The 673320-nt window shown below is 71.5% G+C and carries 579 protein-coding genes, 1 tRNA gene, 8 pseudogenes and 2 riboswitches (1 of these 590 cut by a window edge); of the genes and pseudogenes, 271 read left to right on the plus strand and 317 right to left on the minus strand.

The genetic code is table 11. The features are described 5' to 3' along the window. A protein-coding gene (locus tag ACIBKY_RS10095; RefSeq protein WP_397096035.1) for a cytochrome P450 crosses the window boundary here: on the plus strand, positions 1-709 show its 3' portion. The gene continues 473 nt to the left of window position 1, outside the view; 709 of the gene's 1182 nt are visible here — the last part of the coding sequence; its start codon lies beyond the left edge, outside the window; the stop codon is at positions 707-709. On the opposite strand, the gene ACIBKY_RS10100 is transcribed toward ACIBKY_RS10095, so the two are convergent. After that, positions 710-2497, minus strand: a complete 1788-nt coding sequence (locus ACIBKY_RS10100; RefSeq protein ID WP_397096036.1) for a PQQ-dependent sugar dehydrogenase — start codon at positions 2495-2497, stop codon at positions 710-712. Between the two features lie 131 nt (positions 2498-2628). Next, on the minus strand, positions 2629-5517 hold the full coding sequence (locus ACIBKY_RS10105; protein WP_397096038.1) for a YbhB/YbcL family Raf kinase inhibitor-like protein: 2889 nt from the start codon (positions 5515-5517) through the stop codon (positions 2629-2631). Between the two features lie 179 nt (positions 5518-5696). Here ACIBKY_RS10105 and ACIBKY_RS10110 point away from each other — a divergent pair, with 179 nt between their 5' ends. After that, positions 5697-6356: a hypothetical protein gene (locus ACIBKY_RS10110; protein WP_397096039.1), complete on the plus strand. Its 660-nt coding sequence runs from the start codon at positions 5697-5699 to the stop codon at positions 6354-6356. A 357-nt stretch (positions 6357-6713) separates the two neighbouring features. Continuing rightward, positions 6714-7436: a VIT1/CCC1 transporter family protein gene (locus ACIBKY_RS10115; RefSeq protein WP_397096040.1), complete on the plus strand. Its 723-nt coding sequence runs from the start codon at positions 6714-6716 to the stop codon at positions 7434-7436. A gap of 213 nt (positions 7437-7649) precedes the next feature. Here the strand turns inward: ACIBKY_RS10115 and ACIBKY_RS10120 are convergent, their stop codons facing one another. Then, positions 7650-8834, minus strand: a complete 1185-nt coding sequence (locus ACIBKY_RS10120) for an MFS transporter (protein WP_397096042.1) — start codon at positions 8832-8834, stop codon at positions 7650-7652. A gap of 67 nt (positions 8835-8901) precedes the next feature. On the opposite strand from ACIBKY_RS10120, the gene ACIBKY_RS10125 reads away from it, so the two are divergent. Then, positions 8902-9504, plus strand: a complete 603-nt coding sequence (locus ACIBKY_RS10125) for an ArsR/SmtB family transcription factor (RefSeq protein ID WP_397096043.1) — start codon at positions 8902-8904, stop codon at positions 9502-9504. Here the strand turns inward: ACIBKY_RS10125 and ACIBKY_RS10130 are convergent. Then, positions 9494-10081: a DUF1989 domain-containing protein gene (locus ACIBKY_RS10130; RefSeq protein WP_397096045.1), complete on the minus strand. Its 588-nt coding sequence runs from the start codon at positions 10079-10081 to the stop codon at positions 9494-9496. The genes ACIBKY_RS10125 and ACIBKY_RS10130 overlap by 11 nt on opposite strands. A 43-nt stretch (positions 10082-10124) precedes the next feature. On the opposite strand from ACIBKY_RS10130, the gene ACIBKY_RS10135 reads away from it, so the two are divergent. Beyond that, complete coding sequence (locus ACIBKY_RS10135; protein WP_397096047.1) at positions 10125-10706, plus strand: TetR/AcrR family transcriptional regulator; 582 nt, start codon at positions 10125-10127, stop codon at positions 10704-10706. A gap of 1 nt (position 10707) precedes the next feature. On the opposite strand, the gene ACIBKY_RS10140 is transcribed toward ACIBKY_RS10135, so the two are convergent. The 4 genes from ACIBKY_RS10140 to ACIBKY_RS10155 form a co-directional block, all read right to left on the minus strand. Then, a complete protein-coding gene (locus tag ACIBKY_RS10140) occupies positions 10708-11232 on the minus strand; it encodes a hypothetical protein (RefSeq protein WP_397096048.1) in 525 nt (174 codons plus the stop codon). A 91-nt stretch (positions 11233-11323) separates the two neighbouring features. Continuing rightward, entirely contained in the window at positions 11324-12541 is a 1218-nt protein-coding gene (locus ACIBKY_RS10145; RefSeq protein WP_397096050.1) for an MFS transporter, read from the minus strand. A 44-nt stretch (positions 12542-12585) separates the two neighbouring features. Then, on the minus strand, positions 12586-14067 hold the full coding sequence (locus tag ACIBKY_RS10150) for an RCC1 domain-containing protein (RefSeq protein WP_397096051.1): 1482 nt from the start codon (positions 14065-14067) through the stop codon (positions 12586-12588). A 69-nt stretch (positions 14068-14136) separates the two neighbouring features. Beyond that, on the minus strand, positions 14137-14586 hold the full coding sequence (locus ACIBKY_RS10155) for a winged helix-turn-helix transcriptional regulator (protein WP_397096052.1): 450 nt from the start codon (positions 14584-14586) through the stop codon (positions 14137-14139). An 86-nt stretch (positions 14587-14672) separates the two neighbouring features. On the opposite strand from ACIBKY_RS10155, the gene ACIBKY_RS10160 reads away from it, so the two are divergent. Further along, positions 14673-15830 carry a thiolase family protein gene (locus tag ACIBKY_RS10160; protein ID WP_397096054.1) on the plus strand — a complete coding sequence of 386 codons (1158 nt, stop codon included), beginning with the start codon at positions 14673-14675 and terminating at the stop codon, positions 15828-15830. Here the strand turns inward: ACIBKY_RS10160 and ACIBKY_RS10165 are convergent. Beyond that, positions 15827-16126: an SH3 domain-containing protein gene (locus ACIBKY_RS10165; protein ID WP_397096056.1), complete on the minus strand. Its 300-nt coding sequence runs from the start codon at positions 16124-16126 to the stop codon at positions 15827-15829. The two genes, ACIBKY_RS10160 and ACIBKY_RS10165, sit on opposite strands and share 4 nt — an antisense overlap. A 67-nt stretch (positions 16127-16193) precedes the next feature. On the opposite strand from ACIBKY_RS10165, the gene ACIBKY_RS10170 reads away from it, so the two are divergent. From ACIBKY_RS10170 to ACIBKY_RS10185, 4 genes are all read left to right on the plus strand, one after another. Then, positions 16194-17888 (plus strand): IlvD/Edd family dehydratase, encoded by a 1695-nt coding sequence (locus tag ACIBKY_RS10170; RefSeq protein ID WP_397096057.1) that lies wholly within the window; start codon positions 16194-16196, stop codon positions 17886-17888. 97 nt (positions 17889-17985) lie between these two features. Next, the gene (gene pgi, locus ACIBKY_RS10175) at positions 17986-19620 is read left to right on the plus strand and encodes a glucose-6-phosphate isomerase (RefSeq protein ID WP_397096059.1); all 1635 of its coding nucleotides are present in this window, start codon (positions 17986-17988) and stop codon (positions 19618-19620) included. Between the two features lies 1 nt (position 19621). Next, entirely contained in the window at positions 19622-20974 is a 1353-nt protein-coding gene (gene zwf / locus ACIBKY_RS10180) for a glucose-6-phosphate dehydrogenase (RefSeq protein WP_397096061.1), read from the plus strand. A 30-nt stretch (positions 20975-21004) separates the two neighbouring features. Then, entirely contained in the window at positions 21005-21352 is a 348-nt protein-coding gene (locus ACIBKY_RS10185; RefSeq protein WP_397096063.1) for a spore germination protein GerW family protein, read from the plus strand. A gap of 50 nt (positions 21353-21402) precedes the next feature. Here ACIBKY_RS10185 and ACIBKY_RS10190 read toward each other — a convergent pair whose 3' ends face one another. Beyond that, a complete protein-coding gene (locus ACIBKY_RS10190; RefSeq protein WP_397096065.1) occupies positions 21403-22008 on the minus strand; it encodes a nitroreductase family protein in 606 nt (201 codons plus the stop codon). A 64-nt stretch (positions 22009-22072) separates the two neighbouring features. On the opposite strand from ACIBKY_RS10190, the gene ACIBKY_RS10195 reads away from it, so the two are divergent. Beyond that, positions 22073-22795 carry a carbon-nitrogen hydrolase family protein gene (locus tag ACIBKY_RS10195; protein ID WP_397096067.1) on the plus strand — a complete coding sequence of 241 codons (723 nt, stop codon included), beginning with the start codon at positions 22073-22075 and terminating at the stop codon, positions 22793-22795. Positions 22796-22858: 63 nt separating this feature from the next. Continuing rightward, positions 22859-24826, plus strand: coding sequence for a family 20 glycosylhydrolase (locus ACIBKY_RS10200; RefSeq protein WP_397096069.1), 1968 nt, complete (start codon positions 22859-22861; stop codon positions 24824-24826). Between the two features lie 543 nt (positions 24827-25369). Here the strand turns inward: ACIBKY_RS10200 and ACIBKY_RS10205 are convergent. Together ACIBKY_RS10205 and ACIBKY_RS10210 are read right to left on the minus strand one after the other, a co-directional pair. Further along, positions 25370-26050, minus strand: coding sequence for a cache domain-containing protein (locus tag ACIBKY_RS10205; RefSeq protein WP_397096070.1), 681 nt, complete (start codon positions 26048-26050; stop codon positions 25370-25372). Next, positions 26031-26798: an FCD domain-containing protein gene (locus ACIBKY_RS10210; RefSeq protein ID WP_312896444.1), complete on the minus strand. Its 768-nt coding sequence runs from the start codon at positions 26796-26798 to the stop codon at positions 26031-26033. Before ACIBKY_RS10210 ends, ACIBKY_RS10205 begins: the two co-directional genes overlap by 20 nt. A 75-nt stretch (positions 26799-26873) precedes the next feature. Between ACIBKY_RS10210 and ACIBKY_RS10215 the strand changes: the two genes are divergently transcribed. From ACIBKY_RS10215 to ACIBKY_RS10235, 5 genes are all read left to right on the plus strand, one after another. Continuing rightward, on the plus strand, positions 26874-28058 hold the full coding sequence (locus tag ACIBKY_RS10215; RefSeq protein ID WP_397096072.1) for a (Fe-S)-binding protein: 1185 nt from the start codon (positions 26874-26876) through the stop codon (positions 28056-28058). 82 nt (positions 28059-28140) lie between these two features. After that, complete coding sequence (locus ACIBKY_RS10220; protein ID WP_397096073.1) at positions 28141-29643, plus strand: FAD-binding oxidoreductase; 1503 nt, start codon at positions 28141-28143, stop codon at positions 29641-29643. After that, on the plus strand, positions 29640-29894 hold the full coding sequence (locus ACIBKY_RS10225) for a hypothetical protein (protein ID WP_379616762.1): 255 nt from the start codon (positions 29640-29642) through the stop codon (positions 29892-29894). Before ACIBKY_RS10220 ends, ACIBKY_RS10225 begins: the two co-directional genes overlap by 4 nt. Next, on the plus strand, positions 29878-31341 hold the full coding sequence (locus ACIBKY_RS10230) for an APC family permease (protein WP_397096074.1): 1464 nt from the start codon (positions 29878-29880) through the stop codon (positions 31339-31341). Before ACIBKY_RS10225 ends, ACIBKY_RS10230 begins: the two co-directional genes overlap by 17 nt. Then, positions 31338-32390 carry an LLM class flavin-dependent oxidoreductase gene (locus tag ACIBKY_RS10235; protein ID WP_397096076.1) on the plus strand — a complete coding sequence of 351 codons (1053 nt, stop codon included), beginning with the start codon at positions 31338-31340 and terminating at the stop codon, positions 32388-32390. Before ACIBKY_RS10230 ends, ACIBKY_RS10235 begins: the two co-directional genes overlap by 4 nt. A gap of 47 nt (positions 32391-32437) precedes the next feature. Here ACIBKY_RS10235 and ACIBKY_RS10240 read toward each other — a convergent pair whose 3' ends face one another. Beyond that, positions 32438-33025: a TetR/AcrR family transcriptional regulator gene (locus ACIBKY_RS10240; RefSeq protein ID WP_397096077.1), complete on the minus strand. Its 588-nt coding sequence runs from the start codon at positions 33023-33025 to the stop codon at positions 32438-32440. A 71-nt stretch (positions 33026-33096) separates the two neighbouring features. On the opposite strand from ACIBKY_RS10240, the gene ACIBKY_RS10245 reads away from it, so the two are divergent. Continuing rightward, a complete protein-coding gene (locus ACIBKY_RS10245; RefSeq protein ID WP_397096079.1) occupies positions 33097-33969 on the plus strand; it encodes an NAD(P)H-binding protein in 873 nt (290 codons plus the stop codon). Here the strand turns inward: ACIBKY_RS10245 and ACIBKY_RS10250 are convergent. Beyond that, the gene (locus ACIBKY_RS10250; RefSeq protein WP_397096080.1) at positions 33938-34459 is read right to left on the minus strand and encodes a GNAT family N-acetyltransferase; all 522 of its coding nucleotides are present in this window, start codon (positions 34457-34459) and stop codon (positions 33938-33940) included. The genes ACIBKY_RS10245 and ACIBKY_RS10250 overlap by 32 nt on opposite strands. Positions 34460-34504: 45 nt before the next feature. On the opposite strand from ACIBKY_RS10250, the gene fxlM reads away from it, so the two are divergent. Further along, positions 34505-35674, plus strand: a complete 1170-nt coding sequence (gene fxlM / locus ACIBKY_RS10255; protein ID WP_397096082.1) for a methyltransferase, FxLD system — start codon at positions 34505-34507, stop codon at positions 35672-35674. Between the two features lie 105 nt (positions 35675-35779). After that, a complete protein-coding gene (locus ACIBKY_RS10260) occupies positions 35780-36067 on the plus strand; it encodes an iron-sulfur cluster biosynthesis family protein (RefSeq protein WP_184963581.1) in 288 nt (95 codons plus the stop codon). Between the two features lie 36 nt (positions 36068-36103). Here the strand turns inward: ACIBKY_RS10260 and ACIBKY_RS10265 are convergent, their stop codons facing one another. Further along, positions 36104-37081, minus strand: a complete 978-nt coding sequence (locus ACIBKY_RS10265; RefSeq protein WP_397096083.1) for an acetylxylan esterase — start codon at positions 37079-37081, stop codon at positions 36104-36106. A gap of 109 nt (positions 37082-37190) precedes the next feature. Here ACIBKY_RS10265 and ACIBKY_RS10270 point away from each other — a divergent pair, with 109 nt between their 5' ends. From ACIBKY_RS10270 to ACIBKY_RS10300, 7 genes are all read left to right on the plus strand, one after another. After that, the gene (locus ACIBKY_RS10270; protein ID WP_397096085.1) at positions 37191-38408 is read left to right on the plus strand and encodes an alpha/beta fold hydrolase; all 1218 of its coding nucleotides are present in this window, start codon (positions 37191-37193) and stop codon (positions 38406-38408) included. Between the two features lie 33 nt (positions 38409-38441). Further along, on the plus strand, positions 38442-39032 hold the full coding sequence (locus tag ACIBKY_RS10275; RefSeq protein ID WP_397096086.1) for a DsbA family protein: 591 nt from the start codon (positions 38442-38444) through the stop codon (positions 39030-39032). A gap of 226 nt (positions 39033-39258) precedes the next feature. After that, positions 39259-39621: an ArsR/SmtB family transcription factor gene (locus ACIBKY_RS10280; protein WP_397096088.1), complete on the plus strand. Its 363-nt coding sequence runs from the start codon at positions 39259-39261 to the stop codon at positions 39619-39621. Further along, the gene (locus tag ACIBKY_RS10285; RefSeq protein WP_397096090.1) at positions 39618-40232 is read left to right on the plus strand and encodes an SRPBCC family protein; all 615 of its coding nucleotides are present in this window, start codon (positions 39618-39620) and stop codon (positions 40230-40232) included. The genes ACIBKY_RS10280 and ACIBKY_RS10285 overlap by 4 nt, the downstream gene beginning before the upstream one ends. Positions 40233-40346: 114 nt before the next feature. Then, complete coding sequence (locus ACIBKY_RS10290) at positions 40347-41456, plus strand: alkaline phosphatase PhoX (RefSeq protein WP_397096092.1); 1110 nt, start codon at positions 40347-40349, stop codon at positions 41454-41456. Between the two features lie 10 nt (positions 41457-41466). Then, entirely contained in the window at positions 41467-42312 is an 846-nt protein-coding gene (locus tag ACIBKY_RS10295; protein ID WP_397096094.1) for an SGNH/GDSL hydrolase family protein, read from the plus strand. Continuing rightward, a complete protein-coding gene (locus ACIBKY_RS10300) occupies positions 42309-43178 on the plus strand; it encodes a bile acid:sodium symporter family protein (protein WP_397096096.1) in 870 nt (289 codons plus the stop codon). The genes ACIBKY_RS10295 and ACIBKY_RS10300 overlap by 4 nt, the downstream gene beginning before the upstream one ends. Here the strand turns inward: ACIBKY_RS10300 and ACIBKY_RS10305 are convergent. Next, positions 43138-44346 (minus strand): PucR family transcriptional regulator, encoded by a 1209-nt coding sequence (locus tag ACIBKY_RS10305; RefSeq protein ID WP_397096097.1) that lies wholly within the window; start codon positions 44344-44346, stop codon positions 43138-43140. The genes ACIBKY_RS10300 and ACIBKY_RS10305 overlap by 41 nt on opposite strands. A gap of 60 nt (positions 44347-44406) precedes the next feature. Further along, positions 44407-48294 carry a hypothetical protein gene (locus ACIBKY_RS10310; protein ID WP_397096099.1) on the minus strand — a complete coding sequence of 1296 codons (3888 nt, stop codon included), beginning with the start codon at positions 48292-48294 and terminating at the stop codon, positions 44407-44409. Between the two features lie 186 nt (positions 48295-48480). Between ACIBKY_RS10310 and ACIBKY_RS10315 the strand changes: the two genes are divergently transcribed. Continuing rightward, complete coding sequence (locus ACIBKY_RS10315) at positions 48481-51519, plus strand: chondroitinase family polysaccharide lyase (RefSeq protein WP_397096101.1); 3039 nt, start codon at positions 48481-48483, stop codon at positions 51517-51519. Between the two features lie 4 nt (positions 51520-51523). Here ACIBKY_RS10315 and ACIBKY_RS10320 read toward each other — a convergent pair whose 3' ends face one another. Together ACIBKY_RS10320 and ACIBKY_RS10325 are read right to left on the minus strand one after the other, a co-directional pair. Next, positions 51524-52288: an SDR family NAD(P)-dependent oxidoreductase gene (locus tag ACIBKY_RS10320; RefSeq protein ID WP_397096102.1), complete on the minus strand. Its 765-nt coding sequence runs from the start codon at positions 52286-52288 to the stop codon at positions 51524-51526. A gap of 50 nt (positions 52289-52338) precedes the next feature. Continuing rightward, on the minus strand, positions 52339-52800 hold the full coding sequence (locus ACIBKY_RS10325) for a hypothetical protein (protein WP_397096104.1): 462 nt from the start codon (positions 52798-52800) through the stop codon (positions 52339-52341). A 102-nt stretch (positions 52801-52902) separates the two neighbouring features. Between ACIBKY_RS10325 and ACIBKY_RS10330 the strand changes: the two genes are divergently transcribed. After that, a complete protein-coding gene (locus tag ACIBKY_RS10330) occupies positions 52903-53316 on the plus strand; it encodes a peptidase inhibitor family I36 protein (RefSeq protein WP_397096106.1) in 414 nt (137 codons plus the stop codon). 58 nt (positions 53317-53374) lie between these two features. On the opposite strand, the gene ACIBKY_RS10335 is transcribed toward ACIBKY_RS10330, so the two are convergent. The 8 genes from ACIBKY_RS10335 to ACIBKY_RS10370 are packed head-to-tail and all read right to left on the minus strand — an operon-like array spanning position 53375 to position 61941. Continuing rightward, entirely contained in the window at positions 53375-54799 is a 1425-nt protein-coding gene (locus ACIBKY_RS10335; protein WP_397096108.1) for an aldehyde dehydrogenase family protein, read from the minus strand. After that, the gene (locus ACIBKY_RS10340; RefSeq protein WP_397096110.1) at positions 54796-55809 is read right to left on the minus strand and encodes a P1 family peptidase; all 1014 of its coding nucleotides are present in this window, start codon (positions 55807-55809) and stop codon (positions 54796-54798) included. The genes ACIBKY_RS10335 and ACIBKY_RS10340 overlap by 4 nt, the downstream gene beginning before the upstream one ends. A gap of 28 nt (positions 55810-55837) precedes the next feature. Then, positions 55838-57016, minus strand: a complete 1179-nt coding sequence (locus ACIBKY_RS10345; RefSeq protein ID WP_397096111.1) for a M20 family metallopeptidase — start codon at positions 57014-57016, stop codon at positions 55838-55840. Further along, complete coding sequence (locus tag ACIBKY_RS10350) at positions 57013-57807, minus strand: ATP-binding cassette domain-containing protein (protein ID WP_397096113.1); 795 nt, start codon at positions 57805-57807, stop codon at positions 57013-57015. Before ACIBKY_RS10350 ends, ACIBKY_RS10345 begins: the two co-directional genes overlap by 4 nt. After that, entirely contained in the window at positions 57776-58690 is a 915-nt protein-coding gene (locus ACIBKY_RS10355; RefSeq protein ID WP_397096115.1) for an ABC transporter ATP-binding protein, read from the minus strand. Before ACIBKY_RS10355 ends, ACIBKY_RS10350 begins: the two co-directional genes overlap by 32 nt. Continuing rightward, positions 58677-59510, minus strand: a complete 834-nt coding sequence (locus ACIBKY_RS10360) for an ABC transporter permease (RefSeq protein ID WP_397096117.1) — start codon at positions 59508-59510, stop codon at positions 58677-58679. The genes ACIBKY_RS10355 and ACIBKY_RS10360 overlap by 14 nt, the downstream gene beginning before the upstream one ends. Beyond that, the gene (locus tag ACIBKY_RS10365) at positions 59507-60454 is read right to left on the minus strand and encodes an ABC transporter permease (protein ID WP_397096119.1); all 948 of its coding nucleotides are present in this window, start codon (positions 60452-60454) and stop codon (positions 59507-59509) included. Before ACIBKY_RS10365 ends, ACIBKY_RS10360 begins: the two co-directional genes overlap by 4 nt. After that, entirely contained in the window at positions 60451-61941 is a 1491-nt protein-coding gene (locus tag ACIBKY_RS10370) for an ABC transporter substrate-binding protein (RefSeq protein WP_397096121.1), read from the minus strand. Before ACIBKY_RS10370 ends, ACIBKY_RS10365 begins: the two co-directional genes overlap by 4 nt. 90 nt (positions 61942-62031) lie before the next feature. Between ACIBKY_RS10370 and ACIBKY_RS10375 the strand changes: the two genes are divergently transcribed. Next, positions 62032-62784, plus strand: coding sequence for a FadR/GntR family transcriptional regulator (locus ACIBKY_RS10375; protein ID WP_397096123.1), 753 nt, complete (start codon positions 62032-62034; stop codon positions 62782-62784). A gap of 57 nt (positions 62785-62841) precedes the next feature. Beyond that, positions 62842-63795, plus strand: coding sequence for an adenylate/guanylate cyclase domain-containing protein (locus ACIBKY_RS10380; RefSeq protein ID WP_397096125.1), 954 nt, complete (start codon positions 62842-62844; stop codon positions 63793-63795). Here ACIBKY_RS10380 and ACIBKY_RS10385 read toward each other — a convergent pair. After that, complete coding sequence (locus ACIBKY_RS10385; protein WP_397096127.1) at positions 63779-64276, minus strand: SAM-dependent methyltransferase; 498 nt, start codon at positions 64274-64276, stop codon at positions 63779-63781. The two genes, ACIBKY_RS10380 and ACIBKY_RS10385, sit on opposite strands and share 17 nt — an antisense overlap. Before the next feature lie 84 nt (positions 64277-64360). Here ACIBKY_RS10385 and ACIBKY_RS10390 point away from each other — a divergent pair, with 84 nt between their 5' ends. The 3 genes from ACIBKY_RS10390 to ACIBKY_RS10400 are packed head-to-tail and all read left to right on the plus strand — an operon-like array spanning position 64361 to position 66841. Next, complete coding sequence (locus ACIBKY_RS10390) at positions 64361-64849, plus strand: SigE family RNA polymerase sigma factor (protein WP_397096129.1); 489 nt, start codon at positions 64361-64363, stop codon at positions 64847-64849. Next, entirely contained in the window at positions 64846-65838 is a 993-nt protein-coding gene (locus ACIBKY_RS10395) for a hypothetical protein (RefSeq protein WP_397096131.1), read from the plus strand. Before ACIBKY_RS10390 ends, ACIBKY_RS10395 begins: the two co-directional genes overlap by 4 nt. A gap of 34 nt (positions 65839-65872) precedes the next feature. Continuing rightward, entirely contained in the window at positions 65873-66841 is a 969-nt protein-coding gene (locus ACIBKY_RS10400; RefSeq protein WP_397096133.1) for an LLM class flavin-dependent oxidoreductase, read from the plus strand. Positions 66842-66887: 46 nt separating this feature from the next. Here ACIBKY_RS10400 and ACIBKY_RS10405 read toward each other — a convergent pair whose 3' ends face one another. Then, entirely contained in the window at positions 66888-67121 is a 234-nt protein-coding gene (locus ACIBKY_RS10405; RefSeq protein WP_397096135.1) for a hypothetical protein, read from the minus strand. A 347-nt stretch (positions 67122-67468) separates the two neighbouring features. Here ACIBKY_RS10405 and ACIBKY_RS10410 point away from each other — a divergent pair, with 347 nt between their 5' ends. The 5 genes from ACIBKY_RS10410 to ACIBKY_RS10430 all read left to right on the plus strand — a co-directional run bounded on the left by ACIBKY_RS10410 (position 67469) and on the right by ACIBKY_RS10430 (position 74046). After that, complete coding sequence (locus tag ACIBKY_RS10410; protein WP_397096137.1) at positions 67469-68542, plus strand: hypothetical protein; 1074 nt, start codon at positions 67469-67471, stop codon at positions 68540-68542. After that, entirely contained in the window at positions 68539-70227 is a 1689-nt protein-coding gene (locus ACIBKY_RS10415; protein WP_397096139.1) for a GNAT family N-acetyltransferase, read from the plus strand. Before ACIBKY_RS10410 ends, ACIBKY_RS10415 begins: the two co-directional genes overlap by 4 nt. A 27-nt stretch (positions 70228-70254) precedes the next feature. After that, a complete protein-coding gene (locus tag ACIBKY_RS10420; RefSeq protein WP_397096141.1) occupies positions 70255-71346 on the plus strand; it encodes a hypothetical protein in 1092 nt (363 codons plus the stop codon). A 109-nt stretch (positions 71347-71455) separates the two neighbouring features. Continuing rightward, positions 71456-72637, plus strand: coding sequence for a S8 family peptidase (locus tag ACIBKY_RS10425; RefSeq protein WP_397096143.1), 1182 nt, complete (start codon positions 71456-71458; stop codon positions 72635-72637). Positions 72638-72657: 20 nt separating this feature from the next. Next, the gene (locus ACIBKY_RS10430; protein ID WP_397096145.1) at positions 72658-74046 is read left to right on the plus strand and encodes a tetratricopeptide repeat protein; all 1389 of its coding nucleotides are present in this window, start codon (positions 72658-72660) and stop codon (positions 74044-74046) included. 2 nt (positions 74047-74048) lie between these two features. Here the strand turns inward: ACIBKY_RS10430 and ACIBKY_RS10435 are convergent, their stop codons facing one another. Genes ACIBKY_RS10435 through ACIBKY_RS10450 form a run of 4 tightly spaced genes read right to left on the minus strand, consistent with a single transcriptional unit; the run spans position 74049 to position 78313 of the window. After that, positions 74049-75389 carry an alpha-L-fucosidase gene (locus ACIBKY_RS10435; RefSeq protein WP_397096147.1) on the minus strand — a complete coding sequence of 447 codons (1341 nt, stop codon included), beginning with the start codon at positions 75387-75389 and terminating at the stop codon, positions 74049-74051. Positions 75390-75400: 11 nt separating this feature from the next. After that, a complete protein-coding gene (locus ACIBKY_RS10440; RefSeq protein WP_397096149.1) occupies positions 75401-76234 on the minus strand; it encodes a carbohydrate ABC transporter permease in 834 nt (277 codons plus the stop codon). Next, on the minus strand, positions 76224-77060 hold the full coding sequence (locus ACIBKY_RS10445) for a carbohydrate ABC transporter permease (protein ID WP_397096151.1): 837 nt from the start codon (positions 77058-77060) through the stop codon (positions 76224-76226). Before ACIBKY_RS10445 ends, ACIBKY_RS10440 begins: the two co-directional genes overlap by 11 nt. Then, positions 77057-78313: an ABC transporter substrate-binding protein gene (locus ACIBKY_RS10450; protein ID WP_397096153.1), complete on the minus strand. Its 1257-nt coding sequence runs from the start codon at positions 78311-78313 to the stop codon at positions 77057-77059. The genes ACIBKY_RS10445 and ACIBKY_RS10450 overlap by 4 nt, the downstream gene beginning before the upstream one ends. Positions 78314-78402: 89 nt before the next feature. Between ACIBKY_RS10450 and ACIBKY_RS10455 the strand changes: the two genes are divergently transcribed. The 3 genes from ACIBKY_RS10455 to ACIBKY_RS10465 all read left to right on the plus strand — a co-directional run bounded on the left by ACIBKY_RS10455 (position 78403) and on the right by ACIBKY_RS10465 (position 81074). Next, complete coding sequence (locus tag ACIBKY_RS10455; protein WP_397096155.1) at positions 78403-79518, plus strand: ROK family protein; 1116 nt, start codon at positions 78403-78405, stop codon at positions 79516-79518. 198 nt (positions 79519-79716) lie between these two features. Then, a complete protein-coding gene (locus tag ACIBKY_RS10460; protein WP_397096157.1) occupies positions 79717-80532 on the plus strand; it encodes a PIG-L family deacetylase in 816 nt (271 codons plus the stop codon). Beyond that, positions 80532-81074, plus strand: coding sequence for an RNA 2'-phosphotransferase (locus tag ACIBKY_RS10465; protein ID WP_397096159.1), 543 nt, complete (start codon positions 80532-80534; stop codon positions 81072-81074). The genes ACIBKY_RS10460 and ACIBKY_RS10465 overlap by 1 nt, the downstream gene beginning before the upstream one ends. A gap of 26 nt (positions 81075-81100) precedes the next feature. Here ACIBKY_RS10465 and ACIBKY_RS10470 read toward each other — a convergent pair whose 3' ends face one another. Beyond that, positions 81101-81916 carry an SDR family oxidoreductase gene (locus tag ACIBKY_RS10470; RefSeq protein WP_397096161.1) on the minus strand — a complete coding sequence of 272 codons (816 nt, stop codon included), beginning with the start codon at positions 81914-81916 and terminating at the stop codon, positions 81101-81103. Positions 81917-82043: 127 nt separating this feature from the next. After that, positions 82044-82952: an RNA polymerase sigma-70 factor gene (locus tag ACIBKY_RS10475; RefSeq protein WP_397096163.1), complete on the minus strand. Its 909-nt coding sequence runs from the start codon at positions 82950-82952 to the stop codon at positions 82044-82046. Positions 82953-83079: 127 nt separating this feature from the next. Here ACIBKY_RS10475 and ACIBKY_RS10480 point away from each other — a divergent pair, with 127 nt between their 5' ends. From ACIBKY_RS10480 to ACIBKY_RS10505, 6 genes and pseudogenes are all read left to right on the plus strand, one after another. Next, on the plus strand, positions 83080-84810 hold the full coding sequence (locus ACIBKY_RS10480) for an L-aspartate oxidase (protein WP_397096165.1): 1731 nt from the start codon (positions 83080-83082) through the stop codon (positions 84808-84810). 99 nt (positions 84811-84909) lie between these two features. After that, positions 84910-85656 carry an SDR family oxidoreductase gene (locus tag ACIBKY_RS10485; RefSeq protein WP_397096166.1) on the plus strand — a complete coding sequence of 249 codons (747 nt, stop codon included), beginning with the start codon at positions 84910-84912 and terminating at the stop codon, positions 85654-85656. A gap of 12 nt (positions 85657-85668) precedes the next feature. Beyond that, positions 85669-85929, plus strand: a complete 261-nt coding sequence (locus ACIBKY_RS10490) for a hypothetical protein (RefSeq protein WP_397096167.1) — start codon at positions 85669-85671, stop codon at positions 85927-85929. Positions 85930-86035: 106 nt separating this feature from the next. Further along, positions 86036-86296 (plus strand): annotated as a pseudogene (locus ACIBKY_RS10495) (hypothetical protein); the annotation flags it as partial. Positions 86297-86467: 171 nt separating this feature from the next. Then, complete coding sequence (locus ACIBKY_RS10500; RefSeq protein WP_397096866.1) at positions 86468-86920, plus strand: DUF485 domain-containing protein; 453 nt, start codon at positions 86468-86470, stop codon at positions 86918-86920. Next, complete coding sequence (locus ACIBKY_RS10505; protein WP_397096168.1) at positions 86917-88641, plus strand: cation acetate symporter; 1725 nt, start codon at positions 86917-86919, stop codon at positions 88639-88641. The genes ACIBKY_RS10500 and ACIBKY_RS10505 overlap by 4 nt, the downstream gene beginning before the upstream one ends. A 221-nt stretch (positions 88642-88862) precedes the next feature. Here ACIBKY_RS10505 and ACIBKY_RS10510 read toward each other — a convergent pair whose 3' ends face one another. After that, positions 88863-89990 (minus strand): methyltransferase, encoded by a 1128-nt coding sequence (locus ACIBKY_RS10510; protein WP_397096170.1) that lies wholly within the window; start codon positions 89988-89990, stop codon positions 88863-88865. Between the two features lie 47 nt (positions 89991-90037). Here ACIBKY_RS10510 and ACIBKY_RS10515 point away from each other — a divergent pair, with 47 nt between their 5' ends. Beyond that, positions 90038-91435, plus strand: coding sequence for a dihydrolipoyl dehydrogenase family protein (locus tag ACIBKY_RS10515; protein ID WP_397096171.1), 1398 nt, complete (start codon positions 90038-90040; stop codon positions 91433-91435). 260 nt (positions 91436-91695) lie between these two features. Next, positions 91696-92121: a hypothetical protein gene (locus ACIBKY_RS10520; protein ID WP_397096172.1), complete on the plus strand. Its 426-nt coding sequence runs from the start codon at positions 91696-91698 to the stop codon at positions 92119-92121. Here ACIBKY_RS10520 and ACIBKY_RS10525 read toward each other — a convergent pair. The 12 genes from ACIBKY_RS10525 to ACIBKY_RS10580 all read right to left on the minus strand — a co-directional run bounded on the left by ACIBKY_RS10525 (position 92118) and on the right by ACIBKY_RS10580 (position 124681). Then, entirely contained in the window at positions 92118-93122 is a 1005-nt protein-coding gene (locus ACIBKY_RS10525; RefSeq protein WP_397096174.1) for a T3SS effector HopA1 family protein, read from the minus strand. The two genes, ACIBKY_RS10520 and ACIBKY_RS10525, sit on opposite strands and share 4 nt — an antisense overlap. A 31-nt stretch (positions 93123-93153) precedes the next feature. Then, on the minus strand, positions 93154-105618 hold the full coding sequence (locus ACIBKY_RS10530; RefSeq protein WP_397096175.1) for a hemopexin repeat-containing protein: 12465 nt from the start codon (positions 105616-105618) through the stop codon (positions 93154-93156). Positions 105619-105694: 76 nt separating this feature from the next. Further along, complete coding sequence (locus ACIBKY_RS10535; RefSeq protein ID WP_397096177.1) at positions 105695-106357, minus strand: potassium channel family protein; 663 nt, start codon at positions 106355-106357, stop codon at positions 105695-105697. After that, positions 106350-107714, minus strand: a complete 1365-nt coding sequence (locus ACIBKY_RS10540; protein ID WP_397096178.1) for a TrkH family potassium uptake protein — start codon at positions 107712-107714, stop codon at positions 106350-106352. Before ACIBKY_RS10540 ends, ACIBKY_RS10535 begins: the two co-directional genes overlap by 8 nt. A gap of 97 nt (positions 107715-107811) precedes the next feature. Beyond that, positions 107812-109044 (minus strand): MFS transporter, encoded by a 1233-nt coding sequence (locus ACIBKY_RS10545; protein WP_397096180.1) that lies wholly within the window; start codon positions 109042-109044, stop codon positions 107812-107814. A 43-nt stretch (positions 109045-109087) separates the two neighbouring features. Next, the gene (locus tag ACIBKY_RS10550) at positions 109088-110314 is read right to left on the minus strand and encodes a hypothetical protein (protein ID WP_397096182.1); all 1227 of its coding nucleotides are present in this window, start codon (positions 110312-110314) and stop codon (positions 109088-109090) included. Continuing rightward, complete coding sequence (locus tag ACIBKY_RS10555) at positions 110311-111288, minus strand: methyltransferase (RefSeq protein WP_397096184.1); 978 nt, start codon at positions 111286-111288, stop codon at positions 110311-110313. Before ACIBKY_RS10555 ends, ACIBKY_RS10550 begins: the two co-directional genes overlap by 4 nt. Before the next feature lie 11 nt (positions 111289-111299). Further along, positions 111300-112031 carry a thioesterase II family protein gene (locus tag ACIBKY_RS10560; RefSeq protein ID WP_397096185.1) on the minus strand — a complete coding sequence of 244 codons (732 nt, stop codon included), beginning with the start codon at positions 112029-112031 and terminating at the stop codon, positions 111300-111302. Further along, positions 112028-113062 (minus strand): Gfo/Idh/MocA family oxidoreductase, encoded by a 1035-nt coding sequence (locus tag ACIBKY_RS10565; RefSeq protein WP_397096186.1) that lies wholly within the window; start codon positions 113060-113062, stop codon positions 112028-112030. The genes ACIBKY_RS10560 and ACIBKY_RS10565 overlap by 4 nt, the downstream gene beginning before the upstream one ends. Further along, positions 113059-114108 carry a saccharopine dehydrogenase NADP-binding domain-containing protein gene (locus ACIBKY_RS10570; RefSeq protein ID WP_397096188.1) on the minus strand — a complete coding sequence of 350 codons (1050 nt, stop codon included), beginning with the start codon at positions 114106-114108 and terminating at the stop codon, positions 113059-113061. Before ACIBKY_RS10570 ends, ACIBKY_RS10565 begins: the two co-directional genes overlap by 4 nt. Then, on the minus strand, positions 114105-119633 hold the full coding sequence (locus ACIBKY_RS10575; RefSeq protein ID WP_397096190.1) for an amino acid adenylation domain-containing protein: 5529 nt from the start codon (positions 119631-119633) through the stop codon (positions 114105-114107). Before ACIBKY_RS10575 ends, ACIBKY_RS10570 begins: the two co-directional genes overlap by 4 nt. A 140-nt stretch (positions 119634-119773) precedes the next feature. Continuing rightward, positions 119774-124681: an amino acid adenylation domain-containing protein gene (locus ACIBKY_RS10580; RefSeq protein ID WP_397096192.1), complete on the minus strand. Its 4908-nt coding sequence runs from the start codon at positions 124679-124681 to the stop codon at positions 119774-119776. A gap of 141 nt (positions 124682-124822) precedes the next feature. Here ACIBKY_RS10580 and ACIBKY_RS10585 point away from each other — a divergent pair, with 141 nt between their 5' ends. From ACIBKY_RS10585 to ACIBKY_RS10605, 5 genes are read left to right on the plus strand one after another with little or no spacing between them, the layout of a single operon-like run. Continuing rightward, positions 124823-126373 (plus strand): (2,3-dihydroxybenzoyl)adenylate synthase, encoded by a 1551-nt coding sequence (locus ACIBKY_RS10585; protein WP_397096194.1) that lies wholly within the window; start codon positions 124823-124825, stop codon positions 126371-126373. Then, entirely contained in the window at positions 126373-127734 is a 1362-nt protein-coding gene (locus ACIBKY_RS10590) for an isochorismate synthase MenF (protein WP_397096196.1), read from the plus strand. The genes ACIBKY_RS10585 and ACIBKY_RS10590 overlap by 1 nt, the downstream gene beginning before the upstream one ends. Further along, positions 127731-129491: an ABC transporter ATP-binding protein gene (locus tag ACIBKY_RS10595; RefSeq protein ID WP_397096197.1), complete on the plus strand. Its 1761-nt coding sequence runs from the start codon at positions 127731-127733 to the stop codon at positions 129489-129491. Before ACIBKY_RS10590 ends, ACIBKY_RS10595 begins: the two co-directional genes overlap by 4 nt. Next, positions 129488-131200, plus strand: coding sequence for an ABC transporter ATP-binding protein (locus ACIBKY_RS10600; protein ID WP_397096199.1), 1713 nt, complete (start codon positions 129488-129490; stop codon positions 131198-131200). Before ACIBKY_RS10595 ends, ACIBKY_RS10600 begins: the two co-directional genes overlap by 4 nt. Positions 131201-131241: 41 nt before the next feature. Then, positions 131242-131916, plus strand: coding sequence for a TetR/AcrR family transcriptional regulator (locus ACIBKY_RS10605; protein ID WP_397096201.1), 675 nt, complete (start codon positions 131242-131244; stop codon positions 131914-131916). 346 nt (positions 131917-132262) lie between these two features. Here ACIBKY_RS10605 and ACIBKY_RS10610 read toward each other — a convergent pair whose 3' ends face one another. Continuing rightward, a complete protein-coding gene (locus tag ACIBKY_RS10610) occupies positions 132263-132406 on the minus strand; it encodes a hypothetical protein (protein WP_397096203.1) in 144 nt (47 codons plus the stop codon). Between the two features lie 8 nt (positions 132407-132414). Further along, entirely contained in the window at positions 132415-132825 is a 411-nt protein-coding gene (locus ACIBKY_RS10615; protein WP_397096204.1) for a hypothetical protein, read from the minus strand. Positions 132826-133011: 186 nt separating this feature from the next. Between ACIBKY_RS10615 and ACIBKY_RS10620 the strand changes: the two genes are divergently transcribed. Beyond that, positions 133012-134223, plus strand: a complete 1212-nt coding sequence (locus tag ACIBKY_RS10620) for a helix-turn-helix domain-containing protein (RefSeq protein ID WP_397096206.1) — start codon at positions 133012-133014, stop codon at positions 134221-134223. A 182-nt stretch (positions 134224-134405) separates the two neighbouring features. On the opposite strand, the gene ACIBKY_RS10625 is transcribed toward ACIBKY_RS10620, so the two are convergent. Further along, the gene (locus ACIBKY_RS10625; RefSeq protein WP_397096208.1) at positions 134406-137465 is read right to left on the minus strand and encodes an amino acid adenylation domain-containing protein; all 3060 of its coding nucleotides are present in this window, start codon (positions 137463-137465) and stop codon (positions 134406-134408) included. Positions 137466-137575: 110 nt separating this feature from the next. Here ACIBKY_RS10625 and ACIBKY_RS10630 point away from each other — a divergent pair, with 110 nt between their 5' ends. Further along, positions 137576-140383, plus strand: a complete 2808-nt coding sequence (locus tag ACIBKY_RS10630) for a type I polyketide synthase (RefSeq protein WP_397096210.1) — start codon at positions 137576-137578, stop codon at positions 140381-140383. A gap of 530 nt (positions 140384-140913) precedes the next feature. On the opposite strand, the gene ACIBKY_RS10635 is transcribed toward ACIBKY_RS10630, so the two are convergent. The 3 genes from ACIBKY_RS10635 to ACIBKY_RS10645 form a co-directional block, all read right to left on the minus strand. Continuing rightward, positions 140914-141054, minus strand: coding sequence for a hypothetical protein (locus ACIBKY_RS10635; RefSeq protein ID WP_397096212.1), 141 nt, complete (start codon positions 141052-141054; stop codon positions 140914-140916). Between the two features lie 342 nt (positions 141055-141396). Continuing rightward, positions 141397-141546, minus strand: coding sequence for a hypothetical protein (locus ACIBKY_RS10640; protein ID WP_184963740.1), 150 nt, complete (start codon positions 141544-141546; stop codon positions 141397-141399). A gap of 262 nt (positions 141547-141808) precedes the next feature. Continuing rightward, positions 141809-143188: a MarR family transcriptional regulator gene (locus ACIBKY_RS10645; RefSeq protein ID WP_397096214.1), complete on the minus strand. Its 1380-nt coding sequence runs from the start codon at positions 143186-143188 to the stop codon at positions 141809-141811. A 634-nt stretch (positions 143189-143822) separates the two neighbouring features. On the opposite strand from ACIBKY_RS10645, the gene ACIBKY_RS10650 reads away from it, so the two are divergent. Then, the gene (locus ACIBKY_RS10650) at positions 143823-144779 is read left to right on the plus strand and encodes a helix-turn-helix domain-containing protein (RefSeq protein ID WP_397096216.1); all 957 of its coding nucleotides are present in this window, start codon (positions 143823-143825) and stop codon (positions 144777-144779) included. A 499-nt stretch (positions 144780-145278) separates the two neighbouring features. Here the strand turns inward: ACIBKY_RS10650 and ACIBKY_RS10655 are convergent, their stop codons facing one another. Next, positions 145279-146292, minus strand: coding sequence for a polysaccharide deacetylase family protein (locus tag ACIBKY_RS10655; RefSeq protein WP_397096218.1), 1014 nt, complete (start codon positions 146290-146292; stop codon positions 145279-145281). A gap of 431 nt (positions 146293-146723) precedes the next feature. Beyond that, entirely contained in the window at positions 146724-147383 is a 660-nt protein-coding gene (locus ACIBKY_RS10660; protein ID WP_397096220.1) for a phosphotransferase, read from the minus strand. A gap of 308 nt (positions 147384-147691) precedes the next feature. Here ACIBKY_RS10660 and ACIBKY_RS10665 point away from each other — a divergent pair, with 308 nt between their 5' ends. Together ACIBKY_RS10665 and ACIBKY_RS10670 are read left to right on the plus strand one after the other, a co-directional pair. Continuing rightward, positions 147692-147991 carry a hypothetical protein gene (locus ACIBKY_RS10665; protein ID WP_397096222.1) on the plus strand — a complete coding sequence of 100 codons (300 nt, stop codon included), beginning with the start codon at positions 147692-147694 and terminating at the stop codon, positions 147989-147991. Beyond that, entirely contained in the window at positions 147988-150114 is a 2127-nt protein-coding gene (locus ACIBKY_RS10670; RefSeq protein ID WP_397096224.1) for a carbon starvation CstA family protein, read from the plus strand. The genes ACIBKY_RS10665 and ACIBKY_RS10670 overlap by 4 nt, the downstream gene beginning before the upstream one ends. Here ACIBKY_RS10670 and ACIBKY_RS10675 read toward each other — a convergent pair. The 4 genes from ACIBKY_RS10675 to ACIBKY_RS10690 all read right to left on the minus strand — a co-directional run bounded on the left by ACIBKY_RS10675 (position 150094) and on the right by ACIBKY_RS10690 (position 155036). Continuing rightward, positions 150094-151620: a glycerol-3-phosphate dehydrogenase/oxidase gene (locus ACIBKY_RS10675; protein ID WP_397096226.1), complete on the minus strand. Its 1527-nt coding sequence runs from the start codon at positions 151618-151620 to the stop codon at positions 150094-150096. The genes ACIBKY_RS10670 and ACIBKY_RS10675 overlap by 21 nt on opposite strands. Beyond that, the gene (glpK, locus tag ACIBKY_RS10680) at positions 151617-153053 is read right to left on the minus strand and encodes a glycerol kinase GlpK (RefSeq protein ID WP_397096227.1); all 1437 of its coding nucleotides are present in this window, start codon (positions 153051-153053) and stop codon (positions 151617-151619) included. Before glpK ends, ACIBKY_RS10675 begins: the two co-directional genes overlap by 4 nt. Before the next feature lie 73 nt (positions 153054-153126). Continuing rightward, complete coding sequence (locus ACIBKY_RS10685; RefSeq protein WP_397096229.1) at positions 153127-153822, minus strand: IclR family transcriptional regulator; 696 nt, start codon at positions 153820-153822, stop codon at positions 153127-153129. 38 nt (positions 153823-153860) lie between these two features. After that, the gene (locus tag ACIBKY_RS10690) at positions 153861-155036 is read right to left on the minus strand and encodes an erythromycin esterase family protein (protein ID WP_397096231.1); all 1176 of its coding nucleotides are present in this window, start codon (positions 155034-155036) and stop codon (positions 153861-153863) included. Positions 155037-155114: 78 nt separating this feature from the next. Here ACIBKY_RS10690 and ACIBKY_RS10695 point away from each other — a divergent pair, with 78 nt between their 5' ends. Further along, positions 155115-155804, plus strand: a complete 690-nt coding sequence (locus ACIBKY_RS10695) for a TioE family transcriptional regulator (RefSeq protein ID WP_397096233.1) — start codon at positions 155115-155117, stop codon at positions 155802-155804. On the opposite strand, the gene ACIBKY_RS10700 is transcribed toward ACIBKY_RS10695, so the two are convergent. The 5 genes from ACIBKY_RS10700 to ACIBKY_RS10720 form a co-directional block, all read right to left on the minus strand. Then, on the minus strand, positions 155783-156424 hold the full coding sequence (locus ACIBKY_RS10700) for a hypothetical protein (RefSeq protein ID WP_397096235.1): 642 nt from the start codon (positions 156422-156424) through the stop codon (positions 155783-155785). The two genes, ACIBKY_RS10695 and ACIBKY_RS10700, sit on opposite strands and share 22 nt — an antisense overlap. Positions 156425-156489: 65 nt before the next feature. Further along, the gene (locus ACIBKY_RS10705; RefSeq protein WP_397096237.1) at positions 156490-157149 is read right to left on the minus strand and encodes an HD domain-containing protein; all 660 of its coding nucleotides are present in this window, start codon (positions 157147-157149) and stop codon (positions 156490-156492) included. Next, positions 157136-157405: a hypothetical protein gene (locus ACIBKY_RS10710; RefSeq protein WP_397096238.1), complete on the minus strand. Its 270-nt coding sequence runs from the start codon at positions 157403-157405 to the stop codon at positions 157136-157138. The genes ACIBKY_RS10705 and ACIBKY_RS10710 overlap by 14 nt, the downstream gene beginning before the upstream one ends. Continuing rightward, complete coding sequence (locus ACIBKY_RS10715; RefSeq protein WP_379617996.1) at positions 157402-157848, minus strand: hypothetical protein; 447 nt, start codon at positions 157846-157848, stop codon at positions 157402-157404. The genes ACIBKY_RS10710 and ACIBKY_RS10715 overlap by 4 nt, the downstream gene beginning before the upstream one ends. Before the next feature lie 116 nt (positions 157849-157964). Further along, the gene (locus ACIBKY_RS10720) at positions 157965-158438 is read right to left on the minus strand and encodes a MarR family winged helix-turn-helix transcriptional regulator (RefSeq protein ID WP_397096240.1); all 474 of its coding nucleotides are present in this window, start codon (positions 158436-158438) and stop codon (positions 157965-157967) included. Between the two features lie 287 nt (positions 158439-158725). Between ACIBKY_RS10720 and ACIBKY_RS10725 the strand changes: the two genes are divergently transcribed. The 8 genes and pseudogenes from ACIBKY_RS10725 (at position 158726) to ACIBKY_RS10760 (ending at position 169052) form a co-directional block, all read left to right on the plus strand. Continuing rightward, on the plus strand, positions 158726-160786 hold the full coding sequence (locus ACIBKY_RS10725) for a sacsin N-terminal ATP-binding-like domain-containing protein (RefSeq protein ID WP_397096242.1): 2061 nt from the start codon (positions 158726-158728) through the stop codon (positions 160784-160786). Positions 160787-165192: 4406 nt separating this feature from the next. Continuing rightward, positions 165193-165534: a transposase gene (locus ACIBKY_RS10730; RefSeq protein WP_397096867.1), complete on the plus strand. Its 342-nt coding sequence runs from the start codon at positions 165193-165195 to the stop codon at positions 165532-165534. 93 nt (positions 165535-165627) lie between these two features. After that, a pseudogene (locus ACIBKY_RS10735) lies at positions 165628-165708 on the plus strand (hypothetical protein); the annotation flags it as partial. A 271-nt stretch (positions 165709-165979) separates the two neighbouring features. Continuing rightward, on the plus strand, positions 165980-166420 hold the full coding sequence (locus ACIBKY_RS10740; RefSeq protein ID WP_397096868.1) for an IS30 family transposase: 441 nt from the start codon (positions 165980-165982) through the stop codon (positions 166418-166420). A gap of 105 nt (positions 166421-166525) precedes the next feature. Beyond that, a pseudogene (locus ACIBKY_RS10745) lies at positions 166526-166735 on the plus strand (IS3 family transposase); the annotation flags it as partial. 128 nt (positions 166736-166863) lie between these two features. After that, positions 166864-167022 (plus strand): annotated as a pseudogene (locus ACIBKY_RS10750) (DDE-type integrase/transposase/recombinase); the annotation flags it as partial. A 130-nt stretch (positions 167023-167152) separates the two neighbouring features. Next, positions 167153-168339: pseudogene (locus ACIBKY_RS10755) on the plus strand (IS30 family transposase); the annotation flags it as partial. Between the two features lie 437 nt (positions 168340-168776). Beyond that, positions 168777-169052 (plus strand): integrase core domain-containing protein, encoded by a 276-nt coding sequence (locus ACIBKY_RS10760; RefSeq protein WP_397096244.1) that lies wholly within the window; start codon positions 168777-168779, stop codon positions 169050-169052. A gap of 8 nt (positions 169053-169060) precedes the next feature. Here ACIBKY_RS10760 and ACIBKY_RS10765 read toward each other — a convergent pair whose 3' ends face one another. Next, the gene (locus ACIBKY_RS10765) at positions 169061-169612 is read right to left on the minus strand and encodes an endonuclease NucS domain-containing protein (RefSeq protein WP_397096246.1); all 552 of its coding nucleotides are present in this window, start codon (positions 169610-169612) and stop codon (positions 169061-169063) included. 335 nt (positions 169613-169947) lie between these two features. Here ACIBKY_RS10765 and ACIBKY_RS10770 point away from each other — a divergent pair, with 335 nt between their 5' ends. Continuing rightward, positions 169948-170910, plus strand: a complete 963-nt coding sequence (locus ACIBKY_RS10770; protein ID WP_397096247.1) for a hypothetical protein — start codon at positions 169948-169950, stop codon at positions 170908-170910. A 501-nt stretch (positions 170911-171411) separates the two neighbouring features. Here the strand turns inward: ACIBKY_RS10770 and ACIBKY_RS10775 are convergent. Further along, positions 171412-172623: an acyl-CoA dehydrogenase family protein gene (locus ACIBKY_RS10775; RefSeq protein WP_397096248.1), complete on the minus strand. Its 1212-nt coding sequence runs from the start codon at positions 172621-172623 to the stop codon at positions 171412-171414. A 229-nt stretch (positions 172624-172852) separates the two neighbouring features. Here ACIBKY_RS10775 and ACIBKY_RS10780 point away from each other — a divergent pair, with 229 nt between their 5' ends. Further along, complete coding sequence (locus tag ACIBKY_RS10780; RefSeq protein ID WP_397096250.1) at positions 172853-173983, plus strand: MCE family protein; 1131 nt, start codon at positions 172853-172855, stop codon at positions 173981-173983. Here ACIBKY_RS10780 and ACIBKY_RS10785 read toward each other — a convergent pair. Together ACIBKY_RS10785 and ACIBKY_RS10790 are read right to left on the minus strand one after the other, a co-directional pair. After that, a complete protein-coding gene (locus ACIBKY_RS10785; protein WP_397096251.1) occupies positions 173980-174420 on the minus strand; it encodes a DoxX family protein in 441 nt (146 codons plus the stop codon). The two genes, ACIBKY_RS10780 and ACIBKY_RS10785, sit on opposite strands and share 4 nt — an antisense overlap. Before the next feature lie 270 nt (positions 174421-174690). Beyond that, positions 174691-175893, minus strand: a complete 1203-nt coding sequence (locus ACIBKY_RS10790; protein WP_397096252.1) for an MFS transporter — start codon at positions 175891-175893, stop codon at positions 174691-174693. 69 nt (positions 175894-175962) lie between these two features. Here ACIBKY_RS10790 and ACIBKY_RS10795 point away from each other — a divergent pair, with 69 nt between their 5' ends. After that, a complete protein-coding gene (locus ACIBKY_RS10795; protein WP_397096254.1) occupies positions 175963-176556 on the plus strand; it encodes a TetR/AcrR family transcriptional regulator in 594 nt (197 codons plus the stop codon). On the opposite strand, the gene ACIBKY_RS10800 is transcribed toward ACIBKY_RS10795, so the two are convergent. The 3 genes from ACIBKY_RS10800 to ACIBKY_RS10810 form a co-directional block, all read right to left on the minus strand. After that, positions 176544-177479, minus strand: a complete 936-nt coding sequence (locus tag ACIBKY_RS10800) for a glucosyl-3-phosphoglycerate synthase (RefSeq protein WP_397096256.1) — start codon at positions 177477-177479, stop codon at positions 176544-176546. The genes ACIBKY_RS10795 and ACIBKY_RS10800 overlap by 13 nt on opposite strands. Before the next feature lie 81 nt (positions 177480-177560). Beyond that, positions 177561-177971 (minus strand): hypothetical protein, encoded by a 411-nt coding sequence (locus ACIBKY_RS10805; protein ID WP_397096257.1) that lies wholly within the window; start codon positions 177969-177971, stop codon positions 177561-177563. A gap of 64 nt (positions 177972-178035) precedes the next feature. Beyond that, the gene (locus ACIBKY_RS10810; protein WP_397096259.1) at positions 178036-179505 is read right to left on the minus strand and encodes a helix-turn-helix domain-containing protein; all 1470 of its coding nucleotides are present in this window, start codon (positions 179503-179505) and stop codon (positions 178036-178038) included. Between the two features lie 238 nt (positions 179506-179743). Between ACIBKY_RS10810 and aceA the strand changes: the two genes are divergently transcribed. After that, positions 179744-181033 carry an isocitrate lyase gene (aceA, locus tag ACIBKY_RS10815; RefSeq protein WP_397096260.1) on the plus strand — a complete coding sequence of 430 codons (1290 nt, stop codon included), beginning with the start codon at positions 179744-179746 and terminating at the stop codon, positions 181031-181033. Between the two features lie 854 nt (positions 181034-181887). After that, complete coding sequence (locus ACIBKY_RS10820; protein WP_397096262.1) at positions 181888-182250, plus strand: hypothetical protein; 363 nt, start codon at positions 181888-181890, stop codon at positions 182248-182250. A gap of 307 nt (positions 182251-182557) precedes the next feature. On the opposite strand, the gene ACIBKY_RS10825 is transcribed toward ACIBKY_RS10820, so the two are convergent. Together ACIBKY_RS10825 and ACIBKY_RS10830 are read right to left on the minus strand one after the other, a co-directional pair. Next, positions 182558-183016: a dihydrofolate reductase family protein gene (locus ACIBKY_RS10825; RefSeq protein ID WP_397096264.1), complete on the minus strand. Its 459-nt coding sequence runs from the start codon at positions 183014-183016 to the stop codon at positions 182558-182560. Between the two features lie 10 nt (positions 183017-183026). Continuing rightward, on the minus strand, positions 183027-183641 hold the full coding sequence (locus ACIBKY_RS10830) for a TetR/AcrR family transcriptional regulator (protein WP_397096266.1): 615 nt from the start codon (positions 183639-183641) through the stop codon (positions 183027-183029). Between the two features lie 170 nt (positions 183642-183811). On the opposite strand from ACIBKY_RS10830, the gene ACIBKY_RS10835 reads away from it, so the two are divergent. The 3 genes from ACIBKY_RS10835 (at position 183812) to ACIBKY_RS10845 (ending at position 187719) form a co-directional block, all read left to right on the plus strand. Beyond that, positions 183812-184585, plus strand: a complete 774-nt coding sequence (locus tag ACIBKY_RS10835; protein WP_397096268.1) for an ABC transporter ATP-binding protein — start codon at positions 183812-183814, stop codon at positions 184583-184585. Further along, positions 184585-187050 (plus strand): FtsX-like permease family protein, encoded by a 2466-nt coding sequence (locus ACIBKY_RS10840; RefSeq protein ID WP_397096270.1) that lies wholly within the window; start codon positions 184585-184587, stop codon positions 187048-187050. The genes ACIBKY_RS10835 and ACIBKY_RS10840 overlap by 1 nt, the downstream gene beginning before the upstream one ends. 396 nt (positions 187051-187446) lie before the next feature. Continuing rightward, a complete protein-coding gene (locus ACIBKY_RS10845) occupies positions 187447-187719 on the plus strand; it encodes a hypothetical protein (protein ID WP_397096272.1) in 273 nt (90 codons plus the stop codon). Between the two features lie 176 nt (positions 187720-187895). On the opposite strand, the gene ACIBKY_RS10850 is transcribed toward ACIBKY_RS10845, so the two are convergent. Continuing rightward, on the minus strand, positions 187896-188807 hold the full coding sequence (locus ACIBKY_RS10850) for a LysR family transcriptional regulator (protein ID WP_397096274.1): 912 nt from the start codon (positions 188805-188807) through the stop codon (positions 187896-187898). Between the two features lie 110 nt (positions 188808-188917). Between ACIBKY_RS10850 and ACIBKY_RS10855 the strand changes: the two genes are divergently transcribed. From ACIBKY_RS10855 to ACIBKY_RS10880, 6 genes are all read left to right on the plus strand, one after another. Continuing rightward, positions 188918-189640, plus strand: coding sequence for an aspartate/glutamate racemase family protein (locus tag ACIBKY_RS10855; protein ID WP_397096276.1), 723 nt, complete (start codon positions 188918-188920; stop codon positions 189638-189640). Positions 189641-189669: 29 nt separating this feature from the next. Further along, positions 189670-190146, plus strand: a complete 477-nt coding sequence (locus ACIBKY_RS10860; RefSeq protein WP_397096278.1) for a RidA family protein — start codon at positions 189670-189672, stop codon at positions 190144-190146. Positions 190147-190187: 41 nt separating this feature from the next. Then, positions 190188-191063 carry an acetaldehyde dehydrogenase (acetylating) gene (locus tag ACIBKY_RS10865; RefSeq protein ID WP_397096280.1) on the plus strand — a complete coding sequence of 292 codons (876 nt, stop codon included), beginning with the start codon at positions 190188-190190 and terminating at the stop codon, positions 191061-191063. Further along, positions 191060-192064, plus strand: coding sequence for a 4-hydroxy-2-oxovalerate aldolase (gene dmpG, locus ACIBKY_RS10870; protein ID WP_397096282.1), 1005 nt, complete (start codon positions 191060-191062; stop codon positions 192062-192064). Before ACIBKY_RS10865 ends, dmpG begins: the two co-directional genes overlap by 4 nt. 3 nt (positions 192065-192067) lie before the next feature. Beyond that, on the plus strand, positions 192068-192886 hold the full coding sequence (locus ACIBKY_RS10875; RefSeq protein ID WP_397096284.1) for a 2-keto-4-pentenoate hydratase: 819 nt from the start codon (positions 192068-192070) through the stop codon (positions 192884-192886). A gap of 299 nt (positions 192887-193185) precedes the next feature. Then, the gene (locus tag ACIBKY_RS10880) at positions 193186-193917 is read left to right on the plus strand and encodes a hypothetical protein (protein WP_397096286.1); all 732 of its coding nucleotides are present in this window, start codon (positions 193186-193188) and stop codon (positions 193915-193917) included. A 270-nt stretch (positions 193918-194187) separates the two neighbouring features. Here the strand turns inward: ACIBKY_RS10880 and ACIBKY_RS10885 are convergent, their stop codons facing one another. The 3 genes from ACIBKY_RS10885 to ACIBKY_RS10895 all read right to left on the minus strand — a co-directional run bounded on the left by ACIBKY_RS10885 (position 194188) and on the right by ACIBKY_RS10895 (position 197048). Next, positions 194188-194700 (minus strand): hypothetical protein, encoded by a 513-nt coding sequence (locus ACIBKY_RS10885; RefSeq protein WP_397096288.1) that lies wholly within the window; start codon positions 194698-194700, stop codon positions 194188-194190. A gap of 111 nt (positions 194701-194811) precedes the next feature. Next, complete coding sequence (locus tag ACIBKY_RS10890) at positions 194812-195555, minus strand: carbonic anhydrase family protein (protein ID WP_397096290.1); 744 nt, start codon at positions 195553-195555, stop codon at positions 194812-194814. Between the two features lie 296 nt (positions 195556-195851). Next, positions 195852-197048 (minus strand): DUF418 domain-containing protein, encoded by a 1197-nt coding sequence (locus tag ACIBKY_RS10895; protein ID WP_397096292.1) that lies wholly within the window; start codon positions 197046-197048, stop codon positions 195852-195854. Between the two features lie 403 nt (positions 197049-197451). Between ACIBKY_RS10895 and ACIBKY_RS10900 the strand changes: the two genes are divergently transcribed. Beyond that, positions 197452-197649 (plus strand): hypothetical protein, encoded by a 198-nt coding sequence (locus ACIBKY_RS10900; RefSeq protein ID WP_397096294.1) that lies wholly within the window; start codon positions 197452-197454, stop codon positions 197647-197649. 30 nt (positions 197650-197679) lie between these two features. Here the strand turns inward: ACIBKY_RS10900 and ACIBKY_RS10905 are convergent, their stop codons facing one another. Next, positions 197680-198267, minus strand: coding sequence for a TetR/AcrR family transcriptional regulator (locus tag ACIBKY_RS10905; RefSeq protein WP_397096295.1), 588 nt, complete (start codon positions 198265-198267; stop codon positions 197680-197682). Positions 198268-198372: 105 nt separating this feature from the next. Here ACIBKY_RS10905 and ACIBKY_RS10910 point away from each other — a divergent pair, with 105 nt between their 5' ends. Next, entirely contained in the window at positions 198373-198933 is a 561-nt protein-coding gene (locus ACIBKY_RS10910; RefSeq protein WP_397096297.1) for a dihydrofolate reductase family protein, read from the plus strand. Between the two features lie 33 nt (positions 198934-198966). On the opposite strand, the gene ACIBKY_RS10915 is transcribed toward ACIBKY_RS10910, so the two are convergent. The 12 genes from ACIBKY_RS10915 to ACIBKY_RS10970 all read right to left on the minus strand — a co-directional run bounded on the left by ACIBKY_RS10915 (position 198967) and on the right by ACIBKY_RS10970 (position 212017). After that, on the minus strand, positions 198967-199929 hold the full coding sequence (locus ACIBKY_RS10915; RefSeq protein ID WP_397096299.1) for an NAD(P)-dependent alcohol dehydrogenase: 963 nt from the start codon (positions 199927-199929) through the stop codon (positions 198967-198969). Positions 199930-200052: 123 nt separating this feature from the next. Beyond that, entirely contained in the window at positions 200053-200619 is a 567-nt protein-coding gene (locus ACIBKY_RS10920) for an RICIN domain-containing protein (RefSeq protein ID WP_397096301.1), read from the minus strand. Positions 200620-200934: 315 nt separating this feature from the next. Further along, positions 200935-201366 (minus strand): RidA family protein, encoded by a 432-nt coding sequence (locus tag ACIBKY_RS10925; protein ID WP_397096302.1) that lies wholly within the window; start codon positions 201364-201366, stop codon positions 200935-200937. Then, complete coding sequence (locus ACIBKY_RS10930; protein ID WP_397096304.1) at positions 201363-202955, minus strand: hypothetical protein; 1593 nt, start codon at positions 202953-202955, stop codon at positions 201363-201365. Before ACIBKY_RS10930 ends, ACIBKY_RS10925 begins: the two co-directional genes overlap by 4 nt. Positions 202956-202966: 11 nt before the next feature. Beyond that, positions 202967-204535, minus strand: a complete 1569-nt coding sequence (locus ACIBKY_RS10935; RefSeq protein WP_397096306.1) for a dipeptide ABC transporter ATP-binding protein — start codon at positions 204533-204535, stop codon at positions 202967-202969. Then, positions 204528-205475: an ABC transporter permease gene (locus tag ACIBKY_RS10940; protein WP_397096308.1), complete on the minus strand. Its 948-nt coding sequence runs from the start codon at positions 205473-205475 to the stop codon at positions 204528-204530. Before ACIBKY_RS10940 ends, ACIBKY_RS10935 begins: the two co-directional genes overlap by 8 nt. Beyond that, positions 205472-206269: an ABC transporter permease gene (locus tag ACIBKY_RS10945; RefSeq protein WP_397096310.1), complete on the minus strand. Its 798-nt coding sequence runs from the start codon at positions 206267-206269 to the stop codon at positions 205472-205474. Before ACIBKY_RS10945 ends, ACIBKY_RS10940 begins: the two co-directional genes overlap by 4 nt. Beyond that, positions 206266-207840 carry an ABC transporter family substrate-binding protein gene (locus ACIBKY_RS10950; protein WP_397096312.1) on the minus strand — a complete coding sequence of 525 codons (1575 nt, stop codon included), beginning with the start codon at positions 207838-207840 and terminating at the stop codon, positions 206266-206268. The genes ACIBKY_RS10945 and ACIBKY_RS10950 overlap by 4 nt, the downstream gene beginning before the upstream one ends. Then, entirely contained in the window at positions 207837-209036 is a 1200-nt protein-coding gene (locus ACIBKY_RS10955) for an amidohydrolase family protein (RefSeq protein ID WP_397096314.1), read from the minus strand. The genes ACIBKY_RS10950 and ACIBKY_RS10955 overlap by 4 nt, the downstream gene beginning before the upstream one ends. Then, positions 209033-210235 carry an amidohydrolase family protein gene (locus tag ACIBKY_RS10960; RefSeq protein WP_397096316.1) on the minus strand — a complete coding sequence of 401 codons (1203 nt, stop codon included), beginning with the start codon at positions 210233-210235 and terminating at the stop codon, positions 209033-209035. Before ACIBKY_RS10960 ends, ACIBKY_RS10955 begins: the two co-directional genes overlap by 4 nt. Before the next feature lie 122 nt (positions 210236-210357). Continuing rightward, positions 210358-211326 (minus strand): Lrp/AsnC family transcriptional regulator, encoded by a 969-nt coding sequence (locus tag ACIBKY_RS10965; RefSeq protein WP_397096318.1) that lies wholly within the window; start codon positions 211324-211326, stop codon positions 210358-210360. Between the two features lie 43 nt (positions 211327-211369). Next, on the minus strand, positions 211370-212017 hold the full coding sequence (locus tag ACIBKY_RS10970; RefSeq protein WP_397096320.1) for a TetR/AcrR family transcriptional regulator: 648 nt from the start codon (positions 212015-212017) through the stop codon (positions 211370-211372). Between the two features lie 84 nt (positions 212018-212101). On the opposite strand from ACIBKY_RS10970, the gene ACIBKY_RS10975 reads away from it, so the two are divergent. The 4 genes from ACIBKY_RS10975 (at position 212102) to ACIBKY_RS10990 (ending at position 216372) form a co-directional block, all read left to right on the plus strand. Then, positions 212102-213646, plus strand: coding sequence for a tannase/feruloyl esterase family alpha/beta hydrolase (locus ACIBKY_RS10975; RefSeq protein WP_397096322.1), 1545 nt, complete (start codon positions 212102-212104; stop codon positions 213644-213646). Positions 213647-213713: 67 nt separating this feature from the next. After that, complete coding sequence (locus ACIBKY_RS10980) at positions 213714-214763, plus strand: sensor histidine kinase (protein ID WP_397096324.1); 1050 nt, start codon at positions 213714-213716, stop codon at positions 214761-214763. Continuing rightward, positions 214760-215359 carry a response regulator transcription factor gene (locus ACIBKY_RS10985; protein ID WP_397096326.1) on the plus strand — a complete coding sequence of 200 codons (600 nt, stop codon included), beginning with the start codon at positions 214760-214762 and terminating at the stop codon, positions 215357-215359. Before ACIBKY_RS10980 ends, ACIBKY_RS10985 begins: the two co-directional genes overlap by 4 nt. A gap of 47 nt (positions 215360-215406) precedes the next feature. Further along, complete coding sequence (locus ACIBKY_RS10990; protein ID WP_397096328.1) at positions 215407-216372, plus strand: hypothetical protein; 966 nt, start codon at positions 215407-215409, stop codon at positions 216370-216372. Between the two features lies 1 nt (position 216373). On the opposite strand, the gene ACIBKY_RS10995 is transcribed toward ACIBKY_RS10990, so the two are convergent. Beyond that, positions 216374-217036: a TetR/AcrR family transcriptional regulator gene (locus tag ACIBKY_RS10995; protein ID WP_397096330.1), complete on the minus strand. Its 663-nt coding sequence runs from the start codon at positions 217034-217036 to the stop codon at positions 216374-216376. Between the two features lie 101 nt (positions 217037-217137). Between ACIBKY_RS10995 and ACIBKY_RS11000 the strand changes: the two genes are divergently transcribed. Continuing rightward, on the plus strand, positions 217138-218346 hold the full coding sequence (locus ACIBKY_RS11000) for a cytochrome P450 (protein ID WP_397096332.1): 1209 nt from the start codon (positions 217138-217140) through the stop codon (positions 218344-218346). Between the two features lie 86 nt (positions 218347-218432). Here the strand turns inward: ACIBKY_RS11000 and ACIBKY_RS11005 are convergent, their stop codons facing one another. Beyond that, complete coding sequence (locus tag ACIBKY_RS11005) at positions 218433-218879, minus strand: nitroreductase/quinone reductase family protein (RefSeq protein WP_397096334.1); 447 nt, start codon at positions 218877-218879, stop codon at positions 218433-218435. 132 nt (positions 218880-219011) lie between these two features. Beyond that, positions 219012-219692, minus strand: coding sequence for a DUF998 domain-containing protein (locus tag ACIBKY_RS11010; protein ID WP_397096336.1), 681 nt, complete (start codon positions 219690-219692; stop codon positions 219012-219014). A 1447-nt stretch (positions 219693-221139) separates the two neighbouring features. Between ACIBKY_RS11010 and ACIBKY_RS11015 the strand changes: the two genes are divergently transcribed. Beyond that, positions 221140-221601: an RICIN domain-containing protein gene (locus ACIBKY_RS11015; RefSeq protein ID WP_397096338.1), complete on the plus strand. Its 462-nt coding sequence runs from the start codon at positions 221140-221142 to the stop codon at positions 221599-221601. A 30-nt stretch (positions 221602-221631) separates the two neighbouring features. Here the strand turns inward: ACIBKY_RS11015 and ACIBKY_RS11020 are convergent, their stop codons facing one another. Continuing rightward, positions 221632-222129: an RICIN domain-containing protein gene (locus tag ACIBKY_RS11020; protein WP_397096339.1), complete on the minus strand. Its 498-nt coding sequence runs from the start codon at positions 222127-222129 to the stop codon at positions 221632-221634. Positions 222130-222302: 173 nt separating this feature from the next. Here ACIBKY_RS11020 and ACIBKY_RS11025 point away from each other — a divergent pair, with 173 nt between their 5' ends. Beyond that, complete coding sequence (locus ACIBKY_RS11025; protein ID WP_397096341.1) at positions 222303-223340, plus strand: response regulator transcription factor; 1038 nt, start codon at positions 222303-222305, stop codon at positions 223338-223340. Positions 223341-223508: 168 nt separating this feature from the next. Here the strand turns inward: ACIBKY_RS11025 and ACIBKY_RS11030 are convergent, their stop codons facing one another. The 5 genes from ACIBKY_RS11030 to ACIBKY_RS11050 form a co-directional block, all read right to left on the minus strand. Further along, a complete protein-coding gene (locus ACIBKY_RS11030) occupies positions 223509-224123 on the minus strand; it encodes a DNA-binding response regulator (RefSeq protein WP_397096342.1) in 615 nt (204 codons plus the stop codon). A 74-nt stretch (positions 224124-224197) separates the two neighbouring features. Continuing rightward, positions 224198-226483, minus strand: a complete 2286-nt coding sequence (locus tag ACIBKY_RS11035; protein WP_397096344.1) for a sensor histidine kinase — start codon at positions 226481-226483, stop codon at positions 224198-224200. Positions 226484-226569: 86 nt separating this feature from the next. Further along, complete coding sequence (locus ACIBKY_RS11040; RefSeq protein WP_397096346.1) at positions 226570-228093, minus strand: SagB family peptide dehydrogenase; 1524 nt, start codon at positions 228091-228093, stop codon at positions 226570-226572. Between the two features lie 17 nt (positions 228094-228110). Beyond that, positions 228111-230303 carry a TOMM precursor leader peptide-binding protein gene (locus ACIBKY_RS11045; protein WP_397096348.1) on the minus strand — a complete coding sequence of 731 codons (2193 nt, stop codon included), beginning with the start codon at positions 230301-230303 and terminating at the stop codon, positions 228111-228113. Positions 230304-230310: 7 nt separating this feature from the next. Next, positions 230311-230469 (minus strand): hypothetical protein, encoded by a 159-nt coding sequence (locus ACIBKY_RS11050; protein ID WP_397096350.1) that lies wholly within the window; start codon positions 230467-230469, stop codon positions 230311-230313. A 416-nt stretch (positions 230470-230885) separates the two neighbouring features. Between ACIBKY_RS11050 and ACIBKY_RS11055 the strand changes: the two genes are divergently transcribed. Together ACIBKY_RS11055 and ACIBKY_RS11060 are read left to right on the plus strand one after the other, a co-directional pair. Beyond that, positions 230886-231128: a hypothetical protein gene (locus ACIBKY_RS11055; protein WP_397096352.1), complete on the plus strand. Its 243-nt coding sequence runs from the start codon at positions 230886-230888 to the stop codon at positions 231126-231128. Continuing rightward, on the plus strand, positions 231125-231895 hold the full coding sequence (locus ACIBKY_RS11060) for an LmbU family transcriptional regulator (protein ID WP_397096353.1): 771 nt from the start codon (positions 231125-231127) through the stop codon (positions 231893-231895). The genes ACIBKY_RS11055 and ACIBKY_RS11060 overlap by 4 nt, the downstream gene beginning before the upstream one ends. Before the next feature lie 94 nt (positions 231896-231989). Here ACIBKY_RS11060 and ACIBKY_RS11065 read toward each other — a convergent pair whose 3' ends face one another. From ACIBKY_RS11065 to ACIBKY_RS11095, 7 genes are read right to left on the minus strand one after another with little or no spacing between them, the layout of a single operon-like run. After that, positions 231990-233177, minus strand: coding sequence for a cytochrome P450 (locus tag ACIBKY_RS11065; RefSeq protein WP_397096355.1), 1188 nt, complete (start codon positions 233175-233177; stop codon positions 231990-231992). A 2-nt stretch (positions 233178-233179) separates the two neighbouring features. Next, positions 233180-233911 (minus strand): thioesterase II family protein, encoded by a 732-nt coding sequence (locus ACIBKY_RS11070; protein WP_397096357.1) that lies wholly within the window; start codon positions 233909-233911, stop codon positions 233180-233182. Further along, positions 233908-235614: an amino acid adenylation domain-containing protein gene (locus tag ACIBKY_RS11075; RefSeq protein ID WP_397096359.1), complete on the minus strand. Its 1707-nt coding sequence runs from the start codon at positions 235612-235614 to the stop codon at positions 233908-233910. Before ACIBKY_RS11075 ends, ACIBKY_RS11070 begins: the two co-directional genes overlap by 4 nt. Next, positions 235611-236165, minus strand: coding sequence for a flavin reductase family protein (locus ACIBKY_RS11080; protein ID WP_397096360.1), 555 nt, complete (start codon positions 236163-236165; stop codon positions 235611-235613). The genes ACIBKY_RS11075 and ACIBKY_RS11080 overlap by 4 nt, the downstream gene beginning before the upstream one ends. Beyond that, entirely contained in the window at positions 236162-237763 is a 1602-nt protein-coding gene (locus tag ACIBKY_RS11085) for a tryptophan halogenase family protein (protein ID WP_397096362.1), read from the minus strand. The genes ACIBKY_RS11080 and ACIBKY_RS11085 overlap by 4 nt, the downstream gene beginning before the upstream one ends. Before the next feature lie 14 nt (positions 237764-237777). Further along, a complete protein-coding gene (locus ACIBKY_RS11090; RefSeq protein ID WP_397096363.1) occupies positions 237778-239259 on the minus strand; it encodes an aldehyde dehydrogenase family protein in 1482 nt (493 codons plus the stop codon). Positions 239260-239261: 2 nt separating this feature from the next. After that, positions 239262-240494 (minus strand): cytochrome P450, encoded by a 1233-nt coding sequence (locus tag ACIBKY_RS11095; RefSeq protein WP_397096365.1) that lies wholly within the window; start codon positions 240492-240494, stop codon positions 239262-239264. A 224-nt stretch (positions 240495-240718) separates the two neighbouring features. Between ACIBKY_RS11095 and ACIBKY_RS11100 the strand changes: the two genes are divergently transcribed. The 7 genes from ACIBKY_RS11100 to ACIBKY_RS11130 all read left to right on the plus strand — a co-directional run bounded on the left by ACIBKY_RS11100 (position 240719) and on the right by ACIBKY_RS11130 (position 247799). Next, a complete protein-coding gene (locus ACIBKY_RS11100; protein ID WP_397096366.1) occupies positions 240719-242023 on the plus strand; it encodes an MFS transporter in 1305 nt (434 codons plus the stop codon). A gap of 16 nt (positions 242024-242039) precedes the next feature. Then, positions 242040-243128 carry an LLM class flavin-dependent oxidoreductase gene (locus ACIBKY_RS11105; protein ID WP_397096368.1) on the plus strand — a complete coding sequence of 363 codons (1089 nt, stop codon included), beginning with the start codon at positions 242040-242042 and terminating at the stop codon, positions 243126-243128. Positions 243129-243132: 4 nt separating this feature from the next. After that, positions 243133-244968, plus strand: coding sequence for an asparagine synthase (glutamine-hydrolyzing) (asnB, locus tag ACIBKY_RS11110; protein ID WP_397096370.1), 1836 nt, complete (start codon positions 243133-243135; stop codon positions 244966-244968). A 91-nt stretch (positions 244969-245059) separates the two neighbouring features. Beyond that, entirely contained in the window at positions 245060-245254 is a 195-nt protein-coding gene (locus ACIBKY_RS11115; RefSeq protein ID WP_397096372.1) for an MbtH family protein, read from the plus strand. Between the two features lie 23 nt (positions 245255-245277). Next, a complete protein-coding gene (locus ACIBKY_RS11120; RefSeq protein WP_397096374.1) occupies positions 245278-245913 on the plus strand; it encodes a DUF2461 family protein in 636 nt (211 codons plus the stop codon). Between the two features lies 1 nt (position 245914). Beyond that, positions 245915-246739 carry a class I SAM-dependent methyltransferase gene (locus tag ACIBKY_RS11125; protein WP_397096375.1) on the plus strand — a complete coding sequence of 275 codons (825 nt, stop codon included), beginning with the start codon at positions 245915-245917 and terminating at the stop codon, positions 246737-246739. 73 nt (positions 246740-246812) lie between these two features. Beyond that, positions 246813-247799 carry a nitric oxide synthase oxygenase gene (locus tag ACIBKY_RS11130; RefSeq protein ID WP_397096377.1) on the plus strand — a complete coding sequence of 329 codons (987 nt, stop codon included), beginning with the start codon at positions 246813-246815 and terminating at the stop codon, positions 247797-247799. A 45-nt stretch (positions 247800-247844) separates the two neighbouring features. Here ACIBKY_RS11130 and ACIBKY_RS11135 read toward each other — a convergent pair whose 3' ends face one another. The 3 genes from ACIBKY_RS11135 to ACIBKY_RS11145 are packed head-to-tail and all read right to left on the minus strand — an operon-like array spanning position 247845 to position 252467. Next, positions 247845-249218: an FAD-dependent oxidoreductase gene (locus ACIBKY_RS11135; RefSeq protein ID WP_397096378.1), complete on the minus strand. Its 1374-nt coding sequence runs from the start codon at positions 249216-249218 to the stop codon at positions 247845-247847. Continuing rightward, positions 249166-251166 carry a molybdopterin oxidoreductase family protein gene (locus ACIBKY_RS11140; protein ID WP_397096380.1) on the minus strand — a complete coding sequence of 667 codons (2001 nt, stop codon included), beginning with the start codon at positions 251164-251166 and terminating at the stop codon, positions 249166-249168. Before ACIBKY_RS11140 ends, ACIBKY_RS11135 begins: the two co-directional genes overlap by 53 nt. Then, entirely contained in the window at positions 251163-252467 is a 1305-nt protein-coding gene (locus ACIBKY_RS11145) for an MFS transporter (RefSeq protein ID WP_397096381.1), read from the minus strand. The genes ACIBKY_RS11140 and ACIBKY_RS11145 overlap by 4 nt, the downstream gene beginning before the upstream one ends. Positions 252468-252474: 7 nt before the next feature. Between ACIBKY_RS11145 and ACIBKY_RS11150 the strand changes: the two genes are divergently transcribed. From ACIBKY_RS11150 to ACIBKY_RS11195, 10 genes are all read left to right on the plus strand, one after another. Next, positions 252475-253848, plus strand: coding sequence for a cation:proton antiporter (locus ACIBKY_RS11150; protein WP_397096382.1), 1374 nt, complete (start codon positions 252475-252477; stop codon positions 253846-253848). A 23-nt stretch (positions 253849-253871) separates the two neighbouring features. Continuing rightward, positions 253872-254888, plus strand: coding sequence for an LLM class flavin-dependent oxidoreductase (locus ACIBKY_RS11155; protein ID WP_397096384.1), 1017 nt, complete (start codon positions 253872-253874; stop codon positions 254886-254888). A gap of 21 nt (positions 254889-254909) precedes the next feature. Continuing rightward, positions 254910-255098, plus strand: a complete 189-nt coding sequence (locus ACIBKY_RS11160; RefSeq protein ID WP_397096385.1) for a 4-oxalocrotonate tautomerase family protein — start codon at positions 254910-254912, stop codon at positions 255096-255098. Positions 255099-255127: 29 nt separating this feature from the next. Continuing rightward, positions 255128-261322 carry an amino acid adenylation domain-containing protein gene (locus ACIBKY_RS11165; protein ID WP_397096387.1) on the plus strand — a complete coding sequence of 2065 codons (6195 nt, stop codon included), beginning with the start codon at positions 255128-255130 and terminating at the stop codon, positions 261320-261322. Next, positions 261319-263799 (plus strand): AMP-binding protein, encoded by a 2481-nt coding sequence (locus ACIBKY_RS11170; protein ID WP_397096389.1) that lies wholly within the window; start codon positions 261319-261321, stop codon positions 263797-263799. Before ACIBKY_RS11165 ends, ACIBKY_RS11170 begins: the two co-directional genes overlap by 4 nt. Beyond that, on the plus strand, positions 263796-264596 hold the full coding sequence (locus tag ACIBKY_RS11175; RefSeq protein ID WP_397096391.1) for an alpha/beta fold hydrolase: 801 nt from the start codon (positions 263796-263798) through the stop codon (positions 264594-264596). The genes ACIBKY_RS11170 and ACIBKY_RS11175 overlap by 4 nt, the downstream gene beginning before the upstream one ends. After that, a complete protein-coding gene (locus tag ACIBKY_RS11180) occupies positions 264577-264972 on the plus strand; it encodes a RidA family protein (RefSeq protein ID WP_397096392.1) in 396 nt (131 codons plus the stop codon). Before ACIBKY_RS11175 ends, ACIBKY_RS11180 begins: the two co-directional genes overlap by 20 nt. Next, positions 264969-266264, plus strand: coding sequence for a SagB family peptide dehydrogenase (locus ACIBKY_RS11185; RefSeq protein WP_397096394.1), 1296 nt, complete (start codon positions 264969-264971; stop codon positions 266262-266264). The genes ACIBKY_RS11180 and ACIBKY_RS11185 overlap by 4 nt, the downstream gene beginning before the upstream one ends. Then, positions 266264-267298: a zinc-binding dehydrogenase gene (locus ACIBKY_RS11190; RefSeq protein WP_397096396.1), complete on the plus strand. Its 1035-nt coding sequence runs from the start codon at positions 266264-266266 to the stop codon at positions 267296-267298. Before ACIBKY_RS11185 ends, ACIBKY_RS11190 begins: the two co-directional genes overlap by 1 nt. 104 nt (positions 267299-267402) lie before the next feature. Then, positions 267403-268875 carry a DHA2 family efflux MFS transporter permease subunit gene (locus ACIBKY_RS11195; protein ID WP_397096398.1) on the plus strand — a complete coding sequence of 491 codons (1473 nt, stop codon included), beginning with the start codon at positions 267403-267405 and terminating at the stop codon, positions 268873-268875. 42 nt (positions 268876-268917) lie between these two features. On the opposite strand, the gene ACIBKY_RS11200 is transcribed toward ACIBKY_RS11195, so the two are convergent. Further along, positions 268918-270075 carry a DUF711 family protein gene (locus ACIBKY_RS11200; protein WP_397096400.1) on the minus strand — a complete coding sequence of 386 codons (1158 nt, stop codon included), beginning with the start codon at positions 270073-270075 and terminating at the stop codon, positions 268918-268920. Between the two features lie 630 nt (positions 270076-270705). Here ACIBKY_RS11200 and ACIBKY_RS11205 point away from each other — a divergent pair. Then, the gene (locus ACIBKY_RS11205) at positions 270706-271122 is read left to right on the plus strand and encodes a hypothetical protein (protein ID WP_397096402.1); all 417 of its coding nucleotides are present in this window, start codon (positions 270706-270708) and stop codon (positions 271120-271122) included. A 435-nt stretch (positions 271123-271557) separates the two neighbouring features. On the opposite strand, the gene ACIBKY_RS11210 is transcribed toward ACIBKY_RS11205, so the two are convergent. The 3 genes from ACIBKY_RS11210 to ACIBKY_RS11220 form a co-directional block, all read right to left on the minus strand. Further along, a complete protein-coding gene (locus ACIBKY_RS11210) occupies positions 271558-273030 on the minus strand; it encodes a protein kinase (protein WP_397096404.1) in 1473 nt (490 codons plus the stop codon). A 187-nt stretch (positions 273031-273217) separates the two neighbouring features. Beyond that, complete coding sequence (locus tag ACIBKY_RS11215; RefSeq protein ID WP_397096406.1) at positions 273218-274033, minus strand: siderophore-interacting protein; 816 nt, start codon at positions 274031-274033, stop codon at positions 273218-273220. Between the two features lie 73 nt (positions 274034-274106). After that, complete coding sequence (locus ACIBKY_RS11220) at positions 274107-275075, minus strand: alpha/beta hydrolase (protein WP_397096408.1); 969 nt, start codon at positions 275073-275075, stop codon at positions 274107-274109. Positions 275076-275463: 388 nt separating this feature from the next. Here ACIBKY_RS11220 and ACIBKY_RS11225 point away from each other — a divergent pair, with 388 nt between their 5' ends. The 3 genes and pseudogenes from ACIBKY_RS11225 to ACIBKY_RS11235 all read left to right on the plus strand — a co-directional run. Beyond that, a complete protein-coding gene (locus ACIBKY_RS11225) occupies positions 275464-276249 on the plus strand; it encodes an ABC transporter permease (protein WP_397096410.1) in 786 nt (261 codons plus the stop codon). Then, on the plus strand, positions 276242-277030 hold the full coding sequence (locus tag ACIBKY_RS11230; RefSeq protein ID WP_397096412.1) for an ABC transporter permease: 789 nt from the start codon (positions 276242-276244) through the stop codon (positions 277028-277030). The genes ACIBKY_RS11225 and ACIBKY_RS11230 overlap by 8 nt, the downstream gene beginning before the upstream one ends. A 2-nt stretch (positions 277031-277032) precedes the next feature. After that, positions 277033-277713: pseudogene (locus tag ACIBKY_RS11235) on the plus strand (ATP-binding cassette domain-containing protein); the annotation flags it as partial. Between the two features lie 50 nt (positions 277714-277763). Here the strand turns inward: ACIBKY_RS11235 and ACIBKY_RS11240 are convergent. After that, the gene (locus ACIBKY_RS11240; RefSeq protein WP_379616363.1) at positions 277764-278237 is read right to left on the minus strand and encodes a hypothetical protein; all 474 of its coding nucleotides are present in this window, start codon (positions 278235-278237) and stop codon (positions 277764-277766) included. 121 nt (positions 278238-278358) lie between these two features. On the opposite strand from ACIBKY_RS11240, the gene ACIBKY_RS11245 reads away from it, so the two are divergent. Next, positions 278359-278898 (plus strand): MFS transporter, encoded by a 540-nt coding sequence (locus ACIBKY_RS11245; protein ID WP_397096414.1) that lies wholly within the window; start codon positions 278359-278361, stop codon positions 278896-278898. 50 nt (positions 278899-278948) lie between these two features. After that, positions 278949-279668: a YcnI family protein gene (locus tag ACIBKY_RS11250; RefSeq protein ID WP_397096415.1), complete on the plus strand. Its 720-nt coding sequence runs from the start codon at positions 278949-278951 to the stop codon at positions 279666-279668. 416 nt (positions 279669-280084) lie between these two features. Here the strand turns inward: ACIBKY_RS11250 and ACIBKY_RS11255 are convergent, their stop codons facing one another. The 3 genes from ACIBKY_RS11255 to ACIBKY_RS11265 are packed head-to-tail and all read right to left on the minus strand — an operon-like array spanning position 280085 to position 283060. Next, on the minus strand, positions 280085-281038 hold the full coding sequence (locus tag ACIBKY_RS11255; RefSeq protein WP_397096417.1) for an ABC transporter permease: 954 nt from the start codon (positions 281036-281038) through the stop codon (positions 280085-280087). Beyond that, positions 281025-281972 (minus strand): ABC transporter ATP-binding protein, encoded by a 948-nt coding sequence (locus ACIBKY_RS11260; RefSeq protein WP_397096419.1) that lies wholly within the window; start codon positions 281970-281972, stop codon positions 281025-281027. The genes ACIBKY_RS11255 and ACIBKY_RS11260 overlap by 14 nt, the downstream gene beginning before the upstream one ends. Then, positions 281969-283060 carry an outer membrane lipoprotein carrier protein LolA gene (locus ACIBKY_RS11265; protein ID WP_397096421.1) on the minus strand — a complete coding sequence of 364 codons (1092 nt, stop codon included), beginning with the start codon at positions 283058-283060 and terminating at the stop codon, positions 281969-281971. Before ACIBKY_RS11265 ends, ACIBKY_RS11260 begins: the two co-directional genes overlap by 4 nt. 437 nt (positions 283061-283497) lie before the next feature. Here ACIBKY_RS11265 and ACIBKY_RS11270 point away from each other — a divergent pair, with 437 nt between their 5' ends. The 3 genes from ACIBKY_RS11270 to ACIBKY_RS11280 all read left to right on the plus strand — a co-directional run bounded on the left by ACIBKY_RS11270 (position 283498) and on the right by ACIBKY_RS11280 (position 285791). After that, complete coding sequence (locus tag ACIBKY_RS11270; protein ID WP_379616375.1) at positions 283498-284172, plus strand: response regulator transcription factor; 675 nt, start codon at positions 283498-283500, stop codon at positions 284170-284172. Then, complete coding sequence (locus ACIBKY_RS11275) at positions 284165-285517, plus strand: sensor histidine kinase (RefSeq protein ID WP_397096423.1); 1353 nt, start codon at positions 284165-284167, stop codon at positions 285515-285517. Before ACIBKY_RS11270 ends, ACIBKY_RS11275 begins: the two co-directional genes overlap by 8 nt. Positions 285518-285617: 100 nt before the next feature. Further along, positions 285618-285791 carry a hypothetical protein gene (locus tag ACIBKY_RS11280; protein ID WP_397096425.1) on the plus strand — a complete coding sequence of 58 codons (174 nt, stop codon included), beginning with the start codon at positions 285618-285620 and terminating at the stop codon, positions 285789-285791. Positions 285792-285795: 4 nt separating this feature from the next. Here the strand turns inward: ACIBKY_RS11280 and ACIBKY_RS11285 are convergent, their stop codons facing one another. From ACIBKY_RS11285 to ACIBKY_RS11295, 3 genes are all read right to left on the minus strand, one after another. Further along, entirely contained in the window at positions 285796-288651 is a 2856-nt protein-coding gene (locus tag ACIBKY_RS11285) for a BTAD domain-containing putative transcriptional regulator (RefSeq protein WP_397096427.1), read from the minus strand. An 84-nt stretch (positions 288652-288735) separates the two neighbouring features. Continuing rightward, positions 288736-289569, minus strand: a complete 834-nt coding sequence (gene folP, locus ACIBKY_RS11290; protein WP_397096429.1) for a dihydropteroate synthase — start codon at positions 289567-289569, stop codon at positions 288736-288738. Between the two features lie 294 nt (positions 289570-289863). Further along, positions 289864-290733, minus strand: coding sequence for a LysR substrate-binding domain-containing protein (locus tag ACIBKY_RS11295; protein WP_379616385.1), 870 nt, complete (start codon positions 290731-290733; stop codon positions 289864-289866). 632 nt (positions 290734-291365) lie between these two features. Here ACIBKY_RS11295 and ACIBKY_RS11300 point away from each other — a divergent pair. Then, positions 291366-292379 carry a neutral zinc metallopeptidase gene (locus ACIBKY_RS11300; protein ID WP_397096432.1) on the plus strand — a complete coding sequence of 338 codons (1014 nt, stop codon included), beginning with the start codon at positions 291366-291368 and terminating at the stop codon, positions 292377-292379. A 131-nt stretch (positions 292380-292510) separates the two neighbouring features. Next, positions 292511-294064, plus strand: coding sequence for an LCP family protein (locus tag ACIBKY_RS11305; RefSeq protein WP_397096434.1), 1554 nt, complete (start codon positions 292511-292513; stop codon positions 294062-294064). Here the strand turns inward: ACIBKY_RS11305 and ACIBKY_RS11310 are convergent. Both ACIBKY_RS11310 and ACIBKY_RS11315 read right to left on the minus strand, forming a co-directional pair. Continuing rightward, positions 294061-294882 carry an ion transporter gene (locus tag ACIBKY_RS11310; protein ID WP_397096436.1) on the minus strand — a complete coding sequence of 274 codons (822 nt, stop codon included), beginning with the start codon at positions 294880-294882 and terminating at the stop codon, positions 294061-294063. The genes ACIBKY_RS11305 and ACIBKY_RS11310 overlap by 4 nt on opposite strands. A gap of 75 nt (positions 294883-294957) precedes the next feature. Beyond that, positions 294958-295419, minus strand: coding sequence for a nitroreductase family deazaflavin-dependent oxidoreductase (locus ACIBKY_RS11315; RefSeq protein ID WP_397096438.1), 462 nt, complete (start codon positions 295417-295419; stop codon positions 294958-294960). A 64-nt stretch (positions 295420-295483) separates the two neighbouring features. On the opposite strand from ACIBKY_RS11315, the gene ACIBKY_RS11320 reads away from it, so the two are divergent. Continuing rightward, positions 295484-295789 carry a DUF4190 domain-containing protein gene (locus ACIBKY_RS11320; RefSeq protein ID WP_397096440.1) on the plus strand — a complete coding sequence of 102 codons (306 nt, stop codon included), beginning with the start codon at positions 295484-295486 and terminating at the stop codon, positions 295787-295789. Here the strand turns inward: ACIBKY_RS11320 and ACIBKY_RS11325 are convergent. Then, a complete protein-coding gene (locus ACIBKY_RS11325) occupies positions 295779-296423 on the minus strand; it encodes a TetR/AcrR family transcriptional regulator (RefSeq protein WP_397096442.1) in 645 nt (214 codons plus the stop codon). The genes ACIBKY_RS11320 and ACIBKY_RS11325 overlap by 11 nt on opposite strands. 46 nt (positions 296424-296469) lie before the next feature. Between ACIBKY_RS11325 and ACIBKY_RS11330 the strand changes: the two genes are divergently transcribed. Further along, entirely contained in the window at positions 296470-297207 is a 738-nt protein-coding gene (locus ACIBKY_RS11330; protein ID WP_397096444.1) for an ABC transporter ATP-binding protein, read from the plus strand. Continuing rightward, the gene (locus ACIBKY_RS11335) at positions 297204-297941 is read left to right on the plus strand and encodes an ABC transporter permease (RefSeq protein ID WP_397096446.1); all 738 of its coding nucleotides are present in this window, start codon (positions 297204-297206) and stop codon (positions 297939-297941) included. Before ACIBKY_RS11330 ends, ACIBKY_RS11335 begins: the two co-directional genes overlap by 4 nt. Here ACIBKY_RS11335 and ACIBKY_RS11340 read toward each other — a convergent pair. Then, positions 297886-298152: a hypothetical protein gene (locus tag ACIBKY_RS11340; RefSeq protein ID WP_397096447.1), complete on the minus strand. Its 267-nt coding sequence runs from the start codon at positions 298150-298152 to the stop codon at positions 297886-297888. The two genes, ACIBKY_RS11335 and ACIBKY_RS11340, sit on opposite strands and share 56 nt — an antisense overlap. A 5-nt stretch (positions 298153-298157) precedes the next feature. Then, a complete protein-coding gene (locus ACIBKY_RS11345; protein WP_397096448.1) occupies positions 298158-299516 on the minus strand; it encodes a S8 family peptidase in 1359 nt (452 codons plus the stop codon). A gap of 183 nt (positions 299517-299699) precedes the next feature. Between ACIBKY_RS11345 and ACIBKY_RS11350 the strand changes: the two genes are divergently transcribed. Then, entirely contained in the window at positions 299700-301736 is a 2037-nt protein-coding gene (locus ACIBKY_RS11350) for a spermidine synthase (RefSeq protein ID WP_397096449.1), read from the plus strand. A 52-nt stretch (positions 301737-301788) separates the two neighbouring features. On the opposite strand, the gene ACIBKY_RS11355 is transcribed toward ACIBKY_RS11350, so the two are convergent. Next, positions 301789-303009, minus strand: coding sequence for a low temperature requirement protein A (locus tag ACIBKY_RS11355; protein WP_397096451.1), 1221 nt, complete (start codon positions 303007-303009; stop codon positions 301789-301791). A 2-nt stretch (positions 303010-303011) separates the two neighbouring features. Continuing rightward, the gene (gene rpsD / locus ACIBKY_RS11360; RefSeq protein ID WP_397096869.1) at positions 303012-303626 is read right to left on the minus strand and encodes a 30S ribosomal protein S4; all 615 of its coding nucleotides are present in this window, start codon (positions 303624-303626) and stop codon (positions 303012-303014) included. 78 nt (positions 303627-303704) lie between these two features. Here rpsD and ACIBKY_RS11365 point away from each other — a divergent pair, with 78 nt between their 5' ends. The 8 genes from ACIBKY_RS11365 (at position 303705) to ACIBKY_RS11400 (ending at position 311512) form a co-directional block, all read left to right on the plus strand. Then, positions 303705-304406 carry a DUF2470 domain-containing protein gene (locus ACIBKY_RS11365; protein WP_397096453.1) on the plus strand — a complete coding sequence of 234 codons (702 nt, stop codon included), beginning with the start codon at positions 303705-303707 and terminating at the stop codon, positions 304404-304406. 40 nt (positions 304407-304446) lie between these two features. Further along, positions 304447-305595, plus strand: coding sequence for a xylose isomerase (gene xylA / locus ACIBKY_RS11370; protein WP_397096455.1), 1149 nt, complete (start codon positions 304447-304449; stop codon positions 305593-305595). Next, on the plus strand, positions 305595-307004 hold the full coding sequence (locus ACIBKY_RS11375) for an FGGY family carbohydrate kinase (protein ID WP_397096457.1): 1410 nt from the start codon (positions 305595-305597) through the stop codon (positions 307002-307004). The genes xylA and ACIBKY_RS11375 overlap by 1 nt, the downstream gene beginning before the upstream one ends. A gap of 330 nt (positions 307005-307334) precedes the next feature. Beyond that, positions 307335-307889, plus strand: coding sequence for a hypothetical protein (locus tag ACIBKY_RS11380; protein WP_397096458.1), 555 nt, complete (start codon positions 307335-307337; stop codon positions 307887-307889). Positions 307890-308140: 251 nt separating this feature from the next. Next, the gene (locus tag ACIBKY_RS11385; RefSeq protein ID WP_397096460.1) at positions 308141-308686 is read left to right on the plus strand and encodes an MFS transporter; all 546 of its coding nucleotides are present in this window, start codon (positions 308141-308143) and stop codon (positions 308684-308686) included. 629 nt (positions 308687-309315) lie between these two features. Then, positions 309316-309897 carry a copper chaperone PCu(A)C gene (locus tag ACIBKY_RS11390; protein ID WP_397096461.1) on the plus strand — a complete coding sequence of 194 codons (582 nt, stop codon included), beginning with the start codon at positions 309316-309318 and terminating at the stop codon, positions 309895-309897. Continuing rightward, on the plus strand, positions 309890-311068 hold the full coding sequence (locus ACIBKY_RS11395) for a Dyp-type peroxidase (protein ID WP_397096463.1): 1179 nt from the start codon (positions 309890-309892) through the stop codon (positions 311066-311068). Before ACIBKY_RS11390 ends, ACIBKY_RS11395 begins: the two co-directional genes overlap by 8 nt. 87 nt (positions 311069-311155) lie before the next feature. Next, on the plus strand, positions 311156-311512 hold the full coding sequence (locus ACIBKY_RS11400; protein ID WP_397096464.1) for an arsenate reductase family protein: 357 nt from the start codon (positions 311156-311158) through the stop codon (positions 311510-311512). Between the two features lie 96 nt (positions 311513-311608). Here the strand turns inward: ACIBKY_RS11400 and ACIBKY_RS11405 are convergent, their stop codons facing one another. Continuing rightward, positions 311609-313165 carry an OmpA family protein gene (locus ACIBKY_RS11405; RefSeq protein ID WP_397096466.1) on the minus strand — a complete coding sequence of 519 codons (1557 nt, stop codon included), beginning with the start codon at positions 313163-313165 and terminating at the stop codon, positions 311609-311611. A gap of 38 nt (positions 313166-313203) precedes the next feature. Then, complete coding sequence (locus tag ACIBKY_RS11410) at positions 313204-314373, minus strand: ROK family transcriptional regulator (protein WP_184963984.1); 1170 nt, start codon at positions 314371-314373, stop codon at positions 313204-313206. 141 nt (positions 314374-314514) lie between these two features. Between ACIBKY_RS11410 and zwf (ACIBKY_RS11415) the strand changes: the two genes are divergently transcribed. Genes zwf (ACIBKY_RS11415) through eda form a run of 4 tightly spaced genes read left to right on the plus strand, consistent with a single transcriptional unit; the run spans position 314515 to position 319525 of the window. Continuing rightward, positions 314515-315999: a glucose-6-phosphate dehydrogenase gene (gene zwf, locus ACIBKY_RS11415; RefSeq protein ID WP_397096468.1), complete on the plus strand. Its 1485-nt coding sequence runs from the start codon at positions 314515-314517 to the stop codon at positions 315997-315999. Next, positions 315999-317960, plus strand: coding sequence for a phosphogluconate dehydratase (edd, locus tag ACIBKY_RS11420; protein ID WP_397096469.1), 1962 nt, complete (start codon positions 315999-316001; stop codon positions 317958-317960). The genes zwf (ACIBKY_RS11415) and edd overlap by 1 nt, the downstream gene beginning before the upstream one ends. Continuing rightward, positions 317953-318924 carry a glucokinase gene (gene glk, locus ACIBKY_RS11425; RefSeq protein ID WP_397096471.1) on the plus strand — a complete coding sequence of 324 codons (972 nt, stop codon included), beginning with the start codon at positions 317953-317955 and terminating at the stop codon, positions 318922-318924. The genes edd and glk overlap by 8 nt, the downstream gene beginning before the upstream one ends. After that, complete coding sequence (gene eda, locus ACIBKY_RS11430) at positions 318911-319525, plus strand: bifunctional 4-hydroxy-2-oxoglutarate aldolase/2-dehydro-3-deoxy-phosphogluconate aldolase (RefSeq protein WP_397096472.1); 615 nt, start codon at positions 318911-318913, stop codon at positions 319523-319525. Before glk ends, eda begins: the two co-directional genes overlap by 14 nt. 4 nt (positions 319526-319529) lie before the next feature. Here the strand turns inward: eda and ACIBKY_RS11435 are convergent, their stop codons facing one another. Then, the gene (locus tag ACIBKY_RS11435) at positions 319530-320312 is read right to left on the minus strand and encodes an IclR family transcriptional regulator (RefSeq protein WP_397096473.1); all 783 of its coding nucleotides are present in this window, start codon (positions 320310-320312) and stop codon (positions 319530-319532) included. A gap of 196 nt (positions 320313-320508) precedes the next feature. Between ACIBKY_RS11435 and ACIBKY_RS11440 the strand changes: the two genes are divergently transcribed. From ACIBKY_RS11440 to ACIBKY_RS11470, 7 genes are all read left to right on the plus strand, one after another. Then, positions 320509-321540 (plus strand): rod shape-determining protein, encoded by a 1032-nt coding sequence (locus ACIBKY_RS11440; protein ID WP_397096475.1) that lies wholly within the window; start codon positions 320509-320511, stop codon positions 321538-321540. Between the two features lie 54 nt (positions 321541-321594). Further along, positions 321595-322386, plus strand: coding sequence for a rod shape-determining protein MreC (gene mreC / locus ACIBKY_RS11445; protein ID WP_397096477.1), 792 nt, complete (start codon positions 321595-321597; stop codon positions 322384-322386). Then, complete coding sequence (gene mreD, locus ACIBKY_RS11450) at positions 322386-323015, plus strand: rod shape-determining protein MreD (RefSeq protein WP_397096870.1); 630 nt, start codon at positions 322386-322388, stop codon at positions 323013-323015. Before mreC ends, mreD begins: the two co-directional genes overlap by 1 nt. Beyond that, positions 322903-324768: a penicillin-binding protein 2 gene (gene mrdA, locus ACIBKY_RS11455; RefSeq protein WP_397096871.1), complete on the plus strand. Its 1866-nt coding sequence runs from the start codon at positions 322903-322905 to the stop codon at positions 324766-324768. Before mreD ends, mrdA begins: the two co-directional genes overlap by 113 nt. Next, entirely contained in the window at positions 324765-325877 is a 1113-nt protein-coding gene (gene rodA / locus ACIBKY_RS11460) for a rod shape-determining protein RodA (RefSeq protein WP_397096479.1), read from the plus strand. The genes mrdA and rodA overlap by 4 nt, the downstream gene beginning before the upstream one ends. A 106-nt stretch (positions 325878-325983) precedes the next feature. Continuing rightward, on the plus strand, positions 325984-327429 hold the full coding sequence (locus ACIBKY_RS11465; RefSeq protein WP_397096481.1) for a thiamine pyrophosphate-dependent enzyme: 1446 nt from the start codon (positions 325984-325986) through the stop codon (positions 327427-327429). Positions 327430-327869: 440 nt separating this feature from the next. Continuing rightward, a complete protein-coding gene (locus tag ACIBKY_RS11470; RefSeq protein ID WP_397096483.1) occupies positions 327870-329798 on the plus strand; it encodes a serine/threonine-protein kinase in 1929 nt (642 codons plus the stop codon). A gap of 123 nt (positions 329799-329921) precedes the next feature. On the opposite strand, the gene ACIBKY_RS11475 is transcribed toward ACIBKY_RS11470, so the two are convergent. Beyond that, positions 329922-330551: a response regulator gene (locus tag ACIBKY_RS11475; RefSeq protein WP_397096485.1), complete on the minus strand. Its 630-nt coding sequence runs from the start codon at positions 330549-330551 to the stop codon at positions 329922-329924. 37 nt (positions 330552-330588) lie between these two features. After that, complete coding sequence (locus ACIBKY_RS11480; protein WP_397096487.1) at positions 330589-331620, minus strand: sensor histidine kinase; 1032 nt, start codon at positions 331618-331620, stop codon at positions 330589-330591. A 129-nt stretch (positions 331621-331749) separates the two neighbouring features. Between ACIBKY_RS11480 and ACIBKY_RS11485 the strand changes: the two genes are divergently transcribed. Further along, the gene (locus ACIBKY_RS11485) at positions 331750-332850 is read left to right on the plus strand and encodes a hypothetical protein (RefSeq protein ID WP_397096489.1); all 1101 of its coding nucleotides are present in this window, start codon (positions 331750-331752) and stop codon (positions 332848-332850) included. Positions 332851-332935: 85 nt separating this feature from the next. Here the strand turns inward: ACIBKY_RS11485 and ACIBKY_RS11490 are convergent, their stop codons facing one another. Genes ACIBKY_RS11490 through ACIBKY_RS11500 form a run of 3 tightly spaced genes read right to left on the minus strand, consistent with a single transcriptional unit; the run spans position 332936 to position 336293 of the window. Then, complete coding sequence (locus ACIBKY_RS11490; RefSeq protein WP_397096491.1) at positions 332936-333802, minus strand: carbohydrate kinase family protein; 867 nt, start codon at positions 333800-333802, stop codon at positions 332936-332938. Beyond that, positions 333799-334824, minus strand: coding sequence for a LacI family DNA-binding transcriptional regulator (locus ACIBKY_RS11495; RefSeq protein ID WP_397096493.1), 1026 nt, complete (start codon positions 334822-334824; stop codon positions 333799-333801). Before ACIBKY_RS11495 ends, ACIBKY_RS11490 begins: the two co-directional genes overlap by 4 nt. Before the next feature lie 5 nt (positions 334825-334829). Beyond that, on the minus strand, positions 334830-336293 hold the full coding sequence (locus ACIBKY_RS11500) for an alpha-amylase family glycosyl hydrolase (RefSeq protein ID WP_397096495.1): 1464 nt from the start codon (positions 336291-336293) through the stop codon (positions 334830-334832). 298 nt (positions 336294-336591) lie between these two features. Between ACIBKY_RS11500 and ACIBKY_RS11505 the strand changes: the two genes are divergently transcribed. Beyond that, on the plus strand, positions 336592-337875 hold the full coding sequence (locus ACIBKY_RS11505; RefSeq protein WP_397096497.1) for an ABC transporter ATP-binding protein: 1284 nt from the start codon (positions 336592-336594) through the stop codon (positions 337873-337875). Between the two features lie 4 nt (positions 337876-337879). Here ACIBKY_RS11505 and ACIBKY_RS11510 read toward each other — a convergent pair whose 3' ends face one another. The 3 genes from ACIBKY_RS11510 to ACIBKY_RS11520 form a co-directional block, all read right to left on the minus strand. Beyond that, a complete protein-coding gene (locus ACIBKY_RS11510; RefSeq protein WP_397096499.1) occupies positions 337880-338587 on the minus strand; it encodes a FadR/GntR family transcriptional regulator in 708 nt (235 codons plus the stop codon). A 253-nt stretch (positions 338588-338840) separates the two neighbouring features. Beyond that, the gene (locus ACIBKY_RS11515) at positions 338841-339602 is read right to left on the minus strand and encodes an IclR family transcriptional regulator (protein WP_379626546.1); all 762 of its coding nucleotides are present in this window, start codon (positions 339600-339602) and stop codon (positions 338841-338843) included. A gap of 11 nt (positions 339603-339613) precedes the next feature. After that, positions 339614-339958, minus strand: coding sequence for a hypothetical protein (locus ACIBKY_RS11520; RefSeq protein ID WP_379626548.1), 345 nt, complete (start codon positions 339956-339958; stop codon positions 339614-339616). A gap of 51 nt (positions 339959-340009) precedes the next feature. On the opposite strand from ACIBKY_RS11520, the gene ACIBKY_RS11525 reads away from it, so the two are divergent. Next, positions 340010-340804, plus strand: coding sequence for a cyclase family protein (locus tag ACIBKY_RS11525; RefSeq protein ID WP_397096502.1), 795 nt, complete (start codon positions 340010-340012; stop codon positions 340802-340804). Beyond that, positions 340801-342198, plus strand: coding sequence for an MmgE/PrpD family protein (locus ACIBKY_RS11530; protein WP_397096503.1), 1398 nt, complete (start codon positions 340801-340803; stop codon positions 342196-342198). The genes ACIBKY_RS11525 and ACIBKY_RS11530 overlap by 4 nt, the downstream gene beginning before the upstream one ends. Before the next feature lie 5 nt (positions 342199-342203). On the opposite strand, the gene ACIBKY_RS11535 is transcribed toward ACIBKY_RS11530, so the two are convergent. Together ACIBKY_RS11535 and ACIBKY_RS11540 are read right to left on the minus strand one after the other, a co-directional pair. Continuing rightward, positions 342204-342677: an NUDIX hydrolase gene (locus ACIBKY_RS11535; protein ID WP_397096505.1), complete on the minus strand. Its 474-nt coding sequence runs from the start codon at positions 342675-342677 to the stop codon at positions 342204-342206. Positions 342678-342693: 16 nt separating this feature from the next. Next, complete coding sequence (locus tag ACIBKY_RS11540) at positions 342694-343272, minus strand: TetR/AcrR family transcriptional regulator (protein ID WP_397096507.1); 579 nt, start codon at positions 343270-343272, stop codon at positions 342694-342696. Between the two features lie 83 nt (positions 343273-343355). Between ACIBKY_RS11540 and ACIBKY_RS11545 the strand changes: the two genes are divergently transcribed. Further along, positions 343356-344381, plus strand: coding sequence for an FAD-dependent oxidoreductase (locus ACIBKY_RS11545; RefSeq protein WP_397096509.1), 1026 nt, complete (start codon positions 343356-343358; stop codon positions 344379-344381). Here the strand turns inward: ACIBKY_RS11545 and ACIBKY_RS11550 are convergent, their stop codons facing one another. The 12 genes from ACIBKY_RS11550 to ACIBKY_RS11605 all read right to left on the minus strand — a co-directional run bounded on the left by ACIBKY_RS11550 (position 344382) and on the right by ACIBKY_RS11605 (position 355714). Next, complete coding sequence (locus ACIBKY_RS11550) at positions 344382-345545, minus strand: acyl-CoA dehydrogenase family protein (RefSeq protein ID WP_397096510.1); 1164 nt, start codon at positions 345543-345545, stop codon at positions 344382-344384. A gap of 6 nt (positions 345546-345551) precedes the next feature. Continuing rightward, positions 345552-345866, minus strand: a complete 315-nt coding sequence (locus ACIBKY_RS11555) for a Zn-ribbon domain-containing OB-fold protein (RefSeq protein WP_397096512.1) — start codon at positions 345864-345866, stop codon at positions 345552-345554. Next, positions 345859-347001: an acetyl-CoA acetyltransferase gene (locus tag ACIBKY_RS11560; protein WP_397096514.1), complete on the minus strand. Its 1143-nt coding sequence runs from the start codon at positions 346999-347001 to the stop codon at positions 345859-345861. Before ACIBKY_RS11560 ends, ACIBKY_RS11555 begins: the two co-directional genes overlap by 8 nt. Further along, entirely contained in the window at positions 346998-347447 is a 450-nt protein-coding gene (locus ACIBKY_RS11565) for a MaoC/PaaZ C-terminal domain-containing protein (protein ID WP_397096515.1), read from the minus strand. The genes ACIBKY_RS11560 and ACIBKY_RS11565 overlap by 4 nt, the downstream gene beginning before the upstream one ends. Beyond that, on the minus strand, positions 347444-347890 hold the full coding sequence (locus ACIBKY_RS11570) for a MaoC family dehydratase N-terminal domain-containing protein (protein WP_397096517.1): 447 nt from the start codon (positions 347888-347890) through the stop codon (positions 347444-347446). Before ACIBKY_RS11570 ends, ACIBKY_RS11565 begins: the two co-directional genes overlap by 4 nt. Further along, a complete protein-coding gene (locus ACIBKY_RS11575; protein WP_397096519.1) occupies positions 347887-348891 on the minus strand; it encodes a RidA family protein in 1005 nt (334 codons plus the stop codon). The genes ACIBKY_RS11570 and ACIBKY_RS11575 overlap by 4 nt, the downstream gene beginning before the upstream one ends. 102 nt (positions 348892-348993) lie before the next feature. Next, complete coding sequence (locus ACIBKY_RS11580; protein ID WP_397096520.1) at positions 348994-350454, minus strand: MmgE/PrpD family protein; 1461 nt, start codon at positions 350452-350454, stop codon at positions 348994-348996. Continuing rightward, positions 350451-351650 (minus strand): CaiB/BaiF CoA transferase family protein, encoded by a 1200-nt coding sequence (locus tag ACIBKY_RS11585; RefSeq protein WP_397096522.1) that lies wholly within the window; start codon positions 351648-351650, stop codon positions 350451-350453. The genes ACIBKY_RS11580 and ACIBKY_RS11585 overlap by 4 nt, the downstream gene beginning before the upstream one ends. Continuing rightward, on the minus strand, positions 351647-352714 hold the full coding sequence (locus tag ACIBKY_RS11590) for an LLM class flavin-dependent oxidoreductase (protein WP_397096524.1): 1068 nt from the start codon (positions 352712-352714) through the stop codon (positions 351647-351649). Before ACIBKY_RS11590 ends, ACIBKY_RS11585 begins: the two co-directional genes overlap by 4 nt. Then, positions 352711-353229 carry a MaoC family dehydratase gene (locus ACIBKY_RS11595; RefSeq protein WP_397096526.1) on the minus strand — a complete coding sequence of 173 codons (519 nt, stop codon included), beginning with the start codon at positions 353227-353229 and terminating at the stop codon, positions 352711-352713. The genes ACIBKY_RS11590 and ACIBKY_RS11595 overlap by 4 nt, the downstream gene beginning before the upstream one ends. Positions 353230-353628: 399 nt before the next feature. Beyond that, a complete protein-coding gene (locus ACIBKY_RS11600) occupies positions 353629-354240 on the minus strand; it encodes an ACT domain-containing protein (protein WP_397096527.1) in 612 nt (203 codons plus the stop codon). A 91-nt stretch (positions 354241-354331) separates the two neighbouring features. After that, positions 354332-355714, minus strand: coding sequence for an ROK family protein (locus ACIBKY_RS11605; protein ID WP_397096529.1), 1383 nt, complete (start codon positions 355712-355714; stop codon positions 354332-354334). 58 nt (positions 355715-355772) lie between these two features. Between ACIBKY_RS11605 and ACIBKY_RS11610 the strand changes: the two genes are divergently transcribed. Then, on the plus strand, positions 355773-357452 hold the full coding sequence (locus tag ACIBKY_RS11610; protein ID WP_397096530.1) for a beta-N-acetylhexosaminidase: 1680 nt from the start codon (positions 355773-355775) through the stop codon (positions 357450-357452). A gap of 262 nt (positions 357453-357714) precedes the next feature. Here the strand turns inward: ACIBKY_RS11610 and ACIBKY_RS11615 are convergent, their stop codons facing one another. Genes ACIBKY_RS11615 through ACIBKY_RS11640 form a run of 6 tightly spaced genes read right to left on the minus strand, consistent with a single transcriptional unit; the run spans position 357715 to position 362692 of the window. After that, a complete protein-coding gene (locus ACIBKY_RS11615; RefSeq protein WP_397096532.1) occupies positions 357715-358188 on the minus strand; it encodes an SRPBCC domain-containing protein in 474 nt (157 codons plus the stop codon). Next, a complete protein-coding gene (locus tag ACIBKY_RS11620; protein WP_397096533.1) occupies positions 358185-358523 on the minus strand; it encodes an ArsR/SmtB family transcription factor in 339 nt (112 codons plus the stop codon). Before ACIBKY_RS11620 ends, ACIBKY_RS11615 begins: the two co-directional genes overlap by 4 nt. Before the next feature lie 37 nt (positions 358524-358560). Next, the gene (locus ACIBKY_RS11625) at positions 358561-359559 is read right to left on the minus strand and encodes a LacI family DNA-binding transcriptional regulator (protein WP_397096535.1); all 999 of its coding nucleotides are present in this window, start codon (positions 359557-359559) and stop codon (positions 358561-358563) included. After that, positions 359556-360404 carry a sugar ABC transporter permease gene (locus ACIBKY_RS11630; RefSeq protein ID WP_379625407.1) on the minus strand — a complete coding sequence of 283 codons (849 nt, stop codon included), beginning with the start codon at positions 360402-360404 and terminating at the stop codon, positions 359556-359558. The genes ACIBKY_RS11625 and ACIBKY_RS11630 overlap by 4 nt, the downstream gene beginning before the upstream one ends. After that, the gene (locus tag ACIBKY_RS11635; protein ID WP_397096537.1) at positions 360401-361399 is read right to left on the minus strand and encodes a carbohydrate ABC transporter permease; all 999 of its coding nucleotides are present in this window, start codon (positions 361397-361399) and stop codon (positions 360401-360403) included. The genes ACIBKY_RS11630 and ACIBKY_RS11635 overlap by 4 nt, the downstream gene beginning before the upstream one ends. 3 nt (positions 361400-361402) lie before the next feature. Then, positions 361403-362692, minus strand: coding sequence for an extracellular solute-binding protein (locus ACIBKY_RS11640; protein ID WP_397096539.1), 1290 nt, complete (start codon positions 362690-362692; stop codon positions 361403-361405). 206 nt (positions 362693-362898) lie between these two features. Between ACIBKY_RS11640 and pulA the strand changes: the two genes are divergently transcribed. Together pulA and ACIBKY_RS11650 are read left to right on the plus strand one after the other, a co-directional pair. Then, entirely contained in the window at positions 362899-368607 is a 5709-nt protein-coding gene (gene pulA, locus ACIBKY_RS11645; protein ID WP_397096541.1) for a pullulanase-type alpha-1,6-glucosidase, read from the plus strand. A 9-nt stretch (positions 368608-368616) separates the two neighbouring features. Further along, complete coding sequence (locus ACIBKY_RS11650; protein WP_397096543.1) at positions 368617-369177, plus strand: TetR/AcrR family transcriptional regulator; 561 nt, start codon at positions 368617-368619, stop codon at positions 369175-369177. Here ACIBKY_RS11650 and ACIBKY_RS11655 read toward each other — a convergent pair. From ACIBKY_RS11655 to ACIBKY_RS11710, 12 genes are all read right to left on the minus strand, one after another. Continuing rightward, positions 369137-369445: a hypothetical protein gene (locus ACIBKY_RS11655; RefSeq protein WP_397096545.1), complete on the minus strand. Its 309-nt coding sequence runs from the start codon at positions 369443-369445 to the stop codon at positions 369137-369139. The genes ACIBKY_RS11650 and ACIBKY_RS11655 overlap by 41 nt on opposite strands. A 113-nt stretch (positions 369446-369558) precedes the next feature. Continuing rightward, positions 369559-370251: a Crp/Fnr family transcriptional regulator gene (locus ACIBKY_RS11660; RefSeq protein ID WP_397096546.1), complete on the minus strand. Its 693-nt coding sequence runs from the start codon at positions 370249-370251 to the stop codon at positions 369559-369561. Continuing rightward, complete coding sequence (locus ACIBKY_RS11665; protein WP_397096548.1) at positions 370248-370667, minus strand: ester cyclase; 420 nt, start codon at positions 370665-370667, stop codon at positions 370248-370250. Before ACIBKY_RS11665 ends, ACIBKY_RS11660 begins: the two co-directional genes overlap by 4 nt. 39 nt (positions 370668-370706) lie before the next feature. After that, entirely contained in the window at positions 370707-371663 is a 957-nt protein-coding gene (locus ACIBKY_RS11670; protein WP_397096550.1) for an ABC transporter substrate-binding protein, read from the minus strand. A gap of 10 nt (positions 371664-371673) precedes the next feature. Next, a complete protein-coding gene (locus ACIBKY_RS11675) occupies positions 371674-372432 on the minus strand; it encodes an ABC transporter ATP-binding protein (protein ID WP_397096552.1) in 759 nt (252 codons plus the stop codon). After that, positions 372429-373241 (minus strand): ABC transporter permease, encoded by an 813-nt coding sequence (locus tag ACIBKY_RS11680; protein ID WP_397096554.1) that lies wholly within the window; start codon positions 373239-373241, stop codon positions 372429-372431. The genes ACIBKY_RS11675 and ACIBKY_RS11680 overlap by 4 nt, the downstream gene beginning before the upstream one ends. Next, positions 373238-374083: an ABC transporter permease gene (locus ACIBKY_RS11685; RefSeq protein WP_397096556.1), complete on the minus strand. Its 846-nt coding sequence runs from the start codon at positions 374081-374083 to the stop codon at positions 373238-373240. Before ACIBKY_RS11685 ends, ACIBKY_RS11680 begins: the two co-directional genes overlap by 4 nt. Further along, entirely contained in the window at positions 374080-374589 is a 510-nt protein-coding gene (locus ACIBKY_RS11690) for a DoxX family protein (RefSeq protein WP_397096558.1), read from the minus strand. Before ACIBKY_RS11690 ends, ACIBKY_RS11685 begins: the two co-directional genes overlap by 4 nt. A gap of 13 nt (positions 374590-374602) precedes the next feature. Continuing rightward, positions 374603-375661: an LLM class flavin-dependent oxidoreductase gene (locus ACIBKY_RS11695; RefSeq protein WP_397096560.1), complete on the minus strand. Its 1059-nt coding sequence runs from the start codon at positions 375659-375661 to the stop codon at positions 374603-374605. 22 nt (positions 375662-375683) lie between these two features. Further along, positions 375684-376187 carry a flavin reductase family protein gene (locus ACIBKY_RS11700; protein WP_397096562.1) on the minus strand — a complete coding sequence of 168 codons (504 nt, stop codon included), beginning with the start codon at positions 376185-376187 and terminating at the stop codon, positions 375684-375686. A gap of 65 nt (positions 376188-376252) precedes the next feature. Then, the gene (locus tag ACIBKY_RS11705) at positions 376253-377539 is read right to left on the minus strand and encodes a 2-oxo acid dehydrogenase subunit E2 (protein WP_397096564.1); all 1287 of its coding nucleotides are present in this window, start codon (positions 377537-377539) and stop codon (positions 376253-376255) included. Between the two features lie 5 nt (positions 377540-377544). After that, positions 377545-379716 carry a thiamine pyrophosphate-dependent enzyme gene (locus ACIBKY_RS11710; protein ID WP_397096566.1) on the minus strand — a complete coding sequence of 724 codons (2172 nt, stop codon included), beginning with the start codon at positions 379714-379716 and terminating at the stop codon, positions 377545-377547. Positions 379717-379760: 44 nt separating this feature from the next. Between ACIBKY_RS11710 and ACIBKY_RS11715 the strand changes: the two genes are divergently transcribed. Then, on the plus strand, positions 379761-380252 hold the full coding sequence (locus tag ACIBKY_RS11715) for a VOC family protein (protein ID WP_397096568.1): 492 nt from the start codon (positions 379761-379763) through the stop codon (positions 380250-380252). Here the strand turns inward: ACIBKY_RS11715 and ACIBKY_RS11720 are convergent. Genes ACIBKY_RS11720 through ACIBKY_RS11730 form a run of 3 tightly spaced genes read right to left on the minus strand, consistent with a single transcriptional unit; the run spans position 380242 to position 383814 of the window. Then, on the minus strand, positions 380242-381660 hold the full coding sequence (locus tag ACIBKY_RS11720; protein WP_397096570.1) for an NAD-dependent succinate-semialdehyde dehydrogenase: 1419 nt from the start codon (positions 381658-381660) through the stop codon (positions 380242-380244). The genes ACIBKY_RS11715 and ACIBKY_RS11720 overlap by 11 nt on opposite strands. Before the next feature lie 14 nt (positions 381661-381674). Further along, complete coding sequence (locus ACIBKY_RS11725) at positions 381675-382913, minus strand: M24 family metallopeptidase (RefSeq protein ID WP_397096571.1); 1239 nt, start codon at positions 382911-382913, stop codon at positions 381675-381677. After that, positions 382906-383814 carry an NAD(P)-dependent oxidoreductase gene (locus ACIBKY_RS11730; protein WP_397096572.1) on the minus strand — a complete coding sequence of 303 codons (909 nt, stop codon included), beginning with the start codon at positions 383812-383814 and terminating at the stop codon, positions 382906-382908. The genes ACIBKY_RS11725 and ACIBKY_RS11730 overlap by 8 nt, the downstream gene beginning before the upstream one ends. 63 nt (positions 383815-383877) lie before the next feature. Here ACIBKY_RS11730 and ACIBKY_RS11735 point away from each other — a divergent pair, with 63 nt between their 5' ends. From ACIBKY_RS11735 to ACIBKY_RS11755, 5 genes are all read left to right on the plus strand, one after another. Beyond that, positions 383878-384774 (plus strand): hypothetical protein, encoded by an 897-nt coding sequence (locus tag ACIBKY_RS11735; RefSeq protein WP_397096573.1) that lies wholly within the window; start codon positions 383878-383880, stop codon positions 384772-384774. Continuing rightward, complete coding sequence (locus ACIBKY_RS11740) at positions 384771-385931, plus strand: MFS transporter (RefSeq protein ID WP_397096575.1); 1161 nt, start codon at positions 384771-384773, stop codon at positions 385929-385931. The genes ACIBKY_RS11735 and ACIBKY_RS11740 overlap by 4 nt, the downstream gene beginning before the upstream one ends. Beyond that, a complete protein-coding gene (locus ACIBKY_RS11745; RefSeq protein ID WP_397096577.1) occupies positions 385928-386956 on the plus strand; it encodes a LacI family DNA-binding transcriptional regulator in 1029 nt (342 codons plus the stop codon). Before ACIBKY_RS11740 ends, ACIBKY_RS11745 begins: the two co-directional genes overlap by 4 nt. A gap of 81 nt (positions 386957-387037) precedes the next feature. After that, entirely contained in the window at positions 387038-388426 is a 1389-nt protein-coding gene (locus ACIBKY_RS11750) for a sensor histidine kinase (RefSeq protein ID WP_397096579.1), read from the plus strand. A gap of 32 nt (positions 388427-388458) precedes the next feature. Beyond that, positions 388459-389313, plus strand: a complete 855-nt coding sequence (locus tag ACIBKY_RS11755) for an SAM-dependent methyltransferase (protein ID WP_397096581.1) — start codon at positions 388459-388461, stop codon at positions 389311-389313. Positions 389314-389442: 129 nt separating this feature from the next. On the opposite strand, the gene ACIBKY_RS11760 is transcribed toward ACIBKY_RS11755, so the two are convergent. Continuing rightward, complete coding sequence (locus ACIBKY_RS11760; RefSeq protein ID WP_397096583.1) at positions 389443-390780, minus strand: cation:dicarboxylate symporter family transporter; 1338 nt, start codon at positions 390778-390780, stop codon at positions 389443-389445. A gap of 101 nt (positions 390781-390881) precedes the next feature. Here ACIBKY_RS11760 and ACIBKY_RS11765 point away from each other — a divergent pair, with 101 nt between their 5' ends. Genes ACIBKY_RS11765 through ACIBKY_RS11790 form a run of 6 tightly spaced genes read left to right on the plus strand, consistent with a single transcriptional unit; the run spans position 390882 to position 398309 of the window. Then, positions 390882-392333 (plus strand): ATP-binding protein, encoded by a 1452-nt coding sequence (locus ACIBKY_RS11765; protein ID WP_397096585.1) that lies wholly within the window; start codon positions 390882-390884, stop codon positions 392331-392333. Next, a complete protein-coding gene (locus ACIBKY_RS11770; protein WP_397096587.1) occupies positions 392330-392995 on the plus strand; it encodes a response regulator in 666 nt (221 codons plus the stop codon). The genes ACIBKY_RS11765 and ACIBKY_RS11770 overlap by 4 nt, the downstream gene beginning before the upstream one ends. Positions 392996-393055: 60 nt before the next feature. Further along, positions 393056-395104: an N-acetylneuraminate synthase family protein gene (locus ACIBKY_RS11775; protein ID WP_397096589.1), complete on the plus strand. Its 2049-nt coding sequence runs from the start codon at positions 393056-393058 to the stop codon at positions 395102-395104. After that, positions 395104-396081 (plus strand): glycosyltransferase family 2 protein, encoded by a 978-nt coding sequence (locus ACIBKY_RS11780; protein WP_397096591.1) that lies wholly within the window; start codon positions 395104-395106, stop codon positions 396079-396081. Before ACIBKY_RS11775 ends, ACIBKY_RS11780 begins: the two co-directional genes overlap by 1 nt. Continuing rightward, positions 396078-397319 carry a polysialyltransferase family glycosyltransferase gene (locus ACIBKY_RS11785; RefSeq protein WP_397096593.1) on the plus strand — a complete coding sequence of 414 codons (1242 nt, stop codon included), beginning with the start codon at positions 396078-396080 and terminating at the stop codon, positions 397317-397319. Before ACIBKY_RS11780 ends, ACIBKY_RS11785 begins: the two co-directional genes overlap by 4 nt. Positions 397320-397361: 42 nt before the next feature. Then, positions 397362-398309 carry an FkbM family methyltransferase gene (locus ACIBKY_RS11790; RefSeq protein WP_397096594.1) on the plus strand — a complete coding sequence of 316 codons (948 nt, stop codon included), beginning with the start codon at positions 397362-397364 and terminating at the stop codon, positions 398307-398309. A 155-nt stretch (positions 398310-398464) separates the two neighbouring features. Here the strand turns inward: ACIBKY_RS11790 and ACIBKY_RS11795 are convergent, their stop codons facing one another. Together ACIBKY_RS11795 and ACIBKY_RS11800 are read right to left on the minus strand one after the other, a co-directional pair. Beyond that, a complete protein-coding gene (locus ACIBKY_RS11795; protein WP_397096596.1) occupies positions 398465-399646 on the minus strand; it encodes a DUF6716 putative glycosyltransferase in 1182 nt (393 codons plus the stop codon). Further along, positions 399643-400563: a hypothetical protein gene (locus ACIBKY_RS11800; protein WP_397096598.1), complete on the minus strand. Its 921-nt coding sequence runs from the start codon at positions 400561-400563 to the stop codon at positions 399643-399645. The genes ACIBKY_RS11795 and ACIBKY_RS11800 overlap by 4 nt, the downstream gene beginning before the upstream one ends. An 84-nt stretch (positions 400564-400647) precedes the next feature. On the opposite strand from ACIBKY_RS11800, the gene ACIBKY_RS11805 reads away from it, so the two are divergent. From ACIBKY_RS11805 to ACIBKY_RS11850, 10 genes are all read left to right on the plus strand, one after another. Continuing rightward, complete coding sequence (locus ACIBKY_RS11805; RefSeq protein ID WP_397096600.1) at positions 400648-401472, plus strand: aldo/keto reductase; 825 nt, start codon at positions 400648-400650, stop codon at positions 401470-401472. Between the two features lie 152 nt (positions 401473-401624). Continuing rightward, a riboswitch (cyclic di-AMP (ydaO/yuaA leader) is annotated at positions 401625-401761 on the plus strand. Between the two features lie 13 nt (positions 401762-401774). Further along, positions 401775-402470 (plus strand): CHAP domain-containing protein, encoded by a 696-nt coding sequence (locus ACIBKY_RS11810; protein WP_397096602.1) that lies wholly within the window; start codon positions 401775-401777, stop codon positions 402468-402470. A 641-nt stretch (positions 402471-403111) separates the two neighbouring features. Continuing rightward, positions 403112-404041 (plus strand): oxidoreductase, encoded by a 930-nt coding sequence (locus tag ACIBKY_RS11815; RefSeq protein WP_397096604.1) that lies wholly within the window; start codon positions 403112-403114, stop codon positions 404039-404041. 581 nt (positions 404042-404622) lie between these two features. Beyond that, entirely contained in the window at positions 404623-405936 is a 1314-nt protein-coding gene (locus ACIBKY_RS11820) for an ABC transporter substrate-binding protein (protein WP_397096606.1), read from the plus strand. Between the two features lie 191 nt (positions 405937-406127). Next, complete coding sequence (locus tag ACIBKY_RS11825; RefSeq protein ID WP_397096608.1) at positions 406128-407033, plus strand: carbohydrate ABC transporter permease; 906 nt, start codon at positions 406128-406130, stop codon at positions 407031-407033. Further along, positions 407030-407854 (plus strand): carbohydrate ABC transporter permease, encoded by an 825-nt coding sequence (locus ACIBKY_RS11830; RefSeq protein WP_397096609.1) that lies wholly within the window; start codon positions 407030-407032, stop codon positions 407852-407854. The genes ACIBKY_RS11825 and ACIBKY_RS11830 overlap by 4 nt, the downstream gene beginning before the upstream one ends. Beyond that, the gene (locus ACIBKY_RS11835; RefSeq protein ID WP_397096611.1) at positions 407851-409248 is read left to right on the plus strand and encodes a GH1 family beta-glucosidase; all 1398 of its coding nucleotides are present in this window, start codon (positions 407851-407853) and stop codon (positions 409246-409248) included. The genes ACIBKY_RS11830 and ACIBKY_RS11835 overlap by 4 nt, the downstream gene beginning before the upstream one ends. Beyond that, positions 409220-410227 carry a LacI family DNA-binding transcriptional regulator gene (locus ACIBKY_RS11840; protein ID WP_397096613.1) on the plus strand — a complete coding sequence of 336 codons (1008 nt, stop codon included), beginning with the start codon at positions 409220-409222 and terminating at the stop codon, positions 410225-410227. The genes ACIBKY_RS11835 and ACIBKY_RS11840 overlap by 29 nt, the downstream gene beginning before the upstream one ends. Positions 410228-410274: 47 nt before the next feature. Next, a complete protein-coding gene (locus tag ACIBKY_RS11845; protein WP_397096615.1) occupies positions 410275-411123 on the plus strand; it encodes an aldose 1-epimerase family protein in 849 nt (282 codons plus the stop codon). 52 nt (positions 411124-411175) lie between these two features. Continuing rightward, a complete protein-coding gene (locus ACIBKY_RS11850; protein ID WP_397096617.1) occupies positions 411176-412141 on the plus strand; it encodes a phosphotransferase in 966 nt (321 codons plus the stop codon). 122 nt (positions 412142-412263) lie between these two features. Here the strand turns inward: ACIBKY_RS11850 and ACIBKY_RS11855 are convergent, their stop codons facing one another. Continuing rightward, positions 412264-413979, minus strand: a complete 1716-nt coding sequence (locus ACIBKY_RS11855) for an ABC transporter ATP-binding protein (RefSeq protein ID WP_397096872.1) — start codon at positions 413977-413979, stop codon at positions 412264-412266. 98 nt (positions 413980-414077) lie between these two features. Between ACIBKY_RS11855 and ACIBKY_RS11860 the strand changes: the two genes are divergently transcribed. Continuing rightward, the gene (locus tag ACIBKY_RS11860) at positions 414078-414644 is read left to right on the plus strand and encodes a TetR/AcrR family transcriptional regulator (RefSeq protein ID WP_397096619.1); all 567 of its coding nucleotides are present in this window, start codon (positions 414078-414080) and stop codon (positions 414642-414644) included. Here ACIBKY_RS11860 and ACIBKY_RS11865 read toward each other — a convergent pair. Then, complete coding sequence (locus ACIBKY_RS11865) at positions 414636-415649, minus strand: anti-sigma factor domain-containing protein (RefSeq protein WP_397096621.1); 1014 nt, start codon at positions 415647-415649, stop codon at positions 414636-414638. The genes ACIBKY_RS11860 and ACIBKY_RS11865 overlap by 9 nt on opposite strands. Before the next feature lie 179 nt (positions 415650-415828). Between ACIBKY_RS11865 and ACIBKY_RS11870 the strand changes: the two genes are divergently transcribed. After that, on the plus strand, positions 415829-417034 hold the full coding sequence (locus tag ACIBKY_RS11870) for an FAD-dependent oxidoreductase (protein ID WP_397096623.1): 1206 nt from the start codon (positions 415829-415831) through the stop codon (positions 417032-417034). Here ACIBKY_RS11870 and ACIBKY_RS11875 read toward each other — a convergent pair. Continuing rightward, complete coding sequence (locus ACIBKY_RS11875) at positions 417031-417666, minus strand: TetR/AcrR family transcriptional regulator (RefSeq protein ID WP_397096625.1); 636 nt, start codon at positions 417664-417666, stop codon at positions 417031-417033. The genes ACIBKY_RS11870 and ACIBKY_RS11875 overlap by 4 nt on opposite strands. 67 nt (positions 417667-417733) lie before the next feature. On the opposite strand from ACIBKY_RS11875, the gene ACIBKY_RS11880 reads away from it, so the two are divergent. Next, on the plus strand, positions 417734-418693 hold the full coding sequence (locus ACIBKY_RS11880; protein ID WP_397096873.1) for an NAD(P)-dependent alcohol dehydrogenase: 960 nt from the start codon (positions 417734-417736) through the stop codon (positions 418691-418693). 100 nt (positions 418694-418793) lie between these two features. Then, positions 418794-420131, plus strand: a complete 1338-nt coding sequence (locus ACIBKY_RS11885; protein ID WP_397096627.1) for a class II 3-deoxy-7-phosphoheptulonate synthase — start codon at positions 418794-418796, stop codon at positions 420129-420131. Positions 420132-420365: 234 nt separating this feature from the next. Here the strand turns inward: ACIBKY_RS11885 and ACIBKY_RS11890 are convergent, their stop codons facing one another. Beyond that, positions 420366-421748 (minus strand): pentapeptide repeat-containing protein, encoded by a 1383-nt coding sequence (locus ACIBKY_RS11890; RefSeq protein WP_397096628.1) that lies wholly within the window; start codon positions 421746-421748, stop codon positions 420366-420368. A 601-nt stretch (positions 421749-422349) separates the two neighbouring features. Here ACIBKY_RS11890 and ACIBKY_RS11895 point away from each other — a divergent pair. After that, positions 422350-422724, plus strand: coding sequence for a thioredoxin family protein (locus tag ACIBKY_RS11895; RefSeq protein WP_397096630.1), 375 nt, complete (start codon positions 422350-422352; stop codon positions 422722-422724). Positions 422725-423023: 299 nt separating this feature from the next. On the opposite strand, the gene ACIBKY_RS11900 is transcribed toward ACIBKY_RS11895, so the two are convergent. From ACIBKY_RS11900 to ACIBKY_RS11910, 3 genes are read right to left on the minus strand one after another with little or no spacing between them, the layout of a single operon-like run. After that, a complete protein-coding gene (locus tag ACIBKY_RS11900) occupies positions 423024-423464 on the minus strand; it encodes an SRPBCC domain-containing protein (protein ID WP_397096632.1) in 441 nt (146 codons plus the stop codon). Further along, positions 423454-423795 carry an ArsR/SmtB family transcription factor gene (locus ACIBKY_RS11905; protein WP_397096634.1) on the minus strand — a complete coding sequence of 114 codons (342 nt, stop codon included), beginning with the start codon at positions 423793-423795 and terminating at the stop codon, positions 423454-423456. The genes ACIBKY_RS11900 and ACIBKY_RS11905 overlap by 11 nt, the downstream gene beginning before the upstream one ends. Continuing rightward, positions 423795-424139, minus strand: coding sequence for a VOC family protein (locus tag ACIBKY_RS11910; RefSeq protein WP_397096636.1), 345 nt, complete (start codon positions 424137-424139; stop codon positions 423795-423797). The genes ACIBKY_RS11905 and ACIBKY_RS11910 overlap by 1 nt, the downstream gene beginning before the upstream one ends. Positions 424140-424229: 90 nt before the next feature. Between ACIBKY_RS11910 and ACIBKY_RS11915 the strand changes: the two genes are divergently transcribed. Further along, positions 424230-424901 carry a permease prefix domain 1-containing protein gene (locus ACIBKY_RS11915; RefSeq protein WP_397096638.1) on the plus strand — a complete coding sequence of 224 codons (672 nt, stop codon included), beginning with the start codon at positions 424230-424232 and terminating at the stop codon, positions 424899-424901. Here the strand turns inward: ACIBKY_RS11915 and ACIBKY_RS11920 are convergent. Then, on the minus strand, positions 424873-425196 hold the full coding sequence (locus tag ACIBKY_RS11920) for a helix-turn-helix transcriptional regulator (RefSeq protein WP_379626893.1): 324 nt from the start codon (positions 425194-425196) through the stop codon (positions 424873-424875). The genes ACIBKY_RS11915 and ACIBKY_RS11920 overlap by 29 nt on opposite strands. Positions 425197-425289: 93 nt before the next feature. Between ACIBKY_RS11920 and ACIBKY_RS11925 the strand changes: the two genes are divergently transcribed. The 8 genes from ACIBKY_RS11925 (at position 425290) to ACIBKY_RS11960 (ending at position 433234) form a co-directional block, all read left to right on the plus strand. Continuing rightward, complete coding sequence (locus ACIBKY_RS11925; RefSeq protein WP_397096640.1) at positions 425290-426453, plus strand: cytochrome ubiquinol oxidase subunit I; 1164 nt, start codon at positions 425290-425292, stop codon at positions 426451-426453. A gap of 10 nt (positions 426454-426463) precedes the next feature. Further along, a complete protein-coding gene (locus ACIBKY_RS11930; protein ID WP_397096642.1) occupies positions 426464-427195 on the plus strand; it encodes a cytochrome d ubiquinol oxidase subunit II in 732 nt (243 codons plus the stop codon). Positions 427196-427201: 6 nt separating this feature from the next. Continuing rightward, on the plus strand, positions 427202-428926 hold the full coding sequence (cydD, locus tag ACIBKY_RS11935) for a thiol reductant ABC exporter subunit CydD (RefSeq protein ID WP_397096644.1): 1725 nt from the start codon (positions 427202-427204) through the stop codon (positions 428924-428926). After that, positions 428923-430602 (plus strand): thiol reductant ABC exporter subunit CydC, encoded by a 1680-nt coding sequence (cydC, locus tag ACIBKY_RS11940; RefSeq protein WP_397096645.1) that lies wholly within the window; start codon positions 428923-428925, stop codon positions 430600-430602. Before cydD ends, cydC begins: the two co-directional genes overlap by 4 nt. A gap of 72 nt (positions 430603-430674) precedes the next feature. Continuing rightward, positions 430675-431301: a hypothetical protein gene (locus ACIBKY_RS11945; RefSeq protein WP_397096646.1), complete on the plus strand. Its 627-nt coding sequence runs from the start codon at positions 430675-430677 to the stop codon at positions 431299-431301. Further along, on the plus strand, positions 431298-431606 hold the full coding sequence (locus ACIBKY_RS11950; protein WP_397096647.1) for a winged helix-turn-helix domain-containing protein: 309 nt from the start codon (positions 431298-431300) through the stop codon (positions 431604-431606). Before ACIBKY_RS11945 ends, ACIBKY_RS11950 begins: the two co-directional genes overlap by 4 nt. Beyond that, entirely contained in the window at positions 431603-432484 is an 882-nt protein-coding gene (locus ACIBKY_RS11955) for an ABC transporter ATP-binding protein (protein WP_397096648.1), read from the plus strand. Before ACIBKY_RS11950 ends, ACIBKY_RS11955 begins: the two co-directional genes overlap by 4 nt. A 9-nt stretch (positions 432485-432493) precedes the next feature. Next, the gene (locus ACIBKY_RS11960; protein WP_397096649.1) at positions 432494-433234 is read left to right on the plus strand and encodes an ABC transporter permease; all 741 of its coding nucleotides are present in this window, start codon (positions 432494-432496) and stop codon (positions 433232-433234) included. 78 nt (positions 433235-433312) lie between these two features. Here the strand turns inward: ACIBKY_RS11960 and ACIBKY_RS11965 are convergent, their stop codons facing one another. The 8 genes from ACIBKY_RS11965 to lon form a co-directional block, all read right to left on the minus strand. Further along, positions 433313-434533, minus strand: coding sequence for a S1C family serine protease (locus ACIBKY_RS11965; RefSeq protein WP_397096650.1), 1221 nt, complete (start codon positions 434531-434533; stop codon positions 433313-433315). A gap of 150 nt (positions 434534-434683) precedes the next feature. Continuing rightward, entirely contained in the window at positions 434684-436207 is a 1524-nt protein-coding gene (locus tag ACIBKY_RS11970) for an acyl-CoA synthetase (protein WP_397096651.1), read from the minus strand. An 18-nt stretch (positions 436208-436225) separates the two neighbouring features. Further along, positions 436226-437242 (minus strand): C39 family peptidase, encoded by a 1017-nt coding sequence (locus ACIBKY_RS11975; RefSeq protein ID WP_397096652.1) that lies wholly within the window; start codon positions 437240-437242, stop codon positions 436226-436228. Positions 437243-437366: 124 nt separating this feature from the next. After that, positions 437367-437957, minus strand: coding sequence for a hypothetical protein (locus ACIBKY_RS11980; RefSeq protein ID WP_397096653.1), 591 nt, complete (start codon positions 437955-437957; stop codon positions 437367-437369). A 164-nt stretch (positions 437958-438121) separates the two neighbouring features. Further along, positions 438122-438955, minus strand: a complete 834-nt coding sequence (locus tag ACIBKY_RS11985; protein ID WP_397096654.1) for a MetQ/NlpA family ABC transporter substrate-binding protein — start codon at positions 438953-438955, stop codon at positions 438122-438124. A gap of 27 nt (positions 438956-438982) precedes the next feature. Then, positions 438983-439639 (minus strand): methionine ABC transporter permease, encoded by a 657-nt coding sequence (locus tag ACIBKY_RS11990; RefSeq protein WP_397096655.1) that lies wholly within the window; start codon positions 439637-439639, stop codon positions 438983-438985. A 658-nt stretch (positions 439640-440297) separates the two neighbouring features. After that, positions 440298-441242 (minus strand): methionine ABC transporter ATP-binding protein, encoded by a 945-nt coding sequence (locus tag ACIBKY_RS11995; RefSeq protein WP_397096656.1) that lies wholly within the window; start codon positions 441240-441242, stop codon positions 440298-440300. 415 nt (positions 441243-441657) lie between these two features. Then, positions 441658-444018, minus strand: a complete 2361-nt coding sequence (gene lon / locus ACIBKY_RS12000) for an endopeptidase La (protein WP_397096657.1) — start codon at positions 444016-444018, stop codon at positions 441658-441660. 153 nt (positions 444019-444171) lie between these two features. On the opposite strand from lon, the gene ACIBKY_RS12005 reads away from it, so the two are divergent. Beyond that, positions 444172-445434, plus strand: a complete 1263-nt coding sequence (locus ACIBKY_RS12005) for a sensor histidine kinase (protein WP_397096658.1) — start codon at positions 444172-444174, stop codon at positions 445432-445434. Next, on the plus strand, positions 445431-446090 hold the full coding sequence (locus tag ACIBKY_RS12010) for a response regulator (protein ID WP_397096659.1): 660 nt from the start codon (positions 445431-445433) through the stop codon (positions 446088-446090). Before ACIBKY_RS12005 ends, ACIBKY_RS12010 begins: the two co-directional genes overlap by 4 nt. Positions 446091-446111: 21 nt before the next feature. Here the strand turns inward: ACIBKY_RS12010 and ACIBKY_RS12015 are convergent, their stop codons facing one another. The 6 genes from ACIBKY_RS12015 to ACIBKY_RS12040 form a co-directional block, all read right to left on the minus strand. Continuing rightward, on the minus strand, positions 446112-448040 hold the full coding sequence (locus ACIBKY_RS12015; protein ID WP_397096660.1) for a CBM35 domain-containing protein: 1929 nt from the start codon (positions 448038-448040) through the stop codon (positions 446112-446114). A gap of 65 nt (positions 448041-448105) precedes the next feature. After that, entirely contained in the window at positions 448106-449098 is a 993-nt protein-coding gene (locus ACIBKY_RS12020) for a LacI family DNA-binding transcriptional regulator (protein ID WP_397096661.1), read from the minus strand. After that, positions 449095-450813, minus strand: coding sequence for a glycoside hydrolase family 36 protein (locus ACIBKY_RS12025; RefSeq protein ID WP_397096662.1), 1719 nt, complete (start codon positions 450811-450813; stop codon positions 449095-449097). Before ACIBKY_RS12025 ends, ACIBKY_RS12020 begins: the two co-directional genes overlap by 4 nt. Further along, the gene (locus ACIBKY_RS12030) at positions 450810-451619 is read right to left on the minus strand and encodes a carbohydrate ABC transporter permease (RefSeq protein ID WP_397096663.1); all 810 of its coding nucleotides are present in this window, start codon (positions 451617-451619) and stop codon (positions 450810-450812) included. The genes ACIBKY_RS12025 and ACIBKY_RS12030 overlap by 4 nt, the downstream gene beginning before the upstream one ends. Positions 451620-451629: 10 nt before the next feature. Further along, complete coding sequence (locus ACIBKY_RS12035; protein ID WP_397096664.1) at positions 451630-452505, minus strand: carbohydrate ABC transporter permease; 876 nt, start codon at positions 452503-452505, stop codon at positions 451630-451632. Next, positions 452502-453833, minus strand: a complete 1332-nt coding sequence (locus tag ACIBKY_RS12040; protein ID WP_397096665.1) for an ABC transporter substrate-binding protein — start codon at positions 453831-453833, stop codon at positions 452502-452504. Before ACIBKY_RS12040 ends, ACIBKY_RS12035 begins: the two co-directional genes overlap by 4 nt. 140 nt (positions 453834-453973) lie before the next feature. Here ACIBKY_RS12040 and ACIBKY_RS12045 point away from each other — a divergent pair, with 140 nt between their 5' ends. From ACIBKY_RS12045 to ACIBKY_RS12060, 4 genes are all read left to right on the plus strand, one after another. Further along, a complete protein-coding gene (locus ACIBKY_RS12045; protein ID WP_397096666.1) occupies positions 453974-455326 on the plus strand; it encodes a phenylacetate--CoA ligase family protein in 1353 nt (450 codons plus the stop codon). A 275-nt stretch (positions 455327-455601) separates the two neighbouring features. Continuing rightward, on the plus strand, positions 455602-456243 hold the full coding sequence (locus tag ACIBKY_RS12050; protein WP_397096667.1) for a heme oxygenase (biliverdin-producing): 642 nt from the start codon (positions 455602-455604) through the stop codon (positions 456241-456243). A gap of 27 nt (positions 456244-456270) precedes the next feature. Continuing rightward, on the plus strand, positions 456271-456855 hold the full coding sequence (locus tag ACIBKY_RS12055) for a TetR/AcrR family transcriptional regulator (RefSeq protein ID WP_397096668.1): 585 nt from the start codon (positions 456271-456273) through the stop codon (positions 456853-456855). A gap of 54 nt (positions 456856-456909) precedes the next feature. Further along, the gene (locus tag ACIBKY_RS12060; protein WP_397096669.1) at positions 456910-458319 is read left to right on the plus strand and encodes an MFS transporter; all 1410 of its coding nucleotides are present in this window, start codon (positions 456910-456912) and stop codon (positions 458317-458319) included. On the opposite strand, the gene ACIBKY_RS12065 is transcribed toward ACIBKY_RS12060, so the two are convergent. The 3 genes from ACIBKY_RS12065 to ACIBKY_RS12075 are packed head-to-tail and all read right to left on the minus strand — an operon-like array spanning position 458310 to position 463663. Then, the gene (locus ACIBKY_RS12065) at positions 458310-460628 is read right to left on the minus strand and encodes a hypothetical protein (RefSeq protein ID WP_397096670.1); all 2319 of its coding nucleotides are present in this window, start codon (positions 460626-460628) and stop codon (positions 458310-458312) included. The genes ACIBKY_RS12060 and ACIBKY_RS12065 overlap by 10 nt on opposite strands. After that, positions 460625-462391: an HSP90 family protein gene (locus ACIBKY_RS12070; RefSeq protein WP_397096671.1), complete on the minus strand. Its 1767-nt coding sequence runs from the start codon at positions 462389-462391 to the stop codon at positions 460625-460627. The genes ACIBKY_RS12065 and ACIBKY_RS12070 overlap by 4 nt, the downstream gene beginning before the upstream one ends. 42 nt (positions 462392-462433) lie before the next feature. Beyond that, positions 462434-463663, minus strand: coding sequence for a cytochrome P450 (locus tag ACIBKY_RS12075; protein WP_397096672.1), 1230 nt, complete (start codon positions 463661-463663; stop codon positions 462434-462436). A 67-nt stretch (positions 463664-463730) separates the two neighbouring features. Between ACIBKY_RS12075 and ACIBKY_RS12080 the strand changes: the two genes are divergently transcribed. Then, the gene (locus ACIBKY_RS12080) at positions 463731-465119 is read left to right on the plus strand and encodes an FG-GAP and VCBS repeat-containing protein (RefSeq protein ID WP_397096673.1); all 1389 of its coding nucleotides are present in this window, start codon (positions 463731-463733) and stop codon (positions 465117-465119) included. A gap of 28 nt (positions 465120-465147) precedes the next feature. Here ACIBKY_RS12080 and ACIBKY_RS12085 read toward each other — a convergent pair whose 3' ends face one another. The 4 genes from ACIBKY_RS12085 to ACIBKY_RS12100 all read right to left on the minus strand — a co-directional run bounded on the left by ACIBKY_RS12085 (position 465148) and on the right by ACIBKY_RS12100 (position 469696). Next, positions 465148-466653, minus strand: coding sequence for an alkaline phosphatase D family protein (locus ACIBKY_RS12085; protein WP_397096674.1), 1506 nt, complete (start codon positions 466651-466653; stop codon positions 465148-465150). A gap of 66 nt (positions 466654-466719) precedes the next feature. After that, the gene (locus ACIBKY_RS12090) at positions 466720-468222 is read right to left on the minus strand and encodes a hypothetical protein (protein ID WP_397096675.1); all 1503 of its coding nucleotides are present in this window, start codon (positions 468220-468222) and stop codon (positions 466720-466722) included. 71 nt (positions 468223-468293) lie between these two features. Continuing rightward, complete coding sequence (locus tag ACIBKY_RS12095) at positions 468294-468884, minus strand: HAD family hydrolase (RefSeq protein WP_397096676.1); 591 nt, start codon at positions 468882-468884, stop codon at positions 468294-468296. Continuing rightward, entirely contained in the window at positions 468881-469696 is an 816-nt protein-coding gene (locus ACIBKY_RS12100; protein ID WP_397096677.1) for a hypothetical protein, read from the minus strand. Before ACIBKY_RS12100 ends, ACIBKY_RS12095 begins: the two co-directional genes overlap by 4 nt. Before the next feature lie 138 nt (positions 469697-469834). On the opposite strand from ACIBKY_RS12100, the gene ACIBKY_RS12105 reads away from it, so the two are divergent. Next, positions 469835-470083, plus strand: coding sequence for a helix-turn-helix domain-containing protein (locus ACIBKY_RS12105; protein ID WP_397096678.1), 249 nt, complete (start codon positions 469835-469837; stop codon positions 470081-470083). On the opposite strand, the gene ACIBKY_RS12110 is transcribed toward ACIBKY_RS12105, so the two are convergent. The 3 genes from ACIBKY_RS12110 to ACIBKY_RS12120 form a co-directional block, all read right to left on the minus strand. Continuing rightward, entirely contained in the window at positions 470080-473511 is a 3432-nt protein-coding gene (locus tag ACIBKY_RS12110) for an NB-ARC domain-containing protein (RefSeq protein WP_397096679.1), read from the minus strand. The two genes, ACIBKY_RS12105 and ACIBKY_RS12110, sit on opposite strands and share 4 nt — an antisense overlap. Before the next feature lie 4 nt (positions 473512-473515). After that, the gene (locus tag ACIBKY_RS12115; RefSeq protein ID WP_397096680.1) at positions 473516-473908 is read right to left on the minus strand and encodes a hypothetical protein; all 393 of its coding nucleotides are present in this window, start codon (positions 473906-473908) and stop codon (positions 473516-473518) included. A gap of 65 nt (positions 473909-473973) precedes the next feature. Beyond that, positions 473974-474750, minus strand: a complete 777-nt coding sequence (locus tag ACIBKY_RS12120) for a hypothetical protein (RefSeq protein ID WP_397096681.1) — start codon at positions 474748-474750, stop codon at positions 473974-473976. A 134-nt stretch (positions 474751-474884) separates the two neighbouring features. On the opposite strand from ACIBKY_RS12120, the gene arfB reads away from it, so the two are divergent. Then, complete coding sequence (gene arfB, locus ACIBKY_RS12125) at positions 474885-475292, plus strand: alternative ribosome rescue aminoacyl-tRNA hydrolase ArfB (protein ID WP_397096682.1); 408 nt, start codon at positions 474885-474887, stop codon at positions 475290-475292. A gap of 174 nt (positions 475293-475466) precedes the next feature. On the opposite strand, the gene ACIBKY_RS12130 is transcribed toward arfB, so the two are convergent. The 6 genes from ACIBKY_RS12130 to ACIBKY_RS12155 all read right to left on the minus strand — a co-directional run bounded on the left by ACIBKY_RS12130 (position 475467) and on the right by ACIBKY_RS12155 (position 482259). Continuing rightward, the gene (locus ACIBKY_RS12130; RefSeq protein WP_397096683.1) at positions 475467-476273 is read right to left on the minus strand and encodes an SMP-30/gluconolactonase/LRE family protein; all 807 of its coding nucleotides are present in this window, start codon (positions 476271-476273) and stop codon (positions 475467-475469) included. Positions 476274-476741: 468 nt separating this feature from the next. Then, positions 476742-477776 (minus strand): S66 peptidase family protein, encoded by a 1035-nt coding sequence (locus ACIBKY_RS12135; RefSeq protein WP_397096684.1) that lies wholly within the window; start codon positions 477774-477776, stop codon positions 476742-476744. Between the two features lie 54 nt (positions 477777-477830). Beyond that, positions 477831-479792, minus strand: coding sequence for an ABC1 kinase family protein (locus tag ACIBKY_RS12140; RefSeq protein WP_397096685.1), 1962 nt, complete (start codon positions 479790-479792; stop codon positions 477831-477833). An 8-nt stretch (positions 479793-479800) separates the two neighbouring features. Continuing rightward, on the minus strand, positions 479801-480730 hold the full coding sequence (locus ACIBKY_RS12145) for an acyl-ACP desaturase (RefSeq protein ID WP_397096686.1): 930 nt from the start codon (positions 480728-480730) through the stop codon (positions 479801-479803). 86 nt (positions 480731-480816) lie between these two features. Then, the gene (locus tag ACIBKY_RS12150; RefSeq protein ID WP_397096687.1) at positions 480817-481464 is read right to left on the minus strand and encodes a hypothetical protein; all 648 of its coding nucleotides are present in this window, start codon (positions 481462-481464) and stop codon (positions 480817-480819) included. Between the two features lie 15 nt (positions 481465-481479). Continuing rightward, the gene (locus ACIBKY_RS12155; RefSeq protein WP_397096688.1) at positions 481480-482259 is read right to left on the minus strand and encodes an HAD-IIA family hydrolase; all 780 of its coding nucleotides are present in this window, start codon (positions 482257-482259) and stop codon (positions 481480-481482) included. A gap of 61 nt (positions 482260-482320) precedes the next feature. Between ACIBKY_RS12155 and ACIBKY_RS12160 the strand changes: the two genes are divergently transcribed. Both ACIBKY_RS12160 and ACIBKY_RS12165 read left to right on the plus strand, forming a co-directional pair. Beyond that, positions 482321-483517, plus strand: coding sequence for a M20 family metallopeptidase (locus ACIBKY_RS12160; protein ID WP_397096689.1), 1197 nt, complete (start codon positions 482321-482323; stop codon positions 483515-483517). A gap of 128 nt (positions 483518-483645) precedes the next feature. Further along, on the plus strand, positions 483646-485067 hold the full coding sequence (locus ACIBKY_RS12165) for a recombinase family protein (RefSeq protein ID WP_397096690.1): 1422 nt from the start codon (positions 483646-483648) through the stop codon (positions 485065-485067). Between the two features lie 69 nt (positions 485068-485136). On the opposite strand, the gene ACIBKY_RS12170 is transcribed toward ACIBKY_RS12165, so the two are convergent. From ACIBKY_RS12170 to ACIBKY_RS12200, 7 genes are all read right to left on the minus strand, one after another. Continuing rightward, positions 485137-485466: a hypothetical protein gene (locus ACIBKY_RS12170; protein WP_397096691.1), complete on the minus strand. Its 330-nt coding sequence runs from the start codon at positions 485464-485466 to the stop codon at positions 485137-485139. Between the two features lie 380 nt (positions 485467-485846). After that, complete coding sequence (locus ACIBKY_RS12175; RefSeq protein WP_397096692.1) at positions 485847-487673, minus strand: cell division protein FtsK; 1827 nt, start codon at positions 487671-487673, stop codon at positions 485847-485849. Beyond that, complete coding sequence (locus ACIBKY_RS12180; RefSeq protein WP_397096693.1) at positions 487670-488029, minus strand: hypothetical protein; 360 nt, start codon at positions 488027-488029, stop codon at positions 487670-487672. The genes ACIBKY_RS12175 and ACIBKY_RS12180 overlap by 4 nt, the downstream gene beginning before the upstream one ends. A 210-nt stretch (positions 488030-488239) precedes the next feature. Continuing rightward, a complete protein-coding gene (locus ACIBKY_RS12185) occupies positions 488240-488428 on the minus strand; it encodes a hypothetical protein (protein ID WP_397096694.1) in 189 nt (62 codons plus the stop codon). A 170-nt stretch (positions 488429-488598) separates the two neighbouring features. Then, complete coding sequence (locus ACIBKY_RS12190; protein WP_397096695.1) at positions 488599-488826, minus strand: hypothetical protein; 228 nt, start codon at positions 488824-488826, stop codon at positions 488599-488601. Continuing rightward, positions 488823-489170 carry a hypothetical protein gene (locus ACIBKY_RS12195; protein WP_397096696.1) on the minus strand — a complete coding sequence of 116 codons (348 nt, stop codon included), beginning with the start codon at positions 489168-489170 and terminating at the stop codon, positions 488823-488825. Before ACIBKY_RS12195 ends, ACIBKY_RS12190 begins: the two co-directional genes overlap by 4 nt. Positions 489171-489175: 5 nt before the next feature. Beyond that, entirely contained in the window at positions 489176-489367 is a 192-nt protein-coding gene (locus ACIBKY_RS12200; RefSeq protein WP_397096697.1) for a hypothetical protein, read from the minus strand. Positions 489368-489605: 238 nt separating this feature from the next. Here ACIBKY_RS12200 and ACIBKY_RS12205 point away from each other — a divergent pair, with 238 nt between their 5' ends. After that, positions 489606-490313, plus strand: a complete 708-nt coding sequence (locus ACIBKY_RS12205) for a UTRA domain-containing protein (protein ID WP_397096874.1) — start codon at positions 489606-489608, stop codon at positions 490311-490313. A 284-nt stretch (positions 490314-490597) separates the two neighbouring features. On the opposite strand, the gene ACIBKY_RS12210 is transcribed toward ACIBKY_RS12205, so the two are convergent. Beyond that, entirely contained in the window at positions 490598-491356 is a 759-nt protein-coding gene (locus ACIBKY_RS12210) for a GntR family transcriptional regulator (protein ID WP_397096698.1), read from the minus strand. A 2180-nt stretch (positions 491357-493536) separates the two neighbouring features. On the opposite strand from ACIBKY_RS12210, the gene ACIBKY_RS12215 reads away from it, so the two are divergent. The 8 genes from ACIBKY_RS12215 to ACIBKY_RS12250 all read left to right on the plus strand — a co-directional run bounded on the left by ACIBKY_RS12215 (position 493537) and on the right by ACIBKY_RS12250 (position 502045). Then, positions 493537-494319, plus strand: coding sequence for an aminotransferase class IV (locus ACIBKY_RS12215; RefSeq protein ID WP_397096699.1), 783 nt, complete (start codon positions 493537-493539; stop codon positions 494317-494319). Further along, positions 494295-495281, plus strand: a complete 987-nt coding sequence (locus ACIBKY_RS12220; RefSeq protein ID WP_397096700.1) for a zinc-dependent alcohol dehydrogenase family protein — start codon at positions 494295-494297, stop codon at positions 495279-495281. The genes ACIBKY_RS12215 and ACIBKY_RS12220 overlap by 25 nt, the downstream gene beginning before the upstream one ends. 131 nt (positions 495282-495412) lie before the next feature. Next, positions 495413-497245 (plus strand): ABC transporter substrate-binding protein, encoded by a 1833-nt coding sequence (locus tag ACIBKY_RS12225; RefSeq protein ID WP_397096701.1) that lies wholly within the window; start codon positions 495413-495415, stop codon positions 497243-497245. Positions 497246-497252: 7 nt separating this feature from the next. Further along, complete coding sequence (locus ACIBKY_RS12230) at positions 497253-498260, plus strand: ABC transporter permease (protein WP_397096702.1); 1008 nt, start codon at positions 497253-497255, stop codon at positions 498258-498260. Then, positions 498257-499156: an ABC transporter permease gene (locus ACIBKY_RS12235; RefSeq protein ID WP_397096703.1), complete on the plus strand. Its 900-nt coding sequence runs from the start codon at positions 498257-498259 to the stop codon at positions 499154-499156. The genes ACIBKY_RS12230 and ACIBKY_RS12235 overlap by 4 nt, the downstream gene beginning before the upstream one ends. 2 nt (positions 499157-499158) lie before the next feature. After that, the gene (locus tag ACIBKY_RS12240; RefSeq protein ID WP_397096704.1) at positions 499159-500169 is read left to right on the plus strand and encodes an ABC transporter ATP-binding protein; all 1011 of its coding nucleotides are present in this window, start codon (positions 499159-499161) and stop codon (positions 500167-500169) included. Next, positions 500166-501176: an ABC transporter ATP-binding protein gene (locus tag ACIBKY_RS12245; RefSeq protein ID WP_397096705.1), complete on the plus strand. Its 1011-nt coding sequence runs from the start codon at positions 500166-500168 to the stop codon at positions 501174-501176. The genes ACIBKY_RS12240 and ACIBKY_RS12245 overlap by 4 nt, the downstream gene beginning before the upstream one ends. A 5-nt stretch (positions 501177-501181) precedes the next feature. Then, positions 501182-502045, plus strand: coding sequence for a GNAT family N-acetyltransferase (locus tag ACIBKY_RS12250; RefSeq protein ID WP_397096706.1), 864 nt, complete (start codon positions 501182-501184; stop codon positions 502043-502045). Here ACIBKY_RS12250 and ACIBKY_RS12255 read toward each other — a convergent pair. Beyond that, positions 502024-503142 carry an exo-beta-N-acetylmuramidase NamZ domain-containing protein gene (locus tag ACIBKY_RS12255; protein WP_397096707.1) on the minus strand — a complete coding sequence of 373 codons (1119 nt, stop codon included), beginning with the start codon at positions 503140-503142 and terminating at the stop codon, positions 502024-502026. The two genes, ACIBKY_RS12250 and ACIBKY_RS12255, sit on opposite strands and share 22 nt — an antisense overlap. Positions 503143-503199: 57 nt before the next feature. Here ACIBKY_RS12255 and murQ point away from each other — a divergent pair, with 57 nt between their 5' ends. Then, positions 503200-504102 (plus strand): N-acetylmuramic acid 6-phosphate etherase, encoded by a 903-nt coding sequence (murQ, locus tag ACIBKY_RS12260; protein ID WP_397096708.1) that lies wholly within the window; start codon positions 503200-503202, stop codon positions 504100-504102. Next, complete coding sequence (locus tag ACIBKY_RS12265; RefSeq protein WP_397096709.1) at positions 504102-505154, plus strand: serine hydrolase domain-containing protein; 1053 nt, start codon at positions 504102-504104, stop codon at positions 505152-505154. Before murQ ends, ACIBKY_RS12265 begins: the two co-directional genes overlap by 1 nt. A gap of 81 nt (positions 505155-505235) precedes the next feature. Here ACIBKY_RS12265 and ACIBKY_RS12270 read toward each other — a convergent pair whose 3' ends face one another. Then, positions 505236-506126, minus strand: a complete 891-nt coding sequence (locus tag ACIBKY_RS12270) for a TIGR03619 family F420-dependent LLM class oxidoreductase (protein ID WP_397096710.1) — start codon at positions 506124-506126, stop codon at positions 505236-505238. 46 nt (positions 506127-506172) lie between these two features. Between ACIBKY_RS12270 and ACIBKY_RS12275 the strand changes: the two genes are divergently transcribed. Then, complete coding sequence (locus ACIBKY_RS12275) at positions 506173-507030, plus strand: phosphotransferase (RefSeq protein ID WP_397096711.1); 858 nt, start codon at positions 506173-506175, stop codon at positions 507028-507030. A 47-nt stretch (positions 507031-507077) separates the two neighbouring features. After that, complete coding sequence (locus ACIBKY_RS12280; protein WP_397096712.1) at positions 507078-507344, plus strand: zf-TFIIB domain-containing protein; 267 nt, start codon at positions 507078-507080, stop codon at positions 507342-507344. Positions 507345-507414: 70 nt separating this feature from the next. Here the strand turns inward: ACIBKY_RS12280 and ACIBKY_RS12285 are convergent, their stop codons facing one another. The 5 genes from ACIBKY_RS12285 to ACIBKY_RS12305 all read right to left on the minus strand — a co-directional run bounded on the left by ACIBKY_RS12285 (position 507415) and on the right by ACIBKY_RS12305 (position 513307). Beyond that, entirely contained in the window at positions 507415-508389 is a 975-nt protein-coding gene (locus ACIBKY_RS12285; RefSeq protein WP_397096713.1) for a hypothetical protein, read from the minus strand. A gap of 38 nt (positions 508390-508427) precedes the next feature. Then, positions 508428-510011, minus strand: coding sequence for an ABC-F family ATP-binding cassette domain-containing protein (locus tag ACIBKY_RS12290; RefSeq protein WP_397096714.1), 1584 nt, complete (start codon positions 510009-510011; stop codon positions 508428-508430). A gap of 228 nt (positions 510012-510239) precedes the next feature. Beyond that, positions 510240-511049, minus strand: a complete 810-nt coding sequence (locus tag ACIBKY_RS12295) for a carbohydrate ABC transporter permease (RefSeq protein ID WP_379619778.1) — start codon at positions 511047-511049, stop codon at positions 510240-510242. Positions 511050-511052: 3 nt separating this feature from the next. Then, positions 511053-511952 (minus strand): carbohydrate ABC transporter permease, encoded by a 900-nt coding sequence (locus tag ACIBKY_RS12300; protein ID WP_397096715.1) that lies wholly within the window; start codon positions 511950-511952, stop codon positions 511053-511055. After that, on the minus strand, positions 511949-513307 hold the full coding sequence (locus ACIBKY_RS12305) for an extracellular solute-binding protein (RefSeq protein ID WP_397096716.1): 1359 nt from the start codon (positions 513305-513307) through the stop codon (positions 511949-511951). Before ACIBKY_RS12305 ends, ACIBKY_RS12300 begins: the two co-directional genes overlap by 4 nt. An 86-nt stretch (positions 513308-513393) precedes the next feature. On the opposite strand from ACIBKY_RS12305, the gene ACIBKY_RS12310 reads away from it, so the two are divergent. Further along, complete coding sequence (locus ACIBKY_RS12310) at positions 513394-514602, plus strand: ROK family transcriptional regulator (protein WP_397096717.1); 1209 nt, start codon at positions 513394-513396, stop codon at positions 514600-514602. Here the strand turns inward: ACIBKY_RS12310 and ACIBKY_RS12315 are convergent. Continuing rightward, positions 514592-515113 carry a CGNR zinc finger domain-containing protein gene (locus tag ACIBKY_RS12315; RefSeq protein ID WP_397096718.1) on the minus strand — a complete coding sequence of 174 codons (522 nt, stop codon included), beginning with the start codon at positions 515111-515113 and terminating at the stop codon, positions 514592-514594. The genes ACIBKY_RS12310 and ACIBKY_RS12315 overlap by 11 nt on opposite strands. 25 nt (positions 515114-515138) lie before the next feature. Between ACIBKY_RS12315 and ACIBKY_RS12320 the strand changes: the two genes are divergently transcribed. Both ACIBKY_RS12320 and ACIBKY_RS12325 read left to right on the plus strand, forming a co-directional pair. Next, positions 515139-515297, plus strand: a complete 159-nt coding sequence (locus ACIBKY_RS12320) for a hypothetical protein (RefSeq protein ID WP_397096719.1) — start codon at positions 515139-515141, stop codon at positions 515295-515297. Positions 515298-515367: 70 nt separating this feature from the next. Beyond that, positions 515368-517122: an AMP-dependent synthetase/ligase gene (locus ACIBKY_RS12325; protein WP_397096720.1), complete on the plus strand. Its 1755-nt coding sequence runs from the start codon at positions 515368-515370 to the stop codon at positions 517120-517122. On the opposite strand, the gene ACIBKY_RS12330 is transcribed toward ACIBKY_RS12325, so the two are convergent. From ACIBKY_RS12330 to ACIBKY_RS12350, 5 genes are read right to left on the minus strand one after another with little or no spacing between them, the layout of a single operon-like run. After that, positions 517110-517715 (minus strand): phosphatase PAP2 family protein, encoded by a 606-nt coding sequence (locus ACIBKY_RS12330; protein ID WP_397096721.1) that lies wholly within the window; start codon positions 517713-517715, stop codon positions 517110-517112. The genes ACIBKY_RS12325 and ACIBKY_RS12330 overlap by 13 nt on opposite strands. Positions 517716-517772: 57 nt before the next feature. Next, positions 517773-518297 carry a hypothetical protein gene (locus ACIBKY_RS12335; protein WP_397096722.1) on the minus strand — a complete coding sequence of 175 codons (525 nt, stop codon included), beginning with the start codon at positions 518295-518297 and terminating at the stop codon, positions 517773-517775. Between the two features lie 40 nt (positions 518298-518337). Then, a complete protein-coding gene (locus tag ACIBKY_RS12340; protein WP_397096723.1) occupies positions 518338-519405 on the minus strand; it encodes an acyltransferase family protein in 1068 nt (355 codons plus the stop codon). Next, positions 519402-520013: a TetR/AcrR family transcriptional regulator gene (locus tag ACIBKY_RS12345; RefSeq protein WP_397096724.1), complete on the minus strand. Its 612-nt coding sequence runs from the start codon at positions 520011-520013 to the stop codon at positions 519402-519404. The genes ACIBKY_RS12340 and ACIBKY_RS12345 overlap by 4 nt, the downstream gene beginning before the upstream one ends. Before the next feature lie 9 nt (positions 520014-520022). After that, positions 520023-521501 (minus strand): MFS transporter, encoded by a 1479-nt coding sequence (locus tag ACIBKY_RS12350; protein WP_397096725.1) that lies wholly within the window; start codon positions 521499-521501, stop codon positions 520023-520025. A gap of 90 nt (positions 521502-521591) precedes the next feature. On the opposite strand from ACIBKY_RS12350, the gene ACIBKY_RS12355 reads away from it, so the two are divergent. Next, entirely contained in the window at positions 521592-522401 is an 810-nt protein-coding gene (locus ACIBKY_RS12355; protein WP_397096726.1) for a TetR/AcrR family transcriptional regulator C-terminal domain-containing protein, read from the plus strand. Here the strand turns inward: ACIBKY_RS12355 and ACIBKY_RS12360 are convergent. The 6 genes from ACIBKY_RS12360 to meaB all read right to left on the minus strand — a co-directional run bounded on the left by ACIBKY_RS12360 (position 522398) and on the right by meaB (position 528249). Next, entirely contained in the window at positions 522398-523342 is a 945-nt protein-coding gene (locus ACIBKY_RS12360; protein ID WP_397096727.1) for an acyltransferase domain-containing protein, read from the minus strand. The genes ACIBKY_RS12355 and ACIBKY_RS12360 overlap by 4 nt on opposite strands. 6 nt (positions 523343-523348) lie before the next feature. Further along, complete coding sequence (locus ACIBKY_RS12365; protein WP_397096728.1) at positions 523349-525400, minus strand: CehA/McbA family metallohydrolase; 2052 nt, start codon at positions 525398-525400, stop codon at positions 523349-523351. Positions 525401-525507: 107 nt separating this feature from the next. After that, a complete protein-coding gene (locus tag ACIBKY_RS12370) occupies positions 525508-525852 on the minus strand; it encodes a hypothetical protein (protein ID WP_397096729.1) in 345 nt (114 codons plus the stop codon). Continuing rightward, positions 525846-526274, minus strand: a complete 429-nt coding sequence (locus ACIBKY_RS12375) for an acyl-CoA thioesterase (RefSeq protein WP_397096730.1) — start codon at positions 526272-526274, stop codon at positions 525846-525848. Before ACIBKY_RS12375 ends, ACIBKY_RS12370 begins: the two co-directional genes overlap by 7 nt. 2 nt (positions 526275-526276) lie before the next feature. Further along, a complete protein-coding gene (locus tag ACIBKY_RS12380; RefSeq protein WP_397096731.1) occupies positions 526277-526906 on the minus strand; it encodes a TetR/AcrR family transcriptional regulator in 630 nt (209 codons plus the stop codon). 383 nt (positions 526907-527289) lie between these two features. After that, positions 527290-528249, minus strand: coding sequence for a methylmalonyl Co-A mutase-associated GTPase MeaB (meaB, locus tag ACIBKY_RS12385; protein WP_397096732.1), 960 nt, complete (start codon positions 528247-528249; stop codon positions 527290-527292). Positions 528250-528810: 561 nt separating this feature from the next. Here meaB and ACIBKY_RS12390 point away from each other — a divergent pair. The 5 genes from ACIBKY_RS12390 (at position 528811) to ACIBKY_RS12410 (ending at position 535406) form a co-directional block, all read left to right on the plus strand. Then, entirely contained in the window at positions 528811-530202 is a 1392-nt protein-coding gene (locus ACIBKY_RS12390) for a serine/threonine-protein kinase (RefSeq protein WP_397096733.1), read from the plus strand. Continuing rightward, positions 530203-531879 (plus strand): serine/threonine protein kinase, encoded by a 1677-nt coding sequence (locus ACIBKY_RS12395; protein ID WP_397096734.1) that lies wholly within the window; start codon positions 530203-530205, stop codon positions 531877-531879. Continuing rightward, positions 531879-533396: a serine/threonine protein kinase gene (locus tag ACIBKY_RS12400; RefSeq protein ID WP_397096735.1), complete on the plus strand. Its 1518-nt coding sequence runs from the start codon at positions 531879-531881 to the stop codon at positions 533394-533396. The genes ACIBKY_RS12395 and ACIBKY_RS12400 overlap by 1 nt, the downstream gene beginning before the upstream one ends. Then, positions 533397-534872 (plus strand): protein kinase, encoded by a 1476-nt coding sequence (locus tag ACIBKY_RS12405; protein ID WP_397096736.1) that lies wholly within the window; start codon positions 533397-533399, stop codon positions 534870-534872. A gap of 66 nt (positions 534873-534938) precedes the next feature. Then, positions 534939-535406 carry a GNAT family N-acetyltransferase gene (locus ACIBKY_RS12410; RefSeq protein WP_397096737.1) on the plus strand — a complete coding sequence of 156 codons (468 nt, stop codon included), beginning with the start codon at positions 534939-534941 and terminating at the stop codon, positions 535404-535406. 182 nt (positions 535407-535588) lie between these two features. Here ACIBKY_RS12410 and scpA read toward each other — a convergent pair whose 3' ends face one another. The 5 genes from scpA to ACIBKY_RS12435 form a co-directional block, all read right to left on the minus strand. Further along, complete coding sequence (scpA, locus tag ACIBKY_RS12415; protein ID WP_397096738.1) at positions 535589-537754, minus strand: methylmalonyl-CoA mutase; 2166 nt, start codon at positions 537752-537754, stop codon at positions 535589-535591. Beyond that, positions 537751-539433 (minus strand): methylmalonyl-CoA mutase family protein, encoded by a 1683-nt coding sequence (locus ACIBKY_RS12420; protein WP_397096739.1) that lies wholly within the window; start codon positions 539431-539433, stop codon positions 537751-537753. Before ACIBKY_RS12420 ends, scpA begins: the two co-directional genes overlap by 4 nt. 48 nt (positions 539434-539481) lie before the next feature. After that, entirely contained in the window at positions 539482-540255 is a 774-nt protein-coding gene (locus ACIBKY_RS12425; RefSeq protein ID WP_397096740.1) for an N-acetylmuramoyl-L-alanine amidase, read from the minus strand. Positions 540256-540368: 113 nt separating this feature from the next. Then, the gene (mtnA, locus tag ACIBKY_RS12430) at positions 540369-541298 is read right to left on the minus strand and encodes an S-methyl-5-thioribose-1-phosphate isomerase (RefSeq protein WP_397096741.1); all 930 of its coding nucleotides are present in this window, start codon (positions 541296-541298) and stop codon (positions 540369-540371) included. A 17-nt stretch (positions 541299-541315) separates the two neighbouring features. Continuing rightward, entirely contained in the window at positions 541316-543181 is a 1866-nt protein-coding gene (locus ACIBKY_RS12435; RefSeq protein WP_397096742.1) for a potassium transporter TrkA, read from the minus strand. 91 nt (positions 543182-543272) lie between these two features. Here ACIBKY_RS12435 and ACIBKY_RS12440 point away from each other — a divergent pair, with 91 nt between their 5' ends. Continuing rightward, complete coding sequence (locus ACIBKY_RS12440) at positions 543273-544904, plus strand: protein kinase (RefSeq protein ID WP_397096743.1); 1632 nt, start codon at positions 543273-543275, stop codon at positions 544902-544904. A gap of 39 nt (positions 544905-544943) precedes the next feature. Here the strand turns inward: ACIBKY_RS12440 and ACIBKY_RS12445 are convergent, their stop codons facing one another. Continuing rightward, the gene (locus tag ACIBKY_RS12445; protein ID WP_397096744.1) at positions 544944-546125 is read right to left on the minus strand and encodes an amidohydrolase; all 1182 of its coding nucleotides are present in this window, start codon (positions 546123-546125) and stop codon (positions 544944-544946) included. Positions 546126-546204: 79 nt separating this feature from the next. Here ACIBKY_RS12445 and ACIBKY_RS12450 point away from each other — a divergent pair, with 79 nt between their 5' ends. Then, positions 546205-547284, plus strand: a complete 1080-nt coding sequence (locus ACIBKY_RS12450; RefSeq protein ID WP_397096745.1) for a DUF5925 domain-containing protein — start codon at positions 546205-546207, stop codon at positions 547282-547284. A 367-nt stretch (positions 547285-547651) separates the two neighbouring features. After that, the gene (locus tag ACIBKY_RS12455; RefSeq protein WP_397096746.1) at positions 547652-548851 is read left to right on the plus strand and encodes an FxsB family cyclophane-forming radical SAM/SPASM peptide maturase; all 1200 of its coding nucleotides are present in this window, start codon (positions 547652-547654) and stop codon (positions 548849-548851) included. Between the two features lie 72 nt (positions 548852-548923). Here the strand turns inward: ACIBKY_RS12455 and fxsT are convergent, their stop codons facing one another. Continuing rightward, positions 548924-551431: an FxSxx-COOH system tetratricopeptide repeat protein gene (gene fxsT, locus ACIBKY_RS12460; protein ID WP_397096747.1), complete on the minus strand. Its 2508-nt coding sequence runs from the start codon at positions 551429-551431 to the stop codon at positions 548924-548926. A 729-nt stretch (positions 551432-552160) separates the two neighbouring features. Here fxsT and ACIBKY_RS12465 point away from each other — a divergent pair. Beyond that, complete coding sequence (locus ACIBKY_RS12465; protein ID WP_397096748.1) at positions 552161-554119, plus strand: hypothetical protein; 1959 nt, start codon at positions 552161-552163, stop codon at positions 554117-554119. Here ACIBKY_RS12465 and ACIBKY_RS12470 read toward each other — a convergent pair. Together ACIBKY_RS12470 and ACIBKY_RS12475 are read right to left on the minus strand one after the other, a co-directional pair. After that, the gene (locus ACIBKY_RS12470; RefSeq protein WP_397096749.1) at positions 554015-554656 is read right to left on the minus strand and encodes a hypothetical protein; all 642 of its coding nucleotides are present in this window, start codon (positions 554654-554656) and stop codon (positions 554015-554017) included. The genes ACIBKY_RS12465 and ACIBKY_RS12470 overlap by 105 nt on opposite strands. 249 nt (positions 554657-554905) lie before the next feature. Continuing rightward, the gene (locus tag ACIBKY_RS12475; RefSeq protein WP_397096750.1) at positions 554906-555433 is read right to left on the minus strand and encodes an SRPBCC family protein; all 528 of its coding nucleotides are present in this window, start codon (positions 555431-555433) and stop codon (positions 554906-554908) included. Between the two features lie 283 nt (positions 555434-555716). Here ACIBKY_RS12475 and ACIBKY_RS12480 point away from each other — a divergent pair, with 283 nt between their 5' ends. The 8 genes and pseudogenes from ACIBKY_RS12480 to ACIBKY_RS12515 all read left to right on the plus strand — a co-directional run bounded on the left by ACIBKY_RS12480 (position 555717) and on the right by ACIBKY_RS12515 (position 562111). Continuing rightward, positions 555717-556616 (plus strand): urea transporter, encoded by a 900-nt coding sequence (locus tag ACIBKY_RS12480; protein ID WP_397096751.1) that lies wholly within the window; start codon positions 555717-555719, stop codon positions 556614-556616. Between the two features lie 28 nt (positions 556617-556644). After that, positions 556645-556953, plus strand: a complete 309-nt coding sequence (locus tag ACIBKY_RS12485) for an urease subunit gamma (protein ID WP_379617326.1) — start codon at positions 556645-556647, stop codon at positions 556951-556953. Next, positions 556950-557669, plus strand: a complete 720-nt coding sequence (locus tag ACIBKY_RS12490) for a sirohydrochlorin chelatase (protein WP_397096752.1) — start codon at positions 556950-556952, stop codon at positions 557667-557669. Before ACIBKY_RS12485 ends, ACIBKY_RS12490 begins: the two co-directional genes overlap by 4 nt. After that, positions 557659-557955: pseudogene (ureB, locus tag ACIBKY_RS12495) on the plus strand (urease subunit beta); the annotation flags it as partial. The gene ACIBKY_RS12490 and the pseudogene ureB, both read left to right, overlap by 11 nt. 134 nt (positions 557956-558089) lie before the next feature. Further along, positions 558090-559808, plus strand: coding sequence for an urease subunit alpha (gene ureC / locus ACIBKY_RS12500; RefSeq protein WP_397096753.1), 1719 nt, complete (start codon positions 558090-558092; stop codon positions 559806-559808). Then, on the plus strand, positions 559805-560500 hold the full coding sequence (locus ACIBKY_RS12505) for an urease accessory protein UreF (RefSeq protein WP_397096754.1): 696 nt from the start codon (positions 559805-559807) through the stop codon (positions 560498-560500). The genes ureC and ACIBKY_RS12505 overlap by 4 nt, the downstream gene beginning before the upstream one ends. 25 nt (positions 560501-560525) lie before the next feature. After that, on the plus strand, positions 560526-561161 hold the full coding sequence (gene ureG / locus ACIBKY_RS12510; protein ID WP_397096755.1) for an urease accessory protein UreG: 636 nt from the start codon (positions 560526-560528) through the stop codon (positions 561159-561161). Further along, entirely contained in the window at positions 561143-562111 is a 969-nt protein-coding gene (locus ACIBKY_RS12515) for an urease accessory protein UreD (protein ID WP_397096756.1), read from the plus strand. Before ureG ends, ACIBKY_RS12515 begins: the two co-directional genes overlap by 19 nt. A 3-nt stretch (positions 562112-562114) precedes the next feature. Here the strand turns inward: ACIBKY_RS12515 and ACIBKY_RS12520 are convergent, their stop codons facing one another. The 3 genes from ACIBKY_RS12520 to ACIBKY_RS12530 all read right to left on the minus strand — a co-directional run bounded on the left by ACIBKY_RS12520 (position 562115) and on the right by ACIBKY_RS12530 (position 565065). Beyond that, a complete protein-coding gene (locus ACIBKY_RS12520; protein WP_397096757.1) occupies positions 562115-563329 on the minus strand; it encodes an ammonium transporter in 1215 nt (404 codons plus the stop codon). A gap of 94 nt (positions 563330-563423) precedes the next feature. Then, positions 563424-563822, minus strand: coding sequence for a hypothetical protein (locus ACIBKY_RS12525; protein WP_397096758.1), 399 nt, complete (start codon positions 563820-563822; stop codon positions 563424-563426). Further along, positions 563815-565065, minus strand: coding sequence for an FAD-dependent oxidoreductase (locus ACIBKY_RS12530; protein WP_397096759.1), 1251 nt, complete (start codon positions 565063-565065; stop codon positions 563815-563817). Before ACIBKY_RS12530 ends, ACIBKY_RS12525 begins: the two co-directional genes overlap by 8 nt. Before the next feature lie 89 nt (positions 565066-565154). Here ACIBKY_RS12530 and ACIBKY_RS12535 point away from each other — a divergent pair, with 89 nt between their 5' ends. Further along, positions 565155-565784: a TetR/AcrR family transcriptional regulator gene (locus ACIBKY_RS12535; RefSeq protein WP_397096760.1), complete on the plus strand. Its 630-nt coding sequence runs from the start codon at positions 565155-565157 to the stop codon at positions 565782-565784. 3 nt (positions 565785-565787) lie between these two features. On the opposite strand, the gene ACIBKY_RS12540 is transcribed toward ACIBKY_RS12535, so the two are convergent. From ACIBKY_RS12540 to ACIBKY_RS12565, 6 genes are all read right to left on the minus strand, one after another. After that, positions 565788-566006: a hypothetical protein gene (locus ACIBKY_RS12540; protein WP_397096761.1), complete on the minus strand. Its 219-nt coding sequence runs from the start codon at positions 566004-566006 to the stop codon at positions 565788-565790. Positions 566007-566134: 128 nt separating this feature from the next. After that, a complete protein-coding gene (locus tag ACIBKY_RS12545) occupies positions 566135-566878 on the minus strand; it encodes a lytic polysaccharide monooxygenase (protein WP_397096762.1) in 744 nt (247 codons plus the stop codon). A gap of 89 nt (positions 566879-566967) precedes the next feature. Further along, positions 566968-568236 carry a M20/M25/M40 family metallo-hydrolase gene (locus tag ACIBKY_RS12550; RefSeq protein ID WP_397096763.1) on the minus strand — a complete coding sequence of 423 codons (1269 nt, stop codon included), beginning with the start codon at positions 568234-568236 and terminating at the stop codon, positions 566968-566970. Continuing rightward, complete coding sequence (locus tag ACIBKY_RS12555) at positions 568233-570086, minus strand: S9 family peptidase (RefSeq protein WP_397096764.1); 1854 nt, start codon at positions 570084-570086, stop codon at positions 568233-568235. The genes ACIBKY_RS12550 and ACIBKY_RS12555 overlap by 4 nt, the downstream gene beginning before the upstream one ends. Positions 570087-570091: 5 nt before the next feature. Then, on the minus strand, positions 570092-571087 hold the full coding sequence (locus ACIBKY_RS12560) for a C39 family peptidase (RefSeq protein WP_397096765.1): 996 nt from the start codon (positions 571085-571087) through the stop codon (positions 570092-570094). A gap of 44 nt (positions 571088-571131) precedes the next feature. Next, the gene (locus ACIBKY_RS12565; protein WP_397096766.1) at positions 571132-571719 is read right to left on the minus strand and encodes a TetR/AcrR family transcriptional regulator; all 588 of its coding nucleotides are present in this window, start codon (positions 571717-571719) and stop codon (positions 571132-571134) included. A 77-nt stretch (positions 571720-571796) separates the two neighbouring features. Between ACIBKY_RS12565 and ACIBKY_RS12570 the strand changes: the two genes are divergently transcribed. Continuing rightward, positions 571797-573119: an MFS transporter gene (locus tag ACIBKY_RS12570; RefSeq protein ID WP_397096767.1), complete on the plus strand. Its 1323-nt coding sequence runs from the start codon at positions 571797-571799 to the stop codon at positions 573117-573119. 20 nt (positions 573120-573139) lie between these two features. On the opposite strand, the gene ACIBKY_RS12575 is transcribed toward ACIBKY_RS12570, so the two are convergent. Then, positions 573140-573904 (minus strand): IclR family transcriptional regulator, encoded by a 765-nt coding sequence (locus ACIBKY_RS12575; RefSeq protein ID WP_397096768.1) that lies wholly within the window; start codon positions 573902-573904, stop codon positions 573140-573142. 99 nt (positions 573905-574003) lie between these two features. On the opposite strand from ACIBKY_RS12575, the gene ACIBKY_RS12580 reads away from it, so the two are divergent. The 3 genes from ACIBKY_RS12580 to ACIBKY_RS12590 all read left to right on the plus strand — a co-directional run bounded on the left by ACIBKY_RS12580 (position 574004) and on the right by ACIBKY_RS12590 (position 577965). Then, complete coding sequence (locus tag ACIBKY_RS12580) at positions 574004-575155, plus strand: kynureninase (RefSeq protein WP_397096875.1); 1152 nt, start codon at positions 574004-574006, stop codon at positions 575153-575155. A gap of 100 nt (positions 575156-575255) precedes the next feature. Next, complete coding sequence (locus tag ACIBKY_RS12585; protein WP_397096769.1) at positions 575256-576971, plus strand: hypothetical protein; 1716 nt, start codon at positions 575256-575258, stop codon at positions 576969-576971. Positions 576972-576993: 22 nt separating this feature from the next. Next, the gene (locus ACIBKY_RS12590) at positions 576994-577965 is read left to right on the plus strand and encodes a magnesium transporter CorA family protein (RefSeq protein WP_397096770.1); all 972 of its coding nucleotides are present in this window, start codon (positions 576994-576996) and stop codon (positions 577963-577965) included. On the opposite strand, the gene ACIBKY_RS12595 is transcribed toward ACIBKY_RS12590, so the two are convergent. The 5 genes from ACIBKY_RS12595 to ACIBKY_RS12615 form a co-directional block, all read right to left on the minus strand. Further along, positions 577860-578282, minus strand: a complete 423-nt coding sequence (locus tag ACIBKY_RS12595) for a hypothetical protein (protein ID WP_397096771.1) — start codon at positions 578280-578282, stop codon at positions 577860-577862. The two genes, ACIBKY_RS12590 and ACIBKY_RS12595, sit on opposite strands and share 106 nt — an antisense overlap. A gap of 122 nt (positions 578283-578404) precedes the next feature. Further along, positions 578405-579349 (minus strand): TAXI family TRAP transporter solute-binding subunit, encoded by a 945-nt coding sequence (locus ACIBKY_RS12600; protein ID WP_397096772.1) that lies wholly within the window; start codon positions 579347-579349, stop codon positions 578405-578407. Beyond that, on the minus strand, positions 579346-581310 hold the full coding sequence (locus ACIBKY_RS12605) for a TRAP transporter permease (protein WP_397096773.1): 1965 nt from the start codon (positions 581308-581310) through the stop codon (positions 579346-579348). The genes ACIBKY_RS12600 and ACIBKY_RS12605 overlap by 4 nt, the downstream gene beginning before the upstream one ends. Positions 581311-581412: 102 nt before the next feature. Beyond that, positions 581413-582588, minus strand: coding sequence for a threonine--tRNA ligase (gene thrS / locus ACIBKY_RS12610; RefSeq protein WP_397096774.1), 1176 nt, complete (start codon positions 582586-582588; stop codon positions 581413-581415). A 141-nt stretch (positions 582589-582729) separates the two neighbouring features. Continuing rightward, positions 582730-583197: an adenylyltransferase/cytidyltransferase family protein gene (locus tag ACIBKY_RS12615; RefSeq protein ID WP_397096775.1), complete on the minus strand. Its 468-nt coding sequence runs from the start codon at positions 583195-583197 to the stop codon at positions 582730-582732. 161 nt (positions 583198-583358) lie between these two features. On the opposite strand from ACIBKY_RS12615, the gene ACIBKY_RS12620 reads away from it, so the two are divergent. Further along, positions 583359-583787 (plus strand): ATP-binding protein, encoded by a 429-nt coding sequence (locus ACIBKY_RS12620; protein ID WP_397096776.1) that lies wholly within the window; start codon positions 583359-583361, stop codon positions 583785-583787. Here the strand turns inward: ACIBKY_RS12620 and ACIBKY_RS12625 are convergent. Then, positions 583776-584735 (minus strand): response regulator transcription factor, encoded by a 960-nt coding sequence (locus ACIBKY_RS12625; RefSeq protein WP_397096777.1) that lies wholly within the window; start codon positions 584733-584735, stop codon positions 583776-583778. The genes ACIBKY_RS12620 and ACIBKY_RS12625 overlap by 12 nt on opposite strands. A 130-nt stretch (positions 584736-584865) precedes the next feature. On the opposite strand from ACIBKY_RS12625, the gene ACIBKY_RS12630 reads away from it, so the two are divergent. Together ACIBKY_RS12630 and ACIBKY_RS12635 are read left to right on the plus strand one after the other, a co-directional pair. Then, positions 584866-585450: a hypothetical protein gene (locus tag ACIBKY_RS12630; protein ID WP_397096778.1), complete on the plus strand. Its 585-nt coding sequence runs from the start codon at positions 584866-584868 to the stop codon at positions 585448-585450. A gap of 53 nt (positions 585451-585503) precedes the next feature. After that, positions 585504-586223, plus strand: a complete 720-nt coding sequence (locus tag ACIBKY_RS12635; protein ID WP_397096779.1) for a DUF427 domain-containing protein — start codon at positions 585504-585506, stop codon at positions 586221-586223. Here the strand turns inward: ACIBKY_RS12635 and ACIBKY_RS12640 are convergent. From ACIBKY_RS12640 to ACIBKY_RS12650, 3 genes are all read right to left on the minus strand, one after another. Further along, positions 586220-587134 carry a hypothetical protein gene (locus ACIBKY_RS12640; protein WP_397096780.1) on the minus strand — a complete coding sequence of 305 codons (915 nt, stop codon included), beginning with the start codon at positions 587132-587134 and terminating at the stop codon, positions 586220-586222. The genes ACIBKY_RS12635 and ACIBKY_RS12640 overlap by 4 nt on opposite strands. Further along, the gene (locus ACIBKY_RS12645) at positions 587131-587469 is read right to left on the minus strand and encodes a PadR family transcriptional regulator (RefSeq protein ID WP_397096781.1); all 339 of its coding nucleotides are present in this window, start codon (positions 587467-587469) and stop codon (positions 587131-587133) included. The genes ACIBKY_RS12640 and ACIBKY_RS12645 overlap by 4 nt, the downstream gene beginning before the upstream one ends. Positions 587470-587531: 62 nt before the next feature. After that, on the minus strand, positions 587532-588425 hold the full coding sequence (locus ACIBKY_RS12650) for a TIGR03620 family F420-dependent LLM class oxidoreductase (protein WP_397096782.1): 894 nt from the start codon (positions 588423-588425) through the stop codon (positions 587532-587534). Positions 588426-588515: 90 nt separating this feature from the next. Here ACIBKY_RS12650 and ACIBKY_RS12655 point away from each other — a divergent pair, with 90 nt between their 5' ends. Then, a complete protein-coding gene (locus ACIBKY_RS12655) occupies positions 588516-589079 on the plus strand; it encodes a TetR/AcrR family transcriptional regulator (protein ID WP_397096783.1) in 564 nt (187 codons plus the stop codon). Positions 589080-589321: 242 nt separating this feature from the next. Here the strand turns inward: ACIBKY_RS12655 and ACIBKY_RS12660 are convergent, their stop codons facing one another. The 3 genes from ACIBKY_RS12660 to ACIBKY_RS12670 form a co-directional block, all read right to left on the minus strand. Then, a complete protein-coding gene (locus tag ACIBKY_RS12660; protein ID WP_397096784.1) occupies positions 589322-590563 on the minus strand; it encodes a YibE/F family protein in 1242 nt (413 codons plus the stop codon). 63 nt (positions 590564-590626) lie between these two features. Further along, entirely contained in the window at positions 590627-591604 is a 978-nt protein-coding gene (locus ACIBKY_RS12665; protein WP_397096785.1) for an NAD(P)-dependent alcohol dehydrogenase, read from the minus strand. Between the two features lie 32 nt (positions 591605-591636). Next, positions 591637-592122, minus strand: a complete 486-nt coding sequence (locus tag ACIBKY_RS12670; protein ID WP_397096786.1) for an AAA family ATPase — start codon at positions 592120-592122, stop codon at positions 591637-591639. Between the two features lie 53 nt (positions 592123-592175). On the opposite strand from ACIBKY_RS12670, the gene ACIBKY_RS12675 reads away from it, so the two are divergent. After that, positions 592176-593009 carry a MerR family transcriptional regulator gene (locus ACIBKY_RS12675; protein ID WP_397096787.1) on the plus strand — a complete coding sequence of 278 codons (834 nt, stop codon included), beginning with the start codon at positions 592176-592178 and terminating at the stop codon, positions 593007-593009. A 71-nt stretch (positions 593010-593080) separates the two neighbouring features. Further along, positions 593081-593530: a hypothetical protein gene (locus ACIBKY_RS12680; RefSeq protein ID WP_397096788.1), complete on the plus strand. Its 450-nt coding sequence runs from the start codon at positions 593081-593083 to the stop codon at positions 593528-593530. A 63-nt stretch (positions 593531-593593) separates the two neighbouring features. Here ACIBKY_RS12680 and pruA read toward each other — a convergent pair whose 3' ends face one another. Then, positions 593594-595219 (minus strand): L-glutamate gamma-semialdehyde dehydrogenase, encoded by a 1626-nt coding sequence (pruA, locus tag ACIBKY_RS12685; RefSeq protein ID WP_397096789.1) that lies wholly within the window; start codon positions 595217-595219, stop codon positions 593594-593596. After that, the gene (locus ACIBKY_RS12690; RefSeq protein ID WP_397096790.1) at positions 595220-596137 is read right to left on the minus strand and encodes a proline dehydrogenase family protein; all 918 of its coding nucleotides are present in this window, start codon (positions 596135-596137) and stop codon (positions 595220-595222) included. 76 nt (positions 596138-596213) lie between these two features. Between ACIBKY_RS12690 and ACIBKY_RS12695 the strand changes: the two genes are divergently transcribed. Genes ACIBKY_RS12695 through ACIBKY_RS12705 form a run of 3 tightly spaced genes read left to right on the plus strand, consistent with a single transcriptional unit; the run spans position 596214 to position 599369 of the window. Then, positions 596214-597278 (plus strand): PucR family transcriptional regulator, encoded by a 1065-nt coding sequence (locus ACIBKY_RS12695; protein WP_397096791.1) that lies wholly within the window; start codon positions 596214-596216, stop codon positions 597276-597278. A gap of 22 nt (positions 597279-597300) precedes the next feature. Continuing rightward, positions 597301-598323, plus strand: coding sequence for a FecCD family ABC transporter permease (locus tag ACIBKY_RS12700; RefSeq protein WP_397096792.1), 1023 nt, complete (start codon positions 597301-597303; stop codon positions 598321-598323). Further along, the gene (locus ACIBKY_RS12705; RefSeq protein ID WP_397096793.1) at positions 598320-599369 is read left to right on the plus strand and encodes a FecCD family ABC transporter permease; all 1050 of its coding nucleotides are present in this window, start codon (positions 598320-598322) and stop codon (positions 599367-599369) included. Before ACIBKY_RS12700 ends, ACIBKY_RS12705 begins: the two co-directional genes overlap by 4 nt. 2 nt (positions 599370-599371) lie before the next feature. Here the strand turns inward: ACIBKY_RS12705 and ACIBKY_RS12710 are convergent, their stop codons facing one another. Further along, positions 599372-600400, minus strand: a complete 1029-nt coding sequence (locus ACIBKY_RS12710; RefSeq protein WP_397096794.1) for an ABC transporter substrate-binding protein — start codon at positions 600398-600400, stop codon at positions 599372-599374. Positions 600401-600481: 81 nt separating this feature from the next. Here ACIBKY_RS12710 and entS point away from each other — a divergent pair, with 81 nt between their 5' ends. Continuing rightward, positions 600482-601729 (plus strand): enterobactin transporter EntS, encoded by a 1248-nt coding sequence (gene entS / locus ACIBKY_RS12715; RefSeq protein ID WP_397096795.1) that lies wholly within the window; start codon positions 600482-600484, stop codon positions 601727-601729. Between the two features lie 36 nt (positions 601730-601765). Here the strand turns inward: entS and ACIBKY_RS12720 are convergent, their stop codons facing one another. The 7 genes from ACIBKY_RS12720 to ACIBKY_RS12750 form a co-directional block, all read right to left on the minus strand. After that, entirely contained in the window at positions 601766-601972 is a 207-nt protein-coding gene (locus tag ACIBKY_RS12720) for an MbtH family protein (protein ID WP_397096796.1), read from the minus strand. After that, the gene (locus ACIBKY_RS12725) at positions 601969-613581 is read right to left on the minus strand and encodes an amino acid adenylation domain-containing protein (protein WP_397096797.1); all 11613 of its coding nucleotides are present in this window, start codon (positions 613579-613581) and stop codon (positions 601969-601971) included. Before ACIBKY_RS12725 ends, ACIBKY_RS12720 begins: the two co-directional genes overlap by 4 nt. After that, on the minus strand, positions 613578-616541 hold the full coding sequence (locus ACIBKY_RS12730) for an amino acid adenylation domain-containing protein (RefSeq protein ID WP_397096798.1): 2964 nt from the start codon (positions 616539-616541) through the stop codon (positions 613578-613580). Before ACIBKY_RS12730 ends, ACIBKY_RS12725 begins: the two co-directional genes overlap by 4 nt. After that, positions 616538-617824 (minus strand): lysine N(6)-hydroxylase/L-ornithine N(5)-oxygenase family protein, encoded by a 1287-nt coding sequence (locus tag ACIBKY_RS12735; protein WP_397096799.1) that lies wholly within the window; start codon positions 617822-617824, stop codon positions 616538-616540. Before ACIBKY_RS12735 ends, ACIBKY_RS12730 begins: the two co-directional genes overlap by 4 nt. Next, positions 617818-618390, minus strand: a complete 573-nt coding sequence (locus tag ACIBKY_RS12740; protein ID WP_397096800.1) for a GNAT family N-acetyltransferase — start codon at positions 618388-618390, stop codon at positions 617818-617820. Before ACIBKY_RS12740 ends, ACIBKY_RS12735 begins: the two co-directional genes overlap by 7 nt. Before the next feature lie 242 nt (positions 618391-618632). Then, positions 618633-619742: a glycosyltransferase gene (locus tag ACIBKY_RS12745; RefSeq protein ID WP_397096801.1), complete on the minus strand. Its 1110-nt coding sequence runs from the start codon at positions 619740-619742 to the stop codon at positions 618633-618635. A gap of 96 nt (positions 619743-619838) precedes the next feature. Beyond that, on the minus strand, positions 619839-621668 hold the full coding sequence (locus ACIBKY_RS12750; RefSeq protein ID WP_397096802.1) for a SpoIIE family protein phosphatase: 1830 nt from the start codon (positions 621666-621668) through the stop codon (positions 619839-619841). A 60-nt stretch (positions 621669-621728) separates the two neighbouring features. On the opposite strand from ACIBKY_RS12750, the gene ACIBKY_RS12755 reads away from it, so the two are divergent. After that, positions 621729-622430, plus strand: coding sequence for an ANTAR domain-containing response regulator (locus ACIBKY_RS12755; RefSeq protein ID WP_397096803.1), 702 nt, complete (start codon positions 621729-621731; stop codon positions 622428-622430). Here the strand turns inward: ACIBKY_RS12755 and ACIBKY_RS12760 are convergent. Beyond that, entirely contained in the window at positions 622427-622756 is a 330-nt protein-coding gene (locus ACIBKY_RS12760) for an anti-sigma factor antagonist (RefSeq protein WP_397096804.1), read from the minus strand. The genes ACIBKY_RS12755 and ACIBKY_RS12760 overlap by 4 nt on opposite strands. Before the next feature lie 175 nt (positions 622757-622931). Here ACIBKY_RS12760 and ACIBKY_RS12765 point away from each other — a divergent pair, with 175 nt between their 5' ends. After that, positions 622932-623702 (plus strand): SigB/SigF/SigG family RNA polymerase sigma factor, encoded by a 771-nt coding sequence (locus ACIBKY_RS12765; RefSeq protein WP_397096805.1) that lies wholly within the window; start codon positions 622932-622934, stop codon positions 623700-623702. 15 nt (positions 623703-623717) lie between these two features. Then, positions 623718-624149: an ATP-binding protein gene (locus tag ACIBKY_RS12770; protein WP_397096806.1), complete on the plus strand. Its 432-nt coding sequence runs from the start codon at positions 623718-623720 to the stop codon at positions 624147-624149. Between the two features lie 53 nt (positions 624150-624202). Here the strand turns inward: ACIBKY_RS12770 and ACIBKY_RS12775 are convergent, their stop codons facing one another. From ACIBKY_RS12775 to ACIBKY_RS12805, 7 genes are all read right to left on the minus strand, one after another. Next, positions 624203-624400: a hypothetical protein gene (locus ACIBKY_RS12775; protein ID WP_397096807.1), complete on the minus strand. Its 198-nt coding sequence runs from the start codon at positions 624398-624400 to the stop codon at positions 624203-624205. 6 nt (positions 624401-624406) lie between these two features. Further along, a complete protein-coding gene (locus ACIBKY_RS12780) occupies positions 624407-625033 on the minus strand; it encodes a hypothetical protein (RefSeq protein ID WP_397096808.1) in 627 nt (208 codons plus the stop codon). Next, complete coding sequence (locus ACIBKY_RS12785; RefSeq protein ID WP_397096809.1) at positions 625026-625589, minus strand: hypothetical protein; 564 nt, start codon at positions 625587-625589, stop codon at positions 625026-625028. Before ACIBKY_RS12785 ends, ACIBKY_RS12780 begins: the two co-directional genes overlap by 8 nt. A 57-nt stretch (positions 625590-625646) precedes the next feature. Beyond that, positions 625647-626069 carry a hypothetical protein gene (locus tag ACIBKY_RS12790; protein ID WP_397096810.1) on the minus strand — a complete coding sequence of 141 codons (423 nt, stop codon included), beginning with the start codon at positions 626067-626069 and terminating at the stop codon, positions 625647-625649. Between the two features lie 461 nt (positions 626070-626530). Further along, positions 626531-628771 carry a PKD domain-containing protein gene (locus ACIBKY_RS12795; RefSeq protein WP_397096811.1) on the minus strand — a complete coding sequence of 747 codons (2241 nt, stop codon included), beginning with the start codon at positions 628769-628771 and terminating at the stop codon, positions 626531-626533. 4 nt (positions 628772-628775) lie between these two features. Beyond that, positions 628776-628985 carry a hypothetical protein gene (locus ACIBKY_RS12800; protein WP_184961307.1) on the minus strand — a complete coding sequence of 70 codons (210 nt, stop codon included), beginning with the start codon at positions 628983-628985 and terminating at the stop codon, positions 628776-628778. Positions 628986-629000: 15 nt separating this feature from the next. Then, positions 629001-630005 (minus strand): GTPase family protein, encoded by a 1005-nt coding sequence (locus ACIBKY_RS12805; protein WP_397096812.1) that lies wholly within the window; start codon positions 630003-630005, stop codon positions 629001-629003. A gap of 102 nt (positions 630006-630107) precedes the next feature. Here ACIBKY_RS12805 and ACIBKY_RS12810 point away from each other — a divergent pair, with 102 nt between their 5' ends. Beyond that, positions 630108-633539, plus strand: a complete 3432-nt coding sequence (locus ACIBKY_RS12810; protein ID WP_397096813.1) for an AAA family ATPase — start codon at positions 630108-630110, stop codon at positions 633537-633539. A 113-nt stretch (positions 633540-633652) separates the two neighbouring features. Here ACIBKY_RS12810 and ACIBKY_RS12815 read toward each other — a convergent pair whose 3' ends face one another. Then, positions 633653-633838 (minus strand): hypothetical protein, encoded by a 186-nt coding sequence (locus ACIBKY_RS12815; RefSeq protein WP_397096814.1) that lies wholly within the window; start codon positions 633836-633838, stop codon positions 633653-633655. 94 nt (positions 633839-633932) lie between these two features. Beyond that, a riboswitch (cobalamin riboswitch) is annotated at positions 633933-634078 on the minus strand. 81 nt (positions 634079-634159) lie between these two features. Here ACIBKY_RS12815 and ACIBKY_RS12820 point away from each other — a divergent pair. Beyond that, positions 634160-634777, plus strand: coding sequence for a PepSY domain-containing protein (locus ACIBKY_RS12820; protein WP_397096815.1), 618 nt, complete (start codon positions 634160-634162; stop codon positions 634775-634777). Positions 634778-634812: 35 nt separating this feature from the next. On the opposite strand, the gene ACIBKY_RS12825 is transcribed toward ACIBKY_RS12820, so the two are convergent. The 7 genes from ACIBKY_RS12825 to ACIBKY_RS12855 all read right to left on the minus strand — a co-directional run bounded on the left by ACIBKY_RS12825 (position 634813) and on the right by ACIBKY_RS12855 (position 641643). Then, entirely contained in the window at positions 634813-637464 is a 2652-nt protein-coding gene (locus ACIBKY_RS12825) for a fumarate reductase/succinate dehydrogenase flavoprotein subunit (protein ID WP_397096816.1), read from the minus strand. Next, complete coding sequence (locus ACIBKY_RS12830; protein WP_397096817.1) at positions 637465-638193, minus strand: ABC transporter ATP-binding protein; 729 nt, start codon at positions 638191-638193, stop codon at positions 637465-637467. After that, on the minus strand, positions 638190-638960 hold the full coding sequence (locus ACIBKY_RS12835; protein ID WP_397096818.1) for an ABC transporter permease: 771 nt from the start codon (positions 638958-638960) through the stop codon (positions 638190-638192). The genes ACIBKY_RS12830 and ACIBKY_RS12835 overlap by 4 nt, the downstream gene beginning before the upstream one ends. Then, entirely contained in the window at positions 638957-640324 is a 1368-nt protein-coding gene (locus ACIBKY_RS12840; protein WP_397096819.1) for an ABC transporter substrate-binding protein, read from the minus strand. The genes ACIBKY_RS12835 and ACIBKY_RS12840 overlap by 4 nt, the downstream gene beginning before the upstream one ends. Positions 640325-640340: 16 nt before the next feature. Continuing rightward, the gene (locus ACIBKY_RS12845; RefSeq protein ID WP_184961290.1) at positions 640341-640568 is read right to left on the minus strand and encodes a ferredoxin family protein; all 228 of its coding nucleotides are present in this window, start codon (positions 640566-640568) and stop codon (positions 640341-640343) included. Positions 640569-640570: 2 nt separating this feature from the next. Further along, the gene (locus ACIBKY_RS12850) at positions 640571-641290 is read right to left on the minus strand and encodes a GntR family transcriptional regulator (protein ID WP_397096820.1); all 720 of its coding nucleotides are present in this window, start codon (positions 641288-641290) and stop codon (positions 640571-640573) included. A 215-nt stretch (positions 641291-641505) separates the two neighbouring features. Further along, positions 641506-641643: a hypothetical protein gene (locus tag ACIBKY_RS12855; protein ID WP_397096821.1), complete on the minus strand. Its 138-nt coding sequence runs from the start codon at positions 641641-641643 to the stop codon at positions 641506-641508. Between the two features lie 127 nt (positions 641644-641770). On the opposite strand from ACIBKY_RS12855, the gene ACIBKY_RS12860 reads away from it, so the two are divergent. Next, positions 641771-642613, plus strand: coding sequence for a sulfotransferase family protein (locus tag ACIBKY_RS12860; RefSeq protein WP_397096822.1), 843 nt, complete (start codon positions 641771-641773; stop codon positions 642611-642613). Next, a complete protein-coding gene (locus ACIBKY_RS12865) occupies positions 642610-643782 on the plus strand; it encodes a glycosyltransferase family 4 protein (RefSeq protein WP_397096823.1) in 1173 nt (390 codons plus the stop codon). Before ACIBKY_RS12860 ends, ACIBKY_RS12865 begins: the two co-directional genes overlap by 4 nt. On the opposite strand, the gene ACIBKY_RS12870 is transcribed toward ACIBKY_RS12865, so the two are convergent. Next, a complete protein-coding gene (locus ACIBKY_RS12870; protein WP_397096824.1) occupies positions 643770-644633 on the minus strand; it encodes a LysR substrate-binding domain-containing protein in 864 nt (287 codons plus the stop codon). The two genes, ACIBKY_RS12865 and ACIBKY_RS12870, sit on opposite strands and share 13 nt — an antisense overlap. Positions 644634-644746: 113 nt before the next feature. Here ACIBKY_RS12870 and ACIBKY_RS12875 point away from each other — a divergent pair, with 113 nt between their 5' ends. From ACIBKY_RS12875 to ACIBKY_RS12900, 6 genes are all read left to right on the plus strand, one after another. Further along, positions 644747-645646: an MBL fold metallo-hydrolase gene (locus ACIBKY_RS12875; protein ID WP_397096825.1), complete on the plus strand. Its 900-nt coding sequence runs from the start codon at positions 644747-644749 to the stop codon at positions 645644-645646. A gap of 107 nt (positions 645647-645753) precedes the next feature. Further along, positions 645754-647427: an ABC transporter substrate-binding protein gene (locus tag ACIBKY_RS12880; RefSeq protein WP_397096826.1), complete on the plus strand. Its 1674-nt coding sequence runs from the start codon at positions 645754-645756 to the stop codon at positions 647425-647427. Then, entirely contained in the window at positions 647424-648344 is a 921-nt protein-coding gene (locus tag ACIBKY_RS12885) for an ABC transporter permease (RefSeq protein ID WP_397096827.1), read from the plus strand. The genes ACIBKY_RS12880 and ACIBKY_RS12885 overlap by 4 nt, the downstream gene beginning before the upstream one ends. Next, positions 648341-649324, plus strand: coding sequence for an ABC transporter permease (locus ACIBKY_RS12890; protein WP_397096828.1), 984 nt, complete (start codon positions 648341-648343; stop codon positions 649322-649324). The genes ACIBKY_RS12885 and ACIBKY_RS12890 overlap by 4 nt, the downstream gene beginning before the upstream one ends. Continuing rightward, the gene (locus tag ACIBKY_RS12895; protein ID WP_397096829.1) at positions 649321-650265 is read left to right on the plus strand and encodes an ABC transporter ATP-binding protein; all 945 of its coding nucleotides are present in this window, start codon (positions 649321-649323) and stop codon (positions 650263-650265) included. Before ACIBKY_RS12890 ends, ACIBKY_RS12895 begins: the two co-directional genes overlap by 4 nt. Further along, on the plus strand, positions 650262-651185 hold the full coding sequence (locus tag ACIBKY_RS12900) for an ABC transporter ATP-binding protein (RefSeq protein WP_397096830.1): 924 nt from the start codon (positions 650262-650264) through the stop codon (positions 651183-651185). The genes ACIBKY_RS12895 and ACIBKY_RS12900 overlap by 4 nt, the downstream gene beginning before the upstream one ends. A 22-nt stretch (positions 651186-651207) precedes the next feature. On the opposite strand, the gene ACIBKY_RS12905 is transcribed toward ACIBKY_RS12900, so the two are convergent. The 3 genes from ACIBKY_RS12905 to ACIBKY_RS12915 are packed head-to-tail and all read right to left on the minus strand — an operon-like array spanning position 651208 to position 652902. Beyond that, on the minus strand, positions 651208-651711 hold the full coding sequence (locus tag ACIBKY_RS12905; protein WP_397096831.1) for a 2'-5' RNA ligase family protein: 504 nt from the start codon (positions 651709-651711) through the stop codon (positions 651208-651210). Continuing rightward, complete coding sequence (locus tag ACIBKY_RS12910; protein WP_397096832.1) at positions 651708-652241, minus strand: TetR/AcrR family transcriptional regulator; 534 nt, start codon at positions 652239-652241, stop codon at positions 651708-651710. Before ACIBKY_RS12910 ends, ACIBKY_RS12905 begins: the two co-directional genes overlap by 4 nt. Positions 652242-652293: 52 nt before the next feature. Then, positions 652294-652902: a DUF2867 domain-containing protein gene (locus tag ACIBKY_RS12915; RefSeq protein ID WP_397096833.1), complete on the minus strand. Its 609-nt coding sequence runs from the start codon at positions 652900-652902 to the stop codon at positions 652294-652296. Positions 652903-652974: 72 nt separating this feature from the next. On the opposite strand from ACIBKY_RS12915, the gene ACIBKY_RS12920 reads away from it, so the two are divergent. Both ACIBKY_RS12920 and ACIBKY_RS12925 read left to right on the plus strand, forming a co-directional pair. After that, entirely contained in the window at positions 652975-653571 is a 597-nt protein-coding gene (locus ACIBKY_RS12920; protein WP_397096834.1) for a TetR/AcrR family transcriptional regulator, read from the plus strand. Positions 653572-653585: 14 nt separating this feature from the next. After that, positions 653586-654071, plus strand: a complete 486-nt coding sequence (locus ACIBKY_RS12925; protein WP_397096835.1) for a GNAT family N-acetyltransferase — start codon at positions 653586-653588, stop codon at positions 654069-654071. On the opposite strand, the gene ACIBKY_RS12930 is transcribed toward ACIBKY_RS12925, so the two are convergent. From ACIBKY_RS12930 to ACIBKY_RS12955, 6 genes are all read right to left on the minus strand, one after another. Beyond that, a complete protein-coding gene (locus tag ACIBKY_RS12930) occupies positions 654049-654531 on the minus strand; it encodes a hypothetical protein (RefSeq protein WP_397096836.1) in 483 nt (160 codons plus the stop codon). The two genes, ACIBKY_RS12925 and ACIBKY_RS12930, sit on opposite strands and share 23 nt — an antisense overlap. A 440-nt stretch (positions 654532-654971) precedes the next feature. Then, a complete protein-coding gene (locus ACIBKY_RS12935; RefSeq protein WP_397096837.1) occupies positions 654972-655703 on the minus strand; it encodes a hypothetical protein in 732 nt (243 codons plus the stop codon). 344 nt (positions 655704-656047) lie between these two features. After that, positions 656048-656182, minus strand: coding sequence for a hypothetical protein (locus ACIBKY_RS12940; RefSeq protein ID WP_397096838.1), 135 nt, complete (start codon positions 656180-656182; stop codon positions 656048-656050). A gap of 372 nt (positions 656183-656554) precedes the next feature. After that, complete coding sequence (locus ACIBKY_RS12945; protein WP_397096839.1) at positions 656555-656791, minus strand: hypothetical protein; 237 nt, start codon at positions 656789-656791, stop codon at positions 656555-656557. Positions 656792-656854: 63 nt separating this feature from the next. Then, positions 656855-658444, minus strand: a complete 1590-nt coding sequence (locus ACIBKY_RS12950) for a TROVE domain-containing protein (RefSeq protein WP_397096840.1) — start codon at positions 658442-658444, stop codon at positions 656855-656857. 1206 nt (positions 658445-659650) lie between these two features. After that, positions 659651-660427, minus strand: coding sequence for a hypothetical protein (locus ACIBKY_RS12955; RefSeq protein WP_397096841.1), 777 nt, complete (start codon positions 660425-660427; stop codon positions 659651-659653). A gap of 115 nt (positions 660428-660542) precedes the next feature. Between ACIBKY_RS12955 and ACIBKY_RS12960 the strand changes: the two genes are divergently transcribed. After that, the gene (locus ACIBKY_RS12960; RefSeq protein WP_397096842.1) at positions 660543-660806 is read left to right on the plus strand and encodes a hypothetical protein; all 264 of its coding nucleotides are present in this window, start codon (positions 660543-660545) and stop codon (positions 660804-660806) included. Between the two features lie 746 nt (positions 660807-661552). Here ACIBKY_RS12960 and ACIBKY_RS12965 read toward each other — a convergent pair. Continuing rightward, on the minus strand, positions 661553-662383 hold the full coding sequence (locus ACIBKY_RS12965) for a GntR family transcriptional regulator (RefSeq protein ID WP_397096843.1): 831 nt from the start codon (positions 662381-662383) through the stop codon (positions 661553-661555). A 116-nt stretch (positions 662384-662499) separates the two neighbouring features. Here ACIBKY_RS12965 and ACIBKY_RS12970 point away from each other — a divergent pair, with 116 nt between their 5' ends. The 3 genes from ACIBKY_RS12970 to ACIBKY_RS12980 are packed head-to-tail and all read left to right on the plus strand — an operon-like array spanning position 662500 to position 665332. Then, positions 662500-663993 carry a replication initiator gene (locus tag ACIBKY_RS12970; RefSeq protein ID WP_397096844.1) on the plus strand — a complete coding sequence of 498 codons (1494 nt, stop codon included), beginning with the start codon at positions 662500-662502 and terminating at the stop codon, positions 663991-663993. After that, positions 663990-664190, plus strand: coding sequence for a helix-turn-helix domain-containing protein (locus ACIBKY_RS12975; protein ID WP_397096845.1), 201 nt, complete (start codon positions 663990-663992; stop codon positions 664188-664190). The genes ACIBKY_RS12970 and ACIBKY_RS12975 overlap by 4 nt, the downstream gene beginning before the upstream one ends. Continuing rightward, the gene (locus ACIBKY_RS12980; protein ID WP_397096846.1) at positions 664187-665332 is read left to right on the plus strand and encodes a tyrosine-type recombinase/integrase; all 1146 of its coding nucleotides are present in this window, start codon (positions 664187-664189) and stop codon (positions 665330-665332) included. Before ACIBKY_RS12975 ends, ACIBKY_RS12980 begins: the two co-directional genes overlap by 4 nt. Before the next feature lie 75 nt (positions 665333-665407). On the opposite strand, the gene ACIBKY_RS12985 is transcribed toward ACIBKY_RS12980, so the two are convergent. Beyond that, positions 665408-665484 (minus strand) — tRNA-Pro (locus ACIBKY_RS12985). Positions 665485-665897: 413 nt separating this feature from the next. Here ACIBKY_RS12985 and ACIBKY_RS12990 point away from each other — a divergent pair. Then, a pseudogene (locus tag ACIBKY_RS12990) lies at positions 665898-666179 on the plus strand (alpha/beta hydrolase family protein); the annotation flags it as partial. Positions 666180-666206: 27 nt separating this feature from the next. After that, entirely contained in the window at positions 666207-666971 is a 765-nt protein-coding gene (locus ACIBKY_RS12995; protein WP_397096847.1) for a carbonic anhydrase family protein, read from the plus strand. Between the two features lie 36 nt (positions 666972-667007). Here ACIBKY_RS12995 and ACIBKY_RS13000 read toward each other — a convergent pair whose 3' ends face one another. From ACIBKY_RS13000 to ACIBKY_RS13015, 4 genes are read right to left on the minus strand one after another with little or no spacing between them, the layout of a single operon-like run. Beyond that, the gene (locus ACIBKY_RS13000; protein ID WP_397096848.1) at positions 667008-667628 is read right to left on the minus strand and encodes a DUF2461 domain-containing protein; all 621 of its coding nucleotides are present in this window, start codon (positions 667626-667628) and stop codon (positions 667008-667010) included. 16 nt (positions 667629-667644) lie between these two features. After that, on the minus strand, positions 667645-668784 hold the full coding sequence (locus tag ACIBKY_RS13005; protein WP_397096849.1) for a 3-deoxy-7-phosphoheptulonate synthase: 1140 nt from the start codon (positions 668782-668784) through the stop codon (positions 667645-667647). Beyond that, on the minus strand, positions 668781-670349 hold the full coding sequence (locus tag ACIBKY_RS13010; protein WP_397096850.1) for a (2,3-dihydroxybenzoyl)adenylate synthase: 1569 nt from the start codon (positions 670347-670349) through the stop codon (positions 668781-668783). Before ACIBKY_RS13010 ends, ACIBKY_RS13005 begins: the two co-directional genes overlap by 4 nt. Positions 670350-670359: 10 nt before the next feature. Then, on the minus strand, positions 670360-670920 hold the full coding sequence (locus ACIBKY_RS13015) for a pyridoxal 5'-phosphate synthase (protein ID WP_397096851.1): 561 nt from the start codon (positions 670918-670920) through the stop codon (positions 670360-670362). Positions 670921-670976: 56 nt separating this feature from the next. Here ACIBKY_RS13015 and ACIBKY_RS13020 point away from each other — a divergent pair, with 56 nt between their 5' ends. Beyond that, positions 670977-671636, plus strand: a complete 660-nt coding sequence (locus tag ACIBKY_RS13020; protein ID WP_397096852.1) for a methyltransferase — start codon at positions 670977-670979, stop codon at positions 671634-671636. Position 671637: 1 nt separating this feature from the next. On the opposite strand, the gene ACIBKY_RS13025 is transcribed toward ACIBKY_RS13020, so the two are convergent. Both ACIBKY_RS13025 and ACIBKY_RS13030 read right to left on the minus strand, forming a co-directional pair. After that, the gene (locus ACIBKY_RS13025) at positions 671638-672387 is read right to left on the minus strand and encodes an ABC transporter permease (protein WP_397096853.1); all 750 of its coding nucleotides are present in this window, start codon (positions 672385-672387) and stop codon (positions 671638-671640) included. Beyond that, positions 672384-673163, minus strand: coding sequence for an ABC transporter permease (locus tag ACIBKY_RS13030; RefSeq protein WP_397096854.1), 780 nt, complete (start codon positions 673161-673163; stop codon positions 672384-672386). The genes ACIBKY_RS13025 and ACIBKY_RS13030 overlap by 4 nt, the downstream gene beginning before the upstream one ends. Between the last annotated feature and the right edge of the window lie 157 nt (positions 673164-673320).

Below are 673320 nucleotides of genomic sequence, written 5' to 3' on the forward strand. Positions count from 1 at the left end.
CGAAGCCGGGAACCGGGCCGAGGACCTGCTGTTCCAGCCCATGACCGACGACGAGCAGGCCGCGGCGGCCCGCGACATCGTCCGGCTCCAGCACCTGCTCGACGACTACGCCCGCGCCCGCAGGAAGGAACCGCGCGACGACCTGACGACCGAGATGGTGCGGGCGCTGGCTCCCGGCACCGCCCTGCTGACCACCGAGGAACGCAACGAGATCGTCTCCAACCTGCAGAACCTCCTGCTGGCCGGGCACCTGACCACGACCGCGCTGATCGGCTCCGCCGTACACCATCTGCTGCGGGACCGCGCGCAGTGGGAGACGTTGTGCGCGCGCCCGGAGCTCATCCCGGCCGCGATCGAGGAGACCGCCCGCTTCGAGGCGCCCGTTCAGGGCTTCCGCCGTACGGTCACCCGCCCGCTGACCTTCGCCGGGACCGAGCTGAAGGCCGGAGACGCGGTCTTCGTCTCCTACGGCTCCGCGGGCCGCGACGGCACCGGAGGGTTCGACATCACCCGGCCGCCTACCCGCCACCTCGGCTTCGGCCACGGTGTGCACGGCTGCCCCGGCTCGCAACTGGCCCGCGAGCAGCTGCGGATCACGCTGGAGGAGCTGATGCGCAGGCTGCCCGGGATCCGGCTGGAGAACCCCGAGGTCACGATGGCGCCGACGTTGATCCACCGCGCCCCGGAGGCGCTCCATCTGGTCTGGTGATCAGCGGGTGCCGGTCACCTTCCAGATCTTGCCGTTGGCCTTGGACAGCACGAACAGGTCTCCCGCGCGGTCCATGCCGAAGCGCAGGTCCACGCGGGAACTGCCGGCCAGCGCCTGCATGGTGACCTGGTTGCCGGCGGCGTTGTAGATCTTGAGCTGGTGCAGCGGCGCGAGGTCGGTGCCGCCACGGGTCATCTCGGTCTCCTCGGTCGCGAAGATCCAGCCCTGCACGAGGTCGCCGAACAGGTACTTGCCCCGAAGGGCGGGCAGCGCGGCGCCGCGGTAGACGAAGCCGCCCGCAATGGCCCGGCCGAGGTCGCCGGTGCAGCCGGGCGGGCCGTTGTGATCGTAGGCGGCGACCGGGTAGGTGTAGCCGAACCGGCTGTCGTCGGCGGGCAGCGGGTAGAGGTAGCAGGGTTCGCTCCGGTCGAAGCGGAAGGCGCCCTCGCGCTCGCTCCAGCCGAAGTTGTCGCCGGCCCGCACGTCGTAGACGGCCTCGATGTCGTGCTCGCCGATGTGCCCGAGGAACATCCGGCCGCTGCCGCCGCGGTCCCAGCTGAAGCGGTGCGGGTCGCGCATGCCCAGGGCGTAGATCTCGCCGAGCGTGCCCGGCCGGCCGGTGAACGGGTTGCCGGCCGGGATGCCGTACCGGCCGTTGGCGCTGTCGCTCCCGCGCGGGTCGATGCGCAGGATCTTGCCGAACGGCTGGTCGCGGGCCTGCGGCACGGTACCGCTCGTGCCCCTGCCGCCGTCGCCGGCGGCCACGTAGAGCAGGCCGTGGTCGGGGCTGCCCGGCGCGGCGCTGGGGTTGAAGTCGATCTGCTGGATCCCGTGGATGTAGGTGCCGAAGCCGAGGCGGAGCAGCTGCCTGCGGGTGCCGCTGAAGACGGGCGCCGCCGGGTCGCTCGCGGTCCACTCCGTGACCACGCTCTGCACGACCGCGCCGGACTGCGTCCAGTCGGCGCGCTGGGTGCTCAATGCCTGGAACGCCTCGCTGTGCGCGGTGTAGAAGCGGCCGTTGGCCGCGAAGTCCGGATGGAAGGCGACGAAGCCGAACCCGCTGCCGAGGCCGCGGCCGGAGAAGAAGTTGCCGCCCACCGCCGCCCTGACGTCGAGGTACACGCTGGGCGTGCCTCCGCCGGCGGGCAGGGTGTAGAGCCTGCCGTTGAGGTCGGGGACGAACCTGCGGCCGTCGGCGAGCTGGCCCAGGTGGTTGATCCGGGCGTGGCGGCGCAGGCGGGAGTCGGTGGGCGAGGGTACGGGGTCGGTCTTGGGGAACTGGGCGTACTCGGTGAGGACCAGGCCGAGGCTGGACTGGATGGGGTTCTGCGGGATCGGGTCGGCGATGGGGCCGGTGGGTTGCGCGCCCTCGGTGAGGGCGTCGACGTTGGGCAGGCCGCCCGCGGTGGTGGCGGTGAGACGGACGGTGCTCGCGCCCTGGGCGAGATCGGCGGCGACCGTCTCGTTGTTCCACGTCGTCCACGCGCCGGTGCCGGCGAACTGGAGCGTCCCGGCGGTGGATCCGTTGATCGTGAGCGTGGCCGGGCGGGCGGCGGTCGTTCCGTTGGCGTACCTGAAGGCCAGGTTGGTGTCACCGGTGCCGGTCACGCTGAACTCCACGTACGCGCCCGCCGCGTTGGCGCTGTTGACGAAGCCGGTGCCGGAGAAACCCGCGTGGTTGCTCTCCACCACGCCGTTGCCGATGGCCGCGCTCTCGGCCTCGTAGACGATCGAGGCCGCGGACGCCGTCTGACCGGGCCAGACGAGCAGGCCGGCCACTAAGGTCATGGCCAGCGTCGTTCTGTGCATGGGGACCCTTTCCCGCGAAAGATGGGATCTCTTATGAGAGATCGCTTCCCACTCCTCCGATGTTTCGAGGGGCCGGAGGCGAGTGCCTCCGGCCCCTCCCGTCACCCGGGTCAGCGGGTGGACGCGTTCGAGTTGCCCGCCAGCTTGGTCGAAGCCAGGTCACGGGCCAGGATCGCGGTCTCCACCGCCGCCACCGACGAGCCGGAGGTCACGCCCGGCAGCGTCGCGGTGTCCAGCGCGTAGAGCGTGAACTCGTACTTGTGGGTCGAGCCGCCGGGGCAGGGCCCGAAGTACTGCAGCGACTTGTTGCCGCTGCTCATCGCCTTCTGCTTGGCCGGAGCCTGGTTCGGCACCTCGAAGCCGAGCCCGAGCCCCTCCGGCAGCGACGACTTGGCGGCGGGAATGTCCCAGATCGCCCAGTGCTTGCCGCCGTTGGCCGTGTCGATGAAGGTGATCGCGTAGCTCTGCGTACCGGCCGGGGGGCCGGACCAGGCCAGTTGCGGCGAGATGTCGTTGCCCGACACCCCGTCCTGCGCGCAGGTGTACCGCGCCGGGATGCTGCCGTTGTTCGCGAAGGCCGTGCTGGTCAGCGCGAACGGCGGGCCGGCGAACTTCAGCCTGACGATGTCGTTGTCGATGGTGGCGGGGGTGCCCCCGTTCTTGTCGTTGTTGGTCGAGGTCAGCCAGAGGCCGCCGTCGGGGGTCTTGACCACGGTGCGCAGCCGGCCCCAGTTGCCGTTGAAGAAGGCGCGCGGGGTGTCGGTCGTGTTGCCGGTGATCTTCATGACCCACAGGCGCGAGCCGCGTACGGCCGCCATGTAGATCCAGTCGTTGACGATCTCCAGGCCGCTCGGGGAGGCGCTGGAGACGCTCCACGTCCTGACCGGGTTGACGTACCGGCTGTCGCCGCAGGTGCCCTCACAGGTCGGCCAGCCGTAGTTCTTGCCCGCCTGGATGATGTTGAGCTCGTCCCAGGTGCCGTCGCCGAACTCCGACTCCCACAGCCTGCCCTGGGAGTCCCAGGCGATGCCCTGCGGGTTGCGGTGGCCGAGGCTGTAGACGCGAGGGGCGTTCGGGAACGGGTTGCCGGGAGCGCCGGCGCCGGTCGGCGTGACCCGGAGGATCTTGCCGTTGAGCGAGTTGAGGTCCTGCGCCCTGCTGCTCGTCTGGGCGTCGCCGGTGGTGATGTAGAGCATCCCGTCGGGGCCGAACCTGATCCGGCCGCCGTTGTGGAACTTGGCCTTGCTGATGCCGGTCACGACCGGCTCGCGGGCGCCGATGGCGTTGTTCTCGTACGTGAAGCGCACGACCCGGTTGTCGCCCGAGGCGGTGTGGTAGGCGTAGACGTAGTGGTCGGTGGCGAAGTTCGGCGACAGCGCGAGCCCGAGCAGGCCGCCCTCGCCGACGGTCCCGACCGCCTCGGTGATCTTGCCGACCACGGTCTTCTGGCCGGTGGCCGTGACCCGGACGATCTCGAACCGGTCGCGCTCGGCGACCAGCGCGCTGCCGTCGGGCAGGAACGCGATGCCCCACGGCAGGTCGAGCTGGGTGACGTCACGGTCGAAGACCGGGTCGCCGCCGGTCGCCTGCGTCGAGGTCCTGACGTTCAGCGCCGGACTCCTGGCCGAGATGTTGCCGTTGGCGTCGAAGGCCTCGGCCTGGAAGGAGTACTGCGTGTTCTGCGTGAGCCCGTCCGCGGTGGCGGTCAGGTCGGGCACGGTCGCGAACTTCGTGCCGTCGCGGTAGACGTTGTAGCCGGTGACCTCGACGTTGTCGGCCGAGGCGTCCCAGGCCAGCGTGACGCTGGTGGCGGCCACATTGGTGGCGCGCAGGTTGCCCGGCACCGTCGGCGCCTGGTGGTCGTCGCTCGGCGGGGTGGTGAAGGGGACGTTGTTGCTGGCGGGCGAGCCGTTTCCGGCCGCGTCGTAGGCCAGCACGCTCAGCACGTAGCCGGTGTTCGGCGTCAGGCCGGTGACCGTGGCCGTGGTCTGGTTGCCGCCCACGGTCTTGATCACGTTGCCGCCGTTGTAGATGACGTAGCTGGAGACGCCCACGTTGTCGGTGGAGGCGTCCCAGGCCAGGTCCACGGCGTTCGGCCGGACCTCGCCGACGATGCGGAGGTTGCCCGGCGCGGTCGGAGGCTGCGGGTCGGGCGGCACGGTGGTGCTGATCCGGTCGAGGTTCGGCCCGCCGTTCACGGTGGTGGCGGTGGCCCTGATCTTGTTGGCGCCCGCGATCAGCGAGGCGGTCACGGACTTCTCCACCCATGTGGTCCAGGCCCCGGTGCCGGAGAAGCTCACGTTCTGGGCGGCGCCGCCGTTGGCGGTGATGGCCATGGCCCGGTCGGCGGTGGTGCCGTTGGCGAAGCGGAACTTCACCTCGTAGTTGCCCGCGGTGGGCGCGTTGACCGTGAACTCCACGGAGGAGCCGACGACGTTGTCGTAGTTGACGAAGCCCGTGCCGGTGAACCCGGCGTGGTTCGACTCCACCACGCCCTGGACGATCGTGGCGTCCTCGGCCTGCAGGTCAGAGCTGGGCGCGGCCACCTCGACGTCGATGTAGTCCAGGTTGGGGTTGCCATTGGCCGTGGTGGAGGTGATCCGGATCTTGTTGGCGCCCGCGCTCACGGGTGCGGTGAGCGTGGAGGTCGCCCACGTGGACCACGCGCCGGTGCCGTTGAACGCGCGGGCGGCGGAGACCACGGTGCCGTTCACGGCGATGTCGGCCGCCCGGTTGACGGCGGTGCCGTTGGCGTAGCGGATGGCGATCTCGGCCTGGCCCGCGGCCGCGGCGTTGACGGTGAACTCGGTGTAGCTTCCTGCCACGTTGTCGCCGTTGACGAACCCGGCACCGGAGTAGCCCGCGTGGTTGGATTCCACGAGACCCTGAGAGATGGTGGCGTTCTCCGCTTCGTGGCGGGTGGGCGCGGCCGAGGCCGGCACGGCCGCCATCACGCTCATCAGTAACGCCGCCACAAGCGCGCCGGCTAACACGCGCATGGATCCTCCTCGATGGGGAGTGATAGTTAGGAAAACTTCCTAACTCGTATTGATGGGATCACTCCCCATCATCACTGTCAAGCGAGTTGACTCCGCTCCCAAGACCTCCCACCACTGGCATCTCGCGCGACAGGAGCGCAGACTGGAAAGACAGGCGAACGTGGAGTAGTGGAGCATCCGTGGACAACCACCTCGACCACATGCCGGTTCTGTCGCGAGGCAGGCACCGCAATCCGAAACGCGGCGCGTGCTTCATGGAACTGGCTTCCTACCTGGCAGGAGAACGCTGGAGCGACCATCCGGCCTGCACGCACCCGCTGCTGGCCGCGCTCGCCCGGCTCGTCAACGACAACACAGGCGACGAGAACCGCAACGGCCTCGCCGAACTCGTCCCGTCCATCATCGGGCTGTCCAGCGACGACCTGCGGGTCGACGCCACGATCGCCCTGCGCTGCGCGACCACCGCCCTGCCCGTGGCCGCCGCCGAACGCCAGCTCGCCCTGGCCGTCTCCGTCCTGGCCGCCGAGGAGATGCTCGCCCGGCTCGACGGGCGGCCGGCCGGGCAGTTGTCGGCCATGAGCCGGCAAGCCATGGACCAGGTCCCGCAGACGGCGCGCGAGGCGCGCAGGTTCAGCCGGGCGGCACGGATCACCGCCAAGGGCTTCCGCCGGTACGCGGCGCCGAACGCGGTGCAGTTGTCGGTGGTGGGGATCGTCCAGGCGTGCATCCCCCATCCCGACCAGGTACTGCGGACGTTGCTGGAGTCGGCCATCGCCGACTGCCGCCGCCTCATCCCCACCCCGGGCCCCCGCCCGCACGCCGTCCCCACCCCCGTCTGACCCCGTCCCCGGCCCGTCCTTGCCCTCATCCGCGTCTCGCGCGATGGGGGCAAACTCGTTTCCGGGCCCGGTAGCCTCCTCGCCGGGACGGCCCGCGGGCTGTGGCGGCTTCCCTCCCTGCGGCACGCGTGCCGATCGGCTGACGGCGCCTGCGCCGGGTGGCCAGGTCCCGGGGTGGCGACGCCCTGCCGTGATGGGCGGGTTTCTTCGCGACCTCGGCTGATTTTTCGGGAAGATGTTCGCATCATGGTGTCACCATCAGGTCTTCCCGCAGGTCAGGCTAGCCTCCCCTTCGTTGCGGATCTTCCTGAAATATGCCTAGATTTGGCGACAAGGTGTCATCATGTGGAGGAAATCATGACTGTCGAGCTGGCCGCGCCGTACACACCGGAGAGACATCGTCACCACCGCGATGTCACCGGCGGGTGGTTGCGACCGGCGGTGTTCGGGGCGATGGACGGGCTGGTGTCCAACTTCGCGTTGATCGCCGGAGTGGTCGGCGCGGCGGGGGCCGGGCGTGGGGCGGTGCTGGCCGGGTTCGCGGGTCTGGTCGCGGGGGCGTGCTCGATGGCGGCGGGCGAGTACACGTCGGTGAAGTCCCAGACCGAGCTGATGCGTGCCGAGATCGCCGTGGAGCGCCGTGAGCTGGCCCGCGACCCGGAGGGCGAGCAGGCCGAGCTCGCCGCCCTCTACCGTGCCCGCGGCCTCGAACCCGACCTGGCCGCCAAGGTGGCCGCCGGGCTGTCGGTCAACCCGGAGCAGGCCCTGCGCGTCCATGTTCGTGAGGAACTCGGCGTGGATCCTGACGACCTTCCCTCGCCGTACCTGGCCGCGGCCTCGTCGTTCGGCGCGTTCGCGGTGGGGGCGCTGGTACCGCTGGCGCCGTTCCTGTTCGGGGCTTCCGGAATGGTGGTGGCCGTGGTGCTGAGCCTGCTGGGGCTGTTCGGGTTCGGGGCGGTGGTGGCGCGGATGACGGCGCGCCCGTGGTGGCTCGGCGGCCTGCGCCAGCTCGCCCTGGGCGTCGCGGCCGCATCGGTCACGTTCGGACTCGGGCATCTGCTCGGCGTCACCGTCTCCTAGCCGGTACGGCTCCCGCCCAGTTCCCCCGGGGCATGGTGACCCCCATGCACCGTGTCCCGGGGATCACCTCCGTGGGCCAGGAAACCGTGGCGGGCGCCTGAGCGATGGAGCGCCCGTGCCGCCGGGGCACGTGGGCAGTGCCCGGCGCGACGGCGGCGAACGGGGTGGGACCGGTGGCATCGGCTCCCGGAGCCGGTGGCGAGGTCGCGGGGGTCACCCGGCCATGGCCGGGGTGCGGCGCAGGGTTGGGGACAGGGTGGCGATCGCGCAGCAGATGGCCAGGTAGCCGCTGATCACGATGATCGCGGTGACGGGCCCGCCGTACTGGGTGAGGACTCCCCCGGCCAGTGGGGCCAGCGGCGTGATGCCCATGGTGGCGACGTTGAGCAGCGACTGGACGCGGCCCTGCATGTGGTCGGGGACAGATCTGGCGACCTCGACCACCAGCGCGATGTTCAGGGCGGGCGCGACCAGGCCGGTGACGAACAGGACGCTCGCGGGCCAGTACCAGCCGAGCGGCAGCACCATCAGCGGCAGCGCGATCGTGAGGAACCAGCACCCGGCCAGCATGAGCGCTCCGGTGGGCAGCGCCCTGACGAGCCGGCCGGAGATCGCGGCGCCGATCAGGCCGCCGACGCCCAGGGCGGCCATGACGACGCCGGCCCGTTCCGGGGCGCCGACCAGGACGATCAGCGGGATCGTGGTCGCGTTGAACGCCAGGTTGACCGCCAGGACGAGGCCGCAGACGGCGCGCAGCAGGCGGCGGCCCCACATCCAGCGGACGGCTTCGGCGATCCCCTGGTACATGCTCTGGCGCGGTGCCGGCTCCTCCGGCCGCCGGGGTACGCGGACGAGCGCCACGCAGACGAAGGAGACCACGTACGTGAGCGCGTCGACGACGAAGGGCAACGCCCGCCCGAGGGCGAACAGCAGGCCGCCGAGCGGTGGCCCGGCCAGTTCGGCGGCGTGCTGGCGGGTCTGTTCCTGGGCGTAGGCGCCGGGAAGCTGCTCCTTGTGCACCAGGGTGCGCAGGGAGGCGGCGTGGGCGGGTTCGAAGATCGCGCCGGCGGCGCCGTTCACGATGGCCACCGCCACCAGGTGGGGCAGGACCAGGTGGTCGCTCACGGCGGCCAGCGCGACGCTCGCCATCGTGGCGGCGCGGACGAGGTCGGCGCCCAGCAGCACGCGGCGCCGGTCCCAGCGGTCCACCAGCACGCCCGCGGGCAGCGCGAAGAGCATCCCGCTCGCCAGGCTGACCGCGCTGATCAGCCCGGCCTGGCCCGGTGAGCCGGTCAGCGCCAGGACCAGCAGCGGGTAGGCCAGCAGGGTGAGGGTCGAGCCCAGTCCCGAGGCCGCCGAGCCCAGCCAGAACAGCTGGAAGCGGAGGTTCTTTCTCAACGGCTGCACAATCGACGACAATAGTTGTACAAGAATCCTTGTACAACCTCCCTAGTAAGGTGACCGCATGGAACAGGCTCGCCGCCATCTAGGCCCCAAGGACGCCGGCACGCTCAAGGCGCTCAGCCACCCCCTGCGGATGCGGCTGCTCCTGCTGGTGCACGAGGCGGGCCCGGCCACGGTGGGCATGCTCGCCGAGCGGCTGGCCCAGCCCGTGGGCGTGGTCAGCTACCACATGCGCCAGCTCGCGCTGCACGGGCTGGTGACGGAGGTGCCCGAGCTGGCCCGCGACCGGCGCGAGCGCTGGTGGCGGCTGGTGCCGACCGAGAGCGTGTCGATGACGCCCTCGGAGTTCGCCGGCGACCCGGTCGGCCGCGTCGCCTCGCGGGCCACGATGCTCCAGCTGATCGACGCCACGGCCGAGCGGATGCGGGAGTGGGTGAACGGCATGCACGCCTGGCCCCCGGAGTGGCAGGACGCCTCGACCCTCGCCCGCAAGGGCCCGATGCGGCTGACCGCGCGGGAGCTGAGCCGCTTCGACGAGGAGCTCGACGAGCTGGTGATGCGCTACCAGTCGCTGGGCGGGAACGCCGGGGACGATCCGGCCGAGCGCCGTCCGGTCGTCTTCTTCTGTTACACCGAGCCGATCGGGCCGCCGCTCAGCGAGTGACCCGTACGGCCAGCGGCGTGCAGGTGTAGTCGTTGGTCGGCCAGTTGTCCACCGAGCACGAGGTGAGCACGAACCACAGGTCCCGCAGCGCGCGGAAGGTGACGCTGTCTCCCGCCTTCGAGGCCGCCGTGCCGACGGGCAGCGTGCCATCGGGCCGCGGCGGGGAGTTCTGGAAGAGGTTGACCGGATCGGGCACGACCGGCAGCGACAGTCCCGCCGCCGACACCGCGCCCAGGAAGTTGTCGTGGCAGTTGGGATGCCCGAACAGGCCCTCGGCCTCGTACAACGAGGTGTTGCACGGCGGATAGAGCATGTCGTGCGGGCCCGGCGAGGTGTCGGCGACCAGGTCGAGTATGGGCTCGCCGGTCTGGTCCCTGAACGCCTCGCCGGTCTTCGGGAACAGGCGTTCCAGCCGGTCGCGGGTGTGTGCCGTGGACAGCCAGCGGTGCGGGGCGCCCCTGTCGATGGCCCACATGTCGCCCACCTGACGGCCTTGCAGGTCGATCACTTCGATCACGCTGCCGCGCGCCACCTCAAGGGCCTGACCGGTCTGCGGTTCAATGATCACGTTTTCCATGGGGGCCAGCCTACGGTATTTTGTTGTACGTACGTTCAATTTTATGGGCTTGGAGGCGGCATTGAGCGAGGCCGAGGCCGGCACGGACGGGCGTAAGGCCAGAGGAGAGCGGCGCCGGCGGGAGATCATCGAGGCCACGCTCCGGGTGATCGAGCGCGAGGGCGTCGCCGGGGTGACGCATCGCTCGGTCGCGGCCGAGGCGGGCGCGCCGCCGAGCCTGGCGCTCTACTACTTCGCCACGCTCGACGACCTGCTGGTCGCGGCGCTGACCGCGGCCTCCGGCGAGTACGCCCGCCAGCTGCGCGCCATCATCGACGAAGGCCGCGACGGCGTGGACGGCCTGGCCCAGCTCATATCCGACGCGGCGGGACCCGGCCGCGCCCGTGCGCTGGCCGAACGCGAGCTGACCATGCTGGCGACCCGGCGCCCGGCGCTGCGCCCCATCGCCGGGCACTGGCGCGCCACGGTCGCCGAGGTGGCCCGCCAGTACACCGACGACCCGATCCTCATCCGCTCCCTGGTCGCGGCGTCGGACGGCGTCTGCGCCGGGGTCCTGCTCGAGGAGAATCCGATCCCCTACTCCGAGATCCGCGCCCTCCTCCGCCACGCGCTGGGACTCAGGTAGATCACACGCGGACCAGCACCCGCCCCTCGGGCATGACGGCCGACAGCCGCCACGTCCACGTGCCCACCGTGACGACCTCCGCGCTCCCCGGCAACGGCACCGGCGTGTCCCGCAGCCACGACAGCGGCGAGAGCGCCAGCCCGCCCGGCGGGATGACCACGCTCTCCAGCGGCGTCCGCACCGTGGGCCCGTCGGCCTCGTCCAGAGCGCTCGGCACCCACGTGGGCGGAGCGGCGAAGTGCGCCAGCGCCAGCGCGCCGTCCGGGGCGGCGCAGTCGTGGCGGAGCGTGCCGGCGGGCAGCCAGGCATGGTGTCCGGGCAGGTAGGTGACGCCGGAGACGTGAAGGGCACCGGCCAGGATGACGAACTCCTCCCCCGCCAGATAGTGGCCGCGCCGGCGGCGTTCCCACCCGGCCGGGAAGCCGACCACGGACGTCGCGCCGTGCAGCCGGGCCAGGCGGACCGGCAGCGTGGAGTCAGGGATGTGGAACTCGGGCCCCGGCGCGGCCGTCAGCAGGTCGATCATCGTCCCAGTGTCTCGTACGCGCCGTCCTCGTCATTGAGCGGCCGCCATGGCGGGGCAGGGGAGCCTGGCCGCCATGGCGGGGCAGGGGAACTCACGTCTCCCGGGGAACGGCGGGCCGGGCCCGCAGGGCGGCGGGCAGGAACGCCGCGCAGGCGATCAGCAGCACGACCCCCGAGGCGACCAGCGATCCGGCCACCCCGAACACGCTCGCGGCGGGCCCGCCCAGCGCCACCCCGCCCAGCGTGAAGTTGACCATGACGGTGTTGAGCAGCCCGACGCCTCTGCCCCGCAGCTCCTCGGGCAGGTCGCGGAGCATGGTGTTGGCCAGCGGCACCTGGAAGAGGCTGGCGAAGAGGCCGACGACCAGGCACCAGCCGACGATCACGGCAAGACCGGGGCTGCCGCCGAGGAGGGCGGGGGTGAGCAGGGCCAGGCCGAACAGGGTGACGGTGGCCACCAGCATCCGGGGCGTCGAGCCGTGGCGGCGGATCAGGGCGGGGCCGAGGAGGGCTCCGGCGATCGAGCCGCCGGCGAACAGGGCCTGGGCGGTGCCGTACTCCACGGCTTGGAGGTCGAAGACGGTGAGGAGCTGGGCGTTGAAGCCGGTGGTGAACAGACCGGTCACGAGCGTGACGGGGACGAGGAAGGCGAGCAGGAAGCGCAGGGACGGGATGGCGAGCACGCCGCTGACCCCGGTTCGCAGCGCCCGCCAGTACGGCTCCGCCGCGGCCCGCGCCGCCGGCCCGTCGCGCAGCACGCCGAGGCTGCCCAGCAGCACGGCCGAGACCAGGAAGGTCGCGGCGTTGAGCCCCAGCACGACCGGCACGCTGCCCAGGGCGACGAGCAGGCCGCCGAGCGCGGGACCGACCATGTTGACCGTCTGGTTGGTGCTCTGGAACAACGCCACCGCCGAGGCGATGTCGTGACCCCCGACGACCTTCGGGATGGCGGTGATCCTGGCGGTCTCGAAGAACGCCTTGCCCACGCCTTCGAGCAGGATGAGCGCGAGCAGCAGCCCCATCGAGTCGAGCGCGGGGATCATGGCGAGCACGACAGGGACCCGGGCCAGGTCGGCGCCGATGAGCAGCGTCCGGGTGGGCAGCCGGTCGGCCAGCGGGCCGACGAAGGCGCCGAGCACCCCGGAGGGCAGCAGCTGGGACAGCACGACCAGCGAGATGACGACCGGGCTGTCGGTCAGCCGGCCGGCCAGGAAGATCAGCGTGACGCGGGTCATCGCGTCACCGAGGAAGGAGATGACCACCGCCAGCCAGTAGCGCAGGTAGGTGCCGTCCTTGAGGAGCTCGATCATGATGCGCTCGACGCTACTGGCGGGGCGGACGGCCGGGACAGGCGTTACGCCGGGCGCGGATCCGCCGTGAGCGTAGTGACGACGGTCAGCGTGAACAGGTCGAGCGCCAGGTCCTCGGTGGTCTGGGCGAGCACGGTCAGCCCGAACGGACGCTCGGAGGAGGTCGCGGTGGGATCGGCCGTGAGCGTGAGCCCGGCGGCCTCGCCCGCCACCACGTCCGGGGGGTCGAAGGTGGCGCTGACCCGCGGCGGCAGCCCGGTCACCGCCAGGTGCACGGGACCGGTGAAGCCGGCGACGGGCTCGGTCCGCACCCGCACGGTGATGGAGCCGCCGGGCGGCAGCTTGCCGTCGGCGGGGTCGAGGGCGATCACGATGCCGGGCTTGGCCGGGGGTACGGGCGTGCCGAGGTCGCGCAGGGCCAGGACGTGGCGCGAGGTCGCGGAGGCGGCGAAGGAGGTGAAGCCGGGCTGCGCGATCGCCTTCGGCAGCGTGCGCGTGGTGAGCGTGGCGTCGCCCGCCTCGCCCAGGCCGTTGGCGCCCCAGGCGAACGTGGTCCCCGCCGCGCTCTGGGCATAGCCCGACTGGCTGCCCGCGGCGATGCGCGCGATCCCGGTCAGGCCGGGCACCTGCTGCCTGAGCAGGCGCTTCTGCCGGGTGCCGTCACCGAGCTGGCCGGCCTCGTTGGCGCCCCACGCCCACACCCGGCCGAGGTCGTCGCGGGCCATGCTGTGCGCGCCGCCCGCGTCGACCGAGGTCACGCCGGCCATGCTGAGGGTGACCGGGGTCGTCCGCGTGACCTGGGTGTTGTCGCCGATCTGGCCGCTGTTGTTGTGGCCCCACGTGATCACGTTGCCGTTGGACAGCGCCGCCATGCCGTGCACGCCGCCGGCCGCGATGTCGGTGACGCCGCCGACGCCCGGCATCTGGATCGGCAGGGGGCGCGACACGATGGTGCCGTCGCCGAGCTGGCCCAGGTGGTTGGCGCCCCAGCCGTAGGCGTTGCCGGTGGCGCCCCTGGCCAGGCTGAAGGCGGCGCCGGCCTCCAGCTCCACGATGTCCTGCGGCGCGGCGACGCGGCGTGGGCCGAGCCGTTCCGTGGTGGTGCCGTCGCCGAGCTGGAAGGAGGAGTTGAGGCCCCAGGCCCAGACCAGGCCGCCGCTGTCGACGGCGAGGCTGAAGCGCTGGCCGGCGGCGACGTCCACGATGTTCGCCAGCCCCGGCACCCGGACCGGGGTCAGGCTGGGCAGGCGGGTGCCGGTGCCGAGCTGGCCGTTGGAGTTGTCTCCCCAGGCCCACACGGTGCCGTCCTCGGCGATGGCCAGGCTGTGCGTGAAGCCCGGCTCGACCTGCCGGAAGCGCGAGTCGCCGGCGGCGGCGACGGGCTGGTTGACCGCGACGCGGGCGTCGCCGAGGCCGAGCTGGCCGAATTGGTTCCACCCCCAGCCCCAGGTCTGGGCGGGCGCGAAGACCGCCGACGGGGCGAATGCGGTGACGGCGGCGGTGAGCGCCGCTGCGATGGTGTGCACGGGTCCGCCTCCCGGGTCTGGTCCCTCACGTAGAGGCGTTCCAACCCGTTCCAGCCCGTTCCGGCGCGGTCAGCGGGCGCCGGACGCGCCCCATCCGGGCACCCTGAAGTCGGCCGTCAGCGAGCCCGGCGCCACGCTCTCCCCGCAGCCGCGGCAGGTCACGACCGGGTCGAGCTCCTGCCCGCAGGTGTGCGAGAAGACGACCGGCGGGTTGCCGGGCAGGTGCCGGTCGCCCCACTGGCGCAGCAGGTGCAGCACGCCCTGCAGCTCCACCCCGGCGGCCGTCGGCCGGTACTCATGGCGCGGCGGGCGCTCGCTGTAGGCGACCTTCTCCAGCAGCCCGGCCTCGACCAGGCGTTTGAGCCGCGCGGTCAGGATGTCGCGGGGCGCGCCGATGTTGCGTGCCATCGCGTCGAAGCGGCGCACGCCGAAGAAGACCTCGCGCAGGATGAGCAGGGAGTACTTCTCGCCGACCACCGCGAGGGTGTCGGCGATCGTGCAGGGCCGTGCCATCGTCATCGTCCCAGGGTACGGCAGTGCGTTGGAAAACCGGACGAACCCGGTCTACAGTAAGTCCAGTTTTCCAACTAACAGCAGGAGGGCTCATGCGTGACGCCGTCATCGTGCAGGCCGTGCGCACCCCCATCGGCAAGGGCAAGCCCGACGGCGCCCTGGCCGGGGTCCATCCGGTCGAGTTGCTCGCCCACACGCTGCGTACCCTGGTGGAGCGTTCGGGAGTGGACCCCGCGCTGGTCGACGACGTGATCGGCGGGACCGTCGACCAGGTCGGCGAGCAGGCCATGAACACCACCCGCCACGCCTGGCTGTCGGCGGGTTTCCCCGACTCGGTTCCCGCCGTGACGGTGGACCGCCAGTGCGGCTCGTCCCAGCAGGCCGTGCATTTCGCCGCCCAGGGTGTCATCGCCGGCGCCTACGACCTGGTGGTGGCCTGCGGCGTGGAGTCGATGAGCCGGGTGCCGATGTGGTCGAACGTGCCGCCGGGCAAGGACCCGTTCGGCCCCGGCGTGGCCGGGCGTTTCCCGGGCGGCCTGGTCCCCCAGGGCGTCAGCGCCGAGCTGATCGCCGCCAAGTGGTCGCTCGGCCGCGAGCGGATGGACGCCTTCTCCGCCGCCTCCCACGCCAAGGCCGCCGCCGCCGACTTCACCGCGGAGCTCGCCCCGATCGCCGGCCTCGCCCACGACGAGTCGGTACGGCCCGCCACCACGACCGAGATCCTGGCCGGGCTGAAGCCGGCCTTCGCCGCCCCCGGCTACGCCGAGCGCTTCCCGCAGATCGACTGGTCGGTCACCGCCGGCAACTCCAGCCCGATCAACGACGGCGCCGCCGCCCTGCTCATCACCACGAGCGAGAACGCCGCCCGCCTGGGCCTGCGCCCGCTGGCGCGGCTGCACTCCTTCGCCGTGACCGGCTCCGACCCGCTGCTCATGCTCACGGGCGTCATCCCGGCCACCGGCAAGGTGCTGCGCAGGGCCGGGCTGCGCCTGGACGACATCGACCTGTTCGAGGTCAACGAGGCGTTCGCCGCGGTGGTGCTGGCCTGGCAGCAGGAGACCGGCGCCGACCCGGCCAAGGTCAACGTGAAGGGCGGCGCGATCGCGCTGGGCCACCCCCTCGGGGCCAGCGGAGCCCGCGTCATGACCACCCTGGTCGGGGCCATGCGCGAGCGCGGCGCCCGCTACGCCCTGCAGACGATGTGCGAGGCGGGCGGGCTGGCCAACGCGACGGTCCTGGAGGCGCTCTAGTAGTCGTACTCGACCGGCTCCAGGTACGGGCCGTAGGCCCAGCCTTCGGAGTCGCCGGTCCACACGCGCATCCAGGCGCGGCCGCCTCCGCAGGAGCCCTCGACGGTCTCGCCGTAGCCCACCGCGCCGACGCGGTCGTACTGCGTGCCCGGCCCCGACCTGATCCACAGGTTGGCCGGGTACGGCGGCGCCACCTCGTACACGCACGACGAGGCGGCGGACGCGGGCGCCGGGGCGAACAACCACAGCGGTACGGCGGCGGCCAGCGAAGCCACGAACAGGATGAACCGGCGCATCACATACCTCCCCTAAAGGGGGGATATGTCTTATATATCCCGATCATGTGGGCGCTAAGCTGCCGAGATGCCTCTCCGCAGTGCTCAGTGGTACTCAGGCGACGACAGAAACTCCTACATCCATCGCGCCTGGATGCGGCGCGGCACCCCGGCCGGCGCCTTCGAACGCCCCCAGATCGCCATCGCCAACACCGCCTCCGACCTCACCCCCTGCAACGCCCACTTCGACGAGGTGGCCAAGAGCGTCGCCGCCGGCGTCTGGGCGGCCGGAGGCGTACCGCTGAACCTGCCCGTCGTCTCGCTCGGCGAGACCAACGTCCGCCCCACCGCCATGCTCTGGCGCAACCTCGCCGCCATGGCCACCGAGGAGATGCTGCGCGCCAACCCCGTGGACGGCGTCGTGCTGCTCGGCGGCTGTGACAAGACGATCCCCTCGCTGCTCATGGCCGCCGCCTCCGTGGACCTGCCCGCGCTGGTCGTGCCCGGCGGGCCGATGCTGACCGGCCACTTCCAGGGCCTGCCGCTGGGCTGCGGCACCGACGTGTGGCGGCTCAGCGAGGAGGTACGGGCCGGAACGCTGACCCGCGCGTCGTTCCTGGAGTCCGAGTCCTCCATGATCCGCAGCCGCGGGCACTGCAACACCATGGGCACCGCCTCGACGATGGCCTGCGTGGCCGAGGCGCTCGGCATGACCATCCCCGGCACCGCCGGCACCCCCGCGGCCGACAGCCGCCTGCTCGAACGCGCCCACGCGAGCGGCGCGCTCGCGGTCGACCTGGTCCGGGAGGACCGGCGGCCCAGTGCGGTCATGACCCGCCCCTCCTTCCTCAACGCGATCGTCACGCTGGCCGCGGTCGGCGGCTCCACCAACGCGGTCGTGCACCTGCTGGCGATCGCCGGGCGGCTCGGCGTGGAGCTGAGCCTGGACGACTTCGACCGGACCGGCGCCGGGGTGCCGCTGCTGGCCGACCTGCAGCCGGCCGGGCGCCACCTCATGGACGACCTGTTCAGGGCGGGCGGGCTGCGGGCCGTACTCCATCAGGTGGAGGACCTCCTCGACCCCGCGGCGACCACCGTCACCGGACGCCCGCTCACCGAGTACCTCCGCGACGCGCCGATCTGGGACGCGGACGTGATCCGGCCGCGCACCGACCCGCTGCTGCCCGACGCGGGCATCGCCGTGCTGCGCGGCAACCTGGCCCCGGACGGCGCGGTGATCAAGCCCGCGGCCGCCTCGCCGGAACTGCTGCGCCACCGCGGCCGGGCGATCGTCTTCGACAGCGTCGAGGACCTGCACACGCGCCTGGACACCGTGGACGCCGACGAGGACTCCGTGCTGGTGCTGCGCGGCTGCGGCCCCAGGGGCTACCCGGGCATGCCGGAGGTCGGCAACCTGCCGCTGCCCGCGAAGCTGCTGGCCAAGGGGGTGCGCGACATGGTGCGCATCAGCGACGCGCGCATGAGCGGCACCGCCTACGGCACCGTCGTCCTCCACGTCGCGCCCGAGGCCGCCGCCGGCGGGCCGCTGGCCAGGGTCACGACCGGCGACCCGATCGTGCTCGACGTGCCCGGCAGGACGCTGCGGGTGGACGTGCCCGACGCCGTCCTGGCCGCCCGCGAGCCGGTCACGACCGGGTTCGCCCGCCCGGCCAGAGGCTGGGAGAAGCTCTACGTGGAGCACGTCCTGCAGGCCGACCGGGGCTGTGACCTGGACTTCCTCACCGGTTCGAGCGGCTCGTCCGTGGCCAGGGAGTCGCACTGAGCACGGCAAAGAGTCTTCTGCGCCATGCGCGGAAATGGTCAGGCTGGGTACGGCGTTACGGGACGATGTGATCGGTTTGACGGCCCGAGGAGGACACATGAACAGCGGCGACATCACCCAGAGCCAGGAGTGGACGGCACTGGCCAAGCACCACGAGGAGATCGCGGGCACCACCCTGCGCGAGCTGTTCGCGGCCGACCCGGGCCGGGCCGAGCGGCTGAGCGTGCGCGCGGGCGACCTCTACCTCGACTACTCCAAGCACCGTGCCACCGACGAGACCTTCGACCTCCTGCTGCGGCTGGCCGAGCGGGCCGGGCTGGGCGACCGGATCGAGGCGATGTTCCGCGGCGATCACATCAACGTGAGCGAGGACCGGGCGGTGCTGCACACGGCGCTGCGCCTGCCCGCGGACGCCGAACTGGTGGTCGACGGCCAGGACGTGGTGGCCGACGTGCACGCCGTCCTGGACAAGATGAGCGCCTTCGCCGGGCGGGTGCGCGCGAAGGAGTGGCGCGGCGCGACCGGGGAGCCCATCGCCACCGTGGTCAACATCGGCATCGGCGGCTCCGACCTGGGCCCGGCGATGGCCTACGAAGCGCTGAAGGACTACGCCGACGCCGGGATCACGGCCCGGTTCGTCTCCAACATCGACCCCGCCGACATCCACGGCAACCTGCGCGGCCTGGACCCGGCCACGACGCTGTTCGTGATCAGCTCGAAGACGTTCACGACGCTGGAGACGCTGACCAACGCCCGCGTGGCGCGCGACTGGCTGGTCTCGGCGCTGGGCGAGGGCGCGGTCGAAAAGCACTTCGTGGCGGTCTCCACCAACGCGGAGAAGGTGGCCGGGTTCGGCATCGACACCGCCAACATGTTCGGCTTCTGGGATTGGGTCGGCGGCCGTTACTCCTACGACGGCGCCATCGGCCTGTCGCTGATGATCGCGGTCGGGCCCGAGCGCTTCCGCGAGATGCTGGCCGGCTTCCACGCGATCGACGAGCACTTCCGCACCACGCCGTTCGAGCGGAACATGCCGGTGCTGATGGGGCTGCTCGGCATCTGGTACAACGACTTCTTCGGCGCCCAGACCCGGGCCGTGCTGCCCTACAGCCAGCGGCTGCACCGCTTCCCCGCCTACCTGCAGCAGCTGACGATGGAGTCCAACGGCAAGTCCGTGCGCGCCGACGGCACGCCGGTCACCACCGACACCGGCGAGATCTTCTGGGGCGAGCCGGGCACCAACGGCCAGCACGCCTTCTACCAGCTCCTGCACCAGGGCACCCGGCTCGTGCCCGCCGACTTCATCGGCTTCGCCGAGCCGTTCGAGGACGCCGCGGGCATGCACGACATCCTCACGGCCAACCTCCTGGCCCAGACCACCGCGCTGGCCTTCGGCAAGACCGCGGAGGAGATCGCCGCGGAGGGCACCGCGGCCGAGGTCGTGCCGCACAAGGTGATGCCGGGCAACCGGCCCACCTCGACGATCCTGGCGCCGAAGCTCACCCCGTACACCCTCGGCCAGCTCGTCGCCCTCTACGAGCACATCGTCTTCGTCGAGGGCGTCATCTGGGGTGTCGACTCCTTCGACCAGTGGGGCGTCGAGCTGGGCAAGAAGATGGCGCTCGGCCTGGAGCCGCTGCTGACCTCGGAGGAGCCGCCTGTGGCGTTCCCCGACGCCTCCACCGCCCAGCTGGTAAAGAAGTACCGGGAACTCAGAGGAAGGCGCATTTGACATGACGCGTGCGGGCGCGATGGTCCTGTTCGGGATCACCGGTGATCTGGCCTACAAGATGTTGCTGCCCGCGCTCTACCGGCTGACCGCCGACGGGGTGCTCGACCTGCCCATCGTCGGCGTCGCCAAGACCGACCTCGACCTGGCGGGCCTGCGCGAGCGGGCCCGCCAGGCCTGCGGCGGGGCGAGCGACGCGGCCTTCGAGAAGTTCGCGGGCAACCTGCGGCTGGTGGCGGGCGACTACCGCGAGGAGTCCACGTTCGCGGCCATCCGCGACGAGGTGGACGGCGCGGGTTTCCTCGTGCACTACCTGGCGGTGCCGCCCGCGCTGTTCGGCGCCGTCGCGCAGGGCCTGGCCGGCGTCGGGCTCCACCGCGACGCGCGGCTCGTGGTGGAGAAGCCGTTCGGCAACGACCAGTCCTCGGCCCGCGAGCTCAACGCCGAGCTGCTCAAGTACTTCGACGAGGACCACCTGCGCCGCGTCGACCACTTCCTCGGCAAGGAGCCGGTGGAGGACCTGCTCGTCTTCCGGCTCGGCAACATGCTGCTGGAGCCCATCTGGAACCGCAACTACGTGCGCAACGTCCAGATCACCATGGCCGAGAGCTTCGACGTCTCCGACCGCGGCGCCTTCTACGACGCCAACGGCACCATCCGCGACGTCGTCCAGAACCACCTGATGCAGCTGCTGGCCATCCTCGCGATGGACGCGCCGCCCTCGAAGGACGCCCGCGCGCTCATCGACGAGAAGTGGCGCGTGCTGCGCGCCGTGCAGGACATCCGGCCCGCCGACGTCGTACGCGGCCAGTACACCGGCTACCTCGGCACCGCGGGCGTGCGCCCAGGCTCCACCACCGAGACGTTCGTGGCCATGCGCGCCGCCATCGACAACTGGCGCTGGGCCGGCGTGCCCTTCTACATCCGCTCCGGCAAGGCGCTGCCCACCACCGACCTGGAGATCGTCGCCGAGCTGCGCATGCCGCCGGTCACGCTGTTCCACGGCGAGGTCAAGCCCAACCTGATCAGGTTCCGGCTGCAGCCCGACGCGGGCGTCACCTTCGACCTGCTGGCCAAGGAGCCGGGCCGCGACGCCACCCGGCAGGTGCCGGTGAGCGTCGACTTCACCAAGGTGCTCGGGCCCATGGAGGCCGCCTACCAGCGCATCCTCACCGACGCGGTGTCCGGTGATCCGCGGCGCTTCGTCCGCTTCGACCTGGCCGAGGAGTCGTGGCGGATCGTGCAGCCGGTGCTCGACCTGCCGCAGGCGCCGCTGCCGTACGAGAAGGGCACGTGGGGTCCCGCGGCGGCGGCCGACATGGTGCGCTGGCACGAGATCTCCACCACCTTCGATTGAACTTCCGCGACCGGGTGAGAGCCTGGGTGGATGGACATCATGGAACTGGTGGAGAAGACGAAGGACGCGGCGACCGTCAAGCGGGTCTTCGGCGAGCCGATCCGGCACGGCGATGTCACCGTCATCCCCGTCGCCAAGGTCGGCCAGGGCGGGGGCGGCGGATCCGGCACCTCCGAGGGCGGCGAGCACCCCGGCCAGGGCTCCGGCGGGGGCTTCGGCTTCGGGGCCGCCCCGGCGGGCGTCTTCGTGATCAAGGACGGCGAGGTGCGCTGGCAGCCGGTCGTCGACGTCAACCGCATCGTGTTCGGCGGCCAGATCGTGGCCGTCGTGCTGCTGCTGACCATCCGGGCCATCGTGAAGCGCCGCCGTAAGCGCTGAGCACTCGGGCGTCTTCCCCGGAGAGGGCGTTCCCGGGGAAGACGCGAGGGTCAGTGGCGGCCCCAGGCGCCGCGGTGCACCACCTCACCGGCGGGCTTGCGACCACGCTTCAGGGACGGCGAGGCCTTGTCCTGTGCCCGGTAGCCGACGCTGATCACACCGATCGGGGTGTACGCCTCGGGCACGCCGAACGACTCCTTCAGCAGCGCCGTCCGCTCACCCGGCGGGACCCCGAAGAAGCAGGCGCCGAGTCCCTCGTCCACGGCGGTCAGGAGCATGAGCAGGGAGGCCATGCCGGTGTCGATGTCCCAGTACGGCACCGGCCAGCGGTTCTCGTCCTTGTCCGTCCAGCCCTTGTCGGGGGCGGCGTAGCGGTCGAGGTAGGCCTGCTTGTGCGAGAGCGGGATGATCAGGAGCGGGGCGCGGCGCAGCCCCTTGCCCCAGTCGTCGGCCTCGTCGCCGGACAGCTTCCAGAACCGCTCGATGTCCTGCGGCTCCTCCAGCACCAGGAACGCCCAGCCCTGGCTGAATCCGGCGGACGGCGCGTGCAGCGCGTTGCCGAGGATGCGCTCGCGGATCCCGGCCGGAACGGGGCGGTCGGGGTCGTAGTTGCGGACCATGCGCCGGCGCCGTACCACTTCCTGAAATTCCGTCATGCGCCCAGCTTCCCAGACCCGACCCCGCGGCACCCGTGGCGTGGGTGGCTGCGACGATGACGGAATGAGGGTCTTAACGATCGCACCGGCCGCCTGGTCGCCCGACGGGCACGACAACTTCGACGCCGCGGGCGAACTGCTGGAGGAGAGCGATCTGGTGGTGCTGCCGGAACTGGCCGGGTCGCGGCTGCCGAGGGCGGAGTATCTGGAGCGGGTTCGCGCTCTGGCGCGGCGGGCGGGGGCGTACGTGGTGGGCGGGTCGCACTACGACGCCGTCGAGGGCGGGAGCGTCAACCGGGGCGTGGTGGCCGATCCGGCCGGCCGGATCGTGGCCGAGTACGAGAAGGCGCATCCCTATGGGGTCGAGCATCGTGCGGGGGTGCTGCCGGGGCGGCCGTCGCAGACGTTCGAGCTGGCGGGGCGGCGGGTGCGGGTGCTGGTGTGCGCGGACCTGTGGTACTCGGCCCGGCTGGCAGCGCCGGTGGACGCGGTGCTGGTGCAGGCCTTCTCGGTAACGCGGTGGGACTCGCCGGATCCCTCGCGGGCGCTGTGGCAGCACATGAGCGTGGCCAGGGCGTATGAGTTCATGACATACGTGGCGGTGAGCGACTGGCAGCACGGCGCCAGCTACCACGGGGCGCCGTGCGCGGGGGTGACCGGGTTCGCCGATCCGTATCCGGCGCGGCCGGCGGAGTACTACGTCCGGGGGGCCGGTGTGCGGGTCCTGGACTTCGAGCGTCTGGACGCGCTGCGGGCCGACCGGGCGGGGCGCGGGTTCGTGGCTTGACCGGACGACTCGGGGAAGTAAAGCTTACTAACCATTAACCGGGAGCATCCGCGGAGGACCGTCATGGGCCGTTCCAGGATCGGCACGCTCGCCACTCGCACGCTGCTGGCGGGGATTCTGCTGGCCGCGCTGGGGACGTTGCCGACCGGGGCCGCCGGCGCGGGCGGCCTGATCGCCTCGGCGAGCGCGGCCCGGGCGCTCGGGGACGTGATCCCTGCGCCGGTGTCGGTCCAGGCGGCGGCCACGCCGTACACGCTGGCCGCGGACGCGACGATCGCCAGCGACGACGCGGGCGTGGGCACCTACCTCGCGGGGCTGCTGCGGCCGTCCACGGGGTACGCGCTGCCGCTGCGCACCGGCGGCCAGGGCAGCGTGTCGCTGCTGCTGTCCGGCGCCGACCCGGGCCTCGGCGACCAGGGCTACCAGCTCGACGTCGCCACGAGCGGCGTCACGATCCGGGCCCGGACGGCGACGGGACTGTTCAACGGCGTGCAGACGCTCCGGCAGCTCCTGCCGCCCCAGGTGGAGAGCACGAGCGTGCGGCCGGGGCCGTGGACGGTGCCGGGCGGGCGCATCGTGGACCATCCCCGCTTCGCCTACCGGGGCACCATGCTCGACGTCGCCCGGCACTTCCACCCGGTCGCCACCGTCAAGCGGCACATCGACAGGATCGCGCTCTACAAGATCAACTATCTGCACCTGCACCTGTCCGACGACCAGGGCTGGCGCATCGTCGTCGACTCCTGGCCGCGCCTGGCGACGTACGGCGGCAGCACCCAGGTGGGCGGCGGGCCCGGCGGCTACTACACCAAGGCCCAGTACCGGGAGATCGTCGCCTACGCCGCCCAGCGGCACATCACGGTCGTGCCGGAGATCGACGTCCCCGGCCACACCAACGCCGCGCTGGCCTCCTACGCCGAGCTCAACTGCGACGGCGTCGCCCCGCCGCTGTACACCGGGACGGGCGTGGGCTTCAGCTCGCTGTGCGCCACGAAGGAGGTCACCTACACCTTCGTGGCCGACCTCGTCAGGGAGCTGGCCGAGATGACGCCGGGGCCGTACCTGCACATCGGGGGCGACGAGGCGGACGCGACGCCGGACGCGCAGTACGCGACGTTCATGAACCGGGTGCAGCCGATGGTGGCCGGGCGCGGCAAGGCGGTCGTGGGCTGGCACCAGATCGGCGCTCAGGCCGTGCGGCACTCGCCCGGCCGGGTGGCCCAGTACTGGGGGACGACGACGTCGGACTCCCTGATCACCAGCGCCGTGGCCAAGGGCGCCAAGGTGATCATGTCTCCGGCCAACAAGGCGTACCTGGACATGAAGTACACCGCCTCGACGCCGCTCGGGCAGGACTGGGCGGCGCTCATCGAGGTGAAGACCGCCTATGAGTGGAACCCCGGCAGCCACCTCAGCGGCGTGCCCGCCTCCGCCGTGCTCGGCGTCGAGGCGCCGCTGTGGACCGAGACGCTGGTCACCGAGGAGCACCTCGAGTACATGGCCTTCCCGCGCCTGCCCGCCATCGCCGAGCTGGGCTGGTCGCCCTGGTCGACGCACGACTGGACCGCCTTCCGCACCCGCCTGGGCGCGCAGGCGCCGCGCTGGGCGGTCCTGGACATCGGCTTCTACCGCTCGCCGCAGGTCTCGTGGGCGACGACCCCGCCGCAGGGCCGCCACGAGGCGGAGAACGCGGTGATCTCGCGCGGCGCGGTCGAGTCCAACCACGCCGGATACTCGGGCACGGGGTTCGTCAACTACGACAACGTCACGGGTGGCTACGTCGAGTTCACCGTCACCGCCGCCACGACGGGCCCGGCCACCGTCCGCCTGCGCTACGCCAACGGCACCACCGCCAACCGCCGCATGAACGTGGCCGGCACGGTGCACGACTTCCCCGGCACCGGCGCGTGGACCACCTGGCAGACGAAGACGCTCACGCTGCCCCTGAACGCGGGTTCCAACGTCATCCGGGCCACCGCCACCACGTCCGGCGGCGGCCCCAACCTCGACTACCTGGAAGTGGCGCCCTAGCCGCCGGTCCTGAGGCGGTCATGCGCCGCGGCGGATGCGGGTCCTCTTCCCGGAACCCGGTGGCGGAATTGTGGAGATATGCCGCGTTTAACTGCTTATCAAGGATATTGACGGCATTCACGGCGCCCATAAGAAAGTCGCTTTATTGGGGTGGATTAATCCTCACCCGAGAGGCATTCAAACCTGCCTAGATGGCATTACCATCTCCCTTGAGAGCGCTTGGCGGGTATTTGCACGCCTGTCACAGGCTCTTATCCCGAAAGGAGGTGGAAAATGGGACGTCACGGTCGCCCGTCGAGATTTAAGGACATTCTCGCCATCGGCCGGATCACCTGGTCTACTGCCCGAGCGGTTGTCTGGATCGTCTGGGTGATCAATTCCCTCTAGCGGTGGTCGGGCCTCCTGTCGGCCGAGCGGTGCACACGTCTGCAGGCAGGAGGCCCTTCCAACGGCAATGGTACGCAGCGGCGGTAAAACACGAAAACCGCTAACGTCTCTTTTTTATGTACTGGAGCGATAATCTCCCTCCGGGTGTAATCTTTGCTACCCCGCGTGCGTGGTCGTCTCCAGGGACATCAGCCGCCAGGGCAGGCTGGGCAGCGGGTCGCCGCCGGTCACCGGCAGCAGCGAGCCGGACGGGCGGCGCGGGGAGTTGGCGGCCACGACGCGGCCCTCCGCGTTGACCAGGGCCACCTCGGCCGAGCAGGCGCTCAGGACGCCGAGCAGGAGTTCCTCGAAGCGGGCCGCGCGCACGTCGGCGCCGACCACGCCGAGGAAGCGGCGCTCGACCTCGACGGGCGTGGTGAGCGTGAGCATGTAGGTGTCGGTGCCGCCGTAGTCGACGTACGGGCCGACGACGTGGCGGGTGCGGGTGCGCTCGGGCACCGCGAACCACTCGGCGGCGGTGTAGTCGTAGAAGTCGAGGCTGTCGGGGTTGAGGTCGACGTCGAGGAAGGTCGGGTCGGGCGCCTGCCACCACTCCAGCCAGCGCGGCCGGTCGGCCAGCACGCCGGGGGCCAGGATGAGCCCGGCGCCGGCCAGCACGTCCGGCGAACGGCGCAGGCAGCCGAAGATCTGCGGCCGGATCGCCACCAGGTCGGAGGTGGACAGCTCCGGCCGGTAGCAGGCGACGGCGGCCGTCCTGATCTCCTCCAGGGAGCTGAAGATGTCTTCGATGATCGTGTGAACCCGGTCGGCCACCCGGTCAACGCGTGGATCCTCCATCGTCACCTCCCGCTGTCGCGACGAGCCGCCAATGGAACTCCATCAGACGCTGGACGCCCTTGTCGATGTGCGCTTCGGTGAGGCGTCTGGCGCTCTCGGCGTCGCGGGCGGCGACGGCGTCGATGACCGCGGTGTGGCTGTGCACGACCTCGGCGGGGTCGACGGCCTCGCCGTACGGGAGCCAGAGCAGTTCGCCCGCCTCGGCCTGGATGTCGATCTCGGCGCGGGTGAGCCGGACGGACTGGGCGGCGGCGGCGAGTTCGATGTGGAAGCGGCCGTCGGCGCGGCGGCGCTCGCCCATCGTGGTGGCCTTCTCCAGCTTGGCGACGACCTGGCGCAGGCGCTGGACGTTCTCCCCCGAGGCGCGCAGCGCGGCCAGGCGGGCGGCGGTTCCGGCGATGGCGGCGCGGTAGTCGCCGATCTCGCGCAGCTCGGAACTGCTCAGCTCGCGCAGGCGCTGGCGCAGGCGGGCGGCGGACGGGTCGGCGGGGCCGCGGACGAACGTGCCGCCGCCCCTTCCCCGCCGTGTCTCGACCAGACCGCGCTCGCGCAGGGCGGCCAGGGCCGCGCGCAGGGTGACGGTGGAGACGTTGAGCGCTCCGGCCAGCTCCAGCTCCGACGGGAGCTGGTCGCCGTCGGCGACGAGGCCGAGGGCGATGGCCTCGGCCAGGCGGCGCACGACGACCTCCACGCGGCCCGAGCCGTCGTCGAGCGGGGCGAAGACAGCCGACACCGGCAGCTGGGTCACGGGGACCAGCATATTGCCTTTTGAAATATGAACTCATAGTTTTAAGCGCAACCCCGCATCGTTGGGAGGCCCCCCGTGCCCGACGCCGACAAGAAATTCGCCGAGGAGTGGCGCGACGCCGCCTACAACTGCTTCTCCTCCGGCCACAAGTTCTGCCGCGAGGTCTGCCCGGTCATGCAGGTCACGCGGAACGAGTCCTGGAGCCCCACCGCCTTCCACGCCAACGTGGTCGCGATGGAGAAGGGCGAGCTGGAGATCTCCGACGTGGCGGCGGACTACGTCAACTGCACCGGCTGCGGAGCCTGCGAGCTGCGCTGCCCCAACTCCCTGTTCACCGGCGACTTCTACCGCTTCCGCACCCGGACCGTCGACCTGGTCAAGGCGGCGCGAACGCTGGCCGTCTCACAGGACGTCCACCAGGACGCCTGGCGGCGCTGGAACGCCGAGACCGACGAGCGCTCCCACGAGCCCGTCACCGAGGCCGCCGGGCAGGAGCGCGTGCGCGACTGGGCCGAGGGCCTGGAACTGGCCATCGGCGGGGAGACGATCCTGTTCGTCGACTGCGAGGCCGCCTTCCACCGTACGAGCGTGCCGCGCGCCGTGGCCCGCATGCTCAACCTGGCCGGATACAAGTTCGGCCTGATGAACGAGCAGTGGTGCTGCGGCGGACCGGCCGCCGAGATGGGCTACGAGCAGCAGGCCAGGCGCTTCGCCCGGCACAACCTCGACGACTGGCGGGCCTCCGGCGTGCGGCGGGTGCTCGTCCTCGACCCGCACGACTACATCACCTTCACCGAGGACTATCCCCGGTACTTCGGCGACGGCTACGACATCGAGATCGTGCTGGTCGTGGAGCTGCTCGCGGAGCTGGTGCGCGAGGGACGGCTCACGCCGCACGTCCCCGTCGAACGCAGCGTCACCTACCACGACCCCTGCCGCCTCAACAAGCGCAAGGGCGTCTGGCGGGAGCCGCGCGAGCTGCTGCGCGCGATCCCCGGGCTGACCTTCACCGACGTGGACCGGGTCACCCAGTGGTCGTACTGCTCGGGCGCGGGCGGCGGGCTGCCGATCGAGAAGCCGGAACTGACCGCGCGCATCAGCGCGAGCCGCATCGACAAGGCCGCCGAGCTGGGGGTGGACACGCTGGTGAGCGCCTGCCCGTGGTCGGAGCGGCCGCTGTCGGAGGCGGGCAGGGCCCGCTCGATCGACGTGGTGGACCTGTTCGAGCTGCTGGCGCTCTCCCTGGGGGTGGCGCCGTGATCGCCCTCCTTCCGGCCCGCGTGATCACCCTCCTTCCGGCCCGCGTGATCACCCTTCCTCCGGTACGGCGGGCGGTGGCGTCATGACCGTCACCGCGCTCAGCGACCCCGTGCTCGGCGAGCTGCGCCAGATCCTCGGCGACGGGCACGTGCTCACCGGCAAGGCCGACCGGCTGAACCGGGCCCGCGTGCCCGCGCCGTTCCCCGTGCACCGCTGGGCGGAGCGGCTGCCCGACCTGGTCGTCCTGCCCGGCAGCACCGAGGAGGTGGCCGAGGTGCTCAAGCTGGCCAACCGCCTGCGGATCCCGGTGGTGCCGCGCGACGGCGGCACCGGGCTGACGGACGGGGCGGTGCCACTGCGGGGCGGCATCCTCGTGGACGTGAAGCGGATCAACCACATCAAGGATCTTGATCTGGACAACCGCACCTGCACGGTCGGCACCGGCATCAACGCCCTCAAGCTCAACGAACGGCTGGCCGTACACGATCTGATCTATCCGGACGACCCGGCCTCCTACCCGTGCTCGCTGGTCGGCGGCCGGATCGGCACGAGCGGCTGGTCGCTCATCGGCTCCCGCTACGGGCATACGCGCGACCTGGTCCTGAGCTTCGACCACGTGCTGCCGAGCGGGCAGGTCATCCACGTAGGGGATGGCATAGGCCGGAAAATCACGAAATCGTCCAGCGGCTACCAGCTCAAACACCTTTTCATGGGCCATCAGGGCACACTCGGCATCGCCACCGAGGCCACGCTCAAGCTCTTCCCCAAGCCGGAGGCCGAGTTCTCCCCCTTCTGGGCCTTCGCGGACTACGCCGACGCCTACCGCTGCGTCGGCCTGCTGGCCCGCGCGGGGGTGGCCACCTTCGCCGGGGCGGTGCTGTTCGACGAGTGGAAGGTCGCCTACCTGCGCCGCGACGACGAGGCCTACATCCCGCAGCCGTCGTCGGTGAAGGCCCTGGTCTGCGCCGCCCTGTACGGCTACGCCGACGAGGTGGAGGCGGGCGGCAGGCGGCTCATGCGCATCGCCCGCGACGCCGGCGCCCGCTACCTGGGCGACGAGATCTCCCAGGGAGACTGGGCGGCCCGCCACGACCGCTACGCCACCCCGCTGCACGGCCGCACGAAGTCCGGCCAGGTGGCGCCGATGAGCTGGCACTGCGAGGACGCCTCGATCAACTACACCAACCTCCCCCCGGTCCGCCTGGCCTGGCACGAGATCGCCGACCGGCTGCGGCGCGAGAGCGACGTCTTCGACGACTGGGGCATGTTCGCCTACACCAACGGCGCGACCGGCGCCGACTACCTGACCGAGATCGACATCGGCATCTGGGAGCAGCGCCTGGACGACCGGGCGTGGGCGGCCTGGGTACGCGCCAAGCGGGACCTCGCGGCGGTGGCGCTGGCGCACGGCGGGTCGATCAGCGCCTGCCACGGCTCGTGCCGCGAGGGCGAGGTGGACCTGGTACCGCGGGAGCTCGGCGGCGGCTTCGAGGTGATGCTCCAGATCAAGCGGGCGCTGGACCCCAACAACATCATGAACCCGGGCAAGTACCTGCTCGACCAGGCATACGGAGCACCATCATGAAATATCGCCGGTCGGATGAGATGTCGCCACCGCCTGCCGTACCTGTGACCGAGGTGGCGATCACCCGGTTCGAGCACGTCTACGAGGTCGCGCCGGAGCTGATGACCGAGCACGTCCTCCAGCAGGAGTTCCCCAACTGGGACACCCTGCGGCTGGTCCACTCCCGGGCCGGCCACCTGGCCTGGATGCACCGCCACTTCGCGCACACGGTGGTCTCGGGCGAGGAGCTGCTCCATGAGCTCGACGGATGACCGGCGCCTGGCCGACCTCGGCTACACCTCGGAGTTCCGCAGGGAGATGAGCCTGTGGGCGAACTTCTCGCTCGGGTTCACCTATCTCTCCCCCGTCGTCGGGATCTACACGCTCTTCGCCACGTCGCTGGCGGCGGGCGGGCCGCCGATGATCTGGAGCCTGGTGCTCGTGGGCGCCGGTCAGTTCCTCGTGGCGCTGGTCTTCGGGGAGATCGTCTCGCAGTACCCGCTGACCGGCGGCATCTATCCGTGGGCACGGCGGCTGTGGGGGCGGCGGTGGGCGTGGATGACCGGGTGGGTCTACCTCGTGGCGCTCCTGGTCACGATCGCCAGCGTGGCCTACGGGGCGGGGCCGTACCTGTCGGCGTTCCTCGGCATCGGGGTGAGCACCTGGAACACGATCCTGGGCGCGGTGGTGATCATCGGGGTGGCACTGGCGATCAACCTGGCCGGGACGCGGGCGCTGGCGGTCGCGGCGATCGTGGGATTCGCGGCGGAGCTGGCCGGGGCGCTGGCCGTGGGCGGCTGGCTGTTGCTGACGCAGCGCCATCACGGGCTGGGGGTGCTGTTCGACACATTCGGGGCGGGCAGCGGGTCCGGATACTTCACCGCCTTCCTGGCAGCCGGGCTGATCGGGATCTTCCAGTACTACGGATTCGAGGCCTGCGGCGACGTCGCGGAGGAGGTGCCCGACCCCACCCGGCGCATCCCCAAGGCCATGCGCATGACCATCTACGTCGGCGGCGCCGCGGCGACCTTCGTCTGCCTGGCGCTGTTGCTGGCCGTGCCGGACTTCGCCGCGGTGATCGGCGGCACGGACGGCGACCCGGTGACCGGCGTGCTCACCGCCGCGTTCGGCGAGGGCGGGCTGCGGGTGGTGCTCGGCGTGGTGCTGCTGTCGTTCCTGTCGTGCGCGCTCAGCCTGCAGGCCGCCGCCGGCCGCCTGCTGTACTCCTACGCGCGCGACGACATGATCGCCGGCAGCCGGATCTTCAAGCGCTTCTCCCCCGTGCGCCACATCCCGCCCTACGCGCTGCTGGTGGCGGCCGTCGTGCCCGCGCTCGTGGTGCTCGGCTCCGTCATCTCCGCGGACGCGCTGGTGAAGATCATCTCGTTCGCGGTCCTCGGCATCTACCTGGGCTTCCAGATGGTCGTCCTCGCCGCGTTGCGGGCGCGCCTGCGCGGCTGGCGTCCGTCCGGGCCCTTCACGCTGGGCGCCGCCGGGCTCGCGGTCAACATCGCGGCCCTGGTGTACGGCGTGCTGGCCATCGTCAACATGGTCTGGCCGCGCACGCCCGGCGCGCCCTGGTACGACGACTACCTCGTGCTGCTGTCCGGCGTGGCGGTCGTCGCCGCCGGGCTGGTCTATCTGGTGGCCGCCCGGCCGTACGAGCACGGCGCCGCCCCCGCCGGCGACGCCATCCCCCAGAAGGCAGGTTCCCCATGAAGTTCAGCTACGTGATGCTCCCCGACTACCCGCTGACCGACTCCCTGCGTTCGATCAAGCTCGCCGACGAGCTGGGCTTCCACGCCTGCTACGCGGCCGACGAGACCTGGCACAAGGACCTGTGGCTGCTGTTCGCCGCCGCCTCGCGGCAGACCTCGCGCATCCGGTTCGGCCCGAGCGTCTCCTCGGTCGTCCTGCGCGAGCCGTCCCTCATCGCCCAGGCCGCCGCCACGCTCGACGAGCTCAGCGACGGGCGCGCCGAAGTGGTGCTGAGCTGCGGCAACTTCGGGCTCCTCGCCCAGTACGGCATCGACTGGACCGTCTCCAAGCCCCTGTCGCGGGTCAAGGAGGCGGCCCATGTGGTCCGCACCCTGCTCGACACCGGCGCCATCACCCACCAGGGCGAGTTCTTCACCTACGATGGCCTGTTCACCTTCGCCCGGCCCGTGCAGGAGCGGGTGCCGGTCAAGTTCGGCGCCATGCGCGGCCCGCGCTCCTTCCAGGCGGCGGGCGAACTGTCCGACGGCGTCCACCACGCCCTCAGCTACACCCGCGAGGCCTACGACTACCTGGTCGAGCACTTCGGCGCCGGTGCCGCGAAGGCGGGCAAGGACCCGTCCACGCTGGACATCGGCGCCTGGGTCGTCTTCGCCACCGGCCCGGACTCGGCCGTCGCCAAGGAGGCCGCCCGCAGCATGGTCGGCCTGTACGCCTCGTCGATGCCGGCCGAGCAACTGGAGCGCAACGGCGTCAACCCCAACGCGATGAAGCCCGTGGTGGAGGCGCTCGGCGCCGGGGACCTGGCCCGCGCCATCGAGCTCACCACCCCGGAGATCGGCGAGCGCCTGTCCATCGCCGGCACGCCCGAGGAGTGCGTGGCCAAGATCAAGCGGGAGATCGAGCCGGCCGGGGTCAACCACATGATCCTCGCGGTGACCGACGCGACGCTGGTCAAGCAGTTCATGGGCCGTGACCTGCCGGACGTGGCGGACGTGGACACCCAGCTCCGGCTGATCCACGACCGGATCATGCCCGCCTTCGAGAGCTGAGGCGGCGCCCCGCCGTACCGTGGAGGGCAGGGTACGGCGGGGCCTGGCTACAAGGAGTCCAGCCAGGTCAGCAGGCGCGCGCCCTCGCGGTCCATGACGCCGGGTTCGCGCAGCGCGTTGGCCAGGAGCGACATGCCCTGGTAGCCGCCGACCAGGGTGAGGGCCAGGCCGTCAGGCTCGGGCAGGCCGAGCTCGCGGAACTGGCGCTCGGCCCAGCCGAGCAGCAGCCGGATCACCCGGCCAGCCTCGGCGTCGAGCCCGCCGTCGGCGCGCTTGTCGAGTTCGGCGGCGAGGGTGCCGGTGGGGCAGCCGTAGCGCGCGGCCACCTCGCGCTGGCTCACCCACGCCTCGACCAGCCCTTTGAGCCGGGCCCGGGGATCGGGCAGCTCGTCCAGGCGGGCGGTGAGCGTGCCCAGCCGCCGCTCGTGCTCCGACAGGGCGGCGGCGACGAGCTCGTCCTTGGTCTTGAAGTAGTAGTACACGTTGCCCACGGGGACGTCGGCGGCGCGGGCGATGTCGGCGATCGTGGTCCGCTCGGCGCCCTGCCGGTGCACGACCTCGGCGGCGGCGCTCATGAGCCGCTGCCGCTTGGCGCCGGCCGCCCGCACTCGCGCGGAACCCTTCGAGTCAGTCACCTGACTCACTATAGCGGCGAGCCTGTGCTACGGTTCTTTTCAGTCAGCCAGCTAACTAACTGGAGAACCTCATGTTCGTTGTCACGGGAGCCACCGGGAACGTCGGCCGCGCGCTGGTGCGCACGCTGCACGAGGCGGGTGCGCAGGTCACCGCCGTCGCCCGCCGGATCACCGCCGCCGACGCGCCCCAGGGTGTCCGCACGGTCGCCGCCGACCTGACCGACCCGGCCACGCTCGGCCCGGCGCTGCGGGGCGCGCGGGCGGCGTTCCTCCTGGTGCCGCCGGGGCTGGCTCCGGAGACCGACGCCGCGGTGATCGCGGCGGTCAAGGCGGCGGGCGTGGGCCGGATCGTGGTCCTGACCTCGCAGTCGGCCGCCACCCGGCCCGAGTCGCCCGGTCACGGGCTGCGGATGCGGCACTTCGAGGACCAGGCCATGGCCAGTGGCCTCGGCTGGACGGTGATCAGGCCCGGCGGCTTCGCCTCCAACGCCTACGCCTGGGCCGAGCCGGTGCGCGCGCGGCGGGAGGTCTTCGCGCCGTTCGCCGACGTGCCGCTGCCGGTCGTCCATCCGGACGACATCGCCGAGGTGGGGGCCGCCGCGCTGCGGAACCCGGCCCACGACGGGCGGACGTACGTGCTGACCGGGCCGGAGCTGATCACGCCCCGTCAGATGGCCGCGGCCCTGGGCGACGCGCTGGGTGAGGACCTGGCCTTCACCGCGCTGACCCGCGACGAGGCCAGGGCCCGCATGCTCGCGTTCATGCCCGAGGCGGTGGCCGACGGCACGCTGGACATCCTCGGCGAGCCGACGGCCGAGGAGCAGAAGGTCAGCCCGGACGTGGAACGGGTACTCGGCCGGGCGCCGCGCTCCTTCGCCGCCTGGGCCCGGCAGAACGCCGCCGCGTTCGGGCTCAGCGCAGTTCGCCCTCCAGCAGCCCCATGACGATCTGGTCGTGCCACTTTCCGTCGCGCCGGAACGACTCGCGCCGGCGCCCCTCTTCGACGAAGCCCACCTTCTCGTAGACGCGCCGGGCGGCGGCGTTCTCGGCGACGACGGTCAGGCCGATCCGGTGCAGGCGCATCTTCTGGAAGCCGTAGCGGCAGATCACCCGCATCGCGTCGGTCGCGTAACCCTGCCCCCAGGTGTCCTTCTCGCCCAGGTAGATGTCCAGGGTGGCGTCGCCGGTCTCGGGTTCGGCGCCCCGCAGGGCGCAGATGCCGATCGTCCGCCCGTCCAGGTCGTCGATCATCAGGGTGAGGCTGTCGTAGGAGTCGGGCTTGCGCTCCTCCAGTTGCCGGGTCAGCGCGGCCAGCGAGGGCGGGTACGGGTCCTCCAGCCAGCGCATCACCTCGGGATCGGTGTGCCAGCGCAGCAGGAAGACGGCATCCGACGGTTCGATGGCGCGCATGCGCACGCGGTCTCCGGTAAGCACGTGCGCATTCCTAGCAGAAGGGCGGACAGGCGTGATAATCAAGCCATGAGGCAGGCGCGGGAGGCCATGGTCCGGCAGTTGCTGCGGCACGGCGGGATGAGCGAGCGGGTGGCCGGGGCCCTGCGCACGGTGCCACGGCATCTGTTCCTGCCGGAGGTGGACCCGCGCGAGGCCTACCGCGACGAGCCCATCGTCACCAAGCGCGACGAGGACGGCCTGCCGATCAGCTCCTCCTCCCAGCCCGCCATCATGGCCACGATGCTCGACCAGCTCGGCGTGGAGCCCGGCCACCGGGTGCTGGAGATCGGCGCCGGCACCGGTTACAACGCCGCCCTGCTGTGGTCGCTGGCCGCGCCCGGCGGCCAGGTGATCACCGTCGACATCGACGGCGATCTGGTACGGCGGGCCCGCGACCACCTGGCCGGGGCCGGATTCCCCGAGGTCCGCGTGGAGTGCGCGGACGGGGCGGCCGGTTTCCCCGGCGGCGCGCCGTACGACCGGATCATCGCGACCGTCGGCGTCTGGGACCTCGCGCCCGCGTGGGCGGCGCAGCTCAAGCCGGACGGACGCCTGGTCGCCCCGCTCGACCTGCGCGGGGTGCAGGTCTCGGCGGCGTTCGAGCGCGCGCCGGGCCACTGGAGCAGCGTCTCGGTGGTGCCGGCCGGGTTCATGCGGATGCGCGGCGCCGCGGCGGGACCGGAGCGGCTGTGGCAGGTGGCCGACGGGCTCACGTTGTTCCTGCCCCAGCCGCGCGAGGTGGGCGACGTGGCGCGCACCCTGGCGGAGGACCCCGTCGCCGAGGTGAGCACCGGCGTGCGCGCCGGGATGGGCGAGGTCAGCGTCGGGCTGAGCCTCTGGCTGGCGATCCACGACCCCCGCTGGTGCACGCTCTACGGCGGCTCCAAGCTGCTGCCGCCCGCGCCGGTCGCCCACGGGGGCGTCAAGATGACCTCGGGCCTGGCCGATTCCGGCGGGCTGGCGGTGCTCACCGACGAGCTGGCCGCGCTCGGCTTCGGGCCACGCGGGCCCGAGCTCGCCGGCGGCCTGGCCGCGCACGTCGCCGCCTGGCAGGAGGCGGGCCGCCCCGCCGTGGACGGCCTGCGGATCGAGGCGTGGGACCTGCCTTCGCCCTCCGCGCCGCCCGCCGGCCGCCTGGTGATCGACAAGCGGGACACCCGGCTCCTGATCTCCTATGGGGCCGCTGAGCGGCCGTGATCCCGGATGTCACCACCGGCAAAGAAATTTCGTCAGGATGATTGGGGCGCGCGATAACGGGAAGGGCAGGCAACTCATGCACGCCGAGAACGAGGAGGAGCCGTCGTGCTCACCCTGACACCTACCGCAGCCCAGGCCATCCGGGATCTCACCGCGACCACGCCGGAGCCGGCGCAGAGCGGCGTCCGCATCTCGTCGAAGGGCGAGAGCGCGGGATCGCTGACCCTGACGCTGGCCTCGGCGCCCGAGCCGCTGGACGAGGTGGTCGAGACCGAGGGCGCCCGCGTCTACCTCGACCCGGTGGCCGCGAGCGTCCTGGAGGACAAGTCCCTGGACGCGGGCGCCGACGACCAGGGCGGCGTCTCCTTCGTCGTGATGGAGAAGCCCGCCTGATCCGCGGGCGGGGCCCCGCCGGGGCTCCGCCCGTCCTCAGGACGTGAAGAGCTTGAACAGGTAGCGCACCTGCTCCTCGCGCTGGAACCCGCCGCCGCCCTCGTGCTGGTTCCAGGGCCAGACGGTGATCTCCTTGGGGCCCTGCCAGTGGTTGTAGGCGGCGAAGACGGTGGACGGCGGGCAGACGTCGTCCATGAGCGCCACCGAGTACAGGGCCGGGGCGTTCCCACGCGCGGCGAAGTTGAGCCCGTCGAAGTAGGAGAGCGTGCGGAAGACCTGGTCGGCGTTGCCGCGCAGGCTGGCCAGATAACGGACGATCTCCTGGTACGGGTCGCGGCCGGTGATCTCCAGGGCGCGCCGGAAGTGGGTCAGGAACGGCACGTCGATCAGGGCCCCGGCCACGTCGTCGCGCAGCCCGGTGACCGCCTGCGCGATGCCGCCGCCCTGGCTGCCGCCGGAGGCCACGACGCGGGCGCCGTCCACGAGGGGGTGGGCGAGGGCCACGTCGACGGCGCGGACGGCGTCGGTGAAGACGCGCCGGTAGTAATAGTCGTCCGGGTCGAGGATGCCGCGGGTCATCATGCCGGGCGCCTGCGCGGAGGCGCCGCCACGCGGGTCGGGTGTGGCCCCGGGGCTGCCCACGCTGGCGCCGCCCTGGCCGCGCGTCTCCACGACGAACACCGCGTAGCCCGCGTTCGGCCACAGGAGATGGTCGTGGGGGAAGCCGCGCCCGCCGCTGTAGCCGATGTAGTGCATGACGCACGGCAGCGGCCCCCCGGCGCCGCGCGGCACGATGAACCAGCCGTTGATCCGGTCCCCGCCCCAGCCGGAGAACTGGACGTCGAACACCTCCACCCCCGCGAGCGGGAGGTCATAGGGCGTGTAGACGGGATCGGCGGGGAAGGCACGGGCCTCTTCCAGGGTCCGGGTCCAGAAGGCGGCGAAGTCGGCGGGCTCGTCGCGTTCGGGGCGGTAGTCGCGCAGGCGTTCCAGCGACAGGTCGAACAACGGCATGGGGGGATCACCAAACCTCTCGTAGAGTTCCCCGATATTTCACCGCATTCACCCCGGAAACCGCTATCCCACCCACCACAGAGGCCGCGAGTCGGTAGTTTCGGCCGGTGTGAGGCGCTTCCTACGCGTGGCGGGACGGCTGGTCTGCGGGCTGGCCGTGCTCCTGCTGTCACCGGTCCTCGGCCTGGCCACGCTGGCCGGGATGGCGACGGTGATGGCCGGGCCGGAGGTGTTCAGCGTCGCGGGCCTGGCCGTCTTCGCCTCGGTGTTCTACCTCGGGCTGCTGCTGTGCGTGCCGCGGCCGGCGGCCAGATGGGCGCGCTGGGCGCGGGCGGTGGCGCTGCTCGCGGTGGAGGCGGTGGTCGTCTGGCACGTCTGCGCGCAGGTGCTGACCGAGCCGCCGGGCACGCCGCCGCCCGCCGCCCGGCTGGAGGGCCAGCGGGAGTGGGAGCTGCCGACCGGCTCGCGGCTGGCGTACGTGCGGGTCGCGGCCGGCAAGGCGGGCGCGGCGCCGGTGGTCGTGCTGCAGGGACGCGGTGACCTGGCGGGGGACGCAGCGTTCTTCGGGCAGCTGGCGGGTGGCGGTCGCGAGGTCTACGTCTACGACGCGCTCGGCACCGGGCGCTCGGAGCGGCTGCGCGACCCTCGCGGGTACGGCCTGCCGCGCGACGTCTCCGACCTGGAGGCGATCCGCGAGGAGCTGGGCGCCGAGCGCCTCGTGCTGGTGGGCCACGGCGAGGGCGCCCGGCTGGCCGCGGCCTACCTGGGCGCCTTCCCCGCCCGGGTGGAGCGCGTGGTCTTCTCCTCCCCCGCCCCGCTGCGTCCCCCTCCGACCGTGCTGGGCTTCCCCGCCCCCGGCGAGTCGCTGCGGATGCCGGACGTCGACGCCCGCATGCTGGTCACCCACGCGCTGCTGCGCGTGGAGCCCAGGGCCGCGCTCTCCTTCGCGGGCGACGGCGAGCTGGACGCCCGCCTGGACCGCGCCCGCGCGCAGGCCGCGGCCTCCCATCACTGCCCCGGGGCCAAGCCGGCGACGCGGCCGCGCGGGTCGGGCGGGTACGCGAGCCTGGCGCCGCGCGACGTCGAGCCGCCTGGCGCGAGCGGCGTGCCGGTGCTGGTGGTCAAGGGGTCGTGCGACTTCCAGCCGTGGTCGTCGATCCGGGACTATCCGCCGGGCGGGCTGGTCTACGTCGAGGGCGCCGGGCACGCGGTCTACGCCGATCGGCCGGGGCCGTACCTGAAGGCGCTGCGTTCGTTCCTGGCCGGGCGGCGGACGGGTACGCCCGCCGGTGACCGGCCGCCGCCCGGCTACCTCGGCCCGGCTTGAACTCAACCGCACTTGAGGTTGCAGGATGCCGTCATGAAACTCGAGATCTACGCCGACATCCTTTGCCCTTGGTGCTACATCGGCAAGCGCCGCCTGTCCCGGGCGCTGGAGGGGCTGGCCGATCCGCCGGAGATCGTGTGGCGTAGCTTCGAGCTCGACCCCGGGGCGGGCCGTACCCCCGGGCCCACGGCCGAGGAGGCGATGCGGGAGTGGTGGGGCGAGCGTGCCCCGGCCCGCGCCGAGCTGATCAGGACGACCGGCGCGGCCGACGGGCTGGAGCTCAACCTGCGCCTGGCCAGGCCCGTGAGCACCTTCGACGCCCATCGGCTCTGGAAGCTCGGCCAGGATCACGGCAAGGGCGAGGAGATGGTGGAGCGCCTGCTGCGCGCGTACCACACCGAGGGCGCGAACATCGCCGATCCCGGGGTGCTGGACGCGCTGCGTGAGGAGGTGCTGCCCGGCGTGCCCCTGCCCGCCGGCGCCTACGCCGAGGAGGTGCGCGACGACGAGCGGCGGGCCGCGGCCCAGGGGGTGACCGGCGTGCCGTCCCTGGTGATCGATGGCGCCCGGCCGGTCTCCGGCGTGCAGCCGCCCGAGGCGATCAGGCGGCTGCTGACCGGCTGAACGGCAAGAGTGCCCGTCGCGGCGAAAGCCCACGGGCCCTGCCGGTCGAGCCGACGTGGATCGGCGACCGGGCAGCCATCGGACGGCGACGAGACACGGTTCCGTCCGGATCGGGTGGTAGGTGGGGAGGTGATCGACGGTACGCGGCGGGCGGGCGCGGCGCCACCGAATTAACCCACTTATATAAGCATTGACTAATATAAGCGGGTGCTGCCATAGTGGGGCCGTGCACGCATTCGACGTCCTCGGCGACCCGGTCAGGCGCCGGATTCTGGAGCTGCTCGCCGGCGGCGAGCAGACCTCCGGCTCGCTGACCGCCGCCATCCAGGCGGAGTTCGGCATCTCGCAGCCGGCGGTGTCCCAGCACCTCAGGGTCCTGCGGGAGTCGGGGTTCGCGACCGTGCGGGCAGAAGGCGTGCGGCGGCTCTACGCCGTCAACGCCGCCCCCCTGCAGGAGGTCGACGTGTGGTTGCAGCCGTTTCGCAGGTTCTGGGCCCAGCACCTCGACGCCCTGGCCACCGAACTCGCCCGCGGCAGGCGGGAGCGCCGCAAGACCGCGGAAGAAACCGACGAGAAGAGAGAATCATGATCGACATCGCCGCCCACATCAACGCCACCCGCCGCGACGTCACCCGCGACGAGGAGAGCGTGTCCGTCGTCATGAGCCGTACCTACGACGCCGCCGTGGACGACGTCTGGGAGGCCCTGACCGACCCCGACCGCATCAAGCGCTGGCTCATGCCCATCAGCGGCGACCTGCGCGTGGGCGGAACGTTCCAGCTGGAGGGCAACGCGGGGGGCGAGATCCTGGAGTGCGAGCCGCCCGCCCGCTACAAGGTCACCTTCGGCGACGCCACCAGCGTCATCGAGGTACGGCTCAGCCCCGCGGGCGACGAGCGCACCGACTTCGTCCTGGAGCACACCGTCCCGCTGGCCATGGCCCAGAGCGGCGCCGGCGCGTTCACCGTCGGTCCCGGCTGGGACGGCGCCCTGCTCGGCCTCGCCCTGTTCCTGGCCGGGGAGGTCAAGGAGAGCGACGACCCGGTCGAGGCGGCGAACTCCGAGGAGGCCCAGCGCTACTCCCTCGCGTCGGTGCTGGCCTGGGAGACGGCCATCACGGCGTCGGGCACGGCCACCCCGGAAGAGGTCGCGGCGGGCAAGGAGATGTCGATGGGGTTCTTCGCGCCCGGCGTCGACTGACCAGGCGGCCTTCACCGGCGTCAAGGGGCTTTGTGATGGGTCACAGGAAACCCGCCCCAGGTTTGCCGCCCCACCCAATTCACAGATCCGCGAGCCCGCCTCATGGTGTGTGCCATGCAGCGACGCACGTTCCTCCTCGCCGTCTCCGCCGCCGCCTTCTCCGGTTCACTCTGGCAGCAAGCCGCCCACGCCTCCGCGGGGCTGAGTCCTTACGGTCCGCTGGGCCCGCCCGACGCCAACGGCATGGCGCTGCCCGCCGGGTTCACCAGCCGGATCATCGCCCGCTCCGGCCAGACCGTCGGCGGCACCCGGTGGCATCCCGCGCCCGACGGCGGCGCCTGCTTCCCCGACGCCACCGGCTGGATCTACGTCTCCAACTCCGAGATCCCGCTGGCCGGCGGCGCCTCGGCCATCAAGTTCAGAGCCGACGGGTCGGTGGAGCGCGCCTACCGCATCCTGTCCGGCACCAACCTCAACTGCGCCGGCGGGGCCACGCCGTGGAACACGTGGCTGTCGTGTGAAGAGATCTTCCGCGGCAGGGTCTACGAGACCGACCCGTACGGCGTGCGCTCCGCCCAGCCGCGCAACGCCATGGGCCGCTTCAAGCACGAGGCGGCCGCCTGCGACCCCGACCACGGGGTCATCTACCTGACCGAAGACGAGTCGGACGGCTGCTTCTACCGGTTCGTCCCCAACACGTGGGGAGACCTGTCGAGTGGCCGTCTCGACGTGCTCTGCGCCGGGCCGGCCTGGAAGCGGGTGCCCGATCCCGGCCCCGCCGTACTGGAGCGTCAGACCAGGCACCAGGTGAGCGACGCCCTGCACTTCAACGGCGGCGAAGGCTGCCACTACGCGGGCGGCGTCTGCTACTTCACCGCCAAGGGCGACCGCAAGGTGTGGTTCTACGACGCCGGCCGCAACGTGCTCGGCACCGTCTACGAAGGCGGCGGCCCGCTCGACGGCGTCGACAACATCACCGGCACCAGCTCCGGAGACCTGTACGTCGCCGAGGACGGCGGCAACATGGAGATCAACGTCATCACGCCCGACCGGGTCGTGGCCCCGATCATGCGCCTGGACGGCCAGTCGCGCTCGGAGATCACCGGCCCCGCCTTTTCCCCCGACGGCAGCCGCCTGTACTTCTCCTCCCAGCGCGGCACCAGCGGCGAGACGGCGGGCACGGGCGGCATCACCTACGAAGTCACCGGTCCGTTCCGACGCTAGGGAGCGCACGATGATCCGTCGATTACTCACCCTGTGCACGGCCGCCGCCCTCGTCCTCACCGCGGCGCCGCCCGCGCACGCGGCCGCCGAGGTGTACGTGGCGCTCGGCGACTCGGCCGCCTCCGGGCCGCTCATCCCGAACCAGATCCTGCCCCAGCTCGGCTGCTTCCGCTCCGACCGCAACTACGCCCACCTGTCCTCGCGCGATCTCGGCGGCTCCCTGCGTGACGTCACGTGCTCCGGCGCCGATATCCAGGACATGTACGAGTCGCAGCGCACCGACCTGGGCAGCGTGCCGCCCCAGCTCGACGCCGTCGGCCCGGACGCCACGCTGGTCACGGTCCAGATCGGCGCCAACGACCTCGACCTGACCGGCTTCATCGAGGACTGCCTGAGCCTGCTGCCCGGCGATCCCTGCCACGACGAGTACCAGGACAACGGCCGCGACCGCTTCCGCGACGGCACCGACGCCCTGCGCCCCCGCCTCGACCAGCTGATCCGCGACATCCGCGCCCGCGCTCCCCAAGCCCGGATCTTCGTCGTAGGCTACGGCACCTACGCCCCCAGGAACGGCTGCTGGCCCCGGGTCCCGGTGCTCGCCGTCGACGCCAACTACATCCGCGCCACCATCGCCTACTTCAACCAGGCCCTCCGGGAGCAGGCGGCGGCACAGGGAGCCGGCTTCGTCGACTTCCAGACACCGAGTGAGGGCCACGATCCCTGCAAGTCCTCCAGCGTCCGCTGGATCGAGCCCTACGTCCCCGCGTCGGCGGCCACGCCGTTCCATCCGAACGCCCTCGGCATGCGGAACTTCGCGGCCATCGTCACCCGTACAGTCAGGACCCCGCTTCTATGAGCCTTGCCAGCGTCCTCCTGCCCATCGCCCTGGCCATCATCATGCTCGGCCTGGGGCTCGGCCTGACCGTGGCGGACTTCCGCCGCGTGCTGGCCTATCCGAAGGCGAGCGTGATCGCGCTCGTGTGCCAGATCCTCCTGCTCCCCGCACTGTGCCTCGGCCTGGTGCTGCTGTTCGACCTGCCGCCCGTGCTGGCGGTGGGCATGATGCTGCTGGCCGCTTCCCCCGGCGGGACGACCGCCAATCTCTACAGCCATCTGTTCGGCGGCGACGTCGCGCTCAACGTGACGCTGACCGCCATCAACTCGGTGCTCGCGGTGTTCACGATGCCGCTGGTGACGAACCTGGCCATCGGCTACTTCGGCGCGGAATCGGGCGCGCTGGGCCTGCAGTTCGACAAGAGCCTGCAGGTCTTCGCCCTTGTGCTGGTGCCGGTGGCGATCGGCATGCTCGTGCGGGCGCGGTTCGGCGCGTTCGCCGAGCGCATGCACAAGCCCGTCAAGATCGCCTCGGCGGTCATCCTCTTCCTGGTCGTCGTCGGCGTGGTCCTGCAGGAGCGCGCCAACATCGGCGGCTACATCCGCGACGTCGGGCTGATCACCCTGGTCTTCAGCGTGCTCAGCCTGGCGATCGGCTACTGGGCGCCGCGCCTGTTCAAGGTGGGGCGCGAGCAGGCGATCGCGTCCTGCATGGAGATCGGCATCCACAACGCCACCCTGTCGATCACGGTGGCGATGGGGCTGCTGGCCATCCCGCAGATGGCCGTCCCCTCGGCGACCTACGGCGTGATCATGTTCTTCACCGCGGCCGCGGCGGGCTTCCTGCTCAGGCGGCGGAGTCCGGCAGAGGTCCCGGCCGGTTCGTGACGCGGCGGGCGGCCAGCGCCGCCCCGATGCTCTGCAACTGCGCCGGGTCCACCGGGTCGAGACCGGTCAGGGTGACCGCCCGGCGCAGCCGGTAGTCGACGGTGTTGGGGTGCACGTGCAGCCGCTCGGCGGTGCGCCTGCGGTCCAGGCCGGTCTCCAGGTAGACGGTGAGCGTCTGCAGGAGATCGGGGTTGTCGGTGAGCGGGTCGAGCAGCGTGGCCAGCCCGCTCATCGCCTCGCTCGGCCGGGTCAGCTGGTATTCCAGCAGCACGTCGGCCAGCCGGTAGAGCCCGGCCGGGTGGTGGAAGAGGTGGACCACGTCGAGCACCTCCTGCGCCAGCCGCGCCGCCGCGGCCACGCCCTCCGGCGCGGCGACCTCCGCCGCCGCCCGCACCTCGACCCCGGCCGCCTCCGCCATCGCCGCGACCAGCGCCGCCGCGGCGCACCAGTCGAGGTCGGGCACCAGGATGAGCCCGCCGGCGGGTTCGAGCAGCGACAGCACCGGCTCGGACGCGTGCTTCTGGACGGCGTCGCGCACGCGGTGCAGCTTGCGCCGCCCGGCGACCGCGCCGAAACGCTCGTCGGGATGGGCACCGAGCGTCACCGCCAGCACCAGGTAGCGGGCGGCCAGCCGGATGCCGGCCCCGGCCTGGGTCTCGCCGCTGAGCAGCGCGGTGATGGCGGCGTGCCGGGCGTGCTGGTCCTGGCTCACCATGCTCTCGCGTTCCTGCTGGTAGGCGGCGCAGACGGCGGTGGTCACCGCCTCGGTGTAGCCGAGCATGATCCGGCCGGCGGCCAGCGCGTCGGACACCTCCTCCGGCCGCGCGTCCGTCGTCACCAGGTCCCAGATGCGACCGGCGCCCAGGTGGTACGCGGCCAGGATGGCCTCCAGCGGCACCCCTTCCTGGGCCCGGCGGGCGGCCGAGGCGCAGGACGGCTCCAGTTCCTCCGGCCTGGGCAGGCGCCGCTCGCGAAACAGCCTGGACACCAGGCGCAGGTTCGCCTCGGTGATGCGGAAGATGTCGTCGCTGAGCTCTTCGGCGGGTAACTCGCGGTAGAAGGGGATCTCGGCCACGAAGCCGGAGACGAGCTCGCGCGCCAGCCGTACCTTCTGCCTGTCCAGGAGCTCGTGCACGGCCCGTCCGGCCACGCGCAGCGGCTCGCCCATCGGTCAGCTCCCGCGACTCAGCGACACATCCCCCTCTAGTAAGTCAGATACCGGCATTCCTCAGCCACACTTCCCGGCTTTCACCCCGGCCACCTGCCAGTCCGCGCCCGGGAACGGGGACATGAAGTGGGTGAGCAGGTCCACCGCGTAGTCGGGGGCGCGGCCGCCGGGGTCGAGCAGGGAGATCATCTGCGGGCCGTCGGCGCCGCGCAGCGTGATGGCGTTGGCGCCGCCCGCGGCGAAGCCCGGCTTGGCGTCCAGGGTCAGGCAGGCCAGTTGCACCCCGGCGGTGCTGATGCGCTGCTTGGCGCCGATGCGGCGCATCCGCTGGTCGTAGCGGCGCAGCGCCAGCTCGCCGGTCGGGACGAGGCGCACGCTCTCCTTGAACAGGTCCTCGCCGATCTTCCGGCTCAGCTTGACGTCCAGCCGTACGTCCGGGCGCAGGTCCACGCCGTCGGCCCGCAGGTCCAGGCGGGTGTACCGGCCCTCGAAGCCCGGCGTCACGTACCCGAGGGCGGGCGGTGCCTTGAGCCCGAACGGGACCTTCCCCGGCCGGATCTTCAGCCACGACAGGCCCCTGATGCCCAGCGACAGGTCGTCGACCGTGCTGCGCCCCAGCCCGAAGGCGCCGCCCACGTGGTAGCTGAGGAACCCGGCCGCGTGCGGCACCTCCTTGCTGACGGCGATCCGCTGCGGCGCCACGGCCTCGACGGTGAGCCCGGCGCGCACCTGCAACAGCCCGGTCGGCTTCGGCCTCGACACCAGGTCCAGCGACTGGTCCGGGTTCAGCCGGACGGTCGTCTCCGCCGCCAGATCCCTGACCGACAGCGACACGTCACCCAGCTTCCCGCCCGGATCGGCCAGCCCGCGCTCCACCCCGATGAACCCGTCCAGCGTCCCCGCGTCCGCCTTGTAGGTGAGCGCGGGAACCTTCAGCCCGGCGGCCGAGGCGTCGGCGTCCACGGAGAAGGTCTTCGGCACGTCGCCCAGCCGCAGTTCGCCGCTGCCCCTGCCCTTGACCGTCACCTTGGCCGCGAGCCGCCGCACGGCCGCGGAGTTCTGCACGCGGACGCGGGTCTGCGCCCCATAGGTCCCCTGTACGGCCACCGCCGCGGGCACCGGATCGATCGACAGGCTCCCTCTGATGTCACCCGACTCGGCCCGCAGGTCGAGCGAGCCGAGCGTGGCCGCGGGCTCGATCCGGTAGGCCGCGTTGCCCGCCTCGAACGGGCCCAGGTCCAGCTTCGTGATCCGCTCCGGCAGGCCGCGCAGGGTGGCCGACGCCGTGACCTGTGCCAGGGCGGTGCTGTGGAGGTAGAGCCGGAGGGTGCGGCTCTTGGGGCGGTAGCCGGAGAAGGCGAACGTCTTGGCGGCGGTGTCCACGGTGACCTGCTCGGGCAGCCCGGTCAGGTCCAGATGCGCCCGCACCCCGAAACACCCCTTGCCCGCCACGCAGAACGGCCCGTCCCCGGTGGCCCCGGCGGTGGTCAGGGAAAGGCCGTTCTTGAGAACAGGTGCGGGGCGGAGGGCGCGGAGTGCGGCGGACTTGCCGAGCCAGACCTGGCCCTTCACGTCCAGGCGGGTGCCCGCGTAGGTGATCTTGCCGCCGCCCGCCGAGACCGCCAGGCGGCCGGGGAACGGGCCCACGGTGCCCAGGGCGCCGTAACGGAGGTCGGCCACGGACAGGTCGGCGTCCAGGGCCAGGGTCTGGGGCGCGCCGCGTACCTCGGCGGCGAAGCCCTCGCCCGAGGGGGCGAAGGTGGCCGTCCGCAGTCCCTTGATCCGCACGCTGGCGTCCAGGTCGCCGGTGGCCTGGTCGTAGTGGGCGGCCAGGTGGGGTCCCGCGGGCGCCTGGGCGCCGTCGTGGTTGGTGACCGCCAGGGCGGCCTCGCCGACGGGGCCGCCGGTGCCGTCGAAGCGGTAGCCGTCCGGGCCCCAGGACGCCTCGAACCGGGCGGGCACGTCCTTGATCTCGGCGGCGGCGCGGAAGTCCCGTCCGCCGGCCGCGGCCCTGGCGCTCGCGGCGACGGATCGGACGGAGGTGTCGGCGTCCCAGGTGAACGACGTGGGGCCGGTCGTCAGCGTCACCCGCTTGCGCAGCCCGGCGACCGCCGCGCGCAGTTCGGCTCCGCCCTTCGCGCTCTGGCCCGGGGACAGGGTCCTGGTGACGTGTGCCCGGTTGGCGTACAGGGAGATGTCGCGCAGGCTGGAGCCGGTGCTGACCTCGGCCCTTGAGCGTTCGCCCAGCTCCCACGTGGCCTTCACCCGGTCCTGGACGCCGCGCACGGTCCCCTCGACGGTCGGGCCGGTCTTCACGTTCGTGTACGCGGCCCGCAGCGTCTTGATGACGCCCTTCGCGGTGTACTCGGCGGTCCGCGCGGCGGGGTCGAGGGCGACGTCCACCTCGGCGGGCGTGTTGGAGATCTCCAGGCGGGCCACGTGGGTGCCGTCGATGCTGGCGGCGCCGGTGAAGGAGTTGCCGCCCGCTCCGGTCTTCAGGTGGGCGCGTGGCGCGGCGCCGTAGGTGACGTCGAAGCCGGACAGGCCGCTCATCAGGGCCGACACCCCGACGGCGGCGCCGTTCTTGATCATGGTGACGTGGCCGCCGCGCGGAGTGGCGATCGCGCCCTCGTTGCGCTGCAGCACGACCTCGAAGCGGCCGAGGGCCGAGCTGGAGGTGTGGGTGACGCGGTGGGCGGCGAGGTCGTGCTGGAGCGTAACGCTCGCGGGCAGCCCGCGCAGCGCCGCCTTCAGCACGGTCTTGTCGGCGGCGCGGTCGAAGTAGGTGATCGTCGCCGAGCGGGCCCGCGGCGCGCCGGAGTCGACGGACAGGCGCTGCTTGCCGTAGCGGGCGGTGAAGGTGGGCGGCACGCGGTCGACGGCGACCTCGGCCAGGCGGGCCAGGCGGCCGTCGCGGTAGGCGTAGGTGCGCAGTTCGGCGCGGCCGATGGCGGCGCCGGAGCGGAAGCGCGCCTCGGTGGCGGCGCCCCTGACGAGCTCGACGGTGGTACGGGCGCGCAGCTTGTCCAGGACCACCTGGGTGGTCTGGCCGCCGCTGACGGCGAGCGCCTCCAGCGTGGCCGGGGCCGAGCTGGTCACCTCCAGGCGCGGGCGGTCGAGCCGCGCGGTGGCGGTGAAACGGGTGGCGGCGGGCGTCTGGGTCAGGCGGACCGCGCTCTTGCCGGGCAGCCCGGCGATGGTGGCGAGGCGGCTCCCGGGTTCGGTGCGCCTGACGCTCGCCCTGACGCTCTTGCCGTCCAGGTCGACGCTGAACGTGCCCTGGTCGGCGCGCGAGAGGTCGCCGGAGAAGCCGATGGCCACGCGGCCGTCGTACTCGGCCCAGACCGTCGCCTCCAGCGGCTCCTCGCCGAGCCGCCGCGTCGTGAAGCCGAGCCCGACCGTGCCCTCGGCGCCGGCGGTGGGCACCAGGTTGGCGGCCAGGTCGGGCGCGCCGTCGCCGGTGACGTCGGCGACCACGGGCTTGACCAGCGGCTGCGTGGCCGAGCAGGCGACCTCACCGGTCTTCACGCACAGCCGGTAGGTGAGCAGCGGGACGCCCTTGAGCGGGTCGAGCCCGTCGAACAGCTTCGTGACCGAGGCGAGCGGGCGCGACAGCGCGAGCGTCCCGGCCTGGCGGGTGTCCGGGATCAGATCCGGTACGGCATGGCGGCGCCGGTCGGCGGCGGCGCCGAGCTCGTCGATGAGCGCGGGCCCGGCGGGTGTGGTCACCTCGGGCGCCGCCGGGCCCACGGGCCGTCCGGGAAGCGCCGCGACGGCCGGCGACGGCTGCCGCTTCACGGGATTCCCGCCCGTGTCCTGAGGCGGGACCACCGCGGGCACCGGCGTGATCACCGGTTTGACCTGCGCGGAAGCCGGAGTCGGAACCGGTACGACGACCAGCGCGCAGACGGTCAGGAACGCTGTGGTGGTGTGGACACGCCACGACATCGAAGAACTATCCCCCGGAAACGGTTCTCATCATCCCATCAGAAACATAAGTAACGAGCCGACCACAGGTCCCAACTCACCGTCAATTCGTCCCCGACTTGGGGTCCCAACTACCCGGCCAACCGGTGGCAGAATGTGCCGCCGACAGGGCTTTACGTGAAGAAAAATTTCGCATTGGATACGCGCATGGCACCCGAGATCACCCGCCGGTCCGCCATCGCGGCCGGTGCGGCAAGCGCCCTATTCCTCCCCCACCTCCCCGCCGCCGCCCGGACGGCCACCGGTCTCCAGGATCTGGAGCAGCGCGCCCTGGCCATGGACCCGCCGGTGTTCCTGCTGGAGACGGCGGTGCCGCCGCAGCTGTCCGGCGCCGGCCTCAGCCTGTCGGGCGAGGTGGCGGTCTGCGGCACGCGTTCCCTGCGATGGGAGCACGGCAGCCGGGACGTGATCACGGTCAGCGCCCCGCTGCGCTGGCGGCCCGACCCCTACCGGCTCGGCGACGACCAGGCCTGGCAGGGGCTCGTGGACGCCTTCTGCGTCTGGATCCACAACACGGAACCGGCCGACGACGTGGTGCGCTTCGAGTTCGGGCGGGGAGCGCGCACCGACGTCTGGTTCGAGTTCCGGCTCGGGTTCACCGGCTGGCGTACCGCCTGGCTGCGCCACGCCTACGACATGCGCGGCCGCCCGCACCCGGACATGGACACGCTGCGGATCATCGCGCCCCGGCGCAGCGGGGTGCTGCACCTCGACCAGCTCATGCTCAACGTGCCGCTGCGCCCGGACGCGCCCTGCCGCGACCACCAGCTGCCGGAGATCGCCCCCGAGGGCGACGAGTACGACAACCAGCACTGGCAGGCGCTCTATCGCTTCGACCAGTTACTTAAGACGAAAAAGCCGGACATGTCGCCGCCGTCCGCCGCCGAAACCGCCGACCTCCACGCCCTGCGCGCCCGCTACCTCGACGAGTACCTGATCAGCCCGGTCACCGTCGACGTGCCCGGCCTGACCGCCCAGGCCGCCGCCCTGCTCGGCCGCCCCGTCCACGCCTACCAGGCGCAGATCTACCCGGCCGAGATCGCCGCCGAGCTGAGGGCGTTCGTCAACCCGGCGACCCTGCGCGCCGTCACCGACCTGCTGCGCGCCGTCGCGCTGGCCCACCACGCCAGCCCGCCCGACCGCCCCGCCCTCGCCGCCCTGTACGTCAAGCTGCTGCGCCACCTGCGCGAACAGGGCTGGACCCGGGGCAGCTGCCAGGGCACCATCCACCACCTCGGCTACGACGTGCGCGGCTACTACGACTCCGCCTACCTCATGCGCGACGCCCTGCGTGAGGCCGGGCTGCTGGAGGAGATCCGCGCCGACCTCGACTGGCTGACCGGGCTCGGCCGGATGTTTCGCGGCTTCGGCTTCCGGATGGCCCGCGGCAGCATGATGGACCTCTACAACACCACCGTACGCGGCATGCTCGCCACCATCCTGCTGCGCGAGGGCGACACCGAGCAGGTCGCCTACCTCCGTGTCCTGCGCGACTGGCTCAGCGCCACCCTCCTGCCCACCGACGGCATCCAGGACGGCATCAAGGTCGACGGGACCGCCTTCCACCACGTCGGCTTCTTCCCCGACTACGTGCGCGACGGCTTCGCGGGCCTGGCGCCCATCGTCTACCTGCTGCACGGCGGCGGCTTCCGCCTGTCCGCGCGGGCGTACGGCTGGCTCAAGAAGGCCCTGCTGGCCCAGCGCGTCTACGCGGGCCGGACCCAGTGGCCCCTCTCGTGCAGCGGCCGCAACCCCAGCGGGCTGACGGGCCTGTCGGTGGTGCCCTTCCAGTGGCTGGCCCAGGTGGACGACGAGATCGGCGCCGCGTTCCTGCGGTTGCTGCCGGCCGTACCGACGCCGCAGCAGAAGGCGATCGCCGAACGGCTGGCCGCGCGCGGCGTCAAGCCCGAGGCGGCGCCCACGGGAACGTGGGCGCTCAACTACGCCGCGCTGGCCGTGCACCGGCGCGAGGACTGGCAGGTGACGGTGCGCGGCCACAACCGCTACCTGTGGAGCACCGAGATCTACGTCGGCGCGAACTGGTACGGCCGCTACAACACCTACGGCCAGATCCAGGTGGTGAACAAGGGCACCAACCTCGACAGCGGCTACGCGCACAACGGCTACGACTGGAACCGCCGCCCCGGCACCACCACGATCCACAAGTCCTGGGACGACCTCAAGGGCGACCTGACCGGCGCGATCGAGGAGATGCTGCTCACCGACGCCCGCTTCGCGGGGGCGCACAGCATCGACGACCGCGACGGGATGTTCGCGATGGACCTGCGCGAGCATCCGAAGTACGAGGGCTCGCACCGGGCCAGGAAGTCCGTCTTCCTGTTCGACGACCGGATCGTGGCGATCGGCACCGGCATCGGCAACGACGAGGCCCGCGACGAGACCGAGACCACGCTCTTCCAGACCACCCGCACCGCCGGCGCCCTGCTCATGGACGGGGCCGAGGTCCCCTGGGGCCACGACGCCCGCGACCTGTCGCCGCGCTGGCTGCTGGACGACAAGGGGGTCGGCTACTACCTCGCCCCCGGCCAGCGGGTCGCGCTCACCCGCACCACGCAGGCCTCCCGGCACAACGCCACCGAGGCGCCGACCGGCGGCGACTTCTCCACCGCCTGGATCAGGCACGGCACCGCGCCCAGGGGCGCACGTTACGAGTACGCGATGGTCGTCAACACCACCGCCGCGCGCATGGCCGCCTTCGCCGCCGAGATGGCCGATCCGACGCGCGCGCCGTACACCGTGCACCGGGCGGACGAGGGCGCCCACATCGTGACGGACCGCGCGAGCGGCATCACCGGGTACGCGTTGTTCGAGCGGCTGACGGACGGCCACGGGCCGGTGCGCGCGGTCGACACGCCGTCCATGCTGCTGACCAGGCAGGAGGCGGACGGCCTCGTGCTCGCCGTGTGCGACCCCGACCTGCGGCTGTACGGCGGCATCGACCCCGACCAGTACGAGCGGGGCCGCTACGTCGGCCACTACAGCCCGTGGTCGCGCCGCTGGCTGGACGATCCGAGCCATCCGCACCTGCTGCGGGTGACGCTGTCGGGCCGGTGGCGCGCCTCCGGCGGGCAGCCGTGCCGCGTGCGCCCGGCCGAAGCGCGCACGGTGGTCGAGTTCGAGACCGTGCACGGGCGGCCGCTGCAGGCCCGGCTGGAGCGGGCTTGAGAGGTCAGTTGGGTGGGTCGAAGCGGCCGTCGACGGCGGTCCAGCCACCGTCCACGTACAGGACGGAGCCGGTGACGAAGCTCGCGGCGTCACCGGCCAGGTAGACGACGGCGCCGGCCATCTCCTCGGGGCGGGCCCAGCGGCCCAGGGCCGACTTGGCGGCGTAGGCGTCGTACCAGGCCGGGTTCTCCTTGATCTGGCGGGTCAGCGGGGTCTCGACCACGCCGGGCGCGACCGCGTTGACCCGCACCCCCGAGGACCCGAACTCGGCCGCGGCGGTGCGCAGAAGCTGCACGAGCCCCGCCTTCGTGGCCGAGTACACGCCCTGGCCGGGTTCGGTCACCGCGGCGCGGATGGAGGCGAAGCCGATGATCGAGCCGCGCCCGCGCTCCACCATGCCGGCCCCGAAGGCCCGCACCACCTCGAAGGAGGCGCGCAGGTTGAGATCCACCACGCGGGCGAACTCCTCGCCGGAGTAGTCGAGCAGGCGCTTGCGCACGTTGGTGGCGGCGGTGAAGACGAGCACGTCGGCAGGCGCCTGGGCGGCCAGCGTCCACACGGCCGCGGCGTCGAGCACGTCCACCTCGTACGCGCTCGCGCCGCACAGGGCGGCCGTCCGCTCGGCCGCGGGCAGGTCCCGGTCCGCGCAGACCACCTCGGCGCCCTGGGCGGCCAGGGCCAGCGCCGACTCCCGCCCGATCCCGCTGCCGGCCCCGATCACGACCGCCCGCCGTCCGTCCAGGCGGAACAACCTCTCGTAGCTCGTCATGGTCAGCACTCTAGTGACTGGTCCGACCAGTGCACCAGGTGGCCCGTCCGCTAGTCCGTGGACCAGCGGACGACGACCCATTCGGCGGCGATGGTCGAGCACGGACCGGGGTAGACGTGGCCCTTGTAGTTGCCCGCCAGGCACTGGCCGTTCTTCCAGGAGATCCGCAGGTGCTCGCCGTCCATGCCCCGGCGGACGCGGGTGAAGACGAGCCGGTCGGCCCTGCCGCAGCGCCGTACCAGGACTCTGCGCTCGTCCTGGGGCCCGGTCGGCGAGGACAGGCAGGTCGTGCGGTTGGCGAGCTGGGAGCGGGCGGTGCGCTTCCACAGCGTGTACCTGGAGGAGGGGTCACAGCTGCCGGTGGCGGCGATCGTCCTGCCGGTCGAGACCTGGGTGCCCCAGGTCAGGCAGAGCCCGGAGTCGCGGTTGCGGAACAGGCGGGGGCCGAGCGCGGCGCCGGCGGGGACGAGGGTGGCCGTCAGGGCCACGGCTAAGACGGCGTGAGTGATCATGCGCCAGCCTAGACAGGAATTCCTTACCCGCCGCAAGATCCCCCTTCACCGCCAAGATCGCAGCCTGTAGGGTCGAAGGAAAGTTTCAGGTATGGAGGGACAGTGGGCAAGAAGCTTCACCTGTTGGCGCTCCCGATCGCGGCCGTGGCCATGGCCGCCCTGACCAGCACCCCCGCCCAGGCGGCCGACGGTTACGACCGCTGCCGCGACGGCTACTACTGCATGTTCTCCGGGCTCGACGGCACCGGCGACATCATCGAGATCCAGGGCGACACCCCCAGCCTCGCCGCTCTCGGCATGGGCAGCAGGGGCAAGTCCGACTGGAACCGTACCGACTCGTGGATCCACCTCTACTCCGAGGCCGGCTATGGCGGCTGCTCCGCGGTCACCCGGCCCCGCGACAAGGGGAACTTCTTCATCACCTTCCGCGACTTCTTCAACTCCGTCAGGTTCGACGGGCCCAACGGGCCCTCCTGCTTCGGCCTGGCCCGCTCCTCACCCGACTCCCACGGCTAGAACACGGCCGGAACACGGCGGGCGCCGTGCGGGCCGGGTTCTCCCCCGGCCCGCACGGCTAAGGGCGGATGATCGCCATCCGGGTGACGGTGAACTCCTCGATCGCGAAGCGCGGGCCCTCCCTGCCGATGCCGGAGTCCTTGACGCCGCCATAGGGCATGTTGTCCGCGCGGAAGCCCGGCACCTCGTTGACCACGACGCCGCCCGCCTCGATCCGGTCGATCGCGGCGAACGCCGTGGCCAGGGAGGTGGTGAACACGGAGGCGTGCAGGCCGTAGCGGGAGCGGTTGACGGTGGCGAAGGCCTCGTCCAGGTCCGCCACGGCGCGGACGCACACGACGGGGCCGAAGATCTCCTCGTCCCAGGCGGCCACACCGTCGGGGACGTCGGCCAGCAGCGTCGGCACGAGCTCCCGGCCCGCGCGCCGCCCGCCGGTCACCAGGCTCGCGCCCGCGTCCACGGCCGCCTCCACCCACTCCAGAACGCGCGCCGTCGAAGCCTCGTCGATCAGCGGCGCGACCCGCGTGCGCGGCTCGCGGGGGTCGCCGGTGACCACGTTCTTCATGCGTCCGGCCAGCAGGGGCAGGAACCGGTCCCTGACCCGCTCCTCGACGAGCACCCGCTGCACCGAGATGCACGCCTGCCCGGAGGCGTAGTAGCCGCCGCGCACCACCGCGTCGGCCGCCGCCTCCAGGTCGGCGTCGGCGGCGACCACCAGGGCGGCGTTGGAGCCGAGTTCGAGCACGACCTTGGTCGGGGCGGCGTTGCGGGCGATGGCGTGCCCGGCCGCGGCCGAGCCGGTGAAGGAGACCGCGCCGATCCTGCGGTCCTCGACGAGCGTACGGCCGACCTCGACGTCACCGGTGACCAGCTGAACCGCGGCCGAGGGCAGCGCGGCGGTCTCCCGCAGCAGGTGGACCAGCCAGAGCGTGGCCAGCGGGGTGGCGGGCGCCGGTTTGACGATCACCGGGCAGCCCGCCGCGACCGCCGGGGCGATCTTGTGGGCGGCCAGGAGCAGCGGGTAGTTGAAGCCGGTGATGCCCACCACGACGCCGATCGGCCGCCGGGTCCAGAACCCCGTGAGCCCCTCGCCGGAGGGCAGCAGGTCCAGCGGGACGGTCTCGCCGTGCAGCCTGGCCACCTCCTCGGCGGCGGTGGCCAGCGTGACGATCGTCCGCGCCACCTCGACCTCGCAGTCGACCAGCGGCTTGCCGGTCTCCAGGACGAGCAGCCGCTCGAACTCCGCGCGCCGCGCCACCAGCGCGTCGTGCGCGCCCATCAGCGCGGTACGGCGGGCGTGCGAGGGCACCCGGGCCATGGCGGGCGCCACGGCCAGCGCCTCCTCCACCGCGCGCGCGGCCAGTTCGGCCGTGCCCAGCGGCGCGGCGGCCACCACGCTGCCGTCATAGGGGAAGACGATCTCGGTGGTGTCCGGGACGGGCACCCAGCCCGCTCCCACCGGCAGTCCGCTCGGCCAGTTCATGCTCGTTCCTCCTGCGGGAGCCGGGCGCTGGGGAAGACGTCGAGGTAGGCGGGCGCCTCCGGGCGGCCGGTGGCGGCCAGGACGGCGTGGGCCACGGCGCGGCTGAAGACGTCGGCCCCGGCGGCCAGGACGTCCTGCAGTTCCGCGCTCGACGGCCCGGATCGGGTGGCGGTGGACAGGCCGAAGATGGTGTCGCCGTCGACCATGGTGTGGGCGGGGCGGATCGCGCGGGCCAGGCCGTCGTGGGCCACTCCGGCGAGCTTGCCGCACTGGGCCTTCGACAGCGCGGCGTCGGTGGCCACGACGCCGATGGTGGTGTTGAAGCTGGTGACCTTCGCGGGCCGCCAGGCCTCCGCCTCCCGCGCGGACGGCGGCCCGAGGCGGCCGAACTCGCCGGGCAGGCCATAGCGGGCGCCCGCCAGCAGGCCGCCGGAGGGGTCGAGGACCGATCCGGCGGCGTTCACCACGGCCAGGGCGGCCACGGTGACGCCGGAGCCCAGGACGGCGCTGGCGGTGCCGACGCCGCCGGCCAGCCCGCCCGCCACCGCGCCGGTGCCGGCGCCGATGGAGCCGTTGCGCGCCTCCTCCGCCGAGGCGGCGTCGTAGGCGGCGGCGCCCAGTTCGGCGGCGGGGGTGGCACGGAAGCGCCCGCCCCGGCCGAGGTCGTAGATGACGGCCGAGGGAACGATCGGGACGACGCCGCCCTCCACCGGAAAGCCGGTCCCGGCGTCGGCCAGGCGGTCCATGACGCCGCAGGCCGCGCTGAGCCCGTACGCGCTGCCGCCGGTCAGGACGACGGCGTGGACCCGCTCGACCAGGTTGCGGGGGTCGAGCAGCTCGGTCTCGCGGGTGCCGGGGGCGGCGCCGCGCACGTCCACCCCGGCCACCGCGCCCTCGCCCGGCGGCAGGATCACGGTGGTCCCGGTGCGATAGCCGCCGCCGACGCGCTGCGCGTGCCCGACCCGGATGCCCGGGACGTCGGTGAGCGCGTTGAGCGGCCCCGGCTTCATGCCACCCCCCGGGCGGGCGGTCCCGGCCTCATGCGGTTTCCCGGGTAAGGAAGCGGCGGGCGGCCTCGGCGAACACGCGGGCGCACCGGACGATCTCCGCCACCTCGACGAACTCGTCGGCCTGGTGGGCGATCCACTTGCCGCCGGGGCCGTACACCACCGAGGGGACGCCGCCCCAGTGGGTCAGCACGGTGCCGTCGGTGGAGCCGGGCACGCCGCCGTAGACCGGCTCCTGCCCGGTGACGGCGCGGTGGGCCGCGGCGAGGGCGGCCACGACGGGGTCGTCCACGGGGACCTCGACCGCGGGCCGGTCCACCAGGATGGCGACCTCCGCGGCGATCCCGGTGAACGCGGCCAGCTCACCGACCCGGGCGGCGATCTCGGCGTGCGCCATTCCCGGCAGGGTCCGTACGTCCACGAAGACCGAGGCCGCCACGGGGATGACGTTGACCTGTTCCTCGCTGCCCGCGCGGGCCACGGTGGGCGTGACGTACACCTGGCCGAGGTGCTCGTGCTCGGGAAAACGTTTCTGCAGCTCCTCCTGGTAGGCCCCGAGGGCGACGATGAGCGCGCCGGCGGCCGGGATCGGGTTGCGCCCGTGCTGGGGCATCGCGCCGTGCGCCATCTTGCCGGTGAAGTCCACCCGCAGGCGCAGCGCGCCCTTGGCCACGGCGCAGATCTCGCCCGCCTCGGGCTCGGCCACGATCGCCCCGTCCACGTCGGCGGCGAGACCGGAGTCCACGAAGTGGTGGGCGCCGATCATGAGTCCCTCCTCGTCGGCCAGCGCGCACACCTTCACCCGGCCCGGGAACGGTCCAGCAAGCTGCAGCGCGCGTACCGCGTAGAGGGTGGCGGCCAGGCCCGACTTCATGTCGGCGCTGCCGCGCCCCCACAGCCGGCCGTCGCGGATCTCGCCGCCGAACGGGTCGACGGTCCACTCGGCCAGGTCGCCCTCGGTCACCACGTCGGTGTGGCCCTCGAACATGAGCGTGGGTCCGGGCAGCCCGCCCTCGACCACGGCGACCACGTTGGGACGGCCGGGCGCGGCCTCGGAGATCTGCGGCTCCCAGCCCCACGAGCGCATCTTCGCGGCGACGAGTTCGGCGGCGGGCAGCTCGCTGCGCCCCCGCGCCGGGTCGTTGGTGCTGGGCACGCGTACCAGCGCCTGGGTGAACTCCACCACGCCCGCGGCGTCGATCTCGATCACAGAAGTCCCTCCAAGGTGGGTACGGCCTGCAACAACGTACGTGTGTAGGGGTGCTTGGGCCCGGCCCAGACCGCGTCCACGGCCCCGCTCTCCACGATCTCCCCCTCGCTCATCACCGCGACGCTCTCGCAGACGTGCCTGACCACGGACAGGTCGTGGGAGACGAAGACCAGCGTGAGGCCGTGCGCGTCGATGAGGTCGGCGAGCAGGTTGAGGATCTGGCCGCGTACCGAGACGTCGAGCGCGCTGACCGCCTCGTCGGCGACGAGCACCTTCGGGGCGGGCGCGAGCGCGCGGGCGATGGCGATGCGCTGGCGCTGGCCGCCGGAGAACTGGTGCGGGTAGCGCTCGGCCGCGGCGGCGGGCAGCCCGACCTCCTCCAGCAGTCCGGCGACCCGGGTGCCGACCGGCAGTCCCTGCGCGACCAGCGGCTCGGCGACGATGTCGCGTACCCGCATGCGGGGGTCGAGTGAGCTCATCGGGTCCTGGAAGACGATCTGCAGGTCGTTGCGCAGGAAGCGCAGGTCGCGGCGGCCCACGATCTCCTGCCCGGCGAACCTGATCGAGCCGCTGGTGGGCCGGTCGAGCCCGCACAGCAGCCGCAGGAGCGTCGACTTGCCGGAACCGGACTCGCCGACGATCCCGTAGCGCTCGCCGCGGGCGACGCTCAGCGAGACGCCCTTCAGCGCGTGCACGGCCTCCCCCGGCCTGGTGAGCGAGGTCCGCGGGCGGCGGTAGACGCGGGTGAGGTCGCGGGCCTCAATCACCGGGGTGCCAGCAGGCATAGCCATGGGCCTCTCCTGTCAACGCCGGTTCGGTCTCGCACTGGGGGCTGGCGTAGGGGCAGCGGTTGCGGAAGACACAGCCTTCGGGGAACGCCCCGGCCGACGGCACGCTGCCCTTGATCGTGGGCAGCCGGGTGCCGCGCGGGGTCAGGCGGGAGGCGTCGAGCAGGCCCTCGGTGTAGCGGTGTCGTGGGCGGGTGAAGACCTCGCGCATGGGGCCCGACTCGACGACGCGGCCGCCGTACATGACCAGGACGTGCTCGCACATCGCCGCCACCACCGCCAGGTCGTGGGTGATGAACAGCAGCGCCGGGGCCACCTCGGCGATCAGGTCCAGCATCTGCTTCTGCACCGTCACGTCCAGCGCGGTGGTCGGCTCGTCGCAGATGAGCAGGTCAGGCTCGTTGGCGAGGGCGATGGCCAGCATGACGCGCTGGCGCTGGCCGCCGGAGAGCTGGTGGGGGTAGGCGCGGGCGATCTGGGCGGGGTGCGGGAGCCGTACCCGGTCCAGGAGGTCGAGCGTGCGGGAGCGGGCGGCCGCGCGGTCGCGGCCGTGCAGCGTCATCACCTCCGACACCTGCGCGCCGACCCGCATCAGCGGGTTGAGCGCGGTCATCGGCTCCTGGAAGACCATCGACACGGTACGGCCGCGCAGCCCCTTGAGCCGCTTCTCCGGCACGCCGAGCAGCCGGTGCCCGTCCAGGACGGCGGTACCGGAGGCGCTGACGCCCTCGGGGAGCAGCCCCATGAGCGACAGCGCCGTGAGCGACTTGCCCGAGCCCGACTCGCCGATGAGCCCGACCCGCTCGCCCGGCGCGATGGAGAAGGAGACCTCCCGCACGAGTTCGAGCTCCCCGGCCCGCACGGACAGCCCGTCAACGCTGAGCACGGATCCTCCTCAGCTTGGGGTCGAGGAAGTCGCGCAGGCCGTCGCCGAGGAGGTTGAAGCCGAGGACGGCCAGCGCGATCGCCAGGCCGGGCCACAGGGCCAGGCGCGGCGTGGAGAAGAGCAGTTCCTGCGACTCCTGGAGCATGCGCCCCCACGACGGGGTCGGCGGGCGGGTGCCGAAGCCGAGGAACGACAGGGCCGCCTCGGCCAGGATCGCGATGGCGAACGACACCGACGCCTGGACGATGAGCATCGAGGCGATGTTCGGCAGCACGTGCCGCCCGGCGATCGCCATCCGGCCGCGCCCGGCGGCCCGCGCGGCCAGGATGTAGTCGGTGACCATGACCTGCATGGTCGCGGCGCGGGCGACGCGCGCGAAGGCGGGCACGGTGGCCACGCCGATGGCGATCATCGCGGTGAGCGTGCCGGCGCCGTAGACGGCGCCGAGCATGACCGCGAGCAGCAGCGCGGGGAAGGCGAAGACGAGGTCGTTGACCCGCATGACCAGCTCCGACAGCCAGCCGCGCGGGGTCATCCCGGCGACCATGCCGAGCGGGGTGCCGATCAGCGCGGCGATGCCGACGGCCACGATGCCGACGTACAGGGTGGTGCGGGCGCCGACCATGAGCTGGCTGAAGGTGTCGCGGCCGAACTTGTCGGCGCCGAGCAGGTATCCGCCGCCGGGTTCCCGGAGCTTCTTGGCGGCGTCGACCAGGGTCGGGTCGTGCGGCGTCCACACGAACGAGACGAGCGCGGCGGCCACCACGAGGGCGACCAGCGTGCCGCCGACGATCAGCCCGGCGTTCGCCCTGCCCCTCATCGCGCACCTCGCAGCCGGGGGTCGAGGACGGCGTAGGCCACGTCGACCACGAAGTTGATGAGCAGCACCGCGACCACGAGCACCATGACCACACCCTGGACGAGCAGGAGGTCGCGGCCGGCCACGCCGTTCAGGAGCAGGTCGCCGAGCCCGGGGATGACGAAGACGCGCTCGACGACCACGGCGCCGATGAGCAGCGTCGCCAGCTGGAGGCCGAGCACGGTGACGACGGGGATGGAGGCGTTGCGCAGGCCGTGCCGCCACAGGGCGCCCATGCGGCCGCGGCCCTTGGCGCGGGCGGTGCGCAGGTAGTCCTCGCGCATGACGTCGAGCACCGACGAGCGGACGTAGCGGGTCAGGACGGCGCCCTGCACCAGGCCCAGCGACAGCCATGGCAGCAGCAGGCCCAGCAGCCATTGCGCCGGGTCCTCGGCCATGGGCACGTAGCCGCCCGAGGGCAGCGCCTGCGCCTTCACCGCGAAGACGAACACCAGCAGGATTCCGGCCAGGAACGCCGGGATGGCGATGCCGACCTGGCTGAAGGCGCTGATCGCGGCGCCGAGCGGGTTGCGGTGGTGCACGGCGGCGAAGGTGCCGGCCGGGACCGCCACCAGCAGCGCGATGACCATGCCGCCGGTCACGAGCACCGCGGTGACCGCCAGCCGCTCGCCGATCTGCGGGCCGATGGGCGAGCTGGTCACGTAGGAGGTGCCGAAGTCGCCGGTGACCAGGCCGCCGAACCAGTCGAGGAACTGGGTGACGGGCGGCCGGTCGGTGCCGTACTGCTCGCGCAGCTGGGCCACGGCCTCCGGGGTGGCGTTGACGCCGAGCGCGATCTCGGCCGGGTCGCCCGGCAGCAGCGCCATGAAGGCGAAGACGACCACGCCGGCGACGGCGGTGCTCGCCAGGAGCACCGCCAGCCGCTTGACCAGGTAGACGATCACTGCTTGGCGAGTCCGGTGAAGTCGAAGGACTCGGCGATGGCGTTCTTCGGCAGGCCGGTGACGCCCTTCTTCGCGACGATGAGGTTGGGGAAGAGGAAGAGCCAGTCGGCGGCGGCGTCGTCGGACAGCAGTTTGGCCGCCTGCTTGAGCTTGTCGGTCTGCTCCTGCTCGGTGCCCTGGTCGGCCTCGGCGAGCAGCTTGCCGAACTCGGGGTTGTCGTAACGGAAGTAGTACGACTTGTCGGCGAAGATGCCCATGTCGCGGGGTTCGACGTGGTTGATGATGGACAGGTCATAGTCGCCCTGCTTGAACACCACGTCCAGCCAGCGGGCCGGGAACTCCAGCGGCTCGATGTCGGCGGTGATGCCCACCTGCGCGAGCTGCGACTTGACCACCTGGGCGGCGGCCACCGCGTACGGCAGGTTGGGGATGCGCATCTTGACGTTGTGGGTCTTGCCGCCGAGCAGTTGCCTGGCCTTGTTCACGTCGTGCGGGTAGTCGCCGGTGCGGTCCTCGTACCACGGGTCCGTGGGCGGGACCATGGTGCCGATGAGCTGGCCTCTTCCGGCCCAGGCGGTGTCCAGGAGCGCCTTGTGGTCGATGGCGTGGCGTACGGCCTGCCGTACCTTCTTGTCGTTGAACGGCGGGCGGCCGTTGTTGAGGGAGAGCACGACCTCCCCGTTGGTGGTGCCCTCGACCGTCTGGAACCGGTTGGGGTCGGCGAACTGCTGCAGCGACTCGGGGGCCTGGACGCTGGAGATGACGTCGATGCCGCCGGTCAGCAGCGCGTTGTTCATCGCCGTGGCGTCCTTGAAGTACTTCAGCGTGACGCCGGAGATGGCGGGCTTGGTGCCCCAGTACGTGCCGTTGGCGGTGAGCTGGATGGAGTCGCCGCGCTTCCAGCTCCCGAGCTGGTAGGGGCCGGTGCCGACGGGCTTGTTGGCGAGGTCGGCGACGCCCGTCTTGCTGAACATGGCGCCGAGGCGGGTGGCCAGCGCGTAGAGGAAGCCGTTGCTCGGCTGCTTGAGCGTGACGACGGCGGTGGTGTCGTCCTTCTTCTCCACCTTGGCGACGACGTCGAGCTGGGCCTTGATCTTCAGCTTCCAGTCGGACTTCACGCGGTCGAAGGAGAAGACGACGTCGTCGGCGGTGAAGGGGGCGCCGCTGGAGAAGGTGACGCCCTTGCGCAGGGTGAAGGTGTAGGTCTTGCGATCCTGGGAGATCTCCCACTTCTCCGCGAGGAGCGGGACGATCTTGCCGTCCTGGTCGAGCTTGACCAGGCCTTCGTAGACGTTGACCAGCAGGGCCTGCGGGATCGCGGCGCCCTCGGTCGCGGTGAAGTCGAGGTTGGCCGGTTCCGCCACGAACCCGACCGACAGCGACTCCTGCTTCGACGCCGTGTTCCCGCCCGTCTGCCCGCCGCCACCGCCGCAGGCAGTGGCCAGCAGGAGACCGCCGGCGGCGATCATGGTCCCGATTCGCCTCATGTTCAACAGCCTCCTGGCTAGTGCACTGGTCGGACCAGTAGGCTACGCACACTGCCAGTCCTCAACTGCTCGGGTCAAGGGGGCTCTTCCATGGGCGGACCGCGGTTTGAACCGGTGCGCACCGTCCGCGCGTACGAGCGCATCGTCGAGCAGATCGAGGAGGCCGTCGAGACCGGCACGCTCACCCCTGGACACCGGCTGCCCAGCGAGCGGGACCTGATGGCGCAGTTCTCCGTCAGCCGCTCGACCGTGCGCGAGGCGCTGCGCGTGCTACAGGCGCGCGGGCTGGTCCGCTCCCGGCCCGGGGACCCCAACGGGGCCGAGGTGCTGCCGTTCACCCCGGCCGCGCTCCACAAGTCGATGACCACGCTGGCGCGGGTGGACCAGCTGTCGCTGGGCGAGCTGGTCGGGTTCCGCATGACGCTCGACTCCGCGGCCAACCTGCTGGCCGCGCGGCTGCGTACCGAGGCGCAGCTGGCGGAGATGGACGCGGCGATCACCGCGATGCGCGCCGCCGCCGAGACCGGCTACGACGCGTTCAGCGCGGCCGACGTCGCCTTCCACGACGCCGTGGCCAGGGCCAGCGGCAACAAGCTCATCCAGATCTGCACCGACGTGGTGCGCTCGATCGTGCTGAACCTGATCGAGGAGAAGATCGCCGCCGCGCCCGACCAGGACGGGCTGATGCGGCAGAGCATCGGCCACCACGAGGAGGTCCTGGCCGCGGTGCGGGCCGGCGACGGACCGCTGGCGGCCCGGCTGTCGCGCCAGACCATGTACGACTACTACGTCGGCTATGTGCCCGCCGCGGAACGCGCCGCCCTGCGCGCCCTCCTGGACTGACCCGGCGGCCCGGCAGGGGTCGTCGCGGGCGGGCGGGCCGGGTGTTAGGTTGCAGCCGTGACGAGTGAGGACGGGCTGACGGAGGCGTTCCTCCGCGAGCACCGTCGTTACACCAGCCACCAGGTCGCCGAGATGGCCGGGGTGCCCGTCTACCGCGCGCGCAGGTTCTGGCGCGCGCTCGGCTTCGCCAACGTCGCCGACGACGCGGTCGAGTTCACCGACTCCGACGTCGAGGCCCTGCGCACGCTGCTCGGCATGGTGAGCCGGGGCCTGTACGACGAGGGTCACGTGCTGCTCATGGCCCGTTCGCTGGGCCGGGCGACCGCGCGGCTGGCCGAGTCGCAGGCCGAGCTGGGCGCCGAGGAGCTCGACCAGGCGGGCGTGCCGCTGGCCGACCGGCCGCGCGCGTGGACGCGCCGGGCCAGGCGGGTGGTGCCCGACCTGGAGAAACTGCTGGTCTACGCCTGGCGCAGGCAGCTCGCCGCCGCGGCCGGCCGCATGGCCGAGCAGGAGAAGACCGCGGTACGCCTGGCGGTGGGCTTCGCCGACCTCGTCGGGTTCACCCGGCTGAGCAGGCAGATCTCCGAGATCGAGCTGGCCGCGCTGGTCGACGAGTTCGAGGGCAGGTCGGCCGACGTGGTCACCTCGACCGGCGGCCGGGTGATCAAGACGCTGGGCGACTCGGTGCTGTTCGTCTCGGGCAAGGCGCACGACGCGGCGGAGATCGCGCTGCGGCTGCTGGCCGCCCACGCCAAGGTGCGCGGCATGCCGGAGCTGCGCGTGGGCCTGGCCGTGGGGCCGGTCATCGGCCGCATGGGCGACGTGTTCGGCACCACGGTCAACCTCGCCAGCAGGCTGACGGCCCTGGCGCACCCCGGGACGATCCTCGCCGACCCGGACCTCGCAGAGGAGCTGACCGGCGACCGCGCCTTCCGGCTGGTCCCGGTCGACCGGCTCACGGTGCGCGGGCTGGGCGAGCTGGTGCCGTTCACCGTCAAGCGGGCGCTGTGACCTCGCCCTTCACGCACAGCAGGTTGCCCTCGCGCACGGTCGTGACGTGGAAGCCGCCCGCGGCCAGCGCGCCGCCCACCTTCTCCGCCAGTTCCTCCACGCGTCCCGGCGGCTCGTAGAAGACGTAGAGCGCGCCCCGCCCGGTCAGGGCGCTCCTGATGAGGCCGAGTTCGCCCGCCGGTGAGCGGGTCCAGAAAAGGTTGACGTTGACCGCGAACACCTTGTCGTAGCCGCCGTCGCCGATGCCGTCCTCAAGCGCCCCGAGGCGGAAGACGGCCAGGCCGGCGTCGAGGTGGCGCCGGTTGCGCAGCTCGGCCGCCTTGATCGCGGTCGCGGAGCGGTCGAGCGCGGTCACCCGCGCGCCCCGGTCGCAGAGCAGCTCGGCGGCCACGCCGCGGCCGCACCCGATCTCGAGGATCCGCTCCCCCGCGCGCACGCCGAGGGTGTCCACCGCCCATGTCAGCCGTGCCGGGATCGCCATGAACTCCATCCTGCCCCAGGGCAACCGGGCCCGCCGCCCGATGCGTCAGTACGGTCGACAGCGACAACCCGAGAGGCCCATCAGGTGGCAGACAGATCGATATTTCATGATTTCGTGGCCGCGCGGTCGGACCACCTCCTCCGCACCGCCTACCTGCTGACCCACGACTGGGCACTGGCCGAGGACCTGCTGCAGGAGGCGCTGGCCAAGGCGTGGTTCGCCTGGCCGAGGGTGGAGGAGCCGGAGCCGTACGTGCGCCGGGTCATCGTCACCACCTTCACCTCCTGGTGGCGGCGGCGCTGGCGGCGCGAGCTGCCCAGCCACGACCTGCCCGACACCGCCCACCCCGACGCCACCGGCGGATTCGACGAGCACGACTCGCTGTGGCGGGCGATCGGACGGCTGCCGGCCAGGCAGCGGGCGGTGATCGTGCTGCGCTTCTACGAGGACCTGCCGGTCGCCGAGACGGCCCGCGCCCTCGGCTGCGAACCGGGCACGGTCAAGAGCCAGACGGCCAAGGCCCTGGCCAAGTTGCGGGTGGACGAATCGATCGTGAAGGAGTTGCAGCGATGACCGTGCAGGACCTGCGTGAGGTGCTGCGGGAGCGCGGCGCCACCGCGCCGCCGCCCAACCCGGCCCGCCGTACCCAGGTCGAGGCCCGCATCCGCCGCAGGCGGCTGCGCAGGAACGCGGTGGCGGGCGGCGCGATCGCGGCCGCCGTCGCGCTCGCGGCCACCCTTCTCCCGGGTACGGCGCAACCGCCCGACCAGACGGCGGCCACCAAGCCCACGTTGCCCGACACCTTCGTCGCCGCCGACGGCACCGAGTACCGCAAGGTGGCCGCCACGACCGTGGTCACCCCGGGCAAGAAGAAGGTCACCGTGACCGTCCCGCTGACCGGCAACCCCATCGACCTGGCCGCCAGTTGCACGGGCTCGGTCAGGGGGAGCATCACGCCCTCGGTCGCCGCCGCCGGCCTGCCCCCGCAGCACGACCTGGTGGCCTGCTCCAAGGAGATGCAGTTGCTCGGCCTCCAGGTCCCGAAGGGCACCGGCAAGGCCGAGGTCGTCATCGATCCCGTGGTCGCCGGCACGGGCTGCATCCAGACGAAGAAGAACGGGCCGTGTGACCAGCCGAAGATCGAGCGGAGCGTCTGGTCGCTCGCCTTCTACGAGTGGATCCCGCCCGCGCGTCAGGTGATCCCCGAAGAGCCGCGCGCCCTGCCCGGACGGCTGGGCGAGATGAAGCTGAGAAAGACCGAGTCGGGAACCTGGCCGGAGCAGGACACCGTCACCTTCCGCACGAGCGGCGCGATCGGCCTGGAGAAGATCTGCACCGGCGATCTGGCCCAGCGGCTGTCGTTCAAGGTCGCCGTCAACGGCAAGGACACCGGCGTCAGCGGCAGTTGCGCCGCCTGGAAGCAGGGTGACTTTCCCTGGGCGATGGGGTTGCACACCCTGCCGGAGGGCAAGACCTCGACCGTCACGCTCAAGCTGCGCATGGACGGCGGCGCCCACCCCAACCGGCCGGTCCGCTGGTCGGTGGGGCTGTACCGGAAGTAGGAAATCTTTCCGGCCGTCAGGTGTTACACCAGAGGTGACTCGTTACTCGATCCTCGACCGCTCGCTCGTCCGCGCCGGACAGGATCCGGCGCGGGCGCTGCGCGACACCGTCCGATTCGCCCGGCAGGCGGAGGAGCTGGGCTACCACCGCTTCTGGGTCTCCGAGCACCACAGCGTGCCCGGTGTGGCCGGCTCCGCGCCGACCGTGCTGGCCGCCGCCGTCGCGGCGGCGACCTCCCGCATCAGGGTCGGCACCGGCGGCGTCATGCTGCCCAACCACCGGCCGCTGGTGGTGGCCGAGCAGTTCGGCGTGCTGGAGTCCCTGTACCCGGGGCGGATCGACATGGGGCTCGGCCGTTCCGTGGGGTTCACCGGCGGCATCCGCAGGGCGCTGGGGCACGGGCCGGCCGACGCCGGCGAGTTCGGCGAACGGCTGGAGGAACTGCTCGGCTTCCTCACCGGCAAGCAGCAGGCCCATCCCGGTGTGCACGCGTATCCCGCGGAAGGGTTGCGGCCGGAGGTGTTCGTGCTGGCGATGGGGGCCGGCGCCGACATCGCCGCCGAGCACGGGCTGCCCATGGTGATCGGGAACGGCGCGCGGATGACGGAGGCGGCCGGGCGTTACCGGGCCGCGTTCCGGCCGTCGGAGTGGGCGGCGCGGCCGTACGTGATGGTGGCGGCGAACGTGGCGGTCGGCGAGACGGCGGCAGCGGCGGCGTACCTGCAGGTGCCGGAGGCCTGGGCGACGGCGGTGTCACGGACGCGCGGCGCGTTCCCGCCCCTGTCCCCGGCGGCGGAGATCCTCGCCTCGGAGATGAGCGAGCGGGAGAGGGGGTACCTGGAGGAGGCGCGGGCCGGGCAGATCCACGGGACGGCCGGGGAGGTGGCGCTGGCCCTCGACGACCTGGTGGAGCGGTCGGGGGCCGATGAGGTGCTGGTCACGATGAACACCTACGACCTGGACGAGCGCCTCGACTCCTATACGAGGCTGGCGCGCCTGTAGGCGTCACCCGAGATGGGCGCTGCGGGGTCGCGCCCATCTCCGCGGTTCACGGCCCGAGGGCCAGAGCGACCTGCGCGAGGAGCACCACGGCCAGCGCGCCCAGCGCGATGGCGGCGATCAGGACGAGAACGATGCGCAGGAGGAAGGAGACTGCCTTCGCCACCTGGCGGACGGCGAAGAGCATCGCCCATGCGGAGACTATCGCGAGGAGTGAGAGCAGACCGCGGGCCGCTGCCACTCCCTCTGGGCTGGCGGTGGTGAGGAGGATTACGGTTGTCATGGAGTTCCCCGGTGGTTGACGCGCCGATGGGGCCTTACGAGTGCGGGCACTCCTGGAGATCGTCTGCCCCGGCCCGGGAGTGCCTGCGTGATCGCAGGGGGTGCTGTGCCCGCGTCTGACGATGCGGGGCGGTCCACGTGATCCGTTCATGGTTAACCTTTACCTAATCTTCACTTCTTCTCCTGAAGTAAGAATTCCCCTGCTGACGGCACGAAAAACCTGCGCGCGCGGGGTCGATGGCTCTACGATGACGCGCACGTCAGTGAACTGGCCAAACGAACTACTCGCATCTGGACGCCAGTAGATGTTTACTTGGAGACTGAAGTTCAGATGAAGGGTGTTTCCTGATGGAACCGATGGACGACGCCGTCCGGGTTCTGGCGCAACGGCTGAGGTCGCTCCGCACCCGGCGCTGGCCGGAGGTGAAGATCACGCAGCCGATGCTGGGCGAGGCCCTGGCCAAGGGCGGCAGGCCGCTCAGCTCCGGCCTGATCAGCTCCTGGGAGTCGGGCACGACTCCGAAGACGCCGCCGCTGGCGCGCCTCGACGACTACGCCACCCTGTTCTGCACCCCGCGCTCGGTCAAGGACGGCACGCTGCGCCTGCTGCCGCTCTCCGAGCTGACCGCCGAGGAGCTCGCCGAGCGCGGGCGGATCCGGGCCGACCTGCTCAGCCTGCGCAACGACGCGGTGCACGTGCCCGCCGGCGCGACCGCCAACCCGTGGGACTTCCGCGACGAACGGCCGATCACCATCATCTGCGGCAGCCTGCCGGCCGACCTGACCGCGAGCCTGAGCAAGTACGTCGACCCCGACGACCCCGACTACATGGAGCTCTACACCTACGCCGACATCGACGCCCTCTTCGAGCTGCATGGCCACCTGCGCGCGCTCAACCCGGCCAGCACGATCCGCCGCCGCAGGGTCGACACCGTCTCGCCGACCGAGGACTTCGCCGGCCACGTCGTGCTGCTCGGCGGCGTCGACTTCAACCCGCGCACCGCCGACGTGCTGGCCGACCCCGCGATGCCGGTCAAGCAGGTGGCCGAGTGGGACGCCGGCCGCGTCTACTTCGAGGTCGGCGAGGAGCACTACCCGCCGACGCTGGAGCGGGGAGCCGACGGCCGGGAGATCCTGCTCGAGGACGTGGCCCACTTCTACCGCGGCCCCAACCCGCTCTACCAGAGCGGCACGCTGACCATGTGCAACGGCATGTTCGGGCGCGGCACCCTCGGCGCCGTGCGCGCGCTGACCGATCCGGCCCTGGCCGAGGCCAACAGCGAGTACCTCAACACCCGCTTCGCCGGGCAGGAGAGCTTCAGCCTGATCACCCGGGTCCTCGTCATGGGCGGCGCCGTGCTCACCCCCGACTGGCGCCTGTCCGGCAACGTGCTCCACGAATGGCCGGAGGACGCGGGGTGACCCGGAACCACCACGGCTCACACCGGCACCTCCTGGCGTCCGCCCCGCGGCCCGCCGGGACGGCGCGGGTCGATGCGATCATCGTGCCGACCGTGCGGCCGCCGGCGTACCTGCGGGACGCGGCGGCGGTGGCGGAGCGGCTCGGCTGCCCGCTGGTCACGTTGTCGAGCGGGCGTTACACCTCGGCGGCGCGGACCATGCGCGGGCTGGGCGAGCTGGGCGTGGAACTGATCGCCATCGAACTGTCGCGGCACAGGCCGCTGCCCTCGCCCTTCCACGGCCCGGAGTTCCCGCGCTCCACCCCGCTCGACTGCCGCGCCGACACCGCCGCCAAGCGCAACGCCGGCATGGCACTGGCCACCCTGACCGGCTGGGAGAACGTCGTCTTCCTGGACGACGACGTCGTGGTGCCCGATCCGGCCGACCTGTCCGTGGCGGCGGCGCTGCTGGGCTCCTACGACCGGGTGGCACTGACGCTCGGCGGCTTTCCCGACAACTCCGTGGTGTGCCACGCCTACCGCGACAACGGCGGCGCCGACCAGGCCTCCTTCGCCGGGGCGGGCGCGATGGCCGTGGCGGCGGCCAAGGCTCCGGCCTACTACCCGGCCGTCTACAACGAGGACTGGTTCGACCTGCTCGGCGACGACGGCATGCTCCGGCCCACCGCGAGCGTCGGCACCGCGCTGCAGCGGGAGTACGACCCCTACGGCACGCCGGAGCGGGCCAGGCGCGAGGAGTTCGGCGACGTGCTCGGCGAGGGCCTGATGTGGCTGCTCGACTCGGGCACCTCCTGGCAGGCGGCGGACGTGGACCACTGGCGGGAGGTGCTGCGGCGGCGCCGCAGGCTCGTCGAGGACCTCCTGCTCAGGGAGCGCAGGGCGGCGGCGCGGGCCGCGCTCCTGGCCGCCCGCGAGCAGCTCAAGCTCATCAAGGCGCGCGCGTGCCATCGCTTCGTGGAGGACTGGGCCGTCGCCAGGAAGAGCTGGCAGGCCCACCTCGACACGTTGCCGACCGGGCTGACGACGGCGCGGGCGTGCGGACGGTTGCGGGAACTCCACCCCGAGCTGACCGTGCACCACCACGAGCGGCGTACGGCCGCCTACACGCTCGGCGACCCGCCCGGTACGGCCGCGCCGTACGCGGTCCGCATCCCCCGTGCCGAGGGCGGGCTGGTCAGGTTCGAGCCGCTCACCGAGGCCGGTGTCGACGCCCTCGTGGCCTCCTTCGGGCAGCGGCCCTACTTCGTGCGCGCCCTGGCCAGGCAGGCGAGCGGCCACGGCATCCTGCTGATCGCCTGGGACCGCGAGCGGGCCGTGGGCACCGTCTACATCTGGCTGGACAAGGCGGAGGAGAAGCGGCTGCGGCGCCGGCTTCCGGGTACGCCCTTGCTCATGCACCTCGACCTGTTGCCCGAATACCGCGACACCGGGTTCGGCACCATGCTCGTCTACGTGGCCGAGCAGAAGCTCATCGAGCGCGGCCACTCCACCGTCGCGCTCGGCGTCGATCCGGACAACCGGCAGGCGTACCGGCTGTATCTGCGCCTGGGCTACCGCAAGTGGAAGCACTCCCCGCTCCCGACGACCGAAGAGATCCTCCACGAGGACGGGACAAGCGAGCGCAAACCAGACAGATGTCACATTCTCTTCAAGACTCTTTCTCCGTTCCCGTCATCATTGCGATGATGGGAGCTTCGTGGGAAAGAGGCTTCTTTGTCACCTGATCATCACGGCTCACATCGCAAGCTGCTCTCCTCCCGAACCGCTCCCGCGCGCACGGGGCGGATCGACGCCATCGTCATCCCGACGGCGCGCCCGCCCGCCTTCCTCGACCACGCCGCCGACCTGGCCCGCCGGCTCGGCTGTCCCGTGGTCGCCCTGTGCAGCGGACCCCGCACCGGTGCCGCCACGGTACGGCGCCGCCTGCCCTGGGTGATCGCCGCCGACTTCCCCGGGCCGGAGCAGCTCCGGTTACCCGGCTTCGCCACCTCCCGCGTCCTGCCCCACTCCTTCCAGCGCTCCGGCGACCTGGCGGCCAAGCGGAACGCGGGGCTGCTGCTGGCCAGGATGATGGGCTGGCGCAACCTCGCCTTCCTCGACGACGACATCGTCGTCTCCTCCCCCGGCGACCTGTGCTCGGCCGCCGCCCTGCTGGACGAGCACGGCGCGGTGGCTCTGTCGGTCTCCGGCTACCCGGACAACTCGGTCGTCTGCCACGCCTACCGCGACGTCGGCGGCGACCAGGACACCTTCGTCGGCAGCGGCGCGCTGGTCGTGGACACCGCGCAGGCGCGCTCCTTCTTTCCCGACGTGTACAACGAGGACTGGTTCTTCGTCCTCGAAGTGCCCCGGCTGGGGGTGACGGGCCAGATGTGGCAGGCGCCGTACGATCCTTACGAGAGCCCGGAGCGCGCCCGTGACGAGGAGTTCGGGGACGTGCTGGCCGAGGGCATCTTCTGGCTCCTGGACGACCGGCGTCCGGTGAGCGAGGCCAACCTGGAGCACTGGCGGACGTTCCTGCGCAGGCGCAGAAGCTTCATCGAGCACATCCACGCCCGCCTGCACCAGGCGGACGCGGCCAAGCGGGCGCCGATGGAGGAGTCGCTGCGCGCGGCACTCGGCCGGCTGGCCCGCATCACGCCGGAGCTGTGCGTGCGCTACCTGGACGCCTGGCGCGAGGACCTGCGGGTGTGGCACGACCACCTGCGGGATCTGCGTCCGGCCGGATCGGTGGAGGAGGCCCTCGGCTCCCTGGGCGTGACCAGCCTGGTCACCAACCTGAGCACCCGCGTCACGTCGAGGTAGGCGAGCGCGCGGACCGGGTGGAAGGGGGCGAGGGCTGAGTAGGGGCTACTCATGCCATTTCCGCCGCCCTCGCCCAGGCTGTGCCCATACCTTCGGAAAGGCGGAAGTGATGGGCGACAGATACACGGTGCTGCGCGACCTGACCAGGACGTTCACCGCGGGTCCGCTGGAGGCGCGGCGGACCGGTGGCGGGCCCGGTGAGCCGCATCTGGAGACGCTCGAGCTCAGCAGGCGGGAGGCCCGTGCGCTGGCGGCGGAACCGGATGTGGCGGCCCTGGCCCCGGCGATGCCGATCGGCCTGCCGATCGACGTGGACGGCGACGAGCCGCCCGCCCCCACCGATGTCACGTGGGGTGTCGCGGCGGTCGGGGCCCCGGGCTCCGGCAGGACCGGCGAGGGATCGCTGGTCGCGGTGCTGGACTCGGGCATCGACGCGGGGCACGCGGCGTTCGCGGGGATGGAGTTCGTGCAGAAGGACTTCACCGGCGACGGGAACGGCGACAAACGCGGCCACGGTACGCACGTGGCGGGCACCGTGTTCGGACGGCCGGTGGAGGGCATCAGGATCGGCGTCGCCCCGGGCATCGGGAAGGCGCTCATCGGGAAGGTCATCAGGGACTCCGGGGGCGGGACCACGGACGCGCTTCTCGAAGCGATTCTGTGGGCGGCGCGACAGGGCGCGGACGTGATCACGATGTCGGTGTCGTTCGCGTTCACCAAGGCCGTCGAGGAGGACGTGGCCGAGGGGCTGCCGGTCTTTCTGGCCACGGCGCGGGCGCTGGAGGCCTACCGGGCCAACCTGCGGTTGTTCGACTCGCTGATGCGGATGCTGGCCGAGCGTTCGGCCGTGGACAAGGGCACGCTGGTCATCGCGGCCACCGGCAACTCGAGCATGCGGGAGGTGAACCCGGCGTTCGAGGTGGGCGCCGAGCTGCCGTCGGCGGCCGACGGGGTGCTGGCCGTGGGCGCGCTGCAGCAGGTGGACGGCCTGCTGGACGTGACCCGGTTCTCCAACACCTTCGCCGACGTGTGCGCGCCGGGCAAGGACGTGTTCTCGGCCCGGCTGGGCGGCGGGCTGTCGGCCAAGAACGGGACCAGCATGGCGGCTCCGCACGTGGCGGGGGTCGCGGCGCTGTGGTGGGAGGAACTGCGCGACACGCTGCTGTCCGCCTCGGTCGCGCGCGCCTCGATGGTCACCAACCGGCTGCTGGCCGCGGCCACCGGCACGGGGTTCGTGCCGGACGCCGACCTCGCCGACATCGGCGCGGGCCTGGCACTCTGCCCGCCGTAATACCCACTAGTTTAGGGGATATGACCACGGATCAGCATGGACTGGCGACCACGGGCTCCGGCGCCGCCGTCCGGCACTACGACCGGGCCGTCGACGCGCTGCTCCACTTCAAGGTCGAGGTGGACGGGCACGCGGCGGCCGCCGTCGAGGCGGAGCCCGCGTTCGCGATGGGCCACGTGCTCCAGGCCTACCTCGGGCTGCTCACCACCGAGCCGGACGACGCCAGGGCGGCCCGCGAACGCTTCGCGTCCTTCCGCGCCCGCGCCGACGAGAGCCTGCTGCTCCCGAGGGAGCGGGCCCACGTGGAGGCGGTGCAGGCCCTGCTGGACGGCGACTTCCGCACCTGCGGGACCCGGCTGCAGGCGATCACCGAGGCGCACCCGCGCGACGCGCTCGCCCTGGCCGCCGGTCATCAGGTCGACTTCTTCACCGGCGACGCCCGCTCGCTGCGCGACCGGATCGGCGGCGCGCTGACCGGCTGGTCGGAGGACGACCGGCACTACGGGCACGTGCTGGGCATGTACGCCTTCGGGCTGGAGGAGGCGGGCCACTACGACCGCGCGGAGGAGGTGGGCCTGCGCGCGGTCGAGCTCAACGCCCGCGACGTCTGGGGCATCCACGCGGTCGTGCACACCTACGAGATGCAGGGCCGCTTCGGCCGGGGCGTGCGCTACCTGGACGCCCGGCTGGACGACTGGTCCACCGGTACGTTCTTCAACGTGCACACCTGGTGGCACTACTCCCTGTACGCGCTGGAGGCCGGGGACACCGGGCGGGCCCTGGAGATCTACGACGCCGTGCTCGCCGGCGGCCGGGGCGCGATGGAGCTGCTGGACGCGGCGGCGCTGCTGTGGCGGCTCTACCTCGAAGACGACGTACGGCACGAGCGCTGGCAGGCCCTCGCCGACGCCTGGGCGCCCAAGGCCGGCGAGGCCTTCTACGCCTTCAACGACATGCACGCCGTCATGGCCTTCACCGGCGCGGGCCGCCTCCGGGAGGCGGACAAGCTGATCGCCGACCGGGGGCGCTACCTCGCCGAGCCGCGCCCGGGGGTCACCAACCAGGAGATGACCGCCCGGGTGGGCCTGCCGGTCTGCCGGGCGATCGTCGCCTTCGGCCGTGGCGCGTACGAGACGGTGGTGGACCTGCTGTATCCGATCCGGCACCGGATCAACGAGTTCGGCGGCAGCCACGCGCAGCGCGACGCCGTGCAGAAGACACTGCTGGAGGCGGCGCTGCGCGGCGGCCGCACGGATGTGGCCAGGGTGCTGCTGAGCGAGCGCATCGGGGTGCGGCCGTGCAGCCCGTTCAACTGGCTCAAGCAGGGCGCGCTGGCCGAGCGGCTCGGCGAGCGCGCCGCCGCGGCCGCCGCCCGCCTCAAGGCCGGGCAGCTGGTACGGCAGGCCTGACGTCAGGGCGCCCGCACGGTGAGAACGGCCGCCGGCAACCCCCGCAGACCCTCAGGGATATCGATATTTCCGGATGAGTCAACCTTGACCGGCCCCTCCCCCCACGACCCCGTGGCCCGCGCCGTCTCCACCAGGTCCCCGGCCAGGGTGAGCACCCCGGCCCCCGGGTCCAGCACGATGACGTTGAGCGTGCCGTCGGGCCGCAGCGTGTAGCGCACCGGCCGACCGGCCGGTTCGGCATGCCGTACCCAGGGACGGGTGCCGTAGACCGCGCCGCCGAAGACCTTCAGCCACTCCCCCAGGAACCGCAGCCGCTCCACCTGATCCCCCGGCAGCGACCCGTCGGCGTGCGGCCCGATGTTGAGCAGCAGGTTGCCGTTCTTGGAGACGGTGTCCGCCAGCAGGTGCACGAGCTCCTCGCGCCCGAGCAGGTGCCGCTCGTCCTCGGCCCGGTTGTAGCCGAACGACTGGCCGAGCCCGCGCGTCGCCTCCCACACCCACGGCGAGGTGCGCGACTCCGACTGGTACTCGCGCGTACGGTAGCCGAGGTGCGCCACCCCCCACCGGTCGTTGACCACGCCGTCGGGCACGCGCGCGTAGTAGCGCTCGAAAAGCTCGCTCAGCCCGTACGGCCCGCCCGCCTTGGCCGAGTCCGGCCAGTCGATGTCGTTCCACAGCAGGTCGGGGGCATGCCGGTCGACCAGCTCCGCCACCTGCTCGAACGAGTGGCGGGCGAAGGCCTCGTCGTTGCGCCGCAGCGTGAACAGGTCGGTGAGCGAGCGGATCGGCGGGAAGTGCGAGACGTGCCAGTCGTGCGCGCCGGAGTAGTAGAAGCCGAGCCGCAGCCCGGCCGCCCTCGCCTGCTCGGCCATGGCGGCCATGAGGTCGCGGCGCGGGCCGCGGCGGACACTGTTGAACGGGGTGGTGGCGGTGTCCCAGAGGCAGAAGCCGTCGTGGTGCTTGGCCGTGGGCACGACGTAGCGGGCGCCGCACTCGGCGAACAGGCGCATCCATCCGGCCGGATCGAACGCCTCGGCGATCCACACGTCGGCGAGGTCCTCGTAGGAGACGCCCACGCCGTACCTGCGCTCGTGGAAGTCCTGCGCGGGCGAGCCGGGGATGCGGACGGTGTTGGCGTACCACTCGGCGTACTGGTGGTGGCTGTATTCGAGTTCCGCCGGCACGTTCTGCCCCGGCAGCCGGGGGCTGGCCCATCCGGGCACCGAGTACAGGCCCCAGTGGACGAACACCCCGAACTTGGCGTCCCTGAACCACGCGGGGACCTCCCGCGACGGGTAGGTGACGCCCAGGTCGGGCCCGACACGACGGTCGAACTGCAGCAAGACCGATCCTTTCAGCGGCCGGCCAGGCCGGCGGTGGCGATGCCCTTGACCAGGTGCTTCTGCAGGGCGATGAGCAGCAGCAGGGTCGGCAGGATGGAGACGATGGAGGCGGCCATGACCAGGTGCCACTGGTTGCCGTTCTGCCCGAAGAACAGCTGCAGGCCGAGCGGGACCGTGCCCCGCGCGCTCACGTCGTTGATCATGATGAGCGGCCACAGGAAGCTGTTCCAGTAGTTGATGAAGGTGAAGACGGCGAGCACGCCGAGCGCCGGCCGGGCCATCGGCAGCATGATCGAGGTGAAGATGCGCAGCTCTCCGGCGCTGTCGATGCGGGCGGCCTCCTGCATCTCGCGCGGCACCGAGCGGAAGAACTGGCGCAGCAGGAAGGTGCCGAACGCGGTGAACGCCCAGGGGAAGATCAGCGCCTGGTAGGTGTCCACCCAGCCGAGCGACTGCATGAGGATGAACATGGGCACGACCAGCACTTCCTGCGGCACCATCAGCGTGGCCAGGAAGATCAGGAAGACGCCGTCGCGCCCACGCCAGCGCAGCGCGGCGAAGGCGTAGGCCGACAGCGCCGAGGCGGTCAGCACCACGAGCGTGCCGACGCCGGCGACCAGCACCCCGTTGAGGATGTAGCGCTGGAAGGGCACGTAGGTGAAGACGTCGGCGAAGTTCTGCCAGCGGATCGAGGAGCCCACGAGCGAGCCGGGGTCGGAGAAGGTCTCCCCGGCCGGCTTCAGCGCGGTGGCGACGGCGAAGATCAGCGGGTAGAGGAAGGCCAGCGTGACCGCGGCCAGCAGAGCGTGGGAGACGGCACTCTTCAGGGGGCTCTTAGCTTTCATAGTGCACCCACCGCTTCTGGCCGAGGAACTGCACGAACGTGACGGCCAGGATGATCGCGAACAGCACCCACGCCGCCGCGGCGGCCAGGCCCAGGTCACGCGACTGGAAGCCGGCCTGGTAGACGTTCATGACAAGGGTCTCGGTGGCGTTGCCGGGACCGCCGGCCGTGAGGATGTACGGCTGCGTGAACACCTGCAGCGCGGTGATCACCGTCATCGTGGTGGCGAAGAACAGCGCGGGCGAGATCAGCGGCAGCTGCACGCTGACCAGGCGGCGCAGGCCGGTGGCGCCGTCCAGCGACGCCGCCTCCAGCACCGGCTTGGGCATCTCGTTGATCGCCGCCGAGAACACGATCATGTTGTAGCCGAAGCCCTGCCACACGCTCATCGCGACCACCGACAGCAGCGCCGTACGGCCGTCGGCCAGCAGGTTCGGCTCGGTGCCGACGAGCTGGAAGAGCAGCTTGAAGATGACCGCGTTGGCCACCATCGGGGTGATCGCCGGGATGAAGAACAGCACCCGCCACAGGTTCTGCCAGCGCGAGTTGCTGATCCAGAAGGCCAGGCCGAGCGCGAACAGGATGTTCAGCGGCACGTACAGGCCGGTGAAGACGAACGTGTTACGCAACGCGGCCAGGAAGTCGGGGTCCTCGCCGAACAGGTAGCGGAAGTTGTCGAGCCCGATGAACTCGCTGCCGCCCAGCATCGGCCAGTCGAAGAAGCTCATGACCACGGCCATGCCGACGGGGAACAGCGTGAACAGCCCGAGGCCGAGCACGCTCGGGGTGGCGAACCCGAGCGCGCTCCACGTCTCCCGAGTCCTCACTGGCCGCGTGCTCCCTGCTGCTGGATGGTGGTCAGGGCGTCCTTGGGCGCCTGGGCCCCGGTGTAGACCTGCAGGAAGTACTGGGCCATGAGCTTGTTGACGTTGTCCCAGTTCTTGGTGGTGAACAGCGGGGTGCCGCCGGCCAGCCCTTCCCTGACCGCGCCCATGGCCGCCTTGACGTCGGCGGCCTTGCCGGCGTCCTGCTTGACCAGGAACTCCTCGTAGCCGGCCTGCTGCTCGGTGCGGGAGGGGAAGCCGCGCCCGACGCCGGCGAGGTAGGCCTGGGCGTCCTTGCCGGTCAGCGTCTCGACCGCCTTGATCGCCTCGGCCTTGTAGGGGCAGCTCTTGGCCACGCCGAAGCCGGAGCCGGCGACGTAGGTCTTGGAGCCGCCCGGCCCGGCGGGCAACGGCGCGAGGCCGACGGCGAACTTGGCGTCCTTGATGTGGGAGCCGAGGTTCCAGGAGCCGTCCACGGCCATCATCGCGTTGCCGTTGACGAACTGCGTCTCGCCCCAGCCGCCTTCGGCCGAGGAGGCGGGCACGCTGCCGGCCTTGCTCTTGGCCAGACCCGCGTACCAGGTGAGGGCGTCGACCATGGCCTGGCTGTCCAGCTGCAGCTTGACGTCCTGGGTGACCGGCGCGGCCCCGTTGTAGGACAGCAGCAGCGACAGCGTGTGCAGGTCGGAGAACGACATGCCGAACCCGGCCTTGCCGCCGCTCGACAGGGTCTTCGCGGCCTTCTCGAAGTCGGCGACCGTCCAGCCCGCCTTCGGCTCGGGCAGCCCGGCCTTCGCGAAGGCGTCCTTGTTGTAGTAGACGAGCATCGAGGCCAGGTCGTACGGCAGGGCGAGCTGCTTGCCGTCCATCTTCAGCGCCTCCAGCGAGGCCGGCGCGAACCCGTCGGGGGCGGTCAGCGGCTCCATGAGGTCGGCGTAGGCGCCCAGGCGCAGGCTCTGCATGGAGACGATGCACGCCTGCTTGCCGGCGGCGAACTCGGTCTGGAGCTTGGTGAAGTAGTCGTTGAACGGCGCGGTGCGCAGCGCGATCTTGACCTTGGGGTTCTGCTGCGTGACGAGCTTGGCGAGGTGGTCCAGCTGGGCCTTCTCATCCTCGCTGCCCGCCCACATCTCCCAGTCGAGGGTGATCGTGCCGTCGTCCTGCTTGGCGCCGCCCGCCGTACCGGACGCACCGCCACCGCCACAGGCGGTGGCTCCGAGGACGAGCGCGAGCCCCGCTGCCAGAAAGCCCTTCATGTGCGGTTTCCTTAATTTCGGCGACGAAATTATTATGGTCGTGGACCCTAGGCTTGGTCGGCCGAGGACGTCAAGGGGCAGGAGGAACATTGCGTGAAGATCTGGTCAGGGCGGAGATCCTGGCCATGCTCGGGCGGGAGCCGCTCAACCGCTCGGAGATCGCGGCCCGCCTTGGGCTCGGTGCGGCCACCGTCACCGAGCACACGCGGAGGCTCATCGACCTAGGCTACCTGCGAGAACTCGCTCCACAGGTGAGCGGGCGCGGGCGGCCCCGGGTGCCGCTGGAGGTGCTGCCCGACGCCGCCTACACGCTCGGGCTGCGTGTGCACCACACCCACGTGGTGGGGGTGCTCATGCGGCTCAACGGCAGCGAGGTACGCCGCTTCACCCTGCCCTTCGACCCGCGCCACGAACCCGTGGAGCAGCTCGCCAAGATGTGCCTGGAGGTGCTCGGCGAGCCGGGCGCGGGTGAGCGCGTGCGCGGCGTCGGGCTCGCCGTGCCCGGCGTGATCGACCCCGCCAAGGGCGTGGTACGGCTCTCGCCCCACCTCGGCTGGTCGGACCTGGCACTGCGCCCCCGCCTGGCCGAACTGCTGCCGGTGCCCGTGCTGATCGACAACGACACGCGTGCCAGCACGACGGCGGAGCTGCTGTTCGGCACCGGGCGCGACCACGACGACTTCCTCGTGCTGGCCGTCGGCGGCGGCGTCGGCATGGGCATCGTGCTCGGCCGGCGCGTACACCGGGGACCGGACGGCGTGGCCGGGGAGTTCGGGCACGTGCCCGTCGACCCGTTCGGCCCGCCGTGCGTGTGCGGGCGGCGCGGCTGCGTGGAGACCTACGCCGCGGACTACGCGCTGGCCGCGCGGGCCCTGGAGCGGGGGCTGACCTCACGGGCGGTGGCCGTGGACGAACTGCACGCGCTCGCGCTGGCCGGCACGCCCGGCATCCGCGACCTGATGGCCGAGGCGGGAGCCACGCTGGGCAGGGCGGCGGCCGGGATAGTGAACGTGCTGGCGGTGCGGGCCCTCACGGTCATCGGTGAGAGCCATGTGCTGTGGCCCTATCTGGAGCCGGGATTCCGCCCCGCGGTGGAGGGCGGAGTCCTGTCGGGCCTGGAGATCTCGGTGCGGCCGTGGGACGACAGCGCCCACGCCATCGGCGCGGCCTGCCTGGTGCTCGCCGCCACGGTCGGCGCCCGCTGACCGCGGGAAGGCCGGGGGTCCCAGCGTCTCCATGGTCGCCTTCGTCCCGGACGGCCGCACCCCTCGCCACCTCGGGCAACGGCCGTTCGCTGCGCCTGTGGGACCTGGCCGATCGCCGCCGTCCCGTGGAGACGGCCTCGCTGCGCCGTGTGAGACCGGCGCGGGATTTGTCGGGCCTGCCGAGTAGGCTCCACCCTCATGGACCAACTGACGCTGATGGCCGTACACGCCCACCCCGACGACGAGGTCCTGAGCACCGGTGGCATCCTTGCGCGCTATGCCGACGAGGGCATTCGCACCGTCCTCGTGACCTGCACCAACGGGGAGCAGGGCGACGGCGTGGGCGGGGTGAAGCCGGGTCAGGACGGCCATGACGCCGCCGCCGTGGCCCAGCAGCGGCTGGCCGAGCTGCGCGAGTCGGCCGGGCATCTGGGCATCACCCACGTCGAACTGCTCGGCTACCAGGACTCCGGCATGGACGGCTGGGACGCCAACCATGACGCCTCCTCCTTCGCCAACGTGCCGGTCGAGGAGGCCGCCGCCAAGCTGAGCGCCCTGATCGAGCGGTACCGCCCGCAGGTCGTCGTCACCTACGACGAGAACGGCGGCTACGGCCACCCCGACCACATCCAGGCCCACCGCGTCGCGGTCGCCGCGGCCAAGAGCACGGGCATCCCGGCGAAGTTCTACTACACCGCCATCCCCCGGGCGCGGATGCGCGAGATGTTCGAGCAGATGAAGGCGGCCGGCGTCGACTTCGGCGAGGACTTCGACCCGGACGCCGACTTCGGCACCCCCGACGAGCTCATCACCTCAGTCGTGGACGCCTCCGCGGTGGTGGAGCGCAAGCTGAAGGCGCTGCGCGCGCACGCCAGCCAGGGCGACAGCATCTTCGTTCTGCAGATGCCCGACGAGGCGCAGAGGATGGCCTTCTCCCACGAGGCCTTCATCCGCGTCAGCTCCACGGTCGAGGCCCCCGACCACGAGGACGACCTGTTCGCCGGGCTGCGCTGATGGACGAGCGGCGGCTGGTGCGCGTCTCGAAGTACCTGTCCAAGCACCTGCGGCACGAGCCCGGCCGGATCGGCCTGGAGCTCGACCCCAACGGCTGGACGGACGTCGGCACGTTCCTGGCCGCCGCCGCGGCACACCACTTCCCGATCACCCGGCAGGAGCTCGACGAGGCCGTCGCCCGCAACGACAAGCGGCGCTTCACCGTCGAGGACGGCCGCATCCGTGCCAACCAGGGGCACTCGATCCCCGTCGATCTGGACCTGCCCGCCGCGGCGCCGCCCGAGGTCCTGTTCCACGGTACGGTGGCCCGGGTGCTGCCGGCCATCAGGGCCGAGGGCCTGCGCCCCATGAACCGCCACCACGTGCACCTCTCCCCCGACCGCGAGACCGCCCGGCGGGTGGGCGCCCGCCGTGGCCGGCCGGTCATCCTCGTCGTGGACGCCGCCACCATGCACGCCTCCGGTCATGACTTCCACCTGACCGCCAACGGGGTCTGGCTCGCCACGAGCGTGCCGCCGGTCTACATCCGCTTCCCGGACTGACCCGCGCGCCCTTCCCGCGGACTCCGTCAGCTCAAGAACTCCCGCGCACCCCGCAGCCGGGTCCGCAACCGCGCCCGCGTGACCCGGCAGTCCAGCCGCACGTCGAGCGGCCCGCCCAGGTCCGTGGCGGCGCGGCTGCCGGTCGGCAGACGGGCCGGATCGAGCCCGTCCCGCCGCGCGACCAGGCATCCCAGCTCGTACCGGCTCACCGCGTCCGCACCGGCGACATGGTGAACCCCTGCCGCGCCGGGACCCGTGAGCTCCAGGAGAGCCGCGGCGAGATCGCCGACGTGCACGGGGCAGCGCACGTCGTCGGTGAACAACACGCCCTCCCGCCCCGCCGCCAGCGCGTGGACGAACAACTCGTGCGGCGAACCGCCGTCCCCGATGATCAGGGACGTCCGCACGATCGCCGCCCCGGGGACGATCGCCCGAACGGCCACCTCCGCCGCCGCCTTCGCCGCCCCGTACGGGCTGATCGGGTCGGGGACGCTCGTCTCCGCGTAGACGACCTCCTTGCCGGAGAAGACGGCGTCGCTGGACACATGGACCAAACGCCCGCCGCTCCCGGACACCGCACCGGCCACATGAGCGGCGCCCACCGCCGTCGTCGCCCAGTCCGCCGGCCGGTAGGCGGCGTTGACCACCACGTCAGCGCCGAACGCGGCGATCCGGCCGGCGACGGCGGCGCGGTCGCGTACGTCGAGCTCCAGCCACTCGGCTCCCTCCGCCCGGCCGGGGCGGGTCAGATAGGTGGCGGCCACCTGATGGCCGCCGGCCACGGCCCGCCGGGCGAGTTCACTGCCGAGAAAGCCGCTGCCGCCGACGACGATGATTCTCATGGCTGGTCACCGTAGAGCCTCCCGCGGGCCGCCGTGACCGCATGCGCACGACATGTGTGCCGCGAGACTCCGTCCGCCGCGGTGACCGGGAAGAGGTTCGCCGATCGGACAGCACGAAGGGAAGCCCTCACCGGTGGGAAGCGCCGCGCCCTTCCGGCGAGGCCTGCGTCTTTGGCTTCACGCCGCGGAGCTTGGCGGGATTCATCATCCACAGCACCTGGTCGATGCCGTCCGGCGTGCCGTTGATCGTGAGGACCGTGAACACCTGGCCGTCGCGGGTCAGCATGGCCGAGGTCTGGCCGTTCGCGTTCGCCCATGCCACCTCCACCCCCACCCAGAAGTGGCCGGCGAACGCCTTGACGTACTTCGCCACCCGCACGGCGCCCTCCACCGGAAACCGGGACGCGCGCACGGCCCCGCCCCCGTCGGAATAGCTGGTCACATCGGCCGCGAGCAGTTCCTCCAGCGCCGCCAGTTCCCCGGATCGGGCGGCGGTGACGAATGCCTCCAGCAGGCGGCGCTGTTCCGCCACGGTGACGGCGGCCCGGCGCCCGGCCCGCAGGTGTTTGCGGGCGCGGCTGACGTGCTGGCGGACCGCCGCTTCGCTGAGCCCGACGATCTCGGCGATCTCCCGGTACGGGTAGCCGAACGCCTCGCGCAGCACGTAGGCGGCGCGCTCGGGCGGCGAGAGCCGTTCCAGCAGCAACAGGACCGCGAACTCCAGAGCCTCGCCCCGCTCGGCGCCCAGGTAGGGGTCGGCGGTGGTGTCGACGGGTTCGGGCAGCCAGGGGCCGAGGTAGGTCTCGCGGCGTACGCGGGCCGACTGGGCGGCGTTGATCGCCAGCCGCGTGGTGATCGTCGCCAGGAACCCGGCGGGGCTCTCCACCGTGGAGCGGTCGTAGGCCTGCCAGCGTAGCCAGACGTCCTGGACCAGGTCCTCGGCTTCGGTGACGCTGGCCAGCATCCGGTAGGCGATCCCGAACAGGCGCGGCCGCACACCGTCGAAGACCGCCACGGCCTCGTCGAGATCTTCCACTTTTCTCCCCTGCCTGGCACCGGTGGCCGGGTGTGACCGTTCTCACCAGCGCCAACGTCACAGATCACGCCGGCATCAAGTCATTAGATTAGGAACTGTTCTTCGCAGATGCGGTTAAAGGAGCGCCATGTATTCGCCAGAGAACCGGATCGCCACCTCAGTATTGGTCATCGGCACGGGAGGGGCCGGGTTGCGGGCCGCGATCGAGCTCGCCGAGCGCGGCGTGAGCGTTGTCGCGGTGGGCAAACGGCCGAAGGCGGACGCGCACACCTCGCTCGCGGCGGGCGGCATCAACGCGGCGCTGGCCACGATGGATCCCGAGGACAGCTGGCAGCAGCACGCCGCCGACACCCTCAAGGAGAGCTACCTTCTCGCCAACCCGCACACCGTCCGGATTGTCACGGAAGGGGCCGCGCGGGGCATCGAAGATCTTCAGCGGTACGGCATGCCGTTCGCCCGCGAGCAGGATGGACGCATCTCGCAGCGGTTCTTCGGCGCCCACACCTTCCGCCGCACCGCCTACGCCGGCGACTACACCGGGCTGGAGATCCAGCGCACCCTGATCAACCGGGCGGCGCAACTCGACATCCCCGTCCTCGACACCGCCTACATCACCCGCATCCTGGTCAAGGACAACGCTGTCTTCGGCGCGTACGGCTTCGACCTGAACGACGGCCGCCGCTACGTCATCCACGCCGACGCGGTCATCCTGGCGGCCGGCGGCCACACCCGCATCTGGCGGCGTACCTCCTCGCGCCGTGACGAGAACACCGGCGACTCCTTCCGCCTGGCCAGCCTCGCCGGCTGCCGTATCCGCGATCCCGAACTGGTGCAGTTCCACCCGTCCGGCCTCATCGCCCCCGAGAACGCCGCCGGCACCCTCGTCTCCGAAGCCGCCCGCGGAGAAGGCGGCATCCTGCGCAACCATCTCGGTGAGCGCTTCATGTCGCGCTACGACCCGGAACGCATGGAGTTGTCGACACGTGACCGGATCGCGCTGGCCGCGTACACCGAGATCAAGGAAGGGCGCGGCACCCCGGACGGCGGCGTCTGGCTGGACGTGTCGCACCTCCCCCGGCAGACGATCATGGAGCGGCTGCCGCGCGTCTACCAGACGCTCATGGAACTGCAGATGCTCGACATCACCAAGGACGCGATCGAGATCGCGCCCACCGCGCACTACTCGATGGGCGGCGTCTGGGTGCGGCCCGAAGATCACGGCACCGGGGTCGACGGCCTGTACGCGATCGGCGAGGCCGCCAGCGGGCTGCACGGCGCCAACCGCCTGGGCGGCAACTCGCTCATCGAGCTGCTCGTCTTCGGCCGCATCGTCGGCCGGGAGGCGGCCGCCTACTCCGCCGGCCTGGCCGCGCAGCGCCGTTCGGCCGAGGCGCTCGGCGAAGCGCGGACAGAGGTGGACGAACTCCTCGCCGCCGACGGGCCCGAGAACGTGCGGGCCCTGCAGCGCGCCCTGCGCGACATCATGACCGAGCACGCCGGCGTGGTCCGCGACGAGGCCGGGCTGCTGAAGGGCCTGGACGAACTCGCCGCGCTGGAGGCGCGCATCGGCGAGGTCGGCGTGCACCCGGACATCGCCGGTTTCCAGGATCTGGCCCACGCCTTCGACCTGAAGTCCGCCGCGCTCTCCGCCCGCGCGACGATCGAGACCGCGCTCGAACGCCGCGAGACCCGCGGCTGCCACAACCGCTCCGACTACCCGGAACTCGACCCCGACCTCCAGGTCAACCTCGTGTGGTCCGGCCCCGGATCGGTGGAAAGGGAGGCCATCCCCGCGATCCCCACGGAGATCGCCGCGCTCATGCGCGAGGTCTCCAGCGAGGGAAAGCTCGTCGAATAGAAGAAGGTTCTTCGCGGCGGCTGTCACAACGCCGGAGGCTGCCCGGTCTTAGCTGGCGACCGGGGCAACGGGTGCCTCCGGCGTACAGGAAGGCGTGCCATGAAGATCGTGGTGATCGGCGGGACCGGGTTGATCGGGTCCAAGGTCGTGACCAGGCTGACGGAGGACGGCCACGAGGCGGTGGCGGCGTCGCCGGACACCGGGGTCAACACGCTCACCGGGGAAGGGCTGGCCGAGGTGCTGGCCGGTGCGCGGGTGGTGGTCGACGTGTCGAACTCGCCGTCGTTCGAGCGGGCCGCGGTGATGGAGTTCTTCGAGACCTCCACCCGCAACCTTCTGGCGGCGGAGGCGGACGCGGGCGTCGGCCACCACGTCGCGGTGTCGGTGGTGGGCACCGAGCGGATGCCGGACAACGAGTACTTCGCCGCGAAGATCGCCCAGGAGCGGTTGATCGAGAACTCGTCGATCCCGTTCTCGCTGGTGCACGCGACGCAGTTCTTCGAGTTCGCCCGCAGCATCGCCGACGCCGCCACGGTGGACGGCACGGTGCACGTGGCGCCCGTGCGGTTCCAGCCGATCGCGGGCGACGAGGTCGCCCAGGCGGTGGGCCGGGTGGCGATCGGGCCGCCGCTGAACGGGCGGGTGGAGGTGGCCGGACCCGAACAGTCCCGGATGGATGAGTTCTTCCGCGATGCCCTGGCGGCCTGGGGCGACCCGCGCGAGGTGGTCACCGACCCGCGGGCGCGCTACTTCGGCAGCGTGCCCGGCGAACGCACGCTGGTGCCCGGCGACGGCGCCACCCTCGGCCGGATCCGCTACCGCGACTGGCTCGCGGCCCAGGCTTAGGAGAGGCCATGGGTGGCGACGCCGAGTTTTCTACGCGAACTCGAGATCGGGGTCGAGGCCGAGGCCGAGGCCGAGGCCGAACTGTCCGAGGCCGTGGCCGGCCGTCCGGAGGAGGAGTACGAGCTCCCGATCACCGAGCGGCTGTCCGACCCGACGGACGCCGAGCGCGAGCAGATCGGGCTGCGGGGCGTGCTCGACGCGATCGACGTACTGGAGCTTGAGAATCGGCCGGACGGCGACGTTGCCTGGACGCCCGACCTTCCACAGGGTTGAAACCCGGACACGCGGTCCTCGGCTGTGCCGCTCGTCCCGGCGATGGCGCCCCCAGGACCGCGCACGGGCGCCGGCAGTTGCCGGTTTCTCTACTTCCGGAACCGCATTGCTCCGGAGGCGTCAGGCACGGTCACCTCATGCCCGATGCGGGTGGCCAGGGACGCGAGCGCTGGACTCGTCGGCAGGTGCCGACAGGCCGAGCGGTCAACGAGGTGAGGGACACCATGCGGTTGAGTGCGCGCGTAACAGGATTCCGGCTCGGGTGACGGGGATCGCCAAAGGCGAGGCGACGGCGAATGGGGAGCTGAATGGCGGTGGTGTGCGGTTGATGGCGTCGATCACCGCGGAGGCGGTCGAGGAGCTCGGGTTGCGGCCGGGGCCGGAAACACGGCCTGAGGCCCTTGCGCGAAGCGCCAGCACGCGAAGACCACGCTCTTGGGCAATCCCGCCAATCGCCGGAATTACCAGCCTGGGGCCCCTATCGTTCGTATCACTGTGGAGTCAACTCGCCACAGAATGTCACAACCAGGTAGGAGTGATGGTGGGGGAGGCGCGGCATCGCAGCGCCGGGGCTCCGCGGGGGTGGTACGCGGGCCTGGCGCAAGACCGGAGGTTCCGGTTACTACGGACGAGGTTCTATCGGCTGGCCATCGGGATCGTCGCCTCGTTCCTGGGCTGGTACTTCCTCTACATCTGGCTGTCGGCCTTCGCCCGGGAGTTCATGGCCCGGCCGGTGGTCGGCAACATCAACGTGGCCCTGCTGCTGGGCGTGCTGCAGTTCGTGTCCACGTTCGCCCTGGCCTGGCGGTATTCACGCTATGCCCGCCGCATGCTCGACCCCCTGTCCGAGCAGCTCCGGGAAGAGGCCGACGCCATGGAAGCCGAGCGCGAGCACGCCGAACGGCTGGCGGCCGAGCGCCGGCGGATCGAGAGCTGGGCGCCGCCGCGCCGTACCGCCGCCCATCGCAGGACCCGGGGAGGCCGCCCATGATGGGCCCGGCGCTGACGTTCACACTGTTCGTCCTGTTCATCGCGATCACGCTGGTCATCACGTTCTGGGCCAGGGCCAACACCCGCGGCACCGACGACTACTACGCCGGGGGCAGAGCCTTCTCCGGCGCCCAGAACGGCCTCGCGCTGGCCGGCGACTACATGTCGGCCGCCTCCTTCCTCGGCATCGCGGGCATCATCGCGCTGTCGGGCTACGACGGCTTCCTGTACTCGATCGGCTTCCTCGTCGCCTGGCTGCTCACGCTCCTGCTGGTGGAGCTGATGCGCAACGCGGGCCGCTTCACCATGGCCGACGTCCTGTCCTATCGGGTACGGCGCCAGCCCCGCGTCAGAACGGCGGCCGTGGCCTCGACCGTCACTGTGTCCGTCTTCTACCTGCTCGCCCAGATGGTCGGCGCGGGCGCGCTCGTGTCCCTGCTGCTCGGCGTGTCCACCGACACCGCCAAGATCGTGACGATCGTCGCGGTCGGCGCCATGATGATCGTCTACGTCATGTTCGGCGGCATGAAGGGCACCACCTGGGTCCAGATCATCAAGGCGGTGCTCCTCATGGGCGGCACCACCGTGCTCACGGTCATGGTCCTGAGCCGGTTCGGCTTCAACCTGAGCGACATGCTCGGCGCCGCCGCCCGCAACAGCGGCCACGCCGGGTTCCTGCAGCCCGGCGGCCGGTTCGGCAAGGAGGTCGCCGGCGATCCGCTGCGGACGCTGGTCAACAAGCTCGACTTCATCAGCCTGGCGCTCGCGCTGGTGCTGGGCACCGCCGGGCTCCCCCACATCGTCAGCCGCTTCTTCACGGTGCCGGACGCGCGGGCGGCGCGTACCTCGGTGAACTGGGCGATCGGCCTGGTCGGCGTCTTCTACCTGATGACGCTGGCGCTGGGGTTCGGCGCGACCGCGCTGGTGGGACAGGACGCCATCGCCGCCCAGGACCCCGCGGGCAACGCCGCCGCGCTGCAGCTCGCGCGGGCGCTGGGCGGTGACGTGCTGCTGGCGTTCATCGGCGCGGTGGCCTTCGCGACGATCCTGGCGGTGGTGTCGGGGCTGGTGCTGGCCTCCTCGACCTCGCTGGCGCACGACTACTTCGGGCACGTGCTGATGTTCGGCCGGCCGAGGGAGTCGCAGGAGGTGGCGGTGGCCCGGTTCTCCTCGTGTGTGATCGGGCTGCTGGCGATCGGGCTGGCGGTGATCGCCCGGCACCAGAACGTGGCGTTCCTGGTGGCGCTGGCCTTCGCGATGGCCGCTTCGGCGAACCTGCCCGCGATCGTGTTGTCGCTGTTCTGGCGGCGGTTCAACTCGAGCGGGGTGGTGGCCGGGATCTACGGCGGGCTCGGGGCGTCGGTGCTCCTGGTCGTGCTGTCGCCGGTAGTCTCCGGCAAGGTGGACCCGGTGTCGGGACGGTCGCTGTCGCTGCTGCCCGCCGGGGTCGACTTCCACGTGTTCCCGCTGGAGAACCCGGGGCTGGTCTCGATCCCGTTCGGGTTCCTGTGCGCGGTGCTGGGGACGCTGCTCAGCGACGAGAAGGTCGATCCGGAGCGCTACCAGGAGCTGTCGGTACGCTCCCTGACCGGCACCGGCTCCCACCGCGCCCCCGCCCGGCGCAGCCGCAGGCGGCGGAGGGACGGCGGCCGGAAGTCGGTCACGGGGCTCCGCCATCCCGAAGGCACACAGACCGACACCCCTCAGGGGGACTCACCGTGACGTCGGCGCGGCCGTGCTCGTGTACGACCCCGGTGCCCACGCGACCGCCACCGCCACCGCCCGCGCACGGCGAGGCGGTGAGGCGGTGAGACGGCGAGGCGGTGAGACCGAGGCGTGGCCGGACCGCGTGCGGCTGGACCGCGCGCGGCTGGACCGCGCGTGGCCGGGCCGTTCGTGGCCGAGGTCCCCCGCCGGGATGTCCGTCGTGGCCGGGAAGATCCCTACGGCGGGCCCTTTCTCGCGCGCAGCACCACGAACTTCGGATCGCCCGCCACCACGTCGCAGTTGCCGAAGATCCGGCGCAGCTTGACGTGGTAGCCGAGGTGCCGGTTGCCGATCACCCACAGCTCTCCCCCGGGCCGCAGGGCCCGCCGCGCCCCGGTGAACATCCGCCAGGCGGTCGCGTCGCCGACGGCCTGGTGGGTGTGGAAGGGCGGATTGTTGAGTACGAGGTCGACCGACCCCGGGTCGACGCCGGTCAGGCCGTCGGCCAGCAGGAAGCGCGCGGCCCCCGGCGGGGCGTTGACCCGGGCCGACGCGATGGCCTGGTGTGACTCGTCGGCGTAGACGATCGTGGCTTCGGGGTTGTCCAGGGCCGCCGACATGCCGACGACGCCGTTGCCGCAGCCCAGGTCGGCGATGGTGACCGGGCCGGTGGTGCGGGGCAGGTGGGCGAGGAAGAAGCGGGTGCCGACGTCGAGCCGGTCGGCGCAGAAGACCCCGGCGTGGTTGAGCACGGTACGCCCGGAGGCGGGCCCGATGCCGCCCGGCAGGGCGTAGGACAGCGGCCACGGATTCGCGCCACCCGCCGGAGAGGAGGGCGTGCTGAAGATCAGCCGGGCCTTCTGCTCGGCCAGCGACGTCCGCGTGGGCCCGATGATGGTCTCGAACAGCCGCAGCGTCGAGGTGTGGATCTCCTTGACCATCCCGGCCCCCACGACGACCGTGTCCGGACGCAGCGACGGCGTCAGCCGGTGGAGCTGGTCCTCCAGCAGGCCCAGGCTCTTGGGCACCCGAACGAGCAGCGTGCCGACCCGCGGCGGCGGATCGTCGCGCGTGGACAGCAGCCGGACCGCGTCGGCGTCCACGCCGTTGCGTTTGAGGTTGGCGCGCGTGGCCTCCTGGGCGAGGTGGGAGTCGGAGATCTGCGCCGGACGGTGCGCCGCCAGCGCGGTCGCCAGGGCGCCCCACCGGTCGAAGGCGATCACGACCTGGCCCGGATCGGCCGGCTCGCCGAGGTGGCGCAGCAGGTAGGCGTCGGCGGCGTCCCACGCGCGCAGCGGGTCGCGAGGGTCCTCTGGGTGGCGGGTGAGCTCAAGCTCGCCACGTGACGTGGTCAAACGGTTCATCGTGCGTTTCAGGCTAGCGTGGGTGCCCGACGAGAGGGGAGACGCGCGTGGACGTGGACGTGGTGGTCATCGGCGCCGGACCGGCCGGGGAGAACGTGGCCGGTCGGGCGGTACGCGGCGGGCTGAGCGCCGCGGTCGTGGAGGAGCATCTGGCCGGAGGCGAATGCTCCTACTACGCCTGCATCCCGAGCAAGGCGCTGCTGCGCCCGATGGAGCTGGCGGCCGAGGTGTCGCGGGTGCCGGGCCTGAGCACCGGCCCGGTGGACGTCGCCGCGGTGCTCGCCCGGCGCGACGAGGCGATCTCCGGCCTGGACGACAGCGGCCAGGTGGAGTGGGTGGAGAAGCTTCCCGCCACGCTGGTGCGCGGCCGCGGGCGGCTGACCGGCCCGCGCGAGGTGGAGGTCACCGCGGCCGACGGTACGGTGACCCGCCTGCGTGCCCGGCACGCCGTGGTGCTGGCGACCGGGAGCGTCCCGGTCGTACCCGGCATCCCGGGCCTGGCGCAGGCGCGCCCGTGGTTCAACCGGGAGGCGACCACGGTGCGGCAGGTGCCCGGGCGCCTGGTCGTGCTGGGCGGCGGCGTCGTGGCCTGCGAGATGGCGCAGGCGCTGCACGCGCTGGGCGCGCGCGAGACGACACTCCTGGTACGCGGCGGGCTGCTGGGCCGCATGGAGCCGTTCGCCGGGGAACTGCTGGCCGATTCGCTGCGGAAGTCGGGCATCGACCTGCGTACCGGCGTCTCGGTGGAGCGGGTGGAACGGCCGGAGGACGGCGGGCCGGTCACCGTGCACCTGGCGGACGGCTCGGCGGTGGAGGCCGACGAGCTGCTGGTGGCGACCGGGCGCGAGGCGGCCGTCGGCGACGTGGGGCTGGAGAGCGTCGGCCTGGCGGCCGAGGGGCCCATCGAGGTGGACGACAGCATGCGGGTGCCGGGCTTCGACTGGCTCTACGCCGTCGGTGACGTCAACGGGCGCAACCTGCTCACCCACATGGGCAAGTACCAGGCGCGGGTGTGCGGTGACGTCATCGCGGCGCGCGCGGCGGGCGAGCCGGACGACGGCCCGGCGCTGCGCGACAGCGCGGACGGGCGCGGGGCGCCGCAGGTGGTCTTCACCGACCCGCAGGCCGCCTCGGTGGGCCTGACCGCGCAGGCGGCCCGGCGCCGGGGGATGGACGTGCGGGTGGTCGACTACGACATGGCCTCGGTGGCGGGGGCGTACCTGCTCGGCGACGGATACGCCGGGCGGGCCAGGATGGTCGTGGACGAGTCGCGCAAGGTGCCGGTCGGCGTGACGTTCGTCGGTCCCGGCGTGGGCGAACTGCTGCACGCGGCGACGATCGCGGTGACGGCCGAGGTGCCGCTGGAGACGCTGTGGCACGCGGTCCCGTCCTTCCCGGCGGTCAGCGAGGTGTGGCTGCGCCTGCTGGAGGAGTACGGGCTCTAGGAGAAGACCCTGCCTTGGAAACGCTTTCCCGGCCGGCACAAGGGCCTGCCGAGGAGTGGCTCTCCCCCGGCGTCGAACGGCTGACCCGGTGGACGCGGGCCGCGCGACCTCACCGGCGGCACGATCCTGCCCTCCGAAGGCAGGCCGCCCGGCGACACCCTCGGCCTCGCCTACGCCCTGGCCGTCGGCAACGGCGCGTGGGAACGCGAACGGATCGAGGAACACGTGAGCCGGGCGGCGCCGCCGCGCGTCTAAGGAGTATGAAGATCTGGCGCCTCATCCTCTTGCCGGTGCTGCTGCTGGGCCTGGTCGCCGGGCTCGGCCTGCCCGCGCAGGCAGTCGCCGTACAGCAGAAGAAGCTGCTCGTGGAGCTGCGCAGGGAGGGCGGCTTCGCGGGGTTCGACGACCGCGTGAGGGTCTACACCAACTCCTGCGTACGGCTCAGCCGCCGCACCGGCCCGACCGTCGACAAGTGCCTGACCAGGGCGGAGTGGCGCACGCTCAAGACCCACCTGAAGCGGCTGAAGCTGGGCAGGTCGCAGGCCCGCCCGCAGGGGGCCGACTTCCTGAAGTACACGCTGAGGTACCGCGGCCACCGCGTCGTCAAGTACCGGCTCACCACGACCTGGTCCCCGGTGGTCAGGGACCTGGAGAAGGTCCTGGAGAAGTACTGGGCGCCCGACTAACTGCCCTGGCGATGCGGCCGGCTCGGGTCGACCTTGGCGTTGAGCAGCGCGGCGTTGATCATGTCGTAGAACTCCTGCGCGGTCTTGACCTGCGGGTGGGCGAGCATGGCGTTGGCGATGACCTCCGAGCGCGCTTCGGTGAAGCTGGCGTTGCCCCTCCCCAGGCCCTTCAGGTAGCGGGAGGGCTCGTGCGACCAGCCGATGCCCGGGGCGATGCGGCGGTAGAAGGGCGCGAGCCGGTCGTCGAGGTCGTCGGGGCCGACGGAGTTCTCCAGCACCTCGACGATGCGGTCGCCGACGAGGTCGGTGGGCGCGTTGCTGCCGCGCATCGCGTAGTAGATGACGATCTTGTCGTGCTTGGTGGGGACGTCCTGCTGGTCCTTGCCGGAGACATACATCTTGAACTGGCGGAAGTACCGTGAGACCGCGGGGTCGGTGTAGAGCTGGGTGAGGTTGCGGGCGATGCGCAGCGCCGCGTCCTGGTTGTTGACGTTGACGACGATGCGCCGCGCCTTGCCGTCCAGGGTGGCGTCGTCGCGAGCGGCGTTGCGGTTCTCGACGCGGAAGTAGTTGCCGGTGGAATCGAGCTGGGCGTCGAAGTCGCCGCCGCCCTGGGGGGCGACTTCATAGACCCGGCCGCCGTCGGCCTTGAACCTGCGCATCGCGTCCTTGTCGACGCTCCGGTTCAGGTAGCCGTTGTCCGCCTCCGCGACGAACTTGTAGACCTTGGTCATGGTGACGCCGTCCTGCAGGGAAAGCTTGCGGTCCTGGCCCTGGTAGAAGCGGTTGTAGACGGCCCGCAGCGCCCGCTTGTCGGCGTCGGAGCTGAGCGTCTGGCGTTCGGTGTCGGTCCAGGCGGGCACCGAGGTGAGGCGCTTGGTCTTGGTCACGCCGCCGCCGCGTGGGCGGCGCAGGTTGGCGGCGGGCGTGGTCCGGGTGCCGCGGCCGCGGGTGCGCGAGTTGTTGTTCTGCCGGTTCCTGGCGTTGCCGTGGGCGGGCATGGCGTGCCTCCTTCTACGGTGCCCGGTGGATCTACAGTGCCCGGTAGGTCAGGACGAGGCCGAGGCCGGCGAGCGCGTTCTTGTCGCCCTCCAGCACCAGCGCCCAGGGGGCGCCGAGGCCGAGGCCCGGGGTGCGCACCGGTTTGCCGTGCTCCAGCGCGAACCGCGGGTCGCCGTTGACCAGGAAGCGGGCGGCGCCGCCGTCGAGGTCGTAGCGGGCGTAGACGCCGGTGATCTGGCGGCCGCTCATGCCGGGGAACAGCTCCGGCGTCAGCGGCAGCGTCAGCCCGCGCGTCTCCTCCCCGGACAGGAAGTCCTCCCACGCGGCGGGGAAGTCGGCGGGCACGTCGAAGAACCGGGCGGCCGGGTAGGGGCGCAGCATGCCCTTGACCGCGTTGGCGAAGACCTCCCCGCCGGGCAGGGCCGTGTAGCGCAGGGTGATCATGACGTCGGCGAGGCCGGCCGGACGCCGGCCGGACAGCTCCAGCCGCCAGGTGGACACCGCGCCACAGCCCTCGAAGGGCAGGTAGCGGTCGTCGTCGTAGCGCAGCTCGAACAGGCCGTTGTTCTCCATCCCCGCCTCCACGTGCGACAGCGCGACCTGCTGGCCGGGCCGCCAGTCCGCGCGCAGCGTGGCGGGAGGCGCGCCCTTGGGGTCGAGCAGGTACGCGACCGCCTTCGGGTCGGGCTCCTGCACGGTGCGCCCGGACAGCTGGGCGAGGGTGGCGTTGACCGGCTCCGCGGCGTCGAAGGCGAGCGCGATCGTGCGCACGCGCCGCCGGTAGTGGCCGGGGAAGTCGCGGTCGAACATCGCCTCGCCGAGCGAGAACTCGCACCTGCCGGTGTCGCGCAGGCTGAGCAGCGCGAGCGGGTCGAGGTCGAGCAGGGAGACCTGCCTGGTGATCTCCAGGTCGCGGCCGGCGCCGTCCAGGTAGGCCCTGCCGAGCCGGTCCAGGTCGAAGGCGAGGCCGTCGCCCGCCATCAGGCCGCCGCGCCGGCTGTCCCAGTAGACCGGCCGGATGTACGGCTCGCCCTCCCCGCCCCGCTCGTACCGGTAGGCGCGCTCGGCGGCGCGGGCCAGCTCGTGGGCCAGGTGGTAGGCCTGGAAGTACATGCCGGCCAGTTGCCCGGACATCCACTGGTACAGCTGCGCCCCGGCGAACTTCCCGGTGAGGAAGGAGGCCACGGCCCGCTGGTGGGCGAGGTCCTGTTCGAGGATCTCCAGCTCGCGCCGCGCGGCGCCGAGCCTGAGCTTCTCCGCGGCGATCTGGTGCCCGAGCTGGGTCAGGTCGCTCTTGGCCAGGCCGAGCTGCAGGCGCCAGTCGTCGCTGACGCTCTCGTGCTCGGCGCTGACCCCGAGCAGCTCGCCGACCACGCTGAGCCCCTCGCCCAGCGTCGTGGAGATCTCGGCGGTCTGCTCAAGCGCGCCGCCGAGCTGGTCGCCGCCGTACTCCACGCCCATGATGAACGGGCCCACGAGCGTCTGCGGCGCCCCGGAGACCAGCGCCGCGGCGATCTTCAGCCCGCTGCCGGCGAAGTGCATGGCCGCCGCCGCTGCCATGACGTCGAGCTGCGCCCGCTGCGTCGGCGTGAGCCCGGTGGTGAGCAGCCGCTCGTAGTGGGTGGCCCGGTCCTTGGCGGCGGCCCTGCTCGCCTCCAGCTCGTTCAGGGTCTCCGCGGCGATGCCGACCTCCGCCTCCTTGATCGCGCGGGTGAGGTCGAGGATCGTGCCCTGCTGCCGGTTCTGCAGCAGCGCCAGTTCCTCGGCGTCACGCCGCTCGAAGGCGCTGAGCAGGTCGGCGCCGAACTGGCGCAGCTTGTCGGCCAGCTCCTGCGCCTTCCTGAACACCACGGGGAAGCGGTGGTGCGGCACCGGCACCGTGAGCGCCGCCGCCCCGGCCCCGGCTGCCGCGCCGTTCGCGGCGGTGCCGCGCACCAGCGCCATGACATCGGCGGGCGGCTCGAACAGCGGCAGCGGCTGGGCGATCCCGTGGATGTTCAGCGACCGCCTGATGTTGCGCAGCCGCTCCTCCACCCGCGTCCAGTACGCGCCGAACTCGGCGTTCTCCGGCACGTGGAAGTACGGCTCCGCCACGCCCGCGTGCACCTCCCCCGCCTCCTTCAGCAGGCTGCCGCCGGCGGTGAGCTCGGCCGGCGTCGTACCGTTCCCGGCCACCGGCAGCCGCGCGTACGGCAGCGCCGGCGACAGCGTCTTCGGCCCGTAGCCGAAGTCGCGCTCGCCGAGCAGGTCGTGGGCGAAGACGTAGAGCATCCTGGCCTCGTCGACGCTCTCCGCCGTGTGCTGGCCGAACAGCAGGTCGCCCCAGTCGAGCAGGTTGTCGACGTAGGCCATCACGACCCATCGCCGGTAGGCGGAAGGGCGCAGCTCGGCGATCGCGTGAGGGTCGCGCGGGTCGTCCATGTAGGCCTTCATCAGCGCGCCCCGGTCGCCCATGAGCGCGTACTGGCGGCCGAGGCGGCCCAGCATGCCGATCCGCTCGCGCAGCCGCCGCGCCGCCTCACGGGTCTGCGGCGTGGTGCCCTCCGGTACGGCCGGCCGTACCGTGGAGAGGGTCGCGAGGAAGCCGAGCTCGCGGCCGTCGAGCTCGCGGTACTGCAGGAAGGCCTCGTGCAGCGGTTCCAGGCGGAGCAGGTGCGGCTCCAGCGCGGCGGCCACCGCGTCCGCGGGCGTGCCGAGTTCGCGCAGGTCGGCGCGGCAGCCGTCGACGAGCGCGCGCACGTCGGCGGCCAGGAACGGCACGAAGCGCCAGTGCCCGCCGGGCGCGGTGGGGTCGAAGACGTACTCGTACCAGCGGCGGGCCGCTTCGAAGTTCTGGGCGCCGTTGAGCGCCTGCGCGATGAGCATCGGCGCGTGGAAGAAGATCTCCCAGTAGTACAGGCCGTTGGCGCTCTGGAAGTCCAGGTGCGTACTGGCCGGCACGCCGGAGGGGAACATCTCGCCCTTGACCTTGATCGTGGTCGCGGTGGAGGCGTCGTCCGGGTCGGCGCTGAAGGCGGGCAGCTCGTCGATCTCCTGGGTCTCGGGGTCGAGCAGCGCCGGGACGCCGCCTACCAGCAGCCGCCGGTTGAGCTCGTAGGCGGTGCTGGAGGTCAGGCGGACGATCTCGTGCGGCAGCGCGGCCCACTCGTACGGGCGCGGGATCGGCACGCCCTTCGGGTAGGCGGCGTACGACTCACCGGTGAAGACGTAGAGCAGGTCCTCGGCGTCGAGCACGCCGGAGATCGGGCCGGCGGGCAGCGAGCGCCAGTTCTCGCTGACGGGCAGCAGGGGGCGGAGCGTGCCGAGGTCCTGGCCGGGGCGGAGCCTGCCGTAGTGGAGGCCGGAGAAGACGTAGCGGCGGAAGACGGCGTTGACCCGCGACGGGATCGGCTTGGGGTAGCCGGCGTCGACGTACTCGGGGACGCCGCCGCCCGCGGGCAGCGTGTAGCGGACGACCTCGAGCTGGGAGGTGAGGTAGAGGAAGTCGCCCTCGACGTAGGCCGACTCGACCGTGCCGCTCGAGTCGATGGCGGTCACGACGCGGCCGAGCTCGCGGGTCGGGCGGGTCCGGTCGCCGTCGGTGTAGGTGCCGGCCGCGTTGTCGAAGACGTACGTGCGGCCGCCGAAGGTGAACGCGACGCGGTCGTCGGCGTCGTCGCGGCCGCTGACCGCGCGCAGGAAGCGCTTCACCGGCGGTTCCGAGCGGCGGCCCGGCAACGGGATGAGCGTGCCGAGCGCGCCGGACCGGGCGTACCCGTCCTGCGACAGGAAGTGCTCGGTGTCGCCGGGGCCGCTGAAGGCGGCTTCGACCTTGCGCCACTGCGGGAGGTTCTCGGCGTTGCCCGCCAGCGGCAGGGGGTAGCGGGGGTCGAGGGTGCCGAACGTGCGGCCGGTGTAGCGGTAGTACTGGTCGCCGGAGAAGAGGAAGACCTGTTCGCCGCGCACCAGCACGGCGTCGACGACGCCGGTTCTGAGCAGGTTGGTGGCGACGACGCCCCACCGGCCGGACGTGGGCTCGGGGCTCGCCTCGCCGCTCCCGGACAGGACCGTGTAGCGCTTGGCGCCGTTGTCGAAGAAGTAGCGATCGCCCGAGGAGGTGACGAAGCCCGCGTCGATCCGGGTCCAGGCGGGCAGCTCGCCGGGGGCGGAGGTGATCGGCCGGAGCTGAGGCTCGTCGCCCGGTACGGCGGTGATCGGCCGGCACAGGAAGCTGCCGCCCTTGTGGTCGACGCTCAGCCACGGGCCGTCCTGCGAGCCGACGGGCATGCCGAACGGCACGACGCCCTCGGCGGCGACCGGCTCGTCGAAGATGGTCACCGGTTCGGCCGCCGTCGGGGACGGCGCGACCGGTACGGTGACGCGGCTGGCGTACAGCTCGGGCGTGAGCACGAACGACGAGCTCGTCGTCCCGCCCCCGGTCTGGTAGGAGCAGGTGATCACGATCGTGTCGTGCTCGCCCGCCGCCTGCCCCGGCACCGTACGCGAGGCCTGCACGGACAGGGTCACCCCGGTGACCGGCTCGTCCCGCAGTTCCTCGACCGGCAGTTCCTGGGCCGCGACCCATTCCTCGGTGAGGTTGGAGAAGGAGTAGCGGATCCTGATCCGGTAGGACGGCGGCGGCGCGCTCACCTCCCGCTTGCCGTCCTTCGGCTCCTCGGCGATGGTGGTCGTCGCGGTGACCGGCGGGGAGACGGTCTCGACGACCGGCCAGAAGACGAAGATCCGGCCGAAGGCGTGCACGGGGTAGACCTTCTCGACGTCGATCTGCACGCCGGCCTTCTGCCAGGGCTGCCAGGTGACCGACAACCGGTCGCGGTCCCTGAACTCCGCGGTCCGGCAGTAGTAGCGCATCGGCGCGGTCCTGGTGCGGCCGAACAGGACCAGCCGCCGCTCGCCGGGCAGCGCGCCGTCGGCGGTGTAGACGTAGCCGCCGGCGATGGCCAGCCGCGAGACCTCGGTGTACTCGTCCAGGTAGCGCTTGTAGGCGCGCCGTACCCCGTCGTCGGTGACCTCGCCCTGGAGCAGTTCGTCCTCCAGCGCGCGGAAGGCGGGGGTCTTGCCGCCGCGCAGCTCGGGCCGCAGGTAGTTCTCCGGGTGCAGGAAGACCTTGCGGTTGGCCTCCCAGAGCCGGTAGTTGCGCATCCAGGCCCACCACGTCCTGATCCGCCGCCTGACGGTCTCGGGCTCGCGCCCGGCGGGCAGGCTCACCCGCTCCAGGTCGAGCAGGTAGCGATGCAGGTAGAGCTGGGTGGCCGCGATCGCCTCACGCACGGGCGAGGTCCTGCCCGCCGCGCCCATCTCGACGTCGATGAGCAACCGCTCGAACAGCTCCTTCGGGGTACGGCCCGCCGCGACGCAGGCCAGGAGCGCGTCCCGCCTGAGCACGTTGAGCTCGTCGCGCACCGTCGCCGACAGCGTGGCCCATCCGGGCCGCCGGGCCAGCAGCCGTTCCAGCGCGTTGCCCGCGGTGCCGAGCCGTCCCGTGCGCAGCGGTTCCCAGACCTCGGCGTGCAGCCGCGACGGCGGCGTGCCCATGCGCCCGGCGACGGTGAACAGGGTGTCCAGGCGCAGCAGGAACTCGATCTCGAAGCGCGACTCCTCGGCCGTGACCGCGTGCAGGAGCGCGGGGTCGCGCCGCGCCCAGCGCACCTCGTCGAGGTCCCAGCCGAACAGGCCGGACAGGAACGTGTAGGGGTCGGCCGTGCCCTTCTCCAGGAAGTCCGCCAGGCCGGGCCGGGAGCCGGTCAGCCGGGCGAAGGCGGCGATCGTGTGCAGGTCGCTCAGCCGGTAGTCGGCGGCGTCGGCCCAGCGGTGGCGTATCTCCTGCGGGAACGTACGGTCGATCGCGGCGAAGCCGGGGCCGGAGTAGCGGACGAACCGGCCCTGGTGGAGCAGGTAGGTGCGCTCGTGGAAGGTGAAGGCGGCGTCGGGGCCGCGCTCGAACGTGCCCGGCAGGTCGCCCCAGTCGTCCTGGACCGTGCGCGGGTAGCCCGCCTCCACCTGGTCGAGCACGCCGGGACGGTAGCGGACGTACTGTCCGGCGCGGAAGGCGTAGATCTCGCCCGCCGGGGTGGCGAAGGCGGCGTCGATCGCGCCGCCGAAGGCGTTGCGCACCCGGCCCCACGTCCCGGCGACCGGGCGGACCCGGCCCTTGTCCAGGTAGTTCCTGCCCTTGAACAGGTAGACGCCGGTCGGGGTGGCGAAGGCGGCGTCGATTCCGTCCTGGAAGTCCGGCGGCAGGTCGCGCAGGCCGGGCAGCTCGCCGGGGAGCCCGGCGGCGATCGTGCGCGGGTGGCCGTCGTCCACGTGGGTGAAGGCGGTGCCGGTGTAGCGGACGTACTGGTCGCCGGAGAACAGGTAGGTGCGCCCGCCGCTGACCAGCGCCGCGTCCACCCGGCCCCGCTCGGCCAGGACGTTGCGGACCCGGCCGAGCTGCCCGAGGCCGTCGGCGGCCGTGGCCGTCCTGGCGGCCACGTGGCAGGAACCGCCGGCGAAGACGTAGACGTTGCGCGGGTTGGCCAGCACCGCGTCCACGCGCCCGGTGTCGTCGAAGGACTCGGGCAGGGCGGCGAAGGCCTCCTCCGCGCGCAGGTTCCCGGCGATCGGCCTGGGGTAGCCGGGGTCGGCGTAGCGGTACTCGGGGCCGGTGTAGCGGACGTAGCGGGGCCCGGAGAACAGGTACGTGTGGCGGCCGGTCACCACGGCGGCGTCGATCGTGCCGCCGTCGGCCACGAACGGGTTGCGCGACCTGCCCCACCGCTCGCGGATGGGGGCGGGTGGCTCGCCGTATCGGGTGTAGTGCTCCTTGAAGAAGAAGTACGTGGCGCCGTCGGCGGCGGTGAAGGCGGTGCGCAGGGCGTCGCCGGGTTCGAGGTCGCGGTCGTAGCCGGGCCAGATGCGTTCGACGGGGCGCGGGTAGGACCAGTGGGCGGCGCGCTCGTCGTACTGGACGCACTGCTCGCCGTACAGCAGGAGCATGGTCTGGCCCTGGAACAGGACGGCGTCGGGGATCGGGTGGCCCTCGACGTGGTAGTGGTCGGGGACGTCCCAGAAGCCGGAGTCGGCGGTGACCGGGTAGCCGAGGTGGGGTTCGTCGTAGCTCGTGCCCGAGTAGGCGAGGTAGCGGGTCTTGCCGCCCGGGTCGGGCTTCTCGAACAGGTAGGTGACGCCGTTCCTGACGTAGGCGAGGGCGACGCCGGTGAGGCCGCCCCAGTGGGCGGCGATGGGCCGCGGGTCGGTGTCGGTGACGGTGGCGGCGCCGGTGTAGGAGACGAACTGGTCGCCGCTGAAGAGGTACGTCTTCCCGTCCCGGCCGACGAAGGCCGCATCGACCGTGTTGTCGTGATAAATGCGGTTGTGGGGGTGTCCCCACTCCTCCGCCAGCGGGTACTCCTTGCCCAGCCGGACGTTGAGGCACGCGGTTCCCTTGAACAGGTATGTCGTGCCGTCGGCGCCGGTCAGCACCGCGTCGAGGCCGCCGCGGAAGGCGTCGGGCACCGTGCGCAGCGTCCTCGGGCGGGCGAGGTCCCCGTCCCCCGGCGGCCCCGCCTCGATCGCCGGGAGGTGGCGCCAGGCGCCGTCCCGCTCGGCCATGATCGCGCCGTCCTCCAGGAAGGCGCAGGTCACGGAGACGCCGTCGTAGCGGCGGTAAAGGGTGTCCGAGACGACGTGGCACCGGTCGCCGCGGAAGAGGTAGACGTTGCGCAGGTCGGCGAAGGCGGCGTCCAGGCCGTCGAGCGGCGTCCGCAGGCCGGACAGGCGCGGCTCGCCGGACAACGCCGACAGGGCACGCGGATAGCCGTCGTCCACGACGTCGAAGCGGTCGTCGGTGTAGCGGACGTACTGCCCGCCGGAGAACAGGTAGGTGTGGCGGCGCGGCGTCTCGACGTCGCCGGTCCGTTCGACGACCTGCGTGACCAGCGTCGCGTCCACCCGCCCGGTCCTGGCCAGGGTGCAGTCCACGTTGCCCCAGAAGGAGGCGACCGGCGCCGGGTAGCCGTCGTCGGCCTTGGTGTAGTCGGCGCTCGAATAGCGGACGTAGCCGCGCTCGCCGAAGACGTAGGTGCGGCCGTCCATGCCGACGAAGGCCGCGTCGACCTGGCCGAACGGCAGACTGTCCCAGTGCTCCCGCAGCTCGCGCGGCTCCGACCACCAGCGCCGCTTGTTGTCGTGGACCACGAACCGGCCGCCGGAGAACAGGTAGGTGAGGTTGTCACGGCCGGTGAACACCGCGTCCACCGCCATCGGCTGGGGCAGGTTCCACCAGTTGTCGGCCACCGGCTTGGGGAAGCCCTCGTCGGGGACGGTGTAGTCACGCCCGGAGTAGCGGACGTACCGGCCTTCGCCGAACAGGTAGGTCTTGCCGTCCAGGACGAACGCCGCGCCGACCCGCGTCAGCCCGCCCCAGTCGCCCGCGACCCGCCGCGGGTAGCCGAGGTCGACCGTGGTGTAGTCGGCGCCGGAGTAGCGGATGTACCGCTCGCCGCCGAACAGGTACGTCTTGCCGTCCAGGCCGACGAAGGCCGCGTCGACCTTGCCGTCGCGCAGCGCGGGCTCGATCACGCCCCATCTCTGGGCCGCCTGGACGGGCCGGTCGCCGCCCGAGACGGCCATGCCGTCCTTGAACCGGTGCAGGGTGCCGGAGGCGTCGGCGAAGGCCGCGTCGAACTGCTCCTCGGCGCGCCGCGGGTAGCCGTCGTCCACGTGGACGCCGTCGTTCTCGATGCTGTCGGTGTAGCGCACCACCTGGTCGCCGCGGAACAGGTAGACCTTGCCGCGGTCGGTGTAGGCGGCGTCGACGCGGGTGGCGCCGTCGAAGGCGTTGCGCACCCGGCCCCACGTCCCGGCCACCGGCGTGCCCTCGCCGTGCTCTTCCCCGCTCGCGGGCTCGGGGTCCTCGGTCGTGACGTGCCAGGTGCCGCCGGTGAAGGTGTAGGTACGGCCGTCGCCGCCGTAGAACTGGGCGTCGACGCCGGGCGCGGCGGCACGCGGGAAGCCCTCGTCGGCGAAGCCGTAGTCCTGGCCCGAGTAGCGCACCCGCTGGCCGCCCGCGATCAGGTGCACCCGTCCCGCCGCGTCCACGTGGGCGCTGTCGATCCTGGCCGGGTCGTCGAAGGCGTTCGCGACCTTGCCCCACTGCTGCTCTCTCGGCACCCAGCGGGTGCTGCCGCGCCGTCGGGTGAAGGAGCGGGAGACACGGTCGGGGCCGTGGGCGACGATCCACTCCTCGCCGTCCGGCAGCGCGAAGGCGGCGTCCACCGCGTCCAGCCCGGCGAAGCGGGGCGACAACTCGCTCAGCGGGTGCGTCACCTCGTCGGTCCTGGCCAGCGTGCCGGCGGAGTAGAGGAGGTAGTGGTCGCCGATGAAGACGTAGACGTGGCCGTCGGAGCTGTCCAGAAGCGCGTCGAAGCGCTCGGTGCCCGGTGGCAGCACCAGCGGCTCGGGGAACTTGCCGACCAGGTCCTGGTCGTGGAAGGCCACGGCCACCTCGGCCGGGTCCAGGCCGAGCTTGGCCGCCAGCAGCGCGAACCGCCTGACGCGCCGGTGCGTCAGCCGGAACCGGGTGTCGGCCGTGCCCTCCAGCGCCGGCGGGACCAGGATGTCGAGCGCCTCGTCCACGCCGCCCGCGACGGCCGCGCAGATCGCCCGCGCGGTGTCCGCCGGGACGCCGAGCGCGTCCTGGAGCACGTCCGCCAGCGCCGCCCGCTGCCGCCCCGCCTGCCTGGCCAGCGCCGCGCCGACCTCGGCCATCGCGGCCGACGTCTCCGTCGCCGCCGTGTGCAGCAGGAAGAACACGTCCTTGGCGTAGTCCTCCATGCCCTCGATCGTGAAGTCGAGCGCCGCGGCCACGTTGCCGAAGAAGTCCAGCCGCTCCAGCGGTACGGCCAGCCCGTCGTCCAGGTCGCCCCGCTCGACGAGCAGCCCGATCAGCCCGTCGCGCTCGCTTTCGTCGAACCCCAGCTCCGCCAGCGCGGCCGGATCGAGCCGGTAGGGCCGCTGCCCGGCCCGGATCTCCGCCAGCCGGGTCCCGGCCGTCGCCGCCTCGGCCGCGGTGAACCCCGCCGCGTGCCCCAGCGGCTGGTCCGCCGGAGCCGCGCCCTCGGCGTCCAGGACCCACAGGGGCAGGCCGTCTCCGGGGGCGGGAGGCTCGCGCAGAGCTCCGGTGAGGGCGTCGAGCACGCGCCGGGCGGCGGCCTCGTCGGCGACCTGGGCGAAGTCGTCGGCGGTGAAGGTGAACAGCTCCGTCCTGAACGCCGCGATCTGCCCCTGCACGGCGTCGAGGATGGCCCGCCGGTACGGGTAGAACTCCAGCGCCAGCGTGAAGTCCGCCGGCCGGAGCCGGGCCAGCGCCGCCTTGTCCACGTAGACGCCGTCCTCGTCCAGGTAGCCGTTGAAGCGCAGGCTCGGGAGGGGGTCCTGCCCGCCGTACAGGCCGAGTTCGGCGGCCAGCGGCTCGGCGGCGAACCGCTCGGCCCGCTCGCGCAGGACCCCGAGCACGGCCGTCTCCACGTCGCCGAGCCCGGCGTTGACCTCGACCGGCCCCAGCACGCTCCCGTCGGTGTCGACGACGCCGTTGAACAGCAGGTTGTCGTACAGCTCCGCCCGCTCCGCCTCGGACAGGCCGGGCAGGCCCGCCAGGTCCGACGGGTACAGCCGCCCCTCGCCCGCCTCGGCCAGCGCGGCGACGGCCTCGGCGTGCGCGCCGAAGTCGCGGGCCAGTGGCCGGTTCTCGACGGGGTCGGCCAGCAGGCCGCCGTCGGCCAGGCGGCCGGTCAGGACCAGGTTCGTGAAGATCTTCCCGGCCGTCCGCTCGCCCAGGCCGAGCCCGGTGAAGTCCTCCCTGGTGATCACCGCGAGGTCGTGCACGGCGTCGTAGGCGGCGGCGCGTACCGTGGCCGGATCGAGCTTGAGCAGACGGGGGTCGCGCCGGGAGACCACGCCGTCGTCGTAGGCGGCCAGCACGTCGTGCACGACCTGCGCGGCCCGCTCGCCGAAGCGCTCTCCGGCGAAGATCCCGGGCTCCAGCGCGACCCGTGCGAAGCGCTGGGCGAGCGCCCCGAGCAGGGCCTCCCGCTCGGCCGCCTCCTCCGGCGGCCCGTTGAGCACGGCCTTCAGCTCGCGGCCGCCGAACCCGGTCTCCCGCATCCAGGTCGCGAGCGCGTGGAGCGTCTCGGCCAGCCAGAGCGCGCCCGCGGGCGCGCCGCCCTCCAGGACGCGGTGGAGGTTCTGGGTGCCCGGACCCCGGCCGCTCAGCACGGGGAAGGCGGTGTGCCGGTCGAGGGCGGGGTCGCTTTCGAGGGCGTCCAGCAGGTCGAAGAGCTCGCTGACGGATACGCCCAGCGCACCGGCCAGCAGCCCCGCCCGGTGCGCCAGCGTCAGCGCCTGCCAGGTGTCCTGCGGCCGGTCGAAGGGGCTGGGATCGGCTTCGCCGTGGCGGGCGCGGTAGCGGGTGACGATCTCGGCGAGGTCGCTCTCCGGCAGGCCGGCGGCGTGCGCGAGGTCGTGCCGGTACTGCTTGTTGTGCGCGCCCAGCAGGTCGCCGGTCCACGCTCCGAGCCCGGCCAGCGCCGCGCCCGCGGCGTACTCCTCGCGGGGTTCCGTGCGGACGGCGGCGGGCGACACCAGCACGCAGAGTTCCTCGACGCCGAGCCCGAACGCCTCGCGCAGGCGGGCGAGCGCCGCGACGACGCGCACCGCCGCCGCGTCCACCCGCGCCTCGTTGCAGGTCCGCAGCGCCAGGCCGAGGTCCGTCAGCGTCCATCCGGTACGGCGGGCCAGCCGCACGAACCGGTTCACCAGATCCAGCCACTCGACCGGCAGAGCCCCCTCCGCCCCGTCCCACAGCAGCCGGGTCCGGGTGGCGTCGACCGAGACCCGCGTCCCGGGCAGCGCCAGCAGCTCTCCGAGTTCGGCGGTGCCCAGCCCGAGTGCGCGCCGGAAGCGCTCGGGCTCGTGCAGGTTCGCGACCGGCTCCCGGTTGCCCAGCCCGTACAGGCCCTTGACCCCGTTCGCGCCGGTGACCGGCGTGATGATGACCTCGACGTCCTCGGCGGACAGGCCGAGGTGGAGCCGGGCGGCCAGATCGTGGCCGGCGGCGCCGGTGAACAGCCGCGCGAACTCGACCGGGTCCACCCCGAGGTGGCGCAGGTGGTTCTTCACCCGCTCGTGGTCGATCGAGAACGGCAGCGCCAGGGGGTGGCGCCGGTCCACCAGTTCCTCGTACGGAGGCTTGCCCTCGACCAGGCGCTCCAGCACCCGGTTGACGATGTCGAGGTAGGGGACGGCGGTGAAGGTGCCGGCCGCGTCCAGCGGGATCTCGCCCAGGTCGGGCCGCCGGTCCAGGATCGGGACGCGGCCGAAGGCGCCTTCCATGAGCCGGAAGAGCTCCACCAGGTAGGCGGCGGGCGAGCTGACGGTCCGCGCCTCCTCCCCCTCCCGGAAGTCGAGCTGTCCGAAGAGCTGGGCATAACTGGGCAGCGATCCGTCTGCTCGCACGCGATCCCCCTACGTCTGACGCCCGGTAGTCGGCCGACTCATGTTCCGTCGCGGCAGCGGGGAGGGATACTGGCGTTTACGGTAGTTCGGCGAACCGTTCGACGTCCTCGGTGCGGCCCGACACCAGCACCACGTCGCTGTAGACGAGTTCGGTCTCGGCGGTGGCGTAGGTGAACTCCTCGTTCTCGCTCTTGACCGCGACGACGGTCACGCCGTACTTCTTGCGCAGGCTGGAGCGGCCGAGCGGGACGCCGGTGTACTCCTTGGGCGGCCTGCTCTTGATGAGCGCGAAGTTCTCGTCGACCTGCATGTAGTCGAGCATCCTGCCGCTGACCAGGTGGGCGACGCGCTCGCCCATGTCGTGCTCGGGGAAGACCACGTGGTGGGCGCCGATGCGGCGCAGGATCTGGCCGTGCTGCTCGCTGACGGCCTTGGCCCAGATGTCGTCGATCTCCAGCTCGGCCAGCAGCGAGGTGGTGAGGATGCTGGCCTCCAGGTCGCCGCCGATGGCCACGACCGCGCGGTAGAAGTCGGGGACGCCGAGCTGGTTCAGCGTCTCCATGTCGGTGGCGTCGGCGGTGGCGATGTGCGTGATGCGCCCGGCCAGCGACTGCCCGACCTTGGGCCGGTTGTCGATGGCCAGCACCTCGGTGCCGCGCCGGGTGAGTTCCAGCGCGATGGCGGTGCCGAAGCGGCCGAGACCGATCACCACCACCGGGTCGCTGTTCTTGTCAGCCAACGAGAACCCTCTCCTCCGGGAGTTCGTAGCGTCGGGTGCGCTCCTGCATGGCCAGGGCGGTCCCCAGGGTGAGCGTGCCCGTCCTGCCCATGAACATGAGCACGGTCAGGATGATCTGTCCGGCGGGCGAGAACTGCGCGGTGATGCCGGTGGACAGGCCCGTCGTGGTGAAGGCCGAGATCACCTCGAAGAGCACCTGGTCGAGGGCGAACGGGCTGATCACCAGCAGCACGTAGGTGGCGACCACGACGACGGCGACGCTGATCAGGCTGATGGCGATGGCCTGGCGCTGCACGGAGTCGGGGACCCTGCGGTGGCCGATGTTGACCCTCGGCTCGCCGCGCAGCTCGGCCCAGATGACGAACGCGAGCACGCCGAACGTGGTGACCCTGATGCCGCCCGCGGTGCTGGCGCTGGCGCCGCCGATGAACATGAGGACGTCGCTGACCAGCAGGCTGGAGGTCTCCATCTGGCCGATGTCGACCGAGTTGAGCCCGGCCGAGCGGGTCATGGTCGAGGCGAAGAAGGCGGCCAGCAGCTTGCCGCCGTCGTCCAGCGGGCCGAACGTCCTGGGGTTGTCCCACTCGGCCACGAGCAGGAACAGCGTGCCGATCGCCAGCAGCATCAGCGAGATCCAGACGGTCAGCCTGGTCATGATGGACCACGAGCCGGGACGCCGCCAGGTGCGCATGAGCTCGAAGACCACCGGGAAGCCGAGCCCGCCGACGATGACGGCGGACGAGGCGGTCAGGCTGATCCACGGGTCGGCGACGAACCTGGTCAGGCTGTCGGGCCACAGGGCGAACCCGGCGTGGTTGAAGGCCATGATGCTGTGGAAGACGCCGTAGTAGGTGGCCTGGCCGAACGGCTCGCCGTACCCGATCATCCAGCGCCCGGCCAGGACGGCGGCGAAGACCGCCTCGCAGGTGAGGCTGAAGACGACCACGCGGCGCGCGATCGCGCGCACGTCGGCGACGCTCAGCATGCTGGTCTCGGCCTGGGCCAGCAGCCGGAAGCGCAGGCCCACGCGGCGGCCGACGAGCACGGCGAACAGGGTCGCGAACGTCATGATGCCGAGGCCGCCCACCTGCACGAGCCCGGCGATGACCACCTCGCCGAAGACCGACCAGTGCGACTGGGTGTCCACGATGGCCAGGCCGGTGACGGTGACCGCCGAGGTGGCGGTGAACAGCGCCTCGACCACGGTGGCGTCGGCGCCGACGGTGGAGATCGGCTGCATGAGCAGGAACGTCCCGGCGAGCACGAGCAGGCCGAAGGAGGTCACCACGACCTGGGCCGGGTGATGGAAGCGGGAAAGGACGGCGGCCGTCCAGCGGGCACGCCTGCTGAACGCCATCACGGCCGGCTTCTCGCCCCGTGTACGCCCGGCCGGCCTCCCGTCGCCACCATGGCGCCGATCCTAGCCACCTCCGCGGCCGCCGGGGCCGCGCCCCCTACCGCTGGGTGAGGCTGTCCCGGGACTCTTCCACGCCCGCGCCGCCGCGGCGCAGCAGCCTGATCACGTACGGCCCGGCCAGCACCGCCAGCACGATCACCCCGGCGGCCCTGGCCAGCCCGGCGTACCCGAGCCACGACACGACCGTCCCGGCGGCCAGCGCCCCGGCGGCGGCGGTCAGCTGCATGAGGAAGTCGGAGGCGCCCTGGGCCATCGGGCGGCGCGGCACCGGGATGGCCGTGGTCAGCACGATCGACCCGGCGATGAACCCGGCCGACCAGCCCGCGCCCAGCAGCACGAGCCCGGTCCCGACGACGAACGGCCCGTCGCCCGACTGCAGCACGACGGCCGCGGCCACCTGCAGCAGCAGTCCCGCCACCAGCAGCCGCCGGGGCCCGATGCGGTCGGCCAGCAGGCCGGCCAGCGGCCCCGGCAGGAACATCGCGGCCACGTGGAAGCTCACGACGACGCCGATCACCTGGAGGGTGGCGCCGTGGTGGTGCAGGTGGATGCCGGCCATGTTCATGAGCGCGATCATGACGGCGTGCACGGTCACCATGCCCACCAGGCCGTGCCGGGCGGCCGGGATGGCGAGGACGGTGCGCACCGCGGTCCGCAGGGGGACCCGTTCGGGCGCGGCGACCAGGCTGAGCGGGTCAGGGCGCAGCCCCAGCGCGACGACCAGCGCACCGGCGAAGAGCAGCACGCCGGTCACGACGAACAACCCGGTCATCGGCGGCAGTCCCGGGATGATCCGGTCGGCGAGCGGGATGAGCAGCGGCCCGGCCACTCCCCCGGCCAGCGAGGCCCACTGCAGCAGTCCGAGCGCCTGGCCCGGCCGTTCCGCCAGGTCGGTGGCGGCGAAGCGGGCCTGCAGCCCGGCCGCGATGCCGCCGCCGGCCAGCAGGCAGCCGGCCAGGACCAGGGGGAAGGCGTCAAGGTGGTGGCCGGGCACGATCAGCAGCACCCCGGCCCCGCTCAGCAGGGAGCCGGTGGCGATGCCGGCGCGGCGGCCGTGCCGTACCGCGAGGGCGGCCAGCACGATCGTGAACACCATCGCCCCGGAGGTGATGAGGGCCTGCGAGAGTCCCGCGAGCGTCTGCGATCCGGTCATCTGCTCGGCGAGCAGGGGCAGGACGGGGCTGAGGACGCCCATGACGATGGTGCCGATGACCTGGGAGAAGAGCAGGACGACGAGGGTTCGCCGCTGGACGAGCCTGATGTCGGTCATGTCGTCCATGCTGGGGTGTGGCGTGCCTTGCGGTATAGGCGCCTTATGGGGTGACGGTGGTGAGCTCCTCCGCGGGCCGGCGCAGGCGGCGGAAGGCGGGGACGAGGACGGGCAGGAGCAGCAGCCCCAGCGCCCCGGCGATCATGAAGGTGGGCCCGAAGCCGAGCGCTCCCGCGATCGCCCCCGCCAGGCCGCCGGCCGCCGCGTTGCCGAAGGCCTCGGCGCAGTAGAGCAGCGTGTAGTCGGTCCCGGCCTGGCCCTGGTTGGACAGGGCCATGAACAGGGCGTACACAGTGACCGCGGCGGACGTCACGAACAGATAGCCGAGCGCCTGGGCGACGATCGGGACCACGATGCCGTCGCCGGCCAGCAGGAGCCACGCGCCGAGCCCCAGCCACACCACCGCCGACAGCGCCAGCGCGGTGAACAGGTACCGGTGGAAGCCGAGCTTCACCGTCAGCCTGGGCGCGACCACGGCTCCGGCGATCGAGACGGCCGTGACGGCGGTCGCCGCCGTGACCGAGATCGTGGTGTACGAGGCCCCCTGATGGACCAGGAGGCTGCTGACCAGCCCGTAGCCCATCATGAGCGGCAGCTTGTAGGCCGCCGACAGGGCCAGCAGCCCCCAGGAGCCCTTGCGGCGCAGGAAGCGGCGGATGGAGGCGCGCTCGGCGGCGGGCTCCCCCGCGTCGGCGCCGAAGTGGGCGCGCGACAACCACAGCGGCGCCAGCCCGGCCAGGAGCATCAGGACCAGGCAGGCGACCGTGCCGGGCCAGCCGAGCAGCGCGTAGGCCAGCAGGGTGCCGCTGCCGCCCGCCACCAGGCCGACGGAGAACGCGCCGCCCTGCACGGCGTTGGCGCTGAGCCAGCCACGTCCGGCCAGCCGGGTGACGGCGAGGGCGTCGGTGGCGATGTCCTGGGTGGCGAACAGGATGTTCAGCACGAACAGTACGGCCAGCAGCCAGGTGAAGTCGCGCACCGGGTCGACCGCGAGCAGGACGGCGGCGGCGGGGACGGCGGCCAGCTGGCAGGTCAGCACCCAGCCCGCCCGGCGGCCCGCGCCCAGCCGCACCGGCGGCGTCCGGTTGTCGATCTGTGGCGCCCACAGGAACTTCAGCGCCCACGGCATGATGAGTACGCCCAGCATGCCTAACTGGCCGAGCCCGACGCCGGCGCCGTACAGGATCGCGGGCAGGGCGACGAGGGAGAAGCCCACGGGCACGCCCTGGGCGAAGTAGAGGCCGGCCAGGACGGGCAGCAGTCGGTTCACGTGGTCTCCATGACGGCGTTCAGCAGGCTCATGCCCAGGGGCAGCTCGGTGACGTACTCGATGGTCAGCCCGGCCTGGCCGAGCAGGGCGCGGTATTCGGGCAGGGTGCGTTCGCGGCCGTCGGTCATGACCATCATGTGGAGGTCGAAGGCGGCGGGCAGCAGGGCGTCGGCGCCGGCCACGCGCTCGATGACGAGCAGCCGGGCGCCGGGGGGCATGGCCTTGGCACAATTCGCGAGGATGGCGGCGCACTGCTCGTCGTCCCAGTCGTGCAGAACGCGGGAGAGCATGTAGACGTCGCCGCCGTCGGGCACGGCGGCGAACAGGTCGCCGGCCACCAGTTCGCAGCGCTCCAGCAGGCCCTCCAGGTGCGGCCCGGCCGTGGCGATCACCTCGGGCACGTCGAACAGCACGCCGCGGGCCTGCGGTACGGCGCGCAGGACCTCGGCCAGCAGGGCGCCGGTGCCTCCCGCCAGGTCGACCACGGTGCGGGCGCCGGTGAAGTCGTGCTTCTCCGGGACGCGGCGGAAGTACAGGGTCCCGGCCGCCATGCCGGCGTTGAACTCGGCCGCCTTGTCCGGCTCGTCGGCCAGGTAGTCGAAGACGGGCCGGCCGTACACGTGGTGGAAGCCCTGCTCGCCGGTGACGACGTTGCTCTCCAGCGCGGCCCAGGACGCGGTGAAGTGGTCCGAGGCGTACAGGGCGGCCAGCGGGCCCAGCTGGTCACGGCGCAGCAGGGCGCCCATCTCGGTCAGCGCGAAGCGCTCGCCGCGCCCCTCCAGGATCCCTGCCGCCGCCAGCAGGCGCAGCAGCCGGGTGAGGGCACCTGGGTGCACCTCCAGGTCCTCGGCCAGGTCCGCGGCGGTGCGCGGGCCACCGGCCAGCGCGTCGGGGATGCCGAGCCTGGCCGCGACGTTGGTCGCCTGCGCCACCCACCCGCCGGTGAGAATGCGCATGAGCTCGTTCTCGATCATGGTGGTGCTCCTCAAGGAGTGGACGGCGGCGCGGCGGCGAGCACGGCCCGCATGACGTCCTCCCGCCGGTCCTGCAGGTAGAAGTGGTCGCCGGGCAGGGTGCGCAGGGTGAAGCCGCCGCTGGTCAGCTCGGCCCAGCGCGCGGCCTGCCCGGCGCTCACCTCGGGATCGTCCGCCCCGACGAGGGCGAGGACGGGGCAGTCGAGCGGGGTGTCGTGGCGGTGCCGGTAGGTCTCCTCCAGCCGGTAGTCGTTCCGTACGGCCGGCAACACCAGCTCCCTGATCACCGGATCCTCCAGCAGTTCCGGGTCGGAGCCGCCGAGCCTGCCCAGCTCGGCGGCCAGCTCGTCGTCGGAGCCCAGGTGGGCGCTGACGGCCACCCGTTCGTGGGCGGCGTGCCGTCCGGAGACGACGAGGGCGGCGACGCCGCGGCCGCGGGCGCGCAGCTCGTGGGCGCTCTCATAGGCGATGAGCGCGCCGAGGCTGTGCCCGAAGAGCACGGCGGGCCGGTCGAGCAGCGGTGTCATCGCCTCGGCGACCTGCTTGGCCAGCAGGGCGACGCTCTCGGCGAACGGCTCGCCGGACCGGTCGGCCCGGCCCGGGTACTGCACCGCGCGCACCTCGCTTCCGGGCGCGCCGCGATGCCAGAGGCGGAAGAAGGCGGCGCTGCCTCCGGCGTGCGGGAAGCAGAACACGCGCAGCGCGGCGCCGGGCCGGACCTCGTAGCAGTGGAAGGGGCTCATGCGATCTCCTCGGCGGCCAGCGGCCTGGGCGGTTCCTGCGTGAGCAGGTCGGGGCGGCCGATGGTCCTGGTCAGGTCGAGCCAGGCTCGGCCCAGCGCCAGGTGGTACTGGCCCTGGCTCAGGGGGTCGCCGTCGCCGGTGACGGCGTCGTGCAGGCCGGCCAGCGCCCGCCGTACGCCCTCGGGCCACAGGCGGGTGACGATCTCGCGGAAGGCGGGCGCCTCGGCCGGCCCGAGCACGGTGGCGCTGGGCAGCTCCAGGCCGGGGCCGCCGGTGGCGAAGCGGCCGTCGTCCTCGCGGCCGACGTACATGCGGGGGCTCCACACCAGCGGGCCGTGGGTGTTGACCAGCGTGAGGCTGCCGCCCTCGGCGCCGAGCGTGATGCGGTGCAGCAGGTGCAGGTGGGCGTCGGGGTCGTTGGGGGCGATCTGGTTCTGCACGCGCAGCGTGAGCGGCACGCCGCCGAAGCTGCCGCTCACGCTGGTGAACGGCGCGCCGGCCGCGGCCGCGGCGAACGACCAGGGGCGCGGCGAGCCGAGCGCCTGCCCGAGGATGTCGAGCAGGGCGTAGGCGACGTGGACGCTGCAGGCCGCGTCCACGTACAGCGGCCGCTGGAGGGCGCGCAGCCGGCGGGCGGCCTCGACGAAGCGGCGGACCGGCTCCAGGTGCGGGTAGAGGGTGTTGAGGTGGTGCACGACCCCGGCCGACCTGGCGGTGCGCAGCACGCGGGCCAGTTCGTCGGGGTGCACGGGATGCTCCTGGAGCACGTGCACGCCGTGCTCCAGCAGCGCCGCGGTCAGTTCCGTGCCGTCGCCGCCGACGACGCCCGAGCGCACGACGACGCAGGCGGCGTCGGCCACCTCGGGAACCTGGTCGGGGCGGGTCAGCAGCGGGACGCCGTGCTCGCGGGCGCGGGCGGCCGACCTGGCGCTGCCCTTGGCCAGGATGCCGGTCAGCTCGAACGGCCCCTCGCGCAGCGCGTCCAGGTAGACCTGGCCGAACGTGGTGCCGCAGACCACGATCCGCTTCACAGCTCGCCCTCCTCGATCGGCGGAGCGTGCGGGTCCAGGGGCGCGACCGTCGTGCTCAGCTCGGCCTGGGCCACGGGCGCGATCGCGCTGAGCACGGCCGCGGGATCGAGCACGTCTGCCGCGTAGTGCGTGCCCGGTCCCGGCCCGCTGGCCAGGACCGTGCGCGCCGCGTGTGCCGCGACGGCCGCGGTGAGCGCGGAGGTGTCCGTGGTGCGCAGGGCGAGAGTACGGATGCCCCCCTGAGCATCACTCCCTTGAAAAAGCATGACATAGTACGGCGTACGTCCCGCAAGTTCGAGAGCCGCGGCCCGCTCCAGGTCGGCGGCCGATCCCTGCGCGAGGGCCAGCACCCGCTCCCGCGAGGTCACGGTGTACCAGCGCGACTCCCCCACCCCGAGCCGGCGCGCCACCCGCTCCGCCTCGGTGGTCAGGTAGGGGTGCAGGTTCACCCGCTCGGGAAAGTACGGCAGCTCCACCTGCTCGGCCGGGCTCAGCGCCCGCGAGACCCGCACGCCGCCGCGCCAGGCGGCCAGCGCCTCCCCGTACCCGCCGGACAGCAGGACGTCCTCGGCCGCGGCCGGGGTGAGGCGGTCGCGGCCGCCGGTGAAGACGTCCAGGCGGGCGGCCGTGCCCGGCTCGGCCACCAGGCGCGGGAGCAGGCCGGACAGGCCGGGCAGCATCCCGGCGGAGACGATCGCGGTGCGGCCGGCCGTACCGGATCGGGTGAGCAGGTCGTGCAGCGGGTCGTCGCCGGCGGCGTCGACGTAGTCCGCGCCCGCGGCGAAGGCGGCCCGCGCGACGCGGTCGCCCAGCCGGTGCGAGGGGCCCGCGCAGTTGACCACGACGCGGCAGCCCGCGCAGAAGGCGGCCAGCGCGTCAGGGTCGTAGGCGTCGGTGCCGCCCGACCTGCTGCCCCGGCGCACCTCGTGCTCCTCCAGCGGCGCGGCGACCGTGTGCTCCTCCGGCAGGGCGGCGACCGTGTGCTCCTCCAGCAGGGCGGCGACCGTGCGGCCGACGGCGCCCGAGGCGCCCAGGACGCCGATCACCGGGTGATCCTGCGGGCGACGGCGGCGGCGTGGGCGGGGTCGAGGCAGGTGAAGTGGTCGCCGTCGACGTCCTCGACGGTCAGGCGGCCCAGGCACAGCTCGCGCCAGAAGGCGGTCATGTCGTCCTGCAGCGTCGGCACCAGGTTCGTGACGCCGCGCTGGCGCAGGAAGGTCAGGTCGCCCGCGTACGGCTCGGGGTCGTAGCGGGTGACCGCGGCGAAGCTCTGGCGGAAGACGCGCAGCGCGCCGTCCACGTCCGTGCCCGCCTCGCGGGACAGGGCGGCCACGCGCTCCTCGCGGGGCGTGGTGGCCAGGGCGGCGAAGGCGCGGCCGGTCTGTCCGTCCAGTCCGGCCAGCGCGCCCTGCCCGACCAGGCCGGGCGAGCCGGCCAGCACCTCGCGCAGGGCTCCGGCCAGGTCGAGTGGCGGATAGCCCAGGCGGGCCGGGTCGATGCCGCTGGCCTGCGCGAAGCCGTACTCGATCATGAGATCGTCCTCGACGCGGTAGGGGAAGCGGGAGCTGCTGATCACGGTGAGCCGCTCGACGCGCGCGCCGCTCTCGGTGAGGTGGCGGGCCAGCTCGGTGGCGATCAGGCCGCCCATGCAGTAGCCGATCACCTCGAAGCGGGTGGCGCCCTCCTTGAGCAGGTGGCGGGCGTAGGTGGCGGCGAGCGTCCCGACCGCGGTGGCCGGGTCCAGTTCCAGGTATCCGGCCAGGTCGGCGACGGCGAGACCGACGAGGGGCGCGCCGTCGCCGAGTTCGCGGATCAGCGCGCGGTAGGGGGCCAGCGTGCCGGAGCCGTCGTGGACCAGCACGCGGGTCGCGCCGCTCCCCTCGGCCAGCCTGACCAGCGGCGAGGCCGCCGTCGTGCCGCGCTCCCGATCCTCCTGCTCCTCCCTCAGGTGTACGGCGAGCGCCGCCACGGTCGGCTGGTTGATGAGCCGCCTGACCAGGCTGTCCCAGTAGAGGCCGGGCGCCAGCGTCTCCCTGATTCGCCCGGCCAGCTTGGTGACCAGCAGCGAGTCGCCGCCGAGCAGGAAGAAGTCCTGGTCGCGGCCGACCTCGGGCAGGCCGAGCACCTCCGCCCACAGGGTGGCGAGGCCGCGCTCCAGCTCGTCGCGCGGCGCCTCGCCCGCGGTGGCCGACGGCCCGGCGCGGCCGGGCACGAGAGCGGCCAGCGCGGCCCGGTCGAGCTTGCCGTTGCCGGTCAGCGGCAGCGTGTCCACGATCTGGACGCCGGCCGGGATCATGTACTCGGGCAGCCGCTCGGCGAGGAAGGCCCGCAGCTCCGCCAGGTCGACCACGGCGCGGTCGGCCGGGAAGCGGGCGGCGAACACGCACTGCCCGAGCGCCGCCAGCGGCTCGTCCGGGCCGGGCAGGCAGGCGTAGGTGGTGGCACCCGCCTCCCGGAGCAGTGCCAGCCACTCCTCGCGGGTGGTGAACGTCCTGGGCCGCTCGTGCGGGTCCATGAGGAACTCCATCGAGGCCATGATCTGCGCGTGGTCGCGCGTGGTCTCGATGAACACCAGCCAGCCGCCCGGCGTGAGCAGTTCGCGGAAGCGGGCCAGGACCGCCGCCCGGTCGTGCGCGTTGTGCAGGACGTTCGCCGCCACCACGACCTCGAACGCGTTCGGCGCCAGCCCCTGCGCGCGGTGGTCGGCGTTCAGGTCGAAGAGCCCGTAACGGACCCACGGGTGCCCGGCGAAGCGCTCGGCCGCCTCGTCCAGGAAGAAGCGGGACAGGTCGGTGAACAGGTAGTCCACCTCGTGTCCTGCCAGCTCCGGGATGAGCTCGGCGCTGGTGCCGCCCACGCCCGCGCCCACCTCGAGCACGCGCAGCGCTCCCCTCCCGCGCTGCGCGTGCTCGCCGGCGAGGTGGCCGAGGACATGCCTGGCCACGCCGTTGACGTAGCGGCTCAGGACGTTGTCGCGGTAGGCGCCCTCGGCGGTGCGGGTGGCGGCCTCGGGGAAGAGCAGGTCCCTGGCCTCCAGCTCGCCCCTCATCAGCTCGGGCAGGCGGGCGGTGCCCTGCCGGAGGAAGGCGATCAGCTCGTCGCCGTAGTCGAGGTCCTTGGTGAGCTCCTCGACCCGCCGCCAGGCCGCGTCCAGGGAGGGCCCTTCGCGCAGGCGGTGGTAGCGGCCGGTCACCGGGTCCAGGTCCAGGCGGCCGCGCTCGTGCAGCGCGGCCAGCCAGCGCCGGATCAGCCCGTAGTGGCGGGGCACGACCCCGGCCCGCTCCAGCACCTCCTGCACGTCGTGCCCCGCGCCCTGCCCGCCGGCGTCACGGCCCGAGCCCTGCACGCCCGTGTCATGGCCCGAGCCCTGCACGCCCGTGTCATGGCCCGAGCCCTGATCGCCCGTGTCGTGGCCTGGGCCCTGGTCGCCGAACAGGCCGGCCGCGCGCAGCGCGGTGGCCATCGCGGTCATGGCGATCTCCTCCAGCGTGGCGGCCACCTCGACCACCGCGCCGGTGTCCACGCGCTCGGCGGCGGGTGGGGCGGGCAGCGGCGCCTGCTCGTCGTCCTGCTTGCCCACGGCCTGCGCGAACCCCAGCAGGCGGCGCTCCATCGGCCCGTCGCCGTCGGCGATGACGGCCGCGGCGGCCAGCGACGGGTGCGCCAGCAGCGCCGCCTCCACCTCGGCCAGCTCGATGCGGTGGCCACGCACCTTGACCTGGAGGTCCTCGCGGCCCAGGAACTCGATGTTCCCGTCGGGCCGGTAGCGGCCCAGGTCGCCGGTCCGGTAGAGGCGCTCGCCGCCGTGATAGATGAACCGCTCGGCCGTTCTCGCCTCGTCGCCCCGGTAGCCGAGCGCGAGTCCGGCGCCGCCGATGTACAGCTCGCCCGGCACCCAGTCGGGGCACGGGCGCATCGCCGGGTCGAGCACGTGGAAGCTCTGGTTGGCCAGCGGCCTGCCGTACGGGACGCTGGGCCAGCCCGGCGGTTCGCCGTCGATCGGGTGGAAGATCGACCAGACGGCCGCCTCGGTGGCGCCGCCCAGGCTGACGAGGCGGAATCCGGGCAGCCTGCCGCGTACGAGGCCGGGCAGGGTGAGCGGGATCCAGTCGCCGGACAGCAGCCCGAGCCTCAGGGACGGCAGGTCGAGCGCGGGCTCGGCGTCCAGGTAGTGCTGGAGCATCTGGAGCTGGGCGGGCACCGAGTTCCACACGGTGACGCCGTGCTCGGCGACGCAGGCGGCCCAGTGCGCGGGGTCTCCCCTGCGGGCCGGGTCGGGCAGTACGAGGGCGGCGCCGGTGGCCAGCGTGCCGAAGACGTCGTAGACGGACAGGTCGAAGCCGAGGGCGGCCAGGCCCAGGACGCGGTCGTCCTCGTGGACGCCGAAGCGGGCGGTGATGTCGTCGAGGGTGTTGCGGGCGGCCCGGTGGCTGACCACGACGCCCTTGGGCGTGCCGGTGGAGCCGGAGGTGTAGATCACGTAGGCGGCGTCGTCGGGATCTCCCGGGATGTTCGCGACGGCGCCGGTGTCCGCGACAGCGCCGCTGTCCGCCGCGGCGCCGGTATCCGCGGTGACGCCGGTACTCGCAGTGACGCCCGTGTCCACAGTGACGCCGCTGTCCGCAGTGACGCCGCTGTCCGCGGTGGCGCCGGTGTTCGCGGGCGGGGCGGTGTTCGCGGGCGGGGCGGTGGGGAGCAGGACGAGGCGGGCTCCGGCGTCGGCGAGGATCCGGTCGCGGCGGGCCTGGGGCTGGGTGGTGTCGAGGGGCAGGTAGACGCCGCCCGCCAGGAGTGTGCCGATGACGGCGGCCACCTGCTCGACGCCCTTGTCCATGGCCACCGCGACGGTCTCGCCCGGTGTCAGGCCGCGTTCCCTCAGCGCCCCGGCCACCTCGGCGGCCCTGCGCAGCAGTTCACCATAGGTCACCCGCTCCGCCGGAGTGATCACGGCGATTCTGCCGGGCTCCCGGGCGGCCTGGCGGAGGAACGGCTCGTGGAGCAGGCCCTCGGGCAGCGGGGCGGCGGTGGCGTTCGCCTCGTCCCGCCGTCGGCGCTGGGCCGGGGGCAGGTCCACGGGCGAGTACGCCGCCCAGGTCTCCGGCTCGGCCAGCCGCGGCAGCAGGCCGGTGAACGCGGCGAACATGTCGTCCACCACCCCGTCCGGCAGGATCCCCTCACGGACGTCCCAGTTGACCAGCAGTTCGCCCCGGTGCTCCTTGACCTGGCAGTCGATCCACACCTGAGGCGTCTGGCTGATGCCGTAGCCGGGCCGCCCGCGCTCCGCCTCGTCCTGGCCGAGCCCGATGGCGCTGGTGAACACGACCGGCATGAGGCTGGCGGCCCGTCCCCGCCGCCTGGCCAGCTCCCTGATCACATCGATGCCGGTGTGCCGCCGGTGCTCCAGGTCGTCGAAGAGCTGCCGGCCGACGGCCCTGGCGCGCTCGCCGAACGCGGCGCCGGGCGTGGTGTCGACGGCCAGGAGGTTGAGCGAGGTGAAGTCGCCGACCACCCCGCCGATGCCGGGGTGCAGCTCGGGCCGGTCGAGCAGGGTGAGGTTGAGCGTGAAGCGCGGACGGCGGCTCCACCGGCCGACGACCTCGGCGTAGGCGGCCAGGACGGCCTGCGACGCCGTGACCCCCTGCCCGGAGGCCCGCTCCCGCACCGCCGCCCAGTCCTCGGCCCCGACCACGCTCTCCCACCGCCGGAACCGCCCGGGCGCACCGTTCAGCGCGGGCAGTTCGGGCGCGGCGGGCAGGTCGTCCAGCCGGGCCTGCCAGTAGGCGCGATCACGCTCGTAGCGGGTGCTCTCCCGCCGCGCCCGCAACGCCAGCACACAGTCACGGAAACTCACCGGTACGGCGGGCAGCGCCGCCTCCGGATCATCATGCAACCCCTGAAACTCCCTCAAGAGCACCTGAATGCTGACATAGTCCGAAATAAGAAGATCAATAGAGGCGTGCAGGACCGCGCCCTCATCCGTCAGCGTGATCCGCAGCTCGAACAGCGGCCACGCCCCCGCCGGGTAGACGGTGTGCCCCATCTCCTCGCGGATCGCCGCGATCGCCGCCCCGGGATCAACCCCGCGCAGATCCGTCACCCGGATCTCGTAGCCGGGCACCTCCGGCAGCACCTGCTGGTAGCCGTCGGCGTGCACCACGGCCCGCAGCATGTCGTGCCGCTCGATCAGTGCCCGCCACGCCGCCTGCGCCCGCACCGGGTCCAGCTCGGCGAAGGTGACCTCCACGTACCCGTGACAGGCGACCCCGCCGAACCCGAACGCGTCGTTGCGCCCCAGCAGGTAAGCCTGCTGCACGTCCGTCAGCGGGAACGGCTCGAAGCGTCCCGCCGGATCGGCCGTCAGCACCTCCGCCGCGGCCTCGCGCCGCAGGACCTCCAGGATCTCCCCCTTGACGGCCTGCACCGCCGCGCGCCGCTCGGGCGTCAGCGCGCCCTTCGGCGCGCGGAACCGCAGCCGCCCGTCGTCCTCCCACAGCCTGATCCCCGCCGTCTCCAGCTCCGTGATCAGCTCCTGTACGGCAGGCGCCCCGTTCCCGGCGTCCCCACCTCGCAATGCGTCTCCCCCGTTCCCGGCGTCCCCACCTCGCAAAGCGTCTCCCCCGTTCACGGCGTCCTCTCCTCTCACGGCGCCCCCACCTTTCACAGCGTCTCCCCCTCTCACGACGTCCCCTCCTCTCACGGCGTCCGCTCCTCTCACAGCGTCCCCTCCTCGATGTCGTCCATGGCCCGCGCGCACCCGGCGAGCGTCGGGTCGGCGAAGAAGCGCCGCAGCGGCACCTCCACGCCCAGCCGCTCGGCGGCGATCGCCGCCATCCGCGTGGCCAGCAGCGAGTCGCCGCCCAGCACGAAGAAGTTGTCCACGCGGTCCATGACGGGCGTGCCCAGCAGTTCCGCCCAGACGGCCGCCAGCTCCGCCTCCAGCCCGCCCCGCGGCACCCCCGCCTCGTGCCCGGCCGCCTCGTGCCCGGCCGCCTCGTGCCCGGCCGCCTCGTGCCCGGCCGGCGACGCCTCCGGCGGGGCGTCGCCGGCCGGACGGACATCCGCCGTGCCGGTGGCGTAGTGGGAGAGAGGGGCCGGTGCAGCGGCCCAGTCGGCGGTGGCCAGCCACTCCAGGACCCGCAGGTACGTGGTGAAGGCGGTGTCCAGGGCGCCGGGCGGGAAGAGGGACTCGACGGCGTCCCAGCGGACCAGGAGCTCGCCGTCCACCTCGCCCACCTGGCAGTCGAGCCACACCTGCGGCGTCTGCGAGACGCCCCACACCGGGCGGGCGAAGGACGGCCCGGAGGTCAGCGACGGGTCGGCGACGCCGAGCGTGCTGGTGAACACCACGGGCATGGTCATGGCCGCGGCGGCCGCCCGGCGGGCCAGTTCGCGCATGACCCACACGGCCGACACCTCGCCGTGCTCAAGCCCGCGCCACACCTCCTCCTGCAGCCCGCGCGCCCCCTCCAGCCAGCCGCCGCCCGCGCGGTGGGCGACCAGCATGAGCGAGGTGAAGTCGCCGAGGACCCGGTGGATGTGCGGGTGCGCCTCGCGCCGGTCGAACAGGGTCAGGTTCAGCGTCAGCTCGCGCTGCCCGCTCCACGCCCCCAGCACCTCGCCGAACGCCGCCGCCAGCACCGTGGACGGCGTCAGGTCGTGTCCCCGCGCCAGCCCGCCGACCAGCCGCCACAGCCGGGCGGGCAGCCGGGCCTCGCGGCGCGCGAACCTCGGCCGTTCCACTTCCTCCGGCCTACTCGCCAGCGGCAGGCGCGGCGCGGGCGGCAGGCCGGGCAGGCGGGCCGACCAGTAGTCCTTGGCCCGCTCGAAGACCTCGGGGTCGGGGTGCTGGGCGAGGAGGTAGTCGCGGAAGGTCACCTCGACCGGGGGCAGCTGGGCGCCGGGGTCGTGGTAGAGGCGGTCGAGCTCGCTGAGGAAGACCATGGTGCTGAGGGCGTCCATGGCGATGTTGTCGAAGCTGACGCCGAGCCGTACACCCTGCTCGTGGGTGACGGCGCGGGCGTCGAACAGCGGCCAGACGGCGGGGTCAAGGACCTGGTGGGACATGTGCTCGCGCAGCTCGTCCACGGAGTCCTCGCGCCTGATCGTGAAGCGCGGCACCTCGGGCAGGACACGCTGCAGGCCGTCGGCGTCGAAGACGACGCGCAGCATCGGGTGGCGGGCGATCAGGCGGTTCCAGGCCTCTTCCAGGCGGTCGAGGTCGATGTCGCCGTCGTACTCGGTGTAGAAGTGGCAGCCGACGCCGCCCAGGGTGAAGTGCCGCGCCCGGCCCAGCCAGTAGGCGCGCTGGACCTCGGTGGGCGGGAACGGGGTGTGGCGGTGCTCCTCGTCCGCGCGGATCTCGGGGGCGAGTGCCGCCGCGTCGCCGAGGGTGAGGGTGGCCGCGAAGGCGCTCAGGGTGGGGCGCTGGAACAGGACGCTGAGCTTGGCGTCGGCGATCCCGGCCGCGCGCAGGCGGGCGATCAGGCGGGTGGCCAGCAGGGAGTCGCCGCCCAGGGCGAAGAACCCGGAGTCCCTGTTCACCTCGGGCACCTCCAGGAGGTCGGCCCAGATCGCGGCGACCGTCTCCTCCACCTGACCTTCCGGAGCCCGCCCGCCGGCCTTCCCCTCCGGTGCCGGCCGGACCGCGAGGGCCGCCAGGGCTCCTCTGTCGACCTTGCCGTTGGCGGTCAGCGGGAGGCTCTCCACCACGGTGACGGCCGACGGGACGGAGTGGCCGGGCAGCAGTTGCGCCGCGTGGGCGCGCAGGTCCTCATCCGCCGGCGGGCTCCCGGCCGCCAGGGCGAAGGCGTGGAGGTGGCGGTGGGTGCGGGGGCCGGTGGCGACCGCGACGGCGCGGGCGACCCCCGGGTGCGACTCCAGGGCCGCCTCGACCTCGCCCAGCTCGATGCGGTGGCCGCGGATCTTGACCTGCTGGTCGGTCCGGCCCAGGAACTCCAGGGTGCCGTCGGGCCAGTAGCGGCCGAGGTCGCCGGTGCGGTACCAGCGTTCGCCGTCGTGTTCGACGAAGCGGGCGGCCGTGGTCTCGGGGTCGCCCCGGTAGGCGGTGGCCAGGCCCGCGCCGCCGATCCACAGCTCGCCTGGCACCCAGTCGGGGCGGTCGGCGCCGGTGGGGCCGGCGACGCGGTAGCGCTGGTTGCGCAGCGGCCGGCCGTACGGGATGGAGGTCCAGTGCGGCGGCACGTCGGTGACGTCGTGCGCGTTCGACCAGATGGCGGCCTCGGTGGCGCCGCCGAGGGCGACCAGGCGGCAGCGTCCGCCGCTCTGGGCGGCGAGGCGGCCGGGCAGGTCGAGGCCGACCCAGTCGCCGGAGACCAGCGCCAGGCGCAGCGACGGTGGGAGCTCGGGGGCGGTGACGAGCAGCATGTCCAGGAGGGTCGGCACGGTGTTCCAGAGGGTGACGCCGTGCTCGTCGCACAGGCGGGCCCAGGCCTGGGCGTCGCGGCGCTGGTCCTCCTCGACGAGCACGAGTGTGCCGCCCGCGCCGAGGACGCCGAACAGGTCGTAGACCGACAGGTCGAAGTCGAGGGCGGACAGGGCGAGCACCCGGTCGCCGGGGCCGACGCCGTAGCGCTCGCCGATGTCGGCGACGGTGTTCAGGGCCGCCCGGTGGGCGACCTCCACGCCCTTGGGCTCGCCGGTGGATCCGGAGGTGAAGATGACGTACGCGGACGACCCCGGATCCACCCGTACGGGCGCGGGCAGCGGGTCGGCGGGCGTGTGCGGCCAGGCGGCGTCGATGACGTGCGCGGCGGCCGACCGGGTGAGGATGCGCTCGCGGCGGGCGGGCGGCTGCTCGACGCCGACCGGCACGTACACGCCGCCCGCGGCCAGCACGCCGAGCACCGCCGCCACCTGCCCCGGCCCCTTGGGCAGGGTCACCGCCACCGCGTCGCCCGGCCGTACCCCCTGCGCGCGCAGCCGCCCGGCCACCAGCAGGGCGTCGGCGGCCAGCTCGCCGTAGGTGGCCGTGCCGAAGTCGCCGGCGAGGGCCGTGCGGGCGGGCTCGCGGGCGGCCCGCTCGAAGAACGCGTCGTGAAGCAGCCCCTCCGGTACGGCTCCCGCCGTGTCGTTGACCGCCCGCCGCACCCTCCGCTGGTCCTCCGGCAGCGGCAGGGGCGAAGGGACCGACCAGTCGGCCCGCGCCAGATGATCGAGCAACGCCCCATGGGCGCCGGACATGGCGTCGAGCACGCCGGGTGCGAACAGCTCCTCGACGGCGTCCCAGGCCAGGTGGAGCCCGTGGTCGTACTCGTTGATCTGGTGGTCCAGCCATACCTGCGGGGTCTGGGTGATCATCCAGCCGGGCTCGCCGAACGCCTCGCGCACCTCGGGCGCGATCAGCTCGGTGCCCAGGTTGCAGGCGAAGACGACGGGCGCCGCCGCCGGGCTGCCCCGCTTGGCCAGCTCGCGCAGCACGTCCACGCCGGAGTGCCCGGTGTGGCGGGCGTCGGCACGGAAGCGCCGCTGCAGGGCCCGCGCGCGGGCGGCGAACGACTCCCCTTCGGTGAGGTCGGCCTCCAGCAGGATGAGGTTGGTGAAGTCGGCCACCATGTGCGGCACGGACGGGTGCACGGTCTCGTCGCGGTCGAACAGCGGCACGTTCAGCAGGAAGCGCGGCTCGGCGCTCCATGCGGCCAGCACCTCGCTGTAGGCGGTGGCCAGGACCATGGCCGGGGTCAGGCCGTGCTCGCGTGCCTGCTCCTTGAGGAGTTTCCAGGTGTCGATGTCGAGCCAGCGTTCGCGGCGTACGAAGCGCGGCGCGGTGATCGCGGCCGGGTCGGTGGCGAGCGGGAGCTGGGGCGGGCCGGGCAGCTCGGCCAGGCGGGCTTGCCAGTAGAGGCGGTCGGGCTCCGGCGGCGCGGGCCTGGCGGCCAGGTAGCGGGGGAAGGAGCAGTCCAGGCCGGGCAGGTCGCGGCCGAGGTAGAGCCTGGCCAGGTCGCGCAGGAAGATCTGCAGGCCGAGCACGTCGGCGGCCAGGAAGTCGACCTCCACGTGGACCCGCGTGGCTCCGCCGGGCAGCAGCGACAGCCGTACGTCGAACAGCTCGCCGCGCGCGGCGTCGAAGCGGCGGTGCGACAGCTCCGCGCGCACGCTCGCGGCCCCGGAGGAGTAGACGGTCAGTCCCGGCCAGGCGCCGGTCTCGGTGATCTGCTGGGTGCCGTCGTCGTGGAAGACCGCGCGCAGCATCCCGTGGCGGCGCACGAGCGCGCGCACGGCCGCCTCCAGCCGCTCCGGCTCGACGTCACGGCCGTCGAACTCGAGGTAGGCGTGGCAGCCCACGCCGCCGAGCACCTGCCCGTCGGCCCGCCCGATCGCGTACGCGAGCTGGACGGGCGTCAGCGGGAACGGCGCGCCCTCGTCCACGGGCGGGGCGGCGGCGGCCGGCGGCGCGCTCAGGCGGGTGGAGACCAGGGCCCACCAGGCGGCCAGCGTGGTCTCCCCGGCCAGGTCGGCGAAGGCGATGCGGGCGCCGGCCCGCCGCCACCGGCCGGCCAGCCGCATGGCGCGCAACGAGTCCAGGCCGAGGCCGATCAGGTCGGCGTCGTCGGAGATGACGGAGGGGGAGATGTCGAGCTGCGCCGCGATGTCGGCACGCATGGACTCCAAAGACAGCACAGATTTCCCTTATCGGTCAGCTTGCCGGGCCACCGCGACAATAGTTAGGTAACCCTTGCCTAATCAAGACTCCCTGTAACAAAATCGGGAACCCCGTAGACATCGGGCGAGAGGACGGGTTCTGTGCTGGACGGGTGCGTGCCCTGGCCGGAGGAGTTCGCGGAGCGATACCGCGCCGCCGGGTACTGGAAAGACGAGACGCTGGGCGAGATGTTGCGCGCCCGGGCGCGCGAGCGCGGCGAGCGGCCCGCCCTGGTCGTGGGACAGGAGAGATACACCTACGCGGAGCTTGACGCCCGGGCCGACCGGGTCGCGGCCGGACTGCTCGCGCTGGGCATCGGACCGGGCGACCGGGTCGTGGTCCAGCTGCCCAACACCGCCGGCTTCGTCGCGCTGATCTTCGGGCTGTTCCGGCTCGGCGCGCTGCCGGTGTTCGCGCTGCCCGCCCATCGCTCCAGCGAGATCGGGTACTTCTGCGCGTTCACCGGCGCGGCCGCGTACGTCATCCCCGACGAGCCCGAGTACCGCGAGCTCGCCGAGGAGGTCCGCGCGGACCTGCCCGAGCTCAGGCACGTGCTGACCGCGATCCCGGAGGCCGACCCGGTCGAGCTGCCCCGGCCCGACCCGGCGGACGTGGCGCTGTTCCTGCTGTCGGGCGGCACCACGGGCGTGCCCAAGCTGGTCCCCCGCACCCACCAGGAGTGGGCCTACAGCGGGCGGGCCGTGGCCGAGGCCTGTGACTACGACGCGAGCACGGTTCACCTGGTGAGCCTGCCGCTGGGCCACAACTGGCCGCTGACCCACGGGCTGCTGGCCACCATCCACGCCGGCGGCACGCTCGTGCTGGCCTCCGGGCCGAGCCCCGACGAGACGTTCCCGCTGGTCGAGCGGGAGGGCGTGACCGAGACCGGGCTCGTGCCCGGCGTCGCGCTGCTCTGGATGGAGGCTGCCGAGTGGGGCGAGCACGACCTGTCGAGCCTGCGGCGGGTCACGATCGGCGGCTCCAAGCTGAGCGACGAGCTGGCCACCCGGGTCGAGCCCGCGCTCGGCTGCCGCCTGCAGCAGGCGTTCGGCATGGCCGAGGGGTTGTGCGGCTTCCACCGGCCCGCCGATCCGCCCGAGGTGGTGCTGGTCAGCCAGGGGCTGCCGGTCTCGCCGGCCGACGAGACGCGCGTGGTCGACGAGGATGACCGGGACGTGCCGCCGGGCGAGATCGGGCAGCTGCTGGCCCGCGGTCCCTACACGATCCGCGGCTACTACCGCTCCCCCGAGCACAACGCGCAGTCCTTCACCTCCGACGGCTTCTACCGCACCGGCGACCTGGTCCGCCTGCTGCCCACCGGCCACGTGGTCTTCGAGGGCCGGGTGAAGGACCAGATCAACCGCGGCGGCGACAAGATCGCGGCCGAGGAGGTCGAGAACCACCTGCTCGCCCACCCGAAGGTCCGCCAGGTCGCGCTGGTCGGCGTGCCCGACGAGGTGCTCGGCGAGCGCGGCTGCGCCTGCGTGGTGCCGCGCGGCGAACCGCCGACGCTGGCGGAGCTGGCCGCGTTCCTGCACGAGCGCGGGCTGGCCGCCTTCAAGGTGCCCGACCGGCTGTGGATCCTGGCGGAGTTCCCCCTCACCCCTCTCGGCAAGGTCAGCAAGAAGGCCCTGACCGCCATGGTCACCTGATGCACGCCGGATTCGAGGAGGTCTGCGCCAAGGCCGCGGCCGAGGCCAGGAACGCCGGGCACCCCGTCCTGGCGCTGTGGCGCGAGGAGATCGAGCGGGTGGAGCCGCTGCTGCCGTCCGCGCCGTCGCGCAGCACGTTCTTCTGGTCCTCGGGGGACCTCACGGTCCTGGCCATGGACCGCGCGATCGCCTTCCCCGCCGAGGGCCGGAACCGCTTCGCCGAGGTGCGCCAGGCGTGGGAGCGGGCCGCGCGCACGATGGTCAGCGGCGGCCCCGGCGATCGCGCCACGCCCGCGCTGGTGGGCGCGTTCTCCTTCGGCGAAGGCCCCGGCTCGCTGATGTGGGTGCCGCGCGTGCTGGTCGCGCAGCGCGCCCACGGCCCGGCCACGCTGTGCCTGGCCGCCCGCGCCGACCCGGTCCACGGCGTCGAGGACGATGCCGCCCGTACGGCCTGGCGCGCCGTCAGCTGGCTGGCCGGCACCGTCGTACGGCCCTGCCCGCCGCTCCCGGTCACCGGCGCCGCCATCGAGGAGCTGCCCACGGCCGAGGAGTGGAAGGCGATGGTGGCGCGGGCCGTCGGCCACATCGAGGCGGGCCGGTTCAGCAAGGTCGTGCTCGCCCGCCGGCTGCGGGTACGCCTGCCGTACCCGCCGGATCTGGGCGGGCTGCTGCACACGCTCGTCGGCGCCCAGCCCGGCACGACCGTCTTCGCGGCCGGGACCGGCACGCGGACCTTCGCCGGAGCCACCCCCGAGCGGCTGGTGGCGGTGCGCGGCGGGTGGGCGGAGACGATGAGCCTGGCCGCCACGCTGCCGCGCGGGAGCACCGGCGGCGACGACGCCCGGCTGCGCGCGGAGCTGCTCGGCGACGCCAAGTGCCGGCGCGAGCAGGCCATCGTCACCGACATGCTGCGCGGCGCGCTGTCGGAGGTGTGCCATGAGGTGGAGGCGCCGGACGAGCCGGAGGTGCTCGACCTGCCGCACGTACGGCACCTGCACAGCCGGGTGCGCGGCCGGATCGCCGACCCGGAGACGACCGGCGTGCTCGACCTCGTGGAGCGGCTGCATCCGACGCCCGCCGTCGGCGGCCACCCCCGCGCGGAGGCGCTCGGCTGGCTGCGCGCGGCCGAGCGGTTCGACCGGGGCTGGTACGCCGGCCCGATCGGCTGGGTGAACGCCGACCACGAGGGCGACTTCGCGGTCGCGCTCCGCTCGGCGCTGCTCGACGGCAGCGTCGCGACCCTCTTCGCCGGCTGCGGCATCGTCGCCGGATCCGACCCGGAGCGGGAGCTGGCCGAGACGTGGCTGAAGTTCCGGCCCATGCTGTCCGCTCTCCTCAACGACCAGGGAGGCCCCCGATGAGCGATCGCGCGGCGCTGATGGAGCTGATGGCGCCGATCCGCGGCCGGGTGGTGGTGGCGTCGGCGCTGCAGGTGGTGTACGCGGTGTCGGCGCTGGTGCCGTTCGTGTGCGTGGCGGAGCTGGCCAGGGAACTGCTGGCGCCGGGCCCGCCCGACGGCGCACGCGTCTGGGCCATCGCGGCGGTGGCGATCGGCGGCCTGCTGGTGCGCTTCCTCGCCTTCGGCGCGGCCGGCGCGATCATGCACTTCGCCGACGCCGACCTGCAGCTGCACCTGCGCAGGCGGATGGCCGCGCACCTGGCCAGGGTGCCGCTCGGCTGGTTCACCGACCGCAACTCCGGCCAGGTCAAGAAGGCCGTGCAGGACGATGTCAGGGAGATGCACCACCTGGTCGCGCACGCGCTGCTCGACCTGCTGGCGGCCGTGGTGACGCCGCTGGCGGCGCTGGCGTACCTGCTGACCGTGGACTGGCGGCTCACGCTGGTGACGCTGCTGCCGGTGCCGCTGTTCGCGGTGGCCTTCGCGGTGATGATGCGCGGGTTCGGCGAGCAGATGAGCCGCTGGGCGGAGGCGAACGAGCGGATCAACGCGGCGGTCGTCGAGTTCGTGCGCGGCATCGCGGTGATCAAGACGTTCGGGCAGACCCAGCGCTCCTACCGGCGCTTCGCCGAGGCGGTGGACGACTTCGCCGACTTCTTCGGTGCCTGGGTACGGCCGATGCTGCGGCTCAGCGGGCTCAGCATGGCGCTGATCTCGCCGCCGACGATGCTGCTCGTCGTGCTGGCCGGCGGCGCGCTGTTCGTCTCGCAGGGCTGGCTGGCCGCGCCGGACGTGCTGCCGTTCGCGCTGGTCGGCGTGGGGCTGACCGCGCCGTTCCTGACGCTCGACATGGGCTCGATGCGGCTGCGCAGAGCGGCGGAGTCGGCCGGGAAGGTCGCCGCGCTGCTGGACAGCCCGGTCCTGCCCGAGCCCGAGGAGCCGGTCGCGCCGCAGGGCCACCGGGTGGAGTTCCGCGGCGTGGGCTTCTCCTACGACGGCCAGACGCAGGTGCTGCGCGAGATCGACCTGGTCATGGAGCCGGGCACGGTCACCGCGCTGGTCGGCCCGTCGGGGTCGGGCAAGTCGACGCTGGCCAAGCTGCTGCCCCGCTTCCATGACGTCACCGAGGGCGCCGTCCTCATCGGCGGGCGGGACGTGCGGGCGATCGGCTCCGACCAGCTCTACCGGCACGTGGGCTTCGTCTTCCAGGAGGTGCAGTTGCTGCGCGCCCCCGTCGCCGCCAACATCGCGCTCGGCCGCCCCGGCGCGAGCGCGGAGGAGATCGAGCGGGCGGCCAGGGCGGCGCAGATCCACGATCGCGTCCTGGCCCTGCCGCGCGGCTACGACTCGGTGATCGGCGAGGACGCCCACCTGTCCGGCGGCGAGGCCCAGCGGGTCTCGATCGCCCGCGCGCTGCTGGCCGACGCGCCCATCCTGGTGCTCGACGAGGCCACCGCGTTCGCCGACCCCGAGTCGGAGTCGGCCATCCAGGACGCCCTGTCGACCCTGGTCGCCGGGCGCACGCTCCTGGTCATCGCGCACCGGCTGTCCACGATCACCGCGGCGGACCAGATCCTCGTGCTCGACGGCGGCGCCGTGGGCGAGCGCGGGACGCACGCGGACCTGCTGGCACGGGGCGGACCCTACGCCCGCCAATGGGCCGCCTACGCCCGCGCGAGCGAACGCGACTGGACCCACGACGAGGAGGTCGTCCGATGATCCGCAGCCTCACCGCCCTCCTGGGCGCGCGCTTCCGCCGGCAGCTCGCCATCACCGCCGTCTACGCCGTCCTGCAAGGGCTGACGTTCGCGCTGCTCGTACCGGTCCTGCGGGCGCTGCTCGGCGGGCAGTCCGCGACGGGCTGGCTGGCCGTCTTCGCCGCCGTCGTCGCCGCCACCGCCGTCGCGCACTACATCCAGTCACGGTACGGCTACGCCGTCGGTCTGTCGGCCATGCGCGGCCTGTTCCACCGCATCGGCGATCACGTGGCCACGCTGCCGGTCGGCTGGTTCAGCGGCGACCGCGTGGGCCGGCTCGGGCAACTGGCGGGCAAGGGCGTCATGGACGTCATGAGCGTGCCCGCCCACCTCATGCAGGTGCTGGTGACCGCGGTCGTCACGCCGGCGACCGTACTGGTCTGCATGCTCTTCTTCGACTGGCGGCTGGCCCTGGCCGCCCTGGCCACGGCGCCGCTGATCTGGCTGGCCTTCCGCTGGACGGCCGCGCTCGTGCAGCGCAACGACGCCGCCATGCACGACGCCGCCGCCGAGGCGGGGGACCGGGTCGTGGAGTTCGCCCAGCAGCAGGCTGTGCTGCGCGCCTTCGGCCGTACCAGCGAGGGCTTCGAACTGCTGGACCAGGCGCTGTCGCGGCAGCGCACCGCGCTGCGCAGGCTGCTCGGCACCGCGCTGCCCGGGCTCGGCGCGGTCGCGCTGTCGGTGCAGCTCGCCTTCACCGTCACGCTGATCGCCGGGTGCGCGCTCGCGCTCGGCGGCTCGGTGGACGTACCGGAACTGGCCGGGGTGCTCGTCCTCGCCGTGCGCTTCACCGAGCCGCTGCTGGCCGCGGCGGACGTGGGCGCCGAGCTGCGGCTGGCGCGGGGCAGCCTCGCGCGCGTCAACGAGCTCCTGGACACGCCCGCGCTGCCCGAGCCCGGCTCGCCGAAGGAGCCCGCCGTACCGTCGGTGGAGCTGGAGGACGTCGGCTTCTCCTACGGCGACGCGCCCGTCCTGCACGAGGTCTCCTTCACCGTGGCCCCCGGCACCATGACCGCGCTCGTCGGCCCGTCCGGCTCGGGCAAGACCACGCTCACCCGGCTCATCGCCCGCTTCTGGGACACCGGCTCCGGAACCGTGCGCGTCGGCGGCCAGGACGTGCGCGAGCTGTCCACCGAGCGGCTCATGGGCATGGTCTCCATGGTGTTCCAGGACGTCTACCTCTTCGAGGGCAGCGTCGAGGACAACATCCGCCTCGGCCGCCCCGCCGCCACCGACGAGGAAGTACGCGCGGCAGGGCGGGCGGCGCGCGTGGACGAGATCGTCGAGCGGCTGCCCGGCGGCTGGCAGACCCGGGTCGGCGAGGGCGGCGCCACCCTGTCGGGAGGCGAACGCCAGCGTGTCTCCATCGCCCGCGCCCTGCTCAAGGACGCCCCGATCGTGCTGCTCGACGAGGCCACCGCCGCGCTCGACCCCGAGAACGAGGCGGCGCTCGTCGACGCCCTGTCGGCGCTGGCCCGCGAGCGCACGCTGCTCGTCATCGCGCACCGGCTGCAGACGATCGCGCGCGCCGACCAGATCGTGGTCCTGGAGGCCGGGCGGGTGGCCGAACTCGGCACCCACGACGAACTGCTCGCGCGCGAGGGGCGCTACGCGGCGTTCTGGCGGGAACGGTCGCGGGCACAGGGGTGGAGGCTGGCCGGGCGGGCGTAGGGGTGGAGGCCGGCCGGGCGGGCGTAGGGGACAATGGGCCCATGGCCGAGGAACGACCCCAGTGGCGGGTACTCGGCCGCCCCCGCGGGCGGCCGCCCCGCATCACGCGCCCGGCCATCGCCGACGCCGCCCTGGCCGTCGGCTTCGACAACCTGACGCTGGCCACCGTGGGCGAGCGCCTGCACGTCAGCCACTCCGCCCTCTACCGGCACGTGACCGACCGGCAGGAGCTCGTCATCCTGGCCATCGACCGGGCCATGCAGCGCGCCGAATGGCCGCGGCCCACCGGCGACTGGCGGGCCGACCTGCGCGAGCAGGCGTGGGCGATCTGGCGGCTGCTCGACGCGCATCCGGGGCTCATCCAGGAGTTCCTGCGGCTGACGCGGTTCCCCTCGCAGATCATGCTGCGGTTCGGGGCGGCGGTGCGGCTGCTCGTCTCGTGCGGGTTCACGCCGGAGCGGGCGTTCCTCGCGGTGGACACGGTCTTCGACCTGACGGTGGACGTGTTCGGGCGGGGCCAGCAGATGGACCGGCCCGCGGCGGACGGGCCGGTGCGGGTGGCGACGGCGGACGCGTGGGCGGAGGGGGTGGGACCCGAGATCGAGGCCCTGATGCGCGCCGCGCTCAACGAACCGGCGGCGACCTGGTTCGACCGCAAGCTCACCCTCGTCCTGGACGGCATCACCGCCTCCCTCGCCCCCGAAACCCCCGCCTGATCCCCCTCACACCCTTCCGCCCCGGAGACCCGGACCCGGCGCCGGACCCTCGAAGGCCGCCGCCCTTCCTACGGCAGCTCACCGCGCGCTCGCTGCCGCCGCTGAGCCTGATCAGGACCGTGCCCGCCACGCCGCGGCACCCGCGCCTCCTGGAGCCGGTACGTGCCCGCCAGGCTGGACCTCGCACGCGAAGGGCGGGGCCGGCGGCAGCGCACCACCGGATACCTCTCACGTGACCTCCTTCTGAAGATCGTTCTGCGCGGCGAGCGCCTTGGCGGCCCATTCCCGGCTCGGGTGATACCTGACCGCGACGCTCGGCTTCAGGGCAGCCAATTGTCCATCCCTGTCATGCCAACTCCATTTCGCCCATGGCGGTGCACATCAGGTCGGCGTGCTTTCCGGCGAACGGGTGAACGGCCACAGTGCGCATTCCGGCGACCGAAATTCCCGGCGCCGAATCCTCGAAGACAACGATGTCTTCGGGGCGCAACCTCGGGACTATTTCGGCGAGGCACCCCATCGCCGTGATATATCCCTCCGGGTGTGGTTTTCCGTGCGTGTCAGCATGGTCGCGAACAGGTGGGTGAGTCCCGCGAGCCCCGGCACAGGCTCCACCTCGGCGCGCGGGCGCGGCGACGGGGCCGGCGGCAGGTGGACGGCGAGGCGCCGGATCAGGACGGCCGCGCCGGGCCGCGCCGGCGACACCGTGCGCGGGCGAGCCAGGTCACGCCCCAGGCGGGCTGGGCCCGGCAGGCCGAGCCCCGTGCCCGGCTCCACGGCGGCGGTTTCGGCGTGGGCGAGATATTGCGGTTCGCCGGCGATGGTGCCGTTAAAGTCGAAGGCGACCGCGCGTACTCCACAAAGACCGCCAATCGCCCGCGACGCCCCCGCTATCCCCGCGAGTGTCATGACTTACACATTTACCGGCATACCACCAACCCTGCAGCTTCTGTGTGCGGCAGCACGTGCCCATTGCAGCGTGTTGCCAAGGTCACATCCCGTCATCGATGACCGACATCACGTTGCCATTTCTGGCACAATGTGATTAGTTTCTGACACAATGCACACGCCTCATAATGTCTGCTGAGAGAAGGAATGCTCGCTCAACCAGCCTTCGGCCACCGCCTCAGGGCGCTCCGTCTCGAACGCGGGCTGTCCCAGGCCGCGCTCGCCGCCGGCGGGTTGTCCACCGGCTATCTCTCCCGGCTGGAGTCCGGCGCCCGCCCGCCCACCGCCCGCGTCGTCGAGCACCTGGCAGAGCGCCTCGGCGTCCCGGTGTCGGCCTTCGACGCCGCGCACGAACCGCAGTCGCTGGCCCAGGTGCTGGCCTCGGTGACCTCGGCGGAGGAGACCGGCGACCCGGGCGAGGCCCTGGCCGACGCCCTGCGCGCCGACGACCGTCTCAACCCGGCCCTGACCTGGCAGGCGATGTGGCTGCTCGCCCGCATCCGCGGCGGCCAGGGCCGCCACGACGAGGAGCGGGAGCTCCTGGGTGAACTGGTCGCGCTGAGCGACAGTCTGGGCTCGCCCGAACTGCGCGCCCGCTCGCGTACCGAGCTGTCGCGGTGTGTGCAGGCCCTCGGCGACAACACGCGGGCCCGCGACTACGCCCACGACGCCCACATGCTCTCCCCCGATCTGTCCACCGCCGACCGGGCCGGCGCGCTGCAGGCGCTGGTCTCGGCCGAGGCGGAGGCCGGCCGGCTGGCCGAGGCCAGGGCCCACGCCGACGAGTTGTGCGAGGTGACGGAGCAGGCCGGCGGCACGCTGTTCATCAAGGCGCTGTGGGCCACGGCCACCGTCCGCATCCGGCAGGGCGACTACTCCGGCGCCCTGGAGGCTCTGGAGCGCGCGTTGCACGGTCTCGACAGCCGGGGCGACCTGCAGCTGTGGATGCGGCTGCGGCTGGCCGCCGCCTCGCTCTACCTGCAGATCACCCCGCCGCTGACCGACCGGGCCGCGGCCAGACTGGACGAGGTCGGTCCGGTGCTCGGCCTGGTCGGCACCGACCTGCACCAGCAGCAGCTGCTCACGCTCCGCGCCCACCTGGCCTTCGAGGAGGGCCGGATCGAGCAGGCCCGCGAGCTGGTCGAACGGATCGGCGAGGCGGGCGAGCTGCTGTTGTCCTTCCGCGACCGGATCAGGTTCCAGGCGCTGCGCAGCCAGCTGCTCATCCTCGACGGCCAGGTCGAGGAGGGCAACACCGCGCTGCGTACCCTCGCCACGCAGGCGCAGGAGGCGCTCAACGTCGAGCTGGCGGCCGAGATCTGGAAGATCCTGGCCACCACGCTCTACAGCAAGGCCTGACCGTCGGCGCCGGTGTGGCGGGCCAGGCACCACTTCCGCAACACCCGCGACCGGCACCCCGTCCCCGCGGCCATGGAACGACAGCGCCGCCTACGCCCCGGCAGCAGGCTATGGGTGGACATCACGATGTCGTCTTGATCGTCAGGAAGCACGGCGGGGCGGCGGCCCGATCGTGGGTGCCGTCATGGCCGGGCTCCTGACGGAATGGTGTGGAGGCGGTCGGTGAAGCGTTTGGCGAACTCCTCGGCGGTGCTCTCCGCGACGGTCTGCGGCCGGTAGGAGACGACCATCCGCAGGCCGCCGTCCTCACGGGGCCACAGCTCCGTGTGCAGCTCAAGCGGCAGTTCCAGGTACGGCTGCCGCACGAACGCCGTCCTGAGCCCGCTCAGCGCGAGCCCGGCAGGCGCGTTGTCCTGCAGGGCGAAGAGCGTCTGGTAGATCGGCGGCCGGTCGGTGCGCGGCGGGTTCACCAGCCGCAGCACCTCGGGGAAGGGCACGTCCTGGGCGGCGAACGCTCTGGCGACGACGTTCCCGGTCTCCCTCACCGCGGCCGGGCCGCCGTCCAGCGCGCCGCCGCGCAGGCGGACGCCGAGCATGTTGACGTGGCAGCCGACGACCCGGTCGAGGGCCGGGCCGTACCTCTGGGCGATGGGAACGCCGACGGCGAAGTCGCGCTGGCCGGTCACCTCGGCGAGGCTGCTCGCGCACAGCGCGAGCAGCGCGGCGAAGCGCGTGACGCCGAGCCGGGCGGCCAGTTCGCCGACCCCGGCCACGACGGCGGGGGCCAGCGGGCTTTCCAGGTGGCGGGGGCCGCGGGCCAGCGGGTCCACCTCGTCGGCGGGCCAGCGCAGCTCGGGGACCGCGGTGAGCTCTTCGAGCAGGTAGTCGCGGTGCTCGGCGAGGTCGGCGGCGACCGGGTGGCGGCGCGGGCGCGGCGCGGGACCACAGTGGCCGTGGTTGTAGGCGTCGGCCAGGTCGGCCGCCAGGACGGACTCCGACCAGCCGTCGAAGGCGATGTGGTGGACGGCGACGCCGAAGACGGCCAGGTCCGGCGCCACGGGGACCAGCGCGGTGCGCCACACCTCGCCGCCGGTCAGCTCCAGCGGGCCGGCCAGGGCGGCGCGTAACTCGCGGACGGCGGCATCGACGTCCGGCCGCGCCGCGAGCACCTCCAGGGGCGGGGGCGGGATGTCGGGCGAGGTCCACGCGGCGGGCCTGGGGTCGGCCAGGTACACGGCGCGCAGCGGCTCGTGCCTGCGGTGCACGGCGGCCACGGCCGCCTCCAGGGCGGCGCGGTCCAGCTCGCCCTCGACGACCCAGGTGAGCAGGCAGTGGGCGGTGCGGTCACCGGGTGAGACCAGGTGCTTGGTCAGGTAACCGGCCTGCATGGGGGTCAGGGGGACGACGTCGCAGGCGGCCGGGGCGCCGTCCCGGCCGTCCCGGCCCTCGGTGGAGCGCAGCCAGGCGGCCAGGGCGGCGGCGGTGGGGTGGCGGTAGATGCGCGAGACGGGGACGGGCCGTTCCAGGCGGGCCGACAGCCGGGCGCAGACCCGCCCGGCGTCCAGCGAGTCACCGCCCAGCTCGACCAGGGGGACGTCGCGGGGGACGTCCCGCCTGCCGAGGACCTCGCGGAAGACGGCGGCCACGAGCTGCTCGACGGGATCGCCGGCGACCGCCTCGATGCCGGGTCCGGCCTGGGCCGCGGTGCCCGGCGCCATGGCCAGGAGGGCGGGTTCGTCGAGCTTGCCGCGTTCGGTCACCGGGAAGGCGGGCACGCTCACCACCGCGGCGGGGCGGTGGTAGGGGGCCAGGACCAGGTTCAGGGCGCCGAGTGCCGCGTCGAGCGGGTCCCCGGGGGTTTCCGGCACGCAGAACGCCACCAGGTCGCGGGCGTCGCCGCCGTCGCCGGGCCGGGGCAGTACGCGGCAGTGCCGTACGGCGGGGAGGAGGCGTTCGACCTGGCGCTCGATCTCGGCGGGCTCGATGCGGTGGCCGCGGATCTTGACCTGGCGGTCGGCGCGGCCGCGGAAGTGCAGCAGGCCGTCGGGGCTCCAGACGCCGAGGTCGCCGGTGCGGTAGACGCGGGTGCGGCGGCCGCCGACCCGCACGTGGGTGAACCTGGCGCGGGTGAGTTCCTCGTCGCCGAGGTAGCCGAGGGCCAGGCCCTCTCCGGCGATGCAGATCTCGCCGGTCTCGCCCACGGCGCAGGGGCGGACGCCGTCCAGGACGTGCACCTGGGTGCCGGGGACCGGACGGCCGAGCGGGATGCCGCCGGGGCGTTCGCAGTCGGCGGCGGTGACGCGATGGGTGGTGGCGAAGACGGTGCTCTCGACGGGGCCGTAGCCGTTGAGCAGCACGATCACCGGGTGCCTGCCGACGAACCTGGCCACGTGCCCGGCCGACAGCCGCTCGCCACCGATCATGACCTGGCGCAGGCCGTGGAAGGCGTCGACGTCCTCGTCGACGATCATGTTGAACAGGCTGCCGGTGAGCCAGATCGTGTCCGTGCCGTGGGTCTCGACGGCCGCGCGCAGGCAGCCCGCCGACAGGTAGGGCTCCTCGATGATCAGCGAGGTGCCGCCGTTCAGCAGCACCGACCACAGCTCAAGCGAGAAGGCGTCCCACGGGGCCGGCGCGGCCAGCGGCATCACCGTGTGGGCGCCGAAGCGGGCGAACCCGTCGTGCTGGAAGAGCCGGGCCGTGGCCCAGTGCGGGGTGAGCACGCCCTTGGGCCGCCCCGTCGTGCCGGAGGTGAAGAAGACGCACGCGGGGTCGCCGCCGCTGACGGCGGCCGGCCGGTACCCGTCCGGTACGGTGACCGGCCCGTCCGGCGGCGACCACACCGGCAGCCCGAGGTCGGGGCAACCGGCGTCCGGCCAGCACACCACCAGCCCGGCGGCCAGGTCCTCGGTCGCCTCGGTGAGGCGGCGCGCGGGCCAGGCCGGGTCGAGCAGCGCGTAGGCGGCCCCCGTCTTCAGTACGGCCAGCAGCGCGATCACCAGCTCGATGCTTCTCGGCAGCAGGATGGGCACGCGGGCGCCCCGGGTCACTCCGGCCTCCGCCAGCCGGGCCGCCCACGCGTCGGCGGTCCGGTTGAGCTCGCCGTACGTCACGGTGGTGTGTCCCGACACCAAGGCGGGCGCGTCCGGTCGTGCCAGTGCCGTCCGCGCGAGCACCTCGTGCAGGCCTTCGCTGAGCGAGGCGCATGGGCGCCCCGTCGTCCAGCTCGAATCTGGCTGCACGGTTTCCACTCCCCTCATGTGCCACCGCTTTCCCACATTATTGCCAAAAGATTGCCATACGGTTGGCAAATCCGGCAAGCTGTTGCCGACAGTTCCCGGGAGGTGCGCTCATGGCCCGCGACCGATCGTTCGACATCGCCGTGACGGGAATCTCCGCCAGGTTCCCCGGCTCGAAGGACCTCGACGCGTGGTGGGCCGCGCTGACGTCGGGGAAGGTGCTCACCACGCGCTACGACAGGGCGGCGCTGCTGGCCGCCGGAGTGCCGGCCGCGCTGGCCGACGACCCCGGCTACGTGCCCGTGCGCGGCCACCTCGACGGCGCCGACCGCTTCGACAACACGCTCTTCCGGGTCAGCGCCCGCGAGGCGCAGCTCATGGACCCGCAGCACCGCCTCATGCTGGAAGCGGCATGGGCGGCGCTGGAGGACGCCGGGGCCGGACGGCCCGGCGAGGGCTCCCGCACCGGCGTGTACGCCTCCGGCGGCGGCAGCGGCTATCTGCGCAGCCTGGTCACCGGCCGTACGCTCGACCCGGCCACGCTCGACCAGGTCATCCACGGCACCGAGCCCGACTTCATGGCCGGCCGCATCGCCTACAAGCTCGGCCTGACCGGGCCCGCCATGGCCGTGCAGACCGCCTGCTCGTCCTCGCTGGTCGGCGTCCACCTGGCCGTGCGGGCGCTGGGCGCCGGCGACTGCGACCAGGCCGTCGTCGTGGCGGCGGGGCTCGGCTTCCCGCAGGCCGGGTATCTGTGCGTGCCGGGCGGGATCCAGTCGGCCACCGGTTTCTGCCGGCCGTTCGACGCGCGGGCCGACGGCGTGGTCGCCGGGTCCGGGGTGGTCTGCGTGGTGCTGCGGCGGCTGGCCGACGCCTTGGAGGACGGGCCTTCGCCGTACGGGATCATCCTCGGCACGGCGATCAACAACGACGGCGCGGCCAAGGCCGGCTACCACGCCCCCTCCGTGACCGGGCAGGAGTCCGTGATCAGGTCCGCGATGGGCGCGGCGGGCGTCGGCGGCGAGTCCATCGGCTACCTGGAGGCGCACGCGACCGGCACCCGGGTCGGCGACCCCATCGAGTGGTCGGCGGCCTCGGCGGCGCTCAGGGGCATGGGCGCCCGGCCGGGGCAGGTGGCGGTGGGGGCGCTCAAGGCCAACATCGGCCACCTCGACGCGGCCGCCGGACTCGCCGCCCTGGTCAAGGCGTTGCTGGTGGTGCGCGAGGGCGTCGTGCCGCCGGTGGCCGGGTTCACCAGGATCAACCCGCTGCTGGAGACCGGCGACTCGCCCCTCCGGGTGCCGGAGGAACTCGCCGCCTGGACCGGGCCGCTGCCGCGCCGCGCGGGGGTCAGCGCCTTCGGCATCGGCGGCACCAACGCCCACGTCATCATCGAGCAACCCCCCGCCCGCCACGACGCCTTCTCCCCCTCCGGCGGCGCGGACGGAGCGCCTGCGCGCCTCGTGCTGGTGTCGGCGGCCGACCGTGAGGCGCTGGACCGGGCGGCGCGCCGGCTGGCGGGCCACCTGGCCACCCGTGAGCCCGATCTGGCCGACGTGTCCTTCACGCTGGCCGCCGGCCGGGCGGAGCTGCCGGAGCGGCTGGCGGTGTCGGGGCGCACGGCCGCCGAGGTCGCCGCGGCTCTGCCGGACGGCGCGGCCCGGGGGCGCCGCCCGGCGGACGGGCCCGCTCCGGTCGTCTTCCTCTTCCCCGGCCAGGGCAGCCAGCGTCCGGGGATGGCGGTGCCGTTCGCGCGGTCGCTGCCGGGCTTCCCCGCCGCGCTGGCCGCGTGCCTGGACTGCTTCTCACCGGAACTCGCCGAGCGGGTCGAGCGGGCGCTGCTCGATCCCGCCTTTCCCGCCGCCGGCCTGCGGGAGACCGAGCTCGCGCAGCCGTCGCTGTTCGCGCTGGAGCACGCCGCCGCCACCGCCCTCATGGCCTTGGGGGTACGGCCGGCGTCCCTGATCGGCCACAGCCTCGGCGAGATCACCGCCGCCTGCCTGGCCGGGGTGTTCACGCTGCCCGACGCGGCCCGGTTCGTGGCCGTGCGGGGCAGCGCGATGCAGGGCTGCCCGCCCGGAGCCATGATCGCGCTCGGCTGCCCGGAGGCGCGGGCCACGAAGCTGGCCGCCGAAGCCGGGGTGGACCTGGAACTGGCCGCGGTCAACTCGGCCGGCTCCTGCGTGCTGGGCGGCACCGTCGCCGCGGTCGAACGCTTCGAGCTGGCCCTGGGCGACAAGGTCTCCCATCGCAGGCTGTGTACTAGCCACGCCTTCCACACGCACCTGGTCCAGCCCGCGGTGCCGGAGTTGTCGATGGAGCTGACCGGCATCCGGCTGCGCCGGCCCGTACTGCCCTACGCGGCCAACAGCACCGGGCGGGTGATTCCCGCCGGAGTGGTGGTGAGCCCGGAGACGTTCATCGATCAGGCCCGCCACACCGTACGCTACGCCGAGGCCATGGCCTCCACCGCCCTGTCGCTGCCCGGCGCGGTCGCGATAGAGATCGGCCCCGGCACCACACTGTCGGCCCTGGCCGCGAACCTGGTCACGGTCCCGCTCTCCCCCGGCCATGCCTCTCCCCACCCGGCTTCCCACCCGGCATCTCTCTCGGCTTTCCACCCAGCTTCCCGCTCGGCTTCTCTCTCGGCTTCTCTCTCGGATTCCCGCTCGGCCGACGAGGTGCTGAACGCCCTGGGCCGGCTGTGGACCCTCGGGCAGCCGCTCGATCCGCGCGCCCTGTGCGGGGCCGGGCGGCGCGTACATCTGCCCACCTATCCGTTCGCGGGGCCCCGATGGGTGGCTCCGGAAGCCGCCGCCAAGGAACCCGACCTCGCCCCGCCCGTCGCCGAGGGGCCCTCCTGGGACGGCGTCCCGATGGATCGGGCCTCCGACGCGCCCGCGGTGCCGGCCGGGCTCTGAGCGGCCGCGACGGGCCCATGACAGGCGCTCCGGCATCCCCCGGCGCCCAGTCCTCACGTGGGAGACATCGCCCCGGCGCCCGGTCCAGTCGTGCGCCGGCCTTGCCAGGCTTGTGCCCATGACCTTGCCATGTGGGTCGCCTCCCGCTGGGCCTGGCCTTGCCATGTGGATGCCCTGTGGCCCGGTGGGTTGGCGGGGCAGTGGGTTGGCGGGGCGGCGGGTTGGCGGGGCGGGGTTTCGGTGGTCTTGGGCAAGACAGCGCCCGCGCGGCCTGGGGGTGGCGGCGCGGGCGCTGGGTGGATGGCTCCGCAGGGCTGCCTGCGCGAGCGCGTGGGCGGGTCAACGCGGGCGTGCGGCGTCGGCCTGCGAAAGCGATCCGGGTGTGGCGGTGATCCAGGTGTGACGACGATCCGGTGCGGCGGTGATCCCGGTGCGGTGATGATCCCGGTGTGGCGGTGGTCCCGGTGCGGTGATGATCCGCGAGTGGCGGTGACTCGTGGCCGGCCGGGGGGTACACGGCCGGGTCGGGCTTACGGCCAGTCGATCTCCACGCCTTCTGGCAGCGTGGCGGCGACCCGCGAGAGGTCGGGTTGTACGGCGGGCACCCTGGAGGCGCCCGGATCCCGCGACGGGTCGGCGTGCGTGTCGACGGGAGTGATCCTCGTCTTCATGTCCCTGCTCCCTCGGGCGAAGACTCCTGTGAGGAGCGCCATGAGGGCGGTGGCCATCGCGATACCAAAGTATCCCCCTGAGGACAGGCGATGCTCCCAGGTACGGCTACCTGCCGCGGCGGCGGGGAAGGCGCAGGGGTCCTGGACACGGATCCCGGTCGCGGAACGCGGCTCGTGCGGACCTTCCATCGGAACCCCCGAATGGCAACTGCACCCGAATTTCACAGGAAAAGTTCAGTTTTCTCGCGCCCCCGGCGCGCGGGCCCGGGATCCGATCAGCGAGGTGCATCGTCCCGGGCTTTTTCACGAATGCGACGGCGTTCCGCCGGCGATTCCGAAAGGTCAGCCCCAGCCATTCGTGTCCTTGTCGGCCGTGGTCGTGTTGGGCGGCGCCGCGGCATAGGCGGCGGAGGACACCGCGGCGACGGAAGAGAAGGCGGCGGCGCTGATGATGATCGGGAGGGCGATTCGCTTGGCCATCGTGCTGATCATTGTTCTTCCTCCTTCGTGCATTTCCTGAAGCCCTTGCTTCGCTTTTGATTCTCGGCCGCCGCAATGCCGAAATCGAGGTTTTCAGGTGTCAGCACCCTGCAATGGCAGGACCGTGTCAAAGGGTCCAAGAGACGGGCATGCGAATATCCCGGGCCAATTGAACGCGCACTTAACGCAAGGCGAAAGCGCGCCCAATGGCCCGGGAACGTCCTGCAACCCCGGCGGGCCGGACACCGGCGAACCGAATGGCGTTCGGAAACCGCTATCCGCGACCGAGGCCGTCGAGCATGGAATTCCACGCGAGGTCGAAGCCCTCGGCCAGGCACCCGTCCAGGACGGCCTCGCCCCGCCCCGTGCCGACCTCCATCTCGGGCGACATCCAGGCGGCCATGGCGGCCAGCTCGGCGCTCACCCGGCCGGGGAAGCCCGGCAGGCCGGCCAGCCTGCCGATGAACACCACCAGTTCCGGCCGGGTGATCGCCGAGACCGCGACGAGGAGCCTGGCGGTCAGCACCGCCATCTCCGCCACGATCCGCAACGCGTCCCCGTGCCCCCGCTCGGCGGCTCGCACCAGGTCGTCCAGCGACAGTTCGTCGAGGCCACGGGTGGTCAGGATGCGTTCCAGGTCGGTCTGGACCGGGCCGTCGGCCGGCCGTTCGCACACCCGCCGTTCGGCGGCGCCCGACATGCGGCCGGCGAGCGTCAGCGCCTCGGGGACGCAGACCGGCACGGGTGACGCCCGGAGCCGGCCGTCCACGATCAGGCCGATCTCGATGGAACGGCCGACCGCGACGTAGACCATGTCCCTGGCCTCACGCCGGTCGCTGACGCGGTACTTGTAGAGCATCTCCATCTCCACCGCCCGCCTGGCCAGGTAGTTCGGCCCGAACAGGCGGCCGAGCGCGCGGTCCACGGCGGCGTGGCAACTGGTGCCCTGCGGGCTGGGCGCCACCTCGCACGGCGGCGCGGAGAAGCCCGCCACCACCCACGTGAGGTCCTCGCGGGCGATGCCGGCCTGCTTGCAGACCAGGTCGACGGTGCGCATGAGGTCGTCGAAGCACTCGGCCTCGTTCTCGCCGCGCAGCGCGGAGACGCGGGTGACCCGCGTGTCGCCGTCCAGCCGGGAGACCGCCCACTTCGCGAGACCGTCGCGGACGTCGACACCCATGACCCAGCCGGCCTCGCGCCGTACGCGGAAGAGGGTGGCGGCCCGCCCGGGGCCGCCATCCTGCTTGCCGTAGCGCTCGACCAGGCCGTTGTTCTCCAGATTCATGACCGCCGAGGAGACCGTCGGCTTGGACAATCCGGACACCCTGGCCAGTTCGGCCCGAGAGACCCGGCCGAGGTGGCGGATCAGGTCGAGGACGTACCGCTCGTTCATCTGGCCGATCACGCGGGGACCGACACCGCGCACCCTGACCGAAGGAAGCTCCGTGGCACCCGTTTCAGGGAACTGCGGGACCGGCACCGCCGCCCAGTCGGAAATGATGATGTCCTCCGCCTGGTCGACGATCGTGGCCATGCACTGCGTTATGACCCAATCGCCGCGTCCGGCCATGTCAAGCGCCTGCTGGCAGATCTCGACGGCCTTGGCCTCCGCTTCCAGAAGCGTCGCCTGCAGGAGGAAAAAGACCACGTTCATGCCGTCTGGTTCTGCTCTTACGTGGAAATGCTCCAGGCCGCTCGCGCGGCCGACGAAGCTCCGCAGGGAGAGTTCGAACCGTTCTGCGTTGGCTCCAGGTGACCGCCCGCTCAATCGGGCCGTGACGATATACACTATTCATCAATCCCTGATTAAAACCGCAGCACTTTCTCCCGGTCGATCTCCACAAGTATATGGCGGCGCATATTCGAAGGGCAGCATGCTGCCGTGTCATGAAGCTGCGGTGGCAGGGTGCTGCCAGCCTCCCCGGCCCTGACCGGCCTGCCGTACTCGCACGAACACACTCTGTGAGGACGAGCGGGTAGAGGACGACGTCAGCACCTACGGCGAGCCCCGCGGGCCCGGCGCGAAGCGCGCCGGACGGGAGGTGGATCAACGGCTTACCAGCGCAAACGGAGCCCGCGGCGGCCGGCCTATCTGGACCTCCTATTTCTCACCGCGGTAAAGCACGAGCCGGGCTCGCCAAACTGGCGAAAAGTGGCCAAAGGAAAGGGCCATGTCAAGATTGCCAAAGTAGAATCCCCACGGGAGACTCAACGTCCAACGATGCCCGTTGGCAGCTTCGGGAGGCGGCGTGTTCGAGTCCATAGGTTTGGGCCCAGACGCAGCTACGTTGTACAGCGCAATCCTGGACAACCCTCAGTACGGAGTGAACGACCTGGCGAACCTCCTCGGCTGGCCGCCGAGACGAGTACGCCACATCCTCGACGAGCTGGCCGAGTTATCGCTGGTACGCCCGTCGTGGGAACATCCGGAAACCCTGCTGGCGGTGACCCCCGCGGTGGGGTTCTCCACTCTCCTGGCCCGCCAGGAGCAGGAGCTTCTCCAGCGCCAGCAGGAACTGGCCGCCAACCGGCGGGCGGTGATGGAGCTCATCGAGCAACATTCGAGACAGCGTGCGGCCCAGCACCCCGAGGTTGACCATTTGACCGGCCTCGACGAAATCCGCACCCGCATCGAAGAGCTCGCCAACACCTGCCAGACCGAGCTGATGGCCTTCGCGCCCCGCGGCGCGCAGACCAGGGAGGCCATGGAAGCCAGCCGCCCGCTCGATCAGGCCATCCTCGACCGCGGCGTCCTCATGCGGACGATCTACGTGCAGAGCATCTACAACGACAGCTTGACCCTCGAGTACGCCCACTGGCTGACCGAGGCCGGCGCGCTGGTGCGCACCTACGGGGCTCTCTCCCAGCGGCTGCTCATCTACGACAGGGAGAGCGCGCTGGTGCCGGTCAACCCGGAGGAAGAGACCATGGGAGCCGTCCTCATCAGGGGGACGGGGATCGTCAACGCGCTGTGCGAGCACTTCGAGTCGGTATGGGAGAACTCCGCCGAACTCGGGGCCGGGCAGCCGCGCCGCCAACGAGAGGAGCTGACCGCGCAACAGCTGGCCGTACTGCGCCTGCTGGCCGACGGCCACACCGACGAGACCATCGCCCGCCGCCTCGGCGTCTCCATCCGGACCACGCGCCGGATCACCGCCGAGCTCATGACGATCCTGGGGGCCCGAAGCCGCTTCCAGGCCGGCGTCCGCGCCACGGAACGCGGCGTCCTCCGCTCCGACCCCTGACCCTTCCCCACCGATCAGACGCCCGGCCCGCATCTCACGCCCGGCCGCGCCTCATACCCACCCGGAACCCCGCTCTCCCGGTCCTCGCCTCACCGGGTCGGCGGCGGATCCCCTTCTCACCGGGTCCTCGCCGCACACCGCGACCACCCCACCACCTCCGCCCCGCCCCGTGCCGCCGCACGCCCAAGGGGAAGCCCCTTCCACCATCCGAGCCCGCGACGGGCCCCACCGCCATGCCCAAGCCGCCCCACCGCCATGCCCGAAAGCCCTCAGCACCGCTATGCCCAAGCCGCCCCGCTATGCCCGAAAGCCCTCAGCACCGCTATGCCCGAGCCCTGGGCGCCGGGTGACCGCGCCCGGGGCCTCGGGGCGCACTGGCCGGAGGCGCCAAGGCAAGACCGGGAGGCAGGACATGCGGCAGGCGTCCGGGCAGGTCACGGTCATCCTGGAAGCCGGCATGGCGCTCCCGGCGCTCACCTCATTCCCCCGGTCGTGATGCTCAGGCCGGATTCTCCACGGTCTCGGTCTCGGTCACGGGCTGGGCCAGCTTGTCGACCGGCACGAAGCGGTGCCCGCGCTCCAGCAGGCCCTCGATCAGCGCCGGCAGCGCGGCCACGGTGTTCGAGCGGTCGCCGCCGCCGTCGTGCAACACGATGACCGAGCCGGGCCTGGTGCTCTTCAGCACGTCGGTGGCGATCTTCTCCGGCTCCGGCATCGCCCAGTCGGCGGCGGCGGCGTCCCACAGCACGGTGGTGACGCCGTGGTCGCCGAGCCAGCCGACGACCTCGGGGCTGCGCCCGCCGTACGGCGGGCGGAAGTAGCGGGTCGGGGTGCCGCCCGCGGCGTCGATCGCCTCGTTGGTGCGCTCGATCTGCTCTTCGAGCTGCGAGCGGGTGAGGTCGGGCAGGAAGGCGTGCGACCAGGTGTGGTTGCCGATCAGGTGGCCGGCCTCGGTCATGCGGGCGATCTCCTCGGGGTGCGCCCCGGCGTGCAGGCCGACGCAGAAGAAGGTCGCGGGCACGCCGTACCTGTCCAGGACGTCGAGGACGCCTCCGGTGTACGGCGGGTGCGGCCCGTCGTCGAAAGTCAGGGCGATGTCGGGGTGCTCGCGCGAGCCGTTGCCGAACAAGCGGCCGGCCCGCCTGAGCGGCCGCTCGGCGGCGACGCTGCGCGCGATGCCGGCCCGGAGTTCGTCCAGGCGGCCGGTGAGCGTGCCGTCGGCGATGCCGAGCCTGGTCAGCTGTGCCAGGTCGCGCCTGGCGGTGTCGGCGAGGGCGGACGCGGGCACCGAGGCGAGGATCGGCCGCCGGGCGAGCATCCAGGGGTCGGCGCGGTAGACCTCGACCCCGGCGGCCATGAGGCTGCCGTCGAGGACTCCGTTGGTGCTTTCCACGACGGCCACGAGGGGCTGCTCCGGTCCTCGGGCCAGGCGGCGGAGGTAGGCGACGATGCCGTCGCGCTCGTCCGCGGCGAACCTGGCCGGGGAGCGCGCCGCGCGCCCCGTCTGATCCATGACCTCGACTTCGTAGCCTGCGGAATTCCAGGAGACTCCGGCGTAGAGCATCACTTTCTTCCGTCCTCTGTGCTTGCCCGTCGTTGCCTAAATGTTGTCATGAGTTGCCAAGCCTGACAATAAAGTGTTCCGGCAGGACGACCCGGGAAGATGATCGAGCGGCGAGAACCGCCCGTGGCGGCGCACAAGCCGGTGGCCGGGTTCCCCCGCGGGTGACGGCGAGCACGACCGGCCCCCGCGGGTGGCGGTGAGCACGCTGCCCGTCCCGCACGCGCCGGGGATCCGGAGCCGCCCCAGACTCCGCGACCCCCGGCTACACCGCCACGAACCCTCTCCGCGGCCACCACGCCGTCACGGAGGGAGCGCCCCGCCCGGCGACAGGCCCACGGGCGGCTTCCACGACGACCGGGGACCGGCGCCCCGGTGGCGCGTCACAGCCGAAGCTCCTCCAGTTCCCTGACCGCCTGGTCCATGTCGTCGGCGACGCCCTGGCTGAGCAGCCGCCTGTACAGGGCCTCGCCGCCGGCGCCGAAGCGCCGGATCTCCCTGGCACGGGCGCTCATCCTGGCCCGGATCTCCTCGACGATCGGGCCCGCCTCCCCGGCCCAGCCGTACGACTCCAGGAACATCCGCAGCCGGTGCGGCCGCGCGGCGAAGTCGGTGAAGCCCTCCGAGGCGGCCACGCGGCGGGCGTGCAGCGGCACCCACCCCAGCGCCGTCCACGCCAGGTCCGACTGGACGGTGGTCGGGCCGGCGAAGTCCCAGTCGAAGAACCCGACCAGCCGTCCCGCCGACCAGGCGGCGTTGAACGAGCTCGCGTCGTTGTGCGCGATGATCATGCCGGGCGACCAGCGCACGCCCGTACGCCATTCGGCGTCAGGGGGCGGCACGAAGTCGGCGACGGCCTCGTGGTAGTCACGCAGCCACCAGGCGACCTGGCGCAGCGTGTCCTCGGTGCGCGTCCACTCGGGCCAGACCCGGCGCACGCCCATCGTCTCGCCTTCCAGATACGTGAGGACCTCGCGGCCCTCGGAGTCGATTCCCAGGACGCGCGGCGCCCCCTCGAATCCCTTGCCTTCCAGATGTCTCAACAGCGCGTGAACCGTCCGGGTCCAACGCCTGACCGTCCTGCGAACCGTGCCCCCCACACGAACAGCACCACCGTCATTGCCGCCCTCCAACAGACCTCCCCTCAGGAACACCCAGACGATTGTCCGTTCCGTCACCACGCGCGACAAGAGCAACGCGGCGCGCGTTCGCGCGGGTGATCGCCCAGGTGATCGCGGGCGGCCTTCAGGTGGCGGACCTGCGACGTCCGGCGCGCGAAGATCCGGCCGGTGCTTTACGTGAGGGTGCCAGGGGGCTAGCGTCGAAAATGATCCTGCAACAGGAGTGAGGGATGTTCTCGATCACACTCACCGCCGCGGCGCGAGACGCGCTGCGCCCGGATGAGGTGATCTTCTTCGAGTGGCACGGCATCGGCGTGTGCTGCGCGCACGACGGAGAGTTCTCGGCCCGGCCGGTACGCCGGGCCCGGCTCCCCCGCCGCGCACGGCAACTCGGCGACGATCCCGCCTTCGCTCTCCCCGTCGCCTGGATGCGTCTCGCCGGGCACGCGGTCACGATCGACTGCCACACGTGGGGGCGCTGGCGGCGCTTCACGACCGACCTCCCCTGCCTAGGAGGGACCGTCCGGTGAAACTGCGATCCATACTCATCTGGACAGCCGTCGCCGTCGTCGGCGCCGTCGGCTGGGCCGTCCTGGCCCTGTCGCGGGGCGAGAACGTCAACGCGATCTGGCTGCTGGCCGCGGCGCTGGGCTCCTACGCCATCGCCTACCGCTTCTACGCCCGCTTCATCCTGCGTCGCGTGCTCGGCGCCGACGCCCGGCGCGCCACGCCGGCCGAGCGGCTCAACAACGGCATCGACTACCACCCGACCGACCGGCGCATCCTGTTCGGCCACCACTTCGCCGCCATCGCCGGGGCCGGACCGCTGGTCGGGCCGGTGCTGGCCGCGCAGATGGGCTACCTGCCCGGCACGATCTGGATCGTCGCCGGCGTCATCTTCGCCGGCGCCGTCCAGGACATGGTGATCCTGTTCTTCTCCATGCGCCGCAACGGCAAGAGCCTCGGGCAGATGGCCCGCGACGAGATCGGCCCGATCGGCGGCGCCGCCGCGCTGATCGCGGTCTTCGCCATCATGATCATCCTGCTGGCGGTGCTCGCGCTGGTCGTCGTGGGCGCGCTGGCACGTTCGCCCTGGGGAACCTTCTCGATCGCGATGACCATCCCGATCGCCTTCTTCATGGGCTTCTACCTGCGCAAGCTACGGCCGGGCCGGGTCGTCGAGACGACGGTCATCGGCGTCGGCCTGCTGCTGCTGGCGATCGTCGCCGGCGGCTGGGTGCAGGAGTCGAGCTGGGCGGAGACGTTCACGCTCAGCCCGTCGGCGCTGTCGCTGTGGCTGATCGCCTACGGCTTCGTCGCCGCCGTGCTGCCGGTCTGGATGCTGCTCGCGCCCCGCGACTACCTGTCGACCTTCATGAAGATCGGCACGATCGTGCTGCTCGCGATCGGCGTCGCGATCACCATGCCGGTGATGCGGACGACGGCGTTCACCGACTTCGCCTTCAACGGCAAGGGCCCGGTCTTCGCCGGGTCGCTGTTCCCGTTCGTCTTCATCATCATCGCCTGCGGGGCGCTGTCGGGCTTCCACTCCCTGATCTCCTCGGGTACCACGCCCAAGATGATCCAGAAGGAGACCCAGGTCCGGATGATCGGCTACGGCTCCATGCTGATGGAGTCGTTCGTGGCGGTCATGGCCATCACCGCTGCCTGCATCCTGAGCCCCGGGCTGTACTTCGCCATGAACTCGCCCGCCGGGGTCGTCGGCGCCACGGTCCAGACGGCCGCCGAGGCGGTGTCGAACATGGGCTTCGTCATCACTCCCGAACAGCTCCAGGCGGCGGCGCAGGCCGTACAGGAAGAGACGCTCATCGCCCGGACGGGAGGTGCGCCGACGCTGGCGGTCGGCTTGTCGCAGATCTTCTCCGACTTCATCGGCGGGCCGGGGCTGCAGGCGTTCTGGTACCACTTCGCGATCATGTTCGAGGCGCTGTTCATCCTCACCACCGTCGACGCCGGGACCCGCGTCGGGCGCTTCATGCTGCAGGACACGCTCGGCAACGTGTGGAAGCCGATCGGCCGGGTCAGCTGGTGGCCCGGACTCGTCGGGACCAGCGCGGTGGTCGTGGCGGCCTGGGGCTACTTCCTCTACCAGGGCGTCAACGATCCGCTCGGCGGCATCAACCAGCTCTTCCCGCTGTTCGGCATCGCCAACCAGTTGCTGGCGGCGGTGGCGCTGACCGTGGCGACCACGCTGCTCATCAAGAGCGGCCGGCTGAAATGGGCGTGGGTGACCGGTGTGCCCCTCGCCTGGGACGTGGCGGTGACGCTGACGGCCAGCTACCAGAAGGTCTTCTCCGCCGATCCCGGGCTCGGCTTCTTCGCCCAGCGCAACCGCTTCCAGGCGGCGATCGACCAGGGGCAGGTCCTGGCCCCGGCCAAGACGCCCGAGGCCATGCGGCAGATCGTCGTCAACTCGACCGTCGACGGGATCCTGGCGGCGTTGTTCGCGGTGCTCATCATCATCGTGCTGCTGGACGCGATCCGCGTCTGGGTGCGGGCGATCAGGTCGCCCGAGCCGCTGCCGGACACCGAGGAGCCGTTCGTGGAGTCCAAGCTCGTCGAACCGGCCGGGCTGATCGCCACCCGCGAGGAGAAGGAACTGATGGCCGCCTCAGCCGCGGAGAAGGGCTGAGACCCGGTCGCGGATCCCGGGGGTGTCCAGGCCGCGGATCGTGAGGGTGGTGCGGCGCCGTACGACGTCGTCGACGGTCGCCGCCCACTCACGCTCGCGCGCGTAGACGACCTGCGCCCAGATGTCGGGCCCGTCCGGATGGATGCGCTCGCCCAGCACCGGGTCCTGCTGGATCAGCCGGGCCAGGTCGAAGGCGAGCGAGCCGTAGTGCGTGGCGAGGTGGCGGGCGATCAGCGGGTCCATCCGCGCGTCCGGCTCGCGGTCGGTGAACAACCGCATCGCGACCGCGTCGGGACTGGCCATCCCCGGCAGCGGTACGGCCGGCAGCACCTTGGCGTGGTCGCCGCCCAGCACCTTCGACAGGGTCTCGAACACGTGCCTGCCGATGTGCCGGTAGGTCGTCCACTTGCCGCCGGCCACCGACAGCATGCCGCCCCTGCCGTAGGTCAGGACGGTCTCCCGCTTGGCCGCCGTGACCCGGCCGGGCCCGCCGGGCAGCACGCGCAGCCCGGCGAAGGTGTAGGTGATGTCCTGCCTGGACAGCCCGGTGACCGCGTGGCCGGCCTCGTCGAGGATCTGGTCCACGTCGGCGTCGGTGGCGCGTACCTGCCCGGGGTCGCCGGTGTACTCCTCGTCGGTGGTGCCCAGCAGCAGGTGGTCCTCCCACGGGATGGCGAAGGACACGCGGTACTTGTCGATCGGCGTGGTCAGCGCGGCCTTCCAGGGCTCGCGCCGGCGCATGACCACGTGCGCGCCCTTGGACAGCCGGATGCTGGGCTCGGCGGCGGCGTCCTCCATCGCGCGCAGTTCGTCCACCCAGGGGCCGGTGGCGTTGAGCACCAGGTGGGCCTGGACGCCGAACTCCGTGCCGTCGAGCCGGTCGCGCAGCTCCGCCCCGCACACACTGCCCCGGCTGAAGCGCAGCCCGGCCACCTCGGCGTGGTTGAGCACGACCGCGCCCGCCTCCACCGCCGCGCGCACGGTCATCACCGCGACGCGGCTGTCGTTCATCTGGTGGTCGCCGTAGACGGCGGCGGCGCGCAGGCCGTCCATGCGCAGCTCCGGCACCAGTTCCTGGGCCTTGCGCGGGCCGACGATCCGGCCGAGCGCGGCCGACAGCGCCGAGTACAGGAACACGCCCGCGCCCAGCTTGGCCGCGCCGTGCGGCCCGCCCTTGTACACGGGTACGACGAAGTCGAGCGGCTTGACCAGGTGCGGGGCGATGTCGGCGGCCAGGGCGCGGCGTTCGCGATGGTTCTCGGCGACGAGCTTGAGGTTTCCCGTCTGCAGGTAGCGCAGGCCGCCGTGCACCAGCTTCGACGACGCGCTGGAGGTGGCGCCCGCGAAGTCGCCCGCGTCCACCATGGCCACGCGCAGCCCCGCCTGGGCGGCCATCCAGGTGACGGAGGTGCCCAGGATGCCGCCGCCGATGACGAGCAGGTCGAACACGGCCCTGGAGAGCTCCTCCCGCGTCTGCTCGCGGCCGGCTCCCGTGACGATCATCATGACTTCTCCACCCAGTCGAGCGTGCGGGCGACGGCCTTGTTCCAGTCGCGATATTCGCGCTCGCGCCGGCCGGGATCGATCCTTGGCCGCCACTCGGCCGCCTTGTGCCAGTTGGCGCGCAGGGTCGCGAGGCCGTCCCAGTAGCCGGTGGCCAGGCCCGCGGCGTAGGCGGCGCCGAGCGCGGTGGTCTCGGCGACCACCGGCCTGATGACCGGCACGTCGAGCACGTCGGCGAGGGTCTGCATGAGCAGGTTGTCGGCGGTCATGCCGCCGTCCACGCGCAGGCCGCTCAGCGCGAGCCCGGCGTCGGCGTTCATCGCCTCGACGACCTCACGGGTCTGGAAGGCCGTCGCCTCCAGTACGGCCCGCGCCAGGTGCCCCTTGTTGACGAACGCCGTCAGCCCGGCGATGACCCCGCGCGCGTCGCCGCGCCAGTGGGGCGCGAACAGGCCGGAGAAGGCGGGCACGAAGTAGCAGCCGCCGTTGTCGTCGACCGTCTTGGCGAGGGTCTCGATCTCGGCGGCGCTGGAGATCAGGCCGAGGTTGTCGCGCAGCCACTGCACGAGGGAGCCGGTGACGGCGATGGCGCCTTCGAGCGCGTAGGTGGCGGGGCCGTCGCCGAGCTGGTAGCCGACGGTGGTGAGCAGGCCGTGCCGGGAGACGACGGGCTTGGCGCCGGTGTTCATCAGCAGGAAGCTGCCCGAGCCGTAGGTGGACTTGGTCTCGCCCGGCTCGAAGCAGGTCTGCCCGAACAGGGCGGCCTGCTGGTCGCCGAGCGCGGCGGCGACCGGGATGCCACGGAAGTGCCCGTAGACCTCGGACGACGGCCGGATCTCGGGGAGGATCGCCCGGGGCACGCCGAGCGCGGCGAGCAGTTCGTCGTCCCAGGCCAGCGTGTGGATGTTCATCATCAGCGTACGGCTGGCGTTCGTCACGTCGGTGACGTGCCGGCCGGTCAGCTTCCAGATGAGCCAGCTGTCCACCGTCCCGAACAGGATCTCGCCCCGCTCGGCCCGCTCGCGCAGCCCCCGGTCGAGCATCCAGCGCACCTTGGGCCCGGAGAAGTACGTGGTCAGCGGCAGCCCCGCCCGCTCGCGGAAGATCTCGCCGTCCATCCCGGCGATGAGCTCGTCGGTGCGGGTGTCCTGCCAGACGATCGCCGGGCAGACCGGCTCGCCCGTCCGCCGGTCCCACAGCACGGCGGTCTCGCGCTGGTTGGTGATGCCGAGCGCGGCGATCTCCAGCCCGTCGACCGCCTCGGCCAGCACGCCCTGGACCGCCGCCCAGATCTCGGCGGCGTCGTGCTCCACCCAGCCGGGGCGGGGGAAGATCTGGCGGTGCTCGCGCTGGGCGACGGAGATGATGTTGCCGTCGTGGTCGAACACGATGCACCGGCTGGAGGTGGTGCCCTGGTCGATGGCGGCTGCGTACACGGGGAAGCCTCTTTCCACGATGTTCGACAATGCCGAACGCTCGGGGGAATCGTATGGGTTCCGGAGGGATGTTTCAACGGGCCAGATCGCGGGTGATGGCGCGGGCGGCGTCGCGCACGTAGGAGACGTAGCGCATGTCCAGCGCGCCGTCCCTGGTCAGACGCTCAACGGCGCCGCGGATGCCGATGGCCCCCACGACGACGCCGCTGGGATCCTTGATGGGCGCGGCGACGGAGACCTCGCCCTCCTCCAGCTCCTCCAGCTCGGCGGCCCAGCCCTGGGATCTGACCAGGTCGAGCTCGTCGTCGTCGGACTCCTCGTAGGGGTCGTGGGCCAGCAGGACCTTGCCGAGCGCGGTGGTGCGGGCCGGCAGGTACGCGCCCACCAGCAGCACCTGCATGCTGTCATCCGGCCGGAAGACGTGGTGGATCACCAGGACCTGGCCCTCGTGCAGGGTGCCGATCCACACGCTCTCCCTGCTGCGCCCGGCCAGGCCGTCGGCCCAGTTGAGCGAGCGGCCGCGCAGTTCGTTGACGTCGAGGTAGCTGCTGCCCAGGTGGAGCAGGGTCGCGCCGAGCCGGTACTTGCCGGTGGCGGCGTCCTGCTCGACGAAGCCGACGTGCACGAGGGTGCGCAGGATGCCGTGGAGGGTGCCCTTGGGCAGGGCCGTGGCCCTGGCCAGCTCGGCCACGCCCAGCTGGCGCGGCCCCGCGGCCAGGAGCCTGAGGATGGCCGCGGCCCGCTCGACCGACTGGATCGTCTCTCCCACGGTGCCGACGATAGCGCTTGTTCGGGATTGTCGAACAGCTAGCCCGCATTCTTGATGAAGACGATCCCCTCGGCATCGTGGTCCGGCTCCAGCGGGATGTAGCGGTGGTCGGTGCTGATCCGGGGCACCGGCTTCACGCCCGTCGCCGCCAGCGCCCTGGCGTCCACGACCAGGCGGTCCCCGGGCACGGCGGACAGGATGCCTTCGAGCGTGTCCGGCCCCGGCGGTTCCATACCCGGCCAGTGGCCGGCTCCGGTGGCGAGGAAGGCGTAGCCGCCGCCCAGCCGCGCCTGCGTGATCGCCCCCGCGCTCCACCACTCCACCGGAGTCTCACCCAGCCGCATGGTGCTGAGCTCGCGTTGCAGGTGCCGGTTGTGGGCGTAGACGAGCGTCGGGCCGCGGCGGGCCTCGTGCTCGGCGATCGCCAGCAGGTTGTCGGCCATCATGGCGTCGCGCAGCCCCGTCAGCCGCGGCAGCCGGTCGGGGGTGTCGTCGGCCATCGCCGCGTGGTAGCGCAGCAGGCCGGTCGCCGTCCTGCCGTACAGGCGGGCCCGCCACCAGTCCCGCCCGGACGCACGGGCCAGCCGGGGAGCCTCGGCGTCGAGGTAGCCGGTCAGGTCGCCGGCGAGCAGGCGCAGCCGTACCGCGTCGCCGGAACGCCCGATAGAGCGCGCGGGGTCCATCATCGCGTCCAGGTTGTCCCAGCGCTCGTCCGGCCCGAACAGCGCCGCGAAATCCGCCACGTCCCACGGCAGCCGCAGGTGGGCGGCCAGCGCCGCGTGCAGCCGCAGGAGCGCGTCGCGGGGACTGGCCGCGCCGCTCAGCTCCATCGGCGCGTCGAACCCGTGGAAGCGCAGCCGATCCTCCTCGCCGCGGCCGCGGTTGTAGTCCCGCATCCAGGCCACGAGCTCCCGCCCAGCGGCCGACCCGCCGAGCCCGTGGCTGAACCCCTCGCGCATGACCTCGTCGAGGTCGCCGTCGCCGCCCGCCACGTAGTCGTCCACGACCAGCCCCTTCAGGCAGTCGCTCTCGACGGTGACCGAGCGGTACCCGGCGTGCTCGACCAGATACCGGAACAGCTCGTTGCGCAGCCGGGGGAAGACCTCGACGCCGTGCGTGGGCTCCCCCAGGCCCAGCAGCCGTGTGCGCGTCCCGGCCAGCTTCAGCACGGCCGCGCCCAGGTCCCGCGCGTCCGCCCACGTGACATCTTCCATGCTTCAACGGTATCGTTGAACCTTCTGTTGAAGCTCTGGAGATTTCATCCGGTACGGCGAGGCCGTAACCTTCAACTCATGAGGCAGCTCCGCCCGATCGACCTGGCCCGCGAGCATGGCATCTCCTCGCAGGCCGTACGCAATTATGAAGAGGCGGGAATCCTCCCGCGGGCCGCGCGCACGCCGAGCGGGTACCGGGCCTATACCCCGCTGCACGCGCAGGCACTGCGCGCGTTCGTCGCCCTGGCCCCCGCGCACGGGCACCACACCGCCACCGCGGTCCTTCGCGCGATCAACGAGGACGCGCTGGAGGAGGCCCTGCGGCTCATCGACGAGAGCCACGCCCAGCTCCTGGAGGACCGCCGCACGCTGACCGCGGTCGAGAACGCGCTGCGGGACCTGGCCCCCACCCCGGCCGAGCACGGCGTCACCCACATCGGCCCGCTGGCCCGCAGGCTGGGCGTGCGCCCCGCCACGCTCCGCAAATGGGAACAAGCCGGCATCCTGCGCCCGGGTCGCGACCCGCGCACCGGCTACCGCGTCTACGCCTCCGCCGACGTGCGCGACGCCCAGTTCGCCCACCAGCTCAGACGCGGCGGCTACCTGCTGGAGCAGATCGCCCCCCTGCTCACCCAGGTCCGCGCGGCGGGCGGCATCGCCCCGCTGGAGGCCGCGCTGTCGGGCTGGCGCGAGCGGCTGTCGGCCCGGGGCCTGGCCATGCTCGGCGGCGCCGCCGCCTTGGACGCCTACCTGTCCGCCCGCGGCTGAGCCTCCTCGATCCAGCCGCGGTCGATGCCGGGGTTGTCGTCGTGCACGACGAACTCACGCTCGGCCTCCAGTACGGCGAAGCCGCCCGCGCCCAGCGCCCGTACCAGCGCGTCGAGCCGGTGCCCCGCCACGGACAGGCCGACGCCCCGGCACCGCTGGGTCACATACCGCTCGGCCGAGCCGTCTGGGCGTACCCGCCGGGCGTTGCGCGACAGGTGCGCGGAGTGCCGCTGGGCGATCTCGGCCAGTTTCTCCGTGCGCGCGGGGTCGATCACCGTGACGTGGTGCTCGAAGTAGCAGCCGTCGAGCTTCGCGGCCGCGGCGGCGGTCCAGGGCACGTCCCGGTTCCACGGCGCCGCCTCGATCTTCACCCTGACCACGCGGAACCCCGCCTCCCGCAGCCCCGCCGCGCACGTCGCGGCGGCGGCACGCTGCTCGGGCAGGGTGCCGCGGCCGGCGAGCGTCAGCGTCGGCTGGCAGGTGACGGCGCCGCGCGCCAGCACGACGTGGGTCAGGGTGGCCTGGTTGCCCGCCGCCCAGGCGTCCAGCCGTTCCACGTCGTCACCTGGCGCGACGGTCAGATGGATGTCGAATACCCCCGCGAAGTCCACGGAGGCCATGATCCACCACATCACGGTTTTTTCCGCTTTTTGTAGGAAATCGGGCCCGGAGGCCGTCGTATCTTCTAGGAGGTCGGGGCCGGGAGGCCGTCGTAGTCGCCCCAACCGGCCATCTCACGCCACGTGGGCCACGTCTGGCCGGTGGCCTGCCGTACCAGCTCACCGGGAAGGCTGAACGGCGGCGCCTTGCGCGGGTCGGCGAGCGCCTGGGCGAGGATCTCGTCGTGCAGGACGGCGGCGGCGCGCAGCCGCGGCAGCACCGCGTGGACGCGCTCGGCGTAGCCGGCGGGCAGCGGGGGGCCGTCCCCGCCGATGTCGTACCCGGCGCCGGCGGTCACCAGCGCGATCTCGGGGCGCTTGCGCAGGGCGATCGCGGGGCTGAGGTGCAGGGCGACGGCGTCCCAGACGACCTCGGCCCTGTCCTGCGGCACGCCGCGCCCGACGAGCCAGTTCGCGGCCAGGTCCGCGCCGTCGATCTCGAAGCTCCGCTGACCGTTGCCCGGCTCGCTGAGCCCCACGTCGTGCAGTACGCAGGCCAGGAAGAACAGCTCGTCATCGTAGTCGCGGCCCGGCAGCACGCCCTGCGTCTCGCCGGTGAAGCGGCCGTACAGGTAGGTGCGCATGCTGTGGTTGAAGATCGCCGGGCTCTCGATGGCACGGGCGTGGCGCACGGCCTCGATCGCGAGGGCACTCCCGGGGAACGGCAGGCCGTCATACGCTTCCATGCCGGATCCTCTCCGCACGCAGGTGGCGCAGGGCGAGCAGGCCGCCGACGCCGGGGACGAAGGCGCGCCACATGGTCCCTCGCAGGCCCGTGGACGGGGCGAGGGAGGCGGCGGCGATGACGGTCACGTAGGAGATGCCGTGCAGCGGGCCGCCGAACGTCGTGATGACCTTGGCGTGCACCGTGAACAGGTTCGTGAGCAGGACCGCCAGTGAGAGCAGCTCCACGGCCGAGGCGAACCGCAGGAGGCGCGTCACGCCGCCTGCCCGGAGCCGGGCCGTACGATCATCAGGACCACGACGATCGCCCACGCCAGGTTGTAGACGCCGGCGAACATCGACAGTTGCCGCAGCCGCGCCGGGTCGCCTTCGCCCTGGTCGGCCAGGGCGTCGCGCTGGCGCGGGTAGATCTGGGTGATGAGCAGCAGGGCCGCGGCGGCGGTCAGGACCATCGACACGATGATCCAGATCTCACCCATCCGGCCCTGGACTCCGGCCAGGATCATCCCGGCGAGCGGGACCACGAGGCCGAAGGCGGCGTACCCGCGGGTGACGCGGTGCAGCGCGACGGCCACCGACCGGCTGCGGCCCTCGCCCGCCGGGGCGGGCGCGTACCGGGGGAACAGGCTCGTCGCCACGGCCGATCCGCCGACGAACACGATGGCGGCCAGCACATGCACCGACAGCAGGACATGTTCCAGCATGTCTCCTCCTCCAACCTTCAGTGTGGCTGAAGCTTAGGGCATACTTCAGTCAGCCTGAAGGTTGGGGCCGGCTTGGTTGTGTCCTTCGATCTTTCGACCGGAAGATGTGCTCCTCAGCGCGGGAGGTCGGGTGCCCGAGCCGGGAAGTCGGGTGCGGCGGCCAGGAAGGCGGCGAGAACGGCCTGGCCGACGCGGCGCTGGACCGGATCGGCGTCCGGCCCGAACAGGCGCTCGTCCGCCTCGGCCACCGCCTTCCTAGCCGCGCGCAGCAGGTTCACACCATCCGGCGTCACCTCGATCGCCGAGGCCGAGCCCGCACGAGCCGTATGGTCGCGCACCAGCCCCGCCGCCTCCAGCGACTTCACCGCCGCGTGCACACTCTGCACGGTGACCCCCTGCATACGCGCCAGATCACTGAACGACGCCCCGGGCACCCCGGTGATGTGCCCCAGCAGCCCAAGCCGCCTGACCGTCAGATCGAGCGGGGCCAGAGCGGCCGTCAGCTCATTCTCGACCCGCCGCGCCAGGGTCAGCACGATGATGGAGGTGCTGGTCACGGGCGGGCCAAGGCGGTCGTCGTCACTCACCCCGCCAGTTTCCCACCACCCACCGCACGACGACCCGCCTGATGGCCTCAAGCACCATTGTCACCCTGTGCAATCACCCCGAGCCCAGCCGGGACGCGTGGCCTCCGAACGTCAAAAGGTGAGGCCGAGATGACCGGACTCACGTAATACACCCTGGTGCGAACAGCGCCCTTCGCGAGGACATCTCACCGCAGTTTCCGTGTCAACCGGCACGCGGGAAACCCAGAAACTGTCGGGATCACCAGTTAGCGTGTCGCCATCTCAGGACGAAACACGAGGGCGAAGAGATGACTTTGGCCATCACGACACCAGCTCCTGGCAAGGGTGCGCACACCGCCGAACTTCTCGAGTACGCGCGCTCGGTCCTTCAGGACTGGCAAAACAGCCGGATCGCCAACTTCGCTCAGCAACTCCGGAACGCGAGCCGGGCGACCGCGCGAGACTATCGTGCATGGTCACTGCTGGAGCTACTACAGAACGCGCACGACGCGCATCCAGGCGACCGTACCGACGGCCGCGTCCACATTCTGCTGGACGAGACGGACGGCGAGCACGGAACCCTGTTCGTGGCCAACGGCGGCACCCCGTTCACCCGGGATCGGGTCATGGCCGTCTGCAAGTTCGCAATGAGCGAGAAGAAGGTGGGCGAGGGGATCGGCAACAAGGGCGTCGGCTTCCGCAGCGTCCTTGAGCTCACCAACGCTCCTGAGATCTTCAGCTCCTCCCTGGGCCTGCTTGACGGCTACCGCTTCCGCTTCGCCACTCTCCCCGACCTCGTCGACCTGCTCGGAGACGCAGATCTCGGCGCACTCGCGCATGCTGAGCTGCCTGACTTCCAAGTGCCGTACCCGATCGCGGATCTCCCACTCCCTTGTGAAACGCTCGCCGAAGCGGGACATGTCACCATCATCCGGCTTCCGCTGAAGAGCGACGATGCCCGCGTGACAGCGCTGCGGCTGTGGGAAGAAATGGCCACGGCCGAAGTGCCCGTCATGCTCTTCCTCAACCGTCTGGAGAGTCTGACGCTTGAACTCCGCACCCGCGACGGTCGCGCCGATACGAAGAGGCTCTCCCGCCAGGAACGCCCTTTCGGCCACGTCACCGGAGCCCAGAAGGACGCGGATCTTCCCGAGGTGTCTATGGCAGAGGCCGACCTCGGCGAGTTCGGCCGCTACACCATGGTCCGCGGTGTGGTTCCCCCGGCTCAGCTGACCGACGTGGTCGACCGGGCCGTAGCCGCCGGAGATTTGGACGAGTCCTGGCAGGACTGGGCCGAGCCCGCCGTCGTGGAGATCGCGATTCCCGTCACCGCCGAGGCCGTCAGCGGACGCCTCTACACGTTCCTACCGCTCGGAGAGCATGCCGCCTCCCCGCTCCTGGGTCATCTGAACGCGCCGTTCTTCACCAAGGTGGATCGCACCGCGCTGGACGAGACACACCCTCTGAACAGGATGCTCCTGACCACCGTGGCGGAGACCTGCCTGCTCGCGGCGGTCCATCTGCGGCAGCAGCAGACCCCTCTGTCACGACGCGTGGCCATCGATCTGATCGCATGGCAGGGGGATCTTGCGGCGCTTGTCCGGGACAATGTGCAGCGGGTCCACGGGGCCTGCGTCGAGGACGTCCCTCTGGTGCCCATCCTTGATCGCCATTCGCACGGCCAGTCCTGGGGGACTCCGCACCAGACTATCCGGTGGCCGCGTAGTGATCTGCGAGTTCTGACAGCGGAAGCGGCCTGTGCCGTCGGCTCCTCCGTCGTGGATACGGCCTTGGGAGCGCGACGGCTGAACCGGCTTGTCCATTGCTTCGAGCTGAGGCTGGCGCCGTCCCCTGAGACTCTCGCCCACCATGCCGAGCAGATCGCCGCCCGCCTCCCCCGTCCACGGAACGGTGAGCAGCCCCTGCAGTGGGACGATCTTTACGTCGATCTCTATCATCTGTTCCACCAACATGAGGCCGGGCTCCTCAGGGGACGTCGCCTGCTGCTGTCCGAGGATGGCGAGCTGCGGCATTTCAACGGCACCGCGTCCGATGCGGCCGCTGATGCCTACCGCCATCAAGCCTTCTTCCATCCAACCTCCGCCGACCTGACCAACCTCGCTGGGGTCACCGTTCCGCGGACGCTGAAAAACGGCTGTTCTATACACATGAGAAGCTGCAGGTGGCCAACGGGCAAAGCGAGCCACACCACGAGGAAGCCCGTCGGTTCCTTCGCAAGAACGGGCTCGTGCACCAGTTCAATGTGCAGGGACTGCTCAGCCACGTCCGGCGTGAGCTTCAGAACAACTCGTCCGACGAGATACATCGTCAGGTGCTGCGCTTCGTCTTCCAGGTACACCGAAGCGTGAAGGGCAGCAACATCCCGGACGATCTCGTCCTCCATGTGCCCACCGCGTCCGGCCGTCTCGTCCCCGCCAGGACAGCATTCTTCGGCAAGGGGTGGCGGACGGAATGCGGTGACGATCTGGCCTCGGTCGTGACGGAGGGACATGATCTATGCGACGACCTGAAGTACATCCATGCCCGGTTCCTAGAGGAGCCCACGACGTTCGTGGGCCGCAACGGCGGTGCCCGCGACGAGTGGCAGCAGTTTCTGTCCGCGATCGGCGTTCGGGATGGGCTGGCCCCCCTCCATTCAAAAGTGAACCTCTGGCTCCATGCTCCGAGCAGCAGTAGCTTCATCCATTGGGCAGGATTGCCTGCCCAGGTAGCCAAGCAGTGGGAGCCAGATATTCGGCAGCGGTATCTCTCGCCAGGGCGTCCGCGTTCGTCATACCAGGGCACCCATGCCTACCGGATTCCGGGCCAGGGTGTGATCACGGAGTTCTCAGAAGCGAGCCGATACGCCTTCGCCCGTCTCCTTCTGCGGAGCCTCGCTCGCTGGAGGAACGAGCAGTTGGAGTGCAGATGGAGCAGCGGCTCGGGAAGCAGGGAGGATGTCATCAGCTTTCCGACTCCTGCCGCAGTATTCCTACGCGACTATCCGTGGCTTCCCGCACGCGGCCACGACCGGGCAATCACGTTCGCCCGCCCTGCTGATGTGTGGCTGATTCCCGAGGACTGGGAGAACGAACTCGTCCCGATCACCTCTCCTGACCTAAAACTCCGTGAGCTCCTGCGGAACCGGATGGTGCAATCTCGCCTCCGGGGATTCGGGATGCCCATCTGGGGCGACCGAGACGACAGCGTTCGCGCCCTCGTCGCTCTCGGGCGGCTCGTGGCGGCAGGAGGGCTCAACCCTCATGATCGAGGGGCGATCGAGCGTGCCAATCAGCGGTCATGGCGGCAACTGGTTGAGCGTTCGAATCAGCATGGTTTCACCGACGCGGTCCTGGACCCACTCCGCGACTCTCCGCTGATGGTCGAGCGCGGCGAATCGCTGGACACGGTCGTTCCGGCTGAGCTGACCGCAAGGGACGACCTGATCTATGTGAGTGAGGTGCGCGACAACCTCACCATCCGGTTCATCAGGAACATGGCCAGACCGCTGCTCGTCGTCCCCGGCGCAGCGCGCCTAGCAACCTTCCTGCTCGGCAAGATCGGCGGCAGTAGAGCCAAACAGGTGAGCACCACCGACCCCAAAGTACGGATAGACGGGCACAATCCAGAGCTGACCGCACTCGGTTTCCTTCTTCGCGACCATGCCCCCTGGTTCCCGTACGCGGTTGGCGTGCTGGCCGAGCAGCAACTGGTGAAGCCAACGGAGCAACAACTTATGGCGCTGGTCGCCGCCGCACGGCGGATCCGCCTGCACGGATACGAGTCTCTGGTCGTGACACTCGACGACGAGACCTGCTCGCTTCCCGAACGTATGGCGGGAGTCCTCCCGCTGCCCAGCGATGACCGCCCGCTCATCGCCGCACCCACCCACCTGACGGACAGTTTTGGCTGGGATGGCATGGCCAAACTCAGCTACGCCATCGCGTCCGTGCTGGACCGGCCGGATTTCCACCATCACCTCAAGTCCATGGCCTTGCAGCTCAAGGAGCTATCGGGTGATGTCAGCGAGGTCACTGACGAGGCCCTCGCCACCGCCCTTGACGTCGAACTCACTCAGTACGGAGAGACCGTCAATCGGATCAATGGCTCACTGGCCGGCATCATCGAGCGGCTCTACCCAATACTTGTGCACGTGCTGGGCACCGAGATCACCGAAGACCTGCTCATCCCTCGTCCCGTAGACGTCGCCGCACTCCAGGTCCTCCTCGCCGAGCACGACGACACCCTGCCCGCAAACTCCACTGACCTGATCCGGATCGCGCGTGCCGCCCGTGACATCAACGAACTACGTGAGCGCACGGGGCTCGGCTTCGCCGAGTTCAACGGGACTCTCTCTTCGCTCGGCCCTCGCTACCAGCCGATCAATCGTGGCGACGCGCATGAAGACGCCGTCAGGAATCGCGTTGACCAGCGGAAATCCGAGCTGGTCGACCGCCTGCGGCGGGCGTTCATGACAGACTTCGACGCTGGCCGACCGATAGCCGACTGGCGAGAACTCCGCTCCCTGCGCTGGATCACCGCCTCCACCATCTGGGCGCTGACCATCGAGGAGGCCGACGTCGCCCTGGTGGACGCCCACATCGACACCTGCATGACGAACCGGCTTCCCACCCCAGCCATGCTCGACGAACCGCTCCTCCCCCCACGTGATCGCCTCAACAGCGATAACGCCATGACTGTCCGAAACGTGCTTCCTGAGATCAGGGCGCTGATCGGCGCCGCCGGGCGTGCCGTACCGACAGCTCTGACCGGGGATACGGCGGAGCTACTGGACGACGCCGGCGTACTGGACTTCCGTCGCCTCACCAAGGACGACGTTGTGTCCTGGTTGGCTACCTTGGACTACTGGCCGCCGGGTGTACCCGCGTCCCTGGAGCCCGCCGCCCACGGAATGACGAATGAATACCTGAACGACCGACGTACTGAGGCGGACAAACTGCATCAGGAGTCACTCCGGCGGCGGCAGATGATCTCAGTCGCCGGAGAAGACATCAACGTTGCCTCCGGCGACTACTCAGGACTGCTCACCGCCCTCCAGGATGCGGTAGCCACGAACCCGGCGATCATCCGCAGCGGCCTTCACTTCGCGAACCTAGAACCGCCCGCCGCACACCGTGCTCGCGGTGGCGGACATGGCGGCGTCTACATCGGTGACCGGCAGGAGCTGTCCCAAGAGCAACGGAACGCGATCGGTCTCATGGGCGAGCTGTACGCGTATGAATGGCTCCGCCACAACTTCCAGGCGACAGAGGAGAGTTGGGTCTCGTCCAACCGGCGCCACCTCTTCGCCGGCAGCACCGGCGACGATAGCATTGGCTACGACTTCGTCGTCGGCTCAAGCAGCAAACCCCTCATGTTCGAGGTGAAGGCCACCCGGGGTGATGGTGGCCAGATCGAACTCGGCGAAAGCGAGGTCCGCGCAGCGCAGCAGTACGCGGGCAGCAACCGGTGGAGTATCCTGGCGATTCTTCGGGTCGAAGATCCACAACCTCGCATCCTGCGGCTAGCCAACCCATTCAGCCGCAAGGGCCGTGAAGCTTTCCGGACGGAGGGGGGCTCAATTCGGTTCTCCTACCGATTGAGCTGACAGGAGCCCCTCACGGTCTTCGCCGCCTTACAGGAGAGCAGGCGGTCGTTGCGATCTGGTGCAGAGGTCACTTCTGGCGGCTGTGTGACGGCCCGTGTCGGCCTTGGGCGAGACGTGCCCGCTCAAGGTCAACTACGGAAGAAATCTCTTGGACGGGACGGTCAATGCACCATAGAGTGACGAGCACTCAGCCTTGCTGCTGCGGGAACCCGAGAGAAAGACCCGCTGATGCCGGTCCAAATGGAGTCGGGTAGGCGCCTGTGGCTCAGCCTGAGCAACCACAACGAGTAGACGTGTGCGGCGGTCAGGGTTCGAGCAGCGCCATCTCCAGAATGGCAGGCTGGCTGTCGCCTGGGCTTAAGTAGATACGACGCGACGAACGGCCACCCCTCTACCGATCGTCGGCCTTTACTCGAGCCAAGGTCATGGCGGCCTCGTCGAGGTGTTGCCGTAGTGCTGGGTTCTCTTTGGCATGTGGTCGTTCTCGTCTTGGCTGGAACGATGCCTGTGTCGGCCGTCTGCCTGATGGTCGTCCGGCTCAAAACGCTCCGGCTAGTCAAGAGCGTGATCGACGATCATGGGCCGGAGGCGGTCAAGCACCTGTCCCCGATCCTCAAATGGGGTGAATTTCGAGCGCTCCCCATCCAACTGAGCAGTCCGGATGCGCCTAAGACGCAGTAACGGGCACCGGGCACCACCGTCCGCGGGCCTGCTATGGATCTCATCGCAGGCCCGTGGGCAGTTTCCGAACGGGCCCATCTGATGGGCCTGTTCCAGGACGCGCACCGGGGCTCGACGAACGCCGTGAGGTCGGGCCACGGCCATCAGGCAGACAGCGGCCAAATGCATCATTTCGGCGTTGATGAACTGCTAACACGGAGCATCGAGCCCCGGACGCTCCTGGCCTACGGCTGGGGGCTCACCTGCTTCGGCGGTCGGCACGAGATCGGGAGCACCGCGGACTCACCCGCTATGCCCTCCAGCGAGAACGGCGCGCAGCCGCATCAACGAGCTACTCTCCTGCGCCAGATGCGCCCCCTCCCTGGGCTTGATCCGGTTTGACGGACATCCGAGATCAGGGGTTCGTCCCCGGAAGGATGTCCATGATGGAGAGCATGGGGAAGAAGAAACCGCGCCCTCGCCGCTCGTTCACTCGGGAGTTCAAGGCTGAGATCGTCGAGTTGTGCCAGCGGTGGTGACCGCTCGGTCGGCCAGGTGGCCAAGGACTTCGATCTGACTGAGACCGCGGTGCGCGACTGGATCCGGCAGGCCGAGGTCAACACCGGTGCGCGTGATGGGCTCACCGGCAGCGAGCGTGAGCAACTGGCGGCCCTGCGGAGGGAGAACCGACGACTGCGCGAAGACGTCGACATCCTCAAGCGGGCCACCTTAGATTCAGACGATCAACGCAACGCTGCTGGTGGATGGGTGGATCGTGGCTCGGATGGGTCGGCCGGGAATGTCGGATGCGATGAAGGAGGACCTGTGGCGGCGGTGGCGCGCTGGTGAGTCCATCAGCGTGATCTCCCGGGCCCTGGCAAGCCCCCGGGGTCGGTGTTCACGGTGCTGAAGCACCATGGCAGCATCGCACCAGCCGAGCGGGTGCGCCGGGCCGACCGGTTGAGCGCCGAGGAGCGGGAATCGATCTCGCGCGGCCTGGAGGCTGGCGCCTCATTCCGTTCGTTCGCCGTGTCGATCGGCCGCCCGGCATCCACGGTGAGCCGGGAGGTAGCCCGCAACGGCGGCCGGGTGAAGTACCGTGCGGTCGCCGCCGAGCAACGCGCTCACGAGCAGGCACGCCGCCCCAAACCCTCTGCCCTGCAGGACAACCCGGTGCTGCGCCAGTTGGTGATCGACCTGCTCGACCACGAGTGGTCGCCGGAGCAGATCGTGGGACATCTGGGGCTGATGCACGCCGGCAACCCGCTCATGCGGATCAGCCAAGCTGGGCCATCTGGAAGGCGATCTCATCGTCGGAGCCAAGAACAGCCAGGTCGCGACGCTGGTCGACCGCAAGTCCCGCTACCTGACCATGGTCGCGCTCCCCAGCCGTCACACCACGACGGTCATCCCCGCCCTGCAGCAGGCGCTCTCACGGATGGATGCTCGCCTGCGCAGCACCCTGACCAGGGACCGCGGCATGGAACTCGCCGGCCACCGCCTGCTGACCGAAGCGACCGGCGTCGACGTCTTCTTCGCGGCACCGCGCAGCCCATGGCAGCGGGGCACCAACGAGAACACAAACAAACTGATCCGGCAATACCTACCGAAAGGCACCGACCTGAGCCTGTACAGCCAAGTCGACCTCGACGCCCTGGCCGCCCGACTGAACCACCGACCCCGCAAGTGCCTCGGCTACCGAACCCCGGCCCAATGTGTTGCCTTGACTCTTTGAATCTAAGTCGGCCTTCTTCGCGGCCGAGCTCGACCGGCCACACACGCACTCGTGACCTTCATCGACCAGCACGCCGACGTGTTCGGTGTCGAGCCGATCTGCCATGTGCTGACCGAGCACGGCCTTGCCATCTCACCCAGCACCTACTACGCCGCCAAGAACAGGCCGCCATCGGCCCGAGCGATCCGCGACGCCGAGCTGGACAACCACATCAGACGCATCCACACCACCAACTACGGCGTCTACGGCAGCCGCAAAGTCTGGCGGCAACCGCTGCGCGAGGGCCACCAGGTCACGCGGTGCACGGTCGAGCGACGGATGCGCACCCCGGGGCCTGCAAGGAGCCCGCCGGGGCAAGAAGATCCGCACCACCATGGCCGATCCCAGCCACCGGCGGGCAACCGACCTGGTCAAGCGGGACTTCACCACGCCCCCGGCCGAACACGGTCTGGGTCGCCGACTTCACCTACGTTCACGCCTGGTGCGCAATCGTCTACGTCGCCTTCGTCGTCGACGTGTGCTCCCGTGCCATCGTCGGCTGGACGTCCTCGCTGTCCAAGCGCGCCGACCTGGTGCTGGACGCCCTGGACATGGCGTTATGGCGCGAGCGCACCGAACGTCTCGCGGGCCCGGCCTGGTTCATCACTCGGACGCGGGCAGCCAAAGGCGGACTCAACTGGTCGTCGCAACACCTTGATCCGGAGGTGTTGCATGGGCAGACCAGCAGGGTGGATGACGACACGCACGGGGCGGCCGGCGATGCGGTCACCAGGACGGCCTCCGATCCGCAAGGACGTGGAGCGGGCGTTTTGGATGAAGATCGCCGAGGGGTTGACCAGCGAAGATGCCGCCCTGGCCTGCGGCGTGTCGGGGCCGGTCGGGTCTCGGTGGTTCCGCGAGGGTGGCGGCATGCCGTTGATCGAACTCAGTCCGCCATCAGGCAGGTACCTGTCGTTCGCCGAGCGGGAGGAGATCGCCCTGCTCAAGGCTCAGCACATGGGGGTTCGCGAGATCGCGCGATGTCTGGGCCGGTCGCCCTCGACCATCTCGCGTGAACTGCGGCGTAACGCCGCCACGCGAGGTGGCCGTCTGGAGTACCGGGCATCGATCGCGCAGTGGAAGGCCGAGCTGATGGCGCGGCGCCCCAAGACGCCGAAACTGGTAGCCACTGCTCGGCTCCGGGAGTATGTGCAGGACCGGCTGGCGGGTCAGCTCCAGGGTCCGGACGGCAAGCCGGTGGCAGGTCCGCGACCCTCGGCCTGGAAGGGCCGCAACAAGCCTCGGCATCAGGACCGCCGGTGGGCGCTGTCGTGGAGTCCTGAGCAGATCTCTAACCGGCTCCAGGTGGACTTCCCCGATGATGAGTCCATGCGTATCTCGCACGAGGCGATCTACCAGGCCCTGTTCGTCCAAGGCCGCGGAGCGCTCAACCGCGAGCTGGTCGCCTGCCTACGCACTGGGCGTGCGCTGCGGGTCCCGCGCGCCCGCAGCCAGCGTCGGGACCGCGGCCATGTCACCCCGGACGTGGCGATCAGTCAGCGGCCTGCCGAGGTGGAGGACCGCGCTGTTCCTGGCCATTGGGAGGGTGACCTCATCATCGGCACCGGCAGGTCGGCGGTCGGCACGCTGGTGGAGCGCACGACGCGGTTCACCCTGCTGTTGCACCTGCCCCGGATGGAGGGCTTCGGCATTCAGGAACGGGTGAAGAACGGCCCGGCGCTGGCCGGCCGTGGCGCCGAAGCCGTGCGGGACGCCATCACCAAAGAGATCACCGGGTTGCCCGAGCAGCTGCGCAGGTCGCTGACCTGGGACCGAGGGACAGAACTGGCCCAACATGCTCAACTGCGCATAGACACGGCGTGCAGGTCTACTTCGCAGACCCCCATAGCCCCTTGCAGCGCGGCACCAACGAGAACACCTATTGGGCACAGTGGGGTGCGCGGGGCTGGTCCGACGGGAGAGGCTCCGGTTGGACCGTTGAGTGACTCGGAGAACACGTGCCGCAAGGCTTTCCGTTGATCTGTCCACAACGGTCCACGGGGCGAGAGTCCTGGCTGGGAGTGACTTGATAGAAGCCTGCTGAGCCGTCAACTCGCAATAGGTCTGTCCCTCAGCCGGGCTCTCGCCTCTGTCCCGTTAGCCACGACAGCAGAGAACAGGACGACCTGTCACGATGGACGGCCGAGGAACTGGCTGCTGTCGCGTTCGCGCTCAACACCAGGCCCCGCAAGACCCTCGGATGGAGAACACCAGCTGAAGCTTTCAGCGAGCATCTAGACTTGCTGCTGAGCTGCGGTGTTGCGACGACCGGTTTGAACCTGAGCAATACACCTGTTTCCGCTTCACCGCCCACCTGATGATCGCCGGCATCGACGCCTCCATCGGCACGGTCGGCGACGCGCTCGACAACGCCCTGATGGAATCGCAGATCGGCCTCTCCAAGACCGAGCTGATCAAACCTCGCGGGCCCTGGCGCAGCTTGCCCGACGTGGAACTGGCCACCGCCGAATGGGTTGAATGGTTCAACACGACCCGCCTGCACTCCTCGATCGACGACATCCCGCCGAAGGAGTACGAAGCCCTCTACCACGCTCAACAGCAGCCCAACGACCTCGTTGGAATCAACCCCTGAGCTCTCCATCAAAGCCGGGGCGGTTCAGCCTCGGCGGCAAGTTTGATTGCTTTGTTCCAGCAGGGACCGCGGCGTGCTGGGTCTCGGAACAAGTAGATGACATGGACAGGTGTGATCTTTTGATCGAGTGGTTCGAGAAGAAGGTCGATGACTCGGGCATCGATCGGACACCCATCGTCGGTGATGTTCAGAACGTAGCCGCGCAGGTCGTGTTTCCGGTCCCGGGCGAAGTTGCTGATCGGCGCCAACAGCTCACGCCATTGGGGTTCGAGAGCCATCACCATGACGCGGATGCGGTCGACGGGCAGTCGCTTCTCTTGTCGGAGTAGTTCGACATACTTCGCGATCTCTTGTGTAGCTTCGCGCGCAGACTGATTTGAGCGCTTGAGCTCGATCACCACCCACATCTGGTGCCGGTCGCGGGCGAGGATGTCGATCCTTCCGCCCGTTCCCTGCGAGTTCGTGAGGGTGTACTCCTTCTTGACGAGGCGGAGTCCGGGCTCAAGAACGTGAAGGCGCTGCGCAAGGTAGTCCCGGACATGGTTCTCGCGGGGGATCACGACCCTAGGTTGACTCTCCTGGCAACTTACTGCGGGAGATCAACGGTAGATGTCGCAACTGACACTTTGGCCGCTATGGCGGTGTCGAGACATCCTCAACAGGTCATCAGCCATGGCCAGCCGGCTGTTGGTCGAGACGACGCACGCATCGCGTCCGGTCGCCCTCTCAAGCTTCTCACGTCGGTCTTCACTATGGGATCGCGGCTTCCAAGGAGTAGTCCATCGCTCGACAGCGCGGTCGCCGGAAGGACGGCTCTAACGACTACGCAACATCTGAGTTGACAGTAGGCCGAGCGGGCGGGGTAGGAAAGGAGACCGGACGGCTTGGGAGGGGCATGTCGCTAACCAACCAGATCGCGGATCCAACGAGTCGGCTATGCACCTTTCTCGACACGCACCTGCCCGAGCGTCATCTCATCAGCCAGCAGTGGCGTCACGAACTCCACGCAGCACCCTCGGCGGGGATAGCGATCGACACTTGGCGCAGCACCGTCGCACTGGCCATCGAGCTGCGCATCGGCCTGGATCTAGCTGACAAGCCCGGGCACAGAGATCTCCTCTCGTTTCTCCCTGCGGACGACTACGCCGCACTCTTGCGCGGCGCCGGCTTCCATCCCGTCACCTACGACCACCTGCCAGACAGCCACACCACAGACCCGCTCCTGATGGACTGGACACGACTCACGAACCCCGCTGAGGGCGACGACCTGCAACACGCTGCTTTAGACGCCTGCCTCAACGCGGCCCTGATGAACGACGTGGATCATGCCCTGGAAGGCAGCAGCGCCGCCCGGAGCCGCCGCGCATTCTTCATGCAGCTCCACAGCCAGCAACGACAAGATGAGCCAGCTCTCAACGGGTTAGCCCACCTCTGGGCCAACTACCTGCGCTACGGCCGTCGACCACTTTCCCAACTGGGGAAGCGCGTCGTTTTGGCCCCCGTACTCGCCCCCGGCTTCGCGAAGGCGGACATCGTCATCGGATGGACCCTGGTCGACATCAAAACCGTGCTTGACCCGTCAACCTACATGGACCGGTGGCTGGACCAACTGCTCGGCTACACCCTGCTCGACAGACTGAACGCGTTCTACCTCGAGCACGTGGCCCTCTACCTGAGCTGGCAGTCCCTCCTGCTTTCCGCACCGATCGCAGCGGTGCTCGCCACCGCAACCCGTGGGCCCACTCCAGAGCTCCACGCCCTGAGAAAGACATTCGACGAAGCACTCCGCCCAGACCTCGACGCCGCGGAAGCCCGCTACCTACATAAGCTCTATCCAGCTCCACAAGACGCCCCATGAACCAGCGCTCCAAGGACGAGCCCCAACGGATTATCGCCCACAACGTCCGATCCGACGCGTTGCCATGTCCGCGCACCATACGCCGCGAGTGGCCGGCTCGCTGCCGATCACGTGGTCCCCCAAGGCATATGCGAGCAGCCCCTACCATCGGTCATGGCGCCCCACGAGCCGCCGCATCACCCGCCCACGCACGGGCATCTCAAATCCACCCAAAAATGGACGGAATGGCAAGTCGGCCAGCAGAAACCCATCACCAAATCCGGACCGAAAAGGTGAGTTCGACCATCTAACAAACTCGCCATCAGCGCGTTCTCCATCGCCATACCACTACGGGGTATCGCAAAAACCGATCACAACCGAGCACCGGGCCCGGAAGCGACGGGGACGAACCAGGAATAACCGGCGAACGACGGCCGCGACGATAATCAGGGACACGCGACCCGGGCACCCGAAACGATCATCTCGATGATCGCCAGATATGGCCCTTGACGTGCCAAAACGTCATCGCACGGGCAGCCCGGTGACCGCCCGACCGATGATCAGGCGCTGGATTTCCGACGTGCCCTCGAAGATGGTGTAGATCTTGGCGTCGCGGTGGAAGCGCTCCACCGGGTGGTCGCGTGTGTACCCGGCCCCGCCCAGGATCTGGATGGCCTGCTCGGTCACCCACACCGCCGTCTCGCCCGCCACCAGCTTCGACATCGACCCCTCCGCCTGCTCGAACTGCCGCCCGTTGCGCGCCATCCAGGCCGCCCTCCAGGTGAGCAGCCTGGCCATGTCCACGCGGGTCGCCATGTCGGCGAGGAGGAAGGCGATCGCCTGGTTCTCGCCGATCTTGCGGCCGAACTGCTCGCGTTCCGTGGCGTAGTCGCGGGCGTACTCGTAGCCGGCGCGGGCGATGCCCACCGCCATCGCGGCCACGGACGGGCGGGTGGTCTCGAAGGTGCGCATCGCGGCCTGTTCGCCCGAGCGCTCGCCGTTGCGGACGCGGGCCAGGCGGGACTCCAGCTTCTCCTGCCCGCCGAGCAGGCAGGCGGCGGGCAGGCGTACCTGATCGAGGACCACCTCGGCGGTGTGCGAGGCGCGGATGCCGTGCTTCTTGAACTTCTGGCCCATGGACAGGCCTGGTGTTCCTGGCGGGATGACGAACGAGGCCTGGCCGCGGGTCCCCAGCGCCGGGTCCACGGAGGCGACGACGACGTGGACGTTGGCGATGCCGCCGTTGGTGGCCCAGGTTTTGACGCCGTTCAGGATCCAGTCGCCGGAGGGGTCGCGTTCGGCGCGGGTGCGGATGGCGCCGACGTCGGAGCCGGCGTCGGGCTCCGAGGCGCAGAAGGCGCCCAGCTTGACGTCGTTCTCGGTGCCGAACATCTGGGGCAGCCACTCCCCCATCTGCTCGGGTGTGCCGTTCGAGGAGAGCGCGGCGGCGGCCAGCCCGGTCCCGACGATCGACAGGCCGATCCCGGCATCGCCCCAGAAGATCTCCTCGAACGCGACCGGCAGCGCCAGCCCGCTCTCCTCGAACCATTGGGTGGCGAAGAAGTCCAGCGAGTACAGCCCGATCTTGGCGGCTTCCTGGATGACGGGCCACGGGGTTTCCTCGCGTTCGTCCCATTCGGCGCCGGCGGGGCGGATGACGTCGCGGGCGAAGGTCCGCACCCAATCCCGCACTTCGCGCACATCACCACTGAGCTCCGGACAAAAGCCGCTCATCTCGCTGCTCCCTGAGATTTCCCGGTACGGCGTAGCCGCATGGATGCCGAATGCCCGCATGTCCGGAACAGGCACGCGCACCCGCCCACGGATCCCCCAGGCCGAAAAGTTACCGCCGGTAACACCCTACCGGCCGGTAGCCAGCGCCGCCAGGCCGGAAAGCCCCCGCGAATGTCAGTCACCCTCGGTAGCCTTTCGCTCACCAACCCACCCCCGTCGAAAGCCCCCCATGAACCGCTGGCTCGCCGCCCTCCTGGCCGCCCTCCTGGGCGCGGCCGGCTTCCTGCTGCTCCAGCCCGCGTCCACCGTCCGGGTGAGTGTGCGCTTCGAGCGGGTCGTGGGCCTGTATCCCGGTTCCGACGTGCGGATCCTGGGCGTGAAGGTGGGCGAGGTGACGGCCGTGACGCCGGTCGGCGACCGGGTGCGGGTGGATCTGGCCTACGACGCCGGCCACAAGGTGCCCGCGGACGCGCAGGCCGCCATCGTGGCCAGGTCGGTGGTGGCCGATCGGTATGTCCAGCTGGCTCCGCCGTACACGGGAGGTGCGGTTCTGCGGGACGGCGCGACCCTCGCCGCGGGACGGACGCCCGTCGAGATCGACGAGGCGCTGCGCAGCTTCAACACGCTGACCAGGGCCCTCGGCCCCGACGGCGCGAACGCGGACGGCTCGCTGTCGCGTCTGCTGAAGGTCTCCGCCGACACCTTCGGCGGCCAGGGCGCGACCGTCGGGGCGAGCGTGCGCGGTCTGTCCGACGCCGCCGCGGCGCTGGCGGGCCATCGCGATGAGTTCTCCCAGACCATCCGCGACCTCGCCCTGATCACCGGCACTTTGGCCGAGGACGACGCGCACGTGCGCGCGTTCATGCGCGACCTGGCCGTCGCCTCGGGCCGGCTCAACGCCGAGCGCGACGAGCTGCGCGCCGTCTTCAAGGGCCTGTCCCGCACGCTCACCCAGGTCGCCGGCTTCGTCGACGACAACCGCGCCGAGATCACCGCGAACACCCGCGACCTCGCCCACATCACCAAGCTCCTGGTACGGCAGCGCGCCTCGATCGAGACGTTCCTCCAGACCGCCCCGCTGGCCGTGAACAACGCCAACCAGGCCTACGACCCGCGCTCGGGGACGTTCCGCGCCCGCATCGACCTCAACGGCCAGAGCGACGACCTGGCGATGTGGTTGTGCTCGCTGGCGTACTCGATGGGCACGCCCCCGGCCCAGTGCGAACCCCTCCTGAAGCCCCTGAACCCACTCGGCCGAGCGCTGAACCACGCCGGCCTGGACGCCTCCGCTCTCTTACCGGACGCCCGCGTCGAGCGCCCGGACGTCACCGTGGGCGGCCTGCTCCCCCGCCACCCTTAGGCCGCGGGGGCGCCCGGCCCGGCGGTCGTGGTGGTACGGCCCCGCTGCCACAGGCTGTCGAGGGCCAGCGCGCCGCCACCGGTGAAGCCGACGGCCAGGGCGCCGGCGGCCAGGGCCAGGACGAACTCGAAGCCGCCCTTGTCGACGAAGAAACCATTGGCGAAGTGCACGAACACCGCCGCGCCGAGCATGTCCAGCGCGAGGAGAACGCCCGCTATCGGCAGTCCGGCGCCGAGGATCAGCGCGGCGCCGCCCAATACCTCCACGACGGCGACCACGGGCGCGGCCAGTCCTGGCAGAGGTATGCCTATCTGTTCGAAGAAGGCGGTGGTGCCGCCTATGCCGCCGGTGAACTTGACCAACCCGTGGACGAGGAAGATCGCACCTATGGCTATGCGGGCGAGCAAGAGAACGATGGGACGGACCTGGTCGACCATGAATCCTCCTTCCCTCCTCTCTTGACAGTAGTTGTCCAATCACAAGCGCACAATGTTGGGCCCTTGAAGTCGACCTGGGCCGGGGCGCGGGACCAACGGAGCATGGGGTGCGGGGGGTGCGGGGGGTGCGGGGGGTGCCGGGGGTGCCGGGGGTGCCGGGGGTGCCGGGGGTGCCGGGGGTGCCGGGGGGGGTGCGGGGCCCTTGGGCGGTGTGGGAGGTGTCCGGGCAGGCGATCGGGGGCGGGCGCGGGGATCGGGGTGAGGGTGGGGTCAACCGGGGTGGGTGGTGCGGGTGGAGGCCACCACGGCCAGGGCGGCGAGGGTCATGGTGACGGCCACGCCGTACAGGAGAGGGGTGAAGGAAGGGAAGGCGGCGGCCATCTGGGGGCCGATGGCGCCGCCGGCCGCCAGGGCGAAGGAGAACAGGGCGAGGGCGCTGCCGCGGGCGGGGCCGGCGGCGGCGGAGATGGCTTCGTTCAGGCCGGGGAGGGCACCGGCGATCGCGGCCACGTACAGGGCCAGGAGGATGGCGAGCCAGGTGGAGGAGGGGGTGGTGACGGCCACCGCGGCAACCGACGCGGCGGCCGTCACCAGGAAGGTGACGGCTCGGGCCGGCGCGGGCACGCGGCTCAGCCAGGGCATGAGGATCGGGATCAGGACGATCGCGGGCAGGCCGGCGGCGCGCAGGGCGAGGAGTTCGGAGGGGGAGGTGGTGACGCCGTAGAGCTGGAGTGCGGTGTAGACGGCCACGAAGCCGATCATGAGGATGAGGGTGGCCAGGTAGCGCGGGAGCAGGGCGCGGTGGAACAGGAGGCCGGGCAGCGCTCGGTAGGCACCCAGGATGGAGGCCGCGGCGGGGCGTGGGGCGTCGGGGAGCATGATCGCGCGGATGACCGGCATGGACAGGGCCAGTCCGGCGGCGGAGACGAGGAAGGGGGCGCGCCAGCCGGTCAGGGGGACGAGGAGCTGGGCGCCGACCTGCAGGAGTACGGCGGAGACCAGGAAGGCGGCGGTCACCGCGGAGATCGCGATGGCCCGGCGTCTCGGGTCCACGCGTTCGGCCAGGTAGGCCAGGGCCGCCGGGGGGAAGGTGGCCACGGCTACGCCCTGGACGAGGCGCAGGGCCACGGCCGCCTCCGGGGAGGGGCTCAGGGTGACGGCGGCGGTGGCCAGGGCGGCGATCGGCAGGCCGTACAGGAGGAGCCTGCGGCGGCCGAGGCGGTCGGACAGCGGGCCGAACAGCAGGAAGCCGATGCCGTAGCCGATGGCGAAGGCGGTCACCAGCCAGGCCAGGGACGCGGTGGTGGTGCTCCAGGCGGTGGCCATGTCGTGGAGCAGGGGGATGACGATGTAGAGCTGGCCGCTGACCAGGATGGCGGCAAGGGTGAAGGCGGTCACGGTGGGGGCGAAGGGGGCGTAACGCCGGGGCGCGGGCTCGGCCGCCGCCTCCGGTGAGGTGCCGAGAAGAGTCATGGGACCGGACCGTAGCCAACCAACTAGTTGGATGTCAACCAACCAGTTGGATGTTGTAGGATGCCGGGCATGGCACCCAACGTCTCAACCACCGCCACCCGGGCCGCCCTGCTGGACGCGGCGCGGGAGGAGTTCGCGGCGTACGGCATCGCGGGGGCGCGCGTCGATCGCATCGCCGAGCGGGCCGGGGTCAACAAAGAGCGGATCTATGGGCATTTCGGGAACAAGGAGAAGCTCTTCGACGCCGTCATCACCGAGGCGCTCGACGAGCTGACCACCCAGATCGCCCTGCCCGGCGCGGACCCGGCCGCGTACGTGGACCGGCTGTCGGCCTACTACGCCGAACATCCCCAGCTCGTGCGGCTGCTGATGTGGGAGGCGCTCAACTACCGGGGGCAGGACCTGCTGGCCGGCCAGGAGGTCAGGGTCGAGCGGTGCGCGCGCAAGAACGCCTCCCTGGCCGAGGGCCTCGGACAGGCGCCCTCCACCGGCACGGCCAGGACGATGTTCCTGCTCACGGGGCTGGCGCTGCTGCCGGCCATGCTGCCGCAGCTGGCCCGGATCATGCTGGGCGAGGAGGCCTCGGCGCACAAGGACATGCGCGAGCACGTGGCCGCGTTCGTCGCCGCCGCCCTCCCCGGAGCCGGGACTCAGGGGCGGTAGCCGTCCACGGTGAGGATGGGCGGGCGTTCGGAGATGGTGACGTCGCGGTCGGCCGTGTGGTGGCCGGTGCGGGTGCGGCGGAACTGGGTCAGGCGGGTCGACGGCTCGTGCGCCGCCTGGATCTTGGACTCGCGTTCCAGTCGTGACCAGGCGGCGAGCATGATCTGGGAGGCCATCGCGCCCAGCGCCTCCGTCGACTGGTGGGAGTGCTCGCGGGCGCCGAGGTCCACCTGGGCGAGCGCGTCCAGACCGGCCAGCGACAGCAGGTCGATCAGCAGGCCCAGTTCCACGCCGTACCCGGTGATGAAGGGCACGCGTTCCAGCGCGCTCCTGCGCCCCGCGTACTCCCCGGCCAGCGGCTGCATGAACCCGGCCAGCTCCGGCCAGTGCAGGTTCAGCAGGGGGCGGGCGACGAGCTCGGTGACGCGCCCGCCGCCGGTCGGCGCGCCGCGCAGGGGGCGGTCGTAGCAGCCCTTCACGTACGCGAGGCCGGGGTGGGCGAGCAGCGGCCCGAGCAGCCCGGTGACCAGGGAGGACTGGAAGTTGCGGATGTCGGAGTCCACGAACGCGACGAGGTCGCCGGAGGTCACCGCCAGCGACTTCCACAGCGCCTCGCCCTTGCCGTCCAGCGGCTTGAGCGCCGGCAGAATCTCATCCTGCGCGTGTACGGCGGCGCCCGCCCGCGCGGCGACCACGGCGGTGTCGTCGGTGGAGCGCGAGTCGATCACCACCACCTCGTCCACCAGATCGGGCAGTTCGCGCAGCAGGACGCCGACGATCTCACCGACGGTCTCGCGCTCGTCGCGGGCCGGCAGGACGACGCTGATGGACGTGCCGCCCTTCGCCTCGATCAGGCGCCCCAGGGGCCAGTCGGACGCGGAGAAGGTACGGCGACGCCACCAGGACTCCACCTCAGGCAGCACGCGACCCCTCCCCCGTCGACCACACGCCTACCAGCTTAAGGCGCACGATTTCCGGCAAAGCCCCCCAGGGCGGCAGGCCCGTCAGACGTCGCAGCCCACGGTGTTGGCCGGCACCCACTGGACCTTGATCGGGTCGAGGGGGAAATCGAACCGGGTGATCCCGGCCGACACCTTGCGGGGCTCGGCGACGTGGACGCAGATCGTCTGCTCGCGCAGCTCGCCGTTCCAGGAGTAGCGGATCGTCAGGTTCACATGGTCGAAGCCGCCCATGGTCCCGTTGTTGAAGACCGCCCGGGTCGCGCCGTAGGTGCCGGAGCCCTCCCAGTTCCCCGTCTGCCCCGTCGAGATCTTCCTGGTCAGCCCCGCGTCCTCGTAGAAGCAGATGTCCCCGACCGCGCAGCCGTACCTGGGCCCTCCGGCGTCGGCCGTGGCGGGCGAGGAGGACACGAGACCGGCGGCGACCACGAGTCCGGCAAGAGCGACACGCTTCACGAAACACTCCATTCACGGCGAAACAGAACGGCGTGACGGTATCGGGGAGCGCTATCGATCGGCTTTACGGCGCGGCGTGCCGTTCCAGGAAAGTGAAGACGTCGGCCTCGTCCACGCCCGGGAACGAACCGGGCGGCAGCGCGGCCAGCACGTGGGAGTTGGCCCGAGCCGACGGCCAGGCGTAGCCCTCCCAGCGTTCGGCCAGCTCGGCGGGCGGGCGGCGGCAGCAGTCGCCGTTCGGGCAGTTGGACTTGGTGCGGCTGGTCGTCTCCCGGCCGCGGAACCAGCGCGACTCCCGGTACGGCACGCCGAGCGTGATGGCGAAGTCCCGCTCCCGCGAGGGATCCACGTGCGCGACGCAGAAGAAGGTCCCGGTCGGCGAGTCGGAGTACTGGTAGAAGACCGAGAAGCGGTCCGGCGACAGGAACACCTGCCGTCCCGACCACTGCTGGCACATGCGCTGCCCCTCGATGGCGCCCTGCTCGTCGGCGGGGAAGACGATGCCGTCGTTCTCGTAGGCCTTGTAGATGATGCCGCCGGCGTCGTTGCGGACGAAGTGGCAGACCAGGTCGAGGTGGTGGGTGGCCAGGTTGGTGAAGCGGTGGGCGGCCATCTCGTAGGAGACGGCGAACACGTCGCGCAGGTCCTCCACCGACAGGGCCCGGTCCTGCTTGGCCTCCAGCAGGAACGGCGCCGCCGCCCGCTCGGGGACCAGGACGGCGGCGGCGAAGTAGTTGGCCTCGGTGCGCTGGCGCAGGAAGTCGGCGAAGTCGCGCGGCTTGTCGTGACCCAGCGCGAGGTGGCCCAGGGTCTGCAGCAGGATCGTGCGCGGGCTGTGCATGCCGAGCTGCTCGTGTTTGACGTAGATGCGGCGGTTGCGGAGGTCGGTGATGGAGCGTACCGATCGGGGCAGGTCCTGGGCGGTGTGAACCGTGTAGCCGAGATGGGTGACGAGGGCCTGGATGAGCGACTGTGACAGGGCGCCGGTGCGGTACCCGACGGCCGACAGCGCCTCGGCCGCCGACTTCTCGATCTCGGGGAAGTAGTTGCCCAGCTCCCGCTGGCGGCGCCTGAGCTCGGCGTTGGCGGCTCGGGCCTCCTCCGGCGTCGCCGTGCCCCTCGCCTGGCGGGCGCGCAGCTCGCCGTACAGGCCGAGGAGGTGTTCGAGCACGTCATTGGGTACGCGCGCGGAGACCTTCAGCCGCGGCAGACCGAGACCGGCGTAGATGGGGTCGCGCTGCGCCTCCTCCAGCTGGATCTCCAGCTGGGCGCGCCGGTTGGGGGCCTGACGGCGCAGCAGTTCCTCGACGGGTACGCCGAGCGCGGCGGCCAGGGACTTGAGCAGCGACAGCTTGGGCTCGCGCTTGCCGTTCTCCAGCAGGGAGAGCTGGCTGGGGGCCCGGCTGACGCGCTCGCCGAGGTCGGAGAGCGTGAGGCCGCGTTGTTTGCGCAGGTGACGGAGCCGTTGCCCGAAAGCGAGGAGATCGAGCTCCTGAGTCAAAGACAGCGGTTCTTCGCGCACCAGCGAGGCCATGGGCTGAGCTTAGACAGAAAAACGCCCGTTCTTCTAGGGGTTCCCGCCCCGGATCCCGGCGCCCCGCGATTGGTCTAGGCCAAAGGAAAACTTCGCGAATTTTTCTGCATCGAATACGCCTCAGTATTTTCTCTATCAGAAATCTGTGCGTTCTTCGCTGAGAAAAACCTCTATGGAAGGGGTACGGCGGGGCACAGACTCAGCAGCAAGCACCCAGGGGACGACATAAGGAGCGAACATGAACGATCGCCTCAAGGGAGCGGCTGAGGAGCTGCGGCAGGACTGGGAGAACAACCCCCGCTGGGCGGGCGTCGAGCGCACCTACGGCGCCGACGACGTGATCCGGCTGCGCGGATCGGTCCAGGAGGAGCACACGCTGGCGCGGCTCGGCGCCGAGCGGCTGTGGAACCTGCTGCACTCCGAGGACTACGTCCACGCCCTCGGCGCGCTGACCGGCAACCAGGCCGTCCAGCAGGTGAAGGCCGGACTGCAGGCGATCTACCTGTCCGGCTGGCAGGTCGCCGCCGACGCCAACCTGGGCGGACAGACGTACCCCGACCAGTCGCTGTACCCGGCCAACTCCGTGCCCGCCGTCGTGCGCCGCATCAACAACGCGCTCCTGCGCGCCGACCAGATCACCTGGTCGGAGGGCATCGAGGCCCCGCACTGGCTGGCGCCGATCGTGGCCGACGCCGAGGCCGGCTTCGGTGGCGTGCTCAACGCCTTCGAGCTGATGAAGGGCATGATCGCCGCCGGCGCCGCGGGCGTGCACTGGGAGGACCAGCTCGCCTCCGAGAAGAAGTGCGGCCACCTGGGCGGCAAGGTGCTCATCCCCACCGGCCAGCACATCAAGACGCTCAACGCCGCGCGCCTGGCCGCCGACGTGGCCGGCGTCCCGTCCCTGATCATCGCGCGGACCGACGCACAGGCCGCGACGCTCCTGACCAGCGACGTGGACCCGCGCGACCAGCGGTTCACCACCGGGGACCGTACCGCGGAGGGCTTCTACCGGGTGCGCAACGGCGTGCAGGCCTGCATCGCCCGCGGCCTGGCCTACGCGCCCCACTCCGACCTGCTCTGGATGGAGACCGGCACGCCCGACCTCGACGTCGCCCGCGAGTTCGCCGAGGCGGTCAAGGCCGAGTACCCGGACCAGATGCTCGCCTACAACTGCTCGCCGTCCTTCAACTGGAAGAAGCACCTCGACGACTCCACGATCGCCAAGTTCCAGCGCGAGCTCGGGCACATGGGGTACAAGTTCCAGTTCATCACGCTGGCGGGCTTCCACTCGCTGAACTACAGCATGTTCGACCTCGCCCAGGGCTACGCGGCCGACGGCATGACGGCGTACGTGGAGCTGCAGGAGGCCGAGTTCGCGGCCGAGACCCGCGGCTACACCGCCACCCGCCATCAGCGCGAGGTCGGCACCGGCTACTTCGACCTGGTCAGCACCGCGATCGCGCCCGACTCCTCCACGACCGCCCTGAAGGGCTCCACCGAAGAGGAGCAGTTCGCCGCCGCCCACTGACCTCTCGTTTCGCCCTTGTCGTTACGGCAAGCCGCCCCAGCCCCATCCGCCGTACGGGGCTGGGGACATTCCAGGGACACGGTCGTCCACCTCACCGGCTCGCCGCCGTGACGACCGCACAGCTCGCCGGACGCCGCGGTAACGGGCGTTCACCGGCGAACAAAAGGGCCGTGCCGGGCCGCCACCGGGCACGGCCCTTTTTCTCTGGTCAGCGGCGCCCAAACGGCTCATGGGAGCCCGCAGGCGGGCAGAGTCCGGCTGAGGAGTTGGCCCGGCCACGGGCCCAGAACCAGCGGCCGCTGAAGGCAGAGAAGAAGGGCAGCTGAAGCGCGAGATCTTGCGTCGGGCAGCCGCCTCCATCGCTCGGAAGGTGAAGTGAGCCCCCCATCGGCAACCGCGCCACCTTCGGCGTGGAGCGGATCTGCCGGGTTCTCTGGGCGTCACCCGCGGGCGATGATCCGCCAGACCTTCTCAGGCCGGCTGGAAGCTCACGGTCATCGCCCACCGTGAGAAGAGCCCGCCGCCGGATCACCGGCCGGAGCGGCGAAACGTGCGTGTAGCACGGCCGGGACCGTTTTCGCCAAACCGAACCAGCCGTCCGCTCACCCCAGGGGGCCTCGGTGGAGGAGGGTGATCACGACGCCGAGCTGGTGAGCGCGCGGTGAGCGGGCGGTGAGCCGGGCCCGTAATGATCACGGCGATGGACCTGGTCACACCAGACCGGTGTGACCTCGGGATGGCCGCGGTGGGCTCGTGCCCGCCGTCGACGGCGTCCCGCGGGAGTCCTGTCGCGCCGACGGAGGCAAGGCCGGCCCGGTCCTGCCGAAATCGGCATGGGATCGAAGGAGATGTTCATGCAAGTCCCCCGCTCACTGTCCGCTCGCCACCGCAAGCTTCTTCCCAGGGCCGCCGCCGTCGCCGCCCTCGCCACGGTCCTGACCACCGGTTTCGGAGCCGGTGCCGGCGCCAGTACCAGGGACATCACGGCCGACCTGGCCTGCTGGGAAACCCCTCGTGCTTCCAGCACCCACGTCCGCGTCGCGGGCTGCGTGAACCAGCGCCCCGGTCAGACCCAGTGGCGGATCGTCGGTAAGTGGTGCGGCCCCGGCCACAACTGCGACACGGTCCATGGCAACTGGGCCCCGTCCGGCGGGACCTCGACTGCCTATCATCCTGGCGGAAAGAACTTCACCGACTACACCTTCAATACCCGCTAGAGCGCCGGCGGGGGGGGGGGGCGGGGGGGGCCGCCCCCCCCCCCGGGGGCGGGGGCCCCGAACCCACACCCCGCCCGAAATGGGGGCGCCGGGGGGCGGCCCCGCGCGGGTGGGCGCCCCCGCGCCCCAACCAGGGGTCGCTCAACACCCCCCCCCAACCCCACCCCCCCCCCCCCGGCGGCGGGGGGGGGGGGGGGGGGGGCCCCCCCCCCCCCCCCGCCGGGTGAGCGGCCCTGCCGTACCCGAGCCGCGGCATAAGGTCGGCCGCTTGGCGCGCCTGCCGCGCTGCGGGGCCGGACCTCGCGGTTCAGGCTCTGCTGACCGCAGCGGCCACCTGCAAGGTGCCGTCGCTCAGGTTGCGCGCCCGCAGCAGGCGGACGGGCGCGCCATCGGACGGCAGGAGGTTGAGCCGGACCTCATCCACCAGCCCCTCCTTCAGAAACGCGGCGTACGTCGCGGCGCCACCCGAAAGGAGCGCCGTGCCGTGCCCGCGGGCTTCGAGGTGGCGCAGCGCCTCGGCCGGGGAAGCGGCCACATGCGCTCCCTCGAGGTCCTGCCGCCGTCTCGACAGCACGACGACGTCGAGGCCGGCGAGCTCCTGCGGACCGGCCATGAGCGAGAAGGTCCCACGGCCCATGATGAGATTGCCCGCCTCGCGGGCCCCGGCCAGGAAATCCATGAGGATGGCGGGTGGAATGCGGTGGCCGCCTTCGGCGCGGTGAAGACGGCCGTCGGGGGTGATCGACGCGTAAAGGATCGTCCTCATGAGACGGAACCTACTCTAGTTGGAGAGAACTTCCAACTATCTGGATCGAGCGCCAGGCCAGCTCCGGCAGGACGGCCCGTGCCCAGCCGAGATCGTCCTCGCCGATGGCGAGCATCCGCCGGCACGCGTCGTGGCTCGGCCCGAACAGTACGGTTTGCAGCTGCTCCGGTGTCCATTCCGGCAGTTCCCCCGGCCCGGCGAGCCGTGCCAGGTGTGACATGACAGGTGCCAGCAACCGCTGCTTCACCTCGGCAAGCTCCGCGGCGTGATCCGCTGCCAGCTCCAGCGCCATGGCCTGGTACATGAAGCGAGCCTCCGCCCGGTTCGCGGCCACCCACGCCAGATGCGTGTCCACGAGCGCGCACACCGCGTCGTGCGCGGTGGCCGAGGCGAGGGCCTCCGTTCGCAGGCGGGCGCCGACCCGCTCGAATGTCCGAGTCAGCAGCGCCACCGTCAACCCACCGAGACCGCCGAAAAGGTGGTAGACGCTCGACGGGCTCGCGCCGGCGGCCCGGCGGATGTCCTCGATCCCTGTCGCCATCAGGCCCCGCTGGTCGAAGCAGCGCAACGCGGCGTCCAGAATCTCGTTGCGCCGCCGGATCCCATCGCTCCTGGTCACCCTCACGTGGCGAGGTTACCCCGGGGGGTTCACCCGTTCCGCCCTCGGCCGGCTTCCGCCTCGCCGCCGACCTACCGCGAGGTGGTGCTGCCCCTACCGGCCGGGTACCGCCAGCATGATCGTCGCGGGAATGCCCGCTCCCTACGCTCATTTCCAGGGCTAACAAAGGGGCAGAGATGGACGTGGGGAACGCGCCGGTGGCCGTCGGCTTGGGCGCCGTACGCAAGATCTACGGGCACGGAGGCGGCGGCGTGACCGCGCTCGACGGCGTCACCCTGGACTTCCGCAAGGGGACGTTCACCGCGGTCATGGGACCGTCGGGCTCGGGCAAGAGCACACTGCTGCACTGCGCGGCGGGGCTGGACCGGCCGACGGAAGGATCGGTCACCCTGGACGGCACCGACCTGACCACCCTGTCGGAGCGTGCGCTGACCGGTCTGCGGCGCGAGCGGATCGGCTTCGTCTTCCAGGCGTTCAACCTCTTACCGGCGCTGAACGTGGCGGAGAACATCACGCTGCCACTGAAGCTCGCGGGCAAGAAGGCCGATGGGGCGCTGGTCTCCGAGGTGGTACGCCGGGTCGGGCTCGCGGACCGGGTGGGCCACCGGCCCGCGGAACTGTCCGGCGGTCAGCAGCAGCGGGTGGCGATCGCGCGGGCGCTGGTCACCAGGCCCGCGGTGATCTTCGCCGACGAGCCGACCGGCGCCCTCGACACCAGGACGGCGCGGGAGGTGCTGGACCTGCTGCGGTCGGCGGTCGACCACAGCGGCCAGAGCATCATCATGGTCACCCATGACCCGGTGGCCGCGGCGTACGCCGACCAGGTCGTGTTCCTGGCCGACGGCAGGCTCGCCGGCTCGCTGGCCAGGCCGTCCGCCGACGCGGTGGCCGACCGGCTGACCCACCTCGGCGCGTGGGCCGCCGGGAACGCCGTGGCTGGGGGACGCTGATGTTCGGGATCGCGCTGCGCTCGCTGCGTCACCGCCGGGGCGCCTTCGTCGGAACGTTCGTCGCCATGTTCTTCGGCGCGGTCATCGTGTTCGCGACCGGGGCTCTGATGGAGACCGGGCTGCGGGCCACGGCTCCGCTACAGCGCCTGGCGGCCGCCGACATCCACGTCGTCGCCGGGCAGACCCTTGAGCTGCCGGGTGGCGACGACGCGGAGACGGCGCTCCTGCCCGAGCGGGTACGGGTCGCGCGCGGGCTCGCCGACCGGATCCGTGACCTGCCCGGGGTCGGCGCCGCCGTACCGGATGTCAGTGTTCCCGTCTCGCTGCGGGGCAGGCAGGTCAGCGGGCACGACTGGGCGACCAGCGTGCTCGCCCCGTACACGCTCGCCGACGGCGCGGCGCCGTCGCGGGGAGAGGTCGTCCTCGGCCGCGCGTACGGCGTGCGGACGGGTGACACGGTGGACCTCGTGGCCCGGGGGGAGGAAGGCCGGTACCGGGTCAGCGGCACGATCGCCGGCGACGGCGTCTACTTCGCCACCGCCGACGTGACGCGGCTGTCGGGCACCGGCGGGGCCGACCTGATCGGCGTCGTCGCGGCCCCGGGCGCCGACGTCGCCGACGTGTCGCGCCGGGTGACGGAGGCGGTCAAGGGGACGGGCGCGGTCCTGCTGTCCGGGAACGAGCGCGGCGTCTCGGAGTTCCCCGAGGTCGCGGCGGCGGGGACCATGCTGGTCATCCTCGCCGGCGTCACCGGCGGGCTCACCGTTCCCGTGGCGGTGTTCGTCATCGCCTCCACGCTCGTGCTCTCCATCCAGCAGCGCGAACGGGAGATGGCGCTGCTGCGCACGATCGGCACCACACCGGGCCAGCTGCGCGCCATGGTGCTGGGCGAGTCGATGCTGCTGGCCGCCGTAGCGTCGGCGCTGGGGTGCCTGCCCGGCGTCCAGCTCGCGAAGTGGCTGCTGAGCCTCATGACTGGCGCCGGCATGGCGCCGCCGCAACTGACCTACCAGCAGGGCGTGCTGCCGGTCCTCGTCGCGGTCGGGGTCGGCCTGCTCAGCGCCACCGGCGCGGCACTGATCGCCGCGCACCGGGCCGCCCGGATCCGGCCCACCCAGGCGCTGGCGGAGGCGGCGATCCAGCGGCGCTGGCTGACCCGGCCGCGGGCGATCCTGGCGTCCCTGACGTTCGCGGGCGGCATCGTGCTGATGGTCACGACCGTGACCTTGTTCGAGGGGCCAGTCGCGGCGTCCACGGCCGGTCCGACCTCGATGGTGTGGGCGATCGGGCTCGCGCTCATCGCGCCGGGCGTCACCACTGTGTGCGTACGCCTGCTGCGCGGGCCGTTGGGACTGGTCACCGGTGAGCCGGGCAGGCTGGCGATGATCAATGCCGGGGCATACACGGTCAAGGTGGCCGCCGCGGCAACGCCGATCATGCTCGCGACCGGGATCGCCACCGCCAACATCTTCCTGCAGTCCACGATGGCCGACGCGGCGCGGCTGGCGTACACCGAGAATCTGCGCGCGGACGCCGTGCTGTCGGCCACGGCGGGCGGGATCTCCCCCGCCATGGCCGACCGGGTCCGTGCGGTGCCCGGGGTGAGCGCGGTGTCCGAGGTGGTGTCGTCGTCGGTGTTCGTGATGGATCCGGCCGACGGCTCCGACGAGGGCAGGCCGGTCCAGGGCGTCAGCGCGGGCGCGGTGAGCGAGACGACGGGGTACACGGTGACCGCCGGATCGTTGTCCGCACTCGCCGGGGACACCGTCGCGCTGCCGTCCTCGCTGGCGCGGCGGTGGGGCGTGGGCGTGGGCGACACGGTCAAACTGCGGCTGGGCGACGGGTTCCCCCTGGCGGCGAACGTGGTCGCGACCGTCTCCGCCCGGCCCGGGTTCGAGACTCTGCTCATGCCGGTGCGGACGCTGGCGCCGCACACGTCCGCGGGGCTGCCGACGCAGCTCCTGGTGCGGTCCGCGGACGTGGGGGCGCTGCGGGACTTCGCGGCCGGCTGTCACGACGTCATCCTGGGCGACCGTACGGCACAGCTGCGCTCCTTCCAGGACCAGGCGGCGATCGGGGCGTGGGTGAACTACGCGCTGGTCGGGATGATCGCCGCCTACACCGTGATCGCGGTGGTGAACACCCAGGTCATGGCCACGCTCGCGCGACGGCGCGAGTTCGGCCTGCAGCGCCTCACCGGCTCGACCCGCGGGCAGGTACTGCGCATGGTCCTGGTCGAGGGCACGCTGGTGGCGATCATCGGCGTCATCCTGGGCGGCGTCGCCGCCGCCACCACCCTGGTCCCGTTCAGCCTGGTGGTGAAGGGGACGCCGCTGCCGTCCGGCTCTCCCCTGACGTTCCTGTCGATCGTCGCCGCCGCGGCGGCGCTCGCCCTGGTGTCCATGCTCGTCCCCGCCTGGCGAAGCACGCGCCGCCCGCCCATCGAGGCGGTGGCGACCGAGTGATGACGATCTCGACAGTGCGTCTCTGCGGTATCGGACACCGGCAAGAGCCACTTCACCGAGGCCCGCAACCGCATGACCGGCATCGGCGGCCTGCCCACCCGCCTCGGCTTCCGCCGCACCAACCACAACGCCGCGGTCCTGCCACCTTGTCGTTACGGCAAGCCGCCCCAGCCCCATCCGCCGTACGGGGCTGGGCACATTCCAGGGACACGGTCGTCCACCTCACCGGCTCGCCGCCGTAACGACCGCACAGCTCGCCGGACGCCGCGGTAACGGGCGTTCACCGGCGAACAAAAGGGCCGTGCCGGGCCGCCACCGGGCACGGCCCTTTCTCTCTGGTCAGCGGCGCCGGAAAGCCCGGTGCGTCGACGAACCGCCGGCCCCTAGCATGCGTGGGTGAACCTGTCGCAGCTCGGCGCGCCGATCGGGCAGATGATTCGCGTCCACGGCGGGTTCGCCAACCGGATGTACCGGCTCGACACCGACCAAGGTTCGTTCGCGGTGAAGGAGCTGAACCTCGCCGACCGCCGCTGGACCTATCGCGTCGAGGACGTGTTCAGGTTCGAGCGGGCGGCCTTCGCCGCCGTCATCCCGACGCCGGAGCCAACGGCTACGCCGCGGGAGGCGGAGCGTTGCCGCCGCCGGGTCCCAGCTGGTTCGTGTTCATGATCGGCGGCTGGCTGGGGCACACCAGGTGGAACATCCTCCGGTGCCTCGCCGGTGTCGAGGCACTGCTCGTATGACAGCGCCCCGCGCGCGGCATGTGACCCGCGGTTTCTCTGCCCAACCAGCCCGGTGAGAAGTACGGCCTCGTTCCCTCCTCGTGGAGGGATGTGGGCCCCGTCCTATTGCCCCACGATCGGCTGATCATAGGCCCGGTGCGCCATCGCGTTCAGGGCGGTCATGAAACGTGTGAGAAGCGGGCTCATGTCTCCGTCTCGCCAGACCAGGTGCAAGGTGGTGGCGGTGCCCGCGAGCCGCCGAGACGCCACGCCCTCCCGGTGCAGCACGCGATAGGAGTCGGCCATCACGCTCGCGCCGAAACCGGCGGCGACCAGCGCGAGGATCGTCTGGACGGTCCGGCCCCGCGCGCCGACGCGCGGCACGATCCCGGCGTGGTGGCACAACGAGGTGATCTCGTCATGCGCGTGAGGCGCGGATTCGCGTGGCCACAGCACCAGGGGGATCTCCCCGAGTACGGAGACGGGTGCCGGCTCACGGGTCGTGGCGAGTGGGTGCCCGGCCGGCAGGAAGAGGGTCAGCGGCTCGCGTGTCCAGACTTGTGTGGCGAGACGGGCGTCGCGAACCGGCAGCCGCTGCACCGCCACGTCGAGGCTTCCGTCCAGGATGCCGGCCGACATCTCGGCGTCGTCGAACAGCTCCACCAGGGACAGGTCGACGTCGGGGAGTTCCGCTCGCAGCCGTCCGAGGGCGTCTCCCAGCGCGCCGTTGATGCCCGATCCGGCGAACCCGACCGTCACCCGGCCGATCTTGCCCTCGGCGGCGAGCCGCACGTCGTTCAGGGTGGCTTCGGCGTCGGCCAGCATGCGCACGGCCCGCCGGAGCAGCGCCTCGCCGGCCGCGGTGGGAAGGAGGCCGCGGCCCGCTCGGGCGAACAGTTCGGCCCCCAGGCGTCGTTCCAGTTCACGCAGCTGCCGGCTCAGGGTGGGCTGGGTCAGCCGCAGGCGGCGAGCTGCTCCGCTGATGGACCCCTCTTCGGCGATCGCGACCACGTACCCGAGCAACCGCAGATCCATCCATGCCTCCACAGCATGGATGATATATCGATCGATGCCTTGTCATAGGCAGTTGGGGTTCGCCGGTGAAGAATGAAGCCGTCCCGATTTCTTGAAACGCCGGAGCCGTCGTGAAACACCTTGGAGTTCTCGCTCACAGCACGGGGGGAGCCGCCCTTTGCTTCCTCGCCTTCTGCGAGGAGGGATTCCGCAGGACCGGTCGCAACGAGCATCCCGACGTCACCCTGGACTACATCGCCTTCGGGTACAGCATGCCCGCCTGGGAGAGCGGAGATCACGCGACCGTCCGGGCGACCCTGGCGACCAGCGCGCAACGGCTGGCCCGGGCCGGCGCCGACTTCTTCGCCTGCCCGGACAACACCGCGCACCTGGCCCTGGAAGTGCGGGGACCGGACCTCCCCCTGCCGGGTCTCCACATCGCCGAGGTCGTCGCTGACCAGGCCGCGGCCGAAGGACACACCCGCGTCGGCGTGCTGGGCACCAGCTACACCATGGACGGCCCGCTCTACCCACGGGCGCTGGCCGCTCGCGGGATCGCCGCGGAGCTGCCGGACGCCAAGGACCGCGCCCTCGTCAACGAGGTCATCTTCAAGGAACTGGTGAACGGCGTGATCAGCGACACCTCACGCCAGGAGTATCTCCGCGTCATCGAACGGCTGGCCGACCGGGGGTGTGACGCGGTCGCGCTCGTCTGCACCGAGATCCCGTTGCTGATCACGCCCGACGTTTCCTGCCTGCCGACGTTGGATTCGACCCGTTTGCTGGCCCGCGCGGCCTACGACGTCGCCGTCGGCGAGCGGGCGATGCCCGAGTGGCACGGCGGCCCACGATGAACCCGGGACTCCGCGGAACGGAGCGGAGGATGTCACCTCCCGAACGGCGCCTCAAGGAGCTTGGGCTGACCTTGCCGCAGGCCGTCCCCCCGGTCGCGACCTACGTGCCCGCCGTACGCAGCGGTGACCACGTCCACGTCTCGGGCCAGGTGCCCCTGCGGGAGGGGCGGCTCATCGCGGCCGGCCGGCTCGGTGACACGGTCGGCGTGGACGTCGCCTACGCGTGCGCGCGCCAGTGCGCGCTGAACGCGCTGGCCGCGCTGAAGGCGGAGATCGGCGATCTGGCGGCGGTCTCCCGCGTGGTCAAGGCACTGGTGTTCGTCGCGTCGACGGCCGGCTTCACCGCACTCCCGCAGGTCGGCGACGGGGCCTCCGACCTGCTCCGCGAACTCTTCGGCGAGGCGGGACGGCATGCCCGCTCGGCGGTCGGGGTGTCGGCGCTGCCGTTGAACGCACCCGTCGAACTGGAACTTCTGGTCGAGATCCATCGGCCGGTACGCGGCTGAGCCCGCGTACCCCTGAAAACGGTCACAAGGAGGGCGTCAGCATGCCCGTGAAAGTCCCGGCGGCGATCGTCGGTTCCGGCAACATCGGAACGGATCTCCTCTACAAGTTGCGCCGATCCGAACTCATCGACCCACGTATCATGATCGGAATTGACCCGGACAGCGAGGGCCTGCGGCGGGCGGAGGACCTCGGCCTCGAAGTGTCCGCGGAGGGCGTCGACGGGCTGCTCAGCCGATCGGACCGGCCCCCGCTGGTATTCGAGGCGACCTCGGCGAAGGTGCACGCCGCGGCCGCGCCACGTTACGAGGCCGCGGGGATCACCGCGATCGACCTGACACCCGCGTCGGTCGGACGGTGGGTCGTCCCCGCGGTCAACCTCGACGATCACCTGCAGGCGCCGAACCTCAACATGGTCAGCTGCGCGGGACAGGCCACCATCCCCCTCCTGTACGCGATCGACCAGGTCGCCGACGTCTCGTATGGCGAGATCGTCGCCACCATCGCGAGCGCGAGTGCGGGTCCGGGCACCCGGTGGAACCTCAGCGAGTTCAGCGAGAAGACCGGACAAGCCCTGACCGCCGTCGCCGGAGCAGACGAGGCCAAGGCGTTCTCACTGATCAATCCGGCCGATCCGCCCATGGTCATGCGCGACACCGTGTACGCGAGGGTCCGCCGGAAGGACGCCGACCGCATCGAGCGCGCCGTGCGGGAGGTCGTCGCCAAGGTTCAGCAGTACGTGCCGGGTTACCGGCTGCGCTTCATGGAGGTCGACGGCAACCTGGTCACCGTCATGGTGCAGGTGGAGGGCGCCGGCGATTTCCTGCCCGCGTACGCGGGCAATCTCGACATCATCACCGCCGCCGCGACCGCCGTCGCCGAACGGATCGCGGAGAAGACCCTGGGAGCCACCCGATGATCACTCTCGTGGACACGAGCCTGCGTGACGGCATGAGCAGTGTCTCGCACCAGTTCACACCGGAACAGGTCGGCGCGGTGGCCGGCGGCCTCGACCGGGCGGGCGTCCGGGTCATCGAGGTCGCCCACGGCATCGGCATCGGCGCCTCCTCGATCCAGTACGGGTTCGCCGCCGCGACGGACGTCGAGTACGTTCAGGCCGCCGTCGCCGCGGTGGACAGAGCGGACATCGCCGTGTTGTACGTGCCGGGAATCTCGACGCTCGCGGCCTTGGACGCCGTCCGCGACGCCGGAGCGAATACGGTACGTGTCGCCACGCACTGCACCGAGGCCGACTGCGCCGAGCAGCCGATCCGTCATGCCCGCGACCACGGCATGCGCGTCATGAGCTTCCTGATGATGAGCCACAAGCTCGAACCCGCGGAACTCGCCGGGCAGGCGGCCAAACTGGACTCCTACGGCGCGCAGGTCATCTACGTGGTCGACTCTGCCGGGGCGCTCGTGCCCGGTTCGGCCGGAGCCCGCGTGGCCGCGCTGCGCGACGCGGTCCGCGCGGACGTCGGGTTCCACGCCCACAACAACCTGGGCGTGGGCATCGGCAACGCGCTCGCCGCGGTCGAGAACGGAGCGACCTACATCGACGGCTCGCTCCGAGGTCTGGGAGCCAGCGCCGGCAACGCCCAGACGGAGGCTCTCGCGGCGGCGCTGGAACGGTCGGGTCACCGCACGGGGGCCGACGTCCTCGCACTCGTCGAGGTCGCCGAACACCTCATCGTGCCTTTGATGACCGAACCGCAGATCATCGACGAGACCGCGCTCCTGCTCGGCTACGCCGGTCTCTACTCCACCTTCTTCCACCCGTCGAAGCGCGCGGCGGACAAGTACGGCGTACCCGTGCGTGAGCTCCTCCTGGAGCTGGGCCGGCGCGAGGTCATCGGAGGCCAGGAGGACATGATCATCGACGTGGCGGCGGAGCTTTCGAGCCGGACGCGAAGCGCGTAAGTGATGAGACCTTCAGAGGTCCGGGAGGCGGCCGCCGCGCTGCGCGGCGCCTACCGGTCGGGCACACCGATTCCTCCCCTGAGCATCACCTACCCCGGCGCGACGATCTCCGACGCCTACCGGATCCAGCAGGAGCAGGTGCGGTCCTGGACCGAGGCCGGAGACGAGGTACGCGGCCACAAGATCGGCCTGGTCTCGGCCGCGATTCGGCGCCAGATGGGCGTCCACGAGCCGGACTACGGCCATCTGACCGCAAGCATGTTCCACCCGGAGCACCAGCCGATCCCCGCCCGCGGGTTCATCCAGCCTCGGATCGAACCGGAGATCGCCTTCGTCCTGGACGCCCCTCTCCGGGGGCCCGGCGTCACCGTCGACGACGCCTGCGGGGCGGTGCGATACCTGCTGGCGGCACTGGAGATCGTCGACTCCCGGATCCGGGACTGGAAGATCTCGATCGTCGACACGATCGCCGACAACGCATCGTCCGGGGCGGCGATACTCGGAAGCACGCCGATCGACCCGGCGCACGTCGACCTGAGATCCGCGAACTGCGCGCTGACCAGGAACGGCGTGGTCACCGAAACCGGCACGGGAGCGGCGGTCCTCGGTACGCCGTTCAAAGCTCTGGCCTGGCTGGCGAACGCCATCGGCGCGCAGGGGGTGTCGCTGGAGCCAGGCCAGGTCGTGCTGTCCGGCTCCATCACCAGGGCCATAACGATCGCGCCGGGCGACAGCATCACGGCGGACTTCCCCGGGATCGGCCAGGTGACGGCGGTGCTGGCCGAGGAAGAGCCGGCGGATACGTCCGGCGCGGGGGCGTAGCGGCGGAACGGCGGCCGGCGGCGGGGCACGGCTTCGCCACCACTCGCCGTTCCGGGGCCGGGGTTGCCTGGCAGCCTGCGAATCTCCGGCGACGACGCCGCCGGAGACCTCGCCCCCGCCTGGTCCGGGCGACGCGTGGTCACACCGAGACAGCACCCAAGCGGTACGATGCGAACACCGAACCGGGCAGCTGACCGTACCAGCAGCACCAGCGGGCAGGACTTCTCCGTCAGGGGGCGTGGCCGTACCGCGCCCACCAGCGGTTTTCCACGTACCTCACGTTGTTGGAGAACCCGATCATGACCTCTGCCGTCCCTCGCGCCTTCCACTGTGAGCACACCCGCGCCAAGAGCAGGGTGTACGCCCTCGTCGAGCGCTCCGGCCAGCCCACGACCCTGCATGCCGTACTGACCTGTACCGATCCCGTCGTCGCCCAGCACGCCGCCCACCTTCTCTCCTCGGCGCTGGAGAACGGCCTGGGCCCCGCCGCCCGCGCTGCATCGGAGCGGATCGCGGCGGCCCTGCCCGACGCGCCCGCCGCCTCCTTCCGCCGTACGCTGGCCGATGCCGTGAACGGCACCTGGCACGACGCCCCCGAACTGGCCGCCACGTGGGAGTCCCTGCGGCGGGGCCGCGGCGAGTCGGCCGGCTTCGGTGACGACCTTGAGAGCCGCACGCCGGGCGACGCCCGCCTTGAGGCCTTCCCCGGGCCGGTCGTACGCACGATCAGCCTGCTGGAGGTACACGTCCACGACCCCGCTCGCCTTCTGGCGGCGGCCACCGCGACGGGCTGGAGGCCGTTCGACGCCGAGGATCTCGACGAGGACGACCGCCAGGATGTCGTCGGGGCCGTCATGCACTTCGTCAACGGCCCGGAGTTCCTGCCCGGCGCCGACCCGTTGATGGACGCGACGCAGGCGCGGCTGCTGCGCGCTGACAGGGGTGATGAGGTGAGCGACTGGAGCCCGGCGCCCGTGACGGCGAGGTTCGACACGGGAACGAGGTCCGGCCCCGACGAGTGGGCCGGCTGAGCGCTCCTCCGCGGGCACGTCGGCGCGGGGGCGGGCACCCCGGCAGGTTGCACGCGGCCGGCGAGAACTCGATCTCGACGGTCACGAGGACCGCAGCAGGATCACCGCCTGGGACCCGGTCGGGGGACCGGGCGCGCCCTCTTCGACGTGCCAGGACACGTGACCACGCCGGCCGCCGAGGGGAGCCTGGTGGTCACGGGCGGGGCCGACAACGCGCTGCGCTCTTTCGAGCTTGACACCGGGCGGACCGTCGCGGTCGCGCACGGTTCATCAGCCGACCGGATGACCAGGCTCGTTCCGGCCGGGCACCTCGCCGTCACGATTCGTGACGTGGGTGGGTGGCAGGTGGTCGACCCGGCGACCGGGGCGTCCGTCGGTGAGCCTGTCTCGCCGGACGTCGGTGTGCGGGCGATCGCCGCCGAAGCCACCACGGTGGTCACCGGCGGCGGCGCCTTCTCCCCGGTCGTCAGGGTCTGGGACCTGCGCACTCGCGGGGAACGCGGCAGGCCGCTGCACGGCTTCTCCCGCCAGGTCAGCCACGTGGTGCTCTCCGACGAGCTGATCATCGCGGCCGGGGACGGCGGCAAGCGCGGCACTCTGCAGTGCTGGGACCGGGCCGGGCGCGTCGCCCACCCAGCCCTCCGTCTGCCGGGCCGCCCGCGTGGTCTGGGCGTGGTACGCCCGCACGGCAAGCCGGTCGCCCTGGCCATGGGCCGCTCGGCGATCCCGGGTCATCGACCCGGCCACCGGCACGAGGACGGGCAGCCGTGTGACGGCCGCCAATCTGGACGCCAGTCCAGATCGGCGGCCCGCCCCGGGGGAACGAGGTGTCCTCGTACGGGGCGTCGCGCTTCGGGTGCGCTGATCAGCGGGCGGGCGGCGGCTACCTGTCGGTCAGGGGTTGCCGGGGTGGATCCTCGGCGCCACGTTCTGCCGGCCGCGGTTGTTGCCTGCCGCCCCGAAAGGTGCCTTCACCTGAGCGATGGTGCTGGCGGTGGCCTCGGCGTGGTCGTTGAAGACGACCCAGTGCACGGGCGTGTAGGGGGACGAGGTGAGCGAGCCGGAGTAGCGGAAGCTCGCCTTGCCGGCCGGGAGCATTCCGGCGAGGTTCACCGAGCCGATGCTCCAGCTTGCGCCCAGCGTGTCCGGCACGCCGTTGAGGGGGTGGTCGTGCGCGTCGGAAGCCGGAACGCCCACGCCGTCGATGAGGACGCCGAGCACCACGGTGTCGCCGGACGCGTCTTTGTGGACGAAGTGGGCCTCCGCGGGGGCCGCTGCCTGGCCCTGGAACTTGTGCTCGGCGTCGAAGTGGTAGTGAACCTCGGTGAGCTCGTACTTCGTGGTGCCGTACATGATGTGCGGGTCGCTGAGCTGGTCGGGGACGAAGGAGACGTCGTCGTGGTTGTCGACGACACCGTTGAGGTTCTTGTCGCGGAACTGCATCTGCCCGTCGGCGTAGCCGTAGCTGATGGTGATCGCCGGGGTGGCGGCGCCGCAGTTCTGGGAGCGGTCGATCTCCACGGGGCTCTGGACGTGGCCCGGGGCTCCGGTGCAGGACTGCTGAGCCTGCGCGGGTACTGCGATGAGTATCGTCGCTGTAGCGACGGCGGTCAGTAACTTGGCCAAACGAGACTGCATGTAGCACCTTTCGTTCGCGGATCATCCCGGACTCGGTGGTGGAACGCGTGCTCTGGCGAGACGGTTCTGCAGCGGGGTGTTTTCACGATAAATCGGGATTCGCGATCATTCGAGGCTTGTATTCTCCGGCGAAACCGTGGTCCCCGGGCCTCTCGCCGGCCGGACTCGTACACCACCGTCCACACACGGGCGCCGGCGAGTGCGTCGGGGATCGGCCGGAGGTGGGCCGTGACAATCCTGTGCGGTGTCAACGTGCCGTTGCGTCGCGTGATGGGTGACCGGACCCAGGTGGTGGGTCATCTTTCCTGCCGTGCCAGCCGGCGCAGCGCCACCTCGGCGGGTCCCGGCCGGCCGTGGCGCTCGAGGAGCCACGCTCCGGCCACGGTGATCAGCCATACGGCGACCGCGTACCCGGCGATGGCCGCGCTGTGCAGGTGAGCGCCGAGTCCGGCGCCCCACGCGGCCAGCACCGGGGCGCAGAGCACCGACTGGGCGAGGTAGCCCGACAGCGAGCGCCGGCCCAGGGCGGCGACGGCCAGGACGGCCGGCCCCCGCCTCGTGGTTCTGGTGAGCCGGTGTCCCAGGAGCGCGAAGGCAGCCGCGTAGCCGAGTCCCGCGGGCAGGCCGGTGGTCAGCTGGGTGAGCTCGAAGATGACCGTCGACTCCGGTGGCATCGCCCACCAGCCCATGACGACCAGGGCGTGGGGCAACCCGCCCAGCCACCCGATCGTGACGCCGACGGCGGCCACCCATCGCAGCAGCGGCAACCGGACGGACGGACGTTCCAGCACGTGCCGGCGCGCGGCCCACATGCCGAGCACGATGGCGACGGGCAGGGCCAGCGCGAGGAGGCCCTGACCGACCGTGACCACCGGCCAGAACGCCAAGCGGTCCAAGGCGGCGGCGAGCAGGTCGCCCTGCCCGCTGGCGGCCGTGCCCAGGCTCACGACCCCGGGCAGCTCGGACACGCCCGTGGTGAGGTACGCGGCCGCGACGCCGATCGACGTGACGACCACGAGCAGGCAGAAACCGATCACCGACCAGGTGAGCAACGTCCGGTCACCCCGGTGGAGGAACAGCGGGGCCAGCAGGAGCCCGGCCAGGCCGTACGCGCCGAGGATGTCGCCCTGCCACAGCAGCGCGGCATGGACGAGTCCGAACGCCAGCAGCCACAGGTGGCGGCGGCGCAGACGGGCCGGCGCGGCGTCTCCGGCCTGGCCCGCCGCCTGCCGCCGCCTGATCGCCTGCACCATGCCGTAACCGAACAGGAACGCGAACATCGGGTAGACGCGGAAGTCCACCGTGACGATGCTCAGCACCTGCACGATCCGGTCCAGGGCCGAGCCACCCGGCGGGTGGATCGTGCTGGGGCGCAGGGGTCTGTCCCACAGGTACCAGGGAGTGTTGGCGATGGCGATGAGCAGCAACATGCCGCCGCGGGCGAGATCGGGGGCAAGGGCCCGGCCGCCGGGGCGTGGTTCGGCGACGGTCATGCGGGGGTACCGCCGGAGCCCACAGGTTGGCTGACGTGTTCCGGCAGAGCGGCCGGGGCTTCGAGCTTCATGCCTTCGCGTCCGTTCATTCCACCTCATTCTTGTAGTGCCACTACAAGAATGTTTTTGTAGTGGCACTACAGTCAACCCAATGGGAGAAAGATCACAGAAGGTGGTGGTGAAAGCGTGAAACGGGGCCAAGGCGGCGAGCTGCCGCGTGGGGCCAACCGCCAATCACGGAAGAACGATCCATGCGGCGGACGCCTCCGTTCAGGTGGCCTTGCCGGACCGGGCGGGTCGCGGATCGCCGACACGATCGCGGCCATCCTCCTCGCGGCGGGCCTCGACGACCAGGCCGCCGCCCGGCACTACCTGATCTTCGTGGACTTCGTGTTCGGGACGGGTGCAGCGCGAGTCCCACGGCGACCCGACCGCGCCCGGACGCAACGCCGCGCTGTCGCTCACCGCGGAGGCGAGCCCGGAGGCGAGACGGCTGAAGGCCCTGCTGCCCGGCCTGCGCTCGCTGACGCCCGATCAGATCTTCGACGCGGAACCGGACATGATGATCGGCGCGATCCGCGAGGCCACCCACCCGAAGTGACGGCCGCCATCGCGCACTCTTGCCGACGGGTCAGCGCGTCAGTGACGCGAGCGCCGTGCGGACGACGTCGCCGAGCCGGTCCGGGTCGGACTCCGCGCGAGCCACCACATGAAGACCCTGCATGAGAACGACGAGAAGGCGGGCCTGGGCCGCGCAGTCGACGTCGTCCCTGATCTCGCCGGTTCGCCGCGCGGCGGTCAGGGCCCGCTCGATCGCGCCCTCCAGCGCGCCCAAAGCGCCGCGGACCACCCGGCCCGCGGCCTCGTCCCGCGGGAGCAACTCGGTGGCGGTGTTGCCGAGCATGCAGCCGCGCCCCGGTTCCGCGCGCGCGGCAGTCAAGATGTCACCGAGGAACTCGCCGACGCGCGGTAGCACCGGGCCGTCGGCCGCGATGGCCGCGGCGGCCCGGCGCGTGTCGTCGGCGTAGCGCTCCAGGGCCCGGAGGAACAGGGCGTGCTTGTCGCCGAAGGCGCCATAGAGGCTGCCCGGCAACAGGCCGACCTCATCCTTGAGCTCGCGCAGGGACGTCGCCGCGTACCCGCGTCGCCAGAAGACGTCTTTGGCGCCGTCGACGACCTGATCGTCGTCGAAGGAGCGCGGCCGGCCTGTTCGGGGCATGGTCACATCCTACGGACTTCTTGACAGGTGATTCAAGAAGTGTAGTGTTCCGACTTATTGGCCGTGCGATCAAAAAGTATCCGGCACCATCCACCAGGGGATCCGATGAGACGACTCTTCTTGCACGTCAACATGTCGCTGGACGGCTACATCAACGACACCGGCGGCGACATCGACTGGCACTTCGCCGACGAGGAGTTCCAGACCTACCTGGACCAGCTCCTCGAATCCATCGACGGCATGGTCTTCGGCCGGACGGCCTTCGAGGAACTCGCGGGTTACTGGCCCACGGCAGGCGGCGAAGCCTCGCCCGTCCAGGTCCGCAAGATGCACGAGCTGCCCAAGTACGTCCTGTCCCGAACCTTCGAGGACAGCGCCTGGCACAACTCCCACGGGCTCGGTGACGATCCCGCCGCCGCCATCGCCCGGCTCAAGCGGGAGGGCGGGCGCGACCTCGCGCTCTTCGCCGGCGCCGGCGCCGCCGTGGCCGCCATCGAGCTCGGGGTCCTGGACGAGCTTCGCATCGTCGTCAATCCCGTCCTGCTGGGCGGTGGTACGCGGCTGTTCGACGGCGCGTACCCGAGAGCCGAGCTTCGCCTGACGCACACGCGTCAGTTCACGTCCGGCGCCATGCTTCTCACCTACGAGACAGCCGCCGGCGCCTAGCGACCGAGAGCGAGCCCGCCGGTCCGGACCGGGTCACCACGGGATGGTGACCACCACGTTTCCGCGCTTGTGGCCGGTCTCGACATAGCGGTGGGCCTCTGCCAGCTGGTCAAAGGTATAGCGCCGGTCGATGACGACGCGTAGCTCCTCCGCCTCGATGAGGTTCTTGAGGAAGGGCAGGCTGTCGTTCTTGTCGATCGACATTCCGGTCACCACCTTTCTTCCCCGGGACATCGCCGTCGCGAGGGAAAGGAAGGTGCTGCGCAGCCCTGTGGTGGAGGCGTACCGGCCGTCGCGGGTGAGGGCGGGCCTGGCCTGGGAGAACGAGCTCTTGCCAAGGGTGTCGAAGACGATGTCGTAGAGTTCCCCGCGCCCGCCGTAGTCCTCCTTGGTGTAGTCGACCACCGCGTCGGCCCCCAGGCCGGTGACGAAGGCGGCGTTGGCGGGGCCGCACACCGCTGTGACGTGGGCTCCGAAGTGTTTGGCGAGCTGTACGGCGTAGGTGCCGATGCTGCCGGACGCGCCGTAGACCAGAACCTTGTGGCCGCGGCGGAGCCCGGATCTGCGGAGGAAGTACAGGGCGGTCGACGCACCGTCCACCGCGGCCGCCGCCTCCTCGAATCCGAGGTTCACCGGTTTGGGCGCGAGCGAGGCTCGCTGGGGCAGGCACACGTATTCGGCGTTGCCGCCGAGCCGGAAACCGGTGAAGGCGAAGACCTCGTCACCGGGGCGGAAGCGGGTGACCTTCGCGCCGACCCGCTCGATCTCCCCCGCCAGCTCCGTGCCCAGCGTGCGCATCCTCCTGCGCGGACGGCGGAATCCGAGGACGACCCTGCCCCACAACGGCTCGCCGCGGCGCATGGCGCACTCCGCGGAGGTAACGGTCATCGCGCGGACGCGGATCAGCACCTCGTCGTCCCGTGGTTCCGGCTTGGGCACCTGACGCAGCGTGAGGACCTCGGGCGGGCCGAATCGCGAGTAGACGGCTGCTCTCATGCGCGTGCTCCCGTCGTGGCGGGGTGGACAGGACCCTTGTGGCCAAGGATCGACGATGCGAGCTGTGGAGAAGCTGAGAGCTCGCGCCGGGGAAGGATGCCTTCCCCGGCGCGGGTGGGCCGGTCAGCCGAGGACCCGGTTCCAGGTCTGGAGGGCCGTTCCGTTGCTGGTCCAGATCTGGGCCTTGTTCGGATCGTCCCAACTGGGTTCCATCGCGACGGTCTTCGCTCGCGAATTCGACGCGTGAACGCTCAGGATCTTCTGACTGCCGTCATTGTTGCCGACGAAGTACCACTTCTGGGAATTGTGGTCGGAGCACGAGAACTGGTGGACTCTCGTGCCGCTCTCCGTCTTCCTGTCCGACAGGTCGACGCACTTGTCGGTCACCTTGCTGTGGATACGGTACGCGGCCACCGTCTCCCACCTGATGCAGAACCTGAACAGCCAGTCGTCCTCGACGCAGACCCTCTCGGAACCCACGTTCTCGACCCGCCATTTCTGGCCGTCCGACCCGTCGCACGGGTAGTGGCCGATCCAGGCCCTGTCGTGGGCCGCGGATCCCACGAGGGTCAGGCAGTTGCCGAGCGCGACGTTGCGGAACTGGAAGTAGTCAACCGCATGGGCGGGTGCGGAGGGCCATACCGCCATACCTCCGAGGAGGAGTGCCAGGACGGCGATGATGCGTTTCATGGCTTCCTTTCCGTTGATCGTGCGGGAATGCGCCGAAAGTATGTCCGGGGTGCCGGGGACCGGTAGATCAGTGGGACTCATCACCGATGCCGCCGTTCCGGTCCCGAATAACCTTTGACAGCGCCGCTCGACCGTGGGTGAACCCGGTGGCGCTCATGCGAAGCCGGGCGTGATCGCCTGCGCCGGGGCGAGGCGATTTTGCGCAGTGGCCGTCCTGTATACGGCGGCCGGCATGGCGAGCGCGAGGAGGAGGGCACGGCGGCCCCGATCGGCCGGGCTCGAAAGCAGCGGCCCGTTGGATGGCGTTGCCGGGGGCTAAGTGCCGGAGGTCCGGCCGCTGCCGCCGGTGTGCCCGGAGCCCACGATCGCGGTCGCCTGGATCTCGATCAGCGCGTGCAGCGGCATCAGCGTGCTGACTCCGATCAGGGCGCTGGCCGGGAAACGGTCCTTGAAGTACTCCTTCCTGATGCCGGTGAAGACACGTCCCATGCGGGTGTCGGTGATGAAGACCGTCATGGTGACGATGTCGTCCAGGGTGCCGCCGGCCGCTTCGACGCCGAGCCTGACGCGGTCGAGCGCCCGGCGGGCCTGGGCGGCGAAGTCGAGGGAGACGATCTCGTGGTCGGGCCCGAGACCGCACTGCCCGGCGAGGTAGACGAGCGGGCCGACGGTGACGCACTGGGAGTAGCCGAAGGCGGACGGGTCCTCAAGGCCGGGGACGGGGACGATGCGTTTGGGCGCGTTCACGGGGCGTCGAGAACGGGTTCGCCCAGCAGCGGGCTGGAGATCAGGTAGATGCCGTGGTTGCTGAAGGCCCAGATGAGCCGCCGGTCCCATTCGATGACCATGCTGCCCACCGGATTCGCAATGTCATCAGATATCGACAAATCACACATTTTCGGGACGAACCAGCCCGCGATGGAGACGTTCACCGGATCGCTCACGTCGAAGAACTGGATCCCGGCGTTGTAGAACACGTACGGCATGATGTGCGGATCCGGCGTTCCGGTGTCGCACAGGTAGTAGCCGGGACGCTTGGGACCGAACATGCCCCGCCGCTGCACCCAGTCGGTGAACGGCGCCTCCGGCGGCGGCACCGGCCGCGGCAGCGTCCCGGCCACGAACGGGCGCGTGGGGTCGCTCACGTCCACGGCGTAGATCTCCTTGTACGGCTCGAAGCCGTCCTGGTTGAGCGGGTAGCCGTTGACGTACACGATGCCGGTCTCCTCGGCACGGGCGACGACGACGGTGTCGCACTCGGTGCCGGGCACGCTGGGCGGAAGGTCCAGGTGCCCGATGGCCTCGATGTGTTCCGGATCCGCGACGTCCAGGACGTACATGCCGAAGCCGCCCATCGCGGCGTAGCCGTACCTGCTGCCTTCGTGCGGGATGAAGACCGGCATCCGGGCGCCCATCCACGACGTCTGGTTGCCGGCGCGCGGGTTGAGGTTGTAGACGTCCTCCTCCCCCGCGCGCGATCCCGGCGCCCACCACGTGTCGAGGAGCTTGGGGTGGCGCGGGTCGCGCAGGTCGTAGACGAGCTGGGCGCCGGCCCACAGCACGGTCTTGTACTCGTTGTTGCGGAAGCCGTCGTCGGGCGCGGCGGCGATGTAGAGGTGGTCGCCGCCGAAGTAGACGGGCACGTCGATCGCGCCCGACCCCTCCTGGGGGCGCTGGTCCGCGGTGCGGTGGGGGTCGGTGGTGACCTCGCTCAGCAGTTCCCACTCCTCGGGCAGCGGGCCGTGCATCTCGTAGACCTTGAAGCCGCGCAGCATGCAGTCGCCCCGGACGGTCGCCACCCCCTCGGGCTGGGTGTACTTGTCCTCCACCACGCCGAACCGCGGGATCTCCAGTGCCTGGATCATGATCTTCTTGCCGAGCCGCGGGTTGTCCTTGATGACGATCGGCCCGAAGCCGTCGACGTCGTCGTACTCCCGCTCCAGCAGGATCTCGGCCCTGTCCGGCAGGGTGATGTCGATGACGACGAGTTTGCGGCGGTAGTAGTGGTACATGACGCGCCGCCCGCCGAAGTCGGCCGGCGTGGCCCAGCTGTGCCGGGGCCACACCACGATGGGGTAGAACGCCTCGACCTTGGTGTTGCGCAGGTAGGCGTTCTCGTCGTGGTGATCCAGGCTCCACCGGCTCGGGTGCGGGCCCCAGGCCGGTTTCGCCGTCGCGGGATGCCTCCAGCGGCCGGTCTCGGGGTCGAGGCCGTAACTGCCCGGCGGCGGATCCTCGACCGGGCGGCGCGGCGCCCCGCTGACCGTGCTCTGCGCGGTGTAGACGAACGGCCCGACGCCGACGTCCTTGACCTCGACGGATCTTCCCTGGGACACGCGGTCTCCTCTCAAGGGCTGGGGTGGTCGCCGGACAGGGGCACGCGTGGCCCGGCGCGCTCCTTCAACGGGTCCGGCACGGGCGCGGCCGCGATCAGCGCCCGGGTGTAGGGATGAGCCGGGCGGCTCAGGACGTCCCCGGTCGGCCCATGCTCGACCACCCGGCCGAGGTACATGATCGCCGTCCGGTGCGCGACCTCGGCGACCAGGCCGAGGTCGTGGCTGATGAACAGGTAGGCCAGTCCCAGTTCCCGTTGCAGCCGGTCCAGGAGTGCCATGATCTCGGCCTGGACGACGGCGTCGAGCGCGGAGACCGGCTCATCCAATACGAGCACCCTCGGGCCGGCGGCCAGGGCCCGCGCGATCGCGACCCGCTGCCGCTGGCCACCGGACAGCTGGCCCGGATACCGGGTGGCGACGGTGGCCGGCAGGCTGACCTGCTCCAGCAGTTCGGCGACCCGCCCGGCGCTGTGGCCGCCGTGGATGCGCAGCGGCTCACCCACCAGCGCGCCCGCCGTCATCCTGGGGTTGAGCGCCGCGGTGGGATCCTGCATGACGAGTTGCACGCGCACCCCGTCGGCGACCTTCAGATGACCGGAGGTGGGCCGGTCCAGTCCGACGATCATGCGGCCGAGCGTGGACTTGCCCGAACCCGACTCGCCGACCAGCGCGAGCGTCTCGCCCGCCCGCAGTTCCAGCGAGACACCGCGCACCGCCCGCAGCGGACCGCCCCTGGCGGGATAGTGCCGCACCAGCTCACTGGCGCTCAGCAGCGGCTCCGCCCCGGATACGGCGGGCCGTCCGCCACCGCGCGGCAACGCTTCGAGCAGCCTCCGGGTGTACGGCATGCGCGGCCGCCCGAACACGTCCTCGGCGGTTCCGGTCTCCACCTGGGCCCCGCCGTTCATCACCATGACGCGATCGGCGTGCCGGGCCACGACCCCCAGGTCGTGGGTGATCAGCAGCAGCGCGCAGCCGGTGGCGCGGCGGGCCGCGTCCAGCGCCTCCAGCACCTGCGCCCGCACGGTCACGTCGAGCGCGCTGGTCGGCTCGTCGGCGACGATGAGGCCGGGCCGCCCCGCCATCGCCATCGCGATCACCACGCGCTGCCGCATGCCGCCGGACAGCTGATGCGGGTAGGCCGGCAGCACCTGACCCAGGCCGACGCTCGCGAGCAGGCCGGCGGCGGCGGACCGCGCCTGGCCGGCCTTCATCGGCCGGTGCGCGCGCAGGGCCTCGACGAGCTGGCGGCCGATCGGATGGACGGGGTTCAGCGAGCCGAGCGGGTTCTGCGGCACCAGCGCGATGCCCGAACCCCGCACCGCGCGCAGGCTCCGTTCGCCGAGGCCGACGAGTTCCCGGCCGCGAAAGCGGATCGAGCCGCTGACCTTGGCGTACCCGGGCAGCAGGCCGAGCAGGGCGCGGGCGAGCGTCGACTTGCCGGAGCCCGACTCGCCGACGACGGCGAAGGTCTCGTCCTGGGCCACGGTGAAGGCCAGGTTCCCGCACGCGGTCACCGCGCTGTCGCGGGCGGGCCACCGTACGGTCAGGTTCTCGACGGCCAGGAGCGGGTCAGCCATGGGTCACCTTCGGATCGAGCACGCCGTAGAGCAGGTCGGCGAGGAGGTTGAGCAGGGTGACCAGGACGGCCGAGACCAGGAGGAAGGCCAGCACGGTGTTGGTGTCCTGCTGTTTGACGCCTTCGACGAGCATCTCGCCGAGGCCGTGCCAGCCGAAGACGTTCTCGATCACCACCAGGCCGCCGACCAGCCACGGGATCTGCAGGGCGACCATCGTGACCAGGGGCGTCAGGGAGGTGCGCAGGGCGTGCATGAGCAGCACCCGTGGGCGGGACAGGCCCTTGGCCCTGGCCAGCAGCACGTAGTCGCTGTCGAGGACCTCGATCGTGGCGGCGCGCTGGTAGAGGGCCCACAGCGGGAAGGCCGTCAGGGCCAGGGTCAGGACGGGCAGCACGAGATGGGCGGCGGAGCCGGTGGCTCCGGGAGGGGCGTCGCCGAGGGTCGCCACGACCTCCGCGCCGGTCCAGCGGTTGAGGGTGATGCCGCCTTGTTTGAGTACGGTGGCGATCCAGAACTCCGGCAACGTGAGCAGGGCCACGACGGTGAAGCCGATCAGCCGGTCGGGCAGGCGGCCGCGCCGTACCGCCGCCCAGAAGCCGGTCGCGACGGCGAGCAGGATCGCCAGCGCCAGCGCGGGTACGGCCAGGCGCAGGGTGACCAGGCCACGCCGGCCAAGTTCCCCGGCCACGTTCTGCCCGTTGAGGTCGCGGCCCAGGTCACCGCGGACGGCGCCGCCGAGCCAGCTCGCGTACCGTTCCCAGATCGGGCGGTCCAGGCCGAGTTCTCGCGCGCGCAACCGCAGCGTCTCGGGCGCGATGTTCGGCTGGCGCAGGCTGGAGAGGGGATCGCCCGCGTAGCTGACGGCCAGGAAGACGAGCAGGGTCGACAGCAGGAGCATGGGCAGCGCCACCGCGATCCGGCGCAGCAGGTGAGCGGTCATCGTCGCCGGTCCGTGAGGTTGAGCCCGTCGCCCGCGACGTGCACCGCGCCCACGATGATCACGATCGTCAGGCTTGGCGCGTAGAACAGCCACGGCGCGGTGGACACGTACGGCGCGCCCTGGCCGACGAGCTGACCGAGCGAGGTGTCGGGGGGCTGCACGCCCAGGCCGAGGAAGGACAGCGCCGACTCCAGCGCGATCGCGGCGGCGACGTAGCCGGTGGCCGCGACGCTGATGTGCGGAACCAGGTGGGGCAGCAGGTGCCGCAGGAGGATGCGCGGCGTCGAGGCGCCGACCAGGCGCGCGGAGGCGATGAAGTCGCTGGTGCGCAGCGACAGCGTCACTCCGCGGATGACCCGGGCGATCGGCGCCCAGAAGAAGGCGGACACGGCCAGCGCGACGACCAGCCAGCCCGAGGTGCCGCCGCCCAGGCGTACGGCCAGCAGTCCGAGCACCGCGACCAGCGGGATGGTCGTGAGCAGGTCGATGGTCCGCATGACGAACGCGTCGGCCCACCCTCCGGTGTATCCGGCGAGCAGGCCGGCCATGGTCCCGGCCGTCGTGGACAGGATCGCCACCACGACCGCGATCGCCAGTGAGCGCCCCGTACCGGCCACGACCTGGGAGAGCAGGTCGTGGCCCAGCGGGCCGGTGCCCAGCGGGTGGGCGCCGGACGGCGGGACCAGCGCGGCGGCGGTGATGTCGGCGGGGCCGTACCGCCACCACCATGGGCCGGTCACGGCCGCCAGGATGACCAGGGCCAGGACGAGCCAGGCGAGCCGGCGCCCGCTCACGTCAGGCCCCAGGCGGCGGCTCCGGCCAGTTGCCACTCGCTCAGCGGGTGCGCCCGGAAGCCGGTCAGCCGCGTGCTGCGCGCGACGAGCGCGGGCACGGTGAACAGCGGCATCAGGGCGAGCGAATCCCACAGCCGGGCGTCGATCCCGTCGGCCAGGCGCAGCCGCCGGCTCTCGTCGGTGGACGCGATGGCCTCGGCGAACCGCTCGTCGACCCGCTTGTCGCAGAAGCGCTGGAAGTTGTAGCCGCCCTCGCAGCCGTACAACGCCAGTGACCACGACACCGGGTAGGCCGAGCCCGGGTATCGGAAGGAGAGCGTGTCGTAGTCGCCGGGAATCAGGACGCGGTCGAAGTAGACGCTGTCCGGGACCGTGACGACGACCAGCTTGATCCCGGCCGGTTTCAGCATCGCCTGGGCGAGCACGGCGATCTGGGTGTCGATGGCCGAGCCCGAGGCCACGGTGTGCCGCAGCTCCAGCGTCCTGCCGTTCTTGGCGAAGTAGCCGTTGGCGCCCCTGACGTAGCCGGCGGCCTCCAGGACGCGTGCCGCCCCCGCGGCGTCGCCCCGGCCGTAGCCGCCGGGCAGGTTGTCGGTGTAGCCGGGCGCGCCCCTGGCGATGACGTGGTTGGCCGACAGGAACGCGGCGGCCCCGGAGCCGAAGGTCTTCGCCGCGAGCTGCGAGATGTCCAGGGCGGTCGCGACGGCCTCGCGTACGGCCGGCGTCCCGGTGAGCGGGTGCCCGAACTGGAAGGCCATGAGCTGCAGGTCGGTCGAGGCGACCAGGTCGGCGCGGACGTACGGGACCGCCTTGAGCTGGCTCATCGTGCCCTGGCCCGGGTCCAGCGTGGCCAGGTCGAGCTCGCCGTTGGCCAGTGCCTGGACCGCGGCCTGCGTGTCCTTGACGTAGATCAGGTCCAGCCCGTCGAGCCGGGGCCGCGGGCCGTCCCAGTTCGGGTTGCGGCGCAGCCGCAGGTACTGCCCGGCCTGGTTGGAGGCGACGGTGAACGGCCCGGCGCCGGGCGGCACGGTGGTGGCCAGCCCGGTGTTCCAGTCCCGGCCGCGCATGAAGTGGGCGGGCAGCAACTGGGCGAACAGCGACCGCCACTCGCCGAACGGGCGGGAGAAGACGACCGTGACGCTCGCGCCCGCCTGCGAGGAGCGCACGTCGGCCACCGCGTCGTAACCGACGGCCGCGGCGAGCTGGGCGCCCTTGACCCGGCCGCTCATGTGCCGCCACAGGTAAATGAAGTCACCGGCGGTGATCGGCGTGCCGTCCGACCAGCGGGCGCCCCTCCTGATCTTGTAGACGACCGTCTGCGGGGAGGTCTCGGTGAGCTGCGCGCTGTCGAGCAGGTCACGGTTGAGCACGGGCCGCAGGTCGGTCCCGATCACGAACGGCGACGGGTAGATGAGGTTCCCGATCGCCAGGCCGATGGAGTTGCCCTGGTTGGGGGTGTGCGGGTTGAAGCCGGTCCAGGCCTGCAACGTCGCCGCCCGGACGAGGCTCTGCCCGTCGGGCACGCCGCAGGCGGTGAGCAGCAGCATGCCCGCGACCAGGAGGGCTCTCATGACTCCACCTGGCTGACGCCGTCCTTGTAGACGGCCCGGATGTTGTCCTTGAAGGCGCGGAAGTCGTACGGGTCGCCGTCCAGGACGACCAGGTCGGCGCGCTTGCCGGGCTCGATCGTGCCCAGCTCGGCCGCCAGCCCCATCATCTCGGCGGCGGCGGACGTGGCGCTGACCAGTACCTGTTCGGCGGGCATGCCCGCCTCGCGCATGACGACGAGCTGGACGAGGTTGGCGCCGCAGTCGTTGCCGTAGTCGGTGCCCATCGCGATCCGCACCCCGGCCTCGACGGCCGCGCGGAACGAGGCCACGTGCGCCTGGTCGAACTCCGCGGCCTTGTACAGGTCCGCGCCGAGATCCCGCTGCGCCTCCAGTACGGCCGGCATGTCCGCGGGTTCGGTGAACAGGGTCGGCACCAGCCAGGTGCCGCGCCCGGCCATCAGCCGGACCGCCTCCTCGTCGAGGTAGGCCCCGTGCTCGATCGACCGGACGCCCGCCCGGACCGCGTTCTTCACGCCCTCGGAGCCGATCGCGTGCGCGGCCACCGGGAGGCCGGCCGCCCGAGCCTCGGCCATCAGCACCGCCAGCTCCGCCTCGCCGAAATGGGTGCGGCGCGGATCGGTGGTCAGGCCGTCGGTGCACAACACCTTCACGAAGTCCGCCCCGGCCCTGATGGTCTGGCGGACCAGTTTGCGCACCGCTTCGGGACCGTCGGCGATCGACCCCGGGCGGCCGGGGTGCGGCAGGTAGTAGGGGTTGACGTACTCGCCGCTGGGCGTCCAGCCGTCCATGTGCCCGGCGGTCTGCGAGATCGCCGTGATGGAGATCCTCATCCGTGGTCCCCGGATGAGCCCGGTCTCCACGGCCCGCTTGACGCCGAGGTCGGCGCCGGCGCAGTCGCGGATCGTGGTGATGCCGCATTCCAGCAGCGAGCGCAGGTTCCGGATGGCGGCGTAGAACTGGTAGGAGAACGGCTCGGCCAGCCGTACCGGGAGCTGGGGCTCGACGCCGAGGACGTGCACGTGCGTGTCGAACAGGCCCGGCAGCAGGGTCCGCCCCCGCACGTCCACGATCTGCCCGCCGCGCAGGTCGCGGCCCATCGCGGCGAACCGGCCGTTCTCGACGGCGACGTCGGCGGCGTACGGGTCGGCGCCGGTCCCGTCGAAGACCAGGCCGCCCTTGAAGATCTGCCTGGTCATGATCCACTCACCCGGACGCCGTCCTGGTAGACGGCCTTGATGGCGCCCTTGAGCGCCCAGAAGTCGAACGGGTCGCCGTCCACGAGGACCAGGTCGGCGCGTTTGCCGGGCTCGATCGTGCCCAGGTCGTCGTCCCAGCCCATGAGCTGTGCCGCCGATCGGGTGCTCGCCTCCAGGACGGCTTGCGGCCGCATGCCGAACTTGTGCATGTACCCGAGTTCGTCGAGGAACTCGCCGCCGTGCATGTCGGTGCCCATCGCGATCCGCACGCCCGCCTCCAGCGCCAGGGCGAAGGACGCGGCGCTGGCGTCGGCGACCCGGCGGGCGTCGTCGATCATGGCCTGCGGGATCCTGGCCGCCACCTCCGGCCGGTCGAGCATGCCGTGGAAGCGCACCAGCGTCGGGACCAGCCAGGTGCCGCGCTCGGCCATCAGCTCGACGGCCTCCCGATCGAGGTAGGTGCCGTGCTCGATCGAGCGGACCTCGGCGCGCACCGCGCTCTTGACCCCCTCCGCGCCGCAGGCGTGCGACATGACCGGGACACGGGCGGCACGGGCCTCGGCCATGATGACGGCCAGTTCGTCGTCGCGGAAGTGCGGCGTCAGGTACTCCTCGCGGGGCCAGACGCCGCCGTCGGTCGTGCAGATCTTGATCACTTCGGCGCCGGCCCTGACCAGCGTGCGGACCAGCGCCCGCAGTTCGTCCGGGCCGTCGGCGACGGGGTGCGGACGGCCGGGATGCGGCACGTAGTACTCCGAGACGCACTCCCCCGACGGCGTCCAGCCGTCGATGTGGCCGCCGGTCTGGGAGATCGCGTTGATCGAGATCTGCAGCCGGGGGCCGCCGATCAGGCCGTCCTCCAGCGCCTTCTTCACCCCGAGGTCGGCGCCGGCGCAGTCGCGGGCGCTGGTGATCCCGCTGGCCAGCAGGTGATCGAGAATGGGCAGCGCCTGGTAGAACTGCAGCGAGAAGGGGGTCTTGAGCCGGGCCGTCGGATCGGGCAGGCAGCCGACGACGTGCACATGGCAGTTGAACAGTCCCGGCAGCAAGGTCAGGCCCGGCACGTGCACGATTTCGTCGCCCGTGAGGTCCGGCCCGACCGCCACGAACCTGCCATCCGCGATCGCGACGTCCGCCCGCCGTACGGCGGTGCCCGTGCCGTCGAAAACGCTTCCACCTCGGAAAACAACCCGATGCATAGTCCCTCCCTGTGAGCTGGTCACATGATGCGGACACAGGGGAGATCGAATCCACGATGCACACCAAAGCTGAACGAAAGCGGCGAAACACCGTGGATGGTGACGGAAAGCGGCACCGCCCCTCAGCGGCGGAGGACCCCGGAACGTTTGACCGTCCTGACGATGGGCGTGGTCTCGATCCGGTCCACCTCGGGCAGCCCGCCGACCACACCCACCAGGAAGTCGTAGAGCTGTGGCAGATCGCGGGCGCACACCGAGGCCACCAGGTTGACCGGGCCCGTCGTGGCCGCCGCGAAACGCACGTTCGGCTGTGCCGCCAGGGCGCGGCCGACGCGGTCGAGGGCGGCCGGCCGTACCGAGATCCACAGCATGACCTCGGCGTGGAAGCCCAGCAGCGACAGCTCGATCTCGGCGTGGAAGCCGACCGCGCGCTCCTCGACCAGCCCCAGGAAGCGGCGGCGCGCGGTGGACTCCGAGGCGTGGATCGCCGAGCCCAGTTCCCCGTAGCTCGCCCTGCCGTCGCGGGCGAGCACCGACAGCAGGGCCCGCTCGTCGGCGGAAAGGTCGCGGCCCGGCGGCGGCTCGCCCTGCGGGAGTCCCGCCCGCAGCGCCGCGTACTGCTCGTCGGTGAGATGGCCGCCGTGCCAGACCTCGGCGTCGCTGAAGTTGTGCAACATCGTGTACACCGACACGTCCGCCAGGTGGTCGATCCCGGGCAACTCCTTGAACAGGAACGCGTTGCGGCTCTCCCGGGACCCGGCGAACGTCACGAAACAGATGTCCAGCCCACCGACCAGGAGATCCACCCACAACGTGTCGTTGCGCCGCGCCAGGTTCCCCAGCACCGACGGCACCGCGCCCGCGGCGCAGCGGGCGCGGACGATGAGCGGCGTGGCGTAGCCGGCGAAGTACGGGCTGGCCACCCCGACGATCCGCAGGATTCCCGGCACGGTCAGGCGATGGAGCCGACGGGCTATGGTGCGCTCGGAGGTACCGAGGACGTCGGCCAGCCTGCCCCAGGTCGCCCTGGCGTCCACCTGCAGGGCGCAGACGATCGCGCGGTCGAGGTCATCCAGGCGAAGCCGTTCCATGGCCACAATGTACGGCCCGCTCCTCCCGGCGCCAGAGGCAAGATCAGCTCGACGAGCGGTCACCCGGCCGGGCACGGTCCTCAGACGGACGGGACAGACCATGCACGATCAGGTCGAACAGCTCCTGGAACGCCTCCGCGTTCGTCCGGCCGAGATGTTCGAGCACCTCTGGATCCTGCAGCCGGTCGAGGGAAGCGTAGATCACCTCCGCCACGAGGCGCGCGTCCGTTTCACGGAAGGTGCCGCCGTCCATCCCCTCCTGGATGAGAACGGCGGCGATGGACGTGGCGAACCGGTAGTGCTCCTGGAACAGCCGGCGGATTCCCGGCTGCCCGGCGACGTCGGCCGAGAACGCCCGGGCGGCGCGGGTCAGCGCCCTGCTCGCCGTGGACATGTAGGCGTGGACTCGCTGGAGCGGGTCGTCCAGCGCCCTCGCCCGGGCCATCGCCTGCCGGCCGATGCCCTGCAGGAGCCGGTCGACGACGAGGGCGACGAGTTCGTCCTTGCTGGGCGCCAGATCGTAGAGGGTACGCCGCGAGCAGCGCAGCCGGGCGGCGAGTTCCTGAATCGTCAGACGCCGGAACCCCTCCTGGAGAAAGATCTCCTCCAGCTCGGCGAGCACGCTTTCCTGCCGGCTGGTGAAGGAGCGCCCGCGTGAGAGGGCGACGGGCGGTCGAGGATATCCGGTCATGCCTGCACTTTCGGGATGCCAACCCACAGGGTACTTTCTACGGTACCAGGTACTCCAAAACAGTACCCACTCTGTGGAGGCGGAATGCGCCGATCCATCCGAACCCTTTCGTGCCTGCCGTTGGCCGCCGCCCTCGTCGTGGCCGGTGACCCCGCACGGGCGGACGCCGGCCGGTGCGCGGCCCTGACGCACGCGAACGTGCCCGACACGACGATCACCCAGGCCAAGACGGTCCCCGCCACCGCCTCGGTACCGGAACACTGCCTGGTCGACGCCCACGTCACCACGCCGGGTGACGCGACGGTGCCGGACAACCGGGTGAACTTCCGCCTGGGCCTGCCGGCCGCCTGGAACTCGGACTTCTACTTCCAGGGTGTGGGCGGGCTGGCCGGGCACATCGTGCCGTTCGACGAGGGACTGCGACGCGGTTACGCCTCGGCCGCCACCGACACCGGACATCAGGGCGCGAGCCCGCTGGGCCACCCCGAACTCGACGGACGGTGGGCGCTCGGCAACCGGCCCAAGCAGATCGACTACGCCTACCGGGGCGTCCACGTCAGCACGGTCGCGGCGAAGGCGATCACCGCGATCCACTACGGGCGCGCCGCGCGCAAGGCCATCTTCAACGGGTGTTCCAACGGGGGACGGCAGGGCCTGATGGAGGTCCAGCGCTACCCCGCGGACTATGACGGGGTGATCGCCGAGGCCCCCGCGTTCGCCGCGGGCGACACCCTCCTGCGCTGGATCTCGCAGGCACAGGCGCAACTGGCCACGCCCGGGTCCTGGCTGCCGCCCGAGACGCTGCCGATCCTCTCGGCGGAATCGCTGAAGCGGGGTGACGCCCGGGACGGGCTGACCGACGGCCTGGTCTCCGATCCGCGCAAGGCCGAGGTCCGCCCCGGCCGGCTCGTCGGCCCCGGCAGGCTGACCCGGGCCCAGGCAGCCGCCGCACGGACCATCTATCGTGGACCCCGGCGGCTCGGGGGACATCCCGCGGGACACGAGGAGATGTGGCGTTCCTACATCACCGGCTCGGCGGCCCCTCAGCCGGGACCCGACGGCAAGCTCGTCTTCCCCTTCAGCCGGGCCGCACCCCTGTCGTACACCTTCGCCAACGAGTTCCTGCGCTACTTCGTGTTCGGCGATCCGGGCTATGACCTCACCAGGTTCGACCTCGTCAGAGACCTGCCGGCCGTCGAGCGCGTACGTACGCTGCTTGACGCGGCCGATCCCGACCTGACGGCCTACAGGGCCAGAGGCGGCAAGCTCCTCATGGTGCACGGCTGGTCCGACCCCGCGTTGAGCGGTGCGACCCCGATCGACTACCACAGGAAGGTCGTCGCCGAGATGGGCGCGGCCCAGAGTGCCGGCTTCTTCCGCCTGTTCATGGCACCGGGGATGGGCCACTGCGCGGGCGGGCCAGGGCCCAACACGTTCGACGCGCTCACGGCGATGGAGCAGTGGATCAACCGGGGCACGGCTCCCGCCTCCATCGTCGCGACCAACCCGGCCACCGGCCGCAGCCGGCCCCTGTGCCCGCATCCTGCCGTCGCACGCTACGAAGGCTCCGGCAGCATCGAGGACGCGGCGAACTTCACCTGCGCATCCCGGGACATCCACCTCGGGTAGCTCGCGCGGGTGCGGCTGATGACATCCGTCACTGCGCGGCCCGCGCACGGGCGGCGACAATGGAGGGATGCGAGCCCGCTCCTGGACGAGCGTCTTCCTGATCTTCCTCCTGTGGCCCCTGCCCGATTTCCTGGAGCGTGGGCCCGGCGCGCCCACGACGGCTTTCGTCTTCGCGGGCATCGCCGCCTTCGCCGCGCTCTACCTGCGCACGGTCTGGTCCGCGCAGGCCGGCAGGACCCGCCCCTGGTGTCTGGCCGCCCTGTACGGCGTGGCCGTCGCCCTCACCCCCGCACTGGACGACCTGTGGATCTTCGCCGCGTTGTTCTTCCTCATCGCGGCCCTGTTCTGCACCTTCGCCCGGATCACGGCCCTGGTGCTCTGCGGGGTCACGATCGCGGCGGCGACGGCCGCCCTCTCAGCGGCCACCCTGTGGTGGATCCCTCTGCAGGCGGTCGTCTTCACCGGCGCGATGGACGCGTTCATCCGCCTTGAGGCCGCCAACCGGGCGCTCAAGGCGGCCAACGCCGAGACCGAACGGCTGGCGGTCGACAACGAGCGGCTGCGCTTCTCCCGCGACCTGCACGACATTCTCGGTCACGCGCTGTCGGCCATGACACTCAAGAGCCAGCTCGCCGGACGCCTGATCGGCCTCGACCCCGGCCGGGCCAGAAGCGAGATCGGCGAGGTCGAGGACCTGTCGCGGCGTGCCCTGGACGACGTCCGTGACGCCGTCGCGGGCTACCGGGCGCTGTGCCTGGATGATGAGCTCGCGACCGCCGGGCGTACCCTGTCGGCGGCGGGTGTGCTGTTGTCCGTCGCCCACGCGCCGATCCCGCCCGGCGCGGGCTCGCTGCTGGCGTGGGTGGTGCGCGAGGGCACGACCAATGTCGTACGGCACAGCCGCGCCCGCGCCTGCCTGATCCGGCTCGGCGTTTCCGGCGGGCACGCGTTCGTGGAGGTGACCGACGACGGCCACGCGGGCGAGCCGGGCCCGTGCGGCAGCGGGTTGCGCGGCCTGGCCGAACGTCTGGAGGCCGCCGGCGGCACCCTGCGGCGCGCCCACGGCGCGCACGGCTTCACGCTCAGGGCCGCGCTGCCCGTGGGGGCGCCCCGGTGATCCGCATCCTGCTGGCCGACGACCAGCACCTCGTCCGGCAGGCCATCGCCGCCCTGCTGAGCTTCGAGCCCGACCTCGAGGTCGTGGCCGAGGTGGACCGGGGCGACCTCGTGCTCGACGCCGTGGCCGCCACCCGTCCGGACGTCGTGCTCCTCGACATCGACATGCCCGGCCGCGACGGCCTGTCCGTGGCCGCCGAGCTCAACGGCCACCCGGCGCGGGTGGTGATCCTCACCACCTTCAGCCGCCCCGGATACCTGCGCCGCGCCCTGGCGGCGGGCGCCGCCGGATTCGTCGCCAAGAACGCCCGCGCCGAGGACCTGGCCGCCGCCGTACGCCGTGTGCACGGCGGCGCCACCGTCGTGGATCCCCACCTCGCCGCCGCCAGCCGCGCGCTCGGCGACAGCCCTCTCACCGACCGCGAGTGCGACGTACTGCGGGCGGCCGCCGAGGGCGGCACCATCGCCGACATCGCCCGGCGGCTTTTCCTGTCGGTGGGCACCGCCCGCAACTACCTGTCGTCGGCGATCGGCAAGACCGGCGCCCGCAACCGCGCGGAGGCCGGCCGGATCGCCGAGGACAGAGGCTGGCTGTAGGACGTTCGTCACTACTGGCGCTTCTCGCCGATCACCATGCTGGCTTCATGGTCAACCGATGGAAGCCCGCGCTCGGGCTGCTGCTTCTGGCTCCGCTGGTCGCGGAGTTCCTGCTCGGCAATCTCCCCGTCACGATGATGATCGCCCTGCTGTCCCTGATTCCCCTGTACGGCGGCGCCGCCCTGCTGATCCGCGAGCTGGCACGACGGCTGGGGCTCGGCTGGGGCGGCATGGCCGCGCTGGGCCTGGCCTTCGCGGTCGTCGAGGAGGCGTTCGTCACCGGGTCACTGTTCGACCCGAGCTATGCCGGGATCCCCATGGCCGGCTACGCCTACCTGCCCGCTCTGGGCATCAGCGCCTGGTGGACGGTGTTCGTCCTCGTGCTCCACGGCGCCTGGAGCATCTGCGTGCCGATCGCCGTGACCGAGGCGCTGTCCGGAACACGCGATCCCTGGCTGGGGCGCGCCGGACTGGCCGTGGCCGGGGTTCTCTTCGCCGCGGGGGCCGTCGCGGCGCGGGCGTTCACCCTCTCCCCGCACCCTCCCGCCACCGGCCCGCTCATCGGCGCCGCCGTCGCCGTGGGGGCCCTCGTCGGCGTGGCCTTCCTGTTCGGAAGGCGCCCCGCCTCCGCGACCGGCGCCACGGCCTCGCCCTGGGTGGTGTGCGCGTTCACGCTGACCGCCGGATCGCTGTTCTGGGGCGTGACCCTGGTGGCCGGTCCCGCGCTCGCCTGGCCGGCGGTGGCCGCGTACCTGCTGCTGGCCGCGATCACCGTCCACACTCTGCGGCGCTGGTCCGCCGGCCCCGGCTGGGGCCCGCGGCACCTGCTCGCCGCCGCCGCGGGCGGCCTTCTCACCTACGCCTGGCACGCCTTCCTCCAGCCGCCCGCCCTGCCCACGCCGCCCACCGCCGACCTGGTCGGCGACGCGCTGTTCGCCGCGGCCGCCGTCGCCCTGATCGCCACCGCCGCGGTACGGCTGCGCCGGCGTCCGGCGATCCCTGGCGAGGTGTGAGCTACTCCGTCGTCCCGAGATGGCGGTCGAGCTCGTCGAGCGTCAGCGGCTGTCGGCGCAGGGGCTCGGAGGCGTCCAGCGCCGTGGCGTGGAGGCTGCCGAGGAACAGTTCCAGTTGCCGAGCGGTGATCAGCTCGTTCAGTTCGGCGCCGATGACGGGCAGCGGGCGGGACAGCTTGATGACGCCGAGCCAGATGTCGATGGGGTTGACGCCTTGGCGGAGCCGTCCCTCCCGCTGGGCGGCCCGGGTGAGCCGCTCCATCTGCCCGAAGAGCTGGTCGCGCCGCGTCTTCAGCGTTCCCCCCTCGCCGCGTGCGTCCTCCTCCAGGCCGGGGAGCAGCATCGGCATGATGACGCTGATCCGCAGCTCGACCAGCCGGCGTACGAGCCGCGCCAGCGCGCCCCAGGCGTCGGGGTGCGCGGCCGTGGCGTGGTCCAGTTCCTCACCGACCAGGGTCAGGTTGTCCAGGGCGACCTGCAGGACGAGCGTGTGACGGTCGGGGAAGCGGCGGTAAAGGGTGGCGATGCCGACACCCGCGCGGCGGGCGACCTCCTCCAGCGGCGCGTGGATGCCCTGTTCGAGAAAGACCTCGCGGGCCGCGCTGATGATCTGCTCGCGGTTACGGCGGGCGTCCACCCGTAGCCGGGCCGTGCTCTCGGTCAACAGGTACCCATTCCTTCAGATGTGGAGGGAATCCCTTCGCTTGTGTTAGCTTACCCCCAAGGGAAAAGCGAAGGGTTTTCTTCCACTTATTGGAGAGGCTGATGTCCCAGACCACGACCTCTGACAACCGGAGCTTCCCGCTCCCGCGGCGGTGCCCGTTCGCCCCACCGCCGGAGTACGACCGGCTGCGCGCCGAGGAGCCCGTCTCCAAGGTGCGGCTGCCCACCGGCGGCACCGCCTGGCTGGTGACCCGTTATGAGGATGTCCGGACCGTGCTGAGCAGCCCGGTCTTCAGCGCCGACGGCACCCGGCCGGGCTTCCCCACGCTCCTGCCGGGGCAGGCACAGGTCCTGCGGCGTCCGCCGTTCATCCGGATGGACCCGCCACAACACACCTTCTACCGGCGCATGCTCATCCAGGAGTTCACCCTCAAGCGTGTCAAGACGATGCGCCCCGGCATCCAGGCCACGGTCGACCGGCTGCTCGACGGCATGCTCGCCCAATCCCCGCCGGTGGACCTGGTCGGGGAGTTCGCGCTCCCGGTGTCGTCGCTGGTGATCTGCCAGCTGCTCGGCGTGCCGTACGACGACCACGAGTTTTTCCAGAGCAGGAGCAAGGTCGGCGTGTCAGGGGCGAGCACCGCGGAGCAGTTCGCGACCGCGCTGGGTGAGCTGCGCGGCTATATGGACGGCTTGATCACTCGCAAGCAGGACGAGCCCGGCGACGACCTGCTGAGCAAGCTGGTCACCGAGCACCTGGAGCCCGCCGGCGAGCTCCGCCGGGACGAACTGCTCATGATGTGCCTGATGCTGCTCAACGCGGGTCACGAGACCACGGCGAACATGATCGCGCTGGGCACCGTGGCGCTGCTGGAACACCCCGGCCAGCTCGCCGCCCTGCGGGAGAACCCCGGGCTGCTCCCCGGCGGCGTCGAAGAGCTGCTGCGCTACCTCAGCATCGCCGACCTCGTCACCACCCGGATCGCGGCCGAGGACGCCCGGCTCGGCGGCATCCGCATCCACGCGGGCGACGGGGTCATCGCCCTGCTGGCCGCGGCGGACTGGGACCCCGCGGTGTTCCCCGAACCCGGACGCCTCGACCTTCACCGCGGCGACCGGCGCCACGTCGCCTTCGGCTACGGCGTGCACCAGTGCCTCGGGCAGAACCTCGCCAGGGCGGAACTGGAGATCGCGTTCGCCACCCTCTTCGCGCGCATCCCCACCCTGCGGGTCGCCGTGCCGGTGGGCGAACTGCCCTACAAGCACGGCAATCTCGCCTACGGGCTGCACGAACTGCCCGTCACCTGGTAGGCGAAGACTCCGCCCGGTGACGGCTCCGCCGGCGTTCACCCGGCGAACGGCCCGGACCCGCGGATCTCGCGGTCCGGGCGGGAGGCTCAGTAGGAGCGGGCGCGGGTGGGCGTCACGCGGATCACCGTGGAGAAGCCGGCGAAGGTCTCCTCCGGCGTCAATCCGGCCCAGCGCATCGACTCCAGGTGCTTGTCCAGGTAGGCGGAGATCTCACGCCCGCTGAGCGGCGCGGGCGCACCCGGAGGCGCCGGTGTCACCTCGGCCACACCCTCGATGGTCAGGACGCTGTGCTCCTCGGCCTCACGGTCGAGGTCCAGGTGGAGTGTGACCTTGGGGTTGTCACGCAGGTTACGGACCTTGGGCGTGCCGGGGTTGCTGAGGATCAGGAAGGTCGCCCCGTCCCAGACGTACCCGACGGGCGAGGTCTGAGGCTGGCCATCGGGGCTGACCGTCGTCAGCCAGATCACTGTTTGATCATGTAGACGCCGCTCGGCGGCCGCTTGGGCGGCACCGTCCAGATGGGGGAGCATCATCACCGCAGCCTACAACGCTCAAGATCGGCAGCCCCTCTGATCCATGGCTTCCTCCTCACGGACCGCGAACCAGGGCGATGGTCAGCGGGCGTAGTGGCATGCCGGTCCGCGACTCGAGGCCGTCGGCATGCGTCATGCCGGCGCCTTCCGGGGCGACCCCGAACGTTCGCGCGCGACCAGGCGTGACAGGTATACGGCCGCCAGCCAGGCCCAGCACCAGCCGAGCGGGATGACCAGGCGAGCCGGCACCCAGTCGATCGAGGAGTGCGGCATGATCAGTGTGCCGGTCAGCAGGACGCCGGGTGCGGCCACGGCGAAGCCGAGCAGGGCGAGCGCCCAGGGCCGGCCACCTGGTTTCCCGGCGAAGCGGCGGGCCAGCACGCAGCACGCGGCGCTCGCCATGAGGTAAAGCGTGAAGACCGACAGCGTGTGCAGCTGTTCGTGCCAGCTCGCCGGGAAGGTGACGTCGGGGAGGGCGTCCTGCGGGGTTCCGGGCGGGTAGCCCTTCTGGGGGTCGGTGACGAAGACGCCCGTGCAGATCATGGCGACGCCGTACGCCGCGATCAGCCCGGGACCCCATCGGGAGGCGGGCAGCACGCGGCGGACCCCGGCGGCGAAGGCGATCATCAGCAGCCCGGTGACGACGAAGTTGCCGATCTGCAGCCAGCCCCGGTCGCCGGTCATCAGCTGGCTCGGACCGTGCACCAGGACGTCGAACCCGCGACGGGTCAGCATGTCGGCGTGAAACAGGACGAGGAAGGCGGGCACCCCGAGGCTGCCGCAGCGAAGGAGGGAACGAGTGGAGAGGGGCATGCCACCGATTCGACCCGGAGCGCGCCATCGGCGGACAGCGCACAAAGAGCTGGGGCGGCCATACTTTGGTAGTGCCGCGCTCACGGCACGCAGATCCGCGCCGGCACCCTAGGGTGGCGTGGCATGAACCGTGGCAGGTGGGGATCATGGGCGCGGCTCGTCGTGATCGTGGTGGTGGCCGCGGCGGTCTCCACTCCGCCCGGTGCGGCCCCGGTGCCGCACCCCGAGGTGGCCGCGCCACCGGCCCCGGCGACGCCGCATCCCGGCTGGCGGGTAACGCCCGCCGCCGAGCCGACCTGTCGTGCCTGGCCGGAGGGCGGCCCCAGCATCGCCCACTTCAACGCCGTGGCCGCCTCGGGCCCCGACGACGCCTGGGCCGTCGGCCTGTGCCAGACCGCCGACCAGGGCTGTGGTCCCGAGGGCCGCGGCTGCGGCAACAAGAACCTCGACGCGCCCGATCTCGGCATCGTCCAGCATTGGGACGGGCGGAACTGGCACCAGGTCCCCGTACCGGACACCGAGGGTTTCGACTCGGTCGTCGCGTTCGCCGAAGACGACGTCTGGGTCGGCAGCAACGACGGCCCTCTCCACTGGAACGGACGGCGGTGGTCGAGCCGGGCCCAGGGGCTGACGGGCCGATGGGGGAAGAATCTCGGGCTGTCGGGCGGGCATCCAGGCAACCTGTGGGGATTCGACCGGGACGCGCGGCTGTACCGGTGGACGGGGCGGCGCTGGCAGCGGGTCCGGCTGCCCGCGGGGTGGCACGTCACGCCGGGCGCTTCGGAGATCACCGCCGGCGCGGCCACGGACCTGTGGGTGCGGGGCATGAGCACGGAGGTGGACGAATGGGCCGGAGCGGGCACATTCCGCGACGCGCACTATGACGGCCGCCGCTGGCGCTTACTCCCCAAGCCACCCCAAGGCCACACGGTGACCGAGATCGCCGTAGTCGGCCGGGACACGTGGGCGGCGCTGACCTCGGAGAACCCTTCCCGTACGACGCTGGCCCGCTGGAACGGCCACCAGTGGGCGCGACGCTCGGCCCCCGGCCGGATCGAGGGCCTGGAGGCCATGGCCGGCGACGGACAAGGCGGAATGTGGCTGCTGACCGCGCCGGGGCACATCCAGGAGATCTGGCACTGGAACCGCCGCACCTGGACCGCACTCGAACTGTCACGCGAACTGACGGCACGCACGGCGACGGTGCACGCCCTGGCCCACGTACCGGGCACGACCGCCGTCTGGGGCGTCGGCCAGGCCGGCACGAACAACGTGCGCGACGAACAGCCTTTCATCGAGACGACCGGCCACGAAGCTCCGCCCGGCCAGATCCCCCGCGGCACCTCGTCCTCCCCGCGGCGGCTTGGGCGCAATCCCCCGAATCTGGGGATTGGCCGCCGCCCCGGCGCCGGACGACCCTCATCTCATGAGCATTCATCGAACGGCGATGGCGGCAGTCGTCGTCCTGGCGAGCGTGTGGACGCTACCCGCGCAGGCGGCGTCCGCTCCGACGTTGAAGATCGTCACGTGGAGCGGGAAGTGCCTCGACGTCCCGGGCGGCAGTTCCGCCGATCGGACGCCGATCCAGCAATGGTGGTGCCATGGCGGGGCGAACCAGCGGTTCGACGTCGTGCACGTCGGCGGTGGCCTGCATGAGATCCGCACGTCGGCGGGCAAGTGCTTCGACGTGGAGGACTCAAGCCACGCCGACGGGGCGCGCATCGTCCAGTTCCAGTGCCATGGCGGGGCCAACCAGCGTTTCCGCCAATGGAAGCCCAGCGACAGACACTATGGATTCGTCACCTTCGTCCCCAGCAAGAGCATCACCATCACCGGTGGCCCCGCCGACGGAGCGCGCGTGGTTCAGGGCCCGTCCAACGTGACCGGCCACTTCCTTCTCAGCCCTTGAGCTTGTGAGCGGCCGGTCACGATCTCGGCTTCAGGCCGTGCGCCACTGCTGGTTGGGCGGGAGGGTGTTGTCGCAGTCGCGGATGATGAGCGCGGCACCCTTGTGCGGGTTGGCCTCGACGATGGTCAGGCATCGGTTGGACCTGGGGTTGCGTAGTTGCCTTCCGTTCCATGACCACTGCTGTGGCGCCCCGCCGTGGCAGGTCCACACGTTGACGCCGGCGCCGTTGTAGACGTTGCCGTCCTGGACGTCCAGGCACTTGCCGTTGAGGTCACTGACGAGGGTGAGGCCGACGAAACGCCAGCGTTGGTGGGGAGAGCCGACGCAGTCGGACATGTGGACGGCGGCGCCGTCGCCGGTGTTGGCGGCACGGATCTCCAGGCAGTAGGTGTTGAGGTTCTCCGTTCTGATCACAAAGCCGGACCGCTGGTGCCGTGCGTCGGCCGTCGCCCCCGAGGCGGCCGGCGCGCTGGCGACAGCAGCCGTGAGGGCCGCGGCGAGTACGGCGATGCTGCGTATTCTGCTCACGAGGTTCTCCGATTCGAGAAGACCGGTCAGATTTCCGGTTGCCGTGCGCTACGACTGTCACCCAGGCGCCGGAACCCGGCCATTCCCCGGATCCGGGGATTGCGCGGAAAACGCGTGGCCGGGCAGAGCGTGAACGCTCATGCTGGCCTCAACAGTGGTTTTCGGGGGGCGCGATGACCAAGAGCCTGAACCTGGCGCGGAGGTTGTCCGCACACGCGCGCCGGCACGCCACCGCCGGCGAAATGGGCGAGGCGATCTCGCACGCGATAGCGCCCGTCGTGGCCCATGACGCGCTCCGGATGGTGGGCACCAGCCCGACCTCCGGCGTGGGCTCGTTCAGCTTCTGGCACGGTGTCGAGCCCGGCCTCGGCCGACCGTGGCTGCTCAACTACCTGGCCGGCGCGGAACCCTTCCCGATGGAGCGCCTGGCCCGCTCGCCGATCCCGGCGGGGGTGATGGGCAGCGGCGGCGACCGGCCCTTCCACCCGGCCCGGCAACTGCTGGCCACCCACGGCGTGGGCGGCCAGCTCCGGCTGCTCCTGCGGGACGCGCGGGGCATCTGGGGCTCGCTGGACCTCCTGCGCGGCCAGGACCGTCCGCCCTTCGACGAGCGGGACGTACGGCGGGCCGCACACCTGACCCCGGCCCTGCTGGCGGCCATCCGCGGCTATGTCAGGGCGGGACCGCTGGCCCCGCGGTCCACGCCGCCCGCACCCGGTGTCCTCATCGTCGGCGGCGACGACGTGATCCGCACGGCCACGCCCGAGGCGCACACCTGGATGGACGCGCTCCGCGAGCGCCAGCCCAACCCGAGCTGGACCAGCGAGCCGTTCATGGCCGGTCTGGCGATCAAGGCGCGCGCACACGCCCGCGCCTCCCACACACCCCGCCCGCTGAGCATCGGCCCCTCCGCCGGTTACGGCCATTGGATCGTGTGCCAGGCCGCACCGCTGGACGACGGCAGCAAGGACGTGGCGATCATCATCCAGGCGGCTTCCGGCGAGCACCTGCTGACGTGCTTCAGCGACTGGTACGAACTCGCTCCGCGGGAGCGCCAGGTGCTCGCCCATCTACGCGACGGACTGTCGCGCAAGCAGATCGCGCACCGTCTGGACCTGTCGATGCACACCATCAGCGACTACCTGAAAGCCATTCACCGCAAAACCGGAGCCACCGGCCGTGACGAACTCCTCGCCGCCCTCATTCCCTGACCGCGCCTGGAGCCTCTGGGCGTTGTGCCTGGCCGTGCGATCCGGAGGAAGGCTGCGGCGTCCGGACGTGCGTGCGATGGTGACCAGCGGGGGTCGGCTGACCGAGGGCGGCCATCGTGTGCGACCGCATGGAGACGCCATGAGAAAGGACTGCCGCGAGCTTCGGGGTCAGGAGATCCAGCCCGCGTCGGTGGCGATCCGGATGGCATGGACCCGGTTACGGGCGTTCAACTTGGTGAGGATCTTCGTCAGATAGTTGCGGACCGTCCCCACCGACAGGTGGAGTGTGGCGGCGATCTCCTCGGGTGCCACGCCTTTGGCCGCCAGGTGCAGGATCTCGATCTCACGCGTGGACAGCGGGTTCTCTCCGATGTCCCAGGCCGACAGCGCCAGCTGGGGATCGACGATGCGCCGCCCTGCCGCCACCCCGCGGACGGCGGCGGCGAGCTGGTCGGCGGGGGCCTCCTTGAGGAGGAAGCCGGAGACCGACACCGCGAGCGCCCGCCTGAGTGTGCCCGGCCTGCCCATTCCGGTGACGATCAGGGTGCGGCAGGTGGGCAGTTGTTCGTGGAGGATCTGCGCGGCGGTCAGGCCGTCCATCTTCGGCATGTCGATGTCGATGACAGCCACATCGGGACCTGTTTTGAGCGCCACGGGCACGATCATGTCGCCGCTGTCGACCTCGGCCACCACCGTGAGGTCGGGCTCCAGCGAAAGAAGGGCGGCCAGTGCGCCCCGCACCATGTGCACGTCCTCGGCGATCAGCACTTTTAAGTGCAGCATTCACGCCCCCTCGCCCATTCCATTTCATGGAGCGTATAAGCATCAGCGTATACGGCAACCTGCCTGCGGCACTTTCACAGGAAGGCGGTCAGCTGGAACCATCCGTCCGCGACACCGGCCGTCATCCGCCCGCCGACGCCGTCCAGGCGCCGCGCCACGTCACCCAGCCCACGCTGGTCCTGCACCGCGGGCTGGCCCGATGACGGATCCACGCCGTCGTTCCTGATGGTGAGCGAGCCTTGCTCGCTGGTGATGACGCAGTGGCGGGCGGTGCTGTGCCGGAGGATGTTGGTGACGGCCTCGCGAAGCATGGTCGCCAGCACGGCGTCGGTCTTCTGATCGCTGGTCCGGCCGCGAAGGTCGATCGTGACCTCGATCCCGGCGGCGGCCAGGATGGCCCGGGAGGAGTCGAGTTCGCCGGTGAAGGAGAGGTTGCGATAGTCGCTGGCCACGTTGCGCACGTCGGCGAGCATGCGCCTGAGCAGTTCCAGGATCCCCTCGAGTTCCGCCGGCGCCCGCTCCGGGGCCACGTTCAGGAGGCGGCAGGCCAGTACGCCCCTGAGCGCCACCTGAGACAGGCCGTCCACGAGCACCTCGTTGAGCTCGCGTGCCATGCGCAGGCGTTCGCGTTCGACGGCCTCGTCCGTCAGCTCGGTACGCGCGGAGTGCGCCTCCCTCACCAGGGTCATCAGCCAGCTCACGCCGTACACGATGAGGCCGGTGAGCAGGGTGGAGATGGTCAGCCAGGCGACGCTGCCTCCGGTCAGCGCCGCCAGCGTCAGAACAACACCCCCCAGGGCGGTGTACAGCACCCACCGCAGCACCCCTCTCAGCTCCAGGAGTACGGCTCCCGCGACGAACCCGGCCATGCTGCCCCAGGGGGCGTGCAACCAGAGCAGCGGCAGGAAGGTGACGGCGGCCTGCCCGGCCATCGCGGCCCTGCGTGCCCAGGGCGTGCGCAGGAACCCGAAGGTGAGCAGCAGTTGCAGGGCCAGCATGGTCACCACGCACGCCGCGGCCCCCAGCGCGCCGGCCACGCTCGGCCCCGTCCAGACGATGTTGAGCACGATGGTGAGCGCGTAACCGGACAGCACCAGGAGAACGATGGCCGAGGCCGCCCTCGGCCCCCACCGCTCCGCGGGGCCGGCTCCGCGCGGCCAGCGCTCTCGCGGGGAAGTGTCCGGCTGGTGGCGGTCGGCGGCCGTGGCCTGCCCTCGCGCCGGGGCCTCGACCGTCAGGTGGAACCACTCGCCCTGGCTTCTGGTGGCCAGGCGCCCGCCGACCTCTGCCAGGCGGACGGCCAGATTGCCCAGGCCGCAGCCGCGGCCGGTCAGGTCCTCGGGCACGGTGTCCACTCCGTCGTTGGACATCCGGAGGCGGACCGTGTCGCCTTCGGCGACCAGTTCGACCTGGCACTGCTGCGCCTTGCTGTGGTGCAGCACGTTGGTGATGCCCTCGCGCAGGACGACCGCCATGACTTCGTCCAGGCGTCCGTCGAGCGTGATGTCGGGGACGCTGATCCTCGCCTCGATCTGGGCGCTCGACAGCGTGTCGAATGCGGCGCTCGTCTCCGTGGACAGTGAGATCCGGCCACGGCCCCCGGCGACGCCCTGGACTCCGGCCGTGGCCCGCCGTACGACATCCAGGACGTCGCGCAGTTCGGTCGCTGCCCGCGCGCGGGCAGCGGGCAGCAGGCGGTAGGCCAGTTCGTAGCGGAGGGTGATGGCGGAGAGGTCGTGCCCCACGAGGTCGTGCAGATCGCGCGCGACCCGCAGGCGCTCCTGGACGACCGCCATCCGCACCAGGTCGCCGCGGGAGGCGCTCACCTCGGCGACTATCCCCGACAGGGAGCCGACCGCGTACAGCATCAGGCCGGTCAGGAGCGTGAAGTGCACGGCGTAGGCGAGGTTGAGCGCCTGCCATCCCTGGTGCTGCAGGAGCGCCGCGACGAACACCCCCGCCGCCACCGCGGCATAGAGAACCCATCTCGCACGGCCGTGGATCACCAGCAGCATCGAGCCGGCGACGAAGCCCGCGGCGGCGCCGAACTGCGGCCCCACCCACGCGGCCGGCGCGAAGGTGGCGACCACCTGCGCCAGGAGCGTGACGGAGCGGACCCATCGTGGCCAGGCGAGCGCGCCGGGATGGGAATGGGCCAGTTGCAGGGTGACGACGACGCTCAGGCAGCCCAGGAACGCGAGCAGGACCATCCCGCGCAGGCCGCCGACCACAACGGTGACCAGCGAGTTGGTGGCGTAGCCGACCGCGACGACGGCGGTGACGACCCGTGCCGTGCGGCGCGCCCGCGGCTCCACAGGTTCGAGCCGCACACTCTCCCGATCGTGTAACAGCGCGCCCATCGCCATGCCCTCTCCGCGACCCGGCCGCATTCCTGACATGTACGCGGGGTTTAGCCAGGCGAGTCTATATTGTCACCATATGCCATTCAAGGTCCCTCATCGGGGTGTACCAATCGGCGTGCCAGATCCGCCCAGTGCGCGTCATTCACTTGATGCCAACCGATTGCCGTGGCGTCTTTCGCCGGCAGCTTTCTCCCGAGCACAAGGCCTCCCACGCTTGATTCGGCCCGCCAGTCGGCGCCCAATGCTTCCGCCCACAACTCGATGTCCAGGCTTTCCAGGGGATACGTCCCCAGTCCCAGCCCCGCTGCCACCAGCGACAGCGTCTGGCTGAGCATGCCGACGTTCTTCAGAACCGAGGCGTAACTGAGCCCGCTGTACTTCCAGGACACGCGACGGAAACGCGCGGTGATAATGACCAGAACGGGCGGCTGCCGATGCATTCCGGCCGCCAGCCGCGCATTCTCCAGAGCGGCTTCGACCCGATGTATTTCGCCCGCCAGCGCCCTTAGTCCGTGATTCAGCGGGTCGTAGTGATATATGCCCTCGTCAATTCCGGTACAGTCGCGCACCGCGACGTAAAGCTCCAGCTCATAGCCGGACCCGATGCTCAGATACGGACGGTCGCTGGTCTCCTCCGGGGAGTATGGAGAGCCACTCAGCGAGCGCACCCGGGCCACCCGGTAGAGCAGTTCGCCGAGTTCGCGCGCCGTGATCGGGCCGGCGCTCAAGTGCGCCTCGTCCACCGCCTCCACCGCCGCGCTGAGCGGCGGGTCGGCCGCCACCAGGGCCTCCCACGTGGGCCGATACAGCCCGACGAAACCGTTGTCACCGCGCGAGACGACCACGGGCTCGACGCCGGGCCGGTCTCCGCCCGGATAGGTCGCGCCGAAGTCGCGATCGTGCCTGCCCAGCGTGGAACGGCTGTGAAACAGCAGGTCGACGGGTGACCACGAGACCAGCATGTCGTCGGTGTCCTCGGCGAACTCCACCGGGCGGAACTCCTCGACGCGTTCCGCGCGCACGACCATCCCCGCCGCCGCCAGATAGGCGACGAAAGCATCAAAGTACGGCGAAGCCGCACGGATCGCGCTGGGCCTGGTCGGCCGCCGCAGATGGCCGACCAGGCCCATGGCATCCGCGCTGTGCAGGATCACCCGGTGCAGGGCCAGCGGCGATTCGAGCCGGTAGTCCCTGCCGTTGGTGCTGATGACGGCGAACCTGGACAGCCGGATCGGCACGTCGGCGGCGATCGGGGTCACATGGAAACGGGAATGGTGCGTGAGCGGCACCACGGACACCAGCGGCTGCTCCCGGTCCACGCTCAGGGAGCGGACCACGAGCGGTTCGAGGCGCTGCAGCAGGCGAAGGAGGTCGGCCATCTCGGCTTCGCCGCTGATCACGTTCTCCAGGTGCGTCGGCCCCAGGCTCATCCGCCGCAGCGCGTCGAACACCGCCTCGTCCGGCTGGACCACCTCGATGTCGCCCCATCGGCTGTGCACCAGCAGGGACCCGCTCTCGGCCGCGGCTTCGAGGTGGACGTCCTCACGGAGTGACCACAACACGTGGAGCTCCGAGGGTGTCGCCTCGTCCCCGAATCCGGCAGCCATGGTCGATGTCTCCTGGGTTAAAGGAACAGCGGGATGGGATTGAGCTCCGCGTAAGCGGTCGGACGGCCGAGGCGCCCGAGCCTCACGGGGACGTCGTACAGCCGGCCCGGGGCGAAGCGCGCCCAGAAGTGCCGCAGGCCGGGCACCACCACCTTGACGACCGGCATACCGACATCGGGCCTCGTCTGGTCGAGCACGAGGATGTCCAGGTCGCGGCGCTCGGCGACGGCGCGCATGCGGTCGAGGCCGGCGTTCAGGCTACCGTGCCCGGCCTCGCCGCCGCCGGTGAAGCGCCTGGACGGCTGGTCCGGGTCGGGCAGGAGATACGGCTGGTTCGCCGTGGTCGCCTCCTGCCACCAGCGCCGGATGTGCGCGTCGGTTCGCGGGTATCCGCTGCCGTCGGGCTTGGCGTCGATCACCGCGGACAGGAGCTGGCCGAGTTCCGTGAGCGCCCGCCGTACGGCGATGCGGAAGTCGAAGTGGGCGCCGAACCCGAGCATGATGTCCCGCGCGGGCTTGTCGGTCCGCTGCGAGATCGCCGCCACGACCGGAATCTCCAGGTCGGAGGTGAGGTCGAGGAGCCACACGGCGCGGTTGAGCCCGGCGTAGCCGTCGAAGACCTCGGCGATGAACGGGTCGTCCAGGGAGATCTGGTCGATCGCCGCCTGCCGTGTCCGGTTGTACCACCACAGTGCCACCGCGTCGCGCTCGACGAGTTCGAGGAAGCCCTGGACGGCCGCGTCCTCCAGGCTCGCGCCCGCGGCGTTGCCGTTGGAGGTCGCCCTGAGGGATGGAACGCCGCTTCCGCCGTTGAAGTAGAGCAGGTCCGTGGGCAGCAGCCGCTCTGCTCCCGTCATGATCGAGCGAACCGGGGTCCACTCGATGACCGCGCGCTCGTCGAAGGGTTCCGGGATCCGCTGGAACGGCATGGCGCGCGCGTTCCACCGGTCCCGGTCGGCGTACTGGCTCGGGTGGAAGAGCTGGCAGGTGTCGGGGTGAACGGCTTCGCCGCGCAGGTCGCCGAACGTGCCGAGGATGACGCGCTCGTCGCCGAGTCGTGTGCCGCAGTATCGCTCCACCGCCTCGCCAAGGGCACTGACCTGCGCCTCCAGGTCGGTGCGGCCCTTGCCGCCGCTCCACTGGCGCAGCCCGCCGCGCCCGTCGCCGGCGAGGGCGAGGTTTCTGCCCGACAGGTAGCTGTGGACGAACCGCGGGCAGCGCGGGTCGCGCCGGATGGGGTCGGTGATCCCGGTCACCGGGTCGGCGAGGTGGTGGTAGGCGTCCCACACGTCCTCGAGTGACATCGCGCGATGGCTGTTGCCGGGTGCGCTGCCCCCGGACCGGCCGGTGGTGGCGGCCACGCGCACGACGCTCGCGTCGTGCGCGCCGCACGCGCCGCACTGCGGGCGGCGCGTGATGGGATGGCGCGTCAAGCTCAGGTCCAGGGTGTCCAGCGTCCACATCCCGTCGCGCAGGCCGTTGGACGCTCCGGCGAGCCATTTGGTCAGCTCGTGTACCGACAGTTGCAGGCCGAGGGCGCGGGTCGGGGCCAGGGACGCCTCGGGCGGGCAGTGCGTGCCGGGACAGCGGTGCCTGCGCAGCCGCTCGGCCAGGCACTCCCAGCACGGGCCCGTTCCCGGCTCGAAGGCCGGGCCGATCCAGATGTCGGGGCCGCGGGTGGCGGCCAGCAGCCAGGGCCTGCCGTCGGCCAGCCGCATGGTGTTGACCTCGGCCAGCCTCGGATCGAGGTAGTCGGCGCACAACACCAGGAACGCGCCGGCGTGCTCGTCCGGCGCCACGGTCAGCCCGGCGGCCCGGCACGCCTCGGCGGCGGCCGGCGCCTCGCCACCGAGCGTGATCACCGCGACCGGCGTGGACGCGGCCTTGAGCCCCGCCCGGTCGAGGCCGGCGAGGTCCCAGTACGCGTCGGCCGCTGTCTTCGAGGCGCTCTGGAATCCCACGAGATTCGCCTGGGTGAGCTGGGCCAGCATGTGGCCGAGCCTGGGCGCGGAGGCCCAGGGCGCCATCGCCCGGCGGATCTCGGCCACGGTGCGGGTGCCGTCGAGCAGGGGCGCCAGCCTGTGGATCAAGGCTCCTTCCAGCGCGGTCGTGCCCCTCGCCGACGACACGTACACCGCCTCGCCCGGGACTACGTCCACCCGCAGGTGCCGTTTGAAGCCGAGGAGCGTCTGGTCCGCCTTGTCCGCCATGGCCGCCTCACTCGGTGAAGGTGGGCCATGCCGGGCGCACCGAGTTGACCAGGTCGTCGATGATGAGGTCCCCCGCCCATCCCGCGGGCACGTCCGGAGTGGCGAGCGCGGTGAGGTGGCAGTCTGCCCGCACGTCGGCGGTGGCGGGGACGGCAGAAGCGATCATGACTTCTCCTTGTCGAGGAGCTAATCCGAACAGCCAGATCATTAGTCACGAACGCCAGCATTCCTAGTTAATGCATCATTTGTCCGATATGAATATTTCACTCTGCACACGTGATCCATTGCGTCGATCCGTCGCCTTCAAAATTCTACTCTGTGCGAAGAATCACCAGAAATGGAGGGAAGGCGATGATCAGATCTCAGATGCGGAGACCGCCCCGAGTCCGCGTGGGCCGGCAGCTCGACCTGCGCACCCCCAGCGGCAGACCGCTCCCCTACTAGCGACCAGGCCGTTCGGCGCCCGGAGGCTGCCGTGACCACCCCCGGCCCGGCAGCCTCGCGCACCCCATTCAAACAAATAGGTAGCGCCCGTTTCCCGGTGCCGCCGATAACCATGTGAACACAAAGCTTAGGAAGGCCATGACGCAAATTCTGGATCCAGCCCACAAAGTGATCGGCAGCTACCTGGAATACGCCGTGATGTTCACCGACCAGCAGCACACCACCATCGAGGACTTCGGCATGGACAGGGAGGCGGCCGAGTGCGCGCACCGTGAGATGGCCGCCATGGGCGAGTCAGCGGCCCAGGTCGTCTCACGCGCCATCACCGTCGCCTACGGCCCCTGGGAGCCGTTGCCCGTCTCACACAGGAACGGCCCATGATGGAGACGACGCGCACACCGCGGCCCAGAGGCGCAGAGGTACCGGGCCGCAAACCGGAGGCCGCGCCCAGCAAGCTCGGCGTGGACGGCACCGCCCTCACCAAACGCGTCGGCCTGGTCCTTCCGCAGGCGATGCCGTTCTCCTCCTGGGAACGGCTGGGCAAGCAGATCGCGCTCATCACCGACTCGTCGACCTGGTGGCTCGGCGACTGGATCAACTACGGCGAGCGGGTCTACCCCGACCGGTACCAGCGGGCCGTCGCCGGCACGTCACTGAACTGCCAGACGCTGCGCAACTACGCCTGGGTGGCACGCCGCTTCCCGATGAACCGCCGCAGGGACAGGCTCAGCTTCCAGCACCACGCGGAGCTGGCCTCGCTGCCTCCCGAGGAGCAGGACGAGTGGCTGGACCTGGCGGAGCAGAACCGCTGGTCGCGTAACCAGCTCCGGCGGCAGCTGCGCAACCGGAGCGTGGGCGCCCGCGTGCGTCCGGCCGAGACCTCGGTGACGCTGCACATCGACCAGACCAGAGAGGAACGCTGGCAGCAGGCCGCCGGAGCGTCCCGGCACAACCTGCACGACTGGATGACCATGGTGCTGGACCAGATGGCCGATCTGCTGCTCCTGCCCGAGCGGCGCGCGAGCAAACTGGCCCTTCCGGCCGGTGACGGGATGATCGTGCTGACGCCCGCCCTATCCGATGACGCCGCTCCCGTCGCGGCAGGCGAGGTGCTCGTGATGTCAGGCGGCGAACGCCCCATGTCATGATCATCAGGGTCCGCCCCGCCATGAGCTCTCCGGAGACATGGCGGGGCCTCTTGCCGTACGCATGGGAAAGCGTCCGGGGGAGGCCCCCGGACGCTCACGGCAGCAGGCGCACGGGCAGGCTGCGCAGGCCCCAGGTGAAGTTGGAGGCGTTGAAGACCGGCTCACCGGCCGCCTCGACCCGGCCGACCCGGCCGATCAGCTCCTCGAAGAAGACCTTCAGCTCCAGGCGGGCCAGCCGCGCGCCCAGGCACAGGTGCCTGCCGGCGCCGAAGGTGATGTGCCGGTTGGGCGAGCGGCCGACGCGGAACTCATCGGCGTGCTCGAACACCGCCTCGTCCCTGTTGGCCGAGACGTTCCAGAGGGTCACCCGGTCCCCCACGGCGATGCGCACGTTGCCGATCTTGGTGGGCTTGACCGCGGTACGCAGCGCGTGCACGCCGGGCACCGTCCACCGCAGGACCTCCTCGACGGCGTCCGGCACCCCGGCCGGCCCCGCCGTACGCAGGAGCCGCCACTGGTCGGGACGCTCGATGAGCGCCAGCACGCCGCCGGCGGCCGAGTAGCGGGTGGTCTCGTTGGCGCCCGCCAGCACACCGTTGCAGTTGAAGACGATCTCCTCATCGGTGAGCGGCCGCTGCGCGCCCCGGCCCGTGCTCCTGCGCTCGGCGGCGATCCTGCTGACGAAGTCGGGGCCGGGATTCTTCCTGCGTTCTGCGAGGAGCTCGGTGAAGTACAGGAAGATCTCGCCGTGCGCGCCCGCGCGTGTCTCTTCGTCGTCTCCCTCGAACGCCTCGGTGGTCACCGTGCCCACCCAGTCCCATTCGCTGCGCGGGATGCCCATCAGCGCGCACACCACGTTGTTCGGGATCTGCTTGGCCACCTCCAGGAAGTCCATCTCGCCCTGGGCCACCGCCTCGCGCACGACCTCCCGCACGACCCGCTCGACCAGCGCGTGCAGGCGCGGCACCTCGGCGTGGCCGAACTCCTTGGCCAGCACGCTCTTCAGATGGGTGTGGTCGGGCGGATCGGAGACGATCAGCATGCGCTGCGCGACGGCGGCGACCGCCCCTGGGTCGCTGTCCAGGCGCATCCCGTAGCGGGAACTGTAGGACCTCTGGTCGGTGTAGACGCTCACGATGTCGTGGTAGCGGGTGACCGCCCAGAACCCCGGACCGTCGTCCTCCTCGTGCCAGTGCACCGGGTCGTTCTCCCGCAACCACGCCAGCACCGGCCAGAACGTGCCCCGGCTGAACAGGCCGGGGTCCTTGAGATTCACCTTCATGGTCAGCTCCAGTGCCGCCTCAGCCCGGCGACGACCTCGCCCGTCCGGTCGAGGCAGAAGTAGTGTCCGCCGGGGAACATCCGCTTGCGGAAGGCGGCCGCGGCGTAGGCGCCCCAGCCGTCGAGGTGCGCGGAGGTGACGGTGGCGTCGCTCTCGCCGCCCCACGCCTCCAGCGTGGAGGGGATGGCCGCGGCGTGATGGTCGTAGGTGAGCGACAGCCGCGCGTCCTGCCGCAGGACGTCGAGCATCAGCTCACGGCTGTCCTCGTCGAGGTCGTCCTCGTCCAGGGCGCGTACGTCGAGCAGCTTGGCCAGTTCGGCGCCGTCGTCGGCCAGGCCGCGACCGGCGCCCACCCACATGTGGGGCGGGCGGCAGCCGGCCACGACCAGAGCGCGGGGCCAGCGGTCGTACTCCAGGCCCAGCCTGCGGGTGATCTCATAGCCGAGCAGGCCGCCGAAGCTCTGGCCGAACACGACCAGCGAGCCGTCCGGCGGCAGCGTCGCCTTCAGCTCCTCAAGAACCGCGGTGACCGCCTGGGTCACGCCGATCGCCGGGGGTTCGGCCCAGCGCCTCTCCCGGCCGGGAAGCTGGACGCCGACGACGGAGACCTCCTCGCCGGCCACGGCCTGCCAGGAGCGGTACTGCCCGCAACCGGCCCCCGCGGGGGCCAGGCACAGCAGGGTCACCGGCCGCGGCGCTCCCTGGTGGAAGGGCACCAGCCAGGATCCGCTCACGACACCTCCTCCGCCGGGGCCGCGCCCAGCCGGTCCAGTTCGGCGGCCACGCCGGCCGCCGTCGGGCTGGCCAGCAACTGCTTGATCGTGAGCCGGACCCCGGTCGCCTTGCGCAGCGCCGCCACCGCGCGCGCGGCCAGCAGCGAGTGACCGCCAAGGTCGAAGAAGTCGGCGTCGACGTCACGCACCGGCTGCGGCAGCAGGGCGTCCCACGCCTCGACCACGACCCTCTCGCTCGGCGTGACCGGTGGCCTTCCGTGAGCCGCCCTGGCGGCGGTCATCAGGGCGAGGGCCGCGCGGTCCACCTTGCCCGCGGGGGTGGTGGGAAGCGCTTCGATCGCCGTCACCTGTGCGGGGACGACGGCCGCGGGCAGGCGGCCGGCGCAGGCCGTACGCACCGATTCCAGGCACTCCTCAGCGGACACCACCAGCGCGAGCCCGAGCGCGTCGCGGCCGGGCAGCACGTAGGCGGCCGCCCCGCGCACGCCGTCGGTCTCCACCGCGACCCGCTCCACCTCCGACAGCTCCACGCGGAAACCGCGGATCTTCACCTGCTCGTCACAGCGTCCGCGATACTCCAGCAGGCCGTCGGGCCGTCGCAGCGCGAGGTCGCCCGTGCGGTAGAGCCGGGCGCCGTCGGCGGTGAACGGGTCGGGGAGGAACCGCTCGGCGGTCAGGTCCGGACGGTGGCGGTAGCCGGACGCCACGGCGGGCCCGCCGATGAACAACTCCCCCGGGACGCCGGGCGCGACAGGGCGCAGATCGGCGTCCAGGAGGTGGACCGTGTAGCCGGGTAGCGGCCGTCCGATCGTCGTCACGTCGTCACCTCCGGCCGTGTCGGCGCAGGTGGCCGCGATGGTCGTCTCCGTCGGCCCATAGACGTTGAGCATCCTGCCGGTGAAGCGGGCGGCCAGCGCGGCGGGGAGCGGCTCGCCCGCCGCCACCACCACCTCGGCCGCGCTCACCTCCCCGGCGCAGGCCAGCAGGAGGGACGGCGTCAGGCACACCACGCCGGGCCGGGCGGTGGCGACCGTCTCGGCGGGGTCGTCGCCGGCGATCGTCATGCACTGGCCGTTGAGGAGATACAGCAGCGCGCACCACAACCAGCCGTCGAACGCCGGGGACACCGCGTTGACACCCGTCCCGCCCACGGGCAGGTCGAGCGTGGCCAGCGCGGCCACGAAGGCGGCAAGGCCCCGGTAGGGCACCTCAACCCCTTTCGGCCAGCCCGTCGTGCCCGAGGTGTAGATGATGTAAGCGGTGCCGGAGGGGTGCGGGCTGATCCGGCGCGGGGCCGGACCCGCGGCGGTCACGGCGCCGGAGGGCAGCACCTCGCACCGCTGCGGGATGACGCCCGCGGGGACGCGGTCGCCCAGCACCACCTGCGCGCCGGAGTCGCGCAGGACGAAACTGAGCCGGTCCGTCGGATGGCGTTCGTCCAGCGGTACGGCTGTCGCCCCCGTCCACCAGGTCGCCAGCAGCGCGGGCAGCGACAGGCGGCCACGGCCGAAGCACAGCCCCACCTGGCTGCCGGGTCCCACACCGTGGGCGGCCAGCGTTCCCGCGATCGCGTGGGTGTGCTCGGCGAGCTGCGCGAAGGTGATGCTCCCATCGGGCGCCCGGACCGCGGTGCCGGACGGGCGGATGGCCGCCCACCTGTCCATGGCGTCGAAAATCGGCGCCAGATCGGCGTAGACCGTCATGCGCTCATCTCCTCCACGTCCGCCGGGCCGGCCAGGAACGCCGGCCGCCACACCGAGTACGACCGCATGCCGTGCAGCAGCGGCGTTCCCGGCCTCATGACCACGCCCACCAGCCGTCCGAAGATCACCTCGTGGTCGCCGTGCCTGAGCACCCTGCTCACCTGGCACTCGGCCATCGCGAAGGCGTCGTCGGCCAGCCAGGGCAGCCCGGACTCCGATCGGGTCCAGCGCACCGCGCCGAACCGGTCGGGCGCGGGCCCGGAGAAGAGCTCCGCCGTGGCACGCGCCTCCGCGTGCAGCAGGTTCACGGCGAAGGCGCCGCTCTGACGCACGGCGCACTGCGTGGCGCTGCCCATGCGCAGGCACACCAGGATCGTCGGCGGGTGCAGCGTGACGCTGGTCACCGACGAGCACGTCATGCCCTGCGGAACACCGGCCGCGTCCAGCGCGGTGATCACGGCGACCCCGGTGGGGAACCTGCTCATCAGCGCGCGATGTTCGGCCGCCGACGCCACGGGCTCTTCGAAGACTCTCAGCTCGTTGCCGTTCATCGGCGCGCTCCGTGCATCTGCCGCAAGAACTCGTAGTTGGTGGGCAGGGCGGCGGCGAGCTCTGCCTGATGGCGCTTGACGTCGGCGAACAGGGCGTCGGCCGCTTCCGCCGCCTCGGGCTTGTAGGTCAGCGCGGGCAGCGGCTTGCCTGGCCGCAGTCCCAGGCCGGCGAAGATGCAGTAGTAGCTGCCGTTGGTCCAGAAGTTGCGGAACTCGGCCTCGAAGTTGCCGTAGTAGCCCCGCTCGTCGGTGATCGGCAGGTTGATCGGGAGTCCCGCCTTGAACATGGCGATCTTCCGCTTGATGCCGTCGGCCAGCTCCAGTTCCTTGGTCGCCCGCCAGAAGGGCGTGTCCGTGCGCGGCGAGAGGGAGAAGTGGGCCTGGAGGAAGTCCCGGGTGTCGTCGAACATCTCCTCGATCTCGCGGTTGAAGCAGTCGCTCAGCACGGGGTCGAACGTGCGGTCGGGGAAGTGCTTGGCGAGCTGGTGGATGGCCGCGTAGATGAAGTAGATCCCGGTGGACTCCAGCGGCTCCAGGAAGCAGGAGGCCAGCCCGATGCTGACGCAGTTGCGCACCCACGCGCGCCGGTTGCGCCCCACCCGGAAGCGGATGTGGTTCAGCTTGGTGTTCTCGGGGTCCAGGCCCCACAACCCGCAGAACTCCTCGGTCGCCTCGTCCCGTGTCGCGAACTTGCTGGAGTACACGTAGCCGGTGCCGAAGCGGGTCAGCATCGGGATCTTCCACGTCCATCCCGACGACATCGCGATCGAGGAGGTGTAGGGCTCGACGCCGTGGGCGGCGTCGTCATGCGGGATCGCGGTGGCCACGGCGCTGTCACACAGAAGGTGATCGTTCATGTCGATGAACGGCTCGCCCATCGCCTGGTTGATCAGCAGCCCGCGGAAACCCGAGCAGTCGATGAACAGGTCGCCCTCCAGCAGCCGTCCACCCGCGGTGCGCAGCGCCGTGATGAAGCCGCGCTCGTCGCGCAGCACCTCGGTCATCTCGTCCTCGACGTGCTCGGCGCCCTGCTTCTCCGTCGCGAACCTGCGCAGGAAGCCCGCGACGAGCTGGGCGTCGAAGTGCCAGGCGTAGTAGGTGGCCGGGCTGCCGTCCGTGTGGCGCGGCGCGAGGTTGCCGTCCATGATCGCCGTCTCTTTGAAGCAGGCGTAGTCGAACGGCTCGCGCGTCTCGCCCTTGAGCGTCTTGGCTGCCCAGAAGTGCGACAGCGGGATCTGGTCGGCCGACGGCAGGAGGCCGAAGGGGTGGAAGAACTGGTCGGTACGCCCGTCCAGCGGCTGCGGCGCCGGCGAGCTCGGCCCCGGCGTGCGCCAGTTGATGAACTTGACCGCCACCTTGAAGCTGGCGTTGCACTCGCGCATCCACTCGTCTTCCGGGATCCCCAGGTAGTTGAAGAAGGCGCGCTGCAGGTTGGGCACGGTGGCCTCACCCACGCCGATCCGCGGGATGGCGGGCGCCTCCAAAACGGTGATCTTGACGGTGCGCTGCAACGCCTTGCCCAGATAGGACGCGGTCATCCAGCCGGCTGTGCCACCACCGAGGATGACAACATTGCGCACCCGGTTGTCCTGGAACATGTTCACTGACTCCTTTAGATCGCGTGTGCGCGAAGCCGTGGTCCGACCGGCTCCGCCACTTCCAACGGCAGCTGGAGCGACTTGGTCTCGCAGAATTCCGCCAGTCCCTCCAGGCCGCATTCACGGCCGATGCCCGACTGCTTGACCCCGCCGAAGGGGGCGAGCACGTTGAACGGCCCGCCGTTGATGTCCACCTGACCGACCCGCATCCGCCTGGCGAAGGCCTGCGCCCTGCCCAGGTCGGCGGACCACACGGCCCCGTGCAGGCCGTACGCGGTGTTGTCGGCGATCCGGAGGGCCTCTTCCTCGTCCCGATACGGGATGATGGACAGCACCGGGCCGAAGATCTCTTCCTTGGCGATGGTCATGGTGTCCCGCACGCCGGAGAACACGGTCGGGCGCACGAAGAACCCGCGCTCGCATCCCTCGGGGGCGCCACCGCCTCCGGCCAGCAGCGTGGCGCCCTCCTCCACCCCGCTTCTGATGTAGCCGCGCACGCGCTCGCGCGCCTCGTCGGAGATGAGGGGCCCCAGGTCGGTGGAGGAGTCGCGCGGGTCGCCCACGCGATAGCTGCCGGCCAGGCCGGCCGCCAGTTCCGCGGCCTCGTCGTGGCGGCCGGCGGGCACCAGCAGCCTGCTCCACTGCAGGCAGGCCTGCCCGGAGTTGAAGCACATCTGATCCACGGTGGCGGCCACCGCGGGCCGCAGGTCTGCATCCTCCAGCACGACGCTGGCGTTCTTGCCGCCCAGCTCCAGATGGACGCGCTTGACCCGGCCGGCGGCCATCGAGGCCACCTGGCGGCCAGCGCGGACGGAACCCGTCAAGGAGACCAGGTCCACGTGCGGGCTGCGCACCAGGTCGGCGCCGGTGCCCTCGCCCGTGCCCACCACGACGTTGAAGACGCCGGGCGGCAGCCCGCACTCGGCGGTGATCTCCGCGAGCAGGTAGGCGTGTAAGGGCGTGAGCTCGCTGGGCTTGTGCACGACGGTGCAGCCGGCCAGCAGGGCGGGCACCACCTTCTGCAGGGCGAGCAGCAGCGGCACATTCCACGGGGTGATGGCGGCGACCACTCCCGCGGGCTCCTTCAGCACGAGGGAGTTGCCCACGCGCCGCTCGAAGGCGAACCCGGACGCCAGGCCGGCGAAGGACTCCGTCATGGCGATGGCGAGGCCGACCTGCGCCTGCCGTGCGACGGTGACGGGGGCGCCGACCTCGGCGGTGATGACCTCGGCCAGCTCGCCGGCGCGATCGGCCAGCCTGCCGGCCAGCCGCTCGACGAACGTGACCCGCTGCTTCAGCGGGGTCGCCCCCCATCGGGGCAGCGCCCCCCGTGCTGCTTGGGCGGCCCTGTGTGCGTCCCCCGGCGTACCGGCGGGGACGATGGCCAGCAGGCTCTCGTCACTCGGGTCGAGCACGTCGATGCCCTCGACCGCCTCGGAGAGCCGCCAGTCCCCGTCGATCCAGTGTGACTGAACGAGCTGCGCGGACCGCCCCATCGTTACCGCTCCTTCCGGACGGGGAACTCGGTCAGGCCACGGAACTGCGGCGTGTCGGCCTTCCACCGGTGCGGCCGGCCGGGCACGGGGCACAGGCCGGGAACACGCTGGGTGAGCGCCTTGAGCGCCGCGGCCGTGATCACCTGTGCCAGCCCCGCGCCGAGGCAGCGGTGGATGCCGACCCCGAAGCCGACGTGTCCAGAGTCGTGGCGGCGCAGGTTGATCCGGTCGGGGTCCGGCCACCGCTCGGGGTCGCGGTTGGCCGCGCCGCGGACCAGGTAGACGAGCTCGCCCGCGGCGATCGGCTGCCCGGCGATCTCCAGGTCGCGGGTCACCAGCCGGTGCGTGAGCTGCACGGAGGCGTCGTAGCGCAGCACCTCCTCCACGGCGGCGGGAATCAGCGCGGGCTCGGATCTGAGCAGGTTCCACTGGTCGCGCTGCTGGAGGAGGCCGAGGACCCCGTTGCCGATCAGGTCCATGGTGGTGCCGAAGGACGCCAGCGGCAGCAGCAGCAGGTGCGCGAACAACTCACGCTCGTCCAGTCGCAGCCCGTCCTCCGTGCCCTGCTCGCTGAGGGCGATCACCCGGGAGACCAGGTCCTCCTTCGGGCTGTTCCGCCGGTCGGCGATGATCTCGGCCAGATAGGGCGTCATCGCGCTGAACGCCTCGGCGACCGAGCTGCCCGAAGGCGCCACCTGAGTGGGGTCGGCGCCGAGGAAGACCCGCTGCATGTGCCGGATCTCGTACCACCAGTCGGTCAGGCGGATGCCCTCGGCGGGCGGCAGGCCGTACATCACCGCCAGGACGCGTCCGGGAAGCTGATACGCGAAGTCCTTGACCAGGTCGAACTCGCCCTTGGCGGCCGCCTGGTCGATGACCTCGGCGGCGATCTCCTCGATCCGGGGGCGCAGGGCACGGACGTCCCGCCCCCTGAACTCGCTGTTCATGATCCGGCGGACGCGGGTGTGGTCGGGCGGGTCGCGGAAGAGCATCCACTCGGGCGCGAGATCCATGAACTTCTTCATCTCGTCCGAGGAGGTGGGGCCGACCCGGTTGGAGACCATCGCGCCGAGGCGGTGGGAGGAGTACGTCTGGGGATCCAGATGGGCGGCGTACACATCGCTGTGCCGCGTGATCACCCACCCGTTCAGCCGATCGTCCCAGTGGGCGGGCTCCCCCTCCCTGAGCCTGGCGTAGGCGGGGTAGGGGTCGCTCAGGAATTCCTTCCCGAACATGTCGACCCGCACCTTCTGAGATCGAATTTCGGTGCCGACTGTCATCAGCGATCACTTCCTTTTCTAAGGCACACCGATGCCCGCGAAATAAAGAATGGGAAGCATGGGGATAGGCGCAACCCTGCGCACACTTGCGACAAAGGTCGGCCGATTCCCGGCATTTGTCAAGCGGCCGACCCAGCGCGCACGATGGTGAACGTCTCCGAGTTGAAAGGGGCCTGTCGGTGAAGACCGAGAACGCACTACACCACGCGGCGGCTGATAAGCCATCACGTGGAATCAGGGCAACCGTTTCGTCGACGATCGGATTTGCTCTTGACTTGTACGACCTTTATGTGATCGTTTTCGTGGCGCCCACCATCGCGGCGGTGTTCTTCCCGTTCGAGGACACCGCGCTGGCTCTGGCCGGCGCCTATGTGGCGCTGGCCGCCACTTTGATCATGCGGCCGATCGGAGCCGCGCTGATGGGTTCCGTCGCCGACCGCCACGGCCGCAAGCGGGCGATGGTCCTGGCGTTGCTGGGTGTCGGTTGCGTGACGGCGCTCATGGGCCTGCTGCCCGGAGCCCACGCCATCGGTGTCGCCGCGCCGTTGTTGCTGCTGGCCCTGCGCCTGGTCCAGGGCCTGTTCGTCGGCGGAGTCTTCGCCTCCACGCTGACCCTGGCGACGGAGTCGGCCCCGCCGCGCTGGCGTGGGCTCGTCTCGGGCCTGGTCGGCGGGGGCGGAACCGCCCTGGGCAGCCTCCTGGCCGCGCTGGCCCTGTTCGCCGCGACCAGGCTCTTCCCCGGCGACGCCTTCACCGAGTGGGGCTGGCGCGCGATGTTCCTGGCCGGGGGCCTGCCCGTGCTGGTCAGCGTGTTCGTGATGAAGCACGTGGAGGAGTCCCCCGTCTGGACCGCCAAGAAGACCCGCGACGCCAGCCCGCTGGCGCCGCTGCTGGCCCGCGGCCCGCACCGCCGGGCGCTGGTGGCCAACATCGCCGTGGTCTTCGGTGTCGGCACGTTCTTCCTGCTCACCCTGGGACTGCTGCCCAGCTTCCTGCAGGTGGTCAACGGGCTGAGCCTGGCCTCGGTCAGCGTCATCCTGCTGTGGGTCAACCTGCTCGCCTTCGCCTTCGCACCGCTCAGCGGCCATCTGAGCGAGCGGTACGGCAGGCGGCGCGTGCTCCTGTGCACGGCGACGGTCAACGCGGTCGCCCTGCCCGTGCTGTACCTGTGGCTGGCCGCCGTGGACTCCCCCGTCCTGGTCGTGTTGCCGGCGCTCCTGGTGTCGGGGCTGACCATCGCCGCGTTCGGGCCACTGCCCATCTTCCTGAACGAGCGTTTCCCCACCTCGATCCGCGCATCGGGGACGGCCCTGTCGATCAACGGGGGATTCGCCCTGGCCGGACTGGTCCCCGCGGTGGTCAACGCCTTGAGCGGCGGCCCCGCCCAGCTCCCCTATTTCGTCGCGGGCGCTCTGGCCCTGGCCGGCGCGGTCACCGTGACCACCCTTTCGCGCACGTCAGAGCCGAGGCGCGGGCTCACCTGATCGGAGAGGACGATTCATGACAACGCTTTCCGCGGTCCGGCCCTCAGGGGTCCAGATCGCCCCGTGGGTCCCTGCGGGCGAGATTCTCTCGGCCAGTTCGGTGCTGGGCGCCGCGTTCAGCACCATCTGGGTGCCCGACCAGATGCTCTCGCGCAACGCCCACATCCTGATGTCGGCGATCGCCGCGGGCCGCCAGGTGGGGGTGGCCAGTGGCGTGACGATCCCGCTGTCGCGCAACCCCATCGACATCGCCAGCGCGATGGCCACCGTCGCCGAGCTGGTCGCTCCGGACTGCTCGGTGCAGATGGGCGTCGGCACCGGCGGCTCGCTGGTGTCGAGCATGTTCTCCAAGCGCGCGGTGCTCGATCTGCTGCGTGAGTGCATCGGGCTCATCAGGCGGCTGTGGGCGGGCGAGATCGTGCTGCTGCGCGACTACCCGCTGCTGCGCGACCGGCTGGGCTGGCGCGAGGACGCCGTCGCGCAGCTGTCGTTCCCCGTCACCAAGCCGATCCCGATCCTGATGGCCGTGGGCGGACCCAAGACCAGGGACCTGGCCGAGGAGGTCGCCGACGGCATGATCTGCACCAGCACCTATCCGGCGGTGTCGTACACGGCCCTGGAGTCCGGCGATCACGCGATCGTGGGCGAGCTGGTCGCCCTGGTGCGGCGGCGGGCCGCGGCCGGCCGGCCGTTCCGCCTGCTCTATGGCTTGAACTGCTGCGTTTCCCAGGACGGAGAGGCGGCGCGGGAGTTCGCCCGCAGGCAGGCGGCGATCGTCGCCGGCAACCCGGTGTTGTGGCCCGATCTGTCGCGGGCCGGGTTCGACATGGACTCGTGCGCCAAGGTGCGTACGGCGCTGCGCGGTGGCGCCCCCCTGGCCGAGGCCGCGCGGGATGTGTCCGACGACCTGCTTGACGGGCTCCTCATCTCGGGGACGCCCGAGGAGTGCGCCGAGCGGATGAAGGCCGTGGAGCGGACCGCCAGGTCCGCCGGCTTCGGCGAGTTCTATCTCGGCGCGCCGCTGGGACCCGACATCGGCGAGGCGGCCCGGCTGCTGGTCGAGAAGGTGCTGCCCGCGGTCTGGCCGAACGACATGTGGAGGTAGAGGCATGTGTGGAATAGCCGGTTGGGTCGCCTTCGAGCGTGACCTGACCCTGGAGGTGCCGGCGGCCGAGGCGATGGCACGGACCATGGCCTGCCGCGGACCCGACGCGGAGGGCGTGTGGACATCGAGGCACGCCGCGCTGGGCCACCGCCGCCTGTCCATCATCGACCTGGAGGGCGGCGCCCAGCCGATGACCGCCCAGGTGCCTGGCGGTGAGGTCTGCCTGGTCTTCAGCGGCGAGGTCTACAACTTCACCGAACTGCGCGCCGAACTGGAGAACCTCGGTGAGCGGTTCAGGACCGCCAGCGACACCGAGGTCGTCCTGCGCGGCTACCTGCGCTGGGGCGACGGGGTGGCCGAGCGGCTGAACGGCATGTTCGCCCTGGCCATCTGGGATACCCGCGAGGACAGGCTGGTGCTGATCCGCGACCGGCTCGGCGTCAAACCGCTGTACGTCTACCCCACGCGCGACGGGTTGCTGTTCGGCTCGGAGCCGAAGGCGATCCTGGCGCACCCGGAGGCCGGGCGCGTGGTCGACGCCGACGGGTTGCGGGAGTGGCTGGCCTTCGTCATGACGCCCCGGCACGCGATCTGGCACGGCATGCGGCAGGTCGAACCGGCGACCGTCGTCAGCGTGGACGCCCGTGGCACCCGCGAGCGGGTCTACTGGCGGCTGGAGACCCGGCCGCACCCCGATGACCTGGACTCCACGGTCGCCCGCGTGGCGGAGCTCCTCGACGACACGGTGCGCCGGCAGCTGGTCTCCGACGTCCCCCGCTGCGTGCTGTTGTCCGGCGGGCTCGACTCCAGCACGCTGACGGTCCTGGCCGCCGGGCACCTCGGCGCCGAGCGGGTGCCCACCTTCTCGGTGGACTTCGTGGGGCAGGCGGACGGCTTCCTGCCCGACGACCTGCGCGGCACCCCCGACGCACCGTTCGTGCGCGCCGTGGCCGACCATGTCGGCGCCGACCATCGCGACATCGTGCTGGACCACGCGGCGCTGGCCGACCCGGACGTGCGCCGCGAGACGCTGGTCGCCCGCGACCTGCCGGTGGGGTTCGGCGAGATGGACTTCTCCCTGTACCTGCTGTTCAAGGCGATCAACGAGTACTCGACCGTCGCCCTGTCCGGCGAGTCGGCCGACGAGGTCTTCGGCGGCTACCGGCAGTTCCACGACGAGCGGATCCGCTGGGCGCACGAGTTCCCCTGGATCGCCATCAACGCGGGACCGCTCGACCGCGATGCCGTCTGGCTGGACCCGGGTGTACGCGCCGCCCTGGACCTGGACGGATACCGGCGTGGTGGCTACGCCGACGCCGTACGCGGCGTCGGCAGGCTGGACGGCGAGAGCGACCTCGAGTACCGCATGCGGATCATGAGCCACCTGCACCTGACCCGGTTCCTGCGCTTCCTTCTCGAACGGAAGGACCGGCTGAGCATGGCGGCCGGGCTGGAGGTCAGGGTGCCGTTCTGCGACCACCGGCTCGTGGAGTACGTCTACAACGCCCCGTGGTCCATGAAGAACCACGACGGCAGGGAGAAGAGCCTGCTGCGCAGCGCCGTACGCGGCAAGCTCCCGGCGGCCGTCGCGGAGCGGGTGAAGAGCGCCTACCCGTCCACCCAGGACACCTTCTACGTCAAGGCGCTTCAGGAGCAGGCGCGGGAGCTGCTCAGGCAGCCGGGCCACGCGGTCTTCGCGCTGGCCGACCGTCGCAGGCTCCAGGCGGCCACTGCGCAGGAGCCCGCCGCGGTGGACAAGCTGGCCAGGCTCGGCATGGAACGTGTGCTCGACGTCGCGCTCTGGATCGACACCTACCGTCCTGACGTGCGGCTTCCCTGACGGGCATCCCGCTGGCAGGACATCGTCGATGGCCCGCGGAACCACGAAATGGCATCATTCATTTATCGCCCTAATCGCTGAGGAGTCCCTCATGCCAGAAGAAACATTTGTGATCGTGTGCAACCACGAGGAGCAGTACTCCATCTGGCCGGCCGGCCGTGAAATTCCGGGCGGCTGGCATTCCGTGGGCGCCGCGGACACGAAACAGGCCTGCCTTTCGCGCATCCAGGAACTGTGGACGGATATGCGCCCGCTGAGCCTGCGCAAGGCGCTGGCGGAAATCTGACACAGCAGAAGGGGGCGAACCAGGTGACCGTTTTCTCCGGATGGAGCAGTGAGCTCCGCACATTCTTCACCGGCCTGGAACAGGACAATTCTCAGAGTTACCTGGACGCCCATCGCGACCTGTGCCGGCGAGCGGTCCTGGAACCCGCCAGGGCCCTCGCCGCGCACCTGGAACCCCGGTACGGCAGGGCGCGCGTCTTCCGGCTGCGCAAGGACGCGCGCTTCGCCGACGGCCGCAGCCCGTACCACACGCATCTCGGCGTGCAGTTCGCAGGAGACGGAGCCCACCACTACCTGTCGGTGTCGGCCCGGGAACTGATCGCCTCCGTCGGCGTCTTCCGCGCCGGCAGGGCCTGGCTCGCCACCTTTCGCGAGGCGGCCGCCGGGCCGGCCGGCGCCCGCCTGCTGGCGATCGTCTCGGCTCTGGAGTCGGAGGGGTTCGCCATCTCCGGGGAGACGCTGAAGAAGGCTCCCCGCGGTCGCGCGCAGGACCATCCCCACATCCGGCTCCTGCGTCACACCAGTCTCACCGCCACGTGGCGCTGGCCGGCGCCGCTCTGGCTGGACGATCCCGGCGCCGCCGATCTGATCACGGGGGCGTGGGAGCGTGCGGCTCCGCTGAGCGGCTGGCTGCGCCATCATTCGCCCATGGAGGATTGACGTGCCCATCTCCCCTACGAGGACGCGTGCCTCATCGCTCAAGGACTACCAGCGTTCCGCGTGGTCGGGCGGCGACTACACCTCGGTCGCGGGAACCACCACCATCGCCAGCGAACTCCTGGTCGAGCGGCTCGACGTGCGGCCCGGCGAGCGGGTGCTCGACGCCGCCTGCGGCAGCGGCAACGCCACCATCGCCTGTGCCCGGCGCTTCGCCGACGTCACCGGCCTCGACTTCTCCGCGACGATGCTGAAGGACGCCGAGCGGCGCCTGGCGGCCGAGCGGGTGAGCGCGGAGCTCATCGAGGCCGACATCGAGAACATCCCGCTGCCGGACGCCGGCTTCGACGTGGTCGTGTCGGCCTTCGGCGCCATGTTCGCCCCCGACCAGAAGCGCACGGCCGCCGAGCTCCTTCGGGTCTGCAAGCCGGGCGGCCGGATCGGCCTGGCCTGCTGGACGGCCGTCGGCTCCCTGGGCGGCCTGTTCGACATCATGTCGCGCTATATCCCGCCCACGCCCGGCACTCCGCAGCCCACCGCCTGGGGCGACCCCAGCCGGCTGCGCGAGCTGTTCGGCGACGGCATCGACGAACTCGGCGCGACCCGCAGGGAGTTCGTCTTCCGCTACCGCTCGCCCCAGCACTGGCTGGAGCACTTCAAGACCAACTTCGGACCCACCAGCATGGTCTTCTCCGTCCTGCCTCCCCGCCAGTCGGCGGCGCTGGAGCGCGACCTGATCGACATGTGGCGTTCGTGGAACAGGGCTTACGACGGCACGCTGGTCGCGCCCGTCGAGTACCTCGAGGCCGTGCTGATCAAGAAGTCGTGACCACCGTAAGGCTCCCGCGGCGCGTGGTGAGGCCACGCGCCGTCCCCTTCGCCGACAGAACAAGGAGCCAACCATGCAAACCGTCGAGGACCTGGCGGAAGGCTGCCGGGTCGGCTGGCGCAACCACGCCCGGTGCGTCGGGCGGCTGCACTGGCAGTCGCTGCGGGTGCTGGACCGGCGCGACGCGCGCACGGCCGAGGACGTGGCCCGGTCCTGTGCCGAGCATCTGAGGTACGCCACCAACGGCGGCAACATCCGCAACGTGATGACCGTGTTCCCGCCCACCGGCGTCCGGATCTGGAACCCCCAGCTCATCCGCTACGCCGGGTACCGGCAGCCGGACGGCTCCGTCGTCGGTGACCCGCTCAACGCCGACCTGACCGCGATCGCCCAGAGGCTGGGCTGGCAGGGCCGGGGCGGGCGCTTCGACGTGCTGCCGCTGGTGATCGAGATGCCGGGGCAGGAGCCGGAGATGTTCGAGCTGCCGTCCGACGCGGTGCTCGAGGTGGAGATCACTCATCCGGATCTGCCCTGGTTCGCCGAACTCGGGTTACGCTGGCACGCCGTACCGGCGATCTCCAACATGGCTTTCGAGCTGGACGGGATCACCTACACCGCGGCCCCGTTCAACGGCTGGTACGTCGGCTGCGAGATCGGCGCCCGCAACTTCGGCGACGTCGGCCGCTACGACATGCTGCCCGCCGTAGCCGAGCGGATGGGGCTGGACACGCGCACCTCGGCCGGCCTCTGGAAGGACCGCGCGCTGATCGAGCTGAACCAGGCCGTGCTCCACTCCTACCGCGCCGCCGGCGTGCGGATCGTCGACCATCACGTCGCCGCCCGCCAGTTCGTCACGCACGAGGAGCGTGAGTCCGACGCGGGACGATCCACCCCGGCCGACTGGGCCTGGATCGTCCCGCCGCTGTCGGCCAGCACCACGCCGACCTTCCACAGGAGCTACTCGGCCCAGCCCGGCCTGTCGCCCGACTTCCACTATCAGCCCGACCCCTGGAAGTCCGCCGCCCGGTGCCCCGTCGCCGGTCCGCTCCAGGCAGCCTGACGGGACGAAAGGCCGATCACCGGCGGGTGATCGGCCTTTCGTCCGTCAGCCCGCCTCCGCGACCGGGGCCAGGGAGTCCTCGAAGGAGCCGATCAGCGACTCGATGACGGGCAGGCACGTGCCGCACCCGGTGCCCGCCCTGGTCTCCCTGCCGACGGCGGCCGCGGTGCCCGCGCCCGCCAGCCACGCGGTCCTGATCCTGCTCTTGGACACGGCGTTGCACTGGCAGATCGTCGCCGTGCCCGCCAGCGCGGCCGGGTCGGGCCCGGCGTCACCGGCCGCGAGTTCGGGAAAGAGCAGGGACTCTCGCGCGGCGGGCACCTCGCTCTGCCTGTCGTACAGCTGGGTGAGCGTGCCCACGGCGTCGCTGCGGCCCAGCAGGATGGCGCCGGCGAGGCTCCGGTCGCGGATGATCAGCTTCCTGTAGATCCCGGCCGCGGGGTGGCTGAAGGTGACCGTCTCGCCGTTCACGTGCACGTCGCCCAAGGACGCCACCTCAAGGTTGGGCGCCTTGAGCCGGGTGACGATCCGGGATCCACGGTAGCGCAGCGGTTCCCCGGCGAGATGGGCGGCCAGGACCTCCGCCTGTTCCCAGCAGGGGCCGACCAGGCCGTAGGTGACGCCCCGGTGCTGGGCGCACTCGCCGATCGCGTACACGGCCGGGTCGCTGGTGCGCAGCAGGTCGTCCACCACGACGCCCCGCTCGACCGCGAGCCCGGCCGCGCGCGCGAGGGAGGTGACGGGACGCACCCCGCACGAGGCGATCGCGAGGCCGGCCTCGATCGCCGTGCCGTCGGCGAGCATCACCCGGGTGGGCTCGACCGCCGCCACGCTGACGCCGACGTGGACGGCGATGCCGAGGCCGGCCAGCGTCCGGGCGAGGATCTCGCCTCCTTGGGCGTCGAGCTGGCGCTCCATGAGATGGCCGGCCAGATGCACGATGGTCACGCGGACCCCGCGCATGGCCAGCCCGCGCGCGGCCTCGATGCCGAGCAGGCCGCCGCCGATCACGACGGCGTCGCGGACCCCGCGGGTGCGGGCGATGACGCGCTCGCAGTCGTCCAGGGTGCGGAACGGGATGGTGAGCTCGATGCCCGGCATCGGCGGCATGATCGGCTCGCTGCCCGTGGCCAGCACGCAGACGTCGTAGGGGCTGCGGCTGCCGTCCTCGGCGACGACCTGACGCGCGGCGCGGTCGATCGCGGTGACCTTCACGCCGGGGCGGGCGCGCACGCCTTCGGGCAGCGGCATCGTCAGCTGGCTCGCCTGGGTGGTCCCGGCCAGTACGCCGGACAGCAGCACCCGGTTGTACGGCGGGCGCGGCTCGGCGCCGAAGAGGGTGATGTCCGCGTGCCGTAACCGCGCGTCACCGGCCAGCCTGGCGCCGGCCATGCCGTTGCCGATCACTACTATTCTCACGGACAGCCTCCACGCGGACGGCGCACACCTTGAATTCCGGCATGCGCGACATGGGATCCAAAGCCGGATTTGTCAGGAGATTTGCCCCGGGCCAATGGAAGGGCATGAACACCGTGTCGCGCCGGATCGTGGGGGTGATCCTCGCGGGCGCGGTGACGCTGCCCCTGCGGCTGGTGACACGTACGGCCTCGCCGTGCGTCACCGGCAGCTGGGCCGCCAGATCGGGGTGCAGCTCGACGAACGGCCCCGGAGCGGCACGGTTGAGCTCGCGGACCCGGCGGGTCTGCGCGCCGCTCTGGTACTGCTGTGCCACCCTGCCCGTCGTGAGATACACCGGAAAGTCGGCGCAGACGTCCTCCTGCGGAGGGCGGAAGCGGACGGGCACGAACCGCGCCCTGCCGTCGGCGGTGGCGAAGCGGTCCTGGAACATCCGTGTCCCGCCCCAGAACCCGCCGGTGTCGTAGTCGATGCCCGAGTAGTCGACGGGGCCACCGGCGCTGGCCCGCTGAAGTTCGGCGAAGACACGCCGCGGGTCGGGGGAGAACTCACCCGGCGCGTCCAGGCGCCGGGCAAGCTCGCACATGATCTCCAGGTCGGAGCGGACGCCGGGGGGCGGGTCGGCCGCCCGGCGGCGCCGTACCACCTTGCCCTCCAGCGTGGTCATGGTGCCGTCCTCCTCCGCCCACTGGGTGACGGGCAGCACCACGTCGGCCAGCGCGGCGGTCTCGGAGGGGACGATGTCGCACACCATCAGGAAGTCCAGGGCCCGCAGCCGCTCCCGTACCACCGTCGCGTCGGGAGCGGACACGGCCGGGTTGGAGCCGAAGACCAGCATCGCGCGCGGGCCGCCCGGAGTGCCGAGCGAGCGCAGGAGTTCGTGGGCGGAGAGCCCGGGGCCCGGCAGGTCCTGCGGGCGGACACCCCAGACGCCGGCGACGTGGGCGCGGGCGGCGGGATCGCGGATGTCGCGGTAGCCGGGGAGCTGGTCGGCCTTCTGCCCGTGCTCCCGGCCCCCCTGGCCGTTGCCCTGCCCGGTGAGCGTGCCGAAGCCGCAGCCGGGACGGCCGGGAAGGCCCAGGGCGAGAGCCAGGTTGATGAACGCGGTCACCGTGTCGGTGCCCTTGGCGTGCTGCTCGGCGCCGCGCGCGCTCAGCACGATCGCGGGCCGGCGCGCCAGCGCGCGGACCACCTCGCGCAGCTGGTGCGCCGCCACGCCGGTGATGCGCTCCACCCGCTCCGGCCAGTAGTCGTTGGACGCCGCGGCCGCCTGCTCGAATCCGGAGGTACGGCCCGCCACGTAGCCGGTGTCGATGAGGCCGTCGGCGATGGCGAGATGCAGCAGCCCCAAGGCCAGCGCCAGGTCGGTACCCGGGGTGATCTGCAGGTGGGTGCCGGCCAGCTTGGCGGTCGCCGTCCGCCGTGGATCCACCACGATCAGCCGTTTCGCTCCGCGCAGATGCCGCACGAACGGTGGCATGGTCTCGGCCGGGTTGGAGCCCACCAGCAGCACGGTCCGCGCGGCGGCGATGTCGGCGGCGGGAAACGGCAGGCCGCGATCGAGGCCGAAGGCGCGCCGGAGGGCGGCGGCGGCGGAGGACATGCAGAAGCGGCCGTTGTAGTCGATCCGGCTCGTGCGCAGCGCGACGCGGGCGAACTTGCCGAGCAGGTACGCCTTCTCGTTGGTCAGCCCGCCTCCCCCGAACACCGCCACGCCGTCCGGGCCGCAGGCCGCCTGCGCCCGGCGGATCCCGCTGACGGCCCGGCCGAGCGCCTCCTCCCACGTGGCCGGCCGCCCGTCCACCAGTGGCGTGGTGAGCCGGTCCGGCGCGCGCAGCACCTCACCCGCCGTCCAGCCCTTCTGGCACAGGCTCTCGGCGGAGATCAGGCCGCCCGGCGAGACGTCCATGCCGCACTGCAGCGCGCAGTAGGGGCAGTGCGTCCTGGTCATACCCGCGCCTCCGCGAGACTCGGCCGCCACCGCAGCAGGACCGTGCGCAGGTAGCACCACCACGTCACCCCGCAGCACACGAAGTAGAAGATCCCGAACGCGGCCAGGGCCGCGCCGGCGCCGCCGAGGACCGCGTAGGACTCGCCGAACGCCCGGTTGATGAAGAACCCGCCCAGCGCGCCGACGGCGGAGACCAGGCCGAGAGCGGCGGAGGCGGCCCGCCTGCCGCGGCCCGGATCCTGCTCGGTGGCGGTGAAGATGGCCGGGATCATGCGGTAGGTCGAGCCGTTGCCGACCCCGGAGGTCAGGAAAAGCAGCATGAAGGCGCCGAAGAACGCGGGGAAGGCGGCGGAGCCGATCGCCGCCCACACCGCCAGGACTCCGCCGCCCATGAGGGCGAAGTTCCAGAAGGTCACCCTCGCGCCGCCGTACCGGTCGGCCAGCCAGCCGCCCAGCGGCCTGGCCAGCGACCCGAGCAGCGGGCCGACGAACGCCAGGGCCGCGACGGGCGCCTGCGGGAACTCGTTGCGCGCCAGCAGCGGATAGGCGGTCGAGTAACCGATGAACGACCCGAACGTGCCGATGTAGAGAAACGACATGAGCCACGTCTGCCGGTGGCGCGCCACGCGCAACTGCTCACGCGCGCTCGCCCGCGCGCAGGACAGGTTGTCCATCCCCCAGCGCGCGGCCACCGCCGCGATCACCAGCAGCGGCACCCAGACCCATCCGGCGGCGGCCAGCCCGTAGGCGCCGACGACCAGCGGAATGATCACCTGGACGGAGCTGACCCCGATGTTGCCGCCCGCGGCGTTGAGACCGAGGGCCAGGCCCTGCTTGCCCGCGGGGAAGAAGTTGGTGATGTTGGCCATGCTGGAGGCGAAGTTGCCGCCGCCGAGCCCCGCCGTCGCCGCGATCAGCACGAACATCCAGTACGGCGTCGCCGGGTCGCTCACCGCCACGACGAGAAGCAACGCGGGCACCAGCAGGAACAATGCGCTCAGCACGGTGAAATTGGCGCCGCCGACGCGCGCGGGCAAGAACGTGTAGGGAATCCGCAGGACCGAGCCCACCAGATTGGGTATCGCCACCAGCCAGAACAACTGGTTGACGGAAAACGCGTAGTCGCCGAGCTCAAGAATGACCACGCTCCACACCGTCCACAGTGCGAACCCGAAATGCTCCACGAGGATGGACAGGCCGAGATTACGCCAGGCGACTTTCCTGCCCCTACCATGCCAATAAGCCGCGTCATCCGGTCGCCATTCGGCGATCCAGCGGCTTCGCCAAATACCTGTGTCCATGCCTCCCATGATGAAACACACGGGAGCCATGCGCACCCATGGGCAGAAAGGCAGGACGATAATGCTAGAATCCCCCGTCGCCCTCATCCCCCATCATCAGCTATTGATCTTCCTGCTGCAAGTCTGCGCCCTTTTGGTCACGGCCAGACTGCTCGGCGCATTGGTGCGGCGGGTGGGAATTCCCGCCATTGTGGGCGAGCTGGCCGCGGGCGTGCTGCTGGGACCGACCATTCTCGGCAAGGTGACACCGGGCTTCTTCGACTGGTTGTTCCCGCGCGATCCGGCCCAGTTCCATCTGCTGGACGCCGTGGCGCAGCTCGGCGTGCTGCTGCTGGTGGCGCTGACCGGTGCGGAGCTGGACCTGGCCGCCGCACGCAGACGACGCCGTGCGGTCGCCGCCATCAGCGTGGCCGGGCTGCTGGTGCCCCTGTGCCTGGGCGTGGCGCTGGGCCTGCTGATGCCCGCCGGCGTACTCCCCGACGGCTCGAATCCGCCGGTCTTCGCGTTGTTCCTCGGAGTGGTCATGGGCGTGAGCGCGCTGCCCGTCATCGCGAAGACGCTGATGGACCTGGGCCTGTTCGGTCACCGGGTGGGCCAGTTGATCATCACCTGCGGCGCGCTGCAGGACATCGCCGGCTGGCTGCTGCTCATGGTCGTGTCGGCTCTGGCGGTGACCGGCCCGCCCGGCGGGAACCAGGTCCTGCTGCTGGCGTCGCTGCCCGTGATGGCGTGCCTGCTGCTCATCGGCAGGCCCGCGGCACGGGTGGCGTTCGGCGTCGCTGGCCACTCCGGGGTCGCGCTGATCGTGATCATGACGCTGGTCGGAGCGGCGGCCGCGCACGCCGTGGGCCTGGAGCCCGTCTTCGGCGCCCTCGTGGCGGGGCTGGCGATCAGGGCCGCGGCACCACAGGCCGAACAGTCCCTGTCCGTGGTGCGCACCTGGGTGCTGTCGGTGCTGGCGCCGCTGTTCTTCGCCACGGTGGGCCTGCGCCTGGATCTGACGGCGCTGGCGGAGCCGGCCGTGCTCGCCGTGTCGGCGGCGGTGCTCTGCGTCGGCGTCGGCGGGAAATTCGCCGGGGCCTGGATCGGCGGCGCCGTGGCGGGAATGGGCCGGTGGGAACGCCTGGCTGTGGGTGCCGGAATCAACGCGCGCGGCGTGGTCGAGGTGATTATCGCGACCGTGGGGCTGCGCCTCGGAATCGTGGACGGCAGGATGTACACGGTCATCGTGGTGTTCGCGATCGTGACCTCGCTGATCGCGCCGCCGATTTTGCGGTTCACCACCCGCAGAATGCGCACGCCTGAAATAGCGGCTACCGCCGGCGGGACGTCGCCCGCATTGACTGACCCATCGCCGCGAGTATCGTCGTTGCGAAACTAACTATTTTCTTCGTGGAGACTCGTATGAAATTTGGGATTGGCATCGGACGCACATTGACTGCTCAACAGGCGGCCCGTGTGGCGGTATCGGCGGACGAACTCGGGTATGAGCACTGCACCTTCATCGAGTCGCAGAACCTGTGCCGCGACTCGACGGTCATGATGGCCCTCGCGGCGGCGGGAACCACACGGATAAAGCTCGGGCACGCGGTGACCAATCCCTATATCCGCCATCCCGCCGTGCTGGCCAACACGATGGCGACGATCGACGAACTGTCCGGTGGCCGCGCCTTCCTCGGGATCGGCGCGGGCGGCAGCGCGGTCGCCATGGTGGGCCACACCCCGCGGCCCCTGGGCGAGCTGGACGACCTGGTCTCCTTCTTCCGCGCCTTCGTCGCCGGGCAGGAGACGTCCTGGCACGGGGCGCCGATGAAGTCGGGGTGGTCGCGCGGGAGCATGCCGGTCGTGCTGGGCACGCACGGCGCGCGGAGTTGCCGGCTGGCCGGCCGGGTCGCCGATGGCGTGTTCCTGCCCGGCCTGGATCCGTGGATCACGCAGTGGAAGCGTGCCAGAGTGGCCGAGGGCGCCGCGCAGGCCGGCAGGCGCCCGGCCAGCCTCGAGCAGTGGAGCCGCGGGGCCCTGTTCGTCCACGACGACGAGGACCACGCCAGGGAGTTCGTCCGCTCCTACGCGGCCACCTCGGCCTTCTTCCTGTGGCGCTCGGCCGTCAGCCGCACGGAGCCGGTCAACCGCGAACTCGCCGCCGCGCTGCCCGGCGGCGTCGTGGACGAGATGGCCAAGCTCGCCGAGCGCTACCGGTGGGACCAGCACGAGGCGAAGGGCGCGGAACACGCCCGCGACCTGTCCGCCGACCTGATCGACTGCTTCGCGATCTACGGTCCGCCCGCGCGCTGCGCGGAACGCCTGGCCGCCCTGGCCGAGGTGGGCGTCGACGCCGTGTCGTTCACCTTGTACGGCGTGCCGGACAAGGTCGGCATGATCACCCGGTTCATCCAAGACGTGGCCGGTCAGCTCCGCTGACGACTGGAAGGGAATGCCCCGATGCCGTTCATCACGGTGCTCATGCTCCATGGCAAGAACCTGGAGCAGCGCCGCAGGTTCGCAGAAGAGGTCACCAAGTCGGCCGAGGCGACGCTGGGCGCCAGGCCGGAAGAGGTGCGGGTTCGGTTCGTGGAGATGGCACGCGACGATTTCGCGCGAGCCGGGCGGCTGATGTGTGACGAGGTGTGACGACGATGAGTCTGGCTACGCTCCCCGAGGTGGGTATCCGGGCAACGGCCCGGCAGTCCCGTTTGTGGTACCTCCAGCATCTTCACGATGCCGTCGCCTCCTTCACCGCGGGCGACGCCCTGATCCTCGACGGCCCCTTGATGGCCGACCGGCTGCGCACGGCGATCACTCAGCTCTGGCTGCGGCACGCCGAGCTCAGATCCTGCTTCGTCGCCGCCGAGGGCACCGTCCGCACGGTCCCGACCGACCACACGTCTCCTTCTCTGGTCGTGGAACAGGGGGAGGAGTCCGCCGTGCGGCAGTGGGCCGCGCAGGCGACCAGGATCCCCTTCGACGCCGGAGGCGGTCCGCTGTGGCGCGTGCGCGTGCTTTCCCTGCCCGATGACCGACATGTGGTCCTGCTGGTCACCCACCAATTGATCGCCGACGGCGCTCGTGTCCGCGGCCTGCTTGACGAACTGCTCACCTTCTACGCGGGCGGCACGATCGCGCCCCCCGCGGCGCTCGTGCCCGCCAGGGACTCGGCCGACGCCGTGGACGCGGCGACGAGCAGGCTCGCCGGCGCGCCGGCCGGCGTGGAGCTCCCCACCGATCGGCTGCGACCCCCGATGCTGAGCTACCGGGGCGGCAGGGTCTGCGCCGGCCTCGACGCCGGCCTGCTCACCCGGGCCGGCGGCGAGACCGCCCTCCTGGGGGCCTTCGCGGTGCTCGCGCACCGCTACACCGGAGCCGAGCAGGTCGTCATCGCCGTCCAGGACGAGACGGTGACCGTCGAGGGGGCGCTGAATCCGCTGCCCGTGCTCATCGACCTGTCCGGCGACCCCGCCTTCACGGCCGTGCTGCACCGGGTCCGCGACGCCGTCCGGGAGGCCCGTACCCACGGCGCGGTTCCGTTCGAGGCCGTGATCGACCGGCTTGAGCGTGAGCACGACCCCAGCCGCCGCCCCGTGTGCCAGCTCTCCTTCACCTCGTGGCGGCGACGGCACGACTCGGTCGAGGTCGACGCGGGCCTGGCCCTCTTCGACCTGTCGCTGTCCGCCAGGCTGCACGAGAACGGTGCGGCGCTGTCCTTCGACTACGACGCGGACCTGTTCACCACCGAGACCGTGAACCGCTTCGCCGGCCACTTCGCCGAGTTGCTGAGGAGCCTCGCCGACAGCCCGGACGAGCCGATCTCCCGCCGGCGGATCCTGACCGAGGCGGAGACGGCGCTCATCGCCCGCCACCAGGACGGCGGCCCCGTCGGCAGCCGGGAGCTGGTGCATCAGCTCATCGCCGGGCAGGCGGCGCGCAGGCCGGACGCGCCCGCGCTGATCTCCGAGACCACGCGGCTGACCTTCGCCGGCCTCAACGACCAGGCCAACCGGATCGCACACCACCTGCGTGACCTCGGCGTCAGATGCCAGACCCCGGTGGCCGTGTGCCTGCCGCGATCGGCCGAGATGGTCGTGGCGGTGCTCGGCGTGCTCAAGGCGGGCGGCTGCGCCGTCCTGCTGGATCCCGCCCAGCCCGCCCGGCGGCTGGCGGCGATGCTCGACGACTCCGGGCCGCCGGCCGTGCTCACCGCCGAGGAACAGCTCGGCAAGCTGCCCGGCACGTACGCCGGTCACATCCTGTGCCTGGACCGCGACAGAGAGCTGCTGGCCCGCTCGTCCCCCCGCGATCCCGTCGAATGGGCGCATCCGCAGTCGCTCTGCCAGATCGCCTACACCTCGGGCTCGACGGGCGAGCCGCGCGGGGTGGCGTTCCACCACGCCGCGGTGGCCGGCGGCGCGCAGGGGACGCGGGAGTGCTACCGGCTGGGCCCGGACGACCGCGGCACGTGGATCTCCGCGCCGGGCTTCGGGATCTCCTTCGTCAACGAGCTGTGGCCCTTCCTGAGCGCGGGCGCGGCCGTGCACATCGCCGGCGAGCGGACCGTCAGCACGCCGTTCCGGCTGCGGGACTGGCTGGTGGAGTGCGGGATCACGGTGTCGCTGGTGACCAAGGCGCTGGCCGAGCGGCTGTGCGCCGTCGACTGGCCGGAGGAGGTGGCGTTGCGCGCGCTGCTGGTGTCCGGCGAGCGGACGGGCTGGCTGTCGGCGGACGCGCCGTTCGAGGTGGCGACCATCTACGGCTCGACCGAGACGACCAACGCCACGACCTGCCTGAACGAGTCGGCGGGCATCCGCATCACGACCCGGCACGTCACCGGGGAGCAGCGGCGCTCGATCTCGTCGCCGATCGGGCTGCCGGTGCCGGGCGCGCGCGTGTACGTGCTCGACGCCAACCTGCAGCTCGTGCCCATGGGCGTGCCGGGTGAGATCCACGTGGGCGGCGACCTGCTCCAGAGCGGGTACGTCAACAGGCCCGACCTGACCGCGCGCAAGTGGCTGCCCGACCCCTTCGCCGGGCGCGGCGGAGCCCGCATGGTCGCCACCGGCGACATCGGGCGCATGGCGTCCGACGGGTCGATCGAGATCCTCGGCCGGGTGGACGACCAGATCAGCCTCAACGGCTACCGCGTCGAGCCGGGCGAGGTGTCCGCGCGCCTGCTCGAACACCCGGCGGTACGGCACGCCGCGGTGGTCGTCCGCGAGGACGAGCCCGGCGAGAGACGCCTGGTCGCCTACGTGGTGCCCGAGGTCAACCGCCGCGTGTACAAGACCGACCTCCTGGACCTTCTGCGCGAGCAGCTGCCCGCGTACATGGTGCCCGGGGCCTGCGAGATCGTCGACTCGCTGCCCACGCTCCCCAACGGCAAGCTCGACCAGCGCCGCCTGCCCGCACCCGACCGGGCCAGCCGCTCGGCCGCCTACGACGAGCCGGCGACCGAGGCGGAGCGGGACCTGGCCGACATCTGGGCCTCGGTGCTGCGCTGCGAGCGCGTGGGCGCCAACGACAACTACTTCGAGCTCGGCGGCGACTCGCTGACCGGGATGGAGCTGATCGCCGCGATCGGCATCGGCTTCGGCGTCGAACTCGCGCTCTCCGTGCTGTTCGAGGCGCCGACCGTCAGGGAACTGTGCCGGGCGATCGAAAGGGAGCGCGACGGCGACGGCGGCCGGACCGTCGACAAAGCCGCGCTGCCGGTGATCCGCACCGACGACGCGGCGCGCTTCGAGCCCTTCCCGCTCACCGACATCCAGCACGCCTATTGGATCGGCCGCATGACCGGCATGGAACTGGGCGACGTCGGCTGCCACGGCTACCAGGAGTGGGACGTGGCCGACCTCGACGTCGAACGGCTGGGCGCCGCCGTCGACCGGCTCGTGCGCAGGCACGACATGCTGCGCGCGGTGGTCACGGGCGACGGCCGGCAACGGGTGCTGCCGGAGGCTCCGCCGTACCGGATCGAGCAGGCCGATCTGCGGCCGCTCGGCGCGAAGGAACGTGCGGACAGGCTGGGCGAGATCCGTGAGCGGCTCTCGCACGAGGTGCTGGCGGCCGACCGGTGGCCGCTGTTCGGGGTGCGGGTGACGCGCGTCGACGAGGTCGTCTCCCGCGTGCACATCAGCTTCGACCTGCTGATCTTCGACGCCAGGAGCGCGCGCATCTTCACCCAGGAGCTGTCGCGCCTCTACCAGGACCCCGGCGCGCCGCTGCCGCCCATCGAGCTGTCCTTCCGCGACTACGTGCTGGCCGAGCGCGCCGCGCACGAGAGCTCCCCGCTGTATCTGGCCGCCCAGAAGTACTGGCGCGGCAGGCTGGCCGAACTGCCGCCCGCACCGGAGCTGCCGTACCTGCGCAGCCTCGGCTCGGTCGAACACCCCAGGTTCGTCCGGCACACGGCGCGCATCGAACCCGACGTGTGGGTACGGCTGCGCAACGCCGCCGCCGGAGCCGGAATCACCCCGTCTGCGCTGCTGCTCGCCGCGTTCACGGAGATCCTGGCCGCCTGGAGCGCGGGCCCGCGCTTCACCGTCAACATGACGCTGTTCAACAGGCCGCCGCTGCATCCGCAGCTGAACGACCTGCTCGGCGACTTCACCTCGGGCCTGCTGCACGCGGTCGACCACCGCGGCGCGACCTTCGCCCACCGCGCCTACGACGTTCAGGAACAGCTCTGGCAGGACCTGGAGCACCGGCATGTCGGCAGCGTGCAGGTGCTGCGGGAGCTCGGCAGGCGGCAGGGCGGCGCGCCGCGGGCGGCGATGCCGGTCGTGTTCTCCAGCCTGGTCGGCGTCCCCCGCATGGACTGGGGGAACCTCGGCCGCTACGTCTTCGGCGTCACCCAGACCCCCCAGGTGGCGCTCGACCACCAGGTGATGGAGGTCGACGGCGGGCTCGAATACTGCTGGGACGCGGTGGCCGAGCTGTTCCCCGAGGGGCTGGTCGGCGAGATGGCCGGCGCCTACGGCCGCCTGCTGCGCGCTCTCGCGAACTCCCCCGGCACGTGGGACGAGCCGAACCCCGTCGAGCTCCCGTCAGCCGCCGTGGCGCGGCGCACCGACGTCAACTCCACCGCGTCGCCGGTCACGCCGGAACTGCTCCACGCGCCCTTCCTGCGCCAGGCCGAGCTGACGCCCGACGCGCCCGCGGTCATCGACCAGCAGGTGATCACGTATCGGCAGCTCGCCGAGGTGTCGGCGACGCTGGCCGCCCACCTCGCCGAGGCGGGCGCCGAGCCGGACAAGCCGGTCGCGGTCGTCATGCGCAAGGGCTGGGAGCAGGTCGCCGCCGTGCTCGGCGTGCTGCGCGCCGGCGCCGCCTACCTGCCCATCGATCCCGACCTCCCGGCCGAGCGCATCGCGTACCTGCTCGGCGATGGTCGTGCGGACATCATGCTCACCCAGCACGACCTGGCCGTCGAGACGACGGCCAAGGTGATCGCGGTGCCCGCGTCCCCGCACGCGCTGCCGCCCCTGCCCGCGCCCCCCTGCCCGGCCCGCCCGGACTCGATGGCCTACGTCATCTACACCTCGGGCTCGACCGGCAGGCCGAAGGGCGTGACGATCGAGCACAGGGCGGCGTGGAACACGATCGCCGACATCAACGACCGGATCGGCCTGAGCGCCGGCGACCGCGTCCTCGCGCTGTCCTCGCTCAGCTTCGACCTGTCGGTCTGGGACGTCTTCGGCGTGCTGGCCGGGGGCGGCGCCCTGGTCATCCCGCCGGTCTCGGCCGCCCCCGACCCGCGCGCCTGGGCCGACCTGGTCGAAGGAGAACGAGTTACGATCTGGAACTCGGTGCCGGCCCTGTGGCAGATCCTCGCCGACTACCTGCGCGGACGCGGCGAGCGCGTGGCCCCGAGCCTGCGCACGGTGATGCTCAGCGGCGACTGGATCCCCCTCACCACGCACGAGCACCTGACCGAGGTCTCCCCCGGCACCCGGCTGATCAGCCTGGGCGGCGCCACCGAGGCCGCCATCTGGTCCATCGCGCACGAGGTCGGGCCCACCCGGGAGGACTGGCCCAGCGTGCCGTACGGCCGGCCGCTGCGTAACCAGCGCTGGCACGTCCTGGACGACAGGCTGGAGCCGCGCCCCGACTGGGTCACCGGCTCGCTGTTCATCGCCGGTGACGGGCTGGCCCGCGGCTACTGGGCCCGGCCGGAGCTGACCGCCGAGCGGTTCATCACCCACCCCAGGACGGGCGAGCGCCTCTACCGCACCGGCGACCTGGGCCGCTACCGGCCCTCGGGCGACCTGGAACTGCTCGGCCGCGAGGACTTCCAGGTGAAGATCCTCGGCCACCGCATCGAACTCGGCGAGATCGAGGCGGCGCTGGCCACCTGCCCGCTGGTCGCCGCCTGCTGCGTGGTGGCCGTGGGCGAGCGCACCGCCAGGCGGCTGATCGCGCACGTGGTGCCGGAACCCGGCGCCACGCCGGAGCCCGCGGAGCTCAGGGAGTTCCTGTCCGGCAAGCTCGTGCGCGACGTCGTGCCCACGCACTACAACATCCTCGCCGAGCTGCCCCTGACCGCCAACGGAAAGGTGGACAGGCCCGCCCTGGCCGCGCTCGGCGCCCCGGAGCGCAAGAGCTCCGGTGACACGCAGGCCGCCTCGCCCGCCGAGGCGATCCTGCTCGGCATCGCGGCGCAGATCATCGGAGTCGACGCCTTCGGCCCGGAGGAGGACTTCTTCGCCTCGGGCGGCGACTCACTGCGGGCGATCGCCTTCATCAACGAGGCAGCGGAAGCGGGCTTCGACATCTCCGTCGAGGGCTTCTTCCAGAACCCGACCATTCGCGCGGCGCTGGCAGCGGGTCCCGTCGTGGTGGACATGAGAGGAGAGTCGGCGTGACCAGCTCTGTGCACTCCCTGATCCAGGAGCAGGTACGGCGGAGCCCCGGCGAGCCCGCCGTGGTGTCCGGCCCGGCGGTGCTGACCTATGGCCGGCTCAACGCCCGCGCCAACCAGGTGGCCCGCCTGCTGAGAAACCTGGGCGTGGCCGCGGACGAGCCCGTCGGCACCTGTCTGTCCCGCTCCCCCGACGCGGTGGTGTCCGCGCTCGCCATCGTGAAGTCGGGCGCCGCGCCCGTCCTGCTCGACCCCGCCGCGCCCCTGGAGCGCACCCTGGCCCAGATCCGCGCCTGCGGCGTACGGGTGCTGATCACCTCGACGGTGGGCTGCGACGTCGCCGCCCAGCTCCTCCCCGCCGTGCAGGAGCTCGGCGTGCGCGCCGTCCGGCTGGACGCCGACCGGCACGTCATCGCCGGCATGCCCGACGACGACCTCACGGATGTCCGCCTCACCCCCGACAGCGCCGCGCACGTCGTCTACACCTCCGGCTCGGTCACCACCCCCAAGGCGGTGGTGAGCAGGCACGAGAGCGTCGGCGAGTGCGTGGAGCTGGCCCGGGAGGAGTTCGGCTTCACCCGTGAGGACCGCGTTGCCTGGTGCTCCTCACCCGGGTTCGGGGTGTCGCTGGTCAACGAGCTGTGGCCGGCGCTGGCGACGGGCGCCACGGTGCTCATCCCGGACGCCGAGACGCTGCTGACGCCGCGGCGGCTGCGGGACTGGATCCTCCGGGAGCGGGTCACGGTCATCCACCTGGTCGCGACCCTGGCCGTGCCCCTGTGCGAACTGAGCTGGCCGGCGGACTGCCCGCTGCGGCTGCTGCTCACCACGGGCGAGCGCTTCCGGCTCGGCACCGCCACGGACCCGCCCTTCACGATCGCGATCACCTACGGCTCCACCGAGACCACGCACATCACCGGGCGGCTGAACTGCGGCGAGTCGGTCGGGCGGCCGCTGGGCGGCGCCGCCGTCTACGTGCTGGACGAATCAGGCGAACGGCTGCCCGACGGGGAAGTCGGCGTCGTCCATGTCGGCGGGCGGCGGCTGGCGCGAGGCTATCTGGCCGAGCCTGCGCTGACCGCGAGCAGCTTCCTGCCCGACCCGTTCACCGGCGTGCCCGGAGCCCGCATGTACCGCACGGGCGATCTGGGCAGGATCGACGCCGGCGGTGAGCTGGTCCTGGTGGGGCGGGTCGACCGGCAAGTCAAGGTCCGCGGCCAGGCCGTCAACCTCGACGAGGTGGAGGCCGTGGTCGCGGCGGAGGCCGGCGCCGGCGAGGCGGCCGTGGTGGCGATCGGCGACGACTCGCGCGTGGTCGCCTACCTCGCGGGGGTCGACGGCTCCGCCGTGGCGGCTCTGCACAAGGCTCTTGCCGTACGGCTGCCGCGTGCCCACCTGCCCGCCGAGTTCGTGCTGCTCGACCGGCTGCCCCGCACCGTCACGGGCAAGGTGGATCGTGCCGCCTTGCCGGCGCCGCGCCGTACCTCCTCCTCTTCGCCCGCGCCGGACACGGCGGGAGAGGATGAGCTCGCCGGCATCTGGTGCGAGCTGCTGGAGCGCGAAGGCGTCGGGATCGACGACGACTTCTTCGAGCTGGGTGGCCACTCCCTCCTGGCGGCGCGCATGGCACTGGAGATCGAGGAGCGGCGCGGCGTCAAGATCGACCTCACGGCGTTCTACGAACGGCCCACGCTACGCGCGCTGTCCGGCCTGGTCTCCGCGGCCACACAACCCGGCGACGTGCTGGTCCGGGTGAGCGGGCCGGAGCAGCCGCCGGTCAGGCTGGTGTGCTTCCCCTTCGCCGGCGGCGGCCTCAGCGCCTACGCCTCCTGGGGTGACCTCCTGCCCGACCACGTCGAGCTGGTGTGCGTGCAGCCGCCCGGCCGCGGGCCACGGCTCGACGAGCGTCCGCTGGAGTGGGTGGCCGAACTGGTGGGCGGGCTCGGTCCGAAACTGGCGGCCGACCCGCACCCGCGTACCTACCTGTTCGGCCACAGCCTGGGCGCGATCGTGGCGTTCGAGACGGCGCGATGGCTGCGCAGGAACGCCCACCCGGAACCGGCGGGGCTGCTGGTCTCCGGCTCCGCCGCTCCGCAGACGCCGGTCACCGCCCGTGCGCACCTGCTGCCCGACGACGCCCTTCTCGCGCACGTCGGCGCGCTGGGCGGCACGGACCAGAGCCTGGTCGACGACGAACGTCTCCGTCCGCTGCTGCTCCCGGCGCTGCGGGCCGACTTCGCCATGCACGAGACCTACCAGTACGCGGCCGACGAGCCGCTGGCGTGTCCCATCACCGCCTTCGCCGGCAGCCATGACGACGAGGCGCCCATCGAGGACGTCCTGGGCTGGGGCGAGCAGACCGCGGGCCCGTTCCAGATGCAGGTCCTGAACGGCGGTCACTTCTTCATCGCCTCCCAGCGCGAGCGCCTGCTCTGGCTGGTGAGCGAGGCGCTGGAGGCGGAGACGGAGAAGGTGCCATGAGAGTCCTCTCCCAGCGGATCTCGATCGACGTCACGCGCACCGGTTCGGGACCCGCGATCCTGCTGGTGCACGGGACGGGTGACGACCAGTCCTGCTGGCGCCAGGTGGTGCCGTTGCTGGCCGGCCGCCACCACGTCCACGCCATGGACCGGCGGGGCCGCGGCGGCAGCGGCGACGCGACCGGCCACTCCATCGCCGCGGAGGCCGGCGACATCGTGGCCGTGCTCGACCGCATCGGTCCCGCGACGCTCGTCGGGCACTCCTTCGGCGCCATCTGCGCGCTGGAGGCGGCCGCACGCCGGCCGTCCTCCCTGGAGCGCCTGGTTCTCTACGAGCCGCCCGTCCCCGTGGCCGGGACCGCCGACTACTCCGGCGTGTCGGCCAGGATCAACGAGCTGTGCGCCCGAGCCCGCCTGGAGGAGGCGCTCTGCCTCTTCCTGGTCGAGGTGACCGGGCTGGACCCGGGGCTCGTCAAGCTGCTCAGGCGCGTCCCCGGCTTCGCCGGGCGGGCCGCCGTCGCCGACACCATCGCCCGCGAGATCGACGCCACCCACCGCTACGCGCTCGACCACGGGCGGCTGGCCGCGCTGACGGTGCCCACGCTGCTGCTCACGGGGGAGCGCAGCGCGCAAGGACTGCGCGACGCCACGGCGCTGGTCGCGAGCCTCCTGCCGTGCGCGTCGAGCGAGGTACTGCCCGGCCAGGCTCACCGGGCCATGGAAGGGGCACCCGCCCTCCTGGCGGACGCCATCGACACCTTTGCAGGGAGATCCTCACATGAAGCGCACAGCCGTTAACCCCTGGGAGTGGAACATCAAGTTCGGCTTTCACCAGGCCGAGCTGGTCGAGGGACACAGCCGCATGCTCGTGTGCGCCGGTCAGACCGCGCTGGACGAGAACGGCGAGGTCGCCCACGCCGGCGACATGGCCGCCCAGATCGGGCTCTGCCTGGACAACGTGGAGACCATCCTGCGCGAGGCGGGGATGCGGTTGTCCGACGTGGTCCGGCTGAACATGTACACCACGGACGTGGAGCAGTTCCTCCAGCATGTGGGCGTGATGGGGCAGCGTCTCGAGGCGGCGGGCATCGCCCCTCCCGGAACCCTGCTCCAGGTGTCCGGCCTGGCCTTCCCCGGACTGGTGGTCGAGCTGGAAGCCACCGCGCTGGCATGAACCTCAGTGAATCGCTCGTGCTCCGTCCCGACGTGGTCCTTGAGCGCACGGGAGAAGGCGGCTACCGTCTCGCCTCCCGGTCGGGTGCGCTCCGCCACCACGTCGGGCGGGCCGGCGACCCTCCGGCTCTCGAAGCGCTGGCCGCCGCCGGCGTGCCGTTCGACGACGACGGCCCGATCACGCGTCTGTGGCGACAGGGCTGGTTGTCGCTCGTCGTGAACAGGGACGGCTCGCCCATCCTGACCCTGCATCCCCAGTCCTGCCCGCCCCCCAGGCCGCCGGGCGGCGGACCCGGCCGCCCCCTGTCGGAGCTGGTCGTGCTGCGCCGGACCGGCCCGGAGTACGCGCTGGAGTCGGCCAGAGCCTGGTGCTCGGTGCGTGTGCCGCGGCACGAGGACCTGGCCGCCCTGCTCGCCGGGCAGGGAGAGCTGGGCCGCTACCTCGACTGGGCGGGGATGACCGCCGACGAAGCGGAGTCGACGCGGCTCACGACGGCCCAGTGGACACCCCACGAGCTGGCCTTCCACCAGCAGACGCGCGTCCCCGGCGCGCACAGGGGCGCCGCCTTCGGCCGCTCCTCCTGGGGAAAGGAACGATTCGCCGAGCTTCCGGCGCGTCATGAGCGCTTCCGTGGTGAGGGCATCGCCCTGGCCAAGCCGGATCTGGCCGAGCTGCGGCGCTCCGACCCGACGGTCACGGCCGTCCTGGAGAAACGGCGGACCGTCCGCGACCACGACGAGGCCAGCCCGCTCACCGTCCACCAGCTCGGGCACCTGCTGTACCGGTGCGCGCGCAACCGCTGGCTCGTCCGGCGCAACGGATCGGAGTTCCTGAGCCGGCCCTACCCCTCGGGCGGCTCGGCCTACGAGCTGGAGATCTATCCCGTGGTGCGCAACGTCGCCGGCCTCGATCCCGGCCTGTACCACTACGACCCGCAGGAGCATCTGCTCAGGCCCGTGAGCGACCGCGTCGGCGACCTGCTCGAGCACGCCGCCCTCGTCGCGGGGACCGAGCGCCGGCCACAGGTGCTCCTGGTCATCACGGCCCGCTTCGGCAGGCTCATGCGTACCTACCGGGGCATGTCGTATGCCCTGATTCTCAAACACGTCGGCGTGGTTCAGCAGCTCATGTACACCGTGGCGACCGCGATGGGGCTGGCGGTCTGCGCCTTGGGCGACGGCGATGCGACGGCCTTCGCCGAAGCCACCGGCCTGGATCCGCTGGCCGAGGCCAGCGTGGGCGAGCTCGTGCTCGGAAGCAGGCCGGCTCGTGCCAATGGAGGAGGAGTTTGATGTCGACCGCCATGGTGACCAGCCACGGGCGCTGTGCCGTACTGGAGGAACCGCGCGGCCCCGAGGGCGTCCGCCTGCACAAACGCTCGGTGCCCGACCCTCCGCCGGGCAAGGTGAACGTACGGCTGCGCGCCTCCGGGCTGAACCACCTCGACCTCTGGACGGTGACCGGGACCCAGCGTGTGCGCACGCCCCGCGTCATCGCCGCCGACGGTGCCGGAGAGGTCGTGGCCAGCGCCGCGGCGGACTGGGCGCCGGGCGACGAGGTGGTGCTCTACCCGGTGGCGGCCTGCTGGCGATGCGGGAACTGCAGAGCGGGCCGCCACATCTACTGCAGCGGCTTCGCCGTCCTCGGCGAGCATTCCGACGGCACCGCCTGTGAGGTGGTGCAACTTCCGGCGCGCAACCTCGTGCGCAAGCCCGCCGCGCTGTCCTGGGCCGAGGCCGGCGCGCTGCCGCTGGCCTTCCTCACCGCGTGGCGGATGCTGACCTCGCGTGGGCGGCTGACGGCGGGTGAGACGCTGCTGGTCGTGGGCGCCAGCGGCGCCGTCGGGACGGCGTCGGTGCTGATCGGCGCGCATCTGGGCGCGCGGGTTCTGGCCACGACCCGCGACCTCGGCAAGAGCGGGCAGCTACGCGCGCTCGGGGCGGCCGGGGTCTTCTCCTCCGAGAGGTTCTCCAGGAAGGTCATCGACCACACCGACGGCGACGGCGCCGACGTGGTGATCGATCACGTGGGCGCGGCGACCTTCGACGAGTCCCTGCGTTCGGCGACCGTCGGCGGCCGGGTGGTCACCTGCGGGGCCACGACCGGCGTGAACGTGCCGCTCAACCTGCCCCGGGTGTTCGTGCGCCAGCTCGAGATCCTGGGCTCGACCACGGGCACCCTGGCGGAGTTCGAGGGCCTGGTCGCCGCCGCGGAGGCCGGATTGCGCCCTGTCGTGGCGCGGGAATTCGGGCTGGAGGAAATTCGCGATGCACTCACATATCTCAAATCTTCTGACAAGCTTGGAAAAATCGTCTTGAGACAGTGATCGAGCAAATGGGTGATGACCGCCCACGGCTCCCACGCGGAAATTGTCAGACCCCCGGTCTACGGTGAAATCACCGAACGTCAGACCCCGACAGGAGTAATCACATGACATCCCCACCGCAATCGGGTCCCGTGCTCAAGCACAGCCCGTGGTTGGCGCTGATCACCATCGCGCTGGGCTATTTCATGAACGTGCTCGACAGCACCGTGGTAAATGTCGCCATTCCCAGTATCATGTCCGATCTGCACGCCGGGACCGGGCAGATTCTCTGGGTGGTCAACAGCTACCTGCTGCTCTACGCGATGCTGCTGCTCGTCGGGGGCAGGCTCGGCGACCTGCTCGGGCATCGCACCGTGTTCATCGCCGGGCTCTCCCTGTTCATCGTGGCCTCGCTCCTGTGCGGCCTGTCCACCACCCCCGAGCAGCTCATCGCCAGCCGCGTGCTCCAGGGCGCCGGCGCGGGCCTGGCGGCTCCGCAGGCACTGGCGATCACCGCGGCCGTCTTCTCTCCCCAGCGCAGGGGAATGGCCTTCGGCGTCCTGGCCTCGATCATCGGCTCGGCCGCGGCGCTGGGTCCCTTCCTCGGCGGCCTCATCACCTTCACGCTGGACTGGCGCTGGATCTTCCTGATGAACCTGCCCATCGGCGCGCTGGGCCTGATCGGCGCCTTCGTCTTCGTGCCCAAGACCCGCGTGGAAGGCCGTCAGCGACTGGCGTTCCTCCCCGTGCTGCTCGCGACGGCCAGCATGTTCGGCGTGCTGTACGCGCTGATCGACGGACCGCGCATTTCCTGGGGGCAGATCTTTTCCGGGGTGAACATCGGCTATGTCCTCGCCGCCGGACTGGTCGTTTTCTGCGGATTCGTCTATTGGGAATGGTCCCGAAGCGACGGCCTCCTGCCGCGGGCACTGTTCAACGACAGGAATTACGGCCTGATGGCGTGGGCTTCCCTGGCGACATATTTCTGTATCTTCGGCACCCAGTTGACCATGACCATCTATTTGCAGTCGGTCCTGCACCTCAACGCTCTGGAGGCGGGACTTGCGTTGTCGCCCATGTGGCTGGCCTCCTCTCTCGTCGCCCCGCTCAGCGGCGGTCTGATGCGACGCTTCCAGCCCCGCTGGATCCTCGTCGGCGGCTTCGCCGCCTTCTGCCTCGGCACGGTGGCCACGGCACTGCTGATCACCCCCGACACCTCGTGGGGCGTGTTCGTCGTCACCCTGTTGGTGGCCGGCGCGGGTGCCGGATTCACCTTCGCACCGCTGACCACCGTGGCGATGAGCGACGTGCCACCACGAGACCTGGGCGGAGCCTCGGGCACGATCGAGATGGCGAGAATGCTCGGCAGCGCCGTGGCCACGGCGATCGCCGGCGCCATCCTGGGCAACACCGTCGCGGCGTCAGGCGCGGCCCTGTCGGCCGACGCGCGTAACGCCCTGCTGGCCAGCGCCCTCCTGATCGCCGTCGCGATGATCACCACCGTGTTCCTCAAGCGCGGCGGCCGCCCCAGCGCCGCCCCCGGCGGCCAGGAGCACACCAGCCCGGCCGTCTCAGCCGAGACCACACCGGCCGCGTGATGCCCCGGCAGGGGGCGAGCCCGGCAGTTCTCCCCCTGCCCGCTACCCCGGCAACCTCACGTCCACCAGGTACGGCGAGCCGAAGTCCGTCCGGTCCCCCGCGCCCGCGCCCGGCACGGGGAACAACCGGGCCGACAGCGGCTTACGCAGGCGCACGGCCAGCGCGGCCACATCCATCAGAAGCCGGGCCACCTCCTCCACCGGCGTGTCACCGGGCAGCGGCACGGTGTCCAGGCCCGTGCCGCACACCGCCGAATAGGCCAGCAGCCGGTGCGGGTCGATTCCGCCGGACTCCCAGGCCCGCGCCAGGGTGGTGTCCTCCATGACCGGCAGCATCAGGCCGCAGTAGCCGACCTGGGGGACCTGAACCGAGCGCAGGGCCTGCGTGATCGCAGCGGCCGTGCTCAGCGTGCCGGGGGCGCCGAACGGCCCGGCGATGGCGTGTTCGATCGCCCGGCCGATGCTGGTGTCACCGTGCGGGGCGGGCGACAGATCGATCCCGGCGAAGGGGCTGCCCACCTCGGTGGCCAGCTGCCCGGCCAGCCGTACCACCGGCAGCACGACCTCGGCGAGCGCTTCACGCACCCGTTCGGTGATCTTCGCGGGGTCCGGCTCACCGGGGATACCGCTCAGCGCCTCGGCGACCACTCCCGCCGACTGCAGTCCGACGCTGAAGGTGCCGGGCCCCTCGTGATAGGCGGCGGGAAAGAACGGATGCCCCGGCCCGACCTCGGCCAGGACCGCGAAGCGAAAGTTGCCGACCCCCTTGGGCGTCGCCGCCGACAGCTCGCCGACCACCCGCGCCGCCGCCACTGCCGCCGCCGCGCGCACGCCGTGCTCGCCGGTTCCGATCTGAACGGTACAGCTCAGCGCCTCACACCCGGCCAGCATGTCGGCGATGCCCGCAAGCCCGTCCAGGTCAGAACCCGGCCGCGAGGCCTGGGCGGGACCCAACGACAGATACCCGATCCCCTCCTCGTCCATCACCCGCTGCAATCGGGTGGCGTACGCGGACAAGTCCGGCACCTGGCCGAACACGGGCCGCGTGGCCAGCCGGACCGTCTGCACCTCGTAACCGGCCTCCGCGAACCGCGCCCCCAGCCGACGCGCGACACCGGCAGCCTCCCGCAGAGCCACGCCCTCGATGGGGTGCCTCTGCTCCACACCCACGGTGATCGTGCGTATCGCGAGCTGCGCCACAACAACCCCACAAAGACCGGCGACGAGTGACTTCCTCGCCAATGAACCACCTGTGCGACACCCGGGCAAGCGAACGCCCCCCGGGGGCCGGGCCCCGGTGACCCCGTCCTCGCCCGCGCCCGGCGGAACCCGGAAGCGGTAGGTGCGTGACGAGCGGTCGCAGGCGTTTCGCCGGAGCTCACGTCGGCATGGTGCCGGAGGACCGGCGTGGATGGCGCGGGTTTGACACCAACGCAGGCACACAGGGAGCCGGCATGGCGTGGCGAGCGCCCGGGCGGTACCGCTGCGTCGTCGGCCGGCATCTGTGTGCGGTGAGATGCGCATCCCGGGGCGAGATCTGGAGGTGGAGCAGATGACGCCCGAGGGAGCGTACGACGTCTGGGCGGAGAATTCTGGGATACGGCCGGAAAACGCCTCCGCGCGGATGCGTGACCTGCGGAAGCGCACCTTCTGAAACACGATGGCAACGGGTCGGGCACATTCCGTTGTGATCGCCGTTCGTGGCTTTACAAACCCGCTGAGTGTTGTGATCTTTGTCATGCTCCCGAGTGTTCACATCCAGTAAGGCTCATCGTTAGATGGACGGGCGATATCCCTTTGTTCACTGCCGAACCAGGAATGGGAGAATCCATGTTCAAGGCTGTTCGCATGGCCGCCGCCGTCGCGGTCAGCGCCGTCGGGCTCATCGCCGCCGGCAGTCCGGCGCAGGCCGGAGCCGCGGCCGCGCAGTACGTGGCGACCATCAACACGGGCGGGGAGAGCTTCCGCGTGCGCCTCGTCGAGCCCAACGATGTCGATGCGGCGTACCGCAACATGTCCGGCCAGGGAAACCGTCAGCACATCAATGGAAAGATCCTGCAGGGAACCGACGTCAATACCGGGTGGAGCTGGCACCTGGATCCCAGTGACCTGGAGTTCGTCGACATATCGATGGAACTGTGCGATGGCAAACCGTCCGACGTAGAAAACGGCACGCTGTCCGGCGACCGCTTCTGCCCCTGGGGCACACAAGTAGTCGACATTCAGCCCCTTTCCCCCGCTAATTGACTGTCGATTTCCGTACACAGCGCTCCGGCATCCAGGTCTTGACGCCGGGCGCACGACATAAAAAACCTGTGGCCTCGCACGCTCATCCCGCCGCCCCGCGCCCGGGCGAGCATGTGCGAACCACCCCTCCCCCGCACGCCGGCCTCGGCTGACTCGGACGTGAGCCGCCCGGCTACCGGGGCGACCGCGCCGGTGGACCGAGCAGAACCCGCGCGGCGTCAAGCCGGCTGACCTCGCGGGGCTGCCCGCGAGGTCAGCGTGGTCGGGACGGGAAGGAGCGCTTCCCACTCGCTGACGGTGGCGTGTCTTTCCGCATCAGCCGGACAGGTCATGCCACGGCAGCCCGGCGCTGGTGGCCCGATCGGCTTCGGCCGGGGCGCGGCACCGTCGGTCCGGGGCCAGGGGTGCGCTTCGAGGGCGCACCGAGGCGCGGGGCTAAGTGCTGGTTGGGGTGGAGGTGGGCGTGGGAGTGAGGGTCGGGGAGGTGGTGGGGCCGGGGGACTCCTCGCCCGGCCCCTCCTGCGGGATCGTGGTGATGCTGGTCGAGGGCACCGGGCAGTCCCGCTTGGCCGCGTTCCCTCGCCTGCGGCCCGCCGGGTTCGCGCAGTCGTCGTCCTCCGACGGCTCGGGAAGGAACGTTCCCGGAGGCGGGCTGCCCGAGGAGTGGCGGTGGGAGGACGGAGTCGGGACGGCGCTGGGGCTGAGGGTGCGGGTCAGCGTGACGGCCGGGCTGGACGGGGGTGTCGTGGCCGGGGCCGGGACTCCGCTGGCCGGGCCGGTGGTGGGGCGGACGGTGGAGCCCGCCGACCCGTGCGGCTGGACGATCGGGATGTCGGGGATGACGGAGCTGCCGGAGAAGCCGAGGCTGCCCTGGTTCCCGGCGGCCACGACGGTGATCGCCGCGATGGAGACCGTGGCCAGGGCGGCGAAGCTGGCGTGGGACAACTGGGCCCCGGCGCGGGCCCGGCGGCGTTTGGGGGTCTCGTCGGCGGGGGGCGGCGCGAGCCGTACCCGGCCGGCTCCCGGAGGGTAGGGCACGGGCGTCCAGAGCTCGTCCAGGACGTCACCGACGGCGGCGCGCAGATCCCAGGGGTCGCCGACGCCGCCCGCGGCGAGTAGCGCGCGCAGGAGGTCGGCGGCTCGGGGGCGGTCGGCGGGTTTCTTGGCCAGGGCCGCCTCCACCGCGGGCCGCAGCATGGCGGGGACGGCGTCCAGGCGGGGCGGTTCCAGCAGGATGCGGCGGGTGAGCACGTCGGTCTCGCCGCGTCCGAACGGGTGGTGGGCGGTCGCGGCGAAGGCGACCAGGCAGCCCCACGAGAATACGTCCGACGCCGGTACGGCCGCGCCCCCCGTCAGCCGCTCGGGCGCCACCCACCCGGGGCTGCCCATGACCTGCCCGGCCTGCGTGTGGGCGGCGAGGGTGTCGACGTCGCGGGCGATGCCGAAGTCGATGACGCGCGGCCCTTTCGTGGACAGCAGCACGTTGCCCGGCTTCAGGTCCCGGTGGACGAGCCCGGCGTCGTGCACCGCGACGAGCGCGGCGGCTACGCCGAGGGCGACGCCGTACGCCAGATCGGGGGTGAGCGGCCCGCGGGCCGCGACGACCTGCGAGAGCGCGGGCCCGGGGATGTACTCGGTGACGAGGTAGGGCCGGTCGCGGTCGGTGCCGTCCTCGATGACGGCGGCGGTGCAGAACGGCACCACCCGCCGCGAGAACGCGACCTCCTCGGCGAACCGCGCCCGCAGCGTCTGGTCGCCCAGGTGCGTCGCGTGCGGGGTCTTGAGCGCGACGAGACCGCCGCGGGGGTGTTCGGCGAGGTAGACGACGCCCATGCCGCCCGTGCCGAGCCGGCCCAGGAGAAGGTATCGGCCGATGATGACCGGGTCGCCCACCGTCAGCGGTCGCACGCCTGGAGGCATGTCGCTCGCACCACGCGCCATCCGGATCTCGCCTCTCCTGTCGGGACCTGGCAAGCACACTGTGGCCCCATCGGGCGGAGGGTTTCCGCATGGTTTTCCCAAGGGGTATCGCGCGTAAGGCGGGTGTTACCTTTCGGTTAGTAAGGGGTGTGACTGGACGGCCTGAAGTGGCGTTTTACGACGACAGCTCCTTGGCCTCCTCGGCCTCGACCGCCTGGTTCCAGTCGCGCTTGACCGCCCGCCAGCCCTCGTCGTCGACGCCGAGCCGCCAGTAGCCGGAGATCGACAGCCGCTCCAGGGGTACGCCGCGCTCGACCCGCAGGTGGCGGCGGAGCTCCTTGACGAAACCGGCCTCGCCGTGGACGAACGCGTGCACGTCGCCCTCGGGGAAGTCCAGCCCCCGCACCGCCTCGACCAGCAGCTGCCCCACCGGGCGCCCGCCGCGGTAGAGCCAGGTGACCGGGCGCTCCAGCTTCTGCTCCTCGACCGGCCCGTCGATCTCGATGAACACGTGCGCGGTGGCGTCCGCCGGCAGCGCCTCCAGGGCGGCGGCGATCGCGGGCAGCGCGCTCTCGTCGCCGACGAGCAGGTGCCAGCCGGCGGCTGGGTCGGGGGTGTAGCCGCCGCCGGGGCCGAGCATGTAGAGGGTGTCGCCGGGCTTGGCGCCGGCCGCCCAGGGACCGGCCAGGCCCTCGTCGCCGTGGTGCACGAAGTCGATCGTCAGCTCCAGCGTGTCGGGGTCCCAGGCGCGCACGGTGTAGGTGCGCAGCCTAGGCCAGTGCTCGCGGGGCATCTCCTCACGACAGGTCTGGACGCTGAACGGCTCCGGATACTCCACGCCCTCATGGCGGAAGACGAGCTTCACGTAGTGGTCGGTCAGCCCGGAGGTGGCGAAGCCGCGCAGGCTCTCCCCGCCCACCACCACGCGGATCATGTGCGGCGTCAGCTGCTCGGTCCGCAGCACGGTCGCCTTGTGCTCGCTCTTCGACATCCGGGCCCCATTCCCCCTCGGGAGCTTAGTTAGGTATACCTAACCTACACCCCCCGTCAGGAGCGCTGGGCCGTCAGGCGGCATCTTCGAGGAAAGCCCGCCCCCGCACGTCGGCCAGGAACGCCGCCATGTGGCGGAACGCCAGCCGGGCCTCCGGCAGCACGTCGGCCAGGATCGGGAAGACGTGCGGCATCCGGGGCCACTCCTCGTACCGCACCGGCACGCCCGCCCGGCGGGCCTTGACCGCGACCCGGCGGGCCTCGTCGCGCAGCACTTCGGTCGAGCCGGTGACGATCATCAGGGGCGGCAGGCCGGTGTAGTCGCCGTTCACCGGGGAGACGAGCGGGTCGCGCGGGTCGAGCCCGGCGGTCCAGTGCCGGGCCAGCCAGCGCACCCGTCCGGCGGGCAGCATCGGGTCCTGCCAGCGGTTGGCGCGGCGCGGCACGTCGGTCAGGTCGGCCCACGGCGACAGGCACAGGGCCGCCTCGGGCAGGGGCAGGCCGCGGTCGCGCAGGGCCAGCAGGGTGGCCAGGCAGAGGTGGCCGCCGGCGGAGTCCCCCGCCAGCAGGATGTCGGACGGCGCGTGGCCGCGGGCCAGCAGGCAGGAGTACGCGTCCAGGGCGTCGGCCAGCGACTCCGCCAGCCGGTGCACCGGCCCCTGCCGGTAGTCGAGGGCGAGCACCGGGCGGCGCGCCACGACCGACAGCCGCCAGGTGACGGGCCGGTGGGTACGCGGCGAGCAGGAGAAGTAGCCGCCGCCGTGGAAGTAGAGCAGCGCCTTGCGCTCGTCCAGGCCCTCACCGGCGCGGATCCACTCGCCGCCGCAGTCGCTGAAGCGGGCCGGCACGATGCCGACGTGACCCGGCGGGGTCATCGGCAGCAGGCGCGACAGCGTGCCCAGCCGGGCGGCGGCGTCGAGCGCGAGCGGATGGCGCAGCAACAGGCTGGACGCGGGCTTGAGCGTGCCGCGCAGCAGGCCGTTGAACGTGCGGGCCTGCCAGCTCATGGGGTAGTCGGGATAGACGTCCCTGTCGATGTGCATACAAGGCCTCCGATATATCCCATTCCCTTCTGGAACATCGCTCTACCCACCAGTAAGTATCTCCTCGCTTACGCGGATATTTCGGGGAGACACGCGATGGCAGGGGGCATGGCCGGATATTCAGGTACGCCCCTGCCACAGAAGTTCGGCATCAAGCCGGGGCCGGCGCCCTCGACTTGGGGCGCCGATGCACACGCGGGCGGGGCGGGAGCCGTACGACGTGATCCTGATCTTCCGCGGCGACGTCGCGACCGCGAAGGGACGGCTGGCCGACCATGAGAAAAACCCGTTGCCGGCACCGGAACGGCGGCGCATAATACATGGCTTGCCCGGCATACCCGTGCGCACTCCCGCGCACGGGTTGTTGTCGTGCCCTCACTCTCCGGAGGTGCACACCATTCTCCTCTACGCCCGGCTCGTCCGGTACGGCTTCCGCAAACACGCCACCTATGTCGCGGCAGCGCTGGCCGGCGCCTTCACCAACAGCGTCTTCGGCATCCTGCGCGCCTACGTCCTCATCGCCCTCTGGCAGGCCAGGCCCGGCCTGGCCGGCTACGACGTGCTCGACGCCGTCACGTTCTGCTTCATCACCCAGGCCTTCATCGGCCCGATGCAGCTGTTCGGCGGCGGCCTGACCATTCCCGAACGCATCCGCAGCGGCGACATCGCCCTCGACCTGGTCCGGCCCGCCTCCCTGCAGTTGTGCGCGCTGGCGGAGGACCTTGGGCGGGCCGGCTACCTGTTCATCGTGCGGGGCCTGCCGCCGACGATCCTCGGCGCCCTGTTGTTCGGCATCACCGCGCCGGACAACGCGGGCGCCTTCCTGGTCAGCTTCGTGCTCGGCGTGGTGGTCAGCTTCGGCTGGCGCTACCTGGTGGCGTTGTCGGTGTGCTGGCTGCTCGACGACCGCGGCACCCAGGCTCTCTCCCTCGTGCTGACCACCTTCTTCAGCGGCATGATGCTGCCGCTGGGCATCTTCCCCGGCTTCCTCGGCGACCTGGCCGCGGCGCTGCCGTGGGCGGCCATGGTCCAGATTCCCATGGACGTCTACCTGGGCAAGACCGACGTCTGGCAGGCGCTCGGCGTCCAGGTGCTCTGGGTCGCGGTGATGCTCGGGCTGGGCGCGCTCGGCACCCGCCTGATCCGCCACCGGGTGGTGATCCAGGGTGGTTAGAACCTACGTGCTGCTGGCCTGGACCTGGACGCGCGCCGCGGCCGCGTACCCGGTCTCGTTCACGATCATGACGGTGCTCGGCTTCGTGGTCGCCGGACTCGACGTGGCCGCCATCCTGGTGATCTTCTCCAACACCACCACGCTGGCCGGCTTCACCCGCGACCAGGTGCTCTTCCTGTACGGCACCTCCAACGTCGCCTTCGCGCTCTGCGACATGCTGGTCAGCAACCTCGACCGGATCAGCATGCACATCAAGGCCGGCACGTTCGACACCATGCTGATCCGCCCGGTCAGCACCTGGATCCAGACGGCCACCGACCGCTTCCTGATCACCCGGATCGGCCGGGTGCTCCAAGCCCTGCTCGTGCTCGGCTACGCCGTGACCGCGCTCGACCTGCCCTGGTCGCGGCTGTGGATGGTGCCGATCATGATCGGCTGCGGGTTCGTCATCTTCTCCGCGCTCTGGACGCTGGCCGGGGCGCTGCAGTTCGTGCTGACCGACGCGCCGGAGGTGTCCAGCGCGTTCACCTACGGCAGCGGGCAGCTCACCCAGTACCCGTTCGCGATCTACGGCAGGGAACTGGTGCGCGGGGTGACGTACGTGCTGCCGCTGGCCTTCGTGAACTGGCAGCCGGGCCTGTACGTCCTCGGCCTGCCCGATCCCTTCGGCACGCCGGAGTTCATGCGCTTCCTGGGGCCCGTCGCGGCCCTCGTCCTCGCCCTGCTGGCCGGGCTGGCCTGGCGCCGGGGCATCCGACGCTACCGATCCACCGGGAGTTGACCATGATCGAGCTGGACCGGGCCGGGCGTTCCTTCAAGGTGAAGAGGAACGTCGTGCACGCCGTACACGATCTGTCCTTCACCGTGACGCCGGGGGAGTTCGTCGGCTACCTCGGCCCCAACGGCGCGGGCAAGTCCACCACCATCAAGATGCTCTGCGGCATCCTCACCCCCACCTCGGGCACGGTACGCGTGGCCGGGCTCGACCCCTCACGCAGGCGCACGGTCGTGGCCCGGCGCATCGGCGTGGTCTTCGGCCAGCGCACGACGCTGTGGTGGGATCTCCCGCTCAAGGACAGTTTCGAACTGATCCGGCTCCTTTACAAAGTAGATCGCAAGGACTTCCGGGTCAGGCTGGACGAGCTCGTCGAGACGCTCGACCTCAGCGGGTTCATGAAGACGCCGGTGCGCCAGCTCAGCCTGGGCCAGCGCATGCGCGGCGACCTGACCGCCGCGCTCCTGCACGCGCCCGAGGTGCTGGTGCTCGACGAGCCCACGATCGGCCTGGACGTCGTCAGCAAGAACAGCATCCGCGCCTTCCTCCGGCGCGTGAACGCCGAGCGGGGCACCACCGTGCTGCTGACCACCCACGACCTCGGCGACATCGAACGCCTGTGCAGGCGGGTCATGGTGATCGACCACGGCAGGATGCAGTTCGACGGCACGCTGGATGAGCTGATGGCGGGCGAGAGCTCCCTGGAGGAGGTCGTCACCCGCCTCTACACCGCGGGCGCTCAGTAGTAGGAGCTCTCCTGCGTCTGCTCGTACTCCTCGTCCATGTCGTCGTAGCGGCGGGCCCAGCGGGAGGGGATCAGCACGGGGATGAACATCGCGACGCCGAGCAGGGCATAGAAGCCCGAGGTCAGCATCGCCTTGTTGCCCGCGCCCGCCTCGGTGAGCAGCCAGTGCATGGTGGGCTGGTCGGGGATGAGCGACAGCGCGCGTACCGCGTCGAGGGCGTAGACCACCGTCCACGCCAGAAGCACCAGGGACGGGACGAACGTGGCCAGGGGCGAGACCCGCCCCGCCACCACCAGCCCGACCACGAGCCCGACGGCCGCCATGGCCCCGAGCGCGATCCACAACCGCTGCCCGCTCACGGGCGTGCCCATGCCGGCGACGAACGCCTGCTGGACTGCCCATCCTCCGCCTACGAGCACGGCGGCTGTCACCACCAGGCCGAGAAGTAAGCCAGCGAAGTGCCGCAACGTCATCACCTCATGTCAACGCGATCGGCACAGACCCTAGCGACAAAAGCCACAAATCAGCCAGGCATTGGTCACCTTGGGACTACCACAACCACTGCCCCGTGAGAGCATGAGGCAACCCATGCGCGCCCAACTCCCGCTCCGGCTCACCCGCTCGGCCGCCTTCGCCGCGGTCGGCGTGGGACTCGCCGCGCTCGCCCACACCATGGCCGGCGGCGCCGCCCCCACGCCGGGTTTCTTCTGCCTGAGCCTGGCGGCGGTCATGGCGCTGGGCACGGTCCTGTCCGGCCGCGAACGCACCCCGGTCACCATCAACACCGTGCTGATCGCCACCCAGCTGGCCCTGCACACGGCCTTCGGCTACGGGTCCGGCCCCGCGGTCCTCTCACCGCTGACCGACCCCGAGCACGGTCTCGGCCAGAACACCGGCATGCTCCTCACGCACCTCATCGCCACCCTGCTCACGGGCTGGTGGCTGGCGCGCGGCGAGGGCGCGCTGTGGTCGCTGCTGCGCCGCCTGGGCCGCCGATGGGTGCTGCTGCTCGCGTGCGTCGTTCCTGCCCGGGTACGGCAGGCCGTCTTCTTCACCTCCCGCCGCGTACCGGTCTGCCCGGCCGTCGCGCTCACCGTCGGCAGGCGCGGTCCTCCACTTCCCGCCTGACCATCTGACACCCCTTTCATCCCCTTTACCAGCGAAGTGGAGACTTCCGCATGTCCTTCCTCCGACGTGCCGCGACCGTACTCGCCGCCGCCTCAGCCCTCACCCTCGGCCTGGCCGCCCCGGCCCTGGCCCACGTCACCATCAACCCGGGCACCGCCGAGCAGGGCGGGTTCACCAAGGTCGCCTTCCGCGTGCCGAACGAGCGCGACGACGCCGGCACCACCAAGATCGAGGTCGCCTTCCCGACCGACCACCCGCTCGCCTTCGTCAGCGTCAAGCCCGTGCCCGGCTGGACCGTCAAGGTCACCGAGGGCAAGCTGCCCCAGCCGGTGAAGACGGAGTTCGGCGACCTGGAAGAGGCCGTCACCAAGGTCGAGTGGTCCGGCGGCAAGATCAACCCGGGCGAGTTCCAGGAGTTCGAGGTCTCGATGGGCCAGCTCCCGAAGGACGTGGACCAGCTGATCTTCCCGACGACGCAGACCTACTCGGGCGGCGAGGTGGTCAAGTGGGCTGACGCCCCCAAGTCCGACGGCACCGAGGCCGAACACCCGGCCCCCGTCCTCAAGCTGACCCCCGCGACAGCCGGCGCCCACGGCGCCCCCGCGACCCCGGCCACCACCGCCCCGGCAGCCAAGCCGTCACTGACCCCGGTGGCGGCCTCGTCAGCCTCCTCCGACAACACCGCCCGCCTGCTGGGCGGCGCCGGCCTGGCAGTGGGCGTCATCGGGCTGGTGGTAGCCGCCCTGGCCCTGCGCCGCCGCCCCTCCTGACCCCAACCCGGGAACCCCAGATCCCCGGAACCCGACCTCCAGAGCCCAACCCCCTGGACCCGACCCCCAAGGCTCGGGTCCAGGAAAACCCCAAGCCAGGGAACCCCACCCCCAAGATCCCCTGACCGGACGCCTCCCGGTAACGCACCCCCGGAACGCCCACCGAAGTCCAAGGCCCCTCCCCCCGCCGGAGACAGGGCACCACCACCGCGCCCCCAGGATTGTCGGCGCCGCGACGGCGAGACGCGTCACAGCCGAGCCCGGCGCACCACGAACGGCCACGGTCCCCGGTCAGCGAAGGGCCGTGACGGTGGGTGCCACGTCCGACGTGAGAAGCGATCCCCCCGACCTGCGCGAGCCCACGTCGGCGGGTGGCGCCCACCCGGCCCGCCGTAAAGGAAAGCCACAAAAGGCGACTATGAAGAAATGTCCTTGCCGGAGAACTTGGCCCAGGCGATGGAGAAGAACAGGGCGACGTACGCGGCAAAGGCCAGCAGCCCGCCCGACATGTCGCCGATGGGATCACGCAACGCCCCGTCGAACCCCGACCAATGCGTCGGCAGCAGATACGGCGCCAGCCAGTCCAGCTGCGGAAACGCCCGCAGTACCTGCGTGACGATGATCAGCACCAGCGTGGCCGCGATGGCCCCGATCGACACCTCCGTCAGCGTCGACAGCGCCAGCGCGACGGCCGCCAGCGCCGCCATCCCCGCGCTCACGTACCCGACGGTGATGAGGATGCGCACCAGCCCGTCCGCGAAGCTCACGGTCGTCCCCGACAGCAGCGTCACCGGCCCGACGGGGAACAACGCCATCCCCACCACCAGCGCCGACACCGCCACGGCGGCGGTCACGGCGACGGAGAAGATGACCGCGTTGAGGTATTTGACCGCCAGCAGGCGTCCCCGCCCGGCCGGCGCGGCCAGCAGGTAGCGCAGGGTCCCGGCCCCGGCCTCGCCCGCGATCGAGTCACCGGCGACGACCGCGACCGCGATCGGCATCAGCAACGGCACCAGCGCCGACAGCGCCACGAACGTCAGCATGAGGCTGTTCCCGGCCGTGGCCGCCAGCAGCGCGCCCATGCCGCCGTCGGCGTCCTCGGTGCCGATGCTCTTCAGCACGACGCCGATGATCACCGGCACCAGCGCGAGCACGCCCAGCATGATGAGGTTGCGCGGGCGCCGGAACGTCAGCCCGAGCTCAGAGCGCAGCAACCGCCAGAACGCCACCACCCCGCCGGACGGCTCGGGCTCGGCCAGCACGGACGGCTCGCGCGGCGCGGCGGCGCGTTCGGCGCTGCGCCGTGTCTCGCTCACCGGCACCAGTCCCGGCGTCCGGCGTGTGCCGGTCTGGGTGTCAGCCGTCGACATCGAACCCCTCCCCCGTCAGTCCCACGAACACGTCCTCCAGGCTCGTGCGCACCACCGACAGCCCGCGTACGGCCACGCCCGCCACGACCAGTTCCGCGTTGATCCGCTCCGGCGCCTGCCCGCCGAGTTCGGCGGTCACGTCGGAGCCCACGCGCACGTCGGGCAGTTCGAGCGCGGTCAGCACCCGTGCGGCCGTTTCCAGGTCGGGCGTGTCGATCCTGATCCGGGCGGCGCGCCCGCCGCTGAGCGAGGCGATGGTGCCCTGGGCGACGAGCCGCCCGGCGCTCATGATGCCGGCGTGGGTGCACATCTGCTCGACCTCGGCCAGCAGGTGCGAGGAGACGAACACGGTCGTGCCCTCGGCGGCGACGTCCTTGACCAGGGCCCGTACCTCGCGGGTGCCCTGCGGGTCGAGTCCGTTCGTGGGCTCGTCGAGCACCAGCAGCCGCCGGGGCCGCAGCAGCGCGGCGGCGATGGCCAGGCGCTGGCGCATGCCCAGCGAGTACGCCCGGATGCGTTTGCCCGCGGCGGCGGCGAGACCGACCCGCTCCAGGGCCTGCGCGGCCCGCGTCCTGGCGGTCCTGGGCGGCGCGCTCGGGTCGGCGGCGTCGAAGCGCAGCAGATTGGCCTCGCCCGACAGGTACGGATAGAAGGCCGGACCCTCCACCAGCGCCCCCACCGTGGTCAGGGGCGGCATCGTGAAGGTGCCCTCCGTGGGCGCGATCAGCCCGAGCAGCATGCGGATCGTGGTCGTCTTGCCCGAGCCGTTCGGCCCGAGGAAGCCGTAGACGGACCCGCTCGGCACGTCCAGGTCGATCGCGTCCACCGCGACCTGGCCGCCGCGAAAGCGCTTGGTCAGGCCACTGGTGGTGATGGCGGCGGGCGGGGCCGCCCCGGAGGGCGCCCCCGCTTCCAACATGACCTCGGATGTCACTGGCCTGCGACCTTGACGAGCTCGTCAGGGGTGACCGCGCCGGCCAGCAGGCGGCCGTCGTCGGTCAGCAGGGCGGTGACCAGCTTGGTCTTGATCATCTTGCCGGAGCCCCATGCGCCGCTCACCGGGGTCGCCTGGTCGAGGATGAGCTTCGTGGTCTGGGCCTCGCGCGAGTTCCCGTCCTGCCCGTCCTGCTTGAACGGCAGCACCGCCACGCTCGTCCAGCCGTTGCCGACAACCTTGACCTGCTCGGCGGCCTTCTCGGTCTCCTTGTCGTGGCCGGCGGCCGGCTCACGCAGCTGGCCGATGTCCTTCTCCTCCACCTTGGCGCCCGCGGGCGGGGTGAAGGCGAAGTTCTCCTCGGCCGGCGGGCTGAACGTCACCTGCGTGAACCCGACCTGGAAAGCCGGTTCAGCCGAGCCCTTGGCGAACACCTGAACCTGCAGCGGCTGGTAGTTCTCGCCGTCCAGGGCCAGGCGCACCTCCTTCACCAGCGAGCTCTGCGCCTTGGGCGTCAGCACCAGCTGGTAGACGGAGCGGCCGGCGACCTCGGCGGTGTTCGTCACCGAGACGCCCGTGTCCTCGTTGACCCGGTCCAGGAACGTCTCGGCGACCTGCTGCGGCGTCAGATCCGTCGGGCTCGGCGTCGCCAGCGGGTCCTTCCGCTCGGACGCGGCGGGCAGTTTCACCTTGGTCGCGGTGTTCGTGCCACTGTCCCAATACCAGGCCTGCTCGCCGTTGACGATCAGGTTGGTCTCACTCATCTGGCCGGGCAGGGCGATCCTCAGCCGGTCCTGCGCGCCGTACCAGACCTTGACCTCGTGCGAACCGGACAACAACGCCAGCGGCGAGGCCGCGTCACCCTGACCGGGCAGCGCGGGCAGGCCGAGCGAAGCCGTCTGCTGGACCGTGCCCGACATCGCCGGCGGCCCACCCGCCTTCTTGACCGCCGCGGCGGCATCGGCCAGCAACTGCGCGGCCGTACGTTCGGGCAGGACGGGCTCGCCGCTGACGGCGGCGATCACGGGACCGGCGCCGACCGCCGCGCCGATCACGGCGGCGGCCGCGATCGGGACCCCCCACCTCACGATCGTTCCTCTGCGCATCTCACTCCTTCACGGTATGCGGATGTTCCCACCGTGGTGCATCGGTCCTTAGGTGATCCTGAGAGCGTCTGAGAGCCCTCTCAGCTCCTCCCGGCTCCCTTCGCGTCTCTCCGCCCTTGCCCCCTTTTCGTCTTCCGCCCCATCCGTTACGGCGAAGCCGCCGCCCGCACCACCCGCCGACGTGTGTCGGCGCAGGTCGGGGGGATCGCTTCTCACGTCGGACAACTCCCCGCCGCGACGGCCCCCTCTACCCGGCTACCCCGGCCCCGGGCCGGGCCCCGCACACTTGGCGCCGGCCTCCGCCACACCCCATCCCGCCGCACCGGCGCTCTACAAGGGTCGCGGGTGCCCGGAAGCGCGGGAGCGTGTGGTTTGGGGGCTGAGAGGGTTCTCAGGCGGGGGTGCCTACACTCCAGGGCATGAGGGTTCTGGTCGTCGAGGATGAGCGGCGTATGGCGGCGGCGCTGCAGCGTGGTCTGCAGGCGGAGGGGTTCGCCGTGGATCTGGCCCACGACGGCGAGGAAGGGCTGCACCTGGCCCGCAACGGCGAGTACGACGTGGTCGTCCTGGACATCATGCTGCCCCGCCTGTCCGGCTACAACGTCTGCAAGCACCTGCGCGCCGAGGAGAACTGGGTGCCGATCCTGATGTTGTCGGCCAAGGACGGCGAGTACGACATGGCCGACGGCCTCGATCTCGGGGCCGATGACTATCTGACCAAGCCGTTCTCCTACGTGGTGCTGGTCGCGCGGCTCAGGGCGCTGCTCAGGCGGGACGCGGGCAGGCGGCCGGCGGTGCTGACCGCCGGGGATCTGTCGCTGGACCCCGCCCGGCGGCGGGTGGAGCGTGGCGAGGCGCAGGTCGAGCTGACGCCACGGGAGTTCGCGCTGCTGGAGTACCTGCTGCGGCGGCGGGACGAGGTCGTCTCGAAGTCGGAGATCCTGGAGCACGTCTGGGACACCTTCGACACCGACCCGAACGTCGTCGAGGTCTATGTCGGCTATCTCCGCCGCAAGATCGACGCCCCGTTCGGCAGGAACGCGCTGCAGACCGTGCGCGGCGCGGGCTACCGCCTGGCCGGCGACGGTGGCTGATTCGCCGCTGGCCTGGTGGCGGCGGCAGGGGCTGCGGTTCCGGCTGACCATGGTGGCCGCCGCGGTGCTCGCGCTGGCGCTGGCGATCTCGGCGTCGGTACTGCTCAGCGTGCTGCAGCGGGCGCTGCTCGGCACGGTGGACGACTCGCTGCGCCAGCAGGCGCAGACGGTGCGGGTCAAGGCCGACAACGAGATGCTGACCAGCCCGATCGTCACCCATGACGGGACGATCGTGCAGGTTCTGGAGCGCGACGGCCGGATCTCGAACGTCACCTACGGCGCCGACCGGCTGGTCCCACTGCTGGACGCGCCGGCCAGGCAGCGGGCGCTCAAGGGCGAGGCGCTCTATCTGGACGGCCGGCCGTACGCGATCCCCGGGCCGCTGCACGTCGTGGCGGTCAGCGCGGACCGGGGCCGCACGGTGCTGGCGGCGCGCCCGATCGGCGAGATCGTACGGAGCCTGGGCGTGGCGGGAAAGGTGCTGTTCGTGGGCACGCCCGCGCTGGTGGTGCTGCTGGCCGCGGCCAGCTGGCTGATCATCGGCAGGACGCTGCGGCCGATCGCCGCGCTGCGCAGGGGCGCGGCCGACATCACCCACACCGCCCGCTCGCGCCGCCTGCCGGTGCCGCAGGCCCGCGACGAGGTGCACGCGCTGGCGCTCACGCTCAACGACATGCTGGCCCGCCTGGAGGAGGCGGAGAAGCGCCAGCGCTCGCTGGTCTCCGACGCCTCCCATGAGCTGCGCAGCCCGCTGGCCAGCATCCGCCTGCAACTGGAGGTGGCGCTGGGACATCCGGAGGGAGCCGACTGGCAGGAGACGGCCGAGGGCGTGCTGGAGGACACGTTGCGCCTGTCGCGCCTGGCCGAGGACCTGCTCGCGCTGGCCCGCCTCGACGAGCGCGGCGGCCGTCCTGCCCGCCGCGAGCCGGTCAACCTCGATGAGGTGGTACGGCGCTGCGTCGAGCGCTACGGCGAGGCCCACCTGGTGGCCTGCGACCCGGTCCTGGTGACCGGCGACGCCCTCGACCTGACCAGGGTGCTGACGAACCTGCTGGACAACGCCGTCCGCCACGCCGCCTCCAAGGTGGAGGTGGCGCTGACCGCCGACGGCGTGCTGACCGTGACCGACGACGGCCCCGGCATCCCGCCGGAGGACCGCGAGCGCGTCTTCGACCGCTTCACCCGGCTCGACTCGGGCCGGGGCCGCGACGAAGGCGGCGCGGGGCTGGGCCTGGCCATCGTGCGGGAGACGGTGCGCGCGCACGACGGCCGGGTGTACCTGGAGGACGCGCTGCCCGGCCTGCGCGTGGTGGTGGAGCTCCCCGCCGCCCGCAAAACCACGTAGAAGCCGCTAAGGCTCATAAAGCGGATCGATAGCGCCGTCCCCTACGCTCCCCCGGGACGGACGCGCGCCGTCCGCGATCAACGAACGTGAAGGAAACACCATGCGCAACATCCTTATCGCCCTGGGCCTGGCCGCGGCTCTCGCGGGCGGCACCGTGGCGGTCGCCTCCACCGCGGTGGCCAAGCCGGTACCCGGCTGCGAAGGCAAGCCGCTGTGCGACGACGACGACATGCACTGGCCCAACCCGATCGGCTCGCCCACCCCGGGCACCTGACCGGTCAGCGCGCGCGGGCGAGGGCCTCGGCGGCCTTCGCCCGCCATGGTTCGGCACCGATCTCCTCGAACAACGCGTACGCCTCCTGAAGGTGCGACTCGGCGGCCCGTTCGCCGCCCTCCATCATCAGCAGCCCGAGGTTCAGCCGGATCCTGCCGGAGATGAGCCGCTCCCCCAGCCGCTCGGCGAGGTCCAGCGCGGCCGCCAGCGTCCCCTTGGCCCGGTCGGGCTGGCCGAGCGCGATCCTGGCCTCGGCGATGCCCTGCATGACGTAGGCCTCGCCGATCCGGTCGCGTACGTCGCGCACGATCACGGCCGCCGCCTCGAACGCCTCCAGGGCCCGCCGGCCCTCGCCCTTCAGCAGCGCGAGGCGGCCGATGGAGTTGAGCGCCTGGGCCTCGCCGCGTGGCACGCCCTCCGCCCGGAAGATCTCCAGCGCCTGCTCCAGCATGGGTCCGCCCTCGTCGAGCGTGCCCCGTTCCAGGTGGATGACGGCCAGGTTGACCAGCGCGTGGGCCTCGGCGGCCCGGTCGCCGACGGCGCGCAGCAGGGGCAGGGCCTGCTCGTAGCGCTCCCTGGCGGCGGCGACGTCGCCGCGCATCCGCTCGACCATCGCCATGTTCCGCAGGGCCAGGGCGCGGCCGTGGGTCTCGCCGATCTCGTCGAACAGGTCGAGCGCCTCGGTCAGCATGGGGTGGGCCTCGCCGTACCTCTGCTGGAAGACCGCGAGTGAGCTCAGCGAGTAGACCATCGCGCCCTCGCCGCGGATGTTGCCCGCCTCGCGGCAGGCCTTGAGCGCGAGTTCGCTGACCGCGCGCCACTCGTCGAAGTAGCCGTGGGTCTCGAACAGGGTGATCGCGGTCATCGCGATGCTCCAGCACAGCTCGTCCAGGCCGTGCGCCGCGGCCTGGCGCACGAGCGCCAGCAGCGTGGCGCGCTCGCCGTCGAGCCAGGTCAGCGGGTCGTCGCCGATGAGCGCGTCGGCCAGCGTGGGCGCGAAGGGACCGGGTCCCGCCTTGCCGCGCAGGAGCGTGAAGTGGCCGCCGTAGTAGCGCTCGTGCGCGCGCTCGCTGAGGCGGACGAAGGCGGAGCAGGCACGTTCCAGGGTGGCCAGCCGCTGCTCGCGCCGTTCCTCGGTCTGCGCGCGCTCGCCGGCGAAGGCGCGTACGAGATCGTGGATGGCGTAGTGGCCACCCCGGACGGTCAGCAGGGACGCGCCGACGAGCTCGTCGAGTGCCTGCTCGGCGTCGCCGTCGAGCAGCGCGCCGGCCATCCAGGCGGTCGTCTGCGGGCTGTCGGCCAGTCCGATGCGCCGGAAGAGGGTACGCGCCCGCGCGGACAGGCCCCGGTAGGACACCTCCAGGCTGGCCCGGACCTCCAGGTCGCCGTGGCTGAGCACGTCGAGCATGGTGCGTGAGTCGCTGAGCAGGCCGACCAGGGTCTCGATCGTCCACTGGGGGCGCACGGCCAGCCGGGCCCCGGCGATGCGCAGCGCCAGGGGCAGGCCGCCGCACTGGGCCGCGAGCCTCCTGAGCGCGTCGGGCTCCGCGGCGGCGCGCCGTTCGCCGACGTCGCCCATGAGCAGCCGGACGGAACCGGCGTCGTCCAGGACCTCCAGCCTGACCACCCAGTGCTCGGCCATCCCGATGGGCCGCTCGCGGCCGGTCACCAGCACGCCGCAGGGGGCGCCGCCGGGCAGCAGCGGCCAGATCTGCTCGAAGGATCCGGCGTTGTCGAGCAGGACGAGCAGCCTGCGCCCGGCGACCGTGGAGCGGAACAGGGCGCCGCGTTCCTCGGCCGAGCGCGGGATGGCGCTGACGCCGAGCGCGCGCAGGAACATGCTGAGCACGTCCGTGGCCTCGCTCTGCCCGTCGCGCAGGTCCACGTAGAGCTGGCCGTCGGGGTAGTGGGAGGACAGCTCGTGGGCGGCGTGCACGGCCAGTTCGGTCTTGCCCACGCCCGCGCGGCCCACGACGGCGGCCATGGGCAGCGGCCCGTCCGCGCCGGAACCGGCCAGCATGCCGGTGAGCCTGGCCAGTTCGGCGGAGCGGCCGGAGAGCGTGGAGATCATCGGCGGGAGCTGGCGCGGCACCGGCGTGAGCCTGACGGGCGGCGCGGGCCGGTCGAGCTCGTCCTCCTGGTTGAGAATGGCCAGCTCCAGGCGGCGCAGCTCGTCGCTCGGCTCCAGCCCGAGCGTGTCGAGAAGCATCTCGCGGTAGGCGCGGAAGGCGTCCAGCGCCTCGGCCTGCCGTCCCGACCGGTACAGGGCCAGCATCAGGTGGTTGTGCGGGCGCTCGCGCAGCGGGTGGGCCTCGACCAGCCGCCGCAGCTCGCCGACCAGCTCCAGGTGCCGCCCGAGCCCCAGTTCCAGCTCGACGCACTGCTCGTGGGCCAGCAGCCGGCGTTCCTCGAGGTCATGGACCATCGGCCGGATCAGGTCGCTGTCCACGTCGGACAGCGCGGGCCCGCGCCACAGCGCCAGCGCCGCGCGCAGGGTGCGCGCGGCCCGCTCGGGCTCCTCGCCGCGCGCCCGCGTGATCAGGTCGTCGAACTCGGTCAGGTCCAGCCGCGCCGGGTCCACCTTCACGACGTAGCCGGGCGAGCGCGTGATCAGCGTGTGGTACGGCTGCGCCGTGTCGTGAAGCACGCGGCGCAACTGCGAGATCCGGATCTGCACCTGGTTGCGCGCCGTGCCCGGCGGGTTCTCCCCCCAGGCCGCCTCGATCATCCGCTCCAGGGGAACGACCCGGTTCGCTTCGAGCAGCAACATGGCCATGACGACCCGCTGGAGGCTGCCCCCGAGATGGAGCTCCTGTCCCTCGTGTTCGACCAGCAGCGGTCCGAGAATCTTGAATCGCATCCGCTCTCCTCCGCCGGTGATGCTTCCAAGCGGGTGTTGCACAAGATCTGCACTCCGATCGCAACCCAGCTCGGCACGGGGATACTACGCGAGCCGAGCTATCTCGGCGAGTGCGGATCGGGCGGAGGCGGCATCGTGCACCCGGAAGACCCGGGCTCCCTGGAGCGCGGAAACGGCGAGGGTGGCGATGGTCCCCGCGTGCCGCCGATCCACCGGCAGCCCGCCGAGCGTCTCGCCGACGAAGTCCTTGTTGGACACCGCCACGAGGACGGGCCAGCGCGTGGCCACCATCTCGTCCAGGCGCCTGCTGACCTCCAGCGAGTGGAAGGTGTTCTTGCCGAAGTCGTGGGCCGGATCGATGAGGATCGCGTCGCGGGCAACACCCGCGGCAACGGCGCGCTCGGCCAGGCCGACGGTGTAGCCGATGACGTCGTCCACCACGTCGGCGTAGGCGATGCGGTGCGGGCGGGTGCGTGGCTCCACGCGTCCGGCGTGCGCGCACACCAGGCCCGTGCCGTGGCGGGCGGCCACCTCCGCGAGGCCGGGGTCGACGCCGCCCCAGGTGTCGTTGAGCAGATGGGCACCGGCGCGGGCGACCACCTCGCCCACTTCGGCACGCCAGGTGTCGACGCTGATCAGGAGGCCGGGGTGACGTTCGCGCACCGCCTCGACCAGGTCGGCCACGCGGCGGATCTCCTCGGTGGCGTCGACGTCGTCGCCGGGGCCCGCCTTGACGCCGCCGATGTCGACGATGTCGGCGCCTCCGGCCACGGCCCGGTCCACGGCGTCGAGCGCGGCGGCGAAGCCGTACGTGCGGCCTTTGTCGTAGAAGGAGTCCGGCGTGCGGTTGACCACCGCCATGATGGCGAACTCTCCGGGGGCGAAGGTGCGCTCTCCCAGGCGCAGCGTCCCGCTCATCAGAGGTTCCGCCGTCCGCCGAGGGGGCGACCGGGACGGGCGCGTCGGCCCGCGAGGCCTATCCCCTTACCGGCAAAGTGCGCCGGCAGACCTTGCGGGGCCGCGTCCGGGTCGTCCAGGCCGGCGCGCGGGCCGGCTGCTTCGAACTGGAACCTTGTCATCTGGGGCCTGAGGCCCCGTCCCGTCGCGGATACCGGATCCCCTCCGCCCTGGCCGGGTGGCGGGCCCGCCTCACGGACGTGGGTCGCGCATGCGTCCGGGAAGGCAGTCGGTAGTCGGGTCATGCACAGGATGTTAGGCGGCACTTCCCTTCTCCGCCGTCGCCAGGAAGTCCTGGGCGCTCAGCGGCAGTCTCTTGCGGGCGTGCACGACGGCGATGACGCGCCGCACCGCGGGTTCCAAGGAGCGCACGACCAGGCCCGCGCGGACGGCCATCTCGGCCAGGCCCCGATACCACAGCAGGGAGGCCTGTCCCGTTCTGACCGCGTTCAGCCAGCCGTTGCGCTCGTCGGTCTCGAGCACCACCACCGGGGTGACCGCGAACTTGCCGAACATGGCGTCCAGCTCCCTGCGCCGCAACGATCCTCGTGCGGGCAGTGCCAGGCGCATGCCGTGGAGGCGGCCCATGGGGACCGGATCCGGCAGGTCGAGGCCCGGCGGGGAGATCAGCACGATCTCCTGCCGTTCCAGCGGGTGGGTGATCAGGTCCGTGGGGACCGGGAGGTCCGTCAGGCCGAGGTCGGCCCTGGCCTCCCTGATGGCCGTGACGACTCCGTCGCGGCCGTCACATCGCACGATCTGCACGCGAACCCCTGGATGCTCGGCGGTGTAGGCGGGCACCAACCGGCCCGCCAGTCCGGCTTCCAGGCTGGGAGTGGCGGCGATCCGCAGCTCCACCTCAGGGGATCCGCCGTGGCTCGCGAGCGCTTCGATCTCGCTTACGGCATCGAGTGCCTCCCTTGCCAGCTTGATGACTCTCCTGCCCTGCGCCGTGACCACGACGCCCCGACCCGAACGCGCGAAAAGCGTCATGCCCAGCTCGCGTTCAAGGTCCCGAATCGCCCGCGAAAGCGCAGGTTGCGCGATGTAGAGCGATCTGGCCGCGTCGGTCATTGTGCGGTGCTCCGCAGTTGCGACCACATAGCGGAGCTGCTGCAGATTCATGCCACTGAAGCTAGGACAACAGCCCCCGCCCGGTCCGGCACATAGCGGAGATCACCTCGAATGATTTCGGACCGTAACCGAGTACGCCCACATCCGTGACGGGTGATAAATCAGTATGCTTCTGCCCCAAATTCGGCAAAGGTCCGGTCTTGTCGGCAACGGGGTGAAGGGGGTTCACGGTGACGGGGAACGGGCAGCACCCACCGCCACCCCACGGACAGGGACGGCCCCAGATTCCGCCGTCCCGTCCGTGGCCGCCTCCCGGCTACGGAAAGCCGCAGGAACAGCCGTCGCCGCCCCAGGGGCCGCCCTACCCGCCGCCTCCGCCACAGGGGCGCCCGCCGTACCCGCCGCCGGCCGGCCCCAGGCCCGCGCCGCCCCAAGGCCGGCCGCCACAGAGCCCTCCCGCGCCGCCCCAGGGCCGCCCCCCTTACGGACAGCCGCAAGCACAACCGCCCTACCAGCAGCCTCTTTACGGACAGCCGCAAGGGCAGCCCCCCTATCAGCGGCAGCAGCCGTACCCGCAGCCGCCCCGGCCCCCGCAGGGCGGGTGGCCGCCACCGCCACCGCCGCCGGGGCAGTTCCGGCAGTGGCCGCAGCCGCAGCGCAAGAAGCAGGGCGGCACGGCCGCCGTGCTCGGCGCGGTCTTCGGCGTGGTGGCGGTGATCGGGGTGCTGCTCGTGGTCGGCTCCGCGCTGCTCATGGGCGGCGGGTCACGGACCGAGACCTCGACGCCGATCGCGGTGCCGACCTACACGCCGCCGACGCGCAGCCACACCAGAGAGCCGATCCGGCCCACCCGGCGCCCGACGCCCACCGAGACCCGGCCCGAGGACACCGAGACCCGGCCCGAGGACTCCGAGACCCGGCCGGAGGACTCCGAGACGGTCAACCCGCCCGCGCAGGTGAAGCTCGACACGAGCCTGAAGACCAACTCCATGTACCGGGCGGGCGCGCTGCCGCGCACGACCTGCCGGGCCGGCAACGCCAGCATCTTCAGCCACAGCCAGCTCAAGGCGCTGATCCTGAAGACGGGCAGGTGCATGGACCAGGCGTGGGGGCCGATCCTGAAGCGCCAGGGCATCGACTGGAGCCCGCCGGGCTACGCGATCGCCGCCAAGCGCGGCCGGGGCGCCTGCGGGGACTACCCGTCGCCGGGCAGCATCGTGCCCTACTACTGCCCGCGCAACAACACCATCTACGCCTCCACCTCGGCCATGGCCAAGGGGAACGGCAACGCCCTCGGCTACGGCCAGATCGTGCCGTGGAACGGGGCGATCATCAGCATGATGGCCCACGAGTACGGCCACCACGTGCAGAACATCTCCGGCGTCATGAACTCCTGGTGGTCCAGGACCCTGGACTCCACCAGCCGCAGCGGGAAGCTGGCATTGAGCAGGAGGCTGGAGCTCCAGGCCACCTGTTTCGGCGGCATGTTCATGAAGGCCGTGGCGCCCAGTTACCCGATCAGCACGGGCAACCGCGCCAAGCTCTTCTGGTTCTACTCCCGGGTCGGCGACCATCCCGGATACCCCCGCGACCACGGCTCTCCGGCCAACAACCACCGCTGGTTCCGCCAGGGCTGGGACCGCAACCAGGCCCTCCAGTGCAACACCTGGATGGCCTCTTCGTCCTCGACCTCCTGAGGTCATCCTTCGTTCATCTCAGATTGGCCAGTTGTCTGTGATGTCCCTTTATGGGGGCTAGAATCTGGCAATCTTGTGCAACCGGGGGCAAAGTCATGGGTTTTGCCTGGTAAATGCTTGAAGGAGCCGGTGTGACGAAGGACGAAGAGGTCGGCACCGTGCCCGCGGACAGGAAACGGCGGGCAACACGCCGCACCCGCGGCGCCCGGCCGGCCGGGGAGGGCGCGCCCAGGTCCGCCGCCCCCCGCTTCGCCAAGCCACTCACGCTCGCCTCCGTCCTCGGCTGGACGATGCTCTCCGTCCTCGTGCCCGGCGCCGCGCACCTGCGCGCCGGGCGCCGTCGTCCCGGGCTGATCCTCATCGGCGTCTACGCCGTCATCCTGCTGACCGCGCTGGCCATCGTCCTGATCAACATGACCCGGCCCGGCATCTTCCTCGGCTGGACGACCGCGATCACGGTCATCGCGGCGGTGGGCGCGCTGGCGTGGTTCGCGCTCATGCTCGCCTCCTACATCGCGCTGGGGCCCAGCAAGCTCGGGCAGCAGGGGCAGATCGTCTCCGGCATCGCCGTCGGCATCCTCGGCGTCGCCGTCATGTCGCCCTTCGCCCTGACCGCCCAGCTCGTGATGAGCGGCCAGGACGCGCTCCAGCAGATCTTCCCCAGCGGCCAGAAGGACCCCGACATCGCGCCGGTCAAGCAGGAGGACCCCTGGAACGGCCGCGACCGCGTCAACTTCCTGCTGGTCGGAGGCGACGGCGCGGGCAACCGCGACGGGGTGCGCACCGACAGCATGACCGTGGCCAGCGTGCACGTGCAGACCGGCAACACGGTGCTGTTCAGCCTCCCGCGCAACCTGCAGCACGTACGCTTCCCGGCCGGCACCCCGATGGCCAGGCACTTCCCCAACGGCTTCCAGGCGGAACTGCCCAACGGCGGCCTCCTCAACGAGGTCTGGAAGTTCGCCAACGACAACCCGCAGCTCGCCGGCGGCAAGAACAAGGGCCACCGCGTCCTCATGGACGCCATCGGCCAGACCCTGGGCCTCAAGATCGACTACTACGCCCTGGTCAACATGTACGGCTTCGCGTACCTGGTCGACGCCATCGGCGGCCTCAAGATCCGCGTCGAGCGGGACATCCCCTGGGGCGGCCTCTACGGCACCGCCGGCACCATCAAGGCCGGTACCCGCGTCCTGTCCGGCGAGGAGGCCCTGTGGTACGGCCGCTCCCGCGTGGGCAGCGACGACTTCTCCCGCATGGCCCGCCAGCGCTGCGTCATCGGCGCCTTCGCCCAGCAGGCCACGCCCATGAAGGTGCTGACCAACTTCGAGAAGGTCGCCCGCGCCGCCAAGCGCATGGCCTCGACGAACATCCCGCACGAACTGCTGGAGCACCTGGTCAACCTGGCCGTGAAGGTGAAGGGGGCCAGGATCACCAGCCTGCAGTTCGTGCCGCCGGAGTTCTACTCGGGCCGCCCCGACTGGATCAAGATCCGCAAGGCGTCGGCCAAGGCGCTCACCGACTCGCTCAAGCCGGCCCGCAAGACGCAGGTCGCCAACGCCTCGGCCGCCCCCTCGGCCTCCGGCACCCCCACGAGGAACGGCGCCGCCGGCCCGACCGAGACCCCGACCCGCAACACCAACAAGTCCGCCAAGAGCCTGTCGGAACTCTGCGGCCTGAACTAGCGGCCCGCCGGTGAGCCGGCCTCGTCGGGCCACAGGCCGTTGGAGTCGCGCAACTCGGCCACCTCCCTGCGCAGCGCGGCGAGCTCGTCCAGGATCAGCCGGGCCGACATCTCGGCGTGGCTCTCCAGCTCGGCCCGCTCCTCGGCCGACTCCTCCTCCATGGCGCTGACGACCACCGCCATGAACAGGTTCAGCACCACGAACGAGCACAGCAGGATGAAGACCACGAAGAACACCCACGCGCCCGGGTGGACGGCCATGACCTCGCGGGCGATGTCGGGCCACGCCTCGCCGGTCATGGTCTGGAACAACGTGAACAGGGACGTCTGCAGGTCGCCGAAGTAGCCGGGGGCGGTGGCGCCGTACAGCTTGGTGCTCATGACCGCGGCCACGTACAGGACCAGCGCCAGGAGCACGACGATGGAGCTCATCCCCGGCATGGCGCGGAGTAAGGCGGACACGACCCGCCGCAGGCTCGGGACGGCGGAGATGAGGCGCAGCGCGCGCAGGACCCGCAGGGCCCGCAGCACGGACAGGTTGCCGCTCGCGGGGGCCAGTGCGACGCCGACGATGAGGGCGTCGAAGAGGTTCCACGGGTCGCGGAAGAACCGGGAACGCTCCACGTAGAGCTTGGCCAGCAGTTCGGCGACGAAGACGTAGAGGGCGGCGTGGTCGATGAGGCGCAGGGCCGTGCCGTACGCGGCGACGACCGAGGGGAAGGTCTCGAGGCCGAGCGTGGCCGCGTTGACGAGGATGACGGCGATGATGATGCGCTGGAAGCGCTGATGTTCGATACAGGCGCGAATGCGGTCACGCACGTGCAGGCTCCCCAAAGGTTGATCAAGACCCGTCCATGATGACGTAACACTTATGGACGGCAGATAAACAGTTGATCAACGTGTCGGAGTCAGACGGAACACCCGTAACTCCCGTCCCGATACCCGCGTGTAGTGGTCGTAGACCGGCCACATCGCCAGCAGGTCCGGCCAGGCGGCGGCCCGCGCCTCGCCCTCCAGCAGGGTCGCGAGGACGGGGAAGGTGGCGCCGCGGAAGCTCACGGCGGCCTCGGGGGTCTTGAGCAGATTGCCGGTCCAGGAGGGGTGTTGCGGGCGGCCGTAATTGCTGCCCACGACGAGCATGCTTCCGTCCCGCTCGGGAAGGCAGGCCAGCGGCGATGAGCGCTTCTCGCCGCTCTTGGCGCCGGTGGTGACGAGCAGCAGCACGGGGGTGACCACGTCGCTGGCGAGCCTGCCCCGGGTGAGCCGGTGCACGAGGCGGTCCATGCGCGGCACGACCACGGGCGCGACTTTGGGGAACCACGACGTCGCCGACAGCCACTGGAAGAACGCCTTCACCCGGCCCACGCTAGGACACAAGCAAGCGCTCGGTCAACGGTCTCATGTGGTAGAAAACGCTCCTATGGCTTATCCCCACGGCCCCTCCCCCTACGGCCCGCCGCCGATGACCCACCCGAACGGGACCACGATCCTCGTCCTGGGCATCCTCAGCCTCGTGATCTGCCTGTTCCTCGGGCCGTTCGCCTGGGCGATGGGCACCAAGGCGCTGCGCGAGATCGACTCCAGCGGCTACTACTACGAGAACCGCGGCAACGTGAACGCCGGCCGCATCTGCGGCATCATCGGCACCTGCCTCATGAGCCTGATCGTCGGCGGGTACGCCCTGCTGTTCGGCTTCGCCCTGCTCGCCGGCGCGTTCAGCTCCTGACCCCGTAGCGGCCGATCCCGTTCTCCAGCAGGTCGAAGGCGGCTTCGGCCTGCCTCCTGACGTCGGGAAGGATCTCCCGCCAGCTCTCGCCCGCCCACTTGCGGCGTACCGCGAGCCTGGACAGCAGCCGGGTGACCGACAGGATCTGCGCGGCCACCAGCCGGGGTGACAGGTCGTCGGGGTCGGCCTCGACGTCCTCGGCCACCGTGTGCGCCAGCCGTACGTCCGTGGAGTGCTCCAGCTCCCGCATCCTGGCCATCAGCGACGGGCTGTCGCCGACCAGCTTGCCGAACTCCTCGGCGCCCTCGTTGAGCCCATAGCGCCAGTCGCCCGTGTCGAGGGCGTCGAGGAAGTCGCGGCGGAAGGCGGCCAGCACGCTCTCGCCGGGTCGTCGCTCGCGCACGACCTTGCTCGGCAGGTCCTCGACCTCGTCCCAGCGGTCCATGAACAGGTCTTCCTTCGTGCGGAAGTAGTTGAAGACCGTGTTGACCGAGACGTCGGCGGCCCGCGCGACCTCCGCCACCGTCACATCCTCGAACCCCCTCATCATGAACAGCCCCATCGCCATGTCCGCGATGCGCTGCCTCGTCTCCCGCTTCTTGCGCTCGCGCAGCCCCTCTTCCATGCCGTCCATGCTACCAAGTTTGCAGTGACACCAAAATTTCAGCTACCCTAAAAATATGTTGACCACAAAGGGCCTCGGCAAGACGTTCAAGAGCGGGGTGGAGGCCGTGCGCGGCGTCGACCTCCACGTGGACGAGGGCGAGATCGTCGGCTTCCTCGGTCCCAACGGCGCCGGCAAGACCACCACCATGCGCATGCTCACCACGCTGCTCACCCCCACCGCCGGCAGTGCCACCGTCGCCGGGCACGACCTGCTGGCCGACCCGCGCGCCGTACGCCGCCGCGTCGGCTACGTCTCCCAGCACGGCGGGCTCAGCCCCGCGAGCCCCGCCGGCGAGGAGCTCGAACTCCACGCCATGCTGTACGGCCTGTCCCGCCCCGCCGCCCGTGCCCGGGTCGCCGAGGTGCTGGCCCGCCTGGAGCTGACCGGCCTGGAGTCGATGCCCGGAGCCGCCCTGTCCGGCGGCCAGCGGCGCCGCTTCGACATCGCCTTCGGCCTGGTCCACGACCCGGTCCTGCTCTTCCTCGACGAACCCACCACCGGCCTGGACCCGCAGAGCCGGGCCAACCTGTGGAGCCACATCCGCGCCCTGCGCGAGGGCGGCGCGACCGTCTTCCTGACGACCCACTACCTCGACGAGGCCGACGCCCTGTGCGACCGCATCGTCATCATCGACCACGGCGTGGTGGCCGCCGAAGGCACCCCGTCGCAGCTCAAGAGCGGCGGGCGTACCCTCGACCAGGCCTTCCTCGACATCACCGGCCGCTCGCTGCGAGAGGAGGTGCCCGCGTGAGCGCCGCCGCGATCCGCGAGACCTGGCTGCTGTTCCACCACACGACGCGCATCAGCCTGCGCCACAAGGTCGGCCTGCTGGTCGCGGCCATCCAGCCGCTGTTCTTCCTGGTGCTGTTCGGGCCGATCTTCGCCACGTTCGGCGACTGGGAGACGTTCGTGCCCGGCCTGATCATCCAGCTCGGGCTGCTCAGCGCGGGCCTGGCCGGGTTCGGCATCGTCTTCGACTGGCGCTCGGGCGTGCTGGAGCGCCTGCGCGTCACCCCGGCCTCGCGGCTGGCCCTCCTGCTCGGCCGGGTGCTCAACGACGCCTTCACGCTGGTGATCCAGACCGTGCTGCTGGTGGCCGCGGCCTACGCGCTCGGCCTGCGGGCGCCGATCGCCGGGGTGCTGGCGGCGATGGTGCTGGTCGTGGTGCTCGGGGTGAGCCTGGCGGCGCTGTCGTACGCGGCCGCGCTCACGCTCGACGAGCACCTGTTCGCCCCGGTGATGATGACGGCGGTGGTGCCGCTGATGCTGCTGTCGGGAGCGTTTCTGCCCATGTCGATGGCGCCGGGCTGGCTGGAGGCGCTCTCGCGCGTCAGCCCGTTCCGGCACGTGCTGGAGGCCATGCGGGAGTTGTTCGCCGGGCACTACTGGAACGCGACGATCGCCACCGGCCTCGCCGTCGTCGTGGTGTTCACGGCGGCGAGCCTGGTGATCGGGGCCCGGGTCTTCCATCGCGAGAACGCCTAGACGGGCCGTAGGGCTCGATCCTGGGGTCGGAGAAGGGCGGACCGGCCCTGCGGCCCGCCTCCTCTGTCACCCGCAGGCCGTACAGGCCGAGGTCGGGGTCGATGAGCACCAGCCCGTAGGCGAGGTCGACGTCTTCCTCGGCCAGGCCGAGCCTGCTGATCGCGTCCTCCAGCGTCGCGCCCGGCGGCAGCCGTACCGTGATGAGGACCATAGCCCTCAGGCTACGCTCTTGGCCCTGCGCTGCAGCGCGGCGATGACCCCCGCGGTGTCGACGATGCCGTAACCGTAGTCGTAGTCGAAGCCGACCTCGCTGCGGTCCTCGGCCGTACGGCGCAGCAGGGCCCGCAACTGCGCGGGCGACAGCCGCGAGGACGGCCAGCGGGTGCGGACGGCGGCGACCAGGCCCGCGGCCACCGGGCAGGCCGCCGAGGTGCCGGAGTCGGGCTCGGCGTCGCCGAAGGCCTTGGAACCGGAGAAGTGGGTGTAGGCGCAGATGTCCGGCTTGCGGGCGGTCAGCCGGCCGGGTCCCTGCGAGGAGTAGCCGACCCGCTCGCCGCCGACGTCGACGCCGCCGATCGACAGCGCCCTCGGGTGGGAGTTGGCGCCGACGATGGGCCGGTCGGGGTAGGCGCAGCGGCCGTCCTTGCACTCGCGCCCGCAGTTGCCCGCGGCGAACAGCACGTCCGCGCCCGCGCGGTCGAGACTGGCCACGATCAGGTTGAACGGGTGGGCGGCGTTGTCGGAGTAGTTGCCGGGGTGGCCGACGGGGAAGTCCCAGGAGGGCGAGAACGACCCCCAGGAGTTGCTGATCACCAGCGACCTGGAGTCGGCGGGCTGGTCGTCCAGGACGGTGCGCAGGTGCGCGAAGGCCGCCACCGCGTCCGACAGCAGCCCGTCGAGCGCCGAGCCGCCCGGACGGGTCGACAGCAGCACCGGGATGTCGATGAGGCTGGCCTGCGGCGCGCCGATGAGCGTGTCGAAGGCGCACATCGTGCCGTGGTCGACCTCGAACTCCCCCGGCCGTCCGGTGACTCCGGCGGGATTCCAGCTGCGCTCGGCGTCGAGGGTGACGCCGCGCCCGAGGTGCCTGGCCACGTGCGCGGCGTTGATGCCGGTGTCGAGCACGGCCAGCGCCACCCCGGAGCCGTCGAGCCCCTCGGCGGCCAGCCCGGCGGCGTTGATCAGCCGCTCGACGTCGTGCCAGTCGCCGACCGGCGGGTCGCCGCCGCAGGTCAGGCTGGACTCGATCACCGGGTCGGCGAAGACGCCGACCACGTCGGGGCGGAGCGTGGGCAGCATGGTGACGCGGGTGGCCAGTTCGTCGTCGGAGATCGTGCCGCGCACGAGCACCGAGGCGTCCTCGGCGGCCAGGGAGAAGTCAAGCGGCTGGTTGAGCGAGAGAGGGTCGCCGCCGGGCAGGGGGACGGGCCGTGGCACGGCGACGGGGACGAAGGCGGAGTCGAGCTCGACTCCGGGCAGTCCGTCGGCGACGTCTGCCGTGGTGGCCGTCTGGCCGGGGTCGGCTACCGCCGCGACCAGATCGGGGGAAGGGCGGAGCTGAATCAGAACCCGCATGGGGACACCACCGAACGTTTGGAGGGAACGAACCTCCCAACATTCCTTCATCCATCGCGGCGCGTCCAGCGCATCGTCACAGGTTTGACCTGCTTAAACACCTCATAACTCACTAACAGGACGACATTTGTTCTGGGGCGTCAGCCTTCCCCGGTTTCGGTCCGTAAACTACGGTGAGTCGTCATGACCACCCAGGTGCAGGCCGCCCCTCAGGAGTCCGCTTCCGAGCATTGGCTGGCCGTGCGGCCGCGCCTCGTACTCGCCAGCGCGTTCATGCTTTTCCTCGAACTCGCGCTGATCCGGTGGACAGGCTCAAATATCGTTCATTTGAGTTATTTCACGAACTTTGTCCTGCTCGGCTCTTTCCTCGGCATCGGGCTGGGATTCCTGCGGGTCGGGCGGACCAAGCGGCAGCCGTACTATTCGCCGGTCGTGCTCGCGGTGCTGGTCAGCGTGGTGCTGGCCTTCCCCGTGACCGTCAACCGCGACACCGAGGGCGTCCTGTACTGGACGAGCCTGTCCATGGAGGGGCCGCCGGCCTGGGTCACGCTGCCCATCGTGTTCGTGGCCGCCGCGCTGGCGCTCATGGGACCGGCCGAGCTGGTCGGGCGCTGCTTCCCCGAGCTGCCCCGGCTGGAGGCCTACCGCTACGACCTGATCGGCAGCCTCACCGGCATCGGCGTCTTCACCGGCCTGTCGTTCCTGTCGGCGCCGCCCGTGGTCTGGGGGACGATCGCGGCCGTCTGCTTCCTGCTGCTGCTGACGCCGAAGCCGTGGGTGCCGTACTGGGGGCTGGTGGCGTTGCCCGCCATGCTCGTGGCCGGGCTGCTGGCCGCCGAGAGCGTCACGGCGGGGGCCCTGTGGTCGCCGTACTACAAGGTGACCTACAAGCGGATGCCGTACCAGATGCCCGTCTACGACATCTCGGTCAACGGCATCCCGCACCAGCAGGCCATGCCGGCCGAGACCCGGCTGCAGATCGAGCGGCAGTACGCGCTGCCGTACGAGCGGGCCGCCGCGCCGCCGCGCGAGGTGCTCATCGTGGGCGCGGGCAGCGGTACCGACGTGGCCATCGCGCTGTCGAAGGGGGCCACCTCGGTCGACGCGGTCGAGATCGACCCCAAGCTGCGCCAGCTCGGCGGCGAGCTGCATCCCGACAAGCCCTACTCCGATCCGCGCGTGACCACGCACATCACCGACGGACGCGCCTTTCTGGAGCAGACCGACCGCAGGTTCGACCTGATCCTGTTCGCGCTGCCCGACTCGCTCACGCTGGTGCCCGGGGCCAGCTCGCTGCGGCTGGAGAGCTATCTGTTCACCGAGGAGGCGATCAAGGCCGCCCGTGAACGGCTCAAGCCGGGCGGCGCGTTCTCCATGTACAACTACTATCGCGAGAGCTGGCTGGTGGACCGGCTGGCCTCCACCGTGCAGAGCGCCTTCGGCCACAAACCCTGCGTGGACGTGGTCAGCACCGCCGGGCACCAGGCCGTCATCACCTCGGGCGTCACGCCGCAGGCCCAGCGCTGCGCCACCGAATGGGCGGGCGCGGCCGCCGGGACGCCCGCTCCGGCGCCCGACGACCGGCCCTTCCTGTATCTGAAGGACCGGACGATCCCGGCGATCTACCTGATCACGCTGGGCCTCATCCTCCTCGTCAGCCTGCTGGCGGTGCGGGTGGTGGCGGGGCCATACCGGAGAATGCGCCCTTACGCGGATCTCTTCCTGCTCGGCGTGGGGTTCCTGCTCCTGGAGACCAAGAGCGTGACGGGCTTCGCGCTGCTGTTCGGCACGACGTGGGTGGTCAACGCGGTCGTCTTCGCCGGGGTCCTGGTCGCCGTGCTCGCCGCCGTCGAGGTGACCCGCCGCTTCCGCACCCCTCCCCTGAGGGTGATGTACGGCGTGCTGCTGGCCGGCCTCGTCCTGGCCTGGCTGGTGCCGAACGCGTGGCTGCTGTCGTTGCCCACGCCGCTGCGCGCGGTGGCGGCGGTGACGGTCGCCTTCCTGCCGATCTTCGCGGCGAACGTGGTGTTCGCCAAGCGGTTCGCCGACTCCGCCGACGCCACGACGTCCTTCGGCGCCAACCTGCTGGGCGCGATGGTCGGCGGCTGCATGGAGTACGTGGCGCTGGTGATCGGCTACCAGAGCCTGCTCATCGTGGCCGGGCTGATCTACCTGGGCGCCTTCGTCCTGCTGCCGCGCAAGAACGCCGCCCTCGTGTGAGGGCGGCGCGCTCTCGTCTGAGGGCGGTGCGCTCCCGTCTGAGGGCGGCGGCTCAGGCGGGGGACGGAGCTGTGGCGGGCGGGCGGTAGGCGACCCGCCACAGGGCGGCCACGAGCAGGACCGCGACGACCGCCCAGGCGGGCAGCGGCCCGCCCAGCAGCCCCAGCAGCACAGGCACGGCGGTGGCCGGCAGCGCCCACGCCCAGATCCACAGCCGCCGCGCCCCGGTGGCGATGCCGATCACGGCGGAGGCGGCGAAGTACACGGCGAGGCCCGCGCACAGCACCCACCGGATGCCGGGGTGCAGGTGCTCGACGGGATGGGCCACGGCGGCCCCGAGCCCGGCCGCCGCCGCGACGAGCCCGGCGGTCATGACGTAGTGGGCGGGCAGCGCGACGGACGCCGGCAGGCCCCGCTCGCTCGCCTCGGGCACGGCGGTCACGCCGTGTTGCAGCGTCACCCACCACAGGCACACGACGAGCGCGAACGAGCCCGCGGCGGCGAGCCTGAGCTCGGTGCTCCAGTCCTGGCCACCGGCCTCGACGACGATCTGCATGACCGCCTCGCCGAGCACGATGATCACGAACAGGCCGAGCCGTTCACCGAGATGCGCGGTGTGCAGGACGGCCTCGTAGGGGACGGGTATCTCGCGCGGTGGGCGGCGGCTGTCGCCGTCGTGCCGCCCCGCGCGCTTCTTGAGCCGGTCGGCCTGCGCCCTCAGCCCCTGGAGGAGCCGTTCGGGGTGGCGGGCGTGCTGGAGGGTGAAGATCAGGTCGAACAGGATGCCGAGCGCCCACAGCCAGTAGGTGCCCGGGGCGTCGACCCAGAAGGAGATGATCCAGGGGGCCAGCCCGGCGCTGAACTGGGCGGTGGGCCACGACGTCAGCACCGCGCCCGAGCTCTGGATCGAGCGGGAGCCGCTGAGCCGGCAGACGACGTAGGCGGCGGCGAACCAGTTGTCGTGGTTGCCGCCGCCGGGCACGGCGTGCGCCACGTCGGGCGCGGCGGCGGCCATCACCGCGATGCCGAACATGCCGACCAGCATCGCGCGGGTGCGGGTCTTGTCCGCGCGGACGTTGGCGTAGATCGTGAAGGAGGTCCAGATGCTCCAGATCGCGTAGTAGAGCATCACGAACAGCGCGACGTCCGGCCAGGTCGGATGGAGCAGGCGGTGGGCCAGCTGGGCCACCGCCACGACGACGACCAGGTCGAAGAAGAGCTCGAGCCAGCTCGCGTGGCGGTCCGCCGTCTCAGTCGCGCCTACGTCACTCACGCCTACCGAGAATAGAACTCCACCACGAGCTGCTCCTCGACGGGGATGGCGATCTGCTCGCGCTGCGGCTTGCTCACCAGCGTGAAGCGCAGGTCGGACAGGTCGACGGAGAGGTATCCGGCGGGGCGGTCGTCGGCGTAGATGCCCTCGGCCGCGGCCACGAACGGCTGCATCGTGCGCGACTTCTGGCGCACGGCGATGACCTGGCCGGGCTTGACGAGGTAGCTCGGGATGTCGACCTTGCGGCCGTCCACGGTGATGTGGCCGTGGTTGACGTACTGGCGGGCGGCGTAGATCGACGGAGCGAGCCCGGCTCGCAGCACGAGGGAGGCCAGGCGGGTCTCCAGCAGGGTCACCAGCTCGGCGCCCGACGCGCCTTCCTTGCGTACCGCGAGGTCCCAGTAGCGGCGCAGCTGACGCTCGGAGACGTCGTAGTACCAGCGCAGCTTCTGCTTCTCCATGAGCCGCATGCCGTAGTCGCCGGTGTTGCGGCGGCTGGTCTTCCTGCCGTGCTCTCCGGGCGGGTACGGCCGCGCCTCGAAGTACCGCACGGCTTTCCTGGTCAGAGGGACGCCTGCCCGTCGCGACAGCCGCACCTTCGGCCCGGTGTAGCGCATGTTCACCTCAATGTGGTTAGGTAATGCTTACTAAGGCAAGGCTAACCTACTACAGCGTGTGAACTCAAGGAGACCTGCATGCCGCCGATCGCGGAACGCATCCGCACCCTCGCCTCCGGAGCCGGCGTCGCCAGGCTCACCCTCGACGGCGTCCCCTTCCCCGCCCGCGGCGGCGTGGACGAACAGGGCCGTCCCGTGCTGCTGGTCAAGCCGGGCGAGCGCCTGCACGGCCTGGAGGGCGACGCGGTGATCGCGGTCAACCTCACCGCCACCCGGCTGCTGGGCGCCGTCGAGCATCCGCGCGGGCTGGTCGAGGTGCAGGGGTGGGTGCTGGCCGTACCGGAGGAGGACACGCGCGCCGCCGCCGTCGCGGTCGCCGCCGCCTGCGCCGACGAGGACCTGTTCGAGGCCATCGAGCGGTACGGCGAGCCCGGCGCTCCCCAGCTCATGAGAATGGACGTCGCCCAGGTCGTCTACCTGACCGGCCAGGACTCCGGCGTGCTCGACGCCGACGAGTACCTGGAGGCAGAGCCCGACCCGCTGGCCGAGACCGCCGAGCGGGTGCTCGCCCACCTGAACGAGTCGCACCGCGCGCAGCTCCAGGGCGCCGTGGCCGCGCATCTGGGCACGCCGGTCGGTGAGGCGTGGCTGTGGGAGCTGGACCGCTACGGCGCGACCGTGCGCGTGGACGACACGCTGGTGCGCTTCCCGTGGCCCGTGCCCGCCCAGACCGGCACCTGCCTCGAGACCGCCCTGAGAGGGCTGATCTGCGCTTGCTGATGATATGAAGTGCTGAAGCGCACATGATCGGGAGGCCGCTTTGGACGCCTACACCCCCACCCCCGACGACCGCTTCACCTTCGGCCTGTGGACCGTGGGCTGGCCGGCCCGCGACCCGTTCGGGGACGCCACGCGGGCGCCGCTCGACCCGGTGGAGAGCCTGCACCGCCTGGCCGAGCTCGGCGCCTACGGCGTGACCTTCCACGACGACGACCTGCTCGCCGTCGAACCCGACCGCGACCGGGCCGTGGCCGCGTTCACCAAGGCGCTGGCCGAGACCGGGCTCAAGGTGCCCATGGCCACGACGAACCTGTTCACGCACCCGGTCTTCAAGGACGGCGCGTTCACCAGCAACGACCGCGACATCCGCCGGTACGCGCTGCGCAAGGTCCGGCGCAACCTCGACCTGGCCGCCTCGCTCGGCGCGAGCGTGTACGTCTGCTGGGGCGGGCGCGAGGGCGCGGAGTCCGACGCGGCCAAGGACGTGCGCTCGGCGCTGGCGCGCTACAAGGAGGCGCTCGACCTGCTCTGCGCGTACGTCGCCGAGCAGGGCTACGACCTGCGCTTCGCCATCGAGCCCAAGCCGAACGAGCCGCGTGGCGACATCCTGCTGCCGACGATCGGGCACGCGCTGGCGTTCATCGGCGAGCTGGAGCGCCCGGAGATGGTCGGCCTCAACCCCGAGGTCGGCCACGAGCAGATGGCCGGGCTCAACGTCACCCACGGCATCGCGCAGGCCCTGTGGCACGGCAAGCTCTTCCACATCGACCTCAACGGCCAGCACGGCCCCCGGTACGACCAGGACCTGGTCTTCGGCCACGGCGACGTCAAGAACGCCTTCTTCCTGGTGGACCTGCTGGAGCACGGCGGCTACACCGGGCCCCGGCACTTCGACTACAAGCCCGCGCGCACCGAGGACGCCGAGGACGTGTGGGTCTCGGCCGCGGCCAACATGCGCACGTACCTGATCCTGCGGGAGAAGGCGCGCCGCTTCCGCGCCGACCCCGAGGTGCTGGAGGCGCTGCGCGACTCCCGGGTCGGGCGGCTGGCCGAGCCGACGCTGGCGCCCGGCGAGACGCTGGCCACGCTGGAGGATCCCGGCTTCGACCTCGACGGCGCCGCGGCGCGCGGGCTGCACGCCTCGCGCCTCGGCCAGCTCGCGCTGGAGCATCTGCTCGGGGTGCGCTGATGCCGCTGGTGGCGGGGGTGGACTCCTCCACGCAGAGCTGCAAGGTGGTGGTGCTCGACGCCGCCTCCGGGCGGCTGGTACGGCAGGGGCGTGCCGCTCACCCGGAGGGGACCTCGGTGGATCCGGCGGCCTGGTGGGAGGCCCTGGCCCTGGCCGTCGCCGAGGCGGGCGGGCTTGACGACGTGGCCGCCGTCGGGGTGGCCGGGCAGCAGCATGGAATGGTCTGCCTGGACGAGTCCGGAAATGTCGTGCGGGACGCGTTGTTGTGGAACGACACCCGCTCGGCCGGCGCCGCCCGCGATCTGGTCGGCGAGCTGGGCGGGGCCGCGGCCTGGGCGGGCGCGGTGGGGCTCGTGCCGCTGGCCTCGTTCACCGTTTCCAAGGTGCGGTGGCTGGCCGAGCACGAGCCGGACCATGCCCGGCGGACGGCCGCGGTGTGCCTGCCGCACGACTGGCTGACCTGGCGATTGCTGGGTGACGCGTCCCGGGCCGGTTCTCCGGTGGAGCGGCCCCACGCGCTCCCGCCGGAGCGGCTCACCTCCGATCGGGGGGACGCGTCGGGCACCGGGTACTGGTCGCCGTTCACCGGGTCGTACCGGTATGACCTGCTGGAGCTGGCCATGGGAAGCCGTCCGGCGTTGCCCCGGGTGCTGGGACCGGCCGAGGCGGCCGGGGAGGCGGGCGGCCTGCTGGTCGCGGCGGGGACCGGTGACAACATGGCCGCGGCCCTCGGCCTCGGGTTGCGCCCCGGTGACGTGGTCGTGTCGATCGGCACCTCGGGGACCGCGTTCGCCGTCGCCGACCGGCCCGGCGCGGACCCGGGCGGGGTGGTGGCGGGGTTCGCCGACGCCACGGGGCGCTTCCTGCCGCTGGTGTGCACGCTCAACGCCGCCCGCGTGCTGGAGGCCGCGGCCGCCATGCTCGGCACCGGCCTCGCGCGCCTGGACGCGCTGGCCCTCGCGGCTCCGGGCGGGGCCGATGGGCTGGTGCTGGTGCCGTACCTGGAGGGCGAGCGCACCCCGAACCTGCCCGGCGCCACCGGCTCCCTGCACGGCCTCACCCTGCGCACCGCCACGCCCGGGCACCTGGCCAGGGCCGCGGTCGAAGGGCTGCTCTGCCACCTGGCCGACGCGCTGGAGGCACTGCCGGTCCAGGGCGAACGCGTCCTGCTGATCGGCGGCGGAGCCGGCTCCCGCGCGGTGCGGGAGATCGCTCCGGCCGTGTTCGGCCGCCCGGTGGCGGTGCCCGCGCCCCAGGAGTACGTGGCCAGGGGCGCCGCCCGACAGGCCGCCTGGGCGCTGTCCGGCGCCCCCGACCCTCCGGACTGGCCCACGCCCGGGACCACCGAGCACGCGGCGGCCCCGCTACCGGCGATCCGCGACCGCTACCGGCACGCCCTCGGCCGCTAGCCGCTGGCGTGCGGGCCGCTCCCTGGTGGCCGGGCTTCGTCTTCGGGTACGGCAGGCGTCACGGCTGACCGCCTGCCGTACCCCGTGGAGCTTCTCACGCCCCACCGGCCTCCCGCACCCCTGGGGCCCCTATCCCCCACGGGCGGCCACGCGCGGCGAGAAGGCAGGGAACGGCCTGGACCGGAGTGGTACGGGCTGGTGGGCGCGCGGGCCGGACCTGTCCGCACCACGCCCGGCCCGCGCGGACCCATCAGAATGCCAGCCCCCGATCACGGCCCGCTGTGAGCCTTGTGTGGGCATTCGCCCCGCGAGTGACTACCATCGGCGGCTGTGAACGAGACGCGTCCTCGCGCGAGCCGGGCCCTGATGATCGCCGGAGTACTCCTTGGGGTGCTCCTGCTGGCGACGGCGGCCGTCCTGGCCCGGGGCGCGCTCGGTGGCGCCTCCCTGAACGCCGTCGGCTGGCCGGGCTCTCCCGGCCATCCAGGTGACCCCGGCCAGAAGACCGCCCACGCCGAGGCCACACCCTCGTCCACACCCCGCCCGTCCCGCGCGCACCCCACCCCCTCCCCGGCCCACACCCACCCACAGACCCCGGTGGTCGGCCACCCTCCGTCGCGCACCCCCATGGCCACCCGCGAGTCCCGCCGCCCCACCCTGGTGCCCCCGAGCCCGGCCGACACCGGCGCGAACTCCCCTTCCGACGTCACCCCCATCGGCCCCAGCGCCCAGACCACCGCCGCCCCGCCCCCCGTCACCCTCCCTCCCGCGGAACCCCACCCCTCGGCCGCCCCGACCCCCACCAAGACCAAACCCACCAAGCCCAGGCCCACCAAGACCCGCACCCCGGGCAAGAAGCCCGGCAACCAGCCCCGCAACCGCTGACACCCCCACAACCCCACCAACGACGGACCAGGACAGCACCTCACCTGACGCCGACCCGGCCCGACCCGACACAGCCCGGCCCAGCCCGGCGCGGCCTGGCGCGGCGCGGCGCGGCGCGGCACGACCCCGGCGCGGCGCTCCCCAGCCCGGCCCGGCACGGCCCTGCGTGGCGGTGCGTGGCGGTTCCGGGGGCAGGAGGGCCGGGGGTGGGGTCGCGAGTGGAGGGTGGCTCTGGGATGATGGCGGGCACTATGCCTGCCTCCCTGCCGTTCCGCCTGGTGCGTGCCGTGGCGTTCGCCGCGGTGTGTGCGGGGCTCGGCATGGGCGCGCATGTCGTGGCCGGCGCCACCGTGGCGCTTCCCGGCGCGGTGGCGGCCATCGCGTTGTCGCTGCTGGCGGCGTTGCCGCTGACGGGGCGGGAACGTTCGGCCGGTGGGATTCTGGCGCTGCTGGTCGTGGTGCAGGCCGTTCTGCACGTGATGTTCTCGATGCTGCACGACGCGGCGCCGGTGGCCGTCCAGGGCGGGCACGCGCACTCGGGGCTGGTGCCGGGGCTGGGCATGCTCGTGATGCACGGGTGGGCGATCGGCCTGACGGCGCTGTGGCTGTCGCGGGGCGAGGCCGCGCTGTGGGGACTGTTCCGCCGCGTGCTGGTGCGGCTCGGCCTTCTGCCGGCCGTACCCGTGACGGAAGGACCTTCCTCTCCGGTACGGCACGCGGAGCCCCCCACGCCCCGCTCCGCCCTCCTGGAACACACCCTCTCGGGCCGGGGCCCACCTCTCTTCCTCCCCGCCTGACCCTCCCGGACCCCTGGTCCGGAACCCCTTCGCCCCCGGGCACCCCTGACGTCGCCTCCGAGCCCGGCAACCGCTGTGGCCGGGCTGACGCGAGTCCGCGCCACGACCAACGGTGACGCGGGGTCCGCGCCACGACCAACGCGGAGGCCGTGGTGGCCCCGGCCGACGGGCCATGCCTCCATCGGCGACCGCCGGCTCACGACACGACCGGCCAGATGGCTCAACCCGCGGCAGTCGCGGGGCTCGAGCTCGCCTGGGCGTGCCGTGGGGGCGTGAGCCCCGCGCCGAGGGTCGCCCCGCCGCCGGTCCACCGGACCGCCGGGCTACCGGGCAGTGGGCTCGCCCAGGCCGCCGCGCTACCGGACCACCGGGCTACCGGACCACCGGGCTGCCAGGCCACCGGGGCGCCGGGCCACCGGGTTGCCGGGCCGCCGGGGCGCTGGGCCACCAGGCCACCGGGTTGCCGGGCCGCCAGGCCACCAGGCCACCGGGCTGCCGGGCTGCCGGGCTGCCGGGCTGCCGGGCTGCCGGGCTGCCGGGCTGAGGGTGTGTCCGGGCCGGGTCCGCTGCGGGCTGGCGTGGGTGTTGATTGCCCGAAATTTCTGGACTACTGGAAGAGAGACCTCATCATGCGTATCCGTCATGCCCTCCTGGCCGTCGTGGCCACCGCCGCGGTCGCCGCCTGCGGTGGGCAGCAGGCCACCTCAGCCGCCCCCGCCGGCAACGCGCCCACCGGCGCCGCCTCCAGCGCCGCCTCCAGTGCCGCCTCTGGCACGCCCACCGGTCCCGGCGGGGAGGCCACGCCCGGCACCGCGGGCCCGCTGACCATCACCGATCCCTGGATCAAGACCACGAAGAGCGGCATGACCGCCGCCTTCGGCACCATCGCCAATCCCTCCGCCGCCGCGATCACGATCGTCTCCGCCGCCTCCACCGGCGCACCCACGGTGGAGCTTCACGAGACGGTCGGCGAGGGCACGCAGATGACCATGCGGCCCAAGGAGGGCGGCTTCACGATCCCGGCGGGCGGGAAGCTGGAGCTCAAGCCCGGTGGCGACCACATCATGCTGATGGACGTCACCACCCCGGTGAAGCCGGGTTCGGAGGTGGGCTTCACGCTGACGTTCAAGGACGGCGGCACGATGACGTTCAAGGCCGTGGGCAAGGACTTCGCCGGTGCCAACGAGAAGTACCAGCCGGGCCATGAGTGACGGCGAGCGCCCTGCCGGGATCTCCCGCCGCCGCGTACTCGCCGGTGGGGCGGCGGCGGGTGGCCTGGTCGCGACGGGTGCGCTCGCCGGGGGTCTCCCGGCCGGCGCCCAGGCCGCCAACGGTTCCGGGCAGGGCGTCGACGGCGCGGCCGTGGAGCCGTTTCACGGGGCCCGGCAGGCGGGCGTCGCCACCACGCCCCAGGCCCACGCCGCGTTCGCCGGGCTCGATCTGCGCAAGGGCGTCGGCAGGGAGGCGCTCGGCAGGCTGATGCGGCTGCTCACCGACGACGCCCGGCGGCTCACCCAGGGCCGCGGCGCGCTGGCCGACACCGAGCCCGAACTGGCGGCGCTGCCCGCGCGGCTGACGGTGACGTTCGGGTTCGGGCCGGGGCTGTTCCGGGCGGCGGGCGTCAAGGGCGGGCCCGGTCAGTTGCCGAGGTTCTCCGTGGATCGGCTGGAGGACCGGTGGTCGGAGGGCGATCTGCTGCTGCAGATCTGCTGCGACGATCCGGTCACGCTGGCCCACGCGCTGCGCATGATCGTGAAGGACACCGCGTCGTTCACGAAGGTCAGGTGGGTGCAGCGCGGGTTCCGGCAGGCGGTGCAGCGGCCGGGGCTGACCCAGCGCAACCTCATGGGGCAGCTCGACGGGACGGTCAACCCCAAGCCGGGGACGCCGGAGTTCGAGCGGGCCGTGTGGATCGCGGACGGGCCGCTGGCCGGCGGCACCATGCTGGTCCTGCGCCGGATCCGGATGCTCATGGACTCCTGGGACGCCACGGACCGGGTGGCCAAGGAGTTCACGGTGGGGCGGCGGCTGGACAACGGCGCTCCGCTGAGCGGGCGGGCCGAGCACGACGAGGCCGACTTCGCCAAGGTCAACGCGATCGGCTTCCCGGTGATCTCGGAGTACGCGCACATCCGGCGGGCGCACACCCAGGACCCCGGGCTGCGGATGTTCCGCCGCGTGTACAACTACGACGAAGAGGACACCGGGCTGCTGTTCGCCGCCTACCAGGCGGACGTGGCGCGGCAGTTCACACCGGTGCAGCGCCGCCTAGCCAAGGCGGATCTGCTCAACGAGTGGACGACGCCGATCGGGTCCGCGGTCTTCTACATCCCGCCGGGCTGCGAGGAGTCCGGCTGGGTGGGCCAGGGCCTGCTGGGCTGAGGCAAGGGACCTGCGCGTGGGCCGGAAGAACGCGTGGGGCCGGAAGAATGGGGCGCCTCTCCGCGAGGGGCGCCCTATTCTTCCGGCATGGAGATCTGGATCAACCCCGCCTGCTCGAAGTGCCGGTCGGCGATCTCCCTGCTGGACGCCGAGCAGGCCGAGTACACCGTCCGCCGCTACCTGGACGACCCGCCCACCGAGGCGGAGATCCGCGAGGTGCTCTCCCGCCTCGGCCTGGAGCCCTGGGACATCACCCGCACCGGCGAGGACGCCGCCGGGGACATGGCCTCCTGGCCCCGCGATCCGGGCAGCCGCGACCGCTGGATCCGGGCGCTGGCCGAGCACCCGATCCTCATCCAGCGCCCCATCATCACCGCCGACGACGGCCACGCGGTGATCGGCCGGACGGAAGAGGCCGTCCGCTCCGTCCTCCCGCCACAATGATCACCGCCGCGAGAGCCGCCGCAATGATCACAGCCGTGAGGACCGGAGCGGTGATCGCAGCCGTGAGGACCGGAGCGGTGATCGCAACCCTGAGAGCTATTGGATCGGGACCTGCAGTTCCCGGAACCCGGCGATCTTGACGCTCAGCCCCGAGGCCCCGTCCGGCAGGGCGAACAGCCCCCAGAACTCCCGCTTCTGCCCCGGCGCGAACTTCTCGGTGCCCAGCCGGACCCCGGAGACGCCGCTGCACGCGCAGTACGATCCCGGGTCGTCACCGGTCTGGACCTCGATGCGGCCGGGCAGGTACCGGCGGCGGTCCGCCTGGTCGGTGAGGACGACGGAGCTGGCGGACTGGTACTTGTACGACTGCCAGTCCTGGCCGTCGTGCAGGTCGTTGTACCACGCCTCCGCCGTGCCCTCGTTGGCGATCGTGTAGGTGAGCAGGCCGAGCCCGCCCTGCAGCCGGCGCAGCCCGGTGACCTCCATGGCGATGGGCTGGCCGTCGGCCTTGGTGCTGCCCGTCAGGTCGTCGCCGGGGCCCACGGTGGAGACGACGTCCTGGGAGGGGGACGGCCGCGCGGCGGCCTGAGGCTTGGCGAAGGTCACCGTGACCCGCCGGTTGCGCCGCTTGCCCTCGTCGGTGTCGTTGCCGTACAGGGGGCGGCGGGAGCCGTACCCCTTGGTCTGGAAGGCGACGCCGTCGCGCTTCAGCAGCGGCGCGAGCGCGGCCTTCACGGCCTGGGCGCGACGCGCGGACAGCGGGTCGTTGATGGCGTCGTTGCCGGAGGAGTCGGCGTGGCCCTCGACCTTGACCTCGGTGGCGGGCGAGGCCTCGATGAGCTTGGCGGTACGCGCGAGCACCGCCTTGGCCCGCGAGGTGAGCACGGCCTTGTCCACGGCGAACAGCACGTCGGAGGACAGGTTCACGCGGAGGTCCTTGCCGTCGTCCGCGGTCTCCTCGGTCCTGTCGTTCGACTCCGACGGCAGAACGACGCGGTGGACGAGCGGGGTGACGGGCTCGGCGTCGGGGTCGGGGAAGTCGCCCTGCGGCGGGTCGTCGCTGACGGGGACGTTGAGCATGGGCGGGGCCAGCGGGGTGACGACGGTCGCGGTCTGCCCGTCGCCGCCGGGGGCGGGCATGACGGCGTAGAGGGAGATCGAGGCGCCCGGCTTGATGAAGTAGCCGATGCCGTCGCGCTTCTCGTCGGTGCAGAGGCAGGGGCTGCCCTCGGGCTTGTACGGCAGGATCCAGGTCCGGGCCCGCTCGTCGAGCACGCCGATGCCGGATGCCCACCTGATCGCGCCCAGCTTGCGGGTCTCGTCACCCATCTCGCCGGTCCAGGTGAGGTCCTTGTCCGCACCGGTGTTGGTGAGGCGGATCTGGACCACCAGGTGCTTGCCCTTGAGCCGGTTGAGGCCGACCACTTCGACCTTGAGGTCGGGGGTCATGGTGCTGCGGGTCTCGGCGAGGGCGGGGCGGTCGTCGCTCGTGGCGGAGGGTGTGGCCGCGGGCGTGGTCGCCGCCGGGGTGGTGGCGGGGGCCGCCTCGGGGGCCTTGGTGGGGGGCGCGGCCTGCTGCGGTTGGGGCAGCATCCCGCAGCCGGTGGCGGCCAGCGTCAGGACGGCGGCCAGGGCCAGGATCCGGTTAGACATGGCGGAGATTGTGCCATGACCGAAACACCCGACCATATTCAACTCAGGGCGTCGTCCACGGCGTCCGGTGACAGGACGTGGTCCAGGACCATCACCGCGCAGCCGGTGATGCCCGCCCCCGCGCCCATCCTGCTCGCCTCGATCCGCAACGTGCGGGTGGCGAGCGCGGTGGAGCGCCGGTAGACGACCTCGCGGATGCTGGACACCAGGGGGCCGAAGGTTTCGGCCACGTCGCCGCCCAGCACCACCACGGACGGGTTGAGGATGTTGACCGCGGAGGCCAGCACCTCGCCGATGCGCCGGCCCGCCTCGCGTACCGTCGCCATCGTCTGGGCGTCGCCGGCCCGCACGAGCGCGGTGACGTCCTCGATCGTCTTGACGTCCTTGCCCGCGGCGCGCAGGTCGCGCAGCAGCGCGGTGCCGCTGGCCACCGAGTCGACGCAGTCGATGTTGCCGCACCGGCACAGCACGCCGCCGCCGTCGCGTACCGGGATGTGGCCGATCTCCCCGGCCGCGCCGAGGGCGCCGCGCAGGATTTCGCCGCCGGAGATGATCCCGGCTCCGATCCGGGTGGAGATCTTCACGAACATGAGGTCGGTGACGTTCGCGTGGGCGCCGCGGTGCTCGCCGATGGCCAGGACGTTCACGTCGTTGTCGACCAGCACGGGCACGTCGAAGCGGGCCCTGATCAGCGGCGGGATGACCACGCCCGTCCAGGAGGCCATCACCCGGGCGCTCTCGGTGCGCCCCTGGGCGAACTCGACGGTCGCGGGCACGCCCATGCCCACGCCGCGCACCCGCGAGCGCGGGGTGTCGCCGAGCAGTTCGTCCCAGGTGTCCATGAGCAGCGGCAGCACGACGTCGGGCCCCTGCTCGACGTCGATGTGGAAGCGCCGTGCGGCCAGTTCCGCGCCGGACAGGTCACACACCGCCACCCGGGTACGGCTGGCGCCGAGCGCGGCCACCAGCACCACTCCGCCCCCGGCGTTGAACTCCAGCCTGACCGGCGGCCGCCCGCCGGTGGAGGGCGCGTCGGTGCGCTCCACCACGAGGCCGCGCTCGATCAGCTCGCCCACCCGCAGCTGCACGGCAGGCCGGGACAGGCCCGTGACCCGGCCGAGGTCCGCTCGCGTCACGGCCTCTCCGGTGCGGATGAGCCGCAGGAACTCGCCACTGGTGGCGAGGGGCGCGGCGGTACGTCGAGGCATCGGCTTAGTGAATCACACCTGCTTAAGTCATGAACAGTCCCGACTTTCTTATTTCAAATAGCAAAACTCGGGTTGTGCACGACCCAAACTCTGGCTAATGTCCGTTCTGTCCTTGCTTGGCTGATCATCGGAGCTCGTGTCGTGTCCCCCCTCTCGTCTCCCGCCGTCCACGCCGCCGATCTCGTCGTCTTCGGCGGGACCGGCGACCTGTCCATGCGCAAGCTGATCCCGGCGCTGTACCACAGCGACAGGGACGGCCGCCTGGCGCCAGAGACCCGCGTCATCGCCATGTCCCGGGGCGGGCTCACCGACGCCGACTTCCGCGGCAAGGTCGACGCCGAGGTACGCGACCAGGTCCCCGTCGACGACCCGGCCGTCTGGCAGCGTTTCCTGGGCCGCCTGCACCACGTGTCGGTGGACGTCGGCGGCCCTTCCGGCAACCCGGACAAGTCCGGCTGGGCCGAGCTGTCGAGGCAGCTCGCCGGCCACGAGCAGCGCGACCGTGTCTTCTACCTGGCCAGCCCGCCGATGACGTTCGGCCCGTTCTGCCGCGAACTGCACGAGGCCGGCCTGGTCACCCCGCAGTCGCGGGTGGTGCTGGAGAAACCGCTCGGCCGCGACCTGCCCAGCGCCCAGCGCATCAACGACGAGGTCGGCGCGATCTTCGACGAGCACCAGATCTTCCGCATCGACCACTACCTCGGCAAGGAGACCGTGCAGAACCTGCTCGTGCTCCGCTTCGCCAACGCCTTCCTGGAGCCGATCTGGAACTCCCTCTGGATCGACCACGTGCAGATCACCGTCGCCGAGACCGTCGGCACGCCCGGCCGCCGCGGCTACTACGACCAGGCGGGCGCGCTGCGCGACATGGTCCAGAACCACCTGCTGCAACTGCTCACGCTCACCGCGATGGAGCCCCCGGCGCGCAACGACCGCGAGGCCATCCGCGACGAGAAGGTGAAGGTGCTGCAGGCGCTGCGCCCCATCCAGGAGGGCAGCGAGGTCGACCGCTTCACCGTCCGCGGCCAGTACACCGCTGAGAGCGCGATGGTGGGCTACCTCGACGAGCCCGCCTCCACCCCGCCCACCGAGGACTCCAAGCGGGTCGAGACGTTCACCGCCATCCGCGCCGAGATCAAGAACTGGCGCTGGGCGGGCGTGCCGTTCTACCTGCGCACCGGCAAGCGCATGCCGCGCCGCGTCTCGGAGATCGTGGTGCAGTTCAAGGACGTGCCGCACTCCATCTACCCCGGCGGCTCGCCCAACCGCCTGGTGCTGCGCCTGCAGCCGGAAGAGGGCATCGAGCTGCACATCATGGCCAAGGAGCCGGGCGCCGGCGAGACCACGCTCAAGCCGGTGCCGCTGTCACTCAGCTTCGGCGAGACCTTCACCGCCCGCGTCCCCGAGGCCTACGAGCGCCTCCTGACCGACGTGCTGGCCGGCAACCCGACGCTGTTCATGCGCCGCGACGAGGTCGAGGCCGCCTGGCGCTGGATCGACCCGATCCTGGCGGCCTGGGAGGCCTCTCCCGAACCGCCGGAGCCCTACCCCGCGGGCACCGCCGGCCCCGCGGGCGCCCACGAACTGCTCGGCCGCAGCGGCCGGGCCTGGCACGAGGAGGCGTGATGACCAACCGGGAGATCCAGGAGATCACGGACCGGATCGCCGAGCGCAGCGCCGCCAGCCGTACCGCCTATCTGGCGCGCATCCGCCGCGACGGCGAGGCCGCCCGCGCCAAGGGCCCCGCCCGCGCGCACCTGGGCTGCGCGAACCTCGCGCACGGCTTCGCGGCCGCCCCCGCCGAGGACAAGCCCCTCCTCCGGGGTACGGCCAGGCCCGGCATCGCCATCGTCACCAGCTACAACGACATGCTCAGCGCCCACCAGCCGTACGAGACCTACCCGCCGGAGCTGAAGAAGGCGGTGCGCGCGGCCGGCGGCGTGGCGCAGGTGGCGGGCGGCGTGCCGGCCATGTGCGACGGCATCACCCAGGGCCGCGCCGGCATGGAGCTGTCGCTCTACAGCCGCGACGTGATCGCCATGTCCACGGCCATCGCGCTGTCGCACGACATGTTCGACGCGTCGCTGCTGCTGGGCGTCTGCGACAAGATCGTGCCGGGCCTGTTCATCGGCGCGCTGCACTTCGGGCACCTGCCGGCGATCTTCGTCCCGGCCGGTCCGATGAGCTCCGGGCTGCCGAACAAGGTCAAGGCCCGCACCCGGCAGCTGTTCGCCGAGGGCAAGGTCGGCCGCACGGAACTGCTGGAGGCCGAGGCCGCCTCCTACCACTCCCCCGGCACCTGCACCTTCTACGGCACCGCCAACTCCAACCAGGCGCTCATGGAGGTCATGGGCCTGCACCTGCCCGGCTCCACGTTCGTCAACCCGCACACCGAGCTGCGCCACGCCCTGACCGAGGCGGCCGGGCGCCGGGCCGTGGAGATCACCGCGCACGGCTCCGAGTACACCCCGATCGGCGAGCTCGTCGACGAGAAGTCGATCGTCAACGCCTGCGTGGCGCTGCTGGCCACCGGCGGCTCCACCAACCACACGCTGCACCTGGTGGCCATGGCCGCCGCCGCGGGCATCGTGCTGACCTGGGACGACCTGGCCTGCCTGTCGAAGGTCGTGCCGTCGCTGACCAAGATCTACCCCAACGGCCAGGCGGACGTGAACCACTTCCGCGACGCCGGCGGCATGCAGGTGCTCATCGGCGACCTGCTCGACCACGGGCTGCTGCACGGCGACGTGCTGACCGTGGCCGGGCGCGGGCTCGACCACTACCGCTCGGCGCCGTCGCTGAAGGACGGCGCGCTGGTCTGGGAGGAGCGCGCCGAGGGCAGCTCCGACCTCGACGTGCTGCGGCCGGTCGCGGCGCCGTTCGCGGCCGACGGCGGGATCCACATGGTCGAGGGCAACCTCGGCTGCGCCGTCAGCAAGGTGTCGGCGGTCAAGCCCGAGCACCTGGTCATCGAGGCGCCGGCCAAGGTCTTCGACGACCAGCTCGACCTGCTGGCCGCCTTCGAGGCCGGCGCGCTGGACGGGCAGGACTTCGTGGCGGTCATCCGTTACCAGGGGCCCTCGGCCAACGGCATGCCCGAGCTGCACAAGCTGACGCCGCCGCTGGCCGTACTGCTCGATCGGGGACAGAACGTGGCGATCGTCACCGACGGCCGGATGTCCGGCGCGTCGGGGAAGGTTCCGGCGGCCATCCACCTGTCGCCGGAGGCCGCCGACGGCGGCGCCATCGCGCTCGTGCGCGAGGGCGACGTCATCCGGCTCGACTCCGCCGCCGGGACCCTGGAGGTGCTGGCGGACCTGTCGGGACGCGAGCCGCAGGGGCGGGCGCTGAGCGACGCCGAGTGGGTGGGGACGGGACGTGAGCTGTTCGCCGCCTTCCGGCGGATGGCCGGGCCGGCCGAGTACGGGGCCGGGGTCTTCGGGGTGAGCGGGGCCGAGCAGCCCGAGCACGGGCCGGGCCTGGGCTTCGCCGCTCCGGCCGGGGCCGCGCACGCGGAGGCCACGCCGTCCCGGCTGAAGGTCATGGAAGAGCACGCCCGCCACGCCGCGGAGCACGCCGGTGGGTGAGCTGCCGTGGCTGGTCGCCGACGTCGGCGGCACCAATGCCAGGTTCGGGCTCGTCACCGCGCCGGGCGAGGCTCCCTCGCACGTCGCGGTGCTGGCCGGGGCCGATCACGCGAGCCTTCCGGATGCCGTAGCCGCCTATCTCGCGGACCACGCGGGCGGAGTGCGGCCGGGGGCGGCGTGCGTGGCGGTCGCGGGGCCGATCGGCGGTGACTCCTACCGGCTGACGAACCTGCCGTGGTCGGGGTCCGTGGGGGAACTGGGCGTGCCGTACGCGGTGCTGCTCAACGACTTCGAGGCGCTGGCCGTGTCCCTGCCCCACCTGGGCGCGGACGACCTGGTCGGGCTCGGCGGGCCGGCGCCGGGCGACGGGATCAAGGCGGTGCTCGGGCCGGGGACCGGGCTCGGGGTGGCCGGGCTGGTGCCGGGCGACCACGGCTGGATCCCGGTGCCGGGCGAGGGCGGCCACGTCAGCGTCCCGGTGCACGACGAGCGCGAGCAGGAGATCGTCGCCGCGCTGCGCGCGCAGGGGCTGCGGCACGTCGAGGCCGAGCACGTGCTGTCCGGCCCCGGGCTGGCGCGCCTGTACCGGGCGCTGGCGCTGGTCAACGGCGCCGCACCCGAGGACGGGCTGACCGCCTCGGAGATCGTCGCCCGCGCCGGTGACCCGCTGTGCGCCGAGACCGTGGACGTCTTCTGCGCCATGCTCGGCACGTTCGCCGGGAACGTCGCGCTCACCCTGGGCGCCAGGGGAGGCGTCTACATCGGCGGGGGCGTGCTCCCCCGTATCGTGGAGCGCGTGCGAGCCAGCGCCTTCCGCCGGCGGTTCGCCGCCAGTCCCAGCATGTCCGGGTACCTGTCGTCGATCGCCACCACGCTGATCGTCGCGCCGCAGCCGGCGCTGACGGGGGCGGCGGCCTGGCTGACCCAGCAGCTTTCGAGGAGAAGTGTCTATGAGCCTGCTTGATCTCGCCCCTGTCGTGCCCGTCGTGGTGATCGACGACGTGGAGACGGCCGTCCCGCTCGCGCGGGCGCTCGTCGCGGGCGGGCTTCCGGTCATCGAGGTGACCCTGCGCACGGCCGCCGCCCTGGAGTCGATCGCGCGCATCGCGGCGGAGGTTCCCGGCGCGGTGATCGGCGCCGGGACCATCCGGTCGGCGGCCGACATCGCGGCGGCCGTGGGGGCCGGGTCGACGTTCCTGGTCTCACCCGGTACGACCCCGGCGCTGGCCGAGGCGCTGCTGGGGTCCGGCGTGCCGTTCCTGCCGGGGGCGGCGACCGCTTCCGAGGTCATGGCGCTGGCGGAGCGGGGCATCAAGGAGCTCAAGTTCTTCCCGGCCGAGGCCGCCGGCGGCCTGCCGTACCTGAAGAGCCTGGCGGGACCGCTGCCGGACGTGCGGTTCTGCCCGACCGGCGGGATCAGGCCGGACACCGCCCCCGACTACCTGGCGCTCCCGAACGTGGGCTGCGTGGGCGGCACGTGGCTCACCCCCGCCGACGCCCTGGCCACGGGAGACTGGGCCAGGGTGGAGAAGCTCGCGGCCGAGGCGGCGGCGCTGCGTTCCTGAGGGATCAGCCGAGGCGGGCGAGGGCGGCGGAGATGGCCTGGGCGGCGCCTCTGACGGAGATGCCGAGGCGGGCCAGGGGAAGGGCGACCGCCGGTCCCGCCACCGAGATCGACATGGCCACCTTGCCCGCCGCGTCGAACACCGGCGCCGCCACGCAGGCCACCCCGTCGGCGAACTCCTCCTGGGCGTAGGCGACGCCGTAGTGGCGCACGCGGGCGAGTTCGCGGTCCAGGCCGGTCAGGCTGGTGATCGTGCGGCGGGTCAGACGCGGCGGGCTGCCCTGGTCGGCCAGCGTCTGGCGCAGCCCGGAGTCGTAGGCGAGCAGCGTCTTGCCGATGGCCGTGCAGTGCAGCGGCGCCCGGTCCACGCCGTCGGAGGGCGAGGGGACCCGGTTGTGGCCGTAGACCCGCTCGACGTACTCGGCTTCGAGGCCGGACAGCACGGCCAGGTTGACCGTCTGGCGGGTGGTCTCGTACAGGTACAGCAGGTACGGCAGGACGGCCCGCCTGGTCCCGGGGATGCGGCCCCGGGCGTCGCCGAGCCGGGCGAGCAGGTCGCCAACGAGGTAGTCGGTGCCGGCCCGTTTGGCCAGGGACCGCGAGCACAGGACCGCGAGGATCCGGTGGGCGGTCGACTTGGGCAGGCCGGTGTTCCTGCACAGTTGCGACAGGCTGATCGGCTGCGCCGCGGCGCTGAGCGAGAAGAGGATGTCGATCCCCTTCTCGAGGCTGCCCGGCTGGGCGGCCTCCGGTGCGCGCCGGTGCCGCACGATCGACTTCCCCGGCATGTCCACCATCCTCATCCTCGCCAAGGAGAAGGAAGGGCTTCCCCCGGGGTGCGATCCATGGTTTCGGGTTTACCCGAACCAGGGATCAGGCACACCGTCCTTGCTAACGATTGTGAAACCTTCTGACCTGGCCGTTTGACGGGGAATAGGTGGGGAAGGGCGTGATTTATCCCCCACCAGAGGGCTGGTGTCGCCCATGCCCATCCCGTTTCCCTTCCTTGGCCGTGACCTGGCGGTGGATCTCGGCACCGCCAACACCCTCGTCTACGTCCGAGACCGCGGCATCGTGCTCGACGAGCCGTCCGTCGTGGCGATCAACACCCGCACCGACAAGATCGTCGCCGTCGGCGGCGACGCCAAGCAGATGATCGGCCGAACCCCCGGCTACATCGTCGCCATCCGCCCGCTCAGAGACGGTGTGATCACCGACCTGGAGGTCGCCGAGCGCATGCTGCGCTCCTTCATTCAGAAGGTCCACCGCCGCCGCTACATCGTCCGCCCCCGCGTCGTGGTCGCCGTGCCCAGCGGCACCACCGGCGTCGAGCAACGCGCCGTCAAAGAGGCCTGTTACGAGGCCGGCGCCCGCCAGGTCTACCTCATCGAGGAGCCGATGGCCGCCGCGATAGGCGCCGGCCTGCCCGTGCACGAGCCGGCCGGCAGCATGGTCGTCGACGTGGGCGGCGGCACCACCGAGGTGGCCGTGATCTCGCTCGGCGGCATCGTCAGCTCCACCTCCATCCGGGTCGGCGGCGACGAGCTCGACCAGGCGATCATCGCCCACACCAAGAAGGAACACGGCCTCATGCTCGGCGAGCGCACCGCCGAGCAGCTCAAGATGAACATCGGCTCCGCCTACCCCGACGGGGATGAGCCGACGGCCGAGATCCGCGGCCGCGACCTGGTCAGCGGCCTGCCCAAGACCGTCCCGGTGAGCGCGGCGGAGATCCGCGCCGCGCTGGCCGAGCCGGTCAACGCCATCGTCGAAGCGGTCCAGGCCACGCTGGACGAGTGCCCGCCCGAGCTGTCGGGCGACCTGATGGACAGCGGCATCGCCCTCACCGGCGGCGGGGCGAAGCTGCTCGGACTCGACCGGCGGCTGTCGGAGGCCACCGGCATGCCGATCAAGCTGGTGGAGAACCCGCTGCAGTCGGTGGTGCTCGGCTCCGGCCGGTGCGTGGAGGAGTTCGGCCGCCTGAAGGACGTCTTCGTACCGGAGACCCGTCGCTGATCTGGAAGGAGGCGACCTGCGGATGCGCTCGGGGGCCGCCGGGGAGGAAGACGGATGAGACGGGGCCGGGGCGCGCTCGGCAGGAAACCGGGCCGGGGCCGGCTGGTGGTGGGCGTCCTCGTGCTGGCCGCGGCACTGCTCATCGCCGCCGACCGGGAAGCCGCGCTGCAACCGCTGCTCACCGCGGGCGCCGCGGTGGCGGGACCGGTCGAGAGGGCGGTCTCCGGCCTGGCCGCCGGCGGCTCCGACAGCCGCCGGATCCGGGCGCTGGAGCAGGAGAACGCCCGCCTGCGGGCCGAACTCTGGACCCGCCCCCACCGTCCCGACCCCGCCACGCCGGGACCGCGCTCCGTCGCGGCCCAGGTCATCGCGTACGGCGGGCGGCAAGGCCTGTCCGCCACCGTCACGATCGACGCCGGCACCACCTCCGGCGTCCGACCCGACCTGACCGTGCTCAACGGCGACGGCCTGGTGGGCAGGGTCGTCGCCGCCGGTCCTGGCACCGCCACCGTCCTGCTGGCCAGTGACGCCACCTCGGTCGTCGGCGCCCGCCTCCAGGGCGAGAAGCCGGGAGAGGTCGGCACCGTCACCGGCGGCGGCAAGCCCGGCGGCCTGCTGCGCCTGAGCCTGCTCGACGCCGAGGCCCCGGTCTCGGCGGGCCAGAAGGTGGTGACGTTCGGCTCGCGGCGGATGGTGCCCTTCGCCCCCGGAGTCCCGATCGGCACCATCGTCAGCGTCTCGCCTGCCACCGATCCCCTCACCCGTACCGCCCTGGTCCGTCCGGCGGCCCGCCTCACCGCCCTCGACGCGGTCGCCGTCGTGATCCCGCCGGGGAGCGCCCCGTGATGCCCGCGCGGGCCTGGGCGGCGCTCGCGCTCGCGCCGCTGATCCAGGTGGTGCTGGTCAACCGGCTGTCGCTGCCCGGCGGCGTCACCCCCGACCTGACCCTGCTGGCGGTGCTGGCCGTCGCCCGCCTGCGGGGGCCGGTCGCGGGCGCGGTGGCCGGGTTCGCGGCAGGCGCCGTGCTGGACCTGATCCCGCCGGCCGTCCACCCGGTGGGGCGCGACGCGCTGGCCCTGTGCCTGGCCGGGTACGTCGCCGGCCACCTGCTCAGGCTGCCGGCCGTCGCCGCCTTCCCGCTGGGCGTGCTGGCCGGGCTGCTGTTCACCGCGGGCGTCCACGCGGCGCTCGGCGACCCGCGCGCCGGGGGCCCGGCGCTCGTCCACGTCCTCCCCCTGGCCGCCGCGTACACGGTGGCCGCGAGCCCCCTGGTCTGGTTCCCGATGCGGTGGAAGGCGCCCGATGCGTTCCCGGCTGCTGGTCCTGCACGTGCTGATCGCCTCCTTGCTGCTCATCCTGCTCATCCGGCTGTGGGACGTGCAGGTGCGCCACGGCGACGACTACGCCAGGGCCGCGGCGGAAGATCACGTCAGGCAGGTGGTCGTGCCACAGGTCAGGGGCGGGATTCTCGATGATCGCGGCCGCCCGCTGGTGCGCAACCGCACCCGGCTGGCGGTCACGGTCGACCACGTGGCGCTGACCCGCCGCCGCGACGGCGGGCGCGCGGTGCTCGACCGGCTGGCCGCCGTGCTCGGCGTCCCGGCCGCGCGCCTGGCCGAGCGGGTCCGCCTGTGTACGGCCGGCGTCCGCCCCCCGTGCTGGCCCGGCTCGCCGTACCAGCCGATCCCCGTGGCGCGGGAGGTGAGCACGCGGGCGGCGCTGCAGATCGCCGAGCGGCCCGAGCTGTTCCCCGGCGTGAGCGCCGACCCCGTGCCGGTGCGCGAGCATCCGCGCGGCGAGCTCGCGGCGCACACGCTCGGCTACGTCGCGCCGTCGGGCGGCGGCGACCCGGCCAGCGGCATCGGCCTGTCCGGCCAGGAGGGTCTCGAGGCCCGCTACGACGCCGACCTGAGCGGACGGCCGGGCCGGCGCGAGGTGGTCGTGGACACCACCGGCCAGGTCGTCAGGACGCTCACCGAGACGCCGCCGGTGGCCGGGCACGACCTGGTGACCAGCATCGACGCCGAGGTGCAGGAGGTGGCCGAGCGGGCGCTGCGCCGGGCGGTGGAAGGGGCGCGCGGGCGGCGGCTGCCCGCGGACGCCGGTGCGGCGGTGGTCATGGACGTGCGGACGGGACGGGTGGTGGCGCTGGCCGCCCACCCGGGCTACGACCCTGACGTGTGGTCGGGCGGCATCTCCGGCCGCGCCTACCGTGAGCTGCGCGGCAGGCTGCAGCCCAAGGCGATCCAGGGCCAGTGGGCGCCCGGCTCCACCTGGAAGATCACCTCGGCCGCCGCGGCGGTGAAGGCCGGCTACGCGCTCGACGGGATCTATGGCTGCCCGGGGTCGTTCCGGGTGGGCGCCAGGTCGTTCAGGAACTTCCGCGGGATCCCGCTCGGCAGCATGCCGCTGAGCCGGGCGCTGACCGCCTCGTGCGACACGATCTTCTACCGGTTCGCCTACGAGATGTGGCTCAAGGACGGCGGTACGAAGCCGGTCAAACGGCCCAAGGATCCGATGCAGAAGATGGCCGCGGCCTTCGGGTTCGGCAAGCGCACCGGGATCGACCTGCCCGGCGAGGCGGCCGGGCGGCTGCCGACGCGGGCGTGGAAGCGCGCGTTCTGGGCGCAGACCAGGAAGCAGTCGTGCAAGGAGGCCAAGCGGGCCAGGTCCGCCTACGTCCGGGCGATCGCGAAGGAGAGCTGCCGCGACGGCCATCGGTGGTGGGCGGGCGACGCGGCCAACTTCTCCATCGGGCAGGGTGACGTGCTGGTGACGCCGTTGCAGCTGGCCAGGGCGTACGCGGCGCTGGCCAACGGCGGCAAGCTGTTCACGCCGCGCGTGGGCAAGGCGGTCGTGCGGGCCGACGGCAGCGTGGTGCGGCGGATCAAGCCGAAGGTGGCCGGGCGGCTGCCGGTGCCGGGAAAGGTGCTCGCCTACATCCGCGAGGCGCTGGCCGAGGTGCCCAAGAGCGGGACGGCGGCCGGCGCGTTCGCCGGGTTCCCGCTGGACCGGCTGGCCGTGGCCGGCAAGACGGGTACGGCGGAGGCGTACGGCAAGAAGGACACCTCCTGGTTCGCCTCCTTCGCCCCGGCCGGCAAACCGCGCTACGCCGTGGTGGTCGTGGTCTCGCAGGGCGGGACGGGTGCCTCGACGGCGGCGCCGGCCGTACGGGAGATCTGGTCGGGCATGTACGGGCTGGAGGGCGGGAAGGCGGCCCTGCGGTGAGGGCGGGGCGTCCCGACTGGGTGCTGGCCGTGGCGGCGGTGGCGCTGTGCGGGCTGGGCGCGGTGCTGGTGTGGTCGGCCACCGAGCCCCGGTTGCTGGACGCGGGGCAGGATCCGCTCACCTATCTCAAGCGGCAGCTCGTCAACATCGCCGTCGGGGTTACGGTCATGGTCGCGCTTTCCGCGACGAGTCACCGGGTGCTGCGGGCGTACACGCCGTGGGCCTATCTGGGCGCCGTGCTCAGCCTGGCGGCGGTGCTGACACCGCTGGGCCGTACCGTGAACGGGGCGCAGGCGTGGCTGGGTCTCGGGCCCCTGCAGGTGCAGCCGTCGGAGCCGGCGAAGCTGGCGCTCGTGCTGGCGCTGGCCACCGTGCTCGCCGAGCGGGACGACGGCGAGCGGCGGCCGCGCCGGACCCAGGTGGGGCCGGCACTGGCCCTGGCCGCGCCGCCCGCCGCGCTCATCCTGCTGCAGCCCGACATGGGCACGTTCCTGATCCTGGCCGCGGTGGTGCTGGGCGCGCTGTTCGCGGCCGGGGTGGCGCTGCGGTGGCTGCTGGCGCTGAGCGGGTCGGCCGTCGCGGCGGGGGCCGCCGCCTGGTTCCTGGGACTGCTCCAGCCGCACCAGGTGAGCCGCCTCATCGCCTTCGCCGAGCCGGGGGCCGACCCGCTCGGCGCCGGCTACACCGCCAAGGAGGCGCTGGTCACGGTCGGCTCGGGCGGCGCGTTCGGGCGCGGGTTGTTCAACGGCGACCAGACGGCCGGTCGGTTCGTACCCGAGCAGCACACCGACTTCGTCTTCACCGTGGCCGGCGAGGAACTCGGCTTCCTGGGCTCGGCGCTGATCGTGGCCCTGCTGGCGGTGGTGCTGTGGCGCGGGCTGCGGATCGCGGGCCGCACGGGCTCGTTCGGCTGCGTCGCCGCGGCGGCGGTGGTGTGCTGGCTGGCGCTCCAGACGTTCGTGAACATCGGCATGGCGCTCGGGCTGGCCCCCGTGATCGGCGTCCCGCTCCCCTTGGTCTCGTACGGCGGGTCGGCCACCGTGGCCGCCTTGGCCGCGATCGGCGTCCTGCAGTCGATCCACCGGGGTCATCCACCCAAGGGCCACTGACCTGCGGTTTTCCCTGCCGGAACACAACCTGGCCATTCGCGCTCGGCGTTCCATCGACCGAAACGGATGATTGCCTCATTGATGCTGTGGAGTTCCCATCAATGTCATGAGCACCACAAGCCGGGCCATCGCCGACTGGATGCGGCTTCGGGACCTCACCACCGTCTTCGGCGGCCCGGCAGCCGACGGTGCCTTCCCCGGCGACGTCCGCCGCATCCGCGGCCTCCAGGAGGCCGTCGTGGTCGCGATGGCCGACGGGTACGCCTCCGTCACCGGCCGGCCCGCCCTCGTCAACCTCGGGTGCGCGGCCCACGGGGCGGGCGCCGTGCTCGGGGCCGCCGCCAACCGCACCCCGCTCATCGTCACGACCGGGCCGGGGCGGACCGGCGAAGGCGGCGAACCCGTCCGGCCCGCCGTCAAGTGGTCCTGCGCGCCCGCGCCGCGCGACGTGCCCGCCGCGCTGGAGTGGGCCTACCACGTCGCCCTCACCCCGCCGCGTGGCCCCGTGTTCCTGTCACTGCCCGCCGGCCTGGCCGCGACCGAGGCGGACCCGGCGCCCGCGGTCCGCCCCCTGGCCGCCGCGGCCGCCCCTGACCCGATCGCGCTGGCCGTACTGGCCGAGCGGCTCGACCGCGCACGCTCGCCCGTGCTCGTCGTCGGCGCCGACGTGGACGCTTCGGGCGGCTGGGCGGCCGCGGTCGAACTCGCCGAGCGCTGCGCCCTGCCCGTCTGGGAGGCCTCGCAGTCCGGCCGCGTGTCCTTCCCGCAGTCCCATCCGCACTACCGAGGCGCCCTGCTCCCGGACGCCGAGCCGGCCGCCCGCCAGCTCGCCGCCCACGACCTGGTCCTCGCCGCCGGCGTGCCGCCGCCGGAGGGCGTCGCCGCCGTCCTGCTCACCTCCGACCCGTCCTGCGCCGCCTTCGGCGACGTCATCGTGGGCGACGTACGGCAGGCGCTGACCGCCCTGGCCGACCTCACCAAGCTCAGGCAGGAGCCCCTGCCCGGAACGTGGCCGGCGCCCTCCCCCGCGCCGCGCGGCAGCCGTCCGATGAGTCTCGTCACCGCGCTGGCCGCGCTGGCCGAGGGCGCGCCCCCCGACACGATCTGGGTCAGCGAGTCCCCGCCCAGCCGCCCCGTCTTCCACGACCAGATCAGGATCGACCGGCCCGGCTCGTTCCTGTGCGCGGCGGGCGGCGGAGCCGGGCACGGGCTGCCCGCCGCCATCGGCGCCCAGCTCGGCGAACCGTCCCGCCCGGTCGTGGCCGTCGTCGGCGACGGGTCGCTGCAGCACGCCGTCGCCGCCCTGTGGAGCGCCGCCGCGTACCGGGTGCCGCTGACGGTCGTGGTCCTCACCGACGGCGCGCGGGCGATGCTGCGCTGGCTGTCGCGCCTCGACGGCGCCGGCCCCGGCGCCGACCTCTGCGCCATCGCCAAGGGGTACGGCGTCGCCGCCAGCCACGTCGAGTCCGGCGAGGCGCTGGCCGCCGCGCTGCGCGTCGCGACCGCCTCCGACCTGCCCATGCTCGTCGAGGTCCCCGTGAACGGGCCTTAGCGTGGGCGCGCCCAGGCCCGCGTGCACCGCCGCGCACCCTATTGAGCGGCGGGCACGACGGGAGGCCCGGCGGTGTCCCGGTCAACGTGGTTCGTGTCCGAGGCGCGCTTCCATGCCCGCGGGCGCCGCCGGCGCCTCGCCCTCCGTCTTCGGGGAAGGGGGTGATCGCATGAAGACCGGCTCCGGCGTCAGCTGGGTCCGCTAGTCCACGCACCCTCCGGAGGGCCCCCGTACCGTGGTGGCGCCGATCCCCGGGGCGGGAGCCGTACCCTTCCCGCCGCGGCCGGACCCTCCGGAGCCTCAGAGCCCCGACCTGCGATGAAACCCAGTGCGACGCCTGATCGTCTCTCAACCGTTAGAGTCTTGGGAGAAAAGGCATGCCGGGCGGAGGATCGGTCGGTTTGAGACGGCGGGATGACGACGGTGAGAGGGCGGCGAGGGTGGGAAAGCGCGGTCCGCTGACCCCCGACGACCCGTCCGAGATCGGCCCGTATGAGCTGGTCAAGCGCCTCGGCTCGGGCGGTATGGGCACCGTCTACCTGGCCAAGGGCGCCGACGGGTCCAAGGTGGCGCTGAAGGCGATCCGCCGCGACTTCGCCGCCGACCCGGTCTACCGGGCGCGCTTTCACGAAGAGGTGTCCAACGCGCGCAAGGTCGCCTCGTTCTGCACCGCGCGCGTACTCGACCACGGCGAGCACGACGGCCTGCTCTACCTCGTCACCGAGTACATCGACGGTGTCTCCCTGGAGGACCACCTCATCGAGCACGGCGCGCTGGAGCCGTCGGTGCTGCACGCGGCCGCGGTGGGCGTGGCGGCGGCGCTGACCGCCATCCACGCCGTCGGCCTGGTCCACCGGGATCTGAAGCCCGCCAACGTCATGCTCACCCTCGCCGGGCCGCGCGTGATCGACTTCGGATTGGCCCGTTCCACGCACGTCAACTCCCGCCACACCAACGCCGGCATGGTCATGGGCACACCGGGGTGGATCGCGCCCGAGCAGGTCTTCGAGGGGCGTACCAGCCCGGCGGGCGACGTGTTCGCGTGGGGTTCGCTCATCGCGTACGCGGGGCTGGGCGGGCACCCCTTCGGCGAGGGCGACGCCTACGTCATGGCCGCCCGCGCCAGGACCGCCCCGCCCGACCTGCGGGGACTGCCCGCGCCGCTGGACCGGCTGGTGGCGGCGGCCATCCACCCCGACCCGGCGCGGCGGCCGGCGTCGCGGCAGTTGCTGCTGGAGCTCGTGGGCGCGGCCGACGAGCCCGCCGCCCAGCTGGCCGCCACCCGCCACCTGACCAGCATGTGGGACCCGGCGGTGGCCCAGAACCCCCCGGGCCGCCCGGCCCCCTTCACCCCGCCCCCGGCCCCCCACCCCGGCTCCGCGGCCCAGCCCCCACGCCCCGGCACCCCGAGCCAGCCTCCGCACCCCGGCCCTCCCCCACAGCCGGGTCCCCCGATCACCGGCGCCCCCAGCCCCGCGGGCCCCGGCCGCGCCGCCCCCGGTTCCGGCGGGCCCGGTCCGGCCTCCGGCGGGCCGGGCCACGGGGTTCCGAGCCCCGGTCGGCACGGCTCCGAGGCGCCCGGCCACGGCGCTCCCGGGCACGGCGTACCCGGTCCGGGTGGGCCCGGCAGGCAGGTTCCCGGGCACTCGACCACGGGTCAGGGGCCGTTGCCTGGACCGGCGGGTCCCGGGCCGCGCCCCGCTCCGCACGACCCGCGTCCCGGGCATGACCCGCGCACCGGGCCGCCTGTGCGTGATCCCCGGCGCTCCGGGCCCGGGGTGACCGGGCCGGTGCCGCTCGCCCAGCACTCCACGACCGGGCAAGGGCCGCTGCCCCGGCCGTCCGCCACCGGTCAGGGACCGCTGCCGCCGCGTGGTTTCGGCGTGCCTCAGCGATCGGCGCGGCGCGGGTTGTCGGGCTGCCTCATCGCCGCGGTGATCGTGCTGGTGGTGATCGTGCTGTTCATCTCGCTGATGGCATGGATGTTCCGCGGCCCGTCGGCGGCGGGTGAGGGCGCGCCGGTCCAGGACGGCAAGCTGAAGTTCACCGTGACCGCCACCAAGTGCCCCAAACCCGCCAAGACCGCTGAGCGCCGTCAGTGCCGCCTGTCCGTACGGGTGTCCAACATCGGCCAGGAGGCCAGGGTGCTCTACCCGGGCCAGCAGAAGCTGATCGACCAGGACGACGTCCTCCACGGCGCCGCCAGGCTCCTGGACAAGGCGGGCAAGGAGATCACCCCCATCCGCATCGAACCCGGCCAGTCGTTCACCGGAGCCCTGGAGTTCGACCTGCCCAAGACCGCCAGCGCGGAGAGCGTCCAACTGCACGACTCCGGCCTGAGCCGCGGCATACGCGTCGAACTCGGCTAGCTCACCACCAGTCGCACCGCCTGAACGGCACGTACGCCGCCGGCGGATACCCGGACCGCCACCGCGGCTCCGGCATCGGGTCGAACCCCCTCCCGTAGACCGTCGAAGACCTTCCCCGCAGGGTCAGCGGGCGGCTCCGGAGCTCCAGGCCCAGGCGGCGATCCCGACCCGGTTGGCGGCGCCGACCTTGCGCTGGATGTTGGCCAGGTGGGTCTTGACGGTGCCCGGGCTGATGAACAGCCGGGTGGCGATGTCGGCGTTGGTCCTGCCGTGCGCCACCAGAACGGCGATCTCGCGTTCGCGGTCGGTGAGCGGGTCGGGCGGCGGCGCCTGGCCGGGTTCGGCGCGCAGGTGGCGCAGCAGCCGCACGGTGACCTGCGGGCTGATCAGCGTGTCTCCCGCCATCGCCGCCCGGACGGCCTCGATGAGCAGGGTCGGGCCGGAACGCTTGAGCAGGAAGCCCGCGGCACCGTCGCGCAGGGCGGTGTGGACGTAGTCGTCGAGGTCGAACGTGGTCACCACGATCACCCGCGTCTCCTGCGCGAGCCGCCGGGTGACCTCCAGGCCGTCGAGGCCGGGCATGCGGATGTCGGCCAGGACGACGTCGGGTTTGAGGTGCCTAGCCAGTTCGACCGCCTTGGTGCCGTCGGCCGCCTCGCCCACGACGGTCATGTCGGGCTGGGAGTCGAGGATGAGCCGGAAGCCGATCCTGACGTCGTCCTGGTCGTCGGCTATCACGATCCGTGTGGTCATCTTCCCCGCTTCCGTGGGACGGCGGCGCCGTACCGTGTCATGCCGGGATCTCCGCCGTGAGCAGCCAGCCGCCGGCGTGCGGGCCCGCTTCCAGCGAGCCGCCGGCGGCGGCGAGCAGTTCCGACAGGCCCGCGAGGCCGAAGCCGCCCTTCCTGGACAGGCCGATGCTCCTTCTGCCGTCGGTACGGCCCGCCGCCCCGTCGTCCTGAACCCGGACCTCCAGCCGGAGCCGGCCGGCCCGCACGCTCACCTCCACGGCGCCCGCCCGCGGCGCGTGGCGGCGGACGTTGGTCAGCGCCTCGCTCACCACCCGGTACGCGGTGGCCGACGCCTCACGCGAGACCCCCTCGGCCGCGACGTCGAAGCTCACCCGCACCGACGGCGGGAATCCCTCGGCCAGTTCCTCCACCCGTTCGAGCCCGGGGGTCGGCGCCCGGTCCGGGTCGTTGAGCATGTGGACGGTGCGGTCGAGGGAGGCGAGCGCGCGCCGGCCGCCGTCCTCGATCCGCCGCAGGGCGTCGGCCACCTGCTCGGGCAGCCCGGGTGTGAATCCGGCCGCCTGCGCCTGCACCAGCATGCCGCTGACGTCGTGGGCGACGAAGTCGTGCAGGTCGCGCGCGAGCGCCAGCCGCTGATCCTGTACGGCAGCCGCCACCGCCCGCCCCCGCGCCTGGTCCAGCCAGCGCAGGTAGAGACCTGCCCCGCCCGCGGCGACCGCGGGCAGCGCCCAGGCCGCGCACGCGGTGAGCATCAGCAGGGGCGGACCGTTCCACACCTGCCTGAGCAGCACCAGCGCCACCGCCAGGCCGGGCACGAGGGCGGCGGCCGGGCGGCGGCGCGCGGCCAGGAGCGTCAGCACCAGCAGCGCGGGCACCTCGGCGAACAACCACCAGATCCCGGCCCGCGCACCGCCTCCCGCCATCACGGTGGCAGCGGTGACCAGCAGGGAGACGCCCCCGGCCACCGGGGCCGCGACCTCGGGCGTCAGAGACGCGAAGCCGGTCGCCCGGCGCGGGAGGAGTGCCGTCGCCGCCGCCAGGACGGCGGCGACGGCCGCGAACACGTCCATGGGTTCGAGGGTAGAGGGGCGGCGGAGCGGCGCCATCCGCCGAACGGCGGAGGCGGGGCCGGTGCGCGGGCCGCCGGATCCGGCGAACGGCAGATGTGCGGCGGCCGCTCCCGCCGCGAGGCTTGGGTCATGAACACGACGAAGGTTGCGGCAACCGCCCGCTGGCCCCGCCGGGCGACGTGGGGAGCGGCCGCGTGGTCGCTGGTGTACGGCGGTCTGGGGCTTTTCTGGGCGTACGGCGGAGCCGGCTTCCCCTTCGGCGAAGGCGACGTCCCCGACGCCCGCGCCGAATCCTTCCTGGGCGCGGCCACCGCCGCCGGAACCGCCCCGGTCATCGCCGGACTCGGCCTCGCGGGCGCTCTCCTGGCGGTGGCCATGACGCGCGACTGGAGCGGCCCGGCGCGGCGCTGGAGCGGGGCGGCCAGGATCGCCCTGCTGGTTCCCGCGTGGGCGATGGCGTTCCTGCTGGTGGTGCTGGTGCCGGATGCCCGGATCATGACGGCGGTCGGGTACGCGCCGATCTTCCTGGTGGGTCTGCCGTTCGGCTGGCCGGACGCCGACTACTTCGAGCTGGCCTTCCCCTGGCCGGTGGTGAACATGCTGATCTGCCTGGCCGGCGGCCTGCTGTGGGCGGGGGCGGCGCTGGCGGCCACCCGCCGCGGCGCGGGAGCGTGTCAGAGCTGCGGCCGCGCGGACGCGGCTTCGGCGCGCTCCCGCGCCGCCCGCTGGAGCACGCCCGCGGGCGCGGCGCGCTGGGGCAGGTGGGCCGCGTACACGGCCTTCGCCGTCCCGCTGTTCTACTCGGTCGTGCGCTGGGCGTGGGCGCTGAAGATCCCGCTGCTGTTCTCGGAGGAGGGGATCAGGTGGCTGCACGAGACCGGGATGGCGTGGGCGGGCGCGGGGCTGGCCACGTTCGGCGCGGTGGGCGGCGTGCTGACGCTCGGCCTGGTCCGCCCGTGGGGCGAGATCTGGCCGCGCTGGGTGCCGGTGCTCGCCGGCCGGCTGGTGCCGCGCAAGCTGCCGCTGGGCGCGGCCGCGGCGGTGACGGCGATCCTGGCCTCGGCCGGGGCGGTGGCGATCAGGGTCACCGACTGGACGGACCCGGCCTCGTGGCTGGTGAGCCCGATGGCGTACTGGCCCATCTGGGCCGCGGCGCTCGGCCTGGCCACCCTGGCCTTCTACTACCGCACCCGCCCGGCCTGCGCGCGCTGCGGCCTCGGCGCCCGGTGACGCCCTCCCGGGAAGCGCCCCGTGAAGCCCCCCGGGGAAGCGCCCCGTGAAGCGCCCTGTGAAGCCCTCCCGGGAAGGGGGCTCGCTACGCCCGCGCGAGGAGGGCGGTCTCGGTCAGCGGGGACTCGTGGGTGCCCTCCACCGTGCAGGCGTGGGCGCCGGTCAGCGAACCCAGCCGGACCGCCGTCTCGAGGTCGTGGCCGCGCAGCCGGCCGTACAGGAAGCCGGAGACGAAGGCGTCTCCCGCGCCGTTGGTGTCGACGACGGGGCCCGGCGGCGGGGCGGCGGGGAAGGCGCGCGGGCCGGTGCCGCGCTCCAGGACGAGGCAGCCGTCGGCGCCGAGGGTGCACACGACCGTGTGGGCGCGGCCCTTGCCGAGGATGCGGCGCATCGCGGCCGGCGGGTCGGGCAGGGCGGCGGCCGAGAGGAAGACGAGGTCGGCCTGGTAGGCGAAGTCCTCGTGGTAGGGGTTGACGCCGTCCCAGTCGTGCAGGTCGGTCGAGGTGGGCACGCCGGGCAGGCCGGCGAAGACCTTCCGGCTGAAGTCGGTGATCGACAGGTGGGCGTGGCGGGGGCGCGGGCCGGAGTACAGCGACGGGGGCAGCGTCTCGCCGGGCGTGGCGCGGGGGTCGAACAGCGAGGTGCGGCGGCCGTCGGGGCCGACGAGCAGGACGCTGCGGCGGGTGCCGGCCACGGCGGTGCCGAACGCGCAGTCGACGCCGCCCATCGCGCGGCGCACCAGCGCGCCCTGCGGGTCGTCGCCGATCAGGTCGGCGAACCTGGTGCGCAGGCCGAGCGCCGCGCAGCCGAGCGCCACGCCGGCGCCGGTGTTGCCGATCCGGTCGATCACGGGCGGGACGGTATAGGTGTCGGCGTACGGCAGGGGCAGGCCGGGCACGTAGACGGTGGTGTCGACGCCGGCCCCGCCGATCACGAGGACGTCGTGGGTCACCGGTTCACCAGCGGGCCCGACCCGGTGGAGCCGCGGACGACGAGCTCCGGCTGGAAGATCAGCTCGACGTGCCGGGCGGGCGCGCCGTTCACCTCCTCCAGGAGCGTCTGCACCGCGGCCGAGGCCATCGCGCCGATGGGCTTGCGGACGGTGGTGAGCGGCGGGTCGGTGAACGCGATCAGCGGCGAGTCGTCGAAGCCCACCACGGACACCTCGCCGGGCACCGACAGGCCGCGCTCGCGGCAGGCGCGGATCGAGCCGAGCGCCATGAGGTCGCTGGCGCACACGATGCCGGTGCAGCCGCGTTCGAGGAGCTGGGCGGCGGCGGCCTGACCGCCTTCGACGGAGAACAGCGAGTGGGCGATGAGGCCGTCCACCTCGGTGGCGCCGAGCAGTTGCGCCATCGCCTGCCGGTAGCCGTCGATCTTGCGGATGACCGGAACGAAGCGGCGCGGGCCGAGCGCGAGGCCGATACGCTCGTGCCCGAGGTCCACGAGGTGCTGGACGGCCAGCCGCGCCGCCAGCCGGTCGTCAGGGGAGATGAACGGCGCGTCGATGTGCTCGCTGTAGCCGTCGACCAGCACGATCGGCAGCCCGCGGTCGGTCAGGCGGGTGTAGCGGTCCATGCGCGCGGTGGTGTCGGCGTGCAGGCCGGAGACGAACACGATCCCGTTGACGCCGCGGTCGACGAGCAGCTCGGTGAACTCGTCCTCGGGGGCGCCGCCCGGCATCTGGGTGCACAGCACGGGCGTGTAGCCGTGCTGGGTGAGCGCCTTCTCGATGGCCTGCGCGAACGCGGGGAAGATCGGGTTGTCGAGCTCGGGTGTGACCAGCCCGACCAGGCCGTTGCTGCGCTGGCGCAGGCGGGGCGGGCGCTCGTACCCCATGAGGTCGAGCGCGGTCATGACGGCCTGGCGGGTGGCCGCGGAGACGCCGGGCTTGCCGTTGAGCACCCTGCTCACGGTGGCCTCGCTCACCCCCGCCTGGGCTGCGATGTCGGCGAGGCGGGCGTGTCCGTTCATGGGCGCTACTTTACTTTCCACCACACGGCGGAATCGGGAGCGCCGGGCGTGGCGGCCGACGACAGCACGGGCTCGCCCTCCAGGGCGAAGCCGACGGGTTCCGCGGTGAGGTTGACGGCGCAGACGAGGTCGCCGCGGGCGAACATCAGCGTGCCTTCCGGCGAATCGAGCCAGCGCAGCTCACCGGTGATCTCGCGGCGCAGCCGCAGCGCGTCGCGGTAGAGCTCCAGGGTGGAGCCGGGCACGCCTTCCTGCGCCTCGACGCTGAGCTGGGACCAGCTCGCCGGGATCGGCAGCCACGGCAGTTCCCAGCCGAGCTCGCGGGTCCAGGGCAGCGGTACGCGGCAGCCGTCGCGCCCGCTTTCGGGGTCGCGCAGCCGCTGCGGGTCCTGCCGGACCTCCTCCGGCAGGTCGAGCACCTCGGGCAGTCCCAGTTCCTCGCCCTGGTAGACGTAGGCGGAGCCGGGCAGCGCCAGCGTGAGCAGGATCGCGGCGCGGGCGCGGTCGAGGCTGCCGTAGCGGGTGACGTGCCGCTTGACGTCGTGGTTGGACAGCACCCAGGTGGACGGCGCGCCCACGGAGGCGGCGCTGGCCAGGGAGGCGTCGATGGCCTCGCGCAGGCGGGGCGCGTCCCAGGGGGTGCTCAGGTAGTGGAAGTTGAAGGCCTGGTGGAGCTCGTCGGGGCGGACGTAGCGGGCCAGCCGCTCGGGTGTGGGCGCCCACGCCTCGGCGACGCCGATGCGCTCGCCGGGGTAGGAGTCGAGGATGTGCCGGAAGTGGCGGTGGATGTCGTGGACGCCCTCGTTGTCGAAGTACGGGACGACGTCGGAGCCGATCATCCGGATCTGGTCGCTGTGCCCGATGTCGGGGAGGTCGTGCGGTTTGACCATGCCGTGGGCGACGTCGATGCGGAAGCCGTCCACGCCGAGGTCGAGCCAGAAGCGCAGGATCGAGTCGAACTCGGCGCGCACCTCGGGGTTGTCCCAGTTGAGGTCGGGCTGTTCCTTGTCGAATAGGTGCAGGTACCACTGGCCGTCCTCGACCTGCGTCCAGGCCGGGCCGCCGAAGATGGACTCCCAGTCGTTGGGCCGGTCGCGGAAGATGTAGCGCTCGCGATGCCGACCGAGCAGCGCCTCCCGGAACCACGGATGGGCCGAGGAGGTGTGGTTCGGCACGATGTCCACGATGACCCGCAGCCCGAAACCGTGCGCCTCGTCGATGAGCGCCTTGGCGTCGGCCAGCGTGCCGAACAGCGGGTCGACGTCGCGGTAATCGGCCACGTCGTAGCCGAAGTCGGCCATGGGCGAGGTGAAGAAGGGGGTGAGCCAGACGGCGTCGACACCCAGGCCCTTCAGGTACGGCAGGCGGTCGCGCACACCGATCAGGTCGCCGACGCCGTCGCCGTTCCCGTCGGCGAAGCTGCGGACGTACACCTGGTAAATGACGGCGTCGCGCCACCAGTCGGTCATCAAGAACCCCCAATAGTCCCGTACATGAAATCTCTTGCCGCAAGTTTACGCAAGCATTTCCATGCACCACTAACCCCTGATATTTCGCCACACTTACCCCTAAAGTGGGATAAAACCCCCTATGTGACGTGGCTCACGACCGAAAGCTTGGCTGAGGCACAAGACAGAAGTCAGGCGGAGTGTCAACCCCTCCACGCCCGATCCATAGAGATTTTTTATGGCAAGGGTGGACATCAGGCTGTAACCGCGATGTACTACCTCATCAATCACAGCGGAACCTGGCTGCAAGGTGCTGCCCATGAGCTCGGTCGTTCTCGACAAAGTGACCAAGGTGTACCCGGGTGACCACCTGGCGGTCGATCGCATGAGCTTGAAGGCGGAGGACGGCGAGTTCCTGGTCCTGCTGGGCCCCTCCGGCTGCGGGAAGTCCACCCTGCTGCGCATGATCGCCGGGCTGGAGGAGATCACCGAGGGCGACCTGTGGCTCGACGGCAAGCTCGCCAACCACCTGGCCCCCCGCGACCGCGACGTGGCCATGGTCTTCCAGAGCGGCGCCCTGTACCCCCACCGCTCGGTGCGCGGCAACATCGCCTTCCCGCTGGAGATCGCCAAGGCCGACCCCGCGCTGGTCAAGGAACGCGTGCTGGAGCTGTCCAAGGCGCTGCACATCGACGAGACGCTCGACCGCCGCCCCGGCACCCTGTCCGGCGGCCAGCGCCAGCGCGTCGCCATGGGCCGCGCCATCGTCCGCCAGCCCAAGATCTTCCTGATGGACGAGCCGCTGTCCAACCTCGACGCCGGCATGCGCACCGAACTGCGCATGGAGATCTCCGCCCTGGTCAGGTCGCTCGGCGTCACCACGATCTACGTCACCCACGACCAGGTCGAGGCGCTCACGCTGGCCGACCGGATCGCCATCATGAACCGCGGCGTTCTGCAGGACGTCGGGACCCCGGCGCAGATCTACAACGACCCGGCGACCGCGTTCGTCGCGGCCTTCCTCAACTCCCAGCAGCTCAACCTGCTGGCCGCGACGGTGCGCACCCCGCAGAACCAGTACGTGATGCTGGACTTCGGCCCGCACCGGCTGACGATCCCGTGGAGCGACCCCCGGGCGTACGCGATCTCGCAGTACACGGGCAGCCAGGTGCTGGTCGGCATGCGGCCCGACGGGCTGGCGCCGGTGCCGGAGACCTATGACGGACCGGCGTTCTTCGGCCGGGTCAGGGCGCTGGAATATCACGGGCACGAGTGGCTGGCCTACGTGGAGTGCGGGGCGCCGGGCGTGGCCGTACCCGAGCCGCCGGACCCCCGCCGGCGCGTCAACGGCCACGCCCGGGAGTCGGCGGGGCTGGGCACGCTGCTGCGGCGGCTGTTCGCCTCGCGCGTGGTGATGGAGGAACAGGAGCAGGAGCAGGCGGAGGAGAGCGGCCACCACCGCAGGACCGACCTGATCGTCCGGCTGGGCGTGCGCCCGGCCTGGCGGGTCAACGACGCCGCCAAGGTGGCCGTGGACGTCTCCCGCCTGATGGTCTTCACGCAGGAGGGCGCCCGCATCGACGCCCCCCGCCGCGCCACCTGACGGTCTACGGCGTGGCGTTGCGGTCGATGGCGAGGTAGGTGCCGCGCAGGCGGGCCAGGTGGGCGTGCTGCGCCTCGCGGGCGCCGGGCTCGTCGCCCGCCTCCACCCGGGCGAGGATCTCGCGGTGGTCGCGGTCGACGTCGTGCCAGAAGCGGCCGGGGGCGCGTGAGCGCAGGAAGCGCTCGTCCAGGACCTGGAAGACGGGCCTGGCCACCACCTCCAGCAGCGGGTTGCCGCAGGCGCCGAGCAGCAGCGCGTGGAAGCGCTTGTTCGGCTCGTACATCTCCTCCGGCGAGGCCGCTCCGGGGTCGAAGAGCGTGGCCCGCAGCGCCGCCAGGTCCTCGGGGGTACGGCGCAGCGCCGCGAACCCGGCCGCCGGCACCTCCAGCAGATCCCGGATCTCCAGGAACTGGTCCACGGTGAGCTGGGTGTCGCCGGCCAGCAGGTTGAGGCTGGTGGCGAGGTAGTCGCTGATCTGCTCGGGCCGCGGCGTCACCACGAAGCTGCCCCCGGCCACGCCCCTGACGGTGGCGATGAGGTTCTGGCTGGCCAGAAGGCGCAGTGCCTCGCGCACGGTGCTCCGGCTCACGCCGTAGGTGGCCGACAGCTCGGGCTCCACCGGCAGCCGGTCACCGGGGCGGAAACGGCCGGCCACGATGAGCTCCCGCAGTTCGGCGGCGAGCGCCTGGTAGGCGGGCGGCTTCTTGGTCACACCGTCAGACCCTACTCGGCGGCTCCCGGCCGCGGCGCCTGAGGGATTCGGCCCCGCCCGGCCCTGCCGGACGGGGCCGGCGAGGTGCCGGGGTGGTGGGTTCGGCCTCCCCCACGGTGAGGCCGATCCTGCCGTTCCGAACCCCGCCGTACGAGGGGCCCCGTTCCACTTCTGGGAACAGCGTTCCAATCTGAGGCGGCTGTGTCAATGGCAAGAACCGGAGCGGCCTTGCCGTACCGGAGAAAACCAGAGTTCAGGCGCGGTGACCGAGTCGTGCGGAAAGTCGGTCGGTGGCCTCCAGAAGGGCCGCGGCGCACGCGTCGGCCTCGCCGACGAAGCGTTCGGCGGGCCCGCAGACGCTGATCACCGCGGCCGGCAGGCTGTGGTGGTCGAGGATGGGCGCGGCCACCGAGGCGGCGCCGCGCTGCCGTTCGGAGATCGACATGGCGTAGCCGCGGCGGCGGATCAGCGCCAGCTCGGTGCGCAGCCGCTCCGGGTCGGTGACGGTGGCGGGGGTCAGCGGGTCGAGCGGCGCCGACAGGTAGGAGTCGATCTCCACCTCGGGCAGGAAGGCGAGGAAAGCCTTGGACGAACCCCCCGCGTGCAGCGGGTACGGCACGCCGAGCGAGACCGCCATGATGACCTCGCGCGGCGGCTTGACCTGGTCGATGTAGACGCGGCTGAGGCCGGTCCTGATCGACAGCGTCGCGGTCTCGGTCGTGCGGGCGCTCAGCCCGGCCAGCTCGGGCGCGGCCAGGCGGCGGATGTCGATGCGGTCCAGATAGGCCAGCCCCAGCCGCATCGCGGTCAGCCCGAGCGAGTAGCGGCGGCTGTCCTCGTCGAGTTCGACCAGGCCGCGGCTGCGCAGGGAGGCCAGCACCCGGTGGACCGCCGCCTTGGACATGCCGAGGCTGTCGGCGAGCTCGGTCACCCCGAGCGTGCTGGTGCCCGCCTCGGCGAAGCGGACGAGTACGTCGGCCGCCCGCTCGACGGTCGCGACGGTCTGGCTGGACATGCTGGAGCCTTTCACCTGCGATGCAACCCCACCGGTACGGGTGGGTCAGTCATGATCCTCGTGTCCACGAAGTCCCACCATTCTTCCTGTGACACGCGCTGCGACTCCCAGGAAGAGTCGCTCTTGAGGGTGGCCAGGGCCTTTCTGTAGGCGCCCCAGGCCGCCTCGTCGTCGAAGGCCGCCCAGTTCTCCAGCATGTAGACGTCACCGACGACGCTGTAGAACCAGCGCACCTCCTTCACCATCGGCAGATCGCGGTAGAACCAGCGCTCGCGCTCCTCCAGCCACTCCCAGAAGGCGGCCATGTCCCTGCGGGCGCGTTCGGCGAGCCGCATCCGGTAGACCAGGTAGATCATGGGTACAGTCTGAAACCTAATTCCAATAATTGGAACAACCGGGAGTGAGCCATGTGGCAGGACGGGTTGCGTGTGTACGACTTGGCGCAGCCGATGCGTAGGGGTATGCCCCAATCGCCCAATCATCCCCCATTTCGCATGCTCCTGGAGCGCCGGCACGGAGACGTGGTCCGCGCCGACGGCGGTTCCGCCGCCAACGAGCTGATCGTCACCGGCGGCCACGTCGGCACCCACGTGGACGCCCTGGCCCACGTCTCGCACGACGGCCTCCTGTACGGCGGAGCCGACCCCGCCGACCTCACCACCAACGACGGCTTCAGCTCCCTGGGCATCGACTCCTTCGACCCGTACGTGGGCCGGTGCGTCCTGCTCGACGTGGCCCGCGTCCACGGCGCCGACTTCCTGCCCCCGGGCTACGAGGTGAGCGTCGCCGACCTGGAGGCGGCCGCCGAGGGAGTGGAGATCCGCGCGGGCGACGCCGTGCTGATCGGCACCGGCTGGTCGCGCGTTTGGCACGATCCCGGGCGGTTCACCGGCCAGACGGCGGGCGTACCGGGACCGGGGGTCGAGGCCGGGCGCTGGCTCGCCGAGCGGCGCCCGCGCGTGGTCGGCGGCGAGACGATCGCCTTCGAGCACATCGCGCCGGAACGCGGCCACGCCGCGCTGCCGGTGCACCGGATCATGCTCGTGGAGTCGGGGATCAACATCGTGGAGACGATGCGGCTGCACGAACTGCTCGACGCGGGGGTACACGAGTTCCTCCTGGTACTCAATCCGCTGCCGATCGTGGGCGCCACCGGCGCACCGGTCCGGCCGCTGGCCGTTCTGCCCGGGGAGCGCGCATGACCACACACGTGCAACTGCTGGCCGCCTTCGCCGCGGGCTGCCGCGACGACGGCCTGCCCGGCGAGGTCCGCGCGGACGTCGCCGGCCGGATCCTGGACGTGCTCGGCAACTGCCTGGCCGCCTACGCCGAGCCGGACGCCGACGCCGCGCCCGCGGTCCTGCGCGCGGCCCTGCGGTGGAACGGTACCGGGGAGGCGACGACGATCGGCAGCGGCCACCGCCTGCCCGCCCCGTCGGCCGCCCTGGTCAACGGCACGCTCGCGCACTCCCTCGACTACGACGACACCCATCTGCCCTCGGTGCTGCACCCGAGCGCACCGGTGGTGCCCGCCGCGCTGGCCGCCGCCGAGGCCACGGGCGCCGGCGGGGCGAGTCTCGCGGCGGCGGTCGCCGCCGGGATCGAGGTGTGCAACCGCCTCGGCATGGCCTCCTACCTGCCGGAGGCGGGCAACTCGCTCTTCTTCGACAAGGGCCAGCACGCCACGTCCATCTGCGGCACGCTCGGCGCCGCGGTGGCGGCCGGGATGTTGTACGGGCTGACCGCCGAAGGGCTGGCCGACGCCATGGGCATCGCCGCCAGCATGGGCGCCGGGGTCATCGAGGCCAACAGGACCGGCGGCACCGTCAAGCGGGTGCACTGCGGCTGGGCCGCGCACGCCGGAGTGTCGGCCGCGGTGCTGGCGCTCGAAGGCGTGACCGGGCCACCGACGGTGCTGGAGGGACGGTTCGGCTTCTTCCAGGCCTGGCTGGACGGCCGGTTCGACGCCGGGGCGCTGCTCGACGGGCTGGGCGGGCGGTGGGAACTGCTGCGCACCGTCTACAAGCCGTACCCGACCAACCACTTCACCCATCCCGCGATCGACTGCGCGCTCGCCCTGCGCGGGCGGCTCGGCCCCGAGGCGCTGGCGGAGGCCGAGATCGAGCTGGGGGTGCCCGCGCCGGTCCTGCGCACGATCGCGGAACCGGCCGGGGAGAAGGCGGCGCCCCGCTCCCCCTACCACGCGAAGTTCTCCGGCCCCTACACGGTCGCCACGGCGCTGCTCGGCTCGGGCGGCGGGCTCGGCGTCTGCCTGGACGACTTCGCCGAGCTGCACCCGGCGCGGCTGGCGCTGGCCGCGCGGGTGCGCTGCGTGGCCGACGCGCGGGCGACGGAGATCTTCCCGCGCGCCTTCGCGGCCGTCCTGCGGGTACGGCTGGCCGACGGCACCGAGCTGGAGCACCGCGTCGACTCCTCCCGGGGCGGTCCCGAACATCCGCTGACCGGGGAGGAACTGGCCCGCAAGTTCCGCGACAACGCCCGCCGCGCCCTGCCGGAGGAGCGCATGGAGGCTCTGGTGGCGGCAGCCCGTTCCGGGGCCCCCGCCTCGGCCCTGCTCCCCCTGACCGTGGCCTAGTACATCTAGATCACCACGGCGCGGCCGCCGGGCCCGTCCGGCCAGGTCCAGTAGCGGACCGGGCCGGCGGGCTCGCGCAGGCAGGCGGTCGCGGGCTCGCGCATGACGGCCAGCGGGAAGTCCGCCATCCGCGCCAGCGCCTGCCCGAGCGGCACCCAGGCCGCCTCCAGCACGTCCCCGTCGGGGTCGGCGGGCGCGAGGTCCTGGCCGCGCGGCCGCTCGAAGGCGAAGTACAGGGCGGTCAGCGTCGCGGGAGCCGGGAACTGCACGACCGCCAGCAGGCGCGTGGGCGGGCCCACCTTCAGCCCGGTCTCCTCCGCGACCTCGCGGGCCGCCGCGCGGTCCGACAGCTCGCCCTCCTCGGCCATGCCGCCCGGCAGGCCCCAGATCGGGTGCGGGTCGCCGGCGTTGCGCTGGCGGACCATGAGGATCTCGCCATCCCCGAGCACGACCGCGCTCACGGCCAGAAGTGGTTTCACCCCCGCATTGTCCTTCCTAGAGCTCCGCGTCCGGATAGGCGGCCCGCAGCACGCCGCGGACGAAGGCGGCCGGATCGTCCAGTCCCGCGGCCGCCAGGGTGCCGGAGCCGCCCGAGAGCAGGTGCGGCAGCGCCCCGTGCAGGGCCAGCGTGACCAGCGCGGCGCTCTCGCGGGTGACGGGCAGCCCGGCCGCCCGCTGGGCCCGCTCGAACCCGGTGAAGTCCCCGGCCGCGATCGGGTCGAGGATCTCCGCCAGCCACGGCCTGCGCGCCGCCTCGGCCTGCAGCTCCAGGTAGGCGAGCAGGCGGGCGCGGCCGGGCCCCGCGGCGTCGCGCAGCAGCGCCTCGAACAGGGCGGCCAGCCCGCAGGCGTCGCCGGGCGGCGCGGACGGGACGGCGCCCTGATAGAGCTCCAGGCAGCGTTCGGCGACCGCGCGCAGAAGGGCCTCGCGGGCCGGGAAGTAGTTCTTCGCCGTGCCGCCGGGCACGCCCGCCTCGGCGTCGACCGCGCGGTGCGTCAGACCGCGCCCGCCCTCGCGCGCCAAGACGTGGATGGCCGCGTCGCGCAGAAGGTCGCGCCGGTCCTGGTTCGCCATGCTCCGCCTCTCGCTCGCGCTTTTGCCGATACTACCCCAAACGTGGTACCACAGATGTGGTAGTCGATGCGTGGAGGTGTGACATGGCCGGAAGGGCTGTGGTGGTCGGGGCGGGCGTGGGCGGGCTGGCCACCGCGATCGGGTTGCGGCGCGCGGGCTGGTCGGTGCGGGTGCTGGAGCGGCGGGCCGGGATCGAGAGGTACGGCACCGCCTTCGGCATCCACCCGACCGCCCAGGGCGCGCTGGAGCGGCTCGGCGTCGGGCAGGGGTTCCGGGATCGGGCGGTGCCGTACCGGGACGGGCGTGTCCGCACCCCGGACGGCACGGTGATCGCGAAGCTGCCGCTGGAGCGCATCGAGCGCAGGGCCGGGCGGCCGGAGCTGCTGATCGCGCGGCCGTACCTGCTGGATGTGCTGACCGGGGCGCTGGACGTGCCGATCGAGTTCGGCAGCCAGGTGCGCGACGTGGAGGAGCTCGCGGCCGGCCACGACCTGGTGGTCGGCGCCGACGGCATCCGCAGCGCGGTGCGGGAGGGGCGCTTCGGCGGGCGCAGCGGCCCGCGCCACGTGGGGACGGTGGCGTGGATCGGCATCGCCGGATTCGGCAGCGGCGTCCATGGCGAGACGTGGGGCGCGGGGCGGTTCTTCGGGATGACGCCGGTCGAGCCGGGCCGGACCAACTGGTACGCGACGGTGCCGGAGGCCACCACCGCCGGGGAACTGCGTGAGCTGTTCCGCGACTGGCACGACCCGATCCCCCGCATCCTGCACGAGACGGATCCCTCGGAGTGGATCCGCTACGAGATGCGCCACCTCCACCCCGCCCTGCCCTCCTTCACCAGCGGCGGGAACGTGGCGCTCGTCGGCGACGCGGCACACGCGATGACGCCCAACCTGGGGCAGGGGGCGTGCACGGCGATCCTCGACGCCGAGGCGCTGACCAGGGCGGTCTCCACGCACGCCACGCTGCCGGAGGCGCTGCGGGCCTACGACGCCGAGCGGCGGCGCAGCGCGCAGCGGGTGGCGTTCGGCTCGCGCAGCCTGCACCGGTTCATGACGGTACGGCGCACCGGGCTGCGCGACTCGCTCCTGCGTCTGCTTCCCGTGTGATCACCAGCCGACCTTGCCCTTGCCGCTGATCAGGGCCTTGGCGATCACCAGGCGCTGCACGTCGTTGGTGCCCTCGCCGATGGCCATCAGCGGGGCGTCGCGGTAGAGGCGCTCCACGACGTACTCCTGGCTGTAGCCGTAGCCGCCGTGGATGCGCATCGACTCCAGCGACGCCTTCAGCGCCACCTCCGAGGCGAAGTACTTGGCCATCCCGGCCTCCATGTCCACCCGCTTGCCGCCGTCGGCCTGCGAGGCGGCCCAGTACGTCAGCAGCCGCGCGGCCTGGATCTCCGTGGCCAAATCGGCGAGCTTCAGCTGAACCGCCTGGAACTCGGCGATCGGCTGCCCGAACGCCTCGCGCCCGCGGGAGTAGGAAAGGGCGGCGTCGTAGGCGGCCTGGGCCACCCCGACGGCCCTGGCGGCGATGTTGACCCGGCCGATCTCCAGGCCGGACAGCACCTGCTGCATGCCCCGGCCCTCCTCGCCCCCGAGCAGGGCCGAGACCGGGACGCGGACGTCCTCCAGCGCGACCTCGCAGGTCTCCGTGCCCTTGTAGCCGAGCTTGGGCAGGTCGCGGCTGACGGTGAAACCGGGCGTTCCGGCGTCGACGAGCAGCACCGACATGCCCTTGTGCGCGGGCTCGGTGATCGCGGTCTTCACCAGCACGGGAAGCGGGTCGGCGTGGCGGGCGTTGGTGATCCAGGTCTTGACGCCGTTGACGACGTAGTGCTCGCCGTCTCGCACCGCGCGCGTCCGGATGCCCTGCAGGTCCGTGCCCGCTCCCGGCTCGGTCAGCGCCAGTCCGGTACGGCGGGCGCCGCTCGCCAGATCCGGCAGGTAGTGGCGTTTCTGCTCCTCGGTGCCGTGGCGGGCGATCATCCAGGCCGACAGCGAGTGGGAGCCGATGGTCCCGGCCACGCCCATCCAGCCTCTGGCGATCTCCTCGAAGACCAGGGCGAAGGTCACCATGTCGGCTTCGAGCCCGCCGTACTCCTCGGGGACGGTCAGCCCGAACAGGCCCATCTCCTTCATCTTCGCCACGATCTCGGTGGGATACCTCCCGGAGTGCTCCCACTCGGTGGCCACGGGGACGATCTCCTTCTCGACGAAGGCGCGCAACGTCTCCCTGAAGGCCCTCTGGTCGTCGGTCAGCTCGAAGTCCATGGCGCGTTACTCCTTCTCGAAGACGGGCAGCCCTTGCCACCAGGTGAGCCGTACCCGCTCGTCGCAGGCCCACGGGCCGGGGCCGACCAGGCGGGTGAGCAGGACGGGGCCCTCGTCCAGGCGGACTCGGGCGATCACGTACGGGGGTTCGAAATCCTCGGACGGGGCGCGGCGGACCTCGGTGAAGGTGTCCACGGATCCGCCTCCCCCGGCTTCGCGTAGGCCCAGGTCGGCCGAGCCGCAGCCGAGGCACAGCGGCCTCGGGTAGTGCTGGCGGCGGCCGCAGGCCCGGCACTCCTGCAGTTCCAGGCGGTCAGCCACGGTCGGCCCCCAGCAACACGGTGGCGTGCGTGGACAGGATGCCGCCGGTGCCGTGGGCCAGCGCCACCTCGGCCCCGGGCGCCTGGCGCGGGCCGCACTCGCCCCGTAGCTGGCGGACCGCCTCGACCAGCAGGAACAGGCCGAACATGCCCGGGTGGCAGTAGGACAGGCCGCCGCCGGTGGTGTTGAGCGGGAACGCGCCGCCCGGCCCCGCCTCCTTCACGAGGTCACCGGCGCGGCCCGGCTCGCAGAAGCCCAGGGCCTCCAGGGTGAGCAGGACGGTGATCGTGAACGAGTCGTACACCTGGGCCACGTCCACGTCGCCCGGCGAGAGGCCGGCCAGGGCGAAGGCTCTCCGGCCCGCTTCGGCGGCGCCTGTGTCCAGGATGTCGGGGGCCTGGGACATGCTCGCCGTCGCGGTGGCCTCGCCGTACCCGAGGACCGTGACGGGGAGCTTCGGCAGGTCGCGGGCGCGGTCGAGGGCGGTGAGCACGATCGCCGCGCCGCCGTCGGTGACCAGGCAGCAGTCCGCGGCGGTGAGCGGCGTGGAGATCATGGGCGCGGCCAGGACCTGCCCGACCGTCAGGGGACCGGCGGCGTGGCGGTACGCGCGCGGGTTCAGCAGCGCCCACTCGCGGGCGGCCACGGCGACCTGGGCCAGGTCGGCCCGGCTTCTGCCGTACTGGTGGAGGTAGCGCCGGGCGGCCATCGCGTAGTACGAGATCGGGTAGAGCGGGCCGTACGGGGCCTCGTGGGTGGTTTGGGGGACGTCGCCCTCGTGGACGCCGGACAGGGAGCGGGTGCGGGCGCTGTGCTGATTCGAGCCGTAGGAGATCAGCACCGTCGCGCACTGCCCGGCCCCGATCGCCTGTACGGCCCGCGCCACGTACATCTCGAAGGCGGACCCGCCGGCGAACGTGGAGTCGCTCCAGGCCGGGCGCAGGCCCAGGTACTCGGCGACCTGGGTGGCGGCGAACCTGCCCACGCCCGCGGTGGCCAGGCCGTCGACGTCGCGCGGGGTGAGGCCGGCGTCGGCCAGGGCGCGGGTGGCCGCCTGGGCCTGGAGTTCGAGTGCGCTCCTGCCGGTGACGCCGAGATCGGACTCGGCGGCGCCCACGATGGCCACGCCGCTCATGTCCACCGGCCGTCGCCGGTCGCTCTTTCCACGCCGGTCGCTCTCACCACGCCGGTCGATCTTTCCACGCCGGTCGCTCTTACCACGGAGGTCGCGGGGGCCACGGCGACCCGGGGGTTGTCTCCGATGACCTCGACCTGCTGTTCCACCGTGAGCAAGCCGTCCCGCTCGGCCACCACCCGCCCGGTGCAGCGCACGGTCTCGCCCGCGAACACCATCGAGCGCAGCCGGAAGCTCATGCGGGTGATCCGCGCCCCCGGGCCGAGCCAGTCCTGCAGTTGCTCGGCCAGGAGCGCGCCGAAGAGCTGGCCGTCCACGACCGGCGCCGGCAGGCCCCGGTCCGCCGCGTAGGCGGAGTCGTGGTGGAGGCGGTGCCAGTCCCAGGTGGCCCCGGCGTACGCGACCATGCCGGCCTGGTCGATCTCGCGTTCCAGAGGGGGGATCACGGGTCCTCCAGCGGCACGTAGATCAGCGTCTCCTCGTTGACGGCCAGCAGGTCGGCGTGCTGGTTGGTGTAGGTGGCCGTGGACGTCACGAAGACCTTGCCCGCCTTGCGGACGATGTCGCCCAGGCGCCAGGTGACGGTGATGACGTCGGCGGGCCGTACCGGCTGGTGGAGTTCGTAGGTGTTGCCGCCGCGCACGAGGCGGGTGCCGGGGAAGGCGAGGTCCCAGGTGTGGCCGCAGTAGCCGTCGGGGTCGCGGGGCAGGCCGGTGAACTGGTTCGTCTCGAAGATCAGGGTGGGCGGGGCGATGACGCCGTCGTAGCCGTGTTCGCGGGCGTAGGCGTCGTCGGTGTAGAGCGGGTTGGCGTCGCCCACGGCCTGGGCGAAGTAGCGGATCGCGGCGCGGCCGAGCTCTTCCGGGGCGGTGTAGGTGACCTCGTTCACCGGAGCACCGCCGTGGGGACGACCTCGATGAGGAACTCGGGGCGCAGCAGGGCCGTGCAGACGACCGAGGTGAGGGCCGGGCGGTTGGGGAAGTGGCGCTCCCTGACCGCCACTATTTCCGGATATTTCGTGATGGCGGGGGGAGTGATGTATTCGACCAGCCTGACCACGTCCGAGCCGGTCAGGTTCTCCTCGCGCAGTACGGCGGCGATCGCCGTGTAGGTGTACTCGGCCTGCGCCACCAGGTCGCCCTCGAACAGCGACCGCTGGGTCGCCGGATCCAGCGCGCCGAAGCCCGACATGAACAGCGTGCCGCCCGCCGCCACCCCCGGCTTGTACGTGAGCGTGTCGTAGCGCGTCCAGCCGGGGTTGACGGCGCGCAGCGGCAGCCGCGAACCCACCGCGTCCAGCGTGACCTTCGCGCCCTCCACGGCGGCGCGGTCGACCAGGATCCCGGCGGCGCCAGGATGCACGGGCCGCCCGTCGGTGCCCTCGCCGCCCAGCAGTTCCTTGCGGGGGCGGCCACAGCGCGGGTAGTCGGCCCGGGTGGCGGTCGCGGTGTAGTCGGTGGTCTGCACCAGTCCCTCCGGCCCGATCCCGGCCACCTTGAGCAGTTCCGCCGCCACCTCCAGGCAGGAGCGGTACTGCTCGCCGAACCCCGCCGTCAGATCGGCCGGGACGACGGCGGGCAGATACACGATCTCCCCCGCCACGGTCACCACGCCGCGGCCGGTGGCGAACCGCTCCCCGCCCCCTCGGCACGCCGTCACCTCGACGGCCACCTCGTGCCCGTCCTCCAGCACGCCCTCGACCGCGATCGCCGACAGCGTGACCCCTTCCGGCCTGGCCGCCGGGTCCGGCCGGGCACTCGCGTACTCCCGCACATGCACCACGTCCGCCCACGTGAGCCCGAGCGCGCCCAGCGCGACGCGGGCCCGTTCATAGGCGTCGCTGGCATCCGTGCCGGTCAGCGCGGGCAGCCGCACGGTCCTGTCCCTCACATCGGCCCCTCCATCACGCTCATCACCATCACTCAAAGCTCCCTCACTCAAAGCCCCCTCACTCACAGCTCCCTCACTCACAGCCCCCTCGCCCAAGCTCCCTCACTCAAAGCCCCCTCGCCCAAGCTCCTTCAGCAGGTCGTCGAGGGCGGGCAGTTCGTGCAGGCGCAGCGCGAGGTTCACGGCGCGCTCGCTCAGGCCGTTTCCCAGAGCCTTGTCCGTGACCAGGCGGTCGATGCGGGGATCACCCGGGCCACCCGAACCGCGCGCCACCTCCGCGACCACCTCGCGCCCGTCCGTCAGCAGCGCACGCAACCGCCCGTGCTGGTCGGCCGCGGGGCCCCGGTGCCCGGATGGCACGTGCCGTACCCTCGCGGCGAGATCACACACGTCGGCGCGCCCGGGGCGGGCGAACGTGCGCGCGGTCAGCTCGCCGTCGAGCAGCATCGCCGCCACGCACCAGGCCAGGCTGAACTTCGCCGCGTACGGCGTGCGCGGCCGCTCCTTCCCCGCCCCGCACACCAGCGCCGCGGCGTCATCGTGGACCTCCGCCCCGATCTCGGCCACCTCCTCAGCGGCGACCAGCCCCCGCAGGACCTTCGCGGCGTCGACGGCGGCGTGCAGCAGCTGGCAGGCGGGATACGGCTTGATCGTGATCCGGCCGACCTCCCAGCCGCGCCCCAGGTCGCCGAACGGGTCGACACCCGGGCGGCCGATCAGCGCGCCGTACAGGCCGTGCTCGCCCTCCACCACCGTCGCGGGCCCGCTCGCCCCCGCCCGCGCCAGCCGCGCGGCCAGCACCCCCGCCTGGGCGGCGAAGCCCGGGTGGAGCTGCTTGGTGGAGGCCCCGGTGTTCAGGAACTCCAGCAGTCCACCGGACATGCTGCCCGCGATGCCCAGCGCGGCGACCGCCTGGCGGTGCGCGAGCCCGTACAGCCTGGAGGCGACGAGCGCGGCGGCCAGGGGGCCGCAGGCCGAGGTGGCGTGCAGGCCACGCGCGTGAAATCCATGCGGTACGGCACCGCCAAGCCGGCAGATCGCCTCATACCCGGCAAGAGCTGCGGTGAGCACCTCGGCCCCGCTCGCCCCGGTCTCCTCCCCCACCGCGAACGCCACCGGCAGCACCGGGGCCGTGGCATGAACGAGTCCCCGGGCGTGGGTGTCGTCGAAGTCCAGCGCGTGCACCAGCGTCCCGTTGGCCAGCACGGCCGCCACCGCCCCGACCCGGCGCCCGGTCCCGAACACCGTCGCCTCCGGCGGCCCGCCCATCTCCCCCGCGACCCGAACGGCGGCCCACGCCCCCTCCCCCACCCCGCCGTCCCACGCCACCCCGCCGTCCCACGCCACCCCGCCGTCCCACGCCACCCCGCCGTCCCGCGCCACCCCGTCGCCCCGCGCCCCGTCTCGGGAGGGCGCCTCCGGTCGTTCGCGTCGTCCGGCGGCCGCGGCGGCGCAGCCGAGGCCGTCGAGCAGGTGCCGCAGGGCGGCGGCGCGCGCCTCGTCAGGAACGTCATCCAGCCGGAGCCCCAGCCCCCACGCGACCAGCGTCTCTGCGGCCGTCATCCCGGCTCCCCGAAAGCGCCCGCCCAGGCCAGGGCTCTGACGTGCGCCTCCGTGTACCCGAGCAGCCCCCGGAGCACCTCATCCGCGTGTTCGCCCAGCCGGGGCGCCCGGCGATGCCCGACCGGCTCCCCGCCCACCCGCACCGGCGACCCGAGCTGGCGCACCCGTCCGTAGCGGGGATGGGAGGTCTCCACCACGAGCCCCCGGGCGGTGGTGTGCTCTTCGGCCAGCGCCTCGTGCACGGAGTTGACCGGCCCGCACGGGATCCCGGCCGGCCGCAGCACCGCCAGCCACTCGGCCACGGTCCTGGTCAGGAAGACATCGGCGAGGGCGGGCAGCAGCCGGTGGGCGTTGCGCCGCCTGCCGGCGAAGTCGGCGTACCCGGGATCGGTGTCGAACGGCGCGCCGAGTATCGCGGCCAGCCGCCGCCAGAACTTCTCCTTGGCGCACCCCACGACCAGCCACCCGTCGGCCGCCGCGAAGTTCTGGAACGGCACCAGCGACGGATGCGCCGACCGCGCGGTCCGGGCGGGCTCGAACTCGGTGTTCAACGCCCAGGTCCCGACATAAGTGAGCATGGTGATCGCCGTGTCGTACAGGGACAGGTCGCAGTCCAGCCCCACCCCGTCCCGGCGCGCCGCGTGCACCCCGGCCACCAGCGCGAGCGCCGCGACCAGCCCGCCGGAGTAGTCCACGAGCGAGAGCCCGGACTTGGCCGGCGGGCCGCCGGGTTCGCCGGTCAGCGTCATCCACCCGGCCAGGCCCTGGAGGATGTAGTCGTAGCCGGGCTCGGCCGCACGCGGCCCGGTCATCCCGAACCCGGTCAGCGAACAGCAGACCACGCGGGGATTGAGGTGCCGGAGATCGGCGTAGGTGAGCCGCATCTTGGCCGGGACGTCGCCGCGCAGGTTGGAGTAGACGGCATCGCCGTGCCGTACCAGGTCCTCGAGAACCTCCCGCCCCGCCGCGCACCCCAGATCCAGCGCGATCGACTTCTTGTTGCGGTTGAACGTCTCGAAGAACAGCGAATCCCCGCCCTCCGCGTAGGGCGGAACATACCGCCCCACGTCGCCCCCGGCCCGGGGGTCCTCGACCTTGATGATCTCCGCGCCGAGATCGGCGAGGTGCACGCTCCCGAACGGCCCGGCGCCGTACTGCTCCAGGCTGATGACCCTGACGTCCTCCAGCGGCCTCATGTCAGCTCCCTGATGAGCGCGATGATGCGGGCCTGCGACTCGCGCACGGCCTCGGGCGGCCGGCCGTACACGGGCGGGGTGAGCTTGATTGTGGTGGCGAGCCCGCGGTAGGCCTCAATCCCCTCGGCGACCTGCGCTGGCGTGCCGGCCAGCGCCAGCCGTTCCACCATCCGATCCGGTACGGCTGCCGCCAGCCCGTCGGCCGGCGTCCCCGAGCGAAAGGCCTCGATGACGGCCTCCTGCTCTTCGGCCAGACCGTGGAAGGCGAAGAAGTCGCGGTAGGTGGCGACGCTGGCGTAGAAGCCGAGGACGCCCTTGGCCTGCCGACGCGCCTCGGCGGGATCGGCGTCGATGGCACAACAGGCGGAAACCACCACATCCATCCGCTCGCCTGACCCCGCTGACACCGCTGACTCCGCTGATTCCGTCCCCGCGTCCTTTCCCGGATCCGGGCTTGTGCCATGGTCCGGGGCCGCCGCCCGGCCCAGGTTGGGCAGGGCGTGCTCGCGGACGTAGGCGGGCGAGCACAGCTCATGCGAGATCCACCCGTCGGCGATCCGCCCGGCCAGGCGGGTGAGCTGGGGCCCGACGGCGGCGAGGTAGATGGGGACGGCGGCACGGACCGGCCGGTGCGGCCGCCGGAACCCGCGCAGGTCGGCCCGCCGCGTCTCACCCTCGACGACCGGCGTACCCGCGACCACGGCCCTGATGATCTCGACGGTCTCGCGTAATCGCGTGACGGGACGGTCGGCGGCGACGTCGTGCCAGCGCTCGTTCAGGCGGCGCGCCCCCACGCCGAGACCGAGCACGAACCGTCCGCCGGTCAACTCGTCCAGGTCGAGCGCCTCCAGGGCCAGCGTCAGCGGGCTGCGGGTGAAGGCCAGCGCGACCGCCGTGCCGACGCCCGCCCCGCTCAGCGCCGGCGCGACGGCGGCGGCGGTCACGGTGGCGCTGCGGTGCAGCTCGGGTAGCCACACCACCTCGGCCCCGGCCTCCTCGGCGGCCCGCGCCGCCCCAGTCAGTTCGGCGAGGGTCTCGCCCCACGGGCCGTAGGTGATCCTCATGTGGTCATGGGACCGTTCTTGGCCTCGGGGAAATAGTCCTTGTCGTGCGGGGCGTCGCGCTTGTACACCATGACCGTCCTGGTCCAGGACATGATCTCGTCGCCGTCCTGATTGAGTCCGCGCGTCCTCGCCGTGACGATCCCCGCGTACGGCCGCGACCGCGACTCCCGCTTCGCGGTGACCAGCGATTCCGCGTAGACGGTGTCGCCGATGAAGACGGGGTGGGTGAGCTTGATGTCCTCCCAGCCCAGGTTCATGATCGCGGTCTGGCTGACGTCCATCACGGACAGGCCAAGCACGATCGCCACCGTCAGGCCCGAGTTCACGATGACCTTCCCGACCGGGGCTTTGGCGGCGAAGTGGGCGTTGAAGTGGTTCTGGTTCGTGTTCATCGTGAGCAGCGTGAACCACGTGTTGTCGGCCTCGCTGATCGTGCGCCCCAACGGGTGCTGGTAGACGTCGCCGACCACGAAGTCCTCGTAGTAGCGGCCGATGGCCGCCTCATGCACGGTCACCTTAGCCACGTTAATCATCAGACCTTTTCCCGGTCAACGCCCCACACCCACCCCCTCTCCACCACCCCCTTGCACTCATGCGACCCGCCTCCCCCGAACCCATGCCCGCACAGCCACAACCTCGCGCGGGCCTACCCGCGCGAACACACCGCCCGGGGACACCGGCCCACGTGGAGACCCCGCGCGGAGGCACGCCCCGCGTGACGCGGCGGCACGAGGACCCCGGCCCCGCACGGACACCGGCCCACGTGGAGACCCCGCGCGGAGGCACGCCCCGCGTGACGCGGCGGCACGAGGACCCCGGCCCCGCATGGACACCGCCACACGAGGACCCCGGGCCCGGCACGGACACCGCCACGCGAGGACCCCGGGGCCGGTGCGGGCGCGGGCTGGTGGGCCTCAGGGCTGGTGGGTGGTTTCTGGGGTGCGGGCGGACAGCCTGGCCACTACGTCGGCGATGCGGGTGGCGCGGTGGAGTTCGGCTCTGTGGAAGGCGGGGCCGATGGAGCGGGCCACCACGATGTGGAGTTCGGCGACGGGTAGCACCATGAGGCTCAGGTCGGCGCCGGCCCGGGAGGCGGGGCGCAGGGGCGGGTCGGGCAGGTCGAAGGCGGAGGGGGCGGCCAGGCTGGCATGCCGTACCACTCCGTCGGCCAGCGCGAGCGCCCAGTCGGCCCCGCACAGGCCGGGCAGGGCGTCCACCAGCGTCGCGAGCCCGCGCGCGGGGTCGGCGGCCACCTGCGTGAGGACGTCGTAGTCGGGCGCGGAACCCGGGACCTCCTTGGTCGGCCAGCAACCCTCCACGCGCACGCCGGGCGCGCCGGACAGGCGGTCGCTCACCTCGCCCGCGGCGGCCGGCCAGTTGACGGTGAACTCGTCCAGGGCCCGACCGGCCTCGCGTTCCAGCACGGTCACCTGGAGGATGTCGGCGCCGAGTGCGCCCAGTGCCCTGGCTACCTGGCCCAGTCCACCGGGCCGGTCCGGCAGGGACACTCTGATCCGAAGCAGCATCGTCCGCCCCCTTTCGTGAGGGTCCACGGTGCCGTGTCGAGGTTTCCACCACGTTCCACGGAGATGTCACGCATGATGCGGCTATTTCGCATTATTGCTGGTCGAACATCTGGGTGTAGAGCCTTTCCAGGGCCACCACCACCGCGCCGCGCAGTACCGGATCGCCCTCGACGGTTCCGGGCACCACCCGCGTGGGCAACGGGATCAGCGCCGCCAGCCGCTCCTCCACCCTGGCCGCCAGATCTTCTCCTCCGGCCCTGCCGATGGTCCCCGCGAGGATGAGGACGCCCGGGTCGAGCACCGCGCAGACGGCCCGCGCCCCGAACACGATCCGATCGGCCAGCGCGTCCAGGAACGCGGGCGGCGCCTGCCTGACAAGCACACCAAGCTCCTCCGCCCCGGCCGGGCCACCTGCCTGTGGGGCGTCGGGTGAAGGGTGGCGGGGCGTGCGGTCAGAGGCCCCGGCCGGGATGCCGGACGCGTGGCCGGAAGCTCCGGGCGGGGCGGCCGCGCCGCCGGGCGTGTGGGGTGCGCGGGAGTGCTCCGGCGAGGCGGGCGTGGGGGTGCTGCCGGGCGGGTGGGGCGTGGCCTCGGGTGGTGTGGGAGGGACCTCGACCGGGGTGGAGGTAGCGGCGGATGAGGTGGACGCGCCGGCGGGTGGGGTGAGGCCGTGGGTCCGGGCCAGGGTCAGGAGGGCGGGGCCGGCTATCAGGTCGGGGAAGGTGGAGCCGGTCAGGCCCAGGGGGAGGTAGGAGATTTCGCCGGCGCCGCCCGATCGGCCCCGGTGCAGGCGGCCGTTCAGGATGACGGCCATGCCGACGCCCGTGCCCAGCGACAGCAGGGCGAAGGTGGTTTCTCCTTGGGCGGCGCCGAGCCGGTGTTCGGCCAGCCCCACCAGGTTGACCTCGTTCTCGACCAGGACGGGCAGGCCGCCCAGGCGGGCGCGCAGGCCGGGCAGGAGGTTGGCGTGCCAGGTGGGCAACGCGCCGACGTAGGAGACGTCGCCGGTCTCCGGGTCGATGAGGCCCGGGGTGCCGACGACGACGCCGTCCAGGCGGCCGGGTTCGAGCTGGGCGTCCAGGAGGGCGGCGGTGATGGTGTCGAAGACGAGCTGGTCGGGTTCGGCGGCCGGGTCGAGGGGACGGCGGGCGGAACCCACCTGGTTGCCCGTCAGGTCGTTGACCGAGGCCAGTACCTCGCCGGCCCGCACCTCCACGCCCGCCACGTGCGCCCGGTCGGCGACCACGCCGTAGAGGACGGCGTTCGGGCCGCGGCGCCGGGCCGGGGACTCGCCCACCGGGGTGATGAGGTTGCCGGCTTCCAGACGATCCACCAGATCGCCGATGGTGGCCCGGGAGAGCCCGGTGCGCTGCTGCAGCTCCGCCCTGGACAGGCTGCCATGCTCCAGCAGCAGGTCGAAGGCCGCCCGGTCGTTGATGAGGCGGGCGGTGTGGGGCGAGGCGGTGCGCGGCATGGGCCAAGATGTACCACATAGCCTTTCTTTCTGGATACCGTCCTGTTAATTTGCTGGCATGAGCGATCGATACGCACTCCTCGTCCCTGCTCCCCGGCACGCCACGGCCCGGCCCGGCTCGTTCACGCTCGACGCGGGCACGCTTCTGCACGCGGAACCCGAGGTCGCCCACGTGGTACGGCGCCTCCTGCACCCCCTGAACCTGCCCCTCGCACCGGGCTCCGCACCCGAGGGAGTGCTCTCGGTCCGGGTCGAGGACGACGGACGGGCAGGGGACGGCGGGCAGGCCGAGGGCTACCGGCTACGCGTCTCCGGCGACGGCATCGCGATCACGGCGACGGACCTGGCCGGGGTACGGCATGCCGTACAGGCGCTGAAGCAGCTGCTCACGGCGGACGCGTGGCGGGCGGCGGCGCTGCCGGGACGGTGGGAGGTGCCGTGCGGCGAGATCGAGGACGCCCCCGCGGTCGGCTGGCGCGGCGGGATGCTCGACGTGTCACGACATTTCATGACTAAGGGGGCGGTCCTCAAGTATGTGGACCTCCTCGCCATGCACCGCATGAACCGCCTCCACCTCCACCTCACCGACGACCAGGGCTGGCGGGTCGAGAGCCGCCGGCACCCGGTGATCAACCGGAGGTCAACGCACCGGCCCGACACGCTCATCGGCCACCGGCGCCACTCCAACGACTACGACGGCACCCCGCACGGCGGCTACTACACCCTCGACGACCTGACCGAGATCTCCGCCTACGCGGCGGAGCGCGGCATCACCGTCGTGCCGGAACTGGACCTGCCCGGCCACGCCTCCGCCCTGCTGGCCGCCTTCCCCGAACTCGGCACCGGCAGCCGCGAGGTGCTCGGCGGCTGGGGCGTCTCGGCCGGGGTGCTCAAGCCGATCCCCGCCGCCGTCACGCTGGTGTGCGAACTGCTGGACGAGGTGCTGGAGGCCGTCGACACGCCGTACGTGCACCTCGGCGGCGACGAGTGCCCGACCGAGGACTGGCCGCTCGACCCCGAGGTGTCCGCGCACATGGCCGCGCTCGGCGTCACGCGGGCCCACGAGATGCACGGCTGGTTCCTGCGCGAGATCGCCGAGCACCTGGCCACGCGGGGCAAGCGCATGATCGTCTGGGACGAGGGCTTCCAGAGCGGCGGCGTGCGCGCGGACTCGATCGTCATGTGCTGGCGCGGCGACGCGATCGCCCGCCAGGCCGCCGCGGCCGGGTACGACGTGGTCCGCGCCCCCACCTACCCCACCTACTTCGACTACGACCAGTCCACGCTGCCCGGCGAGCCGCTGTCCATCGGCGGCCCGATCACGCTGGAGGACGCGGCGACGTTCGAGGTCCTGCCCGGCGCCTGGTCGGAGGAGGAGCGCGGGCGCGTGCTGGGCGGGCAGTTCCAGGTGTGGCGCGAGTACATCCCGGACGACCGCCACCTCGACTACATGACCTTCCCGAGGGCGTGCGCGATCGCCGAGGCCGTGTGGTCCGGCCGCCCCGCCGACTTCGCCGGCCTGACCCGCCGCTTGAGCGAGGCGCACCTGGCCCGGCTGGAGGCCGCGGGCTGCGAGTACCGCCCGCTCGACGGCCCGCACCCGTGGCAGACCGGCGGCACCGGCCGCCGCACCCGCGAGACCAACGACCCGCACCGCACCCGCGAGAACTGGCTGGCCTGGCGCGCCCAGCTTCCCCCCGCCGATGTGCACGTCTCGGCGATCGACCGTCCCTCCTAGGAACCCCCCCATAAGTTACGGCCGGCCGCCCCGCCCCCACCCCGCGCACGGGGCTGGGGGCACTCCAGGAAGACGGCAGGCAGGCCGCGCGGGGCGGGCCGCCGCCACGCCCGCCCCGTGGGCCGGCCAAGTGGCCAGGCGACAACACGCGGCCCAAGGCACACCCGCACAAGAGGCAAAGCCGATGGGGACACGTGGGCAAAGCCGGTGGGCGGGCCGGTGGGCGCGGCGGCGCGAAGCCCGTGGGCGGAGCCGGGCGGGGTCAGGGGTCCAGGCTGGCCAGGACCGTGTCCAAGCGGCGGTACCCCTCGCCCACCCCGCGTTCCATGGGTGAGCGGAGCGCCACATCGCGCACCTCCCGCGACGAGTAAGTGATCGTCGTGGTCAGCGTGGTCCGACCGGCGTGCTCGTCCAGGATCTGCGTGGTCAGCGAGTCCCCCTCCACCCACTGGTCGTCGTACGACTCGGTGAACACCAGCCGCGACTCAGCCACGATCTCCCGATAAATCCCGCCATGCGCCATCTCCGCCCCACCGGGCCCGGCCGACACGAACCGCCACGCGCCGCCCACCCGCAGGTCGATCTCGCACCGCACGATCCGCCAGCCTTGCGCCCCCATCCACCGCGGCACCAGCGCGGGATCGGTCAGCGCCGCCCACAGCAGGCGCCGCGGTGCGTCGAACGGCCGGATCATGATGATCTCGGTCTCGCCGAACGCCTCGACGGTGAGCGTCACGGCCGCTCCTTCAGCTCGTCCAGCAACGCGTCCAGCCGGCCGTAGCTCTCCTGCCAGAAGTCCCGGTAGTGCTCCAGCCAGTCGGTGGCCTCCTTGAGCGGGCGGGCCTCCAACCGGCAGGGACGCCGCTGGGCGTCGCGCCCGCGCGAGATGAGCCCGGCGCGCTCCAGCACCTTCAGATGCTTGGAGATCGCGGGCTGACTCATCGCGAACGGCTCCGCCAGCTCGCTGACGGTCGCCTCCCCCGCGCGCAACCTGGCCAGGATGGCCCGGCGGGTCGGATCGGCCAGCGCGGCGAACGTGGCGTCCAGGTGTTCATAACTGTCCAGTTCCATAACTAGACGGTTTTATATGACGCGCCCCTGCCGTATGTCAAGAGGACCTGACCACCTGCGGGCCCGAGCCGGTCGAGCCGCGCACGATCAGCTCCGGCTGGAAGACCAGCTCGGAGTGCCGCGGCGGCGCGCCGCCGAACGCCTCCATCAACGTCTGCACCGCCGCCGTCACCATCGCCCTGATCGGCTGCCGGACCGTCGTGAGCGGCGGGTCGGTGAACGCGATCAGCGGCGAGTCGTCGTAGCCGACCACCGAGACGTCCCCCGGCACGGACAGCCCGCGTTCGCGGCAGGCGCGGATCGCGCCGAGCGCCATGAGGTCGCTGGCGCACACGATGCCCGTGCAGTCCTGGTCGAGGAGCTGGGCGGCGGCGGCCTGCCCGCCCTCCACCGAGAACAGCGAATGGGCCACCAGGCCGGGACCGCCCACGGCCTCCCGGTATCCCTCGATCTTCCTGATCACCGGGACGAACCGGGCCGGCCCCGCCGCCAGGCCGATGCGCGCGTGCCCGAGGTCCACGAGATGCTGGACGGCCAGCCGCGCCGCCAGCCGGTCGTCGGGGGAGATGAAGGGCGCGGGCACGTCGGCCGCGTAGCCGTTCAGCAGCACGATCGGCACGCCCTGGCCGATCAGCTGCACGTAGCGGTCGGAGCGCGCGGCGGTGTCGGCGTGCAGGCCGGACAGGAAGACGATGCCGCTCACCCCGCGCTCGACCAGCAGTTCGGTGAACTCGTCCTCCGCCGCGCCGCCGGGTGTCTGGGTGCACAGCAGCGGCGTGTAGCCATGCTGGACCAGCGCGCGCTCGAAGGCCTGGGCGAACGCCGGGAAGATCGGGTTCTCCAGTTCGGGCGTCACCAGCCCGACCAGTCCGGCGCTGCGCTGCCGCAGCCGGGGCGTACGCTCGTACCCCAGCACGTCGAGCGCGGCGAGGACGGCCTGCCGGGTCGCGGGCGAGACGCCCGGCCGGCCGTTCAGCACCCTGCTCACCGTGGCCTCGCTCACCTCGGCCTGGGCGGCGATGTCGGCGAGCCTCACAGCTTCGTGGCGCCCGCGGTCAGCCCCGTCACCAGGTGGCGCTGGACCAGCAGGAAGACCGCCGCGGCCGGGATCGCGATGAGCGCGGCGGCCGCGGTCAGCAGCCCCCAGTCCGACCAGTGCTGCCCGACGAACTGCTGCAGGCCGACGCCGAGCGTCCGCTTCTCCTCCTGCGACATGAACACGGTCGCGTAGGCGACCTCGCCCCAGGCGGTCATGAAGCAGTAGAAAGCGGTGACGGCCAGGCCCGGACGGGCCAAAGGCAGCACCACCCGCCAGAACGCGCCGAACGGGCTGAGCCCGTCGACCATCCCGGCCTGGTCGATCTCCTGCGGGATGGTGTCGAAGTAGCTCTTCATCATCCAGGCGCAGAACGGCACCGCCACCGTCATGTACGCGATGACCAGCCCGGGAAGCTGGTTGAGCAGCTTGAGCGAGGCCATCAGGTTGTACAGGGGCACGATGAGGATCGCCACCGGGAACATCTGGGTGATCAGCAGCAGCCACATGACGCCCCGGTAGCCGGGGAAGCGGAAGCGGCTGATCGCGTACCCGGTGGTCGCGGCCAGGAACACGCCGAGCAGCATGGTCAGCCCGGCGACGAGCACCGAGTTGAGCAGCCACGTCGGGAACGCGGTCTCCGACAGCACCCGGCCGTAGTTGCCGAGCGAGGGGCTGTTGAACAGCTCCAGCTCGGTGGAGAGCCAGCCGTCGCGCGGCTTGAGCGAGGTCAGGATCAGCCACACGACCGGGAAGATCGAGATCAGCGAGGCGACGATCAGGGTCGCGTGCAAGGCGATCGACGCCAGCGGGCCTCTCTCGCCCCTCTTATGCTGCTTTTTCACCACACCTCCCCGGTCTTGCGGAGTGCCCGCCGGTACCCGAACGCCATGAGCACGAGCAGCAGCAGGATGATGACGCCCCAGGTGGCCGAGCCGGAGTAGTTCCTGACGCCGGTGAAGGCCTCGCGGAAGGCGTAGGTCACCAGGATCTCCGTCTCGCTGCCCGGTCCGCCGCCGGTCACGAGGAAGATGACGGGGAACATGTTGAACGTCCAGATCGTGCCGAGCAGGATCACCGTGCTGGAGACGGCCCGCAGCGACGGCAGCGTGATGTTGGTGAACCGCTGCCACGGCGAGGCGCCGTCCACCTCGGCCGCCTCGTACAGCTCCTTGGGGATCGACTGCAGCCCGCCGAGCATGGCGACCATCATGAACGGCACGCCGAGCCACACGTTGACCGCGATCACCGCGATCCTGGCGGTGAACGGGTCGTTCAGCCAGCCCACCGCGCCGAGCCCGGCCGCCTCCAGCATCGCGTTGATGACGCCGTAGTCGCTGTTGTAGAGGTAGCGCCAGATGAACGCGGCCACGAACGCGGGGATCGCCCACGGCAGGATCAGCAGCACCCGGTAGACCGACCGGAAACGCAGCTTGCGATGCAGGAGTACGGCCAGCCCGAGCCCGAGCCCGTAGTGCAGGGCCACGCAGGCCACGGTCCAGGTGACCGTCCAGCCGAGCTTGGCCCAGAACAGCCCGCTGCCGAGGATGTCCAGGTAGTTCTCCAGCCCCACGAACTCGTAGCGGGACGGGATGACGTTGACCCCGATCGTCCGGCCGACGTTGGCCTCGGTGGCGTCGGTGAGCGACAGGTAGACGCCGCGGGCCAGCGGCCAGCCGATCAGCACCGCCATGACGATGAGCACGGGGGCCACCATCGCCCAGGCGTACCAGTGACGCAGCCAGGCCCGCCGCGGGCCGCCGACACGCCCCGCGGCCCGCCGCCCGCGCTCAGACGTGCCCGAGTCCGGCACGCGGCCTGATGTGCCCGAGTCCGGCACGCGTCAGCTCCAGTCCTTGAAGATGCCGCGGTACTTCTCGTCGACCGTCTTCACCATCTGCTCGGGCGTCTCCTTGCCGCCGACCAGCGCCTGGTAGCCCTCAAGCAGCGGCTGGAACAGCTGGCCGCCCTCGGGGATCCACGGCCGCGGCACGGCCGAGTCGAGCACCGGCTTGAACACGGTGACGTCCTTGTTCGCGGTGACCGCCGGGTCGGTGAAGGCCGACGTACGCGGCGGCAGCAGGCCGAGCTTGCCGGACATCTTGGCCAGGCTCTCCTTGGAGGTCATGAACCTGACGAACTCATAGCTGGCCGGGATGTTCTTGGAACCGGCGTAGATCGCCAGGTTGTGGCCGCCGGTCGGGGAACCTGCCTTGACGCTGCCCGCGGGGACCGGCGCGATGCCCAGGTTCGCCTTGTCCTTGAACTCCGCGCCCTGGTAGATCTCCGACAGCGCCCACGGGCCGTTGTAGATCATCGCGGCCTTGCCGTCCTTGAAGGCGGTCATCGCGTTGACGTAGCTGTCCTGTACGGCCGGCTTCGCGGCGGCCCCCGAGGTCACCAGGTCCGACAGGGTCTGCATGGCCTTCACGTTGGCCGGGGAGTTGACCACGATCTTCTTGGCGGCCACGTCGAGGGTGTCGCCGCCTTCGCCGTACATGAAGGGGAGCAGGAAGTAGGCGTCGACGTTGAGTGCCAGGCCGGTGACGCCGGCCTTGGACTTGACGTCGAGGGCGAACTGCTTGAGCTCGGTGACGTTCTTGGGCGGCTCGGCGTGGCCGGCCTTCTCCAGGAGCTTCTTGTTGTAGAGCAGGGCGAGGGTGTCGGTGACCTGGGGCACCGCATACGTCTTGTCCTGATATTTCGTGCTACTGAGGGGTCCGGGGAGGAAGTCCGCCTCGTTGTCGATCGCCCGGGATCCATCGAGCGGCTGCAGGTATCCCAGCGAGGCGAACTGCGACGTCCAGGCCACCTCGGCGCGGATCACGTCGGGCGCTCCGGTGCCCGCCTGGGCGGCGGTCTGGAACTGGTTCTGCGCCTGGTCGAAGGGCACGTTCACGTACTTGACCTTGATGGCCGGGTACTTGCCCTCGAACTCCTTGATCAGCTCCTGGAAAACGGGCCCTTCACTGTCGGGCCTGGTGGTGTCCCACCAGATGATCTCGCCGCTGATCTTCGACGGGTCGGCGGCCGACTGCGCCGGGGCAGGAGCCGCGCTCTCACCACCACCACAGGCGGAAACCGCCAGCGCAAGGGCCGCCACGACCGCAGCAGCAGGGAAGGCTCGCCGCATGGTCCATCTCCTCAAGTACTCGAAACCGGGGTCAAGCAACCGGGACGTTACGCTCGCATGACCCAATCCGGAAGAACTTTCTGCAAGGTCTGCAAACTTGTTACATCTGAGGCCCTGATCTTCGGCACTTTTGCTGCAATCCCCTGCAAGGCCCTCCGTGAACGCGTACGTTCCGGGCAACGTCCTCCATTTCTCCTGGAGTGCCCGTGAGCTCCCGCCCCGCCTTACGCACGCTCACCGCTCTCGCCCTGGCCGCCGCGCTGGTCGCCGTACCAGCCGATGGAGGTACGGCGGCGCCGGGCGGCGGGCCCGTGACGACGCCACTGAGCGACCGGGCGCGGCCGGGGGACGAGTCATTGGCCAGGGACGCCGCGCGGAACGAGCTGTCACGCGAGCGCTTCTACTTCGCCATGACCGACCGTTTCGCCAACGGCGACCCGGCCAACGACCGGGGCGGCCTGCGGGGCGACCGGCAGAGCACCGGGTTCGATCCGGCCGACAAGGGCTACTACCAGGGCGGCGACCTCAAGGGCCTGATCGCCAAGCTCGACTACATCCAGGGACTCGGGACCACCGCCCTCTGGATCACCCCCGCCTTCCAGAACCGCCCCGTCCAGGGGGACTCGGCCGGATACCACGGCTACTGGATCACCGACTTCACCCGCATCGACCCCCACCTGGGCACGAACGCGGAGATGAAACAGCTGGTCAAGCTGGCGCACCGGCGCGGCATGAAGGTGTTCTTCGACATCATCACCAACCACACCGCCGACATCATCGACTACGCCGAGGGCTCGCGGGCGTACCGCTCGAAGGGCGCCTACCCCTACATCGACACCGAGGGCAGGCCCTTCGACGACCGCGACCACGCGGGCCGCGACACCTTCCCCGAGGTCGGCACCGGGTCGTTCCCGTACACGCCCGTCGGCTCGCGCACCGCCAAGACGCCGCGCTGGCTCAACGATCCGGCGATGTACCACAACCGCGGCGACTCCACCTTCACCGGCGAAAGCTCCGAGTACGGCGACTTCTTCGGCCTCGACGACCTGTGGACCGAGCGCCCCGAGGTCGTCCAGGGCATGATCGACATCTACCGCACGTGGGTGCGGGAGACCGGCGTCGACGGCTTCCGCGTCGACACCGCCAAGCACGTGAACATGGAGTTCTGGGAACGTTTCTCCCCCGCGGTCAACCGGGGCCGGTTCTTCGTGTTCGGCGAGGTGTTCAGCTCCGACCCCGCCTTCACCAGCCGCTACTCCACGCGCGGCGGCATGGACGCCACCCTCGACTTCCCCTTCCAGGACGCCGCCCGCTCCTACGCGGGCGGCAAGGGCGGCGCCGCCAAGCTCTCCGCCCTGTACGCGGCCGACGACCACCATCTCGACGCCGACTCCAACGCCGCCTCCCTGCCGACCTTCCTCGGCAACCACGACATGGGCCGCATCGGGCACTTCCTCACCCGGGACGCCCCGGCCACCGAGCTCCTGCGGCGCGACAGGCTCGCCCACGAGCTCATGTACCTGACCCGCGGCCAGCCGGTCGTCTACTACGGCGACGAGCAGGGCTTCACCGGGGCGGGCGGCGACAAGGACGCCCGCGCCTCGCTGTTCGCCTCCCGCACCCCCGACTACCTCGACGACGACCTGATCGGCACCGACGCCACCCACGCCGGGGACAACTACGACCCGTCGCACCCGCTGTACCGCCACATCGCCGCCCTGGCCGCCCTCCGCGACCGCCACCCGGCCCTGGCCGACGGCGCCCAGGTGGAGCGGCTGTCCGAGGCGGGCCTCTACGCGTTCTCCCGCATCGACGCCCGGCAGCAGGTCGAGTACGTGGTCGCGATCAACAACGCCACGACACCCGCGAGCGCGCGCGTCCCGACCTACTCCCCGTCCACCCCCTTCCACCAGCTGTACGGCCCCGCCCCCACCCCGGCCACCGGCACCCCACCAACCAGCACCCCGCGAACCACGCGGCCGAAAGGCCCGGCCGCCTCACCTGCCCTGGGCACGATCACCCCGCCGAGCAGCGGTACAAAGACCACCCCGGCCGCCACGACGACCGTGCCCGCGGGCGCGCGACCGGCCGCTTCGGCCACGGGAGCCACGCTGACCTCTGGCACGGATGCCGCGCTCGACGTGACCGTTCCCCCGATGTCCGCCGTCGTCTTCCGGGCGGGCGGCAAGCTCGCCACCCCGGCCCATGGCCCGCGGATCTCGCTCACGCTGCCCGGCGAGGAGATCCGGGGCACCCCCGAGGACGAGCGGGTCGAGATCAGGGCCACGGTCCCGGGCGACGGGTTCGACCAGGTCACCTTCGCGGCCAAGGCGGGTGACGGGCCGTGGCGGGTGCTGGGGACCGATGACGCGCCCGGCACCGGCCGTACGTACCGGATATTTCATGACCTGAGGGGGATCGCGGCCGGAACCCCGATCCTCTACAAGGCGGTCGTCAAGGATTCCGCGGGACGGCACGCCTCGGCCACCGCCCAGGCCAGGAAGGGCCCCGACCCCGAACCGGGCGAGCCCGTCACCCGCGACTGGCTGGTCGTGCACTACCAGCGCCAGGATCCCGACGGCTGGGGCCTGCACGTCTGGGGCGACGTCGAGCGGCCCACCGAGTGGGGCTCGCCGGTGGCCTTCCAGGGCGAGGACACGTTCGGCCGGTTCGCCTGGATCAAGCTCAAGCCGGGCGCCACCAGCGTCGGCCTCCTCCCCCACAAGGGCGACGAAAAGGACGGCGGCGACCGCGAGGTCAACCCGGCGCGCACCGGCGAGGTCTGGCTGGTGCGGGGCAAGGAGCCGGTGTACACCTCGCGCCAGGCCGCCCAGGGCTACGCCACCGTGCGCTACCGGCGTCCCGACGGCGCGTATACCGGCTGGGGCCTGCATCTGTGGGGCGAGGCGGTGGCCGAGCCGACCGACTGGGCCAACCCGAAGCCGCCGGACGGCACCGACTCCTTCGGCGCATTCTGGAAGGTGCCGCTCAAGGCCCCCGACCGGCCGGTCGACTTCATCGTGCACCGGGGCGACGAGAAGGATCCGGGTCCGGACCAGACGTTCACCGGCCCCGAGGCGTACGTGAACTCGGGGCGGGCCCAGGTTCACGCCACCCGCGCGGCCGCGGACGGCGTCGCGGTGCTGCACTACCACCGGCCCGGCGGGAACTACGACGGCTGGGGCCTGCACGTGTGGGGCGGCGCGGCCACCCCGACGGAGTGGAACGCGCCGCTGCCTCCGTCCGGTCGCGACGCCTTCGGTGTGTACTGGAGGGTGCCACTGGCCGACGGCGCGAAGGGGCTGAGTTACGTCGTGCACAAGGGCGAGGAGAAGGACCAGCCCGCCGACCAGCGCCTGGACGGCGACGAGGCGTGGAAGCTGTCCGGCGCCGACGGGTACGTGCTGCCGCAGCGGGCGGGCGGCGCGGACGTGGACCTGAAGAAGCTACGGGCCCACTGGATCGCCCGCGACACCGTCGTCTGGCAGGCCGGCGACGACACGGTCAAGGCGCTCGAGTCGACGACCGGCGCGGTCAAGCGGCTCATCCGGCTGCTGCCCGGCACGCTCACCGACGCGCAGAAGGCCACGTGGCCGCACCTCAAGGCGCTGCCCGCCTTCACGGTGGACCCGCGCGACGCCGCCCTGGTGCCCGAGGCGCTGCGCGGCCAGGTGGCGGCGGTGGAGCGCGACGCGGGCGGCCGGTTGCTGACCGCGACCGGCGTCCAGCTGCCCGGCGTGCTCGACGACCTGTACGCCACCGACGAGCCGCTCGGCTACACCGGCGACCGCCTCGCCCTCTGGGCCCCGACCGCCCAGCGGGTACGGCTGGCCCTGTACGACGGGGACTCGGCGGCGTACACGGAACACGCCATGCGGCGGGAGGCGAAGACCGGTGTGTGGTCCGTGCGCGTCCCCCGGTCCTGGCGCGGCCGCGACTACACCTACCTCGTCACCGTCCACTCCCCCGCGCACGGCCGGGTCGTCACCAACGAGGTCACCGACCCCTACAGCCTGGCGGTGGCCGCCGACGGCGTGCGCAGCAGGCTCGCCGACCTGGACGCGCAGCGCCCGCCCGGCTGGACGGACCTCGCCAAACCCCCGCCCAAACCCGCCAAGACCATCTATGAGCTTCACGTACGCGACTTCTCGGCCACCGACACCACGGTCCCGCAGGACCTGCGCGGCACCTACCGGGCGTTCACCGGCGACGGCGCGGGCATGCGGGCGCTGCGCGAGCTGGCCCGCGACGGTCTCACGCACGTGCACCTGCTGCCCGTCTTCGACCTGGCCACCGTGCCGGAACGCCGGGCCGACCGCGGCGAGCCGCCCTGCGACCTGGCCGCGCTGCCGCCGGACTCGCCGCTGCAGCAGGAGTGCGTCGCGAAGACCGCGGCCAAGGACGGCTTCAACTGGGGCTACGACCCGCTGCACTACACCGTGCCCGAGGGCTCGTACGCCACCGACCCCGACGCGCGCACCCGCGAGTTCCGCTCGATGGTGGCCGGGCTCAACCGTTCGGGGCTGCGCGTGGTCATGGACGTCGTCTACAACCACACCCACTCCACGGACGTGCTGGACACGATCGTGCCCGGCTACTACCACCGGCTCCTGCCCGACGGCACCGTCGCCACCTCCACGTGCTGCCCGAACACCGCGCCCGAGCACGCGATGATGGGCCGGCTCGTGGTCGACTCGATCGTCACCTGGGCCCGCGACTACAAGGTGGACGGCTTCCGCTTCGACCTCATGGGACACCACCCGAAGGCCAACATCCTGGCCGTGCGCCGCGCCCTGGACGCGCTGACGCCCGCCAAGGACGGCGTGAACGGCAAGGACATCCTCCTGTACGGCGAGGGCTGGAACTTCGGCGAGGTGGCCGACGACGCCCGCTTCGAGCAGGCCACGCAGGCCAACCTGGCCGGGACCGGGATCGCCACCTTCAACGACCGGCTGCGTGACGGGGTGCGGGGCGGCGGGCCGTTCGACGCCGACCCGCGCGTGCAGGGCTTCGGCTCCGGTCTGGCCGGCGACCTCAACGGCGGCCCGGCCAACGGGGACGCGGCGGCGCGCCTCGCGCACTACCAGGACCTCATCATGCTCGGGCTGACCGGCAACCTGCGCGACTACGTGCTGCCCGACGGCCGTACCGGCGCGGAGGTGACCTACAACGGCCACAAAGCCGGATATGCCGCCCACCCCTCCGATGTCGTGACATATGTGGACGCGCATGACAATGAGACGCTCTACGATGCACTCGCCTACAAGCTCCCGCCCGCCACGGACATGGCGGCGCGGGTGCGGATGCAGGCGCTCTCGCTGGCCACGGCGCTGCTGGGGCAGGGGACCGCGTTCGTGCACGCCGGCAGCGAGCGGCTGCGCTCGAAGTCGCTGGACCGCAACTCCTACGACTCCGGCGACTGGTTCAACCGCCTGCACTGGGACTGCGCGCGGGGAAACGGCTTCGGCGCCGGGCTGCCGCCGAAGGCGGACAACGAGGCCAGGTGGCCCTACGCGCGTCCGCTGCTGGCCGATCCGCGGCTGCGCCCTGACTGCGCGGCCATCTCCGCGGCGCGGGAGCGGTTCGGGGAGTTCCTGCGCATCCGGGGCTCGTCCCCGCTGTTCGCGCTGGGCGGGCGGGCGCACGGGCGGGTCTCCTTCCCGGCCGCGCCGCCCGGCGTGATCGCCATGCGCCTGGACGGCACCGGCCTCGACCCGCGCTGGTCCGCGGTCACCGTCGTCTTCAACGCCACCCCCGGGGCGCGCGGCGTGACCGTGCCGGAGCTGAAGGGCACCGTGACCACGCTCCACCCGGAGCAGGCCGACCCGGTGGCCGGGCAGTCCCGCTTCGACGCCGCCACCGGCGCGCTGACCGTGCCGGGCCGCACCGCCGCGGTCTTCGTGAGCGCCCCCTAGAATCCGCCTGTGGACCACCGGCTCATTCAGGCGGCGCTGGAATGCATCGCCACCTACGGCTACCGCAAGACCTCCCTGAGCGACGTGGCGGCCAAAGCCGGGGTCTCGCGGGCCACCGTGTACCGCGCCTTCGGCTCCAAGGACCGGATGGGCGAACTCGTGGTACGCCACGAGGGGGCCAGGTTCATCGAGCAGATCGAGGAGATCTTCGCCTCCGCCGCGCCGCCCCAGGAGCAGATCGCGCGCTCGGTGGAGTTCGCGCTGGAGTTCACCGGCAACCACGACGTGCTGCAGCGCATGCTCATGGAGGAGCCGGAGGAGTTGTTCACGATGCTCATCGAGCGGCCGGGGCACACGGCGTTCATCACGTTCCTGACCGAGGGGATGGCGCCGTTCCTGGCCGCCGGCCCGAACGCCCACCTGTTGCGGGTCACACCGGAGCAGGCCGTGGAGTTCACCACCCGGGTGATCCTCAGCCTGATCGCCCACCCGACCACCTCGCTCGGCGGCAGCGCGGAGATCGCCCGGTTCATATGGGCAGCGATTGGCCGCCCAGCGTCACCCGCATGAACCATTCCTCGGTCCGCGCCACGGCCGGATGGTCGCGGTGGGCGTCGAGCACCCAGCGCCACGTGGGGTCGGCGCGGGCCTGCTCGTCGTAGGCCCGCCGGACGACGTCGGGCGGGGCGCCGTCCTCCAGGAGCGCGTCCATGCGGGCCCCGAGCGCGGCGTACCACCGCCGCGCCAGATCGCTCAGCACGTCCTCGGGAACCGCCGGATCGCCGCTCGCCCTGACCCCCGCCAGGGCGGCCTGGAGTTCCTCTCGCCGGGTCCGCATCGACCCTCCTCAACCGAGACGCTGAGACGAATGGATCTAGATGTCTCATGTCTACTACACCGGAGAAGGCGGCGGGCGCCGAACCCCCGTGAGCCCCGTCACACGCGGCGCCCCTAGGGGAGCGACGGCCGGCGGGAGCGGTGGCGGGCGCGGCGGGTGAGCTGCGGGGCGTCGAGGATGAGGAGGTCGCCGCCGTCCCTGGTGATCCAGCCCCGGCGGGTGAAGTCGCCGAGGATCTGGTTCACGCGTTCGCGTGAGGCCCGTACGTGGTGGGCGAGGTCGTCCTGGCTGAGGTCCAGCGTCAGGCGCAGCCCCACGCTGGTACGGCGGGCGAAGCGGGCCCCCTGCTCCACCAGGACCCTGGCCACCCGGGTGGCCACGTCCACGCCCGCGGCGTCCTCGATGCGGTCGTTCATGCGCCGGATGCGCGCGGCCAGCAGGCACATGACGCGGCGGGCCGCCTCGGGATGCCGGTCGATCCAGTCCGACATCTCCTTGACGGGGGCGCGGTAGGCGGTCGTGTCCTGGACGGCGGTGGCCGTGGCCTGGCGCGGGGCCGTGTCGAACAGGCACAGCTCGCCCAGGAGTTCCCCCGGACCTGCCATGGTCAGCAGGATCTCGCCGCCCTCCGGGCCCGGCCGGGTCGCCTTCACCTTCCCGCTCAGCAGGACCAGGACGCAGTCACCCGGCTCCCCCTCGGTGAACAACCGGGCGCCGCGCGGGAAGGCGGCCCGCGCGGCCAGCGACAGGAAGTCGGCCGCCACCTCCTCCGCCAGCCCGTCCAGCAGCGGGATCCCGCCGGTCATGGCAGCAGTCCGAAGGTCTGGGCGAGGGCGTACTCGTCGGCCAGGAACCACGCTTCCACCACCTTGCCCCCGGCCAGGCGCCAGATGCCGACCTCCAGCACCTCCACCGGACGCCCCGTCGGCTCATGGCCGAACAGCGGGCCGCCGTGGGTGGCGTGGATGGTCCACACCGCCCACACCCGGTCCCCCTTGGCGATCATCGCGTGAATCTCGTCGGCCCGGTCGGGCAGGCCCTCCGGCGCGTAGGAGGTGCCGGAGCGCGCGGCCAGGTGGGCCATGCCCCGCCGGTGGATCCGGGCGCCGGGCGCCATGTGGGCCTGCCGGCCCTCCACGGTGGCGTGGCGCAGGGCGCGGACGACCTCCAGGTTGCGCAGCTCCTCCTCGGTGTGCGCCTGCGCGGCGGGCTCTGCCAGCAACGGAGTGCTCCTCTCACGGGATCACCTGAATACAGCCTCTCACGGGCTGGTCAGGAAATATCCGGACACGTCGATGGGCTTTTCGGCCAGGCCGTAGGTCCGCATGGCGTCGGCGATGCGCTGCACCTGCGGACGCAGCGTGGCGACGTCCGCCGTCTCCAGGTACTTGTTGATGATGACCTTGTCCGCCACCGCCGCGTCGATCGTGGTGAACTTCGGCAGTGCCGCCTTCACCTCCGCCGGATGGGCGTTGGCGTAGGCGGTCGCCTTGAGCAGCGCCCGCCGGAACCCGGCCAGCGCCTTGCCGTTGGCCGCCGCGTACTTCTCCGAGACCAGGTAGCCGCCCACCGCGTACCCCTCCAGTTCCCCGGAGGAGGTGTCGTAGACCGACCTGGCCCCGAGCTGGTCGATCATGAGCGTCCTGAACGGGTCGCTCGTGCAGGTCGCGGCCACCTCTCCCGACTCCAGCACGTTCGCGTGCTCCGGCGGCGCCACCGGCGTGAACGCGATCGTGTCCGGGGGCAGCCCCTTCGCCCTGAGCTCCGAGCGCACGTTGAGGATGCAGACCGTGCTCGGCGACAGCACGGCCAGCTTCTGCCCCTTCAGGTCGGCCAGGCTCCGGGCGCGTGAGCCCTTGCCCACGAGCACCTGCTGCGACCCGGTGACCGCGGTGTCGGTCAGGGCGACGAGCTTGACGCCGAGGCCCTTGGAGTAGGCGCTCAGCCCGCTCACCACGTTGGACCAGGCCATGTCCACCTGACCGCCGACGACGGCCTCGACGGTGCTGCCCGAGCCGAGGTCCACGTCGGCCTTGACGGTCAGGCCCTCGGCGGCGAAATAGCCCTTGTCCATGGCCAGGTGCAGCGGGACGTTGCTGACGTTGGCCGGATTGCTGATGGTGATCGAGATGGGGCCGGCCGGGGGCGCCGCGGCCGGCCCGCCCCCGCACCCTGCGACGATCAGGGCTGCCACGCAGATGACGATGGTGCGTTTCACGGGGCTCTCCTCAGGACGCGTCTTTGATGTGCTGGGCCACGACGCTGCGCTGGCGCACGAACGCCGGCAGCGACTTGGTGACGATCTGATCGCGTACGCGAGGCAGCTCGATGACGAGCTCGGCCAGCACGCTCCCCGGCGACCTGCGCAGGACGACGAGCCGGTCGGCCAGATAGACCGACTCGTCGATGTCGTGGGTGACGAACAGGATCGTCATCCCGAACTCCAGATGGACCCGGCGGGTCAGGTCCTCCAGGCCCGAGCGGGTCTGGGCGTCGACGGAGGCGAACGGCTCGTCCATCAGCAGCACCTTCGGCCGGTAGGCCAGAGCGCGGGCGATGGCGACGCGCTGCTGCATGCCGCCGGACAGCTGCCAGGGGTAGCGCTCGTGCTTGCCCTCCAGCCCGACCGCGGCCAGCGAGCGTTCCACCCGCTCCCGGCGCTCGGCCTTCGGCAGCCGCAGCGTCTCCAGCGGGAACTCGACGTTCTGTCCCACCTTCATCCACGGGAACAGCGAGCGCCCGTAGTCCTGGAAGACCACGGCCAGGCCCTCCGGGACGCCGCTCACCTCCTCTCCGTGCACCCGCACCTCGCCGCGCGTGGCCGGGACCAGCCCCGCCACGCACTTGAGCAGCGTCGTCTTGCCGCACCCCGACGGTCCGACGATCGACAGCAGCTCGCCCTCCCGCACCTCGAAGGAGAGGTTGTGCAGCGCCGGGTTCCCCTCCCCGTAGGTCTTGGACAGGTTGCTCACCTGGAGTGCGGTCATGAGGGGCGACTCCTTAGAACGCGCCGCTCGGCGGCGAGGAAGAGCACGTTGAGCAGGTATCCGAGCAGGCCGAGCAGGACGATCGCCGCCCACACGTCGAGGATCTCGAAGGTGCGCTGGGCGGTGATGAGGAAGTGGCCGAGCCCGTGGTCGGCCAGCAGCCACTCCGACAGCACCATGAGGATGAGCGAGAGCGACAACGTCACCCGCATGCCCGCGAAGATCTTCGGCAGCGCGGCCGGGATCACCACCCGCAGGAGCCGGGTGCGGGGCGGGATGTGGAAGGCGCGGGCGGTCTCCAGGTACATCGGGTCCACCGATCGCACTCCCTGCATGGTGTTGAGCAGCACCGGCCACACGCAGCCGAAGGTGATCAGCCCGATCCGCATGAGGTCACCGGAGCCGAAGACCAGCAGGAACACCGGGACGATCGCCGGCTTGGGCAGTGAACGCAGGAAGTTGACCGGCGGATCGACATATCCGGCGGCGGCCTTCCACTGCCCGGCGGCCAGCCCGACGACCACCCCGGCCGCGGCCCCGGCCAGCCAGCCGGTCACCGCCCTGAGCACGCTGGGCCCGGCGTCCTGCCAGAACCGCTCGGTCAGCAGCGGCTCGCTGAACCACAGCTCGGCCACCCGTCCCGCGATCCGCCCCGGCGGCGGGAAGAACGGCGAGCCGGCCGCCACCGCGGCCCACTGCCAGAGCAGCACGGCCAGCAGCACCGGACCGAGCCGGGCGAGCGCCCCCCGGGCCAGCTCGCGCGCTCCCCTGCCGGCGGGGGCGTGCGCGGGCGCCTGCGCGGCGCTCATGAGGGTCCCTTTCCGTCCCAGACCACCAGGCGGTTCGTCACCGCGACGGTGATCCCGTTCATCAGGTAGCCGAGCACCCCGGCGAGCGTCACCGCGGCGAAGACGGTGTCGGCGTGGAATCCGGCATAGCTGGCGCGCAGGATGAAGTAGCCGACCCCGTCGCGTGTTCCCACCGCGATCTCGGCGGCGATGCCCACGGTCAGCCCGGTGGCCAGCGCCAGCCGCAGCCCGGTGAGCATGAGCGGCAGCGCGCTCGGCAGCACGACCCGCCACCAGGTCCGCGGCACCGGCACCCGGAAGGCGCGGGCGGTCTCCATCGCGACCGGGTCGACGCCGCGCACGCCGTAGACGGTGTTGAACAGCAGCGGCCACACCGCCACGAACGCCACGATCGTCACCTTCATCGGCAGTCCCTGGCCCATGACCAGGACCAGCAGCGGAATGATCGCGATCCCCGGCACCGACCGCAGCGAGTCGATGATCGGCGTCAGCCCCAGCGCGGCCAGCCGGTAGGAGCCAATGAGCACGCCGAGCGGCACCGCGATCGCCGTGGCCAGCGCCACGCCCCCGAGCACCGCCACGAGCGTGGCCCACACCTCGACCAGGAACGCCGGATCCACCAGCAGCCGCAGCGCCTCGCCCAGGATCACTCCGGCGGGCGGCAGCAGCCGAGGGTCGACCAGCTCCAGCCGGGCGAACACCTCGAAGGCGAGGGCCAGCAGCGCGGCGCCCGCCGTACCCCTGAGGAAGGCGGCGAGCGCGCCGCGCGGGGAGGTGCGGCGGCGCACGCCCGGGCGGCGCGGCCCGGCGCGCACGCCGGTGGTGGTGACGGGCGCGTTCACGGCGCCCCCGCCGGTCCGGCGGAGACCTTCCCGGTACGGCTGGCCGAGACGATCACCCCCGCCAGCAGTCCCGCGCCCACGAGCGCCGCACCCCAGGTGGCGCCGGCCAGCGAGAGCCCCAGCAGCGCGTCCACGGCCAGCGCGCCCGGCCCGGTGAAGGCGAGGCAGCAGGTGGCCGCGAGCAGCACCAGCTCGTACTCGAAGCCGTTGCGGCGGCGCGAGAGCCCGTTCGGCAGGTGCAGGATGACGATGTTGGCGAACGTGCCGGCCAGCATCAGCACCGCGAGCGGTGTCAGCGCCCCGGCGGCCAGCAGCAGCCCACCGGCGGTCTCGGCCAGACCTGCCACCGCCGCCATCAGCAGCGGCGGCCGGTAGCCCATGCGGCCGAAGAACGCGGCGGCGCCCTTCAGCCCGTCGGCGCCCCACCAGCCGAACAGCTTCTCCGTGCCGTGGTAGGCCATGACCAGGCCGACCGCCAGGCGGAGGATCAGCAACCCGATGTCCATCACCGTGCTCCGTTCAGCCGAAGGCGGGAAGTACCTGGTCGAGGAACAGGCGCAGCGATCGGCCGGAGACCTCGGGCGACATGAACCCGTAGTTGAACAGCAGCGCCATGTGCCGGACTCCGGCCGCCTCGTACTCCCTGATCTGCTCGGACACCGACCCGGGGTGGCCGATGAGCATGGCCTGGTCGAGGAACTCGTCGGGGTTCTGCGGCGAGACGCCGACGACGCTCTTGAGGTGGGCGGCGTCGCGCACGTCCTTGACCATGCCGAAGCTGCGCCGCTGGTGCTCGGCCATGAGCACGAGACGCTCGCGGATCTCCCGCTCGGCCTGCTCGTCGGTGTCGGCCACGTAGACCTGCTTCTGGACCATGCTCCAGTCGAGCCGGTCCTGGACGGCCTCCTCGCCGAGGCCGCCGTCGCGCAGCGCCCGCTCGTAGACGCGCCAGCGGGCGGTCAGAGGCTGCGGTTTCTCCCGGGCGGTGAACAGGTACCAGCCCTTGCGGCCGGTCCACTCGGCGCCGGAATCGCTCTGGGTGGCGCGGGCGAAGGCCGGGGCGGCGCGATGATGGGCGGCGGGCATGATGCGGGTGTGCAGGGTGCCGCGCTCGAAGGCGGTCTCCCACTCCAGGGGAGGATCGTCGGGCCGCTTGGCCAGGGCGGCTTCGAGGATGTCCAGGTTGTGCATCATCTGGGCGTGGCGCTGGGAGGGGTCGCGTCCCATGCCGGCGTACTCCAGCGGCGAGCCGCCGGCGGCGAATCCCACGATCAGCTCGCCGCCGGTGAGGATGTCCAGCAGATTGCAGCGCTGGGCCAGCCGCATGGGGTTGTGCAGCGGGGGCACCGCCACGGCCAGGGAGAACCGGGTGCCGCGGGGTGCCAGGGCGGCCAGGTGGGCGGCGTACATGAAGTTGTCGCCATAGGTGTTGTAGCCGGAGAAATGGTGCTCGGTGAGCACGATGCCCCGGACGCCGGCCCGGGTGGCCTCAAGTGCCTGGCGGGTGAGGGTCTCGATGATGCCGACGTCCTCGTGCGGGCCGCGGGTCTGGGCGTTCAGGTAGATGGAGAAGCGCATCCGGGTTCCTCCTTCGTGGTCGCTAGGCCGGGAACCCGGCGTAGCGGCGGCGGTGGTAGAGCAGCGGGGCGGCCTCCCGCTCGCGGGCGCCCTCGACGACGAGGCCGATGACGATGAGGTGGTCTCCGCCGCCGACGGTCTCCAGCACCTCGCAGATCGCGTGGGCGACGGTGCCCCGGGTCAGCACCGGCACGCCGTGGCGCCCCGGCCGCCAGGCGATGCCGTCGAACTTGCCGTCCCCGCCGCCGGCGAAACGCTCCGACAGCGGGGCCGAGCCGGCGTCGAGGACGTTCACGCAGAAGGCGCCGGAACGTTCGATCGCCGTCAGCGTGCGCGAGCCGCGGCCGATGCACACGAGCATCAGCGGCGGGTCGGCCGACAGCGCGCACACCGCCCCCGACGTCAGGCCCGCCGGGCGCCCGGGTCCCGCCAGGCTCGTCACCACCGTGACCCCGGTCGGCAGCGAGCCCGCCAGGGTCTTGAACAGCTGCGCGGGCACCGCCGCGGCGTCGTCGGTGAGGCTCATGCGGCCATCCTGCGTGACCTGCGGCGAGGCGGGCCAGCGGATGTGGAACATGCAACAACCGCTGGTCAGGCCAGGATCGCGAGCGGATTCTCCAGCAGCGACAGGAAGACGCGCATCCACTCGGCGGCCACCACGCCGTCCACCGGACGGTGGTCCACCGACAGCGTCACCGTCAGGACCGTGGCGGCCACGACGGCGCCGTCCCGGACCACCGGCGCCTGCCTGGCCGCGCCGACGGCCAGGATCGCGGCCTGCGGCGGGTTGACGATCGCGGCGAACTCCTCCGTGCCGTGCATGCCGAGGTTGGTGACCGTGAGCGTGCCGCCCTCCAGCTCGTCCTGGCGCAGGCGGCCGGTGCGGGCGCGCTCGCCGTACTCGCGCAGGGTGGTGGCGACGAGGGAGACGGGCGCGCGCTCGACGGCGCGCAGGACGGGCGTGAGCAGGCCGCCCGGGGTGGCGACGGCCACGGCGATGTCGACCTGGGTGTGGGCGCGGACGGCGGTGTCGGTCCAGGTGACGTTCATCGCCGGGACCCGGACGTGGGCGTGGGCGGCGGCCTTGACGATCAGGTCGTTGACCGAGACGCGCGGGCCGCCGCCCTGGTTGAGCTGGGTGCGCGTCGCCAGCAGGGCGTCTGCTCCGGCGGTGCCGCGCAGGTAGAAGTGCGGGGCGGTGCGTTTGCTCTCGGTGAGCCGGGCGGCGATGGCCCGGCGCATCGGCGTGTGCGGGATCTCGGTGTAGGCGAGCGTCTCGGTGGGGGCGGGCGTCTCGGTGTAGGCGGGCGACTCGGTGTGGGCGAGCGTGTTGGTGGGGGCGGGCGTCTCGATGCCGGCGGGCGTGTTGGTGGGGGCGGGCGTCTCGATGCCGGCGGGCGTGTTGGTGGGGGCGGGCGTTCGCGGGGCCTTCGCCGAGGCGGCCACGGCCGCCTCGACGTCCCTGCGGACGACGCGGCCGTTGGGCCCCGAGCCGGGGATGTCCTCCACCCGCAACCCCGCCTCCTTGGCCAGGCGCCGGGCCAGCGGGCTGGTGAAGACCCGCTCTCCGGTACGGCCCGCGTCCACCCGGCCGGAGGCGGCCTCGGGGAGATCCGGGACGGGCGTGCCGGGAGGCTCGCCTGGGGCGCCCAGCACCGCGATCGGCGCCCCCACCTCCACCGTGGCGCCGTCCTCCACCAGCGTGCGCAGCAGGACCCCCGCCTCCTCGGCCTCCACCTCCACCACCGCCTTGTCCGTCTCGACGGTGGCGATCACCTCTCCCTTCCCGAACGGGGCGCCGGCCGCGACCGCCCACCCCTGCAAGATCGCCTGGATCGCGCCGGCCGCCACCTCCGGCATGCGCAGGACTCTGGCCATGGCCGTCAGCTCCTCGTCATCTCGGCCAGCGCCGCGGACACCTCGGCGGCCCCGGCGATGGCGGCGCGTTCGAGCACCTTGCTGATGCTGGGCGAGGCTTCTCCACCGGTCACCCGCCGTACGGGCTGGTCGAGCCAGTCGAAGTAGCGCCGCTGGATCTCGTCGGCCAGCCAGCCGCCGTAGGAGGTGCCGAGCGCTCCTTGTTCGGCGATCAGCACCGCGCCGGTCTTGCGGACGCTGGCCCCGACGGTGTCCCAGTCGAGGCTGGCCCGGTCCAGCCAGCGCAGGTCGATCACCTCCGCGTCCGCCTCGCCGGCCACCTCCAGCACCAGGGGGGTCATCGCGAGGTAGGTGAGCACGGTGACGGCGGAGCCGGTACGGCGGACGGCGGCGCTGCCGACGGGCAGGCAGTAGTCGAGGTCGCCCACGGGCCCGTCGCCGACGGTGCCGTAGAGGTCCACGTGTTCCAGCACGAGGACGGGGTCCTGGCAGCGCAGGGCGCTGTTCATCAGGCCGACGTAGTCGTAGGGGGTGGAGGGGGCGGCGATGCGCCAGCCGGGGGCGGTGGCGAAGATCCCGGCCGGGTCCATGGAGTGCTGCGAGCCGTACCCGGTGCCCATCGCGACCTTGCTGCGCAGCACGAGCGGCACCGGGCCTTCGCCGCCGAACATGTGCCTGGCCTTGCCGATCTGGTTGAAGAGCTGGTCGGCGGCGACCCACATGAAGTCGGCGTACATGAACTCGACCACGGGGCGGAAGCGGCCGTCCAGCGCGATGCCGCCGCCGAGGCCGGAGAAGGCGTTCTCGCTGATGGGCGTGCCGAGCACGCGGTCGGGGAAACGTTCCTTGAGCCCCCGGGTGGCACCGTTGGTGCCGCCGCCGAGGCGGTGGACGTCCTCGCCCAGCACCACCACGCCGGGGTCGGTCTCCATGCGCCGCGCCATGACGGCGGCCACCGCGTCGATGAACTTCTGCCCGGCCAGCGTGCCCTCGAAGGTGAAGCGGGCGTCGCCGAACTCGCTCAGGTCGCCCCTGACGCCCACGTCGGCGAACGACGGCCGCGGCCACTCGGCGGGCTTGATCCGCCGCACCGCGCTCCCTTGACGGCCGGCGGCGCCTGGGTCCGGCTCCAGCAGCGTGTCCGCGATCCCGGCCATGAGCGCGGCGGCGGCCTCGCGGGCCTTCTCCAGCTCCGCGGGGGTGAGCAGGCCGCGGCGCTCCAGGTGCCGCGCCACCTGGTCGAGCGGGTCGCGGGCGCGCCACTGCCGCTCCTCCTCCTTGGTGCGGTAGCCGAACGCGCTGCCGGGGAAGGGGCCGTTCTGGTGGAAGTAGCGGTAGACGTCGGCTTCGATGAGGACCGGCCCGCGGCCGGACCGCAGCAGGGCCAGGGCCTCGCGCATGGTCAGGTGAACGGCCAGCGGGTCCATCCCGTCCACCTTGAAGCTGGCGATGCCGAAGCCGGGCCCGCGCGCCGACAGCCGCGGCTCGCCGGTGGCCTCCTGCACGCCGGTCGAGACGGCGTAGCGGTTGTTCTCGACGAAGAAGCACAGCGGCAGCTTCCACGCGGCGGCCAGGTTGAACGTCTCCAGCGTCGAGCCGATGTTGATCGCGCCGTCGCCGAAGTAGGTGACGGCCACGGCGTCGGTGCCCGCCTGCCGGTGCGCCCACGCCGAGCCCGCGGCCAGCGGCACCCCGCCGCCGACGATCGCGTTGGTGCCGATGGCTCCGGCTTCGGCCCACTGCAGGTGCATGGAGCCGCCCCTGCCGTGGCTGAAGCCGCGTTCCAGCCCGCAGATCTCCGCGAGGGCGCGCAGCAGGACGGCCCGCGCCCGCGGCGGGAGGTCCGCGCGCGGGTCGAGGCCTTCGGGCTCCACGTGGCACAGCGCCTTGGCCAGGAACTGGTGGTGTCCGCGGTGGGAGCCGTTGACCGTGTCGCCGGGGGCCAGGGCGAGGACCGAGCCGACCGCCCCGCCCTCCTGCCCGATGCTGGCGTGGGCGGGGCCGTGGACCAGCCCGGCCTTGGCCAGCTCCAGCACCTGCTCCTCGAAGGCGCGGATGAGGACGAGCTGGCCGTACATGGTGGTCAGCAGGGGCGGGTCCGCGGCGTCCCAGTCGGCCTCCGTGGCGGCGACCTCGATCCAGGGGACGACGGGTTCTAGTCTGTGGTGTTCGCTCATGTTAGTCTCCGCAATCGATTGCGTCCGCGACGGAAAGGGTCCCGATGCTCCCCGGACTGGCAAGGCTCGACCACATCGGCTTCACCGTGCCCGACATCGACGAGGCCAGGGCGTTCCTGGTGGACGTGCTCGGCTGTGAGTACATGTACAAGCTCGGCCCCTACGAGCACGCCGACGACTGGATGGCCGAGCACCTGAACGTGCACCCCCGCGCGGTCATGCGCGAGCTGCACTTCTTCCGCTGCGGCGGCCAGGCGGTCTTCGAGGTCTTCCAGTACGAGGCCCCGGACCAGAGCAAGACCCAGCCCCGCAACAGCGACGTCGGCGGCCACCACATCGCCCTGTACGTCGACGACCTCGACGCCGCCGTCGCCTACCTCAGGGAACGCGGCCTGACCGTGCACAGCGGCCCGACCGCCAGCAGGGGCCCCAGCGAGGGCCAGCGCTGGATCTACTTCCTGTCGCCGTGGGGCATGCAGTTCGAGCTCGTCTCCTACCCGGACGGCAAGGCCTTCGACCGGGGTGTCACCAGCTGACCGCCACATACTGGGTCTCCAGGTAGTCCAGCAGTCCCTCGTGGCCGCCCTCCCGGCCGACGCCGCTCTGCTTCATCCCCCCGAACGGCGCGGCCGGGTCGCTGACCAGGCCCCGGTTGAGGCCGATCATCCCGGCCTCGATCCGCTCGCCGACCCGCAGCCCGCGGGCCAGGTCGCCGGTGTAGACGTAGGCGACCAGCCCGTACTCGGTGTCGTTGGCCAGCCGCAGCGCCTCCTCCTCTCCGGAGAAGGCCACGATCGGCGCGACCGGGCCGAAGATCTCCTCGCGCAGGATCGGCGCGTCGGGGCGTACGCCCGTCAGCACGGTCGGCTCGTAGAAGAAGCCGGGACGGTCCGGGCGCCCGCCGCCCGCCAGGGCCTTCGCGCCGCCTTCCAATGCCTGCCGCACCAGGCCGTCCACCTTGTCCACGGCCTCCTGGTTGACCAGCGGGCCGACCTCGGCGCCGGGGTCGGTGCCGGGGCCGAGGCGCAGCGCCGACATCCGGGCGGCCAGGCGGCGGGCGAACTCCTCGGCGACCGGCTCCTCGACGTAGAATCGGTTGGCGGCCGTGCACGCCTCGCCGGCGTTGCGCATCTTGGCGATCATCGCGCCCTCGACCGCGGCGTCCAGGTCGGCGTCGGCGAAGACGAGGAAGGGGGCGTTGCCCCCGAGCTCCATCGAGCTGTTGATCACCTGGCCCCCCGCCTCGCGCAGCAGCAGGCGGCCGACCTCGGTGGAACCGGTGAAGGAGAGCTTGCGCACGCGCGGGTCGCGCAGCATGGTCGCGACGACCTCGCCGGAGCGGCGGGCGGGCAGCACGTTGACCACGCCCGGCGGCACGCCGGCCTCCTCCAGCAGCCTGGCCAGGGCCAGCGCGGTGAGCGGGGTGTCGCTGGCGGGCTTGAGCACGACGGTGCAGCCGGCCGCGAGCGCCGGGCCGATCTTGCGGGTGGCCATGGCGGCCGGGAAGTTCCACGGGGTGACCAGGACGCAGACGCCGACCGGGCGGCGCAGCACCAGGATGCGGTTGCCGCCCGACGGCGCGGTCAGCACCTCTCCGCTGGCGCGTACGGCCTCCTCGGCGTACCAGCGGAAGAACTCGGCGGCGTAGGCCACCTCGGCGAGGGCGTCGGGCATGGCCTTGCCGTTCTCGCGGGAGATCAGCGTGGCCAGGTCCTCGGCCTGCTCGCTCATGAGCTCGAACGCCTGGCGCAGGACCTCGGAGCGGTAGCGCGGCGTCGTGGCCGACCAGGACTCGGCAGCGTCGGCGGCGGCGGAGACGGCGGCGAGCGCGTCGGCCGGCGTGGCGTCGGCCACGGACGCGATCACCTCGCCCGTGGCGGGATCTGTGACATCGAACCGGCCGCCGTCGGTGGCGGGCGTTGATCGACCCCCGATGTGAAGCATGGGAACCTCCCGGTTCAGTACGGGTTGGCGATGACGAGGTCCTGCGCGGGGAAGAGCGTGAGCAGGCGGGCGCCGTCCTCGGTGACGACGACCTCCTCCTCGATGCGGGCGGCGGAGAAGCCGTCGCTCGCGGGGCAGTACGTCTCCAGCGCGAAGACCATGCCGGGACGCAGTTCGACCGGCTCGCGCATGCTGTTGAGCCGCGAGATGATCGGCCGTTCGTGCAGGCCCAGGCCCAGGCCGTGACCGAACTGCAGGCCGAAGGCGGCCATCTCGTTCTCGAAGCCGAACTCCTCCGCCCTGGGCCAGAGCGCGGCGATCCGGTCGGTGCCCACGCCCGGCTTGACCGCGGCGATGGCGGCGTCCATCCATTCGCGGGCCCTGGCGTAGGCCGCGCGCTGGGCGGCGGTGGCGCTGCCGACGCCGAAGGTGCGGTAGTAGCAGGTCCGATAGCCGTTGAAGGAGTGGATGATGTCGAAGAAGGCCTGGTCACCGGGACGGATGAGGCGGTCGGAGAAGTTGTGCGGGTGCGGGTTGCAGCGCTCGCCGCTGACCGCGTTGACCGCTTCGACCTGGTCGGAGCCCATCTCGTAGAGGCGTTTGGCGACCAGGGCGACGATGTCGTTCTCGCGTACGCCGGGCCTGAGCGCCTGGACCACGTCGTGGTAGACGCCGTCCACCATGGCGGCGGCCTGGTTGAGCAGCGTGATCTCGTCGGCGGACTTGATCTCGCGGGCGGTCAGCATGTGCTGCTGGGCGTCGCGCACCCGAAGGCCCTGGCGCTCCATCTCGAACAGGAACGGCGGCTCCACGAGGTCCACGCCGACCGGGGCGGACGGGTCGTCCAGCAGGTCCTTGAGCTGGGTGACCGCTTCTCTCATCAGTCCGGCGCTCGGCGCGATCGCGCCGCGCAGGCCCAGCATGCCCGCGTGGCAGTCGGCCGGGTCGAGCCACGGGCTGAACAGGCGGTGGTGGCGGGCGGCCGAGCCGAAGTCCCAGAGCATCGGCGGCTTGTCCCTGGTCAGCAGCGCGTATCGGGTCATCTTGTCCCCGAGCGCGCCGCCGATCCAGGTCTGCGTGACGTAGCGGATGTTGTAGAAGTCGAACAGCAGGAACGCGCCGCACTCGCTGGCCTCCAGGGCCGCGCGGGCCCGTTCCAGCCGGTGGGCGCGTAAGCGGCCGAAGTCGACGCGCTGCTCGAAGTCGACCGCCATGTGTCCGGGCGCGGGCAGCGGCCGCGCGTCCTCAGGCATGGCCCAGCCCGTCGTCCACGGGCACGTTCTCCGGCTTCAGTTCCAGACCCGAGGCGGCGGCCTGCAGGTCGAGCAGGATCGCGAAGTCCTCCTCCACCCGGCCGGTGCCGACGCTGGCCTGCACGAGCTGGGCGGTCAGCGCGGCCAGCGGCATGGGCACGCCGAGCTCGCGGGCCGACGCCAGGCCCAGGTCGAAGTCCTTGCGCAGCAGGACGGGAGTGAAGGTCGGGGTGTAGTCGAGGTTGACGAAGGCCGGTGACTTGTAGCGGGTGAACACCGAGCCCATGACGCTGTTGTTGAGGAACTCCAGGAAGGCGTGGCGGGACACGCCGCCCTTCTCGGCCAGCACGGTGATCTCCGCCAGGCACTGGGTGACCACGCCGAGCATGAGGTTGTGCGCGATCTTCACCAGCCGCGCGCTCTCGCCCTCTCCGGCGTAGGTGACCGCCTTGCCCAGGCGGGCCAGCAGCGGCTCCACCCGGTCGTGGTCCTCGCGCGGCCCGGAGACCACCAGGCTCAGCCCGCCCGAGGCGGCCACCTTCGCGTTGCCGCTCACCGGCGCCGCCAGGAAGGCCGCGCCGCGCTCGGCACAGGCCAGCCTGGCCCGCGCGGAGGCCTGCGCGGAGACGGTCGAGCAGTCCACGACCAGGCCGGGCGCCCGCTCGCCGCCGAGCAGCTCGCCCAGCACCTCGGCGAGGTCCTCCGAGGTGGACAGCATCGTGAACACCACCTCGCGATCGCGCAGCTGGGCGATCGAGGACGCCAGCGTGGCGCCGAGCTCCGTGAGCGGCTCGGCCTTGGCACGGGTGCGGTTCCAGACGGCCAGGTCCGTGCCGGGCCCGGCCAGGCGTGCGGCCATGGCGTATCCCATGCGGCCGGTGCCGATCCAGCCGACTCTCATCGTGCCTCCTCGTCGTTACGCAATCGATTGCGTTGCCAGCAGCATGGGAGTATATTCCCCGCCATGTCAAGAGCAAAGCAATCGACTTCGCTGACATTGGGAGCCTTCAGCCCCTCGGTGCCGTTGCGGGTGTGCCGCCGCCTCGGACTGCTGGACGCGTACGGCCTGACGGTGGCCGAGGAGCCGGTCGCCTCCTCGCCCGCCCAGTTCCGCGCGCTGCTGGACGGCCGGGTGGACGCGGTGCTGACCAGCCCGGACAACGTGCTCGCCTACCGCTTCACGGCCGCCAACCCACTCGGCGAGACCGCCGACGTGCGCATCGTCTCGGCGGTCGACCGCGGCCTCGGACTCGGCCTGTACGCCCATCCGGCCCTCCACCTGCCCACCCCGTCCAGGCCGGTGACCGCCGGGGTCGACGTTCCCGGATCGGGGTTCGCCTTCGGGCTCTACACGCTGATGGAGCACGTGGGGCTGCGCGAGTACCGCGTCGAGGCCATGGGCTCCACTCCCCGCCGCCTGGAGGCGCTGCTGGCCGGGCGGTGCGACATCACGATGCTCAACGCGGGCAACGAGCTGATCGCCGAGGACCGGGGCATGGTACGGCTGGCCGGGGTGGCCGAGGTCTGCGGGCCGTACCTGGGAACCGTGCTCGCCGCCAAGGGCGCGGACCTCGCGGCGGCGCGGGCGCTGGCCGGAGCGCTGCGCGAGGCCTGCGACCGCATCCTGGCCGGGACGGCGGACACGCTCGTGCTCGAAGAGGCCGGGGCGGCGCTCGGCCTGACCGATGCGCCGGCCCGCCGCTACCTCCGGCGCCTCAAGGATCCGCTCGAAGGACTGATCCCCGGCGGCGCCGTCGACCGGGGCGCGCTGCGCACCGTGCTCGGCCTGCGGCTGCGCCATCTCCCCGACGAGGGGCTGGAGGGCGCCCTCGATCCCGCCCGTGGTCTGATCGAGGTATGACCCCCGCCCCCCGGCTGCTCCTGGCCGTCCCGTTCGTCAGCACGCTGGACCGCTTCGCCATGCCGCCCATGATGGTCTCGATGGCCGCCCAGCTCGGGCTGCCGTTGTCGCAGGTCGTGCACGCGGTCGGCGCCTACGTCCTGGCGTACGGGATCATGCAGCCGGTGTGGGGGATGGTCTCCGACCGGACGGGACTGGTCAGGACCATGCGGGTGGCGCTCGCGCTCGGCGCGGTGAGCACGATCGCCTCGGCCTTCACCGGCTCGGCGCTCGCCCTGGCCCTGACGCGCGGCCTGGCCGGCGCCTGCTTCGCCGCGGCGATCCCCGGCAGCCTGGTCTACCTGGGAGACACCGTCCCGGCCGGGCGCCGCCAGCGGGAGATCACGAACCTGATGGCGGGCGTGGCCGTGGGCACCGCGGTGGCCTCCACCGCGGCGGGCGTGCTGGTCCAGTACGCCACCTGGCGGGTCGCCTTCGCCGCGACCGGCCTGGCCGCGCTGGCCCTGGCATGGGCGCTCGGCCGCCTGCCCGCTCCCCCGCGCTCGCGCGCCCACCTCGGCCTGCTCTCCCCGCTGGCCGCCGTCTCGCGCTCGCGGCCCGCGCTGCTCGTGCTCGCGCTCGCGTTCGTCGAGGGCGGCGTCCTCATCGGCGTGCTGACGCTGCTGCCCGCCGCGGTCGAGGCCGCGGGTGTGAACGCGGCCGTCGCGGGCGCCGTCACCGCCGCCTATGGCATCGCCGTCCTGGCGTTCTCGCAGCTCGTCGGCCTTCTCTCGCGCCGGGTGCACGCCTGGCGGCTCATCGCGTACGGCGCCGCCGCCGCGGTGGCCGCCTGCGCGCTGGTGGCGTCGTCCAGATCGCCCGCCGCCGCCCTCGCCGGAGCCACGCTGCTCGGCGCGGCGTGGGCCGCCATGCACTCCTCGCTGCAGACCTGGGCCACCGAGGTGCTGCCGGCGGCCAGGGCGACCGTGGTGTCGGCGTTCGCCGGGTCCCTTTTCCTCGGCAGCGCGGTGGCCGCCGTCGTGGTCGCCGGTCTGGCCGAGCAGCAACGGTATGCTCAGATCTTCGGCTGGGCAGCGGCGCTGGCCGCACCGCTCGGCCTCTTCGGGGCCCTGGGACGCAAACGATGGATCCGACCAGAAGGAGAGCCCGGCCGATGAAAGCCAACCGGCCATCCGCTCCGACGCTGCGCGACATCGCCGAGGCCGTGGGCGTCCACACCACCACCGTCTCCCGGGCGCTCAACCCCAGGACACAGAACCAGGTCGGCGCCGACACCGTGCGCCGGGTGCGCAAGGCCGCCAAGGACCTCGGCTACCAGCCCAACCCGATCGCGCTCAGCCTGCGCACCTCCCGGTCGCGCACGGTCGGCCTGGTCATCCCCGACATCACCAACCCGCTGTTCCCGCCGATCGTGCGCGGGATCGAAAGCGCGCTGGAGGCCGGCGGCTACAGCGGCTGGATCGTCAACACCGACAACGACCCGCAGCGCGAGCGCAAGCTCATCGAGTCGCTGCGCTCGCGGCAGGTCGAGGGACTGATCGTGGCGACCGCGCGGCTGGAGCACCCGCTGCTGTCCGAGCTGCACGCGGCCGGGGTGCCGCTCGTGCTGGTCAACCGGCGGGTCGAGGGCATCGACGTGCCGTGCGTGACGGCCGACGACGCGGCCGGGGTGAGCGCGGCCGTCGCCCATCTGGCCGCGCTCGGGCACACGCGCATCGCCCACCTCGCCGGGCCACGGACCACCTCGACGGGGGCGGCAAGGGCCAAGGCGTTCCGGCATGCCGTACGGGATCTGGGACTGTCCGACGAGCCTGGGCTCGTCGTGGAGTGCGCGCAGTGGAGTGAGGAGGCGGGGGCGGGCGCGGCGCGCTCGCTGCTGGACGCGCGCACGGACGTCACGGCGGTGGTGGCGGGCAACGACCTGATCGCCCTGGGCTGTTACGACGTCTTCGGCGAGCGCGGGATCGACTGCCCCGGCGACATCAGCGTGGTGGGCTTCAACGACATGCCGTTCCTGGACAAGCTGCGCCCGCCGCTGACCACCGTGCACGTGCCGCACCACGACGTCGGGGTGGAGGCGGCGCGCATGCTGCTGGAGGGCATCGAGGATCCCGAGCGGCCCTCCCGGTCGCTGCTGCTGCCGGTGTCGCTGGTCGTCAGGGGTTCGACGGCACCCCGCTGAACCGGTCTTTTACCGTATGGATCGCGCAAACCTTTCGTCTCTTCGGCGTGCACGACAAATCACACTTAGTAGCCTCATGACGTGTCACGCATATGGGCGGGCTCCCTGCGCGGACGGGTCACGCTCATCGCCACCGCGGTGGCCGCGTCCGTGCTGATCCCGGCAGGGGTCGGCGGCGTCGCGGTGGCCAGATCCGTGGTGGAGAACGGCCTGTGGCGCTCCACCCGCGAAGCGGCCTCCCAGGTGTCCGCCCAGGTCCGCGACGGCGGGCTGCGCGGCGGCACGATCCCGCTGACGGACGCCAGTGTGAACCTCGTGCAGGTCGTCCGGCCCGGCGGACGGGTCGTCGCGCGCAGTGCCGCCGCCGCGAACATGCCGCCGCTCACCACGCTGTGGCCGCCGCCCGACAACCGCATCATCAGCAGCGTCATGTGCCAGGACGAGATGTGTGTCCACCTGAGCGCCATCCGGATCGACACCGCCCCCGACTCCCCCGTGGTCTACGCCGGCCGCGCCACGCCCGGCGTGCTGTCCACGCGGGTGCTCGAAGCCGTGGTGTTCGCGCAGGTGGCGATCCTGGTGGGGCTGGCGTCCTGGGCCACGTGGCTGGTCACCGGCCGCGCGCTGCGGCCCGTCGCCGTGATGCGCGCCGAACTCGACGCCGTCAACGCCAGCGACCTCAGCCGCCGCGTCGCCCAGCCGGCGGGCGACGACGAGGTGGCCGAGCTCGCCCGCTCCATCAACAGCACGCTCGCCCGCCTCGAACGCTCGGCCGACCAGCAGCGCCAGTTCGCCTCCGACGCCTCCCACGAGCTGCGCACGCCCATCGCCGGCCTGCGCGCCCAGCTGGAGTCCGCGCAGCTCTACCCGGAGGACACCGACGTGAGCGAGCTCGTGTCCGGCGCCCTGCGCGACACCGACCGGCTGGAGGCCATCATCACCGACCTGCTCCTGCTGGCCCGCATCGGCTCGCGCGTGGACGTGGTCAAGGAGACGGTCGACCTGTCGGAGCTGGTGCGCGAGGAACTCATCGCCCGGCACGACCTCATCCCCGTGCGCGACGCCCTGGCCGACGGCGTGATCGTGGAGGGGGTACGCATGCAGCTGTCGCGCCTGCTCACCAACCTTCTCGACAACGCCGAGCGCCACGCCGAGACCCACGTGACCATCTCCGTGGAGGCCGAGGACGGCTACGCGGTCCTGGAGGTCTCCAACGACGGGGCCGAGATCGCGACCCAGGACCGCGAGCGCATCTTCGACCGCTTCACCCGCCTGGACGCCGCCCGCAGCCGCGACGCCGGCGGCACCGGCCTCGGTCTCGCGATCGCCCGTGACGTGGCCCTGGCCCACCGCGGCATCATCAGCGCCGAGGAGGCGATCGGTGGCGCCCGCTTCGTGGTACGCCTCCCGCTGGCCCCCGGCCACCGGGAAATCGGACCCACACAATGGACAGATAACGCGAATCCATAGAAATCGCACGGCACTGCCGCGATCATGTGGGGATGACGGAGCAGGCTCCCCTGGGCGTGGACCCGCGGATCCCGAACGCGGCCCGCATGTACGACTACTTCCTCGGTGGCAAGGACAACTTCCGGGCCGACAGGGAACTGGCCGAGCTGGTGCTGGCCGTACTGCCCGAGGCCCGCGAGGGAGCGCTGCAGAACCGCCTGTTCATCGGCCGCGTGGTCCGTTACCTCGTGGACCAGGGGATCACGCAGTTCATCGACCTCGGCTCGGGGCTGCCCGCGCGGGAGAACGTGCACGAGGTGGCCCACCGGTACGCGCCCGAGGCCAAGGTCGTCTACGTCGACAACGATCCCGTCGTCTGCACGCACGGCCGGGCGCTGCTGGCCGACCCGGAACGGGTGCTGATGCTGGAGGCCGACGCCCGGCGGCCCGAGCACGTCCTGGCCGACCCGGAGGTCAGGAAGCTGATCGACTTCGAGCGGCCGGTGGCGCTGCTCATGATGTTCTTCCTGCACCTGGTGCCCGACTCCGACGACCCGCACGGGTTCGTGGCGGCGTACCGGGAGGCGCTCGCGCCCGGCGGCTACCTCGCGCTGACCCACCTGAGCACCGACTGGAAGAGCGAGCGCACCCAGCAGATCGTCGAGGTGTACCAGCAGGCCAGCGCCCCGTTCTGCCCCCGGTCCGGCAAGGAGATCGAGGCGTTCTTCGGCGACTTCGAGCTGATCCCGCCGGGGCTGGACACCGGCCTCGGGACGGTCTGGCCGTTCGCCGACCCCGAGGCCACGATGTTCCTGGACGAGGACCTGGCCCGCATGGGGTACGCCGGCATCGGCCGTAAACCCGCCCCCTTCCGCAAACTCCGGGCGGTGAACCCCCGGGGGCGGTGACCCTCCGGGGGCGGTGACCCTCCGGGAGCGGTGAACCGCCGGGAGCGGTGACCCTCCGGAGGTGTGATCCTCCGGAGGGTGTGACCCGAGCAGGTGATCCGGGGAGAAAGGGTGTCCTGGGGGAAGGGGTTAGCTGACGGGTTGCATGTCGGGGGTGCGGGGGGCGGACGTGTCGGGCTTGTGCTCGTCCTCGTCCAGCAACGTCGCCTCGTCGAACGGCGCCCGCCCCTCCAGCACGTCCAGGGCCCGCTCCCGGTCGAACTCCCTGGTCCACGTCCCCACCAGCACCGTCGCCACCGCGTTGCCCGCGAAGTTCGTCAGCGCCCGCGCCTCGGACATGAACCGGTCGATGCCCACGATGAGCCCGACCCCGTCCACGAGCTCGGGCCGGTGCGACTGCAGGCCGCCCGCCAGCGTGGCCAGCCCGGCCCCGGTCACGCCCGCCGCCCCCTTCGAGGCGATGATCATGAACAGCAGCAGGGAGATCTGCTCCCCCACCCCCAGCGGCGCCCCGGTGGCGGAGGCGATGAAGAGCGTGGCCATCGTCAGGTAGATGGCGGTGCCGTCAAGGTTGAAGGAGTAGCCGGTCGGCACCGTGATGCCCACAACCGGGCGGCTGACGCCGAGGTGCTCCATCTTGGCGATGAGCCGCGGCAGCGCCGACTCCGACGACGACGTGGACAGGATGAGCAGGAACTCCCGCCCGAGGTAGCGCAGCAGCGACCACAGGTTGATCCGGGCGACCAGCCACAACATGGGTCCGAGCACCAGCCCGACGAACAGCAGGCAGGTCGCGTAGAAGCCGATCATGATGACGGCCAGCGACTGCAGCGCCTTGACGCCGGTCGAGCCGACCACGGCGGCGATCGCGCCGAAGGCGCCCACCGGCGCGGCCCACATGATCATGGCGAGGATCCGGAACACGAGCCGCTGGATGTGCCCGATGCCGTTGAGTATCGGCGTCGCCTTGGGGCCCATGGCCTGCAGGGCGAAGCCGGCCAGCAGCGCCACGAGCAGCGTCTGCAGCACCTGTCCCTCGGTGAACGCCGACACGAGCGTGGTCGGGATGATGCCGAGCAGGAAGTCCGTCGTACTGGCCTCGCCACCCTTGGCCGCCTCCGCCGCCGCCGACTCCTTGGCCGCGTCGGTCAGCTGCAGGCCGGAGCCGGGGTCGAGCATGTTGCCCACGACCAGGCCGATGACGAGCGCGACGGTCGACATGGCGATGAAGTAGCCGAGCGCGAGGCCGCCGACCTTGCCGACCTTGGCCGCCTTGGTGACCGAGCCGACGCCGAGCACGATGGTGCAGAAGATGATCGGGCTGATCATCATCTTGATCAGTGCCACGAAGCCCGTGCCCAGGGGTTTCAGCTCCTTGCCGACGTCCGGCCAGACGAGTCCGATGGCGATTCCGGCCACCACCGCGACGATGACGGCCAGGTAGAGATAGCGAGTGCGATCACGCATAGGGGGTCTCCGGCTTTGGAGGAAGCTTCTGGTTGTGCGACTATGCGCTGCACAGTGACCCAGGTCACCATTGCGTTCATTTCGTACACCGGGAGGATCCGATGAGGCGCTGGAGCCTCGCAGGTCAGATGCTCCTGTTGCAGTTGGTGGTGGTCTCCGTGACCGTGGCGGGCGGGGCGGTGCTGGCGGTGCTGCAGGCCCGCGAGCTGCTCACCGACGAGGCGGCCAACACGGCGACGGCGGTCACGGTCACCGTGGCCGCCTCACCGGACGTGCTCGCCGCCCTCGACGCCGCCGACCCGTCGGCGACGCTGCAGCCCTACGCCGAACGGGTACGGCTGCGCACCGGCGTCGACTTCGTGACCATCATGCGGAACGACGCCACCCGCTACACCCACCCGAACCCCGCGGAGATCGGCAAGCGGTTCCTGGGCCACACCGCCCCGGCGCTGCGCGGGGAGACCTTCACCGAGACCTACACCGGCACCCTCGGCCCCTCCATGCGCGCCGTCACCCCCGTGATGCGCGACGGGCAGGTCAGGGCGCTGGTCAGCGCGGGCATCACGATCGAGCGGATCACCGCCCGGCTCTACGACCAGCTCGTCTGGGGACTGCTGATCGCCCTGCTCGCCCTGCTCGCGGGCGGGGCGGGCACCTGGCTGGTCACCACCCGGCTGCGCCGCCAGACCCACGGGCTCGGGCCGGTGGAGCTGGGGCGCATCCATGCCCACCACGAGGCCGTGCTGCACGCCGTACGGGAAGGACTGCTTCTCGTCGGCAGGGACGGGACGCTGACGCTCTGCAACGACGCGGCCCACACGCTGCTGGAACTGCCGCCCGACGCGGAGGGACGGCCCGCGCCCGAGCTCGGCGAGGACCGCGTGCACCTGATCGGGGACCGGGTCCTGCAGGTCAGCAGCACGCCCAGCGAGCTGGGGGCGGTGGTGACCGTGCGCGACCACACCGAGCTGCAGGCGCTGGCCGGCCAGCTCGACGCCGAGCGGGGCTTCGCCGAGTCGCTGCGCTCGGCGGCGCACGAGGCGGCCAACCGCCTGCACACCGTGATCACGCTGGTGGAGCTGGGGCGCTCCGAGCAGGCGGTGGCCTTCGCGACGGCGGAGCTGCGCTCGGCGCAGGAGCTCACCGACCGGGTGGTGGGTTCGGTGCGCGAGCCGGTCCTGGCCGCGCTGCTGCTGGGCAAGAGCGCCCAGGCCGCCGAGCGCGGCGTGGAGCTGGTGATCAGCGAGGACAGCAGGCTGGAGGACGTGGAGATGGCGGCGCGCGACCTGGTGACGATCGTCGGCAACCTGCTGGACAACGCGATCGAGGTGGCCTCGCGCGTGGAGGTGATGGTGCGCACGGAACCGGACGGGATCGTGGTCAGGGTGAGCGACGACGGCCCGGGACTGCCGGAGCCGGAGGCGTTCGCGAAGGGATGGACGACCAAGGGCGACGGCAGGGGGCTCGGCCTCGCGCTGGTCGGCCAGGCGGTACGCCGGCTGGGCGGCACCATCGAGGTGGACGGCTCGGCCTTCACGGTGAGGCTGCCATGATCTCCGTGCTCGTCGTGGAGGACGAGGAGATCACGGCCGACGCCAACCGCATCTACGTGGAGCGCGTCCCCGGCTTCGAGGTGGCCGGGGTGGTCCGCTCCGGCGGCGAGGCGCTGCGCTTCCTGCGCGCCACCCCCGTCGACCTGATCCTGCTCGACCTCTACCTGCCCGACATGCACGGACTCGAGGTCATCCGCGCGGTGCGCGCCGGCGGCCTGCTGTGCGACGTCATCGCCATCACCTCCGCGCGCGATCTGGCGATGGTGCGCTCCGCCGTTTCTCTGGGCATCTCGCAATACCTTCTCAAACCGTTCACCTTCACCGCCCTCCACGAAAAACTCGAGAGGTACGCCAGATTTCGCCAGGACGCCGGGCAGATCATCGGCCAGGGCGACGTGGACCGGGTCCTGGGCACGTTGCGCGGGACCTCGCGCCTGCCCAAGGGCATGCAACAGGACACCCTGGACGCCGTCGCCGCGGAGCTGAGCGCGGCCGAGGAGGGGATGTCCGCGCAGGCCCTGGGCACGGCGGCCGGGATGTCCCGCGTCACCGCCCGCCGATATCTGGAGTACCTGGTAGAAATCGGCTCAGCGGTACGGCTCCCGCGCTACGGGGGCGTCGGACGGCCAGAACTTCTCTACCGGATGACCCCGCGCAGTTAATTCGGGGTTCAATTCGGGGGCCTAGCTTCGGGTGGCACCTACGTATCTCAAGGAGTCACCTTGCGAGTCCTGGCCGTCATTCCCGCCCGCGGAGGTTCTGTGGGCGTCCCCCTGAAGAACCTCGCCCCGGTGGGCGGCATCCCGCTGGTCACGCGGGCCGTACGTGCCTGCGTGCGCGCGGAGCTGATCGACCAGGTCGTCGTCAGCACCGACCACGAGGGGATCGCCACCGCGGCGCGCGAGGCCGGGGCCCTGGTCGTGGACCGCCCGGCGGAGCTGAGCGGCCCGTCGGCCTCCAGCGAGTCCGCGGTGCTGCACGCGCTCGACACCGCGCGGGAGGAGCCCGAGGTCGTGCTCCTGGTGCAGTGCACCAGCGCCTTCATCGACCCGGCCGACCTCGACGCGGCGATCTCCAAGGTCCTGGACGGCGGCGCGGACGCGGTCTTCTCCGCCACCGCGACCCACGAGTTCCTGTGGGACGCCGCGGGCGTCGGCATCAACCACGACCGCTCGGTCCGCCTGCCCCGCCAGCAGCTCGACCCGCAGTACCGCGAGACCGGCGCCTTCTACGTCATGCGCGCGGCCGGCCTGCGCGAGCACGGCCACCGATTCTTCGGCGAGGTCGCCGTCCAGCCGGTCTCCCCGAGCCACGCGGTCGAGGTGGACTCCGCCGCCGACCTCGAGATCGTGCGCGCGCTCGCCCCGTTCGTCGACACCCCGGAGCCGATCGACGTCGACGCGGTCATCACCGACTTCGACGGCGTGCACACCGACGACCGCGCCTACGTCGACTCCGACGGCCGCGAGATGGTCCTCGTCAACCGCTCCGACGGCATGGGCATCGCCCTGCTGCGCCGGGCCGGGGTCAAGCTGCTGGTGATGTCCACCGAGCACAACCCGGTCGTGGCCGCGCGGGCCCGCAAGCTCGGCGTACCGGTGCTGCAGGGCCTGGCCGACAAGGCGACCGTGCTGCGCGACTGGCTGGCCATCGAGGGCCTCGACCCGGCCCGCGTCGCCTACGTGGGCAACGACGTCAACGACCTCGGCCCGATGGGGCTGGTGGGCTGGCCGGTGGCGGTGCCCGACGCGCACCCCCGGGTACGGGCCGCCGCGCGCGTCGTGCTGAGCAGGGCGGGCGGGGCGGGAGCCGTACGCGAGCTGTGTGACCGGGTGACGGCGGCGCGGCCGGAGCCCGTGGGCGAGCCCGCGCAGGTCCGTGCGGCGCTGCGGCTGAAGTCGGCGCCGGTGGCGGTCGGCGACATCCTGGTCGGCGACGACCAGCCCGTGTACATGATCGGCGAGATCGGCATCAACCACAACGGCGACCTGGAGCTGGCGCGCCGGCTCATCGACGTGGCGGCCGACGCGGGCTGCCAGGCGGTGAAGTTCCAGAAGCGCACGCCGTCGATCTGCGTGCCGGTGGAGCAGCGCTCGCAGATCCGGCAGACGCCGTGGGGCGAGATGACCTACCTGGAGTACAAGGAGCGGACCGAGTTCGGCCGCGACGAGTACACCCAGATCTCCAAGTACTGCGACGAGCGGGGCATCCAGTGGTTCGCCTCGCCGTGGGACGTGCCCTCCGTGGAGTTCCTGGAGGAGATGGACGTCCCGGTGCACAAGATCGCATCGGCCAGCGTCGCCGACCGTGAGCTGCTGCGCGCGCTCGCCGCGACCGGCAAGCCGCTGATCCTGTCGACCGGCATGTCCACGCTGCCGGAGATCGACGAGGCCGTCGAGATCCTCGGCACCGACAAGCTGATCATCATGCACGCCACCTCGACCTACCCGCTGCCTCCCGAGGAGGCCAACCTCCGCACGATCACCACACTCAAGCAGCGGTACGGCGTGCCGGTCGGCTACTCCGGCCACGAGCGCGGCCTGCAGATCTCGCTGGCCGCGGTCACGCTCGGCGCGGTGGCGGTGGAGCGGCACATCACGCTCGACCGGACCATGTGGGGCTCCGACCACGCCGCCTCACTCGAACCGTCGGGGCTGGAGCATCTGGTGCGCGACATCCGCATCATCGAGCAGGCACTGGGCGACGGCGTCAAGCGCGTCTTCCCCGGTGAGGAGGCCCCCAAGGCCCGCCTGCGCCGCATCACCGTCTGATGGCGGCGCTGCTCACGGTGATCGTCCCGGTGCGGGACGGCGAGGCCTACATCGGTGACTGCGTGGCCTCGCTGGCCCGCAACGCGCGGCCGGACTTCGAGTTCATCGTCGTGGACGACGGCTCCGTGGACGCCACCGGGCAGATCGTCGAGGACGCGGCGGTGCCGGGGCTGTCGGTGCTGCGGCACCTGACGCCGGTGGGCCTGGCCGACGCCCGCAACGCCGGGCTGGCCGCGGCCACCGGCCGCTACGTGAGCTTCCTCGACGGCGACGACTGGCTGGCCCCGGGCTACCTGGCCGAGATGGTCGCCGCCATCGAGGGGCTCGGCTGCGACTTCGTCCGCGCCGACCATGTGCAGGTCACGGGCCGCAACCGGGTCGTGCACCGCGCCCCGTGGGCACGGCGGGGGGTGGTCGTCGACCCGAAGGAGGCGATCCTGCCCGCGGAGGTGAAGACCATGGTCGACTACCCGTACGCGTGGGCCGGGGTCTACCGGCGCTCGCTGCGGGACCTGCTGCAGTTTCCCGGATCGCTGCACACCGCCGAGGACCGGCCGTGGATCTGGCGGCTGCACCGCGAGGCGGCCACGTTCGCGGTGGTGTCGGCGGCCGGCGTCTTCTACCGGCGGCAGGTCTCCGGCTCGCTCACCCAGGTGGGCGACGAGCGGCAACTGCACTTCTTCGACGCCTTCGACCTGGTCTTCAAGGATCTCGAAGCACGGTATCTGAGCAAGGCGGTGCGCAACTTCTGCGCCCTGCTCGCTCACCACCTGGAGCTGGCTGGCCGCTTCACTCCGGAGCTGCGGGCCCGCTTCACCGAGCGCGGGGCCGCCATGGTGCGCGGCCTGCCCGCCGACCTCGTGGCCGACTCGGTCGCGCGGATGTCCGTCGAGCGCGAGGAAGTGCTGCGCGCGCTCGTCCCCGACCTGCCCGGCAAGGCCGTGCGCCTGCGCCGGGACCGGGAGGAGCTGGCATGACGCAGGTGTTCTACGCCTCCACGCTCTACGGCGCGATGTCGCTGGCCGCGGCGATCGACGAGGGCGCCTTCGGCCCGCACGAGGGCCGGAGGACGCTGCTGGTGTCGAACAACGCCGCGGTGCCCGAGGTCTCGCTGCCGCTGGACCGTACGCCCGGTTTCGCGGTGCTGCGCTCGCGCTTCGACGAGGTGGTGTCGTGGAACGAGCTGATCGCGCCGCTGCACCCGTCGGCGTGGAAGGCCCGCGTCATCGAGGTGCCGATGCTGGAACGGCTGCTGCGCACGCACCTCAAGCTGGACCGGGTCGACGAGCTGGTGCTGGAGTCGATCGCGGTGCCGCCCGCGCGCACGATCGCCGGTCTGGTGCGCGACTGCCCCATCACCGTCTACGCCGACGGCCTGATGAGCTACGGCCCCACCCGCGACCCGCTGCCCGCCGAGATCTTCCGCCGCGTCACCCGCCTGCTCCACCTCGACCTGCTGCCGGGCCTGTCGCCCATGCTGCTCAGCGAGTACGGCGTGGCCGCCTCGACCATTTCCGACGACGCGTTCCTGCGGGTCGTCACCGAGGTGGCCGCGACCGCCCCCGACATGCTGGCCGGTCAGGCGATGATCCTGGGCCAGTACCTGTCGGCGCTGGAGATCCTCACGCCGCAGGAGGAGGCGTCGCTGCACGAGTCGATGCTGCGCGCCCTGGCCGACCTCGGCTACTCCAGCGTCGTGTTCAAGCCGCACCCGGCGGCGGGACGCCGGCACGCCCGGCTGCTGCGAGCCGCGGCCGAGCCGCTGGGGGTGAAGCTGTCGGTGGCCGACGAGAGCGTGCCGGCCGAGGTGTGCTTCGCGGCTCTGCGGCCGGAGCTGGTCGTGGGCTGTTTCTCGACCGGGCTGGTCAGCGCCCGGCACTTCTACGGGCTGCCGGCCGCCGCGTTCGGGACCGAGCTGGTGCTGGAACGGCTGTCGCCGTACGAGAACAGCAACCGCATCCCCGCCACGATCGTGGACGCGCTGCTGTGCGACGGGCGGCCGCCGGTGGAAGAGGTGGTCCGCGCGGTCGGGTACTGCATGCAGCCCGAGTCGCACCCCGAGCTGCGTTCCGGGGCGGCGGCGTTCATCGAGGCCCACGGCAGCGGCCGCTACTTCAAGAAGCAGCGCCTTTCCGCCGTCGGCCTGCTGCCCGGCTCGGAGCAGCCGAGCCCGCTGTCGCGGCTCAAGAAGAAGCTGAGCCGAGCCCTGTCCTGAGATCTCCTGACATCCGCCCCGGCTCCGTGACAGGGTGGAGTCATGATCGGCAAGTTGAGGCACAGGCTCGCCGTCACCACGATGCGTGCCGCCCGCGCCGCCAACCGCAGCCGGCTGGCCAGGGTGCTGCTGCGTGGACGCAGCGTGCGCAGGCTGCCGCTGGTCAACGTCGTCTACCATCGCGTCTTCCGCATGGGCGTGGCCCCGGGCGCCGTCGTGGCCTACCGCGGGGTACGCCTGACCGGGCCCGCGTGGGACAACACGATCATGCCGTCGATCTCGGGCGGCTACTACGAGGAGTTCGAGGTCTCGCTCTTCGAGGACCTGGCCGCGCTCGGCGGGCTGGTGGCCGACGTCGGCGCCAACATCGGTGTCTACGCCTGCGCGGGCGGCGCCCGGATGCCGTCCGGGCGGCTGATCGCCTTCGAGCCGGTGCCGGAGAACCTCGGCCACCTGCGCGCCAACGTCGAACGCAACGGGCTGGGCGAGCGGGTCGAGGTGGCCGGGACGGCCGTGGGCGCGGAAGCCGGGTCCCTTGAGCTGCACCTGTCGGCGGAGCAGTCCGGCAAGCACTCGGCCGACGTCCGCAACGCCGGTCCCGGCGGCAGGTCGGTGACGGTCGCGATGACCACGCTCGACGCCTACCTCGACGGCCGGACCGCCGACCTGATCAAGATCGACGTCGAGGGCTATGAGGGCTTCGTGCTCAAGGGCGCGCGGGCCACGCTCGCCGCGCGCCCGGCGCTGCTGTTCGAGCTGCATCCGGAGCTGCAGGCCAACTGCGGCTGCGACACCGGCGAACTGCTCGACCTCGTCTACGCGCACTATCCCCGGGTCTATCTGATCGACGAGCTGCACAACACGCTGGTGCCGTGCGAGCGCGCCTACTTCGACCGTCCCGACGCCGTGGGTCTCTACCGCTCGAACGTGATCGCCGCGGGCCGCCCGGAGCACCTGGACGTGCTCCGGCCACACCTCGACCCAAGCTAGCGCTTGCCTTTGAGGCTCCCAAGCACGCTCTTAGGCGCCCCCGCAGCTTCTCGGAAGGAGCCCACCTCCACAAGGTCGCGGGAGGAGCGGTCTTAGGAGGGTGCGTTCCGGACGTTCGAGGGCGTGTGCGCGTCTGAGGGCGGGTGCGCGGTTGGTCAGCCGGTGCGCAGGGCGCGGGAGAGCCTGCGCTTGGTGCGGTAGCCGATGCGCAGCACCTCGGGCGGCACCTCCACCCGCAGCCGCGCCCGGCGCCGGGCGGCCAGGTGCTCGGCGCCGTCAAGCAGCGAACGGGCCGGCTCGCGAGGGCCCGCCAGCAGCTCGTCCAGCAGCCCGACCCAGGTCCCCGCCTCGGCCGGGTGGAAGTAGTTCGCCGCCCGCCACGCCCCCCGCGCCTCGCGGAAGGCTCCGTCGGCCAGGTCGTCGAGCGTGCCCAGCAGCCCGCTGCCGGTGAAGACCACGTTGATCATCTCGGCGCTGACGCCGAAGTCCTCCAGCACCAGCGACGGCACGTCCCGGGCGATCGCCTCCAGCGCCGCGGTCGAGCTCACCGTCACGAACCCCGCCGCCACCGCCAGGTGCTCGTCCATCGAACCGGCGGCGAAGCGCAGCCGTCCCGGCTCGCCGAGTTCTTGCCAGAGCCGCTGATAGGGGTGGCGCTCGTTGTGGGTCTGCCGCTCGCCGTCCAGGGCGCGCAGCTTGACCACGACGTCCAGGTCGGGGCGGCGCTCGGCCAGCTTGGCCAGGGCCAGCAGCACCTCCTCGCGCTCCTCACGGCCACGCGGCACCTTGGCCTGCGTGGCGAAGACCACCCGGTCGCGCTCGCGCCCGTCGGGCTCGAAGCGGGCCCCGTCCTCCGGGACGCGTAGGAACGGCAGGCGGGCAAGACCCACCCGCCCCCCTCCGCCGAGCCGGCCGGCCACTTCGCCGAACTCGGCCGCCTCCCGCTCGCTGTGCACGACGAACAGGTCGCACCCGCTGCGGAACAGCCAGGCCTTGTCGGTGGCGGGCACCGAGATGCCGGGCAGTCCGGTGACGAAGACGGGCCGGGGCCGCAGCTCGTCGAGCACCTCGGCGACCAGCACGTCCACCACCGGGCCCGTGCACGCCACCACGATCGCGTCGGGTCTGGTCCGCTGCGCCATACGCCGCAATGACCGCGCCGACAGCACCGGCGGCAGGGGACCGTCGCCGACGGCGGCGGCGATCTGCAGCGGCGAGGGCACGATCGGCGTGCGGACCACCGCGAGATCGCGCTCCCAGCCCCCGGGCAGGTCGGCGAGCAGGCAGGCCGCCCACTTCAGATACGAGTCAGAGTCGGCAACGGCCAGGATCCTCACCCGGCAACCCCCGTCAGATGTGAGCGTAGCGCCGGGGCCGCCCGGCTGGTCCACCAGTCGTCCGGCACCTCGACCGGTTCGACCGCGACCCCGCGGGTGCCGAGCAGCACGCGCAGCGAGGTGATGGCGGTCGAGGGCAGGCTCAGGACGCGCTGGCTCGCGTCCAGGCCGCGAAGTGTGAGTTCGGCGGGCACGCCGGCGTCGTGCACGGTGATGCCGGGCCGTTCGCTGATGACGGCGAGGTCGACGGGGTCCTCGCGGCGGTGGGGGAAGTAGGCGAGGGGCTCGCTGGCGGCCAGTTCCGTCAGCCAGCGCAGGTAGCGCTCGCGGTGCACGAGCCCGTTGCGGACCAGCGAGGTGCCGAGCACGACCGTGCGCTCCACCGGGCCGGGCGAGCGCAGGGGCTGCGCGCGCAGCCAGCCGAAGTCGTGGGAGACGAGGTCGATGCCGCGCTCGCGCACGGCGCCGGCGAGGTCGTCCTTGACGGGCAGCGCGGTGAACACCGCGGTGCTGGAGGCGGCCAGCCTGAGCGCCGCCGCCGTCCCGAGGACCCTGCGCGGCAGTCCCGCCTTGTGCCTGGCCCTCAGCAGCGCCCGATACGGCCCCGCGGCCAGCAGTTCAAGCAGCCGGAGCGTGGCCAGCCCGTCGTCCACGATGACGATGCGGCCGGGCCGCGAGGTCAGCCAGCGCAGCTGCACCCGCCCGGAGAAGGCGTCACCGACCACCTGGACCGGCCGCGGCATCTCCTCGCTCGGCCTGGCCAGCTCAAGCCCGTCGGGCAGGTCGAGCCCGGCCAGCTCGCGACGGGTGGCCACGAGTGCGCGCTGACGCGCCCTCGGCACGATGACCGTGCGCTCACCGAGCAGCCCGGCGTGGTGGGCCTCGACGGCGCAGAGCATCTGGAGCGGCGATTCCACCCAAGCCCATTGCTTCTTCACGACGGGTTCAAGCTAGCCCGGTCGCCTTAAGCCGCAGGGAACGCCATGTGAACAATGGGTCGCATGAACTCGCTGCTGCTCAACACCGACGGTGTGCAGATCCCGCAGCTCGGCTTCGGAGTCTGGCAGGTGCCCGACGACGAGGCCGAACGCGCGGTCGCCACCGCGTTTCAGGCGGGGTACCGCCATATCGACACCGCCAGGCTCTACTACAACGAGGACGGGGTCGGCCGCGCCTTCCGGGAGTCGGGGCTGCCACGGGAGAAGGTGTTCATCACGACCAAGCTCTGGAACGCCGACCACAGCCGCGCCGAAGAGGCGTTCGAGGAGAGCCTGGCCCGCCTGGGCCTCGACTACGTCGACCTCTACCTCATCCACTGGCCGGTTCCGGATCAGGACAAATACCTCCAGGCATGGAAGTCCCTGGAAAAGATCTACCGAAACGGCCGGGCGCGCGCGATCGGCGTATCGAACTTCGGCGTGGAGCACCTCACCAGGCTCATCGACGAGGCCGAGATCACCCCCTCGATCAACCAGATCGAACTGCACCCGAACTTCCCCCAGATCGAGCTGCGCGCCTTCCACGAGGCCAACGGAATCCTCACCGAGGCGTGGAGCCCGCTGGGCCAGGGCAAGGGCCTGCTGAACGACCCCGCGCTCGCCACATTGGCCGGAAAACACGGCAAATCGCCCGCCCAGATCGTGCTCCGCTGGCACATCCAGCTCGGCAACGTGGTGATCCCCAAATCGGTCACGCCGGCGCGGATCAAGGAGAACATCCAGGTCTTCGGCTTCACGCTCGACCCGGAGGACATGGCTGCCATGGGAGCCCTCAACAACGGCACCCGTCTGGGACCTGATCCGGCAAATTTTAACTGGATGGGATGACCGGCTGGTGCGGCCTTTTGGCCGCACCAAGCCTTAGATCGTCATTTATGAGTTTGTAATCCCCTTGCCCCATGTATTACCTTCAGGTCATCCAAGGCATACGTCCGGGCTACCCGTTCGTTGCCAGACCATCGCACACACATCACAGGCTTTGCCTGTGACCGCTGAATCCGCACCCTCGCGGAACCGGGGACCCAGGTCCTTTGGGGTGAATCGGCGCCTCGCGCCGTAGGGCAGCTTCCATGCCCGAACCCGTCAGCTAACCCGGTAAGCGGCATGGAAGCAAGGAGTCACCCCACCCGATGGCGAAGCATCGTCTTACCCGTGCCCCCAAGATCGACCTCACCCGCGCCGCTCTCGGCGTGACCATCGCCGCCACCGCGGCGTTCGCGACACACCCCGCCCAGGCCGAGACGCACGCCGCGTCCGCCGCCGCCGCGAAGGGCGTCCCGGAAACCGTCGTCCAGGCCGAGCCCGGCAAGAAGGCCGGCAGCGACAGGCCGAAGCCCACCGCGGCCCAGGTCCTCTCGCTGGCCAAGAAGCAGATCGGCACCCGCGAGGACTCCAGGGGCGGCGGCACCAAGTTCCAGAAGTGGTACATGTCCTCCCCCCGCGCCGCCGAGACCATCAAGCGCGACGGCGGCAACCGCCAGGCCTACCTGAACGCCGCATGGTGCGCCATGTTCGTCAGCTGGGTCGGCGAGGAGACCGGCGCCCGCACCACCGTCGGCTGGGACGCCTACACCGTCACCCACGCCAAGTGGTTCAAGAACAACAACCGCTGGGGCGTCGGCGCGAAGCCCGGAGCCGTCGTCTTCTTCTCGTGGAGCGGCAGCAAGAGCCTCGACTCCATCAACCACGTCGGGTTCGTCATCAAGGACAACGGCAACGGCACCATCACCACCGTCGAGGGCAACACCGGCAACGGCAAGGTCGAGGAGCGCGTCCGCCCCACCTCCCAGGTCGTCGGCTACGGCTACCCCGACTACTCCGCCTGACCTTCCCCTCCTTCCCCCCACTCTCCCTCCCCAGGAACGGCGCGCCCCCTCCCCCCGGGCGCGCCGTTCCCCTTCTCCCCTTCTCCTCCGCGCCCCCGCCCCTGCGGCCCCCTGGCGCGCCCCTCGCGTTCGTACCACTCCCGCGCCCCCTCGCCCGCGCCGCCCCGTCTCTGCACGCCCCTCTCCCGCCTTCCCCGCGCCTCTCCGTTACGGCAAGCCCCCGCCCCCGCCTCCCGCCGCAGTGGGTGGGCGCCGATCGCCGGGCGCCGCGCACGTCGGACGGGGTCCCCACCGCCACGACGCCCCGCCGGCCCCCTCCCACGGCCCCGCACGCGCAACCCCCGCAACCCGCCCGTGCCCCAGGCCCTGGCCGCAACCCGCCCGCGCCCCACACCCCGGCCCACCCGCGCCCCACACCTTGGCCCGCAACCCGCCCGTGCCCCGGCCCTGGCCCGCAACCCCGCCCGCGCCCCACACCCCGGCCCACCCGCGCCCCACACCTTGGCCCGCAACCCGCCCGTGCCCCGGCCCCGGCCCGCGGGTCGCGCTCCCCGGGACCCTCAAGTCCCGTCCCCGCGGAGTCTGATGACCGGGGAGGGAGTGGGCGGGTTAGGGTGACGGTGATCACATGTGGAGGCGTCATGGGATGGACCGCAGCGGACATCGGCGACCTGTCAGGCCTGGCCGCCGTGGTGACGGGAGCCAACAGCGGCATCGGGATGATCGCCGCGGGTGAGCTGGCCAGGCGCGGCGCCGCCACCGTGCTGGCCTGCCGGGACGTCGCCAAGGGCGAGGCCGCCGCCCAGCTGGTGAAGAAGGCGGCTCCTCACGCCTCGGTGGAGGTCAGGCAACTTGACCTGGCCGATCTGGCCTCGGTCCGCGCGTTCGCCGCCGCGTACACCGGCGGGCTCGACGTGCTGGTCAACAACGCGGGTGTGATGGCGCTGCCGTACCGGCAGACCGTGGACGGGTTCGAGATGCAGTTCGGGACCAACCACCTCGGGCACTTCGCGCTCACCGGCCTGCTGCTGCCCCGGCTGCTGGAGCGTCCCGATCCCCGCGTAGTGACTGTCAGCAGCAGCATGCACAAGACGGGCCGCATCGACTTCGACGACCTCCAGGGCGAACGCTCCTACCGCAAGTGGGCCGCCTACGGGCAGTCCAAGCTGGCCAACCTGCTGTTCGCCTACGAGCTGCAGCGCCGCGCCGCCGGCGCCCTGACCAGCGTCGCCGCCCACCCCGGCTACGCCGCCACCAACCTCCAGGCCGTCGGCCCGCGCATGGAGGGCAACCCGATCCTGGAGTTCGGCTCCCGGCTGGGGAACGTGCTGTTCGCCCAGAGCGCCGAGCACGGCGCCCTGCCGCTCCTCTACGCCGCCACCGAACGCGGCCTGGCCGGCGGCACCTACGTCGGCCCCGACGGCCCCTTCGGCTCACGCGGCTACCCGACCCCCGTCGACTCCTCCCCCGCTTCCAAGGACCGCGCCGTCGCCGCCCGCCTGTGGTCGGTCTCCGAAGCCCTCACCGGCGTCCATTACGACTTTCCCGCCGATACGGCTCCCGCCAAATAGATCTCCCTTTTTCGCCTCAAATAGATCTCCCATCCCGTTATCCATTCGTGATCTGCCATCCCCAAACCACACAAACACCACAAACCCCAATAGCCACATCGGCTATCACATTTCCCTCCCCTTGGCGGCGCACGCCCGCACAACAACCAGTTCCCTGACCCCCGGCCACCCGCCAGACCGCTTGGCAGGCCGGACCAGCTGCCGAGCTGCCTGGACCGCTGGCTGCCCAGTTGCCTGGCCACATGCGGGCAAGCCACACCCAACCGGCCGGCCCGGTCACCTGGCCACCTCAAGCCACCCCGGCCACCTCCGCCAACCTGGATCGCCCCAGGGCCGGCGAGGCGGCGGGAGCGATCGGCATGGCGGGGTTGATCTCGGCCGCACGAGAAGTGCGACGGGAGCGCTCCCAGAGATCTTCACGGGGGGGTTTGTGGCCTGAAGTCCGGTACGAAGCCCGCAGGACGAGCGGAATGTAACGGTTGCGTGTCGTCTCGTTGACGGGGCCATCGCCCTGATGCACTCTGCATGGGAGCGCTCCCAGATCGCTCCCACATCCCCCACCCCACCACCAAGGGGCACACATGAAGCACACGCGTCTGGCCACCGCCGCGGTCATGACCGCCGCTCTGGCCGCCTGCGGAACCACCTCCACCCCCCAGCCCCAAACCTCGGCCCAAGCCAAGGCGGAACCCGTCACGATCACCGTGCACACCTTCGGCGGCGGTGAGAACTTCGGCTACGACAAGGCGGTCGAGGCCTGGAACGCCGCTCACCCGGACATCCAGGTCAAGTACCAGAACCTGACCGACCGCTTCGAGGACGTCTACCTCCCTCAGCTCCTCCAGCGCCTCCAGGCGGGCAGCGGTGCCGCGGACGTGGTGGCGATCGACGAGGGCGCCATGGGTCTCATGGCCGCCCGCCCCCAGTTCTTCACCGACCTCGGCCAGTACGGCATGCAGAACCGCAAGGCCGACTTCCCAGCGGCCAAGTGGGAGGCGGGCGTCAACGCCGACGGCAAGCTGTTCGCCCTCGGCACCGACATCGGCGGGATGACGATGTGCTACCGCAAGGACCTGTTCAAGAAGGCCGGCCTGCCCACCGGCCGGGAGGACGTGGCCAAGCTCTGGCCCGACTGGAACGCGTTCCTGGAGACCGGCAGGAAGTTCGAGGCCGCCAAGACCGGGGCCAAGTTCATGGACGGCCCCAACACCATCTACAACGTCATCCTCTCCCAGGAGGCCCCGAAGAACGGCAACGTCGCCTACTTCGACAAGGGCAACCAGCTCGTCATCGAGTCCAACCCGGCGATCAAGACGTCGTTCGACTGGGTGCAGACGTTCAGCAAGGCCGGGATGACCGCGAAGCTGCAGGCCTGGAGCCCGGCGTGGGACAAGGCGATCAAGGGCGGCGGGTTCGCGACGATGGGCTGCCCGTCGTGGATGCTCGGCGTCATCGAGGGCAAGGCCGGTGAGGGCAACAAGGGCAACTGGGACGTCGCGGCGGTGCCGGGCGGGTCGGGCAACTGGGGCGGTTCCTGGCTGGCCCTGCCCAAGCAGAGCAAGCACCCAAAGGAGGCCGCCGAGGTCCTGAACTACCTGACCGGCAAGGACGGCCACGTCATGGCGTTCGAGGAGGCGGGCGCGTTCCCGAGCTCGCTGCCGGCGCAGCAGGACGCGAAGGTCACCGGCCTGAAGAACGCCTACTTCAGCGACGCGCCGACCGGCCAGATCTTCTCCGCCTCGGTCAAGGATCTGCTGCCGATGTTCCTGGGCGAGAAGCACGCCCAGGTCAAGACGGCCGTCGAGAAGGTCATCGAGGGCATGGACCACGGCGCGGTGCCGTATGAGGAGGCGTGGGCCAGGTTCGTGGCCGCCGGCGTGAAGGCCGCGGGCTGAGCATGGCCATGGACTTCGCGCCACCCCAGCCACCCCAGCAACCCCAGCAACCGCCACGACCGCGGCAGTCGCCGCGGTCGCCGGAGCCGCAGTCAGAGGGGCCAAAGCCGAGGGAGCCACGCTCGGAGGAAGCACGGTCAGAGGAAGCACGGTCAGAGGAACCACGGTCGGCGGGGCGGCGGGCGCGGCGCGTGGGCGGGCGAGACGAGCACGGGGGCAGGGGTGGCCGGTGGTCCCGGTTCGATCTTCGTGGTACCCCGTATCTGCTGGTCTCGCCGTACTATCTGCTGTTCGCCGTCTTCGGGGCCTTCCCGCTCGGGTACACGCTGTGGATCTCGCTGCACGACTGGGAGCTGGCCGGGGACAAGAGCTGGCTGGGGCTCGGCAACTACGCGGAGCTGGTCGCCGACGCCGAGTTCTGGAACGCGGTGGGCAACACGCTCGGCATGTTCGTGCTGGCCACGGTGCCGCAGCTCCTGCTGGCCCTGATGCTGGCCAACGCGCTCAACAAGCGGCTCAGGGGCCGCCTGATCCTGCGCCTGGGCGTGTTGCTGCCGCTGGTCACCTCGGTGGTGGCGGTCGCGGTCATCTTCAGCCAGCTCTTCTCCCGCGACTACGGCCTGGTCAACTGGCTGCTGGGGACCCCGATCACCTGGCAGAACGAGAAGTGGTCGTCCTGGATCGCCATCGCCGTGATGATCGACTGGCGCTGGACCGGCTACAACGCGATCATTCTGCTGGCCGCGATGCAGACGATCCCCCGCGACCTCTATGAGGCGGCGTCGATCGACGGGGCCTCGCCGCGCAGGCAGTTCTGGCGGATCACGGTGCCGATGCTCCGGCCGACGCTGGTGTTCGTGGTGTTCGTCTCCACGATCGGCGGGCTGACGCTGTTCGCCGAGCCGGTCATGTTCGAGGGCAACCCGATGATGACCGGCGGCACCACGGGCCAGTACCAGACGGTGGCGATGTTCGTGGTCAAGGAGGGCTTCCGCGACTTCGACATGGGGTACGCCGCGGCCGCCGCCTGGCTCCTGTTCGTGCTGATCCTGCTCGGCACCCTGGTCAACTACCTGTTCACGAGGCGGATCCGATGAACCGGGCCACGATCACGACGAGGATCGGGCTGGCGGTGGCGCTCGTGCTGTCGGCCTTCCCGATCTACTACATGTTCATCATGGCCACGCGCTCCAACGAGGACGCGCTGGACACCCCTCCGCCCCTGCTGCCCGGCGGCCTGCTCGGCGAGAACGTCGAGCGGCTGCTGGCCACCGAGGACGCCCACTTCCTGACCGGCCTGCTGAACTCGGCCGTCGTGGCGGGCACGGTGACGCTGTCGGTGGTGGCGATCTCGACGCTGGCCGGGTTCGCCTTCGCCAAGCTGCGCTTTCCCGGCGCGCGGCTGCTGCTCGGGCTGATCCTGGTGACGATGATGGTGCCGCTGCAGCAGATGGGCGTGGTGCCGCTGTATGAGCTGATGGTCTCGCTGGGCTGGACCGGCCAGTTGAAGGCGGTGATCCTGCCGTTCCTGGTCAACGGGTTCGGCGTGTTCATGATGACGCAGTACGTCGCGCAGGCCGTACCCGATGAGCTGGTCGAGGCGGCGCGGGTGGACGGCGCGGCCACGCTCGGCATCTACTGGCGGGTCGTGCTCCCGGCGCTGCGGCCGGGCATGGCGGTGCTGGCGCTGCTGGTGTTCATGCAGACGTGGAACGAGTTCCTGTGGCCGCTCATCGTGCTGAACCCGGACAACCCGGTGGTGCAGACGTCGATCGCGGCGCTCAACTCGGCGCACGGCACCGACTACGTGATGTTGTTCACCGGCACGGCCGCCTCGGTGCTGCCGCTGTTCGTGGTGTTCGTCCTGTTCGGCCGTCAGATCGTGGGCGGGCTCATGGAAGGCGCGGTCAAGGCATGACGACCCAGGAAGATCAGGTACGGCACGCGCCCGGGCGTTTCCCCGCGGGGTTCGCCTGGGGCGCGGCCACCTCGGCCTACCAGATCGAGGGCGCCGCCGACCGGCGCGGCCGATCGATCTGGGACACCTTCACCCGCGTGCCCGGACGGGTGGTCGGCGGCGACCACGGGGACGTGGCCATCGACCACTACCACCGTTACCGCGACGACGTGAAGCTCATGGCCGCCCTGGGCCTGACCGCCTACCGGTTCTCGGTCTCGTGGCCGCGCGTGCAGCCGGACGGCTCGGGCGCGGTCAGCCGGAAGGGCCTCGACTTCTACCGGCGCCTCACCGACGAACTGCTGGAGCACGGCATCCAGCCGTGGCTGACGCTCTACCACTGGGACCTGCCGCAGGCGCTGGAGGACAGAGGCGGCTGGCCGGAGCGGGAGACCGCCTACCGCTTCGCCGACTACGCCGCCACCGTGCACGAGGCGCTGGGCGACCGGGTGCACACGTGGGCGACGGTCAACGAGCCGTGGTGCGCGGCCTTCCTGGGGTATGCCTCGGGTGAGCACGCGCCGGGGCGGCGCGACCCGGTCGCCGCGATCCGGGCGGCGCACCATCTCAACCTGGCGCACGGGCTGGCCGTACAGGCGCTGCGGCCTTCGCGCGTGGGCGGCTGCGTGAACCTCTACGCGATCACGCCCGCCACCGCGGACGACCACGACGCGGCCCGCCGCATCGACGGCCTGCAGAACCGCTTCTTCCTGGACGCTCTTCTCAAGGGTTCCTATCCACCCGACGTCCTGGAGGACCTCGGCATGGACCTGGATTTCATGAAAAATCAGGATCTTGCGGTCATCAGCGAGCCGATCGACCTGCTGCTCGTCAACTACTACAGCCGCTTCACCGTCTCCTCCCGCCCCGGACCCGCCTCGGCCGCCGCGGCGCCGACCGGCACGGGCTCGCCGTGGGTCGGCAGCGAGCACGTCTCGTTCGTCCCGGGCGGGCGGCCGGTCACCGCGATGGGCTGGGAGATCGACGCAGGCGGCCTGCTGGAGGTGCTGACGCGGGTGCGCGAGGAGTACCCGGCCGTGCCGATGGTGGTCTCGGAGAACGGCGCCGCCTTCGACGACCACCTGGACGGAGAGCGCGTCCACGACCCCGGCCGGGTGGCCTACCTGCGCGAACACCTGTCCGCCTGCCTGGAGGCCACCCGCCGCGGCATCCCGCTTGAGGGCTATTTCGCCTGGTCGCTCATGGACAACTTCGAATGGGCATGGGGCTACGGCAAACGCTTCGGCCTCGTCCACGTCGACTTCGCCACCCAGCGCCGCATCCCCAAAGACAGCGCTCTCTGGTACGCGGAGATCATCCGGCAGAATGGTGGCCATGAACCGACCGACTCTTGAAGCAGTCGCCGCCCGCGCCGGGGTCGGGCGCGGCACGGTGTCGAGGGTCATCAACGGCTCGCCCAACGTCAGCGCGAAGGCCCGCGCCGCCGTGCGCCAGGCCATCGACGAACTCGGCTACGTCCCCAACCGTGCCGCCCGCACGCTCGTCACGCGCCGCACCGACACGGTGGCGCTGGTGGTGTCGGAGTCGGAGCTGCGCGTGTTCGACGAACCGTACTTCGCCGGCACGATCAGGGGCATCGGCTCCGCGCTGGCCGAGACCGGCCTGCAGCTCATACTGGCGATGGCCCAGTCGCCGGAAGAGCACGAGCGGCTGGAGCACTTCCTGACCGGCCAGCACGTCGACGGCGTCCTGCTGCTGTCACTGCACGGCGCCGACCCGCTGCCGGGACGGCTGGAGGAGATGGGCGTGCCGACCGTTCTCGGCGGCCGTCCGGTCGGCCTCGACCCCTACAGCTACGTCGACATGGACAACCGCGGCGGCGCCCGCCAGGCGGTCAAGCACCTGCTGGGCATCGGCCGCACCCGCGTCGCCACCATCGCCGGCCCGCAGGACATGGGCGTCGGCGTGGACCGCCTGGCCGGCTACCGTGACGCGCTGCTGGCCTCGAACGCCCCCGACCTGGTGGCCTACGGCGACTTCTCCGAGGAGAGCGGCGCCGCGGCGATGCGCGCGCTGCTGGCCGGCCATCCGGACCTCGACGCCGTGTTCGCCGCCTCCGACCTGATGGCGGTGGGCGCGCTGCGCGAGCTGAAGGCGGCCGGCCGCTGCGTGCCCGAGGACGTCGCGCTGGTCGGCTTCGAGGACTCCAAGGCGGCCCTGCACACCGACCCGCCGCTGACGACCGTCCACCAGCCGACCGAGCAGATGGGCCGCCAGATGGCGCACCTGCTCGTGGCCCGCATCAACGGCGAGGAGCTGAGCCAGCCGGTCGTCATACTCGACACTCATCTGGTACGGCGAGCCTCCGCTTGACCAGCGGATATCCTTGACCGACCCCAGCGTTGGCGAAAGGACTCCCCGTGCCCTCTCTGTCCGGCGGCGGCTACACCGCCGAGATCAGCCAGCGCGGCGCCGCCCTGCGCGTGCTCAGGCACGGCGGGCGCGACCTCGTGACCTCGTGGCCGGAGGGCGGCCCGATCCCGTTCTACGCCGGGACGATCCTGGCCCCGTGGCCCAACCGGGTCGCGGGCGGCCGCTACTCCTTCGACGGCGACGGGCACCGGCTGGAGCTGACCGAGCCGGAGCGCGGCAACGCGCTGCACGGCCTGGTCTCCACCGCGGACTGGCGGGTCGCGGAGTGGCTGGCCGCCGAGGACGATCACGCCTTCGTCCGGCTGGTCCACACGATCACGCCGGCGCCCGGCTACCCGTTCACGCTGGAGCTGGGGGTGCTTCACCGGCTCGACGCCGCCGGGCTGAGCACGACCGTCACCGCCCGCAACACCGGCGAGCGCCCGGCGCCCTACGGGTGCGGGCCGCATCCGTGGCTGCTGAGCGACTCCGACGTGCTGCACGTCCCGGCCGGCAAGGTGGTGCTGAACGACGAGCGGCTGCTGCCCCGGGCGCTGGAGGAGGTGTCCGGCACTCCGTACGACTTCCGCGCGCCGCGCCCGCTGGGCGGCCAGGACGTCGACAACGCCTTCACCGCGCTGACGGCGGGCGAGGTGCGGGTGGGCGGCACCCGCGTGAGGTGGGATCCCGCCGTGCTGCCGTGGGTGCAGGTGTGCACCGGCGGGCAGCTCGGTTACGAGGGTGTGGCGGTGGAGCCGATGACGTGCCCGCCGGACGCGTTCAACTCGGGAACCGACCTGGTGGTGCTGAAGCCGGGCGAGCACCACGAGGCGAGCTGGACGATCAGCGCCGTCTAGGCTTCGAGACGCACTGGACGATCACCGCTCGAAGCGGACAGAATCTCGCTCTGTGGAGAGCAGAACCAAGCGCCGCCTGTCCCCCGGGCAGCTCGACGCGTTGCTCCGGCGGGCGATGGGCACGGGCGTCGCCGCCGCGAGCGAGCTGACCGACGGGTTCGCCAACGCCGTGTGGCGGGTGCGGCTGGACGACGGCCGTGAGGTGGTGCTCAAGCTCTCCCCGCCACCCGACCTCGACCAGCTCACCTACGAGCGCAACCTGCTGCGCATGGAGGCGCACGCGATCGAGCTGGCCGGCGCGGCGGGCGTGCCGGTGGCCGCCCTGCTGCGGGCGGGCTTCGACGATCCGGTGCTCGGCGGCGACTACCTGGTGCTGCGCGCGCTCGACGGCACGCCGTGGAACCGTACCCGGCCGGACTCCCCCGACGACGTACGCCGTGAGCTGGGCCGGCACCTGGCCACGCTGGCCTCGGTGACCGGCGAGGTGTTCGGCTATCCGCACAACGGCATCACCGGCCCGACCTGGCGGGCGGCGTACCTGGCGATGCTCGGGGCGCTGCTGGACGACACCCTGCGCTATCCGACGCCGCTGCCGCTGCCCGCGGAGGAGATCCGGCGGGTGGCCGAGTCCGCCGCGCACGTGCTGGACGAGGTGCGTACGCCGAGCCTGGTCCACTTCGACGTGTGGCCGGGCAACGTCTTCCTCACGCTCGACGGCCGGATCCAGGCGATCATCGACCATGAGCGGGCGTTCTGGGGCGATCCGCTGGCCGAACTGATCACGCCGACGATCTTCGGCGAGGTCGGCGAGAACGATCCGCTGCTGGCCGGGTACCGGGAGGTGCGCCCGCTGGAGCTCACGCCGGCCGCGCTGGCCCGCCTCGACCTCTACCGCACCTACCTCTATCTGATCCTGCTGGTGGAGAACGGTCCGCGGCAGTACCCGGAGGAGGAGTACGCGCCGCTGCGCGACCTGGCCACGACCTCGCTGGTGAAGGCGGTGGAGGCACTGCGCTGAGTGAGCCGCCCGCGACCGTCGCGTGGACGGTCGCGGGCAGCGCGGCCCCTGGAGACCCCGTGCCCAGGGACCCGTTCCCGATGGCCACGCCGGCCGGGTGACCGGCGTCGTCACCCGGCCGCTCAGGCCGCGGCCGGGCTCTTGCCCTCGGCCAGGCTGAGCGCCTCGACCAGGCTCGCGTAGAGCTCGTCGGTCTCCAGGAGCGCCGTGTGGGAACCCTGCGCGCGTACCTTGCCGTCCTGGAGGACGACGATCGTGTCGGCGTCGATCACGGTGGACAGCCGGTGCGCGATCGTCACCACGGCGCCCTTGCTCGCCCGATCGCTGATGCAGTCGTGCACGGCCGCCTCGGTGAGGCCGTCGAGCTGGGCGGTGGCCTCGTCGAGGAGCAGCACGTCGGGGGTGCGCAGCAGTGCCCTGGCCAGCGCGATCCGCTGGCGCTGGCCGCCGGAGACCGACGTCGGCGACAGCTCCTGGTCGAGGGTGCCGGCCATGTCGGCCAGCCGTACGTCGCGCAGGACCTTCCGCAGTTCGTCCTCACCGGCCTCCGGGTGCGACAGCAGCAGGTTGTCGCGGATCGTGCCGGGCACGACGGGTGTGTCCTGCTCGACGTAGGCGAGCCGGGCGCGCACCTGGTCGTGCGTGAGGTCTTGGTACGGCACGCCGTCCAGCAGGATCTCGCCCTCCTGAGGTTGCAGGAACCGCAGGATGAGGGAGAACAGCGTGGTCTTGCCCGCCCCCGACGGCCCGACGATCGCGACGTGCCCACGGCGCGGGATGACCAGGTCCACGCCCTTGACGGCGGGTTCCGAGTCGGCCGAGTAGGCGGCCCGCACACCCCGAAGCTCCAGGATCGCCGGCGCGGCGGCGCCCGCGGTCGCGACGCCCGTCCCGGCGGGAACGGAGCTCTCCTGCTCCAGGTCGTCGACGCTGCGGATGCGCTCGGCCGCGGCGATGCCGGCCTGCAGGGCGGTGACGTTCTGGCTGAGCTCGGTGATCGGCTCCATCAGCGCGAACGCGTAGAGCAGGAACGCGATCAGGCTGGAGACCTCCAGCACGCCGAGGCTCACCCGCCAGGCGCCGACGCCGAGGATCAGGATGATGGCCAGCTGGATGCCGGACCAGGCCAGCGTCCAGGCGATCGCCTCCCTGCGCACGGCGCGGATGCTGTACTTGGTCGACACGCGGGCGTCGTCGATGATCCGCTCGGCGGTGCGGTCCTCCGCGCGGCTCACCTTGATGGTCCTGATCGCGCGCAGCGCGCCTTCGAGCCGGCCGCCGACGCGGCCCACGTGCTCCTGGGCCCGTTCCTGCGCCTTGGCGATGGCCGGCATCAGCGTGGCGAACAGCAGTCCCACCACGACGACCGCGGCGACCGTCGTGCCGAGCAGCACCAGGTCCAGCACGCCCATGAGCACGAGCGTGCCCACCAGCATGATCGCGCCGTTGATCAATCCGATGACGCTTGAGGACGCGGCCTCGCGCAGCAGCACGGTGTCGGAGGTGACCCGGGTGACGAGCTCACCGCTGGGCCGCCTGGTCACGGCCGGGATGGTGGCGCGCAGCAGGCGGCGCACCATCGACTCGCGCGCCTCCAGCACGACCCGCTCGCCGAGCGCGCCGAGCATGATCCACTGCCAGGTCAGGATCACGATGCCGACCAGCATCAGGCCGACCAGCGCGGTGATGGGCCCGGACAACGACAGCGAGGCGCCGAGCGAGTCGAGCACCCACTTGGTCACCATCGGCGTGGCCAGGCTCATCCCCGAGCCGAGCAGCGCGAGGAACAACCCGAGGACGAGCTTGCCCCTGTGGGGCCGGGCAAAGCTCCACAAAATCCGGAGCCGTGGAAACTTTTTTGGAGCAGTCATGGATGACAGTGGAACACACTTGTTCCAAGAAAGGCAAATCAGTTTCTTAGTGGTACGGTGTGCCCATGACCGTTGCTGAGACAGGGCTGCGCGCACGGACCCGTCGCGCCATCCTCGATGCCGCCTTCTCCACACTGACCGGCAACTCGGGGGCCTCACTCAGCGATGTCGCCGCGGCCGCCGGGGTCGGCCGCACCACGATCCACCGCTACTTCCCCGAGCGCACCGACCTGATCACCGCGATGTCCGAGGACCTGCTGGAGAAGATCGCCCAGGCCACCAGCCGGGCCAGGCTCACCGACGGACCGGCCATCCAGGTGCTCGACCGCCTGATGCAGGAGTACTTCGAGCTCGGCGACTACCTCATGCTCGCCTTCACCGAACCGCACCTCATCGACTCGGCCGACTGGGAGAACGAGACCCCCAGTGACCGCGAGCTGATCTCCATGATCGAGCGCGGCCACGAAGAGGGCTCGGTCGACGCGCGGATGCCGGCGAGCTGGGTGCAGCAGGTGATGTGGGCGCTGCTGTACGCCGCGTGGCAGCAGATCCGCGACGAGGAGACCTCCAAGCACGACGCGCTCGGGCTGTGCCTGCTCGCCTTCCGCAAGGCCGTGGGCGCCTCAGCCTGAAGGCAGCTCGGCCAGCATGATCGCCACTGTGGTGGGCCGGCGCGACCCGCCCGCCGGCTCGACCGTCAGCGCCACCCGCCCCTCCCCCTTCTCCGGTACGGCCCGCAGCATCCCGTCCCCGTCGTCCAGCAGCCCTGCCGGGCGGGCGCCCCGCGGCCCCATCAGCCACAACGCGTAGTCCTCTTCCTCCTTCAGCCGCGGCAGCCCCGTCGCGGCGAACACCATCCTGCCCCGCTCCCTGGAGACCACGATGGTGGCCTCGCCCCCGGCGGTGACCGGCCGGCGTACGACCCGGACGTCGGGGGCGGCCATGACGTCCAGCAGGTCCTTCTGCCGTTCCAGCGCCTCCTGCCGGCCGGCGGTCACCGTCTCCAATCGCTGCTGGCCCTGAACCGCGAGCACCCCGAGGGCGACGGCCGCCGCCGTGGACACGGCCGCCAGCCCCGCCGCCGCCCGCCCCCGCCACCCGGACCCCCCGGATCCCGTCCTCCCCCGCCACCCGGGCCCGCCGAATCCCGTCCTCCCCCGCCATCCGGGCCCGCCGGACACCGCCCGGCCGTGCCTGCCGGGCCGGGGGCCGCCCGCTTCCGGCCGCGCGCCGGTCGCGTCCGGCGCCGGCGAGGACCCGGCCCCCGTGGCGCCGGTCCGCCGGGGTCCGGGCCGGTCGGGTCCTGGGGCGCCGGTCGCGAAGGGGAGGGTGCCCGTCACCTCCGTCCTGGGGTACCAGACGGTGGCGCCCGATTCGGCCAGCGGCCAGGGATGGAGGGTGGCGGGGGTGTGGGCCTGCCGTACCTGGGCGGCCGAGGCGAGCACGCGGCGGCGCAGCGCGGCGGGCGGCGGGACGGCCGCGGGGAGCGCGAGGCGGGCGGCCGTCTCGCGCAGGCGGCGCACCTCGCCCTGGCAGGCCACGCACCGGACCAGGTGCCGTTCGAACAACTCGCCTTCCAGTTCGGGCAGGGCGTGCACGGCGTAGGCGCCGGACAGGGCGTGGAGGTCTTCGTTCATGGGGTCGCTCCCAGCCGGTACGGCCCGTCGCGCGGTGAGCGCCGCGAACGGGGTGGCGCGTCGCGGCCGTGGCGGGGCGGTCGCGACGCTCACGTCTGTACTTCGGCCCCTCGGGCTCGCCGGATGCCGGGCCTTGCGCTTTTCCCGTGTCGTGCGACAATTTCATTAGGTGATGAATTATGAGCTGTGTCATCGCGGGAGGCGGTCCGGCGGGCGCGATGCTCGCCCTGCAACTCGCCAGGTCCGGCGTCGAGGTGACGCTACTGGAGAAGCACGCCGACTTCCTCAGAGACTTCCGGGGGGACACGATCCACCCCTCCACCATGATGGTGCTCGACGAACTCGGGCTCATCGGCGACTTCCTCAAGATGCCCCACCGCAAGACCTACCAGGTCCACGCGCTGACCGATGAGGGCCTCCGGCCGGTGGTCAGCCTCAGGGAACTGCGCACGCCGTACAACTACATCGCGATGGTCCCGCAGTGGGACTTCCTTGACCTGATCACCGGGGCGGCCAAGGAGTACCCCTCGTTCCGGCTGATCATGAACGCCGGGGCGACCGGCCTGATCCGCGAGAACGGCGTCGTCCGCGGCCTGCGCTACCGGGACGCCTCGGGCGAGCACGAGATCAGGGCCGCGCTCACCGTGGCCGCCGACGGCCGGCGCTCCACGCTGCGCGCGGCGGCGGGGCTCGTGCCGAAGGAGTTCGGGGCGCCCATGGACGTGCTGTGGTTCCGCATGCCGCGGGAGGCCGGCGACGTCGACCACACGTTCCTGCGCCTGGCGGCCGGCCGGCTCATGGTCGCCATCAACCGGGAGACCTACTGGCAGATGGCCTACGTGATCCCCAAGGGCGGCTTCGACCGGCTGCGCGCCCAGGGCATCGACGCCCTCAGGGAGCCGGTACGGCGGCTGCTGCCGTTCCTCGGCGACCGGGTGGACCTCGTCCAGGGCTACGACGACCTCAGCATGCTGACCGTGGCGGTCAACCGGCTCGAACGCTGGCACCTGCCCGGTTTCCTGTGCATCGGGGACGCGGCGCACGCGATGTCACCGGTGTTCGGCGTCGGCATCAACCTGGCCGTCCAGGACGCGGTGGCCACGGCCAACCTGCTGGCCGGGTCGCTGCGCTCGGGGGCGCCGATCCCGGAGCCGGCGCTTCACCTGGTGCAGCGGCGGCGGCTGTTCCCGGCGGCGGTCACGCAGACCGCGCAGCGCCTGTTCCAGGACCGCGTCATCAGCGTCACCCTGGAGAACCGGCGCGAGCCGCCCCGCATCCCCGCCAACGTGACCGGCATCCCGATACTGGGCCCGGCGCTGCGGCGGTTCGTGGGCTTCGGCGTCCGGCCCGAGCACGTGCGCACGAAGGCCCTGATCCGCCGCTAGTCCGGCAGGCGCAGGTGGTAGAGGGCGAGCGGAGCGGGCGGCGGCAGGGGCACGGCCGGTCCGGTGTGGAAGGAGCGCAGCATCAGGCCGGCCAGACGGCGGGCGGCGGCCACCGCGGTCTCGGCGGAGGCCGCGGTGATGCCGTCGGCGGCCATGAGGATGAGCGACAGGTCGCTGCGGTCGAACTCGGCGCGCAGCTGACCTGCCGCCTTGGCCCGCCGTACCAGCTCGGCGAAGCCCTGCTCGGCCCGTTCCCGCTCGCGCCCGAAGTCGGCCGCGCCGGGGAACTCCGTCAGGAAGGCCGCCGCGAGCCCGCGGTCGACGGCGTTCATCGCGCACACCGTCTCGATGAACGTGCGGAATCCACGCCAGGGGTCGGGATCCTCCAGAGCCGCGTCGATCGTCGCCGTACAGGTGCAGAGATGCTCGCGGAACACCTCCGTCATCAGCGCCTCGCGGGTGGGGAAGCGCCGGTAGAGCGTGGCCACGCCGACGCCCGCGCGCCGCGCGATCGCGGCCATGGGCACGTCGAGGCCGCGCGCGGCGACCAGGTCGCCGGCCGCTTCGAGGACGCGCTCGCGGTTGTGGCGCGCGTCCGCGCGCATCTCCATCCGAGAGGATTCCGCAGACATGTTTCTCACATTAGCTCAAATGGAGTGGCCTCTCCGCTTAGCGGGCTAGCGTGACGGCATGAGTGAGATGCGCGCGGCCCTTTATGACCGCTATGGCCCCCCTGAAGTGCTGTACGAGGGCACGCTGCCCAAGCCCGTCCCCGGCCCCGGTGAGGTCCTGGTACGCGTCCACGCCGCCACCGTGAACGGCGGCGAACTCCTGGGCCGGGCCGGAAAGATGCGGCCGGTCACCGCCCTCGCCGGACGCGGCTGGCCCAAGCGCACCGGGATCGACTTCGCCGGCGAGGTCGCCGGCCTGGGCTCACCGATGTCCGGGCTGAAGCCCGGCGACCGGGTCTGGGGCAGCATGGCCAGATCCCAGGGCTTCGGCAGCGCCGCCGAGTACGTGGTCGTGCGGCCCCGGCAGCTCGCCTTCGCCCCCGCCGGGCTCGACCTGGTCCGGGCCGCGGCCCTGCCCGTGGGCACGACTGCGATCACCGCGCTGCGCGACAAGGCCCGCCTCGCTCCCGGCGAGCGCCTCCTGGTGCGCGGCGGCGCGGGCGGCGTCGGCAGCCTCGCCGTCCAGCTCGGCCGCGCCTACGGCGCCCACGTCACCGCGCTCGCCGGGGCCGGGAACCTGGATCTCGTCCGCGACCTCGGCGCCGACGAGGTGCACGACTACGCGACGACCGGTCCGGCCGGCCTCGGCCGGTTCGACGTGGTCCTCGACACCGTGGGCAGGGACCTGCCCGCGTGGCGCCGCCTGCTGACGCCGCGGGGCCGGATGGTGGCGATCGCGTTCGACACGGCGCGCGTGGCCGCCTCGCTCGGCTACATCCTCGCCTCCACCGCGTACGGCAGGCACCGCGTACGGGCCTTCAGCGGCAACCCCACCCACGACCTGTTCGCCGAGCTGACCCGGCTGACGGAGTCCGGGGCGCTGCGGCCGGTCGTGGACACGATCCACCCGCTGTCCGACATCGCGAAGGCGCACCGGGCGCTGGAGGCGGGCGGTGTCCGCGGGAAGCATGTTATCCAAGTGATATGACCGGTTTACCGGGTTTGATGGGCCGCCAGGTGAGAACACGTTCTCAGAATGCGGAATCCGGGGTCGGAGAGGAAGGCGGAGTGGAATACCCTCGTTTGTCGTGAGCGCACTGAGCAACCTCGATTCCTGGCGGGCGCTTCCCGCCGCCCAGCAGCCTGACTGGCCCGACCCCGCCGAGCTCGGCAAGGTCGTGGACGAGCTGCGTTCTCTTCCTCCCCTGGTGTTCGCCGGCGAGTGCGACCAGCTCAAGGCCCAGCTGGCCGACGTGGCCCGCGGCCAGGCGTTCGTGCTGCAGGGCGGCGACTGCGCCGAGACGTTCGCCGGGGCCACCGCCGACAACGTGCGCAACAAGCTCAAGACGCTGCTGCAGATGGCCATCGTCCTCACGTACGCGGCCAAGGTGCCCGTCGTGAAGATCGGCCGGGTCGCCGGGCAGTTCGCCAAGCCGCGCTCCAAGGGCACCGAGACCCGCGACGGCGTCACCCTGCCCGCCTACCGGGGCGACATGGTCAACGGGTTCGACTTCACCGAGGCCTCCCGGGTGCCCGACCCGTGGCGGCTGCTGAAGGCGTACCACTCCTCGGCGGTCACGCTCAACCTCGCCCGCGCCTTCACCAAGGGCGGCTACGCAGACCTGCGCCAGGTGCACGCCTGGAACCAGGATTTCGTGCTCGAGTCGCCCGCCGGGCGCCGCTACGAGCAACTGGCCAGGGAGATCGACCAGGCGCTGGCGTTCATGCGGGCCTGCGGGGCCGACCCGGAGGAGTTCCACACCGTGGAGTTCTACTCCTCCCACGAGGCCCTGATCCTCGACTACGACCAGGCGCTCACCCGCATCGACTCACGCACCGGCCTGCCGTACGACGTCTCCGCTCATATGGTGTGGATCGGCGAGCGCACCCGCCAGCTCGACGGCGCGCACGTGGAGTTCTTCTCCCGCATCCGCAACCCGATCGGCGTCAAGCTCGGCCCCACGACGACGGCCGACGAGGCGCTCACGCTGATCGAGAAGCTCAACCCCGCCAACGAGCCCGGCCGCCTGACGTTCATCACCCGCATGGGCGCGCCGAAGATCCGCGAACTGCTCCCGCCGCTGGTCAAGGAGGTCACCGCGTCCGGCGCGCAGGTGGCGTGGATCTGCGACCCGATGCACGGCAACACGTTCGAGGCGCCGAGCGGCCACAAGACGCGCCGCCTGGACGCCGTGCTGGACGAGGTGGCCGGCTTCTTCGAGGTGCACCGCGCGCTCGGCACGCACCCGGGCGGCATCCACATCGAGTTCACGGGCGACGACGTGACGGAGTGCGTGGGCGGCGGCCGGGAGATCGTCGAGGACGACCTCGCCCTGCGCTACGAAACCGCCTGCGACCCGAGGCTCAACCGCTCCCAGTCCCTGGACCTCGCCTTCCGCGTCGCCGAGCTCTACCGCTCCGTCTAGCGACAGGCCTGTCACACGCGTCCGTTCAGGCGCACTTTCCGTTACGGCGGGGCCGGCTTGCCCGCCCCGCCGTAACTCCTTTCCCCCTGTCGAGCGATGGTCGTGAGGGCCCACGGGGTCTCCCGCCGTGACAACTCCGCTCTTGACCGGCGCCACGCCCACCCCGGCTGTCGAGCCATGGTCGCAACGGGGTTACCCGCCGTAACGTCCCCGGTTCGGTGAGGTTTCGGGGTGTCAGGGGAGGTGGATGGAGGGGTCGGGCTGGGTGGGGACGGGGCGGCGGGTGGCCTGGCTGGTGGAGGTCCAGAAGACACCGGCCGTGATCGCCATCAGGATGACCAGCCAGAGTGCCGCTCTGCCCATCCGCAGGCCGTAGCCGCACAGCAGCCACGACAGGGCCAGCCACCATCGCCGTGACGCCCCGGCCTTGCGGCGCATCTCCATGGCGCCGAAGGCGAAGTCGCTGGCTATGGACTCGTCGTCCAGGCCTGCCCGCAGGCCGGTGTAGAGGATGGCGAGGCGTTCCGCGCTGGCGGCGGTCTCGCCGGGGGCGGTCCAGCCTCTTAACAGGTGTTCGTCGGCCAGCGAGCGGCGGCGGGAGAACCAGCGCATCGGCGGCCAGCGCAGCCCGAAACGGACGCCGCTGGGCGTGAACGCGAAGGCGCAGTCCTTCAGGCGCAGTCCCGCCGGGTCGCTGTAGCCGGCGAAACGGCAGGTGGACAGGTCCAGGCCGGTCAGGTTGAGCGCGGGGGCGCGTACCTCGCGAAGAGAGGTGAGGCCGGAGCGGCCCCTGCCGGAGATGGCCGACGGGTGGTGCAGGACGGCCGATTCCAGGTCGGCCTGGGCGTCGGCGAGACGCAGCAGCAGCGGGCCGGTGATCTCGGCGTGGCGCAGGTCCGCGCCCGAGCCGGTGACGCACAGGTCGAGTCCCGACTCGGCGTGCGCGTGGGCGGCCGAGAGACGGCCGGTGACCGAGATGTAGACGTTGCCCAGGAAGTGGGCGGCGTCGAAGGCGGCCGGGCCGACGACCTTGCGGCAGGACAGCGTGCGGCCGAAGCGCGCGCCGCGGAAACTGGCGCCGTCGCCGACGCTCGCGGCGTCGAAGGTGGCGAACCCGTCGAACCGGGTTCGCTCGCAGGACAGGCCACGGCCGCAGGCGGTCTGGCTGAACAGGGCGTCGCGGGCCAGGACGGCCCGGTCCAGCGACAGGTGACCGCGGACCCGTACGCCGTGGAAGGACACTTCGCGGGCGAAGCGCGCTCCGGCCAGAGAGACGTTGCCTTCGAAACGGGCGCCGAAGAAGGACGCCAGGCGGTCGAACCTGGCCCCGTCGAGGGAGACGTCACCGAGGAAGGCGACTCCGGCGAAACGCGTCTCGCAGGTGAAGTGGGCGCGGTCGAGGCGGGTTCTGCCGGGTCTGCGTCCGGTGGCCTCCAGGACCTGGTCCAGGAGTTCGGCGTCGATGGTGGTGCCGCGGAGGTCCACGAGGCGGCCGGGGGTTAAGGTGCGGAGCACCTCCGCGCGCGCCTCGGGCGTGGTGTGGAGCAGGCAGGTGCCGTGAGGCTGGTGTGCGAAGCCTGTGCAGGCGCCGGAATGCGCGCAGGTGACCCAGTCCATGCAGTGGTCATACCCGGGGACCCCGCCGGTCAAGGTTGGCCGTATCAACGCTCTATCCACCTTCAAGCGGATATATACGAAACCAGCCGCCCTTAAAGCGCTGGCCATCCGTGTTTTAACCCAGGCAACGCCCCGCACCCGCCCCCGACACCACGCCCACACCGCCCACGGCCGGCGCCACGACCGCACCCACCCCATCACCACCGCCACGACCGCACCCGCACCCGCACCGCGGCCGACACCACGGCCGCACCCGCACCCGCGCTACGGCCACACCCGCCTTCGCCAGGGTCGGTGTCAGGGCCGTACCCGCCCTCTCCCTGGTCGCCCGGCCCGCCCTCGCCACCACGCCAACGGCGGCCGCTCCCCTCGGAGAGTGGGCCGGAGGTGGTCGCGAGAGTGTTCCATCGGCCTTCCAGCAGCCCGTGACCGGCGGTGGCCACGGCAACCCCGGCCGCCACGGCGAGATCACCGGAACCGAGGCACCGGCATCGCGTGTCCCGCCGGAGCCTGGTGTGCGGGCCCGGCGGGACATGGAATGCTGGAAAGCGGTGAGTGGTTGACACCGTTGCAACTTCAACGACGATACGAGGAGCCACTTGTGGCGACTATCGAAGTAACAGAGAAGAACTTCAACGACATCGCCGACAAGGGGATCGTCCTGCTCGACTTCTGGGCTGCGTGGTGCGGGCCTTGCCGTACCTTCGGGCCGATCTTCGAGAAGGCGTCGACGAAGCACGACGACATCACCTTCGGCAAGATCGACACCGAGGCCCAGCAGGCGCTGGCCCAGGGCTTCGAGATCACCTCGATCCCGACGATCATGGCCATCCGCGATGGCATCGTCGTTTACGCCCAGCCCGGTGCCCTTCCGGCTCCGGCCCTGGAGGACCTGATCGGACAGGTGCGCGCGCTGGACATGGACTCCATCCGGTCGGAGCTGGCCGAGGAGCTCAAGAAGGCCGACCAGGCCTGACGGCTTGACCCTCCGGACCTCGCCCTTCGTCGACGGCGAGGTCCTTCTCACGTCTCCGGGCAGAAGAGGCGCTCATCGCCCGGAGACGGCGGCGCCGGACCTCAAGACCCGGCGGGAGGCGGCCGGGGCTTCACAGCCGTGGCCACCTCCCCGCTTCGAGCGCCGCGCCGGCGAGAAGACCCCCACCCGGAGACCGGCGCAACCCACACGGCCGGGCCGGGCCGGGCCGGCGCGGCGCGGGGGGGCGGCGTGGCGCGGGGCGGCGTGGCGCGGGGCGGCGTGGCGCGGGGCGGGAGGGGTCAGGGGATGGTGGCCAGGAGTTCGGCGATCTTGGTGAAGTGGTGGGTGCGCCAGCCGCCGCCCATGATCTTGCGGCTGAACTGCTGGGCCGGGTCGTCCGGGTCGAAGCCCTCGTGGTCGAGGAAGACGCGGGTCCCCCTGCCCTCGCCCTCCAGGCGCCAGCTCACCGTCCAGTCGGCCTTCTTGCGGTCGCTCCAGCTGATCTTCAGGAGCTTCCCCGGCTCGATCTCCAGCACCCGGCAGTACACGATGCCGTCGAAGCCCACGTTCGGGCGTGGCTCGGTGGTGAAGGTGAACTCGTGGCCGATCTCCGGCCGGAAGCTGTTGGGCATCAGCCACTTGGCCATCAGCTCGGGGTCGGTGAGGGCGCGCCAGACCTTGGCGGGCGGGTGGGCGTAGAAGTGGTCGACGCGAATCGCGGTCAGGTCGTCAGTCATCATCCTGCTCATCCATCGTCTCGGGCATGTCGTCGAGGACCGTGCCGAGGGCGGTCAGTCTCTCCCGCCAGAACCGCTCGTACGGGCTGAGCCAGTCGCGCAGTCGCATCAGCGGCTCGGCCTCCAACCGGTAATGGCGCTCGCGTCCCTGGCGGGCTTCGGCCACCAGACCGGCGTCCCTGAGGACCTTCAGGTGCTCGGACACGCTGGGGCGGCTCATGTCGAACCGTTCGGCCAGCCGCCCGGCGGGCTGGTCCCCCTCACGCAGCAGGAGCTCCAGCAACCGCCGCCGCGCGGGACTGGCCAGCGCGGCGAACAGGGCGTCGGACGACATCAGCTCTGGCTGACGACGAAGCCGTTGCCGAACGGGTCCTGGAAGAGCAGCTGGCGTCCCCAGGGCTCGTCGGACGGGCCGTCGGCGGTGGTTCCCGCCGACCTCAGGCGCCCGGCCAGGTCGTCGAGGTCGGGCGCGGTCAGGATGAGGCCGCCGATCGGGGCCATCTCGGGGAACCACGAGGCGAGCAGCAACGTCGTCGTGCCGCCCTCCGGCGCGACGGTGAGCCAGCGGCCCATCGGGAACGGGTTGTCGGTCCTGATCGCCATGCCGAGGGGGCCGGTGTAGAAGGCCAGGGCCGTCTCCTGGTCGGAGACGGGGATGGTCACAGTGGAGATTTCCATGTCGGCCACTATACGTAGGAATTATCCTACATATCAATATCGGGGGAATCCCTGATGAGTCCCCGGGGCCGCCGTCCGTAGAATCGAGCCATGCTCATCGACGACTACGTGGCCGATCTGGGCCGGGCCCTGTACGGGCCGACGGGACCCAGGCGCGACATGGTCGTCGAGGCCCGTGACAGCCTGATCGACACGGCCGACGCCTACGAGGCGGACGGGCTGGCGCGCGAGGAGGCCGAGCGGCTGGCCGTACGGGAGTTCGGGAGTGTCGAGGAGATCGCGCCCGGCTACCAGAGCGAGCTGACGGCGTGCGCGGGGCGCAGGCTGGGCGGGCTGTTGTTCGTGAGCGTGCCGCTGACGGCGCTGGCCTGGGCGATGCTCTGGCGGGTGTTTCCGCTTGATCCGACCATCTGGGCGCAGAAGCCGGCCTGGTTCGGCGCGATCTCGCTGGCGCTGGACCTGCTGCAGGTCGCGGTGGGCGTGAGCGGCGGGCTGTCGCTGCTGGCACTCGGGCGCGGCGCGCGGCTGCTGCCCAAGGCGCGGCTGGTGACCCGGTCGCTGGGCGGGCTGGTGCTGGCCATGCTGGCGATCACCACGGTATTGGGCCTGATCCTGACGATCGGGGTGAAGGGGCCGATCGGCTTCACGGCCTATCCCCCGGGCGTCATGGTGACGGTCTTGAGCTACGTGCTGGCCGGTGTGCAGTTGTACTGCGCGGTGCGGTGCCTGCGCATCACGAGGACGGCCGTAGCACACCACTGATCGTGGCGGTGAACTCCCGCCAGGCGGATCGCTCGCCTTCGAGCTGCCGCCTGCCGGAGCCGGTGAGCCGGTAGGTGCGGCGTTTGCGGCCGCCGACCGTCGCCCATTCGCTGGCGAGGTATCCCACGCGCTCCAGCTTGCGCAACGCCGGATAGACCGTGCCCGTGGGCACGCTGAGCGCGCCGCCGCTGCGTTCCTGCAGGGCTTCGATGATCGCGTAGCCGTGGAGTGGCTCGTGCTCCAGTACGGAGAGCAGCAGGGCGTCCAGATGGCCGCGGAGCGCGTCCGGGTTCATGGCGACAATCCTAGGTTCCCGTTCGTCATATAGGCAGTCTACATGTAGGCTCCCTATATGTAGGCAGACACAACAACAACGGGGACGGAGTCCATGGAGGCACTGGATCTGGCGCGCACGCAGTTCGCGCTGACGGGTAGCCTGCACTTCCTGTTCGTGGTGCTCACGCTGGGACTGGCTCCGCTGGTGGCCATCCTCAACACGCGCTGGGTGCTGTCGGGCAAGCGGCTTTATGAGGGAATGACCCGCTTCTGGGGCCAGATCTACGTGATCAACTACGCCCTGGGCATCGTGACCGGGCTGGTGATGGAGTTCCAGTTCGGACTCTCGTGGAGCGGGCTGTCGCACTACGCCGGCGACGTCTTCGGAGCGCCGCTGGCCATGGAGACGCTGGTGGCGTTCTTCCTGGAGTCGACGTTCCTCGGGCTGTGGATCTTCGGGTGGCACCGGCTGCCCAAGAAACTCCACCTGGCCTGCATCTGGATCGTCACGCTCACCGCCTACGCCAGCGCGTTCTACATCATGGTCGCCAACTCCTTTTTGCAGAACCCGGTCGGCTCCGTCGTCAAGGGCGACCACATGGAGCTGGTCGACTTCGGTGCGCTGCTGACCAACCCCGCGCTGGTCCTGGCCTTCCCGCACATCATCGGGGCGGCGTTGTTCACCGGCGGCATGGTCTTCGTGGGCGCCAGCGCGTACCAGCTGAGGCGCCGCACCCACGAGGGGGAGTTCTTCACCAAGTCGCTGCGCACGGGCGTGACGACCGCCGCGATCGGCATCACGCTGGCGGTCGTCGCCGGTTACGGGCAGTTCGCCGTCATCGAGACCGACAAGTTCGACAACAACGTCGGCGCCGCCGTCGGGCTCGGCTTCATGATCGAGCTGGGGCAGCTGCTCTGGTTCGTGGTGATGCTGGTGATGCTGCCGCTGGTCCGCTGGCTGCCCACCTGGCGCTGGACCTACCCGATCCTCATCATCATGACGCCGCTGCCGTTCGTGCTGTCCATCCTCGGCTGGATGGCCAGGGAGATCGGGCGCCAGCCCTGGATGATCTGGGAGAAGCTCTCCGTCGCCGACGCCATGTCCCCCGGGCTCACGTCCGGGATGATCACCGCCTCTCTGATCGGGTTCGTCGCCGTGCTCGGCCTGCTGGCCGTCGTCGACTACGTCCTCATCGTCCGCGTGGTACGGCGCGGCCCCGCCGACCTCGCCCTCGGCGCCCCCGCCGAGGACCGCCGGCCGGCGATGAGCCTCTAGGAGCCTTCACATGGAACTGATCTGGTTCGTCATCTTCGCCGTGCTGCTGGCCGGCTACTTCGCCCTGGAGGGCTTCGACCTGGGCGTCGGCCTGCTGATGCTGGGCCGCCCCCAGGCCCGCAGGGACCGGATGGTGGCCGCCATGGCGCCGTTCGTGCTGGCCAACGAGGTGTGGCTGGTCGCGGTGGCCGGAGCGCTGTTCGGGGTCTACCCGATGCTGGAGGGACCCGTCCTGTTCGGGCTCTATCCGATCGTCGTGGCCATGCTGCTGTCCTGGGTGCTGCGTGACGCGGGACTGTGGTTCCGCCGCCGCATGGACGGCGCCGCGTGGCGCTCCTTCTGGGATCTCATGATCACGCTGGGCTCGCTCGGGCTGTCGGCCGGGTGGGGGGTGGCGCTGTACGCCGCGGCCACCGGGTTCACCGCCCCGTCGCCGCACCCGCTCGGACTGGGGCTCGGGGCGCTGCTGGCCGTGCTGTTCGCGCTGCACGGGCAGGCGTTCCTGAACTGGCGCGAAGGCGGGAAGGCGGCGCGGCTCCTGCTCACCGGCCTGGCCGCGGCGGCGCCCGTGATCGCCCTGCTCATCGGGTCGGCCGGCTTCCTCATGGCCTCCTCCGCGGCCGGTTCCAGCCTGAATGTGCTCAGTTTCATGGTGTTGCCGTTCGCGCCCATCATGGTCGGCGCGCAAGTATGGGTCTGGCGGACCTTCCGGGGCGCCATCCGTACTCCGTCGTTCTTCTGAGGACTCGTGCACAAAGATCTCCTGCGGCTCATGCGGGCCGAGCAGTCGGTGCGCAGGCATCTGGCCGTCACCCTGGCCGCCGCCACACTGGCGGGACTGCTCGTGCTCGTCCAGGCCGAGCTTCTGGCCGGGGTGCTGTCCGGCAGGTTCACGCTGGCCGCGCTGGGCGTACTGGCGCTGGTCGTCGGGTTGCGGGCGCTGCTCGGGTGGAGCCAGGGCGTGTTCGCCGGCCGTACCGCGACCGGGGTGAAGTCGGCGCTGCGCGAGCGGCTGCTCGGCCGGCTGCAGGAGATGGGACCCGCGCGCCTGGCCGGCCACCGCTCCGGTGAGCTCGTCACGCTGGCCGGGCGCGGGCTCGACCGGCTCGACCCGTACCTGACCGGCTACCTTCCCGCCATGGCGGTCGCCGGGGTGGTGCCGCTGGCGGTGCTCATCCGGTTGTTCGCCGCCGACCTGGCCAGCGCGGTCATCGTGCTGGTCACGCTGCCGCTCATCCCCATCTTCGGCGCGCTGGTCGGCATGCACACCAAGGCGACCACCGAGCGGCAGTTCCACGCGCTGGCCAGGCTCGGCGGGCACTTCCTCGACGTCGTGCGCGGCCTGCCCACGCTGCGCGCCTTCGGCCGGGCCCGCTACCAGGCCACCGTCATCGAGCAGGTCGCCGACGCGCACCGGGGCGCCACGATGCGCACGCTGCGGGTGGCGTTCCTGTCGTCGCTGGTGCTGGAGCTGTGCGCGTCGCTGTCGCTGGCGCTCGTGGCGGTGCCGATCGGGCTCCGGCTGCTGGGCGGCAACCTCGACCTCACCACCGCGCTGCTCGTCCTGCTGCTGGCGCCCGAGGCCTACCTGCCGCTGCGGATGATGGGGACCCGCTTCCACGCCTCGATGGAGGGTGTGGCGGCGGCCGACGCGGCCTTCGCCGTACTGGATAAAGCCGTACTGGATAAGGCCGTACTGGATGAAGCCGTACTGGATGAAGAGGTGAAGCCCGCGTCCGCGCCGGCGCGCACGGAGCGCGGCGAGGGGCCGCCGGAGATCCGGCTGGAGAACGTCACCGTCCGCTACCCCGGCCGCGAGGACGCGGCGCTGGAGGACGTCTCGCTCGTGATCGCGCCCGGCGAGCGGGTCGCGCTGGTCGGCGAGAGCGGCGGCGGCAAGAGCACGCTGCTGCACCTGCTGCTCGGCTTCGTCTCCCCCGCCTCCGGACGCGTACTGGTGGGCGGGCGCCCGCCGGACACCCCCGACGAACTGGCGTTCGTGCCGCAGCGCCCGCACCTGTTCGCGGCCTCCGTCGCCGACAACATCCGCCTCGGCGCCCCCGGCGCCACCCTCGCCGAGGTACGGCAGGCCGCCAAGGCCGCCCACGCCGACGCCTTCGTCGAGGCCCTGCCCGGCGGGTACGACACCCCGGTGGGCGAGCGAGGCGCCAACTTCTCGGCGGGCCAGCGCCAGCGCATCGCCCTGGCCAGGGCGTTCTGCCGCCCCGGCGCCACGGTCCTGCTCCTGGACGAGCCCACGGCCCGCCTCGACGGCCGCAGCGAGGCCGCCGTCGTGGAGGCCACCGCCGCCCTGGCCGAGGGGCGTACCGCGGTCATCGTCGCCCACCGGCCCGCCATGATCGACCTGGCCGACCGGGTGATCCGCATCCACGCCGGCCGGGTTCTGTCCGACACCCGCCGCGACGCCACCACCGTGGCGGGCTCCGGCGACGACGTGAGGGAGATCCGGTGAAGCGGCGCATGGGCCTGCGGATCGTCTGGGCCGTGCTGGCCGGGGCCGCGGCCGATCTGGCCGGGCTCGGGCTGATCGCCGCCGCCGCGTGGCTGATCACGCGGGCCGCCGAGCAGCCGGAGCTGGCCGCGCTGAGCGTGGCGATCGTGGCCACCCGCGCCTTCGCCACGAGCCGCGGCGTCTTCCGCTACGCCGAACGCCTGACCGGCCACGACGTCGCCCTGCGTGCCCAGGCCGAGACCCGCGAACGGCTCTACGGCGCGCTCATCGCGCCCCAGCGGCCCAGGCACGGCGGCGCGGACCTGCTCAGCCGCATGGTCGACGACACCGAGGCGGTCCAGGACCTGCTGGTGCGCGTCCTGCTGCCCGCGACGGCCGCCCTGATCACCGGCGCGGCGGCGGTCGTGATCGCGCTGACGCTGGCGCCGTTCGCCGCGCTGGTGCTGCTGGCGGGCCTGGTGGTGGCCGGCGTGCTGCTGCCCGCGGGCACGGCCGCCGCCGCGCGCCGCTGGTCGGCCCGCCTGGCCCCGGCCAGGGCCGCGCTGGCCGAGCGGGTGGCCGACCTGGTGCACGGCTCGGCCGACCTGGCCGCGTACGGGGCCGGTGAGCGTGCCCTGGCCAAGGCCATGGAGGCCGACGCCGAACTGGCCGCGCTGGAACGCCGCCAGTCCCGCGTGCACGCGGCCTCGCTCGGCGTGGGCACGCTGGTGCAGGGCCTGACGGTGGCGGGGATCGTCCTGGCCGCCCGTGCGGCCGGCGCGGACACGGTGGCGACGGCGGTGCTGGCGCTGACCGCGCTGGTGTCGTTCGAGCCGGTGCTGCCGCTGGCCGCGGCGGGCGAGCGCATGGCGGGCATCACCTCCGCGCTGCGCCGCCTGCGCGAGGTGCGCTCGGCTCCCCCGGCCGTCACCGAGCCGCCGGCTCCGGCCGCGCTGCCCGGCGGGCCGGTGACGGTCGAGGTCGACGACCTCGTCGTACGGCACGCGCCCGGCGCGCCCGCGGCCGTGGACGGCATCTCGTTCACGCTCGAACCCGGCAGGCGCGTGGCCCTGGTGGGCCCGAGCGGCGCGGGCAAGAGCACGGTCCTGGCGGCCCTCATGCGTCTGCTGGAGCCGGAGTCCGGCAGCGTCCGCGTCAACGGCGTGAACACCGCGGAGCTCGACTCCGGCCAGGTGAGAACGCTGATGACCGGGCTCACCCAGGATCCGTACATCTTCCAGACCACGTTGCGCGACAACCTCCGGCTGGCCGGTCCCGACGCGACGGACGACGAGCTGGCGCGTGCCGTACGCGATGCCCGGCTTGAGCAGTGGGTGAGCAGGACCGGCTGGGACGCCGAGCTCGGCGAGGACGGCAGGACCGTCTCCGGCGGCCAGCTGCAGCGCCTGTCCCTGGCCCGCGCGCTCCTGTACGACCCGCAGGTGCTGCTCCTCGACGAGCCCGCCGAGGCCCTGGACGAGGAGACGGCCGACGCCCTGATGACCGACCTGCTGGACGTCACCCACGATCGCACGACGCTGCTGGTCACCCACCGTCTCAAGGGCCTGGAGCAGGTGGACGAGATCATCGTCATGGAGCACGGCCGGGCGATCCAGCGCGGCCGCCACGACGAGCTGGTCGCCGTCCCCGGCTACTACCGCGACCTCTGGCAGTCGGAGGCGCTCACCCGCCGCTGAGCCCTCAGGTTTGCATCGCAAACTCCTCTGGTTTATAGTTCAAACCAGTTTGAGTGAGCGAGGAGTTTGGCGATGACGGACGAAGAGGCCCCACCGACCCCCGCGGAGATGCTGCGTCTCATCGAGGAGCAGCGGACGGCGGCCATGCGCAGGTTCGTGCCGGACCCGCTCCTCATGTACGTGCCGTGGGGCGTGGCCTGGTTCGTCGGCTTCGGCACGCTCTTCCTCGGCCAGGGCCTGGCCGGGGACGGGAACGGGCTTCTGCCCATCACCTGGCAGGTCGGGCTGACGGTCCTCTGGGCCACCCAGATCATCGCCTTCGTCCTCATGATCATCGCCCTCCTCCGCTCCGGCGGCCACATCAAGGGCGAGTCCGAGGCACGCGGCGCGATGTACGGGCTGGCCTGGTTCGTCGGCTTCAACGCCATGGGCATCATCGCCACGCGCTTCGTCCCGCTTCTCCAGGAAGACACCATCGGGCCGTTCTACACCTCTCTGTTCATGCTGGTCGCCGGGCTGCTCTACATGGCCGGCGGCGCGGTCTACCGCCTGTGGCCGCAGTTCCTGCTGGGCGTCTGGGTCGTGGTGGTCGACGTGGTCGGCACCGTGCTGGGTGGCGGCTGGATCTACCTGCTGCTGGCGGTCCTCGGAGGTGGCGGCGCCGTCACCACCGGCCTGTGGCTGCGGAGGCAGCGGTGAACCACGAGCTCGACCCCGTCATCCACGCCCAGGCCAGGCTCAAGGTGGTGGCGACGCTCAGCACGCTGGCCGACGGCGACCGGCTCGCCTTCCCCGGCCTGAAGGACGTGCTCGGCATGACCGCCGGCAACCTCTCCGTCCACCTGTCCAAGCTCGAAGAGGCCGGCTACGTGGAGATCACCAAAACCCACAAAGGCCGCACCCCCGTCACCTACGTCGCGCTGACCAAACGCGGCAGGGCGGCCTTCGACGAGTACACCAAAGCGATCCGCGCCCTGCTCGACACCGCTGGAGGCACCACATGAGCGTTCTCGCGCGAACCATCGACGTCACCCGGCGCTACGGCGGCGTGCTCGCCCTCGACCGCGTCTCGCTGGAGATCCGCGCCGGTGAGCTCGTCGGCCTGCTCGGCCCCAACGGCGCCGGCAAGTCCACCCTCATCAACCTGTTCGTCGGCCTGCGCCGCCCCACCTCCGGCACCGTCGAGCTGCTCGGCGGCTCCCCCTCCGACCCCCTGGTACGGCGCGGCATCGGCGTCACCCCGCAGGAAACCGGCCTGCCGGAGGCGCTGCGTGTGGGCGAGGTCGTCGGCTTCGTCACCAGCCACTACCCGAAGGCCCGTCCCAAGGGCGAGCTCCTGGAGCGCTTCGGCCTGGCCGACCTGGACCGGCGCCAGATCGGCGGGCTGTCCGGCGGCCAGAAGCGCCGCCTGGCCGTGGCCCTCGCCTTCGCCGGCGACCCTCGGCTGGTCTTCCTCGACGAGCCCACCACCGGCCTGGACGTCGAGGCCAGGCGCACCCTCTGGGACGGCATCCGCGCCTTCCACGAGGACGGCGGCACCGTACTGCTGACCAGCCACTACCTGGAGGAGATCGAGGCGCTGGCCCAGCGGGTCATCGTCGTGGCCCAGGGCCGCGTGCTGGCCGACGACACCGTCCGCGCGGTGCGGGACATGGTCGGCGTGCAGCGCGTCTCGCTGACCGCCGCCGCCCTGCCGGAACTGCCCGGCGTGCTGTCCAGCGAGCGGGACGGCGAGCGCACCCACCTCATGACCGCCGACGCCGACCACCTGGTGGTGGCGCTGGTCCGCAGCGGGACGCCGTTCACCGGCCTGGAGATCCGGCCGACCTCTTTGGAGGAGGCCTTCCTCCACCTGACCGCCCCCGAGCCCGTCACCGCCTGAGGAGTGCGCATGTCCAGCTTGATCCTGGCCCACACCCGCTACCTGATGATCGAGCAACTGCGGGTGCCGATCGGTCTCGTGGCCAGCTCCTTCTTCCCCGCCGCGACGATGCTGGCGTTCGTGGTGCCGTTCGCCGGCGACGACCCGGTCAACGCCACGCGGGCCACGGGCTCCATGATGCTCTTCGGCGCCATCTCCGCCGCGCTGATCTCGCTGTCCATCTCGGTGTCACAGGATCGCGAGCAACCCTGGAACCCCTACCTGCGCACGCTGCCCGCCGGGCCGCTGCCAGCCTTCGCCGGCCGGATCGTGACGACGGTGATCGCCATGTTCATCTCGGTGATCCCCGTCCTGATCATCGCCGCCGCCTTCACCACGGCCCAGATCACCCCGCTACGGCTGGCGCTCGCCCTGGGCGCGCTGGCCGCCGCGACGATCCCGTTCATGCTGCTGGGCCTGTTCATCGGCTACATGATGCCGTCGAAGGGGGCGATCGCGGTGTCGCAGGTGGCGTTCTTCCCGCTGGCCATCCTGGGCGGGCTCCTGCTGCCGCTGCAGATGATGCCGTCGTTCGTCCAGACGCTGTCGCTGTTCCTGCCCAGCAGGGGCGCCGGTGAGCTCATGTGGTGGGCCGTCACTGGCGTGGCTCCGAACGTGACCGCCCTGGTGACGCTGGCCGTCTGGATCGTCGTGACGGCCGCGCTGGCCGCCTGGGCCTACCGCCGTGACGAGGGGCGCCGCTTCGCCTAGCCGCCGCCCCGGGTACGAACGGGGGTGCGCCGCCGAGTCCGCAGCGATCTCGACGGCGCACCCGTCCGTGAGGGGGTCCTATTTCTTCTCTTCGAGGGTAACGGTCACTTCGCTCTGCTTCCCGTCCCTCATGTATATGATCTTGACCTGTTGGCCCGGTTTGAAACCTCTGACCTGTCCGACCACCGTATCCCCACCATCGACCGGCTTGTCGCCGATTCGCGTGATGAGGTCGCCTTGCTTCAGTCCGGCCTTGGCAGCGGGGCTGTTCTCGGTGATCTGGCGCACCAGCGCCCCGGGCACGTCCCCGGTGGCGTCGGTCACGCTCACGCCGAGGAAGGCGTGCTTCACGGCTCCCGTGGCGGCGAGCTGGTCGGCCACCTGCTTGGCGGTGTTCACCGGGATGGCGAAGCCCAGGCCGATGCTGCCGTTGCTGCCGTTCGTGGCGATCGCGGTGTTGATGCCCACCACCTGGCCGGCGGCGTTGACGAGCGCGCCGCCCGAGTTGCCGGAGTTGATCGAGGCGTCGGTCTGGATGGCGCCGCCGATGCTGGTGGGCGGGGCGGAGTCCTGACCGCCGCGGCCCCAGCCGGGCGGAATCTGCTGCTCCTGCTCGCCGCCGACGTTGAGCGTGCGGTCCAGCGCGCTGACGATGCCGGAGGTGACCGTCCCCTCCAGGCCGAGCGGGCTGCCGATGGCCAGGACGGCGTCGCCGACCTTCAGCTGGTCGCTGTCGCCGAGCTCGGCCTTGGTCAGCCCGGAGACGCCCTCGGCCTTGATGACGGCCAGGTCCGTGGACGGGTCGGTGCCGACGACGGCGGCCTTGGCGGTCTTGCCGTCGCTGAACTTGACCGACAGCGGGCTTCCCTTCCCGTTGGCGGCGACGACGTGGTTGTTGGTGAGGATGAGGCCGTCCTCGGAGAGCACGACGCCGGATCCGCCGGCGTTCTGGCCCTGGATCATGACGACCGACGGCTGTACCTTGGTCGCCACCTCACTGATCGTCATCTGGTTGGAGGCCGGCTTGAAGGCCGGGCTCGGCGCCGACTGGACGATCTGCGGCGTCTGGAAGGCGCTCGTGATGGCCGCCCCCGCGACACCGCCGCCGATCGCCATGGCCGCCAGCGCCAAGCCGGCGATCGCCTTCTGCCCCCCGGTGAAGCCCGGCTTCCTGGCCGCGGGCGGCGGCGGGGGCGGCGGCGTCAGGATCGCCGTGTCCTGGCTGGGGAAGCCCCCGGCGGCCGGCGGCTTGGCGCCGAACTGGGTCCAGCCCTGCTCGCGAGGCTCGTTCGCGTCCATCGTCATCTCCTCAAGTCCCGATGCCTCAAGGGTGCCAATGTCGCTGTTAAGGCAGCTTAAGCCGGTGATCAGAGGCTTCTGAACGGGCTGACGCGGGCCTTATCCGCCCTGGTCGGATGAGTCAGGGGCGGTGAGATTCTCATGCGATTCTCAGGCCGGCTTCGGCCAGTACTCGTCGCGGAGCAACCGTTTGTAGAGCTTGCCGGTGGGATGGCGGGGCAGCTCCTCCCGGAAGTCCACGGATCTGGGGCACTTGAAGTGGGCCAGCCGGGCTCTGCAGTAGGCGATGAGCTCGGCCTCCAGCGCGGGTCCCGCCTCGTTCAGGTCGGCCGGTTGCACCACGGCCTTGACCTGCTCACCCATCTCCTCATCCGGTACGCCGAAGACCGCCACGTCGGCCACTTTGGGATGGAGGGCCAGAACGTTCTCCGACTCCTGGGGATAGATGTTCACGCCGCCGGAGATGATCATGTAGGAACGGCGGTCGGTGAGATAGAGAAAGCCCTCCTCGTCCAGGTAGCCGATGTCGCCGAGGGTGGTCCAGCCGCGGCCTCCCGGGTCCTGGGCGGCGCGGGTCTTGCCGGGATCGCCGTGGTATTCGAAGGTGAGGCCGTCGGAGAAGTAGATCGTGCCGTGCTCGCCGGGCGGCAGGTCGTTGCCTTCCTCGTCGAGGATGTGCACCTTGCCCAGCAGGGAGCGGCCGACGGTGCCCTTGTGCGCGAGCCAGTCCTGGGGGCCGGCGTAGAGGAAGCCGTTGCCTTCGGTGCCGGCGTAGTACTCGTGGACGATCGGGCCCCACCAGTCGATCATCTGCTCCTTGACGGGGACGGGGCAGGGGGCGGCCGCGTGGATCGCGAACTTGAGACTGGAAATATCCCGCTTTGTCCGCTCTTCTTCGGGAAGTTTGAGCATTTTGATGAACATGGTGGGCACGAGCTGCGAGTGCGTGACGTGATGTTTCTCGACAAGTTCCAGGTAGCGGACCGGGTCGAACTTCTCCATCACCACCACCGTCGCGCCCAGCCGCTGGAAGGTCATGCAGTAGCGCAGCGGCGCGGCGTGGTAGAGCGGCGCGGGCGAGAGGTAGACGCTGTCCCGCTCCGGCGCGAACAGGAACGACACCAGGTTGAACAACGCCCCCGGCTCGTCCAGCGCCGCGTGCGACAGTTTGGGCTTGACACCCTTCGGCCTGCCGGTGGTGCCCGAGGAGTAGAGCATGTCGGCGCCCTGCGACTCGTCCTCGATCGGCGTGACCGGCTGCGTGGCCACCGCCTGCTCGTAGGAGTCGAAGCCGTCGGCCACGCCGTCCAGCATGAGGCGTAGCCGTACGCCGGTCACGGCCTGCGCCACCTCGGCCAGTTCCACGCTGGTGATGAAGACCTGGGCCTCGCAGTTGTCCACGATGTAGGCCAGTTCGCCGGCCTGCAGCCGGGAACTGACCGCGGTGTAGTACAGGCCGGATCGGTGCGCGGCCCAGGCCACGGCCAGGAAGAGCGGATGGTTGGGCAGCATGAACGCGATGTGGTCGCCCGGCCGCAGCCCGGCGGAGCGGAACAGGTGGGCCAGCCGGTTCGACTCCTCGTCCAGCCGGCGGTAGGTGAGGACCTCCCCGGAGCCCGCCATGATCACAGCGGGCTTGTCGGGGGTGACTGCTGCGATGGCTCCCGGGTACATGAACCGAACGATATTCGGTTAAGCGCCGGCCCGGAAGGGCCTGATGACGTAGACGGTGCCCGTACTGGAACGTTGCCAGGCTCGTTCGAAGGCCTTGCGCGGGTAAATCGCCCGCACGCCACGCACCGCCGGGTCGTTGGCGATGACGTCGCCGTCGCGGGTGAAGCCGGTGACGACCATGAGGTGGCCGTCGGAGGCGTACCCGAGTTCCTCGCGGGTGAAGGCCAGCGAGGTCACGACCGGCACCCCCGCGGCGACCAGGTCTTCGACCTCGGCCAGCGAGCGCATCCTGGCCACCGACGCGTCGAGTCCGAAACTTCCGGCATAGGCGGTGTTGAAGGCCCAGTTGCCCGTGCCGCCGTACGCCTTGTCGAAGGTGTGCCGGGCCGCGTGGTCGACCGCCGGGTCCGGGTCGGAACGCGGCACCCAGGACATCTCCCCCGGCCGCGGCCCCTTCTTCCAGTAGGCCAGCACCATCGCGGTGGCGGTCGGGCTACACCACGCCGCGCCGCCGTGGCCGGCGTGCGCGAGCTGCGACTTGCGCGGCACCGCGAGCTCCCGCCCCCACGCGCGCCCGCCGCGGGCCCGCGTCCCGCCCGCGCGCGAGGCCACCGCGCCGAGCGTGCGGATCTCCGGCAGTACGGCGGAGCCCGGCCGCCGATACAGCGACACGCGCAGCCGGTAGGCGCTCACCGCCCGCCCCGCCTTGAACACGTCGGCGGCGACCCGCCCCTGGGCGTCGGCCTGCCCTTTCACGGTGGTCCGCACGCCGTCGTAGGACCAGCGGCCCATCACGTACCACCCCGATCCGGGCACCCGCAGCTCCACCCTGACCCAGCTGCCCGGCGGCGTCGCCGCGGTCCACGAGGGCACGATCTCGGTGGCGTTGAACCCGATCCGCCGCATCGGCCCGGTCCAGCGGGCCACCTCCCAGGCGCCCGCCCGGACGAAGCCGCCGGCCACGACGCCGGCCTCCCGCTGGTAGACGACCCGCCCGTCTCCCGCCTGCCCCGGCATCACCATCAGTATCGCCATCAGAATGCGCACCATTGATAAATGGCCGCATTCGCGCATATCCCACCCCAAAATTTCTCCCAGGTACGGCGAAGCCGCGATCTCGACGGGGAGAGATCGCGGCTTCGCCGCCCAACCGCGGGGATCAGGAGAAGTGGTACACGGGCTGCCAGCCCGAGTGGTGGCTCTTCGGCCCGAAGAAGCCGCCCCGGCTCACGTCCACGTAGATGTGCGCGGCGTTCTTACCGGAGAACGAGTAGTGCTTCGGGTTCTTGGTGCAGTTTCTGAAGTTCTTGAAGGAGGTCGAGCCGTCGAAGCCGACGACCTTGAACGTCTCCCACGCGCACTTCTTGCCGCCCCACCACTTGGTGTTGGTGAGCTTGCTGTCGACGGTGTAGAAGTAGTGGTGCTTCCACTTCCACACCTTCTTCTTGACCTTCTCCACGACCCACTTGCAGTGCTTGTTGCCGTGCTTGTCCTTCCAGCAGATCTGCTTCTTGACGTGGAAGGTCTTCCAGTACCAGAACTTGTACGGCTTCTTGTCGACGCTGACGTGACCTTCGGCCTTGGACTTGTGGTCGCTGGAGAAGTAGGGCCCCCAGTCCGCCTCGTAGTAGGACGAGGCGGTCGTGGTGGCCGACGTGGTCGCGGTCGTCGCGCCGGCGACGGCCGGGGCGGCTACGGCGGCCATGGTGGCCGCCGCGACGCCGATCAGGATTCGTGAGACGAATCGCACTTCGAGGTCCTCCTCGGGAGAGGTGGTGCTGACTCGTCATTGGTACGCCGCGGGGATTGCCGAACACTTTCAAATTACTTGATAAGGCGCTTTTCCCGATCTTTGACAAATAATAAAGATCCCCCTCCGGATATCGCCGTGGAGGGGGATCTCGACTTTCCGGGTCACTCGGCCGGGATGACCGCGCCCGCGTACTTGCTCTTGATGAACTCCTTGACCTTCGGGTCCTGCAGCAGCTTGCCCAGCGTCACGACACCCGCATCCTTTTCGTGGCCTTCCTGCACGACCAGGCCGTTGACGTACGGGTTGCCCTCGGTCTTCTCCAGCACCAGCGCCTGGGAAGCCGGCTTCAGGCCCGCCTCGATGGCGTAGTTGCCGTTGATGACCGCCGCGTCGACGTCCTCCAGCGAGCGGGGCAGCAGCGGCGCCTCCAGCGGCTTGAAGGTCAGCTTCTTCGGGTTGCCGGTGACGTCGCGCTCGGTGGCGGCGGTGCCGACGCCCTCCTTCAGCGTGATCAGGCCGTTGTCGGCCAGCAGCTTGAGCGCGCGGCCGAGGTTCGTGGCGTCGTTCGGCACCGCGACGGTCGCCTCGTTCGCCAGCGCGGCGACGTCGGTGATCTTCTTCGAGTACAGGCCCAGCGGCTCCAGGTGGACCGGGGTGACGAAGCTCAGCTTGGTGCCCTTGGACTTGTTGAAGTCGTCCAGGTACGGCTTGTGCTGGAAGAAGTTGGCACCCAGCTGGCCCTCGTTGAGCTGGACGTTCGGCTGCACGTAGTCGGTGAACTCGACCACCTCGAGGTTCAGCCCCGCCTGCTTGGCCAGGTTGTCCTTGACGAAGGTGAGGATCTCCCCGTGCGGCACCGGGCTGGCGCCCACCTTGAGCACCGTGTCGGCCGACTCGGCCGCCGGCTGGGCCGAGCTGGTGGCGGACTGCGACGTACCGCATGCGGCGAGCAACAACGAGAGGGCCGCGACGCCCACGAAAGCGCGAATCTTCATATTGATCTTCCTTTTGATGTGAAAGAACTACTTGTGCGACATACGGCGCGCGACAAGGTCCCCGAGGCTCTGGATCAGCTGCACGAGCACGATGAGCACCACGACCGTGGCGACCATGACCTGCCCCTCGAACCTCAGATACCCATAACGGACGGCCAGGTCCCCGAGCCCGCCGCCACCGACGGTCCCCGCCATGGCCGAGTACCCGACCAGCGCGACCACGGTGACGGTGATCCCCGCGACGATCCCGGGCAGCGCCTCGGGCAGCAGAACCTTCCGCACGATCGCGGTACGGCTCGCGCCCATGGCCTGGGCCGCCTGGACCACGTCCCCGCCGACCTCGCGCAGCGCCGTCTCCACGAGCCGCGCGAAGAACGGCACCGCACCCACGGTCAACGGCACGACCACGGCGACGGTCCCGATCGTCGTCCCCACGACCAGGCGGGTGAACGGGATGATCGCGATCATCAGCACGATGAACGGCAGCGACCGCCCGACGTTGACGACCGCCCCGAGCACCGCCTTGAGCGCCGGAACCGGCCGCAGCCCGCCCCGATCGAAGACGACCAGCGAGACGCCGAGCGGCAGCCCGAGCACCACGGTGAACAGAGTGGCCAGCCCCACCATGGCCGCCGTCTGCCCGGCACCTTCCCAGAGCAGCGGAACGATCTCATCCCAGGTCACAAGACCCCCTCCCCCGGCTTCCCGGCCGCCAGGGCAGCCCTCGTCCTTCCGGCCGCAAGGCCCGGCCCGACCAGCCCGGCCCCACGCCGCACCACGACCCCACGGCGCGCCACCACCGCCCGAGGCACCACGACCCCACGGCACGCCACGACCGCCCGAGGCACCACGACCACCCGAGGCACCCGGCCTTCCGGAGCGTCGCCACAAGCCAGAGCGGGGCGGCCCGAAGCAGCCCCTTGCCATCGGGCCCCGGGCCCTTGCGGCGCCGGGTCGGCGAGACGCGGTGCGGCGGAGACCGGCGCGACACGCACCCACCCCGGCCCGCGTTCCCGCGCCGAGACGGCGGGATGGTGGCCGGTGGTGGGCGGCGCGGCAGGTGCGGCGGGCGGCAGGGGCACGGCGGCGGGCCAAGCCCGCGTCGTGGCGGCGGGGACCACGTCCGACGTGCGCGGCGCTCGGATGATCGGCGCGAGCCCACGGCGGCGGGCGGCGCCCACCTGGCCCCGCCGTACCGGATGAGCGCGAAGAACGGCCACTAGAACGGGACGAGCGCCTAGGACGGCCACCCGAACGGGAAGAGCACCAACGACGGCCACCCGAACCGGAAGAGCACGAAGACCGGCGGGCCGCCGCGACGGACGGGCGGCATGGGAGTGGGTCACGGGGCCACCTCCACGAGCAGGCCCTTGTCGCGCAGGTATGAGAGCGCGGCCGGGTCGCCGGAGAGGGTGACGCGCAGGCGGCCCACACGGGAGCCGGCCAGGTCTTCGATGGCGCCGCCCAGCACGTTGACGTCGGCGTCGAACTTGCGGACGACCTCCGAGATCACCGGCTCGTCGGCGTGGCCGGTGAAGGTGAGGGTGATGTCGCCCGGTGACGGCGCGGGCAGGGGGAAGATCTCGCGGGTCAGGCGCGAGAGCGGGGTGCGGATGAGGCCGGCGATGGTGCCGGATTCCTCGATGCGGCCGCCGGCCATGATGGCCACCGAGTCGCAGACCGCCTTGACGACGTTCATCTCGTGGGTGATCAGCAGGATGGTGAGGCCGAGTTCGGTGTTGAGGCGCTTCAGGAGCGCCAGGATGGAGTCGGTGGTGGCGGGGTCCAGGGCGGAGGTGGCTTCGTCGGACAGCAGGACCGCCGGGTTGCCGGCCAGGGCCCTGGCGATGCCGACCCGCTGCTTCTGGCCGCCGGACAGCTGCCTCGGGCGGTCGGCGCCGCGCCCGCCGAGCCCGACGAGGTCGAGGAGCTCGGCCACGCGGCGTTCGCGTTCGGCCCGGGGCACGCCCATGACCTCCAGTGGGAACGCCACGTTGCCCGCGACGGTCCGCGACGACAGCAGGGCGAAGTGCTGGTGGATCATGCCGATGCGCTGGCGGGCCTGGTTGAGCTCGCGGTCGCCGAGCCGGGTCAGGTCCTGGCCGTCGACGGTGACGGTGCCGGCGTCGGGGCGTTCGAGGAGGTTGACGCAGCGCAGCAGCGTGCTCTTGCCGGCGCCGCTCTGGCCGAGCACGCCGAAGATCTCGCCCTTGCGCACGTGCAGGTCGACGCCGTCGAGCGCGGCGGTGTCCCCGTACTGCTTGCGCAGGCCAGAAGCCTGGATCACGAAATTTCCCCATCACGGATGGCGACCACGCGCCGGCGGGCCGCTGAGACGAACTCAAGCTGGAACAGGCTGGTGAGGGGGAATGGCTAGCGCGTGCCGGGGTGGAAGGGCAGGTGGCTGAGCCTGCGCAGCACGTAGCTGGGTGGTGCGATCATGAGGAAGTACCTTCGGCGAGAACGGGCGGGCGGGTCGCTCAGCGGGCCGGACAGGCCATCGCCCGCATTCGGCGCATGCCCCGACACATGATGTCGCCCATGGCGCTCATGTCTGTCGTGTATGCCTCGTTCACGCTGGTGCCAACGACCTCTTTACCGCGCCCTATTCCCCCGGCCCGTTGTGAGCTGCCTCACGGGGAACGCCAAGCTGCCCCGCCGTACCAGATCCAGCTGGTACGGCGGGGCAGGAACGGGAGGCGTCAGGCGGCCGCGGAGGCGGCGACCTTGGCCGGGGCGAGGGCGATGTCCAGGACCTCGCGCACGTCGCCGACCGCGTGGATGGTCAGCTCGTCGCGGATCTCCTGGGGCAGATCGTCCAGGTCGGGCTCGTTGCGGGCCGGGATGAGCACCGTGGTGATGCCCGCCCGGTGCGCCGCGAGCAGCTTCTGCTTGACGCCGCCGATCGGCAGGACCCGCCCGGTGAGGGAGATCTCGCCGGTCATCGCGACGTCGTTGCGGACGAGGCGGCCGGACAGCAGCGAGGCCAGGGCGGTGGTGAGCGTGACGCCCGCCGACGGACCGTCCTTCGGGACGGCGCCGGCCGGGAAGTGCACGTGCACCGACCGGTCCTTCAGCGCGGTGACCGGCAGTTCCAGCTCCGCGCCGTGGCTGCGGAGGTAGGACAGGGCGATCCTGGCCGACTCCTTCATCACGTCGCCGAGCTGGCCGGTGAGCGTGAGCCCGGTGTCGCCGGTCTCGGGGTCGGCCAGCGACGCCTCGACGTAGAGGACGTCGCCGCCCGCTCCGGTGACCGCCAGGCCGGTGGCCACGCCGGGCACCGAGGTGCGCTGCTTGGACTCCGGCAGCGACGACTCGGGCACGAACCGCGGACGGCCGAGGTAGTCGACGAGCGCCTCGGCGCTGACCGTGACGGGGACCTCGTCCTTCGCCGCGATCTTGCGGATCACCCGGCCGACCGCGCGCTCCAGGGAGCGCACGCCCGCCTCGCGGGTGTACTCGGTGGCCAGGCGGCGCAGCGCGCCGTCCTCGAAGGAGATCTCCGTGGCCTCGAAACCGGCCTGCTTGAGCTGCTTGGGCAGCAGGTGGTCGCGGGCGATGGCGAGCTTCTCGTCCTCGGTGTAGCCGTCGAGGGTGACGACCTCCATACGGTCGAGCAGCGGCCCGGGGATGGCCTCCAGGACGTTGGCCGTGGCCAGGAAGAGCACGTCCGACAGGTCGAGCTCGACCTCGAGGTAGTGGTCGCGGAAGGTGTGGTTCTGGGCCGGGTCGAGTACTTCGAGCAGCGCCGCGGTCGGGTCGCCCCGGTAGTCGGCGCCGACCTTGTCGACCTCGTCGAGCAGGACGACGGGGTTCATGGAGCCCGCCTCCCTGATCGCGCGGACGATGCGGCCGGGCAGCGCGCCCACGTAGGTGCGCCGGTGGCCGCGGATCTCGGCCTCGTCGCGTACGCCGCCGAGGGCGACGCGGACGAACTTGCGGCCCATCGAGCGCGCGACGGACTCGCCGAGCGAGGTCTTGCCGACTCCGGGAGGACCGGCGAGGGCGAGGACGGCGCCGCTGCGGCGGCCGCCCACCACGCCGAGGCCCTTGTCCTGGCGGCGCTTGCGCACGGCCAGGTGCTCGATGATGCGGTCCTTGACGTCGTCGAGGCCGGTGTGGTCGGAGTCCAGCACCTCACGGGCGCCGTTGATGTCGTAGGTGTCGTCGGTCCTGGTGTTCCAGGGGATGTCGAGGACGGTGTCGAGCCACGTGCGGATCCAGCCGGTCTCGGGCGACTGGTCGGAGGTCCGCTCCAGCTTGTCGACCTCCTTGAGCGCGGCCTCGCGCACCTTCTCGGGCAGGTCGGCGGCCTCGACGCGGACGCGGTAGTCCTCCTCCTCGCTCTCGGCCGAGTCGCCCTTGAGCTCCCTGAGCTCCTTCTGGACGGCGGCGAGCTGCTGGCGCAGCAGGAACTCGCGCTGCTGCTTCTCCATGCCCTCCTGGACGTCCTTGCGGATCGTCTCGGCGACGTCGAGCTCGGCGAGGTGCTCGCGGGACCAGTCGACCAGCTTCGCGAGCCGGTCGGCCGGGTCGGGCGCCTCCAGCAGTTCGACCTTCTGCGCGGTGGTCAGCCACGGCGTGTAGCCGGAGCTGTCGGCCAGCACGGAGGGGTCGTCGATCTGGTTGACCTGGTCGACCACCTGCCACGCGCCGCGCTTCTGCAGGATGGTCGTGGCCAGCGCCTTGTACTCGCGGGCCAGCTCATGCGCCTGCTCCCCGGCCTCCACGCGGTCGACGCTGTCGGCCTCGACCCACAGGGCCGCGCCGGGCCCGGTGGTGCCGGTGCCCACGCGCACGCGGTTCACGCCGCGTACGACCGCCGCCGGCTCACCGCCCGGCAGTCTTCCGACCTGCTCCACCACGGCCTGCACGCCGATCGCGCCATATCTGCCGTCGATCCGGGGAACGAGAAGCACCCGTGGCTTGTTGCCACCGGATGCCTGGGCGGCGTCTATCGCGGCACGCACCTCGGAGTCAGACAGGTCGAGCGGCACCACCATTCCGGGCAGGACGACCTCGTCGTCCAGCGGCAGCACCGGGAGGATCAGCTTCTCACTCATGCGAACTCCAAAGGGTTGAGTTATACCGACTCAATTCATCAGAGCCTCTGATTGTTCCCAAGCTTGCCGATGTTCGCTCACGGCGATCGTAATCATGTAAGTACCCCTTGAGAGTGACGCGGGCTACCTGGCGCCGGACATAAGGTCATTCAGGTGATATCCGCCCTGGTGCGGCTGGTGAAGTTCGCACTGTTCACGGGCAAAGCCGAGCCGCCTCCTCTCGCCAACCGCCGCACGCGCGTCACCGCGCCGCGCTGGCTGGCCCCCTTCACCACCCTCGACGGGGTACGGCTGGCCGACCTGACCCTCGCGCTCTTCCTCTTCGGCACGGCCGCGACCGACCTGTGGGTGCGGCTCGACGAGCGCAACATGGAGCCGCCCGGGGCGCTGGTGCTCAACACGGCCTTCCTGGCGCTCTCCCTGCCCGTGGCCCTGCGGGACCGCTGGCCGCTGGGAGCGTGGCGGACGGCGCTGGTGACCATGCCCGCGTACGTGTACGTCGACCGGATGATCGACGGGTTCCCCGAGCAGGGTGTCACGTACACGTGGCCGCTGGTCCTGACGTACCTGCTGGTCCTCTACACCGTGGCCTCGCGCAACTCCGAGGCCGTGTCGATCGTGGCGTGGGTCGTGTCGATGCTCTTCCTCGGGGTGGTCAACGCCAACGTGCTGCCGATCGGCGGGGCCGTCTTCGCGGTGCCGCTGGTGCTCGGCTACAACGTGCGGGCCCGGCGCGGGGCCTCGGCGAAGCTGGCCGAGGAGTCGCAGCTCAAGGTGGTGGCCGAGGGGGCGCAGGCCGTACTGGAGGAAAGGGCGCGCATCGCGCGCGAGCTGCACGACGTGGTCGCGCACCACATGTCGGTGATCGCCATCCAGGCCGAGGCGGTGCCGCTCAAGGCGGCCGGGGACGCCAGGCAGCTGGAGGAGGGGCTGGCGGTGATCCGCTCGCTGTCGCTGGACGCGATCGCCCAGCTCCGGCAGGTGCTCGGTGTGCTGCGCGACGCCGACGGGCGCAAGGAGACCACGCCGCAGCCGGACCTGGAGCGGATCGACGCGCTCGTGGCCAACGCGCGGGCGGCCGGGCTGGCCGTGTTGTTCAGAAGATCGCCGCAGGTGGAGGAGGTGTCGCAGGCCGTGGGACTGTCGGCGTACAGGATCGTGCAGGAGTCGCTGAGCAACGTCATGCGGCACGCGCCGGGCGCGACCGTCTCCCTGGAGGTCGCGCGGGAGCGGGACGAACTGGTCGTACGGGTCGCCAACGGCCCAGGCGCCGGGCCCGCCGAATCCTCGGCCGGGGCCGGGCACGGGCTCGTGGGCATGCGGGAACGCGCGGTGCTGCTCGGCGGCACCCTGGAGGCGGGGCCGATCGCCGACGGCTTCGAGGTCGTCGCCCGGCTGCCCCTGGAGGCGGCGTGATCAAGGTCATGATCGCCGACGACCAGGGCATGGTACGCACCGGCTTCACCGTCTTCCTCGGCGCCCAGAGCGACATCGAGGTGGTGGGCGAGGCGGCCGACGGCGCGCAGGCGGTCGAGCGGGCGGCGCAGCTGCGGCCCGACGTGATCCTGATGGACGTCCGCATGCCGGTGATGGACGGCCTTGAAGCAACCCGAATCATCGCTCAACGCGAGGATATTCCGGCCAAAATCCTGATCCTGACCACCTTTGATCTGGACGACTACGTCTACGAGGCCCTGCGCTCCGGTGCCAGCGGCTTCCTGCTGAAGGACGCCTCGGCCATCCAGCTCGCCGAGGCCGTCCGTGTGGTCGCCGGCGGCGACGCCCTCCTGGCCCCCGCGGTGACCCGGCGCCTCATCCGCGAGTTCGCCCGCCTCGGCGGCCCGCGCGCCCCGTCCACCCGCCGCCTGGGCCGGCTGACCGAGCGCGAGACCGAGGTCCTCGTCCTGGTCTCGCGCGGCCTGTCCAACCAGGAGGTCGCCGCCAAGCTGATCCTTTCGGAGCAGACGGTCAAGACGCACGTGGGCCGTGTGCTGACCAAACTCGGCCTGCGCGACCGCGCCCAGGCCATCGTCTACGCCTACGAGACCGGCCTCGTCCGCCCGGGAGACTGAACGCCGCCGGTCCCGCGAACGTCAGCTCGTGACCGAGGCCGTGACCGTCTGGCCGTCGCGGACCGGCAGGATCGCGACGGTGTAGCGGACGCCGTCGATCGTCTTCTGGATGCCCGGCACACGGTGCCCGGCGATCGTCAGCTCGCGGTGCCCGGCCGGGAAGCGGGCCTCCCAGAACGTGAGCCCGCCGGTGCGGTTGGTGAAGGTGGTCGAGGTCCGGCCGTCGTGGCGGACGTCCACGGTGCCGCCGCCGACCGGGACGGCGTCCACGCGCAGCCAGGGGATGTCGCCGGGCAGGCGCGACTGGGTGGCGACCGTGCGCCTCGGGGCGTCGGGCTGGACGCCCATGAGGCCCTCGACGGTCTGGCTGACCAGGGTGAACGGCACCTCCGGGTAGTCGCCGTTGAGTCCCTGGCGGTTGCTGACGTGGCGGGCGTCGCGCTGGTCGTAGACGTGCTGCATCCACTTCCAGGCGGTGTCGTTGCGGTTGTGGCGGAAGAAGGTGTCGGGCAGGTAGGTGATCGCCTCGATGTTGGCCGGCCGGTCGGGGCCCGAGGCCTGCGTGTCGACGAAGTCGAGGTAGGCGTCGTTGCGCGGGCCCGCGTCGATGATGCCCTTCATCGGCATGAACCAGCTGTTCTCCTTGCCGAAGCCGGTCAGCGGGGCGCCGTCGATCGTGTAGGCGCGGACGAACTCCTCCGAGCCGGGCTTCACGCTCCATGTCTGGTTGAAGTAGCGCTTGAGGTCGCGGGCGCGGGCCCCGGTCTCCATCGACAGGCGTATCTCGCGTTTGTCCAGGGCCATGTCGGCCAGCGCGCGGTAGGCCTGGTACTGGGCGCCGATGCCGTCTCCGGCCTCGGCCAGCGGCTCGCGGCTGACCTCGTTGTAGCTGGCCACGCCCTGGAAGATGCCCCTGCCGGTGCCCTCGGCGACGCCGTTCGGCTTGGCGCCGTCGTGCTGCTCGACGAAGCCGGTCGTGGCGTTGCGGTAGTAGTCCCAGAAGACCGGGTCGTCGAGGTAGGCGCGGTCGCCGGTCCAGCGGAAGGCCTGGTTGGCCTTCTCGACCAGCTCGAACGTGGCCGGCACCTCGCGCACGAAGTTCGTGGGCGACTTGTAGTCGATGGTGTGCCAGGTCTTGGCGTCGAAGTTGATCGCCCACACCGGATAGAACTTGTGCTCCGGCGTGGCGCTGGCGGCGAACGAGCGCAGCATGTTCTTGTTCTCGGCGTCGAAGCCCAGGATGTGCGCGCCGTCGAGCTGGTGGGCGAAGTCACGCGAGTAGTACGCGGTGCGGTGGGCGTAACCACCCCAGTAGGTCGCGGTGTACGGGGCTTCGCCCGGGTCGACCGGGTTGGTGGCCCCGATGTTGATGGGCCCGACGACGCCGTCCTGGTGGACCCACCCGGCGGCCTTGGCCTTGGCCCAGTCGAACATCGCGACGACCTTGGGGTTGCCCGAGCTCACCCGCGGGTCGGCGGGGGCGGCCGGGGAGATCATGAGGTCGTCGGCGTTGACCCAGCCGGCGCCGGAGCCGAACACGATCTCCAGGGTGTCGCCGGCGTTGAGGCTCAGGCGCGACAGGGTGTAGCGGCTGTAGATGCCGCGGGCGGGCAGTGTGACGCTCGCCGCCTCGGTGCCGTTGACCTTGGCGGAGAACGTGCCGCCCGCGCCGCCGGTGGCGATCCAGGCGGAGATCGAGTAGCGGCCGGCGGCCGGCACCGTGATCGACTGGCTGACGCTCTTGCCGGGCCCGGAGTCGAGGTAGATGAGCCGGGTGCCGCCGTGGGGGTTGTTGGTGGCGACGCCGGAGCCGGCGGTGAACGTCCAGCCTTCGGGGCCCTTCTCGAAGCCGGGGTTGACGATGACGAGCGGTGCGGCGGCGGAGGCGGCCTCGGCGGGGCTGACGAGGGCGGCGGCGAGGAGGGCGGAGGTTAACACGACGCGTTTCATGGGGTCTCCCGATGATCGGATGAATCGTGAGGTACTACCGAAGGAAGGGGGCGGGACGACAGAGGTCAGGCGCGGGGCGGAGCCGTGGAGCCGCGCACGACCAGTTCGGGGTTGAACAGCAGCTCGCCCGTGGGCACCTCGCGGCCGCTCACCAGCGCGACCACACCCCGGGCGACCTCCTTGGCCAGCCGGTCCACCGGCTGGCGGACGGTGGTCAGCGGCGGATCGGCGAACTCCATGATCATGGAACCGTCGTGCCCGACCACGGACAGGTCGGCGGGCACCGACAGGCCCTCGCGGCGGGCACCGCGGATCACGCCGAGCGCCATGAAGTCGCTGGCCGCGACGATCGCGGTCACACCCTGCTTGAGCAGGCTCAGCGCGGCGGACTGGCCGCCCTCGATGGTGTAGTGCTGCCGGACGATCCACCGCTCGGTCTCGGCCGCGCCGCGCCTGGCCAGGGCCGCGCGGAAGCCCTTGACCCGCCGGTCGGCGGGCTGGTTGCCGACCGGGCCCGAGGCGATGCCGATCGCGCGGTGCCCCAGCGCCCACAGGTGGTCGACGGCCAGCTCGGCCGACTGGAAGTCGTCGGTGGAGTAGACGGGCGCGTCGTGGCCCTCGAACCCGCCGTTGACGCCGACGAACGGGATGCGGCGCGCCGCCAGCACGTTGAAGGTCTCGGGGTCGGCGCCCTCCACGGTGTTGCTGGCCGACAGGAACACCACCGCGGCCACGCCGTGGTCGGCCAGCGACGTGACGAACTCGCGCTCCTGTATACCGCCGGGCAGTGCCGGGCAGAGCACGCCCTTGAGCCCGTGGGGCGCCAGCGCTCCCTCGATCAGCTCGCTGGCCTCGGAGAAGAACGGGTTCGACAGCCACGGCGTGATCACCGCGACGATCTGGCCGCGGGTGGAGCGTTCGTAGCCGAGCTCGTTCATGGCGCGCTCGACGGCCTCGCGCGTCTTGGCGGCGACACCGGAGCGCCGGTTGATGACCCGGCTGACCGTGGCCTCACTCACGCCCGCGCGGGCGGCCAGCTCGGTGATGCCGATCTTCACGGGGTCCCCTCCAGAGTCGCCAGCCCGGAGGGCGGCACGGACAGCACGCTCAGGCCGGGCTCCAGCCGCCGCCGTGCCCGCTCGATGATACGGCCGGCGGCGTCGTGGACCACGGTGGCGAACACCCCTCCGGGCCCGGCGACCTCGACGACGAGGCGCGGCGCCGCCGTACCGTTGACCAAGGTGATCTTACGGTGCCCGGCGGTGTCCAGGACCGCCACCCGCTCGGCCGTGACGGTGATGACGCAGGCGTCGCCGCGCGCGGCCCGCACGACGGGGTAGAGCTCGTCCGGGCGGCCCGGCTCGACCTCGCCGTCGAGCAGCAGCGGCCGCAGCCGCCGCCACTGCGCGAGCCAGAAGCGCAGCATCTCGCGCTGCTCGGCGCCGAGGCCGGCCAGGCGCGCGGAGATCTGCGGTACGGCGTGCAGCGCCCCGATCAGCTGCCTGGCGGCGCTCGCGGGCGGCGCGGCCGGGTCCCACATGAGCATGTCGGAGTGAACGGCCCCGCGCACGGCCAGCAGCCCGACGTCGATCGTGCGCACCCGGTTGGCCACGGCGTCGGCGGGGCAGTCGTCGGCCCGCAGCATGTTCCCGAAGCCCGCCATGCCCGGCCCCACGTACGGCTGGCGCAGCTCGATCAGGGCCTCGGGCCCCAGCGCCGCCCGCACCTCGGTCAGCAGGAGGCGCATGGCCTCACCCACGTCGGCGACGTCGCCGTGGGTGGGCTTGCCGGCGTAGACCATGGCGTCGTCCAGGAAGTCGATCTTCAGCCCGTCGAGGCCGTAGTCGCGGACCAGGCGGGCGCACGTGTCCACGACGTGCCGCCGGACCTCGGGGCGGCGGGGGTCGAGCACGCGGGCGCCGGGCGGTCCACCGGAGGCGGGAGCGTACTGGGCGAGCGCGTCGAAGCAGTCCGCATCGGCCCCGAGCAGGAGCGGCGCGACCCAGAGCAGATACTTGAGGCCGAACGCCCGCACTCGGGCGACATGACCCTTAAGATCCGGAAATTTCGTGGTATCCGGTCGCCAGTCGCCCACGCCGGGATAGCCGCGCCCGTTTCCCTTCTCCTGCCAGCCGTCGTCCACGATGACCACGCCGCAACCCAGCTCCGCCGCCAGCCGGGCCTCCTCCTCCACGGCCGCCGCCCCGACGGCCTGGCTGAAGCCGTACCAGGTGGAGTAGACCGGCTCCCGGGCCGCGGCGGGCACCGGGGCCGGCCCCCGGCCCAGCTCGGCCCGTAGCAGCCGCATCGCCACCGCGACGCTCTCCGACCGGGGCGCGAGGTAGAGCCGGTAGGTCCCGGCGGGCGCCCGCAGATGCACCACGAACGCCTTGTTCTCCTCCGACACCCCGAACCTCATGGAACATTCGGGCACCGGATCGGCGGCGGCGAAGGCCAGCATCGTCCGGCCGGAGCTGTCATAGAGACAACCGGCCGCGGCCCCCTTGACCAGCGAGATGTCGGCCCGCCCCGCCCAGTCGGCGACGATCGTCCGGCTCCAGCGGCAGTCGGGGTGCCAGAACCCCACGGCGTCCCCGAGCGCCACCGACAACCGGATCTCCATCTCCTCCCCGGAGTGGATCTCCAGCACCGCGGCGCCACCGGGCAGCCGCTTCAGCTCCCGGCGCGCGGAGGCGGGCAGCACCGCCAGCCGTACGTCATCGAGCAGGTGGGCGGTGGGCACGGGCATCAGCCCCGCCGTCGTGACGCTCACTCTTTCACAGCTCCAGCGAGAAGTCCGGACACGAAGTGTCGTTGCAGCAACAGGAACAGCACGGCCATCGGGAGGGCGGCGACGGCCGTTCCGGCGAGGATCTGGCCGTAGTCGGTCTCCGTGGCGCCCTGCAGGGAGGCGATGGCCAGCGGGATGGTGTAGGCGTCCTTGGTGCGGAGCGCGATGAGGGGCCAGACGAAGTCGTTCCACTGGTAGAGGAACAGGTAGATGCCCAGGGCGGCCAGAGCCGGGCGCATCGGTGGCAGGACGACGCGGACGAACAGCCGCAGTTCGCCGCAGCCGTCGGCGCGGCCGGCCGCCAGGAGTTCGTCCGGCAGCGCGGACATGCTCTGGCGCATCAGGAAGATCCCGAACGGCAGCGCCAGGTTCGGCAGGACGATGGCCTGGTAGGTGTTGAGCCAGCCGAGCGCCAGCATCATCTTGAACAACGGCACCAGCGTCACCTGGCTCGGGATGACCAGGCCGAGCATGAGCAGGCCGAACAGGAGTTCCCTGCCCTTGAAGGAGTACTTGGCGAAGCCGTACCCGGCCAGGGTGCAGACCGCGCCGGACAGGATCGTGTAGATCAGCGAGATCAGCAGGGAGTTGAGCACGGTCCTGCTGAAGCCGATGCCCTCTTCGAGGTTGGCGAGGTTGTCCAGGAGGTGGCCGCCGGGCAGCAGCGGGGGCGGGCTGCCGAAGATGTCGCCGGTGCTGTGGGTACTGGCGATCGCCAGCCAGTAGAAGGGCACCAGGACGACGGTGACGGTGATGAGCAGCGTGGAGGTCAGCATCACCTTTTTCATGCTTTGTCTTTCAAGATTTTTCACCCAGGAACTTGAACTGCACGATGCTGAGGATCGCGATGATGACCGCCAGCGCGTAGGCGATGGCCGAGGCGTAGCCGAAGTCGAAGTAGCGGAAGCCGTTCATGTAGAGGTACATGCCGAGCGTCAGGGTGGCGTTGTCGGGGCCGCCACCGGTCAGCACGTACGGCTCGTCGAACAGCTGCAGCGTGCCGATCGTCGACATGACCACCGTGAGCAGCAGCACCGGCCGCAGTCCCGGCAGCGTCACGTGCCAGAACCGGCGCCAGGCGCCCGCGCCGTCGACCGAGGCCGCGTCGTAGTGGTCGCGGGGCAGCGCCTGCAGCCTGGCCAGGTAGATGACCGCGTTGTAGCCGGTGTAGTGCCAGGTCAGCGCGAGGCCGACGGCGATGCGCGCCCACAGGGTGTCGGTGAGCCAGGGGATCTCCGGGACGCCGAACAGCCCGAGGAACCAGTTGACCAGCCCGCCCTGCGGGTTGAGCAGGACCCCGAACAGGATGCCGTACGCCACCAGCCCGGTCACCATCGGCAGGAAGAACCCCAGCCGGAAGAACGCCTTCAGCTTCAGCAGCGGCGAGTTGAACGCCACCGCCAGCGCGATCGCGATCCCCAGCATGAGCGGCACCTGGACGACCATGATGAGCGCGGTGTTGCGCAGCGCCGTCCAGAACAGCGGGTCGCCGGCCAGACGCTCGTAGTTGGCGGTGCCGGCGAACGTCTGCAGTGCCCCGTCGGTCCTGAAGAGGCTGAGCACAAACGACCAGGCGATCGGGTACAGCTTGAAGATCGCGAACAGCGCGACGGCGGGCAGCACGAACAGGTACGGCGCCAGCCGCGTCGGCGACCTGAGGGCGCTCGCCGTCACCGCAGCACCTTGCGGCCGGTCTGGCCGGCGATCAGGTCGGCCGCCTCCTTGAGCGCCGCGGCCGGGTCGGCGCCCTTGAGCAGCACCTTCGTCTGCGCGTCGGTGACGGCCTTGAGGGCGCGCGGGTAGTCGGCGGAGTAGTTGGTGACGTAGGAGGGCTGCTTGAGCGAGTCGAGGAAGATCTCGCCCTTCTTCTGGCCGCTGAAGAACGGCGACGCCTGGTGGAAGGCCGGGTCCTCGTAGGCGGACATGAGCGCGGGCGCGATGCCCTTGCCCTTGTAGATGGCGACCTGGTTCTCCGGGCGGGTCAGGACGAACTCGGCGAAGGCGAACGCCGCCTCGCGGTGCTTGCCGGTGCCGGTGACGGCCAGGTGGGTGGAGTTGACGACGGCCGAGGTCTTGCCGCCCCGGGTGACGGCGGGCGGGAGCCGTACCTTCCACTTGCCCTTCTCGGCCGGGACGGTCTCCTCGATGATGCCGCCGAACCACGTGGGCATCGGCTGGACGGCCACGCCGCCCTTCTTGATCGAGCCGATCATCGCCTCCCAGCCGCCGCCGTAGTCGGCGACCAGGCCGGCGTCGTTGAGCTTCTTGATGATGGTCAGTGCGGTGACCCCGGCGGGCGAGTCGAGGGTGATGTTGCCCCGCATGTCGAAGTAGAAGGCGTCCTGGAGCTGCATGAGCGCCTGGAAGAGGTTGGCGGAGTCGGCCTGGGTGGCGGCCTTGTCGATGCCGAGGAGCTGGACGCCGGTCTTCTCCTTGAGCTTGATCCCGGCTTCGATCATCTCGTCCCAGGTCTGGACGGCCTCGACGTCGACGCCGGCCTTCTCGAAGAGGTCGGCGCGATAGTAGAAGCCCGCGGAGTTGGCCTCCCAGGGCAGGGCGTAGACCTTGCCGTCGCGGCTGACGGTCTCCCACATGCCCTGGGCGAAGCTGCTTTTGTGCTTGTCGGCGCCGAGGGGGACGAGGTCGGCGAGGCCGTCCGGAAATTTCTCGATATAGGCGGGCAGATAGTCGACGCCGATGTGCAGCACGTCGCCCAGCCCCTGCCCGCCGGCGGCGAGCCCGGTCGTGATCTTGTCCCAGATGGCCGGGTTGCCGATGTCCTGGACGTCGACCCTGACGCCGGGGAACTGCTTGGTGAAGGACGGGACCAGCTCCTTCATCATCGCCGCCGGCCCCTGCCAGCTCCACACGGTGATCTCGCCGGTGGCCGCGGTGCCGGTGGGGCCCGCCTTGACCGGTTGGGCGCCACCTCCGCCGCAGGCGCTGAGCAGGGTGCCTCCGGCGGTCAGGGCGCTGAGCTGGAGAAAACGGCGACGGTCCATGGGCGGGCTCTCCTGTGGGGGGTTCGCGAGGATTGCCCGGGACGTTACCGGGGCGTTTCCTTGCTTGCAATCTTTTGATGAAAACTTTCGTGATTCTGTGACAGCTGCGCAGCAAGTCCGGAGTGGCGTACAGTCGCACCGTGGATCCGGTCCAGCTCTTCCACGACGTGGCGGACAGCGTGCCCGCCTACCGCGCCTTCCTCGCCTCGCACGGCGCCGACCCCCGCACCACGCCGTTCCACGACCTCCCGCTGACCACCAAGGACACCTACACGCGCCGCTACCCCCTGCCCGACCTGTGCAGGGGCGGCGTGATCGGCGACATGATCGCCGTCTCCTCCGGCTCGACCGGCGAACCGTCCTTCTGGCCCCGCTCCGCCGCCGACGAGCGGGTCATCGCCGACCGCTTCGAGGAGGTGTTCGACACCTTCGAGACCCGCACCCGCCGTACGCTCGCCGTCGTCTGCTTCGCCCTCGGCACCTGGGTCGGCGGGCTGTTCACGCTCAACTGCGTGCGCCACCTGGCCGAGCGCGGCCACCGCGTCACCGCGATCGCGCCCGGCAGCGACAAGCGCGAGATCCTGCGGGTGATCCCGCCGCTGGCGCCGCACTTCGACCAGGTCGTCCTGCTCGGCTACCCGCCGTTCCTGAAGGACGTGATCGACGCCGGGTCCGGCTGGCCCGCGTACAACCTCAAGCTGGTCACGGCGGGCGAGGTCTTCAGCGAGGAGTGGCGCACGCTGGTGTGCGAGCGCGCCGGCATCGCCGACCCCGTCACATCCACCGCCGGCCTGTACGGCACCGCCGACGCGGGCGTCCTCGGCAACGAGACCCCGCTCTCCATCGAACTGCGCCGCTTCCTGTCAGCCCGTCCCGATCCGGCCAGGCGCCTGTTCGGGGAGTCCCGGCTGCCCACGCTGGTCCAGTACGACCCGGGCGTGCGCTACTTCGAGGAACACGCGGGCACGCTGGTCTTCACCGGCGACAACGGCATCCCGCTGATCCGCTACCACATCGCCGACGAAGGCGGCCTCATCCCGTACGCCGACATGCTCGCCTTCGCCCGGTCCCACGGCCTCACGCCCTCGGCCCCCGGTCCCGAGCACCCGTTCGCGTACGTGTTCGGACGCAGCCACTTCACCGTGTCGTACTACGGCGCCAACATCTACCCGGAGAACATCGCCATCGGCCTGGAGCAGCCGGAGATCGCGGGCTCGGTCACCGGAAAGTTCGTCATGGAGGTGGAAGAGGACGGCACCCGGGACCGCCATCTCACCATCACCATAGAACTCTCCCCCGGCACCGCACCCACCCCATCCCTGTCCAAGCTGGCCGCCACCTCGATCCGCACCCAGCTGAACCGCCTGAACAGCGAGTTCACCGCCTACGTCCCAGAACCCCACCAGACCCCGACTATCCGCCTACGCGAAACCGCCGACCCGACCTACTTCCCACCCGGCACCAAACACCGCTACACCCGCCCACCCCGGTAACCCCGCCCGAGAACACGCGACGCTCCCCCCACACCCTCAAGCCCCCTGCAACCCCGCTCGGGGCAAGCCCGCGGCGAGACCGCGCGACCCCAGCTCTTGAGCGCCGGTACGGCGAGCACCACCGCGCCCGGAACCCGGCGCACCACGCACAGCCCCCAGCCACCCAAGGCCCGCCGGTGGTGACCTTCAGGGTTGATGACACAGTGTCAGCTTGACGGCCGCCCCACGCTTTGTGACACTGTGTCGTGAAACACCAGTCCAGTACGGGGTGAGCCGTGACGTCGTTCTCCGAGATCCTGAAGACCGCCACCTGGGCCGACCACGAATCGGCCGAGGACGAGAGCTACCTCAAGGAGCTCATGGGCGGCCGCCTGAGCGCGCAGGAGTATGGCGAGATGATCGCCCAGCACTACTTCGCCTACCTGGCGCTCGACGGCGCGTCCAAGGCGCTGGCCGGGGACCCGGTCGCCGGCCGCTTCGTCTTCCCCGAGCTCTACCGCCAGGAAGCCCTGGAACGCGACCTCCACACCGTCTACGGCCCCGCCTGGCGCGACCGGATCGCCCCCTCCAAGGCCACCCACACCCTCGTGGCCAGGATCAACCAGGTCGCCGACTGGCCCTGCGGCTACATCGCCCACCACTACACGCGATACATGGGCGACCTGTCCGGCGGCCAGTTCATCCGCATGGAGCTGCAGAAGATCTACGGCTACTCCAAGGGCGGCGGCGTCGACTTCTACATCTTCGACCAGGTGGGCAGCCTGCCCCGGTTCAAGAACGAGTACCGGACCCGCCTGGACGCGCTCAACCTCGACGATCGCGAGCAGCGGCGGGTGATCCGCGAGGTCAAACTGGCCTACCAGCTCAACACCGAGGTCCTGGCCGAACTCCTTCACACGGTCAAGGCAGCGGCTTAGGCGGCGCCGTACGCCTAACATGAGGTTATGCCCCGGATCAGTGCCGCGACCATAGGTGAGCACCGCGCCCAGACGCAGGACCGCATCCTGCAGGCGGTCTCGCGGCTGTCGCGTGCGCACGGGATCGACGCCATCTCGATGACCGACGTGGCCGGTGAGGCCGGCATCACCCGCACGGTGCTCTACAACTACTACCCGGACAAGGCCGCGCTGCTGCTGGCCTTCACCGAGCGGGTCACCCAGTACTTTCTCGACAGCTACGAGCGTGACCTGCCCGCGGACGCCTCCCCCGCCGACCGGCTGCGCGCGTTCATCCGCCTGCAGCTGGCCGGGCTGCTGGCCCACCCGCACCCCGGCGCCGCCGATCTGAGCGCCACCCTCGGCCCCGACGCCTACCAGCAGCTGGCCGAGCACGTGGCGCCGATGCAGCGGGTGCTCGTCGGCATCCTGGAGAGCGGGGCCTTCCAGGTCACCGACGTGGAGGCGACCGCGCGGATGATCCTCGCGGTGATCGGGGCCGAGCGGGTTCCCCTGATCAGCGGCACGCTGACGCCGGAAGAGGCGGAGAAGCTCGTCTCCGGCTTCGTCCTGCGCGCGCTGGGCCACGGCTGACGCGGAACCCGGGGGCGGCCGGGCGTTCTCGGAACCCGGTGACAGGATTGCCCCATGGACAACGGCCACATCACTCTTAAATCCGCACAGGGGCGGTGGATCCTCGCGGCGACCGTGCTGGGCTCCGGGCTTGCCATGCTCGACAGCACCGTGGTCAACGTCGCGTTGCCGGCCCTCGGCGAGGAGCTGAAGGCCGGAATGGCCGGGCTGCAGTGGACGGTGAACGCCTACACCCTCACGCTGGCCGGTCTCATCCTGCTCGGCGGCTCGCTCGGCGACCGCTACGGCAGGCGCAAGGTCTTCCTCATCGGAACCGTCTGGTTCGCGATCGCCTCCGCGCTGTGCGGGGCGGCGCAGAACATCGAGATGCTCATCGCCGCCCGTGCCCTGCAGGGCATCGGCGGCGCGCTGCTCACGCCGGGCTCCCTGGCGATCATCCAGGCCTCGTTCGTGCGTGGCGAACGTCCGCGCGCGGTGGGCGCCTGGTCCGGGCTCGGCGGCGTGGCCAGCGCGATCGGCCCGCTGCTCGGCGGCTGGCTGGTGCAGTCGGCCGGCTGGCGGTGGGCGTTCCTCATCAACCTGCCGTTCGCCGCGCTCGTGGTGTGGGTGACGATCAGGCACGTGCCCGAGACGCGCGACGAGCAGGCCACGGGCCGCTTCGACGTGCTCGGCGCCGCGCTCGCCGCGCTCGCGCTGGCCGGCATCACCTACGGCCTCATCGAGACGGGCACCCCGGTCCCGCTCATCGCCGGGCTCCTGCTGGGCGCCGCGTTCGTCTGGGTGCAGGTACGGCGTTCGCCCGACGCGCTCGTGCCGGTCGGGATCTTCCGCGACCGCGTGTTCACCGCGATCAACGTGGTCACGTTCATCGTGTACGCCGCCATGGGCGTCGTCTTCTTCCTGCTGGTGGTGCAGTTGCAGGTGGTGTCCGGGTTCGGGCCGATCGCGGCGGGCTCGGCCATGCTGCCGGTGACGATCCTCATGCTGCTGCTGTCGTCACGGGCGGGCGAGCTGGCCAAGCGGGCCGGGCCGCGCTGGCCCATGACGATCGGCATCCTGGTGGCCGGGGCGGCGTTCCTGTGGATGGGCACGATCGGCGAAGGCTCCTCGTACTGGCTGCAGGTCATGCCGTCGGTCACGCTCTTCGGCCTGGGCCTGTCCGCGGTGGTCGCCCCGCTCACCGCCACCGTCCTGGCCAGCGCGGAGGAGCGCTACGCCGGTACGGCCAGCGGCGTCAACAACGCGGTGGCCAGAACCGGCAGCCTGTTCGCCGTGGCCGCCATCCCGCCGGTGGTGGGGCTGGTGGGCGACGCCTTCAAGAAGCCCGGGGTGTTCGACGCGGGCTTCGAGATGGCGATGCTGATCAGCGCGGGCATGATGCTGGTGGCCGCGCTGATCACGGTGGTCACGATCCGGCGGAACGTGCTCGCGCCCGACGAGGAGGACGAGAGCGTTCAGTCCTGATCCGGCTGTCCGAGGTGCTCGAGGAGGTCGGCAGCGGCTTCGGCGAGGTCGGCCAGGCCGAGGGCGGTGAAGGCGGCGACCGCCTCCCGGGCGCGGACCGCCGCCTCCTCGTGGCGGTCGAGCGAGAGCAGCATCCTGGCCTCGTCGTAGTCGAGCGCCGCCAGCTCGAACGCCGCCTGCCCGCCGTCGAGCGTACGCAGGAAATCCCTGACCGGCGCCACCGCCTCCAGCGCGGCCTTGGCCTGACCGGACCAATGCAGGGCCGACAGCTGCTTGCGCATCGCGGTGCCGGCCTCGTCGCGGGCGCCGGCGTCCACGTAGTTCTGGACGGCCCGGGAGAACGCGCCGGACGACTCCTCGTCCCGGTCGAGCTCGCCCAGCAGCATGCCGGCCGCCTCCCAGGCGCGGGCGGCGCGGATCGGCTCGGCGTAGCGCCCGGCCAGCTCGGTGAAGTCGGCCAGCGCCGCCTCCGGTTCGCCGAGCATGCGGCGGGCGTGCGCTCTGGTCCACTGGACGTTGACGCGGTTGTCGTAGTCGCCGGGTTCCAGGAGGCCGAGCGCCTCCTCCGCGGCGATGGCGGCCTCGACCACCCGGTCCGTGGACAGGTACGCGGCGGCCAGGTCGACGCGGGCCAGCGCGGCGTTGGCGGTGCCGCCCAGCGCGGTGAACAGAGCCACCGCCTCGATCAGGTCCTCCGCCGCCTCCTCTGGCCGGTCGACCGCGACCAGCACCTCGCCGCGGACCGCGTGGGCGACGGCCCGCTGCTCCGGGTCCCTGCTCACCGCGGCGGCCTCGCCGTAGGCGGCCAGCAGTTCCTCCAGCGAGCCCGGCTCCTCCGGCAGCTCGTCCGGGGTGGTGTCCAGCTCGGCGTCCTGGGGGGTCGTGGCCAGGTGGCGCAGGAGTTCGCCGTGGGTCAGGGCGGCGGTGGCCAGCAGGGCGAGGTCGCCTTCGGCGCGCAGGGCCACGCGGGCGGCGCGCAGCGTGCGCGCGGCCGTGACGGGCTCCTCCAGGCGGGCGCGCAGGAACAGCAGTGAGCCGTCGCGTGTGCCGGCGAGCAGGTCGAGCGCCTCCTGGCGGCGTCCGGCATCGGCGTGCTCCTGGGCCAGCCGGGCGAGCTCGGCCACGGCCGGGTCGGCGCCGGAGACCCTGATCGAGGGGAGGGTCTCCGCCGCGGGCGTCTCGCCCTCGCGCGGCGCCGTACCGGAAAGGGTGACGCGGCGCGCGTGGGGCACCAGGGGAAGGTGGTCGACCAGCGGTTCCGCCGCCAGGCAGGCTTCGATTCTGGAGCTCTGCTCCCGGGTGCCGTTGCGGGTGTCGAAGGCGGCGGCGAGCTCGCGCGCCCGCCCGGTCACCTCGGCCCGCAGCGCGGCGACGGAGGTCTCGGCGGCGCCCACGGCGACGGCGAGGTCGCCGTGGCCGAGCTCCTCCAGGCGGCGCAGCAGCAGCCCGGCCGCGCCCAGGAAGCTCATGAGCGTGTGCGGCGAGGCCCGCTCCTCCAGCCGCGGCAGCTCGCGCCGCAGGATCTCGAGCCCGCGATGCTCGTTGCCGGTGCGGGCCAGGAACTCCAGGTGGAGGTCGAGGTTGCTGGTGTAGTGGGGAAGGGCCTCGATCAGCCGGTACGCCTTGAGGTGGGCCTGGGCGGCCTCGGCGTGCCGGCCCGTCCTGACGTAGGGCAGCAGGAGGCAGCTGAGGATGCTCTGCGGCTGGTTCTCGCAGGTCAGGTGCCCGGCGACGACCGGGGCGGCGAGCGCGACCGCTTCCTCGTCGCGGCCCAGCGCGGCCAGGTGCATGATCTTGCCGTCGGGGTCGCAGCCCTCGCAGTCGGACATCTCGTCGCGCGGCGTGATGGTCCAGTGGTGGAAGTGCTCCTCGGCGGCGGCCCGGTCGCCGACGTGCCCGGCGACCATGCATCGCTGGGCGTGCACGGCGTGCAGGCCGGTGCCCGCCTCGCGGTAGCGGCGCTCCATCTCGGCCAGCGCGTCGTGCGCGCGGCCGAGCGGGACCTGCGGGAAGTCGCGCATGGAGTCGACGATCCACTTGTACTGCCACAGCAGCGTGTGCGTCTGCCAGTCGTCGAACAGTTCGGGGTCGGCGTCGAAGTCGGCCACGCAGCGGGAGAAGGTGGCGAACGACTTGGCCGGTTCCGAGCCGAACTGGTAGGCCTCGGTGAGCTCCATCCGCACCGCGAGGATCTGTTCGCGGTCGCCGCCCGACTCGGCGTGGCGCAGCGCCTGCTCCAGGAGCAGGGTCCTGGCCTCGCCGTAGGGCAGGTCGGAGGCTTCGTCGATGAGGTCGTCGATGTCGATCACGAAGTGGCCCAATCAAGGAGTCCGAGGAAGGAGCGGTTGAGTGCGGCGCTGTCGGCCGGGCGCAGCGGGTGGTGGCCGTGCAGGAGCGCCATGCCGTAGAGGGCTTCCACGGCGGTGGCGGCGAGGTTCATGTCGCTGAGCGACAGCACCTTGCGGACGAGCGGGTTGCGGTGGTTGAGCACGAGCCGGGGCCGGTCGGCGGCCAGGGAGCGCTCCATCGCGCCGAGCACGTCGGCCCACAGCTCGTCGCTGGCGTCCTTGGCCTCGCGCAGCTGGGCGTGGTGCTCGGCGGCGCGGCTGGTCAGGTACAGGGCCGGCAGCGAGGCGGGGTCGAAGTCGCGCAGCACGACCTCGCAGCCCAGCGGGTCGAGGGCGCGGGCGGCGGCGTTGAGGAAGGGGCGGGCGGCCAGCTCGGCGGCCGGCTCCACGGGGGCGAGGTGGGTGGCCAGCTCGGCGGGGTCGAGGGGTTCGAGGCGGGCCTCGGGGTCGATGCGGGACAGGCCGCGCAGGATGTCGCCGTCGTAGACGTAGCCGCCGTTGAGCAGGCCGATGCCCTGGGCTCCGGAGACGCCGGCGAGCTGGCGGAACTCGTCGACGCTCGCGGTGTAGCGGCCGCGCGGGTGCAGGGCGCGGAACTGGGCGAGGGTCATGGGCCCTGAGCTGGTCTCGTACTCGAGCCAGCGGTCGACCAGGCGGAGCATGTCGTCGTCGTGCAGGGCCAGGGCCTTGACGCCGAGGTGGTGCAGGCGCAGGAAGGCGCGCAGGCCGTCCGGGTTGGTCTCGGCCAGCCGTACCAGCCAGGCGCGTAGCTGGGCGCCGAGCTGCTCGCGTACGTGCTCCAGCAGGTCGTCCTCGTAGAGGGCCTCGCGGGAGGCGGTGGGGCGCAGCTCGCCGGCGTCCACGACGCAGCGGGCGAAGAACGCCCAGCCGGGCAGCAGCCCTTCGGCGTGCTCGGTCAGGAGCATGCGCTTGAGGTAGACGCGGTGGGCGCCCTTGACGGCGGGGTTGGCCTGGCTGGGCAGGATGAACGCGGCGCCGCTCAGCCCGGCCTCCGGGACGTTCAGGTCGAGCACGTCGAACGGGGTGAAGCCGAACAGCTCGCGCCCGTAGGCGATGAGGGCGGCGCGCCGGTCTTCCGGTCCGTCGTGGCGGGCCTGCCAGGGCGGGCCGCCGACGGTGGTGGGGCGGCCGTTGACGGTGACGTCGATCGGCAGCAGCGAGCCGTAGAGCCCGGCCAGTTCGGTGACGGTGCGCTCGGTGACCCAGTCGGCGGCGTCGGCGCGCACGGCCAGGGTGACGGTGGTGCCCGGCTCGGCGCGTTCGGCCCGGGCGGCTTCGACGCTGTAGCGGCCGTCGGAGCGGCCGGTCCACACGACCGTGGGCGCGCCGGTGACGGACCTGGTCTCGACGCGGATCTCGTCGGCGACGAGGAAACCGGACAGCAGCCCGATGCCGAACTGGCCGAGGAACTCGTGGCGGGCGAAGCCGAGCTCGTCGCGCTTGGAGGAGCGGCCGATGGTGGCCAGCAGGAGGTGCACCTCGTCCTCGGTGAGCCCGACACCGCTGTCGCTGACCTCGATCCGGCCGTCGCCGACCTCGATCGTCACCGCCGCGGGGGCGTCGGGGTCGCCGGTACGGCGGGCCGTGATCGCGTCGGCGGCGTTCTGCAGCAGCTCGCGCACGTAGACACGCGGGCTGGAATACAGGTGCCGGCTCAGGAGATCGACGACACCGCGCAGGTCAACTTGAAAGGCGTTCTCCACGCCGAGTCACCCTAGTTCCCCAAGGTGACATAAGCCGAATTGTTAGCAGGTAAAGCGCTGAGCTCGGACACTGTTGTCGAAGTTGGACAGCAGGAGCTCGGGCTCGCCCACCGTCCTGATCTCCGGCAGCCGCGTGAACAGCTCGCGGAACATGGAACGCATCTCCTGCCTGGCCAGGTTGGCGCCGAGGCAGAAGTGCGGCCCGGGTCCGCCGAAGCCCACGTGCGGTTTGGTGTCGCGGGTGATGTCGAAGGCGTCCGGGTCGGGGAAGACGCTCTCGTCGCGGTTGGCGGAGCCGTAGAAGAGCACCACCTTGTCGCCCTTCTTCAGGTGCAGGCCGCGCAGCTCGTAGTCCTCCGTCACCGTGCGGCGGAACTGGATGATCGGCGAGACGTGCCGGACCATCTCCTCGATCGCGCCGCCGATGTGGGCGTCGAAGTCGCCGAGCAGCAGCTCGCGCTGGGCGGGGTGGTCGGTGAGGAGCTTGATGCCGTGAGCCATCGTGTTGCGGGCGGTCTCGTTGCCGGCGACCAGCAGCAGCGCGAAGAAGGAACCGAGCTCCTTGTCGGTCAGCCGCTCGCCGTCGGGGTTGGCGTTGACCAGCAGCGAGACCAGGTCGCCCGTGGGCTCGCGCTGGCGCTCGTGGCCGAGCTTGATGACCAGGCGCTGCAGGGCGAGCAGGGCCAGCATGTTCTGCCCGGCCAGCGCGACGCTGCGCAGCAGGCTCGGGCGCACGCCGGTGTAGGCGGTGGAGACGTCGACGTGCTCGTGGACCTTGGCCCGGTACTGCCGGGGGATGCCCATCATGTCGCAGATGACGTGGATGGGCAGGCGGGCCGCCACCTGCCCGACGAAGTCGCCGGGGCCCTGGGCCACGACGTCGTCGACGATGCGCGTACAGGCCGCGTCGATGTCGTTCTGGAGGTTGCCCAGCATGCGGGGGCTGAAGGAGCGGGTGACGATACGGCGCAGGCGGGCGTGCCGGGGATCGTCCAGGTTGACCATGGACTCGCCGAACACGTGCTTGACCCAGCCGGGCGGCTCCGGGTTCGTGACCGCGGGCTCGCTGGAGAACACCTTGGCGTTGCGGCTGGCCTCCACGACGTCGGCGTGGCGGACCAGGGCGTAGAAACCCGCGCCGGAGCGTAAGAAGGGGACCTTCTTCTCCGGGAAGAACACCGGCCGGTCGAGCTGGCGGAGCCGGGCGAAGGCTTCGTGTCGTTCTTTGAGGGGTCTGCGCCAGAAATCCAGATCCGCGAGGTCGATGCTCACCCGCCTATCGTGGCACGTTCCCGCCGTGTTCATGCCGGGTTCGGCCGGTGCGGACATCACTGGAGACATGAACGCTTTGCTGGCCGCCTGCCTGGTCGTGCCCCTGCTCTCCCCCGCCTCGGCGGGCGCCTCCGCCGGGTGCGGCGGGCGGCTCGCCGACTTCGACGACGACGGCCGCGCCGACCTCGCGGTGGCGGCGCCGTACACCGGCTCCAGGGCCGGATCCGTGAACGTCCTCTACGGCTCCGGCCGCAAGGCGACGCTGCGCCAGGACGGCGCCGAGACCGGCGACTCCTTCGGCTCGGCGCTGGCCGTGGGCGACTTCGACGGCGACCGCTGCGCCGACCTCGCGGTCGGGGTGTCGGAGGAGTTCACCGGTACGGCCCGGCCGGGCGCCGACGGCGACGGGGTCGTGCAGGTGTTCCGTGGCGGCCCGAGCGGCCTGGTCGCCTGGCGGCAGCTGGCCCTGGCCAAGCCGCGTGGCGACAGGTACGGCGCCGCGCTGGCCGCCGGTGACCTCGACGGCGACGGGGACGACGAACTGGCCGTCGGCGCCCCCGGCCTCGGGGCCGGAGGCGGCGTGGTCGTGCACTTCCTCAAGAAGCGCAAGCCGTACCAGATCACCCAGCAGACCCGCTGGGTCGGCCAGCAGGGGCGCGTCACCGACCAGTGGGGCGCGGCGCTGACCACCGGCGACTTCGACGGCGACGGCCGCGCGGAGCTCGTCGTGGGCGCGCCCGCCGACAGCGTGACCACGGACGGGCAGGGCTCGGCCACGGTCCTCGACCCGGTACGCCGGCACGCGGCGCAGATCACCCAGGACAGCCGTGGCATCAAGGGTTCCTCGGAGAAGTGGGACGCCTTCGGCGCCTCGCTGACCACGGGCGACTTCAACGCCGACGGCCGCGCGGACCTGGCGATCGGCGCGCCCGGCGAGGGCCTGAGCGCCAACCAGCGCGCCATGGACTACGGCGACGGCATGGTCCACGTGATCTACGGCTCGCGCTCGGGGCTGCGGACCACGCGCAGCGAGGCGTGGACGCAGCGGGTCCTGAACGGCGAGCCCCGCTACTACGACCGCTTCGGCGCGTCGCTGGCCGCGGGCGACTTCAACGGCGACGGCGACGCGGAACTGGCCATCGGCGTGCCCGGCGAGCGCGCGGTCCAGGTGCTGGCAGGAACCCGCTCCGGCGGCCTCACCCGCCACGGCGACCTGCTCATCAAGGGCAAGGGCCGCGACTTCGGCGCCGCGATGACCGCTCTGGCCGCGACCCCGCGGTACCGGCTGCTCGGCCGCGCCCGCCCGGTCTACGGCCTGGTGGTGGCGGCCCCCGGCGACGGCGTCCTGACCCTGCTGCCCGGCGCCCGCCGCCCGGGGGCGCACCCGGGCCTGCGGGCGAACAAGGCCACCAAGCTGGGCGCCGGCTCCGGCCTGTACGGCTACGCCTTCAGCTGACCCGGCCGGGCCCGTCAGGGCGCCAGGGTCAGGGTGCGGAGGTCGGGACCGTCACGCGGTGGGAGGTCCTGGCCGGGGCGCCCCTGCGGGAGATGTACTCCAGCGTGCGGAACTCCGCCGACAGCTCCGTGGAGGTCAGGCGGGCCATGATGTAGCCGCGCCGCTGGTCGATGTAGGAGATGTGCGGGTTCTCCGCCAGCCCCTCCTCGATCCACACCTTGTCGCGGTAGCCGTCGCCGTCGCTGGCGATGGAGGAAGCGACCAGTTCCGGGGCGATGACCGGGCTGTCGGGGTCGTCGAAGTTCAGCTTCAGCGACGCGGCGTGGTGCATGTGGGCGTCGCCGGTCAGGACGACCGGGTTGGACGTGGTGGACATCAGTTCCAGCAGGCGGGCGCGCTCGGCGGCGTAGCCGTCCCAGGCGTCGAGGTTGACCTCGCGGCCGGGGCCGCGCTTGTAGTCGCGCTGCATCATGAGGATCTGCTGGCCGAGCAGGTTCCATTGGGTCGTGGAGGCGCGCAGGCCGTCCGACAGCCAGCGCCACTGGTCGCCGCCCAGCAGCGTGCGCCGCTCGGACAGGCGTTCGTCGCAACCGGCCCGCACGCCGTCCAGACAGGCCTGGTCGTCGCGGAACTGACGCGTGTCGAGCAGATGGAAACGGGCCAGCGTGCCCCACGAGACGCGGCGGTTGACCCGCAGGACGGCGCCCTGAAGGCTGGCCCGGCGCAGCGGCATGTTCTCGTAGTAGGCGCGGAAGGCTCCGGCGCGCCGGTGGGCGAAGGCGGGGGCGCCGGTGCTGGAGACGGGGCCCGCCCAGTTGTTCTCCAGCTCGTGGTCGTCGAAGGAGACCAGCCAGGGCGCGACGGCGTGGGCGCGCTGCAGGTCGGCGTCGCTCTTGTACTGGGCGTGCCGCAGCCGGTAGTCGGCCAGCGTGGCGCACTTGCCCGGCGTGTGCGTACGCACCCGGCCGGCGAGGGCCGTGTAGCCCGATGGACCGTACTCGTAGAGGTAGTCGCCCAGGAAGAGCACCAGGTCGGGCTCCTGCTCGGCCAGGCGGCGGTAGGCGGTGTAGAAGCCGTGCTCGTAGTGGGCGCAGGCGGCCACGGCGAAGTCCAGCGGCTGGGTGGCGCCGGACGGGGCCGTCCTGGTGCGGCCGGTGCGCGAGAGGCGGCCCTCGGCGCGGAAGCGGTAGAAGTACTCCCTGCCCGGCTCCAGGCCGTCCAGCTCCACGTGGACGCTGTGGGCGTCCTTCCAGCGGGCGGTGGCCGTACCGGATCGGAGGACTTTGCCGAAACGCTCGTCGGCGGAAAGCTGCCAGTCCACCTCGACGTCGCGGGAGGGCATGGCGCCGCGCCCGTTGGCGCCGAGCGGGTCGAGCGCGAGGCGGGTCCAGAGCACGAAGCCGTCGGTGGAAGGGTCTCCCGAGGCGACCCCGAGCGTGAAGGGGTCGCGGGCGAGGGTCCGGGAGGAGGAAGTGGCGGGAGCGGGGAGCACGAAGGTGGCGGCTGCCGCTGCGAGGAAGGATCTGCGGTCCACGATTCCAGATATGTCCGGCTCCGCTGACCCGGTCGTGACCCTGGAGTCAAGGGCAGATGAACAGCGTCAGTCTTGCTCAAGCACCTCAAGCAGGGAAATCGCCCCGTCGTGGGTGATTCCCAGCGCGGTGTAGAGGGTGACGGCCTCGCGGCAGGCGCGCAGGGCGTCGTCGTGGAGCTCCAGCCAGTCGAGCGCGACCGCCTCGTCGTAGGCCAGTTCGGCGAGATCCCGGGGCGACTCCTCCCGCGCCGCCTCGACGACGGGGCGGGCCCGCGCGTAGGCGGCGCGGATCTCCTCCTCCTCGTCGGCGGCGTAGTACACGGACTTGGCGTAGGCGAGCATGGCCCGCGCCTCCCCCGCCCGGTCGCCCGCGCGCCGGTACAGGCCCGCCGCGCGCTCGAACAGCGCCGCCGCCTCGGCGTCCTCGCCGTCGCCGCGCAGCTTTCCGGCGCGCGCGAGCAGCCTGGCGGGGTCGCTCTCCCCGGCCGCGGGCGCGAGCACCAGTCGCGTGAGGTACGGCGCCGCCGCCAGCACCTCCTCCAGGTCGCGCAGGTGTTCGCCGGTGCCGTTGCGGGCGTCGAAGGCCGCCGCGACGCCGCGCGCGCCCACCTCCATCTCGGCCCGCAGCCCGGCGACCGGGACGCCTGCGCCGCCGCGCCGTACCGGTGTGTCACCGTGCCCGAGCTCTTCCAGGCGGCGCAGCAGGACGGCCGCCCCGGTCATGAAGGCGCGGGCGGCGCCGGGCGAGGGCGGCCGCTCCAGCAGGTGCAGCTCGCGCTGGAGGATCTCGAGGCCGCGGCTCTCGTTTCCGGTCAGGGCCAGGAACCGCAGGTGCGTGCCCATGTCGCCGAGGTCGGACAGCCGCCCCTGGACGATCCGGTACGCCCGCCGGTGCGCCGAAGCGGCCTCCTCCAGCCGGCCCGTGCGCACGTACGGCAGCAGCAGCGCCTCCAGAATGCCCTGCGGCTGGGAGCCGCACGTCATGGCCCCGGACAGGACCGGCGCCGCCGCCACGATGGCCTCCTCGTCCCGGCCCGTCCAGGACAGGTAGGCGATCACCCCGCGCACGTCGCAGGCGGCGCAGTCGGACAGTTCGTCGCGTGGCGCGGTACGCCACCGGTGGAACCACTCCTCGGCGGCGGCCCGGTCGCCGAGGTGCTGGGCGACATGGCAGCGGCGGGCGTACACGGCCTGCGGCCCCGCGCCGGCCTCGCGGTAGCGCCGCTCCATGTCGTCCAGGCCGTCCAGGGCGCGGCGCAGCGGGATCTCCGGGAACCTGCGCAGGCTGGCGACGATCCACTTGTACTGCCACAGCAGCCGCCACAGCCGGCGCTCGCCGAACAGCGACGGGTCGCGGTCGTAGTCGGCCAGGTTGCGCGAGAAGGTCGCGAACGACTTGGCCGGCTCGCCACCGAGCTGGTAGGCGGCGGTCAGTTCGAAGCGGGCCAGCACGACCAGCCCGGGGTCGCGGGCCGCCTGCGCCGCACGCAGCGCGCGCTCGGTCACGACGGTCCTGGCCTCGCCGTACGGCATGCCGTTCGCCTCGCCGAGCAGGCTCTCCACGTCCATGCCGGTCACCATAGATCACCAACCCCGACAAACCGCCCACATTTATTGGGGGTCCAGAAGTCGGCCGGGTGTCAGCTCAGCAGCGCGCCGAGCTCCCGGCGCAGGGTCTCCGGGTCGCGGAAGTGCAGGCCGGTCAGGCCCGCCCGCGCGGCGCCGGCCACGTTCAGCTGCCGGTCGTCGATGAAGACGATCTCCCGCGGCGGGGCGTCCAGCTCGCGGGCCATCAGCTCGAAGATCTCCCGGTCGGGTTTCACCAGGCCGAGGCGGGCGCTGTAGAAGCGGGGGCCGATCCCGGCGATCCACGGCAGCCGGTCCAGGCCGTCGGCCATGGAGGCCGGGGCGTTGGACAGCAGCGCCACGTCCTGGCCCCGGTCGAGGAGTTCGCGCAGGAGGGCCACCGTACCGTCGTGCGGGTGTGTCCAGCTGACCACGTCGAGCGCGACCAGCCGCGACACCTCCCCGCCCGAGACCTCGCGGCCGAGCACCTTCGACCAGTACTGCTCATCGCTCAGCGCGCCCCGGTCGAACTCCAGCCGGTGCGCCCAATAGCCGCGCTCGAACGCGGCGGGCTCGGCGCCCGCGGCGCGCACCATGGCCGCGACGTCGGCCGCGGGCTGCGGCAGGGACAGGACTTCGCCGTAGTCGAAAACTATCCAGGTCATGCCAGATAGGGTCGCAGGTACGGGTTGAGCGCGCCGCATCCGAGGTACTTGCCCGCGGTGTGGAAGTCGATCCAGTCGAGGTTGACCAGTTGCTCCTCGTCGACGCCGGCGAAGCTCTCGCGCAGCTCGGGAGGGATGGCGGCGATGTCGTCCTTGTCGGCGATGTTCACCCAGCGCCCGACGCCGCGGGGCCGCTCGCCACGGCCGTCGATCGGGGCGGGCAGCAGCTTCTCGAAGATCACGTTGCGCATCCCGAGCGGGCTGCCGAGCGTGATGAGCAGGTCCACCTCGATGTCCGGGTTGGCCCAGAGCGTCTCGTAGGTGACCACGCTGCCGAGCGAGTGCGCGATCACCACCTTCGGCCGGTGGCGGCGCAGCGACGCGGCCACCAGAGCGCGGACCTTCTCGCGGCGGCCCGCGTCGGCCAGGTAGGTGGCCACCTCGGGGCAGAACAGCTTGGCGAAAGCCGCCGCCCGCCCGTCGAGCCGGTCCAGGAGCCAGCCGGCGAACGTCTTGAGCGCCCCGGTGAGGTGCTCGCCGACGCCGAGTTCCTTGGCCCAGGCGGCCAGCACCATCTGCTCGCGTACCCGCATCGCCTCCGCCTCTCGAACCCCGGGCGGGCGCGGCTCGTTGAGCAGGTGTGCGAAGTAGGCGACCTCGGCGAAGTACGCGCGCGTCTCGCCCCCGAGCGACGCGTGGAGGTAGCCGTCCCACTTGGCGCGCATCGCCGCCGCCGCGCGGGCGACGTCGTTGCCGGCCTCCAGGTAGTACTTGTACTTGCCGATCCCGTGCACGCCGACGATCGCCGTCACAGCGCCTCCCCACTTGGCCCCGTTGGTGTCGGCAAGATCGTGGCATATCCGACTTGCAGTTGGATTGACCGCCTTTAGGCTTGCCTAAAGGTTTAGGTAGAGCTAAAGTGGAGTCAGTCAGCAGAGAGTGAGCCGGAAATGGCCAGCAGACGCGAGGACACGTCGCCGTTCGCGCAGGAAGTCGTGGACGAGATCACCTGGTACATGCGCGAACACAAGATCACTCGCGCTGACCTGGCCGCCTCCATGGGCGTGTCGGCGGGCCGCGTCAGCCAGATCCTCTCGGGCGACGAGAACCTCACCCTGCGCACGCTCGGCGCCGTCGTCACGGCCCTCGGCGCCCGCCTCGACTTCACCCTCTCCGACGCCGAGGACCGGCACACCTAGGCACCCGTCGCGGGGCTCGCCCCGAACCGCGCGCGCAGCGGCCCGTTGGCCCGCAGCACGTGCAGGAAGCCCGACATCCCACCGGCCGCGACCGTGGCCAGGTCATCCCCCAGCGCCACCGCCCTGGTCACCGCCACGTCGTCGTCGAAGCGGGCCAGCTCGCGCCCGTCGTAGCGGTCGAAGACCGTGACGCACTGGTCCTCGGCCGCCGTGACCAGCAGCCGGCCGCGTACGTGCAGCCCGGTCACCGGGCCCGCGAAGGGGCCGAACGCGCGGCGCGCGATACCCGTGCGCAACTGCCAGCTCCTGACCATGCGGTCGGCTCCGCTGGTGAACAACCACTCCCCGCTGACACGCAGGTCGAGCACGGCGCCCTCGTGCGCGGAGAACGCCCATACCGGCGCGCCGCCCCTGGTCCAGAGGTGGATCTGACCCTCGGCGGTGCCCGCGACGACCAGGTCGCGGGTCAGGTCGGCGGCGGTGACCCACTCGCCCACCACGAGCTCCGCCGTGTCGGCCGACAGGTCGGCCACACAGATCCAGTTGCCGGTGGACGGCGCGCCGCCGAGGGAGTTGGCCGGGGTGTAGTAGGGCCGCACGACCACGGCGCAGGAGTCGCCGCACAGCCGCGCGCGCACCACGGCCTGGTGCGCCTGCAGGATGGCCGCGCGCGCCGACGCCTCGGCGCGCACGGGCGCGTCCGCCGCCGGGTCCGTCCACCGGCGCCGGTCCCTGACGACGAACTCGCTGTGCTTCAGATGGTCGAAGGTGCTGTAGACGAGCCACCGGTCGTTGGCGGCCAGGGCGCGCACCGCCTTGCCGGCCTCGTCGCTGTCGCGCAGGGTGGCCGAGCGCCAGTCCCACTCCTCGATCGTGCCCGACAGCGTCCCGGTGAAGACGGACTCGCCCTCCGCGACGAGCGCCGTGATCGCGGGCCGGTGGAAACGATCGCCGGCGGGCGGCGCCTGCGGGCGGCGCCGGTCCCAGATCCTGATCGTGCCGTCGTGGGAGGTGGTGAGCAGCGCCTCGCCCGCCGGGTGGATGCTGGTGACCAGGTCGGAGTGGCCTTCGAGGCGGCCCTTAGGCGGCTCGTCGAGCCGGTCGTAGACCTCCACGACGTGGCCTCCGACAAGGGTGCGGGCCCCGTCGCGGGCGACCGCCGCCACCGTCGCCGCATAGCCCCAGATGTCGCACGCCGCGTCGGCCGGCCGCGGCGATCCTCCCTGCCGCGCTTCCTCCGCCTCCCGCCGGAAGATCAGCCCCGGCACGTCGGGGACCTCCGTCCAGCGCGCCGCCAGGCACAGCGCCTCGCCCACCACGAACGGGATCGTCCGGATGCCGACCTGCCCGTTCGTGCCACCGAGCCACCGCCCCCGGCGCAGGTCGTAGACGTAGGTGTGGCTGGACGACCCGTTGTGGTGCAGCAGGTACGGCGGAGCCAGGAAGACCTCGTCCGGCCGGTTGCCGATGGAGCCGGTGCCGGCGTCGAGTGTCTGGCGCGTGTGCCGGATCCAGTCGATGAGCTCGATCCGGTTGTCCGATCCGCCGGTCGTGAGGGCGGCGAGCGTGCCGCCCACGTGCGTGACGTAGCCCTCCTCCACCCCCGGCACGTCGCCGCCCAGGTCGCGGACGTGCTCACCGGTACGCCAGTTCCAGATCTGCACGGGCGCCCGCGGCCGCTGGCCGGTCAGCGAGCCGTGGGCGCCGCCGACGGCCACGAGCTCGCCCTGGACGGCCAGCGACCACGGCTGCCCGACCCCGCAGGCCAGGACGGAGACGCGCTCGTGGCGCCGCCAGTCCCAGACGCCGACCGTCCCGTCGTTCTGCCCGGTCAGCAGGTGCGCGCCGTCCTCGCTGAGCGCCGCGGACAGGATCGGCGAACCCACGTGCACCCTGGTGTGCACACCGCGGTCGGCGGGCAGGAGGTGGACCCGCTCGGGCAGCCACGACGGCGCCGACTCGTAGCGGCGGGCCTCCTCCAGCAGCCGCTCGACCATCGGCAGGCCCGGCGGCACGCCGGCGAGCCGTCCCACGAGCTGGGCGGCCAGTTGCGCGGGGTCCGACAACGCCGGCCCCGCCATGCGCAGCGCGGCGGTGACGAACTCGCCGTCGCGATCCGGGCAGCGCTCGGCGAAGTCGGCGATGAGCCCGGCCGCCGGTGTCGCCTGGAGCCTGCGGTACACCCAGTCGAAGTCGGACAGCAGCCGCCTGATCTCCTCGTCCCTGCCGAGCTGGTGCAGGTGGTGGATGAGGAAGGTCCAGGCGTACGCGTCGGGCGGGTGGCGCGGGTCGCCCCACGACTCCAGGAGGCGGCGGTGCAGGAGGTCCAGGTCGCCGGCCCTGCCCACGATCAGCCGCTGGACGACGTCGTGCAACCGCAGCAGGCGGCGCCTGACGTCGTAGCGGGTGAACAGGGCCAGCCGGTACATCTCCTCCACCGCGTCCTCGGCGGCCAGCGCGTCGTAGCCGGCCGTCGCCCGCCACAGCCGCCAGATCGTGCCGAACGGGACGTCCGCGCCCGCCGGGAAGACGGCGAGCTCGGCGAAGCGGGCACGGTGCTCCGGTCTGAGCAGCGACACGCTCGCGTCCAGCGACGACGAGATCGCCGCGTTGCGGTCCTCGTCGCTGTGGCGGTCGAGGTAGCCGACGTCGAGCGCGAGGCGCCGCTCCACGTGCGCCACCGCCTCGGCCGTCGTACGGCCCGCGGCCACGAGCGAGCGCAGTTCGGCGCCGACGAGTTCGAGCATGAGCGGCCACTCCCCCAGCCGCCCGGCCAGAGCGCTCAGCAGGGCCGCGGCCACGGCGTCCGGCGGCTCCGGCTGCCATCTCATCAGGAGCTCGGCGGCCTGCTCCGCGGTGAGCTCACCGACGGGCACCGGACGGCCGCCCGCCCTGCCCAGGACCGCGTCCAGCCGCGTGGTGACCAGGCAGGGCGTACCGGTGAAGAGGAAGTACGGCAGCAGGCCCGCCGACCAGACGTCGTCCAGCACGAGCAGGACGGCGCGCCCGGCGAGCAGCGAGCGGAGCTGGGCGGAGGCGGCGCCGAGGTCGTTGGCGGCGTGGGTGTGCGGGGCCAGCAGCCGGATCTGGTCGTGCAGCAGCGCGACCGCGCCCTCGCGCGTGGTGGCCTGGCCGAAGCGCAGCCACAGGACGCCGTCGCGGAAGGCGGCGCGGACGCGGTCGTCGTGGCAGGCGGCGGCCGCCAGCGTCGACTTGCCGAAGCCGCCGCCGCCGTGCACGACCACGACGGCCCCGCCGAGCAGCCGCCCGACGACGCCTTCGAGCTCCCGGGGACGCGGCACGAAGTGGCGCGGCAGGCCGGGCGCCGTGAACGGCGGCGCGGCGGCGGCTTCCGGCACCACCATGAACGTGTTGAACTGCCGGTTCCCGTCGCCGATCTGGACGCCCTGGGCGGCGTGCGCGTCCACCGGGTCACCGGCCCGGCGGGGCGTGGAACACGTTGGCCTGCTGGTTGTTGTCACCCACCTGCACGCCTTGCGCGCCGCGCGCGTCGACCGCGTACTTGCCGGCCCGCGACCCCGCCGCGTCGGCCAGTTCCATCAGCGCCCGCGCCGCCGTGACCAGTTCGCCGTCGCCCTCGGCGCCGGCGGCGGCCAGCTCGGCCAGCAGGGGGTCGCGCCAGGTGCCGGGTGCCTGTTCGTGGCGGTCCAGCGCCAGTTCTCCGTCGGGTCGGCCGTCGAGCCGCCGTCTGGCCAGCCCCTTCAACGCCTCGTACGCGTCCTTGACCGCCGCCGACGCGGTGTCCTTCAGCCCCAGCGCCGCGCCCGCGGCCAGCGCCGTCACAACCAAGGTGACCGGATCCATCCCGCCTCCTCTGGGAGATGCGGCCATGGTGTCACCTCCGGCTCCCGCGCGGCAGCCGGTTCCCGCTAGGGATGCGGGCGCACGGGCCCGGCGGCGGCAAGACGTGAGGGCGGAGTGTAGAGGGGTAGCGAACGGTAACCGCTGCGATAGGCCGACGACAGCAGGCGCAGCAGTTCGCTCTCCGCGTCGTGGCGCAGGATGCCGCGCAGGCGGGTCAGGTCGTTGAGGTAGCGGTCGTAGCGTGCCAGGCGGGTGTGGCGGGAGCCGCCCAGGGCGGTGACGACCTTGGAGCGCGGGGCGCCGTCCTCGATCAGGGCGGCCACGTCGAGTTTTCTGTCGATGGCGTCCAGGCGGGCGTGGATGCGTTCGCGGCGCCGTTCGTCGGGGGTCAGGCGTTCGCCGATGCGCTCGTGGTAGCGGTTGGCGGCCATGCTGAGCTCGTACACGCTCCACTCGTCGTCGATCCGTCGCTCGCACCAGGAGCGCTGGTCTTCGGCCATCGCCTGGTCGAGTCTGGTCAGCAGCGAGACCAGCCAGAACGTCGCCGCCTCCTTCGCCAGGGAGCGGCGGCCCTCCTCATGGGCGCGTACCTGGCTGAGCCATAACCCGCTGGGCGCCACCGCGCCGAGAAGGGTGGCGAGGTTGTCGTTGAGCATCGCGCCGAACAGGAGGGCGACCCCCGCCGAGACCAGCCCGGTCAGCAGGATGATGGACACCGCCAGCCAGCGTCCCTCCGGTCCGAAAGGGCGGCCCTTGCCCTGGCAGCGCAGAAGCAGGAACGCCGTCGCCGAGACCACGGCCAGCACCACCGTCAGGCCTATGCGCACGGCAAGGTCGTCCATGGAATCCGCCTCTCCCGCAGAGCGTTCCCCTCATAGTCACATGCGCGTGCTGTTCGGCACATCCGGAAAATCCGTTGCTGGCCGCACATACCGGGCAGATACCGTAGAGAAGCACCCACCCAAGGAGATCTCCCATGCCCGCCCCACTGGTCGTCAACGACTCGGTCGTCATCCCGGACGCCGAGCTCGTCTGGCGTTTCTCCCGCTCGTCGGGACCGGGCGGCCAGGGCGTGAACACCACCGACAGCCGCGTGGAACTCCTCTTCGACGTCTCCGCCACGACCGCGCTGCCGCCCGCCCTGAAAGAGCGCGCGCTGGCCCGGCTGGGCGGGCCGATGATCACCATCGCCGCCTCGGAGTACCGCTCGCAGCTGCGCAACCGTGAAGCCGCCGTCCAGCGTCTGGCCCAGCGGCTGCGCGAGGCCATCGCACCGCCGCCCAAGCGCCGCCGCGCGACCAAGCCCACCCGGGGCTCGGTCGAGCGCCGCCTGGCCTCCAAGAAGGCCCGCGCCGACGTGAAGCGCCTGCGCCGCGACGTCTAGCGGGGTACGGCGGCGCGCCGGCCGTACCCCGTCGCCCACCACCACGCGACCCCATCCCCGCGCTCCGTGCGGGGCCCTGCCTTGGGCGGCCCCGCGGCCGAGCCGCCGAGCCGCCGGCCCGCCGCTCCGTGCGGTCCTTCCGGGAAGCCGTCCTTCCGGGACGGGGTGTGGGGTTCAGGCGGGGACTTCCACCCGGATGGTGCGGATCTCGGCTTTCAGGATGCGGGCGGCCTCCTCCGGTTCGAAGGCGGGGGCGGTGCACAGGAAGAGGGTGTGGCCGTCCGGGCCGCCGAGGGCGCAGGCGAAGACGCCGACGTCCCCGGTGCTGATCTCCTGGACGATCTCGCCGCCCTCCCGTACCCGGATCGCCCGGTTGCCACCCGCGTCGGCCACCCAGACGGCGCCCTCGCCGTCCAGCGCGATGCCGTCGGGGTTGGCGGAGCCCAGGTCCGCCCAGACGCGGCGGTTCGTCAGGGTGCCGTCGGGGGCGAGGTCGAAGGCGGTCAGCCGGTTGGCGTAGGACTCGGCGATGATGAGGGTGCGGCCGTCCGGGGTGATGGCGGGGCCGTTCGGGAAGGCCATGTCGCCGGCCGCTTCACGCACGCCGCCGTCCGGGTCCACCCGGTACAGGCTGGTCTGCGCCCCGCCGAAATCGCAGGCCCCGGCGTAGGCGCGGCCGGACGGGTCCATGACCAGGTCATTCACCGGCAGGTCGGTCAGTGCGGACAGGTCGGCGTGCACGCTGGTCCCGCCGTCGGCGATCCGGAGCACCTTGCGGTCCATCATCGAGGCGACCAGCAGGCTTCCGTCGGGCAGCCAGCCCAGCCCGGAAGGCGACCCCGGGACCTCGGCCACCACCTCGGCGGTGCCGTCCATCGAGACCGCAAGGACGTGGCGCCGCCAGAAGTCCGACACCCACAGCCGGCCCTCGTGCCAGCGCGCCCCCTCGAAGAACGCGCCGCCACCGATGAGAGTCTCCATCTGACTTCCTCCTAGTTGTGAGGTTGTGCTTCTCATCGGGGACGTAGAAGCCGAGGCGACGTTCTCGACATGCCGGGCCAAAGATTCCGCAGGAATTTTCGCGGCCGCCCCCGGCCGCACTCTCACGGCGTCCGGCCCGCACGGGATCCCGCCACGTCGGAAGCACCCGGAACCACGCCCGGCCGGAACCGCGCGACGTGCCGGAACCGCCCAGCGTGCCGGTACCGCGCGCCGCCGTGGACGGCACCCCACAGCGTGCCGGAACCGCGCGCCGCCGTGGACGGCACCGCGCCGGAGCCGCGTGTCACCGGGCACCCGCGCCGGCGGGCCCTGAGCGCGGATCCCTCGCGCGGGTGGTCGAGCGAGGGATGAGGGACCGGGGTCAGTGGGTCAGTGGGTCAGTGGGTCAGTGGGTCAGTGGGGTCAGTGGGGTCAGTGGGGTCAGTGGGGTCAGTGGGGTCAGTGGGGTCAGTAGGTGACGGTGATGGTGCGGGCGGGGCCGTCCACGCGGATCTGGCCACCGTAGGGGATGACCACCTGGGGGTCGGTGTGACCGAAGTCGACGTCGAAGACCGCCATCGTGTCCGGGGCGTAGTGGGCGAGGACCTTCAGGACCTCCGCGCGCTGGTCGCCGGCGTACGTGGCGGACTCGGCCGGAGCCAGGGGGCGCTCGAAGGACCAGGACTTGGCGCGGCCGATCAAGATGGCCGGGAATTTCGCGAGAAGTCCGCGTTCGCCCATGTTGCGGAGGATGCGGAAGACCTCGACGGAGGAGGGCAGTTCCTCACTGGTCTCGACGATCAGAACCATGCCCTCGTACGCCGGCGCGGCCCGGATGCCGCGATCGGCCATCAGGAGCCAGGACAGGATCTCCAGGTTCCCGCCCCAGGTGGTGCCCTCGACGACCCGGTCCGGGTTGTGCCAGTGCCAGCCGTCGCACGGGCGCGCCGGCGGTGGCGCGTCGAAGGAGGCCGGGTCGTCCCACGGCTTGTCCACGTCGCTGAACTCGAAGGACTCCGGCAGCTTGTAGGGGCCCGAGGTGAACAGGGCGGCGCGCAGCGACTCGGCGCTGGCCGGGTGCATGCCGCCGCACCGACCGAACTGGCACATGACCGACCCGCCGTGGTAGGCGACGATGCCGAGGTTCCACAGGTGGAGCAGCAGGTTGGTGTTGTCGCTGTAGCCGAAGAACGGCTTGGGGCAGGCCCGGATGACCGCGTCGTCGAGGTACGGCGTGACCGTGATCTGGTCGTCGCCGCCGATGCTGGCGATGATGGCCTTGATCGACGGGTCGGCGAAGGCGGCGTTGACGTCGGCGGCCCGCTCACGCGCGCTCGCCCCCATGACCCGCGTGGACGGGAACTCCACCGGCACCAGCCCGAACTCCTCGCGCAATACCCCCAGCCCCGCCTCGAACGGCAGCGGCAGGATCCCCGGCAACCCGGCCGAGGGCGACAGCACGGCCACCTTGTCCCCCGGCTGCGGCTTCGGCGGATACATCATCGCCGGCCTTCCTCTCGGCACCCGATCACGACGGAACGTCCTCTCGGCGCCCGATCACGACGGAACGTCCTCTCGGCGCCGGAAGATCAGCACGAGCACCCGCAGCACCAGGATCGCCGCGATGACCAGCAGGTTGTAGCCCAGCAGATCGAACAGGCCGAGGTTCAGGGCCGCGACCGACACCGGCCCGCCCTCGGTCCCCAGCAGGAACACCGCCATGATCCCCGCGGTGGCCCCCAGCACGGTCAGCAGGATCTGGTGCAGCAGCCCGGTGAGATAGCGCCGGTCACGCTCGTCGGCGAACAGCCGGACGTTGACCGAGAACCGCCCGTGCTCGGCCGCACTGGCGATGCGCTCGATCCGGCGCGGCAGGCGGCGCACCATCGGCAGCAGCGCGGCCGCCTCCTGGGCCACGGCCTCCTTCAGGGTGGTGCCGGACAACTGCTCGGCGAGGTAGCGGCCGGCGAAGGCGCGGGCCTCGGTGATGAGGTTGAAGCCGGGCGCCAGCCGTACCAGCGTGCCTTCGAGTGTGGCCAGCGCGCGGAAGACGGCGGCGACCTCCGGCGGGATCGACAGCCCGTACTCCGAGACGATCCTGAACAGGTCGGTGAACATGGCGGCGCTGTCCATGCCGGGCCCGAGGTGGCGGGCCATGAACTGGCCGAGCGCGCGCTCCAGCCCGGCCTCGTCGATGTCCTCGGGGCGCGGGACGACCTCCAGCAGGGCGTCGGTCACGCCGAGCGGGTCCTGCCGGTTGAGCGCCATCAGGAAACGTTGCAGGGCGGCGCGGACGGAGGCGTCCAGGCGGCCGACCGAGCCGAAGTCGAGCAGGCCGAGGCTGCCGTCGTCCAGGACCATGATGTTGCCGGGGTGCGGGTCGGCGTGGAAGACGCCTTCCAGCAGGATCTGGCGCAGCAGCGTGTCGAGCAGGTCACGGGCCAGCCGCGCGCTCTCCCCGGGTACGCCCGCCAGCGGCTTGCCGTTCAGCCGCTGCATCACCAGCACCCGGTCGGTGCACATGCGCGTGTACGGCACCGGGTAGGTGACCTGGTCGCTCGGGGTGGCGGCGACGGCGGCCATGTTGGCCGCCTCGATGCGGAAGTCGAGCTCCTCGCGGATCGCGACCGCGAACCCCTCCGCCAGGTCGCGCATGCCGAGGGAGCGGCCCCACTTCGTGCGTGACTCCAGGGTGACGGCCAGCCTGCGCACGATGTCGAGGTCCTTGGCCACGACGGTCCCGATGCCGGGCCGCTGGACCTTGACCACGACCTCCTCGCCGGTGTGCAGGCGGGCGGTGTAGGCCTGGGCGATGGAGGCGGCGGCGAGCGGGACCCGGTCGAAGGCGGCGAACACCTGGTCGACCGGCCCGCCGAGCTCGGCGGCGAGCACCGGCTCGATGCGCTCCCACGGCAGCGGCGCCACCTGGTCCTGCAGCCGCCCGAGTTCGTCGACGAACTCGGGCGGAAGCAGGTCGCGCCGAGTGGAGAGCACCTGGCCGAGCTTGACGAAGGTGACGCCGCCGTCGTCGAGGGCCTCGCGCAGCGAACGGGCCAGCCGTACCTTGCCGGAGCGGTCGTTCAGGCTCTCGCCCCGGCCGCGCAGGTAGGGGCCGAGGCCGTGCCTGATCGCGATACGGGTGATCTGGGAGTAGCGGCGGCCCCGGGAGATCCGGCCGCGCAGTCCCTTGACCACCTCGATGGGGCCGGGGATGGAGCCGGGCGGCACCAGCGCCTCGGCCATCACCAGGATCACCATCGGGATCAGCACGGCCAGCATGCCGAGCATGACCATGACCCAGACGGCGCCGAAGCCCGGGTCCTCCCCCGGCCGGAGGTTCTGGAACCCACCGATGATCGGCGCGAAGATCGGCCCCGACAAGCCGAAGCCGATCGCCGCGGCCAGGAACACGCGGAACCCGCCGAGATGGACGCCCAGCAGCCGCTGCGCCAGCCTGGCCACGATCAGGACCATGACCAGGACGGCGAACGAGAAGAAAAAGGAGGTTTGGACGTCCATGCGGGAGATCATCCCATGGTGGCGGCCCTGGCCCGGCGCTCTTCCCTGCGGGCGACGAACCGCGCGGCCGTGACCTCGGTCTTCTCCAGGAACCCGGCCAGTTCCTCGCGGGCCTTCTCACCCTCGGCGTCCAGCCCCGTCTGGTCGAAGACGGCCCACTGGCGCAGCACCGGCATGAGCACGTCGTCCAGGTGCAGGCGCAGGTCGTAGATGCCCTCGTTGGCGATGATCATCGCCTTGCGGGCGAAGCCCTGGATGCCGGAGCCGGGCATCTGGAAGGTGGTGACCACGTCGGTGACGGCGCGCATGGTCTGGTTGGGGTCCAGCTCGAAGGCGGCCTTGAGCAGGTTGCGGTAGAAGAGCATGTGCAGGTTCTCGTCGGCGGCGATCCTGGCCAGCAGCCGTTCGCAGCCCTCGTCGCCGGTGGCCCTGCCGGTGTTGCGGTGGGAGATGCGGGTGGCCAGCTCCTGGAAGGAGACGTAGGCCAGCTGCTGGAGCATGGTGCCGTACTCGGTCTGGAAGCCCTGCTCCATGTGGATCATCCGGGCCCGCTCCAGCGCCACCGGGTCGACGGCGCGGGTGACGGTGAGGTAGTCGCGGATCGCGGTGCCGTGCTTGTCCTCCTCGGCGGTCCAGCGGTGCACCCAGGTGCCCCACGCGCCGTCGCGGCCGAACGTGGTGGCGATCTCGTGGTGGTAGCTGGGGAGGTTGTCCTCGGTGAGGAGGTTCACGATCAGCGACACCCGCGCCGACTCGGGGATCTTGGAGTCGCTGTCCTGCCAGGCCTCGCCCTGGTAGATGCCGTCGAAGTCGCGGCCCTGACTCCAAGGAACGTACTCGTGCGGGAACCACTCTTTGGCCACCTTGAGATGGCGGTCGAGCTCGCCCGCGACCACGGGCTCCAGCGCGTGCAGCAGTTCCGTCTGAGTCATCGCCATAAAAGATCGTCTCCTTGAAGTTACGGCACCGTAGGTTAGGCTACCCGATGGGCAAAACCGCCTTTTGTGTGCGAAACCCACAAGGATCAGGCCGAGCGGTCCTCCATTTCCCACAGATGGTCGAGGACGTGCCACGTGACGCGGCGCACGACGTAACGCGGCGTCCACTTGTAGTCCCAGCTGCCCTGCCACGGCCGGCCCAGGACGGCGGCGAGTTCGCCGCGCATCGCGTCCCGGTCCGCCACCGACTTGTAGGGCGGGTGGCGCACGCCGGCCTGGCGGGCGTAGTTGCGCTCGGCCTCGGTGACGTGATCGGCCATCTTCGTCCGGTCGCGGCCCCCGCCGCGCGGTCCCTTGCGCAGCTCCTCCGGCGAGATCGCCACCGTCTCGTCGAACAACTGCCAGGCCGCGCGCATGAGCGCGACGTCGCGGGCGGCCGCGTCCGCGCCGACCGCCGCGTGGTCGGCCTCCGGCTCCTTCTCCGGCGCCCCGAAGTCGGTGGTGGCGCCGCCCTTCAGCCGCTCGACGACCTCGGGCTCGCCCGGCTCGAAGCTGAGCGCCGCCCGTTCCGCCACGACGGCGTAGCGGGGCGCGTAGTGCATGAGGTTCTCGATCGCCTGCTCCTCCGACCTGCCGCTACGGCACCAGCCGGGCCACTCAAGCGAGCAGGCGAAAACCTTCTTCAGGCCGCTTTCCAGGTAGATGCGGGTCATGTCGTCCAGCCTCGCAGTCATACCTGACAGGGAGCGTCAGATTAGGTCGATGAGATCGGCGACCGACTCCACGACCAGCGACGGCCGGTACGGATAGCGGTCCACCTGGTCGCGCTGGATCACGCCGGTCAGGACGAGGATCGTGAAGAGGCCCGCCTCCATGCCGGCGACGATGTCGGTGTCCATCCGGTCGCCGATCATCGCGGTGTTCTCGCTGTGACCCTCGATCGCGTTGAGCGCGCTGCGCATCATGCCCGGATTGGGCTTGCCCACGAAGTACGGCTCGACGCCGGTCGCCTTGGTGATCAGCGCGGCGACCGCGCCGGTGGCCGGCAGCGAACCCTCGTTCGTGGGACCGACCGGATCGGGATTGGTGGCGATGAAACGGGCGCCGGCCTCGATGAGGCGGATGGCGCGGGTGATCTGGGTGAAGCTGTAGGTGCGGGTCTCGCCGAGCACCACGTAGTCGGGGTCGAGGTCGGTCAGGACGTAACCGGCCTCGTGCAGCGCGGTGGTCAGCCCCGCCTCGCCGACGACGTACGCGGAGCCGCCGGGGCGCTGGTCCTGAAGGAACTGGGCCGTGGCCAGGGCCGAGGTCCAGATCGACTCGGGCGGCACGTCGAGGCCGGCGGCGCGCAGCCGTACGGAGAGGTCGCGCGGGGTGTAGATCGAGTTGTTCGTGAGCACCCGGAAGGGCTTGCCGGACTCCGCCAGCCGCTTGATGAACTCATCGGCCCCCGGCACCGGCAGCCCCTCGTGCACGAGAACGCCATCCATGTCGGACAACCAGGAGTCGATGCGCTTACGCTCAGTCACGAGGACAATCGTAGCGAGCCCCGCTTGTCAACATGGCAACAGGGATGTGAAGAATGACGGCATGTCGTCGTTCACGGAATCCGCCCAGGACATGCGGGACGAGCTCGTCCGGCTCCGCCACTCGCTGCACACCACTCCCGAGATCGGCCTCACCCTGCCACGTACGCAGGAGAAGGTCCTGGCCGCGCTCGACGGCCTGCCGCTGGAGATCACGACCGGCACGTCGCTGAGCTCCGTCACCGCCGTGCTGCGCGGGGGGCGGCCGGGCCCAGCCGTACTGCTGCGCGGCGACATGGACGCGCTGCCCGTCGCCGAGCGCAACGACCTGCCCTACATCTCGCAGAACGACGGCCAGATGCACGCCTGCGGCCACGACCTGCACACCGCGATGCTCGCCGGGGCCGCCCATCTGCTGGCCGCGCGGCGCACGGAGCTGGCCGGGGACGTGGTGTTCATGTTCCAGCCCGGCGAGGAGGGCTACGAGGGCGCCAAGTACATGATCGACGAGGGTGTGCTCGACGCGCCCGGTCAGCGGGTCGCGGCCGCCTACGGCATGCACGTCGTGTCGGCGATGCTGCCGCCGGCGCTGTTCGCCAGCCGGCCGGGGCCGCTCATGGCGGCCGCCGACACGTTCCTGGTCACGGTGAAGGGCAAGGGCGGGCACGGCTCCTCACCGCACCGCGCGCTCGACCCGATCCCGGCAGCGTGCGAGATGGTCACCGCGCTGCAGACGCTGGTGACGCGGCAGTTCGACGTCTTCGACCCGGTCGTCATCACCGTGGGCAGCTTCCACGCGGGCACGGTCGACAACGTCATCCCGGACGACGCGCACTTCCAGGCCACCATCCGGACCTTCAGCAAGGAGAACCGGGCGCTGGTCAAGCGGCGCGTGATCGAGGTGGTCGAGGGCATCGCCGCCGCGAACGGCCTGACGGTGGAGGCCGGGTTCGGGATGGGCTACCCGGTGACGGTCAACAACGCCTCGGAGGCGGAGTTCGCCGGGCAGACGGTCGAGGAGCTGTTCGGGCCGGGCCGGTTCTTCGTCTCGCCGCAGCCGGTGATGGGCTCGGAGGACTTCTCGTACGTGCTGGAGCAGGTGCCCGGCGCCTTCATCTTCCTGGGGGCCTGCCCGGCCGACCGGGATCCGGCCAGCGCGCCGTACAACCACTCACCCGAGGCCGCCTTCGACGACGCGGTCCTCCCCGACGGCGCCGCCCTCTACGCCGCCCTCGCCCATGCTCGTCTCGCCTCTCTCTAAGGCGCTCTTACACGTTACGGCGAAGCCGCCCCCACGCCACCCGCCGCCGTTGGCGGGCGCCGATCGTGGGGGTCGTACGTTGCCGGGTAGTGTGCACGTTGTAGGCACGCTACCCGGAAGGATCAGTCATGAGCCTCGCAGCAGCGTTCGTTAGGGTCAGCACGGGCAGTCAGGATGAGATATCCCAGATCGAGGCCATCGACGCCTACGCCGCCGAGCGCGGGATCACGATCGTAAAGACCTTCCGGCTGCGAGGTTACTCCGCGTCCAAAGGGACACAAGAGCCTGCTCTCCGTCAGGCCATCGCGGATATGGAGCGCGGGGAATACAGCACGCTCATCGTGACGGAGTCCTCCCGTCTCGACCGCCGCGAAGATCTAGACGCGCAAGCGGAAATCCTTCTGGCTATTCGTGCTGCCGGAGGCGACATCGACGCAATAGCGGAACCGACTTTCGGAAAGACGGATTTCGCGGGGCGTATCGCAACGCTGGTCGCGCAGCACGGGAACGCTGAGAAATCCAGGCTCGGCCGGAATCAGACCTACCGTGGAATCACGATGGTGCGTAACAACAATGCGCATCATGGTCCCTTGCGCTCATTCTGGAAAACCAGGGGTAGCCGCTACCACAGGCAAGCGTACTGCTACGACCCGAGCGCCGTTAACGACATTTACGAGCGGGTCGCGAACGGCGACACGATCGCATCCGTCGCGCGAGCTTATAACCTCTGGCCTGAAAGCATCAAGGCCGTCATCCGATTCGCGGCGAATCATACGGGCGTTGTCGAATGCAGCTATACGCACGAGGGCGTCACGGAAACGTGGCAACACGAGGTTGAGCCTGTCGTGGACTCGGAACTTTGGTGGCGCGCCAACCGCGTGCTAAACGCGAACGTGACAGAGCAGCGCGCCAACAAAGGTGGTCGTCCGGTGGCGCGGCCCACCAATTGGCTTTCAGGCGTCCTCGACTGCCCCGAATGCGGCGGGAAGCTGTATTTGAATGAGGGCCGACTCCCCTCGGGACGTCTCCGTACGCCCAAGTTTCGCTGCAACGGAAACCGGAAAGAGCGTCTCGCGTGCGGGAGATTCAAGGGCACCGACGCGCGACCCGTGATTGATCTGGTGAGCGCCATGTTCGCGAACGACTCAACCGAGATTCTCGCGTTTCAGCGCGTCGCCGGTAACGCGCACGAGCTTGACGCGCTCAAGGCATCGCTACGCAAACTCCAGGCGCGTCTGAGCGTTACCGAGGATGACGACGAACTAGACGCGATGGTTGCCGAACGCAAAGCAACCAAAGCGCGCATAGAAGGGTTCGTAGTTGTGCCGGACTCCTACGCCTACGCCCCGACCGGGCAGACCGTAGCCGAGATGTGGAATGACGGAGACGACACCGTCAGGCGGGGCATGGTTCTCGCGGTGAAAGCCGCATTGCGACTGTCTCTCACGCCCCACGGTGACCGATGGGGGCTCCGTGTCGATACGGCAGCGACGGAAGGCGCGGAGAGCACAATCGTGGACCTCGGAAACGGTTTGTGTTTCCGCCGCTAGTCCGACGGCACAGGAATGCACGAAGAACCGCCCGACCCTCTTGGTCGGGCGGTTCGCTTTTCCGGTGACTTAGTCGGTGGCGTTGTCGGGCGGCGTCGCCGACCGCTTGCGGCTGGTGATGACTCCCCCGACGAAAATTCCGACCCCGCCACCGATCAAGAGAAGCGCGGGAATGCGGATGGTGTTTCGCACATCGGCGCATCGCGCTTCATTGTCGGTCGGTAGGTCTCGACTTCCGAATGCCGCTTGTAGCGCATTGGTTAAATCCAGTCGGCGCGGCATCTTGCTTGCGAAAAAGGCGCTCCCGCACGGGACTTCGACATGGCCACTGCTTACGGGTATGAGGCCGATGATCACGCCCGCGCCGACGAGCAAGATGGCGATCTTGTTAACGATCATCCGAGTACCCCCTTTCCTGATGCGGTCCGTCGCCTCGTGGCGATAGTGGCACGGGCTAGCGCTCGGGCCGGGGCAGAACGAGCACGATCCGTCCGGCGTCCAGGTGCCGGAGAACCTCGGGAAGCCGGAAGTCCTCGGGCGCAATGATCACTAGTTCCCGGTCGTCCTCGGGTTCCGGATCTTCGGCGGGGTTGCGTGTCAGGTGTTCACCACCTCCTTTGACTGAGCCGGGGCGGCCCCCTTCCTGGTCACGCGGTCGGCCCGCGTGACCTTGATCGAAATTACGGAGTGTGATTGTGCATCGTGCATGTGCATGGCGCGTGTGTGCCCTATACGCGCAGACGCGCGAGGGGAACGTGCACGTGCACAAGCGGGTTCGGTTACGGATTGTGAGGCTCGGCCCGCCACCGCCCGCGCGATACCTGAACCGCGCGTTGGGCGCGTGCCAGTTCATCGAGGCGGTAGTACACCCATCGGCGGCCCTTGCCCGCCGCGCGGATCAGGTCTCCGACCGGAACGCCTTCTGCGGGCGCGGCGTGGAGCGCGGCCATGAGAGCCTCCTCAGCCTCTCTGACGGCATCGGCGCGAGCGTGGCGGGGTGACGTCCGGTCGGGCTCTGCCGGGGCTTCTGCGGCCATTTCAGACGCGCGCTCCAGGGCGTGAGCCGACACGGGGTCGAGGCGGGGGCGGTGTTCGGCGTGCCGTTCGGCGGCGGCCCGTACGCCCGCGTCGGTGATCAGGTAGGTGCGGGCGCGGCGGGGGATGTCGTGCTCGGGGGCGGAGATGAGGAACTTGCCGGGCGCGTCTAGGCGGTGGGCGTGCCATCCGGCCTTGACCATGCCCTGTCCAAGGATCAGGTCACCGTCGCGGGGTTCGCGCACGCGGAAGCACACCCGCACGTCCATCTGGGAGCGGACCGCGCTCTTGCCCATGGCGTCCTTGGACGGGCGTTGCGTGGCCACGATGAGGCTGACCGCAGGGGCACGGCCACGCCGAGCGAGGGAATCGGCGTACCTGATCGCTTTCGGTGATTCTTCGGCGAGTTCGGCGAACTCATCGACGATGATCACCAGTGCGGGGGTTTCGGGGGTCGGTTCCCAGACCCGTTTACCGCGCCTGGTGAGATCGTCGGCGCGGCCATCCAGAACGGCCACCGCGTCCCGGAGCAGGGTCTCTGCCTCGTTCGGAGTGGTGGCCAGCCGGTCGATGCAGGAGGCCCACGGTTGCAGCTCCATGCCGCGCTTGAGATCGATGGCCCAGATGATCACGTCTGGGCATGCGGTCAGTTCGGCGAGCAGGATGTTGAGGCCCCCGGACTTGCCCCCGCCCGACACTCCCCCGAACAGCCCATGCCGCCGCAGCAGCCGCACCCGCACGGGGGTTCCGTCCTCGTACAGGCCGAGCTTGACCGGTTGGGTGATCGAGGTGATCGACGGGCCTGGCCAGGCGATCGCGTCGGCGTGCGGGTCGGTTTCGATCACGCGCACGTCGGCGCGGTTGGCCTTCTTGCTGGCCACCGGTTGCACCCGGACCCCGCCGCGTGTGGAGCCGAGCGCCGATTCCAGGCGGGGCACTGCGGTGATGGCGTCCTCTACGGTCTGGCCGAGTCCCAGACCGAGACGGAACCGGTAGCCCCACAGGTCCACGATCGCCGATTGCACGCGCGATCCTGTCAGGCCGACGGCTTGGGCGATGTCGGGCCACGCGGCCAAGGTGCGTTCGACGCGCACCCGGGCGCGGCGGCGGCGGTGCGCCCACCACGGGATGGCCAGCAGCACACACCCGATGGCCAGCAGCAACGGCAGGGGCGGGGTGATCGGTCCCAGGGTGGTGGCCGCACTCAGCCACCCGCCCCCGAACAGGGCGGCGGTGGCGGCGTAGGCGCGCTCGGCGGGCCGGGTGAGACCGACCCATCTGCCCGCGACGACCACCGCCGCCGCCACGATGACCGTGATGCCCGCGACGGTGGGCCACCACAGCCGGTAGGAGGAGTGCAGGAACCACCCCGCCCCCAACAGCAGGGCGAGCGTGATCATGGGCGCGAGTTCGGAGCGGTAGCGCCACAGCCCGCGCGCGATGCTGCCGATGAGCAGGGGCGCGAGCTCTAGATCATCGGTGATCGAGGCGATCGGCTGGATACCGTGGCGGCGCATGCGGCGGGCGTTGCGCCGCATCTGGTGACGGGAGACGCGACGGTGGTGGGTCATCGGCCACCACCGGTACCAGGCGCGCGGCGGGCTTCGGCCCGCTCTTGGGCCTGCACCTCGTCGCGGATGTAGAACAGCGGATCGTGCTCACCCTCGGCGTGCGCGGCCAGCGTGGCGCGCATGGCGGCGATCAGGTCGGCGCGGCGGCGGCGGTCGGCGGCGCGCTCGGCGCGCACACTGGCGAGTTCGGCGAGGATGTCGCGCTCATCGACGAGCGCGAGGTGGATGTGGTCCCAGATGGGTGCGTGGGCGGGCGTGGCCCGCGCAAGCGCGGTCAGTAAGTGGGCGGCGGTGTGGTTGCGGGAGAGAACCTCCTGTAGATCAGCGTCCGGGTACGGGTGGCGGTGGGTCAACAAAGATCAACTCCTTCGGTCGGGTGATGTGGGTCAAGGGCGGCTCCTTCGGGGTGCCAGCGTGCGCGGGCGCTGGCTCGGATAGGTGCGGGGGTGTCAGGTGTCGGGGCTTGTCGGGAGATTGGGGGCTTGGCCCCTACCTTCCATCTGCGGTAGCGCTAAATGATCATGGAATTGCCGGCAAATTCGCTCTAAATGATCTTGGTCCGGATGTCAGCGACCGGTGATCAGGTCCATCAGTCCCGTCAGAACGTGCCGGATGTCCGGTGCCAGCGCAGTAGCCGCGAGCAGGAAGCCGAACAGGGTGCAGACGATGGCCTGCCACAGGCGCAGACCGAGGTACCGCAGAGCGATGATCAGGGCCACGCCCAGCAGGGCAACCAGGGGAATCGAGATGGTCAATGCTCACCTCCTTTCCGAGACTCGGTGCGGGTGTCAGATGCCGTAGTGCAGGGCCTTGCGGCGGTGCCAGCGGTGGCGGGCACGGCACTTCACACAGCTACGGCAACCAGGCAGTACGGCCGCGCCGCATGGGCACGCGCCGAGCACCGACCGAGGGACAGTGACGTTCTTCAAGGGCGTTCACCTCCCTTCGGAGTCGCGGCGGTTCGGTCATGGCGGCGGGCGTACGCGCCGACCAGGCGGCGCGTCATCCACTCGGTGTGACTCGGCGTGCCGACCAGGCGACGCCGGTTGTCCTCAGAGCGAATCGAGATCGCCATGATCACGAACGCAATGAGCGTGGCGACAGCCAGCACGAACGCCACCACGACGACTAACAGGGGGATGTCCACGGTCATCTCACGCCCCCCGAGTCGTCGGGGCGGAGACTGGACCGGTAGGCCGCTCGGGCCTGTTCCTCGATGGCAACGGCCTTGTACACGACCAGGCCCATGCGCAGCGTCGCCACGTGGTGGCCTGATCGCACCGTGACGGGCACCCCCAGACGCTCGGCGATCCGCCCAACCTCTGCGATCGCTTCGTCCTCGGTGGCGGCATCCGTGTCATTGCGGGTGTGGACCTGAAACTCCAGGTCCAGATAACGCGGGATCGGGATGTGCGCGTGGGCTTCCAGGTAGGTCGCGAACTCGCGAAGATCCGCGATGAGTCGTCGCCTACGGGTGGCGGTGTCGGTGTGGGTCATGGAGATCACTTCCCTTCGGCCAGGTCAGAGCAGTTCTGGAGAACCTCGGCGATCATGTGGAGCATCACGGCAGTCAGCAGCAGCACCGTGGCGGCAACCTCGGGCAGCCACCCATCAGGCAGAGCGTCGAGGCAGTCAGCGGCGAGGCGGACTCCCGTGATCAGGCGGGCGTGGGGGGCACTCGCGAAACCGATCATCTGAAGTCCTCCCGTCCACCCGCTCAACTGTGTGCGTCTAACTGTGTGCACCTAACTATGCGCGCCATGTTGGGTGCGCGCAAGTGGGTACGCATAGTTTGACGCACACAGTTGTGCGCGCTAAGGTCGCGTTGGGAAGTTTCCGCACGTGAGGGGAGGGTCAGAGGTGGCTAAAGAGCCCAAAAGCGCATCCGAGGGGCAGGAGTCCACGCCGCTGTGGCAGATCATCCGCGATGAGGTGATAGCTGACATCGAGTCAGGCCGGGGCTACCCTGCGGGCGCGCTCCTGCCGTCCATGAAACAGATCGGGGTCCGTTGGACGGTCAGTACGACGACCGCTCGACGTGTCCTCAGTGAGCTTGTCCAATCGGGATATGCGCGTGCCGACAGCACAAGAGGTCACTTTTCCACCGGTCCGCAAAGGACAGAAGAGAGCGCTGCCCTAAAGTTCGAGAGGCCGTCATCGATTGGTCTCCCGAGAATGCGTGTGCTCTCGCGTGCAGGACAAACAGGGATAGCTCCCACGGTCGTACAGGTGCGGACGGAGGCAGCGTCACCAGACGCCGCAATGGCCCTAGGGCTACCCAATCTCGAAATGCGCATTCTCGTAAGGCGCACGCTCACGGTAGATGAGGATAAATCTCCCGTAGAGCTAAAGACGAGCTATCTCGCACCCGGAGTTGGCGAAGATACGCCATTGAGTGAGCCTGCTGCACTTGATGTCGAATGGCGCGAGGCACTATCTGCCTATACGGATCGCGAACTCCTACCCGCAATGGAATACATTCAAGCGCGCCATCCAAGCGACAATGAGTCCATGGCTCTTGCCCTTATCCCCTCGTCTTGCGTACTCGTTCACGTTGCACTAACCCGCGATCGAGAGGGCGTTCCGGTAGATTACTCGGTCACGGTTTGGCCTGGAGATAGTACGCGCATGTCTCTTTAAAGGGGCTGGCTATCCGACGATGAGTATGAGGCGAACGACTGTCCACAACGTGAGAGAAACGCCAAAAACCGGCACCCCAATGGGATGCCGGTTTTCTCTGTGCTCCCTAGCTCACATCAGTCGCCCCACACGAACGCCCCAGTGCGATCTCTATGTTCGCCGTCGTGGCCTGGCGGTCGCGTGCAGGTGACCTCGAACGCTTCCCATGAGTCTGGCACTAGATAGACGTCACCGCATTCGTTGGCGATGGCAGAGTCTATGGCGTCGGAATCACTCATGGGGTGCTACGTGATCGGCAGGCGATAGTTAAACTCATACCGGTCGCTACGAAAGATAATCTTCGCCACTTCTACCGGTACATCGCCTGCCCAGAACGTTTGCCAGATTTGCATCACCGGCACGCCTGGAGGGCATTTCAGATGGATTGCTTCGTGTGGCTCGGGCATGCGGGCCGAAACGAATTCTTCTTCCATGTCCACGCGAATGCCGATCGCGTCAAATCGCGGGACAATTCCTCGACCTGCATATGGGCCCTCGTGTGGATACACGATGTCGGTCCCGTCGGTGATCGCCAATGGCTCCCACGTGACACTCATCGATACTGGCTCGCCGTCCATGCTGATCCGGTAAGACGTTTCGACGACAGGATCGCCCTCGCTGATTCCTAGTCGCTCCGCTATTTCGGCCGGGGCATCGGTCCGTTCGGTCTCGTGTTCGACCTGAATATCGACGGCGGATCGTTCGGCTTCCATGCGATATGCCGCGCGATCGTTGTTTCGTTGAAAACGATCGGGTGCTACTCGAACGAGAGGCCGACGCTGAGCGACAAAAGCGCCTTTACCTTTGAGCGTGTAAATCAAGCCTTCATTGCGAAGCGACGTGAGAGCGTGGCGCGCAGTAATGGCCGAACAGTCCCAGAGACCACATAGTTCTCTTTCGCTGGGAACTCGGGTTTCCGGAGCCAATTCGCCGCTCTTGATCCTAGCCCTCAGGTCGTCGGCGATCTGCAGGTAGAGGGGCTTGTACGGCTCGTGATCCGCCATGCGCGCATGATCTCACAGATCCATAGACAGCAACACGGGAAGCATGCTTAGTATGTGCACATGCGAGGTTGTGCACATACGAGATATGGAGTAGAGGCTCCGATGGATGACCCCCATGAGGCGTACGACTGGACGGTCGTCTACTGCCTGACTGAGACCAAGCGCGGCGGAGCTTTCGGCAGGGCCTACACCCTCGATCGGGCGATAGCGCGCATAAATGGTGTTCTCGCATCACTATCGGACAAAGCAGGCGAAGTTCGCGGAGAACTCGTACTAATGGGTGAACGTCGCTGCCTTGATCGCGAACGATTCCCCATTTGCGTACTGGCGAAGATCGAAGATCGGGAACTCACCTGGATTCATTCGCGGGTGTCACGCGGTCCGCGTGATGTCCATAAAGGGCGAGCCCGTCAACGGCGATGATCGCGCCGGACGGGCTCTTGATCGCACACTGGAGGTGCAACCCAATGCAGGACTCTAGAGGTATCAGGGCAGAGAGCGACATCCCGACACGGCTAAGCGCAACCCCGTACGAGGTTGCTGAACGCCTCGTCGCGGAACTTGCTGCCCGTGGAGTTGATGCCGACGCGCAGCCGTTCTTCGCTGCTCCGGCCTGGGTGTCGGTCTGGCGCGGACTGCTGATCCGCTGTGACTCTGACCTGTACTCGTGGGTCATCGGCCGTACTACGTCGAGCACGATCTACGACTCCGTTCCCGGCGACGACCCGTCAACGGCAGCTACCAAGATCGCAGCACGGTTGGACGCCATGTGCGCTGCCCCTAGCCCTTCCGGCTACTGGTACGGCGTCGCGATGACTGACCCACAGCATGGGGAGCCGCAGTGACTACCCCGCATCCCTTGCCTACTGCACCCCGCCACGATCCGCCTGCCGGGCAGCAAGGGAGGGAGGTGTCCACGCCCTCAGCAACAGGCGGCGTGCGAACGCTGACAGTGTCGTTGAACTGGGGGAACGAACCCGATTACGAAGCCGTGATCAAGGCTCTAGGCAAAACGGCCAAAATCTGCCTCGACATCTCCGTGATGGCGGGCGGGGAACGGTTGATCAGCCCGACCCATCTCCGCGTCAGATACACGAAGCACGTCCGTGTCCCAAGCGCGGACGGATCCTTCACGACCACTATCAACATCCTCGCGGGCGACTTGCGTGAATCCACTGGTGTCGAGATAGAGGCCAGCGTCCATGCCGAGCCGTGCCCGCCAGGGGCTAGTCGAAGGTACATGCCCCGTTCGCGATGACTCCCAGCACGGCTACACCCTCTGCTGTAGCCGTGCCTACCCCCTGGCCTCGAACCCCTGGCCAGGGCCGCACGGGGCCTCCGGGTACCGCATCTGACCCCGCCTGCCCGGTGGCCCCCCTACCGGCCGCACCCGTGCCGACCCCCCTGGCCTAACCCAGGCCAGGGGCCGCCCAAGGGCCGCCCCCGAGTGCAACTCAGCTAGCCCCCTCCCTCGGGGGCGGCCCGCTTTCCACAGGAGAACACCGCATGACCCTTGCCAAACGCCGCCGTGCCCTGAATGGCGCAGTCCTGCTCACCCTGTCGGGAGTCGCGTTCGCGCTGGTCTCCTTCACCCTGATGGCATCCGGCATTTCCCCCTGGCTATCCCCCTGGCTGGCCATCCCTGGGGCGGTCGTCCCAGTTACACTCACCTACTACGCGTGGCCCGACTCCGCATGGCCCGACTCCATCAAGCCGGACAGACGTCCCCACTGACCCTCTGACAAGGCTTTCAGCCCCTCGCGTGGCCCCCGGCATCCCTTGATGACCGGGGGCTTACGCACGTCCCGCAGGGATACCCTGAGGCAGGCATGAGGCGTGTGAACAACCCGACTTGCAACGGTCGCTTCTCACGTCGGACGTGGCACCCGCCGTCACGGCCCCCCTTGACCGGCCAAGGCACCACATAACCGACCAAGTCCCTTCTCGACCCACCAAGTCCCTTCCTGACCGGCCAAGCCCCTTGGCCGACCATGCCGCTACTTGACCGGCCAGGGCCCCTTGACCGGCCAAGGCGCCGTTCGACCAGCCAAGGCATCGTTCGACCGGCTCGGCGCTGCTTGACCGGCCAAAGCGCCGTTTACTGGCTCGGTCTCTCCTGCCGGGGCGGTTCGGTGCCTCCTGGGTGGGGTGGGTCCTTGACGCGGTCATAGGGTGGAGGGGTGATCGCTCTGGAGCGCGCGGTGGTCGACGGCAGGCCCGCGACCGGCGCCGACGTGGGACTCGGGATCGCCGCCCGAGGCGGGCACTTCACCGCCATGCAGGTCAGGAACCACGCCGTTCGTGGTCTCGATCTGCATCTCGACCGTCTCGACCAGGCCACGGAGGAGCTCTACGGCCTGCCCGTCGACCGTGACCTGGTCGTCGAGTCGATCGCCGCCGCGCTCGGCGGCGACCTGCACGACGCCTCGGTCCGGGTGAACGTGGTGCTGACCGGCCGCCTGCACGTCATCGTCACGACCGGGGCGCCGGTCGACGCGCCGTCCGCGCCACAGCGGCTGATGACGGTGGCGTACCAGCGCTTCCTGCCGCACATCAAGCACGGCGGCGGTTTCCCCTCCATCCACCTGGGCCGCAGGGCCGCGGCGGAGGGGTTCGACGACGCGCTGCTCGTCGCCGACGACGGGACGATCTCCGAGGGCACGATCACGAACCTGGGCTGCTTCGACGGCTCGCGCGTCGTGTGGCCGCAGGCGGCGATGCTGGAGGGCATCACGCTGCGGCTCCTGCGGCGGCGGCTGCCCCTGGCCGGCATCCCGCAGGTCGTCCGCACGCTGAAGCCCGCCGACCTGACCGGTTTCGCCGCGGTCTTCCTCACGAACTCCTGGGGCGTCAGCCCCGTCGGCCAGGTGGACGATCTGGTCCTGTCCGCCGAGCCGCAGGACCTCTCCCCCATCCTCACCGTCTATGAGGACACGCCATGGGATCCGATACCCCGCCTGTAGGGACGATGCGCGCCTGGGTGGTGGACACCCCCGGGCGGCCGCTGGTCATGGAGGAACGCCGGGTCCCGGTGCCGGGGCCGGGTGAGGTGCTGGTCAAGGTGGAGGCGTGCGCGCTCTGCCGTACGGACCTGCACCTGGCCGAGGGCGACCTGCCGCCGCGCCGTCCGCGCGTCACGCCCGGCCACCAGGTGGTGGGCCGCGTGCGCGGCGGCGACCGGGTGGGCGTGGCCTGGCTGCGCAGCACGTGCGGCCGGTGCCGGTACTGCCTGCGCGGCGAGGAGAACCTGTGCCCGGACTCGGCCTACACCGGCTGGGACGCGCACGGCGGTTACGCCGAGTACGTGGTGGCCAGGGCCGACTACGTCTACCCGCTGCCCGGCGACGTCCCGGCCGAACGGCTGGCGCCGCTGCTGTGCGCCGGCATCATCGGTTACCGCGCCCTGATGAAGGCGGGCCTGCCGGAGTCCGGTGGCAGGCTGGGCGTCTACGGTTTCGGCGCCTCCGCGCACCTCACCGCCCAGGCCGCCGTCGCGCTGGGCCACACGGTTCACGTCGTCACGAGGTCGCCGGCGGCCAGGCGGCTCGCCCTGGAACTGGGCGCGGCCTCGGCGGACGGGCACGAGCCGCCGGAGCCGCTGGACGCGGCGATCCTGTTCGCCCCGGTCGGCGATCTCGTGCCGCCCGCCCTGGAGGCGCTCGACCGGGGCGGCACGCTGGCCGTGGCGGGCATCCACCTGACCGGCATCCCGGCCCTGAACTACGACCGCCACCTGTTCCAGGAGCGGGTGCTACGCAGCGTCACCGCCAACACGCGGCAGGACGGACGCTCCTACCTGCGCCTGGCCGGCCGGCACCCGCCGAGCGTGAAAACCACCGCCTACAGCTTCGACGAAGCCGCTCAGGCGCTCATGGATCTGGCAAACGGGCAGGTCAACGGTGCAGCGGTCCTTATCATCGAGTGATGGCGCCAAGCGCCACACAAGGGGTCCATGAAGGAAAGTTACATTAACCTCACAACCTCTGGAGATTATTGACGCCTCCTCCACCTGCCCATAAGGTCCGGACAACCCCAGAACTATCTCCGGAGCGGTAAATGAAGCGACTAGCAGCGGCAGTGGCGTTGCTGGGCCTTGCGGCCGGCGTGACAGCGTGTAGCGGCGGCAGCGGCACCACCAACAAGTCCGGCTCGGGCGGTGGTGGCGGGCTCTTCACCACGATCGACGTGAACAGGCCGGGCATCGACGCGAGCGCGCCGCCGAACCCGTACAACCCGAAGGGCAACGCCTTCCCGGGGTACACCACGATGAAGATCGGCTGGGTCGTCAACCACCTGACCGACCCCAACAAGGCCCTGCCGGGGATGGCGGCCAGTTGGGAGATCGCGCCGGACAACTCCTCGATCACTTTGAAGCTGCAGCCGAACGCCAAGTGGTCGGACGGCAAGCCGGTGACCGCGGAGGACGTCAAGCTCTCCATCGCCCTCGCCTACACGCAGGGCAGCACGGCCTTCGCCGTCACCCCGGGCGCCGCGGGCGCCGCGGCCGACGTGACCGTGGTGGACGACAAGACCGTCAAGATCACGCAGGACCTCTCCAACCCGAGCCCCAAGTTCGCCCGCGGCGTGCTGGACACCACGGTCCTGCCCGCCCACATCTGGAGCGCCGCGGTCCCCGCCACCATCTGGGACACGATCAAGACCGCGCGCGGTGACGGCGCCGAGGCCGAGAAGGCCCGCGAGGACATCACCAAGCTGGGCCAGCAGGTGATCGCCTTCGCACCGCAGAAGGACGTCGCCGGCGGCCCGTTCGTGCTGGAGCGGGCCAACCCCGGCGAGGCACTGCTGGTCAAGAACAAGAACTTCTTCAACGCCGCCAACGTCGCGCCGGACCAGGTGAAGTTCCTCAACTACACCGGCAACGAGCAGATCTGGAACTACCTGACCCAGGGCAAGCTCGACCACTCCGGCTTCGTCGCCGCTCCGACCGACGTCATGAACCGCATCAAGGCCGCTCCGGGCAGCGAGGTCATCAAGGGGTACTCCCCCGTCGCCGTGAGCATGGCCTTCAACCAGAGCAAGAAGCCCTACGACAACGTGCACGTGCGCAGGGGTCTGGCCTACCTGATCGACCGCGAGCAGGTCACCAAGGTCGCCTCGCCCGAGGGCGGCACCGCCGCGACCACCACCAGCGGCATCCACCAGAAGGCGGCCGACGCCTGGATCCCCGAGACGCTGCCCAAGCTGGAGCCGTACAAGCCGGACCTGGCCAAGGCCGAGGAGGAGTTCAAGACCGCCGGCCTGACCAAGAAGGACGGCAAGTGGACCCTGGCCGACGGCTCGCCGTGGAAGGTCTCCATGCACGCGCCGGCCGGGTTCTCCGACTGGCTGTCGGCGCAGGAGAACATCAAGAGCCAGCTCACCAAGGCCGGCATCGAAGCCGAGGTCGTGACCACGGCTGACTACCCGGTCTACCTGGAAGAGCTCGCCGCGGGCAAGTACGACGTCGGCTTCTGGCTGATCGCTCTCGGCCCCGCGCCGTACGACATCTTCCAGCGCCTCTACGGCGCCTCGAACGGCTGGGCCAACGTCGGCGGCAAGATCAAGCACTCAGCCGCGGGCAAGAGCGGCAACTGGATGGGCAGCCCCGAGCAGATCGAGGTCGAGGGCGGCAAGATCAACCCCGGTGAGCTCACCGCCAAGCTGAACTCGGTCGGCCCCGACGAGGCCAAGCCGATCATGAGCCAGCTGGCCCAGGCGGCCAACCAGGACCTGCCGGTCATCCAGCTCTGGGACTACGTCAACAACCAGTTCGTCAACAACAGCCGCTTCACCGGCTGGCCCCACGACGACGAGGTCCTGCGCCTCGGAACCGGCGTCCTTCCCTCGGGTGTCTGGATCCAGCAGGGTCTGGTCAAGAAGAAGCAGTAAGGCACCCATGACGGTTATCGCGCGGCGTCTCGCGGGCCACCTGGCCCGCGGGATCGTCATGATCCTCGTGGTCGCGACGATCAGCTTTTTCATCGTCAACAACATCCCGGGCGACCCGGTGGCGGCCCGCTACGAGAAGCTGCTCGAAGGCGGCATGTCGCCCGAGGCGGCGCTGCAGGCCACGAAGGTGATGTACGGCTTCCTGCCCTCGGGCTCGATGTGGGAGCAGTACCTCGCCTACATGGGCGGGCTGTTCCGCTTCGACCTCGGCATCTCCATCACCCGGCCCGGACAGCCGGTCACGGACGTGCTCGCCGAGGCGGCGAAATGGACCGTTCTCCCAGTGCTCATCGGCACCCTGCTCAGCTTCCTCGTCGGCGTCATCTTCGGCGTCTACGCGGCGATCAAGCGCACCGGCAAGCTCGGCGACGCGCTGGCCATCTCCGGCTCGCTGCTGCACGGCATCCCGCAGTACATCCTGGCGATGCTGCTGGTGGTCATCTTCTCGACGCTGATCCCGCTCCTGCCGCCCGACAGCCCGGTGGACATCCTGTTCGAGCCCGGCTGGAACGCCGGCTACCTCGGCTCGCTGGCCCAGCACGCCGTCCTTCCCGTCGCCACCTACGCCCTGTCGGCGTACGGCGGCTGGATCCTGGCGATGAAGTCGAGTGTGGTGACGGTGCTCGGCGACGACTTCATCCTGGCCGCTGAGCTGCGCGGGATGAAGCGCTCGATCGTCTTCCGCTACATCGCCCGCAACGCGATCCTGCCGCTGTTCACCATCCTGGCGCTCTCGCTCGGCCTGCTGCTCGGCGGCGCCGTCTTCATCGAGAAGATCTTCAACTACCCGGGTCTGGGACTGCTGCTCATCGACAGCATCAACCTGCGCGACTACCCGCTCATGGGCGGCGCGTTCCTGCTGATCACCGCCTCGGTCATCGTGGCCAACATCGTGGCCGACCTGTTCTACACCGTGATCGACCCGCGGGTGCGCAGCGGGGAGGAGGTCTCATGAGCGTCATTCTGGAGAGCACGAGCACGAGCGCCACCATGCGCCGCAACTTCTGGCACGGCGTGTGGCGCGTCATGAAGCGCAAGCCCAGCCGCATGGTCGGCGTCGTCATCATCCTGGGCTTCGCGTTCATGGGCATCTTCGGCCCGATGTTCTATCCGGACATCCTTCCCGACAACGCCAACGCCATCACCCAGCCGCCGAGCTGGGAGCACTGGTTCGGCACCGACCCGCAGGGCCGCGACGTGGTCGCGCTGGTCATCAAGGGTTCGCGCTACGTCCTGCTCAGCGCGGCGGTGACCGCGGTCATCACGGTCGTCGTCGGCACCGGTCTCGGCCTGTTCTCCGGCTTCAAGCGGGGCCGCTGGGACACCGTGCTCATGCGGGTCACCGACATGAAGCTCACCATCCCCGGTCTGCCGCTGCTGCTGGTGCTGGCCACGGTGTGGAAGTTCGGCAACCCGTTCCAGATGGGCCTGGTGCTCGGGCTGCTGGGCTGGGGCGGGGTGGCGCGGGCCGTACGGGCGCAGACGCTGTCGCTGCGCGAGCGCGGCTTCATCGAGGCGGCGCGCGGGCTCGGCCTGTCCACGACGCACATCGTCGGCAAGGAACTACTGCCGAGCATGGCGCCCTACATCGCCATGAACATGCTCATCGCGGTCACCGGCGCCGTCTACGCGCAGGTCGGCCTGTTCTTCCTCGGCGTCCTGCCCTATGAGTCGGACAACTGGGGCGTCATGCTCAACCTGGCGGTCTTCCAGGCCGGCGCGATGATCCAGCCGTACGCGCTCGGGTATCTGCTGGCCCCGCTGCTGGCGATCCTGCTGCTCACGCTCGGCATCGTGCTCGTGGTCGACGCCATGGACGAGATCTTCAACCCCCGGCTGCGCGAGGAGTAGAGGTGGCAAAACAGGCGCCGGGAGTGCGCATCGACGGCCTGACGGTCGTCTACAAGACCCCGGCGGGCGAACTGCCCGCCGTGCGCGATGTCAGTCTGGAGCTGAAGCCGGGCACGATCACCGGCATCGTGGGCGAGTCCGGCTCGGGCAAGTCCACGATGGCGCTGTCACTGCTCAACGCGGTCCAGCCGCCCGGCCGCATCCAGCACGGCAGCGTGGAGATCGACGGGCTCGGCGACGTCGCCGGGTTCCGGGGCGAGCAACTGCGCAAGGCCCGCGGCCGGCACATCGGCTACGTCTTCCAGGCCGCGCAGAACTCGCTGAACCCGCTCAAGACCGTCGGCAAGCAACTGCTCGACCTCGGCCGCTCGCACGGCGTGGAGGACCTGCGCGCCCTGGTCAGGGAGGCCAAGGAACTGCTGGGCCGGATGGGCCTGGACGGCGCGCGGGTGCTGGACTCCCACCAGCATGAGCTGTCGGGCGGCATGCGCCAGCGCGTCGGCATCATGCTGGCGCTGGTGCTCAACGCGCACCTCGTGGTGCTCGACGAGCCCACGACCGCGCTCGACATGATCACCCAGTCGAACATCCTGAAGATCGTGCGCGAGGTGCACGCCGAGCGCGGCCTCACCACGCTGGTCATCACCCACGACATCGGCGTCGTGGCCGAGGTGGCCGACCGGCTGGCGGTCATGTACGGCGGCCGCCTGGTCGAGCAGGGCCCCACCCGCGAGGTCCTGGCCGACCCGCGGCACCCGTACACCAGGGGCCTGATCAGGGCCATCCCCCGCCTGGTGGGCGACATCAACGAGGCCCAGGCGCTGCCGGGACGCCCGCCCACCCTGGCCACCGTGCCGAAGGAGGGGTGCGTGTTCCGCGAGCGCTGCCCGCTGCGCATGGACGTCTGCGACACCGTCGACCCGGCGGCCCAGGCGTACGGCGAGCGGATCGTGGCCTGTCACGCCGTCGAAAGCGCCGTCAAGGTGCCATCCAGGGAAGGCGAGCACGCGTGATCACGGGGAAAGGCATCACCAAGACCTTCAAGCAGCGGGGCAGCGTGCTCGCCGGCCGGGAGGTGCGGGCGCTGCGCGGGGTGGACTTCGAGATCCCCAAGGGCGGCGCGGTCTCGTTCATCGGCGAGTCGGGCTGCGGCAAGACGACGCTGGGCCGGATCATCGCCGGGCTGGAGACCTACGACGGCGGTGAGATCGGCATCAACGGCACCGAGATGTCGTCGTTGAAGCCGAAGCAGCGCCAGCCGTACTTCCGGCGCATCCAGATGATCCACCAGGACCCGTACTCGGCGCTGAACCCGACGCGGACCATCCACCAGACGCTCTACGCGCCGCTCAAGCTGCGCGCCAAGCAGACGGGCCGCGACGAGAAGTGGATCGACGAGCGGGCGGCCGAGGTCCTGTCGCTGGTGGGCCTGGACCCGGGCAGCGTGTTGTCGCGCTACCCGCACCAGTTGTCCGGCGGCATGCGCCAGCGCGTGGTCATCGCCCGCGCGCTGACGGTGGACCCGGAGGTGCTGGTCGCCGACGAGGCCGTCTCCATGATCGACGTGTCGCTGCGGCTGGGCATCCTGGCGCTGCTGAAGGACCTGCGCGAACGGCTGGGCGTCAGCGTGCTGTTCATCACCCACGACGTGGCGACCTCGCGCTACATCGGCGACGACGGCGAGATGTACGTCATCTACCGGGGCCAGGTCGTCGAGCGCGGCCCGGTGGACACCGTGATCGCCGACCCGGTGCACCCGTACACGCAGTCGCTGCTGTCGGCCATCCCGGTGCTGCACGGCCTGGAGGAGCCGGGCGCCCAGCCGGTCGTGCCCGTGGAGGCCCTGGACGGCAGCCAGGAGGCGCAGGGCTGCCTGTTCGCCAGCCGGTGCCCGTTCCGCCAGGACCGCTGCGAGACCGAGCGGCCGGTGCTCCAGGTGACCGAGGGGGCGCCGCAGGAGCACGCCTGCTTCTACCCCGAGCGCCGCGACGTGATCGCCCGGCCGATGAGCGGGGTGTGAGGCCCGTGGGGGGAACGCGCGGGGCCGGGCCCGACCTGGAGGAGGCGGGGCGGATCGCGCGGGCGGCGCTGACGTACGACTGCGCGGAGGGGGCGGCGCTGGTCAGGCGGCTGGCGCGGCCTCCGGCCGACCGGCGCTGGACGGCGATCGTCGAGGGCGGCGGGGTGGTCTTCGCCTCCATGTCGACGCGGGACGCCGCGCTCGGGCACATCGACCTGCTGGCCGTACATCCGGATGAGCAGGGCAAGGGGCGCGGCCGGGAGCTGGTGGGCGCGGCCGAGGAGTGGCTGCGCGCGCGGGGCGCGACGCAGGCGCGCTTCGCCGGCAACCCGCCGTGCTACGCCTGGCCGGGCATCGACGTGCGCTACACGCCCGCGGCGGCGCTGGCCGAGCGGCTGGGCTACGAGCGCTACCACGTGGCGTGGAACATGACCGCCGACCTCGGCACGGACCTGTCCGTGGAGCAGGACCTGGCCCGGCTGGCCGGGCGGGGTGTGCGGGTCGGCGTGAGCACCGGCGGCGATGACCGCGGGCCGATCGTGGAGTTCGCCCGCCGCAACTGGAACGACAGCTGGGCCTGGGAGGCCGAGACGGCCGACGGCGTCGTCTACGCCGAGCGCGACGGAGAGATCCTGGCGTTCGCGGCGTGGGGCGGGCGGCCGGGCTGGTTCGGCCCGATGGGCACCGCTCCGGCGGCGCAGGGGCTGGGCGTGGGCCGGGTGCTGCTGCGCCGCGCGCTGGCCTGCCAGCGCGACGAGGGGCAGTCCCACGCGCAGATCGGGTGGGTGGGACCCCTGCGGTTCTACTCGCGCGCCGTGGGCGCGCGAGCCGAACGCGTCTTCTGGCTCTACCGCCGCGAGCTGGGGTAGAGCAGGTGGCCATCGGGGAGGCTAGGGTCAGGACACAGCTCGCGGGGGTCGCCGCCGTCGTCCAGGCAGCGCGTGAGCGTGTCGGACCCCCACAGGTGCTCCATGAACAGGTTGGGGCCCCACCAGGCGAAGTCGCCGGGGTAGAGGGTGCGCGCCAGGTGGAGCATCGACAGGCCGGTGAGCACGGGGCGGAAGGCCCGCCGGTCGTGCACGTGCAGCTGGACGCCGCAGACGGTGGTCCCGGCGTGCTTCTGGAAGGTGGGGGTGAAGTACACCTCGCGGAAGCGCACGCCGGGCAGGCCGAGTGCGTTGAGCTCGCGGGCGTAGCGCTCGTCCGCGTACGGCGCGCCGACCAGCTCGAAGGGCCGCGTGGTCCCGCGGCCCTCGGAGAAGTTGGTGCCCTCGAACAACCCGGTCCCGGGGTAGACCAGGGCGGTGTCGACGGTCGGCATGTTGACCGACGGCATCACCCAGGGCAGCCCGGTCTCGGCGTAGGACATCTCGCGCGTCCAGCCGTCCATCTCGACGACCAGCACGTCGGGGTCGAACGCCAGAGCCAGTTCCCCCGCGGTCCTGCCGTGGCGGATCGGCAGCGGGAAGCGGCCGACGAAGCTGGCGAAGGCGGGGTCGAGCAGGGGGCCCTCGACGACGGTCCCGCCGAGGGGGTTGGGCCGGTCGAGGACGGCGAAGCGCACGCCCAGCCGGGCGGCGGAGGTCAGCAGGTCGTACATCGTCCAGATGTAGGTGTAGAAGCGGGTGCCGACGTCGGCGATGTCGAAGACCAGCGTGTCCACCCCCGAGGCGGCCACGACGGCGTCCAGCTCGTCGCCGGAGATCTGGTGGGTGTCGTAGACGGGCAGTCCGGTCCTGGGATCGAGCGCGTCCTTCTCGCTGAAGCCCGCCTGGGCGGTGCCGCGCATGCCGTGCTCGGGCCCGAACAGCGCGGTGACCGGCGCTCCGGCCGCCAGCAGCGCCTCCAGCGTGGGGGTCAGGTCGGGCAGGACACCCGTCGGGTTGGTGATGAGGCCGATCCGCTCGCCGGGGACGAGCGTGGGGTCGTTGGCCAGCCGTTCGGCTCCGGTTCTCACGTGTTGCATGAACCCATTGTCTGAAAGTTATTTACAAGAGAGAAGTAGATGGTGGAAATTAGCGTCATGAGTGATCCGGAGCTGTCCACGGAACAGAGCGATCCGCGCTACAGCCAGATTGACCGGCTGCCGACCGAGCAGATCGCCGAGTTGATGAACCAGGCCGACGCGTCCGTTCCCGCCGCGGTCGCCGCCGCCGTGCCGGACATCTCCGCCGCCATCGACGCGATCGCCGCGCGGATGGCCGCCGGGGGCAGGCTGCTGTACGTCGGCGCCGGCACCTCGGGCCGGCTGGCGGTGCTGGACGCCTCGGAGTGCCCGCCCACGTTCGGCACCGACCCGTCGCTGGTCCAGGGCATCATCGCCGGCGGACCCGACGCGCTGACCCGCTCCATCGAAGGCGCCGAGGACGACGCCGAGGCGGGCGCCGCCGCGATCGCGGAGCTGGAGGTCGGCGCGGACGACTCCGTCGTCGGCGTCTCGGCCAGCGGGCGCGCCCCTTTCGTGATCGGCGCGCTCGGTGAGGCGACCGGGCGCGGTGCGCTGACCGTGGGCCTGTCGTGCAACACGGGCGCGCCCCTGTCGGCGGCGGCCGAGCACGGGATCGAGGTCGTCGTGGGCCCCGAGGTGGTGACCGGCTCGACCCGGCTCAAGGCGGGCACCGCCCAGAAGCTGGTGCTGAACATGATCTCGACGATCTCGATGATCAGGCTGGGCCGTACCTACGGCAACCAGATGATCGAGATGTCGGCCATGAACTCCAAGCTGGCCGGGCGGGCCGTGCGCATGGTCGGCGACATCACCGGCGCCGACGCCGAGACCGCCCGCACGACGCTTGAGGCCGCCGACGGCCAGACCAAGGTCGCCGTCCTGATGATCAGGCACGGCATCGGCGTCGAGGCCGCCCGCAGTCTGCTGGAGGAGCACGGCGAACGGCTGGCCGACGCACTGGAAGGCGCGCAGAGCTGATGTCCGACCGGCTCGACGCGATCCTGGCGGAAGCGGTTCCCGGCACCGCCCCGGCGGCCGTGGCGGTCATCGCCGTCGACGGCGTCGTGGCCGCCTCATCGGTCGCGGGCGAGCTGGTCCGCTACACCGACCTGGAGTTCACCCTCGCTCCCGAACGGCCGGCGGCCCGGCGCGACTCGATCTTCGACCTGGCCTCGATCAGCAAGCTGTTCACCACGGCGGCCGTGCTGTCGCTGACGGAGGACGGGCTGGCCGGGCTGGACGAGCCGGTGGCGCGGTGGCTGCCCGGCAAGGATCCGCGCGTCACGCTGCGCCGGCTGCTCACGCACACCGCCGGGCTGCAGGCGACGCGCCGCATCGACCTCGAACTGCCGGACGCCGGCCCGGCCACGCGCATGGCCGCCATGGCCGGCACGCCGGTCACCGGTGCGGTCGGCGGGCCGTACCTCTACACCGACGTCGGCATGGTCACCGTGGGGCGGATCGCCGAGCTCGCCGGCGGGGCGCCGCTCGACGAGCTCGTGCGGGCCCGCGTGACCGGGCCGCTCGGCCTGGCCGACACCGGATACAACCCCGGCGCGGACAGGCTGCCCAGGATCGCCGCCACCGAGTGGAAGCCGGAGCGTCCCGGCCCCGGCTGCGTGCGCGGCCGGGTGCACGACGAGACCGCCTACGGCCTCGGCGGCGTCGCCGGGCACGCCGGGATCTTCTCCACCGCCGACGACGTGCTGCGCTTCGGCGAGAACCTGCGGCTCGGCGGCGGGCCCGTCCTGCGGCCGGAGACCGTCGCCGAGATGCTGCGCGACCAGGGCGCGGAGGGCGCCGCGTTCCGTCACGGGCTCGGCGTGCGCATCGGCGACCCGTCCATCGTCGGGCCGCTGGAAGGCGCCTTCGGCCACTCCGGGTTCACCGGCACCTCGCTGGTCGTCGACCCCGTGCGCCGCCTGACCGTCGTCCTGCTCACCAACGCCGTCCACCCGGTGCGCGGCAGGGACGGCATCCGCGCCCTGCGCCACGCCGTCGCCGCGGAGGCACTCCTCCTCGCCCGGTAGCCGCGGAAGCGCTCCCCCTCGCCCAGGTAGCCACGCCGGCGCCGCGGCGGCGCTGAGACTCACCCAGTAGCCCTTCCGGCGTCAGGAAGCGGGAGCGAGCGCCTCCAGCGCCTCCTCGGCCCGGCGCATGGCCTCCGGCGCGGGCGCCGTGACGATCTCGGGGTCGAAGTTGAGGTCGTGGAAGACCTCGGTGACGCCCTTGGCGGCCAGCTCGTCCACGTCGGCGCGGATCTCCGCGTAGGTGCCGGTCAGCGGCGCGCGCTGCCCGGTCCGGACCTGGGTGACGCCTCTGACGACGAAGCGCAGGGCGGCGGGGTCGCGCCCGGCCTCCTCGGCCGCCGTCTTCACCTGGGCGATCTTCCGGTCGATCGTGGTCAGGTCCTCGCGGCTGGAGCTCATCCAGCCGCCGGCGATCCGCCCGGCCCTGCGCAGCGCCGGCTCGGCGACCCCGCCCATCAGGACGGGCGGCGGACCGGGCTCCGGCTTGGGGTCCATGTGCGCGGGCGGAACCCGGTAGAACTCGCCCTCGTGCGCCACGACCTCGTCGTTCCAGCAGGCGCGCAGCACCCGCACGAACTCCTCTCCCCTGCGCCCGCGCCCGGCGAAGTCCACGCCCGAGGCGGTGAACTCCTCCTCCAGCCAGCCCAGCCCCACCCCGGCCACCAGCCGCCCGCCGGCGAGCGTCTGGAGGGTGGCGAGCTGCTTGGCCAGCATCACCGGCTGCATGAACGCGTTGACCACCCCCACGCCCAGTTCGACCCGCTCGGTGACGGCCGACAGGTGGGCCAGCGTGATGAGCGGGTCGTGCACGCTGCGGTAGACGGGCCCCATCGCGTGGCCCTCCGGATAGAGCAGGCGCTGGAAGGTCCACAGGCCCGCGTAGCCGAGCTCCTCCGCGCGACCGGCCACCCTGCGCATGTTGTCCGGCCGGGCCCACGGCCCTGAGATCGGCACCCCGAAGCTGATCTTCATGACATCTCCCGCTTTGGCATCGTGCTGGGACACCTAGTCTTATCAAGTGGGTCTCACGGAAGAACTGGCGAGGGTGGCGGCGGACTACGGGGGCACGGGCGCGCCCGACGTCCATCCCAGCCGCACGGACGTGGTCGTGCTGCGCAGGGGCGAGGTCGTGGTCAAGGCGCACTCCGTGCGCGACGACCCGGTGCTGCTGGCGCCCCGGTTGCGGGCCGCAGGGGCCGCCGCGCTCAGCGGGATCATGCTCGCGCCACTCGACACCGAGGTGCTCGACGTGGCGGGACGGGCCGTCACCGTCTGGCCCGCCGGGCAGACCGTCGATCCGGACACCGCGCCGTGGGAGGAGGGGGCCAGGCTGCTGGCGCGGCTGCACGCCGTACCCCTGCCGGTGGTGTCGCCGCTGCCCGCGGCGGGCGGCCCCGCGCGCGCCGCCCGCGCGGTGCGGCGCATGGCGGGTGACGGCCCGGTCGAGCAGCTCATCCGGATGACCTTCGCCGGTCTGCCCGAGCCCGAGCCCGCCCCCGGCCTGCTGACCCACGGCGACTGGCATCTGGGCCAGCTGGTACGGCGGGAGCGCTGGCTGCTCATCGACATCGACGACCTGGGCGTCGGCGACCCGGTCTGGGATCTGGCCCGCCCGGCGGCCTGGTACGCGGCGGGGCTGCTGGAGGCGCCCATCTGGGACCGTTTCCTGGGCGCCTACCTGGCCTCCGGCGGCCCCGCGCTGGACCCGGACGACCCGTGGGCCAGGCTGGACGTGCCGACCCGTGCGCTGACCGCCCAGCTGGCGGCGGTCGCGGTCGTGAACGCCGCCCGCGACGGCCGGGAACTCGACGAGGTGGAGCATTCGTTGATCGAGGCGTGCGACAGAATTGTCGGGCTCCCTCAGGGCCTGCCATAGTGGCGCACGCACAGAGTTTTTCCCCTGACGGCAAGGAGATCAAGCGGATGCAGTGCCCCAAGTGCCGCGGCAACATGCGGACATACGAGCGCAACGGGGTCCACATCGAGCAGTGTGACAACTGCCGGGGGATCTTCCTGGACTATGGCGAGCTCGAGACGATCACCAGGATGGAGTCGCAGTACCGCAGCGCGCCGCCGCCCGCGCCCGGCGGCCCGGCCTGGGGCGCTCCGTCGCACGGCGGCCACCACGGTGGCTACCACCACGGTCACCGTCGCAAGGACAGCTTCCTCGGCATGCTGTTCTCCTCCTGAACGTCTCGTCCTAAACGTCTCCTCCTGACGTGACGAGAGGGCCGCGCGGGCGTCCGCGCGGCCCTTCGGCCTACTTGGGGAAGCTCTCCGGGTCCACGGGGTCGGTCGGCGCGTTGCCGCCGGAGACCGCGTGCAGGGTGATCCGCCAGTCGTGCCAGAGGATCTGCGAGGCGGTGTAGGTGGTCTTGAACTTCACCGACTTCTGGAAGCGTTCGAAGCTGCAGTCGCGGGTGAAGGCCCTGTTCTTGCCGTCCCAGTCGACGCCGTGGGTGAAGTAGATCTTGTAGTTGCCGTCGCGGACGCCGCGTACCTTGTACTTGCCCTTCTTGCGGACGTAGATGCTGAAGGCCTTGGTGCCGCCGCGCATCACGGTCACGACGGCGTCGCGGGTGGAGCCGTTGTCGATCTGCAGCGAGCTGCGGCCGTTGAGGTTCTCGCGCTTGATGAACTTGCCGGTGCTCAGCCGCCGGCTCTGCTTGGCCCCGGCCTTGACCTCGATCACGTCGGCCGGGTAGTCGCCGGCCGCCTGCAGCGCGGCGCCGGTCTCGTCGAGCTGCTTGAGGGCGGCGCTGAGATCGGTGAGCACGCCGCCCGGGGTGCACACGTCACGGCTGCCGACCTTGCCGAGGGTCGAGCCGAGCTGGGCGGCGAACTCGCGCAGGCTGCCGACGTAGGCGTCGTGCTGGGCGCGTACCTCCTGCGGGGGTGTCACCGCCGACAGCTCGTCGGCGGCGCCGCGCAGTGCTTCCTCGGCACGTTCCACCCGCGTGTTCAGGGTCTTGACCGTGCGCGCGCCCATCATGGAGTCGATCGCGTCGGTCATGGCCCGCTTGCGGCCCGACAGCTCGCTCTTGTAGCTCTCCGGGGTGAGCGCCGTGGCGGGCGGTGCGGTGGTTCCCGTGCCGGTGCTGGGCTTGGCGGTGCCCGGGCCGCCGGCCACGCCCCTGGCGACGGGCTCACCACCGGTCGGTCCGCTGACACCTGAGGTACAGGCGGTAAGGGTCGCGAGGGCGAGCACGCAGGTCATCAACCGGGGGACAGCCACCTGCCACACTATTGCCCGGTTGATCCCCTTGCGTCAATTCACGATTCCGACAGGCCGTGCTCCCTGTCCTGGCGCAGCCAGCGGGTGATGCCCAGCTCCCGCAGGAACGGCAGGTCGTGGCTGGCCACGATCAGCGCGCCCCGGTAGGCCGACAGCGCCTGGGTGAGCTGCCGCACACTGGCCAGGTCGAGGTTGTTGGTGGGCTCGTCCAGCAGGAGCAGCTGCGGGGCCGGATCGGCCGACAGCAGCGCCGCCAGCGTCGCGCGGAAGCGCTCGCCACCCGACAGCGTGGACACCGGCTGGTGCACCCGCTCGCCCCGGAACAGGAACCTGGCCAGCCGCGAGCGCACCTCGGTGACCCCGGCGTCCGGGGCGAGGAGGCGCACGTTGTCGAGCACGCTCCTGCCCTCGTCCAGCAGGTCGAGGCGCTGCGGCAGGTAGCGGGAGGGCACCAGGGCGCCCTGCCCGGCGATCCGCCGCAGCAGCGTGGTCTTGCCCGAACCGTTGGCGCCGGTCAGCGCGATCCGCTCGGGCCCCTGCACGAGCAGCTTCTCCAGTACGGCGCCGCCGTCCGGCCGGGCGGCGGACTCCAGCGGCAGGTCCAGGACCACCCGCCCGGAGGGTACGGCGGTCTCGGGCAGCGGGATGCGGATCTCGCGGTCCTCGCGGACGCCCTGCTCGGCCTCGGCCAGCCGGTCGATGGCTCCCTCCAGCTTCTCGGTGTGCATGATCCGGTGCTTGCCCGCGGAGACCTGGGCCTCCCGCTTGCGGGCGTTCATGATGATCTTCGGCTCTCGCTTCTGGGCGCTCATCTTGTTGCCGTAGCGGACCCGGCGGTCAAGCTTGACGTGCGCGTCGGCGAGGTCGCGCTTCTGCCTGCGCACGTCCGCCTCGGCGGTGCGCACCATCCGCTCGGCGCTCTCCTGCTCGGCCGCGAGCATGCGCTCGTAGTCGTCCAGGTTGCCGCCGAACAGGCGTACCCGGCCCTCCCGGAGCTCGGCGATCTGGTCGGCGAGCGCCAGCAGGGCGCGGTCGTGGCTGACCATCACCAGGACCCCGGTCCAGGAGCCGACGGCGGCGTAGAGCCGTTCGCGCGCCTGGAGGTCGAGGTTGTTGGTGGGCTCGTCGAGCAGCAGCACCTCGGGGTTCTTGAGGAACTGCGCGGCCAGCCCGACCATGACGACCTCGCCGCCGGACAGCGTGCCGACGGTCCGGTCGAGGCCGACGTGGTCCAGGCCGAGCCGGTCGAGTTCGGCGCGCGCCCGTTCCTCGACGTCCCAGTCGTCGCCGACGGTCTCGAAGTGCGCGACGGCGACGTCGCCGGACTCGATGGCGTGCAGCGCCGCCCGGACCCCGGCGATGCCGAGCAGGCCGGCGACGGTGGACTCCCGGCGCAGGGTGAGGTTCTGCGCGAGGTAGCCGACCCGGCCGGCCAGGCTCACGCTGCCGCCGGTGGGCCGGAGTTCCCCGGCGAGGATCTTGAGCAGGGTGGACTTTCCCGACCCGTTGGCGCCGATCAGCCCGGTACGTCCCGCGGGGAAGGCGGTTTCGAGCCGGTCGAGGACCAGCGTTCCGTCGGCCCAGCCGTAGGAAACGCGGTCGATGACCACGGAAAAAGACATGAGGTGGCTCCCATCACAAAGATCAAGAATTCGTGACTTTGGCGGGAAACACCGCGAAACGCCCGTGTGAGGTGGCGGAACGCCAGAGGTCCAGGTTGCGCGCGTGCCCACGACAGGGCGGAACGGCGCGGTGCCCGCGACCTCAAACCTTCACGTCAGCTGCCCCCAGGGCTAGGCGATAAGACGTGGAAAAGTGTAGGCGACCCAAGATTTCGCCGCAAGCTCCTTTCAGCCCTTGACCGCGCCGCCGAGGTTGAAGGTGCCGGCCAGATACTTGTTGACCGCCACGTAGAGCACGACCGCCGGGGCCGTGTAGATGATCGAGAACGCCGCCAGCTCGCCGTAGGCCACCTGGCCGTACTGGGAGAAGAAGGTGTAGATGGTGACCGCCGCCGGCGCCTCCTCCGGCTCGTCCAGCAGCACGAAGGGGGCGAAGAAGTTGCCCCACTGGCCGACGAAGACGAAGATGCCGACCACGGCGATGCCCGGCGCCATCAGCGGGCCGACCACGCGCACCAGCGACTGCACCCAGCCGGCCCCGTCCACCCAGGCCGCCTCCTCCAGCCCGACCGGTACGCCGTCCATGAAGTTCTTCATCAGCCAGATCGCGAACGGCAGGGCGCTGGCCGCCAGGAACAGCACCATCGCCGGCACCGAGCCGTAGAGGTTGAAGCGGTAGAACATCGAGTAGACCGGCACGATGATCGCCGTCAGCGGCAGCCCGGTCGTGAACAGCAGCGTCAGCATGAACGAGCGTTTGTAGCGCAGTTCGTAACGTGAGAGCGGGTAGGCGGCCAGCGCCGCGACCAGCACGGTGATCAGCGCGGTTCCCGCCGAGATCACGATGGAGTTGATCACCGGCAGGATCGTGGTCTCCCAGGTGAGCACCGCCTGGAAGTTGCCGAGCGAGAACTCCCCCGTGGGCTGGGCCGACAGGCCCGCGCCCGGCTGGACGGAGGCGATGACCACCCACAGGAACGGCGCCGCGAACGACACGGCCACGACCAGCAGCGCGATCCGGGCGGCGAGTCGGCCCATCCCTCAGTCCTCCACCTTGATCAGCCGCAGGTACACCAGCGAGAACAGCGCCCCGATCACCAGCATCACCAGCGCCATGGCCGAGCCGTAGGCGATCTCGCCGTAGCGCAGAGCCTTGTCGTACATGTAGAGCGGCGTGGTCTGGCTGGCGTTGCCCGGTCCGCCGCCGGTCAGGGTGTAGATCAGCCCGAAGCTGGCCAGCGTCTGCAAGGTGATCAGCATGAGGTTGGCCATGATCGAGCGCCGGATCAGCGGCAGCGTGATGTGCCACAGCCGCTGCCAGGTGCCGGCGCCGTCGACGGCCGCCGCCTCGACCAGTTCCGCGGGCACCTCCGACAGCGCCGCCGAGTACACCAGCATCGAGAACGCGGTCCCCCGCCAGACGTTGGCCAGGATCACCGCGACCATCGGCGCCGTGTAGAGCCATTCCTGGCCGATGCCGGTCAGCGTGTTGAGCGTGCCGTCCTCGGCCAGGAAGGAGAACCAGCACAGCGCCGCGACGACCTCGGGCATCACCCACGCCGCGATCACCACGCCGTTGACGGTGCTGCGCGTGGCCCGCGAGCGCCCGCGCTGCAGCAGCGCGATCATCAGGCCGAGCGTGTTCTGCCCGACGACGGCGGAGCCGACCACGAAGGCGAAGGTGAGCGTGAAGGAGTTGACGAAGTCGGCGTCGCCGAACATGCGCACGAAGTTGGCCGGGCCGACGAAGCTCGGGCTGACCGAGTTCGTGCCCGACAGCGTCTCGTTGGTGAACGCGACGTACAGGCTCCACAGGATCGGCCCGGCCAGGAAGAGCACCAGCAGGACCACCGCGGGCCCGAGCGGCGCCAGCCGGCGCAGGGCGCGCCGCCTGCCCGACGGGCCCCGCGCCACCGGAGGAGAAAGGGCGGTGGCCGTCATCCGCCCGCGACGACCTTGCCGGGGCCGCCCACGACACCGGGCAGCGTGTCGGAGTAGGCCTTGGCCGCCTCCTCGGGGCTACGCGCGCCGGTGGTGACCGCCTCCATGGCCTCCTGAACCTCGGCCGAGACCTTCGGATACTCCTCGAAGGCCGGACGGTAATGGGTGACCTCGGCCAGGTCGGTGAAGAACTTCACCGACGGGTTGTCGGCGCTGTAGGCGGGGTCGGCGGCGACGTCCTTGCGCGTGGCCAGGTCACCGGTCCCGACCGAGTAGAGCATCGAGTTCTCCTTGTTGGTGGCGGTGGTGATGAAGTCGAAGGCCTCCTTCTTGTGCGGGGTATAGGAGCTCATCGCCATCACCCAGCCGCCCGACATGCTCACCGCGCCGGGCTCCTGGCCGTTCTGGGTCGGCATCCGCGTCCAGCCCATCTTCCGCGTCCACTCCGGCCACGGCTTGGTGCCGGTCGGCTTCCAGGCCGAGGGGGTCCAGGCGCCGTCGAGCAGGATGCCGAGCTTGCCCTGCGGGAACCACTCCAGCGTGTGCTTGTCGTTCAGCTTGGCGTTGTGGGCGTCGGACAGCTTGGGGCCGAGGTTCTCGCGGTAGATCGTGTTGATGAAGGCCAGGGAGTCGGTGAAGCCCTTGCCCGCGGTCGTCCACTTCTTCTGGGTCTCGTCGTAGAGGGTGCCGGCGGGCGTGCCGTACAGGAGCATCTCGAAGCCCTGCATGGTGGCGGCCTCGCCGTGGATCTTGGTGGAGTACATGCTGAAGGGGATGGCGCCGGGAACCTTCTGCTTGACCGCGCGGGCCGCGGTGAGCACGTCCGCCCATGTCCTGGGCTCCCACGGTACGGCGATGCCGGCCTTGGCCAGCACGTCCTTGTGGTACCAGAGCCCGCGGGTGTCGGTGCTGATCGGGACCCCGTAGATCTTGCCGTCGCCGCCCTTGGCGGCCTGCTTGACCGAGTCGGGGAACTGCGTGCCCCAGTCGGGCCAGGCGCCGAGGTAGTCGTCGAGCGGGGCCAGCTTGCCCGCGGCGACGTCGGCGTTGACCTGGAAGGTGTCGTGGTAGTAGAGATCGGGCGCGGAGTCGGCGGAGCGGTTGAGCAGCGCGAGCTTGGTGTAGTAGGCCTCGTTGTTGCCCTGCACCGGGGTCAGCTTGATCGTCACGCCCTTGTGCGTGGCCTCGTACTGCTTCTTGGCGTTCTGGAGCATCTTCTCCAGGTACGGCCAGGTGGTTTCGACCTTGTAGAGGACTTCGAGCTCTTTGGCGCCGCCGGCGGCGGGCTCCTTCGATCCGGAACCGCAGGCCGCCACGCCGATGATGAGGATTGAGGCGATCAGGACACGTTTCATCGGGGGACTCCCCTATGTCGCCGGTTAACCGAGAACGTAAATCAAATTGATTTACAGAGTCAACGCCTTCGTGTGAGATTGACCTCATGCAGATGGGCACCAACCTGCCCAAGGTCGGCACCTACAACCGGGCGGTCGTGCTGGAGGCCGTCCAGGCCTCCGACGGCATCAGCCGGGTCCAGATCGCCGGCATCACCGGGCTGACACCGCAGACCGTCTCCGTCATCGTCCGCAAACTGCTGGAGGACGGGCTGGTCGTCGAGGACGGCTCGGCGCCCGGCGCCGGCGGCAAGCCCCGCACGATCCTGCGCGTCGACCCGGCCGCCGGGTACGCCGTCGGCATCCACTTCGACCCCGGCGAGGTCTCCTACGTGCTCGCCGACCTGGCCGGCCGCCCGCTGGTCAAGCTCCACCGCCCGGTACGCGGGGCCGAGCCGGAGACGGTGGTCAGGACGCTGGCCCGTACCGCCCGCCGCCTGCTGAAGGAGGCCGGCGTACCGGACCACAAGGTGCTCGGCGTGGGCCTGGCCTCCCCCGGCCCGCTCGACCCCGACGGCGTCATCGTCACCCCGCCGCGCCTGCCCGGCTGGGACGGGGTCCCGATCAGGAGCCTGCTGGAGCGCCACGTCGGCTACCCCGTCACCGTCGACAACGACGCCACGGCGGCGGCGATCGGCGAGCGGTGGGCGGGCCTGGCCCGCGCCGTGACCAGCTTCGCCTACCTCTACCTGGGCACCGGCATCGGCGGCGGGCTGTTCCTGGACGGGCAGGTCTACCGGGGCCGCACCCTCAACGCCGCCGAGTTCGGCCACGTCACCGTGATGCCGGACGGGCCCAAGTGCTACTGCGGCAACCGCGGCTGCGTGGAGGCGCTGTGCTGCCCTAGCGCGATGGTGGCCACGGCCAGGGAACGCCTGGCGCTGGGCGCCGAGTCGGTGCTGACGCGCGGCCGGCTCAGCCACGCGGCCGTGTGCGCCGCCGCGGCCGCCGGGGACCCGCTCGCGCGGTCGGTGGCCGCCGAGGCGGCCGACCGGCTGGCCGACGCCGCCGTCTCGATCGTCAACATGCTCGACGTGGACCTGCTGGTGCTCGGCGGCCCGGCGGTGCGGGAACTGGGCGGGCTCTACCGGGACGTGATCGGGCGGGCGGTCTCCACCCGGGTCCTGGCCCGGGGGCTGCAGGCCGTACGCGTGGAGATCTCCCCCATCGCCGCGGACGCGGCGGCGATCGGCGCGGCGTCGCTGGTCTTCCACGTCACCTACGCGCCGCGCCTGGACCGCCTGGTTAGGGAGTGACCCGGCGGGCCCGGTGGTTGGCCACGTTGACCCGGTTGGCGCAGGCCAGCGAGCAGAAGCGGCGGCGGCCGTTGCGCGAGGTGTCGACGTAGACGGTCGCGCAGCCCTCGCGGTCGCAGCGGCCCAGGCGGCGGCCGTCGGAGAAGGAGATGGCCATGGCCAGCCCGCCGGCGGTGGTGTCCTTGGCCCTGCTGACGATGTCGGCGTCGATGGCGAAGAAGTGCAGGTGCGGCTTCCTGCCGTCGTGCGCGCTGACGTACGGCGTCGCCGCGGTCATCTTCAGCAGGTCGTTGACCAGCGCGATCTGGGTCTCCTGGTCGCGCTCGCCGAAGACGGGATCGAGCCGGCCCGCCCAGAGCTCCAGTTCCCCTGCCTGGGCCGGGGTGAGCTCGGCGCGCAGCATCGCGTTCGCGGACAGGATCGCCGTCAGCGCGCCGGGCGAGTGGTCGGCGGTGTTGACCAGGTCGGCGGACAGCGCCGCCCCGTTGCCTCCGTAAGCGTTGAAATGCACAAGCTCATTACATCAGGCTGGAGGCATGCGCTCTGCACACCTGCACGAACTGACCGCCGTCTCCTCCCATCGCACGTCCGAGGGCCTGGTCGCGTACTTCCGCTGTGACTGCGGGGCCTGGGAGGTGCGTGCGAGCGGCGGGGCGGATGTCGCGATCGCCGCGACACGCGTGGGATGTGACTGACCGGCACCATCGACTCTCCGAGGGTGTTCGTCCTATTGTCGGCACCAACACCCCCCTCAGGAGGTCAGGTATGTCCAGCATTCCCGCCTTGCTGCGCGACCGGGTCAACGCCACCCCGGACGCCGAGGCCTACCGCACGCCGTCCGAGAGCGGCTGGACGTCCCTGTCGTGGCGAGAAACCGGCGACCGGGTGCGCGAACTGGCCCTCGGCCTGGCCGGGCTGGGCTCGGGGCCGGGTACGCGCGTGGCGCTGCTGTGCTCCACCCGCCTGGAATGGATCCTGGCCGACCTGGCCGTGCTGTCCACCGGCGCCGCCACCACGACGATCTACCCGTCCAACACCGCCGACGAGTCCGCGTTCGTGATCACCGACTCCGGCAGCACGCTCGTCATCGCCGAGGACGACGCCCAGGTCGCCAAACTGCGCTCGGTGCGCGAGAAACTGCCCGACGTCCGGCACGTCGTGGTCATCGACGGCACGGCCGCCGACGACGGCTGGGTGGTGCCCCTGGCGGAGGTGACCGGCGAGGGCGACTTCGACGCCATGGTCGAGGCCATCTCCGCCGACGACCTGGCCACGCTCATCTACACCTCCGGCACCACCGGGCGGCCCAAGGGGGTGGAGCTGACCCACGACAACTGGCTGTTCGCCGCCGCGTCGGTACGCGAACTCGGCCTGCTGGGCCCCGACGACCTGCACTTCCTGTGGCTGCCGCTGTCCCACTCCTTCGGCAAGCTGCTGGAGGTCGTGATGATCGACTGCGGCGTGCCCACCGCCCTCGACGGCCGGCTCGACAAGATCGCCGAGAACATGGGCGTGCTCAGGCCCACCTTCATGGCCGCCGCGCCGCGCATCTTCGAGAAGATCCACAACACGGTGGCGGCGAACATGCGCAACGAGGGCGGCCTCAAGCTGCGCATCTTCACCTGGGCGAAGGCCACCGGCGTACGCGTCGTGCGGGCCCGCCAGCGCGGCGCGTCCATCCCGGTCACCACCGGCTTCGAGTACCGCCTGGCCGACCGGCTCGTCTTCGCCAAGCTGCGCGAGCGCTTCGGCGGGCGCATCCGCTTCTTCATCTCCGGCGCGGCCCCGCTGTCCCAGGACATCGCCGAGTTCTTCGACGCCGCCGGCCTGACCATCCTGGAGGGCTACGGCCTGACCGAGTCGTCGGCGGGCAGCTTCCTCAACCGGCCCGGCACCGTCAAGTTCGGCACCGTGGGCCCGCCCCTGCCCGGCACCACCGTGAAGATCGCCGAGGACGGCGAGGTGCTCATCGGCGGGCGCGGCATCATGCGCGGTTACCACGGCCTGCCCGAGGACACCGCCGCGGCGCTGGAGGACGGCTGGCTGCGCACCGGCGACATCGGCGAACTCGACGACGAGGGCCGGCTGCGCATCACCGACCGCAAGAAGGAGCTCATCAAGACCTCCGGCGGCAAGTACGTCGCGCCCACCTACCTGGAGGGCCGGATCAAGGCCGCCTGCCCGTACCTGTCGCACGTGTTCGTCCACGGCGACCGGCGCAACTACTGCACCGCCCTGGTCACGCTCGACATGGACGTGGTGCGGCCCTGGGCCGAGGCCGAGAACCTGCCCGCCGACGCCGAGGCGCTGCGCGAGCACCCGAGGATGCGCGCGGAGGTCCAGAAGGCGATCGACGAGGTCAACGCGAGCCTGGCCAGCTACGAGACGGTGAAGAAGTTCGCCGTGCTGGCCGGGGACTTCACGGTGGAGACCGGGGAGCTGACCCCCAGCCTCAAGATCAAGCGCAAGGTCGTGGAGGAGCACCACGGCAAGGTGCTGGACGGCTTCTACTCCGACTGATCGTCCGTTCGCTCCGGCCGCGCCGCGCGCGTCCTTCTCAGCACGGGTACGGCCTCGCCCACGTCGGGCCACAGCCGCCGGGTGAACAGCCCGGCGGCCACCCCGATGGCCGCCCCGGCCAGCACGTCGCCCGGGTAGTGCACGCCGGTGTACACGCGGGAGAAGCAGACCGCTCCCGCCACCACGCCGACGGGCACGCTGATCCGCCGGGGCGCCTCCAGCGCGACCGCGGTGGCGAAGGCGGCGGCCGTGGCCGAGTGGCCCGAGGGGAACGAGGTCGACGACGGGGTCTTCAGCACCCGCGCCAGCGGCAGGAAGTCGGCCAGCGGGCGCTTGCGGTTGAAGGCCCGCTTGGCGGCGATGTTGGCCAGCGGGCTGGCCACGCTGATGGCCAGCAGGCCGCGGGTGGCCGCCCTGCGCAGTCTGCGCCTGCCGGTGAAGGCGAGCCCGCCCGAGATCAGGCCCCACAGCACGGCGTTGTTGGCCGCGTTGGACAGCGGGGGCAGAACGCTTTCGAGGCCGGGCAGGTGCGCGTTGGCCACGGCCTTGAACAGGCGTTTGTCCCAGCGGTGCAGGCGGGAGCGGAGTCGCATACACCCCATACTGCCCAATCGCCGCCCGGGGTCACGTGGGAGAGCGGGCGCCGGGTTTCACTTTCTGGCGTAGGCGGTGACGGTGACGGGGTGGTCGGCGGCGCCGTACCGGATGGAGAGCTCGACCTTGACCGGGCCGGTGGTCAGGACGTTGCCCACCCACAGCGCGCGCTCGTCCGCGCAGCCGGTGAAGCGGTAGGAGGGCGTGCCGTCGGACAGGGAGTAGGCGTTGTCGCGGCGGTACTTCGCGCGGTCGAACAGCAGGGCGGTGCCGGCCGTGCGGGTCGTGACGGTGAAGTCGGCGCCCGGCTCGGCGCGGACGGCGAGCTTGAAGCCGCGCACCGGCTGGCCGCCCCCGGACGGCGGGGCGCTCGGGGGCGGGGCCAGGCCGAAGGCGAGCAGCGCGGATGGGCCGGAGACGACGACGCGGTCGTCGAGGCCGGCGTCGAAGTCCTGCTGGTTGGCGCCCGCGCAGACCCGCCGGCCGGGAGGCTCGTGCACGGCGGAGGGTATGGTGCCGCCCGTGGCGGCGCTGCAGCCGCTCAGCAGCAGGGCGGCCGCGGCGAGGAGCGTGCGTCTCATGTCCCGGATACACCGCCCGGCCGCCCGGGGTTCCCGCCGTTCAGAGAATCCGCCTGGCGCCGGGGATCGAGCGCACCAGGTAGCCCAGACCCCAGCAGATCGGTAGTGCCAGCGCCGCCACGAGCGCGAACTTGGCGACGGCCGGCGCGGCCAGGCCGGACAGCAGGGTGCTGATGCCGACGAGCACGAGCGGGTGGATGATGTAGACGGTGAACGCCTGGTCGGCCAGGAACTTGCCGAACGGGCCCTGCCGGTCGAAGCGGTCGCGGAACCAGACGCTGAGCGCGATGACCATCGAGACCGCGAACACCGACTCCCATGCCGCCGTACCGAGCTGGGCGGCCCAGCCCGTGGTCCACATCCCGGCGGGCAGCAGCACCGCCGAGGCGGCGCCGGCGGCGATGAACCCGTACCTGGCCGCCGAGCTGGGCAGCGTCTCGAACCAGCCGCGCCGCTGCGCGATCAGGCCCAGGACGAACATGGAGGCGTACTGCGGCAGGTAGGAGGGCGTCGGCAGGCCGGCGACCGGCCAGTACTGGCCCACCGGCACCAGGAACCGCCAGGCGAAGACGGCCAGCGTCAGCCCGGTCACGAACAGCGCGATCGCGCGGAGGGTCAGCTCGCCGCGCCGTTCTTCGATCTGCCGCCCGGAGCGGCGCCACAACACGTAGAGGCCGGTCAAGACCAGCAGGACCTCCACGAACCACATCGGTCCCGGGTCCCACGAGCCGATGTAGAAGTGCCAGTACGGCATGGAGCCGTCGTAGATCCCGGCCAGCGCGACGGGCCGCAGGAACAGCAGGTAGGCCAGGAGCGGGATGCCGAGCCGCTTCAGCCGGTCGCGCATGAACGGCCCCGGGCCCTTGCGGTCGTAGGAGCGCGGGGTGAAGAAGCCGGAGATGAGGAAGAAGAACCCCATGAAGAACGCCTGGTTGACCATGACCAGGAGGTCCAGGGCGATGCCGGTGCCGTCCCGCGCCTTTTCGAAGACGTACCAGGCGGGGATGTTGCCGTAGGTGACGGCGACGTGGTGGACGACGACGAGCGCGGTCAGCACGACGCGCAGGTTGTCGACGGCCGTCAGCCTGGTGCGGGTCTCGGTCTTCACTTGACGGCCCTTTCGAGGAGGTCGGCCAGCTCGCGCGCGTGGGCGTCGAGGTCGTGGCCGGGGATGACCACCCAGTAGTTGAACATGGCGTCGACGGCGGCGGAGTGGGTGACCGCCATGACGCGCCGGTCGAAGGCACGGAACTCGCCCGTGTCCTGGCCGAGTTTGTAGACCAGTTCCAGGGCCTGGTAGATCTCCTCGCTGGTCTGCGGGCCGTAGCGGGCTCCGCCGTCCGGGCCGCGCAGGTTGTGGAAGATCTCGCCGATGGCCTGCAGCCGGGTGCGGTTGCCGCGCATGTGCTCGGCGACCGCCAGGACGTGGGTGCGCAGGAGCTCGGTGGCGGACTTCTCGCCCTCCATCTTCGCCAGCACGTACGCGGCGATCTGCGCGTATACCTGCTCGACGACCTCCTCCATCAGCTCGTCCTTGCCGGCGAAGTGGTAGGAGATGACGCCTTTGCTGATGCCGGCGTGCTTGGCGATGTTCGCCAGGGACGCGCCCGCCCACCCCGCCTCTGCCAGGACCTCGATGGCCGAGGCGATGATCTGCGTGCGCCTGGCCTCTTCGATGAACGATCGTTGGCCGGTCGGCTTATTTTCTGACCGCATGGCCAGAATTTAGCACAGTCGGCCAGAACGTGCGCGCAGAACGAGAACGCCCATGGTCACCATGACGACGGCACCGGCCAGCGCCGCCGTGCGCATGCCGTCCACGTAGGCCGCGCGGGCCGCGGTGGCGAGCGCCGTACCGGCGTCGAGGGAGAGGGCGCCGCCCAGGGTCTCCCTGGCTGTCGCCGCCTGCCCGGCGGGCACCCCCGGCGGCATGGACGCGGCGAGCGCCGCACGGTAGACGGCCATGCCGATGCTGCCGAGTACGGCCGCGCCGAGCGCCTGCCCGAACTCCGTGGCCGACTCGAACAGGCCGGAGGCCGACCCGGCCTTCTCCGGCGGCGCCGTGGACACGACCAGGCCGGAGGCGAGCGCCTGGACCGATCCGATACCCCAGCCCAGCAGGATCTGCCCGCCGAACAGCAGCGGCAGGTCCGCCTCGGTGCCCAGCCCCGCGATCAGCAGGAACCCGGCCGCCCCGCAGACCATCCCCGACCCCATGACCTGGCCGGGCCGCAGCCACCGGGTGAGGCCCGCGCCGAGTACCGATCCGGCGGCCGAGCTGACGGCGGCCGGCACGATCATGAGGCCGGCGGCGATCGGCCGCATGCCGAGCACCGACATCAGGTACTGGGTGAGGAAGTAGAACGTCCCGACCAGCGCGAAGACCGCGAGCGTGGCGGCGGCCAGGGACAGGCCGAAGCCGGGCCGCCGGAAGAGCGTCAGATCGAGCATCGGGTCCGCCTGGGCGCGCTGCCTGCGCAGGAACAGCACGGCGAACACCGGCCCGGCCGCGGCGGCGACCCACATGGCCACGGAGAAGTCCTGCCCGGCGGCCTTCTTCACCGCGTACACCAGGGGCAGCGCGGCCAGCAGGACGAGGACCCCGCCGGCCGGGTCGAACCGGCCGGGAGCGGGATCGCGGTACTCCGGCAGCAGCGGGCCGAGCGCCAGCAGCACGAGCATGATCGGCACGTTGATCAGGAAGACCGATCCCCACCAGAAGTGCTCCAGCAGCCACCCTCCGGCGACCGGCCCGGCCACGCTGCCGAGCGTGAAGACCGCGGCCCAGACGGCGATCGCCATCCGCAACTGGCGCTGGTCGGCGAACAGGACCCGGATGAGCGCGAGCGTGGGCGGCATCAGCGTGGCCGCGGCGGCGCCCTGCAGGCCGCGGGCGAGGATGAGCAGATCGGCGCTGGGCGCGAACGCCGCCGCCGCGGAGGCCGCGCCGAAGGCCACCGCGCCCAGCAGGAGCAACCGCCTGCGGCCGATCCTGTCGCCCAGGTGGCCCATCGGGATGAGCAGCCCGGCCAGCAGGAACGCGTAGACGTCCACGATCCACAGCTGCTGCGTGCCGCTCGGCTCCAGCTCCGCGGTCAGCGCGGGCAGCGCGAAGAACAGCACGGTCACCGTGACCGAGATGAGCAGGACGGGCAGCATGAGGATCGCCAGCCCCGCCCATTCCCGCGGGCCCGCCTTTTTCATTCCGCCTCCTTACGATGTACGTGACTCCTGTTCTACCGGCTATTTGCAGGGAAGTGATATCATTTCGTCACGGAAAAAGGGTGTGATGAAATGACGGCGTGCGCGCGGTGCGGAAAGGAACTCGTACCTGCCGGGCGGGGCCGCAGACCTCTGTACTGCTCCCGCTCCTGCCAGGCCCGCGCCTACCGGGCACGCCGGTCCGTGGTCGTGGCGCCGGTGCGGGAGCAGCGCGGCGAGGCGGGCCTGTCCAGGGAGCTGATCGTGCGCACCGCCGTGCGGATCGCCGGCGCCGACGGCCTGGAGAGCCTGTCCATGCGGCACGTGGCGAGCGTGCTCGGCGTCAAGGTGATGTCGCTGTACAACTACTTCGAGGGCAAGGACGAGCTGATCGACCTCATGGTCGAGGCCGTCTTCGCCGACGGCCTGGACTCCGGGCCCCCGGTCGCGGGAGGCTGGCGGGCCGAGCTGGAGGCGGCCGCCCGGTGGGAGTGGGAGCTCTACTCCGCGCACCCGTGGCTGCTGGAGGTGATCGCGACCGTCCGGCCGCCGCTCGTCCCGAGCCTGCTGGCCCGCTTCGAGCGCGGACTCGGCGCGTTCGACGGCCTGGGCCTGGACCCGGTGACCACCCACCGGCTCTACCTGGGTATCAGCGGGCTCGTCCAGGGGCTGGCGCTGCTACGGGTGAGCGAGGTCACCGCGGACCGGCGGGGCGGGATCTCGCTCGGCCAGTGGCGCGCGGTGACCGTGCCCGCCGTCTACGAGGAGCTGGGCACCGACCGCTACCCGCGCCAGAGCGCGCTGCGCGACAGCCCGGACGTCCTGGCCGACCTGGAGGAGATCTTCACCGTCAACCTCAGGATCATGCTGGACGGCCTGGCCGCCTTCGTGGAGACCGCCTAGAGGGGCAGCCAGCCGGTGCGGCCGTACCAGGTGCCGCCGGCGGCGAGGTGGCCGGCGATCGCGCGCTCCAGGCTGGTACGGCGCGGCAGCGGGTCGGCCTTGGCGTCCGCGCCGAAGACGAAGTCCATCATCCCGCTGGTCTCGAAGCGGTGCAGCAGCCGGAAGCGGCGCTGGAAGGACATGATGTTCGAGCTCGCCGGGAGGTACTGGGCGAACTGGTCGTCCAGCAGCCACGAGCTGCAGGTCACCACCGGGTAGTCCTCTCCGGGAAAATGCTTGGGGAAGAAGGCGCGCGCCCGCTCCAGGGAGTCTTCGCAGGCCGAGGGCGGGAACGGCCCGCAGAAGTCGGGGATGTGCAAGCCCAGCGTCCGGCCGTGCTCGCCCACCGGCACCCCGGCCGCGCGCACCGCCTCCAGGGTCCTGCCGTTCATCCGGTCGCGGGCGAACTGCAGCCGCCCCAGCTGGTAGAGGATCCCGCGCACGTGGGCCATGTACCAGAACGGCGCGTGCAGCCCCGGCCCGCCGTGCCGCTTGCGGTGCACGGCCATGTTGCGGCCGATGTCGGCGAGCGTCTCGTGCGACACCTCCTCGGGGATGCCGCGCGCGCGATGAAACTCCCGCGTGTACGGCAGCGCCGCCATGAACACGTGCACGTAGAAGTACGGCCCCAGCTCGGGCAGGTCGGGGAAGAAGGGCGGGTCGTCGAGCACGTCAATGGTGGAGACCAGGGAGTGCACGCAGCGTTCGAGCAGCCACCACTGCGGCGTGCCCGGCTCCGGCGCACTCGTGATCACCCCGGCGACGTCCTCGTGCGGGACCGTCAGCCGCATCAGCTCGCCGAGCAGGTCGCCGGGCGCGGGCGGGCGGGCCTCGAAGCCGCCCAGCGACTCGAGGTGGGCGAGCCACGCGGGGTGCTCGCGCAGAAGGTTCTTGATGTCCATCGGCGATCAGCCTAGCCGGGTTCTGTACACTCCCCTGGCTCGTTCGATCAGCTCCAGATGGTCCTCCAGCTGGCCCGGCGCGTCCAGCCTGGCGTGGGTTCTGACCAGGTCCTCCAGCAGGTCCAGCCAGTCCAGGCACCAGCGCACGTCGGAGCCGCGCGCCACCTGCCTGCCGCCGACGTCCACGTGGACGGGGCTGGTCAGGGCGTACCCGGTGGCGGTCAGCGTGCGCGGGTGCGGCTCGCACAGGGCCTCGGCCAGCACGTACGTGGGCTCGCCGACGTCGAGTTCGACGGTGACGGTCAGCGCGTCGTCGCCGCCGCCGAGCCGTCCGGCGCCCGCCCGCACCCCGTCGGCGGTGCGGATGCGCACCGCCGACACCTCGGGGCCGATCGCGGTCGCGGTGACCGGCAGCCGCCCGCCCGGCTCCGCGTCGATGACCGCGCCCGGTCCGTGGCCGTCCACCGACAGCTCCAGCCAGGGACCGGTCGTGGCGAACGTATGCCGGGCCCGCACGGCCGCGGCGAACGACTCCGCGGTGAGCGCCCCGTCCACGCGGGCGTAGACGCGGCCCCAGCCGGGCGGGTTCGACTGGTTGTCGGAGCGGGTGAAGGAGATCATCGTGTCGGTCCCGGCGGTGACGGCCAGCCGGTTCCCGGCGCCCAGCAGGCGGCGGTAGACGGCAGCGGTGGCCGGGATGGAGGCGTGGGTGAGCACGTCCAGGCTGTCGACCAGGCCGAGCGCGGCGTCGGCGACGAGCGCGCTGGCCGAGCAGTCACGCGCCACCGGCCCGAACAACGCCTTCGCCGGATCGTCGTCGCGCACCGGCTGGCCGAACGGGTGGCTGTAGCCGAGCAGCGCCCCGAGCCGCCGCAACCCGGCCAGGGCGGCGGCGTTCGGCGGCCAGTCGGGCGCGCCGTCGAAGCCGGTGTGCAGGCGGCCCGGCTCGGCCGTGAGGCCGAAGGCGTAGGCGTGGCCGAGCAGGTCGTTGCGGTACTCGGCGCCCATCCTGGCGATGTGCGTGGCGTCAGACCAGGGCAGGTCGCGGCCGATCCAGTGCGACAGGGCCTCGCGGTCGTACACGCGGGCGCCGGAGACGTTGCCCGCCAGCAGGTTCAGGACGTGCAGGTCCTCGCCGTGCTGGGCGGCCGCGGCGTCGGCGGGGGCGGCGATGAGGTCACCGGCCCAGTTGAGGTGGGTGTGCAGGTCGCCGCCGTACCATCCGCGGGCGGCGGCGTGGTAGATGCGGTGCGGCGTGAGCCGTACCTGGTGGTCGTGGCCGGGGCGGGGGGTGAGCTCCGTGCGGGCCTGGTCGTACTCCATGCCGCGGGTGGCGGTGATCGTCAGGGGTTCGGCGGGGACGTCGAGGGTGAGATCGTCACCGTGGAAGTAGGGACGGCCGTGGAAGTCATGGCGCTGCGGGGCGCCCGCGGGGAACCAGCCCTGGCCGCCGTCGCCGGTGACACTCCACCGGCAGGGGTACGGCGAGCGGAGCCTCACCCTGGCCACCTCGGCGACCCTGAACAGGGGTGTCGTGTCCACCGGGACGCCGTCGAGCGTGACCTCGGTGGTGGGGGTGATCTCGGTCAGCCAAGCACCTTGAGGTGATATTTCGCGACGTAAGCCGCCAATGCGGACGGTGGCCGACTCTTGGCGTCGTGAGTCCACCAGCAGCGGGACGCGGGCCTCGTCACCCGCGCGCAGGATCACGTGCGGGGTGCCGTCGAGCACCGGGGCCCCGGGGGTGAGGCGGAGGGCGGCGGCGTGGGCGGGGAGTTCGCCGTCCAGGGTGTCGCGCAGGATCTCGTCGTAGTCGGGCTCGGCCAGGCGGGCGCCGAGGCCCTCCAGCGGCTCACCGGGGTGGCGGGCGGCCAGGCGGCCGAAGGCCACCCGCCAGAAACGGCCCTGGAGCTCGGGCGGGAGCACCCGTCTGCGGGCGAAGAGCTTGACGTAGTGAATCTCCGGTTCGCCCCAGGTGATGCCGTGCTCGCCGAGCAGCCCGCCGTACTCTCGCAGGGCCCCCGCGACCGGTTCGGGCAGCATCGGGTCATCACACATGTGCGCTCTCCCCGTCGTCGACTGCGCGCCATCGTGGCACACGTCGCACCTCTGGGTAGCCGCCCGTGCGGAAACGAGTAGCGATATTTCACCCGGCGATGGATAGTTCACCCACCGGGGACGCCGATGCTCTCCCACGTCCTGGTCGTCAGCGTGCCCTTGCCCCGGTAGGCGCGGACAATGTCGACGTGCGCGCGCAGCCGTACGAACCGGTCGAGATCGGCGCCCGCCCGCCACACCGACACCGATCCGATACGGCGCCGCAGCGGGTCCGCCCACAGCCGCAACGCCACGGCGCCCTCCAGCTCCGGCCACAACCGGCTCAGCCGCCAGCCGGCCCGGCAGGCACGCGGCAGATCGACGGCGCGGTTGAGCTGGAAGGCGGTCTCACTGACCACCAGCGCGGTGTCGCCGGGCACATGGGGACCGGGCAGCCAGCGGGTGCTCAGCACGCGGCGGGCTCACGCATCAGGACGGCCGCCGCCTCGCGGATCTCCGGGGAGAACGGCATGGGCCGCAGGGTGGTGGAGTCGAGGTTGACGTTCACGCGATGGCCTTCGGCGTGGACCACCGTCCCGTCGGCCGACAGGACGCGGAAGCCGTACACGCCGGACGTCCGTCCCATGCGCTCCAGCCAGAACTCCACGAGCACGTCGCCCGGGCCCACCACCGGCGCATGGTAAACGATCTTGAACTCGCGCACGACCATGTAGTAGTCCTTGAACTTCGACAGCGCCGGGTCGAACCGCCAGCCCGCCTCGGTCCAGAAGGCGGACACGGCGCGCTCGACGAGCAGGGCGTAGCGGGAGTTGTGCAGCAGGCCCATGGCATCGAGGTCGTCGAAGTGCACCTGAACGGGCTTGAACTGGGTCACGGTCAATCCTCCGGAAGGAGCGAGGGGTCGGTGGCGAGTGCGCGCAACCGCTGCAGGACGGCGGCGCGGGAGTAGGAGTAGGCCTCGGCCGGATCGATCAGCCGGGCATGGGCGACGGTCGCCTCACCCAGGGCGTTGATCTCGAACGCGAGACGCCCGGGGTTGGTGGCGTCGCCGAGCTCGCCCAGGGTGATGGCTTCCTCGACCATGGCGCGTACGGCGTTGAGCCAGTCGGCCATCGCCTTGGCCACCCGGTCGCGTACCTTTCCCGGGCGGTCGTCGAACTCGGCCTGGGCGACGAAGAAGAAGCAGCCGCCCGGGAGGACGCCGTCTTCATAGAAGCGCAGGCGAGCCTCGTGCATCGTGAACAGGCGGCGTACACCGGCGGGGGCGCGCATGGCGGGCCGGACGATGTGGTCGACCCACTGGCGAGCGGCCCAGTCGACGGCGTCCAGCTGGAGTTGTTCCTTGTCGCGCCAGTGAGCGAAGAAGCCCGACTTGCTCATGCCGGACTCCTCGGCCAGCCGACCCAGGGTGAGGCCGCTGAGCCCGTCCACGGAGGCGAGGGCGACGGTGCGTTCGAGAATCGCCTCCCTGCTGCGCTGCCCACGCAACCTGCGTCCATCGGTCATGGGCCCCACTATATACGAACGACCGGTCGTTTTGTTTTCCGGGTTCCGGGCACACGCGACACGCGGCGCACCTGGCAGCACCCCAGAGCGGCAGACGTGTGACAGTGCCGGTGAAGCGCCTCGCGCGCGGCGGCACACCCGAAGCGGCACCCGTCGCAAACAAGCGGCCTGCGCGGAGCCTCGTCCCTGGGGCGGACAGCACACGCGCGGGCAGGGCGGCGCGCGTGAGGGTGCGTGGCTCGCGTGGGAGAGTGCGTGGCTCGTGTGTGGGTCGTGTGGGAGCGTGGGCGCTTTGGGGTGGGGCCCGGTGTGGCGGCTACGGCGGGGTAGTCAGTAGGCGTTTGCCAGCGGCGTTTGAAGGCGGCGTTTGCCAGCGGCGTCTGTCAGCGGCGTTTGAAGGCGGCCAGGAGGCGGTCGGCGGCCAGGGCGGGGGTGAGTTCGCCGGCCAGCACCTCGCGCTCGACCTCCTTGGTGAGCGCGGCCACCTCGGGGTCGCCGTGCAACTCGGCGAGCAGCCGGTCCTGGACCAGTGTCCATGTCCATCGCACCTGCTGGGCGCGTCGCCTGGCCGCCACGTCCACCCGTTCCCGGTGGGCGCCGATCTGCCGCCACAGTTCCTCCAGCCCGGCGCCGGTCAGCCCGCTGCAGGTGAGGACCGGAGGCGGCGGCCCCTCCGAGCGCAGCATGCGCAGCGCACCGGCCAGTTCCCTGGCCGCCTTGCGCGCCGCCAGCTCGTGTTCTCCGTCGGCCTTGTTCACGGCGATCACGTCGGCCAGCTCCAGCACCCCTTTCTTGATGCCCTGGAGCTGGTCCCCGGTACGCGCCAGGCTCAGCAGCAGGAAACTGTCCACCATGTCCGCGACGGCGGTCTCCGACTGGCCGACGCCGACGGTCTCGACGAGCACCACGTCGTACCCGGCGGCCTCCACCACGACCATGGCCTCCCGGGTCGCCTTGGTCACTCCCCCGAGTGTCCCCGAGGTGGGGGAAGGCCGGATGTAGGCATGCGGGTCAGCCGCCAGCCGCCCCATCCGCGTCTTGTCTCCCAGGATGCTGCCGCCCGTCCGGGTGGAGGAGGGATCGACGGCCAGCACCGCCACCCGATGCCCCAGCCCGGTGAGCAAAGTCCCGAACCCATCGATAAATGTAGATTTCCCAACCCCCGGCACCCCGGACACCCCGACCCGCCACGTCCGCCCGGCGAGGGGAGTGAGCGCGACCAGCACATCCTGCGCCAGGCGCGCATGGTCACTCTTCGTGGACTCCACCAGCGTGATCGCCCGCCCGATCCAGGTCCGGGACCCGGCCTTCACACCCTCGACATAGTCCTCGACCGACCGCATGCCCCCGATCGTACGTTTCCCCGCCCCCACCCACCCAGCCCCACACACCCCACCACCCCCACCCACCCGACCCGGGAGCCAGCCCCGCAGGCACACCGCCCCGCGGGTCACGTCACCCAGCGGGGGGCGCGGCGCAAGCTGCCCTGCGGACACGCCGCCCTCCGGGCACGCCCCGGGCGGGAGCGACCCGGCGGAGCCGACCAGTAGAACCGACCCGGCGGAGGGAGGCGACCCGGCGGAGACCCGTGGGGGTGATCCGGCGGAGGCGACCCGGTGGGGGTGATCCCGTGGGGGTGATCCCGTGGGGGTGATCCCGTGGGGGTGATCCCGTGGGGGTGATCCGGGTCAGGAGTGGGCTTGCGGTGTGGCTGGGGGTGACATTTCGGGGGTCAGGGGGCTACGCGGGCGAGGGGTCTGGTGGGGCGGTGCGGGGCGTTGGGGGGTTTGGGCTGGTGGTGGGGGGTGTTTACGTGTTTATCGGACTAAGTTCCGACAAATCGTGTCTCCACGCGCTAGGGTCTCTGGAGATCCATCTCAGCCGTCACAGGAGTCACTCCCCTCATGCCGCACGTCGAACCGTTGCGCGAGGGCGATCCGGCGGTGGTGGGACCCTACCGCCTGGTCGGGCGGCTCGGCGCCGGCAGTCAGGGCGTGGTCTATCTGGGCCAGGCCAGGAACGGCGTGCCGGTCGCGGTCAAGGTGCTGCGCGAAGGCCGGACAGGGGACGACCGCCTCGCCGAGCAGATCGCCGCCGCCCGCCGCGTGGAACCACTCGGCGTGGCACAGGTGCTGGACGCCGCGTTCGCCGGCCGGCCGTACATCGTGAGTGAGTACGTGGACGGGCCGCCTCTGCAGCGGGCGGGAAGGCACACGGGCGCCGAGCTGCAGCGGCTGGCCAACGCGACCGCCACCGCGCTGGCGGCGATCCACCAGGCGGGCGTGGTTCACCGGGACTTCAAGCCGGCCAACGTGCTGCTGGGTCCGGGCGGGCCGAGGGTGGTCGACTTCGGGCTGGCCGGCGATGACCACACGCCGAGCGCGGGCGGTGTGGTGGGGACGCCTGCCTACATGGCGCCGGAGCAGCTGGCGGGGCAGAGCGCCGGGGCCGCCGCCGATGTGTTCTCGTGGGCGGGGACGGTGGTGTTCGCCGCGACCGGCAGGCCGCCGTTCGGCGACGGCGCGCTGCCCGAGGTGATCAACCGGATCCTGCACGAGGAGCCCGAGCTGGGCGACCTGCCGCAGCCGCTACGCGCGATCGTGCAGGGCTGCCTGGCCAAGGATCCCGGGCTCCGCCCCGCCATGCGGCAGGTCGTCCTGCAGTTGCTGGGTGGTGAGCAGCCGCTCCCGGCCGCGAAGGCGGGCCGTTCGCCCGTCCGCCGAGGGGTACGGCGGGCGCTGATCGCCGGCGTGTCCGGGGTGATGGTGCTGGCCCTGTCCGGGGCGATCGTCTGGCTCACCTCCGACCCCCGCCGCGACGCCGGCCCCGTGGTCACGACGGTGACGCCCGCCTCGGCGTCCTCATCAAGCCCGAAGCCGACCAAGACCCGCGTCCGCCACCCGCGCGCGACGGGCACGCCCTCCCCCGGCTCCTCCACCACGCCCTCCCCCAGCGCCTCCTCCTCCACGCGGGACGCCGGCACGATCCGGGTCCTGTACGTACGCGCCCAAGGCGTCAGAACCGCCCAGACCCGCGACTGCCAGGTGGGCGACACCGTGATCAGCGGCCTCGTCGAGGGAACGCGCTGGCCGGTGCGCTTCCGCTACGCCTGGATCGTGGACGGGCAGGTGGCGAGGCGCGGCACGGCGTACATCACCGAGGCCCGCACCCGCGCCGTCGTCCCGCCGCCCGCCCTCACGATCCCCGGGCGGCACACCGTGACCCTTCGCGTCACCTCACCGGTGACGGCCCGCGAGTCGATCGCGGTCGAGGTGTGCCCGGTGGGGACGGAGTAGATGGGCACGCTCGCGCCCCTCCGTCCCGACGACCCCGCCGCCGTCGGTCCCTACCGACTGGCCGGCAGGCTCGGCGAGGGCGGCCAGGGCGTCGTGTACCTGGGTCAGGCCGGCAACGGCCCGCCGGTCGCGGTGAAGGTGCTGCGCGACGGGCTGGGCGGCGACGACCGCTTCGCCAAGGAGATCGCGGCCGCGCGGCGCGTGGAACCGTTCTGCATCGCCCAGGTCCTCGACGCCTCTCTCGGCGACGCTCCGGGGCCCGGCCGGCGGCACCGTCCGGGGCAAGGCGTTCCCGCCCGGGGGTACGGCAGGCCGTACATCGTGACCGAGTACGTGGAAGGGCCGTCGCTGCATGAGGCGGGGCGGCACGCCGGCGCGGACCTGCAGCGGCTCGCGGTCGCGACGGCCACCGCGCTGGCGGCGATCCACGAGGCCGGCGTGGTGCACCGCGACTTCAAGCCCGCCAACGTGCTGCTCGGGCCGGGCGGGCCGCGGGTCATCGACTTCGGCATCGCCCGCGCGACCGACGCGGCGGCCACCGCGACCAGCGGGATCGTGGGCACGCCCGCCTACATGGCGCCCGAGCAGCTGGCCGGGCACGACGTGGGGCCGGCGGCGGACGTGTTCGCGTGGGCGTCGGTGATCGTGTTCGCCGCGACGGGGACGCCGCCGTTCGGCAGCGACACGCTGCCCGCGATCATCAACCGCATCCTGCACAACGAGCCCCAGCTCGGCGACCTGCCCCGGCAGCTGCGCGGCGTCGTGTACGACTGCCTCGCCAAGGACCCCGCCGCGCGCCCGCCGATGCGCGCGGTCCTGTTACGCCTCCTCGGCGGCGACCAGCGCCCCGGCCCGGACGTCCAGATCCCGGCACGGGAACACGCACGCCCGGCAAGGGGACACGCGGGCTCGGCAAGGGGACACGCGGGCCCGGCGTGGGAGCGTGCCCACGGTGGGCCGGTCACCGATCCCGGCGCGCGTCGCGATCAGGCCACCGATCGGGTACGGCGCCGCAAACCGGTCAGGGCCGCGCTCGTGGTGCCGCTGGCCGTGGCCGGGTCCGTCGTGGTGGCCGGTGGGCTGGTGTCGGGGCTGACCTGGCTCGGCGGCGGCTCGGGACTGTGGGCGGCCGCCGCGCCGTACACCTCGGCAGCCACCGCGACACCCACGGCGACCGGCGGCAGGACTCCGCGCCCCGCCAAGACCACCCCCGGGAAGACCCCGAAGCAGACCCCCGAACCGAAGCCGTCGAACGAGCGCGTCACCCAGAGCCCCACCCCGACGCGGGACCGCGCCACGCCCGAACGCACGACCCCCACCCCCGTGCGCACCACGAAGAAGCCCGCGCCGGCCGCCGCCAGGGTCCGGGTCCTCGGCATCGACCTGCACGGCGGCCCCGGCCAGGACCACACGGCGAGCTGCCACATGCCGCCGGTCGGGTTCTCGGGCTCGCTGGAGTCGAGCAGGTCGGAGGTGTGGATCAGCTACGCGTGGGTGGTCGACGGGAAGGTCAAGCACCGCAACCGCACCTGGGTGCCGAAGGGTGAGTTCACCGCTCCGGCCCTGGCGCACCAGTACATGCTCGGCACCGGCGGGCACAACGTCACCCTCAAGGTCACCGCGCCGGGCAGCGCGGCCAGGTCGATGCCGTTCAGCGTCTGCTCGATGGAGGACTAGTGACACCGCCGGGCGTGGGGCCGTACCGCATCGTCAGGAAGCTCGGCGAGGGCGGTCAGGGCGTGGTGTATCTGGGCGTGGCGCCGGACGGCACCAGGGTCGCGGTCAAGGTGCTGCGCGAGGGCGGCTTCGAGCGGGAGATCGCGGCGGCGCGCCGGGTGGAGCCGTTCTGCATCGCCCAGGTGCTGGACGCTTCGGCGAGCGGCACGCCGTACATCGTGACCGAGTTCGTGGACGGGCCCTCGCTGGCGGAGGCCGGCCGCCACGCCGGCGCCGACCTCGACCGTCTCGCCGTGGCCACCGCCACCGCGCTCGCGGCCATCCACCGGGCGGGAGTGGTGCACCGCGACTTCAAGCCCGGCAACGTCCTGCTCGGCCGCGACGGACCCCGCGTCATCGACTTCGGCATCGCCCGCGCGGGCACCTCCCTGACCGTCACCAGCAGCGTCGTCGGCACCCCCGCCTACATGGCCCCCGAGCAACTGGCCGGCGCGGGCGTCGGGCCCGCCGCCGACGTGTTCGCGTGGGCGTCGGTGATCGTGTTCGCCGCGACGGGGACGCCGCCGTTCGGCAGCGACACGCTGCCCGCGATCATCAACCGCATCCTGCACAACGAGCCCCAGTTCGGCGACCTGCCCGAGCATCTGCGGGCGGTGGTCTACGCGTGCCTCGCCAAGGACCCGGCCGCCCGCCCGTCCATGGAGGAGGTCCTGCTCCGCCTGCTCGGCGGCCCATCCGGCAGAGGTACGGCAGGCAGCCCCGCGACCGCCCCCGGAAACACGAGCCCCAGGCGGCGGTTCCGCGTGCCGGTGCTGGCGGGGGCGGCGGTGGCCACCGCGCTGGCGCTGACCGCGGGAACCGCCGTCGTGTGGAAGGTCACCCTGGCCGGACAACTCACCACACTGGCCCTCCGGCCCGGCTCGGGAGAGGTGCCGAAGAGCGGCCAGGGCAGGTCCCGCACCGGCGGGCGCAGCTCCCACGACCGCCCGGCCACCGGCGGACCGAGCGGCAACCGCGGCGGCAAGACCCGCGAACCCGGTGACGGCCCGACCCGCGCGGGCACACCGGCCACCAGGACCGCCGGGCCGGCGCCCACCCGCACCCCGGTACGCCCCACCGCGACCCGCACCCCGGTACGCCCGACCCCCACCAGGGCCACCCCCACCCGAACCCCCACCAAGCGCCCCACACCCACCAAGGCCGCCCGGTTCTCCGTGGCCTACGTACGCTCCCAAGGCGCGTCCAAGATCAAGGACGAGGGCACCTGCTACGTGGGCTCCATGAACTTCGGCGCCGGGATCGACGCCACCGTCCCCGGCGCCCGGTACTCCTTCCAGTGGATCGTGGACGGCGAGGTCATCGAGACCGGCTCCGGCAAGCTCCCGGACGGCAGCCGCAGCGACTACGTCTTCTCCAAACGCCAGCTCTCCCTGTCCGACGGCCCCCACACCGCCGCGTACAGGGTCGTCGGCGGCGGCTCCGCGTCCGTGTCGTTCAAGATGTGCGCGACGTCCTAGATGCGCCCGCTCCGTCCCGACGACCCGCAGACCATCGGCGCCTACCGGCTGACCGGCCGCCTCGGCGAGGGCGGCCAGGGCGTGGTCTACCTCGGGCAGGCGCCGGACGGCACCAGGGTCGCGGTCAAGGTGCTGCGCGAGGGCGGGGACGGCCTGGCCAGGGAGGTGGCGGCGCTGCGGCGGGTGGAGCCGTTCTGCGTGGCGCAGGTGCTGGACGCCTCGACCGGCGGCCGGCCGTACATCGTGACCGAGTACGTGGAGGGGCCGTCCCTGGCGGAGGCCGGGCGGCACGGCGGGGCGGGGCTGCAGCGTCTGGCCGTGGCCACCGCCACCGCGCTCGCGGCCATCCACCGGGCGGGAGTGGTGCACCGCGACTTCAAGCCCGGCAACGTCCTGCTCGGCCGCGACGGACCCCGCGTCATCGACTTCGGCATCGCCCGTTCCGGCGCCTCCCTGACGCTGACCAGCAGCATCGTCGGCACCCCCGCCTACATGGCCCCCGAGCAACTGGCCGGCGCGGGCGTCGGCCCCGCGACCGACGTGTTCGCGTGGGCCGGCGTCATGGTGTACGCCGCCACGGGCCGCCCGCCGTTCGGCAACGACTCGCTGCCCGCGGTCATCACCAGGATCCAGAACGCCGACCCGGACCTCGGCGACCTCACCGGCCCCCTGCGCCCGATCGTCACCCGCTGCCTGGCCAAGAACCCCGCCGCCCGCCCGGCGATGCAGGAGGTCCTGCTCCAGCTCATCGGCGCGTCCCCCGAAGCGGAGGTTCACCCCTTCCCGGGAGCGGACACCCGGGCGCCTCGCCCGTCCGGCGGGGATGGCCGGAGGCGGGCGCTGCTGGTGGCCGGGGCGGCGGCGGGCGCGGTGGTGGTGACCTCCGGGCTGGTCACGGCGCTGGTCACCGGCATCTCCTGGCCGGTCGCCCAGACGCCGCTCGGGCTGCCGTCCGGGGGTACGCCTCCGCCGAGCAGCGCGGGCCCGGCCAAGCCGACGGCGAGGAAGTCAGGCAAGCCGTCCCGGACGCCGAAGCCGACGGCGCGCCGTACCCGGGAAAACCCGGACACCAAGCCCACGGCGGACGACCCACCCACCACAGACAAACCCACACAGAAGCCCACGCAGAAGCCCACGCAGAAGCCCTCCACGTCCCAGCCGGCCGCGCCCAGCGGGCGGGTGGGGTCGGTGAGCCTGCGGTCGGAGGGGTTGCGGACCGGCGACTGTTACCGGCAGTCGAACATCGCCGCCACCGTGAGCGCCGGGACCAAGACGCCGTTCACCTACCGGTGGATCCTGGACGGCCGCGACATGGGCAAGGCCGCGGCGACGGCGCCGACGAAGCTGGTGCTGGGGTACGCGCACATCCGGTCGGACGGGGCGCACACGGTGCAGTTCCGGGTGCTGTCCCCCAACGCCATGACGCGGACGTTCACCTTCAGCACCTGCGACGGCGCCCCCTGGCCCGAGGAGTAGTGGTCGGGCGGTAAGCGCGGCGAGTGGCCCTGCCCCACCTGCGGATTCATCCGTAGATTGGGGTGCATGCTCACTGTGGAGAAGTTGCTGCCATCGGATCGCGACGCCTGGGAGGAACTGTTCCGCGGCTACATCGCCTTCTACCGGCGCAGCGAGCCGCAGAGCATGTACGACAGGGCATGGCAGGAGTTCCGGTCCGGCACCCGGCTGCACGCGCTCGGCGCCCGGCTCGGCGGACGGCTGGTGGGCATCACCCACTTCCTCGTCCACGGCAGCACCTCGGCTCCCGACACCGACCTCTGCTACCTGCAGGACCTCTTCACGGCCCCGGACGTACGCGGCAAGGGCGTGGGCCGGGCCCTCATCGCCGCGGTCACCGACTGGGCCGGGGCCAACGGCTGCGCCCGCGTCTACTGGCACACCCAGGAGGGCAACACCACGGCCCGCCGCCTGTACGACAAGGTGGCCACCAACCCGGGTTTCGTGAAGTACCAGATCGACCTTCCCGGAGGCACCCGCCCTCCGGGAAGGTGAGACGGAGGAGCTGTCGCTATCGGGAGCCTCTGCCCCAGCCGACACCGTACGCCGCCGGAGCCTCGGACTGATCGTGCAACGGCATGGACACCACACGTCCTTCCAGTCAGAGCTGTCAGACTGGATTCAACTGCGCCTCACATGCGTGATACTTGCGCCTCACTTGTCCAGCGGCTCGCCCGTCAGTGGCCCAGCCGCGCGGTGAGGTCCTTCAGCAGGCCGAGGGCGGCGTCGGCGATGACCGTGCCCGGCGGGAAGATCGCACTGGCGCCCGCCGCCCGCAGTTCGGCGAAGTCGCCGGGCGGGATCACCCCGCCCACCACGATCATGGTGTCCTCCGCGTCGAGGGCGGCGAGGGCCTCGCGCAGCGCGGGCACCAGCGTCAGGTGCCCGGCGGCCAGCGAGGACACGCCGACGATGTGCACGTCGGCCTCGACGGCCTGGCGCGCCACTTCCTCCGGCGTCTGGAACAACGGGCCGACGTCCACGTCGAAGCCCAGGTCGGCGAAGGCGGTCGCGATCACCTTCTGGCCCCGGTCGTGACCGTCCTGGCCCATCTTGGCGACCAGGATGCGCGGCCGGCGGCCCTCGGCGCGCTCGAAGTCGGCGCACGCCTCGCGTACGCGCTCGATGTTGGCGGCCGGGCCGGCCTCGTCTCGGTACACGCCGGAGATGGTACGCACCTGGCCGGCGTGCCTGCCGTACACCTTCTCCAGCGCGTCGGAGATCTCGCCGACGGTGGCCTTGGCACGGGCGGCGTCGACGCAGAGCTTCAGGAGGTTCTCGCCGAGGCCGGGGCCGCGGGTGCCGTTCTGGGCGGCGTCCGCGGCCTTGGTGAGGGTTTCGAGCGCCTGCCGTACCTCGTCGCCGGAACGTTCGGCGCGCAGGCGGCGCAGCTTGTCGATCTGCTGGGCGCGCACGGCGCTGTTGTCGACCTTGAGCACGTCGATGGGTTCGTCGGCGGCGGGCCGGTACTTGTTGACGCCGATCACCGGCTGGCGGCCGGAGTCGATGCGGGCCTGGGCACGGGCGGCGGCCTCCTCGATGCGCAGCTTGGGCAGCCCGGCGTCGATGGCCTTGGCCATGCCCCCGGCCTCCTCGACTTCGCTGATGTGGGCCCACGCGCGCTCGGCGAGGTCGTGGGTGAGGCGCTCGACGTAGTAGGAGCCGCCCCAGGGGTCGATCACGCGGGTGGTGCCGGACTCCTGCTGGAGCAGGAGCTGGGTGTTGCGGGCGATGCGCGCGGAGAAGTCGCCGGGCAGGGCGAGCGCCTCGTCGAGGGCGTTGGTGTGCAGCGACTGCGTGTGGCCCTGGGTGGCGGCCATGGCCTCCACACAGGTGCGCACGACGTTGTTGTAGACGTCCTGGGCGGTCAGCGACCAGCCGGACGTCTGCGAGTGGGTCCGCAAGGACAGAGATTTCGGATTCTTCGCATTAAATCCGGAAACGAGGCGCGACCACAGCAGCCGCGCGGCCCGCAACTTGGCGACCTCCATGAAGAAGTTCATGCCGATGCACCAGAAGAACGACAGCCGGGGCGCGAACACGTCGATGTCCAGCCCCGCGCCCACCCCCGCCCGCAGGTATTCGACCCCGTCGGCCAGCGTGTAGGCCAGCTCCAGGTCACAGGTGGCCCCGGCCTCCTGGATGTGATACCCCGAAATACTGATGGAGTTGAATTTCGGCATCTTTTCACTGGTATAAGCGAAAATATCCGAAATAATCCGCATGGAGGGTGCCGGGGGATAAATGTAGGTGTTGCGGACCATGAACTCTTTGAGAATGTCGTTCTGGATGGTCCCGGCAAGCTGCCCGGGCTCCACACCCTGCTCCTCGGCCGCCACGATGTAGAGCGCCAGGATCGGCAGCACCGCGCCGTTCATCGTCATCGACACCGACATGCGATCCAGCGGGATGCCGTCGAACAACTGCCGCATGTCATAGATCGAGTCGATCGCCACCCCGGCCATCCCGACGTCACCGGCCACCCGCGGATGATCGGAGTCGTACCCCCGGTGCGTGGCCAGGTCGAAGGCCACCGACAGCCCCTTCTGCCCGGCCGCCAGGTTGCGCCGGTAGAAGGCGTTGGAGTCCTCGGCCGTCGAGAAGCCCGCGTACTGCCGGACCGTCCACGGCTGGTTGACGTACATCGTGGGATAGGGCCCTCTGAGGTACGGCGCCGCCCCCGGATAGGTCTGGAGGAAGTCCAGCCCGTCGAGGTCGGCGGCCGTGTAGAGCGGCTTGACCCCGATGCCCTCTGGCGTCTCCCACACCTCCCCCGCCACCTCGGCGGGGTGGTCCTGCCCGCCGCCCGCGAGCGGGACGGAGGTGAAGTCGGGGATGCTCATCGTGCCACCTCCAGGTCGTCGAAGGTCGTCCTGAGCACCGCCAGCGCGTCGCACCCGGCGAAGACGCGGCCGTCCACGTGCTCGTACTCCCCCTTCCCCGCCAGCCAGACGCGTCGCGCACCGGCCCGTTTCAGCGCCGCTGCGACCGCCTCGGCATGCTCGGGGTACAGCTTGTCGCTGGAGCACAGGCACGCCACCCGCGCGCCGCTGACGGCGAAGGCGGTGGCGATCCGCTCGGCGTCCACTCCGGGCCCGGCGCTCTCGGTGGCCAGCCCGCCCGCCTGGAACAGGTTCGCGGCGAACGTGGCCCGCGCGGTGTGCGCCGCGACCGGGCCGATCGTGGCCAGGAACACCGTGGGCCGCTCCGGCTGCGCGTCGGCCAGGTCTCTCAGTTCCTCGAACGGCTCGGAGTAGCGCCCGCTCCTGCTCGGCGCGCCACCCGGCAGGGGCTTCTCCCCCAGGTCCGGGAACTCGCTCACGCCGGTGATCGGCAGGCGCCGGTGCGCGATGTCGGCCTCGCGCCGGGCCCGTACCCGCGCGATGCGCCCGTCCACCAGCTCCGCGGCCCCGCCCGGCAGCCCTCCGGCCGCCTCGATCTCCTGGAACCACGTCCAGGCCGCCTCGGCCAGCTCCGCCGTACGCCGTTCCACGTACCAGGAGCCACCCGCCGGATCGGCCACCCGGGCGGCGCCGGACTCCTCCATCAGCAGCGCGTGGGTGTTGCGGGCGATACGCCGCCCGAACGCGTCCGGCTCCCTCACCGCGGCGTCGAACGGCCGCACGGTCACCGCGTCCGCCCCGCCCACCCCGGCGCCGAAGCAGGCCAGCGTGGTGCGCAGCATGTTCACCCACGGGTCGCGCGCGGTCATCATGGCCGCGCTGGTCACCGCGTGCTGCGACTGCCGCGCGGGCCCGCCGCACACCTCGGCCACCCGCGCCCACACCACCCGCGCCGCCCGCAGCTTGGCGATCGTGGCGAACTGGTCGGCGCTCGCGGCGTACCGGAACTCCAGCTGCCCGAACGCCTCCTCCACGCTCAGCCCGGCGCCGGTGAGCGTCCTGAGGTGCGCGACCCCGAGCGCCAGCGAGCAGCCGAGCTCCTGCGCGTCGCTGCCCCCCATGTCGTGGTACGGCGTGGCGTCCACGACCACCGCCCGCAGCTCCGGGTACCCCTGCGCACACCGCCTGGCCAGGGCGGCCACCACCCGCGGCTCCACCGAGGCGAGCGAGGCCCCCAGATTCCCGCGTACCGGCCCCTGACGTCCGGCGGCCAGCCCCAGCAGGACCTCGGCGGCCTGCTCGGCCAGCGGCCCCGCGTCGAGCACGACGGGCGCGAGGTCCAGGTAGACGTCCTTGAGCACCCGCGGCAGGGCGGCGGCCGGGATCGCGTCCGGGCCGACGGCCAGCCACAGCGAGGTGACGCCGTTCTCCAGGTCGGCGAGCACCGCCTCGGGGTCGGCCACGGAGTGCCGCTGGCGCACGTCCCAGCCACGCGCGCCGAGCGGCGGCCGGGGCGTGCCGGGCAGGTCGGCGGCGTCGTAGAGCGGCTGGAGCGTGAGCCCGTCGTAGGTCCGGCTGGTCAGCGCCTCGAAGTCGAGGCCGGACTTGCCCAGCACGGCGAGCGCCATCGCGTGCCAGTCGTCACGGGTGGCGGGGGGATACCCGGCTGCCAGTTCCATGTCTCGGATAGTAAGCGGAACCGATCCAGAACAATGCTCCGGGGTCGCCTAGGGAAGCGGCGCCTCCCACGCCAGCCGCCACGTGAGCTGCCCCACGATCCCGTCGTCGGCGATGCCCTGGTTGCGCTGGAATCTGCGGCACACGTCACGCGAGGCGGGTCCGTACGCGCCGTCGGCGTCGATCTCCCAGCCGCGCTTCTTCATCTGCGTCTGCCAGGTCCGCACGTCCTGTCCGGACATGACCGGCGGGTACTTCAGCAGCCGCCCGGGAAAGGGCGGCGCGGACGGCGGATCGGGGTCCGGCGGGGTCCCGCCGGGACGCGGCGCGCCCTTGCGCACCCACGCGTAGAGCGCCTCGCCCGGGCAGTCGGTGGCGAAGCCGTCGCGGTGCCCCTTGATCTCCCGCCCGGCGGCGCCCTTGGCCCGCAGGTGCTCGACGGCGTCGATGATGCCGTGCAGCATCGTGTCGGGCGGCTGCACCAGCCCGGCGTTGCCGACGAGCCCTAGCACTGCGTAGTGACCGGCGTTGAGCCCGGCCCCGTTGGCGGCGGGCAGGTGGTGCGGCCCCCGCCCCTCGAACACCTTCCGATGCGGACAAACCGCATACGTGTAGCCAATGTCGATCCAGCCGTTGCCGTCCATGTGGTGGTTCTGGATGGATTGGACAAGAGCGACGCATTTCGCGTGGTCACGCGTGAGGCCGGGGTCGACACGGCCTCCTGTGTAGTGGACCTTCACGCCGCGTGTGGCGTCGAGCTGCGTGTAGTCGCCACGCGGCGGCCGAGCATTCCATGCGCGTCGAAGAATGAGGTCGATGGCCACGGTCTGCTCCCGGGGGATCACGTTGAGGTGACAACTGAGCGTAACGCGGGAGGTGCGGGCCGGTCCGGGAGTTGCCCTTATTCGTCTGGGCCGTCTGGATCGCCTGGAGCCTTCTAGGGCCGGATCACCCGCCTCTCCGTGACGATCGCCGTGACGAGGTCGTGGGGTGTCACGTCGAACGCCGGGTTCACCGCCTCCGTGCCCTTGGGCGCCAGCCGTACACCTCGGATGGCCGTGACCTCCTCCGAGCCTCTGTCCTCGATGGCGATCTGCCCGCCGGACGGGGTGCCCTCGTCGATCGTGGACTCGGGGGCGACGACGATGAAGGGGACGCCGGCCCGCTCGGCGCCGAGCGCCAGCGCGTACGAGCCGATCTTGTTGGCGACGTCGCCGTTGGCGGCGATGCGGTCGGCGCCGATGAGCACCGCGTCGATGCCACCCCTGGCCAGCAGGTACGGCCCGGCCGAGTCGGTCACCAGCCGGTGTGGCGCGCCCATGCGGGCCAGCTCCCAGGTGGTGAGGCGGGCGCCCTGCAGCAGGGGCCGGGTCTCCAGCGCCAGGACCTCGCCGAGCCGGCCCCGCTCGTGCAGGGTCTGGACGACGCCCAGCGCCGTGCCCCGTTCCACGGCGGCCAGGCCGCCGGTGTTGCAGACGGTCATGACCCGCAGCCGGTCGCCTTCGAGCAGGTCGGCGCCGCGCGCGCCCATGGCGTGGCAGGCGGCGATGTCTTCGTCCCTGATGCGCAGGGCGGCCTTCAGCGCCTTCTCCGGCGGGAGCGCGGCGACCTGGTCGACGGCCCAGGCCAGGTTGACGGCGGTCGGCCGGGCGGCGCGCAGCCGGGCGATCTGGGCGGCGTCGCCCGCCGCCAGGACGACGCCGAGGGCGCCGGCCACGCCGAGCGCGGGCGCGCCGCGCACCGACAGCCGCCGGATGGCCCCGATCAGGGTGTCGACGTCGGTGATGCGCAGGGTGACGAGCTCGTCGGGCAGCTTCGTCTGGTCGACGAGCTCGATGGCGCCGTCCACCCAGTCAATGGTCCTCACAGGGTCATTGTGGGGCCTCAGCGCTCCGACAGGACGATGACCGAGTCATGCGGGCCGAACGACACACGCCGGGACCGGTCCGGGTTGAGGACGATCCCGTAGTGCGGGGGTTTGTTGCGCGCGTACGCCGTCCGGTAGCCGATGGCCGTCTCCCCACGCCGGCGGGCCGCCTCGACCACGGTGGAGAAGCCGACCTCGACCCCGGTCCTGACGTAGGCGGAGGCGGGGCGCGGGTAGATCTCCGAGCCGTGGGAGTCGAAGAGGTAGCCGAAGACGTCGGCCAGGTGCTGGTTCTCGGCGAGCTGGGCCAGCAGCAGCCCGATGACGGTGTCGCTGATGACGATGTCGTCGGCCTCGGTGACCTCGGCCAGCGAGCGGTTGCTCTCGTCGTGCATCTCGCTGACGATCGAGTAGTGCTCGCCCAGCTTGGTCTGCATGTCGCGCAGCTGCAGCAGCGTCATGAGCGTGCGGGTGTCGGCGTGGTCCGGTTTGAAGCGGTCGTCGGACAGCACGATGACGTGCTGGAACAGGCCGAGGCCGAGCGCTTCGAGGGCGAAGCGGTCGGTGGTGTCGCAGTCCTTGAGGTTCACGGTGAGGTTGCGCAGGCCGGTGAGGTTGGCCCCGGCCTTCGGGTGGTCGGCGGCGACCTCCAGCACGGAGCCGGGGGCGACGTAGCCGTCGAGGTAGCGCACGATCTGCTCGGCGCGGCCGTTCCAGTTGAGCAGCAGGGTGCGCTCGGCCGCGTGCTTGGCACGTTCCGAGACGGCCACGGCGGACTCGTCGATCTTCGGGGCTCCGGCGGCGGGCCAGATCGAGGAGTCGTCGTGGGCGATGACGATGACCTCGTCCTTGGGGCCGATCTCGGTGTCCATGGGCGGGTTCAGCGCGACGCCGGCGCTCGTGCGCAGGCCGATGACGGTGGCGGAGTGGTAGCCGTGCAGCGCCTCGCCGTACGTCTTGCCCGCCAGCAGCTCGGCGGGGCGCAGGTAGATCTCGCCGCCGTCGAAGTTGAGCAGGTCCATGCAGACGACCGACATGCCCGACTGGCGCGAGGACTGGACGATGAGCCGGGAGGCGGTGTCATCGGAGTCGACCAGGTGCACGAGGGGGCCGCCGGCCAGGCGGGCGGCGGCCATGTTGCGGCCGGAGGTGAGCGCGGCCACGACCGGCGGGTGGATGCCGGAGCGCTTGGCGAGCGCTAGGAGGATCTTGATGACGTGCGCGTCGGGGTCCTCGCCCTCCGGGGAGAGCACGACGACCGAGCGGGCGGCGGCCAGGTTCATGAGGCTGAGGTCGCGGGGCTCGGTGGGGCGTCCCGTGCGGCAGACGATGCGGGTCCTGCCGAGGTCGCCGGCGCGTTCGCGGATCTCCTCCTCCATGGCGAGCTTGTCGCCTTCGGCGAGGACCGCGATGACCGAGCCGCGCTGGCTGGCGTGCGCCTTGGCCAGTTCGCCGACGATCGTGAACACCTGGTCCGACCAGCCCAGCACCACGGTGTGCCCGGACTCGGCGATGCGGGAGCGGCCCCGGCGCAGCCGGTCGACGCGCTGCTTGAGCCCGTTGGACAGCAGGCCGACGAGCATGCTGACGATGAAGATGCCGCCGAGCGAGCCGGCGAACATCACCGTCATGTACCAGATGCTGCCCTTGTCGCTGGCGACCTTGCTGGGGGTCAGGGCGTGCATGAGCGAGATCCAGAGCACGTGGCCCGGTCCGCCGACGCCTTCCGGCTCCTCGGGCGCCAGCCAGAGCGTGAGCCCGGTGACCACGAGAATGAGCGCGACCGAGACGAGGGCGAGCCAGCCGATCAGCGACGGGGTGCCCTTGGACATGGTGTTGTCGAACCAGTACCGAGCACGCTCGCGGAACGTCACCCTGGACACCCCGATACCTCCACATAGGGGGAAATTTGACCAACGACACAAGGTACCGGGCGATCTGCCGAAACGCATGCCGACCGGTAACGTATCGGCCATGGTGACCCCCCTGACACCAGGCGATCCGGAGACTTTGGGCGATTACGTCCTCGACGCCCGACTCGGCGAGGGCGGCCAGGGGATCGTGTACCTCGCCCGCACCCGCTCCGGCGGGCAGGTCGCCGTGAAACTCCTCAGCACCGGGGACCCGGTCACCCGCGCCCGCCTGGCCCGCGAACTCCAGGCGATGGAGGGCATCGCCTCCTTCTGCACCGCCCGGGTGCTCGACGTGTCGGTGTCGGGCTCGCGGCCGTACGTGGTGAGCGAGTTCGTGGACGGGCCCTCCCTCGCCGACCGCGTGCGCTCGCTCGGCCCGCTGCGCGACGGCGACCTCGAGCGCCTGGTCGTCGGTACGGCCACCGCCCTGACCGCCATCCACTCGGCCGGCATCGTGCACCGCGACTTCAAGCCCGCCAACGTGCTGCTGGGGCCGGACGGGCCGCGGGTGGTCGACTTCGGCATCGCCCGCGCCGAAGGGGCGGCCACGATGACCTCCGGCCTGATCGGGACCCCCGCGTACCTGTCGCCCGAGCAGATCAACGGCACGCCCGCCTCGCCCGCCTCCGACGTCTTCGCCTGGGGGGCGACGATGGTGTTCGCGGCGACCGGGATCAGCCCGTTCGGCGCGGAGACGGTGCCCGCGGCGATGCAGCGCGTCCTGTTCGCCGAACCCGACCTGTCCCTTCTTCCCGAACGGCTGCGCGGCCCGATCGCCGCCGCCCTGTCCAAGGACCCGGCGGGCCGTCCGGGGGCCAGGGACCTGATGGTCGCCCTGGTGGACCCGAAGGCCGCCCCGGCCTTCCCCCTCCCCCACGGACCCGCTCCTGGCGCACCGGGGTTCGGCATGCCCGCAGGGGGTCCGGGTTTCGGGGGCCGGGGGTCCGGTGGTTCCGGCGTGCCGTACACCGGTCCGGTTTCCGGCGTGCCGTACACCGGACCGGTTTCCGGCGTGCCGTACACCGGACCTGTTTCCGGCGTGCCGTACACCGGACCTGTTTCCGGAACGCAGGGCGCGGCCCACCTGACGGGCCCGCAGTCACCGGCGCTGACCACGCAGAGCTCGCCACGCGACCGCAGGCGCGGAGTGCTCCTGGGCGGGATCGCCGCCGTGGCCGCCCTGGCCGCGGGCGGGACCGCCGTCTTCCTGCTGAACCAGGGCCCGGACAGCCGGTGGTCGGCACGTTCCACCACGCCCCCGCCGTCGTCCACGGCCGAGGTCTCGTCGCCGGCCACCACGCGGCCGTCGGAGCAGGAGCCCACGAGCGATCCGCCCACCCCGGTCAAGTCCGGAAATGTCAAGATTCCGAAGGACTTCGCGGGCTCCTGGGCCGGTCACACCGAGTCGACCAACTTCCTGGACACCGACGGCTCCATCAACTCGGTCACGCTCAAGGCCGGCGCGACCACGGCGGCCTGGACCGAGAAGGACTCGCAGTCCGAGTGTGCCGCGACCATCCCGCTGACCAAGATCGAGGGCAGGACGCTGATCTTCAGCTTGGGCGCCTCCTCTGGCGGGTGCATCCCGGGCACGATCTGGCTCACGCTCAACGGCGAGGTCCTGGCCTACAAGTGGCGGGACGTGCCGGGCAACGACATGGTCACCCAGACCGGCGACCTGCGGCGGCGCTGATCACACCAGCTGATCACACCGGCTGATCACACCGGCCGATCACACCAGGCGCCCCTCGCGGGCGACGACCCGGCCGGACTTGACGACCAGGGACCTGGCCGGGCGTACGCACACCGCCTCGGCCGGGGTGCGGGCGTTCACCGCCACGAAGTCGCCCGGGTCCCCCACCGCGAACCCGGCGCGCCGGCCCGTGACGCGGGCGCCGCCCAGGGTCGCGGCCTCCAGGGCGATCTCGATCTCCTCGTCGCGGACGAACCGGCTGCGCTGGGCCAGGAACAGTGCCCGCTCCAGCATGTCCCCGTTGCCGTAGGGGCTCCACAGGTCGCGTACCCCGTCATTGCCCGCGCCGACCGCGACCCCCGCCGCGCGCAGGGCCGTGAGGGGCAGCGGCGGGGCGCTCGCGGGCGCGACGGTGGCGAGCGAGACGCCCGCCTCGGCCAGCCGGGCGATCACGCGGGCCTGGACGTCGGCGGGCATCTCGCCCAGCGCGTAGCCGTGGGAGATGGTGACCTTGCCGCGCATGCCGAGCGCCAGGGTGCGCTCGATGATCAGGTCGTACTGCCACACGCCCAGCGGGCCGCCGTCGTGCAGGTGGATGTCGACGCCGGCGCCGTGCTTCTCGGCCAGGCCGAAGACCACGTCGAGGTGCTCGACGGGGGCGTTCTCCAGCCCCGCGGGGTCGATGCCGCCGACGAGCCCGACGCCGGCGGCGAGTGCCTCGTCCATGAGGTCGGCGGTGCCGGGGGCGGTGAGCAGGCCGGCCTGCGGGAACGCGACCAGGTCCACGGTGATGCGGCCGTCGAGACGGGCCACGGCCTCGCGTACCGCCTCGACCGCGGCCAGGCCCATGGCGGTGTCGACGTCCACGTGCGAACGGGCGTGGGTGGTGCCGGAGACGACCATCTGCTGCAGGAGCGCGGTGATGTAGTCGGCGCTGGGCAGGCCGAGCGCGGGGCGGGCCTCGACGCCGTTGCGGATCTTGCCCATGAGGCCGGGCCCGGCGTCGTGCGGAACCCAGGGGCCACCCCACATGGTCTTGTCGACGTGCGCGTGCGCGTCCACGAACCCGGGCAGCAGCAGCCGGCCGCCGAGCCCCTCCACGGGCACGCCGCCGGCGGCCAGGTCCGTGCCGACGGCGGCGACGGCGCCGTCGCGGATGAGCAGGTCGGTGAGCGCGTCGGAGCCCCAGATCCGGGCATCGCGCAGGAGCAGGTCGGTCATCCCCCGAAGATAGTGGTATACCGCTATTTCCCGCAAAATCCTTCGACACCGGATGGCGCTGACCTGGATCATTGAGCTCATGTCATCCGGCCTGCCCATGAACCTGTGGCTCGACGACGCCGATTCGGCCATCGACGTCATCGACGCTCTCGCCCTGTCCCCGTTCGCCACCGGCACCCAGCCGTGGTCACGGCAGGCAGAGCTGGAGCGCGTACGCCCCGACGCCGCCCTGCAGCCCTCCACCGGCAAGGTGGTACGCACCGCGAAGGTCGAGGAGGGCACCGAGTCGCGCCTGGTCACCGGTGAAGGCTGGACGCTGCGCGTCGTACGCCATCGCAACCGCACCGCCACCGTCTCCGTCACCGCCGTCAGCGAGGACCTGGCCCGCTCGGTGCTGCGGGAGTGCACCGACGGCGCGGAGGAGCCCGAGCCGACCGACGACCACAGCCGCATGGGCTTCTGGTGGCGCGGCCCGCACGGCGGCCACCGCTCCGAGAAGCCGATCACCACGCAGGCCTGGTCGGAGATCTCCGGCAACTACTCCGGCACCGCCCGTACCTCCATAGACGCCCTGATGGCCGTCACCCCCGCGGAGGTGACGGGCCGCCTGGTCCTGCTCCACGGCCCGCCCGGCACCGGCAAGACGACGCTCCTGCGCACGCTCGCCGGCCAGTGGCGCGAATGGTGCCAGGTCGACTGCGTCCTGGACCCGGAGCACCTGTTCGCCGAGCCCGGCTACCTCATGGAGGTCGCCGTCGGCTACGACCAGGAAGACGACGAGGGCAGCTCCCGCTGGCGCCTGCTGGTGCTGGAGGACTGCGACGAGCTCATCCGCTCCGGCGCGAAGGAGATGACGGGCCAGGGCCTGTCGCGCCTGCTCAACCTGACCGACGGCCTGCTGGGACAGGGCCGCGACGTGCTGGTCGCGATCACCACGAACGAGGACCTCGCGCGTCTGCATCCCGCGGTGGTACGGCCCGGCCGCTGCCTGGCCCAGATCGAGGTCGGCGCCTTGTCACACGCGGAAGCGACCTCATGGCTGGGCACCCAGGACGGCATCGGCCCGGAGGGCGCCACCCTGGCCGAACTGTACGCCAAGCGCAACGGCACCGCCCTGGCCCCGGCCGCCACCGCCGAACCCACCGGCCTGTACCTCTGAAAGGCCTCGCGCCTGGGCGCGTGTGGATTCCCTCCGTCTCCCCCGCTGCTGCCTACGACTCCTCGTCGCGTACTGACCTCTTCCAGACTTTCATCAGCCCACATAGCCGATGGCCTGAAATCTGCCAGGTTCCTCAGAGCTGTCGCCCCTAGACGTCCGGGCCCCTCCGGCTAAAGCGCCAACGGTCCATGGGGCTTCCCTCAGCAATATGCCTTCCAAGTTTCTACGAGGGTTGGCGATTCCACGTAAATCCAGTTACATTCGAACTGAGCGGCGCAATCGCGATATCTTCCTGCGGAGCTGATTACGCGTGACAGCAGGCGCAAGGATCGGGCCACAACAATATGAGGCAGAATGGCCGGCCACAATGGACGTTGAGGCCTTGCGGGATACCGGATGGGCTCCGACGCCGTTCCGCGAGTTCATCCTCAAGGTTCACGGACGATGCAATCTCGCCTGCGACTACTGCTATGTGTACGAGATGGCCGATCAGAGCTGGCTCGATCGCCCCATCCGCATGTCTCCAACCGTGGCGGAGCGGACGGCCGCCCGGATCGCAGAGCACCTTCAGCGTCACGCTCACACGTCCGCCGACGTGGTACTGCATGGCGGCGAGCCATTACTCGCCGGTACCGATGCCATCGAACATCTCGTCACCGCCATCCGCCTGCAGGCCGGACCCGGCACTCACATAAGGATGTTCACGCAGACCAATGCGACCTTATTGAACGACGGGTTCTTCACCCTGTTCGAGCAGCTGGACGTCAAGGTCGGCGTCAGTCTTGACGGCACCGCGAGCGCACATGATCGGCACCGCCGAAACCATGGCGGCCGCGGCAGCCATGCCGCTGCCACGCAAGCGCTCAAGCACCTCATGGGGCCCCTCAGGCACCTCTACAGAGGCCTGCTCTGCACCATCGATCTACGCAACGATCCGCTCGAAACCTATGAAGCCCTCCTGGCCTTCCACCCCCCATCCCTGAACTTCCTTCTGCCGCACGGAAACTGGTCGTCTCCTCCACCTGGCCGCGATCCGGACTCGACCGATGTTCCCTACGGCCGGTGGCTCACCGCCGTGTTCGACCGCTGGTACCACGCGCCACAACGAGAAACACAGATCCGCCTTTTCGAGGAGATCATGCATGTGCTGCTCGGTGGCGTGACCAATAGCGAGGCAATAGGACTGAGTCCGGTGACAATCGCCGTGGTCGAGACCGACGGTTCCATTGAGCAGTCAGACATCCTCAAATCAGCCTATCCAGGCGCAGGCGCTACCGGTCTGAACGTGACACATCATTCCTTCGACGACGCGCTGGCCCTTCCCATAGTGATCGCTCGCCAGATCGGCGGAGCCGCCTTAGCGGCGACGTGCCGTTCCTGCCGAATCCGCCGCACCTGCGGCGGCGGCCTGTACGCGCACCGCTATCGTGCGGGCAGTGGATTCGCCAACCCATCCGTCTATTGCCGTGATCTGTATTGGTTGATCACGCACATCGAGGATGTCCTTACGGCTGACATCATTGGACGGCTCGGCCACATCAATAAGAATGACGGTGCCACCGAATAGCGAAACAACTTCCCAGACGCTGATCAGCACCTCATCCGGGAGAACCGGAAGGGGGATGCATGGGTAATCGGGCTACATCGGTGGCGGGTCGAAGTCGAAGTCGAGAGGACGAATCTCCTTGGCCACAATCGTGTCGGGGTGATGGACGCCGAGCAGGCGATCGTAGGTCTCGAACGTGGTTCCTGCGAGCGTCTCAGCGCCCTCGTCGTCGCCCTGTCTGCGCATGATGCCTACCAGGTTCGCCGCATTGCCCAGTGCGAGAGGATGCTCCTCACCCAGCACCACGCGCGCCCGGTCCAGAGTGTCCTGGCAGAGGGTGCGAGCCTGATCGAGGTTGCCGAGCACTGCCTGGTCGTTGGCGAGATTGGTGGCGAGGGTTAGCGAGTAATGGTGGTCACGGGTGAGCTTGGCGTCAAGCCGGGCCAAACTCTTCTCATTGAGCCTGGACGCCGTGAGCGCGTCGCCTCGCACCCGGTGCAACAGCGCGAGGTTGCCCACACAGCCGTGGGTGTACGGATGATCCTCGCCGTATACCCGTGCATAAAGGTCCATCGTGCCCCGCGCCAGGCTGAACGCTGTGGTGATGCTTCCGGTCGTGCGCAGAATATTAACCAGGTTCATGGCCGCGGCCAAGGTATCGGGCTGGTCCTCGCCGAGTAGACGCAGACAGCGTTCGTAGACGCTTTCTGCGATTTCAAGTGCCAGATCATAGTCACCGTGGCGGCGCAGCGCTATCGCACGATCCTTGGCGATGTGCAGCGTCCGGACATGGTCGGCCCCGAGTTCACCGACGGCGTAGTCGTAGGCGTCTTCTCCAAGGTCGCACGCGGCGGCGTAGTCGCCGCATAGCCTCACCAGGCGGGCGAGGTTATTCCATGCGATCAGAAGGGAGACGGCGGTGACGCCCTTCGTCGTCTTGAGCCCGTCGTAGGCTTTGAGTTGCAGCTCGCGAGCGTCGAAGTAGCGGCTCACCAGACCCACGTCCAGGGCCAGATTGTTCACCATGCGGAGTGTTTGCGAGGCATTGTGCCCGTATACATGCTCGTAGCGGTGAAGCGTGTCCTCGTCCTGCCGTAGCGCGCCGACGAAGTCGCCTTGTGCTCGGAGGTCAGCGGCGAATTGGTTGGCCAACATGAGCGTTCGGGGGTCGTCGGGGCCAAGCACCCGCCGAGCGATCTCAAGGGCATCCTTGTCGTTCTCGTAGGCCTCGGAGAATCGCCCCAGCTCGCGCAGGACGTTGCCGAGGTGTCTGCGGGCGAAGATGACGTCCGGATCGTCAGCACCCGAGTCGGTGGTCCACCGTTCGATGAATCTATCGGCGAAGGTGCTGGCCGTTTTCCAGTCGCCGGCGCGGTGCAGATAGCGGATGGATTTGTTGGCGAATGCGCGCACTTCCGGAATTTGGCAGGTCTCGAGGGAGGCGGCGGTGACATGAGCGATCAGCTCACTGTAGCGAGGCCAGTTTCCTTCCACGTCGGGATCATCGGGAGCGGCGCTCTCCAGAAGCAGGTGGACGGTATGGCGGAAGTATTCCTGATCCTCTTTGCTGAGCTCAGCCCGAAGCAGAGACTGAATGAGGCGGTGAACCTGGAGAGTACGCCTACCGGCATCGATCTTCGCGAGAGCGAGATTGCCAATCAGGCGGATCGCGCGACTGTGAAGAATGGGATCGTCGAGCACTCTCGACAGCCGATCACCCGGAACCGGGCTTCCCCTCCGGAAGACCTCGCGCGGAATAGGCTCCGATCCGAAGAAGGCACAGCAGCGAAGAAGGTCGACCGCTTCCGGGAGTTGTTCACCCAATTGCGAGACCGACAGCCGCCAGGCGGCGGTCATGGAGCGTGGATATTCGCGCGGCTTGTGTATGTCGAGCACGACCATCATCTGCTTTTCCAGCAGAGCGAGGTATTCGTCGACCGACATGCCGACCAGCGCCTGCATGGCACCCGCCTGCTCCAGCGCCAGAGGGAGGTCACCGAGTTCCTGGGCCAGCCTGCCGGCCTCGGCGTCGGTCATCCCTTTAGGGACGCGCTTTCGCAGAAACTCCACACTCTCCCTGCGGGTGAAGACATCGACGGAGATGGTGTCGGCGGCGTCCTGCCACTCCTGATTACGCGAGGTGATGATGACATGCCCGGAGCCGTGCGGAATAAGGTCGTTGACCTCGTCAGGTTGATGCGCATTGTCGAAGATGACAAGCCAGCGCTCGAAGGGCTCACCGGTGCGCAGCGCGTTGAGGACGGTGTTGGCCGCGTCGTCGATGCCTTGGGCCTTGACGCCCTCCAGGCCGAGATAGGGGGCGAGGGCGGCCAGCGAGGCGTTGATGAGCTCGGGCCTGTCGGCGGAGACCCACCACACGAGATCATATTCGGATTGATACCGGTAGGCGTATTCGACGGCGATCTGCGTCTTACCCACGCCGCCCATACCGTGCAGGGCATGCGGAAGTACCGCGGTGACAGCGGTCGAAAGCTTGTCACGCAAGCCCTCTAGGAGGTCGTCACGCCCCGTGAAGTTCTTCAATCGGGGTGGAACCCTCTTACCCCAAACCTTCGGCCGGTGCGCATCCGTCGCCACCATGACCCCTCCCCTTCCGGTGCGATAATCCTAAGCGGTATTTCAAGGGCCGAGATCAGGACTTCGTCGCTTCAGACATATCGGACAGCACCTTCGCGGCCGGGATGCCGCCCGCAAAGACGGCCACCACGCCAGGACCTACCCCGGATTCCACTTCCCAGCCCCCGGGACAGTACTTGGCTACCCTGCACACCTAGGCAACACCTTGATCGAGAGAGATCCTGACAGGAGTATGGACCCTACACTCTTACCCCGCAGGACATTAGAAGAGGAAGGTGACGTGCTTGACAGGACAGCAGCAGCGCGCAGAACCCGGTGGCGCCTACACCATTAGCGGAGCCTTGTCCGATTTGTCGGCTGCCGACCGTGCTGCACTCAAAGAGACGGCTAGTACAGATCTCTCAGTCTTTGGGCGAACCCTCCTTCGAGCCCTAGCCATAGGAGAATCCGAATCGCAACTCGGCCACGATTCGAGCCTATAACCTGATCGTCCCGCCAGGCCAACCACTCGCCCACGACAGGCACTGCTTATGGGATCAGAATCGAACCCCGGAGAATCCGAGACGCATCACCTAGGAGCCGCGTGCCCGCATTCGGGCGATCCCGGCCTTCGTCGAAACCCAACCGCAAAGTGTGCCCGAATGTCTATGTCCTGCGCGATTGGCGCGATTTCACTTGCCTTCATGATGGCGACATCAAGGGCAAGTCATGGTTTTTAATCCATTTAACCAAATGGCAAACGATGTCGAGCAAGCCCCTTACGTTGGTTTGCGCCCTTTTCGTGCGAGGGAGGAGCCAAGGTTCTTCGGACGCGCGGCCGAGTCGTCCATGCTGACGAACGTTTGGTGGTCGGCGGAGCGGCCGGTGATCCTGCATGGTCCCTCCGGAGTGGGCAAAACCAGTCTCCTTCAGGCCGGCGTGCTCCCCACGGTCAGCCGACGTACCGCGCACGTGCTGCCGCCGGGGCGCGTCGCACAGCGTTCCGTCTTTCCCAGTGCCGCACTGTCCGAATTCAATCCGTATGTACTGGCCCTGCTGACCACGTGGTCTCCGGCGATACCCGCGAATCGCCTTGCCGGTGTGACCCTGACCGAGTTCCTGTCCAGGCAAGACGATCACACCAGTCTCTTCGGGCCGCCCGCACCCCTGTTGATCTGCATCGACCAGGCCGAAGAGCTGTTCGAGGGTCCGCGCACGTGGAAGCCGCACCGGGAGGAGTTCTTCGCCCAGGTGGACCAAGCCTTGACCTCGTTTCCCCACCTGCGGCTGCTGCTCGCCGTCCGCGACGAACGTCTGCCCATGCTGCGGGCTCACCTCGGACCGGTGGAGATTCAATCTCTCGGGCCACTTGAGGCGGACGCGGCACTCGACGCTGTGACGCTGCCGTTGCGCGGTACGGGCAAATGGTTCGCGAGCGACGTCGCCGAGGAATTCGTCGGCGACCTCGCAGGCGGATCCGGCCCCGTCGAGCCCGTCCTGCTCCAGGTCGCCTGCTCGCGCTTGTGGGAGGCACTGCCCGACGACGTCGAGGCGATCACATGGGCGGACATGTACGAGCATGCCAACCTCGACCAGTGCTTGATCACCTTCTGCGGCGAAGTGATCCAAGATGCCGCAGACAGCTCCGGTCTCCACCCGTCCTTCGTTGCCTCCTGGCTCCGGCAGCACTTCGCCGGACCCGCCGCCGAGCCGGCGGCGCTGGACGAATCCGAAGCCGAGGGCATTCCCAGCGCCGCCCTCCGGCTGCTCGTGGATGCTCATTTGCTCAAGGTCGAGCCGCACGGGCCCAGGTTCGTCTGGCGGTTGCAGCACGACCGGCTGGCCGAACCGCTCAGACGGCTGGGCGGCGCGAACCTCGTTTCACCTAGGCCGGCCACCCTGCGCAGGCATATCGACTCCGCGGTGATCGCCTTCGGAAAGGGTCAGCTGGACGAGGCAGAACGGCGGCTTGCCATCAGCGCGCGCCTCGGCTACGAGAATGACGCACGGCTACTCGCTGCCGCTGAGACTCTGCGCGGCAACCTCGCCTTCGCGCGCCGGGAGCACATGGAAGCGGCCGGCCACTATCGTGATGCCGCCAAGCTCTTTGAGACGTTGCAGAACACCGCGGCGGTCGCCTGGCTGCTCGCAGCCGTCAGCGGGGCGCTACTGGTGCACGAGGCACACAGCTCGGAGGCCATGGCGGTCATGCGCTCGGCCGCCGATCGGCTGCCGAACGACCTGTCGTTGCAGATCCAGCTCGGCAGAACGTTGTGGCTGATCGGCCTGCCCGAGCCTGCGCGAGCCATTCTCAGCGGAGCGCTGGCGATGGACGCCACGGCCTCTCAAGCGATGCGGACAAGAGGCGAGATGCTGGCCGACCTCGGCGAAGCCGATGCGGCACTGGCGGACCTCAACCACGTGCGCGGCTACCGGCCGCCGCTTGCCCGAGCCGCCCGCGCTCTGGCGCTGTCTTCCTTGGGGAGGGGCGACGAAGGAGAGAATGATCTGCGTTCCGCGCTCGCCGATGCCCCCGACCACGGGCTCGTGCTGCTTTTCGCCGCGCGGGTGCGAGCCCGGCAGGGAGCCGTGGACGAGCCTGCGGCGCTAGCCCGCAGCGCTCTTTCCGCTCCCGTTTCGCTGCCTCCCACGCACCGCAAACAGGCGCTTCAGCTTGCCGACCCGGCCAGGGACGCCGGCCTCAGCAGCTGAAGCTACGTCGTAGGAAGTGGCGGCCGCAGCGGCGATCTGGTAGAAGTGATCGATTTTCGCTTCCAACGTCCTGAAGTCGGCACGCGTGACAAACTCCCCGCTGAGCAGGTCACCATCGACTCCATACCTCAGTTGCACCGACAGCAGCACCTCCTTGACCAGGTCCTGCATCTCTCTGCCCAGTTCCCGGGCGGCATGAGCAACAGGACCTGGCCATAAGAGTGCGACTTGGCTGGCCTGTGCGACGACAGCCGGAGCCTGGGCCTTGATCTCGGCCAGATGGACGTTCATGTCCCCCCATGGTCGTTGCGCTGTGATGTCGAGCAATGTGCATAACCGCGAGACGCTGCTTAAGAGTTCGGCTGCGCCCTTGTAGCGCTCCTGTTCGCGTCGCTCGGCGGACTGCCTTTCTGCTTGGCGCTCCTCTCGATAGCGATTCGCCCGGTTCGTGAGAGCAACTCCTGCGAACGCAGTGAGAGCTCCGAGAAACGTGCCGCCAACGGTGACCAGGGCGGGAACCACACTTGGATCCACCATGAATACATGCTGGCATCGCGAAGGCGACGCCGGAATGGTCCCCATCGCCAGGAAGACCGGGCTGTGGTTTTCCTGCGGCGAGACTGAACGGGGGAAGCCGCGGCTGAATGTCTGAAATAGGCTGCACCATCACGCCAGGGAATGCTGACTTTAATCCGTGGCTTCCGGGTTTGAGCCCCGATGTCAAAGGGTCGCGGATCGGGTGCTGGAGGGCCTTGCCGGCCACGGTGAGTCACGTCCGCGAGCAGATCAGTCCTTCGCTTCGCGGACGTCCTTTCCCAGCTCGGCGAACGCCTTGAAGTCCTGCATGTGCTGTCGCGACTGCTTGCGGAAGGCGCCGGGCATCAGGAGCCCCACCAGCCGCATCAGCACGCCGCTGAACCGGTACTCGCTCTCGCTCACCCAGAGCGTCGTCTCCGGACCGGCTTCGGTCAGCCGCTCGCGAACAGCGCTCCACATGCCCTCGCCGACGATCTCGCGGTCGAAGTGAACGACGCTCCCCATCGGGATCTCGCGCAGATCCGCCGACTCCCGGCGCGTGATGGTCTCGGTGCCCTCGAACTCCTGCCGCCCCGCCCGCATCACGACCCGCGACTTGGTACCGACCCGCCCGTGCACCCCACTCAGCGGCTCGTGCAGCACCAGACCCCGCAGCCACATCGGCAGGTGTACGGGGTCGGCGAGCAACTGGACCACCCTCTCCCGCGGCAGGGCGATCTCGATCGAGACGGTGTACTTCATGACCGTGCGCTCCAGGCTTCCGAGTGAACGGGACATCCTCGCTGCACATTGGTCTGCCGCTTGATCAGCGAGGTCCGGGGCGAGTCTCGGCGGCTCAGGCGCGTTGCCGGGCATCTCAGTCCATGACGCGCGATGGCGGCCAAGAGGAATTTGTCCAGTCGATGGCCGTCCTTGGTCTTTTCTCCTTTCTGTCAGGGATAGATGCCAAGGTGTCGCGCCCTTTCGCAGGAGGGGCCCGGCGTCACATCCGGTAGCGGCGGGAACGGCTGGGTTCATGTCATCGGGGACATCTCGGATACCGCGCGACGACCTGCCGCGGGTGATCCTCAAGGGTGTCGCCCAGGTCGTCTTCCAGCCGAATCCCTGGGTGGGGCTGGTGTTCCTGGCCGCGTTGTTCGCGGGCGGCTGGCGGTTCGGGGTGTTCGGGCTGCTGGGCACGGTGACCGCCACGCTCACCGCCCATCTGCTGGGCGTCCCGTGGAGCGAACGGGTGGCGCCCGGCCTGGAGGGGTTCAGCGGGGCGCTGATCGGGGTGGGGCTGACCCTCTACTTCGACGTCGGCTGGATGACCGTCCTGCTCGTGATCTTCGGTGCGGTCGCGGGCGGCGTTCTCACCTCGGCGCTCAACGTGCTGCTGAAGCCGTACGGGCTGCCGGGCCTGACCGCGCCCTTCTGCGTGATCACGACGGTGATGGTGGTCGGGGGATCCTCCTTCAGCAGGGTCTGGGCCCGGCAGGTCAGTACGGCGGCGCCGTCCGCGACCGCTCCGGGCACCGGCATGAGCTGGGACCACCTGTGGCGGGGCACGTTCAGCGGGATCGGCCAGGTCTTTCTCCAGGATCAGTGGTACGTGGGCCTCATCTTCCTGGCCGGGCTGGTGGTCGCCGGCTGGCGGGTGGGGCTGGTGGCGCTCGTGTCCAGTGTGGCCGGGCTGCTCACGGGCTGGGTGCTGGGTGCTCAGGCGGCCGATCTGGGGGCCGGGCTCTACGGCTACAACTCCGTGCTGACCGGGGTCGCGCTGTCCGGCACGTTCGTCGTGGCCACGCCCGTGAGCGCCGCTTACGCACTGATCGGCGTGGTGGGCGCGGCCGGACTCACGGCCGGGGTCGGCAACCTGTTCGCGGTGGCCGGAGGCCACACCCTGACCTGGCCGTTCGTGCTGGTGACGTGGACGTTCCTGGCGGCTGTGCCGATGTTCTCCAGGATCGCGCGCACGTGACGCGTGACCCGTTCAGAAAGGAACTCTCATGAATCTCACCCCCAGGGAAATGGAGAAGCTGCTGCTTTTCACCGCGGCGCAGCTGGCGCGGCAGCGCAAGGATCGCGGTCTGAAGCTCAACTATCCGGAGACGGTCGCGCTGATCAGCTGCGCGGTCGTCGAGGCGGCGCGGGACGGCAGGTCGGTCGCCGAGTGCATGGAGCTCGGCAAGAAGGTCATCGGCCCGGACGACGTGCTGCCGGGGGTGCGCGGGATGCTCTCGCTCCTGCAGGTCGAGGCGGTTTTCGACGACGGCACCAAGCTGGTGTCCTGCCACGATCCGGTCGGCGCGCAATGACGGTGCCGGGCCACGAGATCCTGCTCGCGGCGGGGGCCGAGAGCCTCGGCGGCCGCTGCCTGCCGGAGCTGCTCGGCCCGGACGCGCCCAGGGTCTGCGCCGTGGATCGCGAGCTGCGCTCGGCGATCCCCCGGCGCCCGGCCGTGGTCGTGCCGATGACGCTGGGCCGCGATCCGGACCTTCCCGGCGTGGCCGCGCAGGCCCTGCGCTGGGCGGCGCGCGGGCGGGCGGACGGGGAACTGCTCCTGGCCCGGCCGCTGGCCGGCACCGGTCACCTGGTCGGCTGGCTGCGGGCCGCGGTCGTCCACGCGAAGCTCACCCCGGCGTCCGCCGTCCTGCTGGTGGCGCCCGCGATCGGGCCCGAGCCCGACGCCGAGCTGTTCAAGATCGCCCGGCTCGTTCGGCAGTTTACCCCGGTCCGCTGGGTCGAGGTCGCGCTGAGCGGCGGCGATCCCGACGTGGACGAGGGCGTCGAGCGCTGCCGGCTGCTGGGCGCCGGGGAGATCGTGCTGGTGCCCGCCTCCTTCGTCCCGGTGCCCGCCCGGCCCGGGACGCGGACGGCAGGGCCCCTCCTCGGACGCGCCTCGCTCATCGCGCTCATCCACCGGCGCGCCACGGAGGCCGAGCATCGCTGGAGCGGGCATCGCGACGACGGCCTGGCCGAACCGATGCCACACACCCACACCCACGAGGAGACACACACTCATGTCGGATGATCCATACATCTACGGCAAGGGCGACATCGAGCTGAACGCCGGCCAGGCCCGGGTGACGCTCACCGTGCGCAACACCGGCGACCGCGCCGTCCAGATCGGCTCGCACTTCCACTTCTTCGAGGTGAACCGGGCCCTGAGCTTCGATCGCGAGCAGGCGTTCGGCACCCGCCTGGACATCCCGGCCGGGACCGCCGTCCGCTTCGAGGCCGGCGACACCAAACGGGTCACCCTCGTCGAGTACGGCGGCGGCCGGCGCATCGTGGGATTCGGCGGCCTGCTCAACGGCGGCGTCCGCAGCCGCGACGCGCACCGGGAGGCGCTCAGGCGCATGCGCGAGCGCGGCTACCTCGACGAGCCGGAACCGGCACCCGCCAAGACCGGCAAGAAGCCCGCCAAGACCAGGAAGAAGGGCTGAGCCGCATGACCAGCATGAGCCGCCGGCGGTACGCGTCCATGTACGGCCCGACCGTGGGCGACCGGATCCGGCTCGGCGACACCAACCTGGTCGTCGAGGTGGAGAAGGACTACACCGAGGGCCACTACGGCGACGAGTCGCAGTACGGCGGGGGCAAGACCGCCCGGGACGGCATGGCCGCCGACCCCGCCACCGGCGGAGCCGTCGCCCTCGACCTGGTGATCACCAACGCGGTGATCGTCGATCCCGTCCTGGGGGTCGTCAAGGGCGACATCGGCGTCAAGGACGGGAGGATCGTCGGGGTGGGCAAGTCCGGCAACCCGCACACCCAGAACGGCGTCGACCGCCGCCTGGTCATCAGTGCCAACACCGAGGTGATCTCCGGCGAGAACCTCATCGCCACCGCCGGCGGGATCGACACCCACGTGCATCTCATCGCGCCCCAGCAGGTCGAGAACGCGCTCAGCAACGGAGTCACCACCCTGGTCGCCGGCGGCACGGGCCCCGCGGACGGCAGCCGCGGCTGCACCACCACCCCCGGCGCCTGGAACATCGGCCGCATGCTGCAGGCCTTCGAGAACATCCCGATCAACATCGGCGTGCTCGGCAAGGGCAACAGCAGCCTGCCGGGAGCGCTGGAGGAGCAGATCCGGGCGGGGGCCTGCGGGCTGAAGGTCCACGAGGACTGGGGGGCCACGCCCGCGGTGATCGACTGCGCGCTATCGGTCGCCGACCAGCTCGACATCCAGATCACCGTGCACACCGACACGCTCAACGAGGCCGGGTTCGTCGAGGACACGATCAGCGCCATCAACGGGCGCGCGATCCACACCTACCACTCCGAGGGCGCCGGCGGCGGCCACGCCCCCGACATCCTCCGGGTGACCGGGGAGCCGAACGTCTGCCCGGCCTCGACCAACCCGACGCTGCCGTACACGGTCAACTCGATCGACGAGCTGCTCGACATGACGATGGTCTGCCACCACCTCAGCTACGACGTGCCTGAGGACGTGGCGTTCGCCGAGAGCCGCGTGCGCGCCGAGACCATCTCCGCCGAAACCGTCCTGCACGACCTGGGCATCATCAGCATCATCGGCTCCGACTCCCAGGCCATGGGCCGCATCGGCGAGTCGTTCACCCGCGCCTTCCAGGTCGCCCACCACTGCAAGGACAAGCGCGGCCCGCTGCCCGAGGACTCCGCGCGCAACGACAACTTCCGGGTCCTGCGCTACCTGGCCAAGCTCACGATCAACCCGGCGCGCGTCTCGGGCATGGCCGACACCATCGGCTCACTGGAGGACGGCAAGCTCGCCGACATCGTCCTGTGGCCGGTGTCCACGTTCGCGGCCAAGCCCACGATGGTCATCAAGGGCGGCCTGATCAGCTGGGCCCAGATGGGCGACGCCAACGCCTCGCTGCCGACGCCGCAGCCCATCTACTACCGCCCGATGTACGCCGCCTACGGCAGCGCGCTGGCGGCGACGTGCGTCACCTTCCTGTCGGGCGCGGCCATCGACGACGGCGTGCCCGACCGTCTCGGCCTGCGCCGCATGGTCCGTCCGGTACGGCAGTGCCGTACCGTCGACAAGCGGCACATGGTGCGCAACGCGACGCTGGGCGACATCCGCGTCGACCCCGAGACCTACAAGGTGACCTTCGACGGGCAGCCCGTGCACATCGAACCGGCCAAGAAGCTGCCGCTGAACCGGCTGTTCTTCCTGTGAGCGAGGACCTCGGCGCGCTGCTGGCCCAGCTCCAGCTGACCGACTCCGGTTTCCCTAGCGGGATGTACACGCTGTCGCACGGGCTGGAGGGCTACACCCAGCTGGGGCCCGTGGGCCCGGAGGACCTGCGCGAGCTGCTGACCGACCTGCTCCACAACATGGTGGGACCGGGGGACGCCGCCGCGCTCGTCCTGGCCCACCGCGCGGTCCGGGCGGACGACTGGGAACGGCTGGCCGAGGTCGACCACAGGCTGCACGCGACCAAGCTCGTCCAGGAGCAGCGCACGGCGTCGGTGCGCACCGGACGCCAGGTCCTGGACACGGCCGCGTTCGCCTTCCCGATCCCCGAGGCCGCGCGCCTGGCGGAGCTGGTGGCCGCCAAGGCCACGCCGGGCAGTCACGCCGTGGTCGTGGGCGCCCTGTACGCGGGTCTCGGTGTCGCCGAGGCGCGGGCCGTGGCCGCCGACCTGTACGCGTTCGCCGCGAGCTACGTGACGGCGGCGGTCCGCCTGGGATGCACCGACTTCCGTCGTGCGCAGGGGCTGCTGCGTGCCGTACGCCCGGATCTGGAGGTTGTCGCGCGGGCGGCGCTCGGCGCCGAAGACCCGCGGGACCTGCACAGCTCGGTTCCCCTCGCCGACACCGTCGCGGCCGGGCACCAGCGGGCGCCGGCCCGGCTGTTCATCACCTGACCCACTACTCGAGAAGGCGGAGAGCATGGAACTGGAGAAGGTCTTCAAAGTGGGGATCGGCGGCCCCGTCGGTTCGGGGAAGACCGCGCTGATCGAGGCCCTCGTCCCGATTCTGCGGGACAGGGGCCACAGCGTCGGGGTCATCACCAACGACATCTACACCCAGGAGGACGCCGAGCACGTACGGCGTACGCTGGCGGGAATCCTCGACCCCGGGCGGATCGTGGGCGTCGAGACGGGCGCCTGCCCGCACACGGCGGTCCGCGACGACCCGACGATGAACCTGGCGGCCGGCGCCGACCTGCTGGACCGCTTTCCCGACATCGACCTGCTGTTCTACGAGAGCGGCGGCGACAACCTGACCCTGACCTTCAGCCCGGTGCTCGCCGACATGTTCATCTTCGTGCTGGACACCGCCGAGGGCGAGAAGATGCCACGCAAGCGCGGTCCCGGCACCACGAACTCCGATCTTCTGGTCATCAACAAGATCGACATCGCCCCGTACGTGCGCACCGACCTGGGGATCATGGAGCGGGACGCGCGGATGGTGCGCGGCGACGGCCCGGTCGCGCTGACCGACTGCCTGGCCGGCACGGGGGTCGGTGAGGTCGCCGACCTCATCCAGAGCCGGGCGAGGTCCGCGTGCTCCGCTCCGGCGTGACGACGCTCGGCGGCGGCGCCGTACCCGATCGGCTGGCCCCTGAGCGCTATCAGCCGGACTGGATCCCCCAGCCGGTCCGGCGCCACTCCGGCGGGCTCGACACCCTGCCCGTCGGCAGCCCCGGCAAGGTCGGCGTGCTGGACCTGGCGTTCCGGCGCGTGGGTGGGCGGACGGAGCTGACCGGGCACTTCCAGAAGGCTCCGCTGCACATCACCCGGCCGCATTACTACGACCCGGCTGTGCCGGGCATGCCGTACGTGATGCTCATGATGTCCGGCGGCGGCGTGCTTCAGGGCGATCGCTACCGCGTGGACGTCTCCTGCGAGGCCGGGGCGTCGGTGCATCTCACCACGCAGGGCGCCACCCGGCTGTACCGGATGGAGCACGACTACGCCACGCAGCTGGTCGAGCTGAACGTCGGCCCCGGCGGCTACCTCGAGTACCTGCCCGATCCCGCCATCGCCTTCGCCGGCAGCCGCTACTACCAGCGGACCGCGGTCACCGCGGCGGCCGGCGCGACCGTGGTGCTGGGCGAGACGATGCTGGCGGGCAGGCTCGCCAGGGGTGAGCGGCACGCGTACACGGCCTACTGCGCCGACGTGGAGGTGCGCGAGCCCGGCGGCGGGCTCCTGTTCGCCGACCCGATGCGCCTGGTCCCCGGAGACATGCCGGTGGACGGTCCTGCGGTCATGGCGGGCTTCGGCGTCGTGTCCACCCTGTACGTCGTGACCGGCAGCCATCCGGCGCAGGAGGTCGCCGGCACGATGCACGAGGCGCTGAGGGGCTGCGGCCTGCGGGCAGGGGCGGGCGTGCTGCCGGAAGGCCGGGGAGCCTGGGCTCGTTTCCTCGGCGAGCGCTCCCCCGAGGTCCTGGCCGCCTTCCACGGTGTCTGGGACGCCGTGCGCCGCCTGCTGCTGGGCGTACCGGCGCCCCAGGCCCGCAAACAGTGACGTTCAGCCCATGCGGAGTTCGCTGTCGAGGCCCTCGGCCTGCTCGCTCGCGCTGGCGCGGAGCCGGAAAAGGCGGTCCACGGCCCTGCCGATGAGAAACGTCAGCACGAAGGAATAGGCGCCGACGGCGAGAATGGCGACGATCTGCTTGCCGAGCAAGGCGATCGAGCCACCGAAGAACAGTCCGGCGATCGGGCTCCCATATTGACCGGTGGCGAAGAAACCGAGCAGCACGAGGCCGACGATGCCGCCCGCTCCGTGAATGCCCACGACGTCCAGGGTGTCGTCGTAGCCGGCGGTCGTCTTGATCTCCACGGCGTACGCGCAGACCACGGCGGCCACGATCCCGATGACGGTCGCGCCGAAGAGGTTGACGTACCCGCAGGCCGGCGTGATCGCGACCAGGCCGGCGAGCGCGCCGGTGGTGCCGCCCAGCCGGGAGAACTGGCCGAAACGCCGGCGTTCGAGGAGCATCCAGACGATCATCGCCACGCAGGCGCACATCATCGTGTTCGTCACGGCGTTGGCCGCCAGGGCGCCGTCCGTCAGCGCCGACCCGCCGTTGAACCCGAACCAGCCGAACCACAACAGGCCCATGCCGGTCATCACCATCGGGATGTTCTTCGGCTGCGGCGGCCCTTCCCGGCGAAAGCGCACCGACGGGCCGAGCACCAGCGCCAGTGCCAGCCCCGCCACCCCCGAATTCAGCTCGACGAGCAGGCCACCCGCGAAGTCGAGCACTCCCCAGCGGTTGATCCAGCCGCCCTTGGAGAAGACCCAATGCGCGATCGGCACGTAGACCAGCGTCATCCAGACGACGCCGAAGACCATCCACGGTCCGAGCCGCACCCGGTTGGCCACCGCGCCGCTGATCAGCGCGAGTGTGATGATCGCGAAGACGAGCTGGAAGAGGGAGTAGACGTAGAGCGGGATCCTGCCATAGGGGACGGATGGGCTGATCTCGAAGAACTCCCAGTCGCCCCAGCCGATCAGCCCGGCCCCGCCCAGGTCCCTGCCGAACGCCAGGCCGTAGCCGTACAGGAACCAGACCACCGTCACCACGGCGATGGAGACGAAGCTCATGTACAGCACGCTGATCAGATTCTTCGCGCGGACCATGCCCCCGTAGAAAAGCGCGAGGCCCGGCGTCATGAGAAGCACCATCGCGAAACTCACCAGCACCCACGCGGAGTCCCCGGTATTCAACCCATCCGCCATGTGAGAGCTCCTTCGAATCGCAGGCTGCCCAGGGAATATGACCCCCGCCCGGCGACCGAAAACGCGCGCAGAACTCTTTCCACTAATGGCGTGGTTATCGCGACAATTCTTTATGGAAAACAAAAGGCCGCACGGGATTGCGGCGGCGTAGCCACCACAGCGACCCGAACGCCACCGCCGCCAGTACCCCGGCGGACACGGCGGCGAGGCTGCCGTTCAGCGCGTGGATCGCGGCGTCGCCCATCTGGATCAGCCCGCTCGCCCACAGCAGCGCGGTCAGCGCGCCGTGCGCGCCACGGGCCAGCGACACCAGCAGCGCGCCGCCGACCGCCAGCGACCGGACCGCGCAGGCCCGCGCGAACACCTCCACCCCCGGCGTGACCTCGGCCCCCGCGGGCAGCGCGAGGCCGGGGTCGGCGATCACGAGGACCGAGACCGCCAGGGTCACCAGCGTCGCGAGCACGTTGAGCGTGACGAACACCCGGCTACCCATGGCTCAGCGGCTCCAGCGGCCCGGTCAGCCGCTCGGGGCGCAGGCCGAACGCGACCATACGCCCGAACAGGTGCGGGAAACCCGGCCAATGCCGCAGCGTGCGCAGGGGCTGCGGGACGCGCAGCGGCGCGTCGCCGGTGTCGGCGGTGCCGGGGCCGGCGGCCACGAAGCTCTCCTGCGCCCGCCGCTGGGCGAGCTGGGTGAGCGCGGTCGGCCATTGGCGGCGCCGTTGCACGCGGGCCAGGTCCCGGTCGGTGACGTGGCCACGGCGCAGGGCGGGCAGCAGGATGCGGGCGGCCGCGACCGCGTCCTGGATGGCCAGGTTGATGCCGACGCCGGCGATCGGGGACATGGCGTGCGCGGCGTCGCCGATCAGCAGCGCGCCGGGCGTCCACCAGCGGTCCAGCCGGTCGATGCGGATCCGCAGGGCCGCGATGTCGCGCGGGTCGAGCGCGGCCATCCGGTCCCGCGTGTACGGCGCCAGCCGCGCGATCGTCCGGCGTACCCAGGCGGCGTCGCCGGCCCGTGCGGCGTCGGCCGTACCCTTGCCGATCAGCAGCGCCACCTGCCAGTAGTCACCGCGGTTGATCATGATGAGGCCGCCGGAGGAGGAGAAGCGCAGCGTCGTGCCGTCCGGGTCGCCGTCGGCGCGCGGGACGCGTACGTACAGGCAGTCGTGCGGGGCGGTGGCGGCGCGCGGACGCAGGCCGAGCAGGCGGCGCACGGTGGAGTGGCGCCCGTCCGCCGCCACGACCAGGGGCGCGTCGAGGCGGTGGGTCCTGCCGGTGTCCTTGTCCAGGTAGCGCACGCCGCCCACCCGGCCCTCCGTCGTGATCAGGTCGGTCACCTCGGCGTTCCGCGCGAGGTGGAAGGACGGTGCGGCGCTCGCGGCTTCGGCGAGCAGGTTGAGGAAGTCCCACTGGGGCACCAGCGCGATGTGCTGGTGGCGGCCGGGCAGGCGGGTGAAGTCCTCGATGACGGCGCCGTCGTCGAAGCGCATGTGCAGCCGCCGCTCGCGTTGCTGCGGCAGCCGTGCGAACCGCTCGCCCAGGCCGAGCTGGTCCAGCAGGCCGAGCGTGGAGGCGTGCACCGTGTCGCCGCGGAAGTCGCGCAGGAAGTCGGGGTACTTCTCCAGCACCGCCACCTCCACGCCCGACCGTGCCAGCAGCAGGCCGAGCACCATGCCCGCCGGGCCGCCGCCGGTCACGACGCAGGAGAGCGAGGTTCTCGCGATGAATCCCATCTCACTCCTTCAATAAGCGGGGAGAGAATCCCCGTTTCGCTCGGACTGTAACATAACCGGGGAGAGTGTCCACGGTTAGGGAGCGGTTCGTGAAAGAGCTACGCGCCGATGCCAGGCGCAACAGGGAGCAGATCCTGCGCGCCGCGCACCTGGCCTTCCTGGAGATGGGTCCGGAGGCTCCGCTCGACCAGATCGCCGAACGGGCGGGCGTGGGCAACGCCACGCTCTACCGGCACTTCCCCACCCGCCTGGAGCTGATCAGATGTGTGGCCTTCGAGCACATGGGCCAGATGGCCGCGCTGGCGGCCGGCACCCTGGCGGCCGCGCCCACCGCCCGGCGGGCGCTCACGGTCTTCGCCACGCGGGTGGTCGAGCGGGGCGCCGTGGCGATGCTGCCCATCCTCGGCGGCCACGTCGAGACCGACCCGCAGTTCCTGACGGCCCGCGCCGAACTCCTGCACGCCCTGGAGGCGCTGGTCGCGGCGGCCCGCGCGGAAGGGGCGCTGCGCGACGACGTGGGGGCGGCCGATCTGGTGATGTTCCTCGCCGTCCTGACCCGGCCGCTGCCGACGGTCTCCGGACAGCTCAACGACGTGGTACGCGCACGCATGCTGACCACGCTCCTGGACGGCCTGCGCCCGCAGGAGGCGACCCCGCTGCCCAGCGAGCCGATCAGCGCCGACCAGATCACGGCCGACCTGTCCACGGGGAGGGCCTAGAGATCAGGGCGGCCCCGCCCAGTGCAGGGCGATGTACGGCTCGGCCTGACCCCAGTAGCGCACCCGTTCGCGAGTGATCCGGTACCCGGCACGCCGCTCGGGCTCGTCCGGCCGGCCGCGCGGGACGGGGACGTCCAGGATGCCGATGTCCTGGTCCACGTGGGCGAGCACGCCATGGCACGGCCCGCCGAGACAGATGGCGTTGCAGCCGGACAGCGTCACGACCACCAGTTTATCTGCCGCATAATCAACCCCGTAGCCCCCTCTTTCCTGGCAACCGCAGCATGATCTACCGCTGTGCCATGGCATCCACCGGTGCCCGGGTTCGCCGGGCACCGGCAGGGGTCAGGTCAGGTCCGGCGCCAGAGGGCGGGGACGTTGGGCGGCTCCCAGCCGGGAATCGCCGTGTGCGCCTGCAGGCACTGGTAGGTGACGCCGTTGTAGGTCACCTGCGTGCCGGGGGTGTAGGAGGTGCCCGCCGCCCAGCTCCCGGCGGGACCGGTGGCCGTGGGTGTCGGAGTGGGGGTGGGGGTGACCGTCGGGGTCACGGTGGGCGTCGGGGTGGGGGTGGGCTGGCCGGGGCCGCTGCCGATCTGGAGGTCGACGCAGTTGTAGAAGGCCATCTGGGTGTCGGCGATGTTCCAGATGGCCAGCAGCTTGATGCGGCCGGTCCGGTTGCCGAGATCGACGGTGTGCGTGAGCGTGGAAGGCGGCTGCCTGCCCCGGTCGTTGAACACCGCGACCCGCTCGGTGCCCACGTAGTACTCCCAGGTGCTGGTGGAGTGCGGGACCGGGATGTACCACTTGAAGTTCACCGTGCTGGTGACGGTCGTGACCGGCCACGGCTTGGAGTCGTCGCTGAGCGGGGCCCAGCGGGCGTCGCCGGCGTGGCAGTTGCGCTGGCCCTTGGGCCCTTCGACGCTCTGCGGCTCCCAGACGATCTGCCCGCAGTTGGGGACCTTGCCCGCGTGGCAGTTGGCCTGGCGGCTGGGCGGGTTGGTGATGAAGCCGTGCGCGGAGGCGGGCGAGGCGTTGTACACAACGGTGGTTGTGGCGACGACCGCCATGGCAATGAAGGTGATCAACCTTCGCATGACATGCTTCCTCTACGGTGGCTAGGGGTTGCTTCCTCCTTCATAAAAAAGGAAAGTTTCCTATTAGTGAAGTCTCCGGTCGGGAAAGGTCAATTTCCCCGGAGGAGCCGGGTGAGCACCCGGGTGCCGAACTCCAGGCCCGCCACCGGCACCCGCTCGTCCTTGCCGTGGAACATGCCGAAGTAGTCCAGGTCGGGCCGGAGCATCAGCGGCGCGAACCCGTAGCCCTCGATGCCGATCCTGGCGAACGACTTGGCGTCCGTGCCGCCGCTCATCAGGTACGGGACCGGCCTGGCCTTCGGGTCCTCGGCGAGCAGGGCGGCGGCCATCTCGTCGAAGAAGGGCGAGGGGTAGGGGGCGGCGGGGGCGTCCTCCAGGTTGACGAACTCCCGGGTGATCTTGGGGCCGAGCAGGTCGTCGATGGTGGCCAGGAACTCCTCCTGCAGGCCGGGCAGGTAGCGGCCGTCCACGTGGGCGGAGGCGGTGGAGGGAACGACGTTGACCTTGTAGCCGGCGTCCAGCATGGTCGGGTTGGCGGAGTTGCGGATCTGGCCTTCGAAAAGGGTGCCCAGCACCCCCAGGCGCCCGGCCTCCTCATCCAGGCGGCCGAGGTCGATGGGGCCGCCGGTGATCTCGGACAACGACTGGATGAGGGCCTTCACGGCCGGCGTCAGGCGTACCGGCCACTCGTGGGTGGCCACCCGCGACAGGGCGTGGACGAGAGTGGCGACCGGGTTGTCGATCGCGGGGCGGGAGCCGTGGCCGGCCACTCCGTGGGCGGTGAGCTTCATCCAGGCGGTGCCGCGCTCGCCCACGGCGACCGGATAGACGCGCTCGTCGCCGGCCGGGACGCTGAAACCGCCGGACTCGCTGATCGCCTCGGTGACGCCGTCGAACAGCTCGCGGTGCTCGGTGACGGCGTGGCGCGAGCCGTACTCGCCGGTGGCCTCCTCGTCGGCGAGAAAGGCCAGGACCAGATCGCGCTTGGGGCGCTCGCCACGCGCGGCCATGCCGAGGACGGTGGCGAGCGTCATCGAGCAGGAGCCCTTCATGTCGACGGCGCCGCGGCCGTAGACGCAGCCGTCGGTGATCTCGCCGGAGAAGGGGTGCATGCGCCATTCGGCGGGGTCGGCGGGCACGACGTCGAGGTGGCCGTGGATGAGCAGCGCGTCGGGCGAGTCACCGTCGATGCGGGCCACGACCGTGGTACGCCTCGGCGCCGACTCGAACACCTCCGTGGCGATGCCCCCGTCCTCCAGCAGCGTGGCCACGTACTCGGCGGCCGGGCGCTCGCCCGAGCCCGGGTTCGTGGTGTCGAACCTGATCAGATCCGAGCAGATCTCGGCGACGCTCTTCACTTGGCCCCCCGAAGGTCGAGTGCGGTCACTTCCGGCGTGTCGAAGTGGAAGATACGGCCGTAGAAGGCCAGTTCGGCTTCGAGCGCCGCGACGATAGTCTCCTCCCGGCGCCAGCCGTGCTGCTCGCCGGGGAAGGTGAGCAAGGCCCACTCTTTGCCGTGCCTGTCCAGTTCGGCGACGAAGCGCTCGGCCTGGCCCACATCCACGATCTTGTCTTCCAGGCCGTGCATCATCAGGCACGGGCCCGAGGCGCGGCCGGCGTGCAGCAGCGGCGAGCGCTCGCGGTAGCGCTCCCCGGTCTCGGGCAGCGGGCCGATGAGGCCGTCCAGGTAACGCGACTCGAAGTCGTGCGTCTCCTCCGCCCAGGCCGCCGGGTCGGTGATCGCGTAGTGGGCCACGCCGCCGGCGAACACGTCGCTGTGCACCAGCGCGGCCACGGTGGTCCAGCCGCCGGCGCTGCCGCCGCGGATGGCGAGCCTGGCCGCGTCCGCGCGTCCGAGCTCGACCAGGCCGCGCGCGACCTTGGCGCAGTCGTGCACGTCCACGACGCCCCACTGGTGCCGCAGCCGCTCCCGGTAGGCCCTGCCGTACCCGGTCGAGCCCCCGTAGTTGACCACGGCCACGCCCAGCCCGCGCGAGGTGAAGTAGGCGATCTCCAGATCGAGCATCAGCGGGTGCATGCCGGTCGGGCCACCGTGCACGAAGACGACGTAGGGGGCGGGGCCGGTCGCGGGCGGGTAGAGGTGGGCGTGCACACCCTCGATCACGACGGTCTCGGGCGTGGGCAGCAGCGCGCGGGGCGGCAACGGCTTGGGCGCCGACACGACGGTGTGCGCGCCGTCGGCGAGGCCGACCACCGTCACCTCCATCGGCGTGTACGGCGAGGCCGCCACCCCGGCCGCGATCCCGCCCGCGGCCGACACCGTCGAGGCCCAGTGGGTGGCGTCGCCGCCGAGGTCACGGATGGCGCCATCGGCCGGATCCAGCAGCCCGAGCCGCCGATCGCCGGGCGAGCCGTACACGACGACCACCCCCTCCCCCGCCACCGCGAACCAGGCGGCGCCCGGCTTCCACACCGCGTTGCCGAACTCCAGCTCCACCGGCGTCAGGTTGCGTGAGCGGGAGCCGTCGCGGGCGATCTCGTGCAGGTTCCACCAGCCGGTCGGGTCGGTGACGGCGTAGAGGGTGTCCGGGTCGCGCCATTCGGCCTGCACGACCGATTCGCGCTCGCCGCCCGCGACCACCCGGGACGGCCCCGCCACCCCCTCCCCGTCCAGCTCGGCCACGCACAGCTCGGTGCCGTCCCAGGGCATGTTGGGGTGTTCCCAGCCGATCCAGGACAGGTGCCGCCCGTCCGGCGCCAGGCGGGCGTTCATGAGGAAGTGGTGGGCCTTGACGATCACCCGCGGCTCGCCGCCCTCCAGCGGGACCGCCACCAGGTCGCGGGCGGCGCCGTTGGTCTCCCTGACCGCCCAGACCTCCTCGCGGCCGGGCGGCAGGTAGAGGTCGCCGTAGTGGTGAGGGCCCTCGGGCGTCAGGGGGATCGGGTCCTTCTCCGGGTGGAGCAGGTACAGGCGCTGGTCGGCCCAGTGGGTGAAGACGAGCGCGCCGCCGGGCAGCGGGCGCCAGGACCGCCCGCCGTACTCGATGAGCCGGTTGCGCGCGTTCCATCCCCCCGGCAGGACGTCGTGGCGCGAGCCGTCCGGCAGGCGGCGCACCACGCAGCGGCGCCCGCCCTCCCGCGGGCGGGGCTCGTCCCACCACACCTCGACGCCGTCCGGCGTCGGGACGGCCTCCACCCACTGGGCGGCGCCGTCGGTTCTGGCCACGTCGATCGCGCTGATGCTCATGCTGGTCACCAATTGCCGTCGGAAGGGGGAAGCACGTGCCCGGGTGGGTGCAGGACGTAGACGATGCCGCCGCTGCCCGAGCTCCTCAGCCAGACGTTCTCGAACGCCGCCCTCGGATAGATCCTGCGCACCTCAGGCACGGCGGGGTCGTTGGCGACGACGTCGCCCGCGGCGGTGAATCCGGCGACGACCAGGATGTGGCCGCCGGTGGAGTAGCCCGAGCCGGGCAGCTCGTGCTCCTTGAACGACAGTGACGTGATCACCGGGACACCGGCCCTGACGAGGGTCTCCAGTTCCAGGGCGGAGCGGAGCCTGGTGACGAAGCCGTCCAGGCCGTAGCGGCCGGCGTAGGCGACGCTGAAGGGCCAGTTCCCGGTGCCCTGGTAGCTCTGGTCGTACATGCCGCGGGCGGCGTGGTCGACGGCGGGACAGGGGTCGCCGGGGGCGACCCAGGACAGGTCGGCGGGTTCCGGGCCGCTGCCCCAGTAGGCCAGCACCATGGCGACCGAGGCGGGGCTGCACCAGTTGGCGCCACCGCCGTCCCATTCGGGGTAGTGGCCGGTGTGCTCGCGCTGGGAGTAGCGGGGGACGTCGAGTTCCACGGCGGCGGCCGTACCCGCCGGGGTGGGCGTCACGCTCGGGCGGTGCGGGATCGCGGAGGCCAGCACCCCGAGCGACCTGATCCGCGCGCCCGCGCCGTGCGTTTCCACGCGCACCCGGCAGGCGGTCACCGGTGCCTTCGCCACGAACGTGTCGACGGCCACGTCGCCGTGCTCGTCGCCCTGGCCCGGCACCGACGTACGGCCGGGCTCCTCCGACCACCGGCCCATCACGTACCACTTGGTCGGCTCACCGGAGACCAGCCTGGCCTGCAGCGCGACCTCGATCCACGACCCCTCGGGGGCGCTCGCGGTCCACGAGGGCACCAGTTCGGTCGCGGCGAAGCCCAGCTCGGTGAAGGCGGTGCGGCCTGGGGCGAGCCGGGTGTAGGAGACGGGCACCGGCACCATTGTGGTTTCGGCTGGCAGGGCGCGCATCGGATGGTTTACGTACTGGTGGCGGCGAGGGTGGAGATCCAGGCGGCGAGCATCTCCACGACGTCGTCGAAGGTGCCCTCTTCCTCGGGCATCTCCCGGTGGGCCGAGGCGCGGGCGCGCCAGCGCTCGATCTCGCTGTGCCCGGCCACGACGGCGATGGTCTGGCGCCAGGCGCGGTGGGCGTCGCGGGGCGGCAGGCCGAGCGCGGCGAAGAAGGCGAGCATGGCCTCGTTGGAGCGCCGGGTGTTGTCGTGCACGTCGAGCGCGGCGGTCTCGGCCAGGCGCAGCGCCGCCGGGTGGCGCCGGTAGAGGCCGAGCAGGCCGAGGCAGAGCTCGCGCAGGCTGTCACGCCAGCGGGCCGGGTCGAGCTCGGGCAGGAGCCATTGGCTCTGGAGCTGGTCGGCGGCCAGGCGTACGGCGTCGTCGCGGTCGGCCACGTACTTGTACAGCGCCCGCGGCGTGACCCCGAGGTGCGCGGCGAGCGCGCGCATGGTCAGCTCCGCGTCGCCGAGTTCGAGCACCGCGCGCCCGATGGCCTCGCGGGTGAGCGTCGGCCGCCCCTTGCGGAACTCGGGCCGCTTCCTGGTGCGCTCCATCGGGCGGCAGCCTATCAGCCTTGAAGTTCACACATGTGGACTTTAAGGTGAGGGCAGCCTTCCCTAAGGAGCTCCCCTTGGCTGTCCTGATCATGACGATCGCCGCGACCGCGCTGCTCGTCATCGACATCACGATCGTCTCCATCGCGCTGCCGGCCATCCAGTCCGACCTCGGCGGCGGACTGGCCGCCGCGCAGTGGATCATCATCGGCTACACCGTCACCTTCGGCGCCCTGCAGCAGCCCGCCGCCTCGCTGTCGGACCGCCTGGGCCGGCGCACGATGTTCACGGCGGGCATCACCGTGTTCACCGCGTCCTCGCTGGCCTGCGGCCTGGCCCAGTCGGCGCTCGCCCTGGACCTGGCCAGGCTCGCCCAGGGCGCCGGGGCCGCGCTGATCATGGCCAACGCGCTGCCGATGCTCGCCCAGACCTACGAGGGCCAGCGCCGCAACATGGCCATCGCCGTCTGGGGCACCACGCTCGGCGCCGCGGGGGCCGCCGCGCCGGTGCTCGGCGGCATCCTGCTCGCCGTGGCGGACTGGCGCGCGTTGTTCCTGGTCAACGTCCCCGTGGGCATCGTGGCCCTGTTCCTGTGCCGCCGCGTGCTGCCCGCCGACGCCGCGCGTGGCACCGCGCCGATCGACTGGCCGGGCGCGACGCTGCTGCTGCTCCTTCTCACCGCGGCCAACCTGGCCCTCACCCTGGCCCAGTGGTGGTACGGCGCCGCCGCCGTCCTCCTGCTGGCCGCTTTCCTCCTGGTGGAACGCCGGGCCGTGGCCCCGGTCCTCGACCTGTCGCTGTTCCGCATCCCGACCTTCGTGGCCGCCTCACTGCTGGCGTTCGTCTCCCGGGTGGCCACGATTGGCAGCTCGGTCTACTACGTCCTGTACTTCGAACGCGAGCTCGGCCTCACCCCGCTGGCCACCGGCCTGCTCATGGCCGCCATCCTCATCCCCCAGCTGCTCACCGGCCTGCTGGCGGGCAAGCTCCTGGCCCGGTTCTCGCCGTCGTTCCTCATCGCCGGGGGTTCGGCCGTCCTGGGGCTCGGCGGCGTCCACATGGCGATGACCTTCGCACCGGCCGCGAGCGCCTGGGACTTCCTGCCCGGCCTGATCCTGTGGGGCGTGGGCGGCGGCCTCGCCGCGACGCCCAAGACCACGCTCGCGGTCAACGTGGTGGAGAAGGAGCGGGCCGGGATGGCCTCCGGCATGGTCAACACCATGCTGGCCATCGGGGCGGCGGCGGGCGTGGGCCTGCTCGGCATCCCCTACGCCGCGGGCGGCGCCTCCCTGGTCATGTACACGGCCGCGGCGCTGTCGGTCGTGACGGCGGTCATCGCGCTGGTGCTGGTCCGCCCCAAGGACCTCGTCACCGGCGCCCCGGTCACCCGCTCACCGTAGGGGAGGGCCGGCAGGGAGGGTCAGCGGGGGGTGGAGCGGGTCAGGGCCCGGGAGACGCCGAGGGCGGCGGTCTTGACCGCGGGGGCCAGGCGGGTCGGATGGAAGCGCGACAGCGGGACCGACACCGAGAGCGCGGCCACGACCGTGCCCTCGCGGAAGATGGGTGCGGCGATGCAGGCGCCGCCGATCTGCGCCTCCTCCCGCTCATAGGCCAGCCCGGCCACCTGGATCTGGCCGATCGCCTCCTCCAGCCGCTTGGCGTCCACGATGGAGTGCGCGGTGAGCCGGCGCAGAGGCCGGGCGAGCACCTCCTCGATGAGACCGGGCGAGGAGTATGCCAGCAGCGCCTTGCCCACTCCGGTGCAGTTCAGGGGCAACCGGCCACCGACGCGCGAGGGCAGCGCGAGCGACTCGTGCGCCCGCAGCTTCTCGACGTAGACGACGTCGAGGCCGTCGCGGACGCCGAGGTGGATGGTCTCGCGCGTGGCTTCGTACAGGTCGTGCATGAACGGCAGCGCCGCGTGCCGCAGGTCGCGCTCCAGCGGAACCGTGCTGCCGAGCTCGAACAGCCGCCGCCCCAGGACGTACCCGCGCTCGCGGCGCTCGACGGCGCCGATGGCGGTCAGGTCGGTGAGGAGCCGGTAGGCGGTGGTCTTGGGGAGCTGGCAGCGCTCGGCGACCTCGATGAGGCGCAGCGGGCCGCCGGTGGGGCGGAAGGCGTCCAGGACGAGCCAGGATTTCTCCAGCATCGAGAGACGGTCCGGGTTCCGTGTCACGGAACGCATTCTTGTCTATCCCTCATCAGGGGTTCTATACCAACATAGGCGTTAAATGTGGATTTATTGAGGAGCTGACCAGTGGTTGATCGCCTGGCCTGCCTGGCCATGGACCAAGAAGACCCGCTGCGCGCGTTCCGGGACGAGTTCGTGCTGCCGGAGGACGAGATCTACCTGGTCGGCAACTCGCTGGGCGCGCCGCCGCGTACGGCGGCCGAGCGCGTACGGCAGGCCGTCGAGGACGAGTGGGGCCGCCACCTCGTCGGCGGCTGGAACGAGGCGGGCTGGTACGCCCAGCCCCTGACCACCGGCGACCGCCTGGCCCCGCTGATCGGCGCCGGGCCCGGCGAGGTCGTGGCGGGCAACACCACCTCCATCGCCGTCTACCAGGCCGTCAGCGCCGCCATGCGCCTGCGCCCCGGCCGTGACGTGATCGTCGTGGACCGCGGCAACTTCCCCACCGACAACTACATGATCGAGGGCCTCGGCGAACTGCGCGACATCGGCGAGGACCGCTTCGACGACGCCGCCGCCGTCCTGCTGTCGGAGGTGGACTACCGCACCGGCGCCCGCTACGACGTGCCCGAGGTCACCGCCCGTGTCCAGGAGGCGGGCGCGCTGATGATCTGGGACGTCTGCCACAGCGTCGGCGCGCTGCGCGTGGACGTCTCGGCCGCCGACTTCGCCGTCGGCTGCACCTACAAGTACCTCAACGGCGGCCCCGGCGCCCCCGCCTTCCTGCGCGTTCATCCCCGCCACCAGGCCGCCGCCGAGAACGTCCTGTCCGGCTGGTACGGCCACGCCGAGCCGTTCGCCTTCGAACCCGGCTTCCGCCGGGCCGACGGCATCAGGCGCTTCACGGTCAGTACCCCGCACGTGCTGTCGTTCGCCGCGCTGGAGGCGGCGCTGGACATGTGGGAGCGGGTCGACCTCGACCAGGTCCGCGCCAAGAGCATGGCGCTGACCTCGCTCTTCGTCGACCTGGTCGGCGACAGGCTGGAGCTGGCCTCCCCGCGCGACCCCGAGCGCCGCGGCAGCCAGGTGAGCTTCTACCACCACGACGGCTATCCGGTGATGCGCGCGCTCATCGACCACGGCGTGCACGGCGACTTCCGCGCCCCCGACATCCTGCGCTTCGGCTTCGCCCCCCTCTACACCCGCTACGTGGACGTCTGGAACGCCGCCCAGACCGTGGCCGAGGTGCTGGAGAAGGAACTGTGGCGCGAGGACAGGTACGCGATCCGCCTGGCCGTCACCTGACGCCCGCCGCGTGGCCGGTTCCGCGCGGCGGAACCGGCTCTTGGGAACGTGAGCGGCGATCGGCACTCTTGGCGCATCCCCCCACGAAAGGCACCCCCCGATGCGCCGACTCCTCCACCGCGCCCTCGCCACGGCGAGCGTGGCCGGTCTGCTGACAGTCCCTCCGGCCCCTGCGCAGGCCTCTGTTCAGGCCGCTGTGCGGGCCGCCGACGACGGCGTCCCCACGGTGTGCGGCGACCGCCGCCCCGGCGACCCGGGCCCCGGCACGTACGGCATGCAGCTCGACGGCTCCTTCCGCCACCCCGACCTGACCCCGCCGGGCGAGGAGCGCTTCTCCTTCCCCGGTGGCGCGAAGGACCTGTTCCCGAAGACCAAGGGCTACGATCCCCGCTCCTACACCGAGGGCCCGATCAAGGTCGAGGCGGCCTACCGCGGCCCCGACTTCACCCCGGACTACTTCCACACCTGGCAGAACGTGGTCGACTTCGGCGGGCGCCGCTACCTGTTCCAGTACGACCGCACCGAGGCCCGGGTCTACGACGTCACCGACGTACGCAGGGTGCGGATCGTCGAGCGGCTCACCGGCAAGGACTGGAAGCAGGCCGACTACTGGGGCGCGGCCACCATCCAGTGGCGCGACGGCCGCTACGTGATGATCCAGTCGTTCGAGCAGAAGCGGCAGGTCGAGGAGCTCGGCGACAGCCCGGAACGTTCGAAGTTCGGCAATCCGGAGGGCGTGGCGAAGCTGCGCGCGCAGACGACGTTCAAGGGCTTCAAGGTCTACCGCCTGGACGGCCCGCGCAGGAAGGACTGGACGCTGCTGTCCACGGTCACCACCGACCCGACGCTGAGCAGCCCTGAGCCGGGCGTGCAGCAGGGCTCCGGCTCCCTCGACGTGCCCTACTGGACCGGCGGCAAGTACATGTACGTCGCGGTCGCGCCGCTGGACAGCTGGAGCAACACCGAGGTCCCCACCTACCTCTACTCCCCCGGCTACCAGGCCTACGACATGTCCGATCTGACCAGGCCGCGCCTGGTCGGCGAGTGGCACCGCAAGGGCCAGGTGGAGGGCGAGGAGGCCGCCTACGCCAAGAACCCGCGCTGCGGCAACCGCACGTCGTGGATGGGCGCCCGGATGCCGTTCTTCGTCGCCGGAAAGTACGGCTTCGCCGCCATGGGCGGCTACGGCCTGTCGATTCTCGATATTTCGGATCCGTCCAAGATGCGGGAAATCGCGCACCTGGACCTCCCCGTCTCCTCCGGTGGCACCGAAGCCGACAACGTGGACGTCTCCCAGTACGAGAAGACCGGCATGGTCTACGTCTCCGGCTACCCGCTCGGCGAGGACTGCCACGAGCCCTACAAGGACGTCTTCCAGGTCGACGCGCGCGACCCCGCCAAGCCCAGGATCGTCGGCGTGCTGCCCCGCCCGGAGCCCGCGCCCGGAGCCCGGTTCGGCGACTACTGCCAGCGCGGCGGCAGCTTCGGCCCCAAGCGCTCCGGCTCCTACACCTCGCCCGGTGACCCGGCCCAGGGTCTGCTCGCCTACGCCTTCTACAACGCGGGCGTGCAGTTCTTCGACACACGCGACGTGCGCCGGCCGAAGATCGCCGCCCAGTTCGTGCCCGCGGGATACAGCGCCGCCGTCCCCGACTACGCGCTCGGCAACCAGACCCATGCCATCTACACCGAATGGGACAGGAAGATCGTGTGGGTGTTCACCAACGACGGCATCTACGCGCTCTCGTCCGGCAAGCTGCTGGGGGCGCCGAATCTGGGCAGGCCCGTGGCGCCGTTCCGCAACAGCGCCCGCTAAGCGATAGGCCATAATGCGGTAAATGCGCACCCGGTTGTACAAAGACGGCGTCGTCGTGAAGAAGGGTTTCCCCATCGCCGACGTCTCCGAATACGTCTGCGACGACGACTGCGTGGTCTGGTTCGACCTGTGCTCCCCCACCCCCGGCCAGCTCGGCGTCATCAGCGAGGAACTGGGTCTGCACGAGCTGGCCGTGGAGGACGTGCTCAACGACCACCAGCGGCCCAAGCTCGACGTCTACGACAGCCACCTGTTCATCACCGTGTACGGGATCTACCTGGACGAGGAGGGCAACCTCGACCCGGTGGAGATCAACGTCTTCGTGACGAAGAACGCGCTGGTGACCGTACGGGAGAACGACCGCTTCACCATCGACGACGTGGTCGCCCGCTGGGACGCCAGCGGGGAGCACACCGCCCGCCACGGCGTGGCCTTCCTGCTGCACGGATTGCTGGACTACGTCGTGGACGGGCACTTCGAGCTCGTGCAGACGCTCGACGGCCAGGTCGAGGAGCTGGAGGACGCGCTGTTCGGCGAGGCCGGCAACAACCGGGAACTGCAGCGGCGCACGTTCCGGCTGCGCAAGAACATGGTGCGCTTCCGCAAGGTCACGCTGCCCATGCGCGAGGTGCTCTCGACGCTGGTGCGCCGTGACCGGCAGGTCCTGGTCAACGCCGAGATGGGACCCTACTACCAGGACGTCTACGACCACGTGCTGCGCGTGACCGACTGGGTCGACTCGCTGCGCGAGCTGATCAGCAACCTGCGCGAGACCCACCTGGCCCAGCAGGGCTTCCGGCTCAACGAGATCATGAAGCGGCTGACCGGGTGGGCGGCGATCATCGCGGTGCCGACCGCGATCACCGGCTTCTACGGGCAGAACGTGCCCTATCCGGGCGAGGGCCGGCCGTGGGGCTTCTGGGTGTCGACCATGGTCGTGGCGGGGGCCTCGGTGGCCCTGTACACCGTCTTCAAGAAGAAGGACTGGTTGTAGCACGGGGCCGTGGCGGGGCTGCCCGGCGGGGCGGTGCCGACGGCCAGCCGTACCCGCGTGGCGCCGGAGGCGGGGTAGAGCGGCAGGCAGCGGCCGCCCGCCACCAGCGTGCGGCGGCCGACGGGGCTGGCGATCAGCTCCAGGCCGTCGTAGGTGACCGGCGCCGACAGGCGCAGCACCCACAGGCCGCCCGTGCGCGAGCGGGCGCCGTCGAGGGCGTAGTAGTCGAGCACTCCGGCGCTCCCGGAGATCACCGCGCGCATGGTGAAACGGCGGCCCTCCACGGAGAAGATCTCCGCGGAGGGCGCGTGGTACATGGAGTGCACGTAGGTCAGGGCGAAGCCGCCCCTGCCCAGGGCCAGGCCGTGGACGGCGGGGCCGCCCGCGGCGGCGCCCGAGCCGAGCGCCAGGGCCGCGAGCAGCGCGAGCAGGAGCCTGATCAGCCCTGGGTCTCCTTGAAGTAGCGGGCCGCGCCGGGGTGCAGCACGACCGGCTCGACCTGCCGGCCGAGCTTGGGGTCGAGCTTGCTGGCCTCGGTGTGCACCTTGACCAGCTCGGCCTTCTTCTCGAACAGGGTCTTGGTGATGTCGTAGGCGAGTTGCTCGTCCATCTTGTCCGGCACGAGCAGCACGTTGCCGACGGCCATCGTCTTGATCGCGCCGGTGAGCTTGTAGGAGCCCGCCAGGTCCACGTCGAGCGTCACGTACTGCTTGCCGAACTTGGTCTGCATGCCGCCCAGCACGTCGCTGGTGTCGAGCATCTTCATGTCGGGCTTGCTCGTGGCCAGGTCCACGATTCCGGCGGTGGGCACGCCGCCGACCCAGAAGAACGCGTCGATGGTGCCGTCCTTGACCGCCTGCACCGACTCGTTGATCGACAACTGCGACTTGGTGACGTCGCTGTCGGGGTTGAGCCCGGCCGCCTCCATCATGCGGCGGGCCATGACCTGGGTGCCGGAGTTGGGCGGGCCGAGCGAGACGCGCTTGCCCTTCAGGTCGGCGACCTTGGTGGCGGCCACGCCGGGCGCGACGACGACCTGCGCGTAGTTGTCGTAGATGCGGGCGATCGCCTGGATCGGCTGCTTCTCGGTGAACGAGCCGACCCCGTTGACCGCGTCGGCCGCGGTGTCGGTCTGGGAGAAGCCGATGTCGGCCTTGCCGGTGGCCAGCAGCTTGATGTTCTCCACCGACGCCGAGGTGACCGAGGCCGTGGCCTGGGTGTTGGCGACGTTGGCCTGGATCTGCTTGGCCAGGCCGCCGCCGTAGACGTAGTAGACACCGGTGGTGCCGCCGGTGGCGATGGACAACCTGTTGCCGCCGCCGCAGCCCGCGGCCGCGGCGAGCGCCACGACAGCCGCCGCCAGGGTGATGAGCACACGTTTCACGCTGGAGTTCTCCTTTTTCGAATGAGATGTACGGCTGTCGCCACGGCCAGAACCGCGAAACCGGCGACGATCGGGACAGGTTCGAGGAAGAGCAGGAGGATTCCGGCGACCGCCGCGATCACGCGCTCGGGCAGGCCGGTGAAGCCGCCGGTGGCCATCGCCAGCGCCAGGACGGCGACCCCCGAGACGGCGGTCAGCGCCAGGATGGTCCCGATCGGTCCCTGGGCCAGCAACGCCTGCCCGTTGGGCGTGAGCACGAAGGCGAACGGCACCAGGAAGGCGGGCAGCGTGTATCGCCAGGTCATCATCATCGTGCGGTAGGTGTTGCCGCCGGTGATGGCCGCCGCCGCGACGGCCGACAGCGCCGTGGGCGGGCTCACCTCCGACAGCACCGCGTAGTAGAAGATGAACATGTACGCCTCCGCCTTGGCGACGCCGAGCGTCATGAGCGCGGGGGCGATGATGACCGCGGCGATGATGTAGCTCGCGGTCACCGGCACCGCCAGGCCCAGCAGCATGACCGCCAGGCCCGCCATGATCGTGGTGAAGATCAGGTTGCCGGCGGCCACGTCCACGATGATCGAGCTGAGGTTGAGTCCGAGCCCGGTCTGGGTGATGACGCCGACGATGATGCCCGCCGCCGCGCAGACCGCGGTGACCGGCAGCACCTCCAGCGTGCCCTTGGCCAGCGCCTGCCCGATGCGCTTGGGCCCCATGCGGTGGGCCGGGTCGAGGAAGGACAGCGCGAAGGCGACGAAGGTGGCGATGACCACCGACTGGAAGGCCGAGCGGTCCAGCGCCATCAGCACGATGATGAGGATGAGCGAGCTGAAGTGGTAGCCGAAGCGCAGCATGAGCTTGCCGGCCTTGGGCGCGTCGACCTCGACGGCATGGGTGCCGAACCGCCGCGAGTCGATCTCGATGGCCAGGAAGATGCCGAGGTAGTACAGGATCGTGGGGATCGTCGCGTAGAGCAGCACCGTCAGGTAGCTGACCCCGAGCTGCTCGGCGATGATGAAGGCGGCCGCGCCCAGCGTGGGCGGCGACAGGATCGCGCCGATGCCGCTGGCGGCCAGGATGCCGCCGGCGGCCTCGCGGGGGTAGCCGGCCCGCTTGAGCACCGGCCAGGCCACGCTGCCGAGGCTGACGGTGGTGGCGGTGCCGGAGCCGGAGACGGTGCCGAGCAGGAATCCCGCGGTGGTGACGGTACGGCCGGGGGCGGCCCGTGACTTGCGGAAGGCGGCGAAGCTCAGGTCGATGAAGAACTTGCTGGCGCCGGAGTAGTCGAGGACCGCGCCGTAGATCGTGAAAAGGACGATGTAACTGGCCGCCACCTGCATCGGGACGCCGAAGAATCCTTCTGTGCCGGTGTAGAGCTGGGAGATGATCTGGCCGAGGTCGAATCCGCGGTGCCCGATCGGCCAGCTGACCGGCAAATAGTTTCCGAGGTAGGCGTATACCAGGAAAATTCCGCAAATGATGCTGAGCGCGCTGCCGACCGTGCGGCGTACCGCTTCCAGGAGCAGCACGGTCAGGCCCAGCCCGCCGATGATGTCCCAGGTGCTGAGGTTGGAGCTGGAGCCGCGGTCGCGGAAGGCGTCGATGTCGAGCAGCGGGTAGAGCAGGACCCCGAGCGACAGCGCCGCGAGCACCCAGTCGAGGATCGTGGGCGCCTCGCCACGCCGCTGCTCAAGGGGCTCCTGCTGACGCAGGCGCCGCACCAGGGAGACCAGCCCGGAGCGGTAGCGCAGGAAGACCAGCGGCAGCGCCACGGCCAGGAACGTCATCCGATGCTGCACCGGCTCCACCGGCTGGAAGACCACGACGAGGGAGTAGGCCGACAGGAGCCCGCCGATGATCCAGACGCCGAGCCGTAACGGTCCCGACAATTCACGGGCCGGACGTTCCCCCTCCGCGGCCGAGACCAACTCGGCCGCACGCTTGTCACTTACTTCGGTCACGTTCTTGCCTCCCCGACATGGCGTTGGGGGGACTTTACGAGCCTGTTTAGGTCCCTGGGAAGGGTCCGTTATCTCATTGATTTCTCGACGATAATTCAGCGGTCAGAAAATCGGGCGGGAACGCGCGGCGAGCTCGGCGACGGGCACGTTTCCCTCCTGCCGGCCGTCGCGCAGCCGCACCGCGCACGATCCCTCCGCCGCCTCGCGCGGCCCCACCACCAGCTGGTACGGCACCAGCCGATGCGCCCGGATCCTGGCCCCGAGGCTGCCGCGGTCCGGGTGGGCCAGCTCGGCCCGCAGTCCCGCCTCGACGCAGCGCCGTACCAGGTCGTGCGCGGCGGGAAGCTCCGCCTCCGACAGCGGCACCACCACCGCCTGCACCGGTGCCAGCCAGGCGGGCAGCGCGCCGCCGTGCGCCTCGACCAGGTGGGACAGCAGCCGTTCGATGCCGCCGACGACGCTGCGGTGCACCATGGCCGGGCGCTCGCCGCCCACGTAGGACAGCCCGAAGCGCTCGGGCATGTAGAGGTCGACCTGGACGGTGGACAGGGTCGACTCGCGGCCCGCCGGGTCGGCTATCTGGATGTCGATTTTCGGGCCGTAGAAGGCGGCCTCGCCGTACTCCTCGTCGTAGGACTGGCCGCGCGCGTGCAGCACCTCGCGCAGCACGCGCTCCGAGCTCGCCCACAGCGCGGGGTCGTCGACGAACTTGCCCGATGAACCGCCCAGCGACAGCCGGTAGCGGGCTGCCTTGATGCCGAGCTGGGCGTGGGCGGCCTCGATGAGGTCGAGCGCGGCCGCGACCTCGGCCGCGGCCCGCTCGGGCGGGCAGAACACGTGGCCGTCGTTGAGCTGGATCGAGCGCACCCGGTTCAGGCCGCCGAGCACCCCGGACATCTCCGAGCGGTACTGCCCGCCCAGCTCGGCAAGGCGCAGCGGCAGCTCGCGGTGGCTGCGCCGGCGGGAGCGATAGATGAGCGCGTGGTGGGGGCACAGGCTCGGGCGCAGCACGAAGCGCTCACCGCCCACCTCTATCGGCGGGAACATGTCCTCGCTGTAGTGCGACCAGTGGCCCGACAGCTCGTAGAGCTCCTGTTTGCCGAGGACGGGCGAGTTGACGTGCTGGTAGCCGTTGCGGCGTTCGAGCTCGTGGACGTAGTCCTCGACGGCCTTGCGGACGGCGGCGCCCGCGGGCAGCAGGTAGGGCAGTCCCGAGCCGATGAGCGGGTCGGTGCCGAAGATGGCGAGTTCGCGGCCGAGCTTGCGGTGATCGTTCATGGTGGTTCCCCTGGGTGGAAAGGGGGCGAACGACCTTCGAGCGCGTCTCCGGGCGTTCGCCCGGAGAGCAGGATTCAGCGCGCCGGGACGGGGTCCGGCGTCGTCGTGACGTGAACGCGCTGCATGAGGATCACCGTAGCATCAGCGTCCCCGCGCCGCATTCACGATCCGGGTGGTGGAGCGGCCGGGGATGGCCTCCAGCTCCCAGCACTCGGCGCCGAGCAGCGCCGCTGCCGCGCACCGGCCGCCCGCGTGCGGGTCGCCCGCGGTGTGGGCCAGCGCGCCGGGGCGCATGGGCGCCATGAGGTCGATGTAGTCCTCGGGGCCGTGGGCCTCCGGCGGGCCGGTCACCACGAACACGCCGCTCACGCAGCGCAGCGCGGCCAGCACCTCGGCCCGCTCGGCGGCGGGGTTGACCGGGCGCGTGGGTCCCTTCCACGCGCGTACGCGGGGATCGTCCTCGACGCCGACCACCAGCGGCAGCCCGCGGGCGGCCACGGCGTCGAGATAGCGCACGTGGCCGACGTGCAGGATGTCGAACACACCGGTCACGTACGCCGCGCCCGGCTGGTCGTAGGGTCGCACCCACACGGCCTCGAGGCTGCTCACCCGTGCTCTCCTCCGTCGGCGGACTCGTCGATCGCAGCGTACTTGGTCATGGCAAACGGCCGCGCAGGCGACCATGGGAAAGGGCATTCCTACCTTTTCGCGATAATCTGCGACCCCCTCCTCGCGCGTCTCATGACGTCAGCGAATTCGGGGAGGTCGCCATGGCAGCGCCGGACTTTCACAGCCAGTTGGTCGTCCGGCTACCGGGGGCACCGGCCCAGGTCGCACGGGCCAGGAGCGCCGTGACCAGCGCGATCGGGCGCGATCACCCTTTACACGACGAGGCCGTGCTGCTCACCAGCGAGCTGGCCACCAACGCCGTCCTGCACACCCAGTCGGGGGCCGGGGGCACGTTCACCGTCAGCGTGCGGGCCACCGGCGACCTGGTGCGGGTGTGCGTCGAGGACGCCGGCTCCGACGCGCCGCCGTGCGCCTGCCGCGCCGGCGGGCTGACCACCAGCGGGCGGGGCCTGCCGCTGCTGGAGGCGCTCAGCCACCGCTGGGGATTCGAACGTTCCAACGGGGCCAACTGCGTCTGGTTCGAACTGCTGCTGGTCACCGTCCCCGCCGTCTGGGCGTTACAGGTCTAACCGGCACAGCCCCTCGGCCAGCGCCTTGGTCGTCAGCCGGGTGCGGCTGTCGCAGCCGAGCTTGGTGAAGATGTGCTCCAGGTGCGTGGTGACCGTCCGCACGCTCAGCACCAGCGCCGCGGCGATCTGCGGGTTGGAGTCCCCCGCGGCCACGCGGGTCAGCACGTCCACCTCACGCCCGGTCAGCTCGTACGGCAGGCCGCACGGCCGCTCGGCGACCACCGCCCCCTGCAGGGAACCCTGGAAGCCGACCCCCGCCCTGATCACGCGCACGTCGCGCCACTGCCCTGCCGCGTCCAGCCACAGGCCACGCCTGCTCAGCTCGCGCGAGTCGATGAAGGCGCGGGCGAAGGCGGCCAGGCCGGGCTCGCCGTACAGGGCGGGTGAGGGCTCGGTTCCCGGTACGGCCCGCCGTACCCCTGCCCGGTCGAAGGCGACGGCGCGGTAGCCCGCGGGCGGCGCGGTGGGCGCGACCACGCACCGCGACAGGTCGGTGACGTGGGCCAGCGTCGGCGCCGCCGCCTCGACCAGCGCGTCCGCGCCCTCGGGCGGCGCCTGGCGGTAGGCCAGGTGGAGCAGGCCGGTGTAGCGGCCCTCGGCCAGGAACAGCGGCGCGGTCAGGCCCGCGCGCCAGCCGTAGGGCTCCAGGTGGCGGCGGAAGTAGCGGCGGGTGCCCGGATCCGGCATGGCCAGCGGGGCGCGGGCGGCCATCGCGCGTTTGTAGGCGTCGAGGGCGGCGTACTCCTCGGCGGCGTCGCGGTCGATGCGCTCGTGGCCGCTGGAGACGACGCTGCGGTGGCGTCCGGTGTCGGGGTCGTAAGCCACGAACTCGTAGGCGTCGACGGGGACGACCCGGCGCAGCGCGGCCATGGCGCCGTGGGCGCCGCCTCCGCCCGCCACCTGGTAGCCGACCTCGGCGAACGCCTGTAGCAGGGGGATCTCGGCCACGGCTCTTTATACCACTGGGCGGAATTCATGAGCTTTTGTGCTGCGCACTCGGCATCGGTTTCCCCAAGTCTCCAGAAACCCCTCGGCCCTGCCCGAAGACCGATTCGGCCGTCATGTCATGATCACTGGCATGACGGCCGATCTCGTCGCCCGGAAGGTGACCGACCTGCTCGCGCCGCAGGTTCTGGTCATCGCGATGCCGCCGCTGGTGGGCATGGTCTCCTCTGGCTGGGAGGGGGCCGCGTGGGGCGTGCTCGCCGCGGCCCTGTGCGGCGGCGTCCCGGCGGCGGTGATCGCCGCGGGCGTGCGATCGGGCCGCCTGGATTCCCACCACATCGTGGATCGGGCCCGCCGTACCGGCCCGCTGCTCAGCGCGGTGGCGGCGGTGGTCGCCGCGCTGATCCTCCTCATCGCCCTGGGCGCCCCGACCCTGCTGGTCGCGACCGTCACCGCGATGCTGGCCGCGCTGGCGGTGACGGTCCCGATCACGCTGCGCTGGAAGATCTCCTTCCACGCCGCCGTGTGCGCGGGCACCGTGGTCGTCATGGCCTACGTCCTGCCGGCCGTACCGACCGTCCTGATCGGGGGCGCGGTGGTGGCGCTGGTGTGCTGGGCGAGGGTACGCCTGTCCCACCACACCCCCGCCCAGGTGAGCGCCGGCGCCGCCGTCGGCCTGACCACCACCCTCGCCACCCTGACCGCGTTCGGTCTCTGACGGGCCGGAATAGCGGGGCGGTGCGTGCGGTTGCCGAAGCTATGAAGAGCCGGTTGAGAGTCGAGCCGACGGCCAAGCGGGTCCGCGCCTACCTCGGTGGGCAACTGGTCGCCGACACCACCCGGGCCCTGCTGGTCTGGGAAAGCCCGCACTACCCGACCTACTATCTGCCGCTCGGCGACGTGGCGCCCGGGGCGCTCAAGGCGAGCGGGGCCACCAGCCGGTCACCGAGCCGGGGCGAGGCGGTCGTGCACGCGGTGAGCGCGGGGGGCAGGGTCGCCGAGAACGCCGCCCTCACCTATCCGGACTCGCCCATCGAGGAGCTGCGCGGGCACGTGCGGCTCGACTGGGACTCCATGGACGCCTGGTTCGAGGAGGACGAGGAGGTGTACGTGCATCCGCGCGACCCGTACACCCGCGTGGACATCCTGCCCAGTTCCCGGCGGATCAGGGTGGAGGTGGACGGCGTCACGGTGGCCGACTCCACCCACGCCATGATCCTGTTCGAGACCGGGCTGCCCGCCCGCTACTACCTGCCCAAGACCGACGTCCGCCTCGACCTGCTGGAACACACGGACTCGGCCACGAGCTGCCCGTACAAGGGCACGGCCGAGTACTGGACGGTCAACGGCGGCAAGGACCTGGCCTGGTCCTACCGGACCCCGCTGCCGGAGAGCGAGCGGGTCGCCGGCCTGATCTCCTTCTACAACGAGAAGCTCGACATCTACGTGGACGAGGTGCTCCAGGACCGCCCCAGGACGCCGTTCTCCTAGATCTGCTCGCGCCCCTCGCCGGGCGGCGCGCCGGCGTCGTCCTCCAGGCGGCGGCGCAGGCGCTTGAGCCACCATCGCGGCGCCGACACCAGCGAGAAGCGCAGCACCATCAGCGCGGCGATCGTGATCGCCGTGAGCAGCAGCGGCTGCCAGAACGTGGTCAGCCGCTGCCCCATCACCGCGCCGAGCCCCACGCCCGTGTAGGAGCCGAGGAAAGCGGCGGTGCGCATGCCGTGGGCGTTGTCCCGGTCGCGCCCGAGCAGCAGGTTCATGAGCCGGGCCCGCAACAGCTCGCGCCGCTGCTCGGGTGCCCGCACCACCGGCGCGCGCAGGAGCAGCATCTTGCGCGTGGTGCCCCTGAGCCCGTTGGCCAGCACCAGGGTGAGCGCGAGGCCGACGATCGTGCCGAAGGCGACCGTGAGCGCCCACGTCAGCACCGCGCCGAGCGCCGGGGTGATGCTGAGGATCTGGGGTACGAGCAGGCCGACCAGCACGCCCGCCGCCGCCGACAACGCCAGGCCGGTGATCAGCACGCAGGCGTTGGCGGGGAAGCGCAGGAGGTCGGCCAGCGCCACCCACCGGTCGTGCTCGGCCTGCAGCGTGACCCGCCGGTTGCGGATCGAGGCCACCACGTTCGCGGTCCTGATCAGGCCGAGGCTGAACCTGACGCCCGTCACCAGCCGCGTGATCGGCCTGGCGTCCTCGCCCTTGAGCACCTCCCGCAGTTCCGGGTACCACTCCTCGTCGTGCAGCGGCACCCGCATGTCCTCGGGCAGGCGCCGCCTGGCCAGGCGCAGGAGCCCTTCCGGGATGCGGTCGAGGCGGCCGCGGATCTCCTCGCTGACCAGTTCGGCCAGTGCGGTCCCGAGGATCGCCCCGATCGCGGCGGCGACGGCGATGACAGTGTTCACGCGTATCCGCCCTCGGGCCGGACGGCGCCGCGCGGTGACGGCGGGGTGAGGCGCGCGCTCAGCTCGGCCAGTGCCTGCCTGGCCGCGGCCGCGCCGCCTCCGGTGAGCAGGTACAGCCGGCGCGGCGGCCGTCCCTCGTGCCGCGCGTCGACGACCTCACGCCGCCCCTCGATCCAGCCGGCCGCCTCCAGCCGGGCAAGAATCGGGTAGAGCGTCCCGCTCTGCACCTTGGCGTGCTTCATCAGCTCGAAGCCGTAGCGGGGCTCGGAGACGTCTTCGAGGAAGATCCGGAGCACGGTGGCCACCGTGGTGGTCAGACGGACTTCGGAGGGCATGCCGAAAATCTACATAGGGTACGCCGCACGCGGCCCTGTCGCCCGGGTGACAGAACCGGAACTCAGAGCGCCGCCAGCTCCCGCCACTCGGCACGCGGCATCTCGCCGGGCCGGGCGGTGAGCACCTGCAGGCACACATGGTCCGCCCCGGCGTCGAAGTGCCCGCGCACCCGCTTCTCGATCGCCGCCAGGTCGCCATAGGCCACGATCGCGTCCACCAGCCGGTCCCCCACCTGGCTGATCTCGTCCTCGCCGAACCCCAGCCGCCGCAGGCTGGCGATCTGGTGCGGGGCGGCGCGGGCGTAGAAGCCGACGTGCTCCCTGGCCACCTCGCGCGCCCGGCTCACGTCCGTGTCGAGCACCACGGCCTGCTCGACCGCCAGCAGCGCGTCCGGCCCCATGGCCTCCCGGGCGCGCGCGGTGTGCTCCACCGGCACGAAGTACGGGTGCGCGCCCAGCGTGCGCCCTGCCGCCAGCGCCAGCATCTTCGGCCCGAGCGCCGCCAGCACCCTCCTCGGCGGGTACGGCGAGGCCGCCGACACCAGCGGGATCGCGTCCATGGCGTCCAGGTAGGCGCTCATGGAGGCCACCGCCTTGCCCTTGCTGGGGATGGAGTAGCCGTCCATCCTGATCGGCTCGTCGCTGATCCGGTGCCCGCCGAGGCCGAGCACGTACCGGCCCGGGTACGCCTCGTTGATCGCCCGCTCCGCGGCGGCCATGGAGATCGGGTCGCGCAGCGCGACGTTGGCGATCCCCGCGGCCACCGTCATCCGCCGCGTGGCCGACAGCAGCAGCCACGACTGGCTCACCGAGTCGCGCCCGAACCCCTCGCCGAACCACAGCGTCCCGTACCCCAGTTCCTCGATCTCGGCGGCCGCCTCGCGCACCTCCGCCGCGGGGCGCCCGTCGAAGGCGAAGGTCCAGACGCCGATCCTGCCGAGGCCGTGGTCCGTCATGATGCTCCCCTTCTATCCGGAGAACCTCTCCGGATACTGCGGGACTATAATCGGAGAAGTTCTCCGTTTTCAACTCGCCCGGAGGTGCCCGTGACGTTGCGCGCCGACGCCCGCCGTAACCGCGACCTGCTGGTGGCGGCGGCCATCGCCGTGGTCGCCGAAGAGGGCCCCGACGCCTCCCTGAACGAGATCGCCCGCCGCGCCGGCGTCGGCCCCGGCACCCTCTACCGGCACTTCCCCACGCGGGACGCGCTGCTGGCCGCCGTGTTCGAGGGCCGCCTGTCAAGGTTGTGCGAGCAGTCGGAGGAACTGGCCGCGGCCAAGCCCCCGGGCGAGGCGCTCATCGCCTGGCTTCGCCTGCTGACCGTCCACGCCATGACCGACAAGGGCCTGGGCGCCCGCATGATGGTCCCCACCTCGGCCGCCGGCGTGGACTGCTGGGCCATGCTCCGCACCGCCGCCGAGCGCCTCCTGCTGCCCGCCCAGCGGGAGGGCAGCCTGCGGCCCGACGTCGACTTCACCGACCTGGTCGAACTGACGGCCGGCATCGCCCGGTCCGCCCCCGGCCCGGCCCGCGCCGACCGCCTCCTCACCCTGACCCTCGACGGCCTCCGCGCCGGCCACACGGACGGGACCCGAGAGCCAAGGACCTGACGCGCCCGCCTCGCCAGGCGAACCGTCCGCGGAGCCGGCGGGGCCACGCTTCCCTGCCCCCGGCCAAAGGGTGCGGGGCGGGCGCATGCTGGAATGCCGCCCGTTCTCCTGGGAGCCGTCGCCGAGGCCCGCCGGCCGGTCACGGCCGCGGGTGGGCCGCCTCACCGACCTCGTCGCGGTGACGCGATGCCGCGCGCCGGCCGGTGCCCATGACGCCGACCGGCCGCTCGGGGGTGACGCCCCTACTGGTGGTGGGCGGCGTGCCGGGCGCGGCGTGGGGGCGGGGGCGGGGAGGGGTCGGCGGTACGGCGGGCCACCAGGGCGGCCAGCGCGGTGGTGATCGGGACGGCCGAGATCAGCCCCAGCGTGCCCACCACGCTGCGGACGATCTCCTGGGCGATGACCGGGTTCGTGAGGACCTGGCCCAGCGGCTCCCGTCCCACGCTGATCAGCAGGAGCAGGGGCAGCGACGCCCCGGCGTACGCCAGGATGATGGTGTTGATGACCGAGGCGATGTGGGCCCTGCCGACCCGGCCGCCGGCGCGGTACAGGCGGCGGAAGCCGTAGCCGGGATTGGCGTGGGAGAGTTCGGCCACGGTCACGGCCTGGGTGACGGTGACGTCGTCCAGGACGCCCAGGGAGCCGATGATGATGCTGGCCAGCAGCAGGCCCTGGGTGTCGATGTCGTAGCTCATGCCGAGGTTGAAGGCGGCCTCGTCGGTGATGCCGGCCAGGTGGGCCAGGTCGAGGGACACGTACGACAGGGCGCCGGTGATCACCAGGCTGGTCAGGGTGCCCAGGACGGCCATCGCGGTCGGCAGCGTGAAGCCATGCGTCAGGAACAACACCGTCAGCATGATGGCCGCCGAGCCCACGATCGCCACCAGCAGGGGCGGCTTGCCGTCCAGGATGCCGGGCAGCACGAACAGCAGCAGCACCGCGAACGTCACCCCCAGCCCGAACAGCGCGCTCAGCCCCCGCCACCGGCCGAACGCCACGACGGCCAGCGCGAACGCGGCGCCGAACAACCACAGCGGCGTCGAACGGTCGTGGTCGGACAGCCGGTACGGCGACACGTCGAGCGTGGGCTCGGGCGCGTAGACCACGATGACGTCGTCGCCGGCGTGGAAGATCTGCGCGCCCGGCCCGCTGGGCAGCTGAAGCTTGGCCTCCTTGCCGAGGCTGGGGCCGCTGGTGAGCTTGACCACGGCGTCGCCGCAGCTGGCGGGGTCCGGCGGGGGGAGCTTCTGGCCGCCGTCGACCGGCGGCTCCTCCGGGCACGGGGTCAGGGTGATGGCCTGGATGGTGGCGGTGTAGCGGGCCAGCCCGCCTTCCGGCGAGGCGGGCGCCTCGGGAGGTGAGGGCCACAACCACACGAGCGCGGCGACGGTCGCGACCGCGAGCGGAACCAGCACGGCGAGCGCCGCCAGCACGGCTCTCTTCGACGGGGGTACGGCGGGGCCGTGGGAGTGGTTGGCGCCCATGGGCGGGTGTTTCTCCTCAGCGGGAAGGGGGTTCCGCCAGGAAGGTTACCGGGGCCGCGCTGGTCAGGCGGTGCCGATGGTCACGACGATCTTGCCTCGCCCATGCCCGCCCGCCACCTCCCCGACCGCCCGTGCCGCCTCCTCCAGCGGGTACGTGCGGCTGACCACCGGCCTGACCCGTCCGGCGGCGGCCAGCGAGGCCAGTTCCCGCAGATCCTCGGCCCGGGTGACGGCGAACAACGCCTGGAGGGTCTGCCCGGTGACCAGGTTCAGCAGCGCCGCCCGCAACTGCCGCTGCAGACCGCTCAGCCACCGCCCGCCGCCCTCCCCGCCGACGATGACGAGGTGGCCCCGGGGCGCCAGAACACGACGCAGCCGCGACAGCGGCCGATTGCCCGCCGCGTCCACGATGAGGTCGTAGCGGAGCGAACCGGCGGTGACGTCCTGACGGGTGTAGTCGATGACGTGCCCGGCCCCCAGCGACCGCACCAGCTCGGCCTTGTCCGCCCCGCACACCCCGGTGACCTCCGCCCCGAGATCCTTGGCGAGCTGGACCGCGAAACTCCCGACCCCGCCCCCGGCCCCGATGACCAGCACCTTCTGCCCGGGTGTGACCCGCCCGCGCACCGCCTGCAGCGCCGTGACCCCGGACGACGGGATGGCGGCCGCCTCCTCGAACCCCACCTCGCCGGGTTTCGCGGCGAGCTTGTCCTGCCGGGCGACGGCGTACTCGGCGAAGGCCGCGTCGCAGACGCCGAACACCGCGTCACCGGCCCGGAACCCGCTCACACCCGCTCCCACGGCCTCGACGACGCCCGCGAGGTCGCTGCCGCGCACCTTGTTCCTGGGCGCGCGCAGCCCGAGCATCGGCCTGATGAGGTACGGCTCGCCCTTCATGAGATGAACGACCCCGACGTCAACCCCGGCCGCCCTGACCCGTACGAGCACCTCCCCGTCGCCGGGCACCGGGCGGGGCTGCTCCGTCATGCCCAGGACGCCGGCGCCGCCGTACCGCTCCTGTGTGATCGCCTTCATCGTCATGCCATCAAGGTAAATTAAACTCGACATCATGTCTAGTTTTCTTTACTTCGCCCGGCCAGGGCCTCCAGCCGTCCGACGACCTCGTCGAGCGGCGCCCGGGTGTCGATCTCCAGGGTGGCGCCGGTGCGGAGGAGCGGTTCGATCATGGCCAGGTTGTCCAGGATCTCCCGGCGCTCCTCGGGACGCCTGCCGTACGGGTTGTCCGTCCGCGCGGCGACGCGGGACAGGATGACGTCGGCGGGCGCGGACAACAGGACGATGTGGTCGAAGTCCGGGTAGAAGGTGACCTGGTTGGAGGTGCAGCCCGACACGAACAGGGCGCCCTCGCGGTGCCCGGCCAGCAGCTCCGCGATGGCGTCCTCGCGCCAGACCCACTCGCGTTCGCCGTCCTCGCCGGTCACCCAGTGGTTCCACGGGCCGTCGTCGGTGTCGACCGTACGGTGGCCGCGCTCACCCAGCAGTCGCAGGGCGGCGGACTTGCCGGTGCCGGACATGCCGGTGACCAGGATTCTCGTCATGGCGGCGAGGGTAACTTGAGTCTCCACCAAGGGGAGGCGCGAGGGTGAGCGGCATGGACGGCTACACGATCGGCGACCTCGCGCGCCGTACCGGGCTGACGGTCAAGACCGTGCGGTTCTACTCCGACAAGGGGATCGTGCCGCCGTCAGGACGCAGCCACGCCGGATACCGGCTCTACGACCTCGACGCCCTGGCCCGCCTGGACCTCGTGCGCACGCTGCGCGAACTCGGCCTGGACCTGGCCACGATCCGCAAGGTCGTGGACCGGGAACTGTCGCTGCCCGAGGTCGCCGCCGCGCACGCCGAGGCACTGGAGGTCCAGATGCGGGCGCTGCGGCTGCGGCGCGCGGTGCTGAGAGCGGTCGCCAGGCGTGGATCGACCCCCGAGGAGACGGACATCATGCACAAACTTGCCAGACTTTCCGCGGACGAGCGGCGCCGGCTGATCGACGACTTCCTCGACGCGACGCTCACGGGCGTCCACGCCGGAGTCCGGCGCTCGCTCACCCCGGAACTCCCTGACGACCCCGAGGTCGAGCAGGTGGAAGCCTGGGTGGAACTGGCCGAACTCACCCGGGACGCCGGCTTCCGCGCCGCCGTACGCCTGCTGGCCGAGCACCACGAAGCGGGCGCGTCCGTCCCGCGCCCCGACCCGGTCGCGATCATCCGCTCCCAGGTACGGCAGGCCATGGCGGCCGGAGTCGACCCGGCCTCACCGGAGGCCAAGGCCCTGGCCGAGACGGGCAACCCGCTCATGGAGGCCGCCGGCGACCCGCGCTGGATCCGCTACCTGCACCTGCTCGCGATCGTCAACGGCTGGCCCCCGCCCGAGGACCCGGCCCCGCTGCACGAGTGGTACTCCAAGGCGTCCGGAAAGGGCTCTTGACGAGAATGTGAGCGCGGCGCACGATGCGTCGAGCGCATTTCTTGTTCCCCCGTGGCGACAAAGGAGTCGACGTGACCGACGGCGTACAGGAACGTTCCACCCGTACGATCTCGCAGGCGATCACCACGTTCAAAACCTTCGACTGGGACGCGTGGTCCTTCCCCTCGCTCCGCATAGCCGAAGGTAAAACGCGCACCGACAGCGGCAGCGGGGACCAGTCCTTCCTGGAAGGACTCCAGTACAAGATCAAGGGCAAGTGGTACAACGGCCACATCAGCCTCAGCCCGATGGGCGGCTCGGACGAGAGTTTCTATTTCAACAGCGCCCATCTCACCATTACGGGCGGCACGAACAACGGAAACTACTTCTTCACCGTCAACGAAACAGAGGTCAAGCCCTCCGAGGCGCCCAAGAAATTCAAGGGAAAGTATTCCTTCTCCGGAGACGATCTGCCCGACAGTGAACTCAAGGCGGACATCGTCAAGATGCTGGAGTTCCTCGCCCTGTTCGGCGACGACTGACGAAACGGCGTACGCCCCCGGAGCAGCACAGGAACCGGGGGCGTACGTCGATGGGCCGGCAGGTCAGCCCATGTGGGGATAGCGGTGGTCGACCGGCGGGACGAAGGTCTCCTTGATCGTGCGGGCGTTCACCCAGCGGATCAGGTTGAAGATCGAGCCGGCCTTGTCGTTGGTGCCCGAGGCGCGGGCGCCGCCGAAGGGCTGCTGCCCGACGACCGCGCCGGTGGGCTTGTCGTTGACGTAGAAGTTGCCGGCGGCGAAGCGGAGCTTCTCGCTGGCCGAGGCGACGGCGTAGCGGTCCTGGGCGATGATCGAGCCGGTCAGCGCGTACGGCGAGACCGACTCCATCTGGTCGAGGACGGTGTCGTACGCGGCGTCGTCGTAGACGTGGACGCCGAGGATCGGGCCGAAGTACTCCTTGACGAAGATCTCGTCGGCCGGGTCGTCCGACAGCAGGATGGTCGGCTTCACGAAGTATCCGGTGGAGTCGTCGTAGGAGCCGGTCAGCACCTCGATCCCGGCCGACGAGCGGGCCCGGTCGATCGCCGCCTTGTGCTTGGCGAAGGCGCGCTCGTCGATGACGGCGCCCATGAACGTCGACAGGTCCGCGGCCACGTCGCCCACGGTCAGCGACTCGGCGGTGCCCACCAGGTCGTCCTTGACGCGGTTCCAGACGGAGCGCGGGATGTAGGCGCGCGAGGCGGCCGAGCACTTCTGGCCCTGGTACTCGAACGCGCCGCGGATCAGCGCGGTGGTGAGCACGGCGGGGTCGGCGGAGGGGTGGGCCAGGACGAAGTCCTTGCCGCCGGTCTCGCCGACCAGGCGCGGGTAGCCGTGGTAGCCGGTGATGTTGGCGCCGACGGTCGCCCACAGGTGCTGGAAGGTCGCGGTGGAGCCGGTGAAGTGGATGCCGGCCAGCGCGGGGTGGGTCAGGGCGGCCTCGGAGACGGCGGCGCCGTTGCCGGTGACGAGGTTGATGACGCCCGGCGGGAGACCGGCCTCCTCCAGCAGCTTCATCGTGAAGTGCGCGGCGAACTGCTGCGTGGGCGAAGGCTTCCAGACAACGACATTGCCCATCAGAGCAGCAGAAGTCGGCAAATTTCCGGCGATGGCGGTGAAGTTGAACGGCGTGATCGCCAGAACGAAGCCCTCCAGCGGCCGGTACTCCATCCGGTTCCAGACACCGGGCGAGGAGACGGGCTGGTCGGCGTAGAGCTGCCGGGCGTAGGCCACGTTGAAGCGCAGGAAGTCGATCAGCTCACAGGCCGCGTCGATCTCCGCCTGCTGCGCCGACTTCGACTGCCCGAGCACCGTCGCCGCGTTCAGCGTCGCCCGCCAGGGCCCGGCCAGCAGGTCGGCCGCCTTGAGGAAGACCGCCGCCCGCTCGTCGAACGACAGCGCCCGCCACGCGGGAGCGGCGCGCAGCGCCGCGTCCACCGCGTCCTTCACGTCCTGGGCCGTAGCGTCGTTGGTACGCCCCAGGACGGAGGCCTTGTTGTGCGGCTGCACCACGTCGATCGGCGCGCCGCCGCCCATGCGGGACTTCCCGTCGATGGTCATGGGCAGGTCGATGGAGCTGCCGGCCAGCTCCTTGATCCGGTTCTCCAGGGCGGTGCGCTCGGCGCTGCCCGGGGCGTAGCCGTACACCGGCTCATTGGCCGGAGCGGGAACGTTGCTGATGGCGTCCATTTACTTGCCTCCAAGGGCACGAAGGAAGAAGGCGACGTTGGCGGGGCGTTCGGCGAGACGGCGCATGAAGTAGCCGTACCAGTCGTCGCCGTAGGGCACGTAGACGCGGACCGTGTGGCCCGCTCCGGCCAGGGCCTCCTGCCTGTCGGTCCTGATCCCGTAGAGCATCTGGTACTCGTAGTCCCCGATGGCGCGGCCGAAGCGGTCGGCCAGCAGCTCGGTGATGGAGATCAGGCGGTCGTCGTGCGTCGCCACCATGGGGTATCCCTTCCCCGCCATGAGGATCCGCAGGCATCGCACGTACGCCTTGTCCACCTCGGCCTTGCCCTGGTGGGCGACCGAGGCGGGCTCGTTGTAGGCGCCCTTGACCAGCCGTACCCGCGAGCCCTCGGTGGAGAGCTCGCGCAGGTCGTCCTCACTGCGGAACAGGTAGGCCTGGATCGCGACACCGGTCGACGGGTACTCCTCGCGCAGCTTGCGCAGGATGCCCAGCGTCGAGTCGACGGTGGTGTGGTCCTCCATGTCGAGCGTCACGGCCGAGCCGTTGGCGGCCGCGGCGGCGCAGATGTCGCGCACGTGCTCCAGGGCCAGGTCGTCGGAGAGCTCCTGGCCGACGGCCGACAGCTTGACCGACACCTCCGCGCGCTCGCCGAGCTCCAGCGGGCGCAGCGTGTTCAGCAGCGTCACATAGGCCTTGGCGGTGGCCGCGGCGGCGCCCGCGTCGTGGGTCTCCTCGCCGAGGTGGTCGACGGTGACGGTCAGTCCGCCGTCGACCAGCCGCTCGATCGCCGCGCGCGCCTCGTGGGCGCTCTCGCCTGCGACGAAACGGTCGACCACCTTGCGGGTGAGCGGGAAGCCGGACACGGAGCGGCGTACGAGCCTGCTCCGTGACGTGGCGAGTAGCAGTTGACCGAGCATGCATCCAGCCTAAAACTCCTGTTCAGACCCCAGCCATCGACGTCCGTAACGCGGGATGTGGCAGGCTGTCATACAAATGCACAACACCGCCGATCTCCAGGAGACCGTCGACGAGATAGCCCGCGTTCTCGGGGCTTCCGCGACGCTGGAGGACCGTTCGTTCCGCCTGCTGGCCTACAACGCGCAGCACGGGGAGATCGACGCGGTCCGCCAGGAGTCGATCCTGCGCCGCCGCGCCACGGGCGAGGTGCGCGACTACTTCGAGCGCTTCGGCATCGCCAAGGCGCACGGCCCCGTCCGCATCCCCGCCGACCACGACCTGAAGGCGCGCATCTGCTGGCCGCTGCGCCACCGCGAGGTGACCTACGGCTACCTCTGGCTGCTCGACTCCGGCGCCCTGTCCGACGAGGTGCTCGCCCGCGCCGGCGGCCTGGTCGCGCGGGCCGCGAGCGCGCTGGCGCACGAGGCGCGCAGCCGCCAGGACGCCGGGCGCGGGCTGCGCGCCCTGCTCTCGGCCGACCCCGAGGAACGCGCCACCGCCTCGACCGGCATGCCGGGCCCGGTGGCCGCGCTCGCCGTCAGGGAGTCGCCCGACCGCGTGGCCGCCCTCTGGACCCTGCCGCGCGGCGTGCTCGCCCTCGCGGGCTCGCCGGTGGCGCTGCTGTCCCCCGCGCACCTGGCCGCCGAGGTCGCGCACACCCTCCAGAGCGTGTACGGCACCGCCGCCGGCATCGGCGCCCCCCGGCAGGACCCGGCCGACGCCTGGCAGAGCTGGCGGGAGGCCCAGCAGGCGCTGCGCATCGCCGAGCACTTCACCCGCTTCGCCCCCGTCGCCCGCTGGGAGGACCTGGGCGTGCACCGGCTGCTGGCCCGCCTGGGCCGGGCCGACCTGCGGGAGCTGGCGGCGGAGGTGGCGGGGCTTGACGGGGAACTGGCCCGCACCGTCGAGACGTACCTCGACCTGGGCGGGCACGCCCAGAAGGCGGCGGCCGAGCTGGGCGTGCACCGCCAGACGCTCTACTACCGGCTCGGCAAGGCCGAGCGCGCGCTCAACCGCGACCTGGACGACGGGGACGACCGCCTGGTCGTCCATCTCGGCCTCAAGGCAGCGCACCTGTCGGATCCCTCGCCATCGGGATAAGGCTTGGCTAACCTAAGGTGACGTGACGTCCCTCACCGTCCGGAAAGGCCGCACCGCCCACGCGCGCAACCTCACCCTCGCCCTGGCGGTGCTGGCGGCCGTCTGCGCGGCGAGCATCGCGCTTGGCTCGGCCGAGCTCACCCCCTCCGCCCTCATCGACGCGCTGCTGCGCCGCGAGGGCGCGGAGGGGGTGACCGCGATCTGGGAGTTGCGGGTACCGCGCACACTCGTGGGGCTGGGGGTGGGGGCGGCGCTCGGCCTGGCCGGCGCGATCATGCAGTCCCTGACCCGCAACCCGCTCGCCGACCCGGGCATCCTCGGCGTCAACGCGGGCGCGGCCACGGGCGTGGCGCTCTCCTTCGCCGTCTTCGGGCTGACCGACCTGCGGGGTTCGGTGTGGTTCGCCTTCGCGGGCGCCGCGGGTGCCACCGTGCTGGTGTACACGCTGGGTTCGCGCGGGTACGGCGGCGCCACTCCGATCCGCCTGGCCCTGGTCGGCACCGCCGCCGACGCCGCGCTCCTGTCGATCGTCTGGGCGGTGCTGCTGCTCGACTCCGACACGCTGCACCGCTACCGGTTCTGGTCGGTGGGCTCGCTGGCCGCGGTCGACTCCGCCGCCCTGGGCCAGATCTGGATGTTCCTGGTGGCGGGGGCGGTGTTCGCGCTGGCGCTCGGGCCCGCGCTCAACGCGCTGGCGCTGGGCGAGGACGCGGCCCGCGCGCTCGGCGTCCACGTCGGGCGGGCACGCCTGCTGGCGGTGGCCGCGGTGACGCTGCTGTGCGGGGCCGCGACCGCCGCGGTGGGCCCGATCTTCTTCCTCGGCCTGGCGGTCCCGCACATCGTGCGCGCGCTGATCGGTCCGGACCAGCGGTGGCTGCTGCCGTACTCGATGGTGATCGCGCCGTCGCTGCTGCTGGCCTGCGACGTCCTCGGCCGGATCATCGTACGGCCGGCCGAGCTGGAGGCCGGGATCATCACGGCGTTCGCCGGCGCCCCGGTGCTGATCGCACTGCTGCGCGGCAGGAGGCGGGTGGGCGAGCTGTGACCAGGACCATGACGGAACGCCCGGTCAAGCGGTTCAGGATGCGCGCGGGCGGCTGGTCGTATCTGCTGCCGCTGCGCGCGGCCGTGGTGACCTGCGCGCTGGTCGTGGTCACGCTCGCGATCGGCGTGGTCAGCCTGGGCAGTGGCGACTACCCGCTCTCTCCCGCGCAGGTCGTCGCGGCGCTGACGGGCGACGGCGGCGCGGCCGGGCAGTTCGTGGTGATGCGGCTGCGGCTGCCCCGGCTGCTGGTGGCGCTCGGGGTCGGGGCGGCGCTGGCGGTGGGCGGGGCGGTTCTGCAGACGCTGACCCGTAACGCGCTGGGCAGCCCGGACATCATCGGCCTGGACCGGGGGGCCGCGACGGGCGCGCTGCTCGGCATCCTGGTGCTCGGCGGCGGCTCGGCGGCGATCGCCGGTTCCGCGGTGGCGGGCGGGGCGATCGCGCTGGTGGCGGTCTACCTGCTGGCCTTCCGCGGCGGGCTGCGCGGCGCCCGGTTCGTGCTGGTCGGGGTGTGCGTGGCGGCGATGCTCGGCGCGGTCAACGCCTACCTCATCACCCGGGCCGATCTCTGGTCGGCCAACCAGGCGGCCACGTGGCTGGTCGGCAGCGTCGCCGGGAGCCGCTGGGGTCACGTGGCGGCGATCTGGATCGCGTGCGGGGTGCTGCTGCCCGTGCTGGCCGCCATGTCCTCGCGGCTGCGGCTGCTGGAGATGGGCGACGAGGTCGCCGTCGCGCTGGGCGTGCGCGCCGAGCCGGCCCGGCTGGCGGCGCTGGCCTGCGCGAGCACGTTGACCTGCGTGGCCATCGCGACGGCCGGGCCGATCCTGTTCGTGGCGCTGACCGCGCCGCAACTGGCCCGGCGGCTGACCGGGGTGGCGGGGCCGCCGATCTGGGCGAGCGCCGCGATGGGGGCGCTGCTGATGGTGGTCAGCGACCTGGCGGCCCAGCGGCTGTTCGGCCAGGCCCAGTTGCCGACCGGGGTGGTCACGGGCGCGATCGGCGGCGGCTACCTGCTGTGGATGCTGGGCCGCCGCCGTACCGCCTGAGGTCACAGGGGCTTGAACGCCGACAACTGCTCGTTCAGCTTGTCCAGCCAGGCGGCCTGGCGCTGGTAGCTGTAGGGGGTTTCCACCACCCAGGGGACCACCTGGCCGGCCTTGACCGCCGGGATCTGGGCGAAGGTGGCCTTCTTCTTCATGTCCTCCAGCGTCAGCCACTGGCTGCGCGCGTCGTAGAGGACGACGTCGGCCTCGTACTTGGCCGCCTGCTCCCAGCTCAGCGTCTCGTACAGCGGGTCGTCGCCAGCGCCCTTCTCCATGGCGAGGCCGAGGGAGGCCAGGTAGGTGAGGTCGGTGTAGCCGCCCGCCCCGGCCCTGGCCACCCAGAACTGGTCGGGGCCGCCGGCGACCGCGAGGACCTTCAGTCCCTTCTGCGCGGTCTTGGTCACCTTCTCCGAGGCCTCGTCGAAGGCCTTCTTGCCCTGGGCGAGGGCGGGCGCGGCGGGGTCGGCGCCCAGCGAGAGGGCGAGTTCCTCGAAGCGGGCCAGGACCTTCTTCAGGTCGGTGCCCTTGACGGTCTCGATCGCGACCATCGGGGCCAGGGCCTCGATGTCGCCCATCTGCTTCTCCGGCACGTACCAGACCAGGTCGTTGAACTTGGTGGTCACCAGCAGCTCGGGCTGGAGCGAGGCGTACTTCTCCACGTTGAACTCGCCGTAGCCGGTGCCGATCGAGGTCGCCTTGGCCAGGTCGACGTCCCCGGCGAGCGGGTCCTTGGAGCCGTTCTTGAGCGTGGTGGAGCCGAACAGGCCGATCGACGGGACGCCGAAGTCCCACAGGGCCGCGGCCGCGCCCACGTAGGCGACGATCCGATTGGGGGCGGCGGGCGCCTCCGCCTTCTTGCCCCGGTCGTCGGTGAACGACCATGGCCCCGCCGTACTCGCCGCCTTGGACGCCGCGCCGGCGGGAGCGGCCGGCGGCCCGCCGCGGCCGGCGGTGCCGCACGCGGCGGCGAGGGCTCCGAGTGTGAGGAGGGAACCGCCGCGGAGGGCCTGACGACGAGTGATGCCGGATGCCATGAAACTACCCTTCTCAGAAGTTAGGTAAGGCTTCCCTTTTTTAGGGTAATCTAACGTCATCTTGACCGTCTGGGGAGACTCGTGCGCCTGGGACACGTGGTCATCGACATCACTCCGCTACGGACCGGCCGCGACTTCCGCTATGTCTTCGCGGCCCGGATGGTCTCCCTCCTCGGCATCGGTGTGACCGGTGTGGCGCTGGCCATGCAGGTGTACGCGATGACCGGTTCGTCACTCCACGTCAGCCTGATCAGCCTGTCACTGGGCGGGCCGTTGCTCGCCGGCACGCTCGCAGGCGGCGTGCTCGCCGACCGGATGGACCGGCGGCTGCTCATCGTGGGGTCACGGGCGGGGGCGGCGGCGGGGTTCGCGGTGCTCGCGGTCAACGCCTTCCTGCCCGAGCCGCGGCTCGGGGTGATCTACCTGAGCGCCGGGCTGATCGGGCTGGCCGACGGGCTCAGCGAGACCGCCCTCATGGCCGCCGTGCCCGCGCTCGTCGGCCGGGACAAGCTCGCCGCCGCCGAGGCGCTCACCTCCATCACCACGCAGGTCGGGACCATCGCCGGGCCGTCGCTGGGCGGTCTTCTGGTCGCCGGGCCCGGATACGTCGCCTGTTACACGCTCACCTGCGCCACCACCGTCGTGACGACCGTGCTGCTGTGGATGCTGCGCCCGCTGCGGCCCGACGGGGGCGGGCAGGCCCATCCGCTGCGGTCGATCGCGGAAGGGATGCGCTTCGCCCGGCGTGACCCGGTGATCGCCGGGGTGATACTGCTCGATCTCAGCGGGACGCTGATGGCCACGCCGTACGCGCTGTTTCCCGCGTTCGTGGCGGCGCACTACGGCGGCGACGCGGCCACGGCCGGGCTGCTCTACAGCGCCCCCGCGGCGGGAGCGCTGCTCGCGGCGCTGGCCGGCGGCTGGATCGGCCGGGTACGCCGTCCCGGGCGCGTGCTGATCGGCGCGGTGGCGCTGTGGGGGCTGGCGGTGGCCGGGTTCGGCGCCAGCGCGTGGCTGCCGGTGGGCCTGCCGCTGGCGCTGGCGTTCCTCGCGCTGTCCGGAGCCGGGCAGGTGGTCTCCGAGGTGCTGGCCGGTGCGCTCATCCAGTCACGTACGCCCGACCGGCTGCTCGGGCGGGTGTCGAGCCTGTGGCTGACCGAGGCGACCGTCGGCCCGGCCCTGGGCAACGTGGTCGCCGGCGGCCTGGCCCGCCTCGCGCCGCCGGGCGGGGCGGCGGTGATCGGCGGGCTGGCCTGCGTGGCCGGGGTGGCCACGCTCGCCGTGGCCATCCCCTCCCTGCGCCGCACCCGCCCGCTGCCCGCCAACTGACTTCAGGCCCCGGGACAGGATGGCAAAACGGGTACGTCAATCCATGGCGCGGATGAGGCTGGCCGGGCGCATGTCCGTCCAGCTCTCCTCCACGTACTCCAGGCAGGCGTCGCGGCCCGCCGGGCCGTACGCCTGGGTCCACCCGGCGGGGGCGGGCAGGCGCTGCGGCCACAGGGCGTGCTGGTTCTCGTCGTTGACGAGGACCAGGTACACGCCGTCGGCGTCCTCGAACGGGTTGGTCATCGCAGTCTCTCCTTCATGATCGCGGCGATCCGGGCGAGGGGCTCCGGGTCGGCCAGTTCGTAGTGCTCGCAGTCGATCTCGTGCTCGTCGATGGCGCCGGTGACGAAGGGGCGCCAGCGGGCGGCGTCCAGCGTGGTACCGGCCTTGTCGGCGGTCGCGGTGACGAACAGCAGGTCACCCTCGAACACCGGGTGCGCGCCCGGCCGGATGAGGTCCTCGGCGTTCACCGCGACGTCGATCATGGCGCCGACCGTGGCCTCGTCGAGCTCCGCCAGCAGCCCGCCGCGCCTCCTGAGCGTGGCGACGACCTCGCGCCGGCCGACACGCCGGTCGGGCTCGGGCAGCCCGGCGATGCGCAGCAGGAAGCGCAGCGCGTCCTGCTCATTGTCGCCGGTCTCCGGCTCTTCGCCAGGGCCCAGCGGGTAGGAGTCGAGCATGGCGAGGAGGTCGACGTGCTCGCCGCGCCGTACCAGCTCGGCGGCCATCGCGTGGGCGACGACCCCGCCGAACGACCAGCCCATCAGGCGGTAGGGGCCGCTGGGCTGGACCTCGCGGATCCGCTCGACGTAGTCGGCCGCCATGGCCTCAAGCGTCCCGGGCAGCGGGTACGGCCCCGCCGGCCCACGTGCCTGCACCCCGTAGACGGGGCCGTCCATGAGCCCGGCCAGCCCCATGAAGCACCAGGCCAGCCCGAACAGCGGATGCACGCAGAACAGCGGCGGCCCGTCCCCGCCCGTCCGGATCGGCAGCAGCCCGTCGAGCGCCCCGCTCTCCCGGGGTCCGGGGGCGGCGAGCCTGGCGGCCAGAGCGGCCGGGGTGGGGGCCTCGAACAGGTCCCGGATCGTGACCGGGGTGCCGAGTTCGGCGCGGATCCGGTTGACGAGCCTGGCGGCCAGTAGCGAGTGGCCGCCGAGCTCGAAGAAGTTCGCCTCGTGGCCGGGAAGGGCGCCGCCGCGGTCTCCGTGAAGTGCGGCGGCGAACAGTCCGGCCAGCCGTTCCGCCACGGCCGGATCATGCTCGCCGGACGCGAGCACGTCCGGGCGGCCGACGCCGGGCGGGCGCTCGCCGGGAGCCGGCTCCGGAGGGGCGAAGGCGGGCGGGCGGGCGCCGGGAGCCGCGTCCGGAGGGGCGGAGGCGGGCGGGCGCTCGCCGGAGGGAGGGGCGTCCGGGCGGGCGAAGGACGGAGGGTCGGGCAGGAGGGCCGACAGGCGGGCGGCCGGGTCGGCGGCGGCACTGGTCAGCAGGGCGGCCAGGGCGCCGGCGAGCGCCTCGGCACGCTGCCGGGTGAACAGGTCGGTCCGGTACTCGATCACCCCGGAGCCGTCCTCCCCCACGGCGACGGCCAGGTCGAACTTGGCCGTGCCCGTCCCCGCGCCGGTGGGCCGGACGTCCAGGCCGGGCAGCGGTTCGAGCGGCGGTTGTGCCGTGTGGTGGGCGATCATGACCTGGAAGAGCGGGTGCCAGGCGAGTGTCCTGGCCGGTGCGGTTTCGCGGACGACCCGGTCGAAGGGGAGGTCGGCGTGCTCCAGCGCGGCGAGGTCGGTCTCCCGGACCCGTTCCAGGAGTTCCAGGAAGGTCGGGTCGCCGCCGGTGTCGGCCCGCAACACCACCGTGTTCACGAAAAATCCGACCAAATCCGCCAACGCCTCGTCCGACCGGCCCGCCACCGGCGTACCCAGCGAAATGTCCGTCCCCGACCCCAGCCGGGTCAGCAACGCCGCCACCGCCGCGTGCACCACCATGAACGGCGTCACACCGCTCGCCCGCGCCAGCCCGAGCAGGCCGTCCGCGTCGACGCCGAAGGCGACCGAGTCCCCTTCCGGCGAGGCGACGGGCGGGCGCGGCAGGTCGTGGGGCAACGGCAGGCGGTCCGGGGCCCCGTCGAGCGCGGCCCGCCAGAAGGCGAGCTGCCGCGCGGCGAGCTCGGTGGGGGCGTCCTCGTCGCCGAGCAGGTCGCGCTGCCACAGCGTGTAGTCGGCGTACTGCGCCGCGAGCGGCCCGGCGTCCGGCGCCCGCCCCCGCAGCCGCGCCGCGTAGGCGGCGGACAGATCCGCCCACAGCGGGCCGACGGACCACTCGTCGCTGGCGATGTGGTGCAGCACCAGCAGCAGCTCGTGCTCGTCGCCGCCCACCGCCCGCGCCCACACCCGGATCGGCAGCTCGGCCGCCAGGTCGAAGGGCAGCTCGGGCTCGCCTTCCCCGTCGCGCACGACCAGCCTCCGCCGTGCCTCGCCGGAGTCCAGAATCAGCTGGTACGGCTCGCCGTCCCGCTCCCCGATCAGCGTCCGGAGCGCCTCGTGCCTGGCCACGACGTCCCCGAGCGCCGCCCGCAGGACGTCGTGGTCCAGCGGCCCGCGTACCCGGACCGCGAACGGCACGTTGTAGGTGGCCGTGGCGCCTTCCAGTTCCTGAAGGAACCACAGCCGCCGCTGTGCCGCCGACAGCGGGACGACGTCCGGCCGTTCCGCCCGGACCACCGGCGGCCTGCCGTGGTCCTGACCGGCGCCGGACGCGTGCCGGGCCAGGGCCGCGACCGTGGGAGCCTCGAAGACCGTCCTGACCGTGGTGGCGGTGCCGAACTCGGCGGCCACGCGCCCGGCCAGGCGTACGGCCAGCAGGGAGTGGCCGCCCAGGTGGAAGAAGTCGTCCAGCGCGCCCACCTCGGGCACGGCGAGCACGCCGGCGAAGATCTCCGCCATCCGGGTCTCGACCGGCCCCCGCGGCTCCCGGCGCAGCGCCGTGGCCGCACGGCGGACGGCCACGGAGCGCGCCGGCGAGACGGAGCCACGCGACATGCCCGGCTCTCCCGGGGGGAGGTCCAGTTCGGCCAGGCGCCGGCCGGGTTCCGCCGCCACCTGCTCCAGCAGTGCGGCCAGCGCCGCGGCCAGGGCGTCGCCGGGCAGTCCTTCCCGGTACTCGACCAGCACGTCGAGTCCCTCGGCCGTCTCGGTGAAGGCGAAGGCGAGGTCGAACTTGGCCTCCTGCTCAGTGTCCGGTTCCTCCACGGCGAGCGCGGTCTCCGGGGCGTGCCGGTAGGCGATCATGACCTGGAAGAGCGGGTGCCTGCCCGGCGCGCGCTCGGGGTTGACGGCCTCGACCACCAGGTCGAACGGCACGTCGGCATGGTCGAAGGCGGCCAGATCGCTCTCCCGCACCCGTTCCAGCAGCTCCAGGAACGATGGATCTCCGTCGAGGTCGGCCCGCAACACCACCGTATTCACGAAAAATCCGACCAAATCCGCCAACGCCTCGTCCGACCGGCCCGCCACCGGCGTGCCCAGCGGGATGTCCGTCCCGGAACCGAGCCGCGCCAGCAACGCCGCCACCGCCGCGTGCACCACCATGAACGTGGTCACACCCGCCCGGCGCGCCAGCCCCCGAAGCCCGTCAGCGGCGAGGCGGAAGCCCACCGACCCACCGGCGCCGGTCCCGCGGGGCAACACGATCTCCTCGGGCATCCCGTCCAGCGCCCGCCGCCAGAACGCGAGACCACGTCCCAGCGCCCCGTCCGGGTCGCGGGGCTCACCGAGCGCCCGCCGTTCCCAGAGGGCGTAGTCCGCGTACTGCACGGGCAGCGGCGCGAACTCCGGCTCACGCCCGGCCAGCCGCGCCTCATAGGCCGACGACAGGTCGCGCAGCAGCGGCCCCATCGACCACTCGTCGGCGGCGATGTGGTGCAGCACCAGCAGCACCTCACCGCCGGCGGGGAAGAAGGCCCGGATCGGCAGCTCGGCGGCCAGGTCGAAGGGCGCGCCGGGATCCCCCTCGCCCACGGCGAACCGCCGTAGCGCCTCCTCCACCTCCAGGACCACCTGGTACGGCTCGCCGTCCCGCTCCCCGATCACCGTCCGCAGCACCTCGTGCCTGATCACCAGGTCCCGCAGTGCCTCCAGCGCGGCCGGGGCGTCGCCCAGCCGTACCCGGATCGGAATGTTGTAGGCCGTCGAGGCCCCTTCCATCCGTTGCAGGAACCACAACCGCCGCTGGGCCGACGACAACGGCACCGGTGACGGCCGGGTGGCGGGCACGAGCGCGGGGCGGGCGCCCGCGGTGCCGGGGTGCTGGAGCGTGGCGGCCAGCGCGGCGGGCGTGGAGGCGCCGAACAGCGTCCCCAGGGGCACCTCGGTGCCGAAGCGGGCGCGGATCCTGGCGGCCAGCCGTACCGCGAGCAGGGAGTGGCCGCCCAGGTGGAAGAAGTCGTCGTCGATGCCCACGCGCGCCGGCCCGAGCAGGTCGGCGAAGATCTCGCACAGCGCCCGCTCGGTGGCCGTGCGCGGAGCGCGCGCGGCCACGGCGGCGCCGCCGGACGGGGCCGGCAGGGCCTTGCGGTCCACCTTGCCGTTGACCATGAGCGGGAGCGCGGGCAGCGTGACGTAGGCGGCGGGGACCATGTGGGCGGGCAGCCGCGCGGCCACGTGGGCCCGCAGTTCCGCCGCATCGTCCCGGGCGCCGGTGACGTAGGCGACCAGGCGGGTGTCGCCGGGGGCGTACTCGTGCGCGGCGACGACGGCCTCGCGTACGCCGGGGCAGGACAGCAGGGCCGACTCCACCTCGCCCGGCTCGATGCGGAACCCGCGGATCTTGATCTGGCCGTCGGCCCGTCCGCCGAACTCCACGGCCCCGTCGTGCCGCCACCGGGCCAGGTCGCCGGTGCGGTACATGCGCTCGCCCGGCTTGCCGAACGGGTCGGGAACGAACCGCTCGGACGTCAGACCCGGCCGGTCGAGATACCCGCGGGCGAGACCGGCTCCGCCCACGTACAGCTCGCCGGTGACGCCGGGAGGCACCGGGCGCAGCCGCCCGTCCAGGATGTAGACGCGTTTGCCCACGTCGGGATGGCCGATGGGGACGCTGGTCAGGTTCTCCAGGTCGCCGGCGGCCTCCCAGAGCGTGGAGTTGACCATGGCCTCGGTGGGCCCGTAGGCGTCGAAGAGGCGGTGGCGGCCCGTCCAGCGGCGGACGAGTTCGGGGGTCACGGTCTCGGTGCCGACCAGCAGCGTCGAGCCCTCGGGCAGCAGGCAGTCTCCGGGCAGCGCCGACAGCAGCGCGGGCGGCAGGGCCAGGTGGGTGACGCGCCGGTCGTTGACGTAGCCGGTCAGCTCGGGCCCGGCCACGCGCCGCTCCGCGGGCACGACGACCAGCGTGGCGCCGGTGCACAACGACATGGTCATCTCCCAGAACGCCACGTCGAAGCTGATCGAGGCGAACTGCAGGACCCGGCTGCCGGGCCCGACGCCGAAGCGTTCGACGGCGGTGGCGACGAGCTGCCGCACACCCGCGTGCTCCAGGACGACGCCCTTGGGCCGCCCGGTGGAGCCCGAGGTGAAGATCACGTACGCGGGGTTGAGCGGCAGCGGCGGCACGGGCGTGCCGGACTCGTCGTCGCCGGGATGGACGACGGGCACGGGCCCCTCGGGCAGGCTGTCCGGGGTGGCCAGCACCAGCACGGGATCGGCGTCCCGGAGCATCATGGCGATCCGCTCGGCCGGATAGGCCGTGTCGATCGGCAGGTACGCGGCTCCCGCCTTGGCGATGGCCAGCACGCCGGCGACCTGGCCGATCCCGCGGGGCAGCGCGAGCGCGACCACGCGTTCCGGTCCCGCGCCCCGGGCGGCCAGCGTGCCGGCGAGCCGGTCGGTGAGCGCGTCGAGCTCGGCGTAGGTGAGCGACTCCTCCTCGCAGACGACGGCGACGGCGTCCGGGGTGGCGGCGGCCTGGGCGCGGAACAGCTCGGGCACGGTGGCGGGCGGGCCGTCGGCGGCCTCGCCGTCCCCCGCGGCCAGCACCTCGCGCAGTTCGCCGTCGGACATGAGCTCCAGGTCGCCGAGCCGGGTGGCGGGCTCGGCGGCGACCTGGGCGAGCAGCCTGGTGAGGTATCCGGCCAGGCGGCGCACGGTGTCCTCGCGGAACAGCCCGGTGCGGTACTCGATCAGCCCGGCCAGGCCGTCGGCCGTCTCGGTGAAGGCGAAGGTGAGCGGGAACTTGGCGCTCGCGTGACCGACCGGCTCCTCGGTGACCGTGATCCCGGGCAGGCGCAGCCGCGCGGGCCGGCCGCTCTGGTGGGCGACCATGACCTGGAACAGGTCCCTGCCGGAGGCGTTGACCGCCTCCACCACCTGGTCGAAGGGGGTGTCGGCGTGGTCGAACGCGGCCAGGTCGGCCTGCCGTACCCGCTGCAGGAGGTCGAGGAAGGAGGGGTCGCCGTCGAGGTCGGCCCGCAGCACCACCGTGTTCACGAAGAATCCGACCAGGTCCGTCAGGGCCTCGTCCGAGCGGCCCGCCACCGGCGTGCCCAGCGGGATGTCGGTGCCGGCGCCGAGCCTGGCCAGCAGCGCCGCCACCGCGGCGTGCGTCACCATGAAGGCGGTGGCACCGGCCCGCCGCGCCAGGGCGGCCAGCCCGTCGCGTACCCCGGCGGGCACCGCGAACTCCACCGTGCCGCCCCGGTGGTCGCCGGCACGCGGCCGGTCGGTGGGCAGTTCGACGCGGTCGGGCAGCCCGGCCAGCGTCCGCGTCCAGAAGTCCAGGTCGACGGGGCGGCCGGCCTGCCAGAGCGCGTAGTCGGCGTACTGCACCGGCAGCGGCGCGAAGTCCGGCTCGTTTCCCTCCAGCCGCGCCGCGTAGGCGAGCGAGAGATCGTCCAGCAGCGGCCCCATCGACCATTCGTCACCGGCGATGTGGTGCAGCACCAGCAGCAGGACGTGCTCGTCGGGCCCGTCGGCGCGCAGCCATGCCCGGATCGGCAGCTCGCCGGCCAGGTCGAAGGCATGGCCGGGATCGCCCGCCCCGTCGAGCACCGCGAGCGGCGCCCGCGCCGCGTCGAGTATCACCTGGTACGGCAGGCCGTCCTCTTCGCCGACCAGCGTGCGCAGCGCCTCGTGCCTGGCCACCACGTCGCCCAGCGCCTCCCGCAGCGCCCCGGCCCGCAGCGGCCCGCGCAGGCGTAGCGAGATCGGGATGTTGTAGGTGTCGGACGGCCCTTCCAGCCGGTGCAGGAACCACAAGCGGCGCTGCGCGTGCGACAGCGGCACCCGCTCCGGCCTGACCATGGGCACCGGCCCGGGGTCGCGGGCCGTGACGAGCCGCCCGGCCAGCCCGGCGGCGGTCGGATGCCGGAAGACCTCCCGCAGGGCGACCTCGGCGCCGAGCGCCGCCCTGATCCGGCTCACCAGCTTGACCGCGAGCAGCGAGTGGCCGCCGAGCCGGAAGAAGTCGTCGTGCGCGCCGACGTGCGGCACGTCGAGCACCTCGGCGAACAACCGGGAGAGGGTCCGTGCCTCAGGGGTGTCCGGCGGCTCGGCGCCGTCGGGGGCGGGCGCGGGGGCCGCGGCGGAGTCCATGGCCGGGACCGCGAGTTCGCCGATCGGCCGATCGGGTGCGGCCACGACCTGCTCCAGCACGTTCGCCAGCCGCTCGGCCAGCCCGTGGGCGGTGGCGGCGTCGAACACGTCGGCGCGGTACTCGATCTGCCCGGCCAGTCCGTCGCCGGTCTCGGTGAAGGCGAAGGTGAGGTCGAACTTGGCGACGTCCAGCCCGATGTCCCGGGCGGTGGTCCCGGCGGCGTGCTGGTAGGCGATCATGACCTGGAACAGCGGGGGCCGTCCCGGGGCACGTTCCGGTCTGACGGCCTCGACGACCAGGTCGAACGGCACGTCGGCATGGTCGAAGGCGGCGAGGTCGGTCTCCCGGACCCGTTCCAGGAGTTCCAGGAAGGTCGGGTCGCCACTGGTGTCGGCCCGCAACACCACCGTATTCACGAAAAATCCGACCAAATCCGCCAACGCCTCGTCCGACCGGCCCGCCACCGGCGTACCCAGCGGAATGTCCGTCCCCGACCCCAGCCGGGTCAGCAACGCCACCACCGCCGCATGCACGACCATGAACGGCGTCACGCCACTGCGCCGCGCCAGCGCGTCCAGGCCGTCCACGTCGAGGCGGACGTCCACGCTCGCGCCCCGCCACGACATCTCCGCGGGCCAGGGCCGGTCCACCGGCAGGTCGATCGCCGCCGGCGCGCCGTCGAGCGCGTGCCGCCAGTAGGCGAGCTGCCTCGCGAGGGGGCTGGCCGGGTCGTCGTCCGCGCCCAGCCAGCGCCGCTGCCACAGCGCGTAGTCGGCGTACTGCACCGGCAGCGGCGCGAACTCCGGCTCGCCTCCGGCCAGCCGCGCCGCGTACGCGAGCGACAGATCATCCAGCAGCGGGCGCATCGACCATTCGTCCCCGGCGATGTGGTGCAGCACCAGCAGCAGCCGCCGCCCGTCCGTCCAGGCCCGGATCGGCAGGTCCGCCGCCAGGTCGAAGGGCGCCGCGGGGTCGCCCTCCCCGTCCAGCACCACGAGCCGCCGCCGTGCCTCCTCCACTCCCAGGATCACCTGGTACGGCTCGCCGTCCGCCTGCCCGATCACCGTGCGCAGCGCCTCGTGCCTGGCCACGACGTCGCCGAGCGCCGCCCGCATGGGGCCGGACTCGATCGGGTCGTCCAGCGTCAGGGTCGCCGGCATGGCGTAGGTGGCCGACGGGCCTTCCAGCTGCTGCTGGAACCACAGGCGGCGCTGGGCGTGCGACGGCGGCAGCCGTTCGGGACGATCCCGCGCGACCAGGGCGGGACGCTCTCCCGACGGCCCCAGCCTGCCCGCGAGCCCGGCCACGGTCGGCGCGTCGAACACCGCGCGCACCCGCACCGTGGCGCCCAGCTCGGCCCGGATCCTGCCGGCCAGGCGGGCCGCCAGCAGGGAGTGCCCGCCCAGCGCGAAGAAGTCGTCCTCGACCCCGACCCGATCGAGGCCGAGCACGTCGGCGAACAGCTCGCACAGCCGCCGCTCGACGGCGTCCCTCGGCTCGCGTCCCGCCGCCGTCCCGGACCCGCCGGGCGCCGGGAGCGCCTGCCGGTCCACCTTGCCGTTGGGCAGCAGGGGCAGCCCGTCCAGGACCACGAAGGCGGCGGGCACCATGTACGCGGGCAGCCGCGTCTCCAGATAGCCGCGCAGCTCCCGCTCGTCCACGCCGTCGCCGGCGGGCACCGCGTAGGCCACGAGGCGGCGCTCGCCCGGCCGGTCCTGCCGGGCCGTCACCAGGGCGTGGGCCAGCCTGGGGTGCCCGGCCAGGACGGACTCCACCTCGCCCGGCTCCACCCGGAACCCGCGGATCTTCACCTGGTCGTCGGCCCGTCCGGCGAACTCCAGCACGCCGTCCTCCCGCCAGCGGGCCAGGTCGCCCGTGCGGTACATGCGCTCACCGCCCGGCCCGAACGGGCAGGGCACGAAGCGCTCCGCGGTGAGCCCGGACCGGCCGAGGTAACCGCGGGCCAGCCCGGCGCCCGCCACGTACAACTCGCCGGTCACCCCGGCGGGCACCGGCCGCAGCCCGGCGTCGAGCACGTACACGCGGTGACCGGCGACGGGCGCGGCGGTGCCGTCCTCACGCCGCTGGTAGGCGTCGACCGCGCACTCGGTCGGGCCGTAGAGGTCCCGGGCGACGAGGCCGGGGGTCGCGCGCAGGCGGCGCCAGAGCGGCTCGGCGACGGCCTCGCCGCCGACGGCCACCACGGCGGGCCGGTGGCGTCCCTCTCCGAACACCCCGGCGGCCAGCAGCGGCGGCAGGTAGGAGGGGGTGACGTCGAGGTAGTCGAGGCGGGCGCGCGCGGTGTAGGCGGCCAGCAGTTCGGGGTCCTGGCAGGTCTCCTCGTCCAGGACGTGCAGTTCGTGACCGGCCAGCATCCACAGCAGCGGGTCGAGGGAGGCGTCGAACGAGAACGACGCCGCGTGCCCCACCCGCAACCGCCGCCCGCCCACCGCCGCCTCGGCGCGGGCGATGGCGTCGCCGCGGTGCGACTCCAGCAGGTTGGCGACGGCGGCGTTCGGCACGCTCACGCCCTTGGGCTTCCCGGTGGAGCCGGAGGTGTAGATGACGTAGGCCGGATGCGCGGGCAGGCACGGCCGGACGGGCGTCACCGGCTCCTGGGCATGGCCGGCGGCGAGGTCCGGCGGGTCGGTGAGAACCAGGGCGGGGCGGGCGTCGGACAGCATGTGGGCCAGGCGGCCGGCGGGGTAGCGCGGGTCGAGCGGCAGGTACGCGGCGCCCGCCTGCCAGACGCCCAGCACGGCCGCGACCATCCCGATGCCGCGTGGCAGCTGGAGGGCGACCACGTCCTCGGCGCCGATGCCGCGGGCGGCCAGCGTCCGGGCCAGCCGGTTGGCGGCGGCGTCCAGCTCGGCGAAGGTGAGGGCGGCGCCGTCCGGTCCTACGGCCGCGACCGCGCCGGGCGTGGCCCGGACCTGGGCGCTGAACGCCTCGGCGAGCGTCATCGGCGGGGCGGCCGGGCGGGTGCCCGCCCAGGTGGTGAGGATCGTGGCGCGTTCGGCGCCGGGGAGGATGTCCAGTTCGCCCACGGGCTGCCCGGGATCGGCGGCCATCCGGGTCAGGACCTGGACGAGGTAGCCCATGATCCGTTCGATCGCCGCGGCCTCGAAGGCTCCTTCGCGGTAGGACAGCTCCACGCGCAGCCGTTCGCCGGGCCGCACGCAGACCGTCAGCGGATAGTGCGTCGCGTCGCGCTCGGAGGCGCCCGCGACCACGAGTCCCTTGGCGCCGCCCAGCCCGCCGGCCGGATGGTTCTCGAACAGCAGCAACGTGTCGAACAGCCCGCCCGCCTGGATCTCGGCGAGGCTCACGTGGAACAGCCCGTTCAGCGCCGCCTGCCCGGCCCTGAGCCCGGACAGCTGCTCGCCGACCGGGACGTCCGGCCGCAGCCGTACCCGGACCGGCACCGTGTTGATGAACAGTCCCGCCATCCGGTCCACGCCGGGCAGCTCGGGCGGGCGCCCGGAGACGGTGGTGCCGAACACCACGTCGTCGCGGCCGGTCAGCCTGCCCAGAACGAGCGCCCAGGCGGTCTGCGCGACCATGTTCAACGTGCCCGCCCGTTCGCGGGCCAGCGCGCCGAGCCGTGCGGTCAGGTCCGCGGGCAGCTCGCTGACCACCTCCCGCACGGCCCCTCCGCTCCTGCCCCCCGCGAGGTGGGTGGGGCCGGGCAGGCCGTCCAGATGCTCGCGCCAGGCCGTGATCGCCGCCTGCCGGTCCTGCGCGGCCAGCCAGGTCAGATAGTCGCGGTACGGCACGGCCGCCGGTGGCTCGGCGCCGCCGTACAGGTCGATGAGCTCGCGCAGCAGCAGGTTCAGGGACCAGCCGTCGAGCAGCAGGTGGTGGTTGGTGACCAGCAGGCGGTGCCGTTCGGGCGCCAGCCGCAGCAGGACGAAGCGCAGCAGCGGCGGCTCGGTCAGGTCGAAGCGCGCGGCCCGCTCACGGGCGCTGACCAGCTCCGCCTCCGACTCCGGCCGCCCGGTCAGGTCCTCCTCGCGCCACGGCACGGCGGCCGTGGTGGCGATCACCTGGACGGGCTCGCCGTTCCTGCGGTGGGTGAAGGCGGCGCGCAGGTTGTCGTGCCTGCGCACCAGCTCCTCGGCCGCCTCCCGCAGCGCGGCGGCGTCGAGCGGGCCGCGCAGGTCGAGCGTGGTGTGCACGACGTACGGGTCGGCCTCGTCGCCGAGGGCGTGGAAGAGCAGGCCTTCCTGCAGAGGGGTCAGTGGCCAGACGTCCTGGACACGGCTCAACGGAGCATCTCCTCGAAGTCGTGAAGTTCGTCCTGGCCGAGGGCGACCAGGGGTTGCGGACGGGCCAGCGCGCCGAGCGCGGCGAACCAGCTCGCGGCCAGTTCGCGCACCGCCCGCTCGTCCATGGACGCCCAGGTGAACGTGGCGTCCAGGCGCGGGCCGGCGGGCGTCTCCACCACGGCGGCGTCGATCGTCAGCTCGTGGGCGGGCCGCAGGCCCTCGTCGGCGGCGTCGGCCAGCGCGCCGGGCTCGGGGATCATGGCCCAGTCGGCGGCGGACTCGGTGAAGCGGCCCAGGTAGTTGACGCAGACCGCGGGGTGCGGCAGGCCGTCCAGCTCGGGGGAACGGTTCAGGTGGCGCAGGATGCCGTACCCGATGCCCTTGCGCGGCACGCCGGCCAGTTGCTCGGTGACCCGCGCCAGCGTACGGCCCGCCGTGGGCCCGCCCGCGACAAGGTCGTCCCAGCCGGGGCGGCCCGGGTCGAGCCGGACCGGGAACATGCTGGTGAACCAGCCGACGGTGCGTGAGAGGTCGGCGTGCTCGCCCTCACGCCCATGCCCCTCCAGCTCCAGCAGGACGGGCCCGCCGTCCCCGGCCCGCGCGAGCGCTGCCGCGAGGCCGGTGAGCAGGAGCTCGGCGGTGCCCGTCCGCCCCAGATCGGCCTCCAGCGTGAGCGTCAGCCGCCCCGCGCTCGCGCGCGTGCCGGGTCCGTCCGGTGCCGTACCGGTCAGTGTCGTGATCCAGTGGGGCAGTTCCTCCGCGCGGCCGTGCTCGGGCAGAGCTGTGGCCCAGCGCCGGAAGGACGCCGACCTGGGCAGGGTCGCGCCGTCGTAGGCGCGGGCGAGGTCTTCCGCCAGAATGCGCCAGGAGACGCCGTCGATCACCAGGTGGTGGGCGACCAGGCGCAGGACGCGTGCCCGCGGCGACCAGACGGCCTGGAGCATCACGCCCTCCCGAGGCGCCAGCTGCTTCCTTGCCGCCTCCCCTTCTTCGGCCAGGTCGCCCATCTCCGCGGCCGGGTCGTCCGCGCGGCGCAGGATCGTGGCCGCCTGGACGGTTCCGGGTGGCGGTACCTCCAGGTGGTCGTCCACCAGGCGGGCGCGCAGCAGGTCGTGGTGGTCGAGGACGGTCTGCAGGGCCGCGGTGAGGCGGGCGGCGTCCACGTCGGCGGGCAGGCGAAGCGCCACCGACTGGCTGAACCCGTCGATGGGCCCGCCGCGCTCCAGCAGCCGTCGCATGATCGGGGTGGCAGGGACGATGCCGAGAGCCCGCTCGGGAGGTTCTTCGACGACGCCCGCACGGGCCGCGGCGGCCAGCGCGCGTACGGTGCCGAGCTCCAGCACCTGACCGGCCGTCAGCACCAGGTTCTCCAGGCGGGCCCGGCCGACCAGGCTCAGCGCCAGGATGCTGTCCCCGCCCAGCCGGAAGAAGTCGTCACCGGCGCCCACCTCGGGCAGCCCGAGCACCTCGGCGAAGAGCCCGGCCAGCGTGCGCTCGGCCGCGGTGGCGGGGGCTTCGCCGCCGGTCTCGCGTTCGGGCTCGGGCAGGGCGGCGCGGTCGAGCTTGCCGTTCACGGTCACGGGCAGCTCCGCCATGGCGACGAACGCCGCCGGCACGAGGTGGGCGGGCAGCCGCTCCGCCAAGAACTCCCGCCAAAGCTCGATATTTCCCGAAGAACCGGTCTCCGGGACCACATAGGCGACCAGCTGTACGCCACCGGGGGCCGGGCGGGCGACCACGGCGGCGTGCCGCACATCCGGGCACCCGGCCAGCACCGTGGCGATCTCGCCAGGTTCCACCCGGAATCCCCGGATCTTCACCTGATCGTCGGCCCGCCCCAGGTACTCGATCGCGCCGTCGGCCCGCAGCCGCGCCAGGTCACCGGTGCGGTACATGCGGCCGGGCCCGTACGGGTCGGGCACGAACCGTTCGGCCGTCAGCCCCGGGCGTCCCAGGTAGCCGCGGGCCAGCTGGACACCGGCGATGTACAGCTCACCTTCCGAGCCTTCGGCGGCCGGGCGCAGGTCGGGGCCGAGGATGCGGATCGTGGTGTTCCACACGGGCCGCCCGATCGGCACCGGGCCCGCCGAACCCGGGCGGCAGGCCCACGAAGTGACGTCCACCGCCGCCTCCGTGGGCCCGTACAGGTTGTGCAGCCGGTCGCCGAGCACCCGGTGGAATCCGGCCGCCAGGTCGGCGGGCAGTTCCTCGCCGCTGCAGACCACCCGCCGCAGCGAGACGCACTCCCCCGCCCCCGGCTCGGCCAGGAACGCCCGCAGCATGGACGGCACGAAGTGCACCGTGGTGATCCGCTCGCGCCGGATGAGCTCCACCAGGTACGCCGGATCGCGATGCCCGCCGGGATCGGCCAGGACCAGCGCGGCCCCGGCGATCAGCGGCCAGAAGAACTCCCACACCGACACGTCGAAGCTGGAGGGCGTCTTCTGCAGGACGCGGTCGTCCGGCTTCAGCCCGTACTCGTCCTGCATCCAGAGCAGCCGGTTGACGATCGCCTCGTGCGTGATCACCGTGCCCTTGGGCCGCCCGGTCGAGCCGGAGGTGTAGATCACGTAGGCGGGGTTGCGGGGGTCCGTCCGCACGCCGGGCGCCGCCGTACCGGCGGAAAGGTCCACGTCCGAGGGGCGCAGCGTCAGGACGGGGCGGGCGTCGGCGAGCATGAACTCCACCCGGGGCGCCGGATACTCCGGATCCACCGGCAGATACGCGGCGCCCGTCTTCAGCACGGCCACCAGCGCCACCACGAGTTCGAGCGAGCGCGGCAGCGACACCGCGACGATCCGCTCCGGCCCCGCTCCGCGCTCCGCCAGCCGCGCGGCCAGCGTGCTCGCCGCCCGGTCCAGCTCGGCGTAGGTGAGCGAGGCGGACCCGTGACGCACGGCCTCCGTACCGGGAGCGGCCGCGATCCGGCTCTCGATGAGTTCGAGCAGCGAGCCGGTCACCGGGCTGGCTCCTCCACCTCGGACCGGGCGTGGGCGCGCAGCGAGCGCAGGATCTCCCCCGCCCGCACGGCCGTGGTCGACAGCAGCGTGGAGGTGATGCCGTGCGTGTGCTCGGTCGCGCCCTGCAGGTAGATGCCGCAGCGCAGCTCGGGCGCGGTCTCCACGCGGTGGTCGCGGCCGACCCTGAGGCCGCCGTCCTCCTCGCGCAGGCAGTACTCGCCCGCCGCGCCGAGCAGGTCCAGCGGGTCGGTCGGCCGGTAGCCGGTGGCGTACACGACGGCGTCGGCGCGCAGCGTCTCGGCCTCGCCCGTGACCAGGGACCGCACGCCGACCGACACCCCGGAACGGTGGGTCTCCAGCCCGGCGGCCCGGCACATGTTCAGGATCCGCAGGCGCGGGCGGCCGGCGACCTTCTCCTGGTAGATGCGCCGGTAGAGCTCCTGCAGCAGGTCGAGGTCGACGACGGAGTAGTTCGTGTTGCCGTGGTAGTCCAGCAGCATGCGCTTGACGTCGCCGGGCGCCTCGAAGAAGTGGTCGACGGCGGCCGGGTCGAAGATCGCGTTGGCGAAGGGGCTGTCGTCGGCGGGGCTGTAGCCGTACCGGGAGAAGACCGCGCAGATCTCGGCGGAGGGGAAGCGGCTGTGCAGGTGCTCCACGACCTCGGCCGCGCTCTGCCCGGCCCCCACCACCACGAACCTGCGCGGGTACGGCTCGGCGAAGCCCTCCAGCCGGCTCAGCAGTTCCTGGCTGTGCCAGACCCGGTCACCGGAGATGACGCCTTCGGGCAGGACCGGCCGCAGCCCGGCGGCGATGGCGACGCCGCGCGCGCGGTGGGTGACCAGTTCGCCGTCGGCCCGGCTGACGATGTCGAGGCAGTGCGCGACGCCGTCGCGGACGACCGGGTCGACGGTGATGACCTCGGTCCCGTAGCGGGCGACGTGCTCGAAGCGGCCGGCCACCCACTCCAGGTAGTCGTGGAACTCGAGCCGGGTCGGGTACATGGTCTTCTGGTTGATGAACTCGGCCAGCCTGCCCTTGTCGTGCAGGTAACCGACGAAGCTGTGGGGGCTGGCCGGGTTGCGCATCGTGACCAGGTCCTTCAGGAACGACACCTGCATGGTGGCGCCGTCGATGAGCATGCCGCGGTGCCAGCCGAAGGACTCCTGCTTCTCCAGGAAGATCGCGTCGAGGCCCGCGCCCTCCGGCTCGTTCAGGGCGATGGCCAGGGCCAGGTTGGAGGGGCCGAAACCGATCCCCACCAGGTCGTGGACCGAGTTCACCATGTGGGGAGATCCCCCTCGTCGCGCGGGCGGACCATGAGAGCGGCGATCTTGTGCGGCATCGTGACCTCGCCGGCGCGGCGGAACCCGGCGGCGGTGAAGGCGCGGATGGAGGCCGTGTTGAGGATGTTCGGCTCGGCGACCACGCGGGTGCACGAGTCGTCCGCGGCGAGCAGGCCGTCGGCGACGGTACGCAGCAGGTCGCGGCCGAGGCCCCTGCCGATGTTGCCCGGGGCGCCGATGGCGACGTGCACGCCGAGGTCGCCGGGGCGGTGGGGGTAGAGCGGGGCGAGGCGGTCGCGCGCGACCCGGTAGATCTCCAGGTAGGCGACCGGCTCGCCGCCGAGGTGGGCCAGGCAGGGGCGGGAGTGATCGCCGCCGAGCTGCCTGCCGAGTTCCGCGTTCCAGCGCTCGAGCGGCCAGGCCTGGTCCCAGGCGGTGGCCACGTGCGGCTCGTTCATCCACGTGTGGACGATCTCGGCGTCACCCGCTTGTGGATCCACCGGGGTGACCTGCCATCTGACGCCCGACACGGGCAGCGGCGGCGGCCCTATGAGGTCCTTCAGCACGCTTACCACTCCAAAGATTAGGCTCGCCTTACCAAACTTAGGCAAGGCAAGCCTAAATAAACATCAGTTGCGAAGCCTGTCAACGACGGAAAAATCACGTGTGAAGGCCCTAGACAGGCCATATCCCACCTGACATGGACAATCGCCCTCGCGGGGGCCGTTAAGGCCGCGTTTCGGTCCGTCCGGAACATGCGGGCGGCGCCGCCGGGGTCTCCGGGCGGCGCCGCCGTACATCTGAGTGATCATGCGCGGACGAGAGCGTCCTCGTAGACCCGCAGGAGTTCCTGTCCGATGCGTTCCCACGAGTAGCGGGAGCGGACGCGGTCGGCGCCCGCGTAGCCGAGCGCGGTGCGCAGCGTGATGTCCGTCAGCAGCGTGCGGGCCAGCCGCGCCGTACGGGCGGGGCGGTCCGGCGGGACCAGCATGCCGGTGACGCCGTCCACCACCGAGTCGAGGTGGGCGCCGACGGCCGAGGCGATCACGGGGACGCCGCAGGCCATGGCCTCCAGCGCGACGACGCCGCTGGGCACCTCGCGCGGCAGCGTGACCACCGCGTCGGCGCTGCGCATCAGGCGCGGCACCTGTGCGCGCGGCACCCGGCCGAGCAGGCGTACGCGGTCGCCGACCCCCAGGTTGGCGGCCAGGTCGGTCAGGCGGCGCGCCTCGCGGTCGGTGTCCAGGTCGGCGGGGTCGGGGCCGCCGGCGATGACGAGTTCGACGTCGGGGATCGCGCTCAGCGCGCGCACGGCGGTGTGGGCGCCCATGCCGGGCGTGAGCGAGCCGACGTGCAGGATGCGCTTGCGGGTGCCGCGGGCGGCGACCGCGCCCAGGCGGCGGAACCTGCTCACGTCCACGCCCGCGGGGATCACCGCGATGCTGCGGCGTGGCACGCCCAGCCGGATCAGCGCCGACTCCTCGTCGCCGGAGCCGGCGATGACGGCGCTGGCGCGGCGGCCGAGCGCCTGCTCCAGCTTCAGATGGGTCGTCCCGGACGGGTGGAGCGTCTGCGTCACCGGCACGCCCAGCCCTTCGGAACCGGCCACGGCGGCCAGGCCCGTCGTCCAGGAGTGGGCGTGGATGACGTCGGGCCGCTCGGCGCTCCACTTGCGCATCAGGTAGCGGCCGAGCTCGGGCAGATAGGAGACCACGTCGTCGGCGGGCAGGTCACGGGCCGGCCCGGCGTCGATGTGCTCAATGGTGACGCCCTGCGTGAGCCGGGTGCGCTGCTTGGGCTCGGCGCTGGTGCGGCGGGAGTAGATGGTGACCCGGTGGTCGTGTCCGAGCTCACGGGCGGCGGCGAGAAGATAACGACGCTGGTTGCCGGTGGTCGAAGCGACAATGGCGATATTCATGGCACACCTCAGCAAATGGCGCTTTCAAGGTGTGCCTGCGTCTTAGGCACGCGATCTACGCCCCTATGTTTACCCTGTTTCGCCCCGATCGCAAACCTATGCAGGTCGGAAGGCCAGAATCACGATCTCGTCCCACACCCGGCCGCCGGAGAAGGCGTGCCGGTCGTCCTCGATCGCCTTGGCCAGCGTCGCGGGCGGGCGGCCCGCGTGCCGGCCGAGCACGTCGGCCAGCCGTTCCTCCCCGTACGGCTCGCCGCGCTCGTTCCTGGAGGAGACCAGCCCGTCGGAGTAGAGCACCAGCGTCTGCCCCGAGGCCATCGTCAGCTCCTCGCTCGCGGTCTCGGCCACCGGCGCGATGCCCAGCGGCACCCCGCCCCCCGAGACGAAGCGGACCGCGCCGTCGGCCGAGACCAGCGCCGCCGGATGGTGACCCGCCGAGGACAGGGTCAGGCGGCGGCCGTTCACGAAGCCGGCCAGCGCCATCACGAACATCCCGCCGCCCTGCGCCACCATGGCCTCGTTGACCCGCCTGACCACTTGGTCGGGGTCCTTCTCCCACACGCTGAGCACACGCAGGCCGCCCTTGACCATGGCGCTGACCGACGCGGCCTCCTCGCCCTTGCCCGCCGCGCCGCCGAGCGCGAAGCCCCAGCCGGTGGAGACCGGGAAGACGTCGTAGAACTCGGCGCCGACCGACGCGCCCTGATGGTAGATCGCCGCCGCCTCGAAGCCGGGCGTCTCGGGAATCGTGCGCGGCACCACGCTCGCGGTGAGCGCGTCGGCCGCCCGCGAACTGCTCTGGAAGCTGCGCTGGGCGCGCACGGCCAGCCCGAGCTGGACGCCGACCTGCTCCATCAGGCCGAGGTCGCCGAGCGTGAACGGTGCCCGGTTGTGGGTCCTGACCAGCGTCAGCGCCCCCTCCCCCGGGCCGATCGGCACGCACATCACCGACACGGCGCCCATCGCGGTCAGCAGCGGACCGCCGGCGTGGGAGCCGAGCACGTCCTCGTCGTCGACCATCTCGTGCAGGACGCCGGTCGCCTGCTCCATCACCTGGGCCACCAGCCGACCGGCCAGCGGGTCGGCACGTTCCACCAGGCGGGCCAGCTCGCCGACGGGCTCGTCCTTGGGCGCGAGCACCGTGGTACGGCGGGCCACGCCGTCGCGGACGACGTCGGCGATCACCCAGTCGGCCCAGTCGGCGGCCAGCAGCCTGGCGGCGCGGGCCAGGGCGACCGGGCGGCGCAGGCTCTCCTCGTCCAGCAGGATGCGGGCCATCCCGGCCAGCAGTTCCTGCCGGTGGGCCGCGGCCATGAGCAGGGCGGCGTCGGGGTGGGAGGCGGCGGGGGTGGCGGCGCCGTACCCCTGAATCTGGAGCTCGGTGGGCAGCGCGACGGCGGCGACCAGCGGCTGCGGCTCGCCCGGCAGGGTGAGCCTGGTGAGCACGAGCTGGACGGTGTGCGTGCGGCCCTGGTGGCTCAGACGTGTCTCGAACGTGGCAGACTGCCCGGTCTGGAGCACGGAGGTCAGATGCGAGCGGAACGCCGCCCGGCGCGAGGTCTCCACCAGCAGCGGGAACGAGCGTCCCACCAGGTAGCCGTCGGGGCTGCCGAGCACCCGGGAGGTTTCGGCGTTGATCCGCCTGATCACCGCGCCACCGTCGAGGACGAACACCGGGACGGGGAAGGCGCGCAGCACCTGGCGCAGGAGCTTGAGCTCACGCTGCGCGCCGCTTTTGGAGCCCTGTTTGGGCGTCCGGCGGAGTTGTTCGCGGGCCTCGGCGAGCAGTTCGAGGGCGGTGTCGAGCTCGGCGAGGGCGGCGTCCAGTGTCTCACCCGCCTGATCGGGGTAGGCGGTCCTGGCCGTGCGGAGGGACGACACCCGCTCCGTCAGCGAGTCGAGGGCACGTTCGAGCGGGGTCGTCATGACGCTGACGCTACGCCATCAGGGATTAAGACGGCCATACAGGGAAGGTTCCCACACGTTATGGACACCATGGTGCTGGCCCGCGAGCTTGCGACTCTCGGGCGTCTGGACAACGAGAACTCGACCGAGAGCGTCCTGCGGGGGCTGACCAACGCCGTCGCGGCGGGGGTGCCCGGCTGCTCCGGCGGCTCGGCCGAGCAGTGGCAGGGCGAGCGCGTGCTCGTCGCCAGCTCCCACAGCGAGCTGATCAGCCTCGTCGAGGGCGAGCGGGAGCTCGGCGTGGGCCCGAGCGTCGAGGCGCGGCGCACCGGCAGCCCGGTCAGCGCCCCCGACCTGCTGCGCGAGCCCCGCTGGCCGGAGTACGCGGGGCTGGCGGTCGGCTGGGGGGTGCGCTCGGTGCTGGCCCTGCCCATCAGGGTCGACCCGGTGCTGCTGGTGGTCGTCCTCTACGCGGTACGGCCCGGCGTCCTGCCCGGCCACGACGCCCACGCCCTGGCCGGCATGCTGACCGAGCAGGTCGGCGTGGCCATGGCGAACCTGTGGGACTTCGAGCAGGTGCGCACCGACGCCGCGCAGATGCAGGAGGCGCTGGCCGGCCGGGCGATCATCGACCAGGCCAAGGGGATCATCATGAAGACGAGCGGCTGCTCGGCCGAGGCCGCGTTCGAGGAGCTGCGCCGTATCTCCCAGCACCACCAGATCAAGGTCGCCGACCTCGCCAAACTGCTGGTGGAGGAGCACAGCAGCAGCAACAAGGGCTAGGCGAGGGCGCGCTTGGCTTCATCCAGCGTGTCGTAGAGCGGCAGCCGGCTGGCCAGCCCGGTGATCCACATCACCTTCGCGGTGCTGTACTGCACGCCGATCAGCGCGAAGCGGGAACCGGCCTCAAGGCTGGTCTGCCACTGGTGAACGATCAGACCCAGCGCGCGCGAGTCCATGAACGTGACGCCGGACAGGTCCAGGACGAGGTCGGGGCCGGCGGCCGACAGGTAGTCGGCGAACTGATCGCGCGTGGTGGCGTCGAGGACGCCGTCCACCCGGATCACCGTCAGCCCGTCCTGGGGCGAGGACGTCAGGGTCAGTGTCACGAGGCAACCATACTGTCACCCAAGAAGGGTGGAATACTTCCGGCGAAAGTGGGGATACTGATCCTCGAAGTCCAGCAGAGGGCTTCCGTCTGCAACGCCGTGAGGCGTGCCTCTGCCTGGGCTTTTTTGCTTTTCGGGCGGACGGCCGTTCCATGGCTTGGACCAAGGAGCAGCTATGGCTGTGAAGGAATACGCCCTCGAAGAGCTGACCGCCGAACAGCTCTTGGCCGAGACGACCGAGCCGGACACCCCCGACAGCGTCAGGGAGCGGCTGCGCGAACGCATCGTCGAGATGCACCGCCCGCTCGCCATGGAGATCGCCCGCCGCTACCGCTACCGGGGCGAACCCATCGAGGACCTCCTCCAAGCCGCCTACGTCGGCCTCATGAAGGCCGTCAACGGCTTCGATCCCACGCTGGGCCACGCCTTCAGGGGCTACGCGGTGGTGACGATGACCGGTGAGGTCAAGCGGCACTTCCGCGACCGCACCTGGGCGATCCGGGTTCCGCGCGTGTACCAGGAGCGCCGTTCGGAACTCAACCGCCTGGTCTCCGAGCTCAGCCAGGACCTGGGACGCTCGCCCACGGTCGCCGAGCTGGCGGCCAAGATGAACATCAGCGAGGAGGACGTCCTGCTCACGCTCGACGCCTCCGCCGCGTACAGCACGCTCTCGCTCGACGCGCCGCTCGGCAGCGACGACGACGCCGCGTCTCTGGGCGACGTCATCCCGGAGACCGACGACTCGCTCAGCAAGCTCATCGACAGCGAGTCCGTCAAGCCGCTGATCGACGCGCTTCCGCACCGGGAGAAGAACATCCTGCTGCTGCGCTTCTTCGGTAATCTCACACAGGCGGAGATCGCGGCGGAGTTCGGCATCTCGCAGATGCACGTCTCCCGCATTCTCAGAAAGGTCCTCGACCAGTTGCGACAGGATCTCACCAGCTGATTGGCAGGCCATCGGGTGAACGGAGAGACCGACCCGCGCACGAGGGCGACCGGCCCCCCGCCGGGCGCCCGCGTGTCCGGGTTCGAGTTCACCCTGAGCGGCCTGCCCGAGGTCCGGTTCTTCGCCGAGGCGCAGGCCCGCGAGGCAGGACTGCACGACGACGAGGCGGGCGACCTCGTGCTCGCCGTCAACGAGGTCGCCACCAACGCCGTCACCCACGGCTCGCCCACCGCCCGCGTGCGCTCCTGGAGCGACGGCGGCGACCTGGTCATCGAGATCTACGACCGCGGCGTCTGGACCGACGAGGACTACGGCCGGACCCGTCCAGCGCCGAACGCCACCCGCGGCATGGGGCTGTGGGTGGCGCGGCTTCTGTCGGCCAGCGTGCAGTTTCATCCTGAGGACGATGGGACGACGGTCATTCTCCGCTTCTCGGGAAAGGGGTGACGCCGCGGCGCCGTCCTCCCGCCGCGAGGCCGCGGCGGGAGTTCGCCTGCGCGTCATCGCCTGGTACGGCCCCGCCAGGAGCCGGTGCCACTGCGAATGCTCGCCGTACCGATGCCGGCCTGGTGAAGGGCCAGCAGGCACAGACCGAGCAGCATGAACGTGGTCCCGGTGATGCCGCCCGCGATCCTGGTGTTCAGCAGGTCGAGCAGGAAGCCGAGGCCGAAAATGATCGCTGAGACGATCGCCAGCATGGGGGGTCACTTCCTCTCTGAGAACGCCATCAGGCGCTCCATGACGGACCGGTACTCGCGCAGGGCCAGACGGAGCTGTTCGGTGTCCTGCTGGCTCTTCCAGCTTTCGCGCATCTCGCCGGCCTGACGGGTGACGTCCCGCAGGAGGTCCTCCAGCAGGTCGTCCGCACGCTCCACGGCGGCCCTGGGGTCGTCCACGAAGCCCGCCTGGACGTCGCGCCAGCGGTCGGCTATCTGGCCGCTCGCGTACGCGCCGTCCCCGAACTCCTGACCGCTCCCCCGCTCCGTCCCGACGGCCGTGCTCTCCACGGCCGTGGTCTCGGCGGCTGTGGTCTCGGCGGCTGTGTTCTCCACGGCCGTGGGGTACGGCGGCGCCGGCGGCACGCTGTCGTCGGCCGGCAGGGTGTAGGGCTCACGGCTCCGGTCGGCCCCGTGTTCCCCGGTCGTTTCCTCCGGAGCGGACGAGGGCTGCGTGTCGTACACGGCCCTCGTGTCGTAGTCGTCGTTTCTGGTGTTGTCGTTCTCGATGTCGTCGTTCCTGTTGTCGTTGGGTGCGTTGTCGTTGGGTGTCTGGTCGTCGTCGCGCGGGGCGGGGACGAGCAGTTCGTCCTCGCGGCGCTCGTGGTCAGCCATCTCGTCGCCCTTCCCGGGTCGTCTCCTCCAGCAGCTCCTCGAACAGCGCCCGGTAGTGCACCATCGCCTGGCGGAGCTCCTCGGTCGAGGCCTCCTTGTGGGCGGCGCGTCCGCTGATCTGGTGGGCCTGCCGGTAGTGGTCGAGCGTCGCGGCGTGCGCGACCGACAGGTCGGCCAGCCGCTGCCCATAGTCCTCCGTCGGGTAGCCGCGCTCGGCCATCACCGCGGTGACCAGCTGGTCCGCCTCGGTGACGGCGAAGCCGGGCGCGTCCACGAAGCGCTCCTGCACCTCGGTCCAGCGCCTGGCGTAGGCGTCGCGGGATTCGGGACTGAGCGGCCGGATGTCCAGCTCGGCGTGCCGCTGCTCACGTGCGATCATGTCCTGCTCGGCTTCGCGCCGGGTGTCATGCTCGGACATGATGCGCTCATATTCGGGGCCGAACCGCGAGCGGAGCTTGCTCCGCTTCTGCTGCTGCAGGACCACGTAGCCCACGGCGGCGATCGCCGCCAGAACGACCACGACAACAGCCACCCAGATCCACGTCTCGGCGGTCATCTCTCATCGCCTCCGGTCTGTTTGGTTGAGACCTTCGGCTGCCCTGAATGAGAGGGTTTATTCGCGGGCCAGAGCCAGTCTGGCGGCGGCGAGCACGGCCGCGACGTGCGAGACACCGGCGACCGGCACTTCCCTGAACCCTTCCGCCGGGTCGTAGGCCACGTCCAGGTCGTTGTCCACGAGCCGCTGCGCCCAGCGCAGGGCGGTGTTGAGCCGCTCCGGCTGGGGCGCTCTGCCCTGTGCGGCCGCCGACAGGTTCCGCAGGTTCGTGGCGGGACCCGACTGGGTGTGCTCGCGCGCCACCTTCCACGGCAGGGCCGCCTTGTGGTCGAGCAGCCCCTTCACCAGCCCGGCCGAACGCTTGGCCTGCAGCACCCCGGACTCGCTGACCCCGAAGTGCCCGGCCAGTTCCGCCACGCTGAGCCCCTGCGCGACGAGCCTCGCCAGCTCGTCCCGGTCAATCGTCGGCCTGCGCCCCAACCCCGCACCTCCGCTCGGCTGTGCGCCCAAGGCTATGACGTCCGGGGCCCGCGGGTGCGGATCCGGGACGTCGTACGGGTTTGCCCGCTTTCCCGCCACCCGCCTGCCCGTGGAACCCTCCTGCCCGTGGAACCCTCCTGCCCGTGGAACCCCTCCTACAGGGGACCCGCCACCTCCGCCTCGCGCCCGCAACCCGGTATCCCCCGCACACCGGCCCCGCCCGACCGGCATACGGGTTCACCTCCCTTGCGGCTGGGCGGTGGACCGGCGCTCCAGAGAAGAAGCGGCGTGGCACTGCGGCAGGGCGCCGAAGCGGGACACCGGAGCGGCGGAGCAGCGGGGCGGCTGGGGGTCCCCGAGCGGGGCAGCCCCCGACGTGTCCGAGGTTGTCGGGGGCTGCCCCGCTCGGCCGGGGTGCCGGGATTTCCCCGGGGAGGGAGGCCTGGGCGGAGGCGGTGGGGTTACGGGCGGCAGGGGTCGGGGGTGAGGAGGAGGCTGGAGTCGTTGCCGGTGACGTCGGCGGTGTAGGTGTTGCCGTTGCCGTACGGGAGGACGCGGACCCGGCTGCGGAACAGGATGTCGATGCCCGGCGGCCGCCAGAAGACCACGTAGGAGCGGGCGGTCCAGTCCGTGACGGTCAGCGGGACGCTCCTCGCGGGGGACGCGCTTGTCCACGTGCAGGTCAGGCGGCCGGCCGCGGCGCCGTCGCCGGTACCGAAGTGGCCGACGGAGACGATCCTTCCGAAGCCGCCCAGGGCGGTGACGGTGGCGGTGTGACCGTCGAACCATTGCGAGCCGAGGCCGGCGCCCCAACCGGCCCTGGTCTGGGCGACGTCCGGCCGTTCGCGGTGCTTGGCGGCGGCGAGGGAGGCGTCCACCACGCCCTTGGCCGCGGTCAGGACGCCCGCGTCGCGCAGGGCGCAGCCGTGGTGGCCGTCGGCGAGGCTGGAGCAGGTGGCGATCCGGTTGCCGTCGGCGAGCGGGGAAAGGGCCCACCAGGGCGGCGCGACCAGGTCGTTGAGGTTGGTGGCGCTGAACAGCTGCAGCGGCACCGCCCTGGACAGCTGCCCGCCCTCGCCGAACGCGCGGCCGGCTCGCCAGTCGTAGGAGACGGGACTGCGGAAGCCGAACTGGTTCCACCGGGAGCAGACCTGGGAGAACGTCCAGTCGGGGCCGGGGGCGGCGACCTTGTTGCCGGCGACGGAGATGCCGCAGTAGTTGAAGATGTCCTCGGGCCAGACGCTACCGCGGTCCTCCGGCCAGAAGCCGTAGAGCGGGGAGTCGATGGTCACGATGGGCGTGGAGGTGTTCGAGGTGTCGGCGGCCCAGCGGGTGGCGACGGTGCCGCCTTCGCTGAAGCCCACCAGCACCACGTTGGCGCCGGGGTGCTTGCGGCCGATCTCGCTGATCTGGCGGTCCAGGTGGGCGGAGGTGGTGCTCAGCGCGGGCCAGGTGTCGGCGCCGCCGTAGGTGAGAGGGGCGGCCTGGCCGTTCGGGCCACGGTAGGAGTACGGGGACCAGTGCAGCCTGGCCCGGTTGGTGGTGTTGCAGCGCTTGGTGACACTGGCGACCTCGGCCAGGTCGGCGCAGCCGAGCCGGTTGAGCAGGTCACGGAAGGCGGCGGCCTCGGTGACCAGCTTGTAGGCGCTCTCCTTGGGGGTGACGCCGAACGCCTCGATGCCGCGTAACAGGACGACGACGGTGTCGGCGGGCACGGCCACGGCCTTGGTGACGGTGTCCGGGGCGCCCTGGCTGGGGACGACGGTGAGCGTGGCCTGCCGTTCCGCGCTGTCGGGGTAGCTGTGGCGCACCACCGGGGTGGTGCTCTCCTCGTCGTACGCGCCGTCGTTGTCGAAGTCCCAGCGGTAACGGGCGGTGGCGCCGTCCGGCACGGTGGCGGCCGAGGCGTCGAACCTGATGTCGGTGCCCGACTCCTCCGGCGTGGTGGTGAAGTCGGCGTGCGCCTGCCCGCCGGGGTCGAGCCGGATGGGCCCGGCGGCGTAGCTGTCGCCGGCGCCGGTCGAGTTGTCCCTGTCCAGGACGATGACGAGGCTCTCACTGCCCTGGCCGTCGCCCAGCACGACCGTGCTGCCGTCGGGGAAGAGCCGACTCCACGGCAGTGCCAGGGTGAAGGAGGTCGAGCCGGAGCCGGAGGAGTTCGTGTTCAGCCCGACGCCGGGCACTCTGAGCGCGTTGTCGGGGTAGCAGCCCGGCGCCTCCTCCCATGCCTCGACGGTGAAGGCGCGGGAGGGGTAGAGGGTGTCGCTGACCTCGATGTCGACCGTGAGTGAGCCGCCGTCGCGGGTGAGGGTGACGGTTCCGGCCCGCTCCTGGTGCGGGTGGCCGTCACAGCCGATGCCACCGACGCGGTAGAGCGGCGCGGAGGCCGGCGCGGGGGCGGGGGCCGACGAGGACGTGCCGGGCGGCGAGGAACCCGAGGTCGGCGAGGAGGTGGCGGGTGGGGAGGAGGTGGCGGGTGGGGAGGAGGTCGCGGTCGGAGAGGAGGTCGCGGTCGGAGAGGAGGTCGCGGTCGGGGAGGAGGTCGCGGTCGGGGAGGAGGTGGGCACCGGGGAGACGGTGGGCACGGCCGAGGCGGTGGGCACGGGCGCGGCGGCCGGCACCGGGGTGGTGATCAACCAGCCCAGGACCAGCACGACCGCCGACAGGACGCGGGAGACCCCGCTCTTGCGCCGCTTCCGCATCGGGTCACCACCTCCCCAGGATGCGCTCGATGATGTCGAAGGTGACGTCCACGAGGATGCCGAGGATCTTCTTGACGGCCTTGCGGACGAGGCGGGCGATGTCGTCCTCGTCCTTGCGCTTGATGGCCTTGTCGAGCTGCCTGCGGTATTCGGAGTCCTGTCTGCTGCGCTGGTTGACCGCGTACAGGATGTCGTCGTCGCTGATCGTCGCCATGGATCGGCGCTCCTCTCAGAGCTTCGGTGGCAGGGTCGGGTCGGACAGGTCGAGCAGCTTGCGGGCGCCGTCCCAGATGAGGAAGTTGCCGAGGCCGCGCATGGTGTCGACGGGCACGTCGGCCAGCCGTTCCGCCTCGCCGAGCAGGCGGCGGAAGCGGGCGGTGGCGCCGGGGCCGAGCTTGTTGACCACGGCCACCATGAGCTGGGCCAGGTTGAAGCGGAACAGCGCCGAACAGGCCAGTACGCGGTGGTTGTCGCGCAGCCTGGCGAACACCTCGGCCTCGGCCGGGTAGCGGCGCTGGTAGTTCTGGCACACCTCCGCGCTGACGTAGCCGCGGTAGCGGATGGTGTAGTCGTCGTAGCCGAGGCGGTCGTCGCCGAGGGCGAAGCCGCCGGGGTTGTAGGTGGTGGAGACGAGCGCGTGCGCCCACGGCCGGACGAACACTTCCTCGTAGTGCAGGGCCTTGGCGGCCAGCTTGTCGGCCAGCCGGGCGCCGGGGGCGAAGACGCCGCTGTCGCGGTGCAGGGCGAAGATCCAGGACGGCGGCGTGAGGATGTCCACCTTGGTCATCACGAACGTGAGCTTGTTGGCCAGGGCGGCGCCGTCCGCGCCGCCGAGGAGGCGGCGCAGGCAGGACGCTTCGTAGGTGGTGGATCGGTTGTCGGAGTGGAGCGCCCAGATGACGACGTCACACCCGAGGAGTTTCTCCCTATACATCGCCATATAATCGACGTCAGCGCCGACCGATTCCCCTATTCCCGGCATATCCCAGAAAGTAAGGGAATGGCCGGATTTTCCGGGAAGGTGAATGGCTTCCGGCTCCTTGGTGACCGGGCGGACGTCACCGGTCGGGAGGTCGGCACCGAAGAGGACGTTGAGCAGCGAGGACTTCCCCGCACCAGTCTGCCCCATGATGACCACAGAAAGTGGCTTAGCCGCCTCTTTTTCGTATTTATGCAGAACATCCGCTTTTATGCGCTCTAGTTGCTCGGCCGAGAAATGAGTCGGCGGTGACACCGGCAAACACCCCCGCAATAGGTAGAAACTTCATCGATCGCCGTGTTTACTACTGTGCGGGCCGCTCATTGCAATGATCTTGCATTGATGGGTGGAGACGCTGTGACGTTTGAGATTCGGGTGCTCGGCCGTACTGAAGTGATCGTGGACGGGCGCCCGCAGCAAGTGCCGGGCAAGACCGCGAGACTCCTCACCCTGCTCATCGCGGCGGGAAGATCCGTCTCGCGGGACATCCTCACCGACGCCCTGTGGGAGGAGGGCAAGGCGCCGCTCAGCGAGGGCATCGCGCCGCTGGTGTCCAGGTTCCGCCCGACCCTCGCGCGGGGCGGGCTCGTCATCGGCTCCAAGCGGGGCTCCAACGAGTACGTGCTCGACGGCGACGTGTCGGAGGTGGTCGACGCCCACCGCTTCGAGCGCGCGGTCAAGGAGGGCCTGCTCCGGCTCGGGGCCGGGGACGACGCGCGGGCGCTGGCCGTTCTGGCGAAGGCGGCCGGGGAGTGGCGCGGCCGGCCGTACGCGTCGTGGCAGGAAGGTCTTCCCGAGGCCTGCGCGCGCCACGCGCGCAGGCTGGACAGGCTGCGCCTGGACCTCGTGCGCAACCTCGCCCAGACCGCGCTGCGCCTGGCCCGCTACGACGAGGTCGCCGCGCTGCTGGCCGGGCCGGTGGGCGAGGGACACGACGGCCTGGGCCCGATCTGGCTGCTGCGCTTCATGCGCACGCTGCGCGATGAGGGCGCGGCGGCGGCCGAGAGCCTCCTGGAGGAGCGGCACCCGCGCGACGAGGCCGTGGACCGGGCGTTCTCCCTGTTGCTGCTGCACGAGCACGGCGTGGACGTGCATCGGCCACCGGACGGCACACGCGCACGGACGCGGGCGCCCGAGGTGCCCGTCGAGCCGGTCGGCAGGCAGGAGCATCTCGCCGCCCTGCTCGCACTGCGAACCGGCCTGCCGGGGCTGCTGGCGGTGCGGGGCGTGCCGGGCGCGGGCAAGAGCAGGCTGCTGGCCGAGCTGACCGCGCGCACGGCGGCCAGCCGTCCGCGCACGGTGGTGGTGAGCTGCCAGGACAGCGGCGAACTGCAGCCGTGGCGCTCGCTGGCCGGCATGCTGTACGCGCGCCTCCAGCGCGACCTGGGCACGGGCGACAATGCCCTGGCCCCCGCCGACCAGCGCACGCTCGTCGACTTCATCTCGGCCATGCCCGGCTCCCCCGCGCCCGCGGGCCTGGAGGACTTCCGGCAGCGCCTGCTGTCGCTGCTGGCCGGCCTGCTGCGCTGGGCGGCCAGGGGCGGCGGGCTGATCGTCGCCTTCGACAACGCGGAGTTGCTCAGCCGCGCGGCCTGCGACCTGCTGGTCGAGGTGCGCCGCGGGCTCGGCGAGGCGGCCGTGGGCTTCGTGCTGGCCGGGCGGCCGGAGGGCCCGTGGCGGGAGGCCCCGGCGTCGCCGGTGACCGTGGGTCCGCTGGGCCCGCTCGACGTGGCGGCCTGGCTGGCCGCCGTCTGGGGGCGCGAGCCGTCCGAGCGGGAGGTGGCCGAGGCGTTCCGGCTGACGGGCGGGCTGCCGCAGCGGTTGTGCGAGGTACGCGACTCCGAGGGCGAGCTGTCGGTACTGCCCGGCTTCGGCCGCAGACCGGGCCCGCTGCTGCCGTGGCTGGCGGCGGCGGCCATCACCTGCGGCGGCGGCGACATCGACACCGCGCTGGTCGCCGCGATGCTCCGGCTCGAACCGGCCGAAGCCGACAGGCAGGAGGCCGAGGCCGTCACGCAGCGCGCGGTGGAGGCGCACAGCGGTGTGCGCTTCCGCTACGAGCTGTGGCGCGAGGAGGTCCTGGCCACGCTGGAGGAGGACCCGGCCCTGGCCAGGAGGCTGCACAAGCGGGCGTTCGAGGTGCTCGGTGAGCACCTGCGCACGGCCGAGCGGGTGACCGCCGACCTTCCCGTGCGCATGGCCGTGCACGCCCGCGCGGCCCGCCCCGACGTGCCCGACGAACAGGTCGCCACCGCCTGCCTGACCGCCGCGCGCGCCGAGCTCGCCGCCTTCGGCGTCGGCTCCGCGCGTTCCTGGGCCGAGTACGGCATACGCCTGCCCAGCGGCCCGGTGACCAGGTTCGGCCTGCTCATGACGTTGGGCGACGTCCGCAACGCCCAGGGCGACATGCACATGGCCGGCGTGCACTACCGCGACGCCCACGACACGGCGGCGGAGCTGCCCCGTCTGCGCGCGAGCGCCGCGGTCCAGCTGGCCAGGCGCTGGACGGACCCCGGGCAGGTCGACGAGCAGTTGCTGCTCCTGCTGCAGGACGCCCTGGAGGCGCTGGCGGACGACGACGAGGAGGAGGCCGCCGACCTGCGTTCCCAGCTCAGCGCGCACCTGGCGCACAAGGCGACGATGGCGGTCGGCCCCGGCACGGTCGCCGGGGAGTGGCTGGACGGACCGGAGCTGGCCCGCCGTACGCTGGCCGGGTTGCGCCCCGGCTGCCCGCCCGAGGTGCGCTGCGAGGTGCTCAACGAGTGCCGGTGGGGCCTGTACGACTTCGCGCCCCCCGCCGAGCTGCTGAGCATCTCCAGGTCCCTGCACGACGCGGGCATCCGCGCGGGCTCGGCCTACTTCAAAAGCGAGGCCCTGGTGGCGCTGGCCATCGACCAGATGCGGCTCGGCGCGCTGCAGCCCGCCGCCGCCATGGTGAAGCGGCACCGCGACCAGATCGCCGACCAGCCGCGCGTCCTGGGCGAGTGGCTGCAGACCGCCCTCGACACGCTGATGGACCTGTGGTGCGGCCGGTTCGACGAGGCGGCCGCCCGGTTGTTCGGCGAGGCGGAGCGCTCGGTCAAGGAGCTGGAGGAGGCCCGGGTACTGCCCGCCGGCACGCTGCGCCAGACCTGGGACGGCCAGGTCTACTGGCTGCTGCGTGAGCGCGGCGAGCTGGAGGTGCTGCTGCGCTCCGACCTGGCCGGCCGGGTGGAGCAGCACGGCTACTTCCCGATCTGGCGGGCCGCGCTGGTGCTGGCGCACGCCGAGACCGGCCGGTACGGCGAGGCGATGGACGGGTTCACCGAGCTGGCCGACGACACCCGGGGCTTCGCGGCGTTCCCGCCCCACGGCTGGCGGGTGCCGACGCTGAGCCTGCTGGCCGAGTCGTGCGGGAACCTGCACGAGGCGGGCGCGGGCGGGAGCGAGCTGACGGCGCTGGCCGCGCGGGTGTCGGAGCTGTTCACCCCGCATGAGCGGGAGGTCGCGCTGGCCGGGTGGCCGACGGTGCTGATGGGCCCGGCGGCCCGGTTCGGCGCGGTGGCGGCGATGGCCGCGGGCGAGAACGACCTGGCCCTGAGCCGGCTGCGGACCGCGCAGGAGTTCACCGGCGGCATGCGCCCGCAACTGGCCAGGCTCCGCTACGACCGGGCCAGGGCGCTGGTGCTGGAGGGCAGGCCGGAGGAGGCGGCACCCCTGGTGGAAAGGGTGCTGCAGACCGCGCTCCCCGACGGCATGACCTCCCTGGCGACCCGGGCACGGGCCCTGCTCGGCCAACCACCGACCTAGCGCCCCGCCCGCCCGGTCACCGGGCCAGGGCGGTGACCGGGCCAGGGCGCTCGGTGAGCACCTCGGCGGGCGGGCCGTCGGCCACGAGCCGCCCGCACGCCGCACCGCCCGCGTCACTTGAACCGGTCCGGATGGATCTGCCGGGCCGGCTCGACGTCGCCGAGCTTGTTCTTGACGCCGTCCAGGACGGCCCGCATGGCGGCGACCTGCCGCTCCGCGCGCCCGCCGACGCCGAAGACGCGGCCGATGGCACGGGTCTCCTCCTCGGCCGGGCCGCGGTGACCGGGCCGTCGGGGCACTCCTCGGAGTTGACGTGGGTGTCGATGCCGGACTTGGCCAGTACCTTGATCCGGTCATGGGCGGCCTTGTACTCGGGCAAGATCGCGTCATCGAGGTAAGCGGTGCTCGCACAGCCGGCCGGCAAGGCCGAGGCGACGAGGGGCTCGCTCGCCGATCACAGTGGCGGGACCGCGCCGGATTCACACCGGCTTCTCGATCCGCCGTCGCCTATTTCGGGATCTATCAAGACATAGCCGGAGCGCTGCGCACCCGGCCGTACGCCTTCATGATCTACTGACCTGCGGGAATGCCTAGGAGATATTCGGGGCAGCGTGCACGTCATGGGGGAAAATTCTAAGAAGCACGCTATTCGCGCGGCCGCGGCCGCCGCCGCGCTGTTCACGATCACGGCCTGCGGTTCCGGGGGCGCCCAGAACACCGCCGGCCTCGCCGTCCAGAGTCCTGCCACACCGCCGGCCGATCCCAGCGACATGGGCTCGCCGAGCGCCGGCGCCGGCGTCGGCGCCGACGACGTCAAGAAGGCGGGCGAGGCCGCGCTGGCCGCCGTGGAAGGAACGGTCACCGGCCTGGACTCCGACGACGGCGTGTGGAAGGTCACCGTCATCGGCGCGGACGGCGCCGAGAGCAAGGTCCGGATCGACGCGATGACCTGGAAGGTCGTCGGCACGCCCTCGGCGGAGGCCGACGACGAGGCGGAGAAGGCCAAGCACAAGGCGCGCGCCGAGGCGGCCAAGACCACCTACACCGACGCCGCCGAGAAGGTCGCCGCCGAGTACCCGGACGGCAAGATCACCGAGCTGTCCCTGGACAGGGACGACGGCACGGTGGTCTGGGAGGCCGACGTCACCGCCGCCGACGGCACCAAGGCGAAGGTCAAGGTCAACGCGGACGACGGCAGCGTGGTCTCGCCGTCGGCCGAGCCCGAGTCGACCGGCTGACCGGCCTGACGGGATAGAGAGGCGGCGTGGCGGCGCTATCCGGCCAGCGCCCGTCGCGCGTAGGCGCGCACGTCGGCGTCCGGATCGCCCAGCGCCGCCTCCAGCGCCGCACCCGCTTCGGCCGTGTCCGCCCAGCGGGTCAGCGCCAGCACGGCCGCCTTGCGCACGTCGAGGTTCTCATCCGACAGCGCCGCCACGAGCGGCGCCGTCGCACTGGCGCGGTCGGCGGCGGCGAGCGCGCGGGCCGCGCCCACCCGCACCTGCCACCGCGGGTCGTCCATCGCCCGTACGGCCGCCGCCACCAGCGGCCCGCCCGCGCCGGCCGACGACTCCAGGGCGGCGGCCCTGACCAGCGGGTCGGCGTCGGCGGCCAGCGTCTCCAGCACGGGCGCGGGCTTGCCGATGATGCCGAGCCCCCTGGCCACCCAGACCCGCACCTCCCGTGACGGGTCGCCGGCCGCGGCCGCCACCAGGTCGGGCTCGTCCAGCGAGACCAGGCCGCGGATGGCCTCGATGCGCACCCGGTGGTCGGCGTCGGCGGTCGCGGCGGCGAAGACGTCTCTGCCGCCCAGGCGTAGCGCGCGCAGCAGGTCCAGGGCGGTGGCGCGGACGAACGCGTCGCCGCCGGCCAGCGCCGCGTCCAGGGCGAGGGGCGGGCGGAGCACCTCGGCGAGTTCGCGCAGGCCGGTGGCGGCGGCCCGGCGTACCGTGCCGTGCTCGTCGGCGAGGGCGGCGACCAGGGCGGGACCGGCGCCCTCGGGGACGGTCTCGGTGAGGGTGGCGATCGCGGCCCTGCGCACCTTGGGGTCGGAGTCGGCCAGGTAGGGGGCGAGCTGATCGGTGGTGGGCTGCTCCTCGGCCAGGCGGTGCAGTTCGAGTATGCGCGGGGAGCGGCGGCCCACGCCGGTTCGCCCGGCGGTGACGGGGGCGGCCCGCCGTACCGGGGCGGCGGTGTGCGCGGCCAGGACGGCGGGGGCGGCGGCGGGCGGCGCGAACTCCTCGACCGGAACCAGGTACGGCTCGACCGGGCGCTTGAGGAACTCCATCGCGCCGTCGGCGCGCTTGCGCAGGTTCAGGTGGAACAGCCACGCGCCGTCGTCGCGGGCGGGCAGGTCGGCGCGGTCGTGGTAGAGGCCCCAGCGGCTCTCGGTGCGGGTGAGGGAGGCGCGGGCGGCCATCTCGGCGCAGTCGCGGATGAAGTCCACCTCGGCGCAGCGCATCAGCTCGTGCGGGGTGCGCGCGCCCATCGAGGCGATCTCCTCGCGCATGCGCTCGAACGACTCCAGCGCCAGGTCCAGCTTGGCGGCGGTCTTGGGCGGGGCGACGTAGTCGTTGACGAAGCGGCGCAGCTTGTACTCGACCTGCTGCTGGGGCGGTCCGTCCGGGTTGCGTAGCGGGCGGTAGACCAGCTCGTGGGCGGCGCTCACCTGCTCCCGCGGCAACGTCGCCGGTACGGGCCTGGCCGCGGCGGCGGCGTGCGCTCCGGCCAGGTCGCCGAAGACGAAGGCGCCGATCATGTAGTTGTGGGGGACGCAGGCCAGGTCGCCCGCGGCGTACAGGCCGGGCACGGTGGTCCGGCCGTGCTCGTCCACCCAGACGCCGGAGGCGGAGTGGCCGCCGCACAGGCCGATCTCGGAGATGTGCATCTCGACGTCGTGGGTGCGGTAGTCGTGCCCGCGCCCGGCGTGGAAGGTGCCCCTGGTCGGCCGTTCGGTCGAGTGCAGGATCGCCTCCACCGCGCTGATCGTCTCGTCCGGCAGATGGGTCAGCTTCAGGTAGATGGGGCCGCGGGCCGAGGCGATCTCGGCCGCCACCTCCGCCATCATCTGGCCCGACCAGTAGTCGGAGTCGACGAAGCGCTCGCCCCTGTTGTTGACCTGGTAACCGCCGAACGGGTTGGCCACGTACGCGCAGGCGGGCCCGTTGTAGTCCTTGATCAGCGGATTGATCTGGAAGCACTCGATGCCGCTGAGCTCGGCGCCCGCGTGGTAGGCCATCGCGTAGCCGTCGCCGGCGTTGGTCGGGTTCTCGTAGGTGCCGTACAGGTAGCCGCCGGCGGGCAGGCCGAGCCGGCCGCAGGCGCCGGTGGCCAGGATCACCGCGCCCGCCCTGACCGTGACGAAGGCGCCGGAGCGGGTGTCGAATCCGGCGATCCCCACCGCCCTGCCGTCTTCGACCAGGACCCTGACGGGCATGACACGGTTCTCGATGCGGACCTTGTCCCGGATGTCGCGCCTGCGCAGCACCCGGTAGAGGACCTTCTTGACGTCCTTGCCCTCCGGCATCGGCAGGACGTAGCTGCCCGAGCGGTGCACGCGCCGCACGGCGTACTCGCCGTACTCGTCCTTCTCGAACTTCACGCCGTAGCGCTCCAGGCGGCGGACCATCTCGTGGCCGCGCGTGGCCGTCTGGTAGATCGTCTTCTGGTTGACGACGCCGTCGTTGGCGCGGGTGATCTCGGCGACGTAGTCCTCGGGAGTGGCCTTGCCGGGGATGACAGCGTTGTTGACGCCGTCCATGCCCATGGCCAGGGCGCCGCTGTGCCGTACGTGGGCCTTCTCCAGGAGCAGGACGCGGGCGCCGCGCTCGGCCGCGGTGATCGCGGCCATCGTGCCGGCGGTGCCGCCGCCGACGACGAGCACCTCGCACTCCAGCTCCAGCCGCTCGCTCAGCTCGGGGATCTCCATCTACAGCTCCTTCAGCACGCGGGCGCGCAGGTCGTCGTCTTCCGTATTGACCTCGATCACCGTGCGCAGCGCGCCGCCGCCGATCACCGCGACGCGGTCGCCGAGCAGCAGCGCCTCGTCGACGTCGTGGGTGACGAACACGACGGTGGCGCGGGTCTCCCGCAGCACTCCGAGCAGGAGCCGCTGCATCTCGGCGCGGGTCTGCGCGTCCAGCGCGCCGAAGGGCTCGTCCATGAGTACGGCCCGCGGCGCCCCGGCCAGCGCGCGGGCGAGCTGTACCCGCTGCCGCATGCCGCCGGAAAGCTCGCGGGGCAGCAGGCCGGCCGATCCGGTGAGCCCCACCCGGTCCAGCCAGGACGCCGCAGCCGCCCGGCGCTCGGCCCGCGGCACCTTCCTGAGCGCGAGCGGCAGTTCCACGTTGCGCCGCACGGTCCGCCAGGGCAGCAGCCCGTCGTCCTGGAAGACCATGGCGCGATCGGCGGAGGTGGCGGCCACCACGACGCCGTCGGCCAGGACCCGGCCGGCGGCGGGCGCCAGCAGCCCGGCCAGGGCGCGCAGCAGCGTGGACTTGCCCGACCCCGACGCGCCCGCCACGGCCAGCACCTCCCCCGGCCGGATCGCCAGGTCCAGCTCGCGCAGCACAGGCGCGCGGCCGTAGCCGAGGGTGAGCGCTTGGACGGCGAAGGCCAGCCCGCGTACGGCGGGGGGCCGCTCGGTCAGCGTGGTCACGCGCCGCTCCCTTCTCCGCGCGGCAGCCAGCGGGTGACCCGGCGCCCGGCCAGCTCGACGCCGGCGGAGGTGAGCCAGCCGAGCAGGCCGATGGTGGCCATGCCGACGATCACGGCGGGGTAGTCGACCAGCGTGTAGGAGTTCCAGGTGCGGTAGCCGACCCCGAACTCGCCGGAGATCATCTCCGCGGAGATCACGCAGATCCAGGCCACGCCCATGCCGACCGACAGCCCGCCGAACACGCCGGGCAGGATGCCGGGCAGGACGACGTGCCACAGCACCTGGCGGCGACCGGCGCCGAGCGTCCTGACCGCGTCCTCCCAGAGCGTCGGCAGCGCGCGTACGGCGTGCCGTGTGCTCACCATGATCGGGAAGAAGGCGGCGGCGAAGGTGATGAAGACGATGCCCTGCTCGTCGGCGGGGAACAGCAGGATCGCGATCGGCACCAGCGCGATGGCCGGGATCGGCCGCACGACCTCCAGCAGCGGCAGCAGTACCGGCCCCGCCCGGCGCGAACGGGTGACCAGCACACCCGCCGCGACCCCTGCCACGGCGGCGATGGCGAAGCCGGTGAGGATGCGCAGCAGGCTCTGGAGCAGATCGAGGTAGTACAGGGAGGTGGTCAGCTCGGCGGCGAAGCGCACCGCGACCTCGTCCAGCGACGGCAGCCGGTCGAAGCGCAGCCACAGGCGGGCGTCGGTGACGGTGAGCACCTGCCAGAGCGCGGCGGCGGCCAGCAGCGAGCCGATCCTGGCGGCCTGCCTCATCGCGCCGCCTCTTTCTCCAGGGCTTCGGCGTAGGTGACGGGCTTGGCGCCCGGGTGCGCGGCGCGGTAGGCGTCGGCGCCGTCGCGGGTGGTGAAGGGCAGGTAGGAGTCCTTCTCCTGGAGCCAGACCGACTTGTCGGCGAACCAGCGGGTGCCGGTGGCGGTGTCGGGCACGTACGCGGCGCGGATCTTTCCCGCTCCCGCGGCGGCGATCTGGCGCAGCAGGCAGGTGGGGGTCGCGGCGGGCCGGGTGCCGCCCGCCGCCGGCCACAGCTCCGAGGCGGTACGCGGGTCGGCGACCGGGACGCCGCAGGCCGGGTCGGTGCCGGTGATCTTCGCCGGGTTGGCGGTCGAGGCGGTGTCGGCGTCGTAGGCCGGGCCGTACGCCTTGCGGAGGTAGGAGTCGTTGACGAAGCGGGAGAGGTCCACTCCGGCGAAGTCCTGACTTATGCGCTTGAGGTAGGGGATGTCGTGCCGGTGGGCGGCCATCAGCTGCGGCTTGAGCGTGACGTCGAACGTCGCGATGCCGCCGGGCCCGTTGTACAGGTAGACCACCTCGGGCGGCAGCCCGGTCGCCTCCGCCACCAGTTCCGCCGCGCGCAGCGGGTTCTCGTGCAGGTAGCGGGTGGCGTCCATCTGTGCCTTGAGGAAGGCGTCCACGACCTGCGGGTTCTCCTTCGCGTACGGCTCGCGGACCACCACCCCGTGGAAGGTGGGCACCCGCAGGGCGGAGCCGTCGTAGATCAGCTTGGCCTTGTCCTGGAAGACCAGCAGCCCCGGCCAGGCCACGAACTGCGCGTACGCCCGCACGCCGCCGGCCTCCAGCTGCGAGGCGCCGACCGGCGGCTGGTGGTTGACCACCTCGACGTCGGCCGCCGGGTCGAGCCCGGCCTTCTCCAGCGCCTGGACCAGCGTGCCGTGCCCGGCCGAGCCCACGCTGGCCGAGACCTTGGCGCCCTTGAGCCCGGCGAGGGTGGTGACCTTCGAGGCGGGCGGGACGACCACCATGTTGAGGCCGCCGCGCAGGTTGTAGCCGGTGATCGAGACCAGTTCGGTGTTCTTGGCGCGGGCGGCGTTGATCAGCAGCGGGTAGTCGCCCATCGAGCCGATGTCGATCTTCCCGGCGACCATCTTGGCGGTGATCGGGGCACCGGTGTCGTGATCCTGCCACTCGACGGCGTACCCGTCGCCCAGGCGCTTTTCCAGGTAGCCGAGCTCGCGCAGCAGGGTTCCCGCGGTCACGGTGTTGATGGTCTTGGACTGGTAGCCGACGACCAGCTTCTTCTTGCCGGGGGCGGCAGCCGTACCGGAGAGGGAACAGCCGGCGAGCGCCAGCAGGAGGGCGGCGGCGAGGACCACGCGCATGGCTCGTCCTTTCGGCTCAGCGCAGCAGATAGGGGATGTCGATGGTGACGGCGTCGACGGGGCAGCGGGCCGCGCACGGGCCGCAGTACCAGCACTCGTCGACGTGCATGTACGCCTTGCCCGTCTCGTCGCTGATCGCGAGCGAGTCGAGCGGGCAGGCCTCCACGCAGAGCGTGCAGCCGTCGATGCAGAGGGACTCGTCGATGGTGACGGGCACCTCGACCCGCTGGGTGATCAGAGCCATGGCTACTCCCGGTTCAGGTGGCCGCGCATGGTCAGCCGGTCGCCCCTGAAGCGGATGAACTCCAGGTCGACCGGGCGGCCGTCGGACAGGTGGGTGAGCCGCTCCACCATGAGCAGCGCGGCGCCGCGCGGCGCGTCGAGCGCGGCGGCGGTGTGGGCGTCGGCGTTGACCGCCTCCAGGCTGAGCTCGGCCGTGCCGAGCGGCTGCCCGGCGATGGCTTCGAGCAGGACGAAGATGTCGTTGTGGGCCAGGTCGGCGTCGAAGAGCGGTTCGCCGACCTCGCGCACCAGGTACGTGAGGTCGAGGGAGAGCGGCACGCCGTTGAGCCGCCGGAGCCGTTCGAGGTAGACGACGTCCTCGCCCGGCGGCACCCGCAGCCGCCGGCTGACGGCGGCGGGAGGCTCGATGAGGGTCATGGTCCGTACGTGGTTGACCACCTCGCCGTGTTCGTGGAGGGTCTCGGCGAGTCCGAGCAGCCGGTGCAGCCCGTGCGGGTACTTCTCCGCCGCCACCGTGGTGCCCACGCCGGGGCACCGCTCGACCAGCCCTTCCTCCCGCAGGAGATCGAGGGCGGCACGGACGGTGTTGCGCGAGATCCGGAAGTCGCGGGCCAGCGCCGCCTCCCGGGGCAGCCGGCCCCGCCCGAACTGCCCGTCCACGATCTGCCCGCGCAGCAGATCGGCCACCTGCCGGGCCCGATCGGCCCGTCGCCGTGTCTCCACACGGCTAAACCTAGCAATCCGGTAGGTTAATAGGGATAACGGCGAGGTTGCGCCACTCGCCCACCCGCCCCACCAGCCGGCCCGCCCGAGATCCGCCACTCACCCGCGCGGCCGGAGCCTCGTCACGTTCTCCGGCGACCGGCCGGCCACCGCGAGAGCACTCCGCCATCGCGTTCGATCCTGGACCCGCGCACCATCTTCCCGCCGAGGTTCCGCTAGGAGGTGCGGGCGGGGACGCGTGAGGGGTCGGCCGGCGCGGGGAGCTTCTGGCGACGTGGGCATGTCAGCCGCACGGTCGCCCACACTCCGACGACCGTCAGCGTCGCGTAGAACAACACAATCCAGGCGATCATTGTCCTGACTCCCTTGACCGGGTTTCTCGAAAGATTCTTAACAATAGGTACGCGGCAAACAACCTAAAAAGGGCAAAGGATATGGCTGCCAGCTGGGCTTCAGATTCGCGGAGTACCGTCCGGCGGCATGACATGGCAGCGCAGATTCAACAAGGCGCTGGCCAGGTACACGGGATACCAACTCAAGCGCCCGGAAAAGGGAGAAACCCGTCCCGCTGAGCTCGGAACCGTCCGGCCGCCCGCCCATCCCGGCACCGATCGGCTGCTCGTCGCGCCGGTCTTCGTGATCTGCCCGGTGCGGTCCGGCTCGACGCTGCTGCGGGCGATGCTCAACGCGCACTCCCAGCTGCACGCCCCGCACGAGTTGCACATCCGCCGCCTGACCGTCGGATTCGGTACGAAGCTCGCGGAGCACGCCATGACCGAACTCGGGCACAACCGCGCCGATCTGGAACACCTGCTGTGGGACCGGGTGCTCCATCGCGAGCTGGTGCGCAGCGGCAAGCCGTACCTGGTGGACAAGACGCCCGCCAACGCCTTCGCCCACCGGCGGCTCGCCACCTGCTGGCCGGACGCGCGGTTCATGTTCCTGGTGCGGCATCCGGCCGCGATCGCCGCCTCCTGGTACGAGGCCGCGCCCGAGCGGCGTACCCGCGAGGAGGCGGCGGCCGACGCGCTGCGCTACATGAACGCGGTCCAGCGCGCGAGGGAGGCTCTGCCGGGACCGACCGTCCGCTACGAGGACCTCACCGCCGCCCCCGAGCGCGCCACCCGCGCCGTCTGCGACTTCCTCGGCCTCGCATGGGAGCCCGGCATGATCGAGTACGGCCGGCCAGAAGTGATCCGCAAGGGCCTCGGCGACTGGACGGACAAGATCGCCTCCGGCGTCGTGCAGCCCGCGCGCGAGGTCCCGGCCGACACCCCCGAGATCCTCGGGCCCATCTGCGAGGCGTGGGGATACACACCATGAAAGTCCGATACCTGCTCCTGCACGCCTACGGCATGGGCGGCACCGTGCGCACCGTCCTCGGCCAGGCCGGGGCGCTGGCCCGTCTCGGGCACGAGGTGGAGGTCGTCAGCGTGGTACGCCGCCGCGACGAGCCGCACTTCCCCTTCGAGCCGCGCCTGCGCGTGTCCACGCTGGTCGACCAGCGTGACGGGATCGCCGCCGACTCCACGGCGCGCAAGGCGTGGCGGCGTGTGCGCGGCAAGATCGTGCCGCTCGGCGAGTTCGCCGCCGACTACTTCACCGAGCGCGTGGAACGCTCCGTCATCGACTACGTGGCCGGTGTGCGCGGCGGCGTCCTGGTCACCACCCGGCCCGCGCTGAGCCTGATCGCCGCGCGCCGCGGTTCGCGCCGGGTGGTCCGCGTCGCGCAGGAGCACATGCCGCTGTCGGCCTACCGCGAGCCCGTGCGCGCCCAGATCCTGCGCCACTACGCCAAGCTCGACGCCGTGGCCGTCCTGACCGCCGCCAGCCGGGACGAATACCGCACCGCCCTGCCCGCCACCCCCATCGTCCGCATCCCCAACGCCGTGCACACCGCCGACACCACCGCCGCCACGCAGAACAACCCCGTGGTGATCGCGGCCGGGCGCCTGGTCCACCAGAAGGGCTTCGACCTGCTCATCCCCGCCTTCGCCCAGGTGTCGGCCAGGCACCCCGAGTGGAGGCTCCGCATCTACGGCACCGGCCCCAAACGCCCCCAGCTGACCGCCCTCATCCACGACCACGGCCTCCAGGCCAAGGCCCGCCTCATGGGCCGCACCCAGAACCTGGACGCCAAGCTCGCCGGCGCCTCCGTCTTCGCCCTGAGCTCCCGCTTCGAGGGCCTGCCCATGGTCATGATCGAGGCCATGACCCACGCGCTGCCGGTCGTCGCCTTCGACTGCCCGACCGGCCCGGCCGACGTGCTGACCGACGGCCGCGACGGCCTCATCATCGCCCCCGGAGACGTCGGCGCCTTCGCCGCCGCCCTCGACCGCCTCATGTCCGACCGCGCCGAACGCCTCCGGATGGGTGCGGCGGCCGCGCGTACCGCGGGCGGATACGCCATCGAGGTGGTGATGCCGATGTGGGAGGACTTCTTCGGCGAACTGCTGGGCGGCGAGCAGGTCACCGACAGTTACTGGCCCTGACGGTCGCGGTAGCTCGCCACCGCGGCCCGGACGAACGAGCGGATGAGCGGGTTGGTGTCACCCTCGTTCCACGCCACCACCACCCGGCTGGGCGCCATGTCGATCAGCGGCACCACGGCCAGTTCCGCGGGCGGGTGGTGGCCGAGCGGGGCCAGCCCGACCGTCCCGTTCCAGAGCACGGCCTGCACACACTCCTGTACGGCCCGCACCACCGGCCCTTCCCTGGCCGGCCCCCCGTTCCAGTACGCCCGCCAGATCGGGTCGGTCCCGTCGGGGAACTGGAACCAGCGCCGGTCGGCCAGGTCGGCCAGGGTCAGGTGGCCGCGGCCGGCCAGCGGGTCGTCGGCGCGCAGCACCGCACCCACCGGGTCGGCGCGCAGCAGGCGCACGGTCAGGCCGCTCTCGTCGAACGGCCCGCGGGTCAGCGCCACGTCGACCAGCCCGGCGCGCAGTCCGCAGGTCGGATCGGTCAGGTCGGTGTCGCGGATGCGGACCTCGACGCCGGGGTGCGACCGGCGGTACTCGGTGGCCAGCCGCGTCGCGTCCCGGTCGGCGCTGTCGCTCAGGAAGCCGACGGTGATCGACGATGCCCCCGCGGCCACGGCGACGCGGGCGCGTACCCGGTCGGCCTGGTCGAGGAGGGTGCGCGCGTCGTCCAGCAGCGCCGCGCCGGCGGCGGTGAGGGTGACGCCCGCGGCGGAACGGCGCAGCAGGGTGGCGCCCAGGTCGGACTCCAGCCGCTTGATGGCCCGGCTCAGCGGCGGCTGGCTCATGTGCAACCGGGCGGCGGCCCGGCCGAAGTGGAGTTCTTCGGCGACCGCCACGAAGTAGCGCAGCGTGCGTAGCTCCATGACCCGCGACGATACCCGCACGGTATCGGCGCCACCCAGACGGACTTGGACGGCGCGGCCGGCGCGGTGCTGCACTGGGAGTGATCAATCCCCTATGTCAAGGAGAGCGCCGCATGTCCGAATACTCCTATCCCGATCCCGTGGTGGACGTCACGGACGTTCGGGAGCTGGGCCGCGACCTCGTGGTGATCCCCAACCGGGACGTGGAACTGGTGCCCAACATCGGCGTGATCGGCGGCACGCAGGCGGTCCTGGTCGTCGAGACCGGCCTGGGCCCGCGCAACGCCGGGAAGGTGCTCGCGTTCGCCGCCGAGTACGCCAGGGGCCGCCGCCTGTACCTGACCACCACCCATTTCCATCCCGAGCACGCGTTCGGCGCGAGCGCGTTCGGCGAAGAGGCGACCTTCCTCGTCAACGCGGCGCAGGCCGACGACATGGCCGTCAAGGGCGCCGGATATCTCGCCATGTTCGGTGGATTGGGAGAGCCTGTCGCCCGTGAGCTGGAGGGCGCCCGGGTCCCCGCGCCGGACGTCACCTATGACGGCTCCTACGAGCTCGACCTCGGCGGCCGGGTGGTGCACCTGCGCCCGACCGGGCGCGCCCACACCAAGGGCGACCAGGTGATCACCGTCCCCGACGCCGGCGTGATGTTCACCGGCGACCTGGCGGAGGCCGGGCAGTTCGCCATCTTCCCGTGGTTTCCGCCGCACGACACGGACGTCTCTGGCGTGCGCTGGATCGAGGTCATGGAGCGGCTGGCCGAGGAGCGGCCCCGGGTGGTCGTGCCCGGCCACGGCGACGTCGGTGACGCGCGCCTGCTGGCGGAGGTCCGGGACTACCTCAAGGAGCTGCGCGAGGAGACCTGGAGGCGCAGAGACTCTGCCATGCCCGAGGAGACGATCGCGCGGGAGGTCACTTCCCTCCTGGTGGAACGGCATCCCGAGTGGCGGATGCGGGAGTGGATCGAACGCGGCGTCGGCTGCCTGTGCGCCGAGCACCCGGGCCCGATCTGAGGCCTTGAAGTGCTATGTGCCATGTGCAATGTTATACAGCAGTCAGCCGCCCCCGGGGAGCGAGCCGGACACTTCCGCCATGGCACCAGATCAGCAACGGAGCGATCATGAAAACGATGCCGAACAAGCTCGGCCTGCTGGCCGTCGCGGCCCTGTTATGCGGCGCCTGCGGAGGCGTCCGGCAGGCGAGCGGCGACCGGCCCGCCGAAGAGGGCGGCACGAAGGGCGGCACGCTCACCGTCCTCGCGATCAGCGACTTCGGTCACCTGGATCCCGCGCGGAACTGGACCATGCCCGACATGATGTTCGGCACCCGCCTGATCTACCGCACGCTGACCACCTACAAGGCGGGCAGTTCAGAGATCGTCCCCGACCTCGCCACCGACCTGGGCACCTCCGCGGACGGCGGCACCACCTGGAAGTTCACGCTCAAGGACGGGCTCAAGTACGAGGACGGCACGCCGATCAAGGCCGCCGACATCAAGTACAACGTCGAGCGCTCGATGTCCCCCGACATCAGCAGCGGGCCGGACTACGCGCAGAAACTGCTGGTCGGCGGCACGGACTACAAGGGCCCCTACGGCGGCAAGAGCCTCGACTCGGTCGAGACGCCCGACGACAAGACGATCATCTTCAAGCTCAGGCGCCCGGCCGGCGAGTTCCCGTACACGGTCACGCTGACCACCTTCTCCCCGGTGCCCCCGGCCAAGGACACCAAGGTCGAGTACGACAACCGCCCCTTCTCCTCCGGCCCTTACAAGATCGAGAAGTACGACCGGGGCAAGGAACTCGTCCTGGTGCGCAACGAGCACTGGGACCCCGGGACCGACACGGTACGGCTCGCGTTACCCGACCGGATCCACGTCAAGCAGGGCCAGGACAAGGACACCATCACCGACCGCCTGATCGCCGCGTCGGGCGCGGACGCCACCGCCGTGGCCTGGGGCTCGGCGGGGCCGCAGAGCCTGTCGAAGATCCTGCCCGACCCGCGGGCGAAGGAACGCCTGTTCACCGGCGTCACGGGCTGCACGAGCACGCTGGTGTTCAACATGAACAAGAAGCCTCTCGACGATCCGAAGGTGCGCCAGGCCATCCACTACGCGCTCGACAAGGAGTCGGTGCAGACCGCGATGGGCGGGCCGAACATGGCCGACATCGCCACCGCCTACCTGCCGCCCGCCATGACCGGCGGCAACAGGCAGGATGTCTACGCGATCCCGCCCGCCGGTGACGTGGCCAAGGCCAAGGCCCTGCTGGCCGAGTCCGGGATCACCACCCCGCTCAAGGTGAAGCTGACCGCCACGACCGGCTCGTCGAACAACGTCGAGGTGGCGATCCAGGAGAGCCTGAAGAAGATCGGCATCGACGTCGAGATCAACGCGGTCGACGGCTCCGTCTACTACGACCTGCTCGGCGACCAGGCCAAGGCCGACGAGATGGGCGTCTACGGCTGGTGCCCCGACTACCCCAACGGCTCCAGCTTCCTCCCGCCGCTCTTCGACAGCCGCGGCATCAAGAAGACGGGCAACAGCGGCAACGTGGCCTACTTCAAGGACGCCGCGATCGACAAGAAGATCGACGACATCTACGCCATCCTCCAGAAGGACGCGTCCAACAAGGCCTGGCAGGAGCTCGACTCCCAGATCATGCGGCAGCTGCCGCAGGCCCCGCTCTACCTGGAGAAGCGCGGCTACCTGGTCGGCAAGAACGTCATGGGCGCGGTCAACCACCCGGTCTGGGCCGCCCAGCTCGACTACGCGGTCATCGGCGTCAAGAAGTGACCGCGGCGACCGCGGCCCGGCCACGCTCTCCGGGCAGCATCGCGCTGGCGCGGCTGCGCGCCGACCGCCCGGCGATGGCCGGCCTCGTCCTCGCGGGCACGCTGGTCATGCTGGCCGTACTCGCTCCGGTGATCACCGCGTGGACGGGCTGGGCCCCCGAGACCCTCGACAAGGCCGCCGTGGACCCCAACCTCGGCGGCCTGCCCCGCGGCGCGTGGGGCGGCGTCAGCGCCGGCCATCTGCTCGGCGTCGAGCCGGTGACCGGCCGCGACGTGCTCAGCAGGATCTTGTACGGCGGGCAGGTCTCACTGCTCATCGCCCTGCTCGCCACGGTGATCACGGTGGTCACGGGCGTCGTCCTCGGGCTGCTGGCCGGGTTCCTCGGCGGCTGGGTCGACACGGTGATCAGCAGGCTCGCCGACCTGCTGATGTCCTTTCCCAGCCTGATCTTCATGATCGCGATTCTGTCCGTCGTGCGCGACATCAACCGGATCGTGCTGCTCGTGACCGTCATGGCGATCTTCGGCTGGACCGTGGTGGCCCGCATCGTGCGCGGCCAGGTGCTCACGCTCCGGCACAGCGAGTACGTCGAGGCCGCCCGCGTGGGCGGCGCGATGACCGGCCACATCCTGCGCAAGGAGGTGCTGCCCGGCCTGAGCGCGCCGCTCCTCGTCTACGCCACCCAGGCCATCCCCGCCTACATCGGGGCCGAGGCGGCGCTGAGCTTCCTCGGGGTCGGCGTCAGGCAGCCCACCCCGTCCTGGGGCCAGATGATCAACAACGCCCGGGGCTGGTTCATGACCGATCCGATGTACCTGGCCGTGCCCTGTCTCTTCCTGGGACTCACCGTGCTCGCCTTCACCCTGCTCGGCGACGGCCTGCGCGATGCCTTCGACCCGAAGGAGGCGGGCGCGTGATCGGGTACGCGCTGCGGCGCCTGGGCGCGATGGTCCTCATCCTGCTGGCCATCTGCGCCATCACCTTCGCCGTCTTCTACCTGCTGCCCGACGACCCCGCACTGGACGCCTGCGGCAAGAGCTGCACGACCGAACGGCTCCAGGACGTCCGGCACGCGATGGGCCTGGACCAGACGGTGATCGTCCAGTTCACGACCTATGTGACCGGCATCTTCACCGGCCGCGCGCTGGGCACCACCGGACTGGAGTGCGCGGCACCCTGCTTCGGCTACTCCTGGCAGTTCGCCACCCCGGTCTGGGACCTGCTGCTGGACCGCCTGGCGGTCAGCGCCTCGCTGGCCGCGGGCGCCGCCGTCCTGTGGCTGGTGACCGGCGTGACGCTCGGCGTCGTGGCGGCGCTGCGCAAGGGGTCGCTGCTGGACCGCGGGATCGTGCTGTCGGCGCTGACGACCACCTCCGTGCCGGTCTACCTGGTCGCCGCGCTTCTGCTGTACGTCGTGGTCCTGCGGGGCGAACTGCTGCCCTTCCCCGACTACCAGCCGCTTCTGGAGGACCCGGCCGCCTGGCTGACCAGCCTGATCCTGCCGTGGATCGCGCTGGCCGCCCTGTACGCGGCCATGTACATCCGGCTCACGCGTGCCTCGATGATCGAGACGATGGCGGAGCCGTACATCAGGACCGCGAGGGCGAAGGGCCTGCACGAGCGGACGGTGGTGGTCAAGCACGGGCTGCGCGCCACGATGACGCCGATCCTCACCATCTTCGGCATCGACCTGGGCGGCCTGCTGGCGGGAGCCATGATCACCGAGACGATGTTCGGGCTGCCGGGGCTGGGCAAGCTGACCTTCGACGCGATCGCCAGGTCCGACCAGCCCGTGGTGCTCGGTGTCACGCTGCTGGCGGCGTTCTTCGTCACCTTCGCCAACCTGGCCGTGGACCTGCTCTACGGCGTGATCGACCCGAGGGTGAGGTACTCGTGATCCTCGACGTCACCGGCCTGTCCGTCAGCTTCGGAGCCACCACGGTGGTCGACGGCCTCTCGCTGTCGGTGGACCGCGGCCGCACGCTGGGCATCGTCGGCGAGTCCGGTTCCGGCAAGTCCGTCTCGTCGCTGGCCGTCATGGGGCTGCACCGCGCGGCCACCGTGACCGGTTCGATCCTCTTCGACGGGGACGAACTCGTCGGAGCACCCGCCGAGCGGCTGCGGCGGTTACGCGGCTCCCGGATGGCGATGATCTTCCAGGATCCGCTGACCTCGCTGCACCCCTTCCACACGGTGGGGGAACAGATCGCCGAGGCCTACCGGCTGCACCGCCGTACCAGCAGAAAGGCCGCGCGCGAGCGTGCGGTGGACATGCTCGCCGAGGTCGGCATCCCCGACCCGCGCCGGCGCGCCGGGGAGCACCCGCACCGCTTTTCCGGCGGCATGCGCCAGCGGGTCATGATCGCGATGGCGCTGGCCTGCGAACCCGACCTGCTCATCGCCGACGAGCCGACGACCGCCCTCGACGTGACCGTCCAGGCGCAGATCCTCGAACTGATCAAAAAGATCCAGGAAGAGCGCAGGCTGGCCGTCATCATGATCACGCATGATCTCGGCGTGGTCGCCCGCGTCGCGGACGAGGTCCTGGTCATGTACGGCGGGCGCGCGGTGGAAAGAGCCGAGGCCGGGCCGCTCTTCAAGGATCCGCGCCACCCGTACACCCAGGGCCTGCTCGCGTCGATTCCCGGCATCGGCCCCGACCGGGCGGGCCGGCTCCGGGCGATCCCCGGCGCCCCGCCCTCGCCGCGGGCGTTCCCGGCCGGCTGCCGGTTCCACCCGCGCTGCCCCTCGGCCATGGCGGTCTGCTCGGCGCAGGCCCCGGCGCTCACCGGCACCCGACGCATGATCGCCTGCCATCTCGAAGGAGCACAGCCATGACCTTGCTGTCCGTCCGCGACCTGCGGGTGGGGTTCAAGACCGGCCGCCGTGCCGAGGTCAAGGCCGTGAGCGGGGTCAGCTTCGACCTGGCCGCCGGCGAGACACTCGGGCTGGTGGGCGAGTCCGGCTGCGGCAAGTCCACCACCGGGCGGGCCATCGTCCGCCTCCTGGAACCGACCGCCGGCAGCGTACACCTGGACGGGCGCGACATCACCCACGCCGGCCGGCGCGACCTCCTGTCCTCGCGCGAGAACATGCAGATGATCTTTCAGGACCCCTTCGCCTCGCTGAACCCCCGGCAGACGGTCCACCAGATCGTCTCCGGCCCGCGCCGCCTGCTCGACCACGCGGGCACGGCCGAGCTCCTGACCAGAGTGGGACTCTCGCCCGAGCACGCCGGCCGCTTCCCCCACCAGTTCTCCGGCGGCCAGGCCCAGCGCATCGGCATCGCCCGCGCGCTGGCGTCACGGCCGAAGCTGATCATCTGCGACGAGCCGGTCTCGGCGCTGGACGTCTCGATCCAGGCCCAGATCGTCAACCTGCTCGCCGACCTGCAGGAGGAACTCGGCCTGGCCTACCTGTTCATCGCGCACGACCTGGCCGTGGTACGCCATGTGAGCACCCGCGTGGCGGTCATGTACCTGGGCCGGATCGTGGAGATCGGCCCCAGCGAGCGCCTCTACGCCGAACCCGCCCACCCCTACACCCGGGCGTTGCTGTCCGCGATCCCCGTCCCCGACCCCGGCACGGAGGCGAGCCGTCAGCGGATCGTGCTCAGGGGCGAACCGCCCAGCCCGGCCGCCCCGCCGCCCGGCTGCTCCTTCCATCCGCGCTGCCACCTGGCACAGGACCTCTGCCGCGTGACCGCACCGGAGTTGCGTGAGGTGAACGGCCGGCAGGTCGCCTGCCACCTGGCCTGAACCCCGGACGTGGGCGCCGCACTCAGCCTGTCGTGGCGCCGGAGCCGAGACGGAAACGGCGCACCACCGAGAAGGAAAGCGAACCGGTCTCGGTGAACTGGATCTCCGTCACCCGGAATTCGCCCTCCACCTCACGACCGGCGAGTGCGGCGCGGCATTGGAGAGCGCGCGTGGAGGTACGCGGATGAGCGACGGTGGCATGAGGAGGGAACTCCACCGGCGCCATGGGCGGCGACAGCAGCTCGCGGCGCAGGTCCGCCCAGGCACCGTCCACGTCGAGAACGCGGACGAGCACGCCGCCGCCCATCGCGAAGACGCCGCCCAGGCGCAGGCGGAAGGGCGGCCGTCCGGTGACGTGCGACTCGGCGCGCTTGAGCAGCAGCGTCTCGTCGAGGATCTCCTCGGGATACACGAGGGTCACGTGCGCCGGAACCACGTCGGCCATGCGCGGATCCCAGATCCGCCGCAACCGTTCCAGGGGCTCGGCGGCCGGCCCCCGCAGGGCGATGGACAGGTGCCGTCTCACCCGGAGTCCGCGCCCAGCACCACGGCGTACAGGGCGCGCAGTTCCCTGCCGGTGATCGGCGGCAGCATGTGGTTGGCGCCGACCAGGATCAGGTAGAGCAGCTTGCCCATCACCTCGGACGCGGCCGGATCGCCGGAGCGCTCCCGCCACACCGCACGCAGGAACTCGATCCGGGTATGGTCCACTCTGCGCAGCATGGCGGCGACGTCCTCGTCCTGCATCGCCCAGGCGCGGATCGCGACCTCCGGGTCCGACGTGGGCTCCTCGGCCACCAGGTCCAGCAGGCGTTTGATCTTCTCCTCCGGGGCCGGGTCGTCCGCCTGGGCAGTCTCCATGTAGCGGGTGGTCATCGTCGCCTCGTAGTGCTCCAGCAGGGCGGTCTTGAACCCGGGCATGCCCTTGAAATGGTGGTAGAACGAGCCCTTCGTCAGTTCCAGCCGGGCCATCAGCCGTTCGATGGTCAGGCCCGGTGCGCCGTGCCCGGCGAGGATCACCAGCCCGGCGTCCAGCCAGTCCTGTCGGTTCGCCACGAAGCTCCTCCTGCGGTACGTGCGTCGGCCGTACCCCAGGGTATGCCGCTGATCATCTGGCCTGCCCCCGGGCGAGCAGGAGCGCGCGGTCCCGCCACGCGCGCTCCCACTGCCGGGTCAGCGCGGGGTAGACGATCAGGTGACGGAACGGGGCGATGCCCGCCATGTACAGGCGCCCGAAGAGGCCGTTGGGCTTGACCAAGGCCGTGCACCTCAGGTGGTACGTGCCGTCGCCGGTCGGCAGCCAGCTCAGGTGCATGATCGTGTGGCAGGTCTTGTTCGCCAGCTCGCGGGCGGCCTCCCGGTCCAGGAGATACACCTCCGTGAACGGGTCGGTGCACGGGGGTACGCCGTCCGCGGTCCGGGCCAGCTCGGGCGGCAGCCGGTCGCGCAGCGAGGCGACCCGGCGCCCCAGTCCGGTCCTGGGCGTGTCCCAGCCGAACAGGGCGCCGATCTTCCAGCGCAGCGCGAGCAGGAAACGGACCACGGCGGGCTGCCCGCCGGCGTCGTAGGCGGCCCGTAGCGCGGCGAGCATCACGGGGAAGTCGCCGGGGCCGGCGCCGGGGGTGCGGAAGGTCCACACATCCTCGACCCGGAAGTCGGGGGTGAACTCGTGGATCCGCCATGGCTGTGCGAGATGGGCGGTTGCCGGGATGCGCATGTGTCGTTCCTTTCGAGACACTGAGTTCCGTAACTGCGAGTTCCGTTACTCTTAGTCCTGTATCATGCATCCATGACCGATCGAAGGCAAGCCCGCGGTCGCGGGGGCCGGCCCCGGGACCGCCGCGTCGACGACGCCATCGCCGCCGCCGTACGGGAACTGCTGTCCGAGGCCGGGTACGCGCGGCTCACGATGGCCGAGGTGGCCACGCGTTCCGGCGCGGGGAAGGCGGCGATCTACCGGCGTTTCGCCAGCAAACAAGAAATGATCTTCGACGTCCTCGTGGAGGGAGAGTTCCTGCCGGTGCCGTCCGACCGCGGGTCGCTGCGCGCCGACCTGGCGGCCGTGCTGGCCGACAGCGCGGACAGCTTCGCCTCGGCCCCACCCGGTACGGTCCCCGGCCTGCTGGCCGACATCCAGGCCGACCCCGAACTCCACCAGCGGTTCGTCACCCGATACGTCGGCGCCCAGCGGCAGACCTTCGAGGAGATCCTCGACCGCGCGGCGCTGCGCGGCGAACTCGCCAGGCGGCCCGACCCGGCCATCCTCAACGCCCTGGTGGTCGGACCCATCTTCGCCTGGTTGTTCCTGCTGGACGGCACGCCGGACCGGCTCCCGGCGCTCACCTCCGCACTGCTCGACGCGGCACTCGCACTCACCGCCCGCTGAAAGGAACCTTTTCCATGGACATCCGCCCCGTTGAGCCCGCCGACCTTCCGGCCCTGGTGGATCTGGCCTGCACGGTGTTCGGGCCGTTCTACCTGGACTCCTTCCGGCCGGTGGTCGGCGAGACCGTCTTCGCCAACCGGCACGGTGACTGGAAGGGGGACTACCAGCGCCACCTGGCCGGGGTGCACGACCCGGCCAACGGGAAGTTCGCCGTCGTCGCCCTGGCCGACGGACAGGTGGCCGGCTTCGCCGGCTGGGCCGTTCAGGAATCCGAACGTCACGGCGAGATCGACATCCTGGCGGTCCACCCGGCGCACCGGCGGCTGGGGCTCGGCCGGGCGCTGCTCGAGCACGCCCTGGACCAGATCAAGGCCGTTGGGGCTGTGGAGATGATCTCGATCGGCACCGGTGGCGACGACTTCCACGCACCGGCGCGCGCCCTGTACGAGTCGTTCGGGTTCACGCCCTTCCCGCAGGTCACCTATACGAGGGCGATCTGAGCGAGGCCGGGCGGAACGGCGCCGCGAAAACGAGCCCGAAGCACACCGTGGAGATCGCGGTGAGCACGATGAGCGGCTCGGGAAAGTACCTGACGCACAGCCACAGCGAAAATCCCGCAACCGCGGTGCACGTCAGGCTGAAAGGTGACCAGCGCCGCAGCAGCCCCGGCGCCTCACGGACGGCGACGACCACCGCGACGGCGAACATCATCGCCAGCATCCCCATCTCGGCGCTGGTCCCGTCGTTGAAGTCCCGCACCGTGACCTGACGCCCGTTCTCGAACATCGGGCTCGCGGTGACCGCCGCCAGGTCCGCGACGGCCTGCTCCCCCGCCGGAAGCGGCGCGGTGAGCGGCGAATGGAACATCAGCAGGTGCGCGACACCGATCAATCCGATCAGTGTCGCGCCGGCGTAGAACAGGCGACGCGACCACGGCTCCATCACAACCTCCCGAAACATACTATACCGTATGGTATGGACGTGGGGCAGCGTACTCCCCCGTCCCCCCGAACGCCAGCGGCCCCCCGGACTACCCAGGCCGGGGGGCCTTGAAGGTTGCCGCCATGTGCGGCGCCAGCTGCGTTTAAGAGAGTGGATCAGTCCTTACGACGTGTGCTCTGCCATTGAGCCACCGCGGCACGAAGAGCCGCGGGCCGGATTCGAACCGGCACCTCAACCATCACCGTCCACCTCGGTCGATCTGGCGCTCGACGACGATGCTGAATCTGGAGCGAGAATCTGAACGTGAATCGGCCGCCTCTACCTCTTGGGCTACCGGGACGCGTGGTGCCCCGGGAAGGTGTCGAACCTCCACTGTGGCCGTTGGGTCAGCTTCAGCCTCAGCCTCAGCTTTGCGCTCCTGGCGCACCCTCGCCCGCGGGCGAGGGGGTCGATGGGTCCTAGCCGAGCAGGTAGGAGAACACCTTCTCGCCGATCTTCCGGTCGACGATGTCGGCGCCGTTGGCTTCCTCGCGGGCGAACTTGACGGCGTCCTGCAGCTTCTGCACGCGCGCCAGCAGCTCGTTGACACGCCGCTGCGGCAGCGCGCCGGAGAAGGCGACCTTCGTCCAGTAGCCGACCACGATGTCCTCGGTGAACACCTGCACCTGGGCCGGATGCTTGTCCGTGGCCTCGGCCAGCACGTGGTTGCGCGGCACCTTCTTGGTCCGGGTCGTCTTGACCGGCTCGGTCCGCCACGCCTCGGTGTGCTCGTCCTGGCTCCAGGACTCGGCCGGGTCGAGGGTCGGCAGCTTGGAGATGAACGTGTGCACGTCCGTCAGCTGCTTCTCCAGGAACAGCAGGTAGGTGACCGGCACGTCCTCCAGCAGCACGGCCCCGTCGACCTTGACGCTGGCCTTGGCCTGGCAGTTCGCCCAGTCCTTGGTCGCGGTGACGTCGAACAGCCTGGTCAGCGTGGCGCCGACACCCTTCAGCACCACGTCGGCCTGCACCTGCACGCGCGTGGACTCCGGCGGCAACTGCTCGCCTTCGTCGTCGATCGGCTGGTAGGTGCGGGAGATGCCGGACAGCAGCGGCGTCTTCTGGATCTGGTGGTAGGCGTCGGTTACCTTGCGCTGGACGTCGGACTTCACGCCCTTCTCTACGGCGAGGATCTGGTTGAGCTTGGTCACGAACCCGACCATAGAGGTCCGTGCGCCGCGTCACACCTCATTTACCCCCTCGACGCACGCGCAGGCGATGGTGATCAGCGTCCCCTGCCGCGCGTCCACGTGGGTGAGGCTCCCCGACCCGAAACAGAGCCGGCAGGGAAAGGCGGCGGACACGAAGGGGTCCTGCCACACCCGATGCTGCCAAGCCGGCGGCAAAGGCGGAGCCTGAGGATCGCCACCCCGCTCGGCCGGCTCATTGTCCCCCCCGACCCAGCCCAGCCCACCACAGAACTGACAGCCCAGGAACAGGCCGCCGACGCGCTGGCCCTTCCGGCCCCCGCACTCAGGGCACTCGATGGGGTCGGTCACGCTCTGCCGGTGCCCTGGCAGGCCGTACACGCGACCCACGTGCGCTCCCGGTCCCGCGTACCGTTGAGCTCCATCCACTCCCCACCCGCGCCGAGGCAGGTATCGCACACCGGTTTCTCGTCCTTGCCCATGCTCATGACGGTACGGCAGGCGGTACTGGTATGTCTGTTACCTGAAGAGGCTGATGAGGGTAGCTTCACTGTCGGCCCACAAGGACGTCGCCTTTACATTGTAGATTCCCGAGTTACCCTCCGGACGAGGCCAGCGGTGGGCAGATCGCACCAGTTCCTCGGCCGTTGACACCTCCCTGATCGAACCACTCCAGCCCTTTGCGCCGCTCGGACGCCCTCCCAACGTTCTGGCCATCAGAGCCCACCCGGCGGCGCCTGAGCCACCCCTGGCTCCGTGCCCATGCCTCCGGCCCTCGACCGCACCATCGTCGCCGCCTCCATGTCATTCCTCCTGACAGCCGCAACGGAACGTGAGATGGCCTACCGCAAAGGTCACGCTGCTCGCCGGCCTTGGAGTCCGGCCTGCTGGGTGATCAGATCCCGCGGCACCCCGAAAGGGTGTTCCGTCGTGTGCCTTGGCGTGAGGATGATCGTGTTGCCGTCGCCGGGCCGTACCGGACCCGCATGTCGCAGGCGCGCGTGATCTCCGTCGCGATCAGTGTCGGCGGCTCGCCGCTTCTGCTCGAACGGGGCTTTCGCCTTCTGTTCATCCCGCGTCTCGATCTGCACGTCTTCGGGATCAGGCGCGACTCCACACGAGCGAAATGGTCAAGCGGCCATCGTTTGTGCGGGTCAGCGTACGTATCCGTTGACGATGAGCGGGAGCGAGGCGTCCATCCCGGCGACGTTCAGGACGCCCTCGTCGCTAGGGCCGCCGATCGAGTAGCCCGCCGCTGTCATCGCCGCGATCACGACTCGCGTGTCCGCGTTGATGCTCCGCCGATAGGCCTGGAGTGCTTGCGTGGCGTGAGAGCGCCCAGCCCACGTCTCGTTGTCGGTGAAAACGACGATCCCGTCCACCGCGAGCTTCTCACGCTGCGCCCAGGCGAACGGAAGGGACAGGTCCGTGCCGCCGCCGGAGGGTCGCCAGCGGGCGATCTCGCGCAGGTTGGTGCGCGGAGTCACCTTTGAGGCATGCACGCTGGTGTCGACGTCGATGACGTGGACGTTGCCCTTCTCGATGCGGGAGAGCATGACGGCCATCGCGCAGCCAACCTCGTACGGGAAACCGACGGCGGATCCTCCCACGACGACCGGGCTGCCCCACTTGCTGCTCATGGACCCGGAAGAGTCGACAGCGACAAGAAGCCGCTTGCCGGACGGCTCGACCGTGCCGAACGCCAGCTCGTACGACTCCTCCAGCGCATCGAGGATCGCCGGTACCGGCTTCCAGGTCTGGACGTCGGCGCGCGGGTCCGGCTGGGCCCGGCCAGAGGCGTAGACGCGCATGGCGAGCCAGGCGTCCATCGGGTGGATGCGGGCACGCAGGATCGCCTCACGGTCGGTCAGCCGCCGCACCGCCCGCGCCGTCGCCTCCGTCATCGGCTTGAGCGTGCCGAGCCGCGTCATGCGGGCGAGGTTGCGAATGAGCGCGGTCATGCCGACCGTCTCGATCAGCGCCTCCCACACCGACGCGTCTCGCAGGACCGCGTCCGGCAGGAACTCCCACGGCACCTTTGCCTCGGTGACGACCCGCACAGCCTCGTCGGGCGACGTGACGGCCTTGGCGGTCAGGAATCGGTCCACGGCGGGCAGTTCGTCGCGGGCCTCGTCGTCGGACACGTTGCCGGCGATCCAGCCGAACAGGACCTTGCGCTGGTCGTTGTCGGCTGCCGGGTGTGCGATGCGCAGCACGTCCCGCAGGTCGAACGCCTCACCCTGCGGCGTCTTGCGCCGGCGGGCCTTGCATGCCTTGAACGCGACACTGTCGGCGTCTCCGGTCAGGAACCAGGAGCCGAGCGCGGTCCGGAGCGACCGGCCGACCGTGGGTGCGGTGCCGCGCCCGGTCGGCTTCCCGCCCAGGTTCTTGTAGTAGCCGAAGAACTGGGCGAGATGATCTGTCGTCCGCGCCACCTTCGCCAGCGCGAGCTTGGCGGCCTGGCGGGTGTCAGGATCGCCCTTCGCATAGCAGGCGGCAAGAGCGAACAGAGCGGGCCGCTGCTTCGGAGCCCGCGGCGGGCGGGCGGTCGATATGTCGGTGAGCATGGCGACGACGCGCGGGCCGTCCTCCCCGATCGCAGCGAACAACACCGCGGCGTTCTCGGCGGTGAGCTTCTGCTCGCTCACGTAGTAGGTGCCGCCCGTGGTGCCGAGGATGAGGAAGTCCTCCAGCTCCGTCCACAGGTCCTTGTCGAAGACGTACCCGCCGGCGGCGTTCTTCACCTGGTCCGTGCGGCCAGGGATCGGCTCAGTTTGCGGGGTCGCGATGGTCGAGATCCGCGCGAGAGGGTCCGGCGCCATGTCGCTCTCCTTCTGTTCGACCCGCCCGGGGGCGGATATGCGAAGGGGAGCGGATGTGTGGATGACCGCCGAGTAAATCAGACGCGCTACCAACCTGCGCCACCACCCGAAACTTCGGGTGGGCAGGATTCGAACCTGCGACCTTCTGATCCCGATAACCGACGACCTTCGACCCGCTCCCCTGCTCGTCAGCCCTGCCAGCGGTACGGATGTGGAGGACTCACCGGTGTTAAGGCGTCCTTGGCCGCTGGACGACAGACCGACGTGGCCGGCCCGGCAGGATTTGAACCTGCGTCTCCCGCATGAGAGGCGATAACCGATAGAGATTCGACCCGCACCGCCGGCAGAGCTGACGAGCGATCAGGCCTGGAACTGACACGGATGTAGGTGCGCCCACCGGCATTAAGCGCTCTGCCGATTGAGCTACGGAGACCCAGGCCTCCGGCGGGACTCGAACCCGCAACCTCTCCATTAACAGTGGATAACCGACGAGACTTCGACCCGCGCCAGCACCAGACCTGACCAGCTCACGCGCCCGGAAAGGGCGTAGATGTGTCAGCGAGCGCCGGCTGTATCCGTGGAAGACAACCGATGCTCTTCGACCTGCGCCTTTCGGGTCCGTGAACTGTCTCCTACCGTATCGATCAGCGTGCCGCGTCACACCTCAATATCGGGCAGTTCGCGAAATGTCATGAGATCGTCCGAGGCGATGACCTTACGCCGCGGCCCTACGCCGATGGGCGCGCTGGGCGAACAACGGCGTGCCGGGCACGGTCGTGTCCGCGTGGGCGGTCATGCCGATCTCTGGTTCACGAAGCGGATCCCGATCCGGCGGGTCTCAAGCCGGGTTCGGAGAAGCTCGCCGAACTGCTTGGCAGGGCATGATCAACAGGCGAGAGGCGGGCCCGGAAACGATCAAGGGCCTCGTCTCACCGCAGTGATTCAAGGCCCCAACCTGGGCATTCTTTCCGACCACCTGGTCGGGACGACAGGATTTGAACCTGCGACCCCTTGACCCCCAGGCACTTCACGGGAGGGCGGGACCACCAGGGATTCCGCCCTCACCTGCTGGAACAGTCCACGACGGTTTGCTGAGATCCAAGCCCGTCCGGGGCGATGGTCACGCAGTTAGTCACTCAGCATGGGGTTCGTGGCCTGGGGCTGCTGCCACACTTCGCGGCCGTTGCTCCACAGCTCAGAGGCATGGTAGGCGAATCGGTCGAACAGTCCGTCGTCCTGGTAGCGGCGTAGGTGCAGCATCGGCGAGTCGTGGCCGACGAGCTTGGCCAGGTGTGGTGTCACGAGCATCTCGGCGTCGAAGCGGAAAACGCTCATAGCGATGTGCTCCTCGCCGAACCTGGCCTCAAGCCCTGGGACCTCCCGTAGCTGCTCAACCTCCGCGAGCGTGATGCGGATGCGGGTGGACACGGTCAGCGGCACGTTCTCCACCTCCTCCCGGCGGCGGGTCACGTCGCTGTCCGGGTCGCCGAGGAGGAATCGGATCTTGCAGCCCTGCTGCGCTTTCCGCTTGAGGACCTTGGCGAGGTTGGGGTGTTCCAGCCAGAGGAAGTAGTTCGTGTATCCGGCGAACACGATCTCGTTGCGGGCCGCGTTGATGAGGTTGCGCCAGATGGATTTCGGGCACGCGGAGCGATACGGATAAACAGTCAGCACTTCCCGATCTGGCCCTGTTTTCACCGTATTGCGAATTGCGTCTGGCCAAAGCACGGCTGTCTCAACTCCCAGTACCTCCGCAGCGGCCCATTGATGCCGCTGGTGCGGAATACGCGTCTCGTCCTGCAACCAGCGTTCCACCGTTTTGACGTCCACTCCACACCGGGAGGCCAGGACATGGTTCGTGACCTGCGCGTTGAGCATGGCGCGGCGTAGGGCGACATTGGCCACAGTGCACCTCACGGGCGAAGGGACGCCGGGGACGTTTTGAGCGTAACGCCGAAACGTCCTGGACGTCTCGACAACGCGGTGGGTTCGTCACTCGCGGGTAAGCAGGCTGAGGGACATGTCGAAACCGATCATTCTTCAAGATCTGCAAGCGGCTTTCCCCGGCTGGTGCATTTGGCGAAGCTCGGCGGGCCGACTATGGGCGACGCGCAACGGACGGCGTCTGACGCAACGCGAGACCGAAATAGGTCTCTTCCAGACACTCGATGCCGACGACGTGGCTCAACTCGCTCCCATGCTCAAGGCGCAGGAAAGGGTGGAGCTGGCGCACACCTCGCGTGATCGCATGGGAGCCGCCCCTTCAGGGCGTGATGCGACATGATCCCCCTCGACGAGTGCTTGAGCCCGCACGTGAGGCCAATGCGCCAGGGGTGCGGGCGGCTGCGGTGGAATGCGCTGGACCCGTACGGGAGGCGAGTTCGTGTGGTCGATTGGACGTGTGCGTGCAAGGCGACGGTGTATGAGCTGTGTCTGGCAGGTGGCAGGGCTTTCATCCGGCGCACGGTGCGGGGCGAACCGGTGGCGCGTGTCCATGAGACGGACCGGGAGTCACTCGGGCAGACGCGGGATACCTGGGGTGCGCTACTGGCTGGGTACGTCCGATAGCGCCTTTCAGGGCTACGCACGGCCCACATTTCCCCCGCCCCCGATAGCTGCCGGACTGTGTGGCCCGACCGAGGTGTCAACTCCGTCTTCCGCATGCCCAGCCCGTGAGATCGGCGGCGCACAGACGGAGTTGACGCCGACCGAGGGACACGAACACTGCGATATCGGGGGCGGGGGTACGGACCTTGGCCCGTGCGTGATCGATCTCGCGAGTGCAGCGGCCGGCGTCCATGCGAAGCACCCCGGAGGGGCCGCGTAGCGGTGGAGGCCGGTGGCGGAACGGCTTGACGATCCAGGCTTCTGACGGGATGGCTTGATGAATGTCGCGCCGCCTTGGAGCGGTGGGCGGCGCGCGCCGGGACCGGCCCCCAGGCCGCATGCCCGGCGCGCTGGCCGCCCGGAGCGGGCGGCGGCGCGGCGAGCGAAGCGAGCCCTTGAACCCGTAAAGAAACTCTGAACCAGTCACACCCGCAGGGCGACGTAACCGTCTGCATCGGCATCGCCCTCGACGGTGGCCGCAGCCTCGAAGCGGTCGCCTGGAGCCTGGATCTCGGTGTACTCCAGCGGGCGGCCGTCGTGGCTGTGCATGATCCGTCTTACGACCAGCAGTGGGGTTCCGGTGGACTCCATTTCCAGGTCTTCGGTGAGACCGCCGTAGGGCATGGCGGAATGCGCAGTGGTGGTCCAGCGCAGTGGCCCGTGGGTCTTCTCAAGATGGCTGTAGTAGTCGGCGGGCTCTACGTCCAAGCTGGCTGTGCGCTCGCGCCCCTGTCCAGCGACGGTGCCTACGAGATCAGCGATGACGGTGGAGTGCAGGGCGATTCGGACGCGGTTGGAGGTGCTCTGCCAGTAGGTGAAGCGGAGGACGACGCTGCGGCCCTTGCCGATGCGCAGCACCGTCGCGTCGTCGCTGCCTGGAGCTGTGAGCTGGGGCTCTAGATGGTTCACGCCTTCACGCTGCGCGTCGCTGGGCACGCTGACGGATTCCCACCCGTTGGAGATCATTTCGTGGGCGGGGCTGAGGAAGTCGGCGTGTGTGGACTGGCCGATCAGGATGAGCCGTCGTTCGGCGCGGGGACGGACGAAGGTTCCCCGTCCGTGCGCCACGGTGAGTAGTCCTTCGCCGACGAGTTGGGCGATTGCCTTGCGGATGGTGGGGCGTGAGGTGGCGTAGTGGTCGGCCAGGACGGCTTCACCCGGGAGGGCTTGGCCGGGTTGGTAGTACTCCTCCAGCACGTCACCGCGCAGGAAGTCGGTGATTTCGCGCCAGCGTGCCGTCTTCTCGTTTGCCATGTGGCCTCCTTTCTCTGTCTACAAGAGGTAGCACGTGTTGTGCTAATCTGTCGATATGACTCACCACGTAGCACGTCTAGGCCGCCATTTACTGGTACGAGTGAGAGGAGACCTGCATGCACGATGACCCCCGCACCGCGAAAGATCACCCGGCGTGGATGAGCGACCTCGCCCGCGTCGTCAACGACCCCGGCTACGACCGATGGCGTTCCCTGGTTGCCGCCACCGGTGGATGTGCCAATCCGGTGCACCTGGTCGGTGCCTCGCTCGTGGTTCAGACCGACAACGGCGAGATCCTGCGCACCTACCAGACGAGCGACGAACCAGGCGGCGTGCTGCTGGTCGCCTGCGGCAACCGCCGTGCCTCCGTCTGCCCGGCCTGCGCCCGGACCTACCAGGCCGACACCTACCAGCTCATCCGGGCGGGCCTGTCCGGCGGCAAGGGCATCCCCGAAGAAGTGAGCACCCACCCCCGAGTGTTCTGCACGCTGACAGCCCCCTCGTTCGGGGCTGTGCACACGCGCGTGGAGGTCAACGGAAGGGCCCTTCGGTGCCGCCCCCGCTCGGGTAGGAGCCGCACGATCTGCGAGCACGGTCAACCGGTCGGCTGCGCACAGGTACACGAGCCGAGCGATCAACAGCTCGGGCAAGCTATCTGCGCCGACTGCTACGACTATCCCGGCGCGGTGCTGTGGCAGGCACACGCGGGAATGCTGTGGCAACGCTTCACCACGGCCCTGCGGCGCGAACTGGCCCGTCAGGCGGGGATGAGCGCCCGAGAGATGGCCACCTGGGTACGCGTCTCCTTCGCCAAGGTCGCCGAATACCAGCGACGCGGCCTGGTGCACTTCCATGCTGTGATCCGCCTCGACGGACCGGACGGCGCCCACGAACGACCCCCGGACTGGGCCGAGCACGGCATGCTCATGCGAGGCATCCGGCAAGCCGCACACTCGATACACCTCACCTCGCCCGAAAGCAGCCTCGGCACCTGGGCCCTGACCTGGGGTGAGCAGATCGATATCCGCCCCATCGTCCTCGGCAACGCCCTCGACGGCGTCAACGAGGAAGGCGTCGCCTCCTACATCGCCAAATACGCCACCAAAGGCTCCGATGGCAGCGCCGCACTGGACTTCGGCATCGCCTGCCGCCGTTGCAAAGGCTCCGGCCGGGCAAGCACCTTCACCTCGTGCGCCCGCTGCCACGGGACCGGCCTAAAAGACGGACTGCTGTTAGACGCCCTGCCCGTCACCGACCATGCCCGCCGCATGATCCGCACCTGCTGGGAACTCGGCAAACGGCCCGAGTTCGCGGAGCTACGGCTACGCCCCTGGGCCCACATGCTCGGCTTCCGGGGTCACTTCTCCAGCAAGAGCCGCCGATACTCCATCACCCTGGGCGACCTGCGCAACGCCCGCGCCCGATACCAGATCGAACAAGCCCGCGAACGAGACGGCCTCCCTTCGATCGATGACGCATCCACCGCCGTCGTCGCCCACTGGCGCTTCGCCGGAACCGGCTACACCCCCGGCGAAGCAGTCCTGGCCGAATACATCCGCCAGCAGATCACCACCGCTCGCGCGATCGAAGCAGAGCGGGAGGACAGATGACCCCAGCCGCGTCGCACGACGAGCAGCGCCTCTACCGCGTCCCCGACGCCATGCGCCTGCTCAGTCTGAGCCGCAGCGTGATCTACGAACTCATCCGGTCGGGCCGCCTGCACTCGGTCACCGAAGGCCGAACCAGGCTCATCCCCGCCACCGCCATCAGCGACTACATCGCCTTACTGGAGAGGGAGGCATCATGACCACACGGCGCAGCAGAGGAGACGGCGGCCTCCACTGGAACGAGACGCGACAGCGCTGGATCGCCGAACTGACGGTCGGCTACACACCCGCCGGGAAGCGCATCGTCAAGAAGGCCAGCGGCAAGACCAAAACCGAAGCCAAGGCCAAGCTCAAGGAGATGATTCGCGACCACGACGACGGCCTGGCCAGCGGTCCGGCGAACTACACGGTGGCGGACGCCGTGACGAGTTGGCTCGCCTATGGCTTGCACGGTCGCGACGAGAACACGATCACCAACTACCGGACGTTGTGCGAGAAGCACGTCGTCCCGGACCTGGGCGCTCGCAAGCTACGAGAGCTGAGCGCCGAGGACGTGGATGGGTGGCTCGTGAGCAAGGCCAAGGTGCTTGCTGCCCGCACAGTGCGTTTGCTCCACTCGTGCCTGAACCGCACGGTGAGGTTCGCCCAGGCTCGCGACAAGGTGAAGCGCAACGTGGTGGGCCTCTGCGAGATACCTGAGGGCAAGGCGGGCCGCCCGTCCAAGTCCCTGACCCTCGACCAGGCCACGGCCCTGCTCAACGCGGCGGAGAATTCGCGCCTTTACGCCTATGTGGTGCTCTCGCTCCTGATCGGTGCCAGGACTGAGGAACTGCGAGCGCTGACCTGGAAGGAGGTTGCCCTCGTCAGCGATCCGGGCAACGGCGTCCCGCCGTGGATCGCCGTGTGGCGCTCTGTACGTGAGGGTGGCGACACCAAGACCAAGCGGTCGCGGCGCTCCCTGGCCCTGCCCAAGCGGTGTGTAGAGGCGCTTAAGGCGCACCGGCGGCAGCAACGCAAGGACAAGAAGGCGGCGGGCGACGACTGGAAGGAGCACGGCCTTGTCTTCGCCTCGCTCGTCGGCACGCCGCTCGACGCCCACAACGTTCGCCGGGCGTTCCGGAAGATCGTCAAGGACGCCGGGATGCCCGCCTACTACTGGACGCCTCGCGAGATGCGGCACAGTTTCGTCTCGCTACTCTCCGACTCGGGCGTCCCCCTGGAGGACATCGCCCGGCTTGTCGGCCACAGTGGCACGGCCGTCACCGAAGCCGTCTACCGCAAGCAGATCCGGCCGGTCCTCCTGGGCGGAGCTGCGGCGATGGACGAGATCTTCGCCCGGTAGTCACTCAGTTAGTCACTCAGGAAACGCGAAAGGGTGCCACCTGTTGAGTGACACCCTGCTCGACCAGCCGAAGCGTGGTCGGGACGACAGGATTTGAACCTGCGACCCCTTGACCCCCAGTCAAGTGCGCTACCAAGCTGCGCTACGTCCCGCCAAGGCCCTGCTGGAAGCGTGTTCCGTGCGGCCTTGCGTGGAAAACACTATCACGGGTGACGGACCTCTCCGCGCCATTACCGGCGAGGCCCGGAGGGGTGGGAACAAGGTCATCCGGACCGGGGCCGAGGGTGAGGAGCCGGTCATGAAACCTTCGGACATTTCCCTGGTGCAGGTTCTCGGTACGCCTGCCGTCTCGCCCGGCGGGCGCCATGCGGTGGTCGCGGTCACCCGTCCCGATCTGGAGGCGGACGCCTACCGGGGCGGGCTCTGGCTTGTTCCCACCGACGGGTCCGAGCGGGCTCGGCGGCTCACCCATGGGCCGCCGGACAGTGCGCCGGTCTACTCGCCTGACGGGATGTGGCTGGCGTTCGTGCGTTCGGGGCCGGGGGTCAAGGCTCGGCTGGGCCTTCCCCTCGACCTGTACGGCGAGCCGTCCACCTGGGCGGACCAGAGCCCGCTGACCCACGCCGGCCGGATCACCCTCCCGATGCTGATCATCCACTCCGAACACGACTGGCGGGCACCGGTGGAGCAGGCGCAGCGCCTGTTCGTGGAGCTGAAGTTGCCCGGCGTGGAGACCGGGATGCTGCTGTTTCCCGATGAAGGCCATGAGATGTCCCGTTCCGGACTGCCCAGTCGGCGAATTGCCCGATTCGACGCCATCCTTGACTGGTGGCAACGTCACCTCTGACGGAGAAAATCCATGGAAAGGTGACACATGCGCATCGCCCGATTACTGGCCGCGATCACCTTCGCGATCCCAGCGCTCTTAACCTCTTCGGCCCAGGCACGATCCCCCGTCTGCCCCGGCACCGGCACCGACGCCGCGGTCGACAGCCCCGTCGAGATCGACGCCGCGTCCGCCTGCCCGGCCGTCTCGCCCCGCCTCGGCATCGCCTACGCCCCGGTCGTCGACGGCGTCGTCACCCTTCAGGACAGGGAACCGCTGGGCGGCGCCCCGAGTGAACACGACGACATCCGCTTCCTCCCCAACGGCTCCGGCTCCCGCGTGGTCTTCGGCGGCAGGACCTACACCCTGCTGAACGTGCACTACCACGGCCCTGCCGAGCACAAGTTCGCCGGCCGGGGCTTCGCGCCCCTGGAAGCCCATCTGGTCCACGAGCTGGCCGGGCCCGCCCAGGGCTACCTGGTCCTGTCGGTGCTGGTGAACGCCCGGCGCGACGGCTGGTCGGAGCACGACTTCCTCCTGCGCGAGCCGCCTTCCACGGTCGGCGCCACCAGGCGGGTCCATGGGGTGAACCTCGCGGCCCTGCTGCCCGCGCCCGGCAAACGTGCCTTCTACCGCTACACCGGTTCGCTCACCACGCCGGAGTACGACAAGCCGGTCACCTGGATCGTCTTCCGGCAGCCCGGCTCCGCCACCCCGCACCACATCGCCGGCGTCCGCGAGCTGTGGGACGAGCACGGCAACAAGCGTCCCCTGCAGGACAACCCGATCCCGCCGAACATCTACCGGCACTGACACCCCGCCCCCGGCCCCGGAAGCGTCCGGAAGCGGCTAGGAAGGGGCGCGGGGGCCGGTCAGCCACTCCAGCAGCGGCCGCACGTCGCGCCAGGCGTCGCGGACCGCGCCGAGCGCCTGCCCGCCGGTCGTCCTCGACTTGGGCAGGCGCTTCTCGGCCCCCAGCGACTTGTAGCGCAGCAGGTCGATGCGCGGATGGTCGGCGGAGTAGCCGCGTGGCCGCGTCTTGACGCGCTCGCCCACGAGCGAGAAGCCCTTCTTCTCCAGCCGCTCGACGATCGTGCGGAGTTTCTCGCCCGCTTTGCCGTCCACGGCCTCGCGGTAGCGGCGGGTGTCGTCGGTGTCGAAGGCGTGGAAGCCGCCGCCGACGTGGATGCCGTCGGCGCCGAGCATGAGGTAGTAACCGGTGTGGCCCTCGGCGGCCACGGTGACGCCCTGGCTGGTCTTGTAGGGCGACTTGTCGGTGCTGAAGCGGGTGTCGCGCTGGGGTCTGAACAGCTTGGCGGGGCCGAACTCGTCCTCCAGCCCTTCGAGCATCTCCTCCAGCGGCTCGCGTACGGCCCGCTCGTAGACGTCCTTGTGGGCGTGCCAGAACTCCTTGGTGTTGTCGGCTTCCAGCTGCTTGTAGAAGTCGAAGGCCTTGGCGGTCAGGGGCACGGTGGGTTCCTCCGTTTCAGAGCAGTCCGGCGAACCGTTCGACGACCTCGGCCGCCTGGGCGGCGTTGAGGCGGGGGTCGCAGGCCGTTCGGTAGCGCGGCAGGCGGGGTGCCCGCGCGCACGGCGCGGGCGTGGCGATGCACTCGGTGACGTCGTCGGGCGTCATCTCCAGGTGCAGGCCGGCCGGGTGGCGGTGGCGGGCGCGCAGGACGCTGACGAATGCCGTGACCTCCTCCAGGATCGCCTCCATGGGCCGGGTCTTGGGCCCGGTGCCCATGCGGACCGTGTTGCCGTGCATCGGGTCGCACAGCCACACGACCGGCATACCCCGCCTGCCGACTTCACCCACGATCTCCGGCAGGAGGGTGCGGACCCGGGTGCTGCCCAGGCGGACGATGAACAGCAGCCTGCCGGGCAGGGCGTCGGGGTTGAGCAGGCGGCTGAGGCGGGCGGCCTGGGCCGGGGTCGTGGCGGGGCCGAGCTTGACGCCGACGGTGTTGCGGACGGACCGGGCGAAGGCGACGTGCGGGCCGTCGGGCTGGCGGGTGCGCTCGCCGATCCACACCGAGTGGGCGGAGGCGGCGTAGCCGTCGCGTACCAGGGGGCGCTCGTAGTCGAGCAGCAGCGCCTCGTGGGAGACGTAGGCCCGTTCGAGCGGCGGGCGGCCGGGCCAGGACTCGCGCACCACGCGCAGGACCGAGCGGGCGCAACGGTGGGCGCGCAGCAGGCGTTCCGGGTCGGGGCGGCGGGCGCGGGGGTCGCCCGCGGGGCTGTTGACGGCGTCGCCCCGGTAGGACGGGACGAGGGTGCCGTCGGCGGTGATCTCGTGGGGGGCCGAGCGGGGTTTGCCGTACTGGCCGGCCAGGCGGCCCAGCGGGAGCGTGGGCGCGCCGGTGCTCGCGGTGATCGCGGCGGCCAGGCCGTACAGCTGGGCGAGTTTCGCGCGCACGTCGGACGGGCCGGACTCGCGGAAGCGCTCCGCGCAGTCGCCGCCCTGGAGGACGAAGCCGCCGCCGTCGCCCGCGCGGGCGACGGCGGCGGCGAGCCGGTCGCACTCGTGCGCGCGGACCAGCGGCGGCAGGCCGTGCAGGGTTTCGACGACCCTGCCGAGCAGCGCCGGGTCGTCCCAGTCGGGTTGCTGGGCGGCGCCGATCACGACGCCTCGTCCCGCAGTCGCGCCTTGTCCACCTTGCCGACGGGGGTCAGCGGCAGGCCGGGCACGACGACCACCCGGTCGGGGATCTTGTAGGCGGCCGCGCCGCGCTCGCGCATGAACGCGCCGATGGCGGGGAGCGTGGGCGGTTCGTCCCCGGCGACGATGTAGGCGCAGGTGCGTTCGCCCAGGTAGTGGTCGGGCACGGCGACCACGGCGGCGGCGCGCACGTGCGGGTGGGCCAGCAGGTGCTCCTCGACCTCGTCGGCGGGCACCTTGTCGCCGCCGCGGTTGATCACGTCCTTGACCCGGCCGCAGATGACGAGGTGGCCGCTCGGGGTGGTGCGGGCGAGGTCGCCGGTGCGGAAGAATCCGTCGGGGGTGAAGGCGCGCGCGTTGTGGTCGCCGGCGCGGTAGTAGCCCCTGATCGTGTACGGCCCGCGCACCTGCAGCTCACCGGCCTGACCGGCGGGCACCTCGGCGCCCGACTCGTCCACGACGCGGATCTCGTCATGCTCCGACAGCGGGCGTCCCTGGGCGCGGGCCCGCAACTCCGGCCCGTCGCCGGGCGGGCTCTGGCTCAGCAGCCCCTCTGCCATGCCGAACGACTGCTGCACCCGGCCGAGCCGCGCCTCGACGTCGGCGACCAGTCCGGGGCCCGCCGCGGCGCCGCCGAGCTGTACCAGGCGCAGGCTGTCCAGGCGGTGCGGGGTCCACGCGGCGGCCTCGGCCCACAGCAGCCCGAGCGAGGGCACGAGCCCGGTGACGGTGACGCGTTCGCGCTCGATGATCGGGAAGGCGTCGTCGGGGCCGGGGGTCGGGGTGAGGGCGACGGCTCCGCCCGCGTGCAGGGTGCCGAGCACGCCGGGGCAGCCGAGCGCGTAGTTGTGCGCGATGGGCAGCGCGGCCAGGTAGACGTCGTCGCGGGTCAGCCGGGCGTTGGCGGCGCTGAGCCGGAGGTTGCACAGGTAGTCGTCGTGGGTGCGCGGGATGAGCTTGGCGCGGCCGGTCGTGCCGCCGGACAGCAGGAAGAGCGCGACGTCGCCGGGGGCGGGCGGCTTGAGGTCGGCGGGTTCCGCGTAGAGGGCGTCGAGGGGGGTGAACTCCTCCGGCTGCCCGGCCACGATCACCTGGCGGGGGCCGCGGATCCGGCGGGCAAGTTCGCGGTGGTCGAAGCCCTGGTGGTGGTCGGGGATGACGTAGGCGGCCGGTTCGGTCCGCGCGGCGAGGTGGCCGATCTCGTCGTGGCGGTGCGGGGGCAGCGCGAGTACGGGGGCGGCGCCCAGCGTGAACAGGGCGAACAGGGTGTCGATGAGCTCCGGGGAGTTCGGCAGGTGCACGATGACGCGTTCGCCGGGCCGTACGCCGAGATGGTGTAGGCCGGTGGCCAGGCGGGCGGCGCGCCCGGCGAGGTCGCGGTAGGTGCGCCGCCCGCCGGTGGCGGTGACGAGCGCGGTGCGCTCGTCGTGGGCGTGGAGCAGGGAGCCGAGGGTCTGTCCTGTCCACAGGCCGAGTTCACGGTAGCGGCGGGCGCTCTCCTCCGGCCATGGTACGCATCCGGGGATCATGCGGTCCTCCTCAGGGGGCCAGCCGCGTCACGTGCCAGCCGCCGGAGGCGTGCCGGTAACGGACACGGTCCTGGATCTCGTCGGCCCTGCGCTGCCAGAACTCCATCTCCCGCGGCGTGAGCCGGTAGCCGCCCCAGTGGACGGGGCGCGGGACCTCCTGGCCGGTGAAGCGGGCGCGGTGGTCGTCGAAGCGCGTGCGCACGGCCTGCCGGTCGCCGATCTCGGACCGCTGGTCACTGCTCCAGGCCAGCAGTTGCAGGGTGCGGGGCAGGCTGGCGAAGTGGGCGTCGGACTCGACCTCGCCCAGCCGCGCGACCAGGCCCTCGACGCGGACCTGGCGGCCCTTCTCCAGCAGGGCGAAGCACAGGGCTGCCATGGGGTTGACCGCGACGTCGGCGGCCTTGCGGCTGGCGTGGTTGGTGAAGTACACGAAGCCGTGGTCGACGTAGGCCACGTCCACCCAGCGGGCGGAGGGGCGTCCGTGGTGGTCGGCCGTGGCCAGCACGGCGAAACCGGGCATCTCCCAGCGGGCGAACTCCCGCAACGGATCCACTGCATTTTCGGTGAGCATTTTCTGCTCCTGCCATTCTCTGGTCAGTTGAAACCCTATTGCCTATAATCGCTTTCATGCAAGAAGCCGCAGCGAAACTCATCACCCGCCATCGAGAAATAACCACCCCGCGTACTTTCGAGCTACTCGGCCTCGAATGGGACCTCCTGCCGGGCGTCTACGCCCCGCACCTGTCCCAGTCGTCGGCCCTTTACGCCGAATGGCTGCCCTATCCCCTGCACGGGTCGTTCTGCGAGGTCGGCAGCGGCACCGGCTACATCTCGGTGCTGGCCGCGCTGCGCGGCTGCGCCTCGGTGACCGCCCTGGACCTCAGTGCGGCGGCCGTGGACAACACCCGGCTCAACGCCGTACGGCACAGCGTCGACGACGTCGTCCGTACGGCCCAAGGCGATCTGTTCGAGCCGTTGACCAGCGAAGACCGTTTCGATCTCATCTACTGGAACTCCAACTTCGTCGAGGGTGAGCCCGCCGACGCGCTGGAGCGGGCGTTCTTCGATCCCGGCTACGCCGCGCACGCCGCCTACTTCCGCGACGCCGCGGCGCACCTGGAGCCGGGCGGCCGGCTGCTGCTCGGCTTCACCGACCTGGGCGACGAGAACCGGGTGCGCGCGCTGGCCGCGGACAACGGCTGGCGGGCCGCGACGCTGCGCGCCACCAAATGCGCCGCGGAAAAAGGGCACATCGAATACCGCCTCCTCGAATTCCAGCAGCGATAATTCACCGGTAAAGGCGGACGGCGAGCGGCGCCAATATGGCGGTCGCCGCCACCGCCCAAGCCGCGGTGAAAAGCACGGGCATCAATACGGGACCACCGCTCGAAAGGCCGGTGAGCGCGTCGCCGGCCAGTGACAGCGGATTGGCCCGCACCACGGGCTGCAGCCAGCCGGGGAACTGCTCGACCGGCACGAACCCCGACGACAGGAACAGCAGCAGCGTCACCGGCGTGTTGAGCGCCCCGCTGACCGCCTGCTCGCTGGAGGCCGACAACGCCACGACGACGGCCAGCCACAGGAAGATCCAGGCGAACAGCGCCACCACCGCGAAGAAGGCGAGCACCGCCAGCGGCCCCTGGCTGAACCGGAACCCCGCGGCGTACGCGACGGCCGTGGTGAACGCGCCCACGAGCACGGCCCTGGCCAGGTCGGCGGCGATGCGCCCGGCCAGCACCGGCAGCCGGCCGATGTCCATGGCCCTGAACCGGTCGGTGATGCCGCCGCGCAGGTCGGTGAAGAAGCCCACGCCGGTGCCGACCGCCCCGTACGCGGCGCTGAACAGCACGATGACCGGGGCGAGCCGGTCGATGTAGGAGCCGCGGGTGGCCTGGCCGACGAGTTCGCCGAAGACCAGCAGCATGAGGAACAGCAGGATCACCGGGAACATCACCGAGTCCGCGACGAGCTGCGGGCTCTTGACGAAGCGGCGCAGGTTGCGACCGGCGAGCAGGCCGGTCTCGGCAAGGGTGCTCATGTCGCCCTCCTGAAGGCCTGTACGGCCGCCGCCGAGAAGACCGCCAGCAGCCCGGCCAGCCACGCCAGCGCCTTGAGCACGGGCCCGGCCGTCGGCCCGCCCTCGGCCAGCGCGCGCAGCGCGTCCAGCACCGCGGTGACCGGCTGGTGGCGTACCACCGGCTCGATCCAGCCGGGGAAGGCGTCGGCGGGCACGAACGCCGAGGAGACCATCAGCAGCGGCAGGTAGATGACGTGCAGGGTCGAGGAGACCGACTCCGGGTCACGGGAGACGAGGCCGAGCGCGCTGGTGCCCGCCGAGATCGTCAGCGCGAAGGCCACGGACAGGGCGACGAAGCCCAGCGCGGCCGGCGCGCCGGCCTGGAAGCGGAACCCGGCCACGTAGCCGGTCGCGACGATCACCGCGATGGCCAGCAGCGCCCGGACGCTGTCGGCGGCCATCCGGCCCACCACCACGGCGCCCCGGTTGATGGCGAGCGCGCGGTAGCGGGCCAGCATGCCGCTGCGGCGGTCGGAGGAGGCGAAGAAGGCCGCGGTGATCGCCACGGAGAACATCCACTGCACGACGATCGCCGGTGGCAGGAACTGGGCGTAGTCGATGCCGCGTACCCGCAGCAGGTTGCCGAACAGGGCCAGGAAGCCGAAGACGAAGATGATCGGGAAGATCACCATCGTGCTGACGGTGTCGGCGATCGAGTTGAGCCGGATGTTGCGCCCGGCCAGCAGGAGTCCCTGCCCGAACAGGTTGCCGAGGCCGGCCTCGGTCCCGGCGGTCATGACGAGGCCTCCTTGCGCGCACGCTCCCCGTGCTCACGCTCCCCGTGCTCACGCTCCTTGGGCTCACGCTCCTTGGGCTCACGCTCCTTGGGCTCACGCTCCTTGGGCTCACGCTCCTTGGGCTCACGCTCCTTGGGCTCACGCTCCTTGGGCTCAC

The organism is Nonomuraea sp. NPDC050394 (assembly GCF_044459065.1).
GTDB lineage: Bacteria > Actinomycetota > Actinomycetes > Streptosporangiales > Streptosporangiaceae > Nonomuraea.

Excerpts from the sequence above, each read along its gene's own strand:
- ACIBKY_RS10100 (WP_397096036.1), bottom strand. The coding sequence starts at position 2,497 with ATGACCTTAGTGGCCGGCCTGCTCGTCTGGCCCGGTCAGACGGCGTCC.
- ACIBKY_RS10105 (WP_397096038.1), bottom strand. The coding sequence starts at position 5,517 with ATGCGCGTGTTAGCCGGCGCGCTTGTGGCGGCGTTACTGATGAGCGTG.
- ACIBKY_RS10115 (WP_397096040.1), top strand. The coding sequence starts at position 6,714 with ATGACTGTCGAGCTGGCCGCGCCGTACACACCGGAGAGACATCGTCAC.
- ACIBKY_RS10125 (WP_397096043.1), top strand. The coding sequence starts at position 8,902 with ATGGAACAGGCTCGCCGCCATCTAGGCCCCAAGGACGCCGGCACGCTC.
- ACIBKY_RS10130 (WP_397096045.1), bottom strand. The coding sequence starts at position 10,081 with ATGGAAAACGTGATCATTGAACCGCAGACCGGTCAGGCCCTTGAGGTG.
- ACIBKY_RS10135 (WP_397096047.1), top strand. The coding sequence starts at position 10,125 with ATGGGCTTGGAGGCGGCATTGAGCGAGGCCGAGGCCGGCACGGACGGG.
- ACIBKY_RS10140 (WP_397096048.1), bottom strand. The coding sequence starts at position 11,232 with ATGATCGACCTGCTGACGGCCGCGCCGGGGCCCGAGTTCCACATCCCT.
- ACIBKY_RS10145 (WP_397096050.1), bottom strand. The coding sequence starts at position 12,541 with ATGATCGAGCTCCTCAAGGACGGCACCTACCTGCGCTACTGGCTGGCG.
- ACIBKY_RS10155 (WP_397096052.1), bottom strand. The coding sequence starts at position 14,586 with ATGACGATGGCACGGCCCTGCACGATCGCCGACACCCTCGCGGTGGTC.
- ACIBKY_RS10160 (WP_397096054.1), top strand. The coding sequence starts at position 14,673 with ATGCGTGACGCCGTCATCGTGCAGGCCGTGCGCACCCCCATCGGCAAG.
- ACIBKY_RS10165 (WP_397096056.1), bottom strand. The coding sequence starts at position 16,126 with ATGCGCCGGTTCATCCTGTTCGTGGCTTCGCTGGCCGCCGCCGTACCG.
- ACIBKY_RS10170 (WP_397096057.1), top strand. The coding sequence starts at position 16,194 with ATGCCTCTCCGCAGTGCTCAGTGGTACTCAGGCGACGACAGAAACTCC.
- pgi (WP_397096059.1), top strand. The coding sequence starts at position 17,986 with ATGAACAGCGGCGACATCACCCAGAGCCAGGAGTGGACGGCACTGGCC.
- zwf (WP_397096061.1), top strand. The coding sequence starts at position 19,622 with ATGACGCGTGCGGGCGCGATGGTCCTGTTCGGGATCACCGGTGATCTG.
- ACIBKY_RS10185 (WP_397096063.1), top strand. The coding sequence starts at position 21,005 with ATGGACATCATGGAACTGGTGGAGAAGACGAAGGACGCGGCGACCGTC.
- ACIBKY_RS10190 (WP_397096065.1), bottom strand. The coding sequence starts at position 22,008 with ATGACGGAATTTCAGGAAGTGGTACGGCGCCGGCGCATGGTCCGCAAC.
- ACIBKY_RS10195 (WP_397096067.1), top strand. The coding sequence starts at position 22,073 with ATGAGGGTCTTAACGATCGCACCGGCCGCCTGGTCGCCCGACGGGCAC.
- ACIBKY_RS10200 (WP_397096069.1), top strand. The coding sequence starts at position 22,859 with ATGGGCCGTTCCAGGATCGGCACGCTCGCCACTCGCACGCTGCTGGCG.
- ACIBKY_RS10205 (WP_397096070.1), bottom strand. The coding sequence starts at position 26,050 with ATGGAGGATCCACGCGTTGACCGGGTGGCCGACCGGGTTCACACGATC.
- ACIBKY_RS10220 (WP_397096073.1), top strand. The coding sequence starts at position 28,141 with ATGACCGTCACCGCGCTCAGCGACCCCGTGCTCGGCGAGCTGCGCCAG.
- ACIBKY_RS10225 (WP_379616762.1), top strand. The coding sequence starts at position 29,640 with ATGAAATATCGCCGGTCGGATGAGATGTCGCCACCGCCTGCCGTACCT.
- ACIBKY_RS10230 (WP_397096074.1), top strand. The coding sequence starts at position 29,878 with ATGAGCTCGACGGATGACCGGCGCCTGGCCGACCTCGGCTACACCTCG.
- ACIBKY_RS10235 (WP_397096076.1), top strand. The coding sequence starts at position 31,338 with ATGAAGTTCAGCTACGTGATGCTCCCCGACTACCCGCTGACCGACTCC.
- ACIBKY_RS10245 (WP_397096079.1), top strand. The coding sequence starts at position 33,097 with ATGTTCGTTGTCACGGGAGCCACCGGGAACGTCGGCCGCGCGCTGGTG.
- fxlM (WP_397096082.1), top strand. The coding sequence starts at position 34,505 with ATGAGGCAGGCGCGGGAGGCCATGGTCCGGCAGTTGCTGCGGCACGGC.
- ACIBKY_RS10265 (WP_397096083.1), bottom strand. The coding sequence starts at position 37,081 with ATGCCGTTGTTCGACCTGTCGCTGGAACGCCTGCGCGACTACCGCCCC.
- ACIBKY_RS10275 (WP_397096086.1), top strand. The coding sequence starts at position 38,442 with ATGAAACTCGAGATCTACGCCGACATCCTTTGCCCTTGGTGCTACATC.
- ACIBKY_RS10285 (WP_397096090.1), top strand. The coding sequence starts at position 39,618 with ATGATCGACATCGCCGCCCACATCAACGCCACCCGCCGCGACGTCACC.
- ACIBKY_RS10290 (WP_397096092.1), top strand. The coding sequence starts at position 40,347 with ATGCAGCGACGCACGTTCCTCCTCGCCGTCTCCGCCGCCGCCTTCTCC.
- ACIBKY_RS10295 (WP_397096094.1), top strand. The coding sequence starts at position 41,467 with ATGATCCGTCGATTACTCACCCTGTGCACGGCCGCCGCCCTCGTCCTC.
- ACIBKY_RS10300 (WP_397096096.1), top strand. The coding sequence starts at position 42,309 with ATGAGCCTTGCCAGCGTCCTCCTGCCCATCGCCCTGGCCATCATCATG.
- ACIBKY_RS10305 (WP_397096097.1), bottom strand. The coding sequence starts at position 44,346 with ATGGGCGAGCCGCTGCGCGTGGCCGGACGGGCCGTGCACGAGCTCCTG.
- ACIBKY_RS10310 (WP_397096099.1), bottom strand. The coding sequence starts at position 48,294 with ATGTCGTGGCGTGTCCACACCACCACAGCGTTCCTGACCGTCTGCGCG.
- ACIBKY_RS10315 (WP_397096101.1), top strand. The coding sequence starts at position 48,481 with ATGGCACCCGAGATCACCCGCCGGTCCGCCATCGCGGCCGGTGCGGCA.
- ACIBKY_RS10320 (WP_397096102.1), bottom strand. The coding sequence starts at position 52,288 with ATGACGAGCTACGAGAGGTTGTTCCGCCTGGACGGACGGCGGGCGGTC.
- ACIBKY_RS10325 (WP_397096104.1), bottom strand. The coding sequence starts at position 52,800 with ATGATCACTCACGCCGTCTTAGCCGTGGCCCTGACGGCCACCCTCGTC.
- ACIBKY_RS10335 (WP_397096108.1), bottom strand. The coding sequence starts at position 54,799 with ATGAACTGGCCGAGCGGACTGCCGGTGGGAGCGGGCTGGGTGCCCGTC.
- ACIBKY_RS10340 (WP_397096110.1), bottom strand. The coding sequence starts at position 55,809 with ATGAAGCCGGGGCCGCTCAACGCGCTCACCGACGTCCCGGGCATCCGG.
- ACIBKY_RS10350 (WP_397096113.1), bottom strand. The coding sequence starts at position 57,807 with ATGGCTATGCCTGCTGGCACCCCGGTGATTGAGGCCCGCGACCTCACC.
- ACIBKY_RS10360 (WP_397096117.1), bottom strand. The coding sequence starts at position 59,510 with ATGAGGGGCAGGGCGAACGCCGGGCTGATCGTCGGCGGCACGCTGGTC.
- ACIBKY_RS10370 (WP_397096121.1), bottom strand. The coding sequence starts at position 61,941 with ATGAGGCGAATCGGGACCATGATCGCCGCCGGCGGTCTCCTGCTGGCC.
- ACIBKY_RS10375 (WP_397096123.1), top strand. The coding sequence starts at position 62,032 with ATGGGCGGACCGCGGTTTGAACCGGTGCGCACCGTCCGCGCGTACGAG.
- ACIBKY_RS10385 (WP_397096127.1), bottom strand. The coding sequence starts at position 64,276 with ATGGCGATCCCGGCACGGCTGACATGGGCGGTGGACACCCTCGGCGTG.
- ACIBKY_RS10395 (WP_397096131.1), top strand. The coding sequence starts at position 64,846 with ATGACCGTGCAGGACCTGCGTGAGGTGCTGCGGGAGCGCGGCGCCACC.
- ACIBKY_RS10405 (WP_397096135.1), bottom strand. The coding sequence starts at position 67,121 with ATGACAACCGTAATCCTCCTCACCACCGCCAGCCCAGAGGGAGTGGCA.
- ACIBKY_RS10410 (WP_397096137.1), top strand. The coding sequence starts at position 67,469 with ATGGAACCGATGGACGACGCCGTCCGGGTTCTGGCGCAACGGCTGAGG.
- ACIBKY_RS10425 (WP_397096143.1), top strand. The coding sequence starts at position 71,456 with ATGGGCGACAGATACACGGTGCTGCGCGACCTGACCAGGACGTTCACC.
- ACIBKY_RS10430 (WP_397096145.1), top strand. The coding sequence starts at position 72,658 with ATGACCACGGATCAGCATGGACTGGCGACCACGGGCTCCGGCGCCGCC.
- ACIBKY_RS10440 (WP_397096149.1), bottom strand. The coding sequence starts at position 76,234 with ATGAAAGCTAAGAGCCCCCTGAAGAGTGCCGTCTCCCACGCTCTGCTG.
- ACIBKY_RS10450 (WP_397096153.1), bottom strand. The coding sequence starts at position 78,313 with ATGAAGGGCTTTCTGGCAGCGGGGCTCGCGCTCGTCCTCGGAGCCACC.
- ACIBKY_RS10460 (WP_397096157.1), top strand. The coding sequence starts at position 79,717 with ATGGACCAACTGACGCTGATGGCCGTACACGCCCACCCCGACGACGAG.
- ACIBKY_RS10465 (WP_397096159.1), top strand. The coding sequence starts at position 80,532 with ATGGACGAGCGGCGGCTGGTGCGCGTCTCGAAGTACCTGTCCAAGCAC.
- ACIBKY_RS10470 (WP_397096161.1), bottom strand. The coding sequence starts at position 81,916 with ATGAGAATCATCGTCGTCGGCGGCAGCGGCTTTCTCGGCAGTGAACTC.
- ACIBKY_RS10480 (WP_397096165.1), top strand. The coding sequence starts at position 83,080 with ATGTATTCGCCAGAGAACCGGATCGCCACCTCAGTATTGGTCATCGGC.
- ACIBKY_RS10485 (WP_397096166.1), top strand. The coding sequence starts at position 84,910 with ATGAAGATCGTGGTGATCGGCGGGACCGGGTTGATCGGGTCCAAGGTC.
- ACIBKY_RS10500 (WP_397096866.1), top strand. The coding sequence starts at position 86,468 with ATGGTGGGGGAGGCGCGGCATCGCAGCGCCGGGGCTCCGCGGGGGTGG.
- ACIBKY_RS10505 (WP_397096168.1), top strand. The coding sequence starts at position 86,917 with ATGATGGGCCCGGCGCTGACGTTCACACTGTTCGTCCTGTTCATCGCG.
- ACIBKY_RS10510 (WP_397096170.1), bottom strand. The coding sequence starts at position 89,990 with ATGAACCGTTTGACCACGTCACGTGGCGAGCTTGAGCTCACCCGCCAC.
- ACIBKY_RS10520 (WP_397096172.1), top strand. The coding sequence starts at position 91,696 with ATGAAGATCTGGCGCCTCATCCTCTTGCCGGTGCTGCTGCTGGGCCTG.
- ACIBKY_RS10525 (WP_397096174.1), bottom strand. The coding sequence starts at position 93,122 with ATGCCCGCCCACGGCAACGCCAGGAACCGGCAGAACAACAACTCGCGC.
- ACIBKY_RS10540 (WP_397096178.1), bottom strand. The coding sequence starts at position 107,714 with ATGGCGTTCAGCAGGCGTGCCCGCTGGACGGCCGCCGTCCTTTCCCGC.
- ACIBKY_RS10545 (WP_397096180.1), bottom strand. The coding sequence starts at position 109,044 with ATGACCGACATCAGGCTCGTCCAGCGGCGAACCCTCGTCGTCCTGCTC.
- ACIBKY_RS10555 (WP_397096184.1), bottom strand. The coding sequence starts at position 111,288 with ATGATCGAGAACGAGCTCATGCGCATTCTCACCGGCGGGTGGGTGGCG.
- ACIBKY_RS10560 (WP_397096185.1), bottom strand. The coding sequence starts at position 112,031 with ATGAGCCCCTTCCACTGCTACGAGGTCCGGCCCGGCGCCGCGCTGCGC.
- ACIBKY_RS10580 (WP_397096192.1), bottom strand. The coding sequence starts at position 124,681 with ATGCGTGCCGACATCGCGGCGCAGCTCGACATCTCCCCCTCCGTCATC.
- ACIBKY_RS10590 (WP_397096196.1), top strand. The coding sequence starts at position 126,373 with ATGCACGCCGGATTCGAGGAGGTCTGCGCCAAGGCCGCGGCCGAGGCC.
- ACIBKY_RS10595 (WP_397096197.1), top strand. The coding sequence starts at position 127,731 with ATGAGCGATCGCGCGGCGCTGATGGAGCTGATGGCGCCGATCCGCGGC.
- ACIBKY_RS10600 (WP_397096199.1), top strand. The coding sequence starts at position 129,488 with ATGATCCGCAGCCTCACCGCCCTCCTGGGCGCGCGCTTCCGCCGGCAG.
- ACIBKY_RS10605 (WP_397096201.1), top strand. The coding sequence starts at position 131,242 with ATGGCCGAGGAACGACCCCAGTGGCGGGTACTCGGCCGCCCCCGCGGG.
- ACIBKY_RS10615 (WP_397096204.1), bottom strand. The coding sequence starts at position 132,825 with ATGACACTCGCGGGGATAGCGGGGGCGTCGCGGGCGATTGGCGGTCTT.
- ACIBKY_RS10620 (WP_397096206.1), top strand. The coding sequence starts at position 133,012 with ATGCTCGCTCAACCAGCCTTCGGCCACCGCCTCAGGGCGCTCCGTCTC.
- ACIBKY_RS10630 (WP_397096210.1), top strand. The coding sequence starts at position 137,576 with ATGGCCCGCGACCGATCGTTCGACATCGCCGTGACGGGAATCTCCGCC.
- ACIBKY_RS10635 (WP_397096212.1), bottom strand. The coding sequence starts at position 141,054 with ATGAAGACGAGGATCACTCCCGTCGACACGCACGCCGACCCGTCGCGG.
- ACIBKY_RS10640 (WP_184963740.1), bottom strand. The coding sequence starts at position 141,546 with ATGATCAGCACGATGGCCAAGCGAATCGCCCTCCCGATCATCATCAGC.
- ACIBKY_RS10645 (WP_397096214.1), bottom strand. The coding sequence starts at position 143,188 with ATGAACGTGGTCTTTTTCCTCCTGCAGGCGACGCTTCTGGAAGCGGAG.
- ACIBKY_RS10655 (WP_397096218.1), bottom strand. The coding sequence starts at position 146,292 with ATGGATCAGACGGGGCGCGCGGCGCGCTCCCCGGCCAGGTTCGCCGCG.
- ACIBKY_RS10665 (WP_397096222.1), top strand. The coding sequence starts at position 147,692 with ATGTTCTCGATCACACTCACCGCCGCGGCGCGAGACGCGCTGCGCCCG.
- ACIBKY_RS10675 (WP_397096226.1), bottom strand. The coding sequence starts at position 151,620 with ATGATGATCGTCACGGGAGCCGGCCGCGAGCAGACGCGGGAGGAGCTC.
- ACIBKY_RS10690 (WP_397096231.1), bottom strand. The coding sequence starts at position 155,036 with ATGGAAGATGTCACGTGGGCGGACGCGCGGGACCTGGGCGCGGCCGTG.
- ACIBKY_RS10695 (WP_397096233.1), top strand. The coding sequence starts at position 155,115 with ATGAGGCAGCTCCGCCCGATCGACCTGGCCCGCGAGCATGGCATCTCC.
- ACIBKY_RS10700 (WP_397096235.1), bottom strand. The coding sequence starts at position 156,424 with ATGGCCTCCGTGGACTTCGCGGGGGTATTCGACATCCATCTGACCGTC.
- ACIBKY_RS10705 (WP_397096237.1), bottom strand. The coding sequence starts at position 157,149 with ATGGAAGCGTATGACGGCCTGCCGTTCCCCGGGAGTGCCCTCGCGATC.
- ACIBKY_RS10725 (WP_397096242.1), top strand. The coding sequence starts at position 158,726 with ATGACTTTGGCCATCACGACACCAGCTCCTGGCAAGGGTGCGCACACC.
- ACIBKY_RS10760 (WP_397096244.1), top strand. The coding sequence starts at position 168,777 with ATGATCGCCGGCATCGACGCCTCCATCGGCACGGTCGGCGACGCGCTC.
- ACIBKY_RS10770 (WP_397096247.1), top strand. The coding sequence starts at position 169,948 with ATGTCGCTAACCAACCAGATCGCGGATCCAACGAGTCGGCTATGCACC.
- ACIBKY_RS10775 (WP_397096248.1), bottom strand. The coding sequence starts at position 172,623 with ATGAGCGGCTTTTGTCCGGAGCTCAGTGGTGATGTGCGCGAAGTGCGG.
- ACIBKY_RS10780 (WP_397096250.1), top strand. The coding sequence starts at position 172,853 with ATGAACCGCTGGCTCGCCGCCCTCCTGGCCGCCCTCCTGGGCGCGGCC.
- ACIBKY_RS10785 (WP_397096251.1), bottom strand. The coding sequence starts at position 174,420 with ATGGTCGACCAGGTCCGTCCCATCGTTCTCTTGCTCGCCCGCATAGCC.
- ACIBKY_RS10790 (WP_397096252.1), bottom strand. The coding sequence starts at position 175,893 with ATGACTCTTCTCGGCACCTCACCGGAGGCGGCGGCCGAGCCCGCGCCC.
- ACIBKY_RS10795 (WP_397096254.1), top strand. The coding sequence starts at position 175,963 with ATGGCACCCAACGTCTCAACCACCGCCACCCGGGCCGCCCTGCTGGAC.
- ACIBKY_RS10810 (WP_397096259.1), bottom strand. The coding sequence starts at position 179,505 with ATGGCCTCGCTGGTGCGCGAAGAACCGCTGTCTTTGACTCAGGAGCTC.
- aceA (WP_397096260.1), top strand. The coding sequence starts at position 179,744 with ATGAACGATCGCCTCAAGGGAGCGGCTGAGGAGCTGCGGCAGGACTGG.
- ACIBKY_RS10820 (WP_397096262.1), top strand. The coding sequence starts at position 181,888 with ATGCAAGTCCCCCGCTCACTGTCCGCTCGCCACCGCAAGCTTCTTCCC.
- ACIBKY_RS10825 (WP_397096264.1), bottom strand. The coding sequence starts at position 183,016 with ATGAGGACGATCCTTTACGCGTCGATCACCCCCGACGGCCGTCTTCAC.
- ACIBKY_RS10835 (WP_397096268.1), top strand. The coding sequence starts at position 183,812 with ATGGACGTGGGGAACGCGCCGGTGGCCGTCGGCTTGGGCGCCGTACGC.
- ACIBKY_RS10840 (WP_397096270.1), top strand. The coding sequence starts at position 184,585 with ATGTTCGGGATCGCGCTGCGCTCGCTGCGTCACCGCCGGGGCGCCTTC.
- ACIBKY_RS10850 (WP_397096274.1), bottom strand. The coding sequence starts at position 188,807 with ATGGATCTGCGGTTGCTCGGGTACGTGGTCGCGATCGCCGAAGAGGGG.
- ACIBKY_RS10860 (WP_397096278.1), top strand. The coding sequence starts at position 189,670 with ATGTCACCTCCCGAACGGCGCCTCAAGGAGCTTGGGCTGACCTTGCCG.
- ACIBKY_RS10865 (WP_397096280.1), top strand. The coding sequence starts at position 190,188 with ATGCCCGTGAAAGTCCCGGCGGCGATCGTCGGTTCCGGCAACATCGGA.
- dmpG (WP_397096282.1), top strand. The coding sequence starts at position 191,060 with ATGATCACTCTCGTGGACACGAGCCTGCGTGACGGCATGAGCAGTGTC.
- ACIBKY_RS10875 (WP_397096284.1), top strand. The coding sequence starts at position 192,068 with ATGAGACCTTCAGAGGTCCGGGAGGCGGCCGCCGCGCTGCGCGGCGCC.
- ACIBKY_RS10880 (WP_397096286.1), top strand. The coding sequence starts at position 193,186 with ATGACCTCTGCCGTCCCTCGCGCCTTCCACTGTGAGCACACCCGCGCC.
- ACIBKY_RS10890 (WP_397096290.1), bottom strand. The coding sequence starts at position 195,555 with ATGCAGTCTCGTTTGGCCAAGTTACTGACCGCCGTCGCTACAGCGACG.
- ACIBKY_RS10895 (WP_397096292.1), bottom strand. The coding sequence starts at position 197,048 with ATGACCGTCGCCGAACCACGCCCCGGCGGCCGGGCCCTTGCCCCCGAT.
- ACIBKY_RS10905 (WP_397096295.1), bottom strand. The coding sequence starts at position 198,267 with ATGCCCCGAACAGGCCGGCCGCGCTCCTTCGACGACGATCAGGTCGTC.
- ACIBKY_RS10910 (WP_397096297.1), top strand. The coding sequence starts at position 198,373 with ATGAGACGACTCTTCTTGCACGTCAACATGTCGCTGGACGGCTACATC.
- ACIBKY_RS10915 (WP_397096299.1), bottom strand. The coding sequence starts at position 199,929 with ATGAGAGCAGCCGTCTACTCGCGATTCGGCCCGCCCGAGGTCCTCACG.
- ACIBKY_RS10920 (WP_397096301.1), bottom strand. The coding sequence starts at position 200,619 with ATGAAACGCATCATCGCCGTCCTGGCACTCCTCCTCGGAGGTATGGCG.
- ACIBKY_RS10935 (WP_397096306.1), bottom strand. The coding sequence starts at position 204,535 with ATGGCTGACCCGCTCCTGGCCGTCGAGAACCTGACCGTACGGTGGCCC.
- ACIBKY_RS10940 (WP_397096308.1), bottom strand. The coding sequence starts at position 205,475 with ATGACCGCTCACCTGCTGCGCCGGATCGCGGTGGCGCTGCCCATGCTC.
- ACIBKY_RS10950 (WP_397096312.1), bottom strand. The coding sequence starts at position 207,840 with ATGAGAGCCCTCCTGGTCGCGGGCATGCTGCTGCTCACCGCCTGCGGC.
- ACIBKY_RS10955 (WP_397096314.1), bottom strand. The coding sequence starts at position 209,036 with ATGACCAGGCAGATCTTCAAGGGCGGCCTGGTCTTCGACGGGACCGGC.
- ACIBKY_RS10960 (WP_397096316.1), bottom strand. The coding sequence starts at position 210,235 with ATGCATCGGGTTGTTTTCCGAGGTGGAAGCGTTTTCGACGGCACGGGC.
- ACIBKY_RS10965 (WP_397096318.1), bottom strand. The coding sequence starts at position 211,326 with ATGGAACGGCTTCGCCTGGATGACCTCGACCGCGCGATCGTCTGCGCC.
- ACIBKY_RS10970 (WP_397096320.1), bottom strand. The coding sequence starts at position 212,017 with ATGACCGGATATCCTCGACCGCCCGTCGCCCTCTCACGCGGGCGCTCC.
- ACIBKY_RS10975 (WP_397096322.1), top strand. The coding sequence starts at position 212,102 with ATGCGCCGATCCATCCGAACCCTTTCGTGCCTGCCGTTGGCCGCCGCC.
- ACIBKY_RS10980 (WP_397096324.1), top strand. The coding sequence starts at position 213,714 with ATGCGAGCCCGCTCCTGGACGAGCGTCTTCCTGATCTTCCTCCTGTGG.
- ACIBKY_RS10990 (WP_397096328.1), top strand. The coding sequence starts at position 215,407 with ATGGTCAACCGATGGAAGCCCGCGCTCGGGCTGCTGCTTCTGGCTCCG.
- ACIBKY_RS11000 (WP_397096332.1), top strand. The coding sequence starts at position 217,138 with ATGTCCCAGACCACGACCTCTGACAACCGGAGCTTCCCGCTCCCGCGG.
- ACIBKY_RS11005 (WP_397096334.1), bottom strand. The coding sequence starts at position 218,879 with ATGATGCTCCCCCATCTGGACGGTGCCGCCCAAGCGGCCGCCGAGCGG.
- ACIBKY_RS11010 (WP_397096336.1), bottom strand. The coding sequence starts at position 219,692 with ATGCCCCTCTCCACTCGTTCCCTCCTTCGCTGCGGCAGCCTCGGGGTG.
- ACIBKY_RS11015 (WP_397096338.1), top strand. The coding sequence starts at position 221,140 with ATGGCGGCAGTCGTCGTCCTGGCGAGCGTGTGGACGCTACCCGCGCAG.
- ACIBKY_RS11025 (WP_397096341.1), top strand. The coding sequence starts at position 222,303 with ATGACCAAGAGCCTGAACCTGGCGCGGAGGTTGTCCGCACACGCGCGC.
- ACIBKY_RS11030 (WP_397096342.1), bottom strand. The coding sequence starts at position 224,123 with ATGCTGCACTTAAAAGTGCTGATCGCCGAGGACGTGCACATGGTGCGG.
- ACIBKY_RS11035 (WP_397096344.1), bottom strand. The coding sequence starts at position 226,483 with ATGGGCGCGCTGTTACACGATCGGGAGAGTGTGCGGCTCGAACCTGTG.
- ACIBKY_RS11040 (WP_397096346.1), bottom strand. The coding sequence starts at position 228,093 with ATGGCTGCCGGATTCGGGGACGAGGCGACACCCTCGGAGCTCCACGTG.
- ACIBKY_RS11045 (WP_397096348.1), bottom strand. The coding sequence starts at position 230,303 with ATGGCGGACAAGGCGGACCAGACGCTCCTCGGCTTCAAACGGCACCTG.
- ACIBKY_RS11050 (WP_397096350.1), bottom strand. The coding sequence starts at position 230,469 with ATGATCGCTTCTGCCGTCCCCGCCACCGCCGACGTGCGGGCAGACTGC.
- ACIBKY_RS11055 (WP_397096352.1), top strand. The coding sequence starts at position 230,886 with ATGACGCAAATTCTGGATCCAGCCCACAAAGTGATCGGCAGCTACCTG.
- ACIBKY_RS11060 (WP_397096353.1), top strand. The coding sequence starts at position 231,125 with ATGATGGAGACGACGCGCACACCGCGGCCCAGAGGCGCAGAGGTACCG.
- ACIBKY_RS11065 (WP_397096355.1), bottom strand. The coding sequence starts at position 233,177 with ATGAAGGTGAATCTCAAGGACCCCGGCCTGTTCAGCCGGGGCACGTTC.
- ACIBKY_RS11075 (WP_397096359.1), bottom strand. The coding sequence starts at position 235,614 with ATGACGGTCTACGCCGATCTGGCGCCGATTTTCGACGCCATGGACAGG.
- ACIBKY_RS11080 (WP_397096360.1), bottom strand. The coding sequence starts at position 236,165 with ATGAACGGCAACGAGCTGAGAGTCTTCGAAGAGCCCGTGGCGTCGGCG.
- ACIBKY_RS11085 (WP_397096362.1), bottom strand. The coding sequence starts at position 237,763 with ATGTTCCAGGACAACCGGGTGCGCAATGTTGTCATCCTCGGTGGTGGC.
- ACIBKY_RS11090 (WP_397096363.1), bottom strand. The coding sequence starts at position 239,259 with ATGGGGCGGTCCGCGCAGCTCGTTCAGTCACACTGGATCGACGGGGAC.
- ACIBKY_RS11095 (WP_397096365.1), bottom strand. The coding sequence starts at position 240,494 with ATGTTCGGGAAGGAATTCCTGAGCGACCCCTACCCCGCCTACGCCAGG.
- ACIBKY_RS11105 (WP_397096368.1), top strand. The coding sequence starts at position 242,040 with ATGACAACGCTTTCCGCGGTCCGGCCCTCAGGGGTCCAGATCGCCCCG.
- asnB (WP_397096370.1), top strand. The coding sequence starts at position 243,133 with ATGTGTGGAATAGCCGGTTGGGTCGCCTTCGAGCGTGACCTGACCCTG.
- ACIBKY_RS11115 (WP_397096372.1), top strand. The coding sequence starts at position 245,060 with ATGCCAGAAGAAACATTTGTGATCGTGTGCAACCACGAGGAGCAGTAC.
- ACIBKY_RS11130 (WP_397096377.1), top strand. The coding sequence starts at position 246,813 with ATGCAAACCGTCGAGGACCTGGCGGAAGGCTGCCGGGTCGGCTGGCGC.
- ACIBKY_RS11140 (WP_397096380.1), bottom strand. The coding sequence starts at position 251,166 with ATGACCAGGACGCACTGCCCCTACTGCGCGCTGCAGTGCGGCATGGAC.
- ACIBKY_RS11145 (WP_397096381.1), bottom strand. The coding sequence starts at position 252,467 with ATGGACACAGGTATTTGGCGAAGCCGCTGGATCGCCGAATGGCGACCG.
- ACIBKY_RS11150 (WP_397096382.1), top strand. The coding sequence starts at position 252,475 with ATGATGAAACACACGGGAGCCATGCGCACCCATGGGCAGAAAGGCAGG.
- ACIBKY_RS11155 (WP_397096384.1), top strand. The coding sequence starts at position 253,872 with ATGAAATTTGGGATTGGCATCGGACGCACATTGACTGCTCAACAGGCG.
- ACIBKY_RS11160 (WP_397096385.1), top strand. The coding sequence starts at position 254,910 with ATGCCGTTCATCACGGTGCTCATGCTCCATGGCAAGAACCTGGAGCAG.
- ACIBKY_RS11175 (WP_397096391.1), top strand. The coding sequence starts at position 263,796 with ATGAGAGTCCTCTCCCAGCGGATCTCGATCGACGTCACGCGCACCGGT.
- ACIBKY_RS11180 (WP_397096392.1), top strand. The coding sequence starts at position 264,577 with ATGAAGCGCACAGCCGTTAACCCCTGGGAGTGGAACATCAAGTTCGGC.
- ACIBKY_RS11185 (WP_397096394.1), top strand. The coding sequence starts at position 264,969 with ATGAACCTCAGTGAATCGCTCGTGCTCCGTCCCGACGTGGTCCTTGAG.
- ACIBKY_RS11190 (WP_397096396.1), top strand. The coding sequence starts at position 266,264 with ATGTCGACCGCCATGGTGACCAGCCACGGGCGCTGTGCCGTACTGGAG.
- ACIBKY_RS11195 (WP_397096398.1), top strand. The coding sequence starts at position 267,403 with ATGACATCCCCACCGCAATCGGGTCCCGTGCTCAAGCACAGCCCGTGG.
- ACIBKY_RS11205 (WP_397096402.1), top strand. The coding sequence starts at position 270,706 with ATGTTCAAGGCTGTTCGCATGGCCGCCGCCGTCGCGGTCAGCGCCGTC.
- ACIBKY_RS11215 (WP_397096406.1), bottom strand. The coding sequence starts at position 274,033 with ATGTCGAAGAGCGAGCACAAGGCGACCGTGCTGCGGACCGAGCAGCTG.
- ACIBKY_RS11220 (WP_397096408.1), bottom strand. The coding sequence starts at position 275,075 with ATGCACATCGACAGGGACGTCTATCCCGACTACCCCATGAGCTGGCAG.
- ACIBKY_RS11245 (WP_397096414.1), top strand. The coding sequence starts at position 278,359 with ATGCGCGCCCAACTCCCGCTCCGGCTCACCCGCTCGGCCGCCTTCGCC.
- ACIBKY_RS11250 (WP_397096415.1), top strand. The coding sequence starts at position 278,949 with ATGTCCTTCCTCCGACGTGCCGCGACCGTACTCGCCGCCGCCTCAGCC.
- ACIBKY_RS11255 (WP_397096417.1), bottom strand. The coding sequence starts at position 281,038 with ATGTCGACGGCTGACACCCAGACCGGCACACGCCGGACGCCGGGACTG.
- ACIBKY_RS11270 (WP_379616375.1), top strand. The coding sequence starts at position 283,498 with ATGAGGGTTCTGGTCGTCGAGGATGAGCGGCGTATGGCGGCGGCGCTG.
- ACIBKY_RS11280 (WP_397096425.1), top strand. The coding sequence starts at position 285,618 with ATGCGCAACATCCTTATCGCCCTGGGCCTGGCCGCGGCTCTCGCGGGC.
- ACIBKY_RS11285 (WP_397096427.1), bottom strand. The coding sequence starts at position 288,651 with ATGCGATTCAAGATTCTCGGACCGCTGCTGGTCGAACACGAGGGACAG.
- folP (WP_397096429.1), bottom strand. The coding sequence starts at position 289,569 with ATGAGCGGGACGCTGCGCCTGGGAGAGCGCACCTTCGCCCCCGGAGAG.
- ACIBKY_RS11295 (WP_379616385.1), bottom strand. The coding sequence starts at position 290,733 with ATGAATCTGCAGCAGCTCCGCTATGTGGTCGCAACTGCGGAGCACCGC.
- ACIBKY_RS11320 (WP_397096440.1), top strand. The coding sequence starts at position 295,484 with ATGGCTTATCCCCACGGCCCCTCCCCCTACGGCCCGCCGCCGATGACC.
- ACIBKY_RS11325 (WP_397096442.1), bottom strand. The coding sequence starts at position 296,423 with ATGGACGGCATGGAAGAGGGGCTGCGCGAGCGCAAGAAGCGGGAGACG.
- ACIBKY_RS11330 (WP_397096444.1), top strand. The coding sequence starts at position 296,470 with ATGTTGACCACAAAGGGCCTCGGCAAGACGTTCAAGAGCGGGGTGGAG.
- ACIBKY_RS11340 (WP_397096447.1), bottom strand. The coding sequence starts at position 298,152 with ATGGTCCTCATCACGGTACGGCTGCCGCCGGGCGCGACGCTGGAGGAC.
- ACIBKY_RS11345 (WP_397096448.1), bottom strand. The coding sequence starts at position 299,516 with ATGCGGGTTCTGATTCAGCTCCGCCCTTCCCCCGATCTGGTCGCGGCG.
- ACIBKY_RS11350 (WP_397096449.1), top strand. The coding sequence starts at position 299,700 with ATGACCACCCAGGTGCAGGCCGCCCCTCAGGAGTCCGCTTCCGAGCAT.
- rpsD (WP_397096869.1), bottom strand. The coding sequence starts at position 303,626 with ATGCGCTACACCGGGCCGAAGGTGCGGCTGTCGCGACGGGCAGGCGTC.
- ACIBKY_RS11365 (WP_397096453.1), top strand. The coding sequence starts at position 303,705 with ATGCCGCCGATCGCGGAACGCATCCGCACCCTCGCCTCCGGAGCCGGC.
- ACIBKY_RS11375 (WP_397096457.1), top strand. The coding sequence starts at position 305,595 with ATGCCGCTGGTGGCGGGGGTGGACTCCTCCACGCAGAGCTGCAAGGTG.
- ACIBKY_RS11385 (WP_397096460.1), top strand. The coding sequence starts at position 308,141 with ATGCCTGCCTCCCTGCCGTTCCGCCTGGTGCGTGCCGTGGCGTTCGCC.
- ACIBKY_RS11390 (WP_397096461.1), top strand. The coding sequence starts at position 309,316 with ATGCGTATCCGTCATGCCCTCCTGGCCGTCGTGGCCACCGCCGCGGTC.
- ACIBKY_RS11395 (WP_397096463.1), top strand. The coding sequence starts at position 309,890 with ATGAGTGACGGCGAGCGCCCTGCCGGGATCTCCCGCCGCCGCGTACTC.
- ACIBKY_RS11400 (WP_397096464.1), top strand. The coding sequence starts at position 311,156 with ATGGAGATCTGGATCAACCCCGCCTGCTCGAAGTGCCGGTCGGCGATC.
- ACIBKY_RS11405 (WP_397096466.1), bottom strand. The coding sequence starts at position 313,165 with ATGTCTAACCGGATCCTGGCCCTGGCCGCCGTCCTGACGCTGGCCGCC.
- ACIBKY_RS11410 (WP_184963984.1), bottom strand. The coding sequence starts at position 314,373 with ATGCCTCGACGTACCGCCGCGCCCCTCGCCACCAGTGGCGAGTTCCTG.
- edd (WP_397096469.1), top strand. The coding sequence starts at position 315,999 with ATGACCAACCGGGAGATCCAGGAGATCACGGACCGGATCGCCGAGCGC.
- eda (WP_397096472.1), top strand. The coding sequence starts at position 318,911 with ATGAGCCTGCTTGATCTCGCCCCTGTCGTGCCCGTCGTGGTGATCGAC.
- ACIBKY_RS11435 (WP_397096473.1), bottom strand. The coding sequence starts at position 320,312 with ATGCCGGGGAAGTCGATCGTGCGGCACCGGCGCGCACCGGAGGCCGCC.
- ACIBKY_RS11440 (WP_397096475.1), top strand. The coding sequence starts at position 320,509 with ATGCCCATCCCGTTTCCCTTCCTTGGCCGTGACCTGGCGGTGGATCTC.
- mreC (WP_397096477.1), top strand. The coding sequence starts at position 321,595 with ATGAGACGGGGCCGGGGCGCGCTCGGCAGGAAACCGGGCCGGGGCCGG.
- mreD (WP_397096870.1), top strand. The coding sequence starts at position 322,386 with ATGCCCGCGCGGGCCTGGGCGGCGCTCGCGCTCGCGCCGCTGATCCAG.
- ACIBKY_RS11465 (WP_397096481.1), top strand. The coding sequence starts at position 325,984 with ATGAGCACCACAAGCCGGGCCATCGCCGACTGGATGCGGCTTCGGGAC.
- ACIBKY_RS11475 (WP_397096485.1), bottom strand. The coding sequence starts at position 330,551 with ATGACCACACGGATCGTGATAGCCGACGACCAGGACGACGTCAGGATC.
- ACIBKY_RS11480 (WP_397096487.1), bottom strand. The coding sequence starts at position 331,620 with ATGGACGTGTTCGCGGCCGTCGCCGCCGTCCTGGCGGCGGCGACGGCA.
- ACIBKY_RS11485 (WP_397096489.1), top strand. The coding sequence starts at position 331,750 with ATGAACACGACGAAGGTTGCGGCAACCGCCCGCTGGCCCCGCCGGGCG.
- ACIBKY_RS11495 (WP_397096493.1), bottom strand. The coding sequence starts at position 334,824 with ATGAACGGACACGCCCGCCTCGCCGACATCGCAGCCCAGGCGGGGGTG.
- ACIBKY_RS11500 (WP_397096495.1), bottom strand. The coding sequence starts at position 336,293 with ATGACCGACTGGTGGCGCGACGCCGTCATTTACCAGGTGTACGTCCGC.
- ACIBKY_RS11505 (WP_397096497.1), top strand. The coding sequence starts at position 336,592 with ATGAGCTCGGTCGTTCTCGACAAAGTGACCAAGGTGTACCCGGGTGAC.
- ACIBKY_RS11515 (WP_379626546.1), bottom strand. The coding sequence starts at position 339,602 with ATGTCCAGCCAGACCGTCGCGACCGTCGAGCGGGCGGCCGACGTACTC.
- ACIBKY_RS11520 (WP_379626548.1), bottom strand. The coding sequence starts at position 339,958 with ATGATCTACCTGGTCTACCGGATGCGGCTCGCCGAACGCGCCCGCAGG.
- ACIBKY_RS11525 (WP_397096502.1), top strand. The coding sequence starts at position 340,010 with ATGTGGCAGGACGGGTTGCGTGTGTACGACTTGGCGCAGCCGATGCGT.
- ACIBKY_RS11530 (WP_397096503.1), top strand. The coding sequence starts at position 340,801 with ATGACCACACACGTGCAACTGCTGGCCGCCTTCGCCGCGGGCTGCCGC.
- ACIBKY_RS11540 (WP_397096507.1), bottom strand. The coding sequence starts at position 343,272 with ATGGCGAACCAGGACCGGCGCGACCTTCTGCGCGACGCGGCCATCCAC.
- ACIBKY_RS11545 (WP_397096509.1), top strand. The coding sequence starts at position 343,356 with ATGGCCGGAAGGGCTGTGGTGGTCGGGGCGGGCGTGGGCGGGCTGGCC.
- ACIBKY_RS11550 (WP_397096510.1), bottom strand. The coding sequence starts at position 345,545 with ATGGACTTCGAGCTGACCGACGACCAGAGGGCCTTCAGGGAGACGTTG.
- ACIBKY_RS11560 (WP_397096514.1), bottom strand. The coding sequence starts at position 347,001 with ATGAGCGGCGTGGCCATCGTGGGCGCCGCCGAGTCCGATCTCGGCGTC.
- ACIBKY_RS11580 (WP_397096520.1), bottom strand. The coding sequence starts at position 350,454 with ATGACGGCCGCAGAGACGCTGGTCGCGTGGGGGCTGGGGCTCCGGCTG.
- ACIBKY_RS11585 (WP_397096522.1), bottom strand. The coding sequence starts at position 351,650 with ATGAGGCCGCTGGAGGACGTCAGGGTCATCAGCCTGGAGCAGTACGGC.
- ACIBKY_RS11590 (WP_397096524.1), bottom strand. The coding sequence starts at position 352,714 with ATGAGGATCACCTACGGCCCGTGGGGCGAGACCCTCGCCGAACTGACT.
- ACIBKY_RS11600 (WP_397096527.1), bottom strand. The coding sequence starts at position 354,240 with ATGCTGCTTCGGATCAGAGTGTCCCTGCCGGACCGGCCCGGTGGACTG.
- ACIBKY_RS11605 (WP_397096529.1), bottom strand. The coding sequence starts at position 355,714 with ATGCCGCGCACCGCCTCGCCCCACACCGCCCGCCTCATCAACGACCGG.
- ACIBKY_RS11610 (WP_397096530.1), top strand. The coding sequence starts at position 355,773 with ATGAGCGATCGATACGCACTCCTCGTCCCTGCTCCCCGGCACGCCACG.
- ACIBKY_RS11620 (WP_397096533.1), bottom strand. The coding sequence starts at position 358,523 with ATGGAACTGGACAGTTATGAACACCTGGACGCCACGTTCGCCGCGCTG.
- ACIBKY_RS11640 (WP_397096539.1), bottom strand. The coding sequence starts at position 362,692 with ATGCGGCGAGCCTTCCCTGCTGCTGCGGTCGTGGCGGCCCTTGCGCTG.
- ACIBKY_RS11655 (WP_397096545.1), bottom strand. The coding sequence starts at position 369,445 with ATGCGGACCCGGCGAGAGGAACTCCAGGCCGCCCTGGCGGGGGTCAGG.
- ACIBKY_RS11660 (WP_397096546.1), bottom strand. The coding sequence starts at position 370,251 with ATGACCGGCGGGATCCCGCTGCTGGACGGGCTGGCGGAGGAGGTGGCG.
- ACIBKY_RS11675 (WP_397096552.1), bottom strand. The coding sequence starts at position 372,432 with ATGACCGCACTCCAGGTGAGCAACCTGTCCAAGACCTACGGGGAGGGG.
- ACIBKY_RS11680 (WP_397096554.1), bottom strand. The coding sequence starts at position 373,241 with ATGAGCGCCGCGCAGGCGCCCGCGCACGCCCCCGCCGGCAGGGGAGCG.
- ACIBKY_RS11690 (WP_397096558.1), bottom strand. The coding sequence starts at position 374,589 with ATGGACATCGGGTTGCTGATCCTCCGCCTGGCGGTCGGCCTGGTCATG.
- ACIBKY_RS11695 (WP_397096560.1), bottom strand. The coding sequence starts at position 375,661 with ATGCGCTTCTCCATCTACCTGAACGCCCAGACCCGCGGCCCGCACGAG.
- ACIBKY_RS11700 (WP_397096562.1), bottom strand. The coding sequence starts at position 376,187 with ATGAGCCTCACCGACGACGCCGCGGCGGTGCCCGCGCAGCTGTTCAAG.
- ACIBKY_RS11705 (WP_397096564.1), bottom strand. The coding sequence starts at position 377,539 with ATGGCCAGAGTCCTGCGCATGCCGGAGGTGGCGGCCGGCGCGATCCAG.
- ACIBKY_RS11710 (WP_397096566.1), bottom strand. The coding sequence starts at position 379,716 with ATGAGCGAACACCACAGACTAGAACCCGTCGTCCCCTGGATCGAGGTC.
- ACIBKY_RS11715 (WP_397096568.1), top strand. The coding sequence starts at position 379,761 with ATGCTCCCCGGACTGGCAAGGCTCGACCACATCGGCTTCACCGTGCCC.
- ACIBKY_RS11720 (WP_397096570.1), bottom strand. The coding sequence starts at position 381,660 with ATGCTTCACATCGGGGGTCGATCAACGCCCGCCACCGACGGCGGCCGG.
- ACIBKY_RS11725 (WP_397096571.1), bottom strand. The coding sequence starts at position 382,913 with ATGCCTGAGGACGCGCGGCCGCTGCCCGCGCCCGGACACATGGCGGTC.
- ACIBKY_RS11730 (WP_397096572.1), bottom strand. The coding sequence starts at position 383,814 with ATGAGAGTCGGCTGGATCGGCACCGGCCGCATGGGATACGCCATGGCC.
- ACIBKY_RS11735 (WP_397096573.1), top strand. The coding sequence starts at position 383,878 with ATGTCAAGAGCAAAGCAATCGACTTCGCTGACATTGGGAGCCTTCAGC.
- ACIBKY_RS11740 (WP_397096575.1), top strand. The coding sequence starts at position 384,771 with ATGACCCCCGCCCCCCGGCTGCTCCTGGCCGTCCCGTTCGTCAGCACG.
- ACIBKY_RS11745 (WP_397096577.1), top strand. The coding sequence starts at position 385,928 with ATGAAAGCCAACCGGCCATCCGCTCCGACGCTGCGCGACATCGCCGAG.
- ACIBKY_RS11755 (WP_397096581.1), top strand. The coding sequence starts at position 388,459 with ATGACGGAGCAGGCTCCCCTGGGCGTGGACCCGCGGATCCCGAACGCG.
- ACIBKY_RS11760 (WP_397096583.1), bottom strand. The coding sequence starts at position 390,780 with ATGCGTGATCGCACTCGCTATCTCTACCTGGCCGTCATCGTCGCGGTG.
- ACIBKY_RS11765 (WP_397096585.1), top strand. The coding sequence starts at position 390,882 with ATGAGGCGCTGGAGCCTCGCAGGTCAGATGCTCCTGTTGCAGTTGGTG.
- ACIBKY_RS11770 (WP_397096587.1), top strand. The coding sequence starts at position 392,330 with ATGATCTCCGTGCTCGTCGTGGAGGACGAGGAGATCACGGCCGACGCC.
- ACIBKY_RS11780 (WP_397096591.1), top strand. The coding sequence starts at position 395,104 with ATGGCGGCGCTGCTCACGGTGATCGTCCCGGTGCGGGACGGCGAGGCC.
- ACIBKY_RS11785 (WP_397096593.1), top strand. The coding sequence starts at position 396,078 with ATGACGCAGGTGTTCTACGCCTCCACGCTCTACGGCGCGATGTCGCTG.
- ACIBKY_RS11790 (WP_397096594.1), top strand. The coding sequence starts at position 397,362 with ATGATCGGCAAGTTGAGGCACAGGCTCGCCGTCACCACGATGCGTGCC.
- ACIBKY_RS11805 (WP_397096600.1), top strand. The coding sequence starts at position 400,648 with ATGAACTCGCTGCTGCTCAACACCGACGGTGTGCAGATCCCGCAGCTC.
- ACIBKY_RS11810 (WP_397096602.1), top strand. The coding sequence starts at position 401,775 with ATGGCGAAGCATCGTCTTACCCGTGCCCCCAAGATCGACCTCACCCGC.
- ACIBKY_RS11815 (WP_397096604.1), top strand. The coding sequence starts at position 403,112 with ATGGGATGGACCGCAGCGGACATCGGCGACCTGTCAGGCCTGGCCGCC.
- ACIBKY_RS11820 (WP_397096606.1), top strand. The coding sequence starts at position 404,623 with ATGAAGCACACGCGTCTGGCCACCGCCGCGGTCATGACCGCCGCTCTG.
- ACIBKY_RS11830 (WP_397096609.1), top strand. The coding sequence starts at position 407,030 with ATGAACCGGGCCACGATCACGACGAGGATCGGGCTGGCGGTGGCGCTC.
- ACIBKY_RS11835 (WP_397096611.1), top strand. The coding sequence starts at position 407,851 with ATGACGACCCAGGAAGATCAGGTACGGCACGCGCCCGGGCGTTTCCCC.
- ACIBKY_RS11840 (WP_397096613.1), top strand. The coding sequence starts at position 409,220 with ATGGTGGCCATGAACCGACCGACTCTTGAAGCAGTCGCCGCCCGCGCC.
- ACIBKY_RS11860 (WP_397096619.1), top strand. The coding sequence starts at position 414,078 with ATGACCGTTGCTGAGACAGGGCTGCGCGCACGGACCCGTCGCGCCATC.
- ACIBKY_RS11865 (WP_397096621.1), bottom strand. The coding sequence starts at position 415,649 with ATGAACGAAGACCTCCACGCCCTGTCCGGCGCCTACGCCGTGCACGCC.
- ACIBKY_RS11870 (WP_397096623.1), top strand. The coding sequence starts at position 415,829 with ATGAGCTGTGTCATCGCGGGAGGCGGTCCGGCGGGCGCGATGCTCGCC.
- ACIBKY_RS11875 (WP_397096625.1), bottom strand. The coding sequence starts at position 417,666 with ATGTCTGCGGAATCCTCTCGGATGGAGATGCGCGCGGACGCGCGCCAC.
- ACIBKY_RS11880 (WP_397096873.1), top strand. The coding sequence starts at position 417,734 with ATGCGCGCGGCCCTTTATGACCGCTATGGCCCCCCTGAAGTGCTGTAC.
- ACIBKY_RS11890 (WP_397096628.1), bottom strand. The coding sequence starts at position 421,748 with ATGGACTGGGTCACCTGCGCGCATTCCGGCGCCTGCACAGGCTTCGCA.
- ACIBKY_RS11900 (WP_397096632.1), bottom strand. The coding sequence starts at position 423,464 with ATGATGACTGACGACCTGACCGCGATTCGCGTCGACCACTTCTACGCC.
- ACIBKY_RS11905 (WP_397096634.1), bottom strand. The coding sequence starts at position 423,795 with ATGTCGTCCGACGCCCTGTTCGCCGCGCTGGCCAGTCCCGCGCGGCGG.
- ACIBKY_RS11910 (WP_397096636.1), bottom strand. The coding sequence starts at position 424,139 with ATGGAAATCTCCACTGTGACCATCCCCGTCTCCGACCAGGAGACGGCC.
- ACIBKY_RS11915 (WP_397096638.1), top strand. The coding sequence starts at position 424,230 with ATGCTCATCGACGACTACGTGGCCGATCTGGGCCGGGCCCTGTACGGG.
- ACIBKY_RS11920 (WP_379626893.1), bottom strand. The coding sequence starts at position 425,196 with ATGAACCCGGACGCGCTCCGCGGCCATCTGGACGCCCTGCTGCTCTCC.
- ACIBKY_RS11925 (WP_397096640.1), top strand. The coding sequence starts at position 425,290 with ATGGAGGCACTGGATCTGGCGCGCACGCAGTTCGCGCTGACGGGTAGC.
- ACIBKY_RS11930 (WP_397096642.1), top strand. The coding sequence starts at position 426,464 with ATGGAACTGATCTGGTTCGTCATCTTCGCCGTGCTGCTGGCCGGCTAC.
- ACIBKY_RS11945 (WP_397096646.1), top strand. The coding sequence starts at position 430,675 with ATGACGGACGAAGAGGCCCCACCGACCCCCGCGGAGATGCTGCGTCTC.
- ACIBKY_RS11955 (WP_397096648.1), top strand. The coding sequence starts at position 431,603 with ATGAGCGTTCTCGCGCGAACCATCGACGTCACCCGGCGCTACGGCGGC.
- ACIBKY_RS11960 (WP_397096649.1), top strand. The coding sequence starts at position 432,494 with ATGTCCAGCTTGATCCTGGCCCACACCCGCTACCTGATGATCGAGCAA.
- ACIBKY_RS11965 (WP_397096650.1), bottom strand. The coding sequence starts at position 434,533 with ATGGACGCGAACGAGCCTCGCGAGCAGGGCTGGACCCAGTTCGGCGCC.
- ACIBKY_RS11970 (WP_397096651.1), bottom strand. The coding sequence starts at position 436,207 with ATGTACCCGGGAGCCATCGCAGCAGTCACCCCCGACAAGCCCGCTGTG.
- ACIBKY_RS11975 (WP_397096652.1), bottom strand. The coding sequence starts at position 437,242 with ATGGCGATACTGATGGTGATGCCGGGGCAGGCGGGAGACGGGCGGGTC.
- ACIBKY_RS11985 (WP_397096654.1), bottom strand. The coding sequence starts at position 438,955 with ATGAAGATTCGCGCTTTCGTGGGCGTCGCGGCCCTCTCGTTGTTGCTC.
- lon (WP_397096657.1), bottom strand. The coding sequence starts at position 444,018 with ATGAGTGAGAAGCTGATCCTCCCGGTGCTGCCGCTGGACGACGAGGTC.
- ACIBKY_RS12015 (WP_397096660.1), bottom strand. The coding sequence starts at position 448,040 with ATGAAACGCGTCGTGTTAACCTCCGCCCTCCTCGCCGCCGCCCTCGTC.
- ACIBKY_RS12030 (WP_397096663.1), bottom strand. The coding sequence starts at position 451,619 with ATGAAAAAGGTGATGCTGACCTCCACGCTGCTCATCACCGTCACCGTC.
- ACIBKY_RS12040 (WP_397096665.1), bottom strand. The coding sequence starts at position 453,833 with ATGGACCGTCGCCGTTTTCTCCAGCTCAGCGCCCTGACCGCCGGAGGC.
- ACIBKY_RS12055 (WP_397096668.1), top strand. The coding sequence starts at position 456,271 with ATGCCCCGGATCAGTGCCGCGACCATAGGTGAGCACCGCGCCCAGACG.
- ACIBKY_RS12060 (WP_397096669.1), top strand. The coding sequence starts at position 456,910 with ATGGACAACGGCCACATCACTCTTAAATCCGCACAGGGGCGGTGGATC.
- ACIBKY_RS12080 (WP_397096673.1), top strand. The coding sequence starts at position 463,731 with ATGAACGCTTTGCTGGCCGCCTGCCTGGTCGTGCCCCTGCTCTCCCCC.
- ACIBKY_RS12090 (WP_397096675.1), bottom strand. The coding sequence starts at position 468,222 with ATGGACGTGGAGAGCCTGCTCGGCGAGGCGAACGGCATGCCGTACGGC.
- ACIBKY_RS12095 (WP_397096676.1), bottom strand. The coding sequence starts at position 468,884 with ATGACCTGGATAGTTTTCGACTACGGCGAAGTCCTGTCCCTGCCGCAG.
- ACIBKY_RS12105 (WP_397096678.1), top strand. The coding sequence starts at position 469,835 with ATGGCCAGCAGACGCGAGGACACGTCGCCGTTCGCGCAGGAAGTCGTG.
- ACIBKY_RS12115 (WP_397096680.1), bottom strand. The coding sequence starts at position 473,908 with ATGGATCCGGTCACCTTGGTTGTGACGGCGCTGGCCGCGGGCGCGGCG.
- ACIBKY_RS12120 (WP_397096681.1), bottom strand. The coding sequence starts at position 474,750 with ATGGACGACCTTGCCGTGCGCATAGGCCTGACGGTGGTGCTGGCCGTG.
- arfB (WP_397096682.1), top strand. The coding sequence starts at position 474,885 with ATGCCCGCCCCACTGGTCGTCAACGACTCGGTCGTCATCCCGGACGCC.
- ACIBKY_RS12130 (WP_397096683.1), bottom strand. The coding sequence starts at position 476,273 with ATGGAGACTCTCATCGGTGGCGGCGCGTTCTTCGAGGGGGCGCGCTGG.
- ACIBKY_RS12135 (WP_397096684.1), bottom strand. The coding sequence starts at position 477,776 with ATGATGTATCCGCCGAAGCCGCAGCCGGGGGACAAGGTGGCCGTGCTG.
- ACIBKY_RS12140 (WP_397096685.1), bottom strand. The coding sequence starts at position 479,792 with ATGGACGTCCAAACCTCCTTTTTCTTCTCGTTCGCCGTCCTGGTCATG.
- ACIBKY_RS12145 (WP_397096686.1), bottom strand. The coding sequence starts at position 480,730 with ATGGCGATGACTCAGACGGAACTGCTGCACGCGCTGGAGCCCGTGGTC.
- ACIBKY_RS12150 (WP_397096687.1), bottom strand. The coding sequence starts at position 481,464 with ATGACTGCGAGGCTGGACGACATGACCCGCATCTACCTGGAAAGCGGC.
- ACIBKY_RS12160 (WP_397096689.1), top strand. The coding sequence starts at position 482,321 with ATGTCGTCGTTCACGGAATCCGCCCAGGACATGCGGGACGAGCTCGTC.
- ACIBKY_RS12165 (WP_397096690.1), top strand. The coding sequence starts at position 483,646 with ATGAGCCTCGCAGCAGCGTTCGTTAGGGTCAGCACGGGCAGTCAGGAT.
- ACIBKY_RS12170 (WP_397096691.1), bottom strand. The coding sequence starts at position 485,466 with ATGATCGTTAACAAGATCGCCATCTTGCTCGTCGGCGCGGGCGTGATC.
- ACIBKY_RS12175 (WP_397096692.1), bottom strand. The coding sequence starts at position 487,673 with ATGACCCACCACCGTCGCGTCTCCCGTCACCAGATGCGGCGCAACGCC.
- ACIBKY_RS12190 (WP_397096695.1), bottom strand. The coding sequence starts at position 488,826 with ATGACCGTGGACATCCCCCTGTTAGTCGTCGTGGTGGCGTTCGTGCTG.
- ACIBKY_RS12195 (WP_397096696.1), bottom strand. The coding sequence starts at position 489,170 with ATGACCCACACCGACACCGCCACCCGTAGGCGACGACTCATCGCGGAT.
- ACIBKY_RS12200 (WP_397096697.1), bottom strand. The coding sequence starts at position 489,367 with ATGATCGGTTTCGCGAGTGCCCCCCACGCCCGCCTGATCACGGGAGTC.
- ACIBKY_RS12210 (WP_397096698.1), bottom strand. The coding sequence starts at position 491,356 with ATGGCGGATCACGAGCCGTACAAGCCCCTCTACCTGCAGATCGCCGAC.
- ACIBKY_RS12220 (WP_397096700.1), top strand. The coding sequence starts at position 494,295 with ATGGGATCCGATACCCCGCCTGTAGGGACGATGCGCGCCTGGGTGGTG.
- ACIBKY_RS12225 (WP_397096701.1), top strand. The coding sequence starts at position 495,413 with ATGAAGCGACTAGCAGCGGCAGTGGCGTTGCTGGGCCTTGCGGCCGGC.
- ACIBKY_RS12230 (WP_397096702.1), top strand. The coding sequence starts at position 497,253 with ATGACGGTTATCGCGCGGCGTCTCGCGGGCCACCTGGCCCGCGGGATC.
- ACIBKY_RS12235 (WP_397096703.1), top strand. The coding sequence starts at position 498,257 with ATGAGCGTCATTCTGGAGAGCACGAGCACGAGCGCCACCATGCGCCGC.
- ACIBKY_RS12255 (WP_397096707.1), bottom strand. The coding sequence starts at position 503,142 with ATGCAACACGTGAGAACCGGAGCCGAACGGCTGGCCAACGACCCCACG.
- murQ (WP_397096708.1), top strand. The coding sequence starts at position 503,200 with ATGAGTGATCCGGAGCTGTCCACGGAACAGAGCGATCCGCGCTACAGC.
- ACIBKY_RS12265 (WP_397096709.1), top strand. The coding sequence starts at position 504,102 with ATGTCCGACCGGCTCGACGCGATCCTGGCGGAAGCGGTTCCCGGCACC.
- ACIBKY_RS12270 (WP_397096710.1), bottom strand. The coding sequence starts at position 506,126 with ATGAAGATCAGCTTCGGGGTGCCGATCTCAGGGCCGTGGGCCCGGCCG.
- ACIBKY_RS12280 (WP_397096712.1), top strand. The coding sequence starts at position 507,078 with ATGCAGTGCCCCAAGTGCCGCGGCAACATGCGGACATACGAGCGCAAC.
- ACIBKY_RS12290 (WP_397096714.1), bottom strand. The coding sequence starts at position 510,011 with ATGTCTTTTTCCGTGGTCATCGACCGCGTTTCCTACGGCTGGGCCGAC.
- ACIBKY_RS12295 (WP_379619778.1), bottom strand. The coding sequence starts at position 511,049 with ATGGGCCGACTCGCCGCCCGGATCGCGCTGCTGGTCGTGGCCGTGTCG.
- ACIBKY_RS12300 (WP_397096715.1), bottom strand. The coding sequence starts at position 511,952 with ATGACGGCCACCGCCCTTTCTCCTCCGGTGGCGCGGGGCCCGTCGGGC.
- ACIBKY_RS12305 (WP_397096716.1), bottom strand. The coding sequence starts at position 513,307 with ATGAAACGTGTCCTGATCGCCTCAATCCTCATCATCGGCGTGGCGGCC.
- ACIBKY_RS12310 (WP_397096717.1), top strand. The coding sequence starts at position 513,394 with ATGCAGATGGGCACCAACCTGCCCAAGGTCGGCACCTACAACCGGGCG.
- ACIBKY_RS12320 (WP_397096719.1), top strand. The coding sequence starts at position 515,139 with ATGCGCTCTGCACACCTGCACGAACTGACCGCCGTCTCCTCCCATCGC.
- ACIBKY_RS12325 (WP_397096720.1), top strand. The coding sequence starts at position 515,368 with ATGTCCAGCATTCCCGCCTTGCTGCGCGACCGGGTCAACGCCACCCCG.
- ACIBKY_RS12330 (WP_397096721.1), bottom strand. The coding sequence starts at position 517,715 with ATGCGACTCCGCTCCCGCCTGCACCGCTGGGACAAACGCCTGTTCAAG.
- ACIBKY_RS12335 (WP_397096722.1), bottom strand. The coding sequence starts at position 518,297 with ATGAGACGCACGCTCCTCGCCGCGGCCGCCCTGCTGCTGAGCGGCTGC.
- ACIBKY_RS12345 (WP_397096724.1), bottom strand. The coding sequence starts at position 520,013 with ATGCGGTCAGAAAATAAGCCGACCGGCCAACGATCGTTCATCGAAGAG.
- ACIBKY_RS12350 (WP_397096725.1), bottom strand. The coding sequence starts at position 521,501 with ATGAAAAAGGCGGGCCCGCGGGAATGGGCGGGGCTGGCGATCCTCATG.
- ACIBKY_RS12355 (WP_397096726.1), top strand. The coding sequence starts at position 521,592 with ATGACGGCGTGCGCGCGGTGCGGAAAGGAACTCGTACCTGCCGGGCGG.
- ACIBKY_RS12360 (WP_397096727.1), bottom strand. The coding sequence starts at position 523,342 with ATGGACATCAAGAACCTTCTGCGCGAGCACCCCGCGTGGCTCGCCCAC.
- ACIBKY_RS12365 (WP_397096728.1), bottom strand. The coding sequence starts at position 525,400 with ATGTGTGATGACCCGATGCTGCCCGAACCGGTCGCGGGGGCCCTGCGA.
- ACIBKY_RS12380 (WP_397096731.1), bottom strand. The coding sequence starts at position 526,906 with ATGACCGATGGACGCAGGTTGCGTGGGCAGCGCAGCAGGGAGGCGATT.
- meaB (WP_397096732.1), bottom strand. The coding sequence starts at position 528,249 with ATGCGGTCGGTCGAGGACTATGTCGAGGGTGTGAAGGCCGGGTCCCGG.
- ACIBKY_RS12390 (WP_397096733.1), top strand. The coding sequence starts at position 528,811 with ATGCCGCACGTCGAACCGTTGCGCGAGGGCGATCCGGCGGTGGTGGGA.
- ACIBKY_RS12395 (WP_397096734.1), top strand. The coding sequence starts at position 530,203 with ATGGGCACGCTCGCGCCCCTCCGTCCCGACGACCCCGCCGCCGTCGGT.
- ACIBKY_RS12405 (WP_397096736.1), top strand. The coding sequence starts at position 533,397 with ATGCGCCCGCTCCGTCCCGACGACCCGCAGACCATCGGCGCCTACCGG.
- ACIBKY_RS12410 (WP_397096737.1), top strand. The coding sequence starts at position 534,939 with ATGCTCACTGTGGAGAAGTTGCTGCCATCGGATCGCGACGCCTGGGAG.
- scpA (WP_397096738.1), bottom strand. The coding sequence starts at position 537,754 with ATGAGCATCCCCGACTTCACCTCCGTCCCGCTCGCGGGCGGCGGGCAG.
- ACIBKY_RS12420 (WP_397096739.1), bottom strand. The coding sequence starts at position 539,433 with ATGGAACTGGCAGCCGGGTATCCCCCCGCCACCCGTGACGACTGGCAC.
- ACIBKY_RS12440 (WP_397096743.1), top strand. The coding sequence starts at position 543,273 with ATGGTGACCCCCCTGACACCAGGCGATCCGGAGACTTTGGGCGATTAC.
- ACIBKY_RS12445 (WP_397096744.1), bottom strand. The coding sequence starts at position 546,125 with ATGACCGACCTGCTCCTGCGCGATGCCCGGATCTGGGGCTCCGACGCG.
- ACIBKY_RS12450 (WP_397096745.1), top strand. The coding sequence starts at position 546,205 with ATGTCATCCGGCCTGCCCATGAACCTGTGGCTCGACGACGCCGATTCG.
- ACIBKY_RS12455 (WP_397096746.1), top strand. The coding sequence starts at position 547,652 with ATGGACGTTGAGGCCTTGCGGGATACCGGATGGGCTCCGACGCCGTTC.
- fxsT (WP_397096747.1), bottom strand. The coding sequence starts at position 551,431 with ATGGTGGCGACGGATGCGCACCGGCCGAAGGTTTGGGGTAAGAGGGTT.
- ACIBKY_RS12465 (WP_397096748.1), top strand. The coding sequence starts at position 552,161 with ATGGCAAACGATGTCGAGCAAGCCCCTTACGTTGGTTTGCGCCCTTTT.
- ACIBKY_RS12470 (WP_397096749.1), bottom strand. The coding sequence starts at position 554,656 with ATGGTGGATCCAAGTGTGGTTCCCGCCCTGGTCACCGTTGGCGGCACG.
- ACIBKY_RS12475 (WP_397096750.1), bottom strand. The coding sequence starts at position 555,433 with ATGTCCCGTTCACTCGGAAGCCTGGAGCGCACGGTCATGAAGTACACC.
- ACIBKY_RS12485 (WP_379617326.1), top strand. The coding sequence starts at position 556,645 with ATGAATCTCACCCCCAGGGAAATGGAGAAGCTGCTGCTTTTCACCGCG.
- ACIBKY_RS12490 (WP_397096752.1), top strand. The coding sequence starts at position 556,950 with ATGACGGTGCCGGGCCACGAGATCCTGCTCGCGGCGGGGGCCGAGAGC.
- ureC (WP_397096753.1), top strand. The coding sequence starts at position 558,090 with ATGACCAGCATGAGCCGCCGGCGGTACGCGTCCATGTACGGCCCGACC.
- ureG (WP_397096755.1), top strand. The coding sequence starts at position 560,526 with ATGGAACTGGAGAAGGTCTTCAAAGTGGGGATCGGCGGCCCCGTCGGT.
- ACIBKY_RS12520 (WP_397096757.1), bottom strand. The coding sequence starts at position 563,329 with ATGGCGGATGGGTTGAATACCGGGGACTCCGCGTGGGTGCTGGTGAGT.
- ACIBKY_RS12525 (WP_397096758.1), bottom strand. The coding sequence starts at position 563,822 with ATGGGTAGCCGGGTGTTCGTCACGCTCAACGTGCTCGCGACGCTGGTG.
- ACIBKY_RS12530 (WP_397096759.1), bottom strand. The coding sequence starts at position 565,065 with ATGGGATTCATCGCGAGAACCTCGCTCTCCTGCGTCGTGACCGGCGGC.
- ACIBKY_RS12545 (WP_397096762.1), bottom strand. The coding sequence starts at position 566,878 with ATGCGAAGGTTGATCACCTTCATTGCCATGGCGGTCGTCGCCACAACC.
- ACIBKY_RS12555 (WP_397096764.1), bottom strand. The coding sequence starts at position 570,086 with ATGAGCATCAGCGCGATCGACGTGGCCAGAACCGACGGCGCCGCCCAG.
- ACIBKY_RS12565 (WP_397096766.1), bottom strand. The coding sequence starts at position 571,719 with ATGGAGCGCACCAGGAAGCGGCCCGAGTTCCGCAAGGGGCGGCCGACG.
- ACIBKY_RS12575 (WP_397096768.1), bottom strand. The coding sequence starts at position 573,904 with ATGCGTTCCGTGACACGGAACCCGGACCGTCTCTCGATGCTGGAGAAA.
- ACIBKY_RS12580 (WP_397096875.1), top strand. The coding sequence starts at position 574,004 with ATGGACCAAGAAGACCCGCTGCGCGCGTTCCGGGACGAGTTCGTGCTG.
- ACIBKY_RS12585 (WP_397096769.1), top strand. The coding sequence starts at position 575,256 with ATGCGCCGACTCCTCCACCGCGCCCTCGCCACGGCGAGCGTGGCCGGT.
- ACIBKY_RS12590 (WP_397096770.1), top strand. The coding sequence starts at position 576,994 with ATGCGCACCCGGTTGTACAAAGACGGCGTCGTCGTGAAGAAGGGTTTC.
- ACIBKY_RS12595 (WP_397096771.1), bottom strand. The coding sequence starts at position 578,282 with ATGTACCACGCGCCCTCCGCGGAGATCTTCTCCGTGGAGGGCCGCCGT.
- thrS (WP_397096774.1), bottom strand. The coding sequence starts at position 582,588 with ATGAACGATCACCGCAAGCTCGGCCGCGAACTCGCCATCTTCGGCACC.
- ACIBKY_RS12620 (WP_397096776.1), top strand. The coding sequence starts at position 583,359 with ATGGCAGCGCCGGACTTTCACAGCCAGTTGGTCGTCCGGCTACCGGGG.
- ACIBKY_RS12630 (WP_397096778.1), top strand. The coding sequence starts at position 584,866 with ATGACGGCCGATCTCGTCGCCCGGAAGGTGACCGACCTGCTCGCGCCG.
- ACIBKY_RS12645 (WP_397096781.1), bottom strand. The coding sequence starts at position 587,469 with ATGCCCTCCGAAGTCCGTCTGACCACCACGGTGGCCACCGTGCTCCGG.
- ACIBKY_RS12650 (WP_397096782.1), bottom strand. The coding sequence starts at position 588,425 with ATGACGGACCACGGCCTCGGCAGGATCGGCGTCTGGACCTTCGCCTTC.
- ACIBKY_RS12660 (WP_397096784.1), bottom strand. The coding sequence starts at position 590,563 with ATGGGCGCCAACCACTCCCACGGCCCCGCCGTACCCCCGTCGAAGAGA.
- ACIBKY_RS12665 (WP_397096785.1), bottom strand. The coding sequence starts at position 591,604 with ATGACGATGAAGGCGATCACACAGGAGCGGTACGGCGGCGCCGGCGTC.
- ACIBKY_RS12670 (WP_397096786.1), bottom strand. The coding sequence starts at position 592,122 with ATGACGAGAATCCTGGTCACCGGCATGTCCGGCACCGGCAAGTCCGCC.
- ACIBKY_RS12675 (WP_397096787.1), top strand. The coding sequence starts at position 592,176 with ATGGACGGCTACACGATCGGCGACCTCGCGCGCCGTACCGGGCTGACG.
- pruA (WP_397096789.1), bottom strand. The coding sequence starts at position 595,219 with ATGGACGCCATCAGCAACGTTCCCGCTCCGGCCAATGAGCCGGTGTAC.
- ACIBKY_RS12690 (WP_397096790.1), bottom strand. The coding sequence starts at position 596,137 with ATGCTCGGTCAACTGCTACTCGCCACGTCACGGAGCAGGCTCGTACGC.
- ACIBKY_RS12695 (WP_397096791.1), top strand. The coding sequence starts at position 596,214 with ATGCACAACACCGCCGATCTCCAGGAGACCGTCGACGAGATAGCCCGC.
- ACIBKY_RS12710 (WP_397096794.1), bottom strand. The coding sequence starts at position 600,400 with ATGGCATCCGGCATCACTCGTCGTCAGGCCCTCCGCGGCGGTTCCCTC.
- ACIBKY_RS12720 (WP_397096796.1), bottom strand. The coding sequence starts at position 601,972 with ATGACCAACCCGTTCGAGGACGCCGACGGCGTGTACCTGGTCCTCGTC.
- ACIBKY_RS12735 (WP_397096799.1), bottom strand. The coding sequence starts at position 617,824 with ATGGTGAACTCGGTCCACGACCTGGTGGGGATCGGTTTCGGCCCCTCC.
- ACIBKY_RS12745 (WP_397096801.1), bottom strand. The coding sequence starts at position 619,742 with ATGAATATCGCCATTGTCGCTTCGACCACCGGCAACCAGCGTCGTTAT.
- ACIBKY_RS12750 (WP_397096802.1), bottom strand. The coding sequence starts at position 621,668 with ATGACGACCCCGCTCGAACGTGCCCTCGACTCGCTGACGGAGCGGGTG.
- ACIBKY_RS12755 (WP_397096803.1), top strand. The coding sequence starts at position 621,729 with ATGGACACCATGGTGCTGGCCCGCGAGCTTGCGACTCTCGGGCGTCTG.
- ACIBKY_RS12765 (WP_397096805.1), top strand. The coding sequence starts at position 622,932 with ATGGCTGTGAAGGAATACGCCCTCGAAGAGCTGACCGCCGAACAGCTC.
- ACIBKY_RS12775 (WP_397096807.1), bottom strand. The coding sequence starts at position 624,400 with ATGCTGGCGATCGTCTCAGCGATCATTTTCGGCCTCGGCTTCCTGCTC.
- ACIBKY_RS12780 (WP_397096808.1), bottom strand. The coding sequence starts at position 625,033 with ATGGCTGACCACGAGCGCCGCGAGGACGAACTGCTCGTCCCCGCCCCG.
- ACIBKY_RS12785 (WP_397096809.1), bottom strand. The coding sequence starts at position 625,589 with ATGACCGCCGAGACGTGGATCTGGGTGGCTGTTGTCGTGGTCGTTCTG.
- ACIBKY_RS12795 (WP_397096811.1), bottom strand. The coding sequence starts at position 628,771 with ATGCGGAAGCGGCGCAAGAGCGGGGTCTCCCGCGTCCTGTCGGCGGTC.
- ACIBKY_RS12800 (WP_184961307.1), bottom strand. The coding sequence starts at position 628,985 with ATGGCGACGATCAGCGACGACGACATCCTGTACGCGGTCAACCAGCGC.
- ACIBKY_RS12820 (WP_397096815.1), top strand. The coding sequence starts at position 634,160 with ATGGGGGAAAATTCTAAGAAGCACGCTATTCGCGCGGCCGCGGCCGCC.
- ACIBKY_RS12825 (WP_397096816.1), bottom strand. The coding sequence starts at position 637,464 with ATGGAGATCCCCGAGCTGAGCGAGCGGCTGGAGCTGGAGTGCGAGGTG.
- ACIBKY_RS12835 (WP_397096818.1), bottom strand. The coding sequence starts at position 638,960 with ATGAGGCAGGCCGCCAGGATCGGCTCGCTGCTGGCCGCCGCCGCGCTC.
- ACIBKY_RS12840 (WP_397096819.1), bottom strand. The coding sequence starts at position 640,324 with ATGCGCGTGGTCCTCGCCGCCGCCCTCCTGCTGGCGCTCGCCGGCTGT.
- ACIBKY_RS12845 (WP_184961290.1), bottom strand. The coding sequence starts at position 640,568 with ATGGCTCTGATCACCCAGCGGGTCGAGGTGCCCGTCACCATCGACGAG.
- ACIBKY_RS12855 (WP_397096821.1), bottom strand. The coding sequence starts at position 641,643 with ATGATCGCCTGGATTGTGTTGTTCTACGCGACGCTGACGGTCGTCGGA.
- ACIBKY_RS12860 (WP_397096822.1), top strand. The coding sequence starts at position 641,771 with ATGACATGGCAGCGCAGATTCAACAAGGCGCTGGCCAGGTACACGGGA.
- ACIBKY_RS12865 (WP_397096823.1), top strand. The coding sequence starts at position 642,610 with ATGAAAGTCCGATACCTGCTCCTGCACGCCTACGGCATGGGCGGCACC.
- ACIBKY_RS12870 (WP_397096824.1), bottom strand. The coding sequence starts at position 644,633 with ATGGAGCTACGCACGCTGCGCTACTTCGTGGCGGTCGCCGAAGAACTC.
- ACIBKY_RS12875 (WP_397096825.1), top strand. The coding sequence starts at position 644,747 with ATGTCCGAATACTCCTATCCCGATCCCGTGGTGGACGTCACGGACGTT.
- ACIBKY_RS12880 (WP_397096826.1), top strand. The coding sequence starts at position 645,754 with ATGAAAACGATGCCGAACAAGCTCGGCCTGCTGGCCGTCGCGGCCCTG.
- ACIBKY_RS12900 (WP_397096830.1), top strand. The coding sequence starts at position 650,262 with ATGACCTTGCTGTCCGTCCGCGACCTGCGGGTGGGGTTCAAGACCGGC.
- ACIBKY_RS12915 (WP_397096833.1), bottom strand. The coding sequence starts at position 652,902 with ATGCGCATCCCGGCAACCGCCCATCTCGCACAGCCATGGCGGATCCAC.
- ACIBKY_RS12920 (WP_397096834.1), top strand. The coding sequence starts at position 652,975 with ATGACCGATCGAAGGCAAGCCCGCGGTCGCGGGGGCCGGCCCCGGGAC.
- ACIBKY_RS12925 (WP_397096835.1), top strand. The coding sequence starts at position 653,586 with ATGGACATCCGCCCCGTTGAGCCCGCCGACCTTCCGGCCCTGGTGGAT.
- ACIBKY_RS12930 (WP_397096836.1), bottom strand. The coding sequence starts at position 654,531 with ATGTTTCGGGAGGTTGTGATGGAGCCGTGGTCGCGTCGCCTGTTCTAC.
- ACIBKY_RS12940 (WP_397096838.1), bottom strand. The coding sequence starts at position 656,182 with ATGGGCAAGGACGAGAAACCGGTGTGCGATACCTGCCTCGGCGCGGGT.
- ACIBKY_RS12960 (WP_397096842.1), top strand. The coding sequence starts at position 660,543 with ATGTCGAAACCGATCATTCTTCAAGATCTGCAAGCGGCTTTCCCCGGC.
- ACIBKY_RS12965 (WP_397096843.1), bottom strand. The coding sequence starts at position 662,383 with ATGGCAAACGAGAAGACGGCACGCTGGCGCGAAATCACCGACTTCCTG.
- ACIBKY_RS12970 (WP_397096844.1), top strand. The coding sequence starts at position 662,500 with ATGCACGATGACCCCCGCACCGCGAAAGATCACCCGGCGTGGATGAGC.
- ACIBKY_RS12975 (WP_397096845.1), top strand. The coding sequence starts at position 663,990 with ATGACCCCAGCCGCGTCGCACGACGAGCAGCGCCTCTACCGCGTCCCC.
- ACIBKY_RS12980 (WP_397096846.1), top strand. The coding sequence starts at position 664,187 with ATGACCACACGGCGCAGCAGAGGAGACGGCGGCCTCCACTGGAACGAG.
- ACIBKY_RS12995 (WP_397096847.1), top strand. The coding sequence starts at position 666,207 with ATGCGCATCGCCCGATTACTGGCCGCGATCACCTTCGCGATCCCAGCG.
- ACIBKY_RS13010 (WP_397096850.1), bottom strand. The coding sequence starts at position 670,349 with ATGATCCCCGGATGCGTACCATGGCCGGAGGAGAGCGCCCGCCGCTAC.
- ACIBKY_RS13015 (WP_397096851.1), bottom strand. The coding sequence starts at position 670,920 with ATGCTCACCGAAAATGCAGTGGATCCGTTGCGGGAGTTCGCCCGCTGG.
- ACIBKY_RS13020 (WP_397096852.1), top strand. The coding sequence starts at position 670,977 with ATGCAAGAAGCCGCAGCGAAACTCATCACCCGCCATCGAGAAATAACC.
- ACIBKY_RS13025 (WP_397096853.1), bottom strand. The coding sequence starts at position 672,387 with ATGAGCACCCTTGCCGAGACCGGCCTGCTCGCCGGTCGCAACCTGCGC.
- ACIBKY_RS13030 (WP_397096854.1), bottom strand. The coding sequence starts at position 673,163 with ATGACCGCCGGGACCGAGGCCGGCCTCGGCAACCTGTTCGGGCAGGGA.